812 protein-coding genes, 8 tRNA genes, 1 other RNA gene, 4 pseudogenes, 4 riboswitches and 1 other annotated feature (2 of these 830 cut by a window edge) are annotated in these 922,746 nt (G+C 67.5%); of the genes and pseudogenes, 451 read left to right on the forward strand and 374 right to left on the reverse strand.

What is annotated here, in order from left to right:
• Positions 1-298: the 3' end of an ABC transporter permease gene (locus EV667_RS02115; protein WP_131833683.1), read on the forward strand. The gene continues 497 nt to the left of window position 1, outside the view; 298 of the gene's 795 nt are visible here — the last part of the coding sequence; the start codon falls outside the window, past its left edge; the stop codon is at positions 296-298.
• Between the two features lie 19 nt (positions 299-317).
• A complete protein-coding gene (locus EV667_RS02120; protein WP_131833684.1) occupies positions 318-1,331 on the forward strand; it encodes a proline racemase family protein in 1,014 nt (337 codons plus the stop codon).
• A gap of 75 nt (positions 1,332-1,406) precedes the next feature.
• On the opposite strand, the gene otnC is transcribed toward EV667_RS02120, so the two are convergent.
• The 14 genes from otnC to EV667_RS02190 form a co-directional block, all read right to left on the reverse strand.
• Positions 1,407-2,045: a 3-oxo-tetronate 4-phosphate decarboxylase gene (gene otnC / locus EV667_RS02125; protein WP_131833685.1), complete on the reverse strand. Its 639-nt coding sequence runs from the start codon at positions 2,043-2,045 to the stop codon at positions 1,407-1,409.
• 59 nt (positions 2,046-2,104) lie between these two features.
• A complete protein-coding gene (locus tag EV667_RS02130; protein WP_131833686.1) occupies positions 2,105-3,373 on the reverse strand; it encodes a TRAP transporter large permease in 1,269 nt (422 codons plus the stop codon).
• Positions 3,370-3,849, reverse strand: coding sequence for a TRAP transporter small permease (locus EV667_RS02135; RefSeq protein ID WP_131833687.1), 480 nt, complete (start codon positions 3,847-3,849; stop codon positions 3,370-3,372). The genes EV667_RS02130 and EV667_RS02135 overlap by 4 nt, the downstream gene beginning before the upstream one ends.
• 86 nt (positions 3,850-3,935) lie before the next feature.
• Positions 3,936-4,940 (reverse strand): TRAP transporter substrate-binding protein, encoded by a 1,005-nt coding sequence (locus EV667_RS02140; RefSeq protein ID WP_131833688.1) that lies wholly within the window; start codon positions 4,938-4,940, stop codon positions 3,936-3,938.
• 72 nt (positions 4,941-5,012) lie between these two features.
• Complete coding sequence (otnK, locus tag EV667_RS02145; RefSeq protein WP_131833689.1) at positions 5,013-6,275, reverse strand: 3-oxo-tetronate kinase; 1,263 nt, start codon at positions 6,273-6,275, stop codon at positions 5,013-5,015.
• Positions 6,276-6,333: 58 nt separating this feature from the next.
• Positions 6,334-7,068 (reverse strand): FCD domain-containing protein, encoded by a 735-nt coding sequence (locus EV667_RS02150; protein ID WP_131833690.1) that lies wholly within the window; start codon positions 7,066-7,068, stop codon positions 6,334-6,336.
• Positions 7,065-7,967 carry a 3-hydroxyacyl-CoA dehydrogenase gene (locus tag EV667_RS02155; protein WP_131833691.1) on the reverse strand — a complete coding sequence of 301 codons (903 nt, stop codon included), beginning with the start codon at positions 7,965-7,967 and terminating at the stop codon, positions 7,065-7,067. The genes EV667_RS02150 and EV667_RS02155 overlap by 4 nt, the downstream gene beginning before the upstream one ends.
• Before the next feature lie 458 nt (positions 7,968-8,425).
• A complete protein-coding gene (locus EV667_RS02160; RefSeq protein ID WP_131833692.1) occupies positions 8,426-9,553 on the reverse strand; it encodes an ABC transporter ATP-binding protein in 1,128 nt (375 codons plus the stop codon).
• A complete protein-coding gene (locus EV667_RS02165; protein ID WP_131833693.1) occupies positions 9,550-11,268 on the reverse strand; it encodes an ABC transporter permease in 1,719 nt (572 codons plus the stop codon). Before EV667_RS02165 ends, EV667_RS02160 begins: the two co-directional genes overlap by 4 nt.
• A gap of 84 nt (positions 11,269-11,352) precedes the next feature.
• Positions 11,353-12,678: an ABC transporter substrate-binding protein gene (locus EV667_RS02170; protein ID WP_131833694.1), complete on the reverse strand. Its 1,326-nt coding sequence runs from the start codon at positions 12,676-12,678 to the stop codon at positions 11,353-11,355.
• Between the two features lie 223 nt (positions 12,679-12,901).
• Positions 12,902-14,269 carry a sigma-54-dependent transcriptional regulator gene (locus EV667_RS02175; RefSeq protein WP_425358994.1) on the reverse strand — a complete coding sequence of 456 codons (1,368 nt, stop codon included), beginning with the start codon at positions 14,267-14,269 and terminating at the stop codon, positions 12,902-12,904.
• Positions 14,266-16,191: an ATP-binding protein gene (locus EV667_RS02180; RefSeq protein WP_131833695.1), complete on the reverse strand. Its 1,926-nt coding sequence runs from the start codon at positions 16,189-16,191 to the stop codon at positions 14,266-14,268. The genes EV667_RS02175 and EV667_RS02180 overlap by 4 nt, the downstream gene beginning before the upstream one ends.
• Complete coding sequence (locus tag EV667_RS02185; protein ID WP_131833696.1) at positions 16,188-17,561, reverse strand: ABC transporter substrate-binding protein; 1,374 nt, start codon at positions 17,559-17,561, stop codon at positions 16,188-16,190. Before EV667_RS02185 ends, EV667_RS02180 begins: the two co-directional genes overlap by 4 nt.
• A gap of 108 nt (positions 17,562-17,669) precedes the next feature.
• The gene (locus EV667_RS02190; RefSeq protein ID WP_131834970.1) at positions 17,670-18,299 is read right to left on the reverse strand and encodes a LysE/ArgO family amino acid transporter; all 630 of its coding nucleotides are present in this window, start codon (positions 18,297-18,299) and stop codon (positions 17,670-17,672) included.
• Between the two features lie 118 nt (positions 18,300-18,417).
• Between EV667_RS02190 and EV667_RS02195 the strand changes: the two genes are divergently transcribed.
• From EV667_RS02195 to EV667_RS02205, 3 genes are all read left to right on the forward strand, one after another.
• On the forward strand, positions 18,418-19,311 hold the full coding sequence (locus EV667_RS02195) for a LysR family transcriptional regulator ArgP (RefSeq protein ID WP_131833697.1): 894 nt from the start codon (positions 18,418-18,420) through the stop codon (positions 19,309-19,311).
• A 162-nt stretch (positions 19,312-19,473) separates the two neighbouring features.
• Positions 19,474-20,811, forward strand: a complete 1,338-nt coding sequence (locus tag EV667_RS02200; protein ID WP_131833698.1) for a protease — start codon at positions 19,474-19,476, stop codon at positions 20,809-20,811.
• Complete coding sequence (locus EV667_RS02205) at positions 20,808-21,965, forward strand: MFS transporter (RefSeq protein ID WP_131833699.1); 1,158 nt, start codon at positions 20,808-20,810, stop codon at positions 21,963-21,965. The genes EV667_RS02200 and EV667_RS02205 overlap by 4 nt, the downstream gene beginning before the upstream one ends.
• A gap of 132 nt (positions 21,966-22,097) precedes the next feature.
• Here the strand turns inward: EV667_RS02205 and EV667_RS23210 are convergent, their stop codons facing one another.
• From EV667_RS23210 to EV667_RS02220, 3 genes are all read right to left on the reverse strand, one after another.
• A complete protein-coding gene (locus EV667_RS23210) occupies positions 22,098-23,135 on the reverse strand; it encodes a lytic transglycosylase domain-containing protein (protein WP_245515940.1) in 1,038 nt (345 codons plus the stop codon).
• Between the two features lie 90 nt (positions 23,136-23,225).
• A complete protein-coding gene (locus tag EV667_RS02215) occupies positions 23,226-24,833 on the reverse strand; it encodes a serine hydrolase (protein WP_245515941.1) in 1,608 nt (535 codons plus the stop codon).
• 263 nt (positions 24,834-25,096) lie between these two features.
• Entirely contained in the window at positions 25,097-26,695 is a 1,599-nt protein-coding gene (locus tag EV667_RS02220; protein WP_165901536.1) for a winged helix-turn-helix domain-containing protein, read from the reverse strand.
• Between the two features lie 906 nt (positions 26,696-27,601).
• On the opposite strand from EV667_RS02220, the gene EV667_RS02230 reads away from it, so the two are divergent.
• Positions 27,602-33,289: an autotransporter domain-containing protein gene (locus EV667_RS02230; RefSeq protein WP_165901537.1), complete on the forward strand. Its 5,688-nt coding sequence runs from the start codon at positions 27,602-27,604 to the stop codon at positions 33,287-33,289.
• A gap of 39 nt (positions 33,290-33,328) precedes the next feature.
• Here EV667_RS02230 and EV667_RS02235 read toward each other — a convergent pair whose 3' ends face one another.
• From EV667_RS02235 to EV667_RS02270, 8 genes are all read right to left on the reverse strand, one after another.
• Positions 33,329-33,862: a flavin reductase family protein gene (locus tag EV667_RS02235; protein ID WP_131833702.1), complete on the reverse strand. Its 534-nt coding sequence runs from the start codon at positions 33,860-33,862 to the stop codon at positions 33,329-33,331.
• Complete coding sequence (locus tag EV667_RS02240) at positions 33,859-35,190, reverse strand: LLM class flavin-dependent oxidoreductase (protein WP_131833703.1); 1,332 nt, start codon at positions 35,188-35,190, stop codon at positions 33,859-33,861. The genes EV667_RS02235 and EV667_RS02240 overlap by 4 nt, the downstream gene beginning before the upstream one ends.
• Before the next feature lie 96 nt (positions 35,191-35,286).
• Positions 35,287-36,516, reverse strand: a complete 1,230-nt coding sequence (locus EV667_RS02245; RefSeq protein WP_165901538.1) for an ABC transporter substrate-binding protein — start codon at positions 36,514-36,516, stop codon at positions 35,287-35,289.
• A complete protein-coding gene (locus EV667_RS02250; protein ID WP_131833705.1) occupies positions 36,509-37,075 on the reverse strand; it encodes a carboxymuconolactone decarboxylase family protein in 567 nt (188 codons plus the stop codon). Before EV667_RS02250 ends, EV667_RS02245 begins: the two co-directional genes overlap by 8 nt.
• On the reverse strand, positions 37,075-37,995 hold the full coding sequence (locus EV667_RS02255) for a branched-chain amino acid ABC transporter permease (protein ID WP_131833706.1): 921 nt from the start codon (positions 37,993-37,995) through the stop codon (positions 37,075-37,077). Before EV667_RS02255 ends, EV667_RS02250 begins: the two co-directional genes overlap by 1 nt.
• Positions 37,992-38,855, reverse strand: a complete 864-nt coding sequence (locus EV667_RS02260; RefSeq protein WP_131833707.1) for a branched-chain amino acid ABC transporter permease — start codon at positions 38,853-38,855, stop codon at positions 37,992-37,994. Before EV667_RS02260 ends, EV667_RS02255 begins: the two co-directional genes overlap by 4 nt.
• A 1-nt stretch (position 38,856) precedes the next feature.
• Positions 38,857-39,609: a branched-chain amino acid ABC transporter ATP-binding protein gene (locus tag EV667_RS02265; RefSeq protein ID WP_131833708.1), complete on the reverse strand. Its 753-nt coding sequence runs from the start codon at positions 39,607-39,609 to the stop codon at positions 38,857-38,859.
• Positions 39,606-40,379, reverse strand: a complete 774-nt coding sequence (locus EV667_RS02270) for an ABC transporter ATP-binding protein (protein ID WP_131833709.1) — start codon at positions 40,377-40,379, stop codon at positions 39,606-39,608. Before EV667_RS02270 ends, EV667_RS02265 begins: the two co-directional genes overlap by 4 nt.
• 174 nt (positions 40,380-40,553) lie before the next feature.
• On the opposite strand from EV667_RS02270, the gene EV667_RS02275 reads away from it, so the two are divergent.
• Complete coding sequence (locus EV667_RS02275; RefSeq protein ID WP_131833710.1) at positions 40,554-41,459, forward strand: LysR substrate-binding domain-containing protein; 906 nt, start codon at positions 40,554-40,556, stop codon at positions 41,457-41,459.
• A gap of 112 nt (positions 41,460-41,571) precedes the next feature.
• On the opposite strand, the gene EV667_RS02280 is transcribed toward EV667_RS02275, so the two are convergent.
• Complete coding sequence (locus EV667_RS02280; protein ID WP_207907657.1) at positions 41,572-43,080, reverse strand: FAD-binding oxidoreductase; 1,509 nt, start codon at positions 43,078-43,080, stop codon at positions 41,572-41,574.
• A gap of 262 nt (positions 43,081-43,342) precedes the next feature.
• Between EV667_RS02280 and EV667_RS02285 the strand changes: the two genes are divergently transcribed.
• The gene (locus EV667_RS02285; protein ID WP_207907658.1) at positions 43,343-43,684 is read left to right on the forward strand and encodes an ArsR/SmtB family transcription factor; all 342 of its coding nucleotides are present in this window, start codon (positions 43,343-43,345) and stop codon (positions 43,682-43,684) included.
• A complete protein-coding gene (locus EV667_RS02290) occupies positions 43,681-44,601 on the forward strand; it encodes an SRPBCC family protein (RefSeq protein ID WP_131833712.1) in 921 nt (306 codons plus the stop codon). Before EV667_RS02285 ends, EV667_RS02290 begins: the two co-directional genes overlap by 4 nt.
• A 31-nt stretch (positions 44,602-44,632) precedes the next feature.
• Here EV667_RS02290 and EV667_RS02295 read toward each other — a convergent pair whose 3' ends face one another.
• Entirely contained in the window at positions 44,633-45,331 is a 699-nt protein-coding gene (locus EV667_RS02295) for a GntR family transcriptional regulator (RefSeq protein WP_131833713.1), read from the reverse strand.
• Positions 45,332-45,493: 162 nt separating this feature from the next.
• Here EV667_RS02295 and EV667_RS02300 point away from each other — a divergent pair, with 162 nt between their 5' ends.
• The 4 genes from EV667_RS02300 (at position 45,494) to EV667_RS02315 (ending at position 50,522) form a co-directional block, all read left to right on the forward strand.
• Positions 45,494-46,474 (forward strand): Bug family tripartite tricarboxylate transporter substrate binding protein, encoded by a 981-nt coding sequence (locus tag EV667_RS02300; RefSeq protein WP_131833714.1) that lies wholly within the window; start codon positions 45,494-45,496, stop codon positions 46,472-46,474.
• A gap of 54 nt (positions 46,475-46,528) precedes the next feature.
• Positions 46,529-48,283, forward strand: coding sequence for an L-arabinonate dehydratase (gene araD, locus EV667_RS02305; protein ID WP_131833715.1), 1,755 nt, complete (start codon positions 46,529-46,531; stop codon positions 48,281-48,283).
• Between the two features lie 17 nt (positions 48,284-48,300).
• On the forward strand, positions 48,301-49,077 hold the full coding sequence (locus EV667_RS02310; protein WP_131833716.1) for an HpcH/HpaI aldolase family protein: 777 nt from the start codon (positions 48,301-48,303) through the stop codon (positions 49,075-49,077).
• Positions 49,078-49,319: 242 nt separating this feature from the next.
• Positions 49,320-50,522 (forward strand): M14 family metallopeptidase, encoded by a 1,203-nt coding sequence (locus EV667_RS02315; RefSeq protein WP_131833717.1) that lies wholly within the window; start codon positions 49,320-49,322, stop codon positions 50,520-50,522.
• Positions 50,523-50,555: 33 nt separating this feature from the next.
• Here EV667_RS02315 and EV667_RS02320 read toward each other — a convergent pair whose 3' ends face one another.
• On the reverse strand, positions 50,556-51,290 hold the full coding sequence (locus EV667_RS02320) for a GntR family transcriptional regulator (RefSeq protein ID WP_131833718.1): 735 nt from the start codon (positions 51,288-51,290) through the stop codon (positions 50,556-50,558).
• Between the two features lie 193 nt (positions 51,291-51,483).
• On the opposite strand from EV667_RS02320, the gene EV667_RS02325 reads away from it, so the two are divergent.
• From EV667_RS02325 to EV667_RS02355, 7 genes are all read left to right on the forward strand, one after another.
• Positions 51,484-52,419, forward strand: coding sequence for an ABC transporter permease (locus tag EV667_RS02325; protein ID WP_207907659.1), 936 nt, complete (start codon positions 51,484-51,486; stop codon positions 52,417-52,419).
• On the forward strand, positions 52,419-53,222 hold the full coding sequence (locus EV667_RS02330) for an ABC transporter permease (RefSeq protein ID WP_131833719.1): 804 nt from the start codon (positions 52,419-52,421) through the stop codon (positions 53,220-53,222). Before EV667_RS02325 ends, EV667_RS02330 begins: the two co-directional genes overlap by 1 nt.
• Positions 53,223-53,300: 78 nt before the next feature.
• A complete protein-coding gene (locus EV667_RS02335) occupies positions 53,301-54,404 on the forward strand; it encodes an extracellular solute-binding protein (RefSeq protein WP_131833720.1) in 1,104 nt (367 codons plus the stop codon).
• Positions 54,405-54,408: 4 nt separating this feature from the next.
• Positions 54,409-55,530, forward strand: coding sequence for an ABC transporter ATP-binding protein (locus EV667_RS02340; protein WP_131833721.1), 1,122 nt, complete (start codon positions 54,409-54,411; stop codon positions 55,528-55,530).
• Positions 55,527-56,273 (forward strand): maleate cis-trans isomerase family protein, encoded by a 747-nt coding sequence (locus tag EV667_RS02345; RefSeq protein ID WP_131833722.1) that lies wholly within the window; start codon positions 55,527-55,529, stop codon positions 56,271-56,273. The genes EV667_RS02340 and EV667_RS02345 overlap by 4 nt, the downstream gene beginning before the upstream one ends.
• A complete protein-coding gene (locus EV667_RS02350; protein WP_131833723.1) occupies positions 56,270-57,793 on the forward strand; it encodes an amidohydrolase family protein in 1,524 nt (507 codons plus the stop codon). The genes EV667_RS02345 and EV667_RS02350 overlap by 4 nt, the downstream gene beginning before the upstream one ends.
• Positions 57,794-57,803: 10 nt before the next feature.
• Positions 57,804-58,700, forward strand: coding sequence for a polysaccharide deacetylase family protein (locus tag EV667_RS02355; RefSeq protein ID WP_207907660.1), 897 nt, complete (start codon positions 57,804-57,806; stop codon positions 58,698-58,700).
• A 78-nt stretch (positions 58,701-58,778) separates the two neighbouring features.
• Here EV667_RS02355 and EV667_RS02360 read toward each other — a convergent pair whose 3' ends face one another.
• Positions 58,779-59,678, reverse strand: coding sequence for a LysR family transcriptional regulator (locus EV667_RS02360; protein ID WP_131833724.1), 900 nt, complete (start codon positions 59,676-59,678; stop codon positions 58,779-58,781).
• A 122-nt stretch (positions 59,679-59,800) separates the two neighbouring features.
• Between EV667_RS02360 and mmsB the strand changes: the two genes are divergently transcribed.
• From mmsB to EV667_RS02395, 7 genes are all read left to right on the forward strand, one after another.
• On the forward strand, positions 59,801-60,712 hold the full coding sequence (gene mmsB / locus EV667_RS02365) for a 3-hydroxyisobutyrate dehydrogenase (protein WP_131833725.1): 912 nt from the start codon (positions 59,801-59,803) through the stop codon (positions 60,710-60,712).
• A gap of 91 nt (positions 60,713-60,803) precedes the next feature.
• Positions 60,804-62,012 (forward strand): ABC transporter substrate-binding protein, encoded by a 1,209-nt coding sequence (locus tag EV667_RS02370; protein ID WP_131833726.1) that lies wholly within the window; start codon positions 60,804-60,806, stop codon positions 62,010-62,012.
• An 80-nt stretch (positions 62,013-62,092) separates the two neighbouring features.
• A complete protein-coding gene (locus tag EV667_RS02375; RefSeq protein WP_131833727.1) occupies positions 62,093-62,644 on the forward strand; it encodes an amino acid synthesis family protein in 552 nt (183 codons plus the stop codon).
• 135 nt (positions 62,645-62,779) lie between these two features.
• On the forward strand, positions 62,780-63,535 hold the full coding sequence (locus tag EV667_RS02380; protein ID WP_131833728.1) for an ABC transporter ATP-binding protein: 756 nt from the start codon (positions 62,780-62,782) through the stop codon (positions 63,533-63,535).
• Positions 63,528-64,247: an ABC transporter ATP-binding protein gene (locus EV667_RS02385; protein WP_131833729.1), complete on the forward strand. Its 720-nt coding sequence runs from the start codon at positions 63,528-63,530 to the stop codon at positions 64,245-64,247. Before EV667_RS02380 ends, EV667_RS02385 begins: the two co-directional genes overlap by 8 nt.
• A gap of 3 nt (positions 64,248-64,250) precedes the next feature.
• Positions 64,251-65,138, forward strand: coding sequence for a branched-chain amino acid ABC transporter permease (locus tag EV667_RS02390; RefSeq protein WP_131833730.1), 888 nt, complete (start codon positions 64,251-64,253; stop codon positions 65,136-65,138).
• A complete protein-coding gene (locus tag EV667_RS02395; protein WP_207907661.1) occupies positions 65,135-66,127 on the forward strand; it encodes a branched-chain amino acid ABC transporter permease in 993 nt (330 codons plus the stop codon). Before EV667_RS02390 ends, EV667_RS02395 begins: the two co-directional genes overlap by 4 nt.
• Before the next feature lie 46 nt (positions 66,128-66,173).
• Here the strand turns inward: EV667_RS02395 and EV667_RS02400 are convergent, their stop codons facing one another.
• The 5 genes from EV667_RS02400 to EV667_RS02420 are packed head-to-tail and all read right to left on the reverse strand — an operon-like array spanning position 66,174 to position 70,292.
• Positions 66,174-67,268: a mandelate racemase/muconate lactonizing enzyme family protein gene (locus EV667_RS02400; RefSeq protein WP_131833731.1), complete on the reverse strand. Its 1,095-nt coding sequence runs from the start codon at positions 67,266-67,268 to the stop codon at positions 66,174-66,176.
• Positions 67,269-67,285: 17 nt separating this feature from the next.
• A complete protein-coding gene (locus EV667_RS02405; protein WP_131833732.1) occupies positions 67,286-67,768 on the reverse strand; it encodes a hypothetical protein in 483 nt (160 codons plus the stop codon).
• Positions 67,769-67,772: 4 nt separating this feature from the next.
• A complete protein-coding gene (locus EV667_RS02410) occupies positions 67,773-68,300 on the reverse strand; it encodes a permease (RefSeq protein ID WP_131833733.1) in 528 nt (175 codons plus the stop codon).
• Positions 68,301-68,311: 11 nt separating this feature from the next.
• Positions 68,312-69,820 carry a tripartite tricarboxylate transporter permease gene (locus tag EV667_RS02415; RefSeq protein WP_131833734.1) on the reverse strand — a complete coding sequence of 503 codons (1,509 nt, stop codon included), beginning with the start codon at positions 69,818-69,820 and terminating at the stop codon, positions 68,312-68,314.
• 10 nt (positions 69,821-69,830) lie between these two features.
• A complete protein-coding gene (locus EV667_RS02420; RefSeq protein ID WP_131833735.1) occupies positions 69,831-70,292 on the reverse strand; it encodes a tripartite tricarboxylate transporter TctB family protein in 462 nt (153 codons plus the stop codon).
• A 151-nt stretch (positions 70,293-70,443) separates the two neighbouring features.
• Between EV667_RS02420 and EV667_RS02425 the strand changes: the two genes are divergently transcribed.
• From EV667_RS02425 to EV667_RS02455, 7 genes are all read left to right on the forward strand, one after another.
• Positions 70,444-71,319: a fumarylacetoacetate hydrolase family protein gene (locus EV667_RS02425; protein WP_131833736.1), complete on the forward strand. Its 876-nt coding sequence runs from the start codon at positions 70,444-70,446 to the stop codon at positions 71,317-71,319.
• Between the two features lie 98 nt (positions 71,320-71,417).
• Positions 71,418-72,305 (forward strand): substrate-binding domain-containing protein, encoded by an 888-nt coding sequence (locus tag EV667_RS02430; protein WP_131833737.1) that lies wholly within the window; start codon positions 71,418-71,420, stop codon positions 72,303-72,305.
• Positions 72,306-72,318: 13 nt separating this feature from the next.
• Entirely contained in the window at positions 72,319-72,687 is a 369-nt protein-coding gene (locus EV667_RS02435; protein ID WP_131833738.1) for a cupin domain-containing protein, read from the forward strand.
• Complete coding sequence (locus EV667_RS02440; protein WP_131833739.1) at positions 72,684-73,415, forward strand: GntR family transcriptional regulator; 732 nt, start codon at positions 72,684-72,686, stop codon at positions 73,413-73,415. The genes EV667_RS02435 and EV667_RS02440 overlap by 4 nt, the downstream gene beginning before the upstream one ends.
• 161 nt (positions 73,416-73,576) lie before the next feature.
• Positions 73,577-74,503: a tripartite tricarboxylate transporter substrate binding protein gene (locus EV667_RS02445; RefSeq protein ID WP_165901540.1), complete on the forward strand. Its 927-nt coding sequence runs from the start codon at positions 73,577-73,579 to the stop codon at positions 74,501-74,503.
• 48 nt (positions 74,504-74,551) lie between these two features.
• A complete protein-coding gene (locus EV667_RS02450; protein WP_131833741.1) occupies positions 74,552-75,307 on the forward strand; it encodes an SDR family NAD(P)-dependent oxidoreductase in 756 nt (251 codons plus the stop codon).
• A complete protein-coding gene (locus EV667_RS02455) occupies positions 75,298-76,665 on the forward strand; it encodes an MmgE/PrpD family protein (RefSeq protein ID WP_131833742.1) in 1,368 nt (455 codons plus the stop codon). Before EV667_RS02450 ends, EV667_RS02455 begins: the two co-directional genes overlap by 10 nt.
• A gap of 588 nt (positions 76,666-77,253) precedes the next feature.
• Here EV667_RS02455 and EV667_RS02460 read toward each other — a convergent pair.
• The 3 genes from EV667_RS02460 to EV667_RS02475 form a co-directional block, all read right to left on the reverse strand.
• On the reverse strand, positions 77,254-77,817 hold the full coding sequence (locus EV667_RS02460) for a hypothetical protein (RefSeq protein ID WP_131833743.1): 564 nt from the start codon (positions 77,815-77,817) through the stop codon (positions 77,254-77,256).
• Positions 77,818-78,367: 550 nt separating this feature from the next.
• Positions 78,368-78,457: transfer RNA gene (locus EV667_RS02470), tRNA-Ser, on the reverse strand.
• A 223-nt stretch (positions 78,458-78,680) separates the two neighbouring features.
• A complete protein-coding gene (locus EV667_RS02475) occupies positions 78,681-79,079 on the reverse strand; it encodes a hypothetical protein (RefSeq protein ID WP_131833744.1) in 399 nt (132 codons plus the stop codon).
• 533 nt (positions 79,080-79,612) lie between these two features.
• Between EV667_RS02475 and EV667_RS02480 the strand changes: the two genes are divergently transcribed.
• The 8 genes from EV667_RS02480 (at position 79,613) to EV667_RS02515 (ending at position 98,706) form a co-directional block, all read left to right on the forward strand.
• Entirely contained in the window at positions 79,613-80,836 is a 1,224-nt protein-coding gene (locus EV667_RS02480; protein ID WP_131833745.1) for an efflux RND transporter periplasmic adaptor subunit, read from the forward strand.
• Between the two features lie 148 nt (positions 80,837-80,984).
• Positions 80,985-84,185: an efflux RND transporter permease subunit gene (locus EV667_RS02485; protein ID WP_131833746.1), complete on the forward strand. Its 3,201-nt coding sequence runs from the start codon at positions 80,985-80,987 to the stop codon at positions 84,183-84,185.
• Between the two features lie 289 nt (positions 84,186-84,474).
• Entirely contained in the window at positions 84,475-87,786 is a 3,312-nt protein-coding gene (locus EV667_RS02490) for a transglutaminase family protein (RefSeq protein ID WP_131833747.1), read from the forward strand.
• Between the two features lie 167 nt (positions 87,787-87,953).
• Positions 87,954-90,467 carry a circularly permuted type 2 ATP-grasp protein gene (locus EV667_RS02495; protein ID WP_131833748.1) on the forward strand — a complete coding sequence of 838 codons (2,514 nt, stop codon included), beginning with the start codon at positions 87,954-87,956 and terminating at the stop codon, positions 90,465-90,467.
• Entirely contained in the window at positions 90,464-91,387 is a 924-nt protein-coding gene (locus tag EV667_RS02500) for a transglutaminase family protein (protein WP_131833749.1), read from the forward strand. The genes EV667_RS02495 and EV667_RS02500 overlap by 4 nt, the downstream gene beginning before the upstream one ends.
• 601 nt (positions 91,388-91,988) lie before the next feature.
• Positions 91,989-96,128 carry an autotransporter outer membrane beta-barrel domain-containing protein gene (locus tag EV667_RS02505; protein WP_131833750.1) on the forward strand — a complete coding sequence of 1,380 codons (4,140 nt, stop codon included), beginning with the start codon at positions 91,989-91,991 and terminating at the stop codon, positions 96,126-96,128.
• A 47-nt stretch (positions 96,129-96,175) separates the two neighbouring features.
• Positions 96,176-96,712, forward strand: coding sequence for an invasion associated locus B family protein (locus EV667_RS02510; RefSeq protein ID WP_207907662.1), 537 nt, complete (start codon positions 96,176-96,178; stop codon positions 96,710-96,712).
• Positions 96,713-97,347: 635 nt separating this feature from the next.
• Positions 97,348-98,706, forward strand: coding sequence for an AmpG family muropeptide MFS transporter (locus tag EV667_RS02515; RefSeq protein ID WP_425359013.1), 1,359 nt, complete (start codon positions 97,348-97,350; stop codon positions 98,704-98,706).
• A 75-nt stretch (positions 98,707-98,781) separates the two neighbouring features.
• On the opposite strand, the gene recR is transcribed toward EV667_RS02515, so the two are convergent.
• Entirely contained in the window at positions 98,782-99,387 is a 606-nt protein-coding gene (gene recR, locus EV667_RS02520; protein ID WP_131833753.1) for a recombination mediator RecR, read from the reverse strand.
• Between the two features lie 191 nt (positions 99,388-99,578).
• Between recR and EV667_RS02525 the strand changes: the two genes are divergently transcribed.
• Positions 99,579-101,060, forward strand: coding sequence for a sodium:proton antiporter (locus tag EV667_RS02525; protein ID WP_131833754.1), 1,482 nt, complete (start codon positions 99,579-99,581; stop codon positions 101,058-101,060).
• Positions 101,061-101,066: 6 nt separating this feature from the next.
• Here the strand turns inward: EV667_RS02525 and EV667_RS02530 are convergent, their stop codons facing one another.
• The 3 genes from EV667_RS02530 to EV667_RS02540 all read right to left on the reverse strand — a co-directional run bounded on the left by EV667_RS02530 (position 101,067) and on the right by EV667_RS02540 (position 104,115).
• A complete protein-coding gene (locus tag EV667_RS02530) occupies positions 101,067-101,600 on the reverse strand; it encodes a DUF3016 domain-containing protein (protein WP_131833755.1) in 534 nt (177 codons plus the stop codon).
• Between the two features lie 41 nt (positions 101,601-101,641).
• Complete coding sequence (locus EV667_RS02535; protein WP_131833756.1) at positions 101,642-103,246, reverse strand: phosphoenolpyruvate carboxykinase (ATP); 1,605 nt, start codon at positions 103,244-103,246, stop codon at positions 101,642-101,644.
• 119 nt (positions 103,247-103,365) lie between these two features.
• Positions 103,366-104,115 carry a HugZ family pyridoxamine 5'-phosphate oxidase gene (locus EV667_RS02540; protein WP_131833757.1) on the reverse strand — a complete coding sequence of 250 codons (750 nt, stop codon included), beginning with the start codon at positions 104,113-104,115 and terminating at the stop codon, positions 103,366-103,368.
• 188 nt (positions 104,116-104,303) lie between these two features.
• Here EV667_RS02540 and EV667_RS02545 point away from each other — a divergent pair, with 188 nt between their 5' ends.
• From EV667_RS02545 to ahcY, 6 genes are all read left to right on the forward strand, one after another.
• On the forward strand, positions 104,304-105,002 hold the full coding sequence (locus EV667_RS02545) for a response regulator transcription factor (RefSeq protein WP_131833758.1): 699 nt from the start codon (positions 104,304-104,306) through the stop codon (positions 105,000-105,002).
• 7 nt (positions 105,003-105,009) lie between these two features.
• Positions 105,010-106,947, forward strand: coding sequence for a sensor histidine kinase (locus EV667_RS02550; RefSeq protein ID WP_245515942.1), 1,938 nt, complete (start codon positions 105,010-105,012; stop codon positions 106,945-106,947).
• 13 nt (positions 106,948-106,960) lie between these two features.
• The gene (locus tag EV667_RS02555) at positions 106,961-107,440 is read left to right on the forward strand and encodes an HPr kinase/phosphorylase (protein ID WP_131833759.1); all 480 of its coding nucleotides are present in this window, start codon (positions 106,961-106,963) and stop codon (positions 107,438-107,440) included.
• A gap of 181 nt (positions 107,441-107,621) precedes the next feature.
• Positions 107,622-108,023 (forward strand): PTS sugar transporter subunit IIA, encoded by a 402-nt coding sequence (locus EV667_RS02560; RefSeq protein ID WP_131833760.1) that lies wholly within the window; start codon positions 107,622-107,624, stop codon positions 108,021-108,023.
• Positions 108,020-108,307, forward strand: coding sequence for an HPr family phosphocarrier protein (locus EV667_RS02565; RefSeq protein ID WP_131833761.1), 288 nt, complete (start codon positions 108,020-108,022; stop codon positions 108,305-108,307). The genes EV667_RS02560 and EV667_RS02565 overlap by 4 nt, the downstream gene beginning before the upstream one ends.
• A 140-nt stretch (positions 108,308-108,447) precedes the next feature.
• The gene (ahcY, locus tag EV667_RS02570) at positions 108,448-109,860 is read left to right on the forward strand and encodes an adenosylhomocysteinase (protein WP_131833762.1); all 1,413 of its coding nucleotides are present in this window, start codon (positions 108,448-108,450) and stop codon (positions 109,858-109,860) included.
• A 51-nt stretch (positions 109,861-109,911) separates the two neighbouring features.
• Here ahcY and EV667_RS02575 read toward each other — a convergent pair whose 3' ends face one another.
• On the reverse strand, positions 109,912-111,231 hold the full coding sequence (locus EV667_RS02575) for a hypothetical protein (protein WP_131833763.1): 1,320 nt from the start codon (positions 111,229-111,231) through the stop codon (positions 109,912-109,914).
• Between the two features lie 70 nt (positions 111,232-111,301).
• Positions 111,302-111,787, reverse strand: coding sequence for a GNAT family N-acetyltransferase (locus EV667_RS02580; protein WP_131834978.1), 486 nt, complete (start codon positions 111,785-111,787; stop codon positions 111,302-111,304).
• Between the two features lie 159 nt (positions 111,788-111,946).
• On the opposite strand from EV667_RS02580, the gene EV667_RS02585 reads away from it, so the two are divergent.
• Positions 111,947-112,258 (forward strand): hypothetical protein, encoded by a 312-nt coding sequence (locus EV667_RS02585; RefSeq protein ID WP_131833764.1) that lies wholly within the window; start codon positions 111,947-111,949, stop codon positions 112,256-112,258.
• 35 nt (positions 112,259-112,293) lie between these two features.
• Here EV667_RS02585 and EV667_RS02590 read toward each other — a convergent pair whose 3' ends face one another.
• Positions 112,294-113,067 carry a ferredoxin--NADP reductase gene (locus EV667_RS02590; RefSeq protein WP_131833765.1) on the reverse strand — a complete coding sequence of 258 codons (774 nt, stop codon included), beginning with the start codon at positions 113,065-113,067 and terminating at the stop codon, positions 112,294-112,296.
• 204 nt (positions 113,068-113,271) lie between these two features.
• Between EV667_RS02590 and EV667_RS02595 the strand changes: the two genes are divergently transcribed.
• On the forward strand, positions 113,272-113,697 hold the full coding sequence (locus EV667_RS02595) for a VOC family protein (protein WP_207907663.1): 426 nt from the start codon (positions 113,272-113,274) through the stop codon (positions 113,695-113,697).
• Between the two features lie 33 nt (positions 113,698-113,730).
• Here the strand turns inward: EV667_RS02595 and EV667_RS02600 are convergent, their stop codons facing one another.
• Positions 113,731-115,215 carry a sensor domain-containing diguanylate cyclase gene (locus EV667_RS02600; protein ID WP_131833766.1) on the reverse strand — a complete coding sequence of 495 codons (1,485 nt, stop codon included), beginning with the start codon at positions 115,213-115,215 and terminating at the stop codon, positions 113,731-113,733.
• Between the two features lie 252 nt (positions 115,216-115,467).
• Between EV667_RS02600 and EV667_RS02605 the strand changes: the two genes are divergently transcribed.
• Entirely contained in the window at positions 115,468-116,853 is a 1,386-nt protein-coding gene (locus EV667_RS02605) for an aldehyde dehydrogenase family protein (protein ID WP_131833767.1), read from the forward strand.
• Here EV667_RS02605 and EV667_RS02610 read toward each other — a convergent pair.
• Positions 116,816-118,117, reverse strand: coding sequence for an Hsp70 family protein (locus EV667_RS02610; protein WP_131833768.1), 1,302 nt, complete (start codon positions 118,115-118,117; stop codon positions 116,816-116,818). The two genes, EV667_RS02605 and EV667_RS02610, sit on opposite strands and share 38 nt — an antisense overlap.
• A gap of 400 nt (positions 118,118-118,517) precedes the next feature.
• Here EV667_RS02610 and EV667_RS02615 point away from each other — a divergent pair, with 400 nt between their 5' ends.
• The gene (locus tag EV667_RS02615) at positions 118,518-119,180 is read left to right on the forward strand and encodes an exopolysaccharide biosynthesis protein (protein WP_131833769.1); all 663 of its coding nucleotides are present in this window, start codon (positions 118,518-118,520) and stop codon (positions 119,178-119,180) included.
• A gap of 27 nt (positions 119,181-119,207) precedes the next feature.
• Here EV667_RS02615 and EV667_RS02620 read toward each other — a convergent pair whose 3' ends face one another.
• Entirely contained in the window at positions 119,208-119,420 is a 213-nt protein-coding gene (locus EV667_RS02620) for a hypothetical protein (protein WP_131833770.1), read from the reverse strand.
• Between the two features lie 258 nt (positions 119,421-119,678).
• On the opposite strand from EV667_RS02620, the gene EV667_RS02625 reads away from it, so the two are divergent.
• The 5 genes from EV667_RS02625 to EV667_RS02645 all read left to right on the forward strand — a co-directional run bounded on the left by EV667_RS02625 (position 119,679) and on the right by EV667_RS02645 (position 126,704).
• Positions 119,679-120,119 carry a DUF983 domain-containing protein gene (locus EV667_RS02625; RefSeq protein WP_131833771.1) on the forward strand — a complete coding sequence of 147 codons (441 nt, stop codon included), beginning with the start codon at positions 119,679-119,681 and terminating at the stop codon, positions 120,117-120,119.
• A gap of 308 nt (positions 120,120-120,427) precedes the next feature.
• Positions 120,428-121,267, forward strand: coding sequence for an ImuA family protein (locus EV667_RS02630; RefSeq protein WP_131833772.1), 840 nt, complete (start codon positions 120,428-120,430; stop codon positions 121,265-121,267).
• A gap of 82 nt (positions 121,268-121,349) precedes the next feature.
• Positions 121,350-122,804, forward strand: coding sequence for a Y-family DNA polymerase (locus tag EV667_RS02635; protein ID WP_131834980.1), 1,455 nt, complete (start codon positions 121,350-121,352; stop codon positions 122,802-122,804).
• A 7-nt stretch (positions 122,805-122,811) separates the two neighbouring features.
• The gene (locus tag EV667_RS02640; RefSeq protein WP_131833773.1) at positions 122,812-126,345 is read left to right on the forward strand and encodes an error-prone DNA polymerase; all 3,534 of its coding nucleotides are present in this window, start codon (positions 122,812-122,814) and stop codon (positions 126,343-126,345) included.
• A 77-nt stretch (positions 126,346-126,422) separates the two neighbouring features.
• Complete coding sequence (locus EV667_RS02645; protein ID WP_131833774.1) at positions 126,423-126,704, forward strand: hypothetical protein; 282 nt, start codon at positions 126,423-126,425, stop codon at positions 126,702-126,704.
• Between the two features lie 321 nt (positions 126,705-127,025).
• On the opposite strand, the gene EV667_RS02650 is transcribed toward EV667_RS02645, so the two are convergent.
• Both EV667_RS02650 and EV667_RS02655 read right to left on the reverse strand, forming a co-directional pair.
• Positions 127,026-128,360, reverse strand: coding sequence for an NAD(P)H-dependent oxidoreductase (locus EV667_RS02650; RefSeq protein ID WP_131834981.1), 1,335 nt, complete (start codon positions 128,358-128,360; stop codon positions 127,026-127,028).
• A gap of 134 nt (positions 128,361-128,494) precedes the next feature.
• The gene (locus EV667_RS02655; RefSeq protein WP_131833775.1) at positions 128,495-129,517 is read right to left on the reverse strand and encodes a sugar-binding transcriptional regulator; all 1,023 of its coding nucleotides are present in this window, start codon (positions 129,515-129,517) and stop codon (positions 128,495-128,497) included.
• Positions 129,518-129,690: 173 nt separating this feature from the next.
• On the opposite strand from EV667_RS02655, the gene EV667_RS02660 reads away from it, so the two are divergent.
• Positions 129,691-130,140 carry a MarR family winged helix-turn-helix transcriptional regulator gene (locus EV667_RS02660; RefSeq protein WP_131833776.1) on the forward strand — a complete coding sequence of 150 codons (450 nt, stop codon included), beginning with the start codon at positions 129,691-129,693 and terminating at the stop codon, positions 130,138-130,140.
• On the opposite strand, the gene EV667_RS02665 is transcribed toward EV667_RS02660, so the two are convergent.
• Positions 130,130-131,113, reverse strand: coding sequence for a LysR family transcriptional regulator (locus EV667_RS02665; RefSeq protein ID WP_131833777.1), 984 nt, complete (start codon positions 131,111-131,113; stop codon positions 130,130-130,132). The genes EV667_RS02660 and EV667_RS02665 overlap by 11 nt on opposite strands.
• Positions 131,114-131,313: 200 nt before the next feature.
• Between EV667_RS02665 and EV667_RS02670 the strand changes: the two genes are divergently transcribed.
• The 4 genes from EV667_RS02670 to moaB all read left to right on the forward strand — a co-directional run bounded on the left by EV667_RS02670 (position 131,314) and on the right by moaB (position 134,655).
• Complete coding sequence (locus tag EV667_RS02670) at positions 131,314-132,246, forward strand: ring-cleaving dioxygenase (RefSeq protein WP_131833778.1); 933 nt, start codon at positions 131,314-131,316, stop codon at positions 132,244-132,246.
• Between the two features lie 177 nt (positions 132,247-132,423).
• On the forward strand, positions 132,424-133,056 hold the full coding sequence (locus EV667_RS02675) for an alpha/beta hydrolase (RefSeq protein ID WP_131833779.1): 633 nt from the start codon (positions 132,424-132,426) through the stop codon (positions 133,054-133,056).
• A gap of 95 nt (positions 133,057-133,151) precedes the next feature.
• The gene (gene ypfJ, locus EV667_RS02680; RefSeq protein ID WP_131833780.1) at positions 133,152-134,066 is read left to right on the forward strand and encodes a KPN_02809 family neutral zinc metallopeptidase; all 915 of its coding nucleotides are present in this window, start codon (positions 133,152-133,154) and stop codon (positions 134,064-134,066) included.
• Between the two features lie 25 nt (positions 134,067-134,091).
• The gene (gene moaB / locus EV667_RS02685; RefSeq protein WP_131833781.1) at positions 134,092-134,655 is read left to right on the forward strand and encodes a molybdenum cofactor biosynthesis protein B; all 564 of its coding nucleotides are present in this window, start codon (positions 134,092-134,094) and stop codon (positions 134,653-134,655) included.
• Between the two features lie 2 nt (positions 134,656-134,657).
• Here moaB and EV667_RS02690 read toward each other — a convergent pair whose 3' ends face one another.
• Positions 134,658-135,245, reverse strand: a complete 588-nt coding sequence (locus EV667_RS02690; RefSeq protein ID WP_131833782.1) for a glycosyltransferase family protein — start codon at positions 135,243-135,245, stop codon at positions 134,658-134,660.
• Positions 135,246-135,604: 359 nt separating this feature from the next.
• Here EV667_RS02690 and EV667_RS02695 point away from each other — a divergent pair, with 359 nt between their 5' ends.
• Together EV667_RS02695 and EV667_RS02700 are read left to right on the forward strand one after the other, a co-directional pair.
• The gene (locus tag EV667_RS02695) at positions 135,605-136,696 is read left to right on the forward strand and encodes a PA0069 family radical SAM protein (RefSeq protein ID WP_207907703.1); all 1,092 of its coding nucleotides are present in this window, start codon (positions 135,605-135,607) and stop codon (positions 136,694-136,696) included.
• A gap of 89 nt (positions 136,697-136,785) precedes the next feature.
• Positions 136,786-137,217, forward strand: a complete 432-nt coding sequence (locus tag EV667_RS02700; protein WP_131834983.1) for a VOC family protein — start codon at positions 136,786-136,788, stop codon at positions 137,215-137,217.
• A gap of 944 nt (positions 137,218-138,161) precedes the next feature.
• Here EV667_RS02700 and EV667_RS02705 read toward each other — a convergent pair.
• Both EV667_RS02705 and EV667_RS02710 read right to left on the reverse strand, forming a co-directional pair.
• Positions 138,162-138,821, reverse strand: a complete 660-nt coding sequence (locus EV667_RS02705) for a DsbA family protein (protein ID WP_131833783.1) — start codon at positions 138,819-138,821, stop codon at positions 138,162-138,164.
• Between the two features lie 133 nt (positions 138,822-138,954).
• Complete coding sequence (locus EV667_RS02710) at positions 138,955-139,491, reverse strand: DUF721 domain-containing protein (protein ID WP_131833784.1); 537 nt, start codon at positions 139,489-139,491, stop codon at positions 138,955-138,957.
• A gap of 65 nt (positions 139,492-139,556) precedes the next feature.
• Here EV667_RS02710 and mutY point away from each other — a divergent pair, with 65 nt between their 5' ends.
• Both mutY and EV667_RS02720 read left to right on the forward strand, forming a co-directional pair.
• Complete coding sequence (mutY, locus tag EV667_RS02715) at positions 139,557-140,654, forward strand: A/G-specific adenine glycosylase (protein ID WP_131833785.1); 1,098 nt, start codon at positions 139,557-139,559, stop codon at positions 140,652-140,654.
• Positions 140,655-140,723: 69 nt separating this feature from the next.
• Positions 140,724-140,912: a CsbD family protein gene (locus tag EV667_RS02720; RefSeq protein ID WP_131833786.1), complete on the forward strand. Its 189-nt coding sequence runs from the start codon at positions 140,724-140,726 to the stop codon at positions 140,910-140,912.
• A gap of 84 nt (positions 140,913-140,996) precedes the next feature.
• Here the strand turns inward: EV667_RS02720 and EV667_RS02725 are convergent, their stop codons facing one another.
• Positions 140,997-142,172, reverse strand: a complete 1,176-nt coding sequence (locus EV667_RS02725; protein ID WP_131833787.1) for a site-specific DNA-methyltransferase — start codon at positions 142,170-142,172, stop codon at positions 140,997-140,999.
• Between the two features lie 133 nt (positions 142,173-142,305).
• Here EV667_RS02725 and EV667_RS02730 point away from each other — a divergent pair, with 133 nt between their 5' ends.
• The 8 genes from EV667_RS02730 (at position 142,306) to EV667_RS02765 (ending at position 150,218) form a co-directional block, all read left to right on the forward strand.
• Positions 142,306-143,367: an FUSC family protein gene (locus EV667_RS02730; protein WP_245515943.1), complete on the forward strand. Its 1,062-nt coding sequence runs from the start codon at positions 142,306-142,308 to the stop codon at positions 143,365-143,367.
• A 104-nt stretch (positions 143,368-143,471) separates the two neighbouring features.
• Entirely contained in the window at positions 143,472-146,924 is a 3,453-nt protein-coding gene (smc, locus tag EV667_RS02735) for a chromosome segregation protein SMC (protein WP_131833788.1), read from the forward strand.
• Positions 146,925-147,160: 236 nt separating this feature from the next.
• Positions 147,161-147,547 carry an AtpZ/AtpI family protein gene (locus EV667_RS02740; protein WP_131833789.1) on the forward strand — a complete coding sequence of 129 codons (387 nt, stop codon included), beginning with the start codon at positions 147,161-147,163 and terminating at the stop codon, positions 147,545-147,547.
• Positions 147,548-147,677: 130 nt separating this feature from the next.
• Complete coding sequence (locus tag EV667_RS02745; RefSeq protein ID WP_207907705.1) at positions 147,678-148,427, forward strand: F0F1 ATP synthase subunit A; 750 nt, start codon at positions 147,678-147,680, stop codon at positions 148,425-148,427.
• A 65-nt stretch (positions 148,428-148,492) separates the two neighbouring features.
• A complete protein-coding gene (locus EV667_RS02750) occupies positions 148,493-148,720 on the forward strand; it encodes a F0F1 ATP synthase subunit C (RefSeq protein WP_131833791.1) in 228 nt (75 codons plus the stop codon).
• Positions 148,721-148,804: 84 nt separating this feature from the next.
• A complete protein-coding gene (locus EV667_RS02755) occupies positions 148,805-149,407 on the forward strand; it encodes a F0F1 ATP synthase subunit B (RefSeq protein WP_131833792.1) in 603 nt (200 codons plus the stop codon).
• Positions 149,408-149,417: 10 nt separating this feature from the next.
• On the forward strand, positions 149,418-149,900 hold the full coding sequence (locus EV667_RS02760; RefSeq protein ID WP_131833793.1) for a F0F1 ATP synthase subunit B family protein: 483 nt from the start codon (positions 149,418-149,420) through the stop codon (positions 149,898-149,900).
• A gap of 102 nt (positions 149,901-150,002) precedes the next feature.
• Complete coding sequence (locus tag EV667_RS02765; protein ID WP_131833794.1) at positions 150,003-150,218, forward strand: hypothetical protein; 216 nt, start codon at positions 150,003-150,005, stop codon at positions 150,216-150,218.
• A gap of 38 nt (positions 150,219-150,256) precedes the next feature.
• On the opposite strand, the gene EV667_RS02770 is transcribed toward EV667_RS02765, so the two are convergent.
• A complete protein-coding gene (locus EV667_RS02770; RefSeq protein ID WP_131833795.1) occupies positions 150,257-151,510 on the reverse strand; it encodes a cell wall hydrolase in 1,254 nt (417 codons plus the stop codon).
• A 192-nt stretch (positions 151,511-151,702) separates the two neighbouring features.
• Entirely contained in the window at positions 151,703-152,701 is a 999-nt protein-coding gene (locus tag EV667_RS02775) for an L-threonylcarbamoyladenylate synthase (protein WP_207907706.1), read from the reverse strand.
• 234 nt (positions 152,702-152,935) lie between these two features.
• Here EV667_RS02775 and EV667_RS02780 point away from each other — a divergent pair, with 234 nt between their 5' ends.
• From EV667_RS02780 to EV667_RS02790, 3 genes are all read left to right on the forward strand, one after another.
• A complete protein-coding gene (locus EV667_RS02780) occupies positions 152,936-153,865 on the forward strand; it encodes a histone deacetylase family protein (RefSeq protein WP_131833796.1) in 930 nt (309 codons plus the stop codon).
• Positions 153,866-153,936: 71 nt separating this feature from the next.
• Positions 153,937-154,182: an exodeoxyribonuclease VII small subunit gene (locus EV667_RS02785; protein ID WP_131833797.1), complete on the forward strand. Its 246-nt coding sequence runs from the start codon at positions 153,937-153,939 to the stop codon at positions 154,180-154,182.
• Positions 154,183-154,222: 40 nt separating this feature from the next.
• Complete coding sequence (locus EV667_RS02790; RefSeq protein ID WP_131833798.1) at positions 154,223-154,684, forward strand: DUF1284 domain-containing protein; 462 nt, start codon at positions 154,223-154,225, stop codon at positions 154,682-154,684.
• Here EV667_RS02790 and EV667_RS02795 read toward each other — a convergent pair.
• Genes EV667_RS02795 through EV667_RS02805 form a run of 3 tightly spaced genes read right to left on the reverse strand, consistent with a single transcriptional unit; the run spans position 154,650 to position 156,847 of the window.
• Positions 154,650-154,901 (reverse strand): DUF1272 domain-containing protein, encoded by a 252-nt coding sequence (locus EV667_RS02795; RefSeq protein ID WP_131833799.1) that lies wholly within the window; start codon positions 154,899-154,901, stop codon positions 154,650-154,652. The genes EV667_RS02790 and EV667_RS02795 overlap by 35 nt on opposite strands.
• Before the next feature lie 17 nt (positions 154,902-154,918).
• Complete coding sequence (locus EV667_RS02800) at positions 154,919-155,506, reverse strand: protein-S-isoprenylcysteine O-methyltransferase (RefSeq protein WP_131833800.1); 588 nt, start codon at positions 155,504-155,506, stop codon at positions 154,919-154,921.
• 15 nt (positions 155,507-155,521) lie between these two features.
• Positions 155,522-156,847, reverse strand: a complete 1,326-nt coding sequence (locus EV667_RS02805) for a hypothetical protein (RefSeq protein WP_245515944.1) — start codon at positions 156,845-156,847, stop codon at positions 155,522-155,524.
• Positions 156,848-157,052: 205 nt separating this feature from the next.
• Between EV667_RS02805 and dxs the strand changes: the two genes are divergently transcribed.
• Both dxs and EV667_RS02815 read left to right on the forward strand, forming a co-directional pair.
• Positions 157,053-158,975, forward strand: a complete 1,923-nt coding sequence (gene dxs / locus EV667_RS02810; protein WP_131833801.1) for a 1-deoxy-D-xylulose-5-phosphate synthase — start codon at positions 157,053-157,055, stop codon at positions 158,973-158,975.
• Between the two features lie 16 nt (positions 158,976-158,991).
• Complete coding sequence (locus tag EV667_RS02815) at positions 158,992-159,762, forward strand: TlyA family RNA methyltransferase (RefSeq protein ID WP_131833802.1); 771 nt, start codon at positions 158,992-158,994, stop codon at positions 159,760-159,762.
• 38 nt (positions 159,763-159,800) lie between these two features.
• Here the strand turns inward: EV667_RS02815 and EV667_RS02820 are convergent, their stop codons facing one another.
• The gene (locus EV667_RS02820) at positions 159,801-160,337 is read right to left on the reverse strand and encodes a DUF1097 domain-containing protein (protein ID WP_131833803.1); all 537 of its coding nucleotides are present in this window, start codon (positions 160,335-160,337) and stop codon (positions 159,801-159,803) included.
• Positions 160,338-160,549: 212 nt separating this feature from the next.
• Here EV667_RS02820 and EV667_RS02825 point away from each other — a divergent pair, with 212 nt between their 5' ends.
• On the forward strand, positions 160,550-161,812 hold the full coding sequence (locus EV667_RS02825) for a class I SAM-dependent RNA methyltransferase (protein ID WP_131833804.1): 1,263 nt from the start codon (positions 160,550-160,552) through the stop codon (positions 161,810-161,812).
• Positions 161,813-161,822: 10 nt separating this feature from the next.
• On the opposite strand, the gene EV667_RS02830 is transcribed toward EV667_RS02825, so the two are convergent.
• The 4 genes from EV667_RS02830 to aroC form a co-directional block, all read right to left on the reverse strand.
• The gene (locus tag EV667_RS02830) at positions 161,823-162,629 is read right to left on the reverse strand and encodes a DUF1194 domain-containing protein (protein ID WP_131833805.1); all 807 of its coding nucleotides are present in this window, start codon (positions 162,627-162,629) and stop codon (positions 161,823-161,825) included.
• Between the two features lie 163 nt (positions 162,630-162,792).
• Complete coding sequence (gene ribB, locus EV667_RS02835; RefSeq protein ID WP_131833806.1) at positions 162,793-164,097, reverse strand: 3,4-dihydroxy-2-butanone-4-phosphate synthase; 1,305 nt, start codon at positions 164,095-164,097, stop codon at positions 162,793-162,795.
• A gap of 859 nt (positions 164,098-164,956) precedes the next feature.
• A complete protein-coding gene (locus EV667_RS02840; RefSeq protein ID WP_131833807.1) occupies positions 164,957-165,733 on the reverse strand; it encodes a DUF3800 domain-containing protein in 777 nt (258 codons plus the stop codon).
• Between the two features lie 150 nt (positions 165,734-165,883).
• Positions 165,884-166,996, reverse strand: coding sequence for a chorismate synthase (gene aroC / locus EV667_RS02845; RefSeq protein ID WP_131833808.1), 1,113 nt, complete (start codon positions 166,994-166,996; stop codon positions 165,884-165,886).
• Positions 166,997-167,141: 145 nt separating this feature from the next.
• Between aroC and EV667_RS02850 the strand changes: the two genes are divergently transcribed.
• Positions 167,142-168,461 (forward strand): hemolysin family protein, encoded by a 1,320-nt coding sequence (locus EV667_RS02850; protein WP_131833809.1) that lies wholly within the window; start codon positions 167,142-167,144, stop codon positions 168,459-168,461.
• A 34-nt stretch (positions 168,462-168,495) separates the two neighbouring features.
• On the opposite strand, the gene EV667_RS02855 is transcribed toward EV667_RS02850, so the two are convergent.
• The 3 genes from EV667_RS02855 to aptA all read right to left on the reverse strand — a co-directional run bounded on the left by EV667_RS02855 (position 168,496) and on the right by aptA (position 172,910).
• Positions 168,496-168,714 (reverse strand): hypothetical protein, encoded by a 219-nt coding sequence (locus tag EV667_RS02855; RefSeq protein WP_131833810.1) that lies wholly within the window; start codon positions 168,712-168,714, stop codon positions 168,496-168,498.
• A 302-nt stretch (positions 168,715-169,016) separates the two neighbouring features.
• Positions 169,017-171,485, reverse strand: coding sequence for an ATP-dependent helicase HrpB (gene hrpB / locus EV667_RS02860; protein ID WP_131833811.1), 2,469 nt, complete (start codon positions 171,483-171,485; stop codon positions 169,017-169,019).
• Between the two features lie 87 nt (positions 171,486-171,572).
• Complete coding sequence (aptA, locus tag EV667_RS02865; RefSeq protein WP_131833812.1) at positions 171,573-172,910, reverse strand: omega-aminotransferase AptA; 1,338 nt, start codon at positions 172,908-172,910, stop codon at positions 171,573-171,575.
• A 297-nt stretch (positions 172,911-173,207) separates the two neighbouring features.
• On the opposite strand from aptA, the gene EV667_RS02870 reads away from it, so the two are divergent.
• From EV667_RS02870 to hisG, 5 genes are all read left to right on the forward strand, one after another.
• On the forward strand, positions 173,208-175,154 hold the full coding sequence (locus tag EV667_RS02870) for a tetratricopeptide repeat protein (RefSeq protein WP_131833813.1): 1,947 nt from the start codon (positions 173,208-173,210) through the stop codon (positions 175,152-175,154).
• Positions 175,155-175,256: 102 nt separating this feature from the next.
• Complete coding sequence (locus tag EV667_RS02875) at positions 175,257-176,372, forward strand: TIGR03364 family FAD-dependent oxidoreductase (RefSeq protein ID WP_131833814.1); 1,116 nt, start codon at positions 175,257-175,259, stop codon at positions 176,370-176,372.
• Positions 176,373-176,653: 281 nt separating this feature from the next.
• Entirely contained in the window at positions 176,654-178,138 is a 1,485-nt protein-coding gene (gene hisS / locus EV667_RS02880) for a histidine--tRNA ligase (protein ID WP_131833815.1), read from the forward strand.
• Positions 178,139-178,439: 301 nt separating this feature from the next.
• A complete protein-coding gene (locus EV667_RS02885; RefSeq protein ID WP_131833816.1) occupies positions 178,440-179,558 on the forward strand; it encodes an ATP phosphoribosyltransferase regulatory subunit in 1,119 nt (372 codons plus the stop codon).
• Positions 179,555-180,532, forward strand: coding sequence for an ATP phosphoribosyltransferase (gene hisG / locus EV667_RS02890; protein ID WP_131833817.1), 978 nt, complete (start codon positions 179,555-179,557; stop codon positions 180,530-180,532). Before EV667_RS02885 ends, hisG begins: the two co-directional genes overlap by 4 nt.
• 162 nt (positions 180,533-180,694) lie before the next feature.
• On the opposite strand, the gene cysG is transcribed toward hisG, so the two are convergent.
• From cysG to EV667_RS02915, 5 genes are all read right to left on the reverse strand, one after another.
• On the reverse strand, positions 180,695-182,200 hold the full coding sequence (cysG, locus tag EV667_RS02895) for a siroheme synthase CysG (RefSeq protein WP_131833818.1): 1,506 nt from the start codon (positions 182,198-182,200) through the stop codon (positions 180,695-180,697).
• 88 nt (positions 182,201-182,288) lie between these two features.
• Positions 182,289-182,786 (reverse strand): TIGR00645 family protein, encoded by a 498-nt coding sequence (locus EV667_RS02900; RefSeq protein ID WP_131833819.1) that lies wholly within the window; start codon positions 182,784-182,786, stop codon positions 182,289-182,291.
• A 122-nt stretch (positions 182,787-182,908) separates the two neighbouring features.
• On the reverse strand, positions 182,909-183,625 hold the full coding sequence (locus EV667_RS02905; protein WP_131833820.1) for a hypothetical protein: 717 nt from the start codon (positions 183,623-183,625) through the stop codon (positions 182,909-182,911).
• A gap of 153 nt (positions 183,626-183,778) precedes the next feature.
• Positions 183,779-184,432 carry a peptide-methionine (S)-S-oxide reductase MsrA gene (gene msrA, locus EV667_RS02910; protein WP_131833821.1) on the reverse strand — a complete coding sequence of 218 codons (654 nt, stop codon included), beginning with the start codon at positions 184,430-184,432 and terminating at the stop codon, positions 183,779-183,781.
• 95 nt (positions 184,433-184,527) lie between these two features.
• Positions 184,528-184,827: a hypothetical protein gene (locus tag EV667_RS02915; protein WP_131833822.1), complete on the reverse strand. Its 300-nt coding sequence runs from the start codon at positions 184,825-184,827 to the stop codon at positions 184,528-184,530.
• 449 nt (positions 184,828-185,276) lie between these two features.
• On the opposite strand from EV667_RS02915, the gene ccoN reads away from it, so the two are divergent.
• The 11 genes from ccoN to EV667_RS02970 all read left to right on the forward strand — a co-directional run bounded on the left by ccoN (position 185,277) and on the right by EV667_RS02970 (position 198,543).
• The gene (ccoN, locus tag EV667_RS02920; protein ID WP_131834987.1) at positions 185,277-186,911 is read left to right on the forward strand and encodes a cytochrome-c oxidase, cbb3-type subunit I; all 1,635 of its coding nucleotides are present in this window, start codon (positions 185,277-185,279) and stop codon (positions 186,909-186,911) included.
• A gap of 11 nt (positions 186,912-186,922) precedes the next feature.
• On the forward strand, positions 186,923-187,675 hold the full coding sequence (gene ccoO, locus EV667_RS02925; protein ID WP_131833823.1) for a cytochrome-c oxidase, cbb3-type subunit II: 753 nt from the start codon (positions 186,923-186,925) through the stop codon (positions 187,673-187,675).
• 10 nt (positions 187,676-187,685) lie between these two features.
• Positions 187,686-187,841, forward strand: coding sequence for a cbb3-type cytochrome c oxidase subunit 3 (locus EV667_RS02930; RefSeq protein ID WP_131833824.1), 156 nt, complete (start codon positions 187,686-187,688; stop codon positions 187,839-187,841).
• A gap of 2 nt (positions 187,842-187,843) precedes the next feature.
• Positions 187,844-188,725: a cytochrome-c oxidase, cbb3-type subunit III gene (gene ccoP / locus EV667_RS02935; RefSeq protein ID WP_131833825.1), complete on the forward strand. Its 882-nt coding sequence runs from the start codon at positions 187,844-187,846 to the stop codon at positions 188,723-188,725.
• Positions 188,726-188,882: 157 nt separating this feature from the next.
• Complete coding sequence (ccoG, locus tag EV667_RS02940) at positions 188,883-190,352, forward strand: cytochrome c oxidase accessory protein CcoG (RefSeq protein WP_131833826.1); 1,470 nt, start codon at positions 188,883-188,885, stop codon at positions 190,350-190,352.
• A gap of 16 nt (positions 190,353-190,368) precedes the next feature.
• Entirely contained in the window at positions 190,369-190,866 is a 498-nt protein-coding gene (locus EV667_RS02945; protein ID WP_131833827.1) for a FixH family protein, read from the forward strand.
• Positions 190,867-190,883: 17 nt separating this feature from the next.
• Positions 190,884-193,145 carry a heavy metal translocating P-type ATPase gene (locus EV667_RS02950; RefSeq protein ID WP_131833828.1) on the forward strand — a complete coding sequence of 754 codons (2,262 nt, stop codon included), beginning with the start codon at positions 190,884-190,886 and terminating at the stop codon, positions 193,143-193,145.
• A complete protein-coding gene (ccoS, locus tag EV667_RS02955) occupies positions 193,142-193,318 on the forward strand; it encodes a cbb3-type cytochrome oxidase assembly protein CcoS (RefSeq protein WP_131833829.1) in 177 nt (58 codons plus the stop codon). Before EV667_RS02950 ends, ccoS begins: the two co-directional genes overlap by 4 nt.
• The gene (locus EV667_RS02960) at positions 193,315-194,460 is read left to right on the forward strand and encodes an MFS transporter (RefSeq protein WP_131833830.1); all 1,146 of its coding nucleotides are present in this window, start codon (positions 193,315-193,317) and stop codon (positions 194,458-194,460) included. The genes ccoS and EV667_RS02960 overlap by 4 nt, the downstream gene beginning before the upstream one ends.
• A gap of 85 nt (positions 194,461-194,545) precedes the next feature.
• Complete coding sequence (locus EV667_RS02965; protein WP_131833831.1) at positions 194,546-197,953, forward strand: acyl-[ACP]--phospholipid O-acyltransferase; 3,408 nt, start codon at positions 194,546-194,548, stop codon at positions 197,951-197,953.
• Positions 197,950-198,543: a TetR/AcrR family transcriptional regulator gene (locus EV667_RS02970; protein ID WP_131833832.1), complete on the forward strand. Its 594-nt coding sequence runs from the start codon at positions 197,950-197,952 to the stop codon at positions 198,541-198,543. The genes EV667_RS02965 and EV667_RS02970 overlap by 4 nt, the downstream gene beginning before the upstream one ends.
• 263 nt (positions 198,544-198,806) lie before the next feature.
• Here EV667_RS02970 and EV667_RS02975 read toward each other — a convergent pair whose 3' ends face one another.
• From EV667_RS02975 to EV667_RS02995, 5 genes are all read right to left on the reverse strand, one after another.
• Positions 198,807-199,127: a YbaB/EbfC family nucleoid-associated protein gene (locus tag EV667_RS02975; protein ID WP_131833833.1), complete on the reverse strand. Its 321-nt coding sequence runs from the start codon at positions 199,125-199,127 to the stop codon at positions 198,807-198,809.
• A 14-nt stretch (positions 199,128-199,141) separates the two neighbouring features.
• Positions 199,142-201,106 (reverse strand): DNA polymerase III subunit gamma/tau, encoded by a 1,965-nt coding sequence (locus tag EV667_RS02980; RefSeq protein WP_131833834.1) that lies wholly within the window; start codon positions 201,104-201,106, stop codon positions 199,142-199,144.
• An 86-nt stretch (positions 201,107-201,192) separates the two neighbouring features.
• Positions 201,193-201,441 carry a toxin-antitoxin system YwqK family antitoxin gene (locus tag EV667_RS02985; RefSeq protein ID WP_131833835.1) on the reverse strand — a complete coding sequence of 83 codons (249 nt, stop codon included), beginning with the start codon at positions 201,439-201,441 and terminating at the stop codon, positions 201,193-201,195.
• Between the two features lie 40 nt (positions 201,442-201,481).
• Positions 201,482-201,579, reverse strand: an RNA gene (ffs, locus tag EV667_RS02990) — signal recognition particle sRNA small type.
• A gap of 54 nt (positions 201,580-201,633) precedes the next feature.
• Entirely contained in the window at positions 201,634-201,849 is a 216-nt protein-coding gene (locus EV667_RS02995; RefSeq protein WP_131834988.1) for a DUF4287 domain-containing protein, read from the reverse strand.
• A 286-nt stretch (positions 201,850-202,135) separates the two neighbouring features.
• On the opposite strand from EV667_RS02995, the gene EV667_RS03000 reads away from it, so the two are divergent.
• Both EV667_RS03000 and EV667_RS03005 read left to right on the forward strand, forming a co-directional pair.
• On the forward strand, positions 202,136-203,080 hold the full coding sequence (locus tag EV667_RS03000) for a class I SAM-dependent methyltransferase (RefSeq protein ID WP_245515945.1): 945 nt from the start codon (positions 202,136-202,138) through the stop codon (positions 203,078-203,080).
• 127 nt (positions 203,081-203,207) lie between these two features.
• Positions 203,208-204,596, forward strand: a complete 1,389-nt coding sequence (locus tag EV667_RS03005) for an APC family permease (RefSeq protein WP_131833837.1) — start codon at positions 203,208-203,210, stop codon at positions 204,594-204,596.
• 34 nt (positions 204,597-204,630) lie between these two features.
• On the opposite strand, the gene ampC is transcribed toward EV667_RS03005, so the two are convergent.
• The 3 genes from ampC to EV667_RS03020 all read right to left on the reverse strand — a co-directional run bounded on the left by ampC (position 204,631) and on the right by EV667_RS03020 (position 208,096).
• Positions 204,631-205,800, reverse strand: a complete 1,170-nt coding sequence (ampC, locus tag EV667_RS03010; RefSeq protein WP_131833838.1) for a class C beta-lactamase — start codon at positions 205,798-205,800, stop codon at positions 204,631-204,633.
• A gap of 30 nt (positions 205,801-205,830) precedes the next feature.
• Positions 205,831-206,784: a prolyl aminopeptidase gene (gene pip / locus EV667_RS03015; protein ID WP_131833839.1), complete on the reverse strand. Its 954-nt coding sequence runs from the start codon at positions 206,782-206,784 to the stop codon at positions 205,831-205,833.
• 109 nt (positions 206,785-206,893) lie between these two features.
• Positions 206,894-208,096, reverse strand: a complete 1,203-nt coding sequence (locus EV667_RS03020; protein WP_131833840.1) for an MFS transporter — start codon at positions 208,094-208,096, stop codon at positions 206,894-206,896.
• 184 nt (positions 208,097-208,280) lie between these two features.
• On the opposite strand from EV667_RS03020, the gene EV667_RS03025 reads away from it, so the two are divergent.
• The gene (locus tag EV667_RS03025; RefSeq protein WP_131833841.1) at positions 208,281-208,703 is read left to right on the forward strand and encodes an HIT domain-containing protein; all 423 of its coding nucleotides are present in this window, start codon (positions 208,281-208,283) and stop codon (positions 208,701-208,703) included.
• Positions 208,700-209,704 carry an NAD(+) diphosphatase gene (gene nudC, locus EV667_RS03030; protein ID WP_131833842.1) on the forward strand — a complete coding sequence of 335 codons (1,005 nt, stop codon included), beginning with the start codon at positions 208,700-208,702 and terminating at the stop codon, positions 209,702-209,704. The genes EV667_RS03025 and nudC overlap by 4 nt, the downstream gene beginning before the upstream one ends.
• A 37-nt stretch (positions 209,705-209,741) precedes the next feature.
• Here the strand turns inward: nudC and EV667_RS03035 are convergent, their stop codons facing one another.
• On the reverse strand, positions 209,742-210,875 hold the full coding sequence (locus EV667_RS03035; protein ID WP_207907664.1) for a 2'-deoxycytidine 5'-triphosphate deaminase: 1,134 nt from the start codon (positions 210,873-210,875) through the stop codon (positions 209,742-209,744).
• 140 nt (positions 210,876-211,015) lie between these two features.
• A riboswitch (SAM riboswitch) is annotated at positions 211,016-211,096 on the forward strand.
• Positions 211,097-211,139: 43 nt separating this feature from the next.
• Here EV667_RS03035 and EV667_RS03040 point away from each other — a divergent pair.
• The 4 genes from EV667_RS03040 (at position 211,140) to argE (ending at position 215,677) form a co-directional block, all read left to right on the forward strand.
• Positions 211,140-212,348, forward strand: coding sequence for an O-succinylhomoserine sulfhydrylase (locus EV667_RS03040; protein ID WP_131833843.1), 1,209 nt, complete (start codon positions 211,140-211,142; stop codon positions 212,346-212,348).
• Positions 212,349-212,503: 155 nt separating this feature from the next.
• Positions 212,504-212,896: a Co2+/Mg2+ efflux protein ApaG gene (gene apaG, locus EV667_RS03045; protein ID WP_131833844.1), complete on the forward strand. Its 393-nt coding sequence runs from the start codon at positions 212,504-212,506 to the stop codon at positions 212,894-212,896.
• 109 nt (positions 212,897-213,005) lie between these two features.
• Complete coding sequence (locus tag EV667_RS03050; RefSeq protein ID WP_131833845.1) at positions 213,006-214,457, forward strand: TrkH family potassium uptake protein; 1,452 nt, start codon at positions 213,006-213,008, stop codon at positions 214,455-214,457.
• A gap of 56 nt (positions 214,458-214,513) precedes the next feature.
• Entirely contained in the window at positions 214,514-215,677 is a 1,164-nt protein-coding gene (gene argE / locus EV667_RS03055) for an acetylornithine deacetylase (protein ID WP_131833846.1), read from the forward strand.
• 73 nt (positions 215,678-215,750) lie between these two features.
• On the opposite strand, the gene EV667_RS03060 is transcribed toward argE, so the two are convergent.
• From EV667_RS03060 to EV667_RS03080, 5 genes are all read right to left on the reverse strand, one after another.
• Positions 215,751-216,791: an Hsp33 family molecular chaperone gene (locus EV667_RS03060; protein ID WP_131833847.1), complete on the reverse strand. Its 1,041-nt coding sequence runs from the start codon at positions 216,789-216,791 to the stop codon at positions 215,751-215,753.
• A gap of 111 nt (positions 216,792-216,902) precedes the next feature.
• A complete protein-coding gene (gene argF / locus EV667_RS03065) occupies positions 216,903-217,841 on the reverse strand; it encodes an ornithine carbamoyltransferase (RefSeq protein WP_131833848.1) in 939 nt (312 codons plus the stop codon).
• Positions 217,838-219,046, reverse strand: coding sequence for an aspartate aminotransferase family protein (locus EV667_RS03070; protein ID WP_131833849.1), 1,209 nt, complete (start codon positions 219,044-219,046; stop codon positions 217,838-217,840). The genes argF and EV667_RS03070 overlap by 4 nt, the downstream gene beginning before the upstream one ends.
• Positions 219,047-219,228: 182 nt before the next feature.
• Positions 219,229-219,744, reverse strand: coding sequence for a Spy/CpxP family protein refolding chaperone (locus tag EV667_RS03075; RefSeq protein ID WP_131833850.1), 516 nt, complete (start codon positions 219,742-219,744; stop codon positions 219,229-219,231).
• 25 nt (positions 219,745-219,769) lie between these two features.
• The gene (locus EV667_RS03080) at positions 219,770-220,141 is read right to left on the reverse strand and encodes a GCG_CRPN prefix-to-repeats domain-containing protein (protein WP_245515946.1); all 372 of its coding nucleotides are present in this window, start codon (positions 220,139-220,141) and stop codon (positions 219,770-219,772) included.
• A gap of 411 nt (positions 220,142-220,552) precedes the next feature.
• Here EV667_RS03080 and EV667_RS03085 point away from each other — a divergent pair, with 411 nt between their 5' ends.
• Both EV667_RS03085 and EV667_RS03090 read left to right on the forward strand, forming a co-directional pair.
• On the forward strand, positions 220,553-221,056 hold the full coding sequence (locus tag EV667_RS03085) for a GcrA family cell cycle regulator (RefSeq protein WP_131833851.1): 504 nt from the start codon (positions 220,553-220,555) through the stop codon (positions 221,054-221,056).
• A 124-nt stretch (positions 221,057-221,180) separates the two neighbouring features.
• Entirely contained in the window at positions 221,181-221,945 is a 765-nt protein-coding gene (locus tag EV667_RS03090) for a M48 family metallopeptidase (RefSeq protein WP_131833852.1), read from the forward strand.
• 81 nt (positions 221,946-222,026) lie between these two features.
• Here EV667_RS03090 and EV667_RS03095 read toward each other — a convergent pair whose 3' ends face one another.
• The 6 genes from EV667_RS03095 to EV667_RS03120 form a co-directional block, all read right to left on the reverse strand.
• Positions 222,027-224,288, reverse strand: a complete 2,262-nt coding sequence (locus EV667_RS03095) for a PBP1A family penicillin-binding protein (RefSeq protein ID WP_245515947.1) — start codon at positions 224,286-224,288, stop codon at positions 222,027-222,029.
• Positions 224,289-224,384: 96 nt separating this feature from the next.
• Entirely contained in the window at positions 224,385-227,177 is a 2,793-nt protein-coding gene (locus EV667_RS03100) for a [protein-PII] uridylyltransferase (protein WP_131833853.1), read from the reverse strand.
• A 234-nt stretch (positions 227,178-227,411) separates the two neighbouring features.
• Positions 227,412-227,987, reverse strand: coding sequence for a PRC-barrel domain-containing protein (locus EV667_RS03105; RefSeq protein WP_131833854.1), 576 nt, complete (start codon positions 227,985-227,987; stop codon positions 227,412-227,414).
• A gap of 132 nt (positions 227,988-228,119) precedes the next feature.
• Positions 228,120-228,596: a hypothetical protein gene (locus EV667_RS03110; protein ID WP_131833855.1), complete on the reverse strand. Its 477-nt coding sequence runs from the start codon at positions 228,594-228,596 to the stop codon at positions 228,120-228,122.
• A 243-nt stretch (positions 228,597-228,839) separates the two neighbouring features.
• Entirely contained in the window at positions 228,840-230,168 is a 1,329-nt protein-coding gene (locus EV667_RS03115) for a sensor histidine kinase (RefSeq protein ID WP_131833856.1), read from the reverse strand.
• A gap of 10 nt (positions 230,169-230,178) precedes the next feature.
• On the reverse strand, positions 230,179-230,982 hold the full coding sequence (locus tag EV667_RS03120; protein ID WP_131833857.1) for a response regulator: 804 nt from the start codon (positions 230,980-230,982) through the stop codon (positions 230,179-230,181).
• Between the two features lie 201 nt (positions 230,983-231,183).
• Here EV667_RS03120 and EV667_RS03125 point away from each other — a divergent pair, with 201 nt between their 5' ends.
• Complete coding sequence (locus EV667_RS03125; RefSeq protein ID WP_131833858.1) at positions 231,184-231,417, forward strand: NepR family anti-sigma factor; 234 nt, start codon at positions 231,184-231,186, stop codon at positions 231,415-231,417.
• Positions 231,414-231,965 carry a sigma-70 family RNA polymerase sigma factor gene (locus tag EV667_RS03130; protein ID WP_026221278.1) on the forward strand — a complete coding sequence of 184 codons (552 nt, stop codon included), beginning with the start codon at positions 231,414-231,416 and terminating at the stop codon, positions 231,963-231,965. Before EV667_RS03125 ends, EV667_RS03130 begins: the two co-directional genes overlap by 4 nt.
• 149 nt (positions 231,966-232,114) lie before the next feature.
• Here EV667_RS03130 and EV667_RS03135 read toward each other — a convergent pair whose 3' ends face one another.
• Positions 232,115-232,288: a DUF1328 domain-containing protein gene (locus EV667_RS03135; protein ID WP_018389091.1), complete on the reverse strand. Its 174-nt coding sequence runs from the start codon at positions 232,286-232,288 to the stop codon at positions 232,115-232,117.
• 226 nt (positions 232,289-232,514) lie between these two features.
• Between EV667_RS03135 and EV667_RS03140 the strand changes: the two genes are divergently transcribed.
• The gene (locus EV667_RS03140) at positions 232,515-233,327 is read left to right on the forward strand and encodes a class I SAM-dependent methyltransferase (protein ID WP_245515948.1); all 813 of its coding nucleotides are present in this window, start codon (positions 232,515-232,517) and stop codon (positions 233,325-233,327) included.
• 37 nt (positions 233,328-233,364) lie between these two features.
• Here the strand turns inward: EV667_RS03140 and EV667_RS03145 are convergent, their stop codons facing one another.
• Together EV667_RS03145 and EV667_RS03150 are read right to left on the reverse strand one after the other, a co-directional pair.
• Entirely contained in the window at positions 233,365-234,267 is a 903-nt protein-coding gene (locus tag EV667_RS03145; protein WP_131833860.1) for a LysR family transcriptional regulator, read from the reverse strand.
• 94 nt (positions 234,268-234,361) lie between these two features.
• Positions 234,362-235,567 (reverse strand): DNA recombination protein RmuC, encoded by a 1,206-nt coding sequence (locus EV667_RS03150; protein WP_131833861.1) that lies wholly within the window; start codon positions 235,565-235,567, stop codon positions 234,362-234,364.
• A gap of 110 nt (positions 235,568-235,677) precedes the next feature.
• Here EV667_RS03150 and def point away from each other — a divergent pair, with 110 nt between their 5' ends.
• The 4 genes from def (at position 235,678) to EV667_RS03170 (ending at position 238,261) form a co-directional block, all read left to right on the forward strand.
• Positions 235,678-236,235 (forward strand): peptide deformylase, encoded by a 558-nt coding sequence (gene def, locus EV667_RS03155; RefSeq protein ID WP_131833862.1) that lies wholly within the window; start codon positions 235,678-235,680, stop codon positions 236,233-236,235.
• Between the two features lie 46 nt (positions 236,236-236,281).
• A complete protein-coding gene (gene fmt / locus EV667_RS03160) occupies positions 236,282-237,202 on the forward strand; it encodes a methionyl-tRNA formyltransferase (RefSeq protein ID WP_131833863.1) in 921 nt (306 codons plus the stop codon).
• Positions 237,199-237,648 (forward strand): GNAT family N-acetyltransferase, encoded by a 450-nt coding sequence (locus tag EV667_RS03165; protein ID WP_131833864.1) that lies wholly within the window; start codon positions 237,199-237,201, stop codon positions 237,646-237,648. Before fmt ends, EV667_RS03165 begins: the two co-directional genes overlap by 4 nt.
• A 355-nt stretch (positions 237,649-238,003) precedes the next feature.
• Positions 238,004-238,261, forward strand: coding sequence for a YMGG-like glycine zipper-containing protein (locus EV667_RS03170; RefSeq protein ID WP_131833865.1), 258 nt, complete (start codon positions 238,004-238,006; stop codon positions 238,259-238,261).
• 78 nt (positions 238,262-238,339) lie between these two features.
• On the opposite strand, the gene EV667_RS03175 is transcribed toward EV667_RS03170, so the two are convergent.
• On the reverse strand, positions 238,340-238,960 hold the full coding sequence (locus EV667_RS03175; protein ID WP_131833866.1) for a S24 family peptidase: 621 nt from the start codon (positions 238,958-238,960) through the stop codon (positions 238,340-238,342).
• Between the two features lie 155 nt (positions 238,961-239,115).
• Between EV667_RS03175 and EV667_RS03180 the strand changes: the two genes are divergently transcribed.
• From EV667_RS03180 to EV667_RS03190, 3 genes are read left to right on the forward strand one after another with little or no spacing between them, the layout of a single operon-like run.
• Positions 239,116-240,561, forward strand: coding sequence for a pyridoxal phosphate-dependent decarboxylase family protein (locus EV667_RS03180; RefSeq protein ID WP_131833867.1), 1,446 nt, complete (start codon positions 239,116-239,118; stop codon positions 240,559-240,561).
• A gap of 36 nt (positions 240,562-240,597) precedes the next feature.
• Entirely contained in the window at positions 240,598-240,960 is a 363-nt protein-coding gene (locus tag EV667_RS03185) for a DUF952 domain-containing protein (RefSeq protein WP_131833868.1), read from the forward strand.
• Between the two features lie 4 nt (positions 240,961-240,964).
• Entirely contained in the window at positions 240,965-242,047 is a 1,083-nt protein-coding gene (locus EV667_RS03190) for a quinone-dependent dihydroorotate dehydrogenase (RefSeq protein WP_131833869.1), read from the forward strand.
• 58 nt (positions 242,048-242,105) lie between these two features.
• Here the strand turns inward: EV667_RS03190 and EV667_RS03195 are convergent, their stop codons facing one another.
• Genes EV667_RS03195 through EV667_RS03210 form a run of 4 tightly spaced genes read right to left on the reverse strand, consistent with a single transcriptional unit; the run spans position 242,106 to position 246,497 of the window.
• On the reverse strand, positions 242,106-243,431 hold the full coding sequence (locus EV667_RS03195) for an MATE family efflux transporter (RefSeq protein ID WP_131833870.1): 1,326 nt from the start codon (positions 243,429-243,431) through the stop codon (positions 242,106-242,108).
• Between the two features lie 10 nt (positions 243,432-243,441).
• Entirely contained in the window at positions 243,442-243,717 is a 276-nt protein-coding gene (locus EV667_RS03200) for a DUF6460 domain-containing protein (RefSeq protein WP_131833871.1), read from the reverse strand.
• 3 nt (positions 243,718-243,720) lie between these two features.
• Positions 243,721-245,433, reverse strand: coding sequence for a cisplatin damage response ATP-dependent DNA ligase (locus tag EV667_RS03205; RefSeq protein ID WP_131833872.1), 1,713 nt, complete (start codon positions 245,431-245,433; stop codon positions 243,721-243,723).
• The gene (locus EV667_RS03210; protein ID WP_131833873.1) at positions 245,430-246,497 is read right to left on the reverse strand and encodes a ligase-associated DNA damage response exonuclease; all 1,068 of its coding nucleotides are present in this window, start codon (positions 246,495-246,497) and stop codon (positions 245,430-245,432) included. Before EV667_RS03210 ends, EV667_RS03205 begins: the two co-directional genes overlap by 4 nt.
• 50 nt (positions 246,498-246,547) lie before the next feature.
• Between EV667_RS03210 and EV667_RS03215 the strand changes: the two genes are divergently transcribed.
• From EV667_RS03215 to pdeM, 3 genes are read left to right on the forward strand one after another with little or no spacing between them, the layout of a single operon-like run.
• On the forward strand, positions 246,548-247,474 hold the full coding sequence (locus tag EV667_RS03215) for a class I SAM-dependent methyltransferase (RefSeq protein ID WP_131833874.1): 927 nt from the start codon (positions 246,548-246,550) through the stop codon (positions 247,472-247,474).
• Between the two features lie 58 nt (positions 247,475-247,532).
• A complete protein-coding gene (locus EV667_RS03220) occupies positions 247,533-250,049 on the forward strand; it encodes a ligase-associated DNA damage response DEXH box helicase (protein ID WP_207907708.1) in 2,517 nt (838 codons plus the stop codon).
• Positions 250,027-250,749, forward strand: a complete 723-nt coding sequence (pdeM, locus tag EV667_RS03225; RefSeq protein WP_207907665.1) for a ligase-associated DNA damage response endonuclease PdeM — start codon at positions 250,027-250,029, stop codon at positions 250,747-250,749. Before EV667_RS03220 ends, pdeM begins: the two co-directional genes overlap by 23 nt.
• Before the next feature lie 77 nt (positions 250,750-250,826).
• Here pdeM and EV667_RS03230 read toward each other — a convergent pair whose 3' ends face one another.
• Positions 250,827-253,136 (reverse strand): hypothetical protein, encoded by a 2,310-nt coding sequence (locus EV667_RS03230; protein WP_245515949.1) that lies wholly within the window; start codon positions 253,134-253,136, stop codon positions 250,827-250,829.
• 431 nt (positions 253,137-253,567) lie between these two features.
• Here EV667_RS03230 and EV667_RS03235 point away from each other — a divergent pair, with 431 nt between their 5' ends.
• The 3 genes from EV667_RS03235 to EV667_RS03245 all read left to right on the forward strand — a co-directional run bounded on the left by EV667_RS03235 (position 253,568) and on the right by EV667_RS03245 (position 255,379).
• The gene (locus EV667_RS03235) at positions 253,568-253,999 is read left to right on the forward strand and encodes a MerR family transcriptional regulator (protein WP_131833877.1); all 432 of its coding nucleotides are present in this window, start codon (positions 253,568-253,570) and stop codon (positions 253,997-253,999) included.
• A gap of 152 nt (positions 254,000-254,151) precedes the next feature.
• A complete protein-coding gene (locus tag EV667_RS03240; protein WP_131833878.1) occupies positions 254,152-254,766 on the forward strand; it encodes a 2-hydroxychromene-2-carboxylate isomerase in 615 nt (204 codons plus the stop codon).
• 28 nt (positions 254,767-254,794) lie between these two features.
• The gene (locus EV667_RS03245; protein ID WP_131833879.1) at positions 254,795-255,379 is read left to right on the forward strand and encodes a hypothetical protein; all 585 of its coding nucleotides are present in this window, start codon (positions 254,795-254,797) and stop codon (positions 255,377-255,379) included.
• 46 nt (positions 255,380-255,425) lie between these two features.
• On the opposite strand, the gene EV667_RS03250 is transcribed toward EV667_RS03245, so the two are convergent.
• Complete coding sequence (locus EV667_RS03250) at positions 255,426-256,418, reverse strand: alpha/beta hydrolase (protein ID WP_131833880.1); 993 nt, start codon at positions 256,416-256,418, stop codon at positions 255,426-255,428.
• 119 nt (positions 256,419-256,537) lie between these two features.
• Here EV667_RS03250 and EV667_RS03255 point away from each other — a divergent pair, with 119 nt between their 5' ends.
• The 3 genes from EV667_RS03255 to EV667_RS03265 all read left to right on the forward strand — a co-directional run bounded on the left by EV667_RS03255 (position 256,538) and on the right by EV667_RS03265 (position 259,211).
• Positions 256,538-257,002, forward strand: a complete 465-nt coding sequence (locus EV667_RS03255; protein ID WP_131833881.1) for a secondary thiamine-phosphate synthase enzyme YjbQ — start codon at positions 256,538-256,540, stop codon at positions 257,000-257,002.
• A gap of 138 nt (positions 257,003-257,140) precedes the next feature.
• Positions 257,141-257,818: a response regulator gene (locus EV667_RS03260; RefSeq protein WP_131833882.1), complete on the forward strand. Its 678-nt coding sequence runs from the start codon at positions 257,141-257,143 to the stop codon at positions 257,816-257,818.
• Positions 257,819-258,023: 205 nt separating this feature from the next.
• A complete protein-coding gene (locus EV667_RS03265) occupies positions 258,024-259,211 on the forward strand; it encodes an HWE histidine kinase domain-containing protein (protein ID WP_245515950.1) in 1,188 nt (395 codons plus the stop codon).
• Between the two features lie 8 nt (positions 259,212-259,219).
• Here EV667_RS03265 and EV667_RS03270 read toward each other — a convergent pair whose 3' ends face one another.
• Complete coding sequence (locus tag EV667_RS03270) at positions 259,220-262,759, reverse strand: hybrid sensor histidine kinase/response regulator (RefSeq protein ID WP_131833883.1); 3,540 nt, start codon at positions 262,757-262,759, stop codon at positions 259,220-259,222.
• 158 nt (positions 262,760-262,917) lie between these two features.
• Here EV667_RS03270 and mscL point away from each other — a divergent pair, with 158 nt between their 5' ends.
• From mscL to EV667_RS03320, 10 genes are all read left to right on the forward strand, one after another.
• Complete coding sequence (gene mscL / locus EV667_RS03275) at positions 262,918-263,388, forward strand: large conductance mechanosensitive channel protein MscL (RefSeq protein ID WP_131833884.1); 471 nt, start codon at positions 262,918-262,920, stop codon at positions 263,386-263,388.
• A gap of 174 nt (positions 263,389-263,562) precedes the next feature.
• Positions 263,563-264,138, forward strand: a complete 576-nt coding sequence (rfbC, locus tag EV667_RS03280) for a dTDP-4-dehydrorhamnose 3,5-epimerase (protein WP_131833885.1) — start codon at positions 263,563-263,565, stop codon at positions 264,136-264,138.
• A 4-nt stretch (positions 264,139-264,142) separates the two neighbouring features.
• Entirely contained in the window at positions 264,143-265,207 is a 1,065-nt protein-coding gene (gene rfbB, locus EV667_RS03285) for a dTDP-glucose 4,6-dehydratase (RefSeq protein ID WP_131833886.1), read from the forward strand.
• Entirely contained in the window at positions 265,204-266,091 is an 888-nt protein-coding gene (rfbD, locus tag EV667_RS03290) for a dTDP-4-dehydrorhamnose reductase (RefSeq protein WP_131833887.1), read from the forward strand. The genes rfbB and rfbD overlap by 4 nt, the downstream gene beginning before the upstream one ends.
• A gap of 23 nt (positions 266,092-266,114) precedes the next feature.
• On the forward strand, positions 266,115-266,987 hold the full coding sequence (gene rfbA, locus EV667_RS03295; RefSeq protein WP_131833888.1) for a glucose-1-phosphate thymidylyltransferase RfbA: 873 nt from the start codon (positions 266,115-266,117) through the stop codon (positions 266,985-266,987).
• Between the two features lie 112 nt (positions 266,988-267,099).
• Positions 267,100-268,311 carry a pyridoxal phosphate-dependent aminotransferase gene (locus EV667_RS03300; protein ID WP_131833889.1) on the forward strand — a complete coding sequence of 404 codons (1,212 nt, stop codon included), beginning with the start codon at positions 267,100-267,102 and terminating at the stop codon, positions 268,309-268,311.
• A 39-nt stretch (positions 268,312-268,350) separates the two neighbouring features.
• Positions 268,351-269,502: a two-component system sensor histidine kinase NtrB gene (locus EV667_RS03305; RefSeq protein WP_131833890.1), complete on the forward strand. Its 1,152-nt coding sequence runs from the start codon at positions 268,351-268,353 to the stop codon at positions 269,500-269,502.
• A 12-nt stretch (positions 269,503-269,514) separates the two neighbouring features.
• Positions 269,515-270,132 (forward strand): response regulator transcription factor, encoded by a 618-nt coding sequence (locus tag EV667_RS03310; protein ID WP_018389128.1) that lies wholly within the window; start codon positions 269,515-269,517, stop codon positions 270,130-270,132.
• A 112-nt stretch (positions 270,133-270,244) separates the two neighbouring features.
• Positions 270,245-270,592, forward strand: coding sequence for a response regulator (locus EV667_RS03315; protein WP_245515951.1), 348 nt, complete (start codon positions 270,245-270,247; stop codon positions 270,590-270,592).
• A 142-nt stretch (positions 270,593-270,734) separates the two neighbouring features.
• On the forward strand, positions 270,735-271,376 hold the full coding sequence (locus tag EV667_RS03320) for a Crp/Fnr family transcriptional regulator (RefSeq protein ID WP_131833891.1): 642 nt from the start codon (positions 270,735-270,737) through the stop codon (positions 271,374-271,376).
• Positions 271,377-271,494: 118 nt separating this feature from the next.
• Here EV667_RS03320 and hemN read toward each other — a convergent pair whose 3' ends face one another.
• A complete protein-coding gene (gene hemN / locus EV667_RS03325) occupies positions 271,495-272,817 on the reverse strand; it encodes an oxygen-independent coproporphyrinogen III oxidase (RefSeq protein ID WP_131833892.1) in 1,323 nt (440 codons plus the stop codon).
• 108 nt (positions 272,818-272,925) lie between these two features.
• Between hemN and EV667_RS03330 the strand changes: the two genes are divergently transcribed.
• Positions 272,926-274,035: an AbrB family transcriptional regulator gene (locus EV667_RS03330; protein WP_131833893.1), complete on the forward strand. Its 1,110-nt coding sequence runs from the start codon at positions 272,926-272,928 to the stop codon at positions 274,033-274,035.
• Positions 274,036-274,079: 44 nt separating this feature from the next.
• Here EV667_RS03330 and hemA read toward each other — a convergent pair whose 3' ends face one another.
• The 4 genes from hemA to upp form a co-directional block, all read right to left on the reverse strand.
• Complete coding sequence (gene hemA / locus EV667_RS03335; protein ID WP_131833894.1) at positions 274,080-275,306, reverse strand: 5-aminolevulinate synthase; 1,227 nt, start codon at positions 275,304-275,306, stop codon at positions 274,080-274,082.
• 134 nt (positions 275,307-275,440) lie between these two features.
• Positions 275,441-275,947, reverse strand: a complete 507-nt coding sequence (locus EV667_RS03340; RefSeq protein ID WP_131833895.1) for a hypothetical protein — start codon at positions 275,945-275,947, stop codon at positions 275,441-275,443.
• A 36-nt stretch (positions 275,948-275,983) separates the two neighbouring features.
• On the reverse strand, positions 275,984-277,207 hold the full coding sequence (locus EV667_RS03345; protein ID WP_425358995.1) for an agmatinase family protein: 1,224 nt from the start codon (positions 277,205-277,207) through the stop codon (positions 275,984-275,986).
• 92 nt (positions 277,208-277,299) lie between these two features.
• A riboswitch (guanidine-I (ykkC/yxkD leader) is annotated at positions 277,300-277,414 on the reverse strand.
• A gap of 35 nt (positions 277,415-277,449) precedes the next feature.
• Positions 277,450-278,112 carry a uracil phosphoribosyltransferase gene (gene upp / locus EV667_RS03350; protein WP_131833896.1) on the reverse strand — a complete coding sequence of 221 codons (663 nt, stop codon included), beginning with the start codon at positions 278,110-278,112 and terminating at the stop codon, positions 277,450-277,452.
• A 213-nt stretch (positions 278,113-278,325) separates the two neighbouring features.
• Here upp and EV667_RS03355 point away from each other — a divergent pair, with 213 nt between their 5' ends.
• Both EV667_RS03355 and EV667_RS03360 read left to right on the forward strand, forming a co-directional pair.
• Positions 278,326-279,594, forward strand: coding sequence for a GTP cyclohydrolase II (locus EV667_RS03355; protein ID WP_131833897.1), 1,269 nt, complete (start codon positions 278,326-278,328; stop codon positions 279,592-279,594).
• A gap of 150 nt (positions 279,595-279,744) precedes the next feature.
• Positions 279,745-280,971: a URC4/urg3 family protein gene (locus EV667_RS03360; RefSeq protein ID WP_131833898.1), complete on the forward strand. Its 1,227-nt coding sequence runs from the start codon at positions 279,745-279,747 to the stop codon at positions 280,969-280,971.
• Positions 280,972-281,111: 140 nt separating this feature from the next.
• Here the strand turns inward: EV667_RS03360 and EV667_RS03365 are convergent, their stop codons facing one another.
• Positions 281,112-282,086 (reverse strand): Bug family tripartite tricarboxylate transporter substrate binding protein, encoded by a 975-nt coding sequence (locus EV667_RS03365; protein WP_131833899.1) that lies wholly within the window; start codon positions 282,084-282,086, stop codon positions 281,112-281,114.
• 327 nt (positions 282,087-282,413) lie between these two features.
• Here EV667_RS03365 and EV667_RS03370 point away from each other — a divergent pair, with 327 nt between their 5' ends.
• The 6 genes from EV667_RS03370 to EV667_RS03395 all read left to right on the forward strand — a co-directional run bounded on the left by EV667_RS03370 (position 282,414) and on the right by EV667_RS03395 (position 287,713).
• A complete protein-coding gene (locus tag EV667_RS03370; RefSeq protein WP_131833900.1) occupies positions 282,414-283,514 on the forward strand; it encodes an ABC transporter ATP-binding protein in 1,101 nt (366 codons plus the stop codon).
• 47 nt (positions 283,515-283,561) lie between these two features.
• Complete coding sequence (locus tag EV667_RS03375) at positions 283,562-284,896, forward strand: ABC transporter substrate-binding protein (protein ID WP_165901542.1); 1,335 nt, start codon at positions 283,562-283,564, stop codon at positions 284,894-284,896.
• A gap of 147 nt (positions 284,897-285,043) precedes the next feature.
• Positions 285,044-285,895 carry an ABC transporter permease gene (locus tag EV667_RS03380; RefSeq protein ID WP_131833901.1) on the forward strand — a complete coding sequence of 284 codons (852 nt, stop codon included), beginning with the start codon at positions 285,044-285,046 and terminating at the stop codon, positions 285,893-285,895.
• 165 nt (positions 285,896-286,060) lie between these two features.
• A complete protein-coding gene (locus tag EV667_RS03385) occupies positions 286,061-286,891 on the forward strand; it encodes an ABC transporter permease (protein WP_131833902.1) in 831 nt (276 codons plus the stop codon).
• Between the two features lie 159 nt (positions 286,892-287,050).
• Entirely contained in the window at positions 287,051-287,272 is a 222-nt protein-coding gene (locus EV667_RS03390; RefSeq protein ID WP_131833903.1) for a hypothetical protein, read from the forward strand.
• Between the two features lie 150 nt (positions 287,273-287,422).
• Positions 287,423-287,713 carry a hypothetical protein gene (locus EV667_RS03395; protein WP_131833904.1) on the forward strand — a complete coding sequence of 97 codons (291 nt, stop codon included), beginning with the start codon at positions 287,423-287,425 and terminating at the stop codon, positions 287,711-287,713.
• Positions 287,714-287,731: 18 nt separating this feature from the next.
• Here the strand turns inward: EV667_RS03395 and EV667_RS03400 are convergent, their stop codons facing one another.
• The 6 genes from EV667_RS03400 to EV667_RS03425 form a co-directional block, all read right to left on the reverse strand.
• Positions 287,732-288,475, reverse strand: coding sequence for an ABC transporter permease (locus tag EV667_RS03400; protein WP_131833905.1), 744 nt, complete (start codon positions 288,473-288,475; stop codon positions 287,732-287,734).
• 14 nt (positions 288,476-288,489) lie between these two features.
• Positions 288,490-289,422, reverse strand: coding sequence for an ABC transporter ATP-binding protein (locus EV667_RS03405; protein ID WP_131833906.1), 933 nt, complete (start codon positions 289,420-289,422; stop codon positions 288,490-288,492).
• Positions 289,419-290,621: an ABC transporter permease gene (locus EV667_RS03410; RefSeq protein WP_131833907.1), complete on the reverse strand. Its 1,203-nt coding sequence runs from the start codon at positions 290,619-290,621 to the stop codon at positions 289,419-289,421. The genes EV667_RS03405 and EV667_RS03410 overlap by 4 nt, the downstream gene beginning before the upstream one ends.
• Positions 290,618-291,544: a glycine betaine ABC transporter substrate-binding protein OsmF gene (gene osmF / locus EV667_RS03415; protein WP_131833908.1), complete on the reverse strand. Its 927-nt coding sequence runs from the start codon at positions 291,542-291,544 to the stop codon at positions 290,618-290,620. The genes EV667_RS03410 and osmF overlap by 4 nt, the downstream gene beginning before the upstream one ends.
• A gap of 331 nt (positions 291,545-291,875) precedes the next feature.
• Positions 291,876-292,277: a hypothetical protein gene (locus EV667_RS03420; protein ID WP_131833909.1), complete on the reverse strand. Its 402-nt coding sequence runs from the start codon at positions 292,275-292,277 to the stop codon at positions 291,876-291,878.
• Between the two features lie 133 nt (positions 292,278-292,410).
• Positions 292,411-292,632, reverse strand: coding sequence for a cysteine rich repeat-containing protein (locus EV667_RS03425; protein ID WP_131833910.1), 222 nt, complete (start codon positions 292,630-292,632; stop codon positions 292,411-292,413).
• A gap of 227 nt (positions 292,633-292,859) precedes the next feature.
• On the opposite strand from EV667_RS03425, the gene EV667_RS03430 reads away from it, so the two are divergent.
• Both EV667_RS03430 and EV667_RS03435 read left to right on the forward strand, forming a co-directional pair.
• Entirely contained in the window at positions 292,860-293,855 is a 996-nt protein-coding gene (locus EV667_RS03430; RefSeq protein ID WP_131833911.1) for a TIGR03885 family FMN-dependent LLM class oxidoreductase, read from the forward strand.
• 21 nt (positions 293,856-293,876) lie between these two features.
• On the forward strand, positions 293,877-295,475 hold the full coding sequence (locus EV667_RS03435) for an alpha-amylase family glycosyl hydrolase (protein ID WP_131833912.1): 1,599 nt from the start codon (positions 293,877-293,879) through the stop codon (positions 295,473-295,475).
• Here EV667_RS03435 and EV667_RS03440 read toward each other — a convergent pair.
• Positions 295,472-297,139: an alpha-amylase family protein gene (locus EV667_RS03440; protein ID WP_131833913.1), complete on the reverse strand. Its 1,668-nt coding sequence runs from the start codon at positions 297,137-297,139 to the stop codon at positions 295,472-295,474. The genes EV667_RS03435 and EV667_RS03440 overlap by 4 nt on opposite strands.
• 126 nt (positions 297,140-297,265) lie before the next feature.
• Positions 297,266-297,340, reverse strand: a tRNA-Thr gene (locus EV667_RS03445).
• A gap of 277 nt (positions 297,341-297,617) precedes the next feature.
• On the opposite strand from EV667_RS03445, the gene EV667_RS03450 reads away from it, so the two are divergent.
• From EV667_RS03450 to EV667_RS22510, 17 genes are all read left to right on the forward strand, one after another.
• Positions 297,618-297,884, forward strand: a complete 267-nt coding sequence (locus EV667_RS03450) for a hypothetical protein (protein ID WP_245515952.1) — start codon at positions 297,618-297,620, stop codon at positions 297,882-297,884.
• A 178-nt stretch (positions 297,885-298,062) separates the two neighbouring features.
• Positions 298,063-299,352 carry a UDP-N-acetylglucosamine 1-carboxyvinyltransferase gene (murA, locus tag EV667_RS03455; RefSeq protein WP_131833914.1) on the forward strand — a complete coding sequence of 430 codons (1,290 nt, stop codon included), beginning with the start codon at positions 298,063-298,065 and terminating at the stop codon, positions 299,350-299,352.
• A 90-nt stretch (positions 299,353-299,442) separates the two neighbouring features.
• Entirely contained in the window at positions 299,443-299,925 is a 483-nt protein-coding gene (locus tag EV667_RS03460; RefSeq protein WP_131833915.1) for a DUF2948 family protein, read from the forward strand.
• Between the two features lie 214 nt (positions 299,926-300,139).
• Complete coding sequence (gene hisD, locus EV667_RS03465) at positions 300,140-301,432, forward strand: histidinol dehydrogenase (RefSeq protein WP_131834997.1); 1,293 nt, start codon at positions 300,140-300,142, stop codon at positions 301,430-301,432.
• Positions 301,433-301,442: 10 nt separating this feature from the next.
• Positions 301,443-301,937 carry a UPF0262 family protein gene (locus EV667_RS03470; RefSeq protein WP_131833916.1) on the forward strand — a complete coding sequence of 165 codons (495 nt, stop codon included), beginning with the start codon at positions 301,443-301,445 and terminating at the stop codon, positions 301,935-301,937.
• Between the two features lie 86 nt (positions 301,938-302,023).
• A complete protein-coding gene (locus EV667_RS03475) occupies positions 302,024-302,431 on the forward strand; it encodes an arsenate-mycothiol transferase ArsC (protein ID WP_131834998.1) in 408 nt (135 codons plus the stop codon).
• 102 nt (positions 302,432-302,533) lie between these two features.
• Entirely contained in the window at positions 302,534-303,157 is a 624-nt protein-coding gene (locus tag EV667_RS03480; RefSeq protein ID WP_131833917.1) for a Maf-like protein, read from the forward strand.
• Entirely contained in the window at positions 303,154-303,369 is a 216-nt protein-coding gene (yacG, locus tag EV667_RS03485; RefSeq protein WP_131833918.1) for a DNA gyrase inhibitor YacG, read from the forward strand. The genes EV667_RS03480 and yacG overlap by 4 nt, the downstream gene beginning before the upstream one ends.
• A gap of 801 nt (positions 303,370-304,170) precedes the next feature.
• Positions 304,171-304,246: transfer RNA gene (locus EV667_RS03490), tRNA-Phe, on the forward strand.
• Positions 304,247-304,447: 201 nt separating this feature from the next.
• Positions 304,448-305,638, forward strand: a complete 1,191-nt coding sequence (locus EV667_RS03495) for a tyrosine-type recombinase/integrase (RefSeq protein WP_131833919.1) — start codon at positions 304,448-304,450, stop codon at positions 305,636-305,638.
• A complete protein-coding gene (locus EV667_RS03500; RefSeq protein ID WP_131833920.1) occupies positions 305,635-306,093 on the forward strand; it encodes a hypothetical protein in 459 nt (152 codons plus the stop codon). Before EV667_RS03495 ends, EV667_RS03500 begins: the two co-directional genes overlap by 4 nt.
• 78 nt (positions 306,094-306,171) lie before the next feature.
• Positions 306,172-306,393: a helix-turn-helix domain-containing protein gene (locus EV667_RS23320; RefSeq protein WP_131833921.1), complete on the forward strand. Its 222-nt coding sequence runs from the start codon at positions 306,172-306,174 to the stop codon at positions 306,391-306,393.
• Positions 306,390-307,268: a hypothetical protein gene (locus EV667_RS03510; RefSeq protein ID WP_131833922.1), complete on the forward strand. Its 879-nt coding sequence runs from the start codon at positions 306,390-306,392 to the stop codon at positions 307,266-307,268. Before EV667_RS23320 ends, EV667_RS03510 begins: the two co-directional genes overlap by 4 nt.
• 23 nt (positions 307,269-307,291) lie before the next feature.
• Entirely contained in the window at positions 307,292-307,558 is a 267-nt protein-coding gene (locus tag EV667_RS03515; protein WP_131833923.1) for a hypothetical protein, read from the forward strand.
• A 53-nt stretch (positions 307,559-307,611) separates the two neighbouring features.
• Entirely contained in the window at positions 307,612-308,958 is a 1,347-nt protein-coding gene (locus tag EV667_RS03520) for a hypothetical protein (protein ID WP_131833924.1), read from the forward strand.
• On the forward strand, positions 308,940-309,260 hold the full coding sequence (locus tag EV667_RS22505) for a hypothetical protein (protein WP_165901543.1): 321 nt from the start codon (positions 308,940-308,942) through the stop codon (positions 309,258-309,260). Before EV667_RS03520 ends, EV667_RS22505 begins: the two co-directional genes overlap by 19 nt.
• Positions 309,261-309,556: 296 nt before the next feature.
• A complete protein-coding gene (locus tag EV667_RS22510) occupies positions 309,557-309,994 on the forward strand; it encodes a hypothetical protein (protein WP_165901523.1) in 438 nt (145 codons plus the stop codon).
• Positions 309,995-310,153: 159 nt separating this feature from the next.
• Here the strand turns inward: EV667_RS22510 and EV667_RS03535 are convergent, their stop codons facing one another.
• The 5 genes from EV667_RS03535 to EV667_RS03555 all read right to left on the reverse strand — a co-directional run bounded on the left by EV667_RS03535 (position 310,154) and on the right by EV667_RS03555 (position 318,065).
• Positions 310,154-311,860, reverse strand: coding sequence for a response regulator receiver domain (locus EV667_RS03535; protein WP_131833925.1), 1,707 nt, complete (start codon positions 311,858-311,860; stop codon positions 310,154-310,156).
• Entirely contained in the window at positions 311,857-314,841 is a 2,985-nt protein-coding gene (locus EV667_RS03540) for an ATP-binding protein (protein WP_131833926.1), read from the reverse strand. Before EV667_RS03540 ends, EV667_RS03535 begins: the two co-directional genes overlap by 4 nt.
• A gap of 51 nt (positions 314,842-314,892) precedes the next feature.
• A complete protein-coding gene (locus tag EV667_RS03545; protein WP_131833927.1) occupies positions 314,893-315,933 on the reverse strand; it encodes a DNA cytosine methyltransferase in 1,041 nt (346 codons plus the stop codon).
• Between the two features lie 717 nt (positions 315,934-316,650).
• Positions 316,651-317,007: a hypothetical protein gene (locus tag EV667_RS22515; protein ID WP_165901524.1), complete on the reverse strand. Its 357-nt coding sequence runs from the start codon at positions 317,005-317,007 to the stop codon at positions 316,651-316,653.
• Positions 317,008-317,255: 248 nt separating this feature from the next.
• Positions 317,256-318,065, reverse strand: a complete 810-nt coding sequence (locus tag EV667_RS03555; protein WP_245515953.1) for a tyrosine-type recombinase/integrase — start codon at positions 318,063-318,065, stop codon at positions 317,256-317,258.
• Between the two features lie 287 nt (positions 318,066-318,352).
• On the opposite strand from EV667_RS03555, the gene EV667_RS03560 reads away from it, so the two are divergent.
• The 6 genes from EV667_RS03560 (at position 318,353) to EV667_RS03585 (ending at position 327,585) form a co-directional block, all read left to right on the forward strand.
• Positions 318,353-318,784: a MarR family winged helix-turn-helix transcriptional regulator gene (locus EV667_RS03560; RefSeq protein ID WP_131833928.1), complete on the forward strand. Its 432-nt coding sequence runs from the start codon at positions 318,353-318,355 to the stop codon at positions 318,782-318,784.
• Positions 318,785-318,856: 72 nt separating this feature from the next.
• Entirely contained in the window at positions 318,857-319,357 is a 501-nt protein-coding gene (locus EV667_RS03565; RefSeq protein WP_131833929.1) for a (2Fe-2S)-binding protein, read from the forward strand.
• Entirely contained in the window at positions 319,354-320,340 is a 987-nt protein-coding gene (locus EV667_RS03570) for an FAD binding domain-containing protein (RefSeq protein ID WP_131833930.1), read from the forward strand. Before EV667_RS03565 ends, EV667_RS03570 begins: the two co-directional genes overlap by 4 nt.
• A 5-nt stretch (positions 320,341-320,345) precedes the next feature.
• Positions 320,346-322,649, forward strand: a complete 2,304-nt coding sequence (locus EV667_RS03575; protein ID WP_425359014.1) for a xanthine dehydrogenase family protein molybdopterin-binding subunit — start codon at positions 320,346-320,348, stop codon at positions 322,647-322,649.
• 567 nt (positions 322,650-323,216) lie between these two features.
• A complete protein-coding gene (locus tag EV667_RS03580; RefSeq protein ID WP_131833932.1) occupies positions 323,217-324,416 on the forward strand; it encodes an efflux RND transporter periplasmic adaptor subunit in 1,200 nt (399 codons plus the stop codon).
• A 10-nt stretch (positions 324,417-324,426) separates the two neighbouring features.
• Positions 324,427-327,585 (forward strand): efflux RND transporter permease subunit, encoded by a 3,159-nt coding sequence (locus EV667_RS03585; RefSeq protein WP_131833933.1) that lies wholly within the window; start codon positions 324,427-324,429, stop codon positions 327,583-327,585.
• Positions 327,586-327,670: 85 nt separating this feature from the next.
• On the opposite strand, the pseudogene EV667_RS03590 reads toward EV667_RS03585, so the two are convergent.
• The 5 genes and pseudogenes from EV667_RS03590 to EV667_RS03610 form a co-directional block, all read right to left on the reverse strand.
• Positions 327,671-327,832: pseudogene (locus tag EV667_RS03590) on the reverse strand (ATP-binding protein); the annotation flags it as partial.
• A gap of 10 nt (positions 327,833-327,842) precedes the next feature.
• Positions 327,843-328,008: pseudogene (locus EV667_RS22820) on the reverse strand (IS21 family transposase); the annotation flags it as partial.
• 42 nt (positions 328,009-328,050) lie between these two features.
• Complete coding sequence (locus EV667_RS03600; RefSeq protein WP_131833934.1) at positions 328,051-328,719, reverse strand: MFS transporter permease; 669 nt, start codon at positions 328,717-328,719, stop codon at positions 328,051-328,053.
• Between the two features lie 307 nt (positions 328,720-329,026).
• Complete coding sequence (locus EV667_RS03605) at positions 329,027-330,505, reverse strand: MFS transporter (protein ID WP_131833935.1); 1,479 nt, start codon at positions 330,503-330,505, stop codon at positions 329,027-329,029.
• 182 nt (positions 330,506-330,687) lie between these two features.
• The gene (locus EV667_RS03610) at positions 330,688-331,143 is read right to left on the reverse strand and encodes a hypothetical protein (RefSeq protein WP_131833936.1); all 456 of its coding nucleotides are present in this window, start codon (positions 331,141-331,143) and stop codon (positions 330,688-330,690) included.
• A 292-nt stretch (positions 331,144-331,435) separates the two neighbouring features.
• Here EV667_RS03610 and EV667_RS23145 point away from each other — a divergent pair.
• Positions 331,436-331,621: pseudogene (locus EV667_RS23145) on the forward strand (Arm DNA-binding domain-containing protein); the annotation flags it as partial.
• 34 nt (positions 331,622-331,655) lie between these two features.
• Here EV667_RS23145 and EV667_RS03615 read toward each other — a convergent pair.
• The 9 genes from EV667_RS03615 to EV667_RS03655 all read right to left on the reverse strand — a co-directional run bounded on the left by EV667_RS03615 (position 331,656) and on the right by EV667_RS03655 (position 338,864).
• Positions 331,656-332,573, reverse strand: a complete 918-nt coding sequence (locus EV667_RS03615) for a ribokinase (protein ID WP_131833937.1) — start codon at positions 332,571-332,573, stop codon at positions 331,656-331,658.
• 31 nt (positions 332,574-332,604) lie between these two features.
• Positions 332,605-333,051, reverse strand: a complete 447-nt coding sequence (gene rpiB / locus EV667_RS03620) for a ribose 5-phosphate isomerase B (protein ID WP_131833938.1) — start codon at positions 333,049-333,051, stop codon at positions 332,605-332,607.
• Between the two features lie 73 nt (positions 333,052-333,124).
• A complete protein-coding gene (locus EV667_RS03625) occupies positions 333,125-333,925 on the reverse strand; it encodes a transporter substrate-binding domain-containing protein (RefSeq protein WP_131833939.1) in 801 nt (266 codons plus the stop codon).
• Positions 333,926-333,960: 35 nt separating this feature from the next.
• Positions 333,961-334,725, reverse strand: coding sequence for an amino acid ABC transporter ATP-binding protein (locus tag EV667_RS03630; RefSeq protein WP_131833940.1), 765 nt, complete (start codon positions 334,723-334,725; stop codon positions 333,961-333,963).
• 31 nt (positions 334,726-334,756) lie between these two features.
• Positions 334,757-335,419, reverse strand: a complete 663-nt coding sequence (locus EV667_RS03635) for an amino acid ABC transporter permease (RefSeq protein WP_131833941.1) — start codon at positions 335,417-335,419, stop codon at positions 334,757-334,759.
• A 10-nt stretch (positions 335,420-335,429) separates the two neighbouring features.
• Complete coding sequence (locus EV667_RS03640) at positions 335,430-336,113, reverse strand: amino acid ABC transporter permease (protein WP_131833942.1); 684 nt, start codon at positions 336,111-336,113, stop codon at positions 335,430-335,432.
• A 53-nt stretch (positions 336,114-336,166) separates the two neighbouring features.
• A complete protein-coding gene (locus EV667_RS03645; protein ID WP_131833943.1) occupies positions 336,167-337,078 on the reverse strand; it encodes an NAD(P)-dependent oxidoreductase in 912 nt (303 codons plus the stop codon).
• A 30-nt stretch (positions 337,079-337,108) separates the two neighbouring features.
• Positions 337,109-337,861 (reverse strand): FadR/GntR family transcriptional regulator, encoded by a 753-nt coding sequence (locus EV667_RS03650; RefSeq protein ID WP_131833944.1) that lies wholly within the window; start codon positions 337,859-337,861, stop codon positions 337,109-337,111.
• Between the two features lie 262 nt (positions 337,862-338,123).
• On the reverse strand, positions 338,124-338,864 hold the full coding sequence (locus EV667_RS03655; RefSeq protein ID WP_131833945.1) for an SDR family oxidoreductase: 741 nt from the start codon (positions 338,862-338,864) through the stop codon (positions 338,124-338,126).
• Between the two features lie 80 nt (positions 338,865-338,944).
• On the opposite strand from EV667_RS03655, the gene EV667_RS03660 reads away from it, so the two are divergent.
• From EV667_RS03660 to EV667_RS03675, 4 genes are all read left to right on the forward strand, one after another.
• Complete coding sequence (locus tag EV667_RS03660) at positions 338,945-339,616, forward strand: TetR/AcrR family transcriptional regulator (protein WP_131833946.1); 672 nt, start codon at positions 338,945-338,947, stop codon at positions 339,614-339,616.
• A gap of 190 nt (positions 339,617-339,806) precedes the next feature.
• Complete coding sequence (locus tag EV667_RS03665; protein ID WP_131833947.1) at positions 339,807-341,582, forward strand: N-acetylglutaminylglutamine amidotransferase; 1,776 nt, start codon at positions 339,807-339,809, stop codon at positions 341,580-341,582.
• The gene (gene ngg / locus EV667_RS03670; RefSeq protein WP_131833948.1) at positions 341,572-343,290 is read left to right on the forward strand and encodes an N-acetylglutaminylglutamine synthetase; all 1,719 of its coding nucleotides are present in this window, start codon (positions 341,572-341,574) and stop codon (positions 343,288-343,290) included. The genes EV667_RS03665 and ngg overlap by 11 nt, the downstream gene beginning before the upstream one ends.
• On the forward strand, positions 343,287-344,450 hold the full coding sequence (locus tag EV667_RS03675; protein ID WP_131833949.1) for an osmoprotectant NAGGN system M42 family peptidase: 1,164 nt from the start codon (positions 343,287-343,289) through the stop codon (positions 344,448-344,450). Before ngg ends, EV667_RS03675 begins: the two co-directional genes overlap by 4 nt.
• 138 nt (positions 344,451-344,588) lie before the next feature.
• On the opposite strand, the gene EV667_RS03680 is transcribed toward EV667_RS03675, so the two are convergent.
• The 5 genes from EV667_RS03680 to EV667_RS03700 form a co-directional block, all read right to left on the reverse strand.
• Positions 344,589-347,534: an autotransporter outer membrane beta-barrel domain-containing protein gene (locus tag EV667_RS03680; protein ID WP_245515954.1), complete on the reverse strand. Its 2,946-nt coding sequence runs from the start codon at positions 347,532-347,534 to the stop codon at positions 344,589-344,591.
• A 201-nt stretch (positions 347,535-347,735) separates the two neighbouring features.
• Entirely contained in the window at positions 347,736-348,416 is a 681-nt protein-coding gene (locus EV667_RS03685) for a response regulator transcription factor (RefSeq protein ID WP_131833951.1), read from the reverse strand.
• On the reverse strand, positions 348,404-350,368 hold the full coding sequence (locus EV667_RS03690) for a sensor histidine kinase (RefSeq protein ID WP_131833952.1): 1,965 nt from the start codon (positions 350,366-350,368) through the stop codon (positions 348,404-348,406). Before EV667_RS03690 ends, EV667_RS03685 begins: the two co-directional genes overlap by 13 nt.
• 192 nt (positions 350,369-350,560) lie before the next feature.
• Positions 350,561-351,625 (reverse strand): Ldh family oxidoreductase, encoded by a 1,065-nt coding sequence (locus EV667_RS03695; RefSeq protein ID WP_131833953.1) that lies wholly within the window; start codon positions 351,623-351,625, stop codon positions 350,561-350,563.
• Complete coding sequence (locus EV667_RS03700; RefSeq protein ID WP_131833954.1) at positions 351,622-352,311, reverse strand: GntR family transcriptional regulator; 690 nt, start codon at positions 352,309-352,311, stop codon at positions 351,622-351,624. The genes EV667_RS03695 and EV667_RS03700 overlap by 4 nt, the downstream gene beginning before the upstream one ends.
• Before the next feature lie 93 nt (positions 352,312-352,404).
• Between EV667_RS03700 and EV667_RS03705 the strand changes: the two genes are divergently transcribed.
• From EV667_RS03705 to EV667_RS03715, 3 genes are read left to right on the forward strand one after another with little or no spacing between them, the layout of a single operon-like run.
• Complete coding sequence (locus EV667_RS03705) at positions 352,405-353,025, forward strand: TRAP transporter small permease (RefSeq protein WP_131833955.1); 621 nt, start codon at positions 352,405-352,407, stop codon at positions 353,023-353,025.
• Positions 353,025-354,290, forward strand: a complete 1,266-nt coding sequence (locus EV667_RS03710; RefSeq protein ID WP_131833956.1) for a TRAP transporter large permease — start codon at positions 353,025-353,027, stop codon at positions 354,288-354,290. The genes EV667_RS03705 and EV667_RS03710 overlap by 1 nt, the downstream gene beginning before the upstream one ends.
• A 27-nt stretch (positions 354,291-354,317) precedes the next feature.
• Positions 354,318-355,310, forward strand: coding sequence for a TRAP transporter substrate-binding protein (locus EV667_RS03715; RefSeq protein WP_131833957.1), 993 nt, complete (start codon positions 354,318-354,320; stop codon positions 355,308-355,310).
• 127 nt (positions 355,311-355,437) lie between these two features.
• Here the strand turns inward: EV667_RS03715 and EV667_RS03720 are convergent, their stop codons facing one another.
• The 9 genes from EV667_RS03720 to EV667_RS03760 form a co-directional block, all read right to left on the reverse strand.
• Positions 355,438-356,475 (reverse strand): trans-3-hydroxy-L-proline dehydratase, encoded by a 1,038-nt coding sequence (locus tag EV667_RS03720; protein ID WP_131833958.1) that lies wholly within the window; start codon positions 356,473-356,475, stop codon positions 355,438-355,440.
• A gap of 198 nt (positions 356,476-356,673) precedes the next feature.
• Positions 356,674-357,777, reverse strand: coding sequence for a cis-3-hydroxy-L-proline dehydratase (locus EV667_RS03725; protein WP_131833959.1), 1,104 nt, complete (start codon positions 357,775-357,777; stop codon positions 356,674-356,676).
• Positions 357,778-357,837: 60 nt separating this feature from the next.
• A complete protein-coding gene (locus tag EV667_RS03730) occupies positions 357,838-358,839 on the reverse strand; it encodes a 4-hydroxyproline epimerase (protein WP_131833960.1) in 1,002 nt (333 codons plus the stop codon).
• Between the two features lie 12 nt (positions 358,840-358,851).
• Positions 358,852-360,105 (reverse strand): NAD(P)/FAD-dependent oxidoreductase, encoded by a 1,254-nt coding sequence (locus tag EV667_RS03735; protein WP_131833961.1) that lies wholly within the window; start codon positions 360,103-360,105, stop codon positions 358,852-358,854.
• 135 nt (positions 360,106-360,240) lie between these two features.
• The gene (locus tag EV667_RS03740; RefSeq protein WP_131833962.1) at positions 360,241-361,137 is read right to left on the reverse strand and encodes a dihydrodipicolinate synthase family protein; all 897 of its coding nucleotides are present in this window, start codon (positions 361,135-361,137) and stop codon (positions 360,241-360,243) included.
• Between the two features lie 40 nt (positions 361,138-361,177).
• A complete protein-coding gene (locus EV667_RS03745; RefSeq protein WP_131833963.1) occupies positions 361,178-361,903 on the reverse strand; it encodes an amino acid ABC transporter ATP-binding protein in 726 nt (241 codons plus the stop codon).
• 8 nt (positions 361,904-361,911) lie between these two features.
• Positions 361,912-362,565, reverse strand: coding sequence for an amino acid ABC transporter permease (locus EV667_RS03750; protein ID WP_207907709.1), 654 nt, complete (start codon positions 362,563-362,565; stop codon positions 361,912-361,914).
• A 23-nt stretch (positions 362,566-362,588) separates the two neighbouring features.
• A complete protein-coding gene (locus EV667_RS03755) occupies positions 362,589-363,251 on the reverse strand; it encodes an amino acid ABC transporter permease (RefSeq protein ID WP_131833965.1) in 663 nt (220 codons plus the stop codon).
• Positions 363,252-363,438: 187 nt separating this feature from the next.
• The gene (locus EV667_RS03760) at positions 363,439-364,254 is read right to left on the reverse strand and encodes an ABC transporter substrate-binding protein (protein WP_131833966.1); all 816 of its coding nucleotides are present in this window, start codon (positions 364,252-364,254) and stop codon (positions 363,439-363,441) included.
• 261 nt (positions 364,255-364,515) lie between these two features.
• On the opposite strand from EV667_RS03760, the gene EV667_RS03765 reads away from it, so the two are divergent.
• Positions 364,516-365,193: a GntR family transcriptional regulator gene (locus EV667_RS03765; protein WP_245516068.1), complete on the forward strand. Its 678-nt coding sequence runs from the start codon at positions 364,516-364,518 to the stop codon at positions 365,191-365,193.
• Positions 365,194-365,287: 94 nt separating this feature from the next.
• Here the strand turns inward: EV667_RS03765 and EV667_RS03770 are convergent, their stop codons facing one another.
• The 6 genes from EV667_RS03770 to EV667_RS03795 all read right to left on the reverse strand — a co-directional run bounded on the left by EV667_RS03770 (position 365,288) and on the right by EV667_RS03795 (position 372,166).
• Positions 365,288-366,715, reverse strand: coding sequence for an O-antigen ligase family protein (locus tag EV667_RS03770; RefSeq protein WP_131833967.1), 1,428 nt, complete (start codon positions 366,713-366,715; stop codon positions 365,288-365,290).
• Entirely contained in the window at positions 366,712-367,821 is a 1,110-nt protein-coding gene (locus EV667_RS03775) for a glycosyltransferase family 4 protein (RefSeq protein ID WP_131833968.1), read from the reverse strand. Before EV667_RS03775 ends, EV667_RS03770 begins: the two co-directional genes overlap by 4 nt.
• A 12-nt stretch (positions 367,822-367,833) precedes the next feature.
• Entirely contained in the window at positions 367,834-368,913 is a 1,080-nt protein-coding gene (locus EV667_RS03780; protein WP_131833969.1) for a glycosyltransferase family 4 protein, read from the reverse strand.
• Positions 368,914-368,915: 2 nt separating this feature from the next.
• Positions 368,916-369,809 carry a glycosyltransferase family 2 protein gene (locus tag EV667_RS03785; RefSeq protein WP_131833970.1) on the reverse strand — a complete coding sequence of 298 codons (894 nt, stop codon included), beginning with the start codon at positions 369,807-369,809 and terminating at the stop codon, positions 368,916-368,918.
• A 58-nt stretch (positions 369,810-369,867) separates the two neighbouring features.
• A complete protein-coding gene (locus tag EV667_RS03790; RefSeq protein ID WP_131833971.1) occupies positions 369,868-370,863 on the reverse strand; it encodes a glycosyltransferase in 996 nt (331 codons plus the stop codon).
• 430 nt (positions 370,864-371,293) lie between these two features.
• Entirely contained in the window at positions 371,294-372,166 is an 873-nt protein-coding gene (locus EV667_RS03795; RefSeq protein WP_245515955.1) for an exopolysaccharide biosynthesis polyprenyl glycosylphosphotransferase, read from the reverse strand.
• 124 nt (positions 372,167-372,290) lie between these two features.
• Here EV667_RS03795 and EV667_RS03800 point away from each other — a divergent pair.
• Positions 372,291-373,642, forward strand: a protein-coding gene (locus EV667_RS03800) for an IS3 family transposase (protein ID WP_131833972.1) whose coding sequence is annotated in 2 segments (ribosomal slippage) — positions 372,291-372,627 and positions 372,627-373,642 — 1,353 coding nt in all. Because the reading frame shifts where the segments join, the coding sequence is not laid out codon by codon here.
• Here EV667_RS03800 and EV667_RS03805 read toward each other — a convergent pair.
• The gene (locus tag EV667_RS03805) at positions 373,587-375,668 is read right to left on the reverse strand and encodes a GumC family protein (protein WP_245515956.1); all 2,082 of its coding nucleotides are present in this window, start codon (positions 375,666-375,668) and stop codon (positions 373,587-373,589) included. The genes EV667_RS03800 and EV667_RS03805 overlap by 56 nt on opposite strands.
• 416 nt (positions 375,669-376,084) lie before the next feature.
• On the opposite strand from EV667_RS03805, the gene EV667_RS03810 reads away from it, so the two are divergent.
• Genes EV667_RS03810 through EV667_RS03820 form a run of 3 tightly spaced genes read left to right on the forward strand, consistent with a single transcriptional unit; the run spans position 376,085 to position 378,897 of the window.
• Positions 376,085-377,035, forward strand: coding sequence for a heme/hemin ABC transporter substrate-binding protein (locus tag EV667_RS03810; RefSeq protein ID WP_131833973.1), 951 nt, complete (start codon positions 376,085-376,087; stop codon positions 377,033-377,035).
• A 2-nt stretch (positions 377,036-377,037) separates the two neighbouring features.
• Positions 377,038-378,129, forward strand: a complete 1,092-nt coding sequence (locus tag EV667_RS03815) for a FecCD family ABC transporter permease (RefSeq protein WP_131833974.1) — start codon at positions 377,038-377,040, stop codon at positions 378,127-378,129.
• Positions 378,130-378,132: 3 nt separating this feature from the next.
• Positions 378,133-378,897 (forward strand): heme ABC transporter ATP-binding protein, encoded by a 765-nt coding sequence (locus EV667_RS03820; protein ID WP_131833975.1) that lies wholly within the window; start codon positions 378,133-378,135, stop codon positions 378,895-378,897.
• A 64-nt stretch (positions 378,898-378,961) separates the two neighbouring features.
• Here the strand turns inward: EV667_RS03820 and EV667_RS03825 are convergent, their stop codons facing one another.
• From EV667_RS03825 to EV667_RS03845, 5 genes are all read right to left on the reverse strand, one after another.
• Positions 378,962-379,546 (reverse strand): biliverdin-producing heme oxygenase, encoded by a 585-nt coding sequence (locus EV667_RS03825; protein WP_131833976.1) that lies wholly within the window; start codon positions 379,544-379,546, stop codon positions 378,962-378,964.
• A gap of 38 nt (positions 379,547-379,584) precedes the next feature.
• Positions 379,585-381,816 (reverse strand): TonB-dependent hemoglobin/transferrin/lactoferrin family receptor, encoded by a 2,232-nt coding sequence (locus EV667_RS03830; protein ID WP_131833977.1) that lies wholly within the window; start codon positions 381,814-381,816, stop codon positions 379,585-379,587.
• Positions 381,817-382,650: 834 nt separating this feature from the next.
• Positions 382,651-382,727, reverse strand: a tRNA-Arg gene (locus EV667_RS03835).
• Positions 382,728-382,860: 133 nt separating this feature from the next.
• Positions 382,861-384,546, reverse strand: a complete 1,686-nt coding sequence (locus EV667_RS03840) for an alpha-keto acid decarboxylase family protein (protein WP_131833978.1) — start codon at positions 384,544-384,546, stop codon at positions 382,861-382,863.
• 124 nt (positions 384,547-384,670) lie between these two features.
• Positions 384,671-385,897, reverse strand: coding sequence for a glycine hydroxymethyltransferase (locus EV667_RS03845; protein ID WP_131833979.1), 1,227 nt, complete (start codon positions 385,895-385,897; stop codon positions 384,671-384,673).
• Positions 385,898-385,993: 96 nt separating this feature from the next.
• Between EV667_RS03845 and EV667_RS03850 the strand changes: the two genes are divergently transcribed.
• Positions 385,994-386,842 carry a HesA/MoeB/ThiF family protein gene (locus tag EV667_RS03850; RefSeq protein WP_425358996.1) on the forward strand — a complete coding sequence of 283 codons (849 nt, stop codon included), beginning with the start codon at positions 385,994-385,996 and terminating at the stop codon, positions 386,840-386,842.
• 86 nt (positions 386,843-386,928) lie between these two features.
• Here the strand turns inward: EV667_RS03850 and EV667_RS03855 are convergent, their stop codons facing one another.
• Entirely contained in the window at positions 386,929-387,453 is a 525-nt protein-coding gene (locus EV667_RS03855; protein ID WP_131833980.1) for a hypothetical protein, read from the reverse strand.
• An 86-nt stretch (positions 387,454-387,539) separates the two neighbouring features.
• Complete coding sequence (locus tag EV667_RS03860) at positions 387,540-388,541, reverse strand: 2-hydroxyacid dehydrogenase (RefSeq protein ID WP_131833981.1); 1,002 nt, start codon at positions 388,539-388,541, stop codon at positions 387,540-387,542.
• A 321-nt stretch (positions 388,542-388,862) separates the two neighbouring features.
• Here EV667_RS03860 and EV667_RS03865 point away from each other — a divergent pair, with 321 nt between their 5' ends.
• Positions 388,863-389,312 (forward strand): SH3 domain-containing protein, encoded by a 450-nt coding sequence (locus EV667_RS03865; RefSeq protein WP_131835001.1) that lies wholly within the window; start codon positions 388,863-388,865, stop codon positions 389,310-389,312.
• Positions 389,313-389,315: 3 nt separating this feature from the next.
• Here the strand turns inward: EV667_RS03865 and EV667_RS03870 are convergent, their stop codons facing one another.
• Positions 389,316-389,720, reverse strand: a complete 405-nt coding sequence (locus EV667_RS03870) for a tautomerase family protein (protein ID WP_131833982.1) — start codon at positions 389,718-389,720, stop codon at positions 389,316-389,318.
• Between the two features lie 96 nt (positions 389,721-389,816).
• Here EV667_RS03870 and EV667_RS03875 point away from each other — a divergent pair, with 96 nt between their 5' ends.
• On the forward strand, positions 389,817-390,659 hold the full coding sequence (locus EV667_RS03875) for a LysR substrate-binding domain-containing protein (protein WP_131833983.1): 843 nt from the start codon (positions 389,817-389,819) through the stop codon (positions 390,657-390,659).
• Positions 390,660-390,741: 82 nt separating this feature from the next.
• On the opposite strand, the gene irrA is transcribed toward EV667_RS03875, so the two are convergent.
• On the reverse strand, positions 390,742-391,266 hold the full coding sequence (irrA, locus tag EV667_RS03880; RefSeq protein ID WP_018389283.1) for an iron response transcriptional regulator IrrA: 525 nt from the start codon (positions 391,264-391,266) through the stop codon (positions 390,742-390,744).
• 441 nt (positions 391,267-391,707) lie between these two features.
• On the opposite strand from irrA, the gene fabA reads away from it, so the two are divergent.
• The 3 genes from fabA to fabI (EV667_RS03895) all read left to right on the forward strand — a co-directional run bounded on the left by fabA (position 391,708) and on the right by fabI (EV667_RS03895) (position 394,415).
• Positions 391,708-392,214 carry a 3-hydroxyacyl-[acyl-carrier-protein] dehydratase FabA gene (gene fabA / locus EV667_RS03885; RefSeq protein ID WP_131835002.1) on the forward strand — a complete coding sequence of 169 codons (507 nt, stop codon included), beginning with the start codon at positions 391,708-391,710 and terminating at the stop codon, positions 392,212-392,214.
• Positions 392,215-392,296: 82 nt separating this feature from the next.
• Complete coding sequence (gene fabB, locus EV667_RS03890) at positions 392,297-393,517, forward strand: beta-ketoacyl-ACP synthase I (protein WP_131833984.1); 1,221 nt, start codon at positions 392,297-392,299, stop codon at positions 393,515-393,517.
• Positions 393,518-393,551: 34 nt separating this feature from the next.
• Entirely contained in the window at positions 393,552-394,415 is an 864-nt protein-coding gene (gene fabI / locus EV667_RS03895) for an enoyl-ACP reductase FabI (protein WP_131833985.1), read from the forward strand.
• Positions 394,416-394,419: 4 nt separating this feature from the next.
• Here the strand turns inward: fabI (EV667_RS03895) and EV667_RS03900 are convergent, their stop codons facing one another.
• Genes EV667_RS03900 through EV667_RS03910 form a run of 3 tightly spaced genes read right to left on the reverse strand, consistent with a single transcriptional unit; the run spans position 394,420 to position 396,730 of the window.
• On the reverse strand, positions 394,420-395,046 hold the full coding sequence (locus EV667_RS03900; protein WP_131833986.1) for a class I SAM-dependent methyltransferase: 627 nt from the start codon (positions 395,044-395,046) through the stop codon (positions 394,420-394,422).
• A 53-nt stretch (positions 395,047-395,099) separates the two neighbouring features.
• Positions 395,100-395,951 carry a prephenate dehydratase gene (locus EV667_RS03905; RefSeq protein ID WP_131833987.1) on the reverse strand — a complete coding sequence of 284 codons (852 nt, stop codon included), beginning with the start codon at positions 395,949-395,951 and terminating at the stop codon, positions 395,100-395,102.
• Positions 395,948-396,730 carry a 3-deoxy-manno-octulosonate cytidylyltransferase gene (locus EV667_RS03910; protein WP_131833988.1) on the reverse strand — a complete coding sequence of 261 codons (783 nt, stop codon included), beginning with the start codon at positions 396,728-396,730 and terminating at the stop codon, positions 395,948-395,950. Before EV667_RS03910 ends, EV667_RS03905 begins: the two co-directional genes overlap by 4 nt.
• Positions 396,731-396,948: 218 nt before the next feature.
• Here EV667_RS03910 and EV667_RS03915 point away from each other — a divergent pair, with 218 nt between their 5' ends.
• The 9 genes from EV667_RS03915 (at position 396,949) to EV667_RS03955 (ending at position 407,412) form a co-directional block, all read left to right on the forward strand.
• Complete coding sequence (locus EV667_RS03915) at positions 396,949-397,818, forward strand: c-type cytochrome (protein ID WP_131833989.1); 870 nt, start codon at positions 396,949-396,951, stop codon at positions 397,816-397,818.
• Between the two features lie 299 nt (positions 397,819-398,117).
• The gene (locus EV667_RS03920) at positions 398,118-399,944 is read left to right on the forward strand and encodes an extracellular solute-binding protein (protein WP_245516069.1); all 1,827 of its coding nucleotides are present in this window, start codon (positions 398,118-398,120) and stop codon (positions 399,942-399,944) included.
• 70 nt (positions 399,945-400,014) lie between these two features.
• On the forward strand, positions 400,015-402,000 hold the full coding sequence (locus EV667_RS03925) for an extracellular solute-binding protein (RefSeq protein ID WP_131833990.1): 1,986 nt from the start codon (positions 400,015-400,017) through the stop codon (positions 401,998-402,000).
• Positions 402,001-402,144: 144 nt separating this feature from the next.
• On the forward strand, positions 402,145-403,251 hold the full coding sequence (locus EV667_RS03930; RefSeq protein ID WP_131833991.1) for a microcin C ABC transporter permease YejB: 1,107 nt from the start codon (positions 402,145-402,147) through the stop codon (positions 403,249-403,251).
• A gap of 2 nt (positions 403,252-403,253) precedes the next feature.
• Positions 403,254-404,420: an ABC transporter permease gene (locus tag EV667_RS03935; protein WP_131833992.1), complete on the forward strand. Its 1,167-nt coding sequence runs from the start codon at positions 403,254-403,256 to the stop codon at positions 404,418-404,420.
• Between the two features lie 44 nt (positions 404,421-404,464).
• Complete coding sequence (locus tag EV667_RS03940) at positions 404,465-404,689, forward strand: hypothetical protein (protein ID WP_131833993.1); 225 nt, start codon at positions 404,465-404,467, stop codon at positions 404,687-404,689.
• Between the two features lie 16 nt (positions 404,690-404,705).
• Positions 404,706-405,149 carry a type II toxin-antitoxin system VapC family toxin gene (locus EV667_RS03945; protein WP_131833994.1) on the forward strand — a complete coding sequence of 148 codons (444 nt, stop codon included), beginning with the start codon at positions 404,706-404,708 and terminating at the stop codon, positions 405,147-405,149.
• A complete protein-coding gene (locus tag EV667_RS03950) occupies positions 405,146-406,768 on the forward strand; it encodes an ABC transporter ATP-binding protein (protein WP_131833995.1) in 1,623 nt (540 codons plus the stop codon). The genes EV667_RS03945 and EV667_RS03950 overlap by 4 nt, the downstream gene beginning before the upstream one ends.
• Positions 406,765-407,412: an NUDIX domain-containing protein gene (locus EV667_RS03955; RefSeq protein ID WP_131833996.1), complete on the forward strand. Its 648-nt coding sequence runs from the start codon at positions 406,765-406,767 to the stop codon at positions 407,410-407,412. Before EV667_RS03950 ends, EV667_RS03955 begins: the two co-directional genes overlap by 4 nt.
• On the opposite strand, the gene EV667_RS03960 is transcribed toward EV667_RS03955, so the two are convergent.
• The 8 genes from EV667_RS03960 to EV667_RS03995 all read right to left on the reverse strand — a co-directional run bounded on the left by EV667_RS03960 (position 407,409) and on the right by EV667_RS03995 (position 413,770).
• The gene (locus EV667_RS03960; RefSeq protein WP_207907666.1) at positions 407,409-408,287 is read right to left on the reverse strand and encodes a C40 family peptidase; all 879 of its coding nucleotides are present in this window, start codon (positions 408,285-408,287) and stop codon (positions 407,409-407,411) included. The two genes, EV667_RS03955 and EV667_RS03960, sit on opposite strands and share 4 nt — an antisense overlap.
• A complete protein-coding gene (locus tag EV667_RS03965; RefSeq protein WP_091438086.1) occupies positions 408,284-408,634 on the reverse strand; it encodes a MarR family transcriptional regulator in 351 nt (116 codons plus the stop codon). The genes EV667_RS03960 and EV667_RS03965 overlap by 4 nt, the downstream gene beginning before the upstream one ends.
• A gap of 105 nt (positions 408,635-408,739) precedes the next feature.
• Positions 408,740-410,119, reverse strand: coding sequence for a leucyl aminopeptidase family protein (locus tag EV667_RS03970; protein ID WP_131833997.1), 1,380 nt, complete (start codon positions 410,117-410,119; stop codon positions 408,740-408,742).
• 22 nt (positions 410,120-410,141) lie between these two features.
• Entirely contained in the window at positions 410,142-410,729 is a 588-nt protein-coding gene (locus tag EV667_RS03975) for a histidine phosphatase family protein (protein WP_131833998.1), read from the reverse strand.
• Positions 410,726-411,343 (reverse strand): hypothetical protein, encoded by a 618-nt coding sequence (locus EV667_RS03980; protein ID WP_131833999.1) that lies wholly within the window; start codon positions 411,341-411,343, stop codon positions 410,726-410,728. Before EV667_RS03980 ends, EV667_RS03975 begins: the two co-directional genes overlap by 4 nt.
• A 24-nt stretch (positions 411,344-411,367) precedes the next feature.
• Positions 411,368-412,183, reverse strand: a complete 816-nt coding sequence (fabI, locus tag EV667_RS03985) for an enoyl-ACP reductase FabI (RefSeq protein ID WP_207907711.1) — start codon at positions 412,181-412,183, stop codon at positions 411,368-411,370.
• Between the two features lie 130 nt (positions 412,184-412,313).
• A complete protein-coding gene (locus EV667_RS03990) occupies positions 412,314-413,270 on the reverse strand; it encodes a DnaJ C-terminal domain-containing protein (protein ID WP_131834000.1) in 957 nt (318 codons plus the stop codon).
• 113 nt (positions 413,271-413,383) lie between these two features.
• Positions 413,384-413,770, reverse strand: coding sequence for an RT0821/Lpp0805 family surface protein (locus tag EV667_RS03995; RefSeq protein ID WP_131834001.1), 387 nt, complete (start codon positions 413,768-413,770; stop codon positions 413,384-413,386).
• A gap of 141 nt (positions 413,771-413,911) precedes the next feature.
• On the opposite strand from EV667_RS03995, the gene pdxH reads away from it, so the two are divergent.
• On the forward strand, positions 413,912-414,538 hold the full coding sequence (gene pdxH / locus EV667_RS04000) for a pyridoxamine 5'-phosphate oxidase (RefSeq protein WP_131834002.1): 627 nt from the start codon (positions 413,912-413,914) through the stop codon (positions 414,536-414,538).
• Between the two features lie 80 nt (positions 414,539-414,618).
• Entirely contained in the window at positions 414,619-415,359 is a 741-nt protein-coding gene (locus EV667_RS04005) for an SDR family NAD(P)-dependent oxidoreductase (RefSeq protein WP_131834003.1), read from the forward strand.
• A 71-nt stretch (positions 415,360-415,430) separates the two neighbouring features.
• On the opposite strand, the gene EV667_RS04010 is transcribed toward EV667_RS04005, so the two are convergent.
• Together EV667_RS04010 and EV667_RS04015 are read right to left on the reverse strand one after the other, a co-directional pair.
• Positions 415,431-416,408 carry a magnesium transporter CorA family protein gene (locus tag EV667_RS04010; RefSeq protein WP_131834004.1) on the reverse strand — a complete coding sequence of 326 codons (978 nt, stop codon included), beginning with the start codon at positions 416,406-416,408 and terminating at the stop codon, positions 415,431-415,433.
• A gap of 255 nt (positions 416,409-416,663) precedes the next feature.
• Positions 416,664-416,912, reverse strand: a complete 249-nt coding sequence (locus tag EV667_RS04015) for a hypothetical protein (protein ID WP_131834005.1) — start codon at positions 416,910-416,912, stop codon at positions 416,664-416,666.
• A 294-nt stretch (positions 416,913-417,206) separates the two neighbouring features.
• Here EV667_RS04015 and EV667_RS04020 point away from each other — a divergent pair, with 294 nt between their 5' ends.
• Positions 417,207-417,809 carry a L,D-transpeptidase gene (locus tag EV667_RS04020; RefSeq protein WP_245516070.1) on the forward strand — a complete coding sequence of 201 codons (603 nt, stop codon included), beginning with the start codon at positions 417,207-417,209 and terminating at the stop codon, positions 417,807-417,809.
• A 169-nt stretch (positions 417,810-417,978) separates the two neighbouring features.
• Here EV667_RS04020 and EV667_RS04025 read toward each other — a convergent pair whose 3' ends face one another.
• Together EV667_RS04025 and EV667_RS04030 are read right to left on the reverse strand one after the other, a co-directional pair.
• Positions 417,979-419,361, reverse strand: coding sequence for an aminotransferase (locus EV667_RS04025; protein ID WP_131834006.1), 1,383 nt, complete (start codon positions 419,359-419,361; stop codon positions 417,979-417,981).
• Between the two features lie 90 nt (positions 419,362-419,451).
• Positions 419,452-420,783, reverse strand: coding sequence for an extensin family protein (locus EV667_RS04030; RefSeq protein ID WP_245515958.1), 1,332 nt, complete (start codon positions 420,781-420,783; stop codon positions 419,452-419,454).
• Between the two features lie 141 nt (positions 420,784-420,924).
• Between EV667_RS04030 and EV667_RS04035 the strand changes: the two genes are divergently transcribed.
• Together EV667_RS04035 and EV667_RS04040 are read left to right on the forward strand one after the other, a co-directional pair.
• Positions 420,925-421,653: an HAD family hydrolase gene (locus tag EV667_RS04035; RefSeq protein WP_131834008.1), complete on the forward strand. Its 729-nt coding sequence runs from the start codon at positions 420,925-420,927 to the stop codon at positions 421,651-421,653.
• Positions 421,654-421,675: 22 nt separating this feature from the next.
• Entirely contained in the window at positions 421,676-422,461 is a 786-nt protein-coding gene (locus tag EV667_RS04040; protein WP_131834009.1) for a DUF1499 domain-containing protein, read from the forward strand.
• Between the two features lie 6 nt (positions 422,462-422,467).
• Here EV667_RS04040 and EV667_RS04045 read toward each other — a convergent pair whose 3' ends face one another.
• Positions 422,468-423,379 (reverse strand): MBL fold metallo-hydrolase, encoded by a 912-nt coding sequence (locus EV667_RS04045; protein WP_131834010.1) that lies wholly within the window; start codon positions 423,377-423,379, stop codon positions 422,468-422,470.
• A gap of 110 nt (positions 423,380-423,489) precedes the next feature.
• Between EV667_RS04045 and EV667_RS04050 the strand changes: the two genes are divergently transcribed.
• Positions 423,490-424,104 (forward strand): carbonic anhydrase, encoded by a 615-nt coding sequence (locus EV667_RS04050; RefSeq protein WP_131834011.1) that lies wholly within the window; start codon positions 423,490-423,492, stop codon positions 424,102-424,104.
• Positions 424,105-424,201: 97 nt separating this feature from the next.
• Positions 424,202-424,747: a YciE/YciF ferroxidase family protein gene (locus tag EV667_RS04055; RefSeq protein WP_131834012.1), complete on the forward strand. Its 546-nt coding sequence runs from the start codon at positions 424,202-424,204 to the stop codon at positions 424,745-424,747.
• 18 nt (positions 424,748-424,765) lie between these two features.
• Here the strand turns inward: EV667_RS04055 and EV667_RS04060 are convergent, their stop codons facing one another.
• On the reverse strand, positions 424,766-425,668 hold the full coding sequence (locus EV667_RS04060) for an amidoligase family protein (protein ID WP_165901546.1): 903 nt from the start codon (positions 425,666-425,668) through the stop codon (positions 424,766-424,768).
• A 139-nt stretch (positions 425,669-425,807) separates the two neighbouring features.
• A tRNA-Pro gene (locus EV667_RS04065) sits at positions 425,808-425,884 on the reverse strand.
• A gap of 176 nt (positions 425,885-426,060) precedes the next feature.
• On the opposite strand from EV667_RS04065, the gene EV667_RS04070 reads away from it, so the two are divergent.
• Positions 426,061-426,135 (forward strand) — tRNA-Gln (locus tag EV667_RS04070).
• A gap of 214 nt (positions 426,136-426,349) precedes the next feature.
• On the forward strand, positions 426,350-427,090 hold the full coding sequence (locus EV667_RS04075) for an aspartate/glutamate racemase family protein (protein WP_131834014.1): 741 nt from the start codon (positions 426,350-426,352) through the stop codon (positions 427,088-427,090).
• A gap of 6 nt (positions 427,091-427,096) precedes the next feature.
• Here the strand turns inward: EV667_RS04075 and EV667_RS04080 are convergent, their stop codons facing one another.
• The 7 genes from EV667_RS04080 to EV667_RS04110 all read right to left on the reverse strand — a co-directional run bounded on the left by EV667_RS04080 (position 427,097) and on the right by EV667_RS04110 (position 433,842).
• Positions 427,097-427,570 carry a MarR family winged helix-turn-helix transcriptional regulator gene (locus EV667_RS04080; RefSeq protein ID WP_131834015.1) on the reverse strand — a complete coding sequence of 158 codons (474 nt, stop codon included), beginning with the start codon at positions 427,568-427,570 and terminating at the stop codon, positions 427,097-427,099.
• Between the two features lie 68 nt (positions 427,571-427,638).
• On the reverse strand, positions 427,639-428,379 hold the full coding sequence (locus EV667_RS04085) for an ABC transporter ATP-binding protein (RefSeq protein ID WP_131834016.1): 741 nt from the start codon (positions 428,377-428,379) through the stop codon (positions 427,639-427,641).
• A complete protein-coding gene (locus EV667_RS04090) occupies positions 428,376-429,146 on the reverse strand; it encodes an ABC transporter ATP-binding protein (protein WP_131834017.1) in 771 nt (256 codons plus the stop codon). Before EV667_RS04090 ends, EV667_RS04085 begins: the two co-directional genes overlap by 4 nt.
• On the reverse strand, positions 429,143-431,029 hold the full coding sequence (locus EV667_RS04095) for an ABC transporter permease (RefSeq protein WP_207907667.1): 1,887 nt from the start codon (positions 431,027-431,029) through the stop codon (positions 429,143-429,145). Before EV667_RS04095 ends, EV667_RS04090 begins: the two co-directional genes overlap by 4 nt.
• 39 nt (positions 431,030-431,068) lie before the next feature.
• On the reverse strand, positions 431,069-432,298 hold the full coding sequence (locus EV667_RS04100; RefSeq protein WP_131834018.1) for an ABC transporter substrate-binding protein: 1,230 nt from the start codon (positions 432,296-432,298) through the stop codon (positions 431,069-431,071).
• 104 nt (positions 432,299-432,402) lie between these two features.
• A complete protein-coding gene (locus tag EV667_RS04105) occupies positions 432,403-433,317 on the reverse strand; it encodes a DMT family transporter (RefSeq protein ID WP_131834019.1) in 915 nt (304 codons plus the stop codon).
• Positions 433,318-433,323: 6 nt separating this feature from the next.
• On the reverse strand, positions 433,324-433,842 hold the full coding sequence (locus tag EV667_RS04110; RefSeq protein ID WP_131834020.1) for a GNAT family N-acetyltransferase: 519 nt from the start codon (positions 433,840-433,842) through the stop codon (positions 433,324-433,326).
• A gap of 202 nt (positions 433,843-434,044) precedes the next feature.
• Here EV667_RS04110 and EV667_RS04115 point away from each other — a divergent pair, with 202 nt between their 5' ends.
• The 8 genes from EV667_RS04115 (at position 434,045) to cysK (ending at position 442,144) form a co-directional block, all read left to right on the forward strand.
• Positions 434,045-434,521, forward strand: coding sequence for a hypothetical protein (locus tag EV667_RS04115; protein WP_131834021.1), 477 nt, complete (start codon positions 434,045-434,047; stop codon positions 434,519-434,521).
• 191 nt (positions 434,522-434,712) lie between these two features.
• Entirely contained in the window at positions 434,713-435,492 is a 780-nt protein-coding gene (ubiE, locus tag EV667_RS04120; RefSeq protein WP_131834022.1) for a bifunctional demethylmenaquinone methyltransferase/2-methoxy-6-polyprenyl-1,4-benzoquinol methylase UbiE, read from the forward strand.
• Between the two features lie 4 nt (positions 435,493-435,496).
• Positions 435,497-437,065 carry a 2-polyprenylphenol 6-hydroxylase gene (gene ubiB / locus EV667_RS04125; protein WP_131834023.1) on the forward strand — a complete coding sequence of 523 codons (1,569 nt, stop codon included), beginning with the start codon at positions 435,497-435,499 and terminating at the stop codon, positions 437,063-437,065.
• A gap of 110 nt (positions 437,066-437,175) precedes the next feature.
• A complete protein-coding gene (locus tag EV667_RS04130; protein WP_131834024.1) occupies positions 437,176-438,732 on the forward strand; it encodes a hypothetical protein in 1,557 nt (518 codons plus the stop codon).
• A gap of 132 nt (positions 438,733-438,864) precedes the next feature.
• Positions 438,865-440,094: a bifunctional phosphopantothenoylcysteine decarboxylase/phosphopantothenate--cysteine ligase CoaBC gene (coaBC, locus tag EV667_RS04135; protein ID WP_131834025.1), complete on the forward strand. Its 1,230-nt coding sequence runs from the start codon at positions 438,865-438,867 to the stop codon at positions 440,092-440,094.
• Complete coding sequence (gene dut / locus EV667_RS04140) at positions 440,091-440,564, forward strand: dUTP diphosphatase (protein WP_131834026.1); 474 nt, start codon at positions 440,091-440,093, stop codon at positions 440,562-440,564. The genes coaBC and dut overlap by 4 nt, the downstream gene beginning before the upstream one ends.
• Positions 440,565-440,573: 9 nt before the next feature.
• On the forward strand, positions 440,574-441,017 hold the full coding sequence (locus EV667_RS04145; protein WP_018389350.1) for an RrF2 family transcriptional regulator: 444 nt from the start codon (positions 440,574-440,576) through the stop codon (positions 441,015-441,017).
• A 146-nt stretch (positions 441,018-441,163) separates the two neighbouring features.
• Entirely contained in the window at positions 441,164-442,144 is a 981-nt protein-coding gene (gene cysK / locus EV667_RS04150) for a cysteine synthase A (RefSeq protein ID WP_131834027.1), read from the forward strand.
• A 57-nt stretch (positions 442,145-442,201) separates the two neighbouring features.
• Here cysK and EV667_RS04155 read toward each other — a convergent pair whose 3' ends face one another.
• Positions 442,202-442,633, reverse strand: coding sequence for a DUF5990 family protein (locus EV667_RS04155; protein ID WP_131834028.1), 432 nt, complete (start codon positions 442,631-442,633; stop codon positions 442,202-442,204).
• Between the two features lie 178 nt (positions 442,634-442,811).
• Between EV667_RS04155 and EV667_RS04160 the strand changes: the two genes are divergently transcribed.
• The 7 genes from EV667_RS04160 (at position 442,812) to EV667_RS04190 (ending at position 455,319) form a co-directional block, all read left to right on the forward strand.
• Entirely contained in the window at positions 442,812-445,364 is a 2,553-nt protein-coding gene (locus EV667_RS04160; RefSeq protein ID WP_131834029.1) for a sensor histidine kinase, read from the forward strand.
• Positions 445,365-445,368: 4 nt separating this feature from the next.
• Positions 445,369-447,051, forward strand: coding sequence for a tRNA (adenosine(37)-N6)-threonylcarbamoyltransferase complex ATPase subunit type 1 TsaE (tsaE, locus tag EV667_RS04165; protein ID WP_131834030.1), 1,683 nt, complete (start codon positions 445,369-445,371; stop codon positions 447,049-447,051).
• Positions 447,048-447,767 carry a nucleotidyltransferase family protein gene (locus EV667_RS04170; RefSeq protein ID WP_131834031.1) on the forward strand — a complete coding sequence of 240 codons (720 nt, stop codon included), beginning with the start codon at positions 447,048-447,050 and terminating at the stop codon, positions 447,765-447,767. Before tsaE ends, EV667_RS04170 begins: the two co-directional genes overlap by 4 nt.
• 38 nt (positions 447,768-447,805) lie before the next feature.
• Positions 447,806-450,862, forward strand: coding sequence for a double-strand break repair protein AddB (gene addB, locus EV667_RS04175; RefSeq protein ID WP_131834032.1), 3,057 nt, complete (start codon positions 447,806-447,808; stop codon positions 450,860-450,862).
• Entirely contained in the window at positions 450,859-454,269 is a 3,411-nt protein-coding gene (addA, locus tag EV667_RS04180; RefSeq protein WP_131834033.1) for a double-strand break repair helicase AddA, read from the forward strand. Before addB ends, addA begins: the two co-directional genes overlap by 4 nt.
• A gap of 81 nt (positions 454,270-454,350) precedes the next feature.
• Complete coding sequence (gene trxA, locus EV667_RS04185; RefSeq protein WP_018389357.1) at positions 454,351-454,671, forward strand: thioredoxin; 321 nt, start codon at positions 454,351-454,353, stop codon at positions 454,669-454,671.
• 141 nt (positions 454,672-454,812) lie between these two features.
• Positions 454,813-455,319 (forward strand): DUF1993 domain-containing protein, encoded by a 507-nt coding sequence (locus tag EV667_RS04190; protein ID WP_131834034.1) that lies wholly within the window; start codon positions 454,813-454,815, stop codon positions 455,317-455,319.
• 24 nt (positions 455,320-455,343) lie between these two features.
• On the opposite strand, the gene EV667_RS04195 is transcribed toward EV667_RS04190, so the two are convergent.
• The 6 genes from EV667_RS04195 to EV667_RS04220 form a co-directional block, all read right to left on the reverse strand.
• On the reverse strand, positions 455,344-456,063 hold the full coding sequence (locus EV667_RS04195) for a hypothetical protein (RefSeq protein WP_425358997.1): 720 nt from the start codon (positions 456,061-456,063) through the stop codon (positions 455,344-455,346).
• A 156-nt stretch (positions 456,064-456,219) separates the two neighbouring features.
• The gene (locus tag EV667_RS04200) at positions 456,220-457,548 is read right to left on the reverse strand and encodes an LLM class flavin-dependent oxidoreductase (protein ID WP_131835008.1); all 1,329 of its coding nucleotides are present in this window, start codon (positions 457,546-457,548) and stop codon (positions 456,220-456,222) included.
• 94 nt (positions 457,549-457,642) lie between these two features.
• Positions 457,643-457,933 carry a hypothetical protein gene (locus EV667_RS04205; protein WP_131834035.1) on the reverse strand — a complete coding sequence of 97 codons (291 nt, stop codon included), beginning with the start codon at positions 457,931-457,933 and terminating at the stop codon, positions 457,643-457,645.
• A gap of 37 nt (positions 457,934-457,970) precedes the next feature.
• Positions 457,971-459,446 (reverse strand): sodium:solute symporter family transporter, encoded by a 1,476-nt coding sequence (locus EV667_RS04210; RefSeq protein ID WP_131834036.1) that lies wholly within the window; start codon positions 459,444-459,446, stop codon positions 457,971-457,973.
• Between the two features lie 43 nt (positions 459,447-459,489).
• Positions 459,490-459,990, reverse strand: a complete 501-nt coding sequence (locus EV667_RS04215; protein WP_131834037.1) for a flavin reductase family protein — start codon at positions 459,988-459,990, stop codon at positions 459,490-459,492.
• A 149-nt stretch (positions 459,991-460,139) separates the two neighbouring features.
• Positions 460,140-461,198, reverse strand: a complete 1,059-nt coding sequence (locus EV667_RS04220) for an LLM class flavin-dependent oxidoreductase (protein ID WP_131834038.1) — start codon at positions 461,196-461,198, stop codon at positions 460,140-460,142.
• A gap of 436 nt (positions 461,199-461,634) precedes the next feature.
• Between EV667_RS04220 and EV667_RS04225 the strand changes: the two genes are divergently transcribed.
• Positions 461,635-462,501 carry a LysR family transcriptional regulator gene (locus EV667_RS04225; RefSeq protein WP_131834039.1) on the forward strand — a complete coding sequence of 289 codons (867 nt, stop codon included), beginning with the start codon at positions 461,635-461,637 and terminating at the stop codon, positions 462,499-462,501.
• Between the two features lie 3 nt (positions 462,502-462,504).
• Here the strand turns inward: EV667_RS04225 and EV667_RS04230 are convergent, their stop codons facing one another.
• Positions 462,505-463,425, reverse strand: coding sequence for an AraC family transcriptional regulator (locus tag EV667_RS04230; RefSeq protein WP_207907668.1), 921 nt, complete (start codon positions 463,423-463,425; stop codon positions 462,505-462,507).
• A 14-nt stretch (positions 463,426-463,439) separates the two neighbouring features.
• Between EV667_RS04230 and EV667_RS04235 the strand changes: the two genes are divergently transcribed.
• Both EV667_RS04235 and EV667_RS04240 read left to right on the forward strand, forming a co-directional pair.
• Positions 463,440-464,867: a Gfo/Idh/MocA family protein gene (locus EV667_RS04235; RefSeq protein WP_245515960.1), complete on the forward strand. Its 1,428-nt coding sequence runs from the start codon at positions 463,440-463,442 to the stop codon at positions 464,865-464,867.
• Positions 464,868-464,920: 53 nt separating this feature from the next.
• Positions 464,921-465,919, forward strand: coding sequence for an aldo/keto reductase (locus tag EV667_RS04240; protein WP_131834040.1), 999 nt, complete (start codon positions 464,921-464,923; stop codon positions 465,917-465,919).
• 74 nt (positions 465,920-465,993) lie between these two features.
• On the opposite strand, the gene EV667_RS04245 is transcribed toward EV667_RS04240, so the two are convergent.
• From EV667_RS04245 to EV667_RS04265, 5 genes are all read right to left on the reverse strand, one after another.
• Positions 465,994-466,776 carry an MBL fold metallo-hydrolase gene (locus EV667_RS04245; RefSeq protein WP_131834041.1) on the reverse strand — a complete coding sequence of 261 codons (783 nt, stop codon included), beginning with the start codon at positions 466,774-466,776 and terminating at the stop codon, positions 465,994-465,996.
• Between the two features lie 55 nt (positions 466,777-466,831).
• Positions 466,832-469,024 carry a xanthine dehydrogenase family protein molybdopterin-binding subunit gene (locus tag EV667_RS04250; RefSeq protein WP_131834042.1) on the reverse strand — a complete coding sequence of 731 codons (2,193 nt, stop codon included), beginning with the start codon at positions 469,022-469,024 and terminating at the stop codon, positions 466,832-466,834.
• A complete protein-coding gene (locus tag EV667_RS04255) occupies positions 469,021-470,040 on the reverse strand; it encodes an FAD binding domain-containing protein (protein WP_131834043.1) in 1,020 nt (339 codons plus the stop codon). The genes EV667_RS04250 and EV667_RS04255 overlap by 4 nt, the downstream gene beginning before the upstream one ends.
• Positions 470,041-470,042: 2 nt before the next feature.
• The gene (locus tag EV667_RS04260; protein ID WP_131834044.1) at positions 470,043-470,660 is read right to left on the reverse strand and encodes a (2Fe-2S)-binding protein; all 618 of its coding nucleotides are present in this window, start codon (positions 470,658-470,660) and stop codon (positions 470,043-470,045) included.
• 215 nt (positions 470,661-470,875) lie between these two features.
• The gene (locus EV667_RS04265) at positions 470,876-471,772 is read right to left on the reverse strand and encodes a LysR family transcriptional regulator (RefSeq protein WP_131834045.1); all 897 of its coding nucleotides are present in this window, start codon (positions 471,770-471,772) and stop codon (positions 470,876-470,878) included.
• A gap of 104 nt (positions 471,773-471,876) precedes the next feature.
• Between EV667_RS04265 and EV667_RS04270 the strand changes: the two genes are divergently transcribed.
• Both EV667_RS04270 and EV667_RS04275 read left to right on the forward strand, forming a co-directional pair.
• The gene (locus EV667_RS04270; RefSeq protein WP_131835011.1) at positions 471,877-472,911 is read left to right on the forward strand and encodes an aldo/keto reductase; all 1,035 of its coding nucleotides are present in this window, start codon (positions 471,877-471,879) and stop codon (positions 472,909-472,911) included.
• A gap of 15 nt (positions 472,912-472,926) precedes the next feature.
• Entirely contained in the window at positions 472,927-474,096 is a 1,170-nt protein-coding gene (locus EV667_RS04275; protein ID WP_131834046.1) for an MFS transporter, read from the forward strand.
• On the opposite strand, the gene EV667_RS04280 is transcribed toward EV667_RS04275, so the two are convergent.
• From EV667_RS04280 to EV667_RS04315, 8 genes are all read right to left on the reverse strand, one after another.
• A complete protein-coding gene (locus EV667_RS04280) occupies positions 474,074-474,790 on the reverse strand; it encodes a DUF6538 domain-containing protein (protein ID WP_131834047.1) in 717 nt (238 codons plus the stop codon). The two genes, EV667_RS04275 and EV667_RS04280, sit on opposite strands and share 23 nt — an antisense overlap.
• Positions 474,791-475,025: 235 nt before the next feature.
• Positions 475,026-478,544: a type ISP restriction/modification enzyme gene (locus tag EV667_RS04285; protein ID WP_207907669.1), complete on the reverse strand. Its 3,519-nt coding sequence runs from the start codon at positions 478,542-478,544 to the stop codon at positions 475,026-475,028.
• Positions 478,545-478,554: 10 nt separating this feature from the next.
• Positions 478,555-479,658, reverse strand: coding sequence for a tyrosine-type recombinase/integrase (locus EV667_RS04290; protein ID WP_131834048.1), 1,104 nt, complete (start codon positions 479,656-479,658; stop codon positions 478,555-478,557).
• A gap of 3 nt (positions 479,659-479,661) precedes the next feature.
• Positions 479,662-480,105 (reverse strand): helix-turn-helix domain-containing protein, encoded by a 444-nt coding sequence (locus EV667_RS04295; protein ID WP_165901548.1) that lies wholly within the window; start codon positions 480,103-480,105, stop codon positions 479,662-479,664.
• A 52-nt stretch (positions 480,106-480,157) separates the two neighbouring features.
• Positions 480,158-480,385, reverse strand: coding sequence for a helix-turn-helix transcriptional regulator (locus tag EV667_RS04300; protein ID WP_131834050.1), 228 nt, complete (start codon positions 480,383-480,385; stop codon positions 480,158-480,160).
• Between the two features lie 133 nt (positions 480,386-480,518).
• Entirely contained in the window at positions 480,519-481,208 is a 690-nt protein-coding gene (locus EV667_RS04305) for a hypothetical protein (protein WP_131834051.1), read from the reverse strand.
• 91 nt (positions 481,209-481,299) lie between these two features.
• Positions 481,300-482,487: a tyrosine-type recombinase/integrase gene (locus EV667_RS04310; protein ID WP_342636719.1), complete on the reverse strand. Its 1,188-nt coding sequence runs from the start codon at positions 482,485-482,487 to the stop codon at positions 481,300-481,302.
• 178 nt (positions 482,488-482,665) lie between these two features.
• Positions 482,666-482,750, reverse strand: a tRNA-Leu gene (locus tag EV667_RS04315).
• Between the two features lie 439 nt (positions 482,751-483,189).
• On the opposite strand from EV667_RS04315, the gene EV667_RS04320 reads away from it, so the two are divergent.
• Positions 483,190-484,212, forward strand: coding sequence for a complex I NDUFA9 subunit family protein (locus tag EV667_RS04320; protein WP_131834053.1), 1,023 nt, complete (start codon positions 483,190-483,192; stop codon positions 484,210-484,212).
• A gap of 68 nt (positions 484,213-484,280) precedes the next feature.
• On the opposite strand, the gene EV667_RS04325 is transcribed toward EV667_RS04320, so the two are convergent.
• Positions 484,281-485,087 (reverse strand): undecaprenyl-diphosphate phosphatase, encoded by an 807-nt coding sequence (locus tag EV667_RS04325; protein WP_131834054.1) that lies wholly within the window; start codon positions 485,085-485,087, stop codon positions 484,281-484,283.
• A gap of 321 nt (positions 485,088-485,408) precedes the next feature.
• On the opposite strand from EV667_RS04325, the gene EV667_RS23215 reads away from it, so the two are divergent.
• From EV667_RS23215 to pheT, 6 genes are all read left to right on the forward strand, one after another.
• Positions 485,409-486,530 (forward strand): SH3 domain-containing protein, encoded by a 1,122-nt coding sequence (locus EV667_RS23215; protein ID WP_131834055.1) that lies wholly within the window; start codon positions 485,409-485,411, stop codon positions 486,528-486,530.
• 196 nt (positions 486,531-486,726) lie between these two features.
• The gene (rpmI, locus tag EV667_RS04335; protein WP_131834056.1) at positions 486,727-486,927 is read left to right on the forward strand and encodes a 50S ribosomal protein L35; all 201 of its coding nucleotides are present in this window, start codon (positions 486,727-486,729) and stop codon (positions 486,925-486,927) included.
• 33 nt (positions 486,928-486,960) lie between these two features.
• Positions 486,961-487,344: a 50S ribosomal protein L20 gene (gene rplT, locus EV667_RS04340; RefSeq protein WP_131834057.1), complete on the forward strand. Its 384-nt coding sequence runs from the start codon at positions 486,961-486,963 to the stop codon at positions 487,342-487,344.
• 262 nt (positions 487,345-487,606) lie between these two features.
• Positions 487,607-488,707 (forward strand): phenylalanine--tRNA ligase subunit alpha, encoded by a 1,101-nt coding sequence (gene pheS, locus EV667_RS04345; protein WP_131834058.1) that lies wholly within the window; start codon positions 487,607-487,609, stop codon positions 488,705-488,707.
• Complete coding sequence (locus EV667_RS04350) at positions 488,704-489,240, forward strand: hypothetical protein (protein WP_245515961.1); 537 nt, start codon at positions 488,704-488,706, stop codon at positions 489,238-489,240. The genes pheS and EV667_RS04350 overlap by 4 nt, the downstream gene beginning before the upstream one ends.
• Positions 489,241-489,265: 25 nt before the next feature.
• On the forward strand, positions 489,266-491,683 hold the full coding sequence (pheT, locus tag EV667_RS04355) for a phenylalanine--tRNA ligase subunit beta (protein WP_131834059.1): 2,418 nt from the start codon (positions 489,266-489,268) through the stop codon (positions 491,681-491,683).
• Positions 491,684-491,768: 85 nt separating this feature from the next.
• Here pheT and EV667_RS04360 read toward each other — a convergent pair whose 3' ends face one another.
• Positions 491,769-493,130, reverse strand: a complete 1,362-nt coding sequence (locus tag EV667_RS04360; RefSeq protein ID WP_131834060.1) for a flavin monoamine oxidase family protein — start codon at positions 493,128-493,130, stop codon at positions 491,769-491,771.
• A gap of 275 nt (positions 493,131-493,405) precedes the next feature.
• Between EV667_RS04360 and EV667_RS04365 the strand changes: the two genes are divergently transcribed.
• The gene (locus EV667_RS04365) at positions 493,406-494,068 is read left to right on the forward strand and encodes a sulfate transporter family protein (RefSeq protein ID WP_131834061.1); all 663 of its coding nucleotides are present in this window, start codon (positions 493,406-493,408) and stop codon (positions 494,066-494,068) included.
• 4 nt (positions 494,069-494,072) lie between these two features.
• Here EV667_RS04365 and nth read toward each other — a convergent pair whose 3' ends face one another.
• On the reverse strand, positions 494,073-494,798 hold the full coding sequence (gene nth, locus EV667_RS04370; protein ID WP_131835014.1) for an endonuclease III: 726 nt from the start codon (positions 494,796-494,798) through the stop codon (positions 494,073-494,075).
• 166 nt (positions 494,799-494,964) lie between these two features.
• Here nth and EV667_RS04375 point away from each other — a divergent pair, with 166 nt between their 5' ends.
• Both EV667_RS04375 and EV667_RS04380 read left to right on the forward strand, forming a co-directional pair.
• A complete protein-coding gene (locus EV667_RS04375) occupies positions 494,965-495,495 on the forward strand; it encodes a DUF2244 domain-containing protein (RefSeq protein WP_131834062.1) in 531 nt (176 codons plus the stop codon).
• Between the two features lie 72 nt (positions 495,496-495,567).
• Complete coding sequence (locus EV667_RS04380; RefSeq protein ID WP_131834063.1) at positions 495,568-496,461, forward strand: methylated-DNA--[protein]-cysteine S-methyltransferase; 894 nt, start codon at positions 495,568-495,570, stop codon at positions 496,459-496,461.
• Positions 496,462-496,476: 15 nt separating this feature from the next.
• Here the strand turns inward: EV667_RS04380 and EV667_RS04385 are convergent, their stop codons facing one another.
• From EV667_RS04385 to dapB, 3 genes are all read right to left on the reverse strand, one after another.
• Positions 496,477-496,923: a PACE efflux transporter gene (locus EV667_RS04385; protein WP_131834064.1), complete on the reverse strand. Its 447-nt coding sequence runs from the start codon at positions 496,921-496,923 to the stop codon at positions 496,477-496,479.
• 134 nt (positions 496,924-497,057) lie between these two features.
• Positions 497,058-497,681, reverse strand: coding sequence for a 2,3-bisphosphoglycerate-dependent phosphoglycerate mutase (locus EV667_RS04390; RefSeq protein WP_131834065.1), 624 nt, complete (start codon positions 497,679-497,681; stop codon positions 497,058-497,060).
• A 20-nt stretch (positions 497,682-497,701) separates the two neighbouring features.
• On the reverse strand, positions 497,702-498,517 hold the full coding sequence (gene dapB / locus EV667_RS04395; protein WP_207907670.1) for a 4-hydroxy-tetrahydrodipicolinate reductase: 816 nt from the start codon (positions 498,515-498,517) through the stop codon (positions 497,702-497,704).
• 359 nt (positions 498,518-498,876) lie between these two features.
• Between dapB and EV667_RS04400 the strand changes: the two genes are divergently transcribed.
• Both EV667_RS04400 and ilvN read left to right on the forward strand, forming a co-directional pair.
• Positions 498,877-500,637, forward strand: a complete 1,761-nt coding sequence (locus EV667_RS04400) for an acetolactate synthase 3 large subunit (protein WP_131834067.1) — start codon at positions 498,877-498,879, stop codon at positions 500,635-500,637.
• A gap of 159 nt (positions 500,638-500,796) precedes the next feature.
• A complete protein-coding gene (gene ilvN, locus EV667_RS04405) occupies positions 500,797-501,312 on the forward strand; it encodes an acetolactate synthase small subunit (RefSeq protein ID WP_131834068.1) in 516 nt (171 codons plus the stop codon).
• A 42-nt stretch (positions 501,313-501,354) separates the two neighbouring features.
• Here ilvN and EV667_RS04410 read toward each other — a convergent pair whose 3' ends face one another.
• Complete coding sequence (locus EV667_RS04410) at positions 501,355-501,900, reverse strand: DUF924 family protein (RefSeq protein WP_131834069.1); 546 nt, start codon at positions 501,898-501,900, stop codon at positions 501,355-501,357.
• 195 nt (positions 501,901-502,095) lie between these two features.
• Between EV667_RS04410 and EV667_RS04415 the strand changes: the two genes are divergently transcribed.
• From EV667_RS04415 to EV667_RS04435, 5 genes are all read left to right on the forward strand, one after another.
• On the forward strand, positions 502,096-503,040 hold the full coding sequence (locus EV667_RS04415) for a DMT family transporter (RefSeq protein WP_207907671.1): 945 nt from the start codon (positions 502,096-502,098) through the stop codon (positions 503,038-503,040).
• Between the two features lie 82 nt (positions 503,041-503,122).
• On the forward strand, positions 503,123-503,785 hold the full coding sequence (locus EV667_RS04420) for a TetR/AcrR family transcriptional regulator C-terminal domain-containing protein (protein WP_131834070.1): 663 nt from the start codon (positions 503,123-503,125) through the stop codon (positions 503,783-503,785).
• Positions 503,786-503,799: 14 nt separating this feature from the next.
• A complete protein-coding gene (gene ilvC, locus EV667_RS04425) occupies positions 503,800-504,819 on the forward strand; it encodes a ketol-acid reductoisomerase (RefSeq protein ID WP_131834071.1) in 1,020 nt (339 codons plus the stop codon).
• 122 nt (positions 504,820-504,941) lie between these two features.
• Entirely contained in the window at positions 504,942-505,235 is a 294-nt protein-coding gene (locus EV667_RS04430; RefSeq protein ID WP_131834072.1) for a BrnT family toxin, read from the forward strand.
• A gap of 7 nt (positions 505,236-505,242) precedes the next feature.
• On the forward strand, positions 505,243-505,473 hold the full coding sequence (locus tag EV667_RS04435) for a hypothetical protein (protein ID WP_245515963.1): 231 nt from the start codon (positions 505,243-505,245) through the stop codon (positions 505,471-505,473).
• 19 nt (positions 505,474-505,492) lie between these two features.
• Here the strand turns inward: EV667_RS04435 and EV667_RS04440 are convergent, their stop codons facing one another.
• From EV667_RS04440 to EV667_RS23045, 8 genes are all read right to left on the reverse strand, one after another.
• Positions 505,493-506,014 (reverse strand): DedA family protein, encoded by a 522-nt coding sequence (locus EV667_RS04440; protein WP_131834074.1) that lies wholly within the window; start codon positions 506,012-506,014, stop codon positions 505,493-505,495.
• Positions 506,015-506,027: 13 nt separating this feature from the next.
• Positions 506,028-507,308 carry an NAD(P)/FAD-dependent oxidoreductase gene (locus EV667_RS04445; RefSeq protein WP_131834075.1) on the reverse strand — a complete coding sequence of 427 codons (1,281 nt, stop codon included), beginning with the start codon at positions 507,306-507,308 and terminating at the stop codon, positions 506,028-506,030.
• A gap of 24 nt (positions 507,309-507,332) precedes the next feature.
• On the reverse strand, positions 507,333-509,192 hold the full coding sequence (gene mutL / locus EV667_RS04450) for a DNA mismatch repair endonuclease MutL (RefSeq protein ID WP_131834076.1): 1,860 nt from the start codon (positions 509,190-509,192) through the stop codon (positions 507,333-507,335).
• A gap of 64 nt (positions 509,193-509,256) precedes the next feature.
• On the reverse strand, positions 509,257-509,868 hold the full coding sequence (locus EV667_RS04455) for a phosphatase domain-containing protein (protein ID WP_245515964.1): 612 nt from the start codon (positions 509,866-509,868) through the stop codon (positions 509,257-509,259).
• A 55-nt stretch (positions 509,869-509,923) separates the two neighbouring features.
• On the reverse strand, positions 509,924-510,745 hold the full coding sequence (locus EV667_RS04460) for an ABC transporter permease (RefSeq protein WP_131834077.1): 822 nt from the start codon (positions 510,743-510,745) through the stop codon (positions 509,924-509,926).
• Entirely contained in the window at positions 510,745-511,656 is a 912-nt protein-coding gene (locus tag EV667_RS04465) for an ABC transporter permease (RefSeq protein WP_131834078.1), read from the reverse strand. Before EV667_RS04465 ends, EV667_RS04460 begins: the two co-directional genes overlap by 1 nt.
• A gap of 10 nt (positions 511,657-511,666) precedes the next feature.
• Positions 511,667-512,842: an ABC transporter ATP-binding protein gene (locus EV667_RS04470; protein ID WP_131834079.1), complete on the reverse strand. Its 1,176-nt coding sequence runs from the start codon at positions 512,840-512,842 to the stop codon at positions 511,667-511,669.
• 67 nt (positions 512,843-512,909) lie between these two features.
• Complete coding sequence (locus EV667_RS23045; protein ID WP_280960217.1) at positions 512,910-513,041, reverse strand: hypothetical protein; 132 nt, start codon at positions 513,039-513,041, stop codon at positions 512,910-512,912.
• Here EV667_RS23045 and EV667_RS04475 point away from each other — a divergent pair.
• Positions 513,034-514,434 (forward strand): glutamine synthetase family protein, encoded by a 1,401-nt coding sequence (locus EV667_RS04475; protein WP_131834080.1) that lies wholly within the window; start codon positions 513,034-513,036, stop codon positions 514,432-514,434. The two genes, EV667_RS23045 and EV667_RS04475, sit on opposite strands and share 8 nt — an antisense overlap.
• A gap of 152 nt (positions 514,435-514,586) precedes the next feature.
• On the opposite strand, the gene EV667_RS04480 is transcribed toward EV667_RS04475, so the two are convergent.
• Together EV667_RS04480 and EV667_RS04485 are read right to left on the reverse strand one after the other, a co-directional pair.
• A complete protein-coding gene (locus EV667_RS04480; RefSeq protein ID WP_131834081.1) occupies positions 514,587-515,636 on the reverse strand; it encodes an LLM class flavin-dependent oxidoreductase in 1,050 nt (349 codons plus the stop codon).
• A gap of 232 nt (positions 515,637-515,868) precedes the next feature.
• Complete coding sequence (locus EV667_RS04485; protein WP_131834082.1) at positions 515,869-516,270, reverse strand: DUF1127 domain-containing protein; 402 nt, start codon at positions 516,268-516,270, stop codon at positions 515,869-515,871.
• Positions 516,271-516,463: 193 nt separating this feature from the next.
• Between EV667_RS04485 and EV667_RS04490 the strand changes: the two genes are divergently transcribed.
• The gene (locus EV667_RS04490) at positions 516,464-517,348 is read left to right on the forward strand and encodes a LysR substrate-binding domain-containing protein (RefSeq protein WP_131834083.1); all 885 of its coding nucleotides are present in this window, start codon (positions 516,464-516,466) and stop codon (positions 517,346-517,348) included.
• 34 nt (positions 517,349-517,382) lie between these two features.
• On the opposite strand, the gene EV667_RS04495 is transcribed toward EV667_RS04490, so the two are convergent.
• The 3 genes from EV667_RS04495 to EV667_RS04505 form a co-directional block, all read right to left on the reverse strand.
• Positions 517,383-518,753 carry a glutamate--cysteine ligase gene (locus EV667_RS04495; protein ID WP_131834084.1) on the reverse strand — a complete coding sequence of 457 codons (1,371 nt, stop codon included), beginning with the start codon at positions 518,751-518,753 and terminating at the stop codon, positions 517,383-517,385.
• Between the two features lie 163 nt (positions 518,754-518,916).
• Entirely contained in the window at positions 518,917-520,050 is a 1,134-nt protein-coding gene (locus EV667_RS04500) for a carboxylate-amine ligase (protein WP_131834085.1), read from the reverse strand.
• 225 nt (positions 520,051-520,275) lie between these two features.
• Positions 520,276-521,043 carry a 16S rRNA (uracil(1498)-N(3))-methyltransferase gene (locus EV667_RS04505; RefSeq protein WP_131834086.1) on the reverse strand — a complete coding sequence of 256 codons (768 nt, stop codon included), beginning with the start codon at positions 521,041-521,043 and terminating at the stop codon, positions 520,276-520,278.
• A gap of 129 nt (positions 521,044-521,172) precedes the next feature.
• Here EV667_RS04505 and EV667_RS04510 point away from each other — a divergent pair, with 129 nt between their 5' ends.
• The 10 genes from EV667_RS04510 (at position 521,173) to EV667_RS04555 (ending at position 529,978) form a co-directional block, all read left to right on the forward strand.
• Complete coding sequence (locus EV667_RS04510; RefSeq protein WP_245515965.1) at positions 521,173-521,907, forward strand: hypothetical protein; 735 nt, start codon at positions 521,173-521,175, stop codon at positions 521,905-521,907.
• Between the two features lie 4 nt (positions 521,908-521,911).
• The gene (gene ubiA / locus EV667_RS04515; RefSeq protein ID WP_131834087.1) at positions 521,912-522,868 is read left to right on the forward strand and encodes a 4-hydroxybenzoate octaprenyltransferase; all 957 of its coding nucleotides are present in this window, start codon (positions 521,912-521,914) and stop codon (positions 522,866-522,868) included.
• A gap of 94 nt (positions 522,869-522,962) precedes the next feature.
• The gene (locus tag EV667_RS04520) at positions 522,963-523,595 is read left to right on the forward strand and encodes a ribonuclease D (RefSeq protein WP_131834088.1); all 633 of its coding nucleotides are present in this window, start codon (positions 522,963-522,965) and stop codon (positions 523,593-523,595) included.
• A 144-nt stretch (positions 523,596-523,739) separates the two neighbouring features.
• Positions 523,740-524,543, forward strand: coding sequence for a hypothetical protein (locus tag EV667_RS04525; protein ID WP_245515966.1), 804 nt, complete (start codon positions 523,740-523,742; stop codon positions 524,541-524,543).
• Positions 524,544-524,590: 47 nt separating this feature from the next.
• Positions 524,591-525,250 (forward strand): LptA/OstA family protein, encoded by a 660-nt coding sequence (locus tag EV667_RS04530; protein WP_131834089.1) that lies wholly within the window; start codon positions 524,591-524,593, stop codon positions 525,248-525,250.
• A 358-nt stretch (positions 525,251-525,608) separates the two neighbouring features.
• Positions 525,609-526,502, forward strand: coding sequence for an LPS export ABC transporter ATP-binding protein (gene lptB, locus EV667_RS04535; protein ID WP_425359015.1), 894 nt, complete (start codon positions 525,609-525,611; stop codon positions 526,500-526,502).
• A 57-nt stretch (positions 526,503-526,559) separates the two neighbouring features.
• Positions 526,560-528,176: an RNA polymerase factor sigma-54 gene (gene rpoN, locus EV667_RS04540; protein WP_131834091.1), complete on the forward strand. Its 1,617-nt coding sequence runs from the start codon at positions 526,560-526,562 to the stop codon at positions 528,174-528,176.
• 204 nt (positions 528,177-528,380) lie between these two features.
• Positions 528,381-528,986, forward strand: coding sequence for a ribosome hibernation-promoting factor, HPF/YfiA family (hpf, locus tag EV667_RS04545; RefSeq protein WP_131834092.1), 606 nt, complete (start codon positions 528,381-528,383; stop codon positions 528,984-528,986).
• Positions 528,987-529,077: 91 nt separating this feature from the next.
• Positions 529,078-529,542 (forward strand): PTS IIA-like nitrogen regulatory protein PtsN, encoded by a 465-nt coding sequence (gene ptsN / locus EV667_RS04550; protein ID WP_131834093.1) that lies wholly within the window; start codon positions 529,078-529,080, stop codon positions 529,540-529,542.
• Between the two features lie 112 nt (positions 529,543-529,654).
• Positions 529,655-529,978: a helix-turn-helix domain-containing protein gene (locus EV667_RS04555; protein ID WP_131834094.1), complete on the forward strand. Its 324-nt coding sequence runs from the start codon at positions 529,655-529,657 to the stop codon at positions 529,976-529,978.
• Between the two features lie 153 nt (positions 529,979-530,131).
• Here the strand turns inward: EV667_RS04555 and EV667_RS04560 are convergent, their stop codons facing one another.
• The 5 genes from EV667_RS04560 to rpmH all read right to left on the reverse strand — a co-directional run bounded on the left by EV667_RS04560 (position 530,132) and on the right by rpmH (position 534,444).
• Positions 530,132-531,205: an NAD(P)-dependent alcohol dehydrogenase gene (locus tag EV667_RS04560; protein WP_131834095.1), complete on the reverse strand. Its 1,074-nt coding sequence runs from the start codon at positions 531,203-531,205 to the stop codon at positions 530,132-530,134.
• Between the two features lie 114 nt (positions 531,206-531,319).
• Positions 531,320-531,994: a ribosome biogenesis GTP-binding protein YihA/YsxC gene (gene yihA / locus EV667_RS04565; protein ID WP_131834096.1), complete on the reverse strand. Its 675-nt coding sequence runs from the start codon at positions 531,992-531,994 to the stop codon at positions 531,320-531,322.
• Positions 531,995-532,013: 19 nt separating this feature from the next.
• Positions 532,014-533,846: a membrane protein insertase YidC gene (gene yidC / locus EV667_RS04570; RefSeq protein WP_131834097.1), complete on the reverse strand. Its 1,833-nt coding sequence runs from the start codon at positions 533,844-533,846 to the stop codon at positions 532,014-532,016.
• Complete coding sequence (gene rnpA, locus EV667_RS04575; protein WP_131834098.1) at positions 533,843-534,244, reverse strand: ribonuclease P protein component; 402 nt, start codon at positions 534,242-534,244, stop codon at positions 533,843-533,845. The genes yidC and rnpA overlap by 4 nt, the downstream gene beginning before the upstream one ends.
• Positions 534,245-534,309: 65 nt before the next feature.
• Complete coding sequence (gene rpmH / locus EV667_RS04580) at positions 534,310-534,444, reverse strand: 50S ribosomal protein L34 (protein WP_018389439.1); 135 nt, start codon at positions 534,442-534,444, stop codon at positions 534,310-534,312.
• Between the two features lie 482 nt (positions 534,445-534,926).
• Between rpmH and EV667_RS04585 the strand changes: the two genes are divergently transcribed.
• From EV667_RS04585 to EV667_RS04595, 3 genes are all read left to right on the forward strand, one after another.
• The gene (locus EV667_RS04585) at positions 534,927-536,522 is read left to right on the forward strand and encodes a sensor histidine kinase (protein WP_131834099.1); all 1,596 of its coding nucleotides are present in this window, start codon (positions 534,927-534,929) and stop codon (positions 536,520-536,522) included.
• Between the two features lie 37 nt (positions 536,523-536,559).
• Positions 536,560-537,891, forward strand: a complete 1,332-nt coding sequence (locus EV667_RS04590; protein ID WP_131834100.1) for a glycoside hydrolase 5 family protein — start codon at positions 536,560-536,562, stop codon at positions 537,889-537,891.
• A 381-nt stretch (positions 537,892-538,272) separates the two neighbouring features.
• A tRNA-Arg gene (locus EV667_RS04595) sits at positions 538,273-538,349 on the forward strand.
• A gap of 85 nt (positions 538,350-538,434) precedes the next feature.
• Here EV667_RS04595 and EV667_RS22520 read toward each other — a convergent pair.
• From EV667_RS22520 to EV667_RS04630, 7 genes are all read right to left on the reverse strand, one after another.
• Positions 538,435-538,710 carry a tyrosine-type recombinase/integrase gene (locus tag EV667_RS22520; RefSeq protein WP_165901549.1) on the reverse strand — a complete coding sequence of 92 codons (276 nt, stop codon included), beginning with the start codon at positions 538,708-538,710 and terminating at the stop codon, positions 538,435-538,437.
• Positions 538,711-539,638: 928 nt separating this feature from the next.
• Positions 539,639-540,766: a hypothetical protein gene (locus EV667_RS04605; RefSeq protein WP_131834102.1), complete on the reverse strand. Its 1,128-nt coding sequence runs from the start codon at positions 540,764-540,766 to the stop codon at positions 539,639-539,641.
• 68 nt (positions 540,767-540,834) lie between these two features.
• Positions 540,835-541,986: a polysaccharide biosynthesis/export family protein gene (locus tag EV667_RS04610; protein ID WP_131834103.1), complete on the reverse strand. Its 1,152-nt coding sequence runs from the start codon at positions 541,984-541,986 to the stop codon at positions 540,835-540,837.
• A 309-nt stretch (positions 541,987-542,295) separates the two neighbouring features.
• Positions 542,296-542,493: a hypothetical protein gene (locus tag EV667_RS04615; RefSeq protein ID WP_131834104.1), complete on the reverse strand. Its 198-nt coding sequence runs from the start codon at positions 542,491-542,493 to the stop codon at positions 542,296-542,298.
• A gap of 55 nt (positions 542,494-542,548) precedes the next feature.
• Positions 542,549-543,274 carry an ABC transporter ATP-binding protein gene (locus EV667_RS04620; RefSeq protein WP_165901550.1) on the reverse strand — a complete coding sequence of 242 codons (726 nt, stop codon included), beginning with the start codon at positions 543,272-543,274 and terminating at the stop codon, positions 542,549-542,551.
• Between the two features lie 11 nt (positions 543,275-543,285).
• Complete coding sequence (locus EV667_RS04625; protein WP_131834106.1) at positions 543,286-544,110, reverse strand: ABC transporter permease; 825 nt, start codon at positions 544,108-544,110, stop codon at positions 543,286-543,288.
• 11 nt (positions 544,111-544,121) lie between these two features.
• Positions 544,122-545,429, reverse strand: a complete 1,308-nt coding sequence (locus EV667_RS04630; RefSeq protein ID WP_165901551.1) for a KpsE/RkpR family capsule polysaccharide export protein — start codon at positions 545,427-545,429, stop codon at positions 544,122-544,124.
• Between the two features lie 662 nt (positions 545,430-546,091).
• Between EV667_RS04630 and EV667_RS22825 the strand changes: the two are divergent.
• A pseudogene (locus tag EV667_RS22825) lies at positions 546,092-547,057 on the forward strand (LTA synthase family protein); the annotation flags it as partial.
• A 44-nt stretch (positions 547,058-547,101) separates the two neighbouring features.
• Here EV667_RS22825 and EV667_RS04645 read toward each other — a convergent pair.
• The 4 genes from EV667_RS04645 to EV667_RS04660 form a co-directional block, all read right to left on the reverse strand.
• Positions 547,102-548,544, reverse strand: a complete 1,443-nt coding sequence (locus EV667_RS04645; RefSeq protein WP_131834109.1) for a glycosyltransferase family 4 protein — start codon at positions 548,542-548,544, stop codon at positions 547,102-547,104.
• Between the two features lie 2 nt (positions 548,545-548,546).
• Complete coding sequence (locus EV667_RS04650) at positions 548,547-549,923, reverse strand: aminotransferase class I/II-fold pyridoxal phosphate-dependent enzyme (RefSeq protein WP_131834110.1); 1,377 nt, start codon at positions 549,921-549,923, stop codon at positions 548,547-548,549.
• Complete coding sequence (locus EV667_RS04655; protein WP_165901552.1) at positions 549,920-557,239, reverse strand: type I polyketide synthase; 7,320 nt, start codon at positions 557,237-557,239, stop codon at positions 549,920-549,922. The genes EV667_RS04650 and EV667_RS04655 overlap by 4 nt, the downstream gene beginning before the upstream one ends.
• Before the next feature lie 90 nt (positions 557,240-557,329).
• A complete protein-coding gene (locus tag EV667_RS04660; RefSeq protein ID WP_207907672.1) occupies positions 557,330-559,660 on the reverse strand; it encodes a glycosyltransferase in 2,331 nt (776 codons plus the stop codon).
• An 857-nt stretch (positions 559,661-560,517) separates the two neighbouring features.
• Here EV667_RS04660 and EV667_RS04665 point away from each other — a divergent pair.
• From EV667_RS04665 to EV667_RS04690, 6 genes are all read left to right on the forward strand, one after another.
• Positions 560,518-562,707 (forward strand): polysaccharide pyruvyl transferase family protein, encoded by a 2,190-nt coding sequence (locus tag EV667_RS04665; protein ID WP_131834113.1) that lies wholly within the window; start codon positions 560,518-560,520, stop codon positions 562,705-562,707.
• Positions 562,704-564,047, forward strand: coding sequence for a capsule biosynthesis protein (locus EV667_RS04670; RefSeq protein ID WP_131834114.1), 1,344 nt, complete (start codon positions 562,704-562,706; stop codon positions 564,045-564,047). The genes EV667_RS04665 and EV667_RS04670 overlap by 4 nt, the downstream gene beginning before the upstream one ends.
• Positions 564,044-564,856: an SDR family NAD(P)-dependent oxidoreductase gene (locus EV667_RS04675; RefSeq protein ID WP_131834115.1), complete on the forward strand. Its 813-nt coding sequence runs from the start codon at positions 564,044-564,046 to the stop codon at positions 564,854-564,856. Before EV667_RS04670 ends, EV667_RS04675 begins: the two co-directional genes overlap by 4 nt.
• A 223-nt stretch (positions 564,857-565,079) precedes the next feature.
• Positions 565,080-566,528 (forward strand): mannose-1-phosphate guanylyltransferase/mannose-6-phosphate isomerase, encoded by a 1,449-nt coding sequence (locus EV667_RS04680; protein WP_131834116.1) that lies wholly within the window; start codon positions 565,080-565,082, stop codon positions 566,526-566,528.
• Positions 566,529-566,550: 22 nt separating this feature from the next.
• Positions 566,551-567,624, forward strand: a complete 1,074-nt coding sequence (locus EV667_RS04685; RefSeq protein WP_245515967.1) for a polysaccharide pyruvyl transferase family protein — start codon at positions 566,551-566,553, stop codon at positions 567,622-567,624.
• Between the two features lie 70 nt (positions 567,625-567,694).
• On the forward strand, positions 567,695-569,020 hold the full coding sequence (locus EV667_RS04690) for a glycosyltransferase family 4 protein (RefSeq protein ID WP_131834117.1): 1,326 nt from the start codon (positions 567,695-567,697) through the stop codon (positions 569,018-569,020).
• 56 nt (positions 569,021-569,076) lie between these two features.
• On the opposite strand, the gene EV667_RS04695 is transcribed toward EV667_RS04690, so the two are convergent.
• Complete coding sequence (locus tag EV667_RS04695) at positions 569,077-569,778, reverse strand: fumarylacetoacetate hydrolase family protein (RefSeq protein WP_131834118.1); 702 nt, start codon at positions 569,776-569,778, stop codon at positions 569,077-569,079.
• A 168-nt stretch (positions 569,779-569,946) separates the two neighbouring features.
• Here EV667_RS04695 and EV667_RS04700 point away from each other — a divergent pair, with 168 nt between their 5' ends.
• The 4 genes from EV667_RS04700 to EV667_RS04715 are packed head-to-tail and all read left to right on the forward strand — an operon-like array spanning position 569,947 to position 573,420.
• The gene (locus EV667_RS04700; RefSeq protein WP_131834119.1) at positions 569,947-570,981 is read left to right on the forward strand and encodes an ABC transporter substrate-binding protein; all 1,035 of its coding nucleotides are present in this window, start codon (positions 569,947-569,949) and stop codon (positions 570,979-570,981) included.
• Positions 570,978-571,787: an ABC transporter ATP-binding protein gene (locus tag EV667_RS04705; protein ID WP_245515968.1), complete on the forward strand. Its 810-nt coding sequence runs from the start codon at positions 570,978-570,980 to the stop codon at positions 571,785-571,787. The genes EV667_RS04700 and EV667_RS04705 overlap by 4 nt, the downstream gene beginning before the upstream one ends.
• Complete coding sequence (locus EV667_RS04710; RefSeq protein WP_245515969.1) at positions 571,784-572,662, forward strand: ABC transporter permease; 879 nt, start codon at positions 571,784-571,786, stop codon at positions 572,660-572,662. The genes EV667_RS04705 and EV667_RS04710 overlap by 4 nt, the downstream gene beginning before the upstream one ends.
• Entirely contained in the window at positions 572,659-573,420 is a 762-nt protein-coding gene (locus EV667_RS04715) for a GntR family transcriptional regulator (protein ID WP_207907673.1), read from the forward strand. Before EV667_RS04710 ends, EV667_RS04715 begins: the two co-directional genes overlap by 4 nt.
• A gap of 92 nt (positions 573,421-573,512) precedes the next feature.
• On the opposite strand, the gene EV667_RS04720 is transcribed toward EV667_RS04715, so the two are convergent.
• Positions 573,513-574,334: an alpha/beta hydrolase gene (locus tag EV667_RS04720; protein WP_131834120.1), complete on the reverse strand. Its 822-nt coding sequence runs from the start codon at positions 574,332-574,334 to the stop codon at positions 573,513-573,515.
• 446 nt (positions 574,335-574,780) lie between these two features.
• Here EV667_RS04720 and EV667_RS04725 point away from each other — a divergent pair, with 446 nt between their 5' ends.
• The 5 genes from EV667_RS04725 (at position 574,781) to EV667_RS04745 (ending at position 579,684) form a co-directional block, all read left to right on the forward strand.
• Positions 574,781-575,431, forward strand: coding sequence for a GntR family transcriptional regulator (locus EV667_RS04725; RefSeq protein ID WP_131834121.1), 651 nt, complete (start codon positions 574,781-574,783; stop codon positions 575,429-575,431).
• Positions 575,428-576,987: a sugar ABC transporter ATP-binding protein gene (locus EV667_RS04730; RefSeq protein ID WP_131834122.1), complete on the forward strand. Its 1,560-nt coding sequence runs from the start codon at positions 575,428-575,430 to the stop codon at positions 576,985-576,987. Before EV667_RS04725 ends, EV667_RS04730 begins: the two co-directional genes overlap by 4 nt.
• Positions 576,980-577,972, forward strand: a complete 993-nt coding sequence (locus EV667_RS04735; protein ID WP_131834123.1) for an ABC transporter permease — start codon at positions 576,980-576,982, stop codon at positions 577,970-577,972. The genes EV667_RS04730 and EV667_RS04735 overlap by 8 nt, the downstream gene beginning before the upstream one ends.
• Before the next feature lie 81 nt (positions 577,973-578,053).
• Positions 578,054-579,004, forward strand: a complete 951-nt coding sequence (locus EV667_RS04740; protein ID WP_131834124.1) for a substrate-binding domain-containing protein — start codon at positions 578,054-578,056, stop codon at positions 579,002-579,004.
• Positions 579,005-579,063: 59 nt separating this feature from the next.
• On the forward strand, positions 579,064-579,684 hold the full coding sequence (locus tag EV667_RS04745) for a DJ-1/PfpI family protein (protein WP_131834125.1): 621 nt from the start codon (positions 579,064-579,066) through the stop codon (positions 579,682-579,684).
• A gap of 207 nt (positions 579,685-579,891) precedes the next feature.
• On the opposite strand, the gene EV667_RS04750 is transcribed toward EV667_RS04745, so the two are convergent.
• Positions 579,892-580,851, reverse strand: a complete 960-nt coding sequence (locus EV667_RS04750; protein WP_131835023.1) for an MBL fold metallo-hydrolase — start codon at positions 580,849-580,851, stop codon at positions 579,892-579,894.
• A 155-nt stretch (positions 580,852-581,006) separates the two neighbouring features.
• Here EV667_RS04750 and EV667_RS04755 point away from each other — a divergent pair, with 155 nt between their 5' ends.
• From EV667_RS04755 to EV667_RS04795, 9 genes are all read left to right on the forward strand, one after another.
• The gene (locus tag EV667_RS04755; protein WP_131834126.1) at positions 581,007-581,900 is read left to right on the forward strand and encodes a LysR family transcriptional regulator; all 894 of its coding nucleotides are present in this window, start codon (positions 581,007-581,009) and stop codon (positions 581,898-581,900) included.
• 213 nt (positions 581,901-582,113) lie between these two features.
• Positions 582,114-583,712: an ATP-binding protein gene (locus tag EV667_RS04760; protein ID WP_131834127.1), complete on the forward strand. Its 1,599-nt coding sequence runs from the start codon at positions 582,114-582,116 to the stop codon at positions 583,710-583,712.
• Positions 583,709-584,323: a response regulator transcription factor gene (locus tag EV667_RS04765; RefSeq protein WP_131834128.1), complete on the forward strand. Its 615-nt coding sequence runs from the start codon at positions 583,709-583,711 to the stop codon at positions 584,321-584,323. The genes EV667_RS04760 and EV667_RS04765 overlap by 4 nt, the downstream gene beginning before the upstream one ends.
• Positions 584,324-584,426: 103 nt before the next feature.
• Positions 584,427-584,801 (forward strand): response regulator transcription factor, encoded by a 375-nt coding sequence (locus EV667_RS04770; RefSeq protein ID WP_131834129.1) that lies wholly within the window; start codon positions 584,427-584,429, stop codon positions 584,799-584,801.
• 97 nt (positions 584,802-584,898) lie between these two features.
• A complete protein-coding gene (locus EV667_RS04775; RefSeq protein WP_131834130.1) occupies positions 584,899-585,552 on the forward strand; it encodes a hydrolase in 654 nt (217 codons plus the stop codon).
• Between the two features lie 62 nt (positions 585,553-585,614).
• On the forward strand, positions 585,615-586,451 hold the full coding sequence (locus EV667_RS04780) for an alpha/beta fold hydrolase (RefSeq protein ID WP_131834131.1): 837 nt from the start codon (positions 585,615-585,617) through the stop codon (positions 586,449-586,451).
• 175 nt (positions 586,452-586,626) lie between these two features.
• The gene (locus tag EV667_RS04785; protein WP_131834132.1) at positions 586,627-586,905 is read left to right on the forward strand and encodes a XapX domain-containing protein; all 279 of its coding nucleotides are present in this window, start codon (positions 586,627-586,629) and stop codon (positions 586,903-586,905) included.
• A 32-nt stretch (positions 586,906-586,937) separates the two neighbouring features.
• Positions 586,938-588,809 carry an amidohydrolase gene (locus EV667_RS04790; RefSeq protein ID WP_131834133.1) on the forward strand — a complete coding sequence of 624 codons (1,872 nt, stop codon included), beginning with the start codon at positions 586,938-586,940 and terminating at the stop codon, positions 588,807-588,809.
• A gap of 41 nt (positions 588,810-588,850) precedes the next feature.
• Positions 588,851-590,464: an MFS transporter gene (locus tag EV667_RS04795; RefSeq protein ID WP_131834134.1), complete on the forward strand. Its 1,614-nt coding sequence runs from the start codon at positions 588,851-588,853 to the stop codon at positions 590,462-590,464.
• Between the two features lie 158 nt (positions 590,465-590,622).
• Here the strand turns inward: EV667_RS04795 and EV667_RS04800 are convergent, their stop codons facing one another.
• Positions 590,623-591,657 (reverse strand): aldo/keto reductase, encoded by a 1,035-nt coding sequence (locus EV667_RS04800; RefSeq protein WP_131834135.1) that lies wholly within the window; start codon positions 591,655-591,657, stop codon positions 590,623-590,625.
• A gap of 123 nt (positions 591,658-591,780) precedes the next feature.
• Here EV667_RS04800 and EV667_RS04805 point away from each other — a divergent pair, with 123 nt between their 5' ends.
• A complete protein-coding gene (locus EV667_RS04805) occupies positions 591,781-592,380 on the forward strand; it encodes a TetR/AcrR family transcriptional regulator (protein ID WP_131835024.1) in 600 nt (199 codons plus the stop codon).
• Positions 592,381-592,428: 48 nt separating this feature from the next.
• Here EV667_RS04805 and EV667_RS04810 read toward each other — a convergent pair whose 3' ends face one another.
• Positions 592,429-593,358, reverse strand: a complete 930-nt coding sequence (locus tag EV667_RS04810) for a LysR family transcriptional regulator (protein ID WP_131834136.1) — start codon at positions 593,356-593,358, stop codon at positions 592,429-592,431.
• A gap of 278 nt (positions 593,359-593,636) precedes the next feature.
• Between EV667_RS04810 and EV667_RS04815 the strand changes: the two genes are divergently transcribed.
• The 8 genes from EV667_RS04815 (at position 593,637) to EV667_RS04850 (ending at position 601,288) form a co-directional block, all read left to right on the forward strand.
• On the forward strand, positions 593,637-594,713 hold the full coding sequence (locus EV667_RS04815; protein WP_245515971.1) for a thiolase C-terminal domain-containing protein: 1,077 nt from the start codon (positions 593,637-593,639) through the stop codon (positions 594,711-594,713).
• 10 nt (positions 594,714-594,723) lie between these two features.
• Complete coding sequence (locus EV667_RS04820) at positions 594,724-595,128, forward strand: Zn-ribbon domain-containing OB-fold protein (RefSeq protein WP_131834138.1); 405 nt, start codon at positions 594,724-594,726, stop codon at positions 595,126-595,128.
• Entirely contained in the window at positions 595,125-595,577 is a 453-nt protein-coding gene (locus EV667_RS04825; RefSeq protein WP_131834139.1) for a MaoC/PaaZ C-terminal domain-containing protein, read from the forward strand. The genes EV667_RS04820 and EV667_RS04825 overlap by 4 nt, the downstream gene beginning before the upstream one ends.
• Positions 595,574-596,329: an SDR family oxidoreductase gene (locus EV667_RS04830; RefSeq protein ID WP_131834140.1), complete on the forward strand. Its 756-nt coding sequence runs from the start codon at positions 595,574-595,576 to the stop codon at positions 596,327-596,329. Before EV667_RS04825 ends, EV667_RS04830 begins: the two co-directional genes overlap by 4 nt.
• A 47-nt stretch (positions 596,330-596,376) precedes the next feature.
• Positions 596,377-597,408, forward strand: coding sequence for an ABC transporter substrate-binding protein (locus EV667_RS04835; RefSeq protein ID WP_131834141.1), 1,032 nt, complete (start codon positions 596,377-596,379; stop codon positions 597,406-597,408).
• A gap of 114 nt (positions 597,409-597,522) precedes the next feature.
• Positions 597,523-599,277 carry an ABC transporter permease gene (locus tag EV667_RS04840; protein ID WP_207907674.1) on the forward strand — a complete coding sequence of 585 codons (1,755 nt, stop codon included), beginning with the start codon at positions 597,523-597,525 and terminating at the stop codon, positions 599,275-599,277.
• A complete protein-coding gene (locus EV667_RS04845; RefSeq protein WP_131834142.1) occupies positions 599,274-600,356 on the forward strand; it encodes an ABC transporter ATP-binding protein in 1,083 nt (360 codons plus the stop codon). The genes EV667_RS04840 and EV667_RS04845 overlap by 4 nt, the downstream gene beginning before the upstream one ends.
• Before the next feature lie 128 nt (positions 600,357-600,484).
• The gene (locus EV667_RS04850) at positions 600,485-601,288 is read left to right on the forward strand and encodes an enoyl-CoA hydratase (protein WP_207907675.1); all 804 of its coding nucleotides are present in this window, start codon (positions 600,485-600,487) and stop codon (positions 601,286-601,288) included.
• A gap of 95 nt (positions 601,289-601,383) precedes the next feature.
• Here EV667_RS04850 and EV667_RS04855 read toward each other — a convergent pair whose 3' ends face one another.
• Together EV667_RS04855 and EV667_RS04860 are read right to left on the reverse strand one after the other, a co-directional pair.
• Positions 601,384-602,598, reverse strand: a complete 1,215-nt coding sequence (locus EV667_RS04855; protein ID WP_131834143.1) for a CaiB/BaiF CoA transferase family protein — start codon at positions 602,596-602,598, stop codon at positions 601,384-601,386.
• A gap of 267 nt (positions 602,599-602,865) precedes the next feature.
• A complete protein-coding gene (locus tag EV667_RS04860) occupies positions 602,866-603,531 on the reverse strand; it encodes a GntR family transcriptional regulator (RefSeq protein ID WP_131834144.1) in 666 nt (221 codons plus the stop codon).
• Positions 603,532-603,689: 158 nt separating this feature from the next.
• Between EV667_RS04860 and EV667_RS04865 the strand changes: the two genes are divergently transcribed.
• From EV667_RS04865 to arsH, 16 genes are all read left to right on the forward strand, one after another.
• Positions 603,690-605,057, forward strand: coding sequence for a malonyl-CoA decarboxylase (locus EV667_RS04865; RefSeq protein ID WP_131834145.1), 1,368 nt, complete (start codon positions 603,690-603,692; stop codon positions 605,055-605,057).
• Positions 605,058-605,065: 8 nt separating this feature from the next.
• Positions 605,066-606,589: a malonate--CoA ligase gene (locus tag EV667_RS04870; RefSeq protein WP_131834146.1), complete on the forward strand. Its 1,524-nt coding sequence runs from the start codon at positions 605,066-605,068 to the stop codon at positions 606,587-606,589.
• A 149-nt stretch (positions 606,590-606,738) separates the two neighbouring features.
• Complete coding sequence (locus EV667_RS04875; protein WP_131834147.1) at positions 606,739-607,761, forward strand: TRAP transporter substrate-binding protein; 1,023 nt, start codon at positions 606,739-606,741, stop codon at positions 607,759-607,761.
• Between the two features lie 136 nt (positions 607,762-607,897).
• The gene (locus EV667_RS04880; protein ID WP_131834148.1) at positions 607,898-608,404 is read left to right on the forward strand and encodes a TRAP transporter small permease subunit; all 507 of its coding nucleotides are present in this window, start codon (positions 607,898-607,900) and stop codon (positions 608,402-608,404) included.
• Complete coding sequence (locus tag EV667_RS04885; protein ID WP_131834149.1) at positions 608,401-609,723, forward strand: TRAP transporter large permease; 1,323 nt, start codon at positions 608,401-608,403, stop codon at positions 609,721-609,723. Before EV667_RS04880 ends, EV667_RS04885 begins: the two co-directional genes overlap by 4 nt.
• A 174-nt stretch (positions 609,724-609,897) precedes the next feature.
• On the forward strand, positions 609,898-610,398 hold the full coding sequence (locus EV667_RS04890) for an RNA polymerase sigma factor (RefSeq protein ID WP_131834150.1): 501 nt from the start codon (positions 609,898-609,900) through the stop codon (positions 610,396-610,398).
• A 120-nt stretch (positions 610,399-610,518) separates the two neighbouring features.
• Positions 610,519-611,481, forward strand: a complete 963-nt coding sequence (locus tag EV667_RS04895) for a FecR family protein (RefSeq protein ID WP_131834151.1) — start codon at positions 610,519-610,521, stop codon at positions 611,479-611,481.
• Positions 611,482-611,581: 100 nt separating this feature from the next.
• A complete protein-coding gene (locus tag EV667_RS04900) occupies positions 611,582-613,921 on the forward strand; it encodes a TonB-dependent receptor (protein WP_131834152.1) in 2,340 nt (779 codons plus the stop codon).
• A gap of 25 nt (positions 613,922-613,946) precedes the next feature.
• Positions 613,947-615,086, forward strand: coding sequence for an ABC transporter substrate-binding protein (locus EV667_RS04905; protein ID WP_245515972.1), 1,140 nt, complete (start codon positions 613,947-613,949; stop codon positions 615,084-615,086).
• Between the two features lie 92 nt (positions 615,087-615,178).
• On the forward strand, positions 615,179-615,565 hold the full coding sequence (locus EV667_RS04910) for an ArsR/SmtB family transcription factor (RefSeq protein ID WP_131834154.1): 387 nt from the start codon (positions 615,179-615,181) through the stop codon (positions 615,563-615,565).
• Positions 615,558-616,100: an arsenate reductase ArsC gene (locus tag EV667_RS04915; RefSeq protein ID WP_131834155.1), complete on the forward strand. Its 543-nt coding sequence runs from the start codon at positions 615,558-615,560 to the stop codon at positions 616,098-616,100. The genes EV667_RS04910 and EV667_RS04915 overlap by 8 nt, the downstream gene beginning before the upstream one ends.
• Before the next feature lie 10 nt (positions 616,101-616,110).
• Positions 616,111-616,536, forward strand: a complete 426-nt coding sequence (arsC, locus tag EV667_RS04920; RefSeq protein ID WP_131834156.1) for an arsenate reductase (glutaredoxin) — start codon at positions 616,111-616,113, stop codon at positions 616,534-616,536.
• Between the two features lie 17 nt (positions 616,537-616,553).
• Positions 616,554-617,633: an ACR3 family arsenite efflux transporter gene (gene arsB, locus EV667_RS04925; RefSeq protein WP_131834157.1), complete on the forward strand. Its 1,080-nt coding sequence runs from the start codon at positions 616,554-616,556 to the stop codon at positions 617,631-617,633.
• Positions 617,634-617,710: 77 nt separating this feature from the next.
• Positions 617,711-618,037, forward strand: coding sequence for an ArsR/SmtB family transcription factor (locus tag EV667_RS04930; protein ID WP_131834158.1), 327 nt, complete (start codon positions 617,711-617,713; stop codon positions 618,035-618,037).
• On the forward strand, positions 618,034-619,293 hold the full coding sequence (locus EV667_RS04935) for an MFS transporter (RefSeq protein WP_131834159.1): 1,260 nt from the start codon (positions 618,034-618,036) through the stop codon (positions 619,291-619,293). The genes EV667_RS04930 and EV667_RS04935 overlap by 4 nt, the downstream gene beginning before the upstream one ends.
• Entirely contained in the window at positions 619,290-620,039 is a 750-nt protein-coding gene (gene arsH / locus EV667_RS04940; protein ID WP_131834160.1) for an arsenical resistance protein ArsH, read from the forward strand. The genes EV667_RS04935 and arsH overlap by 4 nt, the downstream gene beginning before the upstream one ends.
• Positions 620,040-620,124: 85 nt before the next feature.
• On the opposite strand, the gene EV667_RS04945 is transcribed toward arsH, so the two are convergent.
• Positions 620,125-621,063, reverse strand: a complete 939-nt coding sequence (locus EV667_RS04945; RefSeq protein WP_131834161.1) for an SMP-30/gluconolactonase/LRE family protein — start codon at positions 621,061-621,063, stop codon at positions 620,125-620,127.
• 183 nt (positions 621,064-621,246) lie between these two features.
• Between EV667_RS04945 and EV667_RS04950 the strand changes: the two genes are divergently transcribed.
• The 4 genes from EV667_RS04950 to apnL are packed head-to-tail and all read left to right on the forward strand — an operon-like array spanning position 621,247 to position 627,767.
• Positions 621,247-622,296, forward strand: a complete 1,050-nt coding sequence (locus EV667_RS04950; protein ID WP_131834162.1) for an ABC transporter substrate-binding protein — start codon at positions 621,247-621,249, stop codon at positions 622,294-622,296.
• A 43-nt stretch (positions 622,297-622,339) separates the two neighbouring features.
• Entirely contained in the window at positions 622,340-624,862 is a 2,523-nt protein-coding gene (locus EV667_RS04955; RefSeq protein ID WP_131834163.1) for an ATP-binding cassette domain-containing protein, read from the forward strand.
• Positions 624,859-625,857 carry an ABC transporter permease gene (locus EV667_RS04960; RefSeq protein WP_131834164.1) on the forward strand — a complete coding sequence of 333 codons (999 nt, stop codon included), beginning with the start codon at positions 624,859-624,861 and terminating at the stop codon, positions 625,855-625,857. Before EV667_RS04955 ends, EV667_RS04960 begins: the two co-directional genes overlap by 4 nt.
• Complete coding sequence (apnL, locus tag EV667_RS04965) at positions 625,854-627,767, forward strand: D-apionate lactonase (RefSeq protein WP_131834165.1); 1,914 nt, start codon at positions 625,854-625,856, stop codon at positions 627,765-627,767. The genes EV667_RS04960 and apnL overlap by 4 nt, the downstream gene beginning before the upstream one ends.
• Before the next feature lie 3 nt (positions 627,768-627,770).
• Here the strand turns inward: apnL and EV667_RS04970 are convergent, their stop codons facing one another.
• The 15 genes from EV667_RS04970 to EV667_RS05040 all read right to left on the reverse strand — a co-directional run bounded on the left by EV667_RS04970 (position 627,771) and on the right by EV667_RS05040 (position 644,315).
• Entirely contained in the window at positions 627,771-628,481 is a 711-nt protein-coding gene (locus EV667_RS04970; protein ID WP_131834166.1) for a transcriptional regulator NanR, read from the reverse strand.
• A 106-nt stretch (positions 628,482-628,587) separates the two neighbouring features.
• Positions 628,588-629,868 (reverse strand): TRAP transporter large permease, encoded by a 1,281-nt coding sequence (locus EV667_RS04975; protein ID WP_131834167.1) that lies wholly within the window; start codon positions 629,866-629,868, stop codon positions 628,588-628,590.
• A 5-nt stretch (positions 629,869-629,873) separates the two neighbouring features.
• Positions 629,874-630,362, reverse strand: coding sequence for a TRAP transporter small permease (locus tag EV667_RS04980; RefSeq protein ID WP_131834168.1), 489 nt, complete (start codon positions 630,360-630,362; stop codon positions 629,874-629,876).
• 97 nt (positions 630,363-630,459) lie between these two features.
• On the reverse strand, positions 630,460-631,437 hold the full coding sequence (locus EV667_RS04985; protein WP_131834169.1) for a TRAP transporter substrate-binding protein: 978 nt from the start codon (positions 631,435-631,437) through the stop codon (positions 630,460-630,462).
• Positions 631,438-631,528: 91 nt separating this feature from the next.
• Positions 631,529-632,380: a phosphogluconate dehydrogenase C-terminal domain-containing protein gene (locus EV667_RS04990; protein ID WP_131834170.1), complete on the reverse strand. Its 852-nt coding sequence runs from the start codon at positions 632,378-632,380 to the stop codon at positions 631,529-631,531.
• A gap of 19 nt (positions 632,381-632,399) precedes the next feature.
• Positions 632,400-633,788 carry a four-carbon acid sugar kinase family protein gene (locus tag EV667_RS04995; RefSeq protein WP_131834171.1) on the reverse strand — a complete coding sequence of 463 codons (1,389 nt, stop codon included), beginning with the start codon at positions 633,786-633,788 and terminating at the stop codon, positions 632,400-632,402.
• Positions 633,785-635,044 carry a ribulose-bisphosphate carboxylase large subunit family protein gene (locus tag EV667_RS05000; protein ID WP_131834172.1) on the reverse strand — a complete coding sequence of 420 codons (1,260 nt, stop codon included), beginning with the start codon at positions 635,042-635,044 and terminating at the stop codon, positions 633,785-633,787. Before EV667_RS05000 ends, EV667_RS04995 begins: the two co-directional genes overlap by 4 nt.
• A gap of 330 nt (positions 635,045-635,374) precedes the next feature.
• Entirely contained in the window at positions 635,375-636,823 is a 1,449-nt protein-coding gene (locus tag EV667_RS05005; protein ID WP_131834173.1) for an FAD/NAD(P)-binding protein, read from the reverse strand.
• 289 nt (positions 636,824-637,112) lie between these two features.
• On the reverse strand, positions 637,113-638,228 hold the full coding sequence (locus EV667_RS05010) for an ABC transporter ATP-binding protein (protein ID WP_131834174.1): 1,116 nt from the start codon (positions 638,226-638,228) through the stop codon (positions 637,113-637,115).
• A gap of 30 nt (positions 638,229-638,258) precedes the next feature.
• Positions 638,259-639,065 carry an ABC transporter permease gene (locus EV667_RS05015; protein WP_131834175.1) on the reverse strand — a complete coding sequence of 269 codons (807 nt, stop codon included), beginning with the start codon at positions 639,063-639,065 and terminating at the stop codon, positions 638,259-638,261.
• A gap of 11 nt (positions 639,066-639,076) precedes the next feature.
• Positions 639,077-639,934 (reverse strand): ABC transporter permease, encoded by an 858-nt coding sequence (locus tag EV667_RS05020; RefSeq protein WP_131834176.1) that lies wholly within the window; start codon positions 639,932-639,934, stop codon positions 639,077-639,079.
• Positions 639,935-640,299: 365 nt separating this feature from the next.
• Positions 640,300-641,331 carry an ABC transporter substrate-binding protein gene (locus tag EV667_RS05025; RefSeq protein WP_131834177.1) on the reverse strand — a complete coding sequence of 344 codons (1,032 nt, stop codon included), beginning with the start codon at positions 641,329-641,331 and terminating at the stop codon, positions 640,300-640,302.
• Positions 641,332-641,481: 150 nt separating this feature from the next.
• A complete protein-coding gene (locus tag EV667_RS05030; protein ID WP_131834178.1) occupies positions 641,482-642,417 on the reverse strand; it encodes a 2-hydroxyacid dehydrogenase in 936 nt (311 codons plus the stop codon).
• A gap of 179 nt (positions 642,418-642,596) precedes the next feature.
• Positions 642,597-643,199 (reverse strand): HutD/Ves family protein, encoded by a 603-nt coding sequence (locus tag EV667_RS05035; protein ID WP_131834179.1) that lies wholly within the window; start codon positions 643,197-643,199, stop codon positions 642,597-642,599.
• A gap of 171 nt (positions 643,200-643,370) precedes the next feature.
• Complete coding sequence (locus EV667_RS05040; RefSeq protein WP_131834180.1) at positions 643,371-644,315, reverse strand: LysR family transcriptional regulator; 945 nt, start codon at positions 644,313-644,315, stop codon at positions 643,371-643,373.
• An 89-nt stretch (positions 644,316-644,404) separates the two neighbouring features.
• Here EV667_RS05040 and EV667_RS05045 point away from each other — a divergent pair, with 89 nt between their 5' ends.
• The 19 genes from EV667_RS05045 to EV667_RS05135 all read left to right on the forward strand — a co-directional run bounded on the left by EV667_RS05045 (position 644,405) and on the right by EV667_RS05135 (position 661,152).
• Positions 644,405-645,871, forward strand: a complete 1,467-nt coding sequence (locus tag EV667_RS05045) for a 4-hydroxyphenylacetate 3-hydroxylase family protein (RefSeq protein ID WP_131834181.1) — start codon at positions 644,405-644,407, stop codon at positions 645,869-645,871.
• 10 nt (positions 645,872-645,881) lie between these two features.
• Positions 645,882-646,373: a flavin reductase family protein gene (locus EV667_RS05050; RefSeq protein WP_131834182.1), complete on the forward strand. Its 492-nt coding sequence runs from the start codon at positions 645,882-645,884 to the stop codon at positions 646,371-646,373.
• Positions 646,374-646,421: 48 nt separating this feature from the next.
• Positions 646,422-646,844 carry a RidA family protein gene (locus EV667_RS05055; RefSeq protein ID WP_131834183.1) on the forward strand — a complete coding sequence of 141 codons (423 nt, stop codon included), beginning with the start codon at positions 646,422-646,424 and terminating at the stop codon, positions 646,842-646,844.
• Positions 646,845-646,854: 10 nt separating this feature from the next.
• The gene (locus EV667_RS05060; protein ID WP_131834184.1) at positions 646,855-647,529 is read left to right on the forward strand and encodes a DUF1028 domain-containing protein; all 675 of its coding nucleotides are present in this window, start codon (positions 646,855-646,857) and stop codon (positions 647,527-647,529) included.
• 57 nt (positions 647,530-647,586) lie between these two features.
• The gene (locus EV667_RS05065; protein WP_131834185.1) at positions 647,587-648,012 is read left to right on the forward strand and encodes a GlcG/HbpS family heme-binding protein; all 426 of its coding nucleotides are present in this window, start codon (positions 647,587-647,589) and stop codon (positions 648,010-648,012) included.
• Positions 648,009-648,635: a glutathione S-transferase gene (locus EV667_RS05070; protein ID WP_131834186.1), complete on the forward strand. Its 627-nt coding sequence runs from the start codon at positions 648,009-648,011 to the stop codon at positions 648,633-648,635. The genes EV667_RS05065 and EV667_RS05070 overlap by 4 nt, the downstream gene beginning before the upstream one ends.
• 26 nt (positions 648,636-648,661) lie before the next feature.
• A complete protein-coding gene (locus EV667_RS05075) occupies positions 648,662-649,111 on the forward strand; it encodes a type II 3-dehydroquinate dehydratase (RefSeq protein WP_131834187.1) in 450 nt (149 codons plus the stop codon).
• A 97-nt stretch (positions 649,112-649,208) separates the two neighbouring features.
• Positions 649,209-650,213, forward strand: a complete 1,005-nt coding sequence (gene fgd / locus EV667_RS05080; RefSeq protein WP_131834188.1) for a glucose-6-phosphate dehydrogenase (coenzyme-F420) — start codon at positions 649,209-649,211, stop codon at positions 650,211-650,213.
• Positions 650,214-650,216: 3 nt separating this feature from the next.
• Positions 650,217-650,990: a coenzyme F420-0:L-glutamate ligase gene (gene cofE, locus EV667_RS05085; protein WP_131834189.1), complete on the forward strand. Its 774-nt coding sequence runs from the start codon at positions 650,217-650,219 to the stop codon at positions 650,988-650,990.
• Positions 650,987-651,934 (forward strand): 2-phospho-L-lactate transferase, encoded by a 948-nt coding sequence (gene cofD, locus EV667_RS05090; RefSeq protein ID WP_131834190.1) that lies wholly within the window; start codon positions 650,987-650,989, stop codon positions 651,932-651,934. The genes cofE and cofD overlap by 4 nt, the downstream gene beginning before the upstream one ends.
• Positions 651,931-652,596 carry a 2-phospho-L-lactate guanylyltransferase gene (cofC, locus tag EV667_RS05095; RefSeq protein WP_131834191.1) on the forward strand — a complete coding sequence of 222 codons (666 nt, stop codon included), beginning with the start codon at positions 651,931-651,933 and terminating at the stop codon, positions 652,594-652,596. Before cofD ends, cofC begins: the two co-directional genes overlap by 4 nt.
• Positions 652,597-652,743: 147 nt before the next feature.
• The gene (locus EV667_RS05100) at positions 652,744-653,844 is read left to right on the forward strand and encodes an ABC transporter ATP-binding protein (protein ID WP_131834192.1); all 1,101 of its coding nucleotides are present in this window, start codon (positions 652,744-652,746) and stop codon (positions 653,842-653,844) included.
• Positions 653,841-654,977 carry an ABC transporter ATP-binding protein gene (locus EV667_RS05105; RefSeq protein ID WP_131834193.1) on the forward strand — a complete coding sequence of 379 codons (1,137 nt, stop codon included), beginning with the start codon at positions 653,841-653,843 and terminating at the stop codon, positions 654,975-654,977. The genes EV667_RS05100 and EV667_RS05105 overlap by 4 nt, the downstream gene beginning before the upstream one ends.
• 34 nt (positions 654,978-655,011) lie before the next feature.
• On the forward strand, positions 655,012-656,412 hold the full coding sequence (locus EV667_RS05110) for an extracellular solute-binding protein (RefSeq protein ID WP_131834194.1): 1,401 nt from the start codon (positions 655,012-655,014) through the stop codon (positions 656,410-656,412).
• A gap of 159 nt (positions 656,413-656,571) precedes the next feature.
• Positions 656,572-657,495 carry a carbohydrate ABC transporter permease gene (locus tag EV667_RS05115; RefSeq protein ID WP_245515973.1) on the forward strand — a complete coding sequence of 308 codons (924 nt, stop codon included), beginning with the start codon at positions 656,572-656,574 and terminating at the stop codon, positions 657,493-657,495.
• Between the two features lie 13 nt (positions 657,496-657,508).
• Positions 657,509-658,345 carry a carbohydrate ABC transporter permease gene (locus tag EV667_RS05120; RefSeq protein ID WP_131834195.1) on the forward strand — a complete coding sequence of 279 codons (837 nt, stop codon included), beginning with the start codon at positions 657,509-657,511 and terminating at the stop codon, positions 658,343-658,345.
• 5 nt (positions 658,346-658,350) lie between these two features.
• Positions 658,351-658,848 carry a hypothetical protein gene (locus tag EV667_RS05125; protein ID WP_131834196.1) on the forward strand — a complete coding sequence of 166 codons (498 nt, stop codon included), beginning with the start codon at positions 658,351-658,353 and terminating at the stop codon, positions 658,846-658,848.
• A gap of 25 nt (positions 658,849-658,873) precedes the next feature.
• The gene (locus tag EV667_RS05130) at positions 658,874-660,436 is read left to right on the forward strand and encodes a GMC family oxidoreductase (RefSeq protein ID WP_131834197.1); all 1,563 of its coding nucleotides are present in this window, start codon (positions 658,874-658,876) and stop codon (positions 660,434-660,436) included.
• Positions 660,433-661,152, forward strand: coding sequence for a phosphoribosyltransferase (locus EV667_RS05135; RefSeq protein WP_131834198.1), 720 nt, complete (start codon positions 660,433-660,435; stop codon positions 661,150-661,152). Before EV667_RS05130 ends, EV667_RS05135 begins: the two co-directional genes overlap by 4 nt.
• Before the next feature lie 6 nt (positions 661,153-661,158).
• On the opposite strand, the gene EV667_RS05140 is transcribed toward EV667_RS05135, so the two are convergent.
• Complete coding sequence (locus tag EV667_RS05140) at positions 661,159-663,453, reverse strand: xanthine dehydrogenase family protein molybdopterin-binding subunit (protein WP_131834199.1); 2,295 nt, start codon at positions 663,451-663,453, stop codon at positions 661,159-661,161.
• Positions 663,454-663,617: 164 nt separating this feature from the next.
• Here EV667_RS05140 and EV667_RS05145 point away from each other — a divergent pair, with 164 nt between their 5' ends.
• The 3 genes from EV667_RS05145 to EV667_RS05155 are packed head-to-tail and all read left to right on the forward strand — an operon-like array spanning position 663,618 to position 668,040.
• On the forward strand, positions 663,618-666,029 hold the full coding sequence (locus EV667_RS05145; RefSeq protein WP_131834200.1) for a xanthine dehydrogenase family protein molybdopterin-binding subunit: 2,412 nt from the start codon (positions 663,618-663,620) through the stop codon (positions 666,027-666,029).
• Positions 666,026-666,853: an FAD binding domain-containing protein gene (locus EV667_RS05150; RefSeq protein WP_131834201.1), complete on the forward strand. Its 828-nt coding sequence runs from the start codon at positions 666,026-666,028 to the stop codon at positions 666,851-666,853. The genes EV667_RS05145 and EV667_RS05150 overlap by 4 nt, the downstream gene beginning before the upstream one ends.
• Positions 666,850-668,040, forward strand: a complete 1,191-nt coding sequence (locus tag EV667_RS05155) for a xanthine dehydrogenase family Fe-S subunit (RefSeq protein ID WP_131834202.1) — start codon at positions 666,850-666,852, stop codon at positions 668,038-668,040. Before EV667_RS05150 ends, EV667_RS05155 begins: the two co-directional genes overlap by 4 nt.
• Before the next feature lie 11 nt (positions 668,041-668,051).
• Here the strand turns inward: EV667_RS05155 and EV667_RS05160 are convergent, their stop codons facing one another.
• The 3 genes from EV667_RS05160 to pxpB all read right to left on the reverse strand — a co-directional run bounded on the left by EV667_RS05160 (position 668,052) and on the right by pxpB (position 670,722).
• Positions 668,052-668,804, reverse strand: a complete 753-nt coding sequence (locus EV667_RS05160; RefSeq protein WP_131834203.1) for a GntR family transcriptional regulator — start codon at positions 668,802-668,804, stop codon at positions 668,052-668,054.
• A gap of 107 nt (positions 668,805-668,911) precedes the next feature.
• The gene (locus EV667_RS05165; RefSeq protein WP_131834204.1) at positions 668,912-669,952 is read right to left on the reverse strand and encodes a 5-oxoprolinase subunit C family protein; all 1,041 of its coding nucleotides are present in this window, start codon (positions 669,950-669,952) and stop codon (positions 668,912-668,914) included.
• Positions 669,949-670,722: a 5-oxoprolinase subunit PxpB gene (gene pxpB / locus EV667_RS05170; protein ID WP_245515974.1), complete on the reverse strand. Its 774-nt coding sequence runs from the start codon at positions 670,720-670,722 to the stop codon at positions 669,949-669,951. Before pxpB ends, EV667_RS05165 begins: the two co-directional genes overlap by 4 nt.
• A 132-nt stretch (positions 670,723-670,854) precedes the next feature.
• Here pxpB and EV667_RS05175 point away from each other — a divergent pair, with 132 nt between their 5' ends.
• Both EV667_RS05175 and cofH read left to right on the forward strand, forming a co-directional pair.
• Entirely contained in the window at positions 670,855-671,619 is a 765-nt protein-coding gene (locus EV667_RS05175; RefSeq protein ID WP_131835029.1) for a LamB/YcsF family protein, read from the forward strand.
• 4 nt (positions 671,620-671,623) lie between these two features.
• On the forward strand, positions 671,624-674,065 hold the full coding sequence (gene cofH / locus EV667_RS05180; protein ID WP_131834205.1) for a 5-amino-6-(D-ribitylamino)uracil--L-tyrosine 4-hydroxyphenyl transferase CofH: 2,442 nt from the start codon (positions 671,624-671,626) through the stop codon (positions 674,063-674,065).
• A gap of 107 nt (positions 674,066-674,172) precedes the next feature.
• Here cofH and EV667_RS05185 read toward each other — a convergent pair whose 3' ends face one another.
• From EV667_RS05185 to EV667_RS05225, 9 genes are all read right to left on the reverse strand, one after another.
• Positions 674,173-675,117, reverse strand: a complete 945-nt coding sequence (locus tag EV667_RS05185) for an LLM class flavin-dependent oxidoreductase (protein ID WP_131834206.1) — start codon at positions 675,115-675,117, stop codon at positions 674,173-674,175.
• Positions 675,118-675,148: 31 nt separating this feature from the next.
• Positions 675,149-675,946, reverse strand: coding sequence for a CoA-transferase subunit beta (locus tag EV667_RS05190; protein ID WP_131834207.1), 798 nt, complete (start codon positions 675,944-675,946; stop codon positions 675,149-675,151).
• On the reverse strand, positions 675,936-676,892 hold the full coding sequence (locus EV667_RS05195; protein WP_131834208.1) for a CoA transferase subunit A: 957 nt from the start codon (positions 676,890-676,892) through the stop codon (positions 675,936-675,938). The genes EV667_RS05190 and EV667_RS05195 overlap by 11 nt, the downstream gene beginning before the upstream one ends.
• 9 nt (positions 676,893-676,901) lie before the next feature.
• Complete coding sequence (locus tag EV667_RS05200) at positions 676,902-678,398, reverse strand: pyridoxal-phosphate dependent enzyme (protein ID WP_131834209.1); 1,497 nt, start codon at positions 678,396-678,398, stop codon at positions 676,902-676,904.
• 100 nt (positions 678,399-678,498) lie between these two features.
• Entirely contained in the window at positions 678,499-679,215 is a 717-nt protein-coding gene (locus EV667_RS05205; RefSeq protein WP_131834210.1) for an ABC transporter ATP-binding protein, read from the reverse strand.
• Positions 679,208-679,978, reverse strand: coding sequence for an ABC transporter ATP-binding protein (locus EV667_RS05210; RefSeq protein WP_245515975.1), 771 nt, complete (start codon positions 679,976-679,978; stop codon positions 679,208-679,210). The genes EV667_RS05205 and EV667_RS05210 overlap by 8 nt, the downstream gene beginning before the upstream one ends.
• Entirely contained in the window at positions 679,975-680,937 is a 963-nt protein-coding gene (locus tag EV667_RS05215; protein ID WP_131834211.1) for a branched-chain amino acid ABC transporter permease, read from the reverse strand. Before EV667_RS05215 ends, EV667_RS05210 begins: the two co-directional genes overlap by 4 nt.
• Entirely contained in the window at positions 680,934-681,797 is an 864-nt protein-coding gene (locus EV667_RS05220) for a branched-chain amino acid ABC transporter permease (protein ID WP_131834212.1), read from the reverse strand. Before EV667_RS05220 ends, EV667_RS05215 begins: the two co-directional genes overlap by 4 nt.
• 103 nt (positions 681,798-681,900) lie before the next feature.
• Positions 681,901-683,124: an amino acid ABC transporter substrate-binding protein gene (locus EV667_RS05225; RefSeq protein ID WP_131834213.1), complete on the reverse strand. Its 1,224-nt coding sequence runs from the start codon at positions 683,122-683,124 to the stop codon at positions 681,901-681,903.
• Positions 683,125-683,556: 432 nt separating this feature from the next.
• Between EV667_RS05225 and EV667_RS05230 the strand changes: the two genes are divergently transcribed.
• The 3 genes from EV667_RS05230 to EV667_RS05240 are packed head-to-tail and all read left to right on the forward strand — an operon-like array spanning position 683,557 to position 685,457.
• Complete coding sequence (locus EV667_RS05230) at positions 683,557-684,042, forward strand: SRPBCC family protein (protein ID WP_131834214.1); 486 nt, start codon at positions 683,557-683,559, stop codon at positions 684,040-684,042.
• Between the two features lie 44 nt (positions 684,043-684,086).
• The gene (locus EV667_RS05235) at positions 684,087-684,623 is read left to right on the forward strand and encodes a (2Fe-2S)-binding protein (RefSeq protein ID WP_131834215.1); all 537 of its coding nucleotides are present in this window, start codon (positions 684,087-684,089) and stop codon (positions 684,621-684,623) included.
• A gap of 9 nt (positions 684,624-684,632) precedes the next feature.
• Positions 684,633-685,457 carry an FAD binding domain-containing protein gene (locus EV667_RS05240; RefSeq protein ID WP_131834216.1) on the forward strand — a complete coding sequence of 275 codons (825 nt, stop codon included), beginning with the start codon at positions 684,633-684,635 and terminating at the stop codon, positions 685,455-685,457.
• A gap of 76 nt (positions 685,458-685,533) precedes the next feature.
• On the opposite strand, the gene EV667_RS05245 is transcribed toward EV667_RS05240, so the two are convergent.
• Entirely contained in the window at positions 685,534-685,839 is a 306-nt protein-coding gene (locus EV667_RS05245) for a transposase (protein WP_131834217.1), read from the reverse strand.
• 59 nt (positions 685,840-685,898) lie between these two features.
• Positions 685,899-686,030, reverse strand: a complete 132-nt coding sequence (locus EV667_RS23050; protein ID WP_280960218.1) for a hypothetical protein — start codon at positions 686,028-686,030, stop codon at positions 685,899-685,901.
• A 238-nt stretch (positions 686,031-686,268) separates the two neighbouring features.
• Between EV667_RS23050 and EV667_RS05250 the strand changes: the two genes are divergently transcribed.
• The 7 genes from EV667_RS05250 to EV667_RS22835 all read left to right on the forward strand — a co-directional run bounded on the left by EV667_RS05250 (position 686,269) and on the right by EV667_RS22835 (position 699,296).
• Positions 686,269-686,871 (forward strand): TetR/AcrR family transcriptional regulator, encoded by a 603-nt coding sequence (locus EV667_RS05250; protein ID WP_245516075.1) that lies wholly within the window; start codon positions 686,269-686,271, stop codon positions 686,869-686,871.
• Between the two features lie 5 nt (positions 686,872-686,876).
• Positions 686,877-688,055 carry an efflux RND transporter periplasmic adaptor subunit gene (locus EV667_RS05255; RefSeq protein WP_131834219.1) on the forward strand — a complete coding sequence of 393 codons (1,179 nt, stop codon included), beginning with the start codon at positions 686,877-686,879 and terminating at the stop codon, positions 688,053-688,055.
• Between the two features lie 2 nt (positions 688,056-688,057).
• Positions 688,058-691,195 carry an efflux RND transporter permease subunit gene (locus EV667_RS05260; RefSeq protein ID WP_131834220.1) on the forward strand — a complete coding sequence of 1,046 codons (3,138 nt, stop codon included), beginning with the start codon at positions 688,058-688,060 and terminating at the stop codon, positions 691,193-691,195.
• Between the two features lie 601 nt (positions 691,196-691,796).
• Entirely contained in the window at positions 691,797-692,360 is a 564-nt protein-coding gene (locus EV667_RS05265) for a hypothetical protein (protein ID WP_131834221.1), read from the forward strand.
• A 46-nt stretch (positions 692,361-692,406) separates the two neighbouring features.
• Positions 692,407-693,360: an amidohydrolase family protein gene (locus EV667_RS05270; RefSeq protein WP_131834222.1), complete on the forward strand. Its 954-nt coding sequence runs from the start codon at positions 692,407-692,409 to the stop codon at positions 693,358-693,360.
• A gap of 435 nt (positions 693,361-693,795) precedes the next feature.
• Entirely contained in the window at positions 693,796-694,752 is a 957-nt protein-coding gene (locus tag EV667_RS05275; protein WP_165901555.1) for a helix-turn-helix transcriptional regulator, read from the forward strand.
• 266 nt (positions 694,753-695,018) lie between these two features.
• Positions 695,019-699,296, forward strand: coding sequence for an autotransporter domain-containing protein (locus EV667_RS22835; protein ID WP_165901556.1), 4,278 nt, complete (start codon positions 695,019-695,021; stop codon positions 699,294-699,296).
• 137 nt (positions 699,297-699,433) lie between these two features.
• Here EV667_RS22835 and EV667_RS05285 read toward each other — a convergent pair whose 3' ends face one another.
• The gene (locus EV667_RS05285) at positions 699,434-699,676 is read right to left on the reverse strand and encodes a hypothetical protein (RefSeq protein WP_131834225.1); all 243 of its coding nucleotides are present in this window, start codon (positions 699,674-699,676) and stop codon (positions 699,434-699,436) included.
• Between EV667_RS05285 and EV667_RS05290 the strand changes: the two genes are divergently transcribed.
• Both EV667_RS05290 and EV667_RS05295 read left to right on the forward strand, forming a co-directional pair.
• Positions 699,676-701,499: a glycoside hydrolase family 15 protein gene (locus tag EV667_RS05290; RefSeq protein WP_131834226.1), complete on the forward strand. Its 1,824-nt coding sequence runs from the start codon at positions 699,676-699,678 to the stop codon at positions 701,497-701,499. The two genes, EV667_RS05285 and EV667_RS05290, sit on opposite strands and share 1 nt — an antisense overlap.
• 145 nt (positions 701,500-701,644) lie before the next feature.
• Positions 701,645-702,382 (forward strand): hypothetical protein, encoded by a 738-nt coding sequence (locus tag EV667_RS05295; protein WP_131834227.1) that lies wholly within the window; start codon positions 701,645-701,647, stop codon positions 702,380-702,382.
• Positions 702,383-702,428: 46 nt separating this feature from the next.
• Here the strand turns inward: EV667_RS05295 and EV667_RS05300 are convergent, their stop codons facing one another.
• The gene (locus tag EV667_RS05300) at positions 702,429-704,006 is read right to left on the reverse strand and encodes an FAD-dependent monooxygenase (protein WP_245515977.1); all 1,578 of its coding nucleotides are present in this window, start codon (positions 704,004-704,006) and stop codon (positions 702,429-702,431) included.
• Positions 704,007-704,455: 449 nt separating this feature from the next.
• Between EV667_RS05300 and EV667_RS05305 the strand changes: the two genes are divergently transcribed.
• The gene (locus EV667_RS05305) at positions 704,456-705,487 is read left to right on the forward strand and encodes a fatty acid desaturase (protein WP_131834229.1); all 1,032 of its coding nucleotides are present in this window, start codon (positions 704,456-704,458) and stop codon (positions 705,485-705,487) included.
• 150 nt (positions 705,488-705,637) lie between these two features.
• A complete protein-coding gene (locus EV667_RS05310) occupies positions 705,638-706,489 on the forward strand; it encodes a potassium channel family protein (protein ID WP_245515978.1) in 852 nt (283 codons plus the stop codon).
• Between the two features lie 42 nt (positions 706,490-706,531).
• Here EV667_RS05310 and EV667_RS05315 read toward each other — a convergent pair whose 3' ends face one another.
• The 5 genes from EV667_RS05315 to EV667_RS05335 all read right to left on the reverse strand — a co-directional run bounded on the left by EV667_RS05315 (position 706,532) and on the right by EV667_RS05335 (position 710,212).
• On the reverse strand, positions 706,532-707,215 hold the full coding sequence (locus EV667_RS05315) for an SDR family NAD(P)-dependent oxidoreductase (protein ID WP_342636713.1): 684 nt from the start codon (positions 707,213-707,215) through the stop codon (positions 706,532-706,534).
• Complete coding sequence (locus tag EV667_RS05320) at positions 707,212-707,574, reverse strand: thiol-disulfide oxidoreductase DCC family protein (protein WP_131834231.1); 363 nt, start codon at positions 707,572-707,574, stop codon at positions 707,212-707,214. The genes EV667_RS05315 and EV667_RS05320 overlap by 4 nt, the downstream gene beginning before the upstream one ends.
• Positions 707,571-708,551 (reverse strand): NAD(P)/FAD-dependent oxidoreductase, encoded by a 981-nt coding sequence (locus EV667_RS05325; protein ID WP_131834232.1) that lies wholly within the window; start codon positions 708,549-708,551, stop codon positions 707,571-707,573. The genes EV667_RS05320 and EV667_RS05325 overlap by 4 nt, the downstream gene beginning before the upstream one ends.
• Before the next feature lie 253 nt (positions 708,552-708,804).
• On the reverse strand, positions 708,805-709,791 hold the full coding sequence (locus EV667_RS05330) for a TerC family protein (RefSeq protein WP_131834233.1): 987 nt from the start codon (positions 709,789-709,791) through the stop codon (positions 708,805-708,807).
• A 184-nt stretch (positions 709,792-709,975) separates the two neighbouring features.
• Positions 709,976-710,212 carry a hypothetical protein gene (locus EV667_RS05335; RefSeq protein WP_131834234.1) on the reverse strand — a complete coding sequence of 79 codons (237 nt, stop codon included), beginning with the start codon at positions 710,210-710,212 and terminating at the stop codon, positions 709,976-709,978.
• Positions 710,213-710,305: 93 nt separating this feature from the next.
• Between EV667_RS05335 and EV667_RS05340 the strand changes: the two genes are divergently transcribed.
• Positions 710,306-711,226, forward strand: coding sequence for a hydrogen peroxide-inducible genes activator (locus tag EV667_RS05340; RefSeq protein ID WP_131834235.1), 921 nt, complete (start codon positions 710,306-710,308; stop codon positions 711,224-711,226).
• A 22-nt stretch (positions 711,227-711,248) separates the two neighbouring features.
• Here EV667_RS05340 and EV667_RS05345 read toward each other — a convergent pair whose 3' ends face one another.
• Positions 711,249-711,878 carry a TetR/AcrR family transcriptional regulator gene (locus EV667_RS05345; RefSeq protein ID WP_245515979.1) on the reverse strand — a complete coding sequence of 210 codons (630 nt, stop codon included), beginning with the start codon at positions 711,876-711,878 and terminating at the stop codon, positions 711,249-711,251.
• A 233-nt stretch (positions 711,879-712,111) separates the two neighbouring features.
• Here EV667_RS05345 and EV667_RS05350 point away from each other — a divergent pair, with 233 nt between their 5' ends.
• The 4 genes from EV667_RS05350 (at position 712,112) to EV667_RS05365 (ending at position 718,614) form a co-directional block, all read left to right on the forward strand.
• Entirely contained in the window at positions 712,112-713,392 is a 1,281-nt protein-coding gene (locus tag EV667_RS05350) for an efflux RND transporter periplasmic adaptor subunit (protein WP_131834236.1), read from the forward strand.
• 10 nt (positions 713,393-713,402) lie between these two features.
• Positions 713,403-716,573 carry an efflux RND transporter permease subunit gene (locus EV667_RS05355; protein ID WP_131834237.1) on the forward strand — a complete coding sequence of 1,057 codons (3,171 nt, stop codon included), beginning with the start codon at positions 713,403-713,405 and terminating at the stop codon, positions 716,571-716,573.
• A 46-nt stretch (positions 716,574-716,619) separates the two neighbouring features.
• On the forward strand, positions 716,620-718,212 hold the full coding sequence (locus EV667_RS05360; protein ID WP_245515980.1) for an efflux transporter outer membrane subunit: 1,593 nt from the start codon (positions 716,620-716,622) through the stop codon (positions 718,210-718,212).
• Positions 718,213-718,329: 117 nt separating this feature from the next.
• On the forward strand, positions 718,330-718,614 hold the full coding sequence (locus EV667_RS05365) for a hypothetical protein (protein WP_245515981.1): 285 nt from the start codon (positions 718,330-718,332) through the stop codon (positions 718,612-718,614).
• A gap of 9 nt (positions 718,615-718,623) precedes the next feature.
• Here the strand turns inward: EV667_RS05365 and EV667_RS05370 are convergent, their stop codons facing one another.
• The 4 genes from EV667_RS05370 to EV667_RS05385 are packed head-to-tail and all read right to left on the reverse strand — an operon-like array spanning position 718,624 to position 722,169.
• The gene (locus EV667_RS05370) at positions 718,624-719,469 is read right to left on the reverse strand and encodes a metal ABC transporter permease (protein ID WP_131834238.1); all 846 of its coding nucleotides are present in this window, start codon (positions 719,467-719,469) and stop codon (positions 718,624-718,626) included.
• Positions 719,466-720,287: a metal ABC transporter permease gene (locus tag EV667_RS05375; protein WP_425359016.1), complete on the reverse strand. Its 822-nt coding sequence runs from the start codon at positions 720,285-720,287 to the stop codon at positions 719,466-719,468. The genes EV667_RS05370 and EV667_RS05375 overlap by 4 nt, the downstream gene beginning before the upstream one ends.
• 35 nt (positions 720,288-720,322) lie before the next feature.
• Positions 720,323-721,240: a manganese/iron ABC transporter ATP-binding protein gene (locus tag EV667_RS05380; RefSeq protein ID WP_425359002.1), complete on the reverse strand. Its 918-nt coding sequence runs from the start codon at positions 721,238-721,240 to the stop codon at positions 720,323-720,325.
• Positions 721,237-722,169: a metal ABC transporter substrate-binding protein gene (locus EV667_RS05385; RefSeq protein ID WP_131834240.1), complete on the reverse strand. Its 933-nt coding sequence runs from the start codon at positions 722,167-722,169 to the stop codon at positions 721,237-721,239. Before EV667_RS05385 ends, EV667_RS05380 begins: the two co-directional genes overlap by 4 nt.
• Before the next feature lie 134 nt (positions 722,170-722,303).
• Here EV667_RS05385 and EV667_RS22840 point away from each other — a divergent pair, with 134 nt between their 5' ends.
• Together EV667_RS22840 and EV667_RS05395 are read left to right on the forward strand one after the other, a co-directional pair.
• Positions 722,304-723,413, forward strand: a complete 1,110-nt coding sequence (locus EV667_RS22840; RefSeq protein WP_245515982.1) for a hypothetical protein — start codon at positions 722,304-722,306, stop codon at positions 723,411-723,413.
• A gap of 124 nt (positions 723,414-723,537) precedes the next feature.
• Complete coding sequence (locus EV667_RS05395; protein ID WP_131834241.1) at positions 723,538-723,792, forward strand: DUF2188 domain-containing protein; 255 nt, start codon at positions 723,538-723,540, stop codon at positions 723,790-723,792.
• A 185-nt stretch (positions 723,793-723,977) separates the two neighbouring features.
• Here EV667_RS05395 and EV667_RS05400 read toward each other — a convergent pair whose 3' ends face one another.
• On the reverse strand, positions 723,978-724,874 hold the full coding sequence (locus EV667_RS05400) for a LysR family transcriptional regulator (RefSeq protein WP_131834242.1): 897 nt from the start codon (positions 724,872-724,874) through the stop codon (positions 723,978-723,980).
• A 113-nt stretch (positions 724,875-724,987) separates the two neighbouring features.
• Between EV667_RS05400 and EV667_RS05405 the strand changes: the two genes are divergently transcribed.
• The 4 genes from EV667_RS05405 to EV667_RS05420 are packed head-to-tail and all read left to right on the forward strand — an operon-like array spanning position 724,988 to position 730,396.
• Positions 724,988-725,947 (forward strand): extracellular solute-binding protein, encoded by a 960-nt coding sequence (locus EV667_RS05405; protein ID WP_131834243.1) that lies wholly within the window; start codon positions 724,988-724,990, stop codon positions 725,945-725,947.
• Positions 725,944-727,041, forward strand: a complete 1,098-nt coding sequence (locus tag EV667_RS05410; RefSeq protein WP_131834244.1) for an ABC transporter ATP-binding protein — start codon at positions 725,944-725,946, stop codon at positions 727,039-727,041. Before EV667_RS05405 ends, EV667_RS05410 begins: the two co-directional genes overlap by 4 nt.
• Positions 727,038-729,161 carry an ABC transporter permease gene (locus EV667_RS05415; RefSeq protein WP_245515983.1) on the forward strand — a complete coding sequence of 708 codons (2,124 nt, stop codon included), beginning with the start codon at positions 727,038-727,040 and terminating at the stop codon, positions 729,159-729,161. The genes EV667_RS05410 and EV667_RS05415 overlap by 4 nt, the downstream gene beginning before the upstream one ends.
• On the forward strand, positions 729,158-730,396 hold the full coding sequence (locus tag EV667_RS05420; protein WP_131834245.1) for an aminotransferase class III-fold pyridoxal phosphate-dependent enzyme: 1,239 nt from the start codon (positions 729,158-729,160) through the stop codon (positions 730,394-730,396). The genes EV667_RS05415 and EV667_RS05420 overlap by 4 nt, the downstream gene beginning before the upstream one ends.
• A gap of 27 nt (positions 730,397-730,423) precedes the next feature.
• Here EV667_RS05420 and EV667_RS05425 read toward each other — a convergent pair whose 3' ends face one another.
• On the reverse strand, positions 730,424-731,905 hold the full coding sequence (locus EV667_RS05425) for a SulP family inorganic anion transporter (RefSeq protein ID WP_131834246.1): 1,482 nt from the start codon (positions 731,903-731,905) through the stop codon (positions 730,424-730,426).
• A gap of 63 nt (positions 731,906-731,968) precedes the next feature.
• Positions 731,969-732,024: a sequence feature (sul1 is cis-regulatory element that is thought to sense ions involved in sulfur or methionine metabolism; They are found in Alphaproteobacteria), on the reverse strand.
• Positions 732,025-732,192: 168 nt separating this feature from the next.
• Between EV667_RS05425 and EV667_RS05430 the strand changes: the two genes are divergently transcribed.
• Positions 732,193-733,722, forward strand: coding sequence for an OpgD/OpgG family glucan biosynthesis protein (locus tag EV667_RS05430; RefSeq protein WP_207907677.1), 1,530 nt, complete (start codon positions 732,193-732,195; stop codon positions 733,720-733,722).
• Positions 733,710-735,935 (forward strand): glucans biosynthesis glucosyltransferase MdoH, encoded by a 2,226-nt coding sequence (mdoH, locus tag EV667_RS05435; RefSeq protein WP_131834247.1) that lies wholly within the window; start codon positions 733,710-733,712, stop codon positions 735,933-735,935. Before EV667_RS05430 ends, mdoH begins: the two co-directional genes overlap by 13 nt.
• 21 nt (positions 735,936-735,956) lie before the next feature.
• On the opposite strand, the gene EV667_RS22525 is transcribed toward mdoH, so the two are convergent.
• Genes EV667_RS22525 through EV667_RS05445 form a run of 3 tightly spaced genes read right to left on the reverse strand, consistent with a single transcriptional unit; the run spans position 735,957 to position 737,280 of the window.
• Positions 735,957-736,094 carry a hypothetical protein gene (locus EV667_RS22525; protein WP_165901557.1) on the reverse strand — a complete coding sequence of 46 codons (138 nt, stop codon included), beginning with the start codon at positions 736,092-736,094 and terminating at the stop codon, positions 735,957-735,959.
• A gap of 36 nt (positions 736,095-736,130) precedes the next feature.
• Positions 736,131-736,397: a hypothetical protein gene (locus tag EV667_RS05440; RefSeq protein ID WP_131834248.1), complete on the reverse strand. Its 267-nt coding sequence runs from the start codon at positions 736,395-736,397 to the stop codon at positions 736,131-736,133.
• 25 nt (positions 736,398-736,422) lie between these two features.
• The gene (locus tag EV667_RS05445) at positions 736,423-737,280 is read right to left on the reverse strand and encodes an SDR family oxidoreductase (RefSeq protein WP_131834249.1); all 858 of its coding nucleotides are present in this window, start codon (positions 737,278-737,280) and stop codon (positions 736,423-736,425) included.
• A gap of 214 nt (positions 737,281-737,494) precedes the next feature.
• Between EV667_RS05445 and EV667_RS05450 the strand changes: the two genes are divergently transcribed.
• From EV667_RS05450 to EV667_RS05465, 4 genes are all read left to right on the forward strand, one after another.
• Positions 737,495-738,892 (forward strand): PQQ-dependent sugar dehydrogenase, encoded by a 1,398-nt coding sequence (locus EV667_RS05450; protein WP_131834250.1) that lies wholly within the window; start codon positions 737,495-737,497, stop codon positions 738,890-738,892.
• A 149-nt stretch (positions 738,893-739,041) separates the two neighbouring features.
• The gene (gene ku, locus EV667_RS05455) at positions 739,042-739,959 is read left to right on the forward strand and encodes a non-homologous end joining protein Ku (RefSeq protein ID WP_131834251.1); all 918 of its coding nucleotides are present in this window, start codon (positions 739,042-739,044) and stop codon (positions 739,957-739,959) included.
• Positions 739,960-739,965: 6 nt separating this feature from the next.
• Positions 739,966-742,512 (forward strand): DNA ligase D, encoded by a 2,547-nt coding sequence (gene ligD, locus EV667_RS05460; RefSeq protein WP_131834252.1) that lies wholly within the window; start codon positions 739,966-739,968, stop codon positions 742,510-742,512.
• 34 nt (positions 742,513-742,546) lie between these two features.
• Positions 742,547-743,074 carry an MgtC/SapB family protein gene (locus EV667_RS05465; protein WP_131834253.1) on the forward strand — a complete coding sequence of 176 codons (528 nt, stop codon included), beginning with the start codon at positions 742,547-742,549 and terminating at the stop codon, positions 743,072-743,074.
• Between the two features lie 32 nt (positions 743,075-743,106).
• Here the strand turns inward: EV667_RS05465 and ku (EV667_RS05470) are convergent, their stop codons facing one another.
• The gene (gene ku, locus EV667_RS05470; RefSeq protein ID WP_131834254.1) at positions 743,107-743,922 is read right to left on the reverse strand and encodes a non-homologous end joining protein Ku; all 816 of its coding nucleotides are present in this window, start codon (positions 743,920-743,922) and stop codon (positions 743,107-743,109) included.
• A 138-nt stretch (positions 743,923-744,060) separates the two neighbouring features.
• Between ku (EV667_RS05470) and EV667_RS05475 the strand changes: the two genes are divergently transcribed.
• From EV667_RS05475 to EV667_RS05500, 6 genes are all read left to right on the forward strand, one after another.
• The gene (locus EV667_RS05475; RefSeq protein WP_131834255.1) at positions 744,061-744,375 is read left to right on the forward strand and encodes a hypothetical protein; all 315 of its coding nucleotides are present in this window, start codon (positions 744,061-744,063) and stop codon (positions 744,373-744,375) included.
• A gap of 128 nt (positions 744,376-744,503) precedes the next feature.
• On the forward strand, positions 744,504-746,669 hold the full coding sequence (locus EV667_RS05480; protein ID WP_245515984.1) for a VTT domain-containing protein: 2,166 nt from the start codon (positions 744,504-744,506) through the stop codon (positions 746,667-746,669).
• Positions 746,666-747,451, forward strand: a complete 786-nt coding sequence (locus EV667_RS05485) for an endonuclease/exonuclease/phosphatase family protein (RefSeq protein WP_245515985.1) — start codon at positions 746,666-746,668, stop codon at positions 747,449-747,451. The genes EV667_RS05480 and EV667_RS05485 overlap by 4 nt, the downstream gene beginning before the upstream one ends.
• Complete coding sequence (locus EV667_RS05490) at positions 747,448-747,894, forward strand: DUF2934 domain-containing protein (RefSeq protein ID WP_207907678.1); 447 nt, start codon at positions 747,448-747,450, stop codon at positions 747,892-747,894. Before EV667_RS05485 ends, EV667_RS05490 begins: the two co-directional genes overlap by 4 nt.
• Before the next feature lie 167 nt (positions 747,895-748,061).
• Positions 748,062-748,247, forward strand: a complete 186-nt coding sequence (locus EV667_RS05495) for a hypothetical protein (protein ID WP_131834257.1) — start codon at positions 748,062-748,064, stop codon at positions 748,245-748,247.
• A gap of 149 nt (positions 748,248-748,396) precedes the next feature.
• A complete protein-coding gene (locus EV667_RS05500; RefSeq protein ID WP_131834258.1) occupies positions 748,397-749,761 on the forward strand; it encodes an APC family permease in 1,365 nt (454 codons plus the stop codon).
• Between the two features lie 19 nt (positions 749,762-749,780).
• Here the strand turns inward: EV667_RS05500 and EV667_RS05505 are convergent, their stop codons facing one another.
• Positions 749,781-750,245, reverse strand: coding sequence for a nuclear transport factor 2 family protein (locus EV667_RS05505; protein WP_131834259.1), 465 nt, complete (start codon positions 750,243-750,245; stop codon positions 749,781-749,783).
• A 44-nt stretch (positions 750,246-750,289) separates the two neighbouring features.
• Positions 750,290-751,090, reverse strand: a complete 801-nt coding sequence (locus tag EV667_RS05510; RefSeq protein WP_131834260.1) for an alpha/beta fold hydrolase — start codon at positions 751,088-751,090, stop codon at positions 750,290-750,292.
• 207 nt (positions 751,091-751,297) lie between these two features.
• Here EV667_RS05510 and EV667_RS05515 point away from each other — a divergent pair, with 207 nt between their 5' ends.
• Complete coding sequence (locus tag EV667_RS05515) at positions 751,298-752,224, forward strand: glutaminase (protein WP_131834261.1); 927 nt, start codon at positions 751,298-751,300, stop codon at positions 752,222-752,224.
• Between the two features lie 150 nt (positions 752,225-752,374).
• Here EV667_RS05515 and EV667_RS05520 read toward each other — a convergent pair whose 3' ends face one another.
• Positions 752,375-752,560 carry a DUF2735 domain-containing protein gene (locus EV667_RS05520; RefSeq protein ID WP_131834262.1) on the reverse strand — a complete coding sequence of 62 codons (186 nt, stop codon included), beginning with the start codon at positions 752,558-752,560 and terminating at the stop codon, positions 752,375-752,377.
• Positions 752,561-753,015: 455 nt separating this feature from the next.
• Here EV667_RS05520 and EV667_RS05525 point away from each other — a divergent pair, with 455 nt between their 5' ends.
• Complete coding sequence (locus EV667_RS05525; protein WP_131834263.1) at positions 753,016-754,050, forward strand: glutamine synthetase beta-grasp domain-containing protein; 1,035 nt, start codon at positions 753,016-753,018, stop codon at positions 754,048-754,050.
• 232 nt (positions 754,051-754,282) lie between these two features.
• Here the strand turns inward: EV667_RS05525 and EV667_RS05530 are convergent, their stop codons facing one another.
• The 4 genes from EV667_RS05530 to EV667_RS05545 form a co-directional block, all read right to left on the reverse strand.
• Complete coding sequence (locus EV667_RS05530; protein ID WP_131834264.1) at positions 754,283-755,716, reverse strand: phospholipase D-like domain-containing protein; 1,434 nt, start codon at positions 755,714-755,716, stop codon at positions 754,283-754,285.
• Between the two features lie 132 nt (positions 755,717-755,848).
• The gene (gene lon / locus EV667_RS05535) at positions 755,849-758,275 is read right to left on the reverse strand and encodes an endopeptidase La (RefSeq protein ID WP_131834265.1); all 2,427 of its coding nucleotides are present in this window, start codon (positions 758,273-758,275) and stop codon (positions 755,849-755,851) included.
• Between the two features lie 14 nt (positions 758,276-758,289).
• On the reverse strand, positions 758,290-758,709 hold the full coding sequence (locus tag EV667_RS05540) for an Hsp20/alpha crystallin family protein (RefSeq protein WP_131834266.1): 420 nt from the start codon (positions 758,707-758,709) through the stop codon (positions 758,290-758,292).
• Positions 758,710-758,790: 81 nt separating this feature from the next.
• Complete coding sequence (locus EV667_RS05545; RefSeq protein WP_245516077.1) at positions 758,791-760,683, reverse strand: heavy metal translocating P-type ATPase; 1,893 nt, start codon at positions 760,681-760,683, stop codon at positions 758,791-758,793.
• Positions 760,684-761,175: 492 nt separating this feature from the next.
• Between EV667_RS05545 and EV667_RS05550 the strand changes: the two genes are divergently transcribed.
• On the forward strand, positions 761,176-762,132 hold the full coding sequence (locus tag EV667_RS05550) for a DUF2778 domain-containing protein (protein WP_245515986.1): 957 nt from the start codon (positions 761,176-761,178) through the stop codon (positions 762,130-762,132).
• A gap of 179 nt (positions 762,133-762,311) precedes the next feature.
• On the opposite strand, the gene hisD (EV667_RS05555) is transcribed toward EV667_RS05550, so the two are convergent.
• Positions 762,312-763,592, reverse strand: coding sequence for a histidinol dehydrogenase (gene hisD / locus EV667_RS05555; RefSeq protein ID WP_131834268.1), 1,281 nt, complete (start codon positions 763,590-763,592; stop codon positions 762,312-762,314).
• Between the two features lie 125 nt (positions 763,593-763,717).
• On the opposite strand from hisD (EV667_RS05555), the gene EV667_RS05560 reads away from it, so the two are divergent.
• From EV667_RS05560 to EV667_RS05585, 6 genes are all read left to right on the forward strand, one after another.
• Positions 763,718-764,266, forward strand: a complete 549-nt coding sequence (locus EV667_RS05560) for a cupin domain-containing protein (protein ID WP_018389594.1) — start codon at positions 763,718-763,720, stop codon at positions 764,264-764,266.
• 192 nt (positions 764,267-764,458) lie between these two features.
• Complete coding sequence (locus tag EV667_RS05565; protein ID WP_425359017.1) at positions 764,459-765,457, forward strand: ABC transporter substrate-binding protein; 999 nt, start codon at positions 764,459-764,461, stop codon at positions 765,455-765,457.
• A gap of 217 nt (positions 765,458-765,674) precedes the next feature.
• Positions 765,675-766,763, forward strand: a complete 1,089-nt coding sequence (locus EV667_RS05570) for an ABC transporter ATP-binding protein (protein ID WP_131834270.1) — start codon at positions 765,675-765,677, stop codon at positions 766,761-766,763.
• Entirely contained in the window at positions 766,760-767,938 is a 1,179-nt protein-coding gene (locus tag EV667_RS05575) for an ABC transporter permease (RefSeq protein ID WP_131834271.1), read from the forward strand. Before EV667_RS05570 ends, EV667_RS05575 begins: the two co-directional genes overlap by 4 nt.
• A 1-nt stretch (position 767,939) precedes the next feature.
• On the forward strand, positions 767,940-768,761 hold the full coding sequence (locus tag EV667_RS05580) for an ABC transporter permease (RefSeq protein WP_131834272.1): 822 nt from the start codon (positions 767,940-767,942) through the stop codon (positions 768,759-768,761).
• A 224-nt stretch (positions 768,762-768,985) separates the two neighbouring features.
• The gene (locus EV667_RS05585; RefSeq protein ID WP_131834273.1) at positions 768,986-770,071 is read left to right on the forward strand and encodes an alpha/beta fold hydrolase; all 1,086 of its coding nucleotides are present in this window, start codon (positions 768,986-768,988) and stop codon (positions 770,069-770,071) included.
• A 69-nt stretch (positions 770,072-770,140) separates the two neighbouring features.
• Here the strand turns inward: EV667_RS05585 and EV667_RS05590 are convergent, their stop codons facing one another.
• A complete protein-coding gene (locus EV667_RS05590; RefSeq protein ID WP_131834274.1) occupies positions 770,141-771,139 on the reverse strand; it encodes a LysR family transcriptional regulator in 999 nt (332 codons plus the stop codon).
• A 181-nt stretch (positions 771,140-771,320) separates the two neighbouring features.
• On the opposite strand from EV667_RS05590, the gene EV667_RS05595 reads away from it, so the two are divergent.
• The 8 genes from EV667_RS05595 to rpe all read left to right on the forward strand — a co-directional run bounded on the left by EV667_RS05595 (position 771,321) and on the right by rpe (position 780,544).
• A complete protein-coding gene (locus EV667_RS05595; RefSeq protein ID WP_131834275.1) occupies positions 771,321-772,346 on the forward strand; it encodes a class 1 fructose-bisphosphatase in 1,026 nt (341 codons plus the stop codon).
• A 13-nt stretch (positions 772,347-772,359) separates the two neighbouring features.
• Positions 772,360-773,235, forward strand: a complete 876-nt coding sequence (locus tag EV667_RS05600; protein WP_131834276.1) for a phosphoribulokinase — start codon at positions 772,360-772,362, stop codon at positions 773,233-773,235.
• 14 nt (positions 773,236-773,249) lie between these two features.
• A complete protein-coding gene (tkt, locus tag EV667_RS05605; RefSeq protein WP_131834277.1) occupies positions 773,250-775,271 on the forward strand; it encodes a transketolase in 2,022 nt (673 codons plus the stop codon).
• A gap of 16 nt (positions 775,272-775,287) precedes the next feature.
• Complete coding sequence (gene fba / locus EV667_RS05610; RefSeq protein WP_131834278.1) at positions 775,288-776,373, forward strand: class II fructose-bisphosphate aldolase; 1,086 nt, start codon at positions 775,288-775,290, stop codon at positions 776,371-776,373.
• Between the two features lie 88 nt (positions 776,374-776,461).
• Positions 776,462-777,931 (forward strand): form I ribulose bisphosphate carboxylase large subunit, encoded by a 1,470-nt coding sequence (locus EV667_RS05615; protein ID WP_131834279.1) that lies wholly within the window; start codon positions 776,462-776,464, stop codon positions 777,929-777,931.
• A 218-nt stretch (positions 777,932-778,149) separates the two neighbouring features.
• On the forward strand, positions 778,150-778,569 hold the full coding sequence (locus EV667_RS05620; RefSeq protein WP_131834280.1) for a ribulose bisphosphate carboxylase small subunit: 420 nt from the start codon (positions 778,150-778,152) through the stop codon (positions 778,567-778,569).
• A gap of 245 nt (positions 778,570-778,814) precedes the next feature.
• The gene (gene cbbX / locus EV667_RS05625) at positions 778,815-779,768 is read left to right on the forward strand and encodes a CbbX protein (protein WP_131834281.1); all 954 of its coding nucleotides are present in this window, start codon (positions 778,815-778,817) and stop codon (positions 779,766-779,768) included.
• 95 nt (positions 779,769-779,863) lie between these two features.
• Positions 779,864-780,544 carry a ribulose-phosphate 3-epimerase gene (gene rpe / locus EV667_RS05630; RefSeq protein ID WP_131834282.1) on the forward strand — a complete coding sequence of 227 codons (681 nt, stop codon included), beginning with the start codon at positions 779,864-779,866 and terminating at the stop codon, positions 780,542-780,544.
• 33 nt (positions 780,545-780,577) lie between these two features.
• Here the strand turns inward: rpe and EV667_RS05635 are convergent, their stop codons facing one another.
• Positions 780,578-781,456 (reverse strand): hypothetical protein, encoded by an 879-nt coding sequence (locus tag EV667_RS05635; RefSeq protein ID WP_131834283.1) that lies wholly within the window; start codon positions 781,454-781,456, stop codon positions 780,578-780,580.
• Between the two features lie 160 nt (positions 781,457-781,616).
• Complete coding sequence (locus EV667_RS05640) at positions 781,617-782,285, reverse strand: DedA family protein (RefSeq protein ID WP_131834284.1); 669 nt, start codon at positions 782,283-782,285, stop codon at positions 781,617-781,619.
• 220 nt (positions 782,286-782,505) lie between these two features.
• Between EV667_RS05640 and EV667_RS05645 the strand changes: the two genes are divergently transcribed.
• From EV667_RS05645 to EV667_RS05655, 3 genes are all read left to right on the forward strand, one after another.
• Positions 782,506-784,875 carry a mechanosensitive ion channel family protein gene (locus EV667_RS05645; protein ID WP_131834285.1) on the forward strand — a complete coding sequence of 790 codons (2,370 nt, stop codon included), beginning with the start codon at positions 782,506-782,508 and terminating at the stop codon, positions 784,873-784,875.
• 175 nt (positions 784,876-785,050) lie between these two features.
• Positions 785,051-786,031, forward strand: a complete 981-nt coding sequence (locus EV667_RS05650) for an HlyD family secretion protein (protein WP_131834286.1) — start codon at positions 785,051-785,053, stop codon at positions 786,029-786,031.
• 3 nt (positions 786,032-786,034) lie between these two features.
• A complete protein-coding gene (locus EV667_RS05655) occupies positions 786,035-787,060 on the forward strand; it encodes an FUSC family protein (protein WP_131834287.1) in 1,026 nt (341 codons plus the stop codon).
• Here the strand turns inward: EV667_RS05655 and EV667_RS05660 are convergent, their stop codons facing one another.
• The 4 genes from EV667_RS05660 to EV667_RS05675 all read right to left on the reverse strand — a co-directional run bounded on the left by EV667_RS05660 (position 787,061) and on the right by EV667_RS05675 (position 792,947).
• A complete protein-coding gene (locus EV667_RS05660) occupies positions 787,061-787,396 on the reverse strand; it encodes a (2Fe-2S) ferredoxin domain-containing protein (protein ID WP_131834288.1) in 336 nt (111 codons plus the stop codon).
• 164 nt (positions 787,397-787,560) lie between these two features.
• The gene (locus EV667_RS05665; protein ID WP_131834289.1) at positions 787,561-790,740 is read right to left on the reverse strand and encodes an efflux RND transporter permease subunit; all 3,180 of its coding nucleotides are present in this window, start codon (positions 790,738-790,740) and stop codon (positions 787,561-787,563) included.
• A 39-nt stretch (positions 790,741-790,779) separates the two neighbouring features.
• Positions 790,780-791,964, reverse strand: coding sequence for an efflux RND transporter periplasmic adaptor subunit (locus tag EV667_RS05670; protein ID WP_425359018.1), 1,185 nt, complete (start codon positions 791,962-791,964; stop codon positions 790,780-790,782).
• A gap of 158 nt (positions 791,965-792,122) precedes the next feature.
• Entirely contained in the window at positions 792,123-792,947 is an 825-nt protein-coding gene (locus EV667_RS05675) for an alpha/beta hydrolase (RefSeq protein WP_165901558.1), read from the reverse strand.
• Between the two features lie 150 nt (positions 792,948-793,097).
• Here EV667_RS05675 and EV667_RS05680 point away from each other — a divergent pair, with 150 nt between their 5' ends.
• Entirely contained in the window at positions 793,098-794,048 is a 951-nt protein-coding gene (locus EV667_RS05680; RefSeq protein WP_131834291.1) for a LysR family transcriptional regulator, read from the forward strand.
• Positions 794,049-794,057: 9 nt separating this feature from the next.
• Here EV667_RS05680 and EV667_RS05685 read toward each other — a convergent pair whose 3' ends face one another.
• The 18 genes from EV667_RS05685 to EV667_RS05770 form a co-directional block, all read right to left on the reverse strand.
• Complete coding sequence (locus EV667_RS05685) at positions 794,058-794,786, reverse strand: amino acid ABC transporter ATP-binding protein (protein ID WP_131834292.1); 729 nt, start codon at positions 794,784-794,786, stop codon at positions 794,058-794,060.
• The gene (locus tag EV667_RS05690) at positions 794,764-795,423 is read right to left on the reverse strand and encodes an amino acid ABC transporter permease (RefSeq protein WP_131834293.1); all 660 of its coding nucleotides are present in this window, start codon (positions 795,421-795,423) and stop codon (positions 794,764-794,766) included. Before EV667_RS05690 ends, EV667_RS05685 begins: the two co-directional genes overlap by 23 nt.
• An 11-nt stretch (positions 795,424-795,434) precedes the next feature.
• Complete coding sequence (locus tag EV667_RS05695) at positions 795,435-796,106, reverse strand: amino acid ABC transporter permease (RefSeq protein WP_131834294.1); 672 nt, start codon at positions 796,104-796,106, stop codon at positions 795,435-795,437.
• Between the two features lie 261 nt (positions 796,107-796,367).
• Positions 796,368-797,156 carry a transporter substrate-binding domain-containing protein gene (locus EV667_RS05700; RefSeq protein WP_131834295.1) on the reverse strand — a complete coding sequence of 263 codons (789 nt, stop codon included), beginning with the start codon at positions 797,154-797,156 and terminating at the stop codon, positions 796,368-796,370.
• Between the two features lie 4 nt (positions 797,157-797,160).
• Positions 797,161-797,922: a GntR family transcriptional regulator gene (locus EV667_RS05705; RefSeq protein ID WP_131834296.1), complete on the reverse strand. Its 762-nt coding sequence runs from the start codon at positions 797,920-797,922 to the stop codon at positions 797,161-797,163.
• Between the two features lie 275 nt (positions 797,923-798,197).
• Positions 798,198-800,354 carry a methylmalonyl-CoA mutase gene (gene scpA / locus EV667_RS05710; protein ID WP_131834297.1) on the reverse strand — a complete coding sequence of 719 codons (2,157 nt, stop codon included), beginning with the start codon at positions 800,352-800,354 and terminating at the stop codon, positions 798,198-798,200.
• A gap of 31 nt (positions 800,355-800,385) precedes the next feature.
• Complete coding sequence (locus EV667_RS05715) at positions 800,386-800,775, reverse strand: hypothetical protein (protein ID WP_131834298.1); 390 nt, start codon at positions 800,773-800,775, stop codon at positions 800,386-800,388.
• A 60-nt stretch (positions 800,776-800,835) separates the two neighbouring features.
• On the reverse strand, positions 800,836-802,695 hold the full coding sequence (locus EV667_RS05720; protein WP_131834299.1) for a methylmalonyl-CoA mutase family protein: 1,860 nt from the start codon (positions 802,693-802,695) through the stop codon (positions 800,836-800,838).
• Between the two features lie 10 nt (positions 802,696-802,705).
• The gene (locus EV667_RS05725) at positions 802,706-804,721 is read right to left on the reverse strand and encodes an acetyl-CoA carboxylase biotin carboxylase subunit (protein ID WP_131834300.1); all 2,016 of its coding nucleotides are present in this window, start codon (positions 804,719-804,721) and stop codon (positions 802,706-802,708) included.
• Positions 804,722-804,728: 7 nt separating this feature from the next.
• A complete protein-coding gene (locus EV667_RS05730; RefSeq protein WP_131834301.1) occupies positions 804,729-805,346 on the reverse strand; it encodes a GIY-YIG nuclease family protein in 618 nt (205 codons plus the stop codon).
• 7 nt (positions 805,347-805,353) lie between these two features.
• Positions 805,354-806,889 carry an acyl-CoA carboxylase subunit beta gene (locus EV667_RS05735; RefSeq protein WP_131834302.1) on the reverse strand — a complete coding sequence of 512 codons (1,536 nt, stop codon included), beginning with the start codon at positions 806,887-806,889 and terminating at the stop codon, positions 805,354-805,356.
• 120 nt (positions 806,890-807,009) lie between these two features.
• A complete protein-coding gene (locus EV667_RS05740; RefSeq protein WP_131834303.1) occupies positions 807,010-807,936 on the reverse strand; it encodes a LysR family transcriptional regulator in 927 nt (308 codons plus the stop codon).
• Positions 807,937-808,170: 234 nt separating this feature from the next.
• The gene (locus EV667_RS05745; RefSeq protein ID WP_131834304.1) at positions 808,171-809,160 is read right to left on the reverse strand and encodes an MBL fold metallo-hydrolase; all 990 of its coding nucleotides are present in this window, start codon (positions 809,158-809,160) and stop codon (positions 808,171-808,173) included.
• Positions 809,161-809,349: 189 nt separating this feature from the next.
• Positions 809,350-810,669, reverse strand: a complete 1,320-nt coding sequence (gene glnT, locus EV667_RS05750; RefSeq protein ID WP_131834305.1) for a type III glutamate--ammonia ligase — start codon at positions 810,667-810,669, stop codon at positions 809,350-809,352.
• Between the two features lie 98 nt (positions 810,670-810,767).
• On the reverse strand, positions 810,768-812,117 hold the full coding sequence (locus EV667_RS05755) for an FMN-binding glutamate synthase family protein (protein ID WP_131834306.1): 1,350 nt from the start codon (positions 812,115-812,117) through the stop codon (positions 810,768-810,770).
• Positions 812,118-812,124: 7 nt separating this feature from the next.
• Positions 812,125-812,853: a GltB/FmdC/FwdC-like GXGXG domain-containing protein gene (locus tag EV667_RS05760; protein WP_131834307.1), complete on the reverse strand. Its 729-nt coding sequence runs from the start codon at positions 812,851-812,853 to the stop codon at positions 812,125-812,127.
• Positions 812,850-813,731, reverse strand: coding sequence for a class II glutamine amidotransferase (locus EV667_RS05765; protein WP_131834308.1), 882 nt, complete (start codon positions 813,729-813,731; stop codon positions 812,850-812,852). The genes EV667_RS05760 and EV667_RS05765 overlap by 4 nt, the downstream gene beginning before the upstream one ends.
• Before the next feature lie 263 nt (positions 813,732-813,994).
• Positions 813,995-814,663 carry a helix-turn-helix domain-containing protein gene (locus EV667_RS05770; RefSeq protein ID WP_207907679.1) on the reverse strand — a complete coding sequence of 223 codons (669 nt, stop codon included), beginning with the start codon at positions 814,661-814,663 and terminating at the stop codon, positions 813,995-813,997.
• Between the two features lie 198 nt (positions 814,664-814,861).
• Here EV667_RS05770 and sthA point away from each other — a divergent pair, with 198 nt between their 5' ends.
• Positions 814,862-816,256, forward strand: a complete 1,395-nt coding sequence (gene sthA, locus EV667_RS05775) for a Si-specific NAD(P)(+) transhydrogenase (RefSeq protein WP_131834309.1) — start codon at positions 814,862-814,864, stop codon at positions 816,254-816,256.
• A 183-nt stretch (positions 816,257-816,439) separates the two neighbouring features.
• A complete protein-coding gene (locus EV667_RS05780; RefSeq protein WP_131834310.1) occupies positions 816,440-817,948 on the forward strand; it encodes an FAD-binding oxidoreductase in 1,509 nt (502 codons plus the stop codon).
• 21 nt (positions 817,949-817,969) lie between these two features.
• Here EV667_RS05780 and folD read toward each other — a convergent pair whose 3' ends face one another.
• The 6 genes from folD to EV667_RS05810 form a co-directional block, all read right to left on the reverse strand.
• Entirely contained in the window at positions 817,970-818,845 is an 876-nt protein-coding gene (gene folD, locus EV667_RS05785; RefSeq protein ID WP_131834311.1) for a bifunctional methylenetetrahydrofolate dehydrogenase/methenyltetrahydrofolate cyclohydrolase FolD, read from the reverse strand.
• Positions 818,846-818,855: 10 nt separating this feature from the next.
• Complete coding sequence (gene purU / locus EV667_RS05790; protein ID WP_131834312.1) at positions 818,856-819,725, reverse strand: formyltetrahydrofolate deformylase; 870 nt, start codon at positions 819,723-819,725, stop codon at positions 818,856-818,858.
• 96 nt (positions 819,726-819,821) lie between these two features.
• Positions 819,822-820,445, reverse strand: a complete 624-nt coding sequence (locus EV667_RS05795; protein ID WP_131834313.1) for a sarcosine oxidase subunit gamma — start codon at positions 820,443-820,445, stop codon at positions 819,822-819,824.
• Positions 820,438-823,410, reverse strand: coding sequence for a sarcosine oxidase subunit alpha family protein (locus EV667_RS05800; RefSeq protein ID WP_131834314.1), 2,973 nt, complete (start codon positions 823,408-823,410; stop codon positions 820,438-820,440). Before EV667_RS05800 ends, EV667_RS05795 begins: the two co-directional genes overlap by 8 nt.
• Positions 823,407-823,679 carry a sarcosine oxidase subunit delta gene (locus tag EV667_RS05805; RefSeq protein ID WP_131834315.1) on the reverse strand — a complete coding sequence of 91 codons (273 nt, stop codon included), beginning with the start codon at positions 823,677-823,679 and terminating at the stop codon, positions 823,407-823,409. The genes EV667_RS05800 and EV667_RS05805 overlap by 4 nt, the downstream gene beginning before the upstream one ends.
• On the reverse strand, positions 823,679-824,929 hold the full coding sequence (locus EV667_RS05810; protein WP_131834316.1) for a sarcosine oxidase subunit beta family protein: 1,251 nt from the start codon (positions 824,927-824,929) through the stop codon (positions 823,679-823,681). Before EV667_RS05810 ends, EV667_RS05805 begins: the two co-directional genes overlap by 1 nt.
• 271 nt (positions 824,930-825,200) lie before the next feature.
• On the opposite strand from EV667_RS05810, the gene EV667_RS05815 reads away from it, so the two are divergent.
• Complete coding sequence (locus EV667_RS05815) at positions 825,201-826,172, forward strand: LysR family transcriptional regulator (protein ID WP_131834317.1); 972 nt, start codon at positions 825,201-825,203, stop codon at positions 826,170-826,172.
• 185 nt (positions 826,173-826,357) lie between these two features.
• On the opposite strand, the gene EV667_RS05820 is transcribed toward EV667_RS05815, so the two are convergent.
• The 4 genes from EV667_RS05820 to EV667_RS05835 form a co-directional block, all read right to left on the reverse strand.
• Complete coding sequence (locus tag EV667_RS05820) at positions 826,358-827,572, reverse strand: beta-ketoacyl-[acyl-carrier-protein] synthase family protein (RefSeq protein WP_131834318.1); 1,215 nt, start codon at positions 827,570-827,572, stop codon at positions 826,358-826,360.
• A 14-nt stretch (positions 827,573-827,586) separates the two neighbouring features.
• A complete protein-coding gene (locus tag EV667_RS05825) occupies positions 827,587-827,856 on the reverse strand; it encodes an acyl carrier protein (protein WP_131834319.1) in 270 nt (89 codons plus the stop codon).
• Between the two features lie 138 nt (positions 827,857-827,994).
• Entirely contained in the window at positions 827,995-829,446 is a 1,452-nt protein-coding gene (locus tag EV667_RS05830; protein ID WP_131834320.1) for a GH1 family beta-glucosidase, read from the reverse strand.
• Between the two features lie 45 nt (positions 829,447-829,491).
• Positions 829,492-830,829: a GntP family permease gene (locus tag EV667_RS05835; protein WP_131834321.1), complete on the reverse strand. Its 1,338-nt coding sequence runs from the start codon at positions 830,827-830,829 to the stop codon at positions 829,492-829,494.
• Between the two features lie 202 nt (positions 830,830-831,031).
• Here EV667_RS05835 and EV667_RS05840 point away from each other — a divergent pair, with 202 nt between their 5' ends.
• From EV667_RS05840 to EV667_RS22845, 3 genes are all read left to right on the forward strand, one after another.
• Positions 831,032-832,426, forward strand: a complete 1,395-nt coding sequence (locus tag EV667_RS05840) for a glycoside hydrolase family 5 protein (RefSeq protein ID WP_131834322.1) — start codon at positions 831,032-831,034, stop codon at positions 832,424-832,426.
• Positions 832,427-832,464: 38 nt separating this feature from the next.
• Entirely contained in the window at positions 832,465-833,979 is a 1,515-nt protein-coding gene (locus tag EV667_RS05845; RefSeq protein WP_131834323.1) for a malonate--CoA ligase, read from the forward strand.
• Between the two features lie 632 nt (positions 833,980-834,611).
• Positions 834,612-834,902 (forward strand): GIY-YIG nuclease family protein, encoded by a 291-nt coding sequence (locus tag EV667_RS22845; RefSeq protein WP_245515987.1) that lies wholly within the window; start codon positions 834,612-834,614, stop codon positions 834,900-834,902.
• A 201-nt stretch (positions 834,903-835,103) separates the two neighbouring features.
• Here the strand turns inward: EV667_RS22845 and EV667_RS05855 are convergent, their stop codons facing one another.
• Complete coding sequence (locus EV667_RS05855; RefSeq protein ID WP_131834325.1) at positions 835,104-835,376, reverse strand: metal-sensitive transcriptional regulator; 273 nt, start codon at positions 835,374-835,376, stop codon at positions 835,104-835,106.
• A gap of 70 nt (positions 835,377-835,446) precedes the next feature.
• Here EV667_RS05855 and EV667_RS05860 point away from each other — a divergent pair, with 70 nt between their 5' ends.
• The 3 genes from EV667_RS05860 (at position 835,447) to EV667_RS05870 (ending at position 839,376) form a co-directional block, all read left to right on the forward strand.
• Positions 835,447-837,900, forward strand: coding sequence for a heavy metal translocating P-type ATPase (locus EV667_RS05860; protein WP_207907680.1), 2,454 nt, complete (start codon positions 835,447-835,449; stop codon positions 837,898-837,900).
• A 140-nt stretch (positions 837,901-838,040) separates the two neighbouring features.
• Entirely contained in the window at positions 838,041-838,484 is a 444-nt protein-coding gene (locus tag EV667_RS05865) for an Rrf2 family transcriptional regulator (RefSeq protein ID WP_131834326.1), read from the forward strand.
• 1 nt (position 838,485) lies between these two features.
• The gene (locus EV667_RS05870; protein ID WP_131834327.1) at positions 838,486-839,376 is read left to right on the forward strand and encodes an NAD(P)/FAD-dependent oxidoreductase; all 891 of its coding nucleotides are present in this window, start codon (positions 838,486-838,488) and stop codon (positions 839,374-839,376) included.
• A gap of 515 nt (positions 839,377-839,891) precedes the next feature.
• On the opposite strand, the gene EV667_RS05875 is transcribed toward EV667_RS05870, so the two are convergent.
• From EV667_RS05875 to nadA, 4 genes are all read right to left on the reverse strand, one after another.
• Positions 839,892-841,187 carry a D-amino acid dehydrogenase gene (locus EV667_RS05875; RefSeq protein ID WP_131834328.1) on the reverse strand — a complete coding sequence of 432 codons (1,296 nt, stop codon included), beginning with the start codon at positions 841,185-841,187 and terminating at the stop codon, positions 839,892-839,894.
• Positions 841,188-841,251: 64 nt separating this feature from the next.
• A riboswitch (glycine riboswitch) is annotated at positions 841,252-841,384 on the reverse strand.
• Positions 841,385-841,486: riboswitch (glycine riboswitch) on the reverse strand.
• 208 nt (positions 841,487-841,694) lie between these two features.
• Entirely contained in the window at positions 841,695-842,552 is an 858-nt protein-coding gene (gene nadC / locus EV667_RS05880; protein WP_131834329.1) for a carboxylating nicotinate-nucleotide diphosphorylase, read from the reverse strand.
• Positions 842,553-842,705: 153 nt separating this feature from the next.
• Positions 842,706-844,229 carry an L-aspartate oxidase gene (locus EV667_RS05885; RefSeq protein ID WP_131834330.1) on the reverse strand — a complete coding sequence of 508 codons (1,524 nt, stop codon included), beginning with the start codon at positions 844,227-844,229 and terminating at the stop codon, positions 842,706-842,708.
• Between the two features lie 23 nt (positions 844,230-844,252).
• Positions 844,253-845,311 carry a quinolinate synthase NadA gene (gene nadA / locus EV667_RS05890; RefSeq protein WP_207907681.1) on the reverse strand — a complete coding sequence of 353 codons (1,059 nt, stop codon included), beginning with the start codon at positions 845,309-845,311 and terminating at the stop codon, positions 844,253-844,255.
• A 158-nt stretch (positions 845,312-845,469) separates the two neighbouring features.
• On the opposite strand from nadA, the gene EV667_RS05895 reads away from it, so the two are divergent.
• The gene (locus EV667_RS05895; RefSeq protein WP_131834331.1) at positions 845,470-845,898 is read left to right on the forward strand and encodes a GNAT family acetyltransferase; all 429 of its coding nucleotides are present in this window, start codon (positions 845,470-845,472) and stop codon (positions 845,896-845,898) included.
• Positions 845,899-845,926: 28 nt separating this feature from the next.
• Here the strand turns inward: EV667_RS05895 and EV667_RS05900 are convergent, their stop codons facing one another.
• Both EV667_RS05900 and EV667_RS05905 read right to left on the reverse strand, forming a co-directional pair.
• The gene (locus EV667_RS05900) at positions 845,927-846,415 is read right to left on the reverse strand and encodes a hypothetical protein (RefSeq protein ID WP_131834332.1); all 489 of its coding nucleotides are present in this window, start codon (positions 846,413-846,415) and stop codon (positions 845,927-845,929) included.
• A gap of 91 nt (positions 846,416-846,506) precedes the next feature.
• Positions 846,507-847,505: an NUDIX hydrolase gene (locus EV667_RS05905; RefSeq protein WP_245515988.1), complete on the reverse strand. Its 999-nt coding sequence runs from the start codon at positions 847,503-847,505 to the stop codon at positions 846,507-846,509.
• A 124-nt stretch (positions 847,506-847,629) separates the two neighbouring features.
• Here EV667_RS05905 and EV667_RS05910 point away from each other — a divergent pair, with 124 nt between their 5' ends.
• Positions 847,630-848,466: an aldo/keto reductase gene (locus EV667_RS05910; RefSeq protein ID WP_280960219.1), complete on the forward strand. Its 837-nt coding sequence runs from the start codon at positions 847,630-847,632 to the stop codon at positions 848,464-848,466.
• Positions 848,467-848,482: 16 nt separating this feature from the next.
• Here the strand turns inward: EV667_RS05910 and EV667_RS05915 are convergent, their stop codons facing one another.
• Positions 848,483-849,379: a DMT family transporter gene (locus tag EV667_RS05915; protein ID WP_131834334.1), complete on the reverse strand. Its 897-nt coding sequence runs from the start codon at positions 849,377-849,379 to the stop codon at positions 848,483-848,485.
• A 61-nt stretch (positions 849,380-849,440) separates the two neighbouring features.
• On the opposite strand from EV667_RS05915, the gene EV667_RS05920 reads away from it, so the two are divergent.
• The 19 genes from EV667_RS05920 to EV667_RS06010 all read left to right on the forward strand — a co-directional run bounded on the left by EV667_RS05920 (position 849,441) and on the right by EV667_RS06010 (position 872,017).
• Complete coding sequence (locus EV667_RS05920) at positions 849,441-850,046, forward strand: TetR/AcrR family transcriptional regulator (protein ID WP_131834335.1); 606 nt, start codon at positions 849,441-849,443, stop codon at positions 850,044-850,046.
• Positions 850,047-850,151: 105 nt separating this feature from the next.
• Entirely contained in the window at positions 850,152-850,856 is a 705-nt protein-coding gene (locus tag EV667_RS05925) for an energy-coupling factor ABC transporter ATP-binding protein (RefSeq protein ID WP_425359019.1), read from the forward strand.
• 82 nt (positions 850,857-850,938) lie between these two features.
• Positions 850,939-851,550: an energy-coupling factor transporter transmembrane component T family protein gene (locus tag EV667_RS05930; RefSeq protein WP_131834337.1), complete on the forward strand. Its 612-nt coding sequence runs from the start codon at positions 850,939-850,941 to the stop codon at positions 851,548-851,550.
• Between the two features lie 10 nt (positions 851,551-851,560).
• A complete protein-coding gene (locus EV667_RS05935; RefSeq protein ID WP_131834338.1) occupies positions 851,561-852,118 on the forward strand; it encodes a biotin transporter BioY in 558 nt (185 codons plus the stop codon).
• A gap of 4 nt (positions 852,119-852,122) precedes the next feature.
• On the forward strand, positions 852,123-853,532 hold the full coding sequence (locus EV667_RS05940; protein WP_131834339.1) for an AMP-binding protein: 1,410 nt from the start codon (positions 852,123-852,125) through the stop codon (positions 853,530-853,532).
• Positions 853,529-854,701 carry a thiolase family protein gene (locus EV667_RS05945; protein ID WP_131834340.1) on the forward strand — a complete coding sequence of 391 codons (1,173 nt, stop codon included), beginning with the start codon at positions 853,529-853,531 and terminating at the stop codon, positions 854,699-854,701. Before EV667_RS05940 ends, EV667_RS05945 begins: the two co-directional genes overlap by 4 nt.
• Positions 854,702-854,799: 98 nt before the next feature.
• Positions 854,800-855,585: a DeoR/GlpR family DNA-binding transcription regulator gene (locus tag EV667_RS05950; protein WP_091440462.1), complete on the forward strand. Its 786-nt coding sequence runs from the start codon at positions 854,800-854,802 to the stop codon at positions 855,583-855,585.
• 100 nt (positions 855,586-855,685) lie between these two features.
• Positions 855,686-856,645 (forward strand): aldo/keto reductase, encoded by a 960-nt coding sequence (locus EV667_RS05955; protein WP_131834341.1) that lies wholly within the window; start codon positions 855,686-855,688, stop codon positions 856,643-856,645.
• Positions 856,646-856,648: 3 nt separating this feature from the next.
• Positions 856,649-858,385 carry an adenine deaminase gene (ade, locus tag EV667_RS05960; RefSeq protein ID WP_131834342.1) on the forward strand — a complete coding sequence of 579 codons (1,737 nt, stop codon included), beginning with the start codon at positions 856,649-856,651 and terminating at the stop codon, positions 858,383-858,385.
• A gap of 226 nt (positions 858,386-858,611) precedes the next feature.
• Entirely contained in the window at positions 858,612-859,334 is a 723-nt protein-coding gene (locus EV667_RS05965) for a lysophospholipid acyltransferase family protein (protein ID WP_131834343.1), read from the forward strand.
• Complete coding sequence (locus tag EV667_RS05970) at positions 859,331-860,572, forward strand: NAD(P)/FAD-dependent oxidoreductase (RefSeq protein ID WP_131834344.1); 1,242 nt, start codon at positions 859,331-859,333, stop codon at positions 860,570-860,572. Before EV667_RS05965 ends, EV667_RS05970 begins: the two co-directional genes overlap by 4 nt.
• A 103-nt stretch (positions 860,573-860,675) precedes the next feature.
• Positions 860,676-861,587, forward strand: coding sequence for a LysR family transcriptional regulator (locus EV667_RS05975; RefSeq protein WP_131834345.1), 912 nt, complete (start codon positions 860,676-860,678; stop codon positions 861,585-861,587).
• 279 nt (positions 861,588-861,866) lie between these two features.
• Positions 861,867-863,051 carry an ABC transporter substrate-binding protein gene (locus tag EV667_RS05980; RefSeq protein WP_131834346.1) on the forward strand — a complete coding sequence of 395 codons (1,185 nt, stop codon included), beginning with the start codon at positions 861,867-861,869 and terminating at the stop codon, positions 863,049-863,051.
• Between the two features lie 148 nt (positions 863,052-863,199).
• A complete protein-coding gene (locus EV667_RS05985) occupies positions 863,200-864,240 on the forward strand; it encodes an ABC transporter ATP-binding protein (protein WP_131834347.1) in 1,041 nt (346 codons plus the stop codon).
• The gene (locus EV667_RS05990) at positions 864,237-865,184 is read left to right on the forward strand and encodes an ABC transporter permease (protein WP_131834348.1); all 948 of its coding nucleotides are present in this window, start codon (positions 864,237-864,239) and stop codon (positions 865,182-865,184) included. The genes EV667_RS05985 and EV667_RS05990 overlap by 4 nt, the downstream gene beginning before the upstream one ends.
• Before the next feature lie 180 nt (positions 865,185-865,364).
• Positions 865,365-866,165: an ABC transporter permease gene (locus tag EV667_RS05995; RefSeq protein WP_131834349.1), complete on the forward strand. Its 801-nt coding sequence runs from the start codon at positions 865,365-865,367 to the stop codon at positions 866,163-866,165.
• A 10-nt stretch (positions 866,166-866,175) separates the two neighbouring features.
• The gene (locus EV667_RS06000) at positions 866,176-867,627 is read left to right on the forward strand and encodes a gamma-aminobutyraldehyde dehydrogenase (RefSeq protein WP_131834350.1); all 1,452 of its coding nucleotides are present in this window, start codon (positions 866,176-866,178) and stop codon (positions 867,625-867,627) included.
• 205 nt (positions 867,628-867,832) lie between these two features.
• Positions 867,833-868,933, forward strand: coding sequence for an efflux RND transporter periplasmic adaptor subunit (locus tag EV667_RS06005; protein ID WP_245515989.1), 1,101 nt, complete (start codon positions 867,833-867,835; stop codon positions 868,931-868,933).
• A 9-nt stretch (positions 868,934-868,942) separates the two neighbouring features.
• Entirely contained in the window at positions 868,943-872,017 is a 3,075-nt protein-coding gene (locus EV667_RS06010; protein WP_131834351.1) for an efflux RND transporter permease subunit, read from the forward strand.
• A 258-nt stretch (positions 872,018-872,275) separates the two neighbouring features.
• On the opposite strand, the gene EV667_RS06015 is transcribed toward EV667_RS06010, so the two are convergent.
• Together EV667_RS06015 and EV667_RS06020 are read right to left on the reverse strand one after the other, a co-directional pair.
• The gene (locus EV667_RS06015; RefSeq protein WP_131834352.1) at positions 872,276-874,252 is read right to left on the reverse strand and encodes a MacB family efflux pump subunit; all 1,977 of its coding nucleotides are present in this window, start codon (positions 874,250-874,252) and stop codon (positions 872,276-872,278) included.
• A gap of 2 nt (positions 874,253-874,254) precedes the next feature.
• The gene (locus EV667_RS06020; protein ID WP_131834353.1) at positions 874,255-875,475 is read right to left on the reverse strand and encodes an efflux RND transporter periplasmic adaptor subunit; all 1,221 of its coding nucleotides are present in this window, start codon (positions 875,473-875,475) and stop codon (positions 874,255-874,257) included.
• A 380-nt stretch (positions 875,476-875,855) separates the two neighbouring features.
• On the opposite strand from EV667_RS06020, the gene EV667_RS06025 reads away from it, so the two are divergent.
• Positions 875,856-877,016, forward strand: coding sequence for a YadA-like family protein (locus tag EV667_RS06025; protein WP_245515990.1), 1,161 nt, complete (start codon positions 875,856-875,858; stop codon positions 877,014-877,016).
• Positions 877,017-877,021: 5 nt separating this feature from the next.
• Positions 877,022-877,648, forward strand: a complete 627-nt coding sequence (locus EV667_RS06030; RefSeq protein WP_131834355.1) for a hypothetical protein — start codon at positions 877,022-877,024, stop codon at positions 877,646-877,648.
• Positions 877,649-877,735: 87 nt separating this feature from the next.
• Here EV667_RS06030 and bcsN read toward each other — a convergent pair whose 3' ends face one another.
• Positions 877,736-878,491 (reverse strand): cellulose biosynthesis protein BcsN, encoded by a 756-nt coding sequence (gene bcsN / locus EV667_RS06035; RefSeq protein ID WP_245515991.1) that lies wholly within the window; start codon positions 878,489-878,491, stop codon positions 877,736-877,738.
• A gap of 371 nt (positions 878,492-878,862) precedes the next feature.
• Here bcsN and bcsA point away from each other — a divergent pair, with 371 nt between their 5' ends.
• The 4 genes from bcsA to EV667_RS06055 are packed head-to-tail and all read left to right on the forward strand — an operon-like array spanning position 878,863 to position 886,893.
• Complete coding sequence (bcsA, locus tag EV667_RS06040) at positions 878,863-881,055, forward strand: UDP-forming cellulose synthase catalytic subunit (RefSeq protein WP_131834357.1); 2,193 nt, start codon at positions 878,863-878,865, stop codon at positions 881,053-881,055.
• Entirely contained in the window at positions 881,052-883,709 is a 2,658-nt protein-coding gene (locus tag EV667_RS06045) for a cellulose biosynthesis cyclic di-GMP-binding regulatory protein BcsB (RefSeq protein WP_245515992.1), read from the forward strand. The genes bcsA and EV667_RS06045 overlap by 4 nt, the downstream gene beginning before the upstream one ends.
• Before the next feature lie 50 nt (positions 883,710-883,759).
• Positions 883,760-884,797: a family 8 glycosyl hydrolase gene (locus EV667_RS06050; protein ID WP_131835047.1), complete on the forward strand. Its 1,038-nt coding sequence runs from the start codon at positions 883,760-883,762 to the stop codon at positions 884,795-884,797.
• 8 nt (positions 884,798-884,805) lie between these two features.
• Positions 884,806-886,893 (forward strand): hypothetical protein, encoded by a 2,088-nt coding sequence (locus EV667_RS06055; protein ID WP_245515994.1) that lies wholly within the window; start codon positions 884,806-884,808, stop codon positions 886,891-886,893.
• A 50-nt stretch (positions 886,894-886,943) separates the two neighbouring features.
• Here EV667_RS06055 and EV667_RS06060 read toward each other — a convergent pair whose 3' ends face one another.
• A complete protein-coding gene (locus tag EV667_RS06060; RefSeq protein ID WP_131834359.1) occupies positions 886,944-888,581 on the reverse strand; it encodes an NAD-dependent malic enzyme in 1,638 nt (545 codons plus the stop codon).
• Between the two features lie 497 nt (positions 888,582-889,078).
• On the opposite strand from EV667_RS06060, the gene EV667_RS06065 reads away from it, so the two are divergent.
• The 6 genes from EV667_RS06065 (at position 889,079) to EV667_RS06090 (ending at position 894,811) form a co-directional block, all read left to right on the forward strand.
• Positions 889,079-889,858, forward strand: coding sequence for a maleate cis-trans isomerase family protein (locus EV667_RS06065; RefSeq protein ID WP_131834360.1), 780 nt, complete (start codon positions 889,079-889,081; stop codon positions 889,856-889,858).
• A 610-nt stretch (positions 889,859-890,468) separates the two neighbouring features.
• Positions 890,469-891,572 carry a mandelate racemase/muconate lactonizing enzyme family protein gene (locus EV667_RS06070; RefSeq protein WP_245515995.1) on the forward strand — a complete coding sequence of 368 codons (1,104 nt, stop codon included), beginning with the start codon at positions 890,469-890,471 and terminating at the stop codon, positions 891,570-891,572.
• A 24-nt stretch (positions 891,573-891,596) separates the two neighbouring features.
• Positions 891,597-892,589 (forward strand): TRAP transporter substrate-binding protein, encoded by a 993-nt coding sequence (locus EV667_RS06075; RefSeq protein ID WP_131834362.1) that lies wholly within the window; start codon positions 891,597-891,599, stop codon positions 892,587-892,589.
• 76 nt (positions 892,590-892,665) lie between these two features.
• Positions 892,666-893,256: a TRAP transporter small permease gene (locus EV667_RS06080; RefSeq protein WP_245515996.1), complete on the forward strand. Its 591-nt coding sequence runs from the start codon at positions 892,666-892,668 to the stop codon at positions 893,254-893,256.
• Positions 893,253-894,533, forward strand: coding sequence for a TRAP transporter large permease (locus EV667_RS06085; RefSeq protein WP_131834363.1), 1,281 nt, complete (start codon positions 893,253-893,255; stop codon positions 894,531-894,533). The genes EV667_RS06080 and EV667_RS06085 overlap by 4 nt, the downstream gene beginning before the upstream one ends.
• 14 nt (positions 894,534-894,547) lie before the next feature.
• Positions 894,548-894,811, forward strand: a complete 264-nt coding sequence (locus tag EV667_RS06090; RefSeq protein ID WP_245515997.1) for a hypothetical protein — start codon at positions 894,548-894,550, stop codon at positions 894,809-894,811.
• A gap of 63 nt (positions 894,812-894,874) precedes the next feature.
• Here the strand turns inward: EV667_RS06090 and EV667_RS06095 are convergent, their stop codons facing one another.
• A complete protein-coding gene (locus tag EV667_RS06095; RefSeq protein ID WP_245515998.1) occupies positions 894,875-896,134 on the reverse strand; it encodes a DUF2254 domain-containing protein in 1,260 nt (419 codons plus the stop codon).
• A gap of 256 nt (positions 896,135-896,390) precedes the next feature.
• On the opposite strand from EV667_RS06095, the gene EV667_RS06100 reads away from it, so the two are divergent.
• The 3 genes from EV667_RS06100 to EV667_RS06110 are packed head-to-tail and all read left to right on the forward strand — an operon-like array spanning position 896,391 to position 899,819.
• Positions 896,391-897,152, forward strand: coding sequence for a response regulator transcription factor (locus EV667_RS06100; RefSeq protein ID WP_245515999.1), 762 nt, complete (start codon positions 896,391-896,393; stop codon positions 897,150-897,152).
• Positions 897,149-898,465 carry an ATP-binding protein gene (locus tag EV667_RS06105; RefSeq protein ID WP_131834365.1) on the forward strand — a complete coding sequence of 439 codons (1,317 nt, stop codon included), beginning with the start codon at positions 897,149-897,151 and terminating at the stop codon, positions 898,463-898,465. The genes EV667_RS06100 and EV667_RS06105 overlap by 4 nt, the downstream gene beginning before the upstream one ends.
• A 31-nt stretch (positions 898,466-898,496) precedes the next feature.
• Entirely contained in the window at positions 898,497-899,819 is a 1,323-nt protein-coding gene (locus EV667_RS06110; protein ID WP_131834366.1) for a PQQ-dependent sugar dehydrogenase, read from the forward strand.
• A 21-nt stretch (positions 899,820-899,840) separates the two neighbouring features.
• Here the strand turns inward: EV667_RS06110 and EV667_RS06115 are convergent, their stop codons facing one another.
• Positions 899,841-900,476, reverse strand: a complete 636-nt coding sequence (locus EV667_RS06115) for a sulfotransferase family 2 domain-containing protein (protein WP_245516000.1) — start codon at positions 900,474-900,476, stop codon at positions 899,841-899,843.
• 200 nt (positions 900,477-900,676) lie between these two features.
• Here EV667_RS06115 and EV667_RS06120 point away from each other — a divergent pair, with 200 nt between their 5' ends.
• Complete coding sequence (locus tag EV667_RS06120; RefSeq protein WP_131834368.1) at positions 900,677-902,299, forward strand: ABC-F family ATP-binding cassette domain-containing protein; 1,623 nt, start codon at positions 900,677-900,679, stop codon at positions 902,297-902,299.
• A gap of 25 nt (positions 902,300-902,324) precedes the next feature.
• Here EV667_RS06120 and EV667_RS06125 read toward each other — a convergent pair whose 3' ends face one another.
• From EV667_RS06125 to EV667_RS06150, 6 genes are all read right to left on the reverse strand, one after another.
• Entirely contained in the window at positions 902,325-902,822 is a 498-nt protein-coding gene (locus tag EV667_RS06125) for a GNAT family N-acetyltransferase (RefSeq protein WP_131834369.1), read from the reverse strand.
• Between the two features lie 2 nt (positions 902,823-902,824).
• The gene (locus EV667_RS06130) at positions 902,825-903,874 is read right to left on the reverse strand and encodes a histone deacetylase family protein (protein WP_131834370.1); all 1,050 of its coding nucleotides are present in this window, start codon (positions 903,872-903,874) and stop codon (positions 902,825-902,827) included.
• The gene (kce, locus tag EV667_RS06135; protein WP_131834371.1) at positions 903,871-904,812 is read right to left on the reverse strand and encodes a 3,5-dioxohexanoate:acetyl-CoA acetone transferase; all 942 of its coding nucleotides are present in this window, start codon (positions 904,810-904,812) and stop codon (positions 903,871-903,873) included. Before kce ends, EV667_RS06130 begins: the two co-directional genes overlap by 4 nt.
• Positions 904,809-906,167 (reverse strand): aminotransferase family protein, encoded by a 1,359-nt coding sequence (locus EV667_RS06140; protein ID WP_131834372.1) that lies wholly within the window; start codon positions 906,165-906,167, stop codon positions 904,809-904,811. Before EV667_RS06140 ends, kce begins: the two co-directional genes overlap by 4 nt.
• A gap of 185 nt (positions 906,168-906,352) precedes the next feature.
• Positions 906,353-906,865, reverse strand: coding sequence for a c-type cytochrome, methanol metabolism-related (locus EV667_RS06145; RefSeq protein ID WP_131834373.1), 513 nt, complete (start codon positions 906,863-906,865; stop codon positions 906,353-906,355).
• 315 nt (positions 906,866-907,180) lie between these two features.
• Positions 907,181-907,489 (reverse strand): hypothetical protein, encoded by a 309-nt coding sequence (locus tag EV667_RS06150; protein WP_245516001.1) that lies wholly within the window; start codon positions 907,487-907,489, stop codon positions 907,181-907,183.
• A 562-nt stretch (positions 907,490-908,051) separates the two neighbouring features.
• On the opposite strand from EV667_RS06150, the gene EV667_RS06155 reads away from it, so the two are divergent.
• Positions 908,052-908,264, forward strand: a complete 213-nt coding sequence (locus EV667_RS06155; RefSeq protein WP_131834375.1) for a hypothetical protein — start codon at positions 908,052-908,054, stop codon at positions 908,262-908,264.
• A gap of 2 nt (positions 908,265-908,266) precedes the next feature.
• Here the strand turns inward: EV667_RS06155 and EV667_RS06160 are convergent, their stop codons facing one another.
• Complete coding sequence (locus EV667_RS06160) at positions 908,267-909,058, reverse strand: alpha/beta fold hydrolase (protein ID WP_131834376.1); 792 nt, start codon at positions 909,056-909,058, stop codon at positions 908,267-908,269.
• Between the two features lie 283 nt (positions 909,059-909,341).
• On the opposite strand from EV667_RS06160, the gene EV667_RS06165 reads away from it, so the two are divergent.
• The 3 genes from EV667_RS06165 to EV667_RS06175 are packed head-to-tail and all read left to right on the forward strand — an operon-like array spanning position 909,342 to position 912,450.
• Positions 909,342-910,319, forward strand: a complete 978-nt coding sequence (locus tag EV667_RS06165; RefSeq protein ID WP_245516002.1) for an HlyD family secretion protein — start codon at positions 909,342-909,344, stop codon at positions 910,317-910,319.
• A complete protein-coding gene (locus EV667_RS06170; RefSeq protein ID WP_131834378.1) occupies positions 910,316-911,299 on the forward strand; it encodes an ABC transporter ATP-binding protein in 984 nt (327 codons plus the stop codon). The genes EV667_RS06165 and EV667_RS06170 overlap by 4 nt, the downstream gene beginning before the upstream one ends.
• A 35-nt stretch (positions 911,300-911,334) precedes the next feature.
• Positions 911,335-912,450 (forward strand): ABC transporter permease, encoded by a 1,116-nt coding sequence (locus tag EV667_RS06175; RefSeq protein WP_245516081.1) that lies wholly within the window; start codon positions 911,335-911,337, stop codon positions 912,448-912,450.
• On the opposite strand, the gene EV667_RS06180 is transcribed toward EV667_RS06175, so the two are convergent.
• Positions 912,451-912,939, reverse strand: coding sequence for a lasso peptide biosynthesis B2 protein (locus EV667_RS06180; protein ID WP_245516003.1), 489 nt, complete (start codon positions 912,937-912,939; stop codon positions 912,451-912,453).
• Positions 912,940-913,055: 116 nt separating this feature from the next.
• Positions 913,056-913,745: a FadR/GntR family transcriptional regulator gene (locus EV667_RS06185; protein ID WP_131834381.1), complete on the reverse strand. Its 690-nt coding sequence runs from the start codon at positions 913,743-913,745 to the stop codon at positions 913,056-913,058.
• 184 nt (positions 913,746-913,929) lie between these two features.
• Here EV667_RS06185 and EV667_RS06190 point away from each other — a divergent pair, with 184 nt between their 5' ends.
• Genes EV667_RS06190 through EV667_RS06210 form a run of 5 tightly spaced genes read left to right on the forward strand, consistent with a single transcriptional unit; the run spans position 913,930 to position 918,054 of the window.
• The gene (locus EV667_RS06190; RefSeq protein ID WP_131834382.1) at positions 913,930-914,934 is read left to right on the forward strand and encodes an ABC transporter substrate-binding protein; all 1,005 of its coding nucleotides are present in this window, start codon (positions 913,930-913,932) and stop codon (positions 914,932-914,934) included.
• 11 nt (positions 914,935-914,945) lie between these two features.
• The gene (locus EV667_RS06195; protein WP_131834383.1) at positions 914,946-915,776 is read left to right on the forward strand and encodes an ABC transporter permease; all 831 of its coding nucleotides are present in this window, start codon (positions 914,946-914,948) and stop codon (positions 915,774-915,776) included.
• 2 nt (positions 915,777-915,778) lie between these two features.
• Positions 915,779-916,585 (forward strand): ABC transporter ATP-binding protein, encoded by an 807-nt coding sequence (locus EV667_RS06200; protein ID WP_131834384.1) that lies wholly within the window; start codon positions 915,779-915,781, stop codon positions 916,583-916,585.
• Positions 916,586-916,597: 12 nt separating this feature from the next.
• Positions 916,598-917,350, forward strand: coding sequence for an ABC transporter permease (locus tag EV667_RS06205; protein ID WP_131834385.1), 753 nt, complete (start codon positions 916,598-916,600; stop codon positions 917,348-917,350).
• Entirely contained in the window at positions 917,350-918,054 is a 705-nt protein-coding gene (locus EV667_RS06210; protein WP_131834386.1) for a fumarylacetoacetate hydrolase family protein, read from the forward strand. The genes EV667_RS06205 and EV667_RS06210 overlap by 1 nt, the downstream gene beginning before the upstream one ends.
• Before the next feature lie 133 nt (positions 918,055-918,187).
• On the opposite strand, the gene EV667_RS06215 is transcribed toward EV667_RS06210, so the two are convergent.
• The 4 genes from EV667_RS06215 to EV667_RS06230 form a co-directional block, all read right to left on the reverse strand.
• The gene (locus EV667_RS06215; RefSeq protein ID WP_425359003.1) at positions 918,188-920,308 is read right to left on the reverse strand and encodes a DEAD/DEAH box helicase; all 2,121 of its coding nucleotides are present in this window, start codon (positions 920,306-920,308) and stop codon (positions 918,188-918,190) included.
• A 380-nt stretch (positions 920,309-920,688) separates the two neighbouring features.
• On the reverse strand, positions 920,689-921,426 hold the full coding sequence (locus tag EV667_RS06220; protein ID WP_131834388.1) for a hypothetical protein: 738 nt from the start codon (positions 921,424-921,426) through the stop codon (positions 920,689-920,691).
• Between the two features lie 130 nt (positions 921,427-921,556).
• Positions 921,557-922,693: an amidohydrolase family protein gene (locus tag EV667_RS06225; protein WP_131834389.1), complete on the reverse strand. Its 1,137-nt coding sequence runs from the start codon at positions 922,691-922,693 to the stop codon at positions 921,557-921,559.
• Positions 922,690-922,746: the 3' end of a condensation domain-containing protein gene (locus EV667_RS06230; RefSeq protein WP_131834390.1), read on the reverse strand. Its footprint extends 2,340 nt past the window's final position; 57 of the gene's 2,397 nt are visible here — the last part of the coding sequence; its start codon lies beyond the right edge, outside the window; it ends in the stop codon at positions 922,690-922,692. Before EV667_RS06230 ends, EV667_RS06225 begins: the two co-directional genes overlap by 4 nt.

The raw sequence follows: 922,746 nt of genomic DNA on the forward strand, positions 1-922,746 counted from the left end.
CGGCGGCACGCCGGTCGCCACCTTCTTCCTGGTCGTGCTGCCGCAGATCCGCGGCGGCATCGTCTCGGGCGCGCTTCTCGCCTTCATCTCCTCCTGGATCAACGTCGAGCTGTCGATCTTCAACACGACGTCGGCGCTCAACACCATCCCGGTGAAGATGTTCAACTACGTGCAGTACACGATCGATCCCACGATCGCGGCGGTGTCCGCGATCACCATCGTCGCGGCTGCGCTCGTCATCATCCTTCTCGATCTGCTGATCGGCCTCGACATGCTGTCCGAGCGCCAACAGCCCTAAGTCCAACGGAGCCTTCGCGATGCGCAAGCAGGATAGTTTCGACGTTATTTACACCCACACCGAGGGTGAGCCGCTCTGCATCATCCACAGCGGCATTCCCTATCCCGCCGGCTCCTCCATCCTGGAGAAGCGCGCCTTCCTGGAGGCGAACTATGACTGGGTGCGCACCGCGCTGATGCGCGAGCCGCGCGGCCATCGCGACATGTTCGGCGTGTTCCTCACCCCGCCTTCCTCGCCCGACTACGACGCCGGCCTGATCTATATCGACGGCACGCAATATTCCCACATGTGCGGGCACGGCACGATCGCGGTCGCCATGGCGATGGTGGCGCATGGTTTCGTGCGGCGCTCGGAAGACGGTCTGACCAAGATCCGCTTCGAAACCACCGCCGGCCTGGTGCAGGCCGAGGTGGCGACGAAGGGCGACGAGGTGCTGTGGACGCGCTTCGAGAATGTGCCGGCCTATGTCGCGGCGCAGGACATCGCCTTCGACCTGCCGGGCGTCGGCCCGCTCAAGGCCGACATCGTCTGGGGCGGCAATTATTTCGGCATCATCGATTTGCGCGGCACGTCGCTGAAGATCGGCCCGGAGAACGGCTCGGAACTCTCGCGCCTCGGCATCCTCGCCCGCGAGGCGATCCGCGAGAAGGTGAAGATCCAGCACCCGACCGCCGGCCACATCAACAACTTCAACTTCGTCACCTTCTGGCATGAGCCGACCATTGAAGGCGCGCTGTACAAGAACGTCCATGTGTTCAGCGCCGGCCAGCTCGACCGCTCCCCCGGCGGCACCGGCACCAGCGCGATGATGGCGATGTTCGAGGCGCGCGGCGTGATCGGGCTCAACCAGCCCATCACCTCCGAGGGCCTGCTCGGCACCGGCACTTTCGAGGGCGAGCTGGTCGGCGAGACGAAGCTCAACGATGTGCGCGCCGTGCGCCCGACGGTGAAGGGCACGGCCGGCCTGCTCGGCACCGCGCGCTGGCTGATCGACCGCAAGGACCCGGTTGGCGCCGGCTTCCTCGTCGCCTGAAGCCGCGTCATATCGTGATGAAGAGAACCGGCGCCACGCGACGCCGGTTCTTTGCCGGCTCAATTGAGCCGGCTCTCAGCGCGCCATGGCGCGCAGTTCGGCGATCTCGGCCTCGTTGAGGTAGCGGATCTTCTCGCCGCGCAGGATGAAGGCGAGGCGTGCGGTCTCTTCCAGCTCCTCGGCATTGTTGACCGCGTCTTCGACATCCTTGCCCAGCACGACCACGCCGTGCGAGGCGAGCAGGAAGGCATTCACCTTGTGTGCCTTCGCGGCGGCCGCGAGGTCGCGCGCGATCTCCGATGCGCCCGGCCGGTAATAGGGAATGACCGGCATGTAGCCGGCACGCATCACGTAATAGGGCGTGAAGGGGCGCAGGGCGTTGTCGGTGGGCAGGTCCTCAAGGCAGGACAGGGCGGTGAGATAGGTGGAGTGCAGATGCACGATCGCCCCCGCCTCGGGCCGGCACTCGAACAAGGCGAGATGGAAGGCGAATTCCTTTGACGGCTTCGGCCCCGGAACCGGCTGGCCGGCGGCGTCGATCTCGGCGAGGTCTGCCGGGGTGAGGCGCCCGAGGCTGCCGCCCGTCGGCGTGACCAGGAAGCCGCCTTCCTCCAGCCGGACCGACACATTGCCGGCGCCGCCGACGGAATAGCCGCGATCGAACAGGCTTTTGCAGAGCGCGCACAGCTGCTCTGCCTTGGAATTCCGGCTCACTTTTTTCCTCCTCCGCTTGCGCAGGGAAGGCCGGCGCCGCGGCGCCGGCCTTCAGGGGACTAGTTCGACAGCGCCCAGCTGGTGAAGCCGGGCACATAGGTGACGAGGGCCAGCACGGCCAGCATGATACCTATGAAGGGCAGCATGGCCCGGGACAGCTTCATGACCGGCACGCCGGAAATACTGCTGGCGAGATACAGCGCGGTTCCCACAGGTGGTGTCAGCAGGCCGATGGTGAGATTGATCACCATCACCAGGCCGAACTGCACGGGGTCCACGCCAAGATGCGCGGCCACGGGCGCGAGGATCGGCGTCATCAATAGGATGGCCGGGCCGCTGTCGAGGAACATGCCCACCACGAGGAGCATGAGGTTGATCAGCAGCAGCAGCAGGATCTTGTTCTCGGTCAGACCGAGAATGGCCCCGGCGATGGTCTGCGGCAGCCGTGCATTGGTCAGCAGCCAGCCGAACAGCGAGGTGGCGGCGATGATGGCGGCAATCACCGCCGTGGCGATGGCGGCCTCCATGCAGATCTTCGGGATGTCGGCGAGGGTGAATTCCTTGTAGACGAACAGGCCGATCAGGAAGGCATAGACGGCAACCACGGCGCCGCCCTCGGTGGGCGTGAACACGCCCATGCGGATGCCGCCGATGATGATGACCGGCATCATCAGCGCCCAGCTCGCCTCCTTGAAGCGCTTCCACTTCTCGGCGCCGCTCACCCGGCCTTCCGTGGGATAGCCGTGCCGGACGGCGTAGAAATAGGAGTAGAGCGCGAAGCCGAGGCCGATGACGATGCCCGGGGCGATGGCCGCGAGGAACAGGTCGCCGATCGAGGCCTGGTTGGACACGCCATAGATGATGATGGCGATGCTCGGCGGCAGGATCAGCGCCAGGCTGCCCGAGGAGGCGACGAGCGCGGCGGAGAAGCCGGCATCGTAGTTCCGCTTCTTCATCTCGGGGATCATCACCGAGCCCAGCGCCGCGACATCGGCCACGCCCGAGCCGGAGACGCCGCCCATGATCACGCCGCTTGTCGTGACGACATGGGCGAGGCTGCCGCGAATATTGCCGACGAGCGCCAGCGCCAGATTGATGATGCGCCGCGTGATGCCGCCATGGCCCATCAGCGAGCCCGCCAGCATGAACAGCGGGATCGCCATCAGCGGGAAGGAATCCACCGAGGTGAACAGCCGCTGGCCGAACAGGGCCATCGGGTAGCCCTGATAGAGGATCGCGGCCAGCGAGGCGAGGGCGATGCCGAAGGCGACGGGAACGCCGAGGATGAGGAACAGCGCGAAGCCGCCAAAGAGGAGAAGGGCGATCATGAGGCGATCTTTCCGCCGGAGGTCATGTTCTTCCACGTCGCGCGCAGGGCAAAATACAGCAACGCCGCCCCGCTGAACGGGATGACCGTGTAGACATAGTACATGGGCAGGCCGAGCGCCGCGCTGCGCTGGTGCAGGCCGAATTTGATCAGCGACATGCCGCCGACGACCAGCGCCAGGCTGACCACGGCGACCAGCAGCGTATTCAGTACGGTCAGCGCCCGCGAAGGCCGGGCCGGCAGCAGCGACACCAGGAAGTCCAGTGCGATATGCGCCTTGGACTGAAAAGCGGCGGCCATGCCGAGGAAAGTGATCCAGACGAAGATGTACCGGCCCAGTTCCTCGGACCAGCTCAGCGAATTCTCGAAGACATAGCGCGAAATCACCTGCGCGAAGGTCACGCTCATCATGGCGAACATCAGCGCGCCGATGGCCCAGAGCAGAAATATGTGTATCAGCCGATCCAGCTTGTCCAAGCTCGTCTCTCCCTCAGGCAGTGCGCCGGTGGTCGCGACCCGGAACGGAGGAAACGCTCGTTCCACCGTTCCGGGGGGCGCGTGCTTTAGCGCCCGAGTTCCTGCTTGATCCGCTTGTAGAGGTCGGGGTTGACCTTGGCGGCAAAGGCTTCGTGAGCGGATTCCGCCGCCGCAGCGATCGGCGCGGTGTCGGGACGGCTGACCTTGAGGCCAGCGGCCTCCATCGACTTCAGCATCTCATCCGTCTTGGTGCGGACCTGCTCGTTCTCGAACGCCGTGGCGGCATTGGCCGCCTCGACGACGATCTTCTGCTGCTCGGGGGTCAGCTGCTTCCAGCGCATGTCGCTGATCGACAGCGTCACATACTCGTATTTGTGGTTGGTGAAGGACAGGTTCGACTGCACTTCGTTGATCCGGCCGCCATAGATGAACGGGATCGGGTTTTCCTGGGCCGAGATGACGCCCTGCTCAAGGCCGGTATAGACCTCGCTCCAGGCCATCGGGGTCGGGTTGGCGCCGATGGCGCGCCAGGTGGTCACCATGGCGGGAATCTCGGGGACGCGAATCTTCAGGCCCTTGAGGTCCTCGATGCCGTTGATCGGCTTGTTCGCCGTCACCTGGCGCGAGCCGCGCTCCCACCAGTCGAGAATGCGGACATTGGCGGTTTCCACCACGTTGCCGGCGATTTCCTCGCCGATCTTGCCCTTCACGACCTTGTCGAACTCGTCCTGCGAGCGGAACAGGTAGGGCAGTTCCAGCAGCTGGATGGACGGGGCGAAGTTGCCGAGAACGCCGGCGATCAGGCCGAAATCCACGGTGCCCATCTGCATGCCCTCGACCAGGTCGCGGTCGCCGCCGAGCGTCGAGTTCGGGTAGATGGTCAGCGTGATGGCGCCGTTGGAGCGCTTCTCCAGCTCTTCCTTGAACTTCTGGGCGCCGAGGTGCCAAAGGTCCTGCTCGGATTGGATGTGGCCGAGCTTGAGGTTCAGCACGTCCTGGGCAAGGCCGGGCGTGGGGGCCGCGGAAAGGGCGAGGGCAGAAACGGCGGAAAAGACCGCCAGCTTCAGCATCTTCACGGTGTTGTTCAACACGTCATATCCTCCTTTTGGTCTTGTGATTTGCGGCCCGGCGCCGACGTTGCTCGCCGGCGACAGGCCGCAGCTTCAGTGGCCGCGCAGAACGGCGTCGGCCTCGGCGAAGAAATTCACGCCGCCGAAATTTCCCGATTTTAGCGCCAGCGCCACCGGACGGCCGCCGGCCGGGACAGCGCGCAGCGCCGGGGCGCCGGGCGCGATTTCCGGGCCGATCTCCAGCGAGGTCAGGTCCAGCGCCTCGACGACGGCGCCCGAGGTCTCGCCCCCGGCGACGATGAGGCGCCCGACGCCGCCAGTGACCAGGGCCCGGGCGATGTCCGCGAAAAGCGCCTCAATCGCCGAAGCGACGGTCTCGCGGCCATGGGTCTCCTGGGCCTGCCGAACCTGTTCGGGGTCGGCGGAGGAGAACACCAGGGAGCGCGCGGTCTGCGCCAGCGCCCAGTCGGCAATCGCCTGCGCGTCCAGCCGGCCGGCGACGGCGTCATCGGCCGATATCTCGAACACCGGCAGGCCGTCGGTGCGATGCCGGGCGACCTGGCCGCGGGTGGCAGTCGAGCACGACCCCGAGAGCACGACGCACGGACCCTCGACTCCCTGCCAGGTGCTGCCTTCGCCGGACAGGAGGCCCTGCCGGCGGAAATTGTCCGGCAGGCCCATGGCGATGCCCGAACCGCCGGTGATGAGCGGGGCGCCGTCCAGCGCCGCGCCGATCTCCATCAGGTCGGCATCGGAAAGTGCGTCCACCACGATGAGCCGCGCGCCTTCCGCGTCTGCGCGGGCGAGCGCCTCGCCAATGGCGACGGCGCCGTTGCGCACGGTGGCGAAGCCGACATGCCCGACCTTCATGTCGGTCTGGAGGGCCAGCCAGCGGCGGATGTCGGCATCCGTCATCGGGTTGAGCGGGTGGTTTTCCAGGCCGCTCTCGTTCAGCAGCCGGTCATGGACGAACAGATGGCCCTGATAAAGCGTGCGGCCGGCGCCCGGAAACACCGGGCACACCACGACCTTGCGCGCGTCGAGCGCCTGAGCGAGAGCGGCGGCCACCGGGCCGATATTGCCTTCGGGCGTGCTGTCGAAGGTCGAGCAATATTTGAACAGGAACTGCGTGCAGCCCTGCGCCTTCAGCCATTCCAGCGCCGCCAACGACTGGGCGATGGCCTCGCTTGCCGGAATGCTGCGCGACTTCAGCGCCACCACGCCGGCCTCGACCGAGGGGTCGGCCGGCACGCTCGGCACGCCGGAATACTGGGTGACGCGCATGCCCTGCTTCGACAGGGTGTTGGCCAGATCGCTGGAGCCGGTGAAGTCGTCGCCAATGCAGCCGAGAAGCATGTTCAGAGCCTTTGCAGATGTTCGGTCCGGGTGGTGGTCCCGTTCGGAGGCGTCCCGGTCAGGGTGCGCCCAGGGTTTGCGCCCGCATGTCCCAATAGGTCTTGATCACCGTTTCGAGGTGCTCGCGCATCGCCGCCTCGGCGCGGTCCGCGTCGCGGTCGCGGATGGCCTCGAAGATATGGCGATGGGCCGCCATGGCCTTGCCCAGCCCGTGGGGATGGCTGAGCGAGAAGCGCCGTTGCTCCTCCAGCAATTCCAGCACGACGTGATAGAGCGTATCGAGCAGGGGATCCTGCGCGATGCTGGCAATGCGGTGATGGAAGGCGTCGTCGCTGGCGGAGAACGCGGGGATATCGCCCGCGCTGCTCTCATTGGTCAGAAGCAACGCCTCCAGCTCGGCAATATCCGTGTCCGTGGCCAGCCGCACCGCCTCGCGCACCAGCGCGACCTCGACGAAGATGCGCGTCTTCTGGAACTGGCGGATGCCTTCCGGCCGGGCGACCAGCATCTTGGCCGCGCCCGACAGAAGCTGCAGCAGGTCGCGGGGCACGGGCTCCGTCACCCGCGTGCGGTCGCCATTGGCCACCGAGAGCATGCCGGTCTTGCTGAGCCAGAGCAGCGCCTCGCGCACCGCCGGCCGGCCGACGCCGTAATGCGCCATCAGCTCGCGCTCGGACGGCAGCTGGTCCCCCACGCTGAGCTCGCCCGACAGCACCCGCTCCTCGATGTCCTTGGCGATCTTGTCGGACAGCCGGTCGCGGCGGAGATGTGCCGGGGTGCCGAAGCCGCTCATGCGCCCAGCTTCCCCGTTATGTCGCGCTTGGCGTCGACGATGGCCGCGAGGAAGCCGTCACGCCATTTGCGGCGTGCGGCGAGGTCTTCGGCCGGGACGTCGGCGCGCATCTTCGCCTCGATGGTGGAAACCAGCTCGGGCGTCCATTCGCGCGGGTCGGCCTGCTCCTTGGCCAGCCCGTAATACATCGGGCCGAGATTGGCGCAGTATTCGGCGACGCCGTTGGCGGCGTTGAGGTCGATGGTGGCGAAGGGGCCCATGAAGCACCAGCGCAGGCCCAGCCCGTCGGCGACAGCGGCGTCGACCTCGGCCGGGGTGCAGATGCCGTCCTCGACCAGCCGGAAAGCCTCGCCCAGAAGCGCGCTTTGCAGGCGGTTGACCACGAAGCCGTTGATCTCGCGTGTCAGGGTGATCGGGCTCTGGCCGACGCCGGCCATCAACTCGCGGGTGAAGTCCAGCGTCTCAGTGGCGGTCCAGGGGGCAGGGATCAGTTCCACCAGCGGGATCAGATGCGGCGGGTTGATGGGGTGCGCCACCAGGCAGCGGGCGGCGTTCGCCAGCCCTTCCGTGAACACCGAGGCGGGGAAGCCGGAGGTCGAGCTGCCGACGATGGTGGTCGGCGCCAGAAGCGCGTCCATCTCCCGATAGAGCGCCTGCTTGATCGGCAGCCGCTCCGGGGCGCTCTCCTGCACATAGTCGGCGCCGGCCAGCGCGTCGGCGAGGCTGGTGGCGATCCGGCAGCGGGTGGCGAGCGCGGCATCGGCCGCGCTCACGAAGGCAAGCGCCGCCTCGGCCGCCGCCGGGGTGCGGTCATAAATGGCCAGATCATGCCCGGCGCGGGCGAAAACCAGAGACCAGGACGAACCCACCACACCGCAGCCGACGATCGCAATCTTCATGTCTCACAGCCCTTCAACGTTTCGCAGCGACGGCAGACGCCGCGTTCGGATCGCCCCGCCGGAGGGAGCGATGGCGAACATTCGTCCCGCCGCATGATCATCTGGTCTGGTATGACAGGTTGATAGACTGATCGTCAACCTGTCCTGCATACCAATTCCGTCGACGCGACGGCGCGGAACAAGCGCAGGCGTCCCCGCCAGGAACCGGGGGAGACGGGACGTGTGAAAGGCGTGGGAGCGGTGGGCAGGCCGGGCATCGGCCTCTAGGCGCGCGGCGGCCTACCGGGTCGTGCAGGAGCGCGCGCCGACCCGCTTGCGCCGCAGGCTGAGCGGTAAAAGCGGGCTATTGCGCAGGCTTGGGGGACAGGAGTCATCCCCGTCGCGCACGGCGCCGGCGCAGCACAAGGGCCGGCCGTCGGCCGCAATGGCGGCGGCCGACGGAGGGAGGGGCGCCGCCTTCAGGCGCCGCTGCCGGGCCCGAGCCAGAGAGCGGACGATGCCGGGATCTCCACCCACACGCGATTGCCGATCTCATGGGGTTCGACCACGCCGGGGTGGAACACCTCGTCGACGGTGATCTCCTGCCCGGCAATGAGAATGCCGAACCGGATGATGCTGCCGAGGAATTCGCGGCGCATGATCTCGCCCTCGAAGGCGCTGGCGCTCACCGGCTTGTCCTTCGACAGTTTCGCCACCTGCGGGCGGAACACCAGCCGCGCTTCGGCCGGCAGCACGGCATCGCGCGCGATGGCGATGCGAAGCCCGCCGAGGCTCTCGAAATGGCGGTCCTCGCCCGAGGTGACGACCGTGCCCTCCAGCACGTTGGCGGTGCCGAGGAAGGTGGCGACGAACAGATTGGCCGGGCGCTCGTACAGTTCCACCGGCGTGCCGACCTGTTGCACCACGCCGTCATTCATCACGGCGATGCGGTCGCAGACCGTGTTGGCCTCTTCCTGGTCATGGGTGACGAAGATGGTGGTGAGGCCAAGCCGCTGCTGCAGGTCGCGCAGTTCGCGGCGCACCTGCACCCGCATCTTGGCGTCGAGATTGGAGAGCGGCTCGTCGAGCAGCAGCACCTTGGGCTCGATCACCACGGTACGGGCGAGCGCGACGCGCTGCTGCTGGCCGCCGGAGAGCTGGGAAGGCCGGCGCTCGGCGAGATGGCTCAGCCCGACGATCTCCAGCGCCGCCGCGACGCGCCGCTGGATTTCCGCCCGCTTCACGCCGCGCTCCTCAAGCCCGAAGGCGACATTGCGGGCCACGCTCATATGCGGCCACAGCGCGTAGCTCTGGAACACCAGCCCGACATCGCGCTTCCACGGCGGCAGGTCGGTGATATCGCGCCCGCCCACCCGCACGCGGCCGGTGTCGGCGGTGTTGAAGCCGGCGATCAGCCGCAGCAGCGTGGTCTTGCCGCAACCCGACGGGCCGAGAAAAGCGAAGAACTCGCCCGGCTTGATGTCGAGATTGACGTTCTTGAGCACATGATTGGTGCCGTAGAAGAGGTTCACCCCCTCGATGTGCAGATCGAGCGCCGCCGTGTGCAGAACGGCCACTGCGGTATCCTGGATGGCGTGAGCGGTCATCGGGCGGCCCCCGTGGTCTTCTGGTTGCGATCAATGATGTATTGCGAAATGAGGGTACAGGCGGCGACCAGCACCACGGCGATGACGCCGAGCGCCGCGCCGGGCCCGCGACCGGCGGCGGACTGCATGAAGACATACAGGCCATAGGCCAGCGGCGCGTCGGCGTTGGACTGCACCAGCATCAGCGTGGCGGAGAGTTCCACCGCCGCGGTGGCGAAGCTGGTAACGAAGCCGGCGAGGATGCCGCCCATCATCAGCGGCACCACGATGCGCCGCACGGTGCGGGGCTTGGTGGCGCCGAGATTTTCCGCCGCCTCTTCCAGCGAGACGGAAATCTGCTGGAGCGCGGCATAGCAGGCGCGCAGCGCATAAGGCAGGCGGCGGATCGCCAGCGCGATCACCAGCACGATCCACATCGTCGCCAGCGGCGTGCCGTCCGGCATGCGGATATCGTAGAAGGTGCGGAGATAACCGATGCCCAGCACCACGCCCGGCACCGCCAGCGCGGCGGTGGCTGCCCAGTCCAGCCAGTGGCGGGCGATGAGCTTGGTGCGCAGCACCAGATAGGCGATGGCGGTGCCGACCACGACGTCGATGAGACCGGCGATCGAGGCGTAGATCAACGTGTTCTTGATGTAGACCGAGCTTTCGCCGAACACCCTGGAGTAGTGGGCCAGGGTGAAGCCGTCCGGCAGCGGGCTGAACGACCAGATGGTGGCGAAGGACAGCAGCAGCAGTCCCAGATGCGGTGCCAGCACCAGCGCGAGGATGAGCCCGACGACGCCATAGGCGACAACCTGCTCCCAGGGCCGCATCGTGCGCTTGGCCAGCCCGCCGCCGCCGCGCTGGGTGGTGGCGTAGTCCCGGCCCCGCAGAGCCAGCGCCGACACCCACATGGCGAGCACCGACACCACGATCAGCACCACCGCGATCACGTAGCCCATCGGATCGGTGAGGCCGATGGAGGTGACGCGCAGATAGGCCTGCGGCGCCAGCATGTCCTTCACGTTCAGCAGAAGGGGGGTGGCGAGATCGTCGAACACCTTCACGAACACCAGCGAGGCGCCGGCGACATAGCCGGGCATGGCGAGCGGCAGCACGATGCGCCGGAACATCCGCATGCCGGACGAACCGAGATTCTGCGCCGCCTCTTCCATCGAGCGGTCGATGTTGCGCAGGGCGGTGGAGAGGTTGATCAGGATGAAGGGGAAATAGTGGATGGCCTGGACGAAGATGACGCCGTTCAGCCCTTCCATGAAGGGGATGCGGAACCCGAGATACTCGTTGAGCAGCAAGTTCACCGAACCGTTGCGGCCGAATAGCAGTTGCATCGCCACCGCGCCGACAAAGGGCGGCATGATGAGCGGCACGAAGCCGAGCGTCTGGATGATGAGCGCGCCGCGAAACTCGAACCGCGTGGTGATGTAGGCCAGCGGCAGCGCGAACAGCGAGGCCAGCACCACCGTCATCGCCGAGACGTAGAACGAGTTCCAGAACGACCGCATGAACAGGTCGGTGCGGAAGAAGTCGGCAAAGTTGATCAGCGTGAAGCCGCCGGTGCCCTTCTCCGTGAACGCGACATAGATGACGGAGCCGACCGGCACCAGCAGGAAGGCCAGAAGGAAGGCCGCGAGCCCGAGCGCCAGGGCGATCTGGCCGGTTGTTCCAGGCATGCGCCAGCGACGCGCCGGGGCCTGGGTGAAGGCGAGCGACATGCAACACGCTCCAGCAATGGCGTGGAATGAGGGGACGCGGCGCCGACGCCGCGTCCTATTGGGGGAAGGTCAGGCCGGGACGGCTCAGTTCGCGAGCTTGGCGGCTTCCGCGACCTTGGCCTTCGCCTTGGCGTAGTTGTCCTTGGCAAAGGAAGCCCACTGCTGCTCGATCTCGGCCTGCCGGGCGCCCTTTTCCTTGCCGCCGCTGAACGCCGCGAGCACTTCCTGGCCCGACGCCTGCTCCTCGTTCACCGGCACGGCGCCGATCAGCGCGCGGGCCTCTTTGACGAGGGCGCGGGCCTGCGGGTTGTCCTTGGCCGCGAGCGTGGCCTCCACCTCATGGATCGACTTCGTGACCGACTTCAGATCGTCCAGCTGGAAGGAGATCAGCTGGTCGAACAGCGTGTCGACCACGGCCGTGCGCTTGCCGGACTTCTCGACGTCGAACATCGTCATCGCCTTGAAGCGCGCATCGGTGAAGGGGTTCGGGTAGCCCTCCGGCGCCTTGGCGTAGACGGCGGGGTTCACCGGCAGGCGGCGGATGCTGGGCTCAAGCAGCACTTCCTGGCCGGCGGGCGAGAGCAGGAAGTTGACGAACTTCTGTGCGTTCTCGGCGTTCGGCGCATTGGCGACGATGCCGACATTGGCCGGCACGACGGTGGTCACGGTGGGATAGACGAACTTCACCGGGAAGCCCGAGCCCTGGGCGGAGAAGGCGAAGAAGTCGATGACGATGCCATAGCCGACCTGCCCGGAATTGACCGCTTCCGGCACGCCGAAGGAGCGGTCGGTGATGGTCTGGAAATTGCCGGCCATGTCCTTGATGGTCTGCCAGCCCTTGTCCCAGCCTTCGCCCTGCAGGATCGTCTCGATGGTCAGGTGCGTGGTGCCCGAGCGGGCGGGCGAGGCGATGGCGACATGGTCGTAATAGGGCGCGGCGGCGAGATCGCCCCACTCCTTCGGCTCCGGCAGCTCATTGGCGCCGACATAGCGCGTGTTCCACATGATGCCGTAGCCGGACGCCGCGAAGCCGAAATAATAACCGTCCGGGTCATTGATCGGGTAGGCGCCGATCTTGTCGGGAATGCCTTCGGCGGTGGGCGTGAATTTCTGCAGCAACTGCTTGGACTTCAGCACCTCGAACGCATCCGGCGCCGAGGCCCAGAACAGGTCGGTCTGCGGGTTGGAGCGGGTCTCGTCGAGATATTTCACGCCCGCATTGGTGTTGCGGTTCTGGACGTCGAGCATGACGCCGGGGTTGGCCTTCTCGAACGCGGCCTTGATCGGATCGGTGACGTCCTTGGAAAAGGAGGTGACGACGGTGACCTTGCCGGACTGCGCGAGGGCCGCCGGAATGGCGGTGAACGAGGCGAGCGCAAGGGTGGCCGCGAGGGCGGCGGAACGGATCATGGCGTTTTCTCCCAATAGGCTTGGCTTGGCGGCCCGGGGACCGCGCCTGCCTATCCGCAACCCGCGTGCCAACGGGGCGGAGAAACGCAAGTCGCTGATATTCTTGAATATCCCGAAGTGCGGTGTCTGCGGGTGCCGATCGGCTGGGCAATCGGGGTAACAGCGGGAACGGCCGGACGGGTCATTTCGGTAACATCCGCCCTCGATCCCCGGTCCTCGCGCGTCAGTCCTCGACCGCGTCGCGCTCCAGCCCGTGCTTGCGCATCTTGAGGTAGAGAGTCTTGCGCGAGATGCCGAGCGCCTCGGCGCTCTGCCCGACCCGCCCGCCATGGCGCGCCAGAACCTGGGCGATAGCCTGCCGTTCGGCGAGGTCCACCGTCGCCTCCAGCGACGGCGCGCCCGCCGGCGCCAGTTCCATTTCTTCCGCCTCTTCCAGCCCGAGGACATGACGCTCGGCCGCGTTGCGCAGTTCGCGCACATTGCCGGGCCACGGCCGGCGCATCAGGCCCGCCAGCGTCCCGGTCTCCACCGGGCGGGTGGGCACGCCGTCGCGCGCGGCGACAGTGGCGACGAAATGCCGGAACAACGCGGGAATGTCCTCGTGCCGGTCGCGCAGCGGCGGCAGGCGCACCGTCACCGTGTTGAGCCGGTAGAGCAGGTCCTCGCGGAACCGCCCCTCGCCGGACAGCGCCAGCAGGTCGACCTTGGTAGCGGCGAGCACGCGGATGTCGACCTGTATTTCTAAATTCGACCCCAGCCGCTCGATGCTGCGTTCCTGCAATGCCCGGAGCAGGCGCGTCTGTGCCGCCAGCGGCATGGATTCGATCTCGTCGAGGAACAGCGTGCCCTTGTGCGCATGCTCGATCTTGCCGATGCGCCGCTCGCGCGCGCCGGTGAAGGCCCCCGCCTCGTGGCCGAACAGTTCGCTCTCGATCATGTTCTCGGGGATCGCGGCGCAGTTCACCGCGACGAAGCGCCCGGCCCGGCGCCGCCCGAAATCGTGCAGGGCCCGCGCCGCCATTTCCTTGCCGGTCCCGGTCTCGCCGAAGATCAGCACGTCTGTGCGGGTGTCGGCGAGCACGGCCAGCGTTCGGCGCAGGCGCTGCATCGGCTCGGCGCGGCCGATGAGCCTTCCCGCCCAGACATCGTCCGCGCGCGCCTCATCCCGGGCCCCTTGTTCGCGCAGGGCCCGGTTCTCCAGCACCAGCCGGCGCTGCTCCAGCGCGCGCCGCACGGTCTCCACCAGCAGCACCGGGTCGGCCGGCTTCTCGATGAAGTCCCACGCCCCGGCCCGCAGGGCGCGCAGCGCCATCGGCACGTCGCCATGGCCAGTGATCAGCAGGACGGGAATGTCGGGGTCGAGCCGGCGCACGGCGTCGAGCAAGCCGAAGCCGTCCATGCCGGGCATACGCACGTCGGAGACCACGACACCCTCGAAGCGGGTCGACAGCGAGGCGAGGGCCGCCGCCGAACTGCCGGTTGTCGAGACCGTCAGCCCGTCGAGTTCCAGCGTCTGGCCATAGGCGCGGCGCACTTCCTCGTCGTCATCCACCAGCAGCACGTCGGGCGGGTTGGTCATCGCGTTGCTCATGCGGCCTCGCGAAGTTCGATGGCGAAGGTGCTGCCGGAGGGCGAGCTTTCCCTCAGCAGAAGGCGCCCGCCGAAATCGCGGATGATGTTGAACGACAGCGAGAGGCCGAGGCCGAGGCCCGAGCCCGGTGGCTTGGTGGTGAAGAACGGGTCGAAAATGTCCGTGTGCATGCCGTCCCCGATCCCCGTGCCGGTGTCGCTGATCTCGATGCTCACATGCTCCGCGCCGCGCCGGGCCCGCACCTCGATCCGCCGCTGCGGGGCGCCGTGGACCGCGTCCATCGCATTGGCGAAGAGGTTGACCAGCACCTGTTCCAGCCGCACCTCCTCGGCAAGGACATGCAGCCCCGGCGGCACGGCGCGTATCACCTCGACATGCTCGTCGGCAATGCGCTGGGCGAACAGCGACAGCGCGCCCTCGACCACCGCGTCGAGGCTGACGGCTCCCATTTCGGGCTCGGGGCGCCGGGCGAAGCGCTTGAGATGGGCGATGCTCCGCGCCATGCGGACGGTCAGACCCTCGATGTGGGCGAGGCTTTCCGCCGCGTCCTCGGTGCGCCCGCGCTTCAGCAGCACGGCGCCATTATGGGCGTGGGAGCGCAGGGCGGCGAGGGGCTGGTTGAGCTCGTGGCCGATGCCCGCCGCCATCTGGCCGAGCGCGGCGAGCTTGGCGGACTGGACCAGCTCATCCCGGGTCTGCCGGAAAATGGCGAGCGCGCGGGACAGTTCGTCCAGCTCGTCCGCGCCGAAATAGCCCTGCGCCTGGGGCGCCGGCAGGTCCACCGCGCCGCCGCTGGCAATGGCCCCGGCTGCGAGGGTGAGCCGCTCCAGCCGGGCGATCAGGCTGCGCCGGACATAGAACCACCCCACCAGCACGGCAACGCCGAGCGACAGCAGGGCAATGGCGAGCAGCAGGCTGCGGCCGACGACGATGGCCTCCGCCGCGCGGGCGGCCGCCGCGCGCGCATCGGTCTCGATCTGCCGCGCGACCCCGCCAATGCTCCCGCCGAGTTCGGCGGCGAGGTCGCGGCTGGTGCCGAGCAGCTTCTGTCCCTCCTCGGAGGCCGCGATTTCCGCCAGGCGCAGGCCCGGCAGGCCGATTTCGGCATCGGCCAGCGCGGCGAGGCGGCCGACGATCTGGCGCACGGTGATGCTGTCGGCCCAGCCCTGCAGCCTCTTGCCCTCGACGACCAACTCGTCCACCGCTTCGCCGAGGAAATGGCCGGTCTGGCGCAGATCCTCCGGCACCCGCACGCTGGCGACCTGCCCCAGCAGGCCGATGGACAGATGCGCCTGGGCGCTCAACGCGAGGATCGCCTCGGTCTTGGAAGTCTCGTCGCGCAGGATGCGCTGCGCGGTCCGCGCGACCTCGCCCGCCTGTCCCACCTGTTCCAGCGCGGCATTGATATTGAAGCGGGCATCCTCGACCAGCGGCTCGACCTCGTCCACGAGGTCGGCCTGCAGCCAGCGCAGTTCGTCGACGATGGCGCGGGTGCGCGCCTCGATCTCGAAACGCCGGCGGGCGGCCTCGTCCACGGCGTCGAGCGTGCTGCCGAGCGCATCGACAAGGCGACGCAGCGCCCTGAACCCCTGCGAGCCCTCGCCCGTCGGCGCGGTCTCCAGCAGGCCCCGGAGATCGCCGAGCCGGCCGCGTGCGCGCTCCATCGCCACATCATGGGCGTCGCGGCGCTCGGCGGTGGCAAGCTCGGCCGCCGCGGCCGTCAGGCGTCCGCCGGCCTGCGAGAGCCGGGCGGCGAACACCAGCGCCGGCACATGGCCGCGCGCGATCGAATCGAGTTCCGACGAGAGCCGCGCATAGGAAAGCCAGCCGACGAGGCAGGCGATGACCGCCAGCGCGCCGACCCCGATGAAGGCCAGCAGCAGGCGCCCGCCAATGCCGAAGCGGGTTCTCTCCACGCTCATGGGGCGGCCTTCCCGGCCCGCAGTGCCGGGAGCCGCCCGTGCTCGACGAGGTGCCGCCGCCCGGTTTCGGCGGCGGCGCGTGCCTCGCTGAGATTCTGCGCGGTCCATGTCTGGATGCGCGCGGTCAGCGCGGTCTGCTCCGCCGGGGCCGGCAGGCCGCGCGGCACGCGCACCAGCTTGACGCGGCTGGCGATGCTGGCGGCTTCGGTCTCCCCGAACGGCATTTGTGCCAGAAGCGCCCGCGCCCGCGTCACCTCCCGGGCGGCTTCGGTGTCGGGCCCGGCGAGCAGCGCCGCCTCCACCTCATAGATGGTGCGCCAGATGTCGGCGGCCTCGGTGAGTGGAAAGGTGATGAGTTCGTCGAACAGGATGTTGATCAGCTCGTAGCGCTGCGCCGAGCGGCCGGCGTCAAAGCTCCAGGTCGCCGCCTCGTCGCTGAGGGCAAAGGGATTCGGGCCATCGGTGGCGCCATCGGCATAGAATTCCGGGCGGATGGGCTGGCGGTCGATGCGCGGGTCAAGCAGCAGCCGCTGGCCGGGCACCGACAGCAGGAAATCGACGAAGGCGTTCGCCGCCTCCGGGTTCGCCGCCCCTTTGAGCAGCGCGATGCTGGCGGGGGTGAAGACCTTCTGCTCGGGAAAGCTGAACCGTACCGGCCCGGCATCCAGCTCCGTCGGCTGGGCCAGGAAGTCGATGGTGATGCCGACCCCGAAACGCCCGCGCGATACGCCGGCCGCCACGCCGAAGCTGCGCGCGGTGACGGTGGCGAGATTGCCGCCGACCTGCCGCCACACCGCCCAGCCGGTGTTCCACCCCTCCGATTGCAGCAGCGCCTCGACCATGAGGTGGGTGGTGCCGGACCGAGACGGCGAGGAGATGCCGACATGGCCGTGATAGATCGGCGCGGTGAGGTCGCGCCAGCGCTGGGGAACGCTCAGCCCATGGCGGGCGAGATACGCTTCGTTCCACACCACGCCATAGCCGGACAGGGCGAAGCCCAGATACATGCCGGCCGGGTCGTTCACGGGATAGCCGGCCACCACGGGCGGGGTGCCGGTGTCGCGGGGGACCAGCGGGGCGAGCCGGCCCTCCAGCTTGAGCAGCTCGAACGCATCGGGCGCCGAGGCCCAGAACAGGTCGGCGTCCAGCCGCTCCCCGCCGGTGATCAGCGCCACGGCGGCGGTCGTCTTGCGCTGGACGAACTCGACCTCGATATCCGGCCGCGCCTGCCGAAACGCCTTGCGGTACAGGTCGATCATGGACGGCGGAAAAGACGTGACGATCCGCAGGGGGCGGGCGTCGGCCGGCCACGCCTGCACCATGAGCAGGCACAGGCCGATCATGGCTAGAGCCGAAATGCGGAGCCTCACCGCCTTCTCCCGGATGACGACGTTTCTTGTTGCGCCACCATCGCCGGTGCGCGCGGGCGCCGCAACCTTTGCCGGCAATCGCCTTGCCCATGCCGAGGCGATGGCGGCTCAGCCGGGCATCGCCAGCGCGCGCATCACCAGGGAGGCGGCCAGCGTGAGCATGACGACGCCGACGCCGGCATCAAGCACCCTCCAGGCGGCCGGCCGGGCAAACAGCGGCCGCAGCAGCCGGGCGCCATAGCCGAGCGCCGCGAACCAGACGAAGCTCGCCACGGCCGCCCCCGCGACGAAGGCGGGGCGGATCGCCTCGGGCTGGGCCGAGCCCGCCGCCCCCATCAGCAGCACGGTGTCGAGATAGACATGCGGATTGAGCAGGGTGAAGCCGGCGGTGGCCAGCAGCGCGCGCGTGAGCGTCGTGTCGCCCGCAGCGATGACGGCCATGGCTTCGGGCGCCGCCATGCGCCGCAGGGCCTGGACGCCGTACCAGCCGAGAAAGCCGGCACCGCCAAGCGCCAGCAGCGTCGCCAGTTGCGGCAGGGCGGCGAGAAAGGCCCCGACGCCCGCCACGCCGGCGGCGATCAGCAACGCGTCGGCCGTGCCGCAGAACAGCACGATGGCGCCCACATGCTCGCGCCGCAGCCCCTGCCGCAGCACGAACAGGTTCTGCGCCCCGATGGCGATGATGAGCGCGGCGGAGAGCAGGAAGCCGGTGCAGAACGGCAGGAAGAACTGGGGCATGAAGAACTGGGGCATGAGGAACGGGGGCAGGAGGGGCTGTGTCATGCCGTGGTGGTGCCGCGCCGCGCCGATCAAGTAAAACTTGTTCTTCTAAGGTCGATGAAGCAAAACTTCATCCATGCTGGACTATCCCGCCCTTGCCGCTGTCGCCGCCGTCGTGCGGGAAGGTTCGTTCGAGCGGGCTGCCGCCGCGCTCGCCATCACCCCGTCGGCGGTGTCGCAGCGGGTGCGCGGGCTTGAGGAGCGGCTCGGGGCGATCCTCATCGTGCGCGGCCAGCCCTGCGAGGCGACCGAACTCGGCCGCAGCCTCTGCGCCCATCTCGACCAAGTACGCCTGCTGGAGCATGATCTGGCGCCGGCGCTCGGCAGCACGGCCGCCGGAGCCGGCGACAGGCTGACCCTGCCGGTGGCGGTGAATGCCGACAGCCTCGCCACCTGGTTTCCGGCGGCGGCCGCCGCCTTCGGCCGTGTGGCGGACGTGTCGCTCGACCTGACGCTCGACGATGAGGCGCACACCGCCAACAGGCTGCGCGCCGGCGAGGTGATGGCCGCCGTCACCGCCGAGCGCGAGCCGGTGCAGGGATGCCGGACCCTGTCGCTGGGCGCGCTACGCTACGCGGCCTGCGCCAGCCCGGAATTCGTCGCCCGCTATTTTGCGCGCGGCATCACCCCGCAGGCGCTGGAACAGGCGCCCTGCCTGCGCTTCGACCGCCGGGATTTCCTGCAGGCGCGCTGGGCGCGGGCGGCCTTGGGCGTTGAGCGGGTGGGCCCGGTCCACTGGGTGCCTTCCACCCATGGCTTCCTCGACATGACGCTGGTCGGGCTGGGCTGGGGCATGCACCCCTGCGCGATGGTGGAGGACCGCATCGCCGCCGGCCATCTGATCGAGCTGGCGCCGGCGCACCGGGTCGACGTGCCGCTCTACTGGACCGTGACCCGCCTCCACGCGGCCGCGCTGAACCAGTTGACGCAGGCGGTCAGTACGGCGGCCGGCGAAGTTCTCGGCCGGTGAGGTCTCCGAATTGCCGACGGTTTTAACCGATAGCGCCGTCCGAAAGTCGGCGTATTGCGGCGGCCGGGCCGTGTGGCGGCCGACCGTGGCCAAACGGCCGCTTCCCTTCGCGGATGCAAAATGGCAGGTTAGGCGCCCGTTGTTCGGTCGACATCCTTATCAATGCTCAAGCTTTCCTTTCTTCTGATCGGCGCGGAATCGTTCCGCGCTCGATGGTACGTCATAGCCGTGCTCGGCGGTGTGTTTCTCACCTTGGCCATCATGCTGGCGATCGATGCGTCGGATGGCGTGACGCTCGCCATGCAGGAGACGCTGGGCCTCGTCTTCGTGCTCAACGGGCTGATTGCGCTGTTCGTGTTCATAGGTCGGGCAAGGGGGGCGATGCGCTCCCTGCTTTTCCTCAAGGCGGCGGCCCTGCTGATGGTTGGGGTGCTCATCATCCAGCCGCCGATCTCGACGCAATTGGCGCTCGCCTACCTGTTCGCCCTCGCTTTCGTGCTCGACGGGCTCTGCCGCGTGGCGACCGCGCTCGTGGTGCGCTTTCCCGGCTGGAAGATGATGGCGGCGTTCGGCGTGATCGAGCTGCTCATCGCGGTGCTTATCATCACCGAATGGCCGATGCCCCGCGCCCGCAACATTCCCTTCTGCATAAGCCTTTTGCTGGCCTTGTCGGGGTGGTTGCTGCTCCGCGTCGGGCTGATGTTCCGCACGCTGGAAAGCGAAGCGGGCATCCTCGCCTTGCCGATCTTCGCCGGGCGCGGCTGGTATGACAACGCCCCGATCCTGATCGAGACCGGCGAAAGCGCGACACTACCGGAACAGCCGATGATCGTCCATGTCTGGACTCCGGTCGGCTCGGCCTACGCCCCCGAGCACCGGCTGCTGGTCGATCGCTATATCGCGGCGGTGGACGGCCACGGCGTGATCTCGACCGGCCATGCCGCGCTGGAGATGCCGCCGGACCTCTATATCAGCCATTATCCCGCTCTCGAGGTCGAGCGCTCCAGCAGCGATTTCATCGCCTCGCTCCGCGCCGGCGACGAGAATGACCTGAAAGGCCGCTTCCAGCCTTCCTATCAATACGAGTCCGAATGGTGGTGCCCGGCGGACGCGAATGTCGAGTTCCACAATTACAGTCCGCGCCGCCTGCGCGCGCTGTGGGCCGGGTACAAGCAGGACGACACCTACAATCTCACCAACCGCAACTGCTCGGTGGTGGTGGCACAGGCGCTCGACGCGGCGCTCGAAGGGTCGATGGCGAGCCGTTTTCCATGGCTGCGCCTGCTCGCGCTGCTGACCAATCCCGATATCTGGGTGGCGGCGATGATCCGCAGCCGCGCGAATTCGGCGACATGGACCCCCGGGCTGGTGCTCGACTATGCCCGCACCATGGCGCGGATCGTCGAAAAAAATGAAGTGGCCTGGGGCATGCGCCTGATGGGCTTCCTGAAGTGGGGCCGGTCCGCACCGGCGGATGGTAAAGAGGCACGCCCGGTATGAGTACGCCGCTTTCCGCAGAGCAGCCCGCCAGCCTGTTCTCGCGCGGCGCCGTCATCGCGACCGCGATGATGTTCGGGCTTACCTACAGCCTGAGCGCGGCGCTGATCGCGCTCGACCTGACCGCGCGCGGTTTCAGCGAGACCCTGATCGGCGCCAATGCGGCCATGCATGCCGTCGGCGTCCTCATCACCGCCATGCTGCTGCCCCGGATCGTCGCGTTCTTCGGCATCCGCCGGCTGGTCATCATCGCCCTCGTCGTCGCGGCGCTGGCGCTGTGCGCGTTTCCCGCCATTCCCCTCATCTGGCTCTGGTTTCCGCTTCGGCTCGTGCTCGGCATGGCCTCGGAGATCCTGTTCGTGCTGTCCGAGGCCTGGACCAACAGCCTGAGCACGGAAGCGACCCGCGCCCGCGCCATGGCGGCCTATACCGCCGCGCTTTCGGTTGGGTTCGCCCTTGGCCCGCTGATCCTTTCCGTGGTCGGCTCCGGTGGTTCCGCCCCCTATCTCGTCGGTGCAGGTATCGCGCTGTTTGCCGCAGGCTTCGTCGCCTCGCCCAAGGTGCAGGCGCCGGTGTTCGACGAGCCGGCGAAGGGCAGCCCGCTCCGCTTCATCCGGCTCGCGCCGGTCGCGATTTCGGCCGTGGTGCTGAACGCGGCGATCGAGACCGCCGGCCTTTCCTTCCTCGCCATCTATGCCGTCAATCTCGGCTGGGAAGAGAGCGGCGCCACACGGCTGATGTCGTGCATGATGATCGGCGCCATCCTCCTCCAGCTGCCGATCGGGTGGCTCGGCGACAAGGTGGACCGGGTCAAGCTGGTCACCGCGCTGGCGGTGGCGTCGATGCTCGGCGCGCTGGCGTGGCCGCTGGCCCTGCAGAACGAGATTGCCACCTATACGCTGCTGTTCTTCTGGGGCGGCGCGTTCGTCGGTATCTACACCATCATGCTGACGCTGGTCGGCAGCCGCTTCAAGGGGGCGGAACTGATCGGCATCTATGCCGCCATGGGGCTGATGTGGGGCCTCGGCGCGTTGCTCGGGCCGCTGCTGGCGGGCTTCGCGATGGACAGCACCCTGCACGGGCTCGCCTTCTTCGCCGCCGCCACCTGTGGCGCCTTTGCCCTGTTCGTCACGCTGAACGGCCGGCGCGGGCACTGAACCTCGGTGACGGCGCCGGGCCGGCGAGAGCCCTTCCGCGAAAGTGGACAGACTTTCGCGGCGAGAAAATGCTCTGGCTTATTGATTGAAAAGCCCTTTCCGATCGGGTGATTCCACCGGATCGAAAGCGCTCTAGGGCTCGATGTCCGCCGTGCGGATCAGCGAACCGAGCATCCGCTTGCGCTTGGCCTCGTAGTAGTAGCCCCTGGAATACAGCATCACCGCCCGCTTCTCGTCGCGTCCCGCGACGCGGTAGGCATTGGCGAGATAGGCGACCGCGTAGGTCATGTTGGTATTGGCGTCGAGAAGGTCCTTTGGCGCGCCACGGAAGCCGAGGCCCCGCGCCGTGTCGACGCGGATCTGCATCAGTCCCCAATAGGGGCCATGGCGCTGCCTCGGGTCGAACCTGCTTTCCCGCCACGCCACACGGCGGACCAGCGCCGCCGGCACATCGAAGCGCTCCGCGTGGCGCTGGATCAGCGCCTCGATGTGGGCCGGCGCCCGCTCGGCCGTCGGCCGGCTGTTGGCCGGCTCGGGGCTGTCGTCGATGGGCGCTGCGGCATCCTCGCGCGGGGCGGCGGCCTCCGCTTCGGCTGCAATGTCGGGCATCGCTGCCACGTCTTCCGGCTGGGCCTCGGGCGCCATCGCCAGCGCGGTGGCGGGCGCCGTTTCCGGGAGGCGCGGAGGCGGCAGCGGCACCAGTGCCGGCAGGATGACGCGGCGCACCTCGGCGAGCCGCTTCGGCGGCAGGGGCACGGGAGCGGGCACGGGGTCAGAAATGGCGGACGATTCTGCCGCGGACGAATTCGATGCCGGAGATACCCGCATCGGCACCACGATCGTGGTCACATGCCGGGAGGCTTCGAGTTGCGGCGTCGGTTGTGCCTGCGCCAGCAGCCATCCACCGGTCGGCGCTTCACGCGGCGGCTCTGTCAGCCAACTGAAATAGGAGGGAGCGACCAAACCCGCCGGCGCACGCGCAACAGGCGCGAGAAGCGCGGCCGCACTGGCCTTGTCGGGCGCCCGCCCGCCGGGCCGGGCCGGCGTCGCGGGGGACGTCGCGGGCTGTCCGGCGATGGCGGCCCCTGCCGGCGATGCGTCCGACGGCGAGCCGCTCAGCAGGCACGCGCCCAGCGCCAGCATCGCGACCGCGCGCGGCCCTGCGTCCATCCGGTACTGTGCTGTTCGCCATTCCACTCCGTTGCCTAGCACAATTAACCAACGGTCGAAACGCTGTGCTCGCAGCCGACCATGGCGCGCTCACCGCGTCCATGTGGCGAGGCCCTCGGCGTCGAGATAGTCGATCTTCAGTTCGGCGGCCTTGCCGGCCTTCACCACGAAGCGCACGGAAGACAGCGAGCCATAAGGCGCATTCTCGCTGCGCGGGGCGACCGCAAAAATGTCCCCGTCCCAGTGGGTCAGCGGCATGGACAGCGTGCCGGGGCCGAGAGCCAGCACCAGGCCATCCTGGCCCTGCGTGATCCGCGCCGGGCCGAAAAAGCTGTTCTCATAGGTGCCCACATAATCGGCCAGCGGCCGGGCTGCCGCCGGCGTCGCCGGTGCTGTCTTGCCCGCCAGATCGCCGGCGGGGTCGTTGAAGGCCATCAGCCTCGGGTGGAAAAGTTCGTACCAGTCGCGGGTGGGTGCGCCATACTGGACGATGTCCATGAAATGGCTGGCGATCGCCTCCGCCGCCCCCACAGGTGCGCCGTTGGTCAGCACCACAATGGCGATGTCGGCAGACGGCAGGAAGCGCACGAACGTGCCCGCACCCGTTCCAAAGGCGCCGGAATGAGACAGGTCCGGTCGGCCGTTGGCATCCACCGAAACGTTGAAGCCGAAACCATAGAAGCTCGATCGCGCGCCGATGGTGGGAGCCGGCGAACTGAAGGCCTGCGCCCGAAGGGCCGGCAGCAGTGCGGCGGGCGCGATGAGTTCCCGCCCCTCATGGCGGCCATTGGCGAGCACCAGCTTCATCCATTCGGCCACGTCGGTCACGCTGGAAGACACGCCCCCGGCCGGCGACTGCGGGTCGGGGTCGCGCTGGTAGAGTGGCGTGAACCGCCCGGCCTCCAGCGAATGCAGCAGGGCCCTGTTCTCGCGCGTGAGCAGGTACTGATAGCGCGAGCTGGTGGACGTCATGCCCAGCGGCCCATAGAGCGCCTTCCGGGACAGGTCCTCCCATGACTGGCCCGACGCCCGCGCCACCGCCTCGGCCCCGGTGGTGAGCCCGAAATTGGAATAGGCGTAGGAAATACGGAACGGCGCCAGCGGTAGCTGGCGCAACCGCTCCAGAATCGCGGCGCGGTCGAAGCCGATGTCTTCGAGCGTGTCGCCGCCCGCGTGCGGCAGGCCGGAGCGATGCGAAAACAGGTCGCCCACCGTCACATTGGCGCTGACATAGGCGTCGCTGAGTGCGAAGCCGGGCAGGAGCTGCACGACCTTGTCGTCCCATTTCACCACACCTGCCGTCACCTGCGCGGCGACGACGGTGGCGGCGATCGGCTTGGACAGCGAGGCCAGCTGGAAGACGGTGTCGGTGTCGATCAAGGCCGGCTTGCCCTGTTCACGAACGCCGAAGCCGCGCGCGAACACCGTCTTGCCGCCATGCACCACCGCAACGGCTGCCCCCGGGACGCCGCTGCGCTGCATCACGCTGTCGATCGCCGCCGGCAGATCCGCCAGCGCCCGCTCCGTCCCGCCCCGGGCGAGCGGGACGACGTCTTCCGGCGGGAACGCACCAAGCGTCAGGGGGACGGTCTGCGCCTGCAGCGGCGGCGCCGTGGAGATCAGCAGGAGGGTGGCGGCGAGCGCCAGGGCTCCCCGGCGGACAAACGAGACGCGCATGGCCAAGCCCCAGGTATTCATACATCGGTCTCCAAGAATCTGCCTGCCCAGGGGGCGGCTGCGTCGGCTCGTCAGGCCGGCAAACAATCGAGGCAATGTTACGCCCACGCGATCGACGCGGTCGCGTCACCGCTTTAGTGGCCCAGTCGGCGCACAAGGCATCGAGCAGGTAGGGCACTTTTCAATTGATCCCCCTAGCAGGCAATTGTTTGCGCAGTGTTTGAAAGCCGCGCCATTGTCCTGCCCCCGCAAGGCGCACGGGAAATGGCGCGGCAAGGGCGGCCTCAGGTCGCCGCGATCAGGCCCGTTGCGCTCACCACAAACGGCGGAATGACATCCGTCCCGTGCAGCCCGGTCAAACGGCCGGCAAGCTCGCGCAGGATGTTGGCGCGCGCCTGCGGCGAGGTGAGATGGCGCACCGAGGTCATGTAGGTGTATTCGATCGCGTTGCGGGCCCCGTCGCGACCGGCGGCGATCAGCACATCGCTGACGGCCTTCGGCAGCGGCTGGCCGGCCGGCGTCACCAGCGCGGCGACCATCACGCTGAGATCCGGCGGCGAATGCGGGCTGTCGAAGGCGAACGACGCTGCCCCCTTCAGCGCCTCGCCGTCGCCGGCGGCCAGCAAGGCGATGCATTTCAGCACGCGCATATGCAGATCGAACTCGGAACCGGGTTCCGCCATCTCGATGCCGCGATCGAAGAACGCCACCGCCGCGGCGAACTCGCTGCGCGCTTGCCGGAGTTGCCCGAGCAGCGGCAGGGCGGCGGCAGAGTCCGCCGTGCGGGCAAAGGCGCGCTCGGCAAGATCCTCCGCCAGTTCCAGATGGCCGCGATTGACGAAATAGAGAAGCTTGGCGGCGGCCAGCATCAGCAGGGGATTGCTCTCGATGAGCGGCAGGCATTCCAGAGCCGTCGCCTCGATCTCGCTTTCCAGATCGTCGCGCTCGCCCCGGCTGATGCCTGTGAAGGGGTTGGCGAGGACGAGGCGTGCGAACAGATGCAGGCCCCACTGCAGGGCAATGTCGGCACTGGCCGGATTCTGCTCCCGCGCCGCGCGCAGTTGCAGGCCCTTCTCCAGCCATTTGGGGTTGGAGGTCGACAACAGCGTCGTCGCCTTGCGGAGGCGAATGTCGAGCGGCTGGTCGGTGGGCGTGCCCAGCCCTTCGGAGGCCTCGGCAAGGCTCCTCTGCAACGCCTCGACGATGGCATGGGTGGCGCGTTCGACCTCCGGCGGAAGCAACGCCGCGCCGGGGTCTGCGAGTTCGAGACGCGAGGCGCGGATAATGCGCCGGGAGGGCATCTCCCGAAGGGCGGCCGTGCAATCGAGGCGGCCTTCATTGTCCTGAAGGCTGACATGCAGGACATACCGTGCTGCTGCGCCTTCCTCGCTCCCCGCGACGATCACCGTCTGCCCCGCGCCGACCTTGTCGGCAATCGCGTCGCGCAACTGTCCGGCGATGACGTCCGCGTGCTTGCCCAGTCCTTGATCACGCCGCGCAACGACAGCGACAATTGCCGGAAGCCTGAGCGCCGATCCGAGGCCGGGCCTCGGGGTCGCCGGCGGCAATGAGGTGGCGATCCAGACATAACCCTCGCCATATTGCGTGGCGATATATCGAGGGGCTTTCGCGCTGTCGCCGAGCTTTGACCGCAGCCGATTGATGAGAAAATCGACGTTGCGGTCCGAGGTGTCGGAATCCGCCGACGCGACGACGTCGAGCAACTGGCTGCGCCGCATCAGGCGATGCGGGTTGCGGGACAAGGCCAGAAGGAGCGATCGCTCGCTGCGGGTGAACCGTATCTGCTTGCCGTCGCGATGAGCAAACAGGCAGCTGCGATCCATAACGACGTCGCCAAACACCAGGCCTTCTGTCTGCCGCATCCCACATCCCATCTGAACGCGTCCCCGCCTGCCCGGTCAATGTCGCGTGACCCGGCAGAAGAAAGACGTGCGCGCCGCCTAGCGGTCGCGTCTGACATCGAACCTGACCATACGGAATTATGGCCCTTCAAACAGCAGGCAAATAAGGGCCTGCCATGGGCCCGATCCTGCGGAAATTGCCGGCAAAGAAACGGCGCGGCGGTGGCTGGCAACTCCCGGCCTCGCCGTGACGGAAGAGCGGGAAGATTCCGATGGTCCAGACAGGAATATAATACCTTCATACACTTACGTGCTATCGGCACGCCATATTTGGCCATATTTTCAAATAATCCGCAAACAATCGCCTGTTATGGGTGGCCTTGAGGTAGTCGCGCCTGCCGGCCTCAATAAGCGTGCAGCAATCGGGAAATGTCGGCCTGGCCTGTGTCAGGTTCTTCTCTGGAGGATGCGGAGAGCCCGGCACGGGTAAAGCTACGGCAAGCCGTTCCAAGGCGGTGTCATGTTACCTATTCTGATGGGAACGCAGCGTATCGGCGCTTAATGCGAGGGGCCATCATTGGCAGCAATGGGGTAGGGGACGATGGCAAATTTTCCATGTGGACGGGCTCGGCCATGGGGGCGCGACGCGCGGCCGGATACGCAGGGGCCGGGACGAAGACATCTCGTGCATGCCCTGCTCCGAGACCCGGCGCATCCGGCTCCGCCGACCGCTCGCGCACCGGCACTGATCGCTAGATCCGTCTGAGGCGCCAGGCCGGATCGGCGGCGACGCTGCTGGACCTCATCCTCTTCATTCATTCGACCGCGGGGCGAAGGCCGGCGCCGCGATCGCAGGCCTGCGCGCTGCCCGCCTCGCACAGAGGGACGGCCGCGCCTCGTCGTTCACAGTTTCATGGGAATATGCCGATGTCCGCCTCCGTTGCTCCCCTCCGTCGCCACCGCAACCGCGCGCAGGCCTGGCTCGGCCAGACGGGCCTCTCTTCAGGCGCGGGCAGCAAGCTGCCCGCATTGCTGCTGGCCCTGGGGCTCGGCATGGCCGCGACGCCGGCACTGGCGGCGAATTTCAATGTCGCCAACGAGGCCCAGCTGGCCGACGCCGTCTCAAAGGCGGCCAATGGCGACACGATCACCTTCACAGCCGATATCGAGCTGAGCGGCAAGGGCAAGGCCGGCACCATCACGACCAACGTCACCATCAATGGCAATGGCCACAAGCTGGTGGGCAAGGAAGGCACGAACGCCAACGGGCTTTATGTCCAGTCCGGCACGGTGACGATCCAGAATCTCGATCTGTCCAACCTGACCACCAAGGGCACGAGTGGCGGAAATGGCGGCGGCGGCGGCGGCGGCGGGGCGGGCACGGGCGCCGGACTTTTTGTCGGCGCGGCGGCGAACGTCACCCTCAGCAACGTGATCCTGACGAACAACAGTGCCGTCGGCGGCAACGGCGGCGTTGGTGTCATTGATGGCAGAGACACCACCTCCCAGGGCGGTGGCGGTGGCGGCAGCGGCCCCAATGCAGGCAACGGGCAGTCCTCCACAGGCGGCAGCGTTGGGCAGGGCGGCCCCATCGGGGGCGGCGACGGGAATGGCGGCAATGGCCAGTGGGGCGCTGGCGGCGGGGGCAGTGGAAGTCAGGCAAAAGGTGGCAATGGCGGGTTCGGCGGCGGCGGCGGCGGCTCCCTGGATGCGAACATTGGCACCGGCGGATTTCTCGGGGGTAACGGCGGCGCGGGCAGGCCTCCTACGAGTGGCTACTCGTGGTTTAACGGTGGTGGTGGCGGCGGCGCGGGAATGGGCGGTGCCATCTTCGTTCAGGATGGCGGCACGCTCTCCGTCACCGGCACGCTGACACTTTCGGACAATACTGTCGGGGGCGGAACGGGCGGCAGCAGCAGGGCGGGAGCCGGCGGGATTAGCGGTGCCGCTGGCGCGAACGGCGGCGCCGCTGGCGCCGGCCTGTTCCTCGCCGGAAACGGCACTCTTGGTCTCTCCTCCGCTGCGGGAGAAACGCAGACGATTTCCGACGCCATCACCGATCAGACAGGCCTCGGCGGCACCGGCGCCAATGCCGGCAGCTGGGGACTGGTGAAGACCGGCGCCGGCACTCTCACTCTCACCGGCGCCAACAGCTATACCGGCGGCACCACGGTGAGCGGCGGCGTGCTGCGCGGCAATTCGACGAGCCTCAAGGGCGGCATCGTCAACAATGCCAGCGTGGTGTTCGATCAGCCCGCCGCCGGGACCTATGCCGGGATCATGTCCGGTACCGGGGCGATGACCGTCACCGGTGGCAAGCTGACGCTGACCGGCGCCAACACCTATACCGGCCTCACCTCGGTGACGGGCAATGGCACGCTTGACCTGACCGCTGCCAACACTCTCGCAGCGGCGAGCACCATAGCTCTCGACAATGGCGCGCTGCTGCTTGGCAGCGGGGTCGGCATCACCAACGCCATTACAGTCACGAACCGGGGTAGCCTCGGCTCAAGCGGCGGCATTGCGACCGTGGGCGGCGTCATCAGCGGCGCCGGCGCGGTGGACGTCAATGCCGGCACCGTCGCTCTCGCGGCCAACAACACCTTCAGCGGCGGCCTGAACGTCACCGGCGGCGCAACGGCGCTGTTTACCGCCGATGCCAATCTCGGCGCCGTCGGTGGGGCGGTCACGGTGACAGAGGGCGGCATGGTCGGCGCGGCGGCGAATGCGGCGGCGAATTTCACCACGAACCGCAACCTGACCGTCACCGGCACAGGCGGCATTTCCGGCGCGCAGCACGCCGTGAACTGGAGCGGCGCCATCGGCGGCACCGGGACTCTGGTCGTCAGCGGTGCGAATGTCGTTGAACTCAGCGGGACCAACACCTATTCCGGCGGAACCTCGATCCAGGGCGGCGCCCTGAAGGTGGACTCCGACGCACGGCTCGGGGATGCCGCCGGCACGCTGGCATTCTCCAACAACGGCCGCCTGCTGGCCTCCCAGTCCTTCACCACCGGACGGGCCATCAATGTGGGCACCGGCGGAGGCGGTTTCGAACTGGGGGCGGGAACGACCCTCGGCCTGAGCGGCGCGATCACCGGCGGCGTGGTCAACCAGACGGGCCAGGGCACGCTCGTCGTCACCGGCGCCAACTCTCACGCCGGCTTCGCGAATTATGGCGGCACCCTGCAGGGCAATTCCTCCTCGCTCGGGCGGGCCATCCGGTTCGACAGCGACGCCGCGAACACCACGTCCCGCCAGGTGGTTTTCGCCCAGGCCACGGACGGCACCTTCACCGGCAATATCGGCGGCACCGGCTCGACCCCGGGTCTTGGCAACGTCGTCAAAACCGGCGCCGGCAAGCTCACCCTGACGGGCGAGAGCAACTTCACGTCCCAGACTGCCGGCACGGCCGAATTCCAGGTGCAGGAAGGGACGTTGCAGGGCAACAGCAAGAGCCTCGCCGGCAATATCGAGAACAATGCGGCGCTGATCTTCGACCAGTCCTTCGACGGCACCTATGGCGGCGCGATCACCGGCACCGGCGCGATCACCGTCAGTGGCGCCGGCAAGCTCGCCCTTGGCGCCACCAGCACGATTGCGGGCGCCACCACGGTCTCGGGCGGCGGCACCCTCGTCACCACCACCGCCAGCAATTTTGGCGCGGGGTCGACCCTCGGCCTCAATGGCGGCACGCTGATGCTTGGCACGGGGGCGACCGCGTTCGACAAGGCGATCACCATCACCGGCATCGGCGGCCTCGCTGCAACGGGCGGCACCACCCCCAACGACGCCGTCGCGACCATGAGCGGCGTCATCAGCGGCTCCGGCCAGCTGGACGTCAACAGCAACACCGTCGTTCTGGCGGCGAACAACACCTTCACCTGCGGCCTGCGCGTCATCGGCAGCAATGCACAGGCCCTGTTCACCACCGACGCCAATCTCGGCACGGCCGGTCAGGCGATCACGCTGCAGAATGGCGGCGTCGTCGGCACAACGGCCGATGCCGCGCCCAATCTCACCATGACCCGCGACCTCAACATCGTCGGCTCGGGCGGTCTCTCCTCCGCGCTCCATCCGCTGGTCTATGCCGGCACCATCAGCGGCAACGGCACCTTCATCAAGTCCGGCGGCGGTATCGTGAACCTCACCGGCACCAACAACGCCACGGGTGGCACGGCCGTGCGCGCCGGCACGCTGCAGGTGGCCTCCGACGACAAGCTGGGCGCGGCGGGCGCAGGGCTGGAGCTTTCCGAGAACGGGCACCTCTGGGTGACCCAGAGCATGACCACCGCACGCGCCGTCACGCTTGGGGGAGTGCCGGGCGGCGGCTTCCAGCTCGACAGCGGTACCACGCTCACCCTCACGGGCGCGATCAGCGGCACCACGCTCAGCCTGCTGGGCACCGGCACGCTGGTGCTCAACGGCACCAGCACCTATGCCGGCATCGTCAACAGCGGCGGCACCATCATAGGCAACACCGACACGCTGAAGGGCAACATCATATTCGACTACAACGCGGACAATCCAAATGCCCGCTCGATCGTCTTCCAGCAAGATGAAATCTACAGTATATTTGCGGGCAACATCACAGGCCTCGGCACCGAGACAGGGTACGGCACCGTTGTGAAGACCGGCGCGGGCATCCTCGTCCTGACCGGCGAGACCAAGTTCGCGGGGCTGGCCGACGGCTACGCCTTCGATGTGCAGCAAGGTTATCTTGAGGGTTCAAGCAAGAACCTCGTCGGCAAGATCCATGTCGCCGAAGGAACGGAGGTAACCTTCAATGAGATTGTCGACGGCACCTATGCAGGCGGTCTTGAAGGCGAAGGCGAGCTCGCCAAGAACGGCAAGGGGACGCTGACCCTCAATGGCATCAACAGCGCCCTTGGCGGCACCACGGTCAATACCGGTACCCTCGTCTTGAACGGCACCCTGAACACGGCCGGCGAAGGCACCACTATCTGGGGGGGCACCCTTGCCCTGAACGGCACCCTGAACAGCGCCGGCAAGGGCACTAACATCGAATATTACGGCCTCCTCTCCGTGAATGGCACGCTGAACGGCGACGTGTCTGTCAACAAGGGTGGCACGCTTGAGGGGAGCAGCCGGATCAACGGCAAGGTCACCAACAATGGTGGCAAGATCAACCCCGGCAACTCCATCGGCCACATCACGATCAACGGCGATTTCGAGTTCGACGATGGCGAGATGGTGGTGGAGGTGAATGCCGAAGGCGAGAGCGACCGCATCATCGTCGTCGGCGCCGGCCATACGGCAACCATCAAGGCCGGCACCCTCAGCGTCATAATGGAGCCCGGCGACTACACGCCCGGCACCGTCTATACCATCGTCACCGCCGAAGGCGGCGGCACGGCGCATTTCGACTCCATCACGGGCGGCACCGCCTTCCTTTCTCCCGAATTGTTTTCGGACCCGCAGAACCTCTACCTCACCCTCGATTTCGCGGCTGACGCCTTCCGCTCGGCCGGTGTCACGGCCAACCAGCAGGCGGTGGGCAGCGTCCTTGATCTCGTGAATGCCAGCGGCACCGCTCCCGGCCTGATCAACGCGCTCGCCAATGTGCCTGTCGGCTCCGGCGCCGCCGCGCTGCAGCAGCTGAGCGGCCAGCCCTATGCCGACTTCGCCACGGTGAACATGCGCGGCAGCCAGCTGTTCATGAACACGGTGGGCCGCCAGATGGCGAATGATCGCGGCGCGGGCGTTGGTGGGCAGAGCGCCGCCCTCGGTGCGCCGGACCTCGACGGCCAGTCCCGCTTCAGCGCCTGGGTCAGCGGCATCGGCACCAAGGGCAGCGTCGACGGCAATGGCAACGCCGCCGACCTCTCCTATTCGCTGGGCGGCACCGCCTTCGGCATCGGCTACCGGGTCGATCCAAGCTTCCAGATCGGCGTTGCCGGCGCCTATGTGGGCGGCTCGCAGTCGGTCGACGGCTTCATGGGCGACGGCAACACCGAGGCGGGCAGCGTCGCCCTGCACGGCTCCTTCGCGCAGGGCCCGCTCTATGTCGACGGTTTGCTTGGCTACGCCTATGCCAGCAATGAGCTGGAGCGCAAGTTCGCGGTGCCCGGCGTCTTCGGCATCGCCAACGGGTCCTCGTCCTCCAACCAGTTCCTCGGCCAGATCGAGACCGGCTACCGCATCGCCATCGATGGGGGCTCCACCAGTGCGATCACGCCGTTCGGCCGCCTCCAGGTGGTGAGCGCCAATCAGGGCGGCTTCACCGAGACCGGCTTCAGCGACTTCAACCTGACCGCGAGCGGACAGACGCTGACCTCGGTACGCACGACGCTGGGCGCCGATTTCAGCACCCGGCTTGACGTTGGCGGCATGCCGCTGGATCTCCGCGCGCGGCTCGGCTGGGTGCACGAGTTCGGCGACACCACCCGCCCGTTCACGGCGGCCTTCTCCGCCGCGCCCTGGGCGTCGTTCACCGTGTTCGGTGCGCCGGAGCCGCGCGACAGCGCACTCGTCGGCATCAGTGCGGAAGCCCAGATCCTGGACAATGCCACGCTGTTCGCCAGCTATGATGCGGAACTGGGCAGCGGCAGCGACAACCATCAGCTCTGGGGCGGCGTGCGCTTTAACTGGTGAGCCGGAGGCGGGGTGCCGGTCATGGTGCCCCGCCCGGCCTCAGTCGACGCCGCGCTGGCCGTCGATTGGCCGGAGCGCCCAGAAGCGCGCGTCGTGATAGGTTAATGGCGCGCTTTGCGACGTTTCATTGTCGATAACGCGACCGATGAAGACGGTATGGGTTGCGACATCGTGAAGGGTCTCAAGCTCGCATTCGACCAGCGCGGTGCATCCCTCAAGCAGGGGGCAGCCGGTCTTTCCCAGCCGGTGCGGAATGGTGTCGAACCGCTTGCCGCCACTTGCCGCGAACAGGTTGGCAAGTTCGGACTGGTCGGCACCGAGGAAGTTGAGGGCGAAGGCCCGCCCCCGCGTGATCAGTTCATGCGAGGCGTTGCGGCGATTGACCACCACGAGCACGAGCGGAGGGTCGGCGCTGACGCTGCACACCGCCGTCGCCGTCATGCCGTTCAGCCGCGCGCCGTGCCGGCTGGTGACCACCGTCACGCCGGCGGCGAGACGGCGCATGGTGGCCCTGAAGGCCGCCGCATCCACGCTGGCGCGAGGGGCGGCCATCGCTGCGGGCCCGCCGCTCATGCCGCGCCCCCCGCGCCCGCCAGTCGCTCGCGCAACGATCCTTCGGCATAGGAGGAACGCAGCCGCCCGCTCGCCTGAAGCAGCGGCACCACCTCGTTCACGAAATCCTCGAACGTGTCGGGGAGGAAGGCGGGCGAAATCACGAAGCCATCCGCCGCGCCGGAATCGATGATGGCGATCAGTTCGTCTGCAACATCCCGCGCCGTCCCGACAGCGCGCGGGCACATGATGCCGCGCCCGTAGATCCGGCCCGCCTCCGCAATCGTCATGGATCCATTGCCGGCAATGGAACGTAGCGCGGCCAGGTTTCCCTTGCTGCCCGTGTCGGCAATCTCGTCGATGGTGGCATCCAGCGGCAGTGAACCGAAATCGGCGTTGGCGTGGGCGGCAAGGGTGGACAGGCCGACGCGCGGATCGACCAGGCTGTCGTGCAAATCCCGCTTGGCCTCCGCCTCAGCCCGGGTTTTGCCGATGAACGGCATGATGGCCATCATCACCTTGGCCGCGTCGGGCGCCCGGCCCTCCACCTCCAGCGCGCGCACCACGTCGGCTTTGAACGCGGCCATGCGCGCGAGGCTGGGCTGGAGCGCGAAGATCACCTCCGACCATTTCGCCGCGAAGGCCTTGCCCCGTCCCGAGGAGCCGGCCTGGATGATCACCGGCCGGCCCTGAGGACTGCGCGGGATATTCAGCGGCCCGCGCGAGCGGAAGAACGTTCCGGCATGGTTCGCGTAATGCACCTTGCCGGGGTCGGCATAAAGGCCGCGCGCGCGGTCCAGGATCAGGGCGTCGGCGTCCCAGCTGTCCCAGAGTTTGAACGCCACGTCGAGGAATTCGTCGGCACGGTCGTAGCGCTCGTCATGCCCGAGATGGGCGGCGAGGCCGAAGTTGAGGGCTTCGCCGTCATTCATCGAGGTCACGACATTCCACGCCGCCCGGCCACCCGACAGGTGGTCGAGCGTGGCGAACTCGCGGGCGAGGTTGAACGGCGCGTCATAGGTGGTGGAGCGGGTCGCGCCAAGGCCGAGATGGGTGGTGACGCTCGCCATCGCGCCCAGGATCGGCATCGGGTCCATGCGCGTGGCGTCCTGGTCGCCGAGCCCGATGCCGATCTCATGGCTGTCGCCGTAGCGATCCGAAATGGCGAGCCGGTCGGCGAAGAAGACGAAATCGAACATGCCGCGTTCCAGCGTGCGGGCGATGTCGGCATAGTAGGGCAGGGTCAGGAAGGGTGTCTCATGGGCCGGGTTGCGCCAGATGGCGTGGCTGTGCACCACCGGGCCCGCCACCATGAAGCCACACAGATGCATCTGCTTGGGATTGCTCATTATTTATCCGCATGCCGTCAAGGGCACACGCCTCCCTGCGGCGCGGCACGAATGCCGCGCGCGGTTGATGTCCAATAGGCGGGATCGAGAGGGCCGTCAGCTTACGACGGCAAAGGGCGTGTTCTTTCCGTCCTTGATAAGCTGGACGTAGAAGGAGCGGTTGAGCGAGTTGCCGGCTTCGTCGAAGTCGCAGGTGCTGCCCGCGCCGTTGAAGTTGATCTTCTTGCCCGCGCGCACCATGGCCAGCGCCTGCACGATGTCGTCCACCGGCTCGCCCGGCGGGTTGCACACTTCGCGCACCGACCGGGTCCAGACGGCGGCTTCCTGCGTCTTGGCATGCTCCATCGCCAGAAGGGCGATGCAGGCCTGGTCCCAGGCATTTCCGGCAAACAGGAAGACGGTGCCCTTGGGCGCGCCCATTTCCTCGACGAACTTCGCATAGGAGGGGCTGTCGATCGGGGGCGAGGGCTGGAGGTGATAGATGCCTTCGGCGACTTCCGGCCCCACGGACTGGATGAACTTGCCCTCGGCATCGGCGCCGGTTCCAAGGGCGACCACCTTGGAGTCGAACCCGCCGCGATAGATCTCCTTGGCAATGGAGACAAAATCGGTCAGCAGGGGAAGGCAGAAGACGGCGTCATAGCCGGGCGAGAACACCTTCTCGACCTCGGCGCGGTAGGAGGCCTGGTCGGGATTGTACATCACGACTTCCACGACCTCGCCGCCGAGCTTGGCCATCTCGGCCTTGAAGGGTTCGATCATCGCCACGACGAAGGGGTTCTGCTGCGCCAGCACGGCCACCCTTTTGGCGCCGAGCTTGTCCATCACCTTGGCGCCGGCCGGGCCCCACTGCGAACTGCGCGCCTGCAGCCGATAGATCAGCCCCTTCGTCTCGCCTTCGGTCACGGCATCGGCGGCACAGGACAGCATCTGCACCTTGTCCGATGCGAGAATGACCGGCTTGGCCGCAAGCGCTTCCGGGCTGCCCCAGAACCCGCCCACCATCTCGACCTTGTCGACTTCCAGCAGCTTCTTGCTGGCGGCGACGCTGGCCGTGGCGCTGGTCTCGGAATCCTCGATGATCAGCTTGACCTTGCGCCCGCCGAGAATGCCGCCGGCAGCGTTCACCTTGGCGACGACAAGCTCCGCCGCCTGTTTCATCGCCGGGCCATAGGCACCCGTCGCGCCGGAGAACGGCAGGACCATGCCGATCGGAACGTCGCCCGCCTGCGCGAGGGCGGGAGCCCCGAGGGAGAAGCCGAGGGGCAGGGAGCCGAGGCCGGCAAGAACGGTTCGGCGGCTCGGAGAGAAGGAACGCTCACTCATCGGGTGTTTCCTTTGCGGAAGGGCTGGACGAGGGGGAAAGGTCGTCATCGACCTGCAGGGCGTCGTTGAAGCGGTTGAAGAAGCCGGCCAGAGCGATGCGCAGCGTCAGTTCGACGATCTGGCTCTGCGAGAAACACCCCCGCAGCCGCTCGAACACCTCGTCGCGTATGCCCCAGGCGCGCTGGGTCACGAGGCCGGCATATTCGATGACGAGCCGGTCTGTGGCGTCGAAGGCGGGATGATCGAAGCCGGGCAGCACCGCTATCGCGTCTTCCGGCACGCCTTCGACGGCCAGAAGCGGCTCATGGTGGGCGACGCAATAGGGGCAGGCGTTCAGCTTGGAGACCGAGACCACCGCCAGTTCGACATAGCGAAGCGGGAGAGTGGCCTGCGCCCGCAGGCCGAGCAGCATCGCGTAGAGGCCGTCGAGGGCGGGGGGTACATGCGCCAGCGTGGCCGCCTGCCCGCGAAAATTCGCATAGCCCGAGGCAAAGCGCTCGTACAGCGCCGCCTGTTCGGCCGGCAGCACGGAAGAAGGAAGCGGGGTGACGCGGGCCATCAGGCAGCCTCTCTCGGTTTTGCAAGCACATCGGCGGCCTTGCGCCGGGCTTCGGGCACCAGGCCCTGCGGGCGCAGGATGAGCAGGAGAATGATGCCGACGCCGATCAGGCCGAGGCGCAGCGCCGAGAGCTGGACGCCGTCGATGACCGAGATGAAGTCCTTCAGGAAGCGCGTGCCCTCCAGCAGGGCCATGATCGACCCCGCGCCCACCAGCAGCCCCACATTGGAGCCGCGCCCGCCCGCAATCACCGCCATGAAGGCATAGGAGGTGACGATGGCGGAGAACTGGCTGGGGTCGATATAGGTGAGATAAAAGGCCTGCAGCGCGCCGGCCAGCCCCATGACCGCACCGCCGATGGCGAAGGCCCGCACGCGCAGGGCAAACACCGGCTTGCCGAGAGCCGCCGAAATGGTGGCATCGTCGCGAATGGCCCGCAGGGCCCGCCCGAACGGCGCCCGCGTCCATCCTTCCAGCGCGACGAACACCACGGCCAGCACGCCGATGGCGAAGACGACGAAGACGATGTCGCCGCCGAACCGCTCGGTGAGGCCGGGGAACGGACGCTGGATGTCGGCGATGCCGAGGGCCCCGTTGGTCAGCCAGCCCTCATTGAGGATGACGAGGCGCACCGCCTCCCCGAAGCCGATGGTGATGATGGCGAGGTAGTTTTCCTCCAGCCGGATCGACAGCAGCGCCAGCCCGGCACTGAGCGCTGCCGCCACAAAGGCGGCGAGCAGCATGGCCGGGAGCCAGCCGATGGCGGGCGCGGTCAGGGCGGTGGTGTAGGCGCCGATGGCGACAAAGCCGACCACGCCGAAATTCACCAGCCCGGCGAGGCCCCATTGCAGATTGAGCGCCAGGCCGATCAGCGCGGCAATGATGACGAGGATGGCGATCGTGATGAGGTAGGCAATCATTTGCGCACCGCCTTGGCACTCAGCAGGCCGTTCGAGCGGAACAGCAGCAGGACGAGGATGACCGTGAAGCTCACGATCTGCCGGTAATTGGTGGGGATGAGGAGGGCGGACATCTCTTCCGCGATGCCGATGACGAGGGCGCCCACGACAGCGCCCACGGGTGAGCCCAGGCCCCCCAGAATGGCCGCCGCGAAGATGGGGATCTGGTAGTTCCAGCCGATCTGCGGGTCGATCGAGCGGTCAAGGCCCGCCAGCACGCCCGCCAGCCCGATCAACGCCCCGACCAGGGCCCAGGTCAGGCGCGCGATCAGCCGCCGGTCGACGCCGCGCGTCGCGGCGAGCGAGGGGTTGTCCGCCACGGCGCGCATCGCCCTGCCGAGCGGCGAGTGGCGCAGCAGCAGGTGCGCCAGCACCAGGCAGACGCACACGGTGAGGGCCGTGGTGATCTGTTCCTGATTGATCCGCAGCCCCTCCCAGCGCATTGGCCGGGAAATCGGCACGTCGAAGCTGCGGCTGGCATTGCCGAGAAAGAAGCGGCAGATGTTTTCCAGAACCAGCGACAGCCCCATGGACGCGACCAGAAGCGAGATCGAGTCGCGGTTCTTCAGGCGCTCGAACACCAGCTGGTCGGACAGTATGCCTGTCAGGGCGACGGTGATCGCCGCGACCGCCGCCGACGCCGGCAGGGAGAGCCCCAGCTGGGTATTGGCGACCCAGGCGGCATAGGCGCCGAGGGTCAGCATCGCGCCCACCGCGAAATTGGCGAATTTCAGCACGCCGAACACCAGCGTCAGCGCCAGGGCGGGCAGCGCCAGCAGAAGGCCGGTGACAAGACCATTGAGGAAAAGCTGCGCGACCATGTCAGACGACCTTCGCGAAGAACAGTTCGCCGAGATCGGCGGCACGCAGATCGGCAGCGCGGGCGCGCAGGCTCAACTGCCCGGCGACAAGCACGACCGCCTCGTCGGCGATGCGCAGGGCGGCCGTCACATTCTGCTCGACCAGCAGCACGGTGACGCCCGCCTCGCGCACACGCAGCACCGCCTCCATGGTCTGGTCGACGATCTTGGGCGAGAGGCCTGCCGACGGTTCGTCGAGCAGCAGGACTTCCGGGTTGGCGAGCAGCGCGCTGGCAAAGGCGAGCATCTGGCGCTGGCCGCCGGACAGGTCCCCGGCCCGCGCGCGGAAGCGTCCCGCCAGTTCGGGAAACAGCGAGAGCACCCGCTCGCGCTGTTCCGGGCCCACCCCGGCGCGCCCGCGCAGGAATTCGGTGGCGAGCTTGAAATTCTCGCCGATGGTCAGGTTGGGAAAGACGTTCGCTTCCTGCGGGACATAGGCAAGGCCCGCGGAAACGCGGCGTGCGGGGGCCTCGTGGGTCACGTCATGCCCCGTCACCCGCACCGACCCGGCCCGGACATCGAGCATCCCCGCCAGGGTCTTCACGAAGCTCGACTTGCCCGAACCATTCGGGCCGATCACGGCGAGGATGGTCTCGGGGTCCTGACGCAGATCAATGCCGCGCACGATGTCGCCACCCCGGCCATAGCCGGCGCGCAGCCCTTCGATCGCCAGGGCCGGAATGCTGTTTCCCCCGCTTCTGTTTCCCCCGGTCATGCCGCCGCTCCGAGATAGGCTTCGACGACGCGCGGGTCGCGCGACACTTGCTCGAAGGGGCCGGAAACCAGCAGGCGGCCCTCGGCCATCACATGCACATGGTCGCAAAGCTCGCCGATCAGATGCATGTCGTGCTCGACAATGCCGAAGGTGACGCCTTCCGCCCTCAGTTCCCGCACCAGCCGGATCATCTCCAGCTTGAGCGGCGGCGAAACGCCCGCTCCCGGCTCGTCCAGCAGAATGAGCCGAGGTTCGAGCAGCAGGGCGCGGGCGATGTCGAGCAGCTTCTTCTGCCCGCCGGACAGGCCGGAGGAGGGCTGATCGGCCAGATGCCAGAGCCCGATGCGCTCCAGCAGGGCGCGGGCACGCACGGCATTGGCGTGTTCCTGCGCCCACCATTTGCGCCGGCCGAACAGGGCCGCCACAACGCCCTCGCCCGACTGGTGGCGCGGCGCGAGCAGCAGGTTCTCGAACACGGTGAGGCTGCCAAGTTCACGCACGATCTGAAACGTGCGGGCCACGCCTTTTTCGGCGAAGCGATGGACCGGCAGCGCGGTGATGTCGACACCCGACAGGCGCACCGAGCCGGTATCGGGCCGCACCAGCCCGGTCATGACATTGAGCAGCGTCGTCTTTCCCGCGCCATTGGGACCGATCAGCCCCGTTATGCCCCCGGTGGCGATGGCGAGGGTGCAGGCGTCGAGCGCAACGAGCCCGCCATAGCGCTTCGTGACCGCGCAAACCTCAAGGAAGGCGGGGCGCTTATCCACCGCTCGCCTCCCTGGCAAGGTGCCCAGTGCACAAACCGTGCGCAGTCGATGCCTTTATGACGTGCATTAGCCCATCTTATGTTCAGTATTTCTACGTATTTCAGTGTAGGATTGAAGCGTTCATCTCGACAAATTTATAATGTTTTGGTTGAGTATAAGTGATATTTATTATTGATGATCCGATCACTCGAAATCGTTCTGCTGCGAACCTTCGTTCTCATGGTCGAGGAGCGAAGTGTGACGCGCGTTGCTGAGAAACTTGGCCGCACGCAGCCGGCCATCAGCCTTCAAATACGTCGGCTTGAAGATGCGGCGCGCCGCCCCCTGTTCGAGAGCAGCCTGCGCCAGCTTCGGCTGACGCCTTACGGCGAGATGCTGCTTCCCTATGCGCGGGCCGTGCTGCGCCTGCATGATGAGGCGCAGGCCAAGCTCGCCTCCGATGAAATCGAGGGCCGGGTTACGCTGGCCTGCCCGGACCTGTATGCCGCGTTCCTGCTTCCGGCGACGCTGGCAAGCTTCCGCGCGGCCTATCCTCGGGTCGAGGTATCGGTCCGCTGCAACCTCACGCGGCAGATTGCGACGGACATGGACGGCGGCCTTGTCGACGTTGCCATCGTCACGCGCATGCCGGGCGTCCAGCCGAAATCCGCCCACGCCGTGCATCTTCGGGAGGAGGCTCTGGTCTGGCTCGGCGCCGAAGGAGGGGATGCGCATCGGCGCGTGCCGATCCCGCTGGCCCTGCTGCCGGAAGGCAATCTGTACCGCGATCTGGCGCTGATGGAACTCAACGAGACCGGCATAAAGTGGCGCGTCGCCTGCGTCTCGGAAAGCATTGCCGGGCTACAGGCGATGGCACTGGCGGATGCGGCGATCATCGTTCTGGCCGAATCCGTCCATGCCCGCGGCCTCGTCAATCTTCCCGAGAACTGCGGCCTGCCCGTTCTTCCGCCGGTGGACCTCATGCTCTGGCGTCGACGCGAGGGGCTTTCCGAGGCGGCGGCGCATTTCGCCAGCCACATCGAAGGTCATATCTGCCGGGACCGCGCCTCGCCCGTGACATCAATTGCCGCAGAGGCCTGACACGGAGCTCGAAGCGGGAGCGTAGGTCCGCACGACCCGCCGTCTCCAGCCCTCGCCCGAGACAGCACCGGGAGCCGGCGCGGCCGGTGATGGGAACGGAACACCTCAGGCGCTACGCCGGCGACAGCGGGATGCTTTGCTGGAACCGGAAGAGATTATCCGGGTCATAACGACGCTTGACTGTGCTCAGCCGCGCGAGGTTTTCGCCGTAATAGGCCTGCTGCCAGTCCTTGAGCGTCCGGTCGGGGAAGTTCACATAGGAACGCGGAAGCACAAAACGCTGCATGTCGGCGAAATAGTCGTCGAGCCAGCGGGCCTGCTGCTCCAGCAGCTGCGGCGGATCCAGCGGCGACCAGGTTCGCTCCATCTCGAAGATGAAGTTGGAACCGCGGTGCACATAGGCGGTCTCGTCAGGCTTCTTGTCGCCGACTGCGCCGCCGATTGCGAACAGGATGCCCATATTCGCCTGCCGCATCGAGCCGCCAGGCCATTTCGACATCCAGGACAGCGACGCTTCCAGCGCGTCGGCGGCCAGTTGCTCCTGCACCATGCTGGAGCGGACATCGAAGAACCCTTCCGGGTCGTCGGTCACCAGATAGTCGCGCGCTTCCCAGTAGCCCATCTGCCTGATGTGGGCGCGCGCCGGCTCCAGCAGCCGGAACAGCGGCTGGATCAACTCGCGGAAGGCGCTTTCCGGGCCGTAGAACACGCCGAGCGTCTGCGCGGCAAACTGGTCGCGGCCAAGGAAAGCTCCGGCCCGTTCGGCGGCGACCTTGCTGCGCGTGGAGATGTCGCGCGGGTTGCTGAGCTGCAGATCTTGCAGCGCCAGCATCAGTTCGACCTGCTTTTGCGCCGGCCAGACGATGTTGAAGACCGTCACCTCGTGGACCGGCACCATGCGATAGGTCAGGCGGGTGTGAACACCGAAATTCCCGCCGCCGGACCCACGCAGGGCCCAGAACAGGTCGGCATTCGTCTGCGCGCTCGCGGTGATCGGCTCCAGGCCCGCCGGGACGAGGTCGGTCGACAGCAGCCGGTCGCAGGTCAGGCCGGCATGCGTGCTGGCGAAGCCCCAGCCGCCGCCGAGCGTCAGGCCGGTGACGCCGACCGTCGGGCAGCGGCCGGACGGGATGGCGAACGGGTAGGCGCTGAGCACGTTGGCCACGTCCTGATTGGTGGCGCCGCCCTGCACGGTGAGGGTCTGCTGGTCAGGATCGACGCTGATCCGGTTCAGCGCACGCATGTCGATCAGCAGGCCCGGCGTGGTCGAGTAGCCGGCATAGGAGTGGCCGCCGGAGCGGACCGCGAACACTTCGCGATTGTCGCGCGCCCAGCGCAGGCACCGCACCACGTCGCTCTCGGAGGCGCACAGCGCAATGGCGCGCGGCAGCACATTGTCGTAGCGCGCATTGTTGGAACGGGCGCTGTAGCGATAGGCGTAATCGTCCGGCAGCAGAAGCCGGCCCTGCATGTCGCGGGCGAGCGCCAGCAGGCCGCCATCGCCCGCGTTGATCGCAAATTGCGCGAAAGCGGCGTTTGGCGCGCCCGTCGCACCTGCAAGCGTCGCGCCCGCACCAACGCCTGCACCGAGAAATCCGCGCCGGGAAAAAGTCGTCGCCATCGCTGAACCCGAGATAATAGGGGTTCAGCTACCGCCGAGGCCCCGAACAACAGAAGGGGCGGTTATCGCCGAGACCCCGGACCAGATTGCACGATCTTCCGTGAATTTTCTCTGACCGCGCGGAGAGCACAACACCCCGCTCGCAGCCTACGCCTGGCTCACCATGGCGGCCAGATGACCTACTTCTGACGCCGACAAGAACACTTAGCAAACTGACGAAGTTTTTCTTGCGTGCCTGGCGCATCGGGTGATAGTTAGCGACATGACTAAGCATGATCCGAACCTCTCGCTGCTCTTCCACGCCCTGGCTGATCCGACCCGCCGGTCGATCCTGACCCGGCTCGCGGAAGGGCCGGCGCCGGTCACGGAATTGTCGGAACCCACCGGCCTGCGGCTGCCCACGGTGATGCGGCACCTCTCGGTGCTGGAGGAAGCGGGTCTGATCGCCACCTCCAAGGATGGGCGGGTACGCACCTGCGCCATCGTTCCCGAGGCCCTGCGGCCGGTCCGGACATGGCTCGATGAACAGCGAGCCCTCTGGGAAACCCGCCTCGACAGGTTGGAGGCATTTGCGATGAAGGCGATGAAGGAGCGCACGCCATGATGTCGAACCTCGATCCGGACGGGATACACGGGGCGCGCGATGCGGCGGAAGGCCGCTTTGCGACACTGACCTTCGAGCGGGACGTGGCCGCGCCGTTGTCGGCGCTGTGGCAGGCCTGGACCGCCCCCGCCGCGCGGGCGGTCTGGGCGGCTCCCACGCCCTCGGTCCTCGTGGAGTTCCTGGAGGCCGACACCCGGGTGGGTGGGCGCGAGGTCTCGCTCTGCAAGGTCGAGGGTCAGCCGGATATCCGCTGCGAGTGCGGCTGGCTCGAACTGCGGCCGGCGCTGCGCAGCGTGAATTACGAGGTGGTCTCGTCCGAGGGCGTAACGCAATCGGCGGCGCTGGTGACAGCCGATTTCTCCGGCACGGAGGAACGCAGCCGGCTGGTCGTGACGGTGCAGCTTTCCTCGCTGGCCGGGAATATGGAGGCCGGCTACCGACAGGGCTTCAGCGCGGGACTGGATCATCTCGCGGGAGTGGCGGGGCGAACGATGGTGCTCCAGCGCGTGATACGCGCACCGCGCACCATCGTCTGGAACAGCTGGATGAACCCCGAGACGCTGCCGCAATGGTGGGGCCCGGAGGGGTTTTCCTGCCGCACCAGCAGGATCGACCTGCGGACGGGCGGGGAATGGCTGTTCGATATGATCGGGCCCGACGGCACGGTCTACCCGAACCACCATCGCTACATCGAGGTCCGCCCCGAGGAGAGGATCGGCTACGCGCTGCTCTGGGGCGAGAACGGGCCGAAGCACGCCGACGCCTGGGCCTTGCTGGAGGATCAGGACGGAGCGACGAAGGTGACGCTGGGCATGGTGTTCAGCACGGCGGCCGAGTTCCAGCAGGCGAAGGGTTTCGGCGCCGTGGAACTGGGTCTGCAGACCCTGGGCAAGCTGGAGCGCTTCGTCACGTCATAGCACTCGGTCCGTAGACCCGGCACGGCTCGCTTCAATCGCGGAAATAATCCGGCCAGCGGGCCCGCAGATCCGGCGTGAAGGCCAGCGACTTGGAGAGATGTTCGCGCAGCGCGCCTTGGGCGGCCGCCACATCGCCGGAAGCGATGCCTGCGACGATGGCGCGGTGATCCTCGATCACCTGCAGCGCCTTGCCCGGCATGGGCAGATGCAGCCGGCGAATGCGGTCGATATGGCCGGAATAGCGGCGGGTCATTTTCCACAGGTCCGGCACGCCGGCGGTCTCGAAGAAGATGCGGTGGAATTCGCGATCGGCCTTTTCGAAGCCCGGAAGGTCGCCGCGCGCCAGCAGCGCCGCCTGCACGTCGATCACCGCTTCCAGTTGCTGCACGACGGCGGCGCGCTCCTCCATCAGGGTCAGCGTGCGCAAAGCCTCCTGCTCGATGGAGCGGCGCAGGAAATGGGCCTGCCGGGCGAGCCGGAGGTCGATGGGGCTCACCATCGTGGCGTGCTGGGGGAAGATATCGACCAGCGATTCCTCCTGAAGCTTCAGCAGCGCGTCGCGCACCGGCGTCGAGGAGAAGCCGAACAGTTCCTGCAACTCGGTCCGCGAGATCAGCGTCCCGGGCGGCAGTTCCAGCGCAATGATTCGCTCGCGCAGATAGTCGAAGACCTGCGGCGCGGCATGGCGGGAGGGGTCGCGCGTGGGGCGCGGGCGGTTTGGGATGTCCATTCACGCACCATAGCGCAAAGCTGAGTTGACGGCACTGATGCATTAGTGTTTCAGTTGCCGGCCCATAAGGGTCAACCCCGCGAAGCCGGGGACCGGAGGAGACCACGCGCCAACGCCAAGCCGGCGCCGGCTCCTGCCCCATCCGACGCGACAGGAGGAACGATGTCCCATCTCAAGATTGCCTCGCTGGCGCTGGCAGCGGCGCTGTGTGCCGGCGCTGCCGCCGCCCCGGCGCTGGCCCAGTCCTTTCCCGATCGGCCGGTGACGGTCGTGGTGCCGTTTCCGCCCGGCGGCGCCTCGGACAGCACGGCGCGCCTGCTGTTGCCGAAGATGCAGGAAAAGCTCGGCCAGCCGCTGGTGGTCGACAATCGCCCGGGCGCCAATGGCGCGTCGGGCGCGCAGCACGTGAAGAATTCGCCGGCCGATGGCTACACGCTGCTGGTCGGCTCGATCGGCGTCTTCGCCATCAATCCCGCGCTCAACCCCAAGCTCGGCTATGCGCCGGGCACGGATTTCGACCTGCTCACCGTGGCGGTGCGCACGCCGAACGTGCTGGTCGCCAATCCGGATTTCCCGGCCAATACGGTTGAGGAACTGGTGGCGTATCTGAAGAAGAACCCGGACAAGGTGACGTTCGCCACCTCCGGCGCCGGATCGTCGGACCATTTGACGGCGGCGCTGTTCTGGCAGCAGACCGGCACCACCGGCATCCACGTTCCCTATAAGGGCGGCGGACCGGCCATCGCCGATCTCATGGCCGGCCACTCCAACGTGTCGTTCCAGAACCTCGGGGCTGTCGCGAGCCACATCAAGGCCGGCAAGCTGAAGGTGCTCGGCGTGACCGCCGCAGAGCGCAACCCGTTGCTCCCGAACGTGCCGACCATGAAGGAAGCCGGCGTCGACGGGCTCGACGTCTATTCCTGGCAGGCCGCCGCAGCGCCGAAGGGGCTGCCGGCCGAGGTGAAGCAGAAGATGGTCGACGCCTTCGCCGCCGCGCTGGGCGATCCGGCCGTCAAGGCCAAATACAACGACCTCGGCTTCGAGGTCGTCGCCAATACCCCCGAGCAGTTCGCCGCCTTCCAGAAGGCGGAAGAGGAGCGCTGGCGCCAGGTGGTGTCGGACGGAAAAATCGCCAGCCAGTAAGTGACCTTCGCCGGGCCTCGAACATCGGGGCCCGGCTTCGTACGGGTGCCTTCCATGAACGCAAATGCGAAGACCGAAACGCGCAAGACGCCGGACACGTTGCGCAGCGCGCGCTATTTCGCGCATGACGACCTGCGCAGCTTCGGCCACCGCTCGCGGCTGCGGCAGATGGGCTATGCGCCGGAGGACTGGGTGGGCAAGCCGGTCATCGGCATCCTCAATACCTGGTCGGACTTCAACCCCTGCCACGGGCACTTCAGGTCGCGCGTCGAGGACGTCAAGCGCGGCGTGCTGCAGGCCGGCGGTTTCCCGCTGGAGCTTCCGGTGCATTCGGCCTCGGAGACCTTCCTCAAGCCGACGTCGATGCTCTACCGCAACATGGCGGCAATGGAGATCGAGGAGGGAATCCGCGCCCACCCCATCGACGGCGCGGTGCTGATGGGCGGTTGCGACAAGAGCACGCCGGCGCTGCTCATGGGGGCGACCAGCGCGGGCGTCCCTGCGATCTACCTGCCGGCCGGGCCCATGCTGCGCGGCAACTGGAAGGGCCGGACATTGGGGTCGGGCTCCGACGCCTGGAAATTCTGGGACGAGCGACGCGCGGGCCTGATCGACGAGAAGGCTTGGAACGAGATCGAAGGCGGCATCGCCCGGTCGTTCGGCCACTGCATGACCATGGGCACCGCCTCGACCATGACCGCCATCGCCGACGCGCTCGGCATGACGTTGCCCGGCGCCTCCTCCATTCCCGCCGCCGATGCCGGCCATAACCGCATGGCCGCCGCCTGCGGGCGGCGCATCGTGGACATGGTGTGGGAGGACCTCGTCCCCGCGCGTATCCTCACCCGCCCCGCCTTCGAAAACGCGATCACCGTCGCCATGGCGATGGGCTGCTCGACCAATGCCATCATCCACCTGATCGCGCAGGCGCGCCGGGCCGGCGTCGACATCGGCCTCGACGATTTCGACCGGGCGAGCCGGATCGTTCCCGTCATCGCCAATGTGCGCCCCTCCGGCGAGACCTATCTCATGGAGGACTTCTTCTTCGCGGGAGGGTTGCCGGCGCTGATGAGCCGGCTGACGGACCACCTCCATCTCGACGCGCTCACCGTCACCGGGCGAACGCTCGGCGAAAACATCGCCGGCGCGAAGGTGCATGACGACGACGTCATCCGCACCGTCGACAACCCGATCTATGCCGAGGGCGCGCTTGCGGTGCTGCGGGGCAATCTCGCTCCCGAAGGCTGCGTCATCAAGCCGAGCGCCTGCGCGCCGCATCTGCTCGCCCACACCGGCCCGGCGCTGGTGTTCGACGATTATCCCAGCCTCAAGGCGGCCGTCGACGATGAGGGCCTCGACGTCACGCCAGACCATGTGCTGGTGCTGCGCAATGCCGGCCCGCTTGGCGGCCCCGGCATGCCGGAATGGGGCATGCTGCCCCTCCCGAAGAAGCTGGTTAAGCAGGGCGTGCGCGACATGCTGCGCCTCTCCGACTCGCGCATGAGCGGCACCAGCTACGGCGCCTGCATCCTCCATGTCTCGCCCGAAAGCTATGTCGGCGGCCCGCTGGCGCTGTTGCGGACGGGCGATCTGGTGCGGGTGGACGTGCCCGCCCGCCGCATCGACATGCTGGTCGCCGAGGAGGAACTGGAGCGCCGCCGCGCCGCGCTGATCCCGCCGCTGCCGCATTACGAGCGCGGCTATGGGTGGATGTTCTCGCGCCACATCCGGCAGGCGCATGAGGGCTGCGACTTCGACTTCCTGGAAACCTCCTTTGGCGCGCCTGTCGGCGAGCCGTCCATCTACTGAGAGCAAAGGATCGTCTCGTGGAACTACCTGCCAACCACTTCAAGCGCGGCATCCATGCCGGCGACCAGCAGCTCGGCCTCTGGTGCAGCCTCGCCAGCCACATCACCGTCGAGATCCTCGCCGGCTCCGGCTATGACTGGCTGCTGATCGACACCGAGCACTCGCCCAACGAACTGCCCATGGTGTTCTCGCAGCTTCAGGCCTGCATGGAGAACAAGGTGCAACCGATCGTCCGCCCGCCCGTCACCGATGCGATCTGGGCCAAGCGCTATCTCGATGCCGGCGTGCAGAGCTTCCTCTTCCCGATGGTCGAGACGGCCGAGCAGGCGGCCGCCGCGGTGGCCTATACGCGCTACCCGCCGGAGGGCGTACGCGGCTTCGCGGCATCCTCGCGCGCCTCGCGCTTCGGCCGGGTGAAGGATTATTACAGCCGGGCACAAGAGGAAATCTGCGTTCTGGTGCAGATCGAATCGAAGCTCGGCATGGAGAATCTGGAGGCGATCTGCGCCGTTCCGGGGATTGACGGCGTCTTCATCGGGCCGGGCGATCTCTCCGCCGACATCGGCTATCTCGGCGACCAGGGCAATGAGGCGGTGGTCACGCTGATCGAAGGGCTGGTCGGGCGCATCGTCAAGGCCGGCAACCGCGCCGGCATTCTCACCGGCGACGAAGGGCTCGCCCGTCGCTACATCGCGGCCGGCAACATCTTCACCGCCGTCGGTTCCGACGCCGGACTTCTGGCGCGCGGTTCCGAGGCGCTGGCGCGACGCTTCCGCGCTTCCAGCATCGCGTGACTCAAGGTTCGACAATCACGCGACCTCAATGAGAAATCGCGGGCGGCCCGGCCCAGCCTTGTAAAGGCAGGCCCGGGCCGCCCGCACGGTCAATATGGCGAGGACACCACCCGATCGGCGATCCAGCCGCCTGCGCCGTGCCCCGAGAGGAGCGCGCATGGCTGTGGCGGCATTGCACTCGGCGCCGCTGGGGGTAACCATGCCCGGAGAGGGGCGGGCAACTCACGGGAAGGAACCACGTCATGTCGGACAAGCCGGACGAGCGCCTCGACCGCCGGAACTTCATGATCGCGTCCGCTGCGACGATCAGTGCCTCGGCCGGGCTGGTCGCCGCTGCTCCCTCCGCCAACGCCCAGAGCACGGTGGACGCTGCCGGCCCGTCCCCCGGCGTGGCAGCGGCGACCGTCTATACCGGCGACGTCATCCAGGGGAAGAAGGTCGTCAGCGCGCTCGACGTCAATGATCTGGAGCCGGGAAAGAAGCATCATCTGTATTTCCAGGGCGTCGAGATGCCCAGCGGACAGCACTGGTATGTGTCCGTCACCGTCGCCCGGGGCGCGCAGCCGGGAAAGCGTGTCGTCCTGGTCAGCGGCGTGCACGGCGACGAGATGAGTTCCGTGCACACGGTCCAGACCGTGATGAACCAGCTCGATCCGGCCCGGATGTCGGGCACGGTCATGGCCGTCACCGACGTGTCGCGCCCGGCTCTGGAGGGCATGCAGCGCCGATGGCCCAATGCGGGGCGAGGCGCCGATCTGATCGACATGAACCGGGAATGGCCCGGCAATGAGAACGGCCTCACCGCCCCCAGCCGCCATGCCGGCCTGCTGTTCAACCGGCTGCTGCGGCCCAACGCCGATGCCGCCATCGACTTCCACACCGGGACCACCGGGTTCGACGTCGCCGCCTTCAACATTGGCGGCATGGATGTGCCGGGGGTCAAGGCGATGGTGGAGCTCTATCCGGTCGGCCAGATCTTCGACAACCACGTCTATCCCGGCGTCCTGCACAACGCCTTCATGGACGTCGGCATTCCCGCCTTCACGCCGGAAATCGGCGCGGCCCGCGTGCTCGACCTCGGGATGATCGCGCTGTTCGTGGAAGGCACGATGAACGTGCTCAAGCATCACGGCATCGTCGCCGGGCCGATGGGGCGCACGGGCAAGGATGTGAGCGTCTTCGTCGGCAACAGTGCGTTCCCGATCCTGGCGACCGCAGGCGGGATCGTCGAGCATCTGGTCGGGCTGAACGACAAGGTGAAACCCGGACAGAAGGTCGCCGTCCAGCGCGACAGCTTCGGCGAACTGGTCGCCGAATACACGAGCGGCGTGGCCGGAAAAGTGACCGGCCAGCGCAGCGACGCGATGGCCGAGCCCGGCAATCCTCTGGTGTTCATCCTGTTCCACAAGGATGTACCGGATCAGGGCGAGACCTATCCCGAGTGACGACGTCGCACCCGCCGCGAAGCCCGAGGAGGGTCAAGCCCCGGCGAATAGCCTGCCAAGATCGACGCTCTTGCGGGTGTCGCGGTCGAGATCAAGGCGATCCTCCACATTGCCGAGGTGCTCTTCCATCAGCAGAACGGCCTGCGCGTCGTCGTCCGTCAGAAGTGCGTCGAGGATCATCTGGTGTTCGTGGTGCGAGCAGCTTGGCTGGCCGGGCTTCTCATAGACCAGGATCACCAGCGCCTCGCGGGTGATGAGCTCGCGCAGGAAGCGCAGCAAGATGCCGTTGCCGGCGATCTCGGCCAGCAGCAGGTGAAACTCGCCGGACAGCCGCACCATCTCCTGCCAGTCGCGGCGCGCTTCGGCGGCGACCTCCAGGGCGATGTGGCGGTTCAGCGATGCGAGTTCCGCCTTGCCGAGCCGGCCGGCCAGCAGCCGCACGATGGTGCCCTCGATGCCACGTCGCGCGGCGAAGATCTCGCGGGCTTCCTTCGGCGTCGGCTGAAACACCGAGGCCCCCTTATTGGGCTCGATCGTTACCAGCCCGGCATAGGCGAGCCGCGAGAACACCTTCCGAATGCGCGCCCGGCTGACGCCGAAGATCTGGCGCATCTCATCTTCGCGCAGACGCGTGCCCGGTGGCAGATCCTGCGCGGCGATGGCCGCGTGGATCTTCGCGTAGATGGCGTCGTCGGCGCCGCCTCCGCGCGCGTCGTCCTGCGCGTCCGCGCCACCGCCCACGTCGCCGGTTCCATCCTCGCGTGCCATCGCCCACCGTATCGAAATTGCTACCGCATGTAGACATGTAGCCGATCAGATGTCGAGTGAAGTGCCCATTTTTGTATCATGACGCGCAAATAATTGGTGCACATAACTGCATTGTTTTGTCGACAATCCTATGTACGATTATCGACGTCAAAACGGCGCGCTGGCGCCGCCTCCTCTCTGATGAGGGTGCTCCGTGTCGCTCGATCTGACCGAAGGTTCCAGGCCGATCCCCGTTGTTGCAGCGGCATCCGGTGTCGCCGCGCGACGCCGGCGACTGCTTCCGGCGTTCGTCCTTCTTGGCCCGGTGGTGGTTTTCTTTCTCGCCGTGTTTATCATCCCGGTCGGGCTGATGGTGCGCTACAGCTTCCTGCAGCAGATGCCCGACGGCACGCTGAGCGACACGTTCACGCTGGCGAACTACATCCGGCTCGGCGCCGTCGATCTCTACCGAAACGTCATCATCACCACGTTGCGCATCAGCCTGTTCACCACCATCGGCGCCATGCTGCTGGCCTATCCGCTGGCACTGGTCATCGCGCGCGGACCGGCGCTGATCGGCCGGGCGATCACCGTGCTGGTGATCGCACCGCTGCTGGTGAACGTGGTGGTGCGGGCCTATGGCTGGCGCATCATCCTCGGCAACGGCAATAGCGGCGTGCTCAACTGGGCGCTGTCCTCCATCGGCCTCGGACCCGTCGAAATTCTCTACACCGAATGGGCTGTCATCATCGGCTCGATGCAGGTGTTCCTGCCGATGATGGTGCTGCCGCTCGCCGCCGCCATCGGGCGCATCGACCCGGCGGTGGAAGACGCGGCCCGCACGCTCGGCGGGTCCAGTCTGGCGGTGTTCCGCCGCGTGACGCTGCCGCTCAGCGTGCCGGGGCTCGGGGTGGGCTGCACGCTGGTGTTCTCGCTCACCGCCTCGTCCTTCATCCTGCCGGCGCTGCTCGGCGGCAGCTTCACCAAGATGCTCGGCACGCTGGTGGAAGAGCAGATTCTCACCGTGTTCGACTGGCCGTTCGGCGCCGCCATCGCCACCGCGATGGTGCTGATCGTGATGGCGATCAACCTCGCCTATATGGCGCTGATCGAGCGGCGCTTCCGCTCCCGTGCGACGGAGGCCGCGTGATGTCGGAGAACGGTCTCGGGCGCGCCGCGCCGCTCATCTACACGCTCACCTTCCTCATCGTGCTGTTCCTGCTGCTGCCGCTGATCTTCCCTATAGTGCTGTCGATCTCCGACACCCCGTTCGTCACCTTCCCGCCCAAGGGCTTCACCCTGGAATGGTATGGCAAGGTGCTGCAGGATGCGGACTTCACCTCGTCCTTCAGCTTCAGCGTGCTGCTGAGCACGACGGCCGCCTGCGGCGCCGTGCTGCTGGGCACGCCCACCGCGGTGGGGCTGGTGCGGCTGTCCTTTCCCGGCAAGGGCGTGATCCAGGCTCTGGTGCTGTCGCCGCTGATCTTCCCCTCGCTGGTCACCGGCATCGCACTGCTTAGGCTGTTCTCGTCGATCGGCTCGAACGATGCCTTCCTGAATTTGTGGATCGGCCACGTGCTGGTGACGACGCCCTATGTGGTGCGCACCGTCTCCGCCAGCCTCGTGGTGGTCGACCCCGGCCTTGAGGAAGCCGCCCGCACACTGGGCGCGGGCCGGTTCACCGCGTTCTGGCGCATCACGCGGCCGCAGATCATGCCGGGGCTGGTGGCCGGCGCCCTTTTCGCCTTCGTCACCTCGTTCGACAATTACGCGGTCTCGATGTGGCTGTTCGATGCCTCGCACGTGCCGCTGCCGATGATGATGCTCTCGCTCATCAGCCGCATGTTCGATCCCGGCATCGCCGCCATCGCCTCGCTGATGATCTTCTTCTCGCTGTTCATGGTGCTGGTGCTGGAGCGCCTTGCCGGCCTGAGACGCGCCATGAGTTTCTAGCCACCCGCCTCGAACACGCATCGCCTTTTCAATCGCTGCGCGCGGCCCGGGCCGGAGCGCGAACCCCGGAGCCTTGCCATGACGACGACCACACCGAAGATACTTTCCGCCAGCCTAAGCCGCCGCCGCCTGTTGAAGGCGGGCGCTGCCACCGCCGCGGGCCTTGCCGCCCCCAGCTTCTTCGTCCGCAACGCCTGGGCCGCCGGCAAGACCATGCAGATCGGCATCTGGGGCGGCGTGCAGGGCGAATTCATCCGCAAGCAGGTGCTGCCGGCTTTCGAGAAGGATTTCGACTGCAAGGTCGACGCCCAGCAGGGGTCGACGCTCGGCCAGATCGCGCTGCTGCGCGCCGGCAAGGAGGCGCCGAAGTTCACCGTGATGTTCGTCGACGATCTCGGCGTCGAGATCGCCAAGCGCGAAGGGCTGATCGACCCGCTGCCCCGGGACAAGATGCCCAACCTCGCCAAGGTCTACCCGCGCTTCATCTATAATGACGGCTACGGCGTCGCGCTCGCCATCTCCTCGGCCGGTCTGTTCTACAATCCGCAGGTCACCAAGCCGCTGGAAAGCTATGCCGAGCTGTGGGACCCGCGCTTTGCCCGCAAGGTCTCGCTGGTCGGCACCAAGACCACGCCGAGCGTGTTCACCGTCATCATTGCCGCCGCCATCGCCAGCGGGAAGCCTTACAAGGAAGCGCAGTACCTTGCCGACCAGGCGTGGCCAAAGCTGAAGGAGCTGAAGCCCAACGTGCTGAACCTCTACAGCACCGATGACGCGCCGCTGCTGGTGGCGCAGGGTCAGGGCGCGATCGGCGGGCCGGAATATTCCAAATACGTCTACCCTTACAAGCTGAAGGGCGCGAGCATCGACATGTGCTACCCCAAGGAGGGAGCCTTCGCCGGCGTGAATTGCCAGATACTGGTGAAGAACGCCCCGAACGCCGACCTCGGTGCCGAGTTCATGAACCGCATGCTGGACCCGGCTGTCCAACAGGGCCTGGCCGAGACCGCGCTCGCCGCGCCCGCCATTGGCGGCCTCAGCTTCAAGCCCGAGATCGCCGGCCTGCTCGCCTATCCCGAGAGCAAGATGGACGAACTCGGCCTGTTCAGCCCGGACTGGGCCTATGTGAACTCGGTCCGGTCCAGCTGGATCGAAAACCTCAACCAGATCTTCACGGCCTAGGGCAATGGCGAATCCGCTCCCCGAAGGCACGACCCGCGCGGCCGACATCGCGGTCGACGACGTGCAGAAAAGCTATGGCGCGCACCGTGCCGTGCACGGTGTCAGCTTCACCATCGAGCCGGGGCATGTGCTGTCCTTGCTCGGTCCTTCGGGCTGCGGCAAGACCACGATCATGCGGATGATCGCCGGCCTCATCGACCCCAGCGCCGGCGATATCCGCATCGCCGGCCGCTCCGTCACCCGCACGCCAGTGCATCGCCGCAACATCGGCATGCTGTTCCAGAACTACGCGCTGTTCCCCCACCTCACCGTCGCGCGCAACCTCGCCTTCGGGCTCGAAATGCGGAAGGTGCCGAAGGACGAGATCGCCCGCCGCGTGACGGCGACGCTCAATACCGTGCGGCTCTCCGCCTTTGCCGAGAGGCTGCCGCATCAGCTCTCCGGCGGACAGCAACAGCGCGTCGGCCTGGCCCGCGCGCTGATCGTGGAGCCCTCCGTACTGCTGCTCGACGAGCCGTTCGGCGCGCTCGACAAGAAGCTGCGCGAGAACATGCAGATCGAGATGCGCCAGCTGCAGCAGCGGCTCGGCATCACCACGCTGATGGTCACCCACGACCAGGACGAGGCGCTCACTCTCTCCGACCGCGTCGCGGTAATGAACAATGGCCGCATTGAGCAAGTCGGCACGCCGAAGGAGGTCTATGAGAACCCGGCGACGCGGTTCGTCGCGAGCTTCATCGGCACCTCGAACTTCTTCCATGGCCGTGTGACCCGGCGCGAGACCGGCGGCTATCTCGTCACCACCGGCGACGGCCTCACCCTCGCGCTGGACGGCACACCCCCAGCCGACGGACAGGCCACCATCGCGCTGCGTCCGGAATCGGTGCGGATCGCCCCGGCCACTGGCGAGGCCGGGCCGAATGCGGCACGGATGACGGTCGAGCAGGTGGTCTATCACGGCATCAGCACGCATTATTACCTGCGCCGCCCGGGCGAGGAGCCGCTGATCGCGGTGCGCCAGAACGATGTGGTCGATGCCGTCGCGCCCGATATCGGGCCGGGCAGCGAGGTGCTGGCAAGCTGGCAGGCGGACCGCAACCGGCTGGTGCGGGAGGACGCGGCGTGAACCCTTCTTCGCTTCGCCCGGATTATCGGGCCGCCATCGGCATGATCACCCCCTCGGCCAACCTCGTGGTCGAGCGCGTGACTTCAGCCATTCTCGCTGATTTCCCCGAGGTGTCCGGCCACTTCTCCCGCACCCCGGTGTTCGGGGCGAAGGACCTGTTCCCGGACGATTATGACTGGGACGGCATGCTGGGCGCCGCCCGGCTGCTGGCGCAGGCGCGGCCGGACGTCCTCGTGTGGAACGGCAGCAAGGGCGCGACGCTGGGCTTCGACGTCGACCGCGAACTCTGCCGCCGCGTGACCGGGGAGACCGGCATCCCCGCCACTACGTCCTCGCTGGCGCTGGAAGCCGCGCTCGGCAGCCTCCATGCCCGCCGCATCGCCGTGGTCGCCCCCTACGTCACCGGCTACCAGACCAAGCTCGTCGCCGGTTTTGAGCGTGAGGGGCTGGAAGTCGTGGCGCACGCGCATTCCGGCATCGCCGACAATCTCGCCTACGCCACGGTCACCGATGAGGCCATCGCGGCGATGATCCGCGATGTCGCCACCGCAAGACCCGACGCGATCCTTACCTGGTGCACCAATTTCCCCGCCGCCTATGGGGTGGACGCGCTGGAACGCGAGCTCGGCATCCCGATCCTCGATTCCGTCACGCTGGCGGTGTGGCACGGCCTGCACATGATCGGCCACGCCGACACGCGCGGGCGGCGCTGGGGCCGGCTGTTCAGTGAGCCTGCGTCATGAGCACGCTGTTCCGGGGCGTCCATCTGCTTGAGCTCGACGGGACGCGCGGCATGTCGCCGGCCACCGATGTGCTGGTCGAGGGCGATCGCATCACGGCGGTCGGCGTCGATGCCGCTCCGCGTGCGCCCGATGATGCCCGCCTCATCGAGGGGCACGGCAAGCTGCTGATGCCTGGCCTCATCAACGCGCATTTTCACTCGTCGGTGAACCACATGAAGGGCCGGCTCGACAGCCTGCCGCTCGAAATTTTCATGCTGTACGAGTCTCCCGCGCTGGAAGCGCTGCGTCCCACGCCGCGCGAGGCCTATGTCCGCACCCAGCTCGCCTGCGCCGAGATGCTGAAAACCGGCGTCACATCTGTGCAGGACGACGCCTTCTTCGTCCCCGAGCCGACCACCGACATCCTCGACGCGGTGATGCAGGCCTATGCCGATAGCGGCATCCGCGCCACGCTCGCGCTCGACGAGCCGGAACTGCCCGAGCTCGACAAGCTGCCCTTTCTCAAGGAATTGCTGCCGCCCGACCTGCGCGTGGAACTGGCGCGCCCGCGCGCGTTCGGTGCGCGGAGCCTGCTCGGCATGTACCATCACCTGATCACGCGCTGGCATGGCGCGGAGGGTGGGCGCCTGCGCGCCGCCGTCTCCTGCTCGGCGCCGCAGCGTGTCTCGACCGAGTATTTCCACGCGCTGGACGATCTCAGCCGCACCCATGGCCTGCCGTTCTACGCCCACATTCTGGAAACCAAGCTGCAGCGCGTGCTGGGGCATGAGCGCTTCAACGGCCGCTCGCTGGTCCGCTACGTCGCCGATCTCGGCCTGCTGTCGGCGCGCATGAACATCATCCACGCCATCTGGGTGGACGAGGACGATCTCGACCTGATCGCCGCCAGTGGCGCGGTGATCGCCCATAACCCGATCAGCAATCTGCGGCTCGGCAGCGGTGTCATGCCGTTCCGCGCCATCCGCCGGCGCGGCATTCCGATCTGCCTCGGCACCGACGAATCCATCGCCGACGACGCGGTGAATATGTGGGGTGTCGCCAAGATGGCGGGCCTCATCCACAACATCACCGGCCCGGACTACGACTCCTGGCCCCGTGCCGGCGAAATCCTCGACTGCCTGCTGCGCGGCGGCGCCCGCGCCATGGGGTTGCAGGACGAGTTGGGCAGCATCACACCCGGCAGGCTTGCCGATGTCACGCTGGTCGACCTCGACACGCTCGCCTTCACCCCGCTGAACGACCTGCATCGCCAGCTGGTCTATTGCGAGAATGGCGGCTCCGTCGTGCTCACCATGGTGGCCGGCCGGATCGTGTTCGAGAATGGCCACCTTACAACCATGGACGAGCCGGCGCTGCGGGCCGAGGCGCGCGAGCTGTTCGCCGCCCGCGCCCCGGCATTGCACGCCGCGTCAAAGGCCGCCGAGCGCCTGCTTCCCTCTTACCGCGCCATGTATGCCAAGGCCTCGGCCCTGGATGTCGGCATGAACCGCTGGCTCGGCGATGCCGACGCCTGCCATTAGGAACCCATCCATGTCCGCCCCCGCGCTTGTGACTCACGGCCGCTACAGCTCGTCCTCGATCAAGGACCGCCCCACCTACCGCTGGCCGAACGGCACCGGCCTCGCCGTCTATATCGCGGTGGGCGTCGAGGAGTACTCCTTCGGCGAGGGACTGGCCGAGGACCTGTTCCCCGGCGCCTCCAAGCCCGATCTCGTCAACGCCTCCTGGCGCGATTACGGCAACCGCGTCGGCGCCTTCCGCCTGTTCGAAAGGCTCGCCTCGTTCGGTATCAAGCCGGCGGTTCTGTTGAACACGGCGGTCTACGACCACGCCCCGGCGGTCATCACTGCGGCGCGCGAGATCGGCGCCGAGTTCCTCGCGCATGGCATCAGCAATTCGCACACGCTCGCCGGCATGAACCCACAGGACGAGGCCGCCTATCTGCGCGCCGTTGTCGAGCGCATCACCCGCGAGGAAGGCGCCCCGCCCGCCGGCTGGTCCAGCCCGTGGCTCGCCCACAGCCCGGCGACGCTCGACCTGCTGGCGGCGGAAGGCTTCAAATACGTGGCGGATTTCCGCATGGACGACCAGCCGGTGTGGCTGAACACCCAGACCGGGCGGCTGATGTCGATGCCCTACGCGCTGGAGCTCAACGACAGCACCACCATCATCGGCCGGCAGGCCAGTGCCCGCGACTTCGCCGAGATGATCATCGACGAGTTCGACGAGATGCTGGAGGCATCAACCACCCAGCCGCTGGTGATGAGCGTTGTGGTGCACTCCTTCATCTCCGGCCAGCCCTTCCGCCTGCGCGCCTTGACGAGGGCGCTGGAGCACATCGCCGCGCGGCACGAGCAGATCTGGCTGACCCGGCCGGGCGATATCGCTGGATGGGCCGAGGAGCGGATGGAGCCAGTGGCGCGATGACGCGAACCCCAGTGCGCTTCTCTCGTGCAGTCGGCTGCGGCCTTTTTTCGGATGTCGCGCTGGGCTTTGCCTCAACCGTCAGGCGTTGAAGTGGTCGCGGTGGGCATGAAACAGCCCGCTGATGTAATCCATGACGATCCGCACGCGCGCGATGTCGCGCTGTGTTTCATGGACCACGAGCCACCAGCTGCGCGTCAGCCGCACCGTATCCGGCAGCACCAGTGTCAGTTCCGGGAACTGAGCGCCCAGAAAGTGCGGCAGCACGGCGAGCCCGGCTCCTGCGCGCGCGGCGTTCATCTGGGCGATGATGTTTGAACTCTGAAAGGCGGCCCGGGCGCCGCGGGCAGCTTCGTCGAGGTAATCAAGCTCGGCGGTGAAGATGAGGTCGTCGATGTAGTCAATGAAGCGGTGGCGCCGAAGATCATTCGGCTCAACGATGAGTGGGTTCGCGGCGAGATAATCGACGCTGCCATAGAGCCCGAGCGTGTAATCGGTGAGCTTGCGGATGGCCAGGCGCCCTTGCGTCGGTATCGCCAGGACGATGGTGAGGTCCGCCTCGCGCTTTGTCAGGTTGAACAACCGGGGCATGGCGACGAGCTGCACCGTGAGGTTCGGGTAGGTATCAAGCAGTGGCTTGAGGTGGCGGGCGAGAAAGAAGGTGCCGACGCCGTCAGGCGCGCCGACGCGCACGGTGCCACCCGCTGAAAGATCCCGCCCGCCGATCTCCTCCTGAGCCAGCAATATCTGGTTTTCGACCGCTTCCGCCGCCTCGACGAGGCGTGCACCCGCGGCGGTGAGGGTAATGCCCGTCGGACTGCGATCGACGATCTTGGTCTGGGTCGCCTCTTCGAGCGCGGTCAAGTGACGGCCTACTGTCGAATGCTTGACCCCGAGGCGTGCCGCCGCGCCGGACAATGTGCCGGTACGTGCCACAGCAAGCAACGCCCGCAAATGCTCCCAGTTCGGTGTCGTGCTCATGCCGCGCAGCGTAGCAGGGTTGTCGATTTATGCACAATGGATTGTCGAAAATGGTAGATAGATGCCCATCAAATGAACAGCTATCGCTAAGGCAACAAGGCGGGAAACGTGAGGAAACAGCCGTGGCGATCATAGCGTTCATCGGGTTGGGCAATATGGGGACGCCCCTTGCCGCGAATGCGGTCAAAGCGGGCCACACGGTGCGTGGCTATGATATTTCCGCCGAGCGTAGGGATGCGGCCGCCTCGCATGGCGTCGCCGTCTCGCGCGAGGTGGCCGAAGCGGCGGCCGGCGTCGACATCCTCGTCACGATGCTCAATGCCGGCCCATCCGTGATCGAGGTATGGAGCCGCGCCGTTACCGTGATGAAGGCCGGTGGGCTGGTCATCGACTGTTCGACCATCGACGTCGAGAGCTCCCGCCGCGCCCACAGCATTGCCCACGAGGCGGGCATGCTGTCGCTGGATGCGCCGGTGTCGGGCGGGGTCGAAGGCGCCACCGCCGGCACGCTGACCTTCATGGTCGGTGGCGAGGCGGCAGCCTTTGAAGCCGGCCTGCCGCTGCTGGAGAAACTGGGCCGGCGCATCGTCCATTGCGGCGAAGCTGGCGCGGGGGAGGCCGCCAAGATCTGCAATAACATGATCCTGGGCATCAACATGATTGCCGTAAGTGAAGCCTTCTTGTTGGCGGACGGGCTCGGCCTGTCGCATCAGGCGCTGTTCGATGTGGCCTCCAACGCCTCGGGCCAGTGCTACGCGCTCACAACCCATTGCCCCGTGCCTGGCCCTGTGCCGACCTCGGCGGCCAATCACGACTACCGCCCCGGGTTCGCTGCCGAACTGATGGCGAAGGATCTACGCCTGTCGCAGGAGTGCGCCCGGTTCGCCGGTGCAGAGACGCCCCTCGGCCACGCGGCCTCGGCACTTTACGAACGGTTCATCGGCAAGGACGGCCGCGGGGTCGACTATGCCGGGATCATACGCTTCCTCGCCACGCTGAAAGACGAGGTGCCGATGGCACGGGCAGGGGGGTGACACACTGGAACGACGCCTGAACGGCGGACGCAACGACGTCAGCCGACGACGATAAAAACGACCCACGAGGAAACGCCAGGAGGAGAGACTGATGAAGATCGTATCCGCATGCGCCATCGCTGCATTTGTGTTTTGCGCAACCGCGCCCGTTTCTGCACAGGAGAAGACACTCAAGATTGGCGTCCTCAACGACCAATCGGGGCTTTATGCTGACATGGGCGGGCTCGGCTCGATCGCGGCCGCGAAGCTTGCGGTCGAGGATTCCGGCCTGCTCGCCAAAGGCTGGAAGATCGACGTTCTGGGGGCGGACCACCAGAACAAGCCGGACGTCGCGTCGAACATTGCGCGCCGCTGGTTCGACATCGACGGTGTTGATGTCGTGACCGACGTCACAAATTCCGCCGTCGCTCTCGCCATCGCCCAGCTTGCCCGTGAGAAGAACAAGGTCGAGCTGGTTTCGGGCGCGGCAACCTCCGAACTGACCGGCAAGGCCTGCTCACCCAATACAATCCACTGGACGCATGACACCTGGGCACTGGCCAACGGGACCGGCAAGGCAATCGTACAGACCGGCGGAGATACATGGTTCTTCCTCACTGCCGACTATGCCTTCGGCCACGCTCTTGAGCGGGACACCGAGGCCGTCGTGCTCAAGAGCGGGGGGAAGGTGCTCGGCAAGGTGCTGACGCCACTGAACACCGCAGACTTCTCGTCCTTCCTGCTTCAGGCGCAAAGCTCGGGCGCCAAGATCGTCGGGCTCGCCAATTCTGGCGTGGATACCAGCAATTCGCTCAAGCAAGCGGCCGAGTTCGGCATCGTTGAGAGTGGGCAGAAGCTGGCCGGTCTTCTCGTCTACATCACCGACGTCCATGCGGCGGGACTGCCGATTGCGCAGGGGCTGATACTTGAATCTGCCTTCTACTGGGACCTCAACGACGGAACCCGCGCCTTCTCCGAGCGGTTTTCCAAGGCCATGGACGGGCGCAAGCCGACCATGGTGCAGGCCGGCGTCTACAGCTCGGTCATCCACTATCTCAAGGCCGTGGAAGCGCTCGGCAATTCCAAGGATGGTGCGGCGGTCGTCGCGGAGATGAAGTCCATGCCCACGGAAGACATCGCCATGGGTGAGGGCACTATTCGTATCGACGGTCGCAAGATCCACGACATGTACCTCCTGGAGGTCAAGAAGCCGTCGGAATCCAAGGGCCCGTGGGACTATTACACCCTGCGCACCACCATTCCGGCGGCTGAAGCCTTCCGCCCGCTCGACCAGGGCGGCTGCTCCCTCGCCGTCAACTGAGCGGGCCACTCGCGAGGCCACCTCAGCGCCGGCGCATTGCCGCCGGCGCTCCTTCATCCAGCGCAATCTACGGAGTGACCATGTCTGCCATGCAGGTGCGTAAAATCGTCGTGCAGCTTGAGGAAACCCATAGCGAGATCGGAAAGGCCGTGTCTCCGCCCTCGCGCAAAGTCACCATTGCCGCCGTCATCACGAATCCCTTTGCCGGCAAGCATGTGGAGGAACTTGCGCCGCTCTACGACCTTGGTGCCGAAGTCTCGGCCCTGCTCGCCGAGCGCGGGCTGGAAATACTCGGCGTTGGGCCGGAAGCCATCCAGAACTATGGCAAGGCCGCGATCGTCGGCACGGAGGGCGAGATCGAGCACGCCGCCGCGCTGTTGCATCCGAAGTTTGGCGCTCCGGTTCGATCAGCCGTCGCCGGCAAGGACATCATCCCCTCGACGAAGAAGATCGGCGCGCCCGGCGCGGCTATCACCTTCCCGCTCACCGGCAAGACCTCAATCTGGGACTTCGACCAGATGGACGCGGCCGAAATCACAATCCCCGACGCGCCGCGGGCGAACGAGGTGGTGGTCATCCTCGCTCTGGGCATTGGCGGGCGACCGCTTCATCGGATCAAATTGCCGGCCTGAGCTCGGTTGGCCTGGACGGGTGGGGATGCTGTGCTTCCCACCCCGGCTGACCGCTCTGATACAGAGCGACCGGACGGTACCGCGCCAAGATTCGCAAAAAGAATCATGCGGGATCGGCACTAGGAGGAAACGCCAATGACCGAGGACCACATCCTCGCGACGGAAGGGCTTTCGAAGAGCTTCGGCGGGTTTCATGCCGTCTCGGATGTCGATCTGCGGGTTCGGCGCGGCGCGATCCACGCGCTGATCGGGCCCAACGGCGCCGGTAAAACGACCTGCTTTAACCTGCTGACGAAGTTCCTGACGCCGACGACGGGCACCATCCGTTATAATGGCCGCGACATTACCAAGGTGCCGACGGCGGGCATCGCCCAGCTGGGGCTGGTGCGGTCCTTCCAGATTTCGGCGGTGTTTCCGCACATGAGCGTGCTGGAGAATGTGCGCGTGGCCCTTCAACGGCAGCGCGGCTTTTCCTTCGACTTCTGGCGATCCGAGAAACTGCTGCGCCGCTACGATGCTCAGGCGCTTGAGTTGCTGGATGAGGTCGGCTTGGCGGGAGATGCCGGCCGGCACGCAAGCGAGCTTTCCTATGGGCGGAAGCGTGCTTTGGAACTTGCGACCACGCTGGCGCTGCAACCCGACATGATGCTGCTCGACGAGCCGATGGCGGGAATGGGCCATGAGGACATTGACCGCATCACGGCGCTGATCCGAAAGGCGTCCGCTGGCCGCACCATCTTGATGGTGGAGCACAATCTTTCCGTCGTCGCGGACCTTTGCGACCGCATCACCGTGCTGGCACGCGGGCGTGTCCTCGCCGAGGGGGATTACGCAACGGTGTCCAGCGATCCGCGTGTGATCGAAGCCTATATCGGAGCCGGGCATGCTTGAGCGCGCTTCCGCGACGCCCCTGATGGCGGTGAAGAACCTTGAGGCCTGGTACGGTGAATCCCACATTCTGCACGGCATTGATCTCGATATAGCCGAGGGCGAGGTCGTGACCCTGCTGGGCCGCAACGGGGCCGGCAAGACCACGGCGTTGCGCTCCATCATGGGAATGGTTAGTCGGCGTACGGGTTCGATCCGCATTGGCGGGAAACAGACCATCGGCCACACCTCGCGGCAGATCGCCCGGCTCGGGGTCGGCTATGTCCCGGAGGAGCGCGGCATCTATGCCAGCCTCACGGTGAAGGAAAACCTGCACCTGCCGCCCCGGATACGACCTGGCGGTCTCAGCGATGAGCAGATTTTCGAACTGTTTCCCAACATTCGCGAGCGGCTGGCGAGCCATGGGTCGAAGCTGTCAGGTGGGGAGCAGCAAATGCTGGCGCTCGGGCGCATCCTGCGCACCGGCGCCCAGCTCCTGCTGTGCGACGAGCTTACCGAAGGGCTCGCCCCGGTCATCGTGCAGCAAATCGGTGCGACCTTGCGCGCGCTGCGTCAGCGCGGCTTCACCATCCTGCTGGTCGAAAGTAATTTCCGGTTCGCGCAGGGCGTTGCCGATCGCCACTACATCGTCGAACAGGGTCGCATCGTCGACATGGTCGACAATGACGATCTGGAACACAGCCTGCCCCGGCTCAACCGCTATCTGGGGGTGTGAGCGATGATCCCGTTTCTCGATATTCCCGTACAGGCGCTCTTCGGCCAGTTGCTGCTCGGCCTCATCAACGGCTCGTTCTATGCCCTGCTGAGTCTGGGTCTCGCCATCATCTTCGGTCTGCTCAACATCATCAACTTCACCCATGGCGCCCAATATATGCTCGGGGCCTTCGTCGCCTGGATGCTGCTGAATTATCTCGGCATCGGCTATTGGTGGGCGCTGCTGCTGGTGCCGATTATCGTCGGTGCGAGCGGCGTCGTCATCGAGCGCTTGCTGATCAGCCGGCTCTACAAGCTCGATCATATCTATGGATTGCTGCTTACCTTCGGCATTGCCCTGATCATGCAGGGCCTGCTGCGCAACGAATATGGCGCGTCCGGCATGCCCTACGCCATTCCGCCAGAACTGGCGGGCGGCCAGCGGCTGGGCTTCATGTTCCTGCCCAATTACCGGGCGTGGGTGATTGTGGCGTCGGTATCGGTGTGCCTCGGCACCTGGCTGCTGATCGAGTGTACCCGGCTCGGCGCCTATTTGCGGGCAGCGACTGAAAACCCGGCGCTGACGCAGGCGTTCGGCATCAACGTTCCGCTACTGGTGACGCTCACTTATGGCTTTGGCGTCGGTCTCGCCGCACTTGCCGGGGTGCTGGCCGCACCGATCTACTCGGTCAATCCAAACATGGGTGCCGACATCATCATCGTCGTCTTCGCGGTGGTGGTGATCGGCGGGATGGGCTCGATCCTTGGGGCGATCGTGTCCGGCTTTGCGCTGGGCCTGATTGAGGGCCTGACCAAGGTGTTTTACCCCGAGGCTTCGACGACCGTGATCTTTGTCATCATGGCAATCGTTCTGCTCGTGAAGCCGGCGGGACTGTTCGGGAGGACAGCATGACGATGGTACAGGAAATTGCCGTGCCGCCGCTTACCGCGACGCCGACCCCCATGCGTGCGGCCGAGCCGGCTGCGCATTATGGGCGCCTGTTCATTGCCCTGACGGCCGTGCTGCTGGTGGCGCCGTTTGCGGTCTACCCGATGTTCCTGATGACGCTGCTGTGCTTCGCGTTGTTCGCCTGCGCGTTCAACCTGCTTCTCGGCTATGGCGGGCTTCTCTCGTTCGGACACGCCGCGTATTTCGGCATGGGCGCCTACATCACAGGCTATGCCGCCAAGTCGTGGGGGCTCGGGCCGGAGTTGACGGTTCCGCTCGGCGCGCTGACGGGGGCCGGGCTCGGCCTGGTGTTCGGCGCCCTCGCCATTCGCCGGCAGGGTATCTATTTCTCGATGATCACGCTCGCGCTGGCGCAGATGGTGTTCTTCTTCTGCCTGCAGGCGGCGTTCACCCACGGCGAAGACGGCATTCAAGGAATTCCGCGCGGGCATCTGTTCGGTCTGGTCGACCTGTCCGACGACCGTGTGCTCTATTACGTCGTGCTGGCGCTGTTCATGGCCGGCCTGCTGGGTATTTTCCGCATCATCCACTCGCCGTTCGGGCAGGTGCTGAAGGCGATCCGCGAGAATGAACCGCGAGCGATATCGCTTGGCTACAATGCCGCGCGCTACAAGCTGGCCGTGTTCGTGATTTCGAGCGCCATAGCAGGTGCTGCTGGCGGCATGAAAGCGCTGGTGTTTCAACTCGCGACGCTCACAGACGTGCACTGGACCATGTCGGGCGAAGTGGTGCTGATGACGCTGGTGGGCGGTATGGGCACGGTGTTCGGACCTATTGTCGGTGCGGCCGTCATTATCACCATGCAGAACTACCTGGCGCATCTCGGCGCGTGGGTCACCGTCGTCCAGGGCGCCATATTCGTCGCCTGCGTGCTGCTGTTTCGCGAGGGGATCGTCGGCGTCATCGGCCGCTGCCTGCGCTGGCGCCTGTAGCGAACATGCCGGCGGGGAGACCGCACTTCATGGTTCGCACACGCTCCTAGGGCTGCTGCAGGGTGTCCTTGAGAAAGGCGTGGTTCGGCTCGACCCCCAGTCCCGGTGCCTCCGGAACCTTCAGGCAAAGGCCGTCAAACGTCGCGGCTCCGGGAAAGAGCAGGTCGCATACGGCGGTGGTGATGGCGTGCAACTCCACCGGCCCACCATTCGACAGGCCCGCCATGAGATGCAGGTTGAAGGTCGGCCAGCCGCCGCCGACAGCGAGGGGCAGGTTGAACATCTGGGCCGCGTGCGCGACCTTCCGGGTGTCGGTGTAGCCACCGCCATAGCAGCAATTGGGCTGCAGGATATCCACCGAACGGTGCTCGATGAGTTCGCGGTAGCGCCAGCGGTGCCCCTCCATCTGGCCGGCAGCGATCGGGATCCGGGTTTGCCGGCGCAATTCGGCAAGGCCGCGGGCATCGTTCTGCAGCAGGGGCTCCTCGAAGAACGCGATATCGAGTTCCTCCGCCGCCTGACAGAGCGCGCGGGCTTCGACGCCGTTCATGCAGTAATTCGCATCCATCGCCAGCGACCGTTCGCTTCCGATGGCGTCGCGCACCGCGCGCAGGCGCTTCAGATCCTCCCGCCAGCCGCCTTTCGCTACCCCCACCACCATTTTCAGCAACGGGTGGCCCTGATCGGCGGAATGCCGCGCCGCGGCGGTCAGCTGGTCGATGTCGTAGTCGGGAACACCGAAGGTGCAGTAGGTGTCGGCCCGGGTACTGAAACCGCCGAGCAGCTGCGCGACAGTGCGTCCCGCCGCCTTGCCCGCGATATCCCACAACGCAATATCGAGCGCCGAGAGCGCGTGGACGATCACCCCTGTCTGGCACCTCATGTTGAGCTTGCGCCAAACGGCGTGATGGATCGCCTCGGTGTCGCGCGGGTCCATGCCCTTGACCAGCCGGCCCACATCGCGCCTGAGCGTGTCGGCGACGGCGAAGGGCAGCATCTTGCCCGTCAGCCCATAGCCGGTAATGCCGTCATCCGTGCCGACCTCGCAGAAGACGAATCCCCAGGACGTCGTTCGATTCTCGGTAAAGGGGAGCGGGACCTCGACCTTGTGAACGGAGGCGGTGACGGAGACAATCTTCATGGGGCGCTCGCTTGGGTTCAGGACAGCAGAAGGGCGATCAAGCCGGACAGCGGCGGCAGCACCAGCGAAGCCGCGAGACGGCGCAGGGCGAAGTGGACGCCCATCAGCGGCACCTCGAACGCGGCAAGCCGGTGAATGGCGACCACGGACCAGGCGGACAGCAGGGCAATGAGCTGCGGTGATCCCGCGCCCCCCGCCTGGAAGATGAGGACGATCGGGAAGGACACGACGGGCCCCCCGGGAATGATCGCGCCGAAGGCTGACGCAATCAGCACCCCGCCCATTCCCGATTCAGGTCCAATCCAGCCGCCGATCACCTTGTTCGGAATCAGCGGGGTGAGCAGTTGCGCGGCAAGCACCGCCAGGAACAGGGCGGGTATCGTACGGCCGAGTGTCGAGACGGCAATCTGAAGTGCATGCCTCAGTCGCGCGCGATCGCGGATGGCCGTGACCCCGACGGCGGCACAGGCTGCGGCGCCCATGAGGTAATCGACCAGCATGGCGTCAGCGCCGCGAAAGTCGGCGCATCAACAGCCCCGCCAGCACCGGCAGGGTGATGCAGGAGGCCAGACGTAGCACCACGAAATCAGAGCCCATCAGCGGCCATTCCCAGATGATGATCCGCTGGATGCCGATCAGGCTCCATCCGGTGAGGAAGGCGATGAGCAGTCCCGCCTCGACCCCGGCAGCGGCAAGCGCGGCGACCAGCGGAAAAGAGGCGAACGGACCGCCAACCGTGACCGCTCCCGCCGCCGAAGCGATGGCGAGGCCCCTCACGCCCCGCCCCTCGCCGAACCATTTGCCCAGGCCCTCGCGAGGCAGCCAGGCCTGCATGACGGCCGCCAGTATGACGGCTGCCATGATGCGGGGAGCAAGGGAGGCGAAGTCGGCCGTGCCTGCCCATAGCCCTGCGACAAAGCCCGAAGGACCGAGAAACGCGAGACTTAGAACGGTGGCGACCGACACCAGCGCCACGGGCAAGGCCAGGTGCCCGTGGCGCTGGAGGTGGGTCGGACTTGGCCGGTGCTCCATGTCGCCGGCCTTCAGACCAGCGACTTCGCGCTCGGCCGCCGGCGCGACCAGATGTGCTGGGCCGTCGGCGCAAGAAGCGAGAAGAGCGTGAAAGCCGCCAGGATCAGGCAGACCGGGGTGGACAGGAAGATGAGAGGGTCGCCGCCCGAGATGGTCATGCCCTGCCGGAACGCCTGCTCCATCAGATTGCCCAGCACGACGCCCAGAATCAGCGGCGCCACCGGAATGGCCGCCTTGCGGAAGAAGTAGCCGACCACCGCAAATCCAAGGGCGAGATAGACCTCGGTGATCGAGTTGTTGACCGAATAGACGCCGGTCAGCGCGACCACGAGAATGCCGGCCATAAGGATGCCCGACGGCAGGTAGAGAATGCGGACGAACAGCCCGATCAGCGGCAGGTTCAGCACCAGAAGAATGACGTTGCCGACATACATGCTGTCGATCAACCCCCAGACGAGCGCGGGCTGTTCCTGCATCAGCTGAGGTCCCGGCTGGATGCCGTACATGATGAAGGCGCCCAGGAGAACGGCGGTCACTCCCGAGCCGGGGATTCCCAGCGTCAGTAGCGGAACGAGGTTGCCCGAGACGGAGGAATTATTGGCGGCCTCCGGGCCCGCAACGCCCTCGATGGCGCCCTTGCCGAACATCTCAGGATGCTTGGATAGCCGCTTCTCGGTCGCATAGGACAGTACCGTGGCGATGATGCCGCCGGCGCCGGGAAGGATGCCGACCAGGAAACCGATCACGCCACCACGGGTGATGGGTCCTATCGAGCGCCGCCACTCCTCCGGGGTACACCACAGTTTGCCGCTGATCTTGATTGGTTTCAGCTCGCCCGCGTACCAGGCCTTTATCTGGTAGAGCACCTCGGTCAGCGCGAAGAAACCCACGACGATGGACAGAAAAGGAACGCCGTCCTGGAGCGTCGGAAAGCCGAAAGTGAACCGCTCCTGCCCGCTTTGCAGATCGATGCCGGCTGTCGCGATCATCAGCCCGAAAAAGACCGAGAACATGCCCTTTGCCAGGGAACCGCCGGTGAACGCGCTGACGGCCGACATGGTGAACACCATCAGCATGAAATTCTCGGCGGGTCCGAATTCCAGCGCGACAGATGCGAAGGGAATGGCCAGCACCGACAGCGCGATGACGCTGATCGTTCCCGCGACGAAGGAGCCAACGGCGGCCACCGCCAGCGCAGCGCCCGCACGCCCGTTGCGCGCCATGGGGTAGCCGTCGAAGACGGTGATGACCGAGGTTCCGTCGCCCGGCGTATTGATGAGCACCGAGGCCGCTGTGCCGCCGTAGGATGATCCGTAGTAGATACCGCACAGCATGATCAGCGCCGATACCGGCTCAAGGCCGAAGGTCAGCGGCAACAGCAGGGCGATGCCGGCGGTGGCCCCGATGCCGGGAAGAATACCGATGATCGTTCCAAGCAGCGCGCCGACGAAGACGAACATCAGGTTGGTTGGCTGCAAAGCGACGGCAAAGCCGTCAATCATGTAGGGAAGCGACTCCATGACCTGCTCCTCAACCCAGGAATGACAGGATGCCGGAGGGAAGCGGAACGCCCAGGAACCGCTTCAATCCGACGTAGAGGAACGTGGCTGTGCCTAGCGAGACCGCGAGGTTGGTCGCGAGCTTCCCCCGGTGGAACGCGGACGTCACGCCGAGCATGAGCAGGAAAGTTGTCAGAAGATAACCCACGCTCTCCAGCGTGAGTGCATAGGCGACCGCCGCTGCCGCGGCACCGAAAATGCCCAGACGCTGGCGCCGCTGAAGCAGGGGGTCGACCGGCGCGGCGGCGACGGGCACGGCGCGCTGGGCTTCCATCCAGAGCATCATGCTGATCAGGAGCATCGCTCCCCCGAGCAGCATCGGATACATGCGCGGCCCTACCGGGTCCTCGGCAGCGCGCGTGGGAATGTTGTAGGCGATGGCGAGATAGCTGCTGCCGATCAAAAAGGCGGCGATCGCGATTGACCTGCCCATTGGGGCCCTCCCGTTTTCTATCGAGTTGCCCCCAGCCTAGGACCATCGGCCACTATGTGCAAATATATAAATATATGTATTATTGCCCTGGCGCGGCACTCCCGGTAGGGTCCTGTGCTGACGCAAAGGAAAGCCGACAGGGAGAAGGCGCATGAAACTCGTCTCGTTTCGCAGCAGCGCGCAGGCGCTGGCTTTTGGCGCCGTTATTGGCGACGAGGTCGCGGTGCTCGGCGGGGATGGGGACGCGCGCTGGGGTAGCTTGCGCGCGCTGCTGGAGCGCGGCGGCATCGCGGCAGCGGAAGCGGCGATCGCCGGCGCCCCGCGCGTTCCGCTGGCCGGTCTGCACTACGCGCCGGTCATTCCCGATACCGACATGATCTTCTGCGTGGGGCTGAACTATGCCAAGCACATCGCGGAGATGGGCCGCGAAATGCCGCAATACGCGGCGCTGTTCCCGCGCACGGGTCGCAGCCAGATCGGGCATGGCGAGCCCATGGTGTTGCCGCGCGTTTCAACCCAGCTCGACTATGAAGGGGAGCTTGCCTTCGTCATCGGCACGGGTGGGCGCTACATCCGGGAAGAGGACGCCCTTTCGCACGTCGCCGGCTACTCCTGCTACAATGATGGCAGCCTGCGCGACTTCCAGCGCCACACCCACCAGTTCCTTCCCGGCAAGAATTTCTGGGGCACCGGCGCCTTCGGCCCCTGGCTGGTGACGCCCGACGAGTTCGGCGACGTCGCCTCACATGGCGTCACCACGCGCCTTAACGGTCAGGTGATGCAGCAGGCGGGCTTCGACGACTTCCTGTTCACCGTGCCCCATCTCATCGCCTACATCTCCAGCTTCACCGAGCTGAAGCCGGGCGACGTCGTCATCACCGGCACGCCGGGTGGCGTGGGCACGGCGCGCAAGCCGCCGGTCTACATGAAGCCGGGCGACGTCGTGGAAGTCGAGATCGACGGTATTGGCGTGCTTCGCAACACGGTCGTGTCAGAGGCTGACGTCACTGTCCCGGGCGTCGCATGAGCGGGGTTCTCACCTTCGCCTGCGGCCGGACCGACCGCACCGAGGCGTTTTTTACTGGCGAGACCGTTCTGGAGGGCGGCCGGCTCGCGCCGCTCGCTTTGCCGCCGCCGGAAATTTTCCCCCGCGCGCTGAAGCGTGCTGAATTCGATGTGACCGAGCTGTCGGCATCCAGCTATCTGGTTCACCTCTCGCGCGGCGTGTCGGAATATGTCGCGTTGCCGGTGTTTCTCTCGCGCTTCTTCCGCTTCGATTCAATCTATGTGCGCGCCGATCGCGGTATCGACGCGCCGGCCGATCTCCGGGGCAAAGTGGTTGGCACGCCCGAATTTCAGATGACGGCAGGCGTCTGGGTGCGGGGGATACTGCAGGAACATTTCGGCCTCGATCACCGCTCCGTGCGCTACGTCACCGGCGGGCTTAACCTTGCGGGGCGAAAGGAGCGGATCCCGCTCGCACCGGGTCCAGGCCAGGATATTCGCCCGATCGACCCCGCCGAGACGTTGAACGCGCTGCTTGCGCGCGGCGAGATCGACGCGGTGGTGGCACCCGAGCCCCCGGCCTGTTTTCTCGACGGCTCCGCGCCGGTCCGCCGCCTCTTTCCGGATTCGCGGGCGGCGGAACAGGCTTATTTCGCCGCGAGCGGAATCTTCCCCATCATGCACCTCGTCGCGGTTCGCCGCAGCCTGGTCGACGCGGATCCCACGCTGGCCGGCCGGCTGTTCAAAGCTTTCGTGCTGGCGCGCGATGCCGGCTATCGGCGCCTTGAGGCGATGGCGAACGCGGGCAGCCTCCCGCTGATGCTGCCCTGGCTGCAGGTCGAACTTGCGAATACCAGGAAGGCCCTGGGCCACGACCACTGGCCTTACGGATTTGAGGCCAACAGGGCGGCCATCGAGGCGCTGTGCCGCTACTCCTTCGACCAGTCGCTCTCGGCGCGCGCCGTCGCCCCCGAGGAGCTTTTCGACCCACGCGTACTCACCACCTGAGGGAACAGGAACAATGAAGTATTTCCATCGCTTCGAAGACATGGAGCAGTTCGCCTTCGGGCCCAGCGTGACCTCGTCCTTCGGCGCCAAGGTTCCGGGCGAGCGCATGATCCTGGGTCTGGCGCGCAAGACGCCGGGAACGGGTTCAAAGCCGCACAAGCATAATGCCGAGCAGTTCAACTACATGGTGCAGGGGACCGTTCACGCCATCGTCGGCGACGAGGAGATGACCGTGACAAAGGGCGGAGTGGTCTACATCCCCGCCGGTGTCGTTCATACCATCACGGCGATCGGCGACGAGGATGTGGTATTCCTCACCGTCAAGGACAAGCTTGAAGAGTTCAAGGTCGAACTCGTTGGTGTGACGGAAGATACGGCATGAGTCTGACAGCCGATCAGGACAATGGCCTGCCCCTTTATCAGAGTGTGCGTCAGCAACTTCGCGCCGATCTGGAACAGGGGCGGTGGAAGCCGGGGGACATGCTCCCGACCGAGGCCGAGCTGGCCCGCCATTTCGGGCTCAGCGTCGGCACGATACGGCAGGCCGTTCTCGCGCTGGTGCGCGAGGGCTTGCTCACGCGGACGCCGGGCCGCGGCACCTTTGTCGCGCGCTTCGACACCCGGGGTGGCTTTGGTCGGTTCTTCCGTTTCCGCGATGAGGCCAACAGCCCGATGGAGCCGAGCGTGCGCCATCTGGATACGACCCTGATCGAGGACGGCGACCCTGACATAGCGGCGCGGCTTCAGAGCCCGCCAGGTACGCCGATCTATCGCGTTCGCCGGATGCTGCTTGGAAATGGCGAGCCGATCAGTCTCAACATCTCCTATCTCGACAGCACGGCCTATCCCGGCCTCGAAACGCTCTCGCTCGACGACCAGCGCCTTTATACCGTGCTGGAACGTCGTCATGGCGTGCTTGTGCTGCGCGCGGAGGAAGATCTGCGCGCCGGGCTGCCGGAGGAAAGCGAGGCGACGCTGCTTGGCATTTCGCTGTCGACGCCGGTGATGATCGTCGAGCGCACCGCCTATGGACACCGCGGCTCGGTCATCGAGTGGCGTCGCACCATCGGGCGCAGCGACAAGTTCCGCTACCACATCTCCTTGCCCTGATCCCTGTGAGACCAAAGGCGTCGCCCAAGAAACGCTTTGACTCAAATATAAATATATATATATTTATATCATAAACAAAAACACAATGGGAGGAATCTATGTCTCGAGCCCGCATCTTCGGCCGCGCGACCGCCCTCGCGTTCGCATTCTCCGCCACGGTCATGCCCGCCAGCGCCTGGGAGCCAACGGGTGACGTCGAAATTCTTGTAACGGTCGGTCCAGGTACGTCGCCCGATCAGCTTGCCCGGCAGTTCCAGTCGATCTGGAGAAAGCAGGGCACCGTGAAGAACAACGTCATCGTCACCAACAAGCCCGGTGGCGGCGGGGCGGTGGGCCTCGGGTACCTCAACAACAGCCATGCCGGCAGCGGCGAGAACCTGGCGATCGCCGGCGCCAGCATGGTCTCCAACAAGCTTGCGGGACGGTCCCCGATCGGTTGTGACGAGGTGACGCCGATCGGCCATGTCTTCGCCGAGTATATCGGCGTCGCCGTGCACCCGGATTCGCCGATCAAGGATGCCAACGACCTGTTGGCACGGCTGAAGGCGGACCCCCAGTCGCTGTCGATCGGCATAGCCACCAGCCGGGGCAACTCGAACCATCAGGCCATTGCCCTCCCGGCCAAGCTTGCGGGCGTTGACGTCTCGAAGCTCAAGACGGTCGTGTTCCAGGCCGGCAGCGAGGCGCGCACAGCGGTGATGGGCAAGCATGTCGACGTCGTCCCCGCGAGCGTCGGCAGCCTTGCAAAGCAGGTCGAGGCCGGCCAGTTGCGCCTGCTGGCGATCAGCGCGCCGGAACGCATGACCGGCAGTGTTGCCGATGTCCCGACCTGGAAGGAACTCGGCTTCGATGCCGTGGTCTCCAACTGGCGCGGTTTGATCGGCCCGAAGGACATGCCGCCGGAAGCCGTGACCTATTGGGAAGGCGTCGTAGAGGCCACCATGCAGGACCCGGATTTCAAGAAATCCGCCGACGCGGCTTTCCAGACCGCAAAGCTCATGAAGCACGATGAATTCGCGGCGTACTGCAAGGAAGAGGAAAAGAGCCTCGATCTGATCCTTGGGGACATGGGCATCGGCACCAACTGAGGCGCCCAGTTAAAAGTCCTCCCTCTATTTGCCAGCGGGATCGCGAACATGCTGCGGGAACTGGATGGACAGGTGGCGCTCGTGACGGGTGCCACCCGGAATATCGGCCGGGCGATTGCCGAAGACCTCGCTGGCGGCGGGGCGGCGGTCGCGGTCGCAGGCCATAGCAATGCAGAGGCGGCGCGCGATGTGGTCGATGCCATAATGGCGCAAGGGGGCCGCGCCTTCGCCGTGCTGGGCGATGTGCGCGATCCGCAATCTGTGGCGCAGATGGCGGCACAGACGCGGGGCACCCTCGGCCCCATCTCGATACTGGTGAACTGCGCCGCCGTCCGCGAGGAAACGCCGTTCGCTGATATCCAGCTCGCCGACTGGCAGCGGATACTGTCGATCGTGCTCGATGGCGCCTTCAATCTTGCTCAGGCCGTCCTGCCGGATATGCAGGCGGCGGGCGGCGGCACCATCATCAATATCGGTGGGGAAACCGGGCACACCGGCGCCCGCGAGCGCGCCCATGTGGTCACTGCCAAGGCGGGTCTGGCCGGTTTCACCAAGGCGCTCGCGCTCGACCTCGCCGGCGACGGCATCACCGTGAATTGCGTCGTGCCGGGCACCATAAATACCGAGAGCAGCGCCATGCGCCGCCATGCCGGCTCGCAGTTCAAACAGAAGCGCATGCCGCCGCTCGGTCGGCGGGGCGAGCCGTGGGAGATCGCGGCCATGGTGCGGATGCTGTGCGGGCCGGGGGCGCGCTATATCACCGGCCAATCGGTCCATGTGAATGGCGGTCATTCATGTCCTTGAATCCGTCCAGCACGCTCTCGCTTCGCCTGGCCGAATTCGTGGCCGGCACCGGCTATGACCAGCTTTCCCAGCCGGCTCTCGACGCCGCGCGCCGTTCACTGGTCAATTTCCTTGGTGTCACCATTGGTGGGGCCCATCACGAAGAAACCCAATCGGCGCTCGCCTCGGTCGAGGCGCTTGGTGCGGGTGGGCCGTTCACGGTCATCGGGCGATCGGAACGGCTCGACGCGATGAGCGCGGCCCTCGTCAACGGCATCGGCTCCGCCGTGCTTGATTTCGATGCGACGCAGATGAAGCACACCAACATCCATCCCAGTGGACCCGTGCTGCCAGCGCTGCTTGCCATCACGGAGCTCCGGAACGTGAGCGGCCGTGACTTCATAGCGGCCTTCGTTCTTGGAACGGAGATCGCCTGCCGGCTGGCCAATCATCTGCTGGGTGGCAAGAACCCCGGCTGGCACGTTACGGGCATTACGGGTGGCGTGGGCGCTGCCGCGGGGGCGGCGAAGCTTCTCGGCCTTGATCCTCCGGCCATGGTCGCGGCGATGGGCATCGCCGCCAATCAGGCCGCTGGCCTGCGCGAGATGTATGGAACCGCGTGCAAGGCACTCACGCCCGGCCGCGCGGCGCGCGACGGTCTGCTCGCGGCCGTAATGGCGTCGCACGGCTTCTCCGCCCCAGCGCGACCGATAGAGGGTGGAAAGGGGCTGGCGCGTGTCTATGCCGATATGGAGGCGCCGGAGGAACTGGCGGCCGATCTCGGCGCCGGCTTCGAGATCGAATTGAACGTGTTCAAGCCCTATCCGTGCGCCATCGTCACGCACGCGGTCATTGATGGCGTTGCCGCAATATGTCGCGACAGCGCCGTGGTGCCGGGCGCGATTGCGCGGATCGAGCTGACGGTTTCCCCCGTAGCGATTCAGCTTGCCGGCCACATGGACCCGCAAACGCCTCTACAGAGCAAATTCAGCCTGTCGCAGGCTGCCGCGCTTGCCGCCGTCCATCACGACGCACGCGTCGCGCACTTCAGCCGGATGTGCCTTGAAGATACGACATTGCGAGATTTGCGCGCGAAAGTCGTTGCCCGGCCGCAGGAGGGATATCGCAAGAACGAGGCGTTTATCCGCATCGTGCTGGAGGATGGGCGTACGCTGGAGCGCCGCGTTGAGCACGCCCTCGGCTCATTGGAAAACCCGATGTCCGATGCGGACATCGCCGGAAAGTACCGCAGCCTCGCCACCGGCGTGATCGGGCCGGCCCAGACCGAACAGCTCCTGGACGCCATCATCAATCTTGCCGCGTGCGACGACGCGAGCCTGCTTGTGCGCTACGCTTCAAGGCTGGAGGGGCGCTCCTGAACTGTGACTCCCCAGTCCGATGACAATAACACCGTCATAGTTAACACCGTCATGGTTGGTCGAGAGCGCCAACAGAATGACGGCGGCTCAGCCCCTGCACTCGCCGCCCTATCGAATTCCTCGAAGCGCGCTGCGGCTATGCTGCCTTCTCCATAGCGAGCAACTTTCGCTTGCATCTCGGCAAAGACGCACAGCGAGCAAGCGGCCAAGTGCCCTTCGGGCGAAGGGCTCAACGGCCCAACTGCGATGCGCGCCGAAATGCTCCCCACCGAACTGCACCTCACCCATGCCACGGGTGCCGACCGCACGGGTTGCTGCATCGCATGAGCCGTGAGCCGAAAGGCCGCGTCTGCGAGCTTACCGCTGGCATTCTGGTCCGCGCTCTTGGACGCACGGCTCACCGCAGCGTGTCCGCCGCTAGCTATTTGGCCGCTCGGATGGCTTGGGGAAAGGGTCGATCGTTGCGGCCTGTCGGCCGGGCTGCTTAACGTGCCGTAGCTGCCCGCTTCTTGCCGCAAAGCACAGGGCTTAAGCGGCTCTCATTGATGATCCATGGCGTTGGTGACTTCAGAAACCTCCCATGCAAAACTATCCCTGTGGGATAACATCATTACGCATCAAAGTAATCATCTCAATTAAATTAGATTTCCCGTACGATACATGCAAGGCATACTTGGTGAGGTCAAACCGGTCCCATATTTTTCCCGATTTGGTAGGGACGCCTAGCCGATGGCGTACCTCATGAGAATCCCAATCAATACGAACGTCTAATCTGTCAGAAAGGTCGCTTTCTCTGGATACAAATATCGATGTAATTCGTTTGTCTTCATCGCATTGAAACTCAAATCCATGTTTTTCACAAACGTACATGTACAGATAATTAGGTATGTCATTTTCTACATTCAGCGTGAACTTATAGTTTTTAAATGGCTCGTCGTTGAGCAATATTTCAATGTTCTCTCCAATGTATTCATAAATCATTTTAATGTTGCTATTCATATTTAATCCGTTCTTGTCAGAATCGCGACCAGCCATCGCTTTCTCGAACGCATTACGGTCGCGTTTGGCAGCTTTATCGAGGTCCAACGCGCCTTCGCGTTGACGATCTTTTGTGTTGCGCCCCCCAACGGTCGGGCTTGTACGTTCGTGCACCGATTTCGGAGAGGCGACGGCGGGTGTATCGCGCTTTAGATTGGCTATCTAGACGGTGGACATCAAGCGCAAACGGCCGAAGCGCGGAAGCCACCGCCAGGAGCGACTTGAGCGGCGGCGCGAGCACATCGCCGAACTCATCAAGCGCGGGACAGAGGCGGATCAGCGGCTGCGCCGGCTCTATGCCGCCATCGAATCAGGCGTCGCCGACATCACCGATCCGGCGCTGAAGGAGCGTATAGACGGATTGAAGGCGATCCGTGACCAAGCCCAAGCCGATGCGGCCCGCGCGCAAACCTCTCTCGCGACTTCAGGCGAAGATGCCGTCACGCCTGCCATGGTTGCGCGCTTCGCCGACATTGCCCGCAAGCGCATGCGCATCGAAGGTGGTGGCTACCGGCGCGATCATTTGCGCGCCTTGGCTCAGCGCGTGGAAGTCGGAGCGAGGGAAGTCCGCATCATCGGATCGAAGGGAGACTTGCTCAGAACGCTGGCTGCCGTCTCGGGAGGGAAATCGGCGGCAATAGGCGTGCCCAGCTTGGGACTGAAGTGGCGGAGGGAGCGGGATTCGAACCCGCGATACGGTTTCCCGTATACACACTTTCCAGGCGTGCGCCTTCAACCACTCGGCCACCCCTCCGTCGCCGGCCCATGAGGCCGGATGCCTTCGATCGCGGCGGGCGCGCCCGCGAACCATCGAAGAGGCGCGGAATATAGCGAAGCGCGCCACTCTGGCAAGCGCCGCGCGCAAGCCGGCGTGGCCAATCGTGCCGGGCTGTTGAAAAGCGACGTTTCGTGCGGTCCGACGGCCCTTCCGGCAGGCATCCTGTCCGCGTCTGCCGGGCCGACGGGCGTCGTGCGCGTCAGTTCAGCGGCGCGCCGATGGCGGTGATGGCGCAGCTGGCGGCGTCGGCCTTCGGGCCCATCAGGTTCACCCGGTCCTGCCCGGTCGCGCCGGCGACGATGTTGTAGATGGTGGTGCCCGCCGATCCCGCCGGCTTGCCTTTCGCGGTGAAGGTGCACTCCACCGTGGCCGATCCGACCGTGGCGGCGGTGTTGTTGGCCACCGTCACCCCCATCACCGTTCCCACGTCATTGGTGAAAATGTCGCCCTGGGCGAGCGACAGGCCGGCGAAGCGGGCATCGCCCGCCTGTGCACGTGCGGCCGGCGCCGCCCCCGGCAGGAAAAGCACCGCGGCCGGCAGCGCCGCCAGCGACAGGGTGGCGAGAAGGGCGCGGTGGCGAAGGGGCGTGTGCGACATGAAAGGCCTCGCGGTCCGCCGCGGCGTCCGGACCGGAACTCGGGCTGCAAGTTCGCCGCGCCGGCGCAGCCTAGTCGATGCACGGCAAAAGTCGAGGCGGCCCCGGCCCTCGCGAAAAGGGGGCCGGGCCGATGCACGCCGGGTCGGCGCGGCGCGGCGCGGCGCGGTGCAAGATCTTCCGGTGGCGCCATCGGCGCTCGACCTCGATGGCGTCCAAAAGGTGCGGTGATGTCGCGAAGCTGGCGGGTGAGGCGAACTATAGCGACCGTTTCCGCCGGACAAATAGGTCGTCGAAGCGGGGTTCGACACGCTGCCGCGCCGCCGGTTGCACAAGATGACAAATGTATGTTTCGCGATTTTCTATTTCTGAAACATTTCTTTTTATTGAATACGCGAAGATGGGCGCAACTAGACAAGGGGGCGCTCGGCGGTATAGTCCGGTGGCGGAAATGGCGCCACGGGAGAGTGGAATGGGTCCGAGCGTGAGTAAGGCCGGTTGGCGGCGTGCGGGAGCCGGTTTGCTCGGCGTCGGGATGACGTCCGTGCTGCTGGCGGCGTGCTCGGAAGAGAATAAATATGTCCCGCCCCCGCCGGCGCAGGTCACGGTCGCCACGCCCGTGCAGCAGGCGGTGACGCGCTATCTCGAATTCACCGGCAACACGGCGTCCATCAACTCGGTCGATCTGGTCGCTCGTGTCGAGGGCTTCCTGATGTCGATCGACTACAAGGATGGCGCGGTGATGAAGAAGGGCGACCGCCTCTTCCTCATCCAGCAGAACACCTATCAGGCCGATCTCGACCAGGCCAAGGCGCAGCTCGCCTCGGCCGAGGCCCAGCTCACCAACAACCAGGCCGAGTTCCAGCGCCAGTCGACCCTCGGCCAGCAGGATTTCTCCTCGCAGGCGACCGTCGACAAGGCGCGCGCGGCGCGGGACGAGGCCGCCGCCTCGGTAGACGCGGCCAAGGCCAATATCGAGATCGCCACCATCAATCTCGGCTACACCACGGTGCAGGCGCCGTTCGACGGCATCGTCACCCGCCATCTCGCCGATGTCGGCCAGCTGGTGGGCCATACCCAGCCGACCAAGCTCGCCACCATCGTGCAGATGAACCCGATCTACGCCTATTTCAACATCGGCGAGAATCAGGTCCTGCGCATCAAGCAGGCCCTGGCGGCGCAGGGCCGGACCATCGAGGATGTGAAGCAGATCGAGATTGATCTCGGCCTGCAGGACGAGGGCGACGCTTACCCGCACAAGGGCCGGCTCGACTATGTGTCGCCGGAAGTCGACCCCGCCACCGGCACGCTGCTGGTGCGCGGCGTGTTCGACAACCCGACGCTCCAGCTGCTGCCGGGCCTGTTCGTGCGCGTGCGCATTCCCGCCAAGCAGATTCCCGACGCCTTCCTCGTCGCCGATACGGCGATCGGCACCGCGCAGCAGGGCAAATATGTGCTGGTGGTGAACAAGGACGACGTGGTCGAGCAGAAGATCGTCACCGTCGGCCAGCAGATCGGCGACAACCGCGTGATCGAAACCGGCCTTGCGGCCGGGGATCGCGTGGTGGTGGGCGGCATCCAGCGGGCGACGCCGGGCTCCAAGGTGGCGCCGGTCGAGGTCACGGCGGCGGGCAGCGCGGCGGCGACGCCCGATGCGGCCAAGAGTGATGCGGCCAAGAGTGACGCGGCCAAGAGTGACGCGGCCAGCACCGACGCCTCGAAGACCGGGGCCGCGACCCCGGACAAGCCGGCGAACTGACGGCCGGCGAACGGACCGTCGAAAAACTCATCGCCGGCGAATTCACCGCCGGCGAACCCACCGCCGAACGACGCACCGAACGCCAGCCACTATCCCACGACGACCCCGCGACTTTCGCTCCGGCCCGCTTGAACCGAAGGCCCGTCCCATGATCTCCCGCTTCTTCATCGAACGGCCGGTCCTCGCCAACGTTCTCGCGCTGGTCTTCGTGCTGATCGGCGCCGTCGCGCTCTACTCGCTGCCCGTGGCGCAATACCCCAACGTCGTGCCGCCGACCATCCAGGTGACGACGCTCTATCCCGGCGCCAGCGCCCGCACGCTGGTCGACACCGTCGCGCTGCCCATCGAGCAGCAGGTGAACGGCGTCGAGGACATGCTGTACATGCAGTCCACCAGCGCCAGCGACGGCACCTATACGCTGACCGTGACCTTCGCCATCGGCACCGACCCGAACATGGCGCAGGTGCTGGTGCAGAACCGCGTCGCCATCGCGCTCGCCTCGCTGCCGCAGGCGGTGCAGGTGCAGGGCGTGACGACGCAGATCAAGTCGACCGCGATCCTGCAATTCGTCACGCTCTATTCGCCCGACGGCACCTATGACAGCCTGTTCCTCGCCAATTACGGCGTCATCAACCTGCAGAACGAGATCGCCCGCCTCGACGGCGTCGGCAATGTCGCGGTGTTCGGCGCAGGCCAGTACGCGATGCGCGTCTGGCTCAATCCCGACGAATTGCAGACCCGCCAGCTGACCCCGCAGGATGTGATCGACGCCATCCAGCAGCAAAGCCAGGAAGTGGCGTCCGGCGTGGTCGGCATGCCGCCCGTGCCGAAGGGCCAGAATTTCCAGTTCAGCCTGCTGATGGACGGTCGTCTCAACGACGTCGCCGACTATGAAAATATCATCGTCAAGGTGTCGAACGCCGATGGCGGACGCATCACCCGGCTGCGCGACGTGGCGCGGGTCGAGATCGGCGCCCAGACCTACAGCCAGATCTTCACCTTCAACGACAAGCCGGCGGCGGCGCTCGGCATCTACCAGCTGCCGGAGGCGAACTCGCTGCAGGTGGCGACCGAGGTGCGGGCGAAGATGGAGCAGCTCGCCAAGAGCTTCCCGCCGGGCCTCGCCTTCGCCGTGCCGTTCGACACCACCGTTTTCGTGAACGCCTCGATCTCGGAGGTCTACAAGACCCTGTTCGAGGCCGGCATTCTGGTGCTGATCGTCATCCTCGTCTTCCTGCAGGACTGGCGGGCGATGCTGGTGCCGGCGACCACCGTGCCGGTGACGATCATCGGCACGTTTGCCGCCATGGCGGCCATGGGCTTCACGGTCAACCTGTCCACCCTGTTCGCCATCGTTCTCGCCATCGGCATCGTGGTCGACGACGCCATCGTCATCGTCGAAGGCGTGGCGCGCCATATCGAGAAGGGCCTGCCGGGCCGCGAGGCCGCCGAAAAGGCGATGGACGAACTGCTCGGCCCGATCATCGGCATCACGCTGGTGCTGATGGCGGTGTTCCTGCCGGCGGCGTTCATGCCCGGCCTCACCGGGCAGATGTACAAGCAGTTTGCCCTCGTTATCGCCGCCACCGCCTTCATCTCGGCGATCAACGCGCTGACGCTGAAGCCGACCCAGTGCGCGCTGTGGCTGCGCAAGCCGGTGCCGGAAGACCAGCGCAATTTCTTCTACCGGGGCTTCAACGCCGTCTACAACAAGGCCGAGCACTGGTATGCCGGGCTCATCCACCACATGGTCAAGGCGAGCGGGATCGTGGTCACGGTCGGGCTGGTGCTGATCGGCCTGGCGGTGTGGGGCATCACGCGGGTGCCCACCGGCTTCCTGCCGACCGAGGACCAAGGCTATGTGCTGATCGGCGCGCAGCTTCCCGACGCCGCCTCGCTGCAGCGCACGACCGAGGTGATGGACCAGATCTCCGCCATCGCCGGCAAGACACCCGGCGTGAAGGACGTCATCGCCATTTCCGGCGTCTCGGTGCTCGACAACAACGCCACCCTGCCCAATGGAGGCGTCGCCTATGTGATGCTCAATTCCTGGGATGAGCGCGACAAGGCCGGGCAGGGGCTGCGCGACATCTACGACACGCTGAACAAGGAGCTGCGGCAGGTCGACAAGGCCTTCACCTTCGTGCTGGTACCGCCGGCGATCCAGGGCGTGGGCAACGCGTCCGGCTTCACCATGATGCTGCAGCAGAAGGACGGCAGCTTCGATTTCGCCGAGCTTCAGGCGGTGACGCAGCAGATCCTGTCGAACGCCGCGACGCAGACGGCGCTGCAGCGACTGTCCTCCTCGTTCCGCGCCAACGTTCCCCAGCTGCTGCTCAAGATCAACCGCGTCAAGGCCGAAACGCTGGGCGTGACGGTCGGTCAGGTGTTCTCGACCGTGCAGGGTTATGTCGGGTCGAGCTACGTCACCCAGTTCAACGAGTTCGGCCAGACCTTCCAGGCCTATATCCAGTCCGAGCCCGATTTCCGCCGCACGCCGGAGGAAATCCTCAACCTGAAGATACGCACGCCGGACAATGTCATGGTGCCGCTCGGCACTCTGGCCGAGGTCGAGCCCGCCTTCGGCCCGCCGCTGATCACGCTGTACAATCTCTACCCCGCCACCACCATCCAGGGCGCGCCGGCCCCCGGCTTCTCCTCCGGCCAGGCGCTGGACATCATGGACCAGGTCGCCGATCGGACCATGCCGGCCGGCATGGGCTTCGACTGGACCGCCATGTCCTATCAGGAGGAGGTGGTCGGCAACGAAGTGTACTTCGTCTTCGGCCTCGCCATCCTGCTGGTCTATTTCGTCCTCGCCGGCCAGTATGAAAGCTGGGTGCTGCCCTTTGCGGTGCTGCTTGCGGTGCCGCTGGCCCTGCTCGGCACGGTGGCGGCGCTCACCGGGCTCGGCATCTCGAACAATCTCTACACCCAGATCGGGCTGATATTGCTGATCGCGCTCTCGGCCAAGAACGCCATTCTGATCGTGGAGTTCGCGCGCGAGAAACGGGCGGAGGGAATGGAGATCGCCGAGGCGGCGACCGAGGCCGCGAGGCTACGATTCCGACCGATCCTGATGACCTCCTTCGCCTTCATCCTCGGCGTGCTGCCGCTGGTGCTGGCCACCGGCGCGGGCGCCGCCTCGCGCAAGTCGATCGGCATCGCGGTGTTCTCCGGCATGCTCGCCTCCACCTGCCTCGCCGTGCTGTTCGTGCCGTCCTTCTATGCGGTGCTGCAGCGCTTCGAGGAATGGCGCACGCGCGGCAAGACGCCTGCCGGAACCGCGCCTGCCGGAACCGCGCCTGCCGGAACCGCGCCGGGCGAGGGAACGGCGCATTCGGCGTGAGCCGGCGCGTGGCGCGCATGTGTTGCGCCTCGCCCCGACGATCTGCCCCCTGCACCTCGCCCCCTGCGCCTCAATTCGCGCCACGGCGCTGGCGCCGCTCTAGGCGACGCGCGGCACCTCGCGCGCTGGCGGCTTGCGCCCGCGCCTCGTTCGGCCCGGGCTGGCGCCTCCGCCGGAGACGGCCCGTCCCATTGCCCTGCGGCACGATTCCTGCGTTCATCACACCGTTCCGCTCCGCACGCCGCTTCCGGGCGCGTGCGGCGTCGTCTTCGTCTGTCGGTTGGTGCCTATGACAATCTTCGCGAGCCTGCATCACGTCACGGCCTACACCTATGACCGCCCGGTCCTGCTCGGGCCCCAGATCATCAGGCTGCGGCCGGCGCCCCATTGCCGAACCCCGGTGCAGAGCTATTCGCTCAAGGTCACGCCCTCGAACCATTTCGTGAACTGGCAGCAGGACCCGTTCGGCAATTGGATGGCCCGCTTCGTCTTCCCGGAGAAGGCGACCGAGTTCCGGGTCGAGGTCGACCTCATCGCCGACATGACGGTGTACAACCCGTTCGACTTCTTCATCGAGGAATATGCCGAACGCCTGCCCTTCGCCTATCCGCCCGGCCTTGCCAAGGAGCTGATTCCCTATCTGGAGCTGGAGGAGGGTGGCCCGGGCCTCGACGCCTTCGTCGACAGCATCCGCCCCCCCGCCGGGTCGATGACGGTGGATTATCTGGTCGAGCTGAACCAGAAGGTGCAGGGCCGCGTCGGCTATCTCATCCGCATGGAGCCCGGCGTGCAGACGCCGGACGAGACGCTGGCGCTGGCCTGTGGGTCCTGCCGCGATTCCGGCTGGCTGCTGGTGCAGGTGCTGCGCCGGCTCGGCCTCGCCGCCCGCTTCGTCTCCGGCTACCTCATCCAGCTCAAGCCCGATGTGAAGGCGCTGGACGGGCCGACCGGCACCGAGGTTGATTTCACCGATCTTCACGCCTGGTGCGAGGTCTATCTGCCCGGCGCCGGGTGGATCGGGCTCGACCCGACCTCCGGGCTCCTGTGCGGCGAGAGCCACCTGCCGCTCTGCGCCACGCCGAACCCGTCCTCGGCGGCGCCGATCACCGGCGGCTTCACGGCGGAGGAGGGCACGAACTCCGAGTTCGAGTTCAACATGCGGGTGACGCGCATCGCCGAGAAGCCGCGCGTCACGCTGCCTTTCTCGGACGAGGCCTGGGCGGCGCTCGACGCGCTCGGCGACAAGGTCGATGCCGATCTGGCGGCGCAGGATGTGCGCCTGACCATGGGCGGCGAGCCGACCTTCATTTCCATCGACGACTATCAGGGCGCCGAGTGGAACACCTCGGCGGTCGGCCCCACCAAGCGGGCGCGGGCGGATGAGCTGATCCGCCGCCTGCGCACCCGCTTCGCCCCCGGCGGCATGCTGCATTACGGCCAGGGCAAGTGGTATCCGGGCGAGAGCCTGCCGCGCTGGACCTTCTCGCTCTACTGGCGCAAGGACGGCAAGCCGATCTGGCGCGATCCCTCGCTGGTCGCCACCGAGGTGCAGGCCGGCGCCACCATCACGCAGGCGCAGAATTTCATCGAGACGCTGGCCGACAGCCTCGGCGTCGACGCCACCTATGCCGAGCCGGCCTATGAGGACCCCGCGCACTGGATCATCAAGGAAGGCGAGCTGCCGGACAATGTCGACCCGTTCGACACCAAGCTGGAGGATGCCGAAACGCGGGCGCGCTTCGCCCGCGTCTTCGAGCGGGGGCTGGGCAAGCCGAGCGGCTACGTGCTGCCGATCCAGCGCTGGCAGGCCCGCGCCTCGCGCGGCTGGGTCAGCGAGAAGTGGCAGTTCCGGCGCGGCCGCATGTTCCTGGTGCCGGGCGATTCGCCCGCAGGCTTCCGCCTGCCGCTGGCGAGCCTGCCCTGGGTGCCGCCCGCCGCCTACCCCTATGTGAACCCCGCCGACCCCATGGCCATCTCCGGCGACCTGCCGGATGCCGAGGTGCTGCAGCAGCGCTACCGTCGCTCGGCGAGCGAGGAGCCTTCGCAGGAGCAGGTCGGCCAGGTGCTCACCGGCACCGGCTCGGTCCGCACCGCCCTTACCGTCGAGCCGCGCGACGGGCGGCTGTGCGTGTTCATGCCACCGACGGAGCGGCTGGAGGACTATCTGGACCTGCTCGCCGCCATCGAGGTGACGGCGGCTGAGCTCAAGCTGCCGGTGCATATCGAGGGCTACACCCCGCCGGTCGATCCGCGCCTCAATGTCATCCGCGTGGCGCCCGATCCGGGCGTCATCGAGGTCAATGTCCACCCCGCCGCCAACTGGAAGACCTGCGTCGAGATTTCCCGCGACCTCTACGAGGAAGCCCGGCTTTCGCGCCTCGGCACCGAGAAGTTCATGGTCGACGGGCGCCACACCGGCACGGGCGGCGGCAACCATGTGGTGGTGGGCGGCGCCATGCCGGCGGACAGCCCGTTTCTGCGCCGGCCGGACCTGCTGAAGAGCCTCATCACCTACTGGCAGCGCCACCCGGCGCTGTCCTATCTGTTCTCGGGGCTGTTCATCGGCCCCACCAGCCAGGCGCCGCGCGTCGACGAGGCGCGCCATGACGCGCTGTACGAACTCGAAATCGCCATGGCGAGCGTGCCCACGCCCGGCAAGGGCATGGCGCCGCCGCCCTGGCTGGTCGACCGGCTGTTCCGCAACCTGCTGACCGACGTCACCGGCAACACCCACCGCTCCGAGATCTGCATCGACAAGCTTTTCTCGCCGGACGGGCCGACGGGTCGGCTCGGCCTGGTCGAGTTCCGCTCCTTCGAGATGCCGCCGGACTGGCGCATGTCGCTCGCCCAGCAATTGCTGCTGCGCGCGCTTATCGCCTGGTTCTGGCGCGAGCCGCAGGAAGGCCCGCTCGCCCGCTGGGGCACGGCGCTGGCCGACCGCTTCATGCTGCCGCATTTCGTCTGGGCCGACTTCATGGACGTGCTGCACGACCTCGGGCGGGCCGGCTACCGGGTCGATCCGCTGTGGTTCGAGGCGCAGCGCGAGTTCCGCTTCCCCTATTTCGGCCAGGTCGAGCGTGGCGGGGTGACGCTGGAACTGCGCCAGGCGCTGGAGCCGTGGAACGTGCTGGGCGAGGAAGGGGCAGCCGGCGGCACGGTGCGCTTCGTCGATTCCTCGGTGGAGCGGCTTCAGGTGCGGGTGGAGAGTCTCAACCCGGTCCGCCACGTCGTCGCCTGCAATGGCCGCCGCCTGCCGCTGATGCCGACCGGGCGCTCCGGCGAGTATGTCGCCGGGGTGCGCTTCAAGGCGTGGCAGCCGGCCTCCGGCCTGCACCCGACCCTGCCGGTGCAGGCGCCGCTGACCTTCGACATCGTCGATCTGTGGTCGAACCGCTCGCTGGGCGGCTGCGTCTACCATGTCGCCCATCCCGGCGGGCGCAACTACGAGACCTTCCCGGTGAACTCCTATGAGGCGCAGGCCCGGCGGCTGGCGCGCTTCCAGGACTACGGCCACACGCCGGGCTATCTGTTCGTCCCGCCCGAGGAGCCCTCCAGCGAATTCCCCGCGACGCTGGACCTGCGCCGCCCGGCGCGGATGTGACGGGCGCGGATGTGACCAGCGCCAGCCGGGCGCTGGTCCTCCGGCATGGTTCATTCCAGCCACAGGTCCGGTCTTGCGGGGCCGGTCGCGTCGGTTTGGCGCGCAGGGGGCGTGCGGTGGCGGCAAGGGGATGGTATGCCCATCCTTTGCGGGGCTGAAAGGAAGCCATGCCCGTTCGTACGGACCCGCAGGCGCGCACGCGCCGCTTTGAAGAAGCGGCCGTCGAGGCGCTCCTGGCGCAGTACAAGCCGCTTCCCGGCGTTCACGATGAACTCGTGGATGGCGAAGGGCGCCCGCGCGCGCACTGGACCTCGCTGCTGGCGGCGCTGGCCGAGATGGGCGTGGAGGAGGTCAACCGGCGATTCCGCGCCGCCGACCGCCACCTCTACCGCTCGGGCGTGTTCTACCGCGTCTATGACGACCCCAATGGCGGCGAGCGACCCTGGCCGATCTCGCATCTGCCGCTCGTCATCGACGCCACCGAATGGCGGGCGCTGGAGCGCGGGCTGATCCAGCGCGCGCAGATGATGGAAGGACTGCTCTCCGACCTTTACGGCGAGGGCAGGCTGGTGGCCTCGGGCGCGCTGCCGGCGGCGGCGGTGGCCGGCAATCCGGATTTCCTGCGCCCCATGGTCGGGGTCGATCCCCATGGCGGCAGCTTCCTGAAGATCTATGCCGCCGATATCGGGCGCGGGCCGGACGGCAATTGGTGGGTGCTTTCCGACCGCACCCAGTCACCCTCGGGTGCCGGCTATGCGCTGGAGAACCGCATCGCCATCGCGCGGGCGCTGCCGGACCTCGCGCGTTCGCTCAACGTCATGCGGCTGGCCAGCTATTTCCAGGGGCTGCGCGCGGGGCTGACCCGGCTCGACCGTTCCGGCGAGGGGCGCGTGGGGCTGCTCACCCCCGGCCCGCTCAACGAGACCTATTTCGAGCACGCCTATCTCGCCCGCTATCTCGGCTTCGTGCTGCTGGAGGGCGACGACCTCACGGTGCGCGACAACATCGTCTATGTCCGCACCGTGGCCGGCCTCAAGCGCGTGGACGTGCTGCTGCGCCGCCTCGATGCCGATTACGCGGACCCGCTGGAGCTCAACCCCTCCTCGCGCCTCGGCGTGCCCGGGCTGATGCAGGCGATCCGCGCCGGCGGGGTGGCGATGGCGAACGCGCTCGGCGCCGGCGTGGTGGAAGCCCCCGCCATGATGGGCTTCCTGCCCCGGCTCGGGCGCCAGGTGCTGGGCGAGGCGCCGATCCTGCCCAATGTCGCCACCTGGTGGTGCGGCCAGCCGGCCGAGCGCGAACGGGTGCTCGACAGCCTCGACGACCTGGTGCTTTCCCCCGCCTTCCGCCGGCCGGTGCCGGGCGCGCTGGAGGATGGGCCGGTGATCGGCGCCGATCTCGATCCGCTCCGCCGCGCGGCGGTGGAGCACGCCATCCGCACCCGCGGGGTCGACATTGTCGGCCAGGAGGCGGTGCGCCTGTCCACCATGCCGGTGTGGAGCAATGGGCGGCTGGAGCCGCGCCCCTTCATCCTGCGCATTTTCGTCGCCGCCACCGAATCGGGCTGGACCGTCATGCCCGGCGGCTTCTGCCGCGTCTCCGACAGCCTCGACGCCCGCGCCGTGTCGATGCAGGGCGGCGGCCGCTCGGCCGATGTGTGGGTGCTGGACGCCGCGCCGGTGGAGCAGACCACGCTGCTGCCGGCCCCCGATGCGGTGGAGGTGAAGCGCCAGACCGGCCCGCTGCCGAGCCGCGCGGCGGATAATTTCTTCTGGCTCGGGCGCTATGTCGAGCGGGCCGAATGCACGCTGCGCCTGCTGCGGACACTGGCCGGCCGGCTGTCCTCCACCGCCGATGGCGGCGGCGGCTCGGTGCCGGCGCTGCTCGACCTGCTGCAATCCTGGGGCGCGGTGCCGGACGAACTGACCCGCGCCCGCCCGATCCGCCATGTGCTGGCGGCGCTGACGCGGCGCGACCGGCCCGGCGCCCTTCCCAACCTCATCGACAATGCCCGCCACACCGCTTCGGTGATCCGCGACCGGCTCTCGCCCGATGCCTGGCGCACGCTCGCCGATCTCGGGCTGATGATGGCCGAGCCGGCCCCCCCGGGCAGCGCCGAGCCGGATGCCTATGAGCGCGCCGACCGCGCCTTGCGGGCGCTCGCCGCCTTCTCCGGCCTCGCCTCGGAGAACATGAACCGGCTGGCCGGCTGGCGCTTCCTCGATCTCGGCCGCCGCATCGAGCGCGCCATCGCGGTGTGCCGCTTCGCCCGCGCTCTCGTCGGCGAGACGCCGAGCGCCAGCACGCTCGATGTGCTGCTGGAGCTGTGCGACAGCCAGATCACCTATCGCTCGCGCTATGTGATGGTGGAGAGCCGCGCGCCGGTGCTCGATCTGGTGCTGCTCGACCCGGTCAATCCGCGCTCGCTCGCCTTTCAGATTGCCGCCATAAGCGACCATCTGGACGTGCTGCCCGGCCATGCCGGCGATGCGCTGCCGCCCCCCGAGGAGCGTCTCGTCGCCCGTCTTTCGGCGACGATGAAGGCGTTCGACGCCGTCGAGTTCGACGATGCCCGCCTCGGCCAGATCGAGAGCCGGCTGATGGAGCTCTCCAACGAGGTGGCGGAGCGCTATTTCATCCATCGCCAGCCGGTGGAGACGCCGTGGGACCTGCTGGCATGAAATACGACATTCATCAGAGCACGGCCTATTCCTATGCCTCGGCGGTGCCGGTGGCGCGCCATGTGGTGCGCATGGTGCCGGTGGAGCGCCCGAACCAGCGCGTCGTCGCCAGCCATTTCGCCGTCGAGCCCGAGCCGGTGGAATGGACCGAGACGCGCGATTTCTTCGGCAACAAGGTGGTGCATATCCGCATCGAGACGCCCCATCGCAGCTTCATCGTGAAAACGCGGGCGCGGGTCGAGGTGACGGCGCCGCCCGAGGTCGCCCCCGGTTCGGGTCCCTCCTGGGAAGAGACGCGCGAGGCGGCCAATGGCAGCGCCGACCTTTCCGCCCTCTCGCCGGCGCATTTCCTCTTCCCTAGCCCGGCCGTGGTGCTGAGCCCTGCAATCACCTCATGGACGGCGGAGAGTTTTCCGCCCGGCCGTCCCATGCTGGCCGGCGCGCTCGACCTGATGAACCGGATCTATGCCGACTTCACCTATGACCCGCGCGCCACCGATGTCTCGACCCCGGCGCTGAAGGCCTTCGAGCTGCGGGCCGGCGTCTGCCAGGATTTCGCCCATATCATGATCGCCGGCCTGCGCGGGCTCGGCCTGCCGGCGGCCTATGTCTCCGGCTTCCTGCGCACCGAGCCGCCGCCGGGCAAGGAAAGGCTGCAGGGCGCCGACGCCACCCATGCCTGGGTCTCGGTGTGGTGCGGCGAGGAGATCGGCTGGCAGGGGCTCGACCCGACCAACGCGCTCCATGTCGCCACCGATCATGTCGTGCTGGCGGTGGGCCGCGACTACACCGATGTCGCCCCGATCGGCGGCGTCATCTTCGGCTCTGGCAAGCAGAAGCTGAAGGTCGAGGTCGACGTCATTCCGATGCCGGACGAGAGCCCCGCGCGCAAGGACATCCCCCCTGTCTCCCTCGCCTGACCGGGCATCCGGCCTGTCGCCGGTGCGCTCGAGGCCGGGATGCCGGCCTTCGCCAGGTAATCGTGGGACCTCCCCGCCGGCGCGGTGCAAGCCGCGCTCAGGGCGCGGGACGTCCCTGCCGGCTCGCGCCCCGTCCGCATCCGCGTGATCGGGCCGCCCTCTGCGTGGTAAATCTGCAACGTTGGGAGAGATAGGTGCGGTTGGAGCGCCAGGCAGGCGCCGTCGGCAGAATCCGCCTATCGCGGTACCGTGGTCTTCGCGCATAGTGCGGCGGGGACTCGCGCATTGGCGAGAGCAGTGCTTGGGCGGTACGACATGCTGGACGAGAACGCGAAGTGTGCCGGCACGCGAATGTCGAGGCGGCCAACCATTCGCCGACCTGCCTCGCCCGTGTCCCTGACGGCGCACACCGGGGAGGCCGCCTGTCGCCCCTTGAGCAACCGCCGGCGGTATGCCGGAAACAAATGAAAAATTGTGCGGGACGCGCGCCTTTCGGCGGAGCGGCAGATCTTGGAAGCGTGTTGCGGCGGGGGTGCCCGTCAGAGGCGCGTCTCCCGGCCCGGCTCCGGCGCGCGGTTACCGACCATGTGGGAATGTGCAGATGAAGCGTTTCGAGACTGTCGATAGCCGTGCAGCTTTCTGCGTCGCGACCCTTGCCGGCAAGGGCCCCGGCGGGGCGCGGCGGCGCGCGTTCCGGCGCGGGCTGCTGCTGTCATCGGCGTTGATCTCGGCGCTGAGCCTCGCCGCTCCCGCGAGCCATGCCGAGCCGCTCCCTGCCAACCCCTACTGGAACGGCGCGGTCGACCAGCCGGGCGGCGCTGAAGTCGTCGGCGGGGCGGGCACGTGGAATGCCGCCAACACCAACTGGACCGACGCCGCCGGGGCCACCGCCGGGACGTGGGACGGCGCGCTGGCGATCTTCGCGGGCACGGGCGGCGCGGTGAGCGTGGCCGGCGCGCCGGGCGTGATTTCCGTCACCGGCATGCAGTTCGACGTCGACGGCTACGCGCTTTCCGGCGACAGCATCACGCTGGCTGCGATTTCGGGCCAGACGGGTATTTCCGTCGCCACCGACGCCAGCGCCACCATCGGCTCGGCACTTATCGGCACCACCGGCCTTGAGAAGATCGGCGACGGCACGCTGGTCCTGTCGGGCAACAACACGTATTCCGGCGGCACCACGGCCAGCGCCGGCACGCTGGAGTTCACCGGCAACAACACGCTGGGCGGAGACATGGTGGCGTCCAACGGGTCGCTCATCTTCTCCGGCGGCACCTCCACAGCCCAAGCCCCCATTATCGGAAGCGATGCCGGCACGTCGGGCTCCCTGACGGTGACCGGGGAGAGCACGAGCCTCGCTCTCAGCTCTGAGCAAGGGGTGTTGGTCGGCAATTACGGCACCGGCACCATGACCATTTCCGATGGCGCGACCGTGACGGCGATCCGGGTCTCACTTGGAAGCGAAGTCGGCGGGGACGGCACCGCCACGGTGACGGGAGCGGGATCGAACCTGACCCTCCAGGAAGGTCTCGTCGTGGGCAGTGATGGCGCCGGCACGCTGACCATTTCCGACGGCGGCGCGGCGAGCGCCGTCTTCGTCGCGGTCGGCTCTGGAGACGGCTCGTCGGGCTCGCTCACGGTGACGGGGGAGGACTCGACCGTCACCAGCTCGGGCGGGGTGACCGTCGGCGGATCCGGCGTGGGCGCGATGACCATTTCCCATGGCGGCTCGGTGACCGGCACGTACGGCGTGATCGGGCAGTATGCGACGGTTATGTCCACGGCAACGGTGACCGGCGCCGGCTCCAGCTGGACCAATAGCGGCTCTCTGACGATCGGCGCGAATACCGGTGCCAAGGGAACGCTCACTGTCGCCGCCGGCGGCAAGGTGTCGAGCACATCGGCCGCTCTCGGTAGCTACCGGGGATCCCAGGGCATCGTGACGGTCACGGGTGCCGGGTCCACGCTGGACCTGGCGGGCGGCTCCTTCACTGTCGGGGTCGCGGGCGAGGGCATCGTCACGGTCGCCGCCGGGGGCACGGTGCTGAGCGGCTATGTCACAATGGCCCTTTCCGAGTACGGCACGGGCGCCATCACGGTGACGGGCGCCGGCTCGCTGTGGGATGCTGGCACCAACTCGGTCTCCATGGGCTCTTACGGCACCAATGCGAGCATCACCGTCGAGGACGGCGGCACCATGGCGGCGAGCTCTTTCTACCAGGACTACTCGCCGGGGACCCGGTCAATCACCCTCGACGGCGGCACGCTGCGGGCTACGGCCACCCAGTCGTACTTCCTCTCCGGCTTCGATGCGGGCGATGTCACGCTCGCGGCGGGCGGCGGCACGATCGATTCCAACGGGTTCGACATCGGCGCCGACAGCGTGCTCGGCGGCGAAGGGGCGCTGACCAAGACCGGCACCGGCACGCTAACGCTGACCGGCGCCAACACCTATACCGGTGGCACCGTCATTTCCGGCGGCACGCTGCAGATCGGCAATGGCCGCGCGGCGGGGTCGATCCTTGGCGATGTGACCAATAACAGCGTGCTGGCGTTCAACCGCAGCGACGCATTCACCATGGCGGGGGCGATCTCCGGCACCGGCGCGGTGGTGCAGGCGGGCAGCGGCACGCTGTACCTGACCGGCGCCAACACCTATTCCGGCGGCACCACCATCACCACCGGCACGCTGCGCGTCGACACCGCAAACGCACTCGGCAGCGGCGGGCTGACGGTCGGCGAGGCCGGCACGTTCCGCGCCAGCGGCACGTTTGACTTTGGCGGCGCGGTGGTACTGGACGGCACCGCCTCCACGGCGGGCACGTTCGAGGTGGACGCATCGCAGGCGCTGACCCTCTCCGGCGTGATCTCGGGGGAGAGCGGCCTGACCAAGACCGGCGACGGCCTGCTGATCCTGACCGCGACCAACACCTTCACCGGCGTGACGACCATCTCGGACGGCACGCTGCAAATCGGCGATGGCGGCACCACCGGCTCGCTGGCCGGCGAGGTGGTCAACAATGCGAGCCTGGTGTTCGACCGTTCCGGCACCTACGCCTTCACCGACGCTGTCACCGGCAATGGCACGGTGAGCTTCACCGGCGGCGGCACGGTGCTGTTCTCCGCCTCCTATGGCGGGACCATTTCGGTGGACGATGCCAATGTACAGCTGGCGTCCGGGTCGACCAACAGTTCGGCCTTCACCCTCAACGAGGGCGGCGTGCTCGGCGGCACGGCGACCATCGGTGCCCTCACGGTGAACAGCGGCGGCACGGTGGCGCCGGGCACTTCGCCCGGCACGCTCACCGTGAATGGCCCCGTCGCCTTCAATGCCGGCTCGACCTACGAGGTGGACATCACGGCGGACGGCGCGCACGACCTGATCACCGCCACCGGGGCGGTGACTTTGTCCCCGGATGCGGGCGTCGAGGTGGTGGCGACGCCGGGGAACTATTCCTCGATGGGCACGATCACCATCCTTTCCACGTCCAGCACGCTGACCGGCACCTTCGGCCCCGCGACGTCGGACTTCGCCTTCCTGACGCCGGAACTGACCTATGACGCGCAGAACGTGTTCCTGACCCTGGTCAGCAACGGCAAGAACTTCGTCGACTATGCCCGCACGCCGAACCAGGCGGGCGTGGCCGTGGCGGCGCAGGCGCTGGGCGGCGGCAACACGCTCTATGAGGCGATCTTCTCGCTGCCGGAAGGCGCCGTGGCGCCGGCCTTCAACCAGCTCACGGGCGAGGTCTACACCTCGGCCCGGACGGTGATCCAGCAGCAGTCGATCTATCTGCGCGACGCGGTCGGCAGCCGGCTGCGCCAGTCGCTTACCGCCCCGTCCGCCGGCGCCCTGTCCTATGCGGCGAAAGCGGCCGGCCCGGCCTCGGCACAGCTGGGCCAGGGCTTCACCCCGACGCTCTGGGCGCAAGGCTTCGGCGGCTGGGGCGAGACCTCGGGCAATGCCAACGCCGCCTCGGTCAGCAACACGGTCGGCGGCGTCTTCGGCGGCGTCGACGTGGCGGTGCTCGACAATGTGAGGGTCGGCCTCATCGGCGGCTACAGCCGGACCTCGTTCGATGTCGACGCCCGCTCGTCCTCGGGCTCGATGGATAATTACGATATCGGCCTCTATGCCGGTGCTCAGTTCGACGCTGTCGCGTTGCGCGGCGGCGCCTCCTACACCTGGCACGACATATCGGCGTCGCGCTCGGTGTTCTTCCCCGGCTATTACGGCGCCAACGACGCGGACTACACGGTGGGCACCACCCAGCTGTTCGGCGAGATCGGCTACGACATGTCGGTCGGGGCCTATGCCTTCGAGCCCTTCGTCGGCCTCGCCTATGTCAACATATCCGGCGACAGATTCACCGAAAGCGGGACGATCGCCTCGGCACTTTCGGTCGACGCGCCTTCGCAGGGCACGTTCTACTCCACCCTGGGCATTCGTGCGGCCACCAGCTTCACGGTGGCGGGCCGCACCCTCACCACGAGCGCGACGCTGGGCTGGCAGCATGCCTTTGGCGACACGGATGCGTCGGCCACCATGCTGTTCGCCAATGGCGGCACCACCCCGTTCGGCGTGCAGGGCGTGCCGATCGCGGAAGACGTGGCGCTGGTCGGCGTCGGGCTGGGCTACCAATTGTCCGAGAGCGCGGAACTGCAGTTCAACTATGCCGGCCAGCTGGCCGGCGAGGCCAACCAGAACACCTTCAGCGCGCAGTTCTCCCTCTCTTTCTGAGCGAACGGCGCGTGCTCTGCGCAAGCGACCGCACCTGACCGAGTGATATGATGACGCATCGTTTCCTCATGCTGGCGGCTTTGCTGGGAGGCCTCGGCCTCGCCGGCGCTGCCTCGGCGCAGCAACCGGCCGCGGCGCCCCCGGCGGCCGCGCGGCCCGGCCTCACGACCGCCACCTATGAGGACTGGGTGGTGCGGTGCGTCGCGAGCGATAAAGGGCGGACCTGCGAGGTGGTCCAGAACATCCAGGCGCAGGGGCAGGGACTGATCGCCAGCGTTGCGGTCGGCCGGGCCGATGCCAAGGCACCGCTAAGGCTGGTCGTGCAGCTGCCCGCCGGGGTCTGGCTGCCGGCCGGGGTGAAGGTCCAGGTGAGCGCGAAGGCCAAGCCGCTGGCGCTCGTCTTCACGCGCTGCCCGCAGGGCTGCTTCGCCGAGACCGAGCTGGACGCAGCCTCGGTGCAGGCCCTGAAGGCCGCCAGCGAGGCCGGCAGCTTCTCCTTCGAGGACGGCGCCCGCCGCCCGGTGACGCTGCCGCTCTCCTTCAAGGGTTTTGCCGCCGCCCTCGACGCGAGCCTGAAGCCGTAGGGGCAAGCCTCCGTGGAGAGGCAAGCCTCCGGCCTCACGCCCCCCCCTTCACGCACCCCCTTCACGCGGACGGACCCGCCTGAGAGGGACGCCCGTCGCTCCGGCAGGCGACAAGGTCTGCCTTGACGAACCAGGCCCCGGCCCCTCCCGCCGGGGCTCCACCGCGCCCCGGCGCCGCCGCGCTCCCACAACCTCGCCCGGCTCGGCGTCCGATGGACGTCCACGTCGCTACCGCCGAAATGGCAATTCGGCGGGTGGCGGGCGAGTTTGCGGGCCCGGGCCACGCCTGTTCCCTCGTATTCGCCAATAACCGACCGGCGGCTCGACCCGCAGCGCTGGCCGGACCTCACCAGCGCCGCCTCGAAGACCCGCGGCCAAGCCGCGACGAGAGCGGCGTCGCCAACCGTTATGTCAGATAGCGGGGTACGCGATGGCGGGGCGCGCCGCTGCTCTTGCGCGACACGGCGCCCGATGTCGCCGCCGCTCCCGCTCTCGGCCGTCGGGGCGAGGCGGCCCGCGTCTCCTTGCGAAAGGGCGGCGTGATGGTGTTGGCGATTCAATCGGGGGCGAAAGCGCTTTAGAGATAGGCGGGACGCCCCCCGAATCGCGCGCCAGCGAGCACCCCGCCGAGACCGCTGACCATGACCGACACCGCCCGCAACGCTGCTGCCGCCCGCGACGAGGACGGCCTTCTCGCCAGCCTCGCTGTGTATCTCCACCGGCGCGTGCTCATCGTCGTGCTGCTGGGCTTCTCCTCCGGCCTGCCGCTGGCGCTCTCGGGCGCCACGCTGACCATCTGGATGGCCGAGGCGCAGGTGAACCTCACCACCATCGGTCTCTTCGCGCTGGTCGGCGTGCCCTATAATTTCAAGTTCATCTGGGCTCCGCTGGTGGACGCGCTCGACGTGCCGCTGCTGGGGCGCTGGCTGGGGCGGCGGCGCGGCTGGCTCGTGTTCACCCAGCTTCTGCTCATCCTCGCCGTCGCCTGGCTCGGCTTCCAGGACCCGGTGCTCTCGCCCTGGCATGTCGCCTTCGGCGCCCTGCTGGTCGCCACCGCCTCGGCGACGCAGGACATCGTGGTCGATGCCTTCCGCGTCGAGAGCCTGGAGGTGCGCGAACAGGCCGCCGGCATGGCCGGCTATGTCGCCGCCTACCGGGTCGGCATGCTGGCCTCGGGTGCGGGCGTGGTGCTGCTGGTGGCATGGTTCGAGGTGCTGGGCGCGCCGCGCGCCGAGGTGTGGGCGTGGGGCTATCTCGCGGCCGCCGCCATGGTCGGGGTCGGCCTGTTCGCCGCCCTGATGGCCAAGGAACCGCCTGCGCCCGCCGATGCGCCCCCGCGCGAGGGCAAGGTGGCCAAGCGGGTGATGCAGACCGCGGTCGGCGCCTTCAGCGAGTTCCTGACCCGCAACAGCGCCGTCGCCATCCTTCTTTTCGTGGTGCTGTTCAAGTTCTGCGACGCCTTCGCCGGCGCGCTGTCCGGCGCCTTCGTCATCGGCATCGGCTTCGACAAGGCGACCTATGCCGGCGTGGTCAAGGGTGTCGGCTTCGCGGCGGCGCTGGCCGGAGGCTTCGCCGGAGGGGTGATCGCCCGCGCCATGCCGCTCTCCACCGCGCTCTGGGTGGGGGGCATCCTGCAGATGCTGTCCAATCTCGCTTTCTCCTGGCAGGCCTGGATGGGCGTGAACGTGCCGGCGCTGATGATAACCATCGTGGTCGAGAACTTCGCCGGCGCCATCGGCACCGTGATCTTCGTCGCCTATATCTCGGCGCTCTGCGGCAACCGCGCCCACACCGCCACCCAATACGCGCTGCTGACCGCGCTGGCGGCGGTGGGGCGGACCTTCCTCGCCTCCTCGGCCGGCTTCATTGCGGTGGAGACGGGGTGGATCGTGTTCTTCGCCATCACCTCGGTCGCCGCCCTGCCGGGGCTGGCGCTGCTGGCCTATCTGCAGGCGCGCGGTCATTTCCGCGAGCTGGCAGCCGGCGGACGCTGAGGCGGCAGCGCTGCAGTCTGGATTCTGCAGTCAGATGCAGCAGTGTCCGCAGTTCCCCCGCAGCCGGCTGCAGCCTCAGAAGCTGGTGCGGGCGCGGATCGCCGCCGAGAGCGTGCCTTCGTCGAGATAGTCGAGTTCGCCGCCCACCGGCACGCCATGGGCGAGGCGCGTGACCTTCACATTTGCTTCCCGCAGAAGCTCGGTGATGTAGTGGGCGGTGGTCTGCCCATCCACCGTGGCGCCAAGCGCCAGAAGGACTTCCGTCACCGTGTCGCCCTGCACCCGCGCGATCAGCGAGGCGAGGTTGAGCTCCTCCGGCCCGATCCCGTCGAGCGGCGACAGCGTACCGCCGAGCACGTGGTAGCGCGCGTTGAGCGCGCCCGCCCGCTCCAGCGCCCACAGGTCCGACACATCGGCGACCACCACCAGCAGGGCGGGATCGCGCGTGTCGTCGATGCAGATCGAGCAGGGATCGCGCACGTCCATATTGCCACAAACCCGGCACGTGCAGATCTTGCCCAGCACGTCTTCAAAGGCGCTGGAAAGCGGGCTCATCAGTTGCTCACGCTTCTTGATGAGGTGCAGAGCCGCCCGTCGGGCCGAGCGGGGGCCGAGGCCGGGCACGCGGGCCAGCAACTGGATCAGGCGTTCGATTTCGGGGCCGGCGACGGCGCGGGGCATGGCATCCTCAGGGTCGGCCGGTTGGCCACCGGGCTGCTTCGTCTAGCGCACCGGCGCGCGGGCCGCAAAGGGCGCGCCTCTCGCCCCCGCGCCTCGACGATACCGGGCCGCCGCGCTGTGGTTTTGCTCGACACTCCGGCAGCGGGTTGCTAACCGGTTTCAGCGCGGGGAGCGCCGTACGGGGGAGACTGATGACGACGACGAGAGCCGCCGCGCGTGCCATCCTGGGCCTTTCTCTCCAGCGCCTGTTTTCCTTGCGCGGCCTGCCCTTGCTCGCCACGCTGGTGATCGGGGCCGCCCTGCCGGCCCATGCCGCCGAGGGCATGGGGATAGAGGGCGCGCGCCTGCCCCTCGTCTGGGGACTTCCCTTTGTCGGCATGCTGCTGTCGATCGCCATCATTCCGCTGTTGGCGGGGCATTTCTGGCATCACCATTATGGCAAGGTGGCGCTGTTCTGGGCGCTGGCCTTCCTGGTGCCGTTCATCCTCATCTATGGGGGAGGCCTCGCCACCTATGAGGTGGCCCATGCGGCGCTGCTGGAATACATCCCGTTCATCATCCTGCTGTTCGCGCTGTTCACCATTTCCGGGGGCATTCTGCTCACCGGCAATCTGCACGGTAGTCCGGGCGTGAACACGGCCCTGCTCGCCATCGGCACGGTTCTGGCGAGCCTGATCGGCACCACCGGGGCCTCCATGGTGCTGATCCGCCCGCTGCTGCGCGCCAATGACGCGCGACGCTTCAACGTCCACACCGTGGTGTTCTTCATCTTCCTGGTGTCGAACATTGGCGGCTCGCTGACGCCGCTGGGCGATCCGCCGCTGTTTCTCGGCTTCCTCAAGGGCGTCGACTTCTTCTGGACAACGCAGCATCTGTTCCATGATACCGCCTTCGTGGCGGTCATCCTGCTCGGCGCGTTCTATCTGCTCGATCGCTATTTCTATGCGCGCGAGGAGAAATTGCCGCCCAAGCCGGACCCGACGCCCGATACGGAGCGGCTCGGTCTGTGCGGGCTGCGCAACCTGCCGCTTCTCGCGGGAGTGATCGCTGCCATCCTGATGAGCGCGCTGTGGAAGCCGGGCATCGAGTTCAACATATTCGGCACCCATGTGCCGCTGCCCTCGATAGCCCGTGATCTCAGCCTGCTGGCGCTGGCGGGGATTTCCATCTGGATCACGCCGGCCTTTATCCGCGAGCGCAACGGCTTCGACTGGGAGCCGATCCGCGAGGTGGCCAAGCTGTTCGCGGCGATCTTCCTCACCATCATTCCTGTGATCGCCATCCTGCGAGCCGGTGCCGACGGCGCGCTCTCGCCGCTGGTGGCGCTGGTGACGGACGCCGCCGGCGAGCCGGTGAATGCCGGCTATTTCTGGATGACCGGCCTTCTTTCCGGCTTCCTCGACAACGCGCCGACCTATCTGGTTTTCTTCAATCTGGCGGGCGGCGACGCGCAGGAACTGATGACACGCTATGCGGTGACGCTGGAGGCGATCTCGGCCGGCGCGGTCTTCATGGGCGCGCTCACCTATATCGGCAACGCTCCCAATTTCATGGTGCTCGCCATCGCCAAGAGCCGCGGCGTCGCCATGCCGAGCTTCTTCGGTTACATGGTCTGGTCGGGGCTGTTCCTGCTGCCCTGCTTCGCGCTGCTGACCTGGCTCTATTTCATCTGAGCCGGTTCAGCTCGCCGGCGGCTTTGCCGACAGGGAGGCGAAGCGGCTGAGGAACCAGTCGTCCAGCATCGCCTTTTCGAAGCGCAGCGGCTCGGTGGAGCGCACTGCCACCGGGTCCATGAGGTAGTTCATCGCTCGCAGCGTGTCCTCGCCGCGTGCGATCACCTTGCCGCCCCGGCGCAACGTGTAGCGCAGCGTCATCGAGGGCCATGTGTTCTGCCGCATGACACGGAGCTCTCCCGTGCGCGAGCGTAACGGATTGATCGCGCCGGCGAGGTCGAGGTCGATCACCGCGATGTCCAGATCGGTACCCGTCGGCAATCGCTTGGCGGCGAGGCGCTGGATGAGACGCTGCAGCCCCTCCAACGTCAGGCGCTGGTCCACCGGCCCCCAAGCGAGATTGCCGTCGCGGTAATTTTGCGGCGCAGTGAAGGTGACGCGCGTCGCCGCCCGCGCATCGCCGGGCAATAGCGTCGCTGCCAGTGCGAGCGCCACGCCGGCGAGCCTGCCGAAGGAGAGGGGCGCAATTCCAAGGCTCATCTCTTCCTCCGCCAGTGGTGAAAGGCGGGCCGAGTGTGGCGCTATTCCGCCGCAAGAACCATCCCCGGCTGCGCGCTCTCTGGCTGCGCGCCTTGTGCCTCGCCCGAAGCCGCCTCAAAACGGGCGAGCTGGGCGGCAAACCACCTCGCCAGCCGGCGGGCGGCCGCGCCATGATCGCTATGGCTGGCGAAGGCCTGCGCCGGATCGAGCAGGCCGGGGTCGACGCCCTCCAGGGCGGCCGGCACCTCGAAACCGAAATGCGGATCGGTGCGCCATTCGCCCGAGGCCAGCTCGCCGGCCTGCGCCGCGTCGACGAGGCGACGGCTGGCGTCCGGCGGTACGCGCTGGCCTGTGCCGGCAGCCCCGCCGACCCAGCCGGTATTGACCAGCCAGCAACTGGGCGCGTGCTGTGCGAGGAGCCGGCGCAGCCGCGGCTCGTGACACTCCGCCAGCGCGGGGACGCCGTCCGTGGTGGAAAGGCAATGGCCAAGCGCCTGTGCCGGGTTCAGCCGGGCGATGGCGGGGAGCGCGCCGCTTGCGTCCTGCACCAGTAAGAACAGATGCGCCGGCGGGCCCATGGCAGGGTGAGGGGCGCCGTCCGAGGGGTCTGCGGGCAGGATGATCCGGGAAGCGGCAGTGCTTGCCGCTTCGGTCAGGTCGGGCGTGCGGCTGGCCGGATCGAGGGCGACATTTTCCAGCACGGCGGCAAAGCCCCGCGCCGCGCGGGCCGCCTCTGCGGAGTGGGCGAGGTCGGCGGGCCGGGCATAGGCGCCTGCCTCCAGCGCGATAAGCCCCTCCTCGCCCCAGCCGAGCGCGCCGTCGGCGATGCGCGCCGACACGCCATCGTCCGTCAGCCCATTCGCCAGCGCGCCCGCCAATGCACTTTTGCCCGTGCCGGCGCCGCCGAGGAACAGGGCGACATTGCCGGTCGGGCCGGTGGTGGCGGCCGCTTCGAGCGGCAGTACCTTCTGTTCCATGAGCGGGCCGACGAGCAGGTGCGCGAGCGCCGCGCGGATCACCTCGCTGCGGGCCGTGCCGGCGATGAGCGCCAACCCGTTGGCGGGGTCCAGCGCGAGTGCGCCGTCGGCCGCGACCCCATGGGTCTCGGGGGTGGGGCGGAAGCCCGGAGCGCACAACACGGTGAGGCGGGTCGCCATCTCTCCGCCCTCCGCCGCCGCGCAGGGACGGATGAGGTGGCGCATGGACAGCGCATGCCAGGCCTGTTCGGACAAAATTCGCAGGGCAAGGCCGCGACCCGGCCCGGTCTCGACGCTCAGATCCTGCCCGAATAGCGTGCGGCTGCCGACATAAGCCAGCATGTCGGCCTTGAGCGCCTCGAAATGCGTGCGCGTAAGAGGCGCGACGCTGTTTGGGGCGGGGGCCTCCTTGCCGGCCTGCGGGGCAGGCGTTGCCGGGGCCGCACCGCTTTCGCTCGCCGCGTCGTCGACGAGAGCGAGGCTGATCTCCCGGCCGCTCTGGGCGGTGGAGACGACCAAAGCGCCGGTGGTGGAAAGCCTCGCTTCGCCCCGCGCCACGGCACGCTCGCACAGGGCCGCCATGCCGAGGTTCCAGAACACCCGGCCGGTGCCGGCGGGATCAAGGCCCTCAAGGGTGGAATGGTCGCTCGGCGCGCCGGTTTGCTTCACGGTCGGCTCCTCCTACGCATGACAGGAGGCGGGACCATGGGAGTCCAAAGGGGCGTTTTGCGTGAGTTTCCGGGTCGATTATGTGGCCAAAACGGGAAAAGTCGACGCGTAAGACGGGTTCACACCGCCGCCGCCCGGGCGGCATTGGCACGTTCGACCAGCGCCGCGCGCATCTCCTGCGCAGTGGTGACGCGCTGGCCGAAGTCGAGCCGGCGCACCTGCACCCCGTCCATCAGGTCGCAGCCCTCGGGGTCGAGGCCGGCCAGCTTCCAGTGGCCGGGGCCGGTGCCGATGAGATGGAGCGCATAGAGCTGGACAGCATCAGCATGGTCAGCATTCATGTGCGCGACCGCGCCTTCCTCGGCGGCCAGCACCCCGGCGGCATCGTCGACGCGGGTGGAGAGTGCGGCGCCCTCGACGTCCTTGATCCGCCCAAAGCCCGCGACCAGATGGGCGCTCTCCATCTCCATGCGGTAGAACGCGAAATCGCTGAAGCCGACGAAGCCGGCCGCATCCGGGTGCCGGGCGAGAAAGCGGCGGCGCGCCGTGGCCAGCATGTCGGGAGCGCTGATGACCTCGATGCGGCCCTTCAGCCCGGCCCGGGCGCCCTGCAATTCGTCGCCCGGCCGATGCTCATCGACCAGCAGCGAGACGCGGGTGTCGCGCTGCAGGTTGGCGGTGTGGCGGGCGAGCCGGGAGAGCAGTAGCAGAGGGGCACCATCGGGCAGTGTAGCGAGCTGGACCAGCGAGGCGTAGGGGCCGCCATCGGCATCGAGGGTCGCCAGGGCGGCGGTCTGGCTTTCGCGGATCAGGCGCTTAACCGCTTGTGCGGGGTCAAAAGCGTCTGACGTGGAAGAGGACTCTGACATGTGGAAAGGCTGCTCCCTATATGGCCAAGAGGTGTGCGTCGCCGTGCCCGCCGTCAAGCGCTTCGCCGCAATTGGCGGGCGGGAGCGAAACGCGCTAATTTCCGCTGAATCAGTTTGCGTGTCACATTGTGGCCACGCCGGCGGGGTTCACCCCTTCGTGTACCGCCGCCGAACAGGAAAGTGCGCAGATGCCGACCATCGCTCTCGTCGACGACGATCGCAACATTCTTACCTCCGTTTCCATCGCCCTGGAGTCGGAGGGCTATCGCATCCAGACGTATACCGACGGCGCCACCGCCCTGGACGGCTTCAAGACCAATCCGCCCGACCTCGCCATCTTCGATATCAAGATGCCGCGCATGGACGGCATGGAGCTGCTGCGCCGGCTGCGCCAGAAGAGCGACATGCCGGTGATCTTCCTCACCTCCAAGGATGACGAGATCGACGAATTGTTCGGCCTGAAGATGGGCGCCGACGACTTCATCAAGAAGCCGTTCTCCCAGCGCCTGCTGGTCGAGCGGGTGAAGGCGGTGCTGCGCCGCTTCGCCCCCAAGGATGGCAGCCTGCCGCGCGAGACCGACAGCGCCAAGGTGCTGGAGCGCGGCCTGCTGCGCATGGACCCAGAGCGCCACACCTGCACCTGGAAGGGCGACAACGTCACCCTAACCGTCACCGAGTTTCTCATCCTGCAGGCGCTCGCCACCCGCCCCGGCGTGGTGAAGAGCCGCAATGCGCTGATGGACGCGGCGTATGACGACCAAGTTTATGTCGACGACCGTACCATCGACAGCCACATCAAGCGGCTTCGCAAGAAGTTCAAGGTGACGGACGACAATTTCGAGATGATCGAGACGCTGTACGGCGTCGGCTACCGCTTCAAGGAGTAGCGGGTCCTTGCTCGATCCGGAACTGACCCGGAATGGCGCCGGCCAGGCGGTCGTCGAGGACGGGGACCCGATGGACAGGTCCCGCTCGCCCGAACGGGCAGGGCTTCTCGGCGCCTTGCGCCGGGCGCGCAACTTCGTTGCGTTCAAGAGTTTTTCCAGCCTCACCCGCCGGATCGTGCTGCTCAACCTCGCGGGCATGTGCGTTCTGGTTTCGGGCATCCTCTACCTCTCCGAATTTCGAGCCGGCCTGATCGACGCGCGGGTGCAGAGCCTGATCGTGCAGGGCGAGATCATCGCCGGCGCCATCGCCGCCTCGGCGCAGGTCGAGACCAACGCCATCACCATCGACCCCGAGCGGCTGCTGGAGCTGAAGGCGGGCGAGAGTTACGGGCCTGGCGAAGAAGGCTTCGCCCCACTCGAATTCCCGATCAATCCCGAGCGCGTTGCCCCGGTGCTCAAGCGCCTCGTGGAGCCCACCGGCACGCGGGCCCGGATCTATGACCGGGACGGTGCGCTGCTGCTCGATTCGCGCTCGCTTTATGCGCGCGGCGAAATCCTGCGCTTCGAAATGGCAGCGCCGACCACGCCCAAGCCCAACTGGATGGAGCGCGGCTGGAACAGCATGAAGTTCTGGTTCGAGCGCGGCGACCTCCCGCTCTACAAGGAGCTGGGCCCCAATAACGGCAAGGGCTACCCGGCGGTGATAGAGGCGCTGCAGGGGCAGAAGGCCAGCGCCGTGCAGATCAACGACCGCGGGCAGGTCATCGTCTCGGTCGCCGTGCCGGTGCAGCGCTTCCGCGCCATTCTCGGTGTGCTGCTGCTCTCCACCCAGGGCGGCGAGATCGACGAGGCGGTGGCGGCCGAGCGGTTGGTCATCGTGCGCGTGTTTCTCGTGGCGATGGCGGTGATGGTGGTGCTTTCGCTTCTGCTCGCGGGCACCATTGCCGGGCCGGTGCGCAAACTGGCCGATGCCGCCGAACGGGTGCGCCGGCGGACCCGCTCGCGGGTCGAAATTCCCGATTTCACCAGCCGCTCGGACGAGATCGGACATCTCTCCGGGGCGCTGCGCGACATGACCGACGCGCTCTATTCGCGGATCGAGGCCATTGAGAGCTTTGCCGCCGACGTTTCGCACGAATTGAAGAACCCGCTCACCTCCCTGCGCTCCGCCGTGGAGACGCTGCCTCTTGCGAAGTCCGACGTCTCGCGCGGGCGGCTGCTGGAGGTGATCCAGCATGACGTGAAGCGCCTCGATCGCCTGATTACCGACATTTCCGACGCCTCGCGGCTCGATGCCGAACTGCAGCGGCAGGAATCCGAGCCGGTCGATCTTGTCCGGCTGCTCAACACCGTGGCTGGCGTGCACAATGACGTGCTGCGGGGCGACGGGGTGCGGGTGAGCCTCACCTTCGATCCGGCGCCGGGGCAGGGGCAAGGGGCGGTGACGGCCGCTACCTATGTCATCCCCGGCCATGATTCCCGCCTCGGCCAGGTGATCAACAACCTCATCGACAATGCCCGCTCCTTCTCTGCCAAGGACGGCGAGGTTCGCGTCGCCTGCCGGCGGAACCGCGACACCATTGAAATCATCGTCGACGATGACGGACCGGGCATTCCGCCGCACGCGGTGAGCCGCATCTTCGAGCGCTTCTACACCGACCGGCCCGAGGAGCAGGGTTTCGGCCAGAACTCCGGGCTCGGCCTGTCGATCTCGCGCCAGATCATCGAGGCCCATGGCGGACGCATCTGGGCGGAGAACCGTCCCGCAGAGGACCGCCCGCCACCGCCGGCCGCGAAGAAGCCGAGGGCCTCGCGCGCCAAGGCCAAGGTGGCCGCGCCGGCGGCTGTGACGACCGATGTGGTAAATGCGGAAGACGATATGCAGACGCCGCCGGCACCAAAATTCGCTGGCGCGCGCTTCGTCGTCCGCCTGCCGGCCAGTTGAGGCGCGGGAGGACATGGCGCAGGCGAAGGACAGCGCGGCGGCGGCTCTTCAGCCCACGGTGCACGCCTCTTGCGTCCGCATCGGCGACCGGGGGGTGCTGATCCGTGGTGCCTCGGGGGCGGGAAAGTCGCATCTGGCCTTCGCACTCATCCTGGCGGGGCGGGGCGGGCTGGCGCCGCCGGTCGAACTGGTGGCTGATGACCGAGTGTTTCTTTCGCGCCGGGGCGCCCGGCTGTTCGCCTCCGCGCCGCACTATCTCGCCGGGCTGATCGAGATACGCGGCCTCGGCCTGCGGCGCCTGGCCTTCACGGCGGAGGCGGCGGTCGATCTGGTGGTCGATCTCGGCGCTGACGACGCGGCCCGCCTGCCGGAGCCCTCGGCGCGGCGTGTCGCGATCGAGGGGCTAGAAATCGAGCGTCTGCCGGTGTTTGCTGGCGGCGATGGGGTGCAGCAGGTGCTGGCGCTGCTCCTCACCGAGTCCGCGCCGGACTAGGTTCTCCCGGTGCGGCAGCGGGTCGCTTGCGGCCTCGCGCGGATTTTCCCCAGCGGTACTTGCCATTCATGTGCAGCGCAACGATGATGTGCGCCCCGCAAAGGGGGCGGCGGGCACTCCCATCTCAATGCCTCCGGCAGTAGCATTGCAGTCGCGTCGAACCGACGTGCGGCGGAGCAAGATGATAGGTCTCGTACTCGTAACGCACGGACGCCTTGCCAGCGAATTCCGCGCCGCGCTCGAACATGTCATGGGACCGCAGTCCCACATCGAGACGATCACCATTGGCCCTGACGATGACATTGAGCGGCGCCGGCAGGATATCGTCGATGCGGTCGCGGCGGTGAACAGCGGCGGCGGCGTGGTGATCCTCACCGACATGTTCGGCGGCACCCCATCCAATCTCGCCATCTCGGTCATGAACTCGCCGGATATCGAGGTGGTCGCCGGCATCAACCTGCCGATGCTGGTCAAGCTCGCCACCGTGCGCGGCGAGGTGCCGATGGGCGAGGCGGTGGCGCAGGCCCAGGAGGCAGGGCGCAAATACATCAACATCGCCAGCCGCGTACTGGCCGGAAAATGAGCGCCACCACGGACGCTCTGCGGCGGGAACTGGCCATCGTCAACAAGCGCGGGCTGCATGCGCGTGCCTCAGCGAAATTCGTGCAGACGGTGGAGCGCTTCGACGCGGATGTGCGCGTCACCCGCGCCGGCGAGACCGTCGGCGGCTCGTCCATCATGGGTCTGATGATGCTGGCGGCGGCGCCCGGCACGACCATTCTGGTGGAGGCCAGCGGCCCGCAGGCGCAGGCGGCCATCGAGGCGCTGGAGGCGCTCGTGTCCGACCGCTTCGGCGAAGGGGAATGAGCCCGCCGCGCTCGCACTCTTCAATCTCACACGTCATATAAAGACATCTTTATATCGTTATTGTATTTGCGGAGCGCGGCTGCTATCACCCCAGCCAGCTCATCCGCACCGCTTTGCGTCAGGCAGCAGGGAAATCCATCATGGCCTTTGCCACCGACTACATCGTCAAGGACATCAACCTCGCCCCGTTCGGCCGCAAGGAACTCTCGATCGCCGAGACCGAAATGCCGGGCCTGATGGCCACCCGTGAGGAATACGGCCCCGCGCAGCCGCTCAAGGGCGCGCGCATCGCGGGCTCGCTGCACATGACCATCCAGACCGGCGTGCTGATCGAGACGCTGGTCGCGCTCGGCGCCGATGTGCGCTGGGTGTCGTGCAACATCTATTCGACGCAGGACCACGCGGCTGCCGCCATCGCCGCCGCCGGCGTGCCGGTGTTCGCCATCAAGGGCGAGACGCTGACCGAATACTGGGACTACACCGCCAAGCTGTTCGACTGGCATGGCGGCGGCTACCCCAACATGATCCTCGATGATGGCGGCGACGCCACCATGTATGTCCATCTCGGCCTGCGCGCCGAGAATGGCGACACCGCCTTCCTCGACGCGCCCGGCTCGGAAGAAGAGGAAGTGTTCTTCGCCCTGCTGAAGAAGCAGCTGAAGGAGAAGCCCAAGGGCTACTTCAAGGCGATCGCCGACAGCATCCAGGGCGTCTCGGAAGAGACGACCACGGGCGTGCATCGCCTGTACGACATGCAGAAGGCCGGCACGCTGCTGTGGCCTGCCATCAACGTCAATGACAGCGTCACCAAGTCGAAGTTCGACAACCTCTATGGCTGCCGTGAATCGCTGGTCGACGGCATCCGCCGCGGCACCGACGTCATGATGTCCGGCAAGGTCGCCATGGTTGCCGGCTTCGGCGATGTCGGCAAGGGCTCGGCGGCTTCGCTGCGCCAGGCCGGCTGCCGCGTGATGGTCTCCGAAGTCGACCCGATCTGCGCGCTGCAGGCGGCGATGGAGGGCTATCAGGTCGTGACCATGGAAGAGGCGGCACCGATTGCCGATATCTTCGTCACCGCCACCGGCAACAAGGACATCATCACCATCGAGCACATGCGCGCGATGAAGGACCGGGCGATCGTCTGCAACATCGGCCACTTCGACAACGAGATTCAGATCGCGTCGCTGAAGAACCTGAAGTGGGACAACATCAAGCCGCAGGTCGATGAGATCACCTTTGCCGACGGCAAGCGCATGATCCTGCTGTCTGAGGGACGTTTGGTGAACCTTGGCAACGCCATGGGTCACCCGTCCTTCGTGATGTCGGCCTCGTTCACCAACCAGACGCTGGCGCAGATCGAGCTTTACGCCAACAATAAGGACGGCAAGTACAAGAAGGAAGTGTACGTGCTGCCGAAGTCGCTGGACGAGAAGGTGGCCATGCTGCACCTCGCCAAGATCGGTGTGAACCTCACCAAGCTGCGCCCCGACCAGGCCGAGTATATCGGCGTGACGGTGGAAGGCCCCTTCAAGTCGGACCACTACCGCTACTGAGCGACCGGAGGCGAGCGTGAATGATGAAAGGGCGCCCGCCGGGCGCCCTTTTTATTTGGGCAGCAGCGGTTTCCCCAGCGGCGACAGGTAATCGAACTGGGTGCCGAGGCGCGTGACCACGGTTTCCCATACTTGCCGCAGCCGGTGGACGTGAAGGTCGTCCATCATCACCGTGAAGAGGTGGACGAGGTCGTCGTCGGACAATTCGATGGGCGCCTGTCCTTCAGGCAGGTGTCCCGCCGTTTTCTGTTCGGGCGGCATGACAATGTCGGCAATCCCGCGGCGGATGGCGGGCGACGAGCCGTGGTGCAGTGTGGCCCGCTCGAGGTCGAAGATCGTCCGAATGTTGCGAAGACGAAGATCGAGGAACGCTTCCGGCCCGACGATGGTGCATAATTGCGCCTGCGCCACCCAGTCGATCGACTCGTAGAAGCCGAAGGGCGTCTCGACGTGCAGCAGGATCGGGTTGAAAGTGGCGAGGTTTTGAACGTCGTAGATCACCAGCTCTTCGAGACGGAAGGCTGAGCCGGCGTCGATCCCGTCGATCAATTGGATCGGGACGATGGGCGATTTGGGCAGCAGGTCCTGCCTGTGCCCCTTCACGTAAAGCGGCAAGCGGGAGAGCACATAGCGCAGTCCGAATTCCGGGAAAAACCCGAAGGCGAAGCCGATTATGTACCAGGCAGATCCGAACTCTCGAAACATCGGCAGGTCGGGGGAAAAGCGCCATAGCGCCATGACGGTGGCAAGTGCGAACAGCATATGCACCGTCACCCGCAGAAAGGTCAGCGGACCCAACTCGAAATTGGTCACGGCGCGCAACAGATAGTGCAGCGAGAACAGGATGCCGCCGGCGAAAGTGAAGGCGAGTATCGTTAAGGCGTCAGCGAAGTCACATTCCGTCACAGTTCCGGGCATTGCCAAGGGTGCGGCCGGCGCCGCTTCAGCGGGTAATGCCGCAGGCGCCGCCTGTGGCTCCAGCGTGTTTTGAGTGGCCGGCAGAGGCGGGCACTTCTCCAGATTGGTCATGAACAGGAGTGGATGGAACAGCGCCCCCCTCGTGGCTGTCGTTCCGTCGAAGACGGTGTCCACTGGGGTCAGTATAATGCCGATTCCGATCGTGGATATCATCATATAGGGTATCGCGCTGAATATAAGTTGGCGCGCTTTTATCTTATTCTCAGCTTGATCGTATTTTGACTTAACTAATTCGAGCGAGGGATTTTTGGTTGGGAACTGAAATGCTTTTTCGAGTTCTATGATTATGCCGATGCGTTCAGCGCGTATATTGCCTCGAATGGCAATTACAATGAGCGGAAACGCAATGGCGATCAGGGCAGCGACTGCCCAAACATAATAGTGGCCGGTCATAGCAGCCCCCAAACTGAGAGCCACAACTATAAATTGTTTTATTTAAAAAACACAACCATATAAATTTCGCTCACAACTCTCTCTGCACGAAGACGAGATCGAGCCGCCGGCCGAACTTGGTGCCGATGCCGGGCATGCAGCCGGTTTCCCGAAAGCCGAGGCGGGCGTGCAGGGCGAGGGAGGCCTCGTTGCCGCCGGTGACGCCGCCGATCATCACCTTCTTGCCGAGCGCCCGGGCCGGGGCGAACAGGGCTTCCACCAGCGCTCGCCCCAGCCCGCGCCCGCGCGCCGCCTCCGCCACATAGACCGAATGCTCGACGCTGATGCGGAAGCCCTCGAAGGGGCGGAAGTCGCCGAAGCTGGCATAGCCCAGCACCTCGCCCGCCTCCGCAGCGACGATGACCGGGTAGCCGCGCCCCTGCCGGTCACGCAGCCAGGCGAGGCGGTTGGCGAGATCGGTCGGGGTGTCGTTCCAGATCGCTGTCGAGTTCAGCACGGCGTGATTGTAGATGGCGAGAATGCCGGCGAGATCGTCTTCCACCGCGTCGCGTAGCATCGGCATCCCCCGTTCTGGTCCCGGCCCGCGGCCCCTCCGATGGGAAGGGCTCCGGACGCCGTGTCATTGAAATTGCACATGCGGCGCTGGAATGCCGCGTGCCGGCTCCCCATATCGCATTTTCGCGGGGTGACCGCGTCAGGAGGAAAGACCTAAAGGATGAGCTCGACCGACCCGTTCGATCGTATGCGTTTCACTGTCCGAAAAGTGAGCTGGTGGCAGGTGGCGCTCGTCGTCGCCGTCGCGCTGGCGCTCGGCACCGCGCTGGCGCTGGTGGCGGCCAGCGTGTTCCTTGTTGTCTTTCCCATCATCGTGATCGCCGGTCTGGCTTATCGCCTGTTCGGCGGGCGCCGGCGCACCGGCCGCAGCGGGGGCCCCGATATTATCGAGGCCGAATACCGCGTCTTGTCGCCGGAAGAGGCGGCGCGCGCCGACCGGGACCGCTGGGATTCCGACCGCCGGGTGCGCTGAGAAAAGCGGCGCGCCCCTGAGGCGACCGCATCGCCTCACTTCTCGACGAATGCCTTTTCGATCACGAAGTCGCCCGGCTCCGTGGTCGAGCCTTCCTCGAAGGCTTTTTCCTTGAGAATGACGCGCATGTCGTCGAGCAACTGCGGGCTGCCGCAGAGCATGACGCGGTCGTCCTGCTTGTCGAGGGGGGGCAGGTCGAGATCGGCGAACAGCTTGCCCGAGGTGATGAGGTCGGTGATGCGGCCCTGATTGCGATAGGGCTCGCGCGTCACGGTGGGGTAATAGACGAGCTTTTCCCGCACCAGTTCGCCGAAATAGTCGTTCTCCGGCAGCTCGTTCTCGATGAAGTCCTGATAGGCGAGTTCGCCGACCGTGCGCACGCCATGGACGAGGATGACCTTCTCGTAGGTCTCGTAGGTCTCCGGGTCCTTGATCAGGCTCATGAACGGCGCCAGCCCGGTGCCGGTGGAAAGCAGATAGAGCCGGCGGCCGGGGACGAGATAGTCCACCAGCAGCGTGCCAGTGGGCTTGCGCCCGACGATCACCTCGTCGCCGACCTTGAGGTGCTGGAGGCGCGAGGTTAGCGGTCCGTTCGCCACCTTGATCGAGAAGAACTCTAGCGTCTCCTCGTAATTGGCGCTGGCGATGGAATAGGCGCGCAGCAGCGGCTTGCCGTCCACCTGCAGGCCGATCATCACGAACTGGCCGTTCTTGAACCTCAGCGCCGGGTCGCGCGTGGTGGTGAAGGTGAACAGGTTGTCGGTCCAGTGATGCACCGACAGGACACGTTCGGTGTGAAGATTGCTCATTTACAATCCATATATGTGAAAACTTCCAAACAAACTGGAAGTCGATGTAATTCCCTGGCCACCGTTTACTGCGCATTCGGGCCGGTGTCGACCCTTTGTCACGGCTTTGCGGGCCATTCTCGCCTCGGCTTGCGCGGCGCGTCCCGGATGGGGAAACATGGGTCGCCGGCATGGCCGTGCATCAGCAGGATTAGGGAGGCCCCGATGTTCAGCCACATCATCCTCGGCGCGCGTGATCTTTCCCGGCTGACCGCCTTCTACGACGCGGTGCTGGCGCCGCTTGGTCTGGAGCGGGTCGACGAGCCGTCCGATGGCGGGCCGCCCGGTTCGATGTGGCTGATGCCGGGGCGGCGCTGGCCGCAATTCTTCGTGCAGCTGCCGTTCAACGGCCTGCCAGCGAGCTGGGGAAATGGCACGCAGGTGAGCTTCGCCGCGCCCTCGCCGGCGGCGGTGGACGCGGCGTGGCGGGCGCTTTTGTCGAATGGCGGCATTGATGAGGGAGCGCCGGGCCTGCGGCCGGACTATGCCCCCGACTATTACGGCGCCTATGGCCGCGACCCCGAGGGCAACAAGCTGTGCTTCGTGCATCTGGCCGAGCTGCAAGACCTGACCGTGCGGGCCGGCGCCTGAGGCGGGCACACGCCTGTCTCAAGTGGACGGGGGTCAAAGGCCGGGATCGGCCGGTCGCCGGTCCTCTACCATTTTCGCTTCCGCTCGGCGGACCACCAATTCCAGCCGGTCGCCCGGCGCGCTGGTGGCGAGGCCGAGCGACAGGCTGAGTGTGCTGGCGGAATAGAACTGGTTGTTGAGCACCGCCAGCTCGCGGATGTTCTCCATTACCGCATGTCCCGCTTCCGCATCGGTCCCCGGCATGAGCACCGCGAATTCGTTGCCGGCGATGCGGGCGGCGCAGTGCTGCGGGTCCACAGCCTTGGCGATGATCTCGCCGGCGCGGCGCAGCAGCATGTCGCCGGCGGCCTGGCCGAGATGATCGTTGACCTTCTTCAGGTCGTTGAGGTGAATCATGATGACCGTGACCGGGAACGGCCCGCGACGCTCCAGCCGGTTCAACTCGTCGACATAGAAGGTGCGGTTGCAAAGCTTGGTCAGCACGTCGTGCTTGCCGAGATATTCGAGATAGGCCTCGGCTTTCTTGCGGGCGGTGATGTCGGTGAGCGCCACCTGCACCAGCGACCAGTCGTCCTCATGGCCGGGCAGCACCGAGAACTGCAGATGCACATGCAGCAGCTCGCCGCCCAGCGTGTAGTTGACCACCTCGCGGGTGTCGAAGATCCGGCCGTTCCACAGTTCGATCAGCTGCTCGCGGAAATGGCGCTGCATGTCGTCGCGAAAGATATCCGCCACATTCTCGGTGAGTTCGGCGGTGCTGCCGGCGCCAAACATTTCCAGCGTATGGTGGTTGACCTCGATCACCCGGATTTCGCTGAGGCAGCGCTGCACGAATTCAGGGTGCACATCGGTGAACACCCGGAAATCCTCGATGCCGCGATAACGCAGATCGTCCATCAGCTGCTTGATGGTGGAGAAATCCTCCACCCATAGCGACACCGGCGAGTGCTGAAACAGCCCCTTGGCATAGCGCTCCGCGCTGGCGGCCTGGCGGCGAGCAGTCTCGCGGGCGGTCACATCCTCGGCGGAAAGCAGGACGCGGCCGAGGCTCTCCTCGTAACCGGGCAGGACGATGCCCTTGAGCTGGATATCGAGGCGCTCGCCGGTCAGCGTGTAGTTGACGGCCTGGCTGGCAAAGCTCGTATGCCCGTCCCAGAGCTGCGACAATTCCTCGATATGAGTGACGAGCATGTCGTCGCGAAAGACCTTGTCGAGATTGGCGACGAGGTGGGACAGGCTGCTGGCCTCGAACAGGGTGAGCGTGCGCTGGTTGACCTGCAGCACCTTGATGCGCGCCGAGCACTCGGCCACGCGATCGGGGTGGCCGCGCAGATGGTCGCGCAGCGATGTCACGCCTTCGGCCCGCCAGCGATCGAAAAGCTCGCGCACCGCGCTGAAATCCTCCAGCCACAGCGAGATCGGCGCGAGGTCGAACATGTCCTCATGTTCAGGCCGCGCGGCGCGGGCGGAGACGATTCGCGGCCCCAGCGGCGACACGCTCGACTTGTTCGGCTTCATCGCGGCATACCGATCATGGTCATGAGGGAGGATCGGGAGAGTGTGGCGCCGGTATCGTGGCGCATCATAACGGCAGGCAGGGGGTAATATAAGACCATTCAGTCTGAATTCGGGCGAATTAAGCGAATTGCGGCCCATCTGCAACCCAGGTTGACAGGGGCCCGCGTGGAGCCCTGAGGGCTGTACGAATCCACTCTATCTTATATCTTCCCGCCTGCGGAACGCCATCCGCGAGGCCGTCGCGGGTGTGACATGAACGACATCGTCTGTATTTCGCCGATCGACGGCTCGGAACTGGCCCGCCGTCCCGCCGCCACGCAGGCGGCGATCGAGCGCGCGGTGGCGAGTGCCCGCGCGGCACAGCGCGACTGGCGCCGTGTGCCCATTGCCGAGCGGACGGCGCATGTGCTGCGCTTCCTCGACGCCATGCTGGCGATGAACCAGGAGATCGTGCCCGAACTTGCCCAGCAGATGGGCCGCCCGGTGCGCTATGGCGGCGAGTTCGGCGGCTTCGAGGAGCGGGTGCGCTATGTCGCCGACATGGCGGAGGAGGCGCTGGCCCCGGTCATCCCGCACGACGACCGGCCCGGCTTCACCCGCTACATCAGGCGCGACCCGCTTGGCCTCGTGCTGGTGGTGGCGCCTTGGAATTATCCCTATCTCACGGCGGTGAACACCATCGCCCCGGCGCTGATCGCGGGAAACGCCGTGCTGCTCAAGCATGCCGCGCAGACCCTCCTTGTCGGGGAGCGTTTCCAGATGGCGATGGATCGCGCCGGCCTGCCGCAGGGGTTGTTCGTCAATCTGGTGCTGACCCACGATCAGACCTCCCGCCTCATCGGCTCGGGGGCGGTGGACTTCGTCAATTTCACCGGCTCGGTGGAGGGCGGGAGGGCCATCGAGCGGGCGGCGGCGGGCACCTTCACCCCGCTGGGGCTGGAACTGGGCGGCAAGGACCCCGCCTATGTCAGGGCCGATGCGAATCTCGATTTTGCGGTGGCGAACCTCGTGGACGGGGCCTTCTACAATTCCGGCCAGTGCTGCTGCGGCATCGAGCGCATCTATGTGCACGAAAGCCTCTATGACCGCTTCGTCGACGGTTTCGTGGACCTCACCTCGAACTACGTGCTCGGTAACCCGCTTGATGAGGCGACGACGCTAGGGCCGATGGCGCAGAAGCGCTTCGCCGACCTCATTCGCGGCCAGATCCGCGAGGCGGTGGACCGGGGCGCGACGTCCCATATCGATCCCGCCGCCTTTCCCGCCGACAGGGAAGGCACGCCCTATCTCGCGCCGCAGGTGCTGACCGGGGTCGATCATTCCATGTCGGTCATGCGGGACGAGAGCTTCGGCCCGGTGGTCGGCATCATGAAGGTTAAGGGCGATGAGGACGCACTGGCGCTGATGAACGACAGCGCCTACGGCCTCACCGCCTCGGTCTGGACCACCGACCTTGAGGCGGCCGAGCGGCTGGGCAGCGAGATCGAGACCGGCACCGTGTTCATGAACCGCTGCGACTATCTCGACCCGGGCCTCGCCTGGACCGGGGTGAAGGACACCGGGCGCGGGGCCTCGCTCTCGCGCATCGGCTTCGAGAACCTCACGCGACCGAAGTCCTTCCATCTGCGCCACGGCTGAATTTGCCGTAGCGGCGCGCGGCCTCGATGGCGAGGCCGGTGCCGACCGAGCCGAACGTGTCGCCCTCCACCGTGCGCGCCTGCGGCACGGTCGCGCGGATGGCGGCGCGCACATGGGCGAGCCGGGTGGACCCGCCGGTGAGGAACAGCGCGTCGATGTCGCCCGCCTTCAGCCCGGCCTGATCGAGGCAGAGGCCGACCCGCCGGGCGATGCGATCGGCCAGGCCCTTTGTGTGGGCGACGAGTTCGTCCGGCGTCACCCCCACCGACAGCCCCGCTTCCAGCCAGCTGAGATCGACCCGGGCCTCCTTGGCTTCGGCTAGCGCGATCTTCGCCGCCTCGGCCTCCATCGCCAGCGTATGGCCACGCTGCTCCTCGATCACCCGGATGAGGCGCTCCACCCGGTGCGGCTCGGCCGCCTCGCGCCGCACCTCGTTGAGTTCGCGCACGGTCCTGGGCGTGTAGAGCCGGTTGATGCTCGACCAGGTCGCCAGTTCGTGGAAATAACCGCTCGGCACATCGCGGCCGGGGCGCTTCATCGGGCTGCGATAGCCCAGCAGCGGCATCAGCGCGCCAAGGCTCAGCGTGCGGTCGAAATCGGTGCCGCCGATCCGCACGCCGTCATTGGCGAGGATATCGTCGGTACGGTCCTCGCGCCCCCGGCGCCCTTCGCCCAGCCGGACGATGGAGAAATCCGACGTGCCGCCGCCTATATCGGCAATGAGCGCGATTTCCTCGCCCGCCACCTGCTGCTCATAGTCGAGCGCGGCGGCGATGGGCTCGAACTGGGTGGAAATCTCGCGGAAGCCGATATCGGCGGCGATGGTGCGCAGCGTGTCCTCCGCCTTGCGATTGGCGGCCACATCGTCATCGACGAAGAACACCGGCCGGCCGAGCACCACGCTGGCCAGCCCGGTGCCGGCATCGTCTTCCGCCCGCGCCTTCACCGCCCTGAGATAATCGGCGATCACCTCGCGAAAGCCGATGGCGCGGCGGCCGATCTGGGTCTTCTCCTCGATCAGCGCGCTGCCCAGCACCGCCTTGAGCGAGCGCATCAACCGTCCGTCCTCGCCCTCGACATAGCGGGCCATGGCGGCGCGGCCGATGGCGAGCGCGCCCTGCCGGTCGTAGAAAACCGCGCTCGGCACCGTGGTCATGCCGTCCTCCAGCGCCGCCAGCACCGGGCCGCCCTCGCGCCAGAAGGCCAGCGTGGTGTTGGACGTGCCGAAATCGAGGCCGCAAAATGGGGTGGGGCCGAAATTCATGCAAAAGCTCCCGCCGGAAGGGGCGCCTTCCTAAAGGCTTCGCTTCGCATCTTCAACTGACATGATGTTGACGGAGCCGGCCGGAGAGGCCACAGCTTGGCAACATTCATAGGGAACAACGCCGTGACGCTGCACAATTGGACGATGAAGCACTCGATCGCCGTGGTGGTCATCACGCTTGTGGCTGTCGGCGCCTTCCTGTTCAGCTGGACCTGAGCAGCGGCTTGTGGCCCGGGGTTCTCGTCCGAGCTTCTGGCCATTGTCACATTCCGTCCCTATGTGAAGGAAAGGTCCCGTCGCGGGCCTGATCTGGGGTGCGCCGACCCGCCTGTCCTGTCTTCGCGGCGGGCGGGGCGATCGTCCCGGTCTCCAGGTTCCCCCGGGAGGAGTGTCGTCCGCCGTGCTGTCCCCGCCGCCGACCGAAGACCGTGCCGAAGACCGGCAGACCGCCGGGCCGGACGCGGCATTGCGCCTGTCCGAGGTGCTGAACGGCATTGCGGCGGATGAATCGCGAGAGCGCATTGCGGTGGGCGATTTGCTGAAGGTGATGCAGGAGCGGGCCTTCGGGCCGCTGATGCTGATCTTTGCGCTGCCCAACGCGCTGCCCACCCCGCCCGGCACGTCCTCGGTGCTCGGCGCGCCGCTGGTCTTCCTCACCGCCCAGCTCGCGCTCGGCTGGTCGCCCTGGCTGCCGCCGATCATCGCCCGCCGCTCCATCGCCCGCAAGGATTTCGCCGCCTTCGTCGCCAAGGCGACGCCCTGGCTCGCCCGGGCGGAGAGGCTGCTGCGGCCACGCCTCGGCGTGCTCGCGCACCCGCCGGCGGAGAATATCGTCGGGGTGATGTGCTTCGTGCTGGCGGTGGTACTGGTGCTGCCGATCCCGCTTGGCAACATGCTGCCGGCGCTGGCCATCTGCATTCTCGCGCTCGGCATCCTGGAGCGTGACGGGATATGGATCCTCACCGGTATGGCGGTGGCCGTCGCCTCGCTCGGCGTCGTCTCGGGCGTTGTCTGGGCCTTCATCAAGACCGGGCTGTTCCTGCTGCACCAGCTGATCGGCTGAGCGTGGGGCGGCCCTGCGCCGGCCGGTTCAGCCCTGCGCGCGGGCGTTCTCCAGCGCGCGGGTCAGCATGTCGAGGCATTCATGCGCCTGCTCCTGGCCGCTCGCATCGCCGCGCAGCCGGAAGGCGATGTCGCGCAGATCGCGTATGGCAACATCGACGGCGGTGAGGATGTCGATATCGAGGTCGCCCTCGCTCTCGGGAGCGGGGACACGGACGGGGAACGGGACAACGTTACTCATGCGACTTCAGGACTCGTGTTCGGCGAATCGCCGTGGCGTTTATCCCCGGAAACATGCCCGCAATTGGTTAATGACCCGCTCCCGTTACCGGCCTTGCGCGTTTTCGCGACGGTTTGGCGGCGACGAACTGAAATGCGGTCAATATACAGTCAATATAATATTGTATTGACATTGAATGCGTCACTGACTAGTTTTTGAATGTACCGTGCGCCGTCAGTGCGCTTGCGTCGATGAGTGCCGGCGCGCAGGAGAACCGCCATGTCCGCCCGCTTGCCTTCCGTGCCGGCCGCCGACCGGCACTATGCCCGGCTGTCGCCCTTCACCTGCGGCATGCGTGCCTGCTGCCCGCGCTGCGGCGAGGGCAAGCTGTTCGACGGGTTCTTGAAGCTGGCGCCGCGCTGCGAGGTCTGCGGCCTCGATTATTCCTTTGCCGACCCGGCGGACGGCCCGGCCTTCTTCGTCATCTGCTTCGTCTGCGTGCCGGCGGTGATCTTCGGCCTGTGGCTGGAAGTGGCATTTCAGGTGCCCTACTGGGTCCACCTCGTCACCACACTGCCGGTGCTGCTGCTGACCTGCATTCCGCCGCTACGCCCGCTCAAGGGCTGGATGGTGGCCAGCCAGTTCTACTACAGGGCCGAGGAAGGCCGCCTCGTCACCGCCGACGAAGCGGCGCACGCCACTTCAGTTACTCGCGAGTAAGGGGCGCCCCGGTGCCGCCCTGGCGCGCCGTTCTCGCGGCGATGACGCTCTCCCGGCAGCCTGTTCTTGGCGCCGCTGAGGCCGTTCCTGTTCAACGCTTCGGCTCTGTGGCGCCGGCACCCTTACGAACCTGAACCCTTACGAATATGTCGCTTGCTGGCACTCTGCCGGCAACGTGCTGTGGACGTTTCGGGCGGCGCGGCCGGTGGATACCCCAAGCAGGGGTGAGGCTCTCACTGATGGCTTGACTCTCGGCGCGGATGGAGTCGTTTTAAGTAGGAACAAAACATGAACGATGAAAGCCCCCCATGGATCCGATCCGCGATGTGGCGGCGCTGAGGAAGAGGCTCGCCGGGCTGGAGGGCGCGCGTCTGCCCGGCGTCGGTTCGTCCTTCTGCCTTGGCGCTGCCGGGCCGGAGGCGGGCGGCGTGCGTCTCGCCCGCGGCGCCCTGCATGAGGTGCAGGCGGCGGCGAGCGCCGACATGCCGGCGGCCACCGGCTTCGCGCTGGCGCTGGCGCTGCGGGCCGTGCGCCGTGGCGGGGCGGAAGGGCGGCCCTTGCTGTGGGTGCGCCAGGATATGGCGGAGGCTGAGTTCGGCCGGCTCGATGCGCCGGGCTTCGCCGCGCTCGGCCTTGACCCGGCGCGCCTCATCCTGGTGCGGGCGCGCGACGGGGCGGAGGTGCTGCGCGCGGCCGGCGACGCGGTGCGCTGCGCCGGCCTTGGCGCGCTGCTCATCGAGATATGGGGCACGCCGAAGGCACTCGACCTCACCGCCACGCGGCGCCTCGCCTTGCGGGCGGCGACCTCCGGGGTGACGAGCTTTCTGCTGCACAGGACCGCGCAGCCGGCCCCCACGGCTGTGGCGACGCGCTGGCGGGTGACGCCGGCGGCCTCGGCGCCGCTGGCGGGTGACGCGCCAGGCGGGCCTTCCTTCCACGCCACCCTGCTGCGCCATCGCGGCGGTGAGGGCGGGCGACCGGTGGAGGGCGGCGACTGGATATTGGAGTGGGACCATGAGGCCTGTACCTTCCGCGACCTCGACCCGCTATCTCGCGCTGTGGTTCCCGTTCCTGCCGGCCGACCGGATGGAGCGGCTGCGCAGGAGGCGGGGCGGGGCGAGGTCGTTGCGCTGCGCCGCGCCGGCTGAGGGCGCGAGGGGAGGGGGGCGTGCGGGCGATCCAGCGCTCGACGATCCCCTTGCCCCGGCGCCGCTGGTCTTCGTCGAGAAGGTGCAGAACGCGCTGCGTCTCGCCGCCGTCGACCGTGCCGCGCGCCGGGCCGGGCTCACCCCCGGCCTGACGCTGGCGGATGCGCGCGCCCGCGTGCCCGGGCTCGCGGTCATCGACCATGACCCTGCCGCCGATGCCGCCTTTCTGGAGGAGGTGGCGGATGATTGCGATCGCTGGACGCCGCTGGTGGCGCTCGACACCCCCGAGGGGGTGCCGGACGGGCTGATCCTCGACATCACCGGCTGCGCGCATCTGTTCGGCGGCGAGGCGGCGCTGCGCACGCGCCTGCTCACCCATCTTCAGCGCCATGGCGCCAGTGCGTTCGCGGTGATTGCCGGCACGCCCGATGCCGCGCGGGCGCTGGCGCGTTCGGGGCAGGGGGGCGTGGGGCGCTCGGGCGTGGTGCCCCCGGGCGGGGAGGCTCAGGCGGTCGCCGGCCTGCCCGTCGCCCGGCTGGGCGTGAGCGCGGAGATCGTCACCGGGCTTTCCCGCGCCGGGCTCAAGACCATCGGAGACCTTGCCGCTCGCCCCGGCACGCCCCTCGCCGCCCGCTTCGGCAGGGAGCTTCTCACCCGGCTGGAGCGCACGCTGGGGCGCGAGGATGTGCGCCTTGTGCCGCGTCGCCCGCTGCCGGAATGCATCGCCGAACGACGTTTTGCCGAGCCCATCGCCCGCACCGCTGACATCGAGGCGACGCTCGCACGTCTGGTCGACGACCTCGCCCTGATGCTGGAGGCGCGGGCGATGGGCGGGCGGGCCTTCGAGGCGTGCTTCTTCCGCACCGATGGGGCGGTGCGGCGGTTGAAGATAGAGACGGCGCGGCCCCTGCGCGACGGGGTGGCGCTTGCCCGGCTCTGGCACGAGCGGATCGAGGCGCTTGCCGATCCGCTCGACCCCGGCTTCGGCTTCGATCTGGTGCGGCTCGGCGTGATACGGGCGGAGCCGCTCTCCCCCGCACAGGTGAGCCTCGACGGCCGCGCGGTGGAGGAAGAGGAAGTTGCGGCGCTGGTCGACCGGCTTGGCGTGCGGCTGGGCCGCGAGCGGGTGCTGCGTTTCCTCCAGCGCGACACCCACGACCCCGACCGCGCCAGCGCGCTGGTGCCGGCGGGTGGAGTTCCGCTGCCCGCGCCCTCGCCGCCCCCCGAGGCGCTGGTGCGCCCGCTGACGCTGTTCGACCCGCCCCAGCCGGTGGAGGCGCTGGCCGAGGTGCCGGACGGCCCGCCCTTGCGCTTCCGCTGGCGGCGCGTGGTGCATGAGGTCGCCCGTGCCGAGGGGCCCGAGCGCCTCGCCGCGGAATGGTGGCGGCGGCCGGAGGCGGCGCCGACCCGCGACTATTACCGGGTGGAGAACCGCGAGGGCCGGCGCTTCTGGCTGTTCCGCGCCGGCCTGTACGAGCGCGAGGCGCAAGGTGAGGCTGGCCCGCCGCGCTGGTTCCTGCACGGCCTGTTTCCGTGAGGCGATGATGCACCCACATGCACGCGCGCTCCTCTACGCGGAACTCGTCGCCGCCTCGAACTTCTCCTTCCTGCGCGGCGCCTCCCACGCGGTGGATCTGGTGGGGCAGGCGATCGCACTCGGCCATGCCGGGCTCGGCATCGCCGATCGCAACACCGTGGCCGGCGTGGTGCGGGCGCATGCGGCGGTGAAAGAGATCGAGGCGCGGTACAGGGGATTCTGGGAGGCGCGGAAACAGGCGACATTTCTCCAGGATGACGACGCGTCTGCGCCCGCTACGCCGCGAAGCCTGGCGCGGGGCGGGGCCGCATCCTCTCCCGACGGAAAGACGCAGCAGGAGGAAGAGGCGGAGGAGGACATTCTCGCTCTTCTCCTGCGCCCCCAGGCCGAGGCGGCGGCCGATGCCGGCCGGGGGGCGGAACTTCCCTTCACCCTTGCCGTTGGGGCCCGGCTGGTCTTTGCCGACGGCACGCCCGACATCGTCGCCCATGCGCAGACGCGGGCCGGCTGGGCAAGGCTGTGCCGGCTGCTCACGACAGGCAATCTGCGGGTTGGGAAAGGTGAGTGCCGGCTTTTGCTCGACGACCTGCTGGCCGATGCCGGCGGGCTGTCGCTCATTCTGATGCCGCCTGATGATATGCCGGCTAAGGGCCTGCCGGCCCTTGCCCCTTTTCTGGCCAAGCTCGACGAAGCGGCACCCGGCGCGCTGTGGCTCGGCGCGGCGATGCGCCGGCGCGGCGACGACCGGCGCCGGCTGGCGGGGCTGAAGGCGCTGGCGGCAAAGGCGAGGGTGCCGCTCATTGCCACCAATGACGTGCTCTACCACCATCCCGACCAGCGCGACCTGCAGGATGTGCTCACCTGCATCCGCGAAGGCGTCGCCATCGAGAGCGCGGGGCGGCGGCTAGAGGCCAATGCCGAGCGCCATCTTAAAAGCCCGGGCGAGATGGCCCGGCTGTTCCGTGAGGCGCCCGACGCGCTGGAGGAGATTGCGGCTTATCTCGCCCGCCTCGATTTTTCCCTTGGCGAGCTGAAATATGAATACCCGCAGGAGCCGGTGCCGCCCGGCTACACCCCGCAGGGCCGGCTGGAGGAGCTGACCTTCCAGCGCGCCGCCCTCCGCTATCCCGACGGCGTGCCCGACAAGGTGGAGCGCCAGCTCAAAACCGAGCTCGGCCTCATCGACGAGCTCGGCTACGCCCCCTATTTCCTCACCATCCGCGATATTGTCGATTTCGCCAAGAAGCGCGGCATCCTGTGCCAGGGGCGCGGCTCGGCGGCCAATTCGGCGGTGTGCTTTGTCCTCGGCATCACCGCTGTGGACCCCGCCACCAGCAATTTGCTGTTCTCCCGCTTCATCGCCCGCGAGCGTAACGAGCCGCCCGATATCGACGTCGATTTCGAGCATGAGCGGCGCGAGGAGGTGATCCAGTATATTTATGAGCGCTATGGCCGCGAGCGGGCGGGCATCGTCGCCACGGTCATCTCCTATCGCCCGAAAAGCGCGATCCGCGATGTCGGCAAGGCGCTCGGCCTCACCGAGGACGTCACCGCCCGCCTCGCCGGCACGGTGTGGGGCAGCTGGGGCAAGGAAATCGACCAGCGCCAGGCGCGCGAGGCCGGGCTCGACCCGTCAAACCCGCTGGTGGCGCGGGCGCTTGGCCTTGCCACGCGCCTGCTCGGCTTTCCCCGCCACCTCTCCCAGCATGTCGGCGGCTTCGTGCTGACCCAGCACCGGCTCGACGAGACGGTGCCGATCGGCAAGGCGGCGATGAAGGACCGCACCTTCATCGAGTGGGACAAGGACGATATCGACACGCTCGGCCTCTTGAAGGTGGATGTGCTGGCGCTCGGCATGCTCACCTGCATCCGCAAGGCGCTGGACCTCCTGCGCGCCCATGAGGAAACCGACTGGGGCCTTGCCGAGGTGCCGCGCGAGCAGGCCGATGTCTACGACATGCTGTGCGCGGGCGATTCCATCGGCGTGTTCCAGGTGGAGAGCCGGGCGCAGATCAACATGCTGCCGCGCCTGAAGCCGCGCCGGCTATACGATCTCGTCATCCAGGTCGCCATCGTCCGCCCCGGCCCGATCCAGGGGGATATGGTGCACCCCTATCTGCGTCGGCGCGACAGGCTGGAGAAGGTGGACTATCCCTCGCCAGCGCCGCCGCATCCCCCCGGCGAACTGCGCGAGGTGCTGTCGCGCACGCTGGGCGTGCCGCTGTTCCAGGAACAGGCGATGCAACTCGCCATGGTGGCGGCGGAATTCACCGATGTGGAGGCCAACCATCTGCGCCGCGCCATGGCGACCTTCCGCCATCACGGCACCATCGGCACCTTCCAGAAGCTGCTGGTCGAGCGGATGAGCGCGCGCGGCTACGATCCCGCCTTTGCCGCCCGCTGTTTCGAGCAGATCAAGGGCTTCGGCGAGTATGGCTTTCCCGAAAGCCACGCCGCTTCCTTCGCCAAGCTGGTCTACATCTCCGCCTTTCTGAAATGCCGCTATCCCGCGATCTTCGCCGCTGCGCTGCTCAACTCCCAGCCCATGGGCTTCTACGCCCCGGCGCAGATCGTGCGCGACGCGCGTGAGCATGGGGTCGAGATCCGCTCGCCGGATGTGAATTACAGCTTCCACGACAACACGCTGGAGCGCGACGCGCCCGGCGTGCCGCTGGCCCTTCGGCTCGGCCTGCGCCAGCTCGATGGCTTCAAGGAGGCGTGGAGCCTGCAGCTTGCCGACGCGCGGGAGCGGGGCTTCCTGCACGATATCGAGACTCTCGCCCATCGCTCGCGCCTGCCGGTGGCGGCGCTGGCCAAGCTGGCGGATGCCGATGCCTGCCGCTCCATGGGGCTGGACCGGCGCGAGGCCGCCTGGGCCATGCGGCGCCTGCCGGACGATGAGCCGCTGCCGCTGTTCGCGGTGGCGCAGGCGCGCGAGCTTGGCACGGATGCGGACGCGCATTTGCCGCTCATGCCGCTGCCCGAGCAGATCGCCGTCGACTACCAGACCACGCGCCTGTCGCTGAAGGGGCATCCCATGGGCGTTCTGCGCCCGCTCTTCGCCGCCGAGGGGGTGGCCTCCAGTGCGGAGATCGCAGGGGTGCGCGATGGTGCCCGGGTGCGGACGGCAGGCATCGTGCTGGTGCGCCAGCGGCCGGGCAAGGGCAACGCCATCTTCATGACGCTGGAAGACGAAACCGGCATCGTCAACGTGCTGCTGTGGACCCGCCAGTTCGAGCGCTACCGGGCGGAGGTGATGGGCGCGCGGCTGGTGGTGGTCGAGGGGCGGGTGCAGAAGAGCAAGGAGGGCGTCATCCATGTGATGGGCGAGCGGGTGTTCGACCGCACCGGCGACCTCGCCCGCCTGTTCGAGGATGTGCGCCAGATGCCCTCGCCGCAGGCCGATCCGGGACAGGACGAGCGGGTGCGGGGCGGGCCTGATGCACCGCCGGCCGCCGGGCACCTGCTGGCCGGCCGTCGCACCCGTCAGGGCCACCCGCGCCAGGTGCGCGTGCTGCCCAAGTCGCGCGATTTCCATTGAGAGAACATCACGGCGTGCCTGTCGCGTGCTGCGGGTTCGATGCTAAACGGGGGGCGACACATACGAAGGAGATACCCATGGCCGAGCGCTTTGACGACTGGGAGAAGGACGACAAGGGGCATCTGAAGGTGTGGCCGATGCTCGCCTTCACCACCGCTTTGTTCGGGACCGAAAAGGTGGGCCTGCGCCTGGAGATCGGCGCCCAGCAGCCCAAGCCCGGCGAGCCGGTGCCGGCCCTCCAACTGGTGCTCGACCCCACCCAGGTGCGCCAGCTCGCCGAGGCGCTAGCCGAGGCCGAGGCGCGGCTCGTCGACGCCCGCTTCACCACCCTCGCCAACTCTCCTCCCGGCAGCGCCTGAGACCAGCCGGTCCACCTCCTGAGCTGCCGTCATGCCCGGCCCTGCGCCGGGCATCTGCGACCTACCTCACGCCTTATGGTTGCGTCATGACGGGGAACGACGTGGGTGGCCGGGGCAGGCCCGGTCCTGACGGTGTGCCGGGCGGCGGCCCGGGCGATGCGCCCGCCGTCCTGCGCCGCGAGAAACGGCGCGCCGGGCCACCTGCCCGCATAGCCTCCTCACGCCGACGTGCCGGCCGCCAGCCGGCCTCGACGCGCGCAGCGGCGGTTCCGGCGCGGTCCTGCTGACCGTCCGGGATGACGTCTTCGCCGGCCGGTCCGCCTAAGCTGCCAGGAACTGCGCGTCGGCCTGGTCCAGGCGACGGCGGATCTGGGTGACGATGAGCTGCTCGTCGGGCAGGCAATTGTCATAGGTCAGCCGCTCGCCGGCCTTGACCGGCTTCAGCACCCGGGCGCGTTCGGCAAGGCCCAGCGGCAGGGCGAAGCTGTCACGGGCGTCGCGCCAGCTCATCGTGTAACCGCGATAATCATATTCGCCGATCCGGCCGAGCAGCGCGCCGGGCACGAGGTCGCGCTTGGCCACCGCCGTGCACTCGGCCACGGGATGGTCGAGCACCTCCATGTCGCGGGTGCCGTGCATCACCGCGCGCACCGCCGAGAGCGGCACTTCCAGGCTGGTGAGGTGAAACGGGCGTATCAGCGCGAAGCAGGGGCCGGGCCCGACCTTGAGGTCGGCCATGCGCTCGGTCACCCGGTCATGGCGCGGCTTGACGATGCAGAACACGCCGGGCGCCACGCCCTTGCCGAGGGTGAAGTCCACCACGCCGGAGCGCGAGAGGATGCCGCCATCCTCCTTGGTGCACAGCACCTGCGCCAGCACGTCGCGGTCCGCCGCCGGGCCGTGCATGCCCGGCACGTCGGGCACCAGCCCGGTGGCATTGGCGAGCGCGGTCATCTCCACCATGGTCTTGGAGCCATCGACGAACTCGACCAGCATGCGCGGATTCATGTTGCGCGCCTTCGCCTCCGCCTCGAACTCGTCGGGGATGGCGTCGGGCTTGAAAGCGTTGTTCTTGGCCTTGCCGGCGCAGACGATCTCGAAACCGAGAGCCTGCGCGAAGCCGATCAGCTCGATGGTGGCCGCCGGCTCGTCACCTGCCGCCCCGGTGAGCACGACCCCCGCCGCCCGAGCTTCCTGCTTGAGGTAGCGGCCGATTGTGATGTCGGCTTCCACGCTCAGCAGCACCACGTGCTTGCCGTTGCGGATCGCCTCCAGCGAGACCAGCGTGCCGATATTGGGACTGCCGGTGGCGTCGATCACCACGTCGACATGGCCGGAGGCGCACATGGCGCGGTAGTCGTCGGTGATAGCGAAGTGGCCGGCCTCGATGGCGCGGTCGATGGAGGCAGGCGACGAGGCGCTGACGATGTCCTCGCGCCGGTGGCCGGCCATCAGCGCGGCGTCGATGGCGACCTGCGCGTTCAGCTCGACCACCGCGCCAATGCGGACCCCCGGCATGAGGGCGGCCTGCACAATGAGGTCGGTGCCCATCTGGCCGGCGCCGGCGAGGCCGATCGTTACCGGCCCGTGCTTGGCGGTCCACTGTTCCAGTTCGGCGGCGATCCCTGTCCGCACGATCCCGCTTGCACCGAGCATAGTTGCACCGAGCATACGCCCAACCCTTCCCTGAGGCGCGCCTACGCCTTTCGGCGCATGCGTCATTGTTCTTCGGTACTCGACATTTGTTCCGAGGCAAAGGGCGCGCGCGCCGGCATCCCGCGCTTCCGCGTTCAGTAAGTGGCGCCGGCCTCTTCCAGTACCGCTGCGGCGGTGATCTCGTCGGTGATGAAAACGGTGGGGCGCAGCATGCGCAGCGCGGCAAGCGCAGCCCTGGCCTTGCCCGGCCCACCGGAGGTGAGAATGCGCTCCGGGGTGGCCTGCAACGTCTCGATCGGGATCGACATGACGCGGGTGTTGATCGGGTGGTCGACCGGCCGGCCCTCGATGTCGATGAAATTATAGACCACGTCGCCCACCGCGCCGGCGGCGATCAGCGAGGCCCAGTCGGCATCGGAGAAGAAGCCGAAGCGCAGCGAGGTGCTTTCCGATTCCATCTCGCCGACGCTCAACACCACCGCGTCCATCTCACGGGCGAGGGCGTAGACCGTGCCGAGGCCGCAGCGCTCGATCAGCGCCTGCTTGGTCTCGACGCTGTCGACGATGGCGGGGGCGGCGATCAGATGGCAATCGGCCTGGAACAGCCGCGAAAGCTGCCAGGCGAATTCGGAAGGGTTGTACTGCTTGGCCTTGGTGATGCCGCCCAGCAACGAGATGACGGAGAGGTTGGTGACCGCCTTCTCGTCGATGAAGCCGAGCGCGCGCATCAGCGTGCGGCCCCAGCCGAAGCCGATCTTCATGTCGGAGCGGATGAGGTCGGAGATGAACAGCCCGGTGGCCGCCCCTATGGCGCTGGTGGCATCGGCGAAGGGGCCGGAGACCGGGGCCACCACCGCCTCGCGCAGCCCGAACGCCTTCTGCAGGCCCATTTCCAGCCGTGGCAGTTCGGCGATCTCGCGGCTGAGCGAGATTTTCACCTCGTTAAGCTGGCGGGCATCGGCGAGCAGGCGCACCACGGTGACGCGGCCGATGTCCAGCGCCTCGGCGATGGCGCTCTGCGTCATGCCCTCGACATAGTACATCCAGGCCGCGCGCAGCCGCAGCCGTGCCGAGCGCCGGCCGGTCGGGCTCAGATCGGCGAGCGAGGGCGCCTCGCTCAGGCCGTCCGGCCTGGTCGTCGCAGCTCCACCCGACATAAGCACCTCATCGCCCGCATCACGTCTGCGCCTGCTATAGAGGACGCTGGCGCCATCTTCAAACCGGGTTCCACGGCCGGCCCGGAAATCGAGCCGGCGTTACGCAAAAACCCGCTTGTCGCCGGCGCTGGCCTGGCGCACGGTGCCAATCTTGAGGCACGCATGGTTCCGATATGTCCAACACCGATAACACGCTCAAGCTCAAGGACTTTCTCTGCTTCGCGGTCTATTCGGCCAATCACGCCTTCAACCGCGTCTACAAGCCGATGCTGGACCGGCTGGGGCTGACCTATCCGCAATATATCGCCATGGTGACGCTGTGGTCCGAGGAAGGGTTGACCGTTGGCCAGATCGGCGAGCGGGTATTGCTGGAGACCAACACGCTGACCCCTCTGCTCAAGCGGCTGGAGAGCGCCGGGCTGGTGCGCCGGGTGCGCGACGCGGCCGATGAGCGGCAGGTGCGGGTCTATCTCACCGACAAGGGCCGGGCGCTGCGCTGCGAGGCCGAGCGGGTTCCCGCCGAAATGGGCGTGTGCCTCGACCATGATTCGCAGGAACTGCGCCAACTGACCAGCGATCTCAGCCGGCTGCGCGACCGGCTGCTGGCGCGCCTCAAGCCGTAGCGTCGGCCGCTGGCGCAAGCGGTTCCAGCGCGGCTTTGTCCGGCCCGCTCTCCCCCGGGAGTTCGATCTGCCCTTCGATGAAGCGCCGGTGCCGGGCGATCTCGCCGGCGAGAAAGTCGAGGAAGGCCCGCACGCGCGGCGAGTGGCGCAGGTCCGGATGGGTCAGCAGCCACAGATCGGCCGCGTAATCATTGTTCGGCGGCCCCAGCCGCACCAGCGAGGGCCGGGCATCGCCGATCAGGCACGGCAGGTGGCCGATGCCGATGCCGGCCTCCACCGCCTCGGCGATGCCGAGCACGCTGTTGATCTTGTAGGCGACCTTGTCGGCGGCGACGTTTTCCTGAACGAACTTGACCGTCTTCAGGGAGCCGAGACTGTCGCCCAGCGACACCCAGTTGCTGGTCTCCAAGTGCTCCGGCGTCACCGCGCGCGGCTCGGGGAAATCGAGGGCACGGCCATACAGCGCCCAGGCGATGCGCGCGACACGCCGGCCGACGAGATTCTCGGGAGGATTGTCGGTGGCACGGATGGCGACGTCGGCGTCGCGCTTGGACAGGTTCAGCGGCTGGTTGCTCAGCACGATGTCGAGCCGCACCTCCGGGTAGCGCTCGCGGAAGGTAGCGAGCATCGGCATCAGCAGGTGGATGAGCAGCGAATCCGGCGTCGTCACGCGCAATTCGCCCGAAGGCGCCGGCTCGCGGCCGGCCAGCTTGCGGCCGACGGCGGTGATCTCCTCGTCCAGCCGGTTGGCCAGCGCCACCATTTCCTCGCCGGCCGGGGTGAGCGCGTAGCCGGTGCGGTGGCGCTCGAACAGCAGCGTGCCGAGTTGGTCCTCGATCTGCTTGAGCCGGCGGAACACCGTGGAATGGTTGACGTTCATCGCCATGGCGGCCGCCGGCAGGCCGCGCGCATCGGCCACCGCCTTGATCAGCCGGAAGTCGTCCCAGCCAAGGTTCTTGAACGGCTCGGCCATGCGTTCCTCACTGGGGTGTCGGCTTAAATCGCTGCGCCGATGCGGGATTTTTCCCTGTCGGCCAGCTTGTCCGCGCGATTGACGATAGCAGCACAGATGAGATTGCGTCAACGCAATTGATAAGGGCTGGCATTGCGTCGTTGCCGGGTTATCTCTTGTCGCAAGGAGAGCGCCGGTTGCGCTCACAAGAGGGCAAGATCATGAACCGCAATGGCATCCATCATGTGACGGCGATCGCCGGCAATGCGCGCCGCAATGTCGAGTTCTACACCCGTACGCTCGGCCTGCGGCTGGTGAAGAAGACCGTGAACTTTGACGATCCCGGCACCTACCACCTCTATTACGGCGACGAGGTCGGCGCGCCCGGCACCATCCTCACCTTCTTTCCGTGGGACCATGTCGCGCCCGGCCGGCTCGGTATCGGCGAGGCGCAAGAGACCGCGTTCCGCGTGCCGGAAGGTTCCATCGGTTACTGGACACAGCGCTTTGTCGAGAAGGGCGTGGCGCACAGCGCGCCGGTGAAGCGCTTCGGCGAGAGCGTGCTGGCCTTCAAGGACCCGCACGGCATGCGCCTCGCGCTGGTCGGTGTGCCCGGCGCCGAGAACGAGACGGCCTGGCTCGGCACCGACGTTCCCGCTGAGAACGCCATTCGCGGCTTTCACAGCGTGAACCTGCTGCTGGCCGAGGCGGCGCCCACCGGCGCCATCCTGACCGATGTGTTCGGCTTCTCCGAGATTGGCCGCGAAGGCTCGCTGGTACGCTTCAAGGCGGAGGGTACGGAGGTCGGAGGAATCGTGGACATCCATGAGGCCGGCGGCTTCCTGCCCGCCCGCATGGGCGGCGGTTCGGTGCACCACATCGCCTTCCGCGCCGCCGATGACGCGGCCGAGTTCGCCATGGTGAAGAAACTGGCGGAGAACCACGGCATCGCCACCACGGAGCAGAAGGACCGCAACTACTTCCGGTCCATCTACTTCCGCGAGCCCGGCCACGTCCTGTTCGAGATCGCTACCGACATTCCCGGCTTCGCGGCCGACGAGCCGGCGGCGACCCTCGGCGAAGCACTGAAGCTGCCGGACTTCCTTGAGAAGCGCCGCAGCCAGATAGAGGCCGTGCTGCCCGAGCTCGCGTGAACCGACGGCGCCGCCCTTGAATCGGGCGGCGCCACCCACGCCTTGTCGCTTCCCCTCATGGCCGGGCTTGACCCGGCCACCCGGGAATGCGCCCCGCGCTCGCTGGGACGTTAGATCCCCGAGTCACGCCGGGATGAGGGAAATATTGGTTTGGGCCCGAACTCTCAGGAGGCCGTCATGACCGACGCCGCGCTTTCCTTCGTGCATCGCTTTGAGCCTGCCACCCGGCAGGATGCTCCCCCTCTGCTGCTGCTCCACGGCACCGGCGGCGACGAGAACGACCTGATCCCGCTCGGCGACATGATCTCGCCGGGCTCCGCGCTGCTGTCGCCGCGTGGAAAAGTGCTGGAAGGCGGGATGCCGCGCTTCTTCCGTCGCCTGCGCGAGGGCGTGTTCGACGAGGACGATTTGCGCGCTCGTGCCGCCGAACTCGCCGGCTTCATCGCGCAGGCGCGGGCGGCCTACGGGCTCGCCGCGCCCATCGCGGTGGGGTTCTCCAACGGCGCCAACATCGCCGCCGCGCTGTTGCTGACGCAACCGGGCGTGCTCGCCGCTGCCGTGCTGATGCGGGCCATGGTGCCGCTCGCCAACCCGCCGGCGGCCGATCTTGCAGGCAACCGCGTGCTGCTGCTTTCGGGAGCGTTGGACCCCATCGTGCCGGAAGAGAATGCCGCCCGTCTCGCCGGGCAGTTGCGGGCGGCCGGGGCCGACCTCGACCACCGCGTGCTGCCGGCCGGACATGGCCTCTCGCAAGCCGACCTGACGCTCGCCCGCCAGTGGATCGAGGCCCCTGCGCGATCCGCGGCGTAGGGGCGGCGGAACCGGATGCCTCCCGGCGCATTGCTGCCTTGCTGCGGGTGCTTCACACTGCGCAAGGCAGCGGACCTGTGCGGCGGAGGTAGGGGATGCGTTGGGAAGATTTCCGGCGGAGCCGTAATGTCGAGGACCGGCGCGGGCAGGGCGGTGGCCTTGGCGGCCGGCTTGGCGGCGGCGGTATGGGACGTGGCGGGCTCGGCATTGGCGGGCTGATCATCGTCGGCCTCATCGCCTGGGCCACCGGCATCAACCCGGCGGTGCTCATCGGCGGTGCCGAAATACTGCTGGGCGATGGCAGCAGCACCAGCCAGCAGACATCGCCGCAGGGCCAGAACGCGCCGGCGCGCACGCTCAGCACCGAGGACCAGAAGCTCGGCGACTTCGCGGCCGTCGTGCTGGCCCAGACCGAAGATGTGTGGACCCCACTGTTCAAGGGCGAGGGCTCGGCCTATCGCGAGCCGGGCTTGGTGCTGTTTTCCGGCGCCACCCGCTCGGCTTGCGGCTCGGCCAATTCCGCAGTCGGGCCGTTCTACTGCCCGCGCGACCAGAAGATCTATCTCGACACCGCCTTCTTCACCGAGCTGAACAAGCGCTTCAACGCGCCGGGCGATTTCGCTGCCGCCTATGTCATCGCCCACGAGGTCGGCCACCATGTGGAGAACCAGATCGGCTTGCTCGAACAAGTGCAGACGCGCCAGCGCCAGGCTTCGCCCACTGAGGCCAACGCGCTCTCGGTGCGGGTCGAACTGATGGCCGACTGCCTCGCCGGGGTGTGGGCGCACCACGCCAATGCGCAGTGGCGTATTCTCGAAGACGGCGATATCGAGGAGGCAATGAACGCGGCCGCCGCCATAGGCGACGACCGCCTGCAAAAGCGCCAGCAGGGCTATGTGGTGCCCGACAGCTTCACCCACGGCACCTCCGCCCAGCGGGTAAAGTGGTTCAAGCAAGGGCTCGACAAGGGCTCGCTGAAGCAGTGCAACACCTTCCAGGGCGCCATTTGAACGTGCCCCGCGCAAAGGCCGACCTATGATGCCGGACACAAGTGAAACGCCGTTCGTGCCGCTTTCCATCGCGGTGCTGACCATTTCGGACACACGAACACAGGCCGATGACCGTTCCGGCAACACGCTGGTCGAGCGCATCGCACAGGCCGGCCACGCGCTCGCCGCCCGCGCCATCGTGGCCGATGATATCGAGGCGATCCGGGCGCAGGTTTCCGGCTGGATCGCTGATGCGGGCGTCGATGTCGTGATCACGACAGGTGGCACCGGCTTCACCGGCCGCGACGTGACCCCCGAAGCGGTGGAACCGCTGTTCGAGAAGCGCATGGAAGGCTTCTCGACCGTGTTCCACATGGTGTCCTTCGGCAAGATCGGCACCTCGACCCTGCAGAGCCGCGCCACCGCCGGCGTCGCCAATTCCACCTATGTCTTCTGTCTTCCGGGCTCGCCGGGTGCCTGTCGCGACGGGTGGGACGAAATCCTCGTCCACCAGCTCGACATCCGCCACAAGCCTTGCAATTTCGTCGAGATCCTTCCCCGACTCGACGAGCACCTCAAGCGCGGCAAGCTGCGCGCGCCGGTAGGCTGACGTCAGCCTCCATCCGGCAGCAGGATTTGCGAGCGCAGCAAGATCAGTCGCTTGCGCCCCACCCGCGCCAGCAGGCGGCGATCTGCGTGCGGCCCCGGTGTATGGCCTCCCAGCGCGTCATAGAGCCGGCGATGGACCAGCAGTCCCTGTTCCGGGCGCGGCCGGCCGGTGATGGCGTGGCGCATCACGGCGGCGGCTTCCCGCACCCGCGGCGAGACGCCGAACCCGTCCAGCGCCAGCCGGAAGGTGGCCGCCCGCCGCTCGGTGGCGCCGGTCCGCTCGACCTGGTCGGTGAAATTGCGCACCTCGCGCGACCAGCCTTCCTGCAACAGGCCGGTTGGTTCCAGGAAAAGCAGCCAGGAAGCCCGCGCCGCCGCAGCCCCCTGGCGCAGCCGCGCCCCGTGATCGGCCGGTCCGGCCAGATACTCGCAGCCGGCGGCGTCGGCGATTTCGGCGACGTCTCCAGACATCGCCGAATCGACCAGCAGCACTTCGCGCACCAGCCCGGCGGCGGCGCCCGGCACCAGCGAGGCGAGGGTTGGAATCAGCCGCTTGGCGCCCGTACCTGTGGGAATGACGACCGAGATCACGCCGTGGCCACCCTTGATGATCCGGGTCTGGAGAAGGCCGGGAAGGCGTCCCGGGCCTGACGGAGAAAGCCTTTCCTGCCTATCGCACCGTTTTGCGCCCGTACAGCCCGGCTGTCGCAATTCAGTCAATGTTCTTGATATGTTCTCAAGGCTGCGTTAGAGAGAAAGTCTGCGCTGGAGATTCTGCCATGCAACGCACCGCTTCCGATCAGCCCTCCGGCCCACTCCTGCCCCCTGCCGCTCCCCGGCATCTGGGACGGCTGGCGCAGCAGCGCCGTGACGCCCGCGCGCAGGAGCGGGCGGAGGTCGCCCGTGACCTCACCGGCCTGTCCGATATCGACGCGGTTGCGCCTCCGCCCATGCCGGACTGGATGGTGGAGGAGAATCGCCGGCGCGGGCGGGGCGCCCTGTCCAATGCGGCCGGCCGCTTCGAGCCGCACAGCCGGGAACGTTTCGACGATGGCTGGCAGGGGCTGGACGATCTGCCGCCCTTCCGCACCAGCGTGACGGTGGAGAAGCCGCGAACCATCATCAACCGCAATGAATCTCCCGATGTCGGTTTCGATCGCTCGATCAACCCCTATCGCGGCTGCGAGCATGGCTGTGTCTATTGTTTCGCGCGGCCCACCCACGCCTATCAGGGCCTTTCGGCCGGGCTGGATTTCGAGACAAAGCTGTTCGCCAAGCCGGACGCGCCGGAGCTTCTCGCCAAGGAACTGTCGAAGCCGGGCTATGAGCCGCGCACCATCGCGCTTGGCATCAATACGGACGGCTACCAGCCGATCGAGCGCGAATGGCGGCTCACCCGGCGCATCCTGGAAGTGCTGCGCGATTTCGGCCATCCGGTCGGCATTGTCACCAAATCGGCGCTGGTGGTGCGCGACCTCGATATTCTTGGCCCCATGGCGGAGAAAGGGTTGGTCAAGGTGGCGCTGTCCATCACCACGCTCGATGCCAAGCTGGCGCGGATCATGGAGCCGCGTGCGGCGACGCCGCAACTCCGTCTGGACACGCTGCGCCGGCTTTCCGAGGCGGGCGTGCCGACCGCCGTGCTGGTGGCGCCGGTGATCCCTGCCGTCACCGACGCGGAACTGGAGCGCATTCTCGATGCGGCGGTGGCTGCGGGCGCGTCGGAAGCGGGCTATGTCATGCTGCGGGTGCCGCTGGAAATTCGCGACCTCTTTCGCGAATGGTTGCTTGCTCATTTTCCCGACCGTTACCGCCATGTGCTTTCGCTGCTGAAGGAACTGCATGGCGGGCGCGAGTATGATTCGACCTTCGGCCAGCGCATGACGGGCACCGGCCCCTATGCCTGGACGCTGGCGCGGCGCTTCGAGATCGCCAGCGAGCGGCTCGGGCTCAACCGCCGCCATATCCGCCTGACCACCCGCCATTTCACCCGCCCGCCGCAGAAGGGCGAGCAATTGTCGTTGTTTGGAGAAGCCATATGAGCGGGCAGGGCGATATGGAGCGGGACGAGCAGGAAGCCGGCGTGGCGGCGGGTGCTCTGGCGACCGAACCGAAGGCGATGGCACGCGCAATGCCGCCTCTGCGGCTCTCGCTGGTGACGCTTGGCGTGGCCGATCTCACGCGGGCGGTGGCCTTCTATGCGGCGCTGGGGCTGGAGCGGCGGGTGAAGGAGGCCACGGGCGCCGCCTTCTTCGATGCCGGCGGCGTGGTGCTCTCGCTCTATCCGCGTACCGAGCTTGCCGCCGATGCCGGCGTGCTGGCGGGCCGCCCCGGGGCGTTCGGCGGCATCGCTCTGGCGTGCAACCGGACAAGCCGGTCGGAGGTCGACACCACGCTGATCCGCGCGGTGGCGGCGGGCGGGCGGGCGCTGCGGCCCGCGCAGCCGACGTTCTGGGGCGGCTATTCCGGTTATGTCGCCGATCCCGACGGGCACCCCTGGGAGATCGCCCACAATCCCGGTTTCCCCTTCGACGCCGCCGGCCGCATCGTCCTGCCGGAGTGATGGCGATCCCCGCGGAGGGCTATCGGGTTTGAACGGAAAGGACGCCACGAAGCGGCGGGAGCCGGACTGTGTCACGGGCCGCGCTTGCCATGCGGGGGCCTGCCGCTGCTGTCGCCGGGGCTGCCGTCGGGAAGAGCGGCAATATCGGTCCAGGAATGACCACGCGCCGGGCGTCCACTCCAGCGACGGGCGTTGTGGCGGGTGCTACCCGCCCGTCCCGACGCCAGCCGTGCAACCGGAGGCACGGGGTGAGGGGCGCGACGTCGGCGAGAAGGCCCGCCGGCGCAAAGGTCCGCCGGCGCAAAGGTCCGCCGGCTCCATGGCTTGGGGTCGGTTTGAAAAACCCCTTGTAGGCGGTCATTCCGGCCGCAGCTGAAGGCCGAAAGCCGGGATTTTCTACCTGGAACCGCCGTTGGCTTGGATAGGAACTGCGGTCCACCCGGCAAGATGCGTGTGATGAAATGTCCAAACGGACTACTTGAGCACGCGCCAACAGCGCGCATCGCAAGGTGATCGGTTAGTTTCTCTATCTGTAGTCGATCATCAGCTTACCGATCGGATTGCTCAAATCCGCACAGATCGCGCTGCGGCGCAGCCGCACCCTCGAAGCGTGTGCCGGGGCGGGGGCAGGGCGCAGACGCCGCCCCGCCTGTCACGCGGTTCCCCATTTTGCGGCGGTCGGCTGCAAGCGGCCGAGTGTCGGCGACCTGCGACCTGCGACCCGCTGGCGCTGAACTTCGCACCGAACTGTCGAAGATCGTCCCCGGCCGCGTCTCCACCGAAGTGGATGCCGACCCCTCCAAACACGGCCTGGCAGGTACGCGATACCGTCCGCGCGTGACGTGCCTGTCGGGCGCGCGGCAACCCTTGAATGCCCGGCGCGCGGCCGCGCCGGGCGAAGGGTCATTTCCGTGGTTGGCCACCTAGGCCCCGACGGCCGGGCGTCAGTTGGCGCCGAGCAGCGGCGCCAGTTCCTTGTCGAGCTGTTCCGGGCTCAGGGCGCCGGACACCTTCTTGCCGTTGATGAAGAAGGTGGGGGTGGAATCGATGCCGAAATCGGTGGCGCCGCGCTTGGCGACTTCGTCGATCTGGCCGGCCAGCGCGGTGTCGTTGAGGCAGGTGTTGAACTGTTCCTCGGTCATGCCACTCTGCTTGGCAATCGCGAGGAGGGCCTGCGCCGGATTGTTCGAGAACGCCCAGTTCTTCTGGGTCTCGAACAGCGTGTCGGTCATCGGGTAGTATTTTCCCTCGCCGCCGCAGCGCGCCAGCATGAAGGCCGCCTTGGCGACGATGTCGAGCGGGAACTCGCGCAGGATGAAGCGCACCTTGCCGGTGTCGATGTATTTTTCCTTCATCACCGGATAGGTGGTCTCGTGGAAATGCGCGCAGTGGCCACAGGTCAGCGAGGCATATTCGACGATTGTGACCGGGGCATCCGCCTTGCCGAGCACCTGGTCGGGCAGGGCGCCCGGCGCCATCAGCTTCTCGGTGTCGACGGTCTGCGCTTCCGCGCGGCCAATCAGGCTACCGCCCAGCGCCTTGAAGGCGGCGAGTGTGAGGGCGAGGGCGCCTATACTTTCGAGGAAGCGACGGCGGTCGATCATTGTCGGTCTCCAGAACCAGCCGGACGTTCGCGCCCGCCTTGAATGCCTGTGTGTTTTATCCGCGTCTTGCGTCTGTCTCTAGCGCCTACAACCCGCACGCCGTTCTGGCAACGGGGCGGCGCCACCCCGCCCCTCACCGCTGCGTGAAACCGGGACGGTGGCTGCGTGCCTTTTCGCTGACCTTGCCGCGCGTCTCGCGCGTCACCAACGCGCCGAGCCGCGCCAAAGCGGTGGCCAGCGCATCGTCCTCGAACGCGCCGGCGGTGGCGGCGATCCTCTGCTGGGCGGCGCTGAATTCCGCCGGGTCGGGTTCCAGAAAGCGGAAGCGCGGGCGCGGGCGCGGCACCGGCCCCTGTTTCAGCGCCAGCCGGCCGATGCAGCGCCAGCCAAAATAGCGGTTCACACGGTCGATGACGATCGGCGCGTCGTGCTGCAGTTCGATGGCGAAGCCGCCTTCGACCCGCACATGCAGCACGCCCGGCTCGCCGCTGTCCGGCCGCGAGGGCCAGGCGAGCTTTATCGGGACCGCCCGCGCCGCGAGCGCCTCGCCGACAATATCGGCCCAGCGGGTGACGATCTCCACCGAGGCGAGGCCGCGCTGGCGGCAGCTCTCGGCGATGGTGCCGTCGATCAGGTCGGCAAGCGGGCGGGGTCGGGAACGCGGGGCCATCACACTCTCGTCTTGCCCGGCGGGGCTGAAGCGGCCACGGTGCGGGAATTGTGCCTGAGGATCGCATGCCTGCCGCTACCAATCCAGCCGTCGCCAAAGCCGCGCTTGCGCCGCCCGATCCGGGCGTGCTGCTCGCCTGGTATGATCGCCACCAGCGCCGCCTGCCGTGGCGCGCCCCGCCGGGCGCGAGGCAGGACCCCTACCGGGTGTTCCTGTCGGAAATCATGCTGCAACAGACCACCGTGGTGACGGTCGCTCCTTATTACGAAGCGTTCCTGCGCCGCTGGCCGAGCGTCGAGGCGCTGGCACGCGCGCCGCTAGCTGAGGTGCTTTCCGCTTGGGCGGGGCTCGGCTATTACGCCCGTGCCCGCAATCTTCACGCCTGTGCCAAGGCGGTGGCCGAACGCCATGGCGGGCAGTTTCCGGCCGATGAGACGGCGCTCCTCGCTTTGCCGGGCATCGGCCCCTATACGGCGGCCGCCATCGCCTCCATCGCTTTCGAGCGCCGTGCCGCGCCGGTGGACGGAAACTGGGAGCGGGTGCTGGCGCGGCTCTTCGCCGTGTCCGATCCGCTGCCGAAGGCACGGCCGAAGCTGCGGGCGCTGGCGCTCACCTTGCTGCCGCAGGCGCGTTATGGCGATTTCGCCCAGGCAATGATGGACCTCGGCGCCACCATCTGCACGCCGCGCAAGCCCGCTTGCGTCCTGTGCCCGTGGCAAAGCCCTTGCTCCGCCCGGGCCGAGGGCGCGCCCGAGCGCTACCCGGTCAAGGCGGCGAAGGTGGCGCGGCCTACCCGCCAAGGTGTTGCTTTCCTCGCGGTGCGGGCGGATGGCGCTGTGCTGGTGCGCTCGCGTGCGCCAAAGGGGCTGCTCGGGGGCATGAGCGAGGTGCCCTCCACCCCGTGGGAGCCGAACGGCGTCGCTCATCCCGGCGCGCACGCCCCGCTCCAGGCGACGTGGACGGCGCTCAACGCCACCGTCACTCATGTGTTCAGCCATTTTGCGCTGGAATTACAGCTGTGGAGGGCGGATGTGCCGGCCGGTGCGCCTGCTCCGGACGGGCATCGCTGGGTTACAGCGCACGACGTTGACGCCGAGGCGTTTCCGAGTGTCATGCGCAAGGTACTGGCCCACGCCCAGCCGTTTTTCATCGACCCCGAATGAACCTTCGGCCGCCTCGCTCGTTATTCCTGCAAGCCGCAACAGAGCGGATTGGAACAGGAGATGACGACCATGGGTAGCACGATGGACAAGGCCAAGGGCATGGGCAACGAGGCTGTCGGCAACGTGAAGCAGGGCATTGGCAAGATGACCGATTCCGAGCGTCTTCAGGCCGAGGGCAAGGCCCAGGAGCTGAAGGGCGAGGCCCAGCAGGCCAAGGGCGAGATCAAGGATGCGGTCAAGAAGGCCGGCAATCTCTGACTTTTTTGCACCTGAGATAACGAGGCCGCCCATCCGGGCGGCCTTTTTTATTGCGGGGCACCCCGGCGGACCAGCGCGGCCCGTCTATTCCGCTGCCATCGCCATTTCCGAGCGCACCACGGCGCGCAGCGTGTCGATCGGCTTGAGCCCCTCGCGCGTCGCGATGTGCCAGTAGGTCCAGCCATTGCACGCCTCCAGGCCCTGGGCGAGGGCGCCGGCGCGGTGGATCGAGCCGATCTGGCCGAGGCCTGGGGCGGTTTCCAGAGACAATGTGCCATCGGCGCGCACCATGGCCCGCACCTTCGCCTTGGCATCGGTAAGCTGGGTGCCGGGGGTGAGCAGGCCGCGTTCGACCAGCGAATTAAAGGCGATGCGCGGCGCCTCGCGGGCGGTGGGCGCGGGAATGAGCGCGAGATCGGGCAACGGCTCCACCGCGTCGATGCGCGCCTGTGCGGCGTCGGCATAGGTGGCGTCGCGCTCGATGCCAATGAAATGCCGGCCCAGCCGCTTGGCCACCGCTGCCGTGGTGCCCGAGCCGAGGAAGGGGTCCAGGATCACGTCGCCGGGCTTTGAGGCTGCGAGGATGACGCGGGCCAGCAGCGCCTCCGGCTTCTGGGTGGGGTGCACCTTGTGGCCGTCCGCGTCCTTCAGCCGCTCATGGCCCGAGCAGATCGGGAACAGCCAGTCGGAGCGCATCTGCACATCCTCGTTGGCCGCTTTCAGCGCCTCGTAATTGAAGGTGTAGCCTTTCGCTTCGGGCTCGCGTGCCGCCCAGATCAGCGTCTCATGGGCATTGGTGAAGCGCCGGCCACGGAAATTCGGCATCGGGTTGGTCTTGCGCCAGACGATGTCGTTGAGGATCCAAAAATCGAGGTCCTGCAACAGCGCGCCGACGCGAAAAATGTTGTGGTAGGAGCCGATCACCCACAGCGTGCCGGTGGGCTTGAGCACCCTTCGCACCGCCAGCAGCCAGGCGCGGGTGAAGGCGTCGTAGGCCTCGAAACTGTCGAACTTGTCCCAGGCGTCGTCCACCGCGTCGACCCGGCTGTCGTCGGGGCGCTTCAATTCGCCCTGAAGCTGGAGATTATAGGGAGGATCGGCGAAGACGAGGTCGACCGAGGCAGCGGGAAGCCGCGACAGGGCAGCGATGCAATCGCCGCGCACAATGCTGTCGAGGGGAAGGTTGGAGGGCAGGCCAGCGGAACGGGCAATGCCGGATCGGGGAGCCCTCGGGGCTTCCCCGTTGCGAACGACCTTCATGAACGCTCTACCCTACTCGTAACGGACGCAACGGAACTCGTGTATCCACAATCTCCGCCGGACAGGGTAAAGACCGGGTAAAGCGATGCCGCCAAAACGTCATTCATCGGTGGAACCGCCCAAGAGTCCTCCCATGAATCCGTCCATGGACCCGGAACGGCCGGGACTTCCCCGTCCCACCGGCGGGGGTCTGCCGCGCTGGCATGGCGACGGGCTGATCGCCCGCTCGCTGCGCTTCACCGCCACGGCGATGGCGCCGATGGTTGCCGGGCTGGTGCTGCACCAGAATTACTGGGTCGGCTATGCGCTGCTCACCTGCATTCTAGGGTTCACGCTCGACACGGGTGGCTCTGCCCGGCATCGCGCGGTGCTCTTTGCCACGGCCGGCCTGGTGGTTCTGGCCGGCGCCTTGCTCGGGGCCGCCGTGGCGGGCCATCTCTGGTTGACGGCTACCGCGCTGGTGGCCACCGCCGCGCTCTATGCGCTGGTGGAGGCGGTTCATCCCAGCGCCGCCTTTGCCGCGCGCTTCTTCTGTCTCGCCACCGCGATCGCCGCGCTGGACGTGCCCTTCCGGCCCGGCGATGTCGGGGTAGTGGTCCTCTTTGCCGCCTATGCCTGGCTGATGTCGGTGGGGTGGGACATGATGACCGGCCTATGGCGGACCTCCACCGCGCCGACGCTGAGCGCCATCGCCGCGCATCTGCGGGCAACGCAGGGGGAACGGCTGCTCTTCGCCGGCATTGTCGCGGTGGCTGTGGCGGCGTCTTTCCTGGTGGGCCGCCTGCTCGGCCTGCCGCACCCGCAATGGGCGGTGTTCGCGGTGGTGATCGTGCTGCGCGACGACACCCATTTCAGCCGCCGGGTGATGGTCGATCTCGCGCTGGGCACGGTGCTGGGGGCGGGGGTGGCCTTTCTCTATGGCGCGCTCGTCACCTCACCGGCCGGGCTGATGGTCGGCCTCACCCTCGCGGCGCTGGTGCGCTGGCCGGGGCAGAAGCTGCACGGCGCGCTGGGCATGGCGGCGATGGCGGCGTTCATCATTCTGCTTCTGCAGCTTGTCGGCACGCTGACGGCCATGCCGATCTATGCCGCTGCCGACCGGGTGGTGGACATCACGCTTGGCTGCGGCTTCGCGCTGGCGGCGCTGGCGGTCAATGCGCGCCTGCGCCTCTGGCTCGGCTGGCCGTCCGCCTGATCCGCACGCGGGAGAGGGCGATTGAACCCTCCAACCGCAACATGTCGTGGATCGCGGCCCGCGCGCCACTTGAACTTGTGGCTGGCGGGCTTCACCCTAGGGACATGAAATTCACCCGCCTGCGTCTCACCGGCTTCAAGACCTTTGTCGAGCCGACCGAAATGCTGATCGAGCCCGGCCTCACCGGCATTGTGGGGCCCAATGGCTGCGGCAAGTCGAACCTTGTCGAGGCCATGCGCTGGGTGATGGGCGAAAGCTCCTACAAGGCCATGCGCGCCGAGGGCATGGACGACGTCATCTTCGGCGGCTCGACCACGCGGCCCTCGCGCAACACCGCCGAGGTGGTGCTGGTTGTCGACAATGCCGACCGCTCGGCCCCGGCCGTGTTCAACGACGCCGACATGCTGGAAATCTCCCGCCGCATCGAGCGCGAGGCGGGTTCCTCCTATCGCATTAACGGGCGCGAGGCGCGCGCGCGCGATGTGCAGATCCTGTTCGCCGACGCCTCCTCCGGTTCGCGCTCGCCCTCCATGGTCCGGCAGGGGCAGATCGGCGAGATCGTCGGCGCCAAGCCGACCGCGCGGCGCCGCCTGCTGGAAGAAGCCGCCGGCGTTGCCGGCCTGCACGCCCGCCGGCACGAGGCGGAGATGCGCCTGCGCGCCGCCGAAACCAACCTGACCCGCCTCGAAGACGTTATCGGCCAGATCACCGGCCAGCTCGACGCGCTGCGCCGCCAGTCGCGGCAGGCGTCCCGCTACCGGGTGCTCTCCGCCGATATCCGCAAGGCCGAGGCGGCGCTGCTCTGGCTGCGCTGGCTGGAAGCGGAGGGGGGGCTTGGCGAGGCCAGCCGGGCGCTTGATCTTGCAGTCCGCGAGGTTGCCGCCCGCACTCTGCAGCAGGGCGAAGCAGCACGCGCTGCAGCCTTGGCGGCCCATGGAATCCCGGCATTGCGCGAGGCTGATGCCGTCGCCGCCGCCACGCTGCAGCGCCTGACATTGGCGCGCGGCGAACTTGATCGCGAGGAAGCCCGCGCCGGTGCCCGCCGCGAGGAACTCGACCGGCGCCTCACCCAGCTTGCCGGCGACATGGAGCGCGAGCGGGCGCTGGAAAAGGATGCCGGCGAGATGCTGGAGCGTCTTGCCCAGGAAGCTGAGGAGCTGGCTTTCGCGCAGGAACAGGCGGCCCAGCTGGAGGACGAGGCGCTCGCGCTCAATGGCGAAGCCGTTGGCCGGCTTTCCGAATCCGAGCGCGCCTTCGCCGATGCCACCGCCGCCAATGCCGAGGCTTCCGCCCGGCGCGGGGCACTGGAGCGGGCGCTGCGCGAGGCGGGCGAGCGCCTGTCCCGCCTCGATCGCGACGCGGAGCAGCTCTCCGGCCAGAAGCGGCAGCTGGAGGCCAATGTCGACGCTGCCCGGCTCGACGAGCGGCGCGAGAAGGCCGAGTTGGCGCAGGAGTCCTTCGTCACCGCCGAGGCGGCGGCGCAGGAGGCCGAGAACGCCCATGCGGGCGCCCGCGCCGCGCTCGACCACGCCCGACGCCCTCTGGCCGACGCCGAAAGGGCCGCCCAGCGGCTGGACACGGAAGCCCGCACGCTGGCCAAGCTGCTTGATGTCGGCACGCCCCGGCGCTGGTCGCCGGTGCTGGATTTCATCGAGGTGGAGCGCGGCTTCGAGGCCGCCCTTGGCGCGGCGCTCGGCGACGATCTCGACGCGCCCTCGGACAGTGCGGCGCCTGTCCACTGGGCGCTGGTCGCTCCGCTCGGCGACGCGCCGCTGCCCGAGGGCGCCGAGCCGCTTGCTGCCCATGTCGTGGCGCCCAAGGTGCTGGCCCGCCGCCTCCATCAGATCGGCGTGGTGGCGCGCGCGGACGGCCCACGCCTCGCCGGACAGCTCAGGAGCGGGCAGCGGCTCGTCTCCCGCGAGGGTGATCTGTGGCGCTGGGACGGCCTTGTGGCCGCCGCCGATGCGCCGACCGCCGCAGCCCGGCGCCTCGCCGAGCGCAACCGGCTGGCCGATGTCGAGGCGCAGCTCGAAGGCGCCCGCGCCGAGGTGGCCCGCCATCGCCGCGCGTTGGAAGCCTCGGAGGCCGCCTTGCGCGCGGCCGGCGCCCGCGAAAACGCTGCCCGCGAGGCCCGTCGCGCCGGCCTGCGCACCATGGAGACCGCGCGCGACGAGCTTGCCCGCGCCGAGCGTGCCGCCGCCGAGCAGACCGCCCGCCTCGCCGCCCTCAGTGCCAATCTGGTGCGCCTTCAGGAAGATCGCAAGATGGCCGCGATCACGCTGGAGGAGGCCCGCGAGGCGATTGCCGACCAGCCCCCACCGGCCGAGGGCGAGGCGCAGCTGGCGGAAATCCGCGCCCGCGTTGCCATGGACCGTGCCGTGCTGGCGGAAACCCGGGTAAGGGCCGATGCGCTGGTGCGCGAGCGCGAGCAGCGCATCCGGCGACTCTCCACCATCGCCGCCGAGCGCGCTTCCTGGGAAGCGCGGGCCGGCGGAACGGGCGAGCGGGTGGCGGCGCTGGAGGCACGCCTGACGGAAGCCGCCGGCGAGCGGGAGGAACTCGACGACGCGCCGGTGCGCTTCGCCGCCCGGCGGCGGGCGCTGCTCGACGAGGTCGCCCGTGCGGAGGCCGCACGCCGCGAGGCGGCCGACCGGCTGGCGAGCGCCGAATCACTGCAGGCGGAGGGTGACAAGCTGGCCCGCGCCACGCTTGACGCACTGGCCGCCGCCCGCGAGGAAAGCGCCCGCGCCGAGGCGCGGGTGGAAGCCGCCCGCCAGCGCCGCGAGGACCTAGCGCGCGAAATCGGCGACGTGCTCGACGGCCCGCCCGAAAGCGCGCGCGAGATCGCCGGCTTCACCCCCGAGGCGGAACTTCCGGTTCTGGCCGAACTCGACCTGCAGCTCGGCCGGCTGAAGGCCGACCGCGAACGCCTCGGTGCCGTTAATCTGCGCGCCGAAGACGAACTGATCGAGATCGAGACCCAGCAGAAAGGCCTGACGGGCGAGCGCGACGACCTGACCGAGGCGATCAAGCGCCTGCGCCAAGGCATTTATGGCCTCAACCGCGAGGCGCGCGAGCGGCTGCAGGTCAGCTTCAACGTCGTCGACGGGCATTTCCGCCAGCTCTTCACCACGCTGTTCGGCGGCGGCGAGGCGCAGCTGGTGCTGACTGATTCGGACGACCCGCTGGAGGCCGGCCTCGACATCATCGCCAAGCCGCCCGGCAAGAAGCCGCAATCGCTCTCCCTGCTCTCCGGCGGTGAGCAGGCGTTGACCGCGATGGCGCTGATCTTCGCCGTTTTCCTCACCAATCCGGCGCCGATCTGCGTGCTGGACGAGGTGGATGCGCCGCTCGACGATTCCAATGTGGAGCGTTTCTGCAACCTGCTCGACGAGATGCGCCGCCTCACCGAGACCCGCTTCGTCACTATCACTCACAACCCGATCACCATGAGCCGGATGAACCGCCTGTTCGGTGTCACCATGGCGGAGCGCGGCGTGTCGAAGCTGGTGTCGGTCGATCTCGCCACTGCCGAGCGCTTTCTCGAGGCGAGCTGAAGGGCCGGCGCGCTGTTTCGGCCGCGATGCTGGCATGCCAAAAACACCGTGGACCCCTTCCCTTAGCGCAGGATGCGGCCAAAACGCCTGCGACAGAGCGTCCTGACTTTGCTTTTATCGAGTTATTACAGCTACTTAAAAGATGTGTTCACATCCTTGACACCCCTAGGAGCGAACACTATGGTGCGCCCGTCTTCGGGGTCGGGAAATCCTTCTCCGGTCAGGCTTGAGTGCGGATGATGGGCGACCGAAAAAACACGGACGACCATGGTGGATCGGCTCAGCCGGACCCGTCGGAGGCTGAACTCTCCGGCCGGCTTCGCGGTCTTGGCAGTGCGCTGGACAAGGTGCAGGCCGAGCGGCAAGCCGAGCAGAGGGCGTCCGCCACGGTGGACCGGACGTCGTCTTCAGCTGGCATGACGCTGGCGTTTCGGCTGGGTGCCGAATTCGTCGCGGGCGTGCTGGTCGGTGCCGGCCTCGGCTGGGCCATCGATCGTTTTCTCGGCATTGCGCCTTGGGGAATGATCGTCTTCATGCTGCTGGGCTTTGGCGCGGGCATCGTGAACATGATGCGCGCGGCGGGGGAAACCGGCCGCAAAAGCCCACCGAAAGGCGGGGCGTGACGAATTCGGTGCCGGCCCTGCGGCGGGCGCCAGATAAACGGACGGTGCCGCTCTCGCGGTGCTTGAGATGGGGACGGGCGCCGACGGCGCCGCGTGTTGAGGGCAGCGACCGGCGATGGCCAGCGGCAGTGTGATCGATCCGATCCATCAGTTCCAGATCATCAAGATCGTGGAATTGGGGCAGCCTGGCGGCATCGAGCTCGCCTTCACCAATTCCGCTGCCTTCATGTTCGGCATCGTGGCGCTGGTGTTCTTCTTCCTCACCTTCGCCACCCGTGGCCGCACTCTGGTTCCCGGGCGCCTGCAGTCGATGGCCGAGCTCTCCTACGAGTTCGTCGCCTCCACCGTGCGCGGTTCGGCGGGCAATGAGGGGATGAAGTTCTTCCCCCTCGTCTTCTCGCTCTTCATCTTCGTGCTGACCGCCAACATGGTGGGGATGATCCCCTATGCCTTCACCGTCACCAGCCATCTGATCGTTACCGCCGCGCTGGCGCTGGTGGTCATCCTGACGGTCATCATCTACGGCTTCGTGCGCCACGGCACCCACTTCCTGCACCTGTTCGTCCCCTCGGGCGTGCCGGCCTTCCTGTTGCCCTTCATGGTCGTGATCGAGGTCATCTCGTTCCTCTCGCGTCCCATCAGCCTTTCGCTGCGTCTCTTCGCCAACATGCTGGCGGGCCATATCGCCATGAAGGTGTTCGCCGGCTTCATCGTGATGATGACGGCGTCGGGCGTCGTCGGTTGGTTCGGCGCGGTACTGCCGCTCGCCATGGTGGTGGCGCTGACGGCCCTCGAATTCCTGGTCGCCGCCCTGCAAGCCTATGTGTTCGCGGTGCTGACCTGCATCTATCTCAACGACGCGCTGCACCCCGGTCACTGAGCCGCGCGTCGCGGGAAGCTCATCCAGCCATTCAACCAATCTGACTATTCCAACAGGAGAAGATCATGGAAGCGGAAGCCGCCAAGTTCCTCGGCGCCGGTCTCGCCACGCTCGGCATGGGTCTCGCCGCCATCGGCGTCGGCACCATTTTCGGCAATTTCCTCTCGGGCGCCCTGCGCAACCCGTCGGCGGCCGATGGCCAGTTCGCTCGTGCCTTCATCGGCGCGGCGCTCGCCGAAGGTCTGGGCATCTTCTCGCTCGTCGTCGCCCTCGTCCTCCTCTTCGTGGTCTGATGCCTCACCCGGCTGCGCGGGCCCCAGCGGGCCTGCGCAGCCGGGATGAGATGCACTCAGCAGTGATCGAGGAAGTCTGAACCCATGTCCGAGCCCCACGGTCCGGCCGCTATCATTGTCGCCCAGGCGTCGCCCGGCACCCTGCCGGCCGCGAGTGGTGTGGAGATTGCCGTGCCCGCAGCAGAAGCACACGGTAGCAACTTCCCCCCCTTCGACGTTCACACCTTTCCCTCGCAGCTCCTCTGGCTGGTGATCGCGTTTGCCGCGCTCTACCTGCTGATGAGCCGCGTGGCCCTGCCGCGCATCGCCACCATCCTCGAAGAACGGCATGACCGCATTGCCGACGACATCGAGGAAGCTGGCAAGCTGAAGGCGGAAAGCGAAGCGGCGGCCGAGGCCTATGAAACGGCGCTCGCCAGCGCCCGCGCCAAGGCCCATGGCATCGCTACCGAGACGCGCGACACGTTGGCGGCGGAAGCCGAGACGCGCCGCAAGTCGCTGGAGGCCGACCTGAACGTCAAGCTGGCGGCGGCCGAAGTGCAGATCGCCGCCACCAAGACAGCGGCCATGGCCAATGTCCGCGGCATCGCCGTCGAGGCGGCCGGCACCATCGTCAATACGCTGATCGGCGCCACGCCCGCGCCGGGCGCCGTCGAAGAGGCGGTCGACACCGCCATCAAGGGCTGAGGAGCGCACCATGGGTAGCGATACTTTCTGGGTCGCCGTCGCCTTCGTGATCTTCTTTCTCCTGCTGGCCAAGGCAGGAGCCTTCTCGGGCATGGTTTCCAAGCTCGACGCGCGCGGCGACCGCATCCGGCACGAGCTGGAAGAGGCGCGCCGGCTGAAGGAAGAGGCGCAGAAGCTCGTCGCCGAGTATAAGCGTCGCCAGCGCGAGGCCGAGGAAGAGGCTGAGGCGATCATCACCACCGCCAAGGCCGAGGCCGAGCGCCTTGCCGCCGAGACCAAGCAGAAGCTGGAGGACCTCATCGTTCGCCGCACCAAAATGGCCGAGCAGAAGATCGCTCAGGCCGAGGCGCAGGCGCTCGCCGAGGTTAAGGCCGCCGCCGCCGATGCGGCGGTGAAGGCTTCGGAACTCCTGCTGACCACCCAGCTTGTCGGCAGCGCCGCCGACCGGGTCCTCGACGCGGCCGTGGCCGAAGTAACGTCGAAGCTCAACTGAGCGTCCGATCCTGCGAAACGACAAAAGCCCGGCTCAGGCCGGGCTTTTTCTTGTTGGCCTAGCGGTGCTAAGGTGCCCGTTGCGACGGGGCGGGGGCGACGGATGGCCGAATTCTGGGTGTATGAGAACCTGACGCATGGCTATGCACGGGTCCATCGGCGCAGTTGCTGCATGTGCAATAACGGGCGTGGCGTTCACGCAGACGGTTCCGGGCCCAGTGGCCGCTGGCACGCGGCGGACACGCGCGAACAGGCGCTGGTTCTCGCCCAGCAACTGGGCCAGCCGGCGATCGCCGATTGCGCGATCTGCGCCAGCTGAGAGCGGCGCCGCTTGCGTCGGCGCCCGTTATCCGGGCCTCAGCTGGTCCAGCGGCGAGGGCGGTAGAAGGTGTGCTCGCCGATGCGGTCGAGCTTGCGCATCTCGCGGATCCAGTAGGGGCGAACCGAACGAGCATGGTAATGCGTCGCCCGGCCGACCTTCGGGTCCCAGACGCGCCCTTCCAGCATGTCGCCGGCAATCTCCCTCGCCTGCTTCCACAGCTCCGGCTCCGTCACCACGTCGCGGACCCTGTCGCAGGCGAAGGTGAACTGGCAGGCGAGCCGACGATGGGCGTTCTGGTAGACGGCGCGGCAGATGTCGGCGGGGTAATAGCCGGAGAAAACGCGGTTCATCACCACCTGCGCCACGGCAACCTGCCCGCGTAGCGGTTCGCCTCGGCTTTCGAAATAGACCGCCTCGGCAAGGCACTTTTCCGCCCGTTCGCGCCGCTTGCCGGCGAGGCCAAGCCGCTCGGCCGGCGAAGGCCCTTCGGTGACGCGTTGGAGGTCGTCCTCTGCCTTCGGCGCGTCCGTGGTGCCGCTGTCGCCCGCCGGCAACGCGCTCATGTGCAGGAAGGGCTGGGGCGGCAGGGCCGTTTCGTCCAGCCCGAAGATGAAGGCGTTCTGGCGATAGAGCGGAAGGGCCGGATCGCTTTCATACGAGGACGCGGGCGCGGTCCCGGCGCCGTCCAGCGCTGCGGCCAGCGCGCCGTCGCCGGGCACGCGGATTTCGGTCTCGCGGGCATCGAGGCCTGGACCATCCAGCTCCAGCTGGGCGGGGTCGCCGGTCGGGTCGCCGGCCGCTACGGCGTAAAGCCCATCCCCCGGTGCGGCGGCGAGTTCGGCGTTGTCGTCGTCTTCCAGTGGATCGGTGCCGGTGCCGGCGAAGCTGGCCGGTTCCGTGCCGATGCCGGCGCCGTGCGTGGTGCCGGTTCCGGTGCCGGCACCGGCGAGGCTCGCCGGCGTGGCCACGCCGGAGACGGCGAGCGGGTCGGCATCGAGCGGTGCCGCCGACTTGAGTGCCAGCCTGTCCGCCTTGGCGGTGCGGTTGATGTCGACCGCCAGGGCAGCCGGCGGCGGGATGGTGATCTCGGAAGGGGCGAGCAGGGCGGAACGCGACGGCCAAGAGAAGGTGGAGGCCTTCAGCAGATGCACCGGCTCGCCGAGGATGGAGATGCGGACCCGCTCGGCAACGCCGGGCTGGCCCGTCAGGCGGCTCCGCACGTCCTGCAGGCCAATGGCGGAGGAGCCAACGAAGAGGAGCGCCAGCGCGGTGGCGCCGGTCTTCCCCACACTCCGAACGCGCGTTGAGATTCGCATGTTCACCCGACGCCTACGCACCATCACGCAACAGAACCCGCCGCTGCGTGCTTCCCTGGTCACAGGCAAGAGCGGACGCATCCGGCCATCCAGTTGTCGCGCATTAACCTTGCCCGAGCGTTAATGCCGCTACGGCAATGGGCGAAGAAGCTGGAATTGCGTCATTCAGTCGGGGCGCGGGGCGGCGGCCCGGCGCAGGCGGTCGGCTATCGCTTCGCCAAGCCCGTGACGGGGCAGCGGCACTACGGCGATGCCGCCTGCGCCGCCGGCGTCGAGTTCGCGCAGCAGGGCGAACAGGCGGGATGCCGCCTCGACGAGGTCGCCGGACGGGCTGAGGTCGCGCACCAGCGCCGCCGCCTCGCTGCCGGGCGGGCGGGCGCCCGCGAAGGTCAGTAGCGTCTCGCCGGGCTGGACATGGTGAACGTCGAGCCGCACGGGCACGGAGGGGGCATAATGGGAGGCGAGCATGCCGGGAGCGAGCGGCGCGGTCTGCGAGCCGGCGGTTTCGAGCGATGGCGCGGTGTCTGCCAAAGGGAAGCCGAGCGCCGCCTCGATCGCCTCGCGCGGCAGCCCGCCGGGGCGCAGCAACACCGGCGTGCTGCCGGTGCAGTCCATAATTGTCGATTCCACCCCGACCGCGCAGGGCCCGGCGTCCAGGATCAGGTCGATGCGGCCGTCGAGATCGGCGCGGACATGGTCGGCGGTGGTGGGCGACACATGGCCGGAGCGGTTGGCGCTGGGAGCGGCAATGGGCCGCCCGGAAGCCGCCAGCACCGCCTGCGCCACCGGGTGGGCAGGGATTCGAATGGCGACGCTGGCAAGGCCGGCGCGGGCCAGTTCGCTTGTAGCGCCCTCAAGGGCGGGCACCACAAGCGTCAGCGGTCCCGGCCAGAAGCGGGCAGCGAGCGTCTCGGCGGCCGGGGTGAGGATGCCGACACGCCGCGCTGCCGCGATGTCGGGGACATGGGCGATGAGCGGGTTGAAGCTCGGCCGGCCCTTGGCGGCATAGAGACTGGCGACGGCGAGAGGATCGGTCGCGTCGCAGCCGAGGCCGTAGACGGTCTCGGTCGGCAGCGCCACCAGCGCGCCGGCCCGCAGAAGGCGTGCGGCTTCGGCGATGCCGGCCGCGTCCGACGGCAGCACCCGGGTCGCTCGCACCCGCATTTCCGCCCCGTCGCTGGTTTTCTCGGCCACCGCTTGCATCTCCCGCTCAGGCGCGCTCCGATAGGATGTCCCGTCGTGCCGGTCAACGGTGGGCTCGGTGAGGCAGTCGTGCCAGTCCGCACGGGAATCGGCGGGCTCAGGCTGGCCCCGCGCGGCAGCGTGGCATATCGTCCACCAGCCGCCGGGCGAGGACAGCCAACGGCCGGAACGACCAAAAGACGCCAAAGGACCCCCATGACCACATTGCTGATCGCGCACGACGCGTGCCTCGAACACCTCACGCCCTCCGGCCACCCCGAACGCCCCGACCGGGTGCGGGTGCTCAACCGGGTGTTCGAGGGCGAGCAGTTCGCCACGCTGGCGCGCGAGCAGGCGCCGGTGGCGGCGCGCGAGGATATCGTGCGCGTGCATCCCGAGGATTACGTGGCCGCGCTGGAAGAAGCGAGCCCGGATGAGGGGATGGTGCGGATCGACGGCGATACGGTGATGTCGCCCGGCACCGGCGAGGCGATCTGGCGCGGCGTCGGCGGGGCGGTGCTCGGTGTCGACGAGGTGCTGTCCGGCAAGGTGAGCAACGCCTTCGTCTCCATGCGCCCGCCTGGCCACCACGCCGAAACCCGGACCCCCATGGGCTTCTGCCTGTTCAACAATGTCGCCATCGCCGCCCGCCATGCCCAGAAGGTGCACGGCATCGGCCGTGTCGCCATCGTCGATTTCGACGTGCATCACGGCAATGGCACTCAGGAGATTTTCTTCTCCGACCCGAGCGTGATGTACGCCTCCACCCACCAGATGCCGCTGTTTCCCGGCACGGGCGCGGTGGGCGAGCGCGGGACAACCGACAACATCGTCAATGCGCCGCTGCGTTCGGGTGACGATGGCGAGCATTTCCGCGCCGCCTTCGAGAGCCGGATCCTGCCTCGCCTGCAGGCCTTCGGGCCGGAACTGCTGATCATTTCCGCCGGCTTCGACGCCCATACGCGCGACCCGCTCGGCAATATCAACCTGCTGGAAGACGACTATACCTGGGTGACGAAGAAGCTGATGGACATCGCCGACAAGCATTGTGGTGGCAAGATCGTCTCGGTGCTGGAAGGGGGCTACGACCTTGAAGGGCTGGCCCGTTCGGCCTCCGCCCATGTCATGGCGCTGATGCGCGGGTGAGGGGCGCGGCATGGGGGTGAGCATGGCGCCCGCTGCCTGTATAAGGGGCGCGACTCATTGAGGAGAACGCGATGACCGACGCGGCGGACGTTAACGCGCTGAGCTTTGAAAAGGCCCTCGCCGAGCTGGAGACCATCGTCGCCAAGCTCGAAGGCGGCAATGTCCCGCTGGAGGAATCCATCGCGCTCTATGCCCGCGGCGAGGCACTCAAGGCGCGCTGCGACGCGCTGCTGAAGGATGCCGAGGCGCGGGTCGAGAAGATCACGCTTAGCGCCGATGGCCGCCCGGCCGGCACCCAGCCGCTGGACGGGGAATAGGCGCGAGGGCAGGGCCTCCCCGCGCGCCAGGCCTTACCCCATGACCGTGCGGCTGCGCGCCCACCATCTGCTCTGCCTGCTCACCTTCGTCGGTAAGGGCTATACCCCCGCCTTCGCTGCGAATTACCGGCGCATCGTCGCCCGGCTGGATGCAGGCGAAGCGGTGGAACTGGTGGAGGGGCCGGACGATATCTGCGCGCCCATGCTGGGCGAGCCCGAGCACCATTGCCGCAATGCCAGCGTTGCCATGCGCGACGTGCAGGCGCGCGCGGCGATTGCGAAGCTACTTGGCCGCCCGCTGGAAGCCGGCCGGGCGATCGCCCTGACGGTGGAGCGGGTCGAGCGGATGCGCCGGGGTTTTGCCGAGGGCGGCATCCGTGCGGCCTGCACGGGGTGCCAATGGTCGGCTTTCTGTACGCAGGTCGCCGGACAGGGGTTCGCGGGAACGCGGCTCACCGGCACGGTATTCAGCCCGTCAGCCGGCTGCGGCACGCCGGGTTGAACACCCGCACCGTCGAGGCCGGGTGACGCGTCAGCGCTGCCGCCGGCCGCACCGGCCGCCGTACCAGCTCGCCCGCGCAATTGGGGCAGATGCCCCTCAGCACCTCACCGGCGCAATCGGCGCAGAAGGTGCACTCAAACGTGCAGATCAGCGCCTCCCGCGTCTCCGGCGGCAGGTCGCGGTCGCAGCATTCGCAGTTCGGCCGAAGCTCCAGCATGCCGCGCTCCCCTTCTTTCAGTACACGCCGGGAATCAGCCGCGCCGTGCGGGCGCTGTAGGCGCGGTATTCGTCGCCGAAGGTGTCGAGCATCATCTTCTCCTCGCGGCCGATGCGGAAGGCATAGAGAATGCCGAAACCGATGAGGCCGGCCGGGCCGGCGATCCAGTTCGGGATCAGGATGAGCTGCGCCAGCGCCCACAGGAAGAAGGCCGAGTACATCGGGTGGCGCACGTGCCGGTACACGCCCCCGGTGATGAGCTTGTGCGTGTCCTTGATCTCCAGCGTCACCGACCAGTTCTTGCCGAGATCGCGGTGCGTGCGGCGGAACAGCCAGAGCGAGAAGATGAAGGTGAGGGTGCCGAGCACGAACTGCAGCAGCGAATAGGGGTAGTTCGCTGCGTTGAAGATGGGAGAGGTCGCCCAGAGAAGAGGAACGATGCCGAGACCCATCGTCGAGCAGGAAAGCAGCACAAGCTCGCGCAGCCGGTCGCGGGCGTCGATGACGCGCTCGCGCTTCACTTTGCGCTCGAAGGGCAGGCGGATGACGTACCAGCCGATACAGCCGGCGGCCCACACGATCTTGGCGGCGACGAGAAGGGTCATGAAGCGTCCGTTGGTTCAGGCAATCAGGGAGCCATCCGCCGCAAAGCGACCCACCGGCCCCTCTGCGCGGGAGGAAAGGTCGGGAAAGGAAAGCGGGCCGAGGGCGAACATGAAATAGTCGTAGGGCGCCTTCTGCTCATTCGCCAGCAGGAACTGGTAGTGCAGCCGCATGGCGTGCCAGCGCAGCCGCTTCAGCTTGGCGTGGGTGAGCATTTCCTTGATGTTGGCATTGCGCAGCACCGGCGGGCTGGGTTCGGGGTGATCGAAGCCGGCGCGGCGTAGCGTCACCGGGTGAAACTTGTAGAAATTGATGGCGTCGTGCCGCGCCTGATACTCGACCCATGTCAGGCGAGGGGTTGCGGCAACACGGGCGGCCTGCCTCCGCACCTTGCCGCCCTTGGCGTGCAGAGCGAGCTTCGGGATGGTGGCGCCGCAGGTGAGCAGGTTCACCCGCATCGGGCCGTCCGCCAGCCCGGGATCGAGGTCCAGCGCGCGCTCGATCACGCCAAGCATCAACGTCGCCCCCAGGCTGTGGCCGACCAGGATGATCTCGTCATGGCCACCGGCGCGCACCACTTCGCACAGCACGTCGGCGAAGCGGTCGAGCCGAGCGTCGAGGGCGGGAGTGCGGTCGCGCAGGTAGTCGCGCGCCAGGTCCCAGTCGTCGAGCGCCTGATGCAGGCGCCAGTCGCGTCCGGGCCGGTGGAACAGGGCGAAGAAGGTGGCGCTGCCGGCGGCGAGGGCCGCGAGCCAGGCGAACGGGGCGGGAAGGACCGACCCCAACGTCCAAAGCGCCACCGCTCCGGCAAGAACCGCTCCGGCGATAAACAGCGCGCAGATGAGATAGGGGAAAAAGAAGAAGGCCCCATAGCGCGGGCTGGCGCGGAAATAGCCCCGCGCCGCGCCACCGCGCAGAAAGTCCCACAGCCCGCCAAAGCCGCGCCACAGCCGCACCGGGTCGGGCCTAGCGTCGAGCGCGCCGATGATGTCTTCCCAGCGCAGGATGCGATACTCGGTGCGGGTCGACCAATTGGGGCCGCGCGCGCTCGCCTCCCAGCGGGCATAGTGCTGCTCGCCGTCGTCGAGCCGGGGCGTCACGCTCACCTCGACCGACCACAGCTTGCCGAACCGCTCCGCTTGGTTGGCAAAACGGCCATGGTGATAATCCATGTCGGTGGGGTCATGGCCGGGGAAAAACAGTACCAGCCGACGGAAGACTCGGCTGGACGGCGCCTTGGGGCTGGCTTCGTCGACCCGCGGGCTGTCGGTGGCGGCCCCCGTGCCGGCGGGCGCCTCCGGCCTGTCGTCCCTGTGCGCCGACGTCGCGACTCGTGCTTCCATCCCGCGTTTTTAACGGAAGCCGGGCCGGGAGGCCAACGCCGCGTCGACCCGCATGCGCGGTCTCCACATGCGGTTGCGTCCGGTCCCGCGCCCGGGGTCGCGCGAGCGTGCGTTGCGCGCCCCGCCGTCCTTGTGTATGCCGTTGGACTTCGCTCGGCGGCGCGCCCCTGTGCGCGCGGCCGGCGAATGTGTTTCGGAGCCGTTCTTGACCCGTCCCTCGACGCCGCTACTCGACACGATCCGCGAGCCGGCCGACCTGCGCCGCCTGCCGGAGGAGCAGTTGCCGCAGATCGCGGCGGAACTGCGCGAGGAGATGATCGACGCGGTGTCCGTGACCGGCGGCCACCTCGGCGCCGGGCTCGGCGTGGTCGAGCTGACGGTGGCTATCCACCATGTCTTCGACACACCCAATGACCGGCTGATCTGGGATGTCGGCCACCAGTGCTACCCGCACAAGATTCTCACCGGGCGGCGAGAGCGTATGCGGACGCTGCGCCAAGGCGGGGGTCTCTCCGGCTTCACCAACCGAACCGAGAGCGAATACGACCCCTTCGGCGCCGGCCATTCCTCGACGTCAATCTCTGCCGGGCTGGGCATGGCGGTGGCGCGCGACCTTGCGGGCGCCCAGCGCAATGTGGTGTGCGTGATCGGCGACGGCGCCATGTCTGCCGGCATGGCCTATGAGGCGATGAACAATGCCGGGGCGATGGATTCGCGCCTCATCGTCATCCTCAACGACAATGACATGTCGATCGCCCCGCCCGTGGGCGCCATGTCGGCCTATCTGGCGCGGCTGCTGTCGGGGCGCACCTATCGCTCGCTGCGGGAAACCGCCAAGCAACTCGCCGGCAATCTGCCGAAGTTCTTCGGCCGGCAGGCGGCGCGGGCAGAGGAATTCGCGCGCGGTTTCTGGACCGGCGGCACGCTGTTCGAGGAACTCGGCTTCTATTATGTCGGGCCGATCGACGGCCATAATCTCAGCCACCTACTGCCCATTCTTCGCAATGTGCGCGACGCTGAGACCGGCCCGGTGCTGGTTCATGTCGTGACCCAGAAGGGCAAGGGCTACCCGCCGGCCGAGGCCTCCGCCGACAAGTATCACGGCGTGCAGCGCTTCGATGTTGCCACCGGCGCGCAGAAAAAGGCGACCTCCAACGCCCCGAGCTTCACGCGGGTGTTTGCCGAGAGCCTGATCGAGGAAGCGCGGCACGACGACAAGATCGTCGCCATCAACGCCGCCATGCCGGCCGGCACCGGGCTCGACCTGTTCGGCGCGGCCTTTCCCGAGCGTACGTTCGATGTCGGCATCGCCGAGCAGCATGCCGTGACCTTCGCCGCCGGGCTGGCGACCGAGGGCTACAAGCCGTTCTGCGCCATCTACTCGACCTTCCTGCAGCGGGCCTATGACCAGATCGTCCATGACGTGGCGATCCAGCGCCTGCCGGTTCGCTTTGCCATCGACCGGGCTGGGCTGGTGGGGGCCGATGGCGCCACCCATGTCGGCGCCTTTGACGTGCCGATGCTGGCCACCCTGCCGGGCATGGTGGTGATGGCGGCGGCCGATGAGGCCGAGCTGATGCACATGGTGGCGACCGCCGCCGCTTATGACGAAGGCCCGATCGCCTTCCGCTATCCCCGTGGCGAAGGTGTGGGCGTGGAGCGCCCGGCGCGCGGCACCCCGCTGGAGATCGGTCGTGGGCGGATCGTGCGCGAGGGCTCGAAGATCGCCCTGCTCTCGCTCGGCACGCGGCTCGCCGCCTGCCTTGCGGCCGCCGACCAGCTCGCCGGCTTCGGCCTGTCGACCACGGTGGCGGATGCGCGCTTCGCTAAGCCGATCGACCGCGAACTGGTGCTGCGGCTCGCCCGCGAGCACGAGGTGCTGGTGGTGGTGGAAGAAGGCGCTGTCGGCGGCTTCGGCAGCCATGTGCTGACCCTTCTGGCCGAGGCGGGGGCGCTCGACCGCGGGCTCAAAATTCGCACCTTTGCGCTGCCGGACCGCTTCATCGAGCAGGATTCGCCGGCCAGCCAGATGCACGAGGCCGGGCTCGACACCGAGGGTATCGTGCGCGGGGTCTTCAATGCGCTGGGGCGCGAGGAAGAAGCCGCACTTGCCCTGCTGCGCGGCTGAGCCGGGTCGACCGGCGATGCGCCCGCCGTCCTCCGCAAAGTCCCCTGCCCCTTCGCCACGCCGCGACCGTGCCGACCGCGTTCTGGTGGAGCGCGGCATCTTCGACAGCCGCGCCCGCGCGCAGGCGGCGATCGAGGCCGGGCTCGTCACTGCCGATGGCAAGCGGGTCGCCAAGCCCTCCGAGACGATTTTCGCCACCGCCGCCATCGAGGCGCGGGAGGCCTATGAGTGGGTATCGCGGGCCGGGCTGAAGCTGGAGGCGGCCCTCGACGTCGCCGGGCTCTGCGTCAAGGGGCTGGAAGCGCTGGATGTTGGCGCCTCCACCGGTGGGTTTACGCAGGTGCTGCTGGCCCGTGGGGCCGTACGGGTTCATGCGGTCGATGTCGGGCGCGGGCAGCTTCACGAGCGGCTGAGGGGCGATGCGCGGGTCGTCTCGCTGGAGGAAACCGACATACGCAGCCTGGCGCCGGGCGCGGTGCCTGTGGCGGACATCGTCACCGTGGATGTGTCGTTCATCTCGCTGCAGCAGATACTGCCGGCGCTGCTGCCTCATCAAGCTGCAGAAGCCCGTCTGGTGGCACTGGTGAAGCCGCAGTTCGAGGTCGGCCGCGACAAGCTGTCAAAAGGGGGCATCGTCAAGGATGAGGGCGCCCGCGCGGAGGCGGTCTCGCGCATCGAGGCGTTGCTGGGCGAGCTCGGCTGGAAGGTGACGCACCGCCTCGTCTCGCCGATTCTCGGTGGTGACGGCAACGAGGAATGCCTCCTCGTGGCGGCGCGGGCGGCGTGAGACCGCCCGCGCCTTCTCACGATATGCGGCGGCGCCCGTCAGGCGCGGCGCGTCTGCCCGCCGCTGGCGACGAGCATCCCGGCGACTTTTTCCGAGACATAGCCGAGCAAGGCGCCGACGATCAGCGACAGAACGATCGTCACCAGCGGGTTGGCGAGGCTCCCGGCGGTGAGGTTGGCGAGCCCGTCGGTGGCGAGCAGCGCATAGCCGGCCATGGCGGCGAAGCCGTAGACCATCGCCGGAATGGCGGCGAAGGCCGGCAGGTTGGCGAGCAGGATCATCACCAGCACGCCGACGCCGACGCAGATGCCGGCCCAGACAGGCAGGCCCAGCGTCTCGCCAAGACCGCCACGGCTGACCGCGAGCAGCGTCAGCCACGCCATCACGGCGCCGGCGATGGTGGCCGTTACCGTTGCCTTGAGGCCGGCTTCCTTGCCACCGCAGTGGAAGAAGCAGGCCCAGGCGATGAACGCGACCCAGATTTGCAGGCCGCCGGCCAGAGGTCCGAGAAACAGCCAGGTGGCGACGCCCCCCAGCACGCCGATACTGATGGCAAGAGCCGAAACAAGCGACATTCTTTCCCCCTTTTCCCAGGTTAAGAGACTTATTATTATGTGCATGTGCGAAGTAAAGGCGGCTGTCCAACTTGAAAAATGGAATCAGCGGCGCCGACATTAGCGTAAATTATTGAAGTAAGCATGGAGTCTCTAGTTTTCGGGTATGTGAACCCAATTATTTTTTCGTAAATACATTATAACTTATGGATGATGACAGAGGTGAAGCCCGTATGAGCGTGACCAAGCTCGATGTTGCGCGGATCGGCCACCGGGGCGACGGCATTGCCGACACGCCGGAGGGTTCCGTCTTCGTGCCGCTCACGCTGCCCGGCGAGGCGGTGGAGGTGGAGCGCGAGCATGACCGGGCGCGGCTGCTCGCGGTGCTCGCGCCGAGCCCGGAAAGGGTGAAACCGATCTGCCCGCATTTTGGCCCGTGTGGCGGCTGCGCGCTCCAGCACTGGGCGCCGGCGCCCTATGAGGCGTGGAAGCGCGCGCTCGTGGTCGAAGCGCTGGCGCGGGCCGGCCTGGAGACGGAGGTTGCTCCGCTTCTGCCGGCGCATGGCGAGGGCCGCCGGCGGGCCACGTTTCATGCGCGCGGTACAGGAGGCAGCGCACCCAAAGGGCGCGACGTGCTCGCGGTCGGCTTCGCCGGGCGGCGCAGCCATGCGGTGGTGGCGATCGACGCCTGCCCAATCCTCGCCCCCGGCCTCGATGGCGCGCTCAAGGCCGCCTGGGCAGTGGCGCAGGAACTGGTGCCGATCGCCAAGCCGCTCGACATCCAGGTGACGGCGACCGAGACCGGGCTCGACATGGATGTGCGCGGCAGCGGCCCGCTGAAGCCGAACCGCGTCGCCGCCCTGGCTGAGATCGCCGGCGAGCACCGGCTGGCGCGGCTCACCCGGCATGGCGAGCTGGTGCTCCAGCGCGAGCCGCCGCTGCTCACCATGGGCCGCGCGCGGGTGGCGCTGCCGCCCGGCTCGTTCCTGCAGGCGACGGCGGCGGGCGAGGCGGCGCTGGCGCGGCTGGTGATGGAGGCGCTGGAAGAGCGCGCGCGCGGCGTGGTGCGGGCGGTGGATCTGTTTTCCGGCGTCGGCACTTTCACCCTGCGCCTCGCCGAGCGGGCACGGGTGACGGCCTATGAATCCTCCGCCCCCGCCATCGAGGCGCTGAACAAGGCAGTGCGCGGCGTGGCGGGGCTGAAGCCGGTGACGGGCGAAGTGCGGGACCTGTTTCGCCGGCCCCTGCTGGCGCAGGAGATGAAGGGCGTCGACGTTGCGGTGTTCGACCCGCCGCGCCAAGGCGCGGAGGCGCAGGCCCGCCAGCTGGCGGCGAGCGCAGTGCCGCTAGTCATCGGCGTGTCCTGTGACGTCACCACCTTCGCCCGCGACGCGCAGATACTGATCGAGGGCGGCTACCGGCTGGAGCGCGTCACCCCGGTCGACCAGTTCCTTTATTCCGCGCATGTCGAGCTGGTGGGGGTGTTCCGGCGCTGAACCGGCGCTCTCAGTTGCCCCAGCGCTCCATCCACATGCGCTCGCCGATGGAGCAGGAGACGCGGGGCTCGGTCGCGGAGGCGGGGCGGATGAGCGTTTTCTTCGGCGGCGTGACGCCGGCGATCTCCAGCACCAGCTTGGTCTTGATGGCGTCGGCGAATTGATGCGGCCCGCGCACCGGAATGACGAAGGCGCCGGGGCCGCCGATGACGCAGTCCTCGTAATAGATGTCGAGGTCGCCAATATCGAGCAGCGAGCCGGTGGCCTGCTTGAGCATCAGTGGCAGGCCGTTGATGGTGATGCCGCGCGCCGTGATGGCGTCGCGCGTCACGTCTACCAGCGGGCCCTGATTGTTGGTGCCGTCGCCGGAAATATCGATCACCCGCCGCAGGCCGCGAATGCCGTTGCCCTCGATCAGGTCGGCGCTGAAGTTCATGGCGCTTGAAATCGAGGTGCGGTAGACCCGGCGCAGCGGCGCCTCCCCGATCGCGGCGGCGAAGGCGCGCGCCTCGCTCGCGCTTCCCACCAGCGTCCAGTCGACCACCAGCTTCTGCTCGTCCGAGCCCGCCCATTCGACATAGGCGATGGCGATGCGGCCATTGGGGCCGAGCCGCAGCGCGTTGAGGAATTCCGGCGAGGTGACGGCCTGCATGTAGCCCTCGCGCTGCAGGGCGAGCTCGTCGAGGTCCATCGAATAGGACACGTCGACCGCCAGCACCAGTTCGACATCGACGATGTCATCGGCGCGGGCGCCGCCCGCTGCCGTCAGGCTGCACAAAGCGGCGAACAGGGCGAAAGCGGCACGCACGCACGGCATCGCGACCTCCGTCGGCGACGGAATCTCGACGTGTCAGAGAACCGTCGCCCTCATGGTGACACGAGGGGGAGGGGGCCAGAAGCCGAAAGTGCAGGCACTTGCCCGCCCCCGATGCCGTTCGCGTGAGCGGACGCTACCGGGGTAGGAGCGGGTGCGCCGGGGGTCAGACGTCCAGCGTTTCGGTGCCGGTAATCTCGATGCCGAAGCCGGCGACGCCGACATAGGTGCGGGCGCGGGAGGCGAGCAGGCGGATGGAGGAGATTCCGAGATCGCGCAGGATCTGCGCCCCGAGCCCGACCTCGCGCCAGTTCTGGTCGCGCATCTTGGCGCTCTCGATCCGCTCCTCGTCGCCCATGGTGGAGACCGGCACCCCGGTGGTGCCGTCGCGCAGATAGACCAGCACGCCGCGCCCTTCCGCCTTGATGCGCTCCAGCGAGGCGCGGATCGCCTTGCCGCCGGTGAACACGTCGCCGATGGGGTCGGCGCGGTGCAGGCGCACCAGAACGTCGCGGCCATCGCCGATCTTGCCGTGGACGAGCGCGATGTGGTTCACCGGCTCGAAGGGCGTGACATAGGAAATGGCGTGCATCTCGCCGACCACGGTGGGAGCGGCGAATTCGGCGGTGCGACTGACCAGCTTCTCGCGCAGCTGGCGATAGGCGATGAGGTCGGCGACCGAAATCCGGGCGAGCTTGTGCGTGCTGGCGAACTCGGTGACTTTCGGCCCCCGCATCACCGTGCCGTCGTCGTTCACCAGTTCGCAGATGACGCCCACCGGCTCCAGCGCGGCGAGCCGGCAGAGATCCACCGCCGCTTCGGTGTGGCCCGAGCGCATGAGCACGCCGCCTTCCTTGGCGATGAGCGGGAAAATGTGCCCCGGCCGCACGAAATCCACCGCGCCGGCATTGGGATTGGCGAGGCCGCGCACGGTGGCGGTGCGGTCCTCGGCGGAAATGCCTGTTGTGGTGCCGTGGCGATAGTCCACCGAGATGGTGAAGGCGGTGGCGTGCGGGGCGTCGTTGTCCGTCACCATCGGGTTGAGCCGCAGCCGCTTGGCGTGCTCGGCGGTGAGCGGGGTGCAGACGATGCCCGAGGTGTGGCGGACGATGAAGGCGAGCTTCTCGGGGGTGGCGAACTGGGCGGCGACGATGAGGTCGCCCTCGTTCTCGCGGTCGTCATCATCGGTGACGACGAGCATCTCGCCCCGGGCGAAGGCTTCGATCGCCGCTTCGACGCGGGCCTGCAGATTGTCGGTCATGAATATCGCCTCCACGCTCGCGAGCCCGAGGAAATCGTTCGGCGTCACCGCGCCGCCGGTGGCGGCGGCGATGCGCCCGCCCGCTTCCCGCGAGATCCAGGCCTGTTCGTCCTTGCACAGCGCGGTGATGCTGGCCGGCGACAGGCCGACGGCGCGCGCGAAGGCGCTGCGGGTCGTGCCTGATGTGGTGAGCCAGTCCGCGAGTTTCATCGCGAAACGATAGGACTGCCATCGTTAGGTGGCAATGAAAATTCGCGGATGTTTCAGTAATACTGAATTCTTCGCGTGGACCGATCCGCCGTCCCGAGCGCGCACGCTGAAGCGCCCCGTCGCCCGTTCGGACGCGGAGCTGCGGGCCGGCACGTCGCCTTCCGCCCTTCTGAAAGGGCGTGCGGGGCGCCGGGACGGAAGCCCCGGCGGTCGCCTGCACCGTGTGTGAAGAGTGGTGCAAGCTGGTCGTCAACCGTCCGACGCGCCGTCTCCGGCGCCCCGCAACGCGGTGTTTCTAGGCTTGCTCCATGCGCGCCCGGGAGGACTGTCACTTTCTATCCTCCCCTGTGGGGTGCTTCACGCGCCGGCTCGCCCTTATCGGACGGACGACGCGCTTCGCCCCGTGGCCGGTGGGAAGACCGGCCGGGGACGCATGGCTTGGGCCGCCGGGCGCCAGGGTGCGTTAGTCCCGCCGCACGGCCACCACCCCCCATCCCGCGCGAACCGGTCGCTCCGGTTGCGCCCCTTCGTCGGGATGAGGTGGAGCAAGGATGGCAGAGAAAGGGAGGCGTGTCTAGGATTTTATTCCTTTGACGGTCCTGCGTCGTCATCCCGGACGGTCGTTCAGCCGATCCGGGATCGTGCGGGTTGTTTATTGCGATCTCTACATTATCGCCGTGGCGCGTCGCGCGCGAATTCGGTTCGGACGAGGCCAAGGCGATTTTCGAGGGTCATGCAGCGACGATATCGCTGCGAGAATCTGGAATGATGCTTGAATTTTTTCCTTTACTCGTCTATGTTGAGATTGTCTCAACGTGCGAATACCTGAGGGTAAGCTTCGGAGTGGGCCTAGCCGGCCCTAGCGCGTTGGGACCGCGCCCTTCTTCCATTTGGGGGTCACGTTCCAAAGGCTGAATCGCCTGTGCCGCGGGGCGTGATTATGGTCGATGGCGACCGGTAGTTTAGCCGCCGCATAGGCGGCCAGTTCGGTTTTAATCGCCGACAACTCGCCGTTTAGGTGGCCGCCATTTCTTGCAGAGGTAAGCGCGCCTAGCGATACATCCAATAGCTGAAGCATCGGGTCGTCTTCAGAATTCCTAGCTTGGATATGGGTGATCGCATCGTGTGGGACCCGGTATTTAAGGCGCACCTCGGCATTAACGGCTGTCATTAGCTTTGGAAGGTTCGATGTGCAGTCGCCCGCGTCTGGTCGGACAAGTATTTTGGCCTGGCTTCCATAAAACCGTCCGGCGCGATGTACCAAGAGTTGGTAATAGGCTTTACTGACGGTATCTGTCTCTTTTCGGTTGCCGCTAGCCTTGTGATCGTATTCTTGGAACGGAGAGAACCGCACATGAAAATGAACATGGTTCTCTACGATTAGACTTTCCATCAAATCCAGATAGTCGCGGCAGATATCAGGTTTTGATTTTGCTTTAGTCCACTTGATCTCGGAGTGCGGCGAAACCCGCCGATTATGCTTCAGGCGCTCCATCTCCTTCGCGATTTCAGCGGCGGGCGCTGGTGCAACGGCAAGCCCGCCTATGCCCATCCACGCAAATGTACGTATGTGAGATTCGTCGCAAAAATACAGCAACGACGGCCTGTTCGCACCGGGCGGTTCCGGAAGATACATGCCCCACTGCCTCCAAGGAAACCGAAGAGAAAGTATGGCATGGCCACGGTAAGCACAAAATAGGACAGGTATTTTCGTCCCCGCCTGCCTCTCCACGTAAGTCGGAGTGATGCCGGCCCCTTCGCGCCGCTCCAGCCGGTCGTGCCAGCCTCAGCGCGGGAGCGGCCAGGCGGGCGGCGTGCCGACCTGCCCGCGATGGCGCAGGAAATGGTCGGCGAGCACGCAGGCGACCATCGCCTCGCCCACCGGCACGGCGCGGATGCCGACGCAGGGGTCGTGCCGGCCCTTGGTGACGATCTCGGCATTCTCGCCGTGGCGCGTCACCGTATGGCGGGGCGTGAGGATGGAGGAGGTCGGCTTCACCGCGAAGCGGACGACGACCGGCTGGCCGGTGGAAATGCCGCCGAGCACGCCGCCGGCATGGTTGGCGAGGAAGACGGGGCGGCCGTCATTGCCCATCCGCATCTCGTCGGCGTTGTTTTCGCCGGTGAGGGTGGCGCTGGCGAAGCCCTCGCCGATTTCCACGCCCTTGACCGCGTTGATGCTCATCAGCGCGGCCGCCAGATCGGCGTCGAGCTTGCCGTAGAGCGGCGCGCCGAGGCCCGGCGGCACGCCCTCGGCCACCACCTCGATCACCGCGCCGACCGAGGAGCCAGACTTGCGGATGCCGTCGAGATAGTCCGCCATGCGCGCGGCCGCCTGCGCGTCCGGGCAGAAGAACGGGTTGCGGCCGATCTCCGCGTCGTCCCAGTTGGCGCGGTCGATGCCGATCTCGCCCATCTGCACCAGCGCGCCGGTGATGGTGACGCCGGGCAGAACCTTCGCCGCGACGGCGCCGGCAGCGACGCGCACCGCCGTCTCGCGCGCCGAGGAGCGCCCGCCGCCGCGATGGTCGCGCAGGCCGTATTTCACGTCATAGGCGTAATCGGCATGGCCGGGGCGGTAGCTCTCGGAAATCGCCGAATAGTCCTTGGAGCGCTGGTCGACATTCTCGATCAGGAACGCGATCGGCGTGCCGGTGGAAATGAGCGTGCCGTCCTCCTGCGCCAGCGTGCCGGAGAGGATCTTCACTTCGTCCGGCTCGCGGCGCTGGGTGGTGAAGCGCGACTGGCCGGGGCGGCGGCGGTCGAGCGCCGCCTGGACTTCGTCGAGCCGGAAGTGGATGCCGGGCGGGCAGCCGTCGATCACCCCGCCAATGGCGGGCCCATGGCTCTCGCCGAAGGTGGTGACCCGGAAAAGATGGCCGAAACTGTTGAAGGACATTGCGGTTCCGCCGGCGGCAAGGAGAGGTTCCGGCGCTTCTAGGCGCCCGCGCGGCAGGCGTCAAACAGGGTGCGACAGCGCCGGCATGGCGAATGGCGCCGGCCGTGCTAGATGTTGGCTATCCCTGATTGCCAACCCCGAGCCAATGCCCCTTTTTGAAATCGCCGTCGTCGTCCTGCTCGTCCTGATCAATGGCGTGCTCGCCATGGCCGAGCTTTCCGTCGTGTCCGCCCGCCCGGCCCGCCTGCGCTCCCTGGCCGATAATGGCTCGCGCGGCGCCCGCATGGCGCTGCAACTGGCCGCCGACCCCGGACGCTTCCTCTCCACGGTGCAGATCGGCATCACCCTGATCGGCATTCTGGCCGGCGCCTTCTCCGGCGCCACGCTGGGCGGCATGATGGGCGAATGGCTGCAGGCGCAAGGTGTCTCGCCCGGTCTCGCCGGCGGCCTCGGCTATTCGCTCGTGGTGGCGGCGATCACCTATGTCTCGCTGATCATCGGCGAGCTGATTCCCAAGCGGCTGGCGCTGCGCAGCCCGGAAAAGCTCGCCAGCCTGGTCGCGCCCGGGATGGTGATGCTGGCGCGCATCGGTGCGCCCGCCGTGTGGCTGCTCGACATTTCCTCGCGCGTCGTGCTGCGCCTGCTGGGCGAGCACGGCACCAGCGACGAGAACAATGTGACCGACGAGGAAATCCGCGCCATCGTGATGGAGGCGGAGACCGCCGGCGTGATCGACCCGGACGAGCGCAAGATGATCGCCGGGGTGATGCGCCTCGCCGACCGGCCGGTGCGGGCGGTGATGACGCCGCGCACCGATGTGGACTGGATCGACCTGACCGACGAGCCCGACGCGGTGCGCCAGACGATCCGCGAGACGCGCCACACCCGCATGCCGGCCTGCGAGGGCACGCCGGAGGAGAGCGTCGGCGTCATCGACATCCGCGATTTGCTCGAAGCCTATCTCGACGGCGAAACCCCCGACCCGCGCCGCTTCGTCAAGCCGGCGGTGGTGATGGTGGAGACCGCCGGGGCGCTCGACGCGATGAAGTCGCTGCGCCACGCGGATTCGCCGCTGGCGCTGGTGGTGGACGAATATGGCTCCATGGTCGGCATCCTCACCCCCGCCGACCTGCTGGACGCCATCGCCGGCACGGTGGTGCTGGACGAGGCGGGCGTGGCCAAGCCGGATGTGGTGGAACGGGCGGATGGGAGCTATTTGGTCGCCGGCTCGACCCCGCTGGACGAACTCTCCGAGGTGCTGGGCATCCGCATCCCCCAGGATGCCGGCTTCCACACCGCCGCCGGGCTGGTGCTGCACGAGCTCAAGGCGCTGCCGCAGGAAGGCGCCGTGTTCGAGACGATGGGCTGGCGCTTCGAGGTGGTCGACATGGACGGAAGACGTGTCGACAAGCTGCTGGTGCAGCGCGCCGTCGTGCCGCGGCGCCGGGCGCCGTTGCTGGGCTGACCCGCGCCGGGCGGCAAACGTGGCGCCGCGCGGCTCAGCGCACCGCGGCGTCGACCGAGAGAGCGGAGGTGGACGCCGGCAGCCCGCCATAGCGGGTGCCGACGCCGACAACGACGGTGACGATGGCAACGGCCAGCGCCGCGGCGATGAGGCCGTATTCGAGGCCAGTGCCGTGGGACCGGCGTGCGACGGCGGTGCGGCGGCGCGATGCCATCGACTGCCCGACCATTTCCCGTTCCACCATTTCGCGCATGGACCTGTCTCTGCTTGAATTCATCCGCATGACATCTGTCTTGGGACAGATCTTGTTATGAGGACAGCTTGCGCCCCACATCTTGACCGTGCGTTAAAACCAGCGCCAACCGCGCGTGCTCTTGCTCCGTGGTTAATGTTTGCCGCTGGGGGATGGTTAATACTTTGCAACCGCGACGTGGGGCGGAGCGTCAGCTATGGGTAGGCAAAAGCCGTCATGGCCGCGCTTGGCCCGGTCCTCCACGACGTGGCGGGCACCAGGCGGGAAAGACGTGACGGTCTTTTGGCGGGGGGCGCCCGCGCTCAGCTGCGGGGCTTGGCGCGCCTTGTGGGCTCGGCATGGGCCGGGTCTTCCGGCCAGGGATGGCGGGGATAGCGCCCGCGCATGTCGGCCCGAACATCCCGCCATGAGCCGGCCCAGAAGGCGGGCAGGTCGCGGGTGAGCTGGATCGGCCGGTGCGCGGGGGAAAGCAGCGACAGGACCAGCGGCACCCGCCCGCCGGCAATGGACGGATGCGTGGTGAGGCCGAACAGTTCCTGCACCCGCACATGCAGGGTCGGGCCGCCGTCAGTGCCGTAGTCGATGGGCAGGCGCGAGCCGGTCGGCACCTCCATATGGGTGGGGGCCTCGGTCTCCATGCGGCGGGAAAGCTCCCACGGCAGCAGGGTGGAGAGCGCCCGGCCGAGCCGCTCAGTATCGAGCGCGCCGAGCGAAGTGACGTCGCCCAGCGCCGACGCCAGCCAGCCCTCGACGGTCGCGGCAAGGGCGGACCAGGACAGGTCCGGCCAGAGATCGGGGGCGCTGGCGTGGAGGAAGCGGGCGCGGTCGAGCCATTGCCGCTGCGCGTCGGACCAGTTCAGCCGCTCCAGCCCCCGCGCGGCGGCGGCGTGGGCGAGCGCGCGGGCGGTGTCCTCCCCCGGCTTCAGCGGCGCGGTGCGCTCGGCCAGCACCAGCGCGCCGAGCCGGCGCACATGGCGGGCGCGCAGGGCGCCGGCGGCGGAATCGAAGGCGGTTTCCACGCCCTCGGTGATGTCCGTGCCGAACTCGGCCTCGATCTCGGCCTCGGTGAGCTCGGCGGCGAGCAGGATGCGGGCCTCGTCGGCGGTGCCGGTGAGTTCGGCGATGGCGAGAAAGCGGGCGCGGGCGAGCGGGGAGGCGGGGTCCAGCGCCGCTCCGCGCCCGTTCGCCAGCACGAAGCGTCGCCCATCGCCGCGCCCGCGCGCGATGCGGTCGGGGAAGGCCAGCGCCAGCAGCACGGCGGGCGTTGGTTGCGGGCCCTCGATCTGAACCTGCCTCGCCGCCTCGCCGGCCCAGCGCTCCGCCAACCGGCGGGCCTCCTCGGCGCGGCGGGAGCGGTCGCGGGCAAAATCCATCAGCCGGTGGGCGAGATCGGGCGCGTCGCCGCCCAGTCCCCGCTCGGAGACGAGGGCGGCGATGCGCGCGGCCTCCTCCCCGGCGCCGCGCCGTGCGCCTTCGATCACCATGCGGGCGAGGCGCGGTTCCAGCGGCAGGCGGCCCATGGCGCGGCCGAGCGGGCTCACCTGCCCGTCGGCGTGGAGCGCGCCCAGCGCCCCGAGCAACGCTTTCGCCTCCTTCACCGCCGGGGGGGGCGGGGGGTCGAGGAAGGCGAGGGTGGCCGGATCGCGCGCGCCCCACACAGTGAGATCGAGCACCAGCCGGGAGAGGTCGGCGGCGAGGATTTCCGGCGTGGCGAAGGCGGGCAGGCTGGCGGTTTCCGGCTCGTTCCACAGGCGGATGCAGACGCCCGGCTCGGTGCGCCCGGCCCGCCCGCGCCGCTGGTCCGCCGCCGCGCGGGACACCCGCACCGTTTCCAGCCGGGTGAGGCCGACGCCGGGCTCAAAACGCGGCACGCGGGCGAGGCCGCTGTCGATGACGACGCGCACCCCCTCGATGGTGAGGCTGGTCTCGGCGATGGAGGTGGCGAGCACCACCTTGCGCCGGCCGGGCGGCGCCGGGGCGATGGCGCGGTCCTGCTCGGCGGGGGCGAGCGCGCCATAGAGCGGGGCGATGTCGAGGGCGGGATCATGGAGCGCCTCGCGCAGAAACCTCTCGGTGCGGCGGATTTCGGCGGCGCCGGGCAGGAAGGCGAGGATGGAGCCGCTCTCCTCCCGCAGCGCGCGCGAAATGGCCTCCGTCATCTGCCGCTCGATGGGCGCGCGCGGGTCCCGGCCGGCATAGCGGGTCTCGACCGGGAAGGCGCGGCCGAGGCTTTCCACCACAGGCGCCCCCGCCAGCAGCCGGGCGACGCGGGCGCCGTCCAGCGTCGCGGACATGACGAGCAGGCGCAGATCCTCGCGCAGCGCGCCTTGAGCGTCGAGCGCGAGCGCGAGGCCGAGATCGGCGTCGAGGCTGCGCTCGTGGAACTCGTCGAACAGCACGGCGGCGACGCCGGAAAGCTCCGGGTCGTCCAGCATCATGCGGGTGAAGATGCCCTCGGTGATGACCTCGATGCGTGTGGTGCGGCCGATTTTCGAGCCGAAGCGGGCGCGGTAGCCGACCGTTTGGCCCGCCTCCTCGCCCAGCGTCTGCGCCATGCGGGTGGCGGCGGCGCGGGCGGCGAGGCGGCGCGGCTCCAGCACCAGGATCTTGCGGCCCGCGACCCAGGGCTCGCCGAGCAGCGCCAGCGGCACCCGCGTCGTCTTGCCGGCACCCGGCGGGGCAACGAGCACGGCGGCATTGCCCGCGCGCAGGGCGGCGGTCAGTTCCGGCAGCGCATCGTCAATGGGCAGGGGTGCGAGGGGAGCGGGCATGGCGCAGGGCTATACAGCGCCAGCGCTAAAAGCAAAGGGCGCCCCTGAGGGCGCCCTTGCCGGAGTGTCGTGCTGCGGCGCGTCGGCTTAGAAAATCGCGTCGAGCGTGCGGCCGAGTTTTTCGACGATCTCGCCCATCTGGCTTTCGCTGACGATGAGCGGCGGGCTTACGGCGAAGGTGTCGCCGGCGGTGCGCACCATCATGCCTTCGTCGTGGAACAGCCGCTCCATGCCCTCATAGGCGCGGCGGCCGACGCCGTCGGACCGCGATTCGAAGTCCACCGCGCCGACGAGGCCGACGGTGCGGATGTCGAGCACGCCGGGCTTGGAGCGCAGCGAGTGGAAGGCGTCGGCCCAGATCGGCTCGATCTCGCGCACGCGCTCGAACAGGCCTTCCTCGCGGTAGAGGTCGAGCGTGGCGAGCGAGGCGGCGCAGGCCAGCGGATGCGCCGAATAGGTGTAGCCGTGGAACAGGTCGATGACCGGGTCGTCGCTCTTCACGAAGGCGTCGTAAATGTGCTTGCGCACCAGCACGCCGCCCATCGGCACGGCGCCCGAGGTGACACCCTTGGCGAAGGTGATCATGTCGGGCACCACGCCGTAGCGCTCGGCGGCGAAGGCATAGCCGAGGCGGCCGAAGCCGGTGATGACCTCGTCGAAGATCAGCAGGATGCCGTATTTGTCGCAGAGCTCGCGCAGGCGCTTGAGATAGCCGACCGGGGCGGGAATGGCGCCGGTGGAACCGGCCATCGGCTCGACGATGACGGCGGCGATGGTGGAGGCATCGTGCAGGGCGACGAGGCTTTCCAGCGCGTCGGCGCGCTCGGCGCCCCACTCCGGCTCACCCTTGGAGAAGGCCTGCTTCTCGCGATTATAGGTGTGCGGCAGGTGGTCGATGCCGGGCAGCAGCGCGCCGAACAGCTTGCGGTTCGGCGAAATGCCGCCGACCGAAATGCCGCCGAAGCCGACGCCGTGATAGCCGCGCTCGCGGCCGATGAGGCGGGTGCGCGTCGCGTTGCCGGTGATGGCGTGGTAGGCGAGCGCCATCTTCAGCGCGCTGTCGCCCGCTTCCGAACCGGAATTGCACAGGAAGACGTGGTCGAGATCGCCCGGCGCCAGCGCGGCGATGCGGGCGGCGACGGCGAAGGCCTTGGGGTGGCCATACTGGAAGGGCGGGGCGAAATCCATCTCCGCCGCCTGGTGCTGGATCGCCTCGACGATGGGGTCGCGGTTGTGGCCGGCATTGGCGCACCACAGGCCGGCGGTGGCATCGAGCACCGCGCGCCCTTCCGGCGTGTAGTAGTGCATGTCCTTGGACCGCGAGAGCATACGCGGCCGCGCCTTGAACGCCCGGTTGGGCGTGAAGGGCATGAAGAAGGCTTCGAGGTCGTTCGGGCTGGCGGCTGCGGAAGAGTAAGCAGACATGGATGACTCCGGCTGATACGGCGAAGGGGACAAGCCGCGCTTTTTTAGTCATGTATAATACGTAAGCAGGATGCGCTCACGAGAAATAATCATGATGTGATCACTTTCCCTTCTGCCGCGCCGGCCGCGTCACCGGCCGGCTTGACCCGGCGGCCTCATCGCGGCCATCAACGACCGGCAGAGGTAGGGGTGTTCACGCTGCGTCAGCTGCGTGAGTGTGGCGCGCCTTCCACATGAGAGCGTTTCTGCCGTGTCCGGGGCGTGGGGCCCGGGACGGCGCAGGATTAGGACGTTGCGGTGCCCGAGAGCACGACGGTCGAGACGCCCGGAACCGACGCCGCCTCCCCCGATGCGGTGCGGGGGGCGCTGTCGCATGTGCTCGCCTCCGAAGAACTGCGCTCCTCGCCGCAACTGGCCAATATCCTGCGCTTCGTGGTCGAGGCGACGCTTGACGGGCGCCGCGAGGCGATCAAGGGCTACACCATCGCCGTCGAGGCGCTGGGGCGCGACCCCTCCTTCGATCCTCAAGCCGACCCGATCGTGCGGGTGGAGGCGACACGGCTGCGGCGGGCGCTGGAGCGCTATTACGCCGGCGCCGGTGCTGGCGACAGCCTCGAAATAGCCATTCCGCGGGGCAGCTATGTCCCGCATTTCCTGCCCCGGCCGGCGGCTCCCGCGATGGCAGCCGAGGCGCCGGCAGCCCTGGCCGACCCGGCGGAGGCCGCCCCTTCGCCGGACGGCCCTTCGCGCGGCACTCCCGATGAGCGGCGCGCCGACCCGCTTCCTGCCTCTGCTGCCGCTTCTCTTGCTGCCACGCGGCCGGCCGCCGCGCCGCGCCGCATGGGCCTCGGCCTGGCGCTGGGCGTGCTTCTGGTGGCCGTGGCCCTTGTCGTCTCCGGCCTTGCGGTCGGCAGCCTCGATCCGCTCGGGCTGCGGGGAGTGCTGGCGGGCTCCCAATGGGTGCCGCTGGAGCGCACCAACCGGCTCGGTATCCCGATGATCGAGGTGCGCGACTTTGAATCGACCGGCGGCCCGGTGGCCTCGTCCGGCGACGGTGCGGCGGGTGGCGGCGGGGTGACCAGCGGCGATTTCACCGCCGAGGCGATCGAGGTGCGGGTGCGCGACGCGCTGGCCCGCTTCGACCTTCTCGATGTCCTCGCAAGCCCGGATGCGCGCCCGGCTTTGCGCTGTTCGGGCGAGAATGCCTCCCCCAGTTCCGCCTTCGCGCTGGGTGGGCTGGTGGAGAACCATGATGACGGCACGCTCTCGGTGCTGCTGCGCCTTTCCGACCTGTGCGACGGCACCATCGTCTGGTCGCGCGAATTCGACAGCCTGCGCCGGGGCGGCGACGCCACGGCGCTGGAGATCGGCCTGGTGCGGGACATCATGGCGGCCATCGCCGAGCCCTATGGCGTGATCCAGGCGCGGGCGCGGGCGCGCGTCACCGCCGCCGGCGGGCCGGCGATCGCGGGGCCCTATGGCTGCGTGCTGATCGCCTATTCCTACTGGCGCTCCTATCTGCCGGCCGAGCATGACGAGGCGCGCGACTGCCTGGAGAAGGCCGTGGCGGCGGACCGGACCTTCGCGCTCGGCTACGCGCTGCTGGCCGAACTGCATCTCGACGAGATCCGCGCCGGCGCCCCCTCGCGTGCCGCGACGCCGGCGCTCAACCGCGCGCTGGCGGCAGCGGAACAGGCGGTGGAACTGGCCCCGACCAGCGCCTTCGCCCGCCGGGTGCTGATGGACGTGCATTTCTTTCGCGGCGAGCGCGCGGCCACGCTGGCGGCGGGGGCCAGCGCGCTGGAGCTCAACCCCTATGATGTCGACATACTGGCGGATTTCGGTGGCCGGCTGATCGCCCTGGGGGAGACCGCGCGCGGCGAGGCGATGCTGGCGCAGACGGCCCATGCGGCGCCGGGCATGCCGCCCTGGGTGGATTATCACCGCGTGATCGCCGCCTATCTCAGGGGCGACGTGCCGGCGGCGGCGGCCGCGGCGGACCATTTGATGGGCGAGGGCTACGCGCCGGGGCTGCTGGCGCGGGCGCTGGCCAGCCATCTCGCCGGCGAGGATGACGAGGCGCGGGCCGACGTCGCCAAGCTGGTCGCCATCGCGCCGGGCTGGGCGAGCGAGCCCGATGCCATGATCGGCCGCTTTTTTCCCGATGCCGGCGTTGCCCGCAAGGTGCGGGCCGACCTCTCCGATATCGGCCTGAAGCTGAGCGATTCTGCCGCCGCGAACTGAACCGGGCCGGGCGGCGCGCACAAGGTCGCGTGGCGCGGGCGGGCGGGAGCGGCTATAGGCTTGGCCGCTTCCCGGATATCCCCTTCCACGCGGACCCTTCTCATGTCGGACAGTTTCGATCTCGCCATTGTCGGCGCGGGTGTCGTCGGTCTCGGCCACGCTATTGCGGCGCGGCGGCGCGGGCTGAAGACGGTTCTCATCGACCGCGACGCGCAGGCCAATGGCGCTTCGGTGCGCAATTTCGGGTTCATTACCGTCACCGGCCAGCAGCGCGGGACGTGCTGGCGCCGGGCGATGCGCTCGCGCGACATCTGGGCCGAGGTGGCGCCGAAGGCTGGCATCGAAGTGGTGCATCGCGGCCTGCTGGTGGCCGTGCGGCGCCCCGAGGCGATGGCGGTGCTGGAGGCGTTCCGCGCCACGGAAATGGGCGAGGGCTGCGACATGCTCACCGCCGAAGCGGCGCGCGAGCGGCTGCCGGCGCTCACCGGCGACCTCGCAGGCGGGCTGTGGAGCCCGCACGACATGCGCGTCGAATCGCGCGACGCCATTCCCCGCCTTGCCGCCTGGCTGGCCAGCGAGGGCGTGGAGTTCCGCCGCGAGAGCGCGGTCACAGCGGTGGAGCCGGGCCGGGTCGTCACCTCCTCCGGCGAGGTGAGGGCGTCGCGCATCGTGGTGGCGCCGGGCGACGATTTCCACACCCTGTTCGAGGACCGTTTCAAGGCTTATGGCGTCACCCGCTGCAAGCTGCACATGCTGCGGGTGAAGGACCCCGCGCTGGGCACCCTGCCGGGCTCCGTGATGACCGACCTCTCGCTCGGGCGCTATCTCGGCTATGCGGAACTTCCCGAGGCGGAGGCGCTCAAGCGGCTGCTGGCGGCCGAGCAGGCCGAGCACCTGAAGCACGGCGTACACCTCATCGTGGTGCAGTCGGCCGACGGGTCGCTGGTGGTGGGCGACAGCCATCATTATGGCGCGACCCCGGACCCCTTCGCGCCCGATTTCGTCGACGAGCTGATCCTCGACGAATACGCCGCCCTGTTCGGCCGCCGGCCGCCTGTCGCCGAGCGCTGGATCGGCACCTATGCCTCGGCGCCCGACCGGCTCGCCTTCATCGACCGGCCGCACGACCATATCCGCCTCGTGGTGGTGACGAGCGGCACCGGCGCTTCCACCGGCTTCGCGATTGCCGAGGAGGCGGTGGCGGAACTGTTCGATTAAAAGGGATTGGGCTGAAGAGCCTTTGCTGGGTCCCGGATCGGCGCTCCGCCTGCGGCGTGGCTGGTCCGGGACACGGGCAATCTCTGTTCCCGGACCAGCTGCCTGAAAGGCAGCGCCGATCCGGGACCCAGGAAAAACCCTTCGGCCACATCTCTTCCACCGCGCGCCGCCGCCTGAGGCCCCCGCCAAACCCCTTCGGCCATGCCCTTCCGCCGCCCCGGCATTGCCGCCACGCGCCCCATCCTCTAAACCCGCGCCGACACTCGTGAAGGACGGCGCCCATGGCCAAGGACAAACCCACCAAGCTCCGCGCCCGCATGCCGCGCGGCTTTGCCGATCGCGGGCCGGGCGAGCTCGTGCCGACGCGGGCGATGCTGGAGACCATCCGCAGGGTCTATGAGCTCTATGGCTTCGAGGCGCTGGAGACGCCCTTCATCGAATATACCGACGCGCTTGGGAAATTCCTGCCCGACCAGGACCGGCCGAATGAGGGCGTGTTCTCCTTCCAGGACGATGACGAGCAGTGGCTGTCGCTGCGCTACGATTTGACCGCGCCGCTCGCCCGCCATGTCGCGGAGAATTTCGACAAGCTGCCGAAACCCTTCCGCAGCTACCGCGCCGGCTGGGTGTTTCGCAACGAGAAGCCCGGACCGGGGCGCTTCCGCCAGTTCATGCAGTTCGACGCCGACACGGTGGGCGCGCCGACTGTCGCGGCGGATGCCGAGCTCTGCATGATGATGGCGGATACGCTGGAAGCGCTGGGCATCGCGCGCGGCGACTATGTCATCAAGGTCAATAACCGCAAGGTTCTCGACGGCGTGCTGGAGGCGATCGGCCTCGGCGGCGACGAGAATGCCGGACGCCGGCTAACGGTTCTGCGGGCCATCGACAAGTCCGACAAGGTGGGCATCTCAGGCGTGCGCGACCTGCTCGGCGAAGGCCGCTGGGAGAACCCCGAGGCCAAGAGCGGCGACTTCACCAAAGGCGCGGGGCTGGATGAGGGGCAGATCGAGATCGTGCTTGCTTCGCTCGATCCGGCAGCGGGCCAGGCTGCCGAGAACGACGCCTATCGCGCAGGAAAGGCGGAACTTGATGAGATCCGGGAATTTGTAAACGCAGCCGGCTACGCCAACCGCATCCGCATCGATCCCTCCGTCGTCCGTGGCCTTGAATACTATACGGGCCCGGTCTTCGAGGCCGAGCTGACCTTCGAGGTGAAGGACGAGAAGGGCCGCCCGGTGCGCTTCGGTTCCGTTGGCGGCGGCGGGCGGTATGATGGGTTGGTCGGGCGCTTCCGGGGGGAAGCTGTGCCGGCTACGGGTTTTTCCATCGGCGTCTCGCGCCTCGCCTCGGCGCTGTCCTATCTGAAGCAGGACGCCGCGCCGGAGTTCGGCCCGGTGGTCGTCGTGGTGATGGATCGCGACCAGACGGCGCATTATATGGGCCTCGTCGGCACATTGCGGCAGGCCGGCATCCGCGCCGAAATGTATCTCGGCAACCCGAAGAACCTCGGCAACCAGTTCAAATATGCCGACCGCCGCAACTCGCCTTGCGTGGTCATCCAGGGTTCGGATGAGCGGGCTAGCGGGCAGGTGCAGATCAAGGATCTGATCGAGGGCGCCAAGGCCGCCGCCGCCATCACCGACAATGCCGAGTGGCGCGAGAGCCGCCCGGCGCAGTTCGCCTGTGGCGAGGACGAGCTGGTGGCCAAGGTGCGCGAGCTGCTCGACCATCACGGCGTCCCGCACGGCGCCGCGTTGGGGTGAGGGGGGCAGCGTGTGCACCCTGTTCCCCGGACGCGCCGCATGGCGCGATCCGGGGCCCAGGGGGTTAGGCGCATCCTTTCCCCTAACCGGCGGCGGGCGGTGCTCGATACGAAGGCATATGGCCGCCTGCGGCGGGTCTTCTCCTGGGTCCCGGATCGGCGCTCCGCCTGCGGCTTCGCTTGTCCGGGACACTCCCGCCCGGAAACCATGTTCGCGCCCCCCGCATGGACCGGGGCGCGGGGCTTTGCTAGAAGCGCGCAGCTTCATCAACGGCCCATTTACCCGCAGACCGGACCCGCCCATGCCCGCCGACCAAAGCCACGCCGAGGAACTGCTCGCGCTCTATGCGCGGGCCGGCTTCGCGCGCGTCGAGCCGCCGGTGCTCCAGCCGGCCGACGCCTTTCTCGACCTCTCGGGCGAGGAAATGCGGCGCACCATGTTCATCACCACAGATCCGGAGGGGAACGAGCTGTGCCTGCGGCCGGACCTCACCTTGCCGGTGTGCCGCCACTACATCGGCGAGGGCGCCGCGCAGCCGCGCGATTTCGCCTATCTCGGCCCGGTGTTCCGCTCCGACGTGCCGGGCGGCGAGCTGCTGCAGGCCGGTGTCGAATCCTTCGGCCGGCATGATCGCGAGGCGGCGGACGCCGACCTTCTGGCGCTGGGGCTGGAGACGGCGGCGTTGTGGGGGGTGATCGACCCCACCATCCGGCTCGGCGATGCCGGCCTGTTCGCCACCCTGCTCGACGCGCTGAACCTGCCCCCGCTGTGGCGGCGGCGGCTGATCAAGGATTTCGCCCGCTCCGGCGATCTCGGTGCCGACCTTGCTCTGTTGAAGCAGCGCCCGGAGGCCGGCGGCGTCACCGCCCATGCCGGCGTGCTCTCGGCGCTGGCGGGCTCCGACCCCGACGCGGCGCGCGCGCTGGTGACGGACCTGCTCTCCATTGCCGGCATCTCCACCGTGGGCGGGCGCAGCGTGTCGGAAATCGCCGAGCGCTTTCTCGAACAGGCGGCGCCCGGCGACGGCGAGGGCCTTTCGGCCGAGAAGGTGGCGGTGATCGAGCGCTATCTCGCCATTGCCGGCAATCCCGACCAGGCGGCGGCGACCCTGCGGGCGCTGGCGGGCGAGGCGGGGCTCGATCTCGGCCGCGCGCTCGACGCCTTCGAGACCCGCACCCATTTCATCGCCGCGCAGGGCATCGAGCCAGGCCGGCTTTCCTTCGCCGCCGCCTTTGGCCGGCCGCTCGACTATTACTCGGGCATGGTGTTCGAGCTGCACGAGAACGGGGCCGGCGCGCCGCTGGTGGCGGGCGGGCGCTATGACGGGCTGCTCGGCCGGCTCGGTGCCGGCGAACCGATCCCCGCCGTCGGCTTCGCGGTGTGGCTCGGCCGTCTCGACGCCGTGGAGGCCCGCCCGTGAGTACCGCACCGCTGATCATCGCCGTGCCTTCCAAGGGCCGGCTGCAGGAAAACGCCACCGGCTTCTTCGCCCGCGCCGGCATGTCGCTGACCCAGTCGCGCGGGTCCCGCGACTATCGCGGCATGCTGACCGGGGTGGAAGGGGTGGAGGTCGCCTATCTCTCGGCGTCCGAAATCGCCAGCCAGCTCGCCGCCGGCGCGGTGCATCTGGGCGTCACCGGCGAGGATCTGGTGCGCGAGAGCATCCCGGACGCCGATTCCAAGGTGCTGCTGATCGAGGGGCTGGGCTTCGGCCAGGCCAATGTCGTGGTGGCGGTGCCGCAGGCGTGGATCGACGTGCGCACCATGCGCGACCTCGACGACGTGGCGACGCATTTCCACGCCACGCGCGGCCGGCGGGTGCGGGTGGCGACGAAATATCTCAACCTCACGCGCGGCTTCTTCGCCCGCCACGGCATTGTCGACTACCGCATCGTCGAGAGCCTCGGGGCCACCGAGGGCACGCCGGCCGCGGGCACGGCGGAGCTGATCGTCGACATCACCACGACCGGCTCGACGCTCGCGGCCAACGCGCTGAAGGTGATCGACGACGGCGTCATCCTGCGCTCGGAGGCCAATCTGGTTGCCTCCCTGCACGCGGACTGGAACCCGGCCGCGAAGGCGGCGGCGCGGGCGCTGCTCGACCGCGTCACCGCCGCCAAGCGCGCGGCGACCATGCGCGAGGTGAAGACCCGCTTCGCCGCTTGCGACGCCGGCGTGGTGCAGGAGGCGGTGCGCCGCTTCCGCGCATTGGCGCCGTTCGGCGCGCCGACCTCGTCCGGCATGGTGACGCTGCACTGCCCGCCGGACACGCTGCACGCGCTCGCGGTGTTTTTGCGCGAGCAGGGCGCGGCGACGGTGTCGGTCGGCCCGCTCGACTATGTGTTCGCGGCGGAAAACCCGCTTTATGCGACGCTGGAAGAGCGGATCGGCTAGTGGGACAGTTTCCCGGTCCAGCGGAGCCGAAGGCGAAGCGCCGCGCCGGGATCCAGGAATAACCCTTCTGCCGCACTCTCTGTGAGGTTTGGGCGCTGCGCGGGGTTCCCCCTGGGTCCCGGAGCGGCGCGGCACGCTGTGCCGCTGGTCCGGGAAACGGGCTTACCCCTGCGCGACGTGGGCGTTCTCTTCCGCCTCAATCGGCAGCGCGAAGGCGGCCGCCTCGCCGATGGCGTGGCCGAACAGGATGAGGCACGGGCCACCGGCGCCGTCGGCCACGGCCGCCTCAAGCGCCGTCTGCAGCGTGCCGACGGTGGCCGGCACCTGCCGCTCCTCGGGCCGTGTGGCGGAGAAGATGGCGATGGCCGGCGTCGCCGGGTCGAGCCCGGCCTCCATCGCCTTGCCCGCGAGCTCGCCCCAGGTGCGCTGGGGCATGTAGACCACCGTGGTGGCGGCGGGGTCGGCCAGTGCCTGCCAGTCGAGATCGCGCGGCAGCTTGCCGTCTCTCGCATGGGCGGTGACGAATTGCAGCCGGCGGGCATGGTCGCGATGGGTGAGCGAGAGCGTGAGCCGGCTCGCCGCCCCCTGCGCCGCGGTGATGCCCGGCACCACTTCCACCGGCAGGCCGGCCTTCTGCGCCGCCGCGATCTCCTCGCCGGCACGGCCGAACACCATGGGGTCGCCGCCCTTGAGGCGCACCACGCGCTTGCCCTGCTTCGCCAGCGAGACCATCAGCGCGTTGATGTCGTCCTGCTTGCAGGAGGGGCGGTAGCCGGTCTTGCCGACCAGCATCTTTCTCGCCTCGCGGCGGGCGACATCCAGCACCGCCGGCGCGACAAGGTCGTCATAGAGCACGACATCGGCCGATTGCAGCACGCGCACGGCCTTCAGCGTCAGCAGTTCCGGGTCGCCCGGGCCGGCGCCGACCAGCGCGACCGAGCCGCGCGGCGTGTCGGTGCGTTCCACCTCGGCGCGGCCGAGCAGGCTTTCGCGCAGGGCCTCCGAGGGCTCGGCCTCGGGCGTCTCCAGCGCGGCGCGGGTGAAGCGCTCCCAGAAGCTGCGGCGGCCCTGATAGGAGAGCGCGAGCGCGGCGACGGACGGGCGCCAGCCGCGCGCGGCCTCGGCCCAGCGCTTGAAGCCCTGCGGGATCACCGCCTCGATCTTGGCGCGCACCGCCTGCCCGAATACCGGGGCGGCGCCGTCGGTGGAGATGCCGATGACGAGGGGCGAGCGGTTGACGATGGCGCCGAAGGCGAAGTCGCAGAAGGCCGGCTTGTCCACCACATTGACCGGCACGCCGGCTGTGTGCGCCGCCTGCGCAAAGCGGGCGCATTCCTCGTCGTCCTCGAAGGCGCCGATGGCGAGCGCGGCGCCCGTGAGGTCGGCGGGCGTCCAGTCCCGGGCGATGAGCAGCAGCGGGCCGTCCGGCGGCGCGGCGGCGAGCGCGAGCAGATCCTCGCACGGCTCGGTGGCCAGCACCTCGACATGCGCGCCGGCGGCGGAGAGCAGTTCCGCCTTCCACGCCGCCGCCTCCGACCCGCCGGCCAGCACCACCCGGCGCCCGGCCATCGCGAAGAACACCGGCAGGCGGGCGAGCGGAGCCATGCGCGCCGGCGCGCGGGCGGCGCGGCGCCCGGCGGCGGGGGTGGCGGGAGCGGAATCGGTCATCGCGGCGGTCGTCCGAAGGAGTTCGTTCAACTTATCACATAAAATTCTCGTCCATTAAAGTCAATGAACGAGATTTTTCGGGAAAAAGTCAGTGGCTCTTTTCCGACAATCGGTCGGTCCACGCCAGCACCACGCCGGAGAGCACGAACACGACATGGATGATGACGAGCCACATGAGCTGCTTTTCATCGACGCCGCGATCGAGGTTCATGAACGCCTTCAGCAGGGCGATGGCGGAGATGGCGACGATGGAAGCCAGCAGCTTCTGCTTGAGGCCGGAAAAATCGACCTTGGTCATCCATTCCGGCCAGGCGGCATGGCCGGAGCCGTCGATCTTGGCGACGAAATTCTCATAACCCGAGAAGATGACGATGATGACGAGGCTGCCGGTGAAGGTGAGGTCGACCAGCGCCAGGATGCCGAGAATGGTGTCGCTCTCGTCGAACTGCGCCGCGTGCGTGACGAAATGGAACAGCTCGACGCCGAATTTGTAGAGCAGCACCGCCAGCGCGATCACCAGCCCGAGATAGAACGGCGCCATGATCCAGCGGCTGAGCAGGATGATGCGTTCGATGACCTTTTCCATGCGTCCGTCACCCTGGCCTGACCCCGCCTCTCGCGGGTGCGAGATGGGTGCCACGGCGCCGCGATGGCGGCAAGGGGGCTTGACAGGGGGCGGCTGCGCGCGCCGCGCAGAGCCGCCGCGCCTCAGTTTGCCACGACCTTCTGGTAGGTGTTCTTCAGCTCGTCCTGGATGACGATGGCGGTGCCCTTGGCGGTGAGCAGAAGGTCCTGGTCCGGGGTGCGGGTGCTGTAGCTCCAGCCCGCCGGCGACTTCAGCCGGCTGCCGAGACCGGCGAGGTCGGCATAGCTCAGCGTGGGATCGACGATCTGCGCATAGGCCTGCATCACATAGACCGCACCGTCCGGCCCGTTGAGCTGGAACACCGGCTTGCCGCCATCGAAGCGATAGGTGGTCTCGCGGTCGATGGTCTGCTCGGTATAGGCCGGCCCCATCGCCTGATGCAGCGACAGCGCGATTTCCGCGCGCCTGGCCATGACGATGCCGCCCACGGTGATGACCTCGCCGGTCTTCGTCTCGCCCGAGGCGATGATGCCGTCCATGATGAAATGGCGCGGGCCGTTCATGACGACGGCAAGCGTGTCGAACTGGCGGAACAGTTCGCGCCGCGTGAGGGCGTCCCACTTGTCGGCGGGGCAGTCGTCGAAGCCGAGCGTGTTGAAGACCGAGGCCTTGAGGCCCTCCAGGGTCAGGTGCACCGCGACCAGCTCGCAATAGCGCGCATCGCGCAGCACGGCCGGCAGCTTGGGCACCGGGGCCGCTGCCGGCTGCTGCGCCAGCGCGGCGCCGGCCGGGAGCAGCAGGGCGACCAAGGGCAAGAGGAGGGGGCGGAAGGAGGTCACGGGCGCGTTCCTCGTTCGATCAGCGAGGCGCGAACGTTACAATGATGCCTCCCGGCAAAGGAAGAAGCGGGGAGGATAGGTGCAGGAATCGACAGGTGGGCGGTTGAGCGGGCGCGTCGGGCGCGGTGGGAAAACCCGCCGCGCCCTGTCTGGTCAGGCCGCCACGCCGGTGCCGATGGGGCAGGAGACGCCGGTGCCGCTCAGCGCGCAATAGCCGTTCGGGTTCTTGGCGAGATACTGCTGGTGGTAGTCCTCGGCGAAGTAGAAATGCGGGGCGTCGACGATCTCGGTGGTGATCGCGGGGAAGCCCTTGGCCTTCAGAGCCACGTCGTAATCCGCCCTGCTGGCTTCCGCCTGCGCCCGCTGCTCGGGCGAGGTGGCATAGATGCCGGAGCGGTAGGTGGTGCCGACATCATTGCCCTGGCGCATGCCCTGGGTGGGGTCGTGGATTTCCCAGAACAGCTTGAGAAGCTCGGCATAGCTGACCTTAGAGGGGTCATAGACCACAAGCACCGCCTCGGCATGGCCGGTCAGGCCGGTGCAGGTCTCCTCATAGGTCGGGTTCGGCGTGATGCCGTTGATGTAGCCGACGGCGGTCACATACACGCCGGGCGTCTGCCAGAACTTGCGCTCGGCGCCCCAGAAGCAGCCGAGGCCGAAAATGGCGGTCTCGAAGCCTTCCGGGTAGGGGCCCTTCAGCGCGTGGCCGTTGACCGCATGGGTACGGGCGGTCGGCAGTTCCCGGGCGCGACCGGGCAGCGCCTGGGCAGGGGTCGGCAGGTCGATACTCTTCCTGGAGAAGAACATGGGGCACATCCCTTCATGGACTGACGCCAATATGGGGAGTGACCGGGCTTCGCGCGAGGGCGGAGGCCATCACGCGCCCGGCATCACGCGGCCCTTCACGCGGCGGGGCGGCGGCCGATCAGCAGCAGCAGCGCGCCGGCGACGCCGAGCACCGCGAAGAGCGGCGCGCCGAGCACCGGCACGACGAGATATTCCCACGCCGTCACGGACACGCTGCCCTCGACGAAGGCCTGGAAGCGCGCCAGCAGGTCCGGGCTCACGGCGAGCCAAGTGACGCCGAGCGGGGTGGTGACGATCTCCGACGAGGCGATCGAGCGCACGCCGTCCAGCACCAGGGCGACGAAGGCACCGGCGAGAACCCACAGCCCCACGAAGCGGAAGAGAAAGCGGATCATGAATTGCCCTGTCTTCTGGCCCGCCGCGCCTGCGGCGTGTTCCGTCTTAGACGCCATCGGCGAACCGCCGCAAGGGCGCAGGTGAGGCGAGGGATGTCCTCCGGTCGTCATCCCGGACGGCCGCCGGCCGATCCGGGGTCGTTTTCCGGATGGAGAGCAGTCCCGGCTCTCCGCTTCGCTCCGGCCGGGATGACGATCCCGCGGGGAGGGCGGCCGATCCAATGCGCGGCATTCGGCCGCCGGCTCCCCGCGTCCGTGAAGACCCTTAGCCTTGATGTGGATCAAGGTTGTCGCCGGCCTCCGGCGCGAAAGCTCGCCCCACATCATGGAGTCGTTCCAGATCGGCCGATCGGAACGTGGAGGGTCGAATGACGCAGCTACACAGCGCCGCCGGCGAGGCAGGCGGCTCGGGTGCCACCGAACCGGGCGTCGACCAGAGCGGCAAGAAGATGACGTTCGGCGAGGGCGGTCTCGCCTTCGTCTTCGCGGTCCTCGCGCTGGCGTGCATTACCGTGGCGGCGAAGACGCACGATGCCGCCTATGCCTTCCACGCCTATCTCTCCGCCTTCGCCAGCCTGGCGGCGGTGTTCGTCATCCTCAACCGCTATGTCGACCGCCCGGCGGACCTGCCGGCGCGGGAGATCGAGGGCAAGCCGAACTACAATTTCGGCCCGGTAAAGTTCGCCACCATCGCGGCGATGTTCTGGGGCATTGCCGGCTTCCTGGTCGGCGTTATCATCGCCTTCCAGCTCGCCTTTCCCTGGCTGAACCTCGATCTGCCCTGGACGGCGTTCGGCCGGCTGCGCCCGCTGCACACGTCGGCGGTGATCTTCGCCTTTGGCGGCAATGTGCTGATCGGCACCTCGTTCTATGTGGTTCAGCGCACCTCGCGCGCCCGCCTCGCCGGCTATCTCGCGCCGTGGTTCGTGGTGCTGGGCTATAATTTCTTCATACTTCTCGCCGGCACCGGCTATCTCCTCGGCATCACCCAGTCGAAGGAATATGCCGAGCCGGAATGGTACGCCGATCTGTGGCTCACCGCTGTGTGGGTGGCGTATCTGCTGGTGTTCCTCGCCACGCTCTGGCGCCGGCGGGAACCGCACATCTATGTCGCGAACTGGTTCTACCTCGCCTTCATCGTCACCATCGCGATGCTGCACATCGGCAACAACGCCGCGATCCCGGTGTCGGTGTTCTCGCCGAAATCCTACATCGTCTGGTCGGGCGTGCAGGATGCCATGGTGCAGTGGTGGTATGGCCACAACGCGGTCGGCTTCTTCCTCACCGCCGGCTTCCTCGCCATCATGTATTACTTCATTCCCAAGCGGGCCGACCGGCCGGTCTATTCCTACCGGCTGTCGATCATCCACTTCTGGGCGCTGATCTTCATCTACATCTGGGCCGGCCCCCATCATCTGCACTACACGGCGCTGCCGGACTGGGCGCAGACGCTGGGCATGACCTTCTCGATCATCCTGTGGATGCCGAGCTGGGGCGGCATGATCAACGGGCTGATGACGCTCTCGGGGGCCTGGGACAAGCTGCGCACCGACCCGGTGCTGCGCCTGATGGTGGTGTCGGTCGCGTTCTACGGCATGGCCACCTTTGAAGGGCCGCTGATGTCGGTGAAGTCGGTCAACTCGCTCTCCCACTACACCGACTGGACCATCGGCCATGTGCATGCCGGCGCGCTCGGCTGGGTCGCCTACATCTCCTTCGGCGCGATCTACTGCCTGGTGCCGTGGCTCTGGCAGAAGCGCGAGCTGTATTCGCTGCGCCTCGTCAACTGGCATTTCTGGATCTCGACCATCGGCATCGTCTTCTACATCTCGGCGATGTGGGTGTCGGGCATCCTGCAGGGCCTGATGTGGCGCGCCTACACCTCGCTCGGCTTCCTCGAATACTCGTTCATCGAGACGGTCGAGGCGATGCACCCCTTCTACATCATCCGCGCGGTGGGCGGGGTGCTGTTCCTGGTCGGCGCGCTGATCATGGCGTTCAACGTGTTCATGACGATCAGGCAGCCGGATCTGGCGGAGGCCGGCACCGACCTGCGCCACCCTTCCCTCGTGCCGGCTGAGTGAGGACCCCGACCATGGCTGACATCGCCACCAAGAAATCCGTCTGGGCCCGGCACGCTTTTTTCGAGAAGAACTCGATCTGGCTGATGATCGGCATCCTGATCGTGGTCGCCATTGGCGGCCTGGTCGAGATCGTGCCGCTGTTCTACCTCAAGAGCACGATCGAGAAGGTCTCCGGCGTGCGTCCCTGGACGCCGCTGGAGCTGGCCGGGCGCAACATCTATGTGCGCGAGGGCTGCTACAACTGCCACTCGCAGATGATCCGCCCGCTGCGCGACGAGGTGGAGCGCTACGGCCATTACTCGCTGGCGGCCGAGAGCATGTATGACCGCCCGTTCCAGTGGGGCTCCAAGCGCACCGGGCCGGACCTTGCCCGCGTTGGCAACAAATATTCCGACGAATGGCAGCGCCAGCACCTCGCCGATCCGCGCTCGGTGGTGCCGGGCTCGATCATGCCGGGCTATCCCTTCCTCGCGAAGACGCCGCTCAAGACCTACGAGATCGCCGACGACATGAAGGTGAACGCCGTGCTCGGCGTGCCCTATTCCGACGCGATGGTGGCCGAGGCGCTGGCCGACCTGCGGGCGCAGGCCAGCCCCGATGCCGACGCCGACGGGCTGGTGGAGCGCTATCCCGGCGCGCAGCAGCGCGACTTCGACGGCAATCCCAGGGTGCTGTCCGAGGCGGATGCGCTGATCGCCTACCTGCAGGCGCTCGGCACCATGGTCGACTTCAAGCTCTACGACGACAAGGCAAACATCCGCTGAGGAGGCCGGGATGAACGAGACCTATCGCGCCCTCGCCGAATTCGCCCAGACCTGGGGGCTTCTCTACTTCGTCGGCATCTTCCTCTGCGTGCTCGCCTATGCGCTTTCGCCCCGGCGCGGCAAGCAGTTTGAAGACGCCGCCCGCATGCCGCTGCGCGAGGATTGACCATGGCCGAGCATCACACGAACGTGGACGCCGTCACCGGCGTCTCGACGACCGGCCACGAGTGGGACGGCATCCGCGAGCTGAACAACCCGCTGCCGCGCTGGTGGCTGTGGACCTTCTACGCCTGCATCGTCTGGGCGGTGCTGTACTGGATCGCCTACCCCGCCTGGCCGCTGGTGTCCAACTACACCTCCGGCGTGCTCGGCTGGACGTCGCGCGACGCGGTGCAGGTGCAATTGGCCGACCTGCGCACCCAGCGCGGGGCGTTCGCGCAGAAGCTGCAGGACGCCTCGCTCGAACAGATCGAGGCCAGCCCCGAGCTTCTCGCCTTCGCCCGAGCCCAGGGCCGCGCCGCCTTCGGCGACAATTGCGCGCCGTGCCACGGCACGGGTGCCGCCGGCTCCATCGGCTATCCCAACCTCAACGACGACGACTGGATGTGGGGCGGCTCGCTGGAGCAGGTGCAGCAGACCATCCTGCACGGCATCCGCTCCACCGATGCCGACGCCCATCTCGGCGACATGCCCGCCTTCGGGCGCGACGCCATGCTGGCGCGGCCGGAGATCGTCGCGGTGGCCGACTATGCGCGCTCGCTCTCCGCCCTGCCGGTGCCGGCCGGGGTCACGCCCGACCTCGCCAAGGGCAGGCAAGTGTTCGCCGCCAATTGCGCCGCCTGCCACGGCGCGGACGGCAAGGGCAATGTGGAGCTGGGCGCCCCCAACCTCACGGACGGCATCTGGCTCTACGGCTCCAGCCGCGACAGCGTGATCGCCACCATCGCGAATGGCCGCGCCGGCATGATGCCGGCCTGGGGCGGGCGGCTCGACCCCACAACCATCAAGGCCCTCACCGTCTATGTGCATGCGCTCGGGGGCGGGCGGTAGCGCGTGCATGCAGGGGGGTGAGCGATGCGGCGGGGCGTCTCAGCGACGTCCCGCCGCATAAGCATTTTTCCGCCCGGCAAGCCCCGGATCAACGGCCGCGACAGGCGGGTTTAGAACACCTCCATGCCGGCGCGGACCGCAGGCTTCGGGGACCGACATGAACATGGCGACCAAGGTGGAACGGCTCGAACCGCCGGATTATGACGACGAGGCCCCCCTCTACGAGGCCCGGCGCCGCATCTACCCCATCGCCGTGCACGGCACCTTCCGCCGCATCAAGTGGGCGCTGCTGATCGTCACCCTCGGCATTTACTATCTGCTGCCTTTCCTGCGCTGGGACCGCGGCCCCAACGCCCCCTCGCAGGCGGTGCTGGTCGATCTCGCAAACGGGCGGTTCTATTTCTTCTTCATCGAGATCTGGCCGCAGGAAATCTATTACCTCACCGGCCTGCTGATCCTTGCCGCTTTGGTGCTGTTCCTGATGAACGCGGTCGCCGGCCGGCTCTGGTGCGGCTATCTCTGCCCGCAGACCGTGTGGACCGACCTGTTCCAGGCCATCGAGCGCATGGTCGAGGGCGACCCGCGCGAGCGGCGCGAGAAGCTGAAGACCGCCTCGCGCACCCAGCGGGCCTTCGAGGCGGCGGCCAAGCACACGCTATGGCTGATGGTGGCGTGGTGGACGGGGGGCGCCTGGGTGCTCTACTTCGCCGACGCGCCGACCTTGGTCTGGCAGCTTTTCACCGGCACCGCGCCGCTGGTCGCCTATCTCTGGATCGCCATCCTCACCTTCACCACCTATGTGCTCGCCGGCCATATGCGCGAGCAGGTGTGCACCTATATGTGCCCGTGGCCGCGCATCCAGGCGGCGCTGACGGACGAGTACGCCTACAACGTCACCTATCGCCATGATCGCGGCGAGCCGCGCGGCTCGCTCAAGAAGAGCGAGGCGCTGCGCGCAGTCGGCGTGCCGTCGGGCGACTGCATCGACTGCCGGCAATGCGTGGCCGCCTGCCCGACGGGGGTCGACATCCGGCTCGGCAGCCAGCTCGCCTGCATCCAGTGCGGCCTGTGCATCGACGCCTGCGACACGGTGATGGGCAAGGTCGGGCGGCCGACCCGCCTCATCGCCTACGACACCGAGATGAACATCGAGCGCCGCCAGCAGGGGCTGGCGCCGGTGGCGAAGGTGTTTCGCGCCCGCACGCTGCTCTATGCGGGGCTGATCCTCCTCATCGGCGCCATCATGGTCGCCGCGCTGGCCATGCGCGGTTCGGAGGGCGTGTCCGTCATCCATGACCGCAACCCGCTTTTCGTGCGCCTCTCCGACGGGGCGCTGCGCAATGCCTACACGCTGCGCATCGTCAACAAGCAGCCCCTGCCGCGCCGCTTCGCCATTGCGGTGGACGGGGTGCCGGAGGGGCGGCTGGAGATCGTCGGCGGCCTCTCGCAGACCGAAAACGGCCATCCCGTGGTCGAGGTCGGCCCGGACCAGACCTATGAGCTGCGGGCGCTGGTCTCCACCGCCGCGAAGCTGCCGGCCAATGCCTCGCTGCCGGTGGTGTTCTCCGTCACCGACGTGATCGGCGGCGAGACGACGACCGCGCCCGACCATTTCAAGGGTCCCTGAAAACCGGAGGACGACCATGGCCTCGCCTGTGAACGGGCTCGACGACGGGAACGGCCGGCCTCTTACGGGCCGCACCGTGCTGATCTGCTTCCTCGCCTTTTTCGGCGTGATCTTTACCGCCAACTTCTTCCTCGTGCGGGCGGCGGTGACGAGCTTCGGCGGGGTGGAGACGGAAAGCTCCTACAAGGCCGGGCTCGCCTTCCGCGCCGAAAGCGAGGCCGCAGCCGCGCAGGAGGCCCGCCACTGGCAGGTCGACGCCCATGTCGAACCCGGCCGGGTCGATGTGTCGGCCCGCGATGCCGCCGGCCGGCCGATCGCCGACGCGGTGCTCGCCGTGACGCTCCAGCACCCCACGAACCGGCGGCTCGACGTGACACTCGATCCGGTTCGGGTGAGCGCGGGCCGGTGGCGTGCCGATGACACGGTGGCGTCCGGGCAGTGGGAACTGGTGATCGAACTCAGCCGCGAGGGCGAGCGCCTGTTCCGCTCCACCAACCGCGTCGTCATCCGGTAGCGGCGGGAGACCCACCCATGGCCACGCAGGCCCTTCTTTTCCCCGCGACGCCAGCGCCGGTTGCCGCCGCGCCGGTGGCGCAGGATTACTCGCTGTTCCTGCGCCGCGACCCCGCCGGGCAGGCGGAGATGGCCTTTGCGGTCGAGGGCATCGACTGCGCCGCCTGCATCGACGAGATCGAGGACGGGTGCGAAGCGCTGCCGGGGGTGGCGCGCGCGCGGCTGAACTACACCACCCACCGCCTCACCATCGGTTGGGAGGCGCGGGCCGAGCCGGCGCCGGCGCTTGTGCTGGAGGCGCTGGCCAAGGCGGGCTATCGCGCCTGGCCTTTCGAGGCCGACCGGCTGGAGGCGATCGACAACGCCACCTCCCGCCATTTGCTGCGCTGCCTCGGCGTTGCCGGCTTCGCGGCGATGAACATCATGCTGCTCTCGGTGTCGGTGTGGTCGGGCAATGTGACCGACATCACCCCCGAGACGCGCGATTTTTTCCACTGGCTCTCGGCACTGATCGCGCTGCCCGCCGCCGCCTATGCCGGCCAGCCCTTCTTCCAGAGCGCCATCCGGGCCGTGAGGGCCCGCTCGCTCAACATGGACGTGCCGATCACGCTCGGCGTGCTGCTGGCGCTCAGCGTCTCGGTGTACGAGACGCTGCACCATGCCGAGCACGCCTATTTCGATTCCGCCGTGATGCTGCTCTTCTTTCTGCTCGCCGGGCGCACTCTCGACCATGCGATGCGCCGGCGCACGCGGGCGGAGGCCGGCAATCTCGCCGCGCTGAAGGCCGTGTCCGCCAACCGCATCGAGGCCGATGGCCGGCTTGTCACCGTGCCCGCCGGCGCCGTGAAGCCGGGCGACGAGGTGATGCTGCGGGCGGGCGAGCGCGCGCCGGTGGACGGGCTGGTGCTCTCCGGCACCGCCTCGGTCGACGAGAGCCTGGTGACGGGCGAGACGCTGCCGCGCGCGGTGGGGGCCGGCGGCATGGTGCATGCCGGCAGCCTCATCCATGACGGCGTGCTGCGGCTGCGCACCGTTGCGGCGGGCGAGGACACGTTTCTCGACGAGATCGAGCGGCTGCTCGACAAGGCCTCGACCGCGCGCGGGCGCTATATCAGGCTCGCCGACCGCGCCGCCCGGCTCTACGCCCCGATGGTGCACACCACGGCGCTGCTGGCGCTGGTCGGCTGGCTGATCGCCGGGGCCTCGCTGCACCAGGCGGTGCTGATCGCCGTGGCGGTGCTCATCATCACCTGCCCCTGCGCGCTGGCGCTCGCCGTGCCCGCGGTGCAGGTGGTGGCGGCGGGCACGCTGATGCGGGCCGGGGTGCTGATCGCCTCCGGCGACACGTTCGAGCGGCTGGCCGAGATCGACACCGTGGCCTTCGACAAGACCGGCACGCTGACCCTGCCCGAGTCGAGCCTCTCCGACACCTCCACCGTGCCGGCGCCCCTTCTGGCGGCAGCGGCGCGGCTCGCTTTGGCAAGCACCCACCCGCTGGCGCGGGCCATCGCCGCCGCCCACCCGGACGCGCGCCCGCTCGACGCGGTGCGCGAAGTGCCGGGCGGAGGCGTCGAGGCGGAGATCGACGGGGTGACGGCGCGGCTCGGCAGCCCGGCCTTTTGCGGCTGCGAGGCGCTGGCGGGCGCCCGTGCCGATGCCGCGCCCGACGCCTCGCGGGTCGCGGTGCGGCTGGGCGAGGCTTGCGCGGTGCTCGACATAAGGCAGGCGCTGCGCCGCGATGCGCCCGAGGTGATGGACGAACTCCGCGCGGCCGGCCTCGACATCGTGCTGCTCTCGGGCGACCGGCGGGCGGCGGTGGCGCCGGTGGCGGCGCGGCTTGGCGTGGCGGAATGGTGGGCGCAGATGCGGCCGGGCGACAAGATCGCCGTGCTGGAGAGCCTCGCCGCCAAGGGGCGCCGCGTGCTGATGGTGGGCGACGGCCTCAATGACGCGCCTTCGCTCGCCAGCGCCCATGTCTCGCTCTCGCCGATCAGCGCGGCGGATGTGACGCGGGCGCAGGCCGACGCGGTGTTTCTCGGCGAAAGGCTGGCGCCGGTGGCGACGGCCATCAAGGTCGCCCGCCGGGCGCGGCACCTGATGCGGCAGAACCTGATGATCGCCGTGGTCTACAATCTCATCGCCGTGCCGCTGGCGGTGGCCGGCTTTGTGACACCGCTGGTGGCCGCGCTCGCCATGTCCGGTTCGTCGGTGATCGTGACGCTCAACGCGCTGCGGGCACGGACGGATGGGAAGATGGCGGGCGGGAAGGTGGCGAGATGAGCGTGCTTCTCTATCTGGTGCCGGCGGCGCTGAGCCTCGGCCTGCTGGGGCTGGTCGCGTTTCTGTGGTCGCTGCGCGCCGGGCAATATGACGACATCGAGGGGGCGGCGGTGCGCGTTCTCTCCGATGACGATCTGCGCCACGGGTCCGGCGACCGGGAGCCGCGCGGATGAGCGCCGGCGATCTGTTCGACGTGGAGGCGGCGCGGGCGGGACGGCTCGGCTGCGCCTGCCCGGAAGACACGCCGCGCCCGCTGCGCCGCGCGCCCGGCATCGGGCGGCTGTGCGGCGGCTTTGCCCTCGTCGTGCTGGCGCAGGCGCTGACGCTGGGCGTGCTGCCGCTGGCCGGGGCCATGCTGGCGCCGCGCCCGGAACTTGGCGCGCTGCCGCTCGCCGCGCTGCTGCTCGGGGCGGCGCTGGCCAGCCTTCCCGCCAGCTTTCTGCTCGACAATTTCGGCCGGCGCGCCGGTTTCGCGCTCGGCGCCAGCCTCGGCGTCGCCGGCGGGCTGGTGGCGGCCTATGCGATGATGCTCGGGGCCTTCCCGATGCTGGTGCTGGGCGCCGCCTGGCTCGGGGCGGCGCAGGGTTTCGGCATGTTCTACCGCCACGCGGCGGCGTTGGGTTCGGCCACTGGCGCGCGGGCCGGCGTGGTGGCGCGGCTCATCGGCGCCGGGGCGCTGGCCGGCCTTGCCGGGCCGCTGCTGGCGGGCATGGCGGAGGCGGCGTTCGCTCCCTACACCTTCGCCGGCACGCTGATCCTCGCCGCGCTGGCGCAGCTCGGGGCGCTGGGCTTCGCCGTCGCGCTGCCACAGGCGCGTTTTTCCCATGCCAAACAGACCGTTGAGGCGATGCAAGCGACGGAAGCCCGCCCGCCGACGACCGCGTGGCGGACGCTGCTTCTGCCGACGCTGATCGGCGCGCTGGCCTGGGGGGCGATGACCTCCGCCATGGCCGGCGCGCCGCTGTCGCTGGCCGGCTGCGGGGTGGGCGTGCCGCTGATATCAGGCGTCGTCGCCTGGCATGTGGTGGCGATGTACGCCCCGGCGCTGGCGGGCGGGGTGCTGGCGCGGTGGATCGGAGCGACAACGCTGGCGCTGCTCGCTCTGGCTTTGTGTCTGGGCGCGGCGGCGATGGTGGCGCAGGCACACGAGGCGGTGACGATCGCCATCGCCTTCCTCGCGGTGGGCGCCGGCTGGGCGCTGGCAAGCCTCGGCACTACGCTGATGCTGCATGGGGCGGGAACGCCGTCGCGGCTGCAACTCGCCGCTCATGACGGCCTGCTGTTGGGCGCGGCGCTGCTCGGCGTGCCGATGTAAAAGGCCGCCGTCAGGAAGGGTAGTTGACGTCCATTTCGCTTTATGTAAGTGATCGCTCACTGACAATGCGGTGAGGGGATCGAGGATGTTCACACGGCTGATGACGGCCCGGCGTTTCGCGCCGCTGTTCTGGTGCCAGTTTTTCGCTGCCTTCAACGACAATTTCGTGAAGAACGCGATGGCGCTGCTCATCCTCTACGGCATCGCCCATACGAATGGCGGCGCGCTGGTCACGCTGGCCGGCGGCATCTTCATCCTGCCCTTCTTCCTGTTCTCCTCCCTCGGCGGCCAGCTTGCCGACCGCTACGACAAGTCGCTGATCGCCCGGCGGGTGAAGTTCGCCGAGATCTGGATCGTGCTTATCGCCAGCGCCGGCTTCGTCATCCAGTCCATCCCGCTGCTGTTCGTCGGCCTGTTCTTCATGGGCACGCTGAGCGCGCTGTTCGGGCCGGTGAAATACGGCATCCTTCCCGACCACCTCGCCAAGGACGAACTCGTCTCCGGCAACGCGCTGATCGAGATGGCGACCTTCGCCGCCATTCTCGGCGGCACTGTGGGCGGGGCGCTGGCCTTCACCCATACCGGGGAATGGGCGGTGGCCGGCTTCACCTTCGTGCTGGCGGTGATCGCCTGGCTGTCGGCGCGGGGAATCCCCCACACCCTGCCGGGCGCGCCCGATCTCGTGATCGACCGCAATATCTGGCGCAGCACGATGACGCTGCTGGCCGATATCCGCGCCGAGAAGCCCATCTGGCGCGGCGCGCTCATCGTCTCCTGGTTCTGGCTGGTGGGGGCGGTGGTGCTCTCGCTGCTGCCGACGCTGGTGAAGGAGAATGTCGGCGGGGTGGAGAGCGTGGTCACGCTGTTCCTCGTGCTGTTCACCATCGGCGTCGCCATCGGCTCGACGCTGGCCGCCAAGCTGTCGGAAGGCCACATCCTGCTGGCGCTGGTGCCGGTCGCCGGCCTGCTGATGGGCGTCTTCGCCATCGACCTGGCGCTGCTCATGGGCTCGCTCACCCCGACGTCCGCGCCGATCGGTTGGTATGAATTCCTCACCTCGGGCCCAGGCGTGCACGCCGCCATCGGGCTGATCGGCCTCGCTGCGGCGGGGGGCGCCTTCGTGGTGCCGACCTTCGCCTTTGTCCAGGCCGCCGCAGGCGAGGACCGCCGGGCCCGGGTGATCGCCGGCAACAACGTGCTGAACGCCGCCTTCATGGTGGCCGGTGCGGTCATCGTCGCCGGGCTCCAGTTCGCCGGCTTCGGCGCCCCGGCCCTGCTGGGGCTGATCGGCGCGGCGAGCCTCGTCGTCGCCATCCTTGCCGGCCGCGCCTTCCAGGGCCAGGTGCTGCGCGACCTGATCAAGCTGGTGTTCCGGGTGCTGTTCCGCGTCGAGGTGACGGGGGCCGAGCATCTCAAGGCCGCCGGGCCCGGCTCGGTGATCGCCATCAACCATGTGAGCTTCCTCGACGCGCCCCTGATCATGGCGCTGCTCGACAATGATCCCGTCTTCGCCGTCGACCGCGCCATCGCCGAGGCCTGGTGGGTGAAGCCGTTCCTCAGCCTCGTGCGGGCCTTCCCGCTCGATCCTACCAAGCCGATGGCGACCCGCGACCTGATCCGCCAGGTGCAGCAGGGCGAGCAATTGGTGATCTTCCCCGAGGGACGTATCACCGTCACCGGCTCGATCATGAAGATCTATGACGGTTCGGCGCTGATCGCCGACAAGGCGGACGCGCCTGTCGTGCCGGTGCGGATCGAGGGGCTGGAGCAGACCTATTTCTCCCGCCTCGATGGCCAGCAGACGCGCAAGCGCCTGTTTCCCAAGGTGCGCGTCACCATCCTGCCGCCGCGCAAGCTGAAGGTCGACCGCGAACTGCTCGGCCGCAAGCGTCGCCGGGCAGCCGGCGCGGCGCTCTACGACGTGATGAGCGACCTCGTCTTCGAGACCAGCCACACCAACGTCACCGTCTATCAGGCGGTGGAAGACGCGGCGGTGCGGCTCGGCATGGGGCGCATCGTGCTGGAGGACCCGCTCGGCACCATCCTTTCCTACCGCAAGCTGCTGCTCGGAGCGAAGATCCTCGGCGACAAGCTGGCCAGGGAAACCGCGCCGGGCGAAAAGGTCGGCGTGCTGCTGCCCAATGCCGCCGGCATCGCCGTGGTGCTGATGGGGCTCTCCCGCCACGGCCGCGTGCCTGTGATGCTGAACTACACCGCCGGCCCCGCCAATCTCGTCCTCGCCTGCAAGGCGGCGGAGGTGAAGCTGGTGGTCGCCTCGCGCGCCTTCATCGAGAAGGCGCGGCTGGAGGCGGAAGTGGCGGAACTCGAAAAGCATGTCCGCGTGCTGATGAGCGAGGAGATCCGCGCCTCCGTCACCACGACGGACAAGATCCGCGCCATGCTGCCGCTGCCCGCACCCAAGCCGGCCGACCCGGACGAGCCGGCCTTCGTGCTGTTCACCTCCGGCTCCGAGGGCACGCCGAAGGGCGTGGTGCTCTCCCACCGCAACATCCTGACCAATGTGGCGCAGGTCGCGGCGCGGATCGACTTCTCGCCCGCCGATATCATGTTCAACGTGCTCCCCGTTTTCCATTCCTTCGGGCTGACCGGCGGGCTGGTGCTGCCGATGGTGTCGGGGCTGAAGACCTATCTCTACCCCTCGCCGCTGCACTACCGGATCATCCCGGAACTGGTCTACGCCACCAACGCCACCGCCATTGTCGGCACCGACACCTTCCTCATGGGCTATGCCCGCACCGCCAACCCCTACGACTTCCGCTCGCTGCGCTTCGTGGTGGCGGGGGCCGAGCCGGTGAAGGCGGAGACGCGGCGGGTGTGGATGGAGAAGTTCGGCCACCGCATTCTGGAAGGCTATGGCGTCACCGAATGCGCGCCGGTGCTGGCGGTGAACACGCCGATGTTCAACCGCGTCGGCACGGTGGGGCGGATGCTGCCGGGCATCCACCACCGGCTGGAGACGATGCCCGGCATCGAGGAGGGCGGGCGGCTGCAGGTGCGCGGGCCGAACGTCATGCTCGGCTATCTCCGCGCCGAGGCGCCGGGCGTGATCGAGCCGCCGGAGCAGGGCTGGTACGACACCGGCGACATCGTCGCCTTCGACGAGGAGGGCTTCGTCGCCATTCGTGGCCGGGTGAAGCGCTTCGCCAAGATCGCCGGCGAGATGATCTCGCTCGCCGCCATCGACGCCATGGTCGCGGCGCTGCGGCCCGATGCCGAGCATGTGGCGGTGGCGGTGCCGGACGCGCGGCGCGGCGAGCGCATCATCCTGATGACCACCGCGCCGGACCTCACCCGCGCCGCCCTCCAGGCGCATGGCCGCGAGCGCGGCGTGAGCGAACTGATGATCCCGGCCGACATCCTGCGCATGGGCGACCTGCCGCTGCTCGGCTCGGGCAAGGTGGACTTCACCAAGGCGCGCACCCTCGCGCTGGAAATGCTCGCCGCGCGGGCCACCGTCGGAGACGGGGCATGAGGGCGGCGCCCGCCCGCCGGGGCCGCGATGGCGCCGACACGCGCGCGCGGATCGAGGCGGTGGCGCTGGAACTGTTCGCGCAGAAAGGCGTGGCCGGCACCTCGGTGCGTGATATCGCGCTGGGCGTGGGGGTGAGCGAGGGGGCGCTCTACCGGCATTTTCCCTCCAAGGAAAAGCTCTCCCGCGAGCTTTTCCTCACGCGCTACGCGACGCTGGCGGCCGAGATCTGCGCCATCGACGCGGCGGAGCGGGAACTGGAGCGCAAGCTGCGGGCGGTGGTGGGCCTGGCCTGCGCGCTGTTCGACGCCGAGCCGGCGCTGTTCGCCTATCTGCTGATCCACCAGCACGAGCATCTTGGCCTGGTCCCGGAGGCGCCGGAGGCCAATGTGGTGGAAGCGGTGGCGCAGATGCTGCGCGGGGCCGGCGTTCCGCCCGGGCGCGTCACCCTCGCCAGCGCCATGGCGCTGGGCTGCGTGGTGCAGCCGGCGGTGTTCGCGCTCTATGGGCGGATCAAGGGGCCGCTTGCCGCGCAGGCCGATGACATCGCGGCGGCGGTGATGGTCGTCGTGGAAGGGCAGGCGAGGGGCTGAGCGGCGTCAGGTCCGGATGTTCTATACCTCTCCCCGAGGGGAGAGGTCGCCGCGCAGCGGCGGGTGAGGGGGCGGGGCGTGTCCGGGGCGACAGAGAAGGGGGCCCCCCCCCCCCCCCCCCCCCCCCCCGGGGGGGGGGGGGGGCCCGGGGGGGGGGGGGGGGGGGCCCCCCCGGGGCGTGTCCGGGGCGACAGAGAAGGCCCCTCACCCCAACCCTCTCCCCGACGGGGAGAGGGGGAGCGGGCGCAACGCTCTGCCGTCGCTCAGAACAGCTTCATGCCCGGGGGGATCGGCAGGCCGGCGGTGATCGACTGGGTCTTTTCCTGCACGATGCGGTCGCCCTTGGCGCGCGCGTCGGCATGGGCGGCGACGATCAGGTCTTCCAGGATTTCCGCCTCGTCCGGGTTGAGCAGGCTCGGGTCGACATGGATCGCCTGCAGCGCGCCCTTGGCGGTGAGGCGCACCGTGACCATGCCGCCGCCGGCGGCGCCCTCGACCTCGATGGCTTCCAGCTCCGCCTGGAGCTGCTCCATCTTGGACTGCATCTCCTTCACCTTGGACATGATGCCGAGAAGGTCTTTCATCCGCTGCTCCTGTGTCAGAATTCGATGTCGTCGTCCGCGCCCGGCCCGTCGTCGCGGGCGGCCATCAGATCGGCGTCGTTGGTATCGGTGGTGAAGTCGCCGGCAGGCTCTTCGGTTGCGAGCGAGCGCACATCGACGATCGCCGCGCCGGGAAACCGGGCCAGCGCCGCCGCCACCAAGGGGTCGGCCCGCACGCCGGTCATCATCGCGTCGCGCTGGGCGGCGGCCTTTTCGGCGACCGTCGGCTCGCCCTCTTCGCGCGAGAGGGCGACCAGCCAGCGCCGTCCCGTCCATTCCGAGATTTTTGACTGAAGTTCCTGGATCAGGTGGGTCGAGCCGCCCGGCGCCAGCGCCACTTCCAGCCGTCCATCCTCGAAGGCAACGAGGCGCAGATGGTTCTCCAGCGCGAATTTCAGCTTGAGATCGCGCTTCGACGCGGCCAGCGCCACGAGGTCCTCGAAGCTCGACACCGCAAGGCCCGGGGCCGGCGCGGCCGCCTGCGCGGGCTGTGCCACGGGCGCGGCCGGCTGTGGCGCGCTGCGGGACGCGACCGAGAGGTGGCTCGCCGCGCTGGGCGCGGACGAGGGGGCGGAGACCGGTGCCGCATAGCTGCGGGGCGCGGTCGCCGCCATGGCGGAACCGCCGCCGGAGCCACCGCCCATTCCGGCGCCGCCGCCGGAAGGCCGGGGGGCGGGTGCTTCCTGCGCGCCGTCGCGCAGGCGGCGCAGCGCTTCGTCCGGGGTGGGCAGATCGCTGGCATAGGCGAGGCGCACCAGCACCATTTCCGCCGCCTGCATCGGCTTGGCCGCCTGCTGCACCTCGGAAAGCCCCTTGGTGAGCATCTGCCAGGCGCGCGAGAGCCCCCGCATCGACAGGCCGCGCGCGAAATCGCGGCCGCGCGTGCGCTCGGCTTCCACCAGAGCGGCGTCATCCGCCGTCTCGGGCAGGATTTTCATGCGGGTGACGAGATGGGTGAACTCGGCGAGGTCGGCGATCACCACCGCCGGGTCGGCGCCGGAATCATATTGCTCGCGCAGTTCGGTCAGCGCCTGCGCGATGTCGCCCTTCATCAGCGCCTCGAACAGGTCGATGACCCGGCCGCGATCGGCGAGGCCGAGCAGCGCCCGCACCTGCTCGCCATGCACCATGGCGCCGGAGGTCTGGCCGCCGGAATGGGCGATGGCCTGGTCGAGCAGCGAGAGCGCGTCGCGCACCGAGCCTTCCGCCGCACGGGCGATGAGGCTCAGCGCCTCGGCGTCGATATTCACCCCTTCCGCCGTGCAGATGCCGTGGAGGTGGCGCGCCAGCGTGCCGGCCTCGACCCGGCGCAGGTCGAAGCGCTGGGTGCGCGAGAGCACCGTGACCGGCACCTTGCGGATTTCCGTGGTGGCGAAGATGAACTTCACATGCTCGGGCGGTTCTTCCAGCGTCTTCAGCAGGCCGTTGAAGGCCGCCGTGGAGAGCATGTGCACTTCGTCGATGATGAAGACCTTGTAGCGCGCCAGCACCGGCTTGTAGCGCGCCGCCTCGATGATCTCGCGGATATCGCCGATGCCGGTGTTGGAGGCGGCGTCCATCTCCTGCACGTCGACATGGCGGCTCTCGATGATGTCTCGGCAGTGGCGGCCGAGCACCGGCATATCAAGCGTGGGGGCGCCCCCGCCCACCGGGCCGTCGGCCGGCTCGTAATTGAGCGCGCGGGCGAGGATGCGGGCGGTGGTGGTCTTGCCCACGCCGCGCACGCCGGTGAGGATATAGGCCTGAGCGATGCGCCCCGAGGTGAAGGCGTTGCTCAGTGTGCGGACCATCGCCTCCTGGCCGATGAGGTCGGCAAAGGTCTGCGGCCGGTATTTGCGGGCGAGCACGCGATAGGGCGTGGCGGCTGCCGCCGGCACGGCCGGCACCGGGCCAAGGTCGAAGCCCGGCCCGTCATCGGTTGCAGGCGTCAGGTCGGACATGTCGGGGGTGTCGGCGCTCATGGGCCCTTCATAGCATCGCGGGCGGGCAATGGGGCAACGCAACGGCCACGGGCGGCTCAAAAAAGGCGGGGACGGCGAAAGGCCGATCAGGGCGACGGCTTCATCGTCGTGACCTTGTAGACCTTTCCCGCGCTGTCATAAGTGGTCCACGCGCCAACCTGCCGCCCTTGGTCGAACATGCCCGAGCGCAGGCGCGTGCCGTCGCGGCGGAACCATTCCCAATAGCCTGTCGGCTCGCCGTTGCAGGTCTGCCCACGGGCCCAGAGGCTGCCGTCCCGGTGGTGCTTGACGAAAGGAAGGATGGTGGGCGCGTCGGCCGGCGGCGTCGTTGTCATGGCAGCGGCGCGTCCCGATGGGGCGTCAAGCGGCATGCAGGGTGGGAGGCTGGACAGAGACCCGATCCGGGCTCGTTGGGGCTGCTTCCTTCCGGATCTGACCCGGTTGGCGAGTGGCTCGTCCACCGCCAACCTCCCGGCGCCTATATCGGACAGATGGGCCGGGGATGCAAGAGGCGGCAGAGGCCCACTCTAGCGGCCGCCGTCCTCGGCGAGGGTGTGGGCGACGAGGGCATTGGCGTGGCCGTTCCCCATGCCGTGCTGGGTCTTCAGCATGGCGACGAGCTCCATGTGCCGGGCCGGCAGCGCCGCGCGCACCAGCGCCTTCCACTCCGAAATCGGCCGTCCATACGTCTTCTCGATCGACGGAAAATACGACGCCGGGCCTTTGATCGTCTTGTCGCTCATCCGCATGAAATGGGCCGGCACCACGCCCTTTGTCAACGACCCCTAGGGCATCGGGGCGATTCGGAAAGCCTCCCTTCAAAGCGTTGTGACCGAAAAATCCTCAACGTTTTTTGAATGGTCATGATCAATGGTGAATATTACTCAGCGTAAGAGTTTTATTCTGCTCGACAGAGCAAGTATCAACCGAAGGAGTGGTAAGTTGTTACAGGCCATCGACGCATCCTCAACTGTATCAAATTGTATCAAGTCGGAAAGTATTCATCAATACGTCACGATGCCGAAGCGCGTGTCACGCCGAGTGCCGCGCTCCACCGTTCTGGCGGGCGCTGTCGCGGCGGTGATGTCTGCCGGCGCGCTCACTCTGGCCGCTCCGGCACTGGCGCAGACGGCGCCCCCGGTCACTGCGCCCCCCGCCATCGCCCCGCCTCCCGCCGCAGCCCCGCCCGATATCATCGCCCCGGGCGCCGAGACCATCGCGCCGGGCGCGCAGACCACCGCCCCGGCGGAGGAAGGGTACGATCCCAAGTCCGGCCAACCCGGCAAGGACGTGGTGTGGGTGCCGACGCCCGACACGCTGGTCCAGCGCATGCTCGACATGGCGGCGGTGGGCCCCCAGGACTATCTGATCGATCTCGGCGCCGGCGACGGGCGCACGGTGATCGCGGCGGCCCAGCGCGGCCTGCGCGCCCACGGGATCGAGTACAATCCCGACATGGTCACGTTGGCCAAGCGCCGGGCCGAGGCGGCCGGCGTCGCCGACCGCGCCACCTTCGAACAGGCCGATATCTTCGAGACCGATTTCTCCAAGGCGCAGGTGCTCACCCTCTTCCTCCTGCCGGAGCTGAACGAGCGGCTGCGCCCGCAGATTCTCGAACTTGAGCCCGGCACGCGTGTCGTCTCCAACAGTTTCGCCATGGGCGACTGGGAGGCCGACCGGGTCGATCGCCTCGGCGACGAATGCCGCCAGTGGTGCACCGCGCTGATGTGGATCGTGCCCGCCAAGGTGGAAGGCGACTGGCGCCTTGGCGAGCAGCCCCTGCGGCTGACGCAGACCTATCAGAAGGTCACGGGCGACCTCGGCGGGACGCCGATCGAGAATGGCCGCGTTGTCGGCAAGGAGCTGCGCTTCACCGCCGGCGGCATCGAGTATGTCGGCGCGGTGGTCGGCAACAGCCTCTCCGGCACGGCTTCGGACGGGCCGATGAAAAACTGGACCGCCGTCCGCAGCTGAGACGAACCTTCATGTCCCCAGCCGGGCGGCCTCCGCTGCGCCGCCCGGCTGCCGGCTTGCCTGCCCTGGCGCGCGCCCGACGGCGGCCCGGCGCCCCCTTCCCGAAGCTGAAACTGGAGAGTCCCCCGTGAAGCCCATCGCGATTGCGCGCGACTCCGTCGCGGCCGCCGACCCCGCTTCGGCGGCGCAGGGCGCCCCGCAAGGGACACCGAAGGCGAGCCTGTCGGCGCTGGACGGCATCGCCATGCTGGTCGGCATCGTGGTGGGGATCGGGATTTTCCGCACGCCGCAGATCGTCGCCCTGAACGTGTCGAGCGAATGGGCCTTTGTCGGCTTCTGGCTGATCGGCGGCGCCGTCACGCTCGTCGGTGCTTTCGTCTATGCCGAACTCGGCTCGGCCTATCCCCATGCCGGGGGCGAGTATCATTATCTGCGCCGGGCGCTGGGGCGGCATGTGGCGCTGCTGTTCGCGTGGGCCAGGCTCACGGTGATCCAGACCGGCGCCATCGCGGCGGTGGCCTTCGTGTTCGGCGACTATGCCCAGGGCGTGCTGCCGCTCGGCCCCTGGGGACCGGCGCTCTATGCGGCAGGGGCGATCATGGTCTTCACCGCGATCAACCTGACCAGTTCCCGGCAGAGCCGGACCCTGCAACTCGTCTTCACCATCCTCACCATCCTCGCCGTGCTTGCCATCGCCGGCTTCGGCCTCGCGCTGGGCAGCGCCCCGACGCCGGCCCCGGCCGCCACCGACGCGGGTTCGGCGAGCGGCGCGTTCGGCCTCGCCATGGTGCTGATCTTGCTGACCTACGGCGGCTGGAACGAGGTTGCCTATCTCTCCGGCGAGATGAAGGATGTCCGGCGCAACATGCCGCGCGTGCTGGTGATCAGCGTGGCGGTCATTACCGGCCTGTATTTCCTCATCAACCTCGCCTATCTCAACGTCCTCGGCCTCGACGGGCTGCGCGCCAGCGACGTGGTGGCGGCCGACACGCTGCACCAGCTGTTCGGGCCCGGCGCCTCGCTGGCGGTGGCGCTGCTCGTGTGCTTTGCGGCGCTGAGCACGATGAACGCCACCATCTTCACCGGCGCCCGGCTCTATTATTCGCTGGGGCGGGAATTGCCGCTGCTGGGTCGCATCGGCCTGTGGGAAGAGCGCAGCAACATGCCGGTCAACGCCATACTCGCCCAGAGCGCCATCGCGCTCGCCCTTGTGGTGTTCGGCGCCAGCACGCGCGTCGGCTTCCAGGCGATGGTGGAATATACCGCGCCGGTGTTCTGGTTCTTCCTGCGGCTGGTCGGGGTGTCGTTCTTCCTTCTGCGCCAGCGCGAGAGTGGCCGGACCGACCGTTTCCGGGCGCCGCTCTACCCGCTGACCCCGGCGCTGTTCTGCCTCACCTGCGCCTATCTGCTCTATGCCAGCATCGCCTATACCGGCTATGGCGCGCTGGTCGGCGTCGGCGTGCTGCTGGCCGGCGTGCCCTTCATCCGGCTGGGCGCCACGGCCAAGGCCGCGTGATGGCGCGGCCCAAGCCGGAGGTACGGCGCGGGTGTCAGCCCGCCCCGCCGAGCAGCCCTTCCACCAGCGCGTAGACCGCCTTCACCCGCTCCTCATTGGGGTAGTTGCGGTTGGCCAGCACGATCACGCCGAGCTTTTCCGCCGGCAGCATCACCGCATAGGTGCCGAAGCCGTTGGTGGAGCCGGTCTTGTTGATGAAGCTCGCCGGCGCCGGTGGGGAGGGCGGGTCGAGGCGGGTGATCGGCTGCGGCTTCATCGCCATGTCGAGGGAATTGCCGGCCAGCAGCCGGTCGCGTCCGACCGGCCAGGGATAGCGCTCCCAGATCATCTCCTGCACATAGCTCGCCGTCTCGAAATAGCCGGTATGGGTGCGGGCCAGCGCCCGGGCCATATCCGGCGCCACCGTGCCGACCCCCATATTGGCGTCGAGGAAGGTCAGCATGTCGAGCGCGGTGGACTTCACGCCATAGGCTTCCGGGCCCAACAATGACGGGGTGAGACGGGCCGGCTTGTCCGCCTTGGTGTAGCCCATCGCATAGCGCGCCATGGCGTCCTCGGGCACGTCGATATAGGTGCTGTCGAGGCCGAGCAGCGGAAACAGATCGCGCTGCGCCGCGCGGGTGAAGCTGGTGCCGAGCGCCGTCGCGGTGACAAGGCTGAGCACGCCGATGCTGACATTGGAATAGGCCCGGCGCGTTGCCGGGGATGCGGCCGGCTTCCAGGCGGCGAGCCACTCGACCAGTTCCTTCTCGTTGCGGATGCCGTCGGGCAATTGCAGCGGCATGCCGCCGGTCGCATGGGTGGCGAGGTCGATGGGGGTGAGGGCGCCGAAGGGCGTGCCGGTGAGCCGCTGGGCGACATTCTCCAGCGGCGCGTTGAGGTCGAGCCGCCCGCGCTCCGCCGCCAGCGCGGCGAGCGCCACGATGAAGGTCTTGCTGACCGATCCCAGCTCGAACAGCGTGCTGCCGTCCACCGGACGGCCGTCCTTGCGCGCGGTGCTGCCGATGGCGAGGATCTCGTGCTGGCCATTGCGGGTGATGCCGACCACCAGGCCGGGAATGTCGTTCGCCTTGGCCAGCGCGCTGAAAATGGGTGGCGCCACCTTGCCGAAATCGGGCGCCGACTGGGCGCGGGCCGGCTCCATGGCGGCACTGAGCGGCAGCAGCGCGGAGGCGAGCACGGCGCGGCGGGACAATGTGATCATCGGCAAGGCTCCTTGGCGTGCATCCCGCCTCTAGCCGGCGAATGTGTCCGTGGCGCGGATCAGGCGGTCGAGAATGCCGGGCTCGGAATAGGCGTGGCCGGCGCCCTCGACCAGATGCAGCTCGGCATCGGTCCAGATTTTCGACAGTTCCCACGCATAGCGCGCCGGGCAGGGCATGTCGTAGCGTCCATGCACGATAATTCCGGGGATGCCGTTCAGCTTGTGGGCATCGTCGAGCAACTGGCGCTCGCGCAGCCACGCCTTGTGGACGAAATAATGGTTCTCGATGCGGGCGAAGGCGAGGGCGAAATGCCCATCGCTGAACGCCGCCGTGAAGCCGGCGTCCGGCAGCAGGGTGATGGTCTCGCCCTCCCAGGTCGACCAGGCCCTGGCCGCCTCCAGCTTCAAGGCTTCGTCCGTGCCGGTGAGCAAAGCGCGATAGGCGCGGACCGGGTCGGCGCGCTCGGCCACGCTCTTCAGCGGGGCGAGGAAGCGCTCCCATTTGTCGGGGAACATCTCCGACACGCCAAAGCGGTAATACCAGTCGAGCTCGGCCTGGGTGAGCGTGTAGACCCCGCGCAGGATGAGTTCGCTGACGCGCCCGGGATGGGTCTGCGCATAGGCCAGCGCCAGCGTCGAACCCCACGAGCCGCCAAAGACCTGCCATGTCGCGAAGCCGAACATCTCCCGCAGCCGCTCGATATCGGCGACGAGGTCCCAGGTCGTGTTGTGCTCCAGCTCCGCATAGGGGGTGGAGCGCCCGCAGCCGCGCTGGTCGAACAGGATCACCTCATACCGGGCGGGATCGAACAGCGAGCGGTGGGCGGGCGAAATGCCCCCGCCCGGGCCGCCATGCAGGAACACGGCGGGCTTGCCGCCCTTCGTTCCGGCGCGCTCCCAGTAGATGGAATGGCCGTTGCCGACATCGAGCATGCCGGTCTCGAAGGGCTCGATCGGCGGGTAGAGGCTGCGCAGTTCGCTCATGGGGGCCGTGCGTGGTGAAGGGTGGCGGGGCGCCGGCGCGGGGCCGACTCACCCGCTACTCTACTCCCATGAAGCGCAGCGGCGCATGACGTGCGGCAGCGCCTGCGCCTCAGGACACCCGGGCGCCGCGCAGGCTGGGCAGCAGGAAGGCGAGCAGGCCGAAGGCCGGCAGGAAAGCGCAGACCTGGTAGACCGCGTCGATGCCGTAGCGGTCAGCGAATATCCCCAGCGCCGCCGCCGCCAGCCCGCCAAGGCCGAAGACCAGCCCGTAGAAGAAGCCGCCGACAAGGCCGATGCGGTGCGGCATCAGGTCGATGGCGTAGACCAGGATGGCGGCGAAGGCGCTCGACATGATGAGGTTGATGAGGACGGTGAGGACGGCCGTGCCGGCGAGGCCGACATAAGGCAGCGCCAGGGTGAAGGGCAGGGCGCCGAGAATGGAGAACCAGATGATCTTGTTGCGCCCGATGCGGTCGCCCAGCATGCCGCCGAACAGCACCCCCGCCGCCGAGGAGACGAGGAACAGGAACAGCATGAGCTGCGAGGCCTGCACCGACACGCCGAAACGCTCGATCAGGTAGAAGGTGTAGAAGGAGGTGAAGCTGGCGGTATAGGCGGTCTTCGAGCACAGCAGCACGATGAGGATCGCCAGCGGGAAGGCGACCTCGCGGAACGGCCGGTGCGCCACCTCCGGCTCGGCTGCGTGTCCCGCCAGCCGGACCGGCACGGCCAGCGCGCGATGGCGGGCGGTCCAGAACAGCAGCGGCATGGCGAGGAGCGCGGCGGCGCTGAACCAGGCGAGGCTGGACTGGCCGTTCGGCACGATGATGAAGGCGGCCAGCAGCGGGCCGATGGCGCCTCCGGTCTGTCCGCCGACCTGGAACAGCCCCTGCGCGAAGCCGTGGCGCCCGCCCGACGCCTTGCGCGCCATGCGCGTCGCCTCGGGGTGGAAGATCGACGAGCCGATCCCGACGAAAGCCGCCGCGACCAGCAGCATCGGGTAGGTCCCGGCATGGGCGAGGCCGACGAGCCCGACCAGCGTGAACCCCATGCCGGCCAGCGTCGAATAGGGCATGGGGTAGCGATCAGTATACAGGCCGATCAGCGGCTGCAGCAGGGAGGCTGAAATCTGGAAAGTGAGGGTGATGATGCCGATCTGGGCAAAATCCAACGCATAGGCATTCTTGATCAGCGGGTAGATCGCCGGGATCAGCGACTGGATCATGTCGTTGAGGAAATGGGCGGCGCTGAGCGCCACCAGGACCGGCATGGCGGTGCGGCGCAGGGAATCGGTCGGCACGGTGAGGGTCATGGCACGCTGCTTCGGCGGGGGTCGCGGCCTCCTCTCTAGGACAAAGTGACGCGCGCCACAAATGCAGCCCGCGCGGGGCAGGCGCGCCGCCATCGTGTGCGCGAGGCGATGGCACGGCGTCCCGCACGGCGCTATAGCTTCACCCGCGCCCGCACTCCGGCGGGCCTGGGGAGCCTGCGCCAGCATGAGCGATGCCTCGACCTTCGTCCTCGACCCGCGCCTTGAGGGCGACAGTTTCCCGGTGCTCGACCTCGCGCTCGCCACTGTGCGGCTGATGGACGATGCCCGCTTTCCATGGCTCATCCTGGTGCCGCGCCGGCCCGGCCTTGCCGAACTGATCGACCTCGATTCCGACGCCCGCGCGACGCTGTGGGGCGAGATCGACGCGGTGAGCCGGGCGCTGAAGGCGCAGACCGGCTGCGACAAGCTCAACGTCGCCGCGCTCGGCAACATGGTGCGCCAGCTGCACATCCACGTCATTGCCCGCTTCGAGAACGATGCCGCCTGGCCCGGTGCCGTCTGGGGCGTGGGTGGCGAGCGCCAGACCTATGCGGCGCCGCAGGCGATGCGGCTGGTGGCCCAACTGCGCGAGGCGCTCGCGGCATGAACGACTTGCCCTCTACCGACCAGACCTCGCTCGGCCTGTGGCCGCATCTCGGCTACACCGGCGCGCGGCTCGATCGCGCCGGGCTGCGGCGCGGCGAAATGGAGAGTTTTCTGCGCGATCCTCGTGCGCGCGCCTGCCTGATCTCGGGCGAAAGCGTTGTCCTGCGCCGGCTGCCGGGCTTCATTGCCGGGATGGAGGAAGGGCCGGGCTCCTGCACCGCGCTGTTTCCGCTCGCCGAGGCGGTGGCGCTGGGCGGGCGGCTCGGCGAGGCGTGCCTGCTCGGGTTGGAGGGCGAGGTGCCGCATCTCGTGCTGCCGCTTCCCGCCACCGCGCTGGGCGCGCTCACCGAGCAGCCGGAACTGCGGCCCGACCTGCTGGTCATCGACCTGCGCGCCATCGCCGTGCGGGAACTGGCGAGCGTGGAGGAAACCGGCCAGATCGCCACCGCCAAGGCGATGCTGGCCTGGCACGCGCGGCGCACCTTCTGCTCCAATTGCGGTGGGCACCTCGCGGCGGCGGAGGCCGGCTGGCGACGCGACTGCCCGAACTGCGGCGCGCAGCATTTTCCTCGCACCGATCCCGTCGTCATCATGCTCACCGTTGATGGCGACGACTGCCTGCTCGGCCGCTCGGCCCGCTTCGCGCCCGGCATGTGGTCCTGCCTCGCCGGCTTCGTCGAGCCGGGCGAGACCTTCGAGGACGCGGTGCGCCGCGAGACGCTGGAAGAAACCGGCATCGCCACCGGCGCGGTGCGCTATCTGTGCTCGCAGCCCTGGCCGTTTCCGATGTCGGTGATGACGGGCTTTGTCGCGCAGGCCGCCTCGCGCGCGATCGTCATCGACCCCAACGAGCTGGAAGCCGCGCGCTGGTTTTCCCGCGACGAGGCGCGGCTGCTGCTCACCCGCACCCACCCCGACGGCCTGATGGCCCCGCCGCGGATGGCGATCGCCCACCATCTGCTGCGGGCGTTCGTGGAAGGCCGCGACCCGCCGGCGGGCTGAGGGCGGCGCCACCCGAAGGGCCGAAGCGGGCGAAAAATCAGTCCCGCGCCCAAGCCCTGAAATGCTTGGACAGCTTCAGTCCCTGCGCCTGGTAGTTCGAGCCGAGGCCCTCGCCATAGAGGGTGCGGGGGCGCTCCAGCATGTTCTCATAGACGAGGCGGCCGACGATCTGGCCGTCTTCGAGGATGAACGGCACCTCGCGCGAGCGCACTTCAAGCACGGCGCGGGCCCCTCGCCCCCCGGCGGCGTCGTGGCCGAAGCCGGGGTCGAAGAAGCCGGCATAGTGCACGCGGAACTCGCCAACCAGCGGGTCGAACGGCACCATCTCCGCCGCATGGCTGGGGGGAACGTGCACCGCCTCCTTGGAGGCGAGGATGTAGAAGGCATCGGGGTCCAGCACCAGTTCGCGCCGGCCGCGCGTCACCAGCGGCTCCCAGAAATCCTCGACCTCGCAGGCGGCGCGCCGGTCGACGTCGATCACCCCGGTGTGGCGCTTGGCGCGGAAGCCGAGCAGGCCGCCAAAGCCTTCGCCCGAGAGATCGACGCTCACCGCGATGCCGCCGCCGGCGACATCGACCAGCGGGCTGTCGACCAGCCGCTCGGCGGCGTTCAGGGCGGCGATGCCCGCTTCGTCGAGCCGCGCGTCGCCGCGCCGGAAGCGGATTTGCGACAGGCGCGAGCCCTGCCGTACCAGTATCGGGAAGGTGCGCGGGCTGATTTCCAGATAGAGCTTGCCCTGATAACCGGCGGGCACGATGTCGAAGGCGCGGGAGCGGTCGGCGATGACGCGGGTGAACACGTCGAGCCGGCCGGTGGAGCTTTTCGGGTTGGCCGAGGCGGCGATGTCGGAGGGCAGCGCCAGCGCTTCCTCCAGCTCCACGAGGTAGACGCAGCCGGTTTCCAGCACCTCGCCGCCGGTGAGGTCGAGCTGGTGCAGGCCGAGGCGGGTGAGGCGCTCTGCCACCGTCTCGCCGGGTCCGGGCAGGAAGCTCGCCCGGATGCGCCAGGCGACCGGGCCGAGGCGCAGATCGAGGCTGGCGGGCTGCACCTGGTCGGCATCGAAGGGGCGGGCGGTGCGGATGGCGCCGCGCGCGGCCAGCGCCTCGATGGCGTGGCCGGGCAGGATGCCCGCGCCGGCCAGCCCCGAAGTCGCCGTGCCCGAAACTGTCATGCCGTTCTCGGCCACGCGCGCCGCTCCGCTGATGATGGCTTGTCCTACCGTGCCGTTGGCTTTAGCGGACGCGCCCCTTCACGCCAAGCGTGCATGTCGTCGACACGGCTTGACGGCATGTCGGGGGCGGGAGTATGCGGAATGATCGACGTGGTCATTTGAGCCGGCCGGCTTGCCGCCACGCTAAACAAGGTTGCTAAACAGGCCGGGGCCGCGCGACACGACGCGCGAGCGACCCGGTTGAATGAGATACCGGAGCCGCAGATGACCGAGACACCCAAGCTCTCCCCCGCCGAGATCGCCCAGCTGCGGCCCGAGACCCGCCTCGTGCAGGGGGGCATCCTGCGTTCGCCCTTCGGCGAGACGTCGGAGGCGCTCTACCTCACCCAGGGCTATGTGTACGAGAGCGCCGAGCAGGCGGAAGCCCGCTTCAAGGGCGAGGACCCCGGCTTCATCTATACCCGCTATTCCAACCCGACGGCGGCGATGTTCGAGGCCCGCCTCGCGCTGCTGGAAGGCGCGGAAGTGGCGCGCGGCACGGCATCGGGCATGGCGGCGGTGACGGCCTCGTTGCTGTGCCAGCTGAGAAGCGGCGACCATGTGGTGGCGGCGCGGGCGCTGTTCGGCTCCTGCCGCTATGTGATCGAGGAATTGCTGCCGCGCTTCGGCATCGCCACCACGCTGGTCGACGGCACCGACCTTGCCGCGTGGCAGGGCGCGGTGCGGCCGGAGACGAAGGTGTTCTTCCTGGAGAGCCCGACCAACCCGACGCTGGAACTGGTCGACATCGCGGCGGTGGCGGCGATTTCCAAGGCGGCCGGCGCCTGCCTGATCGTCGATAACGTCTTCGCCACCCCGATGCTGCAGAGCCCGCTGGCGCTGGGGGCCGATGTGGTGGTGTATTCCGCCACCAAGCATATTGACGGGCAGGGGCGGTGCCTCGCCGGCGTGGTGCTGTGCGCGGAGAAATTCCTCACCGACCATCTCCAGACCTTCCTGCGCCAGACCGGCCCGTCGATCTCGCCGTTCAACGCCTGGGTGATGCTGAAGGGGCTGGAGACGCTGCCGCTGCGGGTCGAACGCTCGCAGGCCAGCGCCGCACTGCTGGCGGACCGGATGGCCGAGCTGCCGGGCATCACGCGGGTGATCTACCCCTTCCGCGCGGACCATCCCCAATACGAACTGGCGACGCGGCAGATGCGCGGCGGCGGCACGCTCGTGACCTTCGAGGTCGAGGGCGGCAAGGCGGGGGCCTTCCGCTTCCTCAACGGGCTGAAGCTGGCGCGGATCTCCAACAATCTTGGCGATGCCAAGAGCCTCGTCACCCACCCCGCGACCACGACGCACCAGCGCTTCAGCCCCGAGGCGCGGGTCGAGATGGGCATTTCCGACGGCATGGTGCGGCTCTCGGTCGGTCTGGAGCATGTCGACGACCTCACCGACGACATCGCCCGCGCGCTGGAGACGGAGTGAGGGCGGCGCGCCGGCAGGTGTGCGGGCAGGTGGGCGACACGGTACCCGGCGGCGGTGTACAAACGCAGGCGTGACCCGCGAATGCCTTGCCCTCGGCCGCCAAAGGCCCTTCATTGGTCTGGCGTGGGCGAATCGGGAGGCGCAGGAGAGCGGGCATGTATCGGGCGACGACGAAAGGCGTGCAGGTGACGGTGATTCCGCGCTTCGCGCCCGAACGCTCCGATCCCGAGCGTGGCCAGTATTTCTGGGCCTACACGATCGAGATTCTCAATCTCGGCGTCGATACCGTGCAGCTCAAATCGCGCCACTGGATCATCACCGACGCGCTCGGCCGGGTGCAGGAAGTGCGCGGGGCCGGGGTGGTCGGCGAGCAGCCGGTGCTGCCGCCCGGCGGGCATTTTGAATATACCAGCGGCGTGCCGCTGCCGACCTCCACCGGCATCATGGAAGGCAGCTACAGCCTGATGACGACGTCCGGCGAGAGCTTCGACGCCGAGGTGCCGGCCTTCTCGCTCGATGTTCCGGGCGAGGCCCGCACGCTCAACTGAGCGTCCCGAGAGGTGCCGATGGCGCTTCCGGCCGTGGGGCGAAGCAGCTATGGTGGCGGCAGCTTCCATGCCGTGAGCTTCACGCCGCGCCGAACGGTCTCCTGATCCCGTGATCGACTTTCGCCCGATCGCCGCCATTCTCGGCGTCCTGCTCGCCATTCTCGGCACGATGATGATGATTCCGGCGCTGGTCGACCTTGTCGCCGGCCGCGGAGATTTCCTCGCCTATACCGCGTCCTCCGTCATCACCGTGTTCGTCGGCCTGTCGCTGTGGCTGGCCGGCCGGTCCGGCGAGGTGGAGAAGTTGTCGCTGCGCCAGGCCTTCGTGCTCACCACGCTGAGCTGGGTCCTGCTTTCCGCCTTCGCCGCCATCCCCTTCATGTGGGCGGAGACCGACCTGTCGCTGGCCGACGCCTATTTCGAGGCCATGAGCGGGCTGACCACAACAGGCGCGACGGTGATCTCCGGCCTTGATAATCGCCCGCCCGGCCTGCTCATCTGGCGCGCCTTCCTGCACTGGTATGGGGGCATCGGCATCATCGTCATGGCCATCGCGCTCCTGCCGATGATGCGGATCGGCGGCATGCAGCTGTTCCGCGCTGAATCTTCCGACAAATCGGAAAAGATGCTGCCGCGTGCGGCGCAGATGGCCAAGGGCATCCTCGCCTCCTATGTTTTCCTCACCTTCGCCTGTGCGCTGACCTATGCGTTCTGCGGCATGAGCGTGTTCGATGCCGTCGCCCATGCCATGGCGACCATCTCCACCGGCGGGTTTTCCACCCACGACGCCTCGATCGGCTATTTCAACAGCCCGGCCATCGAGTATGCGGCCATCTTCTTCATGCTCTCCGGCTCGCTGCCCTTCGTGCTTTATGTGCGGGTGCTGGCGGGTGATTTCAGCCGGCTTTTCGCCAATCCGGAGGTACGGCTGTTCCTCTCGCTGGTGGCGCTGTTCACGGTCATTTCCACCGTCCAGCAGGTGAGCGGAGGGATCAACGAGGGTGAGGTGGCGCTGCGCAACGGGCTGTTCAACGTGGTGTCGATCATGTCCACCACCGGCTTCGTGGCCGACGATTACACGAATTGGGGCCCGCCGACGGAGGCGCTGTATTTCATCCTGCTGTTTCTGGGGGCCTGCACCGGCTCCACCGCCGGCGGCATGAAGAGCTTCCGTATCGCCATTCTCGGCTCGGCGCTGAAGCAGCATCTCCGGCGCGTCATCTACCCCAACGGGGTGTTTCCCGTGCTCTATGGCGGCAAGCCGATCGGCGACGATGTGGTGGCGTCGGTGCTGTCTTTCGCCTTTCTCTACCTCGCCACCTTCATGATGATCGCCATCACGATCAACGCGCTGGGCTTCGACCTTGTCACCGCCTTCTCGGCGTCGATCACGGCGGTGGCCAATGTGGGACCCGGCCTCGGCCCGGTGGTGGGCCCGTCGCAGAATTTCGCCAGCCTGCCGGACAGCGTGACCTGGCTTCTCTCGCTCGGCATGCTGGCCGGGCGGCTGGAGCTGTTCACCGTTCTCGTGCTCTTCCTGCCGAGTTTCTGGCGGCGCTAGTTGGGCGCCGCACCAGAACCCTTTATGGTGGGTGCTTATCGCGACGGGGATTCTCCATGCTGGCCGTACGTACGACGACCGAGGAACTTCTGGCCTATCTGGTCGCCTTCGACACGACGAGCCGCAATTCCAATCTCGACCTCATCGCCTTCGTGCGCGACTACCTCGCCGCCTTCGGCATCGAGAGCGTCATCGTCCCGAGCCCGGAGGGCGACAAGGCGAGCCTTTTCGCCACCATCGGCCCGGCCGGTGTCGGCGGCGTGTGCCTTTCCGGCCATTCCGACGTGGTGCCGGTGGACGGCCAGCCCTGGAGCACCGACCCGTTCACCCTGACGCCCGAGGGTGACCGGGTCTATGGGCGCGGCGCCTGCGACATGAAGGGGTTTCTCGCCTGCTGCCTCGCTCTGGTGCCGCAGATGGTGGCGGCGCGGCTGGCAACGCCGATCCACCTGCTGGTGTCCTATGATGAGGAGATCGGCTGCACCGGCGTGGTGCCGGCAGTGCGCCGGCTGGGCGTGGACCTGCCCCTGCCGCGCGCGTGCATCGTCGGCGAGCCGACCTCGATGCGGGTGGTGGACGCGCACAAATCCGGCATCGCCTATGTCACCACCGTCACCGGGCGGGAGGCGCATTCCTCCATGCCGCAGCTCGGCGCCAACGCCATTTTTGCCGCCGCCGCGCTGATCGGCGAGCTTGACCGCATCCGCGCCGAACTGATCGAGGCGGGCGACCCCTCCGGCCGCTTCGACCCGCACAACACGACGGTGCAGGTGACGGTGGTGAATGGCGGCACCGCCGGCAACATCGTGCCGCGCCAATGCGCGCTGCGCTGGAATGTGCGCGGCCTGCCCGGCTTCGACGAGAACGCGCTGCTGGAGCGCTTCGAGCGCTTCGCCCGCGAGAAGGTGCTGCCGGGGCTGCTGGAGACGGCGCCGGACGCGTCGATCACCACCGACTTCATCTACAGGGTGCCGCCGCTCAGCCCCCAGACCGGCTCGGAGGCGGAGCTTCTGGCGCTGCGTCTGGCCGGCCAGAACCGCACCTATACGGTGGCTTATGGCACCGAGGGCGGACATTTCCAGGCGCAGGGCATCCCCACCATCATCTGTGGCCCCGGCTCGATCGACCAGGCGCACAAGCCGGACGAATATATCGAGGTCAGCCAGTTGCGCGCCTGCGAGCGGTTTCTTACCGGGCTGATCGCGGAGTGCGTGGGGTAAGGGGCGCCGTCCGCCAAGGCGTGGATCCCCGGGCCGAGCCCGGGAATCACGTGTTCGGGGGAGGCGCGGTGTCTCAGGTGCTGGCGGCGTCGTCACCCTCGGCGACGTCGACGATTTCCTCGGCCTTGAAGTCGTAGGTGCGGCCGCAGAACTCGCAGGTGACGGCGATCTTGTCGTCCTCGACCAGCCCGGCGCGCTCTTCCTGCGTGAAGCTGCCGAGCACGTTCATCACCCGCTCGCGCGAGCAGGAGCATTTGGCGACCACGCCTTCGGTCTCGAACACCCGCACGCCGCGCTCGTGAAACAGGCGGAACAGCAGCCGCTCGCTGGAAAGCTCGGCGTCGACCAGCTCGATATCCTCCACCGTGCTCACCAGCGACAGGGCCTCGACCCAGGCGTCATCCTCCGATGCCTCGGGGAGCTCGGTCCCTTCCGGCGCGTCGCCGGGATGCAGGTCGACCGGGCGCACCCGCCCGCCCTCGGTGGGCAGGAACTGCACCATCAGCCCGCCGGCGCGCCAGGAGGATGGGGCGCCGCCCGGGTGCATCTCTTCCGCCACAGCGAGGCGCACGCGGGTAGGAATCTGCTCCGACTGGGTGAAATACTGGTGCGCGGCGGCTTCCAGCCCGCCGCCTTCCAGCGCGACCACGCCCTGGTAGCGGTTGACGCTCAGTCCCTGGTCGATGGTCATGGCGAGATGGCCATGGCCGAGCAGCGCGCCGCTGTCGAAGCCGGAGCCGGGCGCCAGGCCGGCCTGCATCGCCTCCAGCCGCTCCAGATCGAAGCGGGCATAGGCGCGCACATCCTGCGGGGCGGAAAAATCCACCACCAGCAGGTCGACCGGCCCGTCGGTACGGGTCTGCAGGATGAAGCGGCCCTGGATTTTCAGCGTCGAGCCGAGCAGCACGGTGAGCGCCACGGCCTCGCCGAGCAGCCGCTTGACCGCGGCGGGGTAGTCATGATGGGCGAGTACGGCGTCGAGGCTGGTGCCAAGACGCACGACGCGCCCGCGCACATCGAGCCCGTCGATGTGGAACGGTGTGACGCGGTCGTCGACCGCGCGCGGATCGGGGCCACGGGGCGTGGGGGCGGGGGAGGGGGAATGTGTTGTCATGTCGCCCGCCCATATAGGAGCGCTGGTGGAACTCTGCGAGGGGGCTCGCCCCCGCCGGTGCGCTGCGCGGACCGCGCCTGCCGGAGGAGGCAGGGCGGGCCCATTGCCGGCTCAGCCGGCCGTGCCTTCCAGGCACCAGGCGAGGATGCCCTTCTGCGCGTGCAGCCGGTTCTCCGCCTCGTCGAACACCACCGATTGCGGACCGTCCATCACCTCGTCGGTGACTTCCTCGCCGCGATGGGCCGGCAGGCAGTGCATGAACAGCGCGCCCGGCGCCGCCCGCCGCATCAGCGCGCCATTGACCTGATAGGGCTTGAGCAGATTGTGCCGGCGCTCGGCCTCGGCGTCGCCCATCGACACCCAGGTGTCGGTGACGACGCAGTCCGCGCCCTCCACCGCCGCCTCGGCCTCATGGCCGAACGTGACGCGGGCGCCGGTCTCGCGCACCCAGTTCACCAGCGCCGGGCGCGGGGAAAGCTCCGGCGGCGTGGCGACGTTGAGCGCGAAGTCGAAGCGCTGGGCGGCATGGACCCAGGACACCAGCACGTTGTTGGCGTCGCCGGTCCAGGCGACGGTGCGCCCGGCGATCGGGCCGCGATGCTCCTCGAAGGTGAGCACGTCCGCCATCACCTGGCAGGGATGCGACTCGCGCGTCAGGCCGTTGATAACAGGCACGGTGGCATGCTCGGCCAGCTCGGCGAGCGCGGCGTGGTCGAGGATGCGGATCATGATCGCGTCGACATAGCGCGAGAGTACCCGCGCGGTGTCGGCGATGGTCTCGCCGCGCCCGAGCTGCATCTCGGCGCCGGTGAGCATGATCGTCTCGCCGCCGAGCTGGCGCATGGCGACATCGAACGAGATGCGCGTGCGGGTGGAGGGCTGGTCGAACACCATCGCCAGAACTTTGCCGGCGAAAGGCTTTTCCAGCGCCACTTCGCGCTTGCGGCTCTTGAGGTCCTTCGACAGATCCATCAGCGAGCGCAGTTCGCCGGACGGCAGCTGGTCGAGGTCGAGGAAATGCTTCACGGGGCCCGGGTTGATCGCGTTCATGCGGCCGCTCCCTTTGCCGTATCGGCCTCCAGGCCCTGCTCGATCCGCGCGCAGGCGGCGTCGAGCCTCTCAAAGGCCGAGTCGATTTCGGCATCGCCGATGGTCAGCGGCGGCAGCAGGCGCACCACATTCTCCGCCGCCGACGGGGCGAGCATGCCCTCGGCCCGCATGGCGGCGATGAGGTCGGTGTTCGGCACCACGGTGCGCAGGCCGAGCAGCAGCCCCTCGCCGCGCACCTCGGCGATCACCAAGGGGTGGCGGTCCTTCAGTTCGGCGAGGCGCTGGCGCAGCCGGGTCGAGGTGGCGAGCACGCGCTCGAAGAAGCCTTCTTCCAGCACGATGTCGAGCACCGCATTGGCGACACTCATGGCCAGCGGGTTGCCGCCATAGGTCGAGCCATGGGTGCCCGCCGTCATGCCCTTTGCCGCCTCCTGCGTGGCAAGGCAGGCGCCGACCGGAAAGCCGCCGCCAATGCCCTTGGCCACCGCCATGATGTCAGGCGTGATGCCGGCCCATTCATGGGCGAAGAACTTGCCGGTGCGCCCGACGCCGCACTGCACCTCGTCGAGGATGAGGAGAAGGCCATGCTCGTCGCACAGCGCCCGCAGCTCGCGCAGGAAGCTCCACGACACCGCGCGCACGCCGCCCTCGCCCTGCACCGGCTCGATGAGGATGGCGCCGGTCTCGGGGCCGATGGCCGCCTTCACCGCCGCCATGTCGCCGAACGGCACCTGGTCGAAGCCGGGCATGGCCGGGCCGAAGCCCTCCAGATATTTCGGATTGCCACCGGCGGCGATGGTGGCGAGCGTGCGGCCGTGGAAGGCGCCTTCGAAGGTGATGATGCCCGCGCGCTCAGGGCGGCCATTGGCGGAGTGGTACTTGCGCGCCATCTTGATGGCGCATTCCAGCGCCTCCGCCCCGGAATTGGTGAAGAACATGGTGTCGGCGAAGGTCGCCGCGACAAGGCGCGCGGCGAGGCGCTCACCGCCTTCGATGCGGAAGAGATTGGACAGGTGCCAGAGCTTGCCGGCCTGCTCGGTCAGCGCCGCGACGAGATGGGGATGGGCATGGCCGAGCACGTTCACCGCGATGCCGGCGGTGAAGTCGAGATATCGCTCGCCTTCGCGGGTGAACAGCCAAGCGCCCTCGCCCCGCTCGAAGACGAGGTCGACACGGTTATAGGTCGGCAGGATGGGGGTGATCACCGCGCCCCTCCCTCTCTCAAGCTTGAGGCGCCCCCGACGGGTCTGCGCCTGCCCCAAAACGAAACGTGCCGCCCTTGGGGGGGCGGCACCCGATGCGGCAATTCTATCGATTGGGGGCCTGTGGTCAATATTGGGCCGCCCGGCGGGCGCGAATTGCCGCCGCGCCGTGCGGGCGGCGCGCGCTATTCCTGCTCGGCCTCGAAGATCCACAGTTCCAGCGTCGGCTGCGGGCGCCCTGCGTCGTCGGTCATGCCGAGGAAGGCCGGGATGCGGCGCTTCTGCTCGACGCTGAGCGCGGCGACCAGCGGCCGGGCGGCGGTGATGACCGAAGTGAGGTCGGCGGCCCGGGCGGCTTCCGCTCCGGCCAGACGTTCCAGCACATCGAGGAAGTCCTGCGCCGGTTCCGCCTCGGCACGGTCCGCCGCGCGGCCGGCCGCATTCTTCGCCGCCTGCCGGATCGCCTCTTCCACCGGCAGCCAGAGCTTCTCCTGTTCCGGCGTGAGGCGAAGGACGGTCTTGAGGGCAATCAGCCGGGCGTCGAGCGTCGCCTGCGCGTCCTCGTCCGTGTAGAGGTCGACGAGCGGCTGGGCGGCTTCGGCCGAGGGCGGCGGGGACTCGGGGGCCGGGCTCTGCGCATGGGCGGCCGTCGTGAGGGCGAGCACGGTGACGAGTGTCGCCAGAGAGAAGGTGTGGGCCATGGTCTGTCTCCGTCAGCGCGTGCGATCAGGGCTTCCAGCCGCCACCGGGCAGGGGCCCGTGATAGGGCGTGTCGCGGCAATGGCCCCAGGGGCCGCGCCAGAAACCGGGCGGGCAGCCATTGCCGTAATAGACCGGGGCGCCGGGCGGACCGGCATAGCCGCCACCGGGCAGCGGCCCGGTATAGGGCGTGTCGCGGCAACCGCCCCACGGCCCGCGCCAGGCGCCGGGGCCGCAGCCCTGGGCAACAGGGGTGACGCGCGATCCGGCGGCCTCTCCCGCGAGCGGCGCGACGACGTGGGGTGCAAAGGCTTGGGGCGAGGCGGGCGTGGCGATGGCCGGTGCCGACAAAGCGGCAAGGACGGCCAGGCAGGAAAAGGCACCGGCAAGCGGTTTCATCGACGTCTCCCTTGGGGGCGGAAGCTGCGCTTGCATCTTCGCCGCACCGGCGGCGCGAGACAACGCACCTAGGCTAAAAGTGGAGAAAATCGGAACGGTTCCAAGGCTTCGGGCGCCCCGGCCAGCCAAGTGGTACCCGGCGGTTCCGCCCGGCATCCGACAAGTGCTTGATCCGACTCCGCTTCACAGGGGAGTGTTGCAGTGCGGACTCTAACTGGGGAAAACGATCGTTTCGGACATGAACCTACTCGCTCCGACTGCGCGCATATTGTAGCCTCCCCCCAGTGAGATACGACATCTCGTGCGGCGGCAATTTCCCTGGTGGCGTTTGCGGGCGTTGGGTTCGGCAAGTTCGACTTGCCGAAGGGGTGAGGGATTCCGCCTCCCGGTCGGCACGAAGGAGACCATGCGATGAACTGGACGGACGAGCGCGTCGAGCTGCTCAAGAAACTCTGGTCGGAGGGGCTCTCGGCGAGCCAGATCGCGGCAGAACTCGGTGGCGTCACCCGTAACGCGGTCATCGGCAAGGTGCACCGGCTCGGTCTTTCCGGCCGCGCCAAGGCGGCCGCCTCGCCGGCGCCCCGTCCGCGCAAGCCGCGTCCCGCTGCCAGCGCCCAGGTCATGCGGCCGATGGTGCAGGGCAACACGGCGCTCGCGCCTGTTGTGGAGATGATGGCGGAGCCGGAGCCCGAGGTCGCGTCCGACCCGGTCGCCAAGGTGATCCCCATGGGCGAGCGCTGCACCATTCTGGACCTGACCGAATTCACCTGCCGCTGGCCGGTTGGCGATCCCGGCAAGGGCGATTTCCATTACTGCGGCAGCCGCTCCAAGACCGGGCTGCCCTATTGCGCCTATCACGCCCGCATCGCCTACCAGCCGGTGCAGGACCGCAACCGGCGTCGCCTCGCGCGCTGAGAGGCGGGCGCGCCGTGCGGCGTGCCGCCTTCCTGCGTGGCTGACGAGCCCGCGTGCCTGACGAGAATGACGCCGGCGCTGCCGGCGCCATAATTGGGACCAACTTTCCCGGCCCGGTCGTCGCATGCTCTTCCGCGCCCTCCAATCCTCCCGACGCAAGACTCCGGCCGAGCCGGAGCCCGGCCATTTCCGGCTGGCGCTGACGGCCGAGGAGGTCGTCGTCCAGTTGCGCCGCAACCCGCGCGGCCGTCGCTACACGCTGCGGGTCCGCGCGGCGACGCGCGACGTGGTGCTGACCCTTCCCGCCCGTGGAACGCTGCCGGAGGCGCTGGACTTCGCCCGCCGCCATGCCGGCTGGGTGGAGGTGCGACTCGCCCGCCTGCCCGAGCGTGTGGCGTTCGCACCGGGGGCGATCCTTCCCCTGCGGGGCACCCCGCACCGCATCGTCCACCGGCCGCAGGCGCGCGGCACGGTCTGGACCGGCAGCGAGAACGATGAGGCGGCGCTCTTCGTTGCCGGGGACGCGGCGCATGTGGCGCGCCGGGTGGGGGATTTCCTCAAGCGCGAGGCGCGGCGCGATCTGGTCGCGGCGGCGCATCGGCACGCCGGCGCGCTCGGCGTCACCCTTGCCCGCGTTACCCTGCGCGACACGGCGAGCCGCTGGGGCTCGTGTTCCAGCGCGGGGGCGCTCTCCTTCTCCTGGCGGCTCATCCTCGCCCCGGCCTCGGTGCTGGACTATCTCGCTGCCCATGAGGTGGCGCATCGGCGCGAGATGAACCACGGCCCGCGCTTCTGGGCGACGGTGGATAGGCTGTTCCCCGAACGTCACGCCGCCGAGCTCTGGCTCAAGAAGCATGGCGCCGGCCTGCACCGCTATGGGGCGGAGTAGCCCCGCGCCTTCATCCCGGACGGGACGCTGGACCGATCCAGGTTGACGAAGGGGGCGGTCGCCGCTCGCCCGTCGCCGGCCTCAGCCACTCCCGAAAAGTTTGTCGAGCAGCCAGTTGTCGAGGCTTGGGCGCGGGGCAGCGGGGGCGCGCTGGGCGCCGCCAGTGACGACCGGCTCGTCCGGCACCTCTCCGGGCGGCAGCCGCCCGGCGACGGGCGCGGGAATGTCAGTGCCGGGCAGGGCGACGAGCGGCTGGCCCGCATGCGCGGCCTTCATCACCTGGCTCCAGATATCCACCGGCAAGCCGGAGCCGCCGGCTTTCTTCGTCGGCGAAGAATCGTCATTGCCGAGCCAGACGCTGGTGACGAAGCGGCCGGTGTAACCGACGAACCACGCGTCGCGGTAGTCCTGGCTCGTCCCTGTCTTGCCGGCCGCCGGCCATCCCGGCAGGTCGGCGCGGCGGGCGGTGCCGATGGTGAGCACGTCCTGCAGCATGCGGTTCATCATCGCCACATGCGGGGGCGCCATCACCATGCCGCGCCCGGCCTCGGCATAGGCGTAGAGCAGCGTGCCGTTGCGGTCGCGCACCCGCTCGATGATGTGCGGGGTGACGCCGACGCCGCCATTGGCGAAGGGCGCATAGGCGCTCGCCATTTCCAGCACCGAGACTTCCGAGGTGCCCAGCGCGATGGAGGCGTTGGGCTCCAGCTTGGAATTGATGCCGAGACGGTGCGCGGTCTTCACCACCTCGTCCGGCCCCACTTCCAGCGCGAGGCGTACGGAGACGGTGTTGAGCGAGAGCGCCAGCGCGGTTCTGAGGTCGACGGCGCCGCGATACTCCTTGGAGAAGTTCTCCGGTTTCCAGCCCTTGAGCTTGATCGGCGCGTCCTCGCGCAGCGTCTCCGGCGTCAGGCCGCGCTCCATGGCGGTGAGATAGACGAAGGGCTTGAAGGACGAGCCGGGCTGCCGGCGGGCGCTGACGGCGCGGTTGTACTGGCTCTCCTCATAGGAGCGCCCGCCGACCAGCGCCCGCACGCCGCCGCCGGTGTCCATCACCACAAGCGCGCCCTGCTCCACGCCGAGCTTCTTGCCGGACTTGGCCAGCGCGTCCTTCAGCGCCTTGTCGGCGGCGCCCTGGAGGGCGGGGTCGAGCGTGGTCTGGACGATCAGGTCCTGCGTCACCGGGCCGACCAGCGCCTTCACCTGCTCCAGCACCCAATCGGCGACATAGCCATAGGAATCCGGCCCCTGCGCCTTGGCCACGGTGGCGGGGCGGGCGAGGGCGGTGCGGCGCATCTCCGGCGTGATGAAGCCGGCCTCCTGCATCGCGCCCAGCACTACCTCGGCCCGGGCCTGCGCGCCCTCCAGATTGCGTGTGGGGGCGAGCGCGGAGGGGGATTTCACCAGCCCCGCCAGCATCGCGGCCTGCGAGAGCGTGACCTGGCGCGCCGAGGTGCCGAAATAACGCTGCGCGGCGGCCTCCACCCCATAGGCGCCGGCGCCGAAATAGACGCGGTTCATATAGAGTTCGAGAATCTCGTTCTTGGAGTATTTCGCCTCCAGCCACAGCGAGAGGATGAGTTCCTGCACCTTGCGCGAAAGCGTCCGCTCCTGGGTGAGGAACAGGTTTTTGGCCAGTTGCTGGGTCAGCGTGGAGCCGCCCTCGCGCACCCGTCCCTGGGTGAGATTGACCACCACCGCGCGGGCGAGGCCCAGCGGGTCGAGGCCGAAATGCGAATAGAAGCGCCGGTCCTCGATGGCGACGAACGCCTGCGGCAGATAGGGCGGCAGCGCGCGCAGCGGCACGTTGGTGCCGCCCATCTCGCCGCGCGTGGCGATGGCCTGCCCGTCGGCGCCCTGGATGATGACGGTGGGCGGGCGGTCGGGAATGGCGAGGTTCTGGATCGGCGGCAGCTGGCTCGCCTCGTAGAAGATGAGCCCGATAATGCCGATGGCCGCCCACAGGCCGAGCACCACGCCCCAATAGACCAGCCGGCCGAAAAGGCCGCGCTTCGGCGTGCGGCGGCGCCCGCTTTCGCGGCCGGTGCCGCGGCGGCGCTCATCCTCGCGCGCCCGGCCCCGGCTGTTCCTCGCCATGCGCGGCTCGTCCTCGTAATCGGCCTCTTCGGCGTCGGACCAGTCGTCGTGCCGGCTGCGCCGGCTGGCCTGTGCCGGGGGGCGGGCTTTGGGCAGTGCCTTGCGCGGGGTGCGGGGGCGCTCACGCTCCAGAGGAGCGGTGGGAATCGTCGGGCGGTCGTCGGCGTTCAGGCGCAGGTCGCCGTCGAAGCCGGGCGTGCCCAGCACCGGCTCGCGCCTCTCTCTGTCGCCGCGTCGTCCGAACATGAACCTCCGCCCCCGAGGGCACCTGATTGAGCCGGTAAACGAACTCTAAATCAGGGCTTTTAAGCGGGGGTTAAGGGGCGATTTCGGGAAGGCCCCCTACGCCGCATTGGCCTCGTCGTCGGCGTCGAGTACCTGCAGCAGGGCGCGGCGGATGGCGGAGTGGCGGGCGGCGCCCATGATCTTGGCGCCCATCAGGTCGGTGACGTAGAACACGTCCACCGCGCGCTCGCCGAAAGTGGCGATGTGCGCCGAGGCGATGTTGAGATTGAGCCGCGACAGCGTCTGCGTCAGCCCGTAGAGCAGGCCCGGCCGGTCGAGCCCCGTCACCTCGATCACGGTGTGGCGGTTCGACCAGGAATTGTTGAGCGTGACCTCGGGCTCCACGGTGAAGGCGCGCGGGCGCTTCGGCGTGCGCCGGGCCACCACCTCGGGCAGCCGGATCTCGCCGGCCAGCGCCTTCTCGATGGCAGCGGCGATGCGGTCGGCGCGGCGCACCTCGTCCTCGTCCTGCTCGAAGGCGCGGGTCAGCGAGATGGTGTCGAGCGCCCGCCCGTCGGTGGTGGTGCTGATCTGGGCGTCGACGATATGCGCCCCGGCGCTGGCGCAGGCCCCGGCGATGACCGCCAGCAGCTTGGGATGGTCGGGCGCGAAGACGGTGAGTTCGGTGATGCCGCGTTTGGGGTCGGTATCGGCGCGGGTGGCCAGCGCCTTGCCGTGTTCCTCGGTCTCGCGGATGAAGCGCGCATGCTCCATCTGGTGCATGCGGTCGGTCTGCAGCCAGTAGGTGGGGTAGTGGCGGCCCATATAGGCGTCGAGCGCGGCGGCGTCCCAGCCGTTGAGGGCGGCGCGCAGCTCGCCCTGCGCGCGGGCGACCCGCAGATTGCGGTTGCTCTCGGAGAACCCGCCGGTGATGACCGGCTCGGTCTCGTGATAGAGCGTGCGCAGCAGCTGCGACTTCCAGTTGTTCCACACCCCCGGCCCGACGGCGCGGATGTCCGCGGTGGTGAGGATCAGGAGGAGCTTCATCCGCTCGAGATTCTGCACCACGGCGGCGAAGTTCTCGATCGTCTTGCGGTCGGAGAGGTCGCGCGACTGGGCGATGGTGGACATGGTGAGGTGCTGCTCGATCAGCCATGCCACCGTATCGGTGTCGACCGCGTTGAGGCCGAAGCGCGGGCACAGGCGGCGGGCGACGCGGGCGCCGGCGATGGAATGGTCCTCCGGCCGGCCCTTGGCGATGTCGTGCAGCAGCACGGCGATATAGAGCAGCGTGCGGTTCTTGATCTGTGGCATCAACTCGTTGGCCAGCCCGTAATCGGGGCGGTCGCCGCGCTCGATCTGCGAGAGCGCGCCGATGGAGCGGATGAGATGCTCGTCCACCGTGTAGGAATGGTACATGTTGAACTGCATCATCGCGACGATGCGGCCGAATTCCGGGATGAAGCGGCCGAGCACGCCGGTCTCGTTCATCCGCCGCAGCACGATCTCCGGCGTTTCCTTCGAGGTAAGGATCTCGACGAACAGCCGGTTGGCTTCCGGGCTCTCGCGCAGATTGTGGTCGATGAGCTTGAGCGAGCGCGTGGCGAGGCGCATGGCGTCCGGGTGGAAGTTCAGCCCATGCTTGCCGGCGAGATGAAAAATACGGATGAGATTGAGCGGATTGCGGCCGAAGGCGCTGGCATCGGCGACATTGATGCGGTCATTGTCGACGATGAAATCGGCGCTTTCCTTCAGCGTGCGCCGGCCCGAGCGGCGCAGCCGGGCGATCATCCGGTCGAGGCGCGGCACCGGCTTGTCGTGGCGCTCCTCCAGCGCGGCGGAGACGATGGCGGTGAGATCGCCGACATCCTTCGCCACCAGGAAATAGTGCTTCATGAAGCGCTCGACATCCTTCAGCCCGGGATGGGCGAGGTAGCCGAGACGCTCGGCCATTTCGCGCTGCAGGTCGAAGGATAGCCGCTCCTCCGGCTTGCCGGTGAGAAAATGCAGGTGGCAGCGCACCGACCAGAGGAAATTCTCGCAGCGGCGGAAGATCTTGGCTTCCTCGGCGGTGAACACCCCCTTGGCGACGAGCTCGCGCGTTTCGTGCACGCGGTAGACATATTTGGCGATCCAGAACAGCGTGTGCAGGTCACGAAGGCCGCCCTTGCCGTCCTTCACATTGGGCTCGACCACATAGCGCGACTGGCCGGCGCGCTTGAGGCGTTCCTCGCGCTCGTTCAGCTTGGCGGCGACGAACTCGACCGCCGTGCCCTGCACCACCTCGTTGTCGAAGCGGGCGACCAGTTCGTCGAACAGCTTCTTCTCGCCGATCAGCAGCCGCGCTTCCAGCAGCGAGGTGCGGATCGTCATGTCGCCGCGCGCCTGGCGGATGCACTCGTCGACCGAGCGGGTGGCGTGGCCGACCTTGAGCCCCATGTCCCACAGCACGTAGAGAATGGCCTCGGCGACGCTTTCGCCCCAGGCGGTCTGCTTGTAGGGCAGCAGGAACAGGATATCGGTGTCGGAGCCCGGCGCCATGAGCCCGCGCCCATAGCCGCCGACCGCAACGATCGCCATGCGCTCGGAGGTGGAGGGGTTGTCGGAGGGATAGAGCGTCTTGACCGCCAGCTCATGGACCAGCGTGATGATCTCGTCCTGCAGCCGCGACAGACGCTCGGCGCAGCGCCGGCCGGAGCCCTCTACCATCAGCCAGCGCTCGGCGACCTGGTGGCCGTGCTGATAGGCGGTCTTCAGCCGCCGCGCCAATTGCGTTCGCAACTCGATCTCGCGGCCGGGCTGTCCCTTGTCGAGCACCTCGCGCGCCAGCGCGGCGAGCTCGACGCGCATGGCGTCGATGTCGAACAGGTCCTTGAAGGGATGGTCGGGGCGGCGGCGGGATTCGGTCATGGCGGGGTCCGGCTGGTCGGATATCCGCTTTACCCGATCCGGCGCCCCCCGTCATCGTGCGCCGCCGTGAAGGAAGGCGTGCCTTTTCGCGAAAGCAGCGCCGAGGGGGCCCGGCCCCCCCTGAAACGAGATATGCCCGGCGCGAGGGCCGGGCATATCTATCCTGACGGCACGGCTGGCGCCGGCGGTCGCTACATGAGGGCCGCGCGCAGCGGCCGAACCGTTAGGGCTGGATCAGTTGGTGGTGGCGCCGGTGCTGGGCGTCTCCGCGCGGGCCTGCTCCAGGCTCTTGAATTCCGGCGCCGCGTTCAGCTCTTCCTTGGAGAGCGTAACGACAACCTTCTCGCCGTCATCGGTCGGGGTGGCGGTCAGCGAATCGAACGATACCGCGACCGGCTTGGCGCCGATGCCGAGGAAGCCGCCGACATCGATCACCACGGCGACGATGCTGCCATCGCGCTCGACGAGCACGTCGCTGATCGAACCGAGCTTCTCGTCAGTGGCGGTCACGACCTCGGTGCCGGTGAGGTCCGAACCGAGCCACTGGCCCGAGCTCTGGGCGTTGACGAATTTGGGCGTGGCCGGGGTGGCCATCGCCGCGCCGGCCGGAGCCGCGCTATCGGCGGTGCCGGGCGTCGGGGTGGTCGCCGGCATCTCGGCCGCCGGGGCCTGCGGGTTGCCAGCGTCCGGCTGAACCGGGCTGGCGGCGGGCGGCGTGGTGGTCTCGGGGGCCGGGCTCTGGGCGAAGGCAACCGCCGGGGCGAGCGCCAGGGCAGCGGCGGCGGTGAGTGTCGCGAGCTTGCTGGTCATCGTCATCTCCGTCGTGTTTCAGGATTTCAAAGTCAGATCGATTGCTCGATCATCTGCAGTAGAAACGTAACGGAATGGAAGAAGTTCCAGTTATTTTTCGATTTGTGCCAGAGGTATATTATTATGAACGGATCAGCCGCGACCGATCATCGACGCATCAGCGACGCAAACCGTCAGCTCTTCGGTCGATAGACTGGATTTGGTCACGCCCAGCGCCGACAGGCACCCCTTGGGCGTGCGGGTGGCGCGCGCGGGCGCCACGGGAGCGATCTCCGGCTGGTTGGTGACGACGGTGGGCGTTTGCGTGCTGGCCGGCGCCCGGACCGGGACGATCACCGCCGGGGAGTCCGATGACATCTTGGGGCGCGACGACACCGCAGGGCGCGGCGCAACGTCCAAACGCGCACCCTTGCCGCTGCGATTGACGAGATGCGCCTGACGCGCGCCCGCTTCGGGGCCAAAGGCTTCGATCGCCATGGCTTGCGGGGCCACCCGCGTCATCGACCCCGTGGCAAGGGCGCCGGCGGCAAGCGGCACCATGAGAGCAACGCCGGTCGCGGCGCCGAGAAGATAGGCTGAACCTTTGAAGATGCTGTCGATGCCCGTCATCACGGCTCTCCTTCCGGCTGTATCCGCAGGCAGCCGCCATCGGCACAGCGACGTGAACCACGCCGCCGCCGGAGCTTGTCCGCAGACGATTTGCATCGGTGAAATCTGGGCGGCGACCACGTCGCCGTCATATTAACGTTAATGCGCAGGAGGGCTCCGCGTTCCCGCCGACGATCACGTTTTCGCGTGGGGGAAGGGGGGCGCCGCCGGGGAACGTGTCGCCGACGGGGCCGGGCCGCGCGATCAGCGGTCCGGGATGAGGTGATATTCCGGCACGATAACGGTGCAGACGAGGCCGGTGGCCGCGAAGTCGAGATTGACCGTGCCATCGAGGGCGCGGGCCAGGTTGCGTTCGATCACCAGCGAGCCGAAGCCGCGCCCGGCGGGCTTGGTGACGGGCGGTCCGCCGCGCTCGCGCCAGGAAAGCTCGAAACCGCCGCCGGATTCGGCCGAGCGCTGCGCCCAGATGATGTCGACATGGCCGGTCGGCACTGAAAGCGCGCCATATTTGGCCGCATTGGTGGAGAGTTCGTGGATGGCGAGGCCGATATTCTGCGCCGCCTCCGGCTTGAGGAACAGGTTGGGTCCCTCGATGGTGAACTGGCTGTTCTCGCGGTCGAGATGATGGCCAAGCTGCGAGCGCACCATTTCGGGCAGCGAGGCGCCATACCAGCTCTCCTGCACCAGCAGATCGTGCGATTTGGACAGAGCCTGCAGCCGGGCGCTGAAGATTTCCACGAAACCATCGATCGAGCCGGCGTGACGGGCGGTCTGCCGGGCCATGGCCTGGATCACCGCCAGCAGGTTCTTCGAGCGGTGGGTCAGTTCGCGCATGAGAAGGCGCAGGTGCTGCTCGTTCTCCTTGCGCTCGGTCACATCGACGGCGGCGCCGGTGAGCCCCACCGTGGTGCCGGCGAGGTCTCGCAGCGGGTCGATATGGATGTCATACCAGCATTTGCGGCCGGCTTCCTCGATCTCGATCTCGCCCTTGCGTGAGGCCGAGGCGGCCAGCGCCTCGCGCTTCAGCAGCGTCAGCGCCTGTGCCTGCCCCTCGCCGAGCAGATCGGCATCGGTGGAACCGAGGACCCGTTCCACCGGAAAGCCGAACAGCGGCTTGCTGACCGAGGTGTAGTTCAGCTCGCGATCCTGCGTGAAGATCGCGACATTGGAGCCGCGCAGCGCCATCTCGTAGCGCTGCAGGGCGGTGGCGAGTTCCAGCGTGAGCCGGCGTTGCTCGCTCACTGCCTGCCGGGGCATCGGCATGTCGAGCAGCGCCCCGAAATTCGACCACAGCGCCACCGCCCCGATGAGGTTCAGCAGGCTGATGCCCAGCCGCACTGCCGTCGGCAGCATCGGGTAGGTGTTGCCGGTGTCGAAGATGACGAGCAGCGACAGCAGGCCGAACATCAGCACCAGGGTTGCCAGAAGCAAGCCCAGGAGCCGTGTGCGGAGGGCGAGATTGCGGCGCAGGTGCAGCAGGCGCACCAGCCCCACGAAAATCGCCAGCGACGACAGGACCGTGATCCAGCGCGCAGCGTTGTCGACGAGGTCGATATTGTCGGGCAGGGGCATTTATCTGCGCTCAGGCGGTGGCGCGCTGCTCCCGCGGGCGGGCGCGTCGCTCGAAGAACAGCGCCTGGCTGATAACGGCGGCGACGGTCGACGGCTGGAAGGGCTTGGCGATCAGGAACGCCGGCTCCGGGCGAATGCCAGTGAGGAAGCGCTCGGGATAGGCGGTGATGAAGATGACCGGGACTTCCGTCTTCTCGATCAGCTCATTCACCGCATCGAGCCCCGACGAACCGTCGGCCAGCTGGATATCGGCGAGGATGAGTCCGGGCGCCTTGCGCCGTGCCAGATCCACCGCTTCGGTGTGGGTGCGGGCGATGCCGGTGACGCGGTGGCCGAGGCCCTCCACGAGGCCCTCAAGATCGAGCGCAATGAAGGGCTCGTCTTCGATGATGAGCACGTCGGTGGCGATTTCCGCCGCCAGTTCGCGCCCGGCATCCTCGACCAGTTTGCGCAGGGTCGGCACGTCGATCTGCAGGATGCCGGCGGCCTCTTCTTCCGTGAACCCTTCCAGAGAGACCAGAAGGAAGGCCTGCCGCACCACCGGGGTGATGTGACCCAGGCGCCGCTCGCCCTGCAGCGGGGCGGGGACGGCGTCGACCTGCGCGTTCAACGCAACCGAATCCCACAGGCGCGTGAGAAGGCTGTAGAGCGCCACGCGGGGGTCCACGGAGCGGTCAAGCGTGCTGGGGTCGGCGATGAGGGTCTCTAGCATGGCCGTAACATAGGCATCGCCAGCCGATTGGCTGCCACTCAGTGCGCGCGCATAGCGGCGCAGAAAGGGCAGGTGCTGCGCGACAAGTTGAGAAGTGCTCACTCGCGTCTCCCCGAAGCTGCAATTGTGAAGCGGCTGTTAACGCATGATGGAGCGTTCGGTTCCAGAGTACGCAAAAAATTTATGTGCTGCACCGACAATTCCCCGGAACCGTTTCGCGTCTGGGTCGTTGTGACTGCGTATCTAGCGACGGAGCCAACTCCTCTCGACCATTCCGGGGGCTCGATGTCGGGAAAGAAATTGATGAGTGACGATCATTCCGAGAGCGTGTCCGCTGCGGCGAATGGGCTTTCTTCACATCACGAAGGCGGAAAGGAAACCGTCCTCGGCAGCGAAATCCAGGCCAAGATCGGCCAGCACCTGCGGGCCATGTATGACGACGTGGTGCGCCAAGGCGTGCCGGATCGGTTCATGGACCTTCTTTCCAAGCTCGACAAGGCGGACACCCCGTCCAGTGAGGGCGGAGGACGGAAGTGAGCAGGTTCGATCCGACCTTGCGCGACGAGATTATCGCCGCGATTCCCAATCTTCGGGCCTTTGCCATCTCGCTGTCGGGCAGCGTCGATCGCGCGGACGATCTGGTGCAGGAGACGCTGTTGCGCGCCTTCGCCAACATTTCCAGCTTTCGGCCGGGGACCAACCTGCCGGCCTGGCTGTTCACCATCCTGCGCAACCTCTTTCGTTCCGAGTACCGCAAGCGCCGGCGCGAAGTGCCGGACTCGGACGGCGCGTTCGCCGCGACGCTGACCAGCAATCCCGACCAGAACACCCATCTGGACTTCGAGGATTTCCGCGCGGCTCTCGAACAACTGCCTTCCGACCAGCGCGAGGCGCTGGTGCTTGTTGGTGCCTCGGGCTTTTCCTATGAGGAAGCTGCCGACATCTGCCAATGCGCGGTGGGCACCATCAAGAGCCGGGTGAACCGCGCGCGCAAGCGCCTCGGCGAAATGCTGGCGCTGGACGATGCCAGCGATTTCGGCCCCGACAAGACCACGCGGGCGGTTCTTGCCGCCGAGCGCACCTGACCGGCCTTAAAGCCGCCTTCGCCTGACCGGCCCCGTTCGGCACGATGACCTTCGCACATACAGCTGTCCAACTCGCACCCCCACGCGAGAACGCCCCCGGTTTCGGCCGGGGGCGTTTGTGTGTTGAGTCACTCAGGAACGAGCGCCGGTCAGGGCGCGCGTCCCCGGCGCATGAAGCCGAACACCGCCGACACCAGAAACAGGATGATGGCGACGAAAAAGATGATCTTGGCGATTTCGATGGCGGTCCCGGCGATGCCGCCGAAGCCGAGAACGGCGGCGATCAAAGCCACCACGAGAAAAGTCAGCGCCCAACCCAGCATGTAAGCCTCCACGTCGATCCGCGGCGTGCGCCGCGTCGCGGGATAAACCGTCCAAAGCGAATACGGTTCCGCCCATGCATGCCGGCTACACAGAGCGCTGCTTTGCTGACGCAAAGTTACAATACCTGCTGCCGACGCCTGCCGCTGCTGTCTGCCGTCTGTCTTGTTACCTGCCCGCACGTGCGTATGCTGCGCGTTTGTTCAGGTCTCGATGAAGGTGATGCACATGAGCGTCCGGGCGCGACTGAGACCCTTCCTGCCCAAGCGCGTTCTTCGGTGGGAAGATGCGATATTGCGACCCCGCCCCATGGGCTATCAATTTCCCTACGCCGATGTAAAAGAAGTCTACGAAGATATTGCTCGTAAATATGATTATAACGGCGATATGCTTGCGTTTTTTTCGGAAAATGATGTCGGAATTGTTCACAAATGGCACCACTATATTCCGCTTTACGATCGATATTTTTCGCCGTTTCGCGGCGGTAAAGTAAAATTTCTGGAGATCGGGGTCAGCAAGGGTGGAAGCTTGCAGATGTGGCGGAAATATTTCGGGCCCGACGCCCTCATCCACGGGATCGATATCGACCCGGAATGCATCAAGTATGACGGAGTGGCCGGGAAGGTCCGGATCGGGTCGCAGGACGACGTGGCCTTCCTGCAGTCCGTCGTCGACGAAATGGGTGGCGTGGACATCGTCCTCGACGATGGCAGCCACCAGATGAAGCACCTCCGCGTGTCGCTGGAGGCGTTGTTCGGCCGCCTAAGCGATGGCGGGATATATGTGATCGAGGACCTCCATACCGCCTATTGGCGGGATTTCGGCGGCGGCTACAGGGCCAGGCGCAATTTCTTCCGCTACATCGGCGAGGTGATTGCCGACATCCATCACTGGTATCACTGGAACGGCGTCGTTCATCCCTCCGTCAGCTCTCATTGCACGGGCATTCACGTGCACGACTCCATGGTCATCCTGGAGAAGGGTGTTGTTCACAAGCCGGTATCGTCGCAAGTCGGTGCGAAGGAGCGCGTGGCGGGCTGAGGCCTGTTCGGAGAGCGCCGGCGCGCAGATCAGCCGCTCAAATCCGCTCGGTCAGCCCCGGTGCGACAGCGCGCGCCTCGGCCAGCAGGGCGGTGACGATCGGTGTCATCGGCTCGCGGTCGAGCACGACGAGGCCCATCTGGTGCAGCACCTCCGGCCCCTCGATCGGGAGGGAGCGGATGTTGGCGGGAAAGGCGAATACGTCCGCCAGCGTGTTGGCGACCACGCTCGCCCATTTGCCGGTCCGCACATGCGAGAGCAGGGCGATGGTGGAGTTGGCTTCCAGCATGGGAACAATCTTGGCGTGGCCCGCCTCGGCGAGCTGCTTGTCGACGATGCGGCGGTTCTGCATGTCGGGGGTGAGCAGGCACAGCGGCACCTGTGCGACATCTTCCCATGTCACCGTGGTGCGGTCTCCCAGCGGGGCACCGACGGAAGTCAGGAAGCGGTAGCCTTCCTTGTAGAGCGGCACGGTCTTCAGCCGGCCAAGCGGGTCGTTGTCGAGATAGGTGATGCCGGCGTCTGCCTCCAAATTCTCGATCAGCCGCAGCACCTCGTTGGAGGAGGCGGAAATGAGGGTGAAGCGCACATCGGCATGCTTGGCGTGGAACGGCGTGGTGAGCTCGGAGAGCATCGGCATGGCGGTGGGAATGGCGGCGATGCGCAGATGGCCCGAAAGTCCCTTGCGCATGCCGGCGATTTCCTGCCGCATGGCGCGCACGTCGCCGATGACCCGCCGCGCCCATTGCAGCGCCCGCTCGCCTTCCGGGGTGAAGCCGATGAAGCGCGAGCCGCGCTCGACGAGGCGCACGCCGAGCTGTTCCTCAAGCTGCTTGAGGCCGGCCGAGAGGGTGGGCTGGGTGACGCCGCAGGATTCGGCGGCGCGGCCGAAATGGCGCTCCTTTGCGAGGGCGAGCAGAAGTTCAAAACGGTCGATCACGCGGGAGGCTTTCTGAGACGTCACGATAGAAACGTTCTATCAAACTATCAGCAAAGCCTCATCCTGCGAATTGGACGGATTAAAGACGGGCGCGTTATTCCGCCGCGCCGCGCAGTGAAGATGTGGACAGCGGCGGGGTCGGCAGCAGCTCTGGCAGCGGATCGCCTGCCGGCCCGTCCGCCTCGAATTCGAGCTGCTCGATGCGTTCCCCGCGCCGGGCGATCTTGTCGGCGGAGGTCAGCGCCTGCGCCACGTCCTCGTTCATCTGGCCGAAATGCCGCTGCAGATTGCCGACGCGCTCGCGCAGCCGCACTACGTCGGCGACCAGCTTGCCGCATTCGGCGCGGATGAGGTCGGCCTGCTCGCGCATGCGGGCGTCTTTGCAGATAGACTGCACCACCTGCACGGCGAGCATCAGCAGCGAGGGCGAGACGAGGATGACGCGGGCTCGAAAGGCCTGCTGGATGATGTCGTCGAAATGCTCGTGCAACTCGCCATAGACGGATTCGGACGGCACGAACATCAGCGCCACGTCCTGCGTCTCGCCGCTGATGAGGTAGCGCTCGGCAATGTCCTTCACATGCCGCCCGACATCCCCCTTCAGCCGCGCCTCGGCCGGCTTGCGGGCCTCCGGCGTCCGCGCCTCGCGAAAGGCGGTGATCGCCTCCAGCGGGAATTTGGAATCGACCAGCAGCGGACGCTTGTCGCCGGGCAGGAAGATCGCGCAATCGGCGCGCCGGCCATTGCCCAGCGTGTGCTGGAAGGCGAAGCTGTCACGCGGCAGGGCGTCCGACACGATGGCCTGCAGTCGTCCCTCGCCAAAGGCGCCGCGCGCCTGCTTGTTGGACAGCGTCTCGCGCAGGCTCATCACCTGTCCCGAGAGTTCGCCGAGGCTGGCCCGCGCCTGGTCGACAATGGCGAGCCGGTCGTTGAGCCGCGCGAGGTTCTCATGCGTCGCCTCGCTGGCGCGGGCGAGGCTTTCGCCCATGCGGTGGGAGGAAGCGTCGAGCCGCTCGGCCACCGCCCGCGCGAGTTCGCCCTGACGGTGCGCCAGAACCTCGGCCATGGACTGCACCCGCCCCACGGTTTCCGCCTGGGTGCGGGCCAATTCGACCAGCCGCATTTCCAGCTCGTCCGCGCGGCGCGCCTGCTCGTCCGCCTCGCTCGCGTTCTGCCGGGCGCTGCGGGAGACCGCGCGCAGCACCGCCACCAGCAGCAGGAAAGCCAGCGCCGCCGCGCCGCCCACCATCTGCGCCAGCGTCACGGGATGACCGCCGATGACGAACAGAACCTGATCCATGACCCGCTTCTAGCAGATTCGACGCGGGACGCGAACGTAGAGTGAACATCCAGTGCAATCCGGGCATTCGTTCCGTTGACCGAAGCCCGGCCAGCGATTATCTGGACGCCATGTCGATACGTCCTCTTGTGATCCTCCCCGATACCCGCCTGCGCCAGCTCTCCGATCCCGTCATGCGGGTGGATGCGCGCATACGTTCCATCGTCGAGGACATGTTCGAGACCATGTATGACGCGCCCGGCATCGGGCTGGCAGCGATCCAGGTCGGGGTTCCCGAGCGCATCGTCACCGTCGATGTCGGCCCGCGCGAAGCCAGGGCCGAAGGTGCCGACGACGAGGAAGCCGAGCGCGAGAAGCACCCGATCGCGCTGATCAACCCGGAAATCATCGCCTCTTCGGAGGAGTTGTCGGTCTATTCCGAGGGCTGCCTGTCGATTCCCGAATATTACGCCGATGTCGAGCGGCCGGCGCGCGTGCGGGTCCGCTATATGGACCTGAACGGCGAGACGCAGGAGATCGACGCCGACGGGCTGCTCGCCACCTGCGTGCAGCACGAGATCGACCATCTGAACGGCGTGCTGTTCATCGACCATATCTCCAAGCTCAAGCGCGACCGGGTGATCACCAAGTTCACCAAGCTCGCGAAGAAGGAGCGCGACGGGGTCTGACCCCCGCCGCCCGCCGCTCCCTTTTCGACCGTCGCCGGGAGGTCTGATGCGCATCGTCTTCATGGGCACGCCGGATTTCGCCGTGCCGACGCTGGTCGAGATTGTCGGTGCCGGCCACGAGGTGGTGGCCGCCTATACCCGCGCGCCGGCCCCGGCCGGGCGGCGCGGGCTCGATCTCGTGCCCTCGCCGGTGCACCGCGCCGCCGAGCGGCTCGGCATTCCGGTGCTGACGCCGTCGACACTGCGCACCGAAGAGGCGGCCGAGGCCTTCGCCGCCCATGAGGCGGAGGCCGCTGTCGTGGTCGCCTATGGCCGCATTCTTCCGCAGGCCATCCTCGACCTGCCGACGCTGGGCTGCCTGAACCTGCACGCCTCGCTGCTGCCACGCTGGCGCGGTGCGGCGCCGATCCAGCGCGCCATCATGGCCGGCGACAGCGAGACCGGGGTCGCCGTGATGAAGATGGAGGCCGGGCTCGACACTGGGCCGGTGGGTCTTGTCGAGCGTGTGGCCATCGGGCCGGACATGACGGCGGGCGAACTGCACGACCGGCTGATGATCGTCGGGGGCGATCTCATGGGACGGGCGCTGGCGGGGTTGCAGCGCGGGGCGCTTTCGTTCCAGCCGCAGCCAGCCGAGGGCGTGACCTATGCCGCCAAGATCGACAAGGGCGAAACCCGCATCGACTGGAGCAAGCCGGCACAGGCGGTGCACGACCATATCCGCGGCCTCTCGCCGTTCCCCGGCGCGTGGTTCGATCTCGCCGGCACGCGGGTGAAGGTGCTGCGCTCGACGCGGACGGACGGCGCCGGCGCCCCCGGCACGCTGCTGGACGGGGCGCTGACCATCGCCTGCGGGGCGGGTGGCGCGGTGCGGCTCGTCGAGGTGCAGAAGGCCGGCAGCCGGGCGATGGCGGCGGACGAGTTCTTGCGCGGCAGTGACCTTGCCGCAGGCATGGTGCTGGCATGACGGATATTCGCGCGCTCAACCCCGACGATCACGCGCTCTGGCTGCCGCTCTGGCAGGCCTATCTCACCTTCTACGAGGCCGAGCTTCCCGCCGACGTGACGCAGACGACGTGGCAACGCCTGCTCGACCCCGCCGAGCCGGTGCATGGCGCGCTGGCCTTCGACGAGGGCGGGCAGGCCGTCGGCTTCACCCACTGGTTGTTCCATCGCTCCACCTGGTGGGTAGGCGATGTGTGCTACCTCAACGACCTTTTCGTCGACGCCAGCCAGCGCGGGCGCGGGCTGGGTCAGGCTCTGATCGCCCATGTCGCGGCCGACGCGACGGCGAAGGGGAGCCCCAAGGTCTATTGGCTGACGCACGAGACCAACCTGACGGCGCAGCGGCTCTATAATGGCGTGGCCGAGCGCACCGGCTTCATCCAGTACCGCAAGCCGCTGCAGCCTTGAGGGCCGGACTGCCGGAGGCCGATCCGGGTCGTGCCATCAGGCGGGCGATCCCGGCTCTCCGCTGCGCTGCGATTGGAGCGCCTCGCTGGTTTCGGCCGCGAAATCGGGCACGACGTCTCCACGCCGGATGGTCATGGAGACCTCCCCGAAAAAATCCATCAGCTCGGCGCGGCGGCGGGTGCAAGGCCGCAATCCTCGCCCTTCTTCCTGAACGTGGAACCGACGCGGCAGGTGCACGTTACCTCAACGGTCGTCTGCCGGCCGCGTCATGCGCGCGCTGGTGCGGCCGTCGACATCGGGGAAATGCCGTCGCGATCTGCTGGGCAGGTCCGGCATGCTCAAGAGGAGAGGGATCATGCTCAAGATCGTTGTGCTTTCGCTGGCCACGCTCAGCATCGCAGCCTGCACCACCACGGAACGCCGCGCCACCGGCGGTGCGCTCATCGGTGGCGGCACCGGCGCGGTGATCGGCGGTCTGGCGGGTGGCGGCACCGGCGCGGCGGTGGGTGCGGCGGTTGGCGCCGGCACGGGCGCTGTGATCGGCGCGGCGACCTCCCCCGGCGACTGCTACGCCTATGATCGCTATGGCCGCCGCGTGGCGGTGCGCTGCTGACCGCAGGCGCCCAACGAGCTTCGAGAGGCGGCCCCCACGCGGGGCCGTTTCCACATCAGGGGCTTTACGGGGAGGCTGTTACTGGCTTGCCCACAGCACCCGGGCGATCCAGGCGATTTCGCCGTCCTGCAGCATCCGGTCGGGATGCTCGGGGTTGAGCGAACGCAGTTCCACCGTGCGGGCGGTCTGGCGCTTCAGCTCTTTGGCTAGCACCTCGCCCTCCCGGGTCTTCACCACCACCCGGTCGCCGCGCCGGATCGGCGCTGCGGGCGACACCACGACGACATCGCCGTCGCGGTACAGCGGCAGCATGGAATCGCCCGCGATCTCCAGCGCATAAGCGTGTTCGTCCCCCACATTGGGAAAGGCGATCTCGTCCCAGGCGCCGCCGACCGGAAAGCCCGCATCGTCGAAAAAGCCGCCTTCGCCCGCCTGGGCGAAACCGATGAGCGGAATGGCGCGACGTCCCGAACCATCCATCAGCGCCATGAAATCGTCGAGGCTGGTGCCGGTGGCGGCCAGCACCTTGGCGATGCTCTCAGTGGAGGGCCAGCGCGGCCGCCCGTCCGGCGCCTCGCGCTTGGAGCGGTTGAAGGTGGTGGCGTCCAGCCCGGCGCGCCGGGCGAGGGCCGAGGCGCTGAGGCCCAGCCGTTCCGCCAGCGTGTCCAGGGCGCGCCAGATATGCGCGTGGCTGAGCATGATTCGCGATCGGATTTTTATCTGATGAATAGGAATTATACCCTATTCCCGCCGCTGTCCAGCCTCTTTGCCGCGCTTTCGAGGCGTCCGACGGCCGGCTCTGGACAGGGCGCGCGCCCCGCCTAGGATGGCCGCCCTTCGGGGCAAGGGCCGGGATGACACGAGACGACGCGCCAGACGAGGATACCGAGGCCCTACTGCTGGCGGCGGCGCGCCGTGCCATTGCCTATCGCAGGGCGCTGCCGGCGCACCAGCGGGCGCCGGCAAGCTATGGCGACTGCGTCGCCGCCTTCGACGAGGCGCTGCCCGAGCAGGGCATGGCGGCGCCAGAGGTGCTGGCGGCGCTGGTGGCGCGGGCTGAGCCGGGCCTGCACGCTTCCACCGGGCCGCGATTCTTCGGCTGGGTCATCGGCAATTCCCACCCGGTCGGAGTCGCCGCCGACTGGCTGACCGCCGCCTGGGGCCAGAACACCGCCAATCATGTGGCCGCGCCCGCCGCCGCCGCCGCCGAGACGGTGGCCGCGCGCTGGCTGCTGGAGCTGCTGCGCCTGCCGGCGGAAAGCTCGGTCGGCTTCGTCACCGGCGCCACCATGGCAAGCTTCGTCGCCCTCGCCGCCGCGCGGGGCGAGGTGCTGGCGCGGGCGGGGTGGGACGTGGAGGCGCAGGGCCTGTTCGGCGCCCCGCCGGTGCGGGTGCTGATCGGCGAGGAGGCCCACGCCAGTGTCTTTTCCGCCCTACATTATCTCGGCTTCGGCAAGGCGAGCCTGATCCGCGTGCCGGCCGACGCGCAGGGCGTGATGCAGCCCGCCGCCTTCGAGGAGCGGCTCGCCCGCGACGTGCCCAAAGGCGCGCCGCTGATCGTGGTGACGCAGGCCGGGCATATCCATAGCGGCGTCACCGACGCCCATGAGCGGCTCGTGCCGCTCGCCCGCGCGCGCGGCGGCTGGGTGCATGTGGACGGCGCCTTCGGCCTCTGGGCGCGGGCCTGCCCCACGCGCGCGCACCTCGCCTGTGGGGTCGAGGGCGCCGATTCCTGGGCCACGGACGGGCATAAATGGCTGCAGACGCCGTTCGATTGCGGCTATGCCATCGTGCGCAATGCCGCCGCCCATCGCCGGGCGATGACGATTGCCGCCAGCTACCTGCCGCCGGTGAGCGAGCATGAGCGCGACCCTTCCCACTATGTGCCGGAGCTTTCGCGCCGCGCCCGGGGCTTCGCCACCTGGGCGCTGCTGCGCCATTTCGGCCGGGCCGGCATCGCCGCCATGGTGGAGCGCCATTGCGCGCAGGCGCGGCTGCTGGCGGGGCTGCTCGCCGCCACGCCGGGGATCACGGTGCTGAACGAGGTGGCGCTGAACCAGGTGGCGGTGCGCTTCGGCGGAGAGGCGGACATCGCCGCCGGCGATACGCTGACCCGCGCCACTCTCGCGGCGGTGCAAGAGGACGGCACCTGCTTCGCCGCCGGGGCGAACTGGCGGGGGCGCTGGATCATGCGGCTCTCGGTGATCGGCGCCTCTACCACCGATGACGACATCCGCCTCTCCGCGCAGGCCATCATCCAGGCCTGGCGCCGCGTTGCCAGTGCGGCCGAGGGCGGGTAGGACGGGCCGCGACGGCAATTCGCGGGGGATACGGACATGGCAGTGGCGCAGGCAACCCTCATCTACAAGATCGCGCCGCGCACGCTCTGGCAGGCGGCCGAGGCCGCCGGGCGGTTCGAGGGTGCGCCGGTCGACGTGGCGGACGGCTTCACCCATTTCTCGACCGCCGGGCAGGTTGCCGAGACGGCGGCCAGGCATTTCGCGGGACAGGACGATCTGCTGCTGGTCGCCATACGCACCGAGCGCCTCGATCCGGCACTGCTGCGCTGGGAGCCCTCGCGCGGGGGCGACCTGTTCCCCCATCTCTATGGCCCGCTCTCTCTCGACGCGGTGGCCTATACACGCGAGCTGCCGCTGGGCCCGCATGGGCGCCATGTGTTTCCCGCGCTGGAAGGATGACCTCATGAGCCGTCTGCTCGACCTCGCGCTTCCTTTTGCCCGGCTGATGGACCCGGAGACCGCGCACGGGCTTTCCATCCGCGCGCTGGCCTGCCTGCCGCCCCGGCCCACGCCGGTGGACGATTCCCGTCTCGCCGTCTCGGCCTTCGGCCTCGCCTTTCCCAACCCGGTGGGGCTGGCGGCGGGCTTCGACAAGGAAGCGGAGGTGCCGGACGCGATGCTCGGCGCCGGCTTCGGCTTTGTTGAGGTCGGCACCATCACTCCGCGCCCGCAGCCCGGAAATGCGCGCCCGCGCAATTTCCGCCTCACCGAGGACCGCGCGGTGATCAACCGCTACGGCTTCAACAGCGGCGGGCATGCGCCGGCGCTGGCGCGGCTCACCGCCCGCAACGCGCGCGGGGCGCCCGGCCTTGTCGGGGTGAATGTCGGGGCCAACAAGGATTCGACGGACCGCGCCGCCGACTATGTCTCCGGCATCCGTGCCTTTGCCGGGGTGGCGGGCTATTTCACCGCCAATGTCTCCTCGCCCAACACGCCGGGCCTGCGCGACCTGCAGGAGGAGCACGCTCTGGACGAGCTTCTGGCGCGGGTGGTGGAGGCGCGTGACGCGGCCGCCCCCGGCGTGCCGCTGCTGCTGAAGATCGCGCCCGATCTCGCGCTGCCCCATCTCGACGGCGTGGTGACGGTGGCGCGCCGGCGGCGGATCGACGGGCTGATCGTCTCCAACACCACCATCGCCCGCCCGTCCGGCCTGCGCTCCCCTTTCAAGGGCGAGACCGGCGGGCTTTCCGGCCGGCCGCTGTTTTCTCTCTCCACCCGCATGCTGGCGGAAACCTATGTGCGGGTGGACGGCGCCTTCCCGCTGATCGGGGTGGGCGGCATCGACAGCCCCGCCACCGCGCTCGCCAAGATCGAAGCCGGGGCGAGCCTGGTGCAGCTCTATTCCGGGCTGGTCTATGAGGGACTGGGGCTGGTGGAGAAGATCAAGGAGGGCCTGGTGGCGCGTCTGGCGCGCGAAAACGCGACGCTCGCAACGCTGACCGGACGCCGCGCGCGCGAACTGGTGGCGGCGCCGTTCCCGGCTTGAGCAATAAGCTGGAGCATTTTCTCGTCGCGAAAGTCTGTCAACTTTCGCGGGAAATGCTCTAGCCGAACGTTCTTCGCTCCAGCGCCGGCAGCCGCAGCGCCAGAAACACCCCGCGCCCGGAAATGAAGGCGAGATAGGCGAGCCACAGGCCGGTATTGCCGAGCGGCAGCGTCAGCCACCAGGCGAGGAAGAACAGCGCCACCGCCGGCAGCATCATGTTGCGCATGTCGCGCGCCCAGGTCGAGCCGGCATAGATGCCGTCATAGGCGAAGGCGGCGACGCCGAGCAACGGGGTCAGCGCCGCCAGCGGCAGGAAGGCGCGGCCGACCTCGCGCACCTGCTCATTGGCCGAGAGCAGGTCGATCAGCGGTCCGCCTCCCGCCAGAAGCAGCGCGGAGGCGGGCGCGGCGAAGCCGAAGCCCCAGAACAGAACCAGCCGCACCGCGCGCCGAAAACCAGCCCGGTCCTTCGCCCCCACGCTCTGCCCGCAGATCTGTTCGGCGGCGGTGGAGAAACCGTCGAGGAAGAAGGCCGAGACCATGACGATGTTGTAGAGCACCGCATTGGCGGCCAGCGTCACGTCGTCCTGCCGGGCGCCCTGCGCGGTGAAGAACAGGATCACGCTCATAATCAGCGCGGTGCGGACCATGATGTCGCGGTTCACCGCCACCGTCTCGATCAGCCGGGCACGGTCGAGCACGGTGCGCCACGGCACCCGCCAGTCACGGCCCACCAGCCGGGCGGCGGCCATGAGGCCGAACAGCGTGCCGGTGATTTCCGCCAGCACATTGGCGCTCGCCGCGCCGGCGATGCCGAAATCCCACCACAGCACCAGCAGCACGGTGGCGACCGCGTTCACGGCGGCGATGAGGATCTGCAGGCCGAGGCCGATATCGGTGCGGGCGATGCCGACCAGCCAGCCGAGCACGGCGAAATTGCCGATGGCGAAGGGCGCCGACAGGATGCGTATGGAGAAATAGAGCGTTGCCGCGCTGCGCACCCCCTCGCTGGCGCCCATGCCGAGAAAGGCGAGATCGGCCAGCGGGGCGTGCAGCACGATAAGCACGAGGCCGATGGCGGCGGCGATCAACAGTGCCCGCACCAGCACGGCGCGCAGTTCCACCCGTTCGCCGCGCCCCAGCGCCTGCGCGGTGAGGCCTGCCGTGCCCATGCGGATCGAGCCGAAAATCCAGAAGGCGAAATCGAACAGCAGCGCGCCCAGCGCCACCGCGCCGAGCAGCACCGCATCGCCCAGCCTGCCAATGGCCCCGGTGGCGACCAGCCCGAGCACCGGCGTCGTCATCTGCGCCAGCGTCGCCGGCAGCGCGATGGCGAGAAAGCGCCGGGACGTGACCTCGACCCGGCCGGCGAGCGCGAGGCTCACGCTCACGGGATCAGCGGCCGCGGTTGGCGATGCGCAGGATGAGCCAGAGCGGGATGACGATGACGGCGCCGAGGACGAAATAGCGCCACAGACGCTCGATCGCCTCGAAGCTGAAATTGAACAAATGCCGCAGCAGGCTCTCCAGGCTCGAGAGAATGTTCAGCGGGTCGAGCCCCAGCGCGGCAAGTATGACGCCGACCACCACCGAGAGCGCGATCAGCCGCAGCAGCACCCAGAAGGGCGAGCCGCCCATCCATCGGGAGAGACTGTTGTTGGTGTCGGCCATGAATCAGGCTCCCTCGGCAGGCGAACGCTGCTTCCCTAGCACGGCCGCCGCCCGGCGGGGAGCGTGGCTTTGGTCACCGCCGCCGTCGCCATCGCCGATCATTCGCTCCAGCGTCTCCAGCCGGTCGGCCTCGCCGGGCGGCTTGTCCCAGCGCAGCCGGGCGATGCGGGGAAAACGCATGGCGAGCCCGGAGCGGTGGCGGGTGGAGCGGGCCAGCCCCTCGAACGCGACCTCCACCACCAGCCCTTCGGTTTGCGTGTGCACCACCTCGCGCACCGGGCCGAAGCGGTTCACCGTGTGGCGGCGCACGAAGCGGTCGATCTCGATCAGCTCGGCATCGGTGAAGCCGAAATAGGCCTTGCCGACCGGCACCAGTTCGCCCGCTTCCGTCCAAACCCCGAAGGTGTAGTCGGAATAATAGGAGGAACGCTTTCCGTGGCCGCGCTGGGCGTACATCAGCACGGCATCGACGCTGTGCGGGTCGCGCTTCCATTTCCACCATGGGCCCTTGGGGCGGCCGGGCAGATAAAGACTGTCCGCGCGCTTGAGCATCACCCCTTCCACCGCCTCGGCATCCGCCTCCGCGCCATGGGCGGCGGGGTCGGCGCGGGCCTCGGCGAGGTCGTCCCAGCTTGCAAACGGCACGAGGGGGGAGAGGTCGAGCCGCCCCTGCGCGGGATGGGCGGCGACCAGCGCCTCCAGCCGCGCCCGCCGCACCGCGAAAGGGCGTTCGCGCAGATCCTCGTCCGCCTCTACCAGCAGGTCATAGGCGCGGATATGGGCGGGAAACTCCATCAGCAGCTTGGGCGAGACCGTCTTCCGGTTCAGCCGCTGCTGCAGCACGTTGAAGGACTGCACCCGCCCCTCGCGCAGGATGAGCAGTTCGCCGTCCACCACCCCGTCGAAGGCCAGCGCTTCGGCAAGGTCGGGGAAGGCGCCGGAAATATCCTCGCCGGTGCGGCTGTAGAGCCGCGTGACGTGCTGCCCGTCCTGCCCCGCCGCTCGCGCGGCCTGCACGCGTATGCCGTCCCATTTCCATTCGGCGCGGAATTCCGCCGGGTCGAGCCGGCCGATATCCGTCTCTTCAAGCGGATGGGAGAGCATCACCGGGCGGAACGGGGCGGGGTCCTCGGTCTCGGGCTTGGGCCCATGCCCCTCGGCCCAGGCGAACAGTTCCAGATAGGGCGGCGTCAGCCCCGGCCAGACCAGCTCGATCGCGTCCGGCGCGTGGTCGCCCAGTGCCGCCACGGCCGTTTTGGCGAGGCGGGCCGAGACACCGATGCGCAGCCCCCCGGTGATGAGCTTCAACAGCGCCCAGCGCCCGGTCTCGTCCAGCCGGTCGAGCAGCGCGGTCAGCACCGCCGGCATCTCGGCGCGGCCTATGTGGGTGAAGGTTTCGACGATGGCCGAGAGCGGCGGCGGTTCGGTGTCGTTCAGCCCGTGCGGCGCCGGCCACATCAGCGCCACCGTCTCCGAGAGGTCGCCGACATAGTCATAGGAGAGGGCGAACAGCACCGGGTCGGTGCGCTCGCCGATGAGTTGGCGGATCAGGCCGGGCTTGGCGTTGCGGAAGGACAGCGCGCCGGTGAGCGCCGCCAGCGCCCAGCCGCGCTCGGGGTCGGGCGTGTGGCGGAAATAATCGGCGATGAGCCGAATCTTGCCGTTGCGGCGCGGCTCATAGGCGAGGCGGTCGAGCAAAGCGGCGAAACGGTTCACGGCGTCGCCTCCGGAGTTTCGGCGGGCGTCGTGGCCGCCTCCGCCTCGGGGGTGGCGCTCTCGCCCTCTTCCTCGCCATAGCCGACCATGTGCAGCGGCCGCGCGCGCAAGCCGGCGAGCGTTGCCCAATGCACCAGCGCGTCTTCCTGCCCGTGCGTCACCCACAACTCCTCGCAGCCGGTGGCGCGGATGGCGACCTGCAATTCGTCCCAGTCCGCATGGTCGGAAATGATCAGCGGCAGCTCGACGCCGTTCTGCCGGGCGCGGGCGCGGATGCGCATCCAGCCCGAGGCAAAGGCGGTGACGGGATCGGGAAAGCGCCGCGACCACACATCGGCCAGCGCGCCCGGCGGGCACAGCACCACCGCGCCGGCGCGCTCGGCCGGGGAGGCGTCGCGGGCCGGGCGGGTGTCGCCGAGGTCGATGCCCTGCGTGCGGTAATAGGCGGTCAGCTTCTCCATGGCACCGTGCAGCAGGATCGGCCGGTCGTGCCCTGCGGCGCGCAGCAGCGCCATCACCCGCTGCGCCTTGCCCAGCGCATAGGCGCCGACGAGATGCGCCCGCTCGGGAAACAGCGCCAGCGAGGCGGTGAGCTTGGCGATCTCGTCGGCCGCGGGGGGATGGCGGAACACCGGCAGGCCGAAGGTCGCCTCGGAGATGAAGACGTGGCAGGGCACCGGCTCGAACGGCACGGCGGTGGGGTCGGCGCCCGGCTTGTAGTCGCCCGAGGCGACGATGGTGCAGCCGCGCCATTCCAGCGCGATCTGCGCGCTGCCCAGAATATGGCCGGCGGGATGGAAGGTGACGCCGACGCCGTTCACATCCAGCCGCGCGCCATAATCGGCTGCCTGCACCGTGCCGGCAAAGGCCTCGCCATAGCGAATGGCCATGATCTCCAGCGTCTGGCGCGTCGCCATGACCGCGCCGTGGCCGGACCGGGCATGATCCGAATGGCCATGGGTGATCAGCGCCCGCGCCACCGGCCGCGTCGGGTCGATGAAGAAGTCGCCGGCCGGCGAATAAAGCCCCTGTGGGGTGGTGTGGAGAAGCTCTTCCGGGCGCATGGTGGAACCTATATAGGGCGCCCTCCAGCTTTTTCGCGAGACCCCCGCACATGGCCCCCGGCCGGCTCATTCTTTCCTCCGGCGACCCCACGGTCGATCGCCGGATCGACTGGGCGCGCGCGCTGATGGACGAGGGTAAGGCCGCCGACGCGGCCGAGCTTCTCACCGAGGCGGTGGCCCGCGCCGGCCATTACGCGCCGGGCTGGTTCCTGCTCGGCGAGGCCCGTGAGGCGGCCCGCGATGCGCCCGGCGCCCGCGCCGCCTTCGAGCAGGCGCTCGCTCTCGATCCTGCCGACACGCTGGGTGCCACGCTGCGCCTCGCCCGGCTGGAGGGCGAGGTGGCGGGCATGAGTCCGGCCTATGTCCGCGCTTTGTTCGATCAATATGCCGACCGTTTCGACGCCGCGCTGGCCCGGCTGGATTATCGCGGGCCGGAAGTGATCGACGCCGCGCTGGCCGGTGTCTGCGCGCGGCTGGAACGCTCCTTCGCCTTCGCGCACGGGCTGGATCTCGGCTGCGGCACCGGGCTGGTCGGCACCCGCCTTGTCGACCGCATCGGCACGATGGAGGGCGTCGATCTTTCGCCCAACATGGTGGCGCTGGCCCGGCGGCGGAACATCTATGACACGCTGGCGGCCGGCGAGATGGTCGCCTACCTGCGCGAGCGGCAGGCGCGCGAGGTCGATCTGGTCTTTGCCGGCGACGCCTTCTGCTACCTCGACGACCTCGCCCCCATCCTTGGCGAGAGCCGCCGCGTGCTGGAGCCGGGCGGGCTGCTGGCCTTCACCACCGAAACCCATGACGGCACGGGGGTGCTGCTGCGCGACACGCTGCGCTTCGCCCATGCGCCGGACTATGTGCGGGAGGCCCTGGCCGGAGCGGGGCTGGGCCTGATCGCCTTTACCGATGAATGGGCGCGCAAGGAACACAACCGGCCGGTGCCCGGCCTGGTCGTGGTGGCGCAGCGCGAGGAGTGAGCGAGACCGGGCTCCCCCTCGCAATTGCGCGGCGAGGCATTAGCTTGTCGCCGTGATCATTGATGCCGCGCCCGACGACCTTCTGCCCGAGCCGTTCCGACGCTGGTTTGCCGGCAGGGGCTGGGCGCCGCGCGCGCATCAGATGGAATTGCTGGCCCGGGCGCGCGAAGGCCGGTCCACGCTCCTCATCGCCCCCACCGGCGCGGGCAAGACGCTGGCCGGCTTCCTGCCAAGCCTGGTGGAACTGGCCGGGCGGCCCGCCCCGCGCAACAGCGCCCGCCCGCCCGGGCTGCACACGCTCTACATCTCGCCGCTGAAGGCGCTCGCCGTCGATGTCGCCCGCAATCTGGAGCGGCCCGCGCAGGAAATGGGCTTGGCTGTCCGCATCGAGACCCGCACCGGCGACACGCCCGCCTCGCGCCGGCAGCGCCAGCGGCGCGACCCGCCGGACATCTTGCTGACCACGCCCGAGCAGATCGCGCTGCTGCTGGCCTCCGGCGACGCCGAGCCGCTCTTCGCCGACCTCAAGCGCATCGTGCTGGATGAATTGCACGCGCTGGCCGGCTCGAAGCGCGGCGATCTCCTCAGCCTCGGCCTCGCCCGGCTGCGACGCCTCGCGCCCGGCGTGCAGACGGTCGGCCTCTCCGCCACCGTGGCCGACCCCGACACGCTGCGCCGCTGGCTGGTGCCGCAGCGCGGGCAAGGGGAGATCGGGGAGCTTGTGGTGGCCGATCCCGGCGCCGCCCCGGACCTGTCCATGCTCGACAGCGCCGCCCATGTGCCCTGGGCCGGGCACACGGCGCGCCATTCCCTCAAGGAAATCTACGGCCTGATCGAGCGGCACACGACCACGCTGGTGTTCGTCAATACCCGCATGCAGGCGGAGCTGCTGTTCCAGGAGCTGTGGCACATCAACGACGCCAACCTCCCCATCGGGCTGCACCACGGCTCGCTCGACGTCTCGCAGCGCCGGCGGGTGGAGGCGGCGATGGGCGAGGGGCGGCTGAAGGCGGTGGTGTGCACCTCCTCGCTCGATCTCGGCATCGACTGGGGCGCGGTGGACCTTGTGGTCAATGTCGGCGCGCCCAAGGGCTCCTCGCGCCTTATGCAGCGGATCGGCCGGGCCAATCACCGGCTGGACGAGCCCTCCCGCGCCGTGCTGGTGCCAGCCAACCGCTTCGAGGTGCTGGAATGCCGGGCCGCGCTGGAGGCGGTGCGGGCGGGGGCGCAGGATGGCGCGGTGATCCGCACCGGCGCGCTCGACGTGCTGGCACAGCACGTGCTCGGCATGGCCTGTGCCACGCCGTTCGACGCTGACGAGCTTTTTGCGGAAGTCGTTTCCGCCGAGCCCTATGCGGGCCTTGCCCGCGCGGATTTCGACGATTTGGTCCAGTTCGTCGCCACCGGCGGCTATGCGCTGCGCGCCTATGAGCGCTTCGCCCGCATCCGGCAGATGAAGGACGGGCGCTGGCGCGTTGCGAACCCGATGATGGCGCAGCAATACCGGCTCAATGTCGGCACCATCGTCGAATCCACCATGTTGAAAGTGCGCCTTGCCGGTGCCAAGGCGCGCTTTGGCGGGCGGGTGCTGGGCGAGGTGGAGGAATATTTCGTCGAGACGATGAGCCCGGGCGACACCTTCGTCTTCGCCGGCGAGGTGCTGGAATATCTCACCATTGCCGAGAACGAGGTCCGCGTCGCCCGCAGCCATGCCAAGGAGCCGCGCGTTCCCTCCTATGCCGGCGGCAAGTTTCCGCTTTCCACCTTCCTGGCCGCGCGGGTGCGGGCGCTGCTCTCCGAGCCGGAACGCTGGTCGAGCCTGCCCGGGCAGGTGCGCGACTGGCTGCAACTGCAGAAGCTGCGCTCGCGCCTGCCGGGACAGGAGGACCTGCTGGTCGAGACCTTTCCGCGCGGCGGGCGCTATCACCTCGTCGCCTACCCCTTTGAGGGCCGGCTCGCCCACCAGACGCTGGGCATGCTGCTGACCCGAAGGCTGGACCGCGCCGGGCTGCATCCGCTGGGTTTCATGGCCAACGACTATGCGCTGGTGATCTATGGCGTCTCCGACATGTCGCTGGCGATCGCGCAGGGGCGGCTCTCGCTCGACGCTCTGTTCGACGCCGACATGCTCGGCGACGATCTGGAGGAATGGCTGGCGGAATCCGCGCTGATGAAGCGCACCTTCCGGCAATGCGCCGTTATCGCCGGGCTGATCGAGCGGCGCTTCCCCGGCAAGGAGAAGAATTCCCGCCAGGTGACGATGTCCACCGACCTCGTCTATGACGTGCTGCGCCGGCATGAGCCGGGCCATGTGCTGCTGCGCGCGGCGCGGGCGGATGCGGCGACGGGGCTCTTGGACATTCGCCGGCTCTCGGACATGCTCACGCGGATACGGGGCCGAATCGACCATCTCGCCTTGCCGCGTGTCTCGCCGCTGGCGGTGCCCGTGATGCTGGAGATCGGCCGCGAAATGGTCGCGGGCGGGGCCTCCGACGCGCTGCTGGCCGAGGCCGAGGACGAACTGATCAGGGAGGCGATGCGTGCCGGCGACGATGACAGCGACCCTGGCCGATGAACGCACGGGCGAGAGCGAGATCGAGCTGGCCGGCGCGCGGCTGGTGCTCGATCCCGCTGGCGCGCTCTGGTGGCCGGCCGAGCGGGCGCTGATCGTCGCCGACCTGCATCTGGAAAAAGGCTCCTCTTTCGCCGCGCGCGGCGTGCCGCTGCCCCCCTACGACACCCGCGCCACCCTTTCGCTGCTGGCGCACCTCGTCGCGCGGTGGAACCCGCGTACGCTGATCGCGCTGGGCGATAGCTTCCATGATCGCGGTGGCGCCGCCCGGCTCGGCGAGGAGGAGCGCGTGAGCCTCGCGGCGCTGGCGCAGGGGCGCGACATGGTCTGGATCGCCGGCAATCACGATCCCGAGCCGATGCCGGGTATCGGCGGCCGGCATGCAGGCGAACTGACGCTCGGCCCGCTGACGCTGCGCCACGAGCCGGCGGAGGGCCGTGTACGGGAGAGCGGTGCGGGCGAAATCGCCGGGCATTTCCATCCGGTGGCGCGGGTGGTGGTGCGCGGGCGCAGCCTGCGCCGACGCTGCTTCGCCACCGATGGCCGGCGCCTCGTCATGCCGGCGCTCGGCGCCTATGCGGGGGGGCTGAACATTCGCCATGCCGCGCTGGCGGGCCTGTTCGGCGGCGCTTTCGACGCGCATCTGGTGGGGGCGGCGCGCACCTACCGCATCGCCCACCACGCCTGCCTGCCGGACCGCTGACCGGGTCGCGCTCTAAACTCTATGATAGAGAACGCGTTATCCGATCAACTTGCGTTGCAAGCTGACCGGCGCGTGCTCTAGCGCGAGAAGAACAGGCTGGACGGGGCGGCCGGGGCGCGCGGGGCGCCGTTGCCGATTGAGCCGGTGATGTCCTCGGGCCCCGGCACGGTGGCGGGGCCGGCGGCGCTCAGCTGCTCCTGCCGGAACTGCGCCAGCAGATGCCAGGAACCATAGGCGAGCGCCGATCCGCACAGGGCGATGACCAGCGTGGCGCGGATGCGCGCCAGCCAGCGGCCCGGCGGCGGCGCCGCGCGGGTGCCGATATGGCTGCGCAGCTCCACCGGCGCGCCCGGCGGGGGCCGATTAGCGGCGGGTCTTAGGGCAGAATTGGCAGCGGGGCTCGCGGCGCGGCGGGCCTGGGCGATGAAGGCGGCCCGGCTCGGGGCACTGTCGCCGGGTGCCGCGTCTGCTGCCGGGGGAGCGCCCTCGGCCTCGGAAACCGGGCGCGAGGGCGTATCGACCGGCGCGCGGCGGGGCGCTGCGGAGGTACGGCTGAGCGCTTCCAGCGCGGCGCGCATGAGCTGCGGCTCGAAGGCTTTCGGGATCGAGGCAGGCGCGGGCGTGAACGCGGGCTCGGTGATCGCGCTCGCCTTCACCTGGGGTGGCACGGCGGCGAGGCTGGCCAGTTCGGCTGCGACCGCCGCCTCGGCGGCGGCGGCGGAGAAAGATGCGCGCTCCGTCGGCTTCTCCGCGGCCAGCCGGCCCTCCAGCGCGGCGATTTCCCGCCGGATAAGGGCGGCGACGCCTTCCGGGTCGCTGCCGGAACCGGACGGCGGGCGAGGACGGGGGGCCGCCAGCAAGCTTGCCCGCGTCTCTTCCATCTGGATGAACAGGTCGTTGACCGCCCGTTCGATGCCGGCAAGCTGGCTGGAGAGCTGCCCCGGAATCTCCGTGCCGGTAATCGCGGTACCGCCAACGCCCGTACCGTCGAGCGCTTTGCCGACCCGCTGCGAGAGGTCCGCGATCTGTCGGCCGAGCGCCTCGAAACGGGCGCCGTCGTCGGCCCGCTCCAGCGGCCGCTCGATCCGCTCTATACGGTCGGACAGACCCTTGATCAGCGTCTCCATGCCGGCGGGCAACTCGCGGCGCGCGCTGGCGAGGTCGGTCTGGATGGCGTCGAGGCGCCCCAGCAGGTCGTCGAGCGGGAGTGGGGAGGGCGTGCCGATCCGCTCGGACAACGTCTCGATGCGCTGCTCCAACGAGCCGAACGCAGTGCGGACGGCCTCGTCCTCGCTGGCCGCCATCTCCGCCACGCGGCTGGCGAGAAGCGACACCTGCTCGGCTAGCAGCCGCACCGAATCCGACGACAGGGCGCGCGCCAGAAGCTCGCGGATCTCGCTGATCTGCGCCTGCAGGCGGGCCACCGTGGCGCCGTCGACCACCTTGGCGTTGACGATGTCGATCTTGCGTTCCAGGGCGCCGATGCGGCCGAGCAGCAGGTCCGGCGGTTCGGGCAGACGGAGCCCGCCGATCATCTCGCGCAGCGCCGCCAGCGTGGCGCGCAGCCCCTCGTCGCGCGTTTCGGAGCGCTCGACCCGTTCGACCAACTGCTGCACGACGCGCTGGAGTTCGTCGACCGAGCGGCGCGGCGCCAGGGTGCCCACCGCTTGCCGCAGGCCGGACAATTCGTTCTGGAGAGCGGTAAGCGCTTCCTGCGCCAGCGGCGCGGCGGGACGTGCCGGCACTTCAGGCAATGGTGCTTCAGGCGAGGGAGTTTCAGGCGCGATCGATTCGAGGGCCGACGCCGCGGGCGGAAGGGCTTCCGGCGAGTTCTCGACACGACGACGTCGGCCGTCACGGTCGAGCTCGCTCTGGCGGGCGGCGATCTCGGCCACCGCAGCCTCGATGGCAGCCGGGCTCGGGGCGGCCTCCGGCGTCACCGTGCGCCGACGGGTGAGTTGCAGGGCCTCCAGCCGCTGGTCGATCTCGCGCATGGCGGCGGCGAGCCGCTCATCGGCATAGGTCGAGCCGGTGGAGGAAGGCGCGCGGGGGCTTTCCGGCGCGGCGACACGGGCCGGGGCCACCATCGCGGAAACGTCTGCCGGGGGCGAAGAGGCGGGGTGCTCGGCCGGCGCGGCAAGGTCGGTCGCGGTGGCAAGGTCGGCCCGGCCGATCTGGCCGGCAAGTTCCTCGATGCGGCGCCGCAACTCGGCGAGGTTGTTCAACCCGTCAATGCCGGCCGGCGGCGTGCCGGCGGCGGTGGTGCCCATGAGCTGTCCGCGCAGCCATTGGTCGAGCGGAAGGCCAGCCCGCCGGGCCGCCTCGCTCATGGCGCGCCACGCCTCGGGAGCGATCTGTCCGGTCGTCGAAGGGGCCTCTTGCCTCACCTTGGTCTCCGTCGCTCCGGCACGAATGGCGGCATGAATCACCGCGGCGACCGCAGGAGGCTGCCGACTGCAACTGTTACGAATCTTGGTAAAGGGCGCGTTAACGCGTGCCAGAGTCGCTGGCGTCCGCCGAGGTGGCGGCAGGTGCCGCGAGCGCCGGTCTGGCGGGAATCAAGGTACCAGGCGAGGAGTTCCGCGGCCTCGTGGCACGGGCCGGACGCTTGATGAAACCGGCCGGGCGGCACTTAGCGGAGGGGGTGAGGTCGACTGACGAAATTGAAAAAATGCAACATAATCAATTAGATGACTTTTCATTTAACAGTAAGTTTCCCTAACGTCGGGTGTGACTTTCTCCCCTAGCGGCAACCTCTCTGCGACAGTGGGGCAACATCGCTGTCGCGTTACCCGCCGTTTTCCCCGGAGCTGCCCAGATGGATTTCACTTCCTACGAGGCCGAACGCACCCCCGACATCGCCCTTGCCGCCTCCGGCGAGAGCGCTTTTTTTACCATTGGCGATCTCGCCCGCGAATTCGGCGTGACGCTGCGCGCCCTGCGCTTCTATGAGGACAAGGGCCTGCTCGCCCCACGTCGCGAAGGCCTGACGCGCCTCTACAGCGCGGCCGAGCGCTCGCGCCTCGCGATCATCCTCAAGGGCAAGAAGCTCGGCTTCACCCTGGCGGAGATCAAGGCCATGGTGGCCTTGCGCGAAGGCAGCGCGGTGCCGGCCGGCGGGCTCGCCCTCACCGCCGAGAAATGCGGCGAGCAGCTCGCTTTGCTGGAGCAGCAGAAAGTCGAGATCGAGGACGCGATTGGCGAACTGCGCCAGATGGTCGCCGCGTTCTCGTCCCGCAGCGCCGCCTGAACGCTTCCCCTGCGATCGACGACACAGCGACGGCGCCCTCGTGGGCGCCGTTTGCTTTTGCGTGGGCATGCGCGAACGGTGCCCCACAGCGCGCGAAAATGCTTTAGCGTGGGCGGCAAGGTCCAGATCAACCCGTTCTGCCGAGTGCCCCCATGTCCCGTTCGATCGACTATTACTTCTCCGTCATCAGTCCCTGGGCCTTCATCGGGCATGAGATGTTTCTCGATTTGGCGCGCCGCAACGCAGTGCGGGTGAATTTTCGCCCGGTGCAGCTGGGCGATCTCTTCGCCGAGACCGGGGGACTGCCGCTCTCCAAGCGCCATCCGGCCCGGCAGCGTTATCGGCTGCTGGAGCTCAAGCGCTGGCGCGAGACGCGGGGCATCGAGCTCAACATCAAGCCGGCCCATTGGCCGTTCGACCCCAAGCCGGCCGACCGGCTGGTCATCGCCACGCAGATCGCCGGCCATGATGTGGGCCCGCTGGTCCAGCGGATGATGTCCGGTGTCTGGCAGCGCGAGGAAAACCTCGCCGACCCGGCGACGCTCGCCGCCGTGCTGGCGGAGCTTGGCCTGCCGGCCGAACTGCTCGACGCGGGCGCGCAGGACCGGACGGCGACGATCTATCAGGCCAATCACGACGCCGCCATCGAGGCCGATGTGTTCGGATCGCCCGCCTATGTGCTCGACGGCGAGGTGTTCTGGGGTCAGGATCGGATCGAACTGCTCGACGGTGCGTTGTCGAGCGGACGGGCGCCGTTCACGCCGTAGACGCGCCGGCGCCGCAGGAGGGTTCGCGATGGGTGAGTTCAGTATCTCGGCCAGGGCCGCGCTTGCGGGTGTCGCCGTGCTTGCCGGAAGCGTGCTCGCGCAAGCGCAAACGGCCGCCGGCAAGCCCGGGGCCGATCCGTCCGCCGCGGTCGAACGGGTGCGCTTCACCGTGCAGCCGGTGGAGGGCGGGCTGATGCGGCTCGACACGGAATCCGGCGCCATGTCGTTCTGCGCCCAGCGTTCCAGCAGTTGGGTCTGCGAGACGGTGCCCGATGACCGACGGGCGCTGGAGGCGGAGATCGGCCGGCTTCAGGCTCGACTCGAGGCGCTGGAGAAGAACCGCGCTTCCGGCGGCGGGGGCGTGCCCGACATCATGGCACCACCGCCGGCGACGTCCCCCGATGCCGCCCCACCCGATGCCTCGCCTCCCGCCGCGTCTTCGCCCGATGCAGACGGGGAACTGCCAGCGCAGGCGCGCCAGCGTTTCGACCAGGCGATCGACCTCGCCGAGCATGCCTTCCAGCGCTTTGTCGAGATGATCGAGCGCCTGCGCAAGGACCTGCCGACGGACGGGTCGGCGGCGACCCCGCCCCCCAAGGGCGAGCCCTTCTAGAGTATTTCCCGCGAAAGTTGACAGGCTTTCGCGACGAGAAAGTGCTCTAGCAGGTGCCGACAAAGGCGTGGATGCGGGCGAGCGCCTGATCGGCCAGCGAGCCGGGAAAACCGACAAAGACGTGGCAGCCGCCGGGATAGACGGCGAGCTCGGTGGCGTTGCCGGCGGAAAGCCAGCGCGGCGCCATGAACAGCGTGTCGTCGAGCAGCGCGTCGCGGGTGCCGATGGTGAACAGGGCCGGCGGCAGGTCCGTAAGATCGGCTTGGAGCGGTGAGACATCGGGAGACGCGACATCGCTGCCTCCGCGCAGATAATGGCCGACGAACACGTTGATGTCCCGCGTGTTGAGCACCAGCGGCTCGTCGCCCCAGCGCCGCGCGCTCGGTGTCAGCGCGAGATCATAGGCGCCGGCATTGAGATTGGCGGCGCGGAACGCGTTCAGCCCATGCCGGTCGCGCAGGCGCAGCAGCGTGGCGACCGCGAGGTTGGCGCCGGCCGATTCCCCGCCAATGGCGAAGCGGTTGGTGCCGAAGCGCGACGGTCCCTCGCGCAGCAACCAGAGCGCGGCGGCCTCGCAGTCATCGGGCGCGGCCGGGTAGGGGATTTCAGGCGCCAGCCGGTAGTCGACAGAGACCACGGCGAAGCCCGTGCGCTCGACGAAGCGATGGTTCAGCCCATCATTCTCCCGCGCCGAGCCCAGGCACCAACCGCCGCCATGAATGTGCAGGTAGACGCCCTTGGGCGGCGCCGGGGGCGTGAGGATACGCAGCGGGATTTGCCCGTGCGGCCCCTCGATCTCGACCACCTTGGCCAATGGGCTCTCGGGCGAGAGCGGGAACGGGCCCTTGCCTTCGAGGCGCAGCTTGCGCAGCATCGCCATCGGAAACACCCAGCGGTCGGGCACGGCGCCAAGCGCTTTGATGATGCTCGCATTCACCGCGCGCGTGTCGGGGGCGATGGCGGCCGGGTCGAACAGGGCGGGATCGACCGCCAGCGGGGCGGCGGCGCGCATCGGCACCGGGGAAGGCTTTGAACTCATAGGCAAGCGACACTCCGGAAAGGGCGTGGCGAAGGACCTGTCATCAGGGGCTGATCGGGTCTATCCAAGCCTAGCTGGCGCGCTACGTCCAGCGCGCAAGGGTGACAGGAGGCATGCCGATGGCGCGGATCCGGCAGGGCGACGTGCTTGAAAGCGCGGTGACGCGGCGGTTCACGAGCCTTCTCGCGGTGGACACTAACGGGCGCGGCTTTACTGAAATCACCGAGGCGGTGGCGGCGTTTCTGGCCGATATAGCGGCGAGCGAGGGCGAGGTGACGGTGTTCTGCCGGCACACCTCCGCCTCGCTCACCCTTCAGGAGAACGCCGATCCTGATGTGAAGACCGACCTTCTCACCGCATTTGAGCGGCTGGCGCCGGACCATGCGGGCTGGGTGCATGATCTTGAGGGGCCCGACGACATGCCCGCCCATATCAAGGCGGTGCTCACCGGCGTCCATCTCGCCGTGCCTGTCATTGGCGGGCGCATGGCGCTCGGCACCTGGCAGGGGCTCTATCTCGTCGAGCACCGGGTGCGGCCGCACCGGCGCGAATTGGTTGTGGCGTTTGTCGGCGAGGCCCACTAAAGGTCGAGCATTGACCTGCGATCGGGCCGCTGCGGGCCTGCCGGCCTCGCGGCTTGCGGTGGCGGTCCGTCCGCACCATGATCGCGGCGCCGGCCTGCGCCGAGAGCGGGTCTGTGCAGGTGGAAGGGGCCGCTGCGCGTGGATACGACGACGAGTTTCCGGCTGGTGATCGCCGACGATCACCCGCTGTTCCGGGGCGCGCTGCGTGAGGCGGTGTCCCGCCAGTTTCCGGCGGCGGAGCTGTTCGAGGCCGGTGGCTTCGAGGACCTTCAGGCGCTGCTGGAGCGCGAGAGCGATCTCGATCTCATCCTGCTCGACCTCACCATGCCCGGCGTGCGCGGCTTTTCCGGGCTGATGTACTTACGCGCGCAATATCCCGGCATTCCGGTGGTGGTGGTTTCCGCCAACGAGGAATCCAGCGTCATCCGCAACTGCATGGAATTCGGCGCCTCGGGCTTCATCCCCAAGACCAGCGCGGTGGAAACCATGCGCGAGGCCATCGCCGCCGTGCTGGAGGGCCGCACCTGGACCCCGCCGGATGTCGACCTCGCCGGCGGCTCCGACAAGGAGACGCAGGCCCTCGTCTCCCGCCTCGCCACGCTGACCCCGCAGCAGGTGCGGGTGCTGATGATGCTGTCCGAAGGGCTGCTGAACAAGCAGATCGCCTATGAGCTCGGCGTCTCCGAGGCGACGGTGAAGGCGCATGTCTCCGCCATATTGCAGAAGCTCGGGGTGGAGAGCCGTACGCAGGCGGTGATCGCCGCCTCCAAGATCGAGGGCGGCACCTGGGCGCAGGGTTCGCAGCCGGCGGGGTGAGGGCACGCGCGGCGCCAACGTCGCGGCAATCCCCAGCACGTGCCGGCTCGCGACCTTCACGCCAGCGCCGACGCCGAAACGAACGGACCCTATTCTTGCCTTGCCCCGGCCCTATATAGCGCATGTGGCGGTGAGCGCCGCGACGCATTCCACGAATGCCCCAGTTGGTGGGGTTTCCGCGTCGTCTTAGAGACTGAGAGACATCTTGCGCCAAGACATACTGCGCGAAGACATGCCGCGCCACGGCACCGGGCTTCCCCCCATCGCCGGCTGGACCGAGGCGGAGCGCTTCGCCGCCCTCGAAAGCTATCAAATCCTGGATACCCCGCGCGAGCAGGATTTCGACGATCTGGCGCAGATCGCCTCTCAGGTCTGCGGGACGCCGATCGCGGTGGTGAACCTGGTTGGCACGACGCGGCAATGGTTCAAGGCCGAGGTTGGTCTCGGCGTCCGGGAGACGCCACTGGAAACCTCCTTCTGCGGTCAGGCGATCCTGGCAGCGGACATGCTGATCATTCCGGATGCGACAAAGGATTCGCGGTTCGACTGCAATCCGCTGGTTACGGGCGCGCCCGGCCTGCGGTTTTATGCCGGCGCCTTGCTGACGACGCCGAGTGGCCTGCCGATCGGGACGATGTGCGTTCTCGACTTCCGGCCCCGCCAGCTTGACGAGCATCAGATCCGCACCCTGAAGCTGCTCGCCCGCCAGGCCATGACGCAGCTCGAACTGCGCAAGTCGCTGGCTGAGAAGGAAGCCGCCATCCGCGAGCAGGAGGCGACTGCCGAACAGCAGCGTCTTCTGACATTCGAGCTGAAGCATCGCATGAAGAACATGCTGGCGATGGTGCAGGCCATTGCCAACCAGACGATCCGATCCGGCGTGACGGTGGAGGACGCCCGCTCGACCTTCGCCGCCCGGCTTGGGGCTCTGAGCAACGCACAGGATATCCTGACTCAAATGACATGGACCCGTGCCTCGGTCCGCGATGTCGTGCAGAGCGCCCTGTCGCCCCATGGCGTGAACGGCGGCCGCTTCCTGATCGAGGGCCCCGACATCGGCCTGTCGTCGCGGTGCAGCCTCGGCCTGTCGCTGGCGCTGCACGAACTCGCGACCAACGCAGCCAAATACGGTGCGCTGTCGAATGAGCTGGGCGTCGTCGAGATCACCTGGTCGATCGACCGATCGGGGTCTTCGCCCGAATTCCATTTTCAGTGGGCGGAGCGATCCGGCCCGCCGGTGTCGCCGCCGACCCGACAGGGATTTGGCTCGCGCATCATCGAGCGCTTTCTGGGCGACTATTTTCGCGGCACCGCGACACTGAGCTACGCCCCCACCGGCGTCGTCCTCTCGCTGCGCGCCCCGCTTTCCGCGCTCAGCGACGCGGAGGGCTGAACGCCTCCTCACTCCGCCGCTGCCCTCGCCGCGCGGCACTGGGCAAGGAGCGCGCGTAGCGCGGCCGGGCGCACCGGCTTGTTCAGCACTTCCATCTCGGTCGCCCGTGCGCCGTCGCGCACGCGCTTGGAGCGGTCGGCGGTAATCAGCACCGCCGGCAGGCCCTGGCCGAGCTTCCAGCGCAGCTGCTTGGCGGCGTCGATGCCGTCGCCCGTGTCGAGATGATAGTCGACCAGCAGCACGTCGGGCGGGGTGCGCCGCTCGCGCAGCATGGCCAGCGCCTCGTCGATTCCCGGGGCTTTCAGCACCTCGCAGCCCCAGCCGCTGAGCAGCGTCTCCATGCCATCGAGAATGGCCGGGTCGTTGTCGATGCACAGAACGCAGAGCCCTTGCAGGCTTGCCAGCGGCACGCTCGCGCGCGGCGAGGGCGTCGCGCGGGCGGGGATGGCCGGGGCCGTGGGCAATTCCACCGTGAAGACCGAGCCCTTGCCGGGCACCGAGGACAGGGCGATAGTGTGGCCGAGCACCCGGGCGATGCGCTCGACGATGGACAGACCGAGCCCCAGCCCCCGCGCCGCCCGCGCGCCTTCGTCCAGCCGCTGGAACTCCTTGAAGATCAGCTTCTGCTTGCCCGGCGGCACCCCGACCCCGGTGTCCAGCACCTGGATGCGCAGCTTGCCGCGCCGGCGCCGCACACCCACCAGCACCCGGCCGCGTGGCGTGTATTTGAGGGCGTTCGACACGAGGTTCTGCAACAGGCGGCGCAGCAGCCGCCGGTCGGAGCGCACGGCGGCCGAACTTGGCACGAAGGTCAGACGCAGCCCCTTCTCCATCGCCATCGGCGCGAATTCGACGTCGAGCTGGCGGAAGATCTCGTCCAGTCGCAGCGCGGCGAATTCCGGCTTGTGGGCGCCAGCGTCAAGCCGCGAAATGTCGAGCAGCGCGCCCAGGATCTCTTCCACCGCCTCCAGCGAGGCATCGACATTGCGGGCGAGGCGGGCCTCGTCGCCGACCTCGGCGCGCTCGACCAGGCTGGTGGCGTAAAGCCGGGCCGCGTTCAACGGCTGCAAAATATCGTGGCTGGCGGCAGCAAGGAAGCGGGTTTTCGAGATGTTGGCCTCGTCCGCTTCGGATTTCGCCTGCGCCAGCTGGGCGTTGAGGTTTTCCAGCGCCTTGGTGCGCTCGCGCACGCGCCGTTCCAGCGTCTCGTTGGCGCGCTCCAGCGCTTCGGCCGCCTCCACTGTCGGGGTGATGTCGGTGAAGGTCACGACCACCCCGCCATCCGGCATGGTGCTGACGCGCACCTCCATCACCACGCCGCGCGGGGCGAGGCGTTCCTGGAACGCGACATTGCGCCGGGCGTAGCGCGAGAGCTTCTCGCGCACGATCTCCTCCACCGGCCCGGCGCCGAACTGGCCGGCGGTGGCGTTGAAGCGGATGATCTGGTCGATCCCCACCCCGATGCGCAGGATTTCCGGCGGCAGGTCCAGCATTTCGCCGAACTGGCGGTTCCAGGTGACGAGCCGGAGGTCGCGGTCGAACACCGCGATGCCCTGGCGCACATGGTCGAGCGCGGTCTGCAGGATCTCGCGATTGTACTGGATGGCGGCGGACGCATCGTCCAGCAGCTTGAGCGCCGCCTTGGTGGAGACGGTGCGCTTTCGCAGCATCAGCGACAGCACGAGTCGCGAGGAGGCGGCGCCGATGGCCGAGGCGAGCAGGTGCTCGGCATAGCGGATGAGCTGGAAATCGGCCTCGCGTCCCGGCTCCAGCGAGACCCCGCGCATTGCCGCGACGCTCTCGAAGGAGGCGCGGGTGCGCTCCTCTCCGAGATAGCGCGCGACGGTGGCGATGAGTTCGCCCACCGTCACCGGCGAGCGCCATAGCCGGAAGCTCGGGGCGGAGGGCACGTGCTCGCTCTGCACGAACACGCTGGCCTGCAGCCGTTCGATCGGGGTGGGCCGGCGGAGCATGGAAGCGGCAAAGAACACCAGCACGTTGACGGTGAGGCTCCACAGCACGCCATGCACCAGCGGGCTCGCCTGCACGCCGAGCAGGGCCTGCGGGCGCAGGAAGGCGAGGCCCATCGGCCCGTCGCTCACCAGCGCCGGGCTGAACAGGCCGGCATCGACGAGATTGGGCAGCAGCAGCGTATAGGCCCAGAGCGCGATGCCGGCGGCGATGCCGGCGAGCGCGCCGAGCCCGGTGCCGCGCCGCCAGACCAGGCCGATCAGCAGCGCCGGGCCGAACTGGGCGACGGCGGCGAAGGACAGGAGGCCGATCTGCGCCAGCTGCGCCTCGCCGGTGACGCGGTAGTAGAGATAGGCCAGCAGCAGGATGGCGAAGATGGCGATGCGCCGCACCGTGAGCAGGCGGTGGCCCATGTCGACATGGTCGGACGAGGCACCGGCCCGCCCGCTCTCGTCGCCCTCGCGCAGCCGCCGGCCGCGCACCATCAGCGGCATGAAGATGTCGTTCGACACCATGACGGCGAGCGCCACCGTCTCGACGATCACCATCGCGGTGGCGGCGGAGAGGCCGCCGACAAAGGCCACCAGCGACATCACCTGCGCGCCCGCCGACAGCGGCAGCGTGACCACATACATGTCGCCGTCAATGAAGCCGGGTGGAAAGGCGATGAGGCCGGCGACGGCGATGGGGATGACGAACAGGTTGATGAGCACGAGATAGAGCGGGAACAGCCACCGCGCGGTGCGGATCTCGTTCTCGGACGTGTTCTCCACCACGGCGACGTGGAACTGGCGCGGCAGCAGTAGGATGGCGAGCGCCGAGAGCAGCGTCATTGCCGCCCAGCTGCCCAGGGTGAAGCCATCCGTCAGCACCGGCAGCACGCCCTTCTCGGCGGCCTTCTCGAACAGGTCCCACGGGCCGGCGAACATGCCGAAGACGACGAACAGCCCCACCGCCAGAAAGCTGACCAGCTTGACGATGGATTCCGTCGCCACCGCCAGCATCAGCCCTTCCTGATGCTCCGTAGCATCGATATGGCGGGTGCCGAACAGCACGGCGAACACCGCCATCGCCACCGCGACGGTCAGCGCCAGATCGCCCACCAGAGGGTAATGCAGCCCCAGCCCGTCGAAATCGCCGAGCATGGCGAGAAGGGCGGCGGAAACCGCCTTGAGCTGGAGGGCGATGTAGGGCAGCGAGCCGACAATGGCGACGCAGGCCACCAGCGCCGCCACGCCCTGGCTCTTGCCGTAGCGGGCGGCGACGAAATCGGCGATCGAGGTGATGTTCTGCGCCTTGGCGAGGCGCACCACGCGCAGCAGGAACGGCGTGCCCAGCGCGAAGACCAGGATCGGCCCGATATAGATGGTCAGGAAGTTGATGCCCTGCGTGGTGGCGAGGCCGACCGAGCCGAAGAAGGTCCAGGAGGTGCAGTAGACCGCCAGCGAGAGCGAATAGATATAGGGCCGCCCCTCGCGCCCACGCCGCGGCAGGCGCCGGTCGCCGAAGCTCGCCACGGCGAAGAGAAAGCCGATATAGACGAGCGCAACGGCGATGATCGACCATGCCTGAAGCATGCACTCTCCCGGCGGCGTGGAGCCGCTGCCTTTATGCGCCGGGTGCGCGGCGTCCGGCAAGCGCGGTGCGCGCGGCGGCGGCCGCATCTTCCGGAGTTGCGGGCCGGCGCGCGGCGTATCACAGTGGCCCGCACTGGGTGAAGCAAACCGGGGGCGTCATGAGCACGGTTCTTAAGGAATTCCGCGAATTTGCGGTGAAGGGCAATGTCGTCGATCTCGCCATCGGCGTGATCATCGGCGCTGCTTTCGGGCAGATCGTCTCCTCGATCGTCACCGACCTGTTCATGCCCGTCGTCGGCGCCGTGTTCGGGGGGCTCGATTTCTCGAACTACTTTGTCGGGCTGTCGTCCAGCGTCACCGCCAACTCGCTCGCCGCCGCGCGTGAGCAGGGCGCGGTGTTTGCCTATGGCCACTTCCTCACTGTGGTCATCAATTTCCTCGTCATCGCCTGGATTCTCTTTCTGGTGGTGAAGGGCATCAACCGCCTGCGCCGCAACGCCGCGAAGGAGCCGCCGGCGCCCGCGCCGCCGACCAAGGAGGAGGTGCTTCTGGCGGAAATCCGCGACATTCTCGCCCGGAAGGCCGAGACCGCCCCCGCCGCCCCCGCCGCGCCTCCGCCGGCCGTGTGAGGCCGGTTCAGGCGGCACGAGACAGGCTGGAGCCCCTTCCGATCGGGTGGGGTCGCCTGATAGGAAGCGGGCTCCGCAATCAGCAAGCCGAAGCCTTTTCTCGGCGCGAAAGTCTATCAACCTTCGCGCAAAATGCCCTAGAAGCGCGGGAGTTCCCGTCGAGTGCAGAGCGACATGACGACCTTCACCCGCCTTGCCATTCCCGATGTCATTCTCGTCCAGCCGGTCCGGCGCGGCGACGACCGGGGGTATTTCTGCGAGACCTACAAGAAGCCGGAATTCGACGCCTTCGGCATCGACATCGCCTTCGTGCAGGACAATGAATCGCTCTCGCGGGAGGTCGGCGTGGTGCGAGGTCTGCACTTCCAGACACCGCCCATGGCGCAGGCCAAGCTGGTGCGGGCGGTGCGCGGCGCCATTTTCGACGTAGCGGTCGACATCCGGAAGGGCTCGCCGACCTATGGTCAGTGGGTTGCGGCGACGCTGACCGCCGCCGGGGGGGAGCAATTGCTGGTGCCGCACGGCTTCGCCCATGGCTTCTGTACACTGGAGCCGGACACGCTGGTCGCCTACAAGGTCGATGCCCCCTATGCGCCGGCCAACGATGCCGGCATTCGCTGGGACGATCCTGCGCTCGGCATCGACTGGCCGGTAGCGCCCGGGGCAGCGATCCTGTCGGGCAAGGACCGGGCCGCGCCACTGCTGCACGACTATGCGACGCCCTTCACCCTTGAGCCGGCCGGAGCGTGAGGCCATGAGCGTTCCCGCCCAGCGCGTTCTCGTCACCGGCGGCGCCGGCTTCATCGGCTCGGCCGTGGTGCGCCGTCTGGTACGGCAGGGCCGGCAGGTGCTGACCTATGACAAGCTCACCTATGCGGGAAACCTTGCCTCGCTGGCCGAGGTGCACAACCTGCCTGGCCACAGCTTCGTCGAGGCCGATATCTGCGACGGCACCGCCTTCCGCACCGCGCTGGCGGAGTTCCGGCCCGACCTCGTGATGCACCTCGCCGCCGAGTCGCATGTCGACCGCTCGATCGACGGGCCGGGCGACTTCATCCGCACCAACATCGTCGGCACCTACACCCTGCTGGAAGAGGCGCTGGCCTATTGGCGCGGGCTGGACGGGCCGGCGCGCGGGCGCTTCCGCTTCCACCACATCTCCACCGACGAGGTGTTCGGCACGCTCGGCGCGGAAGGGCTGTTCCATGAGGACACGCCCTACCAGCCCAATTCGCCCTATTCGGCCTCCAAGGCCTCCTCGGACCATCTGGTGCGGGCCTGGTTCCACACCTATGGGCTGCCGGTGGTGATGTCGAACTGCTCGAACAATTACGGGCCGTATCATTTCCCGGAAAAGCTGATCCCGCTCACCATCCTCAACGCGCTGGAAGGCGCGCCGCTGCCGGTCTATGGCAAGGGCGAGAATGTGCGCGACTGGCTCTATGTCGACGACCACGCGGCGGCCCTCGACCTCATCGCCACGCGCGGTCGGCCGGGCGAGAGCTACAATGTCGGCGGCAATAATGAGCGCCGGAACATCGACGTGGTGCGCACCATCTGCACCATCATGGACCGGCTGGTGCCCGACCCTCGCCTCGGCGCGCGCGAAAAGCTCATCAGCTTCGTCACCGACCGCCCCGGCCATGATGCGCGCTACGCGATCGACGCCGGCAAGCTGCAGCGCGAACTCGGCTGGGTGCCGGCGGAGACCTTCGAGAGCGGCATCGAGAAGACCGTGCGCTGGTATCTCGACAATCCGGGCTGGTGGGAGCCGCTGAAGGCCCGCTACGCCCGCCAGCGCATCGGGCTCGCGACATGACCCGGCTTCTGCTTCTCGGCGCCGGCGGGCAGGTCGGCCGCGAGATCGCCGGGCGCGCGAATGAGGCCGGCCACGACCTCGTGGCGCTCGACCATGCCGGGCTCGACATATCAGATGCCGCCGCACTGGCGCGGGCGCTGGCGACCGCGCGGCCGGACGTGGTGATCAACGCCGCCGCCTATACGGCGGTGGACCGGGCGGAAAGCGAGCCCGAGCGTGCCCATCTCATCAACGCGGTGGCGCCGGGGCTGATCGCGGATGCCTGCGCAGCGCAGGGCGCGGCGCTGATCCATCTCTCCACCGACTATGTGTTCGACGGCACCAAGCAAGGCGCCTATGTCGAAAGCGACCCCGTCGCCCCGCTCGGCGTCTATGGCGCCTCCAAGGAGGCGGGCGAGCGGGCGGTACGCGAGGGGCTGGCGCGCCATCTCATCATCCGGACCTCATGGGTCTATGGCGTCCATGGCGGGAATTTCCTGAAGACCATGCTGCGCCTTGGCGCTGAGCGCGACCGGCTGACCATCGTCGCCGACCAGCGCGGCTGTCCCACCGCGACCGTCGACATCGCGCAGGGCCTGCTGGCCGCCGCCGTGCCGCTTGCCGCCGGGACGCTGGCGCCCGGCACCTATCACCTCGCCGGCACCGGGGCGACGAACTGGTGCGCCTTCGCCGCCGCGATACTGGAGCGGGCCGGCCTGCACACCGGCCGCCATCCCGAGATCGTGCCGATCGCGACAGTGGACTACCCGACCCCGGCGCGCCGGCCGGCCAATTCGGAGTTGTCGAGCGAAGCCTTCGCGCAGGCGAGCGGCTATCGCCCCGCGCCCTGGCAAGACCGGGTGGCCGAGGTGGTCGACCAATTGCTGGCCTCGCCGGCGAGCTGAATTCACGGGACAAGGACCGCGACATGAAGGGCATCATCCTCGCCGGCGGCTCCGGCACGCGGCTTCACCCGATCACGCTGGTGGTGTCGAAGCAGCTCCTGCCGGTCTACGACAAGCCGATGATCTACTATCCGCTGACCACGCTGATGATGGCGGGCATCAGGGACATTCTGGTCATCACCACGCCGCATGACGGCCCGCTGTTCCAGAAGCTGCTGGGCGATGGCGCGCAGTTCGGCCTGTCGCTGAGCTATGCGACGCAGGAGAGCCCGCGCGGGCTGGCGGACGCCTTCATCGTCGGGCGCGATTTCATCGGCGACGATCCCGTGGCGCTGGTGCTGGGCGACAATCTGTTCTTCGGCCACGGCCTGCCGGAACTGCTGGGCAAGGCGGCCGGCCGCGCCAGCGGCGCCACCGTGTTCGGCTATCCCGTCAAGGACCCCGAGCGTTACGGCGTGGTAGAGATGGGCGAGGGCGGCAAGGTCATCTCCATCGAGGAAAAGCCGGCCGTGCCGCGCTCCAATCTCGCGGTGACGGGGCTCTATTTCTACGACAACCGGGTGGTGGAAATCGCCGCCGGCCTGACGCCCTCGCCGCGCGGCGAAATCGAGATCACCGACGTCAACCGCGCCTATATGGAGCGCGGCGAGCTTGACGTGCTGATGATGGGCCGGGGCTTCGCCTGGCTCGACACCGGCACGCCGGAATCGCTCATCGAGGCGGCGCAGTTCGTGCAGATACTGGAAAGCCGGCAGGGGCTGCGCATCGCTTCGCCGGAGGAGATCGCCTTCCGCGCCGGCTTCATCAATGCGGCCCAGCTGCGCACGCTCGGCGAGGCGCAGAAAAAATCCCAGTACGGCGCCTATCTCCTGCGCATCGCCGAGGAGGAAGGCTGAGGGCGCTGGCGCGATCCATCGCTTCCATTCATCGACGGGTCACGTCTTTTGATGAATCCATGGCGCCCGTCGGTTGTAGGCTGGCGGCCCGCGCCCTCTGTCAGGTTTCCCCATGTCCGCCGACGCCCCCTTTCTCGCCAAGCCCTCGCTGCTCGACCATATCCGCCCGCAGGCGCTCTCCCTGCCGGAAAGCGGAATTGTCGAGGTAATGAACTATGGCCGCCGGCACGAGGGGCTGATCCCGCTCTGGGCCGGCGAGGGCGACCTGCCGACCCCGGCCTTCATCAGCGAGGCGGCGACCCGCTCGCTGGCGGCGGGCGAGACCTTCTACACCTGGCAGCGCGGCATTCCGGAGCTGCGCGCAGCGCTTGCCCGCTACATGCACCGCCTCTATGGCGTGGCGGAAGACCCGGAGCGCTATTACGTCACCGGCTCGGGCATGCAGGCGATCCAGGTGGCGCTGGCGCTTACCTTGTCGGCCGGCGATGAAATACTCATTCCCTCGCCCTCCTGGCCGAATGCGGCGGCAGCGGCCGAGGTGGTCGGCGCGCGTCCGGTCTTCGTGCCGTTCTCCTTCGATGTGGCGCGTGGCTTCTGGCTCGATCTCGACCGGCTGGAGAGCGCGGTGACGCCGCGCACGAGGGTCATCTTCATCAACTCGCCGGCCAACCCCACCGGCTTTGTCGCCTCCGTCGATACATTGCGCGGCGTGCTCGATATTGCCCGCCGGCACGGGCTGTGGATCGTGGCCGACGAGATCTATGGCCGCTTCTTCTACGAAGCGGAGGAGGCCGGGCCCGCCCTCGCACCCTCCTTCCACGACGTGATGGAGGAAGACGACCGCATCCTCTTCGTGCAGACCTTCTCCAAGAACTGGGCGATGACCGGCTGGCGGCTCGGCTGGATCGAGGCGCACCCCTCGCTCGGGCCGGTGCTGGAAAACCTGATCCAGTATTCCACCTCCGGCGTCGCGGCCTTCATGCAGCGGGCCGGCGTGGCGGCGCTGGAGCGGGGGGAAAGCTTCGTCACCCACCAGATCGAGAGGGCGCGGCGCGGGCGCGACATCGTGGCCAAGGGGCTGGCCGCGTCCAACCGGGTGCGCTTCGCCTCGCCGCCGGGCGCCTTCTACATGTTCTTCGGCGTCGAGGGCGAGGCAGACATGCGCGCGCTCGCCCTGAAGCTGGTCGACGAGGCAGGCATCGGCCTCGCCCCCGGCACGGCGTTCGGCCCGGGCGGGGAGAGCTATATCCGCATGTGCTTCGCCCGCGGCGAGGCGCAGATGAGCGAGGCAACCGACCGGCTGGTGCGCTGGCTGCAGCGGTGAACGGTTGCGACCCGCGCCCCGGCGGAGCAGACTGAAATCATGAAAGATTTCGCGCCACCTGCCGAAGCGCTGCGCCCGCCGACCGTCTCGGAGGCGCGGCTGCTCTCGGTGCTGGATACCGCTGCCGACGGCATCATCGTCATCGACGAGCACGCGCGCATTCTCATCTTCAACAAGGCCTGCGAGACGATGTTCGGGCTCTCCGCCGCCGAGGCGGTCGGGCAGAACGTCAAGCTGGTCATGCCGACCCAGTATGCCCGCGACCACGACGCCTATGTCGGCAGTTACATAAGCACCGGGGTGAAGAAGATCATCGGCATCGGCCGCGAGGTGCAGGGGCTGCACGCCGATGGCACCGTCTTCCCGCTGGAACTGTCGGTCGGCGAGGCTGCGACGCCGGACGGGCGGCAGTTCATCGGTATCCTGCGCGATTTGCGCCCGCGCAAGGAGAGCGAGCAGCGGCTCGCCGACCTGCAGAGCGAACTCGTCCACCTCGCCCGCGTCTCGGCCATCGACGAGATGGGGGCCGCCATCGCCCATGAGCTGAACCAGCCGCTGACCGCGCTGATGCTCTATCTGCAGGCGATCCGCCGCGCGCATAGCCGGGGCGTCGATATCGTGACGGTGCTGGGCGACATTCTCGACAAGGCGGCGGGCGAGGCCGAGCGCGCCGGCCACATCATTCAGCGCATGCGGCAGTTCGTGGAAAAGCGCGACCCCGAGCGCCATGTGCGCCCGCTCGATCCGCTGATCGACGAGGCGATCGACCTCACCTTGCTCGGCCAGCGCCACCGCATCCGCATTGACCGCCAGCCGGGCGTGGACCTGCCGCCGGTCTCGGTCGATCCGGTGCAGATCCAGCAGATCGTGGTCAATCTGGTGCGCAACGCCATCGAGGCCGCCGCAGGCGTTGCCGATCCGGCGATCCGGATCCGCACACGCGCGAGCGAGAGCAGCGTGGTGCTGGAAGTCCAGGACAACGGCCCCGGCATCGCGCCGGAAGCGCTGCCGAAGCTGTTCGAGGCCTTCGCCAGTTCAAAACGTCGCGGCATGGGACTCGGCCTTGCGATTTCGCGGACGATCGCCCAGAACCACGGGGGAGACCTGCTGGTCGATCCCGGTGGCAACGGCAGCGGCGCGTGCTTCTCGCTGGTCCTGCCGGCGGCGGCGATGCCGGACGAGGTCGGTTGAGGGGGGGCGTTGATGGCGCATCTGGGTGAGGTCTTCATCGTCGACGACGATGCCGCGGTGCGCGATGCGCTCTCGCTCGTACTGAGCCTTGAGGGCTATCATGTGCGCGGCTTTTCGGACGGTGCCGCCTTTCTCTCGGTCGCCCGCACCCATGTTCCTTCCTGCATCGTGCTCGACGTGCACATGCCGGGCCGCTCCGGCCTCGACATACTGAAAGAGCTGGAGGCCGACCGCTACCCGGCGCCGATCTTCATCATTTCCGGGCAGGGCGATATTCCCATGGCGGTGGACGCCATCCGGCACGGGGCGCTCGACTTCATCGAGAAGCCGTTCGACGCAGACACCGTGCTGGAGCGGGTGCGCGACGCCATCGCCGCCCATGGACGGCGCGCCTCGGCCGAACCCGGCGACCTCTTGACCGCGCATTTCCCCGGCCACGACCTGCTCACCCCGCGCGAGCGCGAGGTGCTGGTGCAGATCGCCTCCGGCGCCTCCAACAAGGAAGCGGGTCGCACGCTCGGCATCTCACCGCGCACCATCGAGGTGCACCGCGCGCGCATCATGGAAAAGCTCGGCGCCAAGAACGCCGCCGATCTCGTGCGTATCGTCCTCAAGGACATGCGCGACTGATAGGGCGGCGCGGCTGCCGCCTGTGCAGCGTGCCGGCCTCTACGCATCCCTACGAATTGCTGACGCCCCCGCTCTTTGTCCACCCTCTGCGCTAAAGAGCGGGAGGCAGCCCTTGCGTGTTCACGTGGTCGAGGATGATGCCGGGGTGAGCGATTCGCTCGCCCTCATCCTGCGCAATATCGGTCACTCGGTGGTCTCCCATCGCGACGCGGAAAGCCTGTTCAAGGGGCCTTTGCCCGAGGCAGGGGACGCGGTCATCGTGGATCTCAGCCTGCCCGGCATATCGGGCGCGCATCTGGTGCGCTGGCTGCTCAACCTCGCCGCGCCGCCGCGCGTGGTGGTCATCACCGGCCAGTCGCAGGGCTTCATCGACCATCAATTGCGTGGCCTGGTGCCGGACGGGGTGATGCGCAAGCCGCTCGATGTCGACGCCATCGCCGGCGTGCTGCCGGCCCCCTGACGCGCCGCGCCGGCGGGAATCGGCGGGGCGGGCGGCCCCGTTTCCGGCGCCGCTCCGCAAAGTCCCTTACGCAGCCCCCCGAACTGCGCCGCCCCTCCTGGCGCTCTAGCCTTGCGCAAGATCAAGGGGTGGAGCCAGACAGATGCGACAGATCATCGACGAACGCACCGGCGGCACCGTGCGCCCGCCCTATGGCACCGAGCCCCATTGCCCGACCGTGCGGATCGCCGCCCATGTCACCGTGCTGCATGAGGGCGATCCCGCTCGCCGCATCATGGAAGTGGTCGAAGGCGCGGTGATGCTGAGCAAGTTGCTTCCGGACGGGCGCCGCCAGGTGGTGGAACTGCTCGGCCCGGGCGACGTGTTCGGCCTCGCCCATGCCGATATCTATGCGTGCTCGGCCGAGACGCTCACCCCCGCCACCATCAACACCCATGAGCGCGGCGCGCTGGAGCGAGACCCGGTGCTGGCCGCACGGCTGCTGCGGCGCTTCGAGGCGCAGCTCTGCGTGATGCACGCACACGCGCTGATGCTCGGCCGCATGTCGGCGCTGGAGCGCGTCGCCTTCTTCCTGCTGCGGTTGATGCCGGACGGCATGGTCGGCACGACGCTGCATCTGTCCATGACGCGGCAGGAGATCGCCGATTTCCTCGGCCTGACGCTGGAAACGGTGAGCCGGGCCTTTTCCGAGCTCAAGCGGCGCGGCCTCGTGGTGCTGCAGCGCGCCGATGAAGTGCGCATCCAGGATCGAGGTAGCATGCGCCGCCTCGCCGGGGCGCTCTGAGCCCTCCAGCTTCGCGCGGCACCCTGTCCCGCCGGCGCCTTCCGCCATCCTTTCCAGCAATAGCCTTCCAGCAACTGGGCGCCCACGACGCGGGGCGCCTTTTTCCTCGCCGATGTCGTCACACCGCCGCCGAATGACGGGCGGCGCTCTGGCTTTGCAGCCGGTGGTCCAGCGCGGCCGCCGCGAGGCGCACGAAGGGACGCCCGCCGGGGGTCATGGCGACGTGCCGACCCTCCAAAGTGAGGAGCCCGTCGGCGGCGAGGCCGGCGAGGCGCGGCGCAGCCTCGGCGAGGGTCGAGGGGTCGAGATCGACTTCGAGGTCGCACATCAGCCGCTCGATGAGGGCGCCGCGCTGGCGGTCCTCGGGCGTGAAGGCGATGCCGCGCACCGTGGCGAAGCCGCCCTCGTCGATGGCGCGCATATAGGAACCGGCGTCCGGCGCGTTCTGGGTGAAGCCCTGCGGAAAGCGGCTGATCGCCGAGGCGCCCAGGCCGATCAGCACATCGGCCCGGTCGGCGGTATAGCCCTGGAAATTCCGCCGCAACTGGCCGGAGGCTGCCGCGCGGGCCAGAGGATCGTCGGCGCGGGCGAAATGGTCGAGGCCGATGGCGACATAGCCATGGGCCAGCAGCACCTCGCGCGCTGCCTCAGACTGGTCGAGCCGCTCGGCGGCACCGGGCAGGGCGGCCTCGTCGATCCTCTTCTGGTTGGCGCGCACCCACGGCACATGGGCGTAACCGAACAAGGCGAGCCGGTCCGGCGCCAGCAGCGTGGCGAGCCTGGTGGTGCGGCGTATGTCGCGCTCGCTCTGGTGCGGCAGACCATACATCAGGTCGAGATTGATCGCCGAAATGCCCGCCTCGCGCAGCATGCGCATGGCGCGCTCCACCGTGGCAAAGGGCTGGATGCGTCCGATGGCGCGCTGCACATGGGCGCTGAAATCCTGCACCCCGAGGCTGACCCGGTCGACGCCCATGGCGGCCAGCGCGTCGGCCAGCCCTGCGTCGGTCTCGCGCGGGTCGAGCTCGAAGGCGTGTTCGGCGAGCCGGTCGAGCCGGAAGTTCTCGGCGAGCTTTTCGCCCAGCCGCTTCAGCGTTGCCGTCCCCAGCAGGCTCGGCGTGCCGCCGCCCCAGGCGATGTGCGTGACGGCGCGGGTGCCGATGCGCGCGGCGACGAGGTCGATCTCGCGCTCCAGCCGTTCGGCATAGGCGGCCACCGGCTCGGCCCGGCGCGTCGCCTTGGTGGTGCAGCCGCAATAGAAGCACAGCGCCGGGCAGAACGGCACGTGCAGGTAGAGCGAGACATCGGCCTGCGCCGGCAGGACGGCCAGCCAGTCGGCATGCGCGCCGGCCCGGATCGCGCCGGTGAAATGCGGCGCGGTGGGGTAGGAGGTGTAGCGGGGCACGGCCCGCTCTGCATGGATCAGGGTTGCGTTATGCATGCAGGGAGTTTGACCCGGACCGGCATTCGTCGCATTGATCCGCCGCAAATGTCGTGACGACGCAGGTGGCTCCGCGCGCCTGCCCAGCGTGCCGCCGGTTCCTGCCCCATGCCCCTTCCCGTCTTTCTGAAGCTGCCCGCCGCCAAACGCCTCGCCTGGTATGGCGCGACGCTGGCCCTCGCCTTTGCCGGCGGCGCCTTCTTCGCCTTTCTCGCCATGCCGGCGGGCTGGCTCTCCGGCGCGCTGGTGGCGACGGCGCTGGCGGCGCTGCTCGGGGCGCCGGTCGGGGTGGAGAAGAACACGCGGCTTGGCGTGTACATCATCCTCGGCACCTCGATGGGCTCCGCGATTACGCCCGAGACGATGAGCGGCATCACCGCCTGGCCGGTAACAATGGCGGTGCTGGTGGCGTCCGTCCCCGTGATGATGGGGGCGGTGATCCTTTATCTGGAGAAGGTCGCCGGCTGGGACCGGCGCAGCGCCTTCTTCGCCGCCGCGCCGGGTGCGCTCTCCACCGTGCTGGTGCTGGCGGAAAGCTCCGGCGCCGATACGCGGCGGGTGGTGTTCGGCCAGTCGCTGCGGCTGTTCGTGCTGGTGGCGCTGCTGCCGGCGGCGATCGGCGGGCTCGGCCATGAACCGTCGGGCACGCTGCCGATCAACCCGGTGGTTCCGGACCTGACGAATTTCCTCGCCTCGCTCGGCGTCGGCATCTTTGGCGGGTTTCTCGCCGAGCGCAGCCGCTTTCCCGGCGGCGCCATGGTGGGCGCCATGCTGGCGAGCGCGCTGGTGCACGGCTTCGGGCTGATCGAGGGGCGGTTGCCCGACATTTTCCTGATCGTCGGCTTCGTGGTGCTGGGCGCCAATACGGGCAGCCGCTTTGCCGGCACGCGCATCGCCACGCTGCGCCACTTTTTCGTCGATTCGCTGGTGGCGCTCTTCATCGCCACCGCCGTCGCGCTGGCCTTCGCCGTGCTCGGTGCCTGGCTCGCCGACGAGCCGCTGCCCAAGGTGCTGGTGGCCTATGTGCCCGGCGCGCTGGAGGCGATGACCATCATGGCCTTCGTGCTCGGCATGGACCCGGCCTTCGTGGCCGCGCACCATCTCGTGCGCTTTCTCGGCCTCGCGCTGGCGATCCCGGTCATTGCCCGGCTGTTCTTCGGCCGGGCAGCCATCCCGTCCGAGAATCTCGACATCGACAAGACCGAGCCAAAGGACTGAAGCGCGACGGATTACTCCGCCGGATGTTTGCCTTTGGCGGCGGATTATTCCGCCGCTTGCGCCCGCTTGACGAAGCCGAGCCCGAGCCGGCTCCACACATCCGTCAGCGCATGCGCGAGATGGGCGATCAGCGCGTCGTCATGGAACGGGCCGGGGGTGATGCGCAGCCGCTCCGTGCCGCGCGGCACGGTGGGGTAGTTGATCGGCTGGATATAGATGCCGTGCTCGGCCAGCAGCATGTCGCTGGCCGCCTTGCAGGCCTCGGCATCGCCGACCATGATCGGCACGATATGCGTGTCGGTGACAAGCTGTGGCAGGCCAGCCAGATCCAGCGCCCGCTTGACCTTTGCGACCTGCGCCTGCTGGCGGGTGCGCTCATTGGGCGAGGCCTTGAGGTGGCGCACGGAGGCGGCGGCCGCCGCCGCCACGGCCGGGGGCAGCGCGGTGGTGAAGATGAAGCCGGGCGCGTAGGAGCGCACCGCGTCCATCACCGCCCGCGTGCCGGTGATGTAGCCGCCGACCACGCCGAACGCCTTGCCCAGCGTGCCCTCGATCACGTCGATACGGTGCATAACGCCGTCACGCTCGGCAACACCGGCGCCGCGCGGGCCATACATGCCGACCGCGTGCACTTCGTCCAGATAGGTCATGGCGCCGTAGCGCTCGGCGAGGTCGCAGATGGCGCCGATGGGGGCGACGTCGCCATCCATCGAGTAGATGCTCTCGAACACGATCAGCTTCGGCCGTTCGCCGGCGGCGCGCAGCAGCTCTTCCAGATGGGCAAGGTCGTTATGGCGGAACACCACCTTGTCGCGCCCGGCCTGGCGCACGCCCTCGATCATCGAATTGTGGTTCAGCGCGTCCGACAGGATCAGGCAGTCGGGGATCAGCCGGGCGAGCGTCGCGATGCCGGTCTGGTTGGAGACATAGCCTGACGTGAAGACGAGGCCGGCCTCCTTGCCGTGCAGGTCGGCAAGTTCCGCCTCCAGCTCCACCACGGCATGGCTGTTGCCGGAAATGTTGCGGGTGCCGCCCGCCCCGGCGCCGGTCTGCCGGGCCGTAGTGCACATGGCCTCCACCACGGCCTCGTGGCAGCCCATGCCGAGATAGTCGTTGGAGCACCAGATGACGATGTCGCGCTTGCCCTGCGGCGTGTGCCAGATGGCGTGCGGGAAGCGCGCGGTGTCGCGCTCGATTTCGGCGAAGGTGCGGTAGCGACGCTCATTCTTGAGCGTATCGACGGCATCCTGAAAGAAACGGGCGTAGTCCATGGCGCATCCCAACTGGGCATCGCCGGCGACCCAGCGAGGCACTGTCCGGGCACCATGAACTTTGGAGCCGTTCCGATCAACCCGGCAGCCCCCCGACGCGGCGATCGGGCGCGCCTATTGGAAACGCGCCGTGCTCACGTCTCCGCGAGACTGCGCACCTGCGCCAGCGTCATCGGCACCGAGGCGCTGCCGTTGAAATAGACGAAGCGCAGCGTGCGCCGGAGCGAGGTCATGGCGGCGGGCAGCGGGTCGTAGCGGAAGCTGCCGCCGCCCAGATGCGGCATCACCGCCCCCACATCGGTGGTCTCGCCGGTCTCGACCCGCAGCAGGCTGACCCGCGTGCCCTCCGCCGTCATGGCGTCGAACGGAATGCGGGCGAGGCGCAGGAAGCTGGTCGGGTCGCTGGCGGTGGCGAAGCTCTCGACGAACGCCTTTTCCACCAGATCGAGGTCGGACTCGACGGGGGCGTGCCCAACCTCTTCCGGCGGCTGCGGCAGATGCGGCGTCTGCCATTGCGCGGCGCGCGGCGGCTGGCCGTGATTATGGCCGTGGGAATGCGCATGGGCTTCAGCGTGGGAATGGCTGTGCCCGCCGGCGCCGGCGCCGTGGTCGTGGTGATGATGGTCGTGGCCACGATGCATATGTTTTAGGCCTTCTGCGTGCTTCGAGGCGCGGGTTCAGAAACTCACCGGCTTGTCGATCATGTGCTTGTGGCTGCCCAGCTTGCCATGGGCGAGCATGGAGCCGAGCGCTTCCACCACGACGCGGGTGGCGAACAGGGCGGTGATGTCCGAGGTGTCATAGGGCGGGGATACCTCCACCACTTCCAGCCCGCACAGTCCTTCGGCCGCCACCAGCCCGAGGATCTTCAGCGCCTCGCGCGGCAGGAAACCGCCGGGTTCGGGCCAGCCGGTGCCGGGCACGAAGCCGCAGTCGATGCTGTCGACATCGAACGAGATGTAGACCGCATCGGCGTCCTTCCAGGCGAGTTCGAGCGCGATCTCGGCCGCCTTCTCCAGCCCGATCTTCTCGATATCGTCGATGGTCAGCACGTTCGTGCCGCGCTTCCTCGCCTCCTGCACGCCATAGCGCGGCACCTGCCAGCCGCCGATGCCGAGCTGCACGAGGTTCTTGGGCGAGACATTTGGCAAATTGGTCGCCCAGTACCAGGGCGTGGTGTGCATGCGCTCGTCGAGATCCTTTTCCTGGATGTCGATATGCCGGTCGAAATGGATGATGCCGATGCGCTTCGACGTGCATTCGGCGATGCCGCGCACGCAGGGAAAGCCGATGGAATGGTCACCGCCCAGCATGATCGGCAGCGCGCCGGAGGAGAAGACGTGGCTGACGCCCTTGGAAATCTGGTCGAAGCTCTTTTCCAGATTGGCGGGAATGGTGAACACGTCGCCCGCATCGCACAGCGTCATCTGCTCGCGCAGGTCGACGCCCAGCTCGTAATTATAAGGGGTGTAGAGCGCCGAGATGCGGCGGATGCCCTGCGGCCCGAAGCGGGTGCCGGGGCGGTAGGTGGTCCCTGAGTCGAAGGGAATGCCCAGCACGGCGGCGTCGTAACGGCCGACATCGCGGACATTCTCGACGTAAGGGGCCTTCATGAAGGTGTTGATGCCGGCGAAATGCGGAAGCTCGCCGCGCGCAAAGGTCGGGATCGACTTGTCGGTGATCGAGTCGGCGCCGGGCAGGCCCATGTCGAGCGCCCATTGCTGCTCCTTGCGCCAGCCGTCTTCCGACAGCCTTTCCTCGGCCTCCAGCGCCTTCCAGCCCTGCATCCCCTTGATCTCGAAATTGGGGTGATGAAGGCGCCGGCGCTGCGGGACGGCCGCAAGGCCCGCCTTGCGGGTGGAGCGCTCGGGCGCGTGACGCATCGTGTGGGAATGACGCATGTCATGTCTCCATTCGTCGAAGGGCCTGACGACCTTCGCGAGGAGACCCCGACGCATGCGGAAGGGTCTTCGCCGCGAATGCCGCCGCGCGAGCCTCCCGGGCTTTTGTCCCGCCGTGGACCGGGCGATGGCGGCTCGCCCGGCTGCCCCTCTCGGACCAGCACGCCGCGACACATGGCCGGCGCCGGAACCCTAGGGACATTTGACTTGAGCCTAGATCGGTCCGGCCCCCGGCGAAAGCCTTATTTGGTTCCGAAGATGCGGTCCCCGGCATCGCCGATGCCCGGCACGATATAGCCATGGTCGTTGAGGTGGCTGTCGACCGCCGCCGTGTAGACCGGCACGTCGGGATGGGCGTCGTGCAGCGTCTTCAGCCCCTCCGGCGCGGCGATCAGGCAGACGAACTTCACCGACTGGCACCCGGCGGCCTTGACCTCCGATACCGCCGCCGCCGCCGAATTGCCGGTGGCCAGCATCGGGTCGAGGATGATGGCGGTGCGCTCGAAAATATCGCGTGGCAGCTTCAGATAATATTCCACCGCGGCCAGCGAGACCGGGTCGCGGTAGAGCCCGACATGGCCGACGCGGGCGGCGGGCAGGATTTCCAGCATGCCCTCCAGAATGCCGCCGCCGGCGCGCAGCACCGAGACGAGGCACAGCTTCTTGCCGGCGAGGATCGGCGCCTGCATCGTCGTCAGCGGTGTCTCGATCTCGATCAGCTCGGTCGGCATGTCGCGCGTCACCTCATAGGCGAGCAACATGCTGATTTCGCGCAGCAGCAGCCGGAACTCGTTGGCCGGGGTGCGCGAGCGGCGCATCAGCGTCAGCTTGTGCTGGATCAGCGGGTGGTCGACGACGACGGTGTTCGCCGGCAGGGCGGCCTTGGGGCTGGTGGGCGCGTTCATGTCGGCGTCGTCCTCACATGGCGTGGGCCGCGGCACGGTGCCGGAACCCGTCATCGGCGGCAGGATAGCGCGAAACGCGATACAAGAAACGGACCAGTCCGTCCGATTTTTCGCCGGGCCAGCGGCCGCCCCCTTGCGGAACCGGCCAATCCACGCTCACATACGTTGCTTCCAGAGTGTCGGCGATGGCGCCGATGTCGAAGCGAGCAAACCATGTCCGTCAATGCCAGTGCAGGCGGTCGTTCCCGCAATCATATCGTCCTTACCTCCCACGGCGCGTCCACCGGCGTCGCCGCCGACGGGCCGGTGCTGAACTGGGGCGCGCCCGACCCGGCCCTGCGCGGCCCTGTCGTCGCCACCCTCACCGACATGAAGCGGCGTAACGCCATCGGCACCCATGCCGGCGGCTATGCGGTCTATCGCGCGCTGGCCATCGCCGCCGGGGCGCTGCCGGCCGATTTCAAGGCCGACCTCACCAATACCTCGCCCTCCGACATCATCGGCCCCCACCCGCAATGGGGCGATCCGGGCAAGATCGTCTCGCTCGACCCGTTCGGCCACATGATCGGCGAGGCTTTCGGCGACGCGGTGGCGGCCGGGCTCGACGTGCGCCCGAGCATCGCCATCACCCGCGCCCATATCGACATGCCGGAAATCCGCGACGCGCTGCGCGCCGGCCGGCTGAAGATCGACGGCGACATCATCGGCCCGAAGGGAGACGTGCGCGTCACCAAGGCGGCGATCGAGCCGGTCTGGTACCTGCCCGGCATCGCCGAGCGCTTCGGGGTAAGCGAGGGCGCGCTGCGCCGGGCGCTGTTCGAGCACACCGGCGGCATGTTCCCCGAACTCGTCACACGCGGCGACCTCAAGGTCTTCCTGCCCCCCATTGGCGGCATGACGCTCTATCTGTTCGGCGATCCCGCCAGGATCGGCGACGGCGTCACCCCGCTCGCCTGCCGGGTGCATGACGAGTGCAACGGCTCGGATGTGTTCTCCTCCGACATCTGCACCTGCCGGCCCTATCTCGCCCATGGAATCGAGATCTGCGTGGAGATGGCGCAGAAGGGCGGCGTTGGCCTCGTCGTCTACAACCGCAAGGAGGGGCGCGCGCTGGGCGAGGTAACGAAGTTCCTCGTCTACAACGCCCGCAAGCGGCAGGAGGGCGGCGACCTGCCCGAGACCTATTTCAAGCGCACCGAATGCGTCGCCGGGGTGCAGGACATGCGCTTCCAGGAGCTGATGCCGGACGTGTTCCACTGGCTCGGCATCACACGGATCGACCGCTTCGCCTCGATGAGCGACATGAAGTTCAACGCGCTGGAGCGGGCCGGCATCGCGGTGGGCGAGCGGGTGGCGATCCCCGAGGACCTGATCCCGCCCGATGCCCGGGTCGAGATGGAGGCGAAGGTGTCGGCCGGTTATTTCGGCGGCGGCTTCCAGAGCCAGTTCGACGCCACGCAAGGGCGGGCGCTGGAGGAGTAGGGGCGCCTCTCCTCATTCTCCGTCATCCCGGACGGGCCGTCGGTCCGATCCGGGATCGATGCCAGACAAGGGCACATGATGACGCGATCCCGGCTCATGGCTCCGCCATGTCCGGGATGACGTTGGTTTCAATTGGAAGAAGCAACCCCGATGATTCCCCCCGAACTCGCCGCCCTGCGTTCCCCGGCCGCCGTGCGGGCCCGCAGCCATCAGGTGCTCGACTATGTCCGGGAAGGGCGCTCGCCGCATTTCACCGTCGATCTCGGCGCGCTGGACGGCGTGGCGGATTATGTGGCTGAGGTGACCCGGCTGGACTATCCGGCCCTCGATATCCCCTATCACAGCCGCTGGAGGCACTTCGATGCCGGCGGGGTGGCGCGCTGGCAGGCTCTGGCCGCACGGCTGGAGGGCGTCGACGCCGCCGAGCGGGCGCGCACCATGATCGACCTCGGCGTGGTGAGCGTGCTGCTCGACGCCGGCGCGGGCGACGTCTGGCGCTATCATGAGGAAGCGACGGGCCTCACCATCGGCCGCTCGGAAGGGCTGGCGGTGGCGAGCCTCGACATGTTCGCGGCTGGCGGTTTCGCCTCGGATCCCGCGCAACCGCTGCGTGCCGACGCATCGGCCCTGGTCGCCCTTGATGCGGCAACGCTCGGCCGCTTCTTTCAGGTCTCCGAGGCCAACCCGCTGGTCGGGCTTGCCGGGCGGGCGGCGCTGCTGAACCGGCTCGGCCAGGCGGTTGCGGCGCGTCCGGATGTGTTCGGCCCGGCCGGGCGGCCGGGTGGGCTCTATGACACGCTGGCCCCGCAAGCGCGCATCGGCCGGCTGCCGGCCGAGAGCATTCTCAAGGCGCTGCTCGACGGGCTCGCGGTGATCTGGCCGTCGGGGCTGGAGGTGGCGGGCGTTGCCATGGGCGATGCCGGGCGCCACCCGGCGGTGCGGATGGGCGATCTCTCCGACCAGCTTGTGCCGTTCCACAAGCTGTCGCAATGGCTGACCTATTCGCTGCTGGAGCCGTTCGAGGCATCGGGCCTTGCCATCACCGATCTCGACGCGCTCACCGCGCTGCCGGAATACCGCAATGGCGGGCTGCTGATCGACCTTGGGGCGATCGTGCCGCGCACACCGCTCGATCCGGTGCAAAAGCACGCGGTGTCGTCGGAGATGGTCGTCGAATGGCGCGCACTCACCGTGGCGCTGATGGACGGGCTCGCCGACCGGGTGCGCGAGCGGCTCGGGCTCGACGCCTCGCAATTCCCGCTCGCCAAGCTGCTGCAAGGTGGCACGTGGACGGCGGGGCGCCGCATCGCTGCCGAGCGCCGCCCCCCCGCCGGCCCGCCGCCGCTCGCCATCGACGCCGACGGCACGGTGTTCTGAGGGTGCCTACCCCCTCTCCCTATCGGGGAGAGGGTTGGAGTGAGGGGCGTGCAAGGGTGCCATGCCCCCTCACCGACCCGCTTTGCGGGCCACCTCTCCCCAATGGGGAGAGGGAGGGCGACGGACGAGCGGCCCCTTTCTCAATCCAGCTGCGCGCCGGATGCCTTCACGATCGGCGCCCATTTGGCGATTTCCTTCTTTACATGCTCGCCCAGTTCCTCCGGCGTCGAGCCCACCGAGACGGCGCTGAAATCGGCGAGGCGGGCCTGCACCTTGGGGTCAGCCAGCGCCTTGTTGGCGGCGGCGTTGAGCTTGGCGACCACCTCCGGCGGTGTGCCGGCGGGGGCGAAGACGGCGTTCCAGGTGTAGGTTTCATAGCCCGGCACCGCCTCGGCGATGGCCGGCAGGTCGGGGAAGGAAGGCGCCCGCTTGGCCGTGGTCACGCCCAGCGCCCGCAGCTTGCCGGACTTGATGTGGCCGGTGGAGGAGGGGAGGTTGTCGAACATGATCGGCACCTGCCCCGAGAGCACGTCGATCAGTGCCGGGCCGGCGCCCTGATAGGGAATGTGCTGCATGTCGACATCGGCCATGCTCTTGAACAGTTCGCCCGAGAGATGCAGCGGCGTGCCGTTGCCGGACGAGGCGTAGGAGTACTTGCCCGGCTCCTTCTTCAGCAGCGCGATCAGTTCCTCGGTGGTCTTGGCGGGGAAGTCCGGGTTCACCACCAGCACGTTGGGCACCACGACCAGCAGCGACACCGGGGCGAAGCTGGTGACGGGGTCATAGGGCATCTTCTTGTAGAGGGTGGGGTTCAGCGCGTGGGTGGCCACCGTGCCCATCAGGATGGTGTAGCCGTCCGGCGTGGCCTTGGCGACCTGCGCCGCGCCGAGATTGCCACCGGCGCCGCCCTTGTTTTCCACCACCACCGGCTGGCCGAGCTCCGCGCTCATGCGTTCGGCGATCAGGCGGCCGACCAGGTCGGTGGAGCCACCAGCGGAAAAGGGGATGACGAGCGTGACCGGGCGAGTGGGGAACTCCTGAGCGGCGGCGGTGCCGACGGCCAGGGGCGCAACCAAGAGCGAGGCCATGGTGGCGGCGATGAGCGTGCGTATCATCCGGCGATCTCCCTGTTGTCCGCGCTCCATGCGCGGGCGTGCCTCTGCGGGCTGTTGATCTATCTAGAGTGCGGCATCGCGGCGTCACGCTCAATCCGTCATCTGTCGCAGGCGGGTGTGCCGCACGGACACGAATTGAGCAACGCGGAGGCTCTCTGCCTGTTCGCTAGGCAATGGTGTGGAAAGTAAGGTACTCTGCTCCGCAATGGGCGGGCGCCGGCTTTCGGCGAGCGAGACGGGCCGTGATTCGCGGCAGGGTTGCCTGACTGGCATATCGCTTGCGTGAAGCACCGCCTGTCCGGGCAGCAGGGGAGCCATGCCGACCACATGAGCAAGGGCGCCGACATTGAACTGATCGACGTGACCAAGCGCTATGGCGCGGCACTGGCGGTCGAATCCGTCTCGCTGAAGATACCGGCCGGCACCTATTGCTGCCTTCTCGGCCCTTCCGGCTGCGGCAAGACCACAACGCTGCGGATGATGGCCGGCCATGAGAGCATCACCGAAGGCGACATTCGCCTCGGCAACACCGTGGTGACGGACCTGCCGCCGGCCCGGCGCGGCACGGCGATGATGTTTCAGAGCTACGCGCTCTTCCCCCATCTCGACACGGTCGACAATGTCGCCTTCTCGTTGAAGATGAAGGGGGTCGACAAGGCCTCGCGCCGGGCCAAGGCGATGGAGATGCTGAAGCTGGTCCACATGGACCACCTCGCCGAGCGCCGCCCGGCCCAGCTTTCCGGCGGCCAGCAGCAGCGCGTGGCGCTGGCGCGGGCGCTCATCACCGATCCCCAGGTGCTGCTGCTGGACGAGCCGCTCTCCGCCCTCGATCCTTTCCTCAAGATCAAGGTCCGGCAGGAACTGAAGAAGCTCCAGCTCCAGCTCGGCATTTCCTTCATCCATGTCACCCACAGCCAGGAGGAGGCGATGGCGCTCTCCGACCTCGTGGTGGTGATGAATGGCGGGCGGATCGAGCAGGCGGGCACGCCGCGCGAGGTGTTCAACCGCCCCGCCACCGCCTTCGTCGCGCGCTTCATGGGCGATCACAATGTGATCGCCGGGCGCGTGACCGCGATCGGCGACGACGACATGACGTTCGAGGTGCCGGGCGGGGCTTCCTTCCGCGCGCCGAGAGCGCCCCAGTCCGGGCTGGAGCCAGGTGAGCCGGTAGAGATCGCCGTGCGAACCGACCGGGTGACGCTGGGCGCGGGGGCGATGCCCGGCTGCGGCCTCACCGGCCTGGTGCAGAACATCGAATATCACGGCCAGAAGGTGCAGGTGGCGCTCAATGCGCCCGGCGTGGCGGAGTTCGCCGTGCAGGTGCCGGAAACCGCTTTCTTCGCCGCGCCGCTCAGCGTCGGCGATGCCGTGCCGCTCGCCTGGACGCCGCAGGATGTTCACATCCTCAAGGCGTCGCCTGCAGCCTGAATTCGTTAATCGCTCCACGCCACCGCCGACAAGCTCGGGAGACAGTCATGAGCCAGAAGACCACGGATCGCACCGGCGCCAAGACCGGCAAGGCCCTCAAGACCGTTGACGCCAGCGCTGGCGTGAGCCGCCGCGGCCTGTTGAAGGGGGCGGCGGCGCTGGGTGGCCTTGCCGTCGGCGGGCAGGCCGTCACCGGCTTCCCGACCGTGTGGGCGCGGAACCCGATCACCCTGCGCCAGTTCGGCACCGGCGTCTCGAACCTCAACGCCATCGCCGAGAAGTGCAAGGCGGACCTCGGCATCACCCTGCAGATGACCGCGCTGGATTCGGATGCCGTGTCGCAGCGCGTGGTGACGCAGGCCAATTCCTTCGACATCGCCGACATCGAATACTGGATCTGCAAGAAGGTGTTCGCCGCCGGCACGCTGCAGCCGATGGATGTGAACAAGATCAAGTATTACGACCAGATCGTGCCGATTTTCACCACCGGCAAGCTGACCCCGGAATCCGTGGTCGCGCAGGGCACGGCGCCCAACACGGTGGGCTTCGTCGAGGGGCCGGACTCCAAGAAGTTCGCGTCCGCCCCGACCCAATGGATGACGCTGATCCCCACCATCTACAACGCCGACACGCTGGGCATCCGCCCCGATCTCGTCGGCCGGCCGATCAAGAACTGGAAGGACATTCTCGACCCCGCCTTCAAGGGCAAGACCTCGATCCTGAACATCCCGTCCATCGGCATCATGGACGCGGCGATGATCTGCGAGAGCGCCGGCATCATCAAATACGGCGACAAGGGTAACATGACAAAGGCGGAGATCGACACCACGATCGATTTCCTCATCAAGACCAAGCAGGCGGGCCAGTTCCGCGCCTTCTGGAAGACCTTCGACGAGAGCGTGAACCTCATGGCCTCGGGCGAGGTGGTGATCCAGTCCATGTGGTCACCGGCGGTGGCGGCGGTGCGGTCCAAGGGCATTCCGTGCGTCTACCAGCCGCTGGAAGAGGGCTACCGCGCCTGGGGCGGCGGGCTCGGCATCGCCAAGCACCTGAAGGGCGCGCAACTCGACGCGGCCTATGAATACATCAACTGGTACCTCTCCGGCTGGGTCGGCGCCTATCTCAACCGACAGGGCTATTATTCCGCCGTGCTCTCCACCGCCGAGAAGAACATGACGCCGGACGAATGGGCGTTCTGGATGCTCGGCCAGCCGGCCAAGACCGACATTCTCTCGCCCGAGGGCAAGGTGATGTACGCGGCCGGCGCGGTGCGCGATGGCGGCTCCTTCGAGGAGCGCATGGGTGCGGTGGCCTGCTGGAACTCGGTGATGGACGAGGACCGCTACATGGTCCGCCGCTGGAACGAGTTCATCGCCGCGTGACGTGGCTTGCCTCCAAGGGCGCCGTCATGACCGGGCTCGACCCGGCCATCCACGCCTTTGTCGGGGCGGCGGCGGCTAGACATGGATCCCCGGGTCAAGCCCGGGGATGACGGTCCACACGATTGAAGCCGCCACCGGAAGCCCCGCATGACCCTGTCCCGGATCGCACCCTATCTGCAGGCGACGCCGCTTACGCTGATCCTGGCGGCGTTCCTCGTGCTTCCGATCGCCACCATCGTGATGGTGAGCTTCTGGGACTATGACTCGATCCAGATCTTCCCGGATTTCGTCTTCACCAATTACGAGGAGACGATCACCTCGTCGGTGACGTGGAAGACCTATCTCAACACGCTGAAATACACCGTCATCGTCTGGGCGGTGACGCTGCTCGTCGGCTTCTGGGTCGCCTATTACCTCGCCTTCCACATCCGCTCGACCACGATGCAGATGGTGCTGTTTTTGGTGTGCACCATCCCGTTCCTGACCTCGAACATCATCCGCATGATCTCGTGGATTCCGTTCCTCGGCCGCAACGGGCTCTTGAACCAGACGCTGATGTCGATGGGCCTGATCGACCAGCCGCTGGAGTTTCTGCTGTTCTCGGACTTCGCGGTCGTGCTGGCGATGGTGCACCTCTACACGCTGTTCATGGTGACGCCGATCTTCAACACGCTGATGCGAATCGACCGGGCGCTGATCGAGGCGGCGCGGGATGCCGGCGCCAACGCCTTCCAGATCCTTACCAATGTCATCATTCCTCTCGCCAAGCCCGGCATCGCCATCGGATCGATCTTCGTGGTGACGCTGGTCATGGGCGACTTCATCACCGTGCGCTTCATGTCGGGGGGGCAGTCGGCCTCGGTCGGGCTGATGATGGCGAACCAGATCGCGCTGCTGCAATACCCTGCGGCGGCGGCGAATGCGGTGATCCTGCTGGTGCTGGTGCTGCTTCTGGTCGCCGCCATCCTGCGCATCGTCAACATTCGCAAGGAGCTGTGACGTGGGGGCGGGAAGGCAGCGTTTGGGGGGCATTCTTCGAGGCGAGGGCGATGCCCGGGCACCTCAGGAGGACGTGGTTCGGTTGGAGCACGTCTCCATCATGCCGAGGTGCGAGCGCGAGCGAGTCTCGAAGCACGAAGGTTCCCTCGACACGGAAACGCAGCCATGAATTCGGAAAAGCGCGGCCCCGGCTTCTACGTGCTCACGGCCTTCTTCATCCTGTTCGTGCTGTTCCTGTACGGGCCGCTGTCGACCATCTTCATCCTCTCCTTTCAGGGGCCGAATGGTGGACTGACCTTCCCGATGAACGGCGTGTCGCTGCGCTGGTTCGAGAGCCTGCTGTTCGAGCAGCAGGCGGTGGGCGATTTCGGCGGTGCGTTCTCGCGCTCGCTGGTGCTGGGCCTCATGACGATGCTGACCACGGTCGTGGTCTCGCTGCTGGCGGGGCTGGCCTTTCGCCGCCGCTTTTTCGGCAGCGGGCCGCTGTTCTACCTCACCATTGCCAGCCTGATCGTGCCCTCGATCCTGATCTCGCTCGGCATCGGCCTCGCCTTCAACGTGTTCGGGCTGGAGCCGGCCTGGTACTCCTCGGCCTTCGGCGCCCACCTCACCTGGACGCTGCCCTTCGGCCTTCTCATCATGTTCGCGGTCTTCAACCGCTTCAACCCGGCCTATGAGGAGGCCGCGCGGGACCTCGGCGCCAGCCCCTGGCAGACCTTCGCCCATGTGGTGCTGCCGATCATCCTGCCGAGCCTCGTCGGCGTCGGCCTTTTCGGCTTCACCCTGTCCTATGACGAATTCGCCCGCACGCTGATGACCTCGGGCAGCTTCAATACGCTGCCGCTGGAGATCTACGGCATGACCACCAATGTCACGACCCCGGTGCTCTATGCGCTGGGCACGGTGACGACGCTGTTCTCCATGGCGGTCATCCTCATCGCGCTGGCGACCATCGCCGTGCTGCGCAAGCGCCGCGCCCGTCGCCTCGCCGGCTGAGTTCTTCCGTAGCGGAAAGTCTCAATGGAGCAGCAACTTGCGGTCTGCCGGGCGGCTTTTCGGAACCGGATGATGTTCCGCATGTTGGTGTCGGGATAAGCCGCGTGACCGCGCGGCGTCACGCGCGGAATGAAGGCGCGGCGTCACGGGAGAGACGCCATGAACATCTGCACCACGGACCGCACCATCTGCGACCTGCTTCGGGAGGTGGCCAAGGACGAGCGCAAGCATGCGCTGACCATCAAGCTGCGCAGCGGCGACATGATCACCGCCTATGGCCCAATCGAGGTCGCCGACCGCTTCATGCTGTGCCGGCTGCACCACAATAATCATGAAGGCAGCCAGCTCATCGCGCTCGACACTATCGAGTTCATTCGCTGACCGCCAAAAGGTGCTGCGACGTCAGGCTCGCGGTGAGAGGGCGTTCCACTGTCGCGGCGCTGCGGATTTGCTAGGATGACGCAACGGCCCGCCGGGCGGGCCGGCGGTCGCCCTCGCCACGGGTGCGACAAAAACTTGCGGGAGCCCCCTATGCGAAACGTCCTTCTCCTGTCCGCCGCGCTGATCCTCGCCGCTTCCCCGGCCGTGGCGCAGGAAACGCCGCGCTCCGCCACCATGAGCTGCACGGCGGTGGGTGCGCTGGTGCAGCAGCGCGGCCAGGTGGTGTTCGACACCGGCGGCGGCGAGCTCAGCCGCGTCGTTTCCAATCCCAGCCTGTGCGACGCCGCCGACGGGGGCGCGCCGAGCTGGATTCCCTCACAGGACCAGAGCCAGTGCCTCGCCGGCTATCGCTGCCAGGAGCGCTCGGGCCACGGCAACTGAAACGGCCCGGGTGAGGGATCACGGCGCGCGTCGCGGCAGCGCGCGCTGTACCTCGCCGAGGGCGAGATCGACGGTGACGGCGAACAGCGCCACCAGCACTGTGCCCTGCAGCACGAAGGCGGGGTTGTCGCCCGACAGGCCATCGATGATGGGCGAGCCGAGGGTCAGGGCGCCCACGGTCGAGCCGATGGTGGCCGTGCCGATGCCGATCGTCACCGAGGTGCGGATGCCGGCGAGGAGGATCGGCGCGGCGAGCGGAAGCTCGATCCGCCACAGCCGGCCGGCGGGTGAAAAGCCGCTGCCGTCCGCCGCCTCCAGCACCGAGGCCGGAACGCTGCGCAGCCCCGCCATCCCGGCCCCCATCACCGGCAGCACCCCGTAAAGTACCAGGGCAAAGGCGGTCGGCAGGTCGCCATAGCCGAGGCTCGGCACCGCGAGGGCCAGCACCGCGACGGGCGGAAAGGTCTGGGCAAGCGCGCCGAGCCGGTCCAGCGTCGCCGCATAGGCGCGGCCGGAAGGGCGGGTGGCGAAGAGCGCGGCGGCAAGGCCGATGCCGATGGCGATAAGGCTCGCCGATCCCGTCAGCAGGGCGTGCGAGGCGACCAGTTCGGGAAAGGTTGCTCGGGTGTAGACGAGGCGTGTGCCCTCGGGGAACAGAAAGCCGAGATGCGGCGCCAGCGCGCCCATGCCGAAGGTCAGCCCCAGGAAGACCGCGCCGACCCCGACCACCGGCCGGCGGGCGAGGCGCCCCGCCGCACGCATTGCCCTCGCCAGGCTCACGGCCGGACCAGATCGGCGAGATCGAGAACGCCGCTCCTGCCATCGGCGAGGTGCCGTACCGGCAGCCGCGAGCGCCCCTCCGCCACCATGCGGGCCAGTGCAGTCTCCAGCGTAGCGTCCGTGTCGATCGGCTCGCCCTCCGCCGCGGGCGGGTCAGCGACATGCGCCCGGTCGCCGACCCGCAGGGCCTTCAGCCGGTTGAGCCCCAAGAGCGGCCCGCCGAAAAAGCGCGCCACCTCGTCGCTCGCCGGGTGGGTGAGCACCGAGGCTGGCGTGCCGGTTTGCAGGAGCCGCCCGTGGTGGAGCACGGCCAGCGTGCCGCAGAGGCGGATCGCCTCCTCCACATCATGGGTGACGAGAAGAATGGTGGTGCCGGTGCGCCGCTGGATGGCGATCAGGCTGTCCTGAAGCCCGCGCCGCGTCGGCGGGTCCACCGCGCCGAACGGCTCGTCCATCAGCAACAGCTCGGGCTCGGCCGCCAGCGCCCGCGCTACCCCCACGCGCTGCTGCTGGCCGCCGGACAGCTCATCGGGATAGCGACGTGCGTGAAGCCCGGGCGGCAGGCCGACGAGGTCGAGCAGTTCGGCCACCCGTTCGCCGATCCGCGCCGAGGACCAGCCCAGAAGGCGCGGCACGGTGGCGATGTTGCGCTCCACTGTCCAGTGCGGGAACAGGCCGACCGACTGGATGACATAGCCCACGCGCCGGCGCAGTTCGACCGGGGCGAGGCGGGTCACATCTTCCCCGTCGAACCGGATGCTGCCCGCGTCCACCTCCAGCAACCGATTGACCAGACGGAGCAATGTGGACTTGCCGGAACCGGAGGTCCCGACCAGCGCGCAGATCGTGCCGCGCGCGACCGATAGCGTCACGTCGTCGACGGCCTTCGCGCCGCCGAAGCTCTTGGAGACACCCTCGAACCGGATCACCGCGCGGGCCCCCGCGTGAAGAGGAGAGCAAGCCCGCGCAGGGCGGTATCGGCGAGGAGGGCGAGAGCGATGGCCGAGAGCGCGCCGAGAAGGACGAGGTCCGCCGCCGTTTGGCCCAGCCCTTGGAAAATGAAGGTGCCGAGCCCCCCGGCGCCGATCAGCGCCGCCAGCACGGCGAGGCCGATAAGCTGCACCAGCGTCAGCCGCAGCGTCTGCAGCAGCGTCGGCAGGGCGAGAGGAACCAGTGTGTGGCGGACGATCTGGCCCTCGGTCATCCCCATGCCCCGCGCCGCCTCAACGGCGGCGCCCGGCACGGCGGAAAGGCCGGCATGCACGCCGCGCGCGACCGGCAGCAGGCCGTAGAGACCCAGCGCCAGGATCGCGGGGGCGGGCCCGATTCCGGCTATCCCCAGCTGCCGGAGGGCCGGGAGAAGCGCGGTCAGCATCGTCAGCGGCCCGATGAGGAGGGCGAAAAGTGCCAGAGAGGGGATGGTCTGCACGATGTTGAGCACGGCGAACACCGGCCCGGCCCGCTGCGGCCGCCGATAGGCCAGCAGCCCGATCGCTCCCCCGGCGACGAGCGCGAGAGCGAGGCCCGCGCCGGTGAGTTGAAGATGGCGCACCAGTTCGTCCAGATAGGCCTGGTGGCGCACGGCATATTCACGCGCCAGCGACAGCTGCGACAGGTGCCCGCTGGCCAAGAGTGCGGCGAGGCCGAGCAGCGTGGCGAGGAGGGGCAGCGCCTTGTTGGCGCGGCTCGGCTCACGCTCTGCGCCGTCGGCCAGCAGGAGCAGCCCGGCCATGAACAGGGTCCAGAAACCGGCGCCGAGCGATACCCGCGTCAGCCGGCCGGCGGCAAGCCCCTGTTCGCTCGCGGCCGACCCCGCCAGCGCCAGCGACATCACCATGAGGCCGCCAGCGGCAAGGCCGATCAGTACCCGCCGAAAGCGCAGCGCAGGGCGCGCGGCGAGTGTCGCGATTACCACGAGCAGCGCCAGCAGGGCCCCAGCCCCGCCGGGGCCCGCCGCCTGCCAGAGGCTGAGAGGCGTGCCCGACTGCAGGCGATTGGGCGCCACCACGACGAAACCGCCCAGCAGGAGGGCGGCGAGGGCGATGGCGCAGATGAGCAGCGGCAGGCCATCGAGCCCGGAGCCGGCGCGCAGGAAAGGCGCCGGCTGCCGCCCGGCCGGGCTTCTCACCCGAGCAGCCCCTGCGCTTTCAGATAGCCCTCGGCGACGGAGCGGGCGTCGAGCCCTTCAAGCTGGACCTGCGCGTTCAATTGCTGAAGTGTCGGCAAGGTGAGGCCGGCAAAGGCCGGCGCGAGCAGCGCGGCGATCTGGGGATAGGCGTCGAGCACCGCTTTGCGGATCACCGGCGCCGGCTGATAAACCGGCTGCACATGCTTGGTGTCCGCCATCACCTTGAGGTCGAGCGCCGCGATGGCGCCGTCGGTTCCATAGACCATGGCGGCATTGACGCCAGACGTGCCTTCCGCCGCCGCCTTGATGGTCGCGGCGGTGTCGCCGCCGGATAGGACGAGCAGCTGGTCGCCGGACAGCGTGAAGCCGTAGGCGTCCTGGAAGGCGGGGAGCGCCGCCGCGCTTTCCACGAACTCGGCCGAGGCGGCAAGTTTCACATCGTCGGCCTGCTTTGCCCAGCGGGCGAAATCCTCCAGCGTCGCCAGCTTCTCGCGCGCCGCCACATCGCCGCGCACCGCGATGCCCCAGGTGTTGTCCGCCGGCGCCGGTGCCAGCCAGACAAGAGCGTTCGCGGCATCGAGATCCCGCGCTTTCGCATAGGCCTCGCCGGCGTTCTTCCATAGCGGGTCGTCGGCCATGCTGAAGAAGAAGCCCGCATTGCCGGTATATTCCGGGTAGATGTCGATTTCGCCCGCCAGCAGCGCGGTGCGCACAATCTTGGTGGGGCCGAGCTGCAGCCGACGGGTCAGCGGGATGCCGGCGTGCTCCAGCACCAGCGCGATGATGTTACCGAGCACGGCGCCCTCGGTGTCGATCTTGGAGCTGACGACCACGGGAGCGGCGGCCTTCGCCGGAGCGCCGGCCAAAAGCGCCGCAGCCGTGAGCGAACCGAGGAGGCAACGGCGGCTGATGGCTGTTATCATGAGGTCTCCCGGAGCATTGATGTTCGTCGTGATGCTGCCGACAGAAGCGGGCGGCGGACGGGATTGTTCCAATATCTGACCCGCATGAAAAGCGTCATCTGTCGCCGGTGGTCCTTCGGGAGGGATCGGCGCTGTCCACGGCCCGTGTCGCCGGCTATGCCGCATCGTTCCTGCCGCTGGTTAGCAGGAGCGGCGGAGGCGCGCGATGAACGGTTGCGACAGTGGCCGCACTGCCGACTGGAAGGCAACACGTGTTCATCCGGTTCGATTGGGACTAAGCGTGAGCACGTCTGGGAGGGGCGGCGGCGGCGGGGCCGCGTTCGACGACCTTCTAGGGCGCCGATGCGAGGCACGGGTCCAGTACGACATGATGTGCGTCGACCCGGCTATAGCCGCCGCCAAACACCATGACATCGCCGCGTTTGAGATCATTGGCGCTATAGGTGACGCACATCACTTGCACCTGCGCGGGCGCACACATCAGCAGATAGGCCATTACTCCGTCGGAATGAACGCCGGTGATCGCCCCCTCGATGCCGAGCGTGATGCGGTCATCGGTCTTGGGCGCCCGGTCCGCCCAGTGGCCCAGCGTGTCGCAGGTGGCCAGCGTCTCGGGATAGGCCTCTCCCGGCCTGAACGGCCCTGCGGGATCGCAACAGCCTTCCTCTGCGGGCGCGTTTGTCACCAGTGCCAGAATAAGGGCCGGGATCGCCAGAAGCGCACGTGATGCCATCTCGTCCTCCGTGTGCGGATCGTCATCGCACGGGTGAACGGGGGAGGCCAGCCAGAGCACTGCGGACGGCGGTTGGCCGCGCCCTGCGGAGGCCCGCCCAAGACGCTGCGGGCGGGCCTCCTTTAGAAAGGGCTCAGCCCTTCATCTTCTGCAGCGCCTGGGCGCAGCCGACCGACATCTCCTTGGTATGTGCCTTGAGGCACTTCATGATCCGGCCACCGCCGGGCTGGACGGCAGGGCAGAGCCTCTGGATATCGGCCTGGCAGTATTTGACGAGATCGTTCTGCTGCGCCTGTGCGGCATTGCCGGCCGCGAGGGCCATGAACAGCGACAGTCCCATGATGATAGCGCGCATGTAGGCTTCCTTTCCCGGGTGGAATTTTTTCCGCGTGGCAGCCGCGAACATAGACGTTCCACGCGGGCTGGTGGATGGCGAAGTTTGGCCGCTTCGCCGCCGCGCGGTTGCCGTCGGGAGGAGGGACGAGCGCGCGCAACAGGAAACACTTGGCCGGTTGGGGCGTTCTCCACGGGTCTGCGCGGGCAGAACCCCCGCGAATCTCCAGCCTCATCGGATCATGAGACATGCGCGCCGAGCCTGACGCCCGCCTTCGGATCGGCTATCACGCCTCGCATGAGCAGTTCGCCCCGAGCGCGCTTCTGGACTGCGTGCGCGAGGCTGAGCAGGCGGGCTTTTCCGCCGCCATGTGTTCGGATCATTTCGCGCCGTGGAGCGAGCGCCAGCCGCATTCCGGCTTCGCCTGGAGCTGGCTCGGCGCGGCACTGGCGACGACCTCGCTGCCGTTCGGCGTCGTCACTACCCCCATCGGCCGGCGCTACCACCCGGCCATCACCGCGCAGGCGGCGGCGACGCTGGCGGAGATGTTCCCCGAGCGATTCTGGATGGCGCTCGGTTCCGGCGAGGCGCTGAACGAGCGCGTGACCGGCAGGCGCTGGCCGGCCAAAGCCGAGCGCGACGCCCGCCTGATGGAGGCGGTCGACATCATGCGTGCGCTTTTCGCCGGCGAGACGGTGAGCCGGCGCGGCGGGCTGATCGATGTCGAGGAAGCGCGCCTCTACACCCGCCCCGCGACACCGCCGCTCTTCATCGCCGCTGCGCTGACGCCGGAGACCGCCCGCAGGGCTGGGGGATGGGCGGATGGCCTCGTCACCATCAACCAGCCGCTGGACAAGCTGCGGGCCATTGTCGACGCCTTCCACGATGGCGGTGGCGCTGGCAAGAAGCTGATTCTGCAGGTCCATCTCTCCTATGCCGGCAGCGAGGAGGAGGCCCGCGCCAACGCGCATGACCAATGGCGCTTCAACACGCTGACCTCGTCCGTGGCGGCCGAGCTGAAGCTGCCCGAGCAGTTCGATGCCGCCACCCGCCATGTGCGGGCGGAGGATCTCGATGAGAGCATCCTGATCTCGGCCGATGCCGGCTGGCATGCCGCGCGGCTGGCCGAATTCGCCGAACTCGGTTTCCGCGACATCTACCTTCACAATGTCGGGCTAAACCAGCGGGCGTTCATCGAGGCGTTCGGTGCCCTCGTGCTTCCCCAGTTGCGGGGCGGGGCCTGACCAAACCTTAGGGAGGCGCGGATGGCGCAGGCACAGTGGTGGCAGCGCGGAATTTTCTATCAGGTCTATCCCCGCTCGTTTCAGGACACGAATGACGACGGCATCGGCGATCTCGACGGTATCCGTGTGCGCCTCGACTATCTGGTCGGGCTTGGCATCGACGCGGTATGGATCTCGCCGATCTTCCCCTCGCCCATGGCCGATTTCGGCTATGACGTCGCTGATTATCGCGGCATCGACCCGATGTTCGGCGACTTCAGCGCCTTTGATCGCCTGATTGAGGAAGCGCACGCCCGCCGCCTCAAGATCGTGCTCGACTTCGTGCCGAACCATACGTCGGACCAGCACCCCTGGTTCGTGGAGAGCCGCGCCTCGCGCGATAATCCCCGGCGCGACTGGTATATCTGGCGCGATCCCGCCCCGGATGGCGGGCCGCCGAACAATTGGATGAGCAATTTCGGTGGACCGGCCTGGACCCATGACCCCGCGAGCGGGCAATATTACTACCACGCCTTCCTGACGCAGCAGCCGGACCTGAACTGGCGCAACCCGCAGGTGCGCGCGGCCATGCACGACGTGCTGCGCTTCTGGATGGCGCGCGGGGTCGATGGCTTCCGGGTCGACGTGATCTGGCACCTGATGAAGGACGCCGATTTCCGCGACAACCCGCCCAACCCGGAATACGGGCCCGGCGACCCCGATATCCGCCGCTTCCTGCAGACCCACTCGACGGACCAGCCGGACGTTCATTCGATCATCGCCGAACTGCGCGGGGTGATTGACGAGTATGACGACCGGGTGCTGATCGGCGAGATCTACCTGCCGATCGACCGGCTCGTGACCTATTACGGCGAGAATCTTGGGGGCGCGCATCTGCCGTTCAATTTCCAGCTCATCCATGCCGGCTGGAGCGCGCCTCGCCTCGCCGAACTGATCGCCGAGTATGATGCGGCCCTGCCGGAAGGTGGCTGGCCAAACTGGGTGCTGGGCAATCATGACCAGTCGCGCATCGCCTCGCGCATCGGTGCGCGGCGGTCGCGGGTCGCGGCCATGTTGCTGCTCACCCTGCGCGGTACGCCGACCATGTATTACGGCGACGAGATCGGCATGGAGAACGTGCCGATTGCCACCGAGGACGCGCAGGACCCGTGGGAGAAGAACGAGCCGGGCCTCGGCCTCGGCCGCGATCCCCAGCGCACGCCGATGCAGTGGGACACCTCGCCCAATGCCGGGTTCACCAATGGCCGGCCGTGGCTGCCGCTGGCTGCCGACAGCGCCACCCGCAACGTCGCTGTGCAGTTGGAACAGCCCGCCTCGCTGCTCGGGCTCTACCGCGAACTCATCGCCCTGCGCCGCGCCCATCCCGTGCTGCACGCCGGCACCTATCGCAAGATCACCGCGCTGGGCGACGTGCTGGTCTTCCTGCGCGAGAGCGCGGAGGAATGCGTGCTGGTCGCGCTTAATCTCGCCGGAACGGCGCAGGACGAAATCCCCCTGCCGCCCGGTACTTATGGGCGGGTGCTGCTTTCCACCGGGCGCGACCGCGAGGAGAGGGTGGAAGGCCACCTCTCCCTGCGCCCGCATGAGGGGGTGATCGTCGCGCTGGACGCCCGGTCCTAAAGCTCCGTGCGCCGGAAGGCATAGTCGAGCCCGCCCATGCGGAACCAGCGATAGCCATAGGGCTCCAGCGTGATGGCGTGCCGGCCCTTGCCGTCGGCCTCGCTATGACTGTCCGACAACAGGTTGACGAGCCGGTTCGGCTCGCCTTCCGGTGCCGCCAGCGAGAAGCGGACGCTCACGCCCTCCGGGTGGAAGTTGTGCAGGAACACGGCGACGTTGTTGCGCCATTCATAGCGCAGGCACAGCACCGCGTCGTGGCCGACATCGACGATCTCGAAGGCGCCCCAGCCGATTTCCTGCGTCTCCTGGCGCGTGCGGATCATGCGTTCCATCCAGTTGAGGAAGGATTGCGGATCGCGGCGCTGGTCGGCGACGTTCACCTCCTCATAGGCATAGGCACCCTCCGCTATGACCGGCAGATAGGTCTTCTCGGCGGCGCTGAAGCCGGCTTGCGGCTCGTTCGACCACTGCATGGGCGTGCGGGCGCAATAGCGCTCCGGCAGGCCGAGATCGTCGCCCATGCCGATTTCGTCCCCATAGCGCAGCACCGGCGTGCCGGGGAGCGAGAGCATGAGGCTGTAGGCCAGTTCCATCATCCGGCGGTCGCCCTTCAGCATGGGGGCAAGGCGGCGGCGGATGCCGCGGTCATAGAGCTGCATCGACTTGTCCGGCCCGAACGCCTGGAACACCTCCTCGCGCTGCGCCGGCGTCAGCCGGCCGAGGTCGAGCTCGTCATGATTGCGCAGGAACAGGCCCCACTGTGCCGTGGCGTAGTCCGGCCGCGTGGCATTGAGCGCCTTGACGAGTGGCTTCATGTCGGCGCTCGCCAGCGCATAGAACAGCGACTGGTTGACCTGGAAGTTGAACATCATGTGCATGCGGTCGCCGTCTTCGCCGAAATATTTCTTGTCGTCCTCGGGAAGGATGTTGGCTTCCGCGAGAATGATGGCGTCGCCTCGCCGCCACTGCAGGAACTCGCGGAAGGTGCGCAGCATGTTGAAATGCTCGACCGGCTTCCCGTCGGTATCCGCGCCCTTTTCCGCGATCACGAAGGGCACCGCGTCCATGCGGAAGCCGGAGACGCCGAGTTCCAGCCAGAACCCCATGATGCGCAGGATTTCCGCCTGCACGTCCGGGTTTGCGGTGTTGAGGTCCGGCTGGAAGTCGTAGAAACGGTGGAAATAATATTCCTTAGCCGCCTTATCATAGGTCCAGGTGGTCTTTTGCACGCCGGGAAAGACCATGCCTTCATTGGCGTTCTTCGGCTTGGTTTTTGACCAGACATACCAGTCTCGATGGGGCGACTGCGGGTCGGAACGGGCGGATTTGAACCAGGGGTGCTGGTTCGAGGTGTGGTTCACCACCAGGTCGATCAGCACCCGCATGCCGCGCTGCTTGGCAGCATGCGTGAACTCGACGAAATCGCCGAGCGTGCCATAGCGCGGATCGACGCCGTAATAATCGGCGACGTCATAGCCGTCATCCCGCCCCGGAGAGACCTGAAACGGCATGAGCCAGATGGCGGTGACGCCGAGCCCGTGCAGATAGTCCAGCCGGCGCATCAGGCCACGGAAGTCGCCGACGCCGTCTCCATTTGAGTCCATGAAGCCTTCCACGGAGAGGCAATAGACGATGGCGTTCTTGTACCAGAGGTCGGTGATCACGCGCGCGCTCCCGTTGAGATACCGCGGGCGCAACGCCTCATGCGGCGCAAGCGTTCCTCTCGGCGGGGCAGCCGACGTCCCGGTCACCGACCAGGCGGCGCTAAAAGAATTTTCCGGAGGTTCCGATGGTGCTGCGAGAGAGGATTGAACTCTCGACCTCTCCCTTACCAAGGGAGTGCTCTACCACTGAGCTACCGCAGCGCCGGGGTGTTGGTGGGACGGCCACCAAGGCGCGGGGACGTTTGCCACAGCGCGCCGGCCGGCGCAAGCGCCCGCCACGCAATTCCACCGCTGCCTGTGCATGCCGGGCGCAAACCGTGGTGCCGGATCTCGCCGGCGCGCCCCCTTCGCGCCTCGGGCGACCCTTTCGTCTGGCATGGCTGCACGATAATTCTGGGGACAGCGGCAGGGGTGAAAGGTCATGGCGGTGGCGAGGGGCGGTGGCCCGCTTCCGCCCGGACCCGTGGGAGGCAATTGGATGAGCGGCCAGGAAGAAGCGGCCCGCGCCGAAAGGCTGGCGGCGGCGCTGCGCGCCAATCTCGCCCGTCGCAAGCAGCAGGCGCGCGGCCGCAAGGATTCTCCAGCGCCGCCGCAGGATCTGCCGGAGGCGGCGCAAAATCTGCCAGAGGCGCAGCAAGAGCGGCCGGAGACGACGCGCACGGCGCCGGGCCTCTCGGGCGCCGCGCCGCCGCTGGATCTGCCGTCGCTCCCCGCCACTCCCGCCCGGCCGGGCGGCAAGGACTGAGTGCGCGCGTTGTCGCGCCCGGCGACACGCGGTAGAGATTGACGGGAATTGACAGTGGGACGCCACGAATCGGCCCCATCGTCCAGACATGCCGCTGCCGACAGGCGCCGGACGCGACACCGTTCCGGGCACGGACCGTTCGCGCCCTCTGTCGCGCGCTGAAGGAGTATCGAACTTCATGGACCGCATCCGTATCGTCGGCGGCAACCCGCTCAACGGGACGATCCCGATTTCCGGCGCCAAGAACGCCGCCCTGCCGCTGATGATCGCCGGCCTGCTGACCGACGAGAAGCTGGTGCTGGAGAATGTCCCGCGCCTCGCGGACGTGTCGCAGCTCCAGCGCATCCTCGGCAATCACGGCATCGACATCACCGTGAACGGCAAGCGCCGGGGCGACGATGCCTATGCCGGCCAGACGCTGGAAATCGACGCGCGGGTCATCGTGGACACCACCGCGCCATATGAGCTGGTCTCGAAGATGCGGGCGAGCTTCTGGGTCATCGCGCCGCTGCTGGCCCGCATGGGCGAGGCCAAGGTGTCGCTGCCGGGCGGCTGCGCCATCGGCACGCGGCCGGTGGATTTCCACCTCGACGCGCTGCGCGCGCTGGGGGCTGAGATCGAGATCGATGCGGGCTATGTGCTCGCGCGCGCTGCGAAGGGCCTCAAGGGCGCGCGGATCGTGTTCCCCAAGGTTTCAGTCGGCGCCACCCATACGGCGCTGATGGCCGCCAGCCTAGCCGAGGGCGAGACGGTCATCGAGAACGCCGCGCGCGAGCCGGAGATCGTCGACGTCGCCGACTGCATCAACGCCATGGGCGGGCGGATCGAGGGACAGGGCACCTCGACCATCCGCATCGTCGGCGTGCCGCGCCTCAAGGGTGCCCGCCACTGCGTGCTGCCGGACCGCATCGAGACCGGCACCTATGCGATGGCGGTGGCGATGACGGGCGGCGACGTGCTGCTGTCCGGCGCGCGGGCCGATCTGCTCGACACGGCGCTGGACACGCTGCGCGAGGCGGGCGCGGAAATCACCGTCTCCAATGAGGGGCTGCGGGTAAAGCGCAATGGGGCCGGCATTTCCCCAGTCAATGTGACCACCGCGCCGTTCCCGGGCTTTCCCACCGACCTGCAGGCCCAGCTGATGGCGCTGACCACGCGGGCGGGCGGCACCTCGCGCATCACCGAGACCATCTTCGAAAACCGCTTCATGCATGTGCAGGAACTCGCCCGGCTTGGCGCGCGCATCCATCTGGATGGCGAAACCGCCACCATCGAGGGCGTCGAGCGGCTTAAGGGCGCGCCTGTCATGGCGACCGATCTGCGCGCCTCGGTGTCCCTGGTGATCGGCGCGCTCGCCGCCGAAGGCGAGAGCATGATCCACCGGGTCTACCATCTCGATCGCGGCTTCGAGCGGCTGGAGGAGAAGCTCTCCGCCTGCGGCGCCGAGATCGAGCGGCTGGCTGGCTGAACCGCGCGCTTACGCACTGTCACCCGGCCCCTTGTCGACAAGGCCTTGCGGCGCCATCTGGGCGTCACAGGATGTGGCGGAGATGACAAAATGGCCGGGCTGAAGCTGGTGGCGCTCGATAGCGAGGATCTGGCGGTCCTCTCGGTTCATCTGCAGGACGCCGTAGTCGCTGTGGCGGACATGGCCTTTCTGCCGAAAGAGCGGCGCTTCGTGCTGCTGGCCAACCGATTCGACTGGGAGAAGTTGATCCAGGCCGAGGCGATGGCCGATGCCGACGCTCCGCTCGGTGCGGCGGCCGCGGCGGCCGGCCCCTGCGTGAGACGTCGGTCGGGGCTCCGCTTCGAGCGCGTCCTGCGGGCGCGGGTGCGTGGAATCGACCTGAAGATGAAGCAGGGCGTGCTCAACCTGCTGGCGCTCCATTTCGAGGAGACCGACGCGCCGTCGGGAATGGTCACTTTCCTGTTCTCGGGAGGCGGCGAAGTGCAGCTCGATGTCGAATGCATGGAAGCGGGGCTTGAGGACCTCGGTCCCGCCTGGGACGCCAAGGGAACGCCCTGCCACGAGGCCGAGTGAGGCGTCGCGCCGGCGGCCTGTCGACCCAAGGGCATGGCCGGGGCGTTACGGAATGCGCTTGTCTTCGGCGAGCGCGGTTGCGATAGGACAAGCCGACATCGGTGCCCGCGCGCCTGCGCGGTCTCGCGCCTGCCGCGCTTGCGTGGCGGCCGGGCCCGCAGGACCCTGACGCGCCGATCCCGACATGCAGGACGCCGACCCGCAGGACCACGATATGCCGCTTCGCCTCGACACACGCTCGCCCGATTTTACGGAACGCTTCCGCGCCTTCCTCGGCACCAAGCGCGAGGTGTCGGCGGATGTCGCGCAGGCGGTGGCGAAGATCGTCGAGGAAGTGCGCCACCACGGTGACGCGGCGCTGATTTCCCTTTCCAAGACCTTCGACCGCGTCGATCTCGGCGCGCTGGGCATCCGCGTGACCGACGACGAAATCGCGGCGGCCGTCGAGGCATCCGATCCGGCGACGCGCGAGGCGCTGGCCTTCGCCCATGGCCGAATCCGCTCCCACCATCAGCGCCAGCTTCCGACGAGCGGGCGCTATGTCGACGCCGCCGGCGTCGAGCTCGGCCATCGCTGGACGGCGGTGGACGCGGTGGGGCTCTATGTGCCCGGCGGCACGGCTGCCTACCCCTCTTCCGTGCTGATGAACGCCGTGCCGGCCAAGGTGGCGGGCGTGAAGCGCCTCGCCATGGTGGTGCCGGCCCCCGATGGCGTGCTGAACCCGCTTGTGCTCGCCGCCGCCGATCTCGCCGGGGTCGACGAGGTGTACCGCGTGGGCGGGGCGCAGGCGATTGCCGCGCTCGCCTACGGGACGGAAACGATTGCCCCGGTGGCCAAGATCGTCGGGCCCGGCAACGCCTATGTGGCGGCGGCCAAGCGCCATGTCTTCGGCACGGTGGGCATCGACATGGTGGCCGGCCCTTCCGAGGTGCTGGTGATCGCCGACGGCGAGCAGAACCCGGACTGGATCGCCGCCGACCTGCTCGCCCAGGCCGAGCACGACACCGCCGCCCAGTCGATCCTGATGACCGACGATGCCGCCCTGGCCGAGGCGGTGATTGCGGCTGTCGAGCGTCAGCTTGCCACCCTTCCGCGCCGCGACATCGCGGCGAAGAGCTGGGCGGAGTTTGGCGCGGTGATCCTGCTCGCCAACCTCGATGAGGCGCCGGCGCTGGCCAACCGCCTCGCGCCCGAGCATCTGGAAATCATGGCGGCCAATGCCGAGGCGCTGGCGGACGCGATCGACCATGCGGGGGCGATTTTCCTCGGCGCCCATACGCCCGAGGCGATCGGCGACTATGTCGGCGGCTCCAACCATGTGCTGCCCACCGCGCGTTCCGCGCGCTTCTCCTCGGGTCTCGGCGTGCTCGACTTCATGAAGCGCACCTCGATCCTCAAATGTGGGCCGGAGCAGCTTCGCGCGCTCGGTCCGGCGGCGATCGCGCTCGGCGAGGCGGAGGGGCTCAGTGCCCACGCCCGCTCTGTCGCGATCCGGCTCAACCTCTGACGGGGGCCCGATGGCCGGGGATGACCCCTATGCGCAGACCCGCCGCCTGGCCGCGGTGACGCTGGACGGCGCTTCGATCGGCCGTTCCAATGTCGATGTTGAGCATGAACGCGCCGTAGCCATCTATGATCTTCTGGCCGAGAACAGCTTCGCGCCGCTGGGCGACACGGCGCCCGGTCCCTACCGACTTGCCATCTCGCTGAGCGAGGGGCGCCTGGTGCTCGACGTCACCCGCGAGGACGGCGCGCCGGTCGCGCAGCACCAATTGTCGCTCAGCCCGCTGCGGAGGGTTGTGCGCGACTATTTTCTGGTCTGCGAGAGCTATTATTCCGCCATCCGCACGTCCAGTCCCTCGCAGATCGAAGCCATCGACATGGGGCGGCGCGGCCTGCACAACGAGGCCTCCGAACTGCTGCGCGAGCGGCTGAAGGACAAGATCGCCCTCGATTTCGGCACGGCCCGGCGCCTGTTCACGCTGGTCTGCGCCCTGCACTGGAAAGGCTGAGCGTGGCCGCGCCCGGCACCGTCGAGGGTGCGGCGGCCGGCCCCGGCCGCGCCCCCCGCCAGGAGCGGCCGCAATCGGTTCTGTTCATGTGCGGGCAGAACAGCGTGCGCTCGCCGATGGCGGCGGTGCTGGCGCGGCATCTGTTCGGCCGCTCGCTCTATGTCGGCTCGGCCGGCGTGCTCAAGGGCGAGACCGACCCCTTCGTGACCGCCGCCATTGACGAAGTGGGGCTCGACCTTTCCCGCCACCGGCCGCAGACTCTGGAGGAGTTGGAGGAGAATGAGGGCCTCGGCTTCGACCTTGTCATTACCCTTTCCCCCGACGCGCATCACCGCGCGCTGGAGCTGACCCGGACGAACGCCATCGACGTGGAATACTGGCCGACGCCCGACCCGACGGTGGTCAGTGGCAATCGCGAGCAGCGTCTCGACGCCTATCGCGGCGTGCGCGACGAGCTTGAGCGCCGGATCCGCACCCGCTTCCGGCCGCGATGAGCGGATGGGGAAGATCGCGAAAAGCGTTCAACTTTGGCCGGACATGTTCTAGCGTGCCGGCGAATTGGACCGCCGGGTTGCCGGCGGAAAAGGAGTGACTGCGTGAGCGCCCGCCCGAAACTGGTGCTGGCCTCGGGCTCGCCGCGTCGTCTGGCGCTGCTCGCCCAGGCCGGAATCGAACCCGATGCCCTGCTGCCGGCCGATATTGACGAGACGCCGGAGCGCGGCGAGCTTCCCCGCCGGCTGGCGCTGCGGCTGGCGCGCGAGAAGCTCGACGCCTCCGATGCGCGCCGCCGGACGCTGGGCGAGCATGAGGGCGCCTTCCTGCTCGCCGCCGACACGGTGGTGGCGGTGGGCCGGCGCATCCTTCCCAAGCCCGATGTCTCGGAAGAGGCGGCCGAGTGCCTGCGCCTGCTCTCGGGCCGCGCCCATCGCGTCTATACCGGGCTTGCGCTGATGACGCCGAAGGGTGGCATTCGCACGCGCCTGGTCGAGACGAGGGTGCGCTTCAAGCGGCTCTCGCGCGAGGAGATGGAGGCCTATCTCGCGGCCCGCGAATGGGAAGGCAAGGCCGGCGGCTACGCCATTCAGGGCCTCGCCGGCGTGTTCGTGGTCAAGCTGGTGGGGTCCTACACCAATGTGGTCGGCCTGCCGCTGGCGGAGACGGTGGCGCTGCTCTCCGGCGAGCGTTTCCCGGTCTATCAGCGCTGGGGCCACCCGGAATGAACGCCAGCAGCCCTCCCGCAGCCGGCGGCAAGCCCTGCCCGATCTGCGGCAAGCCGATGGTGGAGAAATACAAGCCCTTCTGCTCCGCCCGCTGCGCCGATATCGACCTGCACCGCTGGCTCACCGGCGCTTATGCCATTCCCGTCACCGAAAATGACGACGAGGATGGCGACGAGCCGTCCCTCGCCCCGAAGCCACCGCGCGAGGACTGAGGGGGCAGGTAGCGCGCGGGAGGGCAGAGACGGTGAGGGACCCTGCCTCGTCCCGACGTCGCCCTGCACGTTCTGAGGACCCGCCGGGATGGAACGGCCGCTCTGGCCACTCGCTCCCGTCCGTTGGGGAGCACGCAGACGCACGCAGGACCCTCCCTCGCCGCCGGACGACCTTGGAGCCTGTTTGACATCGCTCCCGCTGGTGCCATGCCGGAATGGCACCAGGCTGTACGCGAGAACGCTACGGTATTGGCAGGTTTAGTCCGGCTCTTGCCTCCGGTTGCGGCCGGGATGGCAGTTTCCCAAGGGAATGTCCAAACAGGCTCTCATGAGGGCCGAGCCGAGGGGGGCGCCATGATTGACGACGCTGACGCCGCGCCCGGGCTTCCCTTCGGTTCCGCCTTGCCGTGGGGAAGGCTGTTCCGGGCTGGACCGGCCGTTTCCAGACAGCAAGCCGGCCCTCTGCCGCTCGCCGGCAACGTGGCGGCCGGGTGAATGTTGCGGCCGGGCGGGTATTGCCACTAGGTGTTCATTCCCGGCATTTAAAGGATTGGATCGAGGATGAATCTCTCCGGCTGTGAAGTCCAGCATCTGAAGCGGGGGAGGCGCTGGCGGGTCTCCTGCGCCCTTCAGCCCGGTTCGCCCCACCGATCCTAAGGCCGCCGCCCGACGACGTGCGGGCGGCATGCGCGATCAGGATTGGGGAAAGCCGGAATTTCCCTTTCCGTAGATATGGACAGGGCGCGGCCAAGACCCTATAACCCGCCCGCTCCGCATGGCCTTCAAGCCATTGCCGGCTACGCCCAGGTAGCTCAGTTGGTAGAGCATGCGACTGAAAATCGCAGTGTCGGCGGTTCGACTCCGTCCCTGGGCACCATTTCCTCCCTATCGGGTGGGATCAGACCCTATCATATAGCATCATATCCCACTGTTTCCATTGGAAAATTCGTGGCGGGACGGTCTCATTTAGTGGCTCTTAGCGTCACGTCCGATCACTGCATGTCACGAATTTGTTGGCCTTGATGTTGGCCCCAAGCTGCGCTCTGTTGGCCTCAGAAGCCAACAGGATGGTGGCGATATGCCTTTGTCTGACACATCGTGCCGCGCCGCCAAACCTGCGGATCGCGAATACAAGCTCTCCGATGGGGGCGGGCTCTATCTCCTCGTAAAGCCAAACGGCACAAGGCTTTGGAACCAGGCCTACCGTTTCGCGGGGAAGCAGAAGAAGCTCTCCCATGGCGCCTATCCCTTGATTTCGCTGGCAGATGCCCGCGGGCTGCGTGACGACGCCAAGAGGCTGTTGGCCTCGGGTGTGGACCCCGGGGCCAACAAACGGGTTCAGCGGCTGGAAGCGGCGACCTCTGCCGGCGACACGTTCGGCATCATCGCCGACGAGTACCTTGCCCGGCTGGAGGATCAGGGCGCAGCCAAAGCGACGGTGACGAAAAATCGCTGGATGCTCACGGACCTCGCGGGGCCCGCGCTGGGGCTGAGGCCGATATCGGAGATCACTCCGGCGGAGATCCTTGCCCTGCTCCAGCAGATCGAGCGCAGCGGCCGCCGCGAGACGGCCCGCCGGCTGCGCAGCGTGATCGGCACCGTGTTCCGCCTGGCCGTGGCGACCCTGCGCGCCAAGGACGACCCTACCCAGCCGCTCAAGGGGGCCTTGAAGGCGCCCAAGGTGCGCCACAGGGCGGCGATCACCGACGAGAAGAAGCTTGGCGCCCTACTCGCCGCGATCGACGACTATGACGGCTGGCCGACGTTGCGCTGCGCGCTTCAATTCGCGGCCCTGACGTTCACCCGACCGGGCGAGGTGCGTGGGGCAACCTGGGACGAGATCGCGCTCGACGCCGCCGTCTGGCGCATCGACGGCAAGCGCACCAAAGTTCGCCGCCCCCACGAAGTGCCACTGTCCCGCCAAGCCATCGACGTGCTGCGCGAGGTCAAAGAGGTGGCGAGGGCGAGCAAGCTGGTTTTCCCGTCCATCCGGTCGAACGCGCGCCCGCTATCCGAGAACGCCATGAACTCGGCGCTCCGCCGGCTGGGGTTCACCCAAGACGAGATGACAGCCCACGGGTTCCGCGCGGCGGCGAGTTCGATCCTGAATGAGAGGGGCTATCGGGCCGATGTGATCGAGGCCGCGCTCGGCCACCAGGAGAAAAACGAGATCCGGCGAGCCTACAATCACGCGACCTACTGGCCTGAACGCACCGAGCTGATGCAGGCTTGGGCGGATCATCTCGACAGCATGAAAGGCGCAGGATGATGGGGAAGGATGGGGGCGGTTCCGTTTCTCCCTTGGCGGAACTGTTTGCCGCGCGCGACGTGCTCAACGAGCACGATCTCCGGGTCCTGAAAGGTGTTGCCGCGATTACCGGTGTCGATGTCGCCAAGCTGCGCGCTGACTTCGAAAGGGGCGGGCCATTGGCCATTGCCCTCGGGCGGCTCCTGGGCATCGGACGGCTTTTGTCGAAACGAGCCCCCGGCCGGCCTCGAAATAGTTTGAAGAATGCCGCGCTGGCTCACAATGTGGTCACTGAGCTTATGGAGAACGGAGCCAGTCGGGCTGAAGCTATACGACGCGCACCCGCCGAACTATCACGTCTCGGAGTGAACAACGGCCGTAATCCGCCGGGGCTCTACAGCACGAAGCAGATTATGCGTCTTCTGGACCGGTATCCCGAAATTTGGCTGGATCCCCCCGATCAGCAGGGACATTAATTGGGGCGGCTTTTATTGTCCCATACCGCCTGATTTTCTCAGCCTCGACGGGATATTTGTCGATAGGAGAAGATCGAAATGCGGGCGACATCTGCCTCTGATCAAGCGCGACCTGCTGCATGCTCCGTCGCGGACGGTGCACGTTATGTCGGAATTTCGGAGCCGACTCTCTGGCGAATGCTACGCCACGGCCAGGTGACACGTCTAAAGCTTCGCGGCCGGACGCTCGTCCGCTACGCTGATCTGGACAACTTACTCGATCCGCAAGCGCATTCCTCCAATCCGGAGGGCGCGCAGTGAGGCTCGACAACCCGCATCCTGACAGTTTCCTATATTTCGCGGCGCGTCTGCGCGAAGATGAGACGCTGTGCCGCGTCAGTCCCGACCTTCTGATCGCAAAGCATTGTTTTACGGCGCGCGGTGCGGGAGTTGTCAAACACGCCGCCGTTGAAAATTTCCAGCAGCGTGAGGCGATCTATACTTCTTCGTATCTGCAGGGAGCACAGAAGCGCGACGAAGCCCTTGATATGTCCAACCCGGCCGTGCGGTTCCTCGCCGAAACATGCGGCTCCTACGCTTCCCTGCTCCAAGCGCGGGCCGAGCCGGCGCCGGAGATACGGCGAGGCGCTGATGGATGGCGGCCGACTTGGCAAACAGTTGACGGCATCGTCTTCGGCGCTTGGCTCGCCACGGGCGCAGAGAGTTGCTCCAGCGCGGCGCAGCTCCTCAACTCCGAACCCCCACGCTTCGAGCGGCTCGGAGGTCGCGTTGGCAGGTGTGCGGTGCACCGGTCTCTTGAGCGCGAAATATCCCGCTTCGCCCGCAATTCTCCGCTTGGCCACGAGATTACGTTCTGGACCGCCGCCGCGCTTGTGCAGATTTCCGAGGTGCGCGCGGCACTCGCCGTCTGGAAGCGACTCCATGTGGAAAAGGGACGCAACACCGTCGGCGCTTACTGGCGGGGATTGAGGCTCGACGGCCGGTTGTTCGAGATGAAGACTGCCGCGGAGGAGGCCGAATTGATCGCCAGCACCGGCCTTCGCCAGGAGGCCGAGGCGTCGGCATGGGTCATTCATGGCCGCGTGCTCGCGCACCTGATGAAGGTGGCTGCGGAGCGACACGTGATCGAACAGCGGCAAAAACCGGCCGAAGTATCGAACGCATGGCCGAGTTAGCCTCGGGCAGAGGTGCAATCCCTATGCAAACGTCGCGAACCGAAACTTCCGTCCTCCTCATTACCCACGCTGCCGCAGCGCTCGGTGTCTCGACATCCGCGATCCGGGAGTGGCGACGCAATCAGGCGCTCGATGCTGCTGACCTCGATGGACGCCAGGCCGTGACGGCGGCCAGCGTCCGAGAATTGGCACAGGAGCTCGCGGCACGGCGGGCGGTCGCAAAACGCCGACGCGAGCAGCGCCGGCGGCCCGAGCGCCCCCATCTGCGCCTTGTCGTCGACAACACCTGAAATGGATCGGCCGGCGGCTCCTGCACGAGCGCACCGGCCGGAAAGGCATTCGAATGAACGCGAGAAGTATAGGCCCGGGCAGCGCGAGCACGCAACCTTCGACTTCAACGGACTTTGGCGATTTGGCGGGCGAATACGTGCGGCGCGCGCAAAGCATCGAGCGCAAGGCTGTGTGCCCGGCGCCGGCCGTCGACGCTGAAGCTGCGATCAGCTTCCTGAAGACGCTTGATCCCGCCGGCCGGCATAACCTTGTGGCTATAACTACCGACTGCATCAGGGGCAGGACGTTTGCACCTGGCAGCTGGGAAGATATTCGGGCGTGGATCCTGGCGGAAGGAGTTGCCGCCAATCTCTATTTCTCGCTGAACGAGCCGCTCCCACACGATGCCGGGAGAGATCTCGACAGAAAATTGTCGAAAGCAGATATCTGCACAATTCGCGGGGTCGCTGGCGATGTTGACCCACGGCCCGACGAACACACGTCTTTCGACCACGCCCGGACACGAGTTCTGGATCGTGTCGACGGTCTTCGGTCCGGCAGCGCGCCCCCTACCATCACGATAGACAGCGGCGGCGGCGCGCAGCCGATCTGGCTGCTCAGCGAAAAGGTTCCTGTCGGGGCCCTCGCGGGCGAGGTTGAGGCGATAGGCCGGGGGCTTGCCAAAGCGCTCCACGGCGACGCCGTGCAGAATATCGATCGTATCTTCCGGCTGCCGGGCTCCATCAATTACCCCAACGCCGATAAGATAAAACGAGGACAGACCAAACGCCCGGCATCTGTTCGGCACCGCTCCGAACGTCGGTACTCGCTCCTCGACATAGCTAGAGCCTTTCCGCCGATTGAAAGCGGCACGGCCAACGATCAGTCGCCGGCCCTCGCCGCAATCATCGCGGAGATCAGATGCGCCGATCTGAGCGAGGTGCCGCCCAACCTATGGGACAAGTTCAACGTCGCTCGCTTGCGGGACGCAAAGCTTAATCTGCTGTGGCAAGGCGACGTTCGCGGGCTTGCCGGTGATGACCGCACGAGCAGCGCCTGGCGGTTCAATCTCGCGGTACGGCTCGGCCTGGCGGACTTCGCGGCAGAGGATTACGCCCAATTGGCTCTCGCCTGGGATATCCCCGAGATCGATCGTGACGGGATCGACCCGGACACGCCCAACGGGCTGCGGCAGCTCGCGCGGGACTGGGTGCGTGGTGGACTGCCAAACACGCCGGCGGTGCGCGCCGCGCATTGGTTCGACGACCCTTCGGACGCGCTTGACGCTCCCACTGATATATCCGGGCCCTCACCCGAGGGCCGCGGCTCGGCCTCGGTTATGCGGCCTGGCGGGTCAGCAGCATATGATGCTCTCCAACCTCGATGCCGCCGGAGACGACGATGCCGAATGACGACGTGAGCTATGAAGGCGCGGAGCTTGTCACCCTGCGCATGAGCGACGTGCTCGCCGCCATGGACCGCCTGCGCGAGCGCTTCGCCGCCCAGGGCGAGCGCGTCTGGGTGTTGGAGCGCGAGGAGTTCTGGGAGGTGGCTCGGGAGGACGCCTTCAAGGCGGACAAGCCGGAGGTGAGTTCGGCGGACATGGTGGCCGTGCTGTTTTTCCTGCGGCAGGCCGAGGTGGTGGACGACCCCACATATCCCAGCCATCTCGCTGACGTGCTGCGCTTCATCTCCTATCGCGAGGAGTATTGCGGTGACTGACCTTGCCCAGGCGACGCTGGCCGACCTCACCGCCGAGCTGGTCGACGCGGCTTGGCGGCGGGGGCTGCAGCTGACTGTCACCTAATGGGCGGACGCCAACCGCACCTTCCCGGCACCAACGCCTAGCCCGGCCCGTGGCGCATGGCGCGTGTGCCCTATCTCGCCGAGATCATGGACTGCCTCGCCCGTTGAGCGGGTGGCGCATGCGCCGGGCTACATCTTTACCGGGTGGCCCTGGCTGTTCAGCGCAACTCGCGCACCCTCAATCGAAAATACGCACGATCGACGGCCAGCGCATGTCACGGGGCGACGCCGCTCCGGCAGCACCCTCGAACGCGTTGCCGGCGCTTGCAGCAAGGCGCCATCGTCCTGCCGTCGGCGGCCTCGCGGCGGGCGCTGCGATCACCGGCATCCTGTCGCGCCCTGCCAGCGCCATCCAGGCCGCGGCTATCTCCCGAGGCTTGGCACAGGCCATCACAAGCGAACCGGTGCGGCGCTGGCTGACGAACACGCGACAGGTGCGGATCAGCGCGCCGCAGCAGGCGCAGATGGTCGCCACGGCGCCGGCGCTTGCCGAGGTGCTGCTCGGCGCCCTCGGCGAGAGCGAAGACGTCCAGGCCGCGGCGGACTGGCTGCGCGAAGACGGGAGCCAGATGGATGAGCTCGGTCAGCGCGTGACCCGCCCTCCGGAAGGAGCAGCCAGCTGGGGAGAGTTCTTCTCCGGGAAGAATTGACCCATAGCGGACCCTGAGGCACGTCGTTACGAAAGGCCGCTACGCGCCGCCATTTCGATCGTACAGGCGTCGTTGGTCGGTTCTCAGAAGCGGACATTGAAGATGTCCGCTCGCCCGCTCAGCCATCTGGTCCCCTTGCTAATCGTTCAGGTTGAACTCTCAGCTTGGATTCTGCAGCCGCAGCCACTCCGATCCATTCAAGGCGACCCGATTGAATTTTCCTACCAGCAATGTGGTGAAGTGCTGACTTTCTGGGAAACGCAGTTCCGCAACAAACTCCCAGAAAACCTTGTCGACCGACTTGAACCGCAGCCTCTGCTTATACGATGTCGGGGTCACGATTTGCCGGGATCCATTGGGTATGAAGCTATGCATGATCAGGTCGCGCGGTAGCCGGTTCATCTTAAAGGTCTTGTCGGTACCATCTATCCGCAGGACGAGATCGAAGTGCTTATCGTCGCGGACTAGCTTGCAGAAGGGGAACGAGGTGACGTCCCTCAACCGCACAGCATCGCATCCAGGCTGCACGCACAGCAGAATAGTTTCCGTGGAATTTTCACCCTGATGGGCCCGTGACCGAACCACGACACCGCCGGTCAAATGGATTGCTTCTTTCGTCAGCCGCCTAGGGCCATCCGCCTCGCGTACGAGAGACGCCATTCTGGCGAATTTCGACATCGATTGCTTGGCTTGCTCATCGTCTGCAAAGAATTGCCGCTTGAGTTCCATCACCCTCTCGGTGACCAGCGTTAACTTCGACTCGTCGAGACCAATTTGCACCAGCTTACGAAGCGCTGGCGCCGTTGTCGTTATGGTGGTCGGTCCATTTTGGGGGGCGACCACCACCCCGTCATAGACACCGTCAGGGTCCGAGTATTTTTTGACATTCAATTTCGCTGCCGGATCCCTCGCTTTCAACGCGTGAATGGCGCCCCACGGACCAAGAACCTCTTTGGTAATTCCGCGGTCCTGGATTGAGCACGCCAGTTCGGAAGTGAAAAGCCCGGCCATCATGTCCTCGGCATCACCGGGAGACCCGATGCCTGCGCGCTGCGCCAAATATGCAGCGTCCAACGTGTTGTCGAAGACGGAAAGCAAATGGTGCGTGTCCTCTCGAACCGCTCCAATCGCCTTCAGCGCGAACGACTGCAGTATTCCTTGGGCAAGGAATGAATATTGCTCGAGGACGAAGGCCGGTAGCTTTCCCCACGATATCGGCCGCGCGCCCGGACCGGTTAATTCCTCCTCAGGCTTAACAGCGCGAGGCTTGTTGGCAAAAGCAATGCGGATACGCTTCCCTGTTAGCGCTCGGCCTTCGTCGTGCGACGCTAAGTCATTCACGCCTTCACCTTGGAGGTGGGCCAGGAGTTTCGCGCATTCGCCGTCGATTCCGCGTTCACCTGTATATACAATGATAAGGCGCAGGCGCCCTCCAGCACCTTCATCGTCCTTGACCAGTTTCGTGATTATTTCTTTCGCTGGCCCGGTGTCCTTCGGACGCAACTGCCAATCGACAATAGCCGCGTCGACGTGGCGCGCCGCGTTGAGAGCGGTATCCACAACTCCTTGGTCGTCATTCGCTGGGAAATAGAAGCCGCACGTTATCCTTCTACTGGCGAAACCGTTGGTAACAGGTTGTATCCAGAGCCGATGCGACGCTTCATCTTTCGGGTTGTCTTTCGAGGCTTCCGCCGGTGGATCCGCGACTTGCGGTTCTGCGCCATAGGCTGAGGATTTGGCCACAAGCGCCACGCCCGATTTCGAGGGCGCGTCGGAAGTCGGCTCGTTGTCAATGAGGATCGCGGTTCTGACGAAGGCCTCGACCGCAGACTGGCGGAGCTCGCCGATGGACTTATATTTGGTCACCTTGCGTCGTCTCCCCCCTCTGCTGCCCGGATTCTGAAAACAGGGTGATCGCTCGCACCAGCGTTCACCAGTTCCAGTTCGCAGCCAATCTTGCGAAGCGCATCGCGCGAGATTGCGAGACCCATACCGCGGCCTCCGGGCTTCGTGCTCACGCCGAACTCAAAGATGCGCTCTTCCAACCTTAGTGGGATACCGGGACCACTGTTTTGGAACAGCCAACCCACACCATCTGCGTCCAAGACGATCTCGCGGTCGCCACCAGTTTCACTTGCGGCCCAATAGATCGCGTTATCGACGAGGTTCAGGGCAGCGCCCAAAAGCGCCGGCATGGTTCCCTTGATATCGTGCCGGCGGAAGGCGTCGGTGACAATCAGACGGATCTTGGCGTCGGAGAGGCGGGCGCCCAGTGCCTCGCTGATGTACTTCTCCACTGCCACGCCTGCTACAGTCGAACGCCGGCCATGCCGCCGGCGGCTCAATGGATCGAACAGAACGAGGTAGTCGCTGATCTCGCCGAAATAGGAGACGATGTCGTCATAGATCGGGCGTAGTTCGGCGGTGCCGCTGGCCCACGGCTTCAGCCTGTCAATGCTGCGACGCAGGCCAGCGGCGACGTTCTCGAACTCATGGCCGAGGATTCCGACCGCGGACCCTGCTTGCGCCATGTCAGTGTACAGGTCCAACCGATCCTGCAGTTCGACGTTGCGTCGCTCCAATGCGGCGGCTGTTTCCTCGAGGTCATCATTCTTGGTTACAGCTTCGGCCACCGCTATCAACTGGTCGCGCACCCCAGCCAAGAGCTCTCGACCGGCATCGAGCCGCTGATCAAGATTCCTTTCAATCTCTCTTTGGCGCTCGTGGGCCTCTGCTTCAGGCATGTCGTCGAGATTGGTACTGCTCAAGGCCGCGACGAGGCCTTCGATATCGCGCTGAAAGCCGGCGATCTCGTCCTGAACCGCATCGCGGACGGCGCGATCAACACGAGCCATCGCAGTCTCCGCTTCCTTGCGCAGCTTACGGATTTCAGCAATGGAGGTATCACGCTCCCGGGAGAAAATCTCCACGGCGCGACGTTGGCGATCGACCGCCAACGCCTTCGTGGCGCGGTACTGCTCGATGCGGGCCACCCCTTCTGCGCGGGCAGGCTCGAACAGATTCCCTTGCATGGCGGTGGCGGCCCGTTCGTACGACCGCCACGCAGCCTCTACGCTCTTAGAAGGCGCCAAGGCGCGAGGCCGGGTTACCGTTGTCTTAGATTTTATTTGGGCCAATTCTTTGAGAAAGCTCGCCTCAAGCTCCAGTAGACCTTGTGCACCCATTTCACCATCAGAGCGATCGAGCGCTTCCAAATTCGCCTTAAGGCCGTCGAGAAGTTGGCCGACTGCCTGTGCTGGCTCACCGGCTTCAATTACAGATAGTGCGGTGGAGAGATCGGAGGAGAACTTAACCTTACGTCCGGAAGCCGAGGCCTCCCGCCGTCTTATGCGATCGAAGTCCGACTTAATCCGTTCGCGCTCGCGTCGGAAATCATCGCCTAGATCGGACTCTTTGCGAAAATAATCGATTGCCAGCTGCCGGAAGAAATTCTCGAGGATATCGCGAAACTGCCTGTATGGTCGGTTCTCTCGAAACCCCTCTCTGCCAGCTTTCTCGACCAAGCTAGCATTCTCGTCGAAGGAGATATCGATCCAGCCGATCATGCGACGGTAAGAGAAAAACCAATCCGTTGCCTTTAGCGTGCGACGCTGCTCAATGTTGAGGAAGTCGTAGTCACTGTTGCCGTAGGGCAGCACCCGCACGCCGTCTCGATAGATATATAGGCCGCCGAGCCTATTCAGCTTGTCGTACATAAGACCGTGGAGGTCTCTCGGCAACTGACTCTCGTCTTGAAGTCCCATTAAGTATCCGAGCCTGAGACGGAATGGGCCGCACTCTGTGGGCCGGCCGACTGCTTTTGGCCAGCTAAGCACGTACGGCTTAGGATCTTCGCGATACAGTTGTATGGTCCCAGAGAACTGGCCAAACTCATCGAACTGCCCATCGAAGTGATGGTCGAGCGAAGTGAATTCTTCCATGGTGAAGAACGACTTCGCGCCAATCAGCTCGTCCGATCTGCCATCGGAATGGTGGTCCCGAAATTCGGCAACGAATTCGGCGTTCTCGCCGGTCAACGTATTACCGAACCCCAGGAGAAGCCTTTCGAAGGCGGACGAACCCCATGTCCCCTTGCCGTCGATATCGGCGTCGAGGATCGGATCGACCGGCGCAACAATGAAATGCGTTCCATGCCCAGAGCCAGACAGCGGCATGTCGGCTCGGTCTTCCCTTGCAGCCTCATCCGCTAGCCAGTTTGCAAGTCTGCGAGGGTCAACCTGGGCGATGGAATCCAAGGCGACGGTATTCGCCAGGTGTGATGGGTCATCTAGATCGAGCGCGTCAATCGATGATCGAACATCTTCAACGAGGCGGCCAAGGTCGTCCTGCGTCGGCAAGTAACCGCCATCGAAACCCACCACGGGAATCTCGATGGAGGCCAAGTCGATCCCTGGCACCTCGAACAAACCCCAATGCACAAGGGCGACGGTCAATTCATCCTTAACCGAGATCGCAGGATCCTCCCGGGTCATGACGAATACTGCGGGACCAATGGCGGCGATCGCCAACCTGCCTATGCCCTTCTCACCCAGGATTTTTCTTGAAGCCATCCCGCGCGGGGCTTTGACCTGTCCGCCGGAGTTCGCTCCGACCTTACTATCAGTTCCGAGGGTGAGCCACTTGTTGAGAAAGTCCTCGCGGCTCATTCCATTTCCGTCATCGCGCAGGATCAACTGACGCTGCGTCCGAAAATAGTCGACCTCCACGCGACGCGCATAAGCGTCGTGTGCGTTCTTGAAAAGCTCGTGGAGAGCCGTTGGAATGCCGGCGATCTGCTGCCGACCAAGCATATCCACGGCCCGGGCTCGGACCTGCATCTTAGCCATTAGATGCGCTCCCGAACCCGCCCCCGAGGAGCATGGCGTGGCTGCACGCAGTCATGCCGACGCGGCAGCTTTCAGCGCCGCCCTGAAAGCAGGCGAGAACGCGCGGACCATTTCAGGCGGCACTGCGTTGCCAATCTGCGTGGCTATCTCGGAAACGTTGCCGGTGAAGATGTACTTGTCCGGGAAGCTCTGCAGCCGGGCAGCTTCCCTCAACGTAATGGCGCGATGTTGCGTCGGGTGCGCGAAGCGGCCCCTGGTGATGTCGGTGCAGCCAGTGGTGAGCGTGGGCGCGGGACCGGACCACGCCATACGGCCATAGACGTCGGAGAACGAGGATTTCCGACCGACGTGGCATTTCAGTTCCAGCCGCAGGGGCAGACTGCTGCGACTGCCTCCATCGCAAGGAATGTTCATCAGTCTTTCGATCGCGATAGGCTGATGCACCCGGGCGCGGTGGAGGATATCACAAGCGTCGGCTTCGCCGGACAGCAGGGGCGGCAGATTGCCGATAGCATGCTTCACCGTTCGTGGTGGCACGCGCACGTCACGCGAGACGAAGGCGTTGACAGCGGCCTGAGACTTGGCAGCGAACATGATGCATCGACGACGACGCTGCGGAACGCCGTAATCGGCGGCATCGCGCACCATTGGCTCGGACAAGGCGTAGCCCAGTTGGGACAGGCGGGCCTTCACCGCATCGAGAATCGACCTATAGGCTGCTGACGCCAGGCCGGGCACGTTCTCGAAGAATATTGCCGTAGGTTCCAACCTCTCCACTGCGGCCAGCGCACGCACGATCAGCTGTTTGCGACGGTCTTCGGCCCGTACCCGATTCTGGGAACTGAACGGTTGGCAAGGCGCGCAGATGATCATGAGGTCGACATGCTCACCGCCTACCTTCATCGCCAGGTCGTCGATCGTGGCGTCGTCGCTAATATCGCCACTCACGAACTTGGTCTTCGGATGATTGGCCCTGTAGGTGTTGGCGACGGCTGGGTCGTTGTCGCATGCAGCCAACACGCGCCAGCGGGCCATGCGAAGACCTGCCGTCACGCCGCCGGATCCACAGAATATATCGACCGCTGTCGGCATCGCCCAGACCCTGTCCCCTGTTTTTTCGTACGGTATTCTGTGCCCGTTAACAAGAAAGCCCAAGCCAAGCGCCGATGATCGGCTGAATTGACGGTATCACAGATCATCACCAACTGGATGCACACTTCGTACAGGCCATCGCCAGGCTAAGGATGAAGACCCTCACGATGAGTTAAGCGAAATCGAGGATAGCCAGCACGATCGCTGGTTGTCTGCGAATTATCTGCTCAGCTGAGCGGCCGCCACCTAGGCCTGTCCGGGCATCAAACATTCAAACTGACCGGGCGCTGGGCCTGTCAACTGTCCTTGCGCATCTCGGCTAGGTGCCCGCTATCCCTCCGATGGCTCCCGAAAAAGGCAAGTCCGTTTTCGGTCCCCAAACCGGCCATTCGTCGCCGCCGCAGCGAACTTCTGCTCAAGGCGCGTTGCGGCAAGGACAATTGAACCGGATGGCCGGGCCGCATCAACCGTGCGGGCTTGGCGGCCGCTATTGCGACGACTGCCACGTCGCGCGGAGTCTCAGGACGGCGAAGGCATTCGCGGCGCATGCGCCTCTATGCCCACAAGGCGGAGCGAGCGAAGGCCCCGTGGCGCAAGAGCGAGGAACTCGTCGGCGAGCGGTTTAGAGAAGAGGCGTGCCAGGTGGGTTGCGGGCACGCCTGTCGTCCGCTGCTCGGGCATTGTGTCCTAGTGCCCTTTACGGTGGGGTTCGGAGGATCAGCGGCTGTTTGTGCATTCGCCGATCCATTGCACGCCATCGATCCGCAAATTGGACGCGCCGCTCGCGTCGCCGATCGGGCGCGCGACGAGCAAAATCCGGCAGGTCGCTGCACTCGCCAAACCCGGCGCGCCGAACCTGCCCGGCACCGCGATGATGTCTTTTTGCCCCAGCAGCACGAACAAGCGCCCGCCCTCAATGTCATATTGGTCGACTGGGGTGAGGCCAGTGTATCGGGAGAACTCGGCCATCGTCATGCCGACGATCGGGCGCATGTGATCCGCAGGCTGATGTTCAAGCTGCGCCGTCTGGCACCCGGCCAGGCTCATCGTCAGGATGACGAACGTTGAGGGCATGAACCTGAGTGATTTCTCGTGCCGTAGTGCCGAAGGCCCTCGTTCCTTTTGGGTTCCCGACAGCGGAACCAAAATGCTCATTTTTCTTGGTGTTGGCCTCCGTGTTGGCCTCACCAAAAATCGCATAGTAGATACATAAATAATAACAACTACTTGGTGGGTTTTTGCGATGACGTCCCTGGCACCATCTACCCCCTTGATATCGCTAGACTTTTCAGCGCAAGGGGCGGTGATTTTCAGCCAGTTTGTCATATTTTCTGACCCGGTTTGACATCCTTTGTTCTGCGGCTGTTCACTTCGTGGCCGAAGCGGCCGGCCACCTCATCCATCTTTTTCGACAGGTCTGAGCCCTGCGCGTACATCTGCGCCATGGCCTCGGTCTTCTGCCCGAGCGCGTCGGCGATGGTGCGCAGGTCGGCGCCGCTCTCGCGCAGGATCGCCGCCACCGTGTGCCGCAGGCCGTAGAGCGTCAGGCCCTCGCCGATGGCGCCGGCCTTCTCCAGCGTGTGCTGCAGCTTCATCCATGACGAGTTGAAGCCGGAAACGGTCCACGGCCGGCCGCGCGAGTTGGCGCAGAGGGTGATGGCCGAATGCGCCGGCGCCGCCGCGAGAATCTCGCGCAGCGGGTCGATGACGGGCCAAATGACGCCTTCCGCGGTCTTGGACCGGCTGGTGTTGATCCGGCCGCCGGCATAGGCCGTGCGGGGCAGGGTGAGCGCATCCTTCGGCCCCAGCCCGGTAAACATCATCAGGGCCAGCGCCGGCAGCATGTGGGCCGGTGCGGCGTCGAGCACCGCGTGGCGCTCCTCGTCGGTCCAGCGGCGATTCTGCTTCGGCAGGCCCTTCGGGCGGCGGATGCTGCGGATGCCCTCCGCCGGGTTGTCCTTCATGTGGCCGCGCTCCTTGCCCCAGGCGAAGAGCAGGGACAGGACGGTTTTGAGATAGTTCGCGAACCAACGCTTGTGCTTGGCCTCGGCCTTGTCGCGCAGCTTCACCACGAAGGGCGAGGTGAAGCGGGTAAGCGGCGTGGCCTCAATCGGCTTGAGATAGTCGAACACCCGTTGATACCCCCTAAAACGGGGGCGTTATTCCACGCCGATTCACACTCATCGCGGCGCAATGTGCAGCGCGTTCGCCTCCTTGCGCAGCCTCGCCGAGGCCGAGAAGATCAACCCGTCCTACATCGCCCACGTTTTGCCCCTGACCCGTTTTGCTGCGAGACTGTCTTCGGTTCAGGCGTCGCGAACTGGCGAGCGTCGGAAATGAATAGGGTTTGGGTGGATCACTGTAGCGCACTCTTGGATGATGCTGGAAACCCCGGCTGAAGCCACGCTATACGGTTGCCATGACGATCCCGACGGACGATGAACTGGCCACGCTTGGCGCGGCATTCGAGACCTTTGCACGCCGGTACAAGCTGGCCGACGCGCTGGGTCCGGAAAAGCCGCTGAACGAGCTGGACAAGCAGACGCTGCTTTACATCGCGGAGCACCCCAGATGCGGACCGACCGATGTCGCGCGCTTTCTGGCTGTCGCGAACACCACGATATCCTCGGCGACGGACCGGCTAGTCAAACAGGGTCTGTTGGGACGGCATCGACCGGAAGGGGATCGACGGGCTGTCGCGCTACAGCTGACGGCTGACGGCGAGGCGCGTGCGCGGGCCTATATCGCCGCTCACTACGAGCTGTACCGCCGGATGCTGGGGCCCTTGTCACCCACCGAACGCACAAGCTTCATCGCTCTTATAACGAAAATCGTACATCATGAAGATTGAATAATCCGAACTTCGACATACTTCCCGCCATAATGCAGTGCTCGGATGCATCACGGCGATCGGAGGAAGACGATGGCGATAAGGATCAACGGCGCCGAGATAGCGGTGCCCGACGACGCACGGGTTTCCCTTCTCGGCCTGCTGCGCGAACAACTCCATCTCACCGGGACCAAGGTCGGCTGCAATCAGGGAGCGTGCGGCGCCTGCACCGTGCTGATCGACGGTGAGCGCGTGCTGTCCTGCCTGACCCTGGCGGTGCAGGCCGACGAACGCTCGGTTACGACCATCGAAGGCCTGTCCGGTGCCGGCTCGCACAAGCTGCAGGACGCTTTCATCGAGCATGACGGCTTGCAATGCGGCTATTGCACGCCGGGACAGATCTGCGCGGCGGACGCGATGCTACGTGAGATTGCGGCGGGTGTGCCGAGCTACATCACCGCCGATCTCGCCGCCCCGGCGCGCCTGACCCGCGAGGAGGTTCGCGAGCGCATGAGCGGCAATTTGTGCCGCTGCGGCGCCCATAACGGCATCGTCGACGCGATCCTCCAGGTCGCGGCGGAGCGCACGGCATGAACCCGCTCAGCTATCACCGCGCCCTCTCCACGGCCGATGCTCTCAGCAGGGCGGGCGACGGCGCAGCTAGGCTGCTCGGGGGCGGCACCAATCTCGTCGATCTGATGCGCAAGGGTGTGGAGCGGCCCTCGGCGCTGGTCGATGTCACCGCGCTGCCCGGTACCATCGAGGCAACGGCAGAGGGCGGGCTGCTGATCGGTGCCGCCGCGCGCAACAGCGCCGTGGCCGCGCATCCCCTTGTGCGGTCGCAATATCCGATGCTGGCGCGGGCGATCCTGGCCGGCGCGTCGGCGCAGATCCGCAACATGGCGACCGTGGGTGGCAATCTGATGCAGCGCACGCGGTGTCTCTACTTCCAGGACGCCGCCGCCTCGCGCTGCAATAAGCGCATTCCGGGCAGCGGCTGCGAGGCGGAGGGCGGGTTCAATCGCTACCACGCCATCATCGGCACCTCGCCCTCCTGCATCGCCACCCATCCCTCGGACATGTGCGTGGCGCTGGCGGCGCTGGATGCCCGAATCCATGTCGCGGGCGCAGCGGGAATGCGGACCATCCCTCTCGTCGATTTCCATCTCCTTCCGGGCGACCGGCCCGATATCGAGACGCTGCTTGCACCCGGCGACATCATCCTCGCTGTCGAGATCCCCCCATCACCGGTCGCGCGCAACTCGGCCTATCGCAAGGTGCGGGATCGGGCGAGCTACGCTTTCGCGCTGGTGTCGGTGGCGGCGGGCCTGTCGGTGCGTGAGGGCAGCGTCGAGGACGTCCGCATCGCTTTCGGCGGGATTGCGCCGAAGCCGTGGCGCGCGTTTCGCGCGGAAGCGGCGCTGCGCGGAGGGCCCGCCACGCGCGAGGCGTTCGAGGCGGCCGTGATCGAGGAGTTGGCCGGGGCGACACCTCCCCCGGAGGCAGCGTTCAAGGTCGAACTGGCGCGGCGCACGCTGGTCGCCGTCCTTACCGAACTGAGCGGGAGCGATCGATGAGCCGGATGCAGAATGTCGTCATCGAAACGGTCAAGACCGCACTCGGCTGGGTGCCGGCGCAATGGCTGCCGGGCGGCACCCCCGATCCGCTGATCGAGCGCCGCGTGGCGCTGGGCCGGCAGGATAGCCGGCTCGACGGGCCGGCCAAGGTGACCGGGCTGGCACGCTTTGCCGCCGAGGTGCCGATGGAGCGCCTGTGCTACGGGGCGCTGCTCCACAGCACCGTCACGCGAGGGCGCATCGCCCGGCTCGACACCGCCGCCGCCGAAGCCGCGCCGGGTGTCGTGCTGGTAATGACCCATCGCAACATGCCGCGCATCGGCACGCTCGCGCTGATCGGCGTCTCCGACCTCTCCGCCGTCGGCAATAGCAGCCTGCCTATCCTTCAGAACGACGAGGTGCGGTACAACGGTCAGGTGGTCGCGGCCGTGCTTGCCGAGACGCAGGAGCAGGCAGACCACGCCGCCTCACTGATCGAGATCGACTATGCCGTCGAGGCGGCAAAAACGCGCTTCGACGACGCGAAGGCCGCAGCCCGGACGCCGGCCTCGATCCTCATCGAGCGAAACCACGTTTTGGTCGGCAACGCCGCGCAGGAAGTCGACCGCGCGGCGCATCGCGTCGACAATCTCTACCGCACGCCGGGACACAACCATAACGCGATCGAACTACACGCTGTGACGGTCGCCTGGCAGGGCGAGACGCTGCTGGTGCATGACGCGACGCAGATGATCGCCCCCAGCGCCAACGCGCTGGCAAAGCTGTTCGGGCTGAAGAAGCAGCAGGTCCGCGTCCTGTCGCCCTATGTCGGCGGCGGCTTCGGCGGCAAGGGACTGTGGGACCATCAGGTGGTCGCGGTGGCGGCCGCGAAGCTCGTCGGACGGCCCGTGCGCCTAATGCTGAGCCGCGAGAGCGTCTACCGCATGATCGGCGGCCGCTCGCCATCCGAGCAGCGCGTCGCCATCGGCGCGGACGCCGACGGCCGGTTCAACGCAATCATCCACACCGGCTACTCGGTCATGCCCCCCTATGGCGCCTGCCCCGAGCAGTACACGATGTGCTCGCGCGCGCTGTACAATGCAAAGAGTTTCGAGATCGTCCAGCATCATGTCGATCTCGATATCGTGCCCAACACCTATATGCGGGCGCCCGGCGAAGCCATCGGCACCTTCGCCATCGAATGCGCCGTCGACGAACTGGCGCACCAGATGGGCATCGACCCCATCGAACTTCGCCGGCGCAACGAACCCGAGCGGCATCCCCTCAGCGGCACCGCCTTCTCCCAGCGCGCCTTGACGACGGCCTATGCCGAAGGAGCGCAGCACTTCGGCTGGGAGCGGCGGCTGGCTGAACCCGGCGCGCGACGCGATGGCGAGTGGCGCATCGGCATGGGCTGCGCCAGCGGGAGCTTTCCCTATGCCCGCATGCCCGGCGCCCATGTCCGCCTCACGCTTCGCCGCGACGGCACAGTGAATCTATCCTGCTCGGCGCAGGAGATGGGCATGGGCACCTCCACGGTGCAGGTCCAGCACGCCGCCGATCGACTGGGCCTGCCGGTCGAGGCCATCAGTTTCGACATGGGCGACTCGGCTCTTCCCGCCGGATCGATGGCGGGCGGGTCGTCCCAGACCGTCTCGCTCGCGGCCGCAATCATGGCCGCCACCGAAAAGCTCACCGGCGAGCTTCTTCGCCTTGCCGGCAATGACAGCCCGCTCGCCGGGTTGCGGGCTAGAGACGTCCAGCTTGTCGATGCCGGCATCGGCGATGTCGCGGACACCGCGCGGCACGAGAGCTATCGCTCGATCCTGACCCGCGCGGCGCGGGAGGAGGTGAGCGTCATCGCCGCAGGCAGCCCGCCGCTGGAAATGCTCAAATTCGCCATGCATAGCTCGTCCGCCGTCTTCTGCGAGCTGCGGGTGAGCGAGGTGACGGGCGAGATCCGCATCGACCGGCTGCTGGGTTCGTTCGATTGCGGCACGATTCTCAACCCGAAGACGGCGGCCAGCCAGTTCAAGGGAGGGATGATCATGGGCATTGGCCTCGCCTTGACCGAAGAGACCCTGTTCGACGCGCGCAACGGCCGGATCATGAACGCCACCCTCGCCGATTACCACATCCCGGTTCACCTTGATGTGCCTGAGATCGACGTCATCTGGACCGGGATACCCGACCCGCGATCGCCGCTGGGTGCCCGCGGTATTGGCGAGATCGGCATCACCGGCGTTGCCGCCGCGATTGCCAACGCGGTGTTCAACGCCACCGGCAAGCGCATCCGCGACCTGCCGATAACGCTGGACAAGCTGCTCTGAAGCCTTGAGGGAGGCCGCTGTCCGGCCGACAGGGCCGGCTGCGGCGATCCCGGCCAAAGTCTGCGGCGGATGAAGCGGCAAGGGCACCGGCTCGCCCGCATCGCCCATGATCGGCCGACTGCCGCGCCGGGCGTGCGAACGGAAGGTGTATCAAAACGTCACCGCCTCCCGGCCTGATACAAGCCAAGACAACATTCGCGACGCACGGGAAACAATCGCGACATTCGCCCCCTAGCATCGGCTCATCGGTCTTTTGAGCGTTGCCCGGCAAAGGTGAGCGGATGAGCAGGCGTATTTTGACATCACCGGCGGCGCGCGAACCCTCAAGGCCGGGCCGCCGCACGGCATGTTGAGACTTCTTTGCGCACCGCTGGCCCCCCCGCCGAGCGATGCGCAGGCGACAGCGAGGCCGGCGGCGGCAACGATGACCCGTCGCCCACCAAGGCACCGCATGCCGGTCTTGCTGACGCCCTCCCCAACGCCACTCCCTGGCCACCGACCCATTCGCCCATGAGGCGCCCGTAACTCGCCGGCAGGCTTTTATTGCCGCCACGATGGACATCACCCATGACCCGTGATCGCAGGCTTATTGCTGGCGCCGCCCTGTCCCTGACAGCGGCACTCGTCGCCTCGGCGCTGACATGGCACCTCGCCGCGCCGACGTCGGAAGCGCAGGCCCAGGCGCAGCCGCCAGTGCCGCCGACTGTTCTGGTGTCCGCGCCGGTGGTGCGGGAGACCGTCGACTGGCGGGAGTTTTCCGGCCGCTTCGAGCCAAGCGCGGCGGTCGAGATCCGGTCGCGGGTTTCGGGCCATCTCCACTCCATCGCGTTCCAGGACGGTGCCGTCGTTCAGGCGGGGCAAATGCTGTTCGTCATCGATCCCCGGCCGTACCGCGCGGCGCTGGATCAGGCACATGCCCAGCATGCCAGCGCGGAGGCGCAGGTCGAGCTCGCCGATCTCGAACTGAAGCGGGCCGAGCAATTGGTGAGCAGCAACGCCGTCTCGCAGGCAACCCTCGACCAGCGCCGCCAGCAGAAGAAGGCGGCCGATGCCGCCCGCGCGCTTGCCGCAGCGGCGGTGAGCCGGGCCGAGATCGAGCTGGGCTTCACCGAAGTGCGCGCCCCGTTTGCCGGGCGCGTCTCCAACCGCCGCGTCGACACCGGCGCGCTGGTGACAGACGGCGCGATGTTGACCACCCTCGTCGCGCTCGACCCGGTCTATTTCGTCTTCGACATCAGCGAGCAGGACCTGATGGCCTATCAGGCGGCCGCGCGCAGGGGCGACGTGCCGCTGCTGAACGGGCGACAGATTCCGATCCAGGCGCGCGGGCAATCGGACGAGGACTGGCCGCTCTCGGGTACACTCGACTTCGTCGACAACCGATTGGAAGCGGGGGCTGGCACTATCCGGGCCCGCGCGGTCATCCCCAATGTGCAGCAGCATATTACGGCCGGCCAGTTCGGCCGCGTCCGGCTGCCCTTCTCCGGCAGCTATGCCGCGACGCTGGTGCCTGAGACCGCCTTGATGACCGATCAGGCCGACCGGGTGGTCTTCACCGTGACAGAGGACGGCACGATACGCTCTTCCAAGGTCAATCTCGGGGCGCGGCAGCCTGACGGCATGCGCGTCGTGCGCAGTGGCGTCGGTCCGCAGGACCGCGTCGTGGTCAGCGGGCTGCTGCGCGCGCGGCCCGGACAGAAGGTGACAGCCAAGCCGGCCGAGGGCGAACCGCGCGCGGCGGCCATCATCGCCCCGACCGGCGGCTGAGGAGCGACCCATGCGCCTCGCCCATTTCTGCATCGAGCGGCCGATCTTCGCCGGCGTGATGTCGATCCTCGTCGTGCTCATCGGGCTGGCAGGCTATGTCACGCTGCCTCTCGCGCAATATCCCGAGATCGCGCCGCCCACCGTCGTGGTGAACGCCCAATATCCCGGCGCGTCGGCGGAAGTGGTCGCCAGCACCGTCGCGGCGCCGATCGAGCAGGAGATCAACGGCGTCGAGGACATGCTCTATATGTCCTCGCAGGCCACCGGCGACGGGCAGCTCTCCATCACCGTCACCTTTGCGCTCGGCACCGATATCGACGAGGCGCAGGTGCTGGTGCAGAACCGCGTCGCCGTCGCCGAGCCCCGCCTGCCGGAGGATGTGCGCCGTCTCGGCGTCACGGTGCGCAAGACCTCGCCCGACCTGATGATGGGCATCCAGCTGTCGTCGCCGGACGATTCCCGCTCGCAGCTCTATCTTGCCAACTACGCCACGCTGCAGATCCGGGACGCGCTGCTGCGCATCTCGGGCGTGGGCGATGTGCGCCTCGCGGCCTCGCGCGACTACGCCATGGTGGTGTGGCTCGATCCCGACCGCGTCGCGGCGCGCAACCTCACGGCGGGCGAGGTGGTCCAGGCCCTTCGCGCCCAGAATGTCCAGGTCGCCGCCGGCGTCGTGAACCAGCCGCCGACACCGTCGCAGGGCGCGTTCCAGCTCAATGTGGAAGCGCTCGGGCGGCTTTCGGAACCGGCCCAGTTCGAAGACATCATCGTGCGCACCGACACGGAGGGCCGCGTCACACGCGTGCGCGACATCGCCCGCGTGGAGCTGACCGCGCAGACCTACCGCGCCGGCGCCCGCTTCAATGGCCGCCCGTCGCAGCCCATACTGGTCTATCAGCAGCCGGGCTCCAACGCGCTGGAGACCGCCCAGAGCGTCATCGCGGAAATGCAGCGGCTCGGCGAGCGGCTGCCGGCGGGCGTGGCCTATGACATTCCGTTCAACCCGACGCTGTTCATCCAGGAATCCGTCGACGCGGTCTACGTGACCCTGGCCGAGGCGATCGTGCTGGTCGTCGTCGTTGTGACGCTGTTCCTGCAGAGCTGGCGCGCCGCCCTCATCCCCATCCTGGCGATTCCGATCTCGCTGATCGGCACCTTCGCGGTGATGGCGGCGCTCGGCTATTCGCTCAATAATCTCTCGCTGCTCGGCATGGTGCTGGCGATCGGCATCGTGGTCGACGACGCCATTGTCGTCGTCGAGAACATCGAGCGGCATCTGGCGCGCGGGCTCTCCCCGAAGGAGGCCGCCCATGTCTCGATGGACGAGATATCGGGCGCGCTGGTCGCCATCGCGCTGGTGCTGTCCGCCGTCTTCATCCCGGCCGCTCTGGTATCGGGCATCACCGGCCAGTTCTTCCGGCAATTCGCCGTCACCATCGCCGCCTCGACCCTGATCTCCGCCTTCGTCTCGCTCACCCTCAGCCCGGCGCTGGGCGCGCTGCTGCTCAAGCCGCACGCGCAAGAGGTCACGCACAGGCGCGGCCCGCTCGGCTGGATTACGCGCGGGCTGAAGGCCTTCAACACCGGCTTCGACCGGATGTCGCGCGGCTATGGGGCGCTGACCCGGCGCGTGCTGCGCCTCGGCACCTTCATGCTGGTGCCCTATGCCGGCCTGCTGGCCCTCACCGCGTTCCAGATGGAGCGCACGCCGCGCGGCTTCATCCCGGAACTCGACCAGGGCTATTTCATCACCTCCGTGCAACTGCCGCCCGGCTCCTCGCTCTCGCGCACCGAGGAGGTGATGGGCGAGTTGTCGAACCGGCTTCTGGAGACCGAGGGCGTTGCCCATGTCGTCACCATCGCCGGCCTCGACGGCGCGACCTTCACCAACGCGTCCAACAGCGGCATCGGCTTCGTGATCCTCGATCCGTTCGCCGACCGCACCGGCCCTGGCCTCGGGATCGACGCCATCATGGCGGCGCTCCCACGGCGCCTCGCCGACCTTACAGAGGCGCGCGTCATCCCCATCAAGCCCGCTTCGGTGCGCGGCATGGGCAATGCCGGCGGCTTCAAGATGATGGTGCAGGACGGGGGCGGCACGACGCCGGCCGAGCTTGAGGCGGCGATCGCCTCGATCGTCGCGGAGGCGGCGCGCCATCCTGAGCTGACGCGGGTTTTCACCCCGTTCAATACCTCGACGCCCAAGCTCTATGCCGACATTGACCGGGTGAAGGCCGAGATGCTGGGCGTGCCCTCAAGCCGCGTCTTCGAGGCGCTGGAGGTCTATCTCGGCTCGTCCTACATCAACGACTTCAACTTCCTTGGCCGCACCTTCCAGGTGCGCGCACAGGCCGACGGCGCCTTCCGCGAGGACATTTCGGTCATCGCCAATTTCAAGACGCGCAGCGATTCCGGCGCCATGGTGCCGCTGAGCTCGGTCGCGACCTTCGAGGAGCGCTCCGGCCCCTACCGTGTTCCGCGCTATAATCTCGCCGCCGCTGCCGAGGTGCAGGGCACCGCCACGCCTGGCATCTCGACCGGCGCCGCGCTGGACCGCATGGAGCGGATCGCCACCGAGCTGCTGCCCGAAGGCTACAGCTTCGAATGGACGGAGCTTGCTCTGCAGGAGCGGCTCGCCGGCAATTCCGGGCTGATCGTCTTCGCCGCGTCGATCGTGTTCGTGTTCCTGCTGCTCGCCGCGCAATATGAAAGCTGGACGCTGCCGCTCGCCGTGATGCTGATCGTGCCGATGTGCCTGCTGGCGGCGGTCAGCGGCCTGCTGGTCATGTCGATGGACATGAACATCTTGGCGCAGATCGGCCTTGTGGTGCTGATCGGTCTGGCGGCAAAGAACGCCATCCTCATCGTGGAGTTTGCCCGGCAGCGCGAGGACGAAGGCGCGTCGCCGGCCGAGGCCGCCGCCGAGGCCGCGCGCGTACGGCTTCGCCCGATCGTCATGACCTCGCTGGCGTTCATCCTGGGCGCGTTGCCGCTGGTGCTTGCCCAGGGCGCAGGCGCCGAACTCCGGCAGGTACTCGGCGTCTCGGTGTTCGCGGGCATGCTGGGCGTCACCTTCTTCGGCCTGATCTTCACCCCACCCTTCTATGTGATGTGCCGGCGGATCGGCCGTCGCAGGGTGCAGGCCGATCGCGCATTGGTCGTCGAATGAGCGGCAAGCGAACGAACGTAGGCGCGCCAAGGCCATGACCCTGGTTTTTCACTGAGAGGTGACCGGGCTGATGGTGGTCTTGGGGTCAGGATGCGGTCAAGTTTCTCGGCTTTTCCTTGGGTTTTGGAGGCTTTGCCGAGTTGCTCTTGAAGCGGAAGCTGTCATTGCCGGTCTCCTGGATATGGCGGTGATGCGTGAGCCGGACGAGCAGGGCAGTCGTCATCTTTGCATAGCCGAAGACGGTCGCCCTGCTCGCTGGCGATGATTGACCAGTCCCCCGACCAGTCGAACTGGAACGCCTCGCCCGGCATAAAGGCCAGGGGGACGAACGTGCGGCAGCCGCTGGTCTGCTGTTCGCGCAGCCGGGGCAGCCTTCCAGTCCCGGGCAAAGGCTGCGACCCTCTTGTAGGAGCCCTCATAGCCACCTTCCGATCGGTACGTGCGCCAGAGAGTGCTGGTACGGTGTCAGGCAGGCGCGACGAAAGACGCCATGGCCAGCGCGATGAGGACGAAAAGCACGGCGCCGACGAAGAGGGTGGCGACAACGCGAGCCAATGCCTCGCCGAGGCCAACGCTCGCTTGCATCACGAACGAGCGCGCCTCGACGGCGACGTACCAGACGAGCCCGGCGCCCAGCAGGATGCCGGTGACGGTCGAGGCCGTCGGGTTGGCATAGCGCACGCTCGTCATCGCGAGATCGAACGACAGGGCGAAGGGCGCCGCTGCGTAGCACTGGCTGTAGAAGGCGGGGCGCAGCGTCTCTCGGGTGAGGGGCTGTCCGAGCCTGCGTATCCGCTGAGCCGCCATCATCAGCGGGAACAGGCTGAAGAGCACGGCGCGGAACAGGAGGAGGTTGCGCTGGTCGGCCATGGCGCCAGTCAACTCGCGTGTCGGCAGGCCGAAACGTAGATCTACGAGATGGGCGAGAAGCAGTGTCAGGAACAGGAAGATCGGCGGGCTGATGGCGGCGGAGTAGCGGACCTTGGCGTCGGATCCGAGTTCCGCCTCTGCATAGGCCATCATACGGATCGGATGGCGAACGCACTTCCAGAGCGTCAGTGGGTAGAAAAGGAGCCAGGAAACGAGTTCGTAAAGCAACTCCTCGACGGACTTCAGGAGGTTCATGAGATCCATACGTGGGACTCCGTCTGCGCCGGGAGCAATCACTCGCCCAAGAATCTACGATCCAAAGCCTCACCTGGCTATGTCCGCTCTTCGGACGCGTCGATCATTGTGGGCAGGGCAACTTGGGGTCGGGTGCAGACGGGCAGAAAATGGCATTCCCTACCTGATCGCTGACCGTCGGGAGACGGCCCCAAGCCGTCCATTCGTGATGGCCGCTCCGAACGTCTCCTCCTCGCGGCGCAACACGTCCTATGAAAGAGCCGCCCAGTTGCCTGATCCCTGCGTTGATCGATCAACCGACCTTGGTGGGCGTCGCCTAGGGGGCGTTGTTGCGGCATTCCACCTTCCGTGCGGCAAACCAGGCGGCCAGGCCCGCCAGCACGGCGATGGCCCCCAGCAGCGGCAGGGTGTGACGCACCGCGATCAGCATGTCGGCGCCGCTGGAAGAAAGCCATGTGCGCGGTGCTCCATCCGGGCTTTCGAGATTGAACGCCAGCATGGTCGCGCCGCCGGCAACGCCGAGACTGGTCCCGAGCGCGCGCATCAGGTTGAGCAGCGAGCCGGCCGGGCCTGACAACGCCGGCGACACAGCCGCAATCGCCACCTGGTTGTTGGGTGCGATGAAGAGACCAATACCGGCGCCGAAAAGCGCATAGGCGACAGCGTCGAAAAGACGGTGATCCTCGACCCGCCCGAGGGTGGAAAACAGCAGGGCGACGGCAAAGCCGCTCAGCGCCATGCCCGCCGGACCGACCCAGCGACCGCTCAATCGCTCTTTCACCGTGTTGCTGAACGGTGCCGTCAGCCCGATGGCCACCGGAATGATGGCGAGGTGCAGGCCGGCCGTACCGGGAGGCTCGCCGAAGCCGTGTCCCTGCGCGAAGGACATAAGGAAGAACATACCGAACAGCAGCGCATAGCCAAGCGTCACGCCTACCGCCGCGCTGCAGAATGCAAGGCTCCGAAGCAGGGCCGGATCGATCAGCGGCGCGGCAAAGCTGCGCTCGCGCCGCACCAGCAGCCCAAGCAACAGCGCCGCCATGGCGAAACTGCCGAGCGTAGTTGGGGAGCCCAACCCCCAGGTGGAGATATAATTGAGCACCGTCACGGTCAGGATCAGAGCCGGGCCGATCAGCAGGGCCCCGCCCCAATCGAAGGCGCGATCGGGCTGCACGCCGGTGCTGCGGGGCAGCGCCAGCCAACCAAGGACGATGGCCAGCGCACCAACCGGCACGGTGAGCCAGAAGATCCATCGCCAGCCGAGCGTTTCGAGGAGCAGTCCGCCCAGCACCGGGCCGGCGCTCATGCCCACCGCCTGAGCCGCCGCGAACCACCCAAGTGCCCGTCCCCGCTGCGCCGGCGAGACCGTTTTAACCAGGATCGAAATGCTGTTGGCGCCAAGAAGCGACCCGCCCATCCCCTGCAGGAAGCGGAAAATCACCAATTGCTCGAAACTGGAGGCAAAGCCGCACAAGGCGCTGGCGGCGATGAAGAGAAGGTACCCGAAGATATAAAGCGTCTTGCGGCCGAACATTTCGCACAGGCGGCCGAAGATTGGCAGAAAGGCAACGAAGGCTGCGAGATACGAAAGCGCGATCCAGCTCACATGCTGAAGCGATGCATCGAACTGGTGCCCGAGAGTTGGCAGGGCGAGCTGGACGATGGTGGCGTCGAGCTGCCCGATAAACGCACCCATCGAGACGAGGCCAACGACAAGCCAGGGATGCCAAGTCTGGCGTTCAAGCCAGGCGAGCGGAGCCGGTTCGGTCGTCAACCGGGCGATGAGGTGAGGCATTCAAAATCCGATGGAATGGGGACGAAATCCCGGCCGGCCGATCGCGTCCGACCCGGTCGACAGCACCCAGGCGTGGGGCGTCCGCCGACGCATCCTGCGAGAAATCCCGTGCCGGCTGGACGGGGGTGCCAATGGCCCTGCTCCCCCGAACATGAGGCCGTGCGACCGCCGCAGGGAGCCAATCAGCGTTTCGTCACGTCATTGCAGGTCGCGACGGCCGGCTTGTCATTGGCTTGCCGGGCGCCGGCCTGGAGATAGCAATAGGAAAGCGTGGTGCCGGATAGGTCACCGACGAAATAGCCGTCCGTATCCGTCATCATCACCCTGTCGCCACCTTTTGAGACGGTTCCGATGAAGGGTTCCGATGTGACCGCGCCGCCCGAGGCGGCGTCGCCGGCAATGATGCTCTCGCCCCAGAAGCGGCGGTCATCCTGACCGACAATGCGGAGTGTGATGTCCCGCTGCGCCAGAAGCGGCTTTTCCCACGTGCCCTTGCTTTCCGGCCAATGCGGGCCACCCACGCCGGCAATGATCGTATTGGTCTTGCCGACCCAGTCACCCTTCATGTCGGGGGTCTGAGCGGCGGCGGCGGAAATCATCAGGGCATTGCAGAGCAGAAACCAACCCAGTGCCTTCATCGTGTCCTCGCTCTTTGGCTCGAATATGAGCCACTGAGCTGTACCTCAACACCGTACGGCCGGGAATGACAAACGGTCCGCCGCGTCGTCGCGAACCCTGCGGCATGCATCCGTGGCGTCGATGGACGTTGCCGGCCTGGCACCATTTCCCCGCTTTAGGTGGATCTAGGAAACTCAAAAAGCGGGAATTTTCCTCAACTTAGCTGAATTCGAGGCTCACGGCGGCTCTCCGGGGCTCGTTGGCATTTGGGAAATTTGTTGGCATTCGCGATGCCAACAAAGGGCGCCTCCAATGCCATTGACAGGCGTCGCTATCCGCCAGGCCAAGGCCATGGAGAAGCCGTTCAAACTGTCGGATGGAGGCGGCCTCCATCTTCTCGTCACCGCGACGCGGGGCAAGCTCTGGCGACTGGCCTGCCGCTTCGATGGGAAACAACGGCAACTCGCGTTCGGCAGCTATCCAGAGGTCACGTTGAAGGATTGCCGCGCGTGCCGTCCGATGTTCTGCTGGTTCAGCGAGAGGTCCAGGCGTCCAGCTGTTGGCGCGTCGGCATGCCGTCCTGCGCGCCGCGTGCCAGGCAGGCCATTGACGCGGCCGCGCAGGCGCGCCGAACGGCTTGCTCCAGCCCGCTGGACGACGCCAGTTCGCTGGCGAGCACGCCGACGAAGGTGTCGCCGGCGCCTGTCGTGTCGACCGGCGTGACCGGAACGGCGGGGGCATGGTGAAGCGCGCCATCGGGCGTTGCGAAGAAAGCCCCCTCCGCGCCGGCCGTGACGACACAGACCGCGCGGCCCTGCGTCGCCAGAAGGCGCGCGGCGGTCCTGAAATCGGGGGCGTCGCCAAGAGCCTGCGCGGCCATCAGGGCCTCGATCTCATTGACGACAAGGATGTCCGTCGCAGCGAGGATCGTGTGCATATCGGCCGCGCCGAGGCCGGCCGGTGCCGGCGCGAGATTCCAGATGACCCGCCCGCCGGCAGCCCGCACCCGCGCGGCCGTCGCGAGGCTTTCCGCCAGCGGTACCTCCATCTGCATCACGGCCAGCGTTTCGTGACCGAGGGGCAGGTTTTCGGGAAGGTCGTCGCTGTCGACCATGCCATTGGCACCGCTGGCGACGGTGATGGCGTTCTCGCCGGCGCTGTCGACCGTGATGAAGGCGCAGCCGGTTGGCGCGGCGCAGGTCGCGATGTAATCGGTGGTCACGCCATTGGCGGCGAGGTTGGCGCGGCAGGCGTCGCCGAAGGCGTCCGCGCCCACGCGCCCGACCATGACGACGTTTCCGCCCATGCGCGCGGCCGCCACCGCCTGGTTCGCCCCCTTGCCGCCGAACAAGGTGCGGTAGCCCGGCGACAGCACGGTTTCTCCCGGCCGGGGTATCGCCGGGACGGAGGCGACGAGGTCCATGTTGATCGATCCGAAGACAAGGATCACGTCTGCCTCCTCCGTGCGGCCCTCATCCCCGTCAGCCTTCCGCGTCCATCTGGTGGAGCTTTTCCACCCGGCGGCGGAAATCCTCGTCAGTGGAAAATTCGGCGGCGAGATAGGACGTCACGAGATCCTGCGCCAGCCACGGGCCGATGATCTGCGCGCCGATGCACATGACGTTCACGTCGTCATGTTCGACCGACTGGTGCGCGGAGTGGATGTCGTGGCAGACGGCGGCGCGGATGCCCTTCATCTTGTTCGCGGCGATCGAGGCACCGACGCCGGTGCCGCAGACCATGATGCCGCGCTCGGCCTCTCCCGAAGTGACTTTCGCGGCCACCTGGCGGGCGATGTCGGGGAAGTCGACCGGCCGGTCGTCATACGAGCCGACATCGATCACCTCGTGCCCGAGGCCGCGAATGTGCTCGATCACGGCGCCCTTCAGCGACCAGCCGGCATGATCGGATCCAATGACAAGACGCATGTTGGTTTCCTCGAAGTGTGGGAAGGCGGCGGCGCCTTTCGCGGACGCCGCCGGTTGGGGAGGGCGGGACGGCTCAGCTGGCGCCGCGCATGTTCGCCGGCAGGTCGGCGCCGTGATACTTCTTGTAGATCGCGTTCAGCTTGCCGTTGGCGATGTTGGCGGCGATCCACTCATTGAGCTTGGCGACCAGGGCCGGCTCGCCCTTCTTCACGCCCATGGCGAGGTTGAAGGTCGTGATCAGCACCTTGGGGTCGAAGGGGCGCGCCGGGTTCTTCACGCCGATCTGGTTGACGATGGTGGCGGAGGTGGCGATGAAATCGGCCTGGCCGGTGACAGCCGCCGTGACCATGGTGGCATCGTCGTCATAGCGCGCTACCTCGAACCCGCCGCCGTCCTTGGCGCGGTTGGTCAGGGCGGTGTCCTGGGTGGTGCCGCGCGAGACCGCGATCTTCTTGCCCTTCAGGCCGTCCCAATCCTTCACCTCGATCGATTTGAGGCCGCCGACCACCGATTCCAGCGCGGCATAGGGCGCGGTGAAGTCGACCACCTTGGCGCGCTCGGGCGTGACCGAGAGGGTGGAGATGACGACGTCCGCCTTGTTGGTCTGGAGGTTGGGAATGCGGGTCGCGCCCGTCGTCTGCACCCACTCGATCTCAAGGCCGAGATCCTTGGCGAGAAGCTCGGCGGTGTCCACATCGGAGCCGGTCGGCTTCATGCTGCCGTCCATCATGCCGGACGGCGGGATGGCCAGGTCGGTCGCAATGCGGATCTTCTTCGCCGCCATGATGTCGTCGAGCAGATCGGCCCGCGCGGCGGTGGCGCCGAGGAGGCAGGCCGCCGCCACGGCGGCCGCGAACATCGTATGCTTGATCATGCGTCTCTCCCTTGTTTGCATTTTGTTGTAAAGGCTCAGAGCCCCGTGCCCACGAACTGCGCGAGTTCGGGGGTGGAGGGCGATGAGAGGATGCCGGCCGGTCCCGCCTCGTGGACCTTGCCCTTGTGCATGAACACCACCTGGTCGGCGATGCCGCGCGCGAAGCTCATCTCGTGCGTGACCAGCACCATGGTCATGCCGTCCGCCGCGAGCGCCTCGATGACCTTCAGCACCTCGCCGGTGAGCTCCGGGTCGAGAGCGGACGTCACCTCGTCGAACAGCATCACCTTGGGCTGCATGGCGAGCGAGCGGGCGATGGCGGCACGCTGCTGCTGGCCGCCGGAAAGCTGCTCGGGATAGGCGTGGAGCTTTTCCTCCAGCCCCACCTGCGCCAGCACCTTGGCGGCCAGCGCCCGGGCCTCGGCCTTCGGCACCTTCTTCACCGCGTGCGGGGCGAGGGTGATGTTCTCCTCGATGGTGAGGTGGGGAAACAGATTGTAGCTCTGGAAGACGATGCCGACATCCTGGCGCAGGGCCCGCACATCGAGCCGGGCGTCGTCGACCCGCCGGCCGCACACCTCGATCTCGCCGCCGTCGATCGTCTCGAAGCGGTCGATGCAGCGCAGCGCGGTGCTCTTGCCGGAGCCCGAGCGGCCGATCAGCACGATGACCTCGCCGCGCCCGACGGCGAAGCTGACGCCGTCGAGCACCTTGAGCGCGCCGAAGCTCTTGTGGACGTCGCGCAGCGCGACGACCGGGGCATTCGGGGGCGCGGCGGGCGGAATGACATGAGCGTTCATGGGAGGTTTCCTTGGCGTTCCTCGGGTCGTGTCACGCAAGTGCCGGCTTCTTGTGGAGGGCCGTGCGCTCCAGCCGACGGCTGAGGCGTGAGAGCGGATAGCAAAGAGAGAAGTAAACGAGGGCGATGATCGAGTAGATGATGAAGGGCTCGAACAGCGAATTGTTGATGATCTGGCCCGAGCGCGTCAGTTCGACGAAGCCGACCACCGAGGCGAGCGAGGTATTCTTGACGATCTGCACCATGAAGCCGACGGTGGGCGGCGTGGCGATGCGGATGGCCTGCGGCAGGATGACCTTGATCATGCGCTGGCTGCGGGACAAGGCGAGACCCTCCGCCGCCTCCCATTGCTGCTTCGGCACCGCCTCGATGCAGCCGCGCCAGATTTCGCCGAGATAGGCGGCGACGAAGATCGTCATCGAGGCGCCGGCCGCGAGCAGCGGCGAGATGTTGAGACCGAGCGCCGCCAGCCCGAAAAAGGACAGGAACATGATCACCAGCAGCGGCGTGCCCTGGATGATCTGCACATACGTCGCCGCGAGCAGGCGCACCGCCCGGCTCGGCGAAACCCGGCCGAGCGCGACGAGGAAGCCGAAGCTGCCGCCGCCGATCAGCGCGATGGCGGAAAGCCCAATGGTCCACAGCGCGCCATGGCCGAGGAAGAGAAGGTGGTTGATGTTGAGAGCGCCGCCCATGTTCATCTCCTCACAGCGGCGTGCCGAGACGGCGCCGGCGCGGGAACAGCGCCAGGCCGAGAAGCCAGAAGCCGAACCGCATGATGAAGGACAGCGCCACATAGATCAGCGCGACGACGATGTAGGTCTCGAAGGATCGGTAGGTCTCGGACTGGATGTAATTGGCGACGGCGGTCAGCTCTTCGGCGGAGATCTGCGACGTGACCGAGGAGGCCAGCATGAGCAGCACGAACTGGCTGGTGAGGGCGGGATAGACCCGCTCGATGCCCGGCCAGATGATCACGTGCCAGTAGATCTGCGCCTTTGACAGGCCGAGCCCTTCGGCGGCCTCGATCTGGCCCTTGTGGATGGAATCGAAGCCCGCCCGCATGATTTCGGTCGTGTAGGCGCCGACATTGATGGTCAGCGCCACGGCCGCGACGGTGAAGGCGGAGAATTGCAGCCCGAGGCTCGACAGGCCGAAATAGACGAGAAAGATCTGCACCAGCAGCGGCGTGTTGCGGATGGCTTCGACATAAGCGCCCCACAGGCGCTCGACCAGCGCATTGCCGCTGCGCCGGCCGATGGCGCCGAACACGCCGATGGCCGCGCCGCACACCACCGCAATGAAGGCAAGCTGCAGCGTCAGCGTGGCGCCGTCGAGCAGGGCCTGCCAGCGGTCGAGCACGACCGAGAAATCAAGTACGAGACCCATGAGGGAGGCTCCACCCAACTGTCCAGGAGGCGAAGGGGAAGGCCGCCGGCGGCTCAGCCGTCGACGGGGTGGCGCGGCTGGTTGGCCATGCGGTCATAGACGCGGAACAGCGCCTGGTTGCCGTTCGCGCCTTCGCCATGGGCGCGCGCCTCGACATATTGGCTGGTGACGAGCGCCGTTGCCGGCAGCGGCACGGCGAGGGCGAGGGCCTGCTCCTGCACCAGCCGCAAATCCTTCAGCATGAGATCGATGCGAAAGCCCGCCGTGTCGTCGCCGGCAATCATCGCCGGGCCCAGCCTGTCGAGCATCCAGGAGGCGGCCGAGCCGCCCAGCAACACCTGCCGGAGCTGGTCGAGATCGACCCCGCACGCCCGCCCGAGCGCCAAGGCCTCGCAGATCGCCTGGATGTTGATGCCGCAGATGAGCTGGTTGCACAGCTTCACCGCCTGGCCGGCGCCGGGGCCGCCCACATGATTGATGGTCGTGCCCATCGCCTCGAAGAAGGGACGCGCGCGGGAAAACGCCTCGGCCTCGCCGCCGGCCATGATGGAGAGCGCGGCATTCTTGGCGCCGACCGGGCCGCCGGAAACCGGGGCATCGAGGAGGTCGATCCCGCTGGCCTTCAGTTCGGCCGCCATGCGCCGAACCGCCACCGGCGCGATCGTGCTCATGTCGACGACAAGGCGCCCGCGCGGCGGATCGGCCAGAAGGCCACCAGCGCCGAGCACGACCTCCTCGACCTGCGGCGTGTCGGGCAGCATGGTGATGGCGATGTCGGCGTCGCGGGCGGCATCGGCCGGCCCGGTTGCCGCCTGCGCGCCGAGCGCGACGAGAGCGTCGATCGCCGCCGGCACGACGTCGAACACGCGCACGGCGAAGCCGGCTTCGAGAAGATTGCGTGCCATTTCGCGGCCCATCGTGCCGAGGCCGATGAAGCCGACGCTTCCTTGTTGTTTCCGTCCCATAGCATCCTGCGTTTTTTGTTGTGGCGCGGTTCAGTCGGGCGTGCTGGCCCGGGGCCCTCCCTGGATGGCGAGCTTGCGGCGGAACTCGTCGCCAATGGCGAAGTGCTCGCGCAGAGAGCGGTCCGCGACCTCGGGGTCGCCGGCGACAATGGCGTCGAAGACGCGCTTGTGGTCTTCGATGAGGTAGGTCCGCATGTCGAAGATGCCGACGAGATGGCGGCGGTCGACATGCGAGCGCATCAGCACGGCCGACATCGACTCGTAGAGCACGCGGAGCGTCTCCGAGCCGCTGGCCTGGACGATGGCGTGATGGAAATCGAAATCGGCCCGGCCGCCGGCGTCGACATCGTCGATCGTCGCCTCGATCCGGCGCAGCGCGGTCTGCAGGCGCTCAAGGTCGCCCACGCTCGCCCGCTCCGCCGCCAGCCGGATCGACTGGCACTCGATGGCCACGCGCGCCTGGACGATGTCGTCCATCAGGTCGGCGCGATGGGCGAGGGCGAAGGTGAAGAAGTCGTTCAGCACCGAGATGTCCGGCCGGCGCACGATGGTGCCGACGCGGTCGCGGATCTCGACGATGCCCAGCACCGTCAGCGCCCGCAGCGCCTCGCGCAGGATGGGGCGGCTGACGCCCAGCTGCGCGGCAAGATCGCGTTCCGGGATCAGCCGATCGCCCGGCTTGAGAGCGCCGGCGAGCAGCCGTTCGCGCAGGAAGGCGAACACCTTCTCGAAGCCTTTGCCGCCCTGCTCGTCGAGGCGGGTTATCTCGAATGTCTCGTCCATCGCCGGGATAGAGCCCTAGTCTTGCCGTGGTAAGACCAGTGTACATACCAAGAGCGCGGGGTCAAGACACGGCGGTGCGGCCGCGCACCTGGGGGCGGGCGGAGCGCGTGGACGTTTGCCGGAACAGGATGGAAAATGGCGTCGCTGGCTCGGCTGTCGGTGGCGGTCAAAGGCTGCCGATGTCCCGTCGGCGGGCAGCGCAAGGGCAAGCGCAGGGCCCGGTCCCGAACCGGCCGGGCCCTGCGCGGTGCGCCTTGTGCGTTCAGGCGTTGAAGCCGCCGTCGACGGTGATTGCGGAGCCGGTGATCTGCCGCGCCGCCGGGCTGGCGAGGAAGGCCACCGCCGCCGCCACGTCGCCCGGGTTGCCGTAGCGGGCCAGCGCGGTGAAGGCGCGTAGCCCGTCGGAATGGTCGCCGTTGGCGGGGTTCATGTCGGTGTCGGTCGCGCCGGGCTGCACCAGGTTCACCGTGATGTCGGCCGGGCCAAGCTCGCGGGCAAGGCCACGGGTGAAGGCGAGCAGCGCCGACTTGGTCATCGAATAGACCGTCACGCCGCCAAACGGCACGCGCTCCCCGAGGTTCGAGCCGATGGAGATGATGCGCCCGCCCGCCTTCAGATGCGGAAGGGCCGCCTGCGAGGCCAGCACCACCGCCCGCACATTGACGTTCAGCAGGGCGTCGATGTCGGCGAGGCTTATCTCCGCCATGGGCCCCTGGCGGGCGATACCGGCATTGTTGACGAGGATGTCGAGCCCGCCGAGCCCGTCCACCGCTTCCGCCACCGAACGTTGCACCGCCGACGGGTCGGCGCTGTCGGCCTGGATCGCCACGCCCCGCCGGCCCGTGGCCTCGATGGAGCGCACGACCTCTGCCGCCCGCTCCGCCGAGCGCTCATAGGTGAGGGCGACATCCGCGCCCTTTTCCGCCAACGCCAGCGCGATTGCGGCGCCGATGCCCCGCGACGCACCCGTGACCAAAGCGCGCTTACCAACCAACTCGCTCATTGCCTGTCCATTCTGTAATGATTGACATAGAATTAGCTAAGGCCGTTGATCGGAGGCGTCAAGGAATTATCTATCGATCGATGCAGAATATAGAAAGCACACCCGACACTCCGGAATCCGCCCCCTCCCGCAGCCGGGGGCGCCCGCGCGCCTTCGACCGCGACGCCGCCCTCGCGCAGGCCATGAGGCTGTTCTGGATCAAGGGTTTCGAGGCGACCTCGATCGCCGATCTCACCCACGCCATGGGCATCGGCTCGCCCAGCCTCTACGCCGCTTTCGGCTCCAAGCAGGCGCTGTATGTGGAGGCGCTGCGCCATTATGAGCGCAACTATGAGGGCCTCGTCTGGGCAGGGTTCCGGACGGCGGAGACGGCCGAGGGCGCCATTGCCGCCCTGCTTTACGATTCAGCGTCTGCATTGACCGGAAACGTCGCCGATATTCCCCTCGGCTGCATGGTGGCGCTGGCCTCGGTCGGCAGCGAGGAGCATCGCGCCCTCGGCGAGCTCGTGTGCGCGGCCCGCGCCGTCACCTTCGCCCGGCTTGAGGCCCGGCTACAACGGGCCGTGGCCGACGGCGAGATATCCGCCGGCACGGATTGCGCGGCGCTCGCCCGGTTCGTGCAGACGGTGCAGACCGGCATGTCGCTCCTTGCCCGCGACGGAACGAGCGGGGAGGAACTGGAGGCGGTGGCCGCGCTCGCCATGGCGGGCGTCAAGGCCCGCCTCGCCCCAACGGGGCCCGAAGGCGGCTGACGTGCCCTGCCTTCCGCCACCTCATCCGTCCGCCGCCGCCGCGTCGCCCGGGGAGGCCGACGGTAAAAACCGGGCTCTCGGGTGAAACGTTTAGCGCCCCGTGCGCTTATCCCTATCGGAGTAGGTCGGATCGGCGGATGCGATGCGACCTCTCCTCGACGCCTCGAAACGCAAGGAGACAGTGAACCGCATGTGTGGGATTGCCGGTGAAATTCGATTTGATGGCTCATTTGCCGATGCGCGCGCCATCGCCTCCATGATGGATGTCCTCGCCCCGCGCGGCCCCGACGGCGCCGGGCTGGAAGCGCGTGGGCCCATCGCCTTCGGACACCGCCGCCTGCGGATCATTGATCTCTCTGATAAGGCCGCCCAGCCGATGGTCGATCCCGATCTCGGGCTGACCCTCACTTTCAATGGCTGCATCTACAATTACCCCGAACTGCGGGCCGAGCTGGAAGCCAAGGGCTACCGCTTCTTCTCGCAGGGCGACACGGAGGTGATCCTCAAGGCCTACCACGCCTGGGGCGAGGCCTGCGTGGAGCGCTTTCACGGCATGTTTGCCTTTGCCATCGCCGAGCGCGACAGTGGCGCGGTGGTGCTGGCACGCGACCGCTTCGGCATCAAGCCGCTCTATTACACCGAGAACGGCAAGCGCCTGCGCTTCGCCTCCAGCCTGCCGGCGCTGCTGGCGGCGGGCGACGTCGACACCTCGATCGACCGCGAGGCGCTGCACAATTATATGAGCTTCCACGCCGTGGTGCCGCCCCCGCGCACCATCCTCAAGGGCGTGCGCAAGCTGCCCCCCGCCACGGTGCGCCGCTACGCGCCGGACGGCTCCTTCACCGAGCGCACCTATTGGCAGGCGCCCTATGAGCGCCGCGCGGAAGATTCTTCGCTGACCGCGCAGGACTGGCGCGACCGGGTGCTCGACGCGCTGCGCACCGCCGTGCGCCGGCGCATGGTGGCGGATGTGCCGGTCGGCGTGCTGCTCTCGGGCGGCGTGGATTCGTCCATCATCGTCGGCCTGCTGGCGCAGGAGGGCCAGAAGGACCTCGCCACCTATTCCATCGGCTTCGAGGAGGCCAATGGCGAGAAGGGCGACGAGTTCGTCTATTCCGACCTGATCGCCAAACACTTCGGCACCAACCACCACAAGATCTTCGTGCCGTCCTCGGACCTGATGGGTGCGCTGCCCGACACCATCCACGCCATGTCCGAGCCGATGGTGTCCTATGACAATATCGGCTTCTACCTGCTCTCGCGCGAGGTCTCGAAGTCGATCAAGGTGGTACAGTCGGGGCAGGGCGCCGACGAGGTGTTTGCCGGCTATCACTGGTACCCCCCGCTCGCCGACAGCAACGACGTGGTCGGCGACTATGCGCGCGGCTTCTTCGACCGTGACCACGCCACGCTGGCCCGCCAGCTGGGGCCGGACTGGCTCGCCGACACGGATGCGAGCCGCGAGCTCGTCGCCGCGCATCTGATGGCGGAAGGTGCCGCGACCCCGGTGGACCGGGCGCTGCGGCTGGATTCGCAGGTGATGCTGGTGGACGACCCGGTGAAGCGGGTCGACAACATGACCATGGCCTGGGGTCTGGAGGCGCGGGTGCCGTTCCTCGACCATGAGCTGGTGGAACTCGCCGCCACCATCCCACCCGCCTTCAAGCTCGCCCATGGTGGCAAGGGCGTGCTGAAAGACGCCGCCCGCCTGGTGGTGCCCCATGAGGTGATCGACCGGCCCAAGGGCTATTTCCCGGTGCCGCAGCTCAAATATATCTCCGGACCCTATCTCGACATGGTGCAGGACGTGTTGGGTTCGCAGGCCGCGCGCGAACGCGGGCTGTTCCGGCAGGATTATCTCGACACGCTGTTCGCCGATCCCGTCTCCCACATCACCCCGCTGCGCGGATCGGAGCTGTGGCAGGTGGCGCTGCTGGAGATGTGGCTCCAGTCGCATGGCGTCTGAGCGGGAGGAGAGCACCGTGACATCCCATTGCGCCCTTGATGTCGGCTGGGGCCGGCTGATCTTCGGCCAGACTTTCGACAACCTTCCCGATCTCGTCGACACGCTCCGAGAAGAGGGGCCGGATCGGCGCGACATCGCCGTCTATGTCGAGGATCCGCATGTGCTGCTTTCGCATGCGCCGCAGGAAGTGTTTCTCGATCCTTCCCACACTTTCCGGCTCAACCTCGCGACGTATCGCCCTTCCGAACGGCCGCCCGCCGGTTTTCGGGTCCGCGCGCTGGAGACGGGGGCGGATGCGGACGCGATCAACCGCATCTATGCCTCGCGCGGCATGGTGACGGTGCCGCTGGAGTTCTTCCAGTCGCCGCGCACTCCCGACCCGCTGACCTATCTGGTGGCGCAGGACGAGGCGACGGGGCGCATCATCGGCACGGTGACGGGCGTCGATCATGGCCTGGCCTTTGACGATCCCGAGTTCGGCGCGTCGCTCTGGTGCCTGGCGGTCGACCCGCAGGCGCGCCAGCCCGGCATTGGCGAGGCGCTGGTGCGCTGCCTTGCCGAGCGTTTCGCCGCCAAAGGCGCGGCCTTTCTGGACCTCTCGGTGATGTACGACAACACGCAGGCCATCGCCCTCTACGAGAAGCTCGGCTTCGAGCGCGTCACCTATTTCACCGTGAAGCGTAAGAACCCGATCAACGAGAAGCTGTTCGCCGGCCCCGAGCAGAACGAGGGCTACAATCCCTACGCCCAGATCATCATCAACGAGGCCCGCCGCCGGGGCATTCTGGTGGAGGCCATGGACCCCGCCGGCGGCTTTTTCCGGCTGGCCTTCGGCGCGCGCACGGTGCGCTGCCGTGAAAGCCTGTCGGAACTGACCTCGGCGGTGGCGATGTCGATCTGCGACGACAAGAGCATTACCCGCCGCATCGTCGCCGAGGCGGGGGTGCGGGTTCCCGCCCAGCTCACCACGAGCGCGCCGATGGAAGAGATCGCCGCTTTCCTCAAGCGGCACGGGCGGCTGGTGGTGAAGCCGGCGCGCGGGGAACAGGGGCAGGGCGTCAGTGTCGGGGTGGCCTCGCTCGACGAGCTCGACGCCGCCATCGCCGAGGCGCGCAAATTCGCCAGCGAGGTGCTGGTGGAGGAATGCGTCGCGGGCGAGGATGTTCGGCTAGTGGTGATCAACTTCAAGCTGGTGGCCGCTGCCATTCGTCGCCCCGCCACGGTCGTCGGCGATGGGCGCAGCACCGTTCTCGAACTCATCGAGGCGCAAAGCCGCCGCCGCGCTGCCGCGACATCAGGCGAATCCCGCATTCCCTGCGATGGTGAGACCGAGCGGACGGTGCGCGACGCCGGCTTTGCGATGGACAGCGTGCTGCCCGCCGGCCGCGAGCTGAAGGTGCGGCGCACCGCCAATCTCCACACCGGCGGCACCATCCACGACATCACCGACATGGTTCATCCCACGCTGGTCGACGCCGGGATCAAGGTGGCGCGGGCCATCGACATTCCGGTGGTCGGGGTGGACCTGATGGTGACGTCGCCCACCGGGCCGGACTATGCCTTCATCGAGGCGAACGAGCGCCCGGGGCTCGCCAATCACGAGCCGCAGCCCACCGCCGAGCGCTTCATCGACCTGCTCTTCCCCCTCGCCATTCCCGCCGGGGTGCGACAGGTGATGGATGCCCCGCAGGGGAGGGCGGAGGCATGACGCGGCTGACCATCGACGCCGATTACCTCGCCAAGGTGCTGCGCCGGCTGCTCTCCATCCCCAGCCCCACCGGCTACACCGACACCATCGTCCGCTTCGTCGCCAAGGAACTCGCCAGCTTCGATCTGAGCGTGGAGATGACGCGGCGGGGCGCCATCCGCGCCGTCCGCCCCGGCGGCACGCATCTGGGCGCGCGGGCGCTGGTGGCCCATGTCGACACGCTCGGCGCCCAGGTGAAGATGCTCAAGGAGAACGGGCGGCTCTCCTTGGTGCCCATCGGCACCTGGTCGGCACGCTTCGCCGAGGGCGCGCGGGGCACCGTGTTCACCGAGAAGGGCGGCTATAGCGGCACCATCCTGCCGCTGAAGGCCTCCGGCCACACCTTCAACGACGAGGTGGACCGGCACCCGATCGGCTGGGACCATGTCGAGATGCGGGTCGATGCGCGGGCGCGCAACGCCGCCGATCTCCACCATCTCGGCTTCGAGGTCGGCGACATCATCGCCATCGACCCGCAGCCGGAATTCCTCGACAACGGCTTCATCGTTTCCCGGCACCTCGACGACAAGGCCGGCGTGGCGGTGATGCTGGCGGCGATCCGGGCCCTGCACGAGGCCAAGGCCGAGACGCCGGTGGACATTCACTGGCTGTTCTCGATCGCCGAGGAAGTGGGCGTCGGCGCCTCCGCCGTGCTCACCGCCGATGTCGCCTCGCTCGTCGTCATCGACAACGGCACCACAGCGCCGGGGCAGAATTCCGACGAGTTCGGCGTCACCCTGTCGATGGCCGACCAGAGCGGCCCGTTCGACTATCACCTCACCCGCAAGCTGGCGGAGCTCTGCCGCACCAACGACATCCGCTGCCAGAAGGACGTGTTCCGTTTCTATCGCTCGGATTCTGCCAGCGCGGTGGTCGCCGGGGCGGATGTCCGCACGGCGCTGATCACCTTCGGCGTCGATGCGTCCCACGGCTATGAGCGCATCCACATGCACGCGCTGCGCTCGCTCGCCGAACTGGTGACGGCCTATGTCGTCAGCCCGGTCGAGATCACCCGCGACTTCCAGCAGACCGCCGACCTCAAGGGCTTCACCCGCCAGCCGACCCGCGAGGCGGTGCAGCATCTGTCGTCCGATGTCGACAGCGAGGACCTGGAAGAATAGGCGGCCCCGCCTTGCCGAAAGATAATCCCCCGGGCGCCCCGCCCTGGCACCCGGGGACTTCGTGGCAATCCGCCTTTCGGTGGGGCCACGAAGAGCCGGCGGAACCCGCATTCCGCCGGGATTTCACGAGGCGAACCGTCAGAAGCTCACCTTGAAGTTCGCGTTGAAGCCGTTCTCGGTGACACCGTCGCCGAACTGGCCGCTATAGGCGACGCCGAGCGTGGCGCCGGCGCCGACCCGCAGATCGAGGCCGGCTTCCACCACTGCCGCGTCCTGCGCGATGGCGATGCCCGCCGTGTCGAACGAGGCCGAGCCGAGAAAGGCCTGTGTCGCCACCGGGGTGATGTCGCCAAAGGCGTGCCGCCAGCCCGCCGCGCCGCGCAGGGTCGTTGCGAACGTGCCGAGCAGCACCTCTTTCTCGGCCCGGAGGCCCAGCGTGGTGAAGCTGGTTTCCATGTCGGAGCCGCTGGACGCGAGCGCCGCCGCGCCGCCCCATTCGCCATAGCCATCGGTGTCGAGGTTGACATAGGAGAGGTTGGCGAAGGGCTCGAAGGCGGCGAACGCCGTGTCCAGCCGATAGCCGAGTTCGCCGAAGGCCTGGAACAGGCCGGCGGTGTAGTCGGCGCTCAGGCTGTCGGCGAAGCCGGCGAAGGCCACCGAGCGGGAGGTCGACACGTCCTGCCACGTGTAGGCGAGACCGGCGCGCAGCGCGAGCGCGCCCCACTGGTTGCCGCCATAGGCGCCGATATGCCAGTTATCGCTGTCGCCCGAGGCCCCCTGTCCGTCGAAGGACGTGGAACTGTAGCCACCGGCAACACCGAGCCGCCAGCCGGCGTCCAGCACGGCGTCGCCACCCATCAGGAAGCCGCCCGTGGCGCCGTTGAGCCCGGCGGCATTGGTGGTGCCGTCGAAAGTGCTCCAGGAGCCGAAGCCGGTGGCCCATACCGCCCGCTCAGGCGTGGTCTCCGCGGCCGGTGACGCCTTGTAGGCAAGGCCGTTCTCGATCGCCCTGCCGGCGTCGCTGGCGCTTGGCGCCGAGGCGTAGTTCAGCACCGGCGCGGAGGAGGCGCCAACGCCCCCCTGCGCGGCGCGCACGCGGTCGATCAGGGCGTTGCGAATGAGGCTGCTCTGCTCGACGAACAGGCTCTGCGACGAGGCGTGCACCTCGCCCGAGAGCTGATCGAAGGCGCCCCGCGCCTGCGCGTCGGTGGGCAGGAACAGGAGCGCGTTGCGCAGGCCGCTCGTCGGCCCCTTTGCCGGCAACGTATCGAGCGCGCCGGCAACAGCGATCTGATTGCGCGTCGCGGCGGCGGCGGTGAAGTCTCTCGCCTGGTCGAAGCGCACAAAAATGTCGTTGCCGGTGTTGGTGGAGGTGAGGCCGACAAAGGCGGAAATCTCGACCTCGCCGTCGACATTGCCGAAATTGCCCTCCACCCCGCCGGCGGCGGTGAGCACGTGGTAGTCGGTGCCGAAGGCGATGTCGTCCACCGCCCGCAGGCGGATGCCGGCGCCGGAATCGATGGTGGCCGTGCCCCCGGCCGAGATCAGGTCGGCATTGCCGGCGAGATCGACATCGAGGCTGTAGGCCGCGCCCTTCTCGAAGACGACGTCGCCAGCGAACAGCGCCACATCGCCGGCCCCGCCATCGGCGAGGCTGAAGGAGTGGTGGTTGACGAAGGTTTCGAGGCCATCGAACCGTGTCGTCTCGGCGGTTTCGGCGAAGGCGGCGGCGTAAATGGTGCCCGTGTTGGTCAGCAGGTCCTCGCCGGCACCGAACTCGTTGACGCCGGCCAAGGTCCACACGCCCGCATTCTCGAAAATGTCGTCGGATTTGGTGAGTTCGACACGGCCTATCAGGATGCCGTGATTGTCGAGGACGATGCGGCCGCCCGAGGCGCTCACCACGACGTCGCCCGAGGCGGCGGCGATCTGCTCGCGGGTGATCTCGCCGTCGAGCACGGGCAGGGCCTGGCTGATGATGACGCCGCCGGCCTCGTTGGTAAGCGTCGCGCCGCCCGTGTCGTCACTCGCCGAATAGGCGCCGCTGTCGATGACGACGCCGCCGGTGATGAAGCCGAACTGCTCCAGTTCGTCCGCGCCGGTCCCGCTGCCGTTGACGAGCGTCACGCTCGCGCCATCGGCATAGATGCCGCCACCGGCCGATGCGATGAGGCCGCCGCGGTTCTCGATCAGCGTGTCGCCTTCAACCAGATAGGCCAGCACGGCGTAGTCGTCCATGCTGGTGATCTGCCCGCCGGCGCCATTGTGCAGTTCCACATCGCCGCCGACGGTCACGAAGGAAACGCCGCTGTAGCTGCCGCCGGAGAGGACGCCGCTGCCATTGACGACGCTGGCGTCGCCGCCGATGTCCCAGAGGTCGATCCCGTAATCGGAGCCGGACATCGTCCCGCTGCCGTTCAGCACGGTCACGCCCCCGCCAATGCCCCAGGCACCAAAGGCCGTGGGCCCGGTGATCGAGCTGGCATCGTTGGAGACCCACACGTCGCCGCTGACGTCATAGGCGAAGACGCCGGTGGCGTCGCGTGCGGTGCCATTGATGCTGCTGCCGTTCTCATTGATGAGGGTCAGGCTATCGGCGCGCCAGACATTGACGCCGGCCGCGTTGCCGGTGATCGCATGGTCGGCGCCGCCGGAATTGGTCAGCTTCACCGAACCAACCTCGTAAAGCACCACGCCCGAGGAGGCCTTGCCCGTGCCGCTGACCGAGCCGGCGACGGTGACGTCGATTTCCGAGGCCACGAGTTCGAGGCCATTGTCCTTGGTGGACATGCTGCCGACCGTGCCGGTGATCTTGCCGTCGGTGGTCTTCAGATAGACCGCGTCGCCGTAATCGTTGGTGATCGTTCCCGCCGTCTGGTTGATGGTGATGTCGCCGCCGGTGGAGAGGGTGATGTCGATGCCGTCCGCGACGTCGGCGGAGACATTCACGGTCCGGTCCGTGCGCCCGCTGGTGACGGTCTCGTCATAGCCGGCGGGGGAGGGTGTCGCGCAGGTCACGACCGTGTCGTCGCGCACGCAGTCCGCCCGTGCCTCCAGCGTCAGGCCGGAGAGGGCGGCGATCATCGTGCCCCCGACAGCGATACCCCCGACGGCGATGCTCCCGACGACGCCCCTGCGTTCCGCCCGATTAGCCGCGATGCCCATGCTTCTGCGATCCCCGCCCCGTGTCCTGCCGTCGGGCGGGAAACTAGCGAAGTCGCTAACGCGTTGATTACCGAAGATTACCGACGGTAAAGGGTGCCGCGTTGGTGCGCGGCGAACCCCTCATGTGAGGACGATTGGCTCGCAGAGCTGGTAGCCCCAGTTGCGGATCGCCCGGATCGGGTGCGGCGCGGTCCCGCTCTGCCGCAGCTTGGCGGAGAGGCGGGAGATGGTGACATTGAGCGCATTGCGGTTGGGCGCCCGGTCGGCCTGTTCCAGCACCGCGATGATCTGCCAGGTTTCCAGCCGGTGGTCCTGCGCCCGCGCGAAGGCGGCGATCAGCGCCGCCTCGGGGGCGGAGAGGGCGGTCGCGCCCCGTGGCCCGCCCAGGGTGAGCCGCACCGTGTCGAGCATCAGCGCCGCCGGGGTCGACAGGACCGGACGCAGCCGCCGCGACAGGGCCAGGATGGCGGCGGACAGTTCGTCGAGCGAGACCGGCTTCGCCAGATAGATGTCGGCGCCGCTCTCATAGCCGATCCGCTTGTCGTCGGTGCGGGTGCGGGCCGTCATCATGATGATGCCGATCTCGGGATTGGTCGTGCGCAGCCGGCGGGTGAGGCTCACCCCGTCTTCTCCGGGAAGATTGAGGTCGACCACCACAAGGTCGATCCGCAGCGCCTGCCCTTGCTCGGCCATCGCTTCGGCGCAGTCGAAGCCGACGACATGGTGGCCCTCGCCGCCCAGCGCGTTGACGATGGCGGCGCGCAGATCGTCATTGTCCTCGACGACGGCTATGCTGAGCATGGCAACCAGACGCTGAAGCGCGCTCTTCCCTCGATGAAATCGTAGGCGATCGATCCGCCGAGGAGGTCGACGATTCCGTGGACGATGTAAAGCCCCAGCCCGGAACCGCTCTTGGTGCGCGCGTGCGGGCCGCGGTGGAACTTCTCGAACAGATGCGCGGGGTCGGGCATGCCGGTGCGCCCGCAGGCGTTTTCGACCGTGATGCGGACATAGGGCCCCGCCCCGCCCGTCGCGGGAACGGCGTCCACCACGGCCGCCGTCACCTCGACGGTCGATCCCTCCGGCGAATATTTCACCGCGTTGTCGATGAGGTTGTGCAAAAGCGTGGCGATGAGCTGTCCGTCGGAGACGATCGAGGGCAGCGCCTCGGCGCGCAGCGCGACGCGACCGGATTCCGTGCTCGCCGACACCGCCGCGCGCAGCGTCGCCGCCAAATCCACCGGCGTGCGCTCGACCTCGAGGCCCTTCTGGTCCATGCGGTCGGCGAAGCTGCAGCGGTCGATGATGCCTTCCATATTGCCGAAGGCGGCCTCGATCAGCCGGCGCGGCTCGCCCTCCACCTTGGCGGTGCCTACCGCGAGACGGATGACCGAGAGCGGCGTGCGCAGCTCATGGGTCAGCATGGCCATGAACCGGTTCTGCATCTCGGAGTGGGCCCGCTGCAGCTTCAGCTGTCCGCGCGTCAGGTCGAGTGCCCTCTGCGCCTCGACACCGCGCAGCCGCGCCGCGCGTGAGCGCAGGGCCAGCAGCACGAACAGCGGCATGTCGGACAGCAGCCCGTGGATGATGTTGGCGTCGAGGTTCCAGGCCGTCGCCGGCAGGACACCAAGGATCGGCAGCATGGTCAGAAGCAGCGAGAACGCCTGGATCACATAGAAGATGCGCAGCGTCCGCCGGCCGGGCGGGGCCTCGCGCCGCGTGCCGAAGGCCATTGCCGGCAGCAGCGGAACGATGAGCATCACCACATAGGCATTGAGTGCCAATGCCTCGCGGGCAGCCCCCGAAATAAGCAGGCCCAGCGCGACCACGGTGAGCCCCAGCAGCGTATCCAGTATCATCCGGGGGATGGGGTGCAGATCGAACTGCCGCAGCAGCAGCCTGTTGGTCAGGATCGAGAACAGCGAGGTTGCGATGACGACGATGCTGGTCAGCTGATCGACGAAGCCGGGCGCGGCATTGGGGAAGATAAGCGCGCCGTAGCCCATGATCAGCACATTGTAGCTGATGAAGAAGAGCTGGTTGATGGCGAAGCAGCCCACGACCAGGTCGCGGCGGGCGAGGAAGTCGCTCGCCGCCCACAGCAACGTGCACAGCAGCAGTCCGAGAATGAAGATCTCGCTGGCGTGAATCTGCAGGTCGGCGAGCGCGGCCAGCTGCGGCGTCAGCGCCTCGGCGTGCATCATCGAGGTGCTCGTCGTCGTCAGGCGCAGATAATAGGTCGTCTCCGGCCCGCTGGGCCAGATGGTGAAACCGAGCGCGACGGAGGGCACATCGCGTTCCAGGAATGGCGTACGGTCGCCGGTGACATATTCGCGCCACGTGTCCGGCGCGCCGGGCACCGGCTCGAACAGCGCGACCCGGTCGAGATAGGTCGGGCGGATGCGCAGGACGAGCGGGCCCCCGTCGGCGGGGCCGATGGTCAGCCGCACCCAATAGGTCGACGGCGTGTAGCCGCGCGCCAGAATGGGCGGGGCCGGGGCGAAGTCGGCATTGGCCATCTGGTCGATGGTCAGTGTGCCGTCGCGGTCCTCAAGCACGGCGCGGGCGAGCACATGGTCTTGCGAAGGGACGCGCGCCATCCAGGCGATGGTGGCGGCGGCGCCAAAAACCACGAACAGGAGCAGAAGGACAAACCGGGCTGTGGCGGAAAGCTGTCCGCTGCGGTTGCGGCTGGACGGTGCGCCCGTGCGCGCGTCGGCCGTCCGCGTGTCCTCCCCCGCCTGCTCGTGCATGCCGCTCCGCCCGTCATTGGCCCGCCATCGGCGCGACACCCACCACCAGATAAACCAGGCAGGCGGCGGCTCGCTAGTGGTCCGACCGCGACATTGGGATCCCTGATGTCGCGACCCGGTCGGCCCACAAAGCGTTGAGCTGGTGGAGCAACTTTTTGAAACGGATGGGTACCATCAGTTTCGGTCGATCCACTAGCCGCCACCGTTACGTCCCGGCTCCGCCCCGGTGGTCGTCAGGGCGCGAATTTCCTGAAGAAGGCGGGCCGGGATCAGCACGCCCCCGGCGCTGCGGGCGCGGGCGGCGTAGCGGCGCTCGGAAGGCAGCCGCACGCCCGGCTGCGCCTTGGCGAGGGCGAAGGTTTCCTCCGCATCGCTCATGCGCTGCCCCAGCGTCTCGCGACCGAACGCCGCCGGGTCGATGGCGATGAACAGTTCGCCGCCGAGCGGCGGGCCGGAATCGCCGTTCTCCACCGCCTTCGCCTGCCGGCTGTTGAGGTCGCCGATCAACGGCCCGGCAATCAGTTCCACCATCAGCGCGAGGGCCGATCCCTTGTGCCCGCCAAACGGCAGCAGGGCACCCGCAAGGGCCGCAGCCGGGTCGGTGGTTGGCGTGCCGTCCGGGCCCACCGCCCAGCCAGCCGGCAGCGCCTCGCCCGCCCGGCGCTTCAGTTCCACCTCGCCGCGCGCGGCGGCGCTGGTGGCGAAATCGAAGATGAAGGGTCGGCCTTCCGGCCCCGGCCAACCGAAGGCGATCGGGTTGGTGCCCATGAGCGGTGTCGTGCCGCCGGCAGGGGCGACGCAGCACTGGCCGACGGTGAAGCACCAGGCGGCGAGCCCCGCCTCGACAGCCGGCTCGATATCCGCCCACAACGCCGAGAAATGATAGCAGTCATGGATGGCCAGCGCGGCGATGCCATAGGTCTTCGCGGCCTCGATCAGCGCCGGCACGCCGGTCTCGATGGCGAGCGGGGCGAAGGCGTGGCGGGCGTCGACGTTCAGTATCACCGGCGTCGTCCGGGTGAGCACGGGCAGCGCCTCCCGCTCGGCCTTGCCGCTGCGCACGGAGGCGACGTAGCCAAGCAGCCGGTAGAGCCCGTGCGAATGGCATTCATCCGCCTGCGCCCGCGTGATCGAGCGGGCGATTGCCGCCGCGTGCGGTTCGCCAAGCCCTGCCGCGAGCAGCGTGTCGCGGGTGAGGGCGTATACCTCGTCGAGGCTGAGCCGGACCGTGGCCGGTTCGGAAAGGGCAGCGTTCACGTCATCGCCTCGCGCTGGCTGCGCTCCAGTTCGCGCAGCAGGTCGTCATGGACCGTCCGGATGTGCTGGTCGAGAAAGGCGCAGGCCGCCGCGCTAGCGCCGGCGCGGCTGAGCGCGGCGAGCGTGGCGTGCTCGCTCACCGCCCGCTGCATGCCGACAATGCCCATGCCGGCGACATCGCTCAGATGCACCCGGGTGTATCGGTCGCTGGTCTGCAGCAGGCCGTGCACGATGGTCAGCGAGCGCGGCAGTCCGGCCCGGGCGTAGAGCGCCATATGAAAATCGGCGTTGATCTGGCCCCAGCGGCCAAGATCGTTCGCCGCCGTCGCCGTCACCATTTCCGCGTGCAGGGCGTCGAGCCGGGTGAAGTCGTCAGAATCGAGCGCAGGAATGGACCGGGCGAGCAGGCGTGGCTCCAGCAGCCGGCGCAGCTCGAACACGTCGTCGATCTCCTCGGCCGAGAGCGCGGCGACCACCGCGCCCTTCTGCGGCACGAAGCGCACCAGCCCCTCGGCGTCGAGCTGGAACAGCGCCTCGCGGATGGGAATGCGGCTGACCTTGAACGTCGCCGCCAGCGCATCCTGCCGCAGCTGCGCCCCGGCCGGGTAGGTGCCGTCGAGGATCGCCTTGCGCAACTGGTCGAGAATGGCGGCCGTCAGGGTGCGGTGCTTGAGAAGCGGGTTCATTTTGCGTGGTCACGCCCGGAATAATCACGTCAGGCATATTGACGGAGATAATTTATAAAATCTACGATCCAGGAAAAGAGGGGAACAGGTACCATGTCGCACACCAACGGCGTTGCTGCCGGTGGCTGGCCATTGCGTGCCGTCACTGCGGCTTCAGAGGCCCTTCTGGTCGTCGAGCGCTTCGCCATCGGCGCGCTGATGGCGCTGCTCACCGGGCTTATTCTCGTCAACGTCGTCACCCGCTACGGCCGCATCCCGCTCTACTGGATCGACGAATCCGCGATCTTCACCACGGTCTGGCTCACCTTCATCGGCGCCTCCGCCATGTCGCGGCTGCGGCTCGATTTTTCGATGACGCTGCTGACCGAGCATCTCCCTGCGGGGGCGACGAGGGCGATGCGCGTCGTCTCCACGCTCTGCATCCTCGGCTTCGGCCTCGCGCTGGCCGCCATGTGCTGGCTGTGGATGGACCCGCTCGGCATCGCCTCCGCCGGTTTCGACGCACGGGAATACAGCGGGGCGACGTTCAATTTCCTCTACACCGAGCGCACCCAGACGCTGAACTGGCCGAGCTGGGTGGTCTATCTGGTGATGCCGCTTTTCGCGCTCACGCTGATGGTCCACAGCGCTGCGAACCTGATCGAGGATCTGGGGCTGGCAGCGCCGCCCGATCGCAGCAGCATCGGCCTGCACAATGCCGAAGAGGTCGCCTGATGCTGACCGGCGCCGCCTTCCTCGCCTTCCTGCTCATCGGCGTGCCGATCGGCATCGCCATCTGCCTCGCCGGCGTGGTCTTCATCCAGGCGTCCGGCAATCCGGTGCTCTACCAGAGCTTCCCGATGCAGATGTTCGGCTCGGTCGACAATTACGGGCTGATCGCCATCCCGCTTTTCATCCTCATCGGCGAGATCATGAATGGCGGCGGCATCACCCGCCAGATCATCACCATGACCATGGCCTTTGTCGGCTCGCTGCGCGGCGGCCTCGCCTATGTGAACATGCTGGCCAACATGTTCGTCTCCTCCATCCTCGGCTCGGCGACCGCGCAGGTCGCGATCATGGCCCAGATCATGGTGCCGGAGATGGAATCGAAGGGCTATGATAAGACCTTCGCCGCCGGCCTCACCGCCTATGCCGGCATGCTGGGGCCGATCATCCCGCCCTCGATCATGTTCGTGATGTATTCGGTGCTTGCGCAGGTGCCGGTCAGCACCATGCTGGTCGCCGGTCTCATCCCCGGTGTCGTGCTCACCGCGATGTTCTGCGTCGTCATCGCGGTCATGGGCTATGTCTACAACTACCCGCGCGGCGACAGCTTCACCATGCGCGAGCGCGTGGCCACGGTGATGGCCTGCGCCCCGACGCTGCTGATTCCCATCGTCATCGTCGGCTCCATCCTCACCGGCCTTGCCAACCCCACCGAATCCGCCGCCGTCGGCGCCCTGGCCTCCGTGCTGGTCGGGCGCTTCTGGACCCGCGAGCTTTCGCTGGCGCAACTGCCGCGCATGCTGGTGCGGGCAGGCGTCTATTCCGGCATCGTGCTGTTCCTCGTGGCGGCGGCGGGGGTGCTCTCCTGGGTGCTGGTCTTCGCCAAGGTGCCGCAGGAAGTGGCGCTGTGGATCCAGTCCATCGCCACCGGGCCGATCAGCTTCATGCTGCTGGTCAACGTCATCCTGCTGGTGATCGGCACGGTGATCGACGGGGCACCGGGCCTGATCATGACCGTGCCCATCCTGCTGCCCATCGCCACCGAGGTCTACGGCATCGACCCCGTGCAGTTCGGCGTGGTGGCGGTGGTGAACCTCGTGCTCGGCTTCCTCTCGCCGCCGGTCGGGCTGTGCTTCTTCGTGGCGGCGGCGGTGACGGGGGCCAAGCCCGGCAAGATGTTCCTCGTCACCCTGCCGTTCTTCTTTGCTGCCTGCCTGCTGCTTGTTCTGCTCTCGATCTTCCCCGGCCTCTCCACTGCCCTCGTTCGCTGAACCCTTCGAGTTGAAAGGAACGCCCCGATGATCTCCCGCCGAAACCTGCTCGCCGCCGCTGCGGCGGGTGCCGCCCTGCCGCTTGCCGCTCCCGGCGTTCTGCGCGCCCAGACCCGCGACCTGCGCCTCGGCCTCATCACCCCGCCCGGCCATCCCTGGAACACCACCGCCCAGAAGATCGGCGAGGTGCTGAAGGAAAAGACCGGCGGCAAGCTGACCATGACCGTCTTCCATGCCGGCCAGCTCGGCAATGAAGGCGCCATGATGCAGCAGCTGCAGACCGGCGCGCTCGACCTGGCCTTCCTGCAGGCGGCCGAAGTCGGCAACCGGGTGCCGAACGTCGCCGCCATCCTCGCGCCCTATGTCGTGCGCTCGACGGAAGCCTGCGCCAAGCTGGTGCGCCAGCCCATCGCCATGCGGATGCTGGAGCCGCTGCCGAAGGAAACCGGCACGATCGGCCTCGCCTGGGGCATCACCACCATCCGCGTCGTCATGTCGGCCAAGGAGATTACCGGGATTTCCGGCCTCAACGGCATGAAGCTGCGCATCAACACCACGCCGGCCTTCCGCGACTTCTATTCGCTGCTCGGCGCCGCCCCGACCCCGATCCCGACCCCGCAGGTGTTCGACGCGCTGGCCAATGGCCAGGTCGACGGGCTGGAGGCCGATCTCGATCTGTGCTGGAACCAGCGCTTCGACAAGGTTTCCAAGGTGCTGATGCGGATGAACGCGGTGTTCATGCCGATGGTGGCGCTCGCCTCCGGCCGGGCCTGGCAGTCGCTTTCCAGCGAGGACCGCGCCCTCATCACCGCCGCGACCAAGGAAGCGCTCGACATCCAGATCGACAACACGGTGACGGACGAGCCCAAGCTGCTGAAGAATTTCGAGGGCACCGAGATCAAGATCATCGTGCCGCCCGAGGCGGATGCGGCGCCGATTATCGCGGAATACGACAAGATCTGGACCCCGAAGGCCCCGATCCTGCCCGAACTGCGCAAGATCGGCGCCACGCTCGGCTGAGTTTAATCGCCGGCCTAGAATACAGGAGGCGCCCCATCGGGCGCCTCTTTTTTATCGTGGCTCACAACGTCATCCTGAGGTGCGAGCGCTCGCGAGCCTCGAAGGATGGTGAAGCCGAGGGCGGGCGTCAGCCCTGCTGCCACACGGGCCACGTGTCGGAAAGGCGGTAGCCGGTCTGCCAGGGGTCTTCCGGGTCCACCATCAGCTGCGCTGTGTGCGTCACCCAGGCGCGGCCCATGATGGAGGGCAGGATCGCCGGCCGCCCGCCGACGCTCGTTTCGCCTTCGATCCGGCACTCGAAGCGCGAATCGAGGATCGAGCGGCCGATGAAGGTCTCGCCGACCTTCAGCTGGCCCTTGGCGTGCAGCACCGCCATGCGGGCGGAGCAGCCGGTGCCGGTGGGCGAGCGGTCGATCTTGCCGGGGCGGATCGCCACCGCATTGGCGCCGGACTTCACGCCGTCCAGCTCCACGACAGGCGCGGCGAACTGGCAGAAGGAAATGTGGTTCCAGTCGGCATTCTCGGGATGTTTAAAGCCGAGCTGCCGGTTGGCCGCCTTGACGATCCGCATGCCGGTCTCGGCGAGATCCTTCGCCTCGTCGGGCTTGATGGAGAAGCCCAGCGCATGGGCGTCGACGATGACGAAGCTATCGCCGCCATAGGCGGTGTCGACGGTCAGCGTGCCGAGCCCTTCCACTTCCAGCTGTGCGTCGAGCTTGTCGGCGAAGGAGGGGTGGTTGCGCACCTTGATCCGCTCGGCCTTGCCGCCCTTGCAATAGGCGGTGACCTCGATCAGCCCGCCCGGCGCCTCCAGCACCATATGCGTCTCCGGCTCGGTCATCGGCACGATGCCGGTGTCGAGCAGCACGGTGGACACGCAGATCGAGTTGGAGCCGGACATGGGCGGGGTGTCCTCCGGCTCCATGATGATCCACGCCGCCACCGCCTTCGGGTTTTTCGGCGGCACCAGCAGGTTCACATGACGGAACACGCCCCCTCGGGGCTCTTGCAGCACGAAATTGCGCAGGGTGTTGTCGCTGGCGATGAAGCGCGACTGCGCCCACACGGTGTCGCCGGGCGGCGGCGCGACGCCCCCCACAATGACATCGCCGACTTCGCCCTCGGCGTGGCAGCCGACGATGTGGATGATTTTGGAACTACGCATGGGGGCCTCGCCGCGTTGAGTGCGTTGACTATACGTTTCCCGGCCCAGCGGAGCCGAAGGCGAAGCGCCGCGCCGGGACCCAGGAGAAACTGCGCCGGAGGCGACCGACGAAGTTGTTGCCGGCTTCGCCGAACCTCTGCGCTCGGTCCCGGATCGGCGCTGCACTCTTGCAGCTTGTCCGGGACACGGGCGTGGCGCTCAGCCGATCACCACCACGGGGTCGCCGAGCACGTCGAACAGCGGGGTCACGCCCAGCCCCGGCGCGTCGGAGGCGGTCATGAAGCCGTTGACGCGCTTGGGCGCGCCGTCGGCGATGTCCACCGTGCCGTAGCTGTTGAAGTCGGTGGCGGAGAAGGAGAATTCCTCCGGCGTCGAGCGGGCGAGATGGGCGATGGTGGCGGTAACGATGTCGCCGCCCCAGGTGTCCTCGATCGTCATGGGCGTGCCGGAGGCGACGCAGATGTCGCGCATCAGCCGTGCCTTGGTCAGCCCGCCTACCTTGGAGATTTTCAGGTTGATGATGTCCATCGCATCATCCGCCAGCGCTTTCATCAGCGTGCCCACCCCGTCGATCACCTCGTCGAGCACGAAGGGCCGTGCCGTGCGGGCGCGCACCGAGAGGCATTCCTCATAGGTCGGGCAGGGCTGCTCGATATACACGTCGAGATCGGCCACTTCGGCGCAGATGCGCGCCGCTTCCGCCCGCGTCCAGCCGGTATTGGCATCGGCGACCAGGATGTCGGAGGCGTCGAGAATGGCGCGGGTGGCGCGGATGCGGTCGATGTCCTGGTCGGCGTCGCCGCCCACCTTCAGCTGGAACTTGGTGTAGCCCTCGGCCTTGTAGCCGGCGATCTTCTTCGCCATCGCCTCGGGCGCTTCCTGCGAGATGGCGCGGTAGAGTGCGACCTTCTCCTGCGCCGCGCCGCCCAGCAGCTTGTAGACCGGCAGGCCGGCCACCTTGCCGAGAATGTCCCAGCAGGCGATGTCGATCGGCGCCTTCACATAAGGGTGCCCGCGCAGCACCGCATCCATGTGCCGGTTCAGCACGTTAAGGTCGGTGGGGTCGAGGCCGATCACCTTAGGGCCGATTTCCTCCAGCCCGGCGCGCACGCCATGGGCATAGGCCGGCAGGTACGCCGAGCCCAGCGGGCAGCATTCGGCATAGCCGGTGATGCCGGCATCGGTCTCCACGGCCACCACGGTGGAATCGAACACCTCGATGAAATTGCCGTTCGACCAGCTGTAGCGGCCCTCCTTCAGCGGGAGGCCGACCTTGTAGGCCTTGATGCCGGTGATCTTCATGAGCGTTCTCCCGAATTCCCTGCCAGTCATTGGTACGTCGTGCGCGGCACGCCGAAAGCGTCACACCACCACGAAGCCGTGCGCGAAGGGGTCGCGGTCGTCGATGAAGATGGTGTTGTAGCCGGTCATGCGGCCCCAGCCGCCGACGGAGGGGATGATGGCGTCGCGATTCCCCACCTTCACCGCCGCCTCGACCCGGCCCTTGAACAGCGAGCCGATGATGCTCTCATGCACGAAATCGTCGCCCACCTTCAGCCTGCCCAGTGCCGCGAGATGCGCCATGCGCGAGGAGGTGCCGGTGCCGCAGGGCGAGCGGTCGATCGCCTTGTCGCCATAGAACACCGCGTTGCGCGCATGCGCTTCCGGGTGTCGGGCGGCGCCGGTCCAGAGGATGTGCGACAGGCCGCGAATTTCCGGCTTTTCGGGATGGATGAACTCATATTTCTCGTTCAGCGCGCGGCGCAGCGCCGGGCTCATGCCCACCAGTTCGCCGGCGGTGAAGTCGGCCATGTCGGCGAACGCCTCCTGCGGCTCGACGATGGCGTAGAAGTTCCCGCCATAGGCGACATCGACGGTGATCTCGCCAAGGCCGGGGCACTCAGCGGTCAGCCCCTGCGCATAAAGGAAGGCCGGCACATTGGTGATGCGCACCTCTTCCACATATTGCCCGATCTGCGTGTATTCCGCCTTCACGACGCCGGCAGGGGTGTCGAGCATCAAGACGCCGGGGGTCTTCGGGTTCACCAGCCCGTGCTCGATCGCCATCGTCACCGTGCCGATGGTGCCGTGGCCGCACATGGGCAGGCAGCCCGAGGTTTCGATGAACAGGATCGCCACATCGCAGTCCGGCCGCGTGGGAGGATAGAGGATCGAGCCCGACATCATGTCGTGGCCGCGCGGCTCGAACATCAGCCCGGTGCGGATCCAGTCGAATTCGCGCAGGAAATGCGCGCGCTTCTCGATCATGGTGTCGCCGACGAGGTTCGGCCCGCCGCCGGCCACCAGCCGCACCGGGTTGCCGCAGGTGTGGCCGTCTATGCAGAAGAAGCTGTGTCGCGCCATGGAGGTCACTCGTCAGAAGCGGTCGGGACGGAAGGGGTCGAGCGGGATGGAGGGCCGGCGACCGGCCACCAGATCGGCGATCAGCCTGGCCGTCGCCGCGCTCTGGGTGAGGCCGAGATGGCCGTGGCCGAAGGCATAAAGCACAAGCGGCGAGGCGGTGGAGAGGCCGATGACGGGGAGCGAATCCGGCAGCGAGGGGCGAAAGCCCATCCATTGCTTGCCGCCCTCGGTGCGCAGCCCCGGCAGAAACTGCGCCGCCTTGGTCAGCATGGCGTCGGCGCGCCGGAAGTTCGGCGGCGCCTTCAGCCCGCCCAGTTCCACCGCCCCGCCAACGCGGATGCCGGTGGAAAGCGGCGTCACCACGAAGCCGTGGCCGCCAAAGGTGAGCTGGCGGCGCAGGTCGAACGCGCCGGGCGGCAGGGTGGTGTTGTAGCCGCGCTCGGTCTCCAGCGGGATGGCATCGCCGAGCGACTTCGCCAGCGGGCGCGACCACGCCCCGCCGGCGATCACCGCGCGGCCGGCCTTCAGCACCTGTCCGTCGGCGAGCCGCAGGCGCACCCCGTGTGCATCGGCCTCGACGCCGGTCACGTCGCCATGGACGAGCCCGGCGCCGCGCGCCATCACCCTGCGGAAAAGGGCGAGCGCGTAGTGATAGGGGTCGCTCACCGTCTGCCAGTGCGGGGTGAAGGTGCCCACCGTGAAGCGCGGTGACAGCCCGGGCTGGAGTTCCTCCAGCCGTTCGCCGCGCACATGCTCGAATTCGATCCCCTCGCGCGCCCGTGCCTCCCAGCCCGCAAGTGAGGTGGCAAGCTCGGCCTCGCTCTCATAAAGCTGCAGATTGCCGTCGGCGCGGATATGGCCGGAAAGGTCGGCCTGGGTCACGAGGGCCTGCGTCGCCGTGGCGGCAAAGCGCATCAGGCTGCCCTGCGCCGCGATCGAGGCGCGGTAGCGGTCCGGCAGGCTGGCGCGCCAGAAGCGGATCAGCCACGGCGTGATCTGCGGCAGGTAGCGCGGCGGAATGGTGAGCGGCCCCAAGGGGTCGAGCAGCCATTTCGGCGCCTTGCGCAGCATGCCGGGCGAGGCGAGGGGCAGGATGTCGGTAAAGGCCAGCGCCCCGGCATTGCCATAGCTCGCCCCCTCCGCCACGCCGCCGCGCTCGACCAGACGCACCCGATGGCCTTCGGCCAGCAGATGGAACGCGGTGGAGAGGCCGACAATGCCGGCCCCGACGATGACGATGTCGCCTGCGGCGACCCTGTCGCTCATGCTCTCACGCTCAGGCACATGGATGTTGCCCTCATGGCCGGGCTTGACCCGGCCACCCAGACGGAAACGAAGCGCGCCTTCCCTGGGTCCCCGGGTCACGCCCGGGGGTCAGGGAAAGCGTCCGGTGGTCGGTGCTCACGCCGCCTTGGCGAGGGTCGGGCGGGTGGCGAGGCCTTCGCGCACGATGCGCTCGACCTTAGCGCGCTGCTCGCCTTCCAGCGGCAGGCGGGGGGCGCGCACGCGCTCGGTGGTGCCGGTCACCATCGCCTCGACCAGCTTCAGATTCTGGACCAGGTAGGTCGAGACATCGAGGTCGAGCAGCGGGCGGAACCAGCGGTAGATTTCCAGCGCCTCGTCATAGCGCTTGGCCTTCATCAGCCGATAGATCGCCACCGTCTCCTCGGGGAAAGCGACGACGAGGCCGGCGACCCAGCCCACCGCGCCGAGCGCCAGCGCCTCGAAGGCGAGATTGTCGACGCCGGTGAAGATGTCATAGCGGTCGCCGAAGGCATTCTGCAGCTCAACCGTGCGGCGGATGTCGTCCGAGGACTCCTTCACCGCGACGAAGCGCGAGTCCTTGGCGAGTTCGGCCATGATGTCGATGGTGATGTCGACGCGGTAGGCGATGCGGTTGGAATAGATCATCACCGGCAGGTCGGCGGCCTGCGCCACCGCCGAGAGCGTCGCCACCGTCTCCTTCGGGTTGGTGTGGTAGACGAGGCTCGGCACCACCATCAGCCCGTCGGCACCGGCCTGCGCGGCGCGCTTGGCCAGGCTCGCGCAGTCGCGGGTGGAGGAATCGGCGACGGTCATCAGCACCGGCCGCTTGCCGGCCACCGACTTGGCGGTCTTCAGCACGGCGAGGCGCTCGTCATGCGAGAGCATCGGCCCTTCGCCAAGCGAGCCGTTGACGATGATGCCGTCGACGCCGGCGTCGATCTGCAAGGCGAAGCAGCGCTCCATCTCCTTGTGGTCGAGCGTGTCGTCTTCGTTGAACTTGGCGGTAACGGCGGGATAGACGCCCTGCCACATGGGAAAGCTCCTTGAGATTCGTGCGAATGCGCGTGGTGTATCAGAGGACGGATTTGAGGAAGTCGATGGTCTCGGGCTCGCGGGGAGCGCCGATCACCTGGGCGGGAGGGCCGATCTCATGGATGCGGCCCTTGTGGAAGAAGGCGACGCGGTTCGAGACCTCGCGGGCGAAGGCGATCTCGTGGGTGACGACGATCATGGTCATGCCTTCGGCGGAGAGCGAGCGCATCGTGTCCAGCACCTCGCCCACCAGTTGCGGGTCCAGCGCCGAGGTCACTTCGTCGAACAGCATGTAGTCCGGCGACATGGCCAGCGCGCGGGCGATCGCCATGCGCTGCTGCTGGCCGCCGGAGAGCTTGGAGGGAAAAACCTTCAGCTTTTCCGAGAGGCCGACGCGGGCGAGCTTGTCCACGGCGATGGCCTCGGCCTCGGCCTTCGACCTGCCGAGCACCTTGCGCGGCGCCAGCATCACGTTTTCCAGCACGGTGAGGTGCGGGAAGGCGTTCCACTGTTGAAAAACAATGCCGATCTTGCGGCGCAACTTGTTCAAATCGGTGCCGCGCCCGTGCACATCGGTCCCATCGACGAGGATGCGCCCCTCATTGATCGGCTCCAGCCCGTTGATGCACATGAGCAGGGTCGACTTGCCCGAGCCCGAGCCGCCGATGATGGAGACGACTTCGCCCTTCTCCACGGTCATGGTCACGCCCTTGACCACTTCGAGCGAGCCGAAGGCTTTGTGGACGTCCTGAATTTCGATCGACATCTCGGTCCTCAGTCGTTCTCGCGCCAGCGCTTCTCAAGGCGGGCGCCGAGGCGGGCGATGGGGAAGCTCATCAGGAAGTAGATCAGCCCGGCGATGGTCAGCACGAACAGCGGCTCGTGGATGCGGGTGACGATCACCTGCGAGGAGCGCAGGAGTTCCACCACGCCGATCCACCACACCATGGCGGTATCCTTCATCACCCCCAGCGTCAGCCCGATCCAGCTCGGCAGGGCGACGCGCAGCGCGATGGGGAAGACGATCTCGGTCAGGTCCTGCCGCCAGGTGAGGCCCAGCGAGCGGGCGGCACGCCGCGTCGTCGTCGGCACGGCCAGGAACCCGGAGCGCACGATCTCGGTGCAATAGGCCGACATGTAGAGCGCCAGCACCACGCAGCCCACCGTGAACGGGCTCCAGTGAATGCCGATGATGGTCTTGAACGAATTGGCCACCACGAGCTGGATCAGCAGCGGGATGGAGCGGAACACGTCCAGCACCGCGCCAAGCGGGGCATTCACCCACCAGGGGGAAACGGCTCGGACGACGCCGAAGACGACGCCGAGCAGCGTGCCGCCCAGCACCGCCCAGAAGGTGAGCATCAGCGTGACGCCGGCGCCCTTCAGCATGAACATGAGGTCGTTGAACGAGAAGGTCGTCTCGAACAGGGAGGAGAACATCGCGCGCCCCCCTAGTAGCGGAACAGCCGCCACGCCAGAAGGCGCGCGGATCCGGTGACGAGCTTGGCGAGCAGGTAGTAGATCACGGCCGCCAGGGCGAAATATTCAAAGGTGCGGAAAGAGCGGACATTATATTCCTGGGTGACGCCGGTCAGGTCGTTGTTCAACCCGACGATCACGCCGAGCGAGGTCATCAGGATCGCCCACACCATCTGGTTGGTCATGGGATAGAACACGATGCGGAACATCTGCGGCATCATCACCAGCCGGAAGGCCTGTATCTGACCCATGCCGAGCGAGCGGGCGGCGCGTAGCTGCGTCTGCGGCACCGCGCGCAGGCCGCCGCGAAAGGTCTCCGCGAGGTAGCCGGCATTGTTGAAGGTGATGCCGGCCAGCAGGGCGACGAAGCTGTCGAGATGGATGCCGAGCGAGCCGAGGCCGAAATAGGCCATGTAGATCTGGAACAGCGCCGGCGTGTTGCGCGCCAGTTCTACCCAGCTGACGGCGGCGGCGCGGAAGACGCGATATTTCGAGGAGGCGCCGACCGCGAGAAGGGTCGCGAAGAGCACGCCGAGCACCATGGAGAGCACCGCAATCTCAAGCGTCACCAGCGCGCCCCACAGCATGTCGGGCAGCGCGCGGAACGCCGGGAGCCAGTGAAAGGTGTAGTTCATCGGTCGCTCGTCGCTCGGACGTTACAGGCGGATCGGGAAGGGCGGCGCGCCATCGCGATTGGCGCCGGAACTGCAGCTTGGCTCGGGTCAGTCCGCAGCTTGAGAATGCAGCAGTGACTGCAGCCTCGCGCCGCGCTCCCCCCGGAGGCGGCCCGAGGGCCGATCCGGGAGGAGGTTGTCGTCGGGATCAGCGATAAACGCCGGGAACCGTGAGGTCGGGCGCCTCGCCGAGGCCGATCCACTTGTCGTAGAGCGCCTTGTAGCGACCGGTGCGAACCTGCTGATTCACGAACAGGTTCAGGTAGTTGATCAGCCCTTGCTCGTTGCGAAGGGCGATCAGCGCAACATAGTCGATGTCATAGGGGGCATCGCCGCCCATCATCAGGCCCTTGTACTTGCCTTCCTTCACGATCGCCGCAGCAACGGTGGACGTGACCACAGTCGCGTCGATCTGACCCTGGGAAAGGGCAAGGAACACGTCAGCCTGGGACTGGTAGCCACGGAAGGTAGTGCCATCCGCCCATTTCTTTACATCATTGTCGAGCGCGATCGCCTCGAACGTACCTGAAACCGAGCCGGTCTTCTTGCCCTTCAGGCTATTGTAATCTTCGATCCCGAGGCCTTCCTTGGTGAGAACCACCATCTTGAAGGCGAAATAGGGGATGCTGAAGCCGGCCGTCTTGGCCCGCTCCAGCGTGTCGGAGGTCGAGGCGACGCCGACATCGACGCGGCCCGACACCAGCGCCGGAATGCGGTCCGGGAACGGGGTCTCGACGATTTCCGCCTTCACGCCCAATACCTTGGCGAGGTCGTTGCAGTAATCGACGTCGAAGCCGATAGGCTCGTTATTGGCGTCGCGCGATCCCATGGGCGGGAAATCCAGCACCACGGCGCAGCGCAGCGTGCCGGAAGCGATGATGTCGTCGAGCTTGTCCGCCTGCGCGGGCAGGGCGGCGGCGAGCGTCAGCGCCGCCGCGGCCAGAATGCCGAATCCCTTAGCCATGATGGCTCTCCTCTGGAGGAAGCTGTCTTCATTGTTGATGGCCGCGGCGCCGAAGAAGATGCCGGTTCCGGCGGCGGAAGAGAGCTTCCAATTTTTGGATCCAAGTGTCAATATCCATTTTGCGCCAGCCGTGCGAAATTTACCCGTGGTCGGCCGGTGGCATCGCGGGCGACAAGACGGCAGGGTGGGGAACGGCGGGTTTGTCGGGAAAAATGGCACCGGCGCTCGATCGACGCCGTTAAGGAGGCAGGCACGTTGAAGGTGAAGGCTACGGACATCGCGCAGATGGCGTCCGCTTCGGATGTCATTTTCGATGCGCTGCGCGCGGCGATCGCAAAGGGCGATATCGCCGAGGGCCAGACGTTGCGTCAGGACCATATCGCCCGCATGTTCAACGTCAGCCGCATCCCCGTACGCGAGGCGCTGACACGGCTGGAAGAGCAGGGGCTGGTGTCAACCCAGCGCTATCGCGGGGCCGTCGTCACCACGCTTTCCACCGAGGAAATCCGCGAAATCTTCGAGTTTCGCGCGCTATTGGAGCCTGAAGTGCTGCGCTTTTCGGTCGAGCGCATCTCCGAGGAAGGGCTGGAGGCGGCCAAGCGCTTCGCCCACGCCTTCGCCACCGAAACCGACTCCTCGCATTGGGGCGAGCTGAACCGGAGCTTCCATTACAGCCTCTACGAGGCCTCGGGCCGACCCTATTTCCTGCAGACCATCAGTGCGGCGCTGGATCGCGTGGACCGTTATCTGCGCGCCCAGCTGGTTCTGACCGACGGCATGGCGCGGGCGCGTCGCGAGCATGAAGGGATCCTCCTCGCCTGCATCCGCCGCGATGCGGAAGAGGCCGCCGCCCTCACCCGCCAGCATATTCTCGGCGCCTGCGTGTCGTTGATCGACTTCCTCGACCGCACCCGCGCGGCCGACGACACGCCGGACTGAGGCCGCGCCGAATCTGAGGCCGCGCCCAGCTGAGCCGCCCGGCGAAGCGTGCGGCTGGGAAGCAGCGGCCGGGGGCCTAACATTGTCCGGTTCGTCAGGTGGGTGCTGGCCGGGCGCGCGATGACGCGGCAAAGGGCGCCGTTGCGCCGCCTGTCTGAAGCAAAGCCAGCAGGATGCCGAAGCGCAGCGCCTCGAACACACCGAAATCCGGCGTCGTCCCGATCAGCAGGCTCACCGCGAAAGTCGGGAAAAAGGACCATTTCAGCCCGCTCGCCAGCCCCTGGAGATGCGGGTCGCCCGTCGCGACAGGCGTCAGCAGCAGCCGCGCGACGAAGCCGAAATAGAGAATGAAGCCGAGCAGGCCGGTACTGGCGAAGAGCACGACGGCGAAGTTCGAGGCCCGCGTCGAGCCGAGGCCGACGCCCACGAGATAACTGTCGAGGCCCGCTTGCAGCGATGTCGCGGTCCAGAAGCTGCGTTCGACAAAGGAACTGGTCTCTGCCTTGCTGAAGACCACGTCGTCGAGACGCTCCATGACAGGCTCGAAAACGCCGGGCGTGATCATCACCGCGGCGGCGGCGAACCCGATGATCGCCAGTGCCAGGAAGAAGTCCTGCCGGACGCCGCTGTAGGAGAAGCGCGGGCGATTGATCCGGAACGCCCGGGTGAACCAGTCGAGGCCGATCAGCAGGGCGAGCACCCCGAGCCCGACATAGCCGGCCGAGGAGGTGGACATCACCAGCAGGATGGCCAGGGCGACAATGAGGCAGTTGAGGCGGAGAGACTGCGCCCGGTCGTCAACGATGCCGCGCAGGAAATACAGGCAGGACAGCAACGTCAGCGTCAACGCCCCATAGGAGGAGGCTTCCGGCATCAGCCCGGTGATCCGACGGCTGCCATCCGAGATGGAGGAATTGTCCAGCAGCGCATAATTGGCGCTCTTGAAGGCGGCAAGGAAAGGATCGAGGGGCAGGAAGTCTGTGAGGTAGCTCAAAACCCCGGTCACGATGGTGACAACGGCGCTGAGAACCAGCCCGCGCAGGATCAGTGGCTGGTGCTGCGGCGCGCGGAAGAAGCTGGCGAAGGCAAAGACCAGCAGGACCGAAACCGTGAGATAGGCAAGTTGCGATGTGTTCTGAAGGGTCGGGCGCAGCAGCACCGCTCCCAGATAGGCCGTCGCCATCGGGACGACGGCGACCTGACCGGACAGCAGGCGCGGGATAAACAGGGTCACCAGCAGCGCCACCGTCCAGAACACGGTCAGCATCAGCCCCGGCCCCCGCAAGGCGGTTGTCAGAAGATCCGTAAGGCCCTGCCGCCGCAGCAGAAATTGCCTCAGCAAGAACAGGGCGGCGGCGACGTGCATGGCCAGCAGCGAGAGGCCTCCCGTCAGCTGAACCGGGACGACGGCGAAAGTACCGAAGGGGAGCATGGCGAAGAACAGCCACAGCAGAACCGGCCGCCGCGAGAACAGGCCCCACAGCGCCAGCAACCAGAAGCAGGCGAGCGCCAGTGCCGTCATGGGGCGTGCCGCCCGCTCTCGCCCTTGACGGGCGCCACGGCGTCGATGACGTCGAGCAGGCGGCGGGCAGCTTCCTGCCAGGTGAAACGGGCGACGAAGGCCTGCCCGTCGCGGGCGAGGCTGTCATGCAGCCCCTTGTCGTCGCGCAGCCGCAGCAGCGCTGCCTCCCAGGCGGCGGGGTCGTGCGGGTCCGCCTGCAGCGCTCCCGGCCCGCACACTTCCGGCAGCGCGCCCCGGGGGGCGATCACGGCGGGTGTTCCCAGCTTCAGCCCTTCCACTGGCGGCATGCCGAAGCCCTCGGTCAGCGAGGGCGTGCAGACTGCCAGAGCGTGCGTCTGCAAGGCGCGCATTTCGCCATCCGAGACATAGCCGGGGAACACCACATTGGCGCCGGCAGTGACGCCGGCGGCGGCGAAGGCATCGCGGCCGGTGCCGCCCACCAGCACCAGGGTCATCCCCGCCAGGGCGGGACGGGCGAAGGCGCGGATCAGCAGCGGGATGTTCTTGTGCGGCATCAGATTGGCGAGCGCCAGCGCGTAGCTGCGCGGCACCAGCCCGAGCCGGGGCAGGATGTCGTCCTGCGCGGGCGTGCGCAGCACATGGTCGACGCCGTTGGGGATGACATGCACCCGCCCCGCCGGGGCGAGGCGCAGGCCGACAAGCTCCGACCTGGCGAATTCCGACACCGTCAGCAGCCCCAGCTGCCGCCGCCCGGCGAGACGAACATTGGCCTTTAGCGTCGAGCGGAAGGCCAGCGAATAGGAGGCGGGCGTGGTGAAGACCTGCGCATCATGGACCATGGTCAGCCCATGGCGCAGCAGGAGGGGGCTGCGCGACGCGAGATTGATGAGGAGCCGGCCCGAGGCGGCGCGTGGAAGATCAATCTGCTCCCAGACATTGCCGATCCGGCGGCCGACTGTCTCGACCGGCAGGGCAACGTCGGAAGTGCGCGCATTGCGCGGCGCCAGCACATGGATCTGCCGGCCGGCCTCCCGCCCGTCGGAGGCCGCTACCAGGATCGCGAGCGCGCGCGCGAGATGTTCGGCCACCGCGTAGGTTGCGGCGGGCGGACCGGCGAGAAAGCGGCCATTGATGCAGAAGTCCACGCGCCCTCCTCGTCAGCCTGGCGCCACGGCGTCGATGACGTCGAGCAGGCGGCGGGCAGCTTCCTGCCAGGTGAAACGGGCGACGAAGGCCTGCCCGTCGCGGGCCAGGCTGTCATGCAGCCCCTGGTCGTCGCGCAGCCGCAGCAGCGCTGCCTCCCAGGCGGCGGGGTCGTGCGGGTCCGCCTGCAGCGCTCCCGGCCCGCATACTTCCGGCAGCGCGCCCCGGGGGGCGATCACGGCGGGTGTTCCCAGCTTCAGCCCTTCCACTGGCGGCATGCCGAAGCCCTCGGTCAGCGAGGGCGTGCAGACTGCCAGAGCGTGCGTCTGCAAGGCGCGCATTTCGCCATCCGAGACATAGCCGGGGAACACCACATTGGCGCCGGCAGTGACGCCGGCGGCGGCGAAGGCATCGCGGCCGGTGCCGCCCACCAGCACCAGGGTCATCCCCGCCAGGGCGGGACGGGCGAAGGCGCGGATCAGCAGCGGGATATTCTTGTGCGGCATCAGATTGGCGAGCGCCAGCGCGTAGCCGCGCGGCACCAGCCCGAGCCGGGGCAGGATGTCGTCCTGCGCGGGCGTGCGCAGCACATGGTCGACGCCGTTGGGGATGACATGCACCCGCCCCGCCGGGGCGAGGCGCAGGCCGACAAGCTCCGACCTGGCGAATTCCGACACCGTCAGCAGCCCCAGCTGCCGCCGCCCGGCGGCGCGGCTCTGCCACTGGCCCGCCACCCTGCGGCCAAGCGGGTACGAGTGTGGGGCGGTGAAGGCTTGCGCGTCGTGCATCAACGTCAGCCCGTTGCGCAGCGCGAGGGGGGCCCGGTTGCACAGGTTGAGCACGAACCCGCCACGCACGTGCAGCGGCAGCGAAATCTGTTCCCAGGCAATACCCCCGAACCGCCCCACGGGACGGGCCGGAATGCCGGGATCATTGTTCAGACGCTCAAGGCCCGGCGGTACCAGCAGCCTCATCTCCCTGTCCGGCGCCGCCTCGGCCAGGGCGGTGATCAACTCCTGCGCCACGCGATGAACAGCCGTCGCCCCGCCCGACATGAACTTGCCGTTGATGAAGAGCGGGGCCTTGCGGGCCATGCCTAAAGCTCCAGGATACGGCGCGGGTCTGCGCGCCCCAGCAGGATATCGCGCACCGCCAGCCAGTTACCAATCATGCGCCCTCTCCGGTCGATCCAGGGTTCCGGGTTGAGCAGCCGGGCGCCGTTCGCTGCCATGCTGCGCAGCATCAGCCGGTGCGCGAAGCGTGCTGGCATCGTGCCCTTGCGCCTGAGATACCAGGGGTTGGCAATCTGGCTATAGCCCAGCCGGCGGCCATTGTGCTCGCGCCCGGCCTTCTCGCCGCAATGCACGCCGTAAAACGCATCAGTGTAGACCAGCGGGCCGGCAATATGGCTGCCGAAGTCGATGTCTTCCTGCCAGCCATAGAGCGGCAGGTTCTCGTCGAAGCGGCTGTGGCCGATGGCAGCCATCCGGTAAGCCATGTTGCAGCCATAGAGCCCGGGATGAGGCGGGGAGACGCTCAGGCTCGCCCGTTCCTCGCCGGCATCTTCCGACTCGACCAGGGCGATCGCCGCCTGCGGCGTGATGCCGGGCCCGCCGACACCATCGGCCAGCAGGCGGCCGCTGGCCCCGGAGACGGCCGGGAAGGCGGCGAAGAAGCGCACGAGGCCTGCTATGAGGCGACGCGAAGGCACATAGTCGTCGTCGAGAAACAGGACGAGATCGATATCGGGCGGCAGGCTGTCGAGAGCGCGGTTGCGTTGCTGGCAGGAGCCGCGCGGCCCGAAAAGCTGGATCAGGTGGAAGGGGTAGGTTCGCGCCGGCGGTGCATCCTCGGCGCCTTCCATCGACAGGACCACGCAGGCCGGGAGCAAGCTCTGCAGCGCCAGCCTGTCCAGCAGGGTCGCGACGTTCTTCGCCCGCCCCAGCGTGGCGATCACGATGCCGACGGAGAGTTCGGCGGCAGGGGTCATGCGTGCCCTGCCTTGCATCCGCACAGGCCATGCCGGGTGTGGGTCGACGCCGGGCGGGTCATGAAGGCCCTCCGGCCAGACGGTCGATCAGTTGGCGCCATTGGCCGAGAATCAGGTCGCGATCAAAGAGCTCGATATGCTGCCGGCTGCGTGCCTGGCGTTCGGCGCGCTCGGCGTCTGGCATCTGCGCCAGAGCGCGCATGCCGTCTGCAATGGCGGCACTATCCAGTGCATCGGCGCGCAGCATCGCCGGGCCTCCGACTTCGGCGAGAACGCTGCTTTCTGTCACCAGGCACGGCAGATCGTGCTTCGCGGCCTCGATCACGGGCATGCCAAACCCCTCCAGCAGGCTCATGAGCACGAACCCGCCGGCATGGCGATAAAGCCAGCGCAGTTCAGCCTCGTCGGCATAGCCCGGCATGATGACGCCCGCTGTCGTCATTCCCAGCGCGATGGCCTCCTCGGCGCCGGGTTCCCGTCCGCCGATGAGCACGTACTGCCAGCCCTGCTCCGCAAGGCCGCTGCGGGCGAAGGCCTCGATGCAGCGCGCTTGGTTCTTGCGCCGGCCGATGCTTCCCACCGTGAGCAGGAAGGGGGCCCGCACTCCGGCGGGCTGGATTTCGTCGCGTTCGTTCATTTCCCGGCGGATCGGAATATGGATCGCCAGGGAGGAGGGAAAATCCTCGCCATAGAGAGCGTGAAACGCCCGCCGTGACGTCTGGCTGACAAACACCATGTGCGGCTTCGCCGACCGGATCGTGTCATAGGCGCGCCCATAGAGCCGATCCACGCCGGGGGCGAAATGGTCGGCATGCGTGATCGGTCCGACATCGTGGCAGAGGACGATATCGCGCGGCTCAAGGCGGTGGCGCAGCACGCTGAGGGGATCGAGATGCAGGGTCGGATTCGGTGTCCGCACACGGGGCAGCGACGCCGCAAGGCCGGCGCGAAAGACCCGGGCCGTGGTTTCCCAATGTGTCAGCCGCCCGGCGACCCGTCGTCCGAAATCGGTGCGCGGGAAGGCGTGCAGCCGGCCATAGCGCACCGATGCCACCCGTTCGCCGAGGGTCGAGATGATCTCGCGGCCGAGAAACAGCTTCCCCGTCCGGTCGTTTAGCGCAAAGGAAAAGTCGATATCGACCGGTATGATGTCCGCTTGGTTGATCTGGAACTTGGCCCCGCCGCCTGCCTGCGTAGGTCGCCGCCTGCCCTGGCCGGCCGGCTTTGCCGGGGTCGGGCGCGAGAGGAGTTCGACCGCTCAGTTTCCACCGCTCAAGGCGCTTGACAACTCGGCTGGCCGGCGGCGCGAGAAGTAGACGTCCGTGTCGGCGGCCCGGACAATGAGGAGTTTCACGGCGTGAGGCGCGCGCATTGCCGTGAGTTCGATAAGGCGCTTGATGGCTCTCTTCATCGAAGAATCCCGGTGATGGGCGGGGATCTCGCATTCCCGCTGGAAGGGTGAAAACTGACGCGACGTTGTCGCCTCAGTGGGCGTTGCGGTGGATGAGGACGCGAACGGTCAGTAGAAGGACCTTCACGTCCATCCACAACGACCAGTTATTGATATATTCGAGGTCCGAGGCCACCCGTGCCTCGATATCCCTGCGGCTATGGGTCGCTCCGCGCAGGCCGCGGATCTGGGCCAGGCCGGTCAGCCCGGGCTTCACCGCATGCCGGCTCCAGTAATCGGGGACGAGTTCCCAGAACAGCGCCCCTTCCGCCCGCGAACCCAGCGCGTGGGGGCGGGGCCCCACCAGGCTCATATTGCCGATCAGGACATTGAAGAGCTGGGGCAGTTCGTCGATGCTTGTGCGTCGAAGAAACCGACCCACCCGGGTGATGCGGCGGTCGGTGCGTGAAGTGGATTCCCCGCCGGTCGCATCGGTCGCTTCGCTTCGCATCGTCCGCAGTTTGAAGCAGCGATAGCTGCGGTTGTTCCGACCCACGCGTTCCTGGACGAAGAAGGCCGGACCGGGGGAATCGAGTTTCACCAAGAGGGCGACAGCCGCAATGATGGGGGCGACGGCCACGAAGAGCGGAAGCGTGATGACGAGATCAAACACCCTCTTGGCCAGCCGTTCGGCAAGCGTGAGGGGGCCTCGCGAAATGAGCAGCGTGGTGCTGTTGTTCCAGCGCGAGAGCGCGAGAGGCTCGAACCCGCCGAGATCGAAGACAATTTCGGCTTCAAAGCCGCTCAGCCGCATCGCCTCGGTCCATTTCAGCCGCTCCTGCGCGTCCGAGAAGGCGAGGACCACCCGGTCGGCATAGCCGATGATGCTACTCACGGCGGCGAAGAAGCCGGGATCGTGCAGATGGGGTATCAGCCCGGCCGCGTGCACCTCCACATAAGTGGTCAACGCATCGCCCTTGAGCGCAGCCCGTTCCTTGTCGTCGGTTGTCCGCCGTCAGCGCTCTTGAGACAGTTTAGGGGTTTTCGGGAAGGGAGGATTTCTGGATCATCGCAGCCATTCAGGAGCGCAGATGAGACAGAAATCCGGGCCGGAGAAAGCACCGGCAGAGCAGGTCGTGAAGGAGATCCGCCGAGCGACGCGCCGGCAGTTCTCGGCCGAAGAGAAGATCCGTATCGTGCTGGAAGGCGTGCGCGGCGAGGAGAGCATCGCCGAGCTGTGCCGGCGCGAGGGGATCGCTTCGTCGATGTATTATAGCTGGTCGAAGGAGTTCCTGGACGCCGGCAAGCGCCGTCTCGCCGGTGACACGGCCCGCGCCGCGACGTCGGACGAGGTGAAGGAGCTGCGCCGAGAGGCGCAGGCCCTGAAGGAGGCCGTGGCCGATCTCACCCTGGAGAACCGCCTGCTTAAAAAAAGCATGCTCGCGGATGGGGAGGACGACACATGAGGTATCCTGCCTCCGAGAAGGCCGAGATCATCCGGCTGGTCGAGGGATCGCATCTGCCGGCGCGGCGCACCCTGGACAAGCTCGGCATCCCGCGCGCCACGTTCTATCGCTGGTATGCTCGCTATCTCACTGGCGGGGTCGAGGCGCTGGCCGATCATCGCTCACGGCCCGACCGTGCCTGGAACCGGATTCCCGACCCAATCCGGGCAGAGATCGTCGAGTTGGCGCTGCGCGAAACGGAGCTGAGTCCACGCGAGCTTGCGGTGCGCTTCACCGATGAAAAGCGCTACTTCGTCTCGGAGGCATCGGTGTATCGGCTGCTGAAGGCGCATGACCTCATCACCAGCCCGGCCTACATCGTCATCAAGGCGGCGTCCGAGTTCAAGGACAAGACGACGGCGCCCAACCAGCTCTGGCAGACCGACTTCACCTATCTGAAGATCACCGGCTGGGGGTGGTACTATCTCTCCACCGTGCTCGACGACTTCTCACGCTACATCGTCGCCTGGAAGCTCTGCGCCACGATGCGCACTGACGACGTCACCGCCACGCTCGATCTGGCGCTGGCGGCATCGGGGCTCGACCAGATCACGGTCGCGCATCGGCCGAGGCTGTTGAGCGACAATGGCGCCTCATACATCTCAGCCGACCTCGCCACCTGGCTCGACGGCAAAGGCATGAAACACGTTCGCGGCGCGCCTTATCATCCCCAGACGCAGGGCAAGATCGAGCGCTGGCACCAGACCCTGAAGAACCGCATCCTGCTGGAAAATTACTACCTGCCCGACGATCTCGAACGGCAGGTTGCCGCCTTCGTCCAGCATTACAACCATGCCCGCTACCACGAGAGCATCGGCAACCTAACGCCCGCCGACGTCTACTTCAGCCGCGGGCAGGCCATCCTCACCGAACGCGAAAGGATCAAGCGCCAGACCATCCAGGACAGACGTTTGCAGCATCATCTGCAGGCCGCATAACCTCAAACCCAGATGAGCCAGAACCTCCGTTCCTGAGAAACAACAACGGTCTCAAATTATCTGACGACGCACACCGGAGTTGCTCGACCAGATGCTGCATGCGCGTTGAACCTAGCAGGTCCGGCGGGTTCTGCGTCTTGGCGCCGGCGCCAAGCACATAGATGCCGGAGGCTGCGTGGCGGTGCAGCAGCCCATCGGAAGACACGGTCTGCGCCAGCCATTCGACAAGGCCAGGCTTGTCGTCGAGCCCGAATTGCTGGGTGATCGAGGGGCGGCGCAGGTCGCAGTCGATGAGCACCACCCGCTTGCCGGAACTCGCGGCGGAGGCGGCGATCGCCAGCGCGATCGAGGTTTTGCCTTCCGAGGGCGAGGCGGATGTCACCTCGACGACCCGGGGCGGGTTGTCGACATCCGACATCTGCACTCCGGCCCGCAGGCTTCGGATGGACTCGCTGAACCTTGAAAGCGGTTTGGCGGCGAGGAAATCGAGGATCGGGATGGCGCCCTTGGTCTTCTCGCCATCCACGAAGTCCGCCCATTCAACCGAGGCGAGTACCGGCAGGCCCGTCGCCTCTTCAAGCTGGCGCGGGCTGCTGAAGCCGGCATTGAGCAAGTCCAGCAACGCCGCCAGGCCGATGCCGAGCACCAGTCCCAGCGCCGTGCCGGCCGCCAGGAAAAGCGACTTCTTGGGGAAGGACGGTGCTCCCGAAGGGAAGGCGGGGGTGATGATCCGCGCGTCGCGGATGTCCAGTTCCGATTGCTCGGACGTCACCTTGGACTGGCTCAGAAAGGTCTCATAGAGCGTGCGGTTGGCGGACGCGTCGCGCTCCAGTTCGCGCAGCTTCACGGCCAGGGCGTTATCGCTGGTGTTCTGCCCGGAGGCCGCGGCGACGTTGGCGGCCATCGCCCCCGCGCGGGTGCGGGCGACATCGTAGTCGTTTTCGAGATTGGCCACGATGCGGTTGATCTCGGCGGAAATCTGTCGCTCGACCTCCCGCCGTTCGGCGCGCACATTCACCACCATCGGGTGGCGCTCGCCATAGCGGGTGACGAGGTCGGCCTCGCGCCCGCTCACCTCGGCATGGCGGCTGCGCAAATTCGTCACCACGCCCGAGCGGATCACATCGGGAAGCGTCGCGAGATTGCCGCCGTCGTCGAGGATCTTCTTGGCCTGTTCGTATTTCGCCTGCTTCTCCGCCGCCTCGGTCTCCACCTGCACGAGTTCCGCGCTGACTTCGGACAGCTGCTGTTCATTGAGCGAGCGGGCACCGACCGAGACGAGATTGTGCTCGGTGCGGAACTGCGACACCGCCTCTTCCGACTGGCGCAGCGCGTCGCGCAATCTTTGCAGCCGGTCGTTCAGCCAGTCCGAGGCCCGGCGGGCGGCATCGAAGCGGGTTTCCAACTGGTCGACGATGAACGCGTCGGCGACGGCATTGGCCAGCCGCGCGGCGCGGTCGCGATCGACCGACGTGACGGATATCTGAAGAATGTATGAGCGCCCCACGCGCTCGACGAGAAGCGCGCCGCGCAGCCGATAGATGGAGGCGCGGATGTCGTCGGGAATGCTGGAGGCGCCAGGGTCCGGCTGAGGTCCGCCCTCGACCGGAGCCGGCGTCCCTGCGAACAGGCTCCAAAACGCCGTCCTCCACGAGAACCCCGGCGCCTGGGTGCCGAATTCCGGATCGTTGACGAGGCCTTCCTTTTCCACCACCCGGCGCAGCAGGTTGAGCGATTCGATGATGGAGATCTGGTTTTCGATATTCGAGGCGGCCGCCATCGAGGTGGCGTCCATGCCGCTGAGCTCGGCTCCCAGTGCCGAGCGCGAGGCCTGATCGAGCAGGATCTCGGCGGTGCTTGTATAGCGCGGCGTCATCAGGAAGGCGCTGCCCAGTGCCAGAGCCATCGTCATCACGGCGATAAAACCGATCAGCAGACGGCGGCGAACCAGAAAGTCCATGATCTGATGGACGTCGATGCGATCGTCGTCTTCGCTCGCCGGCGCTCGGGTAATCTGTCCGTGCATCAAGCCCAATCCAGAGATGGCCGCGAACGCCGGGAATAACGCTCGGCCTTGGTCATCAAGCGCGGCACCGCACCGATTATATTGATCAGAGGGAGGATTCCTAGAGAACCTTATCCGATCCTATCGCACTGCAACAGGCATGAGGCCAAGGCGGACACGCGCGCCGGGCGATGCCGCCGCAACACCAAAGCGGCGTCGCGTGATCGGGAGGGCCATTCCAGTCGCGGCCGGCGGCGGAGAGGCGGGCTCTGCGCCTCTTAGGCATGTTGCAGGTGCAGGGGTGCGGATTGATCTTAACGCCTTCAATTTATTACATTTATAATCTTTGGCTTTGCTCTTTTTTGTCGCGCCTTGCGGTGGAACTGAGCCTGTCTGCTGCCTATTGTCGCCCGCGTCGAACAGAAGTGGGAACAGCGATGGTGCGGCGCGTAACGATCCATAAGGCCTTGGCGGCGGTCCTGCTGACGGTGCCCCTGGCTTTTGCCGCCGGCGGGCTTCCGGCGTGGGGCGCTTCACCGTCGTCCCCCCAGCGCATTCTGGCGATCGGCGGCGCCGTGACCGAAACGCTTTATGCGCTGGGGCTTGAGGACCGGGTGGTCGCCGTGGATACGTCGAGCACCTATCCCCTCCGCGCCCTGAGCGAGAAGCCCAATGTGGGCTATCTCCGCGCCTTGTCGCCGGAAGGCGTGCTGTCGGTCGGCCCGGACCTCATCATCGCTCTCGACGGCGCCGGCCCGCCGGATGCGGTCAAGGTTCTGAAGGGGGCGGCCATTGCCTTCGAGACAGTACCCGAGGCGCGGAACGAGGCTGGCGTGCTCGCCGCTATAAGGCGCATCGCGGCGCTGGCCGGCGTGCCGGAGCGCGGCGAGGAACTGGCGCAGGCCGTAGGTGAGGATTTCAAGGCGCTGGCGCTGATCCGTGCCCGCATCCCCGCGCCGCGCAGTGCCGTCTTCGTGCTGTCGGCATCCGGCGCGGCGCCGGTTGTCGGCGGTGCCGGCACCGGCGTGCAGGCGATGTTCGAGCTTGCCGGCGTATCCAACGCGATGGCGGCGCTGCACGGCTACAAGCCGGCCGTGGGCGAGGCGGTCCTGGGGGCCGACCCTTACGCCATCGTGCTGATGAAGGACCAGAACCACGCGCTGTCCGACGACGCGTTGAAGGCGATGCCGGCTTTTGCCGGCACGTCCGCGCTGATGGCGGGGCGGTTCTACCACATTGATGGCGGCTATCTCCTGAGCTTCGGGCCGCGCACGCCGCAGGCGGCACGTGATCTCGCCGCGCTGATCTATCCCGAGCTTGCCTTGCCGGCGCTTCCCGTGCGGGCTTACGATCCGGCGAGCCCGGCCGCCGCCTCCGGCGCGCCGTAAGCATGGTTCTGTCGTCCGTCTCTCCGGTCGCGCCGCCGCGTGCCCGTCGGCCACGGCGGGCGCTTCTCGCGCTCTGCCTATGCGGCGTGCTGGTCATCCTCGCCTTCCTCGCCTCGCTGGCCATCGGGCCGGTGACGATCGCCCCCGGACGGATCGTGGAGATCCTGGCCGCCGCGCTTCGAGGCGAAAGGCCGGGCGGCGCCGCGCTGCGCGAGGCGGTGATCGTGCTCGATGTGCGCCTGCCGCGCACCCTGCTCGGCCTGTTGGTGGGCGGCGGAATCGCGCTCGCCGGAGCGTTGACGCAGGGCATTTTCCGCAACCCGCTCGCCGATCCCGGGCTGATCGGCATCTCCAACGGCGCCGCTCTGGCGGCAGCGGTGTGGATCGTCGCCGGCGGGCACCTGGCCTTCTATCTCCCGCCGGCACTCGCTGACGCCGGCCTGCCGCTCATGGCCTTTTGCGGCGCCCTCATCGCCACGGTGGCGCTCTATGCCATCTCGACGCATGAGGGGCGAACCTCCGTCGTCACCATGCTGTTCGCCGGCATCGCCATTGCCGCACTCGGCGCCGCCGGCACCGGCCTCACGGTTTTCGTGGCGTCCGACCAGCAATTGCGGGACTTCACCTTCTGGTCCTTCGGCTCGCTCGGCGGCGCCACCTGGCAGAAGGTGGCGGCGGCGCTGCCCTTCATGGTGCTGCTGGCGGTGATCTGCAGTCGGCTCGCCCGCGCGCTCGATGCGCTGGCGCTCGGCGAGGCGGAGGCGTTCCATGTCGGCATAGATGTGCAGCGGGCCAAATGGCTCGCCATTCTCGGCATCGCCGCCGGGGCCGGAGCGTCGGTAGCGGTGGCGGGGGTGATCGGCTTTATCGGCCTTGTCGTGCCCCATCTCATCCGGCTGATGTTCGGGCCCGGCCACCGTCTGCTGCTGCCCTGCGCGGCGCTGCTCGGCGGGGCGCTGCTGCTCGGGGCGGATGTGGTGGCGCGCACCATTGTCAGCCCGGCCGAATTGCCGCTGGGCGTCGTCACGGCCGGCTTCGGCGCCCCCTTCTTCCTCTGGCTGCTGCTGCGCAGGCGCGCGGCCCTGATGGGGTGAGCCATGTACCGCGCGCAGGAGATAGGCGTTGCCGTCGGAGGCCGGCTGCTGCTGGAGGGAGCCTCGGTCGACATCCGCCCCGGCCATGTCACCGTCCTCATCGGCCCGAACGGTGCTGGCAAGTCGACGCTGTTCAAGGTGCTGGCGGGCGAGCGGCGCCCGCAGCGCGGCGTGGTGACGCTCGACAGTGCCGACCTCGCCGGGCTCAGGCCGGCACAGCTGGCGCGGCTGCGAGCGGTGCTGCCGCAGAGCGTGCATGTCGCCTTCCCCTTCACCGTGGAGGAAGTGGCCGGGATCGGCGCCGCGCCCGGACGCGACATGGCGGCGCGCGTCCAGCGGGCTCTGGCGCGGGTCGAACTCGCCGGGCTGGCGGGCCACAGCTATGATCCTCTCTCCGGCGGCGAGAAGCAGCGCGTGCAACTCGCCCGCGCCCTGGTGCAGTTGGAGGGCGGCGAGGGGGCGGGCTATTTGCTGCTCGACGAGCCGACCGCCAGCCTGGACCTCGCCCAGCAATTGCTGGTGCTGCGGCTGATACGGGACCTTGCGGCTGAAGGCGTCGGCGTGCTCGCCGTGCTGCATGACCTCAACCTTGCCGCCATGGTGGCCGACGAGATCGTAGCCTTGAAACAGGGCCGGGTGGCGGCGCGCGGCACGCCGGCCGACGTGCTCACCGATGCCCGCATCGCCGAGCTTTACGGCGTGAGCGTGCGGATGGGCTGGGCGCCGCCGACGCCTTTCGTGTTGCCGCAGGCCGCCTCGCGCACATGAAAAAGCCCCGCCCGGGAGCACCGGGCGAGGCTGAAGGGTCGAGGGGTCGACGGTACGAGCGGCGCTACTTCCGGAGTTCGCGCCCGACCAGCGTCTCGACGTGGCTGAAGGCGGCGTTGGCGGCCGCCTCAAGCCGCGTTTCTTCTTCGGCCGTCAGTTCGGCTTCATTGAGCGCGGCGGTGAAACGGCGCCAGTGCAGCGCCCGCCCCTCGGGATGGCCGGCGAGGTGGCGCGCGCCATGCTCGGCAGTGAAGCCGAGCTTTGCCGCTTCCTTGGCGAGGATGGCGGCGCCCATGTTGGAACCTTCGACGACATAGAGCCAGCCGAGCGCCTCGGCCCGATCCAGTTCGGGGCCGAACGGCGCTTCCGGCAGGGCGAGGCCAAGGTCGGCAAAGTCCTGCTCAAGCGCCGCAAGGCGCGAGCGCTCGGCCAGATCCGGCAGCAATTCCTGCATATCCGCATCGGCGTAAAGCGTCTCGACCCGGCGGTGCAGGTGGTACTGGAAGCGCAGGAAACGCTGGTAGTTCGCGCCGTCGGCAAAGGGGGCAGCCTGCATGACGCCCGAATCCACCCGCTCATGCGCGGCTGTGGAGGCAGCCTTGAGGCGCTTGGCGCGGTTGGGTGCCTCCACATCCGTGGCTATCGACATATCGTGCTCCTCTCATCCCGCCACGCGGCGGGAACGCATCACTTCACATAAAGCGGGTCGGCAGCGGAAGCGATCTCGCCGCCACCGAAACGCAGGGTAAGGGCGGCCTTCACGGTGAGGCCGGCACTCGGCAAGAAGTTTTCATACTGGGTGTACTGCTCGTCCAGCAGGTTCTCCACCGAGAGACGCCACAGCGTGTTCTCGTTCGGCTGATAGCCGGCATAGACGCTGACCAGGTTGAAGCTGTCCGTCGGTTCGAACACCGAATTGACCGGCAGGTCGGAGGCGGAGACGGCAGCGACGGCGGTCCAGCGCACGGCGACCGTCAGGCGCTCCTCCATGAACCGGAAGCCCAGCGTGGTGCTGACCTGATCCGGCTGGATGCTGGACAACGGCTGGCCTGCCGAGACGCCGGCCGTGACCTCGCCTTCCGAAATCTGGCCGGAGAGGCCGACGAACCATTTGCGCGCGTCATAGGTGCCTTCGAATTCGAAGCCCTTGAGCCGCGCTTCCTGCACGTTCTGGTACTGCGCATAACCCGGCACGCCCCAGTCGTTCGGGAAGCAGGTGGTCGGCCGGCCCGGAATGGGGCAGATAGTGCCCGTCGAATCGCCGAATTCGACCAGCTCGATATAGTCCTCGACGTCGTTCTGGTAGTAATTCAGCTTGGCGCGCAGCTTGTCGCCGGTGACGAACAGGTCGTCCTTCTTGATGTTGATACCGACTTCCTTGTTCTTGCCGATTTCGGCCTGCAGTCCGGGATTGGGCAGGAAGTAGAACATGGTGCCCGGCGTGTCGAAGGGCAGCGGATGCGGGCCGGAGACAAGCGCCTCGGTGACGGTCGGGGCGCGGTAGCCCTCGGCATAGGTGCCGTAGAGGGTCAGCCACGACCAAGGTGTGACGCCGAGGGTGAATTTGGGCGAAAGCCGCTCACCGCTGGTGCCGCCATCGTCCGAGTTCAGCGAATAGGCGTCGTAGCGAAGCGCGGCGATGGCCTCCAGCCAGGTGGAATAATTGGCCTTCCACTGGACGAAGGCGCCGCCGACACCGCGATCGCCCGAGGGGTTGTAGCCCTCGCCGAAGCCGTAATCGTCGGTATTGTCGATCTCGTCCTGGAAATAGTCGCCGCCAAAGGTGATGGCATTCTCCCAGCCGGCGGCCGCGAAGCGGCTCGTATTGTTGGCGTCGAAGCCCACCGTGTCGATGACGAAGCTGCGCGTATCGCCCACCGCGCCGGTGATCGGGTTGGAGGAGCCGGAAACCTTCACCTGATCCTGGTCGACCTGGTTCCAATAGACGGAACTGCGCCAGTCGAAGAGGTTGTCATCGGGATTCTCGTAGTTCCAACTGGCCGTCACCGTGCGATTGGCTGCCTGGGTGCCGTAGGAGGTGGCGCCGTTGGCGTCGGCGCTGGTGGTGAACTGGGTATCGTAGTTCAGCGCCGTCAACTTGACCTCGTGGAACTCGACGGGCCGGAAGGTCGCCTTGGCGATGCCGGTCCAGGTGTCGAAGCCGCTGTCGGGCACCACGTCGCCATTGCCGTCATGGTAATTGTCGGCGTTGCGATAGGTGCCGCCGACGAACAGGTCGGCATTCTCGCCCACGCGCGCGGCGCCGAGCACCGAACCGAAGCCCATGAAGCCGTTGCCGGCGGCTTCGCCGGTGGCCTCCACACCCCAGCTCTTGCCGGGGGCGATGATGTCGTCGGCGTCCTTGGTCCGCATCGTGACGACGCCGCCAATGGCGCCCGAACCGTAGATGTTCGACACCGGACCGCGCACCACGTCGACATCGGCGACGAGGCCGGGCTCGATGAAGAAACCACCGGCACCGGCATGACCGAGCTGGTTGAAATTCTGCCGCGCCCCATCAACAATTACTGCCACGCGGCCGAAATCTTGCAGGCCTCGAATATTGATCTGCGTCTGGCTTGTATTAGCGTTCTGGATCGCAGTTGTTCCCGGCATGCCCTGGAACAGGTCCGCCGTGCGCTCCGGCATCAGCGTCTCCAACTGCGTCGAGCGACGAACGGTGACGCCCGCCAGCGTGTCGATCCAGCTTTCGGCCGTGCGGGTGGCAACGACGGTGATGGGGTCGAGCTCGACGAACTCATCCGTCTCGACCACGGCTGCGCTGGAGGCCGCAGACTGCGGGGCCACCTCCTGCGCCATCGCCGGCGCGGCGGCCAGCAGGGCGAGCCACGAAACGCCCCAGCCCGCCGTCCGCACGAATGTCGAGTGACGGGGAGAGCCCCGGTCGGTCTTGCGCATCTGTGTCCATCCCCGAAACGCGCGTCCGCCGGACGACACGATTTTCTCCGACGGGCACCGGGCGCCCGCATCCCTGTCCGGCCGGCGCCGAACGTTGATTTGATTTCGAGGACGGACGGATAAATTAAGTAAATACTTGAGTCAAATCACGTATTTATTCGATTTATATAAGTTAAAAACAAAGAAACTATTTAAATAGATTCTAATGAATTTCAGTTTGGTCTTTCTAAAACGAGGTTCATTTCCTGGATATCGAATAATTAAAAACAAGTGTCTGCAAATCCGCGTCGGTGGCAGCGCAAATGCGCAGGACTAAAGGAATTGGGCGGCTTGGGAGAGGCGCCGCCGCTCGGTCATTGGCCGAGGCTTGCCTGCGGCGGCATCTGGCGCCCGCCAACGGGCCGTCGGGGCATTTGTCCCACGGTACTCCGGTCGTAGCCGAGGGCGAGATGGGCCCGGCGCCGCCGCGTCGCCGAATCACCGGCTCGGCAGGAGGGGGCGTCCCCGGCATGTTTGGCGCGAGTCGCGCGGTTCGGATCCATGTGGCGCCTTCGGCACGGGGATCACGCGGCGCGGCGAGCGCCCCGCGCGGTGTTCCGCGCGGCATCGGAATAGAGGCGGGTCCCGGAAGATCTCGCCAGGACAGGCTGCGCCGGATGCTATCCGGCCTGGCGAAGAGGGTGGTCAAATTGCCGTCGCTGAATCCGGCTATCGCCACCGCGCCGTGGAGCGGTTTTCAGCGATTACAACGGCCCCGATCGCGCCTCTGTGAGGCGCAGGTGGTGGGGCGACCTTATTCGAGGGTGACTAAACGAGCCAAGCCGTTGAAAAGATTGGCGCACCCGGCACGATTCGAACGTGCGACCTCTGCCTTCGGAGGGCAGCGCTCTATCCAGCTGAGCTACGGGTGCCTGCGGCGCACGGTGCGCCGGGACGCGTCTTCATAATCGAACCGCCGCGCCCCGGCAACCGGGGGCATCGGGTCTTTCGTCGGGCGGGCGTCGAGCCGTGCCCGAATGGCGCATCGCGGGGCGCCGCCTCGTTTCACCTTGGTTGCGGCGGACGTGCATTGGCCGTGGCGACGCGGCGTCCCCAGGAAATGAGGTCGGGCGAACAGTCGTCGCGGTCCAGCGCGCACTCGATAAGGGTAGGGCCGTTGGCATTGCCGAGTGCCCGCGCGATCGCTTCGGCAAGTTCGCCGCCCGTGCCGGCACGCAAGCCGAGCCCTTCGCCATCCTCGGCATTGAAGACATTGATGAGGCCGGCATAGTCCCAGTTCTTGATGTTGTTATACGGGCCGTCATGGATCTCGACTTCGATCGTGTAGCCACGGTTGTTGATGAGGAAGATGATGATCGGCAGCTTGCGCCGGATCATCTGTGCCACCTCTTGCGCCGTAAGCTGGAAAGAGCCGTCGCCGATCATCGCGATCACGCGCCGGCCGGGCGCGCCCACCGCGTAACCGAAGGTGGCCGGCACCGACCAACCGATCGAGCCCCACTGCATTTCAATCTCGAATCGCGCGCCTTCGGGCAAGTCGAGGTGCATGCTGTTGAACCAAGAGTCGCCCGTCTCGGCGATGAGGGTGGTGTCGGTGGTCAGCAGCCGCTGGATCTGGCGCATCATCTCGACGCGCGCGAGCGCCGCGTCCGGTGGGGCGGGCGGCACGGAGGGTGGCGGGGGGCGGAACCGGCGGAACTCGGTGAGGGCGGTGGGGTTGGCCTCCACCCGCCCGGCCAGGCCCACCAAAACCTCGGCGAGGCGTACGTTGCTGAAATCATGCCCGGCGAGGGTTACGTGGTCGATGTCGAGGGTGAGGACGTTCGGGCCGGCCGGATTCGAGGTCCAGCCGACGGTGGAATAGTCGTTGAACAGCGTGCCGACGCAGAGCAGCCCGTCAGCCCAGTCTACGATTTCGCGCGTCCCCGGCGAGGACACCTCGCCCCAGTAGATACCGACGAATTGCGGGTGGGTTTCGGAGAAGAAGCTCTTTGCCGCCGGCATCACCGCCACCGGGCAGCCCAGCGCCTCGGCGAGCGCCAGAGCCGCACGCTCGGCCTTTGCCGCGCGCAGCTTGGGGCCGATGAGAATGACCGGCTTCTTTCGGCCCCTGATAAATTCCGCGGCGGCCGCCACTGCCGCTTCGAGCGTTTCGGGATCGCTGCGCTCGCGGGCGAGAAGGCTGCTTGCCGGACCGGGCGCCGCGCAGGGCGCGCCGGCGATGTTGCAGGCGATCTCGATATAGGCCGGCTTGCTTGCGCTCAGGGCGGCGCGGATTGCCTTGTCGATCAGGTAGGGCGCCTTGTCCGGCGAGGTGATCGCCACGGCGCAGCAGGTGACCTTGGCGGCAATCTCCAGCTGGTAGGAGAAATCGGTCGTCGCCATCGTGTGGTGGAGAAGATGGTCAGTGGCGCGGTCATTGGTATTGGGCGCGCCGGAAATCATGATGACCGGCAGGTTCTCGGCATTTGCGCCTGCGATGGCATTGATCATCGACAGCCCGCCGACGCTGAAGGTGACGACGGCCGCCGCCGCGCCATTGGCCCGGGCATAACCCTCGGCGGCATAGCCGCAGTTCAGCTCGTTGCAGCAATAGACCTGTTCAGTTTCGCCATTGGCGAGCAACTGGTCCAGCAAGGCAAGATTGAAGTCTCCCGCAACGGCAAAGTGATGCCTCAGGCCGATCTGTGCGAGGCGGGCGGCGAGATAGCTACCTACGGTGTATGTCATGTTTCGCCGGGCCAATCCCTTGAGGAGGATGCCAGAAATTTATCAGCATCCCGAAACCGCCGATACCGCCCATCTCCGGCAGTGATGGCGAGTGCCGAGGAAGGCGGAGGTTATGAAGCCGCGTTCAATGGGCGCCCCCGGCGAGTACGGCCTCGATCCGCGTGGCAATGTCCGGCGCATGGCCGGTGCGCAGGCAGACGCCCTCTTCGCCCCGAAGAAGGGCGGCGAGGATGTGGGCGACCGCTTCCATCGCGGGGGCCAGCAGTCCCAACGTCGCCAAAAACTGCGTGCCGACCCGCAGCGCCGCGCCACCGGGCCGCGTGATGTCCGGGCAAAGGCCGACGATCATGCCGCTTTCCGCCAGCGTCGCGATCATCTCACGGGGCGCGACGCCCTTGGCGATCGGGATGAGCAATTGGTGCGTGTGGCCCGCCTCGGGCGCGATCACCGGCAGCCTGCGCTGGCGGCAGGCGCGGTTAAGGGCGGCGGTGTTGGCCACAACGCGTCCGGCATAGGCGCCTGCGTCCGCCCGCATCTCGCCGAGCATTCGCAGCAGCGGTGGCAGCTGGGCCGCGTTGTAATTGGCGAGGAAGCGCGCATCGAGCAGGCGCGCCAGCGTCTCCCCCTGGGCCGGGTCCCGGCCGAGGATGAGGCCATGAGGCAGGCCGGGAAGGGTCTTGTAGGTCGACGTCACGAGCACGTCGACCCCGGCGTCCAGCGGGTTGGGATAAGTACCGCCGGCGATCAGCCCGGCGACATGCGAGGCGTCGAACACGGTCGTCGCGCCCACCGCGCGGGCTGCGGCGACGACAGGCGCGATGTCGTCCGCCCGCACCATCACGCTGCGCCCAAGCATGACGAGGCGCGGGCGGCGCTCCTCAACCAATTGGGCCGCGCCCGTGGCGTCGAGGCAGAGGCCGGCGGCGTCGAAGGGCAGTTCGGCGCAGGCGAGTCCGGCGAGATCTGGCGTGCCGCCGCCACGCTGGCTCAGATGCCCGCCGTGCGCCTTGTCCGGCGCCAGCATCAGCTCGCCCGGACGGGCGAAGGCGTGGAACAATGCGAGATTGCACAGCGTGGCGCTTGGCAGGCGCGGCTCGGCCCATGCGGCGCCGAACAGGGCGCAGGCCTCTTCCCGCACCGCCACCTCGAACTGCGAGACGAGTTCCGTGCCCGGCTGCTCCTTGTCGAAGCTCGGCCCCATGGAGGGCATGGCACTGAGCCCCGGGGCGTAGGCGGCGATCACCTCGGGGGAGGGCAGGTTGGCGCCGGCATAGAGAACAAGCCGGCTGCGGGCCAGCGTTTCGGCGTGGTGACGGGCGGCGGCAAAGAGCGTTTCATGATCCGGGGTCATGGCACGGAGATAGCCGCTAATCGTCCGCCGGCCAATGCCGGTGTGGCCGCGCGGGGGCGGTGGCAGGCGGGCGGTTCGTTGCTATATAGCTCAGCCATGACAGACACTCCCGCCGGTTCCTCCGCGCCGCCGCGCACGCCGCTGTTCTCCCCCGAGGAGGTGGAGCGCTATGCGCGCCATCTCGTGCTCGCCGAAATCGGCGGCCCCGGCCAGCAGAGGCTGAAGAAGGCACGGATGCTGGTGGTGGGCGCGGGCGGGCTCGGCGCCCCGGCGTTGATGTATCTCGCGGCTGCCGGCGTCGGGCATCTCACGGTTATCGACGATGACGAGGTGTCGCTGTCGAATTTGCAGCGGCAGGTCATCCACACCACGCAGGCCATCGGCCGGCGCAAGACCGAGAGCGCGGGCGAGTTCGTTGCCGCGCTCAACCCGCATGTCGCGTTTGCAGGTATCACCGCCCGGCTCACCGCCGCGAACGCGCTGGAATGTGTCGCGCAGGCCGATGTGGTGATCGACGGCTCGGACAATTTCTCCACCCGCTATCTCGTCTCGGATGCCTGCGCGCTGGCCGGCGTCCCGCTGGTCTCGGCCGCGCTGGGGCGCTTCGACGCCACGGTGACGACGCTGCGCCCGCATGAGAAGGGGCCGGACGGCACGCCGAACCCGACCTATCGCTGCCTGTTTCCCGAGCCGCCGCCGGCCGGCACGGTGCCGAGCTGCGCCGAGGCCGGCATTCTCGGCGCGGTGGCCGGGGTCGCCGGCACGCTGGTGGCGCTGGAGGCCGTGCGCGCCGTGGTCGGCTTCGGCGAGGGGCTGGTCGGGCGGCTGTTGATGATCGACACCCTCACCATGCGCTTCGAGACGCTGAGCTATGGCTGGGACCCGGAGAATCCGCTGACCGGCGAGAGCCCGACGATCAAGGACCTGTCGGGGCATATAAGGTAGCGCGCCCTCATGCGCTCGTGTCATGCCGGCAGGCGGCGCATTGGTTTGATAAGTAAGGCTAAATGAATCGCCCACTTAAAGATAATTTATTTAATAATAAATTGTGAAAAAGTAGCCGTTTCCTCCATTATCCCCTCTGGGGGATAAAATTGAAAACTCAACACGCCATACCGATTCGTATGAAGCTCTACGGAATAAGCGATTGTTTTCTGGTCAATTATGTCGATTCCCATATCATTGAGCTTTCTCCGTATCGTTTTTAATCTGTTTCCACGTCTTAATCCGTGGCACCTAAAATAGATATGGTTCTCATAATCGAGAGAGGAATCCTCCTTGGTTGTGGCGTCAACAACTATCGCCGATACTTTAAATTCATCATGATGTTTTTTATTCAAATAAAAACGTAAACTGGAGAATGCAAATGCCCATGTATCCTCTGCATCGGAATCGTATGTAGATAAATGATCAGGCTGAAGCCCTTCTATTTGACTTAGAAAGTCTTTGACATCCGACAGTGAGCTTCCAACGGAGATAGGGCCAAAGCGGCCATGCTGGATCATCTCAAGGGCGTCGCCCTGAATGATGTTTTTTTTATTTTTGCTGATTTTCATTTTTGCATTTGTCTGAGTCGGCCGTCCGGGATGACGACATGCCGGACGAGCGCAGCCAGCCTCCAAGCGCGCAGCCGCCCGCCCCCTCACAGCATGGAGGGCAGCACCCGGTCCGGCGGGCGATGGCCGTCCATGAAGGCCTTGATGTTGACGATCACCTTCTCGCCGGTGTCGACGCGGGCCTCCACGGTGGCGGAGCCCATATGCGGCAGCAGCACCACCTTGCCGGCGCGGGCGAGTTTGAGCAGCTTCGGGCTGACTGCCGGCTCGCGCTCGAACACGTCGAGGCCGGCGCCGGCGATCTCGCCGTGCTCGATCATGCGGATCAGCGCGTGCTCGTCGATCACCTCGCCGCGCGCGGTGTTGACGATGTAGGCATCCGGCCGCACCAGCTTCAGCCGGCGGGCGGAGAGCAGGTGGAAGGTGGCTGGCGTGTGCGGGCAGTTGACGGAGAGAATGTCCATCCGCGCCAGCATCTGGTCGAGGCTATCCCAGTACGTCGCCTCAAGATCTTCCTCGATCTGGGCGGGGAGGGGGCGGCGGTTGTGATAGTGGATCTGCAGGCCGAAGGCCCGGGCACGGCGCGCCACTGCCTGACCGATGCGGCCCATGCCGATAATGCCGAGCCGCTTGCCCCAGATGCGATGCCCGAGCATCCAGGTGGGCGACCAGCCAGGCCAGGCGCCGTCATCGCTGGTGATCAGCGCCGCGCCCTCGGTGAGCCGGCGCGGCACGGCGAGAATCAGCGCCATGGTCATGTCGGCGGTGTCCTCGGTGAGGACGCCGGGCGTATTGGTGATGCTGATGCCGCGCTGGGTGGCGGCGGTGACGTCGATATGGTCGACGCCATTGCCGAAATTGGCGATCAGCTTGAGATTCGGGCCGGCGGCCTCGATGACGCGGGTGTCGATCCGGTCGCAGATGGCGGGCACCAGCACGTCGGCGGTGGCCACCGCCTCGCACAGATCGGCCTGGCTCATCGGCACGTCGTCGACATTCAGCCGCGCGTCGAACAGTTCGCGCATGCGCGTTTCGATCTTGTCGGGCAGCTTTCGCGTCACGACGACCAGCGGCTTCCTGCGGGCCATGTTGCTCCCCGTACGATTCACCGTGGCGATCAAGCTCCCGTTAACGCTACGGGCTCCACACTCGCGCCAAAACCGGGCGAGGCGTTCCTTAGCAGACGGGTCCGGGAAACACAAAAATGCACCGATTCGCAGTGCAGGGCGTGTTTTCACGAGTGCGCTGCGGGACGGCGTCGCCACGATGGGCGAAGGGTGATTGAGACGATGCGTAACAACAGGCTTCGAGGCCGAACGAAGCTGCGGATGACGACTTTGCTGCTGGCGGCGTCGGCCCTTCTGTGTGTCGGGCTGGCCCCCGCCCTGGCGCAGGAGGGGGCGCCCGATATGGCGGGACCCGTGGGGCGCACCAGCGGGCTGCAGGTGCCGCGCTTCGTCAGCCTGAAGGCCGACAAGGTGAATGTGCGATCCGGCCCCACCCGCGACCATGGCGTGGCGTGGGTGTTCACCCGCGCAGGCCTGCCGGTGGAAATCACCGCCGAGTTCGAGACCTGGCGGCGGATTCGCGACGCCGACGGGGCGGAGGGCTGGGTCTATCACTCCATGCTGTCGGGACGGCGCACGGCGCTGGTGAATCCGTGGAAGGCGGGCGAGGAGATTTCCCTCTACGCCGAGCCCTCCACAGGATCCCCGGTCCGCGCCCGGCTGGAAGCCGGGGTGCTTGGCAAGGTCGAGCATTGCGACGGCAAATGGTGCCGCTTCTTTGAAAATGGCTTCGACGGCTTCATCGAGCAGGAACGCCTCTGGGGTGTCTATCCCGGCGAGAAGCTGGAGTGAGCCTCACCCCGGGCGCGCCGCGATATAGCGCCGCTCCTGGGTGAGGCCGGCATAGCCATAGGCGTCGCCGCGCGCCTCCATCACATGCACGTAGCTTTCCCCGTGGAGCGGGCCCAGATGCTCGCCGAAGGCGGCGAACGTCGCGGCGATGAAGGCCGCCTTCTCGTCCTTGGTATTGGTGCCCTCGGTCACGCGGATATCGAGCCAGAAGGCGGCGAGGCCGGCCTCCGCCAGGCTCCGGCCGGCACAGAACCAGTGCGCCGGATCGGCGGGCTCGACAAGCACGGCGGTCACCGTGGGATCCTTGCCCAGCCATTGCTGCGCCAGCTGCGCGGCGCGGTGGGCGAGGGCGGCCTGTAGCCCTGCGGCGGGGGCCGGCGTGGCGTATCGGATCTGGATCATCGGCATGTCGTGGCTCCCTTCGATCTGTGTGCGGAGAGTCGTAACGCGCCTGGCGCCATGTTAGAACGCTATCGTTGAAACTATAAACGATAGCGATTTGTTATGACTGATCGTCCCTTGGACCTCGATCTCGTCCGTGCCTTCGTGCATGTGGCCGAACTCTCCAGCTTCACCCGCGCGGCCGAAGCGCTGGGTGGCACGCAGGCGGGGGTGAGCCTCAAGCTGCGCAAGCTGGAGGCCCGGCTCGGTCGAACGCTGCTGGAGCGCACCCCGCGCCTCGTGCGCCTCACCGCCGATGGAGCGCTGTTCCTGGAACGTGCCCGCCGCCTGCTGGCGGCCGATCGCGAGGCGCGGCTGTGGGGGGAGGTGTCGGCGCGACGGCTGCGGCTCGGCATCAGCGACCATACCACCGGCGACACGCTGCCGGCGCTGCTACGCCGGCTGGCGGCAGTCAGCCCGGAGATCGTGTTCGACATCCGCATGGGCTTCTCCCGGCTACTTTGCGACGCCTTCGATGCGGGCGAACTCGACGCGGCCGTGGTGCGGCGCGAGGGAAGCCGACGCGAGGGGGAGATTCTGCGACAGGATCGCTTTGGCTGGTTTGCCGCCGGCGACTGGCAGGCGCGCGGCGATTCGCTGCCGCTGGCTTTGCTGGCGTCGCCCTGCGGGGTGCGCGCCACAGCCATCGAGGGACTCGATTCCGCCGGCATCGCCTGGCACGAGGCCTTCACCGGCGGCAGCGTCTCCTCGGTCGGCGCGGCGGTTGCGGCGGGCCTTGCCTTGGCGCCGCTTGCCGCCCATCTCGCGCCCGCCGGCAGCGTGGATGTCGGGCCGGCGCTGGGCCTGCCGGCTCTCCCGGCCGCCACGGTGATGCTGGTCGCCCGCGCCGGCGATGCGCCCGCCAAGGCGGCGCTGCGCGAACTGGCGGCGTTCCTGCGGGCGTAGGCGTCCGTAAGGCGTCGATGCACACAACGAAAAGGGCCGGTCTGGCGACCGGCCCTTTTGGCTCAATGGCGGTGGACGGCGCTCAGGAGCGGCGCTTGGGGCGCAGGCGCACCACCACGTCGACACGCGCGACCTCATAGCCTTCCGGCGGCTCGGGAATGCGCTCCACCTCGACCGAGGTGCTTGGAATGTCGACGAGATTGTTCTCGCCTTCGAGGAAGAAGTGGTGGTGATCCGACGGGTTGGTGTCGAAATAGGTCTTCGACCCGTCGACCGCCAGCTCACGCAGCAGGCCGACCTCGGTGAACTGGTGCAGTGTGTTGTAGACGGTAGCCAGCGACACCGGGAAGCGCGCCTTGATCGCCTCTTCATGCAGGATTTCCGCCGAGACGTGACGGTCGCCCTTGGCGAACAGCAGCCAGCCGAGCGCGAGGCGCTGGCGGGTGGGGCGCAGGCCGACGTCACGCAGCATGTGCCGCACGTCATGGAACGGGCAGCCGGTGCGGCCGGCACCGTCGCGCAGCTTGGCGACGGGCAGAATGGGACCGTCCTCTTCCACGACCATGCGGGAGAAGGCCAGGTTCTGGGGGCGAAAACCTTCGCTCATCGTTGCTTCCGAACCATTCGTTATCGCCTTTCCCGCCCCGAAGGGGGTAAGGTCGATCCGCAGCACAACAGGCACCCGGCCATGCGGGAAGCACGCGCCAGTGCCTTTTTCATCTGGCATTATATCGGCACGCTGTGCGGCGGGGCAATATCGTGCGGAATAATCGTAATGGTTCCAATCTGCGTGCCTGAGGGGCGCCTCCTGCAGGTCCGCAGCCGGGGCGCAAGCCGTGGTCTCGCCTGTGCTAGGGGTGCCATCGCACGCCGGGCATTTTGAATGCCCGCGCCGGGGAGCGGCGGCTTTGAGCGGGCGGGGCGCTGTGATAGGAAGCGCGCTGCGTCAGGCGGCGGGGGCGGGAACATTCCAGCCCCGTGCCGCGAAGATCAGCGGCTTTGGCCGCCCAAGGCAATGGAAACAGCAAGCGTGGGTATTACCGAGACGATGGTCGAGCGGCAGACGAGCTTCACTTACGAGGAACTGCTCGCGTGCGGGCGCGGAGAGCTTTTCGGCCAGGGAAATGCGCAGCTTCCTGCGCCGCCCATGCTGATGTTCGACCGCATCACCGAGATTTCCGAGGATGGCGGCCCGAACGGCAAGGGCCATATCCGCGCCGAACTCGACATTCGGCCCGACCTCTGGTTCTTCGGCTGCCACTTCATCGGCGACCCGGTGATGCCCGGCTGCCTCGGCCTCGATGCGCTCTGGCAGCTTGTCGGCTTCCATCTCGGCTGGCTTGGTTCTCCCGGCCGCGGGCGGGCGCTCGGCGCCGGCGAGATCAAGTTTTCCGGCCAGGTTCTGCCGACCGTCAAGAAGGTGGTCTACGGCATCGACTTCAAGCGTGTCATGCGCTCCAAGCTGGTGCTCGGCATCGCCGACGGCTGGGTCGAGGCCGATGGCGAGGTGATCTACCGCGCCGGCGACCTGAAGGTCGGCCTGTTCCAGTCGTGATCGCCCGCCCTTGCGAGGATTTGCCCGCAGGGCCATTTCGCGTGCCTAGTTCCCCTCGCGTGCTTTGAAGGAAAGGAAGCCTATGCGCCGTGTTGTCGTAACCGGAATGGGCATCGTCTCGTCCATCGGCAACTCCACGCAGGAGGTTCTTGCCTCGCTGCGCGAGGGCCGCAGCGGCATCAGCCGGGCCGAGAAATATGTCGAGCTTGGCTTCCGCAGCCAGGTGCAGGGCGCGCCGCAGCTGGACGCCAGCGAGATGGTCGACCGCCGCGCCATGCGCTTCCACGGCGGTGGCACGGCCTGGAACCATGTCGCCATGGACCAGGCAATCCGCGATGCCGGGCTGGAAGAGCACGAAATCTCCAATGAGCGCACCGGCCTCATCATGGGCTCGGGTGGCTCGTCCACCCGTACCATCGTCGAGGCGGCGGACATCACCCGCAAGAACAGCAATCCCAAGCGGGTCGGACCGTTCGCGGTGCCTAAGGCGATGGGCTCGACCGCCTCGGCCACGCTCTCCACCTGGTTCAAGATCAAGGGGCTGAGCTATTCGATCTCAGCTGCCTGCGCGACCACCAATATCTGCATCGGCAACGCCGCCGAGATGATCCAGTACGGCAAGCAGGACATCATGTTCGCCGGCGGCTGCGAGGATCTCGACTGGACGCTGTCCTGCCTGTTCGACGCCATGGGCGCCATGTCGTCCGACTATAATGACCGCCCCGAGATTGCCTCGCGCCCCTATGACAAAAACCGCGACGGCTTCGTCATCTCCGGTGGCGCCGGCGTGCTGGTTCTGGAAGAGTTGGAGCACGCCAAGGCGCGCGGCGCGCGCATCTATGCCGAAATCGTCGGCTATGGCGCCACATCGGACGGCGCCGATATGGTGGCCCCTTCCGGCGAGGGCGCGGCCCGTGCCATGAAGCTGGCGCTGGCCGACGTGAAGGGCGGCATCGACTATATCAACCCGCACGCCACCTCGACGCCGATCGGCGATCTCAAGGAGATCGAGGCGATCCGCGCGGTGTTCGGCGACAAGGCGCCGCCGATCTCGGCCACCAAGTCGCTCACCGGCCATTCGCAGGGCGCGACCGGCGTGCATGAGGCGGTGTATTCCATCCTGATGATGCAGAACGGCTTCATCTCGGCGAGCGCCCATATCGACGAGATCGACCCCGCCTTCGCTGACATGCCGATCGTGCGCGAGCGCGTCGACAATGCCCGGCTGGAGCGGGTGCTCTCCAATGGCTTCGGTTTCGGCGGGGCCAATGCGGTGCTGGTGTTCCAGCATCCCGAGGCGTGATCGAAGCGGCGGTGCCGCGGAAGGAACAACGGACATGAGCCTGACGCAGGGCACCCCCCTTCAGGGTAATCTGATGCAGGGAAAACGCGGCCTCATCATGGGTGTCGCGAATGACCATTCCATCGCCTGGGGCATTGCCCGGACGCTGGCGGCGCAGGGCGCGGAACTTGCCTTCACCTATCAGGGCGAAGCGCTCGGCCGCCGGGTGAAGCCGCTCGCCCAGAGCCTGGGCAGCGACACGCTGCTGGCCTGCGATGTCGAGGACCTCGATTCGATCGACGCGGTCTTCGCCACCTTGAAGGAAAAGTGGGGCGCGCTGGACTTTCTCGTCCACGCCATCGGCTTCTCCGACAAGAACGAGCTGAAAGGCCGCTACGCCGACACCTCGCGGGCTAATTTCACCCGGACGATGGTGATTTCCTGCTTCTCCTTCACCGAACTCGCCAAGCGCGCGACGCCGCTGATGACGCAGGGCGGCTCGCTGATCACGCTCACCTATGGCGGCTCGACCCGGGTGATGCCTAACTACAATGTCATGGGCGTCGCCAAGGCGGCGCTGGAGGCGAGCGTGCGCTATCTCGCGGCCGATTACGGCCCGCAGGGCGTGCGCGTGAACGCGATTTCCGCCGGGCCGATCCGCACGCTCGCGGGGGCGGGCATCGCCGATGCGCGGCTGATGTTCAACTACCAGAAGCGCAACGCCCCGCTGCGCCGCACCGTGTCGATCGACGAGGTCGGCGGCGCTGCGCTCTATCTGCTGTCCGACATGTCCTCGGGCGTCACCGGCGAGATTCACTTCGTCGATTCCGGCTACAACATCATCTCGATGCCGCACCCCGATGCCTTGAAGACCATCGAGGATGCCGAAGAGCGCGCGGCCGGCGAAGCGGCAGAGTAGGTACCTAGCCCTGCGGCTTGATGGCGGCGATCCACAAGAAGGCGACGTCTTCGTTGTCTTGCAGCTCGACGCCGCTCTCGCGCAGGACGAACCCTGCGTCCCGCAGCTGGGAGAGGCTTGCCGCTTCGCCGGCATGGCCGAAGAACATCTCCGTGCCCATCCATTCTCCGGTCCAGTCGCCGGCCGGGCCGGCGCCGAGACTGGCGACGAAAACTCCTCCTGGCCGCAGCCATCTGGCGATACGGGCTATCAGTCCCGGCTGATCGGCAGCGGGAACGTGGGTGATCGAGTAGAACGCGCAGACGGCATCGAACGATTCAGCGTTGAAGCCGATCCCGGTCATGTCCGCCACGGTAAAGTTTGCGGTCGGAACGTTGCGGCGGGCGCGCGCAATCTGTTCGGCCGAGCCGTCGATCCCGACGACATCGTGCCCGAGCAGCGCCAGGTCCCGCGCGACCGGAATGCCGGCCCCGCAACCAAGGTCCAGCACCCGGCTTCCCTTCCTTGGAAGGGCCGCGACAAGGCGATTGAGCCAGCGTTGCCGCACGGCTGAAAGGCCGAACCGATCCAGATAGGCATCGGCCAAGCGGTCATATCCGGCGGCGACCATTCGCGCGGTGGGGCTCGTCATACGGAGAGACTCCCAAATGCGGCCGCCGCAGTCGAGGGCTGCTTGGAGACTTCTTACGCCCTCAGGGCGATCCGGTAGGCGTGGGCGGGGTAGACGCCGAGAATCCGCACTTCCTTGGAGAAGAAGGACAGTTCCTCCAGCGCCAGCTTGAGGCCCGGGTCGTCGGGATGGCCGTCGACATCTGCATAGAACTGGGTAGCGAAGAACTCGCCGTCGAGCTGGTAGGATTCCAGCTTGGTCATGTTCACGCCATTGGTGGCGAAGCCGCCCATCGCCTTGTACAGCGCGGCGGGCACGTTGCGCACGCGGAAGACGAAGGTGGTCACGGTCGGCCCGTTATTGGCGGCTGCCCATTCGCCGTCCTTGGCGAGGATGACGAAGCGTGTGGTGTTGTGCGCCTCGTCCTCGATGTTCTCGGCAATGATGTCGAGGCCGTAGATTTCGGCGGCGAGCCGCGAGGCGATGGCTGCGCGGGTCTCGTCCTGCGCCTCGGCGACCAGACGCGCCGAGCCGGCGGTGTCGGCGCCGACGATGGCTTTCAGCCCCAGCTTGCGGATGATGTTGCGGCACTGGCCGAGCGCCATGACGTGGCTCTCCGCCGATTTCACCGTCGCCAGCGACGCGCCCCTGATGGCCATCAACTGGTGCGAGAGCGGCAGGAAGAACTCGCCGATGATGGTGAGCCCGGAGGTCGGCATCAGGTGGTGGATGTCGGCCACACGCCCTGCCACCGAATTCTCGATCGGGATCATGCCCAGATCGGCTTCGCCGTTCTGCAACGCGGCGAAGGCGTCCTCGAATGTGGCGCAGGGCACCGCCTCGTGATCGGGATAAACCTCGCGGCAGGCGATGTGCGAGTTCGCGCCCGGCTCGCCCTGGAAGACGATGGTGCGGCGGCTGGTCATGAGAGCGTCCTTGATTCGTGCGCGGCCTGTCGACTTGCCGCTTCCCGGGCCAGCATGGCGCGTGCCTTTTCCAGATCTTCCGGCGTGTCGACGCCGAGCGGGACAGTGTCGACGATGGCGACATCGATCCGCATGCCGGCCTCCAGCGCGCGCAGCTGTTCCAGCTTCTCGCGGCTCTCCAGCGGCGAGGGCGGCAGGGCGACGAAGCGCTCCAGCGCGCTACGGCGGTAAGCGTAGAGGCCGATATGGTGGAACAGCGGCCCCTCGCCATAAGGCGCGGTGGCGCGGGTGAAATAGAGAGCGCGCAGCCGGCGCGTGGTGATCGGGCTGCCGACCGCCTTCACCACATGGGGGCTGGTGCGTTCGCCCGCGTCGGTGATCTCGGCCGCCAGCGTGCCGATGTCCACCGCCGGGTCGTCGAGCAGGTCGAGTGCGGCGCGAATGAGGGAGGGGTCGAGCGTCGGCAGGTCGCCCTGCACATTGACGATGCGCGTTACCAGGCGGTCCGGGTCGATGCGCCCCAGTGCCTCGAAGATTCGGTCCGAGCCGCTGGCATGGTCGGCGCGCGTCATGGCGACCTCGAATCCGGCGCTCTCCACGGCGGCCCGCACGCCCGCGTCATCGGTGGCGACCACCACCCGGCCGATGCCCGCCGCGGCTGAACGCCGCGCCACTTCGACGATCATCGAACGGCCGCCAAGATCGGCGAGCGGCTTTCCCGGCAAACGGGTCGAGGCCATGCGGGCTGGAATAAGAATAAGTGTGTCCTGGGAGGACATGTCGGTGCCTTGTCATCGTACTGCGCGGTGCCGGGCGCCCCTCTCAGAGTGGCGAAACGTAGCACCGCAGGGCGCTTATACGGGTTGCACGCGAACCGTCAAAATGATTAGTTCCCGCGCGTCATTGGCGGTCGCAGGCGAGCGCTGATACATTGCGCGCAGGGTATTGCAGGCCAGCCGGATGGCCCGCGTGCCGGGGTGAGGGAGCGAATATTTCGATGGACAGCTTCGAGCTGAACAAGGTTGCTGGTGCGGTCCTGGGCGTGCTCACGTTCACGCTCGGTCTGAACGTGTTCGCCGATATCCTGTTCTCCAGCCATGGGCCGGAGAAGGCGGGCTACGAGATCGCCGTGCAGGAGGAACTGACGGGCGAGGCACAGGCCGCGCCGGCCGCTGTTCCGCTGGCTCAGCTGCTTGCCGCCGCCAGCCCGGAGAAGGGCGAGGCACAGGCCAAGAAGTGCGCGGCCTGCCACAATTTCGTCGAAGGCGCGGGCGCCAAGGTCGGCCCCGATCTCTATGGCATTGTCGGCCGGCCCATTGGCGGCGCCGAAGGCTTCGCCTATTCGGCGGCGATGAAGGCGCATGGCGGCACCTGGACGTTCGAGGACCTCAGCGACTTCATCAAAAGTCCGAAGGGCGACATTCCCGGCACCGCGATGGGCTTCGCCGGTATCGCCAAGGACACCGATCGCGCCGACCTGATCGCCTATCTCAACACGCTGTCGCATAGCCCGCTGCCGCTGCCGCAGCCTGATGCGACGCCCGCCGCTGCCGAGCCGGCGGCGACCGTTCCGGCTTCGGGCGAGACGGGTGGCAACGCGCCGCCCCCGGCCGGGTCCGCCGCGCCCGCAACGACCGTGCCGGCACCTGCCGCTCCCGAGACTCCTGCGGCTCCCGCACCCGAGACGCCTGCGGCTCCCGCACCCGAGACGCCTGCGGCTCCCGCTCCCGAGGCGCCTGCGGCTCCCGCTCCCGAGGCACCTGCGGCTCCCGCTCCCGAGGCACCTGCGGCTCCCGCTCCCGAGGCTCCCGCCCCGGCGGAACCGGCTCCCGCCGCTCCCGCTCCGGCGGCGCCCGCGACACCCTGAGGCGCTCGCCCTGCGGGGCGCGGCTTTCACGATCACGTCAGGCCGGCGGCGCAATGCGTCGCCGGCCTTATTCTTTTCAGGACTGCCCCCTTCATATTCGCCACCAATTTTCATAATCGTCGTGAGCGGCCGTGCGCGGCCGCTCCGCCAGACGACGTGCCAGAGGGAAGACGCGCATGACCCGGTTCCGCAGCTCCGACCGCCCCGCCGCCCTCTGCTGGCGCCCGCCGTCCCGCAGCCACGCCCTGTTCGGTGCCGTGGCCGGCGTTTTGGTCGGCTTCGCCCTGCTTGGTCCGGCAATGGCGCAGGAGGCGGCCCCGAACCCGGCCCCGGCGCCCGCTGCGACGCCGGCAGGCGCTGGCGAATGGCGGCACGGCCTGTCGCTGATGGGCGAACCCAAATACCCCGCGGACTTCACGCGCTTCGACTATGTGAACCCGGACGCGCCAAAGGCCGGTCTGCTGCGGCTCTCGGTCGACGGGACGTTCGATTCGCTGAACGACATCATTCCGCGCGGGACGCCAGCCGCCGGGCTTCAGCTGATCTACGACACGCTGATGAGTTCGGCCTATGACGAGGTGGCCACCGAATACGGCCTGATCGCGGAAAGCGTGCGCTATCCCGCCGATTTCTCGTCCGTCACCTACAAGCTGCGCCCCGAGGCGAAGTGGCATGACGGCCAGCCGATCACCGCCGAGGACGTTGTGTGGTCTTTCGAGCAGCTGACCAAGAACAACCCCCGGCAGGCCTATTATTACAGCCACGTCAAAGGTGCCGCTGTCACCGGCGAGCGCGAGGTGACGTTCACCTTCGACCAGGCGGGAAACCGCGAACTGCCGCAGATCGTCGGCCAGATCCGGGTCATGCCCAAGCACTGGTGGACCGGCACGGATGCGAGCGGAAAGCCGCGCGACATCAGCCAGGGCACGCTGGACGTTCCGCTCGGCTCCGGTCCCTACAAGGTCAAGCAGGTGCAGCCCGGCCGCTCCGTTTCCTTCGAGCGGGTGCCGGACTATTGGGCGGCGAGTCTGCCGGTGAATGTCGGCACCAATAATTTCGCCGAGCAGCGCTACGAGTATTTCCGCGATTCGACGGTGGAACTGGAGGCCTTCAAGGGCGACCAGTATGATTTCCGGGTCGAGACATCGGCCAAGGACTGGGCCACCGCCTATAATTTCCCGGCGGTGAAGGAAGGCCGGGTTGTGCTGGAGGAATTCCCAGACCGCGCCTCCGGCTCCATGCAGGCCTTCATCCCCAATCTGCGCCGCGAGAAATTCCAGGACCAGCGCGTGCGTCGTGCGCTCAATCTGGCGCTCGACTTCGACGGGATGAACCGCACGCTGTTCTTCGGCCAGTACAAGCGCACGCAGAGCTATTTCCAGAACACCGAGCTTGCCTCCTCCGGCCTGCCGCAGGGGTTGGAACTGGAGATTCTGGAGAGCGTGAAGGACAAGATCCCCGCCAGCGTCTTCACCGCGCCCTACGCCAACCCGGAAGGCTGGAGCGAGGGGCTGCGCCGCGGCAACCTGCGCGAGGCGGCCAACCTGCTCAAACAGGCCGGCTACGAGGTGAAGGGCGGCAAGCTGGTGAACGCCAAGGGCGAGCCCTTCACGATGGAGATACTGCTGTCCAATCCGGCTTTCGAGCGGGTGGCGCTGTTCTACAAGCCTTCGCTGGAGCGGCTCGGCATCACCGTGAATGTCCGGCAGGTCGATCTCTCGCAATACATCAACCGCCTGCGCGCCCGCGACTATGACATGATCATCTCGGGCTGGGGCCAGTCGCTCTCGCCGGGCAATGAGCAGCGCGACTTCTGGGGCTCCAGCGCCGCCGACCGCGAGGGTTCGGGCAACTATGCCGGCATCAAGGACCCCGGCGTCGACGCGCTGATCGAGAAGGTGATCTACGCCACGAGCCGCGAGGAACTGGTCGCCGCCACCCGCGCTCTAGACCGGGTGCTGCTGGCGCATGACTATGTGGTGCCGAGCTGGAACTACCCCAATTCCCGCACGGCGCGCTGGAACCGCTTCAGCCACCCCGAGAAACTGCCGCAATTTTCCTATGGCTTCCCCGACATCTGGTGGTGGGACGCGGAGAAGGCGGCCAAGACCGGAGCGGCCCGGTGAAGGGGCCGGGGGCCTGCGTGCGTCTAGGCCCGGCCGGCGCCCGGGCACCTCAGAATGACGGAGGCCGGACATGACCGGAAAGCCGCCGATCACGGCCCGTCATCCTGAGAAGGCCGCCATAGGCGGCCGTCTCGAAGGAGCCTGCCGGCTTTTACAGGCGCCGCTTTCCCGCCGCACAGCGCTGGCATTTGCCGCCGGCGCTTCGCTGCTACCGTTGCTCGGCCGCCGCGCGGTGTCGCAGGAGGCCCCGCCGCCGCCCGCCGCCGGCGCGCTCGCTCCCGGATTCGGCGCGGAGAGCCATGGCCTCTCGGTGTTCGGCGACCTGAAATACCCCGCCGACTTCGCCCGTTTCGACTATGTCGATCCCGCCGCGCCCACGGGCGGCACCTTCTCGCAGATCGGCCCGACGGCGGCGTTCAACCAGTCGTTCCAGACCTTCAACTCGCTGAACGGCTACGTCCTGAAAGGCGACGGCGCGCAGGGCGTTGATCTGATCTTCGATACGCTGATGGCACGGGCCTTCGACGAGCCGGACGCCATTTACGGGCTGGTCGCGCAGGGCGTCGCGGTGTCGCAGGACGGGACGGTGTATCGCTTCCGGCTGCGCCCGCAAGCGCGGTTCCATGACGGCTCGAAGCTCACTGCCGAGGATGTCGCCTTCTCGCTCAATTTGTTGAAGAGCAAGGGTCATCCCATCATCGCGCAGAATCTGCGCGACATGGTGAGCGCGGAAGCGGAGGGTGACGCGATCGCGGTGGTGCGTTTCGCGCCCAGGCGCGCGCGCGACGTGCCGCTGTTCGTCGCGTCGCTGCCGATCTTCTCAAAGGCCTATTACAGCGCCAACGAATTCGACGCGAGCTCGCTGGAGCCCCCGCTCGGCTCGGGCGCCTACAAGATCGGGCGGTTCGAGGTGGGCCGCTTCATCGAGTATCGTCGCGATCCCGACTATTGGGCCAAGGACCTGCCGGTGACTATCGGCGTGAACAATTTCGACGTGCTGCGCTACGAGTATTTCCGCGACCGCGAGGTCGGCTTCGAGGCGTTCAAGGCGCGGGCCTATCTGTTCCGGCAGGAATTCACCGCCCGCACCTGGGCCACCGGCTATGATTTTCCGGCGTTGAACGAGGGAAAGGTGAAGCGCGAGGTCCTCCCCGACCGCACGCCGTCCGGTGCGCAGGGCTGGTTTCTCAATCTGCGCCGTCCGAAATTCGCCGATCCGCGTGTGCGCGAGGCGTTGTCCTATGCCTTCGATTTCAACTGGACCAACAAGAACCTGATGTACGACGCCTACAGGCGCACGACATCCTTCTTCGAGAATTCCGACCTCAAGGCGGGGGGCCCGGCGGGGCCGGACGAGGAGGCGCTGATCGCGCGGCTGGGCGACCGGCTGAGCGCCGAGGATGTGGCGGTGCTCAAGGCGCCGCCTTGGTCTCCGCCGGTGTCGGACGGCTCGGGGCAGGACCGCGCGCTACTGCGCCGGGGCACGCAGCTTCTGCGCGAGGCGGGCTGGGTCATCAAGGGCGGCCGTCTGGTCGACCCGCAGGGCAACGGCCTGGCCATCGAATTCCTCGACGACGAAGGCTCGCTGGAGCGCCATACCTCGCCCTTCATCAAGAACCTCAAGCTGCTCGGCATCGAGGCCAATTTCCGCCTCGTCGATCCGCCGCAATATCAGCGCCGGCTCAACGATTTCGACTTCGACACGACGGTGCGGCGATTCTCCATGTCCACGGTGCCGGGCGAGTCGCTGCGCAACTATTTCGGCTCGGCGGCGGCGAACATTCCCGGTTCCAACAATCTCTCGGGTATTGCCGACCCGATCGTCGACCTGCTGATCGAGGAGGTGATCGCGGCGCCGACGCGCGACGAACTGCGCACCGCCTGCCGCGTGCTCGACCGCCGGCTGCGCGCGGGGCGCTACTGGGTGCCGCAATGGTATTCCGCCGAGTTCCGCATCGCCTTCTGGGACGAGTTCGGCTGGCCCTCCGCGCCACGCCCGACCTATTCCCGCGCCATTCCCGAAATCTGGTCGGCGCGCACGAGGTCGGCGGGATGACGGCGATTTGTGAGGCGGGTATTTCGCGCGTCGTGCAATTCGCACGTCGTGCAATGGGCAACGGCCCTGCATGAACGGACGTTAAGTTGACGCGGGTGCGCCCGCCCTCCACCTTGTGCCCGCCTCGCGGAGAAACCCGATCGTATGCTGGCCTATATCGTCCGACGCATTGCCCTCATGGTGCCCACTGTCATCGGCATCATGCTGGTTTCCTTCGCTGTCGTGCAGTTCGCGCCGGGCGGGCCGGTCGAGCGGGTGATCGCCGAACTGACCGGGCAGGGGACCTCCGCCACCGCTCGCATCTCCGGCGGCGGCGGTGATTTCGGCGGCATGCAGCAGAGCGCGCCGGGGGGCGACCCGGTCTCTTCAAAATATCGCGGTGCGCAGGGACTGGACCCGGCCTTCATCAAGGATTTGGAGAAGCAGTTCGGCTTCGACCGGCCGGCTCATGAGCGCTTCCTGAAAATGATGTGGGACTATGTCCGCTTCGATTTCGGCCGCTCCTATTTCCGCGACGTGTCGGTGATCGACCTGATTGCCGAGAAGATGCCGGTTTCGATCTCGCTCGGCCTGTGGATGATGCTCATCACCTACGCCATCTCCATCCCGCTCGGCATCGCCAAGGCAGTGCGCGACGGCTCGCGCTTCGATGTGTGGACCTCGGCGGTGATCATCGTCGGCTACGCCATTCCGAGCTTCCTCTTCGCCATCCTGCTCATCATCGTGTTCGCCGGCGGCTCGTTCTTCTCTTGGTTCCCGTTGCGCGGGCTGACCTCCGAGAACTGGGACCAGCTTTCGCTGGGAGGAAAGATCCTCGACTATTTCTGGCATCTGGCGCTGCCCATCACCTCGATGGTGCTGGGCGCCTTCGCGACCATGGCGCTGCTGACCAAGAACTCGTTCCTTGACGAAATCCGCAAGCAATATGTCGTCACCGCACGGATGAAGGGTTTGTCGGAGCGGGCGGTGCTCTACCGCCATGTGTTCCGTAACGCCATGCTCATCATCATCGCCGGCTTTCCCGGGGCGTTCGTCGCCGCCTTCTTCTCGGGCTCGCTCCTGATCGAAACCATCTTCTCGCTCGACGGCCTGGGCCTGCTTGGCTTCGAGAGCGTGCTCAACCGCGACTACCCCGTGGTTTTCGCCAATCTCTTCATCTTCTCTCTGGTCGGGCTGGTGGTGAACCTCATTTCCGACCTCACCTATACCTGGGTCGATCCACGTATCGACTTCGACACGCGGGACGTCTGAGCATGGACGCCGCCAACACCGCCCCCCCGCCCTCCCCGGTGGACGCCGCGTCCGACCGGCCGCGCCGCCCCTTCCTGTCGCCGCTCAACCAGCGCCGCTGGGCCAATTTCAAGCGCAACCGGCGCGGCTGGTGGAGCTTCTGGCTGTTCTCGGTGCTGTTCATCCTCAGCCTGGGGGCGGAGTTCATCGCCAACGACAAGCCGTTCCTGATCGAATATGATGGAGGTTATTACTTTCCCGGGCTGGTCGCCTATCCCGAAACCACGTTCGGCGGGGATTTCGAGACCGAGGCGGATTACCGCGACCCCTATCTGCAGAACCTGATCCAGGAGAAGGGCGGCTGGATGGTGTGGCCGCCGATCCGCTATTCCTATTCCACCCACAATCTCGATCTGCCGACCCCCGCCCCCTCACCGCCGACCTGGATGCTGACCGACGCCCAATGCGCGCCGGTGGTGGAAAAGCTCGGCCGCACCGGCGGCTGCGGCGCGCTGGAGTGGAACTGGCTCGGCACCGACGACCAGGGTCGGGATGTGCTAGCGCGTCTAATCTACGGCTTCCGTCTCTCTGTGGTGTTCGGGCTCGTCCTCACCATCATCTCGTCCGTCATCGGCGTCGCTGCCGGCGCGGTGCAGGGCTATTTCGGCGGCTGGACTGACCTGATCTTCCAGCGCTTTATCGAGATATGGACCTCGATACCCGCGCTTTATCTCCTGCTCATCATCTCCTCAATCCTCGCGCCGGGCTTCTGGGTGCTGCTCGGCATCCTGCTGCTATTCTCCTGGGTGTCGCTAGTCGGGCTGGTGCGGGCTGAATTCCTGCGCGCCCGTAACTTTGAATATGTGCAGGCGGCACGGGCGCTCGGCGTCTCCAACGGCGTCATCATGTGGCGGCACATGCTGCCCAACGCCATGGTGGCGACACTGACCATGCTGCCCTTCATCGTCTCCTCCTCGGTGATGACGCTGACCGCGCTCGACTTCCTCGGCTTCGGCTTACCCCCCGGCTCGCCCTCGCTCGGCGAATTGCTGGCGCAGGGCAAATCCAACGTGCAGGCCCCCTGGCTCGGCCTGACCGGCTTCTTCACCGTCGCCATCATGCTGAGTTTGCTCATCTTCATCGGCGAAGCGGTGCGCGACGCCTTCGATCCCCGGAAGACGTTCGAATGAGGGCGCAGCGCCATGCTACAATTGCCTTCGGAGGAATTGAGACCATGAACAGGATCGTGCGAGAGCACTACCCGGTCGAGAATCTGCCGGAGGATTTGCGGGAGGGGATTGAGGGCACGCATGTGCGCGTGACGGTCATACCGGAAGAACGATCCGGCGCTGCCGACCCCAAGAAGCTGACCTACGCAGATATACGGGCACGGGTTAAACCTCGCGGCACCACAACGGAAGAAGCGGTAAGGCGCATCCGCGAACTTCGCGACGAATGATGTCATAGGGCCGATTGTGAGGCTTTACTGGGACACCAACACCTTCATCCGGATGGTTGAAACCGGCGACATAGTCGGACAGCAACTTGGTCGGCTGCTGACGCGCGCGCTTGACGGTCGCGCTTCGATTGTCACCAGTGAACTGACATTGGCTGAGTTACTCGTGGAGCCGCTTCGCCGGCAAGACGACGAACTTCTGGACGCTTATCGTGATCTGTTCACTGCGGCGAGCAGGATCGACATCGCCGTCGTTGATCGGCCCGTGCCGCTGGCAACCGCACAGATACGGGCGGACCACGCGCCGACGAAATTGCCGGACGCCATCCACGTCGCCACTGCAGAGCTAGCCGCCTGCACCCATTTTGTCAGCGCGGACCGGCGTTTGCCGCCTCGACCGCTGCTGCGCCGGGTATCTCTGGACGTTGAATCGCTTACCATTCTGGCTGAGGACGAGTATTGACCGACACCCCCCTCCTTTCCGTCCGCGACCTTTCCGTGGCCTTCGCGCAGGGCGGGCGGAGCACGCTCGCGGTCGACCGCGTCTCCTTCGATGTCCGTCGCGGCGAGACGGTGGCCCTTGTCGGCGAGAGCGGTTCGGGCAAATCCGTCACTGCGCTCTCGCTGCTGAAGCTGCTGCAATACCCTGCGGCCAGCCACCCCTCGGGCAAGGTGTTGTTTCAGGGCGAGGACCTGCTCGCCATGGAGGAGCGCGAGATACGCCGGGTGCGTGGCAATGACATCACCATGGTGTTCCAGGAGCCGATGAGCTCGCTCAACCCGCTGCACACGGTAGAGCAGCAAATTGCCGAGATCCTCTTCCTGCATCGGGGCATGCGCGGGCCGGCGGCGCGGACGCGGGTGATCGAGCTTCTGACCGAGGTCGGCATTCCCGAACCGGAGACGCGGCTCGGCTCCTACCCGCACCAGCTTTCCGGCGGGCAGCGCCAGCGAGTGATGATCGCCATGGCGCTCGCCAACGAGCCGCAACTGCTCATTGCCGACGAGCCGACCACCGCGCTTGATGTCACCGTGCAGGCGCAGATCCTCAAACTGCTGAAGGACCTCCAGCGCCGGCTCGGCATGGCGATCCTGTTCATCACCCATGACCTCGGGATCGTGCGCAGGATCGCCGACCGGGTCTGCGTGATGAACCATGGCAAGATCGTCGAGGAGGGGCCGGTGGCGGAGCTGTTCGCCCATCCCCGGCATCCCTACACACAGGCATTGATCGCCGCCCAGCCACGCGGCAACCCGGCTTCGCCCCATCCCGAGGCGCCGGTGGTGCTGGAGACGACTGGGCTCAAGGTCTGGTTCCCGATCAAGGCCGGGGTGATGCGCCGCACCGTCGGTCACATCAAGGCAGTGGACGGCATCTCGGTCGAGATCCGGCGCGGGGAGACGCTTGGCGTGGTGGGGGAGAGCGGCTCGGGCAAGACCACGCTCGGCCTTGCTCTGCTGCGGCTGATCTCCAGCGAAGGGCCGATCGTGTTCATGGGCGATCCCATCGACACGCTCGGCTTCAAGCAGATGCGCTCGCGGCGGCGGGCGATGCAGGTGGTGTTCCAGGACCCGTTCGGCTCGCTCAGCCCGCGCATGTCGGTCACCGACATCATCGGCGAGGGCCTGCGGGTGCATCAGCCCACGCTCACCGTCGAGGAACGTGACGCCCGCGTCGTCGCGGCGCTCATCGATGTCGGGCTCGACCCCGAGGCCCGCCATCGTTACCCCCACGAATTCTCCGGCGGCCAGCGGCAGCGGGTCGCCATCGCCCGCGCCATCGTGCTGGAGCCGTCCTTCGTCGTGCTGGACGAGCCGACCAGCGCGCTGGACATGATCGTACAGGCGCAGATCGTCGACCTGCTGCGCGACCTGCAGAAGAAGCACGGCCTGACCTATCTGTTCATCAGCCATGACCTGCGCGTCGTCGCGGCGCTCGCCTCGCGGGTGATGGTGATGAAGGGCGGGGTGGTGGTGGAGGAAGGGCCGGCGGCAGAGCTGTTTGCGCGGCCGAAGACCGACTACACAAGAGCGCTGTTCGCGGCGGCCTTCGACATGGAGACGGCGGCGGACGCCCCATGAGCGCGCGGGCCAAAACCGGCGAACTCGCCGACCGCTCTATCGACCTCAATCTGGCCGGGCCGGAGGATGTCGGCACGGGGTTTCGCCCTTATCACCGCTTCATCGCGACATTCGAGGGAGCCGATAGGGCGCCGCTGCGCCAGCAGCGCGACATCCTGCGGGTCGGTCCGGTGGTCGGTGTGCTGGCCTATGATCCGGCGGCGGCATGCTTCGTGATGATCCGCCAGTTCCGGCTCGGCGCGCAGCTTGCCACGGGCGCGGGGGAACTGGTGGAGATCGCCGCCGGCCTCATCGATCCCGGCGAGGACGCGGAGATGGCGGCGCGGCGCGAATGCGTCGAGGAGATCGGCGTGGCGCCGCGCGCCCTGCTGCCCATCGCCCGCTTCCTCCCCACGCCGGGCGTGACGGATGAACATGCCACGCTCTATCTCGGCCTCGTCGATTCCACCGATGTGCCGGAAGAGGCTGGCGAGCCGGGCGAGACCGAGCTGACGCGGCCGTTTCTGGTTCCGGTCGAGGAAGCGCTCGCACACCTCGCCGCGCCGTTTCCCGCGCCCTTCGCCAATGGTTTCGTGCTGATCGCCCTGCAATGGTTCGCGCTGAACCGGGCGCGGGTGGAGGCGTTTGTCGCGGCGAACGGTTAGAGCCGCCGGACGCTGCGCAGTGCCGTGCCGGACGCTTCTATGCGGGAAAGCGCCTCGGCAAGCGGTTCGCGCACCACGCACATGAAATGCGCGGTGGCGTGAAGGAGGGTGGCGCCGTCCTCGACAATGCCGACGTGACCCGGCCAGTAGAGCAGATCGCCGCGCCGCGCGTCGATGGGTTCGCCGGAGAAGGATACCGGCGTGCCGAGCGCCGTCTCCTGCATGTCGGTGTCGCGCGGGCAGGGGATGCCGCAGGCATTCAGCGCCACCTGCACGAGGCCGGAACAGTCCAACCCGAGGCTGGAGCGCCCGCCCCAGAGATAGGCGGCGCCGAGGAAGCGGGCGGCGACCGCGACGAAATCATCCTCGAAAGCGTCGAGCGGGGCGAGATGGGCCGCAAAGACGAAGCCGCCGTCTGCCGTCACCGCGAAGCGCTCTCGCGCGCCGGTCATGCAGAGCCGGCTGCCGAAGGAGAGTAGTGCGTCCGGCGGAAGCTTGATCGAGGGACCGGGGAAAACCGGCGTGCGTAGCGCGACCACCTTGTGCGTCGGCGCGGGCCCCGCCGGGGCGAGGGCCTCGGCCGGCAGCCAGCCGACATAGGAATCAGCGTCGAGCTGGCCCCAGACCCAGCCTTCGCTGTCTGTCTCGTAGACCGTTACCGTCTCGCCGAAGAGCGCTTCCGTGACCAGCGCCGCCGTTGGGTCTGGGGTGCCGCGTACCGGGACGGTGGGGCGGATGACGCGATGGGGAACGCCATCGGCGAAGCGCTCCGCCGTCACGACCCCTTCGAGATGGCGGGCGGCAAGGTCGGGCCGGGCAGGGGTGAGGCGGGCGTCGAGCGTCACGGCGGGGCTACTCACGATCGGGGGCGTCATCTCGGCAGGGCTTTCGCGGTGGCGACGACGAGATCGCCGAGCCGCTCCAGATAAAGCGCACCTTCCACCGTACGCTGGATGATGACATTGCGTCGATCCGCCTCGTCGCGCCGGCGCGAGACGAGGCGGAGCTGGCCCATCGTATCGAGCGCGCGGGTGATGACCGGCTTGGTGACGCCGAGCCGTGCGGCAAGGCCGCGCACCGTGTGCGGCGGGGCTTCCAGATAGACGCTAAGCAGGATGGCGAGCTGGCGCGGGCTGAGATCGGGCGCGTCGTCGCGCACCTGCGCGAGGGAGAGCTCGTGCAGGAGACGCAACGCCTGCGATGGACGCAGCTCGACCGCCATTGCCGTGTTCCCGGTCCGCAATCGTTACGGTTGCGGATTGTTCCCCGGACTATGGCCGCTGCGCGACGAAAAAAGAATTAACGAGCCCGCGAGCGTCCCGCTGCGTCAGGCGCCGTAGCGCTCGGCCAACAGCGCGTCGAGGGCGCGGATGGTCTGCGCCTCGCCGCCTTCCGGCCGGCCGGGGCGGGCGGAAGGATTCCAGGCATAGATGTCGAGATGCAGCCATGCCCCAGCGCGGGAGACGAAGCGCTGAAGGAACAGCGCCGCCGTGATCGAGCCGGCGAAGCCGCCGGCCGGAGCGTTGTTGAGGTCGGCGATCTTGCTGTCGAGCATCCCCGCATAAGGCTGCCACAGCGGCATGCGCCAGGAAGGATCGGCCTCCGCCGCGCCATGGCGGGCGAGGTCGGCGGCGAGGGTGTCGTCCTCGGTATAGGCCGGCGGCAGCTGCGGGCCGAGGGCGACGCGGGCGGCGCCGGTGAGGGTGGCGAAGTCGATCAGCAGTTCGGGCGCCTCCTCGTCGGCAAGGCTCAGCGCGTCGGCGAGGATGAGCCGGCCCTCGGCATCGGTGTTGCCGATCTCGACGGTAAGGCCCTTGCGCGAGGGGAAGACATCGCCGGGGCGGAAGGCCGAGCCGTCAATGGCGTTTTCCACCGCCGGCACGATGAGCCGCAGCCGTACCGGCAAGTCGCGGCCCATGATCATCTGCGCGAGGCCGATGGCGTTGGCGGCGCCGCCCATGTCCTTCTTCATCAGCAGCATGCCGCTCGACGGCTTGATGTCGAGCCCGCCCGTGTCGAAGGCGACGCCCTTGCCGACCAGCGTCACCTTGGGTGCGCCCGGGTCGCCCCAGGAGAGGTCGATGAGGCGTGGCGCCCGTGGCGAGGCGCGGCCGACGGCATGAACGAGCGGGAAATTGGCGGCGAGCAGGTCGTCGCCGGTGGTCACGTTCACCTGCGCGCCGAAGCGGGCGGCCAGCGCGCGCACCGCCGCCTCGATCTCGGCCGGGCCAAGGTCGTTGGCGGGGGTGTTGACGAGATCGCGGGTCAGGGCCACCGCCTCGGCGGTGCGGCGCAGATCGGCCTCGTCCACGCCCGCCGGCACGACAAGGCGCACATCGGTCACGGGCCTCTTGCCGTAGCGGGTGAAGCGGTAGCCGCCCAGAAGGAAGCCGAGAGCGGCAAGGCGCGGATCGGCCGGGGGGTGGGCGAGCACATAGTCGCCCGCCGGCAGCGCGGTGGCGAGCCTGCCGAAGGCCAGCGGGTCGCGCGGCGCCTCCTCGCAGCCCACCAGTACGCCGGCAATCGCCCCGTCCGCCGCGGGCAGCACGAGCACCGAGCCGGTTTCCGCCTTGAATCCGCTGGCTTCGGCGAAGGCGAGCGCCAGGGCGGGCAGGTCGCTGGCCACGGTGCGCCAGTTCTGTGGCGTCACACACCAGATCGGGCGGGGCGTGAGCGCCTCGTCGGCGTGGATCAACTGGGCGGCCATGGGGTCGTCTCCGCAAGCGCCGTCAGGCGACGGCGAGTTCAAACGCGCCGTTCTCGATGAGGTAGACCGCGCCCTGGCGGACGGGCAGTTCCACCGCCTGGCTGGGAGGCATGCCGGCAAAGGCGTGCAGCATGGCCCGCACCACCCCGCCATGCGTCACCACCACGCTGTCGCCCTGGAGTTCGCCCATGGCAGCCAGCACTCTTGTCGCGAGCTCGGTATAGCTTTCGCCACCGGGGGGGGCGAAGTTCCACGGGTCGGCATCGCGCGCGGCCAGGCTCACCGGGTCGCGCCGGCGCAGTTCCGGCCAAGTCGAGCCTTCCCAGCGGCCGAAACTGATCTCGCGCAGACGCGGGTCTCGGCGGAAAGCGTCCGGCGGCAGGCCGAGTTCGGCCCGCAGGATCGCCATAGTCTGCGCGGCGCGGATGAGCGGGCTCGCCACGAAATCGAGATGGCGCGCACCGCCGCTCAGGCGCTCGACCACGCGCGCCGTATCGGCCGCCTGTTCGCGGCCGAGATCGTTGAGCGGGATGTCGTGCGTGCCTTGCAGGCGGCCGGCGAGGTTCCAGTCGGTTTCACCGTGCCGGACGAGGAAGATGCGACGGGTCATTTGGACGGCAGGCTCACGACATGCGTGTAGCTGATGCGCTTGAAGGGATAGGAGACGCGCAGGGTCGCGGTGGCTCCCGCCGGCGCCCGCCCCTTGGCGGTGACGAGCACGCCGCCGACGGTGCGCCCCAGGCAGCGATGCGAGCCGCCGTCGACGCCGGTGGCGGTGAACTTGCCGATGCTGACGTTCAGTGTCACCCCCGGCGGGGCCGAGAGCACTTTCACCTGCGGCGCCTGCGTCATCTGGCAGAGCGAATCGGCGGAGCCGGCGGCGAACAGCACCCGACCCTGGCGATCCCCGGTGAGGAAGCCACGGCGATCGCGATCATTGCGTCCGCCGCTGGGGCTCACATAGCCGGGGAAGATCGCCCCGCCGAAGCCGAAGATGCGCTTCATCAGCGGGTATTGCTGGAAGTTCGGCGGCACGCCGCTGTCCTGCGCGTCCGGCGGCGGCACATAGGGCAGGCCGGAGAGGCCCGAGCCCGGCGGCGGATTGATGATGATGGGCCCCGACTGCGCCGCCGCCGGACCCATGCCGGCGAGGCCGAGCGTCGCGGCCGCGAGAGCGGCGAGGGCGAGCGGGCGGAAGAGCGTTTTCAGGCGGGCCTTCATCATGGCGCGTGCTCCGCTGGGGTCGACTCAATCGCGATCGAGGGTGAGGTCGGGCGCGTCGGGGTTCTTCATGCCGACAATATGGTAGCCCGCATCCACATGGTGCACCTCGCCGGTGACGGCGCGCCCGAGATCGGAGAGCAGGTACATGCCAGCGTCGCCCACCTCGTCGATGGTGACGGTGCGGCGCAGCGGGGCGTTCAGTTCGTTCCACTTCAGGATATAGCGGAAATCGCCGATGCCCGAGGCGGCCAGCGTCTTGATCGGGCCGGCGGAAATCGCGTTGACGCGGATGTTCTTCGGGCCGAGATCGGCCGCAAGATAGCGCACGCTCGCCTCAAGCGCGGCCTTGGCGACGCCCATGACATTGTAGTGCGGCATCCATTTCTCGGCGCCGTAATAGGTGAGCGTCAGCATCGAGCCGCCGTTCGCCATCAGCTTCTCGGCCCGCTGGGCGACCGCCGTGAAGCTGTAGCAGGAGATCAGCATGGTCTTGCTGAAATTCTCCGCTGTGGTGTCGATGTAGCGCCCGTCCAGCTCGTTCTTGTCCGAGAAGGCGATGGCGTGGACGAGGAAGTCCAGCCCGCCGAGCTGGCGCTCGGTCTCGGCGAAAACCGCGTCGATGGTGGTGGGATCGGTGACGTCGCAATGGCCGACGATGGCCGCATCAAGCTCGGCGGCAAGAGGCTCGACCCGCTTGCGCAGCGGCTCGCCCTGATAGGTGAGGGCGAGCTTCGCCCCCTGCGCGTGGGCCGCCTTCGCGATACCCCAGGCAATGGAGCGGTTATTCGCCACTCCCATCACCAGGCCGCGCTTGCCGCTCATCAATCCGCCCGATGCCATGCTCGTCACGATGCTCCGTACTGCTGCCCACCTTACTGGGCGCAGGTTCCTATCGCACAGCAACAGGAGCCGCTCAAGCGAGGGCTGGTGCGCGTCGGGTTCGCACGGACGGCATGGCTCAGCGTATGGCTCACGGCGTGGCCTCGCGCCGACGGCGCATCAGTTCTTCAAGTTCCGGGTCCGGCGCATCGGGAAGCATGATCCGCATGGTGGCGAGCAGGTCGCCGGCGGCGCCGTCCGCCTTGGGCAGGCCCTTGCCCCGCAAGCGGAAGGTGCGCCCCGACTGGGTGTGGGCCGGTACGGAAAGCGCCACTTCACCGCTCAGCGTCGGCACCCGCACCTTGCCGCCGAGCACGGCATCGGCCAGCGGCAGCGGCACGTCGGTGCGCAGGTCGGAGCCCTCGATGCGAAAATGCCGGTGCGGGGCATAGGCGACGACCACATAGGCATCGCCCGGCGCGCCGCCGAACGGGCTCGGCTCGCCCTGTCCCTTCAGCCGCATGCGGTGGCCTTCGGCCGCGCCGGCGGGGATCTTCACCTCGACCGCGCGTCCATTGGGCAGATGGACCTTCACCGACCCGCCCTCGACGATTCGCTCCAGCGCGACCGGCACGGTGATATCGACGTCGCCGCCGCGCGGCACCTCGCCGCCCGCGCCGCGCGCCTTGCCCCGTCCCCGCCCACCGAGGCCGCCAAGAATGTCGGCGATCACATCGTCGAAGCCGCCGGCGTCGTGGGGGCCATGGCCGGAGCGGCGCATGCCCTCGGGGCCGAAGGAAAAGCTCTCATAGGGATTCTCGCCCTGCGGACCGCGACGGAACCCGCGACTGGCCCCGCCGCCGGGAAAGCCCTCGAAGCCGCGCGGCTTGCCCTCGGCGTCGATTTCGCCCCGGTCGAACTGGCCGCGCTTTTCGACGTCCGACAAAATCTCGTGCGCCGCGTTCAGTTCGGCGAACTGCTCCTGCGCCTTCGGGCTGTCCTTGTTGGCGTCCGGGTGCAGCTTCTTGGCGAGCTTGCGAAAAGCCCGCTTGATCTCGTTCTGGTCGGCGTTGCGAGCGACGCCGAGGATGTCATAGGGATCACGCATTTATGGTGTTCTCGTCCGGCGGTTCCGGCTTCCGAGCATGTAGTGACGGTGTTGCCGCGATGCAACGGCAAGGGGCGCGGCAAGGGTCCGCAGCCGGGAGGCGCGGGAGCGGATCAGCCACGGTCGAGCAGGCGCGCCTGGTCGACCTTCCAGCCGTTCTTGCCGGCGCGGCAGGCCTCGCCCTGAAGCCAGTCCTCGCGCGTCTCGTGCACGAAGCTCATTAGAAATTCCCGGCATTTGCCGCCATCGCTGGTCTCGCCCAGCGGCGTCACCGTGCCGCGCGTGGCGCTGGCGTAGTTTTCCCACGGCACGCTGGGGGCGGCGTCCTTGTCGTGGAGCGCTTCGGCCAGCGCGGTGCGCGCGGCGGCCCAATCGTCGGGCGCGATGCCCTTGGGCGCCGGCTCGGGGGTCGGGGTCCGGTGGCCGATGGAGCCCGTCGCGAGCGTGTCGATGCCGGGTGCGGTGGAGCAGCCGCCGGCCAGCAGGGCGACAGCCAGCAAAGTGAGTGCGCAGGGTGCTGTGCGGAACGAACCCGCAGGCTTATATGAGAGGCCGGTCCTCGCCGCACCGCGCGCCATCCGCCTCCGCTGCCTGTGGAACATGCCCATGGGTCCCGTGTTCTTCCGCCTGAAGAGACCCTCATGGAAGCGCCTGAACAGTTAACATCCGGTGATTTCACCGCCTCGATGGAGCCTTTTCTCCTGTTCGAGGAATGGTTTGCCGAGGCCAAAGAGAGCGAGCCGAACGATCCCCACGCGATGGCTCTCGCCACCGTGGACGCCGATGGCCTTCCGGATGTGCGGATGGTGCTGCTGAACCAGCGGGACGCACGCGGCTTCGTGTTCTTCACCAATACGGGCAGCGCCAAGGGCCGCGAACTTGCCGCCGTGCCCAAGGCGGCGGCGGTGTTCCACTGGAAGTCGCTGCGCCGGCAGGTGCGGGTCCGGGGCGCGGTAGAAACGGTGAGCGACGCTGAAGCCGACGCCTATTTCGCCTCGCGCCCGCGCCTGTCGCAGATCGGCGCCTGGGCGAGCCAGCAGTCGCGGCCCATGGGGGGCCGGTTCGCGCTGGAGGCGGCGGTGGCGAAAGTCACGGCGCAATACGCGCTGGGGGCCGTGCCGCGGCCGGCGCACTGGACGGGCTTCCGCATCCGCCCGGTCCAGATTGAATTCTGGCACGACCGGCCGTTCCGCCTGCATGACCGTGTCGTCTTCGCACGCGAGAATGCCGACATGACCGACTGGACCAAGACCCGCCTTTTCCCGTGAGCGGCCCTTTCGTCCGAATGGCCTTTTCCCTGAGTGGCTTTGTCCCTGACACCGCCCCGTCGCTGAGCTAAACATCGCCCATGAACAACCAGCCCCGCCGCACCCTCCTGCTCACCGGCGCCTCGCGCGGCATCGGCCATGCCACCGTCAAGCGCTTCTCCGCCGCCGGGTGGCGGGTGATCACCTGCTCGCGTCACGCTTTTCCCGAAAACTGTCCGTGGGAAATGGGGCCCGAGGATCATATCCAGGTCGACCTTTCCGACCCCGTGGACACGCTGCGCGCGGTCGACGAGATCAAAAACCGGCTGGCCAATGGCGAACTGCACGCGCTGGTGAACAATGCCGGCATTTCGCCCAAGGGGGCGGGGGGCGCCCGGCTTGGCACGCTCAACACGCCGGAGGAAGACTGGCGGCGGGTGTTCCAGGTGAATTTCTTCGCCCCGATCCTGCTGGCGCGCGGCCTGCTGGAGGAACTGAAGCGCACCCATGGCGCGGTGGTGAACGTCACCTCCATCGCCGGCTCGCGCGTGCATCCCTTCGCGGGGGCGGCCTATGCGACGTCGAAATCGGCGTTGGCCGGGCTCACCCGCGAGATGGCGGCGGACTTCGGCCGGCTGGGCGTGCGGGTGAACGCCATCGCGCCCGGTGAGATCGACACCTCGATCCTCTCGCCGGGCACGGAAAAGATCGTCGAGCAGATCCCGATGCAGCGGCTCGGCACGCCCGACGAGGTGGCGAAGATCATCTATGTGCTGTGCACCGACACCTCGTCCTATCTGAACGGGGCGGAAATCCACATCAATGGCGGCCAGCACGTCTGAGGCGGGCGGGGATGCCCGGCCCAAGGCCGGGCATGACGTCGCGACCTTGGCCGCCCGCGCGACGGCTCGCGCTACAGCCAGCGCTTCCACTTGAAGAACAGATAGGGCCCAATGGCGGCCGCCAGCATGGCGATGAGGGCGAGCGGGTAGCCCCAGCGCTCATCGAGTTCCGGCATGTTCTGGAAGTTCATGCCGTAGACCGAGGCGATCAGCGTCGGGGGCATGAACACCACCGAGAGCACCGCGAAGATCTTGATGATGTTGTTCTGCTCGATGCTGACCATGCCGAGCGTGGCGTCGAGTAGGAAGGTGATCTTGTTGCCGAGATAGGACACATGGTCGGTCAGCGAGGCCACATCGCGCTGCATGCTTTTCAGCAGCGCGCGCTGGTCCTTGTCGAATCGCTGCGCCTCGCCCTCGGTGGACAGGAAGGTGACGAGCCGCCCCATGGAGACGAGGCTCTCGCGCACCTTGGAGGCGAGGTCGCCGCGCCGGCCCAGTAGCTTGAGGATGGTGCGGAACCGACGGCTGTCGCCCGAGCGCTCCGCTTCGCCGGCAAAGATTTGCTGTGAATCGGTATCGATATCGGCGGCCAGCCGCTCGATGATGTCGGCGGCCCGGTCGATGATGGTGTCGAGCAGAATCAGTAGAAGCCGTTCACCCCGCGTGCCCGGCGGGCAGGCGCGATCGAGCTTGGCCACGACCAGGCGGAAGGGCATGGGCTCGTCATAGCGCACGGTGGTGAGGCGGTTGCCTGCGAGGATGAAGGATATCTCGGCCAGGGCCGGTCGCTCGCCCTCGCTGTTGCAGACGATGGCGCCGGTCATGTAGCGGGCGCCATTCTCCACCCGCAGGCGGCTGGAGGGCTCGATCTCGACCATTTCCTCGCGCGTCGGCACTGAAATTCCGAGCGCGGACTCGATGATCCTGTCCTCGCCGTCGCCGGGGCGGAACAGGTCGACCCAGACGGCATCGGCAGGAATGTCGTCCACGGTCTGCACGGGAATCGGGGCAAGCAGCCCCTCTCGGATGCGATAGGCAGTGATCATGGCCCCTCCGGCAGTGTCGCGCCGGCGCCGACCATGCTCTGGATCGCAGGCGGATTCCAGACGGGCGCCCGCCTGATGCCTTTTGCGGTCGGGTGGAACCACCCGACCGGCAGGAGAATGCCAGGGCGCAGGGCTGCGCCGTTGCTGTCGTCCGAGCGCGAATCGGGCACGCCTATTCCGATCCGGGCGCGCACAAGCACGGCACCCGGTGAGGAGCGGTTCGTCGTTCAGCGGCTCGGGGGAGAAGAGGCGGCGTCAGGCCGCGAAATATTCCACGTCACGAAGCGTGATGATTTTGGCTTCCGTATCGTCGGTCCGCGCCGCGCCCGGAACGGGGGCATCGGATACCGTCTTCTTGGAGGAGGCGTAGCGGGCGGCGGCGGCCACCGCGGAAATGCCGATCTCGCGCCAATGGGCGCTCTGCTCTGCGCTGTCCCAGCGTTCGCTCGGGCGGCTCTCGGTCGCACGGCTCTGTTGGGCCGGGCTTTCGTCGTCGGTAGACATGATATTCTCCAGGTTGGACCATCCCGTTGCGGGTGGTTGCCGACGAAGTGGGCGTCGACTGCGTCAAAAATATGCAAAGTCGGGGTCCGAGATAAGGCCTCTCGCGGCTTAGCCAGCCCTTCGCCGGCTTTTTCGACCTCTTCCAACGGAACTGATGTTTTTACGCAACAACTTATGGCGACGAACCCGTGTCGGTCATGTGGCCCCTTCAAGGCGGCGCCCACATGGGCTAATCGACGGGTAGCGAGCGATTTGACGCGCACGGCGCGCGTGGCGGGATTCGGAGCTTTGGAAATGATTTTGCGCGGGGCTGCGGTTGTCCTGTTGGCGGTTCTTCTGGGTGCGTGCAGCAATGCACAGCGGCAGGCGGCACCCGAGGCGTCGTTGACGCCCCGGGACAAGAAGCTGCTGGCCGGTGCGCCGTACAAGAAGATTCAGCCGCCGGAAATGTATCTGCGGGCGATTGTCGATTATGCCGGCACCGAGAAGCCGGGCACGATCGTCGTCGATACGGATCGGAAGTACCTTTACCTGGTCGAAGGCAACGGCAAGGCCATTCGGTACGGCGTGACGGTCGGCGAGGAAGGCCTGGCGTTCAAGGGCGAGGCCAAGGTCGGTCGCAAGGCCGAATGGCCGACCTGGACGCCGACCCCCGAGATCAAGCAGCGCTTGGCCGGCATTCCCGACTTTGTCGGCCCCGGCCCGCACAACCCGATGGGCGCGCGCGCGCTGTACCTGTTCCAGGGCAACAAGGACACGCTGTTCCGCATCCACGGCACCAACCAGCCGGAATACATCGGTCAGGCGATTTCCTCGGGCTGCATCCGCATGCTCAACGAGGACGTGATCGACCTCTACACCCGCGTTCCCCAGGGGGCGAACGTCGTCGTCCTCTGACGCCGGCGACACGGTTCATAAGCAAAAGGGCGCTGCCGCTGGCAGCGCCCTTTTTTGTTTGGGCGGATGGTCTCTTGTCGTCCCTGTCTATCGCGCAGCATCATCCCGGCTCGCCGCTTGCGCAGCGGCCGGGTGCTGGGGGTGACAACGGGAAGGGCTGCTGCCCGCCTCACGCCGCCAGCAGGTTTTCGCGCACGGCATAGTCCAGCGTCTTGTCGAGCGCCCGGGTGAGGCGGTCGAACAGTTCGTCGATCTCCGCCGGGGAAATGACCAGCGGCGGGCAGATGGTGACGGCGTCGCCGAAGACGTTGCGCAGGATCAGCCCTTCCTGCTGGCAGAAGGCTACGCACTTGGCCGCCATGCCGAGCTTGGGATCGAACTGGTGCTTGGTCTTCTTGTCCGCCACCAACTCGATGCCGGCCACCAGTCCCTTGCCGCGCGCCTCGCCCACCAGCGGGTGGTCTTCCAGCGCGGCGCGGCGGGCGTCGAACTGCGGGATCTTCGCCCGCACCCGCTCGAAGATGCGCTCGCGCTCGTAGATTTCCAGCGTCTTCACCGCCACGGCGGCCGCCACCGGATGACCGGAATAGGTGTAGCCATGGCCGAAATTGCCGAGCTTGCTGCTCTCGGTGAGCATGGCCTCGTACATCAACTCCGGAATCATCACCGCGCCGATCGGCTGGTAGGCGGAGGAGAGCGCCTTGGCGATGGAGATCGAATCGGGCTGCATCTCCATCGCTTCGCTGCCGAAGGCAGTGCCCAGGCGGCCGAAGCCGGTGATGACCTCGTCGCCGATGAAGAACACGTCGTACTTCTTCAGCACCGCCTGAATCTTCGGATAATAGGTTTTGGGCGGGACGATGACCCCTCCGGCGCCCATTACCGGCTCGGCGATGAAGGCGGCGACCGTCTCCGGCCCCTCGGCGATGATGAGGGCTTCAAGATCGGCGGCGAGGCGGGTGGCGAACTCTTCCTCGCTCTCGCCCGCTTCCGCCAGCCGGTAATAATGCGGGCAGGTGGTGTGCCGCACGCCGGCGATGGGCAGGTCGAAATCATTGTGGTTGCCGGCAAGCCCGGTAAGCGAAGCGGAGGCAATGGTCACGCCGTGATAGGCGCGCATGCGGGAGATGATCTTCTTCTTCTTCGGTCGGCCGAGCGCATTGTTCATGTACCAGACGAGTTTCATCTGGGTGTCGTTGGCCTCCGAGCCGGAATTGGTGAAGAACACCTTGGAGATGGGCACCGGGGCCATCTCCTTCAACTTTTCCGCCAGTTCGATCGCGGGGTCGTGGCTCTTGCCGCCGAATATGTGGGTGAAGGGCAGCTTGCGCATCTGCGTCGCCGCCGCGTCGACCAGTTCCTCGTTATTGTAGCCCAGCGCCGTGCACCAGAGACCGGCCATGCCTTCGAGATAGGGCTTGCCGTCGACATCGTGCACCCACACGCCCTGGCCGCGTTCGAGGATCAATGGCCCGGTCTCGCGGATCGCCACGAGATTGGTATAGGGGTGGACGAGTGTCTCGACGTCGCGAGCCTGAAGATTAGTAAGCATGGCAGCTACTCCGCCGGCCGGGTGGAACCGGGGCCACCCTAAAGCGCCTGCGGGCGCGCCGGAAGCGCGTCCTTGGTCGGAGCCGCTTTCCTATTGACTTGTGCCGGGATTTTCGGCGCCGGAAGCGGCCCCCGGAGCCGGATGATCGTCCCGGCTCGATCCTTCCGTTGCGTCATTCTCCGCCGGCATGTCCGGCTTTTTCGGCGGGCTCGGGGCCTTGGCCTTGGCGTCCGCGACGGCCCATTGGCAGAGCACCGCCCCGCTGCGCCGGACCGCCCGGTCCACATGCAGGTGCCGCTCGTGATAGCCGTCCGAGCCGGGGCCGAGAATGGTGGTGAACTCGGCGCAGGCACTGGCCTTCAACTGTTCCTGGAAGGCGACCGGCATCGCCTGGTCGGAACTGCCCGCCGACGGCACACCGATGACGAAGCGCCGGCCGTCCTTCAGTACATAGCCGCCCGTGTCGATGGCGTTGCCCTTGCCGTGCTCGCTGATCTTGGCGCCGGGCACGCGGTTGCGCGGCCGGCACTGCTGCGAGGCGGCGACCATCACCTTGTCGAGCGGCGCGCCGAGCGTGGCGATGGCGGGCTCGATATCGTTGCGCACCCAGCGGGCGACGGCGGCGGCCATCTCGCAGCGGAGCGTCGCTGCGGGCTCCAGTGTCACCAGCCGTCCATCCTTCATCCGCACGGCGGAAAGGCTGACGCCCCGATCGACCGTGCAGGCTGTGTTGGTCGCCGTGACCGCGACGGGGGTGAAAACGCCGAGATTATCGTTCGAGAGTTCCGGGCAGATCGTCGGGACGGCGATGCGGCCCTCCGGCTCGCTCGCGGGAGGCGGGGGCGTGGGGGCGGAGTGCGGCACCGGCGGCAGGGCGGCCAGTTCGCGCTCCGGCCCGGGTGTGGGAAGCGGGACCAGGGCCTCGGCAGCGGGTTCTGCCGGGGCTTCCATGCGTGCCGGGGCCTCGTTGCGTGCCTGCGCTGCGGGCTCCTCGTCAGGCTTGGCCGAGCTTTCGGGGGGCGGCGAGGCGGCGACGGCCGGCTCCGTCGGCGGCGTCGGGCGCGGCTCCGCTGGCGAGGCCGGCGGTGCCAGCGTCACGGGCGCGGAGACGTCGGTGTCTGCGGGGGCGCTCCCGGCCTCCGTCACGTCGCGGGGCGCGGGGGAGGGGATGTCCGCCGCCGTGCTCGCCGCCGCCGGCGCACCCACATCCTGCGGGCGGGGACGCGGCAACGGAACGCTGGCGTTCACCTTCGGCTTGGTCGAGGCCTTGCGCCGTGCCGGCTTATCCGGCGCCACGCCCAGCCACTCGCCCAGCTGGCGGTTGACCGCCGTGCCGGCCGCGTCGATCGACTGTTTCAGCTCCTGCACCGGCTCTGCGGAAAGCGGGAGAGTTCCCGCCGCCAGAAAGGCAAGGCCGGCCATGAGGCCTGCACCGAGATGCGGGCGGACCGCCGACAAACGCGCGCGGGGAAAACGGGGGCCGGATGGGAGCCGGTGAAAATCCATGCTATCAGGCCTCCAATGCCGGCTTACACGCCCGGACGAACCGGATTGCGACAGACAGTGAACGCGCCACGCGCCATTCTGTTCGACAAGGATGGTACTCTTGTCGACTTCGACCACACCTGGGGACCTGCCGCCGGTGCGGTGATGCGGCGTCTGGCGGGAGACGAGGGCGAGACGCTGGAACGGCTGTTCCACGCCAGCCACTATGTCGCCAATGAGCGGCGCTTCCTGCAGACCTCGCCGCTGATCGCCGGTTCCTCGCGCCAATATGGCCCGCTCTGGGCGGAAATTCTGGCGCGTGCGGCCGATACGGCCTTCTACCATGAGGTGGATGTGCTCTTCCGCGAGGAAGGGGAGCGTTTTCTCACGCCCATCGGCCGACCGGCGGAAACGCTGGCGCAACTGCACGCCCTCGGCCTGCCGCTCGGCATTGCCACCAATGACGCGGAGCCAAATGCGCGCCTGCAGGCCGACCGTCTCGGCCTCTCGCCCTATCTGAGCGCGGTCTATGGCCATGATTCCGGCTATGGCTCGAAGCCGGCGCCGGGGATGGTGGACGCCTTTGCCGTTCTCACCGGCCTTCCCCCGTCGGCCATCGCGCTGGTGGGCGACACGCGGCATGATCTTGAAACCGCCCGGGCCGCCGGCGCGATGGCGGTACTCGTGCGGTGCGGCCCCGCGCCGGTGGACGCCTTCGCCCATGAAGCCGACCTCGTCGTCGACACGGTGGAGGAACTCGCCGCGTTGATCCTCGGCGCGGCGCGGGCCAAGGCCGCCGTGGCGTGAGGCGAGCGGGGGAGATCCAGCAATGATCCGCCGACGGCTTTACATTGAGGAGCGGATGTCGCGGCTCGCGGTCTGGAGCCTGCGCACCGCCATCTTCGCCTTTCCGGTGACGTTCATCGGGGCGGTGCTTTACGCGACGGAGACGCTCGATTTCCGCAGCGCGCTCTTCACCGTGCTGGCCGGGGTGGGCGTGTCGGCACTGGCGCTGGTGCTGGCGCTGGCGGGCTTCGTGGTGATCTGGAACGAGGGGCTGAAGGGGCTGTGGCGCGTCATCGGTGCCGCGGCGCTGGCGCTGGTGCTGATCATGCCGACGGCGACACTCGCCGCCTTCGGCATGGGCGTGCGCAACCTGCCCGATGTGACCACCGACACGCTGGACCCGCCGGACTTCGTCACCCTCAGTGCCGTTCGCTCGCGCGCCGCCAACAGCTTGCTCTATCCGGGCGAGAAACTGGCCGGGGTGCAGCTCGATCTCTATCCCGGCCTCAAGCCGATGACCTTCGACACGCCGCCGGACGAGATATTCCGGGGGCTTCTGGCGCTGGCCAAGCGCCATAAATGGCTGATTGTCGATGCGGTGCCCCCGCGCGGGGACCGCGATGGCCGGGTCGAGGCGGTGGCGCGCAGCCTGCCCTTTGGGCTGCGCGACGATCTGGTGATTCGCGTCCGCCCGATTGCGACCGGCACGCGGGTCGACATGCGCTCGACGGCGCGCAGCGGCGATGCCGATTTCGGCTCCAATGCACGGCGGATTTCCCAGCTCTTCGCCGAGCTCGCCGACCAGCAGGGCCGCCCGCTGCGCCGCTGAGGCGGCTCAGGGCAGGCGGTAGAGGCCGGTGAGCATCGCCGGGCCCTGCGTGAGCACGTCGCCGCGCTCCACCAGATCTTCCAGATGCGCCAGCGTGGAGAGCCCCGCCGCACCGGCAAGGCGCGGGTCGAGGCCGAAATAGATCGCCCGCACGATGTCCGGTATCGAGCGCGGCCCGCGTTCCAGCGCCCGCAGGATGGCCGTTTCGCGCGCTTGGCGGTGGCGCAGGAACCGCTCCACGAAGGCCGGCCCCTGCGCGATCACGCCGCCATGGCCGGGAAAATACAGCGCCTCCGGCCGCTCCCCGAGCCGGCGGAGCGATTCCATGTAGTCGTTCATCGAGCCGTCTGGCGGTGCCACCACGGTGGTGGACCAGCCCATCACATGGTCGCCCACGAAGATGGCGCCTTCCTGCGCCAGCACGAAGGCCATGTGGTTGGCGGTATGGCCGGGGGTTGCCAATGCCTCAAGCGCCCATCCCGCGCCCTCCACCTGGGCGCCGTCGGCAAGCGCGACGTCCGGCAGGAACGCGCGGTCGCCGGCCGAATCGAGCGTGTTGACCTCCTGCGCATGCAGCGGGCGGGCGGCGCGGTGGGGGCCTTCGGCATAGGTGGGCGCGCCCGTTGCCGCCTGCAGCGCCGCCAACGCGCCGCTATGGTCGCGGTGGGTGTGGGTGAGGATGAGGTGCGTCACCTTCTCGCCGCGCACCGCCGCCAGCACGGCGGCGACATGCGAGGCGTCGTCCGGTCCCGGGTCGATGATCGCGACCTCGCCGCGCCCGACGATGTAGGTGCAGGTGCCGGTAAAGGTGAACGGTCCCGGATTGGGGGCCAGCACCCGGCGCACACCCGGCGCGACCTCCTCGGCAATGCCCGCCACGGCGTCGAAGCGCCGCTCGAAAGGAATGTCTTCCGCCATCAAGTGCCTCCCGCCGTCAAAGCCCCGTCCGCCAGCTATGACCCGTTTGCGCGCCGGCTCCGGCACGTTTATTCAGCTATTGCGCGGCCTGCCTATCGCAAGGATGAGGGATGGACAAACTGCTCGACGGCTATCGCCGCTTTCGCGCCACCGCGTGGCCGGAACGCAAGGCGCTTTTTGAACAACTGGCATCTCTGGGGCAGAAGCCGCAGACGCTGGTCATCGCCTGTTCTGACAGCCGCGTCGATCCGACGACGATCTTCGACGCGGGGCCGGGCGAGCTTTTCGTCGTGCGCAACGTGGCCAATCTGGTGCCGCCCTACACCATCCCCGATCACCTGCACCACGGCACCAGCGCGGCCATCGAGTTTGCCGTGCGGGTCCTTGAGGTGCGTGAAATCGTGGTGCTCGGCCATGCGCTGTGCGGCGGTGCGGGCGCGCTTGTCGACGGCGCTCCGCCGCAGGCGCAGGACTTCCTGCCCGACTGGATCCGCATCGGCGGCCCGGCGCGTGATATCGCGCTCAAGCTCAGCGACGATCCCGCCGAGCGACGGACCATTCTCGAATACCAGTGCGTCAAGCTCTCGCTGCGCAATCTCGAAACCTTCCCCTGGATACGCGAGAGGATCGAGGACGGCCGGCTCACCTTGCAGGGCGCCTATTTCGCCGTGGCGACCGGCGTGCTCGAACGGCTGCGCCCGGACGGGACCTTCACCCCGGCCTAATACTTTCGGCCCATCGGCATGGAACCCGGCTGGCTCGCCACGCGTTTCGCGGATGGCCGGGTTGTTCCGACCTTCAGTTACGGCGGGAGGATATGCCATGGGACTGCTGTCGAAAGATATCCGGTCACTCGATGACCTCCTCGTCCAGGGCCTGGGCGAGCTTCTCTATACCGAGCGCCGGATTGCCAAGACGCTGGCGATTATGGCCGGCAAGACGTCGGACATGGCCTTGAGCCGGGCGCTGGAGGCGTGCGCGAGCGCCGGCACTGCCAATGTTGCCCAGATCGAGCAAGTTTGTCGTCGGCGCGATTGCCGGCCGCAGGTGGCGGAAAGCCCGGCCATAGACGGCATCTTCATCAGTGCGGAGGAACTCTCCGGCGAGATCGACGATTGCCGCGTGCTCGACACGGCCGTTGCGGGGGCCGTGCAGTCAGCCGCAGCCTATACATCGGGGCGTTATGCCACACTGATGAGCTTGCTCGACGCTGTCGGCCGCACCGATTGTGCGCGGCTGCTGCAGGTCGGGCTGGTCCACCACCAGCGGACAGCGGAGAGCATGCGCCAACTGGCCGAGAAGCGCCTGAATCCCCGTGCGCTCGGGAAAGGCGAACACGGGGCGATGGTCGTGGCGATCGCCAGCTGAGGGCCTGCGGCTGGCCGTCTATGCACCGACCTGCCGGCACGCCTCGGCGAGCCGGTCCGGATCGGCGGCGAGCGCCTCGACCGCGACCCAGCGATTCCAGTCTGCGGCCAGACTCCAGCCGGCCCGGCCGACATAGGCCAAGGGCAACCGGTAATGAAACACGGCGCGGGGCTTCACCTTGCCGCGAATGCGCGGGCCGACCTGCTCGGGAAACAGCTGCAGGAAAAGCGGCAGCAGATCGAGCGAACGCTTGCGCGTCGGATTGGCCGCCAGATAGTCGGCGCAGAGTTCCGCGAGGTCGGGGCGGTAGGCGGACGATAGTGTGCGCCTGACATAGCTCGTGGGATAGGGCGGCGGCGCGTGGAAGCGCATCAGCGCGCTGGGCAGGCTCTCTGCCCGTATGCGGGGCTCCAGCAATAGATAGGCCTGCAGCAGTCGCAGCAGCGTGGCTGCATCGGTCGCCACGGGCATGATGTTGAAGTGCAGGCCGAGAGAATCGGTCAGGATCGCCCCTTCGCCGCCCGCCCCCGCCTCGCGCAGCGCCTGCGTGACGATATCGAGCTCGCCGAGCCGTTCCGGGTCCAGTGGCCCGGTAATCATCTCGCGCGGCACGAAGGGTTGCACTGCGGCCCCGAGCCAAGAGGCAAGCGGAGGCCCCAGCGAGCGTCCCGGCCCGTCGCGCCGGGGGTGGACATGGCGCATGTCCAACTCGACGCCGATATCGCCGAGCCGCGAGCGCGCGAGCCGGAAGGCGTAGGGGTCCTCTTCCTCGACCGTGCCGCCAAGCACGTCCTGCAGGCATTCCGCCGCCTTGCGTTCGGACAGATGGACGAACTCGATCTCGACGCCGACGAGCCGCCGGCGACCGTCCAGGGTCAATGGCGACGGCAACGGGTGAAAAGGCGTAGAGGGCGCGCTCACGCGAGGAACCGAGGGGGCTGCTTCATCTGCCGGATATGGGGAGGGCGCGCGCCTTGTCCAGACAGTACGCGCGCCGCCGCCACCGCCCCGAGGGGCGGTGGGTCGTCTCGGCAGAAACGTGGATAGTCTCGGGAAAGTGTGGTCGGAGTGGCAGGATTTGAACCTGCGACCCCCTCGTCCCGAACGAGGTGCGCTACCAGGCTGCGCTACACTCCGCCGCGGCGCGAGCCTCTAGCATGCGAATGAGCCGGCCGGCAAGGGGCCTGCCGCCACTTGCGCAGCGATCGGTGGATAAGCTGCCTGTGGCCCGCGCAAGCGTCGAGGTTGAAAGCGGCGGCAAGCTGTGGCTATCTCCGCGCCCACGGAACGCGGCCGGCCCGGCCGCGACCCGTTGGGGCGTCGCCAAGCGGTAAGGCAGGGGATTTTGATTCCCCCATGCGGAGGTTCGAATCCTCCCGCCCCAGCCATTTTCTCCTTCTTTCAAGAAAGCGAGCCTCCTCTGGGCTCCGGCCCGGCATGGGGGTCTTCACCTCCAACACCCGTCCACCTGTCAGGCAGGTCTCCGGGGTGCCGCGCGAGACGGCGGCAGAGCGTCCCGGACGGCAGTGGCCGGCGTTCCCCCGGCGGGCCCGAGCGTGCTAGAAAAAGGGCTGCGGATTCTCCTATCGACGGGCCTTTCCAGTGCGCATTCATCTCGTCAATCCGAACACCACCCGCTCCATGACCGAGAAAATCGCGGCGGCGGCGCGGGCGGTGGCGGCGCCGGGGACGGAGATTGTCGAGGCGACGTCGACCATGGGGCCGGCGTCGATCGAAGGTCATTACGACGATGCCCTCGCCTTGCCCGGCCTGCTGGCGGCCATTGCGCAGGCCGAGGCCCTGGGCGTCAATGCCCACATCATCGCCTGTTTCGACGATACCGGGCTGGACGCGGCCCGCAGCCTCGCCCGCGCCCCGGTGGTCGGCATCGGCGAGGCTGGGTTCCATTTCGCCAGCCTCATTGCCCATCGCTTCAGCGTGGTGACGACACTGTCGTGCTCCGTGCCCGTCATCGAGGCCAATCTCCTGCGCTCGGGGCTCGACCGGCGCTGCGCCCGTGTGCGGGCCTCGGAGGTGGCGGTGCTGGAGCTGGAGGACGTGGGCTCGGATGCGCGGGCCCGCATCTCGAATGAGATCGGCCGCGCCGTGCGCGAGGACCGGGCGGAGGCCATCGTGCTCGGCTGCGCCGGCATGGCGGATCTCGCCCGCGCACTGGGCGAGACGCATGGCGTGCCGGTGATCGACGGCGTGGCGAGCGCGGTGGCGCTGGCCGAGGGGCTCGTGCGGGTCGGGCTCGCGACCTCCAAGAGCGGGGCCTATGCCGCGCCGCGCGCCAAGGCCTATAGCGGGCGGCTGGCCGATTTCGCGCCTTCCGGCGGCTGAGCCGCCTCAGCCGAGCTTGCGCAGCAGCCGCACCGCCTGCTCGCGTTCGGTGGGGGTGAGCGGTTCGAGCGTCGCGGCGGAGATTTCCCCAGCGACAAGAACAGCAGCGTCGGCAACTTCACGGCCACGAACGGACAGGTCGACGGCGCGGCGGCGGCGATCGAGGGGGTCGTCGCCGATGACCAGCAGGTCGCGCGCCTGCAGCCGGTCGACGACGCCCTTGATGGTGGCGGCGTCGAGATGGACCAGCCGGCCCAGGTGGTTCTGCGAGCAGGGGCCGATTTCGCGCAGCCGGGCCAGGGTGGCGAATTGCGGCGGCGTCAATCCCTCGATCATGCGCGCGGCGAAAAGGGCGGTGTGGCGCTGACTGGCGACGCGCATGAGAAAGCCGACCTGGTCGTCGAGCCGATAGGCGGCGTCGCCCCCGGCGCTGCGTCCGCTCCCGGCGCCGCCCGGCTGGTCCGGACCGCCCCTGTTCATGACCGCCATCCCCCCCAGTACCACCAGGCTAACAGAGCACAGCGCGGCCGGCTCGCAAATGCAAATTGTCAGAGCGTCGGTGCCGTCGACGGCGACAGGGGTGCGCCCGGCGAAACGTCCGCTGCCAGCGTGGCCATCGGGCCGTGCCCGCGCAGTTCCCCCTGCTCGATCCGGTATGCCCGGTCGCAGATCGCCGCGCACAGATCCGAACTCTGTTCGGAGATCAGCAGGGAAAGGCCGCCCGCCTTCAGCCGGACGAGGGCGCGGGTCATGTGCTCGACGATGATCGGCGCCACGCCTTCCGAGGGCTCGTCCAGCAGCAGCAACGTCGGGTTGCCGACGAGGGCGCGGGCCACCGCCAGCATCTGCTGCTCGCCGCCGGACATCTGTCCGCCGAGGCGGGCGCGCATGTCGGCGAGCTGGGGGAAGAGGTCGAACACCGCGTCCATCGACCAGCCCGGCAAGCTCGCGCCGGGCGGGCGCGGGCGGCGGCCGAGATCGAGATTTTCCCGCACGGTGAGCTCGGCAAAGATGCGGCGATCCTCCGGCACATAGCCGACGCCGAGGCGGGCGATGGCATGGGTCGGCAGGGCCGAGAGGTCGGCGCCCCGCAGGGTCAGCCGGCGCGCCTTGCGCCGGACAAGGCCGATGATCGCCTTCATCGTCGTCGATTTGCCGGCGCCGTTGCGGCCGACCAGTGCGACGGCCTCGCCCGCTGCGACCTGAAGCGACAGGCCGAACAGGATCTGCGCCTCGCCATACCAGGCGTCGAGGCCTTCGATCTGAAGCAAGGGAGTGGTGGTGCTCATGGTGTCTGGCTCAGGGTGATGGAGGCGCCGCCGAGATAGACCGCGCGCACCGCCGGATCGTCGCGCACCGCCTCGACGCTGCCGTCGGCGATGAGCCGGCCGCGCGCCAGCACCACTACCCGGTCGGCATGGCCGAAGACCACGTCCATCGCATGCTCGGTGAACAGCACGGCGAGGCCGCGCGCGCGGGTGAGCTGGCGCACCAGCGCGATCATCGCCTGCCGCTCGTCTGACGACATGCCGGCCGTGGGTTCGTCCATCAGCAGCAATGCGGGATCGCCGGCCAGCGCCATGGCGAGTTCCAGCCGCTTCACGTCGCCATAGGCGAGGGTGGCGGCGGGTCGCGCGGCAAACGCCGCCAAGCCGGTCTGCTCCAGTAAGGCGAGCGCGTCCCCGTGCCCCCTGTGGCGCGCTGCCGTCCACAGCCCGAAGACCTGCCCGCGCGCGGCGATGAGCGCCATCTGCACATTCTCCAGCACCGTCATCGAGGCGAAGACGGTGGCGACCTGGAAGGTGCGCCCCACCCCCAGCCGGGCGATGTGGCGCGGTGCAAGGCCGGTGATATCGCGCCCGGCGAGGCGGACGCGGCCGGAATCGGGGCGGATCTGGCCGTTGACGATGTTGAAGCAGGTGGATTTGCCGGCGCCGTTCGGGCCGATGAGGGCCAGCAACTCGCCGCGCGCGATCGAAAAGCTCACGCCGTCGAGCGCGTGCACGCCGCCATAATGCTTGGTCAGGGCCGAGACTTCCAGCACGGGTGAACTCATGAGGTGCGCCTCATCCGGCGCAGCCCGCCGGCGAGGCCGGACGGGAACAGCAACACGATGGCGAGAATCAGCAGGCCGAGCAGGCCGCGCCAATAGGGGCTCTCGCGCATCACCATGTCCTGCAGCAGGGTGAGCCCGCCGGCGCCGATGAGCGGTCCCATCAGGCTGTGCACGCCGCCCAGAAGCACCATCACCAGCCCGTCGATGGAGCGGCCGACCGAAATCGCTTCCGGCGAGATCGAGCCCTTGGCGAAGGCGAACAGCCCGCCCGCCGCGCCGCACAGCAGGCCGGCCAGCGCGAAGGCAAGCCAGCGCACCTTTTCCACCGCGATACCGGAGGCTTCTGCCCGCAGGCGTGAATCCCGGGAGGCGCGCAAGGCGAGGCCGAAGGGGGAGAACACCAGCCGGCGGATCAGCACCACTCCGATCACCGTGATCGCCAGCGCGGCGAGATAGAGCCCGTTGGCGCTGTCGAAGGGCGGGTCGGGCCAGACCCCGAACAGCCCGTTCGAGCCGCCTGTGACCTCTTCCGATTGATGCGCGATCGACCACACGATCTGCGCGAAAGCCAGTGTGAGCATGGCGAAATAGACGCCCTCCAGCCGCACGCAGAACCAGCCGAAAAGCATCGCCCCGGCAGCGGCCGTTGCGATTCCGACGGCGAGGGCGAGCGGTGTCGGCAGGCCGAGCACGGTCGCGGCATAGGCGGTGCCATAGGCACCGAGGCCGAAATAGGCGGCGTGGCCGAAGGAGGCGAGGCCGCCCGGACCCATGAGAAGGTGCAGCGAGGCGGCGAACAGCGCGGCGATCAGCATGTCGAGCGCCAGCACCGGCGCGTAGCTGATGAAGGCGCCCAGCAGCGGCACGCCGGCGAAAAACACGAGCACCGCCAGCGCGATCAGGCGGCCCCGTCGGTCCAGCGGCATCAGCGGCGCCTCGGCTTCCCCGCGCCGGGCCTGCACCGGCTGCGGCCGGCCGAACAGGCCATGCGGGCGGACCACAAGCACCACCGCCATGACGAGGAACTCCGCCACCAGGGTCAGCCGCGACATGTTGAAGGCATAGCCGCCGATTTCCACCAGACCGAGCGCGGTGCACAACGCTTTCACTTCCGCCACCAGCAGGGCCGCGAGATAGGCCCCGCGGATCGAGCCCATGCCGCCGACCACGACGACCACGAACGCGTCGCCCAGCACGGAGAGGTCGAGCGCGAGATTGGCCGGCTCGCGCGCCATCTGCAGCGCGCCGCCGAAGCCGGCAATGCCGGTGCCGAGCGCAAACACGGCGGTGAACAGCGCTGCCTCGTTGATGCCCAGCGCGGCAACCATTTCCCGGTCCTGCGTCGCGGCCCGCACCAGCCGGCCGAAGCGGGTGCGCGTCAGGATGAGGTGCAGCGCGAGCAGCACGAGAGGGCCGATCACGGCGAGGAAGATGTCGTATTCCGGCAGCCGCCGACCGAGCAACTCCACCGAGCCCGACAGCCCCGGCGCGCGCGGCCCGAGAATATCCTCCGGCCCCCAGAAATAAAGGGCCGCGTCGTTGATGATGAGCAGCAGGGCGAAAGTGGCGAGCAGCTGGTAGAGCTCGGGCGCGGCATAGATACGCCGCAGCAGCACGATTTCGACCAGCGCGCCGAGCGCCGCCGTCACCAGCGCGGCACCGAAAATGCCGCCCCAGAAACCCAACGCGCCGCCGAACACCTCGCCCAGCAGCGGGGCCAGCGTGACCGCGAGGTAGAGCCCCAGCATGTAGAAGGAGCCGTGCGCCATGTTCACGATGCGGGTGACGCCGAAGATGATCGACAGTCCCGCCGCGACAAGGAACAGGCCGGAGGCCGAGGCGAAGCCGTTGACCGCCTGAAACAGCAGCGATTCAAACGACATCGCGACTTCCTGCTTTCCGTTCGCCGCCGCGTGCCGGGCTCAGTCCGCCGCCGGGCGCAGCTTTGCCGCCTCGGCGTCGGAGGGCAGCACGCTGGCACCCTCGACATAGACGGGATCGACCATGACCCCCCGCCCGTCCTTCACCGCCAGCGTGCCGACAAAGGCGCCGAGCGTCGCCTGGTGGTCGCTGGCGCGGTAGACGAACGGGCCCAAGGGCCCATCCACCTCCAGGCCCTCGAAGGCGTCCACCAGCTTCTCCGTCTGCGTGCTGCCGGCTTTGGCGATGCCGGCGGCAAGCGACTTGATGGTGGCGTAGCCGACGATGGAGCCGAGGCGCGGATAATCGTCATAGGCGGCGCGATAGGCGTCGAGGAATTTCTGGTGCTCGGGAATCGTGATCGCGTACCAGGGGTAGCCGGTGACGACCCAGCCGGTCGGCGCCTCTTCCTTCAGCGGGTCGAGATATTCCGGCTCCCCCGACAGAAGGCTGACGACGAACGTGCCTTCCAGCGCGCGGCGGGTATTGGCCTCGCGCACGAAGCGGGCGAGGTCGGCGGCGAACAGCACGTTGAACACGGCATCGGGCTTGGCGTCGGCGATGGCCTGCGCCACCGGGCCGGCGTCGATCTTGCCGAGGGGGGTGGCCTGCTCGGCGACGAATTCGACATCCGGCTGCGCCGCCTTGAGCAGCCGCTTGAAGGTCTCGGCGGCGGACTGGCCATACTCGTAATTGGGATAGACGATGGCCCAGCGCTTGCGGTTGGCCTTCACCGCCTCCGGCATCAGCATCGCCACCTGCATGTAGGTGGAGGGGCGCAGGCGGAAGGTGTAGCGGTTGCCGTCCGACCAGGTGAGCTTGTCGGTCAGCGGCTCGGCGGCAAGGAAGAACACTTTGCGCCGCTTGGCGAGCTCCGACACCGCCAGCCCGACATGGGAGAGGAAGGTGCCGGTGAGAAGGTCGACCTTGTCGCGCGTCAGCAATTCGGTGGCGACGCGCACCGCGTCTCCGGGATTGCCGCCATCGTCGCGCGAGACGAGTTCGAGAGGGCGCCCGATGACGCCGCCGCTAGCGTTGATCTCCTTCAGCGCCAGCTCCATGCCCTTGCGATAGGGATCGAGAAAGGCGGCCTGTGCCTTGTAGCTGTTGAGCTCGCCGATGCGGATCGGCTCGGCCGCGCCCGCCGGGGCGGTGAAAGCCGGCAGGGCGAGGGCGGCAGCGAGGGCTGCGGCGGTGAACAGGGCCGCGCGCAGGCGCTGGGTCGGGCGCATCGCAGAACTCCGGGTGGATCGACGCAAGGGGCATCGTGGGGGACGATTCCGCGCCTAAACTATCGTCTTGCGGCGCAGGGTCCAGCCCTGCGCCAACGGCGGGCTCACGGCCCGATCTCGACTTCCGCCTCCCGCACCTTGCGGCGCCCCGAGGCGAGGAGCGCGCCGCCGGCGATGAGGGCGGCACCCGCCAGCGTGCTCGGCGCCGGGATCTCGTTGAAGGCGAACAGGCCGATGGCGAGCGCCCAGACGAAGGCGGTGTACTCGAACACGCCGAGCCGGCTGGCATCTGCCCGCGCATAGGCCCACGCCATGCACAGATGGCCCGCCGTACCGAGCAGGCCGATGCCGCAGAACAGCAGCAGCGCGGCCCCGGTCGGCGGGGTCCATTGCAGCACGGCGAGCGGGGACACCAGCACGCAGGAGAAAACGTTCTGCAGCAGCACGATGGTCGGGGCGGGGTCGCGCGCCGCCCGGCTCTTCAGCGTCACCATGGCGAGCGCATAGGTCACGGCCGCCACCAGCGCGGCGGCGATGCCCGGCCCGCTGGCGAGGCTGCCGCCGGCGCTCACATCCAGTTCGTTCCACAGCACCACCAGCACGCCGGCAAAGCCGAGCCCGAGGGCGAGGAGAATGGACCGGCCCGGCCGCTCGCCAAGGAAAAGCGCGGCGAACAGGGCGATGAACAAGGGCGAGGTGAAGGACAGCGCCAGCGCTACGGCGAGTTGCAGCACGGAGAGCGAATAAAAGAAGGTGACGGCGGTGATCGACACCAGCACCGAGCGCCACAGATGCGGGCGCAGCGTCGCGCCGGCGGGTAGCGGCGTGCGGGTGGCAAAGAACACCGCTGCGGCCGCCAGCGACCCGAACGCATAGCGCAGCATCGCGATCTGGCCGGCGCCATGCTCCATGGTGACGTATTTGATCATGCCATCCATGATCGACAGCAGGCCGATCGCCGTGATGGTGACGAGCGCGGGGCCGGCGAGGCGGTGGCCGCGCCTGAGGAAGGGGACCATGGGGGTTCAGCCTTGCGGGTGGCCGGCGGCCCCGAGGGGCAGGCGGTAGAGATATTCCCAGGTGGCGGAAAGGTCGTGGCACTCCCGCGCTGGCCCCTCGCGGGTGAAGCCGCAGCGCTCATAAAAGCGGTGCGCGTCGGCGAAGCGGGTGTCCGTCCACAACCGGATTTCCGGGGCGCCGGCGGCGCGGGCCGCGTCGAGCGCGGTGTCGAACAGTGCGCGGGCGACGCCGCGCCGGCGGGCGGCCTGCGCCACATAAACCTTGAAGATCTCCAGCCCTCCCGCGGGGGCATCCTCGTCCTTGGCCGGCGCCAGCGCCATGGAGCCGATCACGCTGTCGTCCGCCTCGGCGACCCAGATGGTGCCGCCGCGCGCGGAAAAATGGCTGGCGATGGCGTCGAGTTCGGGGAATTCGGCGGCGCGGTCGAACACGCAGCCCTCATATTCGGAAAAGGCGGCGGCGATCAGCGCGGCGATGGCATCGCCATCCGCGTCTGTTGCCGGCCGGATCGGGATATTGGTCACGTCGGTCACTCCCGCCCGGCGGTCCATTTTCTCACCGGGAAGGCTGGGAGAGTTCGACGGCGGGGCGCGGGCGGACTATGTTCGGCTGGTCTTCTGGCGTAAAGACCATTCATTATGCCCGATACATGGATCTGAAATGGCAGGCTCGCGCTTGATCCTTGACTGCCCGCCCGCCCGCCAGCCTTCCGTTCCGGAGTGCTCAATGAACGTGTCTCGCTGTGTTGCCCGCCTGGCGTTTGTCGCCACCCTTGCCGCCGTGCTTGCCGGCTGCGCCTCCCCGCCGCCGCCCGGGCCGATCGAGCCGGCGCGGCCCCAGTTCACCTCGCCGATCTCGGCGCAGCAGGTGATGGGCAAATGGGGCCTTGCCGCCTATCACCGGCCGGAGGACGCCGCCCGCACCGAGGCGCAGGCGCGCCAGGGCTGTCGCCAGCCCTACGTTATCAATGCCGGCCCTTCCGGCGGCTTCATGATGTATCTTGCCGATGACGCGCAGCCTTCCGAGGTGGTGTCGAAGCAGGTGATGGGCGGCCCGATCTATATCGGCCTGCCGGACGAGCCGCCGGGCGCGCGCTCGGACCGCGAGGTCGTGCGCTTCGACGGGCAGGTGCTGGTGCTCAAATGGATGGACCCGGAAGTCTCCGGCCGCTACGGCACCATGGTCTATGTCCGCTGCCCCTGAGCGGGCGGGACTGATTCGGACCGGGACGCGCGCGCGGGCATAACGCCGCGCGTCATAGGATCGAGAGTGCGCGGGGATGGCGTCGCGCGCATGGCTGGGTCGCTCCCAGCCTCCCCCCGGCGGCTTGGAGGCGCGCAGCCTCTCCGCTATGGTCCGGCCCGAATTCGGATCGAACGCGGGAGCCGCGACCCATGGTTGGCGACACACAGGATATGGGCGCCAGCGCCGACACCCATTTCGGCTTCCGCACCGTGCCGATCGGCGACAAACAGCGCATGGTCGACGAGGTGTTCCACTCGGTGGCGCGTCGCTATGACCTGATGAACGACCTGATGTCGCTCGGCCTGCACCGGGTGTGGAAGGACCTTCTGGTCTCGCGCCTGCGCCCGCCCAAGAGCGCGCGCGCCTTCCGCCTGCTGGATGTGGCCGGCGGCACCGGCGACGTCTCCTTCCGCACCGTGGAAGCCGGCGGGCCGGGCACAAGCGCTGTCGTCGCCGACATCAATGGCGGCATGCTCGGCGTCGGCCGCGAGCGCGCCGCCGCCCTCGGCCTTGCCGAGCGGGTGGAGTTCGTCGAGGCCAATGCCGAGGAACTGCCCTTCGCCGACAAGAGTTTCGATGCCGCCACCGTCGCCTTCGGCATCCGCAACGTGCCGCGCATGGACAAGGCGCTTTCCGAGATGCGCCGCGTGCTCAAGCCAGGCGGCACCTGCTTCGTGCTGGAGTTCTCCCGCGTCGACGTGCCCGGCCTCGATGCCATCTACGACGCCTATTCGTTCAAGCTGATTCCCGGCATGGGCAAGCTGGTGACGGGCGACGCGGAGTCCTACCAGTACCTCGTCGAATCGATCCGCAAGTTCCCCCCGCCGGAGGCCTTCGCCGAGCTGATGCGCGAGGCAGGGTTGAAGCGCGTGGCGTGGCAGCCGCTCACCGGCGGCATCGTGGCGCTGCATTCCGGCGTGCGGATCTAACGCCGTGGCCACGCCTCTCGGTGATTATCTGCGCCTCGCCCGTGCCGGCTTCGTGATGGCGCGCGAGGGCGTCGCCTCGCGCATCGACCCCGGCGTGCGCCCGCCCGGCTCCGAGCCGCTCTTCGCGCTCGCCGCCCTGATCGAGCGGCGCGGACCCGCCTCAAGCGCCGCCCGGCTCGGCGCGGCGCTGTCGCGGCTCGGGCCGTCCTATGTGAAGCTCGGCCAGTTCCTCGCGACCCGTCCCGACGTGGTCGGTCCGCAGCTCGCCCGCGACCTGGAGCTGTTGCAGGACCGCATGCCGCCCTTCCCGCAGGAGGTGGCGGAGGCGACCATCGCGCGAACCTTCGACCGGCCGGTAAGCGCGGTCTATGCACGGCTCGACCTGCCGCTGGCCGCCGCCTCGATTGCGCAGGTACACCAGGGCGAGGTGATCGAGGCCGACGGCACGGCGCGCCGGGTGGCGGTGAAGGTGCTGCGTCCGGACGTGCAGCGGCGCTTCCGCATTGACCTCTCCTCCTTCTACCGCGCTGCCCGGCTGGGCGAGAGCAGCTCTCCGGAGGGCAAGCGGCTGCGGCTGGTGGCGGTGGTCGACACGCTGGCGCGCTCCGTCTCGATGGAGATGGACCTGCGGCTGGAAGCGGCCGCCATGTCCGAACTGGCGCAAAACACCGCGGAGGACCCCGATTTCCGCGTGCCTGCGGTGGATTGGGACCGCACCGGGCGCGAGGTGCTGACGACCGAATGGGTCGACGGCATCAAGCTCAACAATCTGGAGGCGCTGCGCGACGCCGGACACGATTTGCCGCAGCTCGGGCGCATCGTGATGCAGTCCTTCCTGCGCCACGCGCTGCGCGACGGCTTCTTCCACGCCGACATGCACCCCGGCAATCTGTTTATCGCTCCGGACGGCAAGCTGGTGGCGGTGGATTGCGGCATCATGGGGCGACTCGGCCACAAGGAGCGGCGCTTCCTCGCCGAAATCCTGTTCGGCTTCATCACCCGCGACTGGCTGCGCACGGCGCAGGTGCATTTCGAGGCCGGCTATGTGCCGCCGCACCATTCGGTGGAAGATTTTGCCCAGGCGATCCGCGCCATCGGCGAGCCGATCTATTCGCGCCGCGCCGACCAGATCTCGATGGCCAAGCTGCTGACGCTGCTGTTCGAGGTCACGGCGCTGTTCGACATGCAGACCCGGCCCGAACTGTTGCTGCTGCAGAAGACGATGGTGGTAGTGGAAGGCGTCGCCCGCAATCTCGATCCCCAGCTCGACATGTGGAAGACAGCCGAGCCGGTGGTGCGGGCCTGGATCGAGCGCAATCTCGGCCCCGCCGGCCGGATCGAGGAGGTGGCGACCGGCATCGGTGCGGTGGGCCGCTCGCTGCAGACGCTGCCCGAACTGATTGCCCATGGTCAGCGCATCGCCGCCCAGCTCGACGCGGCGACCCGCGACGGGCTCACCCTCTCGCCGCAGACCACCGAGGCCATCGGCCGCGCCGAAGGGCGGGGCAATCGCTGGGTGGCGCTCGCGCTGTGGGCCATCGCCGGGCTGATGCTGGTGCAGGTGTTGCTCTAAACAAAGCCGCCATCGAGAGTTGTATTTTTAGATTAGAACAATCTAAAGGTGAGATTCGGCTCCAAGTGGTGTAATGATACTCAGGCAACCACATTGCGGGGGGAACGACGATGCGTGCCACCACCATGCTGTGCCTCGCCGGAGCGGTCGGCCTGATAAGCGGGGCCGCACAATACGCCTACAGCCAGTCGCCCTATGTCCCGGCGGCGGTGTTCTGCGCGGCCGGCGGGCCGACGCCCTGTGCCACCCTTCCCGCCTATATCGGCGCCGACCCGATGCTGGGCAATGCCATCGGCTATAACGGCATTGTCGCCGCGCCGCCGACGAGCGCGGCCACCGATTCCCAGACGCCGTTCGACAACATGTCGTGGCAGAGCTTCGTCGGGCTGAACTGGATGTCGGGGGCGGAATCGGCGCCCGCCGCGAAGGGGCTCGCGCTCGGCGGCTCCCGTGTCTGGCAAGGCTGGGCGAAGGTGAACCAGGTGTTTGGCAACGCCCCGGTGCAGGCGTCCTGTGCCAACCCCTCCGGGCTGCCGGTCATTTCCATCGGCAGCGACGGCAACGGCAACCCTTCGCAGAAGAATGACGATTATTACCAGGCCTCCACGGACGTGCCGCTGATCGACATCAACGGTAACTGGACCCTGTTCGAGCGGCGACTGAACGTCGCCGAGATCGCCTACCTTGCCGCGCCGGGCGGCAACCCGCTTAATACGCTGCTGACCGTCGCGGGCCAGAACCGCTTTGTGCAGGGCGGCGGGACGGTCGCCTTCGCCGCCTCCTCCACCGACCCGTTGGGCGCGCGCGGGGCGATGGAGCTCAAGATCGCCTGGCGCATTCTCGGCGCCACCGACACGGCCGCCCGGTACATCACCGAGAACGCGCTGCTCACCGTGGCGCCAGACTTGGTGAGCGGCAACCAGCCGATCTGTGCCGCCGTGACACTGGGCATGGTCGGCATGCACATCATTCAGCGCAACCCCGACTACGCCCCCAATGCCGCGCTTAAGCCGGAATGGATATGGTCGACCTTCGAGCACACCGGCAACGCGCCGCTCGCGGCAAGCGCCTGCGACCCGGCAGCGCCCGTCGGCTGCGTCAACCTGAACCAGCCCTCCTGTGGCGCGGCGGCGGCGGGGGCGGCGGCGTCCTCCTATTTCACCCCGGCTTCCAGCGCCGCCACCAACACGGCGCCCACCGCCTCCACCACCGGCCCCGGCTTTATCTGGAACCCGAGCCCGCCTTACGCCAAGGCCTATGTCCAGCCGATGACCGTGGCCGGCCAGACCGTCTATGTCGGGCCGCAAGTGGTGCGCTGCTGGCAGATCTACGGTCTCACCGCGCAGCTGAACGCCCAATGGCAGGCCGCGCTGGCGACGGCGGGGTCGCCCCTGGCCAATTATGTGCTGATCGGCACGCAGTGGGGCGCCAGTCTCGACGGACGCACGGCTCCCTATCCCAACGATGCCGTTCCCGGCCTGCTCTCCAATGCCACGCTGGAGACCTATATCCAGAACAACGCCCAGCCGACGGCCTCGGGCGGGGTGGGTTCCTGCATCGGCTGCCACAGCGCGGCGACGCTCGCGGATGGCACGACGCCGTCCGATTTCAGCTTTCTTCCCGGCCTTGCATCGCCGTCGCCGGCGCGGCTGGACTTCGCCCGGTGAACGGCCCTGCGCTGCCGCCGGCTTTCTTTGTGGTCGGCGGCGGCATTCAGCATGTTCGCGCTTGCCCGTCGGCGGAATCGGCTTTTGGCTGTATGAACGGCCGACGAACCCGATCCGGCCCTAGGGAGCGCCATGCTTGCCAACAAGCGCCTTCTGCTGATCATCGGCGGTGGCATCGCCGCCTATAAGAGCCTCGACCTGATCCGCCGGTGCAAGGAGCGCGGGGCGTCGGTGCGCGTGGTGATGACCGGCGCCGCGCAGCACTTCGTGACGCCGCTGGCTGCAGGGGCGCTTTCGCATGACCACGTGTTCACCGAGCTGTTCGACCGCGAGGCGGAGCAGGATATTGGCCATGTCCGGCTGTCGCGCGAGGCCGACCTGATCATCGTCGCGCCGGCCACCGCCGACCTGATGGCCAAGATGGCGCATGGTCTCGCCGACGACCTCGCCTCCGCCGTGCTGCTGGCGAACACGCGGCCGGTCCTCCTCGCCCCGGCGATGAACCCGGCGATGTGGGCCAACCCCGCCACGCGCCGCAACGCTGCGCAACTCGCCGCCGACGGCGTTGCCTTTGTCGGACCGAATGCAGGGGCCATGGCCGAGCGCGGCGAGGACGGGGCGGGGCGCATGGCCGAGCCGCTGGAAATCGTCGCCGCCATGGAGCGGATGCTGGCCGCAGGCGGCCCGCTCACGGGGCGGCATGTGCTGGTCACATCTGGCCCGACGCATGAGCCGATTGACCCGGTGCGCTACATCGCCAACCGTTCCTCCGGCAAGCAGGGCCATGCCATCGCCGCTGCTGCCGCCCGTGCCGGGGCGCGGGTGACGCTGGTGAGCGGGCCGGTGACCCTGCCTGATCCGCCCGACGTCGATATGCGCCGGGTGGAAAGCGCGCGCGACATGCTGGCTGCGGTGGAGGCCGCGCTGCCGGCCGATGTCGCCATCTTCGCCGCCGCCGTAGCCGACTGGCGCGCCGCCGATGAGGCCCCGGAGAAGATGAAGAAGGACGGAAATGCCCCGCCGCCGCTGGCGCTGACCGAGAATCCCGACATCCTCGCCACCATCGCCCATAGGACGGGCGGCCGTCCGCGCCTCGTCATCGGCTTCGCGGCGGAGACGCAGAATGTCGTGGCGTATGCCCAGGCCAAGCGCGCCCGCAAGGGCTGCGACTGGATCCTCGCCAATGACGTCTCTGCCCAGAGCGGCATTCCCGGCGGGGTGATGGGCGGTGATACCAACGAAGTGCATTTCCTCACTGCCGAGGGGGCCGAAGCGTGGCCGCCCGCCTCCAAGACCGAGGTCGCGGAGCAGTTGATCGCCCGCATCGTGGCCGCGCTGGGGCCACTGGAGATCCAGTCATGAGCATCGAGGTTGCTGTCCGTGTGCTGCCGCATGGTGAGGGCCTGCCGCTTCCCGCCTATGCCACGTCAGGCTCGGCCGGGCTCGACCTGATGGCGGCGCTGGCGGAGGGCGAGACGCTGGAGCTCGCCCCGCTCGCCCGCGCGGCGGTGCCGACCGGGCTGGCGCTGGCGCTGCCACCGGGCTTCGAGGCGCAGGTGCGTCCCCGCTCCGGGCTGGCGCTCAAGCAGGGGGTGACGGTGCTGAACGCGCCGGGGACCGTCGATTCCGATTATCGCGGCGAGGTGAAGGTGCTGCTGGTCAATCTTGGCACTGAACCGTTGGTGCTGGAGCGCGGGCAGCGGATCGCCCAGATGGTGGTGGCGCCGGTGACACGCATTCATCTGGTCGAGGTCAGTAATTTAGACGAAACAACGCGCGGAGATGGTGGATTTGGTTCCACAGGGCTCGACGGCCGGCAAATATCGCGCTAGCCAAGAACCATGCCGCGCCTCTCCGATAAAAGCCTTCTCGCCATCGCCGCCGTCGTCGACGTCGCGCTGCACGCCCGTGGCATGCCGGTGGCGGCCAAGGCGCTCGCCGCGCGCCACGAATTGCCGCCCCGCCACCTTGAGCCGGTGCTGCAAGCGCTGGTTCATGCCGGTGTGCTGAAGGGCGTGCGCGGCCCGCGCGGGGGCTATGAGCTGGCGCGCGAGCGGCGGCGGATCACCGTTGCCGAGGTCGTCCGCGTGGTCGAGGCGGAGAGCGAGGAGGCGCTGGACGCCTTTCCCCCGATCGTTCGCGATATCGTGCAGCCGGCCGTCGCCGAGGCGGAGCGAGCCTTCGAGGCCGCGCTCGACGCGGTGACGGTGGAAGACCTCTGCCGCGCCGCCGCACAGAACACGCTGCGCAAAGGAATGCCGGAAGGCATAGATTTCACAATATAATTTTGTTTATAACTTGTTTTCTCGACTTGGCGTCGTGAATATGTTAGCGCTTCCGGCGAAAGCAGGTTGTTGAATAACAATCCGCTCAAAAACAATTCGCCAATGACGGGCCGCGCCCAATGCCGGTCCGCCTGCTGGAGGCACCCATGGCCGACACCGCTCCCAAAACCGCCACCCCCGCCAAGCCGGGGCGCGGGCGCGTCTATTCCTCCATCACCGAGACCATCGGCGACACGCCGCTGGTGCAGCTCAACCGGCTGCCGGCCGAGCGGGGCGTGAAGGCACGCATTCTCGCCAAACTCGAATTCTTCAACCCGATCGGCAGCGTCAAGGACCGCATCGGCGTCTCGATGATCGAGGCGCTGGAAGAGGCGGGTCTCATCCGCGCCGGCACCGTGCTGGTGGAGCCGACCTCGGGCAATACGGGTATCGCGCTGGCCTTCGTCGCGGCAGCGCGCGGCTATCGCCTGATCCTCGTCATGCCGGAATCGATGTCGGTCGAGCGGCGCAAGATGCTGGCGCTGCTCGGCGCCGAACTGGTACTGACCCCGGCGGCACAGGGCATGCGGGGCGCGGTGTCGCGCGCCGAGGAACTGGTGAAGGAACTGCCCGACGCCATCATTCCCCAGCAGTTCCGCAACCCGGCCAACCCGGCTATCCACCGCGTCACCACGGCGGAGGAGATCTGGAACGACACCCATGGCGAGGTCGACATCGTCGTCTCCGGCGTCGGCACTGGCGGCACCATCACCGGCCTCGGCCAGGTGCTGAAGCCGCGCAAGCCCGGCCTGCGGCTGGTGGCGGTGGAGCCGGAGGACAGCCCGGTGCTTTCCGGCGGTCAGCCCGGCCCGCACAAGATCCAGGGCATCGGCGCCGGCTTCGTGCCTGATGTGCTCGACCGCTCGGTGATCGACGAGGTGGTGACGGTGGGTAACCAGACCGCCTTCGAGACCGCTCGCGCTATTGCGCGTCTGGAGGGCATCCCGGTCGGCATCTCCTCGGGTGCGGCCATTGCGGCGGCGCTGGAAGTCGGCGCGCGGCCGGAGAGCGAGGGCAAGACCATCGTCGTCATCATCCCCTCCTTTGCCGAGCGTTATCTCTCCACTGCCCTGTTCGAGGGCCTCTGAGCCATAGGCGCGTCGGTCGTCGCCCGGCTTTGACGCCGGGCCGCGGCCGGGTGGCTTTCAGGGCCCGGCGATGCGCCGCCCCGTGGGGCGCACGGTGGCGCAGCTTGGCGTGCCATCCTTGGCAGTGCCGATGACGGTTGTTTCGATGACCCCGCCGCTGGTGGCGGCGTCATCCAGCAGGTCGGTCCCGATGTCGTGGATGTCGATCTTCATTCGCCGCGCCCATGGCGAGGCGGGGTCGCCGGCGAGCTGGCCGATGCGAATATAGACAAATCTCCGCACGGGCCCTTCGCGGCGCACCTGATCGCCAAGCAATGTCGGCCCCGGCCCGGTGCGGACCTGAAAATCGAACAGGAGCGGCTCGCCCGCGCGCGAAGATTTGGCGTCGAGGGGCGATTCATCGCGCGCCTGGAGGCTGTAGGGAACGCCGACGACCGGCTGGTCGATGACGATCCTGAAATTGATCACCTTCTGATCAGTCTTTGCCATGCGCGTTTATAGCTCAGCGCGACGGCGCCCTGTACCCCCGAGCCAGCGTTGAGACCGAGACGCGGCTCGCGGCCCTTCTAGTGCGACTCCGGCTTCGATAAAGTCTCGGTGATTCGGCGCCTCACGAACGGTGGGGTGCCTGCGCAGGGCGACAGTCGGCAAGGGGAGGCGGGCGCGGATGGCGCATCCGGCCGGCAAGGGCGGGACGGAAGATGGCTGGCGCCGGCACACGCGTGCCGGCAGTGCCTCGCGCTCAGCTCCGAATTTGGCTCCTCGCCTTTCTGTCGCAGGGGCCGCCGGTCCGGCGAGTGTCGCGTGGCTGGCCGGCCTTGGCCTTGCCGTCCACAGCCTTCCCGCGCACGCTGAGCCCCCCGACGACGGGCTCTTCGCCGTGCTGGCGGTGCAGGACCCGAGCGCGCTGATCGGCCTTGCCCTCGTTGTCGGGCTCATCGTCTTCGCGGCAACCACCGCCATCGTGCATCTGCGCTACCGCCGGCAGTCGCTACGCCGCGAGGCGGAAGCCTTTGGCGAGATCGCCCGGCTGGAGGCGCAGATCGACGAGGCGCGTGCATTGCTGATGGCCGAGCCGCAAATCGTGGTGGTGTGGCGCGATCCCGCCGCCGAGCCGGAGATCATCGGCAATACCCCCGCCTTCACCGGCGTCGCCGCCCCTGCCCGTATCCTCGCTTTCGGCGCCTGGCTGGCGCCGGCCTCGGCGGGCGAGATCGAGGCGGCGGTGGACCGGCTGCGGGCACGCGGCGCGCCGTTCACGGCCACGCTGGGCACGCAGGATGGCCGTTTCATCGAGGCGGAGGGGCGTCCGGTCGGCTCGGCCGTGGTGCTGCGCCTGCGCGACATCACCGGCGTGCGCCTCGACCAGGCCCGCCTGCAGGAAGCCTATCGCGCGCTTGACGACGAGACCTCGGCGCTGCGGGCGCTGCTGGAGGCGCTGCCCGCCCCGGTCTGGGTCGGCGGCGAGGACGGGCGGCTGCGCTGGAGCAATGCCGCCTATGCCCATGCGGTGGAAGCCCGCGACGGCGGCGACGCGGCGGCCCGCGATCTGTGGCTGTTGGACCAGCAGAGCCGCAGCCGGGCGCAGGCGCTGCATGCCACGAGCCTGCCTTTCAAGGCCCGCCTGCCGGTGGTGATCGCCGGCATGCGGCAGGTGCGCGACGTGCTGGAGGTGCCGGTCGGCGGTGGCGCCGCCGGCATCGCGCTCGACGCCACCGAAGCCGAGACGGTGCGGGCGGAACTCGCCCATGTCGTCGGCGCCCATCGCCGCACGCTGGATCAACTGGCCACGGCGGTCGCGATTTTCGGCAAGGACCAGCGGCTGGTTTTCCACAACGCCGCCTATGCCAGCCTGTTTGAACTCGACGCCGCCTTCCTCGACGACCGGCCGACCGACGGCGCGGTGCTCGACCGGCTGCGGGCGGCGCGGCGCCTGCCCGAGCAGGCCGATTTCCGCGTCTGGCGCGAGGACCTGCATGCCGCCTACCGTGCCATCGAGCCGCGTGAACATTGGTGGCATCTGCCGGGCGGGCGCACGCTGCGCGTCGTCACCGCCCCCAACCCGGAAGGCGGCGTCACCTATCTGTTCGACGAGGTGACGGAGCGCCTCGCGCTGGAAAGCCGCTTCAACTCGCTCACCCGCATCCAGAGCGAGACGCTAGACGCGCTGGCTGAGGCGGTGGCGGTGTTCGGCAGCGACGGACGGCTGGGCCTGTCCAATTCCGCTTTCCGCCAGCTGTGGAATCTCGACAAGGCTGCGCTCGGCGCCCATCCCCATATCGACGCCGTGGCCGAGGCCTGCCGGCGGTTGACCGCCGATGGGGAGGTGTGGCCGAAGCTGCGCGCCGCCGTCACCGGCATCGAGGCCCGCGTGCCGACCGAGTTCCGCATGGAGCGCAGCGACGGCATCATTCTCGACGGTTCCACCCAGCCGCTGCCGGACGGTGGCACGCTGGTGACGCTTCGCGACATCACCGACAGCGTCCAGGTGGAGCGCGCGCTGGTGGAGCGCAACGAGGCGCTGGTCGCCGCCGACCACCTCAAGAGCACCTTTGTCGGCCATGTCTCCTATGAGCTGCGCTCGCCGCTGACGACGATCATCGGCTTCGCCCAATTGCTCGACGACACCGGCATCGGCCCGCTCAATCTCAAGCAGCGCGCCTATGTGAACCACATCACCGAGAGCAGCGCGGCGCTGCTGGCCATCATCAACGATATTCTCGACCTCGCCACCATCGACGCCGGGGCTATGACGCTGGACCTCGCCGAGGTAGAGCTGCGCGCCACGATGGAAGCGGCGGCGGAAGGCGTGCGAGACCGCCTCGCCGAGGGCGGCATCCGCCTGTCGATCGAGCTGCCGAACGCTGCAGGAACCTTCCGCGCCGACGGCAAGCGGGTGCGGCAGGTTCTCTATAACCTGCTCTCCAATGCCGTCGGTTTCGCCCCCGAGGGGTCCACCATCACCCTCTCGGCCGAACGGCGGGACGACAAGGTGGTGTTCCGCGTGCGCGACACGGGGCCGGGCATCCCGCCGGAAATCGGCGCGCGGGTGTTCGATCGCTTCGAGAGCCATACCGCCGGCTCGCGCCATCGCGGCGTCGGACTCGGCCTTTCCATCGTGCGCTCGCTGGTGGCGCTGCATGGCGGTACAGTGAACCTGAGCGCGGCGCCGGGCGGGGGCACGCTCGTCACCTGCACCTTCCCCAACGCGGCGGAGTAGGGCCATGGTCGACAACCGCAGCACAGGTGCCGTCCCGACCTCGCCGGTCGCGCATTGGGACGTCGTTCTGCCCGACGAGACCGCCACCGGGCGGCTCGCCATGGACCTCGCCGCCCTGCTGCGACCGGGCGATCTGGTCACGCTGGGGGGCGACCTCGGCGCCGGCAAGACCACGCTGGCGCGGGCGATGATCCGCGAACTGGCCGGCGATGAGACGCTTGAGGTGCCGAGCCCCACCTTCACCCTCATGCAGGTCTATGACCTGCCGCGCCATCGCGTGGTGCACGCCGATCTCTACCGCCTCGGCGACCCGTCCGAGCTCGACGAGCTCGGTTGGAGCGAACAGACCGACGGGGCGGTGACGCTGGTGGAATGGGCCGAGCGGGCCGAGGGCGCCGTGCTGCGGCCGGACCGGATGGAAGTGCACATCACCCTGCCCACCGAGGGCGCCGAGAAGATGCGCCGGGTGCGCCTGTTCGGCTATGGCCGGATGGCGGGCGGACTCTACCGCATGAAGGCGATCCGGGCGCTGATCGACCAGGTAGGCTTCGGCCCGGCCCAGCGCCGGCATCTCCAGGGTGACGCTTCCTCGCGCAGCTATGAGCGGCTCATCGGCACCAAGCGCAACGCCGTGCTGATGAACGCGCCGCGCCGTGCCGACGGCCCGCCGGTGCGCGGCGGCAAGCCCTACAGCGCCATCGCCCATCTCGCCGAGGACGTGAAGCCCTTCGTCGCCATGGCGCGGGCGTTGCGGGCACGCGGCTTCTCGGCTCCGGCCATTTATGGCGGGGATCTCGACGCTGGCCTGCTGGTGATCGAGGATCTCGGCCATCAGGGCGTGCTGGACGGCACCCCGCCGGCGCCGGTGCCGGAGCGCTACGAACTCGCCGTCGACGTGCTGGCGGCGCTGCACGGGCAGGACCTGCCGGCGACGGTTCCCGTCACCACCGGCCTCGATCACCATTTGCCGCCCTACGATCTCGACGCCTTGATGATCGAGGTCGAATTGCTGCTCGACTGGTACCTGCCCCATGTCGGCAGCCGGCTGGCGGCCGACGCCCAGCGCTCCTTCCGCCAGCTCTGGGCGGCGGCGCTGGCGCCCTCGCTGGCGCAGAAGCCGGTCTGGGTGATGCGCGACTATCATTCGCCGAACCTGATGTGGCTGCCCGAGCGCGCTGGGCTGGCGCGGGTCGGCCTGCTGGACTTCCAGGATGCGGTGATGGGCCCGGCCGCCTATGACCTCGTCTCGCTGGCGCAGGATGCGCGGGTGGATGTGCCCGAAGCTCTCGAACTCGCGCTGCTCACCCGCTATGTGAAGGCGCGCCGGGCGGGCGATGCCGCCTTCGACACCAAGGCCTTTGCCGCCTCCTATGCGGTGATGGGCGCCCAGCGCGCTACCAAGATCCTCGGCATCTTTGCCCGGCTGAACCAGCGCGACCGCAAGCCGGTCTACCTCGCCCACCTGCCCCGCATCTGGGGCTATCTCCAGCGCTGTCTTTCCTTCCCCGATCTCGGGGGGCTGTCGAGCTGGTACAAGGACCATGTGCCGGCCCCGGGCGCGTCGCGGCCGCCACCCGGCGCGCGGCCCGCCCCCTCTGCCTCCGCCGCCCCGCCCGCGACGACACCGCCTTCGCCGTCCCCGGCGTCGCCCGCTTCCGCAACGCCGAACGAACCCGGCCGTTCATGACCGCCATCACCACTGCCATGGTGCTCGCCGCCGGCCTAGGCACGCGCATGCGCCCGATCACTGATCGTCTCCCCAAGCCGATGGTCGAGGTCAATGGAAGAACCCTTATCGACGTGGCGCTCGACCGGCTGGACGAGGCCGGCGTGGCGCGGGCCGTGGTGAACCTGCACGCCCATGCCGACCTGCTGGAGCGCCATCTCGCGGGGCGCACCCGCCCGCGCATTCTCCTGTCCGACGAGCGGGGCGAATTGCTGGAAACCGGGGGTGGCATTCGCCGGGCGCTGCCGTTGCTCGGCCCCGACCCGTTCTTCGTGATGAATGCTGACACGATCTGGATTGAGGGCATCCGCCCGAACCTTGCGACGCTCGCCGCCCGGTTCGACCCGCAGATTATGGACATCTGCCTGCTGCTGGCGCCGGCCGTGACCTCCATCGGCTATGATGGGCGCGGCGATTTCCTGATGGACGGGGAGGGGCGGCTGACGCCCCGGCCGGAACGGCTCACCGTGCCCTTCGTCTATGCTGGCGCGGCGGTGATCACACCCGTTATCTTCGCGGACGCGCCGGAGGGCTCGTTCTCGCTGAGCCGGCTGTTTCGCCGCGCGGCAGAGGCCGGCCGGCTTTATGGCCAGCGCATGGAAGGGGTGTGGATGCATGTCGGCACGCCCGAAGCGATCGCCGAGGCCGAAGAAGCCATACGGCGCTCCAAGGATTGACGCGGTGGTCACCCCTCGATGCCTCGCGGAGCGCGCGCATGACGCCTGAAGCGCAGCGGCGTGGCCCACGGCTTTTCTCCATCCCGCCCTCCGCCGCCTTCGTGGCGACGCTGGCCGATGCGCTGCTCGATGGCGTGCTGGTGGAGGGCTTCGCCCCGCGCGGCAATCCGCTGTTGCTGGCGACCGCCACCGTGTTCCTGCCGACCCGCCGCGCCGGGCGCCTGCTGGCCGAGGCGCTGCGCCAGCGCATGGGTTCCGGGGTAACGCTGCTGCCGCGCATCGTGCCAGTCGGCGATGTCGACGAGGACGCGCTGGCCTTCGCCGAAAGCTACACCGACCCGCCGCGCCAAGTGCCACCGACGACGCGGCGGCTGGCGTTGGCCAGCCTCATCCGGGCGTGGCGCCGGGCGCTGGCGGGGCAGGACGGCCGGGTGGCCGTCGCCGCCGGGCCGGGGGCCGAATTCGCGCTGGCGGACGAACTGGCGCGGCTGATCGACGAGATGGCGGCGCAGGAAGTGCCGTGGGAACGGCTTGACGCGCTGGTGCCGGGCGAGCACGACCGCTACTGGGACATGGCGCTCGACTTCCTCAAGATCGCCCGCGACTTCTGGCCCGCCTTCCTGGAGGCGGAGGGCTGCGTCGACGCCAGCGTGCGCCGCGACCAGTTGATCGCCGCCGAATCCGAGCGGCTGGCGAGCCTGCCGGAGGGCGGCCCCGTCATCGCGGCCGGCTCCACCGGCTCGATGCCGGCCACCGCCCGGCTGCTCGCCACAATTGCCCATCTGCCCCGCGGCGCCGTCGTGCTGCCGGGGCTCGATTTCGCGCTCGATGAGCGCTCATGGGAGGCGCTGACGGACGCGCAGGACAGCGCGCCGAGCCACCCGCAATACGGCCTCGCGCTGCTGCTCCAGCGCCATATGCGGGTCGACCGCGCCGCCGTGCGCGAGCTGGCGCCGCCGGGCGCCCATGGGCGCGAGAGGCTGCTTTCCGAGGCGCTGCGGCCGGTCGCTTCCACCGAGCAATGGGCGAGCCTTTCCGACCGGCTCGACCCTGCCGCCATCGACGCGGCGCTGGCGCAGGTGAGCGTCATCGAGGCACAGGATGCGCGCGAGGAGGCGCTCGCCATCGCGCTGGCCCTGCGCGAGGTGCTGGAGGTGCCCGGCCGCACCGGCGCGCTCATCACCCCCGACCGCGACCTCGCCCGGCGGGTAGCGGCGGAGTTGCTGCGCTTCGAGGTCGCTATCGACGATTCCGCCGGCGAGCCTTTGTCGGAGAGCGGGCCGGGCCGTTTTGCCCGGCTGGTGGCCGATGCCTGCCGCGAGGACCTGGCGCCGCTGCCGCTTTCCGCCCTGCTGCGCCATCCGCTGGTTCGCTTCGGGCTGGACCGTGCCACCCTCGATGAAAGCGCGGACGCGCTGGAGATGACGGTGCTGCGCGGCCCGCGCCCGGCGGCGGGGGCGCAGGGGCTGACCGAGGCGGCGGCAGGTTTCAACCCGAAGGATTTTCACCCGCGCGATCCGCGGGCGTCTATCGGCGAGGGCCGCCGCGCCCTTGCCGACGCGCTGGCGCGCCGGATTTCCGAGGCCCTCGCCCCGTTGCTGGCGCTGGGCGAGGGCGAGCACGCCTTCGCCACGCTGCTGGAAGCCCACCGTGCGGCGGTGCAGGCAGCGTGGAGTGGCCCGGATGCCGGCTCGCCTCACGACGAGACGGCGCTGGCCGAACTTGCCCACGCCTTCGAGATGCTGGCGGAAGGCGCCCCACACGCCCCTGTCATGACGCTCGCGGACTATGCCGCCGCGCTGGTGCTGCTGCTGGCCAGCCAGCCGGTGCGCCCGCCGCTTTTGCCCGGCGCGCGGCTGCGGATTCTCGGTCCGCTCGAAGCGCGGCTTGTCGGCGTCGACCGGGTGGTGCTGGCGGGGTTGGTCGAGGGAACCTGGCCGAACGCGGTGCGCGCCGACCCCTGGCTCAGCCGGCCGATGCGGGCGGCGCTGGGGCTGGAGGCGCCGGAACGGCGGATCGGCCTTTCTGCCCACGATTTCGCGCAGGGCTGCGGCGCGCCGGAGCTGGTGCTGTCCTATCCGCGCAAGCTGGGCGGGGCGCCGACCGTGCCCTCGCGCTTTCTCCAGCGCCTCGCGGCGGTGAGCGGGGAGGCGCGCTGGCGGGCCGCGATCGCGCGCGGCGACCGCTTCCGCCGCCTCGGCGCCTTCATCGAGGAAGAGAAGCCGGCCGCCCGCATCGGGCGCCCCGAGCCGGCGCCGCCGCTGACGCTGCGGCCGAAGCAGCTCAGCGTCACCGAGATCGAGACCTGGCTGCGCGACCCCTACACGATCTATGCCCGCCACGTGCTGCGCCTCGCCCCGCTCGACGGGCTGGACGAGGCGCCCGGTGCCGGCGAGCGCGGCAGCGCGATCCACGACGCGCTCGGCACTTTCGCGCAGGCCTTTCCCGAGGCATTGCCTGAGGGGGCCGAGGCGGTGCTGCTGCACTATGGGCGGCGGGCTTTCGCGCCGCTGGAACAGTTTCCCGCCGAGCACGCCCTGTGGTGGGCGCGCTTCGAGCGGCTCGTGCCGCGCGTTATCGGCTGGGAACGCGCCCGTCGCACGCGGACCCGCCGCGTGCTGGCCGAGCAATATGGAAGGCTGCCATTGGCCGGCGGGCGCTTCACCCTGACCGGGCGTGCCGACCGCATCGAGCAATTGGCGCAGGGCGGGCTGGCGATCCTCGACTTCAAGACCGGCGCCGTGCCGACCGCGAAACAGACGGCGGTGCATTATTCCCCGCAGCTGCCGCTGGAGGCGGCGATGGCGGCGGCGGGGTGCTTTCCCGATGTGCCGGGTGAGGAGGCGGCCGGGCTGGTTTATGTCCGGCTGGGCACGGCAGAGGTGAAGGAAATCAGCGCGGTGGACAAGGACAGCACCGCCGCCGGCCTCGCCACCGATACGCTGGCGCGGTTGCAGACGCTGATCGCCGCCTTCGAGAACCCCTCGCGCGGCTATGCCTCGCTGGCCCGGCCGATGTTCGGCGGGCGCTATGGCGATTATGACCATCTGGCGCGGGCGAAGGAATGGTCGACCGGCGGGGAGGGCGAGGAATGAGCGAGCCCACCGACCTCGCCCCCGGCGCGCTGCGGGCGGCGACCGTGCTGCAGACTTCCGCCTCCGACCCGATGGTCTCGGCCTGGGTTTCCGCCAATGCCGGCTCGGGCAAGACCCATGTGCTGGCGCGGCGGGTGATCCGCCTGCTCATGCGCGGTGTGCCGCCCGGTCGCATCCTGTGCCTCACCTACACCAAGGCGGCGGCCGCCAACATGGCCAACCGGGTGCTGGGCGAACTGCGCCGCTGGACCACGCTGGACGATGAGGAACTCGACAAGGAGATTCTCAAGACCGATGGCGGCGCAGCCGGCGGTGAGCGGCGGGCGCAGGCGCGGCGCCTGTTCGCGCAGGCGCTGGAAACGCCTGGCGGGCTGAAGATCCAGACCATCCACGCCTTTTGCGGCGCGCTGCTGCACGCCTTCCCCTTCGAGGCCGGCGTGCCGGCGGGCTTCGGCGAGCTGGAGGAAGCCGCGCGGCTGGAACTGCTGGCGCGGGTGCGGGCCGAAGTGGTGCTGCAGGCGTCGGGTGCCCCCGAGAGCGAACTCGGCCGGGCGCTGGCGCTGATCGTCGGGATCACCTCCGACACCGGCATCAATGATCTGCTCAAGGAACTGGTGGCGGACGCGCCGGCCTTGGCGGCGAGCGACGAGGATCTCGCGCGCGCCGTCGGACTCGAAGGGCCGGTGGCCTCCGTCGACATCGAGCGGGCCATCATCGAGGCGGCGCTGATCCCGCGCGGCGCGTGGATCGGGCTGGCCGACGCGCTGATGCTTGAAGGCGGCAATTGCGCCAAGCGCGGCCAATCCCTGCGCGCGGCGGCGCTGGCGCCGGAAGAGGCGGTGGCGGAGGCCTATGCCGGCGTGTTCCTGAAGGAGGACGGCGAGCCGTATTCCGACGGCCAGTTCGGCAATGCGGCGGCGCGTGCGAAATATCCTCAGCTTCTGGCCGAGCGCGACCGCGTCGCCCCGCTGGCGCGCGAGCTCATCGCCGCCCGCGCCTTTGAGCGCAGCCGGGCGGTGCTCATTCTGGGACGCGAGGCGGCGCGGCGCTATGTCAGGGCCAAGGTGGCGCGCGGCGTGCTGGATTTCTCCGATCTGGTCGACGCGGCGCGGCAGCTTCTGGCCTCGGGCGCCTCGGCCTGGGTGCATTACAAGCTCGACCAGGGCATCGACCATGTGCTGCTGGACGAGGCGCAGGACACCAGCCCTGACCAGTGGGAGGTCATCCGTCCGCTGGTGGCCGAGTTCTTCGCCGGCATGGGGGCCCGCGAGACGCGGCTGCCGCGCACGCTGTTCGTGGTCGGCGACGAGAAGCAGTCGATCTTTTCCTTCCAGGGCGCCGACCCGCGCCGCTTCGACACGGTGCGGCGCGAGTTCGAGGCGGCGGGCGGCACCGGCTTCGTGCATGTGGAACTGCAGCACTCGTTCCGCTCGGCGCCGGGCATATTGGAGGCGGTGGACGCTGTGTTCGGCCGCGAGGCCTCCTATCGCGGCCTTTCCGCCGAGGCCAAGCCGCCGGTGCACGCGCCGATCCACGCCGCGCTGCCCGCGTTGGTGGAGATTTGGGAGCCGGAGGCGCCGAGCGAGAAGGTGGATGTCGACGCCTGGCAGCGCCCGCTCGACGCGCCCAGTGCCGACGACCCCAAGGGACGGCTGGCCAAGAAGATCGCCGCCCATATCGCCGCGCGCATCAAGGAGGGCTTCCCCGTCACCGGGCGGTACGGCACGCGCCCCGCCCGACCGGGCGACTTCCTCATTCTGGTGCGGCGGCGCGACGGGCTGTTCACCTCGATCATCCGCGAGCTGAAGCAGGCGCGCGTCGATGTGGCGGGGGCTGACCGGCTGGTGGTGGCTGAGCATATCGCCGTGATGGATTTGATGGCGCTGGGCGACGCGCTGCTGGCGCGCGACGACGAACTGGCGCTGGCCAGCGTGCTCAAGAGCCCGCTCTTCGGCCTCGACGACCATGATTTGATGACGCTGGCGCCCGGCCGCGAGAGCCTGCTGGAAGACACGCTGGCCGCCCGCGCCGGGGAGAACCCGAAATGGCACGCGGCGGCGACGCGGCTGGCACGGCTGCGCGAGGAGGCGCGGCAGCTGCGGCCGTTCGATTTCTACACCCGCGTGCTCGGGCGCGAGCGCGGCCGCTCCGCCATGCTGGCGCGCCTCGGGCCGGAAGCCGCCGACGCGCTGGACGAGATGCTGGCGCTGGCGCGGGCCTATGAGAGCCTGGAAGCGCCCTCGCTGGCAGGATTTCTCGCCTTCCTGCGGCGCGGCGGGGCCGAGGCCAAGCGCGACATGGAGGCCGGGCGCGACGAGGTGCGGGTGATGACGGTGCACGGCGCCAAGGGGCTGGAGGCGCCCTATGTCATCCTCGCCGACACCACCTCCGGCCCGATGACCCGCCGCACTGCCGGGCTGTTGCGGGTCGAACTGCCGGACGGGCGGCGCGTCGCCCTGCACGCGCCGGCGAAGAAGGGCGACACGCCGGCCATGGCGGGCGCCCGCCAGCGCGGCGACGACGCGCAGCAGGACGAATATCGGCGCCTGCTCTATGTCGCGCTCACCCGTGCCGAGACCGCGCTGGTGCTGTGCGGCGCCGATGGCGCGAAGCAGCGTCCGGCCGAATGCTGGTACGACCTTGTGCGCGGGGCGCTGGAGCCGGAAGCGGTGGAGCGTCCCGCCATCGGCTTTGCCGGCACGGTGCTGCGCTGGCGCGGCGGCGGCGATGCGGCTCCCGTGGCGGCGCTGCCGGCCTGTGTCGCGCCCCCCGCCGAGGCAGAGGAGCGGGCGCTGGCGCGGGCACTGGCGCGGCCGGTGATCGAGCCGGTGGCGCGGGCAAGCCTGCGTCCCTCCGGCGCCGATGTCTTCGCCCCGCTGCCCACCGGCGACGCCGCGCGGGCGTTGGAGCGCGGCGACCTGCTGCACCGGCTGATGGCGGCGCTGGCTTCCCTGCCGGGCGAGGCGCGGGCGGATCCGGGCCGGCGGCTGCTGGCCTCAACCACCGACTGGCCGGAGGAAGCCCGCGAGGAACTGCTGGCCGAGGCGCTGGGCACGCTTGCCCTGCCCGAACTCGCCGGCCTCTTCGCGCCCGGCAGCCTCGGCGAGGTGCCGCTGGCGGGCGAACTGGACGATGGCACGGCGATCTCCGGGCGCATCGACCGGCTGAGCGTGAGCGAGGGGCGCGTGCTGATCGCCGATTTCAAGACCGATCGCCATGTGCCGCGGGCCGGGTCTGCCCTGCCTCCCGCGCATGTCCGGCAGGTTGCGCTTTACGCGCGGCTGCTGGCCCGGCTGTTCCCGGGCAAGGAAATGCGGGCCTTGCTGGTCTATACCGCCGGCCCGCTTGTCCACACGCTGGAAGGGTCGGCGCTGGAGCGCGCGGTGGAAAGCGTCACGTTGGGGTGACGGCGCCTTGACGCATGGGGGGGCGGCTACCTACCTTCACGCCAACTTCCTGATTTTTCTAGATTCGTGAAAGGTGTCCAAATGGGCGTCGAAAAGGTTTCGGACCAGAGCTTCGAGTCCGACGTGCTGAATTCCTCCGCTCCGGTGATCGTCGATTTCTGGGCCGAATGGTGCGGCCCCTGCCGCATGGTCGCCCCCGTTCTCGACGAGATGGCCGGCGAACTCGGCGACAAGGTGAAGATCGTAAAGCTGAACGTCGACGAGAACCCGGCGACGGCGTCGAAGTACGGCATCATGTCGATCCCCACGCTGCTGCTGTTCAAGGACGGCCAGCTCGCCTCGCGCCAGGTCGGCGCGGCGCCTAAGGCCAAGATGCTGCAATGGGTCAACAGCGCGATCTGAGCGCGGTACTTCCCCCATACGATCAACCCCGGCCGGTCCTCCGCGCCGGGGTTTTTATTTCCGGCCGCCCGCTTCCGGGTGATGCACGACAAGGATATCGTGCGCGATCTTATCCTGTTCGCTCGATTTTGGAGACCTTCCATGTCGCTTTCGATGTATGACGCTTCCGTTCCAGTCTTCCAGCGCGCCCTGGGCAATCTCGACGCCCTTCTGCGCAAGGGCGAGGAGCACGCTGCTACTAGCGGTCTCGACCTCTCTGAGCTTGCCGCCGCCCGGCTCGCGCCAGACATGTTTCCGCTGACCGGCCAGATCCAGAGCGCCTGCGATTCCGCCAAGTTCGCCGCCGCGCGCCTGACCGGCACCACCGGGCCGAGCTTTGCCGACACCGAGACGAGCTTCGAGGAGCTGCACCAGCGCATCGCCGCGACGCTGGACTATCTCGCCAGCGTCAACGCGGCCGACTTCGAGGGTAGCGAGACGCGCGAAATCGTGCAGAAGTCGCGGCGCGGCGAGCGGCATTTCGTCGGCACCAGCTATCTCTTGACCTTCGCGCTGCCGAACTTCTTCTTCCACGTCACCACCGCCTACGACATCCTGCGCCACAAGGGCGTGCCGGTCGGCAAGTCGGACTATCTCGGGGCGTTCTGACGCGCCACGCCGCCCCGTTACGGGTCAGTGGGGCGGCGGGAAGGCGAGCACCTGCCGCGTGTAGCTCTCCACCAGCGCGCTGAACGGCGTGCCGTCCGGAAGGGTCAGCACGGCGCGGTGCTCCAGCAGGAAGGCGGGGAATTCCAGCGCGCCGGGGCCTGCCGGCGGCAGCGGGGTGCCCATGGCCCAGCCTTCCGGCAGGGGCTGCCACAGCAGCCGCGATGCCAGCGTGGTGCGGCGGAAGTCGAGCGGCTTCACCACGCGCCCGAAGGAGGTGTCGGTGGTTTCCAGCGTCTCGTTCATCGCCGGCGTCAGCCGGTCCGGCAGATACCAGTTGTCGGCTTCCGACAGCACCCTTTCGCCGCAGGTGAGCCGCACCCGGCGGTAGCGCACGGGCTCGTTGGCATCGACGTTGAGCAACGCGCGGATCTCCGCGTCAGCCGGCTTGTCCTGCCCGCGCACCCGGTCGGCGACGATGACCGGCTGTGCGGCGAGGCGATGCGCGGCGCACCAGCGGTCCAGCGTCAGCGTCGCACTGGCATTGGCGAGCAGGTCGGCGTTTAGCGTCTGCACCAGCGCCAGTGCCGCGAGGCGGCTGAACGCGGTGTCCGGCCAGCGCGGAGCCTCGTCGGCGCGGGCTGGCAGGCTGGCGAAAGCGAGGCTCGCCACGAGGCCGGCGGCGAGCAGGGGGAGGGCGCGCGCCCTGATGCGAAGCGGCACCGTGGTGATGGCGTGAAGTCCCAAAGGCGCCTCCGGCCTGCCGGCACCCGTTCGATGCCGAAGCAGGCAATGGCGCAAAGCGGACCGCTTGTCGAGACGGCGTCGCCCGCGGGAAGCACCACCCATGGAATCCGCGCGCGAGGGGCCGGGCCTGTTCGCTCCGGCCCCCATATGCCGGCCTCAATGCTCCAGCAGGTTCTCGCGCAGCGTCGCGCCCTGGTAGCGGGTCCGCATACGGCCGCGCCGCTGCAATTCCGGCACGACGAGATCGACAAACTCCTCGAAGCAGCCCGGCGTGTAGGTGGCGGCCAGCATGAAGCCGTCGGCGCCGCCTTCGTCCATATAGTGCTCGATCTGGTCGGCAATGTCGGCCGCCGTGCCCACCGCGACCGGCATGCCCATGCCCTGCGCATAGATCATCGCGGCCTCCTTCACCGTGACCGGCGCGCCGCCCTTGGCATAGATGATGGAATCGAACAGGCCCTGAATGCCGGGAACCTCGATGTTCTGAACGATGGCGTCGGGCGCGAACTTGGAGAAGTCCAGCCCGAAATGGCCGGACATCCAGGCCAGCGCGCCCTCGGGGGGGATGCAGGCGCGGATGCGCTCATATTTTTCCTGCGCCTCGCTGCGGGTTTCCGCCACCACGGTCTGCAGCCCGTAGATCAGCTTCACCGAGCCCGGCGCGCGGTTGTAGGTGCCGGACAGCCGTTCGTTCAGGTCGGCGGCGTAGCCCTTCATCCGCTCGACATTCGGATGCACGGCGAAGATCGCCTCGGCATGCTTGGCGGCGAAGTCACGCCCCTGTCCCGATGAGCCGGCCTGCCACAGCACCGGACGGCCCTGCGGCGAGGGGGCACAGAAATGGCGGCCGTTGCACTTGTAGTATTTGCCCTCGTGGGAGACGACCTTGACCTTGTCGGGGTCGGCATAGATGCCGGATTCCTTGTCGGCGATGATGGCGCCAGGCTCCCAGGAGTCCCAAAGCTTGTAGCAAAGCTCCATATACTCTTCGAGCCGCTCGTAGCGGCCGCTGCGGTCGGTCATCGGCTGGCCATAGGCGTCCCATTCGCTCTTGGAGTAGGACGAGACGATGTTCCACGCCACCCGGCCGGAGGAGAGGTGATCGAGGCTGGAGAGGCGGCGGCACATCGAATAGGGGTGCTCGAAAGCGGTCGACAGCGTGACGCCGACGCCAAGGTGCTTGGTGGCGCCGGTGATGATTGGCACGATGGTGGAGGGCTCGTGGGTCGGGCACTGCACGGCCCATTTCACGATGGCGTCGGAACTGTCCTCATGGGTGTTGTAGGGCGCGAGTTCGTCGGCGATGAACATCGCGTCGAACAGGCCGCGCTCCATGGTCCGCGCCATGTGCTGCCAGTATTCCGGGCGCGCGAAGTTCCACTCGACCTTGTCGCGCGCATGCCGCCACATGCCGGTGGCGTGGCTGTTCACGCCGTGCTGGATGAAGCCGAGGAGATGGGCGTGCTTCTTGGTCGCTGTCGTCATGGTCGGGCCTCGCGCCTGGAAGGTCATGAAACGGGCATGGCCGTGGGTGACGGCCATGCGTAGTGTTCGGAGGGAGACGGCCGAAGGGCCCGGCTCAGACGCTCGGGCGCTCGACGAAGAAGGCAATGCCGATGCCGGCAGCGGTGCCAAGCACCAGCAGCGGCCCGGCATAGATCCACATCGGGGCGACGCCGGCGAGGGCGATGAAACTGGCCGACAGCACCACCGAGACCGCTGCCATGCCGACATAGTTGTAGGGCGGCACGTCGTTTGGCTCGGCCTTGCCGCGCCTGTATTCAACAACCGCGTTGCGCACGCCACGCGAAAAGCCTGCGAGGAAGAGGAGGGCCGCCGCGATACCGAGGACGACAATGAGTGTGTACATGTTCAATCCTTCCGAAAGATGAGGTGACGACGTTGCTTCACTCGGCTCCGGGAACCGGGCTGGCGATCTCGTCGCTCACGCGGCGCAGGCTGGTGACGTCGAAATCCTTGCCGCCCAGCATCCCGCTCACGAACACGGTGAGGCCGCCGATGGCGACGATGGAGAGCGTGCCCGCCAGTTCCCCGACCCATTCGTAGATCGGCATGCCGATGGCGATGGAGGCGACGATGCCGCCGACGAAGCCGAGCGTGTTGGTCCGCGGCCACAGGATGGCGAAGACGAGAGGCAGCAGGATCGAGGTCTTCAGCGCGTAGGTCGTGAGCACCAGCGTGGTGAAGTCGACGCCCGACAGCACGATGATGGTGGCGACAAGCCCGCCGAGCAGCACCGAGATCTTGGTGATCGGGAACAGCAGGCGCTCCGAGACGCTCGGGAAATAGCGCTTCACGATGTCCACCGCGACGATCGACGACAGGGCCGAGGAGGCGCCGTCAATGGTGGAGTAGCAGGCGGCGAGGATCACCAGCACATAGAGCAGCACGAGGGTGAGCGGCAGCCCGATATGCGAGACGATGTAAGGGCCGACCGCCGCGATGTCGCCGCCGAAATCGGCCGGCGTCAGGCCATAGGCGATGCCGACGAGGCCGAGCATGCCGAGGCAGATCGGGATCGGGTAGAACAGCGCGCCGGCCCACAGGAAGGTGCGGCCGACATCCTTGCTTTTGATCGCCCACACCTTCTGCCAGAAGGTCTGGTCGGAAACCGTGGCCGCCAGCAGGCCGAAGGCGAGGGTGATGCCAAAGCCCGCCGCCGCCTCGGGCCGAAGCACCGAGAGATATTCCGGCCCGGCGGTCTCGACCGCGCCGAACACCGCGTCGGCCCCGCCGGGGATCGCCGCGAACACCGCCGCGACGACGATCGCCGCCGGCACGGTGATCATCAACGTGTTGAGCGTGCCGGTCATCACGCTGGTCCACAGCCCGCCGAAATAGGAATAGGTGAGCACGCAGACGATGCCGACCACGGTCGCCACCCGCCAGTCGATGCCGAACACGGTGGAGACGACGAGCGAGGTGCCCTTCAGGTTGATGAGGATCTCCAGGACGATGCCGAAGATCATCGTCAGCGTGACGATGCCGGTCGCGACCTTCGATTTCGAGAAGCGGTACTGGATGAACTCCGAGATGGTGTAGCCCTCGGGCATGTTCTTGCGCAGTACCCGCGCGAACGGGATCATCGCCATGACCGCGAGGCCGTTCGGCACCACGAACCAGAACAGGCCTGAAAGGCCCCACTGGAAGGTCATGGCCGAACTCATCATCACCGCCATCGCCCAGGTCCATACCGAGATGACGGAGGCGACGCCAAAGCCGAAGCCGACGCGGCGGTCGGCGATGATGAAGTCGTGCGTGTTGCGCACGAGCAGCAGTTTCACCGCATAGGAAAGCGCCAGCGAGAACAGCCCCAGCCCGATCATCGAGGCGAAGCCGAGCGTCGGCGTGAGACTCGGCATAGACGCAAATACTGATTTGTCCATTGCGATATTCTCCGCAGGGTTAAAGGCTGTGGTGAAGTCTGTGGTAGTTTCTCTTGCAGTAAAGGAGTGGCTCGCCATCGCTGGATGCTTGCGCGTGCGTGACGTCGCACAGCACGATGGAGTGGTCGCCGGAGGGAATGATCTCGACCACGGTCGCCGCAATCTGTCCGATGGCGCCATCGAGAACCGGAGCGTGGCGGATAAGCTGGGAAAGACGCACGTCCGCGTAGCCAGTGCCCTCGCCCACGCGCCGGGCGAAGCGCTCGGACAGCACCTGCTGCTCGGCGTGGAGCACCGAGATGCCGACTGGCAGCCCCGGCCGCAGACTGGAATGGCTCTCGCTGGCGCGCGACAGGCAGAACAGCACCCGCAGCGGCGCGAGCGACACCGAGGTCACGGATGTCGCGGTGAACCCGTGAACGCTCTCGCCGCGCCAGAACGAGACGACGCACACGCCGGAGGCGAGCCGGCTGAAGACATCCTTGAAGCCGCGTGTGATGTCGTGGGGATGTTCGGTCATCGTGCAGTCGCCTCGACACGGAGCGGCACCGTCGCACTGCAAAGGCAGGAAAGGGCTCGTCCGGGAGGCAGGCTGGGGCGGGTAAAGGTGAGGAGCATGGGGGGTACTCAGGTGATTGTATATATTGTTTATAGAAAATATTGAAAACTTCAACTCTCGGCAACTTCGAGCGTCCGTGCCGCGCGCAGCGGGCGGATGACGTGCTTCATGAAGGGGCCGGCATCCCGCATCGGGTCGTCGAACTGGCAGACGATGCGGTTGACGCCGAGTGCTTCAAGCCTTGGAATGCGTTGGCGGATGTCCTCGAACGAGCCAATCAACCCGAGTTCAAAGCCGGCATTGGAATCGACCATCTGGTCTTCGCTGAGCGAGGCCCACGCGGCCGCGCCCGAGGCGCCGATCACCTCGCGGAAAAAGGCAATGGTGTCCGGGTTGCGGCGCGCGACCACCGATTTCCACCGCTGCCGCGCCTGTTCCGTCGTGTCGGTGGCGATGACATAGGCATTGGCCGCGATCCGCAGTTCCCGGCCCCAGCGGTTGGCCTCCTGGCGGGCATTGTCGATGTGCCGCTTGAGGTCGTCGTCGCCCATGCCGTTGAGAAACAGGCAGTGTCCCCACTCCGCCGCCATGCGGATGGCGCGATCCGAATGGCCGGCGATCCACACTTCCGGCAGGGCCGCGGGGTCGAGGCCGTAGTTCGGCGGCTCGCCAATGTCAGTTTCACCCACGCCGGTGGCCGCGCTTGCCTCGGCGGGCGGGTTGAACAGCCCGTGCAGCGAGCGCAGGAACTCGGCCGCCCGGTCATAGCGGCCGTCATGGTCGAGCCAGTCGACGCCGGAGAGATCGAACTCCTCCCGCCACCAGCCACAGACGATGTTCATGCCGAGCCGCCGCTCGGAGATGCGGGTCAGGGTGTCGAGCATGCGGGCGACCAGGAAGGGCGAGCGGAAGCCCGGCTTTACCGCGCCGCATAGCCCGACCTTGTGGGTCACGGCGGCGATGGCGGCAAGGATGGTCCAGGCGTCGGCGACGCTTTCGCGGGGGCCGTGGATGCAGTTGAGCAAATTCTCGGAGGCGTAGAGAAAGTCGAAGCCCAGCGCCTCGGCCTGCTGCGCGATGGCGAGGCAGGCGGCCACGTCCGGCCCGGTGGGTGCGTCCTGCGAGCGCAGCCATCCGCCATAGACCGGAAGCCAGATGCCGATTTCCATGTGTCCACTCACCTGTTCACCCTGCGACGCGAGCGCCCGGCGCGGTGGAAGCGACGAACCCGGTCTGTCCGCTTCCCTCGCGTTGCTACGCTCGGCCTTTCAATGGCAAGCGGTGCGCCAAGAAATCGAGACCGGCGCAGAAATAATGAAATGCTTCAAATTTAGGCGATAATGCGCGAAAATAGTCAGTAATATGATCAACTTGAGTGCAGAATGGGCGATGTCATATATTCAGTTCATGAGGCCGGAATAGTATTAATGGAAAGGCGTCGACATCATCGTTCCGGCTGGGGAAGATGAGCCGGGTTCATCATGCGGCGGGGGGCTGATCGATTTGGCAGCACCGGCGTTTGCGGTGTGGCCCGAATTTGAACGCGGCCGCCGCGCCCCGGGGGCGGGGCTCCGGTGGATGGACGGCCGGCGAGGGAGACCTAGCGTGACCTTCGAGCAAATGAAGATCTTCCTGGAGGCGGCGCACTACGGCAGCTTCACCCATGCCGCCGAGCAGCTTGGCATCACCCAGTCGGCAGTCAGTGTCTGCATCAAGAAGCTGGAGGAAAAGCACGACGTCGCTCTGTTCGATCGCACGGGGCGGCGGCTGGTGCTCACCGAGGCGGGACAGGTGCTGCTGAGCGAGGCGGAACGCATCCTGCGCGACGTCGAACTGACCATCCTGCGCATCGAGAGCCGGCGCCCGTTGGAGGCCTTCGCCATCGCGGCCTGTACCGGCCATGCCTATGATCACTGGATGCCGGAGATGGCGGTGGCGGGCCGCGAGGGCTTACCCGGCCTGCGGCTGGTGCGCGCCGAGGTTGACGATGTCACCGCCCTGGTGATGCGGGGAAGCGCAGATGCCGGCATCACCAATGTGATGCCGAGCCACCCGCAGTTCCGCCTCACCCGCGTGTTTACCGACACGCTGATCGTCTGCGCCCACCCGGCCCTTGCCCGGCGCCTGCCGGCGGATATCGGCTGGCGCGAGCTTGCCGATCACGCGCCGCTGGTCTGGGAGCAGAGCGACCTGACGCCCACCATCACGGCCGGCCTGATGGCGCAGCGGCTGGACCCGGGGCGGCTTCTCGACCCGAAGCTGCGGCTCGCCTCCAGTATGGCGGTGCTGTCTCTGCTCAGGGCGGGACGCCACCTTGCCCTGCTGCCCGAGCGGGCGGTGAGCGCCCATCTGGAGGCGGGACGGGTGGAGCGCATCGGCACCCTGGCCATTGCGCTGCCCTACTGGCTGTTTGCCCTGCGCGAGCGCGACATGGACACGCTGGCCACCGAGATCGCCCGCTTTGCCGGCTGACGCTCACGCCGGGGCGGCACTCTGCCGGACGGGTCCGAACTCGCGCTTGAGCGTGGCGCGCAGAGTTGCCGCATCGTTGCTGGGCGTCAGGTTGAACAGGCGCCGGTAGTCCCGGTTGAACTGCGAGATGCTCTCATAGCCGACCTCATAGGCCACGGCCGATATGGTGGAGGCCCCAGACAGCGTTCGGCGCGCCTCCTGCAGCCGCACCCGTTTCTGGAACTGGACCGGGGTCATCGAGGTCACGGCCTTGAAATGCCGGTGGAAGCTCGGCACGCTCATATTCGCCTGCGCCGCGAGATCGGGAATGGACAGCGGCGCGGCGAAATTCTCCCGCAGCCAGGCCGTCGTCCGCCCGATGCGGGCGGCATGGCCATTGGCGAAAGCGAGCTGGCTCAGCATCGGACCGTGCGCGCCATGCAGCAGCTTCCACACGATTTCCCGCCGGACCAGCGGCGCCAGAACCGGAATGTCCTGTGGCCGCTCCAGCAGGGAGATCAGGCGGATGAGGGGGTCGAACAGGTCCGGGTCCAACGGGTGTTTGGCGGCGACCAGCGTGTCCGGTGCCTTGGGCGTATCGCCCGCCGCCTCGAGCAGGAGGTCGGCGACGATGGCGGGGTCCAGCTCCAGATGCACCGCGAGATAAGGCTCCGACGGGCTTGCCACTGTCACCTGCGAGGTGACGGGCACGTCGGCGGCGCACAGAAGGGATTCCCCGGCCGCATAGTGAAAAGGGATTTCGCCGACCATCAGTTCCTTAACGCCGCGCCCGACAAAGCCGAAGGATGGCTGGTAGATGGAGTGCCCCACCTCCGAGGGAACATCGGTACGGCCGACCTTCAGCCCCTCGATCGGGGTCACGTAATCGTAGCGGGCATGGCGCTCGATGACACTCAGCAGGTCGGAAAACTGTGGTTTCATCATGTGGGAGCGTTCCCTTGCAGGCGGTTGATCTGCCCGCCGATTGGTTCGACACCGCCTCGGCCGGCAGCGTGAAGCCTTCTCGATTGGCTCGGCATCCGCGCGAGGGGCCTTCGCCCTTACTTCACCTGCGCAGGTGGTCAGGCACTATGCATATTCTATCAAGAGCGCGCCCGATCCTCTCAAACGGTGCGGCCAGGCGATCACATTTTGCGGCGCGCGCGGGCACTGAGAGGAACGGGCCGGACTGTGATCGCCAATGCGTAGAGGCGCGCGCGCTCGCCATGCTCTCTGCACCCCCGTCCATCGACGGCGCGGTGCAGGCCAAAGGAGCAGCAGACATGACGGCGGAGAAATTTCGTGTGGGGATCATCGGGGCGGATACGAGCGCGAGCTGGGCCGGGGCCTCGCATATCCCGGCGCTGCACGCGCAACCCGGCCTTATGCTCGCGGCGGTGGCCACCCGTCGCGAGGAAACCGCGAAGGCGGCGGCCGCGGCGTTCGGCGCCGAGCGCTGGTTCGCCGATCCCTACGCGCTGATCCACGACGCGAGCATCGATCTCGTCACGGTCGCCGTGAAGGTGCCGGCACATCGGCCGCTGGTGCTGGCGGCGCTGGCGGCTGGCAAGGCGGTCTATTGCGAATCCCCGCTCGGGGCGAGTCTGGCCGAGACCGAGGAGATGGCCGCCGCAGCAGGCTCCCTCCACACGGCGATCGGCCTGCAGGGGCGGCATAATCCCGCCGTGCGCCGGGCGGCCGAGCTCGTGGCGTCCGGAAGGCTTGGCCGGATTCTGTCGGCACGGGTCGGCGCGACGACCTTCGGCTTCGGCCCGCAATCGCCGAGCGCCTATGACTATTTCAACAAGGCGGCCTCCGGCGCGAGCTTCCTCACCATCACGACCGCCCATGTGCTCGACATTGTCGAGGCGGTGCTTGGAAATATCGGGGAAGTCGATGCGCGTACCGAGCTTCTGTGGCCGGAGATCGAGATTGTCGATACGGGGGAGACCTCACGTCGGGAGATTGCCGACCATGTCGACGTGATCGCCCGCACCGCCAGCGGCGCGCCGGTATCTGTTCAGGTACTCGCCGGTGTGCCGGCGGAAGAGGCGCATTTTAGCTTCGAGATTCGGGGCTTGGCCGGCTGGCTGAAGCTTTCCGGCAACCATCTCGCCGGCGTGCAGGTGGGCGATCTCACCTTGTCGGCCAGCATTGATTTTATCGCGCCGGACGCACCGATCGCCACCGGTGTCGGTCCGACCGCCGCCGGATTCTGGGCGGGCGCCTCGATCAATGTGGGCGAGGTCTATGGCTCCCTCGGTCGCGATCTGGCGAAGGGAAGCCATGCAACGCCCGGCTTCGCCCATGCGCTGCACAATAGTCGCCTCATTGCTGCGGTCGAGCGCGCGGCGCGCACTGGCGCGCGGCAGCGGCTCGTTGCCTGACGACGAAGCCCGGCGCGGTCGCTGGTGTTGAGAGCAGTCTGAGGAGAAGCGCGATGCGGATGCGAAGGCTTGGCGGCAGTGGCCTGTTCGTCTCGGAATTGGCCTTCGGGGCCATGACCTTTGGCGGCACGGACGGCCTGTGGGGGCAGGTCGGCCAGCTGGGACAGGAGGAGGCTGACGCCGTGGTCGGCGCCGCGCTCGATGCGGGGATCAACCTCTTCGACACCGCGAATGTCTACGCCCATGGACGTAGCGAGGAAATCCTCGGGCAATCCTTGCGCAACCTCGGTGTCCCACGCGACCAGGTGGTGATCGCCACCAAGGTCGGCTCGGCCATGGGGGCGGGTCCGAACGACCGGGGCGCCTCGCGTCGGCACATCCTCGCCCAGTGCCGCGCCAGCCTCGCCCGCCTGAGGCTGGGCCATGTCGACCTCTACCAGATCCACGCCTTCGACCCCGCGACCCCGATGGAGGAAACGCTGGAGGCGCTCGACACGCTCGTGCGCGCCGGTGATGTCCGCTATGTCGGGCTGTCGAACTGGGCGGCGTGGCAGGTCATGAAGGCCATCGGCCTCACGGAGGCCCGGCGCCTCGCGCCGATCACTTCGCTTCAAGCCTATTATTCGCTGGTGGGGCGCGACGTGGAGCGCGAGATCGTACCGCTGCTCGCCTCGGAGCGCGTGGGGCTGATGGTCTGGAGCCCGCTCGCCGGAGGCTATCTCACCGGCAAATATTCCGGCGCCGACGAGGGTGATGGCGGCCGGCAGACGACGCTGGACTTCCCGCCCATCGACCGCGTGCGCGGCGAGCCGCTGATCGAGGTACTGCGGGCGGTGGCACGCAAGCATGGCTGCCTTCCGGCGCAGATCGCCATCGCCTGGCTGCTGCGCCAGCCGGCCGTCTCCACGGTCCTCATCGGCGCGAAGCGGGTTGAACAGCTGCACGCGAATGTGCGGGCGGCGGCCATCGTGCTGGAGGAGGAGGATCTGGCCGAGCTCGACACCGCCAGCCACCTGCCGAGCGAATATCCGGGGTGGCTGCTTCGGGCTTGAAGGCTTTGGCTCCCCCCTTGGGACCGTCATCCCGACGGCTGCCGAGGCGGCGACCCGAGCGCCCGCCGCCCGTCTTATCTGTGCCAGTCCCGCACCACGACGCGGGTACGGCTCCCCGCCGACTCTACGCCTCTGGCGAACGCATCCCGCTCGCTGACGCGTTCATAGTGGAAGGGGTAGGCGAAATCGGGTGTGAAGGACTGGACGGCGGAGACGCCGCGTTCCGGCGTCAGTGTCCAGCGCGAAATCGCCAGGAAGGCGATGTGAATATCCTTCAGCGCCCGCAGTTCGGGCGTAGCGTCGGTGTCGCCCGAGATATAGATGCGGCGGCCGTCGACGGTGAGCACATAGCCATTGTCGCGGCCGCGCGGGTGATAGGAGGTGAAGGCGGGCACGGTATGGTAGGCGGGAATCGCCTCGATCCGCACCGCGCCGACCGTCACCGTCTCGCCATTGGCCAACGCCGTCGCCCTTGCCTGGAATTCGGGCGGCAACAGCGGCATCGTGGCGGGATTGACCACGAGCCTCGTCGCCGGGCCGACGACCTCCCGCAGCGTCGCCAGGTCGAAATGATCGACATGCTCGTGGCAGATCAGCACTAGGTCGGGCACGGGCTGCCCCTCGAAGAGGGCGGCACCGCCGGCTGGATCGTTGTAGATCACCATGCCAGACATTTTCAGGACGAAGCTCGCCTCCCGGATCGGCACCACGGTGATCGCGCCGCTGTCGGTGGGGTAGCGGTCGCCCTGCTCCTCGGCCTGCCCCGCGAAAGGGGTGAGGCCGACAAGCGGGGGCCCCGCAAGGCTGGCGAGCGCGAACCGCAGCGCATGGCGCCGCGTCAGGTGTAGTCCCGTCATCTGCGTTCCTTCACAGGGTTGCCGGGGCCCTGCGTCCCACGGCGAAAGCGCGGGCTCACATGAGGTGTTCCAGCCGGATCGGCAGGTCGCGCAGGCGTTGGCCGGTGGCATGGAACACGGCGTTGGAAATGGCGGCGGCGACGCCGACCACGCCGATCTCCCCCACCCCCTTCACCCCGGCGCGGTTCACCAGCGGGTCCTCCTCCTCAACCATGAGGGCCTCGACATCGACGATGTCGGCATTCACCGGCAGGAGATAGTCGGCGAGGTTGGCGTTGATGTAGCTGCCGTTGCGGGGGTCGATCTCGGTGTGCTCGTGCAGGGCGGAACTGATGCCCCAGATCATGCCGCCGACCAACTGGCCATGGGCGGTGCGCGGGTTGATGATGCGGCCGGCGGCGAAGGCGCCCACCGCCCGGGGCACCCGGATTTCATGGGTGCGCGCGTGGACGCGGACCTCGACCAACTGCGCGCCGAGAGCAAACTGGACCCGGTCGGGCAGGTGGACGCCGCCCGAGGGGACGGCCTTGCCGCGATAAAGGCCGGCGATGCTGTCCACGCCATGGGCACGGACTTCGGCCAATTCCTCGACCACCCCCCTGCCGGAGGCCTTCATTGCCGGCATGATTTCCGAGGGGGAGGCCCCCTCGATGCCAAGCCGGCGGCGGATGGCGTCGCAGGCGGCCATGATGGCGGGGGCGACGCTGGCGGTGGAGGAAGACCCGCCGGCGACCACGGCCGGGGGTAGGTCGGAATCGCCGAGCGACACCGTCACCTGCTCGAACGGCACGCCCAATTGCTCGGCGGCGACCTGCGCCATCATCGTGTACATGCCCTGGCCCAGTTCATGGCCGGCGCTCGACACATGGACGCGCCCATCCGCGCTCAGCCGCACCCGGGCCGAGGCGTTGCCGGCATAGGCAGGATAAAAGGCGGTGGCGCAGCCCCAGCCGATACGCCAGTCGCCCTCGCGCATCGAACCCGGCGGCTTCGTCCGCTCCCCCCATCGGAACCGCGCCGCCGCCTCGTCGAAGCAGCGCATCAGCGAGCGGCTGGTATAGGGCAGGCCGCCAATCGGTTCGGTCCGGGTGTCGTTGATGCGGCGAAGCTCGATAGGGTCCATGTCGAGCGCAGTGGCGAGTTCGTCGAGTGCCGTCTCCAGCGCGAATCCATAGGGCACCTCGCCGGGACCGCGCATGAAGCCGGGCGTCGAGCGGTCGGCGGACACCGTGTTCACTCGCACCGAGACGTTCGGGCAGGCATAAAGCCGGGCGGTCATCGAGGCCGCGCCCATGGCGACGGAATCGGCGCGCGAGGTCAGCTCCCATCCCTCCTGCCGCAGGGCGACAAGGCGGCCGTCCCGAGTAGCGGCGAGCTGCACCCGGTGGCGTGTCTCGGCGCGATAGCCGGAGACGGTGAAGCCCTGCTCGCGTGTGGCCACCAGCTTGACCGGCCGGCCGAGCCGCTTGGCCGCGATCGCCACGAGCGCCGTGCGCTGGGTGAGGAACCCCTTGGAACCGAAGGCGCCGCCGACATAAGGACTGACGACGCGGATGCGTTCAGGTTCGATGCCAAGTTGCTCGGCCAGCCCGAACTTGACGTTGTTCACATATTGGCTCGGTTCATGGACTGTCAGCCGGTCGCCCTCCCACACGCACTGGGTGGCGAAGAGCTCGATCGGGTTCTGGTGCTGGGTGGGGGTGGAGTAGTCGGCGTCGATCCTGACCGGCGCAGCCGCATAGGCGACCTCGAAATTCCCGACCGCCAGATTCATCGGCTCCAGCGCCTGCGTGACGGCGCCCTCCGATCCCATGTCGGCGGAAGGCGCGGGGTGCGGGTGATAGGTCACATTGATCCGGTTCGAGGCCTCGCGCGCGGCCTCGAATGTCTCGGCAACGACCATGGCGAGGGGCTGGCCCCAATAGGCGACCTCCGCCGAGCCGAGCGGGCGCACGGAATCGGAGATGTAGCCGCCTTGGTACATCGCCGGGGTCTGGCGGATATCCTCGCCGAGGGTCTCATGGGTCAGAATGTCGATGACGCCGGGAACGGCGCGGGCCTGCGCGAGGTCGAAGGACCGGATAGTGCCCCGGCCGATCCGGCTCACATGGAGATAGGCGTGGGCGGTGCGGGGAAGCCTGACATCGCTGGGATAATGCGCCTCGCCCGTGACCTTGGCGCGCCCCTCATAGCGTTGGGGCGTCCGGTCTGACGCGGCATCGGGGGCGGGAGTGAGCGACTTGGTCATGGTGCGGGCTCCATCGAGGCGACCTGCAGCAGTGCGCGCACCAGCGTCGATTGACCGAGCGCGACCTTGAAGGCGTTGTGGGCATGGGGCGTGGCGTCGGCAAAGGCGGCTGCGGCGGCCGTGCGCGCGCTCTCATCGGACAGCGGGAGGCCCTGAAGCGCCGCTTCGGCCTCGCCCGCCCGCCACGGCACACTCGCCACGCCGCCAAGCGCGATGCGCGCTTCCCGCACCGTGCCGCCGTCGATATCCAGCGCCACCGCGACGGAGGCGACTGCGAACTCATAGGATTGCCGGTCGCGTATCTTCAGATACAGCGAGCGCCGCGCCCAGGGGGCTGCGGGAACGATGAACTCGGCGATGATCTCGCCCGGGTGCAGGTGCGTTTCCAGATGCGGGGTCGTGCCGGGTAGCCGATGAAGCGCGGCGAAGGGGAGCGTGCGGCTGCCGCGCGGCCCGACGACGACGATCGTGGCATCGAGGGCGAGGAGGGCCTGCGCGAAATCGCCGGGATAGGTGGCGATGCAGTGCGCGCTGGTGCCGAGCACCGCATGGGCGCGATTGGCGCCCTCCAGCGCGGCGCAGCCACTCCCCGGCACCCGCTTGTTGCAGGCACCCCATGACGGGTCGCGGAAATAAGCGCAGCGCGTGCGCTGAAGCACATTGCCGCCAAGGCTGGCCATGTTGCGCAGCTGCGCGCTGGCGGCGAGCGACAGGCTCTGCGCGATTACCGGAACGTGGGCGATGATGTCGGGATGGGCCGCGACCTCCGCCATGCTGGCGAAGGCCCCCAGCTGGAAGCTGGCACCGTCCCGTCTGATGTACCCGAACTCCTGGCGCAGCGCGGTCAGGTCGATCACCCGGCTCGGCTGCATGACCTCCAGCTTCATCAGATCCAGCACCGTCGTGCCGCCGGCGAGGAAAGTGGCGGAGGCGTGCGGGTCGGCGGCGAGAACGTCGCGCATTTCAACCACGGCCTCGACCATTGAGGGAGGGCGCGAATAGTGGAAGGGGCGCATGGTCAGCCCCCTTTCATCTGATCGCGGGCCTCGATCACGGCGGCCACGATGTTGGGATAGGCGGCGCAGCGGCAGATATTGCCGCTCATATATTCGCGGATGTCCGTCGGTGTTTCGGCATGGCCCTCCCACACGCAGCCGATGGCCGAGAGGATCTGCCCCGGCGTGCAGTAGCCGCACTGGAAGGCGTCGTGATCGATGAAGGCCTGCTGCATCGGATGCAGCGCGCCATCCGGGCCCGCCACGCCTTCGATCGTCGCCACCTCGCTCTGCTGATTGGCCACGGCGAGGGAGAGGCAGGAAAGCGTGCGCCGGCCGTCGAGAAGGACGGTGCAGGCGCCGCATTGCCCGTGGTCGCACCCCTTCTTCGATCCGGTGAGCCCGATGTGCTCGCGCAGCGCGTCGAGCAGGGAGGTGCGGGCGTCGATCTCCAGCGCGTGGCGGCGGCCGTTCACCCTCAGGGCGACGCGAACGGGCGCGGGGCCTTCAGGCGCCGGCGGTGTCGCCTGCGCCCCGGCCTCGCCGGGCAGCAATGGGAGGGCGCCCGTGAGAGCCGACCCGATGAGAAAACGGCGGCGATTGCTGGAATGGCCGTCCGTTCCGTCTCTTGGCTTATCCATCGCTTATCCAGACATGAAGCTGTGCGCCAGGCTCGATCCCCTTTGCGCCGGCTGATGGCCCGCGCGCGGCCGAAGCAGGGATCGTCGCCTTGAGGGCGGCCGGGGTCGCGTTGACTGGCCCAACATCACCATGCCGTTGCGGCAGAGGGATATGCAGATCCGATCAGAGTGCGGCCCGATTCGCTCAATCGGGGCACGCGGGCGGCCCGGTGGGGTCAGCGCAGTCTTGCGGCCAGAAAGTCCACGAAGACGCGAACCCGCGCCGGCATGTTCGCGCCACCGACGAACACGGCATGGATCGGCTCGACATCGCCGGGATTGAACGGCTCCAGCAACGGCACGAGACGGCCGGCGGCGAGGTCATCGACGACCCCGAAATTGCCGACCCGGGCAATCCCCACCCCGTCCGCCGCGAGCTGTCCCAGCGTCTCGCCATTATTGGCCTCGATGGTCCCGGTCACGGTCATCGCATAGTCGCGCCCGTCGCGGCGGAACGGCCATACCGGCTCGGCGCGGCGGAAATTGAAGTTCAGGCAGTTGTGCCGGAGCAGGTCCTCGGGCACCTGCGGCGTGCCGTGCCGCTGGAGATAGCTCGGCGAGGCCACGACGGCCCGACCGTTCTCGCCGAGCCGTCGCGCGGTCAACGCACTGTCCGCCAACGGCCCGAACCGGATCGCCACATCCGCCTGTCCCGCCGCCACGTCGACGACGGCATCGGTCAGGCTGATATCGATGAGAATATGCGGGTAGCGACGCACGAAATCGCCCAGAAGCGGCACGATGCATAGCCGGCCATGCGAGAACGCCGCGCTGACCCGCAGCCTTCCGCGCGGGGCGCCCTGGTCGGCGATCACCCGCTCCGCCTCGTCGAGATCGGCCAGAATGCGCCGGGCGGCGGCGAGATAGCTCTGCCCCTCCGCCGTGAGGGTGAGCGCGCGGGTGGTGCGGATCAGCAGCCGCACGCCGAGGCGTGCCTCGATGCGGTCGATGGTCCGGCTGACCGCCGAAGGAGTGAGGCCCAGCACGCGGCCGGCGGCGGAGAAACTGCCGGTGCGCGCAACCGTCGAGAAGACGTCGAGTTCCCGCGCGCGGTCGGTGCCCTCCATAGCCATCTTTGCGTTCCATTCAAAAATGCTTGGCCTGCACGAGGCCTACTCCCGCAAGAGGCAGCCGTCCATCTGTGCGAGGAAACATGATCGCGCTTTTGGAGGCCATCTTGGAATACAGGCAGTTGGGATCGTCGGGCCTGCGGGTGCCCGTTCTCAGTTTCGGTGCAGGAACGTTTGGCGGTACGGGACCGCTGTTTGGCGCCTGGGGTCAGAGCGACGCCAATGAGGCGCGCCGTCTGGTCGATATTTGCCTGGAGGCCGGGGTCAACCTGTTCGACACGGCGGATGTCTATTCCGACGGTGCCTCGGAGCGGGTGCTGGGCGAGGCCATCAAGGGCCGTCGCGACGCGGTGCTGATTTCCACCAAGACCGGCCTGCCGACCGGCGAGGGGCCCGGCGACTGGGGTGTCTCGCGCAGCCGGCTGATCCGCCAGGTGGAGGCGGCGCTGCGCCGGCTCGGCACCGACTATATCGACCTGCTGCAGCTTCACGCATTCGATGCGTCGACCCCGGCGGAGGAACTGCTCGCCACGCTGGAGACCCTCGTTGCGTCGGGCAAGGTCCGCTACACCGGCGTGTCGAATTATCCGGGCTGGCAATTGATGAAGTCGCTGGCGGCGGCGGATCGCGACGGGCGCCCGCGTTTTGTCGCGCATCAGGTGTACTACTCGCTGGTCGGCCGGGCCTATGAGGCCGATCTGATGCCGCTCGGCGCGGACCAGGGTGTCGGCGCGCTGGTGTGGAGCCCGCTGGGCTGGGGCCGGCTGACCGGAAAAATCCGGCGCGGCGCGCCTATTCCCGAGGGCAGCCGCCTGCACGAGACCGCCGCCTTCGCCCCGCCGGTGGAGGACGCGCACCTCTACCGCGTGGTCGATGCGCTGGACGCGGTCGCCGGGGAAACTGGAAAGAGCGTGCCGCAGATCGCGATCAACTGGCTGCTGCAACGCCCGACGGTCGCCTCCATCATCATCGGCGCGCGCAACGAGGAACAGCTGCGCCAGAATCTTGGCGCCATCGGCTGGTCGCTCACCCCCGCGCAGATGGCGGCCCTGGATGCCGCCAGTGATGTGCTGCCGCCTTATCCCCACACGCCCTATCGCCAGCAGGAAGGGTTCGCCCGCCTGAATCCGCCGCTCGTCTGAACCGGAAGCCTCGTCATGAAACTGAACCCTCCGCTTCTCGCGCTGGCGGCCGGCGCCTTCGGCATCGGCGTCACCGAGTTCGCGCCCATGGGGCTGCTGCCAGTGATCGCCAACGATCTCGGCGTCTCCATCCCGAGCGCCGGCCTGCTGATCAGCGCCTACGCTCTCGGCGTCATGCTGGGTGCGCCGCTGATGACGCTCACCACCGGCCGGGTGCCGCGCCGGGCCTTGCTCATCGGCCTGATGGCGATCTTCACCCTTGGCAATTTGATGGCGGCGCTGTCGACCAGCTATGAGATGCTGCTGGCGGCGCGGCTGGTGACGTCGCTCAACCATGGCGCCTTCTTCGGCGTCGGTTCACTCGTGGCGGCCAGCCTCGTGCCGGAAAACCGGCGCGCCGGCGCCGTGGCGGCGATGTTCATGGGCCTCACCATCGCCAATGTCGTCGGCGTGCCGCTGGCGACCTGGGCTGGCGATGTGGTCGGCTGGCGCGCCGCCTTCTGGGGCATCGCCGTGCTCGGCCTCATTGCGATGGCGGCGCTGCGCGCAACGCTGCCGGATGTGGCGGCCGATACCGGCGGGGACATGGTGTCCGAGCTGAAGGTGCTGGGCCGCGGGCCGGTGCTGCTGGCGCTCGCGCTGACCGTTATCAGTTCAACCGCCATGTTCACCGTCTTCACCTATATCGCGCCGATTCTGCAGCAGGAGACCGGCGCGTCGATCGGCTTCGTCACGGCGATGCTGGTGACCTACGGCGTCGGCCTCACCGTCGGCAACTGGCTGGGCGGCCGCTTCGCCGACCGTTCGGTCGACCGCACGCTGATCGTCACGCTGGCGGCGTTGACCTTGCTTCTCGTCGGGTTCGTGCTGGCGATGCCGTTCGCCGTGCCGACCGTGGTGGTGATCTTCCTCTGGGGCGTGGCGAGCTTCGCGCTCGTGCCGCCCTTGCAGATGCGGGTGATGGAAGCCGCCTCGGACGCGCCGAACCTTGCCTCGGCGGTGAATATCGGCGCCTTCAACCTCGGCAATGCCATCGGCGCGGCGCTGGGCGGCGCGGTGATCGCTGGCGGGCTGGGCTATCCCGCCGTGGCGCTGGCCGGTGCGGCGGCGGCGGCCTCCGGCCTCGCGCTGGTGCTGGCAATGGTTCGGCGCCGCCGGACTGTCATGGCCTGCGGGCTGCCCTGACCGGAGCCACCGGCTGGGCTGTCGGTGCGTACGGTGCTCCGAACCTGTCGGCTTTGGGGTCGGGGCTGTAGTCGCCGCCTGCGTTATTGGAGAGCCGGACGGTCGCCTGATTGTAGGCGAGGCCGACTTGGAAGAGCAGTTCAGCGCGGCTCTTCTCGTCGACGACAAGGCCGTTGCGGGCGAGAACCTGATCGGCAACCACTCCGAAACGCTGCTCCAGGGCGCGCAGCCGCCGCTCCTCCTTCGTCTCGATGCGGAGAGGCCAGTCCCGTCCGAGGGGCTGACCGGCCAACGCCGTGGCGTTCACGATCATGGCCACGTCCCACGGCTCGATGGGGCCAGGATCGTCCTCATGCTTTTCCACAAGCATCCGGTAGGCCTCCCCAGCCAGCGCAAGGGTCTGCTTGTGTGTCAGGGTGGTGAGGGTGCCGCTTCTGAGGGCGCTGAATACCCGCTCCAGGTGCGCCACCGCGACGGCCTGCCGCTGTTTGGCTTCCGTGGGCTCCGATGTGCCCAAAGAAAAGCGGATGGACTGGGTCTTCTCGCTGACCTTGATGGAGACGAAGGCGTCCCCACGGGGCACCTCAAGGGTCATTCCCGCGAGGCGGGTCTTGAGGTCCTTGGGGATGCGCAGGACAAACTGAGGATTTCGGGTGTCGCTGCGACGCACCGGACGAACCAGCCGGAAGAGCATTGTTACACGGTCCTGTATCACGGGCCGGTAAGCGCAACTCTCTGATGGGGCTCAACTTCTTGCGCCATAAGGGCAAGAGGAGAGCAGTGGTGCCAGGAGAGGACTCGACTGAAACGAGTAATGCCTTGGAGAATAACGAAAAAATTCAGGAAATTTTAGTAGATGCCCCCAAAAATACCCCCAAGCGATTGACCCTTCCTCGATAATCTTGAGCGGCAGTCAGTCAATGCGGGCTTCAATCCTCGTCATCTTCGCCGCCGTCGTCTGCCTCGTCATCTATTCCCATCATCTCCAAGAGGCCCCCAGCCGTGCTGACTTTTCCAGGAGCTAGCCGCTCTTCCGGCTTGGGCGTCGGCAATTCGGCAGCTGTAAAGCACGGGCCGGCTACGACCTCGTCGAGCACCTTTTCGAGCTCCGGCTCCATTGCAAGCGTCGCCTCCAGAACCCATAGCAGTTCGAGAAGTTCGTCGCTCATTCGCGCTGTCCAGCGTTCGGGGCGGATTTCATCCAGTGGCGAGGATTTCTTGCCGGCCCGCTTCTTCATCCGGTAGTCGAGCCATGACTGAACGACCTTGAGGCCTGAGACTTCGAATTCCCACACCTGAGGCGCCACGGGGCCAAAACGGCCATCGCCGACGAGGATTTCCTGCGCCTTATCATCGTATTCATTCTTTTCGGGGTAGTTTGCAGGACCGTCCGACACGCCCTTGATAATCTTGGCCGTGCCGGGAGGGATTTCGTCGCCGCGCCCATCGCCTTGAAACCGTTCGGCGTAGGTTTGCAGCCAAATAAGCTTCCGGCCGAGTTTGGCAGCTTTGATAAAGGTCGCGCCGTCCTTGGTTATAGGTATCCTAGTGCCAGGTATTTCGAGCTCGTTCCAGAACCGATGAGTATAGGATTGCCCGCCGAGAACGGCATAGACATAAGCCGCAAGGTCCTCTGCCGTGGGTACAGTGCCAAAGCCCCTGCCAAGCGCGTCCAGTAGGCCAGCGGTGATGTTCGGGCTGGTAGCGGCGGCATCGCGATATAGGGGTATTACGTCTTTTCCACCGAAAGAGCCCCGGAAGTGATGTAGGTCAGGCACAGAGCCTGAGGCAATAATACCTTGCCCAGAACCGAGCGCTTCGGTTGCGAGTGCGGTCAGGTAAAGCTGTTTGGATCCCTGCAAGCGCCACAGAACCTCGCCCATCCGGTCATTGAATCGAATGTCTTCAATTGCATAATGCCGGTCGAAAGATCGAAACGCATAGGGCGAAATCTTTGGCACCAACGCGCCCGGCTTCAAGCTGGAAATAATCGGCAAGGCCAGTCCTGATTCGTGGTCTCGGTACTGGCGTTCAATCTTCCGATACTTGTTGTTTTTGAAATGCTTTGCGCGTGAATCGCCCGTTTCGCCGAGCAGTTTGGCCCACCGCCGACCGATCAGTTCCTGTGTCTCGGCGATCGGCCAGGGCCTACCGAACTTCGATCCGCTTCTCTGATAGGGGAACAGATCTATGAGCATCGGCCACTGGAAGAAGTCCCCCTTTCCAAGCGGCAGAAACGGTTTTTGCCAATCATTCGGGCACTCGCGCCACGAGATACCCGCAAAGGACGCGATGCCGTCTAACTGCTTTAACTTGTTCTCGCGAGTCGCGCCGTCGATCTTCGCATAACGGACCTTGGCGGGCGTGTCGGGCGTGGGTTTGGCGCCGCGAACGCCTATGGCAATGGCGACGGGCGTCTGTATGTTGAAGACATTCGGGGTCTTGCGGGTCCCGAGGTTGTCGCCGCCCAGGTCGATGATCCAGATTTCATCGAAAGTGCGCCGCATCACCTCGCGCACGCCCACGAACCCCGGACCGGCCAGATAGCTCGACGCGGTGATGAAGGTGACGATTCCGCCGCATGTCTGCTGCTCGAACAGCCGCCAAAGAGCCCAGCGCCAGAAATAAACATAGTCATTGTAGAGGTTCTTGAGGTGAACCCCTGCGCCGGCCTTCGTAGCGGGTTCGGTGAAGTCGACAAGAATAGGCCTCTGCCGGATGTTTTCCAATGCATCGGTGCCAGGCAAAAATCGACCTTGCGCGCCTTGATCCCCGAAGCGGACCCAGCCTCCCTTCCGCTGAGTGGTCGTGTCGCCTTCTTCGATGTTCTGCCGATCATAGGGCGGGTTGCCTAGACAGACGAGAATATCGCCCTCCTGCTTCACCTTCCGCGCCGCCTCGTGTTCCTGCGTCAGTGCCTTGTGTGTCAGGTCCAGGCCGCCCGGTGGCGCCTTGTTGGGGCTTTCCAGCGTATCCGCTAGATAGATTTTCAACCTCTGAGCAAGTTTTTCCTCGGGCTCACCAGCGGCGGCTTTCGCGTCGTTCATCGCGCCTTCGAGCGCTTGCGTAAGCCGCAGATGCGCGACGGCATAAGGTCCGACTAGGACCTCAAAGCCGTACATGTTTTCGGCCATCTGACGGGCGCGGGCTGCCACCGCGCCGGGACCGGAACGGGCGCGGACTTTCTCCAAACCGTGTTTGACTGCCGCAACGGGATAAGTGCCGGTGCCCACTGCGGGGTCGAGAAACACAACGCCGTCGTCGGCGAAGCCCAGCTTCTTGCCGAACCGCTTTTCCAGCAGCTCCGAGGCCAAGCGGACCTGTAATTCAACCACCTCGCGCGGGGTGTAATAGACCCCGTAATCCTTGCGCAGCTTCGGGTCGTAGGCTGCGAGAAAATCTTCGTAAAAATAGAGCCAAAGATCAGGTTTGGATTTTAGGAAATCGTGCGGATCGAGGGCTTCAAGCGAGCGTTGCAGCAACTCAAACCCAACAGCCAGCTCCTCGCGCGCCGCTTTCTGGCCAAGCAATTCCAGCGTTCTAGCCAACAGGCCGTTGTTCGTATCCAGCGTTTTGGCGGCTTCCACAGGGTCCAGTTTGGCCGCGCCGGAAAGGCGGGCCAGTAGCATGGCATAGGTCACGGTTTGGGCGTAGGCATCCGCAAACTTCGCATCATCGGATTCGGGAAAGAAGAACTGCCGCCATTCGTTGGCGAGAAGCTCGACGGCTGATCCTTTGAGGAGGAGAGAAGCCTCGACCTCCGTGCGCAGGAAGCGCGTCAGTGGGGCAAGATAGTTGGCCAGGCCTGAAGGGTTGTGCGGGACAATCGGCTTCCAACTGAGAAAGGAGCGAAACAAGCGCTCCAGCGCCTCGGCATCGGCCTTCGTCGTGGCTGCTTTTCCCTTTTGGGTCGGGTCGTCGTGCAGCCGCACGATCGGTTGTCCGTCCACGCGTTCGCCTGCACGATAGAGCGCCCAGTCGCGCCCGTCTGTGTAGATCAGGTTCGGCAGCCCCTTGAGCTTTTCCCACTGTTCCTTGTTGTGCTTTCCGGTCAAGCGGGGCGCATCGGCGCCAAGACCCGGAGCCTTCAATTCGATATAGCCACAGATCAGCCCACCCACATAAACCGCAATATCGGGCCGAACCTTGTGTTCCGAAAGGTGGGTTTCTGTCCGGGTCTCTACGGTGATCCCGTAGGATGTACCGGCGGATTTCAGCAGTTCAGCGACGACGGGCTTAAGCTGGTCTTCAGGTGACGCAGAGCCAGGAAGGGCGAATTTGGCCTTCAGGGCATCGGCAAATTGCTCAAGAGTCACCAGTTTCATTTCCGCCCCCGATACCGCCTGCACGAATCCAAGCAATATCAGCAGGGCGGGCGGCGAGGAATTTTTTCGTTCGATCGGTAAGTTGGCGACATGGTTAAGAAACGTCAACCCGGCTGTGGGCATGGCTCCAGGTTCAGCCTGTGGTCAACGCACCATGCCGCGCCAGCAGCGCCGCCATTTCCCGCGCCAGCGCCTCGCCCTGCGGCCTTTCCCCAGCCATTGCCCCGATCACCTCGCCCTGCCGGTGCGGGTCGATCCGACCGTAGCTGTTGAGGGTGGTGGCGATGTTGTCGTGGCCGAAATTCTGGCTCCAGGCGCGCAGTTCCTCCGGCGTGCGGCACATGGTCTGCGCGAGGTGGCCAAGCGTGTGGCGGAAGGAGTGTGGGGGAAAATAGGGCAGGCCGGCGCGGGTGAAGGCCTGCTTAAAGATCGCGCGTATCGGCGAGGCGTCGCTCCAGTGCGCCCGGTCGATGCCCTGCGGCGCGAAGGCGAGGTTCGCGCCCTGTCCGATGCGGGTGCGTGGAAAGAGCGGATCGGTCGGGCCGAACAGATGCACCTCGCGCAGTTCGCGCACCCAATCCGCCACGGTGGCGGCGAGGTCGTCGCCGACGGGGAAGAAATAGGTGGCGATGGCCTTGGCGAATTTGGTCTCGACCGTGTTCGGGTCCTGCCGCACCAGCGGCGGCGATTTGGCGAGGTCGAGGTCGCGCAGGGAGAGCGAGGCCATGGCGCGGTCGCGCATGCCGGAGAGAATGGCGAAGGCGAGGAGCGCGCGGTTGCGGCGGTCCATGGCCGTCTCTTCCGGCATGGCGGCGATGGTCGCGCGAATCTGCTCCAGGCTCGGATAGTCGCGCAGCTTCGGCGCCTTCGCCTTGGCGGCGTCCTTCCGCGAGGGGTTGAGATAGTCGATATCAGGAAGATGCAGCCGCGACTTGAAGCCGGGGCGCCAGGCGAGCCAGAGGAAGAATTCCTTCACGGCCGTGAGCGTGGCCGTCTGCGTCGCCGCACTCAGGGGCTCGCCGCTGCGCGCGCCTGCCGTCTCGGCGAGGCGCTGCTTGAAAGCAATGGCTTGCTCGCGCCGGAAGGTTTTGAAGTCGCGCCAGCCGGTGCTGGTCTCGAAACGCAAAAGCGCCTTGCGCACCATGTCGAGGCTCGCCTCGCTCTTGCCCTTCGCTTCCTTCAGATAATGGATATACTCACGTTTCAGCCGCTCATTGCCGGCATTGATCCGAGCCATCTTCTACTCTCCTTTCAGATCACCATTCAGACTGGGGGCGGTACACCCGTTCAGTCTTTCCGGTGCTAGCGTCTGAAGGTCGTAGCTTTCCGCCAGCGCCGGCAGCGCCGTGCGGCGTACCGTCCGGTGCATGGGCGTGCCGCAGGTGGCGCACAGGCCGGTGAGGGCGGCGACCGTCGCCGTGCGGTGGCGCACGTCCACCATGCCGGCCGCCGCCCGTCGCGGGGCGCGGCAGCGGAAGCAGAAGAACTCGTCCGGCGCGCAGGCATTGCGCCGTGCCTTCCGCCGCTTGGTCAGGAAGGCCTTCAGCTCGGACCCGTGAACGACGATGGGGCGCACATCGTCGAGGGGCTGGAGCCCATCCTTCAGCCACCGCCGCACCGTGTTGCGGTGGGTGCCGAGGAGCTTGGCCATTTCGGCGACGTCATAGGTTGCGGCCTGCTTCACCCGTTGCACGGGAAGGCGCCGCTGCGGCCGTTTCATCCCTGCCGGCATGCGCTCAGGCGCTCCGGTGGCTGGCAATGCGTCCGGCAATCCAGGCGTCGATCTCGCCCTCGATCCAGGCAACGCGGCGGTCAGAGAGGGCGATGGGTTCGGGAAAGCGGCCCTCGCGCATATAGGCATAGATAGTGCTGCGGCTGAGGCAGGTGCGGGCCTTGACCTGATCGAGGCGAATGAGGATGGCGCGGCCGGTGGTCGCGGTCGTCTCAGTCTTAATGGCGCTCATGGCGTCCGTCTCCGTTCGTTGGAACATAGACGGAACAATGAGCGGATGCGCCAGGCGAAAATAGCCGGGCGGATTGCAGAAAACCCTGCCACTTCAACGGCTAGCTGCATGGGGTGAGTTATAGCGAACAAGGTTAGAAGGGTATTTCGTCCTCCTCCCCCCATGTGATGGCCGTCAGGGGAGCGTTCTCGACAACCTTACCCGTGGTTTGCCCGAAGGCGGGGGAGGGTTGCGCCGAAACGGTAGGGGTAGCGGGCGCGCCGCCCTTCTGATTCCAGTTCGCTACCTTGGCGATTTCCTCTATTCCGGTCTTATTCGGCGAGCCGTCCTTGTTGACGAGACCGTATTCGGCGGCGTGCTCCGTGAGCCACGTCTCCAGCGCCTGCTTGGGTGACTTGCCGCGCCGGAGAGCGGAATCTGACACCACCGCTTCCCAGGCGGCATTTCCGGCCGCCAGCTTCGGCGCGTAGAATTTGCTGAATTGCTGCGAAGGGCTCTTCTTGGTCGGCGAATAGGGCCCGAAGACCGTTTGCTTCATGCCGCGAATCCAGAACCATGATTTGATCGACGTAATGTCAAACAGGGTTAGTACCCAGTCGCGATCTCCCAATTCATCGAAGGCGGCGATGCGCGGCCACAGGTCTTCAGTACGAACAGCATTCTTGATGCCAACGACGTGAACCGTCGTTCTGTCCTGCAATTCTTGCGGAAGGCCCTGATAGCCAAGGCGCTCCAGAGGTGCGGGGTCGATACCCTCCAGCAGGAGCGCAATCTGGAAGACATTCAGTGCTTCAGCTTTAATCCAGTGATCGAGTGTAGCCATGGTGCCTGCCGATCATTTGAATCCGAGAAGGCATTATATCGGCAAACAAGGTCCAGTGGCATTCGAGGAGCGTCTGTCCACCAATCCGATTTCAGGGCTCTTTTTTGGTCGTCTTTTTTATCTGGTCGAGATAGTCCGCCCACCAGTTCATCATACGGGTGCGCTCATCCCAGTGTTCGCCGCGCGTATAGGCGCGCCGCACTTCGTTGCGCTCGGCGTGGGCGAGCTGGCGCTCGATGGCGTCGGGATTCCAGAGGCCGCTCTCGTTCAACAGGGTCGAGGCGGTGGCGCGGAAGCCGTGGGCGGTGGCAACGTCACAGGTGAAGCCCAGCCGGCGCAGCGCGCCATTCAAGGTGTTTTCGCTGATAGGCCTATGTCCCGCGCCGATGGCCGGAAAGACAAAGGGCTGGTTGCCGGTCAGGCGGTGCAGGTCGCGCAGGATCGCCAAGGCCTGTGGCGGCAGCGGGACGCGATGCGGGCGACGCATCTTCATGCGTTCAGGCGGAATCGACCATATCCCCTTGTCGAGGTCGAACTCCGGCCACGTCGCCAGCCGTAGCTCGCCCGGCCGGGGGAAAAGCAGAGGCATCAGGCGCAGTGCCGCCGTGCTCGCCGGTTGCCCTGTGTAACCGTCGATCGCCCGAAGCAGCGCGCCAAACTCTTTCGGCGTGGTGACGGCCGCGCGGTGCGTCACCTTCGGGGTTGTCAGAGCGTCGCGCAGGGCGAAGGTGGGGTCGTTCTCGGCGCGTGCGGTGGCGATGGCATAGCGGAACACGGCGCCGAGCGCAGCGCGCATCCGGCGCGCGGTTTCGTGCCGGCCGGTCTCCTCCACCGCCCGCAGGACTTCCAGCAATTCCTTTGCCGTGATCGTGGCGACGTCGCGCTCGCCGAGCACGGGATACGCGAAGCCCAAGAGCCACCGTCGCTTGTTCAGTGTGATATCGGCGAGGCCTTCGCGCTCCAGTTTCGCCACATGCTCTTCAGCAATCGAGCGGAACGTGTTCGCCACCGCCGCCTTGACCTTTTGCCGGGCTTCCTTCTTGACGGCGGAAGGGTCGAGGCCTTCGGCGAGTTGCCGGCGTGCCTCGGTGCGACGCTCGCGGGCTTTGGCAAGCGGGATGTCGGGATAGGCGCCGATGGCCAGCACTTTTTCGCGCCCGCCGATTCGGTATTTCAGGCGCCAGAGCCGCGAGCCGGTTGGGCTCACCAGAAGATAAAGCCCGCCGCCATCCGCCAGCTTAAAGGGCTTGGCGATCGGCTTGGCGCTGCGGATGGCCATTTCCGTGAGAGGCAAGGCGGCGGCCTCAGTTGGGGTTTATCTACGATGCCCCCAGAAATACCCCCAATTGCGCCGGCTTCCAACGGAAAAAGCCGGACCCTCCCGGAACCTATTGGCTCGGGAAGTCCAGCATTTTCAACGTTTTTCGGAAGTCTTCGGACCTTCTAAAAAGGCCTGATGGTGCCCAGGAGAGGACTCGAACCTCCACGGTGTTACCCACACGGACCTGAACCGTGCGCGTCTACCAATTCCGCCACCTGGGCATGTGCCTTGCGGCACGGCGGCGAGAGATAGTCGTGTGGACTCCCTCTTGTCAACGCACCATTCGCGCGAGGGGCAATCAAGCGGTGGAAATCTCTTCGTCCTTCGGCCGGGCCGCTGAGGATTGCGGGCGCTGCTGCACCATCAAGCTGCAGGGTCCGCTGCGGGGTGCAGCGTGCGCGGGCGATGGCGGGCGCCGTGGGAGGCCGCCGGCGGATCTCGCGCTGCCCGCCTTCCTCGTCAGCGTTCCGCGCCCGCCTCGGTCCCCGGTCTCGCCCAAGCCTCGCCCGCCTCCCGGGCCGGCCTCTCGCCCGGTCCTTGCGCTGGCATAAGGGGATCGTCGGCGCGGACGCTGCGTCGCAGGGCTGCGCGGACGCTGGACGCTGCGGCGGCGGCGCGCTAATCGTCGTGGCATGCCAATGCCGGGCCGGGAGACGTCACATGGTCGACACCACAAACGAATTGCCGCTGGAGAGCGAGGCCGCGCTGGTCCGGCGCGCCGCGCCGATGGAGCGGCTGGTGACGGTTTATGGCGGCTCGGGCTTTGTCGGCCGCCATGTGGTGCGGGCGCTGGCGCGGCTCGGCTGGCGGGTGCGCGTCGCGGTGCGCCGGCCGGACCTTGCCGGCCATCTCCAGCCGCTGGGCGCGGTGGGGCAGATCGTCCCTGTGCAGGCCAATCTGCGCTACCCCGCCTCGGTGCTGCGGGCCGCGGAAGGGGCGGAGGTGGTGATCAACCTCGTCGGCGTGCTGCATGAGAGCGGCCGCCAGAGTTTTGAAGCGGTGCACGCCTTCGGCGCGCGGCAGGTGGCGCTGGCGGCGAAAGAGGTCGGCGCGCGGCTGATCCACGCCTCCGCCATCGGCGCCAGCGCCGATTCGGAAGCCTTCTACGCCCGCAGCAAGGCGGCGGGCGAGGCGGCGGCGCTGGAGACGGTGCCGGGCGCCGTAGTCATGCGCCCCTCCATCGTGTTCGGGCCGGAGGATGATTTCTTCAACCGCTTCGCCTCCATGGCACGGTTGTCCCCGGCGCTGCCGCTGATCGGCGGGGGGACAACCCGCTTCCAGCCGGTCTTCGTCGGTGATGTCGCCGAGGCCTTCGCCAAGGCGGTGGACGGAACTGCGGCACCCGGCACCGTTTATGAACTCGGCGGGCCGGAAGTGATGACCTTCAAGCAGCTGATGGAGCTGTTGCTGGCCGAGATCGACCGCAAGCGCCTGCTGGTGCCCATGCCGGCCGGGCTCGCCTCGTTCAACGCCCGTCTGCTCGAAATGCTGCCGAACCCGCTGCTGACCCGCGATCAGGTGCGCTTGCTCGGCTACGACAATGTTGTTTCGGAGGCTGCCAAGGCGGAAGGGCGCACGCTGGAGGGGCTCGGCATCGCGCCCACCGCTCTCGGCGCTATCCTGCCCGGCTATCTCTGGCGCTATCGCAAGGCCGGCCAGTTCTCCCGGCCGGAAGCCGCCTGACCGCTTGACGCTTGCCAAAAGAAAAGCCGCCGACGCGCCCGCGCCGGCGGCTTTTTCATGCGGTCGGGCTATCCCACCAGCGCCAGCGCCACCAGCCCGGCACCGCCCACGCCGATGCGCCACCAGCCGAACGGCGCAAAACCGTGTCGCGAGACGAAGGCGATGAGGCTGCGCACCACCGCCAGCGCGGCGATGAAGGCGGCAACGAAGCCGACCACGATGAGGGCGGTGTCATCGGCGTTCAGCGCGTCGTGGTTCTTGTAGAGGTCATAGGCGAAGGCGCCGGTCATCGTCGGCAAGGCGAGGAAGAACGAGAATTCCGCCGCTGCCGGCTTGCTGGCGCCCAGCAGCAGGCCGCCGACAATGGTGGAGCCCGAGCGCGACACGCCAGGGATCATGGCGAGGCACTGGATGAAGCCGATCTTCAGCGCCAGCTTCGGCGGGAAGGCCATGGCGTCCTCATGCACCGGCTTTATCTTCAGCGTGTCGACCCACAACAGGACGATGCCGCCGAGAATCAGCATCACGCAGATCAGCGAGGGCGTTTCGAACAGCACCTCCTTGATGAAGCCGTGGGCGAAGGCGCCGATCACCGCCGCCGGCAGGAAAGCGATGAGAATGCCGACGACGAAATTGCGCGAGCGCGGGCTCGACGGCAGCGTCAGCAGAACCTTCAGAAACCGCTGGAAATAGACCACGACCAGCGCGAGGATCGCGCCGAGCTGGATGACGACCTCGAACACCTTGCCTTCGCTCTCGAAGCCGAGGAAATGGCCGGCCAGCAGGATGTGGCCGGTGGAGGAAACGGGCAGGAACTCGGTAAAGCCTTCCAGCAGGCCGAGGAAGAAGGCTTCGAGCAAGGTGCCGAATGACATGAGGGCGGATTCCGTGGGAAGAGATGGCCGAAGCGACGCGCGCCGCCCCAGGCAGGAGCGCGCGCATCCTGTCCGCTTCGCCCCGCCCGCGCAACGTGACGCTATGTCAGGCCACGGGGCAGGACAGGGGATGGACCACGGGGCGGGTGCTTGCGGGAATGCCGGTGACAGCGGTGCGCGCAGCGCTTTTGCCCGCCTTGGCAGCGAAAAACGCCGATGCCGGGGAGGGGGCTCCATTTCCGACATGAATCCGCCTCAACTGAGAGGTCCATTTCGAGCCGGTCGGCGTTGTCAGCAAACGGCAGCGTTTGGGAGTTTTCAATGAAAAGTCTGGTTGCGGGCGTCCTGCTGTCGCTGGCGCTTTGCGGTGCCGCGTTCGCGCAGGAACGCGGATTTGTGACAACGAACGTCAATTTGCGGGCCGGGCCCGGCACGGATTATCCCGTTGTCGTGGTGCTGGGCGAGGGCGCTCCGCTCGCCATTTTCGGCTGCCTCGACGACTATAGCTGGTGCGACGTGGCCGTGGACGACATGCGCGGCTGGGTGGCGGCGGCTTATATAGAGGCCGATTATCGCGGCCGTCGGGTCGAGTTCTACGATTATGCGCCGTCGTTCGGCGTGCCCATCGTTGCCTTCAGCTTCAACGATTACTGGGGTCGCTATTACCGCGGCCGGCCCTGGTACGCGACGAATGACCGCTGGTATCGGCCGCGTCCGCCGGGCCCACGCCCGGGCTGGCGCCCGCCGCCTCCGGGCGGGTGGGGGCCCGGTGGTCCGGTCTGGAATGGTCCAGGGCGACCCGGTGGTCCCGGCGGCCCCGGCTGGGGTGGTCCGGGTCGGCCGGGTGGTCCCGGCGGCCCCGGCGGCCCGGGATGGGGTGGTCCCGGCAGGCCCGGTGGTCCCGGCGGGCCGGGTAATCCCGGTGGTCCTGGCCGGCCGGGCGGTCCCGGCGGTCCGGGTTGGGATGGCCCGGGCAGGCCGGGTGGCCCCGGTGGCCCCGGTGGCCCCGGTGGGCCGGGTAATCCCGGTCGTCCGGGCGGTCCCGGTAATCCGGGTGGTCCCGGATGGGGTGGTCCCGGGGGCCCGGGCGGTCCCAATGCCGGCCGTCCTCCGGGTGGTGGCCGTCCCGAGCAGGGTCGTCCTCCCGGCGGTGGCCGTCCCGAGCAGGGTCGTCCCCCCGGCGGTGGTCGTCCCGAGCAGGGTCGTCCTCCCGGTGGCGGCCGTCCCGAGCAGGGCCGTCCTCCCGGTGGCGGCCGTCCCGAGCAGGGTCGTCCCCCCGGTGGTGGTCGTCCCGAGCAGGGCCGTCCTCCCGGCGGTGGCCGTCCCGAGCAGGGTCGTCCCCCCGGTGGTGGCCGTCCCGAGCAGGGTCGTCCGCCGCAGGGCCAGCGTCCGCAGCAGGGGCGTGGCCAGTGCATGCCGGGCGCTCCCGGCTGCAATATCTGACGTCAAGGCGCGCGATGCCCGGGGAACAATGCCGGGCATCGCTGTCGCGCTCTTGAAACAATCGCGCCGCTCCTGTATGGGGTGCGTCCTTCAAGAACCGCCCGGCTACAAGGGCTGCCGTGGCGGTTCGAACGCTCACACTAGATTGGGCCGGACATCCCTTCGGGGAGGCTTCCGCCCGTGGAGATCGAGCCAAATGCCCAAGATGAAGACCAAGTCCGGAGCGAAGAAGCGCTTCAAGCTCTCCGGCACCGGCAAGGTGATGATGGCCCAGGCAGGTAAGCGCCACGGCATGATCAAGCGCACCAACAAGCAGATCCGCGACCAGCGCGGCACCACGGTCATGTCCGAGCGTGATGCCTTCAATGTTCGCAAATTCTTTCTGCCCAACGGCTGACGCCACCCTTAGCCAGTCCCAGGAGAGACTCCCATGGCACGTGTCAAGCGCGGCGTAACTTCTCACGCCAAGCACAAAAAGGTGCTCAAGGCGGCGAAGGGCTATTATGGCCGCCGCAAGAACACCATTCGTATCGCCAAGCAGGCCGTCGAGAAGGCGCAGCAATACGCCTATCGCGACCGTAAGGTTAAGAAGCGTAATTTCCGCGCGCTCTGGATCCAGCGCATCAACGCGGCGACCCGCGAGCTCGGCTTCACCTATGGCCGATTTATCGACGGTCTCAGCAAGGCCGGGATCGAAGTCGACCGCAAGGTGCTCTCGGATATCGCTATCCACGAGCCCGCCGCCTTCGCGGCGCTGGTCGAGCAGGCCAAGGCGGCGCTGGAAAGCGCCGCGACGGACAAGCAGGCCGCCTGATCTTTCGGCAGTGCCGAGACCAAAATTGAGAAGCCCCGCGCGCGAGCGTTGGGGCTTTTCGCGTTCGTGGCCTTGCGTGGTGCATTTACCCGTGGCGACTTTGCGCCTCAATCGGGTCCGGCTATAAGCGCGCCTGACTGCCCCGCTTCACGCCATCATGGCCGGGCCTGGCCCGGCCATCCACGCCTTCCTTCCGCGTCCGCAAGGCGTGGATCCCCGGGCCGACCCCGGGGATGACGTTGCCTAGTACCGAGGATCCACCATGCCCGTTGCCGCCCTTCCCGATCTCGACGCGCTGGAGCGCGAGCTGACCGCCGGCATTGCGGGCGCGGCCGACGAGCCGGCGCTGGAGGCCATCCGCGTTGCCGCGCTCGGCAAGAAGGGCTCGGTTTCCGAGCTGCTGAAGAGCCTGGGCGGCATGAGCCCGGAGGAGCGCAAGAGCGCCGGCCCGGCGATCAACGGCCTGCGCGACCGGCTCAACGAGGCGCTGGGCGCCCGCCGCACGGAGCTGAAGAGCGCCGCGCTGGCAAGGCGGCTGGAGACCGAGCGCGTCGACGTCACGCTCCCCGTGCGCGAGACGCCGACGGAGACGGGCCGCCTGCACCCGATCAGCCAGGTGATCGACGAACTCACCGCCATCTTCGCCGATATGGGCTTCGCGGTGGCGGAAGGGCCCGATATCGAGGACGACTTCCACAATTTCACCGCGCTGAACTTCCCCGAGGGGCACCCCGCGCGCGAGATGCACGACACCTTCTACCTGCCGACCCGCGAGGACGGCTCGCGCCTCGTGCTGCGCACCCACACCTCGCCGGTGCAGGTGCGCACCATGATGTCGAAGAAGCCGCCGATCCGCGTCATCTGCCCGGGCCGGACCTATCGCTCCGACTCGGACCAGACCCACACGCCGATGTTCCACCAGGTCGAGGGCCTCGTCATCGACAAGGGGGCGACGCTGGGCCACCTGAAGTGGATCCTTGAGGAGTTCTGCAAGGCGTTCTTCGAGGTGGACAATGTGAAGATGCGGTTCCGCCCGTCCTTCTTCCCGTTCACCGAGCCGTCCATGGAGGTCGACATCCAGTGCGACCGCTCGCGCCCGGGCGAGATACGCTTCGGCGAGGGCACGGACTGGCTGGAGATTCTCGGCTGCGGCATGGTGCACCCGAATGTGCTGCGCAAGTGCGGGCTGGACCCGGACGAATATCAGGGCTTCGCCTGGGGCATGGGCATCGACCGCATCGCCATGCTGAAATACGGCATGCCGGACCTTCGCGCCTTCTTCGAGGCGGATGTGCGCTGGCTGTCGCATTACGGGTTCCGCCCGCTCGACTTCCCGACGCTGGCGGGAGGGCTGAGCTCATGAGCAAGGCACCCGTCTGGTCGATCGAACGGCTCACCGCGATGGAGACGTCGCAGCTCAAGCAGTTGCTCGCCAACGCGCAGGCGCGCGGCGCCGACGAACTGGCGGCGCTGTGCGAGCAGGTTCTGGCCACGCGCGGCCCGGTGAAGAAGGCGCCGGCATCGTCGTCAACGTCGTCGTCTTCGTCCGGCAGGCGCGCCGCGCGCGATTTCGTCTCGGAGTTCCATTTCGTCTGCGAGAACGACCGCGGCGTCAGCACCGATGGCGAAGGCTTCTTCTGGACTGGCTCCTGGGTCGTGCCGGAAGACGAGATCATCAAGAGCATGCAGGCCGGCGGCAAGCTGGCGCTGCACAGCGCGCGCGCCGAGATGTCTTATCGCCAGGGCAAGATTCTCGACTACCGCAAGAGCGACGGCGACACGGCGAAGAAGCGGAATATCGGGTTCGAATTTCTGGTGGCGGCCGACGACGTGCCCCTAGCCTGGTCCGGCGATGGGACCGGCGAGAAGGGCTATCGCTGGGGCTCCAGCAAATGAACGAGCGGAACGGTAGGGCACTCCCATGAAATTCACCCTCTCCTGGCTGCGCGAGCATCTTTCCGGCGATTACACGCTCGATGACGTGACCGGCGCGCTCAACCGCATCGGGCTGGAAGTGGAAGGCGTCGAGGACAAGGCGGCGAAGCTGCGCGGCTTTTCCATCGCTTATGTCGTCTCGGCCGTTCAGCACCCCAATGCCGACAAGCTGCGCGTGTGCATGGTCGATACCGGCGCCGGTGAGCCTGTGCAGGTGGTGTGCGGCGCGCCGAACGCCCGCACTGGCATGAAGAGCGTGTTCTCCCCGCCCGGCACCTATATTCCCGGCAAGGACATGACGCTCGGCATCGGCACCATTCGCGGCGTCGAGAGCCGGGGCATGCTGTGCTCGGCGGCCGAGCTTGAACTCTCCGAGGACCATGACGGCATTCTCGATTTGCCCGAGGACGCTCCGGTCGGCGCCACTTATGTCGACTGGATCGGCCTCGACGACCCGGTGATCGAGATTGCGGTGACACCGAACCGCGCCGATGCGCTCGGCGTGCACGGCATTGCCCGCGACCTCGCGGCCGCCGGCCTCGGCACGCTGGTGGAGGACGCCATCGCTCCGGTGGCTGGCAGCTTCCCGTGCCCCGTCTCGGTGACGATTGCCGCCGACGCGCCGTGCCCCGCCTTCGCGCTGCGGCTCGTGCGCGGAGTGAAGAACGGCCCCTCGCCGGACTGGCTGCAGGCCAAGCTGCGCGCGGTCGGCCTGCGCCCGATCAACGCGCTGGTCGACGTGACCAACCTGCTGACCCTCGACCAGAACCGGCCGCTGCATGTGTTCGACGCCGCCAAGGTGCAGGGCAGCCTCGTCGTGCGCCGCGCCATCGCGGGCGAAAGCCTGCTCGCGCTCGACGGCAAGACCTATGCGCTTGACGAGACCATGTGCGTCATCGCCGACGACAAGGGTGTCGAATCGCTCGCGGGCGTGATGGGCGGCGAGGAATCCGGCTGCGACGAGGGCACCGTCGACGTGCTGGTCGAATCCGCGCTGTGGGAGCCGATCAACATCGCCCAGACCGGCCGCAAGCTGGGGCTGAACTCCGATGCTCGCTTCCGCTTCGAGCGTGGCATCGACCCCGCCTTCACCCTGCCGGGGCTGGAGATGGCGACGCGGCTCATCCTCGACCTGTGCGGTGGCGAGGCCTCGCAGGTGACACTGGCGGGAGCGATCCCGGACACCACGCGCGTGATCGACTTCCCGCTTGATCTGACCGAGAAGCTCACCGGCCTGGTGGCGAATGAGGAGGAGCAGGTGGCGATCCTGCGCCGACTTGGCTTCACGGTGGAAGGCAATGTCGGCACTGTGCGGGTGACGCCGCCGAGCTGGCGCGGCGACATCGAGGGCAAGGCCGATCTGGTGGAAGAGGTCATCCGCATCGCCGGCCTCGACCGCGTGCCTTCCACGCCCTTCCCGCGCGACGAGACCGCCCGCAAGAGCGTGCTGACCACGCTGCAGCTGCGCACCCGCAAGGGCAAGCGGGCGCTGGCGGCGCGCGGGCTGGTGGAAGCCGTGACCTGGTCCTTCGTGCCCAAGGCACAGGCGGAAGCGTTCGGCGGCGGCCAGCCGGCGCTGGCGCTGGCCAACCCGATTGCCGCCGACCTCTCCGACATGCGCCCGAGCCTGCTGCCGGGCCTCGTGCGCTCCGCGCAGGCCAATGCCGACCGCGGGCAGGGCGACGTCGCGCTGTTCGAGGTGGGGCAGGTGTTCAAGGGCGACCGCCCGCAGGACCAGTTCATCGCCGCGACCGGCGTGCGCCGCGCAACGGCGAAGCCCACCGGGGCCGGCCGGCACTGGTCGGGCAAGGCGGGCGTGGTCGATGCGTTCGACGCCAAGGCCGATGCGCTGGCGCTGCTCGCGGCCTGCGGTGCGCCGGTGGCGAATTTGCAGATTTCCACCGATGCGCCGGCCTGGTTCCACCCCGGCCGTTCCGGCACCTTCCGGCTCGGGCCCAATGTGATCGGCCATTTCGGCGAGTTGCATCCCGCCGCGCTGGAGACGCTGGACGCGGCGGGAGACGGAAAATCGCCGCTGGTGGGCTTCGAGATCCTGCTCGACCGCATTCCCGAGCCGAAGGCCAAGCCGACGCGGGTGAAGCCGCTGCTGGAGCTCTCCGCCTTCCAGCCGGTGGAGCGCGACTTCGCCTTCGTGGTGGCGCGTGGTGTCAGCGCCGGCGATCTGGTTAAGGCCGCCGCCGGCGTCGACCGCAAGCTGATCACCGGGGTGAATGTGTTCGACCTCTATGAAGGCCCTGGGGTCGATGCCGACAAGAAGTCGGTGGCGCTGTCGGTCACGCTGCAGCCGCGTGAGAAGACGCTGACCGATGCCGAGATCGACGCGGTGGCGGGCAGGATCGTCGCGGAAGTGACGAAGAAGACTGGCGCCACGCTGCGCGGCTGACGCGGGGCGCGCAAGGGCTGGAATCCCCGGGCGCGGCCCGGGGTTTCGCGCCTGCGGCTGGAATGACGCGCGCCGTGCGGTGGCTCTATGCCGGGCCGTCCCCGAACAGGCGCAGCGCCCGGGTGGCGGCGGCCTCGCCGGAGGCCCAGGCGCCGGCCAGCGTGCCCCAGCCGCTCACCGGCACATACTCGCCGGCGAGGAAAATCCGGTTCTGCACCGTGTCGGCAAAGACGCGGCGTTGCGCGCCCTGGCCCGGCAGAGCGGCACTGAGCGCCCCCCGGATCAGCGGGTCCTGGCCCCAGCGCGAGACCACCACCTCGGAAATCACGGCCTCTGCGGTGGGGAAGCTTGCCCGCAGCCAGTCGCGCGTCAGCGGCAGTGCCGCCACCTCGCCCTGTTCGGCAATGGTGCGGGCGGGTGCGTCGCCAAAGGTGAGCACGTGCAGGTCGCTGCCATTGATCCGGCCGCGCAGCAAGGCGGGCGGTGCGCTGCCGGCCGCCGTCAGCACGGCCTCATTGGGCTGGAGTGCCAGCGGGTTGCCGGGAAGCAGGAACGCCACCTGTTCCAGATGGCCGGCGGGAATCCCCCGCAGCGCTGCCACCAGGCGTGGCGGCAGCCCGGGATTGAAGCGGATCGCCCCGGCCGCCAGCACCGGCGCGGGCACGGCTAGCACGATGGCGCGGGCGCGGATCGGCGTGCGCTGCCCGCGCAGCGTGACGGCGTGGAAGCGCCCGCCATGCGTGACGAGCGTGACCGGCGCGTCCTTCTGCACGTTCAGCCAGGCGCCGAGCCCCTCCATCAGCGTGCCGATTCCGGCCGGGCTGGTTGTGTCATCAGGCGGGGCATCGCGGCGCGCCAGATCGAGCGCCGAGAGGGTGGCCAGCCGTCGCCCGCAGCCCAGGGGCCCGAGGAACTGCGCCACCGTGGCGGCCCAGGGGCTCGCGGCCGCCGGGGCGGCATTCGTGACGGCGAGGGCGGCGGCGACATCCTTGCCGCCATCGACCGCCGCCAGCATGTCGCGCCGCGCCGTGCCGAGCGCGGCGGTGAAGGCGTCATAGGCGCCCTCGCGCACCTCGCGGCCATGGGCGAACAGCCGGCGCCCGGAGGGCAGGGCGATGAGCGACTGCCCGGCGCCCTGCGCGCTGGTGGCGATCGTGCCCTCGCTGCGGGCGAAGCCGCCAGCGCCGAGATCGACCCTGAGGCCAAAGGCATCGTCGGTACGGGCACGGCCCCCCAGTTTCGCGGAGGCCTCCAGCAGCACATAGGAGCGTTTGGCCTCGGCAATGCGGCGTGCCGCTGCGATGCCGGCCGCGCCGCCGCCGATGATGACGACATCGACATCGCTCGGCCCTGACTGGGCGAGGGCGGGCGCGGGCAACAGCGCGGCGGAAGCGGCGGCGAGGAAATGGCGGCGGTTCAGCGTGCCGGGGAGGCGCGGTCGGGTCATACGGCAAGCACTCAAGCGGTGAAGCGCACAGGCTAGCACGGCCGGCCCAGCGGGCGAAGGCGCCGCCGCTGCTTGATCGGCCCGAGCGTGCCGATGCCGGCTAAACGCTTGCGGCGAATCATGTTTTGTTCGCGGAAGAACGAATCAGGACTCGCGGGCCGTTTCAGGGAGGCAAGGGGGGTGATCGCGCGCCCTTGCACCGTGCCTGGCGTCATCGCCTTGAGAGAGGCGCCCGGGCGCCCTACCTAGGGGCGGTCGCCAGAGGGGGAATTTTGATGCTGCGGGACGCGATCACGGCTTTCGGCCAGACTTTTTCGCCGGCCTATCGGCGGGTACTGCTGCGCTCTGTCGGCCTCGCCATCGGCCTGCTGGTCGCACTGGGCATCGGCGCGCATTACGCGCTGACCTATTTCGTGACGCTGGACCTGCGCTGGGCGGAAATCACCGTCGATATCCTTGCGGCCTTCGGCATCTTCATCGGCGCGATCTTCCTGGTGCCGCCGGTGACCTCGCTGGTCGCCGGGCTGTTCCTCGACGATGTCGCCGCGCAGGTGGAGCGCACCGATTTTCCGCTGGAGCCGGAAGGGCAGGCGCTGCCGATCGGCCGCTCGCTGGTGCTGACGCTGAAGTTCTTCGGCGTGATGCTGGCGGTGAATCTGGTGGCGCTGCTGCTGCTGCTGGTGCCGGGGGTGAACCTCGTCGTGTTCTACGTCGCCAATGGCTATCTGCTCGGGCGCGAATATTTCCAGCTGGCGGCCATGCGCTACCGCAGCGAGGACGAGGTGGCGCTGATGCGCCGGCACCATGGCGTGGCGCTCTTTCTGGGCGGGCTGGTCATTGCGCTCGTGGTGTCGGTGCCGATCCTGAACCTCATTACCCCGGTCTTCGCCACCATCTTCATGGTGCGGCTGCACAAAAGGCTGTCGAGGGCGGGATGAGCCTTCAGGCCGGGGTCTTTTCCGGCCAGCGGCACAGGTCGGCGATCAGGCAGCGCGGGCAATCGGGCTTCAATGCCTTGCAGACATAGCGCCCGTGCAGGATGAGCCAGTGATGAGCGTGCAGCAGGAAGCGCGCGGGAATGATCCGCTCCAGCCCCAGTTCCACCTCCAGCGGCGTCTTGCCGGGCGCCAGCCCGGTGCGGTTGGCGATGCGGAACAGGTGGGTGTCGACCGCGATGGTCGGCAGGCCGAAGGCGATGTTGAGCACGACATTGGCCGTCTTGCGGCCGACGCCGGGCAGGGTTTCCAGCGCCGCGCGGTCGGGCGGCACCTGTCCGCCGTGCTCGGCGATGAGGCGGCGGGAAAGCTCGACGACGTTCTTCGCCTTGCCGCGATAAAGCCCCAGCGTGCGGATGTGCTGCGCCACCCCCTCCTCGCCCAGCGCCACCATGGCCTGCGGCGTCGGCGCGGCCGCGAACAGGCCGCGCGTCGCCTTGTTGACGCCGACATCGGTCGCCTGCGCCGAGAGCACGACGGCGACCAGCAGTGTGTATGGGTCGTGATAGTCGAGCTCGCCCTCTGGCTCCGGGTTGGCGGCCTCGAAGCGGGCGAAGGCGGTGGCGACCTCGTCCGCGCTCCACGGCCGGAAGGCACCGCCAATGGCCGCCGCCGCCGCATTCGCCACCGCGCGACGACGGGCGGGGCGGGTGGCGGCCTGTTCTTCGAGCACCGCCAGGGCGGGACCGGCTTCGGGCGGGCGGGTGCGGGATTTAACGGCCTTCGGCGCGGCGGGAACGGGCGAGCCGGCCTCGGCCGTCGGCCTCGTTCGCGGGCGCGCTCTACGACGCACCGAATCCTTGTCCTCATTCGCCATTTTCGACCTATAATGCGAGGCCATGAGCGCTGCCAATACCGCCCCCCTGAATGAAGGAGTCGGCCTGGACGAGCCGGAACTGTTTTCGGCCCGCTACCAGCCCTATCGTTCGCTCGGCCCGCGCGGCTTCATGGTGGTGATGTGCATCGTCGCCGGCATCAGCTTCGTCTGCGGCGTGGCCTTCCTGATGATGGGCGCATGGCCCGTGTTCGGGCTGTTCGGGCTCGACGTGCTGGCGATCTGGTGGGGATTCCGGGTGAATTTCCGCGCCGCCCGCGCCTGCGAGGAAATCACGGTGACGCCGAGCGTCATCCGGCTGCGCCATGTCGCGGCGGATGGGACCGAGTATCGCGAGGAACTGAACCCGCTCTGGACCCGGCTGACCCGCGACGAGATCGAGGATTTCGGCGTGCAGCGACTGGCGCTTGAGATGCGCGGCCGGCCCTATGTGATCGGCAGTTTCCTGCACACGGCGCAGCGCGAGGAACTGGCGGAGAACCTGTCGCGGGCGCTGGCGCAGGCCAAGCGCGGCGTGGTGCGCGCGGCCGTCTGACGGTTCCGTCGAAATCGGGTGGCCCCGTGCGGACGGGCGTGGTGGGATGGAACCAGCTTGAGGAGAACGCCCGTGCTCGCGCCCAATCTCGACGCCGCCCATCCGCTTGAAATCGCCGCCGCCGACTATGAGATCGTGCGCCGCGCGGTGGAGTATGTGAATCTGCGCTTCCGCGACCAGCCGGAAGTGGAGGAGATCGCCCGCGCTTCCGGTGTCCACCCGCGCGCGCTGACGGAATTGTTCCGTCGCTGGTGCGGGCTGACGCCGAAGGACTTCCTGCAGGCGGTGACGATCGACGCCGCGCGGCGGGTGCTCACCGAATCCGACAATGTGCTGGATGCCGCCTATGAGGTCGGCCTCTCAGGGCCGGGACGGCTGCATGACCTGTTCGTGGTCCATGAATCGATGTCGCCGGGTGAATGGAAGACCGGCGGCGCCGGCCTCGTGGTGCGCTATGGCTTCCATGCCTCGCCCTTCGGCGCGGCGCTGGCCATGGTGACGCCGCGCGGCCTGTGCGGCCTTGCCTTCGCCGACGAGGGCGAGGAGGACGCCGCGCTTGCCGACATGCGCCGGCGCTGGCCGAACGCGCTTTACATCGAGGACCCGGTAGCCACCGCCCCTTATGCGGCGCGCATTTTCGATCGCGGCACCTGGAGCGCGGACGATCCGCTGCGCATCGTCTTCATCGGCACGGATTTCGAGGTGAAGGTGTGGGAGACGCTCATGCGGATCCCGCTTGGCAAGGCCACCACCTATTCCAGCATCGCCCAATCCGTGGAGAAGCCGAAGGCCGCGCGCGCCATCGGCGCGGCGGTGGGCAAGAACCCGATGTCCTTCGTGGTGCCGTGCCATCGCGTGCTCGGCAAGAATGGCGACCTCACCGGCTATCACTGGGGCCTCACCCGCAAGCGCGCCATTCTCGGCTGGGAGGCGGGGCAGCTCTGCAAGGAGTGGGGCGGGCTTTAAGGAGCGCCGGTCGCGCTATCCCCGGCTGGCGGCGCTCATCGGCCGGGGCGTTTCATTGATGGGGAACAGCGCGTCATACGACCAGTTGAACGCGAAGGCGTAGACCAGAAAGAAGCCGGCCAAAGCGAGGTCCATCAGCAGCGCCTCGACGAGCCCGACGCCGAGATACCACGCGACGAAGGGCACCAGCGCCGCCACCAGCCCCGCCTCGAACAGCACGGCATGGAGCACGCGCAGCCCCAGTGTCTTGCGCACCGAGCCACGCCAGCGCGCGAGCGCATGGTCGAAGCCGAGGTTGAACAGGTAGTTCCAGCCGGCGGCGATCAGCGCCGCGCCGGCCCCGACCGCTCCCATCTCCGCCATAGGCACGCCGAACACCCACGCGCCGAGCGGGGTGATGAGCGACAGGGCGATGATCTCGAAGCTGACGACGTGACGAATGCGATCGGCGGTCCCGCGCATGACGGTTTTCCCCTTCATGTCGGGCCGTCCCGAATGGGTTCCCGGGAGGGGGGAAGCCGTCTTCACGCGTCTCATATGGGTCTGCTTCGTCCAAAGGCAAGCTGCCGGGCGGGTGGCCCGACAGCGACGGGCGTTCAGCCGGCGAGGTCGGTGATGCTCTCCACCGTCGAATCCGCCTTCAGCCGGTAGATCACCGGCGCGCCGGTGGCGAGTTCGCGCTTCATGATGGTTTCCGGTGTGTGCTTCTCCAGCACCATGATGAGCGCGCGCAGCGAATTGCCGTGCGCGGCGACCAGCACCCGGTTGCCCTGCAGCACCTTGGGCAGGATCTCGGTGACATAATAGGGCAGGGTGCGGGCCACCGTGTCCTTCAGGCTCTCGCCGCCGGGCGGGGGCACGTCATAGGAGCGGCGCCAGACATGCACCTGCTCCTCGCCCCATTTGGCGCGGGCGTCGTCCTTGTTGAGGCCGGAGAGGTCGCCATAGTCGCGCTCGTTCAGGGCGACGTCCTTGATGACCGGCAGATCGGTCTGGCCGAGCTCATTCAGCGCGAGGTCCAGCGTCTTCTGCGCCCGCGAGAGTTCCGACGTGAAGGCAAGATCGAACTGGTAGCCCTCCGCCTTCAGCCGCGCGCCGGCCCGCGTTGCTTCCTCGACGCCGAGCGCGGTGAGGTCCGGGTCGCGCCAGCCGGTGAACAGATTCTTGAGATTCCACTCGCTCTGGCCGTGGCGCACGAGGACAAGAAGACGTTCGGACATCGGGTCGTTCTCCGGCTGGATCAGAAATCGGTGAGGCCGAGGACATCGGTCATGGAATAGAGGCCGGGCTTGCGTCCGCGCGCCCAGCGGGCGGCGGCGAGCGCGCCACGGGCGAAGACGCCGCGATCCTCGGCCTTGTGGGCGAGTTCGATCCGCTCGCCGGCGCCGGCGAAGATCACATTGTGCTCGCCCACCACGGTGCCGCCGCGCAGCGTGGCGAAGCCGATATCGCCGGAGCGGCGCGGCCCGGTGGTGCCGTGGCGGGTGAAGACGCCGTTCTCCTCCAGCGTCACCCCGCGCCCCTGCGCCGCCGCCTCGCCCAGAAGAAGGGCGGTGCCGGAGGGGGCGTCGATCTTGCGGTTATGGTGCATCTCGACGATCTCGATGTCGAAGCCCTCGTCGAGCGTGCGCGCCACGCGCCGCACCAGCGCCGCCAGAAGGTTCACGCCGAGGCTCATATTGCCCGAGCGGACAAGGGCGGCGTGGCGCGCGGCGGCGGCGATGCGCGCCTCCTCTTCGGCAGAGAAGCCGGTGGTGCCAATGACATGCACGATCCGCGCCTGCGCCGCGAAGGCGGCATAGGCGACGCTGGCGGCGGGAATGGTGAAGTCGATCACCCCGTCGGCGGCGGCGAACAGAGTGAGCGGATCGTCGGACAGCGTCACGCCGAGCGGCGGTAAGCCGGCGAGTTCGCCCGCGTCGCGGCCGAGGAATTCGCTCCCGGGCTGGTCGACGGCGCCGGCGAGCACGAGATCGGGCGCCTCGCTGATGGCGCGCACCAGCACCCGGCCCATACGGCCCGAGGCTCCGACGACGACGAGCCGCATCTGCGTCATGAACGCCAACTCCCTGTTTCCACGCGCGGTATAGCGACGTTCACCCGCCACGAAAAGTACGCTATCGTTTTACATTCTTTGCCGACGGACACCGAGCGGCTTGACGCCCGCGCGGGGCCCCTGTACAGCTCGCGCAACTTTACGAAGGAGCGGCGCCGCAATGCGCAACATTATTACCCTTATCGTAGGACGGCGCGTCGCCGCGGAGTTGGCCTGAAGGCTGCTCCGCCCAACGGTGACGCGCGGAAAATGGCCCCTGACGGGGCCTTTTGATTTTCTGGCCCTCCCTTCGACCATTCCGCTAACGACGCAAATTCTGCAACGACGCAAGAGACGACGAGCGTAGAAGGAAAAAGACCATGATGCGCGAGATGACCGGCGCCGAAATGGTGATGCAGGCCCTGATCGATCAGGGCGTCGAGCACATGTTCGGCTATCCCGGCGGCGCGGTGCTGCCGATCTATGACGCCATGTTCCACCAGAACCAGGTGAAGCACATTCTCGTGCGGCACGAGCAGGGCGCGGTGCACATGGCGGAGGGCTATGCCCGCTCCTCCGGCAAGGTCGGCGTGGTGCTCGTCACCTCCGGCCCCGGTGCCACCAATGCCGTGACCGGCCTGACCGATGCGCTGCTGGATTCCATCCCGCTCGTCTGCATCACCGGCCAGGTGCCTACCCACCTCATCGGCTCGGACGCCTTCCAGGAGTGCGACACGGTCGGCATCACCCGGCCCTGCACCAAGCACAACTACCTCGTCCGCGATATCAACGACCTCGCCCGCGTCATGCACGAGGCGTTCTATGTGGCGCAGAACGGGCGCCCGGGTCCCGTCGTCGTCGACATCCCGAAGGACGTGCAGTTCGCCAAGGGCATGTATGTCGGGCCGGAGAACATCCAGCACCGTACCTACCAGCCGCGCCTGAAGGGCGACCCGGAAAAGATCAAGACCGCCGTCGAGATGCTGGCCAAGGCCAGGCGACCGATCCTTTATACCGGCGGTGGCGTCATCAATTCCGGCCCCGAGGCCAGCCGCCTGCTGCGCGAATTCGCCCGGCTGTCCGGCTATCCCGTCACCTCGACGCTGATGGGGCTCGGCGCCTTCCCGGCCTCGGACCGGCAGTGGCTGGGCATGCTGGGCATGCACGGCACCTATGAGGCCAACATGGCGATGCATGATTGCGACGTCATGGTGTGCATCGGCGCGCGCTTCGACGACCGCATCACCGGCCGGCTCGATGCCTTCTCACCGGATTCCAAGAAGATCCACATCGACATCGACCCGTCCTCGATCAACAAGAACGTCAAGGTCGACCTGCCGATCATCGGCGATGTGAAGCATGTGCTCGAAGACATGCTCACTGTCTGGCGCGGCATGAAGGCCGAGCCGGACCGGCGCGCGCTTGCCGGCTGGTGGAGCCAGATCGACAAGTGGCGCGCCCGCAAGTCGCTGGCCTTCACGACCTCCGACCGCATCATCAAGCCGCAGCAGGCGGTCAAGGCACTGTACGACCAGGTGAAGGACAAGGACGTCTACATCACCACCGAAGTCGGCCAGCACCAGATGTGGGCGGCGCAGCACTTCCACTTCGAGCAGCCCAACCGCTGGATGACGTCCGGTGGCCTCGGCACCATGGGCTATGGCCTGCCGGCGGCGATCGGCGTGCAGGTGGCCCATCCCGACAGCCTCGTCATCGACATTGCCGGCGAGGCCTCGATCCAGATGTGCCTGCAGGAAATGTCGACCGCGCTGCAGTTCGACCTGCCGGTGAAGATCTTCGTGCTCAACAACGAATATATGGGCATGGTGCGCCAGTGGCAGGACCTGCTGCATGGCGGGCGCTACTCGCATTCCTATTCGGAATCGTTGCCGGACTTCGTGAAGCTGGCGGAAGCCTATGGCGGCGTCGGCATCCGCTGCTCTAACCCGGCCGATCTCGACGGCGCGATCCACGAGATGATCAACGTCAACCGCCCGGTGCTGTTCGACTGCCTGGTCGACAAGACCGAGAACGTGCTGCCGATGATCCCCTCGGGCAAGCCGCACAACGAGATGATCATGCCCGATCATCCCGAGGCGCTGGACGACGCCATCGACGAGGAAGGCAAGATGCTGGTGTGACGCGGGTTTTCGCCGCGTTCGCCTCCCTCCCTCATCCCCGGGCCTGGCCCGGGGACCCAGCGGTGCGGTGCCGTGCCGACGCCTGGGCGGCCGGGTCAAGCCCGGCCATGAGGGCCGATGGATGTTCCGCTTTCAAGTAGCCCTTTTCAGAGTGCCCCCATGCCTCCCGTCATCGAGCCTGCCGAGCGCCACACCCTTTCCATGCTGGTCGACAACGAGCCGGGCGTTCTCGCCCGCATCGTCGGCTTGTTCTCCGGGCGCGGCTACAACATCGACAGCCTGACCGTTTCCGAGGTCAGCCACGCCTCGCACCTCTCGCGCATCACTGTGGTGACGACGGGCGCACCGCCGATCATCGAGCAGATCAAGAGCCAGCTCGACCGGCTGGTGCCGGTTCACCGTGTTGTCGACCTCACCGTGGTCGGCAAGGCGGTGGAGCGCGAGCTGGCTCTCATCAAGGTGCGCGGAAAGGGCGAACTGCGCCAGGAGGCGCTGCTGATCGCCGACAGTTTCCGCGCCCGCACGGTGGACACGACGCTGGAGAGCTTTGTGTTCGAGATTACCGGCAAGCCGGAGAAGATCGACCAGTTCGTCTCGCTGCTGGAGCCGCTCGGCCTTGTCGAGGTCTCGCGCACCGGTGTCGCCGCCATCGGCCGCGGCGCCGAGGGCATGTGAAGACAGGGCGCGGCGGCGCCGATCGCCGCGCCGCCGGGCGCTTCAGCCCGCGAAACCGCCGGCCTTCAGGAAGGCGTGCTCTTCCTCCGACATGTCGCGCCCCAGCACCGGGTTGCGGTGCGGAAAACGGCCGAAATCGCGGATGATGTCGTGATGGACGACGGCATGATGCACGCCCTCCTCGTCCCCCGCCGCTTCGCACAGCGCAATGCAGCGCTGCTGGTCCGCCAGTTCCTCCGAATGCATGAACGGCACGTAGTAAAAGCGCCGTTCCGGTAGCTCGAAGGCACGGTCGAACCCGCGCGCGATGGCGGCCTCCGCCACCTTGAGGGCCTGCGCGTCGGTGGCGAAGGCCTGTGGCGAGCCGCGGAACAGGTTGCGCGGGAACTGGTCGAGCAGCAGGATCAGGCCATAGCAGCCCTCGGCCGTTTCCTCCCACGCTCCTAGCGCACCGGCGGCGGCGGCCTCATAGGCGTGGAGGAAGCGGGCACGGATGGCGGCGTCGAAGGCGTCGTCCTTCTCGAACCAGCGTTCCGGCCCGGCGTCGCGCCAGAAGCCGATAATCTCGGCGGCAGTGGGCTGGCTCATCGCAGGTCTCCCTTTTGCTGTCGGTGCCCCGACATAATGGCGCGGCAGCGAAAGTCGAGCCCCGTTCGGTGGCGATGCCGCACTGCACCCTCCGCTCTTGGCCTCAGCGCGGAAGGCATGTGAAGATGCCGCTTTCGCGGGTGCTTCGCGGCGCCTTGCGTCGCCGCCTCGCCAGAGCGAGGGGAACGCGACATCGTGAGCGAGAGTGCAGGCGTGGTGCCGGCGGCCGGCACGGGCAAACCCTTCTGGTTGCAGGCGGCGCCGGTTCTCTTCCTGTTGCTCTGGTCGGGCGGCTTTGCCGTCGGCAAGATCGGCATCCTGTCCACCGGCCCCTTCACCCTGCTGGCAATGCGCTATGGGCTGGTGCTGGTGGTGCTGCTGCCGCTGCTGGCCTGGTTCCGTCCGGCCCTGCCGCGCACGGGACGGGAATGGCTGAACCTCTTCGTTGTCGGCTTCCTGATCCAGGTCCTGTATTTCGACCTGAGCTATTTCGCGTTCCGCCATGGCATCTCGGCGGGGGCGCTGGCGCTGATCGTCTCCATGCAGCCCATCGTGGTCGGCCTCGCCGCGCCGGTTTTCGCTGGCGAGCGGGTCGGCCTGTTGCGCTGGGGCGGGCTACTGCTCGGGCTTGCCGGTGCGGGGCTGGTGATCGTCTCGCGCGCCGCCATCGAGGTCACTTCGCCCGGCGTCATCCTGCTGGCGGTGGGGGCGTTGCTCGCCATGTCCACGGCCTCGCTCTACGAGAAGCGTCACGGCATCGCCCAGCACCCGCTGGTCACGAACTGCGTGCAGTATGCCGTCGGCTTCGTGTTCACGCTTCCGCTCGCCCTGATGCTCGATGACGGGCATGTCGAATGGTCGGTCTCCTTCGTGGCGGCGCTGGCCTATCTGGTCATCGGCAATTCGCTCATCGCCATTTCGCTCTACCTCGCCATGATCCGCGCCGGCGAGGTGTCGAAGGTTTCCGCGCTTTTCTTCCTGGTGCCGCCCTGCTCGGCGCTGATCGCGTTTTTGCTTCTCGGCGAGGCGATGCCGCCGCTCGCCTGGGCAGGCATGGCTCTGGCCGCCTCCGGTGTCGCGCTGGCTTCGGCGCAGCCCCTGACATGGCGGGCCCGCCTCGCCGCCCTTCGCCGCCGCTGACGTCGACAGGGCCCGGCCACTTGCGGAGCGGCATGGGCTGCTATAGGAGAACCGTAACGTACGGTACGGACTTTTCTCCGCCATGACGATGCCCGCCGACCCGCAGGACGAGACGTTGACGGAGCGCCAGCAGGCGGTCCTCGACGCCGTGCTGGCGCTGATGGTGGAGCAGGGCGGCGAGCTGACCATGAATGCGGTGGCGCGCCGCGCCTCATGCTCCAAGGAAAGCCTGTACAAATGGTTCGGCGACCGTGACGGGCTTCTGACCGCGACCGTGCGCTGGCAGGCCTCCAAGGTCCGCGCCGGCAACTACGACCGCACGAAACTCGACGCCCTCGCGTTGCGTGACAGCCTGACCCGCTTCGCCACCAACTGGCTCGGCGTGATCTCCAGCCCCACCTCGATCGCGCTGAACCGCTTCGCCATCGCCCAGGCCGAGACGGGCGGGGGCAAGCTCGGCGCGATCATGCTGGCCAATGGCCGCTTCGCCATCGGCGCCCGGCTGAAGCCGGTGCTCGACGCCGGGCGCGAGGCCGGGCTGATCGCCTTCGACGACACCGAGACCGCCTTCCGCAGCTTCATCGGGCTGGTGGGGCGCGACGTGCAGATCAGGCTGCTGCTCGGCGACACGCTGGTGCTGACGCCCGCCGATATCGAGCGGGACGCGGCGCGGGCCACCGAGCAGTTCCTCGCTCTCTACGGCAGGGCCAACCCCATGCCGGCCTCCCAAAAAACCAACGCATGACAAAGGAGACACCCATGCGCGTTTATTACGACCGCGACGCCGACGTGAACCTGATCAAGGGCAAGAAGGTCGCCATCATCGGCTATGGCTCGCAAGGCCGCGCCCATGCGCTGAACCTCAAGGAATCCGGCGTCAAGGAGATCGCCGTCGGCCTGAAGCCCGGCTCGGCGACCGCCAAGAAGGTCGAGGCTGACGGCCTCAAGGTGATGACCGTCGCCGAGGTCGCCAAATGGGCCGACCTGATGATGATGGCCACCCCGGACGAGTTGCAGGCCGACATCTACCGCGACGAGATCGCCCCCAACATCCGCGACGGCGCCGCCATCGCCTTCGCCCACGGCCTCAACGTGCATTTCGGCCTGATCGAGCCCAAGGCCAGCGTCGACGTGGTGATGATCGCCCCCAAGGGCCCCGGCCACACCGTGCGCGGCGAATACCAGAAGGGCGGCGGCGTGCCGTGCCTCGTGGCCGTGCACCAGGACGCCTCGGGCAACGCGCTCGACCTCGGCCTCTCCTACGCCTGCGGCGTCGGCGGCGGTCGCTCGGGCATCATCGAGACCACCTTCAAGGAAGAGTGCGAGACCGACCTGTTCGGCGAGCAGGTGGTGCTGTGCGGCGGCCTCGTGGAGTTGATCCGCGCCGGCTTCGAGACGCTGGTGGAAGCCGGCTACGCCCCGGAAATGGCCTATTTCGAGTGCCTGCACGAGGTGAAGCTGATCGTCGACCTCATCTATGAGGGCGGCATCGCCAACATGAACTACTCGATCTCCAACACCGCCGAATGGGGCGAATACGTCTCCGGCCCGCGCATCATCACCGCCGAGACCAAGGCCGAGATGAAGCGCGTGCTCACCGACATCCAGACCGGCAAGTTCACCTCCGACTGGATGCAGGAATACAAGGCCGGTGCCTCGCGCTTCAAGGGCATCCGCCGCATGAACGACAGCCATCAGATCGAGCAGGTCGGCGAAAAGCTGCGCGGCATGATGCCGTGGATCGGCGCGAACAAGCTGGTCGACAAGGCGAAGAACTGAGGTCAAGCGGGAAACCGCTTTCCACAGGTCTTCCACAGGTAACCAACAGAGCTATCCGCTATTCGCCCACAGGCTTTCCGGACCTCCGCTATCTTGACCGTCAACGGTTTGCGGAGGCCCGGATGGGCGAGACGGACGATTTCGAGTGGGACGACGACAAGGACGCGGCAAACCGTGCCAAGCACGGTTTGCCGCTCCGCCTCGGCGAGTTCATCTTCGATGGGCGCCTGCGCTTGGAGCCGTCCTTCCCGCGAATGGTCTCCGGCGAGCCGCGCTATGTCGCCATGGCCGATCTCGCCGGGCGTGTGATACTCTGCGTGTATGTCTGGAGAGGGCGCCGTGGGCGCCTTATATCGGTGAGACGTGCACATCGGAGCGAGAGACGTGTCTTCGCACAAGCCATCGAAGGAAGCTGAACGGCTTTTGCAGGCGTTCGACTGGTCAAAGGTCGATGCGCTGACGGATGATCAGATCATCGAGGCTGCAAAGGCGGACCCCGATAGCGTCATGCCCACGGAGGCCGAACTCGCCGAGTTCGATCTAGTGCTTCCCGCCAAGGCGCGGCGGGAGATGGCGCAGGCCAAGGCGCCGCGGGCGGGCGACGGAGACGACGATTCCGACCGCAACAACCCGCCCAAGGAAGCCGCCGAATAGGCGCCACCCCGCCCGCCCCTCAGTAGCCCAGCGCCTTCATCGCCGCCGCGCTGGGGGCGAGCAGGAGGAAGGCCCACGCCATGGCGGAGGCGATATTGGCGATCTGAAATTTCAGGTTCGGCATGGCGAACATGCCGGCGATAAGCGGGATGAACGCCCGCAGCGGGCCGAAGAAGCGGCCGATGAACACGCTCCATATCCCGTAGCGCAGGAAGAAGCGCTCACCGCGCGCCATGAGATCGGGGAAATTGCGCAGCGGCCAGACGCGGGGCGCGCGGTCCTTCAGATGATAGCCGATGGCATAGGAGATGGCATCGCCCAGAATGGCGCCGAGGGTGGCTGCCAGCCAGACCGGCAGGAACGGCGCGCCGCCCGCCGCGATCAGCGCCCCGAGCCCGACGAGCACGAAGGTGGCGGGAAAGAACAGCGACACCACCACCAGCGATTCGCCGAAGGCGAGGATGAAGGCGATCCACGGCGCCCAGTGCGCGTGCGTCTCGACGAAATCCAGTACCTGCCTTGCATAGACTTCCAGCCCCATCAGTGCGTCGCCTTCACAGCCGGTCGCGCAGGGCGAAATAGCTCATGCCGGCCACCAGCAGCGGCCACCGCATCAGCGGCCCGCCAGGGAAGGCCGGCACCGGCAGGCGCGCCAGCAGGTCGAACTCGCCGAGCTGACCCTTGACCGCGTGCGCCAGCAGCTTGCCGAAATAGGGCGCCAGCATCACCCCCTGCCCGGAATAGCCGGCGGCGGTGAGCACGCGGGGCGAGAGCTTTCGCACGAAGGGCAGGCGGGTCATGGTGATGCCGAGAACACCGCCCCAGCCATAGTCGATGGGCACATCGGCAAGCTGGGGGAAGATTTTCAGCATATAGGGGCGCACGAACTCCCCGGGATTGGGCCGCAGCCCGCGCCGGTAGCTCTCGCCGCCGCCGAACAGCAAGCGACCGTCGCGCGACAGTCGGTAATAATTGACCACGAAGCGGGTGTCGGCCACCGCCGCGTCGTTGGCGATGATCTCCTTCGCCCGCTCCCCGAGCGGGGCGGTGGCGGCGATGTAGTTGCAGATCGGCATGACATGGGTGTCGACGCGCCGGTCGAGCCCGTCCTGCAGCCCGTCGCCGCATTCCAGAACCCAGTCCGCCTCCACCGAGCCGGCGGCGGTGACGACCCGGACCTTCGCCCCCTCCTCGATACGCAGGGCGCGCGATTGCTCGAACAGCCGGGCGCCGGCCCGCCGGGCGGCCTCGGCGAGGCCGAGCGCGAAGTTAAGCGGGTGCAGGTGCCCGCCGCCATGGTCGATCATGCCGCCGTGATAGACGTCGGAGCCGACCATTTCGCGCAGTTCCTCGCGGGTCAGCGGCGCGGCGTGGGGGTAGTCGTAAACGTCGCGCAGATTGCGGGCATAGGCGTGGCTGTGGGCGACATAGCCCGGCTTGTGGTCGGCTTCGATGAGCCCCGGCCGCAGGTCGCAATCGATGGCGTGGCGTTTGATGAGATCGTGAAGCAGCGCCTTGGCGTCTTCGGCCAGTCGCCAGAGCGCCTTGGCGTCGTCGAGGCCGACACGCGCCTCCAGCCAGTCCTGATCGCGCCGCTGGCCGCTGTGGATCTGCCCGCCATTTCGGCCGGAGGCGCCGGAGCCGACGCGCCCGGCTTCCAGCAGCACCACATCAAGCCCGGCTTCGGCCATGTGCAGCGCCGCCGACAGCCCGGTATAGCCGCCGCCGATGACGCAGACATCCGCCCGCGCCCCGCCCTGCAGCGGAGGCAGCGGGGAGGAGCGGTTCGCCGTGGCGGCGTACCAGCTTTGGGGATGGTCGATCTCAGACGCCATGCTCACTCAACTCCAGCCGCCCGTTCAGCGCCGCGCGAACAGGCGCTCTATATCGGCAAGCGCCAGCGTGACGAAGGTCGGCCGGCCATGATTGCACTGGGCGGCGTTGGGCGTCTCTTCCATTTCGCGCAGCAGGGCGTTCATCTCTTCCACCCGCAGCCGGCGGCCGGCGCGCACCGAACCGTGGCAGGCCATGGTGGCGGCGATATGGAGAAGCCGGCGCTCCAGCGGCAGCGCGTCGTCCCATTCCGCCGCGTGCTCGGCCAGTTCGCGCAGCAGGGCGGTGATGTCGGCACCACCCAGCAGTGCCGGCACCTCGCGCACCAGCAGCGCGCCGGCCCCGAAGGGCTCGACGACGAGGCCGAGCTTTTCCAGCGCCGGCGCCCGCTCCGCCAGCCGTGCCGCCTCGGACGGGTCAAGCTCGACCACGAGAGGCACCAGCAGCATCTGCCGGGCGAGGCCGTCGCGCGCCATCGCCGCCTTCAGCTTCTCATAGACGATGCGCTCATGGGCGGCGTGCTGGTCGATCACCACGACGCCGTCGCTGGTCTGGGCGATGATGTAGGTCTCGTGAAGCTGCGCCCGGGCGGCACCGAGCGGGCGCTCCAGCGCCTCCGGCGCGGCGGGGGCGGCATTGGCGCGGGCGTCGGCGCCCGGCGCGAGGCCAAGGCCGAGCCCGCCCTCGGGGGCATCGAAATGGAAACGCGCCGGCGCCTCCCGAAAGCCCGTGCCGGCCTCAGCCGGCCGAGTGCCGGCAAGGCCCTCCGGCGCCGCCCAGGAGCGCGTCCAGTCGTGATTCCCCGGCCGCGCCTCGGGCCGGAAGCTGGTGTCAAAATCGCGTCGGGCGAACTGCGCCAGCCGGTCGGCGGCGGTGGAGGTGGTGCGTGGTGCCCCTGATGTGAGCGCGTCGGTGAGCGTGCGGAAGATCAGCGCGCGGATGTTGCCAGCGTCGCGGAAGCGCACCTCGGTCTTGGCGGGATGCACGTTCACGTCGACTTCGCGCGGGTCGAGGTCGATAAACAGCGCCGTCACCGGGTGCCGGTCGGAGGGCAGCAGGTCGGAATACGCGGCGCGGATGGCACCGATCAGCACCTTGTCGCGTACCGGGCGGCCGTTGACGAAGAGGTATTGCGACAGCGAATTGGCCTTGGAATAGGTCGGCAGGCCGGCAAGGCCCGACAGCCGCGCTCCCTCGCGCAGCCCCTCGACATCGAGCGCGTTGCCGCCGGCCTCCTGCCCCAGCACGTCGGCGATGCGGGCGCGCTGCCCGGCTGGGTCGCGCGACCGGGCTGGCCAGGTGAGCGGAGGACGGTCATCGGCGATCAGCGTGAAGCCGACCTCCGGCCGGGCGAGCGCCAGGCGCTTGACCGTGTCGATCGCTGCCGCCGTCTCGGCGCGCTCGGATTTGAGAAACTTCAGCCGCGCCGGGGTGGCGAAGAACAGGTCGCGCACCTCCACCCGTGTGCCGAAGCCGAGCGCGGCCGGGCGCACCGGGGCTTTCGCGCCGCCCTCGACCCGGATCTCGAATGCGCTTTCGGCCTCGCGCGGCCGGCTGGTGATGGCGAGCCGTGCCACCGCGCCGATGGAGGGCAGCGCCTCCCCGCGAAAGCCCAGCGTGTGGATGGCGAGCAGGTCCTCGCTGTCGAGCTTGGAGGTGGCGTGGCGCTCCACCGCCAGCGCCAGCTCGTCGGCGTTCATGCCGCAGCCATCGTCGGTGACGCGCAGCAGCCGCCGGCCGCCGCCGTCGATGACGATTTCGACCCGCGTGGCGCCGGCGTCGAGTGCGTTTTCGACGATCTCCTTCAGAGCTGCCGCCGGACGCTCGACCACCTCGCCCGCGGCGATGCGGTCGACGAGGGTGGAAGGCAGAAGGCGCAGCGGCATGGTGGGTCCGGGCAGGGTCCGATTCGGGGGCTCGGCCGCGAGTATAGCCGACGGCGACGCGGCTTCACGAATCGGGAAAGCCGAGCCAGGGCTCGATGCGCTCCCAGGTCTGGTCCATCGCCCATGCCGGGAAGAAAGGTATGGGGAAATGGCCGTAGAACAGCGACATCTGCCATTCGGCCGGTTCCTCGCCGGCCTTGGCGATGCTGGCGAGATACAAAGCGGAGGCGATGCCGGAGCGGTCGGCGCCGCCGCGGCAGTGCACCAGAATAGGCTTGGGCGAGCGGCGCATGAGGGCGATCAGCGCCTCCACCTGGGGCTGGGTCAGCTCGCGCCCGGCCGAGAGCTGGAAGTCGACATGGGTGATGCCGAGCGCCCGGCTCGTCGCCACTTCGCGCTGATACCAGGGTTTGGAGGAGGGCCCGCGCAGGTTGATCACCGTGGCGATGCCATATTCCGCCTTGAGGCCAGCCAATTGGTCAGCGTCAATCTGCGCCGAACGGTAAAGCTCGTCGGCGACCACCGTGTGGAAATTGCCGACAAGCTGCTCGATACCGAGAAAGCCGCCGAGCAGGACAAGCACGCCGAGCAGACTCCAGCCGAGGCCGCGCCGAATGTGCCGCGACAGCGGGCGGCGGGCGTCGGCGGGCGGGCCCATATCGGCCGGCAAGGTCATGTTGGTGGTACCGGGTGGCGGAGACGTCGGTCGTACCGCCGCATCGTGTCACAAATCAGCCCTCCGCTGCCGCCATGCGCTCGGCCTTCTGGCGCTCGATTTCCTGACGCTTGGTCATGATCGAGACGAAGATCACCACCACCGTGACGATGGCGATGAGGATGGTGCAGGCGGCGTTGATTTCCGGGGTCACGCCGAGCCGGACCTGGCTGTAGATCCGCATCGGCAATGTGGTGGCGCCCGGCCCGGTGGTGAAGCTGGCGATAACCAGATCGTCCAGCGAGAGGGTGAAGGCCAGCATCCAGCCTGAAATTACCGCCGGCAGGATGATCGGCAGCGTCACCACGAAGAAGGTCTTGAAGGGCGGGCAGCCGAGATCGAGCGCGGCTTCCTCCAGCGAGCGGTCGAAGGTGACGAGGCGCGACTGCACCACCACCGAGACGAAGCACAGAGTGAAGGTGATGTGCGCCAGCGTGATGGTCCAGAAGCCGCGATCCAGCCCGATGGCGACGAAGAGCAGCAGCAGCGACAGGCCGGTGATGACTTCCGGCATGACCAGCGGGGCGTAGACCATGCCGGAGAACAACGTGCGGCCGGTGAAGCGTCCATAGCGGGTGAGGGTGATGGCCGCCAGCGTGCCGAGCACGGTGGCGACGGTGGCCGTGAGGAAGGCGACGCGCAGCGTCACCCAGGCGGCGTCCAGCAATTGCTGGTTCTGGAACAGTTGCCAGTACCAGTGGGTGGAGAAGCCGGCCCACACCGTCACCATCCGCGAGGCGTTGAACGAGTAGATCACCAGCAGGATGATGGGGATGTAGAGGAAGGCGAACCCCAGCGCGATGGAACTGACGTTGAACCAGGAGAGTCCCTTGCGCATCAGCGTCTCTCCATCTCGCGGGCCTGCAGGTTCTGATAGAAGACGATCGGGATCACCAGCACCATCAGCAGCAGCACCGCCACCGCCGAGGACACGGTCCAGGAGCGGTTCACCGAGAATTCGGTCCACAGCACCTTGCCGATCATCAGCGTGTCCGAGCCGCCCAGCAGGTCGGGGATGACGAACTCGCCCACCGCCGGGATGAAGCACAGCAGGCAGCCGGCGAAGACTCCCGGCAGCGAGAGCGGCCAGGTGATCTTCCAGAACGCCGCGAAGGGCGGGCAGCCGAGATCGGCGGCGGCCTCAAGCAGCGTCTCGTCCATCTTCTCCAGCGCTGCGTAGAGCGGCAGGATCATGAAGGGCAGATAGGAATAAACGATGCCGATATAGACCGCCGTGTCGGTGTTGAGGATCTGCAGCGGCGCGTCGCGGTTGACGATACCGAGCGCGAACAGCAGCTGGTTGAGCAGCCCCTCGGGCGAAAGGATGCCGATCCAGGCATAGACGCGGATCAGGAACGAGGTCCAGAACGGCAGGATCACCAGCATCAGCAGCGTCGGGCGGATCGATTTCGGCGCCCGCGCCATGCCATAGGCGATGGGGTAGCCGACCAGCAGCAGCAGGATGGTGGAGATGCCGGCGATCCACAGGCTCGAGCCATAGGCCTCGATGAACTCATTGTCCCACGAGAGCACATAGCCGTAATTCTCGAAGGAGAGCTCGGCGAAGTTCTCCCGGAACAGCGCCCAGCCCCCCGACAGGTCGAAGGTCGGGAGGTAAGGCGGCTGCGCGATGGCGTCCTGCGACAGGCTGATCTTGAAGACGATCAGGAACGGGACGAGGAACAGCGCCAGCAGCCACAGATAAGGAACGGCGAGGACCAGCCATCGCCCAGTCGCCTTGCTTGCCATGGAGGTCTCCTCAGCTCGTCAGGACCACGCCGGCATCGGGCGAGAAGTACACATAGACCTTGTCGTCCCAGGTGATGGGGCGCTCGACCATGCGGGTGAGGTTGGGCTTGGCGGCCTTGACCCGGGCGCCGCCGGGCAGCTCGACATGGTAGATCGACAGGTCGCCGAGATAGCCGATGTCCCAGATCTCGCCCTGGAGGCAGTTGACGTTCGGGTCGGCCGGAGCGTCGAATTCGACCCGCATCTTTTCCGGCCGCAGAGCGATGGCGACGCTGTCGCCCGGCTTGGCCGGGCAGTCCTGCGCGATGCGGAAGCGCCGCTCCGGCGCCGCCAGCGGGCGCAGCGTGATCATGCCCGGTTCGACCGCCTCGACCGTGGCGTCGAGAATGTTCACGTCGCCGACGAAATCGGCGACGTAGCGGGAATTGGGGTGCTCGTAGATCACCGCCGGCTGGTCGACCTGCACCAGCCTGCCCTGGTTCATCACCGCGATGCGGTCGGCCACCGTCATCGCCTCTTCCTGGTCGTGGGTGACGATCAGGAAGGTCATGCCGAGCTCCATCTGGATGTCCATGAGCTCGAACTGCGTCTCCTCGCGCAGCTTCTTGTCGAGCGCGCCGAGCGGCTCGTCGAGCAGCAGCACCTTGGGCCGCTTGGCCAGCGAGCGGGCCAGCGCCACGCGCTGGCGCTGGCCGCCGGAAAGCTGGTGCGGCTTGCGCTTGCCGAACTTCTCCAGCTTCACCAGCTTGAGCATCTCCTCGACGCGGGCATTGACCGCGCCCTTCTCCATGCGGTCCTGCCGCAGGCCGAAGGCGATGTTGTCCCAGACGGTCATGTGCGGGAACAGCGCATAGGACTGGAACATCATGTTGGTCTGCCGCTTGTAGGGCGGCGTGCCGACGAGGTCCTGCCCGGCGAGCAGGATCTGGCCCTCGGTCGGGTCCTCAAAGCCGGCAAGCATGCGCATGAGCGTGGTCTTGCCGCAGCCGGACGGGCCAAGCAGGGCGAAGAATTCGCGCTCATAAATGTCGAGGGAGAGGTTGTCGACGGCCACGAACTCGCCGAAGCGCTTGGTGACGTTCTTGTACTGGATCAGCGGGACGGCCTGCGGGTCGTTCCAGGGAGCGAAAGAGCGGCGGATGCCGCCAATGGTCTTCTGCGTCTTCTCGGTGACGCCGGTGTTCATGCTGACTGACCCCGTTCCCCCGCCGCCCATGTCGGCCGGTAGACGCTAACCGGCTTCGGGCGGCGGCTCAACGGCACAATGCGAACATTTTTACCATGCCTTGAAAGGCGGCGATGGCGGCTTCGCCTTGACGGCCATAAGCGGGGCGTGATTGCCTCTGGCGGCGCAGAAAGCGCATCAGGAAGGCAATCATGGCCAAGAAGAAGCGTTCCGACAAGGACGCGGTCGACAATCCCCGCGGTGTGGCGTCCCTCGCCGAGGCGAAGGCGTGGATGGGCGCGCGGGGCATCACCGAGATCGAATGCGCCGTCCCGGATCTTGCCGGGGTGGGGCGCGGCAAGATCATGCCGGTGTCCAAGTTCCTGTCCGGCCCGACGATGAACCTGCCGCTCAGCGTGTTTTTCCAGACCATCTCCGGCGACTACCCGCCCTATGACAACCTCGTCGATTCGGTGGTGGTGGACAGCGATCTGGTGATGGAGCCGGATTTCTCGACGCTGGCCATCGTGCCTTGGGCGCAGGACCCTACCGCTCAGATCATCCACGACGCCTATCACCGCGACGGCCGCCCGGTGGAGCTCGCCCCCCGGCAGGTGCTGAAGAACGTGGTCGACCTCTACGCCAAGAAGGGCTGGAAAGCCGTGGTGGCGCCGGAGATCGAGTTCTACCTGGTCGAGCCGAACATCGACGCCGACTACCCGCTCAAGCCGCCGATCGGGCGCTCGGGCCGGCCGGAAATCGGCCGCCAGTCCTATTCGATCCAGGCGGTGAACGAGTTCGATGCCCTGTTCGAGGACATGTACGACTATTCCGAAGCGCAGGGCCTGGAGATCGACACGCTGATCCACGAGGACGGCGCGGCACAGATGGAAATCAACCTGCTGCACGGCGACCCCATCGTGCTCGCCGACCAGGTGTACCTGTTCAAGCGGACGATCCGCGAGGCAGCGCTGCAGCACAAGATCTACGCCACCTTCATGGCCAAGCCGATCGCAGACGAGCCTGGCTCGGCCATGCACATCCACCAGTCGATCGTGGATGGCGAGACCGGCAAGAACATCTTCTCCGACGCCGAGGGCGACCCGACGCCGGAATTCTTTTCCTTCATCGCCGGCCAGCAGCGCTATCTGCCGGCCGTCATGTCGATCCTCGCGCCTTACGTGAACTCCTACCGCCGGCTGACGCGCGATTCGATGGCGCCGATCAACGTGCAGTGGGGCTATGACAACCGCACGGCGGGCCTGCGCATTCCGCCCTCCTCGCCGGCGGCGCGGCGGGTCGAGAACCGGGTGCCTTCTTCCGACGCCAACCCCTATCTCGTCATCGCCGCCTCGCTCGCCTGCGGCTATCTCGGCATGGTGGAAGGGCTGCGCCCGACCGAGCCGCTGGAATCGGACGCCAAGGGGCTCGACTTCGAGCTTCCGCGCGGTCTGCTGGAGGCGGTGGCGGCGATGCAATATTCCGAGGAAATCGCCACCGTGCTCGGGCCGTCCTTCGTGAAGACCTACACGGCGGTGAAGCAGACCGAGTTCGACACCTTCATGCGGGTGATCTCGCCTTGGGAGCGAGAATATCTGCTGCTGAACGTGTGAGGCGTCGGATTCTCGTGGGGGCATGGCCCGCCGGCTGCTCCCAGAGCGCCGTTATGCCCGGGCCTAGCCCGGGTATCCATGATTGCAGCTGATGAGTCGTCAATCCCCGGGCCACGCCCGGGGATTGACAGTGTGCGAGCGGGCAGGCCGCGCTACGCCTCCGCCAGAATCTCCCGCACGCGCGGGATGACCCTGGTGCCGTAGAGTTCGATGGCACGCATCATCCGCGCATGCGCCAGCGGGCCGGCGCTGTATTTCAGGTCGAAGCGCGACAGGCCGAGCGTCTTCGCCGTCTTGGCGATCTTGCGCGCCACCGTTTCCGGCGCGCCGAGATAGAGCGAGCCGTGCTCGATCTCGCGCTCGAAGGCGTCGCGACCATAGGGCGGCCAGCCGCGCTCGGCGCCGATGCGGTCATGCATGCGCTTGTAGTCGGCGTAAAATTCCTCGCGCGCCTGTTCGTCGGTGTCGGCGACATAGCCGTGCGAATGCACGCCGATGGGCTGTACCGCGCCCCCGAGCTGGCCCACCGCCTTGTGGTAGAGCTCGACATAGGGGGCGAAGCGGGCCGGGTTGCCGCCGATGATGGCGAGCATCATGGGCAGGCCGTAGCGCGCCGCGCGGACCACCGATTCCGGCGAGCCGCCCACCCCGATCCAGGTCTTCAGCGTGCCGGCCTCGACCAGCGGATAAACATGCTGGCCCGTGAGCGGGGGCCGCAAATCACCCTTCCAGGTGACGCCTTCGGGGGTGCCATTGTCGCGCAGCAGCGCTGCGAAAAGGTCCAGCTTCTCGGTGAACAGCGCCTCATAGTCCTTCATGTCGAAGCCGAAGAGCGGGAAGGATTCGGTGAAGGAACCGCGCCCGAGAATGACCTCCGCCCGCCCGTTCGACAGGGCGTCGACGGTGGCGAAGCGCTGGAACACTCGGATCGGGTCGTCGGAGGACAGCACGGTGACGGCCGAGCCGAGGCGGATCCGCTTCGTGCGCGTGGCGATGCCCCCCAGCACGACCTCGGGCGCCGAGACGGCGAAATCGTCGCGATGGTGTTCGCCCACGCCGATGAAATCGATGCCGACCTCGTCCGCCAGCACCGCTTCCTCCACGAGGTCGCGGATCACCTGCGCATGCGGGAGCGGCCGTCCGTCGGCGCTAGAGGTGACGTCGCCGAAGGTGTCGAGGCCGAGTTCGAGAAGCTGTGCCATGGGAGAGGTCCCCTTTCTCCGGCATCGCGCCGGCGCTCCCCATATGGACCGGGCGCGCCGGCCGCGCATCCTCGCCGGTGCAAGGATGGGCTTTCGCTTTCGCAAGCTGGGGCGAGGGCAGAAAAAAAGCCCGCTGGCAGAACCAGCGGGCTTCAAGTCGGCGACACGAGGGGGTCGATGTCGCCGTAGACTCGTTCGGCCGGGGGCGGCCGGATACGGGAATCGGGCATGGTCAGCCGCAGGAGACGGTATCGTCGCGGCGCGGGGTGACAGACGTATGGCCGGTGGCGCTGTCACGGCGGGCCTCCCGCGCGGCGTCCTGGCGGGCGGCTTCGCGCAGCGCCTCGCGCATGGTCATGCGGCGGGCGGCGCGGCGTTCCACCGAGCGCACGACGAGCAAGGCCGTCGGGTCCTGCCAGAGCGGGCCGGACGAGGCGTCGAGCAGGTCGCCGCGGGTGAGGCCGATGTCGCGCAGCATGCGCTCGTCGAACCCGCCGAGCTGGGCGAGGTGGCGCCGACGGGCGACCGCCTTGATGAACTGGATGGAACCCACAACAGCGGCGATCAGCAGACCGCTCGCCGCGGTACCGAACGAGGAGAACGCGGTTCTCCGGACTTCGCCAACATACGACATCGTATCCTCCATGTGCCGGCCGCACAGCGACGACGTTGGGCTTTTTGATAGCGGGCCGGCGCCTGGGCCACCCGATATCGACGTCATCCGTTCGCGGCGGGATCGTTATGAAGGACGGCAATCAATCACACTAGCGAATGTTTATGATCGCTGATATCATGAATGTTGATGATAGGCCGTCGTGAGGGCTCCGATGAGCGTGTTGCTGGACATTGATCAATTAAGAACATTCATCGCAATCGCTGAAACGGGCAGTTTCACGAAAGCCGCTGAAGTGGTTCATAAGACCCAATCTGCGGTGTCGATGCAGATGAAGAGGCTGGAGGAGCGGGTCGGCCGGGCTATCTTCGCCCGCGACGGGCGCGCCTCGCGCCTGACCGACGAAGGCGACCGGCTGCTCGACTATGCCCGCCGCATCGTCAAGCTGAACATCGAGGCGATGGCCAGCCTCGCCTCGGCCGAACTGTCGGGCCGGGTGCGCCTCGGCGTGCCGGACGATTATGCCGACCGCTATCTCCCCGAGATCATGGCGCGGTTCTCCGCCACCCATCCCAATGTCGAGCTGACCGTGGTGTGCGACCCCTCGACCGACCTCGTCGACCGCATCGACACCGGCGATCTCGACCTCGCCATCATCACCGATTGCGAGACGATGAACCGCGAGACCGAAATCATCCGCCGCGAACAGTTGCTCTGGGTAGGCTCCACCCGCCATTCCCTGCATCTGGAAACGCCGGTGCCGCTGGCGCTGGGACGGCAGACCTGCAACTGGCGGCAGGAGGCAATCGGCATGCTGCAGTCCGCCGACCGGCCCTTCCGCATCCTTTACACCTCGTCGAACTCGACCGCTGTCTCGGCGGCGGTGCTAGCCGGGCTGGCCATCTCCGTGCTGCCGGAATCGGGTCTGCGCCCCGGCATGCGGGTTCTGGGACCCTCCGACGGCTTTCCCACGCTGGCCCCCTGCCGTATCGGCCTGCTGCGCAACCGGCACGAACCCTCGCCGCTGGCCGACGCGCTGGCCCATCATATCGTGCAAGGCCTCGACAATATTTCCGAGGCGGCGATCGCGGCGGAGTAGGGTTTTCCGCCGCCCACGCCGTTCCTGCGTCTTTTCAGTAGGCGTCCTCAATGAAGACCGGTTCGACCGAGCGGTTCCACGCGCCCTCATAGCGCGCCAGCAGCAGTTCTGCCGGGGTCTGGCCGGCCGCGAGGCTGGCGTCGAGGGGGGCGAGGAAGCGACTTTCGTCGCGGCCCTGGCTGTCGCGATAGTCGCGGCGGGCGAGCCCGGCGCGGGCAATCTCGACCACCTCGCGCGCCAGCTCCAGCATCGAGCGGCCGGCGATCTCCGCCTTGAAGCCGAGGCGGGGCACGTCGTCGCGCAGCTTTTGCCGTTCCTCGGCGGTCCAGCCCTTGGCGAGGTCCCATGCGGCATCGAGGCTGGTGGTGTCGTAATAGAGCCCGGTCCACAGCGCGGGCAGGGCGCACAGGTTGCGCCACGGGCCGCCATCGGCGCCGCGCATTTCGAGATACCGCTTCAGCCGCACCTCGGGGAAGATGGTGGAGAGGTGGTTGGCCCAGTCGGAGACGGTAGCGGTCTCACCCGGCACGGCGGGGTGCCGGCCGGCGAGCAGGTCTCGGAAGGACGAGCCGGCGACGTCGATATAGGCGTCGCCGCGCTTGATGAAGTACATCGGCACGTCGAGGGCGTAGTCGACATAGCGCTCGAAGCTCATGCCGTCCTCGAAGGCGAAGGGCATCATGCCGGCGCGGTTATTGTCGGTGTCGCGCCAGATTTCCGAGCGGAAGGAGAGGAAGCCGTTCGGCTTGCCTTCGGTGAACGGCGAGTTGGCAAACAGGGCGGTGGCCACCGGCTGAAGAGCGAGGCCGACGCGCAGCTTCTTCACCATGTCGGCTTCCGAGCCGAAATCGAGGTTCACCTGCACGGTGCAGGTGCGGAACATCATGTCGAGGCCGTGCGTGCCGACCTTCGGCATGTAGTTGGCCATGATCTTGTAACGCCCCTTGGGCATGACAGGGGTCTGCGCCAGCGTCCATTTCGGGCTCATGCCGAGGCCGAGGAAGCCGAAGCCGAGTGGCGTCGCCACTTCGCGCACCTGTTCGAGATGGCTGTTCACCTCGGCGCAGGTCTCGTGAAGGGTGATGAGCGGCGCGCCGGAAAGCTCGAACTGCCCGCCCGGCTCCAGCGAGATCGCCCCGCCGCCGACCGTGTCGGCAAGACCGATGATGGTCTCACCCTCCATGATCGGTTCCCAGCAGTTCAGCGCCTGCATGCCTTCCAGCAAGGCGCGGATGCCGTTCTCGCCCTCATAGGGCACCGGATCATGGCCGTTCAACGTGAAGGGGAACTTCTCGTGCTCGGTGCCGATGCGGAATTTCGACGTCGCCTTGCTGCCCTCTTCAAACCACGCGACGAGTTCGTCGCGGCTTTCGATGGGCTGCGTGTCGATCTGGTCTCGCGCCATGGGGAACTCCGGCCGGCATGTTTGGCGCGCGACCATACACAGGCGCAGGCGCGGCGCAAATCACTGTAACTACCGACCGAAAATGGAGATTGCGCCGGCGCAAATGACCCAGCGTACCTTACGTTACGGCTGCTACGCCCATTTCCCCGACTGCGCCCATCCCCTACTGCGCCGAGGCGTGGGTGAGCCAGGTCTTCACCGCGTTCAACCCCTCATCGCGGTTGCCGGTCCGGTGGGCGGCTTCCTGGTAGACGGCGATCTGGATATCGGCGCTGGTGCCGCCGCTGATGATGGTGCGCAGATGCTCCAGTTCGGCACGCCCGCCGAGCGCGTCGGCATCATCGGTGAGCTGGTCGATCAGGCGCTCCACTGCCTGCGCCACCGGCACCGCCTCGCGGGCGTGACGGTCGACGAAGCTGCCATGGATGCCGTAGCGCTGGGCACGCCATTTGTTCTCCACCGCGATGGCGCGGTCCACCGCGTCGATGCCGACATTAAGACGGGGGTTGCGCACGAGATGACGCACCAGCGCCCGGTACAGCGCGGCGATGGCGACCGAATCCTCCACCCGCGTGCAGCTGTCCGGGGCGCGCAACTCCAGGGTCGGGTGCTTTTCCGAGGGGCGGATGGTCCACCAGACATAGCTGGAATCGCGGATCGCCCGGGCCGCCACCAGCGCGTCGATATAGTCCCGGTAGTCTTTCGCACTCTCGAACAGTTCCGGCAGGCCTGTGCGCGGCAGTTCGTCATAGGCTGCGAGGCGGTAGCCCATCAGGCCGGTGCGCCGGGATTCCCAGAACGGGGAGGAGGTGGAAAGCGCTACGAAGACCGGGAGATAGGGCAGGATGCGGCGCATGACGTCGATGCGCTGGTCGGCGTCGGGCAGTTCCACATGCACATGCATGCCGCACAGCATGTTGCGCTCGCCGGGCATCTGCAAATCGTGCATCAGCCCGTCGTCGCGCTGCGTTGGCGGGCGCTTGCCGCTCTGCCAATTGGCGGTGGGATGGGTACCGGCGGCGATGAAGGCGAGATCGAACCCCGCGCTCACCTCGGCGAGGCTGCGGCGCAGCCCGTGCAGTTCCCGCCGGGCGTCGGCAGCGGAGCGGTGCGGGCGGGTCATCACTTCGATCTGCGCGTGCAGCCTCTCGCCGCTGACGCCGGGGCCGAGCGCCTCGCGGACCGAGCCCATATAGGCGGCCGGCATCCGACGCAGGGCGCTTTTGCCTGCGTTCTCGACGATGAAATATTCTTCCTCGATGCCGATGCGGTACTCTTCCGTGCTCGCCGCAGACATGGCGTCCTCCCCGCATTCAATCCCGGATGGCCTCTATCGCGAAGCTTAGCCGACGGTGAATCGGCTAGCCAAGAGGCGGGTGAGGGATGGTGAAAAAGTAAGACGGGAATGTGACCTTTAAAAAAGTAAGTATTCTAGATCTCATTATAGTTGTTCGATTTAAGAAATGATTTTTATTATATATTTTTCGTGGGCTGAAGGTGTTCTGGCCGGGTTTCGGCGCCGTCAGCGCAGCGTTTGTCGGGCGGCTTCCACCAGAGCGAGCGCCGCCACGGCGGCGGTGTCGGCGCGCAATATGCGCGGACCGAGCGACAGCACGATGGCGCCGGGGCGGGTGGCGAGGAGGCGGCGCTCCTCGTCGGCAAAGCCGCCTTCCGGGCCGATCAGCACGGCGAGCGGGCCGGCGATGGCCGCGCGCAGCGGCGCCAGCGGGTCGGCCTGCGGCGCCGCCTCGTCGCAGAAAACCAGCGTGCGCTCGGGCGGCAGGTCGGCGAGCCAGCGCGGCAGCGCGACCGGCTCCAGCACCTCGGGCAGAGTGAGGATGCCGCATTGCTCGGCGGCTTCGATGACATTGGCGCGCATGCGCTCTGTGTTGACGCGCGTCGCCTGGGTACGGCGGGTCATCACAGGCACCAGCCGGCCGGCGCCCATCTCCACCGCCTTCTGCACCATGTAGTCGAGCCGCGCATGCTTGAGCGGGGCGAAGACATAATCGAGGTCGGGCCGTGCCGACTGGTGCCGCAGCTGCGCCTCGCAGCGCAGCAGCACCTCGCGCCGCCCACCCGCCTCGCGCACCGCGCGCCATTCGCCATCGCGGCCATTGAAGAGGTGAAGGTGTCCGCCCACCGGAAGCCGGATCACATCGGAGACATAATGCGCCCGGTCGCGGTCGAGGCTGATGCTGGCACCCTCGGCCAGGGCGTCATCGACGAAGAGCCGCTGGGCGCGAAAATCATAGGGCTCGGCTGTGGAATCGTCGTGAGCGCGGGTCATGGGTCGATTTTTATCCGGAATTTGCAGGCAATATCGCGTGCGCCGTGATGTTGCCCAATCTTTAATGCCTCTGTATCACGCTTGGTCAACGACACGGCACCGATCGACCTCCTGATGAGAGATTGGCCTTTGAACAGTCACTCGATGCGCCTGCGGGCGGGCTCCGCGCTGGCGACCCTGGCGGGGCTCGCGCTTGTCGGCCTGCTGGGCACGCTTCCGGCCAGCGCCCAATGGATCGGCGCGCCCGGTGGTTCGACCGACGGCGCCTCCTCTGGCACGGTGACGGTTACGCCGCCGCAGGCCGAGCCGTCGGCCCAGCCGGCCCCGGGCTTCAGCCCCAGCGCCGCCCAGCCGGCTCCCGGCTTCAACTCCGGCATTGGTCAGCCGGCTCCCGGCTTCTCCTCCAGCCCCGGCGTGAGCGCGCCGCAGCAGCAGGCCAATCCCAACGCGGCCGAGTGCCAGGGACAGGTTGTCAAGCTGCGCGAAGACCTCGAAAAGCGCGGCGGGGCCCTGCAGGCCGCCTCGAAAAAGAAGCTTCCGCCCAGCGAGCTGTGCCCGATGTTCCGCACCTTCGCCAACGCGCAGCAGGCCTTCTATTCCTTCCTCAGCACCAACAAGGCCAAATGCGGCGTGCCGGACGATGTGCTGTCGAAGTTCAAGGAGAACGTCACCTCTGTGAACTCGACGCGCAACCGCGTCTGCGAAGTGGCAAAGATGCAGGAGAGCGGCGCCGGTGCCGGCCCCAGCGGCCCGCCGGCCCAGGGCTCGGTGTCCGCGGGCCTTGGCCTGTCGACCGGGCTGCCGACGATGGAAGCTCCTCCGGGCGGCGTGTTCGACACGCTCGGTGGCGACGCGCTGCGCTGAACCGATGACGACCGCCGCGCCGTCTCCCGTCGCGCCGGCCCCGGCCGATTCAGCGGGCAATTGGGTCGATCGCTATGCGCCCGCCGCGCTGCGCCCCTTTCTCCGCCTTGCCCGGGCTGACCGGCCGATCGGTAGCTGGCTTCTGCTGATTCCCTGCTGGTGGTCGCTGGCGCTCGCCCTGCGCATGCAGGCGGCGAACGGCACGCCGGCCTTTGGGCATGCTGCGGCGTGGGCGGCGCTTTTCGCCATCGGCGCGGTGGCCATGCGCGGCGCCGGCTGCACCTGGAACGACATTCTCGACCGCGACATTGACGGCAGGGTGGAGCGCACCCGCTCCCGCCCGCTGCCCTCCGGGCAGGTGACGCTTACCGGCGCGCTGGTCTTTCTTGCGCTGCAGGGCCTGGCCGGGCTTGTGGTGCTGCTCTGCCTGCCGGGTTTCGCCATCTGGGTGGCGCTGTCCTCGCTCGGGCTGGTGGCGATCTATCCGCTGATGAAGCGGGTGATCTGGATTCCGCAGCTGGTGCTAGGGCTCACCTTCTCCTGGGGCGCGCTGATGGGTTTCGCCGTGCTGGTGGAAGCGCTGCCGGCCCCGGCCTTCCTGCTCTATGCAGGCTCGGTGCTCTGGGTGGTGGGCTATGACACCATCTATGCGCATCAGGACCGCGAGGACGACGCCATCGTGGGGGTGAAATCCTCCGCCCTGCTGTTCGCCGGCGACACCCGCAAATGGCTGGTCGGGCTCTATGGCGCGGCGGTGGTGCTGATCGGCCTTGCCTTGGGGATGGCCGGGGCGGGGCCATGGGCGTGGGGCGGGCTCGGCATCTTCACCGTGCAGCTTGCCATTCAGATAGGCCGGCTCGACATTGACGACCGCGCGCTGTGCCTGCGCCTGTTTCGTTCAAACCGCGATGCCGGGCTGGTTCTGCTCGCCGGCCTCCTCGCCGACGCGCTGCTGGCCTGACGCGCCGCCCGCCCGGCCCTGTGGGCAAGCGGGAGGTTGCTGCGGCGGGGCAGGTGGTGGTAAGCAGCGCAAACCTTTTAAACCTACGGTTCCCATGAGCATCCGCCTGCATCGCGGCGATCTTGTCGATCTCGCCCGCTATACTCCCGAAAACGCGCCCTTCGTCGCCATCGACACCGAGACGCTCGGCCTCAAGCCGCACCGCGACCGGCTGTGCGTGGTTCAGCTGTCGCCGGGCGACGGCACCGCCGATGTGGTGCAGATTCCCGCCGGGGCGGGGCCGGGCAGCGCGCCGAACCTCGAAAAGCTGCTCACCGACCCGCGCATCGTGAAACTGTTCCACTATGCCCGCTTCGACGTGGCGGTGCTCGGCAAGACGTTCGACCTCACGGTCTCGCCGGTGTGGTGCACCAAGATCGCGTCGCGACTGACCCGCACCTATACCGACCGGCATGGGCTGAAGGAACTGGTGCGCGAGCTGCTCGGCATCGACCTCTCCAAGCAGCAGCAGAGTTCGGACTGGGCGGCCGAGGAACTGAGCGACGCGCAGCTGCACTACGCCGCCTCCGACGTGTTGCACCTGCACGCGCTGCAGGCGAGGCTCGCCGCCATGCTGGCGCGCGAGGGACGCGGCGAGCTGGCGCAGGCCTGCTTCGGATTCCTGCCGACCCGCGCCAAGCTCGACCTCGCGGGATGGCCGGACGAGGATATTTTCGCGCATATGTGAGCGCACCGCCCGACAATCGCCGGCTTCTCGGGCGAGTGGGGAGCGTGCGGCCGCTCCGGCTTGCGCCTTCGGTCGGAAGCCGCCATCTTGAGCGGCGGCCAGGGGTGCGGAGGACGGCCGTCAGTCGGGGATGAACCGTCGCGCATGAACAAGCATGTCGAACCCCCCGTTACACGGGGCGCGAAAGCGAGCGAGCCGGTGGCGCGCCGCGCAGCGACTCATGACCGCTCGCAGGCGCAGCTGTTCAAGAACGCCCGGCGCCACAGCCGCCGGGTGCGGTTCTTTCGCGTCGCGCTGCCGCTCGGCGTGGTGCTGGCGCTCGGCGCCACCGTGGCGATCAACTATCTCGACCCTTTCACCCTCGCCGTCGACCTGCCCTTCGATCTCGGGCGGGTGTCGCTGTCGGGCACGCAGGTGAAGATGGAATTCCCCCGCCTGCACGGCTTCACCGCCGATAATCGCGGCTACAATGTTTCCGCGATCTCCGCCTCGCAGGACCTGACCCAGCCCAACCGCATCACCCTCGACAAGATCGAGGCGAAGCTGGAACTGGCGGACAAGGGCTGGGCCAACCTCACCGCCATCGGCGGCAGCTACGATACCGAGACCGAAAATCTTACCCTGGATGGCGGCGTGTCCTTCGACACCTCGTCCGGCTATGGCGGGCGGCTGAAGGAGGCCTCGATCGACATCAAGGGCGGCAAGATGATGTCGAACAGCCCGGTGGAGCTGACCTATCTCGACGGCAAGCTGACCGCCGACACGCTGGAGGTGTCGCAGAAGGATTCGCGCGCGCTGCTGGTCGGCAATGTGCAGCTGGACTTCAAAATGCCGGCAGCGGAGGGGCAGGCGGCCAATGGCGGGCAAGGGGCAGCTCCAGGCGCGGCTGCGCCTGCGCCGGCCGAGGGGGTCGCCCCCGGGGCGGGCGTCCCTGGAACCACACCGTGAAGGCACCCTCATTGAACCGTCGGCGCGGGGCGGCTAGACATGTCGGCATGAACACGCCCCGCGCCTTCACCCGTGCCGGCCTCGCCGCCCTTCTCGTTTCCGCGTGCCTCGGCCCGCTGGCGCCTGCGGCTCTGGCCCAAGGCAATAATGTGCCGAATGCCCTTCAGGGCTTCGCGGCGAATCGCGATGCGCCGATCCGCATCAACGCCAACAGCCTTGAAGTGCGCGACCAGCAGAAGCAGGCGGTGTTCAGCGGCAATGTGGTGGTGCAGCAGGGCGACACCACCATGCGCTGCAAGGAACTCGTCGTTTTCTATGACGGCAAGGAAGCGGGCGGCAAGGAGGCGGCGGCGCCTTCCGGCGAGGCGCTGGCCGCCGGCAGCCCGATCAACTCTTCCGCCATCCGCCGGCTTGAAATCAATGGTTCGGTGGTCGTGACCACCAAGGAGCAGACCGCGACTGGCGACCAGGGCGTGTTCGAGACCAAGGCGAACACCATCACCCTCACCGGAAACCCCGTCGTGCTCACCTCCGGGCCGAACGTCATTCGCGGCAAGAGGCTGACCGTCGACCTGACCAGCGGCCTGTCGCGCTTCGATGGCGGCCGTATCGAGAGCCTGATCGTGCCCAACAGCATGGGCAGCGGCGGCGGCCTGCCTGGCGCCAAGCCGGCCGCCCCGGCGGCCAAGCCCAAACCGGCACCGTAACGCTTGCGGAGCCTGCGGGTCACGGGTTCGCATCTGGCGTCGCCCGCCTGCGAGCCGGATGTCGTTCCCGGTTGGTGCGCTGCGGCGCTCCACCATTGCTCATGGGTATGCATACACCCGCTTCCGGGTTTTGCCTGACTCCGCCCCCATTTCGGCCCAGTTCTTGCATCGCGATTTGCCAGCGGCGCGCCGAACGTTTATCACCTTTCGGGTGGTGATCTCACCACGGAGGGTGCGCGTGGGACTTTTCTCGACGATCGTCGGACGCGGCAAGGCAGCGTCTCAGCGTTCCGGGTCAGCGTCCGCGCCGGTGCGCGGTTTCGGCAGGCCTGCAGAGGCGGCGCCCGGCGCCGATGACATCGAGGCCCGTTTCCAGGCCGATTTTGAAGCGGCGCTGACGGCGGACCTGCAGGCACCACGCGAGGCGCCGGCAGTCATGTCCGCTCCCGGCCGCGTGGTCGAGGCCGGCCGCGCTCCGGCAATGCCCGCCGTGACGGCGTTCCGCACGCCCGAGCCCATGGCCGGCGAACAGCGCATGCTGAACGCGGTGGGCCTCGCCAAGAGCTATGGCGGCCGCCAGGTCGTGCGCGGGGCCAGCCTGCATGTGCGGCGCGGCGAGGCGGTGGGCCTGCTGGGGCCGAACGGCGCCGGCAAGACCACCATCTTCTACATGATCACCGGGCTCGTTAAGGCCGATGCCGGACGCATCGAGCTCGACGGCCACGACGTGACCCACCTGCCCATGTACCGCCGCGCCCGCCTCGGCGTCGGCTATTTGCCGCAGGAAGCCTCGATCTTTCGCGGCCTGTCGGTGGAAAACAACATCCGCGCCGTGCTGGAGGTGGTGGAGCCGAACCGCCGCGAGCGTGAGCGCCAGCTGACCCAGCTGCTGGAGGAATTCCGCGTTACCCATGTGCGCAAATCGCCCTCCATCGCCCTTTCCGGTGGCGAGCGGCGGCGTGTCGAAATCGCCCGTGCACTGGCCTCGCGCCCCACTTTCATGCTGCTGGACGAGCCTTTCGCCGGCATCGATCCGATTGCCGTCGGCGACATCCAGGCGCTGGTGCGCCAGCTCACGGAGCGCGGAATCGGCGTTCTGATCACCGATCATAATGTGCGCGAGACTCTGGGCCTCATCGACCGCGCCTACATCATCCATTCCGGTTCGGTGCTGATGGAAGGCTCGCCCGATGAAATCGTGGCGAGCGAAGAGGTCCGTCGCCTCTATCTCGGCGAGGAGTTCCGTCTGTAGCATGGGCCCCGCCTCGCCAATCGCCTCCTTTGCCGCCGCCCGTGGGGAGTGCGCGCCATGTCGCTAGGTCCGCGTCTCGAATTCCGCCAGACCCAGTCGCTGGTGATGACGCCGCAGCTGATGCAGGCGATCAAGCTGCTGCAACTCTCCAATCTCGATCTCGTGGCCTATGTGGAAGCGGAACTGGAGCGCAACCCGCTGCTGGAGCGTCAGGCGGAGCCCGAGGGCGAGCGCGCGGCAGCGGGTGAGGGCGAGGCCGATGCCGGCGCTGTGCGCGAGCGTACCAGCGATGCCGATCTCGACCCGCGGGCGGAAGCCGCTGGCGAGCGGGACGGGCGGGACGAGCGTGACGGCCGCGACGAGCGGGTTTCGGACTGGCTGGAAGAGCGGCTCGACACCAGCCGCAGCGCCATCGAGGACCGGCTCGACACCGGCATGGAGAATGTCTTCCCCGACGATGCCGGCCGCGAGCCGGTAGCGCCCTCTCCCAGCAGCGAGGGGCCGTCCTATTCCGAATGGACCGGAACGGGCGGCGGCGGGCAGGATTCCGAGGGCTACAATCTCGAAGCCTTCGTCTCGGCCGAGACCTCGCTGGCCGACCATCTCGAATCCCAGCTGGTGCTGGCGGTCAGCGATCCGGTCGAGCGTCTCATCGGCCTCAACCTCATCGACCTCATCGACGAGGCCGGCTATCTCGCCGCCGACCTCGCCGGCGTCGCTGAACGGCTCGGTGCCCCGGCGGCGACGGTGGAGAAGGTGCTGGCCGTGGTGCAAACCTTCGACCCGCCCGGCATCGGCGCGCGCTCGCTGGCGGAGTGCCTGGCCATCCAGCTGCGCGAGCGCAATCGCTACGACCCCTGCATGGCGGCATTGCTCGCCCATCTGGAACTGCTGGCCCGGCGCGAATTCGCCACGCTGAAGCGCGTGTGCGGCGTCGACGACGAGGACCTCGCCGAGATGGTCGGCGAAATCCGCCGGCTGAACCCCAAGCCTGGCCTCGCCTTCGGCTCCGGGATTATCCAGCCGGTGGTGCCGGACGTCTTCGTGCGCGGCGCCACCGACAACTGGCTGGTGGAACTTAATTCCGAGACGCTGCCACGGGTGCTGGTCAACCAGGCCTATTATGCCCGGGTGCAGAAGATCACCCGCAATGAGCGCGAAAAGGCCTTTCTCTCCGACTGCATGCAGACGGCGACCTGGCTCACCCGCTCGCTCGACCAGCGCGCCCGCACCATTCTCAAGGTGGCGACCGAGATCGTGCGCCAGCAGGACGCTTTCCTTTCGCTCGGCGTGCAGCATTTGCGGCCGCTGAACCTGCGCATGGTGGCCGACGCCATCGGCATGCACGAATCAACCGTCTCGCGGGTGACGTCCAATAAATACATGGCGACGCCACGCGGAATCTTCGAGATGAAGTATTTCTTCTCGTCTTCTATTTCGTCCTCTGACGGGGGCGAGGCGCATTCGGCGGAATCGGTGCGCTTTCGCATCAAGCAGATGATCGAGGCGGAACGCCCCGACGACGTCCTTTCCGACGACACGCTGGTGCAGCGCCTGCGCGAGCTGGGCATCGACATTGCTCGCCGCACGGTGGCGAAATATCGCGAGGCGATGCGGATTCCCTCCTCCGTGCAGCGTCGGCGCGAGAAACAGGCGGCGGTTTCCGCCGGCTGAGCAGGCCGGCGCGCGGGGTGTCGGAATGGTTTCGCACCCGCTTCACACAACCTTCGCGTACGCTGTCCACCGCCCCTCGTTGACACTTTCCCTCGCGGCTCATACCTCTTAGTGGCACCGGCCGGGCATGTAGGGGGTTCGGGCAGGGCGAGGGGCGATTTCGCGAACGCTTCCCGTCCCGCCCCAGCAGAGGGACTAGTCACGATGCCGCTGCGGGTTTCAGGAAAAAATCTCGACGTGGGTGAAGCTCTCAGGCAGCGCGTTTCCGATCGCGTCGCCGGGGCGATGGACAAGTACTTCGACGGTGGCTGGTCCGGCCACGTCACCGTGGCCCGCGAGGGCTCCGGCTATCGCGCGGACTGCGCACTGCATCTCGACAGCGGGACGGTGCTGCAGGCCCACGCGGACGCGCAGGACCCGTACGCCAGCGCCGATGCCGCCGTAGGGCGGATCGAGACGCGGCTGCGACGCTACAAGAGCCGGGTCAAGCGCCGCGCTGGCAATGGTGACGGCGCGGGTGAGCCGGCGCTGGGCGCCGAGACCGTTCCGCTCACCGTGTTCTCGACACCCGACCACGAGGACGCGGAGCCGGCCGAAGGCTGGTGCCCGACCGTCGTGGCCGAGGCGACCGCCAACCTGCCGCGCCTCTCGGTGAGCAACGCGGTGCTGGAGCTCGATTTCACCGGCGCTACCGCCCTCGTGTTCCGCCATGCCGGCCATGGCCGCATCAACGTCGTCTACCGGCGCGGGGACGGTCATGTCGGCTGGGTGGACCCACCGGCCAGCGCCTTGGCGGAAGAAATCCATTGATCACCCTGCCTCATGGGAAGCGCGCGGCTGCTGAAGCGGTTCGCGCGCTTCGTCTCGCCCCGACCCGGGTCGCCACGCCGCGGATCGTCTCATGGCTCTGAACGATATTCTGACACCCTCCGCGGTGTTTCCTACCCTCAAGGTCGGCAGCAAGAAGCAGGCCCTGCAGGAGCTTTCTGCCCATGCGGCGGGGCTGCTGAAGCGGGACGAACGGGAGATTTTCGAGACGCTGAACCAACGCGAGCGCCTCGGCTCCACTGGCGTCGGCAATGGCATCGCCATTCCGCACGGCAAGTTGGCGAAGATGGACAAGCTGTTCGGCATGTTCGCCCGGCTGGAGCGGCCGATCGACTTCGAGGCGCTGGATGGCGAGCCGGTCGACCTCATCTTCCTGCTGCTGGCGCCGGAAGCGGCGGGGGCCGATCACCTGAAGGCTCTGGCGCGGGTGGCCCGGCTGCTGCGCGACCCGGAGACCGCCCGCAAGCTGCGCCATTGCCGCGACGCGCAGGCAATCCACACCCTGCTGACCGGCACGCCGGCCACTGACGCGGCGTAGATCGCCCCTGCGAGCGGAATCGCGCGCCGGGTTCGGTGCGGGCGGGTGATGACTTTCGCCGTCCGGCACCCTACCTCAGACGGGTCATAAGTCGTCCGTGAGGAGCCGTGCCATGCCCCAAACCCTTTCCGCCAGCCTTGCCCTTTCCGCCGGCCAGTGCCGGGCCGCACGCGCCCTGCTCGGCTGGAGCGCCGCCGAACTCGCCGGGAAGGCGCGGGTGACGCCCGCCTGGCTGGAGGCCTTCGAGCGCGGCGGCGAGGCGGTTGACGACCTCGACCCCGGCGAGGCGGGGCGTGTGCTGCGGGCGCTGGAGGAGGCTGGCGTCGAATTGTTGGCGCCCGGCCAGGCAAGTTCCGGCGGCGGGCCGGGCCTGCGCATACGCCAGCAGGGGGGCTATATCCCGGCGGAGCAGCTCTCTTCGGCCAATGATGGCTAGGTGTGTTCTGCCGCCCGCACCTCTGTCCTCACCTCTCCCCGTCGGGGGGAGGTCGCCGCGTGGTGGCGGGTGAGTGGGATGCCCCTGCGGTGGATGGCCCCTCACACCAACCCGCTCCCCGACGGGTAGAGGGAGAGAGTGGCTACTGTCTTTCTACGGCGTGATAGCCACTTTCAGCACGCCGTCGCGCTGGTGCGCGAACAGGTCATAGGCCGCCTCGATGTCGTCCAGCTTGAAGCGGTGCGTGACCAGCGGCTTGAGGTCGATGCGGCCGGAAGCGATGACGTCGATCAGCCGCCGCATGCGCTCCTTGCCGCCGGGGCAGAGCGTGGTGACGATCTTGTTGTCGCCCAGCCCCGCCGAGAACGCTCCCAGCGGGATGGTCAGATCGGTGGAATAGACGCCGAGCGAGGACAGCGTGCCGCCGGGGCGCAGCACCTTAAGCGCGTTTTCGAACGTGCCCTGCGTGCCCAGCGCCTCGATCGCGACGTCGACGCCGCGACCATCGGTCAGCGCCATGATCTGCTCGACTACGTCGCCCTGCCTGAAGTCTACAACGTCGCTGCAGCCGAGCTGACGGGCGATGGCGAGCCGCTCGGGCACGGTGTCGACGCCGATGATGCGGGTAGCGCCCTTCAGCTTCGCGCCCGCCACGGCGCACAGGCCAATGGGGCCGAGCGCGAACACCGCCACCATGTCGCCGATCTGCACCGCGCCGCTCTCGGCGCCTGAGAAGCCGGTGGACATGATGTCCGGGCACATCACCACTTCCTCGTCGGAGAGCGCGTCCGGCACGGGGGCGAGATTGGCGAGGGCGTCGGGCACCAGGACATACTCGGCCTGCGTGCCGTCGATGGTGTTGCCGAATTTCCAGCCGCCCATCGGCTTGAAGCCGTGCTTCATAGCCGGCCCGTCCTGCGAGCCACAGCCGCACAGGCACGCATAGGAATGACCGCTCGGGGTGATGGCGCCGGCGATGATCCGCTGGCCCTCGGAAAAGCCTGTCACCTGCGAGCCGAGCTTCTCGATGATGCCCACCGGCTCGTGGCCGATGGTAAGTCCTCGGGCGACGGGATATTCGCCCTTCAGGATATGCACATCGGTGCCGCAGATGGTGGTGGTGGTGATCCGCACCAGCGCGTCGAGCGGCCCGACATCGGGAATCGGCTTCTCGTCGAGAACGATGCGGCCAGGCTCAATGAAGATGGCGGCTTTCATCCGGGGCATGGCTGTCTCCTGCTGTTGGCGCGCGCGAGCCTCGCGCGCCCGACAGGGAGTTGCCATGACAGGTGTCAAAAGCCGGCGATCAATCGACCGGGGCCGGCTCGACCGACGCGGGGGTCAGCCTATGCCGCGTTCGGCCATCAGCCGGATCACCGCCGCCCTGAGATCCCCGATGCCGAAGCCCTCGCGGCTGGAGGTCGGGAAGACGATGGGAAAGGCCGCCGGACGCTTGGCAAGGCCGGCCTGCGTCTCCGCCACTCGTTCCACCAGTTCGTCCGCCCGGAGCTGGTCGGCCTTGGTCAGCACCACGGCATAGGAGACGGCGGCCTTGTCGAGCCCGTCCAGCACGTCGCGGTCGATCGGCTTCAGCCCATGGCGGGAATCGATCAGCACGAAGACGCGGGCGAGGTTGGCCCGCCCACGCAGATAGGCGTGGACGGTGGCGGTCCAGGCGTCGACCTTGTCTTTCGGCGCCTTGGCAAAGCCGTAGCCCGGCATGTCGACCAGGGTCAGCTCCGGCCCGAGGCCGAAGAAGATCAGTTCCTGCGTGCGCCCCGGAGTCACCGAGGTGCGCGCCAGCGCCTTGCGCCCGGTCAGCGCGTTGACCAGGCTCGACTTGCCGACATTGGAGCGGCCGGCAAAGGCGATCTCGATGCTGCGCATGGGCGGCAGCGTGGCGATGGTGGGCGCCGCCGTGAGGAAGGCCCATTCACCGGCAAAGAGGCGTCGCCCGGCTTCGATCTCGTCCGCCGTGAAGGCCGACGCGGCGGACGTATCGTCGGCCTGTTCCATGGCGTTCAGTTCCCCCGCATCAGCCGGCACTCGGCTTTTTCTTACGGACGAAAACGCTCTTCACATTGTCCCACAATTCGATCTTCACGCCGTGCTTGCGCATGATGATGGACTGCTGGATCACCGAGAGGGTGTTGTTCCATGCCCAGTAGATGACCAGGCCGGAGGCGAACGAGGCCAGCATGAAGGTGAAGACCAGCGGCATCCAGTCGAAGATCATCTTCTGCGTCGGGTCCGGCGGGGCCGGGTTCAGCTTCATCTGCGCCCACATGGTGATGCCCATGATGATCGGCCACACGCCGAGCATCAGGAAGGCGCCAATCACCGGAACCGAGGCGGGATTCCACGGGATGAGGCCGAACAGGTTGAAGATGGTCGTCGGGTCGGGGGCGGAGAGATCGCGGATCCAGCCGAAGAACGGCGCATGCCGCATTTCGATGGTGACGAACAGCACCTTGTAGAGGGCGAAGAAGACCGGGATCTGGATCAGGATCGGAAGGCAGCCCGCGACCGGGTTGATCTTCTCCTTTTTGTAGATCGCCATCATCTCCTGTTGGAGCTTGACGCGGTCGTCGCCGAAGCGCTCGCGCAGCGATGCAATTTCCGGCTGCACGGCCTTCATCTTCGCCATCGAGGCGTAGCTCTTATTGGCGAGCGGGAAGAAGATGCCCTTGAGCAGCACGGTGACGACCAGGATGGCGACGCCGAAATTGCCGACGAAGCGATAGATCCAGTCGATCACCAGGAACAGCGGCTTGGTGATGAAATAGAACCAGCCCCAGTCGATCAGCAGGTCGAAGCGGTCGATATTGTACTGGGCCTGATAGCTGTCGACCAACTGCACCACCTTGGCGCCGGCGAACAGACGACCATCGGTGGAAGCCTTGGCGCCGGGCGCCACGGTGACGGCATCGCCGAGAAAGTCGGTCTGGTAGGTCAGGTCATTGCCGGTCTGCGCGGCGGAGAACCGGGCCTGCACCTTTTCTTCCGAACCGGGAATGATGGTTGCGGCCCAGTACTTGTCGGTGATGCCGAGCCAGCCGCCGACCGAGGGGAAGGTCTGGCTACGGGTCTCGGCGATGTCGTGGTACTTGATCTCGTGCAGCCCGCCCTCGGAAGTGACGCCGATCAGGCCCTCATGCAGGATGTAGTAGCCCAGCGTGTGCGGCGTGCCGTGGCGGGAGACCAGCGCATAGGGGTGCAGCGCGATCGGCTCGGCAGTGGTGTTTTCCACCTCGTCGAGCACATGGAACATGTAATTGGCGTCGATGGAGAGGGTGCGGCGGTAGGTGAGGCCTGCGCCATTGTCCCAGGTGAGCAGGACCGGCGTCTCCGGCGTCAGGCGGGCGCCTTCCGGGGCGGTCCACAGCGTATCGCCGGCCGGCACCGCGACGGTCGCGCCGGCGCCCGGCACCCAGCCGAATTCGGCGTAGAACGGGTTCGGCCCGCCCGAGGGCGAGAGCAGCACGATGATCGGGCTGCTGTTGTCGACGGTCTCGTGGTAGCCCTTCAGCGACAGATCGTCGATGCGTCCGCCGCGCAGGGCGATGGAGCCGATGACGCTCGGGGTCTCGATGGCGATGCGCGGCGTGCGGGCCAGCGCTTCGGCCCGGGTCATCGCGCGCGGCGCGGTGCCAGTTGCGGTGGGGGCCGCGGTTCCGGGAGCGGGAGCCTGCGAGCCGGCCTCGGTGCCGGCCTGGCCGGGCGCGCCGGCCTGCTGGGCCGCCTGCTGCTGCGCGGCCTGCTGCCGCTGCTGCTCCATCTGCGGTACACCGGAGAAGAACTGCCAGGCAATGAGCACCGCCATCGACATGACGATGGCGACAATCATATTGCGGTTTTCGGACGTCATGGCAGGGGCTCTCCGTCGGCGCGCGGCGGGCGCTGCGCGGCGTCGGCGCGCGCAGGCTTCGGCGGGCGCCGGCTTCCTGAGTGAAGGCGGGCGATTCCCCGCTCTATGTCGTGGATGAGGGCGGTGAAAGGCGTGCCGAGCGCAGCGCGCCGGGCGACGATCACATAGTCGAAACCGTCCTTGGCCGCGCGTGGCAAGGCGTCGCGGGCCGCCGCGCGCAGGCGCCGGCGGATTCGGTTTCGCACCACGGCATTGCCGTGTTTCTTGGTGATGGTGAGGCCGATGCGGGCCGGCGCCTCGTCGGCGCGGTCGCGCCCCTGGAGCAGCAACGGTCCCGAATTGGCACGCAGCGCGGACGCTGCGGCCAGGAAGTCCTTGCGCTTGACGAGCCGGTGCATGGCAGGGCGCCCATCCTCAGGCAGCCGGGCAGCGTGCCCCAGCCATACGGGGCCGAAAGACGAAATCAGGCAGACAGGCGCTTGCGGCCATGAGCACGGCGCAGATTGATGATCTTGCGGCCGGTGCGGGTCGCCATGCGCGCACGGAAGCCGTGCCGACGGGCGCGCACGAGCTTGCTCGGTTGATAAGTGCGCTTCACGGGTCTTTCTCCGCTTGTTCGATCTGCCGCCCTGGTACCGGAAGGTTCCCGTTCCGGTACGCCACGGAACCAGCCGGGGCGAAAAACGCAGATGCGGGAAGCACTCCAACGGCAGGGCAGCCGTGGTTGGGCGGCTTATAGGGGGCACTCCTGCCCAAGTCAATGCGCCAATCCCGGTTGCGTCCGCCAATCCACCTCCGTGCGCCACTCCCGCTCTGACGTTCTGGGAGCGAGCTGGCGCGTGTCCGCGCAGAGGAAAACGGAGCGGCACAGGGTAACGTAAAAGCGCCGGCATCCGGGCGCCTCTGGCAACGGCGCGTCGACGCCTTACATGAATGTGATCGGGCGCGGGAGGCAGGCCGGGGACGAGGACAGGCGCGTGCCTTCCTGATCCGGCGTCGTTTCCCTGCCGTAATCCTCCCATCCGATGGCGCGAGTCGGGGCCCGGGAGGGGCGCGGGAGCGGAAGAAACGTTGTTTGGCATGAAGAAGCGTTCGCAAGCCGGGACCGATGGCGTCACCGTGCCCGCCGTCCCGGCGGACGGTGATCGCGCGCGTCCTGGCGGCGGGGGGCTGCCGTCGGGCGTCATGGACTTCGGTGTCGCAGGCGACCCCGCTGCGCTGCGCCTCTGCGAAGGTCGTGGCTTCCATCTCGGCCTGTCTGGCAAGCTTCTGGCCTTCACACTTGCCTTCGTGCTGCTCGCGGAGGTGCTGATTCTGGTGCCTGCGGTCGCGGCGTACCGTCTCAACTGGCTGTCCGACAGGCTGGCCTCCGCGCGTACCGCCGCCCTTGTGCTCGACGCCGCGCCGGACGGCATGATTTCGCCGCAGCTGACACAGGAACTGCTGCGCAGCGTTGGCGCCATCACCGTGGCGCTCAAGCGCGACAACACGCGCCGGCTCCTCGCCTCCTCCGACATGCCACCCGAGGTCGACCACCACGCCGATGTGCGCGACGTGGGGCCGTGGCAGGCGGTGCGGGAGGCGTTCGATACGCTGCTTTCCCCGGATGGCCGGGTGATTCGCGCCGTCGGCACCCCGCCGCGCGGGGGCGGCTTTGTCGAAATCGTCATCAGCGAGACGCCGTTGCGCAAGGCGATGCTGCGCTTCACCGGCAATGTGCTGCTGGTGTCGCTGGTCATCGCCGCGCTCACCGGCGCGCTGGTCTATCTCGGGCTTGCCTGGATGTTCGTGCGGCCGATGCGTCGCCTCACCCAGCGTATGGTCGCCTTCCGGCTCAACCCGGCCCTGCCGGTGCTGGAGTTCGAGGACGACCGGCGGCTGGACGAGATCGGCCAGGCCGAGCGCGAGCTGACCACGATGCAGCGCCGGATCGCCGAGACGCTGCAGCAGAAGAACCATCTCGCCGCGCTCGGCCTCGCGGTGTCGAAGATCAACCACGATCTGCGCAATCTGCTGGCCTCGGTGCAGCTGATTTCCGACCGCCTCGCCGACATACGCGACCCGGCGGTGCAGCGATTCGCCCCCAAGCTGGAGGCGGCGCTGGACCGCGCCATCGCTTATTGCGAACACACGCTCGCCTATGGCAAGGCGCAGGAGCCGCCGCCGGAGCGGCGCATGGTGGCGCTCGCCCCGCTGGTGGCGGAGGTGCGCGATACGCTCGGTCTCGGCGCGGGGGAAGACGGCACCGGCATCGGCTTCGTCGAATCGGTCGACCGCGACCTGATGGTCGATGCCGACCCCGACCAGTTGTTCCGCGTGCTGCTCAATCTCTGCCGCAACGCGATCGAGGCGCTGCGCGCCCGCGCGCCCAATGATGTCGCGCGCGACCAGATCCGCATCACCGGCCGGCGCGAGGGCGCCATCGTCATCATCGAGGTCGCCGATACCGGCCCGGGCGTGCCCGAGCGCGCGCAGGCACACCTGTTCGAGGCGTTCCAGGGCTCGGTAAGCCGTGGCGGCACCGGCCTCGGCCTCGCCATCGCCGCCGAGCTGATGCAGGCCCATGGCGGCGATGTGCAGCTGGTGCCCGGCACGATCGGTGCCACCTTCCAGCTGCGAGTACCTGACCGCCCGGTCGATCTCGACGCCCATCGGGCGCTGCGCTCCTACGGTTGAGGTCGCGGGCGGGGGCATAACCACAGGACATTGCTGAATGCAGAGAGTGACCAAGCGCAGCGGCGTCAGCCGCCGGAGCCTTATTGCCGGCCTTGCGGCCTGCATGCCCCTCCTCGCGACGTCCGCTGCCCACAGTCAGTCTCACCTTGCCACGCCGGTGCTGCCGGGCGCGCCGGATGCCCGGCCGGCCACCGTCACCGTGTCCGGTGGCGCGATCCAAGTCGATGGCCAGCCCTTCGCGGTGCGCGGCGTCGCCGGCGACGGGCCACTGGCGGTGCTGCCGGGCCTCGGCGCCACCACGGTGCGCAGCTATGGCGAGGACCCCGGCCCGCTGCTCGACGAAGCCGGCAAGCTCGGGCTGAAGGTGATCGCCGGGCTATGGGTTGGCCAGCCCCGGCAGGGCGCCGACTACACCGACCCGGCCTTCCGCACCCGGCAACTGGCGGAGCTCGAAGCCGTGGTGACGAAATATCGCGAGCATCCCGCCCTGCTGATGTGGGGCATCGGCAATGAGGTCGAGGTGGAACTCGCCGACGGTTCGGCGGTGTGGCCGGAGATCGAGGACGTGGCCGCCATGGTCGCCCGGGTCGATCCCGCCCATCCCCCGCTCGCCGTGCTGGCCGAAACCGGCACCGACAAGGTGGAAAAGCTGCGCAAGGCGGCGCCCAGCATCCGTGTGCTCGGCCTCAACTCCTATGGCGACGCGCTCCCTTCCGTGGTCGAGCGGGCGCGCCGGCAGGGCTGGGAAGGGCCGATCATCATCACCGAGCTCGGCGCGCTCGGCCAGTGGCAGGCGGCCCACGCCCCCTGGGGCGCCCCCTTCGAGCCGAGTTCGACCCAGAAGGCGATCCAGCTGCGCCGCTATCTCCCGGCGCTGGAGGAGCAGGGGGCGGGCGCCATCGTCTTTCTCTGGGGCCAGAAGCAGGAGGTGACACCGAGCTGGCACAGCCTGCTGCTGCCCGATGGCGTCTGGCTGGAGGCGGCGGAAGCCATGGCCCAGGCCTGGGGCGGCCAGCCGCCGGGCGGCAACCAGGCGCCCCGCATCGCCTCCCTGCGGGTGGCGGGCGACCCGAGCGCCCCCTTTGCCGCCTGGGCCGCGGATGAGGAGGGCGCCTTCACGCTCGACGCCGTCGAGCCGGATGGCGACCTGATGGAGGTGCGCTGGTTCGTCATGGCCGAGAGCGTCGACCGTGGCGTGGGTGGCGACCCCGAACAGGTTCCGAAGCTTTTTCCCGATGCGGTGCGCCAGAGCGGACCCTCGGGAGCACGGGTCTCGGACCTCAAACCGGGCGCCTACCGGGTTTTCGTCGAGCTGCGCGACGGCAAGGGCGCCGGCGCGACCGCGAACATGCCGTTCGAGGTGCGGTGACGCAGGCGCGGGGCGGGTCTCGGATCGCAAGGCACACCCCATCTATAAGGCGGGCCGTCTTTCGCCGTGTCGTGCGGCCATCCGGAGCCGGCGTGCCTGCCGCCGGCGCGACGCGCGGGCCGGTGATTTCCCGGTGAACAGCGCCAGTGCCGGCTCGCCTTCCCGGGTTGTGCTAGAGCCAGGAACGGCCAGGCGAGCGGCTGCGCCCTCGGCGATCGAGGACGTCGCGAAAACGGTCGAAGCCTGTGGATAGCGCGCTTCGTTGTCGCCACGTCTTGCCAAGTGCGCGCAAACGGGGTAGCAGACGGGCCCTCGCAGTCGGCCATCACCTCGGTGCCAGCCGCCGCGATCAGGCTTCCTCCTTCACCGGCGGGAAGCCGGGCGCCCGTAGCTCAGCTGGATAGAGCACCAGACTACGAATCTGGGGGTCAGGAGTTCGAATCTCTTCGGGCGCGCCACTTTTCTACGAGAGATATCAAGACCTTGTGCCGCTTGGCGGCTGTCTCTCTCGGATAACGTTCTCCATCGCGTTCCCGGCCCGGTTCACGCGCTGTTCTTGCGGCTCGCAATGCGAAGGTCGGCGACGCGCCCGGTCTTCTTGAGCGAGCTGCGATTGTAGCGGTGCGTGGTGCTGACCTGAGTGTGCCCGGCCGTGTTCATCACGTCGGAATCGTCGGCGCCGGCATCGAGCGCTTCCGTCACCGCGCCGGCGCGCGCGTCCATGCTCCACACGTCATCGGGGATCCCGGCAAGGCGGGCGACGCGCCGGAATTCGGCGGCGTAGAGCCGGCGCTTGTAGGGCAGTCCCGTCCCTCGCACAGGATAATCGGGCCCACACGGCGCTCGGGCGGTACGCGGGCTATCTCGGCCTGGGTGTCGGGAAGACGTGCTAGATCGTGCTCGACTTTGGTCGCGGTCTTGTTCGTCCGCTTGACGAGCACGCCGTCCTCGATGTGGCTCCACGTCAGGCCGCCGTGCCACCGGGGTTCACCTTCGCCCTCGTCGCGCGACCATTTCCCGATTACGTCGCCCTGCCGCATGCTGAGGTCGAACTGCAGCGTGACGGCCAGCGCCAAGGACGGGCGGCCACCCGTTCAACGAGGGCGCCGGGAACGTCGCCCGCCGCCCTTCGCGCGCCCTCTCGCTCGACAACGAGGGCGCGCGCTTCATCAGCGGCGGTAAAAATGCGGGTGAGTTGATCGCCCGGCATGCCGCCCGTTGTCGCGGCCTCAGCCACGGCGCCGGAGAGGAGCCGCAGCGCACCGAAGTCGCGCACATCGCGGGCGTGAGGACGGATCATTACAGTAGGAGCCGGCGCGGTCGCCAAACGCGCGATGTACCGGCTCAGCGTCAGGCCCAGCCCCTCCAAGGGCTGGAGCCAATCGGCGCCGAGATCCACTGCAAGCGTGGCCGGATTGACGGGAGCCCCCGCCGTCTGGCGCGCTTCGATAGCCGCGAACGCGGACGACGCGCTTCGCCTTTTTGGATGAGGCGCACCAGGCCACAGCCGCCGCCCTCCACCGTTGCCCCTGCGCTGAGTGTCGCTATCGCGTGATCGTCGATCAGCCCGCCCCCGGTCGCCATCTGCTTCAAGTGCTTCGCCACGGCATCGACCACGCTGTAGTTCATCTCGTCGGCACAACGGAGCCACAGGGGCGGCGACAAGGTTTCGGCGCTATGTCTTTCAGCCCACCGGGCGGCGCTGCTTGCCCATTGGTCACGTGACACTGGCGGGGGAGCGCCGCGCTCATGGTCTCCAATAGGCCGGGTCTGCGATGGCGGAGGCATCTGGGAGGGCCTTGCCGGCCGGCCGCACGCGGATATTGGTGTAGTCCTCGCACAGTGTCATGAGCCAGAGCTGGCTCCTTCCGGACCTGGGGTCGACGATGGCGCGCGCATAGGCGTCGTCATGGCCGGGCGCATCGGTGAAGCGGGTCCGGGACGAAATGTCGAAAGTGCCCCCGACTGCCGGGCCGCAGCGCCCGCGCTGGCGCAATTCGCGGGCGAGATCGGGCGCGGAGCGGTGGCTGCGGGGGTGAACCCAGTCCTCGCGCGCCCATTTCTCCCAGCGCGAGAGGCCGAATTCGCGGGTCCAGTAGGTCTGCTCCATCTGCAGGGTCGCGCCGGGCGAGAGGCCGTCGCGGCTGACCTGCGCGAAATGGCTGGAGACGATCGACACCAGCTCGCGGTCCGAGGTGTAGCGCATGGGCGCGACCAGCCAGGTGGTCAAAGCCCGGCGGTAGCGCGTGGGGCAGGCGGCGGGCAGTGCGGAGGCGGCGCCGGTGGCGAGGCGGCTTTCAAAGACGCCAAATCCGCCCTGGCCCACCGCCGGCACGGTGGCCGGCGCGATCACCCAGCCCCGGAAAAAGCGCCGCGAGGAAACGCTGCCGTCGCGGCAGAGGGGGGTCTGGTAGACCGAGAGGGCGACCGGGCTGTAGCTGCCCATGATGAAGCCGTAGCCCTCGTCGTGCCACTGGATCGAGGCGCCGCCCTCGCCGGGCCTGCCCGGTCGGCCGCGGGCACCCCCGCAGGGGCTCACCGGCAGGCTGAGGGTGGAGGAGACGATGCGGGTCTGTCCGCCCCGCTCCACCGGCCGGTTCAGCTTCGCCACCGTGCCGCCATCCTCCGTGCAGTGCCCGCCGGGATTGAGGAAGTTGCGCAGTTCATAGGGCGGGGTCTCGCCCGGGCGCAGGTCGCGCCGGCGCGCGCAGGCGGCATCGCCGGGAACGAGGTTTGGTATGATGGCGTCGGCGGCATCGACGCACACATCCATCGCCATGTAGTCCGCGATGGTTGCCTGCGGTTCTGCTCGCGCCGGCGCGGCAAGGCCGGCCAACAGCGCGGCCAGCGGTGTCAGGCGGAAGAGCTTTCGCATCCTGACCTCCTTTGTGACGGGCGGCGCCTCCCAGAGCCGGGGCGCCGCGCAGGGCCTGCGCGGGCGGCTCAGTCCACCGACCAGCTCGTGCTGGTGCTGCGGGCCATCGAACTGATCATCAGCGCCATGCGCAGGAACTTGGTGAACTCCACCCCGGGGGCGTTGGCAACATAGACGATGTCGCCGGCACGGATCGGGAAGGCGCGGGCGATGAAGTAGCCGGAGGGGTCCTTCAGGTTGAGACGGTAGATGACCGGCACGACGCTGTTGCCTGACAGGAAGGGCGATTGCGGATTAATCGCCCGTACCACGTCCGCCTGTTCGTAGCGGAAGATGAACACGCCGCTGGGGTCGGCCTGGGTGTCGATCAGGCCGCCGGAGGAGCCCACCGCTTCGGCGACGGTGAAGTCCTCGCGGTCGATCGCCACCTCGCCCGCTCCCTTGACCGCGCCGAGCGCGGTGAAGCTCTGCGGGCGCCGGAACACGTAGACCGTGTCGCCCGGCTGCATGAAGATATTCTCGTCCGGCCGGGCGAGCACGGCGGTCAGCTGCATCGTCGCGCTGCGCTTGCCACGGGTCACGCGTACGAAGGTTTCGTGCGGCGGCGCCTTGATGCCGCCGGCCTGGGCGATAACCTCCAGCAACCTGTCGCCCTTCACGTTGAGATTGACGCGGCCGGCACCCGTGAGGTCGCCGACCACCACCACGGAGGCGGAGGTCTGTTGCGGCAAGGTGATTAGCACCTGCGGGTCGATCGACTTGCCGGTCAGCCCTTGCTCGATCGTTTTGGCGATCTCGCTCGGCCGCTTGCCGATGACCGACACTTCGCCGACATAGGGAACCTTGATATGGCCGTCGCGATCCACCGTCTGCTGCGGCAGCATCTCGCTGCCCGAGCCGGCCTCGGCGGAGCCGCCCCCGAAGAGACCGCCGGAACTCGCCTCCCAGATCGAGACCTGGACGACATCGCCGACATTGACGCGGGTTTCGGGAGCGGGCCTGCGGGCGCCGAAGCTGGTGGCGAGGCTCGCCGAACGCCACAGGTGCATGGCCTGGACCACATGCGAGTCCACATCGACGATCTCGTAATCGACAGGTTCGCGCGGCTGCATGACCTCTTGGGTCACGGGCCCCGAGCCGGGAAAAAACACGCAACCGCCGAGCGAAAGGCCCAGCGCGACAAGCCCGGCAAGGCGGGCCTTCGGACCACGGATAATCAAGCCACCCGATCCTTTTTACTTTTGCAGCGTCTATCTAAGACGGTCAAAGATGACCAATTCCATATCGCACTGCAAAACAAGGTGTAAAACCCGCTTCCTGTGGTCGAGGAAGCACAGTAATATAAAATCAATATTGAACTATATTCAGAACAGAACAGCCAATAGCCAGACGTCACTTTTCAGGGCGACGGGCCAAGGCAACAGGTGAGGGGCGACGCCGGCGTCGGCCGCAGATCGGGCCTGTGCCGGCGCCATTGATCCCGTGCTTCCCCCCGGCACCGGCCGCTGGGCCGGCCGGGGGGCTGGCACCTATTCGGCGGGGGCGGGGGCCGCGTTGGCCTGCCGGGCGAAATAGTTGCGCTCGGCCTTCAGCGCCCGGCGGGCCGCCTGGATGCACTCCTTGCGCTTCTGGACGCTGAGTTCTCTCCATGCGGCCTGGTCGAATTCGACCAGACGGCGGGCCACGAAACGCTCAAGCTGGCGGCTGATTTCAGGAAGATCGTTCATGTCGGCTCCTTCAGGTTAGGTCGGACCGCCCGACCGAAAGTGATGGAAGGCAACTTCAGGCCGATGGCCCGAAGGGTTCGTCGGCGAGACGCTCCTCGTCCTCTTCCTCCGACCCGTCGTCCGTTTCGGACGCCGGGCCGTCGTCGATGGTGCGGAAGAGGCGGATCGCGTCGCCGATCCGGTCGAACATGTGCAGCCGGCCCTCATGGAGCACGGCGCCCATGTCCGCGAATCGTCGCAGCATCTGGGGGGATCGGGTGGTGAAGATCAGCGTGGCGTGCGCCCGGCGCGCCTGTACCAGGTCGGCGCAACGCGCGCGGAAGGCGCCACTGCCGCCGAACAGCGCTTCGTCGGCGAGAAAGATGTCGAACGGCAGCGCGTAGGACGCCGCGAATAGAAAGCGGGAGCGGCGCTCGCGCGTGTAGCTCGACAGCGGCTGGTCGAGTTCCTCCTCCATCTGCGTGAAGCGGCCCACGAAGCGCGCCGCCGCGTCGCCGTCGAAGCCGTTGACGCGGGCCACGAAGTGCAGGTTCTCGCGGCCGGTCAGTGCGGCGTGGTAGGCCTGCGTGTTGGCGACAGGCGGCGAGACCGAGCCGCGGCGGCGGATCGTGCCGCGATCGGGCAGTGTCGCTCCGCCGATCAGCCGGATGAGCGTCGACTTGCCGGCGCCGCGCGCACCGAGAATGCCGATCGAGGTCGCGCGCGGGAAGGTGGCGTCGAGGCGCTCGAACACGCGGCGGGCGCCGTGCGCTGCGTGGAATGTCTTGGCGATGCCCGCCATTTCGACCGCCATCATACCAGCCTCGCGCGGAAGACACGTTCGAGCGCCAGGCCGATGAGGAGAGCGACGACGCCGAAGCCGATGAGGTACGTCTTGTCGAGGGTGAGCGTGGGATAGGTGAGATAAAAGCCGGAGCGGAACCATTCCAGCCCGTGCAGCAGCGGGTTCCAGCTCAGCCAGTAGCGGATTTGCGGCGGCATGAAATCCGGCACGAAGAACACGCCGGACATGAAGATGAGCGAGCGCGAGAGCACGCCGTAGATCACCGCCCAAAGCCGGAAGAAGGCGCCGATCACCCCGTTGATGAGGCCGACGCCGATGGCCAGCAGCGCGGTGGCGGCAAAGCCCTCTATCGCCAGCATGGGCCGGATCGGGATGGCCTCGGGAATGCCCATGGCATAGATGACGGTGAACAGCAGCACCGCTACCACCAGTAGCGTCGCGGTCTCCAGCAGGGCGCGCGCCAGCATGATGTCGAGCGGCTGGATGGGCGCCAGCGCCCGCACCAGCCCGCTGGCGCGGATCGCGCTGGTGGTGCGCCCGGACACATGGGTGAACAGGAAGAACGGCATAATGCCGGTGCCGAGGAACAACAGCAGGCTGGTGCCGAAATCCGGCCGGCGGCCGATGATGCTGAAGATGCCCATCATCATGGCGAGCTGGAGGATCGGCTCCAGCAGCGCCAGCAGATAGCTCAGGCGCGAATGCACCGAGCGCAGCCGCATCTCGCGCAGCATCAGCGCGATAACCACGCGTCCCTGCGTGTGCAGGCCGTGCAGGATCGCGTTGAGGCCGACCCTGTCTTCCGGCGTGTCGGCCGGGGGTATGAAGGTCATCGCCGCTCCCCTCAGGCCACATGGTCGCGGATGGAGAAGAACACCATGACGCTGATGAACCACAGCGCGCCGGCGGCAAGGAAGACGATCAGGATGGAGACGCTGCGGCGCGGGTATTCGCTCGCCTGCGCCTGCGCGGGCTGTACATAGGTGGCGACATAGGTCTGCTGGGCGGCGGCCTCCGAACGCGCGAGTTCAAGCGCCGAGAGGGTCGTCTCGTAATATTTCTCGGCGAACTGCCGGCTGAGATCGACATCCTCATAATTCGACAGCACGTCGGAGAGCACCGGCAGCGTGCCGGGTGCAACGCCGCCGGCTGCGCTCGCGCTGCCGCCGCCCTTGCCGATTTCACGCTCGATGGTGGTGATTTGCTTGCTCGTCGCGGCGATGCGGCTTTCCAGCACTTTCACGGTCGGGGCGTTGGAATCCATATAGGTGCGCAGCGAGGCGAGCTGGGATTGCAGCCCCGCCAGTTCCCCGCGCAGCTTCATCGCGAGGTCGAGCGTGCCGCCGGCGGTGCGGGCGGCGTCTGGTGTCTGCTCCAGGTCGCGGAACTGGCGCAAGGCGAGGCGCGCGCCGCGCAGCCGGTCCTCGGCGCGGGAGACGTCGGCCTCGGCGAAGGTCACGGCATCGCGCCGGGCGCGGGCCGAGATGTCGTTGATCAGCGTTTCGCTCTGGGTGACGAGCCGGGCAGCAATCTGGTGGGCGTCTTCGGGCGTGAACGCACGCACGCGCACCAAGGCAAGGCCCGTCGCCAGATCGAAGGAGGCGTCTATCATCGACTGCCAGTAGGAGACGAGGCTTTCCATCGTTGCCTCGCCCCCCAGCCGGGAGAGGGGGTCGACGCCAGCGCGCGCATACATGGCGCGCAGGTCCATCGTCTTCATCAGGTCTTCCACCGCCTGGCGGCTGGAGAGGTAGTCGACGACGAGGAAATTGTCGGTAAAGCCGCCGGAGCGGGCCGCTGCGCCGAGGGCGGTGCTCGCCGCGCTGGCGCCGGCCGGGGCGAAATCCTGGCTGCGCACGGCGAAGCGGAACTCCGACATGTACTGGTTGGAGACGACGAAGCCGTAGTAGAGCGCCGCGACAAGGGTCGGCACGGCGACCATCAGCAGGAACGACGCCCACAGCCCGACCGACCGGCGCTTGCGCGCCTTGCGCGGCAGACTCGACGCGAGGTCGTCCGCGTGGCTCTCCGGCAGGGCGAAATCATCGCGCTTGGCGGCTGGCCGCATTGGCTTGGCGCGCTTGGCCGGGGCAAAGGCTTCGTCCGCCTCCGGCAGACCGCGCGCCACCGGCCGCAAGGGCTCTTTCCGCACGGGCGGAGCGACCTTAGGGGCAACCTTGAAGGTGTCCGACGGATTAAGGGGTGTATCCGTCCCGGTAGGGCTCTTTCCGAAGAGCGTGTGCAGCTTGTTCATGCGCGGTCGCCCCCATATTTCGTCGATATACCGTTAGTTTCTTCATTTGACTCTTCAAAAATACTATAAATAATAGCGGTATACTGAGAAATAATTCCAAAATATTCTAATTGGAATTGATGAAAATACAGATTCGGCTTTAGTTTCGCCGAAATATCTGACGTTGTGACCATAATCAGCGAAACGAAAAGACCACAATGCTTGACGCGATACTCATGTTTGCGGCCGTGACGGTCACGCTGGTCGGCGCCGGAGGGCTGGACCGTCTGGCCGTGCCGCCCCGTGATCGCGCGCCGCGCCGGCCCTGGCAGGCCCACGCACTCGGCGCGCTCATCGCGGGCTGGCTCTGGCTGCTCTGGCTTGGCCTGTCGGCGCGCCCGCTCTTCGCCACTGTCGCGGCGCTGGTGACGCTGGGTGTGTTCGCAGGGATTTCCCGCGCCAAATACGCCTATTTGCACGAACCGCTCGTGTTCAGCGACCTCGGCTTCATTCCGACGCTGGTCCGCCACCCGGCGCTGTTCTATCTCGGACGCACGGAAGCCGCCGGCCTCGGCTTTGTGATGCTGCTGCTGGTTGGGGTGATCGCGGCCTGGACTTGGCTGGAACCGCGTGCGCTGGGTGAGGCCGCCCAGTTCGGCGTGCTCGCGGCGGCTGGCCTCGCCGCCCTCGTCGTGCCGCTGCTGGCCGGCCGCATAGCCGGGGCGCTGCCCGGCCTCTCGCGGCACCTGCTCGACCTGCCGGCAAGACGCTTCGTCGGCCTTCAGGGCCTTTCCGTCTCGTTGCTGGCTGGCTTCGCCCTGTGGCGGAAGGACGGGCAGCGGGAAGAGACGCGCCCTGCGCCGGCCGTGCAGGCCAGCGGCTATGACGCCGTCATATTCCTGCAGTCGGAATCCTTCACTGATCTGCGCCGAAGCGGCGTGGCGCTGGACCTGCCGCATTACGATCGCCTGCGCGCGCGGGCGATGGCTCATGGCCGGCTCGAAGTGTCCTGCTATGGCGCCTACACGCACCGCTCCGAGGCGGAGATGCTGACCGGGGTGGCGTTTGCCGACCAGCGCATGGATCGGTTCGACCCCTATCTGCGCCCCGAGCGGCTGGCGCCGGCCTCGCTCGCGTGCGGGCTCGGTGCCCTCGGCTGGCGCACGTGCTTCCTGCACCCGCACGATGCGCGCTTCTTTCGCCGCGACAGGGCCATTCCCCGCCTCGGCTTCGCGCACTTTGTCGACGAGACCGCCTTCGTGCCGGGCGACCGCTTCGGTCCCTATGTCGGCGACGCGGCGGTGGGCCGTCGCATCGTGCAGGAAATCGAGGCCGCCGGCGCGGCGGGCAAGGCGCTGTTCCTGATGGCCATCACCATGGAGGCGCACGATCCCTATGGGCCGGGCCGGCTGCCCGGTCTCGACGACCCGGTCGCGCAATACGCCCGCCATGTCGCCAATGCCGACGCCATGCTGGGCGCCGTCGTCGCGGCGCTCGACGCGCGCACCAATCGCTCGCTGCTGGTGTTCTATGGCGATCATGCGCCGATCCTTCCCGGGCATGAGGGGTTGGCGGAGGACCAGGCCACGGATTACCTCGTGCTCGATTGCGGACGGGCGGCGACGAACGCCAGCGAGCGCCCGGCCTCTGAACGCTCGCCAGCGGCGATCAACGCCTTGCTGCGCTCGAAGCTCGCGGAGGGGCGCCAGGGAGACGAAGGGGCGGGTATGGCCGGGGAATCCGCCACGACGTCGATGATCCGGTCGACGATGGAAAAGTGATCCGCCCAGCGCGGCATGCGGATCTGCGCCAGCTGGCGCAGCTGGGCGGCGCGCGCCTGCGAGTCGGGGTGCGCATAGTCCTCGATGGCCCGGGCCCAGCCCAGCCCGTCGATCGGGTCGAGATAGCAGGGTGCCGCACCGGCAATGTCGCGAAATGCCTGCAGATCGGAGCAGATCACCGGCACGCGCAGCGCCATCGCCTCGAACAGCGGAAGGCCATATCCCTCGGCGAAGGACGGAAACAGCACGCCGCGCGACTGCTTCATCAGGCGCCGCAACTGGCCGTCGGGCAGCCGGTTGCACTCCAGCACATGGTCGCTGAGGTTGCGGCAGCGCTCGATGATGTCGATGACGTTCTCATTCTCCCAGCCGCGCCGCCCGACGATGATCAGCTTCGGCGCCCGCGCGCCGAGCTTTTCCACCAGCACCCGCCAGGCATGCAGAAGCACGAGATGGTTCTTGCGCGGCTCGATGGTGCCGACGGTGAGGAAGAAGGGGTGGATCTCCGGCATGGCGGGCTCCTCCTCATCGAACTCGTCCTCGATGCCGAGCGGGCTTACCACGCTGGGGGGCATGACCAGATCGCTGCGCCCGGCGAAGGCGGTGAGCTGGCTCCGCGTGTGCTGGGAGTTGCAGATGACCGCTTCAGCGGAATTCAGCACGGTGCGCATGCGCGTCTCGTGCTTTTCCGCATCGCCCGGCCGGACATATTCCGGGTGGGTGAGGGGAATGAGGTCGTGCACCAGGTACATCGGCTTGAGCCCATGGCCGCGTACCATCGAGCGCACGCCGGCGATGGAATTGAGCCCCTCATGCGACACGTTGAGATAGACCGCGCCATGCGAATTGCGCCGCCGCAGCAGGCGTGGCAGCAGATTGACCGGCGAGAACAGGCGCTGGAGCGGCGGCAGCGCGTCCGGCAAGGCCGAGCGCGGCGGGGCCGGCGGCTCAAGTTCGCTCAGCGTCCCCGGGGCGAGGCGAAGGAAGCCTTCCACATTGCCCAGCTCCCGCCGGGTGATCCGCCCCTCGGACTGCTTCCAGCGCCGGGCCAACGCCTCGATGAAGCCGGCGACGGTTTCGGCGTCGAGATACCAGGTCGAGGCGCGCACCCGGCCGACGAAGGCGGCCTGGTCCTTGTACTGACGGCTTCCAAGCAGATGGCGGGCATAGGCCAGTTCGACGCGATCAATGCCCGTGGGCGTCGCCTGCGAGGAGCGCCGCAGCAGCCGGGTGATGTCGAGCACGACCTTCATGTTCACTTCCTCCACTCGGGGGCAGCAACCACCCCCTCCTCGCCGCCAAGGCCGAGAGGGGCGAGGGAACGGGAGCACTCGACGTTCTCTTCGACGAGCCAGTCGATCGCATTTTCGATCTGCTGCGCCGTGTGCGCGGCCGTGATGAAGAAGCGCAGCCGCGCGGCGCGGTGCGGCACCGCCGGGTGGATGATCGGCAGGACGTTGACGCCGCGCGCCAGCAGCCTTTCCGACAGCAGCACCGCCTTGAGCGAGTCGCCCACCATGACCGGCACGATGGCGTGGCCCTCGGCGGTGCCGGTGGAGAGGCCGGCCCCCTGCGCCGCGTCGAGGAAATGCCGGGCATTGGCCTGCAGCCGCTCCACGCGCTCGCCCTCGCGCTCCATGACGTCGAGGGCGGCCAGCGCGGCGCCGGCCGCTGCCGGCGGCAGGCCGACGCTGTAGACGAAGCCGGGCGCGGAGACCTTGAGATAGTCGACCAGCGCCTGCGGCCCGGCGATGTAGCCCCCGCACGAGGCGAGCGACTTGGACAGCGTGCCCATCCAGATGTCGACACTCGCCGGATCGAGGCTCGCATGTTCGGCGATGCCGTGCCCGCGGGCGCCAAGGACGCCGATGCCGTGCGCCTCGTCCACCATCAGCCAGGCGCCGAAACGCTGCTTGAGGTCGACCAGCCGGGCGAGGTCCGGTACGTCGCCGTCCATGGAGTAGAGCCCCTCGACGACGATGAGCGCCCGCCGGTAGCGGTGCCGCTCGCCGACCAGCATGCGCTCCAGCGCGTCGAGATCGTTATGGGGAAAGCTGCGGCGGGTGGCGCCGGCGAGTTCGACCCCGACGATGACGCTGTTATGGATCAGCGCGTCGTGGAACACCGCGTCCGGCGCACCGACGATGGTGCCCAGCGTGGTGACGTTGGCGGCGTGGCCGGACACGAAGGACAGCGCGTCCTCCGCCCGGTGCAGGGCGGCGAGGCGCGCTTCTAGGGCACGATGAATGGGGCGCTCGCCGGCCACGACGCGGCTCGCGGAGACGCTGGTGCCGTAAAGCGCGATTGCCTCCTGCGCCGTGCGCCTCACCTCGGGGTGGCTGTTCAGGCCGAGATAGTCGTAGGAGGCGAAATTCAGCACCTCGCGCCCGTCGATGCGCGTCAGCGCGCCGGCGCAGCCCTCATGAGGGCGAAAGAACGGGTTGGCGATGCCCAGCGCCTCGCCGGTGGCGCGGATCATCCGCAGCTCGTCATAGCCTGGCAGCGTGTCGAAAGAGGTGTCGTACGCGGGCGCGGCGGCGGGTGGCGCCTCGGTCGGCCGCCCCCGCATGCGGGCCAGCAGCGCCGCCCGGTCGGCGGCGTCGAGCCGGATATCGTTGACATGAGCGGTCATCGCAGCAGGCCCCCGTCGCGGCGGCCGTCAGTGATCGCCTTGGCCTTCAGCGCGTCCAGGATGGCGGCGGTCGGCGGGGCATCGAGGTGCCGGTCGATCAGCCGGGCGCTTTCCTCCGGAAGGTGAATGCCCGGCGCGAGCGGCGCCTCACCCGGGGTCTCGGCGAGCGGGCGCAGCTTGCGCAGCACCCTGTCGGCGATGTCCTGCAGCGTCGCTCCGGAATCCAGCCCCAGCATGGGCAGCGCGACCTTGTGGCGGCGCTGCATTTCGAGGTCGAGTTCCAGCCCCATCAGCGAATCCATGCCGATGTCGCTGAGCGCCCGTCCCGGGTCGAGCGTGTCCGGTGGAAGCCGCAGGATGCGGCCCAACTCGGTGGAAAGAAGGCGCAGCACCGTTTCGCGCGCCTCGTTTTCGCTTTGCTCGCGGATGAGCGCGACAAGGTCGTCCTCCCCGCCGGCATCGGTGGCGTCGTCAAGGCTGGGGCGCAGCGCGGCGAAGCTGGCTCCGGCCATGACAGCAAGATCGCGCCCCGCCCGCCAGTTCACCGGCGCATGCACGCTGACGGGGGGCGTGTTGGCATCCGAAAGGCACGTGCCGAGATGATCGAGCGCCTCGGCGGCGGTGAGCATGCCGAGGCCGAGCCGGCGGCTCAGTTGCTCCGAGGTCGCGCGGTCGCGGGCCAGAACACCGGCATCGGAAATCGCGCCCCAGGCGATGGCGAGCCCCGGCCGGCCCTCTCGGCGCCGGCGGCGGGCAAGACCTTCGAGATAGGCATTGGCGGCGACATAGGCGGCCTGTCCGGGATTGCCAACCAGCGTCGTGGCGGAGGAGAACAGCACGAAATAATCGAGGTCCAGCCCGGCGGTCGCCGCGTCCAGATGGCGCGCGCCGTCGACCTTGGGCCCGAGCACCGTCTCGAAGCGCTCGTGGTCGAGGTCGCGGATCAGCGCATCGTCCAGCACCATGGCGGTGTGCACCACGCCCGCGATGCGCCCATGGCGGACACGAAGGCGCTCGATCAATTCGGCGCAGGCCTCGGGATCGCGCACGTCGAGACGCTCGGCCACGATGTCCGCGCCCTCGACCGCGAGCGGCGGGTCGACCACGCCCCGGCGGGAGGCGACGACGACATGGCGGGCGCCGCGCATGGCCAGCCAGCGGGCGGTCTCACGGCCGAAGCCACCGCCACCACCCACCACAAGGTGCACGCCCTCCGCCGCCGCCACGAAGTTTCCGGCTAGCTCGACGGGAGCGGGGACGTGTGTCGGCGGGCGGATGAGAATCTTGCCGACATGGCCGGAGCCCTGCATCAGCCGGAACGCCGCGCGTGCCTCGTCGGCGGCGAAGACACGGTAAGGCAGCGGCTGCAGCGTGCCGGCCTCGAACAGGCGGCCGATCTCGGCGAGCATCTCCGTGACCAAGGCCGGCCGAGCCGCGATGAGCTGGTCGGCATCGACGCCGAAATAGGTGAGGTTGCGGGCGAAGGGCCGCAGCCCGATGGGGGTGTTGGCCACGAAGTCGCGCTTGCCGAGTTCGACGAAGCGGCCGAAAGGCTTGAGCGCCCGCAGCGAGAGTTCCATCGGCCGCCCGGCGAGCGAGTTCAGCACGACATCGCAGCCGCCTTCGGCCTGCAGCATCTGCGCGAAGGCGGTGCTGCGGGAATCATACACCGTTTCGGCGCCGAGCAGGCCGGCGAGCGCCCGCTTCTCCGGCGTCCCCGCCGTGGCGACGACACGAGCGCCGCGCATCCGGGCAATCTGCAGGGCGGCCATGCCGACACCCCCGGCAGCGCCGTGGATGAGAACGGTCTCGCCCGCTTCCAGCCGGGCGCAATGCACCAGCCCGTACCAGGCGGTCAAAAAGGCCACCGGCAGCGTTGCCGCTGCGTCGGCGGCGAGGCCGGCGGGTGCGCGCAGGACGGCGACGGCCGATACAGTGACATGGGTGGCAAAGGCGCCGGGCGCGAAGGCGACCACGGGGTCGCCCGGTTGCAGCCCGGCCACTTCGGGGCCGGTGCGGGTGACGGTGCCGGCGCATTCAAAGCCAAGCGTGGGGCCGGCAAAGCCCTGTCCCAGCATGTCGTCGCCAACCAGCCCCTGCGCGAACATCACGTCACGGAAATTGAGCGCCGTGGTCTCGACGGCGATTTCGACCTCGCCGGGTCCGGGGGCGCGGCGTGGCTCGGACTGCCAGACGAGGCGATCGAGAGAGCCGGGCAACGTCATGGCGAGGCGGGCGGCGGTGTGGACACGGTCTGCCTTTGCCGGCTCCGCTGGCGCGAGGCGCATTGCCTTCAGGCCGTCGCCATCAATGACCAGTTCACGCTCGCCGGGCACGCCAGCGACGGCGCGCGCCAGTTCGCCCATCGCGGCCTCGTCGATTACCGGCCGATCCAGCGCGATCAGCCTGATGTCGAGATCGGGATACTCGTTCATCGCCGTCCGGCCGAAGGCCCAGAGCGCCGCCGTGGACGGGGCCTCGCCCAGCGGATCGCCGGCCATGAGCAGGCGCAGCGCGGGCGCCTTGGGGGCCGCCCGCAATGCCTCCAGCAGCAGGCGCGCCTCGTTCAGCGCACCGGCGAGAGTGCGCGCGTCCTCGCCGCTCGCGAGCCGCCAGACCAGCACGCTGCCCGCAGCACCCACCACCGGCAAAGCAGGGTCGGGATCAAGTATATAGCCGGCTTCGGAGATAAGGCAGGAGCCGACGTCTTCCTTCAGCAGGGCAATGAGGGCGGCCACGCTCACCTGGTGGTCAGCGGCCTCGGCCACGGAAGTGGCGAGCAGCACGATGTCGGTGACGGCCCGCGCGCCGCGCAGTCGGTGGTTGCCGCGTATGCCTGCGGGAGCGTCCAGCATCATCAGCCGGGCGAAGCCGCTGGTGGCGAAGCCGAAGGAGACGAGCGCACCTCCCGGCCGCAACACGCCACTCAGCCGCCGGGCGGTCTCGCCGCCGGGGTCAAGCGGAAGGCGCGGATCGAAGTGCAGGATGAGGTCCGCCTCGGGCGCCTCTTCCTGATGCCCCAGGAAAACACCCACGGACGGCCGGATGCGGTCGGCGAGGGTCGGGCGGGCGGTGGGGTCGGAGGGCAGGACGGTAAGCACGATGTCGCCCGCCTCGACCAGCGGGCGCAGCGCGTCGAGAAGGACGCCGTGCCGCTCCACCACGATCACAGAGGCCGGCGCGTCGACGCCGCGCGCTACATCGCCGACCAGCGCTGCCACCTGTCCGGCGAGGGTGCGGGCGGCGGGGGAGGCACTTTCCCACTGGTCGATGAGACCCAGGCCCGGAGCGATGTGGAGCGAGCCGCGCAGATGCTCGCTGAGATCGCTGGCGAGACGGGCGCCGATGGCGAGTTCGGCGGCGCGGTCCGGCGCCAGCCCGGCGATCTCGTGCAGCAGCGGCTCGGGCGCCGGCAGGTTACTCTGCGGCAGCACGCGCCATCCCTCGGCCGGGATCTGGCAGGCAAGGCCACCCTCGGCCAGAAGCTCCAGCAGCGACAGGAAGGCCGGGCGTCGCTCCGCCGCCAGCCGCCCCTGCTCGACAAGCGCCTCGATGGCGAGCGGGACGTCGTCCCGGAGCGCGTCGCCGGCAATCGCGGTCACGGCCCGGTGGGCGATGGCATAGGCCAGTGCGTCCAGGATCAGCGCATCGTCGGCCGGGGCGATGTCGCTGGCGGCATCGAGGAAAGCTTCCACACGCTGGCGCGCCTGCGTCGCCGCCGGGCCGAGACGGACGTAGCTCTGGCGGAAATCGCGGTCCAGCGTCTCGGTGGAGGTCAGCGCAACGGCGCGCAACTCAACGCCTTCGATGTGGGCGATCTCGTCTCCCGCCGCGTCGAGCAGCGCCACATCGAGAGCCAGTCCACGCGGGCTGGCGCGCCGGATCGCCAGGGCAGCGCGCACCGGAAGCGCCGAATCTCGCACGGTGAGCGCCGCGAAGCGAACCGGCAGGAACGTGGTGCCTGATGGTGCGGCGAGGCCCTCGGCCGCGAGGACGAGGCCGTGCAGGGCCGCGTCCGCCAAAGTCGGCGCCAGCACATAGGCTTGCTGCATTCGGTGCGGCGTTTCCTGAGGCGGGTCGAAGGTCAGGTCGATGTCGGCACCCACGCGCCGTGCCGTGCGCACCAGCCGGAAGGCCGGCCCGTAGTCGAGGCCAAGCCGGGCGGCGGCGGCGTAGAGCGCGTCGGCGTCGAGAGAGGTGCCGCCTTCGGGCAGGACCGGGCGCGCGGTGGCGGCCGGACGGAAACCTGTATCGGCAAGCACTCGCCCCTGCGCGTGCAGGCTCCATTCCTGCGAGCCCCGGGCGCGCGAGGAGACGGTGATGCCGCCGGCGGGCTCAAGGGCGACCCGCGTCTCCACGCTCTCCCCGGGCGACAGGCGAAGCGCCGTCAGTATGGCAAAGTCCTCAAGCCGTAGCCGCCCGGTTCCAAGCGTCTCGCGGCCGGCCGCCAGCACCATTTCGGCCAGCATGGTCGCCGGCAGCACGACATGGCCGCCGACCTTGTGGTCGGCCAGGAAGGGGCGGGCCTCAATGTCCAGCATCCCCCGCCATTCGCTGCCCCCGGCGAGCAGCCGCGTGCCGAGCAGCGGATGATCGGGGCCGGCTCCGCCGATCAGGTCGATCGCTTCCGAGGAGCGCGGCGGGCGGATAGACTGGCGGTGCCAAGGCGTCTTGGGCAGCTGGATCCGGGCGGGGGGTAGTGCAGGGCCGAACATGGCCTCTGCGTCCACCGCCGCGCCGTTCACTAGCGCAGCCAGCTGGCTCCGCTCCACCGGGTCGTCCTCCGCCGTGTCTTTCTCCTGCAGCGAGGCGAGCACGGTGGCCGGGCGACCCTCATCGGCGAGAATCTCCCTGAGAAAGCCGGTGAGGACGGCCTTCGGTCCGATCTCCTGAAATATCCCGATGGTGCTGTCGCGCGCCGCCGTGCGAACCGCCGCGTCGAACTGCACGGGCTGGCGGATATTGTCCCACCAGTAGGAGGCGTCGAGCGTGTCGTCCTCGATACGCTCCCCCGTAACGGTCGAGATGAAGGGGATCGCCGGTGGGCTGGGCTTTAGCATCGACAGTGTTTCGATGATGGGCTCGTAAAGAGGCCCCATAGCCCGCGAGTGGAAGGCGTAGTCGAGGCCGAGGCGCTTGCCCACCATGCCCTGGCCCCGCGCCCGGCGGAGCACGGCGTCGATGGCCACGCTGGGCCCCGAGAGCGTGACGCCGGTGGGCGCGTTGATCGCACCGATAACGAGTTCGGGCTGGGCGACGGCCGAAATCAACGCCTGCGCCTGTTCCGGGCTCGCCATCAGGAAGGCCATGGCGCCGGAGCCGCGCGTGCGGCCCTGAAGCTGGCTGCGCCAGTAGATGAGGCGCACCGCATCGAGCAGGCTCAGCGCACCGCAGATATGGGCGGCGGCGATTTCGCCGACGCTATGGCCGATCACCGCTGCCGGCGCGCAGCCGCCCGCCATCAGCGCCCGGGCGAGCGAAACCTGCAGCGCGAAGATCAGCGGCTGGGCCGTCTCGGTGGCGGCAAGGGCGGCCTCGTTCGGCGGCTGGGTGAAGGACGCCGCCAGCGACCAGCCGGCTAGCGGCTTGAAGACGGCGTCGATCTGCTCGATCCCGCGCCGGAACGCCGCGCTGGCCTGCCAGGCGGCATGGCCCATGCCGGCATACTGGCCGCCATTGCCGGTGAAGACGAAGGCCACCCCGCCCGCCGAGCCGCGAGGTGTGCCGCGCAGGAGCGCGGCCTCGCCATCCCCTGCCGCGATACGGCGCAGCCGGGCCGGCACATCCGGCCCGTTCACCGCGATCGCCAGGCGATGGGGCAGCGTGGAGCGGCCATGCGCAGCGGCATGGGCGACGATTTCCGGCGCCGCCTCACCCTCCAGCCGGTCGGCATAGGCCTCGGCGAGGGCCGACAGGCTCTGTGGGTCCGTTGCCGAGATCATCAGCACGGGAGCGATGGCGCGTGCGTCCGCGACTGGAACCTCATGGGCATCGGGCAGGCGAATGACGGCATGGGCATTGGTGCCGCCGAAGCCGAAGGAAGAAATGCCGGCAAAGTTCGCCTCTCCCGTGAGCATGAGCGGCTCGGCGGCGGGGCGGAGGTTCAGCGCCTCGAAATCAATCGACGGATTCAGCGTGTCGAGGTGGAGCGAGGCGGGCAGTTCGCGCCGCTCCAGCCCGTTCAGCGCCTTCAGCAGGCCGGCGAGGCCCGAGGCCGGTTCGAGGTGGCCGATATTGGACTTCACCGAGCCGATCGGCAGCGGGGACGAACGCCGCCGCCCAAGCGCCGTGCCGATGGCGCGCGCCTCGGCCGGATCACCCACCAGCGTGCCGGTGCCGTGCGCCTCGATAAAGGCGAGGCCGTCGGGGTCGATGCCTCGCCGCTCATAGAGCTCCTCGATCAGCCGCTGCTGCGCCCGGCTTTCCGGCATGGCGATGCCGAGCGTGCGCCCGTCGGAATTGGTGCCGGTCGCCATGACGACGGCGCGCGGCGTCCGGCCTAGGCTCTGCGCGCTTGCGAGCCGGCTCAGCACCGTGACGACGCCGCCCTCGGCGCGGACATAGCCGTCCGCCTCGCCGGAGAAGGGCCGGCAGCGGCCGGTGGGCGAGAGCATGCCGGCGCGCGAGAAGCCGACGAAGTTGAACGGGCTGACCAGAATATTCACCCCGGCGACCACGGCCGTGTCGACCTCGCCGCTCTCGATCGCCTTCACCGCCCGGTCGAAGGCGACCAGCGAGGAGGAGCAGGCGGTGTCGATGGTGAGACTCGGGCCGGTGAAGCCGAAGACGTGCGAGATGCGATTGGCGATGATCGACAGGGCGTTACCGGTGACGAAATGCGCGTCGGCGGCCGCGATGTCGGGAACGAAGTGCAGCGAATGGTCGAGTGAAGAGGCCCCGACGAAGACGCCGACATTGGCCCCGGCGAGCGGCGAGAGCGGGATATTGGCGTCCTCGAACGCCTCGCGCACCAGTTCGAGCAGAAGCCTCTGCTGCGGGTCGATCTGTTCCGCCTCGCGTGGCGACAGCCCGAACGCGCCCGCGTCGAACCCGAAGATGTCGTCAAGCACGCCGGCGGCGAAGGTGTAGGCGCGGCCCGGCGTGCCGCGAACGGGATGGAGGAAACGTTCATGCGACCAGCGGTCCGCCGGAATCTCGGTCACGGCACAGGCGCCCCGCGTCAGCAGGGACCAGAAAGCGGCCTCGTCCGCAGCGCCCGGCAGCCGGCAGGCGCAGCCCATGATCGCTGCGGCGTGCAGTGCCTGTGGCGAACCGGAGGAGAGGGCGGCGTCCGCGCCGTGAACGATGCTATCCAATCGGCACCTCATCTGACGTTCATGCGATATGGCAGCCGGCGGTGCAGCCAGGCGTGTGCGGCGCGGCCTTTTGGGCTGCACCGCCAGCGCCTAACTGCCGGAGGCGGCCCACTCCGAAGCGGCCGTCGCTTCCGACGGCGCGTGCGCCGTCCGGGAGGCATCGTGGATACGGTGCCGGATGCGCGCTGAAATCGCGTCGCTCCACTGGACGAAGTCGTATTTGCGCGAGACCCGGGACTGGCCCGCGCTGGCGCGGGTGGCCCGCAGGTCGGCATCCGCCGCGGCCTGATACAGCGCCCGGGCAGCCGCCTCGACATCCGGTATGCCCCACTGGCCGATATAGCCCCGGCTGGCGAGATATTCCGGCGGTGCCGGGGTCTGCTGCACCGGCACGAGGAAGGCGTTGTCGGCATCGCAGAAATCCTGCGAGCCGGAATAATCGGAGACCACCACCGCCTTGCCCGCGAACATGGCGTCGGCGATGAAGTAGCCGAAGCCCTCCGAGCGGTGCAGAGACACCATGGCGTCGACGCTCCACATCAGCGTCCAGTATTCCTCGGCGGTCAGATTGCCTTCGACTAGGGTGATCCGGTCGTCGCCGGCAATGCGTTCCTCGATCTCCTCCCAGTACGAATCGATATTGCTCCAATGGCCGGGATTGACCTCCCGGATCTTGATCAGCAGCCGCACATTGAGATCGCTGTCCTCGAACGCCCGCTGGAAGGCCTTCACCACGTCGAGCGGGTTCTTGCGGACAATGGACGAGCCGAATTCCGCCGCCGTGAGGAAGATGAACTCGGACGGATCGGTCCGGAAGCGGTCGAGGAACGAGACAGGGGCGAGGGGAGGGTGCAGCCCCTTGTCGACCACCGTAACCGGCACCGGGGTGATCTTGCGATACGCCTCGGCGACATAGTTGCTCGGTGTCCATATCTCGTCGACGGCAAGCGCGCCCAGCGTGTGATTAGCCGGCGGGCGGTCGCTTTCCCACAGGTAGAAGCCGATGATGTGGGCGTCCTCGCAGATGCCGGCGAAGCGAGCAATCATCTCCGGCGCCCGGTCCGCATTCACGCACAGGAGGACAACACGGGCCCGCGCACCGATGGTCGGATTGTAGCCGGCATCGGGATTGACGCAGGAACCGTCATCGGCGTTGAACACCAATGGCTGGAACGACGACAGCGCCTCCGCGAACATGCTGAGATTGCGCCCGACGCCGGTGTCGTTGGCGTGGCCGATGATGACGAGGTCGCGACGGGGCACCGCGTCCCGCAGTGCCTCGGAAGGCGCCTCTATCCGGCCCATCGCTGAGAGCGCGGAGAGTTCGGGCACGCGGGCATAGACATCGTGATACAGCCGCTCGCGCCAGGCATCGGCGCCGCTTTCCGCAATCGCCACGTCGGGGCAGGGCGCATCGGCGAGGATCGAGATCAGCGCCAGATCGAAGCGGGTGAAGTCGGGCGTGCCGCCGGCGCCCCAATAGGCGCGCCAGACATTCGGGGTGAAGGAGAGCCGGTCGGGCTGGGTGACGTCGAGCGCCACCTCCTTGAAGCTTGTGCGGCGAATGAAGTCCTCATCGCGCAGCCGGTTGCCCAGCCCCTGGTCTTCCAGCAGGAACAGCCAGTACCAGCTCCACGGCAATTCGCGGTTGCGGAACACATCGGCAGGTGCGGAAAGCGAGCGGCGCAACCCGTCGGACACCAGCTTGACGTTGTTCTTGTCGGCGATGAACGGCGCGGTGGCGAACTTGTACTGGACGAGGCGTAGGCCTTCCTCGGTGAAGATGTCGATATGCGGGTAGTGCCGGCGCCAGAAAGCGAACAGGGTGAGACTGATCTCGTGCTTCATCACCCGCCGGTTCATCACCGGCTCGCTGAGCAGGGCATGTATTTCGTCGGTCAGGCAGAATACATGCCGCTTGTACCAGTCCTCGAATACCTCGGAGACGATCCAGTTGGCAACCGACTGGCCGCCGGAAAGCTTGCTTTTCAGCTCCAGGCGATTGGCGATGTAGCGGGTGTAGACCGACGCGCGCCAGCGGGCCGGCGGCTCGTCGGAACTCTCGAGGCGGCGCGTGACATTGGGAATGTCGTGCCAGACGAGGTGGCGTAGCCTCCCCTCGCGGGCGGATGTCCCGATGCCGACGATGAAATGGGTCAGTTCCTCCCGGGTCTCCGCATCGGTCCAAAAGGTCTGGGCGGCGAAGGTGCCGGCGGTGGCGCTCTCGTCGTCGACGCGCAACACCATCTGCCGATGCGCGGCGAGCCGGTAGCCGGTGACGTGGATGGGCATGTGGGCCTCCGGCGAGGTGGTGCGCTCGAAGACGCAGACGCCGTCGACCTCAAGCCGCAGCGCGACCGGCCGCCGCAGATCGCCACGGTTGAAGCCCCAGGCGACGCATTGCCCTTCCTGCACGAACACGCCGCCGAGGACGTTTTCGCTTTCCGAAATTTGTAAGTAATTTCTGCCAGAGCTGGCAAACGCGTATGCGCTCTGAAGTTGTTCTTCAGCATTCATTCCTTCATCGCCCATCCGTGTATCGCGCAGAGTTGGAGCCGACGACACCGCGTTATCGGGGTTGAAGTCGCGTCCGGCCTGATGCCCGAAGGTCTCAAAATTCATGAGCCACCCGTTTCGATGGTCGACGTTTCGAGGGGAATCAGCCTTCAAACGCCGTAAAAGCATTCGAAGATGATGCGTGCCATGTGCATTGCAGCATCAAACCTGACGATCTGTCTAGGGGCTCATTCATGTATTGTTGCATCATTCTTCGGCAATAAAGGTATCAAGAAACCTATAATGCTAATGATTTGCTTCATTACGCTAATGGAAGCAATTTTGAACGAAACTAATGCCAGTGTTGGCGAAGTTCGCGCGTTCGTGTCGGGCTAATAAGACTCACCTGTTTGCGGCGATAACGTGATGATCCCCAGTATGGTGCCAATTTACCGATTGGTTGCAGTATTTAAGTTGAAGAATGAGTCATGTTCTCATCCCTTTTGTGCTGCATTGCGGTAGTGCGAGGGGTGCGCTGCAATCTGTCGTGGCATACAAAATCCACGCTGATGGTTGGCCTCTGCGGGATGCTGCGCCCAGGTCCTTCGACGCTCGGACGTGCCGGCATACGGTGCTAAATTACCAAAAGTCTCGATGCCAACCGATATTTAGCGTGGTGTAGACATGAGGAATAAATCGAACAATACTACTACTGTGATTAATTCATGTGGCGCACTCGCCCTCATGGATATTTCAAATGTGCTTACAGCGCGTGAGGCCGTATGAAGACACCGCTTGAGGCAATCGTTCGCACCGAAGGCGAAGTGCGGCTCGGCTGGGCCGGATCAACCACGCTGATGGACTATCTGAACTTCGAGGACGCGCTCAGTCCGGTGCTCACGGCAATGGTCGGCGGGGTGCCGGTGCGGCGCGTGCCGGCAAAGTCGCACTCGGTGCGGATGGCCGCCATCGGTGCCATCGGCCACACGCTGGAAGGCGGCCAGGTGCATGTGTGGGGCACCGGCTGCTCGCCCTGGAAGAACCCATCGGCACCGGCCGACCGCCGGGTGGCCTTCGCCCCGCCCGGGCATGATGCAATGGTGCTGCACGCCACCAGCGGGCCGGTTGCCGAGCGGCTCATGGCCAATGGCGGCCCGCGTCCGGGCGTGTATGGCGACCCGGCGTGGCTGCTGCCGCGCTTCTATCGCCCGCGCATCCGCAAGAAGTGGAAGCTCGGGGTGATACTCCACCTCTCCGAACTGGCTGACCGCTCGCACGAGGCGCGGCCGCTGCCGGCCTTTGCACGCTACCAGGTTCCGGACGAACTCAGCGACGACATCCACCTGATCACCACGGTGACGCCGCTCGGCGTGCCGGCGCTGAAGGCCAAGCTCGACGAAATTCTCGCCTGCGAGCGTATCGTCTCGATGAGCATGCACGGCCTCATCATCGCCGAGGCCTATGGCATCCCCTGCCTTTATTTCTCTCCGCTCTCCGAGCCGCGCGGGCTGGGACGGCTGGCGCTCGACCCGGAGGGGCCGGCGGACCTGCGGATCGTCGACCTCTATCTCGGTCTTGGTCGGCGCCACATCCCCGCCTATTTCCAGGACCGCGGCCTGCCGACGGACTGGCCGGCGCTGATGGACGCCGTCGACCGCGCCTGGGTGCCGGCCGCGTTCGATGCCGATCGCCTGATCGCGGCGTTCCCGTTCACGCCGTCCCCGCTCAAGGCCCCGTCGGGAAAGAGCATCTGGGATCACCCGGTCATAAAGGGGCTGACTTTGCAGCATGATGTGGCGCTGCTGCGCCAGCAGGACCGCGACACCGACACCAGCGAGCCGGTGGCGAAACAAGCGCCGAAGCCGGCCCCGCCTACGCCCAGCCCAGCGTCGGCGAAGGTCGTCGGCGAGGCGCGGCCGCAGCCTTCCGCGATGGTGCCTCCCACCTCAGCGCCCGGTGGTATGGCCCCCGGCCTCGCCACGCTGCTGCGGATGAATGCCGACCGCATCTCCATCCCGCTCTCCTGGGCCGCCACGACGCGGGAAACGCCGCACGCCAATCTCGGCGATACGCTGAGCGCGCTCATGGTGGCGGGCATGGCAGGCGTCACCGTACGCCGCGCCGGCTTCGACCAGCCGATCGAGCGCATGGTCGCGGTCGGCACGATCGGCCACAACCAGCGCAATGGCAGCTTGCATTTCTGGGGCACCGGCGTCGACGCCGAGCGCAACCCGGTCGATCCGCTGGTGCGCGGCTATGTGCGCCCGGCCGATACCCAGTTCCACATCCATGCCCTGCGCGGCCCCAACAGCGCCCGCACGCTGCGGGCCGCCGGCATGGAGGTTCCCGACATCTTTGGCGATCCGGTGTGGATGCTGCCGCGCTTTTGGCCGATGAAGGAGGTGGAGAAGACGCATGATCTCGGCGTCATTCTCCACATCACCGAACTGGAAGACCGCACGCCCGAAGCCACCGCCAAGGCGTCGCTGCGCCGGTATGGCGTGCCGGACGCGTTCAAGGGGCGCATCCGGCTCATCAACACCCATTGCCCGCCCACCGTCGAGGCGATGCGGGCAAAGGTGGCGGAAATCGTCTCCTGCCGCGCCATCGTGTCGACCAGCCTGCACGGCCTCGTCATCGCCGAAACCTACGGCATCCCCTGCGCGTGGTTCGCCACCTATGGCGACGGCGAGGGCCGGATGCTCGATCTCGGCAACCCGCAGCACCAGATCGACCACCGCATGCGGGATTTCTATTCCGGAGTCGGGCGGACGACGCTGTCCTCCTATTGCCTCGACCGCTCGAAACCGACGGATTGGGCCGCCGTGCTGTCCTGGGTGCATGGCAAGTGGCGGCCACTGAGCTATGACGACCGCCCGCTGATCCGCGCCTTTCCGCTGCCGCTGGCGGTGTCGCCGGACGAGATGACCTGGCCTCTGCCGGCCGAGATCGTCGATCGGATCGACTATTGAGGGAAGCGGCGCTCACCCCCGCCGGGCGCCCGGCACTGGGCTTCACAGCCGGGCGCACGGCCTTGCCGGCGCCGGTCTCGGGGGCGGAGAAGCCGGGGCGCGCGGGCAGGACCGACGTGGCAGGTGCCTTTGCCGGCCGCTGCTTCCTGTTTCTGCAGGGGCCTGCCTCGCCCTTCGCCATCAGCCTCGCGCGGGCACTGCGCCGGGGCGGGGCGCGGATCGTCAAAGTGCATCTGTGCGGCGGCGATACGGTATTTTGGCGCGGGCCCGCGCGGCTTTATCGTGGCCGGCCGGATGAGTGGCCGGCTTATGTGGACGCGCTGATGGCGCAGGAAGGGGTCAGCGATCTCGTGCTGTTCGGCGATTGTCGCCCTTACCACGCGCCGGCGGTGCGCGTTGGGCGCGGGCGGGGCGTGCGGCTGCATCTGCTGGAGGAAGGCTATGAGCGCCCGGGCTGGATCACCTGCGAATCCTACGGCGTCAATGCCCATTCCGACCTGCCCCGCACCCCGGAGGCCGTTCTTGCGGCGGCGTCCCGGCTAAGTGAGCCGGCCCCCCTGGCCCCGCTGTTCGAACCCTTCGCTCGCCGGGCGCTCTGGGACATCGCCTGGCATGCGGGTCACACCGCGCTGGCACCGCTGTTTCCCCGCTACCGCCGCCACACGCTGGCGCACCCGGCAAGGGATTATGTTGGGTGGGTGTTTCGCTGGCTAACAACCTCGCCCGCCGGCCAGCGCGATCGCCGGGCGCGGGAGGCGATTGCCGACTGGGCACCCTATTTCCTTCTGCCGCTTCAGCTTGAGGGTGACTACCAGATGCGCGTGCATTCGCGCTTCCGGTCGGTGGAGGAGGTGGCGAGTGAGGTGCTCGCCTCTTTCGCGCGCGCGGCACCGAACGGTGCGCGCCTCGTGCTCAAGCGCCATCCCTATGACACTCGCCTGCCGGCGACCCGCACAATGGTGGCGCGCCTCGCCGGTGAGTATGGCCTGGCCGGGCGCGTGGTGTTCATTGAGGGCGGCGCCATCGAACCGCTGGTGGCCATGAGCGCCGGCGTGGTGCTGGTGAATTCCACCACCGCCATGCTGGCCCTGCGGGAGGGCCGGCCGCTCAAGGTACTGGGCCGTGCCACCTACGACATGCCGGGGCTGTCGCATCAGGGTACGCTCGATGCGTTCTGGACCGAGGCCGAGGCGCCGGACCCCGAACTCTTTCGGGCCTATCGGCGTGTCGTGGTGGCGCGCACGCAGGTCGCCGGCGGTTTCTTCGCGCCCGACACCATCGCGCGTGCAGTGGAAGGCCTTGTCGCCCGCATGGCGATGGAGGGGGCGCACCCGGCATGAAGCAGCGTCACATACTGATCACCGGCGCCTCAAGCGGGCTGGGCGCGGCTCTCGCCCGGCATTATGCGCGCGAGGGTGTCGGCCTGCTGCTGATCGCCCGCAACGCCGCGCGGCTCGATGCGGTGGCGCAGGACTGCCGGGTGCGCGGGGCGCGGGTGAGGCGCGAGATCCTCGACGTACGCGACAGCATGGCCTTGGCCCGGCTCATTGCGGAGGTCGATGCCGAGACGCCGATTGACACGGTGATCGCCAATGCCGGCGTCGAGGCGAGCCTTGGCGGCGGTGGCGAGGCCGAACCGCTGCACGATGTGCTGGCGCAGATCCGCACGAATTTCGAGGGCGCGATCGCCACCGTGCTGCCGCTGCTGGATTCGATGCGCCGGCGCGGCGAGGGGCGCGTCGTGCTCGTCTCGTCGCTGGCCGGGCGGATGCCCATGCCGGACCAGCCGACCTACAGCGCCACCAAGGCCGGACTGAGCGCCTTTGGCGAGGCGTTGCGCCCGGTGCTGGCGGCGCGGGGCGTGCGCCTGACGGTAGCCTGCCCCGGCTTCATCGACACCGGCATGAGCCGCGCCTATCGCGGCTGGCGCCCGCTGCAATGGGACGCGCCACGCGCCGCCGCCGCAATTGCCGCCGCCGTGGAGCGCGGCGCGCGAAGTGTCGCCTTTCCGCTGCCGCTGGTGATGCTGATCGGGCTGGGGCGCTGCGTGCCGGCGTTCGTGCGTGAGGCAGTGCTGCGGCTGTTCTTCGCCGTCGAGATTGGCACCGTTCATGAGAAAGGCGCCGCGCCGGTCGTCGGGCCGCCCTAGTTCATTGTCGTGTATATCGCCATAAAATGTTCTAACTATTGCCATCAACTCAAAAAATGACTCGTACATTAAAAGGATAATACTTGTAAAACTGAATAAAACGTCCTCATAAAATTATATTGACGTTCATATTCCTGCGTATAATCTTTTCGCAACTGCGAGATAAACGGTGCGTCCTCTGAATTCGTATCGTTCGACAACGTTGAACGTGAGGAGAACATCAATGTCCGACTCCAAGATCGTCCCTGTCATTCTCGCCGGGGGCTCCGGCACCCGCCTCTGGCCCATCTCGCGGGACTCGCTGCCCAAGCAGTTCCTGCCGCTGTCGACCTCGGGCGGAACGCTCTACCAGGACACGCTCCAGCGCGTGGCGCAGGGCGAGATGTTCGCGGCGCCGATCATCGTCACCAATGAGGAGTTCCGCTTCTTCGCCCAGCGTCAGGCGCGCGATATCGGCGTCGAGCCGACCGTCGTGCTGGAGCCGGTGCGCCGCGATTCCGCCCCGGCACTGCTCGCCGCCACCTTGCTCGCGCAGCAGATGCATGGCGACGAAGCGACGCTTCTCGTCCTCGCTGCGGACCATGTCATCGGCGACATCCCGCTGTTCCACGAGGCGTGCCGGAAGGCGCACGGCACGGCAAAGCTCGGTCATATCGTCACCTTCGGCATCACGCCGACCGAGCCGCGCACCTCCTATGGCTATATAAGGCGCGGCGCGGTGCTGAATGGCGGCGCGGCGGCGCTGGTCGAAGCCTTCGCCGAGAAGCCGAATGCCGAGACGGCGCGCGACTATGTCGAGGCCGGCTATCTCTGGAATTCGGGCAATTTCCTCTTCCCCGCCGATGTGATGCTGGAGGAGGCCGAGAGCTTTGAGCCGGAGATCGTCGCGGCCGTGCGTCGCGCGGTTGCGGACGCCACCCGCGACCTCGGCTTTTGCCGGCTCGGCGCCGCCTTCCATGGCGCGCCCAGTCTGTCCATCGACTATGCCGTGCTGGAGCGCACCGGTCGGGCGGCCGTCGTGGAAGGCAGCTTCCCCTGGTCCGATGTCGGCAGTTGGAACGCCGTGCGCGAGATCAGCGCGCCGGATGAATCGGGCAATGTGCAGCGCGGCCCGGTGCGGATGGTCGATGCCACCAATTCCTACATCCACTCCGAAGGGCCGCTGGTCGCCGCCATCGGCGTCGAGGGATTGTCCGTGGTGGCGACCGGCGACGCGGTGCTCATCATGCCCTCCGCCCGCTCGGAGGAGGTCAAGCATCTCGTCGCCTCGCTCAAGGCCGAGCGACGCAACGAGGCGACCGAGCACCCCAAGATGCATCGGCCCTGGGGTAGCTACGAGACCATCAATCTCGGTGGCCGCTTCCGGGTGAAAAAGATCGTCGTCGATCCCGGCGAGCGCCTGTCCTTGCAGCGCCACCACCATCGGTCGGAACACTGGATCGTGGTGACCGGCACCGCCGAGGTCACGGTGGGCGAGGAGGTGTTCACGGTGCACGAGAACGAGTCGACCTATATCCCGCTCGGCTCCGTTCATCGCCTCACCAATCCCGGGCGCATTCCGCTCGAACTCATCGAGGTTCAGGTCGGCTCCTATCTCGGCGAGGACGACATCGTCCGCCTTGACGATGTCTACAACCGCGTCGAGGCGGTGGCGCCCGCCGCCATCCCCTGAACAAGCCAGAAGGAGCAGCGACGTGACAGAAGACACTTTGCGTCAGATCGTCCGCGACAAAGGCGCCGTTCCGCTCACCTGGGCAGCGGCGACGCGGGTCCAGCACTATCTCAATCTGGGTGACGCCCTCAGCCCGGTCATGGTGGCTTTGCTGTCGGGCAAGCCCATCGTCCACCAGGCGCATGACGGCAACAGCGTACGCATGGCGGCGGTCGGGACCATCGCCCAGAACCTCAAGGGCGGCGACGTCTCGGTGTGGGGCACGGGCTCGTCCCGCTACATCAACACAGGGCAGGAGGGCGAGCGCATTGCGTTCCATCCCGACCCGGCGACGCGCTACCGGGTGCACGCCACGCGCGGCCCGGTGAGCCGGGCGCTGCTGGGCGAGGAAAACGCGGTTGGCGCGCCGGTGTTCGGCGATCCTGTCTGGGCGCTGCCGCGCTTTTACAATCCGAAGCTGGAGAAGAAGTGGGAGATCGGTGTCATCGTCCATCTCTCCGATCTCGATGGCCGGTGGCTCGATGCGCTGCCACGCGAGGCCTATGAACGCTACCACATCCCCAAGGAGTTCGAGGGCAGCGTCCGTATCATCAACACGCTGACGGCGATCAGCGCGGAATCGATGCGCGAGAAGCTGGACGAGATTCTCGCCTGCAAGCGCCTCGTCTCCACCAGCCTGCACGGCATGGTGTTCGCCGAGAGCTATGGCATACCCTGCCTCTATTTCTCGCCGCGCGGCACGCCGGAGGGGCTGATCGGCCGGGTCATGGACCCCGATGACGGTTTCGACCTGCGCATTACCGATCTTTATCTCGGCCTCGGCATTCCGCAGATTCCGGTCTATGTGCAGCGCCGCAACAAGCGCACCGACTGGGCGCATCTGATGTGGTGTATCGACACCGCATGGCGGCCCATCGAGTTCGACACAGACCCGCTCATCGAGGCCCTGCCGATCGACATCGCGCCGATCACCGCACCCCACGGGGGCACCGTCTTCGACCACGAACTGATCCGCGACATCCCCTATGCCCATGGCGGCGGGGCGCCTGTGCCGGTGCGGCCGCAACTGACGCAGGTTCAGGCTGTTGCGGGGTGACGAGAGCGGCGGCGGGGCGGGGGCACCTGCATCGGTGACGCTTCCGCTCGCGCCTCGCCGCGGAACGGTGATGATCGATGGCTACAATCTGGCGCTGGAGGCCGGCACCGGCGTCGCCACCTATGCCCGCAATCTGAGCTTCGCCTGCGGCGCCCTCGGTTATCGCACGGACATCCTCTACGGCACGCGGGCCTCGCCAAGCGCCGATCCGCTGCTGCGCGAAATCTCGTTCTTCGACCCCAATGCCGGCTCGCCATCGCTGATGCTGGAGGTCGCGCGGCGGCTGAAGCAGTTGTGCACCTCACCCATGGGCATCCGCGCGCGCGATGTGCCGTTGACGGGGAAGGTCATCAGCCGGGCCTTCCAGTCGCGCCTTCCCCATTACGACCGCATCTGGAACGCGCCGGAACTTTTTTCGCGCAGCTATTGGCATTTCAGCGCCTACCGGCACTTCCTCACCGTCGGTGGCGTCGACAAACCAGACCTGATGCACTGGACCTACCCGCTGCCGATCCGGCTGCCGGGCGTGCCGAACATCTACACGCTGCACGACCTCGTCCCCCTGCGCCTGCCCTACACGACGCTCGACAACAAGAAATTCTACAAGCGGATGATCCAGGGCGTGCTCAACCGCGCCGATCACATCGTCACCGTCTCCGAGGCGTCGAAGCGCGATATTGTCGAGCTGTTCGACTATCCCGAAGAGAAGGTCACGAACACCTATCAGGCCGTCTCCATCCCGGCGAAATACGTCGACAAGCCGGACGATCTGGTGCGCGAGGAAGTGGAGGGCGCCTTCGGCCTCAAATATAAGGGTTACTTTCTGTTCTTCGGCGCCATCGAGCCGAAGAAAAATATCTCCCGCTTGATCGAAGCCTATCTCGCCTCGCAGGTGGAGGAGCCGCTGGTGCTGCTGGGCAAGACGGCGTGGAAGGCGGGCGAGGAGCTGCGCTTCCTCAACGAGGGCAGCAACCGCTACCTCGAGCAGCTCGACAACCTGACCTTCGTGCGCGACCGCGTGCGGCGCTTCGACTATGCGCCGTTCCCGCTGCTGGTGAGTCTGATACGCGGCGCCAAGGCGCTGGTGTTCCCCTCGCTCTATGAGGGATTCGGCCTGCCGGTGCTGGAAGCGATGTCGCTTGGCACGCCGGTCATCAGCGCCAACACCGCCTCGATCCCGGAAGTGGCCGGCGACGCCGCGCTACTGGTCGACCCCTACGATCCGCGCGCCATCGCCAACGCCATCAAGACGCTGTCCACCGACGCCGAACTGCGCGCCTCGCTTTCCCAGCGCGGCCGGGTACAGGCGGCGCTGTTCTCGGAACAGCGCTACCGCGAGCGGCTGTCGGCGCTTTACAGCAAGCTGATGCCGGAGGCCGCCGAGGCGGGCCGCTAGATCCCAGGCCTAACGCCGCCAGCTGTCGGCCGGCGGCGGCGCGTCGTTCCTGCAGACTATGCGGCCTGATGGCGAGGCTCGCCGATGGTGATGGTCAGCGGCGGAAGTCCGGCCACGCTGGCGTCCAGCCGGTCGCCCGGGACCACGGCGCCGACGCCGGCCGGCGTGCCGGTGTAGATCAGGTCTCCCGGCTTCAGCACGTAAGAGCGCGAAAGGTTCGCAATGATCTCCGGTACCTTCCAGATCATGTGAAGGATATCGCCGGTCTGACGCCGCTCGCCATTCACGTCGATCTTGATCTCGCCGCTGACGATATGGCCGACCGCGCTCACCGGCGCGATCAGGCCGCAGGGCGCGGACTGGTCGAACGACTTGCCGACCTCCCACGCCACGCCCCTCTTGCACGCCTCGCGCTGGCGGTCGCGCCGGGTGAGGTCGAGGCCGACGGCATAGCCGAACACGTAGTCGGGTGCCTGCTCGGGCGTCACGTTGCGCGCTTCCGAGCCGATCACCGCCACCAGTTCCACCTCGAACTGAAAGTCGGAGGTCTCCGGCGGATAGTCCACCACGCTGTCGGGCGGCATCACGCTGTCGGTCGGCTTCTGGAAGAAGAACGGCGGGTCACGCTCGTCGCCCTCCTTCATCTCGCGGATGTGGTCGACATAGTTGCGGCCCACCAGATAGACGCGACGGACCGGGAACGGCTCGTCCTCCCCAAGCACGGGCAGGGTGACAGGGGGAACGGTGGGACGCGCCATTTTCAATCCTCGATGACCTCACAGGGCCCGCATTGGAGTCTGCAGGTTGGGCAATGAATATGCAAAGACGGCATAAATCGCAAATCATACATTTTTATGGAACGCGTCTTGCTTAATCGATTTTCGAGTCGCAAGCTTGCGGCTAACCAAAAACGGGGACAGCCATTGATGACTCGAATTCCTGCAACGCTTTTCGCCGGGGCGCTCGCCGCCTGCGCCGCCCTCACCAGCGCCTTCGTGCCTCATGCGCAGGCACAGGAGCTCACCCGGGTCACGGTGGTGTTCCCACATCCGGGCGCGATCCAGCACTTCCCCATCCACGTCGCGATCGGCGAGGGCTACTTCAAGCAGGAGGGCCTCGACGTCCATGTTGAAGCGGTCGACGGCTCCGGCCAGGTGCTGCAGGCGCTCGCCGCCGGCCAGGCGCAGATCGGCCATCCCGGCGTCGGCCCGACGCTCGCCGCGCGGGCGAACGGCGTCGACGTGCTGTTCATCTACAACCACTTCGCCAAGAGCCAGTTCGGCCTCGTGGTGAAGGAGGAGGCTGCCTACAAGGTGCCCGCGGATCTCAAGGGTAAGATCATCGGCGTGGGCACGGCTGATGGTGCGGAAGTCTCCTTCACCCGCAATATCTTCGACGATCTCGGCTGGAAGGAAGGCACGGACTACACCTTCCTGTCCGTTGGCGATGGCGGCATGGCGACCGCAGCGTTCATGCGCGGCGACATCGACGCCTATGCCGGCGCCTTCGTCGACAGCGCCATCCTCACACTGCGCGGCATGAAGTTGCGCGAGATCACGCCGGACAAGTATCTCGGCTTCTTTGGCAATGGCTACGTCACCACCCGCGCCTATATCGAGAAGAACCCCAAGGTGATCGAGGGCTTCGGCCGCGCCATCGTCAAGGCGACGATCTTCGCCATGAACGAGGCCAATACCGATACCGTGCTCAAGCACACCACGGCGGGGAACCCGCAGGAAGGCGAGGACAAGGCCTTCGCCGCCGCCCTGCTGCAGAGCGCCCGCGCCCGTATCACCCCCACCATCCCCGGCAAGGGCTGGGGCTATAACCACCCCGAGCAGTTCGTGCTGTGGCATGAGGCGCTGGTGAAGACCGGCTCGCTCAAGGCGCCCCTGCCGGATCTCGATAAGGCCTACACCAACCAGTTCGTCGACATCTGGAACGTGGGTGTCAAGCCGTGACGCTGTCGGCTCAAGCCACTGCACCGGCCGGGCATTCGCCCCGGCCGGTCTACCAGTTGCACGGCGTCAACAAGAGTTATGCGCAGCGCAATGTGGTGGCGCTGTCGAATGTGAATCTCACGCTGCACCAGGGCAGTTTTTCCTCGGTGATCGGCTCCAGCGGCTGCGGCAAGTCCACGCTGCTGAAGATCATGGCCGGACTGCAGTCGCCCTCCGAAGGCAGTGTCATGCTCGACGGCAAGCCCGTGCTCGGCCCGCGCGAGGACATCGGCATGATGTTCCAGCAGGCGACGCTGCTGCCTTGGCTGACCACGCTGGAAAACATATTGCTGCCCATCGAGATCCGGTCGGGCCGGCACAGCGCGCGCGCCGCTCTAGACAAGGCGCACACCCTTCTTGAACTGGTCGGGCTCAAGGGCTTCGAGGCCGTCTATCCCGGCGAACTCTCCGGCGGCATGGCCCAGCGCGCGGCGATCTGCCGGATGCTGATCGGCGAGCCAAAGGTTATCCTGCTCGACGAGCCCTTCAGCGCACTCGACGAGATCAACCGCGACTTCATGAACATGGAGTTGCAGCGGATCTGCCTTCAGGCCAACGCCACCGCCTTCCTCGTTACCCACTCCATCGCCGAGGCGGTGATTCTGTCGGATGTCGTCCATGTAATGTCGCCGCGTCCCGGCCGCTTCGTGGAGGCATTCGAGATCGATCTGCTGCGCCCGCGCACGCTGGACATGATGACCACGCCGGAATTCGGCGCCTATGTGCACCGCATCCGCGACCTGCTCGGCAAGGGAGCCCTGTCGTGAGCGACACCCTGAACCACGCGCCTGCCGATCCATCGTCCGCTTCGCCGCCGCCGAGCACGGTGTGGAAGGAGAAGCAGAGCTGGCTTGACGTCCTGCCGACGCCGGTGGCCATGGCGATGTTGGTCGCGATTTTCGTTGCCATCTGGCAGGCCATCCATTTGAGCGGCCTTGTCTCGCCCATCATCCTGCCGTCCCCCGCCCGCACCGGGGCGGAACTGATCACGGTGGGCGCCAACCTTTTGAGCGGCGGCTTCGTCTTCAAAGCCTTCCTCGTCACCGCGCAGGAGGTGGTGTTCGGCTTCGCGATGGCGATCGTCATCGGTGTCACGCTGGGCATAGTCGTCGGAGAGACGCACTTCGGTGAACGTGCGGTAATGCCGCTCATCGTCGCCATCGACACGATGCCGAAGATCGCGTTCGCGCCGGTCTTCGTCGCGTGGCTTGGCTTCGGCATCGCCTCCAAGGTCGCGCTGGCAGCCTTCGTCGCCATCTTCCCGATCGTGGTGGGCGTCGCCGCCGGCCTTCACGCCGCCGACGAGAACTCCCGCATGATGTTCCGCAGCATCGGTGCCAGCCGCTGGCAGACGCTGCGTCGCCTGAAGATTCCCGCCGGACTGCCGCAGTTCTTCACCGGGCTGAAGATCGCGGCCATCGGCGTCGTCGCCGGCGCCATCACCGGAGAATTCCTCGGTGGCGGACGCGGCTTTGGAGATCTCATCCGAACCGCTGCGTCACAGCTGGACACGGCCCGCGTCTTCGCGCTCATCTTCTATCTGAGCTTGCTGGGACTGGCGACGTACTGGTGCGTCGTGCTGGCTGAACGCCGAATGGTGTTCTGGCGCCGTACCAACGCGGTGGCCGGGGGAGGACGATGAGCGAAGCAAAGAGCCTGGTCGCCGAGCCGCCGGCAGCGCCGGACACGATGAAGCGTCGTGCCGGGCGCCGGCCTGCGACCTCGCCCGACAAGGCGACCTCGGCGACATTGGTGCACGACAAACTGCGGCAGGACATTCTCAAGGGTATCGTCGTCCCCGGCCAGAAGCTCGCCATTGATGCGGTCGCTGCCATGTATGGCGTGGGCACCAACCCCGTGCGCGAGGCGCTCAACCGCCTTTCCTCCGAACGTCTGGTCGACCGGCAGGATCAGCGCGGCTTCTTCGTTCCGGAAATCAGCCTCGACAGCTGGCGCGAACTGGTGAAGACCCGCTGCTGGCTGGAAAGCACGGCGCTCACCGAAAGCATCCATAACCGCGACGATCGGTGGGAGGAGACTATTGTCGTCGCCTTCCACCGCCTGTCGAAATGCTCGCCCACGGGCGACGCACAGGACCGCGCCGGGTGGGAAATCCACCATCGCGCCTTCCATGTCGCGCTCATCGCCAATTGCGGCTCGCAATGGCTGATGGATTTCTGCGAGATACTCATGGACCACGCGCAGCGCTACATCCTGATTTCCGCTGTCTCCGCCAATCGCAGCGCCATCGAGGAACACCGCGTGATCATGGAGGTCGTCCTGCAGGGCGACATAGCGCGCGCCGTGGCGACGCTCGTCGAACACTACCAGCGCACGCTCTATCACATCGAGGAGCAGATCCGCGTCCTGGCCGGAAGCGTGACGCCCCACGCGACGTAAGGCAGTCGGGGAACGCCGCCAACCCTCTGCTCGACGCACAGCGACTGGCGGCGCGGCCCCAACCGAAGGGCCTCCGGTGACGCCCGGGCGGCTCACGGGCCGGCTGCGAGGCACTCCACGAGATGGCCTGCGGCCTCGGACCCAGGTGTCCCGAGATCGGCCATGATGCTCATATGGTCGAGGCCGGGGAGTGTGCGTTGAACGACGCTGCTGCCGGTGGCGGTTGTCACATGAGAGCTGAAAGCATTCATTTGCTGGTGGAATGGTGCCGTTTCCAATTCCCCGACCAACAGCCGGACCTTCGGGCCTGCCCGGTAGTCCCGGGCTAGCGGGCTGAAATCGCTGATTTCCCGGTCGGTCAGGTCCAGTAGATCCCTCAGGAACGAGATTTTCAGCGGTGCGAGATCATAGATGCCGCTTATTAGAACGGCACCCGAAATCCGGCCGGCCGGCCCGCTCGCGTCGAGCAGCAGCGCACCGAGCTGGGCGCCCGCCGAGTGGCCGCTGATGGTAAGACGGGCCGGGTCGCCACCATAGGCGCCGATATGTTGGACGATCCAGTCGCGGGCGCGGCGGACCTGCGCGACGAGCGCCTCCATCCGCACGGCCGGCATCAGGGCGTAATCGACGACTACCGCGATCGCACCCGCCCGCGTCACCGTTTCGGCGACGAAGGAAAAGTCCTCCTTGGCGAACATGCGCCAATAGCCACCGTGGATGAACATGTGCACGGCACCCGTCGCCCGATGGGGCGGCGGGAAGAACAGGTCGAGCCTCTCCGCCGGCGAGGGGCCATAGGCGATATCCGCGCACATCCGCAGTCGCGCCCGCGTCACCGCGCTGCGCGCCGCATAGTCGGCCACGTGGCGGTCGAAATCCGGCACGACGTCGCGGGTTCGGAAGGGGTCGACCATGGAGGCACAACTTCACTGTCAGGGCCGAGCGGCGTGATCGGGGGGGGCGTCGGGTTCCGCCGGCAGGCCACGTGGAGCCACGCTTCCCAGGCGCGGCAGGGCCCGCTCAAAAAGGGTGGAGGCGGCTAAGTGCGCATCGGTGTGGACATGAACCCGACGGCATCGGCGCACCAATATCACGTCGGGCATGACGCCGGCCTTTGCCGACGATGATGTCTCGCTTCATTCGCATCGCACAGAAGTCGGCCAAAGGTCCCTCCCACGTTTCTGGTATAATGTATTATTGCTTAGTTGGTCGCCTATATAAAATCGTATAGGATATCGTATTGAGTGGTGTAGAGGATCGTGCTAGCTGTTGATCGCTGTCAAGGGGCAACGCAATGCGCAGTTCGAGACCTCACGCTGCTTCCCGGTACCTGCCTGAAGAGGGTGGACTAGCGCCTGCGGTGCATCGCGCCGCCAGTCTGGCCGAGGAAGTCTATGACGCGATCTTTGCGCGCCTGATGGCGCTCAAAATCCCTCCCGGCGCGCGCATCACCGTCGACAATCTGGTGCGTGAGCTGGCGGTGTCGCAGACGCCGATCCGGGAGGCGCTCGGGCGTCTCGAGGGCGAGGGTCTCGTCGTCAAGACGCATCTGGTCGGCTACAGCGCCGCGCCGCAGATCACCCGTGCCCGCTTCGAGGAACTCTACGATCTGCGTCTGCTGCTAGAGCCGGAGATGGCGGGTCGGGCTGCGGCCTCCATGACCGATCAGGCACTCGAGGCGCTCACCGGCGCCGCCGGCGTCAATCTGCGCGGGGGAGGGGCGGATGAGCGCGCGCGCTATCCGCAATTCGCCCGGCAGGACGCCATCTTCCACGACATGATTCTTGAGGTCGGTGGCAACGGGCTGGTTCGAGAAACCCTGACGCACCAGCACACCCATTTTCACATTTTCCGCCTGATGTTCCATGCGCTCGTCACCGAGGAAGCGCTTGACGAGCATGAGGCCCTGCTTATGGCTTTTGCCTCCCGCGACGTCGACGCGGCGCGCCTCGCCATGCGGGTGCATCTGGAGCGCTCGCGCGACCGCCTGTCCCCGGCGTTCGACCAATGACTGGGGCGCTCGCTCACCTCCCCGCCATCCAAGGCGCGCCGATCCTTCACGCCGAGCGACTCGGCAAGGAGTTTGGCGGCGTCACGGTGTTGTCGGACGTGACGCTGGATATCCGGCCTGGCGAAATCCACGCCATCATCGGTGAGAATGGTGCCGGCAAGTCCACGCTCATGCGCCTGCTGTCCGGCTATCTCAGGCCGAGCGAGGGCGGGATGCTGATGGATGGCGAACCTGTCGCCTTCCACACCCCCTCGGATGCGCAGGCGGCCGGCATTGCACTGGTGCATCAGGAAATCCTGCTGGCCGAGGCGCTGACCGTCACCGAGAACATCTTCATCGGCCGCGAGATGACCCGCTTCGGCCGGCTGGACGAGCGTGCCATGCGCGAGGCGGCGGCCGCGCAGCTTGCCGAGATCGGCTGCAAAGTGTCGCCCCGCGCGCTCGTGCGCGACATCTCCCTCGCCAACAGGCAGCTCGTGCAGATCGCCAAGGCGCTGCTGGGCACGCACCGCGTGGTGATTTTCGACGAGCCGACGGCGGTTCTCACCCACGACGAAGTCGACCCGCTGCTCGACATCATCATCAAGCTGAAACAGCGCGGCGTCGCCATCCTCTATATCAGCCACCGCCTCGACGAGGTGGAACGGCTGGCCGACCGTGTCACCGTTTTGCGTGACGGGCGCAGGGTCGGCACCTACGATGCCGAGGGCCTCACGCCGCAGCGTATGGCGAGCCTGATGGTCGGGCGCGAGTTCTCCAGCCTCTATCCGCCAAAGCTCGAACGGGTGCCGGGCGAGCCTGCGCTCGAAATCGAGCACGCCCATGTGCCTGGCTTCGTGAACGACGTGTCGTTCACCCTGCGCAAGGGCGAGATTCTCGGCCTTGCCGGCATGATCGGCGCCGGGCGCACCGAACTTTTCGAGGGGCTTCTCGGCCTGCGTGCCGCGAGTTTCGGCGGGGTCCGCCTGCACGGCCGGCCGGTCCATTTCCACTCGCCGGCCGATGCCGCACGAGCGGGGCTCGGCTATCTCACGGAGGATCGCAAGGGCAAGGGCCTGCTGCTCGGCGAGCGCCTCGCGCCCAATCTGACGCTCGCCGCGCTGGACCGGGTGCATCCCTTCGCCGGGCTCGATCTTGCGGGCGAGGCGCGGCAGCTCGATCAGGCCGTGCGGCATTACGATATCCGCCTGCGCAGCCTTGACGCGAAGGCCGGCCAGCTCTCTGGCGGCAACCAGCAGAAGCTGTTGTTGGCCAAGGTGATGCTCAACGAGCCCTCCGTCCTCGTCATCGACGAGCCGACGCGCGGCATCGACATCGCCAACAAGAGCCAGATCTACGCCTTCATCCAGTCGCTCGTGCGGGAGGGGCGTTCCTGCATCGTCATCTCCTCGGAGATGCAGGAGTTGATCGGGTTGTGCGACCGCATCCTCGTCATGCGCTCGGGTCGAATCAACGGGGAACTCACCGGCGACGCCATGTCGGAGAGCAATGTCGCGCTTTACGCCACCAGCAGCGTGGCGAGCGAAGAAATATCAAAGGGAAACGCACATGGCTGATGTCGCCGCTGCGCCGCCGCGCGCCCAGCAGAACTGGTCGATTGGCTGGGGCGATGCCGGCCCCTTCCTCGCACTCGCCGCGCTGGTGGCGATCGGCTACCTCGTGAATCCCGACTTCCTGTCGGCCAACAACATCGCCAATGTCGTCACCCGCAGTGCCTTCATCGGCATCATCGCGATCGGGGCGACCTTCGTGATCTCCTCGGGCGGGCTCGACCTTTCGGTCGGCTCAATGGCCGCCTTCATCACCGGCGTGATGATCCTGTTCATGAACACGGTGGCGCCGAATGTCGGCACGGCGGCGATCCCGCTCGGCATGGCGGTGGCCCTCGTCACCGGCATTGCCTGCGGCCTGCTGAACGGCACCATCGTCACGGTAGGACGTATCGAGCCCTTCATCGCCACGCTGGGGACGATGGGCATCTTCCGCGCCCTCATCACCTACATGACCGATGGCGGCACGGTGGCGATCGACCGCAGCCTGCGCGAAGCCTATCGCCCGGTCTATTTCGGCGATGTGCTGGGCGTGCCGATCCCGATCCTCGTGTCGCTCGGCGTGGCGCTGGTCGCCGCCTATGTGCTCTACCGCACGCGCTATGGCCGCCGCTGCGTGGCGGTGGGCGCCAATGAGGATGTGGCGCGCTATTCCGGCATCTCGGTCACGCGGGTCCGCATCACCGCCTATGTCATCCAGGGCGCCTGCGTGGCCATCGCCGCCATCTGCTACGTGCCCCGGCTTGGCGCAGCGACGCCAACCACCGGCCTGCTCTGGGAGCTACAGGTCATCACGGCCGTGGTCATCGGCGGCACCGCCCTGCGCGGTGGGCGCGGACGCATCTGGGGCACGGTGGCCGGCGCGGTGATCCTCGAATTCATCGCCAACCTCATGGTCCTTTCCGACGTCGTCTCCGAGTACCTCGTCGCAGCGGTGCAGGGCGTCATCATCATCATCGCGATGCTGATCCAGAGGATGTCGAAGAGGTAGGCGAGCGAAATGCCGGCGCGCGCGAGGCAGCCGCGACGCGCCGAACTTCAAACAAGACTGCCGCACCAATGGAGGAAACGCATGCTCAGGAATTCGCTGATCGCGGCAGGACTTACGACCGCGCTTCTTGCCGCCGGCCCGGCGTCGGCCGCCGAAAAGAAGATCATCGCCGTCTCGATCCCCGCCGCCGACCATGGGTGGACCGCCGGCGTGGTCTATCACGCCAATGCCGCCGCGAAGGAGATCAACAAGGCCTTCCCCGGCATCGAGGTCGTCGTGAAAACCTCGCCCTCGGCCAGCGCACAGGTCAGCGCCATCGAGGACATGTCCGCCACGCGCAAGATGGACGCTCTGGTGATCCTGCCGCACAGCTCCGAGGAATTGACCACGCCGGTCAAGACCATCAAGGAGAAGGGCGCCTTCATCACCGTGGTGGATCGCGGCCTCAATGACCCGAGCATCCAGGATCTCTATGTCGCCGGTGACAACATCGCGGTCGGCTTCAATACCGCGAAGTTCCTGGTCGACAAGTTGGGCGGCAAGGGCAACCTCGTCGTGCTGCGCGGCATTCCCACCGTCATCGACGACGAGCGCATCAAGGGCTTTCAGGACGGGATCAAGGGGTCCGACCTGAAGATCCTCGACATCCAGTACGCCAACTGGAACAGCGACGAGGCCTTCAAGCTGATGCAGGACTATCTCGCCAAATACCCGCAGATCGACGCGGTGTGGGCCAATGACGACGACATGCTGCTCGGCGTCCTTGAGGCGATCAAGCAGTCCGGCCGCAAGGACATCAAGTTCGCGCTCGGCGGCAACGGCATGAAGGAAATCATCGAGAAGGTGAAGGCGGGCGACGCCATGACCCCGGTCGAGACGCCCTATCCGCCCTCCATGATCAAGACCGCCATCTATCTGACCGCCGCGCATTTCGCCGGCCATGCGCCGGTGCGCGGCTCGCTCAAGCTCGATGCACCTCTGATCACCAAGGACAATGCCGAGGAATACTATTTCCCCGACTCGCCGTTCTGAACGTCACCCCTCGGCCGGGCTCGCGCGCCCGGCCCTCACCTCGTGCGGAGACACTCACCATGCCGGGCAAGAAAATCCTGATGCTGACGGGCGAATTCACCGAGGAATACGAAATCTTCGTGTTCCAGCAGGGAATGGAAGCCGTCGGCCACACCGTCCACGTCGTCTGTCCCGACAAGAAGGCCGGCGAGAAGATCCAGACCTCGCTGCACGACTTTGAAGGGCATCAGACCTATATCGAGCGCTACGGCCACCTTGCCGACATCAACAAGACCTTCTCCGAGGTGAATTTGGAGGAGTATCACGCCGTGTATTGCGCCGGCGGGCGTGGGCCGGAATATATCCGCACCGACAAGCGGATTCAGGCCATGGTCCGCCACTTCCACGAGACCGGCAAGCCGATCTTCACCATCTGCCACGGGGCGCAGATCCTCATGGCGGTGGATGGGGTGCTGACCGGCAAGCGGGTCGGCGCGCTCGGCGCCTGCGAACCGGAAGTGCGGCTGGCCGGCGGCATTTATGTCGACCTCTCCCCCACTGAGGCGCTGGTCGACGGCAACATGGTCTCCGCCAAGGGCTGGACCGCGCTGGCGGCCTTCATGCGCGAGTGCCTGAAGGTGCTGGGCACGGAGATCCGCCACTCCGAGGAAGTGCCGGCCATCGCCACCCGGGCGGCGTGACATCGCTTGATCCCGGGCGCTCGGAAGAGCGTCCGGGATGTTCGCCCAAACTGGCCGCGTTCGGTTTCATCGAGACTGGCCGGATGAACGGCATCGGACCGCTGAGAGCCAAGTGGGACCCGCTGCCGGCTTTTGGACACTTGGATAAAGTGTCGACGTGACGGGCGGGAGTACACCCTGATGTCCGCGCGTGCCTTGTCCGTCCGGTCAGAACTGCCAGCCGGCGGGCACCCAGGCATAGCCGGAATCGGTGCGCAGGATTCGTCCGAGGCCCGGGAAGGGATAGTGAAAGCCGAGAACCAGCATCCGGTCGGCTGCGGCCTGATCGAAGATGCGCCCGCGCGCCGTGGCGGCGGCCTCCTGATCGCGGTCCGGTCCCGGACGCCAGGGTCGGTCGATGTTGACCACGGGGTGATAGGCGAGATCCGCCGTCAGCAGCAGTTGATCCCCGCCTGAATGAACGAGGAAGGTGGCCATCCCAGGCGTATGGCCGCTTGCGGCGATCGTGGTCAGGCCCGGCAGAAGCTCCGCGCCGGCCTCGTAGAACGCGATGCCCTGGGTGACGGGCTGCAGGCTCTGCTTGATGTTGGCCGCGAAACGCTTCTGGAACGCTTCAGGCACCGGCATATAGGAGAGATCCGGCTCGTTCTCGACGAAGAACGCCCAATCCGCCTTTGGCACCATGACGGTCGCGCGGGGAAAGGCACGGCCGCCATCGCCGGTTCGCAGATTGCCGACATGGTCGGGGTGGGTGTGCGAGATGACGATAAGGTCGATGTCGTCGGCCGAAAGACCAATGGCGCTGAGATTGTCGAACAGGCGGCCGCCCTTCGGCCCCATCGTGCTTCCCGCGCCGGCCTCCAGCAGAACGCGGCGACCGTCTATCTCCAGAAGCAGCGTGTTGAGGTTGAGGGTCATGAAGTCGGTGGGGAGGAAGGCCTGCCTGAGCGCGTCGTGCAACTCGGCCTCCGGCGCGTCTCCCGCATAGACCTTCGGCGGGCCGCCGATGAGGCCATCGCTGAGCACGGTGGCGGTGATGTCGCCGACCTTGAAACGGTAATGGCCGACATTGCCGACCGAAGCCGGCGCCGTTGGCTGGGCGAGCCCCGTGCCGGGCACAGCTGTGCCAAGCAGCGTCCCGGACGCACCGGCCACAGCCGTCAGCATGATCTTGCGTCGGTTGATCGTCAGCATGGCATTCCCTCCGATGGCAGCCACTGCCCGCTGCGGCCGAGGCCTCCCGTTCAAGGGGGACGGTGACACCGTCTCACTGGCTTGATAAGACGATCAATGGCGATCAATCCGATCGGTAATAGTGATCAATCGTGACCGTGCGGCTTGACCATCTTGAGACTTTCGCGCTCATCGTTCGATGCGGCGGCTTCCGCGCGGCAGCGGCCGAGCGCGGCGTTTCCTCGTCCGTCATAAGCCAGACGATGGCCGCACTCGAACAGGCGCTCGGCCTCCGGCTGCTGAACCGGACCACCCGCAGCGTCGCCGCCACCGAGGCGGGCGAACGCCTTCTGGCCCGGCTTCGCCCCGCTTTGGATGACATCCACCTCGCCCTTTCCGAGCTCGATCAGTTGCGCGAGCAGCCGTCCGGAACGCTGCGCATCAACGCGCCCGGCCCGGCGGTGGACCACATTCTGTGCCCGCTCGCCTTCGCGTTTATGGAGGCTCACCCCGAGGTCAAGGTCGAGATCGTCAGCGATGCGGCGATCATAGACATCGTCGGGCAGGGGTTCGACGCGGGCGTCCGGTTCGGCCAGCAACTGGCCAAGGACATGATCGCGCTGCCGCTGGGGCAGCCCCTGCGCTACGCGATCGTCGCCTCCCCGCACTATCTCGGCAAACGCGGTCGGCCGAATGCGCCGTCCGATCTCGTCGGCCATGACTGCATCCGCCGCCGCTATCCCGGCGGGGCCCTCGCCACATGGGCATTCGGGAAGAACGATGAGGCGGTCGAGATCGTCCCGGAAGGCCGGCTGACACTCGGGTCGGCGCATCAGGAACTGCAGGCGGCCATCGCCGGGCAAGGCATTGCCCATGTGCTCGACGATTATGCGCGCGCGGCGATCGAGGACGGGAGGCTGGTCGAAGTGCTGGCGGACTGGAGCCCGAAGCTGCCGAGCTGGTTCCTCTACTACCCGAACCGGCGACACAGCAGCGCGGCAATGCGCGCGTTTCTCGACTTCGTCCGAAAATCGGCCCGTTGAGTGCGATCCGAGCAGATTGAAACAATCTGATCGGTCGGTCGCCCTCTAACTCTATGATAAATAACGCGTTATCCGATGAACTTGCGTTGCAAGTTGATCGGCGCGTGCTCAAGGCCTCCGGCTTCCGCCGGTGGACAAAGCGGACCAACTCGGGAACGCTCCAGCGCGGGCGTCCATCGGCCCGGGGATTTCAGCGGCGAGAGGGAAAACGCATTGTTGGGCGGCGAAGACCAGACGGAGACCTCCTTCAGGGTCACGCGCCCGCAACTTGCCGTGGCGGGCGGCCTGTCGCTCGCGCTGGTCGCCCTGTTCGTCGCGACGATGCCCTTTGCGCGCCTGCCCACCCACAATACGGAAATACTGGTGCCGGCCTACGCCGCCGCGACCTTCGTGCTGGAGGCGATGACGGCTGCGCTCCTCTTCGCGCTTTACTGCGCGCGGCGGTACCTTCCGCTTCTCTTCCTCGCTTCCGGCTATCTGTTCGGGGCGCTGATGCTTGCGCCCTGGGCACTGACCTTTCCGGGCGTCTTTACCGGCTTCGACATGGATGCAGGGCTGCAGGTGACGGCCGCCTTCGCCCTGCTGCGCCGGCTGGCCTTCCCGCTTTTCGTGCTTGCCTTCGCACTCGCCCCGCGTCGCGAGATCACGACGAACGCCTCGCTGGTCGCGATAAGTGTCTGCGTCGCTGCGACGGTCCTGATCGAGGCGACGCTCTTCTTTCGTGACTGGCTTCCGCCGCTGATGCTGGACGGGCGGCAGGTGAACCTGCTGTGGCAGGTCGTGCCCGCCCTGGCGATGATGCTCTATGCCGTGGATATCGCCCTGCTGCTGTGGTTTCGCCGGTCTGCGCTGGGTATGTGGGTCTGCATCGTCCTGTTCTCGCTCGGAATCGAATTGCTGCTCATCTCCTATCTCGGCGGGGGCTCAAGGCTGAGCGTCGGCTGGTGGGCCGGCCGGCTCTATGGGCTGGTGGCGATGAGTATCATCCTGCTGGTCCTCGTCGCCCAGACGACGCTGGTGCATGTGCGCCTCGCCCGCACGGTGGCGGCCGAGCTGCGCAGCCGGGAGAAGCGGCTGACCGCCATGGAGGCGCTCTCCGCGTCGATTGCCCATGAGATCAACCAGCCCCTCGCCAGCATGGTGACAAATGCCGATGCGGCGCTGCGCTGGCTGTCCAAGGCTGAGCCGCGCATCGACAAGGCGGAACTGGCGCTGCGCCGGATCGTCGAGGACGGGCACCGGGCCAATGGCGTGGTCAGGGGCATCCGCACCATGTTCACCAAGGGAACGCGCGAGCGGGCCGAACTGGACCTTGCCGGAATCGTTGCGGCGGCGGCCGAGGAGGCGGCCCGCGACGCGCGCCATTATGGGGTCGAGATCGCCATCGAAGGCGAGGGCGAGGGCGAAGTGCCTCCCGTCATCGGCAATGCCGTGCAGCTTCACCACGTCCTGCGCAACCTCATCGAAAACGCCGTGGATGCGGTGCGGGCGGGCCCGCTGCGGGCGCGTCGCGTGACGGTGCGCCTGTCGCAGGAGGCGCACGGCGAGGTGCATGTCTGCGTCGCCGACACCGGGCCCGGCATTGCCGCCGAAGTGGCCGAGCGTCTGTTCGACCCCTTCATCACCACCAAGCCGGGCGGCATGGGGATGGGTTTGATGTTCTGCCGCGCCGTGGTGGAGGCGCATGGCGGCAGCATCTGGGCGAGCGCGAACGCCCCGCAGGGGGCGATCTTCCATTTCTCGCTTCCCGTGGCGATCCTGTCTGTGACAGACGCGCAGGCAAGGTCTGGCGTGGAGGAGAAAGCCCGATGACGGACGCAGTAGTCTATGTCGTCGACGATGACCGCTCGGTCCTCGCTTCGCTGGAGAGCTTGCTGTCCTGTGAGGGCTATCAGGTGCTCACCTACGAATCGCCGAAGGATTTCCTCGCGGCGCGGTGCCCGGACCTTCCTGGCTGCCTCATCCTCGATGTGCGGCTGCGAGGGGCGAGCGGGCTCGAATTCCAGCGCGAACTCGCACGCGCCGGCATCGCCACGCCCATCGTCTTCATCACCGGCCATGGCGACGTGCCCATGTCGGTGACGGCGATGAAGTCGGGTGCCGTCGAGTTTCTACTCAAGCCATTTCGCGACCAGGACCTGCTCGACGCGGTGCGCGAGGGCATTGGCCGCGATCGTCGGCGCCGGGCGCGCGACGCCGAAATCGCCGCGCTACGGGTCCGCCAGGCGGCATTGACCCCGCGTGAGCGCGAGCTGATGCCGCTCGTCGCCAGCGGGCTGATGAACAAGCAGATCGCCGCCCAGCTGCAACTGAGCGAGGCGACGGTGAAGGTGCATCGCGCCCAGATCATGCAGAAGCTGCAGGCCCGAACCATCGCCGATCTGGTGCGGATCGTCGATCAACTGGCCGGCTCCGGGACGTAGCGCGCTACGCCCACCGGCCAATTGTGGCACACCGGGCCGGCCGGCAAAGCTCGCCACCATGGCCGGGCCACTCGCTGTCTGGCGTGATGGACCCGTCCCGGGCATGCGCAAGACAGTGGCAATCGTCGACGACGATCCGGCGGCTCTGGCGGCCCTCGGCGCGCTGGTCGATGCGATTGGCTACCGGCCGCTGTGCTTTTCCGATCCCGCAGATTTCCTGGCGTCGGATCGGGCGCGAGCGGTCGATGTGCTTGTGGCGGATATACGTCTGCGTGATTTCAGCGGCATCGTGCTTCACCGCCGCCTGCGGGCGGAAGGCCTCGATGTGCCGACAATTCTCGTGACCGCCTATCCCGACGAGGCGACGAAGCGCCGGGCGTTACGGGCCGGTTTCCAGGGCTATCTCGCCAAGCCGGTGGTGCCGGAGGAGTTGCTGGCCTGCCTGCGCCAAGCGACCGCGCGAAACGGGCCGGACTAGCCCCAGGGTCAACGGGCCTCCTTCCCGCGCACAATTGAACCGCCCGCGACCCGCGCCCTACGACTTGTCGCCGAACCTCATCAGGCAGGGATGTGCAATGCCAACCGCGACTCCGACACCCGGCAAGGAACTCCTCGATCCCGACAACCATCTTCTGGTGCTGATCGACTTCCAGTCGCAGATGGCCTTTGCGACCGGCTCGATCGATGCCGTCATTCTGCGCAACAATGCGGCGCTGATTTCCCGCGCCGCCGCCGGTTTCAACGTGCCGACCATCCTCACGACGGTGGCCGAGAAGAGTTTTTCCGGGCCGATGTTCGGCGAAATCACCGAGGCGTTCCCCGGTCAGCCCATGCTGGACCGTACCTCGATGAACACCTGGGAAGATGCGGCGGTCATCGACAGGGTGAACGAGATCGGCAGGGGGCGCGTCGTGCTCGCCGGCCTCTGGACGAGCGTGTGCATCGTCGGACCGGCGCTGTCCGCCATCGAGCAGGGGTTCGAGGTCTTCTTCATCGCCGATGCCTGTGGCGACGTTTCCGAGGAAGCGCATGAGCGCGCCGTTCAACGCATGATCCAGGCCGGGGCCCGGCCGATGACCTCGCTGCAATATCTGCTCGAACTCCAGCGCGACTGGGCCCGCACCCGGACCTACGAGATGACGACCGGAATCGCGAAGAAATTCGGCGGCGCCTATGGCCACGGCATCGTCTACGCCAAGACCATGTTCGGTGCGTCGGAAGGTGATTGAGGCGAGGCGATGAGCGATCAAGATGTTTGCCTCTTCGCCATAGCCACACACGGAGTTCTGACATGACCACCATCACCACCAAGGACGGTGTCGAGATCTTCTTCAAGGACTGGGGTCCGAAGGACGCCCAGCCGATCATGTTCCACCATGGCTGGCCGCTGTCGTCCGACGATTGGGATGCGCAGATGCTGTTCTTCGTTCAGAACGGCTTCCGCGTCGTCGCCCATGACCGTCGCGGCCATGGCCGTTCGGAGCAGGTGTCCGGTGGCCACGACATGGACCATTACGCCGCTGACGCCTTCGCTGTGGTCGAGCACCTCGACCTGAAGAACGCCGTGCATATCGGCCACTCCACCGGCGGCGGTGAAGTCGCCCGCTATGTCGCCAAGCATGGCGAGCCGGCAGGCCGTGTCGCCAAGGCGGTACTGGTCTCCGCCGTGCCGCCGCTGATGCTGAAGACCGACGCCAACCCGGAAGGGCTGCCGCTCGACGTCTTCGACGGCTTCCGCAAGGCCACTGCCGAGAACCGCGCGCAGTTCTTCGTCGATGTGCCGGCCGGTCCGTTCTACGGCTTCAACCGCGATGGCGCCAAGGTCTATCCCGGCGTTGTCAATAATTGGTGGCGCCAGGGCATGATGGGCAGCGCCAAGGCCCACTATGAGGGCATCAAGGCCTTTTCCGAGACCAACCAGACCGACGACCTCAAGGCCATCAGCGTGCCGACGCTGGTGATGCATGGCGATGACGACCAGATCGTGCCGATCGCGGATTCGGCGTTGAAGGCAGTCAAGCTGCTGAAGAACGGCACCCTCAAGGTCTACAAGGGCTATCCCCACGGCATGCTGACCACTCATGCCGAGGTGATCAACCCGGACCTTCTCGCCTTCATCAAGGGCTGAACGCCGGCGCGCCCCGCACGCTCGCGGGGCGCGCCTCTTGCGGCTGCAATGCCTTGCCGCTGCATGTCTCACCCACCTGCTCTGGAAGACAGGCTGCCGCCGTCGTCTGCGTGACGGTCCCGTGGGTTAGGGCCGTTGAACGGAGCAGGCGCGGAGCCCCGCAGGAGGGCGTGTGATGAAGCTCTATCTCGCCTCCCTCAGTGCCGGCCTTCTGGTCGGCATCGTCTACAGCCTCATGAACGTGCGCTCGCCGGCCCCGCCGGTGGTGGCGCTGGTCGGGCTTTTCGGCATCCTCATCGGCGAGCAAATGGTGCCCGTCGCCCGGCACCTTCTCAGGGGCGACAGCCTGCGTTCCGCCATCGGCCTCGCCGATTGCCCGGATCATGTTCTGGGCCATCTGCCCGGCCGCAAGGCCGGCACGGGCGAGGGCCGCGAGGCGCCTCCCCGGTCCTGAGGGGCCGGGCCATCCCAGTGGAGACAGCGATCATGCCATCCACCGCCGATCTGATCCTGTTCAACGGCAAGGTCACGACGCTCGACCGTTCCAATCCGCAGGCCGAGGCGGTGGCGATCAAGGACGGCAAGGTGCTGTTCGCCGGCGCCACGCGGGAGGCGATGACCCTCTCCAGTGAGGCGACGACGCGCCTCGACCTTGGCGGGCGCCGGGTCATTCCGGGCCTGATCGACAGCCACATGCACATCATCCGCGGCGGGCTGAACTACAATATGGAGCTGCGCTGGGACGGCGTGCGCTCGCTGAGCCACGCGATGGAGATGCTCAAGAGGCAGGTCGACAACACTCCCGCCCCGCAATGGGTGCGTGTGGTCGGTGGCTTCAGCGAGCACCAGTTCGCTGAAAAGCGCCTGCCGACGCTGGAGGAGATCAACGCGGTCGCTCCCGACACGCCGGTGTTCATCCTGCACCTCTATGACCGCGCTTTGCTCAACGGGGCCGCGCTGCGGGCGGTGGGCTACACCAGGGATACGCCCAACCCACCCGGCGGCGAGATCGCGCGCGACGGCGCGGGCAACCCCACCGGCCTGCTGCTCGCCCAGCCCAACGCGACCATCCTCTATGCGACGCTGGCCAAGGGCCCGAAGCTGCCGGTGGAGTACCAGAAGAACTCCACCCGCCATTTCATGCGAGAGGTGAACAGGCTCGGTGTCACCGGCGTCATTGATGCCGGCGGCGGCTTCCAGAATTATCCGGACGACTACGCGATCATCGAGGAACTGCACCGCGCGGGCGAACTCAGCGTGCGGATCGCCTACAACCTCTTTACCCAGAAGCCGAAGGAGGAGCTTTCCGATTTCGCCGGCTGGGCGAAGCAGGTGACGCCCGGCCAGGGCGACGACCTCTACCGCACCAATGGCGCCGGCGAGATGCTGGTCTATTCCGCCGCCGATTTCGAGGATTTCCGCGTCGAGCGCCCGGACATGCCGGCGAGCATGGAAGGCGACCTCGAACCCGTCATCCGCCTGCTGGCCGAGAATCGCTGGCCGTGGCGGATGCACGCCACCTACGACCAGACCATTTCGCGCGCCCTCGACGTGTTCGAGAAGGTCAACCGGGATGTTCCGCTCGAAGGGCTCAACTGGTTCTTCGACCATGCCGAGACCATCACCGACCGCAATATCGAGCGCATCGCCCGGCTCGGCGGCGGCATCGCGGTGCAGCACCGCATGGCCTTCCAGGGGGAGTATTTTGCCGAGCGCTACGGCCACCGCGCCGCCGAGCGTACGCCGCCGGTGCGGCGCATGCTCGACATGGGCGTGAAAGTGGGCGCGGGCACCGATGCCACCCGTGTCGCCTCCTACAATCCGTGGATCTCGCTGGCCTGGCTCGTCACCGGCATGACGGTGGGCGGGCTCGCGCTCTATCCCGCCGCGAACCGCCTCGACCGCGAGGCGGCGCTGCGATTGTGGACCGAAGCCAACACCTGGTTCTCCAACGAGGAGGGCAAGAAGGGGCAGATCGCCGTCGGCCAGCTGGCCGACATCGCGGTGCTGTCGGATGATTATTTCGCTGTTCCGGAAGAAGCCATCGCCGACATCACCGCCGTCCTCACCTTGCTGGACGGCAAGCCCGTGCATGGTGCGGGCGACTTCAGGGACCTCGCGCCCGAACTGCCGCCGGCGATGCCGGACTGGTCGCCGGTGCGCACCTTCGGCGGCTACCAGCAACGCGCACAGGCCGCCGGGCAGGCTTCCAAATACGCTTTCGCCCGGCTGTGCGGCTGCGCCCAGGAATGCAACGTCCATGGTCATGCCCATGCCGGCGCGTGGCGGGCCGAGGTGCCGACCTCCGACACGCAAGCTTTCTGGGGCGCGCTCGGCTGCGCCTGCTGGGCTGTCTGACGATCGCGCGCCGCGCGCCGTGCGCTGAGGAGAGACAAGATATGAGTGAGGCCCTGAAATCGGCTCCGCCCCCCGCCGCTGGCAGCTTCGCCCCGCTGCGGCGCCCGGTCTTCGCCGTGCTGTGGGCGGCCACCGTGCTGGGCAATACCGGCAGCTTCATGCGCGACGTGGCGAGCGCCTGGCTGGTGACGGACCTTTCCGCTTCGCCCGCCGCCGTTGCCGCCGTGCAGGCCGCCGGCATGCTGCCCATCTTCCTGCTCGCCATACCGGCCGGCGTGCTCTCCGACATTCTCGACCGGCGGAAGTTCCTGATCTTCATCCAGATCATGCTCGGCTGCGTCAGCGCCACGCTGATGCTGCTCTCGGCGAGCGGCCTCGTCACCGTGTCGGGGCTCATCATGCTCACCTTCGTCGGCGGGATCGGCGCCGCGCTGATGGGGCCGACCTGGCAATCCATCGTGCCCGAGCTGGTGCCGCGCGGCGAACTGAAGAGCGCAGTGGCGCTCAATTCGCTGGGCATCAACATTGCCCGCTCCATCGGGCCTGCCGTCGGCGGCCTGCTGCTCGCGGCCTTCGGCGCGGCCGTGACCTATGGCGCGGACGTCGCCAGCTATGTCTTCGTCATCGCTGCGCTGCTGTGGTGGAAGCGGCCGGTGGCCACGCAGGATGAACTCAGCGAGCACTTCGGCGGCGCGTTCCGGGCCGGGCTGCGCTATGCCCGCTCCAGCCGCGAACTGCATGTGGTGCTGCTGCGCGCGGCGGTGTTCTTCGCCTTCGCCAGTGCCGTCTGGGCCCTGCTGCCGCTCGTTACCCGGCAATTGCTGGCGGGAGACGCGGCGTTCTATGGACTTCTGCTCGGCTCTGTCGGCGCTGGTGCCATTCTCGGCGCGCTGGCCCTGCCCATGGCGCGCGCGAGGCTGAGCCCGGACGGGCTGATGCTCGCCGCCGCGCTGGCGACCGGCGCCGCCTCGACCGCGCTCGCGCTCGGTCCGCCGAAATGGGCGGCGGTGCTGGTGCTGCTGGTAATGGGCGCGGCGTGGATCGTCGCGCTGACCACGCTCAACGCCACGGCGCAAGCCATTCTGCCGAACTGGGTGCGCGGGCGCGCGCTCGCCGTCTATCTCACCGTGTTTAACGGCGCAATGGCCGGGGGTAGCCTCGGCTGGGGCTTCGTCGCGCAGGAAATCGGCCTGTCTGCGACACTGGCGACGGCCGCCGCCGGGCTGGTCATTTCCGGGCTCATCGTGCACCGCATCGCGCTGCCGAAGGGCGAGAGCGACCTCGCGCCCTCGAACCACTGGCCTGAGCCGCTGCTCGCCCAACCCGTGCCGGGCGATCGCGGGCCGGTGCTGGTGCAGATCGAGTATCAGATCGCGACCGAAGACCGACCGGCCTTCCTGAAGGTGCTGGAACGTCTCTCGCACGCGCGCCGGCGGGACGGCGCCACCTCCTGGGGCGTGATGGAGGATGCGGCCGAGCCGACTTTGGTGACGGAGTGGTTCATGGTCGACTCCTGGGCCGAGCATCTGCGCCAGCATCATCGCGTGTCGCAGGCCGATGCCGATGTGCAGCAGCAGGTGCGCGCCTTCCATGCGATCGAGCCCCCACCCGTGGTGCGGCACCTGCTCGCGATCGATGCGCGGCGGGGGGGATGAGACGGGCGCGCGGTAGGTTGGGAGGCGCCAGGGCTGGCGCTTCATTGTGCTAAAGCATCAGGCCGTGCCCGCTGCCACGCAGGCGGCAAAGGCTTCCCGGCGCCGGCCTGCACGAACGGGCGCGCCGGGCCGCGACACCACCAATGCGCTCCAGATCATCAGGCGGCGGCCCGCTCGATGAGCGAGCGGCGCCGCAGGGAGGTCTGGGTGATCGACGGCGGCGCGTAAGCCGCCCCTTCGAGTGGCGCCACATCACAGGCCGGCGGCACGATAGCGTCGATCCGATCCAGAAGGTCGTCGGTCAACACCACATCGGCGCCGGCAAGCAGGCCATCGAGTTGCTCCATGGTGCGGGGGCCGATAATCGCGGCGCTGACGGCGGGATGCGCGACGACGAAGGCCAGCGCCATGTGCATCAGCGAGATGCCGGCGCTTTCGGCCAACGGGATCAACGCCTCGACCGCGCCGAGGCTTGCCTCGTCGGACATCGCCTTCGGAAAGAACTTCACGCGCAGCGAGTCGGGCTGCCGTTCTCCCCTCCTGTACCGGCCGGTGAGCATGCCCTTCGCCAGCGGGCTCCACGCCATCACGCCCATTCCGTAGCGCTGGCACGTCGGAAGCACCTCGTGCTCTATCGCCCGGTTGAGGATCGAATAGGGCGGCTGTTCGGTGCGGAAGCGCGCCAGACCGCGACGCTCGGCGGCCCATTGCGCCTCGACGATATCGGAGGCTGGGACGGTCGATGCGCCGAAGGCCCGGATTTTGCCCGCCCGCATCAGGTCGGTGAGCACCGAGAGCGTCTCCTCCACGTCGACATCCGGTGACATCCTGTGGATCTGGTAGAGGTCGATATGGTCCGTCTGCAGGCGCTGCAACGACCCTTCGACCGCGCGCGTGATCCAGCGGCGCGAGCCGCCGCGCTGGTTCGGGTCCTCGCCCATCGGAAGAGCCGCCTTGGTGGCGAGCACGACGTTGTTTCGTCGCCCTTTCAGCGCCTTGCCGACGATGATCTCGGATTCGCCCTGGCTGTAGGCGTCTGCGGTGTCGATGACGTTGATGCCGAAGTCGAGGGCCTTGTGGACCATGCTGACGCATGCCTCGTGATCGGCATTGGCCAGCTTCCCGAACATCATCGTGCCCAGGCAATAGGAGCTGACCCTTATGCCGGTCCGGCCAAGAGGGCGGTACTGCATGTTCGTCTCCGTTCATGAGGTCTGGCAGATGCGGAGAAAGCACGGTAGCTTTCAAATGGAACCAGCGTCCGCTTTATATGGAACACTGTTCCGCTTATCAAGAGGGTGACGCCGTTGACGGAGATGGACGAGGATCGGCCGGGCGCGCCAATCGAACCGGGCCGGCCGCTGCGGGCCGATGCCCGCCGCAATGTCGACGCCCTCCTGCGGGCTGCCCTGGCGGTGTTCGACAAAGGGGGGGTGGATGTGCCGATGCGGACAATCGCCGCCGAGGCGGGCGTTGGGGTCGGCACTCTGTATCGGCACTTTCCGCAGCGCTCGGATCTCATCAAGGCGATTATCCAGCGCGAGGTGGATGGCTGTGTCGAGGCAGCCGTGACGCTGGGCCGAACGCAGCCGCCTGGGGAGGCGCTGGCGTCATGGGTGCAGCGCCTCGTGGACCTCGCCGGCACCAAACGTGGCCTGGGGCCCGCGCTTCATTCGGGAGACGCGGCGTATCAGGCGCTGCCGAGCTATGTGCTGGGCCAACTCACGCCGGCGCTGCGCGGATTGCTCGATGCGGCGGCGGCGGCCGGAGACGTTCGTGCCGACGTCGACGCCCGCGAATTGCTGTTGGCCGCCATGCGGCTGGCTGCACCGGCCAGCGATGGCGAGACGGAGCAGGCGCGCCGCATGGTGGCGCTGCTGGTCGATGGTCTGCGCTTCCGGGCCGGCGCGAGTTGATCGGCGGGTCCGAGCTTATCAGATGGGTTCAATCGGATCGCGCGTTCTCTAGTGAGCGGCGGCGACCTCCGGCTCCACCATGCATTCCCGGACAAAGCCCTGCAGCCACTCGCGGAGCGCCGCGATGGCCGGGTCGTTCCATCGACGGGCCGGTGCGATGAAATAGTAGGCGCCCAGCCGGACATCGGCCGGGCACACCTCCATCAGCTCGCCGGAGGCGAGCATCTCGCCGGCCATGAGATCGCTCACCAGAGCCACGCCTTGCCCCAGCCGTGCCGCTTCCACGGCGAGATGCCCGTGCCACAGCTTGGGCCCCTTCAGCGGGGGAACGTTGTCGACGCCGGCATGCTCCAGCCAGTTTTCCCATTGCCGCGTCGAACGCTCGTGGAGGAGCGGCAGCTTCACCAGATCGCCCGCCATGCGCAGGTGCGGATGCGCCGCGCTGAACGGCGGGCTCGCAACCGCGAGAATGCGGGGCCGATAGACGATTTCCCCGCGCAGGTCCGGCGGAAAATTGGGGTATTCGAGGTAGTTTATCTCGGCGTCGACCTCCCCCTGGCTGAAGTCCGGTCGTGCGGAAATCGGCTGGAGGATGATCTCGCGCCCGCCAAGGAAGCGCTCGATTTCCGGCAGTCGCGCCAGCAGCCGTCGCGACGCGAGCCCCGCCATGCAACAGATGTGGAGCGCATCGCTGCTGCCTCCCCATAACTCGCCGGTGGCGCTGGCGATCAAATCCAGCGCGCGGCTGAGGTGCCCGGCGTAGCGCTTGCCCTCTCGGGTGAGGCTGAGGCCGCGACCGGATTTCTGGACCAGCTTCACGCCTATGGCCGATTCCAGGTTCTGGATATGACGCGAGACCACCGTGTGCGACACGGAGAGTTCGTCCGCGGCGGCCCTCACCGTTCCAGTCCGGCCAAATGTCTCAAATGCACGTAATGCCAGAAGAGGCGGCAGGCGCCGGCGGAAGGTTTGAGACATCGAGAGTAACTCCTGCGACGGTGAACCATGGCGTTCACCGTTAGCCCGAGGCGTAGATGACGCGCATCTATCGGCGCTCGTCAAGCAGCTGACAGATGCGCCCGATGCACCAATGCACAGGCTTCAAACTGCTTGTCGGAGGGTCGAAACGACATAGGCTCGATGGCAGGACAGATGGGAAATCTCGCGTGGCCAGCATTTCGGGCAAAGCCTCAATCGTCGGCGCATATGAGTCGCCACGCCGACAGGCGCCGCGCCTTCACCCCTTTGCACTCCAGATGGAATGCATCGCCGGGGCGTTGGACGACGCCGGCATCGCCCTCTCGGAGGTGGACGGGCTCTGCGTGGCCGCCAGCGACTGGGCGGAAGGCGGCGGGGTCAGCAGCCTCACGGAGTTTGCCGAATATGCCGGCATCACCCCGACCTTTTTCGACAGCACCGATGTCGGCGGCTGCTCCTACATCGTCCATGCCGGCCATGCGGCGGCGGCAATCGCGACAGGCCTCGCGGAAGTGGTGGTCATCAGCTACGCGGCGTGCCCGCGCTGGTGGCCGCTCGACACGCCGTCCTTCGATCCCTTCGTGCTGCCGGCGGGCCCGGGCCAGTTTGAGCTTCCCTACGGCCCGACCCTGATCTCGGCCTATGCCCTGTTCGCCCAGCGCCACATGGCGCTTTACGGCACGACCTCCGAGCAGCTTGCCAGGGTCGCCGTCACCTTCCGCGAGCATGCGGCCAACAATCCCCACGCACGCTTCACCGCGCCGATCACCATCGATGACGTGCTGGCCTCCACGCCGATTGCCTCCCCCCTGCGCAAGCTCGATTGCTGCGTCGTCACCGATGGCGGTGGCGCCATCGTGATGACCAGCGCGGAGCGCGCGAAGGATTGCCGCCGCCGCCCGGTTCATCTCGCCGGCTTCGGAAGCGCGGCGGCCCGCACCCAGATCAGCCAGATCGCGCTCGACCTTTCGACGCCGGCGGCGATCTCGGGGCCCCGCGCCTTTGCCATGGCCGGCATCGGGCACGACGATATCGACGTCGCGCAGATCTATGACGCTTTCACCATCACGCCGATGCTCGCGCTGGAGGATCTTGGCTTCTGCGGGCGCGGCGAAAGCGGCGGCTTCGTCGACGACGGGCATCTGACGCTGGGCGGGCGCCTCCCGACCAATACCGACGGTGGCGGCCTGTCCTCGAACCATCCCGGCAAGCGCGGCATCTTCACACTCATCGAAGGGGTGCGGCAGCTGCGCGGGGAGGGGCCGGGGCTCCAGATTCCCGATGCCGAGGTGGCTCTCGTCCATGGGCTGGGGGGCACATTCTGCGCCGCAGCTACCGCCATTCTCACCGTTTGAGGCTGCAGCCATGACGAAGGGCATGCCACCCGTGACCGACGTGACGTCCGATCCCTTCTGGGAAGGCGCGCGCGCGGGACGGCTGATGATCCAGCGCTGTCCCGTCACCGGCATGCATCAATGGTATCCGCGCGCCCATTCCATCCATTCGCCCGGCGCGTCGCCGGAATGGGTCGAGGCGAGCGGGCAGGGTACCATCTTCTCGTTCACCACGATCCAGCGCGGCATGAGCGCGTTCGAGACGCCCTATACCTGCGTGCTGGTGATGCTCGACGAGGGCGTGCTGGTGCTGTCGCGGCTGGAGGCGGAGCCCGGCGCCGATATCCGCGTGGGAATGCCGGTCGAGGCCTTCTTCGGCGAGGTGCAAGGCACGCCTGACCTCCCGCTGTTCCGTATCAAGGGGGACCGTTCATGAGCGTTGCCTTCGCCGCCATCGCGGTCGGCCAGCAGCTGAAATCGGCCCGCGTGACGATCACCGAGGCGCATATCGTCCAGTTCGCCGGGCTGACGGGCGACTTCAACCCGCTGCACATGGATGCCGAGTTCGCCGCCGCGCACGGCTTCGGCAAGCGGGTTGCCCACGGCATGCTCGGCCATGCGTTGAGCACGGGACTGCGCTCGCCGATCGACGACTGGGCGATCGAGGCGTTTCTGGAAACCCGGCGCCGCTTCGTGGCCCCCATTTTCGTCGGTGACACGCTGCATTACGAGGCCAGCGTGCTGGAGACGCGCCCGAGCCGGTCGCGACCGGGCGTCGGCATTGTTCGCGTCGCTCTGACGCTGAAGAACCAGAACGGCGAGGCGCTTCAAGAAGGCGAAGACGTCTTCCTCATCGGGCCCGGCGAGCAGGAGGAGGCGTCGTGACATCGCTGCGTCTGGAAGGTCATGTCGCGCTGGTGACGGGTGGCGCGGGGGGCATCGGCAGCGCGATCTGCGAACGCCTCGCGGCCGAGGGGGCGCAGGTCGTTGTCGCCGATCTCGTGCTCGATCAGGCTGTCGCCTGTGCCGAGCGTCTCGCGGGGCAGGGGCATGCGGCCTGCGCGCTGGCGCTCGACGTCGCCAGCCGCGCGAGCTGGGACAGCGCGATTGCCGCGCTGCCGCCGAAATTCGCAGGCGTGGATATCGTGGCAAATGTCGCCGGCATCGTGCGGGACCGCTCCCTGCCGAAGATGACCGACGATGAATGGACCCAGGTTATCGACATCAGCCTTCGCGGCACCTGGCTTGGCTGCCAGGCGGCTTTCTCGCTTGTCGGCAAGAGGGGCTGGGGACGCATCATCAACACGTCCTCGACCGCCATTTTTGGCGCGTTCGGCCAGTCAAATTACGCCGCCGCCAAGGCCGGCATTGTTGGCCTGACGCGGACGGTGGCGCTGGAAGGTGCGCGGCGCGGCATCCTCGCCAACGCCATCGCTCCCGGCATCGTCGAAACCGCGATCCTCAAGGACGTGCCGCAGGATCTCCGCGACAGCTGGATCGCGAAGATGCCGCTGGGGCGGACCGCTCGGCCTTCCGAGATCGCTTCCGTGGCGGCCTTTCTCGCCTCCGATGACGCCAGCTATGTCACCGGACAGGTGATCGTCGTCGATGGTGGCGCGACCACAGGGGATTACTAACCGCCTTCCAGAGACGCTTGGTTCATAACAATGAGGGGAACCGACTGATGGCAGCTTTTAGCAGACGACACGTGTTGATGGGCGGGGCCGCCGGCCTGGCCGCCTCGGCGCTCCGCATCACTCCCGTGAGCGCGGCGGACGACGAGCTTTATGCGGCGGCGAAGAAGGAAGGCGCCCTCAATCTGTACTGGGGCTCCTACGAGCAGAAGACCATCGAGGAAATCCGCGATGCCTTCAAGGCGAAGTACCCGGGCATCGAGGTAAGCCTGCTGCGCCAGGCGTCGCAGACCATCTTCACGCGCCTTCGCCTCGAAATCCAGAATGACGCCGTGCAGTGCGACTCGATCGGCACGACCAACCTTCTCCACTACAAGGACCTGCAGAAGATTGGCGCCATCCAGCCGTTCAAGCCGAGCAACATCGACATGGTGCCGGAGGCGTTTCGCGGCATCGACCCCGAGAACACCTATCATGTCGGCGCTATCAGCCTGACCACGATCAACCAGTCGACCTCGGTCACCGCCCCGCCGGCATCCTGGACCGCGCTGCTCGACGCGCCATGGGCCAACCAGATCACCACCGGCAGCCCGGCCTTCTCCGGCGATGTGGCGAGCTGGGTCGTCGCCATCCGCAAGAAGTACGGCGACGATTTCCTCCGCGCCTTCGCCAAGCAGAAGCCGAAAGTCGGCCAGTCGAATGTCGATACGGTGACCGACATTCTCTCCGGCGAGCGCAAGGTGGGCTCCGCCGCGCCGTTCAGCTACTCTCTGACCCAGCAGGCGGCCGGCAACCCGATCGGCGTCACGGTTCCCTCCGACGACGCGATCCTCAATCTCGGCCTGACCGCGGTTCCCACCAAGGCGCCGCACCCCAATGCCGGCAAGCTCTTCACCGATTTCCTGTATTCGGTGGAAGTGTCGAACATCCTCGCGAAGAATTTCTGGCCGACCCTGCGCACTGATGTTCCCTGGGCCGAGGGGCGCACGCTCGAATCGATCAAGTGGTACCGCAACCCCGTGGACAATCTGTCCGCAGAGGTGGCGGAAGGCATTGCCAAGTGGAAGGAAATCATCGGCTGACATTTCCGGCCGGTTCTGCCGCTCCGGAGTCCTCGCGGCCCGGAGCGGCTCCACCTCGCATCGGCGGATGATGCGGCGGTATCCTGCCCTTTTGATCAAACCGGAAGTGTACCCATGGCCTCATCACCCCCGATGAGTGCGGCGCGTTCCGCCTCGGTCGGCTATCGGCGCCATCATGCGTTCCGGTTGGTCGTGCTTGTCATCCTGCTGGCGGTGCTGGCGCTGCTGATCGTCCAGCCGCTCGGCTGGATCGTGTTCAACAGTTTTCACGACGATGACACGGGCCGGTGGACCCTGCGCAACTACGCGCAGATCTTCGCCTCCACGTCGCTCTGGGCGCCGCTGTTCAACTCGCTGCTGCTGGCGACGGCGGTCGCGGTCATCTCGACCCTGCTGGGTGTGCCGCTGGCATGGCTGGTCGCCCGCACCGACATGCCGATGCGCGGGTTCATCCGCCTCTTCACCATGGCGGCTTTCGTCACGCCCTCCTTCATCGGCGCTCTCGGCTGGATCCTGCTCGCCGCGCCCAATTCGGGCTGGCTCAATGTCGGCTGGCGGGCCCTCAGCGGCGCCGATTGGCCGCTTCTGAACATCTATTCGATGACGGGCACCATCTTCGTCTGCTCGATCTACACCGTGCCCTACACCTTCACCCTGGTGTCCAGCGCGCTGGAGGAAATGCCGGTCGAGTTGGAAGACGCGGCCACGACGCTGGGCTCCGGCGTCCTAAAGACGATGTTTTCGGTTACCATTCCGCTGGTCATGCCGGCGGTGCTGGTGGGCTTCATCCTCTCCTTCATTCAGGGCATGACGCTGTTCGGCGTGCCGGCCTTTCTGCTGACGCCAAGCGGCACGCTCGTGGTCACAACGAAGCTGGCGGAGTTCTACCAGCTCTTCCCGCCCGCGCTGTACATGTCGGCCGCCTATTGCATGCCGCTGATCGCCATCACCGGCATGCTGTTCTATGCGAGACGCCGCATTCTCGGCCGGCGCCAGTTCACGACCGTGGGCGGCAAAGGGCGTGCCGGCCGGAAAATCCGGCTGAAGGGTTGGCGCTTGGTCGCGCTGGTGTTTGCGTTGTTCGTACCGGTCACGGCGGTCGTGTTGCCTTATGTCGCGATCGTGCTGGTGTCGCTGAGTCGGGCATGGGGGCTTGGGCCCGTGCCCTCCAACCTCACGCTGCACTGGTATCGCTGGGCGATCTTCGAGAATGCCGAAACCCAGCGCGCCATCGTCAACAGCCTGGTCTATGCCGGTATCGCCGCAAGCTTCTGCATGGTGATCGGCATTCTGGTCGCCTACATCGTCGAGCGGAAGCTGCTGCGCGGCGCCGGCCTGCTCGCCGCGCTCGTCACCATACCGATCATCATTCCCGGCATCGTGCTGTCGGTCGGCTTCTTCTCCGCCTATACGCGGCAGCCGCTGAACCTCTACGGCACGGCCATGCTGATCATTGCCGCCTTCGTGGCGACATTCCTGCCGATTGCCTATTCGCAGGCCGGCTCGATCCTCAAGGGCATCAGTCCGGATCTCGAACGCGCGGCGCGCAGCGTCGGTGCCAGCGAGGCCCGCACCTTCGCCTCCATAACGGCGCCGCTGATGCGCGGCGGGCTCGTCGCCGGCTGGCTGCTGGTGTTCATCCCGATCATGCGGGAATTGTCGGTGGCGATATTTCTCGTCTCGCCCCGAACCAACGTCATGACGACCCTGATCTACAACTACAAGGACGGCGGCAATTACGAAGCGGTCTGCGCCGCCAGCGCCCTGCTTCTGTTCGCCACGCTCATTGTCGTCCTCCTCGCGCGTTTCGTCACCGAGGGCGCCGCCTATCGCCGCCGCAACGCGGCCAGCTTGGGAGCTGCCCCATGAGCGATATCGACATCCGCCAGCTGTCCAAGTCCTACGGCGCCTATCAGGCCCTGAAGTCGATCGACCTGCACATCCCCGATGGCGCGCTGCTCGCGCTGCTGGGCCCATCGGGTTGCGGCAAGTCGACGACCCTCCAGCTGCTGGCCGGCTTCGACACGCCGAGCGGTGGCGAGATCCGGGCCGGCGGGGAACTCATCTCCAGCCCGCAGCGCGTCGTTCCGCCCGAGCGACGGGGAATCTCGCTGGTCTTCCAGAATTACGCGGTCTGGCCGCACAAGACCGTCGCGGAGAATGTCGCCTTCGGTCTGAAGCTGCGCAAGCTGCCCCGTGCCGAGCTGGACGCACGTCTGTCCAAGGCGCTGGAAGCGGTGCGCCTCACCCCGCTGCGCGAGCGCTACCCCTTCGAGCTCTCCGGCGGCCAGCAGCAGCGCGTCGCGCTGGCGCGAGCACTGGCGGTGGAGCCTCGCATCCTTCTTCTCGACGAACCGCTCTCGAATCTCGATGCCCATTTGCGTGAGGAAATGCGCTTCGAGATCCGCCGCGTGCATGACGAACTCGGCATCACCACGGTCTACGTCACCCACGACCAGGGCGAGGCGCTGGTCACGGCCGACGAAGTTGCGGTGATGAAGGGCGGTATCGTCCAGCAACTGGGCTCGCCCGAGGATATCTTCGAGCGGCCGAGCAATGCCTTCGTCGCCTCGTTCATCGGCAGCAACAACGAAATACCGGGGCGGCGCGAAGCCCCGGGCCAGCTGAGGATCGGGGACACGCTTCTTCACGCGGAAGACCGCAGCGGATTGCCTGGCATCGGCACAAAGGCGGTGCTCTGCATCCGCCCCTCGCGCGTGCGGCTGGGCGAGGCGGGCGGTGACGCCAACATGCTGAACGGCGTGGTACGACGCTCGGCCTATCTCGGCGAGTATCGCGATGTGCTGATCGAGATCGCGGCGAACACGAATGTGCGGGCCTTTGTCAGTCCGCACATTCGCCCTCAGCCGGGAGAGCCGGTCCGGGTACATCTGCCGCCGGAGCATTGCCAGATCTTCGCGGTTCCCGACGACGCGCCGGCAAGCTAGGGCACGCGCCGACCAGCTGGCGCGCTGATCGGATTATGCGCCTTATCTCATAGAGTTAGATGGCGATTCGCCGATCAGATCGGTTCAATCTGGCCGGATCGTGCTGCAGCCCCTTTCAGGATTCCGCGATGACCTCTCAGGACATGGATACGCCCCATCTCGCCCGCCGGCGCGACGGGGCCGTCGAATGGCTCGTCTTCAACCGCCCGCGCGTGCGCAACGCGATGTCGGCGCGCATGGAGGATGAGATCGTCGCCGCGCTGGCGGAAATCGCCGCCGACGACACGGTCCGGGCCGTGGTGTTCACCGGCATGGCCGGCGACAAGCCGGCCTTCATGGCGGGGGCGGATATGGGTGCGCTTAGCGAGGCGGCGGACCCGGTGGCGGCTGTCGCGCTGGAGCGCGAGGCGGAGCGCCTGATCGTCGCCATCGAGCAGTTGCGGGTTCCCACCGTCGCGGCGATGGCCGGTGCCTGCGTCGGGCAGGGCGCGCTCCTTGCTTCGGCCTGCGATGTGCGGATCGCCGCGCCGTCGCTGCGCTTCGGCTTTCCCATTGCCCGCACGGTCGGCAACTGCCTGAGCCTTACCAATTATGCGCGCCTCATCGCCATGACCAGCACCGCCATGACGCGCGAGATGATCTTCAGCGCCAAGCTGCTGGGTGCGGAGGACCTGCTCGCGGTTCGCGCCATTCGCATGGTGGTGGGGGACGACGAGATCGACGCAAAGGCGCAGGAAGTCGCGGAAGCGCTGACCCAGCTTGCCCCGCTAACCCTGTGGGCGACCCGGCAGGCGCTGCTGCGCCTGCGCGACCATGGCGTGCCCGCCAATGCCGATGACGACCTGCTGGCCGCCTGCTACGGCTCGCAGGACATGCAGGAGGCGATCTCCGCCTTCCTCGGCAAGCGCACCCCGGTCTGGCAGGGCCGCTGAGCACTTTAGGTGCGGTGCCTGGCGAACTCGATCGCAGGGCTTTTGAAGTGGAGGGATTCTGACGGGGAAGGTGGGCGCTGCCCACCGTTCCCTGCTCAGATCACCGCGTCTGCGCGCAGATCGCCGATCTCCTCCGGGGAGAAGCCGAAATCGGCGAGGATCGCTTCGCTGTGCTCCCCGAGAGCCGGCGGCGCCTTCTCGTCGGGAAGGGGCGTGTGCGGCATCTGGATCGGCACGGAAACGAAGCGCAGCCCTGACCCTTCGGGAACCTCCCTCACCATGTTGCGCGACACGACCTGGGGGTCCTGCAGCGCTTCGGGCACCGAATTGATGGCGCTGGCCGGAACGTCGGCCTCGTCGAGAGCCGCCAGCCACGCGTCGCGTCCGCGCGTGCGGAACAACTCGGCGAGGATCGGCTCCAACTCGGCATGCCGGTCGGCGCGCACCGAACCGCTTGGGAAACGCGGATCGCTCAGGAGGTCCGGTCGGTTCAGCGCGCCGCAGAGACGCTCCCACTGTTCTGCGGTGTCGACGCAGACCGCGATGGGTTCGTCAGCCGTCGCGAAGGCCTGGAACGGAGCAATGAGGGGATGGCGGCTGCCGAGGCGGCGGGGCGTCTCGCCTGCATTCAGGAAGCGTGCGATGGCATTCTCCATCAGCGCCAGCTGGCAATCGAGCATCGCCACATCGACGAAGGTGCCGCGCCCGGTTCGCTCGCGCTGCTGCAGGGCGGACAGCACGCCGATCGCGGCAAACAGGCTGGAGCCGATGTCGCCGATGGACGCGCCGACGCGTGCCGGGGGGCCGTCTTCCTCGCCGGTGATGCTCATCATGCCGGAAAGCGCCTGCGCGATGGCGTCGAAGGAGGGCTTGTGCCGATAGGGGCCGGTCTGGCCGAAGCCGGAGATCGACGCATAGACCAGCCGCGGGTTGAACGCCGCCACCGTCTCATAGCCGAAGCCGAGGCGGTCCATGACGCCGGCACGGTTGTTCTCGACGAAGACGTCGGCGCCCGTGAGCAGCCGCTTCATCACCGCCTTGCCTCGCGGGTGCTTGAGATCGAGCGTAAGGCTCCGCTTGTTGCGGTTCACGCTCATGAAATAGATGCTCTGCTCGTCCTTGAAGGGGGCGATGATGCGGGTGAAATCGCCGGCACCCCGCCGCTCGATCTTGATGACGTCGGCGCCAAGTGCCCCCAGCAGCCATGTGCAATAGGGGCCGGCCAGCATATGCGTGGCGTCGATCACGCGAAGGCCGGACAGGGGACCGGACGCCCCCTTGTCTGTGGGAGACGTGGCGTCTGCGTCCATGAAGGTAAGGCTCCTCGAACTCTCGCCGCACGCGGTCACGCGCGAGGCCCTGATGCCCAACTTTCATCAAATGCCGGGGAGCGGACAATCAGCTATTTCACCCGCGTTTCGTGCATGAGACGCACCAGTCGGCAGGAGTGGCTTCCTATGGCGTCCCATGGCGGGGCGGGGATGGAAGGGCCGGCCGCACGGCACTCTCCGCAGGCGCGGAGCATGTGTGCACCATGGCAACCAATCGCCGGAACGCGCGGCTGCTGCCCGACAGGATCAGTCGGCCATCTGGGCTTCCTGCTGGAGAGCCGCCAGCAGGGTCATGAAGCGCTCGCCCTGCACCAGAACATGGGCGCGAATCCGCTCCGCCGCGCCGGCGCCTTCGCCGGCGAGCAAGGCCTCCAGAATGGCCTCGTGCTCGGCGAGAGAAGTGGCGATCCGGCGCGGCACCTTCAGCTGAAGGCGCCGATAGGGCTGCAGGGCGGTTTGCAGCCGCGTCGCCTCGGCCCGCAGCACGCGGTTGCCGGTCGCGGTGTAGATCGCCCCGTGAAAACGCGCATTGGCGGGGTAATAGGCGTCGTCGTCGCCGGCGGCGACGGCCTGCTGGCAGGCGACATGCGCCTCTATGATCGCGGCCCGGTCCGCCGGCCCCAGCCGCTGCGCCGCGAGCCGCGCGCAGGAGGCCTCGATCTCCGCCATCAGCTCGAAGGATTCGACGAGCGCGCGCGGGCCGAGCAGCGCGACGAAGGCCCCGCGCCGAGGGCGCATCTCGATGAGGCCGGAGGCGGAGAGCTGGATCAGCGCTTCGCGGATCGGCGTGCGGGACACGCCGAAGCGCTCGGCGAGGCCAGCCTCGTCAAGCCTCTGCCCGGGCCGCAGCCGGCCGGAGACGATGTCTTCTTCGAGGGCTTCGCGAAGCCTCGGGGTCTGTTCACCACGCACGGCATACCTCCCCGCGAAGAAAGCCACTTTCCGTGTTGCAATGCAAGAGAGGCAATCTTGTATACTTGATGGTTGACTATAGATGCGAATTTGTCATTATTTCATACAGAGGCTGCGCCGGGCGCGGCCATGGGCGAAGATCCAACGCTGGAATGGCCATGGGATCGAACACCTCATTCGTGGCGGACCTGCTGACGTCCATTGCCGAACGCGGGCGCACCCTGCTCGATCGCTCGCACCGGGTGAGCGGGGCGACGCGGGTGGAGACGCTGGCGGAGCGCTGCCATACACTGCTCTCCGGGCGCGGCGAAGCCTCGGGCGTCGCCCTCGCCGCCGACATTCTCGATCGCTACGCGCATATGAAGACGGGCGAGAGCATCGCCTTCTTCGAGGTGCTGGCCGAGAAGTTCGGGCCCGATCCCGAAAGCCTCGCTGCCGCGATCGCGGCCTATGGCCAGAACGGCCCCTCCGCCGTCGCGGACCTCCACCGCGCCAGCGAGCCGCGCCGGCAGGAGCTGTTCCGCCGCTTCAACCTCGCGCCGGGCGGCACGCTCTCGCTGGTGCGGATGCGCGAGCAGTTGATGGAGGCGATGGTCCGCCGGCGCGACCTCGCCGAGGTCGACCGCGATTTCGCGCACCTGTTCTCGTCCTGGTTCAACCGCGGTTTTCTGGTGCTCAAGCGCATCGACTGGTCGACCCCGGCCAATGTGCTGGAAAAGATCATCCGCTACGAGGCGGTCCACGCCATTCGCGACTGGGACGACCTGCGCGCGCGGGTCGATTCGCCGGACCGGCGCTGCTACGCCTTCTTTCACCCGGCGCTGGTCGACGAGCCGCTGATCTTCGTCGAAGTCGCGCTGATGAAGGAAAGCCCCGGCGCCATCTTCCCCATCCTCGACCCGGCCCGCCCGCTCCTGCGGCCGCAGGACGCCACCACGGCGGTGTTCTATTCCATCTCCAACTGCCAGAAGGGCCTTGCGGGCGTTTCCTTCGGCAATTTTCTCATCAAGCAGGTGCTGGAAGAAATCGCGCGCGAACTGCCCGCGCTGACCACTTTCGTCACCCTGTCGCCCGTGCCCGGATTCCGCAAATGGCTGGATGCCGAGCGCCGGGCCGAACAGAGCGTGGTTCTGTCCGCCGCCGACCGCAAGGCGCTGGAGACGCTCGACACGCCCGACTGGGCGGAAAAGCCGGAGCTGCGCGAGGAACTGGCGGCCGTGCTCGCGCCCATCGCCGCCTATTACTTCCTCGCCGCCCGCACGCCAAAGGGCACGCCGGTCGATCCGGTCGCCCGCTTCCATCTCGGCAATGGCGCGCGGCTGGAGCGCATCAACCCGATGGGCGACCTCTCGGCCAAGGGCCTCGCGCAGGCGTCGGGGCTGATGGTCAACTACCGCTACACGCCCGCCGATATCGAGAAGAACCACGAAGCCTTCGCCGGAAAGGGCGAGATCGTCGCGAGCACGCAGGTGCGTAAGCTGCTCAAGGTCGATCCCGCCTCCCGAGCCCTTGTTCCAGTCACCTGAAAAGCGTCATGTCCGACAATCATCTGTACTCCGCCCTGGCCTCCGCCGCCCCCTCTCTCGACAAGAAGCTGGCCCTGCTGGCGGACGGTTCGGGCGTGACCTATGGCGAAGTCCTCGCACTGTCCGCGCGGCTCGCCGGTCTGATGGTCGCGCGCGGGGTGAAACCGGGCGACCGGGTGGCGGTGCAGGTCGAAAAGTCCTGGCCCTGCCTCGCCCTGTATCTCGCCACGGTGCGCGCGGGCGCGGTCTACCTCCCGCTCAACACCGGCTACACCCTCAACGAGGTGCGGTATTTTCTCAGTGACGCCGAGCCGGCGCTGTTCGTCTGCCGGCCGGAGATCGAGGTCGAGGCCCGCGCATTGGCGGGCGAACTCGGCGTGTCCTGCATCGAGACGCTGGACGGCGAGGGTGCCGGCTCTCTGATGGAAGCGGCAGCCGGCTTCCCGGCTGATTTCGACGATGTGCCGCGCGGGCCGGACGACCTTGCCGCCATCCTCTACACCTCGGGCACCACCGGCCGCGCCAAGGGCGCCATGCTGAGCCATGGCAACCTGCTTTCCAACGCCCGCGCGCTGAAGGAATGCTGGCGCTTCACGCAAGCGGACGTGCTGATCCACGCTTTGCCGCTGTTCCACACTCATGGGCTGTTCGTGGCGGTGAACATCGTCCTGCTGAGCGGCGCGTCGATGTTCTTCCGCGCGAAGTTTGATCCGCGCGAGGCGATCGCGCTGATGGACCGCGCCACCTGCCTGATGGGCGTGCCGACCTTCTACACCCGCCTGCTGGACCAGCCGGGGCTGACGCGCGAGGCGGCGGCGCATATGCGCCTGTTCGTCTCCGGCTCCGCCCCGCTGCTGGAGGAGACGCATCGGGCATTCCGCGAGCGCACCGGCCATGCCATTCTGGAACGCTACGGCATGACCGAGACCTGCATGAACACTTCCAACCCCTATGAGGGCGAGCGGATCGCCGGCACGGTCGGCTTTCCGCTTCCGGGCGTGTCCCTCCGGATCACCGATCCCGCCACGGGTGCGGAATGCGCCAGAGGTGAGATTGGCATGGTGGAGGTGAAGGGCCCGAACGTGACGAAGGGCTATTGGCGCATGCCGGAGAAGACCGCCAGCGAATTCCATGACGGGTTCTTCGTCACCGGCGATCTCGGCCAGATAGATGCAAGCGGCTATCTCCGCATCGTCGGCCGTGGCAAGGACCTCGTCATAACAGGCGGCTTCAACGTCTACCCCAAGGAAGTCGAAGGCGAGATCGACGCCATTGACGGCGTGGTGGAAAGCGCCGTCGTCGGCGTGCCGCACCCTGATTTCGGTGAGGGTGTCACCGCCGTGGTGGTGGCCGAAAAAAATGCGGGCCTGACCGAGCAGGCCGTTCTTCAAGCGCTCGAAGGCCGGCTGGCGAAGTTCAAGCAGCCCAAGCGGGTGTTCTTCGTCGAGGAATTGCCGCGCAACACGATGGGCAAGGTGCAGAAGAATATTCTGCGCGACAGCTACAAGGACATTTATCGCCAGAGTGCCTAGAGAAAGCTATCCGCGCAGATGGGTTCAATCTGTGCGGATGGCGGCTGGCCCGCGCCGGGAATGCGACAAGGTGGCGGACCAACCGCCCGACGTGACGACACCGAGGAAACGCCAACAGTCCGCCGGAAGGCGGCGACACGGAGGAAACCATGAACGCAACGCGACGTATCGCGCGCGCCCTGAGCCTTGGCTGCGCCTTGACCTTCGCCGGGGGCCTGGCCCTTGCCACCTCTGCCCTCGCGCAGGACATCACCCTGCGCGCCTCGCACCAGTTTCCGGGCGGCAAGGGCGACCCCCGCGACGAGATGGTGCAGATGATCGCCCGCGACGTCGAGGCGGCCAATGTCGGCCTGAAGATCCAGGTCTTCCCCGGTTCGTCGCTGTTCAAGGCGAACGAGCAGTGGGGCGCCGTCACCAAGGGCCAGCTCGACATCACGTCCTTCCCGCTCGACTACGCCTCGGGCCGCGTGCCGCAATTCTCCGTCACGCTGATGCCGGGGCTGGTGCGCAATTTTGACCGTGCCGACCGTCTCAATGACTCGCCCTTCATGCAGGACATCAAGGCGATCATCGAGAAGAACGGCGCCCTCGTCATCGCCGATGCGTGGCTATCCGGCGCCTTCGCCTCGAAGAAGGGCTGCATCACCGGGCCCGACAGCATCAAGGGCCAGGTGACGCGCGCGGCCGGGCCAGCCTTCGAGCAGATGCTGGCCGCCGCCGGCGCCTCCATCGCTTCCATGCCGTCCTCGGAAATCTATTCCGGCATGCAGACCGGCGTGCTCGACGCGACCAACACGTCCTCGGAAAGCTTCGTCTCCTATCGCCTCTTCGAGCAGGTGAAGTGCCTGACGGCGCCCGGCGAGAACGCCATCTGGTTCATGTATGAGCCGGTGCTGATGTCCAAGCAGTCCTTCGACCGGCTCAACCCGGCGCAGCAGAAGGCGCTTCTCGACGCTGGCAAGAAGGCGCAGGCCTGGTTCGCCACGGAAGTGCGCAAGGGCGACCAGAAGCTGATCGACACCTACAAGAAGGCCGGCGTCGAAGTGGTGGAGATGTCCGCCGCCGATTACGACGCCTGGCTGAAGGTGGCGCAGGAGAGCTCCTACAAGAACTTCGCCGACAAGGTGAAGGGCGGCGACGAACTGATCAAGAAGGCTCTGTCCGTCCAGTAGCCCGCTCGTCCCACGGCGCGCCCGCGTGTGCCGGGGAACCTCTGCGCCCATGATCCGTGACGGTGCACCCCCGCGATAAGGCGGGGGTGTCGCCACCGCGCCGCGCCCCCATCCCTTCGACAAGCGAAAGCCCCCCATGGTCAGCCTGTTCCTAAGAACGGTCGATCTCCTCTCCAAGGTCGCTGCCCTCATTGCCGGGCTGTTGCTCATCGCGGCGATGCTTGTGATCTGCGAGATGATCTTCCTGCGCTACGTGTTCCGCGCGCCGACCATCTGGCAGACCGACTTCGTGGTGTTTTCGGCCACGGCCGCCATGTTCCTTGGTGCGCCCTATGTGCTGAAGACACGCGGCCATGTGGGCGTCGACGTGATCGAGATCGCGCTGCCGCGAAGGCCACGGCGCGTGCTCGGGATCGTCGGCGCGCTGCTCGGCCTCACCTTCACGGTGCTCATGGCGTATGCGAGCGCGATCTTCTTCCACGAGGCCTATGTCAATGAGTGGCGCACCTCGACCGTGGCGGCCATCACCTTGTGGATTCCGCTGCTGCCGCTGCCGGTGAGCTTCGCCCTGCTGTCGCTGCAATATGTCGCCGAGCTGGTCCGCCGCGTGTGCGGAACCGATGAAGCCGAGGGTCACGCATGATGAGCCTTTCCCCCACCTCCTCAGGCGCGCTCATCATCGGCCTGCTGTTCCTGATGCTCGCCACCGGCATGCCGATCGCCTTCGCGCTCGGGCTCACCGCGATCGGCGGGCTGCTGCTGGCCAGCGGGCCCGGCGTGTTCGAGGTGCTGGCCGAGACCATGTTCGCCGGCATCGCCAACCTCGCCTATGTCTCCATCCCGATGTTCGTGATGATGGGCGCGGCGGTGGCCGCCACCCCGGCGGGACGCGACCTCTATGAGGCGCTGGACCGCTGGCTGAACCGCGTTCCCGGCGGGCTGGTGCTCTCCAATATCGGCGCCTGCGCCATCTTCGCCGGCATGACCGGCTCCAGCCCGGCGACCTGCGCCGCCATCGGCAAGATGGGCATCCCGGAGATGCTCAAGCGCGGCTACCCGGCCTCGGTCGCCACCGGCTCGATCTGCGCCGGCGGCACGCTGGGCATCCTCATCCCGCCGTCGGTGACGATGATCGTCTACGGCATCGCCACCGAGACCTCGATCGGCCGGCTGTTCCTCGCCGGCGTCATGCCGGGCCTGATGCTCACCGCCATGTTTATGGCCTGGGCGCTCTATGACTGCCGGCGCAAGAACTTCACCTTCGACATCAGCGGCAATCGCTTCAGCTTCGCCCAGAAGCTCGCGGCGCTGCCCAAGGTCACGCCCTTCCTCATCATCATCGTCGGCACGCTCTATGTGCTGTATGGCGGGGTCGCCACGCCCTCCGAGGCGGCCGGCGCGGGCGCCTTCCTGACGCTGGGCGTCGTCATCATCATGTACCGGCTGTTCCAGCCGAAGCCGATCTTCGACATCTTCTCCTCCACCCTGCGCGAAAGCGTGATGATCATGATGATCATGGCGTCGGCGGAACTCTTCGCCTTCGCCCTGTCCTCGCTGTTCATCACCCAGACGGTCGCCGCCGCCATTGCCGGGCTCGACGTGAACCGCTGGGTGCTGATGGGGTTGATCAACCTGTTCCTGCTGGTATCCGGCATGTTCCTGCCGCCGGTTGCCATCATCGTGATGTCGGCGCCGCTGCTTTACCCGATCATCGTGTCCTCGGGCTTCGATCCCTACTGGTTCGCGGTGGTACTGACCATCAACATGGAAATCGGCCTCATCACCCCGCCGGTCGGGCTCAACCTGTTCGTGGTGAAAGCCATCGCGCCGCAGGTGCCGGCCGGGCAGGTGCTGAGCGGATCGGTGCCCTATGTGGTGCTGATGCTGATGGGCATCGTGATCCTCAGCCTATTCCCGGAAATCGCCACCTGGCTTCCCACCTATGTCATGGGTCCGCTGTGAGGGCGGTCGGCGCCTTCTTCCGCGCCTGATGGGTCGAGAATGAGGGCCGGGGCGCGCGTCTCCCGGCCCGATCGCGCTCGCGCACATTTTAGTCCTTCTAAATCATTGTTATTGCGTCGAAAAACTGATCCCGGTATCCACAATCCGCTGTGACCCTGGGTCAATGTTGTCGGCATGGGACGAAATGACTGGTCGGGCCTCTACGCCACGCACCGCTCGGCACTGGTTGCCTATGCGACGCCGATCCTTGGATCGCGCGAGGCCGCCGAGGACGTGGTCCATGACGCTTTCCTCAAATTCCCGTCCGCGAATGAGGAGGCCGAGCGCGGCATCGGCTATCTCTACCGCATCGTCCGCAACCTTGCTTTCGACAGCTTGAAGCGGCGCAGGCTCGAGTCCCGAACGCAGTCGACCGAGCTCCCGGACTGGGCGCAGCCGGCACCGGAAGCCTCGCCCGAGCGCCATGTCATCGACCGGGAAGAGGTCCGGCTCCTTGCGCGCCTGATGAACGAACTGCCGCCCGAGCAGCGCAAGGCGCTGGAAATGTACCGCTTCGCCGGCTGTACTCTTGAAGAGGTCGCCTCTCGGCTGGGCATCTCGGTGGCAACCGCCCACCGCCATGTCCGCGCCGCGCTGGCGCGTATCGCGCAGGAACTCGACCGGACGGGCGCGTGACAATCGCGGAAGGGACATGAAAACTAGCGCGCAGCAGATCGTCTTCTGCATGGTAACGGTGCCGCTTCCCTGAGAAGCGCAAATGAGCGGCGATGACGCGCCTTGACTGACGATGCAACAATGTCGCTCCACGAGGTGGCGGCGGACTGGCTGATCCGGGTGCGGGAGGCGCCCGGCGATGCCGCGCTTGCACGATCGCTGACGCAATGGCTGGACGAGCACGACGCCCATCGCCGCGCTTATGCCTCTGTCCAACGCTCCTGGCAGCTTCTGGCTGAAGTGCCCGCCGCCTCTGCCGAACTCCGTGCGCATGACCGGGAAGATGCCACGCCCGCCCTGATCGTTGCGTTCCCGCGCCGCCTGTGGCGTCCGCTCGGTATCTGCGCGGCTCTGGCGGCCGGCCTCATGGCTTTCCTCGCCTATCCCGCGCTGGTTCTGCTGATGGAGGCGGACTACCGGACCGGCACCGGCGCGCGGCAGACCCTTGCTCTCGAAGACGGCAGCCGGATCGAACTCGGCGCCGAAAGCGCGGTGGCGGTGGACGTGACCGGCGCCACGCGCATCGTCCGGCTGCTGGCGGGGGAAGCGTTCTTCGATGTGCGCTCCGATCCGTCGCGCCCCTTCATTGTCGATGCCGGCGGCGTCGATGTCACGGTGCTCGGCACCCGCTTCAATGTGCGGCTCACCTCCACCGATGCCGGCGTCGAGCTTGCGGATGGGGCGGTGGGGCTGACCTATCCCGGCCATGGTACGGCACAGACCCGGCTGGTGCCGGGACAGAGCGCGCTGGTCGACCTGCGGACCGGCACGCTCGTCACGGGCGAGATCGCGGTGGATGACATCGCGGTATGGCGCGAGGGCCGGCTGTTCGTGCAGGACGCGACGATCGCCGCCGTGGTCGAGCAGTTGCAACGCTACCATCGCGCCTGGATCACGGTACCCGACAGCGCCCTGGCGCAGCAGCGCGTCACCGGCCTTTACGATCTCACCGATCCCGACCGCGCCCTGCGCGCGCTGGTGGAACCGCATGGCGGCCGGATGCGCGAAATCTCGCCCTATATGCGGGTTCTCTCGCGCTTCTAGACGATTTTGCGCTGCGGGATGAAAAACCCGACCGGCTCGATCGTCTGAGACCCAGGATGCGTTCGACGAACGCACGGAAACGACCTGGGGAGTAGAGTTGATGACCGCGCCGATGCGCCCCGCCGACACACACGCGGCGCGAACCAGCACCAACCGGCGCCTCCTGCGCCTGATGGCGACGAGCGCCTTTTTCTGCCTGTCGGCCATGCCCTACGGCTTCGCGCAGACGGCACCGGCTCCCTTGGCCACCAGCGCGGCCCGCCCCTTCAACATTCCGGCCCAGCCCCTTGCCAGCGCGCTCAACGCCTTCGGGCGACAATCCGGCCTGCAGGTGACGCTGGCTTCGGCGACCTCGCGGGGCGTCACCTCGCGGCCGGTACAGGGCAGCCTCACGCCGCAACAGGCCCTCGCCCGGATGCTGGAAGGGACCGGCATCGCCTTCCGCATCACCGGCGAAGGCACGGCCGTGGTCGGCCAGAGCGCGCCGGTGGAAAGCATTGCGGACGGCGCGATCGAAGGCGAATTGCTGGACGTCATCTCGGTTGCCGGTGACGGAATCAGCCGTGGCGGCGTCGCCGAGACGGTCATCGGCCCGCAGGCGCTGGAGCGGCTGAACCCGCAGAACCTTGCCGACGTTTTCCGGGAGCAGGCGGGCATCGAGGTCGGCAGTTCCTTGCCCATGTCGCAGAAAGTCTATGTCCACGGCATCGAGGAGACCAACCTCGCCGTGACCATCGACGGCAGCCGGCAGAACAACAAGGTGTTCCACCACATGGGCACCAACCTGATCGATCCGGGCGTGCTGAAGGCCGTACGCGTCGATGCCGGCGTCGCCCCGGCCGATTCCGGCCCCGGCGCCCTTGCCGGCACCATCGCCTATGAGACCAAGGATGCGCGGGACTTTCTCGACGCGGACGGCTTTGGCGGTATCGGCAAATACTCGTTCAACTTCAACGGCGACACCTCGCTCGCCAACGTCACCGGCTATGCCCGCCAGGGCGGCTTCGAGACGCTGGGTTATTTCAACATCGGCCAGGGCAACGAGTTCACCGCCGGCAATGGCGATGTGGTTCTGGGCACCAGCACGAACCTGATCAACGGCATCGGCAAGGTCTCCTACGAGGCTCCCACCGGCGACCGCTTCAGCATCAGCTATGAAAGCGTCAGCGACGACGCCCCGCGCCCCTACCGCGCCAACGGTGCCGACTTTCCCGGTGCGCGCCCGTGGGATCCGGATGTGACGCCCTACGATATCCAGCGCCAGAACACGGTGTTCACCTACACCGACTCGACCCCCGAGGGCTGGTGGGACCCCAAGCTCGTGGTGGCCTACAGCTCGACCGAGATTTCCAAGCTGACCTATCTCAATCCCGCCTCGGGACTGCCGACGCCGTACACGACCTCCGGCAAGACGGACAGCTTCAACGGCAAGTTCGAGAACAAGTTCTCCTTTGCCCTCGGCAATGTCATCGCCGGCATCGACTTCTATGACGACACCGCCCAGCTCTACGATCCCTATGATGCCGCCACCGAAAAGGCGACCAATGTCGGCCTCTACGCGCAGGCGCGCCTTGAGCCGTGGGCGCGCACCCGCCTGTCCTTCGGCGGCCGCGCCGACAATCAGTGGTTCACCGGCACGAGCGGCGAGGAATGGGACAATGCCGGGCTCAGCGGCAACGTGTCCGGCGAATACGACGTGATCGAGAACTTCCTGACCGCGCGCGCCGGCTACTCTCATGTCTGGGCCGGCATTCCGCTGGCCGAGAATTTCTACATGAACCCGGCCTGGGACTATGCCGGCGGTGCCGAGCCGGTAACGTCGAACAACGCCGTGGCGGGGCTGAAGGCGACCTATCAGGGCTTCACCCTCGAGGGCAGCATCTTCCGCACCGACATCTACAATGCCCGCGTCGTCACCTACAGCAACGCCCAGTTCGGCGCGATCCGGGCGCGCGACATCGAATCGCGCGGCTTCGAGCTTGCCGCCGGCTATGAATGGGACACCGGCTTCGTCCGCGTGAAATACGCCGATATCGACGTGACGATCGACGGTCTGCAGGCGGATTCGGACACGGGCAACTATCTCGCCACCCCGGTTGGCCAGATGATCACCTTTGTCGTCGCCCAGCGGATTCCGCAATGGGGCCTGACCGTCGGCGGCAATGTCGAGGTCGCGCTTGACTATGACGACCTGCCCACCGTCGTGCCCGATGGCTGGGGCGACACGCTGACCACGTCGATCCCCGGCTATACCGTCGTCAACCTCTATGCGGAGTACCGGCCGATCACCGCACCGCACCTGATGCTGCGGCTCGACGTCAACAACCTGTTCGACGAAACTTATGCCAGCCGCGGCACCTATGGGCAGGACATCGCCGATGTCGTGCCGCTCTATCAGCCCGGGCGCTCCTTCATCGTGACCGCCTCGGCGAAGTTCTGACCCGTCGATGACGAGACGTTCTCCAGTGCGTGCCGCAAGGCTCGTCGTCGCGCCTGCGGTCGCGCTCGTCGCTCTGCTCGCCGCGCTTTGGCCGGCGGTCGTGGCGGCGCGGGAGATCGTCGACCTTGCCGGCCGCAGCGTCACCGTGCCCGACAGGGTCGAGCGCATCATCATCGGCGAGGGCCGCTATATCCCGGCCCTCGCCCTTCTCGACCGCGACAATCCCATTGGCCGTGTCGTCGGGATGATGGGCGACTACGAGCAGGTCGATCCGGCGACCTATGCCCGCTTCCACGTCCGCTTTCCCGACATCGCCGCGATCCCCCGCTTCGGCCGCGCCTCGCAGGACAGTTTCAGCCTGGAGCGGGCGCTGGCGCTGCGCCCGCAGGTCGCCATCTTCGGGGTCGACGGCCATGGCCCGGGCGCCGGCAATGCGCGGGTGATCGAGGTACTCGAACAGGCCGGCATCGCCATCGTCTTCATCGATTTCCGCAACGCGCCGCTCGTCAATACGCCAAGGAGCATCGAGGTGCTCGGCGCGGTGCTGGGGCGCGAGGCGGACGCGGCGGCGTTCGTCGCCGAGTGGCGCGCCGCCTATGACGTCGTGCGCGAGCGCCTGGCGCAGAAGCGACCGCCGGCACCGCGCGTCTTCGTCGAGAGCCGGGTCGGGCTGATGCCCTGCTGCGAGACGATGGTGCGCGGCATGATGGGCGATTTCGTCACGGCGGCGGGCGGCACAAACCTCGCCGAGGGTGTCATCCTTGCCGATGCCGGGACGGTGAGCCTGGAATACCTGCTGGTCAACCAGCCGGACATTTATGTCGGCACCGCCATTGGCGGCGCGTCGAGCCCTCCCGACAGCGCGTGGATCGCGCTCGGGCCGGACGTCTCAGCCGAGCGGGCGGTAGAGAGCTTGGCGCGCGCCACGCAGCGGGTCGGCATCGCCGAACTGTCAGCAGTGAAAGCTGGGCGTGCCTTCGCCGTGTGGCATCATTTCTACAATTCGCCCTTCAACGTCGCCGCCCTCCAGGCTTTCGCCAAATGGCTCCACCCCGAGCTGTTCACCGACCTCGACCCGGAAGGCCTGCTGCGCCGGCTGCATGAGCGTTACCAGCCCTTCCCGCTGGAAGGCACCTACTGGACCTCGTTGAACCCGCCGCGATAGGGCGCTGTCCGGCGTCGCCACGATGATCGCCAAAGCAAGCACATGAGGCCGGAAGGCTTGATATAAGTCCATCTGTCGGATATAGTCGACATATGGATACGGAACAGGCACTCTCCGCCTTTGCGGCGCTTTCGCAACCGACGCGGCTCGACGTTTTCCGCCTGCTCGTCGCGCATGAGCCGGAGGGAATGCCGGCGGGCGAGGTGGCGCGAGCGCTCGACGTGCCGCACAACACGCTCTCCACCCATCTCGGCATTCTTGCCCGGGCGGGATTGATTGCGGCCGAGCGCCAGAGCCGCCTCATCATCTACCGGGCGCAGCTCAGGGCGGTGGGCGATCTCGCGTCCTTCATCCTCAAGGATTGCTGCGGCGGCAAGCCTGAAATCTGTGCGCCGCTGATCGCCGACCTCCAGCCCTGTTGTCCGGCCGAGGTCCAGCCGGTCGAGACGATTGCCGCCAAGGAGGCGAGCCATGTCTGACGTCAACTCTTCCGGCCACATCTACAATGTGCTGTTTCTTTGCACTGGCAATTCGGCACGTTCGCTGATGGCAGAATCTATCCTGACCCGAGATGGCGGTGGACGCTTCCGCGCCTTCTCGGCGGGCAGCCAGCCAAAAGGTGAGGTAAACCCGCTCACATTGGCGACGCTGCACAGCCTCGACTATCCGACCGGCGACCTGCGCTCGAAGAACTGGAACGAATTTGCCGTCGCAGACGCGCCGGTGATGGATTTCGTCTTCACCGTCTGCGATGGCGCGGCGGGCGAGACATGCCCGGTCTGGCCCGGCCAGCCGATGACGGCGCATTGGGGCATCGAGGATCCCGCTGCTGTCGAAGGGACCGGGATCGAGCAGGAAGCCGCCTTCGCGCGAACCTTTCGCTACCTCAAGAACCGCATCGCCGCTTTTGCCGCCCTGCCGATCCGCAGCCTCGACACGATGACGCTGGGCGCAAAGCTCAACGAGATCGGCCGCAGCGAGGGCGCCACTCAGCCCCGCCGCGATGTGGCGTGAGGAGAGCGACATGACCGCCGTCACCCTATACCACAACCCGGCCTGCGGCACCTCGCGCAACGTGCTGGGGCTGATCCGCAATGCCGGCCTTGAGCCGACCATCATCGAATACCTGAAGACCCCGCCGAGCCGCGAGGAGCTTATATCGCTGATCATCCGCATGGGCATTCCGGTCCGCGCCCTGCTACGCGAGAAGGGCACGCCCTATGCCGAGCTTGGCCTCGGCGATCCGTCGCTCAGCGACGATGCGCTGCTCGACGCGATGATGGCGCACCCGATCCTGATCAATCGCCCCATCGTCGTCACCCCGCGCGGCGTGGGGCTGTGCCGGCCGTCGGAAACGGTACTCGACCTGCTGCCGGCCCCGCAGCGCGGCGAATTCCGCAAGGAGGATGGCCAACTGCTGGTCGACGCCGCCGGCAACCACGTTCCCTGAACCGCACCGGAACCCCCATGTCCCAGATTTCGGCGCTCGCGCCCCCGCCCGCACGGCTGTCCTTTCTCGACCGCTATCTCACGGTGTGGATTTTCGCGGCCATGGCGCTCGGCGTGGTGCTCGGCACGGTGTTCACCGGCCTGCCGGAGGCGCTGAACCGTCTCTCGGTCGGCTCCACCAACATCCCGATCGCCATCGGCCTGATCCTGATGATGTACCCGCCGCTGGCCAAGGTACGCTATGAGGAACTGCATCGGGTGTTTGCCGACAAGCGCGTGCTGGTGCTCTCGCTGGTGCAGAATTGGCTGATCGGCCCGACGCTGATGTTCGCGCTGGCGGTGATCTTCCTGCGCGACTACCCGGAATACATGACCGGGCTGATCCTTATCGGTCTCGCCCGCTGCATCGCCATGGTGCTGGTGTGGAACCAGCTGGCCAAGGGCGACAACCAGTATGTCGCCGGGCTGGTGGCGTTCAACTCGATTTTCCAGATCCTGTTCTTCTCCACCTATGCCTGGCTTTTCCTCACCGTCCTGCCGCCGCTGTTCGGGCTGGAGGGGAGCGTCGTCGATGTGAGCTTCTGGACCATCACCGAGGCGGTGCTGATCTATCTCGGCATTCCCTTCCTCGCCGGCTACCTGACCCGCCGGGTGCTCATCGCGCGCAAGGGGGCGGAGTGGTACGCGGACGTGTTCCTGCCGAAGATCAGCCCGATCACGCTTGGTGCGCTCCTGTTCACCATCGTCGCCATGTTCAGCCTGAAGGGCGGCGACCTTGTGCGCCTGCCGATGGACGCGGTGATCATCGCCATCCCGCTGACGATCTATTTCATCGTCCAGTTCCTCATCAGCTTCGCCATGGGAAAGCTGATCGAGGCGGATTATCCCCGCACCACGGCCATCGCCTTCACCGCCGCCGGCAATAATTTCGAGCTGGCGATCGCGGTCGCCATCGCCGCCTTCGGGCTCGCATCGCCCGTCGCCTTTGCCGCCGTCATCGGGCCGCTGGTCGAGGTGCCGGTGCTGATCCTGCTCGTGCATGTGGCGCTGTGGCTGGGCCGGTGGTGGTTCCCGAGGACCGCGCCCGGCGCTCCCTGAGAGGAGCGCGTATCTTATTTCCATGAAAATCGAAACAGAGATTGACCGTGGGTCGCGTTGGCGCCTAGGCTATTTCGATGAATCTGGAACAAGCCGCCCGCCAACTCGAATCCCTTGGCAACCCGACCCGCCTGCGGATCTATCGGACGCTGGTCCGGGCGGGTCATTTCGGCCTGCCGGTCGGCGGGCTGCAGGAGCGGATCGGCATCGCCGCCTCGACCCTCTCGCATCATCTGAAGCGCCTCGTCGACACCGGGCTGGTGACGCAGGAGCGCCACGCCACGACGCTGATCTGCCGCGCCCATTATCCCACCATGAACGCCCTGATCGGTTATCTCGCGGACGAATGCTGCGCCGATGCCGGCTGCGCCGAGCCGGCGGCGCAAGCCCCGGCCGTGCCGTGAGCGACGGGGTTCTCGCCTCCGGCGACGACGCGCATCGCCCGCCGGGCGGGCGCAGTCTTTTCGTCACCGGGCTCGGCATCGGGCAGATTTGTTCGTGGGGGTCGCTCTATTACAGCTTCCCGTTGATCGCCGAGGCGATGGGCCACGAGCTCGGCTGGTCGAAGACCGCGCTCTATGGCGCGGCGACGCTCGGCCTCGCCTTCGCCGGTCTCGCCGCCTATCCGATCGGCGCCGCCATCGACCGTGGCCATGGACGCTGGATCATGACCGCTGGCTCGGTGCTCGCCGGCCTGATGCTGGTGCTGTGGTCGCAGGTCGAATCCATGGCGCTGTTCTATGTCGCGGTGGCCGGTATCGGCGCGCTGCAGGCGGCGACGCTGTACGATCCCGCTTTCGCCGTCATCGCCCGCCGCTCCGGCCCTTCCCATGCGCGTGCGGGCATCACGGCACTGACCCTGTGGGGCGGCTTCGCCTCCACCGTGTTCATTCCGCTGGTGCAGGTGCTGCTCGACACGGTGGGCTGGCGCGAGGCGCTGCTCGTGCTGGCAGCAATCAACGTCCTCGTCTGCGCCGGCTGCTACGGGTCGGTGATCGACCCCGCCGCCGACGCGCCCCGCCACCGCCCGTCAGGCGGTCTTCCCCCGCTCAGCGGAAGGGCGGCGGTCGCCTGGGCGGCGCGCCAGCCGGTGTTCTGGGCGCTGGCGGTGGCCTTCACCGCCTATTCCGCCGCGTTCTCGGCCTTCACCTTCCATCTCTATCCGCTGCTGGTGGAGAAGGGGTTCGAGGTCTCCTCCGTGGTGGCGGCCATGACGCTGATCGGCCCGGCGCAGGTGGCGGGGCGCGTCGCCATCTGGGTGTTCGCGCCGCGCGCGCCGGTGCGGGTGATCGGCTCGGTGACGGTCGCGGTGTTCCCGCTCGCGCTGGTGGCGCTCGACGTGCTGCCGCCGAGCTTCCTGCTGATCGCCATCGTCGCGCTGCTCTACGGGGCGGCGAACGGCATCACCACCATCGTGCGGGGCCTGTCGGTGCCGGAAATGCTGACGCGCGAGGCCTATGGCGCGGTGAACGGGGCGATGTCGGCGCCGAGCACGATCTCGCGCGCGGTGGCCCCGCTCGGCGCCGCGCTCATCTGGTCGATGTCGGGTTCGTATGACGGCGTCTTGCTTGCGATCATCGCGCTGACAGTGGTCCTCGTCGCCGGCTTCTGGCTCGCCGCCTTCCTCTCTCGCCGCGCACGATCCGAGGTTCTTCGATGACATTCGACGCTTTCACCGACGCGCTCGACCCCGCTCACTTCGACCGGCCGGAGATGGCCAAGCTCGCGCCCGCCGCGCCGCTGACGCATCCCCCGCGCATATTGCTGCTCTATGGTTCGCTGCGGGAGCGCTCCTACAGCCGGCTGCTCACCGAGGAGGCGGCGCGCCTGCTCACCGCCATGGGGGCGGAAACGCGCATCTTCGACCCGCGCGACCTGCCGATGCCGGACGCCGTGCCGGCCGACCATCCCAAGGTCGTGGAACTGCGCACCCTGTCGGAATGGTCGGAGGGGCAGGTCTGGTGCAGCCCGGAGCGTCACGGCACCATCACGGGCGTGTTCAAGAGCCAGATCGACTGGCTGCCGCTGGAATATCGCGGCATTCGCCCAACACAGGGGCGCACGCTGGCGGTGATGCAGGTTTCCGGCGGCTCGCAGTCCTTCAACGCGGTGAACACGCTGCGCGTGCTGGGCCGGTGGATGCGGATGGTCACAATCCCCAACCAGTCCTCGGTCGCGAAGGCTTTTGAGGAATTCGACGAAGCGGGGCGGATGAGGCCGTCCCCCTATTACGACCGCGTGGTCGACGTCATGGAGGAACTGGTGAAGTTCACCCTGCTCACCCGCGACCGCCGGGACTACTTCACCAGCCGCTACAGCGAGCGCCGCGAGGCCTCCCTCAAGGCAGCGGCGGCAGAGGCCGATTTGTCGACCATCGCCATGGCCGGCACGACCCCGGCGCGCTGACAGGCAAGCGGCTTTTCCGACGTGTCGGGGAGGGCCGCGATGGGCAGGCTTTAGGCCTCAACCTTGGCTCTCCGATCCCGGGCGCCTATGCAGTTGGCGCCGCGGGTCCGGTATCTCCAGCTTTTGCGCCGCGGGTGTTGACGAAGATGGCGTAGAGCGAGGTGTGGCCGCAGATGAAGAGGCGGTTGCCGGCCGCACCGCCAAAGGTGAGGTTGCCGACGCGCTCGGGCACGAGGATCTTGCCGAGAAGTTGTCCCTGCGGCGTGTAGCAGTGGACCCCGTCGCCGGCGCTCGACCAGAGGCGCCCGGCCTCGTCGATGCGAAATCCATCGGGAGCATGGGGCATCACCTCGGTGACGACCCTGCTATTGGCGAGCGTGCTGTCGGCGCGGACCTCGAAGGCCCGGATATGGCGGTTGCCGGCATCGCGTCCGATGCCGCCGGAATCGGCGATGTAGAGCACGCTCTCATCCGGCGAGAAGGCAAGGCCGTTGGGCTGGTCGAAGTCATCGGCAACCACGGCCAGCACGCCCTCTCCCGGGTCCAGCCGGAACACGTAGCGCGCCTCCTGCTCGGCCTCCGCCCGGCCGCCCTCATAGTCCGAGGCGATGCCATAGGTCGGATCGGTGAACCAGATCGTGCCGTCCGACTTCACCACCACGTCGTTCGGCGAGTTGAGCCGGCGCCCCCGATAGCGGTCGGCCAGAACGGTCAGCGTCCCATCCGGCTCGGTGCGGCTGACGCGACGGGTGCGGTGCTCGCAGGTGACAAGCCGCCCCTGCCGATCGCGCGTATTGCCGTTGGCGAAGTTGGAATCGGCCCGGAACACGCCGACCGCCTGCGTGTCCTCGCACCAGCGCATCAGCCGGTTGTTGGGAATGTCGCTCCAGATCAGGCAGCGCTGATCGGCGAAATAGACCGGCCCCTCGCACCAGCGCATCCCCGTATAAAGGCGCTCCAGCCCGGCAATCGGGAGAATGAGGTCGCGGAAGCGGGGATCGACGATCTCGAACACGTCCAGCATCGGGGTATCCTCGGTGGCGGTGTGGAGAGCCTCCGGCCCTGCGGGGGACAGATGAGCCCGGCCGACGGGCTTGCGCAACTGGTATAATGAGATACTCTTGCTACCATCGAGCGGCACAAGATCGCCGATGCCTGGGAAACATCCATCAAGAGCCTCACCAACGGGGCCAATGGGAGGAACGATATGCGCCTGAAAACCCTTTCGCGCGCCTGCGCGACCGCCTGTGCCACCCTTACCCTTGTTGCCGCCGGCGCCCTGCCGGCCTCCGCCACGCCGGACAAGCCGGTGATCGCGCTTGCCAACGCCTATTTCGGCAATACCTGGCGCCACCAGATGGTCGACGCCTTCAAGGAGGCCGCCGAGAAGGCGAAGGCCGACGGCCGGATCGCCGACTACATCATCCTGAACGGCGACGGCACCGTCGCCCAGCAGAACAGCCAGATCGCCGAACTGATCCTCAAGAAGGTCGATGCCATCGCCGTCGACGCCGCCTCCGAGACGGCGGTGAACGGCATCATCGAGAAGGCCTGCAAGGCCGGCATCAAGGTGGTGTCCTTCGATTCCATCGCTTCCGCCCCGTGCAACTGGCAGCTCAATTTCGACTTCAAGGGCTATAAGCGCGAGCAGGCCGAGTGGGTGCTGAAGAAGATCGGCGGCAAGGGCAACGTCATCGTCGTGCGCGGCGTGAAGGGCTCGGCGCCGGATGCCGACATGTATGGCGCGCAGGAAGCGGTACTGAAGAACTACCCGGACGTGAAGGTGGTGGCGACCGTCTATGGCCAAGCCACCGCCTCCGTCGCCCAGTCGGCGGTCGCCAATGCGCTGCCGAGCCTGCCGCATGTCGACGCGGTTCTCGGGCAGGGCGGTTCGGACGACACCGGCATCGCGCAGGCTTTCGACCAGTATGGCGGCGAGTACGCGAAGAAGATGCCGGTCATCGAGGGCGGCGGTTCCTCCAACTTCATCCAGTGGTGGGCCAAGCAGAAAGACACCAACGGCTATTCCACCATCTCGATGAACACCACGCCCGGCATTGGCGGCGCGGCTTTCTGGCTGGCCTATGAGCTGGTGAAGGGGGCCAACCCGCCCAAGCTCATGATCATGCCGGTCGCCACCGTCACCGACGACAACCTCAAGGACTACCAGAGCCTTCCGGCCGGCGTGATCGTCAGCCCGTCCTATTCCCAGCAGTGGGTGCAGGACAATCTGCTCAAGGCGAAGGCGGGCAACTGACCGCCGGCCTAACGCTTCCCGACGCAGACCACGGACACGCAAGATGACGGCAGCCTTCCCTGCCGCGCAGGACGCCCCGGCCGCAAGGGCCGGAGCGTCGGCGCCTCTCAACCTCTCGCCCGCCGGAGCCGGGACGGACATTGGTGCCCTCCATGCGCCGGTCGTGCGGCTGTCCGGCATCTGCAAGGCGTTCGGCCCGACGCGGGCCAATGACGGCGTCGACCTCGTGGTCGCGTCCGGCGAGGTGCTGGGCCTCGTCGGCGGCAATGGTGCCGGCAAGTCGACGCTCATGCGCGTCCTGTGCGGCGTCACCCGCGCGGATGCCGGCAGCCTCCAGATCCGGGGCGTCGAGATCGCCCCCGATCTCTACGACACGACGCTGGCGCAGACCGGCGGCATCCGCATCGTCCATCAGGAGCTGTCGCTGTGCGACAACCTCTCGGTGGCGGAGAACTTCTTTCTCGAAGCGCCGGAGGCGGCGCGGGCGCTGCCCGGCTGGCGCCGGACCTATCGCGCCCGGGCTCGCGCCGCGCTGGACGAAGTGTTTCCCGATCACGGCATTTCGGTCGATGCCCGCGTCGCCCATCTGCAGATCGGCCAGCGCCAGATGGTGGAGATCGCCCGCGCGGTTGCCACCCCGCAGGTTCGCCTCGTCATCCTCGACGAGCCCACCTCGTCGCTCGGGCTGGAGCGCAGCCGCCAGATGCGCGCCTTCATCAAGGCCCGCGCGCTTCAGGGGCTCGCGTTCATCTTCATCAGCCACAAGCTGCAGGAGGTGGTGGACATCGCCCACCGGGTGCTGGTGCTGCGCAACGGCCGTTCCGTGTGGTCCGGGCCTGCCGTCGAGGCAAGTGTCGCCGCACTCGTGCAGGCGATGGGCGGGGCCAGCGAAAGCGTGATGCGCGGCCGCCGTGATGCCCGGCCCGCCATCGGCGAGGGCGCGCGCGATCTCGTCCGCCTCTCCGGTGCGCTCGTCGCTCCCCTCGGGCGCGATGTGGTGCTGCGCGCCGGCGAGGTGGTCGGCCTTGCCGGCCTGGAAGGCTCCGGCCAGCGCGACCTGTTGCATCGGCTGCACCGCCGGCCCGGCATGGGCATCTCCCGCAATGGCGACGCCAGTTTCGTCTCCGGCGACCGGCAGAAGGAAGGCGTCTTCCCGCTCTGGAGCGTGCTCTCCAATATTGCGCTCGGCCGGCTGGAAGGGCGGGCCCCGTTGGGGCTGGTCCATGACGGGCAGGAGCGCGCCGCCGCCCGCGCCGCCGCCGAAAAACTGAAGCTCGATCCCGCCCGTTTCGATTCCCCGATCCTCGACCTCTCCGGCGGCAACCAGCAAAAGGCGCTGGTCGCCCGGGCGCTGGTGGGCGAGGCCGACACGATCCTGTTCGACGACCCCACGCGCGGCGTCGATGTCGCGGCCAAGGAAGACTTCTACGCGCTTATCGGTTCGGTCACGCGGGCAGGGCGCCTCGTCATCTGGCACTCGACGGAAGACATCGAGTTCCTGGAGTGCGACCGCGTGCTGGTGTTTGCCGGCGGGCGCATCGTGCGGGAACTGGTCGGCGCTGACATTACCGAGCAGGCGATTGTCGATGCGTCTTTCGCCAGCACGGATGGATCGGAGCGCGACGCGACGGCTGGCGCACGCGGCCTGCTGGACCGGCTGGTCGATCTCGCCCCCTTCGCCAGCCTCGCCGCCGTCTTCGCGCTGATGGCCTGGGTGAACCCGCTCACCGTCTCCATGTTCGGCCTCGAATTGCTGCTGGGTCCCGCCATCGCGCTGGTACTGTTGGCGCTGGCGCAGATGTTCGTCGTCGGCGGCAGCGAAATCGACCTTGGCGTCGGCGCCTTTGCCGGGCTCGTCAATGTGCTGAGCGCCACGCTTCTGTTCGATACGCCCTGGCTCGGGGTGGTGGCGCTTGTCGCCTGCGTCCTCGCCTATGGGCTGATCGGGGCGACCATCCAGCTGCGGCGGATTCCCGCCATCGTGGTCACGCTCGGCGCGTCCTTCATCTGGATCGGCCTCGGCTACACCCTGCAACCCACGCCCGGCGGGGCGTCGCCGGAATGGCTGTCGGCGGCTTTTGCGTGGACGCTGGCCGACGTGCCGGCGACGCTGGTGCTGATCGGTGTAGCGGCCCTTGTCGCCCTCGCCATAGACCGTTCGCCGTTCGGCGTCATCCTGCGCGGCTTCGGCAACAACGCGCAGGCGATGACGCTGGGCGGCTGGTCGCCGCTGCGCTACGCCATCCTGCGCTACATGCTGGCCGGCCTGTTCGCGCTGGCGGCGGGCCTGTCGCTCACCGCCATCAACACCGCCAGTGACGTCAATGCCGGCGGCCCCTTCACCCTCATCAGCGTCGCCGCCGTCGTCATGGGCGGCTGCGCGCTGATCGGCGGGCTGATCTCGCCGCTCGGCGTGGTCGCGGGCGCGCTCACCCTTGCGCTGGTCGGGGCGCTACTCGGTGCGCTCGGTGTCTCCACCGACTACAATGCCGCCGTGCAGGGCTGCCTGCTCCTGTCCATGCTGGCGCTGCGCGCGCTCGCCGATCGCCGGGAGGCGCGCCGATGACCGCCCTCATGGAACGGCTGGAGCGCCATCGCTGGATCTGGTCGGCGCTGGGGGTGCTGCTGCTCTGGGCCGTGCTGTCGATCACCACGGGACGGTTCAGCCTGCATTCGCTGTCCGGGGTGGCGATCTCGGCGAGCTTCCTCACCCTCGTCGCGCTCGGCCAGATGCTGGTCGTCACCACCGGGCGCGGCAATATCGACCTGTCCATCGCCAGCGTCCTGACGCTGAGCGCCTATGCCAGTATCGTAGTGGCCGCCGGCTCCGATGCCCGCCTGCCGCTGGCGCTAGCGGCGGTGCTCGGCATCGGTGTGGTCACGGGGCTCGCCAACGCGCTGCTCGTCGTTGTCCTACGCATCCCCGCCATCATCGCCACGCTGGCGACCGGCTATATTCTCGCCACCGCCACGCTGATCGCCAACCGCTGGGCGGCCGGCTTCTCGATGAGCCCCTTCCTCAAGACGCTGGCGGCCGGGAGGGTTGAGGGCGTGCCGCTGATGCTGGTCATCGCGCTGGTGGCGGTGGCGGTGGCGGGCGTGGTGCTGGGCCGCACCGTCTATGGACGCCGCCTCTCCGCCGTCGGGCAGAACGAGCGCGCGGCGGCGCTGGCCGGCATTCGCACCGGCCGCGTGATCACCTGCGCGTTCTTGGCCTCGGCCGTGCTGGCGGCGCTGACGGGGATGCTGCTCGGCGCCTATGTCGGCGGCGCCTTCCTGGAGATGGGCCAGCCCTACCTGCTCCAGTCGCTCGGCGCGGTGGTGCTCGGCGGTTCGCTGATCTTCGGCGGCGCGTCGACGGCGCTGGGTACACTGTGCGGCAGCTTCCTGCTGATCCTCATCGTCACCACCATGCAGATCGCCGGCCTGCCGCCGGGGACGCAGGACATCGTGCAGGGGCTTGTCGTCATCGCCGTGCTGGCGCTGGCGGGCGGACGGGCGGTGCGGCGTCGCCGCAGCGTCCCGCGTGTCGCCCGCACGCCGGAGGGCGCGACGCCATGACGGAACCCGTCTTTTCCGCCGCCCGCCGGCTGGCGCTGTTCGGCACGCCGGAGCCGGAGCCGGTCGCGCGGCTTCTGGTGGCGGGGGCACTGAGCTGCGAACTGATCGACGGCAATCTGCGCAACATCCGTTTCGGCGGCGTCGAGGTGCTGCGGGCGATGTCCTTCGTGGTCCGGGACAAGGACTGGGGCACCTATGCACCTACGCTCCATGACCTCGTCGTCGAGGAGGGGGAGGGGCGCTTTGCGGTCCGCTACCGTGCCGAATGCGTCGGGGGTGGCGGCGAAAGGCTGGTCTATGAGGGCCGCATCGTCGGCAGCCCGACCGGCCTCGTCTTCGAGGGCGAGGCGGTGCCGGAGGTCGATTTCCTCACCAATCGCTGCGGCTTCACCATCCTCCATCCTGTCGTCGGCCTCGCCGGCGCGGAGATCGAGGTGGAGCATGTCGACGGGCGCCGCGTGCCCGCGCGCCTGCCGGAGCTGATCGACCCGGCGCAAACCTTGAAGGATATGCGCGCCATCACCCATCAGGTAGCGCCGGGGGTGCGGGCGACCTGCCGCATGGAGGGCGACGCCTTCGAGATGGAGGACCAGCGCAACTGGTCCGATGCCTCCTACAAGACCTATGTGCGCCCCCTTGCCTTGCCTTGGCCCTATGTGCTGCCGGCCGGCGTGCCGGTGCGCCAGCGCGTGACCCTCGACATTGCGGCGGAAGGCGCCGTTGCGCCGCCCGCGCGGGACGAGGCGCCGGTGTCGCTGCGTCTCGGCGCGGCCGGGGGAGGGCTGCCTTCCTTCGGCCTGGTGATCACCCCCGAGGAAGCCGCCGCGACGCTTGACGCCCGCGATGTTCTCGCGCGCCTCGCGCCGCAAACGCTGCTGTTCCATTTCGACCCCACCGCCGAGCACGGGCCGGCCGCGCTCGCAGCCTTCGCCCGTATTGCGGCGGCGCACCGTGGCGAGTGCGCGCTGGAATGCGTGGTCCCCTGCGAGCGCCCGCTCGACGAGGAATTCGGCGACCTCGCCCGGCAGGTGGCGGTGGCCGGGCTGCGGCTCGACGCCATCGCCGTCTGCCCGTCGGTCGACCGACGCTCGACCCCGCCGGGCAGCGTCTGGCCGTCCTGCCCGCCGCTGGAGGCGGTCTATGCCGCCGCGCGCCGCGCCTTCCCGGCGCTGCGGCTCGGCGGCGGCATGTTCAGCTATTTCACCGAGCTGAACCGCAAGCGCCCGCCGGTGCCGCTGCTGGACTACGTCACCCACTGCACCTGCCCGATCGTGCACGATGCCGATGACCGCTCGGTGATGCAGTCGCTGGAGGCGCTGCCCTTCATCCTGCGCTCGGCGCGGGCCATTATCGGGGCGGACAAGCCCTACCGCATCGGGCCCTCGACAATCGGCATGCGGCAGAATCCCTACGGATCGCGGGTGATGCCGAACCCGGAGCGCCGGCGGATGCCGATGGCGGGGCAGGACCCCCGGCAGGACGGCCTCTTCGCCGCCGCCTGGATGGTCGGCTACGCCGCGCGCCTCGTCGAGGCGGGGGTGGAGAGCTTCACCGGCGCGGCGCTCACCGGCCCCTTCGGGCTGATGGCCCCGTCGGCGCAGGGCAGGTTGCGCCCCGTCTTCCATGCGGCGCGGTGGCTGGCGGAGATGGGTGGCGTGCCCTCGCTCGCCATATCCTCCGGCGACCCGGCACGGGTGCTGGCGCTGGCCGGCGAGCGGTCCTCGGGGGAGCGCGTCGTCCTTGCCGCGAATCTGACGCCGCGCGACCAGACGGTGGTGCTGCCTTTCGCCGGAACGGCCCTTCTGCTGGACGAGGCCAGCGTGCTCGGCGGCGAGGCGCCGCGCGCGGTCGACATCCGCGCGGGGTCGCTTACCCTGCCGCCCTACGCGGTGCTGCGGCTGGAGGGCTGAGCCTTAGCCCTGCCGGATGAACAGGGCGCTGGAGCGGTCGAGATGCTTGACCATCAGCGCCTCGGCACCGTCGGCATCGTGGCGGGCGATGTGGTCGATGATCTGCTCGTGCTCGACCAGGGTGACGTTCTCGCGGCCCGACCAGGTCAGCATTTCCGTGTAGTACTGGCGCAGCCAGGACAGCATGGCCTCGCTCACCGCCTCGAAGATCGTGTTGCCGGAGATCGCCGCGATCTGGGTGTGGAAGCGCATGTCATAGGCGATGAACTGCTTGGGCTCGCTCACCGCCTTCGCCTGCTGGTCCAGAATGCCGCGCAGCCGCACCACATCCTCGGCGGTGGCGCGCTGGGCCGCCTCGCGGGCCATGCCGCGCTCGAAGAAACGGCGGGCCTGCTTGAGGTGCTCCAGGCTGTCCGGAGAAGCGGAGAGCAGGATCTGCCCGGTGAGGTCCACCTGCTGGAACAGCGAGCGCGCCGAGAGCTGCTGCACCCGCGCCCGCTCGCCATGGGTGATGGCGATGAGGCCGATATTCGCCAGCGCCTGCATGGCCTCGCGGATGGCCGGGCGGCCGACGCCGAAGCGCTCCATCAGGTCGCGCTCGGAGGGCAGGGCGTCGCCCGGGCCCAGTTCCCCTGAGGTGATGAGCGTCTTCAGGCGGTCGAACACCTCATGAGACAGCTTTCGCCGCACTATGGTGTCGGAAACATCAGCCATTCACACGCTCCTGCCGGGTCTGTCCCGTCTCGCCTCGTATCGGCATGTTCAGCATACCAGTGGCGTCCCCGGCGGACCAGCATGCGTTGCACCGACGACCGGCCGCTCAGTGCATCGCCTTCGCCGTATAGGGCAGCCAGGTTGCGATGCCCGGCACGGCGATGATCAGCAGCACCACGGCGATCAGTGCGACGATGAACGGTGCCGCCGCCCTGCTGCCGCGCAGCAGATCGGTCTTGGCAATGCCGCAGGTGACGAACAGGCAGGCCCCGACGGGGGGCGTGATCAGCCCGATGGCGAGGCCGATGACGGTCACGACGCCGAACTGAACGGGATCGATGTCGAGCCGCTTCACCAGCGGCCACAGCACCGGCACCAGGATGATGATGTTGGCGGCGAGGTCCAGCAGCATGCCCGCAATGAGATAGACGCACAGGATCAGCAGCAGAACCAGCTGCGGGTTGTTGGTCAGCTCCAGGATGAACTGCGCCGCCGCCTGCGGAATCTGCTCGCGGGTGACGATCAGCCCGTACACCGACGCGGCGGCGATCATCAGCATCACGATGCCTGTCGTCACGGCGCTGTCGAGGATGATTCCCGGCAGGTCGCGCCAGGCGATCGTGCGGTAGACGTAGCGGCCGACAAGGACGCCATAGACGACCGCCACCACCGACGCCTCGGTCGGGGTGGCGATGCCGTAGCGAATCGAGCCGATGATGACGACCGGCATCAGCAGGCCCCACACGCTGGCGCGGGTGGCGCGGGCGATGGAGCCCAATGTCGGGCGGGGGCCGCGCTGGTAGCCCTGCCGCACGGCGATCAGCCACGCGGTGACCATCAGCGCCAGCGTCATCAGGATGCCGGGCACGATGCCGGCGATGAACAGGTCGCCGACGGAGACGCCGGTGACGACGGCGAACACGATCATCGGGATGGAGGGGGGAATGACCACGGAAATGGTCGAGGCCGCCGCCGTCACGGCGGCGGTGAAGGGCGCGCCATAGCCCTTCTTCAGCATGGGCGGGATCAATGCCCCGCCCGTGGACGAGGCTTCGGCCACGGCCGAACCCGTCATGCCGCCCATCAGCATGCCGGCGCCGATATTGGCGTGCGCGAGCCCGCCCCGCATCCAGCCGACCAGCGTGTCGGCAAAGTCGATGATGTCGCGGGCGATGCCGCTGCGGGCCATCAGATGCCCCGCGAGCAGGAAGAACGGCACCGCCAGCAGCACGAAGCTGTCCATCGCGGCGGTCATTTTCTGCACCACCAGCGCCAGCGGCAGGCCGCCATAGAGCAGCGCCAGCGCCGAGGCCACGGCGAGCGCGAAGGAGACCGGCATGTTCAGGACGAGCAGCACGGCAAAGGCGACGAAGAGTACCGTGGCCATGGGGCTTACTCCTGGGGAACGGCCGGCGACGACTGGCGGGCGCCATAGGCCCAGCCGATCAGGATGTCGCCGATGATGAGGACGCACATGGCCGCGTAGCCCGCATAGACGTAGCTCATCGGCACATCGAGCACGGCGGAGGGCTGGTTGTTGGTGAGGCTGAGGAAGCCGAGGCAGGCATAGAGGGTCCAGCCGCAATAGATGAGGACCAGGGTCTCGACGATCCGGCCGCAGGCCCGCTCCAGCCCCGGAAGGCGCAGATAGGTCACGGCGTCGAGCGCGATATGCGCCCGCTTGCTCCAGGCGAACCAGGCCGAGAGGTAGCCGACCCAGACAAAGAGGAAGCGCGCCAGCTCCTCCGACCAGATCAGGGGATCGTTGAAGACGTAGCGCCAGATCACCTGGCCGAGGCAGACGATCACCATCGCGCTCAGCAGGGCGCAGAGCACGGCGCGCGCCAGCCACTCCACGCCGGTCCAGAACTTCATGAGCATGTCACACCTCTCCCGTGGAGGCGGGACGCCTCCGGGCTGCGGCACTGTTGGCGGGCGGACCGGCCGCCCCCATCGGGGAGCGGCCGGCTTGCAAGGCTCAGTTCGCGGCGGCCTTGATCTTGGCCACGACAGCCGGATCGATGTTCTTGAATGCCGAGGCGGTGTTCGCGGTCGCTTCCTGGAACGGGGTGATGTCGACCTGTTCGACGATCATGCCCTTGTCGGCCAGCAGTTTCAGTTGCTCGGCTTCCAGCCGGGCCGAGGTCTGGCGCTGATAGGTCGTCGCCTCGATCAGGGCTTCCTTGAGGATCGTCTGCTGCGCCGGGGTGAGGCGGTCCCAGACCTGCTGGCTGAACAGGACGAGATGCGGCCCATAGACGTGGCGCGTCAGGGTCATGTACTTCTGCACCTCCCACAGCGAGTTGCTGTAGACGATGGTGACCGGGTTTTCCTGCGCGTCGATCACCCCCTGGCTCAGGCTGGTGAACACTTCGCCCCACACCATGGGGATCGGCGAGGCGCCCAGCTCCTTGAAGGCGGCGATGTGCACCGGGTTCTGCATGGTGCGCAGCTTCATGCCCTTGAGGTCGGCCGGCGATTTGACTTCCTTCTTGCTGGTCAGGCTGCGCCAGCCATTCTCCCACCAGGCGAGGCCGACAATACCGCGGTCCTGGAACTTGGCGAGCAGGTCCTGCCCGACCTCGCCGTCCAGCACCTTGTAGGCATGCTCGGAACTCTTGAACAGGAAGGGCAGGTCGACGGTCCCGAGCGAGGGGACGAAGGCGACGAGGGGGCCGGTGGAGACCACCGCCATGTCGACCGTTCCCAGTTGCAGGCCCTCGACCATCTCGCGCTCTTCGCCGAGCTGGCGGTCGGGATAGATCTCGATCTTCAGGTCGCCCTTGCTCTTGGCGGCAACGATCTCGGCGAGCTTCTCCAGGGCGATATGGGTGGGGTGCGCGGTCTGCGTTCCGTGGCCGGCCTTGATGATGGTGTTGGCGAAGGCCGGCGTGGCGAAGGGCGATGTAGCGAGGCCGAGCGCGGCAGCGGCCGCAAAGGCGATGATCCGGTTCATGGCGTTCCTGTCCCTGTTGGATTTCATGCGTCCGGGACCGTCGAGGGCCCCGGACGAGCCGGGCGGTGAAGCCCGCCGGCGCTAGCCGCGATCAGGCGGCCTTCGGCGGGTTACAAATTTCCTCGACCGAGCGCTGCACGGCCTTGGGATCGAAGATGCGCTCCAGCCAGCCCTCCCTGAAGATCTCCGGCCGGGCCTGGTCGATGGCATAGAGCGCGCCGTCGGAGAACTTGCCTTCGGGGAAGATCTCGAAAGCGATCGCCAGCTCGATGGTGAGGTGGCCGAGCAGGAAGTCCGTGGCCGCCTGACGCGGCACGCCGCGACGCACCGCCTCGTCCGTCGCCTCGCGCAAGGCGAGGCAGAGCGTGGCGCCGATGGTTTCGGCGAGCGCCGGCTCCATGATGGCGATCTGCTCAACTGTGCAGCGATGCGCCCGCATCACCGGCTTGTAGATCGTGCGGGCGATCTGCTCGCACTGGGCGTAGTGCTCGTCCGGGCCCTGCATCAGCGCGCAGACGATGTGCTGCTTGGCGTGGACGCCGCCGAAGAAGTCGTTCTTGGCCTCTGCGGTCACCTCGTCGTTGAAGATCGGCGGGTGGCAGGGATGGGTGACGAAATAGGTGACGTCGTCGCGCCGAGGCAGTTCGCCCGCATGCGGGGCGGCGGCGTCCAGCATGATGATGGCGGTCCCGGGCTTCACCTTCTCGATGAAGGTGTGCGCGATCTTGCCGATCAGGCGGTCCGGCACCGCCATGAGCACCGCGTCGGCGTCGGCCAGCGCGTTGTCGCCGTCGACGCAGTCGAGGCCGGTCTTTTCCTTCAGGCGGGCACGGCCGGCCTCGGTCGGCTCGACATGCATCACCTCATAGGGCGAACCCTGGAGATTGGTGGCGAGGCGGACGCCCATCTTTCCGCCGGCGCCCAGCAAGGCGATCTTTTTCATGTGAGGTCCTCTCCCTTGGTCAGTTGTTGGCGGCGCCGCCCCTCGCGGCGCTGAAGAAGTCCGGCCGGCCCATCTGGCCGCCCTTGAACGCGATTTCGAGCCCGTCATGGGCTCCTTCGGCATGGGCGCGGCAGAGCGGCGAGCCGGGCGCAAGTGGCGCCAGCGCCGTCACTGCGTAGATGCCGAGCGCCATGCCGGCATGGCCGGACGTGTCGCCGCCGGAAATGATGGCGCGGGTCAGCCGCGCCCGGCGCACCACCTCGTCCAGCACGCGCCCAAGCCCGTCGCCGATGCGCGCATTGACCTCCGACGCGGAAACGCCCGCCGCCTCGATCGCCTGCGCCAGCGCCGGCACGGCCGGGTCGTCGGGGCCGCTGGCGGTGAAGACCAGCGGGTCGTGCCCGGCGTCCAGCGCGTCCAGCGCCGCCGCCACCCCGCGCGCGAGCTCGGCCGTCCACGCGCCCGCATCCACCGCGCGGGTCGCGTCGAGGCGGACGCCTCCGAAGCCGTGCGCCACCGCGTGGCGGATCTGCCCGGCGGTAATCGGCGAGCAGGAACCGGAGACGACGGCGATGCGGCCCGCGCGCGCGGGCGATGCCGTCGGCACTTCCGGCAGCAGCAGGCCGGTGCGGCGCCAATGGGCCACGAGCGCATATTCCAGCCCCTGCGAGCCGATGGCGAAGAGGCGCTCGCCGCGATGCTCCCAGACCAGCCGCCCGGCCTCGGCCAGCGTCTCGTCGTCGACCACGTCGAGGGAAAGGATGCGGGCACCCGCCGCGCGCTCGGCCGCGAACTGTTCCTCGGCCCGGCCGGTCTTCATGGCGACGAAGTCGACGAGCCCGACGGGCATGTCGGTCTGCCGCGCGAGATGCAGGCGCAGGTCCGCCTCGTCCATCGGCGTCACCGGGTGGCGCGCCATGACCGGGTGGCGGTCGAGCCGATAGCCTGTGCCGTCGATGGCGGCGAAGAGCGTGCCGAAGGCCTGGTAGCGGGCAATGGCGGGCGCGCCCACGACAAGCGGGTGCCACCCGCCGCCGAGAATGGGCTCGGCCATTGCAACGGCATGGCCGATCGAGCCGACATGCGGGGCGGAATCGAAGGTGGAACAGACCTTGTAGTGGCTGATCGGCGCCTTCAGCTCGGCCAGTTGCTGGAAGATCGGCGGCAGATGCGCGTCCATCCAGGCCGGCGGCTGCGAGCGGGCGACGCCGGCAATGCCGATGGCGCGCATGTCGCGAAAACGGGCAAGCTGCGCGGGCGTCGGCGGGCCGAGGAACAGCACGGTCGGCAGGCCGGCGAAGCTCAGCACCTCCATCACGGCCGACGAGCCGGTGTAGTCGTCGCCATAGAAGGCGATGAGTGTGCCGCCCGGCAACCGCGGGGCGGAAGCGAGCGGGAAGGGGCTCATGCCGCGTAGGTCTCCAGCGCACGGGCGAGCGCGGCGTGGTCGCGCGCGTAATCGGCCAGGGGAATGTCAGCCATCGCCGCCTCCCATGCCTCGCGCAACGAGGCGACGCCGGCGGCCGGGCCGTCGGGATGGGCCATGATGCCGCCGCCCGCCGCGAAGATGAGGTCGGCGGTGCCGAGCGCGGCATAGGTGCCGGGCGCCTGCTTGGCGGACTGGCCGGAGGAAAACACCGGCATGGCGATGCAGGGCTTGTCGTCGAACAGCGGCGTCAGACACTCGCGGGCCGAGGCGATGACGCTGTCGTCGGCTTCCGAGAACTTGTTGGCGAGGCCGTTGACATGCATATGGTCGGCGCCGGCCAGCCGCCAGATCTTCTGCCAGGCGACATAGGACCAACCGAGCATCGGCGCGCGGGACAGATAGCCCCAGCCATTGCGGTGGGCGTGCAGCGGCAGCTGCGTGAAGCGGCCGAGTTCGATCATCCCGACAAGGCCGACCGAGTTGAGGCTGGCCATGACGCAGGTGCCGCCCAGCTCCTGCACGAGATCATGGCGGCGGCGCATCTGGTCGATTTCGCCGGTGACGTTGAAGGCGAACATCACCTTTTTGCCGGTGCGGTCGGCGTGGTCGTTGATGACCCTCATGACCGCACGGGCGCGGTCCTCGAACGGGCATTGCGGGCCGTCGGACTGCAGCTCGTCGTCCTTGATGAAGTCGATCCCCGCCTCGGCGAGCAGCTTCACCAGTTCCGCCGTCTGCTGCGGGCCGAAGCCGACGCTCGGCTTGACGATAGTGCCGATGATCGGGCGCCCCTCGACGCCGGCAAGACGGCGCGTGCCGGCAATACCGAATTTCGGCCCGCCATAGGCCTGTGCGAAGGCCAACGGCAGCCGGATGTCGAGGAGGCGCAGCCCGGAGAACTGCTTCAGCTCGAACAGGTTGCCGGCCACCGTGGCGAGTAGGTTGGGCAGCGAGGGGCCCAGATTGTCCAGCGGCCAGGAGAGGGTGACGCGCGCCCTCTGGATCTCCCCGCCTGAGGGATGGCCGGCACCCGGCAGCGAGGGCGCCTCGACCGTGCCCAGCAGCTCCAGCGCCTCGATGCGGGCGGCGGAGCGCTCCTTCAGTTCCGGCGTCTCACCGGGAATGGCGACAAAGGTGCCGCTCGACTGCTCGCCCGCCATGGCCTCGGCGGCGTGGCGCGGATCATAGGCGGTCTCGATCAGGTAGTCGGCTTCAATCCGGTGTGGCGCGGGCATGCGGCTGTCCTGGCTCGGCACGCAAAGCCGCTCCGCCGCGCACGTGGGCGCAGCCGCTCCAGCCTCCCGTGGGTTTCCTCTCGCGGTGAGTCTGTGCTCACTCATATCTTGAGGTAGTGATTATACCAGTTGAGGAGCCGAGACAAGACCGCGCGAGCGCTTTCGCCGGGTTTACAGGTAAGGGAGGAGGCGCCCACGGTCAGCGAATTCAGGTGCGCGAGGATGGGGCGGCACGGCGGCGATAGGCGGGCATCATCGCCCGCGCGCTCATCAAGAAGAGATCGGGGAGGCGTGAGCACCCAGCACGGTCCGGCTAGACACCCGGCACCCTCACGCGGAGACCCAGCGCCGTGCCGAGGCGTCCGGCTCGTCGCCGGCGCGCAGCCGCGCCGCCACCTGCTCGGCGATGCGGATGGCGTAATTGGTGACATCCGGCAAGCCCATAAGCTCTCCCACCGTGCCGCGCGCCAGCGGGCCGGCGACATAAAGTCCGCGCGTCGGCAGGCCGTCTGCGCCGATGGCGCGCCCGTCCACAGCCACCTCGATGCCGAGCCGCAGCGGGTCCGGCCGGGCGAGGCCGGCACGCGCGAGCGAGCCCAGCACCGGGTTGTCGGCGAAGACTTTTCCATGCGCCGGGCCGGTGGCGGTGATGACGGCGTCGAACGTCTCGCGCATCACCACGCCGGTGCGGCGTTCGCGCAGGGTGACGAGGATCGTGTCATCCTGCACCGCCGCCTCCCGCAGCGAGGCGGCGCGCAGGGCGAGCGTGCCCTCTGCGAGGCGCCGGTCCAGCACCTCTTCCACCTGCGGGGCGATGCGGAAGCGGTGCACGTCCCAGAACGGGCGCAGATGCCGCAGCAGGCGGGCCCGTTCAGGAAGCGGCAGCTCGTTCCAGATCGCGCTGCCCTGCAGCCGCACCTGGTCGAGCACGCAGTGCCAGCTTTTGCCCTCGGTTGCGGCGATGCGGACGGCCTCGCGCACCCGCGCCACCAGCTCTCCCGCATTTCGCGCCGGCTGGGAGACGAAATCACCGAACGGTTCGTGCATCTGCGCCGGATGGCCATGTGAGCGAAGGCCCCGGCGCGAGAGCGCCACGATCGCCCCGCGATGGCCCAGCCGCTCCAGGCTGGCGACGATGTCGGCCATGGTGAGCCCGGTGCCGACGATGAGCACCCGGTCATCGGGCCGCACGGCTTCGAGCGCGCCGACCTTCCACGGGTTCGGCACGAAGCGCGGGTGCCCGGCCAGCGCGCGGACGAGGACGGAAGGCGGCTGTGGGGGCGCATGCGCCACCGCAATCACGACGATGCCCGCCTGAAGCGCCGCGCCGCCGCTGGTGCAGATGCGGAAGCCGCCCTCGCTCGCCTCAACCGTCTCCGCGGCGGCCATGACATGGTCGACGCGTGGGCCAAGCGCCGCCAGTTGCTCGGCGACATAAGCGCCGAACACCGAGCGGGCGGGGAAGTTGCGACCCTCGCTCCGGCGCGCCGCCGGGTCGGCGTCGAGAATGCCCGAGGCTTCGAGCCAGTCGTTGAAATGGGTCGGCTGGTCCGGAAGGAGCGACATGCGTGTTGCCGGCACGTTGATGCGGTGGCTCGGGTCCGCTGCGGAATAGGCGAGACCGCGCCCCAGTTCGGCGCGCGGCTCGATGAGCACGACCCGCTCAAGCTCCGGCCGCAGGCGCAACAGATGCCAGGCGACGGCCGCGCCGGAGAAGCCACCGCCGATAACCGCCACCGGCACGCGATGCTCGCGCAACGTGACCTCCGCCGCGCTCATGGGACCTCTTCGTGGCGCGCCGTGTCCGGGAGGATGAAGCTGTCGCTGCCGGGATCGGCATATTCGGGATCGGCATATTTCTGCATGCGCGCCGCCACTGTTTTGCCCGAGCCGGCGAGAGCGGCGATGGCCCCCTACGCTCCGTTCCGACGCCGATCCTACAGATTCGGAGCTCGCCTGGAGCGTATCACGCCGCCGACATCAAGCAGCGAGAACACGTTCCGCGCCGCCGAGGGGCCTTGCGCAAAGAAGCATTTTCCGGTCGCACGGCTGCGGCTTCTCTCGCAGCTTATGCGTCGATCCGTCCCGCGTTCGCCGCCAGCATCACCGCATCGCCGAGATCCAGCACCAGCGCGATGGGCGCACCGACCGGGTGGGTGCCCACGATGTCGGCGCCGGTCACGCGGGTCTCGATCAGGCCGAGCCCGTCCACTTCCACCCGGGTGATGGTGTGCGAGCCCTGATAGATATGCGCCGCCACCACGCCGCTGACGATGTTCGGCCGGTCCTCTCCGGGCAGGGCCGGGCGCACATGTTCGGGCCGCAGGAAGGCCCGCACCTGCGCTCCATGCGCGAAGTTTCCTTCCGCCGGCGCCACCAGCCGGCCGGCGCCGGGCAGCACAAGCGCGGCTTCGCCGCCGTCGCGCTCATAGCGCGCCACCGGCAGCGCGTTGATCTCGCCGATGAAGGAGGCGACGAAGCCGTTGGCGGGGGTGCGGTACAGCTCGATCGGCGTTGCCACCTGCTGCACCTCGCCCCGGTTCATCACCACGATGCGGTCGGAAAGGCTCAGCGCCTCGCCCTGGTCATGGGTGACGAAAATGGTGGTCAGCCCGGTCTTGCGGTGCAGTTCGGACAGCTCGACCTGCATCTGCGCCCGCAAATTCTTGTCGAGCGCCGAGAGCGGCTCGTCGAGCAGCAGCACCTTGGGGCGGATGACGACGGCCCGCGCCAATGCCACGCGCTGCTGCTGGCCGCCGGAAAGCTGGCTCACGCGGCGCTCCTCGAAGCCCCCGAGCTTCATCATCTCGATCGCCCGGCGCACCTCGCCCGCGACCTCCGCCTTCGGCAGCTTGCGCATGCGCAGGCCGAAGGCGATGTTGTCGAACACGTTCATATGCGGAAACAGCGCATAGGACTGGAACACCATGCCGATGTTGCGCCGGTAGGGTTCCACATCGGTGATGTCGACGCCGTCGACCACGATCTTGCCGGCGGTGGGGGTAAGAAAGCCGGCGATCATGCCGAGCAGGGTCGACTTGCCGCAGCCCGACGGGCCGAGCAGGGTAAGGAACTCGCCCTGCCCGATCTTCAGCGACACATCGGCGACGCCAACCGCCGAGCCGAAATCCTTGCGGACCCGGACAAGCTCGACGGCGGCGGGGGCGGGGCTGGTGGCGGTCATAAGCGTGGGCTCTCCGGCAGTGCGGTCGTGTCAGTGCGTGTCGATCGCCAGCACCCGGCGCAGGCCGAAGGCCCGGTCGGCGATGAACATGATCAGCGTGGTGGTGATGATGAGCATCGCCGAGACCGCCGAGACGGTCGGGTCGGCATATTCGCGGATGTAGTTGTACATCGCCACCGGCAGGGTCTGGGTCCGGCTGCCCGTCACATAGAGCGAGGCGGTGAACTCGGTGAGCGAGAGCACAGCGGCGATCAGCCAGCCCCCCGCCATGCCCGGCAGAACCAGCGGCAATTCGATCCGCGTCAGCACATGGAAGGGCGAGGCGCCGAGATTGGCGGCGGCGCGGGCGAGGTTGGGGTCTATGGTGGCGAGGCTGACATAGACCGCGCGGGTCACGAACGGCATCACCAGCACCATGTGCGCCAGCACGATCATCACATAGCCCTGCTGCAGCTTGAACGCGCCGCCGAGCAGCAGGAAGCCGAAGCCGAGCGTGAAATGCGGGATGATGAGGGGCGACCACAGCACCGCTTCCAGCACCCCGCGCCCGCGAAACTCATAGCGATGGATCAGCCAGGCGAAGGCCGAGCCGACGACCACGGCCAGCGTGGAGGCGAGGCTGGTGACGATCAGCCCGTTGGTGAAGGCGCGCCGGAAGTCGGGATAGGTGAGCGCCTTCTCATACCAGGCGAAGGAGACGCCCTCGGGCGGGAAGGCGAGGATCTCGGTCGGGTTCACCGAGGTCATCAGCACCACCAGCGTGGGTAGCGTCATATAGGTGAGGATGGCGACGACGAGGCTCCAGAAGCCGAATGAACGCAGGCTGGCAAAGGTCATGGCGCTCTCCCTCAGCGAACCGCCAGCCGCTTTTCAAGGCGGCCGGTCAGCGATTTCATCAGGACGAGGCTGCCGAGCGCGGCGATCAGCGCGATCAGGCTCAGCGTCGCGGCGAAGGGCAGGTTGAGCACCGAGAAGCCCTGGAGATAGACGAGGTTGGAGATCATCAGCACCTTGCCGCCGCCGATCAGCTGCGGGGTGGAGAAGGCGCTCATGGTCCAGGCGAACACCACGACGATGCCCGACAGTATGCCCGGCAGGGTCAGCGGCAGGGTGATGCGCCAGAACACCGCGCCGGGGCTGGCGCCGAGATTGGCGGCGGCCTTCTCGCAGTCGCGGTCGACATGGCTGATCGCGGTGGCGAGCAGGATGATCATGACCGGCATGGAGAACTGCACCAGCGCCACCACCACGCCGAGGCGCGTATACATGATCTGCAGCGGCATCTCGATCAGCGAAAGCTTGCGCAGCATGGAGTTGATGAAGCCGTCCGAGCCCAGCATCAGCATCCACGAGAAGGTGCGCACGATCTCGCCCGTAAACAGCGGGGTGATGGAGAGTGACACCAGCAGCGAGCGCACCCAGTCGCGCCTCGCCCGCACCAGCGCGAAGGCGACGGGGTAGCTCAGCAGCAGCGAGAACAGCGCCGTCAGCAGGCTGATGTAGAAGGTGTCCAGCAGCACCCACCAGTAGATCGGCCGGTTGATGCGGGTGAAGTTCTCCAGCGTGAAGCCGCCGACATTCAGCGAGCCGGGCACGAATTCGCGCACGCTATATTGCAGCACCTCGAACAGCGCCGCCGCGAGGATCACCGCCGTCACCACGGCGGGGGCGAGGAAGGTGATGAAGAACGGGCGGCGGTGGGTCATGGGGTTCTGCCGTCGTCCCGGACGAGGCGCAGCGCCGATCCGGGATTGTTTGAAACGAGTGTCGTCTGCGAAGCCGTCATGGCCGGTTCAAGCCCGGCCATGACGGCGTTCAGCGGATGCCCGGCCCAGCCGGGCCTCGAAGGACGCAGGCCCTGTCCGCGAGAGGACTTCGCAGGCGCTGAAGCCCCTTCGGCGGATGCCGAAGAGTTTCTCCTGGGTCCCGGCTCGGCGCTGCGCGGTGCGCAGCTTGTCCGGGAAACCGTGTCCCGGACCAGCGACGGCGAAGCCGCCGTGCCGATCCGGGACCCAGCGCAAGACTCTTCGGCACATTCTGCTTTGCTGCGGCCGGGAAGTCGCGCCGTCGATCAGTGCATCATGTTCTCGGTGAACCACGCCTTCCACTGCGGCAGCAGGGTGGCATAGGTCTTGTCTTCGAGCACGATGGTGCCCTTCTCGATCTCTTCCTGGCTGGTGAATATGCCCGGCAGCTTGGCGACTTCCGGATCGAGCTTGGCCTCCGCCGTCATCGGCGAGCATTTGTGGAAGTTGCAGAGCTGCGCCAGCATCGCCGGCTCCAGCGCGATGTTGAGGAACTGCTCCGCCAGTTCCTTCTTCTTCGTGCCGGCATTGATGCCCCACACGTCGGTGCCGGCGACCGCGCCTTCCTTCGGCACGTCGATCTCGACCGCCATCCCGAGCTTTTCGAGGTGGTAGCCATTGATGTTCAGCAGCACCTGCACCGGGGTCTCGCCGGTGCGCATCAGGTTCTGGCTGGTGGCGTCCGACTGGTAGAAGGCCTTGATGTTCTTCTTCAGCTCCAGAAGCTTGGGCTTCACCTGATCCCATTCTTCCGGCTTCACGCCGGCGAGGCGGGTGGCGGCGATGATGATGTGGCTGGGGTCGAAGTCCGGCAGGCCGAGCTTGCCGGCGACTTCAGGGTTCCACAAATCTCCCCAGCTGGTGATCTTGAAGCCCTTCGGCATCAGGTCGGTGCGGAAGGCGGGGGTGTAGACATACACATAGTCCGCCACCGTGTAGTCCGAGCGCTTGGCCATCGGGTACAGCTTGTCGGAATTCGGTATCTTCGACCAGTCGAGCTTTTCCATCAGCCCGTCGGAATGATAGAGATAGCCGACATGGGCCGTGGTGTTGATCAGGTCGGATTCCGGGTTGTCGCGCGCCACTTTCGCCTTGGCGAGACGGTCCAGCGTTCCGCCGGTGATGTACTCGACCTCGACGCCGGTGCGCTTGGTGAATTCCTTGCCGACGATCTCGACGCCGGCCTTCCAGTTGCCGCCCCAGGTGCTGATGACCAGCTTTTCCTGGGCCGATGCGGGGAGGGCGACGCCGGCGGCCATGACGGCCACGGCACCCAGTGCAATGCACAGCTTCTTCATGTTCCACCTCTGTGATTGGGGCGGCAAGCCGCCCGGATAGTCCGGCTGCGCGCCTTCATGCGGGCGCGCTTTGCGCAGGCTCGTGTCGCGCGGGCATCGGCCGGCCGGGGCATGGTCCCGGCCTTGCGCGCGAAAATCGTGTCGGCCCGCTCAGTAGCCCCGGCCGGGATCGACCTCGTGCAGCGGGGGCAGGCCCTGCCGCACGCGGCGGATGCTCTCGGCGACATCGCGGGCCGCCAGCTTCGGCACGGTGATGCTGGCGATGTGCGGGGTGATCAGAACGTTGTCGAGGCTCCAGAACGGATGGCCCGGCGGCAGCGGCTCGCTCTCGAACACGTCGAGCGTGGCTTCGCCAACCTGTCCCGAGCGCAGCGCCGCGATCAGCGCGGCCTCGTCCACCACCGCGCCGCGCGAGGCGTTGATGAACTTCGCGCCCTTCGGCATCCGGGCAAACGCCGCCTCGCCCAGCAGGCCACGGGAGTCCGGGGTGAGGGGCAGCAGGCTGACGATGATCTCGTTCTCGGCGAGCACGCGCTCCAGCCCCTCGCGTCCGGTATGCGAGGCGACGCCGGCAATGTCCTTCGGGCTGCGCGACCAGCCGCTCACGGTGAAGCCCATCATGGCCAGCATGCGCGCCGCGGGCCCGCCGAGCTCGCCGAGGCCCAGCACCGCCACCTTGATCTCGGACAGCGCGCGCGGATGCACATAGTCCCATTCGCCGCGCTTCTTGGCGCGCTCGAAGACCGGGATGTCGCGAGCGTAGCGGGTGACGGCGAAGACGACATAGCTCGTCATCATCGCCACCATGCCGGGGTCGGAGAGGCGGGAGAACTTCACCGGCACGAGGTCGTCGCGCCGCACCAGCGCGTCGACGCCGGCGCCGAGATTGGTGACGAGCTGAAGATTGGGAAAGCGCGCAAAAAAGTTCTTCGGCGGCAGCCAGGCCAGCGCGTAGCGGATGTCGGCCGCGTCGCCGACATCGGGGTCGACGCGGAAATCGAGATCCGGCAATTCGGCGGCCAGCGCCTCGCCCCAGGCGCGCGCATCGTCCACCGGGCTGTAGAACACCAGGGCGTCGCGGCTCATGAACGCACCTGACGCAACGTCGCGACGCCAAGGCCACGCGCGGTCGGCCCATGCCGCCGGGCATGTTCCCGCTTCATCAATCCCGTCTCCGAAGGCTTTGTTTTTTTCCTGTAAGGAAAGGTGCGCCGGGGAGGTTGGATCGGAAAATACTTTTAGCCGTTACATAACATAGGTGGATCTTATGCAGCGTTTCCCCGGGCGCCGGTCGGCGTGAGGAACGCGACGACCGCCTCGCCCGTGGGGTCGCAGCTGATGCGCAGGGTCTGCGCGTCGCCGGCCACCATGGTCTCGCCGGGGCGCACCAGCACCGAGCCGACCGCATCGCCCACCTGCCACGTGCCCGTCACCGCGTGCAGCATGACCAGCCCGCCCTCGGGCGCGGCAAGCAGCGGGCCGTTGCCGCCGGTGGCGGGCATCACCTGCGCATGCCAGCGCCCGCGCCGCGTCATCACGTTGATTACCCAGGCTGGCCCCTCGGGGAGAAGCGAGTGCGGCTGCAGCACGCTGTCGAAATAGAGCGGTTCGAGCCGCGCCAGCGCCCTTGTGCCGTTGGCGAAGGCAAGGGCGAGGGGGGTGGTGCTCAGCCGGGTGATATGACGGTCAATGCCGGGGAAGGAGGAGAACGGTCCTTCCTCGACAATAGGCGCGAGGCTGATGCGGACGTCGAAATCCTCATGCGAGGCGCCTTCCGGCAGCAGCAGCACATCCTGCGTGACGCCGCCGCCATTTTTCCACGGCACGCGCCTGTAGTCCGATGGCCCGATCACCCGCAGCGCGCTCATTGCCCCTGCCCCTTGTTCTCAATGCCCCGCCGCCGCGTAAAGCGGGGCTGGCCCGCGTGGGGAAAATGCTTGCTTGCAATGCTTTAGCGAGCCGCCGGCCCCCGAGGCAATCCGCCCGCGCGCGAACGGGAAACAGATTGCCGATGCCCTGGATAGGCGCACCCTATCGCGCTAGCGCACGGTCGACCGGGGCGAGAGCGTGCCGGGCTCGAAGATGCCGCCGGGCGCGAAGGCCGCCTTCAGGTGGCGGCCGAAAACCTCCACCGCCGGGCGCGGGGCCTGCCGGCGCAGGCGCAGGCTCACCAGCCGCACCGGGGGCAGCGTGTCGGTCAGCGGCACCGAGGCGACGCGCCCGCCATCATGGGTGATCTGGGTGCGCGGCAGCACGTTCTGGATCGTGTAGCCGCGCCCATGGCCGACAAGGCCGCGCGTCAGCTCATAGGCCCGCGAGCGGAAGGCGATCTGCGGCTCCACCCCGACCGAGCGGAACAGCCCCATGAAGTAGTCGCGCGAATGCGGCAGGTCGAGCAGGATGAACGGCTCGTCGCGCAGGTCCGCGAGGCTGATGCGCTCGCGCCGCGCCAGCGGATGGTCCGGGTGCAGCACGGCATAGGGCGGCAGCTCGGCCAGCGGCTCGGCCATCACTTCCTCCGGCCGGGCGAACTCGTAGGACAGCGCCATTTCGGTGCGGCCGGAAATCACCGCGTCGAGGATCTGCTGCTGGTCGCCCTCGTCGAGGCTCACCGTGATGCCGGGATGCGAGCCGGCAAAGGCGGAGAGCAGGCCCGGCATGAAATGGGTGGCGATGGTCCAGAAGCAGCCCACCGCGATCTCGCCGCGCACCTCGTCGGCCATGGCGCGGGCATTCTGGCCGAAATCGCGGGCATGGTTCAGCAGCAGGCGCGCCTCGTTGACGATGCGGGTGCCGGCGATGGTGGTCGTCACGCCTTTTGCATGATGGCGCACGAAGACCTGCACGCCGTACTCCGCCTCGAACTGGGCGATGGCCGCCGAGATGGAGGGCTGCGAGACGTTCAGATGCCGCGCCGCTTCGGTGAGATTGCCGAAATCGGCGGTGGCCACGACGTAGCGCAGGGCGCGCAGCGAGATGTTCATCAGATTTTTCTATGTCGAGGAATGAATCAAAATATTTTACCGATCTATCAGGCCAAAGCAATATTTCCTGACAGGAAAAGGATGCTTCAATGATCCGCACAGGGCAGGACTATCGGCAGGGACTTCAGGACGGTCGCGAAGTCTGGATGGACGGCGAGCGGGTGAAGGACGTCACCACCCACCCTTCCTTCAAGCCGATCGTCGATGTGCGCGCCCGCATGTACGACATGGCGCATGAGGCGACCTATCAGGACCGCCTCACCTATGTCGAAGAGAACAAGCGCAACACCATCTTCTACAAGCCGCCGCGCGAGACCAAGGACTGGAACGACAAGATCGAGGCCGTCGATCTCGTCATGAAGGACATTGGCGGCGTCGTCACCCGCGTCGGCGACGAGACCATCGGCGAAGTCTGGTCGCTGATCGACGGCCGCGACGTGCTGGCCGAGTACGACCCGCGCTTTGCCGACAATGTCGACAAGCACGTGCAGAACATCTTCGACAACGATATCTTCCACATCTCGGCCAACACCGATCCCAAGGGCGACCGCTCGCTGCCGCCGCAGGATCAGGACCCCGACATGATGGTGCATGTGGTCAAGGAGACCGATGCCGGCATCGTCATTCGCGGCGCCAAATACGAGACCGCCGCCGCCTATGCCGACCAGGCCTTCCTCAAGCCCACTGTCGGCGCCTGGACCAACGAGACGCTCTCCGACTACGCCGTCGGCGGCATCGTCTCGATGAGCGCGCCGGGGGTGAAGCAGATTTGCCGTTCCTCCTTCGCCGGCCGCACCGACCCGCAGGACTACCCGCTGGCCAACAGGTTCGACGAGGTCGAATCCCTCGTCATCTTCGACAATGTGCTGATCCCGTGGGAGAACGTGTTCTTCTACCGCCACACCAAGGCGGCGCAGTACATCCGTGCGACGCTGCACCGCTATTCCGCGTTCCCCTATGTCCACCGCCTGCTCTATGTCGCCGACATGATGATCGGCGCGGCGATGTGGAACGCCAAGCAGACCGGCCTCGACAAGCTGCAATCGGTGCGTGAGAAGCTGGCCGACCTCGTGGTCTACCGCGAGGGCATCAACGCCCATCTCACCGCGTCCATCGCGCTGGCGGAGAAGAGCCCGGGCGGGCTGCTGATGCCGAACCAGTCGATGCTCTATGCCGGCCGCGTGCATGGCTGCTCGAACCTACCGGCGATGATGCACATTGCCCGCGAATTGTGCGGCGGGCAGATCTGCGTCACCCCGAACGCCGCCGCCTTCCACAATGCCGGCTCGGGCGACTGGCTGAAGAAGTTCTATTCGCTGAACAAGCAGTGGGAATCGGAAGACCGCCGCAAGCTGCTGGCCTTCGCCCGCGACCTGCTGAACTCCGACTATGCCGGCCACCGCCTCACCTTCGTGCAGTTCGCGCAGGCGCCGCACTTCAATCACCTGAACGCGGTCTACAACGCTTTCGACTTCTCCGGCCCGCTCGATTTCGTGCGTAAATCGGCCGGCCTGTCGGACAAGGTGCTGGGCGACAAGGTATCGGGCAAGAACTGAGGGCCATGCGATGCACGCCATCGACCCCGCCGGCTTCCGCCACGCCATGGGCCGCACTGCGGCCGGCGTGACCGTGGTGACCAGCGACGGGGCGCATGGCCGCGTCGGCGTCACCGTCTCCAGCCTGTCCTCGCTCTCGCTGGAACCGCCCTCGGTGCTGTTCTGCCTGCACCGCGACAGCCGCTGCCTGCCGGTGCTGCTCGCCAATGGCGTGTTCGCGGCGAACATCTTGTCACAGGGCCAGCAGCGCGTGGCGGACACCTTCGCCGGGCTGGTGCCGGAACTGCGCGAGGACCGCTTCGGCGCGGGCGAGTGGGGCGGGCTCGTCACCGGCGCGCCGCTTCTGCAGGGGGCGCTGTGCCGTTTCGACTGCCGGCTGGCCGACGTGTTCGAATATGGCACGCACCGGATCATTACCGGCGAGGTGGTGGCGATGGAAACCCATGGCGAGCACCCGCTGGTCTATTCCAACCGCGGCTATCGCCGGCTTGAGGTGGCGTGAGCGCCGCACCGAATTTCGTCCTGTCCGTCTCCAGCAAAGAGCCCCTTCATGCCGACCCATAAGCGCATCCGCCCCTTCAACACGAAGGAGACCTATCCCGAGCAGAAGCTGAACAACGACCTCTCGCAGGGCGTCGTGGCGCGCGGGACCATGGTGTTCCTGCGCGGGCAGGTGGCGCAGGACCTCGACACCCGCGAGAGCCTGCATGTGGGCGACGCCGGCGCCCAGACCGCCAAGGCGATGGCCAATATCAAGATGCTGCTGGAAGAAGCGGGCAGCGAGATGAGCCATATCTGCCGCATCGTCGTCTACCTCACCGATATCCGCTACCGCGAGGCGGTGTATCAGGAAATGGGCAAATGGCTGGCCGGCGTGTTCCCCTGTTCCACCGGCCTTGTGGTGCCGGCGCTGGCGCGGCCGGAATGGGTGGTGGAGATCGAGATCACCGCCGTCATTCCCGATCCGGCGTGAGGGCGCGCGCATGACCTTCTCGATTTCCGCCCGCTGCGCCCGCACCGGCCAGTTCGGCATCGCGGTGTCGTCCTCCTCGCCCTGCGTGGCGGCGCGCTGCGCGCATGCCCGCGCCGGGGTGGGCGCGGTGGCGACGCAGAACATCACCGACCCGACCCTCGGCCCGCGCGGGCTGGACCTGATGGCGTCCGGCCTCTCGGCCCCGCAGGCGCTGGCGCGGCTGCGAACCGAGGGCGCGCATATCGACTACCGGCAGGTCGCGCTGGTCGACGCCCGGGGCCGCACCGCCGGCTTTTCCGGCCCTCGCACGCTCGGCACTCACCATGTCGCCGAGGGCGAGGACGTGGTGGCGGCCGGCAACCTCCTCTCCTCGCCGCAGGTGCCGCAGGCCATGATCGAGGCTTTTGCGCGCGCGCATGGACCCCTCGGCGATCGCCTGATCGCTGCCATGAAAGCCGCGCTCGATGCCGGCGGCGAGGAGGGCCCGGTGCATTCGGTCGGCATGCTGATTGTCGACGAGGTATCGTGGCCGGTGGCGGATTTGCGCGTCGACTGGCACGAGACCGACCCGATCGGCGCGCTGGCCGATCTGTGGGAACTGTGGAAGCCGCAGATGGAGGCCTATGTCGCCCGCGCCCTCGACCCCTCCACCGCACCCTCCTATGGCGTGCCGGGGGACAGGTGAGGGCGGCTCCGCCCATTGCCGCACGCCGTCCCTTTCCGCCAGCCCGATGAGGCCCACATGTCCGTCACCCGCCCGGCCCTGAAACTCACACATGAGGGGGCGCTGAAAATGCTCGCCGCCGCTGTCGCCAAGGCGAGCGAGATGGGGGTGCCGCAGAACATCAACGTCGTCGACGAGGGCGGCAACCTGCTGGCCTTCGTGCGGATGGACGGCGCCAAGCTGCTGTCGCGCGAGACCTCGCTGTCCAAGGCGATCACCGCCGCCTCGCACCGCCAGCCGAGCTCGCGGCTGAACCCGGCCGACGAGATCAAGCTCTCGCTCGCCGCCGGCCAGCGGCTGACCAATCTGGAAGGCGGGCTACCCATCGTCATCGACGGCGTCTGCGTCGGCGGCATCGGGGTGGGCTCGGGCAAGGGGGCGGAAGATGTCGAGGTGGCCCGCGCCGCTTTGGCTGCCATCGGCGCGCAGGACCAGATCCCGTGAAGCTGCTCCACGCCCCCACATCGCCCTTCGTGCGCAAGGTCATGGTCGTCGCGCTGGAAACCGGCCTCGCCGAGCGGATCGACATCGTCTTCAACGCCGCGAGCCCGCTGCAGCGCGACCCGGAGCTGACGCGCCTCAACCCGCTCGGCAAGATCCCGGCGCTGCTGCTGGACGACGGCACCGCGCTCTATGACAGCGCGGTCATCTGCGAATATCTCGCCGACCTCGCCGGCGACAGCGCGATCTTCCCCGTCGGCCCGGCCCGCTGGCCGGCGCTGACGCTGCAGGCCCTCGGCGACGGGCTGCTCGATGCCGCCGTCGGCACCCGCTATGAAAGCGTGATGCGTCCGGAGCCGCTGCGCTGGCCGGACTGGTCGCAGGCGCAACTCGCCAAGATCGCGGGCGGTCTCGATGCCGTCGAGGAGATGGCCCGCTCCGGTCTCATCGACCCGACACTCCACCATATCGGCCTCATCACGCTCGGTTGCGCGCTCGGCTATCTCGATTTCCGCTATGCCGACATGGGCTGGCGCGAGGGCCGGCCGGCGACGGCGGAATGGTTCGCCGCCTTCGACGCGCGCCCCGTCATGGCCGCCACCCGCCCGCATGAGCGCATCGCCTGACCTTTCCCGAAAAAGCGTGAGATATCATGAGCCTGCCGCCCGTTCGCCTGTTCGTCCTCAGCGGTGCCAACACCAATCTCTATGGGCTCGATCCCACCGGGCCCTATGGCTCGCTCACCCTTGAGAACATTGCGGAAGACTGCCGGGCGCGGGCGCAGGCTCTTGGTGCGAGCGTGGATTTCCGCCAGTCGAACCATGAGGGCGTGCTGGTGGACTGGATCCAGGAGGCGCGGACGCAGGCGGATGGCATCGTCATCAATGCGGGCAGCCTGTCCTATACCTCCATCGCCCTGCTCGACGCGCTGGCGGCGGTGGCAAAGCCGGCGATCCAGGTGCATGTGAGCAACGTTTTCCAGCGCGAAGCCTTTCGCCACCACGCCCCGCTGACGGCGGCGGTGATCGGCTGCATTATCGGGCTGGGGCCGGGGGGCTATCGCATGGCCGTGGAGGCGCTGGTTGCGCATATACGGCGATAATCAAAAGTCAGATCGTTGTTTTGAAAAGATAATTTATTATATTGTGCTGCACTCTAATATGACTCTATGATCTTCCCTCGCTGTGGTGGGAGGGGTGATGCTCAAGCTTGGCTACAAGGCGTCGGCGGAACAGTTCGACGCGCGCAGGCTGCTCGACTACGCCGTTCTGGCGGAGCGCTGCGGCTTCGATTCCGTCTTCGTCAGCGATCATTTCCAGCCCTGGCGCCACACGGGCGGCCACGCGCCCTCCGCCATCGCCTGGCTGGGCGCGCTGGGGGCCTCGACCTCGCGTATCGTGATGGGCACGAGCGTCCTTACCCCCACCTTCCGCCACCACCCCTCCATGGTCGCCCAGTCCTTCGGCACGCTCGGCCAGCTCTATCCCGGACGTGTCATTCTCGGCGTCGGCTCGGGTGAATCGCTGAACGAAGTTCCCGCGACCGGGGCGCCGTGGCCGGAGATGAAGGAGCGCTTTGCTCGCCTGCGCGAGGCCGTGCGGTTGATCCGCCAGCTCTGGAGCGAGGAGCGGGTAAGCTTCGAGGGCACCTATTACCGGACAGAACGCGCCACCATCTATGATCGACCCGAGAATCCGGTTCCCATCTACATCGCCGGCGCCGGGCCGATGGTGGCGAAGTTCGCCGGGCGGGCGGGCGATGGCTTCATCTGTACCAGCGGCAAGGCGTGGGAGCTGTACCGCGACACGCTGCTGCCGAATGTTGCCGCCGGGCTGGAGGAAGCGGGGCGGGAGGCGGAGAGCTATGACCAGATGATCGAGATGAAGGTCTCCTTCGACACCGACAGGGCGCGGGCGCTGGCCGACACGCGGAACTGGGCAGCGCTGGCACTGTCGCCGGAGGAGAAGCACTCGGTCGACGACCCGCTGGAAATGGAGCGCCTTGCCGATGCGTTGCCGGCCGAGCGGGCGGCCAGCCGCTGGATCGTCTCGGACGACGCCGACGAGCATGTCGAGCGCATCCGCCCCTATGTCGAGCTCGGCTTCAGGCATCTGGTGTTCCACGCGCCCGGCGAGGACCAGGAGCGGTTCCTCACCCTCTATTCCCGCGCCGTGCTGCCCAAGCTCCGCGCGGCCTTCGGCTGAGCCATGGCGACAGCGCCCGCCCGCCTCGAACTGATCGCGCTGCCGGATTTTCCTCTGGTCGAGCAAGGGGACGACCTCGCGGGGTTGGTCATGGATGGCCTGGCGCGGGCCAGCCTTGGATGGCGCGACGGCGATGTGGTCGTGCTGGCGCAGAAGATCGTCTCCAAGGCCGAGGGGCGGCTGGTCGATCTCGCCACGGTGGAGCCTTCGCCGGAAGCGCAGGCGCTGGCCGCGCAGGTGCTGAAGGACCCGCGCCTGGTCGAGCTGGTGCTGCGCGAGAGCCGGCGCGTGGTGCGTGCCCGGCCGCATGTGCTGATTGTCGAGCATCGCCTCGGGCTCATCATGGCCAATGCCGGCATCGACCAGTCCAATGTCGAAGCCGGTGGTCGGGAGCTGGCGCTGCTGCTGCCGCAGGACCCGGACGCCAGCGCGGAAGGCCTGCGGGCGCGCTTGCAGGCGGTGAGCGGGGCGGCGGTCGGCGTGGTGATAAACGACAGCTTCGGCCGGCCCTGGCGTCGCGGCACCACGGGGGTGGCCATCGGCGCGGCGGGCCTGCCAGCACTGGTCGACCGGCGCGGCGAACCGGACCTGTTCGGCCGCGCCCTGCAGGTGACGATGATCGGTTTCGCCGATGAAATAGCTGCCACCGCCTCGTTGCTGATGGGGCAGGCGGATGAGGGGCGGCCGGTTGTGCTGATACGAGGGCTGCGCTGGAGCGCGCCTCCCAATCCGGCGGCCGAACTCATGCGACCCGAATCCGAGGATCTGTTCCGATGAGCGGGCACGTCATCGCGCTTTCCGGCGGCATTGGCGGTGCCAAGCTGGCGCTTGGCCTCGACCGCGTTCTGGCGCCGGGCGAATTGACCGTCATCGCCAATACGGGCGACGATTTCCGCCATCTCGGCCTGCATATCTCGCCCGACATCGACACGCTGCTCTACACGCTGGCCGGGCTCGACGACCCTGTGAAGCGCTGGGGACGGCGCGACGAGAGTTGGACCTTCATGCGCGCGCTGGGGGAACTGGGTGGCGAGACGTGGTTCCAGCTCGGCGATGGCGATCTCGCCATCCATGTCGAGCGCACGCGGCGCCTGGCGGCGGGGGAGAGCCTCTCGCAGGTGACGGAGGGGCTGCGGCGCCGGCTCGGCATCGGCGCACGGATTGTGCCGATGAGTGACGAGAGCGTCGCCACCCGGGTGCAGACCGACGAGGGCTGGCTGGATTTCCAGCATTATTTCGTCAGCCGGCGTTGCGAGCCGCGCGTGATCGGGCTCGATTTCGTCGGGGCGGACTTGGCGCGGATGGCACCCGAGGCGGCAGCGGCCTTTGCCGATCCTGCGCTCCGCGCCGTGGTGCTGTGCCCGTCCAACCCCTATCTCAGCGTCGATCCCATTCTCGCCCTCCCGGGCATGCGGAAGGCGCTCGCGGCGTGCGCCGCGCCGGTCATCGCCATCTCGCCGATCATTGCCGGGCAGGCGGTGAAGGGGCCGACGGCCAAGATGATGGCCGAGCTGGGACTTGAGCCGAGCGCGGCGACGGTGGCGCGCCACTATGACGGGCTGATCGACGCCTTCGTCGTCGACGAGGCCGATGCGGGGCTGAGCGTGACGGGGCTTGAAGTGGCGGCCACGCCGACGCTGATGCGCAGCCTCGACGACCGGACGCGCCTTGCCCGCTTCGTGCTCGCCCTCGCCGACAGGCTGGCGGGTCCACGCGGGTGAGCGGGGCGCGCGGCGGCATCTGGGCGGTCGTGCCGGTAAAGGATTTCGCGCTTGCCAAGCAGCGGCTCGCCGGCGCGTTCACGCCCGCCTTCCGCCAGGAGTTGGCGCGGGCCATGCTGTGCGACGTGTTGGGCGCGCTGCGGGAGGCGCGCGAACTGGCCGGCTTCGCGGTGATCACCGCCGATCCGCAGGCCGGCCGGCTGGCGCAGGAATTTGGCGGGCGTTGGCTGATGGAGCGGGAGGTGTCCGGGCTCAACGCCGCCGTGACGCAGGCGGCTGCCGTGCTGGACGCGGAAGGGGCCGCCGGCATGCTGGTGCTGCCGGGAGACGTGCCGGCTGTGACCCCGCGCGAGATCGAGGCGCTTCTGGCCGGCCACGGCACGAGCCGGGCGATAAGCCTCATCGCGGCGGAGGACCGCGATGGCACCAACGCGCTGCTCGTTTCGCCGCCGCAAGCCATGAGCCCGGCCTTCGGGCCGGGGAGCTTCGCGCGGCACCGGGCCGGCGCGGAAGCGCTCGGCATCGTGCCCACGCTGCAGGAGCCTGCACGCTTTCCCGGCTTCGCACACGACATCGACACGCCCGAGGCGGTGTGCCGGTTCAAGGGCCTTCGGCCTTCCTCGAACACCGGCCGGCTGCTCGCGTCGTTGCAGTGCTCATAATCGGTGCAGCCTCGGCGGGCGAGGCGCCGTTTTGTGCAGGGGCGGCGAAATCGGCCTGTGCCGAACTCGGTTATCCTGAGTTTCTATAAACCAGCACACTTTGGCACAGAACTTGGATGGATCATCGGCATAGCCCTGGAGTGCCGGATGTCTTCCATCGCCTTTGTGTCCGTTTCCAAGCGCTACGGCGAGGTCGCTGCGGTCAGCCAGCTCGACCTCGCCTGTGCGTCGGGAGAAATGCTGGCGCTGCTCGGCCCATCGGGCTGCGGCAAGAGCACGACGCTGAAAATGGCGGCGGGGATCGAGACCGTTTCCTCCGGCGAGATCTTTTTTGGCGAGCGCCCGGTCTCCCGCCTCGCGCCCGGCGCGCGCAACATCGCCATGGTGTTCGAGGATTACGCGCTCTACCCCCGCATGACCGTGTGGGAAAACGTTGCCTTTCCGCTGAAGGTGCGCGGCATCACCGGCCAGCCGGCAGCGCAGCGCGTCGGCGAGGTGTTGCAGCTTCTCGGCCTGCGGCAGATGGCCGACCAGGATGTGACCGGCCTTTCCGGCGGGGCCCAGCAGCGCGTGGCGATCGGCCGGGCGCTGGTGCGCGACCCCGACGTGATCCTGTTCGACGAGCCGCTCTCCCATCTCGATGCCGACCAGAAAGTGCAGCTGCGCGCCGAGATCAAGCGGCTGCAGAAGCTGCGGCAGGTCACGTCCATTCTCGTGACCCATGACCAGACCGAGGCCATCGCCATGGCCGACCGGGTGGCGGTGATGAACCATGGCGTGCTCCAGCAGGTGGGCGCGCCGCAGGACCTCTATGAGCGTCCGGCCAATCTCTTCGTCGCCAACTTTATCGGCGAGCCGCCGATGAACCTGATGGAAGCCACACTTGCCGACGGAGGCCGCGTGGTCGGCGACGGGTGGAGCGCGCAGCTCGGCCCGTCGCGCCTTGGCGCGCTGCCGTCGGGCGGGAGCGCCATCATTGCCGGCATCCGCCCGGAAAACATCGCGGTGCGCGCCCCGGACGCAATGGGGGATGCGCGCGGCAGCATCGTCTATCGCGAGCCGCGTGGCGATGCCGACATTCTCACCGTCGCGCTCGACACGGCGGGCGAAGTGGCGGTGAAGCTCATTGCGGAAATCCCCGGCCCCGCGCCCTGGCGCGCGGGCGACAGGGTGGTGCTGGGCATCGATGAGGCGCGGCTTCTCGTGTTCGACGCCGCCAGCGGGCGAAACCGGGAGGTCCTGCCATGAGCGCGCCGGCACATCCCGGGCTTGCCGCGCGCGGCATCTCGAAAAGCTTCGCCCAGCAGGTTCTGCACGGCATTGGCATCGACATCGCACCGGGCGAGCTTGTCGCCATCACCGGGCCCTCGGGCGCCGGCAAAAGCACGTTCTGCCGCATTCTCGCCGGGCTGGAGCGGCCGGATGCGGGCACGGTGACGCTGGGCGGCCGCGATCTCGCACGCGTGCCCCCGCAGCAGCGGCGCGTTGCTTTGATGTTCGAATCCTACGCGCTCTATCCCCATCTCACTGTGCGCGGCAACGCGCTCTCGCCGCTGCAGGCACCGGGTGGCCGGCTCGATCCGGCGGCGGCCGAGGCGCGGGTCGACGAGGTGCTGGAGCTTCTGGAAATTCACCATCTCGGGGAACGTCTGCCCGGCGCGCTCTCGGGCGGGCAGAAGCAGCGGGTGGCGCTCGCCCGCACGCTGGTGCAGACGCCCGATCTCTACATCCTCGACGAACCGATCTCCCATCTCGACGCCAAGCTGCGCCACAAGCTGCGCGGCGAAATCCGCCGCCGGCTTGCCCGTCAGGACGCGCCCACCCTCTGGTCGACGCCGGACGGCATGGAAGCTCTTTCGGTCGGCGACCGCGTGGTGGTGATCGATGGCGGGCGGATCGAGCAGGTCGGTACGCCGGAAGACATCTGGCAGCGTCCGGCGAGTACGCGGGTGGCCCGGCTTCTCGGCGATCCGCCGATGAACCTCATCGAGGGGCAACTGGCGCGGGAGAACGACACGCTGTTCTTCACCCGCCGCGACCTGCGCATCGCCCTGCCGCCGGCCCTTACCCGTGCGGCCGGGAATGCGAGCAGCGAGGCGGTCAGTCTCGGCGTGCGGCCCGACGACATCGCCTTCGCCGCCCCGGACACATCCGGCGCGGTGGGCGCTGAAATCTATTCCAACGAGCCGTTCGGAAAGCACGCCATCGTCACCCTCGATCTCGGCGCCCTGCTCGCCAAGGCGAAGACGAGCATGGCCATTGCCGCCTCCCTCGGGAGCGGCGCGGGCGAGGGCATCGGCCGGCCGGTGGGACTGATTTTCCCGAAGGATGGGCTTGCGCTTTTCGACGGGACGACGGGCCGCGCGCTGCCCGGCACTTGAAGAAGCCGCTGAAGATAAACAGAGGGAAAGAGCGATGAAGAGCAGGTTCTGGTGTTTCGCCGCCGCCTTGGCGGCCTCGACCGTGCTGATGGCGCCGGTCGCACAGGTGCAGGCGGACGACACGTCCTTCTATGCCGAGGCGGCCAAGCCCTATAAGGGCACCACCATCCGCGTGCTCGACGAGATCACGCCGCTGCAGGAAACCCTGTCCAAGATCATTCCGGACTTCGAGAAGGAGACGGGGATCAAGGTGGAGTGGGAACTGCTCAACCACTTCGAGGTCATCAACAAGGGCCAGGCCGACATGCTGTCCGGCCGCGGCTATTACGACGCGATCATGCTGCACGGCTTCCAGCTCGGCCCGATGATTTCGGCCGGGGTGATCCGCGAACTCAACGATTTCGTGGCCGACCCGAAGCTCGCCAACCCGAATCTCAACTCGGCGGACTTCATCCAGAACCCGTTCAAGACCGCCGCCTTCGTCGGCGAGAAGCAGTATTCCTTCATCAACTGGAACTACAACCAGATCTACTGGGCGCGCGCCGACCTGCTGGACGATCCGGGCGAGAAGGAAGCCTTCAAGGCCAAGTATGGCTACGAGCTGGCGCCGGCCGCTACCATCGAGCAGATGCGCGACATCGCCGAGTTCTTCACCCGCAAGAAGGGCGCCATGCTCGCCGGCAAGCCGCTGGAGAGCGATTTCTACGGCATCGTGCTTGAGGGCATCAAGGGCGGTTCGACCTTCCCGGCATTGTGGAACAACTTCATCAAAAACTATGGCGGCAACCTGATCGACGCCGAAGGCAAGCCGGTCTTCGATAGCCCGGAGACCGTCGCCGCGCTGAAGATGTGGCACGAATTGTGGACCTTCGCCCCGCCCGGCATTGCCGAATACTCGCTGGTCGACGTGCCGACCGTGATGGGCAACGGCATCGCCGCGCAGTCCATCGCCTGGTCGGACTTTGTGCTGGGCATCGACAAGCCCGGCGTCTCGCCGTTCGCGGGCAAATTCGTCTATGGCCCCATCCCGATCAAGGCCGGCTCCAAGGAGCGCTATGCCGAGGCCGAGCCGTCGGTCACGGTCATCAGCACCGCTTCCAAGAGCCCCGAGGCGACGTTCATCTTCCTCCAGTGGCTGGCCGACAAGAAGCAGCAGGACAAGCTGATCGCGCTGGGTGCGGGCGGCGTGCCGATTCGTGAATCCTCCTGGGCACTGCCGGCCATCACCGGCGCGGCCAACAAGACGCTCTACGTCGCGATGAAGGCGACGCTGGATGTCGCCGAGGCCAAGCCGAAAATGCCGAAATTCTACGAGATCTACGACGTGATGAGCGGCGTTGCGCAGGAAGTCGGGCTCGGCCGCATCTCGCCGGAAGAGGGCGCCAAGAAGGGCCAGGCGGAACTGCTGAAGCTCTGCACCAGCTGCCTGCTGTGATCGACCTGCTGTGAACCATTGAACTGAACCAGCCGGCTCCCTCTCCCCGTCGGGGGAGAGGGATGGGGTGAGGGGCTCGCGGGCCGGTCATCCCCAGACCCCTCGGCCTTGCTTCGCGGCGAGGCACTACGTGCCGAAACCTGGAGAACGGACCTTCCCATGGCGAGCGCAAGCGACACGATCACCCCTGCGGAAGGCGTTGTGCGGGCCCCGCGCGAGCGGCTCTGGTACCCGTACCTTCTCATCGCCCCGTCCATGCTCATGCTGGTCGTGGTCTCGCTCGTGCCTTTTCTGTACACGATCTATCTGAGCTTCCACGCCGCCAAATTCGGCCGCGTGACCGACTTTATCGGCTTCGACAATTACGCGGTGCTGCTCACCGATCCCCGCTTCTGGAACTCCATCGGGGTCGCCGCCACCTTCGTGCTGATCGCGGTGCCGGTGGAATTCATGCTCGGGCTGGCCGGGGCGCTGGTGCTGAACCAGAACGTGCGCGGGCGGTCCATTCTGGTGCCGCTGCTGTTCATGCCGACCATGATGGCGCCGATCGTTGTCGGCCTGTTGTGGAAGATCATGCTGGCGGGATCGTGGGGGTTCTTCTCCTACAACGTGCTGGAGCGCTTCAATCTTCTTGAGGGCACATCGGTCTTCGCCTCGCCGGAGTTCGCGCTCTACGCGCTGATCTTCGTCGATATCTGGCAGTGGACGCCGTTCATGATGCTGGCTTTCTTCGCCGGCCTGCAGGCGTTGCCCATGGGCCCTTATCGCGCGGCGGCGGTGGACGGGGCGAACCCGTTGCAGATGTTCTTCCACATCACCCTGCCGATGATGACGCCGTTGCTCGCCGTCATCGGACTGCTGCGCTTCATCGACGCCTTCAAGGTGTTCGACACCATCTACATCCTCACCGGCGGCGGGCCCGGCATCTCCACCGAGACGCCCTCCATCCTCGCCAACAAGATGACCTTCGAGTTCTGGAACATCGGCGAGGCATCGGCGCTCGCGGTGCTGGTGTGGCTCGCCTTCTTCGCCTTCTGCAACGTTTTCTACCAGGTCGCCAAGAAGCGCCTGAACGCCTTCTGAGGGAGAGTTCGTCATGGCTGAAGCGCAAAGCCGCCCCGAAGGCTCCAGGGCTCTGCTATGGACCAGCGTTACCGTGGTCTACGCCGCCATCATGCTGTTCCCCATCTTCTGGATGGCCTCGATGATGGTGAAGCCGAACGATGCCATGTTCGCCCGGCCGACCCAGTTTCTGTTCATGCCGACGCTGGAGCATTTCAGTTACGTCATCGAGCACGGCTTCCACTGGTACCTTCTGACGTCGTTCCTGCTCTGCACCGTCTCCACCGCGCTGGTGGTCATCATCGGCACGCCGGCGGCCTATGCCTTTGCGCGCTTCGAGATGCGGGCGAAGGACGATTTGTTCCTGTTCATCCTGGCTTCGCGCATGGCACCGCCCGTGTGCCTCGTCATTCCGTTCTATCTGATCTTCGCCAAGGTCGGCCTGCTCGACACTTTCCTCGGCCTGACGCTGGCCTACATGACCTTCAACCTCTCCTTCTACATCTGGGTGCTGCGCTCCTTCTGCCGCGACCTGCCGGTGCAGCTTGAGGAAGCAGCAGCGCTGGAGGGCTGGTCGAAGCCGCAGATCTTCCGCCGGGTGGTCTTTCCGCTGCTGCGCAACGGCATCGTCGCCACCGCCGTGCTGTGCTTCATTTTCGCGTGGAACGAGTTCCTGTTTGCCTTCATGCTCGGCGGAAGGGCGGTGCAGACGCTGCCGGTCTCCATCCCAAAGCTCATCACCTCGCAGGGCGTGCGTTGGGGTGAGATGGCAGTGGTCGGCATGACCGCCCTCCTCCCCGTCCTCGCCGTGGTCTTCGTTTTGCAGCGCCACATCGTGCGCGGCCTCACCCTCGGCGCGGTAAAGGGATGATCGCTATGACCGGGATCAAGGCTCACAAGGACCCTAAACTGGCCCCGCCGCCCGACGTGGCAGAGGGGCCGGAGTGGGAGCACACGCTCGCCCTGCTCGACCCCCATGTCGCGGAAACGCTGCTATCCGCTGCGCGCACACTTTATCCCCATGACGGGTTGCCCGAGCGGGTCTATCGCCGGGTCATCCTCCATTTCGACCGGATGGCGGCGCACGCACCGGCCGCCGCGCAGTCCTTCGCCGAATTCGTCGACCGGGTGGATACGGCGATGCCGCTGCCCTTCCGCGACCTGTCGGAGAGCTACCGGGTGTCCGTGCTGAAGGGGCTGGAAGAAAGCGCCGCTTTCCGGCTGGTGCAGCGCTCCACCGTCCGCTTTCTCTATGACGATGTCGAGGTGTGGCAGGCCTTCGGCTATGAGGGCGCCTCGGTGCATCTCGGCGGCTATGTGGCCCGCGGCTTCAACGATCTCGACTGGCTCCCGGACCCTCCGGCCGGCGTCTGATTCCGCTCACATCAAGGGTGCCAGGATGACACACTATGAATTCGACGATGCCGGCGTCGTCGTCATCATCGGTTCGGGTGCCGGGGGCGGTACGCTCGCGCACGAGTTGACCCGGCGCGGCGTCGAGGTGGTGCTACTGGAGGCCGGGAAGCACTTGACCAGCGAGGATTTCGTCAATGACGAGTGGGGCGGCTATGAGATGCTGTCCTGGCTCGACAAGCGCACCGCGTCCGGCGACTGGCGCGTCGGCCGCGACCATCCAGTGACGCCGAGCTGGAGCTGCCAGGTGGTGGGCGGCACCACGACGCACTGGTCGGGCTGCTGCTACCGACTGATCGAGGACGAGATGCGCGCGCGCTCCGTCTATGGCGACATCCCGGGTGCTAGCCTGATCGACTGGCCCATCGCGCTGGCCGAGCTGGCGCCCTATTACGACCTCGCCGAGGCCAGAATGGGCGTGACCCGCACCAATGGCCTGCCCGGGCTGCCGGCGAACAACAATTTCAAAGTGATGTATGCCGGCGCCACCGCGCTGGGGCTCAACGCCTCCACCGGCCGGCAGGCGATCAACTCTATTCCCTATGACGGCCGCCCGGCGACGATCCAGGACGGTTTCACCGTCACCGGCGACAAAGTGGGCTCGCGCTGGTCGACGCTGAATGTCGAAATCCCGCGCGCGCTGGCGACCGGAAAGCTGGAGCTTCGGCCGCAAAGCCGGGCGGTGTTCATCGAGCACGACGCGGCCGGCAGGGCGTGCGGCGTGGTCTATGTCGATGCGGCCGGCACCCGGCAGCGGCAGAAGGCGCGGGCCGTGGTGCTGGCCGGCAATTGCGTGGAAAGCTCGCGCCTGCTGCTGCATTCGGCGAGCGGGATGTTCCCGCAGGGGCTGGCCAACAGCCACGGCAATGTCGGGCGCTATTATCTGCGCCACATCATCCAGACCGTATGGTCGGTGTTCGACAAGCCGGTGAACATGCACCGGGGCGAGATCATGACCGGCATGATCGACGATTTCGTCCGCCACGACCCCGCGCGCGGCTTTGCCGGCGGCTATTATGTCGAATTGAACTCCATGGGCCTGCCGACCACGGCGGCCTTCCTCGATCCCGGCTGGTGGGGGCGCGATTTCGCCGGGGTGATCGAGCAATATGCCCATATGGCCGGCATGCTGCTTTCCGGCGAGGACATGCCGCAGGCCGGCAACCGCATCACGCTCAACGACGAGCTCGACGCCTTCGGCGTGTCGGTCGCCAACATCCATTATGACGAGCACCCCAACGATTTGAAGATGCGCAGCCATGGCTACAAGACGATGAGCGCCATTCATCAGGCGGCCGGTGCGAAGCGTTCCGTCGAGGCGCCGGCCTATCCCGCCAGCCACAATCTCGGCTCCAATCGCATGAGCGCGAGGGCCGAGGACGGCGTGCTCGACGGACATGGCCGCAGCCATGAGGTGCCGAACCTGTTCATCGCCGATGGCAGCGCCTTCGCCACCGGCGGCGCCTGCAACCCGACGCTCACCATCGTCGCTCTGGCGATCCGCCAGGCCGAGTTCATGGCGGGCCGGATGGCGGCTGGCGACTTGTGAGCGACGACTTCACCGAACCGACACTCTCCTACTGGCAGGAACTGGCCAGCGATCCTCCGGCGCGCTTTTCCTTCGCTCCGCCCCATCGCCATGGCTACCCGGTGAGACTGGCCGATGGCCGCGTGCTGGTGCTGCCGCTGCGAAGGCTGCCGGATGGCGTGCATGCGGCCGCCTCGCTGATCGCCAACCAAGCCTCGCATGCGGTGTTGAGCGCCCTTGCCGACGCCATGACGGACGAGGCGCGGGCGCTCCAGGCGGATTGCGTGGTCGGCCTGCCGACGCTGGGTCTCTCCTTCGCCGCGCTGGTGGCGGAGCGGCTGGGACATAGCCGCTATGCCCCGCTCGGCTATTCCAAGAAGTTCTGGTACCGCGATGAGCTTTCCGAGCCGGTCTCCTCGATCACCAGCCCGGAAGCCGGCAAGCGGCTGCGGCTCGATCCCAATCTGCTGCCGCTGGTCAAGGGTCGGCGCGTGCTGCTGGTCGATGACGCGATCTCCACCGGGGCGACCGCTCTCGCCGCCTTCCGGCTGCTGGAACGGGCAGGGGCGAGGCTCGCCGGCATGGTGGTGGCGATGAAACAGACCAATCGCTGGATTGCGGCGATGGCGGGCGTGCTCGCCCCCGAACAGGTGCGCGCCGCTTATGGCTGCCCGCTGTTCACCCTGCGCGAAGATGGCTGGTGGCCGGTCGAAGCCACTCTGCCGGATGTGCCCTGAGCGTCATCAACCCTCGCCTTTCGCGTCCTGGATCGCCTGCCACACCCGCGCCGGGGTGAGTGGCATGTCGAGATGGGTGATGCCGAGTGGGGCGAGCGCATCGACCACCGCATTGACGAAGGCCGGCGGGGCGCCGATGGCGCCCGCTTCCCCGGCGCCCTTGATGCCGAGCGGGTTGGTCGTGCAGGGCACGTTGTGGGTCGAGACATCGAAGAAGGGCAGGTCGTCGGCGCGCGGCAGGCCGTAATCCATGAAGCTGCCAGAAAGAAGCTGGCCGCTGTCGGGGTCGTAGACGGTGCGCTCCATCATCGCCTGACCGATCCCCTGCGCGATGCCACCATGCACCTGCCCGCTCAGCACCAGCGGGTTAAGCGTGCGGCCGAAATCGTCGACCACCGTGTAGCGCTCCACCGTGATGTGCCCCGTCTCCGGATCGACGTCGACCTCGCAGACATGGGCGCCGTTCGGGAAGGTGCCGGCATGCTGCTCGAAATCGCCGACGCCTTCCAGCCCGCCCGCCTGCGCCGCGATCTCCAGCAACCCTACATGGCGGTTAGTGCCCGGCACGCGGAAGATGCCGGAATCGAAGTCCAGTTCGCGCTCGTCGACAGCGAGGAGACGCGCCGCCTCCCGGCTTGCCTTGCCGAGCACCGCCCCGGTGGCGAGACGCAGGGCGCCGCCGCCATGCACCATGGAGCGCGAGGCGACCGTGCCGCCGGCCGAGGGCAGCGGCTGGTCGGTGTCGCCGGTCTTGACGGTGATGCGCTCGGGGTCGAGGCCCAGCGCCTGCGCGGTCATCTGCACATAGGTGGTCTCGTGTCCCTGTCCGGTCGACTGGGTGCCGACATGGACCACGACCTGCCCGTCGGCGCCGACCTGCACCACGGCGCCCTCTTTTCCGGGCACGCCGGTGCGCTCGATATAATAACCGAGGCCGATGCCGCGCCGCTTCCCGTCGCCCTTCTCCCGCCGGGCGGCAAAGCCGTCCCAGTCGGCCGCCCGCAGGCCGGCCTTCATCACGCCGGCGAAATCGCCGGAATCGTAGACGACGTCCGTCGCGGTGCGATGCGGCATCTCCTCCGGCGCGATCATGTTGATCTCGCGCAACGCGATCGGGCTGACGCCGATCTCCCGCGCCGCCTTGTCCACCAGCCGCTCGATGAGATAGGCGGCCTCCGGCCGGCCAGCGCCGCGATAGGCATCCATCGGCGCGTTGTTGGTGTAGGCGATGCGCACATCGGTGGCGACAGCGGGAATACGGTAGACGCCCGGCGCCATGGGCGGGCCGGAGAGGGTGGGGCAATAGACCCCGAAGGCGGAGAGCGCACCGCCGGCGCTCGCCAGCGTCTCGACCTTCAGCGCGGTGAAGCGGGAATCGGCGTCCAGCCCCAACGTGGCGCGGGAGACATTGTCGCGCCCCTGCGTGTCGGAGAGGAAGGCCTCGGCGCGGGTCGATTGCCAGCGCACCGGGCGGCCCAGCTTGCGCGCGGCATAGAGCACGAGAGCCTGCTCGGGATAGGGGATCGCCTTCATGCCGAAGCCGCCGCCGACATCCGGGGTGATGACGCGCAACTGCGTCGCCGGCAGGCCGAACACGCCCTCGAACATGAAGTCGCGAATCATGTGGCTGCCCTGGCTGCCGCTGACGAGGGTGAACTGCCCGCTCGTCGCGTCATGGAGGCCGATGGCGTTGCGTGGCTCCATCGAGGCGACGACGATGCGGTTATTGACGAGTTCCAGCTCCACCACCCGCGCGGAGGCGGCAAGCGCACTAGTCACGGCGGCAATGTCGCCGAGTTGCCAGTGTAAAGCGAGATTGCCGGGGGCCTCGTCGAACAGCAGGGGTGCGTCGTCGGCCAGTGCTGTCGCCGGTTCGACCACGGTGGGCAGGTCGGTAATGTCCAGTTCCACCGCCTCGGCAGCCTCAAGGGCGGCCATCGCCGTTTCCGCCACCACGAAGGCGACCGGCTCGCCGAGATAGCGCACCTTGCCGGCGGCCAGCAGCGTGCGCGCGGGCAGCGGCATGCGCCCCCCTTCCGCGTGGTCGAGCACGATGACCACGGGCAGCGCGCCAATCCCGTCGGCGGCGAGGTCTTCGCCGGTGTAGATGCCCAGTACCCCGGGCATTGCGCGGGCGATTCCTGCATCCACCCGGTTGATCACCCCATGGGCAAGGGGTGAGCGCACCACGCAGGCGAACGCCTCGCCGTCGAAACGATGGTCATCGGTGAAGCGGCCCGCGCCGGTGATGAAGCGCTGATCCTCGACGCGGCGGAACGGCTGGCCAACCCCGAATTTCATCGCTTTTCCCTTCGGCTTCCCATCAGAATGGCGCGCAACACAGCAGTCGCGCCGCTGCATCTTTTCTAATCATTCTATCTATGTAAAGATAAGCACATATCGAGCGATAATGTCGATAATCGAATGAGATAGTGGAATGCGGGCTGGCCCCGCGGGAGTGGTCAATGGCCGGCCAAGGGCAGGATGGCGAGCGCACCGGCGGTGAGGGGGCGCATCGCGGCGTCGGCGCCTCGGTTCGCCGGAAGGAGGATGCCCGCCTGCTTGCCGGGCGCGGGCGGTTCATCGGCGACATGCGATTTCCGGGCCAGCTGGAAGCGGCCTTTCTGCGCTCCTCGCTGGCCCATGCGCGGATCAAGGCCGTGCATATTCCGGCACATCTGCGCGGGCGCGCCTTCGTCCATGCCGACATGGCGGGGGTGAAGGACATTCTGGCGAAAACCGGCTTGCCGGGCTTCCGCGTCTCCGCCCAGCCGTCGCTGGCGAACGGCAAGGTGCGGTTCGTCGGCGAGCCGGTGGTGATGGTGCTGGCGGAAACCCGCGCGCTCGCCGAGGATCTGTGCGAGGAGATCGAGGTCGAATACGAGGAACTACCGGCCAATGTCGACATGCTGCGTGCCGCGAAAGACGGTGCGCTGATCCATGAGGACTGGCCGGAAAACGTGTTCCTAGTCTCCTCGATCGAGAAGAATTTCGACGACAGCGTGAAGAATGCGCCGATCAGGGTGACGCGGGAGGTGCGGACCAGCCGCCAATGCATGGCGCCGCTGGAAGGCAAGGGCTGCATCGCGCTGTTCGACCGCACGGTCGAGCAACTCACCTTGTGGACCTCCACCCAGATGCCGCACATCGTGCGCTCGGGGCTGGCCGAATGCCTTGGGCTCGACACCCGCAAGATCCGCGTGGTGGCGCCCGATGTCGGCGGCGGCTTCGGCTGGAAGGGCCTGCTGCAGCCCGAGGAGGTCTGCTGCGCCTGGGCGTCGCTCAAGCTGGACCGCCCGGTGAAATGGCTGGAGGATCGCCGCGAGCATCTGATCGCGGCCGCCAATTGCCGGGAGCATCATTATGTGATGACCGCCTATGCCGACAGCGAGGGCCGCCTGCTCGGGCTGGAAGCAGAGGCGCACGTCGATGCCGGCGCCTATTCGGTATACCCGTTCTCCGCCTGTCTGGAGGGGGCGCAGGTGGTCTCCAACCTGCCGGGCCCATACAACCTCCCGGCCTATCGCTGCCGCACCTATTCTGTGTGCTCCAACAAGCCGCCCATCGTGCCCTATCGCGGCGTGGCGCGTACCGGCGTCTGCACGGCGATCGAGCTGATGGTCGACGCGGTGGCGCGTGCGGCCGGGATCGAACCCTATGAGGTGCGCCAGCGCAATCTGGTGCGCCCCGACCAGATGCCGTTCACCTCGATCACCGGCAAGGATTTCGACATGGGCGACTATCCCGAAAGCCTGCGCCGAGCTTTCGAGATGATCGACCATGAGGGGATCCGCGCCCGGCAGAAGGCCGGGGAGGCGGACGGGCGGCACATCGGCCTCGGCTATGCCGTCTATTGCGAGCAGGGTGCGCACGGCACGTCAGTCTATCATGGCTGGGGCATTCCCATGGTTCCCGGCATCGAATCCTGTGGCGCCAGGCTCACCCCTGACGGCACGCTGGAGGTGCGGATCGGCGGCCAGAGCCATGGCCAGTCGATGGAAACCACGCTGGCGCAGGTGGCGTGCGAGGTGCTGGGCATCGACCCCGACCTCGTCAACGTGGTCCATGGCGACACGGCGATGACGCCCTATTCCACCGGCACATGGGGCTCGCGCTCGGCGGTCATGGCCGGCGGCGCGGTGGCGAGCGCCTGCGAAAGGCTGGCTGGCCGCATCGCCCGTATCGGAGCGCATCTGCTGCAGGCACCAATGGAGGCGGTGACGGTTCGGGACGCGCAGGTAATCGGCCCGCAGGGTTCGGTGACGTTCAAGGAGGTGGCGGCGACCTGGTATCTCGCCCCGCAGAACCTGCCCGCGGACATCGACCCGGACGGGCTCGACCTTGTCGCCGGCTACCGTCCGACCGTCGATACCGGCACCTTCTCCTATGCCGCCCATGCCTGCGTGGTGGCGGTGGTGCCGGAGACCGGGGAGGTGGAAATCCTCGATTACGTCATCGTCGAGGATGGCGGCGTGCTGCTCAACCCGATGGTGGTGGACGGCCAGATCTATGGTGGCACCGCACAGGGCATCGGCACAGCGCTTTATGAAGAGATGGTCTATGACGGGCACGGGCAGCCGCTAGCCTCGACACTGGCGGATTATCTCCTGCCCGGCGCCGGCGAAATGCCGGATGTTCGCATTGCGCATATGGAAACGCCCTCGCCCAATACGCGCTTCGGCCAGAAGGGCATAGGGGAGGGCGGCGCCATCGCTCCGCCTGCGGCCATCGGCAACGCGATCAACGACGCGCTGGCCGGACTCGGCGTCGAGATGACTGTCTCGCCGATGACGCCGCGCCGGGTGCGCGAGGCGGTGGAGGCGGCGCGGGCGCAGCCCTCCGCAGAGAGGCAATCAGCTGAAGGGCTTGCGTCGTGAAGGCCGCGCGTTTCGATTATCTGCGCCCGGCGGACAGGGCCGGCGCGACCGTTGCCCTGGCCGATGGCGACGCCCGACCGATGGCCGGCGGGCAGAGCCTCGGGCCCATGCTCAATCTGCGCCTCGCCCGGCCCGGCTGCGTCGTCGACATTTCCCGCCTGCCCGAACTTCGGGGCTTCGAGGAACGCCCGGCGGGCATCCTCTTCGGGGCCGCGCTTACCCATGCGGAATTCGAGGATGGCGCGGTGCCGGACCCGACACCCGGCTTCCTCGCGCAGGTGGCGCGCGGCATCGCCTATCGCGCGGTGCGCAACCGCGGCACCATCGGGGGCAGCCTCGCCCATGCCGACCCCGCTGCCGACTGGCCGACGGCGCTGGCAGCGCTGGGCGCGCATGTGCATCTCGCCGGACCGGCGGGGACGCGGGAGCTGCCGGTGGAGGCGTTCATCCTCGGTGCCTTCGAGACGGCGCTGGTGCCCGGCGAGATCATCACCGGCGTTTTCGTGCCGCGCCGCTCGGGACAGGCGCGCTTCGGCTACAGCAAGTCCTGCCGCAAGGTCGGCGAGTTCGCCGAGGCGATGTGCGCGGTTCTGGTCGATCCCGAGAGCGGCACGCGGCGTCTCGCGATTGGCGCCACCGAGGCGCGGCAGGTGGTGATCGCCGATGCCGCCGCCGCGCTCAGCAACCCCGGCGGCGTGGACGACCTTCTGCGCGCGGCCGGGCTCGCGACCGACCCCGCCGCGTTCAAGCTGCGCCGTGAAATCGCCCGCCGGGCCATCGCTGCGCTGGAAAGCGAAAGCATGCCTGAAGGTCAGTCCGCATGAAGCCGATCCGCCTGTCGATCAACGGCCGCGACATCGAGGCGGAGGTCGAACCGCGCCAGCATCTCGCCGATTTCGTGCGCGAGGAATTGTTGCTCACCGGCACGCATCTGGGCTGTGAGCACGGCGTGTGCGGGGCCTGCACCGTGCTGATCGACGGGGCGCCGGCCCGCGCCTGCATCGCGTTTCCGGTCGCGCTCGACGGCGCCTCCATCACCACGGTGGAGGGTCTGGCGGATGATCCGGTGACGGCCCGCCTGCGCGAGGCGTTCATGGCGGAGCACGGGCTGCAATGCGGCTTCTGCACGCCGGGAATGCTCATCATGGCGCGGGATATCGTGCTGCGGCTTCCCGGCGCGGATGACGCGACGATTCGGCATGAACTGGCGGGCAATCTGTGCCGCTGCACCGGCTATATCGGCATCATCCGCGCCATCCGTACGGTAGCGGCTGAGCGGGCCAGGGCGGGGGAGGCGCCGGTGGTGACGCGCGGCCGGGCGGTCGACGCCCCGTTCCATGTCTCCCCGCTGACCTTGCCGGTGACCCCGGCGCGGCTGTCGAACGCGGACGCCAACCGCCCCGGCGGGAGCGAGCAGGCAAAGGTCGCCAGCGCCCCCTTCGTGCCGGAAACGCTGCGCAACCCGGTGGAACTGGCGGAGGAATTCGAGGTGCCGGCGTCGCGGGCACAGGTCTGGGCGCTGTTCCAGGACCCGGCGCAGGTGATCGCCTGCCTGCCCGGCGCGCGGCTGGTGGCGCCCAGCGATGGGCGCACGGTGGATGCGGAGATGGTGGTGAAGCTCGGGCCGATCCAGGCCGCGTTCGGTGGAACGGGCGTGATCGCCGCCGATCCGGCGAACTGGAGCGGGACGATCGAGGGCGGCGGTGTCGATCGGCGCAGCGCGACGCGGGTTCAGGCGCGGCTCACCTATCGGCTGGACGAGGTCGACGGGGCGAAAGCGACGCGCGTCCGGGTGGAGGTTGCCTATGTGCTGCAGGGCCCGCTCGCGCAGATGAGCCGGGGAGCGCTCGCGCGCGATATGGCCGCGCGGCTGACGGCGGCTTTCGCCAATAATCTCACCGCCCTGCTACGGGGCGAGACGGTCTCCGAGCAGCCCGCCCCGCTGGATGCCGGGTCGCTGCTGTTCTCGGTGGTGAAGGACTGGCTCAAACGCCTGTTCCGGCGGGCCTGACGGCCCGCTCGTCAACCCAGCAGGTCGATGTCGAGCTGCACGCAATCGCCGCGATAGACGATATCGGCGACATAGATCACCACGTCGTTCTCGTCGGTGATGACCAGATGGGCCTCCACGGTGGGAAAGCCGATCCCGGTCGCGAGCAGGTTCGCCACGCGCGGCTCGACGGTGCCGACGATGAAGGACTGGCGGGCGCGCTTGACGTTCAGCCCCTCCAGCGAGGCGATCACCGATATGGTGGGTTCGCGGTCGAAGCGTGCGGGGGCGAGTTCATGCAGCGCCGCGTCGAAATGCACTCGCGCGAAGGAATAGGGCTGGCCGCGCCGCGACTGCACGCTTTCCAGATAACGGTAGCGCGCGGCCGGGGTGCCGTCTTCGGGCCGGATCGTCGGCGGCGCGGGCGGCGTCGCCACCGGGAGGAAACGCGGAATATTGGCGCCGATCGTGCCGGCGAGGGAGTGCCATTTCAGGTCGAGCTTCAGCCAGCGCTTGTCCTCGACAGAGGCGGAGACGAAGGTGCCCTTGCCCTGGATGCGGCGCACCAGCCCCTCGCCCTGCAGCACTTCCACCGCCTGGCGCACGGTGACACGCGCCACCTGGAACTCGGCTTCGAGTTCCTGGAGCGTCGATATCTTCTCGTTCGGTCCCCAGACGCCATCCTCGATGCGGCGGCGGATGACGCCGGCGATCTGGAGATAGCGGGGAACGGGGCTGCGGCGGTAATCGGGATTGGCCGACGCGGCGGAGGAATCCTTGAGCATGGGCGATGTCGGGTCCGCTGGCGCCGCCGTGAGGCGGCCTCTGGTCAGGGCAGAATCGGCGAAGTCATTCCATCTTCGGTATCATGTAATCGCGTTGGGCGGGCGGGTTAGCCGCTTTCCTGCCCGGTGACAACGCCCGAGATCAGATTCGCGTGGTACAGCGCCGCCTCGTCGATGCGAGCGCCTTCCCGCACCGGTGCCAGCGAGGCAATCAACCGAGCGATTTCCGCTTCGCGGACGCGGCGTGCCTCTTCCCCCTCGCCAACCGTGACCGCCCGGAAGCGGATGAGCGCCCCCGGCAGGAGTCTGCCCGCGAGCGGCAGGTCGGCGGAGATGACGGTCGCAATCTTGGCATAGCCGCCAATGGTCTGGTGGTCCGCGAGCAGCACGATGGGAAGGCCCGAGCCCGGCACCTGGATCGCCCCCGTGGCAATGCCGTCGGAGACGATATCGGCGCTGTTGCGGAAGGCGAGCGGGGGGCCTTCCAGCCGCATCCCCATGCGGTCGGCCTCGCGCGAGACGCGGTAGGGCGTGGCGAAGAAAGCGTCGAGCGCCGCCTCGGTGAAGGCGTCGGCCTGCGGGCCTCGCACCGCGCGCAGCGTAACTTCGCCGGAGGCGCGCGGCGGGGCGGGGAGTTCGAGGCAGGGGCCCTGCGCCGCCCACTCGCCGAGGGGGAGTCTGTCGCCAGCGGCCAGCGCGCGGCCCTCATTCCCGCCGAAGCCGCCCTTGAGATCGGTGGCGCGCGAGCCCAGCACAAGTGGTACGTCGACGCCGCCGGCGAGGGCCAGCACGGCACAGCCGGAGCCGGTGAGCGCCCCGAGCCGCACCCGCGCGCCTTCCGGCACGTCGAGTGCGCGCCAGGCGCCATAGCGCCGCGTCTCGTCCCCGACCGTGACCTCGATGGCGGCCTGCGCCCCTGCGAGCGCCAGCCGCGCCGGCCCGCCGATTACCTCGAAGGTCGGCCCGGATAGGCGGATTTCCAGCCCCGCACACCCGGCCTCATTGCCAACCAGCGCATTGGCGAGCCGCAGCGCCGGTCCGTCCAATGCCCCGCACACCGGCACCCCATAGGCCTGGAAACCATGGCGTCCGAGATCCTGCACGGTCGTCTGCGGGCCGGGCTGGAGGATGTGAAGGCTCGGACTCATGCGGGCGCGCCCTCCACGTCCGGCACGAAGCGTCCCTGCGCGACATCCTCCCGGATCGCGGCATGTTCATCTGCGCCTACCGGCACGAACCGCACCCCGTCGCCGGGCGTGAACAGGGTTGGCGGTGTCCGTGCCGGATCGAAGAAGCGCAGCGGCGTGTTGCCGATGAGGTGCCAGCCGCCGGGCGATTCCACGGGATAGATGCCGCTCATACGCTGGGCTATGGCGACCGAGCCGGGCGGCACCCGCACGCGCGGGCTGGTGCGGCGCGGCAGGTCGAGTGCTTCCGGCAGGTCGCCGAGATAGGCGAAGCCGGGCAGGAAGCCCTGCACATAGACCCGGTAGAGTGTGCCGGCGTGGAGGGCGATCACCTCCGCCGCGCTCAGGCCCGTGGCGGCGGCTACCTCCGTGAGGTCCGGGCCGGCCTCGCCGCCATAGAGCACGGGAATCCGCCAGATGCGCGGGGGAGCCTGTCCCGCCTCGTCCTCCAGTTCCAACGCGCCGATGAACGCCTGGAGCGCCTGCGCGCTCGTGCGAAGAGGGTCGTAATGAACCAGCAGCGAGCGGAAGCTCGGCACGGTTTCCACCAGCCCCTCCGGCCGCGCCTCGGCCAGAAGGGCGGCGGTGCGGTGCACCAGCGCATTGATTGCGGGATCAATGCGGTCGCCGAACTCGACGGCGAAGGCGGTGTCGCCCACAGGCAGAAAGCGCGCGCGGGCGTCGATCCGCCTGGCCGTCATCGCCTGCCCGCCCGCCATACGTGCCCCCATTCCGCGCCCGCGCGTTGCCGCTCTGCAGCAATCATACTAATGTTAGTATGTTTCGACTTGAAATGCATGATTATATAATGTGTTAATGTCAACAGAACCTAGGGTGTCGGGAGGCTTGCCGTGGCGAAGCGCATGAATATCAACGCCGATATGGGCGAAGGCTACGGCCATTACGACATCGGCAATGACGACGCGATCCTGCAGATCGTCAAGAGCGTCAATGTCGCCTGCGGCCTGCATGCGGGCGATGCGACGGTGATGCGCGACGTGTGCCTCAAGGCAAAAGCCAATGGCGTTTCGATTGGCGCCCATCCCGGGTTCAACGACATCTGGGGTTTCGGCCGCCGGCAGATACGCATGAACGCCGACGATCTCGAATATCTCGTCGCCTATCAGCTCGGCGCTCTCGCCGGCATGGCGGCCTATGCCGGCGCCACGGTAACGCATGTGAAGCCGCATGGCGCGCTGAACAATATGTGCGCCGTCGACAGGGATTACGCGCGGGCCATCGCGCGCGCCATCAAGGCGGTGGATCCCTCGCTCTATTATCTCGCGCTCTCCGGCACCGAGATGGAGAAGGCGGCACTCGACATCGGCGTGCCCCTGTCGCGGGAGGCCTTCATCGACCGGCTCTATGAGGACGACGGTAATCTCCGCTCGCGCACCAATGCCGACGCGATGATCCGCGACCCCAAGGTCGCCTCCGAGCGGGTGGTTCGCATGGTGCTCGACGAGGAGATCATCTCGGTGAACGGCAAGAAGATGCCGACCAAATTCGATTCGCTCTGCGTGCATGGCGACGAGCCGACCGCCATCGCGGTGGCGTCCGCCTGCTGCGAGGCGCTGCAGGCGGCAGGCGTCGAGCTTGTCACCCTGCCCGAGATGATGGCGGTCTGAGCCGATGGCTGGAGCGCGAGGCGGGGCGGTTGTTTCCCCGGGCGAGCGCCTCGACGACGAGGCGGCCCTCGCGCTCGCGGATGAGACCGACCTCCTCGCGCTGATGGCGCGGGCGGCGCGGCTGCGCGATGCCGGCTTTGGCAGCACCGTCACCGTCTCGCGAAAAGTCTTTATCCCGCTCACCCAGCTGTGCCGGGATGTCTGCCACTACTGCACCTTCGCCCATCCGCCCCGCAAGGGACAGCGGGCCTTCCTGACCCCGGAGGAGGTGCTGGAGATCGCCCGCGCCGGCGCGCGCATGGGCTGCGACGAGGTGCTGTTCACGCTCGGCGACAAGCCGGAGCAGCGCTATGGCGTGGCGCGGGAGGAACTGGCGGCGCTCGGCCATGCCAGCACGCTCTCCTATCTGCGCGCCATGGCGGCGCTGGTGCTGGAGGAGACCGGGCTGCTGCCGCACCTCAATGCGGGAGTGATGGACGAGGCGGAGCTCGCCAGCCTGCGCGAAGTGTCCGCCTCCCAGGGGCTGATGATCGAGACCACAGCCGAGCGGCTTTCCGCCCGCGGCGGGCCCCATTTCGGCTCACCGGACAAGCTGCCGGCGGCGCGCCTCGCCACGCTGGAGGCGGCGGGGCGGGCGCGGGTGCCGTTCACCACCGGCCTGCTGATCGGCATCGGCGAGACGCGCCGGGAACGCATCGAGGCGCTGCTCGCCATCCGCGCATCGCATGAGCGGCACGGCCATGTGCAGGAAGTCATCATCCAGAATTTCCGCGCCAAGCCCGGCACCCGCATGGCAAACGCGCCGGAGCCCTCGCTGGAGGACCATTTGTGGACGGTGGCGGTGGCGCGCGTCGTGCTCGGTGCCGGCGTCTCGCTACAGGCGCCGCCCAATCTCCAGCCGGAGGGGCTGAAGGCGCTCATCGAGGCCGGCATCAATGATTGGGGCGGGGTCTCGCCGGTGACGCCCGATCACGTTAACCCGGAGGCGCCCTGGCCGGCGCTGGCGGCGCTGGGGGCGGCAACGGCCCAGGCGGGCAAGGCGCTCGCCCCGCGCCTCGCCGCCTATCCCGCCACCATCGCCGCCCGGGCGACATGGCTCGACGCCCGCGTGGCTCCCCTCGTGCTGCGCCGTGCCGACGCGGCGGGGCTGGCGCAGGAGAGCGGCTGGCGGGTGGGGGCGGCGGAGGAGGTCGCGCTCGTGGTCGACTGGCCGGCCGCGCCGGCGCTGGCCGGGCCGGACCGCGCGCTCGATGGCGTTCTCGACCGGGCGTTTGCGGGGCGCGAACTGGGCGAGGCCGACATCGCTAGCCTGTTCGACGCGCGCGGCGACCGGGTGCGCCACGTCTTCGAGGCCGCTGACGCGCTGCGCCGCGAGGCGGTGGGCGACACCGTCTCCTATGTCGTGACGCGCAACATCAACTACACCAATGTTTGCGCTTACAAATGCGGCTTCTGTGCCTTCTCCAAGGGGCGGCAGAACCAGCATCTGCGCGGCAGGGCCTATGAGCTCGACCTCTCCGAAATCCAGCGCCGCACGCGGGAGGCGTGGGAGCGCGGCGCCACCGAAGTGTGCATGCAGGGCGGCATCCACCCGGATTTCTCCGGCGAGACCTACCTTTCCATTCTGCGCGCAGTGAAGCAGGCCGTGCCCGGCATGCATGTCCACGCGTTCTCCGCGCTGGAAGTGCGCCACGGCGCGAAGACGCTCGGCCTTCCGGTGCCGGAATTCCTCCTGCGCCTGAAGGAGGCCGGGCTCGGCTCGCTGCCCGGCACGGCGGCGGAAATTCTCGACGACGAGGTGCGCGCGCTCATCTGCCCGGACAAACTGAACACGGACGAATGGCTGGAGACCGTGGGCGATGCCCATCGCGTGGGGCTCAAGACCACCTCGACCATCATGTTCGGCCATGTCGACAGCTACGCCCACTGGGCGCGCCATATGCTGCGCCTGCGCCGCCTGCAGGGGGAAACCGGCGGCATCACCGAATTCGTGCCGCTGCCTTTCCTGCACATGGAGGCGCCGCTTTACCTCAAGGGCGGCACCCGGCAGGGGCCGAGCCGGCGCGAGGCCTTGCTGATGCACGCGGTGGGGCGGCTCGCTTTGCACCCGCTCATTCCCAACGTGCAGGCCTCATGGGTAAAGCTGGGGGAGGGCGGCATCGTCGATGCGCTGAGGTCCGGCGCCAACGACATTGGCGGCACACTGATGGACGAATCCATCAGCCGGGCCGCCGGCGGCACGCATGGGCAGGAGTTCCCGCCGGACCGGATGGAAGCGGCGATCCGCGCCGCCGGGCGGCTCGCCCGCCAGCGCACAACGCTCTACGCGGACGCGCCCTCGCGCCAGAAGCAGCGCTCCTATGCCGCCGAGGCGCTCAGTCCGCGCGTCGAGCCAGCGGCGGGCAAGTGGGCGAAGCTGGGGAGCCTGACGGCGCTGCGGGGGTAGGGGCCTGGCCCCGTTCGGCCAGGGAGAGATGGGCGTTAATCCGCATTATACCGTCATTCCGGACTTGGCCCGGGTATGACGATGCGTTGGCAGGCGCCGGCGTGCCCTTACTTCCGCAGCAGCGGCAGCACTTCATGGGCGAGCAGGTCCACCTGCTCCTTCTCATAGCGCCACGGCACGAAGACGATCTTCTTCACTCCTGTCGCGATATGGGCGGCGATTTGCTCGGCGCATTCGGTCGGGGTGCCGACGATGGCGCTGTCGAAACTGGAGAGCGAGCCCTTGGACAGGTCCCATTCGGCGTTCAGCCATTCCAGCATCTTCGGCATGCCGGTCTCTCGCGGGCCGACATAGATCGGAAGCTGGTTGAGGCTGTAGAGATCGGCAGGGTCGCGGCCGGCCTCCTGCGCATAGGCGGATATCTTGCCCCACGCCTCGGTGTAGGATTCGGGCGTGTAGAAATAGGTCAGCCAGCCATCGCCCTTTGTGGCGGCACGCTTGAGCACGACATCGACATAGCCGCCGATGAGGATGGGCGGGTGCGGCTTCTGCACGGGCTTGGGGAACATCACCGCTTTTCGCAGGTCCAGTTCGTCCCATTGGCCGCTGACGGAATCCTCGGTCCACAACCGTTTCAGGATGTCGAGGTTGCGGTCCATGATCTTGCCGCGTCGCTCATAGGGGATGCCGACGGCGTCGAATTCCCGCTTGTACCAGCCCACCGCCGCGCCGAGCATCAGGCGCCCGTTCGAGATCAGGTCGATGGTGGAGAGCTGCTTGGCCAGAATGACCGGGTTGCGCAGCGGCAGCACCAGCACGCCGGTGCCGATCTTGATCGTCTTGGTGCGCGCGGCCACGGCGGTGAGCAGGGAGAGCGAATCGAGGATCGGGAAATGCGGGTCGGTGCCGAGCAGGATGTGGTCCCACACCCACAGCGACTCGAAGCCGAGTTCCTCCATCCGCACGCCATAGTCGATCAGCGCGCCCGCATCCGGCAGCTCGGGGAAGCGGGTGAAGTTGCGCATCGCGACGCCGAAGGCCGGTACACTCATGATCGTTTCCACGCTTGCCGATGACGGCCGATCAGGCCGTGTAAAGCTGTTCGGGGTCGAGTTCGCGCAGGATGGCGAGCTCGGTCGGGGTCGGTGCGGGCGTAACCTCGACATCGTCGGGCACGGGCAGCTCGAAGCCGGTATTGGCCTTGATGTCGGCGGCTGACACGCCGGGGTGGAGAGCCACCACCGTCATGGCGCGGCTCTCTGCCTCGAAGCCGAGAATGCCGAGATCCGTCACCACCCGGAACATGCCACCGGCGGGCAGGCCCGCCTGCGCCCGCGTGTCGCCGCCATCGATGAAGCCGGGCGAGGTGATGAAGTCCACCTTCTCCACGAAACGGCGCTTCTCGTGCTTCATGGCAACGATCATGTCGGCTAGCGAGGCTATGTCATTTCCACCGCCGGTGCCGGGAAGACGGATCTTCGGGTTTTCCGCATCGCCGATGAAGGAGGAGTTCAGATTGCCGAAACGGTCGATCTGCGCCCCGCCCATGAAGCCGACATCGACATAGCCGCGCTGCAGCAGCAGCAGCACCTCGGTAATCGACACCAGCATGTTGGCGCGGCGCGAGCAGCGCTGCTCATTGGTGGAGGGCGGCAGCTTGCCCGCTTCCACGAACGGGCCGATCACCCCGCCCTCGAACAGGATAGTGAGGCCCGGCGCATGGGTCTTCTGCGCGAGAATGGCGGCCAGCAGCGGAATGCCGACGCCGGCGAACACGGTCTGCCCTTCCTTGAGCAGGCGCGCGCTCATCACCGCGAGCAGTTCGGAGCCGGTATAGGCCGGGGCTACGGAAAGGCTGATGCGCGCGCGTTCAGTCGTCATAAATGCCACTCCCTCGCCGCTGGGCGTCGAGCAGTTCCGCCATGCCGATGCGGCTGAGATAGTCGGCCCAGTTCTTCGGCTCGTGATAGAAGCGGTCGAGATAGGCCCGTGCCCCCGCATCCGGGTCCTTCGCGGTCATCTGCGCGTAAAGATCCATGTGGCTGTAGAACGGCTCGTAGAGGCCGTAGCACTCGTGCGGCGCGCTGCCGAAGGGCACCTCGACCACGGCGTCGACCGTGAAGAAGCCGATCTTGGTCTGGTCCGGATGCCGGCGGATCTGCTCGTTGGAAACGATCCGCTCGGTGGTGAGGATCACCTTGTTGGCGGCCATCGCCATGTCGATGTCCATGAAGGTCAGCCCGTCGATCTGGGCGTTGCCATAGGCGTCGCAGCGCTGGACATGAATGATCGCCACCTCGGGGTTCAGCGCCGGCACCAGCAGCAGCGTCTCGCCGGTGAAGGGGCACTCCATCGTCCGGGCGCCCTCCGCGCGGTCCAGCACGCCCGAGCCGAGCATGGAGCGCATCGGCATGAAGGGCACGCCCATGGCCCCGGCGCGGTAGCGCAGGCCCATCGCCATGTGGCTCCATTCCTCGAAGCGCGCGCGCTTACTCTCGGTATAGGCGCGCATCACCTTGGAGACGCCCCACACGATGCCCTGGCTGAACCATGAGGTGATGATGTGGCGCGAAACGCCCGAGGCGTAGAGCAGGTCGCCCTCGGTGGAGACGATGGAGCGGGAGACCTCAAGGTCGCGCTTGCCGGCGCGGATCAGCGCCCAGATCATCGCGAACGGCGTGCGCGAGGCGGTGCAGCCACCGATGGCGAGGCTGTCGCCGTCCGCCACCAGCGCCGCGGCGTCCTCCAGCGACATCACCTTGTCGCGCAGGCTGCGGTCGCGCGCGCGGGTCTTTTCGCGCAGGTCGAGATAGGAGGGGGGTGTCACATGACTCTCCTACGCCGCCTGCGCGATGCCGATGTCGCGATTCATGCGGGCGATCAGCTCGTCGAAAATGTCGAGATGGGCGCGAAGCCCGCGCCAAAAGCTCTGGTGGCGGCGCCGCTCGAAATCCTCGACGCTGATGCCCTGCTGCTCGACCCAGGTGTAATAGCCGAGGTTGAACACGCGCTGGCGGTCGCGGTGATCAAGCTCCAGCACATGGTCGGCGCCGGCACCGAGCAGATGCTGGCCGAAAGCCTCGCCGGCGCTGATCTGGTCGAAGCTGCCGCCCTTGCGGGCGAGATGCTGGTCGCGCTCGCTGGCGTAAAGCGCGGCGCCGTCGGTCGCCACGGTGAGGATGACGTCGTCCGCGTCGAGGTCGAGCCGGCGGGCGGTCTTGATGGCGGCCACCACATTGCCGATCCCCGACAGGCCCAGCGAGGCCAGCCCGTCCAGCGTCGCCGCATCTACCCCGCGCCGCTCGGCGAGATAGGCGCGGCCGGCCGGCGTGCCGAACAGCAGTGCAAGATCGTCCGAGGCGGCATCCGAGACGCCGGCGACGATGTCTGTGTTGGTGACATTGTGGATGAGGGGCACATGCTTGTCGCCGATGCCCTGGATGTTGTGCTCGCCGAAGCCGTTATAGAGCAGGGTGGGGCACTCCACCGGCTCCATGGCGACGATCCGGGCGCCGTATTCTTCCTTGAGGTGGTCGCCTGCGCCGAGCGTGCCGGCGGAGCCGGTGCCGGCCACGAAGGCGGCCAGCCGCAGCCCCGGCGCGCCCGCGCGGAGCCCCTGGAACAATGCCCCGGCCGCCGCGCCGGTGACGGCGTAATGGGCGAGGTAGTTCGGAAATTCCGAGAACTGGTTGAGGATGAAATTGCTCTCATCCTTCGCCATCTCGGCGCAGGCGTCGTAGATTTCCTTGACGTTCGACTCGGTGCCCGGCGTGCGCACGATGTCGGCGGGGTCCGTGACCCATTTTTCCAGCCAGTTGAAGCGCTCGGCGCTCATCCCGCCCGGTAGCACCGCGACGCCGTGGCAGCCGAGAATGCGCGAGATGGCGATGCCGCCCCGGCAGTAATTGCCGGTGGAGGGCCACACGGCGCGGTGGTGAGTGGGGTCGAACATGCCGGTGACGAGGCGCGGGGCGAGGCACGCATAGGCCGCCAGCACCTTGTGCGCCTGGATCATCGGGAAATGCCGCCCGAGCATCACCACGATGCGCGCAGGCACGCCGGTGATGGAACTCGGCAGCTCGATATGCGCTGGCACGGGCTTGCCGGCGAGGGTCGCCGCCTCATTGAACCAGTGCAGGCCGAACAGGTTCCGCGCGTCCGGGGCGTGGCTGTCGGCGGCCTCCGCCATGGCGCGCGCGCCGGCGGGCATCGTCCCCGGTGCCGCAAGCTCGGAAAAGCGCGGCAGCACGATGCCACGCCCGCGCAGATGCGCGACCGTGCGCTGATAGGTCGAAGCATCGGTAACGGCGGAGGGCAGATCGAACGGGTTCATGCGTTTCCTGCGAGGCGGCGAGCGATGGTCGGCAACGCGACGAAATCATATGATACTAATGATAGAACCATTGGTCCAAATTATTCTTATATCGCTGTGATTAAATCGACAGGTAAGCCTCACTGACGGTGGGGTCGCGGGCCAGTTCCGCCGAGAGGCCGGAGCGGGCGACACGGCCGTTCTCGACGATGTAGGCGCGGTGCGAGAGCTCGAAGGCGGTCATCACATCCTGCTCGACCAGCAGGATGGTCTGGCCGGCCCTGTTCAATGCCAGCAGCGCCTCGCCCAGATGCTCCACCATGCGCGGCGACAGGCCGAGCGAGAGTTCGTCGATCATCAGAAGGCGCGGGCGCGACATGATTCCGCGCCCGACCGCGCACATCTGCTGCTCGCCCCCCGACAGTGTGGTGGCGTCCTGGCGCTGGCGGTCGCTCAGGATCGGAAACAGCTCGAACACCCAGTCGAGGTCCCGCGCGATCGCCGCCCGGTCGGTGCGCAGATAGGCGCCGAGCATCAGATTGTCGCGCACGGTGAGGCCTCGGAACAGGCGGCGGCCCTCCGGCACATGGGCGAGGCCGGCCTTGAGCACGATATCGGGCCGCGCGCCGCCGATGCTCTCGCCGTTGAAGCGGATCGTGCCCGCCTGCGGAGCGATCTGCCCGGAAATGGTGCGCAGCAGGGTGGTCTTGCCGGCGCCGTTGGAGCCGACCAGGGCAACGATCTCGCCGGGCTGGGCCGCGAGGTCCATGCCCCACAGCACTCGGATCTGGCCATAGCCGGAGGTTACGCCTTCGAGCGCCAGAAGCGGCTCAGCCATGGTTGAGCTCCTTGAGGCGCGCGGCGAATTTGGCGCCGAGATAGGCTTCGATCACCCGCTCGTCGGCGACGATTTCCGCGCTCGGCCCATCGGCGATGAGCTGGCCGTAATGCAGCACCAGCAGGCGCTTCGAGAGCGAGAGGACGACCTTCATCAGGTGCTCGATGATGAGCACCGTGACGCCGCGCTCGGCGATCCTGCGGATGAGGGCGAGGGCGCCGTCGATCTCGGACGAGTTGAGGCCGGCATTGACCTCGTCGAGCATCAGCACTTTCGGATTCATGGCGAGGCTTTTGGCGAGTTCCAGCCGCTTGCGCGCCGCCAGCGCCAGGTTGGCGGCGGGCCGGTCCGCCAGCCCGTCGAGTCCGACGAATTCGAGGCTCTGCATGGCCATGTCGCGCGCATCGCCCAGCGAGCCAGCGCCCGCGCCGAACAGCGCGCCGGCGGTGACGTTCTCCAGCACGGTCATGGCAGGAAAGGGCTGGACGATCTGGAAGGTGCGGGCGAGGCCGCGCCGGGCGGCCTGATAGGGCTTCTGCAGCCCGACATCCTCGCTTTTGAACAGGATGCGGCCGGAAGACCGGCGAAGATTGCCGGTCACGACATTGACCAGCGTGGTCTTGCCCGCCCCGTTCGGCCCGATGAGGCCGACGACTTCGCCCTCGTTCAGCGAGAACGAGACGTCGGTGAGTGCGTTGAGCCCGCCGAACTGCTTGGACACGCCGTCGAGGCACAGGATGGGCTGGATTGTCGGCGTGATCACTTGCCGCCCTCCGCCTTTGCCGAGCCGGTCGCTGCGCGCAGGCGGCGCAGCACGCCGAGGCTGAGAAGCCCGCCGGGCAGGAAGAAGATCAGCAGCACGATGACGACGCCGAGAATGGCGCGGTTCCAGTCGAGGAAGTTCGCCCAGAACAGTTCTTCCAGCAGCACGAACGCCGCCGCGCCAAGAGCGGGGCCGAGGATGGTGCCGGCGCCGCCGAGCAGCGCCATGACGACGACCTTCACCGTCATCACGATCTGGAAGGAATCGGTGGGGTCGATATAGCCGGTCCACGAGGCATAGGCCGCGCCCGCGGTGGCGCAGAACATGGCGGAGAGCGTGTAGGCCGCGATTTTGTAGGCGGTGGTGTTGATGCCCACCATGGCGGCGGCATCCTCGTTCTGGTGGATGCAGCGCAGGCCGAAGCCGAGGCGCGAACGGTCCACGAGGATCGTGGCGATGAGGCTGGCGAGGAGGATGCCGAGCATCACGAACAGGAAGAAGCGCATCAACTGCTCGGGCGGCCAGGCCATCAGCGGCAGGTTCAACCCGTCGCCGCCCCCGGTCAGGCTCGACCAGGAGGAGACCACCAGCCGGCACAATTCGACCACGGCGATGGAGCCGATGGCGAAGTAATGGCCGCGCAGCCGCAGGATGATGCCGCCCAGCAGCGCGGCGAAGCCGGCCACCGTCACCGTCGCGATGGCCCAGGCGAGGCCCATCGGAATGCCGTTGCGCTGGCAGATCGCCCCGACATAGGCGCCGAGGCCGAAAAAGGCGGCGGTGGAGAAGGAGGGATAGCCGGTGAAGCCGCCGATGAAGTTCCACGACGTGGCGAGCGCGCCATACATGGCGACGATGGCCGCCGTCCGCACCACGTAATTATCGGCATAGAGCGGCGTGGTAGCGAGTATCAGCAGGCCGGCAACCATCGCTGCGTAAAGGGGAAATCCGCTTCTCATTCGTACCCCCTCACGCCGACGAGGCCGGTGGGCCGGGTAAGTAGCAGCACCAGCATCAGCACGAAGCCGGCGGTGATCGCCTGCTGCGGACCGAACCAGTGCCCGGCGAAGCTCTCCACCAGCCCCAGCACCAGCCCGCCAACCAGCGCGCCCGGCACCGAACCGAGCCCGCCCACCACGCAGACCACGAACGCCTTGCCGAGCCAGATGCCGGTGACGTTGGTGGTGATCGGGAACACGGTGGCGAACACCACGCCCGCCACGCCCGCCATCAGCGCGCCGATGCCGAAGGTGATGGCGTAGATGCGGTCGGTGCGGATGCCCATCAGTTCGGCGGCGGAGCGGTCCATCCTCACGGCGACAATGGCCCGGCCGATGGTGGAGCCGCGCATCACCGCATAAAGCAGCAGCGTCATCGCCAGAGCGAGGCCGGTGCCGATGAGCCGGTCCACCGGCAGCACGACGGAGCCCAGATGCACCGCGCCGAGATCGAGCGTGATCCGGCGCGGCGTGGCGGTGAACCAGTAGGTCATCGCGTTGTAGAGGATCATGTCGAGGCCGAAGGTCAGCGTCAGCGTCGTCAGGACAGGCGCGCTGACCACCCGGTTGATCACCAGCTTCTGCAGCGTAAAGCCGAGCGCGAACATGAGCGCCGCCACGATCGGCAGCATCACCACGGGATGGATGCCGTAGAGATGCCAGGCGAAGAAGGTGAGGTAGCCGCCGAGGATGATGAAGGAGCCGTGGAGCATGTTGATGACGTTCAACACGCCCCAGACCAGCGAGAAGCCGACCGCCAGGCAGGCATAGAGCGCACCGAGCATCAGTCCGTTCGAAAGGATCTGCAGGTAGATCGCCATGTCGCCCCTGTCGCTGGCCCGCCGTCGCAACCAGTGGGACGGCCGCGAGACTGAAGAAGGGCGCGCGCCGGGCGGGCCGGCGCGCGTGGGGGATGCGTGCCCGTCAGGGCATGGCGATCATGTCGGCGTTCTTGATCGCGGCGGGGGCGAGCACCTTGATGGCCCCGTCCTGCACCTGGATGATCGGCAGTTCGCGGGAAAGGTTCATGCCGTTGGGGCCGAACTTGATCGGGCCGTAGAAGGTCTGGATGTCGGTTGCCGCGATGGCGTCGCGCACCTTGGCTTTGTCGAGCGAGCCGGCGCGGGCGAGCGCATCGACGATCACTTCGCCGGCCGCGGCGCAGGACCCATGAACATAGTCCGGGTCGCCCTTGGTGCGGGCCTTGAAGTCCTCGTAGAAGGCGGCGGTGGTCGGCCACACGCCCTGGCCTTCATAGGTGGTGAGATGGTGCCACCAGCTCGACGAGGAAATGCCGTTGGCCAACGGGCCGAGGCCCTGGGTGAATTCCGTGTAGGACGGGCCCGTGACCATGGTGACAATCGGCGCGGTGATGCCGAGGTCCTGCATCTGCTTGCGCGCGAGGATGAGGTCCTGCGTGTAGCCGGTGATGTAGATCCAGTCCGGCTTGGCGGCCTTGATGGAAGACAGCGCGGCAGCATGGTCCATGGTGCCGACCGGGTAGAGCTCCTTGTAGGCGACCGTCAGCCCGCCGGCCTCGGCCGCCTTGGCGATGCCTTCCGCCATGGATTTGGGGAACACGTCGTCACGGCCGAGCACGGCGATCGACTTCGTTTCGGGGAACTTCTCCTTGAAGAATTTCACCATCGCGGTGGTCATGCCGCCATTGGGCGAGAGGGTGCCGAACAGATATTTCAGCGTCTGGTCGTAGACGCTCTCGGAGGAAGCGACGCAGGCGATGGTCGGCACCTGGTAGCGCTCGCCGACGCCGGCGACGATCTTGGTGTGGCCCGAGCCGAAGGGCGAGAACAGGAACTGCACCTTGTCGTCATTGATAAGCTTTTCGGCAAGCTGGGAGGCCCGCTGGCCCTCCGACTGGTAGTCATATTCGATCAGCTCGACCTTGAGCTTCTTATCGCCGACCTGGATGCCGCCGGCGGCGTTGATCTTCTCGACCCACATTTTCCAGACGACATCCTGCTTGTGGCCTTCGTCGGCGAGGCCGCCGGTGAGGGCGAGCGGAGCGCCGATCTTGATCGTCTCCTGCGCCATGGCGGGGGCCGCCAGCGCAGCGGCAAGCAGGCCGGTGGCGACGCCGCCTGCCAGAAGGCTGGCGCGTGCGGAACGAAGGATACCGTGTGCGAACATGCGATTCTTCCCTGTGCTGGAAACGCCAAACTGTCGCTGCGGCCCCTGCCCGGCGGGGCCTTCGTGTCGCGCGCCCCCGACGTCGGGCGGGTCAGCGCCGAGGCCGGATGGTATGGTGTGCTATGTAACAATACCATTCAAGGCGATTTGCTCAATATTTAATGATCTTGCCGGGTGAGTTAATTTTGAGCAATCGGGGATGAACAAGGCGGCATTCGGCCCTCCGCCACCCGTTTTCCTCGCTGCGGGGCGCGCGCAGGCGCGTCGGGACCGGGCGGGGAAAGGCTTGGCACAGGCGTTGCTAGTTTGCAGCCGACGCCTGGTGCCCGGCGTCCCTATCGCCGCCCGCGGTCAGGCGGGGCGAGGCGGGAGCTTTGGTTCTTGCGCGCGGGCTCATGGAGCCTGGCGCAAGGCTGTTGATGTAGGTGGCATATGGAACTGACCGGCGCGCAACGTATCGAGGCTCCCCGCGAGGCGGTGTGGCGGGCCCTCAACGACCCTGACATCCTGCGGCAATGCATTCCCGGCTGCCAGGAACTGGCACAAGATTCGGCAACCGCCTTCACCGCGCGGGTCGTTCTCAAGATCGGGCCGGTGAAGGCCAGCTTTTCCGGCGCGGTGACGCTGTCCGATCTCGATCCGCCCCGTCGCTACCGCATCACCGGCGAGGGGCAGGGCGGCGTCGCCGGCTTCGCCAAGGGCGGCGCCGATGTCTGGCTGGAGCCCGAGGCGGACGGCGCCACGCTCCTGACCTATGCCGCGCAGGCCATGGTCGGCGGCAAGATCGCCCAGCTGGGGGCGCGGCTGATCGACAGCACCTCCCGCAAGCTGGCGGGCGAGTTCTTCAGCGCCTTCGCGCAGATCGTCGCCCCGCAACCGATCCCCGCGCCGCCCCTGCCCAGCGAGGCGGCGCCGTGATCGCCCCCGAACCGCCAGCGCCGCCGCAACACGGGAGTAGCGCAATGCAGCCGAATGCGTTCGACGATGCCTCGTTTCCATACTCTCCAGCGCGCGCCCTTTCGCTGACCGTGAACGGCAGCGCTGTCTCCGTCACCGCCGATGTGCGAACCTTGCTGGTGCAGTTGCTGCGCGACGACTTGCGGCTCACCGGAACCCATGTCGGCTGCGACACCAGCCAGTGCGGCGCCTGCACCGTCCATGTCGATGGCGAGGCGGTCAAAGCCTGCGCCGTGCTCGCCGTGCAGGCCGAGGGGTGCGCGGTGCTCACCATCGAGGGAGTAGCTACGGGGGAGAAATTGCACCCGATGCAAGAAGCCTTTCGCGAGCATCATGGCCTGCAATGCGGCTTCTGCACCCCGGGCATGATCCTTTCCGCCATGGACATGGTCCGCCGCCACGGTCCCGTTCTCGACGAGACGACGGTGCGCGCTGAGCTGGAGGGCAATATCTGCCGCTGCACCGGCTACCACAACATCGTCACGGCCATCGTTGCCGGTGCCCGGGCCATGGGGGCCGCCCCTGCTCATGGGGTGGACTAGGAGCGCGCCATGTTCGCCTTCACCTATCACCGCCCGGACACGGTCACGGCGGCCGTCGATCTGCTCCGCGCCCATGAGGAGGCCAAGCCGCTCGCCGGCGGCCAGACGCTGATCGCCACGCTGAAGCAGCGGCTCGCCGCGCCGAGCGACCTTGTCGACCTATCCGGCCTGCCGGCGCTGCGCGCCATTACCCTCGCGGACGGACGCCTGATCATCGGCGCCATAGCCCGCCATGCCGATGTCGAGGCCTCGCCGACGGTGCGCGAGAGCCTGCCCGCGCTGGCGGCGCTGGCCGGGCTGATCGGCGATCCGGCGGTGCGCAATCGCGGCACGCTGGGCGGCTCGATCGCCAATAACGACCCTTCCGCCGATTATCCCGCCGCGTGCCTGGCGCTCGCCGCCACCATCGTCACGGACCGCCGAGAAATCGCAGCGGCCGATTTTTTCACCGGCCTGTTCGAAACTGCGCTGGAGCCGGACGAGATCGTGGTTCAGGTCTCGTTTCCGCTCGGCGGGGAGGGGGCCTATGAGAAGTTCCGCAACCCCGCCTCGCGCTACGCCATGGCGGGCGTGTTCGTCTGGCGCGGAGACGCTTCGTTGGGTGAAACCGGCGTGCGCGTCGCCGTGACCGGCGCCGGGCAGGGCGGCGTTTTCCGCTGGAGCGAGGCCGAGGCGGCGCTCGCCGGCGCCTTCAATCCTGCGGCGCTGGAGAGCCTTGGCCTGCCGGCGGACGAGATGATCGCGGATATCCATGGTGGCGGCGCCTATCGCGCCCATCTGGTCCGCGAAATGGCCCGTCGGGCGGTGGCGCGATTGATGGCGGCCGCCGCGTAACCGGCGCCGCCTCGGCAAACGCCGTTGCCGGATGCGCGATCCGAATATCGGCCGGCCGTCTAGATCGAACCGACATTCACCGCATCCAGATCATGGAAGCGGCGATGTGAACGAAGGCGAGATAGTGTTTGGCCAGCCTGTCGAACCGTGTGGCGACGCGGCGGAAGTGTTTGCGCTTGTTGAAGCAACGCTCGATGTGGTTGCGTAGTTTGTAGATGAGCGGGTTGTGCGGGATTGGAGTCTTGCGTGAGCGGGTCGAGGGGATGACGGCCTCGAATCCGATGCTGGCCAGATGGGCACTGAGGCTGTTGGCGTCATAGGCTCGGTCAGCGAGGACCGCCTCGGGAACGCCCCACAGCCGGATCGAGCAGACCTCCGCCAAAGCGCAGACCTATGAATCACGCATCAGGCGGCCCGTGAATCCCTGAATTTCGATTGGACCTAGCCGCAGGTCCGCAGGGCGGCGTCGACATCGTGGCGCGCGGGCAAGGCGCCATAGGAGTCGACCGGGACGATCAGCGCCTTCGGCAAGGGCGCCTGCACCAGCGGCTGAAGCACCAGATCATGGAACACGGCGGGCGCAGACCGACGCGATAGGAGGTATTTTGATAGGGGCAAAAGGCCTTCAGGATAGTGCGCCCGTCGCCGATGCCGATACGGGTGCGCCCGCGCGCGGATGCCCGCAAGGTCGCGACGCTGGCTACCCCTGTCCCGTCCACGCCGCCTTAGAACCGACCGCGGGGCAGAGCCCGGGTTGACGCCGGAGCCTTCAAATAATATCCATACGGTCGGTTATTATTCGCGAGGGGATATGGGTAGACGAAGGACCATCGATCGAGGCCATCTCCTGGATTGTGCCGAACAGGTCATCGTGCGGTGCGGGGCCGCTAATCTCACGCTTGAGGCCGTGGCCATCGAGGCCGGCATCAGCAAGGCCAGCGTGATCTATGACTACAAGACCAAGAAAGCGTTGATCCGCGCTCTCGTCGAGCGCCGCGTGGCCGCTGAAGAACACCACGTCCAGCAGGCCGTTGACAGTTTCGCCGGGGCGCCTAATGCCAAGATCCTCGGCTACGTCGCTGCTGCTACCCGAACCTTTTCGGACGAGGAGCGGGCCGTCGGTCTCAACCTCTGTGCGGCCCTCGCGCAGGATGATGCTATCCGGGAGCCGGTCAAGAAATCCATTCTCTCGACCCTCGAAGAGATCGAAAGCGGCTCTACCCACCCGGATGGAGCGCGGCTGGCCTTCCTTGCCCTGCAGGGGATCATGCTGCTCGACTGGCTGAACCTGCACCAGTTCGAGCCCGGCGAGCGTGACAAGATCGTTCGCCAGATCGGTTGGCTGGCCGAGCGACCTCCCATCCCGCCGTCCATTTCCGATAGCGCCTCGTCAATTGACCTCAAGCCCGTTTGATCGCCATGATGTTCAAGACTTCCTCGTCCTCCCGCCTCCTGCTGATCGGCGCTCTAGCGAGCGCGGCACTCGGGATTTCCCAGCCAGCGCGTGCGCAGGGAGGCGAGCAGCCTCCGGTCGCACTCGGCGTGATCACCGCGCAGGCGGAGGACATTCCCGTCGTAACTAACCTGCCCGGCCGCATCGCGCCGACCCGCATCGCCGAGGTGCGCCCGCGCGTGTCGGGCATCGTCGTCGAACGGGTTTTCGAGCAGGGAAGCTTGGTGAAGCAGGGCGACGTGCTTTACCGGATCGACCCGGCCCCTTTCCGCCTGCGCGTCCAGAGCGCTCAGGCGACGCTAAAGCGTGCTGAGGCCACCCGCCTTCAGGCAAGCCAGCAGGCCGATCGCGTTTCCGAGTTGCGCACCCGCAACGTCGCGAGCGCGCAGCAATCCGACAATGCGGTCGCAACCCTCGCGCAGGCCGATGCGGACGTCGCCATCGCTCAGGCTAGCCTCGCTACCGCAGAGCTCGATCTGCAATATTCTGAGGTGAAGGCCCCCATCAGCGGGCGTATTGGGCGCGCATTGATTACCGAAGGCGCGCTTGTCGGCACTGGTGCGGCCGATGTGCTGGCGACCATTCATCAACTTGATCCTGTCTACGCCGACTTCACCCAGTCGGCAGGCGACCTCCTGGCTCTTCGCCGTGCGCTCAAGGTTGGCGCGCTCACCGGGCCCGATGCCGGTACGGCGACGGTACGCCTGTTGTTCGACGATGGCAGCGCCTACCCCCATGCCGGGCAGTTGCTGTTCTCGGAAGCGACCGTCGACGCAACGACGGGTCAGGTTACGCTGCGCGGGCAGTTCCCTAATGCGGAGGGTGATCTGCTGCCGGGCATGTATGTGCGCGTCGCGCTTGAACAGGGGGTGCAACAGGGCGCGATCGCCGTTCCCCAACAGTCGATCCAGCGCGACGGAAGCGGATTGCCGCAGGTCTATGTCCTGAAAGAGGATGGCACCGCCGAGCTACGCGTCGTTCGTGCTGGGCGCTCCTATGATAACCGGCAGGTGATCGAGGAAGGCCTCAAGCCTGGCGAGCAGGTAGTGGTCGACGGCTTCCAGAAAATGCGCCCCGGCGCCAAATTCACTGGCGTGCCGTGGAAGCCTATTTCCGCGCCCCAGAATGCCGGCACGGAGGACTGATCGTGGTCGGGTTCTTTATCGGGCGGCCCATCTTCGCATGGGTCGTGGCCATCTTCATCATGCTCGGCGGGATTATCGCGATCCCCATGCTGCCCATCGCGCAGTATCCCAATGTTGCGCCGCCGCAGATCAGCATCAGTACGACTTATCCGGGCGCCTCGCCGGAGGCGATTTACCAGAGCGTCACACGCCCCATCGAGGAGGAGTTGAACGGCGTTCCCGGGTTGCTCTATTTCGAGTCCACCTCCGAGGCTAATGGCAACATCAGTGTAGATGTCACTTTCGCCCCGGGTAGCGATATTGGCGAGGCGCAGGTAGAGGTACAAAATCGCCTCAGCCGCGTCGAACCGCGTCTGCCGCGCGCGGTGACCCAACAGGGCATCCGTGTCGAGCAGGCGAGCGCCGGCTTTCTTCAGCTGGTGACCCTGACCTCCGAGGACGGGGCAGTCGATGTTGTCGGACTTGGCGATTATCTCAGCCGAAACGTGCTGGGCGAGATCCGGCGTGTGCCGGGTGTTGGCAGCGCACAGCTCTTCGCCACCCAGCGTTCCATGCGGATCTGGATGGACGCCGACAAGATGCTCGGCCTCAGCCTCACCCCCGCCGACGTGATGGGCGCCGTAGAGGCGCAGAATGCGCAGGTCGCGGCCGGACGCATCGGGGCGCAGCCCAACCCGATCGACCAGCAGCTTTCCGCAACCGTTCTCGTGCGCGGCCAGCTCACCTCGCCGGAAGAATTCGGCGCGATCGTGCTGCGCGCCAATACGGACGGCTCCTCCGTGCGTCTGCGCGACGTCGCACGGGTCGAGGTCGGCGGTGAATCGTACAACTTCTCCACCCGGCTCAACGGTCTGCCGAGCGCGGCGGTTGGCGTACAACTAACGCCTAGCGGCAATGCGCTGGCAACAGCAACGGCGGTGAAGGCGAAGATGGAGGAGCTTTCGCAGTTCTTCCCGCCAGGGCTCAAATACGAGATCCCCTATGACACCTCGCCCTTCGTGGCAGTTTCAATCGAGAAGGTGATCCATACGCTTCTTGAGGCGATGGCACTCGTATTCGCAGTGATGTTCCTATTCCTGCAGAATTTCCGCTACACCGTTATCCCGACGCTGGTGGTGCCGGTCGCGCTGCTTGGCACCTGCGCGGTTATGTTCATCTCCGGCTTCTCCATCAATGTGCTGACCATGTTTGCCATGGTGCTGGCGATTGGCATTCTCGTCGACGACGCCATCGTCGTGGTGGAGAACGTCGAACGCATCATGACGGAGGAGGGGCTGCCGCCCCGCGAAGCCACGCGCAAGGCGATGGGGCAGATTACCGGCGCTATCGTCGGCATTACGCTTGTGCTGACCGCGGTGTTCGTGCCGATGGCATTTTTCCCCGGCGCGGTCGGCATCATCTACCAGCAGTTCAGCCTGACCATGGTGGTCTCGATCCTGTTCTCGGGATTCCTCGCGCTTACGCTGACCCCGGCTCTGTGCGCGACCTTCCTGAAGCCGATCCCGAAAGGGCATCATCATCAGGAAAAGAAGGGTTTCTTCGGCTGGTTCAACCGGACCTTCGACAAGGTGACGGCGCGCTACACCGGCGCGGTATCGGTGATCACCAGCCGTCCCGGCCGCTATATGGCGATCTATCTCGTGCTGATCGCGGCCCTCGGTTGGGGCTTCATGCGGCTGCCTTCGGCATTCCTGCCGGGCGAAGATCAGGGCTATCTTCTGGTCGACGTTCAGGCCCCGGCCGAGGCAAGCGCCAACCGTACGCTCGAAATCGTCAAGCAGATCGAGCAGTTCGCCATAGCCGAACCCGCCGTGGCACGTGTTGTCGGCATCTCGGGCTTCAGCTTCGCGGGAGGAGGCGATAACGCGGCGCTGATGTTCATCACGCTGAAGGACTGGAGCGAGCGCGGGCCCGAGGATTCGGCCGATGCGATCTCCGCACGCATCAACGGCAAGATGATGCAGCTGCGCGACGCGCAGACCTTTGCGCTGTCGCCGCCGCCCATCTCCGGGCTCGGCAACTCGTCCGGATTCACCTTCCGGCTGCAGGACCGCTCGGGTGCGGGCCAGCAGGCGCTCTCCGCCGCGCGCGACCAGTTGCTCACTGCCGCGACCCAGAGCCCGACGCTGGCGGGAGTGCGCGTCGAGGGACTGGCGGATTCCGCGCAGGTGAACCTCATCATCGACCGTGAGAAGGCTAACACGTTCGGCGTGACCTTCGCCGACATCAACTCGACCCTCTCGGCCAATCTCGGCTCGGCCTATGTCAACGACTTCCCCAATGCGGGACGTATGCAGCGAGTGACGGTACAGGCGGAGGCGGGCCAGCGCATGCAGGCGGCGGACCTTCTCCGCCTCAACGCCCGCAACGTGCATGGCGGCATGGTGCCATTCTCGGCCTTCGCCTCGCTCGAATGGAGCAAGGGTCCGGTCCAGGTAGTGGGCTATAATGGCTATCCCGCCATGCGCATCTCCGGCCAAGCCGCGCCGGGCTTCTCCTCGGGGGATGCGATCACGGAGATGCAGCGCCTCGCGCAGGAGCTGCCGCAGGGCTTCGGCTATGAATGGACCGGCCAGTCGCTCCAGGAGATCCAGTCCGGTTCGCAGGCGCCGTTCCTGATGGCGTTGAGTATCCTCCTGGTCTTCCTGCTGCTCGCCGCTCTCTACGAGAGCTGGGCGATCCCCCTCGCGGTGATGCTGGTGGTGCCGCTCGGCGTCATCGGCTCGGTCGCTGCGGTGACGCTGCGAGGCATGCCGAACGACGTGTACTTCATGGTCGGTCTGATCGCGATCATCGGCCTGTCGGCCAAGAACGCGATCCTGATCATTGAGTTCGCGAAGGACCTGCGGGCGCACGGCATGGGGCTGCGCGAGGCGACCATCGAGGCGGCGAAGCTGCGCTTCCGGCCGATCCTCATGACCTCGCTCGCCTTCACCCTCGGCGTGGTGCCGCTCGCGATCGCCAGCGGGGCAAGCGCGGCGAGCCAGAATGCCATCGGCACCGGCGTGCTGGGGGGCATGATCTCCGCGACGGTTCTGGCGATCTTCTTCGTACCGGCCTTCTTCGTGTTCGTGATGAGCCTGCTCGACAAGCGGAAGAAAACCGAACCGGGAGTTCGAGATGGAGCTCTCGAGAACTGACGTCGTGAAACGCTGCCAGGCGATGGCTCCTGAAGGCGTCCCGCAGCACTGACGTGACGCCCTTTTCTCCTCCGGCTTTGGCAAAGAGCCGGAGGATTGATTTGTGCCCTCGGGCGGTCACGGTTTCCAGTGCCACTACCGTGGCGAACTCGGCGGGTGATCGATGGCCGAGGGCGCAATGGGGTAGGCTCAGGTTGTCGTCCTCCTTCCATGAGCCGATGGCAGGCACGCGCCTGACCCAGGCTTGAGCACAGGACCCGGATCCCGACCATTTCCGATCTCTCGATCACCAGTCCGGGTGGCGGGCCGGCATATGTCTGATTGCGATGACGCCGCGCTCCGACGGCGCTCCGATCCCTGTGCGAATGGCAGCTATTCGTCGTCCGTGCGCATGAAATCCACGCGCCTCGTTCGGCGTCGAATTTCCCGAAGTCTCTGACGTGCCGGACTGGCGGGCGTTCGATCTGCCGGAAATCATCCGCAGCAAATAGGCGCCGCACGCCATCGGCGTTTCTGCGGCAGACTATCGCAGCAGGAAAAAATCTGCCGTTATACTGCGATAGCGGACTGGAACCGGGAGTAGCCTTCCATGCGAGCCGTGATGTTGCGTCTTTTGCCTGCCATTCTAGGTCTAGCCGCCATCCTCTGCCTGATGCAGCCGGCGGCCGCGAAGGACTATCTCTGCCATCAGCAATTCGCCCTGTGCACCTCGGCGCCCTGCATCCCGCAGCCGGGCAACCCCGACATCTCGATCTGCGTCTGCGATGTCCAGGAAGGTCCGAATCTCGCGACGGTCGCCTGCGACACGGTCAAGCCGAGCACGGACGCGGAGGGCATTCGCACCGTCTATTCGCAGTTCGCGCTGACCCAGTTCGAGCAGGGCAAGAAGGGGCTGAAATGCGAGAGCGGCACGCCCTGGTCGCAGTGCCTCAACAAGATTTGCACGGTCGATCCCGCCAACCCCGACAAGGCGATCTGCGCGTGCGACGTGGTCCGCACGGGCGACTGGCAGACCGCTGGCGGCGATTGCGACGCCGCCACCTGCAAGACGGCGTATTGGTCGGGCGCCCTCCTCGCCGATTCCAGGAGCAACGCCGATTTCATGATGGATCAGCTCAAGATCACCAAGTCGCCCGCCGAGGCCTGCCCGGTTCCCAAACAGTAACCGGATCGCCGACGCCATTTGACGACGGCAATCAAAAGGAGCGGCCATGCGCAAGATCGCGCTCGAAGAGCATTTCACCACGCCGGAGCTTGCCGGAAGCTACGTGGCAAGGCCGACGCAGAGCGACACGCTCTTTGCCGATGTGGAACGTCGTCTAGCCGACTTCGACGAGTTGCGGCTCGAAATGATGGACAAGGCCGGCATAGAACTGATGGTGCTTTCCGTCACTACGCCGGGGGTTCAGGGCGTCCGCGATACAAAGGAGGCCATCCGGCTTGCGCGCGGCGCCAATGATTTCCTCGCGCGAGAGGTGCAGAAGCGGCCGGATCGCTACGCCGGCTTCGCCCATCTCGCCCTGCACGACGCCGAGGCCGCTGCGGCCGAGCTCGAACGGGCCGTCCGGGAACTCGGTTTTCGAGGAGCGCTCATCAACGGCCAGACCAAAGGGCATTATCTCGACGAGGACCGCTATCTGCCTTTCTGGGAGCGTGTCGAGGAACTGAATGTCCCGGTCTATCTGCATCCCGGCGCCATGGCCGACCAGCCCGCGATGTTTGCCCATCGCCCCGAAATCGGTGGTCCCATCTGGGCCTGGACGGCGGAAACCGCGGCCCATGCGTTGCGGCTCGTCTTCGGGGGCACGCTCACCCGCTTTCCCGGGGTGAAGATCATTCTCGGCCATATGGGCGAGACGCTGCCGTTTTTGCTCTGGCGCCTCGACAGCCGGCGGGAGTTCGACCTCGGCGAGAAACTCGCGGCCGACGCCCTTCCTTCCGCGATCATCAAGCGGAACATCGCCGTCACCACCTCGGGGGTATGCGACCCGGGAGCGCTGATCGCGACGCTTCAGGCGTTAGGCGACGACAATGTGATGTTCTCGGTCGACTACCCCTATGAGGATCCGCAGCTCGCCTGCGATTTCATCGAATCCGCGCCGATCGGTGCCGACGTCCGCGCCAAGGTTTGCCACGGCAATGCCGAACGGCTGCTGCGCCTCTAGATTGGCGCGGGCAAAACTCGATCGACATGAACCCGTTTCAGGGGCGCATGCCGCAATGGACGGAAGCTCTCGAACTCACGAGTGCGAACGTGGAGCAGATGTGGAAGCCGGGGCGGCGCCTACACCGGCAAGGCGGCAACGGAGTGGACGGGCCGCGCAACGGCAGCCCCTAGCCAGTGAGAGGTTGTTCGCGCACCGAACGCCATTGCCAAGGTCTCCAGAAGGTGGCTTGCCGAACGGGCTGCAGACGGATCGGTAAAGCTGTAGTCGCTCCCGGCGAATGGATATACCATTGGGAGACGAACATCCTGGCAAGAGGTTATCGCGCCACTCGCGACCATCGCAATCGCCTGCCCGTCTCCCCGATGGGCACAGAGTCCCGATACCATGAGCGATCGTGCTGTTCCGGAAGGCGAAGATGCGCCCGGCCTCACCATGAGCGCCGGGCTTTATCGGCTGCGGCGCGTGTCGACGACTGATTTCGATCCCGGTGACCGGTTCGATGCCTGGCGCGAAACTGCCTACAGCATCGCCGACCTTGAGGTGCCGGATGCTGGTGAGGCAGAACTATTCGGCACCAAATATGCCGTGCGCGGCACCATAGGGAATTTTGCCAGCCATGCGGGATCGGTGCACCGCACCATCATCACTCCGGCAGCGCGGCTCAGCGGCGCCCTCGATGCCATCATCATCTCGCTGATGGCGGAGGGCAGCGTCGGGCTGGAAAGTCCCGGCGGCGAGCAACCGATCACGCCAACCGGCCGCCTGGTCGCCTATGATGCCACGAAGGCGATGCGTTACCACTGGAGCGTCGGCAAGGAAATCTACGTCGTTCTTCCCCGGATCAAGGCGCTGGAAGCCTTCGGCGGCGAGTTGCCCGGCATCGTGCAGCCCCTCGACACCATCCCTCTCGGGGTGATGGTGCGGGACCATATGGCAGCGCTGGACCTGCACGCGGAGCATCTCGACGTCAAGGAAATGGCGGTTGCGCTCGACGCGCTGCACACATTGGCGCTGCTTCTGCTCCAGCGCATCGGACGCGGACTCGGCGACCGGGAAGAGCCGGATCCAAATGCGCTTTTCCTCGCCGCCAAGCGCTATATTCACGCGAATTACAATGTAGTCGACCTGTCGCCGGATGCGATCGCCCGTGCGGTCGGCTGCTCGCGAGCGACGCTCTACCGGGCCTTCACGCATAATGGCGCGACCATCATGGACACGGTCCGCGACATCCGGCTCTCCATGTCACGCAGGCTGATCGAGGCCGGCACGGGGCGCAGCATATCGGTCATCGCCTATGATTGCGGCTTCAAGGACGCCTCATCGTTCGGAAAGCAGTTTCGTAGCCGGTTTGGCGTCTCACCGAGGGCTTGGCGCCACCAGTTCGGCTGAGCACGGCCGGCGGCACTTAATCATTTGCAAATACGTGTCACGTCAAAGCACATCGACGGTACGAACCAGAGCTTCTTCCGGCTCGCAGGCTCAAGCAAAACCGTTCTGGCGTCTCAACATTGGTTGTTTCGTATCAGTGGGATTTACACCGTCAGAAAGCTGTTGCGCTGCCGACTGAGGGCATGCTTCTCCACTCGCAAGAGGTTATGGGATGGGGGTAAGCGTCAAAGGCTTGGCTCCGCCCAATGCGCTGGAGGATGCTGACTATGGCGGCTGTTGCGACGTCCTCAATGACAAAACCGCGCTTGGGAACGCAACTGCTGGGAGCGACAGCGCTCGCGATGCTGTCCCCGCGTTACATGCCAGCTCTCTTTGTCGGGATGGGCGTCGCGTTGCTGACAAGCCCCGCTTATGCCGCCAACTTCAACGTCGCCAATGATTCCGACCTTCGGAGCGCGATCAGCAGCGCCGGCAACGGCGACACCATCACCTTTACCGGCAACATCACGCTTGGCAGCAACCTGCCGAACGTCACAACGAACGTCACCTTCATCGGCGGCAACCACACTCTCTCGGGCGATAACCAGTACCGTGGTCTGTTCGTGCAATCCGGGACAGTTGCGATCAGCAATCTCACCATCACGGGCGCGCTCGCCCAGGGCGGTAGCGGCGGTAGCGGCTATCTGGGCGGAGGCGGGGGCGGGGGCGCCGGACTTGGCGGCGCGCTGTTCGTCGCCAATGGCGCGCATGTGACAGTCGACAATGTCAGTCTGCAGAGTAGCGCAGCGCGCGGTGGTGCGGGTGGCGACGGCACCGGCAGCGGAGTTGTCGCCACCAGCGGGGGCGGCGGCGGTTATTGGCCGACCGGCGCCAATGGCGGCGACGCCGGTCCTTTCTCAAGTGGAGGCGGGGGAACAGGCGGGGGCGGCGACGGCTCCGACGGCGGCAATGGCGTCAATGGCGGGTTCGGCGGCGGTGGCGGCGGTTCAGGCTCGGCTTATGGCGGCAGTGGCGGTTTCGGTGGCGGTGGTGGCGGTGGTGACGGCAGCACCATGATCTCCGGCGGGTTCCTGGCAGGCAAGGGAGGCTCCGGCGGACCTACCGGCGGCGGCGGTGGCGGTGGCGGCGGTATGGGCGGCGCGATCTTTGTTCAGGACGGCGGTACCCTCGCCGTAAACGGCCCTCTCAACGTTTCCGGCAACGCCGTTTCCGGCGGTGCCGGGGGCAGCGGTCTCGGCCGGGGCGAGGCGGGTGGATCGAGCGGGACGGCGATGTTCCTTGCGGGAAACGGTTCGCTCGTTATCACGCCCGGAGATGGCCAGACCGTCAACATATCCGACGCCATCGCCGATCAGACAGGTGTCGGTGGCACAGGAGGCGATGCCGGCAGCTGGTCCCTCGTGAAGAACGGCGCCGGCACGCTGTCTCTGACCGGGGCGAACAACTATAGCGGCGGCACCACCGTCAACAGCGGCGTGCTGCACGGCAACAGCCTCGGAATCCAGGGTAGCATTCTGAACAACGCTCAGGTCATTTTCGATCAGAGCGCCAGCGGCATCTATGCCGGCAACATGACGGGGACAGGTACCCTCATCAAGACCGGCACGGGCAACCTCACGCTCGAAGGAACCAACACGCAGACAGGCGGCACGCGGGTCGAGAACGGGGTGCTGTTCTTCCGCGACGATGCGAGCCTCGGCCCGACGGGAATGCCCATCGACCTCGCTGGCGGCGCGATCGGGATTGGCACGGCGAACGGGCAGGCGGTGGATCGCGCCCTGACGCTGACCGGAACTGGCGGCATCTATGTCGGGGCGAACAGCAGCGCCCCGCAGGCCCAGGTAACTTGGAGCGGGGCGATCGGCGGCACGGGCGCCCTGATCGTCGCGGGCGGGGGCATTCTCGAACTGGCCGCGAACAACACCTACAGCGGCGGCACACGGATCGTGGACGGCGATGTAAGGTTTACGACCGATGCCAATCTCGGCGCGGCCGGCGCGGGGGTCGCGTTAAGCAGCGCCAGCGTCGGAACGACCGCGAATGCGGTTGCCGGGCTGGCCATAGACCGAAATCTCACGGTGACGGATTTCGGCGCCATCTACGTCCAGAACAATCCGCTGATCTGGAGCGGCGACATCAGCGGCAGCGGCCGGCTCGGCAAGAATGGTGGCGGCGTCCTGCAGCTCACGGGCACCAACACCTATACCGGCGGTACCATGATCGAAGAGGGTACGCTGCAGGTCGCGTCTGACGACAAGCTTGGCGCGGCCGGAACCGATATCCTTATGGTCAATAATGGCCACCTCTGGGCGAGTTCGAGCTTCACCACGGATCGTTCCATCACATTGATAGATGCTGGTGGCGGCTTCCAGCTCGATACCGGCACCACGCTGACATTGACCGGCACAATCGGGTCGGGCGGAACAGGAGCCCGCACTCTCAGCCTGGTCGGCACGGGCACGCTCATCCTCGCTGCCGCTGCGGACACCTATGGCGGGATCAACAATTATGGCGGCACCATCCAGGGCAACACCAGCAACCTGATCGGCAATCTTAGCTTCGACAACAATGCCGACAACACCAATGCGCGTTCGGTGGTGTTCGATCAGGCGACCGACGGCACCTTTGCCGGCGATATCACCGGCATGGGCAATACGCTCGGGCTCGGCACCATCACCAAAACCGGCGTCGGAAAACTGACTCTCACAGGCACCAGCAAGTTCCAGTCGCAGCTCCCGGGCCTGGCCGAATTCACCGTCCAGCAGGGTATCCTGCAGGGGACGAGCGCGAACCTGCTGGGCGACATCGCCAACGATGCCGCGCTGATCTTCGACCAGACCTTCGACGGCACCTATGCCGGCAGCATGAGCGGCACCGGCACGCTGGCCAAGAACGGCAGCGGGAAGCTCACTCTCACGGGCGCCAGCACCGTGGGTGGCGGCACCGCGATCAATGCCGGCGGCTTGGCCGTGAACGGCCATCTGACGAGCAATGTCATCGTCAACCAGGGCAGCACGCTAAGCGGCAGCGGCAACGTCACCGGCGACATCACCAATAATGGCGGCACGATCAAGCCCGGCAATTCGATCGGGCATCTCACCGTGGACGGCAACTTCACGCTCAACAGCGGCACGCTGGAGATGGAGATCAATGCCGCCGGGGACAGCGACCGGATCAGCGTCGTCGGCGCCGACCACAGGGTGATGATCAATGCCGGAACGCTCGACATCTCCGCGGAACCGGGCACGTACACGCCAGGCACGACCTACACCATCATCACCACCGAAGCCGGCGGCACGGTCACTTTCGGCGAGGTGACTGGTGGCACCGCCTTCCTCACGCCTGAGGTCTCGATTGATCCCGAGCACATCTATGTCACGCTGGCGCTGCTGCCCAACGCCTTCCGCGCGGGCGGGCTGACCATCAACCAGCAGGCAGTGGGCGGCGCACTGGATGCCGTCGCCGCTGCCGGCGGTTCTGCCGGCCTCGTCAATACGGTGGCCAGCGTGCAAATCGGCCAAGGCGCCACCGCGCTGCAGACGCTGAGCGGACAACCCTACGCCGACTTCGCCACGGTCAATCTGCGCGCCAGCCAGCTGTTCATGAACGCGGTGGGACGACAGATGTCGGTCGCTCGCACGGGCGGCGTGAGCGGCGATCGTGCTTCGCTCACCGAGCCCGGCTCGGATACGCTGGAAGGCTTCTCGGTCTGGATGAGCGGCATCGGCAGCGCCGGCAGTGTGAGCGGCAACGCCAATGCGTCCGGCCTCGACTATTCGCTGGGCGGCACTGCCTTCGGTATGGACTACCGCGTCAGTCCGGGCTTCCTCGTCGGCGTTGCCGGCGGCTATGTCGCCGGCTCGCAATCGGTCAGTGGTTTCGCAGGCGACACCGACGCCGACACGGTCAGCGCCGTCGCCTATGGTTCGTTCACGCAAGGCCCGCTCTATGTCGACGCGCTGGCGGGCTACGCCAATGCTAGCAACAGCCTGGATCGCACGATCTCAAGTCCGGGCCTGACGGCTGGGATCGCCAAGGGCGACACCGACGCAGGGCAGTTTCTCGGCCAGATCGAGACCGGATACGCAGTCGACCTCGGCACGCCCTTCAAGAACGCGATCACGCCGTTCGCTCGGCTGCAGGTGATCTCGATCGACCAGGACGGCTTCACCGAGACCGGCTCCAGCCTCTACAATCTTACCGTCGCCGCCCAGTCGGCCAATTCGGTGCGCACGACGCTTGGCGCCGACTTCACCACCAGCTTCGACCTCGGCAATGGCCTGCCGCTCGACCTCGGGCTGCGGCTCGGCTGGGTGCACGAGTTCGCCGACACCACGCAGGCGATGACGGCGGCGTTTGCCTCCGCTCCCGGCGCCGACTTCACCGTATTCGGCGCCACGCTGCCACGCGACAGCGCGTTGATCGGCCTGTCCGCCGCCGTGAAGCTCAGTGACAGCAGCTCGCTCTTCGCCAGCTATGACGCCGAAATCGGCGGTGGCAACGACAACCACCAGCTCTGGGGTGGATTCAAGATCACGTGGTGAGCCACGTTCCCTGAGCCGGCCGCATATCTTCGATTTGGGGGAAGTCGACACTGGTGGAAGCGCATCCTGTCGATGGCAGACGCTCCTCCGATGATCTTGCCCGAGGGCGCCGTGGCCTATGGCAAAGGCGACGCCTTTCAGCGGCGCGACTTCAACAGTTTCAGCGTAGCCGGCCAGATGGTCGCTGGCGAGGCGCTTTCCACCTTCTGCTTCATGTGGGCTCGGCGCGCCGGAACGGACGAACCGGCCGCGCCGACAGTCGGCCCCTGCCCCCCTCGACCGAGGTCCGTTGGGACCGAGATCCATGTTGCCCTGGCCGGCATGGTGTGCTGGTTGGACAGCGCCGCTTTGACCTGTCCCTGTTCGAAGAGTTGCACCATTGGTCTCCCGCATTGAAGACTACGCCCTGATCGGCGATTGCCAGACTGCCGCCCTTGTCTCGCGTGACGGCTCCATCGACTGGCTCTGCTTTCCACGGTTCGATTCGCCCGCCTGCTTCGCCGCCCTGCTCGGCACGCCGGAAAATGGCCGCTGGTCCATCGCGCCGAAGAGCCCGGACGCGCGGGTCACACGGCGCTACCGGCCGGACACGCTGGTGCTTGAAACCACCTTCGAGACCGCCGAGGGCACGGCGACGCTGATCGACTTCATGCCGCCACGCGATGGTGCCAGCGATCTGGTGCGGCTCGTCGTCGGCGAGCGCGGACGGGTGGAGTTCGACGTCGATTTCGTCGTGCGCTTCGATTATGGCCGCACCGTCCCCTGGGTGACTCACGAGCCGGACGGTTCGATCAGCGCGGTGGCGGGTCCCGACCGGCTGGTGCTGGTCACGCCCGTCGCGCTCGACGGCGAGGACCTGCACACCACCGGCTCGTTCAGCGTCTCGGCGGGCGAGTGCATTCCGTTCGTGCTCACCTACGGCCCCTCCAATGAACCTCGCCCGGCGCATCAGGATGTCGAGGCGGTGCTGGCGGATACCGAAGCCTTCTGGCGGGCGTTTGCCGGCCGCTGCCCGACGGTCGGGCCGTGGACGGATTTGGTGAGGCGCTCGCTCATCACGCTGAAGGCGCTCACCTACGAGCCGACCGGCGGCATCGTCGCGGCGGCCACCACCTCTCTGCCCGAGCAACTCGGCGGAACGCGCAACTGGGACTATCGCTATTGCTGGCTGCGCGACGCCACCCTGACGCTGATGGCCTTCATGAAGCTCGGCTATTACGAGGAAGCCTCGGCCTGGCGCGAATGGCTGATGCGGGCCATCGCCGGCGCGCCTGATCAGATGCAGATCATGTACGGCGTCGCCGGCGAGCGGCAGTTGCTCGAATGGGAGGTGCCGTGGCTACCCGGCTATGGCGACAGCCGGCCGGTGCGCATCGGCAATGCAGCGGCCGGCCAGTTCCAGCTCGACATCTATGGCGAGGTCGCCGATGCGATGGATCAGGCGCTCAAGGGCGGCCTGCCGCCGCACCCGCGCACGCCCGCCATCAGCGGCGTTATCATGCCCTTCCTGGAACAGGCGTGGCGCCAGCCGGACGAAGGAATTTGGGAAGTCCGTGGCGGGCGCCAGCACTTCACCCATTCCAAGGTGATGGCGTGGGTCGCCTTCGACCGCGCTGCCGACATGGCGGCCGACACGGGCAATGGCGAGATCGCCGCGCATTGGCGCGAGGTTGCCGACACCATCCATGCCGACGTCTGCGACAAGGCTTTTGACACGGAACTCAATAGTTTCGTGCAGGCCTACGGGTCCACGACCATCGACGCCGCGGTCCTGCAGATTCCGCTGGTTGGCTTCCTGCCGGCGGACGATCCGCGCGTGGTGGGCACGGTGGCCGCGGTGGAGAGTAATCTCGTCCGCGATGGCCTCGTGCTGCGCTATCACACGCAAAAGACCGACGATGGCCTGCCGCCGGGCGAAGGCGCCTTCCTCGCCTGCAGCTTCTGGCTCGCCGACGTGATGGTGCTGCAAGGCCGTTATGCCGATGCCCACCGGCTGTTCGAGCATTTGACCGACCTGTGCAACGATGTCGGTCTTCTCGCCGAGGAATACGATCCCATCGGCGGCCGGATGCTGGGCAATTTTCCGCAGGCGTTCAGCCATATTGGGCTCATCAACACGGCGTTGAATCTCGCCCGCGCCAGCGGCCCCGCTGAAGAGCGGGCCCAAGGAGCGAAGGACCAGGCTGAAGCGGCGGCGTCATGATCTCCGCCGTTGACCTTTCAGAGCCCACCCGGCTAGGGCGGCCAGCGGCACGATGGCTCCCGCGTCGCCTCCACCCTGTCGCCTGTCGCCTCCACCCATTTAGCGAGGCGGCAGGGCGGCGTGCCGCTCCCCGATAGGAAGGCGCATGAAAGACAGTTTCCGGATGGCGGTCATCGGCACCGCCTGCGTGCTGCTCGGCATAGGCATTGGATTTGCTCTGGCCGCCACCTTTTGGCATCGGCTCGTGCTCGGCATCAACGACGCCAACCTCTCCAATTGGCTGGGCTTCACCGGGGCGATCCTCGGGGCGCTGGCCACCGTCACCGCCGGCGCGCTGGCCTATCTGGGGGTGCTCTACAGCCATGCCGCCAGCACGCGCGATGACGCCGTACACCGCATCACGGGTTATCTGGCAACCCTGCGGAATCTCTATGCCAACTGGCTTGAGCTGAAAGACATGCCGGATGCCGATCCGAGCAGGCCACTCAAGATGCATACTCTGCAGAGCGAACTCGTCAGGCCGGAGATCACCGTCGCGCTGTACGATTCGATCCTGCAGGAGGACCAGGTGCCGGTCTTCGTGTTCTGCAACACGCTGCGCGTCGCGCTTACGGCCGGGCACCCGCATCAGCACAATGCCGCAGCGATTGCTCTTTACATCTTCGAGGATGTCACGCGGGCGCTGACCATACGGAAGCGGCTGCTGGAGGAGGGCAATTCGCTTCGGAAGGTGCAGGGAACGAAATTCCTGACGCCCGAGCCTTACATCAAGGCGCTCTCAGACGGTCAAACGGATGAACTGGCGGCGAAGAAGGCCTGGGTTTTTGTCGAACCCGGGCAATCGCCGTCCGCTCTGCCCGGGCAACTCGCAGCCGAGGCTTGACCCCGCGCCGGCACATGACGAGCCGGCGACGGGCCGCACTGATCGTTCAGGTCAATCCGACGACATCGCCCAGATAACTCAGAACTTCTGCCGAGACCGTGTCGGTGGGACCGCACCAGCCGAGATAATTGTCCGGCCGCACCAGCCACGCCTGCGAGCTACCGAACGTCGCCGTGAAGGTGCCCGCCGCGTCGACCAGCACCTCAATGCCGGGGACCTCTTCTGGCGCGGAGCCGCCCGGTGCCACGACCACGACGCGCAGCACGCCCGGCCAGCGGCGATGAAGGTCGGCGGCCAAGGCCTCCACGGCCGCCGGCGTCTCGTCTACAGGCACCAGCAGCACGAAGCGCGTTCCCCTCAGCACCTCGTACAGCCGCAGCGGGAAACCCAGCCCATGCCGGCGCAGGCCCTGCACATCCGGCATCCGATCGCCGGCTGAGAGCCCCTTTCCGGCAGTGGGCGCGAGCGGCCCGCCGCGATAGCTCACCAGCACCTGTGTATCGGCCAATCGGTCGCCGGTGCCGCGCTTGCCGAAATTCCGGCTCTCGTCTGTCGTGCGGGCGATGACCGCCTCCGCCACCGGACGCCGCTCGGCCTCGTAGCTGTCGAGCAGGTTTGCGGCCGCCTCGCCCTTCGCCACCAGCGCGAGCTTCCAGGCGAGGTTGTAGGCGTCCTGCATCCCGGTATTCATGCCCTGGCCGCCGGTTGGCGGGTGGATGTGGCAGGCATCGCCAGCGATGAACACGCTCCTGTCGCGGTAATTCTGGGCCAGCCGCATCGAAATGCGGAAGATCGACGACCAGCGCATGTCGTGCAGCGTCGCCCGCTCCGGCAGCAGCCGGTCAGCCACCTCCTGCAGGTCGGCGAGGCTGGCACCGGGGCGGTCGGCCTGGATGCCGTGGTCGGTCCCGCCGCCGGCCGGTGCCGACAGGCGTGCTGGCGCCATGGCGGAGACGCGGTAGCGCCCACGGTCCGGAAGAGGCACCGCGACGAAGAGATCCGGCGGCGCCTCCTCGATCGGCTTCACCGCGAACAGGGCGAGGCCGCGCGGGACGTCCCAGTCGATGGCCACGTCGCCCAGCATGAACTCGAACGGCCAGCCTTCGCCCTCAAAGGCGATGCCCAGCGCCTTGCGAACCGCGCTGTGCGCCCCGTCGCAGCCCACAACAAAGCGGAACGACGCGGTTTCCCGGCCGTGCGGGCCGTCGAGTTCGACACGGACGGCCTCGCCGTCCTGCGCGAGGCTCGCCAGGGTGACACCACGTTCGGGCGCGATCCCGAACCGGGCGAGATGGGCGGCAAGAACGCGTTCGGTCTCGTATTGCGGCACTCCGAGTGCGGAATAGGGCAGGTCGGAAAAGTCGTGCCTGATGTCCCGGGGCGGCTGTCCCGGCAGCAGCATCCGCACCCCATCGAGCCAGAGGCCGGCATCGATCATCTCTCCCGCCACCCCCATGTCCTCGAACATTTCGAGCGAGCGCGGAGTGACGCCGATGGCGCGGCAATAGGGCAAGGGTGCGGCGAGCGCGTCGACAATGCGCGCACGCACGCCATGGCGCGCCAGCTCGGCTGCCAGCGTCAGCCCGACGGGCCCGGCGCCAACAACGAGAACAGATGCATCCATCAGCGATCCTCCCATAAAAGCCTTTCTACAGGCGACTGGCGTCTGCGGCGCGACAATCACGATGCGAGTTCGTATTGCCTCATCCGGCGATGTTCCCAAGTTGGTCAACGTTTGCCTTACCATGATGATCCCGGGCGCGCATCGGTTCGACCCTGCCGCCGCTCGATGCCGAATACCCGCGTTGAGGCCATAGCGCTGCGCCAGCCGTTCAGCCGCCGCTGGATGGTCGCCCGGGCCGGGAGGGGCGATAGCCGCCCCGGCATGCGCAGGCGCGCTTCACTTTCGCTATCGGTCAGCAGCGAGCGACAAAGTGACGCCCGCCGCGCATTTTCAACACCGTTCCGTGCTTCAATAGGGTCCTCGCCGTGCCGACCGCGCGGCCTCAACCCACGACCATCGACGAGCCGCCCGGTTACGCGCGATCGAGGTGCGTAAAGACGGAGATCGAGATGTTGATGGCAGGTGAAAGCGCGCTCGCGAAGGCCGATGCGAGAAGCTGGGCGCGCCGGTTGAACGACTACCGCCAGTCCGATCCGCGCCGCAGCGTCCGCGAACTCCTCATCACCGCCGTGCCCTTCGCCCTTGCCTGGGCCGCGATGCTTGCCGCGCTCAAGCTGGACCAGGTCTGGCTCTACGCGCTCCTCATTCTCCCGGCGGCGGGGCTGCTGATGCGCCTTTTCATGATCCAGCATGATTGCGGTCACGGCTCTTTCTTTGGCAACCGGAGCGGCAATGACTGGACCGGCCGGGTGATCGGCGTGCTGACGATGACGCCCTATGATCACTGGCGGCGCAGCCACGCGATCCACCATGCCAGTGCCGGCAACCTCGACCGCCGCGGCATTGGCGACATCGACACGCTGACGGTGGACGAATATCTGGCGCGCTCCCGCTGGGGGCGGCTGCGCTATCGCCTGTACCGCCACCCGCTGGTGATGTTCGGCATCGGCCCGATCTACGTCTTTCTGCTGGAGAGCCGCCTGCCCGTCGGCTTCACCCGCAAGGGCTGGACGCCGTGGGTGAGCACGATGACGACCAATCTGGGCATCGCCGTCACTGCGGGGCTGCTCATGTGGGCTTTCGGCATCGGCCCGTTCCTGCTGGTTCACCTGCCCATCGTCATCCTGGGCGCGGCTGCGGGCGTCTGGCTGTTCTATGTCCAGCACCAGTTCGAGGGAACGCACTGGGACGATAACGAGAGCTGGGAATTCCACGAGTCCGCCCTGCATGGCTCCTCGCATTACGACCTGCCGGCGATTTTGCGCTGGTTCAGCGCCAATATCGGCATGCACCATGTGCATCACCTCTGCAGCCGCATCCCCTATTACCGCCTGCCCGAAGTTCTGCGCGACCATCCGGAACTGCGCGATGTCGGGCGCCTGACCCTTTGGGAGAGCTTCGGCTGTGTGCGGCTGACGCTGTGGGACAACCGACAGCGGCGGCTGATCTCCTTCCGGGAGATGCGCGCGCTCTATCAATAGCCGCCATTTGCAGCGGATGGGCCGGTGGCATGATGCGGCTCGCCGGGCGCTGCGCTGCGCTATATTCTCCGCACCGACACCGGGGGATTCATGGAGCGCGCGACGAGCAGCAGCGAAACGACGGCGCACGCGCCTGGCAACGAGCCGCCCGTGGACCCGCCGCACGGCGCGGGGCCGACGGTGGCTGCGCTGCTTGAATCGCGCCGGCAGCAGACACTTCATCCCGCAGAGACCCCGCGTTCCGGATGGCGCCGTGGCCTGCGCGAGCTCTATGCGGGGACGGACCGGCGGGCGACCCGCTTCCAATGGGCGGTTGCCAGCATCGACCTCGTCATCGTCGGCTTCTTCATTCTGGGCCCGGTGCTTGAGCAATGGTGGGGTTTTCTGTGGATCGACTATGCCGTCGCTTTGCTGCTTGCCGCGGATCTCTCTGCGCGAGCGATTTCGTCGGTCCATCTCGGGCACTGGCTTCGGCAGCCGGTGGTCTGGGTCGATCTGGTCGTCCTCGCCACGCTGCTCGCGCCGCTCTGGCTGGCTAATCTGGGCTTCCTGCGAATCTTGCGGCTCTGGTCGATGTCGCAGAAGGACATTTTCTGGCGCGCGCTTCGCCGGCGCGGCTATGGCGAATGGGAGGATGTCGGCCGCGCCGGGATCAACCTCGTCACCTGCCTTTTCGTCATTACCGGCTTCATCTACACGGTCTTCGCGAGCCCGGGCTCTGGCATGGAGGGGTGGATCGACGCGCTCTACTTCACCGTCGCCACCATCACGACGACGGGTTTCGGCGACATCACGCTTCCTGGCGCGGCCGGCAAGCTGACCGCGATCGTCACGATGATCGTTGGGATATCGCTTTTCGTGCGGCTCGCCCAAGCGCTGTTCCGCCCCTACAAGGTCTCGTTCCGTTGTCCGACCTGCGCGCTGATGCGCCATGAGCCCGATGCCGTGCATTGCAAGGCGTGCGGACAGTTGCTCACCATTCCCGACACGGGCGGAGAATGAGTGCGCGGGCGCCAGGACCGATGCTGCCGGGCGGCCGATGTTTCAGAACGGCAGCGGGTTGCCGTGCCGGTCGAAGAAGCCGCCGCTGTCGGCCGGGCCCAGTCGCGCCAGCCCGGCCAGAATATCGCGCGCCGCTTCGGCGGGGGAGAGCGTCTCCAGTCCCACTTTCGCGAAGGGCCGGGAGAGCGGTGTCGACACCGTGCCCGGGTGCAGGGCGATGCACACCGCCGCGCTATGGGTGCGCTTCAGCTCGATGGCGGCGCAGCGCACGAGCTGGTTGAGCGCGGCCTTGGACGCACGGTAGCTGTACCAGCCGCCCAGCCGGTTATCCCCGATGCTACCGACCTTGGCCGACAGGGTCGCGAAGATGGCGGGCGCGGCGCGTGGCAGCAGGGGCAGGAAATGCTTCATCAGCAGCGCCGGCCCGATGGCATTGATGGCGAAGGCGCGCGCCATGGCGGCGGGGTCTATGGCCCGCAGCGCCTTCTCCGGCTGCAGCGTGGCGTCGGACAACAGTCCGGTGGCGTCCAGCACCAGATGCGGCGTTCCCCGCTCCGCGACATGGCGGGCCGCCTGCGCCACCGTCGTCTCCTCTAGCAGGTCGAGTCGGGGGACGGACTGGCGGGACAGGCCGATCACCTCGTCGAAGGCATCGCGCGCGGCCAGCGCCTCAAACAATGCGCCGCCTATGCCGCCACTCGACCCGATGACCACTGCGAGCCTCACCGGCGCGTCTCCTCAACGCGCCGCGCAAGGCTCTGCAGGCGCGGCCGCAGCCGCAGGAAGCCCACATAGATCCATTCCAGCAACGACAAAAAACGAGCGTTGCGCGCCGCGAGGCCGAGGGGCCTGAGCAGCGGAATCTGCCGCCACATGGCGGCGAAGGCCGCCGCCCCGGTCAGCAGCCGTCCCTCTTCGGTGGCGTGCAGGCGCGCCAGCATCGCGCCGCGATCGACCGGGCAAGAGGTCGTCGTCTCCAGATCGACAAAGGTGATCCGTCCGCGTGAGTCGAGGCGTTTTATCAAGGCGATTTCGCGCCGGCACAGCGGGCAGCGGGAATCATACCAGACCGTCACAGCGCTCATGGCAGGTCCCGCTTGAGCCGCTCGGCGAGGTCGAGCGCACCCATGCACACCTCCTCGATCCGGCTTGTCGCGGCCCAGTCGCCGGTGGCAGCCAGCGCGCCCTCGGGCGCGATCCACGGACCGGGCCGCGTGCCCCGCACGACAACGGCGGAGCGCCAGCGGTGCGCCTTCACGAGGGTGGGCTCGGGCAGGTCGAAGGGCACGGCCGCCCGCAGCGCGTGCAGCAGGAGCGGTGCCAGAAGTTCCGCCGGGGTGTCGCAATGCAGCCGCGACCAGCGGCTGCGCGTCTGGACGACGAGCGTCGTTGCGTCTCCGGCGCGTCCGGGTTTCGTGCTGTCGACGGTGATCCGGCGCAGCGGCCCCTCCATCACCCGCGCCGCGATCCAGTCCTGCTGCCAGGGTTTGTCGAACGCGACCATCAGGACGTGGTGGGGTTTCATTGTGGCTTCAGGCAAGACCACCGTTTCCGCCGCAGCGCCGAGCAGCGCCCGGGTCTGGTGCGCCGGAGCGGTCGAAACGACGAGGTCGAACGTGCCCAGCGTCTCGCCGGAGACGCTGGCGATAGGGTAGGGCCTCCCCCCGGCCGCGAGCGGCGCCACATCGATCCCGACCCGCACATCGAGGTTCGCGGCGAGATAGCCAGCAAGGGCATTCATGCCCGGTACGCCGACGAGAAGGCGCTCGGCGCGATGGCGGATGCCGGTGACGCGGCCAGCCTGGAGGTTGACGGTTTGCCCCCGCCATTCGGCCACCACGCCCGCCGCCTGAAGGGGCGCCAGCCACGCCGCGAAGGCCGGCGTCCGCACCGTGAAGCAGGGTGCGCCATGGTCGAAGCGATAGGCGCACTCGCGGCGGGTCGCGGTGCGGCCGCCGGGGCCGCGCGCCTTCTCGAAAACGGTAATCTCCGCCCGCCCCTTCAGGGCGTGGGCGAGCGTTAGTCCGGAAAGGCCGGCACCTATGATGGCGATGCGTTTCATCCCGCGATCCCGACCCACACACAGGCGCCCGCCGCCATCGCGCCGGCGGCGACACGCAGCGTCCCGGCCGAGGTGACACGCGCGGCGGGGGCCCGGACATCGGGTGCTGGGGCGAAACAGACAGGAGCCGGGCTCATGCGGCTTTTACGGTGCGGCCCACAGCCCGGATCAGGGTGGCAGGAACCGGGCCCCGGGCGGCCGGCCCGGCCCTTGAAAGCGCCGGCGGACCCGCGCCGTGGCGTGGGCCTTGGGCTCAGTGCGTGCCGAGCCCGGTGTGGCGGGTCTTCCACAGGGAGAAGACGACGCCACCGGCGATCATCGCCAGCGTGACCGACAGCGAGACCGCCGGGTCGAGCTTGCCGTAGAAGTAGTTCCAGAAGATCTTGCCGCCGATGAACACCAACACGAGCGCCAGCGCGTATTTCAGGTACTCGAAGCGGTGCACCATGGCGGCCAGCGCGAAGTAGAGCGCACGCAGGCCAAGGATCGCCATGATGTTTGCCGTGAAGACGATGTAGGTGTCGGTTGTGATGGCGAAGATCGCTGGCACCGAGTCGACCGCGAAGACCAGGTCGGCAATGTTGATGACGACCAGCGCCATGAACAGCGGCGTCACCCAGAGCACCATCCTGCCCGTCACCGGGTGCGGCTGGCGCACGATGAAACGCTGGCCGTGCAAGTGCGGCGTCACCCGCAGCACCCGCGAGAGCAGGCGCACCAACGGGTTGCGGGAGATGTCCTGCTCGCCCTCCTTGACGACCAGCATCTTGACGCCGGTGCCGACGAGGAAGGCGCCGAAGAGCAGCAGCACCCAGTCATATTCCTGCACCAGCGCGGCGCCGACGCCGATCATGAGGCCGCGCAACACCAGCACCGCGATGATGCCCCAGACGAGGGCGCGGTACTGGTAGATGCGGGGAATGGCGAAGTAGCTGAAGATCAGCGAGATGACGAAGACATTGTCGATCGAGAGCGCCTTCTCGATGGCGTAGCCGGTGAAGTACTGCATGCTGGCCTCGGCCCCGCGCGCGTACCAAACCCAGCCGCCGAACAGCACGGCGACGGCAATGTAGAACAGCGAGAGCCGTAGGCTTTCGCCGATGCCGAGTTCCTTGTCGCCCTTGTTCAGCACGCCGAGATCGAAGGCGAGCAGGATGAAGACGATGGCGAGAAAGCTCAGCCAGAGCCAGGCGGGCGTGCCGACGATGTCGGCCGTGATGAGCGCTATCAACGTGTCCATGGGGTCCTCGGTTCAGCCTTCACGGCGCGCGCACACGCCGGCCTACAGCGCCGGGCGGGCGCCACAGGCCTTCCGTGCGGACAGGCGCTGGAGATGGCAGGCAGGGAGGACCGACATGGCGGCGCAACGCCGTCAGAGGGACCCGGGCCTCGGCTGTAAGGGGTTCAGGCGCCGCGTGGCAGTCTCAGCGCAGGCGGGGGAGGCTCAAATCGGTGAAGCGCCCCGGTCGGCGCGATGTCCTCACCTCGGCCATGTCGCGGCCTTCGCGGCGGATGTAGTCGATCTGCGCCACCAATTGGCGCTTGATGCGCTTGAGCGCCATCAGGCGCTCGCCGTCCGGCTTGTCGCGCCGGCGCTCGGCCGCGAGTTCGACATCGAGCATCTGGCTGCGGGTCGTCAGCGATTTGAGAAACTGGTCCACATCGCCCTCCTTTCGTAAGGGAAGGATGACGTGGACGTAATCATAGTTCCAATGCATAGTCTCAATATCTTCGATAGATTGGAACTATCGCCTATGGTCTTCCGCCCGACCCATCGCCAGCTGGAATATGCCGTCTCGCTGGCCGAGACCGGCCATTTCGGTGCCGCGGCACGACGTTGCCATGTCTCGCAGCCGACCCTTTCGGTGCAGATCGCCCAGTTGGAGGCGCAACTCGGCGCCACGCTGTTCGACCGCACGCCCGGCCGCGCGCAGCCCACCGCTATCGGAGAGCGGGTGATCGAGGCGGCGCGCGCCGTGCTGCTGACACTGGACGACATCGTCGCGGTGGCGGCGAGCGGGGCGCGCAATCTCGGCGGGCTGATCCGGCTGGGCGTGGCGCCGACCTTCGGCCCCTATTTCCTGCCCCATCTGCTGCCGTCCCTGCACGCCCGTTATCCCGCGCTGCAGATCTACATCAAGGAGGAACGGCCGGCGGCGATCCTGCGCGAGGTGGTCTCCGGCGCGCTTGACTGCGGGCTGGGGCCGGCGCCGGATTCCGGCCATGCCGTCACGTTCCGGCGGCTGTGCCGCGAGACGATCTTTCTCGGAGTGCCGAAGGACCATCCGCTCGCCAGCATCGGCCATGTCGATCCGCAGGCGCTGCGTGGCGAGCGGCTGCTGACGCTCGGGCGCGGGCACCATCTGTTCGAGCGGACCCGCCATCTCGCCGCCGCCTGTGGTGCGGACATGCGCGAGGATTACGAGGGCACCAGTCTCGACGCGCTGCGCCAGATGGTGGTGATGGGCATGGGCATGTCGCTGTTTCCCGAGCTTTACGCGCGCTCGGAGTTTCGCATGGAGGACGACATCGCCCTGCTCACCCTCGATGGCTGGCCGGCCAGCCGCGACATGGGCTATTTCTGGCGCGCCGGCAACGGGCGGGCGGCCCAGTTCGAGGAGTTGGCCCGGGAGAGCGAGGCGACCTGCGCGACGCTGGGCCTCGCCTCGCGGTGAGCGGGCGCGCGTCGCCGGCGGGTTATGGCCGGGGCGCCACCCCGCCCAGAAACACCCGGATGCACTCGCGCACATAGGCGCGGCGCCGCTCGCTGCCGGGCCATTCCATCCGTCCGTCGCGGGTAAGCGCGATAGAACCCCCCACCATGTCCATCAGTATGGAGGCGGCGTCGTGGACATCCGGCACGTCGATCCGCCCGAGCCCACGCTGGTGGTCGATCCAGTCGCTCAGAAGCCTGAGAACGGCATTGCGGCCGAATTTATCGGAGATCGCCCTGAGCTCAGGGTTCACCGCCGCCTCCAGGAAGAGAAAATGCAGGAAGGCGAAGCGCTCGCGGTCGGCCTCTTCGTCTATGTCGTTGAAGAAGATGAGGTCGAGGGCCTGCGCCAGCGGCAGATGATCATAGTCGCGGGGCAGGTCGATCATGCTCTTGATATGGGTCTCGACGATTTCCCCCATGAGTTCGGTCTTGCTGGGAAACAGCCGGTACAGCGTCGTCTTGGAGATCTGGCAGCGGGCCGCCACGGCGTCGGTGGTCATCCTCGCATAGCCGAGTTCCCGGAAGATCTGCAGCGCCTGCGCCACGATCTGCCGGCGCCGGTCGGAATCCGGCGCCGTCTTCGGCCGCCCCCGCGTGCGGCGCGTGGACACCTGGGCCTCGACTGACACGTCTGACACGGAAACGGTACCCCCCCGACACTCTGACCAGACTGAAACAATCGGATCGGCAAATCGTCCTCTCGCTCGATCATAGAGCCCAATTTCTCGATCCGTGACTCCACCTGATCGGAAAGGTGTTCGGCCGCACCACGCGGTCGCCGATTGACAGAACCATACGCCGGAGAATATGGGTACGCAACGGTACTATATATGAGGAACTGACCTTGGCGTCATATCGCTCCGCGCGTTCGACCCTCCTTGTCCCCCTGTTCGGCCTCTTTCTGGCGCTCGCCGGCTGCGACGGCCAAGATGCTGCGCAGCCTCCAGGCCCCGGCGCGCAGGGGCGCCCGCAGGTCGGCGTGGTGACGGTGCGGCCACAATCGGTGGCGATCACCGCCGAGATGCCCGGCCGCACCACCGCCTCGCTCGTCGCCGAGGTGCGCCCGCAGGTCGGGGGCCTCGTCAAGTCCCGGTTGTTCGAGGAGGGTTCGGAGGTCAAGGCGGGCGACGCGCTCTACCAGATCGACCCGGCGAGCTATCGGGCCGCCTATGACAGCGCGCTGGCGAGCCAGCAGAAGGCCGAAGCGGGGGTGCCGAGTGCCCAGTCCAAGGTCGAGCGCTATCAAGGGCTCATCAAGCAGAACGCGGTGAGCAAGCAGGATTACGACGACGCCGTCGCTTCGCTGGCGCAGGCGCAGGCCGATGTCGCCGCGGCTCAGGCCGATGTCGACACCGCCCGCATCAATCTCGACTACACCCGCATCACCGCCCCGATCGGCGGGCGGATCGACAAATCGACCCTGACCCCGGGCGCGCTGGTCACGGCGAGCCAGGACACGGCGCTCACCACCATCCGCACGCTCGATCCGATCAATGTCGACGTCACCCAGTCGAGCACCAATCTTCTCGCCCTGCGGCAGGCGATCCGCGACGGGCGGATCAAGATTTCCGGCGCCACGGTGCAGGTCAAGCTGGAGCTCGACAATGGCGAGACCTATGGCCATTCCGGCACGCTGGAATTCACCTCGGCCTATGTCGACCAAGGCACCGGCACCTATGCCGTGAGGGCGCAGTTTCCCAATCCCGAGCGGCTGCTGCTGCCCGGCATGTATGTGCGGGCCGTGGTCGAGGAAGGCGTGGCGCCGAACAGTTTCCTCGTCCCCCAGCGGGGCGTGACGCGCAACACCAAGGGCGAGCCGGTGGCGCTCGTCGTCACGGTCGACAACAAGGTCGAGCAGCGTGTGCTCAGCGTGTCGCGCACCGTCGGCAATAACTGGCTGGTGGACACCGGCATCGGCAACGGCGACCGCGTTATCGTCGAGGGCAGCCAGTTCGCCCGCCCGGGCCAGGACGTCACCCCGGTCGACGTGGTGGTGGACGACACGACGGGCGAAGTGCGCGAGCGCGGCCGGCAGAGCGTCGCGCCCCCTGCCGGAGCGGGTGAGGCCAAGCGCCAGACCGCAGCGGGCGCCTCCGCCGGTGTCTCCACCAACCCGTCGAACTGAAGGCGCGCCCATGTCCCGTTTCTTCATCGACCGCCCGGTCTTCGCCTGGGTGATCTCGCTGCTGATCATGCTCGGTGGCGTGCTGGCGCTGAACAGCCTTCCCATCGCCCAATACCCGCAGATCGCGCCGCCGACGGTCAGCGTCACCGCCTCCTATCCCGGCGCCGATGCCCAGACCGTGGAGAATTCGGTGACAAAGGTCATCGAGCAGGGCCTGACCGGCATCGACAACCTCGACTACATGTCGGCCACCTCGACGTCGACCGGCCAGGCGACGATCACGCTTACCTTCACCAATGCGGCCGATCCCGACATCGCGCAGATGCAGGTGCAGAACAAGCTGCAACTCGTCACCCCGCAACTGCCCAGCGTGGTGCAGACCAACGGCATCTCCGTCGATAAAGCCTCCGCCGGCTTCCTGATGGTGATCGCCTTCGTGTCGACCGACGGGCGCATGTCCTCGACCGACGTGTCGGACTATATCGACTCCACGCTGAACGATTCTCTGCGCCGCATTGAGGGGGTCGGCTCGACCAAGCTGTTCGGCTCCTCCTATGCCATGCGGATCTGGCTGGACCCCGAAAAGCTCTCGAAGTACCAGCTCAACCCGGACGACGTATCGGCCGCCATCCAGGCACAGAACACGCAGGTTTCCGCCGGCCAGCTTGGCGGCCTGCCGGTGCGGCCGGGCCAGCAGCTCAACGCCACCGTCACGGCGCGCTCGCGGCTGCAGACGCCCGAGCAGTTCCGCAACATCATCCTCAAGAGCACGACGGATGGCTCGCTGGTGCGCATCAACGATGTCGCCACCGTCGAGCTTGGCGCGGAGACCTACACCACCACGTCGCAATATGACGGCAAGCCGGCGGGTGGGCTCGCCATCAACCTGGCGACCGGCGCAAACGCGCTCGACACGGCGGAGAAGGTCAAGGCCGCCATCGAGCGGATGAAGCCGACCTTCCCGGAAGGCGTCGAGGTCGTCTATCCCTACGACACCACGCCCTTCGTGCGGCTCTCCATCGAGGAAGTGGTGCGCACGCTCATCGACGCCATCGTCCTCGTTTTCGTGGTCATGTTCATCTTCCTGCAGAACATCCGCGCGACGCTGATCCCCTCGCTCGCCGTGCCTGTGGTGCTGCTCGGCACGTTCGGCGTGCTGGCGCTGTTCGGCTATTCCATCAACACGCTGACCATGTTCGCCATGGTGCTGGCCATCGGCCTGCTGGTCGACGACGCCATCGTCGTGGTCGAGAATGTCGAGCGGGTGATGGAGGAGGAGGGGCTGTCGCCGAAGGAGGCGACCCGCAAGTCGATGGGCGAGATCACCGGCGCGCTGATCGGCATCGCCACTGTGCTCTCGGCCGTGTTCGTTCCCATGGCGTTCTTCGGCGGCTCGGTCGGCGTGATCTATCGCCAGTTCGCCGTCACCATCGTCTCGGCCATGGTGCTCTCGGTGGCGGTGGCGCTTATCCTCACCCCCGCCCTGTGCGCGACCCTGCTCAAGCCGCCGAAGGAGCACGCCAAGAGCCGTGGCTTCTTCGGCTGGTTCAACCGCAATTTCGACCGTACCACCCATGCCTATCGCAGCGGAACCGCCGGCATATTGGCGCGCTCGGGGCGCTTCCTGCTGCTCTTCCTGGTGATCGGCATCGCCATGGGATGGATGTTCGTGCGCCTGCCGTCTTCGTTCCTGCCGGAGGAGGACCAGGGCTTCCTGATCACCATGGTGCAACTCCCCGTCGGCGCCACCGCCGACCGCACCGAGAAGGTGCTGGACAAGGTGCGCAGCCATTTCCTCGAACAGGAGAAGGATGCGGTCGAAGGGGTGTTTTCCATCAACGGCTTCGGTTTCAGCGGGCAGGGCCAGAATCTTGGCATCGCCTTCGTGCGGCTGAAGGCCTTCGATGAACGCAAAACCCCCGCGGTTTCCGCAAGCGCGGTCGCCGGCCGGGCGATGGGCGCTCTGCAACTGCGTGACGCCATGGTGTTCACGCTCAGCCCGCCGGCGATCCAGGGCATGGGCAACACCGGCGGCTTCAGCTTCTATCTCCAGGACATGACCGGCGCCGGCCATGAGAAGCTGATGGCGACGCGCAACCAGTTGCTCGGGTTGGCGGCGCAGGACAAGCAACTTGCCGCCACCCGCCCCAACGGGCTGGAGGACGAGCCGCAACTGGTCGTGGACATCGACCAGGAGAAGGCGAGCGCCCTTGGCCTGTCGCTGGCCGATATCAACGACACGCTCTCGACCGCGTGGGGCAGCACCTATGTCAACGATTTCCTCGACCGCGGGCGGGTGAAGAAGGTCTATCTCCAGTCGGCGGCGGACTTCCGCATGCAGCCGGAAGACCTCGCCAAATGGGAGGTGCGCAATGCCAGCGGGACCATGGTTCCGTTCGCCTCCTTCGCCTCGACCCGCTGGACCTTCGGCTCGCCCCGGCTGGAGCGTTTCAACGGCGCCTCGGCGGTGGAAATCCAGGGACAGGCGGCACCGGGCGTGTCCTCCGGCGTGGCGATGGACGCGATCGACGGCCTCGTGGCGAAGCTGCCGGCCGGCTACGACCATGAATGGACCGGCCTGTCGCATCAGGAGCGGCTGTCCTCCAATCAGGCGACGGCGCTCTATGCCATCTCCGTGCTGGTGATCTTCCTCTGCCTCGCGGCGCTCTATGAGAGCTGGTCGATCCCGTTCGCGGTGCTGCTCTCGGTGCCGATCGGCATCTTCGGCGCGCTGCTGGCGGCAAGTTTGTTCGGGCAGAGCAACGACGTCTATTTCAAGGTCGGCCTGCTCACCACCATCGGCCTCGCGGCGAAGAACGCGATTCTCATCGTCGAATTCGCCATAGAGCGGCAGGCGCACGGGATGGGGCTGGTCGAGGCGACGCTCGACGCCGCGCGCCAGCGGTTGCGGCCGATCCTGATGACCTCCTTCGCCTTCATCCTCGGCGTGACACCGCTCGCCATCGCCAGCGGTGCCGGCTCGGGGGCGCAGAACGCTATCGGCATCGGCGTCATGGGCGGCATGATCGCCGCCACCGTGCTCGGCGTGTTCTTCGTGCCGCTGCTGTTCGTCGTCGTGCGCCGGATTTTTCCGGGCAGGCACCCGGTAGCGGGCGCGCCCGCGCCGGGTCCCGCGTCTGCCCCTCCGGTAGGGGAGGCGGGCGATGCGCGTTCCGTCTGATTTCCGCCGCCCCGCGGCGCCCCTTCTTCGCCCGTCAGGTGAACCGATGTCCTTCCCGCCCGTGACGTGCCGCCCCCTCCGTGACGCGGCACCGCGTTTTGCCGGCACGCTCCTCGTTGCCGCCCTGCTCGGCGGCTGCGCGGTTGGACCCGACTATCGCGCCCCCGGCCTGCAGCTGCCGGCGACATGGGGAGCCGCCTCGCCATTCGTCACCGCCACGGGCGAGGAGGCAGAGAACCGCCCGCCGGAACTCGCGGAGTGGTGGACGCGCCTCGGCGACCCGACGCTGAACCGTCTCGTCGACGAGGCGGTCGCCGGCAATCTCGATGTCGCCACCGCCAAGGCGCGGGTGCGGCAGGCCCGGGCCACCCGCCGGCAGGCGGTCGGCGCGCTGGCCCCCACACTTGACGGCTCGGGCAGCTACAGCCGCGCCGACAACGGCACCAACGTCTCCGATACCGGCGACGTGACGATTTCCGGCCCGTTCGATTCATTCGCCCTCGGTGCCAATGCCAGCTGGGAGCTCGACCTTTTCGGCGAGAACCGCCGCGCGGCCGAGGCAGCGACCTATGGGCTGGATGCCGCACAGGAGACGCTGCGCAACACGCTGCTCACCCTGATAGGCGACGTGGCGACCTATTATGTCGAGGCGCGGGGCTATCAGGCCCGGGCGGCGCTGGCCCGGCGCACCGCGCTCTCGCAGCGCGAGACCGCCGCCCTGACCCGGACCAAGCTGCAGGCCGGCTCGGCATCGGCCGTCGATGTCGCCAATGCGGAAGGGCAGGCGGCAAGCACCGAGGCGAATATTCCCGAGCTCGAATCGAGCTACCAGCAGGCCGTCCACCAGCTGGCCATCCTGCTGGGCCAGCCGCCGAGCGCGCTCAACGCGACCATGAAGCGTCGCGCGCCGATTCCGACGCCGGTGAAGGCGATCCCGCGCGGCGTGCCGGCCAATGTGCTGCTCTCGCGCCCCGATGTGCGCCTCGCCGAGCGCCAATACGCCCAGTACACCGCCAAGATCGGCCAGGCCGAGGCGGCGCGCTATCCCGATGTCAGCCTGGTCGGCGAGGTCACGACTTCGGCCGCAAAGGCCGGCGATCTCGCCAAGAGTTCCTCGGTCAGCTGGAGCTTCGGACCCAGCGTGAGCCTGCCGATCTTCAATGCCGGCCAGCTGAAGGCGGGGGTGGAGTTTGCCCAGGCCCAGCGCGACGAATACTTCCTCGCCTACCACGCCGCCGTGCTGGGGGCGTTGCAGGATGTGGAGAATGCCAGCGTCGCCCTGCAGCAGGAACGCCTCAAATATCGCAGCCTTACCGCCTCCGCCACGTCCTACCGGCAGGCGGTGGACCTCGCCCGCGTGCTCTACCAGAGCGGTGCGTCAAGCTTCCTCGACGTGCTGGTCGCCGAGCGCTCGGCCTATTCCGCCGACGATGCGCTGCTTAGCAGCAGGGTCTCCATCGCCACCGACTATGTCGCGCTCAACAAGGCGCTGGGCGGCGGCTGGACGGGCAGGGTGGACGACCGGACGCCGGCGGTGGTCGACACGCAGATGGCCCCGCGCGTGGTTTCGCTCGACCGTGCCGGGCTCAAGCCGCGCAATCGGGAAGACCAGGGCATCGCCGAAGCCTTCGCGCGTTGACGGTGCGCGGAGCGGGGGCTGTGGCGCTCGGTCCCGGCCTCCGCTAAAGCCTCGTCGGGCGCAGGGGGTGACGCTGCGCCAATCGGCGTCGGAGCGAGGGTGGTCGCTGTGGAATTCGTGAGACGCCATATGCAGGGCTCGGTGCCTCTGGCGCGGGTCTTCTGGTGGGACATGCTGCTCGTCGGCACGCTGATCAATCTCGTCGCCGGCGGGGCGGCGCTGGCCGCCCATGTCGCCGGCGCCCCGTTCTGGCTCGCTGCGCTGATCTTCCTCCTGCCATTACCGCTGAACCTTCTGCTCATCCTCTCGGTCTGGCGATCGACGGGGAAGGAGGCTGGCGGATGGAGCGCTCTCGCCCGGGCGGCGTCGCTCGTCTGGCTGGCGCTGATGTTCGTGGTGTAACGCGCCCGCTTAGCCGGCATCCTCCGTCTCGATCCGGTGGGTTGTCAACGAGGAGCGCAGCAGGGCCGCGATGAAGCCCGCGCTCATCACCAGCACGATGGTCGGGGCCGGCGCGCTGTCGAGGAAGAAGGAGAGGTAGACGCCCAGCAGCGAGGCTCCCACCCCGATCGCCAGCGAGGCCGACAGCATGGCGCCGAAGGTGCGCGTCAGCAGGAAGGCGATAGCCCCCGGCGCGATCAGCATGGCGATGGCGAGGATGAGCCCGACCGCCTTCAGCGCCCCGACGATAGCCAGCGAGATCAGGCACAGCAGGCCGTAATGCAGCAGCCCGACCCGCAGCCCGACAACGCGAGCCTGCGCGGGGTCGAAGGCGTGGAGCAGGAAGTCCTTCCACTTCACCGCGATGACCCCGGCGACGAGGGCGGCGATGAGCGCGCTCTCGCCAATGTCGCGCCAGGTGACGCCGAGCATGTCGCCGAACAGGATATGGTCGAGATGCACCTCGGACTGGATCTTGACATAGAGCACCAGCCCGAAGCCGAACATGCCGGAGAACACGATGCCCATCACCGTGTCCTGTTTGATGCGGCTATTGTCCTTCAGGAACCCCGTCGCCACCGCGCAGAACATGCCGGCGGCGAAGGCGCCGACCGCCAGCGGCAGGCCGACGATATAGGCGATGACGACGCCGGGGAAAACGGCGTGCGAGATGGCGTCTCCCATCAGCGACCAGCCCTTCAGCACCAGCAGGCAGGACAGCAGCGCCATCGGCACCGCCACTAGCGCGGATATGACGAGCGCGTTGACCATGAAGGGGAACTGGAACGGCGCGAGCAGGGTGTCGACCATGGTCACGCCTCGACCTTTAGGGCTTCGGCCGCCCGCCGCCGCGCCGCCAGCATGCCGTGCTTGGGCGCGAAGACGAAGGCGGTTAGGAAAATCAGCGTCTGCAGCACCACGATGATGCCGCCGGTGGCGCCGTCGAGGAAATAGCTGACATAGGCACCAACAAAGCTGGTCGCGGCGCCGATGCTGACGGCGATGATCAGCAGGCGCGGGAAACGGTCGCTCAGCAGATAGGCGGTGGCGCCGGGCGTGACCACCAGGCAGATGACGAGGAACGCCCCCACCGTCTGCAACGCGGCCACGGTCGAGGCCGAAAGCAGCGTGAAGAACATGATCTTCAGCGCGGTTGGCCGCAGCCCGATGGAGCGCGCATGCGCCTCGTCGAAGAACACCGCCAGCAGGTCCTTCCATTTGAGCAGCAGGATCGCCAGCGAGACGACGCCGATGATCACCAGCTGCAGCGTGTCCTCCGGCGTGATGGTGAGAATGTTGCCGAGCACGATGGTCTGGATGTTCACCGAGGTCGGCGATAGCGACACCATGAACAGCCCCAGCGCGAAGAAGGAGGAGAAGATCAGCCCGATGATGGCGTCTTCCCGCAGGCGGGTGCGCTGGTTGAGGAACAGCATGGCGGCAGCGGCCAGCCCGCCGGAAAAGAAGGCCCCGACCGCATAGGGCAGGCCGAGCATGTAGGCGCCGGCGACGCCGGGCACGACGGCATGGGACAGCGCGTCGCCGATCAGCGACCAGCCCTTGAGCATGAGGTAGCAGGACAGGAACGCGCAGACGGCGCCGACAAGGGCCGAAACCCACATGGCATTGCGCATGTATTCATAGCCGAAGGGCTCCGCCAGAAGGTCGATCACGGCGCCTTCTCCGTGGTGCGGGGCGGGCATTCGCCCTTCTCGCCATAGAACACCAGCGGGCGCTCGTCGTCGGTCAGCACGGAAATCTGGCGGCTGTCGTCATCGGCGTGCAGCCCGGCGCCGCCGAGCACGAAATGGCGCAGCACCCCGCCGAAGGTCTTTTCGAGATTGGCCTCGGTGAACGTTTCGGCGGTGGGGCCATAGGCGAGGACGGTGCCCTTCACCAGCACGGTGCGGTCGCAGAATTCCGGCACGCTGCCGAGATTATGGGTGGAGACCAGCATCACCCGGCCCTCCTCGCGCAGCGACCCCAGAAGGGCGACGATCGCCTGCTCGGTCTTCACGTCGACGCCGGTGAAGGGCTCGTCGAGCAGGATTACCCGCGCATCCTGCGCCAGCGCGCGGGCGAGGAAGACGCGCTTTTTCTGGCCGCCGGAGAGTTCGCCGATCTGCCGGGTGCGAAAGTCGTTCATCCCGACACGGCCCAGCGCCTGCGTCACCGCCTGCCGGTCCGCCGCGCGGGGAATCCGCATCATGCCCATATGGCCGTAGCGGCCCATCATCACCACATCCTCGACCAGCACCGGGAAGTTCCAGTCGACCTCCTCGTTCTGCGGGACATAGGCGACGAGGTTTTGCCGCAGTGCCTCACGCACGCTGCCCCCGAGAATGCTGATCTCCCCCGCCGCCGGGCGCACGAAGCCCATGATGGCCTTGAACAAAGTGGACTTGCCCGATCCATTGACCCCGACCAGCGCAGTGATGGTACCCAGCGGAATGGCGAAGCTGGCATCGCGCAGGGCGGTGTGGCCGTTGCGATAGGTGACGGTCAGACCGCGAACCGACAGGCCAGTGTCGGAAAGGCCAGTGTCGGACAGTGCCGCCGCTGACAGGGGAGGTGAGGGCGCGTTCACTGCGACAGCCCCTGCGACAGACCCTTTTGCAGCGTGCTGGTGGTCACGCGCAGGAGGTCGATATAGGTCGGCACGGGTCCGTCGGTCTCGCTGAGCGAATCGACATAGAGCACGCCGCCATAGAGCGCCCCGGTTTCCCGGGCCACCTGCCGCGCCGGCTTGTCGGAAACCGTGCTTTCGCTGAACACGGCGGGCACGCTGTTCTTGCGCACGGCGTCGATCACCTTGCGCACCTGCTGCGGCGTGCCCTGCTGGTCGGCATTGATCGGCCAGAGATAGAGTTCCTTCAGCCCATAGTCGCGGGCGAGATAGGAGAACGCGCCTTCACTCGTCACCAGCCAGCGCTTGTCGGCGGGGATGGCGTCCAGTTCGGCGCGGATCGGCGCCACCGCCGCCTCCAGCTTCGCCTTGTAGCCGCTGGCGTTGGCCTCATAGGTCGCGGCATTGGCGGGATCGTATTTCACGAAGGCGTCGCGGATGTTGTCGACATAGATCAGCGCATTGGCCGGCGACATCCACGCATGCGGGTTCGGCTTGCCGCTATAGGGGCCGTCGGCAATGCTCATCGGGGTGATGCCGTCGGTCACGACGACGCTGGGAACATCCTTGAGGTTCTGGAAGAACTTCTCGAACCAGAGTTCGAGATTCAGCCCGTTCCAGAGGATCAGCTGCGCCCCCTGGGCGCGCTGGATGTCGCCCGGCGTGGGCGCATAATTATGAATCTCCGCACCGGGCCTCGTGATCGATTCCACCACCGCCGCATCGCCCGCCACGTTGCGTGCCATGTCGGCGATGACGGTGAACGTCGTCACCGCCTTGAACTTCGGCGGCGCGCTTTCCTGCGCCAGCGCACCGGGCGCCCCTGCGAGCCCGGCCAGGCCGGCAGCCAGAAGGGCGGTCAGGATCCCGCGCCTCGATTGTCTCCGCATGCCGACCTCCTTTTGCGAATGAGTTGCAGGTGCATTCTACGCCAAGTCGACGCGCATGCAACTGCAAACGAGTTGCATTAAGAAAAGGCCATTCGGGGCGGCAGCGCCGGCTCGGCACCTGCGCAGCCAAGGCAATGGACGAAGAAACGATCGGCGGCTTTCACCAATCGGCGTTGCGCTCCGCCGCGCCTCTTGCCGAAACGGCGGCGCTGCGGCGATCATCTGCAAGCCACGCCCGCCGGCGACGATCAGCCTGCCCGGCCATTGAACGTCGTCGTACAGTTGGCGGGGAGGCGCGCGTGGGCGGAAGCCAGAAGGAAGACATCAAGATAAGGCTGGAACGAGAGGGCGTGCCGCAGCCCGTCATCGACTATGTCTCGAAGTACAGCCGTGTCGAATCGCTCGATGCGGCTGTTGGACTAATATCAATTTTATTTGCCGTTCTATTCTTTGCGGCGTTGATTGTAATCGGGAGACGTATTGAGAATAATACGCTTCCGGGCGTGCTTGAAATCGCCGTTCAAGTGAACGGACTACTATATGAATATGAATTTATCTCCCCACTCATTCCCGGTCTGTTTGGTGCTCTCCTGATTTCGGTGGCGCTCGGGATGTTTGCGACCCTGTCACCCGCCTCATGGCAACCCACCGTTTTTATCTCAGGCATCACTAAGCTAAGGAAGAACCGGTTTTCGCGATGGCTGCTGCGTCGGATGATGGCGCGGCTCGCGGAAGAGACCGCCCCCCCGCGCTATGTGCGCCGGTTCGTGTTCATGCCGGCCTGGTTTCTCGCGGGCGCCGGCGTTCTGTTCCTCGCGATCAGCGTCCCGGTGGCGATGTTGGAGGTGCGGGCCTTCGAAGTGTTCGCGCCGGAAGGCTATTACGTCTCGCCCCTGCTCCCTTGGGAGGCGCCGCGCCTGCACTCTTGGGCGTCGGCGGCTTACGTCGAAACGGGCTGCGCCGTTTCGTCGGGCAAGGCCGGGGCGGGCAAGCACATGATTTACGACGTCACCTTCGACGATGGGACGGTGGTGCGGCTCCCGGCCGCCACCCCAATCGAGGGCTCCTGGCTGGACAACATGGAGGTCATCCGCTGGAAACTGCGCATCGCCGGCGTGCGGTTTGTCCCGTGGACTTGGCTGTGGAACGATCCGTATCATCCACGCTGCCTTCGGGCGCTCTGGGACAGCCTTTCCCCCGACGATTTTGTGCGGATGTGGTGGCTGCTTCGCGTGCCTGACTGAGGTTGTCGAAAGAGCCCGCCGGCGTGGGGATCGACAATTCTTTCGCCGGGACAATCGTTAGCCTGTCGGGGCGGGCGCAGGAACCGCGCGGCGGGTGCCGGGGTTAGGCTGCGGGAGGATCACCATGAGCCATATTCGCTACGAGATCGTCGAGCATGATGGGGGCTGGGCCTACAAGCTTGGCGACGTGTTCTCGGAAACCCATCCCAGCCATGACTCGGCACTTGCCGCCGCGCGCGATGCCGCGGCGCGGCAGTCAATTTCCGGCGAGACCCGGCCCATCGCCTATCAGGACAAGAGCGGCCGGTGGCACGAGGAGGTGGCGCAGGGCGTCGACCGCCCGGAGGTTGAGATCGAGGACCCCGCTAAGGGCAACTGACGCGGGCACGGCCGGCGCCGGGCGTCGGCCGAAGCCGGCAAAAGCGGCGTGCCGTCTCCGGTGCCGCCTCTGCGCGCAGTGCGCGTGATCCGCAGCTTCGGCAGGCGCGGGCGACGAAGCCGCAGGCAGCGTCCGGCCGGGTCGCGAGGCGGTGCCGATGAACGTATAAAGACGGCTTCCCCGTTCTAAGTCGGCTGACCGTCCGTCACGACGGGGGCGCCGAATACCGTGCGCGCCGCAGTGGCGAAGGCGGCGACGGCGCCGAGCGGGCGGGTCTCGCGACGGGTGACGAGATATTCGTCGGCGCGCGCCGGCGCATCCGCGATCGCCACCGCATGCAGGCGCGGATCGCAGCCGAGCTCGCGGTTCAGCACGATGCCAAGGCCGATCTTCGCCGCCACCGCCTCTTTCACAGCCTCGCGGCTCCCGAGCACCAGATGGGGCGAGATCGGCACGCCGCGCGCGGCCAGCGCCCCCTCGAACAAATGCCGCGTCATCGAGCCGGCCTCGCGCAGCACGAGGCGCTGGCCCCTCAGTTCCGCGACCTCGATCTTGTCGCGTCCCCACCACGGGTGCCCCTCGTGTACCAGCACCAGCACCTCTTGCGAGAGCAGGCGGTCGCAGGCGAAATCCGGGTGCGGGGCTTGCAGCGTGGCGATGGCGACATCCACCCGGTGCTGGGCCACGAGATCGAGCAGCACGCTGGAATTCTCCAGCCGCACATCGAGCCTTATGCCGGGATGCAGCGTTGTGAAGCGCTGCAGGATCGGCATCGCCACATAGGGCGCGCACAGGCCAAGCGCGAGATAGCCGGTGCTGAGCGCGCGGCCTTCGTCCATGCGGGCGCCGATGTCGTCGAGCATCAGCATCACCTGCCGCACCCGGGGCAGCAGGTCGCGCCCGTCCGGGGTCAGCTCGATGCCCGCCCCGGTGCGCAGGAACAGCCGCGCGCCAACCGCTTCCTCCAGCGCCTTCACATGCTGGGTGATGGCCGGCTGGCTCACCCCCAGCGCCTGCGCCGCCTCCGAAAAGGTGCGGTGGGTGGCGATGGCCTGGAAGGCGCGGAGCTGGGCGAAGTTCATGGGGAGGGGTCTCGGCAAAGGTCTCGGGTCATAAGTGCAGCTTCATTCAGACGTCACACACTTTAACGACACTTATATCACGACCTCGCGCCCTCTCGCTTGCGGAGACCCTGATGTTCTTCGATACGCTGAAAGCCCTCGGCCTTGCCGCTGCTCTCGCCACGCTCGGTGCGGCACCCTCTCTTGCCCGGGAAGTCGTGCTCTACAACGCTTCCGACAGCGTCAACACCGCGCTGGTCGCCGCCTTCAAGAAGGCGCATCCGGAAATCGAGGTGAAATTCGTCTCTGGCTCCACCGGACCCATCACCGAGCGGGCGATCGCCGAGAAGGGCAAGCCGCAGGCGGATGTGGTCTACCTCGTCAACAATGTCGCGCTGGAACAGCTGAAGCAGGCCGGTGTGTTTGAGCCCTACGCGCCCAATGGCAGCAAGATCGCCCCGGCCTTCCGCGACCCGGACGATTTCTACAACAAGTACTTCGCCACCACGATGTGCATGGTGGTGAACAAGGACCGGCTGGCGCAGAAGAACCTGCCGATGCCCACCACCTGGGAAGACCTGATCAAGCCGGTCTATGCCAAGGAAATCGCGCTGCCTTCGCCTTTGAAGTCCGGCACGGGAGGGGCGATCCTAACCACCTTCATCGACGCCTTCGGCTGGCCGTTCGTCGAGAATTTGAACGAGAACGTCTACCAGTATTCCGACGGCGGCTCGGGCGGTGCGGCACTGGCGGGCGCGGGCGAGGTCGCCATCGGCCTCACCTTCGACACCACCTGCTTCGAGACCAAATCCTCCGGCAAGCCGGTGGAAATCGTCTATGGCCGCATCACCCCGAATGTCTCGGAAGGCGGCGGGCTGGTCGCCGGCGGGCCGAACCCGGCGGAAGCCAAAATCTTCCTCGACTTCATGGCCAGCGAAGAGGCGGCGCAGGTGCTGGGCAAGGTGGTCGGCGCCACCGCTGTTCCCGGCCATGGGCTGGTCGATCTCACCCAGATCACGCTTTGGCAGATGCGTCGCCCGGTCGACATCGCGGCCTTCCGCCGCGACTTCGCCAGCCGCATCCTGAAGCAGTGAACGACGCCTCCTTCACGCGCGCCCCGGCGCGGCCGGCTCCGCAGGTGAGCCGGCCGCATCTGGCCGTGCGCGCGGTGAGTAAGGTCTACAAGGGCCATCGCGCGGTGGACGCGGTGTCCTTCGATCTCGCCAAGGGCGAGTTCGTCACTCTGCTGGGCGATTCCGGCTGCGGCAAGACCACGCTGCTGCGCATCATCGCCGGCTTCGCTCGCCCCGATGCCGGGCAGGTGCTGCGCGAGGGCGAGGATGTGACCGGCATGGCCCCGGCCCGGCGCCGCATGGGCTTCGTGTTCCAATCCTACGCGCTTTTCCCCACCAAGACGGTGGCGCAGAATATCGGCTTCGCGCTCGCCGGCCCGCGTGCCGCCCGCGCGCGCCGTATTGAAGAACTGGCGCAGCTTGTCGAGATCGACGCTCTGCTGGGACGTTACCCGCACGAGCTTTCCGGCGGCCAGCAGCAGCGCGTGGCGCTGGCGCGGGCGCTGGCGTCCGATCCCGAAGTGCTGCTGCTTGACGAGCCGATGTCGGCGCTGGATGCGCGCATAAGGGTGAAGCTGCGCGGGGAACTGCGCTCGCTGGTCGACCGGCTCGGCATCACCACGCTTTATGTCACCCACGACCAGGAAGAGGCGCTGGCGCTCTCCGACCGGGTGGCGGTGATGCGGCACGGGCGCATCGAGCAGATCGGCAGCCCGGCCGATGTCTACCATCGCCCGGCCACGCGCTTCGTCGCCGCGTTCATCGGCATCTCGAACCTGATCGAGGGCCGCGCGGTGGCGGGCGGCATCGAGGCCGAGGGCGTGGTCTGGCCGCTCGCGCTGCCCGCCGGCGTGGCGCCGGGCGCCCGGCTGACCGGGCTTTTCCGGCCCGAGCATGTCGGGATCGCCCCCGAGGGCACCGGAATCGCCGGAATTATCGAGAGCGCCACTTTCCTCGGGGCGAATGTGCGGCTCGGCGTCCGGCTCGCCTGCGGCCGCCTTGTCCTCGCCGACCGCCCGTCCTTCGAGGCGGGTGGGTTGTGGCCGCGTGGCCGTGCGGTTGTGCTGCGCCCTGACTCCACGCGCGCCGTCGTCGTTGCGGACGGACCGCAATGAGGACGGCGCTTTTGCAACTGCCGGCTCGACTGCCAGCGCTGCTGCTTAGCGCTGCAGTGGCGCTGGTTCTGGCGCTGTTCATCGCCTACCCGATCGGCGCCGTGCTGGTGGAGAGCTTCGTCATTTCCGGCCCGATGCCGCCGGCCAAGCTGAAGGCGGTGACGCGCGCCGCGCTCAATGCCGTGCCGTCCGGCGAGCGGGAGGCGTTGGTGCAGCGCTGGATGTCCAGCGCCACCGAAGCCGAGACGGTGGAGGCCACCGCCACCGCCTTCACGCTGGCCGGCGTGCCGGTCGCCTGGGACCGCAAGGCCGCCTATTCCGACCAGAGCGTGGCCATGGCGGCGGAGCTCAAGGCGCTGCCCGAGGCCGCCCGGAGCACGGTGGCGGACGAATTCGTCCTCGCCCACATCATGCTGCACAAGCGCACCGCGCTCGCCTTCAAGGTGAAGGACGCGCTCGGGCCGCAGGGCTTCGACGCGCTGCGCAATGGCACCGACGATCGCTGGGGCCTCGACCATTATCTCAAGCTGTTCGAGGAGCCCTATCTGCGCACGGCGGCGCTCAACAGCCTCTCTCTCGCGGCGCTTTCGGTGGTGTTCACCGTGACGCTGGCTTTCGCGCTCGCCTATGGCATCAATGCCGGCGCCATCCCATGGCCCTCGCTCACCCGCGTGGTGCTACTGATGCCTCTGGTGGCGCCGCCGGTGCTGATCGCCACCGCCACCATCATGCTGTTTGGCCGGCGCGGGCTGGTGACGCACACGCTGCTCGACGACTGGCTCGGCCTGATCGACGCCGACCGGACCAATCTCTATGGCCTGTTCGGCGTGGTGCTGGCGCAGACGCTTTCTTTCGTGCCGGCCGCGCTGATCGTGTTCGACAACAGCCTGCGCCGGCAGGATGGCCGCATCGACGAAGCCGCCGCCGGACTCGGCGCCGGGCCGCTGCGCAGCTTCGTGCAGGTGACGCTGCCCATGGCATGGCCGGGCATCAAGCGGGCGGTGGTGCTGGTGTTCATCCTGAGCCTCACCGATTTCGGCAACCCGATGGTGCTCGGCCGCGATACGCCGGTGCTGGCGGGCGTGGTCTATGACGAGATAACGGCCTACCGCAACACCCCGCTGGCGGCGGCGCTTTGCATGTGGCTGCTCATCCCTTCGCTGCTGCTCTACCTCGCGCTGGAAGCGTTCGGCCGGCGCAAATCCTATGCCGGCACCGCCGGCGCGCGCACCGAGCTGCCGGTGCCGGCGATGGTGCGCGCCGGATTGACCCTGACGGCGGGCGCGGTCGCGGGGCTGATCCTCGCGGTCTATGGCACCATGGCGCTGGGCGCGGTGACGCGCGTGTGGGGCACCGACTGGAGCCTGACGCTGGGCTATTTCACTAGCGTCGGGGTCGATGTCGGGCTCGCTGGTTCCGGCTATGGCTCCTCCGAGCGCGGGCTGGGGCTGGTGTGGGAAAGCGTGCGCCTCGCCGGCATTGCCGGGCCGATCGGCGGCCTCTTCGCGGTCATCATCGCCTATGTGGTGGAGCGCCTGCGCCCACCCGGCGCCCATCTCATCATGTTCCTGGCGCTGGTGCCGGCGATCCTGCCCGGCATCGTCTTCGGCATCGGCTATGTCGTCGCCTTCAACGTGCCGTTCGGCATCCCCGCACTGTCGCTGACGGGAACCTCGGCGATACTGGTCATCAATATCCTGTTCTCCAACCTGTTCGTCGGCGTGCTCGCCGCCCGCGCGGCGCTGCAGCGGCTCGACCGTTCGGTTGACGAGGCGGCGGAAAGTCTGGGCGCCGGGCTGATCGCCCGGTTCTTCCGGGTAACGCTGCCCATGCTGCGGCCGGCGCTGCTGCTGGGCATGCTCTATGTGTTCATCGACGGGCTGACCACGCTGTCCTCGGTGATCTTCCTCGTTTCCGGCAATCACAAGCTGGCCTCGGTGGCGATCTTCAACCACGCCACCTCGGGCGATTATGGCTACGCGGCCGCCAAGAGCCTCGCTCTGCTCGCCGTCGCGCTTGCGGCCATGGGGCTGGTCTGGCTGATCGAGAACCGCAAGCTCGACTTCCGCCGCGCGAGGCTGCGCGCATCCGCGACCGATCTTTCCAGGGTGACGCCGTGACCGACACCGACGAGCTTGTCGCCCGCGACGCGGCGGCCTTCTTCCACCAGCAGGGCTCCAGCCCTTGCGTCAGTGCCTTGCAGGCGGCGCAGGGGATATGGCTGGAGGACGCGAGCGGCCGCCGCTTCATCGACCTCCACGGCAACACCGTGCATCATCTCGGCCATGGTCATCGCGAGATCGTGGCGGCGCTGAAGCGGCAGCTCGACGACCTCGCCTTCACGCCGCGCCGCTTCACCAATGAGCCGGCCGTGGCGCTGGCGGAGGCACTGCGGGCCCGCTGGCCCGGCGCGCCGGCGCGGGTGCTGTTCGCCACCGGCGGCTCCGACGCCATCGAGATCGCGCTCAAGCTGGCTCGCGTCGCCACCGGTCGGCATGAGACGATTTCGCTGGAAGGCTCCTATCACGGCCACGGCTTCGGCGCCTTCGGCCTGTCCTCGGCGATGCCGGACCCGCGCCTTGGCGCCTTCCTGCCGGGACGCCACCACGTCACCCCTTATTGGGCGGGCGAGGAGGGGCCGGCGCGGATGCTGGAGGAGGTGGGCGAGCTGCTTGCCACCGGGCGCATCGCGGCGCTCATTGCCGAGCCGATGCGCTCGAACTGCCATGTGCCCCCGGCCGATCTGTGGCCGCGCATCCGTGCCTTGTGCGACGCCGCCGGCGCCAGGCTGATCTTCGACGAAATACCCTCGGGTCTCGGCAAGACCGGGCGGTTCTTCGCCTTCGAGCATTTCGGCGCGACGCCGGACATGGTGGTGCTCGGCAAGGCGCTGGGCGGCGGCATGGTGCCGATTGCGGCGGTGATCGCCGATGCCCGGCTCAACATCGCGCCGGAGCTGGAGCTTGGCCACTACACCCATGAGAAGAACCCGCTGACCACGCGCGCGGCGCTGACCCTGCTGGAGATCATCGCCCGCGATGATCTGGTCGCCCGCGCCGGGGCGGCGGGACGGCAGCTCAAGGACGGCGTTGCCGCCATCGCAGCCCGCGTGCCGGCCGTGAGCGGTGCGCGCGGGCTCGGGCTGCTGCTGGCGGTCGCGTTCGATGCCCAGCGCTGTGGGCAGCCGCCCGGCCCGGGCTTCGCCGCGCATCTGGTGGCCAGCGCCTTCGCGCACGGGCTCTCCACCACGGCCAAGGGGGACGGCGCCATCGGCCTGTCGCTGCCGCTCACCGTCACCGATGCGGAGATCGACGAGGTGCTTGCGCGGGTCGAGGCGATGGGGCGGGCACTTTAGCGCTCGACCCGTCCGCCCCTCGGCCCGTCAGTGCAGGCTGGCGACGCCTGGTTCATCCTTGTGGTGGGTGCCGAAACGGTCAACCATGGTCGCGCTGGCCTCGTTGAGCCCGAGCACCTCGACCGATGCCCCGGCCTTGCGGAACTTCAGCACCGCCTTGTCGAGCGCACCGATGGAAGTGATGTCCCAGAAATGCGCGTGGGTGAGGTCGATGACGACCTCGCGCGCCGGCTGGTCGAAATCGAAGCCGGCGAGGAACACCTCGGAGGACGCGAAGAAGATCTGGCCGTTGACGACATAGGTCACGCGCCCGTTCGCCTCGTCGACATGCTCGCCCACCGCCACCAGCTGCGACACCTTGCCGGCGAAGAACACGCCCGAGAGCAGCACGCCCACCAGCACGCCGATGGCAAGATCGTGCGTCGTCACGACGGTGATCACCGTCGCCAGCATCACCAGCGAGGATGAGCGTGGGTTGCTGCGCAGGTCGAGGATCGAGCGCCAGGAGAAGGTGCCGATCGAGACCATGATCATGACAGCCACCAGCGCCGCCATCGGGATGATGCGGACAATGTCGTCGAGCACCAGGATCAGGAACAGCAGGAAAGCGCCGGCGACAAAGGTGGAAAGCCGCCCCCGCCCGCCCGAGGTGACGTTGATCACCGACTGGCCGATCATGGCGCAGCCGCCCATGCCGCCGATCAGCGCCGAGGCGATGTTGCTGGTGCCCTGGCCGATGCATTCCTGGCTCTTGTTGCTCAGCGTGTCGGTCATGTCGTCGACGATCTGGGCGGTGAGCAGCGATTCCAGCAGCCCCACGGCGGCCAGCGTGAGCGAATAGGGCAGGATGATCTGCAGCGTCTCCAGCGTGAGCGGCACGTTGGGCAGCGTCAGCATCGGCAGGCCGGAGGGCAGTTCGCCGAGATCGCCGACCGTGCGCAAATCAATCCCGCTCCACCACGCGAACAGGGTAAGCACGGCGATGGCGACCAGCGGCGAGGGCACCGCCCGGGTCAGGCGCGGGAACAGGTAGATGATGGCGAGGCCCACCGCGATCATCGGGTAGGTCTCGATCGGCACGCCGATCAGTTCGGGGAGCTGCGCCATGAAGATGAGGATGGCGAGAGCGTTTACGAAGCCGGTGATGACCGAGCGCGAGACGAAGCGCATCACCCGCCCGATCTTCAGGAAACCGGCGAGCAACTGGATCACGCCCATCAGGATGGTCGCGGCGAACAGATATTCCAGCCCGTGGTCGCGCACGAGCGAGACCATCACCACGGCGGTGGCGGCGGTGGCGGCCGAAATCATGCCTGGGCGCCCGCCGACGAGGGCGGAGACGCAGGCGATGGCGAAGGAGGCGAAAAGGCCCACCTTCGGATCGACCCCGGCAATGATCGAGAAGCCGATGGCTTCGGGGATGAGGGCGAGGGCGACGACGATTCCGGCAAGGACGTCGCCGCGAATATTGGAGGTCCAGTCGCGGACATAGCGGGTGGTCAATGTCATGAGGAGCAATCTTCGCAAAGAGCGGGCGTCCGTCGGGAAGACGGAAAGGCAGCGCTGACTGTGCGTGGTCCGGCGGATCGGCGGCCGGAAGAGCCACCCGGGCTTTCACCGGGTCCAGACGAGTAAAGGCTGCTTAGAACAGATCGTGCGGCGGTACAACGCCGGCCGGACGCGCCGACGGGGCATGCGCGTAATTATGCCGCACCGCACAATTCTCGGAACTCACGGCGTTCTCGGCACTTGTCCGGGGGTTAGGGCGTGCCGCCCTGAAACGCGCGAGGTCAGGCATGCATCGACGTCACCTGTTGCTGGGTTTGGGTCTCCTGGCGATGGCGCCGGTGCCATTATCGCGCCTTGGTATCAGCGAGGCGTGGTCGGAAGAGGAAGATCAGGTCGCTCCGTTCGACGCGCAGACCGTGCGTCAGCTGGCGCGCGAGTTGGCCTCCAAGCCCTATAAGGGCCCGGCCAGCGATCTGCCGGGCGCCTTCGACAAGCTCAGCTATGACGACTACCGCAACATCCGCTTCAACACCGATCGGGCACTCTGGCGCGAGGCCAATACGGGCTTCCAGGCGCAGATGCTGCATCGCGGCTTCCTGTTCCGGGATCGCGTGGACATCTACCAGGTTACGAACGGCCAAGCCCGCAAGCTCGCTTATGACCCGGGGATGTTCCGCTTCGAGCACGGCGTTGCCCAGCCGCCGGCGAAGACCGATATCGGCTTTTCCGGCTTTCGCCTGCACGGGCCGATCAACCGCCCGGACTATTTCGATGAGATCGCCGTGTTCCAGGGCGCCAGCTATTTCCGCGGCGTCGGCAAGGGCCAGGTCTATGGCTCCTCCGCCCGCGGGCTGGCGGTAAAGACCGGCGATGCCGGTGGCGAGGAATTCCCCGCCTTCCGCGCCTTCTGGCTGGAACAGCCACGCCCGGGCGTGGATTCGGTGGTCATTCACGCGCTGCTCGACAGCCCGAGCGCGACGGCTGCGCACCGCTTCACCATCCGCCCCGGCAGTGAGACTCTCATGTCCGTCGAGATGACGGTCTATCCGAGGGTCGACATGGACCAGGTCGGTATCGGCGCGCTGACAAGCATGTTCATGTTCGGCCCCAATGATCGCGACGGCATCGACGATTTCCGTCCCATGGTGTGCGACGCCAATGGCCTCGCCATCGTCACCGGAACCGGCGAGCGGCTGTGGCGCCCGCTTGCCAATCCGCAGCGGTTGCAGATTTCCTCCTTCGCCGTCTCCGATCTGCGGGGCTTCGGCCTGATGCAGCGCCAGCGCTCCTTCTTCGACTATCAGGACCTTGAGGCGCGCTATGAGCGCCGGCCCAGCGTCTGGGTCGAGCCGATCGGCGACTGGGGCGAGGGTTCGGTGGTGCTGGTCGAAATCCCGACGCCGGAGGAGATTCACGACAACATCGTCGCCTTCTGGCGCCCGCGCGAGTCCCTGCGCAAGGGCCGCGAATACAGCAACACCTACCGCCTGCACTGGGGCTGGACCGGGCCGGATTCCACGGATCTCGGGCGTTTTACGGCGACCCGCGTCGGCGGCAATGCCGAACGCCGGCTGTTCGTGCTCGATATTGTCGGCGACAAGGTGAAGGACCTGCCTCCGGAAAGCCTCGCGGCGCGGGTGACGGCCAATTTCGGCGACATCCGGGACATCGTCCTGCAGCCGAACCCCGAGATCGGCGGCTGGCGCGTGTCGTTTGCGCTGGAGCCGCGCGGGGCCGGCATTGTCGAGCTGCGGGCCGACCTGCTGCGCGGTGACGAGCGCATGGCCGAAACCTGGGTCTATCGGTGGACGCCGTGAGGCGTTCCGGCGAGAGGGCCCCCGCGCCCGCGTCACTCGCCGGGGAGGGCCCCGCGCCCGCTCTGCCGGCCGAGGCGCCGCTGGCGATGCCGGTCCAGTCGCTCGGCAAGGTTCCGGCGGCGCCGCCGCCGGGCCCGCGACCATGGAGCCTCGCCGTTCGGCGCGCCTTCGTTCTCTGCGGCGCGGGCGCGCTTACCGTGCTGGCTGCGCGTGAAATGCACCTCGTCCTCGATGTCGGCGGCGTGACGTTGCTGGAATATCTGGTGCTGTGCCTGTTCGTCGTCCTCTTCGCCTGGATCGGCTTTGCCTTCACCAATGCGCTGGTCGGTCTGCCGGGCCTGTTGCGCCGGCCGAACGGGCATCTGGGCATCGCGCCGGACGGGCCGCTGCCCACGCTGACGGCGCGCACCGCCATCTTGCTGCCGATCTACAACGAGGAACCGGCGCGCACGCTGGCCGGGCTGGAGGCGACCTGCGAATCGCTCGACGCGACCGGCGCTGCGGCGCATTTCGATGTCTTCATCCTCAGTGACACCACCGACCCCGATGTCTGGATCGCCGAGGAGGCGGGGTATCTCGATCTGGTGGCCCGGCGCGGCGACGAGGGTCGGCTGTTCTACCGGCGCCGCCCGCGCAACACCGGCCGCAAGGCGGGCAACATCGCAGAATGGGTGACGCGCTTCGGCGGGGCCTATGAGAGCTTCCTCATCCTCGACGCCGACAGCGTGATGACGGGCGACTGCGTCGTGCGCCTCGCCGCCGCCATGGAGGCCAATCCGAGCGCCGGGCTGATCCAGACCCTGCCGGTCATCGTCGGCGGCCGCACGCTGTTCGCCCGGCTGCAGCAATTCGCCGGCCGGCTCTATGGCCCCCTCATCGCCCAAGGGCTGGCGAGCTGGAGCGGGCCGGAGAGCAATTACTGGGGCCACAACGCCATCATCCGCACCCGCGCCTTCGCCGAGGGCGCCGGATTGCCGGAGTTGAAGGGTCCCAAGCCGTTTGGCGGGCATATCCTCAGCCATGATTTCATCGAGGCGGCGCTGATGCGCCGGCGCGGCTGGGGAATGCACATGGTTCCCTGGCTGGAGGGTTCGTATGAGGAAGGCCCGCCGACGCTGGCGGACCTTGCCGTGCGGGACCGGCGCTGGTGCCAGGGCAACCTGCAGCACATGGCCGTGCTGCCGGCGCGGGGGCTGCACCCGGTCAGCCGGCTGCATCTGCTTATCGGCATCGGCGCCTACCTCACCGCGCCGCTCTGGCTGGCGATGCTGCTGGCGGGGCTTGCCACCGCACTTCAGGCCCGCTTCGTGCCGCCGGACTATTTTCCCTCCGGTTTCGCGCTGTTTCCCAGCTGGCCCGCACAGGACCCGGTGCGCGCCGTGTGGGTGTTCGTCGGCACCATGGCGGTGCTGCTGCTGCCCAAGCTGTTCGCGTTGGCGGCGCTGCTGGTTTCCCGCACCGCACGCCAGCGTTTCGGTGGCGGCGCGCGGACCTTTTTCGGCATGCTGGGAGAGACGCTGGTTTCCGGCCTTCTCGCCCCGGTGACGATGTTCACCCAGTCGGTGGCGGTGATCGGCATATTGGCCGGGCGCGATGGCGGGTGGCAGCCGCAGCGGCGCGACGACGACCGCATCGACGCCGGGTCGATCGTCCGCTTCTTCCTGCCCCATACGGTGGCGGGATGGCTGCTCGGGGCCGCCGCGCTCAGCATCTCGCTGCCGCTGTTCCTTTGGATGACGCCGGTCGTGCTCGGCCTTGCGCTGGCGATCCCGCTGGTGCTGTGGACCGGGGCTGCGCGGGCCTCCATGCCGGCCCTGTTCCGCACGCCGGAGGAGCAGGACCCGCCCGCCGTGCTATTGCGGGTGCGGCAGCTGCGAGCAACAAGCTCGACGCCGGCGCCGTCCGAGGCGGTCGCGCACCTCGCGGCCGCGCCGAAACTCGCGGCCTTCCATCGCGCCCAGCTTGCCGATGGCGAGCGCCGGCCCGGCGACTATGCCTCCGATCGGCTGATCGCGGCGGCGAAAATCGAGGACGCGCCGAGCCTCGACGCAGCGCTTCGCCTGCTCACCCTGCGCGAAAAAGCTGCGGCTCTCGGCGATTTTCGTGCGCTCGACGCCCTGCTGGCGCTGGCGAGTCCGCAGGGTGAACCCGGCGCGCGCCTTGCCGCGCCCGAGAGGGCCGGTGCACCGGCACAGGTGGCCACTCCGTCATGACGCGGGCGGCGTAGGGGGCCGCTATAAAGGGCTCTTGCGGTCGACCTTCTCTTCAGGAAGCTCGATATCCTTCGCCTGGCGACGGCGTTTCGACTGGCGCATGGCGTAGGCCAGAGCCGCGACAAGCAGCAAGGCGCCGAGCCCGAAAAGCATTTCCATCGTGGTCTCCTCATCTTCGCGTCCCCCGCGTGGGCGTCAGCCCCTGCGCGCGGTGCCGGTCGCGTCTTCCGCGCCATGCCCGGTGTCCTCGACACCGAGCATCGTTCCACCGGCGCCGGGCACGGTGATAGTGACGTCATAACCGTCGCGGATGGCGTTGGAAGCGGCGGCAACGGCCGCCTCGAAGGCGGCTTCCTTGCTGGCATAGGCCATGCCGGCCTCGCCAGCGCTCTCGACGCGCCACTGGCCCTCGCTGCCGCGCAGGCGGTAATGGGCCGATCGGGTGGATCCTTGGGTCTGCATGATCTTTTCCTTATCTGGTGCGGTCTCAGATCATTGGGCCGCCGCCGGTGACCGCGATGGTGGCGCCCGAGACGTAGCTCGACAGCGGGTCGGCCAGCATCACATAGGCGGTGGCGAGTTCCGCCGGCTGGCCGGGCCGCTTCATCGGCACCTGCTCGCCGAAATGCGCCACCTTTTCGGCCGGCATGGTGGCGGGGATGAGCGGGGTCCAGATCGGCCCCGGCGCCACCGCATTGGCGCGGATGCCCTTTTCCGCCAGCAGTTGCGCCAGCCCGGCGGTGAAGTTCTGGATCGCGCCCTTGGTGGTGGCATAGGCCAGCAGGGTCGGGTTCGGCTTGTCGGAATTGATCGAGGCGGTGTTGATGATGGCGCTGCCGGGCTTCATGTGCGGCACCGCCGCCTTGGTGAGGTAGAACATGGCGTGGATGTTGACCTTGAAGGTCAGTTCCCACTCCTCGTCGCTGATCTCGCCAATGTCGGTGAAGGTCGCCTGATGGGCGGCGTTGTTGACGAGAAGGTCGATGCGTCCGAAAGCCTCGACCGCCTTGTCGACCAGGGCGCGGCACTGCGCGGCGTGCTGGATGTCGCCGGGAACCAGCACGGCCTGCCGGCCCGCCTCGCGCACCAGCGCAGCCGTGGTCTCGGCGTCGTCATGCTCGTCGAGATAGGAGATCAGCACGTCGGCGCCTTCGCGGGCATAGCCGAGGGCGACGGCGCGGCCGATGCCGCTGTCGCCGCCGGTGATGAGCGCCTTGAGCCCGTGCAGCCGGCCGGAGCCCTTGTAGCTCGCCTCGCCATGGTCGGGGCGCGGCGACATTGCCTCCGTCCGCCCGGGCATCGGCTGCTGCTGCTCCTGAAAAGGCGGGCGCGGGTGATCGAGCATGAGTGGCTCCTGTCGCTGTGACCGATGATGGGTGTTGCAAGGCCAACGACAGGCGGCGGGCGTTGGTTCCGGCGCCCGTGCTCTCCTGGCACATCGCCGCGAACCATCCCGCGCGCCCGGCGTTCACCTCCCACATCCCGTCCCGCGCCCACCGGCGCCCGCGCTCCCGCTCCGATGGGAAGCGGTCGGCCGGCGCAGCCGAAGGAAATGCTCGATGCCCTTAGCTCTCAGCCATTCGCGCCGCCGGCGCTCACTGGCGCTGCCCTTTCTCCTCACCCTCGCCCTCGGCCTCGCTGCCTGCGACCAATCGGTGCCGACCCTGCCGGGAAGCGCCGGCTACGGCCCCGATCCGCAGCTTCCCGAGCCGGCCACGTCGACAATCCCGACGCTGAAGGTGGCGGAGGCCATTGGCTGGAAAGAGGGCGCGCGCCCGACCCCGACGGCGGGGATGCAGGTCACGGCCTTCTCTTCCGGGCTGGCGCATCCGCGCTGGCTCTACGAATTGCCCAATGGCGACGTGCTGGTGGCGGAATCGGACGCACCGCCCAAGCCCGAGGGTATGTCCGGGGGCTTGCGCGGCTGGGTGCAGGGCCTGTTCATGAAAAAAGCCGGCTCGAAGACGCCGAGCGCCAACCGCATCTCGCTGCTGCGCGACGCCGATGGCGACGGCACGGCGGAGGTGAAAACGGTGTTTCTAGAAAACCTTACCTCGCCCTTCGGCATGGCGCTGGTCGGCGATCGCTTCTATGTCGCCAATGCCGACGCCATCGTCAGCTTCCCCTATCAGGAAGGCGCGACGCAGATCACCGCGCCGGCCGAGAAGCTGGCGGACCTGCCGGCCGGGCGCAACCATCACTGGACCAAGAGCCTGCTGGCAAACCCCGACGGCTCGAAGCTCTATGTCGGCGTCGGCTCCAACTCGAATGTCGGCGAGAACGGCATGGACGAGGAGGAGAACCGCGCCGCCGTGCTGGAGGTGGATGTCGCCACGGGCGCCTCGCGCGTCTTCGCCTCCGGGCTGCGCAACCCCGTCGGCATCGACTGGAACCCGGCCAATGGCGAATTGTGGGTGGCGGTGAACGAGCGCGACGAGATCGGCGACGATCTGGTGCCCGACTACATGACCTCGGTGAAGGAGGGCGGCTTCTATGGCTGGCCCTATTCCTATTACGGCCAGCATGTGGACGAGCGCATCCAGCCGGCGCAGCCCGACCTCGTCGCCAAGGCGATCAAGCCGGATTACGCGCTGGGCTCGCACACCGCCTCGCTCGGCTTCACCTTCGCCAACGGCCCGGCGCTGGCGCCGCGTTATTCGTCCGGCGCCTTCATCGGCCAGCACGGCTCGTGGAACCGCAGCGAGCCGGTGGGCTACCGGGTGATCTTCGTGCCCTTCGCCAATGGCCGGGCATCCGGCGCGCCGCAGGAAATCCTCACCGGCTTTCTCGACGGTGAAGGCAATGCGCAGGGCCGCCCGGTCGGCGTCCTCGTCGACACGCGCGGCGGCCTGCTCGTGGCGGACGATGTCGGCAACACGGTGTGGCGGGTGACGCCGGCCGAGGGCACGGCGCCTGCGCCGACCACGCCGGCCGCCACGCCCAACGAGGCCATGTGAGGCCGCGCGTCAAACCGGCATGACAACGAAAGGCGGGCGCTTCGGCGCCCGTTTTGATGCGGGATGCTGCCGTCGGCTGTGGAACGCGCCGCCAGCCCGCGCGTTAGGCGCGAGGCACCCCGGCACCTCGGGCAGGTACAGAGGCAGGCATGGCCGCGCGCGCGACATGGAAGGGCTTTCTAAAGCTGGGCGAACTCGTCTGCGCCGTCGGGCTTTATACCGCTGTCAGCGCCAGCGATCGCGTCTCCCTGCACATGGTCAACCGCAAGACCGGCAACCGGCTTTCCCGCCGCTTCGTCGATTCGCAGACCGGCAAAGTGGTCGAGCGCGAGGAGCAGGTGAAGGGCTATGAGGTCGATTCCGGCGATTACATCCTGCTGGAGCCGGACGAGATCGCCGAGGTGACGCCCAAGGGCGACAAGGCGCTGACCATTGAACGTTTCCTGCCCTGCGGCGAGGTCGACGACCTCTATTTCGACCGGCCCTATTATCTGCGCCCGGCCGATCAGAGCTCGCAGGCGAGCTTCGCCGTCATCCGCGAGGGGTTGCGAAAGCAGAAGGTGGCGGCGGTGGCGAGCGCCGTGCTGTTCCGTCGCCCACGCAGCGTGCTGATCCGCGCCCATGACGAGGGCCTAATCGCCACCACGCTAAACTATGACTACGAGGTGCGCTCGGCACAGGAAGCGTTCGAGGATATCCGCGAGGTGAAGATGGAGCCGGAAATGCTCGATCTCGCCCGCCATATCATCGAGACCAAATCCGGCCGCTTCCAGCCTGAAACTTTCGATGACCGCTACGACGACGCTCTCGCGGAACTGGTGCGGGCCAAGATGGAAGGCCGCAAGATCGCCCCGCCCAAGAAGAGTTCGGCCAAGGTGGTGAGCCTGCTCGACGCGCTGCGCGAAAGCGCGGGGGTGGCGGGAGGCGCCAAGGCGGCCGCCAAGAAGGCCGCCAAGAAGGCAGCCGCGAAGAAATCAGCGGCGGGCAAGGCACCTGCGGAAAAGCGCGCCGCCGGCAAGGCGAAGGCGGGGAAGTCCTCGGCCAGCCCCACCCGCAAGGCGGGATAGGCGGCGATGGCGCTCGATGCCTACCGACGCAAGCGCGACTTCACCCGCACCCGGGAACCGCAGGGCGGCGAGGTCGAGGCTCCTGGGCACGCCTATCTGATCCAGAAACATGCGGCGCGGCGTCTGCATTACGACCTGCGGCTTGAAATGGACGGCGTGCTGAAAAGCTGGGCGGTGACGCGCGGGCCGAGCCTGGTGACGGGCGAGAAGCGGCTGGCGGTGCATGTCGAGGATCACCCGCTCGACTATGGCAGCTTCGAGGGCACCATTCCCAAGGGGGAATACGGCGGCGGCACGGTGCTCCTGTGGGACCGGGGAAGCTGGGAGCCGGTCGGTGACGCGGCCAAGGGCTACAAGAAGGGCCATCTTGAATTTGAACTTCACGGCGAAAAGCTGAGCGGGCGCTGGCACTTGGTGCGGATGGCGCCGCGCAGGGGCGAGAAGGCGGACAATTGGCTGCTGATGAAGGTCGAGGACGCCGCCGCGCGGCCGGAAGGGGCGCCGGACATTCTGGAGGAGATGCCGGATTCGGTGAAGACCGGCCGCACGCTCGACGCCATCGCCAAGGGAGAGGACCCCCCCGTCCCGCCGAAGAGCGTCAAGGCGAAGGTCGCCAAGCCGCGGGCGGCGACGAAAGCCAAGGCCTCCGGCAAGGCGAAGGCGTCGACGCCGTCCGGCGATGCGGCGCCGCTACCGGCATTTGTCGAGCCAGCGCTGGCGACGCTGGTGGCGAAGGCACCGGGCGGAAAGCTTTGGATTCACGAGATAAAATATGACGGCTACCGGCTTCAGGCGCGTCTGGATTTAACGGCCAAGGGCAAAAGCCGGGTGAAGCTGCTCACCCGCTCCGGGCTCGACTGGACGCCCCGCTTCGGCCCGGCGCTGGCGGCGGCGCTGGAGGCGTTGCCGGCGGAGAACGCGCTTATCGACGGCGAGCTGGTGGTGGAAAACGGCGCCGGCGTATCCAATTTCAGCCTTCTGCAACAGGATCTTAGCGAAGGGCGGCACGACCGCTTCATCTATTACGCCTTCGACCTCCTGCACCTCGACGGCCGGGACCTGCGCCCGCTTCCTCTGACCGAGCGCAAGCGACTGCTGGAGCTGCTGCTTCGTCAAGCTGCAGAAGGCCTGCGCTACAGCGAGCATCTGACGGAAGATGGCGGCGACATGCTGCGCCATGCCTGCCGGCTCAGTCTCGAAGGGCTGGTGTCGAAGCGGGCCGACGCGCCCTATCGCTCGGGTCGTGGCAAGGACTGGGTGAAGTCAAAATGCGCCTTCCGGCAGGAATTCGTCATTGGCGGCTTCACGCCCTCCACGGCCGCGAAGAACGCGATAGGGTCGCTGGTGCTCGGCGTCCATGAGGCGGGCAAGCTGGTTTGCGTCGGCCGGGTCGGCACCGGCTTCTCGCAGACGGTGGCGCGCGATCTTCACGCGCAGCTTTCCAGGCGCGAACGCGCCCGCAGCCCGTTCGCCAAGGCGCTGACGGCGGAGGAGCGGCGCGGAGTCACTTTCGTGGCGCCCGATCTGGTGGCGGAAGTGGAGTTTCGCGGCTGGACCGGCGACCATCATCTGCGCCACGCTGCCTTTCGCGGCCTGCGCGAGGACAAGCCCGCACGCGAGATCGTGCGGGAAAAGCCGGTGGAGGGCGAAAGCATGGCTCCCGAAGGCAGCGCCGCCCGCTCGAAGGTAAAGCTCACCCATCCCGACCGCGTCTACTGGCCGGAGGAGGGCATCACCAAGCAGGGTCTGGCCGATTACTACGCCGAGGTCTGGCGCCATATCCTGCCCTTCGTCGTCGCCCGGCCGCTGGCGTTGCTGCGCTGCCCGGACGGCATCGCCAGCCAGTGTTTCTTCCAGAAGCATTCCTGGCGCGGCATGAACAAGGCGATCAAGGTCCGCAAGGACAAGGACGGCGAGGAACTGCTCACTATCGGCGACCTCGACGGGCTGATCGCGCTGGTGCAGTCCGGGGCGCTGGAAATCCACCCCTGGGGCGCCCCGCTTGCCGATGTCGAGCGCCCGGACATGCTGATCTTCGACCTCGACCCGGGCGAGGGCGTCGGTTGGGACGGGGTCGTCGACGGCGCGCGCGAAATCCGTGCCCGGCTGGAGGCGCAGGGGCTGGCGGCCTTCGTCAAGACCTCCGGCGGCAAGGGGCTGCATGTGGTGGCGCCGCTGAAGCCCAAGGCGACCTGGGAGAAGGCCAAGGCCTTCACCAAAACGCTGGCGGATTCGCTCGCCGCCGACGACCCGGACCGCTTCATTGCCGTTGCCACCAAGGCGCGGCGCAAGGGGCGCATCTTCATCGATTATCTCCGCAACGGGCGCGGCGCCACGGCGGTGGCGGCCTATTGCCCGCGTGCCCGCGCCGGGGCGGGCGTTTCCATGCCGGTGGCGTGGGAGGAACTCGACCAGCTTGCCGGGGCGGCGCAGTTCACCCTCGCCGACGCGCCCGCGCGCCTGGCTCACCTCGCTGCCGACCCATGGGACGATTTCCGCGCCGCCGCCGTGCCGCTGCCCGAGGCGGCGGGCGGGCGGCGGCGCAAGACGTAGTGCAGATCGAGACAGCAGGCTGGGGGACACGGGAATGGAAGGTTTGCCGCAGGACTGGTGGCTGACACCGGACGAGATCGAGGCCCTGCTGCGCCTGCTCGCAGCGGCCGGCTGCGGCATGATCGTCGGCATAAACCGCGACATGCGTGGCAAACCCACCGGCATGCGCACCCTCGGTCTGGTGGGGCTCGGCGCCGCGCTGATTTCGCTCTCCGCGCTGAATGTCGAGGGCATGGAAGGCCACCCGGACGCCACCAGCCGCGTGGTGCAGGGCATCGTGCAGGGGGTGATGACGGGGATCGGCTTTCTCGGCGCCGGGGTCGTGCTGCGCGATCGCGAGCGGCTGGAAGTGCATGGGCTGACCACGGCGGCGTCGGTATGGGTCACCGCAGCGCTCGGCGTCGCCTGCGCCATCGCCTCCTGGCACCTCGTCTTTCTTGCGCTGGCGACCACCATCGCCCTGCTGGCGCTGATACTGCCGATGGAGCGCATTCTGGAATCGCGGGCCGCCCCGCCAGCGCGCCGGGCACAGCCGCTCTCCGACAGTGCCGACGACGAGTAACGACGCGCCGCGCTCCCCCGCCCTGTTTGCGCTCAGCTTCTGCGCCCGCCCGGCTTGCGCTCGGCGGCAAGGCTCTTCTTCAGCGCATCCATGATGTTGACCACATTGGTCGGCGTCTCGTCATCGTCGGCCACGCGGGCCGTGCGGCGCTTGGCCGGCCGCTTCTTCTTCTTGGCGGCGATAAGCTGCTTGAGATTGGCCTGTAGCGGGTCGCTCACCAGCGCGGCGTCCCACTTGCCGGTCCGCTTGTCGATGAGCTTGCCGACCAGAGCGACCAGATCGGCGTCGGCAACCTCGTCAAGGTCCTCGAAATAGCCCTCCGGCCGGCGAAGCTCGTCGGAATAATGCAGCGTCCACAACACGATGCCGCGCCCGCGCGGCTCCAGCATGACGGGACGCTCCCGCCGGTGCAGCACCACGCGGGACAGGCCGACCTTGCCGGTGGCCACCATGGCTTCGCGGATGACGGCGAAAGCCTCTTCGCCCACGGGGTCGTCCGGCATCAGGAAATGGGGTGTGTCGTACCAAATCCATTCCACGGCATCGGCCGGCACGAAGCTCTCGATGTCGATGGTGCGGTTGCTCTCCAGCGCCACCGCCGCCAGATCCTCGTCGTCGAGGATCACATAGCTGTCCGGCTCGCGCTCATAGCCGCGCGCCTGGTCGTCGGCGTCGACGGTTTCCTCGGTCTGCGCGTCGACATAGATGCCCTCGACCCGGTTGCCGGTTGCCCGGTTGAGGGTGTGGAAGCTGATTTTCTCCGATGCGCTGGTGGCCGGTGCCAGAACGACCGGGCACGTCACCAGCGAGAGCTTGAGATAGCCTTTCCAAAGGCCGCGCGGCGCCACCTGACATCCCCCTGTCGAACCCTGCTGCGGTAACAATCTCCGGCATGGCAACAGGTTCCCCGCCGGCTGAACCGAACAGTGGGATGGGGCGTTGGTTCTCCAGCTTCGGGCAGGGTACCCGGGGCGAGGAGGGACGACATGTCCGAAACCGATCAGTTGCGGGGCGACATCGACGCCGGCCGCACCGGCGAAAAGGTGCCGTTTTCCGATCCCGCCGCCGCCCCGCTCGGCACCGACGACGAGGCGGCCGGCCATCCCGCCACGTCCGAGCGCCGGGCAATGGCAGCCGGTCCGGTGGGCACGTCGAGCGCGGGCGGCGGCACCGACGAGCGCGGGCGCGCCTATGACGACAAGGGCACCACCGTGCCCGGCATGTCCTTCGTCACCGCCGTGGCCGTCCTGTTCGCGCTGCTGGTCGGCGCCGGGGCCCTGGTCGCGGCGCTGATGAGCTGAGCCCGGCGCCACCCGCGCCGACCCGCTATCCGTCCTTCGCATACCTCTTTCCCGGGAACCCCTCGGCGGCTGCGCGGTTAGCGCAGGCTTGTTTCCTCCAGGCGTGTTTTCTCCAAGAATGCGAAGCGATGTCCATTAGCCAGGATCTGATCGAAAGCGCGATGGCCGCGCGGCCCGTACCGGAAGGCCCGACACCGCAGCCGCAGGATAAAGGCGGCCCGGTGCTGGAGACCGGCCGTAACGTCTGGCGGGTGGAGAGCGCGGCGCGCGCGCGGGTGCTGGTCGACGGCGCCGCCTATTTCGGCGCGCTGCGGGCGGCGATGCTGGAGGCGCGCGAGACCATCCACATCGCCGGCTGGGACCTCGACAGCCGGATGAAGCTGGTGGGCGAGAGCGGCACCGCCGAGGACGGGCTGCCCGAGACGCTGGCGGCCTTCCTTTCCGCGCTGGTGGCGCGCAATCCCCGCCTGCGCATCCGGCTTCTGCTCTGGGACTATTCGGTGATGTTCGCGCTGGAGCGCGAGCTGGCGCCCATCTTCTCCTTCATGTGGTCGACGCCGAAGCAGATCGAGCTGTGCCTCGACGATGAACTGCCGATCGGCGCCTCGCACCACCAGAAGATCGTGGTCATCGACGACTCGCTGGCCTTTTCCGGCGGGCTCGACATCACCGGCCACCGCTGGGACACCCCCGATCACACGCCCGGCGACCCGCTGCGCCGCGACCCGCAGGGCGCCCTCTACGAGCCGTTCCACGACGTGCAGATGGCGGTCGATGGCGCGGCGGCCGATGCGCTCGGCGCGCTGTTCCGCGACCGCTGGAAGCGCGCCGCCTCCGAGCGGCTGGTGCCGGCCCGGGCGCGGGGAAACCGTTGGCCCGATGCACTGCCGACCGATTTTTCCGACGTCGAGATCGGCATTGCCCGCACCCTGCCGGCCTATGATGGCGCGCCCGGCGCACGCGAGGTGGAGACCCTGCTGTTCGACATGATCGATAGCGCCGAGCGCATGATCTATGTCGAGAACCAGTTCATCACCTGCGAACGCTTCACCGAGCGGCTGGTGGCGCGGATGAAGGAGTGCCCCGCGCTCGAAGCGCTGATGGTGACGCCGAACATCTACCGTTCCTGGATCGAGCAGCAGGTGATGGGCGTGCCGCGCGAGCGGCTGAGGGCGCGGCTGGAGCAGGAAGGACTGGCCGACCGCGCGCGCCTCGTCTTCCCGCAGGTGAGCGCCGGCGACGCCACTGTCGAGGTCTTCGTCCACGCCAAGATTCTCATCGTCGACGACCGGATGCTGCGCGTCGGCTCGGCCAATATCTGCAACCGCTCCATGGGCTTCGACAGCGAATGCGATCTCGTCATCGAGGCGCGCGGCGAGGGCGAGCGCGCAGGGGTGGCGGCCATCCGTGACCGCCTGCTGGGCGAGCATATCGGCCACGCGCCCGAGCAAGTGGCGGAGCTGGTCGCCGGCGACGGGCTCATCGCCGCCTCGCGTCAGGGCGCGGCGGGCCGGCGCCTCGTGGAACTGCCCCGCGTCGCCACCGATCTCGCGCTGCCGCAGATCAGCGCCATCGCCGACCCGCTTGAGCCACTCTATGACGAGCGCGCCTCGGAAGGCGGGGGCAGGCGGCGCAAATGGCCGATTGCCGCCGCGCTGGCGGGGCTCGCCGTGCTGGCGGCGCTGGTGATCGCCTGGGCCAATTCCCCCTTTGCCGAGCCGGATCGCATCATCTCCGCCCTCGACACCATGGCCCAGCGCCCCTGGGGCGCGGCGGCCGTGGTCGGCATCTATGTGCTGGGCGGACTGGTGGTGTTTCCGGTGTCGGTGCTCATCATCGCCACGGTGGCGGTCTATGGCGGCTGGACCGGGGCGCTGCTGGCGGGGCTGGGGGCGCTGGCGAGCGCGGTGGTGACGTTCTTCATTGGCCGCCATCTCGGCGCCGGCGTGGTCCGCCGCTTCATCGGCCCGCGCATCAACCGCATCCGCCGGGGGCTCGCCAATCAGGGCATCCTCACGGTGGCGACCATGCGGATGGTGCCGGCGGCGCCGTTCACCTTCATCAACCTTGTGGCGGGCGCGGCCGGGCTGCGACTGGTCGATTTCGTGCTCGGCACCGCCCTCGGCCTGATGCCGGGGCTGGTTGTGCTGAGTGCGCTCGGCCACCAGATCGTCGAGGTGATTTCCAACCCGACGCTGGGACGGGTCCTGCTGCTCATCGGCTTTGTGGGGCTGTGGATCGCCTGTTCGCTCGGCCTGCAATTCCTCGTCGCCCGCCTGCGGAGGTCGGCGTGAACGCTGCGCCGCCGCAGCGCCTGCGGCTGATGACCTGGAACATCCATGGCGGCGTCGGGCCGGACCGGCGCTTCAATCTGGAGCGCATCGCCGCCCTCATCGCCCGCCACCAGCCGGACATCCTCGCTTTGCAGGAGGTCGACACGCGCGGGCGCGACGTGGCGTGCCTGGCGCCGCTGGAAGGGCTGGGCATCGGCCATTTCGCCGAGGCGCGGACCATCGCCGTGCCGGACGGCCATTACGGCCACGTGCTGTATTCGCGCTGGCCGACGCACGACATCGTGCTGCACGACCTTTCCGTGCGCCGCCGCGAGCCGCGCATGGCGATCGAGACCCATGTCGACACGCCGCTGGGCCCGCTGCGAGTGGTCGCGGTGCATCTCGGCCTCGCCTTGCTGGAGCGGCGCCGGCAGGCGCGAAAGCTCGCCCGCATGGCCCGCGACGGCAGCGACGCGCCGACGGTGATGATGGGAGATTTCAACGACTGGTTCTCCTTCCGGCCGGTGCGGCGGACTTTGGCGCGGGTGCTGCCGGAGAGCACGAATATCCGCAGCTTCCCCGCCTGCTGGCCGCTGCTGCGGCTCGACCGGCTCTATTGCAGCCGGCGCGGCATGCTGGCGCACAGCTTCACTGACCCGGAAGCGCGGCACGCGTCCGACCATCTGCCTGTCATCGCCGACATCCAGCTCCGCCCACGTCTTGCCCGGGCGCCGGGGCTCGACACGCCGGAACAGGTGTCGCGGCCGAGCGTTGATCTGGTGGAACAGGGAGAACGTCCATGAGCACAGACGAACATGCCATCCGCCAGCGCGCCCACGCCTTGTGGGAGGCCGAAGGCCGGCCCGAAGGTCGGTCGGACGATCACTGGCGGCGCGCGAGCGAGATGCTGATCAACGAGGGTAATGCGTCTGGCCACGGTTCCGGCACTTTCCGCCCGGTCGATACGGCGGAAGCGCCGCCGGAGGCTGGCCGCGCCGTCGCCATGCCCGGCTTTCCCGCGCCTTCCGAGGATGGGGGGATCGAAGCCGCCGAGCGCCCTCCGCAGGACCCGCCGATCGATTCCACGGTGCGGGTCGATCCGGGCCAGCAGGACAACGAGCCGGTGACGGAGATCGAGACCATCCACCGCACGCTGGAAATCCCCAAGAACCGGCGCGGCCGCACCTCGCCCCCGCACGACCGGGCGGGGGCCATGAGCGGTGCGGCCGGCAGCCGCAAGCGTTGATGAGCGGCGCCTTGGCCAGCGGCGTCATTCAGCTGCTGGTGGAGTTCGGCCTCGTGCGTCCCCGTGCCGAGGACGACCGCCGCGGCCGACACCCCTCGCGGGACGATGCCTGAGCGGGGTCGCACCCGTCTAATCCACACTCGACAGACCCAATGGGAGAGACGTCCATGATTATCGCCGACCAGCACGACAAGAACCCCGCCAAGCCGGGGGATCGCCGCGTGGAGAATAAGGACCGCGCCCCCGAAGAGAGCGGCCACGCCCGCAGCGCCAATCCGCAGCAGGACGACAAGGCCGGCGAGCGCGAGCAGAAGCCGGAAGGCCGCGACGCGGGTTACGATCCCGCGAAATAGCGGCATCGGCGCGCTCTCGATCAGAGCTTCAGAGGGCTACCCAACGACCGGGTCGGTTCAATCCGCCCGGATCGCGCTCTAGGAACAAATTTCGCCATTGTCTCGACCGTCCCCTTGCCGGATGACTGTACCCGCATAAGGGGAACGGCATGGCGAAGACGGGTGGCGAAGCTCTCAAGGGCAGCTTGGGGCCGGTGGAAGCGGTGGGGCTTTCCCTGTCGGTCATCGCCCCGACCATGGGCATGGCGCTCAACGTGACCCTGGCCGTCGGTGCCGCCGGCGTCGCCGCCCCGCTGGGTTTCGCGGTGGGGACGGTGGTGGTCGGCGTTGTCGGCCTGTCCTTCGTGTTCTTCGCCAGCCGCGTCACCACCGCCGGCTCGGGCTATGCCTATATCGGCCAGACCTTCGGCCCCCGTGCCGGCTTCCTTGCCGGCTGGTGCATGGTGCTGCTCTACATCGCCGGCGGTTCCGGCAGCGCGGCGCTGGTGGGGGACTTTCTGCGCGCGGCGCTGGATGACCACGGCGTGAATCTGGGTGCGTGGTGGTTGCCGGTGGCGGTCGCCGCCCTTGTCGGCGGCACGCTGCTCGCCTGGCGCGACGTGCGCCTTGCCACCCGGCTGATGCTGGTGCTGGAACTCTCCTCCATTGCCGTCATCGTCTTTCTCGGCATCCGAATCCTGATGGCGGTGGAGGCGCAGGGCGGGCTGAGCCTCGCCCCCTTCCATCCAGACCCGGCCATAGGCTGGTGGGGCATCGGCTATGCCGTGGTGTTCGCGGTGCTGTCCTTTGCCGGCTTTGAGGCGGCGGCCACGCTGGCCGAGGAGGCCGGGCAGCCCGGCCGCACCATTCCCATCGCGCTGGTCGGCTCGGTGGTGGTGGCGGGCCTGTTCTTCGTCTTCGCCTCCTACATTCAGGTCATCGGCTTCGGGCTCGACAACATGAAGGCGCTGGCGGCCAGCGACGCGCCGCTGAACACGCTGGCGTTGAAATACGGCAATATCCACATCGCCACCGTGCTCGATCTCGCGGCGTGCGTATCGGCCATCTCCTGCGTGCTGGGCACGCTCTCGGCCGGCGCCCGCATGCTGTTCGTTCTCGGCCGTGGCGGTCTGTCCGACACACTGGCGAAAGTGCACCCGCGCCATGGCACGCCCTTCGTCGCGGTGGGCGTGGTGAGCCTTTCCATGCTGGCGGGGCTGCTGGCCTGGGCGCCCTTCATCGGGCCGGCGAACTACTACGACAATGTCGGCACCATCGGCGTGCTTGCGCTGATCGTCGCCTATATCGGCGTCACCGCCGCCGCCGCCGTCCACGCAGTGCGGGCCGGCAGCCGGCTGTGGCTGGTGCTGGGCAGCCTCGGCACGCTGGCGATGCTGTGGCCGCTGTACAATTCGGTCTACCCGGTGCCGGTCTTCCCGGACAATCTGTGGCCCTATCTGGTGGCCTTCTGGATAGTCCTTGGCGGGGCGCTGGTGATGCTCAGGCCGGGGATCGGGCGGCCGCAGGCGACGTGATCGCCGCCGCGGCGCCGGCTCAGAAACCGAGATCGCCGAGGCCGGGATGGTCGTCCGGCCGCCGGCCGAGCGGCCAATGATAGGCGCGGTCGGCTTCCGGGATCGGGTGCTCGTTGATGCTGGCGAGGCGCCGGCGCATCAGCCCGTCCGCGTCGAACTCCCAGTTCTCATTGCCATAGGCGCGGAACCAGTTGCCGCTGTCGTCGTGGTACTCATAGGCGAACCGCACCGCGATGCGGTTCTCGGTGAAGGCCCACAGCTCCTTGATGAGCCGATAATCCAGCTCGCGCGCCCATTTGCGGGTGAGGAAGGCGACGATCGCCTCGCGGCCGTTGACGAATTCGGCGCGGTTGCGCCAGGCGCTGTCGGGCGTGTAGGCGAGCGCCACCTTGGCCGGGTCGCGGCTGTTCCAGCCATCCTCGGCGAGGCGGACCTTTTCCATCGCGGTTTCGCGGGTAAAGGGCGGGAGCGGCGGGCGCGACATGGGGGCTCCTTGGATGCCGTTGGTGGAAGGGGCGGCGGGCCGCCTCAGTTTTCCGCCTGGCCCAGGGCGCGGGCGGCCTGCTCGATCACCGCGGCGACTTCCCGCGGGTGCGATTCATAGACCGAATGGCTGGCGCCGGCGATGGTGGTGATCGGCGCGCCCGCCCGCTCGTAATAGAACCGCTCCAGCGCCGGATTGATGATCTGGTCGGCGCCCGCGACGATGCCCCAGCTCGGCTTCGACTGCCAGGCGGCGGCGGTGAGCGGGGTGCTGAACACGCTTGCCGCGGCCAGCACCTGCCCCTGTGCCTCGAATTCCGCCCGGGCGACCGGCAGATCGGGGGCGAACAGCTTGGGGAAGAGGGCGGGGTCCAGATAGGTGAAGCCGTCCGGGGTCTTCTCGATGGCGCCGGCGGTCATCGCCAGCACGCTCGGCATGGAGCGGCCGAGCGCGGCCTCGTCCTCGCCGACATCGGGCGCGTGGGCGGCGACATAGACGAGGCCGGCGACGTTGGGATGAACGCCCGCCTCGGTGATGATCGAACCGCCATAGGAATGGCCGACCAGCAGCGTCGGGCCGTCCTGCAGATCGAGCACGCGCCGTGTGGCGGCGACATCGTCGGCGAAGGACGTCTCCGGCTCTTGAACCATGGTGACGTGGAAGCCGTCGGCGACCAGATGGTCGTACACCGCCTTCCAGCCCGAGCCGTCGACCCACGCGCCATGCACCAGCACGATGTTGCGTACCGGAGCGCCCACTGCCACGGCAGGCGTCGGGCCGAAAGCGAGGGCGAGGCTGAAGGCACTGGCAAGCGCCAGCGCGGCGGAGGCGTGACGGCGGGGCATCGGGTTCACTCCATCATGGGCGGCGCCGCGCGGCGCCGGGGGCGGGGAATGAGGCTCACCCTGCCTGCGATTGCCGGGCCGTGTTTTTCAGAACGCCGCTTCGCCGCCCGGGACCGCGCGCGGCATTCGCCTTGCACGGCGCTGGCCTTCCACGCCATCGCTGCGCTACAGGCGATGGCGCCCCAGCCAAGAAGGTGAACGATCCCCGTGCCCGAACTTGAAACCGTCGTCCGCGAAATCGCCGAAGAAATGCGCGCCCGCCCCGACCGTGGCGAGGTGGCGAGCTATATCCCCGAACTGGCGCGGGTCGACCCCGCCGCCTTCGGCATCGCGGTGGTGGACGGCGAGGGCCGCATGGTGGTGGGCGGCGATGCCGATGCGCCGTTCTCGATCCAGAGCATTTCCAAGGTCTTCACCCTCACGCTGGCGCTGGGCAAGATTGGCAATCTTCTGTGGCGGCGCGTGGGGCGCGAGCCTTCCGGCAGCCCGTTCAACTCCATCGTCCAGCTGGAGAACGAGCACGGCATTCCGCGCAACCCCTTCATCAATGCCGGCGCCATCGCCGTTACCGACGTCATCCTCTCCGGCCACCAGCCCCGCGACACCCTGGGCGAGATCTTGCGGTTCCTGCATTTTCTCGCCGAGGACCCGGCGATCGGCATCGACGAGGCGGTGGCCGCCTCCGAGCAGCGCACGGGCTTTCGCAACCGGGCGCTGGCCAACTACATGAAGTCGTTCAACGTGCTGGAGAATCCGGTCGACTACACGCTCGGCGTCTATTTCCACCACTGCGCCATCGCCATGAGCTGCCGCCAGCTCGCCATGGCCGGGCGTTTCCTCGCCCATAACGGGCGCAACCCGGCGACCGGGTTCTCGGTGGTGTCGCCGGAGCGGGCGCGGCGCATCAACGCCATCATGCTGACCTGCGGGCATTATGACGGCTCGGGCGAGTTCGCCTATCGCGTCGGCCTGCCGGGCAAGAGCGGGGTGGGGGGCGGTATTCTGGCGGTGGCGCCGGGCAAGGCCTCGATCGCGGTGTGGTCGCCGGGGCTGGACGCCAGCGGCAATTCGCATCTCGGCCGCCTCGCGCTGGAAAAACTCACCCATCGGCTGGGCTGGTCGATCTTCGGCTAGGCGCGGGCCGATAAGAGGGGCCGGCAAGGCTTTCGGCGAGGCCCGGATATGACAAGAGGGCCGGACGGTCAGTCGCGGCCCTCTTGAGGCGTCGTGTGAAGGCGGGGAGCGCGAGGCACTGTCATCGTCCGTGAAACACGCACGGGACGCTCAGTTGGTGCGCTCGCCGTCTTCCTTGATGGCCTCTTCATGGTACCAGCTGCCGATCACGACGCGGGGCGATACCTTGAGGGCCTCGGAAGACAGCGGCTCGGGGCGGCGGGAGGCGAGACCGGCACGACCCCCGACGGGGAAGGGGACGATCTGGGCGCTCTCGCGCTGGGTATGAGTATTCATGGCACGTTTCTCCTTTCCGGGCTGCGCGTTCCTGCGCCAGCCCCTCGTTTACATATAACATCTTTTGCATGGCGTTTGCGCAAGATGCACATTTTGCAATCACAATGAGCATAGAATATGTGCACCGCCGCGCGACACCGCAAGGCCTTCCGATGTAACGGCGCGGGGCGCCCAAGGGTTGCATCGCCTGTTGCAGCGCGGCAGAGGCGCACGCCCGGACCGGCGGCCCCAAGTCCCGCAGGATGAACGCGAATCGCGAGCTTTGCGGCCCGCCCGGAAGGTGCGGAAGGCGCGTGCCGCGCGCGTCGAAGGGCGACGTTTGCACCGGCATGCGGCGCATGTGGCACGGTGTGTGCATAAGAACAGGGTAGCCGTTGGCGGTCGACCTTCCTCGCACGGCCGGCACAACGACCAGGGCTGTTCGGCACCCGGTCTTAAGTGATGAGAGACACGCAATGACGAAGTACAAGCTCGAGTACATCTGGCTCGACGGCTACAAGCCGACCCCGAGCCTGCGCGGCAAGACTCAGATCAAGGAATTCGACCACTTCCCCTCGCTGGAAGAACTTCCCCTGTGGGGCTTCGACGGTTCGTCCACGGAGCAGGCCGAGGGCCGCAGCTCCGACTGCGTGCTGATGCCCGTCGCGCTGTATCCCGACCCGGCCCGCAAGAACGGCGCGCTTGTCATGTGCGAAGTGATGATGCCGGACGGCGTCACCCCGCATGTCACCAATGCGCGCGCCACCATTCTTGACGATGAAGGCGCCTGGTTCGGCTTCGAGCAGGAATACTTCTTCTACAAGGACGGCCGCCCGCTCGGCTTCCCCGAGCACGGCTATCCCTCGCCACAGGGGCCGTATTACACCGGCGTCGGCTACAAGAATGTCGGCGACATCGCCCGCGAGATCGTTGAAGAGCACCTTGAGCTCTGCCTCGAAGCTGGCATCAACCATGAAGGCATCAACGCGGAAGTCGCCAAGGGCCAGTGGGAATTCCAGATTTTCGGCAAGGGCTCCAAGCGCGCCGCCGATGAAGTGTGGATGGCCCGCTACCTGCTGCAGCGCCTGACCGAAAAGTACGGCATCGACATCGAGTATCACTGCAAGCCGCTCGGCGACACCGACTGGAACGGCTCGGGCATGCACTGCAACTTCTCCACCAAGTATCTGCGCGAAGTGGGTGGCAAGGAGTATTTCGAGGCCCTGATGGCGGCGTTCGAGAAGAACCTCGACGACCACATCGCCGTCTACGGCCCGGACAACCATCTGCGCCTGACCGGCAAGCACGAGACGGCGCCGTGGAACAAGTTCTCCTACGGCGTGGCCGATCGCGGCGCTTCCATCCGCGTCCCGCACTCCTTCGTGCGCAACGACTACAAGGGCTATCTCGAGGATCGCCGCCCCAATTCCCAGGGGGACCCCTACAAGATCGCTTCCCAGGTCCTCAAGACGATCTCGGAAGTCGAACTCAAGGCCGTCGCCGCTGCGTGAGGGTTTGCGGCGGCGGAGCACTCGCCGCCCGTGCCTCCCGAGACGGACCGTTCCGTCTCCCTTCAAGCCAGCCCCTTGCCGGGGCTGGCTTTATTTTTTGGCGGAGGGATGTGGCGTCGGCCGGCTCGTCGACGCCCGACGATCGCAGGGCGAGCCGGGACCGCGTCCCTATCAGTGAGCGATCCCGGCGCTCGCTTCGCTCGGCCGGGATGACGTGGCTTGGGGGGCTGTTTCACAGATAGGGCGAGGCGAGCCAGATGGCGCGGTTGCGCAGCTTCTCTATGAACGGCCGCGCGGCGAGGGTCGCCAGCGTTTCAGCGCTCCCCGCCTGCACCATGGCGTCGATGCGCGCCTCGATTTCTCCGGCGATGGCGGGGTCGTAGAGTTCGAGATCGAGCTCGAAATTCAGCCGCAGGCTGCGCGGGTCGAGATTGGACGAGCCGACATAGGCCCAGCTGCCGTCCACCGACATCAGCTTGGAATGGTCGAACATCCCCGCCGCCCGCCACACCCGGCAGTCGCCGGCAAGCACCTGGTCGAGCTGTGCGGTCATGGCATAGTCGACGAGCTTGAGGTTGTTGGCGGAAGGGATGACGACATCCACCTCGACCCCGCGCCGCCCGGCGACCGAGAGCGCGCCGATCAGCTGCTGGTCGGGCAGGAAATAGGGCGAGCACAGGCTTACCCGGCTCTGCGCCATGGTGAGAGCGCCCATGATCATGCTGTGGGCGCAAGCGAGGTTTCGGTCGGGCCCCGAGGGGACCACCCGCACCGCCACCGGGCCGCGCGGCGTGGAGTGGTCGCCCTCGGCCCAGGCCGGGCCGTCCAGATGCTCGTCGGTGGTGAAGGACCAGTCCTGCGCGAACACGGTGAGCAACTGCTCCACCGCCGGTCCCTCGACTCGAAAATGGGTGTCGCGGGCCGGGCTGTCGCCCGCATGGGCGCGGGTGAACTGGGCGCGGATGTTCATGCCGCCGGTAAAGGCCAGCGTGCCGTCGACGATCAGCATTTTCCGGTGGCTGCGCAGATTGGCATAAGGCAGGCGCGGGCCGATGAGGTTGCCCATGAACAGCTCGGTGACGACGCCGCCCGCCAGCAGAAGCCCGACGATGGACGGGCGCGAATAACGCGCGCCGATGGCGTCGATCAGCACCCGCACCGCCACGCCGCGCCGGTGCGCCGCGACCAGCGCCTCGGCGAACTGAACGCCGACGGGGTCGTTGTCGAAAATATAGGAGGAGAGCGCCACATGGCGCTGCGCCCCGGCAATGGCGGCGAGCATGGCGGGATAGGCCTCGTCCCCGCTGTCGAGCATCGCCACCGCATTGCCGCTTGTCAGCGGGAAGGCCGCGACCCGGTCGCCGAGCCGCTTCATCGCCGAGAGGCTGGGCGACAGCGCGATGGCGATGGGCGGGCGCTCGTTTCGGCGCTGCCGGTCCTGGCTGGCGCGCCGTCGGCCGGCGGCGCTCTGGCGGATGCGGTTGATGCCGGCGACGAGATAGAGGGACGCGCCGAGTAGCGGCGACAGCAGGATGACGCCGACCCAGCCGATGGCGGCGCGCACGTCGTCCTTGGTCATCGCCGCGTGGATCGCCGCGACGACGCCCACCGTGCCCGTCGTGACCAGCACGACGTGCGGCCAGTAATGCGACCAGAAGCTCTCCATGGCGACGTCCGTTCACCCTGTTCAGGCAGGCGTCTCTAGCGGGATTCCCCCGCAGCGTCATCTTTGCCGGCAGCGGCGTGGAAAAGGCCGCCCCGGATGTGTTCCGGGACGGCCCCTGATGGTGCGGCAGGTTCAGCTCGCCGCCTTGAGGGTCGGTGCGTCACCCGCCGTCTCGCCCGGCTCCAGCGCCGCCGCGATGGCGTCGTCCACCCGCTCCAGCCACACGAATTCCAGCCGGTCCCGCGCGTCCTGGGGAATGTCCTCATAGTCGCGCCGGTTGCGGGCCGGCAGCATCACGCGGGTAAGGCCCGCCCGCGCCGCCGCCACCACTTTCTCCTTGATGCCACCCACCGGCAGCACGAGGCCGCGCAGCGAGATTTCGCCGGTCATCGCCGTGTCCTTGCGCACCGTGCGGTTGGTGAGCAGCGAGACGAGGGCGGTGAACATGGCCACCCCGGCGCTGGGTCCGTCCTTCGGCGTCGCTCCCGCCGGCACGTGCACATGCACGTCGCTGCTGGAAAACAGCGCCGGGTCGATGCCGAGCTCGACGGCGCGGCTCTTGACGAGGCTCCACGCCGCCTGCGCGCTCTCCTTCATCACATCGCCGAGCTGGCCGGTGAGGATGAGCCCGCCGCGCCCGGGAATGCGGGTCGCCTCGATGAACAGGATGTCGCCACCCACCGGGGTCCAGGCGAGGCCCGTCGCCACGCCCGGCACCGAGACGCGCAGCGCCACTTCGTCCTCGAAGATCGGCGGCCCGAGCAGGTCGGGCAGCGAGCCGACGCCGATACGCACATGGCTGGCGTTGCCCTCCGCGATGTCGACCGCGACATGGCGGACGGCGCGGCCGACCTCGCGCTCCAGGTTGCGCACGCCGGCCTCGCGGGTATAGGCGCGGATCAGCGCTTTCAGCGCGTCGTCGTCGATCTCCACCTGCTCGGGGGTGACGCCATTGGCCTCCAGCTGGCGGCGGACCAGATAGCGCCGGGCGATCTGCAGCTTCTCGCTGTCGGTGTAGCCCGAGAGGGTGATGATCTCCATGCGGTCGCGCAGCGGGCCGGGGATGGTGTCGAGCATGTTCGCCGTGGCGATGAACACCACGCGCGACAGGTCGAACGGCACGCCGAGATAATTGTCGCGGAAGGTGCCGTTCTGCTCGGGGTCGAGCACCTCCAGCATCGCCGCCGACGGGTCGCCCTGGATGCCGGAGCCCATCTTGTCGATCTCGTCCAGCATCATCACGCAGTCGCGGGTGCCGACCTTGCGGATGCCCTGGATGATGTTGCCCGGCAGCGCGCCGACATAGGTGCGTCGGTGGCCACGAATCTCCGCCTCGTCATGCACGCCGCCGAGCGAAACGCGCACGAACTTGCGGCCCATGGCGCGGGCGATGGACTGGCCGAGCGAGGTCTTGCCGACGCCGGGCGGGCCGGCGAAGCACAGGATGGGTGCCTTGCCGTTGGGCGCCAGCTTGCGCACGGCGAGATATTCGACGATGCGGCGCTTGATCTTGTCGAGGCCGAAATGGTCCTCGTCCAGCACCTTGCGGGCTTCCGCGATGTCGATCGGCGGGGCGTCCTGCAGCGTCCACGGCAGGGCGATCAGCCAGTCGAGATAGGTGCGGATCATGCCGTATTCGGCGCTGGAATCCTGCATGCGGCGCAGCCGACCCAGCTCCTTGCGGGCCATCTGCTCCACATCCTCCGGCATGCCGGCTTGCGTGATCGCGGCATCGAGATCGGCGATTTCCTGGCTGTTGCCGCCATCCTCGCCGAGCTGCTTCTGGATCGCCGCCATCTGCTCGCGCAGCAGCACCTCGCGCTGGCGCTCGTCCAGCGAGGCGCGCGTCTGCTTGCCGATTTCCTGCGACAGCCGCAGCACCTCGATGCGGTGGGCCAGCAGCCGCGAGATCTTGGTCATCCGCGCGGCGATGTCGACCGTCTCCAGCAGTTCCTGCTTCTCGTCGGGCGAGATGTCGGCATAGGCGGCCACCAGATCGGCAAGGCCGGCCGGCGAATTGGCACCGCGTACGGCGGCTACCAGTTCCGGCGGCACCTGCGGCAGCAGCTCCATCACCTCATTGGCCTGGCCCTGCAAATGAACGAAGCGGGCCTCGATCTCGGACGTGCGCTCCTCGCTCTCCTCGATCCGCGTCACGCGGGCGGTGAGGAAGGGCTTCTCGCGCACGAACTCCTCGACATGGAAGCGCTGCTCGCCCTGGCAGACCAGGTGATGCGTGCCGTCGGGCGCGGTGACATAGCGCAATATGTTGGCGATCACGCCCATGCGGTGCAGGTCGTTCGGGCCGGGCTCTTCCACGGCAGGATCGCGCTGCATGAGGATGCCGACCGGGCGCCCCTCGCGCACCGCCTGCTGGGCGGCCGCGATGGAGGCCGGGCGCGCCACCGCCACCGGCATCACCACGCCGGGGAACAGCACGAGATTGCGCACCGGCAGGAGAATCATCTGATCCTCCGGCACATTGCCATTGGCGCCGTTGCCCGCGCCGGCATCGGCCATGCGGAGCGGCGAATACTTATCGAAATTGGGGTGTGTCATCGGTTCAGTCCCCCTCAAACCTTGCGCAGCACAATGGCAAGGCAGCCATTGACGACGCGCGGGCGGTTCACCTCGTAACGGCCGGGCGGCAAGGCGAGCTGGCGCTCGAACCGTCCCTGCGGCAGTTCCATGCGGTGAATGGTGGCATGGTGCAGTTCCGGCGGCAGAACGCGCGCGCCGGCGATGGTGAGCACGCCGTTCTGGATCGACACCGTCATGCGGTCAGGGTCGACGCCGGGCAAGGCGGCGAGCACCAGCAATTCGTGGTCGGTCTCCAGCATGTCGACGGGCGGCTCCCAGCACGGGGCGCGGTGGCGGGCCGGCGCCTCTTCGCGCACGACCGGCTGGAACATCTGCCGGTGCATCCGCTCGGCACGGTTGAGCATGTCGACCGCGTCCGACCACATCCACAGGCGGGGATCATTCTTGTTCATGGGTATCTCCTGGCAAGCCCGATTCCCTTCCAGGTGGGGGCCTGCGCAGGCACATATGGTGATGCCGTGCGGCAACACCAGTCACCGCTGACCCACGGCTGGGCAGCAGCGTGCGCTCCGGAAAGGGCAGGCGCGGAGGCCTTGTCGAGCCGCGCCTTGTCGGGCCGCGCCGGCCGGCGGGGCGCGCAGGGCCCGCAGGGCGTTGAGGATCACCGCCACGTCGATCAACTCTTGCAGCAGCGCGCCCTCCACCGGCGCCAGCAGGCCGAAGGCGGCGGCGACCATGCCGAGCGTGGAGAGGCCGATGCCGGCGACGACGCTCTGCACGGCGATGGCGCGGGAGCGGCGGGCGATCGCCATTGCGTCGATCAGCCGGTCCAGCCGATCGACCAGGATGACGACACTGGCGGCCTCGGAGGAGGCAGCCGAGCTCCGCCCGCCCGACCCGCCGCCGCCCATCGCGACGCCGATATCGGCGGCCGCCAGCGCCGGGGCGTCGTTGACCCCGTCGCCGATCATCATGACAGGGCCGTTCGCGCGCTCGGCGACCACGGCGGCGGCCTTGTCCTGCGGCGTCATGTTGCTCAGCACGGCGTCGAAGCCGAGGCCGGCCGCGATCGCCTGCGCCCGTGCGGTCTCGTCGCCGGTGGCGAGGATCAGGCGGGTGACGCCCATGTCGCGCAGGGCGGCGAGCACCGCCTGCGCCTCCTCGCGCACCGCGTCGGCGAGCAGGAGCGTGCCGGCCAACACGCCGTCCACCGCCACATCGACGGAGACGGTGCCGGGCGGGAACGCCGCGCCATCTGTTTCGCTGTTTCCGCCGTTTCCCGTGAGGTGTGCCGCGACGAAGCCCCGGCCCCCGACCGCCACGCGATGGGCGCCCACGCGGCCGGTGAGGCCGGCACCGGGTTCCTCATTTATGTCGCTCGGCGAGGTGAGGGCGAGCCCGCGCTCGCCCGCCGCCTCCACCAGAGCGCTCGCCACGACATGGGCGGAGGCCTGGTCGAGCGACGCGGCCAGCCGCAGCGCGTCGTCCGGCGCGAAGCCGGTACCCGCCGTGATGGCGATGAGGCGGGGGCGGCCGCCGGTCAGCGTGCCGGTCTTGTCGATGAGCACGGTGCGCAGACGAGCCAGCCGCTCCAGCGCCCCGCCATCCTTCACCAGAACGCCGCGCCCGGCGCAGCGCGACATGCCTGAGATGATCGCCACCGGCACGGCGAGGATGAGCGGGCAGGGGGTGGCGATGACCAGCACCGCCAGCAGGCGGACCGGATCGCCGCTGAGCGCCCAGGCCGCCCCCGCAATGGCGAGTGTCAGCACCAGGAAGCCGAGCGCGTAACGGTCGGCGAGGCGGACCATCGGCGCCTTCGAGCGCTGGGCGGCTTCCACCAGCCGAACAATGCCGGCATAGGTGCTATCCGCCGCCGCATGGATGGCGGTGAGGTTGAACGCGTTGCCGGCATTGGTCGTGCCGCTCATCACCGCCTCGCCCTGCGCCCGGCGCACCGGCAGAGGCTCGCCGGTCAGCGCCGCCTGGTCGAGCGTCGCAAGGGGGCTGTCGAGCGTGCCGTCCACCGGCACCACCTCGCCCCGCCGCACCAGCAGGCAGTCGCCGGGGCGCAGGGCATCGAGCGGGACGTCGGCCAGCCGCCCGTTCTCATAGCGCGCGGCGGTGCGCGGCACCCGGGCCAGCAGCGCGCTCATCTCCAGCGCCGCCCGGCGCTGGGCGTAGGCCTCCAGCGCCTGCCCGCCGGTGAACATCAGCGCCACGATGGCCCCGGCGAGATTTTCGCCGAAGACGAGGGCGGCGCCCATGGCCAGAGCGGCGATGAGGTCGAGGCCGAACTCGCCGCGCCGCAGGCTGGAAAGAATGTGGATGGCCAGCAAGGCGAGCACCAGCGCGGTCGTCCCGGCCCATATGCGCGCGGCGAGCACCCCCTGCCCGCCGGCCCACGCGATGGCGCCGGCCGCCAGTGCCAGAAGCAGTCCCGGCAGCAGCAGGCGCGACAGCAGGGAGCGGACGAAGCCGAACGCTGAAGGCGGGACAAGGCCGGCGAAAGCGAAAAGAGTCACCAAGACACCGTGGGTTTGCCGGTCTGATGAGCGGTCTGTAGTCCTGTCTATAATAGTTCCAAACTGATCCATGCGCCATCGGCAGGACATGTTTCCCGGGCCGGATACGGTGTCCGGCCACGTGAGGGGATCGACCGATGCGAAGGGGAAGCGTTGGTGCCAGAGCCGGGTTGTGGGCGCGGCATTAATGAAATATTACCTAAACTTGGCTAGGAACGATTTGGCTTGGGGGCCACCGGCGGGCAATGGCTTGGGCGCCGGTGCTGTGTGCAACCGAAGGCTGACGCCGGGCGTGGACGACCTGCGGGTCGTGCGCGGACGTCCGTCATCTGTACAGAGATGCCTATGCGGCTAATTGGCTCTTTCCTTATCGGCTCGGTTGGATTTGTTGGCGTGGCGGTTGCCGTCGCCTGGATTTCCAACACCCCGATTCCGACCCCGGCCGATGCCGCGCGCGTCGATCCTCCCCTGCTGGCAGCTCCTGCCGCGCCGGAAGTCGCCAGCGTGGTGGTGGACGAGCCCTTGCCGCCGCCGATCTACACGGTCAAGGACATCCGCAATTTCCAGACGGCAGGCGCCTTTGCGCCGCCGCGCGACTGGCTGTTCAATCCCGCCCCGATGTTGGCGCGCCCGGTCGCCGTCGCCGCCGCCCCGGACGCGACCGTTCCGCCGATGGAGACGGTGAGCACCGTGCCTCTGCCGATGGCCAACCCGCTCTTTGCCGGCCGGATGATGTCCGGCGACGAGCCGGAAGACGTTTTGACGCTCGCCCCGCGCCCTCCGCGCAAGCCTGATCTTGAGGCCGAGGTCGCCGCGCTTCCCCCGCCGATGGAGGAAGACGAGCCTGCCGCTCCCGAGGCGCCGCCCGCCGCTACCGAGGCGCCGAAGGACGAGCTGCGCTACCCCACCAGCGAAGACAGGTTCGCCATCTACGACATCCGCGCCAAGAAGCTTTATCTGCCGAACGGCAAGAAGCTGGAGGCGCATTCCGGCTATGGCGACAAGTTCGACGATCCCCGTTATGTCCACGTGAAGATGCTCGGGCCCACCCCGCCCAACCGTTACAAGCTGCGCATGCGCGAAGCGAAGTTCCACGGCACCGAGGCCGTACGCATGACGCCGGTGGGCGATGGCAAGATGTATGGCCGCAATGGATTCCTGCTCCACCCCTATCTGCTGGGGCCGCGCGGCGATTCCAATGGCTGCATCTCGCTCGCCGACTACGACGCCTTCCTCGGCTCTTTCAAGAAGGGCGAGATCGACGAGGTCGTCGTGGTCGAGGCCATGCCGAAATCCGCCTCGCCTGCCAACCCGCTGCTTTCCTGGCTGACCGGCGGCCGGCGCGACTGATTCGGCACGGCGGCTGCGCCAGACCGCGCTCGGGATCGGGCCGGGCTTCGCGCGCGCACCCGCGGGGCCGCGCTATCGGTTTCGCCGACATATCGAGAAGAAGGCCAGTCCCCGGGTCGCGCCCGGGGATGAGGGGTGGCTTTGCACACCGAGCCGCCGGTCTCGTCAGGTGCCGGCGATCAGCCCTGGACGCGGAAGGCAGCGGCGCGGCGGTGGCCTTCCAGGCCTTCGCTGGCGCTCTGGCGGATGGCCGGAGGGGCGACAGCGGCAACGCCGCGCGCGTCCAGCCACTGATGCGTGCAGATCTTCACATAGGAGCCGACCCAGAGCCCGCCCGTATAGCGCCCGGCGCCCATGGTGGGGAGCGTGTGGTTGGTGCCGCAGCATTTGTCGGAATAGACGACGCTGGCCAGCGTGCCGATGAACAGCGAGCCGTAATTGCGCAGCCTGGCCGCCATGGCGTGGGCGTCGGCGGTGTGAACCTGCAGGTGCTCGGCGGCGATGTGGTCGGAATAGGCGATCATCGCCTCCTCGCTGTCGCACACCACGATCTCGCCGAAATCCGCCCAGGCCTTGCCGGCGACGGGGGCGGTGGAAAGGGTGGCGAGCTGCTTCTCGACCTCGACCAGCGTCGCCTGCGCCAGCGCGCGGCTGGTGGTGATGAGGCCGACCCGGGTGCGGATGTCGTGCTCGGCCTGCGCCAGCAGATCGGTGGCGATCATCTCGGGGTCGCCGGTCTCGTCGGCGACGATGAAGATCTCGCTCGGCCCGGCAAGCTGGTCAATGCCGACGGGGCCGAACACCTGCCGCTTGGCCTCGTTCACATAGGCATTGCCGGGACCGAACACCTTGTCGACGGCGGGAATGGTCTCCGTGCCGAACGCCATGGCGGCGATGGCCTGCGCCCCGCCGACGCGAAAAATGCGGTCGGCGCCGGAGAGGTGGCACCCGGCGATCATGGCGGGGTGCGCGGTGGGCGGCAGGCAGGCGATCACCTCGTCGCAGCCCGCCACCTTGGCCGGCACGATGGTCATGATCGGGGCGGAGAGCAGGGGATAGCGCCCGCCCGGCACATAGGCGCCCACGCGCTGGATCGGGATCACCCGGTGCCCAAGATGCAGGCCCGGCAGCGCCTCAACCTCCAGCGGCAGGATGGTCGCAAGCTGCGCCTGCGCGAAGGCCCGCACCCGCTCGATGGCGAATTCGGTATCGGCGCGGGTCTGCGGGTCGAGAGCGGCGAGGGCGCTTGCACGCTCCTCGGCCGTCACCTCAATGGAACTGACCTCGCTCTTGTCGAACAGCCGGGAATAGTGGCGCACCGCTTCGTCGCCGCGTGCGCGCACCGCATCCAGCACTTCCTTGACGGTGGCCGCGATCTGGCTGGTGTCGCTGCCATCGTCCGGACGCGGCGCCTTGAGGGAGTGGATCTGGTCGCGAAGTTCGGTGCTGAGCGCGGGCATGGCGGTTTCCTGTGAGGACCGGGCGATGGTGAGGCCGGCCGCCCATGTCGGCAATTGGCGCCCGCGCGCCTGTCTATTATATTCTCCACCTTGCCCGGAAATGGCGCGACGCAGATGAGGCCCTCATGCCGCATATCGGACCCGGAATTCGCGAACTGCGCCGCCGCCGCAATCTCGGCATCCGCCGGCTGGCCTTGCGGTCCGGCGTCTCGCATTCCTCGATCTCGCTGATCGAGCGCGACCGCATCAGCCCCTCGATAGACACGCTTGCCGCGATATTGGAGGCGCTGGGAACAACGCTTGTGGGGTTTTTCTCCGAGCTTCAGCAGATGTCGTCCTACTCGCCCTTCTATGAAGCCTCGGAACTGCCAGAAGTGGGGAGCGGCGAGGCGATATCCTACCGGGTGATCGGGATCAACCATCCCAACCGGCAGATTCTCGTCCTGCACGAAACCTATGCCGTCGGCGCCGATACGGGGGAAGCCTTCTCCCACACCGCGCAGGAGGCGGGCATGGTCATACGCGGCGCCGTGGAGGTGACGGTGGAGAACAACTCCAAGATACTCCATGCCGGCGACGCCTATTACTTCGACAGCAAGCTGCCGCATCGTTTTCGCAATGTGGCGGAGGAGCCGAGCGAGATTGTGAGCGCGATCAACCCGCCCACCTATTGAGCGCCGATCCGCCTGAAAACAGGGCAGGATCGGTTATTATATTCACCACCCCCTGGGGTAGGGCGCCCGCTGTTCTGTCGCCCATGCCGGTGGCGTGCTTTGCTGCGGGGACAAGCGACAACAGGGGGAAATTCCATGAAGGTGACATCAACTCTTCTGCGGATCGGCGGCGCCGGCCTCGCCCTTGGCCTGATGGTGGCCGGTGGCACGGCCTCGGCGCGCGACCTGACGGTCGTGTCCTGGGGCGGCAACTACCAGGATGCCCAGAAGAAGATCTATTTCGAGCCGTTCTCCAAGAAGATCGGCAAGCCCGTGCTCGACGAGAGCTGGGACGGCGGCATCGGCGTGATCGCGGCCAAGGTGAAGGCCGGCGTGCCGAACTGGGACGTGGTGCAGGTCGAGACCGAGGAGCTGGAGCTCGGCTGCGCCGACGGTTTCTACGAGAAGATCGACTGGGCCGCGCTCGGCGGCAAGGACAAGTTCCTCTCCGCCGCGGTCAGCGATTGCGGCGTCGGTGCCATCGTCTGGTCGACCATGCTGAGCTACGACGCCGACCGGCTGAAGACGCCGCCGACCTCCTGGGCGGATTTCTGGGACACGACGAAGTTTCCCGGCAAGCGCGGCTTCCGTCGCGGCCCGAAATACTCGCTCGAATTCGCCCTGATGGCCGACGGCGTGAAGCCGGAAGAGGTCTACAAGGTGCTCGGCACGCCGGAAGGCGTCGACCGCGCGTTCAAGAAGCTGGACGAACTCAAGCCGAACATCGTGTGGTGGGAAGCCGGCGCGCAGCCGCTCTCCCTGCTGGCATCCGGCGAAGTGGTGATGTCGACCGCCTATAACGGGCGCCTCGCCGGCATCAACAAGACCGAGGGCAAGAACTTCCAGGGCGTCTGGCCGGGCAGCATCTACGCCATCGACAGCTGGGTGATCCTCAAGGACAGCCCGAATGCGAAGGAAGCGATGAACTTCATCGCCTTCGCCAGCGAGCCGGCCAACCAGTCGAAGCTGCCGGAATACATCGCCTACGGCCTGCCCAACAAGGAAGCCGCCGCGATGGTCCCCGCCGCCCTGCAGAAGGACCTGCCGACCACGGAAGCCAACCTCACCGGCGCCATCGCGCTGGATGGCGCGTTCTGGGTCGACAATGTCGAGGAACTGACCAAGCGCTTCAACGCCTGGCTGGCGAAGTAAGCCAGGCGCGGGAACGCGGTTGCACCTCCCGGCCGGCGGCATGGCCGAACGGCCGGGATCGCGTGACCTCGACCAGCCTGCGCTTCCGGACATGGCATCAAGGCCATGTCCGGGTGACGCCTGAACCCCTCGTTCACTTCCGCCCGCCCATTCGCTTGCTTGGAGCTGGCTTCCCGGCCGGGTAACGTCACGCAAGGCCACTACTCGGAGATTGCGGTTGGCGCCCTTCATCCATTTCGACCAGGTCACGAAATCCTATGGCACGCTGAAGGTGGTCGACAGGCTCGATCTCCAGGTCGCCAAGGGGGAATTTGTCAGCCTGCTGGGCCCTTCCGGTTCGGGCAAGACCACCATCCTGATGATGCTGGCCGGCTTCGAGCACCCCTCGCATGGGGCCATCTGGCTCGACGGCACCCGCATCGAGAACCTGCCCTCGCACAAGCGCAACATGGGCGTGGTGTTCCAGAATTACGCGCTGTTCCCGCACATGACCGTGGCCGAGAACGTCGCCTTCCCGCTTGTCATGCGCGGGGTGGGGAAGGCGGAGGCGGGCGAGCGTGTGACCCGGGCGCTCGACATGGTGCGGCTCGCCCATCTCAAGGACCGCCGCCCGGCGCAGCTTTCCGGTGGCCAGCAGCAGCGCGTCGCGCTCACCCGCGCGCTGGTGTTCGAGCCGACCGTGGTGCTGATGGACGAGCCGCTCGGCGCGCTCGACAAGCAGTTGCGCGAGCACATGCAGCTGGAACTGCGCGACCTGCACCGCACGCTCGGCCTCACCGTGATCTTCGTGACCCATGACCAGTCCGAAGCGCTGACCATGTCGGACCGCATCGCCGTGTTCAATCATGGCCGCGTCGAGCAACTCGACACGCCGGAGGGCATTTACGACCGCCCGCGCACCCGCTTCGTCGCTGAGTTCATCGGCGAGACCAATTTGTTTGAAGGAGTGGTGCAGCGGGTGGCTGACGGCATCGCCGAGGTGGCGATCGCCAATGGCGTCGTCGTGCGCGCCGCGCTGCTCGCTCCGGTGGAGGTCGGCGCGCCGATCCTCGCCTCGGTGCGGCCCGAGCGGCTGCACCTGCAGGGCGAGGCGGGCACGGGCAATGTCATCCCGGTGACGGTTTCCGACAATGTCTACCAGGGCGACCATCTGCGTACCCATCTGGCCGGGCCGGGGCTGGAGCTTGTCGCCAAAGTACAGCGGCGCGTGCCGGTGGGGGCCGTCGGCAGCACGGCGTTCGCCTGCTTCGAGCCGTCCGAATGCACGCTCATCGCGCCGGACAAGGCGCCGGGAAGCGCTTCATGAGCGGGTCCCCGGCACGCGGCCGCGTCTCGGCGCTTCTCCTCGTGGCGCCACTGTTCCTGTTTCTCGCGGCGTTCTTCGTCTGGCCGCTGGCGATGATGATCGCCGTCTCCGTCACCGACGGGACGGTGCGGCAGGTGATGCCGGAAACCGCCAGCGCCATTCGCTCGTGGGATGGTTCCGGCCTGCCGCCCGCGCAGGTGCAGGAGGCGCTCATTGCCGATTTGCGCGCGCCCAGCGAGCAGATGGCCTTCGGTGATGCCGTGCGCCGCCTCAACAGCGAAGTCTCGGGCTTCCGCACCCTGCTGGGGCGCACCGCCAGTGCGGTGCGCGACGCCCCGCCCGGTCAACCCGTCGACCTCGCCGGCATCGACCCGCGCTGGGGCGAGGGCCGCTACTGGCAGGCTCTGCAACGGGCCATGCCGAACTATACCGACCGCAACCTGCTCGCCGCCGTCGATCTCAAGCGCGACACCGACGGCAGCATCGCCGCCGATGTCTCGGCCAATCGCGTCATCATGGTGCGGACCTTCACCATAGCGGCGCTGGTGACGGTGCTATGTGCGCTCATCGGCCTGCCCTATGCGATGATCGCCGCCGCCAGCACGGGCTGGGTGCGCAACGTGATGCTGCTCGCCGTGCTGCTGCCGTTGTGGACCTCGCTGCTGGTGCGCACCGCCTCCTGGGTGATCCTGCTGCAGAATGAGGGGCTGATAAACAAGGCGCTCCTCGCTGTGGGCATCGTCGACCAGCCCTTGCAGCTGATCTTCAACCGCACCGGCGTCATCATCGCCATGACCCATGTGCTGCTGCCCTTCATGGTGCTGCCGATCTACTCCGTGCTGCTGGGCATTCCGCGCAACCTCATGCCGGCGGCCTCCTCGCTGGGGGCGAGCCGCCTGCGGGCGTTCTGGCATGTGCTGCTGCCGATGGCGCTGCCCGGCGTCGCGTCCGGCGCGCTGCTCGTCTTCATGGTGGCGCTCGGCTACTACATCACGCCGGCGCTGGTCGGCGGGGCCGAGGACCAGATGATTTCTTCGGTCATCGCCTTCTTCGCCACCGGCACCGCGAACTGGGGCATGGCGGGCGCCCTCGGCCTGATCCTGCTGGTGACGACGACGGCGCTCTATTTCGTCTATGGCCGCCTGTCGCGCTCGCCCAACATGGTGGGGGCCTGAAATGGCGGCAAACTCTCCCGCCTTCCGCGCCGGCCAGATCGTCTTCGGCGCGGCGGTGGTGTTCTTTCTGGTTGCGCCCATCATCGCCATCCTGCCGCTGGCGTTCAATTCCAGCGTGTTCCTGAACTACCCGATCGAGAGCTTCTCCTCGCGCTGGTTCGTCGAACTCCAGACCAGCGAGACCTGGCGGCGCTCGATCATCAACAGCCTCATCATCGGCTGCGGCGCCACGGCGCTGTCGACCGTCATCGGCACGCTGGCCGCGCTCGGGCTGCGCCATGCGCGCCTGCCCTTCGCCAGCCTGCTGCGGGTGATGTTCCTGCTGCCCATGGTGGTGCCGGCGGTGGTGCTGGGCGTCGGCATGCAGATTCTGTATACGCGGCTTGGCCTTGCGAGCACCTATCTCGGCGTCATCGTCGCGCATGCGGTGCTGTGCGTGCCCTTTGTCATCGTCAGCGTCTCGGCTTCGCTCGGCGGCATTGACGGGTCCATCGAGCGGGCGGCGAGCAGCCTGGGGGCCAATCCGGCCACCGTGTTCCGGCGCATCACCCTGCCGCTGGCCCTGCCGGGCGTCATCTCGGGCGCGGTATTCGCCTTCGCCACCTCCCTGGACGAGGTGGTCATCACCCTGTTCGTCGCCGGACCCAACCAGCGCACGCTGGCGCGGCAGATGTTCGCCAGCATCCGCGAGAATGTGAGCCCGACGGTGGCGGCCGCCGCCTTCCTGCTCATCATCGGCACGCTGTGCCTCGCCGGCCTCGCCGGGCTGCTGCGCTGGCGCCAGAACCGGCTGGCCAAGGCGGCGGCGTCGGAGGCGGGTTAAACGCCCGGCGGCCGCGCTTTCTGTTTCGTCTCCTTTCGTTTTGGTCTTTCGCGCTTTCAAGTGCTTGCGAGTTGGAGCGGAAAGACCAAAGATAACGACGGTTGCCCTGATCAAGGGCCCGAAGCCGCGCCAACGGCTGGGGTCGCTAAGTGTCCGAAAGGGCCGGGGCCGCCGATCAGAACCGGGCAGCAAGCCCGACGTCTCAGGGAAGAAACGGAGCTACCATGTCGATGATGATGCGCGGATTGCGCGGGGTGGCGATTGCCGCCACGGTCGCGATCACGGCACTGGGCACCGCCTTTGCCGCCGACTACCCCGCCCCCAAGACTGGCATGTGGATCGCCAAGGATTTCAAGTTCCACACCGGCGAGGTCCTGCCTGAACTGAAGCTCGGCTACACCACGGTCGGTGAGCCCTCCGGCGAGCCGGTGCTCATCCTGCACGGCACCACCGGCTCGGCCGCCTCGATGCTGAACCCCGCCTTCGCCGGCGAGTTGTTCGGCCCCGGCCAGCCGCTGGATGCAAGCCGCTACTATATCATTCTCACCGATTCCATCGGTGCGGGAACCTCGGCCAAGCCCTCCGATGGCCTGCGTGCCAAGTTCCCCCGCTACAATTACGACGACATGGTCCGTGCGCAATATGCGCTCGTGACCGAGGGGCTTGGCGTGAAGCACCTCAGGATGATCATCGGCTATTCCATGGGCGGCATGCACGCCTGGCTGTGGGGTTCCAAATATCCGGACGCGATGGACATCGTCGTGCCCATGGCGTCGCAGCCGACCGAAATGGCCAGCCGCAACTGGATGATGCGCCGCATGATCATCGACGCCGTGCGCAACGATCCGGACTGGAAGGACGGCGACTATACCGAGCAGCCGAAGGCCGTGCAGGTGGCCAATGTGTATTTCGGCATCGCCACCAATGGCGGCACGCTGGCGCTGCAGGACATGGCGCCGACGCGCGAGAAGGCGGATGCGCTGCTGGACGCCCGCCTGAAGGCGCCACTCACCGTGGACGCCAACGACTTCATGTACCAGTGGGATTCCTCGCGCGACTACAACGCCGCGCCCGGCCTCGACAAGATCGCCGCCACCGTGCTCGCCATCAACTCGGCCGATGACGAGCGCAACCCGCCCGAAACCGGCATCATGGACCGCGAGATCAAGCGGGTGAAGAACGGCCGGGTGCTGCTCATCCCCGCCAGCGGCGACACGCGCGGCCACGGGACGCTGGGCATGGCGAAGTTCTACGCCAAGGAGATAGGCGAACTTCTGGCGACGGCGCCCCGCGCCGCCACGGCGCCATAGCGCGCCGTCCGCCGCCGGGGGTGGGTGAAAAGCCCTGCGCCCCGGCCGGGTCGGTGGCGGGCGGGGTGACTATGCCCCGTCGCGCGCCTGTCCTTCCGCTGCTTCCGCTTCCCGTCTCTGTGCTTCCCTCGCGGCCCGCGCTTCGGCCACGCCGGGCAAATGGAGCGTGTCGGGCAGGAATTCCGGCCCGCGCCGGGCCAAAAACTCGGTCAGCGCCGCCGCCGGGGGCGTCAGGCGCTTGGCCGAGCGCTTCACCACGAACCATTGCCGCACCTCCGGCAGCCCCTCCACATCGAGCACGGCGAGGCGCCCATCCGCCACTTCTGCCGCGATGGTGTGAGCGGAGATGAAGGCAAGGCCCAGTCCGGCCATGACAGCCTGCTTGATGGTTTCGTTGGAATCGATCTCCATGCCGATGCGCGGCTCGATGCCCGATTGCTGGAAAAACCGCTCCATCAGCCCGCGCGTGCCCGAGCCCGGCTCGCGCGACATGAAGGTCGAGCTGGCCAGCACCGTCGGGAGAATGCGCCGGCCGAGCAGGGGGTGATCGGCGGGCGCGATCAGCACATGGGGGTGATCGCCGATCAGCGTCTTGTCGACCTCGATGTCGAGCGGCGGCCGGCCCATGATGGCGACATCGATGGCGTCGGCGCGCAGGCCGGCAATGATCGCCTCGCGATTGCCGACGGTGAGCACGACGTCGATGCCGGGATGGGTGCGGGTGAAGGCGCCGAGCGCCGCCGGCACGAAATATTTCGCGGTCGAGACCAGCCCCACCGAAACCCGGCCCGAGCGCAGGCCCTTCATCGAATCGAGCGCGGCGCCGCAATCCGCCAGCGCCTGCTCGATGCGGGCGGTGGCGGCGAGCACTTCGCGGCCGGCGGCGCTGGGCTGGAAGCGGTCGCCGGCGCGGTCCAGCAGCGGCAGGCCGAGATACTGTTCGAGTAGTTGCACCTGCATCGTCACCGCCGGCGGGGTGACGTTCAGCCTCTTCGCCGCGCCGGTGACGCTGCCGGTTTCGACGATGGCGGCGACGGCGCGCAGCTGCTTGAGCGTGGCATTACGCATGGAACATTACATTTCAGATAAATTGAAGTGAATGGTTAGTTTATTCTAATTTCCTTACGCCGACAACTCAGGCAGTCTGCGATCAACAAAAGGCGTCCGCCGCTTCGGGTCCCCACTCGAAGGCACACGGAAACGACACGCCAAAGGGCTCAAGCCCACAAAAACATAACTGGGGAACGCCATGACACGCCCGACATTGCAGGACCACCTTGAGGGGTGGTCGCAGGCCGACGCCCTGCGTCGCGACGTCGCCGACGCCGTGCTCGCGCTGGCCGGCGCCGGCCTGAAGATTTCCGAGCTTCTCGCCGCCGGGCCGCTGGCCGGCCCCCTCGCCACCGTGCGGGGCTATCATGCCGATGGCGACAGCCAGAAAGAACTCGACCTGATCGCCGACGATCTGGTGCGCGAATCGCTCGCCGGCACGCCGGTCGCCCTGTACGGCTCCGAGGAAGCCGACGCGGCAGTTCTGCTGGATGCCGCCGGCACGCTCGCCGTCGCGGTCGACCCGCTGGACGGCTCGTCCAACATCGACAGCAACGCCACGGTCGGCACCATTTTCTCGATCCTTCCCTATGCCGGCGCGGATTCGCTGCTGCAGCCGGGAAGGGCGCAGCTGGCCGCCGGCTTCCTGCTCTACGGCCCCCAGACCGCGCTGGTGCTGACGGTGGGCGTCGGCACCCAGATCTACATACTCGACCGTGCCAGCGGCGCCTTCCTGCTGGCCGAGGAGCGGGCGCTGGTGCTGCCGGAAACGGCCGAATACGCGATCAACGCCTCCAATCTGCGGCATTGGGACATCGCCATACGCTGCTATGTCGAGGACTGCCTGGCCGGGGTCGACGGGCCGCGGGAGAAGGACTTCAACACCCGCTGGGTCGCCTCCATGGTGGCGGACGTGTTTCGCATCCTGGTGCGCGGCGGGGTCTATCTCTATCCCGGCGACGCCCGCCGGGGCTACGGCCAGGGCCGCCTGCGGCTGGTCTACGAGGCCAACCCCGTCGCCTTCCTGATGGAGCAGGCGCAGGGCTCGGCCACCGACGGACGCCTGCCGATCCTCGACCTCATTCCGTTGAGCCTGCACCAGCGCGTGCCGCTGGTGTTCGGCTCGCGCGCCGAGGTCGAGCGCATCGCCCGCTATCACCGCGACGCTGCCGCCATGCCGGAGCGCTCGCCCCTGTTCGCCCGTCGCGGCCTTCTGCGCGCCTGACGGAGAGGGACCCATGTCGATCCATCATCCCATCATCTCCGTCACCGGCTCGTCCGGCGCGGGCACCACCTCGGTGCGGCGCATCTTCGAGCAGATCTTCCGCCGCGAGGATGTCGCCGCCGCCTATATCGAGGGCGACGCCTATCACCGCTACGACCGCGCCGAAATGAAGCGCGTCATGTCCGAGGAAGCCTCGCGCGGTAACCACCATTACAGCCATTTCGGGCCGGATTCGAACCTGTTCGAGGAGCTGGAGGAAACCTTCCGTTCCTATTCCCACACCGGCACCGGCAAGTACCGGCACTATGTCCATGACGACAAGGAAGCCGCCGAATATGGCGGCCCGCCCGGCACCTTCACCGACTGGGAGCCGATCCCCACGCCGACCGACCTGCTGTTCTACGAGGGGCTGCACGGAGCGGTGGCGAGCGGCAATATCGACGTTGCCCGCTATGCCGACCTGAAGATCGGCGTGGTGCCGGTCATCAACCTCGAATGGATCCAGAAGATCCACCGCGACCGCTCGCATCGCGGCTATTCCACCGAGGCGGTGACCGACACCATCCTGCGCCGCATGCCGGACTACGTGAACTACATCTGCCCGCAGTTCACCCACACCGACATCAACTTCCAGCGCGTGCCGACGGTCGATACCTCGAACCCGTTCATCGCCCGGTGGATTCCGACGGCCGACGAATCCATCGTCGTCATCCGCTTCAAGAGCCCGCGCGGGATCGACTTCCCCTACCTGCTCTCGATGATCGAGGGCTCCTGGATGAGCCGCGCCAATTCCATCGTGATCCCGGGCGGCAAGCTCGACATCGCGATGCAGCTCATCCTCACCCCGATGATCCTCAACCTCGTCGAGAAGAAGCGGCGCGCCGCGTGAAAAGGGAGGACAGCATGTTGACCAGCCAATCGCCGGGCCTGCGTCCCCACCAGGACCCTGCCGACATCCCCCATGACGACATGGCGAACGCCCTGCGCGCGCTTGCGATGGACGCGGTGGAACAGGCCAAGTCCGGCCATCCCGGCATGCCCATGGGCATGGCGGATGTCGCCACCGCTTTGTTCAGCCGGTTCATGAAGATCGACCCGCGCCGCCCCGACTGGCCGGACCGCGACCGCTTTATTCTTTCCGCCGGCCACGGCTCGATGCTGCTCTACGCGATCAACCATCTTCTCGGCTATGCCGACATGGGCACCGACCAGCTCAAGAGCTTCCGCCAGCTCGGCGCCATCACCGCCGGCCATCCGGAGCACGGCCATACGCTCGGCGTCGAGACCACCACCGGCCCGCTGGGGCAGGGGCTCACCACGGCCGTTGGCATGGCGCTGGCCGAGCGCATGCTCAATGCCCGCTTTGGCGACGAACTGGTCGACCACCACACCTATGTCATCGCCGGCGACGGCTGCCTCATGGAGGGCATCAGCCACGAGGCCATCGACCTCGCCGGACACCTCAGGCTCTCCAGGCTCGTGGTGCTGTGGGACGACAACGGCATCTCGATCGACGGCAAGACCTCGCTCTCGACCTCCACCGACCAGCTCGCCCGCTTTGCCGCCTCGGGCTGGAAGGTGCTGCGGGTCGATGGCCACGCCCATCACGCGCTGATCGACGCCCTCGCGGAGGCTCGCGCCAGCGACAAGCCGGTGCTGATCGCCTGCCGCACCATCATCGGCTTCGGTGCTCCGACCAAGGCCGGCACGGAAGCCGTGCACGGCGCCCCGCTGGGCGCCTCCGAAATCGAGGGCGTGCGCGGGGTGCTTGGCTGGAACCACCCGCCGTTCGAGGTGCCGGACAGCGTGCGTGCCCCCTGGGCTGCCATCGCCGAGGCCGGCGCCAAGGCCCGCGACGCCTGGGAGAAGCGGCTTTCCGCCTCCGGCCGCCGCGCCGAATTCGAGGCGGCCATGGAGGGCGACCTGCCCGCCGATTTCGACGAGAAGATCGCCGCCTACAAGCGCGAGCTGTCGCTGGTCGCGCCGAAGGTGGCGACCCGCAAGGCCTCCGAAATGGCGCTCGGGATCATCAATGCGGCCACCGACCTCACCGTCGGCGGCTCGGCCGACCTCACCCACTCCAACCTCACCTTGACCAAGGGCATGGCCTCGGTGACACCGGGCAACTACGCCGGCCGCTACATCCATTACGGCATTCGCGAGCATGCCATGGGGGCTGTCATGAACGGGCTCGCGCTGCATCGCGGCTCGATCCCCTATGGCGGCACCTTCATGGTGTTCTCGGACTATGCGCGGGGCGCCATGCGCCTCTCGGCGCTGATGGGCCAGCGCGTCGTGTATGTGCTGACGCATGACTCCATCGGCCTCGGCGAGGACGGGCCGACGCACCAGCCGGTGGAGCACCTCGCCATGCTGCGGGCAACGCCGAACCTCTATGTGTTCCGCCCGGCCGACGTGGTGGAGACGCTGGAGGCCTGGCAGCTCGCTTTGCACGCGGAGGACACACCTTCGGTACTGGCGCTCTCGCGGCAGAACCTACCGACCTTCCGCACCGAGCACTCGGAAGAGAACCTGGTCGGCTATGGCGCCTATGTCGCCCGCAAGCCCAAGCGCCGGCGCGACGTGACGCTGCTGGCCACCGGCTCGGAGGTCGAGATCGCCTTCAAGGGGGCGGACCTGCTGGCGGAACGCGGCGTCGATGCCGCCGTCGTTTCCATGCCGTGCTGGGAGCTTTTCGAGCGCCAGAGCCCGGAATATCGCCGCGCCGTTCTCGGCACCGCCCCGCGTGTCGCCGTCGAGGCCGCCGCCCGGCTCGGCTGGGACCGCTGGATCGGCGAGCGCGGACGCTTTGTCGGCATGGAGGGCTTCGGCGCCTCCGGCCCGGCGCCCGAGCTCTACCGGCACTTCAACATCACGCCGGAGGCGGTGGTCGATGCCACCTGCGACCTCCTGACCTGCGCCTGAGCCAGAGGAAGAGCCAATGGCCCGCATCACCCTTCGACAGCTTCTCGACCACGCCGCAGAGCACGGCTACGGCGTGCCGGCGTTCAACATCAACAATATGGAGCAGGGCATCGCGATCATGGAGGCGGCGCAGGCCGTCGACGCGCCGGTCATCATGCAGGCCAGCCGTGGCGCCCGCTCCTATGCCGGCGACATCATGCTCTCGCGGATGATCGACGCCCTCGTCGAAATGTATCCCGCCATCCCGGTCTGCATGCATCAGGACCACGGGAACAACGAGGCGACCTGCCTTTCCGCCATCCAGCACGGCTTCACCTCCGTCATGATGGACGGCTCGCTGCGCGAAGACGCCAAGACCCCGGCGGATTACGCCTACAACGTCGCCATCACCCGCCGGGTGGTCGATGCCGCCCATTGGGTCGGCGCCTCGGTGGAAGGCGAGCTCGGCGTGCTCGGCTCGCTGGAGAGCGGCGCGGGCGAGCAGGAGGACGGGCACGGCGCGGAAGGGCAGCTCAGCCACGACCAGCTGCTGACCGATCCCGACCAGGCGGAGGACTTCGTCGCCGCGACCAGGGTCGACGCGCTGGCCATCGCCATGGGCACCTCGCACGGCGCCTACAAATTCTCGCGCCAGCCGGACGGCGACATCCTCGCCATGAACATCATCGAGGAAATCCACCGCCGGCTGCCCAATGTGCATCTGGTGATGCACGGCTCCTCCTCGGTGCCGCAGGCGCTGCAGGACCTGTTCAACGCGAGCGGAGGGCAGATGCCCCAGACCTGGGGCGTGCCGGTGGAGGAGATCGTGCGCGGCATCCGCCACGGCGTGCGCAAGGTCAACATCGACACCGACTGCCGGCTCGCCATGACCGCCCAGTTCCGCAAGGTCGGGGAAGGCAACAAGGCGGAATTCGACCCGCGCAAATTCCTGAAACCGGCCATGGACGCGATGCGCGACCTCTGCCGCGAACGCTTCGAGCAATTCGGCACGGCGGGCCACGCCGCGCAGATCAAGGTCCTGCCGCTGGCCGCCATGGCCAAGCGCTACGCCTCCGGCAGCCTCGATCCGGTGATCGGCGGCGCGCAGGTGGCGGCGGAATAAACACCTCCCCGCCACGGGGAGCCTTCCAACGAGATTTTCGGGCGCGTGCTCCAACGCCGCGCCGACGGAACGCACAGGGAGAAGATCGATGAACGCGATCGACAAGACCAAGCCCACCGAGGAGACGCGCAGCCGCTACAGCGCCGGCGTGATGGAATACCGCAAGATGGGCTACTGGCAGCCCGACTACGAGCCGAAGGACACGGACATCATCGCCGTGTTCCGCATCACCCCGCAGGACGGCGTCGACGAGATCGAGGCCTCGGCGGCGGTGGCCGGCGAAAGCTCCACCGCGACCTGGACCGTGGTGTGGACCGACCGCCTGACCGCCTGCGACAAGTACCGCGCCAAGTGCTACCGGGTCGACCCGGTGCCGAACGCGCCGGGCTCGTGGTTCGCCTATATCGCCTATGATCTCGACCTGTTCGAGCCCGGCTCGATCGCCAACCTGTCGGCCTCGATCATCGGCAATGTCTTCGGCTTCAAGCCGCTGAAGGCGCTGCGCCTTGAGGACATGCGCCTGCCGGTCGCCTATGTGAAAACCTTCGACGGCCCGGCCACCGGCATCGTGGTGGAGCGCGAGCGTCTGGACAAGTTCGGCCGCCCGCTGCTCGGCGCCACCGTCAAGCCCAAGCTCGGCCTGTCCGGCCGCAATTATGGCCGCGTGGTCTATGAGGCGCTGAAGGGCGGGCTCGACTTCACCAAGGACGACGAGAACATCAACTCGCAGCCCTTCATGCACTGGCGCGACCGTTTCCTCTACTGCATGGAGGCGGTGAACAAGGCGCAGGCCGGCACCGGCGAGATCAAGGGCACCTATCTCAACGTTACCGGCGCCACCATGGAAGACATGTATGAGCGCGCCGAGTTCGCCAAGCAGCTCGGTTCCTCGATCATCATGATCGACCTGATCATCGGCTACACCGCGATCCAGTCCATGGCGAAGTGGGCGCGGCGCAATGACATGATCCTGCACCTGCACCGCGCCGGCCATTCCACCTATACCCGGCAGAAGAACCACGGCGTGTCGTTCCGCGTCATCACCAAGTGGATGCGCCTTGCCGGCGTCGACCACATCCATGCCGGCACCGTGGTCGGCAAGCTGGAGGGCGACCCCCACACCACCAAGGGCTATTACGACCTCTGCCGCGAGGATTTCGTGCCGCAGAACCTCGCCCACGGCATCTTCTTCGACCAGGACTGGGCCTCGACCCGCAAGCTGATGCCGGTCGCCTCGGGCGGCATCCATGCCGGCCAGATGCACCAGCTCATCGACCTGCTCGGCGAGGATGTGGTGCTGCAGTTCGGCGGTGGCACCATCGGCCACCCGATGGGAATCCAGGCCGGCGCGCAGGCCAACCGCGTGGCGCTGGAGGCGATGATCCTCGCCCGCAACGAGGGCCGCGACATCGTGCATGAAGGGCCGGAAATCCTGAAGGAAGCCGCCCGCCACTGCATGCCGCTGAAGCAGGCGCTGGAAGTGTGGAAGGACGTGACCTTCAACTACACCTCCACCGACACGCCCGACTTCGTGCCCCAGGCCACCGCTGCGGAGTGAACAGGCCGTGTCCCGGACAAGCGGAGCAGAACGCGAAGCGCCGATCCGGGACCCAGCGCAGAACATGCCGAAGGCACGACAGCCTGCCTGTCCGCGTCTTCAGCCGCCAGCCTTCGCCGCGAGCCTTTGCCGCTTCGCGAATTTTCTCCTGGACCCCGGATCGGCACGGCGCAGCGCGCCGCTTGTCCGGGGAACGAGACAGAGATGAGGACACCACCATGCGCCTGACCCAGGGAGCCTTCTCCTTCCTGCCCGACCTGACGGACGAGCAGATCACCCGCCAAGTCCAGTACTGCATCGACAAGGGCTGGGCGGTGAACATCGAGTTCACCGACGACCCGCACCCGCGCAACACCTATTGGGAGCTGTGGGGCCACCCGATGTTCGACGTGCCGGACGCGGCCGGCGTGATGTTCGAGCTGAACGAATGCCGCAAGGCCTATAAGGGCCGGCATTACATCCGCCTCAGCGCCTTCGATGCCACCCATACGTGGGAATCGCTGCGCCTCTCCTTCCTCACCGACCGCCCCACCGACGAGCCCGGCTTCGTGCTGGAGCGCCAGGAAGTCGAGGGCCGGTCGATCCGCTACACGACGCGCGCCTATGCGGCCAACCGCCCGGAGGGTGCGCGCTACTGATCCGTCGGTCTCCCACTACTCCCCCGACGGAGAATCGCGGCCGACCGGTTTCCTCCCCGGCCGCGAGGGACCGATGTCGGAATGCCGCGCCCGGCATCGGTCCCCTTTTTCTTTTCAGCGAGCCTCCTTCGAGGCTCGCTTCGCTCGCACCTCAGGATGACGTGGCACAGCGAGAATCTGAATCGACGTCATCCTGAGGTGCCCGGCGCAGCCGCGCCTCGAAGGATGCCGGCAGGAGCACGCACATGGACGCCGTGATCGACGATCCCACCCTTGCCACCGACCCGACGCCGAAGGTGCCCGAGTCCATTGACCTGCGCGCCGAGTTTGCCGCCAGCGGGCTGGCCGAGGTGTTCGACCAGCTCGACCGCGAGCTGGTGGGCCTCGTGCCGGTGAAGCGGCGGCTGCGCGAGATCGGCGCGCTGCTGCTGGTCGACACCGCCCGTCGGCGCTTCGGCCTGGAGGCGACGAGCCCGACCCTGCATATGAGCTTCACCGGCAATCCCGGCACCGGCAAGACCACGGTGGCGCTGCGCATGGCGGAGATTCTCAAGAAGCTCGGCTATGTCCGCAAGGGCCACCTCGTCACCGTGACACGCGACGATCTGGTTGGGCAGTACATCGGCCACACCGCGCCGAAGACCAAGGAAATCCTCAAGAAGGCAATGGGCGGCGTGCTGTTCATCGACGAGGCCTATTACCTCTACCGCCCGGAGAACGAGCGCGACTACGGGCAGGAGGCGATCGAGATCCTGCTGCAGGTGATGGAAAATCAGCGCGACGACCTCGTCGTCATCCTCGCCGGCTATTCCGACCGCATGGAACGCTTCTTCACCGCCAATCCGGGATTCCGATCTCGCGTTGCCCACCATGTCGATTTTCCCGACTATTCCGCCGGCGAGCTCGACGCCATCGGCACCCGCATCCTCGACACCATGAACTACCGCATGAGCCGCGAGGCAGAGGAGGCGTTCCGCCGCTATATCGACCTGCGCATGCTGCAGCCGCATTTCGCCAATGGCCGCTCCATCCGCAACGCGCTCGACCGCGCCCGGCTGCGCCAGGCCAACCGACTGTTCAATTCCGAGCGGCCGGTGACGGCGGACGACCTCGTCACCATCACCGCCGAGGACATCCTCGCCAGCCGTGTCTTCTCCGGCGGCATCGACAGCTACCCGCCGCTGCGCCCCGCCGGTTGAACGCTCCGCATGCGCGCGCCCTTCTCCTCCCCGTCGGGGTGAGGGGGCACGACGTCCCAGCCGCAGGACGTCAGCCACTTGAAGGAACACACCCCATGGTTCTCATCGCCCCCTCCATGCTCGCCTCCGACTTCTCGCGCTTCGGCGAGGAGGTGCGCGATGTCGCGAGCGCCGGCGCTGACTGGATCCATCTCGACGTGATGGACGGGCATTTCGTGCCCAATATCAGCTTCGGGCCGGATGTCATCAAGGCCATGCGCCCGCACACCGACAAGCTGTTCGACGTGCATCTGATGATCGAGCCGGTGGAGCCGTTCATCGAGGCCTTCGCCAAGGCAGGGGCGGACATCATCACCGTGCAGGCCGAGGCGACGCACCATCTCGACCGCTGCCTCCAGCTCATCCGCTCGCTCGGCAAGAAGGCCGGCGTGGCGCTGAACCCGGCGACGCATGAAAGCGCGCTGGCCTATGTGCTGGACAAGGTGGACCTCATCCTGCCGATGACGGTCAATCCCGGCTTCGGCGGCCAAGCCTTCATCGCCGACGTGCTGCCGAAGATCTATCGTCTCAGGGCGATGATCGGCGAGCGGCCGATCCATCTGGAAGTCGATGGCGGGGTGACGCCGGAAACCGCCGCGCTGTGCGCCGCCGCCGGGGCCAATGTGCTGGTTGCCGGATCGGCCGTGTTCAAGGGCGGCAGGGACAGCTATGCCGGCAACATCGCCGCCATTCGCGAGGCCGGCCGCGCCGCCCGGCGCGGGCGCGCCGCCGCCTGAGGGCCGCGGCGCCGAACGGGCGCGGCGCGCGCTTCAGTTGAACGCGTCCTCGGTCAGGTTGAGGATCAGTACCTGCCGGGCGCTCTCGGGAATGGAGGGCGAGGCCCGCAACTCGACGCTCAGCGCCGGCCGCCGCTTCTGGATCATCTCGGCGACCTCATTGGCCATGTCGCCGCTGCCGGCGTGGAAGGACAGTGTGTTGCTGGTCGTCTGCACCACGCCGGTGTCGGAGACCACGACGTCGAAGCCGGCCGCCTTCAGCGGGGCGGTGAAGGCGTCGACCCGCGCCTTGGCCACGGTATTGATCGGCGCGAAGATGCGGACCGTGTAACCCGCGCCCGGCAGGGCCGGGGTGGCGGGCTCTGCCTCGGCGGGCATCGGCGTGGTGCCGGCGAGCGGCACCAGCGCATCCGCCGGGGAGGGGCTGGACAAGGCCGGGGAGGGCAGCGACGTCGCGGGCGCGGCGGGGGTCATCGCGGCCGGGGGGGCGGCTTCCGGTGCCAGCGCCTGCGGCGGGGGAGGCGGCATTTCCAGCGCCTGCAGACGCTCGGCCATGATGCCCTGGGCGCTGCGCAGCGCGGCAACATCCTCCCTCAGGTTCAGCACCTGGGCGGCGAGGAAGGCGACCAGCGCCAGCAGGATGACCAGCACCAGCCCATACAGCACCGGGAGAGCGGGGTGCGCGGCGCGGGACGCCGGGGCCTCGGCCCGCTTGTTCTCCAGCTCCAGCCGGCGCATCTGCACCTTGAGCTGCTCGATGCCGAGCCAGCGCTGGAAGGCGACCGGGTCCTGCGGCGGTCCCTTGGCGCGGGCGGCCGGCGCGGAGGGCGCCGCCGAGGCGCGCGGGGCGCCGTTTTCCTCGTCGGCACGCATCCGCTGGGGGGCGATGGAAGGCTCAAGCTTGTCGATCATCGCGCGTTTCCGTCCGCCCTTGGCCAAGCCTGTCGCTCACCGAGGGCGGCGCCGGGGCGCGGCCGTCGACGGGCGTATTCGGCCCCATAATATCGCAAGGCATCGCGCAGGCGGGCGAATCCTTACGAAATGGTTAAGACGGGTGCGCAAGGCGCGCGGATCAGGCGACGGGGGCCCCGCTGGGGCGGCGCCGGTTGCGCGGCCGCTTGGAAATGCGGCCCTTGATCACCCGCAGCACGACGAAGGTCGCAATCAGCATGACGAGGGTGATGCCCACCATCAGCACCAGCCATTCGCCGTGGCTGTGGGCACCGAATTCGCTGGCGCTCTTGCCGGCCAGCCAGCCGGGCGCGAGCATCACCGGGGCCCAGACGAAGGCGGAGGACACATTGGCGAACTGAAAGCGACGCTGGTCCATCCGCATCATGCCGGCGACCAGCGGCATGGTGGCACGCACCGGGCCGAAGAAGCGGCCGACGAACACCGAGGCGAAGCCGAAGCGGCGGAAGAACAGCCGCGCCTGCGCCACCTGTTCGCGGTAGCGCAGCAGCGGCGGGCGGTGCACCACGCGCGGCCCGAGCCAGCGTCCCAGCCAGTAGGAGACGATATCGCCGAGGATGGCGCCGACAATCGCGCTGCCGATCACCGGCAGGGGCGAGACGATGCCGGTGCCCACCAGCCCGCCAATGGCCAGCATCAGCGCCGTCGCCGGGATCAGCAGGCCGATGATCACCAGCGACTCGCCGAACGCGATGAGACCGATGACAAGCGGGATCAGATATTCGTGGCCCTGAAGAAACGCGACCACACTGGCGGATAAAGCTTCCATGTCCTCACACTGCCGGAACCGATCGCCCCAATGTGTCGATGAAGGTGACGGGAGCAAGGCCACAGCGACATCGCGACGCTGTGCCTGGGAACGATCTGTCGATTTGTCGGAACCATTTGCCATCTGCCGCGTTAAAAAAGCCGCACACGCCGTTCCGGCTCCCTCACCTCTGCGTCCTCGTGGCTCCATAGCCGAGGGGGCGCGAACGACGGAAGGCCTCATGCCGCTGCGTGCCCTCAGCCGCCTGCTCATCGCCCTTTCCCTTCTCGCCACACCGCTTTTCGCAGCCCCGCTCGCCGCTCAGCAGATGATCCCGCCGGCCGCTGCGGTCGCGCCTGCGCCCGATACTTCTCCACCTTCTTCCCATAGCGACCTGCGCGCCCTCCTCGACACGCTGAGCGACGAAGCGGCGCGGGCGCGCTTCCTCGCGCAATTGCGGGCGCTGGTGGAACGCGGGCCCGGCGCTGCCGCCGTGGACGCTACCGAAAGCCCGGCGGAGGTCCGGGACGATTGGCTGTCCGGCGCCACCCAGTCGCTGGGAGCGATTTCCGGATCGGTGCTGGCGCTCGTCGGCGAGATCGAGCAATTGCCGGCGCAGGCCGAGCAGCTTTTCCGCGACCTGTCGGACCCGCTGGTGCTGGAGCGCGTGGGCTGGGCGGTGACGATGGTCATCGCGGTGCTCGCCGCCGCGCTGCTGGCCGAATACCTCGCCAAGCGGCTGCTGGCGCGGCTGCGCCGGGCGATCGAGGCGCGACCCGGCCGGGGCGTCTTCATGCGGTTCCTGCTGCTGGCGCTGCGCACCGTCATCGACATCGTGCCGATCGTGGCCTTCGCGGCGGCGGCCTTCGGCGTGCTGGCGCTGGTGGAGCTCAACTTCATCGTGCGGCTGGCCGTCGTCACCGTCATCAATGCCAATGTGCTGGCCCGCCTCATCCTGGCCGGCGCCCGTGCCGTGCTGACACCGGACGCGCCGCAGATGCGGCTGTTCCCGTTCGACCATGAGAGCGCGGCCTATGGCTATCTCTGGGTCCGCCGCTTCACCTACACCCTCGTCTACGGTCATTTCCTTCTGCGCGCCGCCTGGGTGCTGGGGCTGGCCCTGCCGACCTACCGCTTCTTCGGCAACGCCCTCGCCCTGTTCGTCGCCGGCATGTGCATCGTGTTCATCCTGCAGATACGTGGCGGTGTGGGGCGGCGGCTGCGGCGGCTCGGCGCCCGCGAGGGCCGGGTGGCGCGGCTGCGCGATGCGGTGGCCGATTTCTGGCATGTCCTCGCCATCGCCTATGTGATAGCCGGCCTGCTGGTCTGGACTCTCGATGTCGATGGCGGCTTCGCGTTCCTGGCCCGCGCGACCCTGCTGTCGGTTCTGACTCTCGGCCTGGCGTCGCTGGTCATCGCGTTGATGCTGCGGGCCTTTGCCCGGGTGTTCCACCTCAATGGCGAGATGAGCGCCCGCTATCCGCTACTGGAGGCGCGGGCCAACCGCTATCTGCCGGCGCTGCGCAGCGCCATGCAGGGGCTGGTGGTGCTGCTCGCGGGCCTCGTGCTGCTGGAGATCTGGGGCGCGCGCCCCTTCGAGCGGCTGGCCTCGGAGGCGGGGCAGGTGGCGGTGGGCCGGCTCATCTCCATCGGCGTGGTGGTGTTCATCGGCCTGCTGGCGTGGGAACTGTCCACCGCCTTCGCCGAGCGGCTGCGGGCGGGCAATCCCAACTCGACCCGGCTGAAGACGCTGCTGCCCTTCCTGCAGAACGCCTTCCGCGTGGTGCTGCTCACCCTTGGCGGCCTGATCCTGCTGTCCGAGATCGGCATCAACATCGCACCGCTGCTGGCCGGTGCCGGCGTGCTGGGCCTTGCCATCGGCTTCGGCGCGCAAACGCTGGTGAAGGATGTCATCACCGGCGTGTTCATCCTGATGGAGGACACGATCTCGGTCGGCGACGTGGTGGAGGTCGGTGCCCATGCCGGCCTCGTGGAAAAGATCACCATCCGCACCGTCCACATGCGCGATTTCGACGGCAATGTGCATTCCATTCCGTTCGGCGAGGTGCAGACGGTCAAGAACATGTCGAAGGACTTCGCCTATGCGGTGGTCGATGTGCGCATCGCCTATCGCGAGAGCATCGACGAGTCGCTGGCGCTGATGGCGGAGGTGGCTGCCGACATGGTGGCGAACGGGCCGCTGGCGGAAACCATCACGGCGCCGTTCGAGGTGGTGGGCGTGGAGGCGCTGGACCCCTCGCATATCCAGCTGCGCGGCCGCTTCAAGACCCGCCCGCTGGGCCAGTGGAACGTGCGGCGCGAATTCTACCGCCGGATCAAGGCCGCCTTCGACGCGCGCGGCATCGAGATGCCGTACCCGCACCAGACGGTCTATCTCGGCACCGACAAAAAGGGCATGGCCCCGCCGCTGCGGGTGGTGAACCAGAGCCCGGAGGATCTCGCCGCGCCCGCCCGCGCCCGCCGAACCGCCGCCGCCCGCGCCGCCGCCAGCACGCCGGGCCCGATGATCGAGGAGCACCCGGGCGCGCGCGAGCGCAGCGAGGAGGACGAGGAGCCGATGCTCCCCGCCATCGAGGAGCAACGGCACTGAGCGTTAACCATAGTGGAGGTGCCTGCCTCGCGCGGCACTGAGCGCTAACCATAGCGAAAGGCCGCGCCTCGCGCGGCCGCCCGGGTAGCGGGGGAGGATTGAGCGCGCGGGACAAAGCCGCGATGATGGCGCCAGCGCCGGCTCCATGCCGGGTCTCGTGGAGTTGCTTGGATTCATGAATAGTCGCCTGCTCCGCCATCCGGTGACGTTGATCGTCGGCGTGATTCTCGGGCTGTTCCTGCTCTACGAGACCTGCGTGCGCTTCTTCGCCTATACCGGCGACGCCTATGTGATGAGCGACATCGTGGTCATGTCGGCGCAGATCGAGGGCCCGGTCTCGAAGCTGGCGGTGCAGAACAACCAGGACGTGGCGGCAAACCAGCTCCTGTTCGAGATCGAGCGCACGCCCTACGCGCTGAAGGTGCAGGAGACGCAGGCCGCGCTCGCCACGGCCCGCGCCGATCTCGACCTCGCGCGGGATGAGGTGAACGCCGCCAAAGCCAGCGTCACCGCCGCGCAGGCGGTGCAGACCAACGCGATGGACCAACTCGGCCGCGTGAAGACGCTGGAGACGGAAGGCTATTCGCCCGAGGCGACGCTGGATGTCGCCACTCGCGACGTCGCCACCGCCGGCGCCGACGTGACCTCCGCCGAGGCGCAACTCGCGGTGACGGCGCGACGTGTGGCCGTGGCGCAGGCGGCCATCGCTTCCGCGGAGGCCAGGCTGGCGAAGGCGCAGTACGAGCTGTCCAAGACGGTGGTGAGCGCTCCCGATGCCGGCCGCGTGGCGCCCTTCGTTACCCGGGTGGGGGACTATCTGCGCCCCGGCTCCGAGGTGCTCGCCATCGTCACCGATCACCGCCGCCGCGTGGTGGCGAATGTGAGCGAGCGCCATCTCGCCCGCATCGCGGTTGGCCAGCGCGTGATGCTGACGCTGGGCTCCGACCCCTGGGCGCTGCATTGGGGCCGGGTGAGCGGCATTTCCGGCGGCGTCGCCCGCTCGCCCGACAATCCGCAGGTCATCCCCTACGTCAAGCCGACCACCGACTGGGTGCGGCTGCCCCGGCGCTTTCCCATCGAGGTGACTCTGGATGACTGGCCCGAGGGGCTTGGCCTGTTCAACGGCGCCGATGCCCGCGTCCTGATCTGGTTCTGAGCGATGGCGGAGGCCGCTCGCCCGGAAGGCATGAGCGACGTCGACCGGCAGGCGTTCGCCACCGCCACGGGGGTGCTCGCGGCGGTGTACATCGCGCTCTCGATGGGTCTGGACGAGCCCTATTGGGCGGCGCTCAGCGTGCTGATGATCGCCAACACCGATCGCGACGCACTGGTAACAAAGGGCGTGCTGCGGGTTCTCAGCACCCTTGTCGGTGTGGGTGTCGGCTTTGTCGTCGCGCAATGGATGGAGGGGCTGCCGATCCAGCAGGCGCTGCTGGTGGGGGCCTCCGCCGCCATCGGTACCTATGGCAAGCAGCGCAGCGCCTATTCCTACGCCTGGTTCTATGGCGGGCTGACCTTCATGCTGGTCATGCTGTTTTCCATGGTCCAGCCGCAGGACCTCTACAGCTTCGCGCATTATCGCTGCTACGAGATCATCATCGGCGTGGTGTGCGGCACGCTGGCGAGTTGGGCGCTGGGGCCGAATGCCGGCGAACTGCATGCCCGGCTCAAGGCGCAGGCGGTGGCGAGCACGCCCGAGAATGCCCTGCGACAGGCGCTGATCGCCGGTCTCGGCGCCATTGTCATCGTCATCGTCTGGTCGCAGTTCGACCTGCCGCAATTGCCGCAGGTGCTGATTTCCAGCCTCATCGTGGTGGATACGGACCCCAATGCCACGCGCCATAAGGGCTGGCAGCGCATCCTCGGCTGCATTGCCGGGGGCGCGGCGGGGCTGCTGGTCATCGGGCTCGACGCGACCGATCAGCTTTGGTGGGCGGCGATGCTGTTCCTCGGCATCTTCTCCTTCGCGCGGGTACATCTTTCCAAGATGCCCAACGCCTATATCGGCACGCAGTCGGCCATCGCTTACATCGTCACGCTCATATATCCGGGGCCGCCATCCTCGCTGCTTCCCCCGCTCGACCGGCTGGTCGGCATCGTTATCGGGGTGAGCATCATGACCGCGCTGGTCTGGGCGCTGAACCCGCCGCCCACAGCGGAAAAGCCGGCGGAAAAATCCGCCTGATCAGTCGCGGTCGCGCGCCGGGGCGATCGTCGCCAGCAGCGCATCGAGATCGGCGCCGCGCGGCACGCTGGCCCAGACGCCGGGCGTGCCGGCGGGAATGACGATGACGGCGTTCTTCGGGCAGATGTCGAGGCAGGGCACCTCGATGACGGCGACAGGCGCGCCCTTGCGGCGCGGCTTCTTCATCGGCTTGCCGCCCTCGCGCCGGGCGACGGCGGCGCGCAGCGCCTTGGGCAACGCCTCCCGGCCGTCGGAGCCGAAGCCGCCGTCCAGCTTCTTCGCGCATTTGCGGCACACCAGCACCACGTCCGTCCAGTCGGATCTGATGGCCTTCATGTGCGGCGGACCCCTGCCATTGCCGGCCCGGTGGGCCCGTCTCGGCGGGCATGTGGCATCGCCGGGGGGAATTGTCGACCTATACCGGCCGGGAGGCTGGGCTCAGGCGCGCCGAGGGGGCAACCGACGCACTGGAAATTGGCCTCCCGGCCGGGCAGCAAGGCTCACTCGGCCGCAAGCGGCGCGATATGGGCCTCGCCGTGCTGCCGCAGCGGGCGGTTGCCCGCCAGACGCCGCAGCAGCACGTAGAAGACGGGCGTGAGGAACAGCCCGAAGAAGGTGACGCCGATCATGCCGGCGAACACGGCGATGCCCATGGCATGGCGCATCTCGGCGCCGGCGCCGGTGGAAAGCACCAGCGGCAGCACGCCCATGATGAAGGCGAAGGACGTCATCAGGATCGGCCGCAGGCGCAGGCGGCTGGCCTCGATCGCCGCCTCCACCGGGTTGCGGCCCATGAACTCCAGCTCGCGGGCGAATTCCACGATCAGGATCGCGTTCTTCGCCGACAGGCCGACCAGCACGACGAGGCCGATCTGGGTGAAGATGTTGTTGTCACCCCCGCCCAGCCAGACGCCGTACAGCGCCGCGCCCAGGCCCATGGGAACGATCAGGATGATCGCGATGGGCAGCGTCAGGCTCTCATACTGGGCGGCCAGCACCAGGAAGACGAGCAGCAGCGCCAGCGGGAACACGAGGAACGAGGAATCGCCGGCCAGGATTTCCTGATAGGTGAGGTCGGTCCATTCATAGTCGAAGCCCGGCGGCAGCACTTCCGCCGCGATCCGCACCGCCGCTTCCTGCGCCTGCCCCGAGGAATAGCCGGGCGCCGGCGACGCGTTGAAGTCGGCGGTGAGGAAGCCGTTATAGCGCTGGGCGCGTTCCGGCCCGGCCGTCGTCTCCACCCGGAGCAGCGCCGAGAGCGGGATCATCTCGCCGCTGTTGGAGCGCACCTTCAGCTTGCCGATGTCCTCGGGCCGGGCGCGGAACGGCGCGTCGGCCTGCGCCCGCACCGAGTAGGTGCGGCCGAACTTGTTGAAGTCGTTGACATAGAGCGAGCCGAGATAGACCTGCAGCGTCTCGAACACCGAGTTGATCGGCACGCCGAGCTGGCGGGCCTTGGTGCGGTCCACATCGGTGAAGATCTGCGGCACGTTGATCTGGTAGGTGGTGAACTGGCCGGTCAGCTCCGGCGCGGCCATCGCCTTGGCCATGAAGGCATTGGTCACGTCGTTCAGCGCTTCATAGCCCTGTCCCGAACGGTCCTCCAGCTGCAGCTTGAAGCCGCCGACGACGCCGAGGCCCTGCACCGGCGGGGGCGGGAACATGGCGATGAAGGCGCCCTTGATCACCCCGTATTTCTGGTTCAGCGCCCCGGCGATGGCACCGGCGGAAAGCTCGGGGCTCTGCCGGTCCTCGAACGGGTCGAGCACCGAGAACACGATGCCGGCATTGGACGAGTTGGAGAAGCCGGCGATCGAGAGTCCCGGGAAAGCAACGGCGCTGGAAACGCCGGGCTGGGCCAGGGTGATCTCGGTCATCTGGCGGATCACCTGTTCGGTGCGGTCGAGCGTGGCACCGTCGGGCAGCTGGGCGAAGCCGACGAGGTACTGCTTGTCCTGCGCCGGCACGAAGCCGGGCGGCACCGCCTGGAACAGCCACCACGTGGCGCCCAGCATCACGGCATAGAACACCATGACCAGGCTCTTGGCCTTCAGCGTGCCGCGCACGCCCTTGCCATAGCCGTGCGAGCCGCGCGCGAACACCCAGTTGAAGCCACGGAAGAACCAGCCGAACAGGAAGTTGATCACACGCTGCAGCGGGTCCGGCGGCGTGTCGTGGCTGCGCAGCAGCAGCGCCGCCAGAGCGGGCGACAAGGTGAGCGAGTTCACCGCCGAGATGACGGTCGAGATGGCAACGGTGAGGGCGAACTGCCGGTAGAACTGGCCCGACAGGCCGGAGATGAAGGCCAGCGGCACGAACACCGCCACCAGAACCAGCGCGATGGCGATGATCGGACCGGACACTTCGCTCATCGCCTGATAGGCGGCGGCGCGCGGGGTCAGCCCGTTCTCGATGTTGCGCTCCACATTCTCCACCACCACGATGGCGTCGTCGACCACGATGCCGATGGCGAGCACCAGCCCGAACAGGCTCAGCGCGTTGATCGAGAAGCCGAAGATATACATCACCGCGAAGGTGCCGACGATAGAGACGGGCACGGCGAGCAGCGGGATGATGGAGGCGCGCCAGGTCTGCAGGAACACCACGACGACGATGACCACCAGGGCCACCGCCTCGAACAGCGTGTGAATCACCGCGTCGATGGAGGCGTCGACGAAGCGGGTGGTGTCGTAGACGATGTCGAAGTCGACGCCTTCCGGCATCGTCTTCTTCACTTCCGCCATGGTGGCGCGCACGTTGTCGGCGATTTCCAGCGCGTTGGAGCCGGGCGCCTGGAACACGCCGAGACCGACCGCCTGCTTGTTGTCGAGCAGCGAGCGCAGCGCGTAGTCGGCGGCGCCGAGCTCGATGCGGGCGACGTCGCGCAGGCGCACGATCTGGCCGGTCTCGCCGGTCTTCACGACGATGTCGCCGAATTCCTCCTCGGTCTCCAGCCGGCCCCGCGCATTGATGGTGAGCTGGAGGTCCACGTCCGCCTGCGCCGGCGAGGCCCCGACGATGCCGGCAGCGGCCTGCACGTTCTGCGCCCGGATCTCGCCCACCACGTCGCTGGCGGAAAGCCCGTGCTCGGCGATCTTCTGCGGGTCGAGCCAGACGCGCATGGAATAGTCGCCGCCGCCGAAAATCTCGATCTGGCCGACGCCGCCGATGCGGGCCAGCCGGTCCTTCACGTTCAACACCGCGTAATTGCGGAGATAGGTGATGTCGTAGCGGTCATTGGGCGAGATGAGGTGCACCACCATGAGGAAGGTGGGCGAGCTCTTTGCCGTGGTGATACCGAGCGAACGCACCTCTTCGGGCAGGCGCGGCTCGGCCTGGCCGACGCGGTTCTGCACCAGCTGCGTCGCCTTGTCCGGGTCGGTGCCCAGCTTGAAGGTGACGGTCAGCGTCATCACGCCGTCGGTGGTCGCCTGCGAGGACATATAAAGCATGTCCTCGACGCCGTTGATGGCTTCCTCGATGGGGGTGGCCACCGTGGCGGCGATCACCTTCGGGCTGGCGCCGGGATAGGTGGCGCGCACGATCACCTGCGGCGGCACGACTTCCGGATATTCCGAAATCGGCATCACCCGCAGGGCCAGAAGCCCCGCGAGGAAGATCAGCACGGAGAGGACGCCGGCGAAAATCGGCCGGTCGATGAAGAATCGGGACAAATTCATAGCGTCCTCCCCCAAGGAGGCAGAGCGTCGGGGCTGCGATCAGCGCGCGGCGACGGAGGTGGTCGGGTCCGTCGCGGGTGCGGCGGATGCGGTTTCCATGGGCACGATCTCGGGCGCGACGACGGCGCCGGGGCGCACGCGCTGCAGGCCGTTGACGACGATGCGCTCGCCTTCCTTCAGCCCGTCGGTGATGACGCGCAGCCCGTCGGAGGGCGGGCCGAGCGTCACCTTGCGCCAGACGGCCTTGTTGTCGTCGCCGACCACGAAGACGAACTTCTTGTCCTGGTCGGTGCCGATGGCGCGCTCGTTCACCGCCAGCGCCGACTCGGTCTTGCCGCGGCCCATCTTCACCCGGGCGAACTGGCCCGGAACGAGGCGGCCATCGGCATTGTCGAACACGGCGCGCAGGCGGAAGGTGCCGGTGGCCGTGTCGACCTGGTTGTCGACGAGCTGGAGATGGCCGCGCACCGTGCGCCCGCTCGTGGTGGCGGTGGTGATCTCGACCGGGATCTGGTCGATCTCGGTCAGCGCCACGTCATGCTCGCCCACCGAGGCCAGCGCTTCGGCCACCGCGTTCTCGTCGGCGTCGAAGCTGACATAGATCGGGTTGATCGAGACGAGGCTGGTCAGCACCGGCGAGGAGGCACCGGCGGCGACGAGATTGCCGACCGTCACCTCGATGCGGCCGACGCGCCCGTCCACCGGGGCACGCACCTCGGTATAGCCGAGGTCGAGCTTGGCGGTCTGCACGGCGGCATCCGCCGCCCGCAGGTTCGCTTCCGCCTCGCGATAGGCATTGGTGCGCTGGTCGAGGTCGCGTACCGAGACGGTGCGGTTGTCGACCAGCTGCTTGCCGCGTTCAAGCTCGCTGCGGGTCAGTTCCACCCGCGCGGCGGCGGCCTCGCGCAGGGATTCCGCACGGGTCACCGCGGTCTCGAACGGGGCGGGGTCGATGGTGACGAGCAGGTCGCCCTGCTTCACCAGCGCGCCTTCGCGGAAGTGGATCTTCTCCACCGCTCCCTCGACGCGCGAGCGCACATCCACCACTTCCACCGCGCGCAGGCGGCCGGAGAACTCGTCCCACTTCATGGTGTCGCGCGCCTTCAGCACCGCGACCTCGACCGGCATCGCCGGCGGGGCGGCGGCTTCGGCCGGCGCGGGATCGGTGGCCAGCGCCGTCGAGCTCGGCCAGGAAACGAATACCGCGCCGGCGGTTGCCAGCATGGCGAGGGTGAGCGCCAGCCCGGCCTCGCGCCAGCCGCGCTGCGTCTTCGAGCGGGGCGTGCGGGGCGTTCCATCGTGAACGATGGCGGCGTGCGCGACGTGTGTCGGGGCGGCCTCGGTGCCGATTGTCTTGTCACTCATGACGGATCTCCCGGCCCTCAGGCCCGAATGGTGCGAACAGGTGCGGCGGAATTTTCCGCCAGGAATTTCTGGAACAGGTCGCGCAGGACCCCCTCCCAAAGCGGGGCGGCCTCGATGGCTTCGTCCATGCTCCGCGAGGAGCAGTCCGTGCCTTCGAGCATGTGGCATTCGACGGTGACGCCGCCCTCGCGCAGGCGTTCGCCATAGGCGACGCTCTCGTCGCGGATCGGGCAGTCGTCGACGGTGACGATAAGGGCGGGGGCGACGCCGCCCAGCCGGCGCGAGCCGAGGGGCGCGGCATAGGGATGGGCGGCGCGGTCGGCGCTGCCGAGATAGCGATGCCAGCCATCCGCCCATTTGCACCCCGACGCGCCGGCGGCGGCGGCGTGGATGGAGCTTGAGCACAGGCTGGGGTCGACCATGGGCGACAGCAGGATCTGCCCGGACAAGGGCGGCGCCTGCTGGTCGCGGGCCATCAGGCTGAGGGCGGTGGCGAGATTGGCGCCGGCTTCATCGCCGGCCACGAACAGCCGCGCGCCGCGCCCCGCCCATGTCGCCCGTTCGGCATAAAGCCGGCCGAGCGCCTTGAACGACACGTTCAGTGCCGCCGGAAAGGGGTGTTCGGGCGCCAGCGGGTAGTCGATCGACACCACCACCGCCCCGGCTTCAGCCATCAGCTGGCAGACCCGTGCGCTGCAATCGAGGTCGCCATCGGTGAAGCAGCCGCCGTGCAGGTACAGCACCAGCGGGGTCGGACGCAGGGGCGTGCCGGGGCGATAGACGCGCGCCGGTAGCGCCGTCCCGTCGATCTCCAGCCTCTCCTCGGTCCACAATGCGGTCATGGTGCCCACCATCGTGATGCCGGCCTTTGCCGCCACCCGATATCGCCAATATCTATTGCAGTGCAGCGAAACCTAATACCGATGCGCTGTCGAAAAAATAGCCGTTTTGCGATAACATTATTCACGTATAGAAATAATAGGACGGTAGCTATGGACCAGATCGCGGCGATGCGGGCCTTTGCCCGGGTGGTGGAGGCCGGCAGTTTCAGCCGCGCCGCCGACCTGCTCGACATACCCAAGCCCACCGTCACCAAGCTGATCCAGCAACTGGAGGCGCATCTGCGCACCAAGCTGCTCAACCGCTCGACCCGCCGGGTGGCGGTGACGCCGGACGGTGCGGCCTATTACGAGCGCGCGCTGGCGCTGCTGTCCGATCTCGACGAGCTTGACGGCTCGATGGCGCACTCGCAGGCGACCCCGTCGGGGCGGTTGCGGGTCGATGTGCCCTCGTCGCTGGCGCTCTATGCGCTGATTCCCGCGCTGCCGGACTTCTTCGCCCGCCACCCCGACATCCAGCTCGATCTCGGCGTCACCGACCGGCCGGTCGACCTGCTGGCCGAGAATGTCGACTGCGCCATTCGCGGCGGCGACCTTCTCGATCCGACGCTGATCGCCCGCCGCATCGGCGAGGTGCGGCTGATGCACTACGCCGCCCCCGCCTATATCAAGCGCCACGGCCTGCCGCAGCACCCGCGCGAATTGGCGCAGGGGCATCACATCATCGGCTATTTCAGCGCCCGCACCGGGCGGCCGGTGGCGTTCGACATGGTGCGCGGCGAGGAGAGCTATGAACTGCACCTGCCCCATGTGCTCGCCACCAACGATTCCACCGCCTATCTCGCCGCCGGCCTCGCCGGGCTGGGCATCACGCAGACCATCGAGGCGATGGTCGCGCCCTATCTCGAGTCCGGCGCGCTGGTGCGGGTGCTGCCGGACTGGCAGGCCGGGCCGATCGTGCTGCACGTCGTCTACGCCCCCAATCGGCATCTGAGCAGCCGCCTGCGGGTCTTCGTCGACTGGGTGGCGGAATTGTTCGGCTCCGGCGGCGCCTACCGCTCCGCCGCCGCCTCGCTCATTCTGCCCACCGGCCCACGCGACTGAGAGGGTGCCTCAGTGCGCGACGCCGAGGAACTGCTGCAGTTCCGGCGTCTTCGGGCTGGAGAACACGTCCTCGGGCTTGCCGATTTCGTGCACCCGGCCCTGATGCATGAACACGACACGCGAGCACACGTCGCGGGCGAAGCGCATCTCGTGCGTCACCATCATCAGCGTCATGCCCTCGCCGGCGAGTTCCTTCACCACGGCGAGCACCTCGCTGACCAGTTCGGGATCGAGCGCCGAGGTGATCTCGTCGCAGAGAAGGGCGATGGGCTGCATGGCGAGCGCGCGGGCGATGGCGACACGCTGCTGCTGGCCGCCGGAGAGCTGGTCCGGATAGGCATCGAACTTGTGGCCGAGCCCGACCCGCTCCATCATCTTCTTCGCCATGGCCTCGGCTTCCGCCTTCGGCGTCTTCTTCACCACCATCTGCGAGAGCATCACGTTGCGCCCCGCCGTGAGGTGGGGGAACAGGTTGAACTGCTGGAAGATCATCCCGACCTTCAGCCGCAGCGCCTTGAGGTGCAGCTCGTCCGGCAGCAATTGCGCGCCGGCCACCGAGATCGAGCCCTCGTCGATGGTCTCCAGCCCGTTGATGCAGCGCAGCAGCGTCGATTTTCCCGAGCCCGAGCGGCCGATGATGGCGATCACTTCGCCGGGCGCGACGTCGATGTTTATGCCCTTCAGCACTTCGTTGTCGCCGAAGCGCTTCTTCACCTCAGTGATTTCGATGAGCGACATTGAGCTTCCTCTCAAGGATCTGGGAAGACTTGGACAGCGGCCAGCACAGGCAGAAATAGATGAGGGCGACGAAGCCGTAGACGGTGAACGGCTCGAAGGTGGCATTGGTGACGATGGTGCCAGCCTTGGAGAGCTCGACAAAGCCGATGATCGAGGTCAGCGCCGTGCCCTTCACCACCTGCACCGAGAAGCCGACCGTGGGCGGCACGGCGATGCGCAGGGCCTGCGGCAGGATGACGTGTCGCATCTGCTGGAGGTAGCCCATGCCGAGGCTGGACGAGGCTTCCCACTGCCCGCGGGCAACGGATTCGACGCAGCCGCGCCAGATTTCGGTGAGGAAGGCGGCTGACCACAGGATCAGCGCCACCCCCGCCGCCAGCCAGGCCGGCACGTCGATGCCGAACAGGCCGAGCCCGAAAAAGGCGAGGAACAACTGCATCAGCAGCGGCGTGCCCTGGAACAGCTCGACATAGGTCTTGACGAAGGCGGGGCCGATCCGGCCCTCGCCGATGCGGGCGAACAGCAGCGCCGCGCCGACCAGCCCGCCGCCGATGAAGGAGACGAGCGAGAGCAGCACGGTCCAGCGCGCCGCCAGCAGCAGGTTGCGCAGAATGTCCCAGGTGGTGAATTCATCCATGATCGCCTCCCTCACCGCGCCGTGCGTTTTGGAAACAGCGTCCAGCCGAGGCCGCGCAGCGCCTGCCGCAGGGCGATGGCGAGGGCGAGATAAATCGCGGTTGCCACGAAATAGGCCTCGAAGGCGCGGAAGGTGCGCGACTGGATGAAGTTCGCCGCGAAGGTCAGGTCCTCCGCCGCGATCTGCGACACCGCCGCCGAGCCCAGCATGACGATGACGATCTGCGAGGAGAGCGCCGGCCAGATGCGCTGCAGCGCCGGGATCAGCACCACATGCCAGAAGGTCTGCAGCCGGCTCATGCCGAGCGAGGCGCCGGCCTCGAACTGGCCGTTCGGCGTCGCCTGGATGCCGGCACGGATGATCTCGCAGCCATAGGCGCCGAGATTGATCACCATGGCGAGGTTCGCCGCCTCCAGCTCGCCCATCCGCACGCCCAGCGCCGGCAGGCCGAAGAAGATGAAGAACAGCTGGATCAGGAACGGCGTGTTGCGGATCAGTTCGACATAGGTCGCCACCACCGGCCGCAGCCAGCCCGGCCCCAGCGCCCGCGCCCAGGCGCAGGCAATGCCGAGCGCGACGCCCAGCACCCCGCCGACCAGCGTGAGCTCGAGCGTGATGCCGATGCCCTTCACGAGGACCGGCCAATAGACGAACAGCCAGCCATAATCGAACGCGTAGTTCATGCCCGTGAACTCCCGCTGATGGGGGGAAGGGGACGCCGCTCCCTGACGGGAGAGGGGAGGGTTAGAGATTCCGCCGTTCCCCGGACAAGCCGCGCGACGCGCGGAGCCGATCCGGGGCCCAGGAGGAACGCGGCGGAGCCTCGGCAATCTTCAAAGGAATGATCACCGAGGAAGCGCCCTAGGCGGAGTCCTGTGCTGGGTCCCGGCTCGGCGCTTCGCCATTGGCTCTGCTGGGCCGGGACACGCCCGCAAACCCCGCTCTCACAGATCCGCCGGCAGCTTGGCGCCGAGCCACTTCTGCGAGATGGCGTCGAGCGCCCCGTCCTTCTTCGCGCCGGCGATGATTTCGTCCACCTTGGCGAGAAGCGCCGGCTCGTTCTTGTTGAGGCCGATGAAGCAGGGGGAGTTCTTGATGAGGAACTTGATCTCCGGCTTCTTCGGCGGGTTGCGGGCGAGGATGGCGGCGGCCACCACATTGCCGGTGGCGATCAGATCGACCTGGCCGGAGAGGAAGGCGGAGATGGTGCCGTTATTGTCCTCGTAGCGCTTGATGGTGAGGTCGGCCGGGGCGATCTTGGTCAGCTCCAGGTCTTCCACCGCACCGCGCGTGACGCCGACCGTCTTGCCGGCGAGGCCGGCCGCGTCCGTCACCGTCACATCCGCCGGGCCGAACACACCATTGAAGAAGGGCGCATAGGCGGTGGTGAAGTCGATCACCTTTTCGCGCTCGGCATTCTTGCCCAGCGAGGAGATGACGAGGTCGACCTTGTTGGTCTGCAAATAGGGGATGCGGTTGGCGCTGGTGACGGGCACCAGTTCCAGCTTCACGCCCAGCTTTTCGGCGATCAGCTTGGCGGTGTCGACATCATAGCCCTTGGGCTCCATGTCGGCGCCGACCGTGCCGAAGGGCGGAAAGTCCTGCGGCACGGCGATGCGGATCACCTTGTTCGCCTCGATGGTGGCGAGCGCGTCGGCGGCAGCGGGCAGGGGCATCTGCGTGGCGGCCAGCAGGGCGCCGGCGGCAAAAGCGATAAGGCTGCGACGGTTCATGCGGTCAATCCTCCTTGGTGGCCGGACGGCCGTGGGAATGGGAATGCTCGTGCGGGTGCTCGTGGGTATGCGGCACGGAAGGGGCGTTGCCGGCGAACACCGCCGGGGAAAGCAGGGCGCGCAGTCCCGCCAGCGGGTCGGGCTTGGCGGTGAGGTCGAGCCCCGCCTCGACCTTGCCGATGTGCTCGTCCATCAGCCGGGCGGCCAGCGCCAGGTCGCCCTCTTCCATGGCGGCGACGATGTCCTCATGGTCGTGGCTGGATTCCTCGGCCTTTTCGGTCGGCTGGTAGAGCATGGAGATCAGCGTGGTACGGGCGGTGAGGTCGCGGATGATCTCGGTCAGCATCCGGTTGCCCAGCGCGTCGGCGAGATGAATGTGGAAGTCGCCGAGCAGGCACGCCCGGGAATGCACATCCCCCGCGCCAATCGCGTCGCGTTCCATGGCGACGTGCTCTTTCAGGCTTTTCAGCACGTCGGGGGGCACTTCGCGCAGGGAATGCAGCAGGCCGGTCTCGATGACGCGGCGGGTCTGGAACGCTTCGCGCGCCTCCTCCGCCGAGGGCTCGACCACATACCAGCCGCGCCGGGCGCTCACCTGCACCACGCCGCGCGTTTCCAGCCGCATCATCGCCTCGCGCACGCGGGTGCGGGACACGCCGAACAGATCGGCGAGCTTCTGCTCGCCGAGCCGCGTGCCCGGGTTGATGCGGCCGGCGAGGATGGCGGAAAGGATCGCCTCCTCGATATTGGCGGTGGCTGGGTTCATCAGGCTGGGCCCGCACGTCTGCTTACAAACTTGTATACAAGCCTGTAAGCAATCAGCGTGCCAAGGGTGGGAGGATGGCGGGACCCATTGCCCCGCACGCCATCTCCCGGGCTTGACCCGGGGACAGAAAGGCGCGGCAGGGAGGTCTTGGTGGCAGGGTCAAGCCTGGCCATGAGGGAAATCGGGCGCTCGGTCCTGCGAGAGCACCGATGCCTCTCCGCCAATCTGCCGCATCCGCAGTCAGTGTGCTGCCGCAATGGGCGATGGGTCGCCGCCTACTCCGCCGCCTGCTTCCCGTGCCCCAGTCGTTCGGCGAGGGTGTCGACGAGTTGTTCGGCGGCGTCGGCGATCACCGTGCCGGGAGGGTAGATCGCGTCGGCGCCGGCCGCGCGCACCGCCTCATAGTCCTGCGGCGGCACCACGCCGCCCACCACCACCATGATATCCGGCCGCCCCTGTGCCGCCAGCGCCGCCTTCACCTGCGGCACCAGCGTGAGATGGCCGGCGGCGAGCGAGGAGATGCCGATGACGTGCACGTCATTCTCCACCGCCTGCCGGGCGGCTTCTTCCGGCGTGGCGAAGAGCGGGCCGATATCGACATCGAAGCCGAGATCGGCGAAGGCGGAGGCGATCACCTTCTGCCCCCGGTCATGCCCGTCCTGGCCGACCTTGGCGACCAGCAGGCGCGGGCGCCTTCCCTCTTCCTGCGCGAAGGCCTCGACGCGGGCCCGCACGCTCTCAACCTTGTCGGCCATCGCTCCGGCCTCCCGTCGATAGATGCCGGACACGGTGCGGACATCCGCCCGGTGCCGGCCGAAGACGCGCTCCAGCGCGTCGGAAATCTCACCCACCGTCGCCTTGGCACGCGCCGCGTCAATGGCCAGCGCCAGCAAATTTCCATTGCCGCGCGCGCCGGCCTCCAGTGCCGCGAGCGCGCCGGCCACCGCCTGCGGGTCGCGCTCGGCCTTCAGCCGCGCCAGCTTTTCCAGCTGGGCGGCACGCACGGCGGAATTGTCGACCCGCAGCACGTCGAGCGGCGTTTCGCGGTCGGGGCGATACCTGTTGACGCCGACGACGGTCTGCGCGCCGGAGTCGATCCGCGCCTGCGTGGTGGCGGCGGCTTCCTCGATACGCAGCTTGGGGATGCCCGCCTCGATGGCCTTGGCCATGCCGCCGAGTTCCTCCACCTCGGCGATATGGCGCAGCGCCTTGGCGGCGAGGTCGGCGGTCAGCCGCTCGACGAAATAGGAACCACCCCAGGGGTCGATGGTGCGGGTGGTGCCGCTCTCCTGCTGAAGCAGGAGTTGCGTGTTGCGGGCGATGCGGGCGGAAAAATCGGTCGGCAGTGCCAGCGCCTCGTCCAGCGCGTTGGTGTGCAGCGATTGGGTGTGGCCCTGCGTGGCCGCCATCGCCTCCACCATGGTCCGCATCACATTGTTGAACGGGTCCTGCGCCGTCAGGCTCCAGCCGGAGGTCTGCGAATGGGTGCGCAGCGGCAGCGACTTCGGGTTCTTGGCGCCGAGATCCTGCATCAGCTTCGCCCAGATCAGCCGGGCGGCGCGGAGCTTGGCGACCTCCATGAAGAAGTTCATGCCGATGGCCCAGAAGAACGACAAGCGCGGCGCGAAGGCGTCGATCGGCAGCCCCGCCGCCGCGCCGGCGCGCACATAGTCGAGCCCGTCCGCCAGCGTATAGGCCAGTTCCAGGTCCTGCGTCGCCCCGGCTTCCTGCATGTGGTAGCCGGAAATGGAGATCGAGTTGAAGCGCGGCATGTGCGTGGAGGTGAAGGCGAAGATGTCGGAGATGATCCGCATCGAGGGCGTCGGCGGGTAGATATAGGTGTTGCGGACCATGAACTCCTTGAGGATGTCGTTCTGGATGGTCCCGGAGAGTTGCGCCGGGGCGACGCCCTGCTCCTCGGCCGCCACCACATAGAGCGCGAGGATCGGCAGCACCGCCCCGTTCATGGTCATCGACACGCTCATCTGGTCCAGCGGGATGCCCGAGAACAGCGTGCGCATGTCGAGAATCGAGTCGATCGCGACCCCGGCCATGCCGACATCGCCGGCCACGCGCGGGTGGTCGCTGTCATAACCGCGATGGGTGGCGAGGTCGAAGGCGACCGAGAGCCCCTTCTGCCCGGCCGCCAGATTGCGGCGGTAGAAGGCGTTGGAATCCTCAGCCGTGGAGAAGCCGGCATATTGCCGGATCGTCCAGGGCTGGGTCGCGTACATCGTCGGGTAGGGCCCGCGCAGATAGGGCGCGATGCCGGGATAGCTGTCGACGAAGCCGAGGCCGGCCAGGTCAGCCGGCGCGTAAAGCGGCTTCACCGCAAGGCCCTCGGGCGTCGTCCAGTCGCCAGTGGCAGAGGCCGGCGCCGCCGGCACCGGGGAACGCCACTCCCGCGCGGAAAAATCGGGGATGGCACTCATCGCGCACTCTCCCCATGCCGGCGGGCGGGGCTTACGCCTTTCGCGCCACCCATGACCCGGTGCAGTTCTTCACCGGCGATTCCCATTTGCCGGTCGCCACATCGCCGCGCACCACGCCCTTGGCGGAAAGCGTCTCGCCCCCGCGCACGACGCGGATGGTGATCGCCCCCAATGCGCTCACCGAGCCGCTGGCGTCCACCGGCCAGGCGCCGGCATAGCTGATCCGGCCTTCCTCCACCGACAGCTTGAATTCCAGCCGCTTGTCGCACGGGCCGGCAATCGGCTCGGCCGCCACGTTCCAGATGCCGTCGTGCAGGTTCAATGCGGCAACTTCCTGCGCCGTTGCCGGCGGTATCAGCAGCGCCCCCCAAAGCGCCGCGCCGCAGGTGGCGATCTTCCACCCGTGATCCAGCGTTTTCATGGTCTGTCCCTAGGTTAATGGCAGCATGAGAGCTACCCCTGGGGCAACGGATGGCCGGGCTCATGGTTCCACCCCTTGGGCAATGCCGAGAATCGCCTGCGCCCCGTTGAGAAACGCCACGAGGTCGATGCCGGCGTAGAGATAGGCGTCGATGCCGGCGGCGCGCTGGGCCGGCTCATCCTCGCCCGCCATGCCGGCAAGGTATACCCTGAGCGCGCCCGCTGCCTTCAGCGCGGTCGCCGCCTCCGCCGCCGAGGCGGCATAGAGCGTGTCGGACGAACACAGGCAAGCGATCCGGGCACCGGAGGCACGGAACGCCGCGACCAGCGCCGCCATGTCGGTGAAACCGTCATTTCCTGGCGCTTCGATGCCGCCAGCCTCGAAGGCGGCGCGGGCGAAGCTCGCCCTCGGGGTGAAGTCGGCAGCCGTGCCAAGGGCGGCGAGAAACACGCGCGGCGCTGTGGAGGCCGCCGCTGCGCGCAGCCGCTCGAACGGCTCGGCAAGCCGCTCGTCCTTCAACGGTTCGCACATCAGCGCGCCCTCGGCAGGGGCGGGCGCGGCGCGGCGGCGGGCGGGGGCGAGCACGGCGGGCATTGCCGCCCCAAGCAGCGGAAATTCCGAGGTGCCGGTAAGCGGCAGGCGGCGGGTGGCGATCTCCTTCGCCCGCACCGCCCGCGCCGCGTTCAGCCGGGCCTGCCAGCTCCCGGATTCGAGGGCCTCCACCATGCCGCCCGCGCGCTCGATGTCGCGGAACAGTTCCCACGCGGCGGCGGCGAGCTTTTCCGTGCGCTCCTCGATGGCGCCCGCCCCGGCGCCGGGGTCGGCCACGCGGTGGACGTTGGATTCCTCCATCAGGATGAGCTGGGTGTTGCGCGCGAGCCGGCGGGCCTGCGCGTCGGGCAGGCCGAGCGCTTGCGTGAACGGCAGCACGGTGAGGCTTTCCGCCCCGCCCACCCCGGCGGCGAAGGCGGCGATTGTGCCGCGCAGCAGGTTCACATGGGCGTCGTGCCGGGTCAGGCCGCGCCACGCGGTTTCCATGTGAAGGGCGATGGGCGATGGCGCGAGCCCGCACGCTTCCAGCATGGCCTGCCATAGCAGGCGGAAGGCGCGCGGCTTGGCCTGGGTACCGAACTGGTCGACATCGGCGGTCAACGTCACCTCGATGCTGCGCGCGGCCTCATCGAGCGGCAGGCCGGCCGCTTCCAGCGCCCGCAGATAGGCCAGCGCGGTGGCGAGCACGGCGGCGAGTTCCTGCGCGTCGGTGGCCCCGGCGCCATGGTGCAGCCGCCCGTCCGCCCGCACCATCGGCGCGATGAGCCCACGCCCGCGCAGCGCCATCACCGTCTGGCCAAGCCGGGCGGAGAGCGTGCCCCAGTCGATCGGCGCGGCGCCCCGCGCGGCGAAATCCCCGATAGGATCGAGTCCGAAGCGAAGGTCGAGCGCGGCGGGGTCGGTCGTCTCGAACAGCCGGGCGAGGGCGAGGGCGATGTCGCGCCCCTGGAAGGCGCCGACCTCCACCCGGACCGTCGCCATGTCGGGCAGCAGCCCGTCCAGCGTCGCGGTCAGTTCCTCGAACCGCGCCGGCAGGCCGAAGCCGCCCGCGTAGGGTGAGGAGGCGAAGACCAGGGAAATGCCGTCCGCCCCGCCATTGAGGTCCTCCAGCATCTGGGTGTTGGCGGTGACGGGGTCGTCATGGTCGATGCGGGTGATCACCTTCCACGGCGCCCCCGCCGCCCGCCCGGCGATGGGGGCGGCGTCACGCCGGCGCTCGGGCAGGGCGTCGAGGCTGGCGCCGTCCGGCGTGCGGGTCAGCATGCGCGTATCGTAAGCGCTGCCCTTCAGCACGCCCTCGACCAGCCCCAGCCAGTCCGCGCGGGTCGCAGGCGGGAAACTGTCGAGGTCGAAACCCGGCTCGTCCATCTCAGGCCCCTCAGGCAAATTCGAGGATCACGGCATCGACGGCGAGGCTGTCGCCGGCCTTGGCGTGCACCTTGGCGACGGTGGCATCGCGCTCGGCCCGCAGCACGTTCTCCATCTTCATCGCCTCGACGATGGCGAGCGTCTCGCCGGCCTTCACTTCCTGCCCCTCGCTGACCGCGATGGAGACGACGAGGCCGGGCATCGGACAGAGCAGGTGCTTGAAGCTGCCCGCCTGTTCCTTTACCGGCATCAGTGCGGCGAGTTCGGCCTCGCGCCTGGTATAGACGATGGCCTCCACCGCCACGCCGCGATGGCCCAGCGCCACGCCGTTGAGGCGCGGGCGCACCTGCACGGCGATTGCCTCCTCGTCGAACACCCCGTTCCACACCGGCTCGCCCGGCTGCCAGCCCGAGCGCAACTCGTGGGTGGAGAGCGGACGGCCTTCGGCGTCCAGAAAGCTGACGATGAAGCCGCCGGCCGCGCGGTCCACTTCGCAGGCGAGGGCGAGGTCGCCGAGCTTCACCACCCGCTGATGCTCGAACACCACCGACCGCCCGGCCAGCTGGCCGGAGATCCTGCGCTTGCGGGCATTGCCGACATTGTCGATCACCGCCGCCACGCCCGCCAGCCGGCGCGCCAGCCGCTCGCTCGGCGCGGTGGCGTGGAAGCCGTCTGGGTATTCCTCGGCGATGAAGCCGGTGGAGAGCCGGCCCGCCTGCCAGCGCTCATGCGTCATCAGCGCCGAGAGGAACGGGATGTTGTGCTGGATGCCGTCAATGGCGAAAGCGTCGAGCGCGTCCGCCTGCGCCTCAATCGCCTGCGCGCGGGTCGGGGCGTGGGTGATCAGCTTGGCGATCATCGGGTCGTAGAACAGCGAGATTTCCCCGCCCTCCTGCACCCCGGTATCGTTGCGCACGGTGATGCCCTCGCTCGTCCCCTCCGCCGGCGGGCGGTAGCGGGTGAGCCGGCCGATGGAGGGCAGGAAGCCGCGATAGGGATCCTCGGCATAGACGCGGCTCTCCACCGCCCAACCGTTCAGCGTCACGTCCTGCTGAGTGAGGGCGAGGGGTTCGCCCGCCGCCACGCGGATCATCTGCTCGACAAGGTCGATGCCGGTGATCAACTCGGTGACGGGATGCTCCACCTGCAGGCGGGTGTTCATCTCCAGAAAGTAGAACGACTTGTCCTGTCCGGCGACGAACTCGACCGTGCCGGCGCTGTCGTAGTTCACCGCCTTTGCCAGCGCGACGGCCTGCGCGCCCATCTTGGCGCGGGTCGCCTCGTCCAGCAGCGGCGAGGGCGCTTCCTCGACCACCTTCTGGTTGCGGCGCTGGATTGAGCATTCGCGCTCGCCCAGATGGATGACATTGCCGTGCTTGTCGCCCAGCACCTGAATCTCGATATGGCGCGGGTTGACGATGAACTTTTCGACGAACACCCGGTCGTCGCCGAAGGAGGACTTCGCCTCGGAGCGGGCGCGGTCGAACCCTTCCTCGACCTCGTCGCGCGAATGGGCGATGCGCATGCCCTTGCCGCCGCCGCCGGCCGAGGCCTTGATCATCACGGGGTAGCCGATCTCGTCGGCGATGCGCGCGGCGTGGCCGGCATCCTCGATCACGCCGAGATGGCCCGGCACGGTGGAGACATTGGCGGCGGCCGCCGCCTTTTTGGATTCGATCTTGTCGCCCATCGCCTCGATCGCCCCCGGATTGGGGCCGATGAAGACGAGGCCGGCTTCCTTCAGCGCGGTGGCGAAGCTCGCCCGCTCGGAGAGAAAGCCGTAGCCGGGATGCACCGCCTGCGCGCCGGTCTGCTTCGCTGCGGCGATGATCTTCTCGGCGTCGAGATAGGACTGCGCGGCAGGGGCGGGGCCGATAGGCACCGCCTCGTCCGCCATCGCCACATGAAGTGCGTCCTTGTCGGCATCGGAGTAGACCGCGACCGTGGCAATGCCCATGCGCCGCGCCGTCCTGATGACCCGGCAGGCAATCTCGCCACGGTTGGCGATGAGGATCTTGGAGAACATGGTTGTGCTATTCCTCGTCGCCTGAGGAGACCGACGCCTGTCTTAATTGCTCTAAAGTCTTTCCTTCATATTTCCAATAAGATGGGCCGGCTACGGATGGCCACATACGCCCCTTCTCATGGGCTATAGTCAAAGCGGAGTTGGATAGGCTGTCTTCTTCTCCGCGAAATATGATCCAACGATCATCTTTGACAGACGCCGTGATATTATCATCGAATACAGAAACAAGTTCGGAGCCAGGAGAGATATTGAGCATGGAAAAGCGGAAGTGAGACCGGCGTCGGCGTGCTTGATTTAACGCTTCCTGATCGCCAATCTCTGTAATCACGTCTGCGCCAGGCGTAACTTCCCTGAGTTCAAGAAGCTTAATGATCGCTTTAGCTTTATCTGGAGAAAGCGAGAAAAATTCTCGGTTCCTTCTCACGCGGTGATCGTCGAAAGCTTCATGAAGCGCACGTTCAACCCTATCAGGCGTCTGGACCTCGGCCGCGTAAAAACACTCAAAAGGCAATGGAAGCCCTGTGGTATCCAGCTGCCTCATTCGATTTTCGATAGTATCTGCTGTGCGACCAATCTTAATCAGGCCGGGCATGGCTTGATTGGTGAGTACATATACGACGGTCATATCAGCCTCACAGCGGCAGATTATCGTGCTTCTTCATCGGTGCCTCGACCTTCTTCGACACCAGCATGGCGAGCGCGCGGGCGATGCGCTTGCGGGTCGAGCGGGGGGTGATCACCTCGTCGATATAGCCGCGCTCGGCCGCCACGAAGGGCGAGAGAAAGCGCTCCTCATATTCCTTCGTGCGCGCGGCGATCTTCTCGGGGTCGTCGATATCGGCGCGGAAGATGATCTCCACCGCCCCCTTGGCGCCCATCACGGCGATCTGCGCCGTCGGCCAGGCATAGTTCACGTCGCCGCCAATATGCTTGGAGGCCATCACGTCGTAGGCGCCGCCAAAGGCCTTGCGGGTGATGACGGTCACCAGCGGCACGGTGGCCTGGCTATAGGCGAAGAGCAGCTTGGCGCCGTGCTTGATCAGCCCGCCATATTCCTGCGCGGTGCCCGGCAAAAATCCCGGCACGTCGACAAAGGTGACGATCGGAATCTCGAAGGCGTCGCAGAAGCGCACGAAACGCGCGGCCTTTCGCGAGGCGTCCGCATCGAGCACGCCGGCGAGCACCATCGGCTGATTGGCGACGAACCCCACCGTGCGCCCCTCGATACGGCCGAAGCCGGTGAGGATGTTCTTCGCAAAGCCCTCCTGGATCTCAAAGAAGTCGCCCTCGTCGACCACCTTCCCGATCAGTTCCTTTATGTCGTAGGGCTTGTTCGGGTTGTCCGGCACCAGCGTGTCGAGCGAGGGGTCGAGCCGCTCGCCATCGTCGAAGCTCGGCCACACCGGCACGCCGGACTGGTTGCATGCGGGCAGGAAGTCGATCAGCCGGCGCATCTGCAACAGGCACTCGACATCGTTCTCGAAGGCGCCGTCGGCCACCGAGGATTTGGTGGTGTGCACCTTGGCGCCGCCCAGTTCCTCGGCGGTCACGCTCTCATTGGTGACGGTCTTCACCACCTCCGGGCCGGTGACGAACATGTAGGAACTGTCGCGCACCATGAAGATGAAATCGGTCATGGCGGGGGAATAGACATCGCCGCCGGCGCAGGGGCCCATGATGACGGAAATCTGCGGGATGACGCCGGAGGCCAGCACGTTGCGGCGGAAAACCTCGCCATAGCCGCCCAGCGCCGCCACGCCTTCCTGGATGCGTGCCCCGCCGGCATCGAACAGGCCGATGATCGGCGCCCGCACCTTCAGCGCCATGTCCTGTATCTTGATGATCTTGGCCGCGTGCGCCTCGGAGAGCGAGCCGCCGAACACGGTGAAATCCTTGGCGAAGACAAACACCTTGCGCCCATTCACCGTGCCCCAGCCGGTGACGACGCCGTCGCCGGGGATCTTCCCGGCCTTGTCCATGCCGAAATCGGTGCAGCGGTGCTGGACGAAGGTGTCGAATTCCTCGAACGAGCCGGTGTCGAGCAGCAGGTCCAGCCGCTCGCGCGCCGTCAGCTTGCCGCGCGCGTGCTGGCCAGCGATGCGCTTTTCGCCGCCGCCAGCGCGCGCGCCGGCGCGGCGCTGTTCCAGCTGCTCAACGATGTGCTTCACGGAGAACCTCGACGATCAATGATGCTCTCCAATGTTCTAAGCCCATGCCGCACAAAAGATAAGATAGGAAAATCCGCCGGGCCGATGGACGCCCTTCCTTCGGGCGACGCGCGCGGTCGGCTAGTCCCGTCGGGTCGCGGCGGCGGCTTCAAACAGCTGGGCCCGCAGCCAGCCATGCCCGGCATCGCCCTGATGCCGTGGATGCCAGAGGGCGACGACCGCCGCCGGCTGCAGCTCAAGCGGGGGCGTGAACAAATCGAGCGTTTCGGAATAACGCTCCAGAAACCGGCGCGGCAGGGTGCAGAGCAGGTCGGTTGTCGCGAGGATCATCGGCGCGAGGGCGTAGCTCTGGACGGACAACGCGACATGGCGCCGTCGCTGCAACCCCAGCAGCGCGTCGTCGATGACGCCGTTGAAGGGGTTTCCTTCCGAGGAGACCAGCAAATGGTCGAGACGGCAGAAGGTGTCGCGATCCAGTTCACCCCGCCCCCGCGGGTGCAGCTTGCGTTGCGCGGTGACGAAATGGTCCTCGAACAGTTTGCGGCTGAACCAGGCGTCGTGCGCGTTCGAGCCGACGCCGATCCACAGATCCACCGCCCCGCTCTCCATCAACTCCGGCATGTGGACCTTGTCCGGCAAGGTCAGAATAAGCCGCACGCCCGGCGCTGCCGCCCGGATGCGCGGAACAAGGTCAGGGACCAGCATGACCGCCGGGTTCTCATGCAGGGCCACGGTGAACACCCGGGTGCTGGTCGCCGGCTCGAAGGCGCCGGTGGACGCCATCATGGCATCGAGATTGGCCAGGACGGCCGCCAGCCGCGGCTGAAGATCGAGGGCGCGCGGGGTTGCGATCATGCCGCGCCCCGACGGGGCGGGGATGAACAGGCGATCGTCGAAGAGGACGCGCAGGCGCGTCAGCCGCGCCGAAAGGGCCGGCTGCCGGATGGCGAGGCGTCGCGCGGCCCGCGTGACGTTCGGTTCGTCGAGAAGGGCCTCGAACGCCAGTAGAAGATCGATGTCGAGTCCATCGAGGGCGTTCAGGGCCATGTGGCTGTCCAGGGTTCAGGCCGAAGCCGGCGGGTCTCGCCGACGCAGGGGATCGCCGCCGCCGACATGAATCAATGGCGCATATCGGGGACACCGTCGAGCCGCCGCGCCTTCCCCTCAGGGCATGCCCCTCACGGCACGCGCCCACCCCTGCGCCGGGGTGGGCGGTATCCAAGCGCTCTGACCTCAGCGCGTTCTTGCGTCAGCGTGTTCCTGCTTCAGCGCGTTCTTGCGTCAGTGATGCGCGCGATTGGTGAAGGTGACGGGGATCCAGGTGAAGGCGCCGTCGTCGGCGCGGACGTGGCCGATGCCGGGAAAGGGGAGATGCGGCGCGGCGATGAGGGTGCGGTCATGGGCGAAGCCGGCGAAGGCGCCGGACCGCACGCGGGCCGCCTCGTCGGGGTTCTGGTCATAGGTGATGGTCGTTGCCGGCGCCGGAAACTGGACGGCGGCCGAGTGGATGATGTCACCCACGAAGACGATCTCCTCGCCTTCGCTCCGCAAGGTGTAGAACGCGCTGCCGGGCGTATGGCCGGGATGGAGGGTCGCGGTGACTCCGGGCAGAACCTCGCCGGTGGGCGGGAGCGGCTCGACCTTGCCGGCATCGAGATAGGGTCTCAGCGTTTTTTCGGCCACGTCGAAATACTGGGCGTCATAGCCTGTGCGCTGGATGTTGCTGCGGTCCAGGAAGAAGTCGAGGTCCGGCTTGCCGACGTGGATCGTCGCGTTGTCGAAGACGCGGTTCCCGTCACTCACCAGACCGCCCGAATGGTCGGAATGCGCGTGGGTGATCAGGACGTCGGTGACCTGATCGGGGACGAACCCCGCCTGCTTCAGGCTGGCAATGAGGCCGCCGCCGGCACCGGGGCCGAAGAGTTCGCCGGAGCCGGTGTCGACCAGGACGAGCCGGCCGGGCATTTCGAGCAGGAAAACGTTGATCGAGGCCTCGACCGGATTGGCCTGGAAGTTGCGATCGAGCAGAGCGTCGATCTGTGCCGGGGTCACGTCGCGAAGCAGGGCGTGGAGATCCTGGGGAACAGAGCCGTCCGACAGGGCGGTGACCCGGACGGCGCCGATCTGCAGCCGGTAGATCGCGGCGCCCTGGGCGGTGACGTGCGCGGGCGCATCCGGCTTCGGCGGCGTTGCCGGCTGGGCGAGGCCGGAAGTGGCGGCAGCGATGGCAAGGAGCGCGACGCTGGCGGAAATGATCGATCGATAGGTCATGGGGAGGTCCTTTCGCTGAGCGAGACCTACCCTGTCGCGGGAGCGGTTTGGAGCCGCGACCGGCTGATCGTAGCTATCGACCGCATCGATAGCTCGCGGACCGCTTCCCCATTTTGAAGAGCCATCATTCCCGGGCTGAGCCGGGGAATGATGGGGTTATGCCGGCGCTACCGGGGCCGCCGCCCGCCCTCAGATATCCAGCGTGTTGTCGCGTTCCCACTGGGTGAGGTGGCGCGAATAGGCGTTCCATTCCTCGTTCTTCAGCTTGGCATAGCCGTCCACCAGCGGCGCGCCCAGCGCGTTGCGCAGCACGCTGTTCTTCTCCAGCGCGCGGATGGCGTCGAGCAGGTTCAGCGGAAGCTTCTTGGCGCCCTTCACCTTGTGGCCGTCCGTGTACATGTTGATGTCGAGCCGCTTGCCCGGGTCGCGCTGGTTCTGGATGCCGTCGAGCCCGGCCGCCAGCATGGCGGCGGGGGCGAGATAGGGGTTGGCGGCGCCGTCCGGCAGGCGCAGCTCCAGCCGGCCCGCATCGGGGATGCGGATCATGTGGGTGCGGTTATTGCCGGTATAGGTGACGGTGTTGGGCGCCCAGGTGGCGCCGGAAACGGTGCGCGGGGCATTGATGCGCTTGTAGGAGTTCACCGTCGGGTTGGTGAAGGCGCACAGCGCGTCAGCCGAATGGATCAGCCCGCCGATGAAGCTGTAGCCGAGATCGGACAGTCCCAGCTCGCCACTCTCGTCCTCGAACAGGTTGGCCCCGTCCGGCCCCCACAGCGAGGTGTGCATGTGGCAGCCCGAGCCGGTGAGGTCGATGAACGGCTTGGGCATGAAAGTGGCGCGCAGCCCGTGCTTCTCGGCGATGGAGCGGGCCATGAACTTGAAGAACACATGCCGGTCAGCGGTGATGAGCGCGTCGGCGAAGTCCCAGTTCATCTCGAACTGGCCGTTGGCGTCCTCATGGTCGTTCTGGTAGGGGCCCCAGCCCAGGGTCAGCATGCAGTCGCAGATTTCCTTGATCACGTCATAGCGGCGCATCAGGGCAGACTGGTCGTAGCAGGGCTTGGTGGCGTTGTCGGCGGTGTCGGAGATCTTCGAGCCGTCGGGGGTGGTGAGGAAGAACTCGCACTCGACGCCGGTCTTCATGAGGTAGCCGAGGCTGTCGGCGCCCAGCATGGTGGATTTCAGCACGTTGCGCGGCGCCTGCGCCACCAGCTCGTTGTTCATGACGAGGTCGGAGGCGAGCCAGCCGACTTCCGGCTTCCAGGGCAACTGGATCAGGCTGGAAGCGTCCGGCACGGCGAACAGGTCGGCATCGGCCGGGCTCATGTCGAGCCAGGTGGCGAAGCCGGCGAAACCGGCGCCGGAGCGCTGCATGCCGCCGATGGCGGTCGCCGGCACCAGCTTGGCCCGCAGCGCGCCGAACAGGTCGACATAGGAGATCAGGAAATACTTGATGCCGAGTTCTTTCGCGGCGTGCTTCAGGTCGGCTTGGGCAAGGTCATTGGCCATGGTGCAATCCGGTTTCGCTGTTCCCCGGCCCGTTGGGGCTCGTTGGTCGTGCAAATGTCGCGCCGGTCGTGCCGGCTACCATCCTTCGAGGCTCGCGGTCAGAAGCCCCCGTTCCGCCCCGGAATCCAGTCTGTCCCGGCCAGCGGCACATTGGCCATGGCGGCGGCCTCGATGGTCAGCGCCACAAGGTCCTCCGGCTCCAGATTGTGCACATGGCTCTTGCCGCAGGCGCGCGCGATGGTCTGGCACTCCAGCGTCAGCACGGCGAGATAATTGGCAAGGCGCCGCCCGGCGGCAATGGGGTCGAGCCGGGCCATCAATGCCGGGTCCTGCGTGGTGATGCCGGCAGGGTCGCGGCCCTCGTGCCAGTCGTCATAGGCGCCGGCGCGGGTGCCCAGCGCCTCGTATTCGGCGGCGTAATGGGGGTCGTTGTCGCCCAGCGCCACGAGGGCCGCTGTGCCGATGGCCACCGCGTCGGCGCCGAGCGCCAGCGCCTTGGCCACGTCCGCCCCGTTGCGGATGCCGCCGGAGACGATGAGCTGCACCTTGCGGTGCATGCCCAGGTCCTGCAGCGCCTTCACCGCCTGCCGCACGGCGGCGAGCGTGGGGATGCCGACATGCTCGATGAAGATTTCCTGCGTGGCGGCGGTGCCGCCCTGCATGCCGTCCACCACCACCACATCGGCGCCCGATTTTACCGCCAGCGCCGTGTCGTAATAGGGGCGGGCGGCGCCAACCTTCACATAGATCGGCTTTTCCCAGTCGGTGATCTCGCGCAGTTCCTCGATCTTGATCTCGAGATCGTCCGGCCCGGTCCAGTCCGGGTGGCGGCAGGCCGAGCGCTGGTCGATGCCTACCGGCAGCGTGCGCATGCCGGCGACGCGCTCGGTGATCTTCTGGCCGAGCAGCATGCCGCCGCCGCCGGGCTTGGCGCCCTGGCCGACCACCACTTCGATGGCGTCCGCGCGCTTGAGATCGTCCGGGTTCATGCCATAGCGCGAGGGCAAATACTGGTAGACGAGCTGGGTGGAGTGCCCGCGCTCCTCGTTGGTCATGCCCCCATCGCCTGTGGTGGTCGAGGTGCCCATGGCGGACGCCCCGCGCCCGAGCGCTTCCTTGGCGTTGGCCGAGAGCGAGCCGAAGCTCATGCCGGCAATGGTGATCGGGATTTTCAGCGAAATCGGCTTCTTGGCGAAGCGGGTGCCGAGCAGGACCTCGGTGGAGCACTTCTCGCGGTAGCCTTCCAGCGGGTACCGCGACATGGAAGCGCCGAGGAACAGCAGGTCGTCGAAATGCGGCACCCGCCGCTTCGCGCCGCCGCCGCGAATGTCATAGATGCCGGTCGCGGCCGCGCGGCGGATTTCCGAGAGCGTGTAGTCGTCGAAGGTAGCGGAGGCACGGGGCAGGGTGTGCGGCGTCGTGCGCGGGGTGTTGCTGTGGTCGGTCATCGCGCCCTCAATAGCTCGACACGTTGTCGACGTGGAAATGGTAGAGCGTGCGAGCCGAGCCGTAGCGGCGGAACTCCGAGATATCGACCTCGCCGAGAATGCCGGCAGCTTCCAGCTTGGAGGCCAGCAGCGCGCGATGCTCCTCGCGCATCTCCTTCTCGATGCAGTCGGCCCCTAAGCTGGCGACCGAGCCGCGCACGAAGAGCTTCGCTTCATACAGGCTGTCGCCCAGCGCCTCGCCCGCATCGCCCAGCACGGTGAGCGTGCCGGCCTGCGCCATGAAGGCGCTCATATGGCCGATGGAGCCCTTCACCACGATATCGATGCCCTTCATCGAGATGCCGCAGCGGGCCGAGGCGTTGCCGTCGATGACCAGCAGCCCGCCATGGGCGGTGGCACCGGCGGCTTGGCTGGCGTCGCCCTTCACATGAATAAGCCCACTCATCATGTTTTCGGCGACACCGACGCCGGCATTGCCGTGGACGATGACGGAGGCCTGCTTGTTCATGCCGGCGCAGTAATAGCCGACCGGCCCGTCGATCTCGATTGTCACCGGCACGTCGAGCCCCGCCGCGATGGCGTGGCGCCCGGCCGGGTTGGCGATTTTCCACAGCGTCTGGTTGGTGTCGGCCGCGAGTTTGTGCAGGGCGGAGTTCAGCTCCCGCAGCGGGGTGTGGGCGAGATCGACGAAGGTTTCGCCCTCGGCGGAGGCGGAGGGTTTCAGCGACAGGTTCATGCTGCACGATCCCAGAAATAGACCTTGGCCGGCTCCGGCTCGAACACCCGGGCGGTCTCGATGCCCGGCAGGCCGGCCAGCGCGCGGTATTCGGAAGCGAAAGCCACGTAGTCGTCGGTCTCGGCCATGACGGCGGGCTTGCAGGCGATCGGGTCGCGCAGCACGCCGAAGCCGCTCTCGGTGCCGACGACGAAGGTGTAGAAGCCGTCGAGATCGCCCAGCGAATGCTCCAGCGCCTCGCCTAGCGTATCGCCCCCGCGCATGCGGTAGGTGAGATAGGCGGCGGCCACTTCGCTGTCGTTCTCGGTCTTCACCTCCAGCCCCTCGCGGGCCAGCAGGCGGCGCACGCCGGCATGGTTGGACAGCGAACCATTATGCACCAGGCACTGGTCCGGGCCGGTCGAGAAGGGGTGGGCGCCGTCCGTGGTCACGGCGCTCTCGGTCGCCATGCGGGTGTGGCCGATGGCGTGGGTGCCGCTCATCGTCTCCAGCTTGAAGCGGCTGGCGACATCGGCGGGCAGGCCGACCTCCTTGTAGAGCTCCATGCGCGCGCCGGTGCCGACAACGCGCACATCCGGCGCGAGGCGCGCCAGCGCGGCACGGACGGATGCCTCCTCGGCCTCCGGCACGCTCAGCACGCCATGGGTGCCGCGAGCGATGACGGGATGGCCGAGCTGCGTGCCCAGCGCGGTGAAATCGGTGCCGGCGGGGCCGCGCAAGGTGAGCTTCACGAAGCCGGGCGTGCCGGCGCCATAGACGGCGAAGCCGGCCGAATCCGGCCCACGGTCGCACATGATGTCGAGCATCTGCGAAAGCATGGCGCCGAGTTCCGGCTCCAGCTTCGGCTGCTTCAGGAACAGGCCGACAATGCCGCACATGGCGGAGAACTCCTGCAGGCAAGGGGTGGCGGATGGACGATAAGCCCTGCCCAACCTTTTAGGAGCCGCCCGCGCAGGCGTCAATATTCCGAGAATAATATTTTCTTGAGAAGAAAATTAACCCGCCACATCCGGCTTTCCCGTCAACCGTCATCCCGGCCGCAGCGAAGCGTAGCGCCGGGATCGCTCTCCATCCGGCAACGATCCCGGCTCGGCCTGCGGCCGTCCGGGATGACGGCTGTGGAGACGTATACGGGAGGGGATCAGCGTTCGCTGTCGCGCGGGTAAATGATGATGGAGAGATAGCTCATCGGCCGCACCAGCAGTTCTTCCGGCCCATGGGTGGCGGCGCTGTCGAACAGCAGCGAATCGCCCGGCCGGAGGTGATAGGTGCGCTCGCCATGGCGGTACATGACCTCGCCGGAGATCATGTGGATGAACTCCACCCCGGCATGGCGGAAGCCGGTATAGGGCACGGCCTCTTCGCTGAGCGTGATCAGATAGGGCTCGACCGCCACTTCGCCACCGACCGCATGGCCGAGCAGCTCGTACAGGTGCCCCACCTTGGTGCCGCGCCGCTCGATCCGCACCCCGCCGCCGGCGGGCACGAAGGAGCAGTCGCGCTTCTCCTCGAAACTGGTGAAGAGGGTGGAAATCGGCACGTTGAGCACGCTGGAAATCGCCTGCAAGGTGCCCAGCGACGGCGAGATCAGCCCGTTCTCGATCTTCGAGAGCATGCCCACCGAGATTCCGGCGGCGCTGGCGAGATCGGAGACGGTGAGGTCGAGATCCCGGCGTATGCCGCGCACATGCTGGCCGAGCGCCTGCTCCAGCGTGCGCTCGCGCGCCAGCGGCGCCCCCGAGCCGGTGGTCAGGTCCTCGGCCGGAATCTCGGCCGCTGTCCCGCCCGCTTTGCGCCGTCCATCGCTCAAGAGTCTGCCCCTTTTGTTTGCTGTGCCGATGGGAAGCAGTTCGCCGGCAAAAGCAAGCCCCCGGGAAGGCCTCCCCGGAAAGCCCCCGGTGCGGGCGCGCACGGCCATGCACCCGCTCTCGCTGTCATGGAGCCTTGGCATTCATCGTGCCTCGAAGGGCGTACCCCTACCTCGCTGCCACGGGACGGTCGTCGCGCCATGTATGATTTCGACATGATTGTCATCGGCAGCGGCCCTTCCGGCCGCCGCGCCGCCGTCCAGTCGGCCAAGATCGGCAAGTCCGTGCTGGTGGTGGAGAAGGGCCGGCGCGTCGGCGGCGTCTCGGTCCACACCGGCACCATCCCCTCGAAAACCCTGCGCGAAACCGTGCTGAACCTCTCCGGCTGGCGCGAACGCGGCTTCTATGGCCGTTCCTACCGGGTCAAGCAGGATATCGACGCGGGGGACCTGATGTCGCGCCTGCACAAGACGCTCGACCATGAGGTCGACGTGCTGGAGCACCAGTTCGCCCGCAATGGCGTGAAGACCGCGCGCGGCGAGGCCCGCTTTCTCGACCCCCACACGCTGCAGATCACCGGCGAGGCCGGCGAGGTCGACACCGTCACCGGCGCGCATGTGCTGATCGCGGTCGGCACCCGCCCGTTCCGGCCGGACTATGTGCCATTCAACGGCATGAGCGTGTTCGACAGCGACGAGATCGTCGACCTGCCCAGGCTGCCGCGCAGCCTCGCGGTCATCGGCGCCGGCGTCATCGGTGTCGAATATGCCTCGATCTTCAGCGCACTGGACGTTTCCGTTACCCTGATCGAGCCGCGCGCGACCTTTCTCGACTTCATCGACAAGGAACTGATCGAGGAATTCGTCCACGATCTGCGCGACCGCAATGTTGCCCTGCGCTTCGGCGCCGCCGTCACCTCCATCGCGCTGGACGCCCGCGAGCGGCCGGTGTGCAAGCTGGCGGATGGGCGCACCGTGCAGTCCGATATGCTGCTGTTCGCCGCCGGGCGGGTAGGCGCCACCGACACGCTCAACCTGGAGGCCGCCGGGCTCGCCGTCGACCATCGCGGCCGCATCGGCGTCGAGCCGAAGACGCTGCAGACTTCCGTGCCGCATATCTACGCGGCGGGCGACGTGATCGGCTTCCCGAGCCTCGCCTCCACCTCGATGGAACAGGGCCGCGTCGCCGCCTGCCACGCCTTCGGGCTGGAGCCGCCGCCCCCGCCGGAATTCTTCCCCTATGGCATCTACTCGGTGCCGGAAATGTCCACCGTCGGCATGAGCGAGGAAGAGGTGCGCAAGCGCGAGATCCCCTACGAATGCGGCATCGCCCGCTTCCGCGAGACCTCGCGCGGCCACATCATGGGGCTGAACAACGGGATGATGAAGATGATCTTCTCGGTCAAGACCCGCCGCCTGCTCGGCGTCCACATCGTCGGCGAGGGCGCCACCGAGCTGATCCACATCGGCCAGGCGGTGCTGAACCTTAAGGGCACGATCGACTATTTCATCGAAAACACGTTCAACTACCCCACCCTCGCCGAAGCCTACAAAATCGCCGGCCTCGACGCCTGGAACCGCATGACGCGGGTGTGAGGGGGGCTGCGTAGCGCAGCGCCGCACCGGCACGCAAGGCGTAGGTCGCGCTCCCAACGACGCCGTATCGACGGTACTTCACAACCGTGCGCCGATATGAGACCCATGCAGATGCCGTTGCGATAGCCTTCCCGATGCGGGCCGGTGGGGGGCGTGCGGTGGCAAGAGCAAGGGGGGGAAGGAATGAATACCAGGACACGCCTGAGCCGGCGCGGCTTCATGGTTGGCACGGCGGCCACCGCCGCGCTCGCAGGTTTCCCGCCGGCGCGCGCGGAGACCACTTTGCCGGCCGCGCCGGGACCAGCCCTCAGCCCTCCGGTCGGCCGGTGGCAGGCGCTGGCGCGGATCGCCGATGGAGCGGTGCTGCGCCCTTCGGATGCGAAGTTTGATGCCCACGCGCTGCCGAACAATCTGCGTTTCCGTCATGTCCGGCCGGAGGCGATCGTGCAGTGCCGCACGCCGCAGATGATCGCCGATGTGCTGAACTGGTGCCAGGACCACGAAATGCCCTTCGCGCTGCGCGGCGGGGGCCATTCCTATGCCGGCTTCTCCACCAGCCGTGGCCTTCTGATCGACATGTCGCCCCTCAACGCCATCGACTATGAGCCGGCCAGTGGGTGCGTCCGGGTGGGGGCCGGCGCGCTGAACCAGCAGATCTATGATTCCCTGCGGCAGGCGGGGCGAATGATGACCCATGGTCGTTGCCCCGGCGTCGGCGTCGCCGGCTTTGTGCTCGGCGGTGGCATCGGCTTCAACATGCGCCGCCTCGGCGTGGCTTCCGACCAACTCGCCGCCTCGGAGATCGTCACCGCCGACGGGCGCCTGCGCGCGCTGTCGCCCGGTTCCGACCCGGACCTGTTCTGGGCCATCCGTGGCGGCGGCGGCGGCAATTTCGGCGTGAGCACCTCCTTCACCTTCGACACGGTGCCGGCGGACCCGCAGGTGACGGCGTGTCGTCTGGTCTGGCGCGAGAAGACACGGACGGTGGCGCGGGCGCTGTTCGCCGCCCTCGACCACGCTCCGGAGACGCTCGGCACGCGCATCGCCTTTGGTGGGGTAACGCCCGCGCTTGCCGCCAAGGGGAGGCAGGTGCCGGTGACGCTGCTCTGCCAGTTCGCCGGCGGCAAGGAGGGGCTGATGGCCCTCTTGAAGCCCGTGCTCGATCGTGTCGCGCCCGACTTCACCGACATCCGCGAGCTGCCCTATTGGGAGGCGCAGGACTTCCTCGTGGAGCCTGGCGCGCCGGCTTGGTACCGCGAGCGTTCGGCGTTCCTGGACGTCGCGCCGGATGAGCCGCTGCTTGAGGCCGCTTTCCATCGTCTTGAGCGCTGGACCGGCACGGGAGCCCATGGCGACCTGTTCTTCTTTCAGACCGGCGGACGGATCAACGAGGTGGCGCCCGCGGCGAGCGCCTTCGTCCATCGCAGCAGCCGGTGGCTCGCTGTGGTCGGGGTGAGCTGGAGCGAGGACGACACGGTGCGGCCGGATATCGTGCGCGCCGCCAAGAAATGGCAGGACGAGCTTTACCACGACGTCGGACGGGGCGGCGGACACGGCGCCTTCATCAACTTCCCCGACACGTCGCTCGTCGACTGGCGCACCCGCTATTACGGGGCCAATGGTCCTCGGCTGACGGAGATCAAGGCCCTGGTCGACCCCGGCAACTTGTTCAGCTTTCCGCAGGCGATCTGATCCCCGCCGATGGCGGGCGGATCAGGCCCGCCCCGCCTGCCGCCTTGCCGCCGTCAGCGTGTTGGCCAGCAGGCAGGCGATGGTCATCGGGCCGACGCCGCCGGGCACAGGGGTAATGGCGCCGGCGATACCCTGCGCCTCGCCGAAGGCCACGTCGCCGACCAGCCTTGTGCCCCCGCCCGCCTTCTCCACCCGGTTGATGCCGACATCGATCACCGTGGCGCCGGGCTTGATCCAGTCGCCGCGGATCATTTCCGGCCGGCCCACCGCGCCGACGAGGATATCGGCCCGGCGGCACACGGCCGGCAGGTCGCGGGTGCGCGAATGGGCGATGGTAACGGTGCAGTCCTCACGCAGCAGAAGCTGCGCCAGCGGCTTGCCGACAATGTTGGAGCGCCCGACCACCACCGCCTCCAGCCCGGCCAGCGAGCCGAGCGTGTCCTTCAGCAGCATCACGCAGCCGAGCGGCGTGCAGGGCACCAGCGCGTCCAGCCCCACCGCGAGGCGACCGGCATTCATCACATGGAAGCCGTCGACATCCTTGCCCGGGTCGATGGTGGCGAGCACCGCCTGCGCGTCGATGTGAGCGGGTAGCGGAAGCTGCACGAGAATGCCGTGCACGGCGTTGTCGGCGTTCAGCGCCTGCACCAGCGCCAGCACCTCCTCCTGCGTCGTCTCGGCCGGCAGCTTGTGCTCGAACGAGGCCATGCCGGCCTCGGCTGTCTGCTTGCCCTTGTTGCGGACATAGACCGCGCTGGCGGGGTCCTCGCCCACCAGCACCACGGCGAGGCCCGGCGTCACGCCGGTCTCGGCCACAAACGCCGCCACCTCACCCTTGAGGCGGGCGCGCATCGCCTCGGCAAAGGCCTTGCCGTCGATCAGGCGGGTCTCGACCATGCCGGCCTCCTCAGTCGCGGAACACGACGGTCTTGTGCCCGTTCACCAGCACCCGGTCGTCGAGATGCCAGGCGAGCGCCCGGGCGAGCACGCGCCGCTCGATGTCGCGGCCCTTGCGCACGAGGTCCTCGGCGGAATCCTGATGGCTGATGCGCTCGACATCCTGCTCGATGATCGGGCCCTCGTCGAGGTCGGAGGTGACGTAATGGGCGGTGGCGCCGATCAGTTTCACGCCCCGCGCATGCGCTTGGTGATAGGGCTTGGCGCCCTTGAAGCCGGGCAGGAAGGAGTGGTGGATGTTGATGCACCGCCCGGAAAGCTTGGCCGACAGCCCGTCGGAGAGCACCTGCATGTAGCGCGCCAACACCGCGACTTCCGCGCCGGAGGACTGGAACAGCTCCCACAGCTGCGCCTCCTGCTCCATCTTGGTCGCCTTGGTGATCGGCAAATAGTGGAAGGGCAGGTCGGCGAAGTCGAGATGGGAATAGGTCTCGCGCGGGTAGTTGGCGGCGATGGCGACGATCTCCATCGGGATCTCGCCGATGCGCCGGCGATAGAGCAGGTCGGCGAGGCAATGGTCGAACTTCGAGACCAGCAGCATCACCTTCGGCTTGCGGTTGCGCGGGCGCATGCGCCAGTCGAGCCCGAAATTTGCCGCCACCGGCGCGAACGCGCCCGTCAGCTCCTCCAGCGATCCGGAGCCGGCGGCGCGGTCGAACATCACCCGCATGAAGAAGCGCCCGCTCTCCGTGTCGTCGAACTGCTGAGCTTCAAGAATGTTGCCGCCCTGTTCGAACAGGAAGCCGGCCACTGTGGCGACGATGCCCGGGCGGTCGGGGCAGGAAAGGGTGAGGACATAGGGTTCGCGAGTGTCGGTCATGTCAGGTCTCGTCCAAACGCCGGCGGCGTTGGTGATGCGCGCAGGCTGGCTTCTAGGGGAGTTGAGGCGAGGGGGGAAGCGCGCGGCGCGCCGCCGTCAACCTCGTCCCGCCGTCCCGTTCTCCAGCCGCAGGCCGAACGCCGCCCCACTGGCAATGAGGAAGCGCGTGAAGCTCGCTTCCAGGCTGCGCGCCACCAGCAGCCGCCACGTCGCCTCGTCGACCCGCCACAGCGTCACGCCGATATGGGCGATCACCGTGGTCGCGGCATCGCCCGGCAGGAAGACACGCGGGTCGATGTCGATCAGCGCGCCCTTGGCGAGGAGGTCGGGTGTCTTTTCGCCCGCGAGGTCGAAGGTGACATAGGCGTCGTCCTGTTCGCTCACCGCCGCCTCGCTGCCCAGCAGCGCGCGCAGTGTGCCGGCAAGGTCCGGTTCGGTCTTCGACAAGACGAGAAAGCGCCCCGGCCCGGTGCCGACCACGGTGGCGGCGGCACCAATCGCCGCGCCCGTCCGGTCGGCGACCTCCAGCCCGAAGGCCCGGCCCAGCCGGCCCGTCACGCTTTCGGCGAAGCCGTTGCGGGCAACGACCAGCGCGATGAACGGCGTTTCAGGGATGGTGACGGTGACGCCGGGTTCCCCGTCCGCGCCATAGGTGCCGGATGGCGGCACGCGGTCGAAGCGGAGGCCCGCGAGGGGATCGTGAGACGAATGGTCAGCCACGAAGGCGCACTCCTTCCGGGTCGATGAAGCCGGGCGCGCAGATTTCTACCTCGATTTCCTCGCCGCGCACCGGGTCATAGGCGCGCACCCGCTCGCCGAGCCGCTCCGGCCCGCGCGTGATGAGGCCGAGGCCAATCCAGTGGCCCAGATGCGGGGAATAGGCGACCGAGGTCATGTAGCCCTGGTCATTGGCGGTTTCCGGCGCCGCGCCGCGGTTCAGGAAATGCGCCCCCGCCCGCAGCCGGCGCGAGAGGTCCACTGGCCTGAAGCCGACAAAGGCCGGCCGGTCGGGGTCGGCGAGGCCCGGCCGGGCCGCCATGGTGCGGCCGATATAGTCCTTCTTGGTCGAGGCCATGCGGCCGAAGCCGAGGTCGCCCGCCGTGGTCTGGCCGGAAAGCTCGCTGCCGGAGACATGGCCCTTTTCGATCCGCATCACCCCCAGTGCCTCGATGCCATAGGGCGTGATGCCGAACGTCTCGCCCGCCTGCATCAGCGCCTGCGCCAGCGCGGCGCCATGGCGGGCCGGCACCGCGATCTCAAAGCCGAGTTCGCCCGAGAAGGAGAGCCGGAACAGCCGCGCCTTCACCCCGTCCATGACGGTGCCCTCGACGGCGCCCATGAAGGGCAGGGCGGCGTTCGACACGTCGCCATCGGCGACCCGCGCCAGCACGTCCCGCGCGCGAGGGCCGGCGATGGCGATCTGCGCCCATTGCTCGGAAATAGAGGACAGGGCCACGTCCAGTTCCGGCCACAGCACCTGCAGGCAGAACTCCAGATGCTGGAAGACCTTGGCGGCATTCGCCGTGGTGGTGGTCATCACATAGTGCTCGGGCGACAGCCGGGCGGTGGTGCCGTCGTCCATCACCAGCCCGTCCTCGCGCAGCATCACGCCGTAGCGCGCCTTGCCGACCGCAAGCGCGGCGAATCCGTTGATGTAGACGCGGTCGAGGAAGGCGCCGACATCGCGGCCCTGCAGGTCGATCTTGCCGAAGGTCGAGACGTCGATCAGCCCGACGGATGCGCGCACCGCCGTCACCTCGCGCGTCACTGTCTCCAGCCAGTCCTTTTCCCCCGCGCGGGGGAAATACTGCGCCCGCAGCCACGCCCCGGTTTCGATGAATACCGCGCCCTGGGCGCGCGCCCATTCATGGGTCGGGGTGAGGCGCACCGGGCGGAAGTCCTTCCCCCGGTGGTGGCCGGCCAGCGCGCCCATGGAGACGGGCGTATAGGGCGGGCGGAAGATGGTGGTGCCGGTCTCGGGAATCGAGGCCCCCGTCAGGCTCGCCATGATGGCGAGGCCGGTGACGTTGGAGGTGCGCCCCTGGTCGGTCGCCATGCCCAGCGTGGTGTAGCGCTTGAGCAGCTCGACCGAGCGGAAGCCCTCCTTGTGGGCGATGCCGACATCCTTGGCGGTGACGTCGTTCTGCAGGTCGACGAAAGCGGCGCCCTTGGAACCCTCGACATGCCAGAACGGCGTGAGGGCGAAAGCCGCGTCCGCCACCTCGGGCACCTCATGCGCGGGAACGGTGAAGCCCAGCGCCCGTGCCGACTCCGCGCCCGTTTCCGCGCCGTCCCGCAGGCAGGCGCCGAGGCCGAGAATCCCCTTGGCGGCCCCGGCCACGCTCAGGCCGGGCGGGCAGGTGCCCGGCACGAAGGCGGCGATATCCTCGTTCCACGCCGGCTTGCCGCCATGGTGGCAGGTGAGGTGCACGCAAGGCGACCAGCCGCCGGAAACCGCCAGCGTGTCGGCGGCGATCCGCTCGGTTCCCGAAGCGGTGGCGACTTCAAGGGAACGCAGCGTGCGGCCATGGGTGGCGATCACCTGTGCGCCTTTGAGCACGCGGATGCCCTTGGCCTGCGCCGCCGCGATCAGTTCCGGCGCGACCTCTGCGCGCACGTCGACGATGGTTTCCACATGGGCGCCGGCCGCCTGCGCCGCCAGCATGTCCCGCCACGCTCCGTCATTATTGGCAAACAGCGCGATGTTCCGGCCCGGCAGCACGGCGTGGCGCTGCACATAGGTGCCGACCGCCCCGGCCAGCATCACGCCCGGCCGGTCATTGCCGCCGAACACGATCGGCCGCTCGGTGGCCCCCGCCGCCAGCACGGCGCGCCGCGCCACAATGCGCCAGAGCCGCTGGCGCGGCTGGAACGGGGCGGGGACGGCGAGATGATCGCTCACTCGCTCCAGCGCGCCATAGGTGCCGCCATCATAGACGCCGAACACGCTGGTGCGGGTCATCACCCGCACATTGGGCAGGCTGGCGAGTTCCGCCGCGATGCCGGCGGCGAAGGCTGGCGCGGGCTGGCGGTCCACGTCGCCCGCCTCGGCGTTGAGCCCGCCGCCGGGCAAAAAGTCCTCGTCCGCGAGGATCACCCGGGCGCCGGAGCGCGCCGCCGTGAGCGCCGCCATCAGCCCGGCCGGCCCGGCACCGATCACCAGCACGTCGCAGAAGGCGGTGGCCTTCTCATAGTGGTCGGGGTCTTCCTCCAGCGCGGCCCGGCCGAGGCCGGCAGCGCGGCGGATGATTGGCTCGTACACCTTCTCCCAGAAGGCGGCGGGCCACATAAAGGTCTTGTAGTAGAAGCCGGCGCCCAGAAACGGCGCGAGGAAACGGTTGAGGCTCAGCGCGTCGAGGGCGAGCGAGGGCCAGCGGTTCTGGCTGGTGGCCTCCAGCCCGTCATAGAGCTCGGTCACGGTGGCGCGGGTGTTGGGCTCGCGCCGCGCACCCGTGCGCAGCTCAACCAGCGCGTTCGGCTCCTCCGCCCCGGCCGAGAAGATGCCGCGCGGGCGGTGATATTTGAACGAGCGGCCCACCAGCCGCACCCCGTTGGCCAGCAACGCCGAGGCCAGCGTGTCGCCGGCATAGCCACGGTGGCGCGTGCCGTCGAAGCTGAAGCCGCGCGTCTGGTTGCGGTCGATCAGGCCGCCGGCCGACAGCCGGTTGCGGTTCGTCGCGCTCATGCGGGCTCTCCCGATTTGCGCGCCGGTGCTGCACCGGAAATCGCGTGGGTGCGTGTGTCGCGCGTGACGCGCAGCCATTGCCGGCAGCCATTGGCGTGGTACCACCACTCCTCATGCGCCCCGGCCGGGTTGTCGCGCAGGTAGACGTAATCGTGGAACGCCTGTTCCGCGTCCGCCGCCGCCGGGTCCGGGCGCGTCAGCGTGGCGTCGCCGAGATAGCTGAACTCATGGGCGTCGCGTTCGCCGCAATAGGGGCAGGGAATACGCATCAGTGCAGGTTCGGCTGGGCGCCGACTCCCTTTTCGTCGATGAGATGGCCGGTGCGGAAGCGGTCGAGCCGGAAGGCGCCGGCGGTGTCGTGCGGTGCGCCCGTTGCCAGAAGATGGGCGAAGCACCAGCCCGAGGCCGGGGTCGCCTTGAACCCGCCATAGCACCAGCCGGCATTGAGATAGAGCCCCGGCACCGGCGTGCGGTCGATGATCGGCGAGCCGTCCATCGACATGTCCATGATGCCGCCCCAGTGGCGCAGCAGCCGCAGCCGGCCAATACGCGGCATCAGCGCCATGCCGCCCTCGCACACATCCTCGATAACGGGGAGATTGCCGCGCTGGGCGTAGGAATTGTAGCCGTCGATATCGCCGCCGAAGACCAGCCCGCCCTTGTCGGACTGGCTGATGTAGAAATGCCCGGCGCCGAAGGTAATGACGCCGTCCACCATCGGCTTCAGCCCCTCCGAGACAAAGGCCTGCAGCACATGGCTCTCCATCGGCAGGCGCAGCCCGGCCATGGCGGCGACGCGCGAGGAACTGCCCGCCACCGCCACCGCGACCTTGCCCGCGCGGATGTCGCCGCGCGAGGTCTCGACGCCGACAATGGCGTCGCCCTCGCGCAAAAACCCCGTCACCTCGCAGTTCTGCACGATGTCGACGCCGAGCCGGTCGGCGCCGCGCGCATAGCCCCACACGACGGCGTCGTGGCGGGCCGTGCCGGCGCGGGCCTGCAACAGGCCGCCCTGGATGGGAAAGCGCGCATTGTCGAAGTTGAGGAACGGGTACATCGCCCGCACGCCAGCCTTGTCCATCAGCTTGGAATCCACGCCGGCAAGGCGCATGGCATTGCCGCGCCGTGCATAGGCGTCGCGCTGGGCGTCGGAGTGGAACAGGTTGAGGATGCCGCGCTGGCTCACCATCGCGTTGTAGTTCAGCTCCTGCTCCAGCCCCTCCCAGAGCTTCATCGACCATTCGTAGAACGGCTCATTGCCGGGCAGCAGGTAGTTGGAGCGGATGATGGTGGTGTTGCGCCCGGCATTGCCGGAGCCGATCACGCTTTTCTCGATCACCGCCACATTGCGGATGCCGTGCACCTTGGCGAGGTAATAGGCGGTCGCCAGGCCATGGCCGCCGCCGCCGACGATGATCACGTCATAGCCGGGCTTCGGCGCCGCGTCGCGCCAGGTGGGCGTCCAGCCCTTCTGGCCGGAAAGCCCGTTGGCGAGAATGCTGAGGAAGGAATAGCGCATGGGGGCTCGCTCAGGACGTTTGCTGCCGGACACCGGGAAAACCTATAGATCAACGCCGATCCGGTGATAATATAAGTTTTGGTTATGGGTGCGAACGGCAACGCCGTTATCCTGAGGCGCGAGCCACGGGCCTTGCCTCCGGCACGCCCGAGGACAGGCCAAGCGAGCCTCGAAGGAGGGGCCGCCACGCGCACCCCGAGCCTCCGTCGAGGCCCGGCGTACCGCCGGGCACCTCAGGATAACGGCGCGCGGGATGAAAGAGACACGGATCATGCCCCCAGCCGACACACTTCCTTTCGATCTGCGGGCGCTGGAGATCTTCCTCGCCGTCTGCGACGCCGGCACCATGGCGCAGGCGGCCCGCCGGCTGGGGCTGACGCAGCCGGCGATTTCGCAGGCGGTGGCGGACCTGGAACGCCGCATGGGCATCACCCTGTTCGACCGCAGCGCCCGTCCGCTCGCCCTCACCGCCGCCGGCGGCGCGCTGCGGCAGCGGGCGAGCGCGCTCATCTCGGAAGCTCGCCAGATCGCGCCGCTGCTGCGCGAGGCCGAGCATGCCCGCCTGCCGCTGCTGCGGGCGGGGCTGGTGGATTCGCTCTCGCGCGTGCTGATGGCGCCGCTGGCGCGGGCGCTGGGGGAAAAAGCCGATCAGGTGTCGCTGCTGTCCGGCCTCACCGCGTCCCATGCCGGGGCGCTGCTGACCCGCCAGCTCGACCTGCTGGTCGGGGCCGACGATCTCGACGAGATCGAGGGGCTGGAGCGCTGGCCGCTGCTGACCGAGCCCTATGTGCTGCTGCTGCCGGCAGCGCTTGCCGCGCCGGGGTCGGCCGCCGAACTGGAGACGCTGGCCCGCACGGTCCCGCTGGTGCGTTTTTCCGCCCGTTCCAAGACCGGCATGGAAGTGGAGCGGCATCTGCGGCGGTTGCGGCTCGACTTGCCGCGCCCGCTGGAATTCGACACGCCCTTCGGCGTCACCAGTGCCGTGGCGGAAGGGGCGGGCTTCGCCGTCACCACGCCGCTCTGCCTGCTGGAGGCCGGCCTGCCGCTGGACGGTCTCGCCTGCCACGCGCTGCCCGGCCCGGGCCTCACCCGGCACCTCACCCTGATCGCCCGGCGTCAGGAACTCGGCCGCCTGCCCCGCGAGATCGCCGCCTTCTGCCGCGAACGGCTGGAAGCGCAGCGTCCGGCGGTGGCGGCGCTGGTGGGGGAGGCGCTGGCGGGGGAGTTTGGTGTGGAGGGGTAGGGTTCCCGTGTCCCGGCCAAGCGCAGGCGCAGCCGGAGCGCCGAGCCGGGACCCAGCGCGAGACTCTTGTGCTCTTGCTCTTCGTGCGTTGCTCTGGCCGGCGGCAGGGAAAGCGCCCGCTCGGTCCCCCTGGGCCCCGGATCGACGCCGCGCGCGGCGCGGCTTGTCCGGGGAACGGGGTTCGCTCAGCCGCCGTAGCGCTTCACCGCCAGCACGGCGTTGAGCCCGCCAAAGGCGAAGGATGAGGAGATCGCCGCCTCGATCGCCGCCGGGCGGGAGGCGTTGGGCACGCAGTCAAGGTCGCAGTCGGGGTCGGCCTCGCGAAAGCCCATGGTCGGCGGCAGGAAACCCTCGCGCAGGGCCAGCACCGTGGTCACGAAATCCAGCGCGCCGGAAGCGTTCATGGTGTGGCCGTACTGCGATTTCGACGACGACACCGGCAGCCGGGCGAGGTGATCGCCGAACACCAGCCGCAGCGCGCCGGCCTCGGTCCTGTCGTTCAGCACCGTGGCAGTGCCATGGGCGCTGACATAGCCGATCGCTTCCGGCGCCAGGCCGGCGTCTTCCAGCGCGAAGCGCATCGAGGCGGCCGCGCTCGCCATGTCGGGGGCGGTGATGTCCATGCCGTCGGCGCTCATGCCGAAGCCGACCAGCTCGGCATGAATGGTGGCGCCGCGGGCGATGGCGCGGTCCATGTTCTCCAGCACCACGGCGCCGGCGCCCTCGCCGATGACGAGGCCGGCACGGTCCTTGGAGAAGGGCCGGCAGGCCTCGGGGGCCAGCACCCGCAGCGCTTCCCAGCTCTTCAGCATGCCATAGGTGAGCTGCGATTCGCCCCCGCCCGCCACCGCGACATCCAGCATGCCGGCGCGCACCATGTGGAAGGCGGTGCCGATGGAATGCGCGGCCGAGGAGCAGGCCGAGGCGATGGAGAAGGAGGGGCCGTGAATGCCGAGATCCATGGTCACGTGGCTCACCTGCCCGCTGGGCATGGCGCGTGGCACGGTGAAGGGGTGCGGGCGGGCCGCGCCTTCGGCGTAGAGCTTGCGGTAGCTGTCATCGACGGCGTGGAAGCCGACGGAGGCGGCGAAGATGGCGCCCACCCGGTGCCGCGCCACGCCTTCCAGCGCCGGCCCGGCGTCCGCCAGCGCCTGCCGCGCGGCCACGACGGCGAATTGCGAGGTGCGGTCGACCAGCCCAAGCTGGCGCGGCTCGAAATGCTCTTCCGGCACGAAGCCGCGCACCTCGGCGGAGATCTTCGTCTTCATCGAGGAGACGTCGATGCTGCGCGTCTCGCCAATGCCCACCGTGCCGGCGCGAAGCCCGGCGAGATGGGCGGACACGTCATTGCCCAGCGCCGAGAGCGAGCCCAGCCCGGTGATGGCGACGCGCGAAGTCATCGGGCGCTCCGGCATCAGGCCGACTTGGCCTTCTGCGCGGCCAGCAGCTCGGCGACATGGCCCACCAGCGTGCCGACCGTCACGTCGTTTCCGTTCAGCGGGCCGTCATTGGGAATTTCGATGCCGAAACGGCTCTCCAGCTTGAAGATGGTCTCGATCAGGTCGAGCGAGGAGATGCCCAGCTCCGCCACCGGCGTATCGGGGGTCAGCAGGCTCTCGTCGACCCCGACCTCGCCGGAGATGAAGGTGACGATTTCAGCGACGGCGGGATCGTCTGTGTGCATGCGTCTGTGCTCTGTCTCGAAGGTCGGCCTGCGGGGCCGGCAGTGGCGGTAGGTATCACATAGAAAGGGCGCCGAGGCACCTGCCGTCACATGACTGACCTATGTGTCCGGCGCATGTCACTTCCCTGAGAAGCGACCTCACGGCCCGGTGGTGGAGCGGGCGGCCTTCATCAGCTGCGCGAGATAGCGGCCGGACGCTTTCGGCATGCGCTGCTGGGTGGCGAAATCCACCCGCACCAGCCCGAAGCGGCGGCGCTCGCCCTCCGCCCACTCGAAATTGTCGAGCAGCGACCAGGCGTAATAGCCCTTCAGCGCGCAGCCCTGCGCGATCGCCTGGCCCGCCGCCACCAGATGGGCGCGGATATATTCGGTGCGCGCCGGGTCCTCGACCACGCCGTCCACCGGCGCGGGGTCTTCATAGCAGGCGCCGTTTTCGGTGATGAACACCGGCGGGTTGCCATAGTCGTCGCGCAGCCGCGCCAGCACGTCCACCATGCCCTGCGCGCTGATCGGCCAGCCCAGCAGCGTCTGCGGCGTGTCCGGGGGCAGGGCGCCCCAGCTCGCCTGGGCGAGGAAGGCGTTGGGCTCGTGCTTGATGTAGGACGGGCCGTAATAGTTCATGCCGAGGAAATCGAGCGGCGCGCGGATCGTCTCCATGTCGCCCGGCTGGATCAGCGGGGCAAAATCCTGCGCGAACAGCGCGGGGTAGCGGCCATGGAACAGCGGATCGAGATTGATGGTGTTCCAACACGCATCGAAGCGCGCGGCCGCAGTGATGTCGGCCTCCTGCTGCGAGGCCGGAAAGATCGGTTGCAAGGACAGCACCGTGCCGAGCTTGAGGTCGGAACGCTCCGCCCGCGCGGCGGCGATGCCGGTGCCCTGCGCGAGATTGAGATGATGCTGCGCCTTCACATAGCTGTCCCAGCCGGTCAGCCCTGGCGCGTGATTGCCGAAGCCATGGCCGAAAATGGCGTGCACCGAGGGCTCGTTCAGCATCGCCCACGGCTTCACCCGGTCGCCCAGCCGGCCGATGGCGGCGCGGGCATAGTCGGCGAACCAGAGGGCGCTGTCGCGGTTGTGCCAGCCGCCGCGCTCCTGCAGCGCCTGCGGCAGGTCCCAGTGGTAGAGGCAGGCCATCGGCGCGATGCCGCGCGCCAGCAGCGCATCGACCAGCCGGTCGTAGAAATCGAGCCCCGCCGCGTTCACGGGTCCCGTGCCGTCGGGCATCACCCGGGGCCAGGCGAGGGAGAAGCGGTAGGCCTGGAAGCCGAGATCGGCCATCAGCGCCACGTCGTCGCCATAGCGGTTGTAATGGTCGCAGGCGACATCGCCGGTGGTGCCGTCGGCGATGCGGCCGGGCGTGTGGGAGAACACGTCCCAGATGGAGGGCTTGCGTCCGCCTTCCTTCACAGCGCCCTCGATCTGGTAGGCCGAGGTGGAGGCGCCCCACACAAAGTCCGCCGGCAGGCGCGGCGTGCCGGAAGGCAGCAGCGGGGTCACCTGCGTCGCCTGTGAGTGGGCGGTCAGGGGAAGGGCCGGCAGGCTGGCGGCGGCAAGGGCGGAAAGCAGCAGGTCACGGCGTCGCAGCATGGGCGCGGATTCCTCGAACGGGCAGTTCCTGGAACAGACAAATCCTCAGGCGGTGGCGGCACGCAGGGCGATGAGGCAGGCGAGGATCAGCCCGCCCTGCACGAGCACCCCGCCCGACAGCCGCGCCAGCGCCGCCGGCGGGCTGAATTGCCCGGCCCGCGTCACCAGCCAGAACAGTCCGTCATTGATCTGCGGCACGGTCATGGCACCGGCGCTCACCGCCAGTGCGGCAAGAACGCGCCCCATCGGGTCGCCCAGCCCAAGCGGGGCGGCGAGTTCCATCATCATGCCGGCGCTGGTGATGGCGGCAACCAGCGAGGAGCCTTGCAGCGTCTTGATCACGGCGGCGAGCGCAAAGGGCAGCACCAGCACCAGCGCGCCCGACACGGGGGCGAGGGGAATGAGATATTCCGCCGTCATTTCCGCCATGCCGACATCCTGCGCGACCTTCGACAGGCCGCCCGCCGCGCCGAGAATGAGCAGCAGCGGCGCCACCTTCGCCAGCGCCCGCCCGGCCCAGCCGGCTTCGCTCAAGCCGCCCTTTTCCCAGCTCCAGCTCAGCAGCAGCAGCGCTCCGACACCGACGACGAGCAACAGCACCGGGTTGCCCAGCGCCAGGATGAAGTGCCGGTCATTGCCGCCACCGAAGGGCTCGGAAGCGATATCGCCCAGCGCCTGGACGATCAGCATGGCCACGAGAACGAGGCTGACGACGAGCAGCGCCAACGCCCCGCGCCGGGGGGCGTGCAGGGAGGTGCCGACCATGCCGGCGGCGGTATCGAGCGGGTTCGGCGCCCCGCTGGCGCTGATGCGGGCGAACAGCGCGCCGAACAGAACGGCCAGCAGCGCCACCGGCAGGCCGACCGCCAGCGCCAGCCCCCAGTCGGCGCGCAGGATCGTCAGGCTCGCCAGCACGGTGGGGGCGGGGATCAGAAGGCCATGGCTGGCCGAAAGCGCAAGGCCCAGCGTCAGCGCCGAACGCGGGCTGTCGCCGCCGATGCCGCGCCGCAGCGGGTTCAACACCGCGAACGCCGCCGCCGGGGTCGAGCACATGCCGCCGATCAGCCCGAGCAGGGCCAGCGGCCCCGAACGGGTGCGCCAGCTTCGCGCCATCTGCTGCAGCCGCGCCGTGGCGCCGGTGCCGTCGGCGATTTCCGCCAGCAGCGCACCCGTCACCACCACGACGCCGAGCGCCGCCAGCGTCTGGCCGAAGCCGGTGCCGAAGGACTTCACGACGAAGCTCAGCGACCAGCCCACGCCGTAGTTGAAGGCGAAGGCCGCCAGCACCAGCGCGAGAAACGGGTGCACCCGCCCGCGCGCGGTGATCAGCGCGAACAAAGCGACGACGGCGACAAGGATGGCGGCGTAGATGAGATAGGACATGGATGAAAAGGGATCTGCCGGGGCGGGAGGCGGGAGGCTCACGCTTAGCCTGCCGCGCGCGCGCTGTCACCGTGGCCAGATGGCCAACCGCGTGCCGGTGGCAGCATTGTTCCAGCGCGGTTGTCCTCGTCGCCTGCCGCGGGCAAAGGTGACGCCGCGCCTGTCCTTGCCGCCGCGCCCGGGCTTTACTAGGTTGCCGTCCATGATCCGCTGCGCCCTTTCCCTCGCCACCGCCCTCATCCTCACCGCCGCGCCCGCGCTCGCGCTGACCGAGGCGCCCGCCGCGTCTGCCCCGGCCACCGCGACAGCCGTCGCCGCGCCCGGCTTCGTGCGGGCGGAAGGCACGCGCTTCGTCAATCCGGATGGCTCGACCTTCCACATCAAGGGCATGAGCTTCGGCAACTGGCTGCTGCCGGAAGGCTACATGTTCAAGTTCACGGTCCAGCGCTCGCCGCAGGATATCGAGGACGTGATCGAGTACCTCGCCGGCCCGGAGGAGGCCGCGCGCTTCTGGAGCGATTTCCGCGAGGCCTATATCCAGGAGGACGACGTCGCCTTCCTCGCCGCCTCCGGCTTCACCACCGTGCGGGTGCCGCTGCACTGGAAGTTCTTCCTCGACCGCGCCAATCCCGACAAGGTCGACCCGAATGGCGAGGGCTGGGGCCGCATCGACCGGCTGGTCGGCTGGGCGAGGGCGCACAACATCAAGCTCATCCTCGACATCCACGCCGCCCCCGGCGGGCAAACCGGCGTGAACCATGATGACGGGGTCGGCTACCCGCTCACCTTCTACGTCCCGGAATACAGGCGCCGCACGCTCACCATGTGGCGCGCCATCGCCGAGCGCTATAAGGACGAGACGGCGGTGCTCGGCTATGACCTGCTCAACGAGCCGATCACCCCCTATCACGACACGGATTTCCTGAATTCTCGGCTGGAGCCGTTCTATCGCGAGCTGGTGGAGGCGATCCGCGCCGTCGACCCCAATCACCCGATCATGCTGGCCGGGGCGCAGTGGAGCACCAATTTCGACGTGTTCGGCCCGCCCTTCGCCGACAATCTCGGCTACACCTACCATATGTTCTGGGCCGGCCCGCAGCGCAGCTCGATCCAGAAATACGTCAATTTCGGCAATCGCTGGCAGGTGCCGATCTTCATCGGCGAGACCGGCGAGCTGAACGACGACTGGAACGAGAAATTCCGCACGCTGAACGAGCGCTTCGGCCTCGGCTGGAGCTTCTGGACCTACAAGAACCTCGACACGCCTTCCACCGTCTCCTCCATCACCCGGCCCGAGGGCTGGGACGCCATCGCCCTGTTCGGCAGCGTGCCGAAAAGCCAGTGGGAGACAATGGAAAAGCCCTCGCGCGAGGCGGTGGCGGCGACGCTGCGCGCCTACATCGCCAATGCGCGCTTCGCCAAGACCACCATCCGCGCCTCTTATGTCGCCTCGCTCGGCCTCACCGCCACCTGCCCCCGGCTCGCCTCCGCCGAAACGGGCGCGCCTCCGGCCGCCGCCGCTCCCGAGGCAACCACCCCCACGCTTGCGGCGGCGACGCCCGCCGCCGCGCCCGCTGCCATCACCTCGTGCCCGTGACGACCTGCCCATGACGACCTGCCCATGACGGCCTGCCCATGACCAACCACCTGATCGACACCCTGCGGGCAGGCGGTGCCGACCCCGCGCACCCTTTCGCCGAGACGGCGGATGGCACTGTGCGCACCTATGCCGATCTCGAACGGCGTACCGCGCAATATGCCCATGCGCTGGTGGCGATGGGGCTCAGGCCCGGCGACCGGGTGGCCGTGCAGGTGGAAAAGAGCATCGAAGCGGTGTTCGTCTATCTCGGCACCCTCCGCGCCGGCGGCGTGTTTCTGCCGCTCAACACCGCCTACACCGCGCCCGAGGTGGAATACTTCCTCGGAGACGCGCAGCCGTCGATCTTCGTCTGCGACCCGTCCATGGAGGCGGCACTCGCCCCGATCGCAACGGCGCAGGGCGTTGCGCAAATCGTCGCCCTCGATGCGGACGGGCAGGGCACGCTGCGCGCAGCGGCGGATGCCTGCCGCACGACATTCGAGGACGTGCCGCGCGGGCCGGACGACCTCGCCGCGCTTCTCTACACGTCAGGCACGACGGGCCGTTCCAAGGGGGCGATGCTCACCCATGAAAACCTCGCCTCCAACGCGCGGGCGCTGGTGGAGACCTGGCGCTTCACGGCCGATGACGTGCTGATCCACGCGCTGCCGATCTTCCACACCCACGGGCTTTTCGTCGCCATCAACGTCGTTCTGGCGGCCGGTGCGTCGATGATCTTTCTGCCGAAGTTCGACCCCGAGCGCATCCTCGCGCTCATGGGCCGGGCCAGCGTGCTGATGGGGGTGCCGACCTTCTATACCAGGCTGCTGAAAGCGCCCGGCCTCACCCCCGATGCAGCGGCCGGCATGCGGCTGTTCATCTCCGGCTCGGCGCCGCTGCTGGCCGAGACGCACCGCGAATGGCGCACCCGCACCGGCCACGCCCTGCTGGAGCGCTACGGCATGACCGAAACCGGCATGAACACCTCTAACCCCTATGAGGGCGAGCGGATTGCCGGCACGGTGGGGTTTCCCCTGCCGGGGGTGGATCTGCGCGTCGTATCGCCCGAGACCGGCGAAGCGCTCGGCACCGGCGAGATCGGCATGATCGAGGTGCGCGGCCCGAACGTGTTCGCGGGCTACTGGCGGATGCCGGAAAAGACCGAAGCCGAGTTCCATGACGGCTGGTTCGTCACCGGCGACCTCGGCCTCATCGGGCCGGATGGCTACGTGCAGATCGTCGGGCGCGGCAAGGATCTCGTCATCTCGGGCGGCTACAATGTCTATCCCAAGGAGATTGAAAGCGAGATCGACGCGCTCCCCGGCGTCATCGAAAGTGCGGTGATCGGCCTGCCGCATCCCGATTTCGGCGAGGGGGTGACGGCGGTCGTGGTCGCCCGCCCCGACGCCGCGCTGGACGAAAAGGCGGTACTGGAAGCGCTGGAGGGGCGCCTCGCCCGCTACAAATCCCCCAAGCGCGTCATCTTCATCGACGACCTTCCCCGCAACGCCATGGGCAAGGTGCAGAAGAACCTGCTGCGCGACCAGTATAAGGGGCTCTACGGCGGGTAGGGGCACCCCGTGTCCCGGCCAAGCGCAGACGCAGCCGGAGCGCAGCGGAATGCCTGCTCCCCGTGTCCCGGCCAAGCGCAGACGCAGCCGGAGCGCAGCGGAATGCCTGCGCCCCGTGTCCCGGCCAAGCGCAGACGCAGCCGGAGCGCAGCGGAATGCCTGCGCCCCGTATCCCGGTCAAGCGGAGGCGCAGCCGGAGCGCAGCGCCGGGACCCAGCGAAAACGCTTCGGCAAAACCCTCTCCGCCACGCCCGTTGAAGCCTCCCACCCAGCCCTCTGGGCCCCGGATCGGCGCGATGCCGGGCATCGCTTGTCCGGGGAACGGCGGTCGCGGTTCACGCGGCAGTCGCGATTCACACGGCACCCGTGTCCCGGACGCCTGCAGCGTCAGCGGAAGGCGAGCCGGGACCCAGCGCACGACTCTTAAGAATCTCCTGACCAACGCCAGTGGACGCCGCCCGCACGGCCCCACCGCCCCCTGGGCCCCGGATCGGCGTGCCGCTGCGCGTCGCTTGTCCGGGAAACGGCGGGTTCGTCTTCGTTTCCCGGACGCCTGCAGCGTCAGCGGAAGGCGAGCCGGGACCCAGCGTAAGGCCCTGTTTCATGATACCGTCTTGGCCGGGAGGTCGGCCGTGCCGCGTTACGCCGTCTACATACTCGCGAGCGCGCGCAACGGGACGCTTTATGTCGGCGTCACCAACAACCTCGTCCGCCGGATGGCCGAACATCGTGCCGGTGCCGTGCCGGGCTTCACCCGCCACTACGGCGTCACCCTTCTGGTCCATGCTGAATTTCATGAGTCTATCGCCGAGGCCCGCCTGCGTGAGGCGCGGCTGAAGCGCTGGCGGCGGGCCTGGAAGCTGGAACTGATCGAGGCGGGCAATCCGATGTGGTGCGATCTGGCGGAGGAGTGGCTGGAGTAAGCGCGTTGCCCGGCCCCCTGGGCCCCGGATCGGCGCGCCGCTGCGCGTCGCTTGTCTGGGGAACGGTGGTCGCGATTCACGCGGCGGTCGCGATTCACACGGCACCCGTGTCCCGGACGCCTGCAGCGTTAGCGGAAGGCGAGCCGGGACCCAGCGCACGACTCACTCGATTGTCTCCTTGCCGAGCGCGCGGCCGCCCCCTCACCTGAGCTTGCCGAGCACCTCGATCAGCTCGGACACCTTGGCGCGCTGGTCGTCGGCGTCACCGGACTGCATGGCGTGGGCGACGCAATGGCCGAGGTGGTCGCGCAGCACTTCCTCCTCCACCTTCTTCAGCGCCGCCCGCACCGCCGCCACTTGGGTGACGATGTCGATGCAGTAGCGGTCTTCCTCGACCATGCGGGAGAGGCCGCGCACCTGGCCTTCGATCCGGCTCAGGCGTTTCAGGCAGGCGGTGCGTGTGGGGTTCTGCATGCTTGTCATATACCCTAATGGGGTATATATCGCAACTGTCTGATACCTCATGGGGGTATAGGAGAGGGCGATGGCGGACGAGAACCACACCCACGGCGCGCAAGCGCACGGCAAGGAAGCGAACCACACGGGCGCCAGCTGCTGCGGCGGTCATCATCATGACGCGGCGCCGGCCCCGGCCCATCCGCACCATCCCGGACCGGAACACGCTCACGCCGCGTCCGCTCACGGCTCCCACATGGCCAAGGACCCGGTCTGCGGCATGGATGTCGACCCGCACACCGCGACGCTGAAGGCCGACCACAACGGCATCACCTATTATTTCTGCGCCCCGGGCTGCCGGGCCAAATTCGTCGCCGCCCCGGAAAAATACCTCGGCGAGCGCGCCCCGGCGATGCCGGTGCCGGAGGGCACGGAATATACCTGCCCGATGCATCCCGAGATCGTGCAGGTCGGTCCCGGCACCTGCCCGATCTGCGGCATGGGGCTGGAGCCGATGCTGGTCAGCCTCGACGACGGGCCGAACCACGAACTCATCGACATGACCCGCCGGTTCTGGATCGGCCTCGCGCTCACCGCGCCGGTGTTCGCGCTGGAGATGGGCGCGCACCTCATCCCGGCGCTGCACCATCTGGTGCCGGCGAACGTCTCGAACTGGATCCAGCTCGCGCTGGCCACGCCCGTCGTCCTATGGGCGGGCTGGCCGTTTTTCGTGCGCGGCGCGCAGTCGGTGGCGACGCGCAACCTCAACATGTTCACGTTGATCGCGCTCGGCACCGGCGTCGCTTATCTCTACAGCCTCGTCGCCGTGCTGGCGCCGAACCTGTTCCCGCCTGCCTTCCGTGGCGCGGACGGGGCGGTGGCGGTGTATTTCGAATCGGCGGCCGTCATCACTGTGCTGGTGCTGCTCGGACAGGTGCTGGAACTGCGCGCCCGCGAGCAGACCTCCGGCGCCATCCGCGCGCTGCTCGACCTCGCGCCGAAGACCGCCCGCCGCCTGAACGCCGATGGCAGCGAGGCCGAGGTGCCGCTCGCCGACATCGCGGTGGGGGACCGGCTGCGGGTGCGCCCGGGCGAGAAGGTGCCGGTCGACGGCACCGTGGTCGAGGGCCGCTCGGCGCTCGATGAATCGCTCGTGACCGGCGAATCCATGCCGGTCAGCAAAAGCGAGGGCGACGCCGTCATTGGCGGCACGCTGAACCGTTCCGGCGGGCTCGTCATCACGGCGGAGAAGATCGGCCGCGACACGCTGCTCGCCCGCATCGTGCAGATGGTGGCGCAGGCACAGCGCTCGCGCGCGCCGATCCAGCGCCTGGCCGACCGTATCGCCGGCTGGTTCGTGCCGCTGGTGGTCGCCTGCGCGCTGCTGGCGTTCGGCGCCTGGGCGCTGTTCGGGCCGGAGCCGCGCCTTGCCCATGCGCTGATCGCGAGCGTGGCGGTGCTCATCATCGCCTGCCCCTGCGCGCTCGGCCTCGCCACGCCGATGTCGATCATGGTCGGGGTGGGGCGCGGCGCGCAGATGGGCGTGCTGATCAAGAACGCCGAGGCATTGGAAAGGCTTGAAAAAGTCGACACGCTGGTGGTCGACAAGACGGGCACCCTCACCGAGGGGCGCCCCTCGCTGACCGCCATTGTCACGGCCGAAGGCGTTGAAGAGGCCGAGTCGCTGCGCCTCGCCGCCGCCGTCGAACGCCCTTCCGAGCACCCGCTGGCGCACGCCATCGTGAGCGCGGCGCAGGCGCGCGGGCTCGATATTCCCAAGGTGCGCGGCTTCGACAGTCCCGCCGGCAAGGGCGCCTATGGCCTTGTCGAGGGCAAGCGCGTTGCCATCGGCAGCGCGGCCTTCCTCACCGAACTGGGCATCGACACTACGCCGCTCGCCGCGCGGGCCGACGAACTGCGCCGCGAGGGCGCCAGTGCGGTGCTGCTGGCGGTCAACGGCAGGCTCGCCGCCGCCCTCGCCATCGCCGACCCGGTGAAGCAGACGACACCGCAGGCGCTGGCCGCCCTCGCCAGGGAGGGCATCCGCGTGGTCATGCTCACCGGCGACAACCGGGTGACGGCAGAGGCCGTCGCCCGCCGGCTCGGCATCACCGAGGTCGAGGCCGAGGTGGCGCCGGAGGACAAGGCGGCGGTGGTGGAGCGGCTGAAGGCGCAGGGCCGCGTCGTGGCGATGGCCGGCGACGGGGTGAACGACGCACCCGCGCTCGCCACCGCCGATGTCGGCATCGCCATGGGAACCGGCACCGATGTCGCCATCGAGAGCGCCGGGGTGACGCTGCTGCGCGGCGATCTCACCGGCATCGTCACCGCGCGGCATCTGTCGCAGGCGACGATGCGCAACATCCGCCAGAACCTGTTCTTTGCCTTCCTCTACAACGGCGCCGGCGTGCCGATTGCGGCGGGCGTGCTCTACCCCGTGTTCGGCCTGCTTCTCTCGCCCATGGTGGCGGCGCTGGCCATGGCGCTGTCTTCGGTCAGCGTCATCAGCAACGCCCTGCGGCTGCGCGCGGTGAAGCTGTAGCGGCACCGCTCGCACGACCCCGTTCCCCGGACCAGCCGCGCTCGCGCGGCGCCGATCCGGGGCCCAGGGGACGGGGTGCGTGAACCGCCGCACGTAGCCCGCTCTTGCCGCATAACGCAATTCGTAATAAACGAAGTTACATGAAGCGCGACAGCCGTCTCTCCTCGGTCCTCCACGCCCTGCTGCACATGGCGGAGCGGGAGGGGCCGATGACCTCCGAAGACCTCGCCACCTGCATGAACACCCATCCGGTCGTGGTTCGCCGCACCATGGGCCTGCTGCGGGAGGCCGGGCTGGTGCGCTCGGCGCGCGGGCCGCAGGGCGGATGGCGGATCAGCGCCGATCTCGGCACGGTCACGCTGCGCCAACTGCACGAGACGCTGGGCGAGCCGGCCATTTTCGCCATCGGCAACCGGCAGGAAATGCCGGGCTGTCTCGTCGAGCAGGCGGTCAACGCCGCGCTCGACGACGCCTTCGCCGAGGCCGAGGCGCTGCTGCTGCACCGTCTCGGCCAGATCACCCTGGCGGACCTTGCCGCCGATTTCAGCCGCCGCCATGCCGGGCGGCGTGAAGGGAAAACCTGATATGCACGATGTCATCGTCATCGGCGGCGGCTATGCCGGCATGGCCGCCGCCCTCCAGCTTCTGCGCGCCCGGCGCCGGGTGCTGATCATGGATGCCGGCCTGCGCCGCAACCGCTTCTCCCGCGCCTCGCACGGCCTTCTCGGGCAGGACGGGGTCGATCCCGCCGAGATCGCGCGCACGGCCCGCCGCCAGCTTGAGGCCTATCCGACGCTCGAATGGATCGACGGCGAGGCGCTCGGCGCGGCCGGCGGCAAGGATGATTTCACGGTGACCACCGCCTCCGGCACAAGCCATCGCGGCCGGCGCCTGCTGTTCGCGCTCGGCGTCAGCGACGAATTGCCGGCCATTGAGGGGCTGGCCGAGCGCTGGGGCCGCAGCGTGTTCCACTGCCCCTATTGCGACGGTTACGAGCTCGCGCGCGGGCGCATCGGCGTCATCGCCACCGGGCCGATGGCCGTGCATCAGGCGCGGATGGCGAACGAGTGGGGCACCGTCACCCTGTTGACCAATGGCGCCTTCACCCCCGACGAGGCGACCCGCGCCGAACTTGCCGCCCACGCCATCGCGCTGGAGGAGACGCCGCTGGCACGGCTGGAAGGGCCGTTGGAGGGGCCGGCGCAGGTGGTGCTGGCGGATGGAAGGCGGCTCGACTTCGCCGGCCTGTTCACCGCCCCGCGCAACCGGCCGGCCACGCCGGTGGCCGAGGGTCTTGGCTGCGCGCTGGCCGAGACGCCCTTCGGCACGCAGATCGGCACCGACGAGACCAAGGAAACCAGCGTCCCGAGTGCCTTCGCCTGCGGCGATGCCGCCCGCGCGCCGCACTCGCTCACCCTCGCCATCGCCGATGGCGCCTGGGCCGGCATGCAGCTTCACCGCTCGCTGGTGTTCTGAGCGGTCGGTCCGCCGCCTCCACCGTTACCCGGACCAGCCGCACCTCCGTTCCCCGGACAAGCCGCACTCGCGCGGCGCTGATCCGGGGCCCAGGGGGAGCGAGGAGCGCCGCCTAGCACCTCCCATTGCGCAAGGCGTTGCCAAAGGGTTTTGCGCTGGGTCCCGGCGCGCCTTCCGCTTGCGCTGCAGGCGTCCGGGACACAGGGCGCGCACATCCACCCCTCATCCCCGGGCTTGACCCGGGGACCCAGCGTTGCCGTTCGGACCCGGTTGATGCCGGGGTAGCCGGGTCAAGCCCGGCCATGAGGGAAGGGGGAACCCGGGCCTTCCGGGGTCCAGGGAACCTGTCCCCCACATAAAAAACCGCCCCCGGCGTTCGTCCGGGGGCGGGGCGGGAGCCGGAAGGGTCGGCTCTCACAAGACCCGGAGCGGAAACGAGGACCGGGGCGGGAGTTCGGAAAGCGGACCGCCGCGCAAGCGGCGGTGTAGGTACGGCGCCGCGCGCGGCGGCAGGTTTACTCCGCCGCCATGCGCAGCAGCGGCGCGGGGGGCTCCACCGGCATCGTATCCGCGACCTTGGCGGCGATGATTTCGGCGGTGGCGCAGGAGAGCGTCCAGCCCAGATGCCCGTGGCCGGTGTTGTAGAACACGCCCGGCTTCTTGCCGGCGGCGACGCGCGGCATCATGTCGGGCATCATCGGCCGCAGGCCGGCCCACGGCACCACCCGCGCGGTGTTGACGCCGGGGAACAGCCGGCGCGTCCAGTCCACAAGCGGGCGGATGCGGTCGGCGCGGATGTCACGGTTCTCGCCGTTGAACTCGGCGGTGCCGGCGACGCGGAAGCGGTCCTTGCCGAGGCGCGAGGTGACGATCTTGGTCTTGTCGTCCAGCAGGCTCACCCACGGCGCCGAGCTCTGGCTCTCCTCGTCGTCGAGCATCACGGTGATCGAGTAGCCCTTGACGGGGTAGATGTTCACCCGGTCGCCCAGCCCGGCGGCAATGGCGCGCGAGCCGATGCCGGCGCAGATCACCGCGCCGTCGAAGGAAAGCGTCTCGGCGCGGGGCAGGGCGTCTTCGGCGTCGGGGGCGACGGTGAAGCTCACCTCGACACCCGTGCCGCCGGCGCCGGTGCCGGTGTGGGTCACGCGCTCGACGCTCGCCTCGCTGATGAAGCGCACGCCGTTGCGGCGGCACACTTCCGCCAGCCCATAGGTGAATTTGTGGATGTCGCCGGTGGAATCGGAGGGGGTGAAGAAGCCGCCATGGAAGGTGCCGCGCAGCGTCGGCTCGATGGAGCGGATTTCCTCGGGGGTCACCTCGCGGCGCTCCAGCCCGCCCTTGGCGTACAGGGCGGAAACCTTGCGGGCGTGGTCCTGGGCTTCCTTGTCGCGATAGACGTGCAGGATGCCGCGGGTCTCGTGGTCGAAGTCGATGCCCTCGCGCCTGGCGATGTCGAACATGTGGTTACGGGCCTGAATGGCGAGACGCGTGGTCTCGACCGTGTTGGCCTCGTAGTTCGGGATGTTGGCGAGGAACTCGGCCATCCAGGAATATTTGTGCCAGGAGGGCATCGGGTTGACGAGCAGCGGCGCGTCGGCCGTGAACATCCACTTCATGCCCTTGAGCACGGTGGCCCAGGAGTTCCACACCTCGGCATTGGAGGCGGAGAGCTGTCCGCCATTGGCGAAGGAGGTTTCCATCGCCGAATAGCGCTGGCGGTCGATGACGGTGACGTCATAGCCCTTCTGGCTGAGGGCGTAGGCGGTGGTGACGCCGGTGATACCGGCACCGATAACGGCGATGTGGCGCATGGGAGGCTCCCGCGCTTGAGGACGACATGGCCCGACGCGCGGTGCCCCGCTTGGCGTCGGCCGGCTGTCCCCATCTGTCGCGGTACCTGAGAGCTCGCCCCGAGACAGACGGCGGCGCCGTCAAACCATCCCGGGCTTCCCCTTCGGTGGGCGTCCTACCCCGGAAAACACCGGCGCGACGCCTCTCTCCAGATTGTCCTGATCATGCGGTCCATGGTGCCTGAGAGTTTCCTGGGGGGTTGCTCCGTCGGCGCCGACACGTGTCCGGGAGGACTGTCGATCTCTCCCGCATGATCACTAGCAGACGACTATATGCATCGCACAAAAGCATGCCTCATTCAAGGGCAGGCGCGTGTCCTCGCGCCAAGTTGAGCCTGCGACCTTGGGAGGGGGAGGGGTGCGAGGCGTCGGCACGGCGTCGCGATGGCGCAGCCCGCAGGCAGCAGCCGCAGTCGGACGCAGCAGCTTGAGAATGCAGCAGCGCCGGCAGTCGTGCGCGCGTGCGGATCAGCCCGTTGCCGCGTCGAGCCCGAGGTCGAGGATCGGGGCCGAATGGGTGATCCAGCCGACCGAGATCAGGTCCACCCCGCTGGCGGCGATCGCGCCGACCGTCTCGCGAGATACCCGGCCGGAGGCCTCGGTGAGCGCCCGCCCGCCGACCAGCGCCACCGCGTCGGTGAGCATCGCCGGCGTCATGTTATCGAGCAGCACCGCGTCCACCCCTTCCGCCATGGCGGCGTCGAGCTGGGCCAGCGTATCGACCTCGACCTCGATCTTAACCATATGGCCCGCATGGGCTTTTGCCGCTTGGATGGCCGGCACCACGCCGCCCGCCACGGCGATGTGGTTGTCCTTGATCAGCACCGCGTCGTCCAGGCCGAAGCGGTGATTGGAGCCGCCGCCCGCCCGCACCGCGTGCTTTTCCAGCGCCCGCAGGCCGGGCGTCGTCTTGCGGGTGCAGACGATCTGCGCCTTGCCATGTTCGCGGGCGATGGCGACCAGCCCCGCCGTGGCGGTGGCGATGCCGGACATGCGGCAGGCGACGTTCAGCGCCACCCGCTCAGCCGTAAGGATGGCCCGGGCCGAGCCGGAAACCCGCAGCACCACGTCCCCCGGCGCCACCACCGCCCCGTCGCCGCGCTCGATGCTGACGCTAAGGCTTTGATCTATCAGATCAAAGGCGATCACCGCCGCGTCGATTCCGGCGAGCACGCCGTGCTGGCGCGAGGCGATCACCGCCTCGAACCGGGCCTGCGCCGGGATGCAGGCATCGCTCGTCACGTCGCCGGCGCGGCCGAGATCTTCCAGCAGCGCCGCGCGGATGACGGGCTCGACCAGCAGGCGGGGAAGGGGGTAAAGGGTCATGGTCAACTCATCCGGTTAGGGGCGACGTCATCCTGAGGTGCGAGCGGAGCGAGCCTCGAAGGATGGCGATTTAGGCGGCCATCCTTCGAGGCCCGGCGATACCGGGCGCCTGAGGATGATGTGGTTCTGGCTATGCGGCTAAGTGGGCAGTGCTCACGCCACCTGCCGCGTGTCGATGGCCTCGACTGAGGGCGCGACGCCCGGCGCCTCGCCGAACCGCGTCTCCGAATGGCGCGCCACCGCCGCCGGGGCGGGATAGTCGGCACGGAAATGGCCGCCCCGGCTCTCGCAACGCCGCAGCGCTGCCTCGGTGATCGCCAGCGCCACCAGCGAGAGAGCGTCGCCGTCGCGGTCGGCGAGCGTGCCGAGCCTCTGGGCGGCCGCCTCCAGCCCGTCGGCGTCGCGCACCACGCCGACCTGCCGGTCCATTAGCGCGCGGATTTCCGTGCGCGCCGGGGAGCGCGGGCCTGGCGGCCCGGCGGCGCGCGCAGGCCCGACCCGGCACTCCTCGCCGGCAATGTCGGTGGCGATCCACTGCGCATAGGCCAGCGCCTCCAGCAGCGAATTGCTGGCGAGGCGGTTGGCACCATGCAGCCCGGTCGAGGCCACCTCGCCGCAGGCCCACAGCCCCGCGAGGCTGGAGCGCCCGGAGCCGTCCACGCGGACGCCGCCCATATGGTAATGCGCCGCCGGCCGCACGGGGATGGGCGCGCGCGCCGGGTCCAGCCCATTGGCGCGGCACAGGGCGACAACGCCGGGAAAGCGCCGCTCGATGTCCTTCATCCGCGCGTCCAGTACCACGCTCTCGCCGGCGGCGATCTGCGCGAAGATGGCGCGCGCCACCACATCGCGCGGCGCCAGTTCCTGGCCTGGCACCTCGGTCATGAAGCGCTCGCCGCGCCCGTTGAAGAGCTTGGCGCCCTCGCCGCGCAGCGCCTCGGTGGCGAGCGGCATCGGGTCGGCGCCCACCGCCATGGCGGTGGGGTGAAACTGCACGAACTCCATATCGCGCAGCACCGCCCCCGCCCGTGCCGCCAGCGCCAGCCCGGAGCCTACCGCCCCGAGCGGGTTGGTGGTGGCGCCATACAGCCCGCCGAGCCCGCCTGTCGCCAGCACCACGGCGCGGGCGGCCAGCGTGACGGTGCGGCCCTCGCGGTCGCGCGCTGCGAGGCCGGCAATGCGGCCCTGGGCGTCCGCCAGCAATTCCTCCGCCCGCCAACCCTCCATCACATGGATCGAGGGGCAGGCGCGGGCCGCCCGCGTCAGCGTTTCCAGCACGACCCGGCCGGTGCCGTCGCCCTGCGCGTGGACGATGCGCCGGCGGGAATGCGCGGCTTCCAGCCCGAGGGCGAGGCTGCCATTGGGGTTGCGGTCGAAGGGCGTGCCGAGCCCGACCAGCCAGTCTATGGCGCCCGGCGCCGCACCGGCGACGCGGCGCGCCACCAGAGGCTGCGAGAGCCCGGCCCCGGCGCTCAGCGTGTCGATGGCGTGCAGGTCCGGCCGGTCGTCGGCGCCCAGCGCAGCGGCGATGCCGCCCTGCGCCCAGCCGGTGGCGGCGTCGTTGCCGAGCGGCGAGGCGACGACCAGCGTGACGGGAAGCGGGGCCAGCCGCAGCGCGGTGGCAAGGCCCGCCACCCCGCCGCCGACCACGACGATGTTCTCAGGCGAATGGCTCACGAGGTGACCCTTCCGGTGCCCGTTCAGTGAATGGCGAGCATGCGCTCGACGGCGAGGCGGGCCCGGCCGGCGATGGCCGGGTCGATCTCGACCTGCGTGGTCATCGTCTCCAGCGCCCGGCGGATGTTGGGCAGGGTGATGCGGCGCATGTGCGGGCAGAGGTTGCATGGGCGCACGAACTCGATGTCCGGATGGTTCACCGCCACATTGTCCGCCATCGAGCATTCGGTGATCAGCACCACCCGCGCCGGCTTCTCGTCGCGCACATAATCCGCCATCCCGGCGGTGGAGCCGGCATAATCGGCCTCCGCCACCACTTCCGGCGGGCATTCGGGATGCGCCAGCACCACCACACCGGGATGGTTCTCGCGCAAATCACGAATATCCTGCGGGGTGAAGCGCTCATGCACCTCGCAATGGCCCTTCCAGGCGATCAACTCCAGCTCGGGCACCAGCTTCTGCACATTCTGCGCAAGAAACTCATCGGGCAGCATGAGGATGCGGCTGACGCCCCATTCCTTCGCCACCGCGCGCACCACCTTCACGGCGTTGCCGGAGGTGCAGCAATAGTCGCTTTCGGCCTTCACCTCGGCCGAGGTGTTGACATAGGTGACGACGGGCACGCCAGGATAACGCTGCTTGAGCAGGCGGATATCGGCGGCGGTGATGCTGTCGGCGAGCGAGCAGCCGGCCGCCATGTCCGGCATCAGCACGGTCTTGGAGGGGTTCAGCAGCTTGGCGGTCTCGGCCATGAAGTGCACGCCGGCCATGACGATGACGTCGGCATCCACCGTCACCGCCTCGCGGGCCAGCGCCAAGCTGTCGCCGACGATGTCGGCTACCGTGTTGAAGATTTCCGGCGCCTGGTAATTGTGGCCGAGCACCACGGCGTTGCGCTCGCGCTTCAGCCGCTCGATCGCCTCGACCTCGCGGGCGATCAGCGGCCATTCCGCCGGGGTGATGTGCTTGGACACCCGCGCATAGAGATGCGGCAGCGGCAGCGCGGGGACGGCGGGCGTTGCCTGCGGCGAGGTGAAAGCCTCGGACTGGTCGGCACGGGCGGCGACGTCGAAGTCCAGCATCGCGTCCTCCATTATGCTCGTTATGAGTATAACTTGGGCCAAAGAAGACCGGGCAAAAAGGCCCGGCAGATCGTTCTTATGCTAGGACTGAGTATAAGTCGCTGTCAACAGTTCGTCACAAATCGGGCGATAAGGCTTTCGCATCGGTGAGGTGACGTATGACGCTTAATATCGACTCCGCCCGCATGGCCGATGAAGGCGCGGTGGTCGCTCTCTGGCAGGCGTGCGGGCTCACGGTTCCCTATAATGACCCGGCGGCGGATTTCCGCTTCGCGTGCGGTGGCGCGAATTCGGACGTGCTGGTGGCGCGCCTTGAGGGCGATCGCGTCTGCGCCTCCGCGATGGTCGGCCATGACGGGCACCGGGGCTGGATCTACTATGTCGCCGTCGACCCCACGCTCCAGCGCCAGGGCGTCGGCTCGGAAATCATGAGCGCGGCGGAGGCGTGGCTCAAGGCGCGCGACGTGCCGAAGGTGCAGCTTCTGGTGCGCGAGACCAACACCAAGGTCGTCGCCTTCTACGAGAAGCTCGGCTTCGAAGTCGCCCCGCGCGTGGTCATGTCGAAATGGATCGACGGGCGGGGGTGATGTCCCACCGCCGTCCGGGCCGCCGGGCTCAGCCGCCCCGCTTGAACCAGCCCGCCACGGTGTCGAAGGCCTTCTTGAGAAGCTCAAGCTCGCGTCCCCCCTGGGGAGGCGTCGTTTTAAACGCGACCGCCATTTTCCCCTCGGTGGGGAGCCACACCACGTCGGAGGTGGTGTCGAACACGCCAAGCCCGTGCTTCTCCGTGAACTGGAGCGCAAGGGCGAGGGCGGCATCGGCATTCTCCCAACTCCCGTGGAAATAAATGAAACTCCGCCCGATGCTGTAATCGGTGACGTTTGCGCTCCCGGTTTCCGCCTCCGGTGCGGCCAAAGGACCGCTGACAGGCGGAAAAGTCGGAATGATGTCGAGGAAGAAAGCCTGCAGCAGGGGCGCGGTTCCCTCATAGTCGTCATAGTCGCGGTCGTCGTCCCAATCGATCTGGCGCTCGTACCACGCCAGAAATAGCTCGCGGGTGGGCGGTGCCGCCGATGGTTCAAAGACCATAAGATAGTACCCCATCCCGGCTCCCCCAAGGCACATCGGCAGGCGCGCGCTACACAGCCAACCAAAGATTATAGCGAGAGCGAAGGCTCGGGAAAGTGGTGTTTCCTCACCGCCGCCCGAAGCCGCCGGGCAACCTCACCCCCGGCGCCGGGCGCTCCAGCAGCACCTCGCGGCGGAAGCGCACCAGCCGGGCGGGGCGGCCTCCGGTTTCGCTCGTCGTCTCGCCGGTTTCCTCCACAAGGCGCTGCTGCTCGACCAGCCGGCGGAAATTCTGCTTGTGCAGGCGCGAGCCGGAGAGCGCCTCCACCGCCTGCTGCAACTGGCCGAGCGAGAAGCTCGGCGGCATCAGCTCGAACACCACCGGGCGGTATTTGATCTTGCCGCGCAGCCGGGCGATGGCAAGCGCCAGCATGCGGCGGTGGTCCTCGCGCATCTCGGTGCCGGAGGGCGCGAGCGCGACGCGGTCGGAACCGCGCTCGCGCAGCGCCTCGCCCACCAGCCCGGCCTCATAGAGCAGTTCGTAGCGCTCCAGCACCCGCTCCTCGTTCCAGCCCGCCTCATGGCCGCCGCCGGCGCCGCCGAAGCACAGGGCGATGCGCTCGGCCCGCCTCTCGCTGAGCCGGCCCTGCGCGGCCCCCGCCGCCCAGGCGCGCAAGCCATGTTCGAGTGTGTCGAGCACGGAAGGGCGTCCGCACCGCCAGTCCTCCCAGGGGAAATAGCGGTACCAGCTCTGCCAAGCCGCGTCGGTGTCGCTGGCCGGCCGGGCTTCGCGCACAAGGGCGAGATAGGCCAGCGAGAGCGCGCGGGTGCCGTCCTCTCCCCGGTCGCGGTCGCCGAAGGTGTAGAGCTGCTCGACATAACCGAGCTCCTGCAGCGTCTGCCGCTCCACCCAGCTGCGCAGGCCCATTTCCAGCGTGCGGTGGCCGCGCTCCAGCGGGCCGGAAGGCAGCGAATCGCGCCCGTCGTCATGGCGCAGGGTGAGCACTTTCGGGTCGTCCCCCGTCACCGCCACGATCACCGCCGACAGTCCGATCGCCAGCGCCGGCTCCGGTGCGTGTAAGGGGGCGGCGGGCGTGCTCTGGTCTTGGGTCGGCGTGGTCGACATCGGGTTCCGGGCGGTGGGTTTGGTCGCGGCGCGTGCGCGCCTCACGATAGCATGGAAGCGGGCGTGCCGCTTGCGCCGGCGGCGCGGGAGTGGCACTCCGGCTGAGGTTGGAATGGAGGCGCAGATGAGCGGCAAGGTGGTTCTTCCCGGCGGAGAAAAGATTTCCGCCCTCGGCATCGGCACCTGGATGATGGGTGAACGCCCCGAGGCGCGGCAGGACGAGACCGAATCGGTGCGCCTCGGCGTCGAGCTGGGCCTGACCCTGGTCGACACGGCGGAAATGTATGGCGAGGGCGCCTGCGAGCGCTTCCTCGGCGAGGCCCTGGCCGGGCTGCGCGACAAGGTGTTTCTCGTCACCAAGGTCTACCCGCACAATGCCAGCCGCGCCGGCGTCGTCTCGGCCTGCGAGCGCAGCCTCCGGCGGCTGAAGACCGACCATATCGACCTCTATCTCCTGCACTGGCGCGGCAGCGTGCCGCTGGCCGAGACCATCATCGGCTTCGAGCAGCTCAAGACCCAGGGCAAGATCCGCGACTGGGGCGTGTCGAACTTCGACACCGACGACATGAACGAACTGTACGAGACCCCCGGCGGCGAAGGCTGTGCCACCAACCAGGTGCTCTACAACCTTACGCGGCGCGGGCCGGAATGGGATCTGCTACCCTGGCTGCAGGAACATGAGATCCCGCTCATGGCCTACAGCCCGATCGAGCGCGGCCGGCTGAAGAGCACCGGCGTGCTGGCCGACATCGCCGCCAAGCACGGGGCGCGGCCGTTCCAGATCGCGCTCGCCTGGGCGCTGCGCATGCCCGGCAACATCGTCATTCCCAAGGCCTCCCGCGCCGCCCATATGCGGGAGAATGCCGGCGCACGCGACGTCAGGCTCGACGCCGACGACCTCGCCGCGTTGGACGCCGCCTTCCCGCCGCCCTCGCGCCGGCGGGCGCTGGAAATGCTCTGAGGTCGGTGGCCCGGCGTCACGGCGCCGGGCAGGCCACCGTCCGGCGCCGCGCATCGGCGAACAGGTAGCCGGCAACGGCGATCACCACCAGCGCGCCGCCGAACAGCGCCGGCGGGCCGACCCGCTCGTCATAAGCCAGCCACACCCAGAGCGGGGACAGGGCCACGTCGAGCAGCAGCAGCAGGCCGATTTCGCCGGAGCGTATGTGCCGCCCACCCGTCAGGGTCAGCACATTGGCGAGGCCCGAGGTCAGCACGCCGAGCAGCAGGCAGGCCCAGAGCGAGGCCGCCGGCGGCAGCCCCCCCGGCACCAGCGGCAGGGCGATGAGCGCGGCTAAAACGGCGGAGACGAGGCTGACCAATGTCAGGTCGAGCCCCGGATGCTTCTTCGCCTGTACCAGCAGCCCGGCCCAGCTCAGCGTCATCAGCCCCGCGACAACCATGCCGGCGGCATCGCCGGCCGACATCGCGGCGCCCGCGGTAATTGCGATGCCCAATGCTGCCAGCAGCGCCGCTCCGCCGAAGCGCCGGTCCAGCTTCTCGCGCAGCAGCCAGAGCCCCAGTAAGGCGGTGACGAAGGGCAGGGTGGCATAGACGGTCATCACTGCCGCCACCGAGGTGAGTTGCAGCGCGGCGATGTAACCGACATTGCCGGCCACCGCGAGGCCGATGGTGACGAGGCCCGCCGGGGCGATGCTTGCGCGCAACGCCTGCCCCTTGCCGGCGGTGGCCAGCAGCCAGAAAGGTCCCAGCGCAAGCGCGGCGAACACCGAGCGCCAGAGGATGATTGTCCACGCATCGAGATCGGCCATGCGGACGAAAAGGCCGACGAAGCTCCACAGCAGGGTGGAGAACAGCACCACGGCAAGACCGGCCGCACGGGGTGTCAGAAGGGTGCCGGACGTGATGGACATGAGGGCCTCTGTGTGTTCCGATCCGACGCATGATAGGCAACAGTAGACCGGTCGTCTAGAGATGACAGACAAACCATCCACGCGCGACAAAATCGTCACAGCCGGCAGGAAGGCGATGCTGGAGCAGGGCTATGAAGGCACCGGAATCGGGCCGCTTCTGGCGTCGGTGGCGGTGCCCAAGGGCTCATTCTACCATTTCTTCGCCAGCAAGCAGGATTTCGCCGGGGCGGTCCTCGCCGCTTATGCCGGCCAGTACCGCCAGCAGCGGCAGGAGCTTTTCGCCGATATGTCGCTGACCCCGCTCACGCGGATCGAGCGCCATCTGGTGCAGGTCGAGCGCGATTCGGTGGCGGAGGCGGACGTGCCGGGCTGTCTCTACGGCGTCCTCGCCCAGGCCGCCCCCAGCCTGGGCGAGGAACTGCGCGGCCAGCTTCACGGCGCCTTCGCCGCCTGGGAACAGGATCTGGCCGCGCTGATCGGCGAGGCCCAGCGCGCCGGCGAGGCCGACGGCGCGCTCGACCCCGTGGAGATGGCGGCGCACATCGTCGACACCTATGAGGGCGCGGTCATCCGGGCGCGGGCCGGCGATGGACCGGCGGCCTTCGCCCGATTCCGCAAATTCGCCCTGGCGCTGCTCCGGGGCGGCGCCGGCACCGAAGGGGTCTGAAGGGCGCTCCCCTCTCGACAGCCGGACCCTCCCGACGCGATAAGCGGCGGGGCATTGCCCTCGACCTTTCCCGTCTCTCTTCCCGTGACTCTTGCCGCCCCGGACATGCCCGTGCCGCACGCCCCGCTGATCCGCCTGGAGAACGTCACCCTTACGCGCGGCGGCCGGGTGGTGCTGGACGACATCTCGCTGGAGATCGCGGAGCGCCGTGTCGGGCTGATCGGCACCAATGGCTCCGGCAAGAGCTCGCTGGTGCGCCTGCTCAACGGGCTGCTGGCCGCCGACAAGGGTCGGATCACCGTGCATGGGCTGGATGCCCACGAAAAGGCGAGCGAATTGCCGCGCACGGTCGGCTTCATCTTCCAGAACCCGGACCACCAGATCATCTTCCCCACCGTGGCCGAGGAGATCGCCTTCAGCCTCGAACAGGCCGGCATGCCGCGTCGGCAGGCGGCGAAGGAGGCGGTGCCGGCACTCGCACGCTTCGAGCGCGCGCACTGGGCCGAGCGGCCGGTGCACGCGCTCTCGGAAGGCGAGAAGCAGTTTTTGTGCATAATCGCCGTGCTGGTGATGACGCCTTCGTTGCTCATTCTCGACGAGCCCTTCTCCAGCCTCGATCTGCCCACCCGCCGCCGGCTGGAGGCGCTGGTTGCCGGGCTGGACCAGCAGGTGATCCTCGTCGCCCACGAACTTGACGCCTTTGCGGGCTATGAGCGGGTGATCTGGCTGCATGAGGGCCGGGTGCGCGGCGACGGCCCGCCCGGCGAGGTCGTCCCCGCCTACCGCTCTTTTGCCGAGGCGCTGGCATGAGCGCCCGGCGTCCGCACTCCCCTGCGCCGGACCGATGGCACCCCGCCTGCGGCGGTACTGGGCCGGGTAGGAGGGCCGCGCGATGATCTCGCTCTATCTGGCCCAGCGCACCTGGCTGCACGCGGTTCCCGCCGGCTGGAAGCTGCTGGCGCTGGCCTTGATCAGCCTCGCGCTGGCGCCGCTCGACAGCCTGCCTGTGATGTCCGGGCTGCTTGTGGCGGTGCTGGCGCTCTATGTCTCGCTCGGCAAGGCCGCGCTGGCGCAGATTGCGCTGCTGCGCCCGCTCTGGCCGCTTTTCCTCATTCTGCTCGCCTTCCATTGGTGGAATGGCGACGTTCTCGCCGGCCTTGTCGTTCTGGCGCGCATCCTCGCCATGGTGCTGCTGGCCAATGCCGTCACCATGACCACCCGCATGGACGCGATGATGGACGCAGTCGAGCCGCTGCTGCGCCCACTCGGCTGGTTCGGCGTGGCACCGCGTGCGGTGGCGCTCGCGGTGGCGATGATGATCCGCCTCATCCCGCTGCTCTTCGCACTATGGGAGGGGCTGAACGAATCCTGGCGCGCCCGCACGGGAAAGCGCGGCGGCTGGCGCCTGCTCGCGCCTTTCTGTATCCAGACCGTGAGACTGTCCCATCACACCGCTGAGGCGCTGGCCGCGCGGGGCGGGGCACCCCGGCACAACCGCAGATGAGGAACCGCAGATGAAAGACCGCACGCTCGTTCAGGTCGCGCTCTACGCCGCCATCTTCGCGATGCTCGGCCTGCTTCCGCGCTTCGATCTGCCTTTCGCCGCCGGCGTGCCGATCACCGCCCAGAGCATGGGCGCGATGCTGGCCGGCGTGATGCTCGGCGCCTGGCGCGGGGCGCTCGCCATGGTGCTGCTGCTGTTCGTGGTCGCGCTCGGCGCGCCGCTGCTGGCCGGCGGGCGCGGCGGGCTCGGCGTGTTCTTCACCCCTTCGGTCGGCTTTGTCTTCGGCTGGATCGCGGTGGCTTTCGTCGCCGGCTGGATCATGCAGGCGCTGCGCCGCGCGCCCGTTTTCCCCGCCGCGCTCATCGCCGCCGTGCTCGGCGGCATCGTGGTGATGTACGCCTTCGGCATTGCCGGCCTCGCGCTGGTCGGCGGGCTGTCGGTGCTTGACGCCACCAAGGCCTGCCTCGTCTTCATTCCCGGTGACGCCATCAAGGCGGTGCTGGTGGCGCTGATCGCCCAGACCGTGGCGCGCGGCATGCCGGAGGCGCTGCTCTCGCGCAACGCCTGAGGCGATGGCCGCCACCGTCGGCGCCAACCTTCCCGCCCTGGCGGCAGCAGCGCCCGCGCGCCCGGCGCTGGTCTGCGACGAGGAGCTGTGGAGCCGGGCCGACCTTGCCGGGCGGGTTAGCGGGATGGCGGCGCTTCTGGCGGCGCGCACCGCGCCGGGGGAGGGCGTGGCACTCGCCATGGGCAATGCGCCGGAGCTGGTGGCGGCGTTCCTCGCCTGCGCGGTGAGCGGCCGTCAGGCGCTGGTCTATGACCCCTCATGGCCCGCGCCTTACCGCGCCGCCATCGACGCCGCGCTGATCCCGGCGCTGACGCTGGAGACGCTGGGGGAAGTGCCGCCTGCCCCGTTCCCCCCGCCGCCGGCCCCGGATTCGGCATTCTATGTCGGCTTCACCTCCGGTTCCACCGGCCTGCCCAAGGGCTACCGGCGCGCGCATCGCTCCTGGATCGACAGTTTCACCGCCAGCGAGGTCGAGTTCGGACTTGGCGCGGACGACGTGGTGCTGGCACCGGGCGGGCTCGCGGCGTCGCTGCATCTCTATGGCGTGATCCACGCGCTGCATATCGGCGCGAGGGCGGTGATGATGCGCCAGTTCCACCCGCGCCGCGCCTTGCGGCTCATCGCCCGCCACGGCGTCACCGCGCTCTACGCCACGCCGACGCAGCTGCAGATGCTGGTGGAGGCGGGGGCGGGTGAGCGTTTCCCGACCCTGTGCCTGCTCATGGTCTCGGGCGCCAAATGGCGGGCGGAAACCCGGGCGGCCACACTGGCGCTGTTCCCCAACGCCGGCATTGCCGAGTTCTATGGCGCCTCGGAAACCAGCTTCATCACTATCGCCCATCCGGAGGAGACGGTGCCGCCGGGCTCTGTCGGCCGGGCCGCCCACGGCGTGGCCCTGCGCATCCGCGACGCGCAGGGCCACGACCTGACGGCGGGCGAGGCGGGGGCGATCTGGGTCGGCAGTTCCATGCTGTTTGACGAATATGCCTGTGGCAGCGCCCCGGAAACCCGGCGCGAAGGCGACTTCCTCACCATTGGCGACCATGGAAGGCTGGACGAAGCCGGCTTTCTCTATCTGCATGGGCGCGAGAAGCGCATGCTCGTCACCGCGGGGCTCAACGTCTATCCCGAGGAGGTGGAGGCGGTGCTCGCCAGTCTCGCCGGTATCGAGGAAGCCGCCGTGTTCGGCCTGCCGGACGATTTGCGCGGGGTCGAACTGGTGGCGGTGCTGCGCGGGAGCTTTGACGAGCCGGCCCTGCGCGCCGCCTGCCGCGCCCTGCTGCCGGCGGCGAAGATTCCGCGCCGTTTCCTCGCCCTTGAATCCTGGCCGCGCACGTCCGGCGGCAAGGCGAATCTGCGGGCGTTGGAGGCGTTCGCCGCCGAACGGACGAGGACCGGGAGGCAAGCGCGATGAAACCCGCCTTCATCCTTGCCGCCCGCCGCACGGCGGTGGCCCCGCGTGGCGGCGCCTTTCGCGCGGTGGAGGCGCACGACCTTGCCGCCCCGGTGCTCCGCGCCTGCCTTGATGAGATGTGCGTGGCACCGGGAGAGCTGGATTACGTCATTCTCGGCAATGCGCTGTCGGGCGGGGGCAATGTCGCCCGCCTCGCCGCGCTCGCCGCCGGCTTTTCCGACTATGTGCCGGCGCTGACCGTCGATACGCAATGCTGCTCCGGGCTCGACGCCATCCAGCTGGCCGCCTGCCTCGTGCAGTCGGGTGTGGCGCGTCTCGTGCTCGCCGGCGGGGTGGAGAGTTTCAGCCGCTCTCCTCTGCGCGCGGTGCGGCCGAAAGCGAAGGGCGAAGCGCCGGTGTTCTATGAACGCCCGCCCTTCACCCCCTGGCCGGCGCGCGATCCTGAGATGATCGAGGTGCTGGCTCGAGCGGCGCGCGGTTTAAGCCGCGAGCGGCAGGCGGCCTTCGCCATCGAGAGCCACGCCAAGGCGCTGGCGGCACGGGCGCGGCTGGAAGCGGAGATCGTGCCGGTGGCCGGCCTCTCCATCGACAGCTTCACCCGGGCGCTCACCCCGACCCTGTGCGCCCGCGCGCCGGTGCTGCATCGCGACGGCGAGAGCGAACTCGACGCGGCCGGCGTCGCGGTGGAAGCGGACGCCGCCGCCATGGTGCTGGTCGGCTCGGAGGGCTGGGCGGACCGACGCCGGCAGGGCGGCCGTCCGGTGGCCGAGGTGTTCTTCGCCCAATCCTTCGGGGCCGCCGCGGACAACCCGCCGGAGGCGCTGAACTACGCCCTGGCGCAAAGCTCCCGCGAAACCTGCGTCATGGATCTCGATCGCCTCGATCGCTACGGGCACATACTCGACTGGGCGCAGATTCCGGTAGTCGAACTGATGGAAGCCTCCGCCGGACAGGCGCTGACGAACTGCTGGCGCAACGGCCTCGATCCCGCCCGCGTCAATCGCGGCGGCGGGGCGCTGGCGCGCGGCCATCCCATCGGCGCCTCGGGGGCGATTCTGGCCGTGCGCCAGTTCCACGAACTGGAGCGGGAGGCGTCCGGCGCCCTCGGCCTCGCCGCCATCGCGGCGGCCGGCGGGCTCGCCAGCGTGCTCATGTTGCAGCGCCTCTAAACAGGCGTTTGCCGCGCCCGGCGTCCTTGTGCAGGATGCGGGACGAATCGTCCGCAGAAGACGAGAGCTTGATCCCCGGGAGAAGGGCCTCCGGCCGCATGAACGCGATCTCCTCACGCCAGCAGGACATTCTGGGGCTTGCGCGCGCCCAGGGACGGGTAAGCGTCGAGGACCTCGCCGGCCGTTTCGACGTCTCGCCCCAGACCATCCGCAAGGACCTGAACGACCTGTGCGTGCGCCGGCTGATGTCGCGGGTGCATGGCGGCGCCGTCGTCGCCTCCGGGGTCGAGAACCTCGCCTATGAGGCCCGCCGCGCCATGGCGCAGGGGGCCAAGCGCGCCATCGCCGAGGCGGCCGCCAGCATGGTGCCCAACCGTGCCTCGCTGTTCATCAATATCGGCACCACCACGGAAGAGGTCGCCCGCGCACTTTCCGACCACGAGGACCTGCTGGTCATCACCAACAACCTCAATGTAGCGACGCTGCTCTACCGCCATCCCCGCATCGAGCTGATCATGGCCGGCGGGCCGGTGCGCCATGCCGACGGGGCGGTGATCGGCTCGGCGGCGGTGGATTTCGTGCGCCAGTTCCGCGTCGACTACGCCGTCATCGGCGCCTCGGCGATCGAGGAGGACGGCACGCTGCTGGACTTCGATTACCGCGAGGTGCAGGTCGCCCGCGCCATTATCGACAATGCTCGCCAGATCATCCTGGTGGCCGATCGTTCCAAGCTGGAGCGCACGGCGCCGGTCCGCATTGGCTCGATGTCGGAGGTCGACACCTTCGTCACCGACACCGTATCCTCCCCCGAGCTGCGCCATGTGTGCCAGCGCGAGCAGGTGGAACTGATCGAGGTCGGTTCGCTTGACGAGGACGGGTTCTGAGAACCCTGCACTGCAACATGAGGCTGGCGGGAACGCGGGCGCCTCGGCCCTGAACGTGCCATCCGCCACCCCTGTCCTATCGACGCCGGAGGAGAGACGAATGGAACTGCGCCGCCTCGGACGCTCCGATATTCTCGTTCCGCCGCTGTGCATCGGCGGCAATGTGTTCGGCTGGACCGCCGACGAACCCACCTCGTTTCGCCTGCTCGATGCGCTGTTCGAGGCCGGCTTCTGCTTCATCGACACGGCGGACGTGTATTCGCGCTGGGTGGAAGGCCACACCGGCGGCGAATCCGAAGCCGTCATCGGCCGCTGGATGAAGGCGCGCGGCAATCGCGACCGCCTCGTCATCGCCACCAAGGTCGGCGCCGACATGGGGCAGGGCAAGGTCTCGCTGAAGCCGGACTATATCCGCAGCGCCGTCGAGGCGTCGCTGGCGCGGCTGCAGACCGACACGATCGACCTCTACCAGTCGCATTACGACGATCCGGACACGCCGTTCGAGGAGGTGCTGGGCGCTTATGACGAGCTGATCCGCGCCGGAAAGGTGCGGCTCATCGGCGCCTCCAACCTGTCCGCCCCCCGCCTGTTCGAGGCGCTCGCCGTCTCCACCCGCGAGAAGCTGCCGCGCTACGAGACGCTGCAGCCGGAATATAACCTCTACGCCCGCGCCGGCTATGAGGCCGATATCGAGGCGGTCTGCGCCGCCAGCGGCCTCGGTGTCATCCCCTATTTCTCGCTCGCCGCCGGCTTCCTCACCGGCAAGTACCGCAGCGCGGCGGATGCGGGCAAAAGCACGCGCGGTGCCTCGCTGGTGCAGAAATATCTGAACCCCCGGGGCGAGCGCATCCTCGCCGCGCTCGACGAGGTGGCGGCCGCCCGTGGCGCCACCCCGGCGCAGGTGGCATTGGCCTGGATCATCGCGCGCCCCAGCATCACCGCCCCCATCGCCAGCGCCTCGCGCCTCGAACAGGTCGGCGATCTCGTCGCCAGCGTGGACCTTGCGCTCACCGGCGCCGACATGGCGCGGCTCGACACCGCCAGCGCCGGGAAGGACTAAACCATGGCGACGCAGAGCCCGGCCGCTATCGCACGCTTTGTCGAGGCCGGCCGGGGCACCGCGCCGGCGGACCTCGTCATCAAAGGCGTCCAGTTGTTGGACGTCATATCAGGCGCCATCACGCGGACCGATATCGCCATGGTCGGGGACCGCATTGTCGGGACCTATGGCGAGTATGACGGCGCGCGGGAGATCGACGGCGCCGGGCTGTTCGCCGTGCCGGGCTTCATCGACACCCATCTTCATGTCGAATCCTCGCTGGTCACCCCACTGGAATTCGACCGCTGCGTGCTGCCGCACGGCGTAACCACGGCAATCTGCGACCCGCACGAAATCGCGAACGTGCTGGGCATGGAGGGCATCGCCTATTTCCAGCGCTGCGCCGAGCACACGATCATGGACCTGCGCGTCCAGCTTTCGTCCTGCGTGCCGGCGACCACTTTCGAGACCGCCGGCGCCGAACTGGCGGCGGCCGATCTCGCCCTGCTACGCGGCCATGCCAGCGGCATTGGCCTCGCCGAATTCATGAACTTTCCCGGCGTGCTGTTCGCCGACGAGGGGTGCCTGGCCAAGCTCTCGCTGTTCTCCGACGGGCATATTGACGGCCACGCGCCGCTGCTGCGCGGCCGCGACCTCAATGGCTACATCGCGGCCGGCATCCGCACCGAGCACGAGGCGACGGGGCTGGAGGAAGCGCGCGAGAAGCTGATGAAGGGCATGTCGGTCCTCATTCGCGAGGGCTCGGTGTCAAAAGACCTGCACGCGCTGATCCCGCTGATTTCCGCCGACACCTCGGCGTTTCTGGCCTTCTGCACCGATGACCGCAACCCGCTCGACATCGCTGAGGAAGGCCATCTCGACTACATGATACGCGAAGCCATCCGCCACGGTGCACCGCTGCACCATGTCTACCGGGTGGCGAGCTGGTCGGCGGCCAATGCCTTCGGCCTGCGGGATCGCGGCCTCATCGCCCCCGGAAGGCGGGCGGACATCGTGCTGGTCGATGATCTGGAGGCCTGCTCGGTGCGCCAGGTTATCTCCGCCGGCCGGCTGGTGACGCCGGAACTGTTTGCTGCGCGCGGCAGCGTCGCGCCGGTCGGTCTCGACTCGGTGAAGGCCAACAAGATCACGGCGGAAGACTTCGCCATCCCCGCGACGGAGAGCGCCACGCGCGTCATCGGCGTCGTGCCGGGGCGCATCATCACCGAGGATGTACGGCTCGATTTGCCCGTGGTCGACGGCGCGAAGCAGGTCGACCTCGAACAGGACGCGGTAAAGGTCTGCGTCGTCGAGCGGCATGGCCGCAACGGCAATATCGGCCGCGGCTTCGTCCACGGTTTCGGCATGAAGCGCGGCGCCATCGCCTCCTCGGTCGGGCATGACAGCCACAACATCACCGTGGTCGGTGTCGATGAGGCCGACATGGCGCTGGCGGTGAACCGGCTTATTGACCTGCGCGGCGGCTTCGCGGTGGCGCAGGGCGGCGTTGTCACCGCCGAGCTTGCCCTGCCGGTGGCGGGGCTGATGGCGGATACACCGTTCGAGGACGTGCATGACGCGCTGATCCCGCTGCGCGCCGCCGCCAAGGCGCTGGGCGTGGTGCTGGCCGAGCCGTTCCTGCAGGTCGCATTCCTGCCGCTGCCGGTGATCCCGCATCTCAAGATCACCGATTTCGGCATGTTCGATGTCAACGCCTTCGCCCTGCTGGAAGAGCCGCCGCCCCCCGCCGGCAATGGCTGAGGCGGCCGCCTCGCATTCCGTTATCCCGGAAGGTCCGCAGGACCGATCCGGGATCACGTGAAGCTGACGAGCGGGGAACGATCCCGGCTCTGCGCTGCGCTTCGGCCGGGATGACGATGGCGGAAAGGCGTTCGCCGCTTGTCCCCCGCACGGTACCGCCCGCAGCCCCTCCCGCCAGGCGGCTCGATCTGCTAGACCTGCGCACCCCGTTCGAGATCCCCCGCCGATGGCCCGCCTGCGCTCAACCGTCTTCCTCGTGCTGCTCGTCCTGTGGACGCTGCTGCTCGCCGTGAGCATCCCCTATTTTGCGTTGCGCGACCGGCCGCCGCTGACCCGACGCTTCTCGCGCTTCTGGGCCGGCGGGGTGATGGCGATATTGCGCCTCGTCGGGCTCGCCTACCGCACGGTCGGCGAAGCGAACCGGCCGCCCGAGCCGGCGCTCTATGTCGGCAACCACCAGTCCGCCTTCGAGACCATCGCCGCCGCCGTGCTGATCCCCGATGTCGCCATCGTGCTGAAGGAAGAGCTGTACCGCATCCCGGTGTTCGGCTGGTTCCTGCGGCGCTCGCCGATGATCGCCATCGACCGCGCCGGCGGCGCCTCCTCGGTGAAGAAGATGTTCCGCGAGGGGCGAGAGGCGAGCGAGGCCGGCCGCAACCTGCTCATCTTCCCCGAGGGCACCCGCCGCGCGGTGGACGAGCGGGCCGAGTTCCATCGCGGCGTGTTGCTGCTCTACAAGGCGCTGAACCTGCCCGTGGTGCCGGTCGTGAACAATGCCGGGCTGTTCTGGCCGGCGCGCAGCTTCGCCATCCGGCCCGGCACCATCACCGTCTCCTACCTGCCGCCCATTCCGCCCGGCCTGCCGGATCGCGAGTTCATGGCCAGGCTCACCGAGGCGATCTATGCGGAGCGCGACCGGCTGGTGGCGCAGGAAGGGACGACGACATGAGCGAGGCGGGCATCGTTATCGTCGGCGCCGGGCAGGGCGGCTTTCAGGCCGCCGCCTCGCTGCGCGACTCCGGCTATGAGGGGCGGCTGGTGCTGGTCGGCGACGAGCCGGGCCTGCCCTATCAGCGCCCCCCGCTCTCCAAGGCCTACATGAAGGGCGAGGCCGGCATCGAGCAGATCGAGCTGCGCGCGGCCGCCTTCTATGCCGACCACCGCATCGAACTTATCAACGCCCGCGCCACCGCCATCGACCGTCCCGGCAAGCGCCTGCTGCTGGAGGGCGGCGAGAGCCTGCCCTACGCCCATCTCATCCTCGCCACCGGCGCCCGCAACCGGCCGCTGCCGGTGCCGGGCCACGACCTCGCCGGCGTGTTCTACCTGCGCACCCTCGCCGATGCCGACGCGCTCAAGGGCAAGCTCGACGTCGCCCGCCGCGTGGTGGTGATCGGCGCCGGCTTCATCGGGCTGGAATTCGCCGCCGTCGCCCGTGCGCTGGGCCATGAGGTTGTGGTGCTGGAAGGGGCGAGCCGCGTGCTGGCCCGCGCAGTCTCGCCGGACATGTCCGCCTTCTTCGCGGACGCTCATGCGGCCATGGGCACGAAACTCGTGCTCGGCGCCGGCGTCATCGGGCTTCGGGGTGAGGCGGGTCATGTCACCGGCGTCGAAACCGGCGACGGCACGGTCCACCCCGCCGATTTCGTGCTGGTCGGCATCGGCGTGGTGCCGAATGTGGAACTCGCCGCCGGGGCGGGGCTAGAGGTGGCGAACGGCATCGTCGTCGACGCGCATCTGGCCACCAGCGACCCGGCGATCTCGGCGCTGGGCGACGCGGTGGCCTATCCCAGCCGCTTTGCCGGGGCACATGTGCGGCTCGAATCGGTGCAGAACGCCGCCGACCAGGCCCGCAGCCTCGCCCATCGGCTCACCGGCAAGGTGGCGCCGACGGGAGAACCCTTGCCCTTCGAGGCCGTGCCGTGGTTCTGGAGCGACCAGGCCGATCTCAAGCTGCAGATGGTCGGCCTTGCCGCACCGACCGATATCGCGGTGCTGCGCGGCGATCCCGCCTCGCGGCGCTTTTCGGTGTTCCGCTTCCGCGACGGCGTGCTCACCGCCATCGAGAGCGTGAACCGCGGCGCCGACCACATGCTCGGCCGCCGCCTCCTCGCCGGAACCCCGACGCTCACCCCCGAACAGGCGGGCAATGAGGGGTTCGAGCTGAAGAGCCTGCTGGCAAAATAGACTCCGGTGGCGTGGCTGGCGTGCTTGGCCACGGAATCGCCAGCTAGGCGGGGCGAAAGCGGGCGACTACACTCGCCGGGGGCCTTTCCCCCCGGAACTTCCGATGGCCTTTTCGCTGCGCCAGCTTCAGTATCTCGTCGCGGTGGCGGAAAACGGTTCCGTCTCCTCGGCCGCGCACACGCTGTCGATCTCGCAGTCGACCGTGACCGAAGCCTTGCGCGAACTGGAGCTGGACCTCGGCTTCAAGCTGCTGGAGCGCCATGCGCGCGGCGTCGACCTCACCCTCAAGGGCCACCATTTCCTGCGCCACGCGCGAAAAATCCTCGGCGACGTCGCCGATGCGCGGCGCGCGCTGGCGGGGCCGGAGACGGCGGCGCTGACGGGGCGGCTGGCGGTCGGGGTGACGCCTCTGGTCGCCGGCTACATCTACTCCGACCTCATCGCCCGCTTCCGCCGTGCCTTTCCCGGCGTCGCGGTGGAGGCGGTGGAGGATGCCGGCGACTATCTCGAACACCTGCTGGTCGGCGGCGAACTGGATGTTGCCGTCATGGTGCTGCCACCCGGCCGGCAGTCGGCCGCGCTGCAGACGCAGGCGGTGGAGGTCTCGCCCTATCGGGTGTGGATGCCGCTCGGCCATCCGGCGCTGGTGGAGGAGCGGGTGAGCCTGCGCGATCTCGCAGAGGAGCCTCATGTGCTTCTTACCATTGACGAAATCGCCGAGGCGTCGGAAATCGTCTGGCGCCGGCTCGGCATCCGCCCGCCGGTGGCGTTCCGCACCCGCTCGGTGGAAGCGGTGCGCTCGCTGGTGGCGACGGGGGCGGGCGTGGCGGTGCTGCCGGACCTCACCTACCGGCCCTGGTCGCTGGAAGGCGACAAGATCGAGGCCCGCACGCTGATCGACAATGTGCCGGCGGTGGAGGTGGCGACCGCCTGGCGGCGTGGCTCGCCGCTGTCGCCCGCCGCCGCCGGCTTCGTGTCCATCGCCGTCACCCGGCATGGCGGGCGGGGAAGGTAGGATTTCGGGCGCCCTGTTTGCCATCCCCCACTACCCGCCCTCATCCCCGGGCGTGACCCGGGGACCCAGGCTTGCCGTTCACGCCCGGCCAAAATCTGTGTGGCCGGGTCAGGCCCGGCCATGAGGGCACGAACGGAGTTAGCCGCCGACATTCGCCTAATCCGTACTCATCGACTTTTCCGATATCTGCCTTCTGTTCTTTGGTGTGGTGCCCGGCGCGGCGCGGCGGCACACTCGCTTCAAGGGGCGGCCAGCGCCCGCAGAACAGAGGGACAGACCATGCCGCACATCTCCCGGCCGACCATCGCCCGTTATCTGCATCTGCCGGCGCTCGCCGCCAGTGTCTCTCTCGCGCTAAGCCCTGTTTTTGCTGCGGAAATGACGTCGGTCGGCAAGGGCGAAGGGAAGGTCGATATCGTCGCCTGGGCCGGCTATATCGAGCGGGGCGACACTGACAAGGCGTATGACTGGGTCACGGCTTTCGAGACCAAGACCGGCTGCAAGGTCAATGTGAAGACCGCTGGCACCTCGGACGAGATGGTCGCGCTGATGAATGAGGGCGGCTTTGACCTCGTCACCGCCTCGGGCGACGCCTCGCTCCGCCTCATCGCCGGCAAGAAGGTCGCCCCCGTCAACACCAAGCTGATCCCGAGCTGGGGCACGGTGGACCCCCGCCTGCAGGACGCGCCGTGGCACACGGTGAACGGCGTGCACTACGGCACGCCCTACCAGTGGGGCTCCAACGTGTTGATGTACAACACGGAAGCGTTCAAGGGCGCGGCGCCCAAGAGCTGGAACGTGGTGTTCGAGGAGCAGACCCTGCCGGACGGCAAGTCCAACAAGGGCCGCATCCAGGCCTTTGACGGGCCGATCTACATCGCCGACGCCGCGCTCTATCTGATGACCCATAAACCTGAGCTCGGCATCAAGGACCCCTATGAACTGACCGAGGCGCAGTACAAGGCGGCGCTCGATCTGCTTCGCCAGCAGCGCAAGATCGTGCAGCGCTACTGGCACGACGCGATGATCCAGATCGACGACTTCACCAATGAGGGCGTCGTTGCCTCGTCTTCCTGGCCGTTCCAGGTCAACCTTCTGAAAAGCCAGAAGAAGCCGATCGCCTCCACCATTCCGAGCGAAGGGGCGACCGGCTGGGCCGACACCACCATGATGCACGCCGACGCCGCCCACCCCAACTGCGCCTATATGTGGATGGAGCATTCGCTCTCGCCCAAGGTGCAGGGCGATCTCGCCGCCTGGTTCGGCTCGGTGCCCGCCGTCCCCGCTGCCTGCAAGGGCAATGAGTTGCTGGGTGCGGAAGGCTGCACGACCAACGGCATGGAAGAGTTCGAGCGCATCCATTTCTGGCGCACGCCGGTCGCCAAATGCGCCACCCAGGCGGAAGGCTGCATTCCCTATTACCGCTGGGTGTCGGACTACATCGCCGTCCTCGGCGGGCGGTAGGGTTCGATACAACCGACGTCATCCTGAGGTGCCCGGGCGTACGCCCGGGCTTTGAGGGGTGTCCATTGAGATCGGTAGCTCGGCATCCTTTGAGGCTCGCTTCGTTCGCACCTCAGGATGACGTGGCGCGCGCACACGGGTCTTCCTTATGCACGTTCACGCCGCCCCCATCGCCACGCCTGCCGTCCGATTTGCCGGTGTCGTCAGGCATTTCGGCACGGTGCGGGCGGTGGACGGCGTTGATCTCTCCATCGCACCGGGCGAGTTCTTCGCCATGCTCGGCCCGTCCGGCTCGGGCAAGACGACCTGCCTGCGCCTCATCGCCGGCTTCGAGCAGCCCGATGCCGGCCATATCGAGATTTTCGGCGAGACGGTGGAAGGCCTGCCGCCCTATCGCCGGGCGGTGAACACCGTGTTCCAGGATTACGCGCTGTTCCCGCACCTTTCGGTCGGCGAGAATGTCGCCTATGGGCTGCGGGTGCGGGGTATCGGCAGAACCGATCGCGACCGGATGGCGCGCGATGCGCTGGCCATGGTGAAGCTCGCCGGCATGGAGGCGCGCCGCCCGGCGCAGCTTTCCGGCGGCCAGCGCCAGCGCGTGGCGCTTGCCCGGGCGCTGGTGGTGCGTCCCAAGGTGCTGCTGCTGGACGAGCCGCTCGGCGCGCTCGACCTCAAGCTGCGCGAGGAAATGCAGAGCGAGTTGAAGGGGCTGCAGCGGGCGCTCGGCCTCACCTTCGTGTTTGTCACCCATGACCAAAGCGAGGCGCTCTCCATGGCCGACCGCGTCGCCGTGTTCAACGAGGGGCGGATCGTGCAGGTCGGGCCGCCGGAAGAGGTTTATGAGCGGCCGGCGACGCGCTTCGTCGCCCGCTTCGTCGGCTCGGCCAATGTGCTTGAGGCGTCGCAGGCACAGGCGCTGGGCGGCCCGGCCCGACCTTCCAGCCTGCGGCCGGAGAAGATCGCGCTGCTCGCCCCCGGCGCGCCGGCGCCGGAAGGGGCGAGCCTCATCGAGGCCCGCGTCACAGAGGTGTCCTATCAGGGCCCTGTGCGCCGCGTCAGCGTGCTGAGCGCCGACGGGCTGGCCCTCACCGCCGCCATTCCCGCCGCTGCGGCGGGCGTGATGGCGGGGGCCAGCGTCCGGCTGGCCGTGCCGGCGGGTGCGGTACGGGCGATGGAGGGCGAGGAATGAGCCTTGCCACGCTCGATCTTCCCGCCCCGCGCGAGGGCCTGCTGCGCCGGCTCTCCGACATTCTGGTGCGCCGGGCGCGGCTGCTCACGCTGCTGCTGCTCGTGCCGCCACTGCTGTGGCTGGGGCTGGTTTATCTCGGCAGCCTGTTCGTCTTCCTCGGCCAGTCGATTTTCTCGATCGACGAGTTCTCCGGCACCATCGTGCGCGAGCCGACCACGGCGACGCTGCTCGAACTGTTCCGCCCGGCCAATTTCGACATCGTGCTGCGCACGGTCGGCATCGCAAGCGCCGTCACGCTGCTCTGCGCGGTCATCGCCTTTCCCATCGCCTACTACGCGGCGCGGTATGCCGGGCCGAAAGTGAAGGCGGCGTTCTATCTCGCGGTGATGATGCCGCTGTGGTCGAGCTATCTGGTCAAGGTCTATGGCTGGAAGCTTCTGCTCGCCAGGGAGGGCGCCATTGGCTGGCTCGCCGGCAAGCTGGGGCTTGGCGGCGCGCTGGAGGCGTGGCTGGCGCTGCCGCTGGTGGGCGGGCCGTCGCTGTCGGTCAGCTATACCGGCATGGTGCTGACCTTCACCTATCTCTGGCTGCCGTTCATGATCCTCCCCGTCCAGGCGGCGCTGGAGCGGGTGCCGCCGCATCTGATCGAGGCGGCCGGCGATCTCGGGGCCGCGCCGGGCCTTGTCTTCCGCACCGTTATCCTGCCGCTGGCAATGCCGGGCGTGGTGGCGGGGGGGATCTTCACCTTCTCGCTGACGCTGGGCGACTACATCGTGCCGCAGATCATCGGCACCTCGGCGCTGGTGCTGGGGCAGGCGGTGTACACGCTGCAGGGCACGGCCGGGAACATCCCGCTCGCCGCCGCCTTCTCGCTGGTGCCGATCCTCGTCATGGCAGTGTTCCTGACGCTCGCCAAGCGCACGGGGGCATTCGATGCGCTGTGAGGGTTTCGGAGACAGGGTCTTTGCTGGGTCCCGGATCAGCGCCGCGCCACGCGCGGCTTGTCCGGGAAACGGAACGTCGCTCGTGTCCCGGGCAAGCGACACCGCAGATGGAGCACCGATCCGGGACCCAGGAAAAACTCTCCCGGCCTCATTGCCTCGGTTCAGCGGGAGCGCCACCCCATGACCCGCGCCCCGCTCTCGCTCAAGATCGCCGCCATTGGCGGGCTTGCCTTCCTGCACATCCCGCTGCTGTTCATCCTGCTCTACTGCTTCACCACGGAAGAGAAGAGCTACGCCTTTCCCCCGCCCGGCTTCACGCTGAAATGGTTCGGCGTGGTGTGGGGGCGGGCCGATATCTGGGCGGCGGTCGGACTGTCGCTGAAGGTGGCAAGCATCGCCACCGTGCTGGCGCTGATCCTCGGCACGCTGGCAGCGGGAGCGCTGGCGCGGGCGCGGTTCTTCGGCCGCGAGCCGATTTCGTTGCTGTTCGTGCTGCCCATCGCCCTGCCGGGCATCGTCACCGGCATCGCCCTGCGCCAGGCGTTCGGGCTGATGGAGATACCGTTCTCGCTCTGGACCATCGTGCTCGGCCACGCGACCTTCTGCATCGTCGTCGTCTACAACAACGCGGTCGCCCGGCTGAGAAGGCTCTCTCCCTCGCTCATCGAAGCATCGATGGATCTCGGCGCGGATGCGTTCCAGACCTTCCGGCTGGTGATCCTGCCCAATATCGGCACGGCGCTGCTGGCCGGCGGCATGCTCGCCTTCGCGCTGAGCTTCGACGAGGTCATCGTCACCACCTTTACCGCCGGCCAGCAATCGACATTGCCGATATGGATGCTGTCCGAACTCATTCGCCCGCGCCAGCGGCCCGTCACCAACGTGGTCGCCGTGCTCGTGATCCTTGTGACTTTCCTGCCCATCCTCGCCGCCTATTACCTCACCCGCCACGGCGAGGCGGTGGCCGGCTCGGGAAAATAGGAGACGCCCCATGACTGCCCTTTCCGATACCGACATGCTGATTGGCTCCGCCTTCGTCGCCGGCACGGAAACGCCGGAAACGGTGCTGAACCCGAAGACCGAGGAAACGCTGATCGACCTGCCGGAGGCCTCGCCGGACCAGATCGACGCGGCGGTGAACGCCGCCGACAAGGCGTTTCGCACCTGGTCGCGCACCACGCCGGCCGAGCGTTCCTACATGTTGCTGAAGCTGGCGGACCGCATCGAGGCCGAAGCGGAATCCTTCGCCACGCTGGAGGCGCTGAACTGCGGCAAGCCACGCCATGCGGTGCTCAACGACGAACTGCCCGGCGTGGTCGACTGTTTCCGCTTCTTCGCCGGCGCGGCGCGCACCCAGCATGGCATGGTTGCCGGCGAGTACATGGCCGGCCACACCTCGATGATCCGCCGCGATCCGATCGGTGTCGTCGCCTCGATCGCGCCGTGGAACTACCCGTTGATGATGGCGGCGTGGAAGCTCGCCCCGGCACTGGCGGGCGGCAACACGGTGGTCATCAAGCCCTCCGAGCAGACGCCGCTGACCCTGCTAAAGCTGGCGAAGATCATCGCCGACATCTTTCCGGAGGGCGTGGTCAATGTGGTCGTCGGGCGCGGCGAGAGCGTCGGCAATGCGCTGATCAATCATCCCAAGGTGGCGATGGTCTCGCTCACCGGCGACATCGCCACCGGCAAGAAGGTGCTGACGGCGGCCGCGAGGACGGTGAAGCGCACCCATCTCGAACTCGGTGGCAAGGCGCCGGTCCTCGTGTTCGACGATGCCGACATCGACGCCGTGGTCGAAGGGGTCAAGGTCTTCGGCTACTACAATGCCGGGCAGGACTGCACCGCAGCCTGCCGCATCTATGCCGGCGCAAAGGTCTACGAGAAACTGGTGGCGGACCTCGCTTCCGCTGTGTCAGGGCTCAAATTTGGGCAGGCAGATGACGGCGAGAACGACATCGGCCCGCTCATCTCCGCCCGCCAGCGCGCCCGCGTCGCCTCCTTCGTGGAGCGTGCGTCCGAGCTCAATCACATCGAGATCGCCACCGGCGGCAAGGTTGCGGGGGGATCCGGCACGGGCAAGGGCTTCTTCTACGAGCCGACCGTGGTGGCCGGAGCCCTGCAATCCGACGAGATCGTCCGTCGCGAGGTGTTCGGGCCCGTCGTCTCGGTCACGCGCTTCACGGATGTGGACGAGGCCGTGGGCTGGGCCAATGACAGCGATTATGGCCTCGCGTCCTCGGTATGGACGCGGGATATCGGGCGCGGCATGGCCACCGCTTCGCGCCTGCAATATGGCTGCACCTGGGTGAACTGCCATTTCATGCTGGTGAGCGAGATGCCCCATGGCGGGCTGAAACAGTCCGGCTATGGCAAGGATCTCAGCGCCTATGCACTGGAAGATTATACCGTCGTGCGCCATGTGATGGTGAAGAATGCCTGATTTGCCGCGACTTTGCGGGAAGGGCCGGGGTGAGGCGGCCGGGTAGTCGGCACCTTCCCCAGGATGGAGTATGATGATCCGGCGGCCTCGCGAAAGTGATCGCCGCGGCGCGATGTGACACATAATTAAGTTGGAACTTTTCCTCTAATCTGTTGTGTCGCAGCATGGATTTTCGTGCTTTCCGACACAGTCTGATGGGGGTCTGATGCGACGTGGAACCGGCTTGCTGCTGACGATTGCCGTTCTTGCGGGAGCCTTCTGGCTTGCCCATGAGCAAGGCTGGGTCGAGACAGAGGCTCTGTTCGGCGGTCGCAGTCAGGCAAATGCGGCGGCGCAGCCGACGACGCCTCGGGCGATTCCTGTCGAGGTGGCCCCGGCCCGCGCCGCCTCGGTGACGACCGACATCTCGTCGATCGGCTCCCTGCAGTCCGACGAATCGGTGCAGGTCGCGTCGGAAGTGTCGGGACGCATACAGGAAATCCTCTTCAAGGAAGGCCAGCACGTGAAGGCCGGCGCCGTGCTGGTGCAACTCGACGCGGCGCTGGTGAAGGCGTCGCTCGATGAGACCGAAGCGCGGCTGCAGCTTGCCGAGGCCAATTACGACCGTGCCCAGCGACTGCAGAAGACGGGATCGGGCACGGCCCGCGCCCTGGACGAAGCGCAGGCGGAGCTGAACACGGCGCGTGCCTTGCTGAACTCCCAGCGGGTGCAGATCGCCAAGCATACCATCACCGCGCCGTTCGACGGGGTGGTGGGCCTGCGCACGGTTTCAAACGGCGCCTATATCGCGGTCGGCACCGAACTGGTTAATCTCGAAAAGATCGACACGCTGAAGCTGGACTTCAAGGTGCCTGAGACGCAGCTCTCCAGCATCGCCGAGAACCAGACCGTGACCATCACGCTGGACGCGCTGCCCGGTCGTTCGTTCACCGGCACGATCTACGCCATCGATCCCATGGTCGACATCAATGGCCGCTCGCTGAGCGTGCGCGCGCGGCTCGACAACAAGGACCTCGTGCTGCGCCCGGGCCTATTCGCGCGCGTGCTGGTGCAGGGAAGCCAGGCGCGTGACGCCGTCTTCGTGCCCGAGAGCGCCATCGTGCCGCGCGGGCAGGAGCGGCTGGTCTGGCAGATCGTCGACGGAAAGGCGGAGCAACTCAAGGTTCAACTCGGCCCGCGCGCCAAGGGCGAAGTCGAGGTGAAGGGCGTTGCCCCCGGGGCTTCCATCGTCGTGGCCGGGCAGGGGCGTCTTCAGGCGGGAGTCGTCGTGGAGGTCGTCGCCCCGCCGCCGGCGCCGCAGGGCTAAGGCCGCGTTATGGGCATCTCTGAACTTTGCGTCCGCCGCCCAGTCTTCGCGACCGTGCTCAGCCTGCTGCTGATCCTGATCGGCATCGTTTCCTACGACCGTTTGACGGTTCGGGAATACCCCAATATCGACGAGCCGACCGTTTCCGTGGTCACGGCCTATCCCGGCGCGTCGGCAAGCATCGTCGAGAGCCAGGTCACGCAGGTGCTGGAAGGCTCGATTGCCGGCATTGAGGGCATCGACGTGCTGGAATCGACCAGCCGTTCGGAATCGAGCCGCATCACCGTGCGTTTTCGGCTGGAGATCGACCCGGACGTGGCGGCCAGCGACGTGCGCGACCGCGTCAGCCGCGTGCGCCAGCGCCTCCCCGACGAGATTGACGAGCCCGTCATTTCCAAGGTCGAGGCGGACGCCCAGCCCGTGCTGTTCGTGGTCTTCCGTTCCGACCATATGTCGGGGCTGGAACTGTCGGATTATATCGACCGCTATGTCGTCGACCGCTTCAAGAACATCAGCGGTGTCGCCGATGTGCAGATTTATGGCGAGCGGCGCTATGCCATGCGGATCTGGATCGACCGCGAGCGCCTCGCCGCCTACAATCTCACTGTTCAGGACGTGGAAGACGCGCTCAGCGCGCAGAACGTCGAGATTCCGTCCGGCCGCATCGAGAGCGTCGACCGCGAATTTACCGTGCTCTCGCGCACCGCGCTGACCACGGTCGATCAGTTCAACCAGATCGTCGTCAAACGGGCCGATGGCGCGCAGGTGCACCTCAGCGACGTTGCCCGCGTCGAGCTCGGGGCCGCCGACGAACGGCGGGCAAGCCGCTTCAACGGCGGTGCCGCGATCTTCATCGGCGTGATCAAGCAGGCGGTGGCCAACCCGCTCGACGTGTCGGCCGGGGCTCGTGCCGTGTTGCCGGCGGTCAATGAGAGCCTGCCGGAAGGGATGACCGCCACCATCGGCAACGACAACGCGGTGTTCATCGACCGCTCGATCGAAGCCGTGTTTCACACCATCTTCGAGGCGGTGATCCTCGTGGTGCTGGTGATCGTCGTCTTCCTGCGCTCGTTCCGGGCCGCGATCATCCCGATCGTCACCATCCCGATCTCGCTGATCACCACCTTTGCCATCATGTATGCGCTGGGCTTCAGCGTGAACACGCTGACGCTGCTGGCCTTCGTGCTCGCCATCGGCATGGTGGTGGACGACGCCATCGTCGTGCTGGAAAACATCTTCCGCCACATCGAACATGGCATGAAGCCGATCCCGGCCGCGATCAAGGGTGCGCGCGAGATCGGTTTCGCCGTCATCGCCATGACCATGACGCTGGCCGCCGTCTACGCGCCAGTCGCCTTCGCGCCTGGCCGTACCGGCCGGCTGTTCCTGGAATTCGCGCTGACGCTTGCCGGTGCCGTCATCATCTCGGGTTTCGTGGCGCTGACGCTGACCCCGATGATGTGCTCCCGCCTGCTCAAGCACGAGGCCAAGCCGGGCCGTGTCTCGGCTTTCATCGAAGGGCGGCTGCGGGCCATGGAGAGCGGCTATCGCCGCCTGCTTGGCACAACCCTCAAGATACGGCCCCTGATCCTTCTGTTCGCGCTGATGGTGGCCGGCGCCAGCGCCTTGTTCCTCACCGTATTGCCGTCCGAACTGTCGCCGATCGAAGACCGTGGCGTGATCCGGGTCACGGGCAGCGGGCCGGAGGGCTCAACCCTCGCCTATACGACGCGCTACACCAACCAGATCGACCAGATCGTCTCGAAGGAGCCGGAGGTCGACAGCGTCCTCATCATCAACGGCTTTCCCGAGGTGCATCGCTTCCTCGTGATCGGCCGGCTGAAGGACTGGGACGAACGCGACGTGCGCCAGCAGGAACTCGTGGCCAAGCTGACGCCCGAACTGCGGCGCATCGCCGGCATCAATGCCTATGCCAACAACCCGCCTTCCCTCGGCGCGTCCAATAATTCGCGGCCGATCGAGTTCGTCATCCAGACGTCGAGCACCTATGAGCAGCTCGACGACTATGTGAACCGCTTCCTGGAGCGCGTTCGCGACTATCCCGGCCTTGTCAGTATTGATAGCGACCTGAAGCTGAACAAGCCGGAGATTTCGGTCGCGGTGGATCGCGCCAAGGCGGCGGATCTCGGCATCGACATCGCGGTGCTGGGTCGCACGCTGGAGAGCCTGCTTGGCGGGCGGCAGGTGACGCGCTTCGAGGTGGGGGGCGAGCAATACGACGTCTATGTCCAGCTCGACGCCAGCGACCGTTCCACGCCCGCGACCCTCGATACGATCTATCTGCGGTCGGTGAGCGGGGAGATGGTGCAACTCTCCAACCTCGTCACCGTGCGCGAGAGCGTGGCGCCGCAGGAGCTGAAGCGCTTCAACCAGCTGCGTTCCGCAACCATCTCCGGCAATCTGGCGCCGGGCTTCTCGCAGGGGGAGGCATTGAACTTCCTCGACCAAACCGCCCGCGAGGTGCTGCCGCAGACCGTGCAGACCGATGTCGCCGGCCAGAGCCGCGAATTCCGCGCCGCCGGGCAGAGCCTCGTGGTGGTGTTCCTGCTGGCGCTGGGGTTCATCTATCTCGTGCTCGCGGCGCAGTTCGAGAGCTTCCGCGATCCGGTCATCATCATGCTCACCGTTCCCCTGTCGATGACCGGCGCGCTGGCGGCGCTGTATTTCACGGGCGGATCGCTCAATGTCTATTCGCAGATCGGGCTGGTGACGCTGGTTGGCCTGATCACCAAGCACGGCATCCTGATCGTCGAATTTGCCAACCAGCAGCAGGAGGAAGGGCTCGACCGCCGGGCCTCGGTCATCGAGGCGGCCGTGCTGCGCCTGCGGCCCATCCTGATGACCACGGGCGCCATGGTGCTGGGTGCCCTTCCGCTGGCGCTTGCGAGCGGTGCCGGCGCCGAAAGCCGGGCGCAGATCGGCTGGGTCATCGTCGGCGGCATGACGCTCGGCACGCTGCTCACCCTATTCGTGGTGCCGGTGGTCTATTCCTTCATCGGGCGTGTCCATCACACGTCCCATGCCGAGGTCGCTCCGGGCGTCGCGCACACGCCGGCCGAATAGCCGGTGTCGCGCGTCGCCTCACGCGGGAGCCCCTACTTGATCGCCCAGAAGTGCAGGCACTCCTCGCACATCTCGTCGTCCGTGCAGTAAGGGCAACTATATTCATAAGGGTCGGTCAGCCAGCGCCAAAGCCGAATGATGAACGTCAGCATGTAAGCTTCTCACCGCGATGACGATTTGTTGTATGTACATTCGCGGTGCAATTGGCTGGGAGTATGGTGGCAGTGTTTCCAGTGTCTACGATAATATGTCTGAATATTACTGTCGAGAGTTGGTCAATGACGTGACCGGATCAAGGCGGGAGGCGTTGCGCGCCGGCAGGAACCCGAACGCCACGCCGATGAGGCTGGAGCAGGCAAAGGCGACGAGGATCGACCCGGTCGAATAGACGAGGGCGAAGTTCGAGCCCAGCAGCGCGAACACCGCTCCGAAGGCCAGCGCCAGCCCGACCCCGGTCGCTCCGCCGAGCAGGCAGACCATCACCGCCTCGGTGAGGAATTGCTGCAGGATGTTGCTGCGCCGGGCGCCGACCGCCATCCGCACGCCGATCTCGCCGACGCGCTCGGACACCGACACCAGCATGATGTTCATCACCCCGATGCCGCCGACCACCAGCGAGATGACGGCGATGGCGGCGATCAGCATGGTCATCGTCTGGGTCGTCGAGGTGATGGTGCGGCGGATGTCGTCGGTGTTGAGGATGAAGAAGTCCTTGCTGCCGTGGCGCTGGATGAGAAACCGCGTCACCTCCTGCTCGGCATAGGCGCTGTCGACGTCGTCATTGATCTTCAGGGTAATGGAGCGCAGCGCTGTGGAGCCGAGGATGCGCGCCTGCACCGTCGTGTAGGGCAGGTACAGCGAGAGGTTCTGGCTCGACCCGAACCCGCCCAGCTGCGGCTCGGTGACGCCGACCACACGGGCCGGCACCGTGCCGATCAGCACCACGGCACCCACCGGCTCCACGCCCGTCTCGTCGAACAGCGCCTTGCGCGTGTTGGCGTCGATGACGACGTCTAGCGACCGGGAGGTGACGCCCGCCGCGTCGAAGAATCGCCCGCGCGCCAGCCTGGTGCCCTTGGCGGCAAAATAGTGCTCGCTCACCCCGTTCACCAGGGCGTTCGCCTCCTTGCCGCCGAAGCGCACCGTGCTCTGGGTCGAGACGGTTGGGGTGGCGGCGGCGATATAGGGCTGGCGGGCTAGCTGCTCGGCATCGGCCACCACCAGCGTGGTGATCCTCCCGGAGCGCGTATCGCCATAGTCCTTGCCGGCGAAGATCTCGATCGTGTTGGTACCGAGCCCGCTGATATTGGCGAGCACCTTCTGCCGCGAGCCCTCGCCCAGTGCCACCACGCACACCACCGAGGCGATGCCGATGACGATGCCGAGCATGGTGAGGCCGGTGCGCAGGCGATGCGCGTTCATCGAGGTCAGCGCCATGCGGAAGGCCTCGCCGAACTGGTCGAGCCGCTGGCGCCAGCCGGAGCGCGGGGCCGGCATGCCATCGCTACGCGGCGGCGCGGTGGGCGCGGGTGCGGTGCGGCGGTCGCCGATGATGCGGCCGTCCTCGATCTCGATGATCCGCCGGGCCCGCGCCGCCACGTTCATGTCGTGGGTGACGATGATCACCGTGCGGCCTTCGGCGTTGAGCTCGGCGAGGATCTTCAGCACCTCCTCGCCGCTCTGGCGGTCGAGCGCGCCGGTGGGCTCGTCGGCGAGGATCACCTCGGCATCGTTCATCAGCGCCCGGGCGATGGAAACCCGCTGCTGCTGGCCGCCGGACAGCTGGCCAGGCCGGTGGCCGAGCCGCGCCGCCATGCCGAGCCGGCCGAGCAGGGCGGCCGCGCGGGCCCGGCGCACGTCGTGGGGGAGGCCGGCATAGATCGCCGGCATCTCCACATTGCCCAGTGCGGTCAGATCGGCCAGCAGATTGTAGCGCTGGAACACGAAGCCAAAATGCGCGCGCCGCAGCCCTGCCAGCTCATCGGCCGAGAGCCGCGCGACATCGCGGCCCGCGATGCGGTAGCGCCCCCCGCTGGGCCGGTCGAGGCAGCCCAGAATGTTCATCAGTGTCGACTTGCCGGAGCCCGAGGCGCCGACAATGGCGACCATCTCGCCGGCGGCGATGGAGAGGTCGACGCCGCGCAGCACCGTCACCGTTTCCTCGCCCGAGACGTAGTCGCGTGTCACGCCTTCGAGCGAAATGAGCGGCGCCGCGACGGCGTCTTCGTTGTTCATGCTCAGAACCCCATCGGCGGCGGGCCGGGCATGCCGGAAGTGGAGGGCGCAACGCTCGCCGTATCGCCCGTCACCACCCGCTCGCCCTCCGACAGGCCGGCGCGAATTTCGGCCACGGTCTTGTCGTTGAGGCCGATCTCGACAGTGCGGGTCTCCACCCCGCCGTCGGCGCCCAGCACCCGTACCTCGTAGCGCCCTTCGGGGCTGCGGGCACCCAGCGCCATGGCGGGGATGGTGAGCACGCCGGTGGCGGTGCCGACGACGATATGCACTTCCGCCGTCATGTAGGTGCGCAGCCGCCCTTCCGGGTTCGGCACGTTGAACAGGCCATTGTAGTAGATGGCCGACGTGCTGCTGCCGGACGTGCTGGCCGAAGACGAGGTGCCGGTGCTGGAGGAGAAGCTGTCGTCGCTCTTGATCGATTCCGGCGCTGGTTCGATGAAGGCCAGCTCCGTCTCGTAGCGGCGGGTGCCCTCGCCGACGATGGTGAAATAGGCCCGCTGGCCGGGGGCGGTGCGCACCACGTCGGCTTCGGAGATTTCCGCCCGCACGGTCATCATGTCGAGCCGGCCGAGTACCATGATCGTGGGGGCGGACTGGGCGGCATTCACCGTCTGGCCCTCCTGGCTGACGATGGCCAGCACGGTGCCGTCGATGGGCGCGGTGATGCGGGTGTAACCGAGATTGGACTGGGCGTTCTCGACCGCGACCTCGGCCTCGATGATCTGCGCCTTCAGCTGGTCGATCTGCGCGCGGGTTGCCTTCACATCGGCTTCGGCGGCCTCGAAATCGGCTTGCGACACGATCTTGTTTGTCACCATGGAGGCGCGACGCTCAAGGATCAGCACGTCGCGGTGCAGCAGCGCTTCCTTCTCCACGAGTTGCGCGCGCACATTGTCGAGCGCCGCCCGGGCGGTGCGCAGGGCGTTGTCCTGCAGCACGGAATCGATCTCGGCGAGGAGTTCGCCCGCCTTTACCTGCTGGCCGAGCGTGACCGGCACACGGGTGATACGGCCCGAGGCCTGAGCACCGACGGCCACCAGCTTGACCGGCTTGAGCGTGCCAGTCGCGAGCACCGCCTCTTCCACATCGCCGCGCTCCACCCGCGCTGTCACCAGCGTCGCGGCGGGGTCGGTGGTCCAATGGCGGCGCGTGCCGTAGGCGCCGGCCGGAACTATGAGAAACGCCGCCAGCAGAAGCGGCGTGACAAGCCTGCCCTTCACTCTTCCTCACTCGGTTCAGCCCCCGCCTGAAGGGCGAGCCGGGTTGAGGTAGCGCGGGCCGATTGCCCGGCTGTTTCCCGCGAGGTTACGAAGAAAGGCGTTTTGTGTCCCGGGATTGCCCGGGGCAGGGTCAGCAATGCTGGTTGATGCATCCGCCACCGCGCGCCAGCGGGGGCGGTCGCGCATAGGTCGCACCGGCCGGGCGCGGGTCGCATGTGGAACGCCGACACAAGTTAACGCCGCGTTAACCATGCTGCCCCGATCCTGCCATCGTTGCGTTGCGGGTGCACCGCACGGCGAATCGAGTACGGTTGATGCGACGGCGCCTTTTCACGACATGCGGATCGGCGATGCTCGCCCTGTGGGCGGAGTTTGCATCCTTGCCGGCTGCCGCTGAAGATATCAGCTGCCAGCTCACGGCCACGGCCCTGCAGTGCGGCGGCGTGGCGAGCGGCACCGATTCCACCGCCATCGGCGAGGATGCGCAGGCCACGCAGGCTGGCACCACCGCCGTCGGGCAGGGCTCGCGCGCTTTCTCCGAGAATGCCAGCGCCTTCGGCCAGCTTGCCGTGGCCAATGGCGTCTCCTCCACCGCCATCGGCTGGAGCGCCACCGCCAATGGCGAGGAAGCGACCGCGTCCGGCCAGAGCGCCGTCGCCAATGCCGCCTTCTCCTCGGCCTTTGGCAGCGGCGCGAGCGCCAATGGGATCGCGTCGTCCGCACTCGGCCAGGACGCGCTGGCCAATGGCACCAACGCCACGGCCGTGGGGCAGGGCGCGCGTGCCAACGCTTCCGCCACCACTGCCGTTGGTCAGGGAGCCGTTGCCAATGCGGCGAATGCCACGGCTCTGGGTACGGGCGCCACCGCCAACGGCGCCGGCTCCACCGCGCTCGGGCAGGGCGCCGTCGCCAATGCGGACAATGCCACGGCGCTCGGCTTCGGCGCGACGGCCAATGGTGCGGGGGCCACTGCCCTCGGGCAGAATGCGGTCGCCGCCGGCGCGGGCTCGGCCGCCGTGGGCCAGAACGCCAATGCCTCCGCCGCTCAGTCCAGCGCGATCGGCTATGGTTCCACCGCCGCCTATGAGGGGTCGACGGCCATCGGTGCCGGGGCCTCCACCACCCGCGCCAACCAGGTCGCGCTGGGAACCGGCAGTTCCACCTACACCATGTCCGGCATCACCTCCGGCGCCAGCCGAGCGGCGCAGAGCGGGGCGGTGCAGATCGTCACCACCGACGCCGCCGGCAACCTTGCCAGCGCCAACACGGCGGACCTTTTCGACCTGCGGCCGGTGTGGGCCGAGATCGACCGTGTCAGCGAGGGTGTCGCCATGGCGATGGCGATGGACACGCCGCCTCTGCCCACCGGGAAGAACATGGCGCTGAGCGCCCAATGGGGCACGTTCGGCGGCCAGAACGCGCTGGCCCTCTCCAGTATCGCGCGGATTCACGACGATTCCTTCTTCGTCACCGGCAGCATCGGCATAGGGCTCAACGAAGGCACGGTCGGCGGCAAGGCCGGCGTGCTGTTCGCGTGGTGAGGCCCATGCGGCGCCACGCCCCCTTGCCGGTTCTCATGCTCGTTCTGGCCCTGCTGGTGCCAGAGTTGGCCCGCGCACAGGAAAAGCAAGCCGACGCCATTCCCCAGCCGGCGGTGCTGCTGGCCCTGTTGCGCGGCACGCTGATGGCGCTCAACCAGGCCAATATCACCGGCAATTATTCGGTGCTGCGCGACCTTGCGACGCCATCCTTCCGCGATGCCAATTCGAGTGCCGCGCTTGCCGATCGCTTTCGCCCGTGGCGCGAAGGCCGGCTCGACTTTGCCGCCGTGTTGCTGCTCGATGCCAAGCTGTCGGCGGCGCCAGCCATCGGGTCGGATGGCGCGTTGCGTCTGCGCGGCCATTTCCCCACCGCGCCGCTGAAGATCGGCTTCGATATCGCCTTTCTGCCGGTGGACGGACATTGGCGCCTGGGCGACATCGCCGCCGAACCGCTTGAGCCGGAGGTGACGGGATCTGTCGCCCGCGCGGTGGAGACGCCGGCTCGGCCGGTGCCGGCCACTCCTGTCCAAGCCACCGCGACCGGCACGACCGCGACATTCAGCCTGCCGGTTCTGCCCCCCGCCGCGAGCCTCGGCATTCCACTTCCCCCCGGCGACCGTCCGCGCAGCTAGAGAGCGATGCGATCAGATTGAAGTAGTCTGACCGCTGAATCGCCCTCCATCTCTCCGATAGAGCACACGCACGCACTCGGGATTGTCCTATGGCGGTGCGGGGACGGTCGGATACCCCTCCAGCGGCGCGCTGGGGAGACTGGGCGTAGCTTCGGAGGGAACCGACGCGGCGCGGGGCGCGCGCTCCATTGTCCGCGCCGGTGCCGGCGGCGGGGCGCTGGGCCCGCCCGGCCCGAAATCCGCGTCGGGATAGACGATCGGCCCGCCGATCCGGCCAAGCTCGGGTGGGGCCGGTAGCGGGCGACCATAAGGCTGCCAACTGCGCGGCAGGAAATAGCCATTTATGGTGTAGCGGTACATGATCCGCAGGAGCGATGCCTCCGTCGCGCCGCCCTGGCAGAAGCGCAGGCGCACCGACAGCACGCCGCGATCCCCCATCAGAACGTTGACCCGATCCTGCCCCTGGATGCGCTGCCAGGCATACAGGCACAGATCGCGCCCTTGCCCATGGCCTAGCGCGTAGCCGAACGGCCCATAGCGGTTCTGCACGAAATAGGTCGAGGGGCGCATGTCGATGCCCGGCAGGGCCTTCTCCATCTCCTCGGCGAGCGCGTCTTCGGCGAGGAAAGTATCGCTCTTGAGGTTCTCGGGCCCGGTGCGTCCCTCCACCGGGCCGAAGAAGGTGACGTGAAAGGCGTTCTGGCCGGGCGTCGCCGCCTCGGTGGCGAGCATCACCTCCTGCTGCAGCGCATTGGCGAAGCGGGTCTCGATGACGCCGATGACGCGGGGACCGCCCGGCTCCGGGATAACGAGCGATTCGACCGTCGGCACCTCGATCGCCATCGTGGCGACTATCGGGGCTCCGCCGCGCCCTGTCACGCAGCCTCCCGCCAGTAATAGGCAGCCCATGGCGAGAACACGCCGGGGCAAGCTTCGACCGCGTGCCTGCGTAGCGCGTGCCCCCGCGCGATGCACCGCGTCGCCGCCCGGGCCTGGGTTCAGGCGGGGCATGGCGGGCCTGTCAGTCTCACAAAACGAATCACCCATTCTGCCAATCTAGCGCCCTGAGGCCGCGGCAGAAACGGTCAAAGAGCGAACAAGATATTCGCGGAAGTGATGACCCTACGAAATCTCGCCTCGTCTAGCGGCTTGCGACTAATCTCAGGGTAACGTAAGAGCCGCCGCTAAGGCGACTGCGGAGAGCTGCCAGAATTATGAATAGGAAGTGGCTTACTGGTGTCTGGGTACTTTTGATCGCTCTGGTAGCGTTCATCATCACCTTGCCCGTTAACTTGCAGGCTCAGCTTGTTACCGGCTGTATTGTGATTCTACTAATTGTTTTTTTGAAAATGTTCGCGCCTGAAGGGGTTCCGCGCATGGTCGCGTTGGCCCTTGGTACGGCAATGGTATTTAGATATGTATACTGGCGGACGACATCAACATTGCCGCCCATGGAAGAATTGGCCAATTTCATTCCCGCGCTGCTGCTCTACGGCGCGGAAATGTACAGCGTCGCCCTGATGGGGCTGAGCTTGTTTGTCGTCTCGTCGCCCCAGCCGCCACGAACCGCTCCGGTCATCGCATCCGGCAGGGAGCCGACGGTCGATATCTTCGTTCCAAGCTATAATGAGGATGCCGGCCTGCTCGCCACCACGCTGGCCGCCGCCTCGGCGATCGATTATCCCCGCGATCGGTTCACGGTGTGGCTGCTGGACGATGGCGGTACTGACCAGAAGTGCGAGCAGCACGATCTGCCGGCAGCCCGCGAGGCACAAATGCGCCGGGAAACGCTAACCGAGCTTTGTCGCGAACTCGGGGTGAACTATCTCACCCGCCCGCGAAACGAGTACGCTAAGGCCGGCAATCTCAACCACGGCCTCGCTCATTCCAGCGGCGAGCTCATCGTCGTTTTCGATGCTGACCATGCGCCGGCACGTTCGTTCCTGCGCGAGACCATCGGCTATTTCAACGAGGACCCGCGCCTGTTCCTCGTCCAGACGCCGCATTTCTTCATCAATCCCGATCCGGTCGAGCGCAGCCTCGACACTTGGCGCCGCATGCCGTCGGAAAACGAGATGTTTTACGGCGTTATCCAGCGCGGCCTCGACCGATGGGGTGGCGCGTTCTTCTGTGGCTCGGCGGCGGTACTGCGCCGCGAGGCCCTGCGGGAGACGGACGGCTTCGCCCATTCGTCCATCACCGAGGATTGCGAGACGGCGCTCACGCTGCATGCGCGCGGCTGGCACAGCGTGTATGTGGACACTCCGCTCATCGCCGGGCTGCAGCCGGAGACCTTCGCTAGCTTCATTGGCCAGCGCTCGCGTTGGGCGCAGGGCATGTACCAGATCCTCCGCTTTCATTTCCCGCTGTTCCGTTCGGGTCTGACCATGGCGCAGCGCATCTGCTACATGTCCAGCATCCTGTTCTGGTTCTTTCCGATCTCGCGAGCCATCTTCCTCGTTTCTCCTTTCTTCTATCTATTTTTCTCTCTAGAAATATTCAACGGGTCTGGCGCCGAATTCGTCGCCTATACGGCTGTCTACCTTCTCATAAATCTTTTCATCCAGAGCTATCTCTACGGAAAATACCGCTGGCCGTGGTTTTCCGAACTTTATGAATACATACAGACTGTTTATCTTCTGCCGGCGCTTCTGTCTGTGATGATCAATCCAAAGAAGCCGACCTTCAAGGTGACGTCGAAAGGCGAAACCATTGATGAGAACCGCATCTCGGAAATTGGCCTTCCGTTCTTCGTTATCTTCGTCATCCAGATCATCGCGGTGTTCGTGACCTTCTGGCGGATTGCGACGGAGCCCTACTCGGCCGACATCACCATCGTCGTCGGCATGTGGAACCTGCTCAATCTGATCATCTCGGGCTGCGCCCTCGGCGTGGTGTCCGAAAGGGCTGCCAAGCGGCACAGCCAGCGCATGGCCATCACCCGGCGTTGCAGCCTGCTGATCGATGGCGTCGAAGTGCCCGCCGTGATCGAGAACGTCTCCATGGGCGGCGTGCGCATTCGCACGGAGCTTCCCGCCGATGCGAAGGCGCGCGTCGGCATGCACGCCGTGGTTCGGGTGACACCGCCCGACGCGTGCATCAGCGACACGCTGCCGATCCTTGTGCGCAAGGTTGCCCTTAGTGAGGGGGCGGTGGTGCTGGGAGCCCAGTTCAACGCGAAGTGTGCCGCCCATTACCAGCTGATCGCCGACCTCATTTTCGCCAATGCGGACGAGTGGAAAAAATTCCAGGCGGGGAGGCGGAATAATCCCGGCGTGTTGCGCGGCACGGTGATGTTCGTGATGATTGCGGGCTTCCAGACCCTGCGCGGCCTCGCCTATGTCACTCAGCTCGAAAAGCTGACGCGCCGCTTCGCACCGGGCCTTTTCGCGAGGGCGCCGCGATGAGAATTTCTCAGTCTCGTTTGTTTGGCAGCACCCGCGTTGCCGCCAGTCTTCTTGCGGCGCTGCTGCTGTTGCCGGTCGAAGCCATGGCGCAGCCGGCTTTCAACCTGGGCGATGACGGCGCTGGGCCTGTCGGCGCGGTCGTGGCACCGGCTTTTGAAACGCGGAGTGACGGCGGCGCCGCCGCCGATGCCCGTTCCCCCGCTTTCGACATACACGGCAGGATGGGCTGGTCGGGGGATGCCGTCACCACTCCCGCCAAGACGGCCCCGGCGGGCGCGCCCTTCACCATGACGGCGCCCGGGCCTGCCGGTGCGTCCGATCCCAAGCCGCAGCCGGGTCCCGCCGCGCCGGGCTACGCGGCGCCGTTCCAGATGCTGCCGGGCCAGCCGATAGCGGCAGCGGCGGCGAAACCGGACGCGGCCGGGCCGATGGTGCCTGACCGGTTCATCATTCCTGTTCCGCGCCTCCGGCTTGAAGGGGAGTCGGTGTCGCGCGGCTGGGTCACGTATTTCACGCAGCAGGAGGCGGAGCGCCCCGTCACGCTGCTGATCGGTTACCTCAACGCCATCTATGTCATGCCGGAACTGTCGAGGCTTCGGGTCACGATCAATGGTCAGTTCGTCGCCGAAGTGCCGATTGCCTCGGCGCAGGGGCCCACACAGGTGAAGGCGGCGATTCCCACTGGTGTCCTGCGCGCCGGCGGCAATCTCATCCGCCTCGAGATGCGGGCGGTGCATCGCACCGACTGCTCCATCGAATCGACCTATGATCTCTGGATGGAATTCGACAATGCGCTGACCGGCATGGTGTTCGAGGGCGGTCCCGTCCCCCATCCCACCATGGTCGATGATCTTCCCGCCATCGGCGTCGATGCCCAGGGCACGACCAATATCCGCTTCATCCATCCAGGGCCCATCGAGTCCCATCACAGCGACCAGATCCTGCTGGCCGCCCAGGCTCTTGCGCTGCGCGGGCGCTTTTCTCATCCCGTGGTGTCGATTGTCGGTACAGACCCGGGGCCCGCGCCGCCCGGCACCCTGAACGTTGTCGTCGGCTTGCCCCAGGATTTGCGCAATGCGATGGCATTTCCCCCGCCGATCGCGACCAATCAGCCTCTGGTGCGTTTCGTAAACGACAGCCGGGCCGGCGGGACCGTCCTGGTGCTCGGCGGTGAAACAGCGGGCATTATAGAAGCGGCCATCGACCGCCTCGCCACCGGAAGCGCGCATTCCGATGACAACAAGGTGGCGATTTCCTCCCGGTTCGCGCCCGACGCCCCCTTCTTCACCGGCGCCGGCAGCGTGCGCTTTTCGGAAATGGGCGTGACGACCCAGGAGTTTTCCGGCCGCCGGCTGCGGTTGCGGTTTCCCATCGGCCTGCCCGCCGATTTCTACGGGGCCGCAAATGGTCAGGCGCGCATCCTGCTCGACGCCGCCTACGCTCCCAGCGTGCGCCCGGGCAGCCAGCTTTCCGTTTACGTGAACGGTTCGCTCGCTTCCGCCTACATGCTCACGGAGCGGCACGGCGGGTTGATGGAGCGAAAGGTCATCAAGGTTCCGCTGACCCATTTCCGCGCCGGTATCAACCGGGTCTGGATCGAGGTGACGCTGGATGTCGACTCCGACGAGGTCTGCGGTCCCGGCGCCACGCTGGTGCGCCAGCAGCGCTTTGTCGTGTTCGATTCCAGCGAGTTCGTCATGGACAACTTCGCGAGGATCGGCAGGAGTCCCGGTCTGGCGGCGTTCATCGGTCGGGGGTTCCCTTATTTCCAGTCGACCCAGCCGGTCGCGGTGGTCATGCGCCAGGACATCCCGACGGTCGCTGCGGCCGCGACGGTCATGGCCCGGCTTGCCCTGTCGTATGAGGGGACGACGCTGGTTGAAACCGCTCCGTCGCCGGCCTCATTGGCCAGCCGGCCCGTTCTCTTTATCGGGGACATCAATCACATCCCGCCCGACGTCCTGCGCCAGGTCGGGGTGGTGGATGCGAGCAAGATCCGCTGGCTCGCTGCCCCCCCGCCCCGGGACGGCGCGAGCCAGGGGGCAGCGCCGACCTGGGACAGCCCTCTCTCGACGCCGTCGGATGCGTCGCTCGAGGCGAACGTCCGCGTGCGTTCCGCGTCTGGCAATAATGACATTCTTGACCGTTGGCGCGATGAGGTCACAGGCGAAAGCGGCTTAAGTGCCGCGATCCTGCGATTCGAGCGGTGGTTTAAAAGCACTTACGGCATATCTCTCGGCGGCTCGGGGGACGAGGGCGACAGCGAGCCTTTCAACCCGCCGCCGAACAGCTCGGTGCTGGTGGCTCAGGGGTTTGCGCCGAGCAGCAATGCGGTCTGGACGCTGATCGCCGGCCATACGGCGGACAGCCTCGACGCCGCCATCGGCGACTTCACCCTGCCGGAGTATTGGCTGAAGATATACGGCCAGGCCGCCGTGTTCGACGCAGCGACGGGGCAGGTGGACATCCGGATGGCCCGCGACCGGCGATTTATCGTGACCGAACCCTTGGGACCGTCCAATCTGCGGCTCATCGCGGCAAACTGGTTGTCGTTGAACATTGTCACCTACGCGCTGGTTCTGGTCCTATGCTGCATCGTCTTCGCCGTCGTCACCAGCCTGCTGCTCCGGCGCCGGCCGAAAGGTGGAGGCTAAGCGATCTCCCGGGTTTCGCAGCCCTTCTTCCAGCGGTCCTTCTTCCGGCGCTGCTGCTTCTGGCCGCGCTCGTCGCCTCGCCCGCCGGGGCACGGGTCCAGCCCGGCATGATCTCTCCCGAGGATTGGTCCGCCTACGGGTCGCGTTTCATCGACCCGAGCGGCAGGGTCATCGACGACGCCAATGGCAACATCAGCCATTCCGAGGGGCAGGGCTACGGCATGCTGCTGGCCTTTCTTGCCGGCGACAAGGCAAGCTTCGAGCGGATATGGACCTTCACCCGCACCGAATTGCTGATCCGCGACGACGGATTGGCAGCCTGGCGCTGGGACCCGAAGGCGGACCCGCATGTCACGGACATCAATGTCGCCAGCGACGGCGACATTCTCATCGCCTATGCGCTGGCCCTCGCAGGGCGGGCGTGGAAGGTGCCGGACTATGAGGAAAGCGCAACCCGGATCGCAAAGGCGCTCGGCCAGCAGGCGATCCGCCGCGAGGGCGGGCGGCTGGTATTGCTGCCTGGCGTGACCGGCTTTTCTGCCGAGGAGCGCCCGGATGGGCCGGTGCTCAATCTGTCCTATTGGATTTTTGAGGCCTTTCCGGTCCTTGCCCGTCTTGCACCCGAGGTCGACTGGGAGGGCCTTGCCGCCTCAGGAAAGGAATTGCTTTCCCTCGCCCGCCTCGGCCCGGCGAAACTTCCCCCGGACTGGATTTCCGCTCCGTCGAATGGCCCGCTGGTGCCGGCGGAGGGCTTCGAGCCGGTCTTTGGTTACAATTCGTTAAGGATAGTTCTTTACCTTCTGCGTGCTGGCATCACCGACACCGACGTTCAAAAAGTCGTTCTCGACAATTGGATGGTGCAGAATGGCGGGATGCCCGCGATCGTGAACATTCCGACCGGCAAGGCTTTGGCCCGGTTGTCGGAACCCGGCTACCGGATGCTTGCGGCGACGCTTGCCTGCGCGATTGACGGCTCGGCCATTCCGGCCGACCTGCGGCGCCTGCAACCAAGCCAATATTATCCGTCGACGCTTTATCTTCTGAGCCTTTCGCTGGTGGGTGAGAAATATCCGACATGTCTTCGCTGAGGGTAATCTTGCTGATCCTGATCGGGGCGGCCGCCGTCCCGGCCATCGGCCAGCAGTTCACCTCTCCGCCCTCTTCCGAAGGCACTTCCGCCGCCACCGGCACGGCCCCGACGCCCCAGGTCGATGAATCTGCGCTGCGTTTCTTCGCGGCGCAGGGCGACAATGCGCGGCTGGAAGCCGAAATGGCGCGGCTGCGGGCACTTTATCCCAACTGGCAACCGCCCAAGGACCTGTTCAGTCCGACGCTCGACCAGGATCCGGACATCGCCCGGATGTGGGAGCTTTTCGCCCAGGGCAAGTTCTCCGACATACGCGCCGCCATCGCCCAGCGGCAGGAGGCGGAGTCGGGCTGGCAGCCGCCGGCCGACCTGCTGACCCGGCTTGACGAGGGCGAGGCCGCCCGCCGGCTGGTCAACGCCGCCGAGGCCAAGCAATGGGCCTCTGTCCTGCGCATCGCCACCGAGACGCCCGGCATGCTGGTCTGCGGCAATATGGATGTGCTGTGGCGCGTGGCGGAGGCCTTCGTGCGGACCGAGGCGGCTGCGCGGGCGAAGGACGTCTACGCCTATATCCTCAGCACCTGTCCCGACCCCCAGGAGCGTCTCGCCACCGCGCAGAAGGCGATGCAGACGCTCGACGGGCCCGAATTGGACGCGCTGCTGGCGCTCCAGCGCGCCAAGCCCGACGGCACTCCCGAATTTGCCAGTCTGGACAGCGATTTTCTGCGCACGCGCGTCGGTCGCGCCGCGGAGGATACGACCCTCACCGTTTCCGCCGAAGACATCGGCGCGTTGGAGCAGTTGGCCCGCAACGGTTCGACCCCCGACGACGCCCTGGTTCTCGGCTGGTATACCTTCCGGCAAGGCGATGCCGCGAAAGCGGTCGACTGGTTCAAGCTGGCGCTGGATCGAAAGGGCGGGGCCTCGGCCGCCGAGGGCTACGTGCTGGCGCTGGAGGGATCGGGGCGGGCGCTGGAGGCGGAGCCGATCGCCTATCAATGGCGCGACGCGGGTGCCGACAACCGCACAGCCTATATCGACCTCATGGCCGGCCTGCTCTCCACATCGCCACCGCCCCGTCTCGACCAGTCGATCGTCGCCCGGTTTGCGCCGGTCGTCTCGCAGGACAAAGCCGCCGTCGGGGCGCAAGCGCTCGGCTGGTATGCCTACAATACCGGGCAGATCCCCACCGCGGCCTCCTGGTTCCGCACCGCTGTGCAATGGGCGCCCGAGGACGAAGTGTCGGCCTATGGGCTCGCCCTTTCCAGCATGCGCCTGAAGGACAGCGCGACCCTCGACGCCATCGCCGCCACCTGGGCCGGAAAGTCCGAGCGCATCCTGGCGCTGGTTTCCCCCGCGACCCGTCGCGAGTTGGCGGCCCGCGCGCCGGCGAGCAGCCCGCTTCCGCTGCCGGCCGCCTCCGCACCGACGCCCGCTTCCCGGCCGGCCGCGACGGCACCGTCCAGCGCCCCTGCGGCACCCGTGCCGCTCAATGTCGCGGCGAATGACAGGCTCGGTGGCGAGACGACAAGCCGTGCGCCTGCACCCTCGGCCGGGCGCGGGCGCCACGCCTGCTCGGGCGCCAGCGACGCCGCTTTCCGTGCCGGCCGCATCTCGCCCGAGGCCGCCGTCGCGCGCGGCTGGTGCCTGCTCGATCTCGACCGCCCGAGGGAGGCCATCAATGCATTCGACCTCGGCATCGGCAACGGCGCGGGCCGGACGGCCGAAGACGCGGCCTATGGCAAGTCGCTGGCCTATCTGCGACTTGGGCTCACCAATCAGGCGCAGCTCGCGGCGGTCGAGACGGCCCAGCCGCCCGCCCGCGCGGTGGAACTGAGCGTCGATCTCCTCACCCAGCGCGCGATAGCCGCCTATCGCGACGCCCGCTACGTGGAGGCGATCCTCGCGCTCGACGAGCGCAATCGCCTCGCGCCCGAGGAACAGGATCTGATGATGATCCGGGCCTGGTCCTATTTCAAGCTCAGGGACTTTGCCTCTGCCGGGCGCATCTTCAAGGCGCTGCGGGCCGCCGGCTATGCGGAGGCCGGCGCCGGCATCAACGCCATAATGGCCGTCACGCGCCAGTGGCGCAGCTGAACCGACCCGCTCGATTGCGCTGACCCGCCACCTTCATCGATGTTGCCCTGTCAGATGGCGGGGTAGCGGGGGGTATAGGCGAGGCTATTGATATGCACCGCGATGTCGGCGGGGCGCGGCACGCGGGCGAGGCCCTTGTCGAAGATGAGCTCGGCGATGCGTGCCGCCACATGCAGCGAGGCTTTGCGGATATCCCGCTGCGGCGGATAGATGAGGCCCAGCGCCAGATCGTCCGGCGTCACCTGCTCCGCCACGGCCTTGGCGGCGACGATGAACATGTCCTCGGTAACGCGGCTCGACTGGGTGGCGAGCACGGCCATGCCCATGGCGGGGAAGATGTAGACGTTGTTGCCCTGGCCGGGCACGAAGCGCCTGCCGCCGAACTCGACCGGCGGAAAGGGGCTGCCGCTGGCGAAGATCGCCCGCCCGTTAGACCATTTATATGCTTCCTCCGCCGTGCATTCCGAGCGCGAGGTGGGGTTGGAATAGGGGAAGATGATCGGCCGGGCGTTGATCCCTGCCATGGCCTCGATCACCGCCTGATTGAACAGCTTCGGCACGGTACTGACGCCGATGATCCCTGTCGGCCGGATCGCCTCGATAGCGTCGACGAAGCTTGAAATGGGTGCATGTTCGTGGGCGAAGGGCTTCTGGAACCCCGCGATGTCGGTCCGCGTGTTCACCATCAGGCCGTTGACGTCGAACAGCCAGTTTCGGGCCCGCGCTTCCTCGATGGTGGCGCCTTCGAGGACCATCGCCTGGCTGATCAATTCGGCAATGCCGGTTGCCGCCGAGCCGCCGCCGAGAAACAGGAAGGTCTGGTCGGTGAACCTCTCGCCGGACAGCTTCAGCGCCCCGTAGATGCCCGCCACCGCAACCGCCGCTGTGCCCTGGATGTCGTCATTATAGGTGCAGATCCGGTCGCGGTACCGCTCCAGGATAGGCACGGCATTGATGTTGGCGAAATCCTCCCACTGCAGGCAGCAGAGCGGGAAAAGCTCTGTCACCGCCGCGACGAACTCCGCGATGAAGGCATCATATTCGTCGCCGCGCACGCGCTCCTGGCGCAGGCCGAGATAGAGTGGATCGTCGAGCAGCGTGCCGTTGTTGGTGCCGACATCGAGGGTGATCGGCAGTGTCATCTCCGGGGGCACGCCGGCGCACACGGTGTAGAGCGCGAGCTTGCCGACGGGAATGCCCATCCCGTTGACGCCGAGGTCGCCGAGCCCGAGGATCCGCTCGCCATCGGTCACGACGATGAAGCGCACATCCCGCTGCGGCCAGCGCGACAGCACCTCCTTCAGCCGGCCCTTAAGGGTGATGGGCAGGTACATGCCCCGCGTCGCGCGCAGGACATGGTCGTATTTCTGGCAGGCCTCGCCGACCGTCGGGGTGTAGACCAGCGGCATGAACACCGCCGGGTCGGACATCAGCACCGCATAGAACAGCGTCTCGTTACGGGCCTGAAGGTCGCTCAGAAGCAGATATTTTTGCAGGTCGTTGTCGAGGATCGACAGCTGCAGATGGATGCGCGCGACCTGCGTCTCCAGTGTATCGGCCACCGGCGGCAGGAAGCCTTCAAGTCCAAGCCGCCCCCGATCTTCGGTGGAAAACGCGCTGCCGCGGTTCAGGACGGGATTGTGCAGCAGGGATGGCCCGTTGGGGGCAAGTGGGCCGGACGGCGACATGGCTGTGTTCTCCAGAAGGACGCATGGAAGGCTGATCTGTGTGGGGGCCGGAGAGCCACGCGGACCCCGCCGGAAATCCGGAAAACCCTCAGTCGTCCGCTTCGAGGCGCGATCCTAGCCGATCACCTCGGTCCCTTCGACCCGGACCGGCGCGATTGGCGCCCGCCGCCGCCTTTGAGCGGGACTTATGCGGGGATCGTCGCGCGCGGCATCAGGCCCTTGCCGATGCTGAAAGGGTCGAACGACGGCGAGGGTCGCGAGATCGCGCTGGCGAGCGTGAGAGAACTACACGCGGCCTCGTTTCGGTAGTGCTGTCATCCCGGTTGCATCGAAGCGCCGATCGAAGACCTCCGCCCATAACCTATTTCTATGCAATAGATTTGATAATACTAAACCGGCGAAATAGTTTGCGGCGTATTTGCAATTCCAAACAAAAACCGTCTCGGCTACACAACTAGACATCTGGTTTGCCGCCTGTAGCGTAAGGAAAAGCCGCGATGACGAGACTATCCGGAGCCGAAGCAGAGCCTTCCTTCGCCTATGACGGCTACGCCACGCTCGGGCGCATCGGCCTCATCTATATCGCCTCCAGCGTGGTGATGGATGCGGAGATGGCCGCCATGGCGGCGCCCGGACTTGCCGTTCACACCACGCGCCTGCGGCTGCCCAAGGTTACGCTCGAAGGCATCGACGCGATGATGACGGCGCCCGAGCTTGAGCAGTCCGCCCGCCTTGTCGGCTCCGCCCCCATCGACGTGCTGTGCTTCGGCGGCACCAGCGCCTCGTTCGTCTACGGCACGGCCTATGACAAGGCGCTGATCGCGCGCATGGAAGGCTGGGTGCCTGGGCCGAAGGTGACGACGGCGTCCACCGCCTCCTTGGCGGCGCTGGCGGCGGTGAAGGCCGGCCCCGTGGCTCTGGCGACGCCTTATGTCGATGCCATCCACCAGCGCGCCATCAATTTCCTCGGCTCCAACGGCCACCCGGTGCTGGCGCACGGCAATCTCGGGATCGACGAGGACCATGCGCTGGCGGAGGTTCCGCTGGAAAAAGTCTATGATCTCGTCTGCTCGGTCGACCACCCCGATGCCACCGCGATTTTCATCAGCTGCACCAATTTCCGCTCTGTCGGCGTGATCGCGGCGTTGGAAACGGCGCTCGGCAAGCCGGTGATTTCGGCGGTTCAGGCTTCTTTCTGGCACTGCCTGGAGATCACCGGCATCCACGGCGCGCGCCCCGGCTATGGCCGGCTCTTCGACAACCGTCTGGCGCCATGAACGCAGCTCGGCTGCGCGGCGCTGCATCGGCCGGACCTATCTTAAGAAGCATATAAATATATTTTATTGATGGCCCGCGAGCCGGCACGTTCCGAGGACTGTTCCTCGGGGCGGCGGCAGGCACTTCTGGCGCTGGCGGCGTCCGACGTTTTAAGTAAAGAATAGATTAAGTTAGTATAGATTTATAGAGAGACGAGAGCCTGAGCATGTAGATGCTCGGGTTATTTTACGTTTCATAATACTAAATTTTAGTAGTGCTGATAGATGCACCATGAGGGTGTCTATAAAATAGACATTTGCACAAACTTATAATTTCGATGCCATGAATAAGTATTTATAATTGACGCATCGGTAGATATCTCCAAACTTCGCGGCATGTGAGAGGTGTCGCGCCTGGCTGAGCCAGTCGCCCCGGGGGAAGAGCGCACAGTGGTCACGCGCCATTGTCGCGATCAGACCTTCATCTGGGGTGTTTGGTGCGGGTCGGGGCGCGCGTCCCTTACGTCAGCGCCCTTGCGCCGCTGTGGCCTGGAAGGTGATGCCGCCGACGCGCGTTCGCGCGTATGGCAGCCCGGCTCCTTTCGGCGCTGAAGTTTCGTCAGTCATTGGAGTGCCGATTTTGCAGATCAAGGACGTTCGCGTCAGCGTGCATCGTTTCAAGAACGCGGTGCCGCTGATCAACAAGCCGATCGAGGATGATTACCGCATCATCTGCGAGATCGAGACCGACGAGGGGCATGTCGGCATCGGCATGGCCTCGCGCTTTCTGTGGCACGGGGTAGCCGCGATCGTTGAAAAGCATCTGGGTCCGGCGATCATCGGCATGGACCCGCGCGATCTCGAGAAGATCCACGCCCGGCTCCAGCCGATGATTTCCGAACGCGGCGCGATGACCGGCATCAACCTGGCCGGGTTGTCCTGCGTCGACCTCGCGCTGTGGGACGTGATCGGCAAGGCGAGCAACCGGACCGTCGCCCAGATGCTCGGCGGCGCCAAGGATTATGCCGACGCCTACGTCACCTATGGCTTTGGCGCCTTCGAGACCGAGCACCTCATCGAAATGGCACGGGTACTGATCGGCAAGGGGCATACGCGCCTGAAAATGCTGGTCGGCACCGGCCGGGGACTGGTGGCGGATGCGCGCCGTGTTGCCGCCGTCCGCGAGGCGGTGGGCGAGGACATCCTGCTCGCGGTCGACGCCAATGAAAGCCTGCGGGCCGAAGAGGCGCTGCGCATCGCCAAGATGATCGAGCCCTACAACATCGCCTGGTTCGAGGACCCGCTGCAGCGCGTCGATGCCCGCGATCTCGGCAATATGCGCAAGCGCACCACCATTCCGCTCTCCGCGGGCCAGATGGACGGGCATGCGCTGCGCTTCCGCGAATGGATCGAGCATGACGCGATCGACATTTTCATGCCGAACAGCATGTACAATGGCGGAATGACCGAGACCCGCCGGGTCGCTCATCTCTCCCAGATCTACAACAAGCCCTTGTCCGACGCCGGTGGCGGCGGCGTGTGGTGCGTTCATCATGTCGCCGGCTTCCGAAACGGCACGCTGGCAGAAATCCACCTCGGCACCGAGCAGGTCGAGGAACAGATGTTCGTCGACCCGCCCCGGGCGGTGAACGGACGGATTGCCATACCGGCCGCGCCGGGCTTCGGCGTCACGCTCGACAGGGATGTCCTCAAGGAAACGCTCGTCACCGCCTGACGGGCCAACGCAGGAGACTGAGATATGACACGCCATCTGACGTCACGTGCCGTGCTCGGAGCCCTTGCTCTTGGCGCAACTCTCGTTGCCGGCCCCGCCTTCGCCCAGTCGCTGCACCTCAAGATCGCCAGCCCCTCGCCGGCGGGCGGCTTCGACACCGTGATGGCGCAGAAGATCGCCGACAAGATGAAGGCCAAGCTTGGCGACCAGTTCACCTATGAGCTGTTCGACAATGCCACGATCGGCGACGAGGTCGTCCACATGCAGCAGGTGCGGACCGGCCAGATCGACATGACGCCGCTCGGTTCGGACGCCGTCAGCCTCAATCCGGTGTGGTCGATCTTCGACATGCCGTTCATCTTTGCCGACCGCGCCGCAGTGGCCAAGGCGCTCGACGGCCCGTTCGGACAGGAGCTGGCCGCCTCCATGCGCGAGAAGGCCGGGCTTGAAGTGCTGGCGTTCGGCGAGATCGGTTTCCGCCAGATCACCAACAGCGTCCGGCCGATCAAGACACCGGCGGATTTCAAGGGAATGAAAATCCGCGTGCCGGGCAGCGAGACCCGCATGCTGACCTTCAAGACGCTGGGCGCAACCCCGGTCAACATGAACTTCGGCGAGGTGTTCCTCGCCCTGCAGAACAAGACCATCGACGGGCAGGAAAACCCGCTTAACGACATCGTCGAGCGCTCGCTCAACGAGGTTCAACCCAACATCTCGATCTCCAACCACGTCTATACGCCGATCACCTTCGTGATGAACGCGCGCAAGTTCGCTGCCCTGCCGGACGACCAGAAGGCGATGCTGAAGGAGGCCGCGCTGGAATCGGCCAAGGAGATCCGCGAACTCGGCGCGGCCAAGGATGTCGAGCTTCTCGCCACTCTCAAGAAGGCGGGCAAGAACGAGATCATCGAGATCGACCGCGCCTCGTTCATCGCAGCCGCGCAGCCGCTCTACGAGCAGATCGGCGCCATCGCCGGCGGCACCTATGCCGTCGACCTGCTGAACGCCGTGAAGTAGCCGCGCCAGGCCCCACCATCCGCGACGTCCGGCGGCACCGTGCGCGCCGGACGTCGCTCCTTCAGGAGCGGACGCGATGTCTCCACCCGCCCATTCGCCACAGGCCGACGACGAACTTCGCCAACAATTGGAGGAGGCCGAATTCGAAGTCGAGCTCGGACAGAACGAGCAGGGCCTGGACGCCTGGATCAACGGCATCGCCGGCGCCCTCGGGGCGGCGACACTGGCAGTGATCACCATCCTGGTCTTCACCAATGGCTCGCTACGCTACCTGTTCAATTTCGGCATCATCTGGGCCGATGAGATCGTGATCGCGCTCGTTCCCTGGCTCACCATGATCGGCATGTTCCTGTCGGTACGCCGGCGGGAGATCATCCGCATCACCCATTTCGCCAATCGCCTGCCGGACCGGCTTCGGCGGTTCATCAATGCCTTCGCCGACCTCCTCTCGGCGGCCTCTTTCGCCTACCTCGCCTTCTTCTCGCTGGACTATTTCGCCCTGTTCGGCGGCGACAAGACGATCTACCTGAAGATACCGAAGGGGTGGTTCATCTCGGCCATGGTCATTGGCTCTGTGCTGCTCGCTCTCGCCTTTCTTGTCGATTTCCTGCGCGGCCTGCGGGCACCTCGGGCCGCGCAGGTTTCCGAGGAGGGGGCGGCACGATGACCGGCGCCCTCATTGCCATCGGCATTCTGCTCTGCCTCCTGGTGCTCGGTGTGCCGATGATCGCGGCACTGCTGACCGCCGTCGCGCTGCTGCTGTTTCTCAGCGGCCAGTGGGGCCTCTCGCTGCCGCAGACCATGGTGGCTGGCCTGTCGAGCTATACGCTGCTCGCGCTGCCCTTGTTCGTCTATGCCGGCACGCTGATGAATTCCGGCGGCATCGCCGTGCGCCTGTTCGACTTCGCCCGCTCGCTGATCGGTTGGACCAAGGGCGGGTTGGCGCAGGTGGACGTGCTGACCAGCATCTTCTTCGGCGGCATGGTGGGTTCGTCGGCGGCCGATCTTGCCGGCACCGGCTCGGTGCTGATCCCGGCCATGAAGCGCCACGGTTATTCCGGTGCGCTGGCCTCCGCCGTCAGCGCTTCGTCCTCAGGCGTCGGGCCGCTGATCCCGCCCTCCTCGCCGGCCATCCTCTACAGCGCCGTCACCGGCACCTCGCTCAGCGCCTTGTTTCTTGCCGGCCTCATTCCCGGCCTGCTGCTGGGCGGCGTCTTCATGCTGACGATTGCGTGGCTGGCGCGACGGCACGGCTACCCCACCTATGGCCGCTTCTCGCTGCGCGAAGTGTGGAAGACGGGCCTTGCCGCCGCCTTCGCCCTCGGGATGCCCGGGCTGATCATCGGCGGGCTGGTGGTCGGCGCCTTCACGCCTTCGGAGGCCGGCGCTTTCGGCGCCTTCTATGCCGCCTTCGTGTCCTGCGCGATCTATCGCACGCTCAATTTCAGGGGTCTCTACCGCGCCACGGTGACAGCGGTGCAGATGACCGGCGAGCTGCTGGGCATCGTTGCCCTTTCGGTGGCGCTCGGCAGTGCCCTGTCCGCTGCCCATGTGCCGCAGGCCTTCACCGGGCTCATCGACCTGCTCACCGTCGGCGACAGCGTGTTCATGCGCCTGCTGGCGATGATGATCATCGCGATCATCGCCGGCATGTTCATCGACCCGCTGATCCCCGTGCTGGTGCCGGTGCTGATGCCGGCGCTCCTTGCCTACGGGATCGACCTCACCCATTTCGGCGTGCTGATGATCATGGCCGTGGTTATCGGGCAGATCACGCCGCCGGTGGCGATGTCGCTGATCATCACCGCCCGCATCGCCAAGGTCGACCAGTGGCAGGTGTTCCGGGCCAACATGCCATTCTTCATCATCACGCTGGCCTTTACCGTGTTGTTGATGGCCGTGCCGGGGCTCTCGACATGGCTCCCCAACTACATGAAGGACTGAGCGGTGGCGGTGGAATGAAAGGAATTCTCGGTTTGAAGGACGAATGGGCGATCATGAACTGGGTCAAGCGCGGCAATGTCCGCTCGAAGATCTGGGCAATCCTGCCGGTGGAAAGCGCAGCCGTCCTGCCGCGCATCGACGACAGCGGCCATTGGGAGGATTTTCGCCGCCTTCCGGCTCAGCGCTTCGCCGGCCATGCCGCCGCCGCCGAGGCAATCGAGGCGGATGGCTTCTGCTTCATCACCGAAGCTCTGGCCATCGGCCCGCTGGTCAATTGACACGGCGGCGTCCGGGTTGCGTGGCCGGACCATCGGCATTGAGCAATGGCGGGGGAGGGTGCCTTATACACGCCCTCCATCGAATGCTTTCAGCGTAGAGCGGCTCTCTGCTGCCAGTGCGCCGCCAAGCGCCCGCAGCGCTTCCCGTGCGCCGGGGCCGGCCTTGGCACTGATTTCCGCCGTTGCTGTCACCAGCTGGCGCACCACGTCCGCATCGTTCATCCCATAGCGCGCGACTGCCACGAGGGCCGGGCAGGCGAATTCCTCAAGCGAACTGACCGGGGTTATGACGCGCGGGTGCCCTTCCTCGTCCGCCCGCACCGCGGAGGGGAATTCACGCTCAGCCAGCGAGCACAGCGCCTGTGACAATCGGTCGATGCAGTAGAGCGCGGTCGTCGGGTCGTTGATGCCGGGTGAGAGCGCCCGCTGCGCAATCTCGACGAACCGGCGAAGCGCGAAGTGCAGGTCCTGCGTCGGGGTGCGGTCCCGGCCCACCACCAACGCCTCACGCAGACGGTCCAGCACCTCGTCCGAGGCGCGCGCACGGGGTGCGGCACGCAGCACGGCGTCCCGCTCGGTGACAAACCGGCCCGGAGGGGCATTAATACTGATCATGAGATCATGTTCGGTGGCAATTCGCATCACGGCCGCCTCATCGAGGCGCTGGACATAGCCGCTGCCCTCGACGAACACGTCGTGGCAATCCGCCTCCAGCTCCCGCAGCAATCCGGCCGTGGCGTGGGCATCGCGCGGGCTCGGCTCCTGTCCCAATTGGGTGGGATAAAGCCTGTCGATCACGGCCTGCGTCTCGCGCGCCAGCTCGGCCAGCACGGTTTCGATGCGGATCGAGTTGGCGATATGGTGGATGAAGTAAATGAGCACGGCGAGGCTGAGCGTTGCCAGCACGACGCCAATGGTGACGGAAATATGGGGAACGAAGCTGGCTTCCTCGGTGCCCCGCACGGTGCGCAATACCAGCAGGCAGTAGAGGAACGTGCTGGTGAAGGTGCCGAGCACCAGCTGGTTGCCACGGTCGCTCATGAAGCTGCGCAGCAGCCGGGGTCCGAACTGCGAGGAGGCAAGCTGGAGCGTCAGCATGGTCATTGAGAAGGTGAGGCCGGCCACCGTGATCATCGACCCCGCGACCGCCGACAGCACGGCGCGCGCGCCTTCCGGCCCGAAGCCGTAGAGCCAGCCCAGACGCTCGATCACCCCATCGTCCAGCACGGTGTCGAGCCAGACCAGCGCGAAGGAGAGCGCTGCAGCGCCCGCCGCCATCGTGGAGGGCAGGAACCAGAAGCTGGAGCGCAGGCGATCCCACACACCCAGCAACCTTGTCGGTATTGATAATCGCTCCATGCTCACCCCCGCCCATCAATTAGCACGGACGCGGATTGGTTCCAGGGTATGGGTAAGACGGGCACAAGCGGGCGTGGGGCGGCCGGACGCGTTGCTGGCCCGTTTCCCGTATACGTGAAAATGCGCCAGAATTGTTTCCAGGCGTTGCGCGTGCCGGGACAGCAATGCTGGTTCACGAAAATCTTCGGCGGAGCCTGGGCTGGGCGCGTATAGGGGCGGCATGGACGACATGCGCGGTTCGGAAGCGGGCAATGGCCCGCATATACTCGTGGTCGATGACGACCAGCAAATTCGCAAGCTGCTCGGGCGCTATCTGGTCGAGCAGAATTTTCGCGTATCGCTGGCGGCGGATGGCAAGGAGGCGGAGCGCCGCCTCACCGAGGGCCGGATCGACCTCGTGGTGCTCGACCTGATGCTGCCGGATGTGTCGGGCCTCGACCTCTGCCGGACGATCCGCGCGCGTTCCACCGTCCCCATCATCCTCCTCACGGCGCTGAAGGAGGATGTGGACCGCATCATCGGTCTTGAGATCGGTGCCGATGACTATCTCGGCAAGCCGTTCAATCCGCGCGAACTGGTGGCCCGCATCCGGGCCGTGCTGCGCCGCCTGTCGCCGCGCGATACGGCGCCCGTCGTGCCCGCCATGCGCCTGCGTTTCAGCGGTTTCCTCGCCGATCCGACCAGTCGACAGCTCTGGAACCCGGACGGCGGGGAGATCGTGCTCACCGGAGCGGAATTCGACCTTCTGCTTGCCCTTCTGGAGCGCCCCGGGCGAATGCTGTCGCGCGAGCAGCTTCTCGACATCACCCATGGCCGCGCCTCAGTCGGCTTCGACCGTTCGGTGGACGTGCTCATCAGCCGGCTGCGGCGCAAGCTGGGCGATGCCGGGAACTTCCAGATCATCAAGACCCTGCGCAATGGCGGCTACCAGCTTGCCGCGCGCGTGGAGCCGGCGGCCGACGCCAACCCGGCCGCACCGTGAACACCATCCGCACCAAGCTGACGGCACTTCTGGTCGGCTCCGTCCTGGGCGTGCTCATCGTGGCGACCGGGCTGTCCTTGCTCATTCTCACCCCCCCTGATTTCGGGCGGATGGACGATGCGGCGGCGGTTCAGCTCGGCATGCTCATCGATCTTGCCGAACGCACCCGGGATCCGGTGAACGAGGGCCCCTATGGCCGGATCTCGTCCGCGCCGGCGGGCGGTCATCGGGTCGAGCCCGCCACCGAGGGCATCAACGCGGCCCTCGGCCGCCGCGGGCGGGCCCTGAAGATCGTCGTGACCGAGCCGCCGGAAGTCGGGTGGCCGACCATTTCCGCCCAGCTTGCCGATGGACGGTGGCTGATCGTGCCGCTGGCGGTCCCGATGCCGAACCCCGGCAATACGTGGGGGTTGATCGGCTGGATACTTCTTGTCGCGCTGGGGGTCACGGGGGTCATGGTGTTCGCTGTCCGCCGGCTCACGGAACCACTGGCGCTGCTGCAACGGACCGCCGATGCCATCACGCCCTGCAGCGATGTCGACCCGCTGCCCGAGAAAGGGCCCGCCGAGGTGCGGGCGGCGGCGCGCGCCATCAACCAGCTGGCGACGCGGCTGCGGCAGGTGATGGAAAGCCGCATGCGGCTGGTGGCGGCCGCCGGCCATGATCTGCGCACGCCGATGACGCGGATGCGCCTGCGCGCCGAATTCCTCGCCGAGGAAGAGCGCACGGCCTTCATCGACGACCTCGACGAGCTCGACCGGATTGCCGACAGCGCCATCCGCCTGGTCCGGGAGGAGGTGGAGGACGGCGGCGGCGAGGTATTGCGCCTCGATCTGATGGTGGCCGACACGGCAGCGGAACTGCGCGAGATCGGCTGTGCCGTGACCTTGGCTCAGACCTGCCCGGCCGTCATTCGTGCGCGACCGGAAGCGCTTCGTCGCGCCATGCGCAACCTTTTCATCAATGCGGCCACCCATGGGCGGGAGGCGACGGTCAGCATAGTGACGGGCGTCGGCAGGGTGCAGGTGCTGATCGAGGATGCCGGTCCCGGCATTCCCGAGGAACTGCTCCCCCGCGTGTTCGAGCCTTTCTTCCGTGTCGACCCGGCACGCGGCGCGCCCACCCCGGGCGCGGGGCTGGGGCTTGCCATCGCCGAGCAGATCGTCACCCGCAATGGCGGGACGCTGAAACTGGAAAATATGCCGGTCGGGTTGCGTCAGGTGCTTGAATTTCCGGTGGTGACGCTGGGGGAGGGCTGCCCGAAGGAGGATAACCCAAGGAAGGTATTGCGCTGGTGCGTCTTTCCGGGCTGAGATGGCGCATCCCCCTCTGCCGGAGCCAGACATGGCCAATTACGTGAAGATCAGCGGCTTTCTGGGTGCCTGCATCACCGGCGTCGTGCATTTCCTCACCGATCTGCGCAAGGCCCCCGCCCTTGCCGAGGAAGCCGGCTATGGCGACCTGCCGAAGCTGCCCAAGCCCAAGCCGACGCTCATTCCCATCATGAAGATCGCCCCCGCCATCGGCTGGGGGCCGGGCCAGAAGCCGACGCCCGCACCCGGTTTCAAGGTCAGCTTCTTCGCCGAGAATCTCGATCATCCGCGCTGGGTCTATGAATTGCCGAATGGCGATATCCTGGTCGCCGAGACGGCCGGGCCGCCCTGGCCGGCCGGCATTTTCAGCCTGCGCTGGTGGGCGATGGGCTTCGTCATGGTGCGTGCTGGCGCCGGCGTGAAGAGCGCCAACCGCATCACCCTCCTGCGCGACGCCGATGGCGACGGCGTGGCCGAGGTGAAGGTGCCCTTTTTGGAGAACCTGTATTCGCCCTTCGGCATGGCGCTGGTGGGCGATCAGCTTTATGTCGCCAACGCCGATGCGCTGGTGCGCTTTCCCTATGTGGCCGGCGCCACCCGCATCGACGCGCCGCCGGTGAAGGTCTGCGATCTCCCCTCGGGCCGCAACCATCACTGGACCAAGAGCCTTGTCGCCAACAAGGAGGGCACCAAGCTCTATGTCGGCGTCGGTTCCAACTCCAACGTCGCCGAGTTCGGCATGGAGGAGGAGGTCGACCGCGCCGCTATTCTGGAAGTCGATATCGCCACCGGGACGCGCCGCGTCTTCGCCGGCGGCCTGCGCAATCCGGTCGGCATGGACTGGAACCCGTTCACGGGCGAACTGTGGACCAGCGTCAACGAGCGCGACGAGATCGGCGACGATCTGGTGCCGGACTACATGACCTCGGTGAAGGAGGGGGCGTTCTATGGCTGGCCCTATTGCTATTACGACAAGATCGTCGACGAGCGGGTGAAGCCGCAGCGGCCCGATCTGGTCGCCGCCTCGCTCAAGCCGGATTACGCGCTGGGCTCGCACACCGCCTCGCTCGGCCTCACCTTCGTCGACGACGACCGCTTCGGCGCGCGCTTTACCCATGGCGCGTTCATCGGCCAGCACGGCTCCTGGAACCGCAACCCACCCTCCGGCTACCGGGTGATCTTCGTGCCCTTCCAGGAAGGCAAACCATCCGGGCCGCCGGAAGAAATCCTCGGGAACTTCCGGGTCGACGGCAAGGCGCTCGGCCGCCCGGTGGGCGTCATTGTCGACCAGCGCGGCGGGCTTCTGTGCGTGGACGATGTGGGTGACTGCATCTGGCGTGTTTCGGCGGCCTGAGCCGTACGGGCCGCACGAGGTTCAGGCGGCGGCGGGAGCGATCCTGCCGTCGTCGAAGCCGAAGCCGAAAAAGGCGATGTCGCGGGCATAGATCTGCGCCACCAAGGCCCTCGTCTCGTCCGTGTAGTAGCGCCGGTAATCGCCGCGGCGCGAGGTGTTGACGACAGGCAGCGGGCCGGGAATGCCGGTGCGGTCCATCACTTCCCGGAAATCCTCGGCCAGCCGCTCGAAGCGGCAGACCCGATCGACCATGAGCGCACCGGTCTCGTCGACGAGATAGTCGATCTGGTTGAGGTAGATCGACTTGGCGCCGTCCGAGTCGCGCACCTCGTCGCCGCAATGGGCAAGGAACTCCTCGAAAGTCGTCGCACGCTCCAGCACATAGGTCTGGAAGGCATTGAGCCGGCCGCCGCGCTGCCAACCCGCCCGGTGCGCGTCGATCATGGACCACCACGACACCAGGCGATCCCAGGGATTCCGGACGACGGAGAACGTGAAATAGGTATCCCATTGGGCTCTCCCATAGAGATCGCGCAGCTCGCGGGCGGTGAAATGCTTCTCGGGAAGTTCGGCGGGGAGGCCGAAATGTGCAGTAATGGACGTTCCGCCGGTTTTCTGAATATGAACGAAGATGATTTTTCGTTCGTGATCGATCACGTCGTGCTCCAAATCAGGCATCTGATACCGTTTGACGCCTTGAATTCACAAGAGGCGTCGCTGATGCTTGATTGTGGGGCGCGGAGATCAAGTTTCAACGGTCACATTGTCAGCGTGGCATCTGTGGCCCTGTGGCCTCTTCCGCCGGCGCGGAGAATGGCCTAAGTGCGCGGGAGATTTTCTCGGGAACCCTCGCGCGCATGATCCGGCTCGATTCCATCGGCAAGCAGAACGGCAAGCAGCTCATCTTCATCGAGGCGTCGGCGACGCTGCTGAAGGGTGAGAAGGTGGGCCTGGTCGGCCCCAATGGCGCCGGCAAGACCACGCTCTTTCGGCTGATCACCGGCGAAGAGGCTCCTGACGAGGGGCAGGTGTCCAGCGATCGCGGCATCACCATCGGCTATTTCAGCCAGGACGTCGGCGACATGGCCGGCAAGTCGGTGCTGGCCGAGGTGATGGATGGCGCCGGGCCGATCAGCTCCATTTCCGCCGAGCTGCGCGCGCTTGAAGCCGCCATGGTCGATCCCGACCGTGCCGATGAGATGGACGCGGTCATCGAGCGCTATGGCGAGGTTCAGGCCCGTTTCGAGGAACTGGACGGCTATTCGCTGGAAGGCCGCGCCAGCGAGGTGCTCGCGGGCCTCGGCTTCACCCAGGAAATGATGGACGGCGATGTCGGGCGGCTGTCCGGCGGCTGGAAAATGCGCGTCGCGCTGGGGCGCATCCTGCTCATGCGGCCCGACGTGATGCTGCTCGACGAGCCTTCCAACCATCTCGACATCGAAAGCCTGATCTGGCTGGAGGCGTTCCTGAAGAATTTCGACGGCGCGCTGATGATGACCTCGCATGACCGTTCCTTCATGAACCGGATCGTCAACAAGATCGTCGAGATCGATGCCGGTTCGCTCACCTCCTATTCCGGCGACTACGAGTTCTATGCGCAGCAACGGGCGCTGTCGGAGAAGCAGCAGCAGGCGCAGTTCGAGCGCCAGCAGGCGATGCTGGCCAAGGAGATCGCCTTCATCGAGCGGTTCAAGGCGCGGGCCTCTCATGCCGCGCAGGTGCAGAGCCGGGTGAAGAAGCTCGACAAGATCGAGCGCGTCGAGCCCCCGCGCCGGCGCCAGACGGTGGCCTTCGAGTTCCAGCCGCCGCCGCGCTCGGGCGAGGACGTGGTCAGCCTGAAGAATGTCCACAAGGGCTACGGCGCCCGCCGCATCTATGAGGGGCTCGATTTCCACGTCCGCCGCCGCGAGCGCTGGTGCGTGATGGGGGTCAACGGCGCGGGCAAGTCGACCCTGCTCAAGCTGGTGGCGGGCGAGACCACCCCGGATGATGGCTCGGTCGCCGTCGGCGGCAGCGTGCGGATGGCCTATTTCGCCCAGCACGCCATGGAAGTGCTGGAGGGCGAGCGCACCGTGTTCGAGACGCTGGAGGATGCCTTTCCGCAGGCAGGGCAGGGCTCCCTGCGTTCGCTGCTCGGCTGCTTCGGCTTTTCAGGCGACGATGTGGAGAAGAAGTGCCGCGTTCTCTCCGGTGGTGAGAAGGCACGGCTCGCCATGGCCCGCATGCTCTACGACCCGCCGAACTTCCTGGTGCTCGACGAGCCGACCAACCATCTCGACATCACCACCAAGGAAATGCTGATCGCGGCGCTGGCCGATTATGAGGGCACGATGCTCTTCGTCAGCCATGACCGGCACTTCCTCGCCGCGCTGTCGAACCGCGTGCTGGAGCTGACGCCGGACGGCATCCACCAATATGGCGGCGGCTACGTTGAATATGTCGCCCGCACCGGGCAGGAAGCGCCGGGCCTTCGGCTCTGACGGCCTGACCACGCTGGCGGCGGCGTCATTCGCCTCCGACGATCGCCCGGAGCCCGTCTTCTTCAAGCAAAAGCGTGTCGTCATGGGCTTCGGGCGCAAAGCCGAGGCGGTCATAGAAGGCGTGCGCGGCGGCATTGGACTTGTCGACCTGCAGCTTGAGGAAGCAGCAGCCCCGTGGCGCCTCGCGAGCGATGACGGCGGCAAGCAGAGCGCGTCCGAGGCCGGTGCCGCGCGCGGCGTCCGCGACATAAAGATCCTCGACAAACACCCCCGGCCGGCCGCGCCAGCCGGAAAACGCGTAGGTATAGAGACACATTCCGACCGGGACGTCCTCGCGCGTGGCAATGACCGCCTCGAACAGGCCGAGCCCGGTCGGGCCGTAGCGCGCAAGGCTCGCTTCGTCCGCGCCCGGCGTAAAGCCGGGCCGCACATGGTCGGCCAGCCGCGCAATCATGTCGGCGACGGCAGCGAGGTCGGAGCGTTCGACCGGCCGGATCGTGATCGCGCCCGCTGTGCTGCTCATGGTCACGCGAGCGCGCCTTCTGCAACGCGATGGCTCGCGCGGAATCCGTCGAGAAAGGCGGTCAGGTTGCAGCCGAGCCCCTCGCAGACATAGCCGCCCTCCTGCACCAGCACGGTTGGCAAAGCGAGTTCGCCGATCTTCCCGCCGATGCGGCGGAAACCAGGCGTCGAGACGCTGAGGCCGGCGAAGGGGTCGCCCTCATAGGCGTCGAGCCCCAGCGCGATCACCAGCGCGCCGGGACAGAAGGCGGCGATGCGCGCCAGTGCCCGGTCGAGTGCGGCAAGGAAACCCTCATCGCCGGTCTTGCGGACCAGCGGCAGGTTGAAATTATAGCCGAGGCCGGCCCCTTCGCCGCGCTCGTCCGCATGGCCCCAGAAGAACGGGTAAAAGCGCGTGGGATCGGCATGCAGCGACACCGTGAGCACATCCGCCCGGTCGTAGAACACCCCCTGAGTGCCGTTGCCGTGGTGGACGTCAATGTCGAGGATGGCGACGCGGGGCACGGTGCACCGCAGCGCCTGCGCCGCGATGGCGGCATTGTTCAGGTAGCAGAAGCCGCCGGCCAGATCCTTGAAGGCATGGTGGCCGGGCGGGCGGCAAAGCGCATAGGCGGCGTCGTCGCCTTGCCTCACCAGATCGGCCGCATGGGCGGCGGCGTGGGCGCTGCGCAAGGCGGCAGGGAAGGTCTCCGCCCCGATCGGGCAGGAGGTGTCCGTCATGTGATAGCCCGCCTGCCCGACAGCGGAGAGCGGATAGGCGCCGCCCCGCCGGTCCGGGTGTATGTTCGGGATCACCTCGTCCGACGCCCCTTCGATCCGCTGCCAGCGGGCGAAAATGCCTTCGAGGAAGGCAAGGTACTCCGGCGTGTGGATGGAGGCCGCCGGGGCGAGGCCCAGATCGGGCGGCACCTCCGGGGTCAGTCCCGCGTCGCGCGCGGCGGACAGCAGGATGTCGGCGCGGGCGGGCGTCTCGGGGTTCGCCGCACGCGCGCCGCTGGTCAGGAAAAAGCCGGGATAGTGCCGCTTCTGCGCGGCATCGAAGATCACCTTCATGGCGCGGCATCCTCGGCAGCGATGGGCGGCGGGCCTTTCAGCGCCAGCCGCTCGCGCACTTCGTCCGGTGTGGCGAGCCGGTAGCCCAGTTCCTCGACGATCCGCCGCATCTTGCGAACCTGCTCGGCATTGGAGGTGGCAAGCTGGCCGCGGGCGATCGCGAGGTTGTCTTCTAGCCCGACACGGACATTTCCGCCGAGGATGAAGCCCATGGTGCCGAGCGGCATTTGCTGGCGGCCGGCGGCGAGCACGGAAAAATGGTAGTCGGCACCGATCAGCCGATCAGCGGTCGCCTTCATGTGCAGCAACTGTTCCGGTGCGGCATCAATGCCGCCCAGCACGCCGAGCACGAACTGCAGGAACACCGGCGGCTGCAGAAGGCCCTGCCGGAGATAGAAGGCGACCGTCTGAAGGTGGCCGACATCGTAGCACTCCAGCTCGAAGCGGGCGCCGCGCTCCGCCCCCAGATCGGTGAGAATGGTCTCTATGTCCTCGAAGCTGTTGCGGAAGATCACCGAGCGCGTGGCTTCAAGGAAGCCCCGCTCCCAGTCGTGCCGCCACTCATAGCGGTCGGCGAGCGGGAACAGGCCGAAATTCATCGAGCCCATGTTCAGGGAGCACATTTCCGGCTCGATCAGCCGGGCGGCCGCCAGACGGTGGTCGAGTGTCATCCGCGACGAGCCGCCGGTGGACAGGTTCAGCACGGCGTTCGAGCGCGCACGGATGCGCTCCACGATGTCCCGGAACAGCGCGGGCTCGGCCGAGGGCATGCCGGTCGCGGGGTCGCGGGCGTGCAAATGCAGGATCGCCGCGCCCGCCTCTGCCGCCTCGATCGCCTGATCGGCAATCTCTTCGGGCGTGACCGGCAGATAGGGGCTCATCGAGGGTGTATGGATCGAGCCCGTCACCGCGCAGGTGAGAATGACTGGACGGCTCATGACATAGTCTCCACCGGCAGCTTGGCCTCGGTAGCGAAGCTCTCCAGAGCTGAGCCGAGCTTAGCCATGATCTCTTCGATCTGCCCGTCGGTGACGATGAGCGGCGGGCAGACCAGAAAATGATCGCCTATCCGCCCGCCTCGTGTGCGGCGGGAATAGATGATCAGGCCGGCATCATAGGCGAGGTCGACAAGGCGCAGATGGGCGTTGAGCGCGGGGGGCAGCGGCGCCATCGTCGCGCGGTCCGCTACCAGCTCGAAGGCCAGCAGTAGCCCCTTGCCGCGCACATCGCCGATGAAGGGGAAGCGCGCCATCAGCCCTTCCAGCCGCGCCTTCAGCACCGCCCCCTGCCGTTCGGCGGCGCCGATCAGGTCGAGCCTGTCGATCTCCTCCAGCACGGCGAGGCCGGCGGCACAGGCCAGCGGGTTGCCGGCATAGGTGTGGCCATGGATGAAGCCGCCATGGTCGATCACCGTTTCGGCGATGGCGCGGTCCGCCACCATGGCGCCGAGCGGCGCATAGCCGGCGCCGAACCCCTTGGAGAGCGCCACAATGTCGGGGCGCAACTGCCAGTGCTCGCTGGCGAGATAGCGCCCGGTGCGCCCGGCCCCGCTCATCACCTCGTCGCAGATCAGCAGCAGGCCGAACTCGTCGCAGATGGAGCGGATGGCACTGTAATAGCCATCCGGCGCCACCAGCGCGCCGGTGGAAGCGCCGCCGACCGGCTCCATGATGAACGCCAGCACCGTCTCCGGCCCCTGCCGCAGGATTTCCTCGCGCAGCATGTTGGCATAGCGCAGGCCGCGCTCCTCCAGCGTCAGCCCGTCGCGGTCGAGATAACAGGTGGGGGCGGGGATCTTGGGCATCTCCCGCAGCATGGGCGCGAAGGGCGCGCTCATCAGCGACATGCCGGTGACGGCCAGCGCCCCGAGCGTCGAGCCGTGATAGGAGGGAAAGCGCGAGATCACCTTCCAGCGCTCAGCCTGTCCGCGCGCCACTGCATATTGCCGGGCGAGCTTGAGCGCGCTCTCCACCGCTTCCGATCCGCCGGAGACGAAGAACACCCGGTCGAGGCCTGAAGCCATACGCCCGGCGATGCGGGTCGCCAGTTGCTCGGCCGGCTCGTTCTCGAAATGCAGCCGGTAGCCGAAGGTCGAGAGCTCCATCTGTCGCCGCATGGAGTCGAGCACGGCGGGGTTGGAGTGGCCGATATTGGAAACCATGGCGCCGCTGGAGCCGTCGAGATAGCGGTTTCCTTCGCTGTCCCAGAGATAGACCCCCTCGCCGCGCGCCAGCGTCGGCCGGCGCAGGCGGGTCTGGTAGAAGAGATTGGAGGCAGGGGGATCGGCTCTCATTTAGGGCTCATGCGCGGCGGCGGAGAGGGAGCGCCATCACCCGGCCCGCCGGCGGTGAGGGCGTCGAGAGGCGGCTTTTGCTCACAGGACTGGATGACAAAGCCAACGGGCGGGGAAGAGCATGGCGCGCGCAGGCCACTATCGCGCCAATCCCTGCGGCGCGCCACGGGGAAGGCCGCCGCCCTCTAGCCGAGGCAGGCATCCTCGGTGGCGCTGTAGCCCTTGGGCCTCGGCGCACTCTTAGCCGGCTGCCCCCGCCCCAGCGCGTCGTCCGAGCGTGCGCGGAGATAGATGAAGATCGCGTCGATGAAGCACATCACGTTGGGGTTCTTGCCGAAGGCCGGCATGACCAGTTCCTGGCTGCTGCTGACATTCTGCTTGCCGTTGGTGACGGTGTCGAGGAACTGGCTGTAGCCGAGGCTCTGCAGGGCATCGGTCAGCGCGGGCGCGAAGCTGGAGCCCAGCCCGTCCGGACCGTGGCACTGCATGCAGTTCGCGGTGTAGCGGATATAGCCGATCGCCGTGTACCAATCGACGGTTCCGTCCTTGTCGATCTGGTAGGTCGGGTTGCCCTGCTTGTCACTGTATTCGCCGTCGTCGGAGCTCACGGCGGCCGGGTCGCCGGATGGGTCGGCGAGGGCAGGGGGCATCAAGAAAAGCAGGCAGGCGGCGATAGCCGCGCCGGGGCGTGCAGGCATGCGATCCTCCCGCTCCGCCGTCTTTTTAGGCAATGCGTGCGGTCGGAGCGGACCATGCTCCATCGCCGGGCGGGCGCGGTCAAGCCGGGGGCTCGACGCGAGTTGATGGGGGCGATGCTTTCGGGGGAGGGCGGGCCGCCGTCGCACTTGCCGAACTGGCGACCGTTTGGGGGACCCGCGCTGTACGCGAATGCGGCGATGACCGCTCACCCCATAAAAAACCGCCCCGAAACAAGGGCGGTTTAATTCATTCACTCGGAACTTCCGGTGGCGGACCCTTACGGTCCGCCCTCGGTGAAGCGGCACCCGCTGCGTTCAGGGGCTGACGGGAAGAATGAAGCTCCCGCTCTTGCCGTCCGACGCGGAGATGATCGCCGCAAGACCGCCGCCGGCCGCAAGCATGCCGGCGATGCCGAGAGCCGGGTTAATCCCGCCCGAATTGGTGACGCCGAAGCCGCAACCGGGCGCCCGGAGCATCTCGGTGGTCGAGCTGGGAATGGTCACTGTCCGGTCATTGCCGAAATCGACCACGGCGTTACCCTGGCCGCGTACCGAAACAGTGTCGCCGGTCTTCAGCGAGGTGCCGATCACGCCAGGCGCAAAGCCATTGCCCCTGTCGACCATTACCGAACCTACCGCCACTGCAAGCCGACCTGCCGTCTGGCAACCGTCCTGAGCCGCAGCACTTCCAATGGCGCCGAGCGACAAAGCGCCTGCAACCGCGATAGAAAACACAGTCCGCATCATAGCCCCTCCATGGACACAGAGTGCCACTAAACAAGTCTAGCACCCCATAACACATTCCGCACCGTAGAAAACTACCGTGAGGTAAACGCGCTCACCGGGGTGCGGCGCTGAGGTACCATCAACTGACTTTAGCAATTCAAGGTGGCGGCGACGTGTCTAAAAGCGACGCCGTTGCAGGAGCTTGCGGAGGTGCATTCGCGGTGTGGCGTGTGGGCAACAGCCTGACGCTTTTGCCGGGCGGGATGGTCGATGGCGAATATCGCCGCTGGGAGCGACGAATCGCGCAGCCCCGGTACGGCCGGGAGGATGGAGCGTTCACGAGGCCAATGCTGGCGCGGGGCCCGTCGTCCGCGCCGTCTCGCCGCAGGAATGAAGGGCTGGATATGCCACCCGTCCCATCCTATAGCGAAGCCTCGCATGCTGAGGGGCGGAGAGCGCGATGGAAGGCGACGAACTGCGGACGATTCTGTGCCGGCTGGAAACGGGCATGGTGCTCACCGTGTCGGATGCCTGGATCGACAAGAAGTTCTCCGGCTCGCATGTGACCCGCGCGCGCCTGGTGGCCGAGATCGCCCGGCAGTATTTCTGTACCCATCATCAGGACTTCGGCTCCCAGCGTTTCGAAAAGCAGGAAGTGGCCTTCACCGGGTGAGGTTATGGGGCCGGCCGCGCTTCCGATGCTGCCATGGGTGAAGGCGCAGCCCGCTCCTTATAGAGCACCCGCTCCAGCACGGCGTTGAAAGCGTCGGGGGTCTCGATCATCGGGCAATGACCGGCATCGGCAATGGAGTGCAGGTGCAAGGCAGGGTTCGCCGCTGCCATGTCCCGCCATGGATCAATCGGCGTCACCCGGTCATGCGCGCCCCAGATCAAATGGGTATCGACGGCCACGCTGTCGATGAAATCGCGCACATCGATCTTCTGCAGCGAGCGCAGGATCGACAGGCCCATCATGAAGCACTGGCGATTGGCGATCTCGCGGAAGGTCGATTCGATCATCGCGGTGTCGAGCCGCGATGGGTCGTGGAAAAGCTCGCGTGAGATCTTGTGAGCATAATCCAGCGACAGGATGCGGCTCACGCCCAGGCCGAGCGTGACATTCTCTCCCGCTCCAGGGCAACCGCTGACAATTGCCTGCTTTATATTGAATTCCGGATCACTTGCCAAAGCGAGGGCGATATAGCCGCCCATCGAGTTGCCGAATACCACTGTCTCCCGGGATTTATGCGGCAGCAGGGCTTCCTTAACGAAGTCAATGAGGCTCGGAACCGTGCCATAGTTCTTGCCGAACTTAACAAAGGGATCATCGAATACGATAGGCTCGAAGCCTTTTTTTCGCATTGTTTCGATTTGGCTCGACCAGATCCAGGAACCCGCAAAAAGTCCTGGCAAGAAAACGGCGAGAGATGACATCTTTTGCCCCCCGGCGATGAAAGATGATTTCATGAAAGCATTTTACGGGCCAAACGACAGGAACCGATCCTGGATTGCAACGGATCAAACGTCGCAGGTGGGTGGCTTTTTTTGCTCGTATTTCGATCATCGAAGCATCGGGCGGTGCCACGCGCTGGAAATCTGGAAAAAAGTCTGATCGTATGGAAGTGCATCCAACCTCCGCGCGCCAGCGCAAGACCTGCCGGCAGGAAATACTTTCCGGGCGCGTGGGTGGGAAGGGCGCGTCGGCCGGACAGCGAGGGGGGCTCTCGCGGGCTTTGTTGCTGGGGGTATAATGACGCCGCGCTTCCGCTTGCCGACCAATATTGTCGTCGTCATTCTCACGCTCGTCCTGTTTTCGTTCGCCGCTCTTTTCGTCGTCTCAACGCCCGGCGGGTACCAAGGCTACGCGGAGGCCGATTTCATCTTCGTCGGGCCCGATGAGGCCGGACGCATTGTCGATCTCAACGTGGAGGAAGGTGCGCGCGTGACGAAGGGCGTGCCCCTCTTCACCATCGACGAGGATCTGCAGCTGGCCGACGTTAAGTCTGCCGACGCCGCGCTGGGGCAGGCACTGTCTGAAGTCGCCAACGCCAAGGCCTCGACCCGACGCCCGGCGGAGGTGGCGGTTCTGGAGGCCGGGGAACGGCGGGCGGCGGCGGCGCTGGAACTCTCCCGCCTCGAACTTGAACGCCAGAAGGACCTCCAGTCCAAACAGGTGGCGTCGCAAGCGGCCCTGGATGCGGCGCAGCAGACCTATAACCAGAACGAGGCCTCGCTGGACGCCGCGCGCCGCGAGATCGAAGCCGCCAAGCTTTCCGGTCGCGACGACGAGATTGCTGCCGCCGAAAAGGCGGTGGATGCGGCCCGCGCCGCTCTGGCAGCTGCGCAGGTGCGACTGGACCGGCGACGCATGATGGCGCCCGTCGCGGGCACGGTGGAAACCCTTTATTTCCGGGCTGGCGAGCTGGTTCCTGCCGGACGGCCGGTAGTGTCCATTTTGCCGCCGGAATTGATCAAGGTGCGTTTCTTCGTGCCCGAGCCGGCCCTGCCGCAGTTCCAGATCGGCACCGCCGTGACGGTGAGCTGCGATGGTTGCGCGGAAGAAATCGAGGCCAATGTCAGCTTCATCGCCGCCAGTGCCGAGTATACGCCCCCGGTCATCTACAGCCTGGATGAGCGCTCCAAGCTGGTGTTCATGATGGAAGCCCGGCCGCGCGATCCCTCCAAGCTGCGCCCCGGACAGCCGGTCACGGTCGAGATCGCGCCATGAGTGGGCGTGAGGTCGACGGCGGGGACCTCGCGGCACAGGACTCCGCGCTTGCCACCGGACCCGACTACGCCATCGACGTTCAGGGGCTGAGCAAGAGCTTTGGCACCAACCAGGTCGTCCACAACCTCTCCATGCGCGTGAGGCGTGGGCAGATCTATGGCTTTCTTGGTCCCAACGGCTCTGGAAAGACCACCACCATCCGCATGCTGTGCGGCCTGCTGACGCCGGACGAGGGGCACGGCACCTGCCTCGGCATGGATATCCTGACCCAGGGCCGCGCCATCCGCCGCCATGTCGGCTACATGACGCAGAAATTCAGCCTTTATGCCGACCTCTCGGTCCGGGAGAACCTCGAATTCATCGCCCGCATCTATGGCGTGCCCGATGCCGAGGCGGCGGCGGCCGAGGCGATCGTCGCCCTCGGGCTGGAGGGGCGTGAACGGCAGCTGGCCGGCGATCTCTCCGGCGGCTGGAAGCAGCGGCTGGCCTTGGGCGCCTGCATCCTGCCCAAGCCCCAGCTCCTACTGCTGGACGAGCCGACCGCCGGCGTCGATCCTAAGGCCCGCCGCGAGTTCTGGGCGCAGATTCATGATCTCGCGGCGGAAGGGGTCACGGTGCTCGTCTCCACCCATTACATGGACGAAGCCGAGCGCTGCCACGAGATCGCCTATATCGCCTATGGCGAATTGCTGGCGCAGGGCACGGTGGACGAGGTCGTCGCCGGCTCCGCGTTGCATATGTGGCGCGTAACCGGGCCGGACCCGGCGGCGCTGGCGCGGGAGTTGATGGAGGTGCCCGGCATCGAACTGGTCGCCCCCTTTGGGACCAGCGTGCATGTGGGCGGACGCGACCGGGCTGCGCTGGAGCGCGCCGTCGCGAGTTTCGCGGCCCGGGAGGAGCTGGTCTGGCGCCCGGACAGCCCCAGCCTGGAGGACGTGTTCATCGACCTCATCAATCGCTCAAGGGACAACTTCCGGTGATCGGCGTGGCGGGCTCCCTGCGCCGCATCGGCGCGATGATACGCAAGGAATTCATCCAGCTGATGCGGGACCGCGTCTCCTTTGCGGCGATGGTGTCGATCCCGCTGCTGCAGTTGATCCTTTTCGGCTATGCCATCAACACGACGCCGCGGCACCTGCCGACAGCGGTGCTGGCCTATGACCAGTCGTCGCTGACCCGCTCCATCCTCGCCGCCATAGAGAACACCAAATACTTCTCCATCACCCATCATCCGGTGAACGAGGCCGAAGCCGAGCATTTGCTACGCTCGGGGCAGGTGCTGTTCGTGGTGGAAATTCCCGCCGGCTTCGAGCGCGCGGTCCGGCGCGGGGAGAGCCCCTCGCTGCTGGTCTCGGCGGACGCCACCGATCCCGTCGCCTCGACCAGCGCGCTGGCGGCGCTGGGGCGATTGGTGGAAACCTCGGTACGGCGCGAGCGCTTCAATCTGGAGGATGCGCCGGAAGGCAGCGGGCTGGAGAAGGCCCCGCCGCCCTTCGAGTTCCGTACCCATCCGCGCTACAACCCGGCCGCCGTCACCCAGCTCAACATCGTGCCGGGCCTGCTCGGTACTATTCTCACCATGACCATGCTCATCTTCACCGCGCTTTCGGTAACGCGCGAGATCGAGCGCGGGACGATGGAAACCCTGCTGGCCATGCCGATCCGGCCGGTGGAGATCATGGTGGGCAAGATCGCGCCCTATGTGATGGTCGGGGCGATGCAGGCGGCGATGATCCTTGGTGCGGCCGTGCTGCTGTTCGACGTTCCCGTCGTCGGCAATCTGGCGCTCCTCACCGTCCTGACCGGCCTGTTCATCCTTACCAACCTGTCGATCGGCTACACGTTTTCCACGTTGGCGCAGAACCAGTTGCAGGCGGTGCAGATGACTTTCATGTACTTCCTGCCGAATATCCTGCTGTCAGGCTTCATGTTTCCGTTCGCCGGCATGCCGACCTGGGCGCAATGGATCGCCGAGACGCTGCCGCTGACCCATTATCTCCGAATGGTGCGCGGCATCCTGTTGAAAGGGGCGACTTCGGCGGACCTGGTGCAGAACATTCTCGGCCTCAGCGTGATCATGCTCGTCGCTATGTTCATCGCGGTGAAGCGCTTCCGGCAGACGCTGGACTGATCAGCGCGCCCTGTCCGCACCACGGGCGGTGCCCGGCTTGTCGAGCGGGGGAAAGGTGGCGAGAAGGGTGAAACGCTCCAGCCCCTCGGTGCCGATCACCTCGATCTCATCCGAGCGCACCCACAAATGCGCCATCAGCTGGCCCTCGGCGCCTTTCATCACGCCATAAAACAGCGTTGTCGGCAGGCTGCGCCGGTTTAGCATCATCCGGGCCGACAGCCCCTGTTCGAGGCACAGCGCGCGAAACGGCATGCGGCGCGCCACCGCGCGGATTGCCCAGCGCACCCTGATGATCTGTTCGCGGGCATCCGCCGCAGGCGGACGTCTCGGCCGGGTGGCGGCAATGCGCGCCACATGGCGAAACGGCACCAACACGATCGCCAGTCGGGCGAGCCCCACTGTCAGCAGCGCCTCGCCCAGCAATGCGCGGTCGCGCCAGCTCAGGCGGCGCCAGCGGGCGGCGAGCGAGGGCGGTGGGCGGGGATTCACAGCCGTCGGTTCCTCCACGGGCGGCCGCCGGGAAGGTAAATTCCCGCGCGGCGGTCCGGCGGTATCCAAGACCGAAGCCGCCGGTTTCTCAAGCCCGTCGGCGTGCAGGCTCGGCTTTACTGGCGGTCGAGGAGCTTGCGCTCGACCGTCTGCAAATGGGCGCGCATGCCGGCGGCAGCGGCGGCGATGTCGCGATGTTCGATCGCATCGACGATGGCTTCATGCTCGGCGAAGCTGTGATGATCGGACAGCGGCTTCACCGGCTCGGTGCGCAGCCGGCCCCAGGTCACGGCTCGGCGCACCGCGTTCAGCGTGTCGAACAGGCCGAGCAACAGCGTGTTCTGCGAGGCTTCGGCAATGGTCCGGTGCAGGCGCGTGTCCCAGGCTTCATATCGCCGCCAGGTATCTGCCTGCCGGGAGCGCGCCAGGCAGAGCCGCATTTCGCCGATGTCCTCCGGCGTGGCGGTGAAGGCGGCGGCACGGCAGATCTCGGGTTCCATCACGATGCGCGCCCGCATCACCTCGGCCGGATTGCTGCGTCGCGCCAGTGCCGCGATGTCGGCGAAGGTGTCGAGCGGCCGGCTGCCCATGAAGGTGCCCTTGCCGACATGGCGCCAAAGCTGGCCCTCGGCTTCAAGCACGTCGAGGGCCTTGCGCAGCTCTGTGCGCGACACGCCGAGCGCCGCCGACAATTCGCGCTCGGGCGGCAGGCGGCCATCATCTGCAAGATCGCTCTGGGCAAGGTAGCCACGCAACTGCGTGACGATGCCCTTTTCCAGATTGGGGTCGGCGGAAGGATTAAGCATGGGTGTCCGGATCAACCAAAGTGCGAATTGGTTCATTCTATGGCGGCATCAAATCGTGCCGTCAAGCCAATCCGACCTTGACCGACTTCGGCAGCCAATATAAACCAAAATCAAATTGGTATCCAACCTCGCGGGTTGGGTGAGTGGCGGATTAAAACCGCTCGGCTCTCATGGGAGACTGTAAATGCTCAAGGAATTCACGAAAAAACTGTGCGGTCTGTCCGGGTTGGCGGTAGCCGCCGGCTTCGGGCTCGCTCTGGTGGCGGTGCCCCAGGCTGAAGCCAAGGTCCGCGTTGCCTATGGCGATATTGCGTCGGTCGAGAACCTGCACCTGCTGGCCGCTTTCGAGCTCGCCAAGCAGCGCGGCGTCGAGATCGAGATGACCTACCTGAAGTCCGAGGACATTGCCGCTCAGGCGGTGGTCAGCGGCCAGGCCGATGTCGGCGTCGGCGGTCCCTATGCGCTGATGCAGAAGGTGAAGGTGCCGGTTCGCATCTTCCTCCAGCTCTCGACGCTGCGCTTCTACCCCGCCGTCAACGCCGAGTTCTACAAGACCTGGAAGGACCTGAACGGCCAGGAAATCGCGGTCCACTCGCGCGGTTCGGGCACCGAAGCCATCATGAAGCTGATGGAAGAGAAGCAGGGCATCAAGTTCTCCAAGATCAGCTACATCCCGGGTTCGGAAGTCCGCACCGGCGCCCTGCTTCAGGGTAACGTCAAGGCGACGATCGTGGATTCGGCCGGTCGCCGGCTGCTGCAGGAAAAGGCCCCCGGCAAGTTCATCATCCTGCCGCTCGATGGCATCAACGCCACGGACGAGGCGCTCTTCGCCCGCCAGGATTTCCTCGACAAGAATGCCGGCGAAGTCGACATCATCGTTGAGTCGATCCTCACCACCTGGCGCGAAGTGACCAAGAACCCCGCCATCGTCGCGGAGTGGCGCACCAAGTACAAGCTGCTGCCCGATCTGCCGGCCGACCAGGTGGCCGAGATCACCCCCTATTTCAGCGAGCTCGCCGAGGGCAAGGCCTTCCCGCTCAATGGCGGCGGCGAGGCGGCGGCCAAGGACGACTTCGCCTTCTACACGCTCTCCGGCCAGCTCCAGGGCGATCCTGCGAGCCTCAAGGTCGAGGATTTCTGGGCCCTCGAGCCGCTGAACCGCGCGCTCGGCAAGGTCGGCACCAACTGAAGGCCGGTTGAATGAGTTTTCCGGTACAGGCGAACGGCTCCTCGCGAGCCGTTCCCACCTCCGAGGCTTCCTTCTTCTGGAGGAAGCTCTCGGAGCACCGCACGGCCCTTTGGCGTCTGGCGTCAATCGGCCTCTTCTTTCTTGTCTGGGAGATCGCCGGTCGCATTCCGATCAGCTTCGCCTTCCCGACCTTTCTGGAGACGCTGCGCGCCTTCGTGACGATGACGCTCGACGGTTCGTTCGTCGCGGCCTATGCCGAAACACTTCAGCCATTGGTGATCGGCATCACCATTTCGGCCGTCATCGGCATCGGTCTGGGCATTGTCATGGGCCTGTCGCGCTTCGCCGAATGGCTGGTGGCGCCGGTGTTCATCGTGCTGCAGGCAGCGCCGATGGCGGCGCTTATTCCGCTCATCACCTTCGTCTACGGCATTGGCCTCGTCTCGAAGACGCTTGCGGTAATCATGCTTGCTTTGCCGGTGATCGTGCTCAACGGCTACAAGGCGGTGCGAAACGCCAATCCCTCGCTGGTGGCCATGTGCTACTCGTTCCAGGGAAATCTGTGGCAGCGCATCACCAAGATCATCATTCCCGATGCGAGCCCGGTCATCTTCGCCGGCCTGCGCCTCGGCCTTGCCGCCGGCTTCATCGGCGTCATCCTTGCGGAACTGCTGATCACCCCGACCGGCATTGGCGACCTCATCACCTATCATCGCTCGGTGGCGAACTATGCCGAGATGTATGCGGCTGTTGTCTCCATCATCCTTGTATCCACCCTCACGCTGGCCGCGCTGGAGGCTTTCGAGCTTCGCGTGTTGCGTCCCGAAAAGAGGAAGTCCTGACCATGCGGAATATCACCGCTCAGGCGGCCACCGCCGCCGCAGTTCCCGCCGGCTCGGACGTCGCGGTCGAAGTGCGCGGCATCTGCAAGATGTACAATGAGGTTGAGGCCCTGCGCGGCATCGACCTCGACTTCCCCGCCGGCAAGCTCACCACGCTGCTCGGCCCGTCGGGTTGCGGCAAGACCACGCTTCTCAAGATCATCGCCGGCCTGATCCCCGCCACATCGGGCGAGGTTCGGGTCAATGGCAAGGCGGTCACCGGCCCCGGTCCCGAGCGCGCCTTCGTGTTCCAGGACTTCGCGCTGATGCCGTGGGCAACGGTCATGCGCAATGTCGGCTTCGGCCTTGAGCTGAAGGGCATGGGCAAGAACGAGCGTCAGGCGATCGCGCAGAAGTACATTGCCGAGGTTGGCCTGTCCGGCTTCGAGAACAAGTACCCGCACGAGCTTTCCGGCGGCATGCGCCAGCGCGTCGGCCTCGCGCGCGCCTTTGCCGTGAATGCCGATGTGCTGCTTCTCGATGAGCCGTTCTCGGCGGTCGACGAGCAGAACCGGCGCAAGTTCCAGGAGGACCTGCTCGAACTGGTCGAGAAGGAGAAAAAGACGTTCATCTTCGTCACCCACTCGATCGAGGAAGCGGTCTACTGCTCCGACCGCATTGTCATCCTCTCGCGCCGGCCCGGCCGGATCGCGCAGATCATCGAGCCGGAAATCGACCGTACGGCCTCGCCGGACGCCATTCGCCGTGACCAGGGCTATCTCGATACGGTCGAGGAGATCTGGCAGGGCCTCAAGCACTATGTCGATTAAGGGGAGGCCGCGATGACAATGTTTGGCTATCGCGTGCCCATGATGGCATCGCTGCTCGTGTGGTGCTTCATCTGGGAACTCGTCGGGCGTTCCGGCGCCATGTTCCTCGTTCCCCCGCTCTCCGATGTGCTGGTCGCAGCGGTTGCGCTGGTGCAGACCGGCACCTGGCAGGCGGCGGCGATCACCACGCTTAACAGCTTCCTGGTTGGCATGTTCTTCGCCATCACTGTCGGCATCGCCGTCGGTGTGCTGATGGGGCGTTCGACCACGGCGGACAACCTGCTGGGCATCTGGGTCAACATCTTCGTGTCAGCGCCGCTCTCGGCGCTGGTGCCGGTGCTGATGATCCTGTTCGGTATGGGCGAGACGACGGTGGTGGTCACGGTCTTCCTGTTCGCGGTGTGGATCATCGTGCTCGACACCCGCGCGGGCATCCAGGGCGTGCCGCCCTCGCTCGTAGAGATGGGCCGCAGCTACGGCGCGTCCCCCTGGACGCTCTACGGCAAGATCATCTTCCTCGCCGCGCTGCCCGAAATTCTCGCCGGCATCCGCCTGGGCGTTGTTCGTGGCGTTAAAGGCGTGGTGATTGGCCAGCTACTGGTGGCAATCATCGGCTATGGCGAGTTGTTCGAGCTCTATTCGCGCAATTTCGACATGGTGAATTTCTGGGCCCTGACGATTATCCTTTTCGCCGCCGCGATGGGATTGTCGGCCCTGATCGAAAACATTGAAAAACGCGTCGACTATTACGCAGGAGTACGCTGATGAACGCGCCTATCGACACCTCCGTCTATGTGATCACGCCTCCTGGCATTCCGACGCTGCCCGTCGAAGGCTCGGACCAGCTCTTCCCTATCCACCGCATCTACTGCGTCGGCCGCAACTATGCAGAGCACGCCATCGAGATGGGGCATGATCCCGACAAGGAGCCGCCCTTCTTCTTCCAGAAGAACCCTGACAACGTCATCACCGACGGCACCTTCCCCTATCCCGACAAGTCGAGCGATGTGCATTTCGAGCTGGAAATGCTGGTCGCCATCGGCAAGGGCGGTGTGAACATCCCGGTCGAGTCGGCGCTCGATCATGTGTGGGGCTATGGCGTGGGTCTCGACATGACCCGTCGCGACCTGCAGGGCGAGGCCAAGAAGCTTGGCCGTCCGTGGGAAGTCGGCAAGGCCTTCGAGGATTCCGCCCCCTGCTCGGCACTGGTGCCGGCTTCGGTTGTCGGCCACCCGGCCGACGGCAAGGTGTGGCTGAACGTCAACGGCACGCAGCGCCAGGTCGGCGACCTCAACCAGATGATCTGGAAGGTGCCGGAGATGATCTCCTACCTCTCCGGCCTGTTCGAGCTTGAGCCGGGCGACGTCATCATGTCGGGCACCCCGGCCGGCGTTGGCGCCATCGTGCGCGGCGATGTCATGGAGGGCGGTGTCGACGGCGTCGGCACGCTCACTGTCAAGGTCGTCTGATCGGCTTATCGCCTGCACCCGGTGGTTCTCATCGGGTGCAGGTACGGCCTCTGCCAAACGGGACGCGGCGATATCGCCTGCGTCCCGTTTCTATTCGGGCCTGGTCCATTGGCTGGACCGGGTCCACAGGAGCTCAGGGCCGGCGCGGCGGCTTGCTCTTGGCGGGCTTGGCGTAGGGCTTCTTGCCCTCCGGGCCTTTGTCGAAAGGCGGCTTGCCGCCGGGCTTCTTGCCCGGTGTGCCCGCGCCGTCCGGCCTCTTGCCCTCCGGCTTCCGGCTCTCGAGCCTGCCCGGCGGCTTGCCCTCGAAGGCAGCAGGTCGTGCGGGCTTGCCCGGCCGCTCGCTTTCGCTGGTGGCCAGCGGGTTCCATTCGCGCGGCTTCTCAGTCCCACCCTTGCGGTGCGGCTTCTTGCTGCGCTCATACGTGCCGCCTTCCGTCGAACCCCGCTCCGGCCGGCTATCGGCCGGCTTCCCCGGAGCCGGTTCCGGGCGCGAGGTCGGTTCGCGGAAAGGCTTTTCGTAGACAGGTTTCGTGTGAACCGGCTTCTCGTAAGCGGGTTTGGCGTAAGCGGGCTTGTCGCGCTCGGGCCGCTCGCGTTGCGGCCTCTCCTGCGAAGGCCGGCTGCGCGGTGGCCGCGACGAGCGTTCCTCCGAGGGCCCACCGGGCAGGGGCTCGATGACGACGTCGCCGCCCTCGATCTTGCGCACCGATTTGCCGAAGCGATCGGCGGCAGCGCGGCTGACCTCGAAGGCGGTCTCCTCGTCGAGGATGCGGATGATGCCGATTTCCTTGCGTGTGACGTTGCCGCGACGGCAGATCAGCGGCAGCAGCCATTTTGGGTCGGCATTGCTGCGACGTCCGACATTGAGACGGAACCACACGCTACCGCCGCCGGACGGCCCGCCAAACTCGCGGTCCGCGGCGCGGTCGCGCACGGCGCCTGCTCGCGGCTCGCCGGGGTCGGCAACCTCCTCCGGTGCCGGCAGGCCGGCTCGATAGAGACGTACCAGCGCGGCGGCCAGATGCTCGGGCGTGTGGGCGGCGAGCAGGGTCTGGCCGGCGGCAAGGTCTTCCTCATTGGGCTCGTCGGTGAGCAGCGCGTCGCCCAGCATGCGCTCATGGTCGAGCTTGCGGATTTCCTCCGAGGTCGGGGGGCCGGACCAGGCCGGCGCGATGCCCAGCCCGCGCATCATGTCCTCGACGCGGCGGCGCCGGAAAGGCGGCACCAGAAGCACACTCACGCCCTTGCGCCCCGCACGCCCGGTGCGGCCGCTGCGATGCTGCAGGCTCTCGGCGTCGTTCGGCAGGTCGGCGTGGATGACGAGACCGAGATTGGGCAGGTCGATGCCGCGCGCTGCGACATCGGTGGCGACGCACACCCGCGCACGCCCGTCGCGCAGCGCCTGCAGCGCGTGGTTACGGTCGTTCTGGCTGAGCTCACCGGAAAGCGCCACGGCGGAGAACTGCCGTTCCTGCAGCATGGCGTGCAGCCGGCGCACCGCCTCGCGCGTGTTGCAGAACACGATGGCGCTCGGCGTGTCGTAGAAGCGCAGCACGTTGACCACGGCATGGTCGAGCTCGGTCGGGGCGATGCGGATGGTGCGGTATTCGATATCGGCGTGACCGCCCTCGGCGCTCGCCACCTCGATGCGCAGCGCGTCCCGCTGGTAGCGCTTGGCCAGCGCGGTGATGCCGCGCGGCATGGTGGCGGAGAACAGCAGGCTGCGCCGCTCCGGCGGGGTGGCGTCGAGGATGAATTCGAGATCCTCGCGGAAGCCGAGGTCGAGCATCTCGTCGGCCTCGTCGAGAACGGCAACCTTCAGCGCGGAAAGATCGAGCCGGCCGCGCTCCAGATGGTCGCGCAGCCGCCCCGGCGTGCCGACGACGATATGCGCACCCTGGTTCAGCAGGCGCTGCTCCTGGCGCGGGTCCATGCCGCCGACGCAGGAAACGATGCGCGCGCCCGTCGCCGCATAGAGCCACACGAATTCCCGCTGCACCTGCAGCGCCAGTTCACGGGTGGGCGCCACCACCAGCGCGAGGGGAGCCGTGGCGTGCGGCAGGCGCTCCTCGCTGCCCAGCAGCGTCTCGGCCATGGCGAGGCCATAGGCCACGGTCTTGCCGGAACCTGTCTGCGCCGACACCAGCAGGTCGCGTCCCATCGCGTCGGGCGCCAGCACGGCCAGTTGCACCGGGGTCGGGTTGTTATAGTCCCGTTCGGCCAGCGCCTGGGCAAGCGCCGGGTTCGTCGTCATGAAGGTCACGGCTGGTCCGCCTATGTCGCAGTCTCGTCAGGCGTCGAAAGGGGAGCCATCGGAAATTGTCTGTAAGCCTCTTCCTTAATCGCGCCGGGGCCGCAACGCCACTGCCGTCCACGCATCCCCCGGTGGTGCCCAGCGCAGGGCATGCAGTAGGGGCGCAGGAGAAACGATTGAAAGCCGCTCGACATCCGCTTGATCGATCGGGTGCACTCTGGACGACCGCCTTGCTGGTATTATAGCCGCTTCCGATTGCTGCTCATCTTCAGGGGTGCTGGATGATCCCGCGTGAAGCAATTGTCGTCAGGTGGGTATGAAGCCCATGCGTGAGGACGAGACGCTCGATGGAAGGGCGAGGCGGCGCGGACAGGGCGGGCCTATTCGTGCCAATGGGCCGCCACGAAGGGGGCGTGGCGGCAGTTCTGGTAGCTGCCGTCCATAACATGCTGCGGTTTCATCTTGCCTGCGAAGGAAATGATGCGGGCCTTCTCCGGCGGCAGCGCCTCGCCCTGGGGGTTGTCGTGGTCGGCATAAGCGTTGCAGTCCTGCCGGAAATACGCGACGCGGCCATCTTCCAGGAACGTCATCTCGGCCAGCTTGCGGTCGAGCCAGCGCTGGTCGGAGATCTGGCCCGGCAGCCCGCGATGGTGCTGGCAGGTAGCGGCGGCCGCCGCCGGGTCCTTCACGAGGTCCTCCCACAGATGGGTCATGGTTCCGACCCGGTGCCGAAGGATCGCGCTGTGCCCGCGGGTATTGCCGCTCTGGTTCCGGCCGCGCGCGATCAGGAAGTTCTCTTCTGGACGGTCCGCAAGAAAATCGACATTGCCGATCACGACCATGTCGATGTCGCTCTGCACCAGAAGTTCACCGTTCAGCCCGAGAAAATTGTCGCTGAACAGCGCAAGCTTGCGAGCGTTGCCGAGATCCCAGTCGCAAAAATCGTAGCTCGGCAGCGGGTGCACGAGGATATCGGGCCGCAGGCCTTCGGCGGTGTCGGTCACGCAGTGGAAGACATGGGGAATGGTAAGATTGCGCAGGAACATTGCCCGCAGCCGGTTGACGTCGTCCGCCGCGTAGAGATCGCCCCATTTGAAGCAGTTTACATGAAGTACCATTTCGTCACCCCGGCGCCTCGCGCCTTCTAAAGTGCGATCCGATCGGTTCGACCCGTGAATCGCCCTCTAATTCCAGAATAGAGACAGCTTTGTCTGATCAGCTTGCCATGCAGGCCGGTCGGCGCATGCTCTAGTGTTGCTCCACATCGAGTACGCGCGCATGGGCCTTCGAGAGCATCCGCTCGATTTCATGGGTGTTCTTGTCCAAATGCTCGGACACGAAGGCGCGCTCGGCCGCGTCGGGGCGCTGCCCGCAGAGCAGCCGCGCGATGATTTCCGGCTGGTAGAAGCGCAGCGCCGCCGACAGCACGAACCCCTCGTCGATAAGGTTGGCGGTGGTGCTGGGCGAGCAGATGTCGGCGATATTGTCGGAACCGATCCGGATGGCGACACCCCGGCTGACGAGTTCCAGCACGCGTGGCATGCAGTTGCCGGTGGGCGCCTGCAACGGCCGGAGCATGCGCATGCCGAGCGCCGCCGAGGGGCAGGCGATGACACCGATGTTCATCTCGGCCATATCGGCGGCAAGGCGCAGGAAGCGGGCTTCGTCATAGGTCGAGGGCGAGACCATGTGGACGGCCCACACCAGCGGCTCGCCGCTTTCCGAACGCGGTGCACCATAGCGCCGGACGGCCTCGACCAGGCGCTCGGTGCCGCACTCGGAGGCCTCAAACCGCTGGTCGGTATGGACATGGACCATCTTGCCGAGGTCCTGGGCGAGTTCGAGCACCCGCCGGCAATGTTCCATGAAGCCGATATGGGTGGGGTAGTCGTCGGTATCGTCGGCCTCCGGCAGGCTGCCAATGAAATCGGCCTGACGCGCGCCTTCGGCGAAGATCTCCCATCGCTCCGGCTCGGCGTCGACGAAGCCGAAGGGCGTGTAGGCCCCGAGCCTCAGGTCGATCCGGTCCGCCCAGCGCGTCTGGATCTCCTTCATCCAGCCAAGACCCGTCAGCCCGACCCGGTTGGGCGTGACGTCCACCATGGTGTCGGCACGCTGGGTGTCAACCGCGACCATTTCCGCCAGCGCATCCTCCACGCGCGCGAAATAGTCGTCCCTCTCGAACGCCGGCCCGGCGTGGATATCAGCGATCATCGAGTGCTTGCGCTTCAGCGAGATGTGAAAATCCTCGGCTGTTCGATGCCCGTTGCCCGCCAGATAGCGATCATCGAACGTGCCGGCACGATCAAGGTGCAGATGGGCGTTGAACATGCCCCCGCTACGTCGAATTTCCTGGCGGAGCCGTTCATACCAAGCTCTCGTCATTGTTGCCTCCCCCACGCGCTTTTTGGATTCTTCTCAACGGGATCGAGCGCTGC

The organism is Ancylobacter aquaticus, from assembly GCF_004339465.1.
In the GTDB taxonomy this organism is placed as follows: domain Bacteria; phylum Pseudomonadota; class Alphaproteobacteria; order Rhizobiales; family Xanthobacteraceae; genus Ancylobacter; species Ancylobacter aquaticus.

Coding starts and splice junctions, on each gene's coding strand:
- EV667_RS02120 (WP_131833684.1), top strand. CDS start 318: ATGCGCAAGCAGGATAGTTTCGACGTTATTTACACCCACACCGAGGGT.
- EV667_RS02130 (WP_131833686.1), bottom strand. CDS start 3,373: ATGATCGCCCTTCTCCTCTTTGGCGGCTTCGCGCTGTTCCTCATCCTC.
- otnK (WP_131833689.1), bottom strand. CDS start 6,275: ATGCTTCTCGGCTGCATTGGCGACGACTTCACCGGCTCCAGCGATCTG.
- EV667_RS02150 (WP_131833690.1), bottom strand. CDS start 7,068: ATGAGCGGCTTCGGCACCCCGGCACATCTCCGCCGCGACCGGCTGTCC.
- EV667_RS02155 (WP_131833691.1), bottom strand. CDS start 7,967: ATGAAGATTGCGATCGTCGGCTGCGGTGTGGTGGGTTCGTCCTGGTCT.
- EV667_RS02160 (WP_131833692.1), bottom strand. CDS start 9,553: ATGACCGCTCACGCCATCCAGGATACCGCAGTGGCCGTTCTGCACACG.
- EV667_RS02165 (WP_131833693.1), bottom strand. CDS start 11,268: ATGTCGCTCGCCTTCACCCAGGCCCCGGCGCGTCGCTGGCGCATGCCT.
- EV667_RS02170 (WP_131833694.1), bottom strand. CDS start 12,678: ATGATCCGTTCCGCCGCCCTCGCGGCCACCCTTGCGCTCGCCTCGTTC.
- EV667_RS02175 (WP_425358994.1), bottom strand. CDS start 14,269: ATGAGCAACGCGATGACCAACCCGCCCGACGTGCTGCTGGTGGATGAC.
- EV667_RS02180 (WP_131833695.1), bottom strand. CDS start 16,191: ATGAGCGTGGAGAGAACCCGCTTCGGCATTGGCGGGCGCCTGCTGCTG.
- EV667_RS02190 (WP_131834970.1), bottom strand. CDS start 18,299: ATGCCCCAGTTCTTCCTGCCGTTCTGCACCGGCTTCCTGCTCTCCGCC.
- EV667_RS02195 (WP_131833697.1), top strand. CDS start 18,418: ATGCTGGACTATCCCGCCCTTGCCGCTGTCGCCGCCGTCGTGCGGGAA.
- EV667_RS02200 (WP_131833698.1), top strand. CDS start 19,474: ATGCTCAAGCTTTCCTTTCTTCTGATCGGCGCGGAATCGTTCCGCGCT.
- EV667_RS02205 (WP_131833699.1), top strand. CDS start 20,808: ATGAGTACGCCGCTTTCCGCAGAGCAGCCCGCCAGCCTGTTCTCGCGC.
- EV667_RS23210 (WP_245515940.1), bottom strand. CDS start 23,135: ATGGACGCAGGGCCGCGCGCGGTCGCGATGCTGGCGCTGGGCGCGTGC.
- EV667_RS02215 (WP_245515941.1), bottom strand. CDS start 24,833: ATGAATACCTGGGGCTTGGCCATGCGCGTCTCGTTTGTCCGCCGGGGA.
- EV667_RS02220 (WP_165901536.1), bottom strand. CDS start 26,695: ATGCGGCAGACAGAAGGCCTGGTGTTTGGCGACGTCGTTATGGATCGC.
- EV667_RS02230 (WP_165901537.1), top strand. CDS start 27,602: ATGTCCGCCTCCGTTGCTCCCCTCCGTCGCCACCGCAACCGCGCGCAG.
- EV667_RS02235 (WP_131833702.1), bottom strand. CDS start 33,862: ATGAGCGGCGGGCCCGCAGCGATGGCCGCCCCTCGCGCCAGCGTGGAT.
- EV667_RS02240 (WP_131833703.1), bottom strand. CDS start 35,190: ATGAGCAATCCCAAGCAGATGCATCTGTGTGGCTTCATGGTGGCGGGC.
- EV667_RS02245 (WP_165901538.1), bottom strand. CDS start 36,516: ATGAGTGAGCGTTCCTTCTCTCCGAGCCGCCGAACCGTTCTTGCCGGC.
- EV667_RS02250 (WP_131833705.1), bottom strand. CDS start 37,075: ATGGCCCGCGTCACCCCGCTTCCTTCTTCCGTGCTGCCGGCCGAACAG.
- EV667_RS02255 (WP_131833706.1), bottom strand. CDS start 37,995: ATGATTGCCTACCTCATCACGATCGCCATCCTCGTCATCATTGCCGCG.
- EV667_RS02260 (WP_131833707.1), bottom strand. CDS start 38,855: ATGGTCGCGCAGCTTTTCCTCAATGGTCTTGTCACCGGCCTTCTGCTG.
- EV667_RS02265 (WP_131833708.1), bottom strand. CDS start 39,609: ATGACCGGGGGAAACAGAAGCGGGGGAAACAGCATTCCGGCCCTGGCG.
- EV667_RS02275 (WP_131833710.1), top strand. CDS start 40,554: ATGATCCGATCACTCGAAATCGTTCTGCTGCGAACCTTCGTTCTCATG.
- EV667_RS02280 (WP_207907657.1), bottom strand. CDS start 43,080: ATGGCGACGACTTTTTCCCGGCGCGGATTTCTCGGTGCAGGCGTTGGT.
- EV667_RS02285 (WP_207907658.1), top strand. CDS start 43,343: ATGACTAAGCATGATCCGAACCTCTCGCTGCTCTTCCACGCCCTGGCT.
- EV667_RS02290 (WP_131833712.1), top strand. CDS start 43,681: ATGATGTCGAACCTCGATCCGGACGGGATACACGGGGCGCGCGATGCG.
- EV667_RS02295 (WP_131833713.1), bottom strand. CDS start 45,331: ATGGACATCCCAAACCGCCCGCGCCCCACGCGCGACCCCTCCCGCCAT.
- EV667_RS02300 (WP_131833714.1), top strand. CDS start 45,494: ATGTCCCATCTCAAGATTGCCTCGCTGGCGCTGGCAGCGGCGCTGTGT.
- araD (WP_131833715.1), top strand. CDS start 46,529: ATGAACGCAAATGCGAAGACCGAAACGCGCAAGACGCCGGACACGTTG.
- EV667_RS02315 (WP_131833717.1), top strand. CDS start 49,320: ATGTCGGACAAGCCGGACGAGCGCCTCGACCGCCGGAACTTCATGATC.
- EV667_RS02320 (WP_131833718.1), bottom strand. CDS start 51,290: ATGGCACGCGAGGATGGAACCGGCGACGTGGGCGGTGGCGCGGACGCG.
- EV667_RS02330 (WP_131833719.1), top strand. CDS start 52,419: ATGTCGGAGAACGGTCTCGGGCGCGCCGCGCCGCTCATCTACACGCTC.
- EV667_RS02335 (WP_131833720.1), top strand. CDS start 53,301: ATGACGACGACCACACCGAAGATACTTTCCGCCAGCCTAAGCCGCCGC.
- EV667_RS02340 (WP_131833721.1), top strand. CDS start 54,409: ATGGCGAATCCGCTCCCCGAAGGCACGACCCGCGCGGCCGACATCGCG.
- EV667_RS02350 (WP_131833723.1), top strand. CDS start 56,270: ATGAGCACGCTGTTCCGGGGCGTCCATCTGCTTGAGCTCGACGGGACG.
- EV667_RS02355 (WP_207907660.1), top strand. CDS start 57,804: ATGTCCGCCCCCGCGCTTGTGACTCACGGCCGCTACAGCTCGTCCTCG.
- EV667_RS02360 (WP_131833724.1), bottom strand. CDS start 59,678: ATGAGCACGACACCGAACTGGGAGCATTTGCGGGCGTTGCTTGCTGTG.
- EV667_RS02370 (WP_131833726.1), top strand. CDS start 60,804: ATGAAGATCGTATCCGCATGCGCCATCGCTGCATTTGTGTTTTGCGCA.
- EV667_RS02375 (WP_131833727.1), top strand. CDS start 62,093: ATGTCTGCCATGCAGGTGCGTAAAATCGTCGTGCAGCTTGAGGAAACC.
- EV667_RS02380 (WP_131833728.1), top strand. CDS start 62,780: ATGACCGAGGACCACATCCTCGCGACGGAAGGGCTTTCGAAGAGCTTC.
- EV667_RS02385 (WP_131833729.1), top strand. CDS start 63,528: ATGCTTGAGCGCGCTTCCGCGACGCCCCTGATGGCGGTGAAGAACCTT.
- EV667_RS02390 (WP_131833730.1), top strand. CDS start 64,251: ATGATCCCGTTTCTCGATATTCCCGTACAGGCGCTCTTCGGCCAGTTG.
- EV667_RS02395 (WP_207907661.1), top strand. CDS start 65,135: ATGACGATGGTACAGGAAATTGCCGTGCCGCCGCTTACCGCGACGCCG.
- EV667_RS02400 (WP_131833731.1), bottom strand. CDS start 67,268: ATGAAGATTGTCTCCGTCACCGCCTCCGTTCACAAGGTCGAGGTCCCG.
- EV667_RS02405 (WP_131833732.1), bottom strand. CDS start 67,768: ATGCTGGTCGATTACCTCATGGGCGCCGCAGCCTGTGCCGCCGTCGGG.
- EV667_RS02410 (WP_131833733.1), bottom strand. CDS start 68,300: ATGGAGCACCGGCCAAGTCCGACCCACCTCCAGCGCCACGGGCACCTG.
- EV667_RS02415 (WP_131833734.1), bottom strand. CDS start 69,820: ATGGAGTCGCTTCCCTACATGATTGACGGCTTTGCCGTCGCTTTGCAG.
- EV667_RS02420 (WP_131833735.1), bottom strand. CDS start 70,292: ATGGGCAGGTCAATCGCGATCGCCGCCTTTTTGATCGGCAGCAGCTAT.
- EV667_RS02425 (WP_131833736.1), top strand. CDS start 70,444: ATGAAACTCGTCTCGTTTCGCAGCAGCGCGCAGGCGCTGGCTTTTGGC.
- EV667_RS02435 (WP_131833738.1), top strand. CDS start 72,319: ATGAAGTATTTCCATCGCTTCGAAGACATGGAGCAGTTCGCCTTCGGG.
- EV667_RS02440 (WP_131833739.1), top strand. CDS start 72,684: ATGAGTCTGACAGCCGATCAGGACAATGGCCTGCCCCTTTATCAGAGT.
- EV667_RS02445 (WP_165901540.1), top strand. CDS start 73,577: ATGCCCGCCAGCGCCTGGGAGCCAACGGGTGACGTCGAAATTCTTGTA.
- EV667_RS02450 (WP_131833741.1), top strand. CDS start 74,552: ATGCTGCGGGAACTGGATGGACAGGTGGCGCTCGTGACGGGTGCCACC.
- EV667_RS02455 (WP_131833742.1), top strand. CDS start 75,298: ATGTCCTTGAATCCGTCCAGCACGCTCTCGCTTCGCCTGGCCGAATTC.
- EV667_RS02475 (WP_131833744.1), bottom strand. CDS start 79,079: ATGTCGCACACGCCCCTTCGCCACCGCGCCCTTCTCGCCACCCTGTCG.
- EV667_RS02480 (WP_131833745.1), top strand. CDS start 79,613: ATGACGTCCGTGCTGCTGGCGGCGTGCTCGGAAGAGAATAAATATGTC.
- EV667_RS02485 (WP_131833746.1), top strand. CDS start 80,985: ATGATCTCCCGCTTCTTCATCGAACGGCCGGTCCTCGCCAACGTTCTC.
- EV667_RS02490 (WP_131833747.1), top strand. CDS start 84,475: ATGACAATCTTCGCGAGCCTGCATCACGTCACGGCCTACACCTATGAC.
- EV667_RS02495 (WP_131833748.1), top strand. CDS start 87,954: ATGCCCGTTCGTACGGACCCGCAGGCGCGCACGCGCCGCTTTGAAGAA.
- EV667_RS02500 (WP_131833749.1), top strand. CDS start 90,464: ATGAAATACGACATTCATCAGAGCACGGCCTATTCCTATGCCTCGGCG.
- EV667_RS02505 (WP_131833750.1), top strand. CDS start 91,989: ATGAAGCGTTTCGAGACTGTCGATAGCCGTGCAGCTTTCTGCGTCGCG.
- EV667_RS02510 (WP_207907662.1), top strand. CDS start 96,176: ATGATGACGCATCGTTTCCTCATGCTGGCGGCTTTGCTGGGAGGCCTC.
- recR (WP_131833753.1), bottom strand. CDS start 99,387: ATGCCCCGCGCCGTCGCCGGCCCCGAAATCGAACGCCTGATCCAGTTG.
- EV667_RS02525 (WP_131833754.1), top strand. CDS start 99,579: ATGACGACGACGAGAGCCGCCGCGCGTGCCATCCTGGGCCTTTCTCTC.
- EV667_RS02530 (WP_131833755.1), bottom strand. CDS start 101,600: ATGAGCCTTGGAATTGCGCCCCTCTCCTTCGGCAGGCTCGCCGGCGTG.
- EV667_RS02540 (WP_131833757.1), bottom strand. CDS start 104,115: ATGTCAGAGTCCTCTTCCACGTCAGACGCTTTTGACCCCGCACAAGCG.
- EV667_RS02545 (WP_131833758.1), top strand. CDS start 104,304: ATGCCGACCATCGCTCTCGTCGACGACGATCGCAACATTCTTACCTCC.
- EV667_RS02555 (WP_131833759.1), top strand. CDS start 106,961: ATGGCGCAGGCGAAGGACAGCGCGGCGGCGGCTCTTCAGCCCACGGTG.
- EV667_RS02560 (WP_131833760.1), top strand. CDS start 107,622: ATGATAGGTCTCGTACTCGTAACGCACGGACGCCTTGCCAGCGAATTC.
- EV667_RS02565 (WP_131833761.1), top strand. CDS start 108,020: ATGAGCGCCACCACGGACGCTCTGCGGCGGGAACTGGCCATCGTCAAC.
- ahcY (WP_131833762.1), top strand. CDS start 108,448: ATGGCCTTTGCCACCGACTACATCGTCAAGGACATCAACCTCGCCCCG.
- EV667_RS02575 (WP_131833763.1), bottom strand. CDS start 111,231: ATGACCGGCCACTATTATGTTTGGGCAGTCGCTGCCCTGATCGCCATT.
- EV667_RS02580 (WP_131834978.1), bottom strand. CDS start 111,787: ATGCTACGCGACGCGGTGGAAGACGATCTCGCCGGCATTCTCGCCATC.
- EV667_RS02585 (WP_131833764.1), top strand. CDS start 111,947: ATGAGCTCGACCGACCCGTTCGATCGTATGCGTTTCACTGTCCGAAAA.
- EV667_RS02590 (WP_131833765.1), bottom strand. CDS start 113,067: ATGAGCAATCTTCACACCGAACGTGTCCTGTCGGTGCATCACTGGACC.
- EV667_RS02595 (WP_207907663.1), top strand. CDS start 113,272: ATGTTCAGCCACATCATCCTCGGCGCGCGTGATCTTTCCCGGCTGACC.
- EV667_RS02600 (WP_131833766.1), bottom strand. CDS start 115,215: ATGAAGCCGAACAAGTCGAGCGTGTCGCCGCTGGGGCCGCGAATCGTC.
- EV667_RS02605 (WP_131833767.1), top strand. CDS start 115,468: ATGAACGACATCGTCTGTATTTCGCCGATCGACGGCTCGGAACTGGCC.
- EV667_RS02610 (WP_131833768.1), bottom strand. CDS start 118,117: ATGAATTTCGGCCCCACCCCATTTTGCGGCCTCGATTTCGGCACGTCC.
- EV667_RS02620 (WP_131833770.1), bottom strand. CDS start 119,420: ATGAGTAACGTTGTCCCGTTCCCCGTCCGTGTCCCCGCTCCCGAGAGC.
- EV667_RS02625 (WP_131833771.1), top strand. CDS start 119,679: ATGTCCGCCCGCTTGCCTTCCGTGCCGGCCGCCGACCGGCACTATGCC.
- EV667_RS02630 (WP_131833772.1), top strand. CDS start 120,428: ATGGATCCGATCCGCGATGTGGCGGCGCTGAGGAAGAGGCTCGCCGGG.
- EV667_RS02640 (WP_131833773.1), top strand. CDS start 122,812: ATGCACCCACATGCACGCGCGCTCCTCTACGCGGAACTCGTCGCCGCC.
- EV667_RS02645 (WP_131833774.1), top strand. CDS start 126,423: ATGGCCGAGCGCTTTGACGACTGGGAGAAGGACGACAAGGGGCATCTG.
- EV667_RS02650 (WP_131834981.1), bottom strand. CDS start 128,360: ATGCTCGGTGCAAGCGGGATCGTGCGGACAGGGATCGCCGCCGAACTG.
- EV667_RS02655 (WP_131833775.1), bottom strand. CDS start 129,517: ATGTCGGGTGGAGCTGCGACGACCAGGCCGGACGGCCTGAGCGAGGCG.
- EV667_RS02660 (WP_131833776.1), top strand. CDS start 129,691: ATGTCCAACACCGATAACACGCTCAAGCTCAAGGACTTTCTCTGCTTC.
- EV667_RS02665 (WP_131833777.1), bottom strand. CDS start 131,113: ATGGCCGAGCCGTTCAAGAACCTTGGCTGGGACGACTTCCGGCTGATC.
- EV667_RS02670 (WP_131833778.1), top strand. CDS start 131,314: ATGAACCGCAATGGCATCCATCATGTGACGGCGATCGCCGGCAATGCG.
- EV667_RS02675 (WP_131833779.1), top strand. CDS start 132,424: ATGACCGACGCCGCGCTTTCCTTCGTGCATCGCTTTGAGCCTGCCACC.
- ypfJ (WP_131833780.1), top strand. CDS start 133,152: ATGCGTTGGGAAGATTTCCGGCGGAGCCGTAATGTCGAGGACCGGCGC.
- moaB (WP_131833781.1), top strand. CDS start 134,092: ATGATGCCGGACACAAGTGAAACGCCGTTCGTGCCGCTTTCCATCGCG.
- EV667_RS02695 (WP_207907703.1), top strand. CDS start 135,605: ATGCCGGACTGGATGGTGGAGGAGAATCGCCGGCGCGGGCGGGGCGCC.
- EV667_RS02700 (WP_131834983.1), top strand. CDS start 136,786: ATGCCGCCTCTGCGGCTCTCGCTGGTGACGCTTGGCGTGGCCGATCTC.
- EV667_RS02705 (WP_131833783.1), bottom strand. CDS start 138,821: ATGATCGACCGCCGTCGCTTCCTCGAAAGTATAGGCGCCCTCGCCCTC.
- EV667_RS02710 (WP_131833784.1), bottom strand. CDS start 139,491: ATGGCCCCGCGTTCCCGACCCCGCCCGCTTGCCGACCTGATCGACGGC.
- mutY (WP_131833785.1), top strand. CDS start 139,557: ATGCCTGCCGCTACCAATCCAGCCGTCGCCAAAGCCGCGCTTGCGCCG.
- EV667_RS02720 (WP_131833786.1), top strand. CDS start 140,724: ATGGGTAGCACGATGGACAAGGCCAAGGGCATGGGCAACGAGGCTGTC.
- EV667_RS02725 (WP_131833787.1), bottom strand. CDS start 142,172: ATGAAGGTCGTTCGCAACGGGGAAGCCCCGAGGGCTCCCCGATCCGGC.
- EV667_RS02730 (WP_245515943.1), top strand. CDS start 142,306: ATGAATCCGTCCATGGACCCGGAACGGCCGGGACTTCCCCGTCCCACC.
- smc (WP_131833788.1), top strand. CDS start 143,472: ATGAAATTCACCCGCCTGCGTCTCACCGGCTTCAAGACCTTTGTCGAG.
- EV667_RS02740 (WP_131833789.1), top strand. CDS start 147,161: ATGATGGGCGACCGAAAAAACACGGACGACCATGGTGGATCGGCTCAG.
- EV667_RS02750 (WP_131833791.1), top strand. CDS start 148,493: ATGGAAGCGGAAGCCGCCAAGTTCCTCGGCGCCGGTCTCGCCACGCTC.
- EV667_RS02755 (WP_131833792.1), top strand. CDS start 148,805: ATGTCCGAGCCCCACGGTCCGGCCGCTATCATTGTCGCCCAGGCGTCG.
- EV667_RS02760 (WP_131833793.1), top strand. CDS start 149,418: ATGGGTAGCGATACTTTCTGGGTCGCCGTCGCCTTCGTGATCTTCTTT.
- EV667_RS02765 (WP_131833794.1), top strand. CDS start 150,003: ATGGCCGAATTCTGGGTGTATGAGAACCTGACGCATGGCTATGCACGG.
- EV667_RS02775 (WP_207907706.1), bottom strand. CDS start 152,701: ATGCGGGTGCGAGCGACCCGGGTGCTGCCGTCGGACGCGGCCGGCATC.
- EV667_RS02780 (WP_131833796.1), top strand. CDS start 152,936: ATGACCACATTGCTGATCGCGCACGACGCGTGCCTCGAACACCTCACG.
- EV667_RS02785 (WP_131833797.1), top strand. CDS start 153,937: ATGACCGACGCGGCGGACGTTAACGCGCTGAGCTTTGAAAAGGCCCTC.
- EV667_RS02790 (WP_131833798.1), top strand. CDS start 154,223: ATGACCGTGCGGCTGCGCGCCCACCATCTGCTCTGCCTGCTCACCTTC.
- EV667_RS02795 (WP_131833799.1), bottom strand. CDS start 154,901: ATGCTGGAGCTTCGGCCGAACTGCGAATGCTGCGACCGCGACCTGCCG.
- EV667_RS02800 (WP_131833800.1), bottom strand. CDS start 155,506: ATGACCCTTCTCGTCGCCGCCAAGATCGTGTGGGCCGCCGGCTGTATC.
- EV667_RS02805 (WP_245515944.1), bottom strand. CDS start 156,847: ATGGAAGCACGAGTCGCGACGTCGGCGCACAGGGACGACAGGCCGGAG.
- EV667_RS02815 (WP_131833802.1), top strand. CDS start 158,992: ATGCGCCCGCCGTCCTCCGCAAAGTCCCCTGCCCCTTCGCCACGCCGC.
- EV667_RS02820 (WP_131833803.1), bottom strand. CDS start 160,337: ATGTCGCTTGTTTCGGCTCTTGCCATCAGTATCGGCGTGCTGGGGGGC.
- EV667_RS02825 (WP_131833804.1), top strand. CDS start 160,550: ATGAGCGTGACCAAGCTCGATGTTGCGCGGATCGGCCACCGGGGCGAC.
- EV667_RS02830 (WP_131833805.1), bottom strand. CDS start 162,629: ATGCCGTGCGTGCGTGCCGCTTTCGCCCTGTTCGCCGCTTTGTGCAGC.
- ribB (WP_131833806.1), bottom strand. CDS start 164,097: ATGAAACTCGCGGACTGGCTCACCACATCAGGCACGACCCGCAGCGCC.
- EV667_RS02840 (WP_131833807.1), bottom strand. CDS start 165,733: ATGTATCTTCCGGAACCGCCCGGTGCGAACAGGCCGTCGTTGCTGTAT.
- aroC (WP_131833808.1), bottom strand. CDS start 166,996: ATGTCCTTCAACAGTTTCGGCCATCTTTTCCGGGTCACCACCTTCGGC.
- EV667_RS02850 (WP_131833809.1), top strand. CDS start 167,142: ATGCCCCTTTTTGAAATCGCCGTCGTCGTCCTGCTCGTCCTGATCAAT.
- EV667_RS02855 (WP_131833810.1), bottom strand. CDS start 168,714: ATGCGCGAAATGGTGGAACGGGAAATGGTCGGGCAGTCGATGGCATCG.
- hrpB (WP_131833811.1), bottom strand. CDS start 171,485: ATGCCCGCTCCCCTCGCACCCCTGCCCATTGACGATGCGCTGCCGGAA.
- aptA (WP_131833812.1), bottom strand. CDS start 172,910: ATGTCTGCTTACTCTTCCGCAGCCGCCAGCCCGAACGACCTCGAAGCC.
- EV667_RS02875 (WP_131833814.1), top strand. CDS start 175,257: ATGTCGGACAGTTTCGATCTCGCCATTGTCGGCGCGGGTGTCGTCGGT.
- hisS (WP_131833815.1), top strand. CDS start 176,654: ATGGCCAAGGACAAACCCACCAAGCTCCGCGCCCGCATGCCGCGCGGC.
- EV667_RS02885 (WP_131833816.1), top strand. CDS start 178,440: ATGCCCGCCGACCAAAGCCACGCCGAGGAACTGCTCGCGCTCTATGCG.
- cysG (WP_131833818.1), bottom strand. CDS start 182,200: ATGACCGATTCCGCTCCCGCCACCCCCGCCGCCGGGCGCCGCGCCGCC.
- EV667_RS02900 (WP_131833819.1), bottom strand. CDS start 182,786: ATGGAAAAGGTCATCGAACGCATCATCCTGCTCAGCCGCTGGATCATG.
- msrA (WP_131833821.1), bottom strand. CDS start 184,432: ATGTTCTTCTCCAGGAAGAGTATCGACCTGCCGACCCCTGCCCAGGCG.
- EV667_RS02915 (WP_131833822.1), bottom strand. CDS start 184,827: ATGATCCGCTTTCTCTTCCGCTTCGTGGGGCTGTGGGTTCTCGCCGGT.
- ccoN (WP_131834987.1), top strand. CDS start 185,277: ATGACGTTCGGCGAGGGCGGTCTCGCCTTCGTCTTCGCGGTCCTCGCG.
- ccoO (WP_131833823.1), top strand. CDS start 186,923: ATGGCTGACATCGCCACCAAGAAATCCGTCTGGGCCCGGCACGCTTTT.
- EV667_RS02930 (WP_131833824.1), top strand. CDS start 187,686: ATGAACGAGACCTATCGCGCCCTCGCCGAATTCGCCCAGACCTGGGGG.
- ccoP (WP_131833825.1), top strand. CDS start 187,844: ATGGCCGAGCATCACACGAACGTGGACGCCGTCACCGGCGTCTCGACG.
- ccoG (WP_131833826.1), top strand. CDS start 188,883: ATGAACATGGCGACCAAGGTGGAACGGCTCGAACCGCCGGATTATGAC.
- EV667_RS02945 (WP_131833827.1), top strand. CDS start 190,369: ATGGCCTCGCCTGTGAACGGGCTCGACGACGGGAACGGCCGGCCTCTT.
- EV667_RS02950 (WP_131833828.1), top strand. CDS start 190,884: ATGGCCACGCAGGCCCTTCTTTTCCCCGCGACGCCAGCGCCGGTTGCC.
- ccoS (WP_131833829.1), top strand. CDS start 193,142: ATGAGCGTGCTTCTCTATCTGGTGCCGGCGGCGCTGAGCCTCGGCCTG.
- EV667_RS02960 (WP_131833830.1), top strand. CDS start 193,315: ATGAGCGCCGGCGATCTGTTCGACGTGGAGGCGGCGCGGGCGGGACGG.
- EV667_RS02965 (WP_131833831.1), top strand. CDS start 194,546: ATGTTCACACGGCTGATGACGGCCCGGCGTTTCGCGCCGCTGTTCTGG.
- EV667_RS02970 (WP_131833832.1), top strand. CDS start 197,950: ATGAGGGCGGCGCCCGCCCGCCGGGGCCGCGATGGCGCCGACACGCGC.
- EV667_RS02975 (WP_131833833.1), bottom strand. CDS start 199,127: ATGAAAGACCTTCTCGGCATCATGTCCAAGGTGAAGGAGATGCAGTCC.
- EV667_RS02980 (WP_131833834.1), bottom strand. CDS start 201,106: ATGAGCGCCGACACCCCCGACATGTCCGACCTGACGCCTGCAACCGAT.
- EV667_RS02985 (WP_131833835.1), bottom strand. CDS start 201,441: ATGACAACGACGCCGCCGGCCGACGCGCCCACCATCCTTCCTTTCGTC.
- EV667_RS02995 (WP_131834988.1), bottom strand. CDS start 201,849: ATGAGCGACAAGACGATCAAAGGCCCGGCGTCGTATTTTCCGTCGATC.
- ampC (WP_131833838.1), bottom strand. CDS start 205,800: ATGATCACATTGTCCCGCCGCGCCGTGCTCGCCTCCGCGCTGCTGCCG.
- pip (WP_131833839.1), bottom strand. CDS start 206,784: ATGAGCGAACTGCGCAGCCTCTACCCGCCGATCGAGCCCTTCGAGACC.
- EV667_RS03020 (WP_131833840.1), bottom strand. CDS start 208,096: ATGACCCTCACCGTGCCGACCGATTCCCTGCGCCGCACCGCCATGCCG.
- EV667_RS03025 (WP_131833841.1), top strand. CDS start 208,281: ATGAGCGATGCCTCGACCTTCGTCCTCGACCCGCGCCTTGAGGGCGAC.
- nudC (WP_131833842.1), top strand. CDS start 208,700: ATGAACGACTTGCCCTCTACCGACCAGACCTCGCTCGGCCTGTGGCCG.
- EV667_RS03035 (WP_207907664.1), bottom strand. CDS start 210,875: ATGACAGTTTCGGGCACGGCGACTTCGGGGCTGGCCGGCGCGGGCATC.
- EV667_RS03040 (WP_131833843.1), top strand. CDS start 211,140: ATGACCGAGACACCCAAGCTCTCCCCCGCCGAGATCGCCCAGCTGCGG.
- apaG (WP_131833844.1), top strand. CDS start 212,504: ATGTATCGGGCGACGACGAAAGGCGTGCAGGTGACGGTGATTCCGCGC.
- argE (WP_131833846.1), top strand. CDS start 214,514: ATGCTGGCCGTACGTACGACGACCGAGGAACTTCTGGCCTATCTGGTC.
- EV667_RS03060 (WP_131833847.1), bottom strand. CDS start 216,791: ATGACAACACATTCCCCCTCCCCCGCCCCCACGCCCCGTGGCCCCGAT.
- argF (WP_131833848.1), bottom strand. CDS start 217,841: ATGAACGCGATCAACCCGGGCCCCGTGAAGCATTTCCTCGACCTCGAC.
- EV667_RS03075 (WP_131833850.1), bottom strand. CDS start 219,744: ATGGCCCACACCTTCTCTCTGGCGACACTCGTCACCGTGCTCGCCCTC.
- EV667_RS03080 (WP_245515946.1), bottom strand. CDS start 220,141: ATGAAACCGCTTGCCGGTGCCTTTTCCTGCCTGGCCGTCCTTGCCGCT.
- EV667_RS03085 (WP_131833851.1), top strand. CDS start 220,553: ATGAACTGGACGGACGAGCGCGTCGAGCTGCTCAAGAAACTCTGGTCG.
- EV667_RS03090 (WP_131833852.1), top strand. CDS start 221,181: ATGCTCTTCCGCGCCCTCCAATCCTCCCGACGCAAGACTCCGGCCGAG.
- EV667_RS03095 (WP_245515947.1), bottom strand. CDS start 224,288: ATGTTCGGACGACGCGGCGACAGAGAGAGGCGCGAGCCGGTGCTGGGC.
- EV667_RS03100 (WP_131833853.1), bottom strand. CDS start 227,177: ATGACCGAATCCCGCCGCCGCCCCGACCATCCCTTCAAGGACCTGTTC.
- EV667_RS03105 (WP_131833854.1), bottom strand. CDS start 227,987: ATGACCAGCAAGCTCGCGACACTCACCGCCGCCGCTGCCCTGGCGCTC.
- EV667_RS03110 (WP_131833855.1), bottom strand. CDS start 228,596: ATGACGGGCATCGACAGCATCTTCAAAGGTTCAGCCTATCTTCTCGGC.
- EV667_RS03115 (WP_131833856.1), bottom strand. CDS start 230,168: ATGCCCCTGCCCGACAATATCGACCTCGTCGACAACGCTGCGCGCTGG.
- EV667_RS03125 (WP_131833858.1), top strand. CDS start 231,184: ATGAGTGACGATCATTCCGAGAGCGTGTCCGCTGCGGCGAATGGGCTT.
- EV667_RS03135 (WP_018389091.1), bottom strand. CDS start 232,288: ATGCTGGGTTGGGCGCTGACTTTTCTCGTGGTGGCTTTGATCGCCGCC.
- EV667_RS03140 (WP_245515948.1), top strand. CDS start 232,515: ATGAGCGTCCGGGCGCGACTGAGACCCTTCCTGCCCAAGCGCGTTCTT.
- EV667_RS03150 (WP_131833861.1), bottom strand. CDS start 235,567: ATGGATCAGGTTCTGTTCGTCATCGGCGGTCATCCCGTGACGCTGGCG.
- def (WP_131833862.1), top strand. CDS start 235,678: ATGTCGATACGTCCTCTTGTGATCCTCCCCGATACCCGCCTGCGCCAG.
- fmt (WP_131833863.1), top strand. CDS start 236,282: ATGCGCATCGTCTTCATGGGCACGCCGGATTTCGCCGTGCCGACGCTG.
- EV667_RS03165 (WP_131833864.1), top strand. CDS start 237,199: ATGACGGATATTCGCGCGCTCAACCCCGACGATCACGCGCTCTGGCTG.
- EV667_RS03170 (WP_131833865.1), top strand. CDS start 238,004: ATGCTCAAGATCGTTGTGCTTTCGCTGGCCACGCTCAGCATCGCAGCC.
- EV667_RS03175 (WP_131833866.1), bottom strand. CDS start 238,960: ATGCTCAGCCACGCGCATATCTGGCGCGCCCTGGACACGCTGGCGGAA.
- EV667_RS03180 (WP_131833867.1), top strand. CDS start 239,116: ATGACACGAGACGACGCGCCAGACGAGGATACCGAGGCCCTACTGCTG.
- EV667_RS03185 (WP_131833868.1), top strand. CDS start 240,598: ATGGCAGTGGCGCAGGCAACCCTCATCTACAAGATCGCGCCGCGCACG.
- EV667_RS03190 (WP_131833869.1), top strand. CDS start 240,965: ATGAGCCGTCTGCTCGACCTCGCGCTTCCTTTTGCCCGGCTGATGGAC.
- EV667_RS03200 (WP_131833871.1), bottom strand. CDS start 243,717: ATGGCCGACACCAACAACAGTCTCTCCCGATGGATGGGCGGCTCGCCC.
- EV667_RS03210 (WP_131833873.1), bottom strand. CDS start 246,497: ATGCGCCCGGAAGAGCTTCTCCACACCACCCCACAGGGGCTTTATTCG.
- EV667_RS03215 (WP_131833874.1), top strand. CDS start 246,548: ATGGCCCCCGGCCGGCTCATTCTTTCCTCCGGCGACCCCACGGTCGAT.
- pdeM (WP_207907665.1), top strand. CDS start 250,027: ATGACAGCGACCCTGGCCGATGAACGCACGGGCGAGAGCGAGATCGAG.
- EV667_RS03235 (WP_131833877.1), top strand. CDS start 253,568: ATGGATTTCACTTCCTACGAGGCCGAACGCACCCCCGACATCGCCCTT.
- EV667_RS03240 (WP_131833878.1), top strand. CDS start 254,152: ATGTCCCGTTCGATCGACTATTACTTCTCCGTCATCAGTCCCTGGGCC.
- EV667_RS03245 (WP_131833879.1), top strand. CDS start 254,795: ATGGGTGAGTTCAGTATCTCGGCCAGGGCCGCGCTTGCGGGTGTCGCC.
- EV667_RS03250 (WP_131833880.1), bottom strand. CDS start 256,418: ATGAGTTCAAAGCCTTCCCCGGTGCCGATGCGCGCCGCCGCCCCGCTG.
- EV667_RS03255 (WP_131833881.1), top strand. CDS start 256,538: ATGGCGCGGATCCGGCAGGGCGACGTGCTTGAAAGCGCGGTGACGCGG.
- EV667_RS03270 (WP_131833883.1), bottom strand. CDS start 262,759: ATGCTTCAGGCATGGTCGATCATCGCCGTTGCGCTCGTCTATATCGGC.
- mscL (WP_131833884.1), top strand. CDS start 262,918: ATGAGCACGGTTCTTAAGGAATTCCGCGAATTTGCGGTGAAGGGCAAT.
- rfbC (WP_131833885.1), top strand. CDS start 263,563: ATGACGACCTTCACCCGCCTTGCCATTCCCGATGTCATTCTCGTCCAG.
- rfbB (WP_131833886.1), top strand. CDS start 264,143: ATGAGCGTTCCCGCCCAGCGCGTTCTCGTCACCGGCGGCGCCGGCTTC.
- rfbD (WP_131833887.1), top strand. CDS start 265,204: ATGACCCGGCTTCTGCTTCTCGGCGCCGGCGGGCAGGTCGGCCGCGAG.
- rfbA (WP_131833888.1), top strand. CDS start 266,115: ATGAAGGGCATCATCCTCGCCGGCGGCTCCGGCACGCGGCTTCACCCG.
- EV667_RS03300 (WP_131833889.1), top strand. CDS start 267,100: ATGTCCGCCGACGCCCCCTTTCTCGCCAAGCCCTCGCTGCTCGACCAT.
- EV667_RS03305 (WP_131833890.1), top strand. CDS start 268,351: ATGAAAGATTTCGCGCCACCTGCCGAAGCGCTGCGCCCGCCGACCGTC.
- EV667_RS03310 (WP_018389128.1), top strand. CDS start 269,515: ATGGCGCATCTGGGTGAGGTCTTCATCGTCGACGACGATGCCGCGGTG.
- EV667_RS03320 (WP_131833891.1), top strand. CDS start 270,735: ATGCGACAGATCATCGACGAACGCACCGGCGGCACCGTGCGCCCGCCC.
- hemN (WP_131833892.1), bottom strand. CDS start 272,817: ATGCATAACGCAACCCTGATCCATGCAGAGCGGGCCGTGCCCCGCTAC.
- EV667_RS03330 (WP_131833893.1), top strand. CDS start 272,926: ATGCCCCTTCCCGTCTTTCTGAAGCTGCCCGCCGCCAAACGCCTCGCC.
- hemA (WP_131833894.1), bottom strand. CDS start 275,306: ATGGACTACGCCCGTTTCTTTCAGGATGCCGTCGATACGCTCAAGAAT.
- EV667_RS03340 (WP_131833895.1), bottom strand. CDS start 275,947: ATGCATCGTGGCCACGACCATCATCACCACGACCACGGCGCCGGCGCC.
- EV667_RS03345 (WP_425358995.1), bottom strand. CDS start 277,207: ATGCGTCATTCCCACACGATGCGTCACGCGCCCGAGCGCTCCACCCGC.
- upp (WP_131833896.1), bottom strand. CDS start 278,112: ATGAACGCGCCCACCAGCCCCAAGGCCGCCCTGCCGGCGAACACCGTC.
- EV667_RS03355 (WP_131833897.1), top strand. CDS start 278,326: ATGTCCGTCAATGCCAGTGCAGGCGGTCGTTCCCGCAATCATATCGTC.
- EV667_RS03360 (WP_131833898.1), top strand. CDS start 279,745: ATGATTCCCCCCGAACTCGCCGCCCTGCGTTCCCCGGCCGCCGTGCGG.
- EV667_RS03365 (WP_131833899.1), bottom strand. CDS start 282,086: ATGATACGCACGCTCATCGCCGCCACCATGGCCTCGCTCTTGGTTGCG.
- EV667_RS03370 (WP_131833900.1), top strand. CDS start 282,414: ATGAGCAAGGGCGCCGACATTGAACTGATCGACGTGACCAAGCGCTAT.
- EV667_RS03375 (WP_165901542.1), top strand. CDS start 283,562: ATGAGCCAGAAGACCACGGATCGCACCGGCGCCAAGACCGGCAAGGCC.
- EV667_RS03380 (WP_131833901.1), top strand. CDS start 285,044: ATGACCCTGTCCCGGATCGCACCCTATCTGCAGGCGACGCCGCTTACG.
- EV667_RS03385 (WP_131833902.1), top strand. CDS start 286,061: ATGAATTCGGAAAAGCGCGGCCCCGGCTTCTACGTGCTCACGGCCTTC.
- EV667_RS03390 (WP_131833903.1), top strand. CDS start 287,051: ATGAACATCTGCACCACGGACCGCACCATCTGCGACCTGCTTCGGGAG.
- EV667_RS03395 (WP_131833904.1), top strand. CDS start 287,423: ATGCGAAACGTCCTTCTCCTGTCCGCCGCGCTGATCCTCGCCGCTTCC.
- EV667_RS03400 (WP_131833905.1), bottom strand. CDS start 288,475: ATGCGTGCGGCGGGGCGCCTCGCCCGCCGGCCGGTGGTCGGGGTCGGC.
- osmF (WP_131833908.1), bottom strand. CDS start 291,544: ATGATAACAGCCATCAGCCGCCGTTGCCTCCTCGGTTCGCTCACGGCT.
- EV667_RS03420 (WP_131833909.1), bottom strand. CDS start 292,277: ATGGCATCACGTGCGCTTCTGGCGATCCCGGCCCTTATTCTGGCACTG.
- EV667_RS03425 (WP_131833910.1), bottom strand. CDS start 292,632: ATGCGCGCTATCATCATGGGACTGTCGCTGTTCATGGCCCTCGCGGCC.
- EV667_RS03430 (WP_131833911.1), top strand. CDS start 292,860: ATGCGCGCCGAGCCTGACGCCCGCCTTCGGATCGGCTATCACGCCTCG.
- EV667_RS03435 (WP_131833912.1), top strand. CDS start 293,877: ATGGCGCAGGCACAGTGGTGGCAGCGCGGAATTTTCTATCAGGTCTAT.
- EV667_RS03450 (WP_245515952.1), top strand. CDS start 297,618: ATGAGCGGCCAGGAAGAAGCGGCCCGCGCCGAAAGGCTGGCGGCGGCG.
- murA (WP_131833914.1), top strand. CDS start 298,063: ATGGACCGCATCCGTATCGTCGGCGGCAACCCGCTCAACGGGACGATC.
- EV667_RS03460 (WP_131833915.1), top strand. CDS start 299,443: ATGGCCGGGCTGAAGCTGGTGGCGCTCGATAGCGAGGATCTGGCGGTC.
- hisD (WP_131834997.1), top strand. CDS start 300,140: ATGCCGCTTCGCCTCGACACACGCTCGCCCGATTTTACGGAACGCTTC.
- EV667_RS03470 (WP_131833916.1), top strand. CDS start 301,443: ATGGCCGGGGATGACCCCTATGCGCAGACCCGCCGCCTGGCCGCGGTG.
- EV667_RS03475 (WP_131834998.1), top strand. CDS start 302,024: ATGTGCGGGCAGAACAGCGTGCGCTCGCCGATGGCGGCGGTGCTGGCG.
- yacG (WP_131833918.1), top strand. CDS start 303,154: ATGAACGCCAGCAGCCCTCCCGCAGCCGGCGGCAAGCCCTGCCCGATC.
- EV667_RS03495 (WP_131833919.1), top strand. CDS start 304,448: ATGCCTTTGTCTGACACATCGTGCCGCGCCGCCAAACCTGCGGATCGC.
- EV667_RS03500 (WP_131833920.1), top strand. CDS start 305,635: ATGATGGGGAAGGATGGGGGCGGTTCCGTTTCTCCCTTGGCGGAACTG.
- EV667_RS23320 (WP_131833921.1), top strand. CDS start 306,172: ATGCGGGCGACATCTGCCTCTGATCAAGCGCGACCTGCTGCATGCTCC.
- EV667_RS03515 (WP_131833923.1), top strand. CDS start 307,292: ATGCAAACGTCGCGAACCGAAACTTCCGTCCTCCTCATTACCCACGCT.
- EV667_RS03520 (WP_131833924.1), top strand. CDS start 307,612: ATGAACGCGAGAAGTATAGGCCCGGGCAGCGCGAGCACGCAACCTTCG.
- EV667_RS22505 (WP_165901543.1), top strand. CDS start 308,940: ATGCCGAATGACGACGTGAGCTATGAAGGCGCGGAGCTTGTCACCCTG.
- EV667_RS22510 (WP_165901523.1), top strand. CDS start 309,557: ATGTCACGGGGCGACGCCGCTCCGGCAGCACCCTCGAACGCGTTGCCG.
- EV667_RS03540 (WP_131833926.1), bottom strand. CDS start 314,841: ATGGCTAAGATGCAGGTCCGAGCCCGGGCCGTGGATATGCTTGGTCGG.
- EV667_RS03545 (WP_131833927.1), bottom strand. CDS start 315,933: ATGCCGACAGCGGTCGATATATTCTGTGGATCCGGCGGCGTGACGGCA.
- EV667_RS22515 (WP_165901524.1), bottom strand. CDS start 317,007: ATGCCCTCAACGTTCGTCATCCTGACGATGAGCCTGGCCGGGTGCCAG.
- EV667_RS03560 (WP_131833928.1), top strand. CDS start 318,353: ATGACGATCCCGACGGACGATGAACTGGCCACGCTTGGCGCGGCATTC.
- EV667_RS03565 (WP_131833929.1), top strand. CDS start 318,857: ATGGCGATAAGGATCAACGGCGCCGAGATAGCGGTGCCCGACGACGCA.
- EV667_RS03570 (WP_131833930.1), top strand. CDS start 319,354: ATGAACCCGCTCAGCTATCACCGCGCCCTCTCCACGGCCGATGCTCTC.
- EV667_RS03575 (WP_425359014.1), top strand. CDS start 320,346: ATGCAGAATGTCGTCATCGAAACGGTCAAGACCGCACTCGGCTGGGTG.
- EV667_RS03580 (WP_131833932.1), top strand. CDS start 323,217: ATGACCCGTGATCGCAGGCTTATTGCTGGCGCCGCCCTGTCCCTGACA.
- EV667_RS03585 (WP_131833933.1), top strand. CDS start 324,427: ATGCGCCTCGCCCATTTCTGCATCGAGCGGCCGATCTTCGCCGGCGTG.
- EV667_RS03600 (WP_131833934.1), bottom strand. CDS start 328,719: ATGGATCTCATGAACCTCCTGAAGTCCGTCGAGGAGTTGCTTTACGAA.
- EV667_RS03605 (WP_131833935.1), bottom strand. CDS start 330,505: ATGCCTCACCTCATCGCCCGGTTGACGACCGAACCGGCTCCGCTCGCC.
- EV667_RS03610 (WP_131833936.1), bottom strand. CDS start 331,143: ATGAAGGCACTGGGTTGGTTTCTGCTCTGCAATGCCCTGATGATTTCC.
- rpiB (WP_131833938.1), bottom strand. CDS start 333,051: ATGCGTCTTGTCATTGGATCCGATCATGCCGGCTGGTCGCTGAAGGGC.
- EV667_RS03625 (WP_131833939.1), bottom strand. CDS start 333,925: ATGATCAAGCATACGATGTTCGCGGCCGCCGTGGCGGCGGCCTGCCTC.
- EV667_RS03630 (WP_131833940.1), bottom strand. CDS start 334,725: ATGAACGCTCATGTCATTCCGCCCGCCGCGCCCCCGAATGCCCCGGTC.
- EV667_RS03635 (WP_131833941.1), bottom strand. CDS start 335,419: ATGGGCGGCGCTCTCAACATCAACCACCTTCTCTTCCTCGGCCATGGC.
- EV667_RS03640 (WP_131833942.1), bottom strand. CDS start 336,113: ATGGGTCTCGTACTTGATTTCTCGGTCGTGCTCGACCGCTGGCAGGCC.
- EV667_RS03645 (WP_131833943.1), bottom strand. CDS start 337,078: ATGGGACGGAAACAACAAGGAAGCGTCGGCTTCATCGGCCTCGGCACG.
- EV667_RS03650 (WP_131833944.1), bottom strand. CDS start 337,861: ATGGACGAGACATTCGAGATAACCCGCCTCGACGAGCAGGGCGGCAAA.
- EV667_RS03655 (WP_131833945.1), bottom strand. CDS start 338,864: ATGAGCGAGTTGGTTGGTAAGCGCGCTTTGGTCACGGGTGCGTCGCGG.
- EV667_RS03660 (WP_131833946.1), top strand. CDS start 338,945: ATGCAGAATATAGAAAGCACACCCGACACTCCGGAATCCGCCCCCTCC.
- EV667_RS03665 (WP_131833947.1), top strand. CDS start 339,807: ATGTGTGGGATTGCCGGTGAAATTCGATTTGATGGCTCATTTGCCGAT.
- ngg (WP_131833948.1), top strand. CDS start 341,572: ATGGCGTCTGAGCGGGAGGAGAGCACCGTGACATCCCATTGCGCCCTT.
- EV667_RS03675 (WP_131833949.1), top strand. CDS start 343,287: ATGACGCGGCTGACCATCGACGCCGATTACCTCGCCAAGGTGCTGCGC.
- EV667_RS03680 (WP_245515954.1), bottom strand. CDS start 347,534: ATGATCGCCGCCCTCTCCGGCCTGACGCTGGAGGCACGGGCGGACTGC.
- EV667_RS03685 (WP_131833951.1), bottom strand. CDS start 348,416: ATGCTCAGCATAGCCGTCGTCGAGGACAATGACGATCTGCGCGCCGCC.
- EV667_RS03690 (WP_131833952.1), bottom strand. CDS start 350,368: ATGCACGAGCAGGCGGGGGAGGACACGCGGACGGCCGACGCGCGCACG.
- EV667_RS03700 (WP_131833954.1), bottom strand. CDS start 352,311: ATGAACCCGCTTCTCAAGCACCGCACCCTGACGGCCGCCATTCTCGAC.
- EV667_RS03705 (WP_131833955.1), top strand. CDS start 352,405: ATGTCGCACACCAACGGCGTTGCTGCCGGTGGCTGGCCATTGCGTGCC.
- EV667_RS03710 (WP_131833956.1), top strand. CDS start 353,025: ATGCTGACCGGCGCCGCCTTCCTCGCCTTCCTGCTCATCGGCGTGCCG.
- EV667_RS03715 (WP_131833957.1), top strand. CDS start 354,318: ATGATCTCCCGCCGAAACCTGCTCGCCGCCGCTGCGGCGGGTGCCGCC.
- EV667_RS03720 (WP_131833958.1), bottom strand. CDS start 356,475: ATGCGTAGTTCCAAAATCATCCACATCGTCGGCTGCCACGCCGAGGGC.
- EV667_RS03725 (WP_131833959.1), bottom strand. CDS start 357,777: ATGAAGATCACCGGCATCAAGGCCTACAAGGTCGGCCTCCCGCTGAAG.
- EV667_RS03730 (WP_131833960.1), bottom strand. CDS start 358,839: ATGGCGCGACACAGCTTCTTCTGCATAGACGGCCACACCTGCGGCAAC.
- EV667_RS03735 (WP_131833961.1), bottom strand. CDS start 360,105: ATGAGCGACAGGGTCGCCGCAGGCGACATCGTCATCGTCGGGGCCGGC.
- EV667_RS03740 (WP_131833962.1), bottom strand. CDS start 361,137: ATGTGGCAGGGCGTCTATCCCGCCGTTACCGCCAAGTTCAACGAAGAC.
- EV667_RS03745 (WP_131833963.1), bottom strand. CDS start 361,903: ATGTCGATCGAAATTCAGGACGTCCACAAAGCCTTCGGCTCGCTCGAA.
- EV667_RS03755 (WP_131833965.1), bottom strand. CDS start 363,251: ATGAACTACACCTTTCACTGGCTCCCGGCGTTCCGCGCGCTGCCCGAC.
- EV667_RS03760 (WP_131833966.1), bottom strand. CDS start 364,254: ATGGCTAAGGGATTCGGCATTCTGGCCGCGGCGGCGCTGACGCTCGCC.
- EV667_RS03770 (WP_131833967.1), bottom strand. CDS start 366,715: ATGACGGCACTGGCGCTCGCCTGCTTCTGGTTGCTGGCGCTGTGGGGC.
- EV667_RS03780 (WP_131833969.1), bottom strand. CDS start 368,913: ATGGCCCGCAAGGCCCCGCTCTTCATCAACGGCAAGTTCATGTCGGGC.
- EV667_RS03785 (WP_131833970.1), bottom strand. CDS start 369,809: ATGACCCCTGCCGCCGAACTCTCCGTCGGCATCGTGATCGCCACGCTG.
- EV667_RS03805 (WP_245515956.1), bottom strand. CDS start 375,668: ATGCACGGACAGATTACCCGAGCGCCGGCGAGCGAAGACGACGATCGC.
- EV667_RS03810 (WP_131833973.1), top strand. CDS start 376,085: ATGGTGCGGCGCGTAACGATCCATAAGGCCTTGGCGGCGGTCCTGCTG.
- EV667_RS03815 (WP_131833974.1), top strand. CDS start 377,038: ATGGTTCTGTCGTCCGTCTCTCCGGTCGCGCCGCCGCGTGCCCGTCGG.
- EV667_RS03820 (WP_131833975.1), top strand. CDS start 378,133: ATGTACCGCGCGCAGGAGATAGGCGTTGCCGTCGGAGGCCGGCTGCTG.
- EV667_RS03825 (WP_131833976.1), bottom strand. CDS start 379,546: ATGTCGATAGCCACGGATGTGGAGGCACCCAACCGCGCCAAGCGCCTC.
- EV667_RS03830 (WP_131833977.1), bottom strand. CDS start 381,816: ATGCGCAAGACCGACCGGGGCTCTCCCCGTCACTCGACATTCGTGCGG.
- EV667_RS03840 (WP_131833978.1), bottom strand. CDS start 384,546: ATGACATACACCGTAGGTAGCTATCTCGCCGCCCGCCTCGCACAGATC.
- EV667_RS03845 (WP_131833979.1), bottom strand. CDS start 385,897: ATGACCCCGGATCATGAAACGCTCTTTGCCGCCGCCCGTCACCACGCC.
- EV667_RS03850 (WP_425358996.1), top strand. CDS start 385,994: ATGACAGACACTCCCGCCGGTTCCTCCGCGCCGCCGCGCACGCCGCTG.
- EV667_RS03855 (WP_131833980.1), bottom strand. CDS start 387,453: ATGAAAATCAGCAAAAATAAAAAAAACATCATTCAGGGCGACGCCCTT.
- EV667_RS03860 (WP_131833981.1), bottom strand. CDS start 388,541: ATGGCCCGCAGGAAGCCGCTGGTCGTCGTGACGCGAAAGCTGCCCGAC.
- EV667_RS03865 (WP_131835001.1), top strand. CDS start 388,863: ATGGCGGGACCCGTGGGGCGCACCAGCGGGCTGCAGGTGCCGCGCTTC.
- EV667_RS03870 (WP_131833982.1), bottom strand. CDS start 389,720: ATGCCGATGATCCAGATCCGATACGCCACGCCGGCCCCCGCCGCAGGG.
- EV667_RS03875 (WP_131833983.1), top strand. CDS start 389,817: ATGACTGATCGTCCCTTGGACCTCGATCTCGTCCGTGCCTTCGTGCAT.
- irrA (WP_018389283.1), bottom strand. CDS start 391,266: ATGAGCGAAGGTTTTCGCCCCCAGAACCTGGCCTTCTCCCGCATGGTC.
- fabA (WP_131835002.1), top strand. CDS start 391,708: ATGGTCGAGCGGCAGACGAGCTTCACTTACGAGGAACTGCTCGCGTGC.
- fabB (WP_131833984.1), top strand. CDS start 392,297: ATGCGCCGTGTTGTCGTAACCGGAATGGGCATCGTCTCGTCCATCGGC.
- fabI (WP_131833985.1), top strand. CDS start 393,552: ATGAGCCTGACGCAGGGCACCCCCCTTCAGGGTAATCTGATGCAGGGA.
- EV667_RS03900 (WP_131833986.1), bottom strand. CDS start 395,046: ATGACGAGCCCCACCGCGCGAATGGTCGCCGCCGGATATGACCGCTTG.
- EV667_RS03905 (WP_131833987.1), bottom strand. CDS start 395,951: ATGACCAGCCGCCGCACCATCGTCTTCCAGGGCGAGCCGGGCGCGAAC.
- EV667_RS03910 (WP_131833988.1), bottom strand. CDS start 396,730: ATGTCCTCCCAGGACACACTTATTCTTATTCCAGCCCGCATGGCCTCG.
- EV667_RS03915 (WP_131833989.1), top strand. CDS start 396,949: ATGGACAGCTTCGAGCTGAACAAGGTTGCTGGTGCGGTCCTGGGCGTG.
- EV667_RS03920 (WP_245516069.1), top strand. CDS start 398,118: ATGGCGCAGGAGGCGGCCCCGAACCCGGCCCCGGCGCCCGCTGCGACG.
- EV667_RS03925 (WP_131833990.1), top strand. CDS start 400,015: ATGACCGGAAAGCCGCCGATCACGGCCCGTCATCCTGAGAAGGCCGCC.
- EV667_RS03930 (WP_131833991.1), top strand. CDS start 402,145: ATGCTGGCCTATATCGTCCGACGCATTGCCCTCATGGTGCCCACTGTC.
- EV667_RS03935 (WP_131833992.1), top strand. CDS start 403,254: ATGGACGCCGCCAACACCGCCCCCCCGCCCTCCCCGGTGGACGCCGCG.
- EV667_RS03940 (WP_131833993.1), top strand. CDS start 404,465: ATGAACAGGATCGTGCGAGAGCACTACCCGGTCGAGAATCTGCCGGAG.
- EV667_RS03955 (WP_131833996.1), top strand. CDS start 406,765: ATGAGCGCGCGGGCCAAAACCGGCGAACTCGCCGACCGCTCTATCGAC.
- EV667_RS03960 (WP_207907666.1), bottom strand. CDS start 408,287: ATGACGCCCCCGATCGTGAGTAGCCCCGCCGTGACGCTCGACGCCCGC.
- EV667_RS03965 (WP_091438086.1), bottom strand. CDS start 408,634: ATGGCGGTCGAGCTGCGTCCATCGCAGGCGTTGCGTCTCCTGCACGAG.
- EV667_RS03970 (WP_131833997.1), bottom strand. CDS start 410,119: ATGGCCGCCCAGTTGATCCACGCCGACGAGGCGCTCACGCCCCGCCCG.
- EV667_RS03975 (WP_131833998.1), bottom strand. CDS start 410,729: ATGACCCGTCGCATCTTCCTCGTCCGGCACGGTGAAACCGACTGGAAC.
- EV667_RS03980 (WP_131833999.1), bottom strand. CDS start 411,343: ATGATGAAGGCCCGCCTGAAAACGCTCTTCCGCCCGCTCGCCCTCGCC.
- fabI (WP_207907711.1), bottom strand. CDS start 412,183: ATGGCATCGGGCGGATTGATGAGCGGCAAGCGCGGCCTGGTGATGGGA.
- EV667_RS03990 (WP_131834000.1), bottom strand. CDS start 413,270: ATGCGTGATCCCTATGACATCCTCGGCGTCGCTCGCAACGCCGACCAG.
- pdxH (WP_131834002.1), top strand. CDS start 413,912: ATGGAAGCGCCTGAACAGTTAACATCCGGTGATTTCACCGCCTCGATG.
- EV667_RS04005 (WP_131834003.1), top strand. CDS start 414,619: ATGAACAACCAGCCCCGCCGCACCCTCCTGCTCACCGGCGCCTCGCGC.
- EV667_RS04010 (WP_131834004.1), bottom strand. CDS start 416,408: ATGATCACTGCCTATCGCATCCGAGAGGGGCTGCTTGCCCCGATTCCC.
- EV667_RS04015 (WP_131834005.1), bottom strand. CDS start 416,912: ATGTCTACCGACGACGAAAGCCCGGCCCAACAGAGCCGTGCGACCGAG.
- EV667_RS04020 (WP_245516070.1), top strand. CDS start 417,207: ATGATTTTGCGCGGGGCTGCGGTTGTCCTGTTGGCGGTTCTTCTGGGT.
- EV667_RS04025 (WP_131834006.1), bottom strand. CDS start 419,361: ATGCTTACTAATCTTCAGGCTCGCGACGTCGAGACACTCGTCCACCCC.
- EV667_RS04030 (WP_245515958.1), bottom strand. CDS start 420,783: ATGGCCGGCCTTGCCTTTCTGGCGGCGGGAACTCTCCCGCTTTCCGCA.
- EV667_RS04040 (WP_131834009.1), top strand. CDS start 421,676: ATGATCCGCCGACGGCTTTACATTGAGGAGCGGATGTCGCGGCTCGCG.
- EV667_RS04045 (WP_131834010.1), bottom strand. CDS start 423,379: ATGGCGGAAGACATTCCTTTCGAGCGGCGCTTCGACGCCGTGGCGGGC.
- EV667_RS04050 (WP_131834011.1), top strand. CDS start 423,490: ATGGACAAACTGCTCGACGGCTATCGCCGCTTTCGCGCCACCGCGTGG.
- EV667_RS04055 (WP_131834012.1), top strand. CDS start 424,202: ATGGGACTGCTGTCGAAAGATATCCGGTCACTCGATGACCTCCTCGTC.
- EV667_RS04080 (WP_131834015.1), bottom strand. CDS start 427,570: ATGAACAGGGGCGGTCCGGACCAGCCGGGCGGCGCCGGGAGCGGACGC.
- EV667_RS04085 (WP_131834016.1), bottom strand. CDS start 428,379: ATGAGCACCACCACTCCCTTGCTTCAGATCGAAGGCCTCGACGCCTGG.
- EV667_RS04090 (WP_131834017.1), bottom strand. CDS start 429,146: ATGAGTTCACCCGTGCTGGAAGTCTCGGCCCTGACCAAGCATTATGGC.
- EV667_RS04095 (WP_207907667.1), bottom strand. CDS start 431,029: ATGTCGTTTGAATCGCTGCTGTTTCAGGCGGTCAACGGCTTCGCCTCG.
- EV667_RS04100 (WP_131834018.1), bottom strand. CDS start 432,298: ATGCGCCCGACCCAGCGCCTGCGCGCGGCCCTGTTCACCGCCGCAGCC.
- EV667_RS04105 (WP_131834019.1), bottom strand. CDS start 433,317: ATGGTCCCCTTCCTCAGGCGCGGCCACCGCCTCGCCGGCCCCGCGCTC.
- EV667_RS04115 (WP_131834021.1), top strand. CDS start 434,045: ATGAACGTGTCTCGCTGTGTTGCCCGCCTGGCGTTTGTCGCCACCCTT.
- ubiE (WP_131834022.1), top strand. CDS start 434,713: ATGGTTGGCGACACACAGGATATGGGCGCCAGCGCCGACACCCATTTC.
- EV667_RS04130 (WP_131834024.1), top strand. CDS start 437,176: ATGCGTGCCACCACCATGCTGTGCCTCGCCGGAGCGGTCGGCCTGATA.
- coaBC (WP_131834025.1), top strand. CDS start 438,865: ATGCTTGCCAACAAGCGCCTTCTGCTGATCATCGGCGGTGGCATCGCC.
- dut (WP_131834026.1), top strand. CDS start 440,091: ATGAGCATCGAGGTTGCTGTCCGTGTGCTGCCGCATGGTGAGGGCCTG.
- EV667_RS04145 (WP_018389350.1), top strand. CDS start 440,574: ATGCCGCGCCTCTCCGATAAAAGCCTTCTCGCCATCGCCGCCGTCGTC.
- cysK (WP_131834027.1), top strand. CDS start 441,164: ATGGCCGACACCGCTCCCAAAACCGCCACCCCCGCCAAGCCGGGGCGC.
- EV667_RS04155 (WP_131834028.1), bottom strand. CDS start 442,633: ATGGCAAAGACTGATCAGAAGGTGATCAATTTCAGGATCGTCATCGAC.
- EV667_RS04160 (WP_131834029.1), top strand. CDS start 442,812: ATGGCGCATCCGGCCGGCAAGGGCGGGACGGAAGATGGCTGGCGCCGG.
- tsaE (WP_131834030.1), top strand. CDS start 445,369: ATGGTCGACAACCGCAGCACAGGTGCCGTCCCGACCTCGCCGGTCGCG.
- EV667_RS04170 (WP_131834031.1), top strand. CDS start 447,048: ATGACCGCCATCACCACTGCCATGGTGCTCGCCGCCGGCCTAGGCACG.
- addB (WP_131834032.1), top strand. CDS start 447,806: ATGACGCCTGAAGCGCAGCGGCGTGGCCCACGGCTTTTCTCCATCCCG.
- addA (WP_131834033.1), top strand. CDS start 450,859: ATGAGCGAGCCCACCGACCTCGCCCCCGGCGCGCTGCGGGCGGCGACC.
- trxA (WP_018389357.1), top strand. CDS start 454,351: ATGGGCGTCGAAAAGGTTTCGGACCAGAGCTTCGAGTCCGACGTGCTG.
- EV667_RS04190 (WP_131834034.1), top strand. CDS start 454,813: ATGTCGCTTTCGATGTATGACGCTTCCGTTCCAGTCTTCCAGCGCGCC.
- EV667_RS04200 (WP_131835008.1), bottom strand. CDS start 457,548: ATGACGACAGCGACCAAGAAGCACGCCCATCTCCTCGGCTTCATCCAG.
- EV667_RS04205 (WP_131834035.1), bottom strand. CDS start 457,933: ATGTACACACTCATTGTCGTCCTCGGTATCGCGGCGGCCCTCCTCTTC.
- EV667_RS04210 (WP_131834036.1), bottom strand. CDS start 459,446: ATGCCGAGTCTCACGCCGACGCTCGGCTTCGCCTCGATGATCGGGCTG.
- EV667_RS04215 (WP_131834037.1), bottom strand. CDS start 459,990: ATGACCGAACATCCCCACGACATCACACGCGGCTTCAAGGATGTCTTC.
- EV667_RS04220 (WP_131834038.1), bottom strand. CDS start 461,198: ATGGAAATCGGCATCTGGCTTCCGGTCTATGGCGGATGGCTGCGCTCG.
- EV667_RS04230 (WP_207907668.1), bottom strand. CDS start 463,425: ATGATGAAACCACAGTTTTCCGACCTGCTGAGTGTCATCGAGCGCCAT.
- EV667_RS04240 (WP_131834040.1), top strand. CDS start 464,921: ATGCGGATGCGAAGGCTTGGCGGCAGTGGCCTGTTCGTCTCGGAATTG.
- EV667_RS04245 (WP_131834041.1), bottom strand. CDS start 466,776: ATGACGGGACTACACCTGACGCGGCGCCATGCGCTGCGGTTCGCGCTC.
- EV667_RS04250 (WP_131834042.1), bottom strand. CDS start 469,024: ATGACCAAGTCGCTCACTCCCGCCCCCGATGCCGCGTCAGACCGGACG.
- EV667_RS04255 (WP_131834043.1), bottom strand. CDS start 470,040: ATGCGCCCCTTCCACTATTCGCGCCCTCCCTCAATGGTCGAGGCCGTG.
- EV667_RS04260 (WP_131834044.1), bottom strand. CDS start 470,660: ATGGATAAGCCAAGAGACGGAACGGACGGCCATTCCAGCAATCGCCGC.
- EV667_RS04265 (WP_131834045.1), bottom strand. CDS start 471,772: ATGGCTATGGAGGGCACCGACCGCGCGCGGGAACTCGACGTCTTCTCG.
- EV667_RS04275 (WP_131834046.1), top strand. CDS start 472,927: ATGAAACTGAACCCTCCGCTTCTCGCGCTGGCGGCCGGCGCCTTCGGC.
- EV667_RS04280 (WP_131834047.1), bottom strand. CDS start 474,790: ATGCTCTTCCGGCTGGTTCGTCCGGTGCGTCGCAGCGACACCCGAAAT.
- EV667_RS04285 (WP_207907669.1), bottom strand. CDS start 478,544: ATGCCCACAGCCGGGTTGACGTTTCTTAACCATGTCGCCAACTTACCG.
- EV667_RS04290 (WP_131834048.1), bottom strand. CDS start 479,658: ATGGCTCGGATCAATGCCGGCAATGAGCGGCTGAAACGTGAGTATATC.
- EV667_RS04300 (WP_131834050.1), bottom strand. CDS start 480,385: ATGAGCGCCATTAAGACTGAGACGACCGCGACCACCGGCCGCGCCATC.
- EV667_RS04305 (WP_131834051.1), bottom strand. CDS start 481,208: ATGGCTACACTCGATCACTGGATTAAAGCTGAAGCACTGAATGTCTTC.
- EV667_RS04310 (WP_342636719.1), bottom strand. CDS start 482,487: ATGGCCATCCGCAGCGCCAAGCCGATCGCCAAGCCCTTTAAGCTGGCG.
- EV667_RS04320 (WP_131834053.1), top strand. CDS start 483,190: ATGGTCGACACCACAAACGAATTGCCGCTGGAGAGCGAGGCCGCGCTG.
- EV667_RS04325 (WP_131834054.1), bottom strand. CDS start 485,087: ATGTCATTCGGCACCTTGCTCGAAGCCTTCTTCCTCGGCCTGCTGGAA.
- EV667_RS23215 (WP_131834055.1), top strand. CDS start 485,409: ATGAAAAGTCTGGTTGCGGGCGTCCTGCTGTCGCTGGCGCTTTGCGGT.
- rpmI (WP_131834056.1), top strand. CDS start 486,727: ATGCCCAAGATGAAGACCAAGTCCGGAGCGAAGAAGCGCTTCAAGCTC.
- rplT (WP_131834057.1), top strand. CDS start 486,961: ATGGCACGTGTCAAGCGCGGCGTAACTTCTCACGCCAAGCACAAAAAG.
- pheS (WP_131834058.1), top strand. CDS start 487,607: ATGCCCGTTGCCGCCCTTCCCGATCTCGACGCGCTGGAGCGCGAGCTG.
- EV667_RS04350 (WP_245515961.1), top strand. CDS start 488,704: ATGAGCAAGGCACCCGTCTGGTCGATCGAACGGCTCACCGCGATGGAG.
- pheT (WP_131834059.1), top strand. CDS start 489,266: ATGAAATTCACCCTCTCCTGGCTGCGCGAGCATCTTTCCGGCGATTAC.
- EV667_RS04360 (WP_131834060.1), bottom strand. CDS start 493,130: ATGACCCGACCGCGCCTCCCCGGCACGCTGAACCGCCGCCATTTCCTC.
- EV667_RS04365 (WP_131834061.1), top strand. CDS start 493,406: ATGCTGCGGGACGCGATCACGGCTTTCGGCCAGACTTTTTCGCCGGCC.
- EV667_RS04375 (WP_131834062.1), top strand. CDS start 494,965: ATGAGCGCTGCCAATACCGCCCCCCTGAATGAAGGAGTCGGCCTGGAC.
- EV667_RS04385 (WP_131834064.1), bottom strand. CDS start 496,923: ATGCGCGGGACCGCCGATCGCATTCGTCACGTCGTCAGCTTCGAGATC.
- EV667_RS04390 (WP_131834065.1), bottom strand. CDS start 497,681: ATGTCCGAACGTCTTCTTGTCCTCGTGCGCCACGGCCAGAGCGAGTGG.
- dapB (WP_207907670.1), bottom strand. CDS start 498,517: ATGACGCAGATGCGGCTCGTCGTCGTCGGAGCCTCGGGCCGTATGGGC.
- EV667_RS04400 (WP_131834067.1), top strand. CDS start 498,877: ATGATGCGCGAGATGACCGGCGCCGAAATGGTGATGCAGGCCCTGATC.
- ilvN (WP_131834068.1), top strand. CDS start 500,797: ATGCCTCCCGTCATCGAGCCTGCCGAGCGCCACACCCTTTCCATGCTG.
- EV667_RS04410 (WP_131834069.1), bottom strand. CDS start 501,900: ATGAGCCAGCCCACTGCCGCCGAGATTATCGGCTTCTGGCGCGACGCC.
- EV667_RS04420 (WP_131834070.1), top strand. CDS start 503,123: ATGACGATGCCCGCCGACCCGCAGGACGAGACGTTGACGGAGCGCCAG.
- ilvC (WP_131834071.1), top strand. CDS start 503,800: ATGCGCGTTTATTACGACCGCGACGCCGACGTGAACCTGATCAAGGGC.
- EV667_RS04430 (WP_131834072.1), top strand. CDS start 504,942: ATGGGCGAGACGGACGATTTCGAGTGGGACGACGACAAGGACGCGGCA.
- EV667_RS04440 (WP_131834074.1), bottom strand. CDS start 506,014: ATGGGGCTGGAAGTCTATGCAAGGCAGGTACTGGATTTCGTCGAGACG.
- EV667_RS04445 (WP_131834075.1), bottom strand. CDS start 507,308: ATGGCGTCTGAGATCGACCATCCCCAAAGCTGGTACGCCGCCACGGCG.
- mutL (WP_131834076.1), bottom strand. CDS start 509,192: ATGCCGCTGCGCCTTCTGCCTTCCACCCTCGTCGACCGCATCGCCGCG.
- EV667_RS04455 (WP_245515964.1), bottom strand. CDS start 509,868: ATGACCTTGCCGGCCGATATGGGCCCGCCCGCCGACGCCCGCCGCCCG.
- EV667_RS04460 (WP_131834077.1), bottom strand. CDS start 510,745: ATGCGCAAGGGACTCTCCTGGTTCAACGTCAGTTCCATCGCGCTGGGG.
- EV667_RS04465 (WP_131834078.1), bottom strand. CDS start 511,656: ATGGCAAGCAAGGCGACTGGGCGATGGCTGGTCCTCGCCGTTCCTTAT.
- EV667_RS04470 (WP_131834079.1), bottom strand. CDS start 512,842: ATGAACACCGGCGTCACCGAGAAGACGCAGAAGACCATTGGCGGCATC.
- EV667_RS04475 (WP_131834080.1), top strand. CDS start 513,034: ATGGCCAAGAAGAAGCGTTCCGACAAGGACGCGGTCGACAATCCCCGC.
- EV667_RS04480 (WP_131834081.1), bottom strand. CDS start 515,636: ATGGCACAGCTTCTCGAACTCGGCCTCGACACCTTCGGCGACGTCACC.
- EV667_RS04485 (WP_131834082.1), bottom strand. CDS start 516,270: ATGTCGTATGTTGGCGAAGTCCGGAGAACCGCGTTCTCCTCGTTCGGT.
- EV667_RS04490 (WP_131834083.1), top strand. CDS start 516,464: ATGAGCGTGTTGCTGGACATTGATCAATTAAGAACATTCATCGCAATC.
- EV667_RS04495 (WP_131834084.1), bottom strand. CDS start 518,753: ATGGCGCGAGACCAGATCGACACGCAGCCCATCGAAAGCCGCGACGAA.
- EV667_RS04500 (WP_131834085.1), bottom strand. CDS start 520,050: ATGTCTGCGGCGAGCACGGAAGAGTACCGCATCGGCATCGAGGAAGAA.
- EV667_RS04505 (WP_131834086.1), bottom strand. CDS start 521,043: ATGACCCGCGCTCACGACGATTCCACAGCCGAGCCCTATGATTTTCGC.
- ubiA (WP_131834087.1), top strand. CDS start 521,912: ATGACGACCGCCGCGCCGTCTCCCGTCGCGCCGGCCCCGGCCGATTCA.
- EV667_RS04520 (WP_131834088.1), top strand. CDS start 522,963: ATGAGCATCCGCCTGCATCGCGGCGATCTTGTCGATCTCGCCCGCTAT.
- EV667_RS04525 (WP_245515966.1), top strand. CDS start 523,740: ATGAACAAGCATGTCGAACCCCCCGTTACACGGGGCGCGAAAGCGAGC.
- EV667_RS04530 (WP_131834089.1), top strand. CDS start 524,591: ATGAACACGCCCCGCGCCTTCACCCGTGCCGGCCTCGCCGCCCTTCTC.
- rpoN (WP_131834091.1), top strand. CDS start 526,560: ATGTCGCTAGGTCCGCGTCTCGAATTCCGCCAGACCCAGTCGCTGGTG.
- hpf (WP_131834092.1), top strand. CDS start 528,381: ATGCCGCTGCGGGTTTCAGGAAAAAATCTCGACGTGGGTGAAGCTCTC.
- ptsN (WP_131834093.1), top strand. CDS start 529,078: ATGGCTCTGAACGATATTCTGACACCCTCCGCGGTGTTTCCTACCCTC.
- EV667_RS04555 (WP_131834094.1), top strand. CDS start 529,655: ATGCCCCAAACCCTTTCCGCCAGCCTTGCCCTTTCCGCCGGCCAGTGC.
- EV667_RS04560 (WP_131834095.1), bottom strand. CDS start 531,205: ATGCCCCGGATGAAAGCCGCCATCTTCATTGAGCCTGGCCGCATCGTT.
- yihA (WP_131834096.1), bottom strand. CDS start 531,994: ATGGAACAGGCCGACGATACGTCCGCCGCGTCGGCCTTCACGGCGGAC.
- yidC (WP_131834097.1), bottom strand. CDS start 533,846: ATGACGTCCGAAAACCGCAATATGATTGTCGCCATCGTCATGTCGATG.
- rnpA (WP_131834098.1), bottom strand. CDS start 534,244: ATGCACCGGCTCGTCAAGCGCAAGGACTTCCTGGCCGCAGCGTCCGCG.
- EV667_RS04585 (WP_131834099.1), top strand. CDS start 534,927: ATGAAGAAGCGTTCGCAAGCCGGGACCGATGGCGTCACCGTGCCCGCC.
- EV667_RS04590 (WP_131834100.1), top strand. CDS start 536,560: ATGCAGAGAGTGACCAAGCGCAGCGGCGTCAGCCGCCGGAGCCTTATT.
- EV667_RS04605 (WP_131834102.1), bottom strand. CDS start 540,766: ATGCGAAAGCTCTTCCGCCTGACACCGCTGGCCGCGCTGTTGGCCGGC.
- EV667_RS04615 (WP_131834104.1), bottom strand. CDS start 542,493: ATGAACGATCTTCCTGAAATCAGCCGCCAGCTTGAGCGTTTCGTGGCC.
- EV667_RS04620 (WP_165901550.1), bottom strand. CDS start 543,274: ATGGCGGGCATCGCCAAGACATTCCACGCAGCGCACGGCGCCCGCCGC.
- EV667_RS04625 (WP_131834106.1), bottom strand. CDS start 544,110: ATGACCTTCATACCCCCGGCCGACACGCCGGAAGACAGGGTCGGCCTC.
- EV667_RS04645 (WP_131834109.1), bottom strand. CDS start 548,544: ATGAAGGTCGTGCTCGACATCACCCGGCTGCTGCGGCGCTCCTCGCAG.
- EV667_RS04650 (WP_131834110.1), bottom strand. CDS start 549,923: ATGACCGCTCATGTCAACGATATCCGGCTCGACGCCGCCGACCGGGCG.
- EV667_RS04665 (WP_131834113.1), top strand. CDS start 560,518: ATGAAGACACCGCTTGAGGCAATCGTTCGCACCGAAGGCGAAGTGCGG.
- EV667_RS04675 (WP_131834115.1), top strand. CDS start 564,044: ATGAAGCAGCGTCACATACTGATCACCGGCGCCTCAAGCGGGCTGGGC.
- EV667_RS04680 (WP_131834116.1), top strand. CDS start 565,080: ATGTCCGACTCCAAGATCGTCCCTGTCATTCTCGCCGGGGGCTCCGGC.
- EV667_RS04690 (WP_131834117.1), top strand. CDS start 567,695: ATGATCGATGGCTACAATCTGGCGCTGGAGGCCGGCACCGGCGTCGCC.
- EV667_RS04695 (WP_131834118.1), bottom strand. CDS start 569,778: ATGGCGCGTCCCACCGTTCCCCCTGTCACCCTGCCCGTGCTTGGGGAG.
- EV667_RS04700 (WP_131834119.1), top strand. CDS start 569,947: ATGACTCGAATTCCTGCAACGCTTTTCGCCGGGGCGCTCGCCGCCTGC.
- EV667_RS04715 (WP_207907673.1), top strand. CDS start 572,659: ATGAGCGAAGCAAAGAGCCTGGTCGCCGAGCCGCCGGCAGCGCCGGAC.
- EV667_RS04720 (WP_131834120.1), bottom strand. CDS start 574,334: ATGGTCGACCCCTTCCGAACCCGCGACGTCGTGCCGGATTTCGACCGC.
- EV667_RS04730 (WP_131834122.1), top strand. CDS start 575,428: ATGACTGGGGCGCTCGCTCACCTCCCCGCCATCCAAGGCGCGCCGATC.
- EV667_RS04735 (WP_131834123.1), top strand. CDS start 576,980: ATGGCTGATGTCGCCGCTGCGCCGCCGCGCGCCCAGCAGAACTGGTCG.
- EV667_RS04740 (WP_131834124.1), top strand. CDS start 578,054: ATGCTCAGGAATTCGCTGATCGCGGCAGGACTTACGACCGCGCTTCTT.
- EV667_RS04745 (WP_131834125.1), top strand. CDS start 579,064: ATGCCGGGCAAGAAAATCCTGATGCTGACGGGCGAATTCACCGAGGAA.
- EV667_RS04750 (WP_131835023.1), bottom strand. CDS start 580,851: ATGCTGACGGCTGTGGCCGGTGCGTCCGGGACGCTGCTTGGCACAGCT.
- EV667_RS04765 (WP_131834128.1), top strand. CDS start 583,709: ATGACGGACGCAGTAGTCTATGTCGTCGACGATGACCGCTCGGTCCTC.
- EV667_RS04770 (WP_131834129.1), top strand. CDS start 584,427: ATGCGCAAGACAGTGGCAATCGTCGACGACGATCCGGCGGCTCTGGCG.
- EV667_RS04775 (WP_131834130.1), top strand. CDS start 584,899: ATGCCAACCGCGACTCCGACACCCGGCAAGGAACTCCTCGATCCCGAC.
- EV667_RS04780 (WP_131834131.1), top strand. CDS start 585,615: ATGACCACCATCACCACCAAGGACGGTGTCGAGATCTTCTTCAAGGAC.
- EV667_RS04785 (WP_131834132.1), top strand. CDS start 586,627: ATGAAGCTCTATCTCGCCTCCCTCAGTGCCGGCCTTCTGGTCGGCATC.
- EV667_RS04790 (WP_131834133.1), top strand. CDS start 586,938: ATGCCATCCACCGCCGATCTGATCCTGTTCAACGGCAAGGTCACGACG.
- EV667_RS04795 (WP_131834134.1), top strand. CDS start 588,851: ATGAGTGAGGCCCTGAAATCGGCTCCGCCCCCCGCCGCTGGCAGCTTC.
- EV667_RS04800 (WP_131834135.1), bottom strand. CDS start 591,657: ATGCAGTACCGCCCTCTTGGCCGGACCGGCATAAGGGTCAGCTCCTAT.
- EV667_RS04805 (WP_131835024.1), top strand. CDS start 591,781: ATGGACGAGGATCGGCCGGGCGCGCCAATCGAACCGGGCCGGCCGCTG.
- EV667_RS04810 (WP_131834136.1), bottom strand. CDS start 593,358: ATGTCTCAAACCTTCCGCCGGCGCCTGCCGCCTCTTCTGGCATTACGT.
- EV667_RS04815 (WP_245515971.1), top strand. CDS start 593,637: ATGGAATGCATCGCCGGGGCGTTGGACGACGCCGGCATCGCCCTCTCG.
- EV667_RS04820 (WP_131834138.1), top strand. CDS start 594,724: ATGACGAAGGGCATGCCACCCGTGACCGACGTGACGTCCGATCCCTTC.
- EV667_RS04825 (WP_131834139.1), top strand. CDS start 595,125: ATGAGCGTTGCCTTCGCCGCCATCGCGGTCGGCCAGCAGCTGAAATCG.
- EV667_RS04835 (WP_131834141.1), top strand. CDS start 596,377: ATGGCAGCTTTTAGCAGACGACACGTGTTGATGGGCGGGGCCGCCGGC.
- EV667_RS04840 (WP_207907674.1), top strand. CDS start 597,523: ATGGCCTCATCACCCCCGATGAGTGCGGCGCGTTCCGCCTCGGTCGGC.
- EV667_RS04845 (WP_131834142.1), top strand. CDS start 599,274: ATGAGCGATATCGACATCCGCCAGCTGTCCAAGTCCTACGGCGCCTAT.
- EV667_RS04850 (WP_207907675.1), top strand. CDS start 600,485: ATGACCTCTCAGGACATGGATACGCCCCATCTCGCCCGCCGGCGCGAC.
- EV667_RS04855 (WP_131834143.1), bottom strand. CDS start 602,598: ATGGACGCAGACGCCACGTCTCCCACAGACAAGGGGGCGTCCGGTCCC.
- EV667_RS04865 (WP_131834145.1), top strand. CDS start 603,690: ATGGGATCGAACACCTCATTCGTGGCGGACCTGCTGACGTCCATTGCC.
- EV667_RS04870 (WP_131834146.1), top strand. CDS start 605,066: ATGTCCGACAATCATCTGTACTCCGCCCTGGCCTCCGCCGCCCCCTCT.
- EV667_RS04875 (WP_131834147.1), top strand. CDS start 606,739: ATGAACGCAACGCGACGTATCGCGCGCGCCCTGAGCCTTGGCTGCGCC.
- EV667_RS04880 (WP_131834148.1), top strand. CDS start 607,898: ATGGTCAGCCTGTTCCTAAGAACGGTCGATCTCCTCTCCAAGGTCGCT.
- EV667_RS04885 (WP_131834149.1), top strand. CDS start 608,401: ATGATGAGCCTTTCCCCCACCTCCTCAGGCGCGCTCATCATCGGCCTG.
- EV667_RS04890 (WP_131834150.1), top strand. CDS start 609,898: ATGGGACGAAATGACTGGTCGGGCCTCTACGCCACGCACCGCTCGGCA.
- EV667_RS04895 (WP_131834151.1), top strand. CDS start 610,519: ATGTCGCTCCACGAGGTGGCGGCGGACTGGCTGATCCGGGTGCGGGAG.
- EV667_RS04900 (WP_131834152.1), top strand. CDS start 611,582: ATGACCGCGCCGATGCGCCCCGCCGACACACACGCGGCGCGAACCAGC.
- EV667_RS04910 (WP_131834154.1), top strand. CDS start 615,179: ATGGATACGGAACAGGCACTCTCCGCCTTTGCGGCGCTTTCGCAACCG.
- EV667_RS04915 (WP_131834155.1), top strand. CDS start 615,558: ATGTCTGACGTCAACTCTTCCGGCCACATCTACAATGTGCTGTTTCTT.
- arsC (WP_131834156.1), top strand. CDS start 616,111: ATGACCGCCGTCACCCTATACCACAACCCGGCCTGCGGCACCTCGCGC.
- arsB (WP_131834157.1), top strand. CDS start 616,554: ATGTCCCAGATTTCGGCGCTCGCGCCCCCGCCCGCACGGCTGTCCTTT.
- EV667_RS04930 (WP_131834158.1), top strand. CDS start 617,711: ATGAATCTGGAACAAGCCGCCCGCCAACTCGAATCCCTTGGCAACCCG.
- arsH (WP_131834160.1), top strand. CDS start 619,290: ATGACATTCGACGCTTTCACCGACGCGCTCGACCCCGCTCACTTCGAC.
- EV667_RS04945 (WP_131834161.1), bottom strand. CDS start 621,063: ATGCTGGACGTGTTCGAGATCGTCGATCCCCGCTTCCGCGACCTCATT.
- EV667_RS04950 (WP_131834162.1), top strand. CDS start 621,247: ATGCGCCTGAAAACCCTTTCGCGCGCCTGCGCGACCGCCTGTGCCACC.
- EV667_RS04955 (WP_131834163.1), top strand. CDS start 622,340: ATGACGGCAGCCTTCCCTGCCGCGCAGGACGCCCCGGCCGCAAGGGCC.
- EV667_RS04960 (WP_131834164.1), top strand. CDS start 624,859: ATGACCGCCCTCATGGAACGGCTGGAGCGCCATCGCTGGATCTGGTCG.
- apnL (WP_131834165.1), top strand. CDS start 625,854: ATGACGGAACCCGTCTTTTCCGCCGCCCGCCGGCTGGCGCTGTTCGGC.
- EV667_RS04970 (WP_131834166.1), bottom strand. CDS start 628,481: ATGGCTGATGTTTCCGACACCATAGTGCGGCGAAAGCTGTCTCATGAG.
- EV667_RS04975 (WP_131834167.1), bottom strand. CDS start 629,868: ATGGCCACGGTACTCTTCGTCGCCTTTGCCGTGCTGCTCGTCCTGAAC.
- EV667_RS04980 (WP_131834168.1), bottom strand. CDS start 630,362: ATGCTCATGAAGTTCTGGACCGGCGTGGAGTGGCTGGCGCGCGCCGTG.
- EV667_RS04985 (WP_131834169.1), bottom strand. CDS start 631,437: ATGAACCGGATCATCGCCTTTGCGGCCGCTGCCGCGCTCGGCCTCGCT.
- EV667_RS04990 (WP_131834170.1), bottom strand. CDS start 632,380: ATGAAAAAGATCGCCTTGCTGGGCGCCGGCGGAAAGATGGGCGTCCGC.
- EV667_RS04995 (WP_131834171.1), bottom strand. CDS start 633,788: ATGAGCCCCTTCCCGCTCGCTTCCGCCCCGCGGTTGCCGGGCGGCACA.
- EV667_RS05000 (WP_131834172.1), bottom strand. CDS start 635,044: ATGCCCGCGCCACACCGGATTGAAGCCGACTACCTGATCGAGACCGCC.
- EV667_RS05005 (WP_131834173.1), bottom strand. CDS start 636,823: ATGAGCGCGGCGGAGGTCACGTTGCGCGAGCATCGCGTGCCGGTGGCG.
- EV667_RS05010 (WP_131834174.1), bottom strand. CDS start 638,228: ATGACCGCCACCAGCCCCGCCCCCGCCGCCGTCGAGCTTGTCCGGGTC.
- EV667_RS05015 (WP_131834175.1), bottom strand. CDS start 639,065: ATGACCTTTGCCAGCCTGCGTTCATTCGGCTTCTGGAGCCTCGTCGTC.
- EV667_RS05020 (WP_131834176.1), bottom strand. CDS start 639,934: ATGACCCACCGCCGCCCGTTCTTCATCACCTTCCTCGCCCCCGCCGTG.
- EV667_RS05025 (WP_131834177.1), bottom strand. CDS start 641,331: ATGAAGAAGCTGTGCATTGCACTGGGTGCCGTGGCCGTCATGGCCGCC.
- EV667_RS05030 (WP_131834178.1), bottom strand. CDS start 642,417: ATGAGCCGCGACGCCCTGGTGTTCTACAGCCCGGTGGACGATGCGCGC.
- EV667_RS05035 (WP_131834179.1), bottom strand. CDS start 643,199: ATGAGCGCGCTGCGGGTGATCGGGCCATCGGACTACAGGCGCGTGCCG.
- EV667_RS05040 (WP_131834180.1), bottom strand. CDS start 644,315: ATGAACATCTCGCTGCGCGCCCTGCGCTACGTCGTGGCCACCGCCGAT.
- EV667_RS05045 (WP_131834181.1), top strand. CDS start 644,405: ATGATCCGCACAGGGCAGGACTATCGGCAGGGACTTCAGGACGGTCGC.
- EV667_RS05050 (WP_131834182.1), top strand. CDS start 645,882: ATGCACGCCATCGACCCCGCCGGCTTCCGCCACGCCATGGGCCGCACT.
- EV667_RS05055 (WP_131834183.1), top strand. CDS start 646,422: ATGCCGACCCATAAGCGCATCCGCCCCTTCAACACGAAGGAGACCTAT.
- EV667_RS05060 (WP_131834184.1), top strand. CDS start 646,855: ATGACCTTCTCGATTTCCGCCCGCTGCGCCCGCACCGGCCAGTTCGGC.
- EV667_RS05065 (WP_131834185.1), top strand. CDS start 647,587: ATGTCCGTCACCCGCCCGGCCCTGAAACTCACACATGAGGGGGCGCTG.
- EV667_RS05075 (WP_131834187.1), top strand. CDS start 648,662: ATGAGCCTGCCGCCCGTTCGCCTGTTCGTCCTCAGCGGTGCCAACACC.
- fgd (WP_131834188.1), top strand. CDS start 649,209: ATGCTCAAGCTTGGCTACAAGGCGTCGGCGGAACAGTTCGACGCGCGC.
- cofE (WP_131834189.1), top strand. CDS start 650,217: ATGGCGACAGCGCCCGCCCGCCTCGAACTGATCGCGCTGCCGGATTTT.
- cofD (WP_131834190.1), top strand. CDS start 650,987: ATGAGCGGGCACGTCATCGCGCTTTCCGGCGGCATTGGCGGTGCCAAG.
- EV667_RS05100 (WP_131834192.1), top strand. CDS start 652,744: ATGTCTTCCATCGCCTTTGTGTCCGTTTCCAAGCGCTACGGCGAGGTC.
- EV667_RS05105 (WP_131834193.1), top strand. CDS start 653,841: ATGAGCGCGCCGGCACATCCCGGGCTTGCCGCGCGCGGCATCTCGAAA.
- EV667_RS05110 (WP_131834194.1), top strand. CDS start 655,012: ATGAAGAGCAGGTTCTGGTGTTTCGCCGCCGCCTTGGCGGCCTCGACC.
- EV667_RS05115 (WP_245515973.1), top strand. CDS start 656,572: ATGGCGAGCGCAAGCGACACGATCACCCCTGCGGAAGGCGTTGTGCGG.
- EV667_RS05120 (WP_131834195.1), top strand. CDS start 657,509: ATGGCTGAAGCGCAAAGCCGCCCCGAAGGCTCCAGGGCTCTGCTATGG.
- EV667_RS05125 (WP_131834196.1), top strand. CDS start 658,351: ATGACCGGGATCAAGGCTCACAAGGACCCTAAACTGGCCCCGCCGCCC.
- EV667_RS05130 (WP_131834197.1), top strand. CDS start 658,874: ATGACACACTATGAATTCGACGATGCCGGCGTCGTCGTCATCATCGGT.
- EV667_RS05140 (WP_131834199.1), bottom strand. CDS start 663,453: ATGAAATTCGGGGTTGGCCAGCCGTTCCGCCGCGTCGAGGATCAGCGC.
- EV667_RS05145 (WP_131834200.1), top strand. CDS start 663,618: ATGGCCGGCCAAGGGCAGGATGGCGAGCGCACCGGCGGTGAGGGGGCG.
- EV667_RS05155 (WP_131834202.1), top strand. CDS start 666,850: ATGAAGCCGATCCGCCTGTCGATCAACGGCCGCGACATCGAGGCGGAG.
- EV667_RS05160 (WP_131834203.1), bottom strand. CDS start 668,804: ATGCTCAAGGATTCCTCCGCCGCGTCGGCCAATCCCGATTACCGCCGC.
- EV667_RS05165 (WP_131834204.1), bottom strand. CDS start 669,952: ATGAGTCCGAGCCTTCACATCCTCCAGCCCGGCCCGCAGACGACCGTG.
- pxpB (WP_245515974.1), bottom strand. CDS start 670,722: ATGGGGGCACGTATGGCGGGCGGGCAGGCGATGACGGCCAGGCGGATC.
- EV667_RS05175 (WP_131835029.1), top strand. CDS start 670,855: ATGAATATCAACGCCGATATGGGCGAAGGCTACGGCCATTACGACATC.
- cofH (WP_131834205.1), top strand. CDS start 671,624: ATGGCTGGAGCGCGAGGCGGGGCGGTTGTTTCCCCGGGCGAGCGCCTC.
- EV667_RS05185 (WP_131834206.1), bottom strand. CDS start 675,117: ATGAGTGTACCGGCCTTCGGCGTCGCGATGCGCAACTTCACCCGCTTC.
- EV667_RS05190 (WP_131834207.1), bottom strand. CDS start 675,946: ATGACGACTGAACGCGCGCGCATCAGCCTTTCCGTAGCCCCGGCCTAT.
- EV667_RS05200 (WP_131834209.1), bottom strand. CDS start 678,398: ATGAACCCGTTCGATCTGCCCTCCGCCGTTACCGATGCTTCGACCTAT.
- EV667_RS05205 (WP_131834210.1), bottom strand. CDS start 679,215: ATGGCTGAGCCGCTTCTGGCGCTCGAAGGCGTAACCTCCGGCTATGGC.
- EV667_RS05215 (WP_131834211.1), bottom strand. CDS start 680,937: ATGAGAAGCGGATTTCCCCTTTACGCAGCGATGGTTGCCGGCCTGCTG.
- EV667_RS05220 (WP_131834212.1), bottom strand. CDS start 681,797: ATGGCGATCTACCTGCAGATCCTTTCGAACGGACTGATGCTCGGTGCG.
- EV667_RS05225 (WP_131834213.1), bottom strand. CDS start 683,124: ATGTTCGCACACGGTATCCTTCGTTCCGCACGCGCCAGCCTTCTGGCA.
- EV667_RS05230 (WP_131834214.1), top strand. CDS start 683,557: ATGGAACTGACCGGCGCGCAACGTATCGAGGCTCCCCGCGAGGCGGTG.
- EV667_RS05235 (WP_131834215.1), top strand. CDS start 684,087: ATGCAGCCGAATGCGTTCGACGATGCCTCGTTTCCATACTCTCCAGCG.
- EV667_RS05240 (WP_131834216.1), top strand. CDS start 684,633: ATGTTCGCCTTCACCTATCACCGCCCGGACACGGTCACGGCGGCCGTC.
- EV667_RS05250 (WP_245516075.1), top strand. CDS start 686,269: ATGGGTAGACGAAGGACCATCGATCGAGGCCATCTCCTGGATTGTGCC.
- EV667_RS05255 (WP_131834219.1), top strand. CDS start 686,877: ATGATGTTCAAGACTTCCTCGTCCTCCCGCCTCCTGCTGATCGGCGCT.
- EV667_RS05265 (WP_131834221.1), top strand. CDS start 691,797: ATGTTGCGTCTTTTGCCTGCCATTCTAGGTCTAGCCGCCATCCTCTGC.
- EV667_RS05270 (WP_131834222.1), top strand. CDS start 692,407: ATGCGCAAGATCGCGCTCGAAGAGCATTTCACCACGCCGGAGCTTGCC.
- EV667_RS05275 (WP_165901555.1), top strand. CDS start 693,796: ATGAGCGCCGGGCTTTATCGGCTGCGGCGCGTGTCGACGACTGATTTC.
- EV667_RS22835 (WP_165901556.1), top strand. CDS start 695,019: ATGGCGGCTGTTGCGACGTCCTCAATGACAAAACCGCGCTTGGGAACG.
- EV667_RS05285 (WP_131834225.1), bottom strand. CDS start 699,676: ATGGTGCAACTCTTCGAACAGGGACAGGTCAAAGCGGCGCTGTCCAAC.
- EV667_RS05295 (WP_131834227.1), top strand. CDS start 701,645: ATGAAAGACAGTTTCCGGATGGCGGTCATCGGCACCGCCTGCGTGCTG.
- EV667_RS05300 (WP_245515977.1), bottom strand. CDS start 704,006: ATGGATGCATCTGTTCTCGTTGTTGGCGCCGGGCCCGTCGGGCTGACG.
- EV667_RS05305 (WP_131834229.1), top strand. CDS start 704,456: ATGTTGATGGCAGGTGAAAGCGCGCTCGCGAAGGCCGATGCGAGAAGC.
- EV667_RS05320 (WP_131834231.1), bottom strand. CDS start 707,574: ATGAGCGCTGTGACGGTCTGGTATGATTCCCGCTGCCCGCTGTGCCGG.
- EV667_RS05325 (WP_131834232.1), bottom strand. CDS start 708,551: ATGAAACGCATCGCCATCATAGGTGCCGGCCTTTCCGGACTAACGCTC.
- EV667_RS05330 (WP_131834233.1), bottom strand. CDS start 709,791: ATGGACACGTTGATAGCGCTCATCACGGCCGACATCGTCGGCACGCCC.
- EV667_RS05340 (WP_131834235.1), top strand. CDS start 710,306: ATGGTCTTCCGCCCGACCCATCGCCAGCTGGAATATGCCGTCTCGCTG.
- EV667_RS05355 (WP_131834237.1), top strand. CDS start 713,403: ATGTCCCGTTTCTTCATCGACCGCCCGGTCTTCGCCTGGGTGATCTCG.
- EV667_RS05360 (WP_245515980.1), top strand. CDS start 716,620: ATGTCCTTCCCGCCCGTGACGTGCCGCCCCCTCCGTGACGCGGCACCG.
- EV667_RS05375 (WP_425359016.1), bottom strand. CDS start 720,287: ATGCGCAATGCCATGTGGGTTTCGGCCCTTGTCGGCGCCGTCTGCGCG.
- EV667_RS05385 (WP_131834240.1), bottom strand. CDS start 722,169: ATGCGGAGACAATCGAGGCGCGGGATCCTGACCGCCCTTCTGGCTGCC.
- EV667_RS22840 (WP_245515982.1), top strand. CDS start 722,304: ATGGACGAAGAAACGATCGGCGGCTTTCACCAATCGGCGTTGCGCTCC.
- EV667_RS05395 (WP_131834241.1), top strand. CDS start 723,538: ATGAGCCATATTCGCTACGAGATCGTCGAGCATGATGGGGGCTGGGCC.
- EV667_RS05400 (WP_131834242.1), bottom strand. CDS start 724,874: ATGAACTTCGCCCAGCTCCGCGCCTTCCAGGCCATCGCCACCCACCGC.
- EV667_RS05405 (WP_131834243.1), top strand. CDS start 724,988: ATGTTCTTCGATACGCTGAAAGCCCTCGGCCTTGCCGCTGCTCTCGCC.
- EV667_RS05415 (WP_245515983.1), top strand. CDS start 727,038: ATGAGGACGGCGCTTTTGCAACTGCCGGCTCGACTGCCAGCGCTGCTG.
- EV667_RS05425 (WP_131834246.1), bottom strand. CDS start 731,905: ATGACATTGACCACCCGCTATGTCCGCGACTGGACCTCCAATATTCGC.
- EV667_RS05430 (WP_207907677.1), top strand. CDS start 732,193: ATGCATCGACGTCACCTGTTGCTGGGTTTGGGTCTCCTGGCGATGGCG.
- EV667_RS22525 (WP_165901557.1), bottom strand. CDS start 736,094: ATGGAAATGCTTTTCGGGCTCGGCGCCTTGCTGCTTGTCGCGGCTCTG.
- EV667_RS05440 (WP_131834248.1), bottom strand. CDS start 736,397: ATGCAGACCCAAGGATCCACCCGATCGGCCCATTACCGCCTGCGCGGC.
- EV667_RS05445 (WP_131834249.1), bottom strand. CDS start 737,280: ATGCTCGATCACCCGCGCCCGCCTTTTCAGGAGCAGCAGCAGCCGATG.
- EV667_RS05450 (WP_131834250.1), top strand. CDS start 737,495: ATGCCCTTAGCTCTCAGCCATTCGCGCCGCCGGCGCTCACTGGCGCTG.
- ku (WP_131834251.1), top strand. CDS start 739,042: ATGGCCGCGCGCGCGACATGGAAGGGCTTTCTAAAGCTGGGCGAACTC.
- ligD (WP_131834252.1), top strand. CDS start 739,966: ATGGCGCTCGATGCCTACCGACGCAAGCGCGACTTCACCCGCACCCGG.
- EV667_RS05465 (WP_131834253.1), top strand. CDS start 742,547: ATGGAAGGTTTGCCGCAGGACTGGTGGCTGACACCGGACGAGATCGAG.
- EV667_RS05475 (WP_131834255.1), top strand. CDS start 744,061: ATGTCCGAAACCGATCAGTTGCGGGGCGACATCGACGCCGGCCGCACC.
- EV667_RS05480 (WP_245515984.1), top strand. CDS start 744,504: ATGTCCATTAGCCAGGATCTGATCGAAAGCGCGATGGCCGCGCGGCCC.
- EV667_RS05490 (WP_207907678.1), top strand. CDS start 747,448: ATGAGCACAGACGAACATGCCATCCGCCAGCGCGCCCACGCCTTGTGG.
- EV667_RS05495 (WP_131834257.1), top strand. CDS start 748,062: ATGATTATCGCCGACCAGCACGACAAGAACCCCGCCAAGCCGGGGGAT.
- EV667_RS05500 (WP_131834258.1), top strand. CDS start 748,397: ATGGCGAAGACGGGTGGCGAAGCTCTCAAGGGCAGCTTGGGGCCGGTG.
- EV667_RS05505 (WP_131834259.1), bottom strand. CDS start 750,245: ATGTCGCGCCCGCCGCTCCCGCCCTTTACCCGCGAAACCGCGATGGAA.
- EV667_RS05510 (WP_131834260.1), bottom strand. CDS start 751,090: ATGCCCCGCCGTCACGCCTCCGCCGCGCTGGCGCTTGCCAGTGCCTTC.
- EV667_RS05520 (WP_131834262.1), bottom strand. CDS start 752,560: ATGAATACTCATACCCAGCGCGAGAGCGCCCAGATCGTCCCCTTCCCC.
- EV667_RS05525 (WP_131834263.1), top strand. CDS start 753,016: ATGACGAAGTACAAGCTCGAGTACATCTGGCTCGACGGCTACAAGCCG.
- EV667_RS05530 (WP_131834264.1), bottom strand. CDS start 755,716: ATGGAGAGCTTCTGGTCGCATTACTGGCCGCACGTCGTGCTGGTCACG.
- lon (WP_131834265.1), bottom strand. CDS start 758,275: ATGACACACCCCAATTTCGATAAGTATTCGCCGCTCCGCATGGCCGAT.
- EV667_RS05540 (WP_131834266.1), bottom strand. CDS start 758,709: ATGAACAAGAATGATCCCCGCCTGTGGATGTGGTCGGACGCGGTCGAC.
- hisD (WP_131834268.1), bottom strand. CDS start 763,592: ATGCCCGCGCTCAGCACCGAACTTCGCGACCAGATCCACTCCCTCAAG.
- EV667_RS05560 (WP_018389594.1), top strand. CDS start 763,718: ATGCCGCATATCGGACCCGGAATTCGCGAACTGCGCCGCCGCCGCAAT.
- EV667_RS05565 (WP_425359017.1), top strand. CDS start 764,459: ATGGTGGCCGGTGGCACGGCCTCGGCGCGCGACCTGACGGTCGTGTCC.
- EV667_RS05575 (WP_131834271.1), top strand. CDS start 766,760: ATGAGCGGGTCCCCGGCACGCGGCCGCGTCTCGGCGCTTCTCCTCGTG.
- EV667_RS05580 (WP_131834272.1), top strand. CDS start 767,940: ATGGCGGCAAACTCTCCCGCCTTCCGCGCCGGCCAGATCGTCTTCGGC.
- EV667_RS05585 (WP_131834273.1), top strand. CDS start 768,986: ATGTCGATGATGATGCGCGGATTGCGCGGGGTGGCGATTGCCGCCACG.
- EV667_RS05590 (WP_131834274.1), bottom strand. CDS start 771,139: ATGCGTAATGCCACGCTCAAGCAGCTGCGCGCCGTCGCCGCCATCGTC.
- EV667_RS05595 (WP_131834275.1), top strand. CDS start 771,321: ATGACACGCCCGACATTGCAGGACCACCTTGAGGGGTGGTCGCAGGCC.
- EV667_RS05600 (WP_131834276.1), top strand. CDS start 772,360: ATGTCGATCCATCATCCCATCATCTCCGTCACCGGCTCGTCCGGCGCG.
- tkt (WP_131834277.1), top strand. CDS start 773,250: ATGTTGACCAGCCAATCGCCGGGCCTGCGTCCCCACCAGGACCCTGCC.
- fba (WP_131834278.1), top strand. CDS start 775,288: ATGGCCCGCATCACCCTTCGACAGCTTCTCGACCACGCCGCAGAGCAC.
- EV667_RS05615 (WP_131834279.1), top strand. CDS start 776,462: ATGAACGCGATCGACAAGACCAAGCCCACCGAGGAGACGCGCAGCCGC.
- EV667_RS05620 (WP_131834280.1), top strand. CDS start 778,150: ATGCGCCTGACCCAGGGAGCCTTCTCCTTCCTGCCCGACCTGACGGAC.
- cbbX (WP_131834281.1), top strand. CDS start 778,815: ATGGACGCCGTGATCGACGATCCCACCCTTGCCACCGACCCGACGCCG.
- rpe (WP_131834282.1), top strand. CDS start 779,864: ATGGTTCTCATCGCCCCCTCCATGCTCGCCTCCGACTTCTCGCGCTTC.
- EV667_RS05635 (WP_131834283.1), bottom strand. CDS start 781,456: ATGATCGACAAGCTTGAGCCTTCCATCGCCCCCCAGCGGATGCGTGCC.
- EV667_RS05640 (WP_131834284.1), bottom strand. CDS start 782,285: ATGGAAGCTTTATCCGCCAGTGTGGTCGCGTTTCTTCAGGGCCACGAA.
- EV667_RS05645 (WP_131834285.1), top strand. CDS start 782,506: ATGCCGCTGCGTGCCCTCAGCCGCCTGCTCATCGCCCTTTCCCTTCTC.
- EV667_RS05650 (WP_131834286.1), top strand. CDS start 785,051: ATGAATAGTCGCCTGCTCCGCCATCCGGTGACGTTGATCGTCGGCGTG.
- EV667_RS05655 (WP_131834287.1), top strand. CDS start 786,035: ATGGCGGAGGCCGCTCGCCCGGAAGGCATGAGCGACGTCGACCGGCAG.
- EV667_RS05660 (WP_131834288.1), bottom strand. CDS start 787,396: ATGAAGGCCATCAGATCCGACTGGACGGACGTGGTGCTGGTGTGCCGC.
- EV667_RS05665 (WP_131834289.1), bottom strand. CDS start 790,740: ATGAATTTGTCCCGATTCTTCATCGACCGGCCGATTTTCGCCGGCGTC.
- EV667_RS05670 (WP_425359018.1), bottom strand. CDS start 791,964: ATGCTGGCAACCGCCGGCGCGGTATTCGTTTCCTGGCCGAGCTCGACG.
- EV667_RS05675 (WP_165901558.1), bottom strand. CDS start 792,947: ATGACCGCATTGTGGACCGAGGAGAGGCTGGAGATCGACGGGACGGCG.
- EV667_RS05680 (WP_131834291.1), top strand. CDS start 793,098: ATGGACCAGATCGCGGCGATGCGGGCCTTTGCCCGGGTGGTGGAGGCC.
- EV667_RS05685 (WP_131834292.1), bottom strand. CDS start 794,786: ATGTCGCTCATCGAAATCACTGAGGTGAAGAAGCGCTTCGGCGACAAC.
- EV667_RS05690 (WP_131834293.1), bottom strand. CDS start 795,423: ATGGATGAATTCACCACCTGGGACATTCTGCGCAACCTGCTGCTGGCG.
- EV667_RS05695 (WP_131834294.1), bottom strand. CDS start 796,106: ATGAACTACGCGTTCGATTATGGCTGGCTGTTCGTCTATTGGCCGGTC.
- EV667_RS05700 (WP_131834295.1), bottom strand. CDS start 797,156: ATGAACCGTCGCAGCCTTATCGCTTTTGCCGCCGGCGCCCTGCTGGCC.
- EV667_RS05705 (WP_131834296.1), bottom strand. CDS start 797,922: ATGAACCCAGCCACCGCCAATATCGAGGAGGCGATCCTTTCCGCCATC.
- scpA (WP_131834297.1), bottom strand. CDS start 800,354: ATGAGTGCCATCCCCGATTTTTCCGCGCGGGAGTGGCGTTCCCCGGTG.
- EV667_RS05715 (WP_131834298.1), bottom strand. CDS start 800,775: ATGAAAACGCTGGATCACGGGTGGAAGATCGCCACCTGCGGCGCGGCG.
- EV667_RS05720 (WP_131834299.1), bottom strand. CDS start 802,695: ATGGACGAGCCGGGTTTCGACCTCGACAGTTTCCCGCCTGCGACCCGC.
- EV667_RS05725 (WP_131834300.1), bottom strand. CDS start 804,721: ATGTTCTCCAAGATCCTCATCGCCAACCGTGGCGAGATTGCCTGCCGG.
- EV667_RS05730 (WP_131834301.1), bottom strand. CDS start 805,346: ATGACCGTCGTATATGTACTCACCAATCAAGCCATGCCCGGCCTGATT.
- EV667_RS05740 (WP_131834303.1), bottom strand. CDS start 807,936: ATGGCCCTGAACGCCCTCGATGGACTCGACATCGATCTTCTACTGGCG.
- EV667_RS05745 (WP_131834304.1), bottom strand. CDS start 809,160: ATGACCTATCGATCGATCATTTCCGCCAGCGTCGCGCTCCTTGCCATC.
- glnT (WP_131834305.1), bottom strand. CDS start 810,669: ATGGCCAATGACCTTGCCCAAGCCGACCTGAAGCACGCCGCGAAAGAA.
- EV667_RS05755 (WP_131834306.1), bottom strand. CDS start 812,117: ATGACCGACCACAGCAACACCCCGCGCACGACGCCGCACACCCTGCCC.
- EV667_RS05760 (WP_131834307.1), bottom strand. CDS start 812,853: ATGAACCTGTCGCTGAAACCCTCCGCCTCCGCCGAGGGCGAAACCTTC.
- EV667_RS05765 (WP_131834308.1), bottom strand. CDS start 813,731: ATGTGCGGCATTGTCGGCCTGTTCCTGAAGCAGCCGAAGCTGGAGCCG.
- sthA (WP_131834309.1), top strand. CDS start 814,862: ATGTATGATTTCGACATGATTGTCATCGGCAGCGGCCCTTCCGGCCGC.
- EV667_RS05780 (WP_131834310.1), top strand. CDS start 816,440: ATGAATACCAGGACACGCCTGAGCCGGCGCGGCTTCATGGTTGGCACG.
- folD (WP_131834311.1), bottom strand. CDS start 818,845: ATGGTCGAGACCCGCCTGATCGACGGCAAGGCCTTTGCCGAGGCGATG.
- purU (WP_131834312.1), bottom strand. CDS start 819,725: ATGACCGACACTCGCGAACCCTATGTCCTCACCCTTTCCTGCCCCGAC.
- EV667_RS05800 (WP_131834314.1), bottom strand. CDS start 823,410: ATGAGCGCGACGAACCGCAACCGGCTGTCGGCCGGCGGCCTGATCGAC.
- EV667_RS05805 (WP_131834315.1), bottom strand. CDS start 823,679: ATGCGTATTCCCTGCCCCTATTGCGGCGAACGCGACGCCCATGAGTTC.
- EV667_RS05810 (WP_131834316.1), bottom strand. CDS start 824,929: ATGCGCTATTCCTTCCTCAGCATTCTCGCCAACGGGCTTTCCGGCCAG.
- EV667_RS05815 (WP_131834317.1), top strand. CDS start 825,201: ATGCCCCCAGCCGACACACTTCCTTTCGATCTGCGGGCGCTGGAGATC.
- EV667_RS05820 (WP_131834318.1), bottom strand. CDS start 827,572: ATGACTTCGCGCGTCGCCATCACCGGGCTGGGCTCGCTCTCGGCGCTG.
- EV667_RS05825 (WP_131834319.1), bottom strand. CDS start 827,856: ATGCACACAGACGATCCCGCCGTCGCTGAAATCGTCACCTTCATCTCC.
- EV667_RS05830 (WP_131834320.1), bottom strand. CDS start 829,446: ATGCTGCGACGCCGTGACCTGCTGCTTTCCGCCCTTGCCGCCGCCAGC.
- EV667_RS05835 (WP_131834321.1), bottom strand. CDS start 830,829: ATGTCCTATCTCATCTACGCCGCCATCCTTGTCGCCGTCGTCGCTTTG.
- EV667_RS05840 (WP_131834322.1), top strand. CDS start 831,032: ATGATCCGCTGCGCCCTTTCCCTCGCCACCGCCCTCATCCTCACCGCC.
- EV667_RS05845 (WP_131834323.1), top strand. CDS start 832,465: ATGACCAACCACCTGATCGACACCCTGCGGGCAGGCGGTGCCGACCCC.
- EV667_RS05855 (WP_131834325.1), bottom strand. CDS start 835,376: ATGCAGAACCCCACACGCACCGCCTGCCTGAAACGCCTGAGCCGGATC.
- EV667_RS05860 (WP_207907680.1), top strand. CDS start 835,447: ATGGCGGACGAGAACCACACCCACGGCGCGCAAGCGCACGGCAAGGAA.
- EV667_RS05865 (WP_131834326.1), top strand. CDS start 838,041: ATGAAGCGCGACAGCCGTCTCTCCTCGGTCCTCCACGCCCTGCTGCAC.
- EV667_RS05870 (WP_131834327.1), top strand. CDS start 838,486: ATGCACGATGTCATCGTCATCGGCGGCGGCTATGCCGGCATGGCCGCC.
- EV667_RS05875 (WP_131834328.1), bottom strand. CDS start 841,187: ATGCGCCACATCGCCGTTATCGGTGCCGGTATCACCGGCGTCACCACC.
- nadC (WP_131834329.1), bottom strand. CDS start 842,552: ATGACCCTTTACCCCCTTCCCCGCCTGCTGGTCGAGCCCGTCATCCGC.
- nadA (WP_207907681.1), bottom strand. CDS start 845,311: ATGCTGGACTTCGACGTCGCCGCCCGTGCCGACCAGTCCGAGGCTTTC.
- EV667_RS05895 (WP_131834331.1), top strand. CDS start 845,470: ATGACGCTTAATATCGACTCCGCCCGCATGGCCGATGAAGGCGCGGTG.
- EV667_RS05900 (WP_131834332.1), bottom strand. CDS start 846,415: ATGGGGTACTATCTTATGGTCTTTGAACCATCGGCGGCACCGCCCACC.
- EV667_RS05905 (WP_245515988.1), bottom strand. CDS start 847,505: ATGTCGACCACGCCGACCCAAGACCAGAGCACGCCCGCCGCCCCCTTA.
- EV667_RS05910 (WP_280960219.1), top strand. CDS start 847,630: ATGAGCGGCAAGGTGGTTCTTCCCGGCGGAGAAAAGATTTCCGCCCTC.
- EV667_RS05915 (WP_131834334.1), bottom strand. CDS start 849,379: ATGTCCATCACGTCCGGCACCCTTCTGACACCCCGTGCGGCCGGTCTT.
- EV667_RS05920 (WP_131834335.1), top strand. CDS start 849,441: ATGACAGACAAACCATCCACGCGCGACAAAATCGTCACAGCCGGCAGG.
- EV667_RS05925 (WP_425359019.1), top strand. CDS start 850,152: ATGCCCGTGCCGCACGCCCCGCTGATCCGCCTGGAGAACGTCACCCTT.
- EV667_RS05930 (WP_131834337.1), top strand. CDS start 850,939: ATGATCTCGCTCTATCTGGCCCAGCGCACCTGGCTGCACGCGGTTCCC.
- EV667_RS05935 (WP_131834338.1), top strand. CDS start 851,561: ATGAAAGACCGCACGCTCGTTCAGGTCGCGCTCTACGCCGCCATCTTC.
- EV667_RS05940 (WP_131834339.1), top strand. CDS start 852,123: ATGGCCGCCACCGTCGGCGCCAACCTTCCCGCCCTGGCGGCAGCAGCG.
- EV667_RS05945 (WP_131834340.1), top strand. CDS start 853,529: ATGAAACCCGCCTTCATCCTTGCCGCCCGCCGCACGGCGGTGGCCCCG.
- EV667_RS05950 (WP_091440462.1), top strand. CDS start 854,800: ATGAACGCGATCTCCTCACGCCAGCAGGACATTCTGGGGCTTGCGCGC.
- EV667_RS05955 (WP_131834341.1), top strand. CDS start 855,686: ATGGAACTGCGCCGCCTCGGACGCTCCGATATTCTCGTTCCGCCGCTG.
- ade (WP_131834342.1), top strand. CDS start 856,649: ATGGCGACGCAGAGCCCGGCCGCTATCGCACGCTTTGTCGAGGCCGGC.
- EV667_RS05965 (WP_131834343.1), top strand. CDS start 858,612: ATGGCCCGCCTGCGCTCAACCGTCTTCCTCGTGCTGCTCGTCCTGTGG.
- EV667_RS05970 (WP_131834344.1), top strand. CDS start 859,331: ATGAGCGAGGCGGGCATCGTTATCGTCGGCGCCGGGCAGGGCGGCTTT.
- EV667_RS05975 (WP_131834345.1), top strand. CDS start 860,676: ATGGCCTTTTCGCTGCGCCAGCTTCAGTATCTCGTCGCGGTGGCGGAA.
- EV667_RS05980 (WP_131834346.1), top strand. CDS start 861,867: ATGCCGCACATCTCCCGGCCGACCATCGCCCGTTATCTGCATCTGCCG.
- EV667_RS05985 (WP_131834347.1), top strand. CDS start 863,200: ATGCACGTTCACGCCGCCCCCATCGCCACGCCTGCCGTCCGATTTGCC.
- EV667_RS05990 (WP_131834348.1), top strand. CDS start 864,237: ATGAGCCTTGCCACGCTCGATCTTCCCGCCCCGCGCGAGGGCCTGCTG.
- EV667_RS05995 (WP_131834349.1), top strand. CDS start 865,365: ATGACCCGCGCCCCGCTCTCGCTCAAGATCGCCGCCATTGGCGGGCTT.
- EV667_RS06000 (WP_131834350.1), top strand. CDS start 866,176: ATGACTGCCCTTTCCGATACCGACATGCTGATTGGCTCCGCCTTCGTC.
- EV667_RS06005 (WP_245515989.1), top strand. CDS start 867,833: ATGCGACGTGGAACCGGCTTGCTGCTGACGATTGCCGTTCTTGCGGGA.
- EV667_RS06010 (WP_131834351.1), top strand. CDS start 868,943: ATGGGCATCTCTGAACTTTGCGTCCGCCGCCCAGTCTTCGCGACCGTG.
- EV667_RS06015 (WP_131834352.1), bottom strand. CDS start 874,252: ATGAACAACGAAGACGCCGTCGCGGCGCCGCTCATTTCGCTCGAAGGC.
- EV667_RS06030 (WP_131834355.1), top strand. CDS start 877,022: ATGCGGCGCCACGCCCCCTTGCCGGTTCTCATGCTCGTTCTGGCCCTG.
- bcsN (WP_245515991.1), bottom strand. CDS start 878,491: ATGGCGATCGAGGTGCCGACGGTCGAATCGCTCGTTATCCCGGAGCCG.
- bcsA (WP_131834357.1), top strand. CDS start 878,863: ATGAATAGGAAGTGGCTTACTGGTGTCTGGGTACTTTTGATCGCTCTG.
- EV667_RS06045 (WP_245515992.1), top strand. CDS start 881,052: ATGAGAATTTCTCAGTCTCGTTTGTTTGGCAGCACCCGCGTTGCCGCC.
- EV667_RS06060 (WP_131834359.1), bottom strand. CDS start 888,581: ATGTCGCCGTCCGGCCCACTTGCCCCCAACGGGCCATCCCTGCTGCAC.
- EV667_RS06065 (WP_131834360.1), top strand. CDS start 889,079: ATGACGAGACTATCCGGAGCCGAAGCAGAGCCTTCCTTCGCCTATGAC.
- EV667_RS06075 (WP_131834362.1), top strand. CDS start 891,597: ATGACACGCCATCTGACGTCACGTGCCGTGCTCGGAGCCCTTGCTCTT.
- EV667_RS06080 (WP_245515996.1), top strand. CDS start 892,666: ATGTCTCCACCCGCCCATTCGCCACAGGCCGACGACGAACTTCGCCAA.
- EV667_RS06085 (WP_131834363.1), top strand. CDS start 893,253: ATGACCGGCGCCCTCATTGCCATCGGCATTCTGCTCTGCCTCCTGGTG.
- EV667_RS06090 (WP_245515997.1), top strand. CDS start 894,548: ATGAAAGGAATTCTCGGTTTGAAGGACGAATGGGCGATCATGAACTGG.
- EV667_RS06100 (WP_245515999.1), top strand. CDS start 896,391: ATGGACGACATGCGCGGTTCGGAAGCGGGCAATGGCCCGCATATACTC.
- EV667_RS06110 (WP_131834366.1), top strand. CDS start 898,497: ATGGCCAATTACGTGAAGATCAGCGGCTTTCTGGGTGCCTGCATCACC.
- EV667_RS06120 (WP_131834368.1), top strand. CDS start 900,677: ATGATCCGGCTCGATTCCATCGGCAAGCAGAACGGCAAGCAGCTCATC.
- EV667_RS06125 (WP_131834369.1), bottom strand. CDS start 902,822: ATGAGCAGCACAGCGGGCGCGATCACGATCCGGCCGGTCGAACGCTCC.
- EV667_RS06130 (WP_131834370.1), bottom strand. CDS start 903,874: ATGAAGGTGATCTTCGATGCCGCGCAGAAGCGGCACTATCCCGGCTTT.
- kce (WP_131834371.1), bottom strand. CDS start 904,812: ATGAGCCGTCCAGTCATTCTCACCTGCGCGGTGACGGGCTCGATCCAT.
- EV667_RS06140 (WP_131834372.1), bottom strand. CDS start 906,167: ATGAGAGCCGATCCCCCTGCCTCCAATCTCTTCTACCAGACCCGCCTG.
- EV667_RS06145 (WP_131834373.1), bottom strand. CDS start 906,865: ATGCCTGCACGCCCCGGCGCGGCTATCGCCGCCTGCCTGCTTTTCTTG.
- EV667_RS06150 (WP_245516001.1), bottom strand. CDS start 907,489: ATGGTCGACAGGGGCAATGGCTTTGCGCCTGGCGTGATCGGCACCTCG.
- EV667_RS06155 (WP_131834375.1), top strand. CDS start 908,052: ATGGAAGGCGACGAACTGCGGACGATTCTGTGCCGGCTGGAAACGGGC.
- EV667_RS06160 (WP_131834376.1), bottom strand. CDS start 909,058: ATGAAATCATCTTTCATCGCCGGGGGGCAAAAGATGTCATCTCTCGCC.
- EV667_RS06165 (WP_245516002.1), top strand. CDS start 909,342: ATGACGCCGCGCTTCCGCTTGCCGACCAATATTGTCGTCGTCATTCTC.
- EV667_RS06170 (WP_131834378.1), top strand. CDS start 910,316: ATGAGTGGGCGTGAGGTCGACGGCGGGGACCTCGCGGCACAGGACTCC.
- EV667_RS06175 (WP_245516081.1), top strand. CDS start 911,335: ATGATACGCAAGGAATTCATCCAGCTGATGCGGGACCGCGTCTCCTTT.
- EV667_RS06185 (WP_131834381.1), bottom strand. CDS start 913,745: ATGCTTAATCCTTCCGCCGACCCCAATCTGGAAAAGGGCATCGTCACG.
- EV667_RS06190 (WP_131834382.1), top strand. CDS start 913,930: ATGCTCAAGGAATTCACGAAAAAACTGTGCGGTCTGTCCGGGTTGGCG.
- EV667_RS06195 (WP_131834383.1), top strand. CDS start 914,946: ATGAGTTTTCCGGTACAGGCGAACGGCTCCTCGCGAGCCGTTCCCACC.
- EV667_RS06200 (WP_131834384.1), top strand. CDS start 915,779: ATGCGGAATATCACCGCTCAGGCGGCCACCGCCGCCGCAGTTCCCGCC.
- EV667_RS06205 (WP_131834385.1), top strand. CDS start 916,598: ATGACAATGTTTGGCTATCGCGTGCCCATGATGGCATCGCTGCTCGTG.
- EV667_RS06210 (WP_131834386.1), top strand. CDS start 917,350: ATGAACGCGCCTATCGACACCTCCGTCTATGTGATCACGCCTCCTGGC.
- EV667_RS06215 (WP_425359003.1), bottom strand. CDS start 920,308: ATGACGACGAACCCGGCGCTTGCCCAGGCGCTGGCCGAACGGGACTAT.
- EV667_RS06220 (WP_131834388.1), bottom strand. CDS start 921,426: ATGGTACTTCATGTAAACTGCTTCAAATGGGGCGATCTCTACGCGGCG.
- EV667_RS06225 (WP_131834389.1), bottom strand. CDS start 922,693: ATGACGAGAGCTTGGTATGAACGGCTCCGCCAGGAAATTCGACGTAGC.